The following is a 922,746-nucleotide window of genomic DNA, read 5'->3' on the forward strand; positions in this document are numbered from 1 at the left end:
AAGGACACCGCCATCGGTACGCAGTTTCACCCCGAGAAGAGCCAACGCTTCGGCCTGGCCCTGATCTCGAATTTCCTGAAGTGGAAACCGTGATTCTCTTTCCCGCTGTCGACCTGAAAAACGGCCAGTGCGTGCGCCTCGAACAGGGCGACATGGCGCGCGCGACCGTGTTCAACCTCGATCCCGCGGCGCAGGCGCGGTCCTTCGCCGAGCAGGGGTTCGAATATCTGCATGTCGTCGATCTCGACGGCGCCTTTGCCGGCAAGCCGATGAATGCGCTTGCCGTCGAGGCGATGCTGAAGGCGGTCACCATGCCGGTGCAGCTCGGCGGCGGCATTCGCGATCTCAAGACCGTCGAAGCCTGGCTCGACAAGGGCATCGCGCGCGTCATCATCGGCACCGCCGCGGTGCGCGATCCCGAACTGGTGAAGAGCGCCGCGAGGAAATTTCCCGGCCGCGTCGCTGTCGGCCTCGACGCCCGCGACGGCAAGGTTGCCGTCGAAGGCTGGGCCGAGACCTCGCAGGTGACCGCGCTCGAAATCGCTGAGCGATTCGAGGATGCCGGCGTCGCCGCGATCATCTTCACCGACATCGCACGCGATGGTCTGCTGAAAGGTCTCAATCTCGACGCCACGATCGCGCTGGCGGACCGCATCTCGATCCCTGTGATCGCCTCGGGCGGTTTCGCTTCGATCGACGACGTCAAGGCGCTGCTGCAGCCGCGCGCCAAAAAGCTCGCCGGCGCCATTGCCGGCCGCGCGCTCTATGATGGCCGGCTCGATCCGGCGGCGGCGCTGACGCTGATCCGCAACGCCCGCGCCGCGGCCTAGGAGTATTGCGATGTTCAAGGTTCGCGTCATCCCCTGTCTAGACGTCAAGGACGGAAGGGTGGTCAAAGGCGTCAATTTCGTCGACCTGCGCGATGCCGGCGATCCCGTGGAGGCGGCGATTGCGTATGACGCCGCCGGTGCCGACGAATTGTGCTTCCTCGACATTACCGCCACCCATGAAAACCGCGGCACCATGCTGGATGTCGTGCGGCGCACGGCGGAAGCCTGCTTCATGCCGCTGACGGTCGGCGGCGGGGTCCGCACCATCGACGACATCAAGACGCTTTTGCGCTCCGGCGCCGACAAGGTTTCGATCAATTCGGCTGCGGTCGCCAACCGCGAATTCGTCAAGCAGGCGGCCGAAAAATTCGGCGAGCAGTGCATCGTGGTCGCGATCGACGCCAAGCGGGTCAAGCGCGCCGCCGGGTCCGACCGCTGGGAGATTTTTACCCATGGCGGCCGCAACTCCACCGGGATCGACGCCATCGAATACGCGCAGGAAGTGGTATCGCTCGGCGCCGGCGAAATCCTGCTGACCTCGATGGACCGCGACGGCACACGGCAGGGCTTCGACCTGCCGCTGACGCAGGCCATCGCCGACAGTGTCCCCGTACCGGTCATCGCCTCCGGCGGCGTCGGCAATCTCGACCACCTGGTCGACGGCATCCGCCAGGGCCACGCCACCGCGGTGCTGGCGGCCTCGATATTCCACTTCGGCGAATTTACCATACGCCAAGCCAAGGAGCACATGGTGCGCGCCGGACTGCCGATGCGGCTCGATCCCTGACGACTCGCCGTCACAAAAGTGCTAAGTCCCTCTCTGGGACGGCGTCGCGGCCTTTGGCCGGGCGCGAGCGTTGAGTTCGGTTGATGTCGCGTTTCACGATCCACGATCTGGCCGCCACCATCGATGCAAGGGCCGCATCGGGAGGCGAGGCGTCCTACACCCGCAAATTGCTCGACAAGGGCGCGGAGCATTGCGCCAAGAAGCTGGGCGAGGAAGCGGTCGAGACCGTGATCGCCGCGGTCGAGAACGATCGCGGCCACCTGATCGCCGAAAGCGCCGATTTGCTGTTTCACCTGCTGGTGCTTTTGAAGGCACGCGGCGTCAAGCTCGACGAGGTCGAGGCCGCGCTGGCGCAGCGGACGTCGATGTCGGGGCTTGAGGAAAAGGCGTCGCGCAAGCGCGACTAGCCGAAGGGGCAGTTCATGGATATCCGGGCCACCGAACAGCAATACAACCCCTACCGCATCTTCACGCGCGAGCAGTGGGCGCGGTTGCGCGACGACACGCCGATGACGCTGGAGCCGGGCGAATTCGAGCGGCTGCGTTCGATGCACGACCGCCTCGACATGCAGGAGGTCGAGGACATCTATCTGCCGCTGTCGCGCCTGCTGTCGATCTATGTCGACGCCATGCACCGGCTCTACCAGGCGCAGCGCCAATTCCTCGCCATCCGCGACCGCAAGGTGCCCTACATCATCGGCGTCGCCGGCTCGGTGGCGGTCGGCAAATCGACCACCGCCCGCGTGCTGCAGGCGCTGTTGGCGCGCTGGTCGCCGCGGCCCAAGGTCGACCTGGTGACGACAGACGGTTTTCTGTTTCCCAATGCCGTGCTTGAGCGACAGGGACTGATGCAGAAAAAGGGCTTTCCCGAGAGCTACGATCTGCCGATGCTGCTGTCGTTTCTCTCCGACATCAAGGCCGGCCGCCGGCCGGTGCGCGCGCCGGTTTACTCCCATCTGGTCTACGACATCGTGCCGAACGAGTGGATCGAGATCGATCGTCCCGACATCCTGATCGTCGAGGGCGTCAATGTGCTGCAGACCGGCCGCCTGCCGCGCGACGGCAAGGCGGTGCCCGTGGTGTCGGACTTCTTCGACTTCTCGGTCTATATCGATGCCGAGGAGCCGGTGCTGCGCGAATGGTATGTGCGGCGCTTCCTCGCACTCCGGGATACCGCGTTCCACGATCCCAAATCGTACTTCCATCGCTACGCAGTGCTCTCGGACGAGGAGGCCACGGCGACCGCGATCGCGATCTGGGAACGCACCAACCTCGCCAATCTCGAGGACAATATTCTGCCGACCCGGCCGCGCGCGACGCTGATCCTGAAAAAGCGCGCCGATCACCTGGTCGAGACGGTGGCGCTGCGGCGGCTGTAATCTCTCTGTCGTCCCTGCGAACGCACTAGTAGATGCACAGATCTTGACTGCGACGGAATGACTCGGCCTTTTGATTTAGCCTTCCCCGGCGCCGGGGCGGCGTGATTCTGTGTGTGGCACTTCGATTCTGTTGAGGTGCCAGATGTTGAACGAACAATTCAGGCTTGGTCGGTTCGGGGACGGTCGTCTCGATAAAGGGGGGCGGCCCTGCTCGAAGGAATGGTCACGCGCGCCAGTTCGTGCTTGCGGCGAGCGGCGGCGGGTGATCGGGCCAAGATCGTCCAATTCGGCCGATTTCTCGCCAATGAGAATGTGACCCTGGAAGCGCTGCTCGCAGGCTGGGGTGAACAAACGGCCGTTGCAGTGGCTGGCCGGCACGTGCTGGCGATCCAGGATACAAGCGAGATCAATTTTAGAACCAAGCCCGAGCGCCGGCGCGGGCTGGGTGAGATCGGCAAAGGGACCGGCCACGGTTTGCTGTTGCATGCAATGGCCACCGTAGATGCCGACAGCGACGCATGTCTGGGTCTGGTTGCCGGGAAGATTTGGACGCGCCAAGGCCGGGTGACGGTTCCGCATGACAAGCGGCCGCTGGAGCAGAAGGAATCGGAGCGTTGGATCAGCACGGCCAATCGAGCCAAGCAGGTATTGTCTGCGGCCGCGATGGTCACGGTGATCGATGATCGCGAGGGCGACATCTATGCCAAATGGGCGAGCGTATCGGACTCAAACTTTCATCTGCTGACGCGGAGCATGCATGATCGCGTGCTGGCGGACGGGGCAAGCATGTATGCCACCGCCGCCAGCTGGCCCATCGTCGACACCGCGACCATTGATGTTGTGGCGCGTGCCGATCGACCCGCCCGGCAAGCCAAACTCATGCTGCGTTTCGGTCGGGTCACCCTCAAACGGCCGCAGAAGGCATCGTCCGATTTACCCAAGACGGTCGAGCTTACTCTGGTCGAGGTCGCTGAAGTCGATCCGCCAGCAGGCGTCGAGCCGCTGCATTGGTACCTGCTGACGACCCATGACGTGAGCGATGTCGCGTCCGCCTGGCAGATCGTTAATTGGTACAAAAAGCGCTGGATTATCGAGCAACTGTTTCGCCTGATCAAAACTCAGGGTCTCCAGCTCGAAGACAGCCGGATCGAAACGGCCGATCGGCTGCTCAAGCTCACCGCGATTGCCGCCAAAGCTGCCGTTATGATCCTGCAACTCGTTCAGGCTCGCGACGGACGCAGCGCCGAGCCCGCCAGCAACGCGTTCAATGAAGAGCAGATCAAACTCCTCGCCGCGCTTGCCACCAAATACGAGGGCAGGACCGCACTCCAAAGCAATCCACATCCGCCGCAAAGCCTGGCTTGGGCCTCATGATCATCGCTCGCCTCGGCGGATGGGACGGATACCCACGCACCAAACCGGGACCCATCACCATGCGGCATGGCCTCCAATACTTCTTAGGCGTGGCGGCGGCGTGGGCAACCCTCAAAGATGTGCGAATCAACTAGTGCGAACGCAGGGACCCATACGCCGCAGCTTTTCGTTGGGCAGGCGGCCAAACGACCTTCTTTGCTTATCACTAAACCCTGTGATTATGGGCCCCTGCTTTCGCAGGGGCGACGGTGGGACTGTTTTGCCACCTCACGCCGCGATGTGTCGTGACGCGATGAGGCCGGCAAGCGCGTCGGCGAGTTTCTCGCGATCGAGCGGCTTGATCAAAAATCCGTCCATGCCGGCTTCGAAGCAGGCGTAGCGGTCTTCCACCAGCGTGTTGGCGGTGAGCGCGAGGATCGGCGTCCGGCTTCCCGGTTCGCCGGCCTCGAGGGTGCGAATCCGCTTGGTGGTTTCGATGCCGTTGAGTTGCGGCATCTGGATGTCCATCAGGACGAGGTCGTAGGGGGTGTCAGCGGATTTCGCTGACAGCCAGGACTCCAGCGCCTCGGCCCCGTTGGTGGTGATCACGGCGTGGTGGCCGAGCCGGCCGAGCAGCGAGCGGATCAATAGCGCATTGATCTGATTGTCTTCGGCTACCAGGATCGACAGGCCCTTGGCCGACGGCGCGGCAGCCGTCTCGATCGGGTCGATGGCCGGCTCCAGGCTCGGCGCGGCCACTTCGGGCGCGGTCGTCAGGCGGGCTGCGAGTGACGCCGCGCGCAGCGGCTTGACCAGATAGCCGGTGAAGGCGGAGATGGCGTCCGGCTTCAATTCGTGCCGCGTCGCCGGCGTAAACATCACGATACGCTGCATGGCGTGCAGGCGCGCGGCCTCACCGAGCCGTTCGATATCGGCCAGCCCCAGTGCGTGATCGATCAGCACGGCGTGCCAGGGCCGCTCGGGCAGCAGGGCCTCGGCGACGTCGGCGTCGGAAAGCATGCAGGTCTGCCCGCCCCAGCGCTGCAGCCGCCGCACGGTCAGCGAGGCTTCGATGCTCTGCGGCGAGACCAGCATGATCGACTGGCCGGAGAGATCCGGCGCCGCGAAAGGCGCTTGTTCGCCGTCGGCGGCGATAAGCGGGATCGACACTTCGAATGTCGAGCCGGCGCCCGGCTGACTTTCCAGCGTGATGCGGCCGCCCATGCGCTTGACGATGCGATCGGAGATGCTCAGGCCAAGTCCGGTGCCGCCATAGCTGCGGGCGATCTTGTCGTCGGCCTGTTCGAACTCACGGAAGATCCGCTCGCGCGCCTCGGGCGCGATGCCGATTCCGGTGTCGCGCACCAGGAAACTGATCTCATTGGGCCAGATGCCGGGTTCGACGATCAGGGCGACGCCGCCGGCCGAGGTGAACTTGATGGCGTTGCCGGCGAGATTGAGCAGCACCTGCCGCAACCGCGCCGCGTCGCCGATCACGTGCGTCGGCAGCCGCTCGTCGACATAGGCGGCAATCTCGATTTTCTTGGCCTCCGCGCGCGGCGCCAGCAATTCGGTGATGTCCTCGATCATGCCTGACAACGCGAACGGGCGATGCTCGAGATCGATCTTGCCGGCCTCGATCTTGGAGTAATCCAACAGCTCCTCGATCAGCGAGAGCAGCGCGTCGCCGGAAGTCTTTACCGCCTTGACATAGGTCGCCTGTTCCGGCGTCAGCGGCGTATCCATCAACAGGCCGCTCATGCCGATGATGCCGTTGAGCGGCGTCCGGATTTCATGGCTCGCCATCGCGAGGAAGCGCGACTTGGCGCGGCTTGCCGCGTCGGCTTGGTCGCGGGCCTCCGTCAGCGCGCGCTCGCTTTCGGTGCGATCGGTGACGTCGCGGCCGACGCTTTGCATTTCCGCCGGTCCTCCGGCGTCGTTGCGGACGAGACCCTCGCGCCACGCGATCCAGCGCGGACCAAGCGGACCCGCGATCTGCTGGTCGTGAACGCGGGTGCCGTTCGGTTCGAGCGCGGTGTCGCCCTGTTCGAGGACTTCAAGCGCGAAGCGGGTGCCGATCAGCGCGTCGCGCGGCATCTGTGCGAGCTCGCAATAGGCATCGTTGGCGTAGGTGATCCGGGCCTCGGCGTCGCGCAGCACGATCAGATCGCCTTGCGCTTCGAACAGGCGGCGCGCGCGCTGCTCGGCCTCCTGCAATTCCCAGTTTCGGTCGGCCAGCGCTTCATTATGCAGCGCGACCTTGCGCATCTTCTTGCGCAACAGGCGAAGCCGGACACTCAGGGCCGCGAGCGCGACGCAGGCGATCGCAAACAGAAAGGTGACGCCGATCGCAAAGGTGTGCGGGTCATAGCCGGAATTTTCGGTCTTGCTTCCGGCGATGAATCCATAGGCCGCGCCGAACACGATCGAGAAGATCATGAAGGAGCGCAGCGTGAAGACCAGCCAGGGATGCCGGCGGCCGAAACGGCGAAAGCGAAGTTTGATCCGGAAGGTCCGTCCCATCGCCATTGACCCTGAGATTGCTGTTTGAACCAAGCCGGCAGTCGCCGTCTGTCTTGGAGAGACGATGCGTCGCCGACATTGCAAAGTGCTTGAGGTTAACCGCGGCTGTCGGCCACGATGAGAACATGGTGAATAAAGTGTTAAAGCGACGCCGCTTCGACGCGATGGCGGTCGGCGCGGGCGCCGACGATCAGGGCGGCGGCATCGAGCAGCGAAAAGCTCTTCGAGGACACGAAGATCCGGTAGTCGGCCGGTCCATCCCGCGAAAGATAGATGACGGGATCGGAGGGCGAGGGATTGCGGGAGATCGCGACCAGCCGCGGCGGGGCGTTGCTCTCGCAGGCGCCGGCTTCCGCCGTATCGATATCGTCGATCACGGCGAAGTCGGCCGCTTCTGCGTTGTCGGAAATCTGGACCCGCACCGTCGCGTGGGAAGGATCGTTGGTGAAACCGACGTGGCGGTGTGCCTGCCAGGACAGAGCGGCGATCTGGACGGACGTGCCTGCGATCTCGATACAGGGCCGCGGTCCCGTCAAAAACTCGCCGCGCGCGAACAGGGCGGCAATCGCCAGCGGAACAACCGAGGCCAGGATCTTCAAACGCAACATGACACGCTACTCGCTCACCATAAGCCCGCGACAGGGGGCTTATGGTTGGCAGAGAGTAAAGGAAACTAGTTACCGCCGTATTGACGCGGGTTGTTTTTGTGAGGCGCAGCATCCTGATAGCGAGTGGGGGTGACGCCGTAGGTACATAACGGAAAGTCGTCATACCCCGCGAAGGCGGGGGGTATCCAGTACGCCGAGGCTTCTCGATTCAATCACTGCTGTCTCTGGAATACTGGATCGTCCGCCCCAGTGTGCAATTGCGCACAAGGCGGACGATGACAACTGAATATGGGGCGGCGATCTCGCGGCGCATTGCGCCCGAGGTTTGCTTGAGAAACTTCCCGCCCTCCTGTTCAGAGGGCGCAGGGAAGACCGGGTGCGCGCCGCACCCGCGGTCTCGCGTGCCAATGCACATGGCAAAAGGCGGCACACGAGCATACAGGTTCGGCGGGAGCATCCCGGCCTTCCCTGCGCAATGACTTTACGGCTTATTTCGTGCTCTTCCCGGAGAACGGCTCTTTTGCCTCCGTCGCCCGCGCTTCGTATCGCAAGCTTAACGCCAGCACCGCGGCGCCCGAACCACACGACCTCACCGTACGCTCAAGCCGCACACGTCAGTCGCAGCCCTCGCGTCCATCGCATCTCACCGCACGTTCGTGACGATGGCCAACGCCCCTCATCTGCCGTGAGACGCGCGGAGTTATGCCGCTGATTTGGCCCGCGGGTTAAGCGAAATATTTTTGATTCCCGGCCTTGACACGATTTCGGAAAATCAGAAGTGATTTTGCCGGAGAGGCACCCGAACGACCCGTGGAGAGGCTGACCTACGCCGCCTTGCGCAAATCCTCCGCCAGTGCGCGATACGACAACGCCTCCGCCAGATGCAGCCGGCCGATTTTTTCCGCGCCGTCGAGGTCGGCGAGCGTGCGCGCGACGCGCAGCACGCGGTGATAGCCACGCGCGGTCAGCTTCATGGTCTCGGCGGCGTCGCGCAAAAGCTTTTGCCCCTGCGCATCCGGTTGCGCGATCGTTTCCAATAGCGAAGCCGGCGCTTCGGCGTTGGTGCGGACATGCGGCATGCCGGCATCCGCATAGCGCGCAAGCTGGAGGCCGCGGGCGGCCGCAACGCGGGCGGCGACTTCCGCGGAGCCTTCGGAAGGCGGCGGCAGGATCAGATCGGCGGCGGTGACCGCCGGAACCTCGATGCGCAGGTCGATGCGATCCATCAGCGGGCCGGAGATTCGCATCTGGTAATCTGATGTGCAGCGGTCGACCGGTGCGCGCTTGCAGGAATAGCCGGGCTCATAGGCATGGCCGCAGCGGCACGGGTTCATCGCCGCGACCAGCATGAAGCGGGCCGGATAGGTGACGCGGTGATTGGCGCGGGACACCGAGACCTCGCCGTTTTCCAATGGCTGGCGCAGCGAATCGAGCACGCGCGCATCGAACTCCGGCAGTTCGTCGAGGAACAGCACGCCCTGATGCGAAAGCGAAATCTCACCGGGTTTGGCGCGCATGCCGCCGCCGGTGAGCGCCGCCATGCTGGCCGAATGATGCGGCGCGCGAAACGGCCGCCGCGCCGTCAATGCTCCGTCTCGGATTTCGCCGGCGACGGAGGCGATCATCGAGACTTCCAGCAGTTCGGAGGGCGACAGCGGCGGCAGGATCGAAGGCAACCGCGCTGCCAGCATCGACTTGCCCGCGCCGGGCGAGCCGATCATCAGCAGATGATGCCCGCCGGCCGCCGCGATCTCGAGCGCGCGTTTGGCGCTTTCCTGGCCCTTGATGTCGCGCAGGTCGAGATGCGTCGCCTCCGGCTCGTGCACCTTCGGCTGCGGCCGCGACAGCACTTGCGTGCCTTTGAAATGGTTGGCGATCTGGATCAGCGATTTTGCCGCGATGATCTGGATATCGGGGCTTGCCCAGGCGGCTTCCGTTCCGCACGCCGCCGGACAGATCAGGCCTTCCTCGCGCGCATTCGCCCCGATCGCGGCCGGCAGCACGCCCGCCACGGCGGCGATCGAGCCATCGAGTCCGAGTTCGCCGAGCACGGTAAAGCCGTTGAGCGCGTCCGGCGGGATCGCGCCGATCGCGGCCATCAGGCCGAGCGCGATCGGCAGATCGTAATGGCTGCCTTCCTTCGGCAGGTCGGCCGGAGCCAAATTGACGATGATCCGCCGCGCCGGCAGCGCCAGCCCCGAGGCGATCAGCGCCGAGCGCACCCGCTCGCGCGCCTCGGACACCGCCTTGTCGGGAAGACCCACGATCGCAAACGCCGGCAAGCCGGGCGCGACCTGCACCTGCACGTCGACCGCGCGGGCCTCGATCCCCTCAAAGGCTACCGTAGAAACCCGCGCAACCATGCCTGCCCCTCGTGACGCAATCAAAGGTAGCGGGGAACCTTGGGGAAAGTCAAGAACGTTACGGGAACGGAGGCGCAAAAGGTCCAAGCCGGATCACCGAGGCATTGGCGCTTCACTCCAGCCTAGCGTTCCGTTCGCATGTACGGGTTCTGCTCTGACACAAGCTTCAGCGCCGGATCATCGGCGAGAATGCGCGCCTCCCGGGTCTCCGCGGGCGTCGCGTTCTGCGGGTGACCCCACAAGCTCCACACTCCCAGCCCCACGACGAGCATGCCAGCGCCAATAGCCACAAAGTCTTTGGTCATTTGCTGGGCCTCCATACCGGCTGCCAAGCTGTCGCGACGCGAGCTTCATCCTCGCTCAGGAAAGACCAATTTCGGCGGTCCGCGATTGTTCCTAAGACATGCCCGTTCGATAAATGCCTCTGAAGAGGCGTCTACGCCACGCACGCGAGCGCTTATTGCCGATCGGGGGCCGGCCTTGTCGACCGGTCCCCCGGGGCCGTCTACTCCCCTCAGAGCTCCATCTTCATCGGCTCGGGATAATAATGGAATCCATCGCCGGTCTTGGCGATGTGGCCATAGCCTGGCCAGGCAAAGTGATAGGACATGACCGGGGTCTTGTTGGCCGCGATTGTGTCGAGCAACTTTACCCGGGTCCCCGCCGCCTGTTTCGGGTCGGTGTCGTAGGAAAACTCCATCCGCGGCTTTTCGAGCAACAGCACGGCGTGGTGCGTGAGATCGCCGAGGAAGGCGAAGGATTTGCCTGATGACGTCACCATGAAGATGGTGTGGCCCACGGTGTGGCCGGGCGCCGCGATCGCCTGCACGCCGGGCAAGAATTCCTGGCCGTCCTTGATGAACACGATGCGATCGCGCACCGGCATCAGGTTCTTGCGGGCGTGAACCACGAAATCCTTCAAGGGACTGCCGAGCTTGCCTTCATCGGTCCAGAACTCGAAGTCGCTCTGGGTGATGTAATATTGCGCGTTGGGGAATAACGGCTTGTCGTCGGCGCCGACGATGCCGCCGATATGATCGATATGGGCGTGCGACAGTACCACGGCGTCGATATCGCCCGGCTTGATCCCGGCTTCCGCCATGCTCTTCTGCTGGCGGCCCGTGGTCGGCCCGAATGCTTTCGACGTGCCCATGCCGGTGTCGAACAGGATCAGTCTGTCTCCGTTGTTTACGATCGGCGAGTTCTGCTCGAGCACGACATTGTCGGGATTGAGGAAGTTGTCGGAGAGCATCTTCCTCACTTCTTCATCGGGCACGCCAACGAAGGTGCCCTTGGGAGGGCCGAGCGGCAGCGTGCCGTCGGATACGACGGTCACTTCGGCGTCGCCGAGGATGAAGCGGTGCCAGTAGGGCGTCTGCGTGCCGAGCTTTGGTGCCTTGGCCAGCGCGCTGCCGCCGAGCATCGTTGAGGCGCTGAGACCCACACCGAGTCCTGCGCCGAGCGCAAGCAAAGACCGTCGCGAAAGATTCGTCGTCATGCGTCTTCCTCCCACTGATTTTTATAGATTGCAGTAGATGCCCGGACGGATTCATCCGTGGCTACAGGCTGCGCCCGCATCGCAAAATTGGCAAGCGGGATGAGAGAGCACGACAGGAATGTGAAAATGCGATGGCGCAGCGCAGCGTTATTTCGCGCCATGCTTCCTTGTGCGCGAAGCAACGAATCGCATCCTGAAATCATGCCGGCCGGTGGGCCATTTCCTTCCGTTGCCCGGCGGGATTATATGTATCGGCAACCCACGAGGTCAGGCCGATGCCAGACACCATCCTGTCGCCACAGCGGATCGCCACCGAAGCCTTCACCGACGCGGCCGCGGCGGTCGACCGTCTCGCCGAAATCTACGAACGTAACGTCAGCTTCCTGCGCGCCGCTTTTGAAGCGTATATCCGCGGCGACCCGCTCGCCAGACGCGTGCGTGCCGTCTATCCATTTGTCAGGATCACCACAGGAACTCACGCCCGCCTCGACTCGCGCCTCTCTTATGGCTTTGTCTCGGGCCCAGGCATCTACGAGACGTCGGTGACGCGGCCGGATCTTTTTCGCGGGTATTTCATCGAGCAGATCGGGCTTCTCGTGCAGAACCACGGTGTGCCAGTCGAGATCGGCGAATCGGACGAACCGATCGCGATTCACTTTGCCTATCGACGCGACATCAACATCGCAGCGAGTGTAGCCACTCGCGACCGGCCGCTGCGGGATCTGTTCGACACGCCCGATCTCGCTACCATCGACGACGCGATCGTCAACGGCACGCTGCCTGCCGGCCCGCGACAGCCGCTCGCGATGTTCCGTGCTGCGCGTGTGGATTATTCGCTGCACCGGCTCTACCACTATACGGGAACGGATCCGGAGCACTTCCAGAACTTCGTGATCTTCACCAATTATCAATTCTATGTCGACGCCTTCGCACGCATCTGCCGCGAGCGCATGGCGGCCGGCGATCCGGTGGCGGATGCCTTCGTCGAGCCGGGTAACGTCATCACGGCCAGAGCGGGCTTCGACGCCCAAGATCCCACGCACGCGCCGCCGGAGCGCCTGCCGCAGATGCCGGCTTTTCATCTGGTTCAGCAGGCGACCCGCGGCATCACCATGATCAACATTGGCACCGGCCCGTCGAATGCGCGCAACATCACCGACCACGTCGCAGTGCTTCGGCCCCATGCCTGGTTGATGCTCGGCCATTGTGCGGGGCTGCGCAACACGCAGAAGCTCGGCGATTACGTCCTCGCTCACGGATATGTCCGCGAGGATCACGTGCTGGATGAGGAGTTGCCGCTGTGGGTGCCGGTTCCGGCGCTGGCCGAGATGCAAGTCGCGCTCGAGCAGGCCGTCGGCGAAGTGACGGGGCTGAGCGGGTTTGAGCTCAAACGGGTGATGAGGACCGGAACGGTTGCCAGCGTCGACAACCGGAATTGGGAGCTCGGTGACCACGTGGCGACCATCCGGCGCCTGTCGCAGTCGCGTGCCATCGCCCTCGACATGGAATCGGCAGCCGTGGCCGCCAACGGGTTCCGCTTCCGCGTACCGTACGGCACCTTGCTTTGCGTATCGGACAAGCCGCTGCATGGCGAGATCAAATTGGCCGGCATGGCCGGAGACTTCTACCGCCACCGCGTCGGCCAGCACCTTGAGATCGGCCTTCGAGCGCTGGAAAAGCTCAAGTCCCAGGAACGGGAACGGCTGCATTCGCGCAAGCTGAGGAGCTTTGCCGAGGTTGCGTTCCAGTAAGCGATGGGACCCGGATTTCTGCCGGCGTCATCGATGAACGGTGGCTCGCCTGAGCGACGCCTACCAATCGTCGTACATCCACTCCCTCGGGTATCGAGGTCGCGCTCTCGCCTGCGGTGTCCGCTCGGGCTTGCGCAGGGTCGGGGCCGGCTGCGCCGGAGGCGGTGACGCTCTGGGCGGGCCCTGCTCGGAAACCTTCGCGAGCACGCGTTTCATCTCTTCCTGGCTCGCCTTGAGCTCCGCAATGGCTTTTGAATTGTCGCTGGCGATCTGCTGCTGGTTCGCCTTCAGCTGTTCGATGTTTCGCTCCAGATTCGCGAGATCGCGCGCCATGGTTTGCAGCAACTGTGTTTGATCGGGAAGCGCTGCGGGTGCTGTCGGCGCGGCCTCTTGCGGTGCGGCCTGGGCCAGGGTTGTTGTTTGCGGTGGTGTTGCTTGCGCTGGGGCTGACTCCGCCGCGGCCACTTGAAAGGTGGATGGAGCGGATGGCGCGGAAGACGGCAGATTTTCCGGCGGCAATGATGGCGTTGAAACGGGCTGCGGCGCCCAACGGGCGACAATCAGCGTGGGCCCGTCGCCATAAGATAATAGCAAAACCAGAAGGGCAACGACAGTGATGCACGCCGCCAGGGACAAGCCGACGAGGGTCAGGAGCGCCGGCCTTCCTTCTGGTGGTGGCCGGCCAGGTTGGTGCGGGCGAGATCCTGCCGAAGGTGGACGCGCGTCATCGCGCTCCATTTTTGCAAGCTGTTCAGTCAGACGCGTGAGCTGTTCGTCTGCGCGCTTGATCTGTTCGTGAGCGTGCGCGAGCCGTTCATCGGCGCCCGCGACCGGGGCATCGTGGGGTTTAATTTCTTTCGGATCAGGCGTGGAGTTCATTGGCGTTTCCCTTTCCGTCCAATGTCATCCGAAGGTATCCGGTCGACCAGCCGCCAGCACCCCAGTTTTGTCCAAAGAATGGCCGTATGATGGAGAGAATCGCCGCATGACGGAAGATGCGGAATCACATGGCGTGGCGTCTGCTCCGGTTCCATTTAGCTTTAGCCGGCCCGGAGGCGCACCCAATTCATGCGGCCGAGGTCAGGCCGCACCGCGTTGGCCGAAGGCGTCAGTTCATGTTGCGCGAGGAGAAGTTATTTCCCGCCGCGCTTCTTCTCGATGGCATCCCAGATCTTTCCAGCGACGTCCGGCCCGCCGAGCCGGGCGATGGCGCGGATGCCGGTGGGGCAGGTGACGTTGATCTCGGTAAGATTGCCGTCGATCACGTCGATGCCGACGAACAACAATCCTCGCTCGCGCAGAGCGGGGCCCAGCGTGTCGCAGATTTCGCGTTCGCGCTCCGAGAGTTCGGTCGCCTGCGCGGCGCCGCCGCGGACCATGTTGGAGCGCAGATCGTCCGGGGCGGGCACGCGGTTGACGGCGCCGGCGAATTCGCCGTCGACCAGGATGATGCGCTTGTCGCCGTTCTTCACTTCGGGAAGGAAGCGCTGGATCACCCAGGGCTCGCGGAAGGTGACCGAGAACATGTCGAACAGCGAACCGAAATTCATGTCCTGCGGCATGACGCGAAACACCGCGGCGCCGCCATGGCCGTGCAGCGGCTTCATGACAACGGCGCCATGCTCGTCGCGGAACGAATTGATTTCGTCGAGGTCGCGCGAGATCAGCGTCGGCGGCATCAGCTGCGGAAAGTTGAGCACGAACATCTTTTCCGGCGCGTTGCGTACGCTGGCCGGATCGTTGACGACCAGCGTCTTGGGATGGATTCGTTCCAGCAAATGCGTCGAGGTGATGTAGGCGATATCGAACGGCGGCTCCTGCCGGAGCAGGACGACGTCGAAATTGGTCAGCGGCTCGCGTTTGGGTTCGCCAAGGGTAAAATGGTCGCCGATTTCGTCGCGCACGGTGAGCTTTTGCATCGGCGCCACCAGCTCCTCGCCGCGCAGCGAAAGCTTGTCGGGAGTGTAATAAGAGATGCTGTAGCCGCGCTTTTGCGCTTCGAGCAACAGCGCAAAGGTCGAATCGCCGCGGATGTTGATACGCGCGATGGGGTCCATCTGGACGGCGATATTCAATTTCATAGGTGGGGGTCCGGGTCTCTGGAGGGGTTCTTACTAAGTGCTGGCATCGAATGCCGCTAACAGATGGCGTGGCAGACGCCGCGGCGCAATCAGGATGGCGTCAAATCGCAGCTCAAATTCGGCATGCTCGGGATGCGCCATCAGCCACCCTTGCGCGGCATCGATGATGCGGGCCTGCTGGCGCGGGGTCACGGCGTAGGCGGCGTCATCAAGGCTGGCTCGTGCCTTGACCTCGACGAAGGCGACCAGATTGCGCTTCTTCGCTACCAGGTCGATTTCGCCATAGGGGGTGCGGAAGCGCTTTGCCAAGATGCGGTAGCCCTTGGCCATCAGAAAGGCGGCGGCGCGGCTTTCGGCCGAAAGCCCGGTGCGGAAGGCTGCGACCCGCTCCGGCGCGGCGAGTTTTGCCGCAGCGTCGGGTGGCTGTGTGCCTTCAATCTTCGCCATGCTCGCCTCTGGTTTCTTTCGCGAGCTCCAGCGCGCGAGCGTAGACCTCGCGGCGTGGCCGCCCCGAGAGCTCGACCGCATGCGCCACGCTATCCTTGACGCTGTCGCGCGCAAGCGAGGCACGCAACAGGTCATCTAGATCATGCTGCGTCATGACCCCTTCATCGGCGCGCGGCGGGCCGATCACGAGGACGAACTCGCCGCGGGTTTCCAGTTGATCGGCGGCCTTCGCCAGCTCCGCGATCGGCGCACGTGTGATGTCCTCGTGCAGTTTTGTGAGTTCGCGGCAGATCGCGGCGTCGCGCCCGCCCATGATGTCAGAAAGATCGGCGAGCGTGTCCTGCACGCGGTTGCCGGATTCGAACATGACGAGCGTAGCGTCGATCCGGGCAAGCTCCGCGAGCCGCGTCCGCCGCGAGACTTCCTTGGCGGGCAAGAATCCCTCGAAGAAGAACCGGTCTGTCGGCAGTGCGGCGACCGAAAGCGCGGTCAGCACCGAGGACGCGCCCGGCACCGCGATCACGGCATGGCCGGCGGCGCAGACCTCGCGCACCAGCTTGAAGCCGGGGTCCGATATCAAGGGCGTGCCGGCATCCGACACCAGCGCGATCGAGGCGCCGTGCGCCAGCTTTTCCAGAATTTTCGGCCGCGCCATCGCCGCGTTGTGCTCGTGATACGGCTTGAGCTCCGCCGAGATCGCATAGCGCTCGGTCAGGCGGCGGGTGATGCGGGTGTCCTCGCAGGCGATGATGTCGACGCCGGCCAATGTCTCCAGCGCGCGCAAGGTAATGTCGCCGAGATTGCCGATCGGCGTTGCCACCAGATAGAGGCCGGGAACCGGCTTTGGGGCATTCAGGATGTGGCCGCGGATCGAAAATGTCCTGTTGGCCGAACCCGGTTCGGTGTCGGAGCCGTAGTTGGAACTGGGTTTTGCGCGCATAATGGCAATCTAAAGGGGCTTTGGTGCCAGCGCCATATCCGGCGGGAGGGAGACAAGGCTGAAAGTTCCCCGCGACATACAACGTGCGACGGGTCCGTAATCCTTTTGTTTTGGTTAACTAATCCTCGACAATATTGCAGAATCCCGCATGTGGGTTCAGTAGCGGTTCAGGTGCCTCGGCCCAGAAAGCCGGAATCCTGGCCGACGGCGGTCGGTCAAGAGAAGAGACAAGATGGTAGGCCCGCTCAATCCCAAGCCCGGATCTCCGGATCTCCGGCTATCGGGACCGACCCGCCGGACGGCGGTTGGTCTTATTCTCGGTGCGCCCCTGCTCGGCGCCTGCGCCGGCGGCCCGGTTTCGAACCCGTTCGCTACTCCCCAGCCTGAGGGACCCGCAGGCCCGCAGCAACAGCCGCTTGCGGTCGGCAACGGGCAGGTCAAGGTCGGCCTGATCCTGCCGCTCTCGGCCGCCGGCAATGCCGGCGTCGCCGCGCAATCGATGAAGAACGCGGCCGAGATGGCGCTGGCGGAATTCCAGAATCCGAATATCCAGCTTCTGATCAAGGATGACGGCGGCAGCCCGCAAGGCGCCCAGCAAGTCACTCAGCAGGCGCTCGGCGAGGGCGCGGAAATCATTCTGGGCCCGCTGTTCGCGGCCTCGGTGCCGGCGACCGCGCAACTGACGCGCGCGCGCGGCGTTTCGGTGATTGCGTTCTCGACCGACTCGAGCGTCGCCGGACGCGGCGTCTATCTCCTGAGCTTCCTGCCCGAATCCGACGTCAACCGGATCGTCGATTATTCCGCCAGCATCGGAAAGAAATCTTTCGCGGCGCTATTGCCCGACAACGCTTACGGCAATGTGGTGGAAGCAGCTTTCAAGCAGGCGGTCGGCCGCAAGGGACGCATCGTCGCCTTCGAGAAATATAGCGTCGATCGCTCGGCCGCGGCGCGGACGGTGGCGCAGTCGCTCGGCTCGGCGGATGCGCTGTTCATCGCCGACGACGGCGAATCGGTTGTGGCGACAGCGGATGCCTTGACCGCGGCGGGCGCGAACTTGCGCAACATCCAGTTGCTCGGCACCGGGCTGTGGGACAATCCGCGCGTCTATGCGAGTCCCGTGCTGCAGGGCGGGCTCTATGCCGCGCCGGATCCGTCGGGCTTCCGCGCCTTCTCCGGCCGCTACCGCGCCAAATACGGCGCCGATCCCGTGCGCACCGCAACGCTCGCCTATGACGCGGTCGCACTCGTCGCCGCACTATCGAAGCAGGGCAGCCAACGTTTTGCGCCGGAAACGCTGACCAACCCGTCGGGCTTTGCCGGCATCGACGGCCTGTTCCGCTTTCGCTCCGACGGCAGCAATGAGCGCGGCCTTGCAGTGATGAAGGTCGCCAGCGGCGGCAGCACGCCGGTCGCGGGCTCGCCGAAGAGCTTTGGCGCGTAGGCTCTCGAAAAGTCGTGAGGCGTGAACTCTCCACGAGTCGTCCCTGCGAACGCAGGAACGACGGCGGTTACGCCGCCAAATCCGCGACCACCGCGTCCAGCACGGGGAAACCGTCTTTCGTCACGCGCAGCCTGCCGTCGGCGTCGACGCTGATCGCGCCTTCCTCGCGCAAGATCGCGATCCGGCTCGGGTCGAGGGCGCGGCCGGACAACGCCGTATAGCGTTTGGGGTCGATGCCTTCCGCAAGCCGCAATCCCATCAGCAGAAACTCATCGGCGCGCTCTTCGCTGTTGAGCGAATCGTCGGTCACGACGCCATGGCCGTTGGCCTCGACGCGCATCAGCCAGGCCTCGGGGCGCTTTTCGGTTGCGGTCGCATGTCTCGCGCCGTCGATGTCCAGCCGCCCATGCGCGCCAGGGCCGATGCCGGCATATTCGTCACCGCGCCAATAGACGAGGTTATGCTGGCATTCCGCACCTGCACGGGCGTGGTTGGAAATCTCGTAGGCCGGCAGGCCGCGATGCGCGCAGACTTCCTGCGTCACATCGTAGAGCGCGCGCGCAACCGCCTCGTCCGGGGTCTTCAATTTTCCTGCCGCATGCAGGCCGAAGAACGGCGTGCCTTCCTCGATGGTGAGCTGGTACAGCGAGAGATGCTCGGCGGCTTCGGAAATCGCGAGCTTCAATTCGTCGGCCCACATCTGCGGCGTCTGATCGGGGCGGGCGTAGATCAGGTCGAACGAGTAGCGGTCGAACGCGCTGCGGGCGATCGCGACCGCGTCCAGCGCCTCGCGCGCGCTGTGCAATCGTCCGAGTGCTTTCAGCGAGGCGTCATCGAGCGCCTGCACGCCGAGCGAGACACGGTTGACGCCCGCTGCGCGATAGCCGCGAAACCGCGTAGCTTCCACGCTGGTCGGATTGGCCTCCAGCGTCACCTCGACATTGTCGGCGACGCGCCAATGCTTGCCGATCGAATCCAGGATGGAGCCTACGGTCTGCGGCTGCATCAGCGACGGCGTGCCGCCGCCGAGAAAGATCGACGTGACGGTGCGTCCCGGCGCGCGCGCCGCTGAGGTTTCGATCTCGCGCGCAAACGCACGGGCAAATCTTTCCTCGTCGATCGGCGCGTGGCGGACGTGGCTGTTGAAATCGCAATACGGGCACTTTGACAGGCAGAACGGCCAGTGCACGTAGACGCCGAAGGCGGCTCGCTTCGCGTAATGGCGTTCGGCGCTAGCCAAGGCAGATCTCCGCCAATTTGACGAAGGCGCGCGCCCGGTGCGACAGGCCGAGTCCGAGCGGCGGCAGGCCATGTTTCTCGATCGAGGTCATCTCGCCAAAGGTCCTGACGTGCCCGTCGGGCAGGAAAGCCGGATCATAGCCGAAACCGGCGGTGCCGCGCGGCGGCCATACCAGAGTTCCATCGGCCCGGGCCTCGACCTCTTCGAGATGGGCGTCGGGCCAGGCAACGCACAGCGCCGACACGAAATGCGCCTTTCGCTTGTCCGGCGTGGTGGCGCCGCGTTCCTGCAGCAGGCGCTCGATCCGGCTCATCGCCGCCATGAAATCCTTGCCCTCGCCGGCCCAGCGCGCCGAGTAGATCCCAGGCGCGCCGTCCAGCGCATCGACCACAAGGCCGGAATCATCGGCAAAGGCCGGCAGTTGTGCCGCTTTCGCCGCTGCGATCGCCTTCATCGCCGCATTGGCCCGAAACGTCTGACCGGTTTCCTCGGGCTCAGCCAGGCCCAGCTCGCCTGCGGAAACGGCCTCGACGCCATGCGGCGCCAGCAATTCCCGCATCTCGGCGAGCTTGCCGGGATTGTGGGTCGCGATCACGAGGGCGCCGGTGATTCGACGGTGCATGTGGGATCAGACTACGCGACGGCCAGCTTCTGCAAGTCCACCAGACGCGCGACACCCCTGCGCGCCAGTTCCATCAGCGCCAGGAACTCGTCCTGCGAGAACGGCGTCTTTTCGGCAGTGCCCTGTACCTCGATGATGCGGCCGTCGCCGGTCATGACGAAATTGGCGTCGGTCTCGGCCTCGGAATCCTCGGCATAATCGAGGTCCAATACCGGTGTACCCTGATAGATGCCGCAGGAGATCGCGGCGACATTGTCGCGCAGCACGCTGGCCTTGATCATGTTGCGGCTTTTCATCCACGAGATGCAGTCGGCCAGCGCCACCCAGGCGCCGGTGATCGAGGCGGTGCGGGTGCCGCCATCGGCCTGAATCACGTCGCAATCGACCGTGATCTGGCGTTCGCCGAGCGCTTCGAGGTCGACGGCTGCGCGCAAGGAGCGGCCGATCAGCCGCTGGATCTCGACGGTGCGCCCGCCCTGCTTGCCGGCGGCGGCCTCGCGGCGGGTGCGCTCCAGCGTGGCGCGGGGCAGCATGCCGTATTCGGCGGTGACCCAGCCGCGGCCCTGGCCCTTCAGCCACGGCGGCATCCGCTCTTCCAGCGTGGCGGTGACCAGCACATGGGTATCGCCGAATTTCACCATGCAGGAACCTTCGGCATATTTGACCACGCCGCGTTCCAGCGACACGGGGCGCAGCTGATCGGGCGCACGGCGGCTTGGCCGCATAGGAAGTCCTTTCGAAATCGAGCGAAAAACCGTTTGCGGTGCTTGTAGGTGGGGGCGTGCGCAGCGGCAAGGGCTTTTGGCCCTGTTTGGAGGGAAAGGGACGCTTGTCATTGGCCCGCCGGAGCGACAAATTAGGGGCTGTCCAAGGAGTTAAGCTGTGGCCCACCACGATCCGATTGGCCTGATCGCGCCGCATGCCGGGCTCGCCCAGCTCAATGAGCGTTCGCGCGACATTTTTCGTCAAATCGTCGAGAGTTATCTCGCGACCGGCGAACCGGTCGGCTCGCGCAACATCTCGCGCCTGATCGCGGTGCCGCTGTCTCCGGCCTCGGTCCGCAACGTGATGTCGGACCTCGAGCACCTCGGGCTGATCTATGCGCCACATACCTCTGCCGGGCGGCTGCCTACCGAACTCGGCCTGAGGTTCTTCGTCGACGCCCTGATGCAGATCGGCGACCTTACCGAACCGGAACGGGAATCGATCCAGAGCCAACTCGCCTCCGTCGGGCGCGCGCAATCGGTCGAGGCGGCGCTTGGCGAAGCGTTGACGCGGCTCTCCGGCCTCACGAGGGCTGCCGCCGTGGTGCTGACCGCCAAATCCAATTCGCGGCTCAAGCACATCGAGTTCGTCCGGCTCGAGCCGGAACGCGCGCTGGTGGTGCTGGTCGGCGAAGACGGCCAGGTCGAAAACCGCGTGCTGACGCTGCCGCCCGGCGTGCCGTCCTCGGCGCTGACGGAAGCGACAAACTTCCTCAATGCGCGGATTCGCGGCCGGACGCTTGCCGAAGCGCGGCTGGAGCTCGAAACCGCGCTGACGCAGAGCCGCGTCGAACTCGATCAATTGACGCAGAAGGTGATCGCAGCGGGCATCGCGAGTTGGTCCGGTGGCGACAGCGACGACCGGCAATTGATCGTGCGCGGCCATGCCAATTTGCTCGAAGACCTGCACGCGTTGGAGGATCTGGAACGCGTCAAGTCGCTGTTTGACGATCTCGAGACCAAGCGCGGCGTGATCGATCTGTTGGGCCGGGCCGAGCGCGCCGAGGGTGTGCGGATTTTCATCGGATCCGAGAACAAGCTGTTCTCGCTGTCCGGTTCCTCCACCATCATCGCCCCCTATAGCGACGCCGCGGGCCGTATCGTCGGCGTTCTCGGCGTGATCGGGCCGACGCGGCTGAACTATGCGAGGGTGATTCCGACGGTGGACTACGCCGCCCGGATCGTCAGCCGGATGCTGGGCGGCTAATCCGCCCCAAATTGACCCCAATCCGGTGTGGTTGCGCTTGATTTTCGGCCACTAAAGCACGATATCCCGCTCAGCAAATCCCCATCGAACCTGATACGTTTTTTGAGAAGGCAGTCTTATGACCGATCCGAACCGGCCGAGTGATGACGCGGTGAAACCGGCCCAGACCGGCGAGCCCGTGGTCTCAAAACCCTACATCATGCCCGACGATCCCGAGGAAGGATCGAATGAGGCCCTGACCAAGGAGCTGGCCGAGGCGCGCGACAAGATGCTGCGCACGCTGGCGGAAATGGAAAACCTGCGCCAGCGCACCAGGCGCGAGGTGGCTGATTCCAAGATGTACGGCATCACCGGGTTTGCGCGCGACATTCTCGATATCGCCGACAATCTACAGCGCGCGCTCGACGCCATTCCACCCGAGGCGAGGGAGACCGCCGATCCCGGCATCAAGGCCTTCATCGAGGGCGTGGAACTGACCGAGCGCTCACTGCTCAACACGCTGGAGAAGAACGGCGTCAAGAAGTTCGATCCGTCCGGCGAGAAGTTCGATCCCAACTTCCAGCAGGCGATGTACGAAGTGCCCGACCCGTCCGTTCCGTCCGGGACGGTGGTTCAGGTCGTGCAGGCCGGCTTCATGATCGGCGAGCGCGTGCTGCGCCCGGCGCTGGTCGCCGTCTCCAAGGGCGGCGCCAAGGCCGCGCCGACGGCCGACGTCACAAGCTGAGCAGGCTTACCCCTTCAGCGGGTTCTCACTCGTCTTCGGCCAGTAGGTGCCAAAACTCCAGAGATTGCCTTCCGGATCCCGGCGGGCGAAGTCGCGGCTGAGCCGTCATGCCCGAGATAACGACGGGCTACGAACGACGATGATGAGCAGTATGTCTACGCCATGGACTTATGAGGATCTGTCCGCGAGACCGATCACGATGCCAGAGCGATGTTGAGGCATGATATAGTCTACGAAAGCCACTCCACCGGCACACTCAAAGTCTGCGCGAGCTTCGCGATGGTCTCGGGGGTTCCCGTACGGCGCCCACTTTCGAGATCGGACAGATAGCCCTGACCGATGCCTGTTTTGAAATTCAAATGCAGCTGTGTCTCGCCGCGCCAATTGCGAATGGCTTTCAACCGACTATCACCTCGAAGAATCGCAGCACTAACCTCCGGGGGAAGCACGACACCACCAGCAGCCAATTCGGCCTTCCGAACATCGTAGATGGGGACGTCGTCGGCATCCTCGGCCTCGTGATCGGCGCGCTCAAGGAGCGCCTCATATTCGGCCCGGGGCAGCACCACCAACTCTTCGCCGCTGGGCGTCCGAATGATCTGTGGTGCACTCATAGACTCAAGCTCCTCTTGTAAGTCGTCGTGGCCCGGCGGCCGATGGACGAGGTCCTGATCTCCGAATGGGGATATTGCCTAAGCCGCGATATCGTCGGACTTGATGCGCTTGACGCCGGCCTTGGTCATGTCGGCCCAGGCCTTGGCGAGCGAGCCCTGGGTGTCGATACCGCGGCAGGCGTCTTCGATCACATAGGCTTCAAAGCCCGCCTTGCGCGCATCGAGCGCGCTCCATGCCACGCAGAAGTCGGTGGCAAGCCCCGCCAGGAACACCCGCTTCACCTTGCGTGCCTTCAGGTAGGCGGCGAGCCCTGTCGTGGTCTTGCCGTCAGCCTCGGTGAAGGCCGAATAGCTGTCGACGTTCTTGTTGAAGCCCTTGCGGATGACGAGCCCGGCATGCGGGATCGCGAGGTCCTTCGACAGCGACGCGCCTTCGGTGCCCTGCACGCAATGATCCGGCCACAGCACCTGCTTGCCGTAGGGCAGGCTGATCGTTTCGAACGGCTTCTTGCCGGAATGCGTCGACGCGAACGAGACATGGCCCGCGGTGTGCCAGTCCTGCGTCATCACGACATTGGCAAAGCCCTTGGCGATGCGGTTGATGACGGGCACGACTTGCTCGCCGTCCTTGACCGCGAGACTGCCGCCCGGCAGGAAACAGTTCTGCACGTCGATGACGAGCAGCGCAGAGGCGTCGTCAGGCTTGATCGGTGCGGCACGCAGCGCAGTTGGGACCATGGCCGCTATCGACGTCGCGCCCAGACCTTTCAGAGCCCGCCTGCGAGTAACCATGGTGCATCTCCCCGGTTATGAACCCGACAGGGAAAAGCTAGTTCCATTGGTGTACGAACGAAAGCCCGAAGTTTCGGCGCGGATTGCGAATTTGCCGATCAGCCCCGCGGATGAATTCCGTCGCGCACCGCGCGGAAGCGTGGAAAGGCCTGGGTCCAGTCGTTGCGGGGCGAAGAGCCGATGATGCGCATCGAGGTCTGCGAGCCGAACCGCAGCCATTGCACGATGGTGACGGGCGTATTGTCTTTGCCGCTGGTGGCGTCGATCCGTGTTTCGTAGCCGGGCTGGCCGTCGATGCGGACCGGCTCCGACATCGTGATCCTGCCGTCGCGAACGCCGGGAATGGTGGTCGCAATCTGCTGGGCAAAGCGGCCACGATCATCGGGGGACGCCGCCGTCGAGCCGATCAGACCGATGATCATGAAGGGCGCGACTTCGAAGCCGGTCTTTTCGTCGCCATCGGAGAGGATGAGGGCTGCGCCCGGCGCCAGCGTGCGGATGTTCTTGAAGCTCGAGAGCTCGCTGACCTTGAATGGCATCAGCCCGAGCTGCTCCTCGACCGGAATCTCGGTGCGGATCACGGCGGAAGCGAACATCTGGCGCACGGCGTCGTCGGTATAGATCTTGGCGGCGTTTTCCGGCACCTGCACGGCGACATAGCCGGAGAAGGTGGGGCCGGGCAGGATCATCGAATAGCGCCGCACGTTGGCGGCGCCGTCCTTGGCGTTTTCCTTGGCGTTTTCGACGGTGTAGTAGGCGAGCCCGGCCGCAGTCTCGATGCTCTCCGGCTTGATGCCGCCGGTGCCGCCCGGGGCGGCCTTGAAGGCATTGGCGACCTCGCCATAGGCCTCGGCGGGGAGGTCGGCGATCAGAACCTTGACCCCCTGGTCCTCGGTCTCGAAGCCGATGAATGTCCTGGCCTTGTTGAGGCCGACCAGTGGCGTCATGCCCACCCTGGCGCCCGGCGGGAAGACCGGGTCGGCGGCGAACGCGGAAGAGAATACGGTAGAGTTGACGGCAACGATCAGGGCAAACGTAGCGGAGTATCGAAGTAGCTTCATGGAGCATCTACCGGGTTTGCATGGGGCCGTTCAGTGGGGCCGACGATGCAGCTGGGAATCTCTAGTGGAATTTCGGAGCCTTGCGGGCACGACGGGGGTCGTTCCAGTCGGTCCGCTTTTAGCGGTTTTGATGTCCCTGCAACAGGGCGGGGTAGGGGTCCGTTCCACGGTTACGTTCCGATATGTCGGCTTTTTGCAGGATTTTGCCCGGCATCCGAGCTCTTTTTGAGGCGCTTCCAGCGGCCAAATACCGCGTCCCTTCAGAGCCCCGCGCAGGTGGGATGCTGCCGCTTCGCTGTGCAACGCTCCGGCATGCGAGCAAGCGGCGGCCTTGGACGAGCGGCCTTGCCGATTTCTTAACACCGCTTGAGGCGTCGGGGCCGGCCCGCCCCGGGCTGACACAATCTTTCAAACATCAGCCTTTTCAGGCCTTAAGGTTGCGTTCGGTCCTTGCAGGCCCGACCCCCCCTCCTATATGAGGCTCACCGTCGCAATATCGCGAGTAATTGATCGTTGGGGGTTCGGTTAGGTGCGCCGTCCAGGGCCCAGCCAACCTGCCGCAACAAGAAGGATATGAGGACCATGGGAAAGGTCATTGGGATCGATCTCGGCACCACGAATTCGTGCGTCGCCGTAATGGATGGCAAGACTGCAAGAGTCATCGAGAACGCGGAAGGCATGCGCACGACGCCTTCGATCGTTGCCGTCACCGATGACGGCGAGCGCCTCGTCGGCCAGCCCGCCAAGCGCCAGGCGGTGACCAATCCCGAGCGGACGTTCTTTGCGGTGAAGCGCCTGATTGGCCGCCGCTATGACGACCCGATGGTCGAGAAGGACAAGAAGCTCGTTCCCTACAAGATCGTCAAGGCATCGAACGGCGACGCTTGGGTCGAAGCCGACGGCAAGAGCTACTCGCCCTCGCAGGTTTCCGCTTTCATCCTGCAGAAGATGAAAGAGACCGCGGAAGCCCATCTCGGCCAGAAGGTCGAGCAGGCCGTCATCACCGTGCCCGCCTATTTCAACGACGCACAGCGTCAGGCCACCAAGGACGCCGGCAAGATCGCCGGTCTCGAAGTGCTGCGCATCATCAACGAGCCGACGGCGGCAGCGCTCGCCTACGGTCTCGACAAGACGAAGGCAGGCACCATCGCCGTGTACGACCTCGGCGGCGGCACCTTCGATATCTCGATCCTGGAGATCGGCGATGGCGTGTTCGAGGTGAAGTCCACCAACGGCGACACCTTCCTCGGCGGTGAAGATTTCGACATGCGCCTCGTCAGCTACCTCGCGGACGAGTTCCAGAAGGAGCAGGGCATCAACCTGCGTAGCGACAAGCTGGCCTTGCAGCGCCTGAAGGAGGCCGCCGAAAAGGCCAAGATCGAGTTGTCCTCGACCACGCAGACCGAAATCAACCTGCCGTTCATCACGGCGGACCAGACCGGGCCGAAGCATCTGACGATGAAGCTGACGCGCGCCAAGTTCGAGGCCCTCGTCGACGATCTCGTCCAGAAGACCATCGAGCCCTGCCGCAAGGCGCTGAAGGATGCGGGCCTCACCGCCGCCGAAATCGGCGAAGTGGTGCTGGTCGGCGGCATGACCCGCATGCCGAAGGTCCAGGAGGTCGTGAAGCAGTTGTTCGGCAAGGAGCCGCACAAGGGCGTCAACCCGGACGAAGTCGTCGCCATCGGCGCGGCCATTCAGGCCGGCGTGCTGCAGGGTGACGTCAAGGACGTGCTGCTGCTCGACGTGACGCCGCTGTCGCTCGGCATCGAGACGCTGGGTGGCGTGTTCACCCGCATCATCGACCGCAACACCACGATCCCGACCAAGAAGAGCCAGGTGTTCTCGACCGCCGAGGACAACCAGAACGCGGTCACCATCCGCGTCTTCCAGGGCGAGCGCGAGATGGCGGCCGACAACAAGGTGCTCGGCCAGTTCGACCTGATGGGCATTCCGCCGGCGCCGCGCGGCATGCCGCAGATCGAGGTGACGTTCGACATCGACGCCAACGGCATCGTCAACGTCTCGGCCAAGGACAAGGCGACCGGCAAGGAGCAGCAGATCCGGATTCAGGCATCCGGCGGCCTGTCGGAAGCCGACATCCAGAAGATGGTCAAGGACGCCGAGGCCAATGCGGCCGAGGACAAGAAGCGCCGCGAGGCGGTCGACGCCAAGAACCATGCCGACGCGCTGGTGCATTCCACCGAGAAGGCGCTGGCCGAGCACGGTGCGAAGGTCGCGGAAAGCGAGCGCCGCGCCATCGAGGACGCCGTCAGCGATTTGAAGGAAGCGCTGAAGGGCGACGATGCCGAGGCCATCAAGGCCAAGACCAACACGCTGGCGCAGGCTTCCATGAAGCTCGGCGAAGCCATGTACAAGCAGCAGGCCGAGGCGGACGCCAAGAAGGATGCCGCCAAGGATGACGTGGTCGACGCGGAGTTCACCGAGGTCGACGACGACAAGAGCAACAAGAAGTCGGCGTAAGCGGGCTTTGGATCATGACCCTCATCCAAAAGAGCGCGCCGCTTGCGTTCGAGGTGGGGGTCATTTTTCGTTAAGCTGAAGGCTGCATCTTTGAGCGCGCCTTCGGCGTGAAGTTCGGGCGGGTCTGACTGATGTCCACCAAGCGCTGTTACTACGAAACCCTGGAAGTCGATCGGAACGCGGACGAGTCCAAGCTCAAGTCGGCCTTCCGCAAGCTGGCGATGAAATGGCATCCGGACAAGAATCCGGGCGATGCCACCAGCGAAGTGAAGTTCAAGGAAATCAACGAAGCCTACGAGGTCCTCAAGGACGGCGAGAAGCGCGCCGCCTATGACCGCTACGGCCATGCCGCGTTCGAGCAGGGCATGGGCGGCGGCGGTCCCGGCTTCGGCGCCGGCTTTGCCTCGTCCTTCTCCGACATTTTCGAAGACCTATTCGGCATGGCCGGGCAGCGCGGCCGCGGTGGCGGACGCGAGCGCGGCGCCGATTTGCGCTACAATATGGAAATCACGCTGGAGGAAGCCTTTCTGGGCAAGACCGCGCAGATCGAGATTCCGGTCTCGGTCACCTGCGAGTCCTGCTCGGGCACCGGCGCCAAGGCCGGCACCAAGCCGAAGACCTGCGCGACTTGCGGCGGCGCGGGCCGGGTGCGGCAGGCGCAGGGCTTCTTCACGCTGGAGCGGACCTGCCCCGGCTGTCAGGGCCGCGGCCAGATGATCGAGGACGCCTGTCCGAACTGCGCAGGGTCGGGACGGGTGACGCGCGACCGGACCTTGTCGGTCAACATCCCGCAGGGCGTCGAGGACGGCACCCGCATCCGCCTGGCCGGCGAAGGCGAGGCCGGCGTCCGCGGTGGGCCGCCCGGCGACCTCTACATTTTTCTGTCGCTGGCTACCCACGAGTTCTTCCAGCGCGACGGCGCCGATCTGCATTGCCGGGTTCCGATCTCGATGGTTGCGGCAGCGCTTGGCGGCGAATTCGAGGTCCCGACTATCGACAAGGGCAAGACCAAGGTGAAAGTGCCGCCTGGGACGCAGTCCGGCCGCCGTTTCCGCATTGCATCAAAAGGCATGCCGGTGCTTCGATCCCGCCAGACCGGCGACATGTACGTGCAGGTCATGGTCGAAACGCCGCAGAATCTGACCAAGAAGCAGCAGGAACTGCTCGCCGAGTTCGAAAAATTGTCGTCCGGCGCCACCCAGCCGGAAGCGGCCGGCTTCTTCACCAAGGTCAAGGACTTCTTCGGCAACCGCGCGGGCTCCTGACCTGCGCGCACGCGAGCTGTGCGAAGCGCAGTTCTCGTCCCGCAGTCATGATTCATTCAGCTTGCACAGGGTCTTATCGCCCAGATCGCGGGCACTTTGGCGGGCCCAGCGCGTTACCGTTTGGCTTGACCATATCGCCGTCGACCTATACGTGTTTATGACCGTTTTCTGACATTCCCGCTCGTTAGCGGGTCCCGCCTGGTAGCGACATGCCTTTGCAATCGTCCGTGCGTGCGTTGAAGAAGCCTCTCCGTCTGGACGATGAGGTTCGCTTTCTTCGTTCATGGATTGAAAAGCCGCTGCACATGGGCGCGGTGATGCCGTCGAGCAAGTTGCTCGCCCGGACCATGGCGCAATATGTCGACGTCGACTCCGAAGGACCGGTGATCGAACTCGGACCTGGGACCGGCGCAATCACCAATGCGCTGATCGAGCACGGCGTCGACCAGAAGCGGCTGGTGCTGGTCGAGTACAATCCCGGCTTCTGCGCGCTGCTGCGCGACCGCTATCCGCAGGCCAAGGTGGTGCAGGGCGACGCCTATGCGCTGCGTGAATCGCTTGGCGAGGTACTGGATGCGCCGGCTTCGGCTGTGATCTCCGGCCTGCCGCTCGTGACCAAACCGATGCTGACGCGCCTGAAACTGATCCGCGACGCCTTCATGGCGCTCGCGCCGGGCGCGCCCTTCGTGCAGTTCACCTATTCGGTCGCGCCGCCGATCCCGAAATCGCTGCCGGGCGTGTCCACAGAAGCCTCCGAGCGGATCTGGATGAACCTTCCGCCCGCGCGGGTCTGGGTGTATCGCAAGGGCTGATACGCCCGCGCGCTATCGCGCGGGTCCGCCCTGAACGCGATTTCTAAGATATGTCCGCACTGAAAATCCTCGTGATCCCGGGATCGCTGCGATCAGGCTCGCTCAATGCGAGGCTGGCGGCGGTTGCCGCGCATGCGCTGGCGCAGCAAGGCGCCGAAATCACCCGGATCTCGCTGTCAGACTTTCCGCTGCCGATCTATGACGGCGACCTGCAGGCGAAGTCCGGCGTGCCGAAGCACGCGGTCAATCTGAAGCGGATGATGGCGGCCCATCATGGCGTGCTGATCGTGACGCCGGAGTACAATTCCTCGGTGCCCGCGCTGGTGAAAAACACCATCGACTGGGTGAGCCGGGTGCAGGACGCGCACGAGACCCGCGGGCAGGTGTTTCGCGAGCGGGTGTTTGCGATCGCGTCTGCTTCCGGCGGGCGGCTCGGCGGCTCCCGCGCGCTGGCGGCGCTGCGGCTGATCCTGTCGGCCTGCCATGCGACCGTGATACCGAACCAGCTCGCGCTTTCGTTCGCCGCCGACGCCTATGACGAGATGGACCGGCTGAAGAATTCCACGGATGCCGAGGCGCTGAAAGCGCTGGTGCGGCAGTTGATCGACGTTTCCCAACGCATGATGTGAGGTGACATGCAGCCAGCCGATATCGCGCCGAAGGACCGCCTGATCGTCGCGCTTGACCTGCCCGGGGTGGCCGAGGCGGAAGCGATGATTGCGCGGCTCGGCGACAGCGTGAGTTTTTACAAGATCGGCTATCAACTCGGCTATGCCGGCGGCTTGCCGCTGGCGCAGCAATTGGCGAAATCCGGCAAGAAGGTTTTCGTCGATCTCAAGCTGCACGACATCGGCAATACGGTGGCGCGCGGCGTCGAGAGCGTGGCAAAACTCGGCGCGACCTTCCTCACCGTGCATGCCTATCCGCAGACCATGAAGGCCGCGGTCGAAGCGCGCCAAGGTTCTGGCCTGAAGATTCTCGCCGTCACCGTGCTGACGTCGTATGACGATGGCGACCTGCACGCCGCGGGCTATCGGCTCAACGTTTCCGATCTGGTGGAGGCGCGCGCGCAGCAGGCGCAGGTGCTCGGCGTTGACGGCCTCGTCAGCTCGCCGGAAGAGGCGGCGGCGCTGCGCAAGATCGTCGGCCATCAGATGACCCTGGTGACACCAGGCATCCGCCCGGCGGGGGCCGCGACCGGCGACCAGAAGCGCATCATGACGCCGGCGCGTGCGATCGCCGCCGGCGCAGACTATCTTGTGGTCGGGCGACCCATTACGGAAGCCGCCGATCCGAAGGCGGCGGCGGATGCCATTCAGTTGGAAATCAAGCAGGCGTTGGCATAGTCAAACCGGTGCAACAAGAAACGGGAGAATGAGATGGCCAAGGGATACTGGATCGGTCGCGTCGATGTCAGCAATGAGGAGGGCTACAAGCCCTACATGGCGGCCAACCCGGCGATCTTCCAGAAATTCGGCGGGCGCTTCATCGTGCGCGGCGGCAAGTTCACCGCCGTCGAGGGCCAAAGCCGCTCGCGAAACGTGGTGATCGAGTTCGACAGCTACGACGCCGCGCTGGCCTGCTACAATTCGCCGGAATACCAGGCCAACATCAAGGTGCGACAGCCGCACTCGATCGCGGATCTCATTGTCATCGAGGGCTACGACGCCCCGCAGCCCTGAGGGGCTGGCCGAAGACGGCTGACCCCTGACGGGAAGTTGCCGTTATCGCCTGGCCCGGCTATACCCGCTCAGAGGTAAAGCCATGGCCGATATGCGATTGATCGTTGCGGGGGCCGGCGGCCGGATGGGCCGCGCGCTGGTGCGGGTCATTTCAGAGACCCCCGGCGCGGTGCTGACCGGTGCGCTGGAAGCGCCCGGCTCGGAACTCTTGGGCAAGGATGCCGGCGTGCTCGCCGGCCTACCGGAGAATGGGATCAAACTCTCGGCCGATCTGTGGTCCTTGTCGGCCAATGCCGACGGCATTCTCGATTTCACCGTGCCTGCGGCGACCATTGCCAATGTTGCGATCGCTGCTCAGCGCGGCCTGGTCCACATTGTCGGAACCACCGGGCTGTCGGTGTCCGACATGGCTGTGATCAAGAGCGTTACGTCCCGCGCCGTGGTGGTGCAATCAGGTAATATGAGCCTCGGCGTCAATTTGCTCGCCGCGCTGGTCAAGCGCGTCGCGCAGTCGCTGGACGAAAGCTTCGATATCGAAATCGTCGAAATGCATCACAGGGCGAAGATCGACGCGCCGTCGGGCACGGCCTTGCTGCTCGGTGAGGCCGCCGCCGCCGGCCGCGGCGTCGACCTGCATGCGCGTTCGGCGCGCGGCCGCGACGGGCTTACCGGCGCGCGACCGCCGGGCGACATCGGTTTTGCCGCGTTGCGCGGCGGCACCGTTGTTGGCGATCATAGCGTGATCTTCGCGGGCCCCATGGAGCGCATCGAACTGAGCCATCGTGCGGAAGACCGCACGATGTTCGCGCAGGGCGCCGTCAAGGCTGCGCTATGGGCGCACGGCAGGAAGCCCGGCTTCTATACGATGACCGACGTGCTGGGGCTCGCCGACTTCTAGAATCGAACAACGGAAAATCCTTTCAATGAGCGAACGTCTTCTTGTGCTCGTGCGTCACGGGCAGAGCGAATGGAATTTGAAGAACCTGTTCACGGGCTGGAAAGATCCAGACCTCTCCGAACAGGGCGTTACGGAGGCCAAGGAAGCCGGCCGCAAATTAAAGGCGCAAGGGCTGACGTTCGACGTTGCCTTCACCTCGGACCTGACGCGCGCCCAGCATACGCTGAAGCTGATGCTCGCCGAGATCGGGCAGACCGGATTGCCGACGACGAAGAACCTCGCGCTCAACGAACGCGATTACGGCGATCTCTCCGGGCTCAACAAGGATGACGCCCGCAAGAAATGGGGCGAGGACCAGGTGCTGGTCTGGCGCCGCTCCTACGACGTGCCGCCGCCCGGCGGCGAGAGCCTGAAGGACACGCTGGCGCGTGCGCTGCCCTATTACGTGCAGGAGATTTTGCCCGGCGTGCTGCGAGGACAGCGCACGCTGGTCGCCGCCCACGGCAATTCGTTGCGCGCGCTGATCATGGTGCTGGAGAAGCTGACGCCCGAGCAGATTCTGAAACGCGAGCTCGCAACCGGCGTGCCGGTGATCTACCGGCTCAATGCGGATTCGACGGTAGCAACGAAAGTTGATCTGGCGGCGTGAATTCAGTTCGTGGCGAGTAGGGTGGGCAAAGGCGCGTCAGCGCCGTGCCCACCATCTTTTCGCATCATCGGCCTGAAATGGTGGGCACGCTTTCCGCTTTGCCCACCCTACGCAGTCAGTGCAATCCCACCTGTCCGGCTTCCCAGCCCAGCATCGCCTGCTTGCGCGTGATGCCCCAGTGATAGCCGGTCAGCGCGCCGCCCTTGCCGAGCGCGCGATGGCAGGGCACCACGAACGATACCGGATTGCGGCCGACCGCGGCGCCGACGGCGCGCGACGCCTTCGGGCTTTTGATCTTGTTGGCGATGTCGGAATAGCAGACCGCGCGGCCCATCGGGATCTTCAACAGTGTCTCCCACACCCGCACCTCGAAATCGGTGCCGATCAAGACCACGCGGAGCGGCTGGTCCGGCCGCCATAGCCGCGTATCGAAGATGCGCTGCGCAAGGTCGACCGTGCCGTCGTGGTCTTCGACATAGGTCGCGTTTGGCCAGCGCCGCTTCATGTCGGCGAACGACACTTGTTCCTCGCCGGGATCGGCGAAGGCAAGCCCCGCCAGCCCGCGGTCGCTGGCGATCACGATCGCCGTGCCAAACGGGGAGGCGTGGAATCCGTAGCGCAGCGTCATACCCGCGCCGCCGTTCTTCCATTCGCCCGGCGACATCGCTTCATGGGTGACGAACAGATCGTGCAGCCGGCCCGGGCCAGAGAGGCCGGAGTCGAGCGCGGCATCGAGCACGCTGGCGGAATCGCGCAGCAAGCCCTTCGCATGATCCAGGGTGAGCGCCTGCATAAAAGCCTTTGGCGTCAGTCCGGCCCAGCGGCGGAACAGATGGTGCAGCTCATCCGGCGTCACGGCGGCGGCGTCCGCCATCGCCTCGATGGTCGGCTGCGTGCGCCAGTGCTCGGAGATGAAAGCGATGGCGCGCCGCACTGAGTCGTAGTCGCGCATCGCGGCGCCCTGGTGGCCCGGCTTGGCCAGGCGCTGGTCGTGTATCGCTGATATCATCATGGGGTCTGATTTAGGGCTCATGCGCGGTCCAAACCACCCGATTTCCGACAACCTTCAAACGATTGGGTTGTAGGTGATGCCGCGCTTGGCGGTTTGCAACGCAGCCAGTAAGGCTTTGGCAAAGCTTGCCTTTTCGTCTGGTCCGAGAAAATGACCGATCGAGACCCGGCGGCCGCGGGAAACCAGATAGAGGTGCTCGATGCCGAATTCGGGGTCGCCGGTCTGCTCAAGCTGCACCCAGAGCGGATTGAACGACCATTCGATCAGACGGCCGCGATGGCTGACCCGCCGCACGCGCAATTCCGATGGCGTCACCACGATATCCTCGGTGGCGTCGGCGCTGCGAAAATTGATCCGGAACGCCCAGTAGATCACCAGCACGTCGAGGCCGAAAAACCCCAAAACCGGCCAGGCGCCCATCAAACAGAACGCGACGCCGGCGATAAAGCTCACCGCGCCGATGAACGTCATCAGCACCAAAAAGCCGGTGCGGTTGAGCGAGCGATGCGGCGTCACCCGCGCCGAAAACAGCGTCGGCTGGTCAAGCGGGGGATCAAAGTCGTTGCCTGCGGTCATCGCGTATCAGTATATCCCGATCATGGCCAAAATCACCCGCTCTATCAGCGCCAAGAAATCCAGTGTTCCGTCCGTGCCGAAGAAAGTGGCAATGAAGGCCGCCAAAGCGGGGCCGAAGCGCGTGGCCAAGAAATCGGCCAAGCCAAAATCTCCAAAGCAAAAACCCTGGACGCCGGCCGAGATCCACGAGGCGTTCAGCCGGTTTCGCAAAGCCAATCCGGAGCCGAAGGGCGAGCTCGAGCATCTCAATCCCTATACGCTGCTGGTGGCGGTCGTGCTGTCGGCGCAGGCCACGGACGCCGGTGTCAACAAGGCGACGCGCGCGCTGTTTGCGGTTGCCGATACGCCGGTGAAGATGCTCGCGCTCGGTGAAGAGAAAGTGCGCGAGTACATCAAGACCATCGGGCTCTATCGCAACAAGGCCAGGAACGTCATCGCGCTGTCGGAAAAACTGATCAATGAATTCGGCGGCGAGGTGCCGCGCACCCGCGCCGAAATCGAGACGCTGCCCGGCGCCGGGCGCAAGACCGCCAATGTCGTGCTCAACATGGCCTATGGCGAACACACCATGGCCGTCGATACCCATGTGTTCCGCGTCGGCAACCGCACCGGGCTGGCGCCCGGCAACACGCCGCTCGAGGTCGAGCTGGGGCTGGAGAAGGTGATCCCGCTGGAGTTCATGCTGCACGCCCATCACTGGCTGATCCTGCACGGGCGCTACACCTGTCTGGCGCGCAAGCCGCGATGCGAGGTGTGTTTGATCAACGATCTCTGCCGTTGGCCGGAAAAGACGGTGTGAGGTTTCTTCAACCTCGCCCCGCTTGCGGGGAGAGGGAGATCAAGCCACCGGCATCTTCCTTGCCGGCTCGATCAGCTCGGGCCGCGGACCCGACAGCCGCTTGTGCATGTGGACCATGAAGGCCATGCCGAACAACGGCGTCGCCAGATTGACGATCGGGATCGAGACGAAGGCGGCGATGAACAGGCCCGCGGTGAATACGGTGGCCGCATTGTCCTTGCGCATCGCCTTGGCTTCGGCGGGTGATCGGAAACGCATCGCCGCGAGTTCGAAATATTCGCGGCCGAGCAGCCAGGCGGTGGCAATGAAGAAGATCAAAAAGCCCGCGCCGGCGAACAGCACGAAGGGCAGCGCGATCAGATAGACCAAAATGGTCAGCAGCGCGGTCTTGATGCCCTCGGGGATCGCGATGCCGAGCGGCAGCGCGTCGCCGGGACGCTCCGCCGGATAATGCTTGCGCTCGACATGCCCGGCGACGTCGTCGACGAATACGCTCGCGATCAGCGAGGTGACCGCCGGCATCAGGAAAATGCCGCCGAGGACGACGCCAAGCCCGGCCGCGATCGAGATGATCCAGGACAGGACGTGGAGCGAGGTGTGGAAGCCCGGCCCGAGCAGCGCCTCCGCCCAGCCCTCGCCGTAATCGGCAAACCAGCTCAACAGCCGCTGCAATCCGATTGCCAGCACCGTGATCAGCACCAGCGCCAGCCCGATCGAGCGCCACAGCATGGAGCGCATCGGCGGCGACAGGATCTGCGAAATCGCCTTGACGGCGGCGTCCAACATGGCGGTCTTGCCTCTTGTGAAAAAACCCTTGCGAGAGGTAGATACAGCCAAGGGCTTCGGCAAGAGCCTGCCGGCCTCCGGGAGACAAGGCTGTCGTCAAAACAACGCCGCAAAGAGGTTGCCATGACCCGCGTCCAGGAACTCTATCCCGACAACAAGATCATCCTGCGCGAGGTGGGCCTGCGCGACGGCCTGCAGCTCGTGAAGACATTTCCTTCGACCGCGGCGAAGCAGCGCTGGCTGCGCGATGAGTATGCCGCGGGTGTGCGGCACTTCGAGGTCGGCTCGTTCTTGCCGGCAAAGACCTTTCCGCAATTCGCCGACGTGCGCGACATCATCCAGACGGTGGCGTCGCTGCCTGGCGCCTACGGCATCGCGCTGACGCTGAACGAGCGCGGCGTCAATGAGGCGCTGGCCTCCGGCGTTGCCGAGGTGGCGACGGTGGTCTCGGCCACGGAAGAGCACAGCCAGGCCAATGCCAACCGCTCGCGCGAGTCGGCTATCGCTAACGTCAAGCGGCTCTGCGAGCTGCGCGACGCCAGCGCGCACAAGCCGGTGGTGAACTCCGCGATCTCGATGGCGCTGGGCTGCTCGATCGTCGGGGCCGTGGATCCCAAAGAGGTGCTGCGGCTGACGGAAAAACTGTTCGAGGCCGGCGTCGACATGGTCGCAATCGCCGACACGGTTGGCTATGCCGGGCCGAAGCAGGTGAGCGAACTAACGGCGGCGGCGGTGAAGATCGCAGGCGCAAAACCGATCTGCATCCACCTGCACGACACAAGAGGGATGGGCATCGCCAACGCCTCGGCCGCGCTTGATGCCGGCGCGCGCGTGCTGGATGGATCGCTCGGCGGCCTCGGCGGCTGCCCGTTCGCGCCGGGCGCGACCGGCAATGTCGTGTTCGAGGACCTGGTGTTCCTGTGCGAGAGCAAGGGATTCAGGACCGGTATCGATATCGAGAAGCTGATCGCGGTGCGCGCGATATTGAAATCGGAAATGCCAGGCGAGGCGCTGTATGGCGGATTGGCGCGCGCCGGATTGCCGCGCGGGACGGCGGCCAAGGCGGCATGACGACTCGCGATTAGCCCGAATTGCTTCGAGCATTAAAGCCGCGTCATCCTTAGCCGCAGTGCATTCCCGACGACACTCACGGACGACAGCGCCATCGCCGCGGCGGCGATGATGGGCGACAGCAGCAAGCCAAAAGCGGGATAAAGAATGCCCGCGGCGATCGGGATGCCGGCGGCGTTGTAGATGAAGGCGAAGAACAGGTTCTGGCGGATGTTGCGCATGGTCGCCTGCGACAGGCGGCGGGCGCGGACGATGCCGCCGAGATCGCCCTTCAAGAGCGTGATGCCGGCGCTCTCCATCGCAACGTCAGTGCCGGTCCCCATGGCAATGCCGACTTCGGCGGCGGCGAGCGCCGGGGCGTCGTTGACGCCGTCGCCGGCCATCGCGACGATCCGTCCGGCCTTTTGCAGTTTTGCGACCACCGCGCTTTTCTGGTCGGGCAGCACTTCCGCCTCTACATCGGCGATGCCAAGGCTCCGCGCGACGGCATTCGCCGTGGTCCTATTGTCGCCCGTAAGCATGATGACCTTGATGCCATCAGCCGCCAGCGCCTTCAGCGCGTCCGGCGTCGACGCTTTCACGGGGTCGGCTATGGCAAACAATCCCGCAAGCTTGCCGTCGACCGCGATATTGATCACGGTCGCGCCGTCGCCGCGCAGGCGCTCGCCCTGATCGTTCAATGCCTGGGCGCCTATACCGAGCGATTGCAGGAAGTTCGCATTGCCAAGTACGATCGCCTTGCCGTCGACCTTGCCGGTGGCGCCCTTGCCGGTCGGCGAGTCGAATTCGTCGACCCTGCCGAGATCGAGATTACGCTCCTTGGCTGTTCGCACGATGGCATCGGCCAGCGGATGCTCGCTGGCGCGCTCGACGGTCGCAGCCAGCCGCAGAATATCGGTCTCGTTAAATCCGACCGCCGGCACGATGGCGACCACCTTCGGCTTGCCCTCGGTCAGCGTTCCCGTCTTGTCGACCACCAGGGTGTCAACCTTCTCCATCCGCTCCAGCGCTTCGGCGTTCTTGATCAGCACGCCAGCCTGCGCGCCATGGCCGACGCCCACCATGATCGACATCGGCGTGGCGAGGCCGAGCGCGCACGGGCACGCAATGATGAGCACGCTGACCGCGGCCACCAGCCCGAACGCCATCCGCGGCTCCGGACCGAACCAGGACCAGGCGCCGAACGCGATCAGCGCGACGAGGATGACAATAGGCACAAACCAGCCGGAAACCTGATCGGCCAGCCGCTGGATCGGCGCGCGGGAACGCTGCGCGTCGGCCACCATCTTGACGATTTGCGATAGCAGCGTGTCGCGCCCGACTTTTTCGGCGCGCATGATGAAGCCGCCGGACTGATTGAGCGTGCCCGCGATCACCTTGCTGCCGGGCTCCTTGGTGACGGGCATCGATTCGCCGGTCACGAGCGATTCATCGAGCGAGGAACGGCCTTCGAGGATGACGCCGTCCACCGGCACCTTTTCGCCCGGCCGTACCCGCAGATGATCGCCAACTGCCAGCGTATCGATTTCCACCTCGTGATCGGCGCCGTCATCGTCGATCCGGCGCGCGGTTTTCGGCGCGAGCTGCAGCAGCGCCTTGATCGCGCCTGATGTCGCCTCGCGGGCGCGGAGTTCGAGCACCTGGCCGAGCAGCACGAGTACGGTGATGACAGCGGCGGCTTCGAAGTAGACCGCAACCGCACCACCATGGCCGCGGACGGTGGCCGGGAATATCCCGGGCGCGACCGTGCCGATGACGCTGTAGACATACGCCACGCCGGTGCCCATCGCGATCAGCGTGAACATATTGAGATTGCGCGTCACCAGCGATTGCCAGCCGCGCACGAAAAACGGCCAGCCGGCCCAGAGCACGACGGGCGTCGCAAACGCGAACTGAATCCAGTTCGACAGCGTCTGATCGACCCAGCCATGGCCGCCGACGAGATGGCCGCCCATTTCGAGGACGACCGCCGGCAGCGCGAGCACGAGGCCGACCCAGAAGCGGCGCGTCATGTCGGCGAGTTCCGGATTGGGCGGCGCATCGAGGCTCGCGACCTCCGGCTCCAGCGCCATGCCGCAGATCGGGCAGCTTCCGGGACCGACCTGGCGGATCTCGGGGTGCATCGGGCAGGTGTAGATCGTGCCCTTGGGCACGGCGGCTTTCGGCCTGCTGTCCTTCTCAAGATAGGCGGCGGGGTCGGCGGCGAATTTTGTCCGGCAGCCGGCCGAGCAGAAATGAAAGGTCTCGCCGCGGTAGTCGAAGCGGTGCTTGCTGGTCGCGGGATTCACGGTCATCCCGCAGACGGGGTCGCGCACGGTTGCGGCGGTGTGGGCGTGATGATCGTGATGGTTGTGACTGGTGTGGTCGTGGCCGCCGCAGCAGGCGCCCTTCGGCGCGCCGTTTCGGTCGGCGTTTTCGTTGTTGTTCATCATTCGCTCCGGCGCTTGTAACCTATACCCTAGAGGGGTATATAGGGCGCATGCGAAAAGACATCAAGGCATCCTGTCAAAAGCGTCTCAGCCGGATCGAGGGCCAGGTCCGCGGCCTGTCCAAGATGGTGGAAGACGACCGCTACTGCATCGACATCGTGACCCAGATCTCGGCCGTGCGCGCCGCGCTTCGGCGTGTCGAGGAAGAGGTGCTGCGGGATCACGTGTCGCATTGCGTCGAACACGCGATCACCAGCGGCAACAAGGCCGATCAGCGGGAAAAGATCGCGGAGTTGATGGCCGTGATCGGCCGCTCCGACAGGTGATTTAGCCGGGGACTCGGCGATTGTATCGTCATACTGTGCTGCTAGCGTGAAGTGCCGGGTGAAGTCGAACTGGTCGTACACCGACTGTAGCAATTATCGTGCGGGGGCATGGCGTTGCGTAAGGCCATTTGGCGGATATTTTCCGCCACCGCATCACTGATTGTGATGGCGCAACCTGCGGACGCCCAGAGCGTCGCGGCCGTCATGCCCAGCCAGCTTCCCGCGGTGACGGTGAATCCGCCCGACGCGCGGCCGCGCAACCGGACTAAGCCGCCGCGCCGGGAGCGGAGTGCGCGAACTCCATCCACGGTTCAGCCGAGTGTACCTGTGCCACCGCAGGTCAGCGGCGGCGTGACGTCGGGGTCCGCGACCGCAGGGCCCGCATACATGCAGCCGAGCGCCGCCAGTGCGATGACCATCAGCGGCGCGGAAGTCAACGCCAGGCCGTTCTCGCGCGTCGGCGAGGCGCTGGAGGTGGTGCCGGGTCTGATCGTTACCCAGCATTCCGGCGAGGGCAAAGCCAACCAGTATTTTCTGCGCGGCTTCAACCTCGACCACGGCACTGATCTGGCCATCAGCGTCGACGGCATGCCGGTCAACATGCCGACCCACGGCCATGGCCAAGGCTATGCCGACATCAATTTCCTGATCCCGGAACTGGTGCAATCGGTCAATGTCCGCAAGGGGCCGTACTTCGCCGACCGGGGCGACTTCGCATCCGCGGGCACTGTTGCCATCGACTATGTCAACCGGCTGCAGAAGAACATCGCCGAACTGACATTCGGCAGTTTTGGCTATCGCCGCGCGCTGATGGCGGCATCGACAGCGGTCGGTGCGGGCACGCTGCTCGCCGCCTTCGAGGGCGTCGGATATGATGGTCCGTGGGACGTGCCTGACAATGTGCGCAAGCTGAACGGCGTGCTGCGTTATAGCCAGGGCACCGCCACCGACGGCTTCACGCTGTCGGCGATGGCCTACTCCAACGGCTGGAATTCGACCGATCAGGTGGCGCAGCGTGCGATCGACCAGGGCCTGATCGGCCGGCTGGGCTCGCTCGATCTGACCGATGGCGGCACGTCGAGCCGGTTCTCGCTGTCGAGCAATCGGGCGCAATCCAGCGAATACGGGCAGAGCAAGATCAACGCCTATGTGATCAACTCGTCGCTGCGGCTCTACAACAATTTCACGTATTTTCTCGACGATCCCGTCAATGGCGATCAGTTCAGCCAGATGGACCGGCGAACGGTCTACGGCTTGAATGCGAGCCACGCCTTCGACACGCGCGTGGGCGGCATCGAAACGCAGACCCGCGTCGGACTGCAGACGCGCGGTGACGATATCCGCGTCGGGTTGTTCAAGACGTTGCAGCGCGAAACGCTCTCGACCGTTCGCGAAGACAGCGTGCGAGAAGCCAATGTCGGCCTGTGGGCCGACACGACGGCACGCTGGACCGACTGGCTGCGTACCACGGTCGGGATTCGCGCGGATTATTTCGCCGGCCGCGTCGTCAGCGATACGCCGGAGAATTCGGGCAATGCGCAGGCGTCGATGACGAGCCCCAAGGCCGGATTTGTGCTGGGGCCCTGGTACAGGACCGAGTTCTACGGCAATGCCGGCTACGGCTTGCATTCCAACGACATCAGAGGCGCGACGATCACGGTCGATCCGGTCGACAAGGTGACGCCGCAGGATCGCGTGCCGTTGCTGGTTCGTTCGAAGGGCGCCGAGCTCGGCATCCGCACCAAGGCGCTCGAGGGCCTCACCAGTTCGCTTGCGGTGTTCGCGCTGGATTTCGATTCCGAATTGCTGTTCGTCGGCGATGCCGGGACGACCGAAGCCAGCCGGCCAAGCCGGCGCGTCGGCGTCGAGTGGACCAACCAGTATCAGGTGTTGCCGTGGATGCGGCTCGATCTGGATGTCGTATATACGCGCGCCCGCTTCACCGATTTCGATCCCGCAGGCCATTTCATCCCGGGCGCACCGGCGTGGATCGCGGGCGGGGGCGTGACGTTCGGCAGCGAGAGCGGCTGGTTCGGCGCATTGCGTGGGCGCTATTTCGGGCGGCGTCCCCTGATCGAGGACGACAGCGTCCGTTCGCAGCCGTCGCTGATCTTCAATGCGCGGGCGGGTTACAAATTCGACAACGGCCTGCGGCTGCAGCTCGACGTGCTCAATCTGTTCAATGCGAAGACCAATCAGATCGAGTACTATTATCTGTCGCGATTGCCGGGCGAGCCGATCGGCGGCGTCGCTGATCGCCATGTGCATCCGGCAGAGCCGTTGGCGGTGCGGCTGACATTGGCGGCGAGGTTTTGATGGCGCTGTAGGGTGGGCAAAGGCGCGCTTGCGCCGTGCCCACCATTGATCCGAGCTTTTGGTTCGGGATGGTGGGCACGCTTTCGCTTTGCCCACCGTACGATCCGTGGCTTACGCCACCATCACGCGCGGCTTCATGCGGCGCTCCGGCGGGCGGACCGGGACGTATTCGACGGCGAGATAATGTTCCGACACGGTGACGCGTTCGATGACCGTCGTTTCGCAGGTCACTTCTTCAATTGCCACTTCCTCAATTGTCACTTCTTCAGCCGGAAGCGGCGCTTCTTGGTCAATCTCTTCAGGAGCAAGCGGCGGCGATTTGATCTCTGGAAACACACCGAATTCGCCCGCTACCTCCTGGAGCGGCTTCTGCTTGTCGGCCCAGTGCAGGGCCGTGTAGTCGAAGCCGTGCACGATGGTGGGTTTGACGATTTCGAAATAGGGCGAGATGTCGAAATCGCGCGGCATGTACAGCGAAGAATCGCGGATATGCAGGATCTCGCGCCGGGCCTTTCGCGAGGCCGCGCGGGTGATCTTGGGCAGGATCGGGTAGCGCACGGCGTCGAACGCCTGCGCGATCAGCGCCGAGCAGATGATTTTGGTGGGATCGCCTGAGCCGAACGCGATCATGCGCCGCCGCCAGCGCTGCGGCACCGGCAGCGGGATCAGGTAGCGCATCAGGTCGACAATGTTCTTGGTGTCGTATCCGAAGCCGATGCGGTTGATGGCGTAGCGGCACACCGTGGTGCGGTCCTCGTAGGACAGGCCGATCGGGCGGCAGAGCCGGGTGTGATAGGGATAATATTTCGACAGCGGCGCCGAGGTCACGCCTTCGCCGATATTGGCTTCGATCAGGACGTGCGGCTCGCCGTCGGGTTCAAACGCGCCGTCGACCGGGCCGACGTAAAGCGCGCCATGCGACCAGGTGGATTGCGTCAGGTATTTGATGATGCCGGAAATCCGGTTGTTGCCTTCGACCAGCAGCACATCGCCGGGCTCGATGACGCCGCGCAGATGCTCGGGGTCGCTGGGGGTGAACGGCTCATAGCCCGGGACTTCCTTCTGCAGGTAGCCCGCAATCACCTGGCCGATCGTATCGAGCATTACGCCCATGAAACTCCCCCAGAGCGGCTTTTCTCCCGCTTTTTTTGTTTCCTTATCATGGTCGCAAGCCGTTTCAATTTAGTTCATGCGCCAAACGGATCAATCATGATTGATTTACCATGAGTGTTGCTGCGTTACGTGAGATGCGGCACAGTTCGCTAGCTGTTCTCGCTTCCTTCAGGTTCCGGAAACCATGACATGACAATGACGCGCCGCACCTTCCTGTCGGCGTCCGCAGGTCTGGCGGCCATTCCGGTTTTTTCCGGGGTGCGTGCGGGAGCAGCGCCGTTGCCGCGGGAAGCTGACATTGTGGTGATCGGCGCGGGTGCGGCCGGCATTGCTGCGGCGCGGCGGATCATGGCGGCGAACCGCAAGGTGATCGTGGTGGAGGCTTTGAGCCAGATCGGCGGCCGCTGCCAGACCGACGCTTCCACCTTCGACGTGCCGTTCGACCGCGGCGCGCGCTGGATGCACAATCCCGAAACCAATCCGATGATCAAGCTGGCGCGCGCCGCCGGCCTCGAGATCACAACCGCGCCCGCGGGCCAGAAGATCCGCATCGGCCGCCGCAATGCCCGCGCCGGCGAGACCGAGCAATTTCTCGCCGCGCTCGTGCGCGCCAACCGCGCCATCGACGAAGCCGCGCGGCGGTCCGACGTCTCCTGTGCCTCCGTGCTGCCGAAGGATCTCGGCGACTGGGCCGACACGGTGGAGTTTGTGCTGGGCGCCAGTTTCGCGGGCAAGGATCTGAAAGACGTCTCCGTCGGCGACAAGTCCCGCGCGCAGGATCGCAATACCGCGATCGGCTGCCGTCAGGGATTGGGCACGCTGATCGCAAAGCTTGGCGAGCAGGTGCCGCTGTCGCTGTCGACACCGGCCAATCGCATTGCCTGGAGCAACCGCGATGTCAGCGTGGAAACGCCGGCGGGCAAGATCGCCGCGCGTGCCGCCGTCGTCACCGTGTCGAGCAACGTGCTGGCCGCCGGCAATATCAAGTTCGCACCTGATATTCCGAAGCGCACGCTCGATGCCGCCTCGAGGCTCAGCCTCGGCAGCTATGACCGGATCGCGCTGCAGATGGCGGGCAATCCGCTGGGCCTCGCCCGCGACGACGTCATCATCGAGCAGAGCAACTCGACCAGGACGGGGATGATATTCGCCAATATGGGCGGCTCGTCGCTCTGCACGATCGACGTTGGCGGCTCGTTCGGCCGCGATCTTTCCGCGCAGGGCGAGAAGGCCATGGTGGCGTTTGCGGTGGAATGGCTGACCAAACTGTACGGCAGCGAGGTGGCGGCCGCGGTGAAGAAATCGAGCGCGACGCGCTGGAACGCCGCGCCGTTCGCACTCGGCGCAATGTCGGCCGCCGGTCCCGGCGCGCAATCCTCGCGAAAGGTTTTGGCTGAACCGTTCGGCTGCATCTACCTCGCCGGCGAGGCCACCCATGAAACGATGTGGGGAACGATCGACGGCGCGTGGGAAAGCGGCGAGCGCGCTGCGGTATCGGCGTTGCGGCGGATCGGTGCGTTGAAGGATCCCGAGCCGGAGGCGCGGCCGGCGAAGCCGCGGCGGCGCGGGTCCACGATCAACTGATGGCGCGCCCGAAAGCACTGATCTCCTGGTCGAGCGGCAAGGATTCGGCCTTCGCGCTGCATGAGGTTGCGCGCGGGGGAGATCTCGATGTGGTCGGCGCGCTGACCACGGTGACTGAGACGTTTGGCCGGGTATCGATCCACGGCGTGCGGCAGGAGATATTGCAGGCGCAATGCGAGGCGGCGAGCCTGCCGCAGCGGATCGTGCCGATTCCCTATCCCTGTCCGAACGAGGTTTATGAGGCGCGGATGGGGGAAGCGGTCGCGAAGGCCGTCGCCGACGGGATCACGCACATGATCTTCGGCGATCTTTTTCTCAGAGATATTCGCGCCTATCGCGAACAGAAGCTGGCAGGCACCGGCATCACGCCGGTGTTTCCGCTGTGGGAGCGGCCGACGACGGAACTGGCGCGTGTGATGATCGCAAGCGGACTCGAAGCGCATATCGCAACCGTCGATCTGAAGAAGCTGTCAGCGGAATTTGCAGGCCGAAAGTTCGATGCGTCGCTGTTGGCCGATCTGCCCGAAGGCGTCGACGCTTGCGGCGAGAACGGCGAGTTTCACACCTGCGTGGTGGCGGGGCCGATGTTTTCGCGGCGGCTCACGGTGACGACCGGCGAGCGCGTGGAGCGTGATGGTTATGCGTATTGCGATCTGGTGATGGGCTAAAACTCTCCCGTCGTCCCGGCCAAGCGAAGCGCGAGTCGGGATCCATAACCACCGTTGGTATTGTTGTGGCGGGCTGGAGCCACATCCAATGCGAACATTAGGCGTCAGTGGTTATGGGTCCCTGCGTTCGCAGGGACGACGAGTCAGCGCAACACACCATCCAGTGCCGGCAGGCCGAAGATGACTGCGGCGGCGATCAGTGCGTAGCAGATCGCGCGGAATACGGTTTCGCTGGCCTTGCCGAACAACGAGGCGCCGAACCAGACGCCGATGCCGTAGACGGGGCCGACCACGAACGCGAATTTCATCGCATCCAGCGTGATCAGGCCGGCCGTGGCGTAGCTGACGGCGGAAAAGAAATCCGATGCGCCGAAGAACAGCAGAATATTGGCGCGGGCAATCACGGACGGAAGCGGGCGGCCGAGCCAGTAGCCGACGATCGGCGGGCCGCCGGTCTGGGCCAGCCCGCTGCAGAAGCCTGATAGTCCGCCGATGCCGACCGAGATCGCCGCGTGGTCCTTGCCGCGGTAGCGCCAGCCCGACAGCAACAGCAGCAGCAGCGCGAAGACGAAGGCGGAGATGATCCAGCGCGTCGTCACCGGTTCGAGCCGGCTCAGGAAATAGGTGCCGATGGGGACGCCGATCAGCGCGCCTGTTACCATGACCGCAGTCGCCTTGCGGTCGGCCTTTTCCCATGCGCCCGGCAGCAGCGGCGCGGCGGCGACGAAATCGATGATCAGGAGCAGCGCGGCCACGAGCCGCGGGTCAGCGATGGAGCTCGCGAGCGGCATGAAGATCAGCGCCGCGCCGAATCCGGAAAATCCCCGCGCCGTCCCCGAGATGAAGGCGACCGCGCAGATCGCAATCGCCGCGTTGATGCCGACGTCAGCCGGAATGAGCGCCGCAGGGTTCATGCGGCATCATGCCCGTAACGTGCCGCCGGTCTTCTTCGTCACTTCGGCCACGATCTTCGCCGCTACCGCATCGATTTCCTGGTCGGTCAAGGTCTTCTCGCGCGGCTGGATCGTGACGGCGATGGCGATCGACTTCTTGTCCGGATCGATGCCCTTGCCTTCGTAGACGTCGAATACGCTCACGTCCGTGATCAGCTTTTTGTCCACGCCCTGCGCGGATCGCACGATGTCACCGGCCTTCACGCTGCGATCGACGATGAAGGCAAAGTCGCGCGACACCGGCTGGAACGCGGAGAGTTCGAGCAGCGGCTTGGCGCGGGTCGGCTTCTTCTTGGCGTCGGGGATGCGGTCGAGGATGACTTCGAACGCCATCAAGGGGCCGTCGGCGCCGAGCGCTTCCAGCGTGCGCGGATGCAGCTCGCCGAAATAGCCGAGCACATTCTGCGGGCCGATCTGGATGGTGCCGGAGCGCCCGGGATGCAGCCAGTTGGCGCCGCCCGGCACGATCTGCAGCGCCTGCATTGGCGCGCCGGCAGCCGCGAGCACGGCGAACGCATCGGCCTTGGCATCGAGCGCATCGGTCATGGCAGAGCCCGACCAGTGCCGGCCGATGCCTTTCGAGGACGCAAAGCCGTGGCGCACGCCCGAGGCCGCGACGAACTGGTTCTCAGGCCTGTCGCCCTTGAAGATCTGCCCGACCTCGAACAGCGCGACGTCCTGAAAGCCGCGGTTGGCGTTGGCCTGTGCGGCGGCGACGAGGCCCGGCAACAGGCTCGGCCGCATGTCCGAGAGGTCGGAGGCGATCGGGTTGGCGAGCGCAAGCTCAGCCTGTCCGCCGCCGAACAATTCGGCATGCGGCTTGGAGATGAACGACCAGGTCACGGCTTCCACCATGCCGCGCGCCGCCAGCGCGCGCTTGGCGCGGCGGGTACGGTTCTGGATCGTGGTCAGCACCGGCTTGCGGGCTTCCTCGCCGCGCTCGAACGGCGTCATCGGCACCTTGTCGACGCCGACGATGCGCACAACTTCTTCGACGATGTCGGCTTTGCCCTGCACGTCGGTGCGCCAGGAGGGGACCGCGACCTTCACCGCCGGGCCGCTGCCGGCGACCATGAAGCCGAGATGGCCAAGGATGCGCCGCATCTCGACCAGTGACACTTCGATCCCGGCAAGACGTTTGACCTCGCCCAGCGGGAAATCGATGATGCGGTCGTCGCCGAAGGCGTTGCCGACGACGATATTTTCTGACGGCGTGCCGCCGCAGAGCTCCATCACGAGCTTGGTCGCGAGCTCGAGCCCCGGCACCATGAAGGCCGGATCGACGCCGCGTTCGAAGCGATAGCGGGCGTCCGAATTGATGCCGAGCTTGCGGCCAGTCTGCGCGATGTTGATCTCGTTCCACAGCGCCGATTCGATCAGCACGTCGGTCGTGTTCTCGTCGCAGCCGGACGTCTCGCCGCCCATGATGCCGGCGAGCGATTCGACGCCGTGCTCGTCCGCGATCACGCAGATCGCGGGATCGAGCGTATAGGTGCGGCCGTCGAGCGCCGGCAGGCTCTCGCCGTCTTTGGCGCGGCGCACCGTGAGATTGCCGTTCACCTTCCTGGCGTCGAACACGTGGAGTGGCCGGGCGCGGTCGTAGGTCATGAAGTTGGTGATGTCGACCAGCGCGTTGATGGGGCGCAGCCCGATCGAGGTCAGGCGCTTCTGCAGCCACTCGGGGGAGGGGCCGTTCTTGACGCCGCGCACCAGCCGCAGCGCAAAGCCCGGGCACAGCGTGGCGTCTTCCACCGTCACCTTCACCGGGCAGGGGAATTCGCCCTTGACCGGCTTGATGCCGGGATCGATCAGCTTGCCCATGTCGGCGGCGGAGAGATCGCGCGCGATGCCGTGGACGCCGGTGCAGTCCTGGCGGTTCGGCGTCAGATTGATTTCGAGCACGGGATCGCCGAGGCCTGCCCATTCGGCGTAGCCCTTGCCGATCGGTGCATCGGCCGGCAGCTCCATGATGCCGTCATGGTCCTCGGAAATCTCAAGCTCGGCCGCCGAGCACAGCATGCCGCGGCTCTCGACACCCCGGATGGTGCCGACGCCGAGCGTGATATTCTTGCCGGGGATGAAGGTGCCGGGTGGCGAAAACACGCTGACGAGACCCGCGCGCGCATTCGGCGCGCCGCAGACGACCTGCACCGGCGCAGCCCCATTGCCGGTGTCAACCATGCACACGCGCAGGCGATCCGCATTCGGATGCTGCTCGGCCGAAATCACCCGCGCGATGGAGAACGGCGCCAGCGCCTTCGCCTTGTCCTCGATGCTCTCGACCTCGAGCCCGATCATGGTGAGCTTGTCGGCGAGCTTTTCCAGCGGCTCGTCGGTGTCGAGATGTTCCTTCAGCCAGGAGAGCGTGAATTTCATGATGTTTGCTTCTCTTGTCCGCTCTCCCGCTCGCGGGTCGCGCCGAGCTTCGCTCGCGCTGTGAGGGTCAGGGTGGGGGCGCGCTCCGCAGTGGTGGTCTCGGCGACGTTCACGTGCTCAATCCCCCCGCGAGCGTCGGGATGTCGAGCGGCTTGAAGCCGTAATGCGAAAGCCAGCGGACGTCGCTGTCGAACAATTGCCTGAGATCGGCGATGCCGTATTTCAGCATTGCGATACGGTCGAGGCCCATGCCCCAGGCAAAGCCCTGATAGACGTCGGGATCGATGTTGCAGGCGCGCAGCACGTTCGGATGCACCATGCCGCAGCCGAGGATTTCGAGCCAATCCTCGCCTTCGCCGAAGCGGATCTCGCCCTTGTCGCGCCGGCACTGGATGTCGACCTCGAGCGAGGGCTCGGTGAACGGGAAGAACGACGGGCGGAACCGCATGTTGATGTGGTCGACCTCGAAGAACGCCTTGCAGAACTCGTGCAGGATCCATTTGAGGTGGCCGAGATGCGAGCCCTTGTCGATGACGAGGCCCTCGACCTGGTGGAACTGCGGCGTATGCGTCGCATCCGAATCGATTCGGTAGGTGCGGCCCGGGCAGACCACGCGGATCGGAGGCTTCTGCGACAACATCGTGCGCACCTGCACCGGCGACGTATGCGTGCGCAACAGCATGCGCGAACCGTCCTGCTTCGGGTTGAAGAAGAAAGTGTCGTGCATTTCCCGCGCCGGATGGCCCTCGGGGAAATTCAGTTTGGTGAAGTTGTAATCATCGGTCTCGATATCGGGACCTTCGGCGATCGCAAATCCCATGTCGGCGAAGATCGTGTTGACCTCCTCGAACACCTGGCTCAGCGGATGGATGCGGCCGGCTTCTGCCGGCGCCTCGCGCAGCGGCAGCGTGACGTCGATGGTCTCGGAGGCAAGCCGGGCGTCGAGCGCCGCCGATTTCAGGATGTCGCGACGCGCGCCGAGCGCCTGGGTGACCTTGTCCTTGGCGAGGTTGATCGCCGCGCCCTGCGTCTTGCGCTCGTCCGGCGACATCTTGCCGAGGGTGGCGAGCAGCGCCGAGATCGAGCCCTTCTTGCCGAGCGCTGCAACGCGCACGGCTTCAAGGGCGGCTTCGTCCCCGGCGGCGGCGATATCGTCAAGAATGGACTTTTCGAGTGTGGCGAGGTCGGACACGGTCAATCTCTTTCGCAAAAGGCCGCCGGTTGTCGCCGCTCCCGGGCCAAAACGTCAAGCAAAAAGCCCGCTAAGGGCAGGCTGGCGACCCTGCGCGTTTGAACCCTTATCCCGGCCGCCCTACCAAGATGCATTCGATCAAGGAGAGCACGATGCGTTTTGGTCCCTCGGCGGCCGTTCTGGCCGTCATTCTGTCGCTCGGCGGCGGTCCCGCGCTTGCCGCGGTCTGTATAGACAAGTCGATGACATCAAATGAGATCGTCGACGTGATCAACGCCTCGTCCGGCTGCGAGCGCGCGATGAAGGTGTTCAAGGACTGCGAATTCGGCACCAGCGGTGACGTCCAGCTTGGCTCCGCCGTCGAAAAGAAATGCGAGGGCGATTTCCTTGGACGCCTCAAGGCGCCGCAGAAGCAGGCCTACAAGCGCGAGATGGGCGTTTGCGATCAAAAGTACCGGAACGAATCCGGCACCATGTATCTCTCGTTCACGGCCTTTTGCCGGGCGGAGGTCGCCCGGCGCTACTCGCAACGCGCGCTGAAGGCCGCGAGCCCTTCGAAGGCTCGCTAGCACTTCTGCTCGAAGCCTCAGGCCGCCAGCGCGGCCTTGGCCTTCTCGGCGATCGCCTGGAACGCCGCCGGCTCGGTGATGGCGAGATCCGACAGCACCTTGCGGTCCACCGTGATGCCCGACTTCGACAGGCCGTTGATAAAGACGCTGTAGGTCATGCCGAACGGGCGCACCGCGGCATTGATGCGCTGGATCCAGAGCGCGCGGAAGGTGCGCTTCTTGCGCTTGCGGTCGCGGAAGGCATATTGGCCGGCCTTCTCGACCGCGGCCTTGGCGGCGCGGATGGTGTTCTTGCGGCGGCCGCGGAAACCCTTGGCGGCCTTGTAGACTTTCTTGTGCCTGGCGTGAGAGGTCACACCGCGTTTGACGCGAGACATGACTGCTATCCTTGAATTTTAAATCGGTGATGGATCGCCGCGCGGACGCGGCCGGCTTGAGCGGAATGCGAGCGCGATCAGGCGTTCGGCAAGAAGTACTTCTTGACGTTGTCGCCGTCGGTCTTGAACAGCACGCGGGTGCCGCGGAGCTGACGAATCTGCTTCTTGGTCCGCTTGATCATGCCGTGGCGCTTGCCGCGCTGGGCGTGCATCACTTTGCCGGTGGCAGTCACCTTGAAGCGCTTTTTAGCGCCTGACTTGGTCTTCAGCTTGGGCATTTGGCTCTCCTGTCGGCCACAGAAAAACGCGCCCGAGGGGCGCTTTTGCGGCTTAAAATGCTCGTTAGAGCGTTGAAAGTGCTCAGATTTTCTCAGAATTCGAGATAACCCGCACGGACATCGACACGGCAGCCCTTGATCAGCCGGGCGATGAAGGTCGGGCTTATGGCAGAGGAAGCGCCAATTGGCAATAATGAACCGCGGAAGGCCGTGCTGCTACCTACCCCGTGATATCATTAACACCTCGGTGCGGAGCAGGAACAAATGACCCGTTTTCAGCGATCGGTTGCCTGCTTTAACGCTTTTCCACGTCCGCGAAGCCTGCGCTGGCTCCCGATGTTGGCCGCGCTCGCTGCGATAGCGGCGGCGCCTGCCGCCGACGCCGCGACCCGACACAGACACAGGGCGGCAGGAGCCTATGATGGCATCTGGAACGTTGTCTTCGCGACCACGCGCGGCAATTGCAGTTCCGGCTACAGCGTCCCCTTTACCGTCATCGGCGGCCGCGTTTTATCGGGCGGCGGTGGCAGGGTTTCAGGCTCGGTCAATCGCGCCGGGGCGGTCGCGGTCAAGGTATCCGTCGGCGCCTCCAGGGCGAGCGGCGGTGGCCTCCTCGTCGGCCGCAGCGGCGCGGGCACGTGGCGCGGCATCATCACCGGCGACCGCTGCAGCGGCACCTGGCAGGCCACGCGGAGCTAAGGCGAACGCAAACGGCCCGCCAGATCGTCTGACGGGCCGCATCGCATCGTCCAATACGCTATTTCAAATCAGCGAGGCGCCAGCACCATCACGACCTGGCGGCCTTCGAAACGCGCGTCCTGCTCGACCTTGGCGAATTCGGCGACATCAGCCTTCACCTTGTCTAGAAGCTTGGTGCCGATCTCCTGGTGCGCCATTTCGCGGCCGCGGTAGCGCAAGGTGATCTTGACCTTGTCGCCTTCCTCGAAGAACCGCTGCATCGCGCGCATCTTCACGTCGTAGTCGTGATCGTCGATCATCGGCCGCAGCTTGATCTCCTTGATCTCGACGATCTTCTGCTTCTTGCGGGCCTCGGCGGCTTTCTTCTGTGCCGAATACTTGAACTTCCCGTAGTCCATAATTTTGCAAACGGGAGGATTGTTGTTCGGCGAAATCTCGACGAGATCCATGCCCGCCTCGAGGGCCATCTTGATGGCGACCACGGTTTCGACGGTTCCGTGGTTGAGGCCGGTCTGATCGATCAGCTGGATCTGCGCGTTGCGGATATCATCATTGGTGCGCGGCCCGTCTTTGGTTGCAGCGGGCGGGGCTCTGTTGGGACGGCGAATGGGTAACTCTCCAAAGTTGTGAAAGGAAGGGCCGTAGTTTGAAGCAATACGCTGATAACAGCAAGCGAACTCACGCTCTGCGCCCGAAAACCGTCAAATGCGAGGCATTTCGGTCACTTCAGGCAAATATAGCTCGGCGGCCCGATGCGCAAGCGAAGTCCGGCCGCGCTTGACCGATGACGCGGGCTCGCGGACAAAGCAGCGGGCGAGAGTGACCGATCCATGACCAATTCAGCGCCGATCGACCAGGAACCGACCTTTATCGAGGTGGGAGAGGGCAATGGCCGCCGCCGGATCGCGGTGCGCACCCGCGCCGGCAGCGGGCCCGGGCTGTTCTGGCTCGGCGGCTTCAATTCCGACATGCGCGGCACAAAAGCGCTCGCGCTGGATACTTGGGCCGCGGAACATGGCCGCGCCTGTATTAGATTCGATTATTCCGGCCATGGCGAATCGGGCGGCGCCTTCATCGACGGTACCATCGGGCGCTGGCTCGAAGAGAGCATCGCCGTGTTCGAGCAGTTTTGTCGCGGGCCGCAGGTCGTAATCGGCTCGTCGATGGGCGGCTGGATGGCACTCTTGCTGGCGGGCGCCATCGCCAGACGTGAGGCGGCGGGTGCGACACTCGCGGGCCTCGTGCTGATCGCGCCGGCGCCCGACTTCACCGAGCAATTGATGTGGAACGACTTCTCCGATGAGATCCGGCAGGAAATCATCAGCAACGGCGTATGGATGCGGCCATCGGAGTATGGTGGCGGCACGCCCTATCCGATCACGCGCGCGCTGATCGAGGAAGGCCGCAACCATCTCCTGCTCGGCAGCGCCATCGAGGTCGGATGCCCGGTGCGCATCCTGCAGGGCGCGCAGGACCCTGATGTGCCCTGGCAGCATGCCTTCGCGCTGGCGCACCGGTTGCCGGCCGAGGACGTGGTGCTGACCATGATCCAGGACGGCGACCACCGCCTGTCGCGCCCGCAGGACATCGCGCGTATCATGGCCGCCGTGGCGGAGATGGGGTGATCTTCTTCCCTTCTCCCCTTGTGGGAGAAGGTGGCGCGAAGCGCCGGATGAGGGGTCTCTATCCGCGGAGACAGACCCCTCACCCGTCTCAATCGTGCTTCGCACGATTGATCCACCCTCTCCCACAAGGGGAGAGGGAAGAGAAAAGTAACGACGCGGGAGTAAGCTCATGAACACTTCCACCATGCTCCGCGTGTTCTGCGACGCCGTCGAGCAGCGCAACGGCAAGGCTTTCGCCGAACTGTTCACCGAAGACGGCGTCTATCACGACGTGTTTTACGGCGCGTTCGCAGGGCGCGCGAAGATCGCGGAACTGATCGACGACTGGTTCTATCGCACGGCCACCGATTTCCGCTGGGACATGCACGACCCCGTCAGCGACGGCGAGACGCTCTATGCGCGCTACACCTTCAGCTACCGCTCGACGCTGCCGGAGGCGGAAGAGGCGCGCGCGATGTTCGAGGGCGTCGCGATCATGCGGCTGCGCGACGGCAAGATCACGGAGTACCACGAGGTTGCCAACACCGCGCCGGCCTTCGTCGACATCAAGTTTGCGCCGGACCGCATCGCGAAGATCGTCGCCAAGCAGGGCGCGGCGCTGAAGGCGCGGCCGGAGATGAAGCGGCATCTGGCGGAGTGAATTATATCGCGCTCTTTCTGTCATCGTCCGCCTTGTGCGCAATTGCGCACTGGGGCGGACGATCCAGTACGCCGCGGCTTCTCGGTCCTACTTCGCGCTCTCTGGGATACCGGATGCCCCGCCTTCGCGGGGCATGACGGCCGAAGGCGAACGGCTTACGGCGGCGGCACGTTGGTCATCGGCTTGCGCTGCGCCAGCGCCGCCACCGTCGACGTCCCGATCGGTCCCTTTTCGTCATAGAGCCAGCATTCGCCGATCGCGATGCCGTCGGTGGCGTGATGGTTGACCACGTCGAAGCCGACCCATGGCGTGACTGGAAGCCGGTGCAGATAGAGCGTGACGTCGCTGTTGATGTAGCCGAGCCCTTGATCGCCGGCATTGGCGAAGGGGCTTGCGAAATCCGCGCCGGTTGCGACATGGACGAAGGGCGACATCGGTACGCCCTCGACCAGTTCGCGCACCTCGCTCATCCACAAGCGCCGCGGCCCAAGCGCACCCATATGGCCCACGATCGGCCGCGTGGTCCATTTGCCGTTCATGCCGAGCCTGACATCGGTCGGCTTCGGAATATCCGACGGCTTCGGCGCATCCCAGTTCGGCGGGGACCAGACATTGCCCGGCGCGTTTTCCGTCTTGCGCAATAACTGGCAGGACGCGCGCGCCATGCGGGTGCCGCCGCTGACAAACTCGGCTTCCACCACCCTGATGCGCAAGCCGTCGCGGACCAGTTTGGTCTTGACCTCGATCGGCGTCGCGATGTTCGGCAGGCGGAACATGTCGACGGTGAGCCGCGCCGGCACGAAATCGTCGGCGCCGTGGCGCTGCTCGATCCCGTGGGCGAGCAGGCCGACAACGACACGGCCGTGCAGGGAATTGGGGTCCCACGGGCCGTTTGCGACCGGTGTGGGCATGAAGGTATCGCTGTCGCGATTATGCGTGAAGAAAGGCTGGTTTTTTGTCATGGCGCGCGACCATGGCGGATTTTGCTCTGCCTGTCATCGTCCGCCTTGTGCGCAATTGCGCACTGGAGCGGACGATCCAGTACGCCAAGGCACGGCGGACTCAGGAAGCGCGCCGCCACTCTTCGCGGACACCATCATCCGTCTCGACGCCCACCGACTTCGCCGCCAGCGCGTCAAACTTCTCCCGCGCCATCAACTGCGCCAGCGCCCACACCGCCGCGCCGCGGACCAGCGGGCTTGCATCGTCCAGCAGGCGTTCGGCCTCCGGCGCCAGCGACGCATCGTCAGCGTTGCCGATCGCGATCAGCACGTTGCGGACAAAACGGTCGCGGCCGATGCGCTTGACCGGCGATTTCGAAAACAGCGCACGAAACGCGGCGTCGTCGAGCCGCGCCAGCTCGGCCAACGAAGGCGCCCGCAATTCCGCCCGCGCGGCCAGTTTTGCTTCGCGGCCTTCCTGCGCGAACTTGTTCCACGGGCACACGGCGAGGCAATCGTCGCAGCCATAGATCCGGTTGCTGATGCTCTTGCGGAATTCGTGCGGGATCGGTCCCTTGTTCTCGATCGTGAGATAGGAAATGCAGCGGCGGGCATCGAGCTTGTAGGGCGCTGGAAATGCCGCGGTCGGGCAGATCTCCTGGCAGGCATTGCAGGAGCCGCAATGATCGCTGTCGGCCGCGTCGCGCGGCAGTTCGGTTGCGGTGAAGATCGCGCCGAGAAACAGCCATGAGCCGAATTCGCGCGAGACGAGGTTGGTGTGCTTGCCTTGCCAGCCGAGGCCTGCCGCCTGCGCCAGCGGCTTTTCCATCACGGCGGCGGTATCGATGAAAACCTTCACCTCTTCGCCTGAGGCGGCGGCCAGCCATCGCGCCAGCATCTTCAGGCGCTTCTTGATGACGTCGTGATAGTCGTCGCCCTGCGCGTAGGCGGAGATCGCGCCGCGTGTGCGAGCCTTGAGAATATCGAGCGGATTCTCGTCCGGCCCGTAATTGAAGCCGAGCATGATGATCGAGCGCACGCCGGGCCACAGCACGCGCGGATCCATCCGCCGTTCGGGTTGCGCCGCGAGCCAGTCCATGTCGCCATGCGCGCCGGCCTCGAGGAATTCGCGGAAATATTTGCCGGCATCGCCGATCGCGTCGGGATCGGTCACGCCGATGCAGTCGAAGCCGAGCGTCTCCGCCTCGCGCACCAGCGCGGCCTTCAGATCGGCGGCGGAGAGTTTGACGGCCTTGTTCAGAAGTCGAGGTCCACGTAGGTCCGCGACGCCGGCACGCCCGCCAGCCATTCGCTCAGCAGCGGGCGGAACGACGGGCGGGATTTCACCCGCGCGTACCACGCCTTTGCCGCCTCGTCCTCGTGCCATGGCACATCGCCCAGATAATCGATCGCCGAAAGATGCGCCGCGGCGGCGAGATCCGCGTAGGTCAGCCGGTCGCCGGCGAGGAAATTCCGCGTCTGCGCCAGCCAGCCGATATAGGCCAGATGATAGCGCACATTGACCTTGGCCGCGCGGATTACGTCGGCCGCCGGCGCGCCGCCGCCATTCTCCTCGCTCATGAAGCGCTTGTAGATGCGCTCGGTCACCAGCGGGTTCGACGCCTCCTCGTAGAATTTTTCGTTGAACCACGCCATCAGCCGGCGCACCTCGACACGTTCGGCCATCGAGGCCGGCAACAGCCGCCGATCGCCCGCCTCCAGGCCGTGCGTCTCGTCGAGATATTCGGCGATGATCCCGGCGCCGGGAATCGGCGGAAAGCCGTCAGCGATCAAGACCGGCGTTGCGGCCGCGGGATTGAGCACGAGAAACCCTTCGCGCCGCTCCCAGGCCCGTTCCTCCACCAGGCGCAGGTCGAGGCCGTGTTCGCCCAGCACGAGGCGAATGAAGCGCGAATGCGGGCAGAACGGGTGGTGGTAGAGCGTGTACATGCAATCCTGCGTCAACTCGCGGCGCCTGGGAACCCCCAAAGCCGCGTCAAGCGAATCGGGACACTAGCCAAGCAGGCGCACGAGGCAACCTATGTTTGGCGTTTTTTTGCGATTGCGGCATGGGAAGGAATAGGCGAGAAGAGCGCGATTTTCCTGTCAAAATGGACCACACCATGATGTCGGATGCAGTGAAGGCGGTGATTCTCGGCATCATCGAGGGTATCACGGAATTTCTCCCGGTTTCCTCCACAGGCCATATGCTGCTGGCGCAACGCTTCTTCGGCCTTGGCGAGGGCGCCTTCTGGCAGAGTTTCGTGATCCTGATTCAGCTCGGCGCGATTCTTGCGATCGTGATGCTGTATTTCGTCAAGCTGTCACGCGTCGCGCTCGGCATGTTCACCAACGCGGACGATCGCCGGTTCGTGATCGGCGTGCTGGTGGCGTTCCTGCCGGCGGTGGTCGTCGGCCTGGCTGTCGGCAAATACATCAAGGAGCTGTTGTTCAATCCGTGGGTGGTGTGTTTCACGCTGATCGTCGGCGGCGCGATCCTGTTGTGGGTCGATCAGCTCTATCTCAAGCCGCACGAGGACGACGCCACGCGCTATCCGCTGATGATGTATCTGTGGATCGGCATCGCGCAATGCGTCGCGATGATTCCGGGCGTATCGCGCTCCGGCGCCAGCATCGTGGCGGCGATGCTGCTCGGCGGCGACAAGCGCTCGGCGGCGGAGTTCTCGTTCTTTCTCGCCATCCCGACCATGGTGGGCGCGTTCGCCTATGATTTCTACAAGAACCGCGGCGAGATGACGGTCGACCACATCGGCGTCATTGCGATCGGCTTTGTGGTGTCGTTCATCACGGCGGCGATCGTGGTGAAGACGTTCCTGACCTACGTTACCCGCCACGGGTTCACGTTCTTCGCGTGGTGGCGCGTCATCATCGGCACGCTCGGCCTGATCGCGCTGGCGCTGGGGCGATAAAGTTTCGCTGCGTCGTCCCTGTCTGTTGCGCGCCGCTTAGCCGGGACGACGAAGCTAAGCGCTCTTCCTTTGAAACTGCCCGGCGGCGCGGAAGCGCCACAGATATTGCGGGGCGATGACCCCCATCGATTCCGGCGTGATGCCGAGCCCTTCCAGCGTGAGGCCGGCAGCCCTCGCCGCGTCCGACACCACATTGTCCGACTGCAGCAGCGTCACCTGATCCGGCGTCAGCTTCAACGCGCCCGGCGCAAATTGCAGGAACAGCGCCTGCAACTTCGCCAAGCCCCACGGCAGCGAAACCAGCATGCGCTTGCGCCCGGTGATCGCGAGAATGGCTTCCATGATCTCGCGCATGGTCAGCACTTCCGGTCCACCGAGCTCGTAGGTCGCACCTGCCTTGGCCTTGCCGTCGACGGCATCGGCCACCGCGGCCGCGACATCGCCGACATAGACCGGCTGCAGCCGGGTCTCCCCGCCGCCGATCAGCGGCAGGAACGGCGACATCCGCGCCAGCGCCGCAAACCGATTGGTGAACTGATCATCGGGGCCGAACACCAGCGACGGCCGCAGGATCGTGGCGGAGGGGACGGCGGCCAGCACGGCCTTTTCGCCGGCCGCTTTGGTGCGGCCGTAAGCCGAGGGCGAGTTCTCGTCGGCGCCGATCGCGGAAATCTGCACCATGCGGGCGCCCGTGGCGCCGGCGGTCTTCGCGATCGTTTCGGCGCCGCTGGCCTGCACTGCCTCGAAGGTCTGCGCGCCGCTCTCGGTCAGGATACCGACGAGGTTGATGGCGACATGTGAATCGCGCATCGCGGCCTCCACCGAGGCCGGGTAGCGCAGATTGGCCTGCACGGCATGGATCTGGCCGACCCTGCCGAGCGGCTGCAGGTGCCCGGCCAGTTCCGGCCGCCGCACCGCCACCCGCATGCGGTAGCCGCGCTTGGCCAGCGCCCGCACCACGTTTCGTCCCAGAAAGCCCGATCCGCCAAAGACCGTGACCAGCGTTTCCTGATTCGATGCCATCGGGGTCAACTCCTGCCGGTCAAATTCGAGAGATATCGGTGGTATTTAGTGGATTCGCGATACGCCAACCCGCGGTCCCTGTACAGCGCATTTGGATGGCATCGAAGCAATTTGACAAGCGTGCGACCGTTCCTTACTAACCCGCCCGGGCCCAGGTGGCGGAATTGGTAGACGCGCTGGCTTCAGGTGCCAGTGGCTTCACGGCCGTGAAGGTTCGAGTCCTTTCCTGGGCACCATTGCCCTTGCCCATGATCTCGCTTCGAGGTTCGCGACGCTAATTGATGCGCCGCATCGAGTTGCTTGGCCCCAATGGGGGTCCGGGCACCTACTCCCACAAACCTGATCTTTGGCTGGTGGGTCAGCTTGAAATGTAGCGGAGCCGAACCGCGAAATTGGCCCTGCAGGCGCTCCCGTTGCTTGCGGAGCAGGCCAGAGCTAGCCCGCGTGCCACATACGCCGCGCTACTCCCGTCCTCCCCCAATTGCCCCTGTGGAACTCTTAGGGGCCGCGCCCGTTGCACCGCTAAATCAAGTCAAGGAGGCTCCCAGATGATGAAGATCGCTCTTGCCGTGGCGGCCGCCGCAGCGGTGCTGACGACTGCCCCCCTCCTCACTCCGGCCAAGGCCCAAGGCCTCAAGATGGCCCAAGGCGTCGATGTTCAGATCGGACGGGATCGCGACGACCGCTATTATAGGGACCGTCGCCGGTATGATTCCGACACGACAGTCGGCGTCGGCCCAGGTGGTGTCACCGTCGGCCCACGACAGCGCTGCCGCATGGAGACTACCACGATTGAACGGGACGACGGCCGCAGGATCACGCGCAGGGAGCGCCGCTGCGACTAAACGGCGAGCAACAAAGAAATAATTGTTCGTCAATGATTCGGAACCGCCGCCGATCCGGTGCCGTGCGGGGAGCCGACCGATGACACAGCGCGAATGCCAGGAGAGCTTGAATAGATCGAGCCTCAGGCGGAGCGCTGATTTGTCGCCGCCATCAGAGACTGCAGAGCTGTGAGGCCACCTCGGTCGGCCGCGTCTCTCCCACGGCCTTTGCCACCGCACTCCCTACATCGCGCCGGATAGATTTTTCGACGAAAGGACTGACACCGGTTCGCCGCGATTTTCCCACGAGAGGGGTAATTTCCACGGTCAGATTTCCCACGGAACTTCGAAACTGATCAATGTCGCTGAAGCGAAATATTTTTGGCGCGAGGGTTGGCAGAGCGTCGCTGTTCATCAGCTCATAGATGTTCGCCGTTCGGCATGATGGGCATCATCTCATAGGAAGTGACGTAGATCAAACTTCGGACACCCGTAGTATTACTGGCACTCAACAGTCCTGCTCGGCCGTCTGCCAATTTTCGATAACGATTGCACTGGCTGCGGGTACTTCGTCACCAATTGCCGCCGAAAATTGCACCCCGCGTTAAGGACCATGGCCTGAGAATTACATCACCTGCACGATTAGCGGATATGCGCGGCCCCGGTTGTCATAGCCCTGTGCAAAGCCAGTCAGGGCTGCGCTGTCGACGTGATGCGCTGGCGTTTGGTCTGTTGAGTATTTGTGTCGTTCATTTTCTCTTTGCATCGCTTCCGACGAAACGAGGGCGCAAATGTCTACCGTCTCAAAATTCGATGGACCTCGCCTACGAGGGCCGTCTGGCATTTTGACGAACCTCGCTTCGCTGCTGTCGAGGGTCGAATATCTGCAAATTGAAACAGCGGAGACACAGGAGTTTTTTCTGATTCTATCCTCCACCGGTTCTGCATTTCAACGGAGACGAAATCATGTTTGTGCATGTTCTGGCTGATGATGCCGCGAAGTTGTCCGCCCTTTGCGGCGTCCTTGGCCACAGATTCGGCGTAGCACCGGAACGGCTCGATGCCGACGCAAAGCTCACGCAGGTGCCGGACGCGGTGGTTGTCCGGGTTAATCTGAGTGTCGTCAACAACATCGCGGCTCTCAAGAAGAGGAGTGCCCGCATGGCCAAGGCCCGCAAGCGGATATTCCTTGTCGAAGAACCATCTCACATCTGTATCTCGCAGGCCTATGCCCTGGGAGCCACGCTTGTCCTGCCCGCTACGATAGACCAGTGCAAATTGCTCGCTGCCTTGGCCGATCCGCTAGACCCGGAAAGCGCCTCGCCAACCGGCACTCTGCAGCAAGACGACGATGTTGAGATTGCGGTTACCGCCATTGGCTCGATGTTCACCGCGGTGTCGTTTGGCCAGTCGATCGATATGATTGGGACCAATGAAGCTGGCAGGAAAATCGCCGATCGCATCGCAGAGCGCGGGCTCACTGAATGGCTCACGACCGTGCGGCACCATCACGAGGGGACCTACCAGCACTGCCTCCTCGTTACCGGTGTGGCCGTCGACTTTGGACTTAGCTTAGGACTGAGGAGGACCGACCTTGAGCGGCTGTATTCTGCTGCAATGCTTCATGATATAGGCAAAGCAACCATACCATTGGCGATCCTGAACAAGCCCGGACGGCTGGACGCCGAGGAACGCGCACTTATCGAGATGCATCCGGTGTCAGGATACGAGTTCCTGAAACATCAAAAAGGTGTTTCCGCCGAAATCCTGGATGCAGTCCGGCATCATCACGAATATCTCGATGGCAGCGGATATCCCGACGCGCTCTGTGCCGAGAGCATCACCGACATCGTTCGCATGCTGACCATCTCCGATATCTTCGCCGCGCTGATTGAGCATCGGCACTATAAGCCCACCATGCCTCGGGAGGAGGCTTACAACGTTCTCGCCAACATGCCGGGAAAACTCGAAAGGGCTCTGGTGGCGTCATTCAAGGAGGTGGCCCTGACCAGGTAGCCCGCTTGGCAGGACAGGCTGGATCAAAGATGGCTTCCGGATGTCGGGGCGAACGGCACTGCCGCCATCGGCGGCAAGGCCGGCCAATCCCATTTACTCAATGTCCGTCCTGGTGCCGGTTCCATCTAGCGGGATTCCGGCGTCAAATTAGCTAAATACTGCAGTAAAAACAATGTGTTAATAGTTGATTTATGATTTGCGCGAGCGCATAATCCGGCCGTGGAGCAAGCCCATGACCGAGAACATCAAGCTACCGCGCAAGCTGTCCGAAGAGCAGAAGCCGCCGCCTCCGCGACGGCCGAGCCATGCGGACGTGATCGAGAATCTCGACCGCTGGGCCAATAGCCCGGGGCTTCAGCCGCCGGAATCATCCGAAAAGAAGACGGCCTGAACGTCTCGATGCCGGCCGCAAACGGCGGCATCACGGCAACGATCCGCGGCGCGCAAAGCAGTCGAAGGCTGGATAAGCGATAAAATCGCCACGAAGCCGCCATTTCCCGTCCTATAAGCCATGCCCAGCCGCTCGCCTCCCGCGGCTCCGGGCGCTAGTGTTTCCGTCGAATCGACCTGAGACACGAGGCTTTCCGTCATGACCATCCGCCTGCATCGCGGCGACCTGCCTGATCTGTCCCGCTACAAGGATTCGGTGGCGATCGATACCGAGACCATGGGGCTCAACCCGCATCGCGACCGGCTCTGCGTGGTGCAGATGTCGAACGGCGACGGCAGCGCCGATGTCATCCAGATTCCCAAGGGCCACACCGACGCGCCGAACCTGAAGGCGCTGCTGGCCAATCCTGCCATCACGAAGATCTTTCACTTCGCACGGTTCGATCTGGCCGCGCTTTACAACACCTTTGGCGTGATGCCGCAGCCGGTCTATTGCACCAAGATCGCCTCGCGGTTGACCCGCACCTATACCGACCGGCATGGCCTGAAAGACCTCGTGCGCGAAGTGCTCAACATCGACCTGTCGAAGCAGCAGCAGTCGAGCGATTGGGGGTCGGCCAGCCTCAGCGAGGCGCAGCTCGCCTATGCCGCGTCCGACGTGCTGCATCTGCATGGCCTGCGCGAGCGGCTCGATGCGATGCTCGCGCGCGAAGGCCGCAACGAGCTGGCGCAGGCCTGTTTCGACTTCCTGCCGACCCGGGCCAAGCTCGATCTCGGTGGCTGGGAGGCCGAGGACATCTTCGCGCATTCGTGACCGGGACCATTTGAAGCGCCGGGGCACCTGCCTCCGCCCCGTTTCGGTCACACTCATAGCGCGTGTCCAGGCTGCGTAATCCTGCGATTGCGGGTAGAATGACGCTGTCCTGGCGGCCCTTTGGAGCAACGGTGAACTCGGTACAGAACCCAGCCTATGCCACCGGAATGGAGGTCCGCTTTGCCGCGGCCGCCCGCCACAGCCGGATGGTGCGGATGCTGCGGGTCGCGGTCCCGGCGGCGGTGCTGCTGGCCATGGCCGGTATCGTGGCGATCTCGATCTTCAACCCGTTCCGCGCGGGCCTGTCGAAGCTGCCCGTCGACATGAGCAATCTCGTGGTGTCGGGCACCAAGATCACGATGGAAACGCCGCACCTCGCCGGCTTCTCGACCGACCAGCGTCCCTACGAATTGTGGGCCAAGGCCGCGATCCAGGATCTGGCCGACCCCGATCACGTCGAGCTCAGGACGCTGCGGGCCAAGGTGATGATGGAGGACAAGAGCACGGTGACGATGGATGCCCGTACCGGATATTTCGACAGCAAGCAGCAACTGCTCGACCTGCGCAAGGACATCTTCCTGCAATCCTCCACCGGCTACGAGGCCAAGCTCTCGCAGGCCTATGTCGACATCAACAAGGGAACGGTGACGTCGGACGAGCATGTCGACGTCAAGCTGCTGAATGGCACGCTGACCGCCGACCGGCTCAGGATCATCAACAGCGGCGAGATCGTGCGCTTCGAAGGCAACGTCGTGATGAACCTGATCATGGAAAGCCCTGCGGCGCCCGAGCCCGAGCCTGAACCGCCGCCACCGCCGAGGACGCGGTCCGTCACCGGCAAGTCATCAAACACGAAATGATCTTCATGATGCAGTTCTTTTCGCGCAGTCATGCGGCAGCAGCGCTTGCGCTCGCGTTGATCGCTTCCGGTGACGCCTTGGCGCAGGGCGCCATGTCGGGCGTGCCGAATGCGATGCAGGGCTTTTCGCAAAACCGCGACCAGCCGATTCAGATCGAGGCGGCGTCGCTCGAAATGCGCGACAAGAAAAAGGAGGCGACCTTCTCCGGAAACGTGAAGGTCGTGCAGGGCGACACCACCATGACCTCGAAGTCGCTGGTGGTGTTTTACGATTCCGGCCCGGCGGCGGCGACGCCTGCGCCCGCTGCGCCGAAGGGATCGAAATCCGGCTCGATGCAGTCCGCGACGCCCGGGCCCGGCGGCAGTTCGTCGATCCGCCGGCTGGAAGCCAAGGGCTCCGTCGTGGTCACGCAGAAGGACCAGGTGGTGACGGGCGAGACTGCGATCTTCGACACGCGGGCCAACCTCATCACCATGGTGGGCGGGGTCGTGCTGACCCAGTGCAAGAACGTGCTCCGCGGCGACCGCCTGAAGGTCGACATGACGACCGGCGTGTCGCGGGTCGAATCCGACAGCGGCAAGGTACAGGGCATGTTCATCCAGGGACAGGATTGCGGATCGGGATCCGGCGGGTCGAAGCCGGCTCCGGCTCCGGTACAGATACCGTCGCTGATCCCCGGCAAAAAATAAGACAGATCAAAGCCTTAAAGAATATTTATGGCTCGTACGGTTGAAGCTGATAGCGCGAGCCTGTATCTACTGGGCAGGGCGCACGGCGGGGTGTTTCGCTGGGCAGGGACATCCATTCATTCATGGTTCGCTAGCGAAGCGATTCGCCGGCGGACGCGTCGCGGAATCACCGTGAAAGGCGTAAGCGAAGCGGGATGGTGGATTTACTCGGCATGTTCCGTCGACGCCCCGCGAAACGCGGTGCCCCCGGGTTTGCGCGTTCGCGCGACGACATCACCGCGCTCGGCGATTCCTTCGGCGACATGCTGAAGAGCCCGGTGCGCGATGGGCCGCCGATGGCGCGCTCCGCCGCCCTGCCCGGGCTGGACTTGCCGCAGCCGCAGCCCGACGCAGAACCGCCGCGCGAGCCGCGTCACCGTGCGCAGGCGCCACGTCCCAAGGCCAACGGCGGCGAAGCGCCGCGGCTGATCAAGCGGCCCGGCTTCCTCGCTGTGCACAGCGTGGAAAAGAGTTTCGGCACGCGCCAGGTCGTGCGCGGCGTCAGCATCTATGTCCGCCGCGGCGAGGCGGTCGGTCTGTTGGGTCCGAACGGCGCCGGCAAGACCACGGTGTTCTATATGATCACCGGGCTGATCAAGGCGGATCGCGGCGCCATCGAACTCGACGGCCACGACGTCACCAAGCTGCCGATGTATCAGCGCGCGCGGCTCGGCATCGGCTATCTGCCGCAGGAAGCCTCGATCTTCCGCGGCCTCACCGTCGAGCAGAACATTCGCGCCGTGCTCGAGGTCGTCGAGCCCAACCGCAGGAAGCGCGAGGCCGAACTCAACTCGCTGCTTGATGAATTCAACATCACGCGGCTGCGCAAGTCGCCATCGATCGCGCTGTCCGGCGGCGAGCGCCGCCGCGTCGAAATCGCGCGCGCACTGGCGACGCGTCCGAACTACATGCTGCTCGACGAACCCTTTGCCGGCATCGATCCGATCGCGGTCGGCGACATTCAGGACCTCGTCCGCCACCTCACCAACCGCGGCATCGGCGTCCTGATCACCGACCACAATGTGCGCGAAACGCTGGGGCTGACCGACCGCGCCTATATCGTCTATGCCGGGCAGATCTTGACCGAGGGCAGTCCGGAAGAGATCGTCAACGATCCGGATGTACGCCGCCTTTACCTTGGCGAGGAATTCCGGCTTTAGCGCACGCAGCGCCAAAGGGTGTTGCGGCTTGGCGATAAGGTATTGCGCTCACTCGGGAATCTATGGCGCGCCCGGACCCAAAACCGGTTCCCATTTTTGCGGAGCGCGCTATAGCCCAATTTTTGCGTCCGTCAAGCCGTGTACAAGGGCTTGGGACTAATATAAGCAAGAATCGGACCAACTTTTACCGGATCGGTTCTTGGCCTCATGGCGCTAACGCAGAGATTAGAGTTCCGCCAGTCGCAGTCGCTGGTGATGACGCCGCAATTGATGCAGGCGATCAAGCTGCTGCAATTGTCGAATCTCGACCTCTCGGCCTTCGTCGAGGAGGAGCTGGAACGCAATCCGCTGCTGGAGCGCGCCAATGACGGTCCCGAAGCTCCGGTGGCGGGGGAGCCGGCCACTGAGCGTGCCGAGTTCTCCGAATCCGGCGATGCCGGTAGCTATGGCGACGAGGGCGGCGATGCCTCCGATATGGCGTCAGGCCCCGCCTTCGAGCCCGGCCAGGAGGAATGGCTGAACCGCGACCTCGGCAGCCGCACCGAGATCGAGCAGACGCTGGATACCCCCCTCGACAACGTATTTTCCGAGGAACCCGCCGAAGCCGCCGCGCGCGTGGCGCAGGATGCGGCACCGACCGCCTACACCGAATGGGGCGGCGGCGCCTCCAACGACGACGACTACAATCTGGAAGCCTTCGTCGCCGCCGAGGTGACGCTCGGCAGCCACCTCGCCGAACAGCTCGCGGTGGCGTTCAGCGGACCGGCGCAGCGCATGATCGGGCAGTATCTGATCGATCTCGTCGACGATGCCGGCTACCTGCCGCCGGATCTGGGACAGGCCGCAGAGCGGCTGGGCGCCTCGCAAGGGGATGTCGACGCGGTGCTGAGCGTGCTGCAGAAATTCGATCCGCCCGGCGTCTGTGCACGGAATTTGAGCGAGTGCCTCGCAATCCAGCTCCGTGAGCTAAACCGCTACGACCCCGCGATGCAGGCGCTGGTGGAAAATCTCGATCTGCTGGCCAAGCGCGACATCGCCTCTCTGCGCAAATTGTGCGGCGTCGACGACGAAGATATCACCGACATGATCGGTGAAATCCGCCGTCTCGATCCCAAGCCCGGCCTGAGGTTCGGCTCGGCGCGCACGCAGACCATGGTGCCCGACGTCTATGTGCGGCCCGGCCCGGACGGCGGCTGGCATGTCGAACTCAACAGCGACACGTTGCCGCGCGTGCTGGTCAATCAGGTCTATTACACCGAGCTGTCGAAGACGATCCGCAAGGACGGCGACAAATCCTATTTCACCGACTGCCTGCAGAACGCGACCTGGCTGGTCCGCGCGCTGGATCAGCGCGCCCGCACCATCCTGAAGGTCGCGACCGAAATCGTGCGCCAGCAGGACGGCTTCTTCACCCATGGTGTCGCGCATCTGCGGCCGCTGAATCTGAAGGCGGTGGCGGATGCCATTCAGATGCACGAATCGACGGTGTCGCGGGTCACCGCCAACAAATATATGGCGACCAATCGCGGCAGCTTCGAGCTGAAATATTTCTTCACCGCCTCGATCGCGTCGGCCGACGGCGGCGAAGCCCACTCGGCGGAGGCGGTCCGTCACCACATCAAGCAATTAATCGACGCGGAAGCTCCAAATGCGATCCTCTCCGACGATACCATCGTGGAACGATTGCGCGAATCCGGCATTGATATTGCCCGCCGCACGGTCGCGAAATACCGCGAAGCGATGCGTATTCCTTCCTCGGTGCAGCGCCGCCGCGATAAACAGAGCATGCTCGGTAACGCACTTTCCGCTCCCGCCGCTTCCCCCGACCGGTCTCGCGATACGGCCCCGGCCTGATTGCGTTCGTCCCAAATCGCGATAATCTCGGTTCCCCGCCAGTGCAGCGTCAGGAAAGCCGGGAAAGGGGCACCGGTTCATCGAAAGGACTCACCCTCCAACGTCAAAAACCAGAGTAGTCGAGGCATCAAGTGAGGCATCAAATGACCCTTCGAATCTCCGGGAAAAGCATCAGTGTCGGCGACGCGCTTCGTTCGCGCGTCAGCGATCGCACCGATGAGGTCCTGAGAAAATATTTCGACGGCAACTATTCCGGTCACATCACGCTGAGCAAGGATGGCTTCGGCTTCCGCACCGACTGCGCACTGCATTTGGATTCCGGGATTACGCTGGAGGCCGATTCCAACGCCACCGACGCCTATGCCAGCGCCGATCAGGCGCTCCTGATGATCGAGAAGCGCCTGCGCCGCTACAAGAGCCGGCTGAAGGACCGCTCGGCCCGCAAGGCCTATGCCGCCTCTGCGGCTCTGGCCGAGATCGAGGCGCCGGTGCTCGACGCGCCGAGCTATGTGATCGAGGCGCCGGCCGGAGGCGACGAGGAAGTCATCACCTACAGCCCCGTCATCATTGCCGAGGCGACCACGTCGCTGAAACGGCTTTCGGTCAGCGAGGCGGTCATGGAGCTGGATCTGACCGGAGCGGCCTGCATCGTGTTCCAGCATGGCTCAAGCGGCCGGGTGAACATCATTTACCGCCGTACGGACGGCAATGTCGGCTGGGTCGACCCCCCGGCGGTTACCCCCTGACATATCATATGGCTGACCGCATATGGCTAACCGCATTGACGCCTCCGGCTGCTCTCCCTATGGTCCGCCGCCCTTAACGATGGCAGTGCAGGAACCCGCTCTCGGGAGTTGGCACCGGCCAAGCGTTGGAGTAGAAGCCCAGCAAATCGGGACCCGGGCTAAACCCGCCTCCCGTCTCATGTTCTTGACGCCCCGGTTCTACAACCTATCTCGCCACCTGACGGTTTAATTCACCTCGGAACGCCCCATGACGATTACCGATCTGGTCGCACCCGAGGCGATTCTCCCCGCTTTGAAGGTCATCAGCAAGAAACAGGCGCTGCAGGAACTGGCGGCGCGCGCCTCTGCCCTGACCGGGCAGAACGAACGGTCGGTGTTCGAGGTGCTGTTGCAGCGCGAGAAGCTGGGCACCACCGCCGTCGGCTACGGCGTCGCCATTCCGCACGGCAAGCTGCCGAAACTCGAAAAGCTGTTCGGCCTGTTCGCCCGGCTCGAACGCCCGATCGATTTCGAGGCGATGGACGGCCAACCGGTCGACCTGATCTTCCTGCTGCTGGCGCCGGAAGGCGCCGGCGCCGATCATCTGAAGGCGCTGGCGCGGATCGCACGGCTGTTGCGCGACCAGGACGTCGCCAAGAAGCTGCGCGCCTCGCGCGATGCCCAGGCGATCTATTCGGTGCTCGCCCTGCCGCCGGCGAGCGCGGCATAGTCTCTCGCGAGGTCCGTGGGTTCAACTCGCCTATTGCGATAGCGCGGCGGGTAAACGCAATTTTAAGCTAAATAGCGGTTATTTCGGTTGTGCGGATTTTTCCCGCGCCCCCGGAGAACATTGCCATGACGCTGCGGCTGACGATTTCGCGCGCAATATTGATTTTTGGACTAGTTACCGCATTGGGCCTCGGTGCCGTGATTGCCACCAGCGTTTACGGGCTGTCGCAGCTCAAGGTCGGCGGTCCGCTCTACAATCAGATCAAGCTCGGCAACGACCTCATCGCCGACATTCTGCCGCCGCCGGAATACGTCATCGAAGCCTATCTCGAGTCCACCCTCGTGTTGCACGATCCGGCGCAGCTTGCGGCGCATCGCGACAGGCTGGCGCAGCTCAAGAAGGAATATGACGAGCGGTGGGATTTCTGGGTCAAATCCGATCTCGATCCGGTGCTCAAGGGCAAGCTGGTGGAGAAATCCGATAGCGAGGTGCGCCGCTTCTGGACCGCGATTCAGGACGGCCTGCTGCCCGCGCTCGCCAAGGGCGACATCGCCGCGGCGGCGAAATCCTATGCTGAAATCACCGCGCGTTACACCGCGCACCGCGCCATCATCGACGATATCGTCAAGCAGACCAACGACCAGAACGCGGCGACGGAAGTCGCGGCGACCGGACGTGTCAGCACATTCACGTTTGTGTTGTGGGGCGTTTCGGCCGCGGTGTTTCTCGTCATCGGCGCAGGTATTTTCGGCGTGGCATTCGGCGTCATTCGTCCCATCGCGGCAATGACTGACGTGATGAAGGGGCTCGCGGGTGGCGACCTCAATGTCTCGGTTCCGGCGCTCAGCCGCGGCGATGAAGTGGGCGCCATGGCGCGCGCGGTCCAGGTCTTCAAGGACAACGCCCAGCGCGTTCAGTCGATGGAACAGGAGCAGGCCGGCCTGAAGCTGAAGGCGGAAGGCGACCGCAAGGCCGCGATGCAGCAGATGGCCGACGGCTTCGATTCCGCGATCGGAAAAATCATCCAGACCGTATCGACCGCTTCCTCCGAACTCGAATCATCGGCCGGACAACTGACCAAGACGGCCGAAGTGACCCAGGTGCTGTCGGCAACGGTCGCCTCCGCATCGGAGCAATCCTCGGCCAACGCGCAGTCCGCCGCGGCGGCCGCGGAAGAGATGGCCTCATCGGTGTCGGAGATCAGCCGCCAGGTGCAGGATTCGCACAAGATCTCCCGCGAGGCGGTGAGCCAGGTCGAGCAGACCAATGCGCGGATCGCCGATCTCGCCCAGTCCGCCAGCCGGATCGGCGAAGTGGTCAAAATGATCAGCGCGGTCGCCGAGCAGACCAATTTGCTGGCGCTGAACGCCACGATCGAGGCGGCGCGCGCCGGCGAGGCGGGACGGGGATTTGCCGTCGTTGCATCCGAGGTCAAGGCGCTTGCCGCGCAGACCGCGAAAGCGACCGAGGAAATCAGCGAGCAGATCGGCCAGATGCAGTCGGCGACCAACCAGTCGGTATCGGCGATTCAGGAAATCGGCGGCACGATCGGCCGCATCGCGGAAATTTCGCAGGCGATCGCGGCAGCGGTGGAAGAGCAGGGTGCCACGACGCAGGAAATCTCGCGCAACGTGCAGCAGGCGGCGCAGGGAGCCACGCAGGTCGCGGGCAGCATCACGGACGTCAACCGCGGGGCGACCGATACCGGCGCGGCATCGACGCATGTGCACGGGCTGGCCCGGTCGCTGCTCGGGCAGAGCAATCATCTCAAGGGTGAGGTGGAGAAATTCCTCTCGACCGTGCGCGCGGCGTAAGCCTCAGCGCTGTCGCGGCGTATGCGACAGGTAGCGAACCGTTCGGCTGCCGCCATGGACGCTGGCGGTGCCGACCTCGACAAAACCAAGCGCCGCATGGAAGGCATCGGATGCCGGGTTTGGAGGTGTCTTGTTGACCTCGCAGACAACGCGGTCATGCCCGGCGCGGGCGGCGTGCTCAAACAGGTCGTCATACAGCCGCCGTCCGCAGCCGCGTCCGCGCGCCGATGGTGCGACCACGATCCGGTCGACATACACAAAGCGCGGATAGCGGGCGTGGAACCAGATGAAATTGGGACTGTCGTATCGGGCGTCCTGATCGAAGGCGAGCAGGAAGGCATCCAGACGGCCAATCCGTCTTGCGAGGAACGCTTCGCTGATCAGGTATTCGAGCCGTTCTGCCTCCAGCCAGGACAACTCCTGCGCATGCGCGTTGTTGAGCGCAAGAAGGGCCTTTCCCAGCGCCGCGTCCCGCAACATCTCGGCCGCATCAACTGATCTTGGTTCTGCATCATTCATCGATCTTGGCGCCCGATTGGAGACTATGCGTCTCCATATCCAAATCAGGGCGCGTCTCGAAACGCAAAAAACGCGGGCCGATCCCAAGGATCACGCCCGCGTATGGTGAACTCTCATTGCGGCCTCAACCGGCCGTCAAGTCAGCGACTGCCGAGCTGATGCGGCAGCACGCGTCGTGTCAGTGCACGCTGACGGCCTGAAGCTCGTTGCTCCATGCGTTGGCGATCGCCGCTTCACGGCTGTCGGTCAGCATGATCGGGGTGCCGTCGGCGGCATGCAGCGCGAACAGTTTCAGCCCCGGCGCGATTTTCGGCGCCTGCGGAAACAGTCCCGGCACGTCCTCGGAACGGACTTGTTTCACGTAGGCGATGTGGCCTTCACCAAGATGGGCCAGCGCCTCAACGGAAACTTTTTCGGGTTCGAAGGTAACACTCACGTCACTCATGGTCTCGACTCCTTCTGGGTCTAAGCGGTCGAGTCCGCTACTTGTTCCATTATTCGTGCTCATTGATAGCAATTGTCTTAACGACCCTTTCAGGCTCCGGCCTGGCGAGGTCGATCGACAACAGCCCGTTTTTCAGATCCGCGCCCAGCACATGCATCCCCTCCGCCAGCACGAAGGTGCGCTGGAAGTGGCGCGCGGCGATGCCGCGATGGATGTACTGCCGGGCCTTGTCGTCCTGCTGGCGGCCCCGGATCACGAGCTGGTTTTCCTCAATGGTCACATCGAGTTGGTCACGGGTAAAACCCGCCACCGCGAGCGTGATGCGCAGCCGTTCGGGCTGGCCGTTGGCACGGTCACACCGCTCGATGTTGTAGGGAGGATAACCGTCGGCGCCTTTGACGACGCGGTCGAGCGCACGCTCGATTTCGTCGAACCCAAGCAGGAACGGACTGGATAACGAAGGAACACGAGACATTACAAAGTCCTCTCGAAGCGACTTTGAGGGGCCCTTGCGGCGCCCCATTCAACCGGCCGGCCGACTTGCCGTCCGGTCAAGGAACAATATGGGGGTGATTTGGGAACGGTTCAAGCGCCTCTGAAAGCTGCGTAAATCGGCCGCGGCGGGTTAATTCGCGTTAATCTGGCCTCGTTTTGCGTGACAGGAATGGTGTTCAGGAACCCACCCGCTTGCGGCCGTCGGCGGTAAATAGATGCAGCTTGTCGGGCGCCGCAACGGCCTTGATTCGCTCGCCGATGCCGGGGGCTATGGCGCCGGGAATTCGCACGATCACCTCGCCCGGCGGCAGTTCGCCCGGAGTGGCGGCGACGCCCTGAACCTCGTGCTGCCGGGTGCCGTAAACAAAAGTTTCGGCGCCGACGCGCTCGATCGCCTCCACGGTGAGGCCGAGCGCCACGCCGCCGGAAACCGTTTCGTTCGTGATGACGAAATCCTCGGGGCGAATGCCGAGGATGGCAGCTTCGCCGACGCGGGCATCGCCGGCCAATTGTGACTTCAGTTCGTCGGAGCGCAGCGGCATCAGATTCATCGGCGGGGCGCCGATGAAGGAAGCCACAAAGGTGGTCGCGGGCTTCTGGTAGATATCGAGCGGGTTGCCGATCTGCTCGACCTGGCCGCCGTTCATGACCACGAGAATATCGGCCAGCGTCATCGCCTCGAGCTGGTCGTGGGTGACGTAGATCGAGGTCGTCGAGAGGCGGCGCTGCAATTTGCGGATTTCGACCCGCATGGCGATGCGCAGCTTGGCGTCGAGATTCGACAGCGGTTCGTCGAACAGAAACACCTTTGGCTGCCGCACGATCGCGCGACCCATCGCCACGCGCTGGCGCTGGCCGCCGGACAATTGCCGCGGCTTGCGCTCGAGCATCGCGCCAAGTTCGAGAATGCGCGCGGCTTCTTCCACGCGCGTCTTGATCTCGCCTTCGGCCATGCGGCGGTTGCGCAGGCCGTAGGCCATGTTGTTGTAGACGCTCATGTGCGGGTAGAGCGCGTAGTTCTGGAACACCATCGCGATGTCGCGGTCGGCCGGCTCGATCTGGTTGACGACGCGCCCGCCGATATCGATCTCACCGCCGGTAATGGTCTCCAGCCCCGCGACCATGCGCAACAGCGTGGACTTGCCGCAACCGGACGGACCGACCAGTACGCAGAACTGGCCGTCGCCGACGTCGAAATCGATGCCCTTGATGGCTTCGAAGCCGCCGGCGTAGGTCTTGCGGACGTTGCGGAGGGTGACGTTGGCCATTTCACTTTTCCGTCTGGACCAGGCCGCGCACGAACAGCCGCTGCATGAAGATGACGACCGCGACAGGCGGCAGCATGGCAAGGACCGCGGTTGCCATCGCGAGCTGCCATTCAGCGAGCTCGTCCGTGGCCACCAGCATCTTCTTGATGCCGATCACGATGGTCTGCATCGAATCCTGCGTGGTGATCAAAAGCGGCCAGAGATACTGATTCCAGCCATAGAGGAACTGGATCACGAACAACGCGGCCATGGTCGTGACCGACAGCGGCAGCAGCGTATCCCAGAAGAAGCGGAAGGGGCCGGCGCCATCGATGCGCGAAGCTTCCAGGAGTTCATCCGGCACGGTCATGAAGAACTGGCGGAACAAGAGCGTGCCGGTGGCGGATGCAATCAGCGGCAGGATCAGGCCGGCATAGGTGTCAAGCATCTTGAGATCGGCAACCACCTTGTAAGTCGGATAAATGCGCACCTCGACCGGCAACATCAGCGTGATGAAGATGATCCAGAACGCGGTCTTGCGGAAGGGAAAGCGGAAATAGACGACGGCGTATGCCGAGAGAATCGAGATGAAAATCTTACCGACCGCAATGCCGATCGCCGAGACGAATGAATTGATCAGCATGTTGGCGACCGGCTCGCGGCTGGTGCGCGAGCCGCCGACGAAGATCGCGCGGTAGTAATTCTCCAGCGCGTGCGTACCGGGCGTTGCCGGCATGTGGCCGCCGACCACGGTCGCGGCGTCATGGGTCGAGGCAACCAGCGCCAGCCAGACCGGGAAGGCGACGATGAATACGCCGAGGGTGAGGATCACATAGGCAATGATATCGTTGAGCGGGCGGTGCTCGACCATCAGTACTGCACCTTGCGTTCGACATAGCGGAACTGGATCGCGGTCAACGCGATCACGATCACCATCAGTACCACCGATTGCGCCGCCGAGCCGCCGAGGTCGCCGCCGAGCCGGCCGTCCGCATAGACCTTGTAGACCATGGTGGTGGTGGCCCCGGCGGGGCCGCCGCCGGTCACGGCGTCGATGATGCCAAAGGTATCGAAGAAGACGTAGACGACATTGACCACCAGCAGGAAGAAGGTGGTCGGCGACAGCAGTGGGAAGACGATCGTCCAGAACCGCCGCATCGGGCGCGCGCCGTCGATGGCGCCGGCCTCGATCACGCTCTTGGGGATCGATTGCAGACCGGCGAGGAAGAACAGGAAATTGTAGGAGATCTGCTTCCACACCGAGGCCATCACCACGAGGAGCAAGGCATGGTCGGCATTGAGCAGCGGATTCCAGTCGATGCCCATGCCACGCAGCGGCCGCGCCAGCATGCCGAGCGAGGGCTGAAACATGAAGAACCAGAGCACGCCGGCGACTGCGGGCGCTACCGCATAGGGCCAGATCATCAGCGTCTTGTAGGCGGGCGCGGCCTTGAGGTTCTTGTCGGCCTGCGTTGCGAACAACAGCGCGATCGAGAGCGAAAGCGCCCCGACCAGTGTCGAGAAGATCGCGGTCGTCAGCATCGACCGGTAATATTCAGGCTGGGCGAACAGCGCCTGGTAATTTTCCAGACCGACGAACTCGGAGACGAGACCGAACGCATCCTCACGCAGAAAGGACTGCCACACCGCCTGGCTCGCCGGCCAATAGAAGAAAACGACGGTGATGACGAGCTGCGGCAGAAGCAGCAGGTACGGCAGCAGGCGGTTATTGAAGACGGTGGATTTTTCCATTCATGCGCCGCGTTCTTCCGGGTGATGCAAGCACTCCCTCCCGGATCACGGGAGGGAGCGCCGGTAGTAGCTCAGTCTATTTTGCCGTCTTCTCGAACGTGCGCAACATGGCATTGCCACGCGCCACCGCCGCGTCGAGGGCCTCCTTGGGGGTCTTCTTGCCGTCCAGCGCCGCCTCGATCTCCTCGGCCCAGAGGTCGCGCATCTGCACCATGTTGCCGAAGCGCAGGCCGCGCGAGTTCTCGGTCGGCTCCTTGTTGGTGAGTTCCTTCAGCGGAGTCTGCAGGGTGGGGTTCTTCTCATAGAAGCCGTCCTTGATCGACTTCTCGTAGGCCGCCTTGGTGATCGGCAGATAGCCGGATTCCTGGTGCAGCTTGGCCTGCCGGTTGGTGTCGGACAGGAAGGCGAAGAACTTTGCGACGCCCTTGTACTCTTCCGGCTTCTTGCCGCCCATCACCCACAGCGAAGCGCCGCCGATGATCGAGTTCTGCGGCGCACCCGCAACATCCGGGTAATAGGGCATCGGCGCCGAGGTGAAGTCGAACTTTGCGGTGCCCTTCGCGGTGCCGTAGTAGCCCGACGAGGTCAGGAAAATCGCGCATTCACCGGAGCCGAAGCGGGCCTCGTTTTTGGCGTCGCGTCCGCCATAGCTGTAGATCTTCTCTTTTTGCAGGTCGACGAGGTTCTGCAGGTGTTTGACGTGCAGCGGGGAGTTGAATTTCAGCACGGTATCGAAACCGTCGAGGCCGTTGGCCTTGGTGCCGATTGGCGCGTTGTGCCAGGCCGAGAATTGCTCGATATGCGCCCAGGAGACCCAGGCGTTGGAGAAGCCGCAGGTGTCGTGGCCGGCCGCCTTCAGCTTCCTGGCGGCGGCGAACACGTCCGGCCAGGTCTTCGGAATCTCGGTGACGCCGGCCTTCTTCAACTCATCCTTGTTGATCCACATCACCATGGAGGACGAATTGAAGGGGAAGGACAGCATCTCGCCCTTCGAGGTCGAATAATAGCCGGTGATGGTCGGCAGGTAGGCCTTCGGGTCGAAGGGCTCGCCGGCATCCTTCATCAGTTGGTAGACCGGCTTGATGGCGCCGGTGGCGCTCATCATGGTGGCGGTGCCGACCTCGAACACCTGCATGATATGCGGCGCGTTGCCGGCGCGGAACGCGGCAATGCCGGCGTTCATAGTGTCGGCATAGGTGCCCTTGTAGGATGGGACGATCTTGTAGTCGGACTGGCTGGCGTTGAATTCCTCGGCAAGCCTGTTGACGACGTCGTTGTTGCCGCCGGTCATGGCGTGCCACCACTGGATCTCGGTCGCAGCGTGGGCGGGCGCGGCGAGCGCCAGCGCAACAGTCACTGCCGCCGCAGCGCCGAATTGTCGAAGTGCCATGGAATTCCTCCGGGTTGGGGTCGTCACCTTCGTTTCGCGCGATAACAGCGCCGGATGACGTGCAAATGACCGTATAAGCGAAAGGATCGTATGGGGAAAGCGTTCGAAAAGGGAAGCCGGAAAATAGGCGAAGGCCAGAGCTCTCAGTCGCCCCTGCGAAAGCAGGGGCCCATAACCACAGGAGGGTGTGATCGAAAAAGGGCGACTGCCACGGCGCCCAACAGTAAGGCCGCGGCGTATGGGCCCCTGCTTCCGCAGGGGCGACAACGAATCGTGGCTAGCGCTTGCGATCGGCGCCGCAGACCGCGCCCTTGGCGACCAGCGCCTCGATCTCGCCCCTGGAATAGCCGAACTCGCCCAGCACCTCCGACGTGTGCTGGCTGAATTTCGGCGGCGTCCGGCGCAGGCTCGGCTTGGTCCGCTCGAGCCGGATCGGGGAGGCGACGCCCTTGTACCAGTCCTTCTCAATGATATCGCCGCGATGCAGCGTATGCGGATTGGTCAGCGCCTGGTCGATCTTCTGCACCGGCCCTGCGGGCAGTCCGGCCGCCAGCAGGCGATTGCAGAGCGGTTCGGCCTCATGCTGGCTGAACACGGCGGCCAGTTCGGCGCGTAGCGCGTCGCGGTTGGCGATGCGGTCCTTGTTGCGGGCAAAGCGCGGATCGGTGCCGAGTTCAGGCTTGCCGATTTCCTTGGCCAGCTTTCGGAAGGTGCCATCATTGCCGACGCCGATGAAGATGTTGTCGGTCTTGGTCGGGAAGATCGCGTAGGGCACGAGGTTGGGATGCTCATTGCCGGTCAGCCCCGGCGGCTTGCCATGCATGAAATAATTCGCGGTATGCGGATGCATGATCGCCAGGCCGGTTTCGTACAATGTGGTTTCGAGAAACTGACCAAGCCCCGAACGCTGCCGCTCCGACAGCGCCATCAGGATGCCGATCGCCGCGTAGAGACCGGTGGTGATGTCGACCAGGGGGACGCCGATCCGCATCGGGCCGCTCTCGGGCGAGCCGGTGGCCGCGATCATGCCGGTCATGGCCTGGATGATCGCGTCATAGCCGGGATTGCCGCCGCGCGGGCCGTCGGCGCCGAAGCCGGAAATCCGGCAATGCACGAGTTTTGGAAATTTCGCGCGCAGCACGTCGTTGCCGATGCCCCATTTGTCGAGCGTGCCCGGCTTGAAATTCTCAATCAGGACGTCGGCGGTCTCCAGCATCTTCAGCAGCACCGCGCGGCCGCCTTCGGAGGCGAGGTCGAGGCCGATCGAGCGCTTGTTGCGGTTGATGCCGACGAAATAGGCCGCATCCTCCTGGTGGAACGGAGGGCCCCAGTCGCGCACCTCGTCGCCGGCCGGCGGTTCGACCTTGATGACGTCGGCGCCGTGGTCGGCGAGGATCTGCGTGCAATAGGGGCCGCCGAGCACGCGCGTCAGATCGATCACGCGCAGGCCGGTCATCGCGCCGGGAGCGGCTACAGAACTCATGGACAAGAACCTTCGCTCAAGAAGAAAATCGAAGTCTTGAGCTAGCGGTCTTCAGGCGCTGCGGCAATGGCGTCTCGCGCACAGGCGCATGACGCCACCGCCGTAGCAAAGCTGCAAAAAATTCCGCGGGGTGAACGGCCCGCCAGCGATCGCGAGCGGGCCGCCCGAATCCCGTCGTCAGACGACGGTCAGGCGGACATCGATGTTGCCGCGGGTGGCGTTGGAATACGGGCACACCTGATGCGCCTTCGCCACCAGCGCTTCCGCATCCGCCTTGGCAACGCCGGGCAGCGAGACGGCGAGTTCGACATCGAGGCCAAAGCCGCCGGCCGCACGCGGGCCGATGCCGACGGTGGAAGTCACCGAGGCGTCCGCAGGCACCTTCGGGCCGCCCTGGGAAGCTACGAATTTCATCGCGCCGATGAAGCAGGCGGCATAGCCGGCCGCAAACAGCTGCTCGGGATTGTTGCCGGCGCCACCGCCCCCGCCGAGTTCTTTCGGGGTGGCAAGCTTGACGTCGAGCGCGCCGTCGAGGGTTTGCGCGGTGCCATCGCGGCCGCCGGTGGCCTTGGCGCTGGTCTTGTAGAGCACGTTCACGGACATGTCGGTCTCCCCTGGGTTGCCGTTTCGGTGAGAAGTATATTGCACACAATTAGATTGTGCGCAATATAAATTCTTGCAAGCGGCGCGATTTAATTGTATGCAATTGAAATCAAGCGCTTAGCTCCCCAAATCAGTGCCCGGGCACTGCCCGTTAGCGAGGTCGTGATGGCCAGGAAATCTGCAGCGGACTTTCCGCTCCGGCTCGATAATCAAATTTGCTTCGCGGTGTATTCCACCGCGCACGCGTTCAACCGTGTCTACAAGCCGTTGCTCGACAAACTCGGCCTGACCTACCCGCAATATCTCGTCATGCTGGTGCTGTGGGAGCGCGACGGCGTGCCGGTCAAGCACATCGGCGAACGGCTGCTGCTGGATTCCGGCACGCTGACGCCGCTGCTCAAACGGCTGGAGGCAGCCGAACTGGTCAGGCGCACGCGCAGCACCGAGGACGAGCGGCAGGTGCTGATCGCGCTGACGCCAAAGGGCGAGGCGCTGCGGGAAAAGGCCCGTGCCGTGCCGCAATCGATCCTGGCGGCGTCGGCCTGCTCGGTCGGCGAACTCGTGGCGACGAAGAACGAGATCGTCGCGTTGCGCGATCGGTTAAACGCGGTGTTGGGGGTGTAGGGGGCTTCGCCCTGTGGGCTACGCCGCGGCAGCCTTCGCTCGCTTCGCTATGACAGGGGCACGGTCTGGCCTGCCCAGCCGAAGCTCGCGAAGCGAGCGAAGGCTGGTGGAGCCAGGCGGGATCGAACCGCCGACCTCTTGCATGCCATGCAAGCGCTCTCCCAGCTGAGCTATGGCCCCTTCACAGTCAAGGCACGGTCTCTTGGACCATGCTTCCCGCAAGCCTTGGGCGACTTGCGGGGGAGACCCAGAACACAGTTCTGGGCCGATCTCAAGTCTCTTCGTCACCTCCGACATCACCGATGATGTCGGTGACGTCCTCATCGCCTTCTTCCTCGTCGGGAATGAAGGTGGAATCGTCGTCGTCATCGCCCTCGATGGTCTCGTCGATCTCGATGTCGTCTTCCGATTCGGGAACCACGGCCTTGACCTTGCCGGTATTCTCTTCGGCGTCAGCCTCCTCGAGCGAGACCAACTCTTCGGCCTCGGCGGCCTCCGGCATGTCGGCAGCGGCGGTGGCCGAAGCGGCGGCTGCGGCGCGTGCGGCATCGCCACGGGCGGCCCGCGGCGGGGCAATCGGCGCAATCGGCACGACCTCGCCAGTGTAGGGCGAGATCACCGGGCTCTTGTTAAGGTCATAGAATTTCTTACCCGTCGTCGGGCAAATGCGCTTGGTTCCGAGATCGGATTTGGCCACGTGTGGATCCTGGGAAATTCTGAAAAACGGTGCTTCACTTGGCTAGTTAAAGGGCTGGTGTCAATAGCGCTTTGAAGCATTCGAAGGCCGCGTGACGCCGGTTGACCCATGTGATACTGCCGCCCCCGCAGAGGACCGCAATCTTGACCGATTCAACCACCCAAACCCCGCTGGAATCACGCGCAAGCGGCCCTTTGAGCGGCAAAGTCCGCGTTCCCGGCGACAAGTCGATTTCGCACCGCGCCCTCATCCTGGGGGCGCTTTCGGTCGGAGAAACCCGGATTTCCGGCCTGCTGGAGGGCGAAGATGTCCTCAATACCGCCAAATCGATGCAGGCGCTGGGCGCCAGGGTCAAGCGGACGGGGCCATTTGCCTGGCAGGTCGCCGGCGTAGGCGTGGCGGGCTTCGCCCAGCCGGCCGCCCCGCTCGATTTCGGCAATTCCGGTACCGGGTGCCGGTTGGTGATGGGGGCGGTCGCCGGCTGCCCGATCACGGCCGTGTTCGACGGCGACGCCTCGCTGCGGTCCCGCCCGATGCGCCGGATCCTCGATCCCCTGGAATTGATGGGGGCCAAAGCCGGTGAGAGCAAGGAAGGCGGCCGCCTGCCGCTGACGCTGCACGGCGCCCGCGATCCCGTCCCGATTCGGTACCGGACCCCCGTGGCTTCGGCCCAGATCAAGTCGGCAGTGCTGCTGGCAGGGCTCGCCGCGCCGGGCGTCACGACCGTCATCGAACAGGAAGCCAGCCGCGATCACACCGAACTGATGCTGAAACATTTCGGCGCGGAAATCGTCTCCGTCAATGAAGGCAGCCATGGCCGCAAGATCGCGCTGACGGGCCAGCCCGAGCTGCATGGCGCCGAGGTCGTGGTGCCTGCCGATCCGTCCTCGGCCGCATTCCCGATCGTGGCGGCGCTGATCGTCGATGGTTCCGACGTGACCTTCTCCGACGTCATGACCAATCCGCTGCGCACCGGGCTGTTCACGACGCTGCGCGAGATGGGCGCTTCGATCGAGGAAAGCGAAGTCCGCGGCGATGCCGGCGAGCCGATGGCCCGCTTGCGCGTGCGCGCGTCGAAACTGCGCGGCGTCGAGGTGCCGCCGGAGCGCGCGCCCTCGATGATCGACGAATATCTGGTGCTGGCGGTCGCAGCCTCCTTCGCCGAAGGCACCACCATCATGCGCGGCCTGCAGGAATTGCGCGTCAAGGAATCCGACCGGCTGGAAGCCACCGCCGCCATGCTGCGCGTCAACGGCGTCAAGGTCGAGGTCGCGGGCGACGATCTGATCGTCGAGGGCCGCGGCCACGTGCCCGGCGGCGGCCTCGTCGCCACCCACATGGATCACCGCATCGCGATGTCCGCGCTGGTGATGGGCTTGGCCGCCGACAAGCCGGTCAAGGTCGACGACACGGCTTTCATTGCCACCAGCTTTCCTGATTTTATCCCGATGATGCGCGGGCTCGGGGCGGAGTTTTCGTGAGGAAGGCGCGATGAGTGCAGGCTTTGACCGCGACGCGCTCCTCGATGCCTTCGACAGGATTGGCCGTTCGGCGGCGCAGGCGAATCGCACGGGAGCGGCCGATGCGCCCAAGTACCCTCGCTGAGGCGGTTGAAACGATTCAGGCCGGTTCGCCGCGGGACGCCGTCTTGGCCGAATTCGTCGATACTTTTGATTTGGCGAAAACCGACCAGGATCGCTACGCGTCTATCGAGCGCGAACCGAGATTGACGGGCGACAGCCGGCTTGACGCTCTCGTGGGCGCAATCGCCGACTATCTGGCAAAGCAGCGCCGGTTGGGGCACGTTCCACACTGGGTCTGTGATCCCGCACGCCGTCTGGATCGCCCCTGGTTTACGGCGGCAAACCCTTCGGACGCCATGCGCGAGTTCTTGACCTTCAGTAGTCCCGGCGAATTTGCATCGCGCAACATTTTCACCGAAGAACGGCCGCTGCGCCGCGCGCGCAGCCCGTATCCATCTGAGCAATAGGACATCATGATCATCGCCATCGACGGGCCAGCGGCTTCCGGCAAGGGTACGCTCGGCAAACGCCTCGCCCATCATTACGGCTATCGCCACCTCGACACCGGCGTGATCTATCGCGCGGTCGCGAAAGCGCTGCTGGATGAGGGGTTTGACCTCACCGACGAGGCGCGGGCGGTGGCGGCGGCGATGGAGCTCGATCCCGAAAGCTTCGGCCATCCCGAGTTGAAGACGCAGCGCATCGGCGATGCCGCCTCTGTCGTGTCGGCAATACCCAGCGTGCGCGAGGCGCTGGTCAATTTTCAGCGCCAGTTTGCGGCCGATCCGCCGGGCGCCGTGCTCGATGGGCGCGACATCGGAACCGTGATCTGCCCGAATGCCGATGTGAAGATCTTCGTCGTGGCCGACCCGCAGGTGCGAGCCCGCCGCCGGACGCTGGAAGCGCTGGCGCGTGGCGAAGCTGCCGACGAGGCGATGGTGCTGGCCGACATTCTCAAGCGTGATGAACGGGACAAGAACCGCGCTGCAGCCCCTCTGAAGGCGGCTGCGGACGCCCATATCCTCGACAATTCAAATCTCGACATCGAAGGTTGTGTGCGCGCCGCCATTGCGATCGTCGAGGCGGTCCGCGCCGGGCGGGGAAGTTCTCGGTAGCCTGCGTCGATCCGCGCTAGAGCATGATCCGGAAAAGTGGGTACCGGTTTTCCGAAAAGATCATGCTCAAATCAAAGAGGTAGAGCGGGATGACGATTCGAAGAAAAGTCATCACGCTCTAGCTGGCTCCTGAGCAAAATCTCCGATCAGTTCTTCGAGCGCTCGCGGTTGAACGGCAATTGCTGTTCGGCCATCATGACGGGCTTCGACTTGGCGGCGGCAATCGCCTTGTCGGTCGCAAAGGCGCCCGGCTTGCCGGCAACGGCCGTGGCGACGGTAAAGACGGCGATGGCGGTCAGAGCGATCAGGCTCTTCATGGTGGCACCCCTGTTTTGGACGGTGCCATCGTGTGGGGCGGCCCTTAAGGTCGGGTTCCATCTCGTCTGGGGTTGCGGAGCTTTCGCGTCGTGCGGTCAACAAGGCGTTGAAAGCGCAGCCCCTTGGTTAGCGCCCGTCAGCCTTAATGGCCCGTAAATTAGGCATTTCCGGCTTGCTGAAAATGGCCCTTGGGGCTATATCCACGCGGATCCGGGCCGCCATCGATAAGATCAGGGCTGTCCGAGCGGGCCGGCGGGAGGTTTGAACCCCCGCTGTCATTGGAGGAAAGCCCGCTCCAGGTTCTTGAAGTCGATACGCTCGTTTCAGGCTCCGGATAAATCAAACGTACCGAACGTGCAGGCATGCTGCCGGCCCGCTTTTGCGCCTCGCGCAAATAGCGGTCGTTGGGATTTGCGGACCCCGACACTTCACGCGCGATACGCCCTTTAACCCGAGTGGCCGGCAATACCGCATCTGGAGAACATATGGCTTCGACTGCTGCTTCTTATAATCCTACCCGAGACGATTTCGCTGCAATGCTGGACGAGTCCTTCGCCGGCGGCAATCTGCAGGAAAGCTCTGTCATCAAGGGCAAGGTAGTTGCAATTGAAAAGGACATGGCCGTCATCGACGTCGGCCTGAAGACCGAAGGCCGCGTGGCGCTGCGCGAATTCGCCGGCCCCGGCCGCGAAAGCGATCTCAAGGTTGGCGACGAGGTCGAGGTGTTCCTCGACAGAATCGAGAATGCGCTCGGCGAAGCCGTGCTGTCGCGCGACAAGGCGCGCCGCGAGGAAAGCTGGGGCAAGCTCGAGAAGGCCTTCAACAACAACGAGAAGGTTCACGGCGTCATCTTCAACCAGGTCAAGGGCGGCTTCACGGTCGACCTCGACGGTGCTGTGGCCTTCCTGCCGCGCTCGCAGGTCGATATCCGCCCGATCCGCGACGTCGCGCCGCTGATGAACAACTCGCAGCCGTTCCAGATTCTGAAGATGGATCGCCGCCGCGGCAACATCGTGGTGTCGCGCCGCACGGTTCTCGAAGAGACCCGCGCCGAGCAGCGCCAGGAACTGGTGCAGAACCTCGAAGAGGGTCAGGTGATCGACGGCGTGGTCAAGAACATCACCGATTACGGTGCGTTCGTTGATCTCGGCGGCATCGACGGCCTGCTCCACGTCACCGATATCGCCTGGAGGCGGGTCAATCACCCGACCGAAGTGCTCACCATCGGCCAGACCGTGAAGGTCAAGATCATCAAGATCAACCACGAGACCCACCGCATTTCGCTCGGCATGAAGCAGTTGCTGGATGATCCGTGGCAGGGCATCGAGGCCAAGTATCCGCTCAACGCGCGCTTCACCGGCCGCGTCACCAACATCACCGACTACGGCGCGTTCGTCGAACTGGAGCCGGGCATCGAAGGCCTGATCCACGTCTCGGAAATGTCGTGGACCAAGAAGAACATGCACCCCGGCAAGATCGTTTCGACCTCGCAGGAAGTCGAAGTGCAGGTCTTGGAAGTCGATTCGGTCAAGCGCCGCATCTCGCTCGGTCTCAAGCAGACCATGCGTAACCCCTGGGAAGTCTTCGTCGAGAAGTTCCCGGTCGGCTCGACCGTCGAAGGCGAGGTCAAGAACAAGACCGAATTCGGTCTGTTCCTCGGTCTCGACGGCGACGTCGACGGCATGGTGCATCTGTCCGACCTCGACTGGAAGCTTCCGGGCGAGCAGGTCATCGACAACTTCAAGAAGGGCGACATGGTCAAGGCCGTGGTGCTCGACGTCGATGTCGAAAAGGAGCGCATCTCGCTCGGCGTCAAGCAGCTCGAAGGCGATCCCTTCGCAGAACCTGGCGACGTCAAGAAGGGCGCGGTCGTGACCTGCGAAGTGCTCGAAGTGAAGGAAGCCGGCATCGAGGTGAAGATCTCGGGCACCGACTTCACCACCTTCATCAAGCGCTCCGAGCTTGCCCGTGACCGCAACGATCAGCGCGCCGAACGGTTCGCCGTCGGCGAGAAGGTCGATGCCCGCGTGATCCAGTTCGACAAGAAGGCCCGCAAGGTGCAGGTCTCGATCAAGGCGCTGGAAGTCGCCGAAGAGAAGGAAGCCATCGCGCAGTACGGCTCCTCCGATTCGGGAGCGACGCTGGGCGATATTCTCGGCACCGCGCTGAAGAACCGCGACAAGTAAGCGCTTAGCTTATCTGTCTGCGACATCAGGCCCCGGTTTCGACCGGGGCCTTTTTCGTTCTTCCTTCTCCCCTTGTGGGAGAAGGTGCCTTGCCGAAGGCAAGGCGGATGAGGGGTTCTCTCCGCGGAGACAGACCCCTCATCCGTCGCGGACTTCGCATAGCCGATGCAAAGCATCGGCGTTCCTACTAAAGGACGGCGGCCGGAGGCCGCCTATGGCCACCTTCTCCCACAAGGGGAGAAGGGAAACAGGGGGTCTTGTTTTCTTCATATTGCATCGCAATTGATGTAATCAGATAACGCTTGGCTCACGCTGCGGATGCAAAACGCGCTGATTATTTCAGGAGAAATTCGATGTCGCTCGATTCGGACGTGATCGTCGATCGCCGCAAGATCCGCCGCAAGCTGACCTTCTGGCGCGTCGCGGCCGGCCTGGTTGCGATCGCGGCGATCGTCACCGTCGGCGCGATCGCGACAAGGAGCGGGCCGGCCGCGCTGACGGCATCGGGATCGATCGCGCGGGTCAACATCGAAGGGCTGATCCGCAGCGACCAGCAGCGGGTCGAGGCGCTGGAGCGGCTGGAGAAAACGAGTCATGCCGCCGTCATCGTGCACATCAATTCGCCTGGCGGCACCACGGCCGGCTCCGAGCAGCTCTATGACTCCCTGGTGCGGCTGAAGGCCAAGAAGCCGCTCGTGGTGGTGGTCGAGGGACTGGCCGCGTCGGGCGGTTACATCACGGCGATGGCCGCCGATCATATCGTCGCCCGCCAGAGCTCGCTGGTCGGCTCGATCGGCGTGCTGTTCCAGTTTCCGAATTTCACCGAGCTGATGAAGACCGTCGGCGTCAAGGTCGAGGAGGTGAAATCCTCGCCGCTGAAGGCCGCGCCCAACGGTTTCGAGCCGACCAGCCCTGAGGCGCGCGCCGCGCTCGACGCGCTGGTGAAGGATTCCTATGCCTGGTTCCGCGGCCTGGTGAAGGAGCGGCGCGGCATGGACGAAGCGCTGCTTGAAAAGGTCGCGGACGGGCGGGTCTTCACCGGCCGTCAGGCGGTCGAACTGAAGCTGGTCGATCAGCTCGGCGATGAAAAAGCAGCTGTTGCCTGGCTGGTTTCCGAAAAGAAGGTCAAGAGCGACCTGCCGGTGCGCGATTACAAGCTTAATCCGCAATTCGGGGACCTGACGTTCCTCCGCGCGGCGGCTTCCATCGCGTTCGATGCGCTCGGCTTGAGTTCCATCGCGCGCCAGATCGAGCAGGCCGGCGTCGCCCAGGCGGTAGATCAGCTCGCACTCGACGGCATGTTGGCGCTGTGGCGCCCCGCGGCCGCCAATTGAACCGCACCGGCTGCGCTTCGTCATATTCTCCCGCACTGCGGGCGCCGTCACAAACCTCCTCCGGGGTGCCTGTCGCGCCATTTCGCGTTGCCCAAAAGTGATTTAGCGTCTTGACAGTGCAAGGCATTTTCACGGAAATGGATGTCCGTACGATCCCGGACCCCAACCTCGATGATCAAATCCGAACTTGTTCAGCGCATCGCCGAGCACAACCCGCACCTCTATCAGCGGGATGTGGAGAACATTGTGAACGCGATCCTCGATGAGATCGTTGCAGCGCTGGCGCGCGGCGACCGTGTCGAGCTGCGCGGTTTCGGTGCTTTCTCGGTCAAACATCGCCCGGCGCGCGCAGGCCGCAATCCACGCACCGGCGCGCATGTGCCGGTCGACCAGAAGAGCGTCCCGTTCTTCAAGACCGGCAAGGAAATGCGCGAGCGGCTCAACCGCGACGACGGCTCGCCCGAGGCCGGCGCGTAATCATAGCGTTTTCAAGCGAAGTGGACCCGGTTCGCGTAAAGAAAACGCGTCAAATAATAGACTCTACGGGTTCGACTGGATGTAGCCGTGTTGCGGGGCTTGAGCCCCGCCTTTCTCCATCACTACGCGAGAGATGGTCATGCGAAAGTTCTTCACGGCGCTGGTCGTCATTCCCTTAGGGCTGATCTTCATTGTCTTTGCGGTCGCCAACCGCCATTTCGTGACCGTGTCGTTCGATCCCTTCAATTCGGCCGATCCGGCGATCAAGGTGTCGATGCCGCTGTTCGCCGTGATCATTGTGGTGGCCATTCTGGGGGTGGCGGCGGGCGGCATGGCGACCTGGTTCCGCCAGCGCCACTGGCGCCGCGCGGCGCGCCAGCATGAGGCGGACGCCCGCCGGGCAAGGGCGGAGACGGCCGATCTGCGGGCTGCGGCGGCGGTTTCCCGGGCCGATCAGCAGCGGCTTCCGGCGCCGTCCCAGTACGGGATCTATGGGGCCACAGGGCGAGACAAGCAGGGCGCGACGTTGTAGAACCCGCCCCGTCAGCCCTGTTCCAGTCGGTTACGGGGCTCGAAAATCCGCGCCCGAGATACCATGTCCCTGCTCGTCAAAATTTGCGGCCTGTCCACGCGTGAGACGCTCGACGCAGCGATTGAGGCGGGCGCCGACATGGTGGGATTCGTGTTCTTCTCCCCGTCGCCGCGCCATCTGAGTCTCGAGACCGGGCGGGAACTTGGCCGGCAGGCGAAGGGCCGCGCGGCCAAGGTGGCGCTGACTGTCGATGCCGACGACGCGACGCTTGAAAACATCGTCGAGACGCTGCAGCCGGATCTGCTGCAACTGCATGGCAGGGAAACCATCGCGCGGGTGCGCGACATCAAGGCGAAGTTCGCACTTCCGGTCATGAAGGTAATTGCGGTCGAGACGTCGGCCGATCTCGCCGTGCTGCCGGGCCATGCCAGCGTGGCCGACCGCATCCTGTTTGATGCCCGCGCGCCCAAGGGCGCCACCCGCCCCGGCGGATTGGGGGCCGTGTTCGACTGGCACGTTTTGGAAAAGCTCGACCTCCAATTGCCCTTCATGGTCTCGGGCGGGCTTGACGCCAGCAATGTCACGGAGGCGATCCGCGTCACCCGGGCCGGCGGCGTCGATGTGTCCTCCGGCGTCGAGAGTGCGCCCGGTGTCAAGGATCCCGAGATGATCCGCCATTTCATTCGCGCCGCGCGCGCCACCGAAGAATTGATGGTCCGATGAATCCAAACCTGCCCAATTCATTCCGCACCGGCCCCGACGAGCGCGGGCATTTCGGTATTTTCGGCGGACGCTTCGTCGCCGAGACGCTGATGCCGCTGATCCTCGATCTGGAAAAGGCCTATGCCGACGCCAAGGCTGATCCGGCGTTCCAGGCGGAGATGAACGGCTACCTCAAGAACTATGTCGGCCGGCCGTCGCCGCTTTATTTCGCCGAGCGACTGACCGAGCATCTCGGCGGTGCAAAAATCTATTTCAAGCGCGAGGAGCTCAACCACACCGGCTCGCACAAGGTCAACAACGTGCTCGGCCAGATCATGGTCGCGCGCCGCATGGGCAAGAAGCGCATCATCGCCGAGACCGGCGCCGGCCAGCACGGCGTCGCCACCGCGACGCTGTGCGCGCGGTTCGGGCTCGAATGCGTGGTCTATATGGGCGCGGTCGACGTCGAGCGGCAGCAGCCCAATGTGATCCGCATGGAAATGCTGGGCGCCAAGGTGGTTCCCGTTCAGTCCGGCGCGCGTACCCTGAAGGACGCGATGAACGACGCGCTGCGCGACTGGGTCACCAACGTGCACAACACGTTCTACTGCATCGGCACGGTGGCGGGGCCGCATCCCTATCCGATGATGGTGCGCGACTTTCAATCCGTGATCGGGGACGAGACGCGCAAGCAGATGCAGGAGGCCGAGGGCCGCCTGCCGGATTCGCTGGTTGCCTGCATCGGCGGCGGCTCCAATGCGATGGGCCTGTTTCATCCGTTCCTCGACGATCCCTCCGTCGAGATTTTCGGTGTCGAGGCTGCCGGCCACGGGCTGACACAGCTCCACGCCGCATCGATCGCCGGCGGCCGTCCCGGCGTGCTGCACGGCAACCGCACCTATCTATTGATGGACGAGGACGGCCAGATCCAGGACGCGCATTCGATCTCGGCGGGGCTGGATTATCCCGGCATCGGCCCGGAGCATTCCTGGCTGCACGAAACCGGCCGGGTCAATTATCTCTCCGCGACCGACGAGGAAGCGCTCGCGGCGTTTCAGTTGCTGACGCGGCTTGAAGGCATTCCGCCGGCACTGGAGCCGGCGCACGCGATCGCCAAGGTGATGGAGCTCGCGCCAAAACGTCCGCGAGATCACCTGATGGTTGTCAATCTTTCCGGCCGCGGCGACAAGGACATTCCGCAGATCACGGAAATTCTGAAGGGCAGGAAGAAGTGACCACCCGCATCGATGCAAGATTTGCCGAACTCGCCAAACAGGGCCGCTCGGCGTTCGTCACCTTCCTGATGGCCGGCGATCCGGACCCTGCGACGTCGCTCGACATCATCAAGGCGCTGCCGACGGCCGGCGCCGACGTCATCGAGATCGGCATGCCCTTCACCGATCCGATGGCCGACGGGCCGTCGATCCAGGCCGCGGGCCTGCGCGCGCTGAAGGCCGGCATGACCCTGAAGAAGACGCTGGAGATGGTCCGCGGCTTCCGCAAGGACGACGACACCACGCCGCTGGTCCTGATGGGCTACTACAATCCGATCTACATCTACGGCGTCGATAAGTTCCTCAGCGATGCGAAAGCAGCCGGCGTCGACGGCTTGATCATCGTCGACCTGCCGCCGGAGGAAGACACCGAATTGTGCCTGCCGGCGATGAAGGCGGGGCTCAACTTCATCCGCCTGGCGACGCCGACCACCGACGACAAGCGCCTGCCCGCGGTGCTCGCGAACACGTCGGGCTTTGTCTATTACGTCTCCATCACCGGGATCACCGGCAGCGCCAGCGCGGACTCCAATGTGGTCGCTCAAGCCGTCGCCCGCATCAAGCGGCATACCAAATTGCCGGTTTGCGTCGGCTTCGGCATCCGGACCCCGGATGCGGCACGGGCAATCGCGGAGAATGCCAATGGCGCCGTGGTCGGCACCGCGCTGGTCGATGCGCTCCGCGGCAGCCTGGATGCCGAGGGCCGGGCGACGCCCAGGACGGTCGGTGCCGTTGCCGATCTGGTGTCCGCCCTGGCGCAGGGCGTGCGGGGAGCAAAACAGGCTGCGGAATAAGCCACAATTGCGTGGAATAGGCGGGGGCATGATCCGGAAAAGTGGAGACCGGTTTTCCGAGAGATCATGCCCAAAACTAAGAAGTCGCGGCTTGTTGGGTTCAGCCCGGGCCGCCATATATTCCAGTTAATGCGTCCAACCGCATTTCGGAGCGAACCATGAATTGGCTCACCAATGTCGTCCGGCCGAAAATCCGCAACATCCTGCGCCGCGAGACGCCGGAGAATCTGTGGATCAAGTGCCCGGATTCCGGGCAACTCGTATTCTACAAGGACGTCGAGGCCAACCAGTTCGTCATTCCCGGCTCGAACTACCACATGCGCATGGGCGCGGCGGCGCGGCTGAAGTCGATCTTCGACAACGAGACCTGGTACGACATTGCGCTGCCCGAAGTGACGCCCGATCCGCTGAAGTTTCGCGATGAGCGCAAATATGTCGACCGCATCAAGGATGCCCGCGCCAAGACCGGGCTGAACGATGCGATCAAGGTCGGCTACGGCAAGTTAGAGGGCGCCGGCGTCGTCATCGCGGTGCAGGATTTCGATTTCATGGGCGGCTCGCTCGGCATGGCTGCGGGTGAGGCGATCGTGCGCGGGCTCGAACTTGCGGTCGAGAAGAAGTCGCCGTTCATCATGTTTGCGGCCTCGGGCGGCGCGCGGATGCAGGAAGGCATTCTGTCGCTGATGCAGATGCCGCGCACCACCGTCGGCGTGCAGATGCTGCGGGAAGCGAAGCTGCCCTACATCGTGGTGCTGACCAATCCGACCACCGGCGGCGTCACCGCGTCCTACGCCATGCTGGGCGACGTGCAGATCGCCGAGCCCGGCGCTCTGATCGGTTTTGCCGGCGCGCGTGTGATCGAGCAGACCATCCGCGAGAAACTGCCGGAAGGATTCCAGCGCGCCGAATATCTGCTCGACCACGGCATGGTCGACATGGTGGTGCATCGCCACGAGATGCGTCCGACGCTGGCGCGGCTGTGTCGGCTCTTGACCAAATCCCCGGCGCTCGACGTCGCTTCGAAGCCTTCGCCGCAGGTCACGGACCCAGCGCAGATCGTCTCGGCGCCGGAAGCCGTACCGGCTGCGCCGCACGCGTGAGCCTGCCTGCCGCCAAACCCCGGCCGCTCGGTGAGTTGATCGCGCGGCTGTCCGCCTTGCATCCGAAGCGCGTCGATCTCAGCCTCGATCGCGTACACCGCCTGCTGGCGCGGCTCGACCACCCGGAAGCCACGTTGCCGCCGGTGATCCATATCGCGGGCACCAACGGCAAGGGCTCCACCATCGCCTATCTGCGCGCGATCCTCGAGGCCGCAGGCCTGCGCGTGCACGTCTACACCTCTCCCTATTTGGTCAGGATCAACGAATGCTTCCGCATCGGCGAGAAGGGCGGCGGCCGGTTGGCCAGCGATGCCGAGTTGCGCCGGGTGCTGGAGCACTGCGAAAAGGTCAATGCGGGCGAGCCGATCACGATTTTCGAGATGGAGACCGCGGCGGCATTTTGCCTGTTCGCGGAGCATGAGGCCGATGTCGTGCTGCTGGAAACCGGCCTTGGCGGGCGGCTCGACGCCACCAACGTCATCGAGCGGCCGATCGCAACGGTCATCACGCCCGTCAGCATGGATCACACGGAATTTCTCGGCAGCACGCTGACCGCGATCGCCGGCGAAAAGGCCGCCATCATCAAGCGCGGCGCGCCGGTGATTTGCGCCGAGCAGGCGCCGGAGGCGATGTCGGTGATCGAGGCGCAGGGAAAGCGCATGCGCGCACCGATGCACGCGGCCGGACAGCAATGGCATGTTGGCGTCGAGCGCGGGCGGCTGGTCTATCAGGACGAGCGCGGCCTGATGGATCTTGCGGCGCCAAAGCTGTTCGGGCGGCATCAGTTCGACAATGCAGGCCTTGCCATCGCAACGTTGCGGGCGATCGAAACATTCAAAATCGGGATGGGCGCATTCGAGGCCGGCATCGTCAATGCCGAATGGCCGGCGCGGATGCAGCGGCTGGTCGCAGGTGCACTGGTCGATCAGGGGCCGAAGGGGTGCGAGATCTGGCTCGACGGCGCGCACAATGCGGAAGGCGGCCGCGTCACGGCTGCGGCGCTCGGCGATCTCGAAGAGCGGGTGTCGCGGCCGCTGGTGGTGATCGCGGGCATGATGGCGAACAAGGATGCGGGCGCGTTCCTCGCCAATTTCGCCGGCCTGACGCGCCACATCGTGGCGGTGCCGATTCCCGGCCGCGACAACGCGATGCCGCCGGACTGGCTGGCGGATGCGGCGCGCGCGCTCGGCATGCGCGTGGAAAATGCTGCAAGCGTCGAAGCCGCGCTACATGCGCTGTCGCGCCTCGCCTACGAAGTGCCGCCCCGCATCCTGATTACCGGTTCGCTCTATCTCGCTGGCCATGTGCTTGCGATCAATGGCACGCCGCCGGGATAGCGAAGAAAATTGGTCCGAAGAAAATTAAATGGCCGCTGAAATTGCTTCCAGCGGCCGCCCGGGAGAAATAATTGATTGCTTATGAATTCTCCAGCCCCGGTCTTGTAAAGACTAGCCAAGACGCCTGCGAACTGCGAGTCGGAACCCGGGTTCCATCGTAGGACCAAAGGAGGATGTTGCGGGGCGGCCTCACCCAAATGAGGTAGATCGCCATAGCATCGTTCTTGCAGGGTGTATGACGTCGCTTCTCGAAAGCTGGAATTGAGAAATTAACATGCGCTTTGCCGCGATTGCCGATGTGCACGGAAACTATCTCGCGCTGGAAGCCGTGCTGGCCGACATCCGCGCGCAGGGCGTTGGCGAGATCGTCAATCTCGGCGACATGGCGAGCGGCCCGCTCGACGCGCGGCGAACCATGGACGCACTGATGGCGCTCGATGCCGTTCACGTCCTTGGCAATCATGATCGCTGGCTGATCGACCGGCCGGTCGAGAAGATGGGATCATGGGATCGGCCGGCCCACGCGCAACTCGCCACCGAGCATCTCGATTGGCTGCGCACGGTGCCATCAACGCGGATATTTCGCGACCAGGTGTTTCTCTGTCACGCTACGCCTGCCGACGATAACGTCTACTGGCTCGAGACAGTGATGCCTGATGGCTCGGTCAGGATGTCGCCGCTGGAGGCGATCGAGAAAGAGGCGGAGGGAATTTCGCAGTCGCTGATTCTGTGTGCCCATACCCATATCGCGCGCGCGGTCAGACTCGGCGACGGACGCCTGGTGGTCAATCCCGGTAGCGTCGGCGTTCCTGGCTTTTCTTACAACGTTCCGTTCCCGCATCTGATTGAAGCCGGCACGCCTGATGCGCGCTACGCGATTCTGGAATTCGCCGATGCATCCTGGCGCGTAACCTTCCGCCATGTGCCCTACGATCACGATGCGATGGCAGCATTGGCGCGACGGAACGGCGACGCTGAGTTTGCATCCGCGCTTTCGACGGGGTGGATCCGTTGAAAAATTCGTAGATCCGGATGGAGCCAACGGGGCTGCGAGATCATCCGCCACAAAAACAAACGGCCGGCGATTCGCCGGCCGCTTCATCACAATGATCGATTGAAGCCCGATCAGACCGCAGCCGTGATCCACTGCTGCAGCTTTGCCTTCGGCGCGGCGCCGACCTGACGGGAGGCCATTTCGCCGCCCTTGAAGATCATCAGGGTCGGGATCGACATCACGCCGTATTTCGAGGCCGTCTTCGGGCTCTCGTCGACATTCAGCTTCACGATCTTGACCTTGTCGCCCATGGCGCCGGAAATCTCGTCGAGTGCGGGAGCAATCATGCGGCAGGGGCCGCACCATTCGGCCCAGAAATCGACGACCACCGGCCCGGTCGCCTTGAGCACTTCGGCTTCGAAATCGGCGTCAGAAACCTTGCCAACGGCCATGGGAATTACCTCGTTCAGTTAGGAATTAAGGGGCGCGGGATGAGAATCGCGCCCGGGATGATAGGGTCAAACCTATGAACGCGATCCTGCCGGGTCAAGCACAGGTCACGCCGAGATGATGGATGCCAGCTCGGCCTCCAGCGCGGGGGCCGAAATCTCCATTAATTCAGCGCTTTCGGTCCAAAGCAGCGCCGCGCGAACCACCCGCTGGGGATAAAGCTTGCCGAGCACCGCCCGGTACAGCGCGAGCTGGCGGACATAGCCCCTCGGGGCCTCTTCGGGCCGGCTGGGCGGGGCATGGTTGGTCTTGAAATCGACGATCAGGACCTCGCTGTCGGTGACGACGAGGCGGTCGATCTGTCCGGATACCAGCGCTGGCCGGCCGCCCGGCCGCTCCAGCCGCCCGACGATCGAGACCTCGGCGCGGCTGCCGGGGGCGAACACCGGCGCGAAACGTCCATCTGCGATCAAGGCCAGCGTGCTTTCGGCAAGCCGCTGCCGTTCCTCCTCGATCCAGCCGTCGGCATTGCGGGCCAGATAGGCCAGCGCGGCCTCGCGGCGGCGCTCCGCGGCAATATCGGGCATCGATTGCAGGAGCCGGTGCACCAGCGTGCCGCGTTGCAGGGCGCGGGCGCGCTGGGTGAGCGATTCGGCCGTCCGTACCGGATGGCGCTCGTTGTCTGCGGGGTCCGAGGGCCGCAACAGGCTTTCCGGGGAGACCTCAGGCTGGGCCGGGGTCAGCAGCCAGTTGGGCAGCGCCATCGGCGCCGGCTGTGGCGGCGCCGCAGCGGGAGCGGCCGACGCCGCGACCTCCTCAGGGCGCGCATAGCGCTTCACCCGGCCTATGGCGGTCTCGATCTCCTGAAGCTGCAAGGTAGAACCGGCGAGTCCTTTGGTGATCAGATCGTACCAGGACAGCGGGCGGACGGTTTTCATGTTGCCGGGCATGCAGCCGCCGACGATCAGGCGGTCCGCGGCGCGCGTCATCGCGACATAGAGCAGGCGGCGGTATTCATCCTCGGTATCTTCGATCATCGCCGCGCGCGCCGCGACGACGGCGGGGGGATCCTCGGCCTTGCGGCCGGCCCAGACCACGACACCGGGCGCATGCGGATCGGCATTGCCCTGCGGCAAATTGATGAGTTTCAGCCGCTGCGTATCCGAGGGCGAGGTCGTGGTGTCCACCAGGAACACGACGGAAGCTTCCAGGCCCTTGGCGCCATGTACCGTCATGACGCGGACCTCATCGCGCGAGATTTCCATGTCGCGCTTCACTTCGAGATCGGCCGTGCGCAGCCACGCCAAAAAACCCTGCAACGAGGCCGGCGCCTTGCGTTCATAGTTCAGCGCCAGCTCCAGAAACTCATCCAGCGCGTCGTTCGCCTCGTGCCCGAGCCGGCGCAGGATTCGCGCGCGGCCGCCGTCGCCGCCGAGCAGCCAGGCATAGAACCCAAACGGCGTTTCGCTGGCGAAACGGCGCTCGCACTGCTCGAGCCGCCACAGCGCATCCCGCAGCCGGCCATCGGCCGAAGCGCGCTCCGCCAGCGCCGCGCGCAACGATCCCTTGCGCTGCCAGGCGATCTTGAACAGGTCGTCATCGCCAAGCCCAAACAGCGGGCTCTTCAGCGCCACCGCCAGCGCCAGGTCGTCCTGCGGCAGCAACAGCGCGTCAGCCAGGTTCATCAGGTCGATGATCGCGATGTGCTCGGTCAGCTTGAGGCGATCGGCGCCAGCGACCGGAATGCCGGCATGCTTGAGCGCCTGGATCACGGCATCGAACGCGTTGCCGCGCCGCCGTACCAGCACCAGCATGTCGCCATAGCGCAGCGGCCGACGGTCGCCTTTGCTGCCGGTTGTTACACCGCTGCCGACCAGTGCCTTGATCTCGGCCTGAATGCGCCGGGCAAGCTTCACTTCCGGGCTGGTCGCGGCGACGCCGTCGAACGGCGCACGCCAGCCTTCGATGTCCTGCCGATCGTCCGCTTCCGCAAGTTCCCAGAGATCGATCTGGCTGGGACCTGCGTCGGCCAGCGCATGATGAATCGGATTTCCGATATCGACCGCATGAATGCTGCGAAAAATATCCTGCTCGCGAAACACCTGGTCGACCGCATGCAGGATCGCCGGTCCCGACCGGAACGAATAGGTAAACGACACCGGATCGAACTTCAGTCCGGCGCCCTCGAACTTCCTCTGTAAGGCCCGGCGGCGGAGGTCGAATTCGCGGGGCGCTGCGCCCTGAAACGAAAAGATCGACTGCTTCTCGTCGCCGACCGCGAACACCGTTCGCACCACACCTTCGCGCGCGCCTGCGCCCGAGGTGAATTCGGAGATGATGTGCGCAACGATGTCCCATTGCCGGGGGCTGGTATCCTGCGCCTCGTCGATCAATACATGATCGACACCGCGGTCGAGCTTGTAATGCACCCAGCCCGAGGAGACGCGGTCGAGCATCTCCAACGTCTTGTCGATCAGATCGTCATAGTCGAGCAGGCCGCGTTCCTGCTTCTCGCGGCGATAATTGGCCGCCGCAGCGGTTGCGATATGAAGCAGCGCCTCGGTGCGGTCGCGCGCCACCACGGCGCGGCGGCGTTCGATCAGGGGTGCGAGGCGGTCAATTTCCGAATCAAACAGTCGACCAATAGCAGGATTCTTCTTTACGAAGCTGCTGGTAACGACCGTCGCTCGCGGCGTTCGCTCATCCGTAAGAAACACCCCGAGATACTCGTCGACCTGCGCAGCTCCAGCAAACGCTAGCGCCCCACGAAGGCGGTCGGCCTGTTTTTGATCGGCTTTGCTACTTGTATCCAGAACCAGGGCGATGTCCTGCCATCGTGATCGCGGCAGGTTGGGTCCGTCGACGATGTCACGCTCGACATCCTCGATCCGGTCGCTGGGGCCGACGCCGAGCGCTGCGGAGATCTGCGCGGCAGCGGTATGCGCGCTGCCGGCCGCATCTGTCCAGGCCATGAAATGATCGCGGCTGAGACAGGCCTCGCGTACCACGTCCTTGAAGGTAACGTCGGCGGCGCTCGCCATCGCCGTCATCAGCGCGCGGCCCGTCGCGCTGTCGGGGTTGCGCGACGCCTCGAGGAAAACGCCGAGATTGGCGCGCTCCATCATCTCGTTCTGGTCGCGGTCGTCGAGCACGGCAAACCGCGCCGGGACATTGGCCTCGAACGGGAATTGCTGCAGCAGCCGCGTGCACAGCGCGTGGATGGTCTGCACCTTCAGCCCGCCCGGCGTTTCCAGCGCGCAGGCGAACAGCTTTCGCGCCGACTTCCGCAGGCGTGCGCCGGGATTGGGAATGCCGGCCTCGCGGATCGCCGCGTCCAGCGCGTCGTCGTCGAGCGTCACCCAATGGCCGAGGGTGGTGAACACCCGCTCCGCCATGTTGGCGGCGGCAGCTTTTGTAAACGTGATGCAGAGGATCTTTTCCGGGGCCACGTCGTCGAGCAGCAGCCGGATCACCCGCTGCACCAGCACATGGGTTTTGCCTGATCCTGCATTCGCCGAAACGAACGCGGACGCCACCGGATCGGACGCGCGCGCCTGCGTGGCGCGGACGGCGTCGGGAATGATGCGGACAGCCCTCACCATTCCTCGATCCCCAGTCCGCCGGCCGCCGACCATTCCTTGATGCGGGCGAGATCGTCATAGGCGCCGTAGCGGTTCGACCACATCGACAGGTTCAGCGAGGTGTAGGCGGTCTCCTCGTTCTCGAATTTCCGGATCAGCGCTTCAAGCTGTTCAAGAGCGTAGTCGGCCGCTTCGTCCGGCCGCTGCGGCGTATCGTTGTTCCTGATTTTCAGCTCCAGCGACCGCTGCTCGCCGGGCGGATTGTTGCCGCTGAGCCTGACATAGACGAGCTCGCCGACGGATGACCCTGCGTGGATATTCTCAAAGCCGCCTTCGCGCAGGATCGCGGCCTCCAGCGTCAATTGCGGCGAGAGGCCCATGCGCACCTGCTTTCCGGTCGGCGGCTGCCCCGTCTTGTAGTCGAGGATCGCAAAGCTGCCGTCACCGTGCTGCTCGATCCGGTCGGCGCGCGCCGACAGCGTGAAGATGCGTTCATTGTCGAGCGGAATCTTGATCTCGCCCCTGATCTCGGCGGCAATTTTTTCAATCGCGCCGCGCCGCGCCAGCTCCCAATCCGCAAACCATGCGGCGATGCGCTGAAACCGCGGCCACCACAGCGCCCGCGCCTCGGGACGCTCCATCAGCGGCGCAAAGTATTTTTCACCGATACCGCGCAGCACCAGCGCGGGCTGTGGGGGAAGAGCATCGGCGAATTCTTGCGTGAATTCGCCGAGCGCGTCATGGATCGCGGAGCCGCGATCGGCCGCCGACAGCGGCATGTCGACGGGATCGAGCGGATCGAGCCGCAAAATATACTTCGCGTAGATCGTATAGGGATCGCGCAGCCAGTCCTCGATCGCCGTGACCGATAGTTTTAGCGGCCGCGTCGCGACCGGCGGCTTCGGCGCGGGCTGTTCGATCGGTTCGACCGTGTCGGGCTGGTCCAGTTCGGCGGCGAAGCGGACGTAATTTTCACCAGTACTTTTGGCCGCATCCCAGCGTGCTTCGCCGGCAACGGCCTCCAGGCGGTGCAGAAAGCGCGAGGCGACAGCCGGCGCGCCGCCGACCTTGGCCGAATGAGTCAGGATCACGTCGTCCGTTCCCAGCAATTGCGCAAAATCGTGCGCGGAGAGACCGATGCGCCGCTCCGGCAGATCGAGGCCGAGTTCATGGCGCATCGGCCGGCTCAGCCAGGGATCAACCCGCGGCGCCGGCGGCCATACGCCTTCGACCAGCCCGCCAAGAATGACGCGGTCGGTTTCGGTGAGCCGCGCTTCGAGCTGGCCGTAGATGTGCAGTTGTGCGTTGGCCTGCTCCGGCCGCCGCACCATGCGATCGGCATAGGCGGTCTGGAACACATCGGGATAGTCGCCAAGCTGGACCATCAGGCCGCTCGGCTTTTGCTCGGCGAGCAAGTCGTCGAACGCGGCTGACAGCGCCGAGCCTTGCGCTTCCTCGAAGGCAACGGCAACGCCGTTTTGATCCAAGGATAGCGCGATCAGCGCTTCGCGATGGCGTAGCGCCAGCTCGGCGAAATCGAACGGTTTTGACGAGCCCATGATTTCCAGCGGCGCCAGCGCCTTCTGCAACGCCGCGATCAGCGCCTGCGCCTGGTCGAGTTCGCCGTCCTTCAATTTAGCGCGCGGTTCGGAGACGTGAAGCGATGAGGTCTCATGGCTCCTGAGTTTCCTGAGCTCGACGCGGAAACGATCGAAGTCGCGCGCCAAGCCGGCCGTTCCCGCCTGCGGCCGGGTGCCGCGCAGCAGCGCCAGTTCGAGGGTCTCGATCGCGTGCCTGAACGCGCCGGATGCCTGGCCGAGCCGAAACAACGGATGTTTCAGCAGCGCGAGCAAGGTCGGCGGCTCCAGCCCCTTGCTGGCGGCTTCCGCGGCGAGGCGGGCAAAAATGCCGCTTGGCGTATCCATCAGCGCGTCGCCGCCGGAATCGTCGAATTCGAGATTCCAGCGCCTCAGCGCCGCCATCACCCGCCGCGCCAGCGCGCGATCCGGCGTCACCAGCGCCGCCGATTTGTTCAGATGCCGCGCCTCCCGCATCGCCACCGCGATCGCCAGCGCCTCCATCTCCGAATTCGGCGCCTCGACGACGGCAAGCTTCATCATGCCGCCTGCAATCCTTGCCGAAACATCCGGCTGAGCCAGACGGTCATGCCACTGTTCGGTCGCACTCGACGGCCGCATCGTCTCGGACACCAGTACGTCGCGTCCCTGCTGTGCCGGCGTACCCAGGATTTCGACGTCGCTTCGCTTGATGCCGAAGCGATCCAGCAAGCCGTGCATCGCGAATTGCGGATGGTTCGAGGAAGGTTGCGTGGTGAATTTACCCTGCGCGTCCCTGACGCCGCCGATCGTCTGCCAGGCCTCCTCGTCGAGATCGGTGTCGAGCCCCGGCAGCACCACGGCGCCCAGCTTCAGGCCGGCCACGGCGTTGAGGAATTTCGCGGTTGCCGGCATCGAACCGGTCGAGCCGGCTGCAATCACCGGCCCCTCGTGATGCGCGGTGAGGCGCGCGGCTTCCGCCTCGATCAGGCGGTCGCGCCGTTCGGCGGGTTCGATCCTGCCGATTTCCCTCAGATGTTCCGGCCACGCCTTGCGCGCGATGCGCAGGAATTCGAGCGAGTGCTGCCAGTATTTGTCGAACTGGTCGGGCACCAGTTTGTCGAGGGCTTCCCAGGCGACGCCGCGTGTCACCATGTCGTCCATCAGCCGCGCCAGGTCGCCGGCCAGCGCCAGTGTCGAGGCTGGGCCGCCGACCACGAGCGGCGCCGACACCGGGCTTTTCGCCCATGCCGCAACCAGATGGGCCAACGTCAGCCGGCGCTCCAATTCACCGAGCCTCGGCGGAATGTCGAGCGGCGCCACGCCGCTGAATTGTTCCGAGCCTTCCGCAAACGCCAGCTCGTCCTCGTCGATGTCGCCGAGCGCCACGATGCGCGGCAGGATCGCCGCGTCCGTCTTCAATTCATCGAGAAAGATCTCCCGCGCCAGCCTTCCTGCGCGCCGGGTCGGCAAATAGAGCGTCGCCGTTGCCAGATTGAGCGGGTTGCTGCGCGCCTCGAATCCCTCGACAAGACGGCCGTCGACCAGCGCCGCGATGACGGTGCGCAGGAACGGCACGGAGAGGGGAACGCTGAAAACGCGCATGGGCTTCCTGATTCGATCTCAGTCGCAATATAGGGAGGTAATCATGGAAGGTCATGTGGGTGAGGGCGGCGTCCCCGCTACCCACTGCCAAAGCAGGAGATCACGTTGGGCCGCGACAGATGGGCCAGCGTGGGCGCTAGTCGTAAGCTTCAGCTAACCTGAAGGGTTCGAAATGTCTGTTGGGCGTCTGGGGCTTCGAGGAGCCGTAGCGCTCTGGAAACTTCCGCTTTCGGGGCACCGCACACATGGCTTGAGCTGCTGTCGGATCGACCCGGTCGCGATTGACCCAACTGAGACATTGGCGCGGGGCTTCTGTCCCGCGTTTTGCGTTTAGGACCACGGCGGCTCTTCGCTCGCCCCGGCTGCCTCGTGGTGGATCGTGACACCCGCCGAACGCAACCCGGTCAGCAATACAGTTCTTACAGAGGCGGGATCAAATCCAATATCCTTGGCGTTTGGTGGATGTGCCTCGCTGTCCTTCAATCGGAGCGCCAAGTGCAATTGCTCGCAAAGGTGCTGAACGACGAGATTGACTTGATCGTCAGTCATGATCGGCTTCTCCTGACCATCTTGCTACCGAACTAGGTAGCACACATGAAAATTGGGCGGTACGCGATTGGACCGCCCCCAGGGATCAACCTCACGCGATTGCCCATGGGCGGGCCCCCAATCGTCCGGCAATCGGAGCAGACCGGAAGTGACCAGCGGCGACTAGAACGCGCTTTTGACCAAAGCGACATGCCCCGTTTGAGCACAAAAAGCACGGCGCGCTGAGGCCGGGATGCGCTCCAAAGCAGACATAGACTAGTCGCTCTGCGACAGCGCCAGCTTTTGCATCTGGTAGCTCTTCCTCGCCGGAACAATGAGCGGGCAGCTTCGGACGTGCCAGACATTATGACTCGTTTTTCTTCGCTATATTCATCAGCCATGAAACTTGTTTTTCTCTATGGCGCGTGCCTTCATTGCCGGATCGCGGTATGTTTTTTGGATTATGCTTCATGACGAGCACGTCGGCGAACGCAGGACCTCTACCCGATCGCGTCGAAAAGGCCGCGCAGGAACGGATTGCGGCGGGCACCTACCAGACGCTGGTGTTCGGCGTCGTGGATGGTGACAAGAGCGAGGTTGTGGACTTCGGCAAGCTCCATGATTGCAAGGCACCCGATGGCGAGACGGTTTATGAAATTGGTTCGATAACAAAGACCTTCACAGCCACACTCTTGGCACAGGCAGTGCTCTCAGGGCGCTTGATGCTCGACACGCCGGTGGCACAACTTCTGGCGGACTTCAAAATCCCGTCCGGCGGTGACAAAGAAATTACGCTCGGCGATCTTGCCACGCATCACTCCGGCTTGCCGCGGATGCCGTCTAACTTCACGCCGAAGGACCCAGCCAATCCCTATGCCGACTACGATGCGGCGAAGCTAAAGGTGTTTCTTGCGGGATACCAACTGCCGCGCGATCCAGGGGCCTCCTACGAATACTCCAATCTGGGGTTCGGGCTCCTGGGCCATGCGCTTGCGCAATTTGTGCCCACGACCTATGGCACCCTAACCAACGACGAAATTCTGAAGCCGCTCGGCATGACGATGAGCGGTACGGCGTTCACCGACGCAATGCGCGCCCATCTCGCTCCCGGTCACGACGACACAGGCAAAGCGGCGAAGAACTGGGACCTCGACGCATTAGCAGGCGCGGGCGCCCTCCGATCCACGGCTAATGACATGCTGCGCTATCTGAGGGCCAACATGGGCATCGGTCAGTCGCCATTGGCCGCCGCGATGAACTTTGCGCAACGGCCGCGCAGCGATATGGCAAAAACTATACGCGTCGGCCTGGCCTGGGTGACGACCGATAAAGGGATCGTCTGGCACAACGGCGGGACTGGCGGGTACAGAAGTTTTCTCGGTTTCACAGCTAATCGGGAACGAGGCGTTATCATCCTCACTAACACGTCCGCGGACCCTGATGATCTGGGTTTCGCCACGCTCGACGCGGATGCGCCGCTTGCGCCTGCATATAAGGCGACTGTTCTGCCCAGTGCGTCGCTTGATGAATATGTGGGAATTTACAAGCTTGCCGACAATTTCCCGCTGAAGGTGTTCCGGATGAACGACAGGCTTTATACCCAGGCGATCGGACAAGATGCGATCCCCATTTTCCCGTCCGCGCCCAACGAGTTTTTCGCCAGGGTCGCCGGAATCAGCATGACCTTTAAGCGTAATCCCGAGGGCGCGGTGGATGGACTTGTACTACACCAGAATGGCGACCACGCCGCACCGAAACGGATGGAGACGAAAGAAACCGAACGTCACAGCATCTCGGACCTAGCCTCGGGACTATTGAGCGAAGTACGGCTCCTGAATGACGACTACACTCCGATGGAGTTCGTGGCTTACGTATTGGAGTGGGTATTCGGTAAGGACCGCGAGACCGCCACTCGGATCATGCTTGAGATCCATAATGAGGGTGTCGGTGCGTGCGGTATCTATCCCCACCACGTCGCCGACGCGAAGGTGACAGAGGTACTTGACCTGGCACGCCAGCATAAGCATCCACTGCAATGCATGCGCGAGCGAATCACGTCCGCCTGTTAGTTTTCGCAATCTCCGATAAAGGCTGCTACATTGCCAGCGGCTTGGTTCTACGACGGTAAGCATCACTTCTGCTGTTGTGCCATCGCGAAATTTTCCGTCATGCAAAACTTGGTTGCTATCGGGGTATGGCGGACATCGAGCAAGCCTCACCCCGTTCAATTTGGCCGAAGCTGCCTACTAGCAGCAGGTGCCCATTCTACTTTGCATGGGGTTGTTTTCGAGATTTTTTGTCTGGGTCCTGCGGACGGACCGCCGAACAGTATCAGGCCACGCTTTCCAGAAACGCCTCTTCCGCGGCCTGCACCGCGTCGGGGGTTCCGACGTGCATCCAGACGCCGTCGAGCCGCAGGCCGAACAGCCGCTCCTGCTCGTTGGCGCGGTCGAACATTTTGGTCAGCGAAAACTCGCCGGCGGGCGCGTCGGCAAACAGCGAGGGCGACATGATCGCCGCACCCGCATAGACGAACGGCACCACCTGGTGTTCACGCCGTTTGCGCAACGCGCCGTCCGGCAGCATCGCGTAGTCGCCGCGGCCGGCATAGCCGATGCTGCTCGTGGTCGGCGCCATCAGGAGCAGGATGTCCATCCGGTCAGGATCGAAGGTTTCGGCGAGCCGCGCCAGATTGGGCCGCACACCGTCGATCCACATCGTGTCGGCGTTGAGGTGGAAGAACGGCTCCTTGCCGAGCAGCGGCAGTGCCTTCACGACCGCGCCGCCGGTGCCGAGCACCTCGTCGCGTTCGTCGGAAATGATGATGCGGGGCCGGGCCCGGCTCGCGGTGTGCTGGATGATCTGGTCGGGCAAATAATGCACGTTGACCACGGCTTCGCTGACGCCGGCACCGGCGAGCTTGTCCAGCACGTGATCGAGCAAAGGCTGGCCGGCCACGCGCACCAGCGGCTTCGGCATATGGTCGGTGAGCGGGCGCATGCGCAAACCGAGACCGGCGGCAAGAACCATGGCTTTGGCGGGCGTAACGGACATTCCTGGAATTTCTCTTGGATTTCTCGAACCATCAAATCGGGCTGCAGATCATACCACGGCGAGTGGCTTGAACCAGCAACCATGAGGCCTTAGTGGCCGCACATGACGGCCGTACGACAGCCGCCGGCGCTGCCAAACCTCAGGCTTCGGCGTCCTCGGCCCCGCGCTTGGCCGCCTTCTTCTTCTTGTCGCCCTGTTTCAGGAAGTTGACGCCGATCTGATCGCCATTGACCCAGGCCAGCTCGCAGCGCCGATAGGCTAGCCCCGTGGACGACAGCAGCAGGAAGAATTCCTTCAGATGCAGGCCCTCGACCGAACCTTCGACCGTCAGCTTGGCGCCGGTCTCGGAGACGTCTTCCATGACGCAGTCGCGCCGCCAGGTGCCGTCGATGCCCATCATGTGCGCCGCAAAGCCGCGCTCGAATACGACCCGATCTCCCTTGCGCCGTTCCGCGCCCGCCATGGCCGTCGTCCCATTTCAAAAACTGGCTGGGCCACGCCGGCTCGGCATGGCCGGTTCCAGATTAAGTGCGGGGTGGCTAACAGGAGGTAAATCAGGGGAGTGGCGGCGGCACGTTGGCGGCATACCATTCGCGAAATGCCGCCAGCGCCGGGTGCGCCAGCGAGCGGTTCAGGTAGGTCCAGATCCGGGGTTGGTGGCGCAGATATTGCGGCTTGCCGTCCCGCCGGTTGAGCCGGGCGAAGGTGCCGAGCAGCCGGGTATTCCGCTGCGCCGACATGATGGCGTAAAGCTCGGCAAAGCTGGCCGGATCGAACTGATCATCCACCGCGCGGCGCGCCTTGATGTAGCGGGTCAGGAGCGTCAATTCGAGTTGCTCGGGAACGTCGAGCCGGGCGTCCTGCAGCAGTGACACCAGATCGTAGGCGGCGGGGCCAAGCACGGCATCCTGGAAGTCGATAATCCCGACGCGCAAGATTCCCGTGCGCTCGCCGAGCCAGATGATGTTGGGCGAATGAAAATCCCGCATCACCCAGGTGCGCGGCGCGGCTGCCGGCTTTTCCAGCAACGTTCGCCACATCGCGACGAACTCGTCGCGCCGTTGCTGGCTGATTTCGGCGCCGCGATCCGGCAGATACCATTCGAGCATCAGGCTGATTTCGACCAGCCATGCATGGATATCGTAGGGGGGAATTTGGTATGAGCCCTGCGGCTCCAGCGGCACCGTTTCGGGCAGGGGTTTGCGATGCAGCTCCGCCAGCATGTCGGTCGCCGCCTCGTAGCACTCGACGATCGGCCGCGGCGGATCACCTTCGACGACGCCGGCGGTGCCAAAATCCTCGGTGATCAGGAAACCGGAATTCAGATCGGCGTGGCGGATGGCGGGCGCCGAAAAGCCGTGCGCACGCAGGCCGTTGTCGATGGCGACGAACGGCTTGACGTCCTCGGCGAGATGAACGGCCGCGCTGTAGGATTTTCCGTCATAGATCGCGGGCCCATCCGGACGGCGCGGCGAATTCATCAGGATCGACGTGCCGTCGTCGCGAATCAGCCGCGCATAGGAGCGCGTCGAGGCGTCGCCGGGCATGCGCTCGCGCGCCGCATCCAGGAAGCCGGCATCGCTGAGAAACTTTCGCAAGCTGCTCAATCGCGCCACCTGCGCCGCCGCCTTGCCGTAGCCGGTGATTTCGGCGGCGCGCGCCGTGGACCCGAGCGCCGGGCGATGGCTGAAGGCGATGTCGACGCGATCTTCGGGCAGCACATCAGGTGCGCGCTCCGGCCATTCGATCAGCGCCAGCGTGCCTTCCGGTAGCGGCGACAATCCGATTTCCTCCAGCTCGCTCGAATCATTGATCCGATAGAGATCGGCGTGGAGAAGCGGAAACGGCACATCGTAGTTCTGTGCCAGCGTAAACGTCGGGCTTGGTACTTCCAGCGTTGGATCGTTGGCGAGATAGCGGATCATCGCGCGCGCCGCGGCCGTCTTCCCCGCGCCGAGATCGCCCGAGAGCGTGATGACGTCGCCAGGGCCGACCAGCAGCGCGAGATCGGCCATCAGATGCGCCGTCGCGGTCTCGTTCGCAAGCGCTGCCGTAAATGTCGCGGGCGCGGTCATTCGGCGGCGTTGCGATGCGCGTTCTGGTCGATCGGAAAGTCGCAGGTGACCGTCGTGCCCTTGCCGACCACCGAATCGACGCGCACCTTGCCGCCGTGCAGTTCGACAAAGGAGCGCACCAGCGACAGGCCGAGGCCGGCGCCGCGGTGACGCGAGCCGTGGGAGTGGCTCTCGAACCAGTCGAACACCTTGTCTTTCACATCAGCCGGAATGCCGGGGCCGGAATCGCTGACGGTGAAGATCACGCGATGCTCGGTCCGCCGCGCGCTGATCGTGACCGCGGCATCGTGCGGCGAAAATCCGACGGCGTTGGCAAGCAAATTATAGAGCACCTGCACCACGCGCCGCTCGTCGCCGGTGAAGTTGCCGATATTGGGATCGATGTCGACCTTGAGTTCGATGCGGTCGGTCGCCAGCCGGTCCTGGATGCCTTCGGCGGCTGCCTGGATGGCCTTTTCGATATTCACCGGGCCGAGCTCGAGCTTCATGGCGCCGGCATCGATGGTGGCGAGATCGAGGATGTTGTTGGTGAGCGCCAGCAGCGCGTTGGTCGACTTGGTGACGTAATCGAGATACTCGGCCTGCTTCGGCGTCAGCGGGCCGGTCGAGGGATCGCTGAGGAAGTGCGCAAAGCCGATGATGGTGGTGAGGGGGGCGCGCAGTTCGTAGGAGACGTGGTGGACGAAATCGACCTTCATCTGGTCGGCGGCCTCCAGCGCCTCGTTGCGTTCGCGCAATGCGCGCTCGACATTTTCGGTGTCGGTGATGTCCTGGAAGGTCAACATGGTCGCGCCGTCGGGCAACGGCATGGTCATGCAGTCCAGCACGCTGCCGTCCTTGCGCTCGAGCTTCAGCGCCACCTGCGCGCGGTTATCGATCGCAGTGATCGCCTCGCGCAGCGCCCGCCAGGTCAGCACATCGTCGAACAGCGGCGTGCACCAGGCTTCCACGGTCTCGATGTGCGGCTGTTCTTTGAGCGATTCCGCCGACAGCTTCCACATTTTCTCGAAAGCAGGATTGAACAGTTCCACGCGGCCATTGCTGCCGAAAACCGCGACCGCTTCGGCGAGATTATCCAGCGTCTCATGCTGGACCCGGGTCAGCCGGTCGTAGCGGCGTGCGAGATCGAGGCTTTCGGTGACATTGTCGAACAGATAGGTGACGCCGCCTTCGAGATTCGGTGTGGTGACGACGCTGACGGCGCGGCCGTCGGGCAGGAACCAGGTATAGTTCTCGGGCTCCATGGCGCGATAGGCTTCGTGCAGCTTGGCCTTCCAGGCCCGGAAGTCGGGCTGTTCGGGCAGTTTGCGCGCTGCGCGTAAGCGATCGAGCACGCTCGAATCGTCGGGATTGGAATCGAGGAAGGCCTGGTCGAGGCCCCACAGCCGCCGGTAGGATTCATTGTAGAAGGCAAGCCGCCGCTGGCCGTCGAACACGGCTACCCCCGACGACAACTGGTCGAGGGTGCGGCGATGGGCTTCCGCCATCCGCTCCATGGCGTCGCGCAGAGCGGTCGCCTCGCTGGCGTCGATGGCGATGCCGGCGCTGCCGGCGCTGAGCCTGAGCGCCTGCACGTCATAGATGCGCCGCTCGCCGCCGACCACGATCGGCAGCCGCGCGCTGAAGGTGGAATTGTCGTTCAGCACCCGGCCCATCTCGGCGCGCTGGTCGTTCTCCAGGAGTTCGAGGTTGCGGTGGATGGTTTCCGCGACGCTTGCGCCCTCGGTAGCCCGCACATAGGCCGCATTGGCGTAACGCAGATTGCCCTCTGCGCTCTTGGCCCAGATCGGCCACGGTACGGCGGCGGCGAAATCGCGCAACAGCTCAGTCTCCTCCAGAAGCGTTCTGTAGCGGAGATTGGATTCGGCGAGCTCCCGGCGCAACCCGCCGAGTTCGCGAATCCGCACAATGGCTTGCCCGCCAATGGCACGGCCCATCGCTTCGATGGCGCGGCCGTTCGAGGTGGAGAGATTGAGCAGAAAGCCTTCGCCGGCCTCGCGCAACGCGTCGACCGCATGGTCCATCTGCAGCGCCGGTTCCGGGGGCAGCCAGGTTCCAAAGGCGAGGATACGCTGCGGCGAATTGGACAGCGCGTCCGGCGAGATCAGAAGCGAGGTGTCGCCGCTGATCTGGGGCCGGTTGTCGCCCGCGGCCCAGGCGATCAGGATCTGGGGCTCGGCGAACAAGAGCGCGCGCAGGCGATCGGCCTGCACCTGCAGGTCGGCGATGTCGGAGCGCAGGTCGAGTTCCATCCGGGTGGCCCGAATGCGCGTGCGCATCAGCAGGATCGCCGCCACCACGGTAAAGCCGAGCAACGACAGCGCCGTCGTCAGTACTGCAAATTCCTGGTGATTGAGGTCGAGCAGGGCGGAAATCGTCTGCGTGATGCCCAGGTCAGCGGCCGACGCGGGTTCCGGAGCGGCGGCCAAAGCGGTGGCGAGCGCAATCACGCCGTGGCGCGCCAGTGAGGTGCACGACAGCAGGGTTCGACGCATCGCCGCGACTACGCCTGACATTATTTGCCCCAAAAACGCTCGACTGCAGGCCCGGAACTACCCCAGCGCATAAATCCGCCAAAGTGTGAGCGGTTTGGCGTTGAGATTATGCGCCAACTAATAGGATTGAGCGCGCCCGGACGCAAAACCGGACCCCACTTTTGCTGGTCGCGCTCCGCACGAATCGGGTCGAGAGTATCTCCTTCGGGAGTCGACCGGTAAGAGTCCAGACCGTGAACGCAAATCTGGCTGTGAAGAATTCGACGGATTACCGCCGAGAGGCGGATTTACGCAACGATTCAGTGTCCAGTCGAGCCGAAACCGCCACTGCCGCGATCGGTTGTTGAAAGCGACACTACTGGAACCAGGTGCGCCTGCACGACCGGCGCGATCACGATCTGCGCGATGCGCTCGCCGCGCCGGATCGGGAATGGCGTGTCGCCATGGTTGATCAGGAGGACGTTGATCTCGCCGCGGTAATCCGCGTCCACCGTGCCGGGCGAATTCAAGACGGTGACGCCATGCTTGGCGGCAAGCCCGGAACGCGGCCGCACCTGCGCTTCATAGCCTGATGGCAGCGCGATCGTCAGCCCGGTCGGCACCATCGCATGTTTCCCGGGCGGCAGAATCAGCGGCGTGTCCGCGGGAACCGCGGCCAGCAGGTCGAGCCCGGCGGCATCAGCGCTTTGATAGGCCGGCAGCGCGAGATCTTCGCCATGCGGCAGTTGGTGGATTTCGACTTTCACGGTCGCGTTCACGAATTCTGCTCCACCTTCTTTGCGATCTTCGCCACCAGCTCGGCTGCGACCTGTTCCTTGGTCATCACGGGCCAGGAATCAACCTTGATCTCGTCGGCACCGTCGCGCGTCAGCAAGTGAACGGTGTTGCGGTCGCCGCCCATCACCCCCAGTGCGGGCGAAACGTCGTTGGCGACGATCCAGTCGCAGCCCTTGCGCGCGATCTTGGCCTTGGCGTTGTCGATCAGATGCTCGGTCTCGGCCGCAAACCCGATCACCAGTGGTGGACGCTTGTCCGTCAGCTTCGAGATCGTCGCGAGAATGTCAGGGTTTTCGACCAGTTGCAGTGGCGGCATGCCGGCAGAAGTCTTTTTCAGCTTCTGCTCGCCCTCATTGGCGACGCGCCAGTCGGCAACGGCGGCGGCGAAGATCGCGATATCGGCCGGTAGAGCGGCTTCCACCCGATGCAGCATGTCGCGCGCCGACTCCACGCGGATGACCGTGACGCCCGCCGGATCGCGCAAGTCCACAGGCCCGGAGACCAGTGTGACATCGGCGCCTGCGGCCTGCGCCGCGGCGGCGATGGCAAAACCCTGCTTGCCGGAGGATCGGTTGGCGATATAGCGCACGGGGTCGATCGGCTCATGCGTCGGTCCGGCCGTGATCAGCACGCGCTTGCCGGCGAGCGGCCGCGGTTGCGGCGGACGCAGGATGTCGACGGCCGCCGCGGCGATTTCGATCGCCTCCGACATTCGCCCGACGCCGGCTTCGCCCGCTTCGGCCATTTCGCCGACATTGGGGCCGATCATGTGGATGCCGTCGCGCCGCAACTGCAGCACGTTGCGGCGGGTAGCGGCGTTATTCCACATCAAGGGGTTCATCGCGGGCGCCAGCAGGATCGGACGGTTCGCCGCCAGCAGGATCGCGGTGGCGAGATCGTCGGCATGGCCGTGCGCCATCTTGGCCATCAGATCGGCGGTTGCCGGCGCTACCACGATCAGATCGCATTCGCGCGCGAGACGGATGTGACCGGCGTCGAATTCGCTCTCGGCGTCAAACAGGTCGGTATAGACGCGCTCGTTCGACAGCGCGCTGGCGGAAAGCGGGGTGACGAATTGCTGTGCGGCCTTGGTCAGCACGCAGCGGACGCCGATATGCCGGTCCTTCAGGCGCCGGATCAGGTCCAGCGCCTTGTAGGCGGCGATGCCGCCGCCGATGATCAGGGTGACATTCCGTTCACCGGTGGTGCTGCCGGGCCGCAGGGTCTGTGCGGGCCCCTCAGCGGATGGCGGCGAGGAAGTTGCGCCCGGCAGTTCGGGGCGCCCCTGGATCAACTCCCCGAGGATGACCCGGACTTCCTCCTCGACGGAGCGGCCGTTCCCGGCCGACCGGAGGCGCAGATAGGCTTTGACGGTCTCGTCCAGTTTTCGGATGGTCAGGCTGGCCATGGCGGCCTCCAGCGAGGTATGCCATCAATGATAGCAAATTCATGCTTGCACTGCAATCATAGCTGCCGGATGGCGATCAGAATTCCGATAAAGGTCGCCGCGATGATCCAGAGCGCCACCGTCCGCCAGCGGCTCTTGCGGCCCTCGGCCCGTCCCATCGCCGCGATCGTCTCCGGCGACAAAGTCAGGCCCTCCCGGGTCATCTTCTCCATGTTCTCAAGCACGGCAACCGCCCGCGAGGCGATCGCAGGCAGGCCCGTCATCACGCGGCCGAGTTCGCCCGCGCCGGTCATCGCGCCCTGAACTCGCCCGAGCGGACCGAGATTGCGCTCGATCCATTCGCGCACCACGGGATCGGCGACCTTCCAGATGTCGAGCCTGGGATCGAAGCCGCGGGCGACCCCTTCGACCACCACCATGGTCTTCTGCAGCAGGATCAGTTCGGGCCGGGTCTGCATGTCGAACAGGCCGGTGACTTCGAGGAGAAGCGTCAGCAGCTTCGCCATCGAGATTTCTTCGGCGGTGCGGTTGTGGATCGGCTCGCCGATGGCGCGGATGGCTTGCGCGAAATTCTCCACCGAGTGATGGCCCGGCACGTAGCCGGCCTCGAAATGCACTTCGGCGACGCGGCGGTAGTCGCGCGTGATGAAGCCCAAGAGAATTTCGGCGAGGAAGCGCCGCTCCTTCAGCCCGAGCCGGCCCATGATGCCGAAATCGACCGCCACCAGCCGGCCGGCCTCGTCGAGAAACAGATTGCCGGGATGCATGTCGGCATGGAAGAAACCGTCGCGCAGCGCGTGGCGCAGAAAGCTCTGGATCACCTTGCGGCCGAGATCGGGCAGATCGATGTGCGACTGCGCCAGTCGCGCATGGTCGTTCAGCGCGATGCCGTCGATCCACTCCATCGTCAGCACGTTGTGGGTGGTGCGATCCCAGTCGACGGTCGGCACGCGGAAATCCGGATCGTCGCGCGTGTTCTCCGCCATCTCGGACAAGGCGGCCGCTTCGAGCCGCAGGTCCATCTCCATTGCGACCGAGCGCGACATCGTGTTGATGACCTCGATCAGCCGCAGCCGCCGCGCTTCGGCCGAATGCGCTTCCGCATTGTGCGCGACGAAGAAGAAATCGGAGAGGTCGCGGCGAAAGCGCGCGGCGACATTGGGCCGGAGCACCTTTACGGCGACCGGCTGGCGCACGCCGTCGCGCTCGATCTCGGCGCGATGCACCTGCGCGATGGAAGCGGCGGCGACCGGCGGCCCGAGGCTGACAAAGGCTTTTGCCAGCGGGCGTTCCAGCGACTGGGCGATGACGACCTCCGCCTCGGCTTGCGAAAACGGCGGCAGCCGGTCCTGCAGGGCTTCCAGATCGCGCGCCATCGCGACGCCGACCACGTCGGGCCGGGTCGCCAGAAACTGGCCGAGCTTGAGATAGGCCGGGCCGAGGCGCGTCAGCGCCCGCGACAGCCGCGGGCCGGATTTGGCGCCGGGGCGTTCGATCAGCCGCGCCAGCCGCAGCGCTAGCTGCCCGGGCGGCGGCACCAGGCTCGGATCGACGACGCCGAACACGCCTTCGCGCGCGAACACGTAAGCGGCGCGGACGAGCCGCGCGATGTGGGTCGCCGCAGAAATCACAAACGCCAGCCCGAATGCAACGCCACGATGCCGCCGGAGAGGCTTTCCCACTTCACCCGCGCAAAGCCGGCGTCGCGGATCATCTCGGCGAATTGATTGGGCCGGGGAAACTTGCGGATCGACTCGACGAGATATTGATAGGAGTCCGCATCGCCCGTCACGGCGCGGCCGAGCGGCGGTATCACCTTGAACGAGAAGAAGTCGTACAACCGGTCAAGCCCGGGGACGTCGACGGTGGAGAATTCCAGACACAGGAACCGGCTGCCGGGCCGCAGCACGCGATAGGCCTCGCGCAGCGCGGCATCGATCCGCGGCACGTTGCGAATGCCGAACGCGATGGTGTAGGCGTCGAAAGAACGGTCCGGAAACGCCAACGTCTCGGCATTACCCTCGACAAACGACACCTGGTGGTCGAGATGACGCGCCAGCGCGCGGTTGCGGCCGACCCCGAGCATATCGGTATTGATGTCGCAGACGGTGGCGTGGAAGCCCAGGCCTGCCGCCTCGGCTGCACGGAAGGCGATGTCGCCGGTACCGCCGGCGACGTCGAGCAGGGCAAACGGCGCATCGTTTTTCGGCGGATTGAGCGCCGTGATCATGATGTCCTTCCAGACCCGGTGCAGGCCCGCCGACATCAGATCGTTCATCAGGTCGTAACGGGACGCCACGCTGTGAAATACGTCGTTCACCAGCGTCTGCTTGTCCCCCAGGGGCACGTCCCTGAAGCCAAAATGGGTGGTTTGATCCGGCCGATCCATCAACTTTACTCCGTCTGGCCACCATAGCGCGGCGGCCGCAATGGCGCTATCACGTCACCTCCATAAGGTGAATGCCTGCATGCCTGAATTGCCCGAAGTTGAGACTGTCCGCCGCGGCCTTCAGCCCGCCATGGAAGGGTCGAAAATCGTCAAAGCGGAAGCCCGGCGCAAGGATTTGCGGTTTCCCTTTCAAAAAGATTTTATCGCGCGGCTGGAGGGCCAGACCGTGACCGGTCTCGGCCGTCGCGCCAAATACCTGATGGCGGATCTTGGCTCCGGCGATGTGCTCTTGATGCATCTGGGCATGTCCGGCTCGTTCCGGGTGCTCGAAGGCAACGGCGACACTACGCCGGGCCAATTCCACCATCCGCGCAGCGAGGACCGCGCGCATGATCACGTGGTGTTTCACATGTCGTCGGGCGCGGCCGTCGTGTTCAACGACCCGCGCCGCTTCGGTTACATGAAAATCATCGCCCGCAACGCGCTGGAGGATGAGCCGCTGTTGAAGGACCTCGGCCCGGAGCCGCTCGGCAATGAATTCGACGCCGCGATGCTGGCGCGCTCGTGCTTCAACAAAAAGACCAGCCTGAAGGCCGCGCTGCTCGACCAGCGGGTGGTCGCGGGGCTCGGCAATATCTATGTCTGCGAGGCGCTGTACCGGTCGCATCTGTCGCCGCGCCGGTTGGCGGCGACGCTGGCGACGAAGGCCGGACAACACAATGGCGTTGCCGGGGGAGAGCCGACCGATCACGCCGTGCGGCTGGTGCATGCGATTCATTCGGTGCTGAATCAGGCGATCAAGGCCGGCGGTTCCTCGATCAGCGATCATCGCCTGACGTCGGGCGAACTCGGCTATTTCCAGCACTCGTTCCAGGTCTATGACCGCGAGGACGAAAAATGCCAGACCAAAGGCTGCGGCGGCATCGTCCGGCGCTTCGTTCAAAACGGCCGCTCGACTTTCTGGTGCCCCAAATGTCAGAAATAACCAAAACGCCGACGCTTCAAACGGCACGACTGATCTTGCGGCCGCTCGCGCTGTCAGATGCGCCGGCGATCCAGCGCCATTTCAACAACTGGAACATCATCCAGCATCTCGCATCGGTTGTCCCCTGGCCCTATCCGGAGAACGGCGCGGAGACTTTCATCGCGAGGGAGCTGGAGAGGGTCGCCGCGGGGGAAGAGATCTATAATTGGATGCTGGTGCTGCGCGGCGGTGATGGCGAGGCGATCGGGAATATCCGCTTTCGCCCCGGGTCGGACGATGCGCAGGGCAACCGCGGCTTCTGGCTCGCGGAGCGCTATTGGAATCAGGGCCTGATGAGCGAAGCCGTCTCGGCGGTAAACGATTTTGCCTTCCGCACGCTCGGGATCGAGAGCTTCTACGCCTGCAATGCGGCGACCAACGTGGCGTCACGCCGGGTCAAGCAAAAGACCGGCGCCGAACTTGTCGGCTACATCGAGCTTGCCCATCATAGCGGTCAGACGCTCGCGGAAAAATGGCGCATGACGCGGGAAAACTGGCTGCGCCGAAATCCATAGCGAAGCAACCCAGCCGGGGCTGGTGGTCTGGATTGCCTCCGCTTTCGCCTCGCGCATTTACCTTGCGCGAAGCGTGATATCAGACGCGAGCGGGGGTTCTCAGGAAGAGTGCGCTGTCGGTGTCGAAAGACGGGAGCGCAGCCCATTTAGGAATAACTGCGGGTATTTCCACGAACTCCTCGATGATCGGTTCGTCAGTAGCCGCAACCGCGTTGCCCAGCCGCGATTCGGTCCACTGCCAGAGGGCGCGCATTTCCTCCGCGGACTTGCCGCCCGGTGCATGTTCGCAGACAGCGAGGCCGGCGCTCAGCGCGTCCTGGTGATCGTTGCGCATCACGATAAGGGGTCTGGCAACGATATCGGCGATGTCGAGCGCGGCCTCGTTGCTCAACGCATTTTCCGCACCGGCGAGGCGTGCCGCGGCCCGGATCGGGGTCTGGTTCAGGACGTAGGCAAACGGCTTGTGCCAGGCCCTGATGACGCGGAGCGTCGCGGCGGTCGCCTCGATGTCGGCGATGCTCGGTCGCGTCGGAATCAGGCAGAGGTCGGAATAACGAATGGCCGAATTGGTCGCGGCGCTTTCGCCGCCGGCGGTATCCACGATCGTCACCGTAACGCCGTCGTACGCGAGCGATTGCAGGCGCTGTTCGACCTCCCGGGCGGCGTAGATCGGCTCGATGATCGGCGCGGCATAGGGACGGCGGCGCTTCCAGTTCGAAACGGTGCCCTGGGGGTCCGTCTCGATCAGGCGGACATTATGCCCGGCCCGGATGGCGGCAAGCGCAAGGCCGATGGCGAGCGTGCTTTTCCCGGAGCCACCCTTCTGGGTGGCCAATACGATCGTCTGCATTTCAGGTCCTTTGGATAGCTTTCGGGTATTTGGGTGACGGCACACGAGCTGCGCCGCATTCTGCGACGCCGAGTTACGCGCTCGCTCAGACGTGCCCAGCCCGATCCAAAGGTCAGGGGATCGCGGTTGTCCGAATCAGTCAGTTTGCAATGATGCCCGATTCTGGAATTGTGGTCATCCGGGCAAATACTGCCGGGCGGTGCATTTGCGCCTGATGAAAACCACAACAAGAAACGAGAACAAGCATGACCGGTCATTGGCGGGATCGTGCAGCCACCAGTTTTCAATGCCAAAAGCGGCCGGCGGCCGGGAGCCGCGGCATGGTGGTCAGCAATCATCCGCTGGCATCGAGCGCGGGCGCGGAAATGCTGGCGGCCGGAGGCAACGCCATCGATGCCGCGATCGCGACGCTGTTTGCGCCGACGGTGGTCGAGCCGATGATGGTCGGCATCATCGGCGGCGGCATGGCCCATATCCGGCTGGCCGACGGCAGCCATCGTTTCGTCGACGGCCAGAGCACCGTACCGCTGGCGGTCAGGCCCGATACCTACACTTCCAAGCCTGGCTCGGCGCATGACGTGTTTGATACTGTCGGCGATGAAAACCTCAGCGGCCGGAAAGCGGTGGCGGTGCCGGGCTCGCCGGTCGAAGCGCCGCGGGTGTGGACCGAAGGCAACGCGCTCGAGGTCGAACAGGCGGTGCCCGACGCTGTTCGCGCCAAACTTGTCGCGATGGGTCACAAGGTGCTGGCGGTGCCGACGGTTGCCGGCGGCATGAATGCCATCCAGTTTCACGAGGACGGTACGATATCGGGCGCGGCCTGCTGGCGCGCGGACGGCACGCCGATCGGCATCGCTGGCGGGTTAGCGCGCGCCGGCGTGAGGTTTGGGTTGGCTTGATTTCGGGCCCCGGACGCAGTGCAGCACGCAGTGATGCGCTGCAGAGCCGGGGCCCATCTTTCCGCGGCATAGGTCCCGGCTCTGCGGAGCAACGCTGACGCGCTGCACCGCGTCCGGGACACGAATTCTCACTTCCTTACGCAAATCACGCGGACGACCGACGTCCTCGCATCGGTCGCTCCGCCGGCCGCGCTGACGCCATTGGCCTTCAGGAAATCGCGCAACGTTTCGGCGGTTACCAGCACCGCCTGTGCTGCGGGTGCACCGTTCGCCGGCCCGGCTATTTGAACCGGCTTCAACAGCGCGATGCCGGCAAACCTGCCGTCGCCATCAAGCGCGGGCGCGCCGGAAAAACCGAGCGCCGGCGCGGGCGTCAGCGCGATATCGCTGCCGCCGCCAAGCTGGGCCACCGAAGCCTTGACGCTGGTCACCGCGGCGCCGCCGCCCTGGTTCTGCGGATCGGCAATACCTGTGAGGTCGAGCGCGGTCTTGGTGGCGGCGTTGGCGAGGTTGAGGGCTTTCAGCCCGCGCGCGCCATAGATGCGCAATAGCGCGAGATCGTGCTCCTTGTCCTCAGCGACGCGATCGGCATTGCCAAAGCCCGCGATCACGATCGTGAGGCAGCCGTCGGTGATCTGGCGGTCGGCAATGATCGCGCCGTCGTCACCGACGACGAGGCCGGTGCCGTATTCCACGGTCTTGCGCGGAGGAGGCCCGGCTAGTTGAGCAGCCGCCGGAAACGCATTGAACGCGCTCGACATCGCGATCACGACTGGCTCCACGGTATTCTCGGTCGCCTGGTCGTAGAGGATGGTAAGGATGCGGACCTCGTCGCCCTTGAAGGTGCCGCGCATGTAGAATTTCTTCAGCCCCTGCAGGCCGGACAGCACGAAGAAATCGGGCTTGACGACGGTATAATCGATCGTGCGCCCCGGCTCCTTCTTCTCCCGCTCTGCGAGCTTTGCCGTGGTGGGATTGGCTTCCTTGCGCCGCGCCAGTTGAACCTGGACCGTTCCGGTGGAGGAGGTCCATTTGGTGCCGTTGGCGTCGCTGGCCTGTTGCGGCACCAGTTTTGTGGGGATGCCGAGCCGCACGCCTGTGCCGGGATCGACGGCGATCTTCCACCCGACGCTTTCCTGCTTTCGCTTGGCGGTATCGGCGAGCACGCCGCGCTCCTGCGGATTGAGCACGCCGGTCTGCTTGGCCCCGCGGGATTTCTGGAATTCCTTGATTGCGTTGACCATGCGCTCGCTGATATCGCCCGTGATCGCGCCGTTATACTGCCCGACCCAGGCGAGGTCCGACTGCAGCGCCAGCCGCTCGGCCTGTCCCATCGCGTTGGCCGTGTCCTCCGGCTTCTGCAGCGCGGGACGGATCGGTACCGTCGTCACCGGTTTCGGCTTGGCGCCCACTGTGGAGGGGGGCGTCATTTGCGCCCGCGCGGCCGAGGCCGCCAAACCTAAGGCCGCGATCATCAATGTTGCCGAAAGCACCGATCTCATGACAAATCCAGGAGAATGCCGGAGTGGAATAAGGGAGCGTGCATTGAAGTCCCGCCAATTAAGCACATCTGCTTAGTCGGCAACAACCGCGCCCTGGTTCAGGGGATTGATTGAGGTAGTGCGACCATGCTGACGGCCGACGAACTCGAACGTTACGCCCGCCATATCGTGCTGCGCGAAGTCGGTGGCCCGGGGCAAACCGCGCTGAAAGATGCGTCGGTGCTGGTGATCGGCGCCGGCGGCCTCGGTGCGCCGGTCCTGATGTATCTGGCGGCCGCCGGTGTCGGCACGCTCGGTGCGGTCGATGACGACATCGTCTCGCTGTCCAACCTGCAGCGCCAGATTATCCACACCACGCCCGACATCGGACGACGCAAGGTCGACAGCGCCGCCGAAGTGATTCACGCGCTCAATCCGCATGTTCACTTCGAGGCGCACGCGGTGCGTCTCGATGCGAAGAACGTGATGTCGCTGATCGGCGGCTACGATCTCGTGCTCGACGGCTCCGACAATTTCGAAACGCGTTATCTGGTGTCCGATGCCTGCTTCTTTGCCGGCAAGCCGCTGATCACGGCGGCGATCGGTCAATTCGACGGATCGCTGACCACGATCCGCGCCCATGAGCGCAACGAGCAGGGCGAGTTCAATCCGACCTATCGCTGCCTGTTTCCCGAGTCGCCGCCGCCCGGCACCGTGCCGGCCTGTGCGGAGGCCGGCGTCATGGGCGCGCTGGCGGGCATGCTGGGCTCGATGATGGCGCTGGAGGCGATCCGCGAGATCGTCGGCTTTGGCGAGAGCCTGGTCGGCCGGCTGGTGATGGTGGACGCCCGCGCGATGCGGTTCGAGACGTTGCGCTACGGGCGCGATCCACAAAACCCGCTTAACGGCGATACGCCTGTCATCACCGATCTGAGCGGCCACGCGGCGTAGCGTTCACCGGCCTTCATCTCACCGTTTCTCGCTATCCATATGCGCGAGTTGCGCCTCGGGATAGCGCGCGCCTGCGGCGGCGCCTGGCGGAAAAGCCTTGGCGAGCGCGGCGAGCTGCGTATCCGTCAATTTCACATCGAGCGCGCCGAGCGCTTCGGAAAGGCGGTCGCGGCGACGTGCGCCGACCAGCGGTACGATGTCGCTGCCCTGCGCTGCGACCCAGGCAATCGCGACCTGCGCCGGGGACGCGCCGACCTCGGCCGCAATGGCGCGCAGGGAATCCACCAGTGCCAGATTGGCGTCGAGATTGGAGCCCTGGAAGCGCGGGCTCATCTGACGAAAATCCTGCACAGCGGAGCGTTGCTTCGACCAGTGTCCGCTGATCAGCCCGCGCGCCAGTACGCCGTAGGCGGTGATGCTGATTCCGCGCTCGCGGCAGGTCTTGAGAATGTCGCTCTCGATGCCGCGTGCGAGCAATGAATATTCGATCTGCAGGTCGACGATCGGATGCACCGCGTGCGCCCTGCGAATGGTTTCGGAGCCCACTTCGGAGAGGCCGATATGCTTGATCCAGCCGGCCTTCACCATGTCGGCCATAGCGCCGACGGTTTCCTCGATCGGCACATCGGGATCAAGCCGCGCCGGCCGATAGATGTCGATGGTGTCGACGCCGAGCCGCTGCAGCGAATAGGCGACAAAGTTCCTGATCGCCGCCGGCCGGCTGTCATAGCCGAGAAAGCCCTTGTTGGGATCGCGCAGGGCGCCGAACTTGACGCTGATCTGCAGATTGTTGCGATCGCGCCGCGTGAGCGCTTCGCGGATCAGCATCTCATTGTGGCCCATGCCGTAGAAATCGCCGGTGTCGAGCAGGGTGATGCCGGCATCGAGCGCGGCGTGGAGGGTGGCGATGCTCTCGCTGCGGTCGGCCGGGCCGTAGAAGTCCGACATGCCCATGCAGCCGAGGCCGATGGCCGAGACGGATGGACCTGTCGTGCCGAGTTTGCGCTTTTCCATGGTGGTTCTCCTCGAAATCGGTGGCGGGCATTCGCGCTGTGGTGACGAGGCTGATATGAGGCATCTGGATCGCGCCGATAAGCTGGACAATCATGAATGGCTTGTTCACTATATCGAACAATGAAGGATTTCGACCTCCGCGACCTCGATGCTTTCGTCGCCGTGGCGCGCACCCGGAATTTCCGCCGCGCCGCGGTCGAGCAGCGCGTCTCCGTCTCAAGCCTCAGCCAGCGGCTGCGCGACATGGAGGAGCGGCTCGGCGTGCGCTTGATGAACCGCACCACACGCAGCGTCGCGCTCACTGAGGCCGGCGAGTTGTTGCTCGCCCGTGTCGGCCCGGCGATATCAGATGTCGGGGAGGCGCTGGATCAGGTGCGCGGCCTGCGGGCCGTGCCGTCGGGGCGTCTGCGCATCAATGCGCCGCCGCCGGCGATCGATCTGGTGCTGGCGCCGATGGCCGCGCCGTTTCTTGCAGCGCATCCCAAGATCGATCTGGAGATCGTCGGCGAGAGTTCGTTCGTCGATATCGTTGCCGGAGGCTTTGACGCCGGCGTGCGCTATGGCGAGCATCTGGCGCAGGACATGATCGCGGTCTCGCTCGGGGCGCCGCAGCGCTACGCGGTGGTGGCCTCGCGCGAATACGTCGCGCAGCATGGAATCCCAAAACATCCGAAGGATCTGCTGGAGCATTCCTGCATCCGCACCCGCTTCGGCAGCGGCGCGATGCTGGATTGGGAGTTCGAGAAAGCTGGCCGCGTCGTGAAAGTCTCACCGCCGCCAAAGCTGATCGCGACGTATCTCGGCCTGGCGCTGCGCGCCGTGCATGACGGCATCGGCTTCTGGCTGACGTTCGAGGGATACGTTCGCTATGGCATCAAGTCGGGCGCGCTGGTCAGCGTGCTCGACGACTGGTGTTCGCCGTTTCCGGGACCGTTCTTATATTACCCGAGCCGCCGCCAGCCACCGCCGGCGCTCGCCGCGTTCGTCGCCTTTGTCGCGGAATGGCGAAAGCGGGAGCGGCGAAAGGGTAAGTCGCCATAGCCCGCATCTCGCAGCCCGGATGGAGCCAACGGGTTGCGCGAACGCGCGCCCGATGACAGGCTCCGCGCAATCCGGGACGGTGGACTCATGGACTCAGTTATCCCGGATTTCGCTGCGCTCCATCCAGGCTACAAGCGACATCCGCTCACAGCATGCTGGGCAGCACGCGATCCGGCGGCTTGTGGTTGTCGAGGAAGGTCCTGATATTGATGATCACCTTCTCGCCCATTTCAACGCGGCCTTCGATGGTGGCCGAGCCCATATGCGGCAGCAGCGTCACCTTGCCGGCCTTGGCCAGCCGCACCAGTTTCGGATTGATGGCGGGCTCGTGCTCGTAGACGTCGAGGCCGGCGCCGCCGATGTCGCCGGCTTCGATCAGCTTGATCAAGGTGTCTTCGTCGATCACCCCGCCGCGCGCGGTGTTGACGATATAGGCGTCTTTCCGGATCAGCTTCAGCCGCCGTGCCGATAGCAAATGATAGGTCGCCGGCGTATGCGGACAGTTCACCGAGATGATGTCCATCCGCGCCAGCATCTGGTCGAGGCTTTCCCAATAGGTCGCGCCGAGCTCCTCGGCGATAACGGGCGCTACGGGGCGGCGGTTGTGATAATGGATCTGCAGGCCGAAGGCGCGCGCCCGGCGGGCCACGGCCTGTCCGATGCGGCCCATGCCGACGATGCCGAGGCGCTTGCCGCCGATGCGGTGGCCGAGCATCCAGGTCGGCGACCATCCCTCCCAGTTCTTGCCCTCGGTCAGAATGGTGGCGCCTTCGATCAACCGCCGCGGCACCGCAAGAATCAGCGCCATGGTCATGTCGGCAGTGTCTTCGGTCAGCACTTTCGGCGTGTTGGTCACCGTGATGCCGCGCGCATGCGCCGACGTGACGTCGATATTGTCGACGCCGTTGCCGAAATTGGCGATCATGCGCAGCTTGCATTCGGGGTCCTTGAGGAGCGCCTCACCGATCATGTCGGTGACGGTCGGCACCAGCACGTCGGCGGTGCGGACCGCGTCCGCGATCTGTTCCGGCGTCATCGGCGTGTCGTCGAGATTCAACCGCGCATCGAACAGCTCGCGCATCCGGGTCTCGATCGAGTCCGGCAGCTTGCGGGTGACGACGACGAGAGGTTTTTTCTTGACCGACATGTTCTGCTCTCATGAGGGACGGCGAGAAGCGCGCCGTTCAGACCTCATTAACCCGGTTGTTCGACACTGCGATGGCCACGCGGTCCCGGTATCCGGCTGTTTCCTGGGCAAGTCCCTTGGGTTCCCCAATACTTGCCTCGGATTTTCGGCAGAGAATCCGGGCGTTCTGGGTCTTGGCGTTCTGTCCTCTCTAGCAGAAGGCCGGGCCAAGACAAGAACCCCTCGGACGTTCGCAAGCCGGGGTGCGACCAAAGCGCGGCACAGGGGTCTGGGGTTTTTCGGGCGTAGCGGGCGGTTTCAACTCGAAGAATTCGGGTTGCGGCTCGGCAGGAGACGGGTTGATGGCGTTGGGGCGTTTCTGTTCGGTGGCGGTGCTGGCGGGGTGCTGGCTTTTGGCATCGGTCAGCACAGGGTTTTCGGCCAAGGATTCGGCCACCACGAGCGGCCTGCCGGTGCCGCGATATGTCAGCCTCAAATCCGACCACGTGAATGTCCGGGCCGGTCCGACCAAGGATAACGATGTCGCCTGGATCTATACCCGTTCGGGCCTGCCGGTCGAAATCACCGCCGAGTTCGAGAACTGGCGCCGCGTGCGCGATTCCGAAGGCTCCGAGGGCTGGGTCTATCATTCCCTGCTGTCCGGCCGCCGCACTGCGGTCGTCACCATGAAGACCAAGGACGAGCTTGCCTCGCTCTATGATCGTCCCGATCCGAGCAGCGCGATTGCGGCGCGCCTGCAGGTCGGCGTCGTCGCCCAGGTCAGGAAATGCGCCAATGGCTGGTGCCGCGTGGTCGGCAATGGCTTTGACGGCTGGATCGAGCAGCAGCGCCTGTGGGGCGTCTACGCCGACGAGAAGGTGGAGTGAGGTTCACCGTCGTCCCTGCGAACGCAGGGACCCATACGCCGCGGCTTCTCAATGAGGCGCATAGGCAAACGCCTTCCCTCACAACGTAGATTTGGGGTTATGGGTCCCGTTCGGAGGGACGACGAAAGCGGTTAGCGTTTCTTGCGCAGCCGCACGACCATGTCGACGCGCGCGATTTCGTAGCCTTCCGGCACGTCCGGCATCTTCGATAGCACCAGATGCGGGTCGGGAATGTCGACCAGCTCGTGGTTGTTCTCGAGATAGAAGTGGTGGTGCGCGGTGACGTTGGTGTCGAAATAGGTCTTGGTGCCGTCGACCGATACCTGGCGCAAGAGACCCGCATCGGTGAGCTGATTGAGCGTGTTGTAGACGGTCGCCAGCGACACCGGAACCTTGGCCAGCGTCGCTTCCTCGTACAGCATTTCCGCGGTCAGATGGCGGGCGCCCTTGCCGAACAGCAGCCAGCCCAGCGCCATGCGCTGGCGGGTCGGCCGGAGACCGGCGGCCTGCAGCATTTCGTTGACGTCGTGCCAGGGACAGCCGGTCAACGCCGGCTGATGTCCGGCGGCCCGGGCGGCCGGATCGATCCCGTCGTCGTTCAGGGGTGAGGCTTGGTCGTTCATGTCCACTTCGGGCACCACGCGCGCTAACTTGGGCAATATTCTTGCCCAATATAAAAGGAAATCAGGTAGATGCAAGTTTTTCGCAACTAGAACCGGCCCAAGGTCAAGAGGAACCAGCGTGCAAACCCAGCGTTTTAGCCCGTTCCGGTGCTTTGCCGGTCCCAAGTGCCTATGTTACAGAGCGCGCGGACCACATATGCGATTTCGGCAGAGGCTAATGCCGATTGCACCCAAAGTAGCGCCAATTTGCGGGAAACAAGTGTTCTCCCGTAGGGAAACGGGTCCGGTTCGCTCAGAAAGCGCTCCATCGGGACATCCAAGGTAGAGGCGGGACACGATGCTGGATCGGCGCAGCGGTTATGAATACGAGGACTTGCTGGCCTGTGGCCGCGGCGAGATGTTCGGCCCGGGCAATGCGCAGCTGCCGCTGCCGCCGATGCTGATGTTCGACCGTATCACCGAGATCACCGAAAAAGGCGGGGAATTCGGCAAGGGTCTGATTCGGGCCGAACTCGATGTGAAGCCGGACCTGTGGTTCTTCGGCTGCCATTTCAAGAACGATCCGGTCATGCCGGGCTGCCTCGGCCTGGACGCGATGTGGCAGATGGTCGGGTTCTACCTTGGCTGGATCGGCGGCGAGGGGCGCGGCCGGGCACTGGGTCTGGGGGAATTGAAGTTCTCCGGCCAGGTGCTGCCGAACGCCCGCAAGGTTGTGTACAACATCGACATGAAACGCGTGATGCGCTCAAAGCTGGTGCTTGGCGTCGGCGACGGCTGGCTTTCCATGGATGGCGAGATTATCTATCGCGCCAAGGACCTCAAGGTCGGGTTGTTCAAGCAGGGCTCTGCGCCGGGCTGAGCAGCGCGGTCAAGCAACGAATTTCTCACGGACGAACGGAAACTGCAGGGCGAGGCGATCATGAAGCGGGTTGTCATCACGGGGATGGGGATTGTCTCGTCCATCGGAAATAACACCCAGGAAGTGCTTGCGAGCCTTCACGACGCAAAATCCGGAATCAAGCGCGCGGAAAAATACGCCGAGCTGGGCTTCCGTTCGCAGGTGCAGGGCGCGCCGACGCTCAATCCGGCCGACGTCATCGACCGGCGCGCGATGCGCTTCCTCGGCGAAGGCGCGGCGTGGAATCACGTCGCCATGGAGCAGGCGATCCAGGACTCCGGGCTTTCTCCGGAAGAAGTTTCCGATGTCCGCACCGGAATCATCATGGGCTCCGGCGGGCCGTCCGCGCGAACCATCGTGGAAGCGGCCGACATCACCCGAAGCAAGGGCCCCAAGCGCGTCGGACCGTTCGCGGTGCCGAAGGCGATGTCGTCGACGGCGTCCGCCACGCTCGCGACCTGGTTCAAGATCAAGGGCGTCAACTATTCGATCTCCTCGGCCTGCGCGACCTCGAACCACTGCATCGGCAACGCCTATGAGACGATCCAGATCGGCAAGCAGGACATGATCTTTGCCGGCGGCTGCGAGGAGCTCGACTGGTCGCTGTCGGTCTTGTTCGACGCCATGGGCGCGATGTCGTCAAAATACAACGACACCCCCGCCATCGCCTCGCGCCCCTACGACATCAGCCGCGACGGTTTTGTCATTGCCGGCGGCGCCGGCGTGGTGGTGCTGGAAGAGCTCGAACGCGCCAAGGCGCGCGGCGCGCGCATCTACGCCGAAGTGGTCGGCTATGGCGCGACATCAGACGGTTACGACATGGTCGCGCCGTCGGGCGAGGGCGCCGAGCGCTGCATGCGCATGGCGCTTGAAACCGTGAAAACCCCGATCGACTACATCAACCCGCACGCCACCTCGACGCCGGCCGGCGATCCCCCGGAAATCGAGGCGATCCGAAAGGTGTTCGGCACCGGCGATAAATGCCCGCCGATCTCGGCGACCAAGGCGCTGACCGGCCATTCGCTCGGCGCCACCGGCGTGCAGGAAGCGATCTATTCGCTCCTCATGATGAACAACGGCTTCGTCTGCGAGAGCGCCAACATCACCGAGCTCGATCCGGTGTTTGCCGACATGCCGATCGTGCGCAAGCGCATCGACAACGCCAAGCTCGGCACCGTGTTGTCGAACTCCTTCGGCTTCGGCGGCACCAACGCCACGCTGGTGTTCAAGCGGATGGATGCGTGATTTCGTTGTTGCCTCTTCTCGCTTGTGGTGAGAGATCGGCAGGCAGCGGATGGTGACTTTGCAACAATCCAAAACGGGGTGCGCATGATTATCGAACCGCGCGTGCGAGGCTTCATCTGCACGACGGCACATCCTGTCGGCTGCGCCAGAAATGTCCGCGAGCAGATCGCTTATGTTCTCCGCCAGGGGTCGATTCGGGAGTGCCCCAAGCGTGTCGCCGTGCTGGGATGTTCAACGGGGTACGGCCTCGCGAGCCGCATTGTTGCGACCTTCGCCGGGGGCGCGGAGACCATCGGCGTGTCGTTGGAGCGCGAGCCCTCAGCGAGCAGAACGGGCAGTGCTGGCTGGTACAACAACCGAGCATTCGAGATCGAAGCCCGGAAGATCGGACGATCTCCCCTCACGCTGGAGGGCGACGCCTTCTCCGACGGCATGAAGAAAGACTTCATCGACCGCGTGCGCGAACAATTCGGACAGCTCGACATGCTCGTCTACAGCATGGCCGCTCCCGTCCGGACCGACCCGGACACGGGACAGACCTATCGCTCGGCGATCAAGCCGCTGGGTGCTCCTGTCGAAATCAAGACCCTCAACACTGAAACCGGCGAGGTCTTCGAGACGACGATTACGCCGGCGAGTGAGGATGAAGCGGCCGCCACGGTCGCGGTGATGGGGGGCGATGACTGGAAGCGCTGGATCGATCAGCTCGCGGACGCCGGCGTCCTGGCGCCGGGTTTCCGGACGCTGAACTACACCTATATCGGCAGCGAACTGACTTGGCCGATCTACTGGAATGGTACTCTGGGGCGCGCCAAGGTCGATCTCGACCGCAAGGCGGAAGCGATCCGGGGCCGGCTCAGCCAGGACGCGGCCCGCGTGGTGGCGCTGAAGGCCGTGGTCACCCAGGCGAGTTCGGCCATTCCGGTGGTGCCGCTCTATGGGACGGTGCTGTTCAAGGTCATGAAGCAACTCGGGCTCCACGAAGGATGCATCGAACAAATCGATCGCCTGTTCCGGACGCGCCTTGGCCCGGGTGTCGCAGTTGACGAGGCCCAGCGCATCAGACTCGACGACTGGGAGCTTTCGCCCGAAGTTCAGGCGGAGGTGTTGCGACGATGGCCCCTCCTCTCCACGGAAACGCTCGTCGAGTTGGCAGACCTTGCGGAATACAGGAGCCAATTCCTTCGCCTGTTCGGGTTTGGCATCGAGGGCGTCGATTATTCGCAGGACGTAGACCCCCGCGTCGTCCCGGGTTAAGCAAGCTCCGCGCTTACCCGGCTGCGATCTTTTCAGCACGCTGGAACGCCGGGCGCGCCACGCAGCGGTCGATATAGGCGTCGAACGAGGGCCGCGGCGGCACCATCTTGAATAGCCGCACCGCAAAATTCAGCCCGGAGCCGAGCATGATGTCGGCGGCGGAGAATTTTTCGCCGAGAATCCATGGACCCTTCTGCAAGGCGGCATCGAGCACGTCGAACGTCTGGGTCGCGCTGCCCCATGCCGCCGTGCTCGCCGGCACCTCAAGCTTCGTGAAGAGCTGGATCAGCGCCGGTTCGATGCAAGCAGGCGAGAAGAACAGCCATTGCAGGTATCTTGCGCGCAGCGGATCAGTTGCCGACGGGGACAGCGCTGTTTCGGGATAACGGTCGGCGATGTAGGCGCAGATCGCCGCCGCTTCGCCCAGCGCAGCGTCGCCGTCCTTCAGCCCCGGCACCTTACCCATCGGATTGATCGCGAGATACTCCGCCGTCTTCTGTGCGCCGGTCGTGATGTCGGTGAGCACCCGCTCGTAAGGGAGCCCGGCTTCTTCGAGCAACCAGATGGCGGAGATTGAGCGCGAGCGCGGCGACCAATATAGTTCGATCATCACAGGTTTCCTTTTCGGATCATCTGCGAATGTGGCGCAGGATTGCGTCAGGGTGACGACCGACGCGGGTGGAATGCAAACGGAACGCCGGTCAGCGTTGCTCTGCAAGCATCGCAGGCATGGTATGGTCGAGACTAGTGGCAAGTAATGCGCGAACGCCATCGCGCAAGGCCGGATTGCTGGCGGCTTCCCCTGGCGTCGCCGGAAAAGACACATCCTCCAACTTGCGACTAGGTCCATGAATGGGATTCAAACCCAGCCCGCGTGAAATCAGAGATTCGTCGCCGGTTGACGCCGCGGCGCGCTTGATGATCGAGAAATTCTCTCCGTCAAGCACGAGGATATAGGTCAGAGCGAACAAGTGGTTTCGGCCGGCCCAGCCGATGATTCCGATACCGCGTCCGTCCTGGTTAGTATTGCTGAACTGAGTGCTGGACCGCTGCACCAGGATGTACCGGTTGCAATGGGTGCCGGCCGCGCTCTGCCGGACGGCGGCAACCAGCTCTGCATTGGTGCGAGGATGCTTGGTGCCTCGGATCAGTCGCTCTTTTTCCATCGATAATACTTCATCATAAAGCCGATCTTCGGTTCGAGCTCTTCCTTCTCGAACACAAAACCTTCGCGTTCGTACCAGCGCCACGCTTTTTCATTCTCGCGCACGCAGCGCAGCCAGATTTCGTCAGGCATATGATGCCGCGTGAAGGCAAGCAATTGGCGCCCGAGACCATTGCCCTGATACTCCGGAGCGACAAATAGCTGGTCGAGATAGCTGTCGGGCAAATGTATCGTGAGCATCGCAGCCAGTTTTCCGTTGTCGTCGGCAACGTAGAGGCTCGAGCCCTTCTCCACTCCCATCGCGACACGCGCGCGCAACCTTGCGAGCAGGGAATCGCTGGCGTCTTCCAGTCCGGTCGATACCCAACTGTTCATCCAGACCCGCGCTACTTCGTCATATTCGTCGGAGCGGGCAGGGCGGATCACGGGCTCAGGCATGGCAAACTTCCAGGCTTCTCTTGCGACGGTCGGATTCGAGGCCGGCCCGTCCCCCATGAACATGGGAGGACAATGCCGCTGCGCACGGTGCACTTTCGGCCGTAACGGCCATGTCCGCAATGCCTCCATGCAAGGTATCCGCGCGGCCGCTTCTACGGCTTTCACGGAGGAAGTGGCGTTGCTGACGCGCTGGATTCGCTCGCATCTGCCGACAAGCGCGGCCGGTTACAATCTTCTCAACAACCGGCTGCAGATATCAGCGGCGTTTGCGGCCGGCAGCGACAGCTTCGTCACCACGGCGTTCAGCCAGTCGCCCTGGCTCTATTCGGCGAGCATCGGACTGGCCTCGCAGCGAACGGAGAAGCTGGATCTCAGCGTGCGATACGGCGTGCAAGCCAGCCCTTCCGGGTCTCTGAATCAGACGGGATCGTTCACGCTCAGGATAAAGCTTTAGTGCGCGTTCGGCGCGGGCCGCGCCGCAGTGCCGTCAGGCCTTTCATTTCCGCGATGGCGATTTCGCCTTGCGCTGTTCGCGCAGCGCGTCGGCGGCGAGGCAAACCACTTCGGAGATTTGCTGAAGCTGTCCGGCCAGCGGACTCGTCTTGCGCCACACCATGCCGATGGTCCGCGACGGCTGCGGATTCCTGAAGCGCGCGACCGATACCGTCGCCGAGCGCGTTTCCACCGCGACCGCCATTTCCGGAATCAGGGTGACGCCGATGCCGGCGCCGACCATTTGAACGAGCGTCGACAGCGAGCTCGCGTCCAGCACTTCCCGCGGCGGTGACTGCATGTTGCAGAACGACAGCGCCTGGTCGCGAAAACAGTGTCCCTCTTCGAGCAGCAAGAGGCGCATCTCGCGCAGCGTCTCGTGGCTCGGCACCGGCGTTCCCTCGTCTTCGCCCGGCCGCACCAGCAGGAAGTTTTCTGAAAAACACACGACCTCGGTCAGCGATGGTTCGGATACCGGCAGGGCCACGATCGCCGTATCCAGCCGGCCTTCGACGACCTCCTTGATCAGCTTCGGCGTCAGCGTCTCGCGAACGTGAATGTCGAGTTCCGGGTGCATGCGCGCGAGGTTCTCGATCACCTTCGGCAGCAGATAGGGTGCAATCGTCGGGATCATGCCGATGCGCAACCGTCCCGCCAGCCGGTCCCGCGAGGCGCGCGCAAAATCGCCGAGTTCATCGACCGAGCGCAGGATCTCGCGGACACGCTGGACGATCTCTTCGCCGAATTTCGTCAGCGTCACCTGCCGTGCGCTTCGCTCCAGCAGCACGCCGCCGAGGGTTTCCTCCATTTCCTTGATCTGCATCGACAGCGCCGGCTGCGAGATGGAACACGCCTCCGCCGCGCGTCCGAAATGGCCGTGACGTGCCAGCGCATCGAAGTAGCGGAGCTGTCTGAGCGTCATCTGGATCATCAGATCATCTTATCGGTTCGATCATTAAAATCAACTTTACCTGATAGGATGCGGTGCTTAGATTGCCTCCAATCTGAACAGGGACCACCCCAGGAGACGACCATGGATGACAAAACCAAATGCCCGTTCACGGGCTCACGCGGACACGCGAACCGCGACTGGTGGCCGGACGCGCTGGACGTTTCGATCCTCCACCGCAATTCCACTCTGTCCGATCCGATGGGCGAGGCGTTCGACTACGCCAAGGAATTCAAGACCCTCGATCTCAACGCCGTGGTCAAGGACCTGCATGCCTTGATGACGGAATCGCAGGAATGGTGGCCGGCCGATTTCGGTCACTATGGCGGCCTGATGATCCGCATGGCGTGGCACAGCGCCGGCACCTACCGCATCACGGATGGCCGCGGCGGCGCCGGCGCGGGTCAGCAGCGCTTTGCGCCGCTCAATAGCTGGCCTGACAATGCCAACCTCGACAAGGCGCGCCGGCTATTGTGGCCGATCAAGCAGAAATACGGCCGGAAACTCTCGTGGGCCGACCTGATGATTCTCGCCGGCAACGTTGCCCTCGAATCGATGGGCTTCAAGACGTTCGGCTTCGCCGGCGGCCGCGCCGATGTCTGGGAGCCCGAAGAGCTGTTCTGGGGGCCTGAGGGCACCTGGCTCGGCGACGAACGCTACAGTGGCGAACGCCAGCTCGCCGAACCGCTCGGCGCCGTGCAGATGGGCCTCATCTACGTCAATCCGGAAGGGCCGAACGGCAATCCTGACCCGCTCGCGGCGGCCAAGGACATCCGCGAAACGTTCTTCCGCATGGCGATGAACGACGAAGAGACCGTCGCCCTGATTGCCGGCGGCCACTCCTTCGGCAAGACCCACGGCGCGGGCGATCCGTCGCTGGTGGGACCGGCCCCGGAAAGCGGCGCGCTGGAGGATCAGGGCCTCGGCTGGAAGAGCAAGCATGGCACCGGCGTCGGCGCCGACGCCATCACCGGCGGCCCGGAAGTCACCTGGACGCAGACGCCGACCAAGTGGAGCAATCAGTTCTTCAAGAACCTGTTCGAAAACGAATGGGAGCTGACCAAGAGCCCGGCCGGCGCGAAGCAGTGGAAAGCGAAAGGCTCGGAAGCCACGATCCCGGACGCCTATGACAAGTCGAAGAAGCATGTGCCGACCATGCTGACCACCGACCTGTCGCTGCGCCTTGATCCGGCCTACGAGAAGATCTCGCGGCGCTTCTACGAGCATCCGGACCAGTTCGCCGACGCTTTCGCGCGTGCCTGGTTCAAGCTCACGCACCGCGACATGGGCCCGATCGCCCGCTACCTCGGCCCGCTGGTGCCGAAGGAAACGCTGATCTGGCAGGACCCGATCCCGGCGGTGGATCATCCGCTGATCGGCGAGGCTGATATCGCCGCGCTGAAGGCGAAGATTCTCGGCTCCGGCCTGTCGGTGTCCCAGCTCGTCTCGACCGCATGGGCGTCGGCGTCGACGTTCCGCGGCTCCGACAAGCGCGGTGGCGCGAATGGTGCGCGTATTCGTCTCAGCCCGCAGAAGGACTGGGAGGTCAACCAGCCGGCCGAGCTCAAGAAGGTCCTCTCGACGCTCGAAGCGATCCAGAAGGATTTTGGCAAGAAGGTTTCGCTTGCCGACCTGATCGTTCTCGGCGGCTGCGCGGCGGTTGAAAAAGCCGCCAAGGATGCCGGGCTCGACGTGAAGGTGCCCTTCACGCCGGGGCGCATGGATGCGTCGCAGGATCAAACCGACGTCGAGTCCTTTGCTCCGCTCGAGCCGCGCGCCGACGGCTTCCGCAACTATGTCAGCAGCAAGAAGCATCAGTTCATGGCGCCTGAAGAGGCGCTGGTGGACCGGGCGCAATTGCTGCGGCTGACGGGCCCCGAGATGACGGTTCTCGTCGGCGGCCTGCGCGTCCTCGGCGCAAATTTCGGCGGGGCCAAGCACGGCGTGTTCACCAACAAGCCCGGCACGTTGACCAACGACTTCTTCGTCAACCTGCTTGACATGAGCACGCAATGGCAGCCCGCCGGCTCTGACGGCGCGTATGAGGGCCGCGACCGCAAGACCAATGCGGTCAAGTGGACCGGCACCCGCGTCGACCTGATCTTCGGTTCGCAGGCGCAGCTCCGGGCCTTCGCGGAGGTCTATGGGTGTGCGGACTCGAAGGAGAAGTTCGCCAGGGATTTCGTGGCGGCGTGGACCAAGGTGATGAACCTCGATCGTTTCGACGTCGCCTGAGGCTCTGCGACAAGGCACTTGCGCTGTTTGCGCGGAGCCATCCAGAAAAACGAAAAGGGCGGCCGAGAGGCCGCCCTTTTCACATGGTATGCGATCAGGCGCCGAGCGTGCCGGCCTTCGCCGCCGCATAGCGCTCGGCGATCTTGGCCCAGTTCACGGTATTCCACCACGCCTTGAGATAATCGGCGCGGCGGTTCTGGTAGTTCAGGTAATAGGCGTGCTCCCAGACGTCGTTGCCCATCAAAGCGCGCTTGCCGTCCATCATCGGGTTGTCCTGGTTCGGGCGGGTCTCGATCGCGAGCTTGCCGTCCTTGCTGACAGTGACGAACACCCACCCCGAACCAAACTGGCGTCCGCCGGCGGCGTTGAACTCGTTCTGGAATTTTTCCATGCCGCCGAGGTCGCGGTCGATCGCGGCCAGCACCTCGCCCTCCGGCTTGCCGCCGTTCGGGCCCATGATTTCCCAGAACATGGTGTGGTTGGCGTGGCCGCCGAGATTGTTACGGACGGTGAATTTGATGCTGTCGTCCAGCGCGTTCAGGTTGCCGAGCACATCCTCGATCTTCGCCGTTCCCAACTGCGGATTGGTCTTGGCGACATTGTTGAGGTTGGCGACATAGGCGGCGTGGTGCTTGTCGTGATGGATTTCCATCGTCTTGGCGTCGATATGCGGTTCGAACGCATTGGTCGGATAGGTGAGCGGCGGCAGCGTGAAGGGGCCGGTTGCGGCGGCGGGCGCCGGGGCAGGAGCGGCCGCCTGCGCAAAGACAAGGCGGGGGGCTGCAGCAACGGCCGCAATACCGGTTGCCGCAAACATCAGATGGCGCCGGGACATGGATGACATCGACTTCTCCTTACCTGTAGATGAACTGGGTGAATATGCGTGGACGAACGCCGTAAACCGCTGCGCGCGACAAGCTACCGGCGGCGGGTGGGATCGGGTTTCGTTTTCTGCCCTCGTGAGCCTGCGACGTAATCGCACAGGTGCTGCGACCCCGGCAATGTAACTCAGGCCGGCAACAAAAAAGGGCGGCCGTTCGGCCGCCCCCTTGTTCACATTTTTGCGATCGTTACTCGCCGGCGGCTTCGCGCTGCGGCGCTTCCGCCTTCTGCTTGGCCTCGAGGTCCTCGCCGGTGGCCTGATCGACCACCTTCATCGACAGCCGGGTCTTGCCGCGGTCGTCGAAGCCGAGCAGCTTGACCTTGACCTTGTCGCCTTCCTTGACGACGTCGGAGGTCTTCTGCACGCGCGCCGAAGCGAGCTGGCTGATGTGGACGAGGCCGTCCTTGGCGCCGAAGAAGTTCACGAACGCGCCGAACTCCATCACCTTGACCACGGTGCCCTCGTAGATCTGGCCGATCTCCGGATCGGAGGCGATCGACTTGATCCACTTGATCGCGGCCTTCATTGCCTCGCCGTCGTTGGAGGCGACCTTGACGGTGCCGTCGTCCTCGATGTTGACCTTGGCGCCGGTCTTCTCGACGATCTCGCGGATCACCTTGCCGCCGGTGCCGATCACTTCACGGATCTTGTCGGTGGCGATCTTGAAGGTCTCGATGCGCGGCGCGTATTCGCCGAGCTCGGCGCGGGCATTGGTCAGCGCCTTCGCCATTTCGCCGAGGATGTGGATGCGCCCGTCCTTGGCCTGGCCGAGCGCGACCTTCATGATCTCTTCGGTGATGCCCTCGATCTTGATATCCATCTGCAGCGAGGTGATGCCTTGGTCGGTGCCGGCCACCTTGAAGTCCATGTCGCCGAGATGATCCTCGTCGCCGAGAATGTCGGACAGCACCGCAAAGCGCGAGCCTTCCAGGATCAGGCCCATCGCGATACCCGCGGTCGGCCGCTTCAACGGAACGCCCGCATCCATCAGCGCCAGCGACGCGCCGCACACCGAGGCCATCGACGACGAGCCGTTGGATTCGGTGATCTCGGAGACCACGCGCACCGTATAGGGGAATTCGTGGTGCGGCGGCAGGACCGGGTGGATCGCGCGCCAGGCGAGCTTGCCGTGGCCGATTTCGCGGCGCTTGGTGCCGCCGAGGCGTCCGGTTTCACCGACCGAGTAGGGAGGGAAGTTGTAGTGCAGCAGGAACGTCTCTTTGTACGTTCCTGACAGCGCGTCGATGTACTGCTCGTCCTCACCGGTGCCGAGCGTGGTCACGACCATCGCTTGCGTCTCACCGCGGGTGAACAGCGCCGAACCGTGGGCGCGCGGCAGCACGCCGACTTCGGCGATGATGTTGCGCACGGTCTTGGAATCGCGGCCGTCGATACGCTTGCCGGTGTCGAGGATGTTCCAGCGAACGATCTTGGCTTCGAGCTCCTTGAACACGGCGGCGACGCGCAGCTTGTCGTATTTCGGCTCCTGCCCTTCCGGGAAGTAGTGCGCCATCACCTTTTCCTTGGCCTTGCCGACCGCGGCGTAGCGATCCTGCTTGACCGGAATGGCGTAGGCTGCGCGCAGGTCCTGCTCGATCAGGCCGAGCATTTCCTTCTCCAGCGCGCTTTCGTCGACGACCTTGACTTCGCGCGGCTCCTTGGCGGCCTTCTCGGCCAGCTCGATGATCGCCTTGATCACCGGCTGGAAGTGGCGGTGGCCGAACATCACGGCGCCGAGCATGATGTCTTCGTTGAGCTCTTTCGCTTCCGATTCCACCATCAGCACGGCATCCGCAGTGCCGGCGACGACCAGGTCGAGGTTGGTCTCGACCATTTCGTCGAGCGTCGGGTTGAGCACGTATTCGTCGTTGATGAAGCCGACGCGGGCAGCCCCGATCGGGCCCTTGAAGGGAGCGCCTGATATCGTCAGCGCCGCCGAGGAGGCGACCAGCGCCAGGATGTCGGGATCGTTTTCCATGTCGTGCGACAGTGTCGTCACGATCACCTGGGTTTCATTGCGCCAGCCGTCGACGAACAAGGGCCGGATCGGGCGGTCGATCAGCCGGGAGACCAGCGTCTCCTTTTCGGTCGGACGTCCCTCGCGCTTGAAGTAGCCGCCGGGAATGCGGCCCGCGGCGTAGGTCTTTTCCTGATAGTCGACGGTCAGCGGCAGGAAATCGACGCCTTCGCGCGGCGCCTTCGCGGCGACGACGGTGGCGAGCACGACAGTCTCGCCATAGGTGGCGATCACGGCGCCGTCGGCCTGACGGGCGATCTTGCCGGTTTCCAGCTTGAGGGGACGTCCACCCCAGTCGATCTCGACGGAATGCTTATTGAACATAGTGGTTTCTTTCATGGTTCACGAGAGAGCGGCGCCCAAAAACACAAAGACCATGCGCAAGATTGCGGGACGCTGATCGCAATACGAGATCAGCGTCCGGCGATCCTGCCATGGTCTTTATCTTTCGGATGGCATCCATCCTCTCGGCAGTCACGGGCATCTTGCCCTGTCCAGCGGCCGGATTGCTGCTGGACGTTGTCGAGCATGATCCTTATCGGACGATGCTCTTGCGCATGATCGTCTCCGAAAAATTCGGAGTCCGCTTGTTCGGAAGATCATGCGAAAACGCGCGCAAACAGCGCGCGTACTCTCTCAAATCAACGACGAATGTTATGCTTTTCGAGCAACGCCTTGTAACGCGCCTCGTCCTTCTTCTTGATATAGTCGAGAAGCGAGCGGCGCGTCTGCACGAGCTTCAGGAGGCCGCGGCGTGAATGATGGTCCTTCACATGGGTCTTGAAGTGGCCCGTGAGATTGTTGATGCGTTCCGACAGGATCGCAACCTGAACCTCAGGCGAACCGGTATCGCCGGCTTTGTTGGCATTCGTCTTGATGACTTCCGCTTTGCGTTCGGCGGTAATCGACATCGTCAAACTTTCTCATTGCTGCGACCGGGACTGGCAGTCAGTCCGGTCAGGTTGAACACGCGCTTGGGGATGAGTTCGCCGTTGCCAATTTCAGCAAGCGCCAAAAGACGGCCTGCCACCGTGACATAGACTGTGCCGCTACTATTGGGCGCATCCCGTCCGCGCAACAAAACGGCCTGCCCCCTGTGGAGCCTTGCCGCATCAGCCCGTGTGACGGCCAGTGCCGGGATGTCGTCCAGCGCGGTCTCAACGGGCAAAAGCGCGTCGGCGAGGCTTCCCTCGCCAGACGCGGCTCTATTGCATAAAGCCTCCAACTCTTCCAGCGGAATCATGTCTGTCTCGCGGAATGGGCCGACCAGGGTCCGCCGCAACGCGCAGATATGGCCGAAACAGCCCAGAATCCGGCCGATATCGCGGGCCAAGGCCCGGACATAGGTGCCCTTGCCGCACTCGGCCTCGAACACGGACTGGCCGGTATCTCCATGTTCTACTAGGGTTAATTCGTGAATCTCGACCGGTCGAGGCTTCAATTCCACGGTTTCGCCGTCCCGCGCCAGGTCATAGGCGCGTTCGCCCTGGACCTTGATCGCGGAATATTGCGGCGGGATCTGCTCGATCAGGCCGGTGAACCGCGGCAGCAGGGCCCGGACCGCGTCGGCCGACGGCCGCAGCTCGCTGGTCTTGACCACCCGACCCTCGGTATCGTCGGTGTCGCGCTCCTCGCCCCAGGCGACCGTGAAGCGGTAGCGCTTGCGGCCATCCATCACGAAGGGAACCGTCTTGGTGGCCTCGCCGAGTGCGATCGGCAGGCCGCCGGATGCCAAAGGATCGAGCGTTCCGGCGTGGCCGGCGCGCTTGGCCTGGAACAGGCGCTTGAGCACCGCAACCGCGTGCGTCGAGGTCATGCCGATCGGCTTGTCGAGGATTACCCAGCCATGGACGTCGCGCTTGTCGCGACGCGGCTGGTTGTTCTGGCGCGGCTGCTTGTTGTGGCGTGGATCGTTGTTGCCGCGGCGTTGGTCTTCGTTGCCGGCGCGGCGTTCGCCGTCGCCGTGCGACTCACCAGAAAAAATACTTATTTCGGCGTCCTGCGAATCGGCAGTTTGCTGCGCAATCCCGCCGTTGGCGGTGGGCATAGTCATCACTTGTCGTCCGAATCGGGTGCGAGGTCTCTTTGCACCGCAGGTGTTCTCAGTAATTTCTCGATCCGTTCCGCTTCGTCGAATCGTTCGTCGACGCGAAAGCGCAGGTCAGGGGCAAATTTCAGGTTAACGCGGTGGGCGATCTCGCCGCGCAGGAACTTTTTATTGCGCGCGAGCGCCGCGAGCACGACATCGGTATCGCGGCCGCCGAGCGGCATCACGTAAATCGTCGCAAGCTTCAGGTCAGGCGACATCCTCACCTCGGGAACGGTGATGATTTGGCCTTCCAGGTCGGGATCGTGCACATTACCCTGCGACAGAATATCGGCGACGGCATGGCGCACGGTCTCGCCGACGCGCAATTGCCGTTGCGAGCCGCCGGGGGCGGAACCCTTGGTATGATGGCGAGGCATTTTCGTCTTTCCAAGCCGTCATGCCCGCGCTGGTTGCGGGCTTTGACGTTTTTGCTTGTTGAATCAGGTTAAGACGCGGATGGCCGGAACAAGTCCGGCCATGACGCCGTATTCTCAGTCAGTAAAATCCGAGGCTCTTCGCAAGATTTGGACTTACAGAGAGCGCTGGATGGTCTCCACGCGATAACACTCGATCACGTCGCCGACACGCATGTCGCCGTAATTTTCGAACGCCATGCCGCATTCCTGGCCGGATTGCACTTCCTTCACTTCATCCTTGAAGCGCTTCAGCGTCGAAAGCTTGCCTTCGTGCACGACGACGTTGTCGCGGATCAGGCGCACATTGGCGCCGCGTTCCACGGTGCCGTCGGTGACGCGGCAGCCGGCGACCTTGCCGACCTTGGAAATGTTGAACACTTCCAGGATCTGGGCGTTGCCCAGCATGGTTTCGCGCAGCGTCGGCGCGAGCAGGCCGGACATCGCCTTTTTGATGTCGTCGACGAGATCGTAGATGATGTTGTAGTAGCGGATTTCGATGCCGTTGCGCTTGGCGGTGGCCGCGGCCTCCTTGTTGGCGCGCACCGAGAAGCCGATGATCGCGGCGTTGAAACCTTCCGCCAGCGTGACGTCGGATTCGGAGATGCCGCCGACGCCCGCATGCAGGATGCGGGCTGCGACTTCGTCGGTGCCGAGTTTCTCCAGCGATCCCAAAATCGCTTCGAGCGAGCCCTGCACGTCGGCTTTCACGATCAGCGGGAATTCCTTGCGGCCCGCGGTCTTGAGCTGCGACATCATCTGCTCGAGCGAGCCGCGCATGCCGGAAATCGAGGCGGCGGCGTTTTCGCGCTTCTGGTGGGCGCGATAGCTCGTGACCTGGCGGGCGCGGGCTTCGTTCTCGACCACGGCGAGGCGGTCGCCGGCTTCCGGCGGGCCGTTGAAGCCCAGCACTTCGACCGGCACCGAGGGTCCGGCCTCGTCGAGGTTCTCGCCCTGGTCCGAAATCAGCGCGCGGACACGGCCCATTTCGGCGCCGGCCACGATGATGTCGCCGACCTTGAGCGTGCCGCGCTGCACCAGCACGGTGGCGACCGGACCGCGGCCGCGATCGAGCTTGGCTTCGATCACGGTGCCTTCGGCCGGCCGTTCCGAGTTGGTCTTGAGGTCGAGCAGTTCGGCCTGCAGTGCGATCATCTCGAGCAGCTTGTCGAGATTGGTCTTGTTCTTGGCGGAAACCTCGACGTCGACGACTTCACCGCCGAACGATTCGACCTGAACCTCGTGCTGCAGCAGTTCGGTGCGCACGCGTTCCGGCTTCGCGTCGGGCTTGTCGATCTTGTTGATCGCGACGATCATCGGAACCTTCGCCGCCTTGGCGTGGTTGATCGCTTCCACCGTCTGCGGCATGACGCCGTCATCGGCCGCCACCACCAGGATCACGATATCGGTGACCTTGGCGCCGCGCGCGCGCATCGCGGTGAACGCGGCGTGGCCGGGCGTATCGATGAAGGTGATCTTCTTGCCGCTTTCCGGCGAGGTCACCTGATAGGCGCCGATGTGCTGGGTGATGCCGCCGGCTTCGCCCGACACCACGTTGGCGTGGCGAAGCGCGTCGAGCAGTGAGGTCTTGCCGTGGTCGACATGGCCCATCACGGTGACGACCGGCGAGCGCGGCTCGGTATCGGTGGAATCGTCGACGACGTCGAACAGGCCCTCTTCAACGTCGGACGCGGCGACGCGCTTGACGGAATGGCCCATTTCCTCGGTGATCAACTGCGCAGTGTCGGCGTCGATCACGTCGGTGATCTTGTGCATCGCGCCCTGTTTCATCAGCAGGCGGATGACGTCGACCGCGCGCTCCGACATGCGGTTGGCGAGTTCCTGGATCGTGATCGCTTCCGGGATCGTCACCTCGCGGATGAGCTTTTCCTTCGGTTCGTTGGAGGCGTGTCCCTTCAGGCGCTGGGTGCGGCGGCGGAACGAGGCGATCGAACGCTCGCGCACATCGTCGGCGTTGAGCGCGGTGACGAGTGTCAGGCGGCCGCGTTCCTTTTGCGGGCCAGGCTTGTGGGTGGTCTTGGGGGGCACCGCGGGGCGCATGGCGCCGCCGGGGCCGCGGCGAACCTGGCGCGGCGGACCTTCGTCTTCATCGGAACCGTCGGCAGCAACACCGGGCGCGCGTGCAGGGGGAACCGCTGCAGCCGGACGGGCGGCGCCGGGACGGGCAGCCGCGGGACGGGCCGTAGCAGCCGGCGTTGCCGTCGCGGTCTTGGCTTCGGCCTCGCCAAATCGCTTCTTGGCCTCGACTTCGGCCTTGCGCTTGGCTTCCTCTTCCAGTCGATGCCGTTCTTCCTCGGCCTTGCGGCGGGCTTCGGCGGCCTCGCGTTCGGCCTGTTCGATGCCTTCACGGCTGGCGCGGCGCTTGGCTTCTTCCTCGGCCAGCCGCCGTTCCTCGACTTCGCGCACCTTTGCGTCGGCCAGCGCGCTGGCGCGGGCGGAACGCTCGTCTTCCGTCAGCGTGCGCAGCACCACGCCCGAACCGCTGCGCGGCGCGGCCGGGGCGGCTGCGGGGCGGGAAAGGGGGGCCTTGGCAGGCGCCGGCTTGGCAGCGACCGGCTCGGGCGCATGCGTTTCGGTGGCGGGCGCGTCGCCGCCGACGCGGCGCTTGCCACGCTTTTCGACCACGACCTGCTTGGTCCGGCCATGGCTGAAGCTCTGGCGCACGGTGCCCGTCTCGACCCGCGGCTTCAGCGTCAAGGTCTTGGTCGGGACACTCAGAGTCTTGTCGCCAGGCGTTTTGGTATCAACCATTCAGCAGTCCTAATCTCGTTACGTTGTGCGTATCCGCACAGTCATTGAAGCAAGGCTTCGGAACCAATCGTCGTCAGTCAGAATTTCTGGCCGCTATCCCCGGTCTTGTCGTCGTCGTCCATCCGGTATCGAACCAGGATCTGGCAGCGCGACAGGAACGTTTTGCTCGCCGGGCCCGCGAGCAGCGCAGCATGTATCACATTTGACCGGCCCAGTGCCAAATCCAATTGTGCCGAGGTTAAAGCGGTAACGATCGGTAAACCCCGCGATTCACCGATATTTCCGGTCCTTTGCCCGGCGATAGCGTCCAATTTGCGGATTCCGTCGGCCGCGCCGTCCGAAGCGTGAACCAGGGCTTCGGCCCTGCCCTGTTCGAGCAGGCCCTCGACCTTGGCAAAGCCGGAAACGACCTGACCGGCCTTGGCCGCCATGGCCAGCACCTCGGTGCAGCTTCGTTCCAGCAGGGCCTCGGTGTCGGCGGCAAGGGTCGCCGCGGCGCGAACGTTGCGCTTGAACCCTCTGCTAAATTGGTGACTCCGTACCGCTTCCGCAACGGTCCGGCGCGAGGCCCGGACCCACATGCCGCGGCCGGGCAGCTTGCGCTTCAAATCGGGGATGACTTCGCCCGACGGGGCGACCACAAACCGGATCAGCTCGTCGATCGGGCGCACCTCGCGACTGACCGCGCACATCCGCATGGTCGCGGACTTGTCGGTCCGCGGCCCATGGTCGAGATCGGGGTCAGCCAAAGCGAGCATGCCTGTTTAGTGGCTCCGGTCATCTGCGCACGGACTGTGCGCAGAAAAGATTTTCGGTTTTGCGGAACACCCGCATTACGCCGTCTGGTCTTCGGTGGCTTCGGCCGCCTCGGATTGCTTGGCGAGTTCGGCCTCGGTGATCCAGCCGGCAATGACGCGGGCCTGCATGATCATGCGTTCGGCATCGTCGCGCGAGATCTCGTTGGCGTCGAGAATGCCGGGGAACTTGGTCGGCTCGCCGCCTTCCTTGCGCTCGGTCCAGCCGACCAGATCGTCGGTCGCACAGCCCGCCAGATCCTCGACGGACTTAATGTCGTTCTCGCCGAACTTGACCAGCATCTTCGAGGTCACGCCGGGCACCGTCTTCAAAGCATCATCCACGCCGAGCTCCTTACGCTTGTTTTCCAGCTCCGTTTCGAGCTGTTCCAGGTATTCTCTCGCCCGGCTCTGCAGCTCGTTGGCGGTTTCCTCGTCAAAGCCTTCGATGCCGGCCAGTTCCTTGGCGTCGACCAGCGCGAGTTCCTCGACCGAAGTAAAGCCTTCCGACGCCAGCAATTGGCCGACGACCTCGTCGACGTTCAGCGCTTCCATGAAGACGCGGGTCGAGTTCTCGAAATCGGCCTGGCGGCGCTCGGATTCTTCCTGCTCGGTGAGGATGTCGATGTCCCAGCCGGTCAGCTGCGAGGCAAGCCGCACGTTCTGGCCCCGGCGGCCGATCGCCAGCGAGAGCTGGTTGTTGGTGTCGGGAACCACGACCTCGATCCGCTCGCGGTCCTCGTCGATCACGACCTTGGCGACTTCGGCGGGCGCCAGCGCGTTGACGACGAAGGTCGCGATGTCGGGCGACCACGGAATGATGTCGATCTTCTCGCCCTGCAGTTCGTTCACCACGGCCTGCACGCGCGAGCCGCGCATGCCGACGCAGGCGCCGACCGGATCCACCGAGGAATCCCGGGAAATCACGCCGATTTTTGCGCGCGAGCCGGGATCGCGGGCCACCGCCTTGATCTCGACGATGCCGTCGTAGATTTCCGGGACTTCCTGCGCGAACAGTTTTGCCATGAATTGCGGGTGGGTGCGCGAGAGGAAAATCTGCGGTCCGCGGGTTTCGCGGCGGACATCGAAGATGTAGGCGCGGACGCGGTCGCCGTTGCGGAACACCTCGCGCGGCAGCATTTCGTCGCGGCGGATGATGGCTTCACCGCGGCCGAGATCGACGATCACGCTGCCATATTCGACGCGCTTGACGACGCCGTTGACGATATCGCCGATGCGGTCCTTGAATTCCTGGTATTGCCGGTCGCGCTCGGCCTCGCGGACCTTCTGCACGATCACCTGCTTGGCGGATTGCGCGGCGATGCGGCCATATTCCAGCGGCGGCAGGGTGTCGGCGATGGTGTCGCCGACCTGGGCGCCCGGATTGGCGCGCTGCGCGTCCGCCAGCGAAATCTGGTTCGAGGAGTTCTCGACCTGCTCGACGACCAGCATGTGGCGCGACAGCCGCAGCTCGCCCTTCTTGGCGTCGATCTCGGCGTGAACGTCGGTCTCGCTGCCGTAACGGGCGCGGGCGGCCTTGGCGATGGCGTCTTCCATCGCAGCGATCACGATCCCGCGGTCGATCGACTTTTCGCGGGCGACCGCGTCTGCGATCTGCAGCAGTTCGAGTTTGTTGGCACTGACGGCCATGGCCTAGTCTCCTTCGGTAGGATCGAGGTCGCCTCTGCGCAGTCTTTCTGCGGCGAGGCGGTGCTTCTTGGTATTGGTCGGCTCGGGCTTTTTGGGCTCCAGCTTCTTGCCGGGCTTCGGCTTCGGTTTGTTGCTCCTGGCCGGATCGCTCTTCCTTGCGTGCGGCGGAGGCGGCGGCGCCAGCCCGAGATTCTGCTTCAATTCGCGCTCGGCCTGCTTGCCGCGCCGCATCGATTCCGCAATCAACTCGTCGGTCAGAACCAGCCGTGCGTCGGAGATGTCTTCCATCACCAGCAGCACGTCGGCATCTTCGTCCGCGCGTGTGTCATCCCGATGTAGCCGCACGGCATCGCCTTCGACGCCGGCCAGGAGCCCGCGAAAACGCTTGCGGCCCTGGTGGGCGACCGCCATCTCGACCTTCACGAGATGACCGGCGTAGCGCTCGAAATCGGAGCGGCGCACCAGCGGGCGATCGATGCCCGGCGAGGATATCTCAAGCCGGTAGGCGCGGTCGATCGGGTCGGCGACATCGAGCACCGGCGACAGCGCCCGCGAGATCGCCTCGCAGTCCTCGATCTGCATCGTACCATCAGGCCGTTCGGCCATGATCTGGACAGTGCAGCCGGCCTCGCCTGAAATCTTGATACGGACCAGCCGGTAGCCCATTCCCTGCAAAACCGGTCCGGCCACCGCCGACACCCGCGCGGCAGCGCCCGGCTCGACGACGAGACGGGGCTCGGCCAGCAACTCGGCATCCACGGAACCAGCAGTTGGATCGGTCATGTCCAGGGTCAAAAGCGTCTTACTTGCATGGGTTTAGGCCGGGCCTTAACCGGCGGTCCGGCCGGTTCCCCGAACCGCGCCTTTAAGGCCCTTCTGGGCCGGGCTCGTTCAGGTAATAAAAAAGAGCGGGTCCCGGGGGGCCCACTCTCAATACGCGATCGTATGAGAACCATAAGTTGCCGCGGATATAGCGGTTTTTGCGCAATCCGACAAGGCCCGCGATCCCGTTAAGTCTGATTTTGCCAAGCTTTGAGAGCGGGGACGAAATCTAACCCTTCATTCACGAACGCTGCCTAGATTTCCCGAAAACCAGCCAATTCAGGCCGGTTTGGGCGGGTTTATGATAATTTCACCATCGCTGATCCCGGAACTCGACGACATCATCAGTCGTGGCGACCCCAAGCGCCGCGCCGATGCCGCACGCCGCATCAGCAAGCTTTTCCTGCAGGGTGCGGCGAGCTTCCGCTCCGATCACGTCGATCTGTTCGACGGTGTCCTGACCAGTCTCGTCCCGCATGCCGAGCTTGCCGAGCGCGCCGAATTGGCCGAGCGCCTGTCGGTGCTGGCGAACGCGCCGCGTGGTCTGGTCGGCCAACTCGCCCACGACGATGAAATCGCCATCGCAGGCCCGCTGCTGCGCCGTTCGCCGCTCATCGACGAAAAGATGCTGATCGAAATCGCGTCCGAGAAGGGCCAAGGGCATCTGCTGGCGATGGCGGAGCGGCCCACGCTTTCAACCGATCTCACCGACGTCATCGTCGCCCGCGGCGAACGCGACGTTATCAGGCGCACCGCCGGCAATGCGGGCGCCGCCTTCTCCGAGAACAGCTATTCGACGCTGATCAAGCGCGCCGGCCAGGACGGCGTGCTGACCATCAAGCTCGGCCAGCGCGACGATCTGTCGCCTACGCGTCTGAAGGAGCTGCTCTCCGGCTCCATCGACGTCATCCGCCGCCGCCTGTTCCAGGTCGTCAAGCCCGAGCGGCAGGCCGACATCAAGCAGGCGATGACCGCCATCACCGGCCCGTCCGAACGCGAGGAGCGGCGCGACTTCATGCCGGCGCAGCGCACGGTGCTGAAGCTCCATCGCGAAGGCATGCTCGGCGAAGGCGCATTGCTCAACTTTGCCAGGGCCTTCAAATACGAGGAGTCGATCGCCGCGCTGTCGGCGATGACCGGCGTCAAGATCGAAACCCTCGACCGCCTGATCAGTGGCGATCGCTACGATCCGATCCTGATCGCCGGAAAAGCCATCGATATCGAATGGGCGACCGTGCGCGCGCTGATCCTGCTCCGGCTCGGTTCGAACCGGACGGCATCTCCCGCCGACATCGAAAGCGCGCGGGTGAACTACGTGCGCCTGATGCCCGCGACCGCCCAGCGCGTCGTCGCATTCTGGAAGACGCGGTAATCTGGTCCAAGCTGTCTCCCCGTCATTCCGGGGCGCGCGAAGCGCGAACCTCAGATGTGCAATTGCACATCGGGGAATCTCGATGTTCTCAGGTGCGCAATTGCGCACCATAGTTCGATGCTTCGCATCGCCCCGGAACGACGTGCCTAGCCCACCCGCCGAAACCGCAGATACGCCGCCACGCGCCCCTCGCGCTCGGCTTTGCGGCCGTAGCGCGTCATGGTGTAGCCGTCCCACGGCTTTTGCCAGTCGGCGGCGCGCTCGGCGGTCCAGAGAAAATCGGGGCTGCGCATCAGATGCGCCAGCGTCCAGGCGCAGTAATCATCGATGTCGCTGACGAAACGAAACTCGCCGCCAGCTTTCAGGATGCGCGCCATCGCGTTGACGGTAGCGTCCTGCACGAAGCGCCGTTTCCAGTGCCGCCGCTTCGGCCAGGGATCGGGATGGATCAGGTCGATCCGCGTCAGCGAACGCGGCGGCGCCCAGGCCAGCAATTCCGCGGCATCGCCGGCATAGAGGCGGATGTTGCCGATGTTGTGCGCCTCGATCTGCGTCAGGATCTTGGCCATGCCGTTGACATAGGGCTCGCAGCCGATGAACCCGATATTCGGAAAGGCTTGCGCCTCCGCGATCAGATGCTCGCCGCCGCCGAATCCGATTTCGAGCCTGACATCCCCGATCTCGCCTTCGAAGAGATCGGCGAGACGCTCCGGCGCTCCCGTTCCGATATCGAGCTCCAGATGCGGCAGCAGATTGTCGATCAGGTCGGCCTGGTGGATGCGGAGCTTGTGGCCCTTGCGGCGGCCGAAGAACGAACCGCGTGCATGCGCCGACGCGCCGTCATCCGGCGGCGCGTCGCGGTCGCCAATGTCGCGCGGTGAAGCCATCATCGCAGCGTCTGGTACAGCCGGTACAGCAGCCGCGCCCTTGGCTCGATCGAGGAGATGTACATCTGCTCGTAATGGGTATGCGCACCCTGGCCGTCGACACCGAGCCCGTCCAGCGTTGCGGTATGCGGCGCGGTGAAATTACCGTCGGAACCGCCGCCGGTCGCCGTGTCGACCAGATCGAAACCGATCTCCGCCGCAATCGTCCTGGCATGCTCGTAGAGCGCGGCGCCGGCATTGCTCTTTTCGTAAGGCGGGCGGTTCAGTTCGCCGATCACCTTGACGGTGACGCCCTCGGTGCGCGATTTCAGATTGAGGATTTTCGCCGTGAGCTCGTCGGAATCTGAAATGGTCGGCACGCGCAAATCGACTTCGGCATAGGCCTCCTCCGCGACCACGTTCGGCTTTGTGCCGCCGCGGACCACGCCGACATTGACGGTGATGCCGCGCGCCAGATCGTTCATCGCCTCCAGCGTTTGAATGACATTGCCGAGTTCGCGGATGGCGCTGCGGCCGTCCTCGGGCCTGGTGCCGGCATGCGAGGGTACGCCCTTGATGAAAACCTCGAAGCGTCCGACGCCCTTGCGCCCCGTCACGATCTTGCCGCCGTCGCGCGCCGGTTCGGTGACCAGCACGTATTTTGCCTTGCGTCCCTCGGCTTCGATCAGCCCGCGCGAGGTTGGGCTGCCGATCTCCTCATCGGATACATAGAGCTGAGTGATGCCGAGCGGCAGCCGCGCGCCGTTGGCGCAAGCCTGCCGAAACGCATGATAGGCGAGATAGGCGCCGCCCTTCATGTCGTAGATGCCGGGGCCGAAAGCGCTGTCACCATCGATCCGGAACGGCAGGCGCTCGATGAAGCCAAGCGGATGCACCGTATCGAGATGGCTCAGCACCAGGATTCCCGGCGCGTCCTGCCCCCATGCGGAGCGCGCCACCAGATGGTCGCCGCAGCCGGAGTGCCCGGCGATCCGCTCCACGGTGGCGGGCAGGCCGCGATAGCCTTCAGCGACAAGGTCGGCGAGCTTGTTGACCTGCCCGGGCGCCTCTGTCGGGGTCTCGATCTCGACCCAGCGGCGGATGCCCTCGAGGATCGGTGTGGAGTCGAAAGGATTAGTTGTCGTCATGTCGTATCCGATACGGCGTCATTCCCCGATGCGCAATTGCACATCGCGGACTCGCGCCAACGCGCGTCCGAAATGATGGCATATTCCAGAATACGAAATTATCAAACCGGCGCGGATGAAAATCAGCGCGGGTCGGGACCGTCGCGCGACGCGATCTGCTCGACCAGCTCGACGATTGAGCGCCGCATTTTGGAATCGCCGATGCGCGTGAACGCGCGCGTCAGCGCCAGACCCTCTGATGTAGCGAGAAAATCGGACACGTAGGCCGGGGAGGCGCCTTCGGCGAAGCCGTTGCCATTTATCGCGCCGCTCGGCCCGCCATCGAACAGGAACGACACCGGGACCTGCAATATCTCGGAGATCTGCTGCAGGCGACTGGCGCCGACCCGGTTGGTGCCTTTTTCGTACTTCTGGACCTGCTGGAAAGTAAGGCCGAGCGCTTCGCCCAGTTTTTCCTGGCTCATGCCCAGCATGATGCGGCGCATCCGGACGCGGCTGCCGACATACTTGTCAACCGGATTGGGCGCTTTGGTGGACATCTGCATCGCTCCTGGATGGGCGCCGGGAATGAGGCAGTGGAAGTCCTGTGCCTCAGGCGCCAGTACCGTCAAACCTGCTCGGAGGATCGGGTTGAATTGCGGACGATCTGAGCAATGAAGTGACTGGTTGTTGTTTTTCTCTTGCAACCGCAGAAAGCGAATCGCAGGCTGTCTGTCAACTGGTGGAACCGCGAGTTGGCGTATTTTAGTAAACCAGTGACAACCTGTGGCGCGTAAATCTCAGGCGGCGTGCTTTGTGGCACGGCGTCTGACGACGAACAGCAGCGCGGCGGCCACGATGATGGCAGCCGGGATATCTCCAAGGCGAGCATAAATCGTCGGCGGCAGCGCCGATGGCAGGCTGGCGTCCAGCACGCCTTCGATGCCGAGGCCGAGCCGTGCCACAATTCGCCCCGAGGGATCGATCACCGCCGAGATGCCGGTATTGGCGGCGCGCACCATCGGCAGCCCTTCTTCGATGGCGCGCAGCCGCGCCTGCTGCAGGTGCTGGTAGGGGCCCGTCGAATTTCCGAACCAGCCGTCATTGGTCAGGTTGACGATCCAGCCGGGGCGGTCATCACGCGCTGCAACATTTCCGGGAAAAATCGCTTCGTAACAAATCAACGGCAGCGCGCGCGGCGCATTCGGGATCTCCATCGTGCGGCGCCGCGTGCCCGGAATGAAGCCGCCATGCACCTTTGTCAGCTGCACGAAGCCGAGCTTTTCCATCCACTCCTGAAACGGCAGGTATTCGCCGAACGGCACCAGATGCAGCTTGTCGTAGACCGACAGCACGCCACCGTCATGGTCGATCACATATATCGAATTGTAGGCGCGACTGACGCGGGCGCCGGGCGGTCCGTCCGGGGCGCGCACCGAGCCGGTCATCAGCACTGTGCCCTTGGGCAGCAGCTCGGCGATCTGCGCCATCGCGTCCGCCTCGCGCGTCAGGAAGAACGGGAAAGCCGATTCCGGCCAGATCAGGATCTGCGCGTCGCGCACGCCGGTGGATTGCGGTCCTGAAGCGCGGTCGGAAAGCGTCAGGTATTTCTGCATCACTTCCGCCTTGGCGGCGTAGTTGAATTTGACGTCCTGCTGCAGGTTCGGCTGCATGATACGCAGCTTGACCTTGGTCAACTCGGTCGGTTGCAGCGACAGCCGCACGGCGCCGTAGACACCCATCGCGACCAGTAGCGACAGCGCCGCCACCGGTGCGATCCAGGGCTTTCGGCCGCGCGAAGATCCGTCGATCAGCGCCGCCGGGCTGGCAAAGATCGCAACGCTGAGGAAGGTCATGCCCCACAGCCCGATCAGCGATGCGGCTTGCGCCAGCGCCAGCGGCTCCGACAGCGCGTAGCCGAAGGCGTTCCAGGGAAAGCCCGACAGCACATAGCCGCGCAGCCATTCGCTGACCGTGAGCCCGATCGCGAGCGCCAGCACCCGCGAGGCATCCCGCGTCCAGATCAGGCGCGCCAGCGCGAAGCCGAGCGCCGGGAATAAGGCAAGATAGGCCGGCAGGCCGAGCACCGCGAACGGCATCAGCCATGCAAAGGTCGGCGCATCGACCAGGAAGGCGTTGCCGGTCCAGTAGAGCCCGGGCACGAAATAGCCGAGCCCGAACCAGAAGCCCGACATCGCAGCCGCCGGCACGCCGCGCCGTTTCCCGGCCGCCGCGCCGTCGATCAGCCAGACCACGACCGGAAAGGTCACGAACAGCACCGGCCAGGCATTGAACGGCGCCATCGCAAGCGCCGACAGCATGCCGGCGCTAAGCGCGATCACCGCGCGCTTCCAGCCCCAGGCCAGGATGATCGAAAGTCCCGCCATGCGGAATTTACTGGTGGGGATCACTGCGAGCCGGCTCCATCGCCGGAGGTCGGCGGCGTATTGTCATTGGTCGGCGGCGTGGTGGTGTCGGGCGGGGCCTCGCGGCGGCTTCGCTCGCGCGTCGCGCGCGGCGCCGGGCGCTCCTTTCGAATCCCGATCCGCAGCCGCTTGACCCGCCGCGGATCGGCATCGAGCACCTCGATCTCGAAATTGCCCGGGCCCGCAATCACTTCGCCGCGCAATGGCAGGCGGCCGACCTGCGCCACCAGGTAGCCGCCCAGCGTCTCGACTTCCTCGCCGGCCTCGCCGGTGACGAATTCCTCGCCGATCATCTTGCGGGCATCCTCGAGGCTGGCGCGGGCGTCGGCGATGAATGCATTGTCTCCCTGCCGGATGATCGACGGCGGCTCGTCGCTGTCGTGCTCGTCGTCGATCTCGCCGACGATCTGCTCGACGATGTCCTCGATCGACACCAGCCCGTCGGTGCCGCCATATTCGTCGACCACCAGCGCCAAATGGATGCGCGAGGCCTGCATCTGCGCCAGCAAGTCGATCGCCCGCATCGACGGCGGCACAAACAGCAGCTTGCGGATGATGTTGGCCTCCGCCAGCGGCAATGCGAGGTCGACCGCGCGCAGGTCGAGGCCCGCCGGGAACGGCTTCTTGCGCTTCGGCTTGGTCGTATCGCCGATCCGCGCCTTCGCGGTCATGAACGCCAGGAGGTCGCGGATGTGAACGATGCCTTCGGGGTCGTCGAGCGTTTCGTTGTAGACCACGAGCCGCGAATGCGCCGCGCTCTCGAACAAGCTCATTAGTTCGCCGAGCGGAATATCCCGTTTGACCGCGACGATATCGGCGCGGTGCACCATCACGTCGGCGATGCGCCGCTCGTTGAGGCCAAGGATGTTGCGCAACATGGTGCGCTCGATGGCGGAGAAGCCGACATCGTCAGGAGTGGAGGCGTCGAGCACGACCTGGAGATCGGCGCGAACAGATCCCGCCCTCCAGCCGAACAGCGTGCGGATCGCGCGCATCAGCCAGCTGTCGGCGGCCGGGCGCAGCACCTCGCCTTCCTGCACCACCGCCGGCAGATTGGGCGTGTCGCGCGGGTTGTCCTGTATCGGGTCGGAGTCCGGCATTTCAGTCCACCCGCTCCCGGTCCGCATACGGATCTCGATCCGCATACGGATCCGGAATGCCGAGCTGGGAGAGAATCTCCCGTTCGAGACCTTCCATGGCTTCGGCGTCGTCGTCCTTCTCGTGATCGTATCCGATCAAATGCAGGAATCCGTGGACCGCAAGATGGCTGAGGTGATGATCGAACGGCTTTTCTTCGTCATCGGCCTCTTTCCGCGTGGTCTCAAAGGCGATGGCGATATCTCCGAGCATCCGCGGCGCGTCGGCAGGCGCGCCCGCGGTCGGCTGCAACGCCGGAAACGACAGCACGTTGGTCGGCTTGTCGATGCCGCGCCAGTTGTTGTTGAGCGTGCGGACGCCGGCATCGTCGGTCAGCATGACCGCGAGCTCGGCCTCGCCGACATCGGCATCGGCAATTTCCGCCGCCGCGTTGATGGCGCGATGGATCACCGCCTCGGCATCCGGCTCGGTCTGCCAGCAATCGGCGACGACCAGAACTTCGGTGAAGGGAAGGACGGACGACACGAGCGTTCCAGCGCTTTGCATTGCAATGTTCGGGTTACGGCCCGGGCCCGCCTGCAGCAGGCCCGGCGCCGACGATTTCTGGGTCAAGATTTGTTGGTTGCCGGTTTTTGCGGCAATCCCTCATAGGCGGCGACGATCCGCGCCACCAGTTCATGGCGGATGACATCCTCTGCGGTGAATTTCACCTGCGCAATGCCCTCGACGCCGTCGAGCAGCTTGACCGCTTCGGCAAGCCCGGAGGCCTGTCCGTTCGGCAGGTCGACCTGCGACGGATCGCCGGTGATGATCATGCGGCTGTTCTCGCCGAGCCGGGTCAGGAACATCTTCATCTGCATCGACGTGGTGTTCTGCGCCTCGTCCAGGATGATGACGGCGTTGGTCAGCGTGCGGCCGCGCATGAACGCCAGCGGCGCGATCTCGATTTCGCCGGCCTGCAGCGCGCGCTCGACAATCCGCGAATCCATCAAATCGTACAGCGCGTCGTAGATCGGCCTCAAGTAAGGATCGACCTTTTCCCGCAAGTCGCCGGGCAGGAAGCCGAGCCGCTCGCCGGCCTCGACCGCGGGCCGCGACAGGATGATGCGATCGACTTCCTTGCGCTCGAACAATTGCGCGGCATGCGCTACCGCAAGCCAGGTCTTGCCGGTGCCGGCGGGGCCGACGCCGAACACCATCTCGTGGCGCTTCAGCGCGCGGATGTAGGAATCCTGCGCGGCGGTGCGTGCCCGCACCGGACGCTTGCGCAGATTGATGGTCTCGAACGACGATTTGGCGGTCTTGGCGTCGTATTCGAACAGCGAGCCCTGCGCGAGTACGGCGCGGATCGCGCCTTCGACTTCGCCCTGCGAGAGGTCATGTCCCTGCAAGGCCTGCGCATAGAGCGTCTCCAGCACACGCCGCGCGGCGTCGCAGCCGTCGCGGGAGCCGGCGATGGTGATGTGGTTGCCGCGGGAATCGACGACGATGCCGAGCCGCCGTTCGACCAGCGCCAGGTTCTGCCCATAGGGGCCGACCAGCGCGGAAGCGGCGCGGTTGTCGTCGAAGTCGATGACGACCTGGGTCTCGGGCGGAATTTGCATGTCGCGGTCAAATTTGCGGCTGGGAGCGAGCGAAGGCGAATCCGATGCGCTTTTTGGCAAGGGTTCAGGCTCCCCGATTTTCTAGAGAAGAATTGGTCATTTGAGATAGATCTGATGGCATCGGCCGGGCGGCAGCGCCGGCGAGTTCGCCGAGCAGGCTGTAACGCTCGAGGCTCTCGATTTTGACCGGCAGCACCTGTCCGATGATGCCAGGTGAGGCAAAGACATGCGCTGGCTGGAGATACGCGGTGCGGCCGACGATCTGGCCGGGATTGCGGGCCGCGCGTTCGAACAGCACATCGACGGTGTTGCCAATCATGGCCTTGTTGAAGGCCGATTGCTGGCTGTCGATCAATTCCTGGAGCCGCACCAATCGCTCGTCCATTTCAGCCGCTGACACCGTCTCCTGCATGTCCGCCGCCGGCGTGCCGGGCCGCGGCGAATATTTGAACGAATAAGCTCCAGCGTATCCGATTTGTGCGACAAGCGCGAGGGTCGCGGCGAATTCTCCCTCGGTTTCGCCAGGGAAGCCGACGATAAAATCCGATGAAAAAGCAATATCTTGGCGCGCGGTACGGAAACGGTCGATGACGCGGCGATAATCATCGGCGGTATGCTTGCGGTTCATGGCGGCCAGGATCCGGTCGGAGCCGGACTGCACGGGCAGGTGGACGAAGGGCATCAGCGCAGCGAGATCGCGATGCGCCGCAATCAGCGAATCGTCGACGTCGCGGGGATGGCTGGTGGAGTAGCGCAGCCGCACGATACCTTCGATTTCGGCAAGCCGATGCAGCAGCCTGCCGAGCGGCCAGGTCCGTCCGTCGGGGCCTTCGCCGTGATAGGCGTTGACGTTCTGGCCGATCAGCGTGATCTCGCGCACGCCGTTGTCGGCGAGCCGCTTCACGTCGTCGATGATCTTCGCGACCGGGCGCGATACTTCTGAGCCGCGCGTATAAGGCACGACGCAGAAGGTGCAGAACTTGTCGCAGCCCTCCTGCACCGTGACGAACGCGGAGATTCCGCGGGCCCGGATCGCGTCCGGCTTTGGCTGCGGCAGGAAACCGAACTTGTCCTCGACCGGGAATTCGGTCTCCAGCGCGCGGCCTTCGCTCTGCGCGCGCGCCAATAGCTGCGGCAGATGATGATAGCTCTGCGGCCCGACCACGACGTCGACAACAGGCGCGCGGCGGATGATCTCTGCGCCCTCGGCCTGCGCGACGCAGCCTGCGACCGCGATGCGCATATCGCGCCCCTGGCGCGCAGCTTCATCCTTGGCAACCCTCAGCCGTCCGAGCTCGGAGTAGACCTTTTCGGAGGCCTTCTCGCGGATGTGGCAGGTGTTGAGGATCACCAGATCGGCATCCTCGGCACTGGCTGTCTCCACAAAGCCCTCGCCCGCCAGCGTGTCCACCATGCGTTGCGCATCGTAGACGTTCATCTGGCAGCCATAGGACTTGATGTGCAGCTTGCGCGGCGGCTTCATGGAACCTGGAGTGCTGGTGGAAATGGCGCCCTGACGGCGGCTGGGCTCAGATATAGCCTAAATGGCCAAAAAGCCAGCGTTTGAGCCGGTCATTCCGGGGGCCCAAAGCGCACCTCGGATGCGCAAGTGCGCATCCGGACCGCCGGCGCGCCACCGGCCGTCATGGCCGGGCTTGACCCGGCCATCCACGTCTACGCTTGAGCGGTAAGAAAGACGTGGATGCCCGGGACAAGCTCGGGCATGACGACTGGAGGATGCTGGCGCATCGCCCCCGGAATGACGGGTAGACTCAGTTCGCCTTGTCCCAGAGGTCGAACAGTTCGGGCGGCGGAACTTCCACCCATTCATTGCCGAGGTTGATGCGGTAGGGCGCGCGGCCCGAAGCCCCCGACAGCCGCCACAATCTGGGATCGACAGGGTGGCCGTTGGCGCGCACCCATCGCGCGATCGGATCGAGCGCCGCCGCCTGCTTGGCCGGCGCCAGGGTAAATCCGCCAAGCATCACGAAACGCAGTTGCCTGTCGGCGGTCAGTTTTTCGATGTCCGAAGGCGTCAGAATCGGATCGTCGCCGAGATAGCCGCCGATCGCCATGACGGGCAGGCCGGTCGAGATAATGAGCGGAGCGGCGACGTTGGCGTTGGGGACCGCGACGAGAAACTTTGCGGCCTCGCGATTGGCGATCAGGTAACTGGTGAGCTTCTGGCGGGCGGCTTCCAGCCGCGATGTCCGCAAGGCCACCCGCTCGGTATCCGACGGCGCGAGCAGGGCGGTCATGTTGGCGACCGGCGCGGCGATGTTCGGGCGCCTCAGGACGACGCTTGCAGCGGTCAGGATCGGTGGAACGAGCAGCGCGCCGATGGAAGCGACCGCGAACAGTTTCGCCAATCCGCTGCCCAGCAGCGGCAATACGTAAAGGACGGCCGCGCAAATTGTGGCGATCCCGATCGACGTCAGCCATGTCAGGCTGAGCCAGTCGGATCCGATTCCCCTGGACGGCGCCATGCAGAGATAGAATTGCCAACCGGCCGTGGCCGCGATGATCAGCGGCAGAAATATCCGTTCCGGCTTGCCGGCTTTCCACCTCGACCAGAGCCCCGCGACAGCGATGCCGGAAAGCACGGCGAGCGGCGGACCCAGCACGGCGACGTAATAAGTGTGGATCAATCCGCCCGCAAAGCTGAGCACGACCCAGTACATCGCGAGCCAGCCGGTCCAGACCGCGGCGCCGATGCGGCGTGACGCCGGCGCGCCCGGACTTCCTGCATCCGCCCAGGCGAGAACAAGGCCGAGAAGCGCGAGCGGCAGCAGCCAGGCAAACTGTGCCGCGGCCCGCGGCCGGAACAGGCGGAGCGGGCCGGTCGGCGAGTCGTCGGTCATAACGGGCTGCCGGACTTCCGTGGTTGCCGGGACCTTCTCGCCAGAGGGCGAGGAGATTGCCGGATTGGCTGCGGGCGCAGCCATCGCCACGAAGCGGGCCGCGCCATTATGCACCAGTGCAAGCTCCAGCATGGAATTGTGCCTGGTGCTGCCCGCATAGGGCCGGTCTCGAACCGGCGTGAGATCGAAGAAGATCGCCCATGACAGCGCGACGGCGACGAGGACGATGCCCGCGATGGTCTGTCGCCCGAGGTGCCAGGTGACGGGAGCACCCGGCCGGGCAAGGCTGAACGTCAAGGCGAGCACCGGAGCCAACACCAGCGCCGCTCCCATCTTGACGTTGAAGCCTATGCCGATCGCGGCCATCGCGGCGCAGAGCATCGCGAGCCGGCCGGTTTCGGCTGCCCGCATTCCCAACCACGCACCGGCCAGCAGCACCAGGATGAGGCAGCTCTCGGTATTGTTGGAGCGGTCGACGGCGACATTGACCGGGCTGAGCGCGAGCGAGAGCGCGGCCACAGCGGCCGCCGTCCTGCCCCAATATTTCTGCACCAGAACGTAAACGATGGTGATTGCGGCCAATCCCGCGATCACCTGGGCGAGCAGGATCGAAAGCGCGGAAAAGCCCAACAGTTTGGCGCTGCCAACCTGCAGCCAGATCGCCACCGGCGGCTTGTCGATGGACACAAAGCCTGCGGGGTCGAACGCGTTGAAGAGGAAATTGTGCCAGCTATCGAGCATGCTGCGCACGCCTGCGGCGTAGTACTGCCTTCCAAAATCGTTCTGCGAAAGCTGCCAGGTTCGCGCCAGCACAGCCACCGCCGCAACGAGCGTGAGCGGTAAACCCGCCTTCAACATCGAGCTTGCCTTCAATATCCGGCTGTCGGGTGATTTCAGGATGCGCCGCTCCCTCGCGCAGGTTGATCTGAAATTATCACCTGCGGGTTCCGCGGCCAGTTAACTCGCGGCAAGGTTGCCCGACGTTGCAAGGCATGCCGGACTTTGGCTGTATTGAAACTAGCCGGTGTTTCGACCGGTATGCGCGATCAGGTCGGGCAGTCTGCGCATGTCGTCGAATGTCGCGGCGGCGCCGGCGGCGCGCAGCAATTCGGCATGGCCCGGCTGACAATGGCTGCCGCCGTGAAAGCCAAGCACGGTCATCCCGGCGGCGCGGCCGCCGATGACACCGGGAACGCTGTCCTCGATCACAAGGCACTGCGACGGCTGCACCTTCATCTGTTCGGCCGCGAAGAGAAACAGATCGGGCGCGGGCTTGCCGCGGTCGACCTGCGTAGCGGAGAAAATATGCGGCGCGAGCAGGTCGTAGAGGCCGGCGCATGTGAGGCCGTGGCGAATCTTTTCGGGCGTTCCGCTGGAAGCTACGCATTTGGGCAGGCGTATCGCGCCCAATCGCCTCGCCGACATGGGCGATCGCCTGCAAATCGCCCTCGTAAAATTTCAGCGTGGCCGCCTTCACCTGTTGTTCGAAGTCATCCGGCAGTTTCCGATCGATCTCCCGCTCGATCGTCTGGCGTGCCTCGCGGTCAGATATGCCGAGAAAGCGAACGAGCACCTGTTGCGGCGTGATCGGATAGCCGTGACGCGTCAGGGTCTCGGCATGGGCGCGGCATGAAATGACTTCGCTGTCGACCAGCACGCCGTCGCAATCGAAGATGACGAGATCGACGTTCGAACTCAGGCCGTTCGAATTCAAGCCGTTCGAATTCAAGCCTTGCACGCGATCAGGTTTTCTCTTCGTCGAGCGGGACGCAATACAGTTCCAGCCGGTGATCGACCAGCTTGTAGCCGAGCTTGCGGGCGATCTCGGCCTGCAGCTTCTCGATCTCCTCGGAGGTGAACTCGATCACCTTGCCGTCGCGCAGATTGATCAGATGGTCGTGGTGGCTGTCGGGCATCTGCTCGTAGCGCGCCCGGCCCTCGCGGAAATCGTGACGCTCAATGATACCGGCGTCCTCGAACAGTTTGACGGTGCGGTACACGGTCGAGATCGAAATCTTGTCGTCGACCGCGACACAGCGCCGGTAAAGTTCCTCGACGTCTGGATGGTCGACCGAATCGGCGAGCACGCGCGCGATCACGCGGCGCTGTTCGGTCATGCGCATGCCGGTGGCGGCGCAGCGCGCCTCGATGCCGGTATTCTTGTGCGCAGACGGGGATTTCAGTACGGGCATGGGTCTCAAGGCCTTCGGACGCAGGTCGGGGGTCTTTTGCCACCGAGCGCACATTACGACAAGTCACGCCGCATCAGAAGTGCATTCAATTGTTCGCCGCCGGGCTGCTGATAATAGCGTTCCCGGCGGCCAACGACCTCAAATCCGGCCCATTCATACAGGCGCCGCGCCGGCGGATTATTTTCTTCGACCTCGAGGAACACCTTGCGGACGCCGCGGCCCGCGAGATGACCGAGATGCGTCAGCAACAGATTGCGCGACAGGCCGCGGCCACGTTGGGTCGCATCGATCGCGATCGACAATAACTCCGCCTCGTCGGCAGCCCAGCGCGACACCGCAAAGCCGATGATCTTGCGCCCGGCTCTGAGCCGGTGAATGAGCGTGTTGCGCTCGGTCAGCATGACCTCGAATTCGCCTTCGCCCCAGCCGCGGTGAAACGATGCGCCATGCAGTTGCGCCAGACGCGCCGCGTCGCGCGGACCGGCCGGTTCGATCACGGCCGTGCCGCCGCTCCACCATTCGGAGAACCATGTCATCCTGATGCCGGCGGCTGGGCTGCGGCGGACAGCGGATCCTTTGGCGGCTTGGCATCGGGCGCGCGCAGATAATAGGGGCGCGCCGGTGCGGTCTCGGGATCGATGGCGGCGCCCAGCCACGCCACCCAGGCGATGTCGGGCGCTGCCTGCTGGTCGATCTTGAAGGGTGGCGCTGCATCGGCCGGCCAGCGGTCGGCCAGAATCTGCGCCGCATTGCCGACCAGATACGGTGCACCGAAGCGCGCCGCGTCGAGCGCTTCCGCAATCGGCGCGACCTTCGGCTTGATCAATGAACTGCCATCGCCGCCGAGCACCTGGAAATAGACATGATCATGCCGCGCATCGATCGCGGCGAGGACAGGATGAGGTTCGCGATTCTCGCTGACGATGGGGGCGGCAAACGCGGTCAGCGTCGTTACGCCGACGACCGGCTTGCCGGCGGCGAGCGCGATGCCGCGGGCGGCGGAAAGGCCGACGCGCAATCCGGTAAAGCTGCCGGGACCGGTGGTCGCGGCGATGCGGTCGAGCGCGGCAAAGGCAGCGCCTGACGCCTTCATCACGCGCGCGATCAGCGGCATCAGGGCTTCGGCATGACCGCGCTTCATCGCCTGCGATTCCTGCGCGACGACGCCGCCTGCGCTGGTGTCGAGCACGGCCGCGGCGCAGGCATCAAGCGCGGTATCGATGGCGAGGATCAGCATGATCTATCATTCTCGTCATGCCCGGGCTTGTCCCGGGCATCCACGTCTTTTGCTTTATCACAAGACAAGACGTGGATGGCCGGGACAAGCCCGGCCATGACGAAATCCTTGATTTGATACGTCGGATGCGGCCGATCGGTCTCTTACACCGGCCGGACTTCGACCACGTCGGGCACGAAATGCTTCAGCAGGTTCTGGATGCCGTGCTGCAGCGTCGCCGTCGATGACGGGCAGCCCGAGCAGGCGCCCTTCATGTTGAGGTAGACGACGCCGTCCTTGAAGCCGCGGAAGGTGATGTCGCCGCCGTCATTGGCGACGGCGGGGCGCACCCGCGTCTCGATCAAATCCTTGATGGTCGCGACCGTATCGGCGTCGGCCTCGTTGAAGAACTCGCCTTCCTCGTCCGCCGCCTCGTCGTTGCCGGCAGTGCCGTCCGTCAGCAGCGGCGCGCCAGACATGTAGTGCTCCATGATGGCGCCGAGGATCGCGGGCTTGAGGTGCTGCCAGTCGCCATCCGCCTTGGTCACGGTAACGAAATCGTAGCCGTAGAACACGCCGGATACGCCGGGAACGCCGAACAGCCGTTCGGCGAGTGGCGAGCGGGCGGCGGCTTCAGGAGTGGAAAATTCCATCGTGCCGGTATCGAGCACGGTGCGGCCCGGAATGAATTTCAGGGTGGCAGGATTGGGCGTGGCTTCGGTCTGAATGAACATCTGGTTTTCTCCGGCGTCGCCGGTTCAAGGCCGGCGCGTGGGGCTTCCCATAGCAGATGGCGACGGGGCATGCACGATCAAGGGGCGCAAACCAGCAATTCTGTAAGCGTATCAAGCCCTAAGACAGGCCGTCGATGTCCGAATCGCTCAAGTCGCCGGGGACGATGACGACGGGAATCGGGAAGGAACCAGTGACCTGCGCGATCATGCTGATCAGCGGGCCGGGGCCCTCGGGGCCTGGATTGGCCGCCAGCACCAGCATCGAAATATCGACGTCCTTGTCGATCACGTCGAGGATCTGGGTGGTCGGGTCGCCCTCGCGAATCACCCGTTCCGGCGTAATCGCGGCAATGCCGTTGGCGCGGCCCGAGGCGCGGTCGAGCGCCTCGTTGGCGGCGTCCTCGGCCTCGGCGCGCATCAGGTCGGCAACGCCCAGCCATTGCTGGTTCTGGTCCTCGATTTCGATAATGCGCAGCATCACCACGCCGCCGCCGACGCGAATGGCCCAGCGGCTGGCATAATAGACCGCGCGGTCCCATTCCGCGGTGTCGTCAACGATGACAAGGCATTTTGGCTTGTGACCCGTCTCGTAGCTTCGTCGCTGGGTGGTCATGCATGTCCCGGTGCTGCGCCAAACCGACGCATGCTGCCACGGCGCGGCCATGCCAGACAAGCGGCGTCGCTGCTGCAACGCCGCAGTGAAAGCTAGCCCTTTCGGATGAAACCGACGATATCCTTGGCCGCGCGCATGGTTTCATCGGCGATGACGCGCGCCCGGTCGGCGCCGTCGATCAGGATCTTGTCGACATGGCCGGGGTCGGCGACCAGCCGCTTCATCTCGGAGGCGATCGGCGCGAGTTTTGCGACGCAAAGTTCCACCAGCGCGTTCTTGAAGCTGGAGAACTGCCCGCCGCCGAATTCCTTCAAAACGTCGGCCTTGCTGCGCTCGGAAAGCGCCGCATAGATGCCGACGAGGTTGTCGGCCTCGGGGCGGTTCTCAAGGCCCTTTTCTTCCGACGGCAACGGTTCCGGATCGGTCTTTGCTTTCCGAATCTTCTGCGCGATGGTATCCGCATCGTCGGTCAGGTTGATGCGCGAATTGTCCGATGCGTCCGACTTCGACATTTTCTTGGTGCCGTCGCGCAAGCTCATCACCCGCGTCGCGGGGCCGACGATAAAGGGCTCCGGCAGCGGAAAGAACAGGCCGTCATTGGTGCCGTGGCGGCGGATCGAATCGGCAAAGTCGTTGTTGAATTTCTGCGCGATGTCGCGCGACAACTCCAGATGCTGCTTCTGGTCCTCTCCGACCGGCACGTGCGTGGCGCGATAGAGCAGGATGTCGGCCGCCATCAGCACCGGATAATCGTAGAGACCCACGGAGGCGTTCTCGCGGTCCTTGCCCGCCTTCTCCTTGAACTGGGTCATGCGGCTGAGCCAGCCGACGCGCGCAACGCAATTGAAGATCCATGTCAGTTCGGCGTGGCCGGTGACCTGGCTCTGGTTGAATACGATGTGCTTCTTCGGATCGATGCCGGCGGCAATGAACGCCGCGGTGACCTCGCGGGTGTTGCGGGCGAGCTCCGCCGGACCGCCCCAGACGTCGACGCCTTGCGTGATCGCATGCATGTCGACGACACAATAGATGCAGTCATGGGTTTCCTGCATCTTCACGAAGTTGACGATCGCGCCGAGGTAATTGCCGAGATGCAGATTGCCCGTCGGCTGGACGCCCGAAAATACTTTTTCAACAAAAGCCATAGCCAGCTTCCCGAGGATGCCTGTTTCGCGCCGTCGTTTGCCACGCAGGGGCTGTCAGCGCAAGCGGCTAGCCTTTTGTTTGCCTGATCGCGTTAACCGCGTCGCGCCAGCCGGTGACGCCGAAAAGCCTTAAGAGCAGGCCGTAAACCGCAATTCCGCCCGATATCACGACCAGCAGCAGGACGGCCTGCACGAGACCGTGCACGCCCGAGGCAAGCGCCGGCAGCGAGCGCGTCGCCAGCCACAGCACCGCGCCCATCGCGAGCGCCGCGAGCGCGATGCGCGGCAGCCGCCGTTTTGCGCTGGCATCGATCGAGAATCCAAACGTCTCCGCGCCGCGGCGGATCAGGCTGAACGCCATGCTCCACGCACCAAACGCAACCGCGGCTGCGATGCCCTCAGTGCCGTACCAATGGCTGAGCAGGAAGGCCGCCGCAATCGCCAGCACGACGCCCTTCAGTGCTGAGACCAGCGGCGTCATCGTATCCTCGCGCGCAAAGAACGCCGGCGACAGGGCTTTGACCAGCACATGGGCAGGCAGCGCCAGCGTCAGCCACATCAGCGCACGCGCCGTCGCTTTGGTGTCATCGGCGGTGAAGGCGCCGTGCTCGAACAGCAGCCGCACGATCGGTTCGCTGAGCACCATCAGCCCGAGCGTGGCCGGCAATGCGAGGCCCACGGCGAGTTCGAGCCCGCGCGATTCCGCATTCGCCACGGCTGTGCGATCCTCGGCCCGTAATGCGCGCGTCAGTTCCGGAATCAGCACCGTGCCCATGGCGACGCCGACGATGCCGAGCGGCAATTCGACCAGCCGGTTGGCGAAGTAGAGCCAGGATACGGCGGACGGCGAGGACGAGGCGATGATCGCGCCGGCCACCATCAAAAGCTGCGGTGCGCTCGATGCCATCATGCCGGGTGCGGCCTTGCCGAGAAAGCCGCGGATTCCGCTATCGAATGAAATCCGCAAAGGTCCGGCGATGCTGCCGCCACGGCGCAACACCAGCACCGATAGCTGTAACAGTCCGGCAATGCCTGTGGTCGCGGCGACGATTTGCGCGGCTTGCACGGCATCGGGACGCGCGGCGAGCAGCACGACCATCACCGCGATCAGCGCGATGTTGAACAATAGCGGCGAAAACGCCGTCAGCGCGAAGCGGCCTTGCGCGTTCAGCAGCGCCATCATCACCGTCACCGGACCGGCAAAGGCGAGGTAGGGCAGCATCAGGCGGGCGTTGTCTGTCGCGAGCTGCAGCGTCTCGCGGCCGGAGAACCCCGGCGCCAGCGCCGCAATGACGAGCGGCATCACCAGCGCGAGCACCGCTGTGGCTGCGATCAACGCTGTTGTCACGGTGCCGAGCACGCGCCCGGCAAACGCTGCCGCGGCCACAGCCCCATCGGTCTCGCGCACCCGCAGCCACGCCGGCACCAGCGCGGCGTTCAGCCCGCCCTCGGTCAGCAGCCGCCGCACCACATTGACCAGTTGAAACGCCGCCAGGAACGCGTCCGCAACCGGACCCGCGCCGAGCAGCGCCGCGAGCGCGGAATCGCGCACGAATCCAAGCAGCCGCGAGGCCAGCGTTCCCGTCGAAACCGTGAGAAAAGAGCGGATCATTGGCGCTCTATAGCAGCCGCTTGCCTTGCTGGCAGCAATGTCCGCCCCGCGTCCTTGATCTTCGTCATGGCCGGGCTTGTCCCGGCCATCCACGTCTTTCCTGTTTCAGTGAAGCAAGGACGTGGATGCCCGGCACAGGGCCGGGCATGACGAGTTCGCGGTATTGCTCCCCGCTTCCCTTGCTGGCGCGGGGCCGATCTGGTAGGCCGCAACCTTCTTGGCCGCGCTCGGCTTCTTCACACACCGCCGCAAAACAGGACGGATGAATGACTGACGCAAAATACGACGTTCTCGGGATCGGCAATGCGATTTTCGACGTGCTGGTGCAGACCGACGAGGGTTTTCTCGCCCGCCACGGCATGACCAAGGGCGGCATGGCGCTGATCGACGAGGCCAGAGCCGCCGCGATCTACAAGGAGATGGGCCCGGCGACCGAGATGAGCGGCGGCTCGGGGGCCAACACCATCGTCGGTCTTGCCAACTTTGGAGCCCGCACAGCCTTTATCGGCAAGGTCAAGAACGACCAGATCGGCTCTCTCTACACCCACGACATCCGCGCCGCCGGCGCCGCCTTCGAGACGCGGGCGGCGGAAGGCGGCCCCGCCACCGGCTGCTGCTACATCTTGGTGACGCCGGACGGCGAGCGCACCATGAACACCTATCTCGGCGCCGCGCAGGACCTCAACCCCGCAGACATCGACGACGCGCAGATCGCGGCGTCACGCATCGTCTATCTCGAAGGCTATCTCTGGGATCCGAAGAACGCCAAGGAAGCCTTCGTCAAGGCCGCTCACATCGCGCACTCTGCCGGCCGCCAGGTGGCGCTGACGCTGTCGGATTCCTTCTGCGTCGATCGTTATCGCGACGAGTTCCTCGACCTGATGCGTAAACGCACCGTCGACCTCGTGTTCGCCAACGAGACTGAGCTGCATTCGCTGTACCAGACCTCGGATTTCGAGGGCGCGCTGAAGCAGTTCCGCACCGATGCAAAACTCGGAGTAGTCACCCGCAGCGAGAAGGGCTGCGTGGTCGCAGGGAACGACGGCATCACCGCGGTGCCCGCCTTCCCGATTGAAAGGCTCGTCGACACCACCGGCGCCGGCGACCTGTTTGCCGCCGGCTTCCTGTTCGGGCTGGTGCGCAACGCGGGCTATGAGGCCGCGGGCCGGCTGGGCGCGCTGGCTGCGGCCGAGGTGATCCAGCACATCGGCGCAAGGCCGCAGGTGTCGCTGAAGGAGCTGGCGGGGCAGAACGGGCTGCCGGTGTGAGGTAAGGTCTCGCCACCCGTCATGGCCGGGCTTGACCCGGCCATCCACGTCTTTGCCCAATGCGTCGCTCGGAGCAGCCAGAGCGCTTCGTTTTCCTCGCGACATTTGCTATGCAACTAGCGGGACGTTTCTGTCGGAGCGGGCAGCCATACGCATCATTTCAGCTCGCTGGCGCGCTGCGAAGTCAGTACGAGTGAGGGTGATCCGATGAAGGACGAATATGATTTCTCGATCGCCCAGCGCGGCAAGTTCTTTCGAGAAGGTGTCCGTCCGGCGCCGCCGGTCCACCTGGACCCCGAGCCGATAGAACGACCGCCCGTCGACATCGACGAGTTCTGGGCCAAACCCGACGCGCTTGGAGGAAGGGACTTCCTGCCGGACGGTATCCCCGACGATTCGCCGGCTGAACCGGATCCGCGCGTCTTCTTCGACTTCGACGAATGATCTGCCTATACGCTAATGACGCGAACCATGTGATTTCCTTGGGAGGCCCAAAGCTGTCTTAGGACGATTGGCAAGAAGCTGGCCTTTCTTTATGAGGGGTTGTTAGCTTTTCCCTTGCTGGAAGTTTCTTCGTCCATGCCAACATTACAATGGCTCACGCGCGATCACGATCTTCTAGCGGCCGATAAAGTTCCCTATCGTCTCCTGGAGGAAGTGCCTGAATTCGGTGCTGGTGATCGTGACGCCGGCAACATGCTAATTCAAGGCGACAACCTTGATGCGTTGAAAGCCCTGCTGCCATTTTACGCAGGCCAGGTGAAATGCATTTACATCGATCCCCCGTACAACACGAAAACTGCTTTCGAGCAGTACGATGATAATCTCGAACATTCCAAATGGCTTGGGCTAATTTGGCCGCGCCTCATGTTGTTGAGAGAATTGCTGGCGGAAGATGGATCCATCTGGATATCGATAGACGACAATGAAGCCCAGTACCTGAAGGTTGTTCTTGATGAAGTAATGGGTCGTCATTGTTTCATCGCGTCGAACGTTTGGCAAAAGCGCTATTCGCGAGAAAACCGCGAGAGCATCGGTGACGTTCATGAGTACATATTTGTGTACTCGAAATCTCCGGAGAAATTCAAGCTGTCGCGCAATCTTGTTCCGCTGGATGAAGCTCAAGCGAAAATCTATCGAAATCCTGACAATCCTAATGAAACGGACCCTACCAAGCGGTGGCGCGGCCTCCCAATGACCGCGCAAGGCTACCGACCAAATCAGATGTACACCATCATTGGTCCAAATGGCCGGGAACACGTCCCTCCCCCGGGACGTTGTTGGTCGATGATTGAGTCGGAATTTCTGAAACTCAAGAATGCCGACCGCATCTATTGGGGTAGAAATGGCGATGCGCAACCGAGTGTCATTCGATACCTCTCGGAGGTGAAGGGCCTCGTTCCATGGACGTGGTGGCCTCATGACGAGGTAGGGCACACGGACGAATCCAAGAAAGAATGCAATGTTCTTTTCGGCGGTGACATCAGCTTTGCGACTCCGAAACCAGAAAGATTGATTCAACGGATTTTTCAGGTCGCTACAAATCCGGGCGATTTGGTTCTCGATTCATTCTTGGGCTCGGGCACTACCGCTGCCGTCGCGCACAAGATGCGACGCAGATATATTGGCGTCGAGATGGGCGAACATGCCGTCACACATTGCGTTCCGCGTCTGAAAAAGGTCATCGGTGGCGAGCAGGGCGGTATATCGGAAAGCGTGAATTGGAAGGGAGGCGGTGGCTTTCGCTTCTATCGGCTTGGAGAGCCCGCGTTCAACGCTGAGGGTCGCATTCGCGATGGCATTCGCTTCCCAGTGCTCGCCGCGCATGTCTGGTTTTCAGAAACGGGAAAGCCATGGAGCGGTAAGGGCAAAAGCCCACTGTTGGGGTTCCACGGCGGAAACGCGTTTGCCCTCCTTTATAATGGTATTCTCGGAGACGATACGCCCAAGGGCGGCAACGTGCTGACACGCGAAACTCTCGCCATCATCAACGCAAAGATCGCAAAGAAGAAAAGCGACTTCACGGGGGGGGTGACGGTCTATGGCGAGGCCTCGCGACTGTCGGCTGACACATTGGCGCGGAAGGGAATCGTTTTCAAGCAAACGCCTTATGAAGTGAAAGCTCGGAAATGAGGAAGGCGCGATGGAGCTGAAGGATTATCAAAAACAAACGCTTTCAACGCTCGCGCGATTTTTTCGGGACGCCCGTGTCAGCGGTCCAAGGTTGGCCTACGAAAACATCGTTAACGAGCCGCCACAGAAAGCGCGGTTGGGCCGTTATGCCGGCGCGTACCGGGCGCTCGAAGCTGTGCCGTTGGCGCCGTATGTTTGCCTGCGACTGCCGACCGGTGGCGGCAAGACCTTGCTCGCAGCCCGTGCAGTCGCCGTTGCTCGTGATAGCTGGATTGAGAGAGACCATCCGCTTGTATTGTGGTTGGTGCCGACCAACACTATTCGCCTGCAGTCCGTGGAGGCGCTGAAGAACACTCGACACGCATATAGGCAGGCGCTGGACGAAGCTTTCGAGGGTCGGGTCCGAATCTTTGACATTGCCGATTTCCCGATGATTCGACCGCAAGACTTACGTGACCAGACTTGCATCGTGGTTGGCACCATCCAAACTCTTCGGGTCTCTAATACTGAGGGCCGCAAGGTATATGCCCACCATGAGGATTTGGAGGCGCATTTCAGCGCCGTGGCTCCCAACGCTCCAGGCCTGGAGCGAATCGACGAAGGTCCCAATAATGGTCGGATAAAGTTCTCATTCGCCAACCTGATGCACCTGCACCGTCCACTGATGATCGTCGACGAGGCGCACAATGCGATGACCGGCCTTTCGCGTGAGATGCAAGCGCGAGTTAACCCCTGCGCTATCGTCGAGTTTACAGCGACTCCTCACTTTAACTCGAACATCTTGCACAACGTTACGGCGCAGGAGCTCAAGCAGGAGGAAATGATCAAGTTGCCCATCGTGCTCACCGAGCACGCCGACTGGCAAAGCGCCGTTGGTGGTGCGGTAGCTACACGGGCAGCATTGGCGGAAAAGGCGCTGCTGGATACCGCTGGCTATATCCGCCCTATCGTTCTGTTTCAGGCTCAACAACGGGACGAAGACGTTACCGTCGAGGTATTGAAGAAGCATCTGATCGAGACCGAAAATATCCCCGAAGAGAAGATCGCAGTCGCCACCGGTGATCAACGGGAGCTTGATGCCATCAACTTGTTCGATCCAGGTACGAAAGTCGAATACATCATAACCGTCGACGCGTTGAAGGAAGGTTGGGACTGTTCTTTTGCCTATGTTTTCTGCTCAGTCTCGAAGATCAGGAGCTCAACCGCCGTGGAGCAATTGCTGGGCCGCGTGTTGCGGATGCCTTATGCAAAGCGCCGCATCTCTCCTGAACTAAACAAAGCCTACGCGCATATAGCCGAGCCAGTCTTTACTGAAGCTGCCAAAGCTTTGGTCGACAGGTTGGTGGATATGGGCTTTGACAGTTCCGAGGCCCGTGAAAATATCGAGAATCCCCAGTTCGAACTGCATGGCGATGGCCTGTTCTCGTTACGCGAGCGACCGGCCCCAGAATTCCGGCACTCGTTTGCTGCGACGCCAGAGGCAATCGAAGCCCTCCATCAACAAGTTGGCGATGCCGTCACGGTGCGCCCGACCAATGATGGCAATGTAGAGGTCGCCGTATCAGGTTATCTTGCGCCCGAGGTTGAGGCTGCGATTATCAGGGCTGCCCCTGAAGTTTTGCGCCGGAAACTTTCCGAGGCGGCGACAAGATACCGAGCCGAGACGCATTCTCTTCTGTCGGCGGCCGAGCGAGGCGAAAGTTTTGTAGTCCCGGCCCTGACGGCTTGGGTACAGGACGAATTCGTGTTTGCCGAGACCGACCGCTTTATGGAGGATTTTGAGTGGTCGCTTCTCAATACTCCAGCGGTCCTCACCGAAAGCGAGTTCTCCATTCGCCAAAGCCAGATGGAATTCGAAATCGACCTTGACGGCAAGAAGCTCGCTTACTCGTTTGTGAACGAACAGGATCGGCTGTCCCTTGATACACCGGTGGAAGGTTGGGACGAGATCAATCTAAGCGTCTGGCTCGATCGTCAGGTGCGCCAGATATACGTGCCACCTTCGGAACTCTTGCGATGGCTCCGTGAGGCGATTACCCACCTTACCAAAACACGCGGCATTCCTATGTCCGCACTCTGGCGAGCCAAGTATCCGCTGGCGCAGAAGCTGGAAGCAAAGATCAAGGCCATCCGGCAAGAGGGGTGCGATACCGCGTATCAACTTTGCTTGTTCTCTCCCGAGGCCAAGACGAGCGTTTCGTTCGAGCAGGGATTCAACTTCTCGAAACAGATGTACTTTGACGTCCGGAGGCATCGCGGTGGTGCTTTCCGATTTCGCAACCATTTCTTGGGTCCCGATAATGTTCCTGCTTTCAGCGGGATCGAGGGCGACGGAGGTGAGGAATTCAAATGTGCCCAGATGCTCGACAGTCTAAACGACAAGGTCGAGTTCTGGATCATGAACGTCGCTAAGCACGTTAACTCATTCCGGTTGCCGCTGGCGTCAGGATTCTTCTATCCCGATTTCGTTGCGAAGCTGAAGGACGGTCGCATCTTCGTTGTCGAATACAAGGGCGAGCATTTGGCGGGCTCTGGTAACGACGACACTAACGAGAAGCGGCTTGTTGGAGCGTTGTGGGAGAAGGCGAGCGGGGGCAAGGGCCTGTTTGCGATGATCGAGAGAGAAATTGACGGTCGCGATATGCGCGGCCAACTGTTGGATGCGATCAATCGGAATCGGTAGTTCGCCGCTACTCTTCACGTCGGGCCCAGCACTGATTTGCCCGACATCGCAAATCAAAAAACGATCTTCGGCAAAAATAATCCGCTTCGCGTTTCCCCCAAATCACCCTTACAACCTCCGGTATCCCGTCCCCCAAGAGGGGCGTTTCGCGATCGTCACTAAGCGCGGGGCCGGGTGCGGTGGACGCGGCAGCGTCGGGCGCGCAAACGTCGTCGCAGGGCGGGCTCCTTTGGGGCTTCGTGAGCGAAGGGACGGCACGCCGACGACCGATGCTAAGCCGCTCTTCGTCAAACTTCGGTGGGTGGGTACCAAGCCCGTCGAGGTTTTGGCGTTGGGCGTGCCGCGTACGGCCAAGTCGTGTGGTTCTGGCACCCGTGGCTGGTGTCAAGTCCGCGGAGGATGTGCCGGCCCGACCGGGCTGGCCCCATCCATCAATCCGCGGATGACGGTGGCTAAAGGAATTCGCACACCGGGAAGAGCACGAAGTACGCCGTAAAACCATTGCGCAGGGAAGGCCGGATGCTCTCCGCTGGACCTGTATGCTCGTGTGCGCGTCTTTGTGCGCAATTGCACACGAGACCGCGGGTGCAGCGCGCACCCGGTCTTCCCTGCGCCCTCTGTATTCAAGGAGGGGCGAACGAAGATGGAAAACCTCGGGCGGAACGCGCCGCGAGATCGCGAAGGTGTGTTTGATGAACAATGACCGCGCCACACACTCCGTTGTCGTCACCCGCCTTGTGCGCAATTGCGCACTGGGGCGGGTGACCCAGTATTCCAGAGACAGCAGACAGAATCGGTAGGCCGCGGCGTACTGGGTCCCCCGCCTTCGCGGGGGACGACGAGTGTGGGTGGAGCGAGGGCGTGCCACGCGAGGAAGCGTGGTCGTCCTCATTCTTCTTTTTCACGCCGCCTTCTGCCCGGCATCCAGCCCGGCATAAACCCCGCTCTCAAACCCCGCAAAGGCTTCCAGCGCCTTGCCATCGGCGAACGGCAACAGCTGCATCAGGATCACGCCGGCGACGTCGCGCGCCGGATCGATCCAGAAATAGGTGTTGGCGAGGCCGGCCCAGGCGAGGCTGCCGGCGCTGCGGCCTTCCGCCGTCTTGGCGGTGTTGATCAGGAAGCTCAGGCCCCACTTCTTGACGATGTCGGGGAACAGATCGACATCGTTGGTGTAGATCGGCATCACCGTCACCATCTTGCCCATGGTGAGATCGCCGATGTGGTTCTGGCCCATCAGCGCGACGGTCTCGGGCTTCAGCACCTGGTTGCCGTTGCCGCGGCCCTGGTTGAGGATCATCTGGGTGAACTTGACGTAGTCGCCCGCCGTGCCGTAGAGGCCGCCGCCGCCCATATGAAATTCCGGATTCTGCTCCAGCTCGAACGGGATCGGCGCCAGCGATCCGTCCTCGGTCCGCGCGTGCATGCCGACCAGGCGCTGGCGCATCGCGTCGGTGATCTTGAACGCGGTATCGTTCATGCCGAGCGGCGCCAGGATATTGTCGCGCAGATACGCATCGAGCCGCGTGCCGGTCACCGCTTCGATAGCCTTACCAACGAAGTCGATATTGATGCCGTATTCCCAGCGCGTGCCGGGATCACTCATCATAGGTATCGTCAGCGCGGCGTTCTGGCAGGTGGTGATGGCCGGGGTACCGGTCTTCTCCAGATATTGCGCGCAGTCGCCGTTCCACATGTGGTAGGCGAAGCCCGCGGTGTGGGTCATGAGATGCCGCAGCGTGATCGGCTTCGTGGCGGGGCGCAGTTTTGGTTCGCCGCTTTCGTCAAAGCCCTCCAGCACCTGCGGGGAGGCGAGATCGGGAAGGATCTTGCCGATCGGTTCGTCCAGCGAGAGCTTGCCCTGTTCCACGAGCTGCATGCCGGCGGCGCTCGTGATCGCCTTGGTCATCGAGGCGATCCAGAACACGCTGTCCGCGGTCATCGGATCGTCCTTGCCGAGGTCGCGCTTGCCGAACGCGCCTTGATAAATCACCTCATTGCCGGTCGCCGCCATCGCGACCACGCCGGGAACCTCCTTGGCTTCGCATTTCTGACGCAGTATCTGATCGATCTGGGCTTTGCTTTGCATTGGGTCACCTCCAGCTTTGATTTTTATGGAGTGGTGCGATCTTCCTCCCGGCCGTGTGATCCGGCAAGCGGCCGCGGACCGCCGCCGCCGATGTCGCGATCTCGTGATGGGCAAGGGAGGCATGGAGCGGGGTGGCAGCGGTGGCGCGGTATGGGCGACGCCAAACTGCAACACCTCGCCACAATCCGCGCTGGACGATCTGCTGCGTCGGTGACCGGCTTAACCATCCACGATATCGTGATTTCGCCACGATTCCCGCCGCCGATTTTTTGCAGTAAAGCGTTCAGATTCCAGCACAAACGTCGCTTGTCGGCTGGACCAATTGACCAAAATGGTTGTCATTTTTTTAGAAGTTGCGAGGCTGCGCAATGATTTCGACCTGGAGTGAATGGAAGCGCTATCCCCGTCCTGGGCGTGGCGAGAATATCGAGGCGCCGATCACGCCCGGACTTTACGAAGTCCGCTATGCCGGCACCGGCGCGCTGCACTCGTTCGAGGCGGTCGATAACGTCGCCCAGGCGCTGGCGCAGCTTTCGGTCGGGTCCAAATCCTGGTTCGGTCGCCGTGACAGTGCCAAGCTGCCCGATCTTGAATACCGCACCTGCGCGACCTCCTCGAAGGCCGACGCCAAGGCCGCCGCGCAACGCATGATCGGCCGCCGCGAAACCTATATGAGCGGCGCGGCCTGATTGACGCCGTCATTCCGGGGCGATGCGAAAGCATCGAACCCGGAATCTCGAGATTCCCCGGTGCGCAATTGCGCACCTGAGGTCTGGTGCTAGCGCACCATCCCGGAATGACGGTGGTCCCCCACCGGCATCGCCCCTCAAAATTCCTTGAAGCAGGCCTGCCGTAGAGGGCGGTGCATTGCCGCCGATACAGGCCTATACTCGGACCAATATTCCAAGAAAATCCGAGGAGTACGCCATGAACCCGCCCGTCGCCGCTCGCGCTTCGAAAGCCTCCCAACCCTCGCTGCACGACCGCCTGAAAGACCCCTCGCTGCTGCGCGACCGCTGCTACATCGACGGCGCCTGGGTCGGCACGCCATCGCGCCCGGTCACTAACCCGGTCAACGGTGTCGAACTGGCGAAGGTGCCGGCCATGAGCACCGCGGAAGCCACCCAGGCGGTCGAGGCCGCCGAGCGCGCATTCCCGGCCTGGGCCAAGCTCACCGCCAAACAGCGCTCCAACATTCTGCGAAAATGGTTCGAGCTGATCATCGCCAACCGCGAGGACCTGGCCCTGATCCTCACCTCCGAGCAGGGCAAGCCACTGGCCGAAGCGCTCGGCGAGGTCGATATCGGCGGCGCCTATGTCGAATTTTTCGCCGAGGAAGCCCGCCGCGTCTATGGCGAAACCATCCCGACCCAGCGGCCGGATGCGCGGCTGCTCGCAATCAAGCAGCCGATCGGCGTCTGCGGCGCCATCACGCCGTGGAATTTTCCGTGCTCGATGATCACCCGAAAGGTGTCGCCCGCGCTCGCTGCGGGCTGCACCGTCGTGCTCAAGCCCGCCAATGAAACGCCGTTGACCGCGCTGGCGCTGGTGGCGCTCGCCGAAAAGGCCGGCGTGCCCAAGGGCGTGTTCAATATCCTGACCGGCAATTCGTCGGCGATCGGCAAGGTGCTGTGCGAGCACCCGGCCGTGCGCTTCATCGGCTTCACCGGCTCGACCGAGGTCGGCAAGATCCTCTATCAGCAGGCTTCAGTGGGCGTGAAGAAGCTCGGCCTCGAACTCGGCGGCAATGCGCCCTTCATCGTGTTCGACGACGCCGATATCGATGCGGCGGTGGAGGGCGCCATGATCTCCAAGTATCGCAACATGGGCCAGACCTGCGTCTGCGCCAACCGCATCTACGCCCAGGACGGGATCTACGACCAGTTTGTCGAAAAGCTGTCGAAGAAGGCCGCGGCGATGAAGATCGGCGACGGCACCGAAGCCGGCGTGACGCAGGGCCCGCTGATCAACATGGCAGCGATCGACAAGGTCGAGAAGCACATTGCCGACGCGGTCAAGGGCGGCGCAAAAATCGTCACCGGCGGAAAACGCCATGCGCTCGGCGGCAGCTTCTTCGAGCCGACGGTGCTTTCAAATGTGAAGCCTGACGCCCTCGTCGCGCACGAGGAGACCTTTGGCCCACTGGCGCCGGTGTTCCGCTTCAAGGACGAGGCCGACGTCATCGCAATGTGCAACAACTCGCCGTTCGGCCTCGCGTCGTACTTCTATTCCCGCGATCTCGGCCGCGTCTGGCGCGTCGCCGAAGCGCTGGAGTCAGGCATGGTCGGCGTCAATACCGGGCTGATCACCACGGAAGTCGCGCCGTTCGGCGGCGTCAAGGAGAGCGGCCTGGGGCGTGAAGGCTCGCATCACGGCATGGAAGAATATGTCGAGATCAAATACGTGATGATGGCGGGCGTGTAGCCTCTATCTATCGTCGTCCCCCGCGAATGCGGGGGACGACAGTTCATCAATCGCTCGCGTCACTCGCAAACGCGCCATGGCGGCCCACGCCGGAGGCAAACCGCGTCGCGCCCGACAGCGTTTCGCCCGAGGCGATCACTTCCAGCCCGCCGCGCATCTCGTTGGCGATCGCATCTTCCTCGGAAATATCCCATTGCCGCAGCGCCGATAGCCGGTCGGCGCGCAGGCATTTTTGCGGGAAGCGCGCGATCTCCCGCGCCAGCGCAATCGCGTGCGCGCAAGCCTCGCCGCGGCCGACGACGCGATTGGCGAGGCCCATGCGCAGCGCCTCCTGCGCGCCGACCGGGCGGCCGGTGAGGATCAAATCGATTGCCTGCGAATGCCCGATCAGGCGCGGCAGCCGGATGGTACCGAGATCGATCAAGGGCACGCCAAAACGGCGGCAGAAGATGCCGAAGGTGGCGTCGTCTGCGACCACGCGCATGTCCGCCCACAGCGCCAGCTCCATCCCGCCGGCCACCGCAAAACCCTCGACCGCCGCGATGACAGGTTTTGACAGCCGCAGCCGGCTCGGCCCCATCGGTGCAATCGAATCGTGGCCGCCGAGCTCCCGCTTCTTGTTGGGATCGCCCGCCGCCACCGCCTTGAGGTCGGCACCTGCGCAAAAATAGCCGCCAGTGCCGGTGAACACGGCGACCGATGCGCTCTCATCGGCATCGAAGGCAAGAAACGCATCATACAGCTTCCGCGCGGTCGCGCCATCGACGGCGTTACGGCAATGCGGGCGGTTGATGGAAACGACGGTGATGGGGCCGTCGCGTTCGACGAGCACGGTATCGGCTTCTGACATGGGGCGCTCCCTCGCATTCTTATTGAGGGAGCCTCGCACCGGATGGGCGTGCAGGGCAAGCTCTGTCCGCTCGTCATTGCGACGAGCGATCCATTGTTGCCGCGGTTGGCGGCGATGGACTACTTCGCTTCGCTCGCAATGACGGCGTTAGATATCGAGCTCATTCCCCGTCACCCGGCGATACGCTTCGAGATACCGCTTGCTCGTCGCGTCCACCACGCTGTCCGGCAGCGGCGGAGGCGGGGCGTCGCCGTTCCAGCGGCCGGCGCGGCGCTCGGCGTCGAGATAGTCGCGCAGCGGCTGCTTGTCGAAGGAGGGCTGCGGCCGGCCGGGCTTGTAGACGTCGGCGGCCCAGAACCGCGAACTGTCCGGTGTCATCACCTCGTCGATCAGGATAATGCGGCCGTCGGCAGCCCTTCCGAACTCGAACTTGGTGTCGGCGATGATGATGCCCTGATGGCGGGCAATCCGCTCGCCGAAATTATAGACCGTGCGCGCCATGCCCTCGAGCTTCTCGGCGACGTCGTTGCCCAAAATCTCGCGTACCCGCGCGACTGTGATGTTTTCGTCATGGCCGGTCTCGGCCTTGGTGGCCGGGCTGAAGATCGGCGCGTCGAGCTTCTCGCTTTCGACGAGACCATCCTTCAGCTCCTCGCCGGCGAGCGTGCCGGATGCGGCGTACTCCTTCCAGGCCGAGCCCGAGATGTAGCCGCGGATCACGCATTCGACCGGGAATACGGTGGTGCGTCGGCACAGCATAGAGCGCCCGAGAATATCGGCGCGGTGATCCTTCAGCGCGGGCATCTCGCGGATGATCTCGTCGGCATCGGCGCTGATCATGTGATGCGGCACCACGCCCTCGAGCTGGCGGAACCACCAGGCGCTGATCTGGGTCAGCACCGCGCCCTTCATCGGGATGGTCTCGGCCATCACGACGTCGAACGCGCTGATGCGGTCGGTGGTGAGCAGCAGCACGCGGTCGTCGCCGACGGCATAGATATCGCGCACCTTGCCGCGGCCGATCCGTGGCAGGGGCAGGTCGCTGGCGAGCATCGCGTTCATCGGGTCTTGCTTTCGAGCAGGCGTGCCGGCGCAGGCGCCGGCGCGCAAATGGGAAAGCGGAGCAATAGCCTACTCCGGCAGCGGAATGAACTCATGTTCCTGCGGCACAGCCGCAAACCGGCCGGTTTTCCAGTCCTGTTTGGCCTGCTCAATCCGCTCCTTGCTGGAGGAGACGAAATTCCACCAGATATGCCGCGGCCCCTCCAGCGCGTCGCCGCCCAGAAACATCATCCGCACAGGCCTCACGGCCTTCACGGTGATGCGGTCGCCCGGCCGGAAGATCAGCAGCCGCGGCCCCTCATAGCGCTCGTTGGCGATCTCGACCTCGCCGTCGACCAGATAGATCGCGCGCTCCTCATGGTCGGGATCGAGCGGAACGCTGGTCCCGGCCTGCGCGGTCACTTCGGTATAGAACCATGGCGACACCACGCTCACAGGCGATTTCACGCCAAAGCCGTCGCCTGCGATGATGCGCGCGGTAAAGCCGCTCTCCTTCACGGTCGGCAGCGCTTCGGCGGCGTAGTGCTGAAACGACGGCGCGATCTCTTCCGATCCCGCCGGCAGCGCGATCCAGCTTTGCAGGCCCAGCATCTTCTGTCCGTCGCGCCGCTGCACATCCGGCGTGCGTTCGGAATGCGCGATGCCGCGCCCGGCCGTCATCAGGTTCATGGCGCCGGGCTGGATCTCCTGGATGTTGCCCTCGCTGTCGCGGTGCATGATCGAGCCGTCGAACAGATAGGTGACGGTCGCAAGGCCGATATGCGGATGCGGGCGCACGTCCATGCCCTTGCCGGCCATGAACTGAACCGGGCCGAAATGATCGAAGAAGATGAACGGCCCGACCATCTGCCGCTTGCCATGCGGCAGCGCGCGGCGCACCGCAAATCCGTCGCCGAGATCGCGGGTGCGCGGCACGATGATCAGATCGAGCGCGTCGCAAGTCTTGGGATCGCCGAGCACGGGATCGTTGGAGGGTTGCCAGCTCATGGGGACTCCTTGATGTTTTGTGCGATTATAGCAGATTGCCCAGGGCTAGGTCGTCATGCCCGGCCTTGGGCCTGGCATCCACGTCCTTCATGCCGCAATCAGGCAAGACGTGGATGGCCGGGTCAAGCCCGGCCATGACGCCAATAACAAACCGTGATCGAGGAAACCGATGATCCCTCCGCTCAAGCCCGGCGCGAAACTTCTGAAGGTCGATGGTCCCATCATCGAGACCGAACGCCTGATCCTGCGGCCATGGCGCAGCGAAGACATTGCCGCGAACACGGCGATGCTGTCCGACCCCGGCACCGCGCGCTACATCACGCCTGACGGTGTCGCCATCACCACCGAGATCGGCGGCTGGCGTAACGCCGCCGTGATATCGGGGCATTGGGCGCTGCATGGCTTTGGCATGTTCGCCGTCGAGGAAAAATCGAGCCGCCGCTATATCGGCCGCGTCGGGCCATGGTGCCCGCCGGGGTGGCCGGGCTTCGAGGTCGGCTGGGGCATTGATCGCGAATGGCGCGGCAAGGGTTACGCGGTGGAAGCGGCGCGGGCGTCGATCGACTGGGTGTTTGCGAGTTTCGAGATCGATGAAATCATCCATTGCATCGAAGCGAGCAACGAACCGTCCAGGAGCGTCGCGCGGCGGCTGGGTGCACGGAGGGATGGCGAAGTCGATCTATCCGGCAAGGCCAATGAGCGCTGGGTGACCGCGCGGGCGACATGGAAGAGTTGAGGAAAATTGAACCACGCGACAATTCGCACTAGATTGACGACGCGCGGATGACCGTGCGAACGGACCCGATCGGATGATGCTTTCCACCATCGACATCGCCTTGCGCGGCGCCACCGTGGCGCTGCTGCTGGTGCTGGCGACGTCGCTGTTTCGCGGTTTTGGCACGGTGCTCGCCGGGCGATTGGCTGCGGCTTTTGCGCTTGGGTCGGCGGCGCATGCCGTGACTGCGTCGATCGGGGCGTCGCAGGTCGCGGCCGCGCATGCACCCGTGATCGCGCTGTCGACCGGCAATGTGGTGGTGTTCTGGCTGTTCACGCGGGCGCTGTTCGACGAGGCTTTCAAGCTGCGCTGGTGGCACGCGCTGGTCTGGGCGGCGGTCGCCGCTTTTAGTTTCGTCAATTGCATGTGGCTGGCGCCAGCGTCCGGTGTGCGGATGTCCATCATCGCGGTCAATCTGCTGGCGCTCGGTTTTATCGTCCTGGCCGTCGCGCAGACCATCGCATCCTGGTCGTCGGATCTGGTCGAGGGTCGCCGCCGCGTTCGCGTCTTCATCGTCAGCGCAGCCGCGCTGTATGGCGGGCTCAATGCGGTGCTGCAGATGTCGCTGTCCGGCAGCGGCGCCGCCGAGATCGCCAGCACCGTCAATTCCGCGGCGTTGGCCGCCGTGGTGGCGGCAATCTCGATAGCGATGATGCGCGTCGATGGCGCCGACCTGTTTCCGGCGGCGCCTGAGGTTCAGGTCGATGCAAGCGACGCGGCCGTGGTCGAATCCAGAACGGCCGATCAAAAGCTGGTCGATGCGCTGATGCGGCTGATGGGCGACGAGCGCATCTACCGCCACGACAACGTCACCATCGGCGCCTTGGCGACCAAGCTCGGCATTCCCGAATACCGGCTGCGGCGGCTGATCAATCGGCGGCTCGGCTACCGCAATTTCAATGTCTTTCTCAACGAGCACCGGATCGCCGAGGCCAAGGCCGCGCTGGCCGATCCGAGCCAGGCCGAGGTGCCCGTGATTACGATCGCGATGGATGCCGGCTTCCAGTCGCTAGGGCCTTTCAATCGCGCCTTCAAGGCCACCACGGGTGTCACGCCGACCGAATATCGCCGGCTGAAGGCCAGTATCGCCTGATTCATATCATATTGTTATTATTGATATATTTCGGAATCAGCGAAGTGCGTTGAGCTTTCAGCCAGCGCGAATTCCAAATCCGGCGAGCCGCCACCGGCAACCCCGCCATCATGCCCCGCACGCGCTGATGCGTCATGCCGGAGGCCCCCGTGAAACGACGAAATCTTATCCTCATCCTAGCCAGCACCACTGCGCTGAGCGCGCTCGCGCTCTCGGCCGCCCGCGCCCGCGACGTGCCAAAAGTCGCGACCGGCTTCGTCGCCAACGTGGTCTGCACCGAGACCTTCGTCTCCGGCCTCGACCCCGCGCGTGTGTTCGCCGAGACCATGTTGGCCATGCCCGGCGCCGGACTGATCTCCTGGGCGCTCGACTATCGCGTCGACCGCGCGCGCAAGGATGTCACGGTGACGCTGTTCGGGATAGGCAAGAGCCACGCCGTCTATCGCGGCGAGGGCCTCGGCTGCTATCTCGATCACGGCGGGGCGGTCGCCGACATTTCGGTGCCGGCGCCCGATGCAAAGGCGGCGCTGCTGCCTGACATCGCCGGCCCATCCATCGTCACGCCGCAAACGCCGCAACTGGCTGCCGCGCTCGACCGCGCCTTCGCCGAGCCGGAAAAGTCGACGCCGCGCAACACACGGGCGATCGTGGTCATGAAGGATGGCCGCGTCGTCGCCGAGCGCTATGCCGACGGCATCGGCATCGATACGCCGCTGCTCGGGTTCTCCGCCACCAAATCGGTGATCTCGGCGCTCGCCGGCATCCTGGTGCGCAAGGGCGCGCTGAAGCTGCACGAGCCGGTGCCGATCGCAGCATGGCAAGGCGCCGATGATCCAAGGCGGGCCATCACGCTCGATCATCTGATCCGTCACACCGCGGGCCTTGCGCTCGGCAGTTCGTTGCAGGCGTCGCTGGCGTCCGCGCTGGAGCCGGTCAACCGCATGAAGTTCATGGAATCGGACATGGCGGCCTATGCGGAGAGCATGCCGCTGGAGTCGGCGCCGGGCGCCGCATGGAATTATCACGACGGCAACACCGTCATCCTCAGTCACGTGATCCGTCAGGCTTCAGGCGGTAGCGCGTCCAAAATGATGCGCTTTGCGCGGCACGAATTGTTCGACCCGCTCGGTATGCGCAACGTAGCGCTCGAATTCGACGCGTCGGGGAATGCGGAAGCGTCGAGCCAGTTGCTGGCGAGCGCGCGCGACTGGGCGCGTTTCGGCCAGCTCTATCTCAACGATGGCACTGCCGGCGGCAAACGCATTCTCCCCGAAGGCTGGGTAAAATATTCGGCGACGCCGACGCCGAACGCCTGGGTCGGGCAGGGCGCCGGATTCTGGACCAATGTCGGCGACAGTTTTGGCGCGTCCTACCGCACCGAACGCGGCTGGCCGCGCGACGCCTATTTCGCCAAAGGCACGATCGGGCAATATGTGATCATCGTGCCGTCCGAGCGGCTGGTCATCGTCCGGCTCGGCCGCTCGCCAAACCGGCCGCCGGAAGCCGACGGCGTGTTCGACCTCGTGCGCGACGTCGTTGCGACGGGCAGCAAGGCCAAGCTGGCGGGCGCGAACTGAACGTTATGCGGCGATCTTCCTTCTCCCCTTGTGGGAGAAGGTGGCGGACGTAGTCCGCCGGATGAGGGGTTCTATCCGCGAATACCAATGCAAGAGGTTCGCCCGTGGAGAGAACCCCTCACCCGTCTCAATCGTGCTTCGCACGATTGATCCACCCCAAGAGCGAGCTTCGCTCGTCTCGCTCCCACAAGGGGAGAGGGTACACCGCCGCTGTAGTGCTAGCCCAGTCTACTGCCGCCCCAACTGCGTAGCCTTCTCGACGCGATCGAATCGCTCCAGCGACAGGATCGCGTCGGCGAGCTGGTCGGCGCGGCCGTTCAGCACGGGGCGGGCAAGCGTGAGGAATTTTTGCTGCATCGCCTGTGCGTCCGGGAACGAATTCGGCTCGCCGGAGGGATCGGCATAGAGCCGCTCATGTACGCCATCGTCGGTCGTGATGGAAACGCGCGCGCCGAAGGGGTGGGTGCGGCCGATCTCGAGGCGGTCGTCCTGCACCACGTCGAACTTGTCGGCGAGCGCATTCACCGCGGCGTCGCCGAGCCGGTCGTAATCGTCCCAGCCGAAACTGCCCTGGTCGAGCGCCAGCGCGCCGGTGAAGAACATCGAGAACTGTCCGCCGACGATCGAGGTCGGATGGCGCTTGGTGACGGCGTCGCCGGTCAGCGTAATGCCGTTACGATGCAGGCCGATCTCGACGCGCTTGATCTGGTCCGGCGTCAGATTGTGCTCCCGGCGCATCGCGATCAGCGCATCCAGCGCCGCATGGGTGTAGCGGCAGCTCGGATACGGCTTCACGCCGATCTTCAGCGTCTCATAGGTCTTGCCGAGGCCAGCGACAGCCTTGTCGGGATGGGCGTTGTCGCTGTAGCCGACCAACAGGCCGTGCTTGCCCTCGACCGATTCACTCGAACCGACAAAGTCGTTGCGCGCCAGCGTGGCGGCGATCACGCCGTTCATCGCGGCCGCCCCGACCTGGTAGCGCTTGTTCCAGGCGCCGTTGACCAGAAACTGCAGCGAGCCCGCGGCCTGGCTGCCGGAAACGCCGAAGGCGGATATGATCTGGTCCTTCGACAGGCCGAACAATTTGCCCGCCGCCGCCGCCGCGCCATAGGTTCCCGCCGTCGCGGTCGGGTGGAAGCCGCGCGCATAATGCGAGGTCGGATCGAGCGCGTTGCCTAGCCGGCAGCACACTTCATAGCCGGCCACGATCGCGGTCAGGACGTCGCGTCCCGATGCGCCGACCATTTCGCCGACCGCAAACGCCGCCGGCACCACGGGCGCGCTTGGGTGCAGCGAGGAGTCCGCATGCGTGTCGTCGAAATCAAGGGAATGGCCGAGCGCGCCGTTGAGCAGCGCTGCGACCGCGGGCGTCCAGGTCTTGCTGTCGCCGAATACGGTGGATTCGCCCTTGCCGTCCAGCGCCAGAGCTTCCAGCATCTTCAGCAGCGAGGGGGTGGATTCCGCATCGCGCCGGGCCCGGATCGTGCTGCCGAGGAAATCCAGCGTCAGCACCTTGGCGCGCTCCAGCACCTCCGGCGGGATGTCCGCAAATTTCAGGTCGGCGACATAGGCTGCGAGCGTTGCGGTTTCGTTGGCCATCGTGTTTCCTCGTATTTGCCGCACAGGGTAGGCGGGCGGACTTGACCTTTCAAGCCGCCTCCCCGTCGCGGGCATCAGCCATGCCTGACGTCGTCTAGCACAGGCACGGCGGGCAGATTCCGGAATGCGGCGCATGATGGCCTTCACAAAACGCATGCTTGGATCGCTCCGCGGGCCGCTGTCCGATGTCAGCAAGGCGATCGTCGACTATATGCGCGCGGCGGCCGCAGCCTTGCGAAACGGCAGCGGCGCCGTGGACATTCAGCCCGTCGATGCGGCGCTACAGGCTTATGCCGCCGAAGTCGCGGCGTTGCGGAGTGAAGGCCTGATCCGCGGCGTGCCCGTCGATGTCGCGGAGCGGTTTTTCGCGCTGGGATTTTCGCTGGAGCAGATGCGGCAGAATCTGAACGATCTGAATCGCTGCCACCAGGATTGGCGTGAGGCGCCGCGACCATCTTGATTCACGCTGGTCAGTCAGCCTCAGGCCGCAACCTGTCGCAGCAGCGCTGGCACGATCAGCCGGTGAAACGGCATGATGATTGCCAGATACGTCCGGCCGAGCCAGTTGTGCGTCTTGACCAGCGTCGTCGCGGTCACCTGCCTGACGCCGCCGGGCGGCGTCACATCAATCACGACACGAAAATTCAGGTGGTGGTCGTTGAACCCAGCGATGAGGCGACCTGGCGTTTCACTTACAACCGGAAATATTCCGATCATGTCTCTGGGCGGGACCAGGCCCGCACCCGACGTTCTCAGTCCCAGCGGCGCCACCAGGAAATTGCGCAACGACAGCAGCGCCTCGGCCCATCGCGGCTGACGCGCCATCATGCGTTCAGCGGCTCGCCTCGCGTCGAGATCACGATCCTCGATTTCAATCTGGAAGGCGTCGGCGAAGTGGGCGCCGGCCAGCAGCGTATCGGTATCGGCGGCGGGGGTGATCTCGCGAACTTTCATCGGAAGCTAAGCTTGCTCGCCAGCACGCGGAAGCGCAAGAGCAGAAGCACGGCATAGACAGCGGTTCCGATCGACAGCCCGATCCAGACGCCGACCGCGCCTGATGGCGTCCGGAAGCCGAGCCAGCAGGCGCAGGCGAAGCCGATCAGCCAGTAGCTGAGGATCGCGAACAACAGCGGCACGCGCGTGTCGTTCATGCCACGCAGCGATCCGGCGGCGACGGTCTGGATGGCGTCGGCGATAAAGAAGGTCGATCCGACCAAGAGCAGCGTCGCGGAGAGTTCGGCGGTCGCATCGGTGCTTTCGCCCAGAAAAACTTCCGCGATGCCGAAGCGGCTGACGATCACGGCGAGCGTCAGGATGGCGGCGAGCACGATGCCGAGCCAGGTTGCGACGTAGCCCGCGCGCCGGACCGCACCAGCGTCGCCGCGGCCAATGGCGTGTCCCACCCGCACGGTGGCGGCCATGCCGATGCCGAATGGCACCATGAACAGGATGGCTGCGACCTGCAGCGCGATCTGGTGCGCCGCGAGCGCAGTGGTGCTGATCAGGCCCATCAAAAGACCGGCAGCGCCGAACAGGCCGTATTCAAGCAGGAAGGAGAGCGAGATCGGCGCGCCGATGATGATGAGTTGCCACATCAGCTTCCAGTCGATGCGCCAGAAATAGCCGAACACGTGATACTTCCGGAACGGCCGGCGGTAAGCGGCAAACCACACGGCCGCCAGGAACGTGCCGAGATTGACGATGGAGGTCGCCAGCCCCGCGCCGAACAGGCCGAGCTGCGGCAGGCCGAATGCGCCATACAGCAACAGATAAACCAGCAGCGCATTGGCCGGGATCGCGGCCAGCGTGATCCACAGGACTGGTTCGGGGCGGTTGATCGCGCTCATGAAGCCGCGGATCGCCAGGAACCACAGCGCAGGCAGGATGGTCCAGACCAGACCGGCCAGATATTCCTGCGCCAGATGCGCGGTAATGGGCGCCTGGCCCAGCATCAGCAGGACCTGCTCGGCCCAGAATCGAAGCGCCATCAGCGGCAGCGAGATCAACAGCGCGGCCCACAGGCCGACGCGAAGCGAACGCCGGATCAAATGCGGCTTGCGCGCGCCGAATGCCTGCGCCGCCAGCGGTGCGACGGCGGATACCAGGCCCATGCCGAAGGTGAAGCTGACGAAAAGAACAGTATGGGCCAGCGCCGCCGCCGCCACGGCCTCGTTGCCGAGACGCCCGATCATGGCGATATCGGTCGTCATCATCGCGATCTGCCCGAGCTGCGTCAGTGCGATCGGCACGGCAAGCTTCAGCGTCTCGGCGAGTTCAATTGCGAGATGACGGCCAGACACGGCCGTAGAAGGATGCTGCGCAACGGATGCGCGGTCAATTTTGTCGAGCGAGGTCATTGCAACAGACTAACACGGCCGGAGGCCGAAAAAGTGACGAGCGTCGCCGCAGCTTATGGGGCGTCTCGCGCCGGCACGCGCGTAATCCGGGCGCCCAGCGCATTGAGCCGCTCCTCGATGCGCTCATAGCCGCGCTCGATCTGGTCGGCGTTGTTGATGGTCGAGGTGCCCTCGGCGGCGACCGCCGCCAGCAGCATGGCCATGCCGGCGCGGATGTCGGGCGAGGTCATCGGCGCGCCGCGCAGCCGGCTCGGGCCGGCCACGATCGCGCGATGCGGATCGCACAGCACGATGCGGGCGCCCATCGAGATCAGCTTGTCGACGAAGAACATCCGCGACTCGAACATCTTCTCGAACATCAGGATGACGCCGTCGCATTGCGTGGCGGTAACGATCGCGATCGACATCAAGTCGGCCGGGAAGGCCGGCCACGGCTGGTCCTCCAGTTTCGGCACGTGGCCGCCGAAATCGTCGTGGATCTTCATGGTCTGGCCGGAGGGCACCACGAGGTCGTCGCCCTCGACGCCGCAGACGATGCCGAGCCGTTCAAACCCCATCCGGATCGAGCGCAGGTGCTCGACGCCGGCTTTCGCGATGCGCAGCGGCGAGCGCGTCACCGCGGCGAGCCCGATCAGGGAGCCGACCTCGATATGGTCGGGCTGGATTGAATAGCTGGTGCCGCCAAGCGTCGCCGGCCCGTGCACGATGATGGTGTTGGTGCCGATGCCCTCGATCTTGGCGCCGAGCGCGACCAGGAAATGCGCGAGGTCCTGCACATGGGGCTCGGAGGCGGCGTTGCGCAGATAGGTGGTGCCATGGGCGGCGACGGCTGCGACCAGCGCGTTTTCGGTGGCGGTGACGCTGGGTTCATCGAGGAACACGTCCGCGCCCTTCAACCTGGTCGCGCGGAACTCCAGCCGGTGCGTGGCGGTGACGGTAGCGCCCAACTGCTCGAAGGCGAGGAAATGGGTGTCGAGGCGGCGGCGGCCGATGACGTCGCCGCCGGGAGGCGGCAGCGCCACCTCGCCGCAGCGCGCGAGTAGCGGCCCGGCCAGCAGGATCGAAGCGCGGATCCGCGCGCAAAGTTCGGGATCGAGATCGGCGGCGCGGACTTCCTTGGCATGGATATCAAGCGTATTGCGCGCTTTCCATTCGGCCGAGGCCCCGACCGAGCGGATCAGTTCGACCAGCGTCTCGGTGTCGCGGATGCGCGGCACGTTTTCCAGCGTGACGGGATGCTCGGTGAGCAAGGCGGCGGCGATGATCGGCAGCGCCGAATTCTTGTTGCCGGACGGCTCGATCGTTCCCGCGAGCCGGTGGCCACCTTCAACGATGTATTGAATGGGCGGCACGGGCGCGTCCTGCCTCACACGTCGACATTGGCGCTGAGCGAATTATCCTGGATGAATTCGCGGCGCGGCTCCACCACGTCACCCATCAGCTTGGTGAAGATGTCGTCGGCCTCGTCGACCTCCTTGATCTTGACCTGCAGCAGCGAACGCTCGTTGGTATCGAGCGTGGTTTCCCAGAGCTGACCGGGGTTCATCTCGCCGAGGCCTTTGTAGCGCTGCAACGCCACACCCTTGCGGCCGGCGTCGGTCACCGCCTCGAACAGGCTGACCGGCCCGTGGATCGCGGTCTCCGTATCCTTGCGGCGCAACAGGCCGGGATTCGGGTAAGCCTCCTGAAGTTTGGCGGCGTAGTCGTCGAGCTTGCGCGCGTCGGCGGAGCCTAGCAGGGCGTCGTCGATGACGGCGACGTCCTTGACGCCGCGGATGGTTCGCTCGAAGAAAAAGCCCTCGCCTTCGGTGAAGCGCCCGGTCCAGCCGCGCTCGACTTCATCGGCCAGCTTGTCGAGGCGCTTGGCGATGTAGTCGGCGGCAGCATTGGCAATAGCAATGTCGCCGGTTATCCTCGGGCTCAGGACGCCGGCGATCGCCGCCTGCTCGACCACCTTGCGGTTGTAGCGGCTGTGCAGATTGTTCAGGACGCCACGGATGACGCGTGCGTCCTCCACCAGCGACAGCAGGTCGCGGCCGGCGCGCTCCGATCCCGTGGCCGGCTTGAAGACGCAGTCGTCAAGGCCGGTCGCGATCAAATAGTCTTCGAGCGCGCGCTCGTCCTTCAAATACTGCTCTGACTTGCCGCGCGTCACCTTGTAGAGCGGCGGCTGCGCGATATAGAGGTGGCCGCGGTCGATCAATTCGCGCATCTGCCGGTAGAAGAAGGTCAATAGCAGGGTGCGGATATGAGCGCCGTCGACGTCGGCGTCCGTCATCACGATGATCTTGTGGTAGCGCAGCTTGTCGGCCGAGAAATCGTCGCTGATGCCGGTGCCGAGCGCAGTGATCAGCGTGCCGATCTGCTCGCTTGACAGCATCTTGTCGGTGCGGACGCGCTCGACATTGAGGATCTTGCCGCGTAGCGGCAGCACCGCCTGGAATTCACGGTTGCGGCCCTGCTTGGCGCTGCCGCCTGCCGAGTCGCCCTCGACGATGAACAGTTCCGACTTCGCTGGGTCTTTCTCCTGGCAGTCGGCGAGCTTGCCGGGCAGCGAGGAAATGCTGAGTGGGCTCTTGCGGGTCAGTTCGCGCGCCTTGCGGGCGGCTTCGCGCGCGGCGGCGGCCTGGATCACCTTGCCGACGATGACCTTTGCCTCGCTCGGATGCTCCTCGAACCACGCCGCCAGCGCCTCGTTGAGGACGTTCTCGACCACGGGGCGCACTTCCGAGGACACCAGCTTGTCCTTGGTCTGCGACGAGAATTTCGGGTCGGGCACTTTCACCGACAGCACGGCGGTAAGGCCTTCGCGGCAATCGTCGCCGGTCAGCGCGATCTTTTCCCTTTTTGCGTTGGCCTCGGCATAGCCGTTGACCTGGCGCGTCAACGCGCCGCGGAAGCCGGCCAGATGGGTGCCGCCGTCACGCTGCGGGATGTTGTTGGTGAAGCACAGCACGTTCTCATGATAGCTGTCGTTCCACCACAGCGCGGCCTCGACGCCGATGTCGTTCATCTCCGCCCGCACCATGATCGGGGCGGGCACCATCGCCTTCTTGTTGCGGTCGAGATATTTGACGAACTCCTCGACGCCGCCGTCGTAATGCATCGCCTCGCGCTTCTCGACCGCGTGGCGCATGTCTGACAGCACGATATTGACGCCGGAATTCAGGAACGCGAGCTCGCGCAGGCGATGCTCCAGCGTCGGGAAGTCATATTCGACGTTGGTGAAAGTCGCGGTCGACGCAAGGAACGTCACTTCGGTGCCGCGCTTGCCATTGGCATCGCCAACGACCTTGAGCGGGGCGACCGCATCCCCATGGGCGAATTCGATGTAATGTTCCTTGCCGTCGCGCCAGACCCGAAGCTCGAGTTTGCTCGACAGCGCGTTGACGACGGAAACGCCGACGCCGTGCAGGCCGCCGGAAACCTTGTAGGAGTTCTGGTCGAATTTTCCGCCAGCGTGGAGCTGGGTCATGATGACCTCGGCCGCGGAAATGCCTTCGCCCTTGTGAATGTCGACCGGGATGCCGCGGCCGTCGTCGCGCACCGTCACCGAGCCGTCAGCGTTGAGGATGACTTCGACCGCGGTGGCGTGGCCTGCGAGCGCCTCGTCGATCGCGTTGTCGACGACCTCGTAGACCATGTGGTGCAGGCCGGAACCGTCATCGGTATCGCCGATATACATGCCCGGCCGCTTGCGCACGGCGTCGAGCCCCTTCAGCACCCGGATCGATTCCGCGCCGTATTCGACCGGAATGGGATGCTCAGTATCGGCAGGAGTCTGCCGGGCAGGTTCTGTCATGTGAGGCCTTCGAGAGTGTCCCGAATCAGCTGCGCAATATGAGGCGCTGATTGATCTATTTGTGCCATGAAAGAGGCATCGCGCCTAGCGCAATCTCTCTGTCTGCAAGTCGTTGAATAAATGGTGATTTTTTACTCTTTTTCAAGATCTGCAATGGCCGATTCTGGCGCCCCCGAAAAGCGCGATTCGGGGGCGGATTCTGCGTCCTCGGCGTGCGGATTTTGGCTGCCGTCGCGGCTGGGAATGGCAGGCCGCCGCGGACCTGCTAGAGAAAGGCGGCGCGGCAGCTTGTAGTCGTTGTCCGCCGTCCACAGCGATCCCGGGTTAACGCGCCATTGTCCCAGCCTTCACTAAAATATCGGCCCGATGTCGACGGCCTCCGGGCCGTCGCCGTGATGCTGGTCCTGAATTTCCATGCGTTCCCGGACGCCATGCCGGGCGGCTTCATCGGCGTCGATGTGTTCTTCGTGATTTCGGGCTTCCTGATCACGGGCATCATCACGCGCGAACTGGAACTCGGCCGTTTCAGCCTGGTCGAGTTCTACAACCGGCGGATCCGGCGCATCTTCCCGGCGCTGATCGTGGTGCTCTGCGCGACATTGGCGCTGGGCTGGTTCTGGATGCTGCCACAGGCCTTTGCGCAGCTCGGCAGCGACAGTTTTGCCAGCGCGGCGTTTTTGGCCAATATCGCGCTGTTGCTGCAGTCCGGCTAATTCGACGTCGAATCCGCCAAAAAGCCGCTGCTGCATCTGTGGTCGCTCGGCATCGAGGAGCAGTTCTATCTGTTCTGGCCGCTGCTGCTGATGTTCGCAGCGCGCTTTCGAATGAGCATCATGGCGATGGCTGCGATGCTCGGCATCGCCTCTTTCCTGCTCAACGTGGCATGGATCGGCGCAAATCCGATCGCGACCTTCTATCTGCCGTTCACGCGCGCGTTTGAATTGCTGATCGGTGCGGTGCTGGCCTGCGGCTGGATCAATGTCAATCATTCCAGCATGGCGAGCAACCGGCGCGCCTGGACCGGCGTGGCGCTGATCAGTGTGTCGGCCTTCATTCTCGACAGCCACCGCGCCTTTCCGGGCTGGTGGGCGGTGCTGCCGGTCGCCGGTAGCGCGCTTCTGTTGTCCGCGCCCGCGGCGTGGGTGAACCGGGTGGTGCTGGCAAGCCCGCCCGCTGTGTGGATCGGGCTGATCAGTTACCCGCTCTATCTCTGGCACTGGCCGCTATTGGTATTCGCAGGGATTATCAAATTCGGGCCGCTGACGCTGCCGGAGCGCGAATTGATATTGCTCGCGAGTGCGCTGCTTTCCTGGGCGACCTACCGGTTTGTCGAGATCCCGTTCCGTTTCGGCCTCCCGAGCCGGCGCAAGATGTTCAGCCTCGGGGCCGGCATGGCGATGGTGGCGGTCGCAGGCTTTGCCGTCATTTCGGGGCGCGGCTTCGACTTCCGGCTGCCGCCGGAAATCCGTGCCATGGCCAGCGTGCCGACGGAGAGCTTCAAGTGGCGATTTCATGAATGCCTGCTCGATCTCAGCAAGGAAACAACGTTTGCCGAAACGTGCGTCGAGCGCGATCGGCGCCCACTGGTTCTGATCTGGGGCGATTCGACCGCCGGCGCCCTGCTGCCCGGCCTGCGCAAGGCTCAGGAGACGCGAAACTTCGGCATTGCGCAGCTGACCTCCAGCTCCTGCATTCCGGCATTGAACGCCGACATCGTGAGCACGCCCAATTGCCGCGCGATGAATGACAAGGTTTTTTCGCTGGTCCGGCAGATCAGGCCCGACATCGTTCTGCTGCACGGAACCTGGGAAAAACATCTCGACAATGTAGCTGAGACGGTGCTCGCGCTGAGGAAAGAGACCAATGCCCGTGTCGTTGTTCTCGGTGGGGTGCCGGTATGGCAGCGCGGGCTTCCATCCGAGGTGCTCAGGTATTTCATCCTTCATCGCGCGCTGATCCCGGAGCGTTCGCCCAATGGCCGGCCACCTGCCGCCTACGATGCGGTGATGCGCGCCAGGCTCGAGCCGCTCGGCGCGGAATTCATCTCTGCTTCGGACGTCTTTTGCGATGCGCAGGGTTGCCTGACCCGCACAGGCGAGGCGGCGGCCGATATCACCGTCAGTGATCAGGTGCATATCACCGAAAAGGGGTCGGTCTTTCTGATCGCATCAATCATCGACCGCCTGCTCGCCGGCGCGGCGTCTGCGAGCAAGCCGAAATAGAGCGTTTTCGAGCGAAGTGGCGACCGGTTCGCGTCAAGAAAACGCGTCAAATCAAAAATCTAGAGCCCCGTTCCGATTCCATCGGAACGGAAAAGGCTCTAGGCCACGCGCTCAATACATCTGCAATGGCAGCACATCGCCGCCGGGCCCGATCATCACGCCCCAGGTATCGCCGGCGCCGATCTCGATCTGGTTGTTGCGCGCCGGCCCGCCCGCGATTTTCAGCGCGTACTGGTACTTGCCTGGCGGCAGATCGATCATCGGAGGCCTTGGCGATTGCGGCCCGCCGGCGCCGGCCGCGATCTTGATCGTCTGCTTATTAATCGAGACCGTGGCGTCGCTCTTGCCGATATTGCCGAACATCAGTTTGGACTGGCCGGGCTTCGGCACCACGTCCGCTTTCGCGGCCGCGGCCGGATATTTCTGGGCGAGATTGATTGAGGTCTCGCCCTTGCTGCGGCTGAGTTTCAGTGTTGCCGGTCCGTCGGGCGAGGTAAACGCCAGCTGCACCTGGTCAGGTTTCACGATGGCGCCTTCCGCCGTCTCCTGCCAGCCGCGTTTGCCGAGTTCGCTGCGGTAGAAGACCAGCACTGAATTGAGCGTGGCGGGAACGCTGGCCTCGAGCTCCCGGCGGAACGGTGTGTCGCTGCCGGGCATCTTTCCGGTTCCGATCGAGCGCATGGTGCGTTTGCTCGGCACCGGCAACGGCGAATCGGCCTCGGCTTCGAGAACCTCGTCGGCGGCCTTGGCGCCTGGTTCATCGGCGGCTTGAGCGCCCGATCCGTCAGCCTTGGCGGCCATTTTTTGGTTGGCCATGACCAGGCCGGTACCGTCGGCGCTGACCTTGACCTTGGGTCCCATCTGCATGGCGGTGAGTGAGAACGCCTTGCCGGCTTTGGAAAAGTCCATCACGACCATGTTGGCCTGATTGATGACCGAAGGCCGCTCCTTCCAGCCCAGCGACTTCAGCGAGGCACGATAGAATGCGGCGATCGCCTTCACGCTGGAGGTCGAATCGAATCCAAGCCTGCCGTCGGCGCCGTCGAATTTTACGTTTTCCGCATTCTCCGGCAATGGCACCGGGGTTGCGCTATCGGCCAACGCGCGCAGCGGCGCATCCGAGAGATTGGCGGCCTGCGCGACCCGCCGCGCCTCGTCGTCGGCGATCACCTGCTTCGCCATCGCTGCCGCATCGCTCATGAACTTCTGGTCTGCCTCCTTCTTCGCCCTGGCGCGTGCGGCGAGCGCCGCCTCTGTCATCTGCGTGACGAGATTGACGACGGTCAGATCGTAATTGCGGCCGAGCGTCAGCGTCGCGGATTGCTCGGCGGAGGAGAATTTCAGCGTGACGTTATCAGGCGCGGCGACCGCGCCGTTCGTCTGCTCGGTCCAGTTGCGGCTTGCGAGTTCGTGGCGATAGAAAGCAAGCGTCGCGGGAAGCTCGGCGATGACGGCGACCTCGAGCTGGCGGCGGACAGAGTCGGAGCCGCCGGAACTCTTCGCGGTCTTGGTCGGCTTGGGCCGCGGCAGGCCGGCCATTTCGGAATCGGCCTCCAAGGTTTGCGGCAGCGCGAACGGCGCCACCCGGATTTCCACGCCGGTCCGGCCGTCGTCGCGGCGTTGCAGGGTCAGCATGATCGGGCGCTGCCGATAGAAGCCGTCGCCGTCGTCATGGCTGTAATAGGCGCGGACGCCGTTCTGGACCGTCTCGCTGAACTCCGCATTGGGCCACCGGGACATCGCATCGGCGGCGGAAAGCTGCTTCCAGCCGATCGCGGCCATTTCCTTGCGAAAGAAATCGATCGACGCGTCGAAGGCGAGAGGTGCGATGCAGCCGAGATAGGGCCGGTGCTGGTCGAACACGATATCGGTCGCATCGGGCGGGAACGGGACGTTGGAGGTGATCCGTTCGGCGGTGTAGTACACCACCGATTGATCCGGCCGACCGAGGCCCTGCGTGAAATGAACGTTCAGCCCCTGCTGGGCCTTCTTGAAGGTGAGCAGGCTGCTCTTCTCATCGAGCGGTCGCAGGAATTGCACCCAACCGTCGGCGGCGAGCAGTTTTTTGGTGGCGGCTGACGTCACCGCGACCACGGTCGGAACGCCGTAGCTCATGCTGTGGGATTGCGTGCGGGAAGTATCTTCGACCGCGCCTTCCGGCCGCGGCAGCGTGCGGACGTCGACGATGCCGCTGTCGGCCCTTGCCGCAAGGGGCGCACCAGCGATGATCAGAAAGATCAGCGGCAGCAGGCGTTTTCCGGCCGGGAGGGTCCCGCGCGCGATCTCAGGCATATTCATCTCCGGTATTTGTTGCGTATGAACGATGGCCGCGTGACCGCAAGGCCGCGACGTCGCTGACGCCGTTTCCGTAAGCTAGTCGCGCCGGCGCGGGATTAGGTTCAAAACCGGCCCTATCCGCCGGGCTCAGGCGCGACGGGTCACCTGGCCCGATTCGACGTCGAAAATCTCGCCGCTGGCACCGATATCGACGAATGCGGCCGGATCGGCGCCGGTCATCCAGACCTGCGCGCCGAGATTGGTCAACTCATCGAACAATGCCTTGCGCCTGACGGGATCGAGATGCGCGACGACTTCATCGAGCAGCAACAGCGGCACGATGCCGGTCATTTCGGCGACCAGCGTGGCATGGGCGAGCACCAGCCCGATCAGAAGCGCCTTTTGCTCGCCGGTGGAGGCGTCGCGCGCCGGTATGCTCTTCGGCGCGTAGACCACCTGCAGATCGGTGAGGTGGGGGCCATCGAGTGTCCGGCCGGCCGCGGCGTCGCGGGCGCGGCTTGCGCGCAGGATCTCGCGGTAGCGATCCTCCACTGATGTCGCGGACTCGTTGACCAGCGCATTTTCCATCCAGCCGTCGAGCATGATCTGTGCCGACGGAAACGCCGAAGCTTGCCCACGTTCGCGCAGCATCGCCGCCAGTCGCGTCACCGTCTGGCCGCGGGTGGCCGCGACCGCTACCGCAAGCTCGGCGGTTTCGCGTTCGATCGCGTCGCACCAATGGTCGTCATAGTTGCGGACTTCGAGCAAGCGGTTGCGCGAGCGCAACGAGCGGTCAAGCGCCGAAACGCGGCTGGAATGCTCGCTGTCGATCGCCAGCACCAGCCGGTCGAAGAAGCGCCGGCGCTCGGAAGCGGCGCCGAGAAACAGCCCGTCCATGGCGGGTGTCAGCCACACCATGCGCAGATGATCGCCAAAGGCGGTTGCCGAACTCGCGGGCTCGCGGTCGATCCGGCAGCGCCGGCTGGTGGACGCCGCCTCCGCGGCGGGCGCATCGATACCGGTGCCGAGCGTGGCAAGCCCGAGCGCGCCCTCGACCTCGGCCGAGACCGCCCAGGAGCCGTCGCCCTGGTTGTCCGCAACATCCTCCAGCGTCGCGCGCCGCAGGCCGCGTCCCGGCGACAGAAACGAGATCGCCTCCAGGCAATTGGTCTTGCCGGCGCCGTTCGGCCCCACCAGCACCACGACATCGCCGCGCGTCTGCACGGTTCCCGCGCGGTAGTTGCGGAAGTGCGTGAGGTTGAGGCGTCGGATGCGGGAGGGGGTCATTAGGGCAGCGTCGGTCTTTTCTTCCCCTCTCCCCTTGTGGGAGAGGGTGGCGCCGAACGAAGTTCGGCGACGGGTGAGGGGTTGTCACAGCTCGGCGAGCTTTACGAAAATGTCCTCCAAAACGGCAGAGGGCTGTTGCAGTACGTCATTGTTCCAGTAGCGCGCGATTCGAAATCCTTCGGCGATCAGTACCGCCTCCCTCGCATCGTCACGCGTCGATGATGCGTGCTGACTTCCGTCGATTTCAATGATCAACCGCTTCTCGAAACACACAAAGTCGAGAATGAAGTTTTGGAACGGAACCTGGCGACGAAATTTGAACCGCCCCAGTCGTCGATCTCGAAGCAATCGCCACATCGCCAGTTCCGCATCGGTGGGCTCGTGGCGCATCTTCTTTGCGAAGTTGCGGATACGCTTGGCGGTCGGGCGATGGCTTGGTGCTTGCGGCCCGAACCCCTCACCCGTCGCCGAACTTCGTTCGGCGCCACCCTCTCCCACAAGGGGAGAGGGGGAATCAGAGTCCTTGTCGCCGGAAGTGCTCACACCCGCATCGGCATCAGCACATACAGCGCGCCCTTGTTGTCCTTGTCCTGCACCAGCGTCGGGGAGCCGGGATCGGCGAGGCGCAGCACGGCGACTTCGCCTTCGATCTGGGCGGCGATGTCGAGCAGATAGCGCGAGTTGAAGCCGATATCGAGGGCGTCGGAGGCGTATTCGACCTCCAGTTCTTCGGTGGCGCTGCCGGAATCCGGATTGGTCACCGACAGCACCAGCTTGCCCGGAGACAATGCGAGTTTCACGGCACGGCCGCGCTCGCTGGAAATGGTCGAGACGCGGTCTACCGCTGCCTCAAAGTCCTTCTTGTCGACGATCAGTTCCTTGTCATTGTTCTGCGGAATGACGCGGCCGTAGTCCGGGAAGGTTCCGTCGATCAGCTTCGAGGTGAGCACGACGTTGTCGAGCGTGAAGCGGATCTTGCCCTGCGAGAGCTCGATTTTGACTTCGGCCTCATTGTCCTCGATCAGCCGCTGCACCTCGCCGACCGTCTTGCGCGGCACGATCACGCCGGGCATGCCGGTGGCGCCGGAGGGCAGCGCCAGATCGATCTGCGCCAGCCGGTGGCCATCGGTCGCGACCCCGCGCAGCGTCGCGGCCTTGGCGCTGCCGGCCGTGTGCAGATAGATGCCGTTGAGATAATACCGCGTCTCCTCAGTCGAGATCGCAAACTGCGTGCGATCGATCAGGCGCTTGACGTCGGCAGCCGCGAGCGAAAACGAATGCGTCATGTCGCCGGCGGCGAGGTCCGGGAAGTCGCTTTCGGGCAGGGTCTGCAGCGTGAAGCGCGAGCGGCCGGCGCGGATCGCCAGCACCGAACGGTCGCCGTCGGCTTCCAGCACGATCTGCGCGCCGTCGGGCAGTTTGCGGACGATGTCGTAGAACATATGCGCCGGCACGGTGGTGGAGCCGCCGGTCGCGGTTTCCGCCGCCAGCGTTTCGGTCACCTCCAGGTCGAGGTCGGTCGCCTTCAGCGACAGCCTGGCGTTTTCGGCGCGGACCAGCACGTTGCCGAGGATCGGGATGGTGTTGCGGCGCTCGACCACGCGATGGACGTGACCCAGCGACTTCAGCAGTTGCGCGCGTTCGACGGTGACCTTCATTGCATTACCCGCCAGAGATGGAAAAGCCGGGCGGCCCGTAAAGGCAGCGCCGCGGCATTGGAAACCCGAAAAGCCGGATCAGGATCGGAGTTGATCAAACCCCCGGGGGGACCGCAAGGTGGCGCGGATAGGGCGCCGGTGCAAGGGAGACGGCACCCCGTTCCCCACCTTTGCGGCAGAAAATGGCGGCAGAAAAAAATTCTCCCGCCCCAATTCTCCCACGTCTGGGGATCAGGGAGGGAGAGGCTGGGGAGGAGCCGGACCCTTAAGGGGCAGGTCCTGTTCCTGCTGCCACTATTCCTGCAATTGCCGCTTCAGCGACTCGACCTCTTCGGACAGCGCGATATCCCGCGCCACCAGTGCCTCGATCTTGCGCACGGCATGCAGCACCGTGGTGTGGTCGCGCCCGCCGAACCGGCGGCCGATCTCGGGCAGCGAACGCAGCGTCAGCGTCTTCGCTAGATACATCGCGACCTGGCGCGGACGAACGACGTTGGCGGTCCGCCGCGACGACAGCAGGTCCGAACGGCTGACATTGTACTGCCGGGCGACCACCCGCTGGATGTCCTCGATCTTGATCCGCTTCGGTTCCTGCGGACGGATCAGGTCGCGCACCTCGCGCTCGGCCATTTCCAGCGTCACCGGCTGGTTGTTGAGCTTGGAATGGGCGAGCAGGCGGTTGATGGCGCCTTCGAGGTCGCGGCCGTTATGGGTGATGGTGCGCGCCAGATAATCCAGCACCGCTTCCGGCACGTCGAAGCTTGCATGATGCGCACGCGCAGCCGCCACGCGCGACTTCAGGATTCCGAGCCGCAGCTCTTCGCCGAGCGAACCCATCTCCACGACGAGACCGCCGGCCAGCCGCGAGCGCACGCGATCGTCGAGGCTTTCGAGATCGGACGGCGGCCGGTCGGCGGCGATCACCACCTGGCGGCCGGCATCGATCAGCGCGTTCAGCGTGTGGCAAAACTCGGCCTGGGTCGATTTGCCCTGCAGGAACTGCAGATCGTCGATCACGAGCACGTCGATGCCGCGTAGCGCCTCCTTGAACGCCAGCGCCGTCTGCGTCTTCAGCGCGGCGACGAAGCCGTACATGAATTTCTCGGCGGTGAGATAGAGCACCTTGCGTTCGCTGCCGGAATTGCCGGCCCACGTCACCGCCTGCAGCAGATGGGTTTTGCCGAGGCCGACGCCGGCGTGAATGTAGAGCGGGTTGAACATCACGGGATCGCCGCGGCGTCCTTCGGCGACCTGGCGCGCGGCGGCATGGGCCAGCGTATTAGAGCGGCCGATCACGAAGCTTGCAAAGGTCAGGCGCGGGTCGAGCGGCGAGCCGCCGAGCGCATCATGGCTGGCGGATACCGGCGCCGTCGCAGTCGCGCGCAGTTCCGGCGCGGGGCGGGCATTGGCCTGCTCGATGCGGCGTTGATCGGCTGGAGCTGCGGCTTCCTTGGCGGGCGCGGCGCAGCGCATCGCCGTGCGCACGGTGAGGTCGATCCGGTGCACTTCGGGCATCTCGGCCTGCCAGCAGGTCAGGACGCGGTCGGCGTAATGCGCCTGGATCCAGCTCTTGAGGAACCGGGTCGGAACCGACAGATGCACGCTCTCGTCCTGCACGCCTTCCAAATCCATGCGCGCAAACCAGCTCGTATAGACGTCCTCGCCCACGGTCGTCCGCAACCGTCCCTTCACGCGCGACCAGCGATCCTGTTCCGTATTTGTCATTGCCTGAGAACTTTTCTGAATGAGTAATGGTGTTTGCGAAATCGGCTGGCGCGTTGCCTTGCAGGTTTCCCGCCAGACGTGACCTCCGACGCGGAGCTTCAGCCACCAGGACAAAGATCAGGCGTTCGGCGGAATCGCCGTTGCTCAGATCGAAGGCTGGATGGAGTGAGAGGCTACCGCGAGGTCAGCGCGTACCCGACGGTCTGGCCGGAGTTCGCGTGGGTGGACGACTGGAAACGTCGTTCAGGGATTCAGAAGCGGTCTCGATGGAAATAAGCGTGCCGAATGTCGCGTTGATTCCGTAAAGCATAGTACCTCCCCCTCTCGCCGCGAGAACGCGCGGCGAGCAATCACATCACCAGTGTTTTCAAAGCCAGTCTGCTGCTACCGAACATCCGCTTGTCCGACCGCTGCGCCGCCGCGTATCTCAGTCTGTCGTCTTCAACACGTTCACGAACTCCGCGTTCCCAATCGCTGCATCGTCGGCAAGCATCTTATTCCCCTTATCCGGAACGCGCTGAACGCGAGCACCACGCCAGGAAATTTAGACACAGAACAGCCGCTCTCATATTGCTATGAGTTACCAACTCAGCTTCGCTTGGAAAGCGTCGCTAACGCGCACACCGCCGCCGATTTGCACGTCCGCTCTTGGGTCTCATACCGCGCTGGTCAGGAGAGCCTTGGGCGTCGCGAACGAGTTACAAATACACCAAGCGCGATTTCTGACAATCCGTGATTCGACGAAGTGGCCCGACTCATCGACGGTGTTGCAACACTGCAATTGCGAAACTCCACACCAAGTTTTTGAATCCGCGCGCAGAATCGCGCGGCGCCGACAAGCGTGACAATTTTCGCTGCACTCGCAAAATTTTTTAAGAAACCGTTACAATCGTGGTTACCGCGACCGTTTTTCAAAACGCTTGTGCTCGCTATGTGGATAAGTGATTAGCGAAGCGATGCTTTTCGGAATTGTTTTTCAGGGTAACCCTGCCCGGCAGCGATGGGGCGGAAGAAGCCGGCTTCGGATTGGTCGGCCGTTGCGATCGCGCTTCTCGCAAGTGCGCACAGCAAACGCCGGTGCAATAAATTGCACCACGTAAAATTACGGGCGCTGGAAATGTGACACGGAAGGCGGTGTTCAGCAACGGGACAATTGAATTGTCACGGTACGTGCTTTCAGCGTGAGCCCGAAATGCAACAGGATGCACGTGCGTGGTGAAATGGATTTTCCGGTTCGCGCGCTCGCTCCGGCATCGCAGAAAAACAAAAGCCCGGCGAAGCCGGGCTTTTGACGAATATCTATTTCTCTCAGTTCACTTCGCGAGCTTGGCGATCGCGTGCGTCAGGCGCGACACTTTCCGGCTCGCATTGTTCCTGTGAATGATGTTGCGCTGGGCGGCTTGCATCAGCTCCGGTTCCGCGTGCTTCATCGCCTTGAGCGCCGCCTCGCGATCGCCGCTCTTGATCGCTTCCTCGACGGTGCGGACCGCGCCACGCATCTGGGTGCGGCGCGACTTGTTGACGATGGTTCGGCGGGCAATCTTGCGGGTCGCCTTTTTGGCGGAAGTGGTATTGGCCATGTTCTCAACTATCCTTCGGCTGTCATCGCTCGGGTGGTCGGCCCTTGAGCGCGCCGGCCGTTCAAATTGCGTGATCGACGCTGGTTGTGTTTTCCAGGGTGTTCTGACGTAAGCCGTTCTTGAGGGTGCCATGGACGGAAGCCAAAATGCTCCCGCCAAAATGCACCCAAAGGCGGCGCTGCTCAAAGAACAGCGGCGGCGGGATTGCGCCCGCCGCCATTGGGGGTCTTATAGAGGGCTGGTGCTGCACCGTCAACGCTTTCCGCCCTCCCCGAAAGACCGGGAAGGGGGCCGGAAATGGCGGGTAAGGTGCTGATGAGGTTGAATTTCCGGGGTGCCCCCGGTATTGGCTGACGGCCTTTGGCGGCGACAGATATCAAGGTGACGCATGATCCGCGGTTTTTTCCGGCTAATCGGCCTGCTGCTCCTGGCCGGCGGATTCATCTTCATGGTCTATGACGGCGCCCGTTTTGTCGCCGACCAGACCCTGCGGTTCACCCGGTTTGGCCAGTTCTGGAACGACGTCCATCAGTCCAGCCAGCTGGCGTTCCGGACCTGGGTCGAGGGTGCCGCGCCCTGGCTCTGGAACGACGTCATCAAGGTCCTGCTGGATCAGCCGGTTTTTGCCGTGCTGGGCGTCGTCGGCATTCTGCTCATGATCCTGTTCCGGCCCCGCAAGCCATTGATCGGCTATTCGCGGGACTGACCTGGCCCTGCCCGCCCTCGGGTCGCGGTGTAACAGGGCTGCGGTATCCGGCGTAAAAGACATATATTACAGGGCCAACCGGCCGACGCCGTTGCCGCGTCCGCCGATGTCCCGCCTGGAGGTACTCCATGCTGTTCATGCGCAAGACCACCGTGTTGCCGAGTGCAGCCGAAGCGCTGCCGGGCCGTGCCAACCCGATACCGACCGCCACCACGCATTTCGTCAACGGCCGCAAGCTGCAGCCGCCCTATCCAGCCGGCCTTGAGCAGGCGGTGTTCGGCCTCGGCTGTTTCTGGGGCGCAGAGCGAAAGTTCTGGGAACTCGGTGACGGCATCCATGCGACCGCCGTCGGCTATGCCGGCGGGCATACGCCCAATCCGAGCTATGAAGAGGTTTGTTCAGGACGCACCGGTCATACCGAAGTGGTGCTGGTCGTGTTCGATCCGAAGAAGATCTCCTACGAGCAACTGCTGAAGACGTTCTGGGAAAATCACAACCCGACGCAGGGCATGCGCCAGGGCAACGATGTCGGCACCCAGTATCGCTCGGCGATCTACACGTTCGGCGATGCGCAGCGCCACGCCGCCGACGCGTCGAAGGCAACGTATCAGAAGGCGCTGGCAGCGAAGGGTCTCGGCGCCATCACCACCGAGATCGCGCCATCGGGCGAATTCTATTACGCCGAGGACTATCATCAGCAATATCTCGCCAAGAACCCGGCGGGCTATTGCGGATTGGGCGGCACCGGCGTGTCATGCCCGATCGGCGTCGGCGTGAGTGCCTGACTCGTGCTTCTTCTTAACCTCGCCCCGCTTGCGGGGAGAGGTCGGATTGCCTCGGCGATGCGAAGCATCGTCCGGAGCAATCCGGGTGAGGGGGTACAGGTTTCTCGGCGATCTCACGTGCGGATAGAAGCCCCTCACCCCAACCCCTCTAAGAGCGAGCTTCGCTCGTCTCGACCCCGTGAAGAACGGGGAGAGGGAGCTTCGCGTCCCGCCGTTCCACTCTCCCCGCAAAAAAACCCTTTGTTAACCATACCCGGTGCAAGACTAAAGCTGTCTCGCTTTGAGGGCTGGCTCCGGTGCGGGTTGTGCGCGCGTTTCGAATACCGATCACTGCGATCATCACCGCGCTCGCTCTGTCGGGCTGCATGCGCACGACCGGGCCGGTCGCCGTCGCGCCGCTGGGCGATCTCGATTCAGTGGCCTATGGCCAGGCTGACAGCCCGCCGCCGCAGGCGGTCGTGGCCGATTCCGGCGGCGGCGCCATCGGCGCGCTTCGCGCGGCCTTCGCCGCCGCGCCGCGCGCGGCACCAGCCCCCGTCGTCGTTGCCGCACCCGTCGCCTATGTCGAACCCGCACCCGTGCGGTACGACGCGGCCTATCATCTCGATGCCGGCGACAGGCTACGCGTCGTTGTCTATGGCCAGGAAGGCCTGACCAACACCTATGCGGTTAGTGCCGGCGGCTCGATCACGATGCCGCTGATCGGTTCGGTGCCGGCGCGCGGCCGCACCACGGCGGGACTGGCGGCTGAGATATCAGCGAAGTTGCGTCGCGGTTTCATCAGAGAGCCGTCGGTGGCGGTGGAGATCGAAGCGTATCGGCCGTTCTTCATTCTTGGCGAGGTCGCAGCACCCGGGCAATATCCGTATGTGCCGAACATGACGGTCGAGAGTGCGGTGGCGATCGCCGGTGGTTTCTCGCCGCGCGCCCGCCGCGATAGCGTCACGGTCACCCACACCGATGCGTCGGGAACGGCGCGCTTCGTCGTTCCGCCCGGCAGCCCGATCGGTCCCGGCGATACCGTGCTCGTCAGCGAGCGCTGGTTCTAGAGCATTATCGGTTCTGATTGAATCAGAACCGAAGCTCTGGATTCTTGTTTTGACGCGTTTTCTTCACGCGAACCGGTACCCACTTCGCTCGAAAACGCTATAGGGCGCGCCGCCTCTTCATCGAACCGTCATTGAGCCGGCCCTTTCTTGAGCAGTTGTGTCAGGCAAATGCCTCGCATTTGGCCAAGAAAATTCATCATCCGTTTTCGCGCCGGCGGAGTCGGGCGTTCTGCATCTAACTTGCAGTGGCGGAGATGCGGCTTCGCACGTGTCTGGAAGCCTTGTGGGCGCCCGTACATCGGCTCGAACCGTCTTGGTTGCGATAAATTAGCGCTATGCGCTGACTATGTTCGAAACCTTGTTCCAAGTTGCACTGCAGCGATGTAGAAGAACGCCGTCAGATCTAGGCGCGCCGGTTTGTCGGTTAAGTGCCTGCAATCCGGAGTATGACCATGAACTATCATTTGCCGGTCCGCATGGTGCGCGCGGCGACCGCGGTAGCGTTGCTCGCTTCCATCGCCGTGACGGCCTTGTGTGCCTCCGCGCATCAGGCATCGGCGGATTCCTATCCGAGCCGACGGATCACCTTTGTCGTGCCCTATCCCGCGGGCGGCGCCACCGACGTCCTTGCCCGTTTGCTCGCCAACAAATTGCAGGAGTCGTGGAAGCAGACCGTCCTCGTGGAGAACAAGTCGGGCGGCGGCGGCGTGGTCGGCAACGACTACGTGGCCAAGGCGCAGCCCGATGGTCATACCGTGCTGGTCGGCATTACGCAGATCATTCAGGCGCCGAGCCTCGTTGCGAAGCTGCCCTACGATGTCTTCAAGGATCTCGCGCCGGTCACCCAGATCTCGCTGTCGACGATCGTTCTGGTGGTCCCCGAGCAGCAGCCGATCAAGTCCGTCAAGGAACTGGTCGATTATGCCAAGGCGAATCCCGGCAAGCCTTACGGTACCTTCGGCAATGCGACGACTTCGCATCTCTACGGCGAACTCCTCAAGAAGGTCGCCGATATCGACATGACCCACGTCCCCTATCGCGGCTCGGCTCCGCTGACGAACGACCTGCTCGCTAACACGGTTACCTCGGCGTTCCAGGACCTGACCACGGCGAGCGGGCAAATCAAGGCGGGCAAGCTCAGGGCGCTGGCGGTTGGCGGTGAAAAGCGCAGGACCGCGTTGCCCGACGTGCCGACGATGGCCGAACTCGGTTACCCCGGTTTTGAAATCGAAGGCTGGCTCGGCGTGTTCGTGCCCGCCGCGACGCCCAAGGAGATCGTGAAGAAGCTTTCGGACGAACTCGCCCGCATCATCGCCTCGCCCGAGGGCGTCGCCGGGATCGAGACCCTCAGCCTCGTGCCGGTGGGCGGATCGGCGGAAACGTTCGAGAAAGTCCTGCGCCGCGATTACGAACGCTGGGCCGATGTCGTGAAGGCAACCGGCGTCAAGGGCGAGTGAGACGGGGGCAAGCGCTGGTTTCGCGGTGTCGTCATTCCGGGGCGATGCGAGAGCATCGAACTACGATGTGCAATTGCACATCAGAGAATCTCAAGATTCCCCGATGTGCAATTGCACATCTGAGGTCTGGTCCTTCGGACCATCCCGGAATGACGGCGGAGAAGTTCGCCTTATCTCCCTAGATGCTTCGCGAAAAACGCCAGGCTGCGCGGCCAGGCGATATCTGCGCTGGCCTTGTCGTAGCTTGCACGTTCATCGCAGTGAAAACCGTGCTGTGCGCCGGGATAGATGTGGACCTCGACATCAGGCCGCTTGGCCTTGATGGTTTCGACATCGGCCAGCGGGATGCCCGCATCCTTTTCGCCGAAATGCAGTTGCGTCGGCACCTGCGGCTTGTCGTCGGCAAAGCGGACGACGGCGCCGCCGTAATAGCCGACTGCGGCCGATAGGCCCGACAGCTTGGTCGCCGCCGCATAGGCAATGCTGCCGCCGAGGCAGAAGCCGATGATGCCGACCGGGCCGACATCCTTCACGGCATCGATCGTGGCCTCTGTATCGCGCAGCATCGCGGTCCAATCCGGATTGGCGATGAACTTTCGCGCGTTCGCAATCTCGTCAGGCGAATAGCCGCACTGGAAGTCCGGCTGGGTGCGATCGAAGATCGACGGCGCGATCGCGACGTAGCCTTCGCCGGCCAACCGGTCGCACACCGCGCGGATGTGGTGATTGACGCCAAAGATCTCCTGGATCACGACGATGGCCGCCTTCGGCTTGCCCGCGGGATCGGCGCGATAGCCGCCCGGTTTGAAGCCGTCCGAAGCCGTCAGTTTGATATCCTGTCCCACGGGTCATCCCTTCTTGCTTTGGCTTTATGGAGCCGGTTGCGCGAATGTGAGGAGCCGCGGCTACTGCCACATCCAGTTGTGGCCCCAATCGCCCTTCCAGCCGGCCAGCCGACCTTTACGGAATTGCAGAAAGAGCCGGTCCTTCTTGTAAAACAATCCGCTGCCGCCGATGTTGCGGAAGGTGAGGAAAATCTCCTCGCCCGGCCGGCCACGGACGTAATTAAGCGGGGTGCCGAGTGCGCGCGCGGCTTCCTCGGCGTTCATGCCGAACGCCAGCGGAATGTTGTTCGACAGCGTCTCGGTGAAAGGCGGCGGATAAGGGCCGCCGATCGGCGGCAGTTTTTGCGCGGCAGCGTTCGTGAAGCTGCCTGCGATCAAAGCGAGGGCCACAGCGGTTGTCTTCATGACGCGGCCTTCTGCGTTGTCTTGGCATCGAGGCCGTCGAGGAACGGCAGCACGGCGTCGATGAAGGCCTGCGGCTGGTCGATGTTGACGGCGTGGCCGGCGGCCGGGATCACCGCCTTCTGTGCGCCGGGAATCTTGGCGGCCATGTAGTCGGAGGCGGCGAGGAACGGCGTGTCGTCGGCGCCGACCACGATCAGCGACGGCACCTTGATATCGGGCAAGGACTCGATCACGCGGGCATCGCGCTGGGTCAGCATGCCGCGCGCGGCGCGCGCCAGCCCCGACGCGTCGCGATGGGTGACGCTGGAGCGCTCCCGGCTGGCCGATTTCAGAACCTCCAGTCCCTCGCGCTCGAAGCGGTCGCCGGTGTCATGCGCGCGCTTGTTCCAGGCCTCGCGGGCCTCGTCCTTCTTGAAGCCCGGGCCGGTGTCGATGATCAGTAGCGCGCGGACGCGGTTCGGATGGGCGCGGTAGAACGCCAGCGACATGTAGCCGCCCAGCGACAGCCCGCCGACGATCGCTTTCTCGGCGCCGACCGCGTCGAGCAGCGCGGTCATGTCCGCCACCGTCAGCGCTTCGCTATAGGCCGCGGTATCCTCGGGGTAACCGGACTCGCCATGGCCGCGCATGTCCCACAACACGAGCTTGTGATGTTTCGACAAGGCCGCGATCTGGCCCCGCCACATCCCACTCGTTGACGAGTAGCCGTGAGTCAGCAACAGCGGTGGGCCGGAGCCGTGAACCTCGTAATAGATCTTGACGCCGTCACGATCGATTGTCGGCATTGTCGCCTTCCCAAAGCAAGTCATGCGAAATTTCCGGCCCACGGCCGTCATCGCGTGCCGCATCCTAGCGCGATCCGTTCGTGAATAGGAAATGCGGAAACGGAAGATGCGCCCGCCACGGCGCGCGTGTTCGACAAGCCCGTGACAACGCCTTGCCGCAGCGCACAAGCGGAATGTCGGGAATTCTGTTCCCTTCGAACGATTCCAAATTGCATTGCCTCCGGGAAAGTTCGGTATCATTCTCGCGCCCGACTGGCATCGACCCGGTGGGTGCCGGCCAATACCCAAAAGTGAGAATGCCGCCGTAAGCGGCTTCCAACACCGGAAGGGGAGCGACAATGCCTAATCTCAACATCAACGGACGGAATATGTCCGTCGAGGCGTCCAACGATACGCCGCTGCTGTGGGTCATCCGCGAGCAATTGCAGATGACCGGGACGAAATTCGGTTGCGGCGCAGGTCTCTGCGGCGCCTGCACGGTTCACGTCAATGGCGAAGCCGTTCGCTCTTGCCAGACCATGGTCAGCGACGCCGTCGGCAAGAAGATCACCACCATCGAAGGTCTTTCCGCTAAGGGCGATCATCCGCTCCAGAAGGCCTGGATCCTCGAGCAGGTGCCGCAATGCGGCTACTGCCAGTCCGGCCAGATCATGCAGGCGGCATCGCTTCTCTCCAGGAACCCTAATCCGACCAAGGACGAAGTGGTCGCGCATATGGACGGCAATCTGTGCCGTTGCATGACCTATTCGCGCATTCAGAAGGCGATCATGCGCGCCGCATCCGAAATGCGTACCGCCTCCAGCGCCGGCACCGAGCGGAGGGCAACATGAATACGCATGTGAAAATCACCGACAGCGCGCCCACCGATCTCAGCCGCCGCTCGTTCCTGGTCGGCTCGGCCGCCACGGGCCTCGTGCTCGGCTATGCTGCCGTTCCAGGTATCGATCAGGCTTTGGCCGCGCCTTCCGCTTTCGAACCCAGCGTGTGGTACTCGATCGGTCCCGACGGTCTCGTCACGGTCACCTGCGGCAAGGCCGACATGGGCCAGCACATCGCCTCGACCATGGCGCAGATCGTTTCCGAGGAGCTCGGTTCGAGCTGGAAGGACATGCGGGTCCAGCTCGCCTCCAACGATCCCAAGTTCAACGATCCCGTGCTCGGCGCGCAGATTACCGGCGGCAGCTGGAGCACGATGATGAACTTCGACGCGATGAGCCGCGCGGGCGCCGCCGGACGTATCGCATTGACGGAAGCAGCTAGCGCCTCGATGGGCGTGCCGGCCGGCGAGCTGGTGGTGCGCGGCTCCGTCGTGTCGCATCCGAAGTCGAAGAAGTCGATGACGTTTGCGGAAATCGTCAAGAGCGGCAAGATCACCAAGACCTTCACGCCGGATGAACTCAAGGCGATCAAGCTGAAGACGCCCGATCAGTACACGATGGTCGGCGTCTCGGTTCCGCAGCTCGATATCCCCCCGAAGATCAACGGGTCAGCCAAATACGGCATCGACGTCATGCTGCCGGGCATGGTCTACGGCAAGGTCGTCACGCCGCCGGTGCGCTATGGCGCCACGGTAAAGGCGGTCGACGATGCTGCTGCCAAGAAAGTGCCGGGCTTCATCAAGGCCATCACGCTCGACGACAAGACGGGAAGCACGACCGGCTGGGTGGTGGCTGTCGCCAACACTTATGCCAACGCCCGCAAGGCGGCCGACGCGCTGAAGATCACCTATGACAACGGCCCGAACGCCAAGCTGTCGAGCCAGTCGTTGATTGACGAGGCGAAGCGGCTGCAGGCGCTCGACGATTCCGGGCAGTTCTTCGTCAAGGACGGCGACACGGCGGCGGCCTTCGGGACGGCGGCGAAGGTGATGGAGGCGGAATACACCACCAGCATCAACATCCATGCGCCGCTCGAGCCGATGAACGCCACGGCCGAGTTCAAGGGCGACATCCTGCACATCTATTCCGGCAACCAGTTCGCGACGCGCTCCGGCGCGATCGCGGCAGGCGCGGCCGGGATCGATCCCAAGTTCGTCGTCATGCACCAGATGTGGCTGGGCGGTGGCTTCGGCCGGCGTCTCGACGCCGACATGATGGTGCCTGCGGTGCAGGCGGCGAAGGCTGTCGGCAAGCCGGTCAAGGTCATCTACTCGCGCGAAAACGACATGACCATGGACTATTCGCGGCCGCTGACGTTCCAGAAGGTCAAGGCCGGTCTGGACGCCGACGGCAAGCTGATCGCGCTCAATCACGACGTGGTCAGCGCATGGCCGACCGCGCGTTGGGGTATCCCGGACATGCTGCCGCCCTCGGTCGACAAGAAAGGACCACTGGACTCGTTCACCGTGAACGGCGCGGACTTCTTCTATTCCGTGCCCAATCACAATGTCCGCGCGATCAAGAACGAGATGGCGCACAACGCCACCCCGTCCGGGCAGTTGCGCTCGGTGGCGCCGGGCTGGACCTTCTGGGCGGTCGAAAGCATGATCGACGAACTTGCGCATGCGGCCGGCCAGGATCCGGCGCAGTACCGCATCGCGTTGCTGGACGGCAAAGGCAAGAACGACGGCGGTGCGCAACGGCTGCGCAACACGCTGCTGGCGGCGATGGGCATGGCCGGCTACGGCACCACCAAGTTGCCGAAAGGCGAGGGCATGGGCGTCGCCTGCGTCTCATCGCAGGAACGGGCGACCGCAAGCTGGACCGCATGCGTGGCCCACGTCGCGGTGTCGGACTCCGGCGAGGTCAAGGTCAAGAAATTGACCGTGGCCACCGACGTCGGCATGCAGGTGCATCCCGACAACATCCGCGCCCAGGTCGAGGGCGCGGCATTGTGGGGTCTTTCGCTCGCCATGTATGAGAAGGCGACGCTAAAGGATGGCGGTATCGAACAGACCAACTTCGATACCTACACGCCGCTGCGGATGAGCCAGACGCCGGAAGTCGCCGTCAACGTCATCGCCAACGGCGACAAGCCGACCGGCGTCGGCGAGCCGGCGGTGACGGTGATCGCGCCTGCGCTCGGCAACGCCATCTTCAACGCCTGCGGTGCGCGCATCCGCTCGTTGCCGATCACGGCCGAAGCGGTGAAGGCGAATATGAAGACGTAAATCGCCGAAGCATCGATTAAGCATGACCCACCGGAGGCAATGCCTCCGGCGGATTTTTTAAGGCCAGATCTCGTCATGCCCCGCGAAGGCGGGGCATCCAGTACGCCGCGGCCTTCGAGGGTGATAATAACTGTCACGGCGTACTGGATCATCCGCTTTCGCGGACGGTACTCTCCCACTACCGGCCATCAAAGGAACGCATCAAGAACGATTCCGCTCTGGGCCACTTAGAGACTCCCGCCGACAAGCGACGGGTCCTTGATGACCGTCGGCTTCGTGGTAGTGGTCGCAGACGCGCTGGGCGGTCGAAAATTGGGGCTTACGGAAATGATACTGCTGATCGTCGTAGTAGGAGACGTGCGCATGGACCCGTAACGGCATCCATATCGTTACCCCGTGCGCCCCCGCCAAGTTCGGGGGCTTTTTTATTGGGCGACACGTCAATGACGGGCGAGGCGCTGCCTCGTTGAAAGGTTCTCATGTTCTCCGCCGCCTCCGCACCGCCAAAGTTGTTCACGCTCGTGCTGCTCAGCGGCCTGTCCGTCGTCTCGCTGAACATGTTCCTCCCGTCGTTGTCGAATATCGCCGCCGAGTTCCAAACCAGCTATCGGCTGCTCGCGAGCGTATCGATTGCCGGCTATGCCGCAATGACGACAGTGCTGCAACTGCTGATCGGGCCCTTGTCGGACAGGGTTGGCCGGCGGCCGGTCGTCCTGGTGAGTCTTGTGATCTTTGTGGTTGCGTCGCTCGGCTGCTTGCTAGCGTTGGATGTCTGGGCGTTTTTGCTCTTTCGCACGATGCAGGCCGCGATCGTCTCTGGGTTCGCGCTTTCGCGCGTGATCATTCGGGATACTGAGCCTGCGCAGAAAGCGGCAAGCCTCATGGGCTATCTGTCCATCGCGTGGGCAATCGCACCAATGCTGGGCCCGATGCTAGGCGGAGCATTCGATCAACTATTTGGCTGGCGCGCGAACTTCTGGGCTTTCCTCGGCTTTGGCGCGGCAGTGTTGGTCTTGTGCTGGCTCGATCTTGGCGAGACAAACAAGAATCCGTCCGAGACTTTCACGAAACAGTTTAAGGCTTTTCCCAGCTTGTTCCGATCCCGGCGATTCTGGGGCTACTCGCTTTGCATGGCGTTTTCAATGGGTGCTCTTTACGCCTTTCTCGCGGCCGCGCCTCTCGTGGCGACAACGGTGTTTCAGATGTCGCCAGCGACACTGGGATTCTATATGGGGAGCACAGCCGCGGGCTTCATTCTCGGCAGCTTTGTCTCGGGGCGCTTTGCTGCGCTCTATCCACTCACAACGATGATGGTTGCTGGTAGGGTTGTCGCTTGCGCCGGATTGGCGGCGGGCCTGAGTTTGCTTCTCGCCGGAGTCGTGCACGAAGTCTCTTTGTTTGGCTCGTGTGTGTTTCTCGGCTTCGGCAACGGGGTATCGATGCCAAGCAGTAATGCCGGCGCGATGTCAGTCCGGCCCGAACTGATCGGAAGCGCCGCAGGCCTATCAGGCGCACTCACTGGCGCAGGCGGGGCTCTGATGTCCGGGATTACGGGGACTATTCTGAACGAGGCAAACGCAGCATTCGTCTTGCTCGGGATGATGCTTCTCTCGTCGACGATGGCGTTGCTGGCCGCACTGTTCGTGCTTTGGCTCGACCGTCGTGAGGCCGCGGCGAACCCTGCCTAGTTTGAGGTCCGGGCTTCCGAAGAATGGCCCGTTGCCTCCCCGCGCCTCGACGGTCGTTCTCATCATAAGCGGAGCCACGTCAGAGGGAGATGCTCTGTCAGCACTTTATGGCGCTATGGGTCACGACCGACGAGTCAGACACCCCGTCGAGCCCGGTCGGTCCTCCCCACATAGCCGCCAGTCTCTTGACCGATGGCAGCTTACCCCTCAGCATCGAGCACGATCAAGCTGGGCGGTGTCGGAAGGGTCGGGCCAATAGCGCACAAGCCAACTCTGATGATCCGAGGTAGTGTGTTTTTCTGAGCACGGTACAGCCCAGGTGCTCGGCGTCATTGGTTCAATTTTCCGCAGAGCATCGCGTCGAACTTGACGAGCGACCGTCGAACTGCAAGTTTCTGAGCTTCCGGGGTGCCCGCTGTGCGGGCTGAGATCATACCCGCTGAACCTGTCTGGGTAATGCCAGCGAAGGGAGCAAGCCATGGCCGTTATCGGCGACGAGAAGTTGCAATCGTTTCTTGACGGCCTCCACGCCAAGAGCCGCGAGCAAACTGCGCTGATCCAGGCATTCGAAGCTCGACGCAACGATGCCGAACTTCCTCCGGGAGCGGACGAGATCAAAGCATTCCGGAGCGACAAGCTGGTGGCCCTCGATCGCAACAAGGCAGAATTTTGTTACCAGTTGTGCCGCGCCAAGAAGGCTTCCAAGGTTATCGAGGTCGGAACGTCTTACGGAGTGTCGACGATCTATATGGCTGCCGCAGTGCGCGAAAACGCGCGCTCGTACGGTGTTGACGGCATCGTTATCGGGACCGAGTACGAGCCGAAAAAGGCGGAAGCGGCGCGGGCGAATTTTGCAACGGCGGGCGTAAGCCAATTCATCGAGCTTCGTGAGGGCGATCTTCGTGAGACGCTGAAGCGGATTGATGGGCCAGTTGACTTCGTCCTTATGGACGTTTGGATCGCTATGGCGCGATCGGCGATTGAGTTGATTGCGCCGCATCTTTCCGGGGGCGCGATTGTGGTGTGCGATAACACCCTCGATCATCGAGCGTTCTATGCCGACTACTTTGCGTTTCTCAACGATCCGGCGAACCGCTTCACCACAATGACTTTGCCTTTCCAAGGGGGCTTGGAGCTATCGGTTCGGCGCTGAAAGCGACGCCCGAGAGGACCGTCAATCTTTACGGTGTGAGCGCGACCCGCAAATCAAAGTCACACAAGTGTTGCGCTCCCGCACGACGGCCGCTTGGGGTCAAAAGCGACGGCTCCAGACCATGACAATGCCTCGACGGGATGTGCATGGTTGCGGCCTTTCACCAATGAGATCGCTAAAATTTTAGCGTTCACGGTAGTCTACATTCACGATCCCTCTTAAGCCCCGGAGAACCCCTTCTCCGCTAGCTTCAGTTGCAAGTCGTCATTGCTAGGGGTCTGGGGTTTCATGACATCGGTAGCCAACAAGACTTCGACCAAGCGCCGGCTGTTGCTGGCTTCGGATCGGAGCGATCAAAGCAGCGAACTCGCCAGCATTCTGCGGTCCGTCGGTCAGGTCGACACCATCGCGACATCTGACATTCCCGACGCGCCGGAGCGCGACCTGGCGGGCATCGTGGTCGACATCAACCTGCGCTCCGCCGAGAGCGTGCAGCTGGTGCGCAACAAGCTGCGCGCCGAGGCCTATCGCGAAATGCCGCGGCTGTTCGTGCTGGCGGATGCGCTGCATCACGGATCGATGCAGGCCTGGGCGCTCGGCGCCACCGACACCATCGCGCGGCCGTTCGACGCGCAAGGCATCCTGCAGCGGATTCGCGCCGCGTTTCCGGACAGCGACGGATATGACGAGACCGATCGCGGCAAGGTCCTGAACAGGGGCGTCGAGGCGGCGCATGCCGTGATGGTCAAGATCTTCGAAAAGCTTCCGGCCGGCGTTCCCCTGAAATTCAGCGACATCGTCGAGGCCGAGAACAAGATTCTCAAGGCGATCAAGCATTCGTCCCTGCGCGAATGGCTGACGACAGTCGGCTGCCATCACGCCGGCAGCTACCGCCATTGCCTTTTTGTCACCGGCTTTGCGGTCGCCTACGCGCAGCATCTCGGCATGCGCGACGACGACCAGCGCCGTCTCGCCCGTGCAGCCCTGCTGCACGACGTCGGCAAGGCGTTCATTCCGGTGGCGATCCTGGACAAGCCGGGCCCGCTGACGCTGGACGAGATGGAAGAGATGCGCCAGCATCCGCGCCGCGGTTATGACGCGCTGGCTGCCCAAGGCGGTTTCCCGCCCGAAATGCTCGACGTGGTGCTGCACCACCACGAATTCCTCGACGGCACCGGCTACCCGAACGGCCTGAACGGCAAGCAGATCAGCGACATCGTGCGGCTGACCACGATCGTGGATATCTATGCGGCCCTGGTCGAGAAGCGCGCCTACCGGCTGCAGTTCACCCACGCCAAGGCGTTCGGCATGATGGAAGAAATGGGCGACAAGATCGACCAGCATCTGCTGCACGCCTTCCGCCCGGTGGCGTTCGGATACTATTGAGTCTCGGCGAAGCGAAGATGACGCAGGCTTATCTTGTCAATGGCCCGAAGAAGCTGCCGATCCCATTCGAGGTGAACTGAACAAGATTGCGTAGGGTAGGCAAAGGAGCGTTAGCGACGTGCCCACCCTCTCTTGCGCTGCCGTTGATAAAGGGTGAGCACGCTTTCGCTTTGCCCACCCTATGTATTGCCAATCCAGTCCGCGGTGAATTAGCGCGCCTCGGCAAACGGCGGCGCCGCATACACCACCTTGCCGCCGACCATCGTCAGCACCGATTTGATCTTGCCGATCTCCTTCACGGGCGCGGTCATGTAGTCTGACGAGAGCACCGCGAGGTCGGCGAACTTGCCGGCTTCCAGCGTGCCGCGCTTGTCGTCGTCATTTGCCATGAAGGCGGTGTTGCGGGTGTACATCTCCAGCGCCTGGCGGCGGCTGGGCGCTTCCTCGTCGCCGCGGGTCCTGGTGCCGCCGATGGTGGTGCCGTCGAGATACCATTGCAGCGACACGAAGGGATTGTACGACGACACGCGATGGGCGTCGGTGCCGCCGCCGACCACGAGCCCGAGCTTCATCGCGGTGGCGATCCGCGGCACCGCCTTGGCCTGTTCGACGCCGACCTCCTTCTGCAGCCGCTCGCCGCCGAAATAGAGCCCATCCTGCACGCCCCAGACCAGGCCGAGCGCCTTCATCCGCTTCAAGCTGGCCTCGGAGGCCGTGTAGAGATGCAGCACAGTCCAGCGCAGGTCGCGCACCGGAAAATCCTTGTTGATGTCCTCGACCACGTCGAGCAGGTCGTGGACGGTGCGGTCCGGGTTCCAGTGCAGCTGGATGGTGTAGCGCTTTGACGCCGCCCAGCGCAGCAGTTCGGCAAGCTTCGCCTTGCCGTCGGGCGTGATGTCGCCGTCGGTCCAGTCGGCCCAGATCAGGATTTCGCCGGGGCCGTTGAAGTGCAGCATCGCGTCGCCAAATCCGGGCGGCGAGAGTTGCGTCAGGTTTTGCAGGTCGGCGAGCTCGCTGCCGGGCTTTGGCGCGCAGAGATGATAGGCGACGCGGACGGTCAGCTGCTTGTCCTGCCACAGCCGGAACACCGCCTGGTAGTTCGCCGGATACATGCTGACGCCGCCGCCGTCGACGATGCCGGTGATGCCGAGGCTGTTCATCTCGCGGAAGAATCTTTTGGATCCGTCGATCTGCTGCTCCATGGTCGGCTTGGGCAGCTTGTCAAAAATCTTGCCGAGCGCAGCGCCGCCGGCTTCGATGACGCCGGTCGGCTTGTTGTCGCTATCGCGCGCGAGCTTGCCGCCGGGCGTCACATCGTTGTCGTCGCGGATGTTCAGCGCTTCCATCGCCTTCGGCGACAGCAGCAGCCAGTCATAGAGATGCTGGATGTAGACGGGATTGTCGGGCGCCGCTGCGGCGACCTCCGCCGGTGTCGGCCGGCGCTTCTCGGCGAACTGCTCCTCGGTCCAGCCGCCGGCGACGACGATCCAGGATCCGGGCTTCTGCGCCTTTGCTGCCTGGCCGATCTTCTCCAGCGCGTCTTTCAGCGTGGGCACGCCGATCCAGTTCACCTCGGTGCCGAAGGTCAGCGCGGCGCGGATGCCGTGGATGTGTCCGTCGGTGAGCCCGGGAATCACGGTGCGGCCGCCGAGATCGATCAGTTTCGCGGTCTTGCCGGCGAGCTTCCTCATCGCTGTGGAGGTGCCGGTGGCGAGGATCTTGCCGTCGGTAATCGCCACCGCCTGCTGCGTGGAGAAATCCTTGTCGACGGTGAGGATCTTGCCGTTGAACAGGATCATGTCGGCGCTTTGGGCCGACGCGATGCCGACCGGTGACGTCACGATGAAAGCCGCCGCAAGATAGCAAGAAAGCCTCGCAGAATTCGACCTCAGCTCCGGCATGACGCGCTCCCCCTGTGGTTCTCTATGTTGTTCTTCTACTCTTCCGTCGTTGCGCTCCCTTGCGCAAACGCTTCGCGTTTGTCGCAGGCAATGACGAAGCCGAAATCGTAGGGTGGGCAAAGGCGCTCTTGCGCCGTGCCCACCATGTTCTTGCTGTGGTCGTGAATGGTGGGCACGCTTCGCTTTGCCCACCCTACATTCGCCGCTTCACCCCAGCATCTTCCGCAATTCCGCCTTCGCCACCTTCTCCAGCGTCGAGCGTGGCATGTCGTCGACGAAGTGAATTTCGCGCGGTACCTTGAAATCGGCGAGCCCGTTGCGGCAGGCGGCCATCACGGTGTCATGCAGATCGGCCGGTGCGCCCTTGACGCCGGCCTGCGGAATGATGAACACGACCGGCACTTCATCCAGCATCGCATGCTTCTTCGCCACCACGGCAGCCTCGCGCACCCCAGGCACTACCGCAATCACCTGCTCGATCTCGGACGCCGCGACATTCTCGCCGCCGACCTTGAGCATGTCCTTGGTGCGGTCGCCGAATTTTATGAAGCCGTTCTCCAGCAGCGTGACGCGGTCGCCGGTGATGAAATAGCCGTGCTCGTCAAAGCTTTCGCGCGTGGCTTTTTCGTTGTGCAGATATTCTGCAAACAACGACAGGCCGGGGATGCCCTTGATCAGGAGATTGCCGGTGCCGCCGACATCAGTCGGCGTGCCGTCGTCTTCGACGATGCGGATCTGATATTCCGGCGCAGCGCGGCCGATCGACATCGGCGTGTTGGGCTGGTCGACCTCGCCGACGATGCCGTGGGTGATGGTTTCGGTCATGCCCCACCAGCCGATCGTCTTGACGCCGAAGGCGGCAAACGGCGGCGGCTCGGAAACCGCAGTACCCCAGAGCCGGAACCTGTGGGTTTTGGGAATCTCGTGTTCCAGCAATGCCTTCATGCAGAACGGGATCGTCGAGGTCCAGGTGCAGTTGTGCTCCAGCGCCACGCGCCAGAAGCGGCTCGCCGAAAACCGCGGCTGGATCACGCAAGAAGCACCCACCCACAGCGTCGCCAGCATCGAGTAGGCCAGCGCGTTGGTGTGAAACAGCGGCAGATAGGTCTGGTGCACGTCACCGGCGTGCAGGTCCTCATGCGCAGCGTTGATCTTGGCGCCCCACAGTGCATTGGCATGCGTCCACAGCACCGCCTTCGGCCGCGACGTGGTGCCGGAGGTGTATTGAACGCTGCACGGCGCGAACGGGTCGGCGGCGCGGCGCGGTCGGTCGGCGCTGTCGGCGAACAGCTGCTCGAAACTGTCGCCGCGCGGTGCGCCTCGCACAGGCTTAGCTCCGGCATCATGCGAGATGACGGCGATCCAGCGCAGGCCGCGGCAATTGGCCGAGATCAGCTCGGCATATGCCGGCTGGGTGATGGCGGCGACCGCGCCGCAATGGCCGGCGAAATATTCCATCTCGGCTGCCGCCGAGCGGGTATTGGTGGTGACGGCAATCGCGCCGAGTTCGACGCAGGCAAACCAGGCCAGCATGGCCTCGATGCAATTGTCGAGATGGATCAGCACATATTCGCCCGGCTTGATGCCGCGTTTCGCAAGGCCCGCGGAAAGCGCACCGACGCGGTCGTGGAATTCGCTGTAGGACCAGCTCCGCGCCGCTGCCTCGAACGGCGCCCAGATCAGGAACGGATGGTTGCGGCGGCTCTCGGCGCGCATCCGCAGCAGCCACGGCACGTCGAGACCTGCGAATGGCCCGACAATGCCCGGTGCGGCCTGTGAAAGTGGCATAGAATTCCTCCCGTGCCGCCGTGCGGCGGCTTTTGATCTTGCTTGGGAGTAGTTCTGCCATCGGACGGCGCGATGGGCAAATCGGTCATTCTCTGCGTCATGCCCGGGCTTGTCCCGGGCATCCACGTCTTTTCGGTATTGCAGCAAGAAAGGCGTGGATGGCCGGGACAAGCCCGGCCATGACGAGCGCGGGAGTATTACTTCGTCCCGTCCTCATACGACGAAATCTCGATCAGGCTGCCATCCGGATCCCGGCAATAGACCGATCGCAGCGTGCCGCGCGCGCCCTGCTTTGCCACCGGGCCTTCCTCGATTCTGACCCCGTTGGCCTTCAGATGCGCGACGACTTCGTCCGGCGTGCTTGACGTCAGGAAGCACAGGTCGTCGCTGCCGGCGGTCTCGTGGTCGGCCGTGAACCACTCCACCTTGTCGGCATCGCGCGGCCGCACGTTGATCTTCTGGTTACCAAACACCAGCGAGGTCCGCGGCGTTTTGCCCGCACCCGGATCGAACACCTTGACCTCCATGCCGAGAATCTTCCGGTACCACTCGGTGGAACGCGCCACGTCCGACACATTGATGACGAGATGGTCGAGCGCGTTAACCCTGACGGACATGCCTTATCCTTTCGTCGCGGTCGGCGCGCTTGCGTCGCACTGGCCGCACCTGACTTTGTTTGTTACAACGCGGCCCGCGTTCGGTTCAATAGTGCCGCGCCTCAATAGAAACGGACCGGGTTCTGAATCCCGGCCTCCAAGGAGAAGTTTTATGATTTCACGTCGCACCGCGATTTGTCTGGCCATGATCGGCCTTTCCACGGCCGCTTCGATCGGCAGCGTTTCGGCGGCGGATTATCCGACCCGGCCGGTGAAATGGGTCGTCGGATATCCGCCGGGCGGCGCCACCGACATCATCGCGCGGCTGATCGGCCAGCGGCTTTCCGAGCGGCTCGGCCAGCAATTCGTGATCGAGAACAAGCCCGGCGCCGGCAACAACATCGCGACCGAATCCGTCATCAACGCCGAACCGGACGGCTACACGCTGCTGCTGGTCAATCCGGCGAACTACATCAACGCCACGCTCTACGCCAATTTGAAGTTCAACCTCGTGCGCGATATCGCGCCGGTCGCGGCGTTCAATCGCGTGCCGAACGTGATGACGGTCAACAAGGACGTGCCGGCGAAGACGGTTGCCGAGTTCATCGCCTATGTGAAGGCCAATCCCGGCAAGGTGAACCTGGCGTCGTCGGGCAACGGCACGTCGGTGCATCTGTCGGGCGAAATGTTCATGGCGATGTCGGGCGCCAAGATGCAGCACATCCCCTATCGCGGCGCTGCGCCCGCAATCACCGATCTGCTCGGCGGCCAGGTCCAGGTAATCTTCGACAACATGCCGTCCGTCCTCCCGCACATCCGCGCCGGCTCGCTGCGGGCGCTGGCCGTCACCAGCGCGACGAAGTCGTCGCTGTTGCCTGATGTGCCGGTGCTCGCCGACACCATCCCGGGCTACGAGGCGAGCGCACTGTTCGGCATGGGCGCCCCGAAGAACACCCCGAAGGAAATCATCGCCAAGCTGAACAAGGAGATCAACGAGGTGCTCGCCGAGCCCGCGATCAAGGCCAGGCTGGTCGATCTCGGCGGCGAACCGCTGATCGGCCCGCCGGAAGCGTTCGGTGCGATGATCGCGGCCGAAACCGACAAGTGGAAGAAGGTGATCGAGGAGGCCCAGGTCGAGAAGGTGCAGTGATCTACCTCACGGAACATTGGCGCGGCCGCGGTGTTTTATCGCAAAGGCGACGCGGCTTTGCGTCACGTGACGGAGATCGATGATGCGTAATGCAATGTTAGCGGTATTGGCGCTGTCGGCAGCGGCAGTCGCCACGGTGGCGGGCAGCTCGCCGGCGGCGGCTTACGATTACCCCTATTGCGTCCAGGGCCGGGGCATCGGCATCCCCGGCGACTGCTCGTACAGCACCTACGCGCAGTGCATGGCATCGGCCTCTGGGCGCGGCCTCTACTGCAATGTCAATCCGCGCGCCGCGTTCGGGCAACAGCGGCGGATGCGTGTTTACCGGGACTATTGATCGGGGCTCGCGAACTCTTCCCGGGATGGCCGGACTGATGCGCGAAAGCTATTTGCGCTGATCCGGCCATCCGAACTTCCCTTGTCACAACTCTCAAATCCGTGATGCAGGCGCAGGCTTGACTCCTCTTGGCTTGCGTATATACTAAACCATATGGTTAAGCTTCAAGAAGAAGTCCTGGACCGCACCTTCGCCGCGCTGTCCGATCCGACCCGGCGCGCGCTGCTGGCGCGGCTCGGCGACCGCGAAAGCCTTTCGGTCAGCGAACTGGCGCAGCCGTTTTCGATGTCGCTGCCCGCGATCATGAAGCACCTCGATGTGCTGTCGGACGCCGGTCTGATCGCGCGCGAAAAGACCGGCCGCACGGTCGCTTGCCGGTTGACCGCCCAGCCGATGGAGCAGGCGATGGACTGGCTCAATCGCTATCAGCGCTTCTGGTCCGACGCTCTCGACCGCCTTGCCGCTTTTGTGGAGGAAGACCCATGGCCGCCCAGTCAAGCCCTATCAAGTCAAGCGTCCGCGATGCCGAGCCTGCCGAGCGCCCCAGCCTCACGCTCAAGCGCCGGTTCAACGCGACGCCCGAAAAAGTCTACGCCGCGTGGGCCGACCCGCAAAGGCTAGTGCAATGGTTCGGGCCCGGATCGGTCGAGGAAGGCTCGGTCAAGGCCGATATCGATCTGCGCGTCGGCGGCCGCTACCGCATCAGCTTCAACGCCAAGGGCACCTACAACGAGGTCGGCGGAGTCTATCGCGAGGTCGTGCCGAACCGGCGGCTGGTGTTCAGCTGGGCGTGGCATTCCACGCCGGAGCGGGAATCGCTGGTGACGATTTCGATGAAGCCGGAAGGCAGCGGCACGCTGCTCACTTTCCTTCACGAACAGTTCGTCGATGCCACCGCGCGCGATAATCACGAGCGCGGATGGACGGAGTTGCTGGCCAAGCTCGAAAGCTATTTGGCCTGAACACAGGAGCCGCCCATGCACACCGTCGTCTCCCGCGAGGAATGGATCGCCGCCCGCAAGGCTCACCTTGCGCACGAGAAGGAATACACCAAAGCACGCGAGCGCCTGGCCGAGGAACGCCGCGCGCTGCCATGGTTCAAGGTCGACAAGGATTACGTGTTCGACGGGCCTGATGGAAAGGTGTCGCTCGGTGATCTGTTTAGGGGACGCAGCCAACTCGTGGTGCAGCATGTGATGTTTGCACCGGACTGGAACGAGGCCTGCAAGAGCTGCTCGTTCTGGGCCGATGGCTTCGAGCGCATGATCCCGCATCTGGCCGCCCGCGACACCACGATGGTCGCGATCTCGCGCGCGCCGCTGCCAAAGCTCGCCGCGTTCAAGCAGCGAATGGGCTGGACGTTTGACTGGTTGTCGTCCGGCGGCAACGAGTTCAATTACGATTGCGGCGTTTCGTTCACGCCAGAGCAGATCGAGAGAGGCGGCAACTACAATTTCGGAACCACCCGCTTTGGCAGCGAGGAAGCACCCGGAATCAGCGTGTTCTATCGCGATGAGGCAGGGACCATTTTTCACACCTATTCCTGCTTCGCGCGCGGCCTCGACATGATGAACGCCGCCTACCATTATCTCGACCTCACTCCGCTCGGGCGTCACGAGGAAGGCCTGCCCTATCCGATGGACTGGGTGCGGCTACGTGACCAATACCAGCCGTCACAGGTTCAGGCATCCTGTTGTCATGGTTAGTCGTCACTAACCCTCAGTCGTCATTCCGGGATGGTGCGTTAGCACCAGACCCGGAATCTCGAGATTCCGGGTTCGATGCTTCGCATCGCCCCGGAATGACGAAGCCCGCTCGCAATGACGCCGGAGAACAAGAGGAAACTCCCCCATGCCTTACGTCGATGGCTTCATCGTCGCCGTGCCGAAGAAGAAACTCGAGGCCTATGTCCGTCTTTCGAAGAAGTGCGGCAAGGTCTGGCGCGAGTACGGCGCGCTGGATTACCGCGAATGGGTCGCCGACGACGTCAAGGTCGGCAAGCTCACCTCGTTCCCGCGCAGCGTCAAGCTCAAGCCGGGCGAAACCGTCGTGTTCGCCTGGATCACCTACAAGTCGCGCGCCCAGCGCGACAAGATCAACGCCAAGGTGATGGCAGACCCACGGCTCAAAGAGATGACCGACGGCCCGCCGCCGTTCGACGGCAAGCGGCTGATCTATGGCGGGTTCGAGAGCCTGGTGAAAGTGTAGCTCGTAATCGTCGCGGCGCGCGGCGCTGATCGTCGTCGGTCATCAGGCGCCGTCAGCGCCGGCGCCAGGCTTCGCCGTCAGTTCGGGCGTGCCTGCGTCTCGAGTTGTCGGCTATAGCGGGACATGGCAAAGCAGAAGACGAAATAGATCAGCCCCACGAACACGTAGACTTCGATGCTGAACGGCTGCCATGCGGGGTCGATGATCGATGTCTTGGCCGTCGTCAGCAGGTCGAAGATGCCGATGATCAGCACCAGGCTGGTATCCTTGAAGAAGGCGATGAACGTGTTCACCAGCGGCGGAATCACGTGGCGGATCGCCTGCGGCAGGATGATCAGGCCGTTCTTCTTCCAGTAGGAAAGCCCGAGCGCGTCGGCGGCGTCGTGCTGCCCTCTGGGTACGGCCTGCAGCCCGCCGCGGACGACTTCGGCGAGATACGCGCCCGCGTACAGCACGAACGCGATCTGCGCCCGCAGCAATTTGTCGATGTTGACGCCATCGGGCATGAACAGCGGAAACATCACGCTGGCCATGAACAGCAGGCTGATCAGGGGAACGCCGCGGATCAGCTCGACATAGAGCACGCAGAGCGATCGGATCGCGGGAAGTTTTGAGCGGCGGCCCAGCGCCACGACAATGCCGAGCGGAAAGCCGAAGGCGAGCCCGAATGTCGCAAGGATCAGCGTCACCGGCAGCCCGCCCCAGCGGTCCTGCGACACGTAGGTCAATCCCAAGATGCCGCCCCACATCAGCACGCCGATCAGCACCAGTGCGGCCGCCCACACCGCCACCAGTTCCTTGCGCCACCAGCTCCGCCGGCTCGACACAACGAACAGCGCAATGAACGCCAGGCACACCAGCGCCGGCCGCCATTGTTCGCTGAACGGATAGGTGCCGAACAGGATGAAGCGGTATTTTTCGGGGATCACGGCCCAGCAGGCGCCGAGCCCGCGGATCGACCGGCACGCGCCGGTCTGGTCGCCGGGCACCGACCAGATCGCATTCCAGTAGCCCCATTGCACGAGGCTCACCAGCGCCTTGCCGAGCAGCATGATCAGCAGCAGCGAGATGACCGAGGACGTGACCGAGGCGAACAGGTTGGCGCGCAGCCAGCGGACGGCGCGTCCGCCGGGGACCTTGCGCGATCGCGCGCTGTTGAACGGCAGCGGATTTTGCGGCGCATCAGTAATCGACGTCATCGGATCAGCGCTCCACCAGCGCGATGCGCGCATTGTACCAGTTCATGAACAGGCTGATGCCAAGGCTGATCGTCAGGAACACCATCATGATGAGCGCGATGGCTTCGATCGCCTGACCGGTCTGGTTTAGCGTCGTGTTGGCGATCGACACCACGTCCTGGTAGCCGACCGCGACCGCCAGCGAGGAATTCTTGGTGAGGTTGAGGTACTGGCTGGTCATCGGCGGAATGATGACGCGCAGCGCCTGCGGCAGCACGATGCGCTGCAGCACAAAACTCCGGCGCAGGCCGAGCGCGTTGGCCGCATCCCATTGGCCAATGGGAACGGACTGGATGCCGCTGCGGACGATTTCGGCGATAAAGGCTGAAGTGTAGGTGACGAGCGCGATCAGCAGCGCGAAATATTCCGGCGACAGCGTCAGCCCGCCGACGAAATTGAAGCCGCGCAGCTCCGGCAGCGTGATGGTCCAGGACGCGCCCAAGCCAAGCGACACCAGCGCCGGCACTCCCACGAGCAAGGCCAAAGCGTACGGCCACAGATGCCGCACCTTGCCGTCGGCCATTTGCCGCGCCATCAATTGCCGCCGCAGCACGTATAGCGCCATCAGCCCGGCGACGACGGCCGCGATCACCCAGAGATTTGCCTCCGCAATCGGGACCGATGGAAGCACCAGGCCCCGGTTGGACAGAAAAACTCCCTCGATCGGCTTCCATGCGGCCCGCGCCGCCGGCAGGCCCTGCATCAGCACGTACCAGAACAGCAGTTGCAGCAGCAGGGGAATGTCGCGGAGCAGTTCGACATAGACGGCGGCGAGCCGCGACAGCAGCCAGTTCGAGGACAGCCGCGCGATGCCGATCAGCGTGCCGATCACGGTCGCCAGCACGATGCCGATCACGGCGACGCGGAACGTATTGACGATGCCGACGATGAAGGCCCGGACGTAAGGGTCCTTCGGGCTGTAGGCGAGCCAGCTGTCCGCGATCGGCATCCCGGCCTCGCGGCTGAGAAACGCGAAGCCGGTCGAAATCCGGCGTGCCGACAGATTGTGAAGGGCGTTCGACCACAGCCAGCCGACGATCGCGACGGCGATCCCGACCACCAGGATTTGCCAGGCAAGGCCGACAAGCTGCTGGCGATTCAGCGAGAAGCGCAGCCGCCTGCGGCGTCGGAGGTCGGGCGTGGATGTCGTCACAGCACAAGGATCCTTCTGGCGACAGCGATCTTCGGCCATGCGCCCCGAAGGACGCATTTCAAATGTTGCACTAAAATGAGTTATGTGCAACATTTGTTTCATGGCGCAGCTCCAGCCGAAATCCTCGCCGCTCAGCGAATTATGCAGTGCCTTGCCGTCGCTTCCGGCGCGGCTGCAGCAGGTTGGGCGCTTCGTCGCCGCCAATGATTACGACGCCACCACGCGTTCGATGCGCGATCTGGCCGCCGAGGCCGGCGCCGATCCCGCCGCCTTCACACGCCTGGCAAAGGCGCTGGGCTATTCCGGGTGGGACAAGTTGCGCGCCGCGCTGACCGAGGCGCGCCGGCCGGCGCAAGCCCAGCCGTTCTCGGCCCGTACCCGGGCCGGCGGCAAGGGACCGCGCGCCGAAATCTCGTTGGTCGCCGACAAGCTGGAAGCCGAGTCGGCAGGCCTTGCGCGCATTTCCACGAGTTCCGTGGCCGAAGCCGCCAAGGCCTTGCATGCCGCGCGGCGAATCTGGATCGCCGGCTTTCGAAGCTGCCGCAGCGTGGCTGAGTTGCTCAATTATCAGCTCCGCTTGTTCCGCCCCGACGAGGTGCAACTGGTCGGCGGCTGCGGACCGGAGGATCTCGACCTCGGCGCCTTCCAGCGCGGCGATGCGGTCGTGGTCATTGGCTTTGCGCCCTATTCAAGGGCCAGCGTGCTGTCGGCGCGCGCGACGCATGATTCCGGCGCCACGCTGGTCGCCATTGCCGACGCGATCCACGCGCCGATGGCGGAGGGCGCCGATCATCTGCTGCTCTATGAAGCCGCCGCATCGCCCGGATTCTTCCCGAGCCTGACCGGCGCCATTGCGATTGCGCAGTCGCTGGCCGCGGTCACCTTCGTGCTGGGCGGCGCCAAGGCAAAGCGCCGCCTTGAGGAGACCGAAGGCCGGCTGGCCGCAATGTCGCAATATGTCGCCGAGGAGGGTTGACCGTCATGGGCGTCAGCAAGAGTCGGGTGCTGCATCGAAGCCTGCGTGAAACCCCGCCCAAGGCGATCGGCGGCGAGGGCGTCTGGCTGATTGGCGAGAACGGCCAGCGGATTCTCGATGCGTCCGGCGGCGCCGCCGTCTCCTGTCTCGGCCACCAGCATCCACGCGTGCTCGAGGCGATGTCGCGGCAGGCGTCGAAGCTCGCTTATGCCCACACCAGCTTTTTCTCGTCGGAGCCGGCCGAGGCGCTGGCCGACAAGCTCGTGGGCCACGAGCCCGGCGGGCTTGGCTACGCCTATCTCGTCAGCGGCGGTTCGGAAGCGATCGAGGCCGGCATCAAGCTGGCGCGGCAGTATTTTATCGAGGTCGGCCAGCCGCAACGCCGGCACTTCATCGCGCGGCGCCAGAGCTATCACGGCAATACGCTGGGTGCGCTGGCTGCCGGCGGCAACGCCTGGCGCCGCGAGCCCTATGCCCCGCTGTTGTCGTCGGCCTTCAGCCATGTGACGCCGGCCTTCGCCTATCACGAAAAAAGCGACAGCGAATCCGAGACGGATTTTGTGACACGGCTGGCGGCCGAACTGGAAGCGGAGTTCCAGCGTCTTGGCCCCAACACGGTGGCGGCGTTCATCGCCGAGCCTGTTGTGGGCGCGACCGCCGGCTGCGTACCGGCGCCGGAGGGATATTTCCGCGCCGTCCGCGAGATCTGCGATCGGCACGGCGCGCTCGTCCTCCTCGACGAGGTGATGTGCGGCATGGGCCGCACCGGCACGCGCCACGCCTGGGAGCAGGAAGGCATCGCGCCCGACATCCAGGCGATCGCCAAGGGACTGGGCGGTGGCTACCAGCCGATCGGCGCCATGCTTGCGAGCACGCGCATCGTCGATGTCATCCGCGACGGTTCGGGCGCATTTCAGCACGGCCATACCTATCTGGCGCACCCGCTGGCCTGCGCCGCGGCGCTCGAGGTGCAGCGGGTGATCGATGACGAGCAATTGCTCGACAGGGTCAAGACCCTCGGCAGTCAACTCGAGCGGCGGCTGACCGAGCGTTTTGGTAATCACCGGCATGTCGGCGACATCAGGGGTCGCGGCCTGTTCCAGGCCATCGAACTCGTCGCCGATCGCGCCACCCGCACCCCGTTCGATCCGGGGCTGAAATTGAACCAGCGGATCAAGGCGATCGCGTTCGAAGGCGGCCTTGGCTGTTATCCCGCGGGCGGGACCGTCGATGGCCGCAGCGGCGATCATGTCCTGCTCGCGCCGCCCTATATCGCGACAGTGGACGATATCGACATGATCGTCGACCGCCTGGGTCAGGCCGTCGACCTGGCCTTGAAGAGTGTGGGTCATTAGCAGGAGAAGCAGTATGAACAGGATCGTCATCGCTACAGGCTTGCTTGCCGCGTCGTGCCTGACGGCGCAGGCCGCCACGCTTGATACGGTCAAGCAGCGCGGCACGCTGGTGTGCGGCGTCAGCGCCGGTTTTGCCGGCTTCTCGACGCCGGACTCGCAAGGCAACTACAAGGGGCTCGACGTCGACTATTGCCGCGCTCTGGCGGCCGGCGTGCTCGGCGACGCCACCAAAGTGCGATACGTCGCGCTGACGGCGCAGAATCGCTTCACCGCCCTGCAATCGGGCGAAATCGACGTGCTCTATCGTAACTCGACCCAGACCTATCTGCGCGGCGTGACGCTCGGGTTGCGGCAGGGTCCGATCAATTTCTACGACGGCCAGGGTTTTGTCGTGAGGGCCGATGCCGGCGTGAAGGATCTCAAGGGCCTGAACGGCGCCACCGTCTGCGTCGCGCAGGGCACGACCCACGAAGTCACGCTCGGCGATTACGGCCGCGCCAACGGGATCGAATGGAAGCCGCTGGTGTTCGACCGCACCGACACCATGTACCAGACCTTCTTCGGCGGACGCTGCGATGCCATGACCCAGGACGCTTCAGCGCTGGCGGGCGCCGTCACCACGGCGGCTTCCAATCCGGCCGACTACACGGTGCTGCCGCAGACCATCAGCAAGGAGCCGCTCGGGCCATTCACCCGCAACGGCGACGATGTCTGGACCGACATCATCGCCTGGCTGCATTACGGCCTGATCGAGGCGGAAGAACTCGGCGTCACGGCGGCGAATGCGGACGAGATGGCGAAGTCCAGCAGCGTCCCGGCCATCCAGCGGCTGCTCGGTACGTCAGGCGAACTCGGATCGCGGCTCGGCCTCGACAACAAGTGGATGCTGATGGCGATCAAGGCGGGTGGCAATTACGGCGAGATTTTTGAGCGCAATGTCGGCAAGGCAAGTCCGCTGAAGCTCGACCGCGGCCTGAACGCGACCTGGGCCAAGGGCGGCCTGATGTACGCGGTCCCGTTCAAGTGAAATTACATAGCGTTTTCGAGCGAAGTATGCCCCCGGACTTGATCCGGGGGTGGACACCGGTTCGCGTAAAGAAAACGCGTCAAACGAAAAGCGATTGCGGCGCAGCGGGTTGACACAGACTGCGCCGCGGCCACACTGACCAACATGCGCATCACACTAGTCCACGCCCTGAAGCATTCGATTGTGCCGATCGAGGCTTCGTTTGCCCGGCTTTGGCCGGACGCCCGCCTGATGAACCTGCTCGACGACAGCCTGTCGGCCGATCTGGCGCGGGACGGCGGGCTCACCGACGCCATGACCGAGCGCTTTCTCCGGCTTGGGCGCTATGCGGCCGGCACCGGATCGGACGCGATTCTGTTCACCTGTTCGGCGTTCGGCCCGTGCATCGAAGCGGTCGCCCGCGCGCACGCGCCGATGCCGGTGCTCAAGCCCAACGAAGCGATGATCGAGCAAGCCGTCGCAAAGGGCCGCAAGATCGGTTTATTGTCGACGTTTCCCCCGACATTGGCGTCGATGCCGCCGGAATTTCCGTCGTCCATCGAGCTCGTGCCGAAACTGGCGGAGGGCGCCATGACTGCGCTCGATCGCGGCGACCGTGCGACGCATGATCGTTTGGTCGTCGAAGCTTCAAAAGATCTACGCGATTGCGATCTGATCGCGCTGGCGCAATACAGCATGGCGCCTGCGGCAGAACGGGTCGCCGAGGCAACCGGGCGCCCGGTGCTGACGACACCCGACAGCGCGGTACTGAAATTGAAGGGAATGCTTGCCGCCGGCCGTCCTTAGATTCGAGGGCGTTGAGGGGAGCGCGATGACAGTGCGGTTCAGTCGGCGCGATACGTTGTTGCGAACGGCAGCCGTCGCGGCGGCAGGCCTGATCCCCGGCGCAGCCATCCCCGGCCTTGCAGCTCCGCTGCGCACGCCGTCTCGTAGCCAGGAAATCGACGCTATTTTGCGGGCCCGGGTCGATGCGGCAGACGTGCCAGGCGTTGTCGCCATGGCCGCAACCGAGCAGTCGGTGATCTACCAGGGCGCATTTGGCGCGAGAAGCATGGGCACGGCTGCCAGGATGTCGGCCGATACGGTCTTCAGTATCGCGTCGATGACCAAATTGCTGACATCCGTCGCAGCGCTGCAGCTCGTCGAGCGGGACAAACTCAAGCTGGACGAACCGGCGGCCAGAATTGATCTGACGCTTGGGTCGCCTCAAGTTCTCGATGGTTTCGATGCGCACGGGACGCCGCAACTGCGCGCCGCGCGAAAGCCCATCACACTACGCAATCTGTTGACGCACACATCCGGGCTTAGCTATCAGCTTTGGGACACGAATGTCGTTCGCTACGGCAAGGCGTCTCGCAGCGATCCAGCGCTGCCCCGCACGCCGCTGATATCAGATCCGGACACCAGGTGGGCCTATGGCGGCAGTCTCGACCGGGTCGGTCGGCTCGTTGAAATCGTCAGCGGGCAAAGTCTCGATCGCTATTTCCGTGATCATATCCTGGGTCCGCTCGGGATGAACGACACCGCTTTCTCGCTCACGGAGAAGCAGCGCGCACGCCAGGCAAGTCTGCATCTGCGCAAGGCCAATGGGACGCTTGTGCCGCAGCCTCTGGTGAGACGAGCGGAACCGAAAGTGATTTCCGGTGGCGGCGGCATCTATTCCACAGCGCCGGATTATCTGACTTTGCTCAAGGCGCTGTTGAATGGCGGAGCACTTGCCGGGAAGAGCATCCTGCGACCGCAGACGGTCGCGCTGATGTCCACCAACCAGATCGGCAACCTCGATGCGGGAATTCTCAAGACAACAAATCCGGCATTGTCCGAGAACGTCGATTTTTTCCCGGGAGTCCGGCTGCGGTGGGGGCTTGGCGATATGATCAACATCGATCCCGTGCCTGATGGCCGCAAGGCAGGCAGCCTGACATGGGCCGGGCTTTACAATACCTACTACTGGATCGACCCGGCCTCGCGTATCGCAGGCGTGATCATGATGCAGATATTGCCGTTCGCCGACCAGCGCGCGCTTAACGTCTATCGTCTATTCGAGCGCGGTATTTACCGGGCCCATAGGGCGGCCTGAGCTCGGGCGCCGCTTCAATCGTCCTTCTTCCTGGCGGGCTTTTTCGCCGCCTTCGCCGCCGCTGCTTCCTCGGCTGCGTTCCTGATCGCCCGGGCGTAGCTATCGGCGGTGTTTTCCGCTGAATTCTGCAGCCGCTTGGCCGCGGCCGTGCCGAGCAGCATCGTGCTCTTGGCGATCAGCCGGAACTGATCCCGGGTCTCCTTGTCCCTGGCCTTGGCCGCGCGGGCCATGATCTGGTCGCGCCGTTTCTTGACGGCGGCCATCAGACTCTTGTTCTGCGCTTTTGCGATTTGCCGGATGAAAATGTCGAGATCGGCTTCAGCCATTATGGGTCACTCTTGGCGCACCATGCGATTCCGCACGGTGCGGGGATCATTGGCGCGTCTTGTTGGAAGGATGGGCGCCATTGTGTCGCCGCGGCGCGGTCATTTCAAGCGCCGATTCGCGATCGGACGGTGCGGACCATCCGCGCAACCCGATAACAAACGATTAACGTAGTATTGGTACAAATCCTCAACCATCAGGAAGGCGAGCAGCATGCGTAACCTCACCGTCTATCAGCGTTTTGCGATGATCATTGCGGCGCTGACAATGGTGCTGTTTGCCGTCTCCACCTTGCAGATCCTGGTGTTGCGCGATGCGACGCTCGACGAGCGGCGCACCACGGTCCGCGATCTCGTCGAGGCCGCGACAAAGGTTCTCGCCCACTATGAGGGCGAGGCCAGGGCCGGCAGGATCGAGCCGGACAAGGCGCGCCAGATGGCCTTTGCCTCGATCAGCGCCATGCGCTGGGGCGAATACTCGGACTATATCGGCGTCTACGGTACCGGCAGCTCGGATGCGGGTGTCACCTATGTGCATGCCAACCCCAAATACATCAACGTCAACCGCTGGGATTTCAAGGATAAGAGCGGCAAGCTGTTGATCCAGGACATCGTGCGGACGGCGCGCGCCGGCGGTGGTTTTGTCGAGTATCTGGCGCCCCGGTCGGCCGGTGGCGCCGAACTCCGCAAGGTCTCCTATGTCGGGGCCTTTGGCGCGGGCGACAAGCTTTTGGCGCTTCAGGCGGGCGCCTATGTCGACGATATCGACGCCGTCGTCTTTCGACGGATGATCTGGGCCGGGACCGCCGGCTTAGCCGGGCTGGCTATCGCGGCCTTCGCGGCCTTCTGGCTCGGCCGTGGCCTGGTCGGCCCCCTCAACAGAACCTGCGCGGCCATGGACGAACTGGCCAAGGGCAATCTCGCAGTCGACATTCCGTTCGTCGACGCGGACCAACGAGATCGGCCGGATTGCGCGAAGCCTGCAGGTCTTCAGGGATCATCTGGTCGAAACCACGCGGCTCCGCACCGAGCAGGAGGCGATGAAGGTCCGTTCCGTCGAGGAGCGACGGACGGATCTCGCCCGTATCGCCGACGATTTCGAGCGCAGCATCGGCGGGGTGATCCGGGGCACCGCCACCGCGGCCGACGAGCTGCAGGATTCGGCCTCGTCAATGTCCACGATCGCGGTGGGGACGACGGATCAGAGCGCCAGGGTCGCGGCCGCAGCCGAGCAGACCGCATCGAACGTTCAGACGGTTGCGGCTTCGGCGGAGGAACTGTCGTCCTCGATCCAGGAGATCTCGCGGCAGGTCACCCAGTCTTCGTCAATTGCCCAGAACGCGGTCGGGCAGGCCGGCCGGACCGAGGCCATGGTCGGGCGCCTGGTCGAGGCCTCGCAAAAAATCGGCGAGGTCATGGCGCTGATCCAAACCATCGCTGGTCAGACCAACCTTTTGGCCCTGAACGCGACCATCGAGGCTGCCCGGGCCGGCGAAGCCGGCAGGGGGTTTGCCGTGGTCGCCAACGAGGTCAAGGCGCTGTCGTCGCAAACCGCCAAGGCTACCGACGAAATCACCAGCCAGATCCAGGAAATTCGCGATGCGACCGGCTCGACGGTCAACGCCATCCGCGAAATCGGCACCACGATCGGGCAGATGAACGAAATCACCGGCTCCATTGCGGCCGCTGTCGAAGAGCAGGGCGCTGCGACCAACGAGATTGCCCGCAGCGTGCAGCAGGCGGCACAAGGCGCCCAGGAGGTGATGCAAAACATCACGGGCGTGCGCGAAGCGTCGAGCAAGGTCAACGCTGCCGCGACCCTCGTCTTGAATGCAGCAGCCCAGCTCACCTCGCAATCCGAGCAGCTCGAGACCGAAACCGGAAAATTCCTCGGCAACATCCGCGCGGCGTGACGTCCGCGTAAGCTTCCGGTCGGAGGCAACCGTCGAGGTGCGCCGGCCGTTGACAAGCGAGCTAACCGTCTTGTTTTGACGTCTATTCAGGACGCCAAATTTTGCTCGCCCATCACAGCCGATGAAGATGGGAGCCCCGCTTCGATGAGACGTGGCAGGCGCGCTATTCCTGCTCAATGTCTTCGAGCCTGACCCCACGTCCAGCGCTCAAGCTGCTGCGCGCCTGTTCGATGCGGCGCAGGAAGCGTGGGTCATGTTCGAGACGGTATTCGAACCAGTCGTCTTCCGATTCAAAGCCGATCAGCACGCCCGCGGGTTTGCCATGGCGGGTTATGACGATTTCCTGGGTCTCTGCCTCACGAAGGAATCGAGAGAGATCGTCCTTAACTTCGGACAAGGGGACTTCCTTCATCCCGGATTTCCGAATTGTGCGAGCCATGACTCAGCCTCCGATTTGGCTACGATCGCCAAAACTTCGACGGTCGTGCCGGAAACATCGTAGAACACGCGGACTTCTCCCACCCGCAGCCGATACTGCGGACGGCGCAATCCTCGTAACCGTTTGATGCGACTGCGGCTTACCTTTTCGGGCGCGTGTCGCAGATGCGTATCGAGTGCAGTCCGCACCGTTGTCCGAACATTCGCCGTCAGCCTCCTGAGGTCTTCGACGGCTTCCGGAGCAAGAATAATGGCGAAAAGGCATTCTGGCTAGATTATAGCCAGATTGGCCCAGGCGTCAAACGGCAGCCAACCGATCTCCGGCTCAATTCAGCCGCGCGCCGATCCCGGTAAGCACGCGAAAATCCGGCTTGGACTGAACGCCGTTGTGCTGGTTGATGACCGGCACGCCGACGGAGACGAAGCCCGAGAAACGATCGAAGCCCATGCGCAGGCCGGGTGAGATGTAGACCGTGGTGCCGCCCGAATTGGGATCCGGAATGCCGGCGATGCGCTGCTTGTCGTGCCATTCGCCATTGAGTTCGAGAACGAGGTCGAGCGTATAGGGCGTCTTCTTCATGTCGCTGTGGTCGTGGTTGGCGTGATAGAGGCAGTGCTCCTGCAACTGGTTGCGGGGCTGCATGCAGTACTCGTGCAGCTCCACCTCTTTCGACGAGCCGGTGGCGCCGACCAGGCGATATGACACGGCGGTGCCGAACAGGAAGCGGTCGCCGAGGTTGGTGTTCTGCGTGCCGGTGCTGATCAGATAATAGAGGCCGCTGACGTCGAACGACCAGCGGCCTGTGCGCTTGGTGAAGGCGGCGCCGAACAGGCCGTCCCACGAGCCCGAACCCGGCTGAAATTCAGCCTCGAACAGCTGGCCGAAATTGTCGCGCTGGCTGGTGCTGCCGGTCGGCGCCTTGAAGCCAAACAACACGGCGGCCGACGTGCCGGTCTGCGCGTTGTTGTGGAAACGGTATTGCCCCAGCATGGTCACATCGCCAAAGCCGGCCGAGTTGCCGCGCCGGTTGATGCCGTCGGGGCTCATCAAGCTGTTCATGTCGCTCGAATTCATCATGCCCATATGGCCGCCGCTCAACATGTCCTCGCCGGGTTCGCGGATATCCGAGCGGCGGATGCCGGCGGCGCGAACGGCAACGGTGAAGTCGTTGGTGATGCCGTAGGCCGACGAAATCGAGATAGCGTCGATCGATCGGATCGAATGCGCGTGCGTGCCCTTAGCTGCGGCGGCGAGCAGGTCGGCGTCGCTGAGCTGGCCCAATCGGATGAATTCGTAGCGGACGGACGCGGCAATCAGTCCTTCGGAAAGCGTGTCGGCCGAGATGGTGTTGATGGGGCCGCCGCTACCGGTATTGCCGCCGCCGCCGGGATGATGCGCTTCTGCCGAAGCTGAGAGAAAAAGCATGATGGATGAAAAGACGCCGGCCGCGGGCCGATTAAGATACGCACACACATACGCCCCCTACACTCGATGTCCGACGATTAGCCACCGCAATCGGGCGCGAGATTGACTGGATCATGCGAGAAGCGCGGCCTGCTCGCGACGGAAGCGAAGCGAAAAAGCGAGGGCGTCATCGCGGGCGCGGCGTCTGTGGGGCTGTCGTGTGGTGAGCGAATGGCGAAAGGGGCGCGGCCCGGTTGCCGGTTGTATTTCCGATTTTTTCCCGTTGCGAGGTGGTGGCCGCAATCACGTCCGGCAGTAGCCGCAATCACGGCGAGCACCAGCCGTAATCGCGTCTGATTGTTTCTCTACAGCCTTACCCGTCCAGCGCGCGTATCGGAGTAGGACAATTATGACAACCATCGTCAGAGATATCTTTGTGTTTGTCACCGCGGCCATTTTTGTCGCAGCAAGTTTGCTCATTGCGACCGCGGCCGGCGCGCACGAGTTCAAGGTCGGCGCCCTCGACATCGGCCACCCCTGGTCGCGCCCGACCCCGAAAGACGCCAACGTTGCGGGCGGCTATCTCACCATCACCAACAAGGGAAAGACCGCGGATCGCCTGATCGGAGGCGCCTCGCCCGCGGCAGGCCAGATCGAGGTGCACGAGGTGGTCGACGTGGACGGCATGACGAAAACACGTCCGCTCGCCAACGGCATCGAGATCAAGCCCGGCAAGACCATCGAGCTCAAGCCCGGCGCGCTTCGTATCGTGCTGCTCGGCCTCAAGGAGCCCTTCCAGCTCGGCCAGAAAATCAAGGGCACGCTGGTGTTCGAGAAGGCCGGGCCCGTCGAGATCGTCTACAACGTCGAGGAAAATCCCGGAGCCGCGGTCAGTGGCGTCGCTGGTGCCGCGCACAAGCACCACTAGAGCGTTTGCGCGTTGCCCGGAAGGGGCCCCGCCCTTGAGCATCGAATAAACTCTTGACAGGCCGCACGGCATCCGCGCGCTGCAGCTTCGCGGTCCGTTCGGCGTCACGCGCCGGACGGACGGCGCCGGACCATCGCGATCGACGGTGGCTGGTTTCGAACTATTCATTCTCCAGCCAGGATCGTGACCAGTGTCCAGCCCAAACCAAATGTCAGCCATCACTGCGGCCAGCCTGCAGCCATCACCGCCAGGAAGGCGAGTGACCTGGCCGTTCGCGGCCACCATGTTGTGCGCATCGCTCCTCGGGATCGGGCTGGCATATTGCACCCGCACGTTGCTGCCCGCGTGGGGGCTTGATGGAAGCGGTGTGTCTCTCCTGCCGACGGATGTCGTCTGTTCGAACGGGAATTCTTCGGCCTCGCCGCAGACAGCTCGCGCAGACGAGTGAACCGGCCGAGCTTTCCGGACTCCGAGTGGCCGCACCTTGCCGCGTCCGTCCGATGAGGTCCGCCGTCAACCGTTCGGAAACCACACGATCTCTCTTCCACTCCCGCTAACTAATCGAAAATCGTTCTGCCGCAAGTTCGTGTCCGGGAAAGAAAGGGGAGATCCGAGCATGAACGGCATGGCCATCATGGAAAACGTTCGCCGATACCGCACCATCGCGTCATTGTACCGCCAAACCGCGGCCTTCCGGCCGCTTCATAGCTGTTCCCTCCTGGCGCAAGCCAGGGAATGGGAGCATCGCGCGGTTGCGGAGCTTGAAGCCTATTATGAGGCTTTCTGTTCCGCGGCGTCCGGCAATACCCGGATCCACTCCGCAAGCTGCGCAGCGTGAGCTGACGGCAGGCGCTCCGAAAACGGACGCGCCCCGAGTTAAGAATTGTGGCGGCGTGGGATGAGATCGGCCGGTCGTTTGCGCGCCTTCGCCGTCCTGGGCGGGGTGACTTGATCGGTCAAGCCGTTTGACCGGAAGGCTTCGGCGCACAAAGGCTGTCTTGGTGCGCGTGCCTATGCATAACCCTGGATTTGTTGATCGGACACGCCAAGCGTAGCCCTGGTTCAGTTTCGCGCCGCCGCGCGAACGTCCGAGGGCGTGGCGCCGAAGAGCCGGCGAAACTCGCGGTTGAATGTCGACATATCGCCGAAGCCGACGTCGTAGGCGATGGTGCTGATCGCACGATGGGCCTGGTGCGGGTCTACGAGCATGCCATGCACCTGGGTAAGACGTTGACCGAGCACGTATCTCGACAACGTCGTGCCCTCGCTCTCGAACAGCCTTTGAATATAGCGCCCGGTCACGCGATGGCGGATCGCAAGCGCCGTGATCGAGACATCTCCATCTCGCAGGTTTCGAACGATATCGGCCTTGATCGCGCGCAGCCGGGCCGCGCGCAGGCCGCGTCCCATGGCGATCTCGGCCGCATCGCGCGTCGCGCCGATCGCGAGCGCGCAGAGATCATGGATGTGCGTCGCGACCACGCGCGGCAACTCTGCCGTCTCCAATGCTTCCTCGCCGCTGAGAACGCCGACGTAGCCCGACAGTAGCCGCAAGACGCCCATGTTCTGCAGGATCGGCCGCATGAAGGCGTCCTCGAGGCCGGGCGCCAACGTCATCATGAGCTTGCGTGGCAACCCTACGCCGATGAGGCGCGTAGCTTGCGGAAGAATGATCGTGCTCGCATCTGCGTTCGACGTGAGCACGCCGCCACCAGGCTCCACCGTTACCTCCCGGCCGAGCTGTGAGACGATGCGGCGACCACACTCCTGGATATACAGGATGATGTCATCGTTGCCGTCGGACAGGAGTTCCGGCGTTCGTAAAGCGGTGCCGCCCTCTGAAACGCTCATCCGCAACAGGCAAACACCTCCGCCCGCGCTGGAATGATCCCGGACGCGACCAAGCATTTGAACCGTCATGCCCACACGCAGGAAAGAGTTATCAGGCAACGGAGCAAGGACCCGTCGCGTCAGTGACCGGCCGTACACCTCGTGCCACATCGGTAGCCACCGGTCTCGCGGAACATTCTCCGTCGAGAAGTGAAAGCGCGTAAAGTCGCTTGCCGTAGAGGCCATCGCACTCGCCCCTCTGTTTGCTGATCAGCGCACGCGACACGGCCGCGCGCAAACCGGGGAACGTCGGCGCTGTTCGTTTGTTCCCAAGTCCTTGTCGTTCCTGCCCAAGCCCGCCGCCGCAGCCCCGCATATGGTGTTCGATGCCGCGACGCCAAGATCGGCATTCATCTCCGCAACCCCTTCGGCACCAAGCCGCTCTGCTCAGGCGCCGCCGTCCAGGAGGACAAGATGAATCACAACGAGCTCGCTGCAAACCAACGGCTGATCGATGCGTCTGGAAGATCCTCGCTCAACGATGCCCGGCGCGTTGTGATCGCAGCGGCCATCGGCAATACGCTGGAGTGGTACGATTTCCTGGTCTACGGATTGCTGGCGCTGACGATTGCCAAGCTGTTTTTTCCTGTCGGCAGCGAACTGACCTCGTTGCTGTTGTCGCTCGCCACGTTCGGAGTTGGGCTGGTGATGCGCCCCATCGGCGCCCTGGTTCTTGGAATCTATGCCGATCGCGTGGGCCGCAAGGCCGCGCTCACCCTGACAATCTTCATCATGGCGCTGGGCACAGGCTTGATTGCAGTTGCGCCGACATATGAGGCGATCGGCATCGGGGCGCCACTGCTCATTGTCCTGGCGCGCCTGCTGCAAGGCTTCTCATGCGGCGGCGAAGTGGGCGGCGCGACAGCGATCCTTGTCGAGAGCGCGCCGGAAGGACGCAGAGGCTTCTATGCAGGCTGGCAGGTCGCTGGCCAGCCGGCGGGCTTCCTGCTCGCCGCAGTTGTCGCGATGGTGGTCACCCTATCGATGACCCCGGCGCAGATCGAATCCGGCGGCTGGCGTTGGCCATTCGCGCTTGGATTGCTGATCGCGCCGGTCGGTCTTTACATCCGATCGAAACTGGACGATCCGGCCGTGTTCCTGAAGGCGCGCGGCGAGGTCGGGGCCGCCGCTATCGCAGACGGGCTGCGGCGCGAGGGTCGGGCTATGCTGATAGCCTCGGGCGTTTCGTTGCTGTACGTCGTCAGCGCCTACGTCCTGTTTGTCTACATGCCGACGTTTGCCGTACGGCAACTTCAGCTTCCCTTCACCGGCGCGTTGTTTGCAAATGCCGTGGCCAACTGCTTTGTGTTTGTCTTCACGCCTGTCACTGCTGCAATTTCGGATCGCGTCGGTCGCAAGCCGATGCTCCAGATCGCGACGCTGGGATATCTGTTGCTGACCTATCCCGCCTTCGCGGTGATCGCATTGTGGCCCAGCCTTGCACTCCTTACAGCCGTGCAATCAGGCTTCGCGGTGTTGATGGCCATCTACGGCGGCGCCGTCATCTCGGTGCTGGCGGAGCTGTTCCCGACAAGTGTGCGCTCCACCGCTGTCGGATTGGTCTACAACCTCGTTGCAGTAATTGGCGGATTTGCGCCTGCGGTCGTCACCTGGCTGATGGCAGCGACCGGCGATGCGCGTGCGCCGGCCTTCTACGTGATCGCCGCGGCCATCGTCAGCGGCAGCGCCCTCTTCTGGCTGCGGGATCGATACGCGGAGCCGCTGCGATAATCCACCCTTCCGCAACAAGACCCGGTATGCCCCGGAGAGGCCAACCATGAAGGTGTTGATCAATGGCGCGGGTATCGGCGGGCTCACGATGGCGCTGAGCCTGGATGCGGTCGGCATCGAGTGCGGGCTATTCGAGCGGTCTCGCAGCATTCGTGAGCTGGGTGTCGGCATCAATATTCTGCCGCATGCGGTCAGGGAGCTCGCGGAGCTCGGCCTCCTTGACGCACTCGATCGCGTCGGAAATCGTACCCTTGAACTGATCTATGCCAACAGATTCGGTCAGGAGATTTGGCGCGAACCGCGCGGTATTGAGGCCGGCTACAACTACCCGCAGTTCTCCATTCACCGTGGCAGGCTGCAGAGGATTCTCTACGACGCCGCACGGGTGCGGATCGGCGACGACAGAATCCATGCGGCGCATCAGCTGCAGGATTTCGCACAGGACAACCGTGGCGTCACAGCGACATTTCTCCGACGTGACGACAGTTCGGCTGAAACAGTAACGGCCCGAGGCGACGCTCTGATTGCTGCTGACGGCATCAACTCGGCCGTGCGTCGCGCGTGCTATCCGGACGAAGGGCCACCTGTCTGGAACGGGGTGATGATGTGGCGCGGAGCCGTCGAGTACACGCCTTTTCTAACGGGCCGTTCGATGATCGTTGCCGGCGGATTGGGGTCCAGGCTCGTGCTCTATCCAATCTCGAGCGAGACGACCATCCGCGGCGCCAACCTCCTCAACTGGATTGTCGATGCCAGGGTTGGCGATGGCACCGAGCCGCCGCCCCGACGGGAGGATTGGAACCGGCCTGGCCGGCGCGACGAGGTTTTGCCGCACGTCGAGCGGATATTCCGCTTCTCGGCAATCGATCCTGCCGAGGTGATACGCTCTACGGAGGAATTCTACGAGTATCCCATGTGCGATCGAGATCCCATCCCGCACTGGTCGTTCGGCAGGGTGACCCTGTTGGGTGATGCCGCACATCCCATGCATCCGAACGGCTCCAACGGCGCGAGTCAGGCTATCCTCGACGCGCGCGCGCTCGCGTCGCTGCTCGCCGAAGCAGACGACGTTGTGACCGCGCTCAAGGCATACGAGACGGCCCGCCTGCCGGCGACTGCCAAGGTCGTGCAAGCCAACCGGTCCGGTGGGCCAGAGCGAGTGATTGATGTGATTGAAGGGCGTGCTCCGAACGGATTCGTGAACATCGAGGATGTCGCGCCACGCGCGGAACTGGAGGCAATCGTCAAGGGTTATGCAAGGACGGCAGGCTTCGACCAAACGCATGTCAACCGTTAGCTGTCCAAACTTCCCGGCGGGCCGACATGAAATCGCGCGGTCCACCTCGGAAAGAGGAATTCGCTTCATTCCGGATTTCCGAACTGCGCGAGCCATGCCTCGGCCTCCGCTCGGCGAGGAAATGGCGCACCGCGACCGATGAAGATGGGCACTGTTCGTTCGCCGTGGCGCTATGAAGCGGCATCCCAATTTGCGGTAAACCGTTCCAACGTGCCCGTTTCCTCTCGGAAGCACTGCATCGAAAGTGCCTGACGGAGGCTTTCATGCCACTTCCAACGTGGGAATAGCATTGATCTTCTCTCCAAGCTCCTGCTCGGCCTGCCGCAGATCGTAGCGCTTCTGCAGATTGAGCCACAGGTCCGGACCGTTTCCGCACAGCTTCCCGAGCCGCAACGCCATTGTTGGTGTTACTGGCTGCTTTTCCTCAAGGATGTCATAGAGCGTCTGACGCGACACGCCGAGCAGCTTGGCGATCTCCGTCTTGGGCCGATCCAGCGCCGGCAGAATCTCTTCGCGCAGAAGTTCGCCGGGGTGCATGGGCGGCAAGCCGCGCTTCGGGAGTTTCTTGGTCATCGAACCTTCCTCAATGATAATCTTCCAGATCGACGTCGATTGCATCACCTTCCAACCAGCCGAATGTGATTCGCCAGTTTCCGCTCGCGTTGACCGCATAACGGCCTCTGTCGCGGCCGACGAGTGCGTGAAAACGGAAGCCAGGCAGGTTCATGTCCTCAGGCCGCGATGCATCGTCGAGCGCGCGCAGAATGTTGGCGATACGCCTCGTATTCTGTACGCTGAGCCGGCGCTCGTCTCCGGTCGCGAAGAAGCGTTCCAGGGCCTTGTCTCTGAACGACCGGATCACGCCAATAATGTAAGGCAACACCTTACAAATGTCAAGCGCTGCCTTACGACAATCAGCCCCGACATCAGCTTCGTGAACCTCAATTTGCACATGGAGCGCTATTCTCTCGGGCTCCGCAAGGGTGCAAAATCGGCGGTGTTCGACGGCGATATCGTATTCCAGAGTGGCGCGCCACGGCCGATGAAGATGGGCACTCTTCGTTCGCCATAGCGCTATGATGTGGCATTCCGCTCTACGCGGGCACCGCACGCCGTTCGCCCGAGTGGCCGCGAGCGCTGCCACGCTCGCAGAGACCTCGAAGAACACAGGTTCGCTCCTCTGGCCCGGGCGGTCGGCGGCGCGCCAGGGCAACCTGAACAACGCAAAGTGGCAACGGAAACGCCGGAGATCGCGGCATCGCGCACTGGCGGACGGGGTCGGTTCCGCCTAGTGTGGACCTCGGTGCACCCGAGGTCCACGGCGCCGTCGCGTGGCGGGATCTTACTGGGCTTCGAATAGAACATGCGCAGACTCTTGATTGTATTTTCGACGCTATTCTCGATTTTCATGCAAAACGCTCAGGCCCAGCCGCTAACTGTCGATCCGGAGTCCATAGTCCCGCTGCCGGACAAGTTCGATATGGAGATGCCGGCGCCTGAGGTGCCGCCCGAGATTGCTCGCTTTCAGGGCGCTTGGATCGGAACCTGGCATGACGACAGACATATTCTCGTAGTCGAGCGCGTCACGCCCAACGGGCATGCGAACGTGGTTTTCGCACAATCAGACTCGGCGTTTTACGGCATGAATCGAGAATGGTGGCGGGACAAAGCAACGATCGCAGACGGCGCGCTTACCATGACGGGATTTCGCACCTTCCGATACGCCTTCGATGGTCCGGACCGGTTGTACATGACCGCGACCCTCAAAAACGGCGGCGTCACCTCCGGAACGTTGGTCCGCACCGATACGATACGCCTTGCGGCGGGTGATCGACCGATCGAGTGGCCGTGGCCCGGCGAGCGCGTATCGATTCCGCACCTTGCGGTTCGGACTCCCGATGGCGCACGGCCGATCAAGCTCGAAGCGACATTCTATCCGCCTGTCGGCCCTGGGCCGGCGCCGCTCGCGATCTATACCCACGGATCCGACGTCGGCCGGAATCAACTGAGAACCTGGTCGTTCTCGACCGAGGCGCATTGGCTTCGCGACAACGGTTTTGCTGTAATGGCGCTGATGCGTCGTGGACGCGGCAGGTCCGAGGGAATCAATGGCGAGGAAGACTTTGGGCGTGGTCACGACGGCAGCCTCATTGATGTTTCGGCAGGCGTCGCACAAGCGGTCGAAGACCTCGAATCGGCGATTGCCTATGGCCGCAAACTGCCTGGTGTGTGGCCGGGGCCCGTTCTACTCGCTGGCCAGTCACGCGGCGGGTTTCTCGCCATGCACTATGCCGGCCTCAAGCCCGGCGAAGTGATGGGCGTGGTGAATTTCTCCGGCGGCTGGTACCCCTACGGACCGGTTACCACGCCGTACTATGCGAATGCTGGCCGCGGCGCGGCTGACAAGGTCGCGCAACTCTGGTTGTATGCAGACAACGATCGTCTCTACGACGAAGCCCTGACCCGCGAATACTATCAAGCATTCGTCGCTGCCGGCGGCAGCGCGCGCTTCGAGCTTATCCACGGCGTTCCGGGCGACGGCCACTTGCTGAGGCTTTTTGCTGATCGGTGGCGACCGATCGCCGACAAATTCCTGGCCTCACTCAATCGACAACCCCACTGACCCACTTCGAAGCGTGATGCACTTACAAAGCGTCCTGCGCAATGACGCTTATTGTCGAAGGTTGTCGGAGCCTTGGGAGGGTCGGCGCGCACGAATGAGAGGTCGGTGGGCTGCCGATCTCGACGGCAAGATAAAAGCGACGGTGTCGCTCCGTGCCGTCGAGGGTCGTAAGTGTTTGTCTGCACATTGTTTTGGATGGCATGGTAACGGCACCGTGCAAAACGCCCCAGTGCCGCTTCAACGAAAAAGGTGTTCCGAATCAATATCCCGAGCGCCACCCATCGCAGCGTAGCGGTTTGCCGCGCGTGCTCGGCATGATGTCCGGGCATGATCGCATGCGAGGCCGCTGCCGGACCAACGATGCACCGTCAAGGCTCGCGCTGTGCGCGACCGGCTCCGCCGGCTGGCGGCCTTGACTGCGCCCCGCCGGCCCGGCTCTTTGCCGCCATGCGATCATGGCTTGCTGTAGCACGGCAGCGTGACGTGGCGTGGACTTCGGCCGTTCAGTGGATCGGCCAGGCTTGCCACAGTGCCAAGATCGCAGCGACGCGGTGGCTCGGCAACGCGCAGACGATCACTCGTTGCGGCGGGCTAAGGCAAGTTCGATGCGGGTAGGGCTCTTCGTCCAAAATCACACCGGACAGCGCGCTATTGCGGGCCCTCGGGGCTTTAACGGATTGTGCGATGATGAAGGAGTGCCGCTGAATTGCCCGACGTGTCAAGTATTCGCGCAAAGCGTCCATGTCGACGATCGCCCGCTACCTTGCATGGGGTTGTTTTCGATATTTTTGGTTGGGAGCACGCGCGACGCGGTGTGAGGGATATCCTGCCTGACGCCGCACACAGGCCTTCGCTGTACCGAAATGGCGCACCCGACACGATTCGAACGTGTGACCTTTGCCTTCGGAGGGCAACGCTCTATCCAGCTGAGCTACGGGTGCGTCTGCCGCTCCCTTTAGCCGATTGGCCGGGCAGGGGCAACGGCCCTTGCAGGGGCTGGGGAGACGAAGGTGGCATGGAGCGGGGCCGTGTTTCCCATGCAAAATTCCGATCCGTTCCCTTCAATTGGTGCTAGTCTTGCTGCGTTGAACCATGGATGGGGACGTCCGATGTATAAGAAGGTTCTTCTCGCCTATGACGGTTCGGTCGAGGGGCGGCGCGCGTTGCGGGAGGGCGCAAAGCTCGCACAACTCTGCCGTTCCGAGGTCTTTCTGCTCGCCGTTGTCGAGGTTTCCTCGATCATGACGCCCGAGGCCGGGCTTACGATCCCGATCGAACTGCAGACCGAGGATTACAAGGCCATCCTGAACGAAGGCACCGAGCGGCTGAAGGCGCTGGGATTTTCGCCGATCGCGCGGCTCGAGGTCGGCGATGCCGGGCAGAAAATTGCCGAGGTTGCCGAAGAAATCGGCGCGCATCTCGTCGTCGTCGGCCACCACCCGCAGGGGCCGCTGGCGCGGTGGTTCGGCTCGATCGGCAGCTATCTGGTCAAGCGGCTGCGCTGCAGCGTGCTGGTGGCCCAGACCGAGATCAGCGATGCCGAGTTCGAGCGGCTGAAGCCGGCGGAAACGGCGGCCTCGGGATAAGAAGGCTTACCTTGGCTGGCCTGAACTTAAGCCGTGGGAACGATGACCTTGCCGATCGGCCATAGCGCGATTCCGGCAAGCTTCAGGTGTGCCCAGGCAAAGGGAATCCCGATGATGGTCACCGCCAGCACCACGGCGGTGACGACATGCCCGAGCGCCAGCCACCATCCCGCCAGCACCAGCCAGATGATGTTGCCGATCACCCCGAGCGGCCCGGTGCCGATATCCTCCTGGCCCGTATAGGCGTCGCGGGAGATCGCCGTGAAGCCGAACGGGAACAGGGTGTAGGCCGCGATGTTGAACGCCGCCCGCGCCCAGGGAATCCCGATGATCGTGATCGCCATGACGACGGCGGCGACCAGCCAGCCGAGCGCCATCCATGCGCCGCCGAGAACGATCCAGATGATATTGAGCAGCAGCGAGACCGGTGACATGACTGAAATTCTATCTTGCCGTGTGCGCGATTGAAATCGAAAACCGCCCAGCCGCGGGAACCCGATTGCTCCGGGCTCATCTGGCGCTAAACTCCGGGCCGAACGACCCGGCAACAAGTGTCGACAGGGAGAAACGTCCATGCGTCCGCTCGAATTCGGCTGGTACCTGCCTACGCATGGCGACACCACCGCCTACGGCCTGATGGACGCGCAGATTCCGGGCTCGCCCGAACTGTGCGACCGCGTGGTGCAGGCGGCGGAAGCGGCCGGTTTTGAATATCTCCTGATTCCGGTCGGCTCGGTGTGCTGGGAAGCATGGATCACGGGGGCGTTCATGGCGGCGCGTTCGTCGTCCATCAAGCCGCTGATTGCGGCGCGGCCCGGCTATATCAACCCGGTGCTGCTGGCGAAGATGATCTCGACCTTCGACCAGATGTCGGGCGGGCGCATCTGCATCAACCTGATCGCCGGCCAGAACGAGAGCGAGGTCGAAGGCGAGGGCGTGCGCTACCCCAAGGAAGAGCGTTACGCGCTGATGGAGGAGGAAGTCTCGATCCTGAAGGCGCTGTGGACGACGCGCGGACCGCTAAACTTCGAAGGAAAGTTTCACAAACTTTCGGGCGCGCATATCCGGCCGCGCCCGCACCAGCAGCCGTTTCCAAAATTCTATCTCGGCGGCGGCTCGCGCCAGGCCTGGGAATTGTCGGCCAAGCATTCCGACGTGCATCTGTTCTGGGGCGACCTGCCGGAAAAGATCGCCTCGAACATCGCCGAGATCAGGGAGATGGCGCGTGCGCATGGCCGCGAAAACGACATCGGCTTCGGCATGCGGCTGCAGGTAATCTGCCGCGAGAACGAGGCGGACGCCTGGGAGGCCGCCGATCAACTGGTGCGCCACGCCACCGAGCGGCAGAAGCAGGAAATCCAGACACTTTACAACAAGTCGGAAGCAAACCTGCGCGTGCAGCAGCTTGCCCGCGAGCATGGCGACCTTTTGCTGCCGCATCTATGGACCGGCATCACCAAGGTCCGTCCGGGCGCCGGCATCGCCGTGGTAGGCAATCCCGTCCAGTGCGCCGACACGCTGCAGCAATTCATCGACGCCGGCTGCCATTCCTTCTGCCTGTCCGGCTATCTGCATGACGAGGAGGCCGAGCGCTTCGGCCGGCTGATCCGGCCGATTCTCGCCGGGAACAATCGCGGCCGGTGGGCGGCGTAACGCAGGGACGGACCCGGCGGAGCATGCTGCAGTGCATCCGCCGTAGTTGTTTAACGCCCGGCGGATTGCTGCGGTGCGCTGGCGCACGGCGTTGATATCGCTCGCGGTGGTGTGGGCCCGGCGCTAAGGTTGGGCCTCGCGAATTCAACCAGAGCATGATCCGGAAAAGTGGATGCCGGTTTTCCTCGCGACAAACGCGGAACGCGTTTGCACGGAGATCATGCTCAAACCAAAGAGGTAGAGTGGCGTGACGATTCGAAGAAACGTCATGGCGCTCTAGGTACCGCTAAATGAGTGGATCGAGCTCGGTACTGGCGTGGAGCTCCGCCTTGGAGGACTTCGCGCTGTTTCGAACGCTCAGTTCCGAACAGCGGCTGAAGACACTCAACGCCATGGTCCGCCAGGATCTGGTGCGCGGGCAGATGCTGGTCGCGCAAGGCGGGCCATCGGACTCGCTTTTCCTGGTGCTGCATGGTGCGCTCGCGGTGCGCAAGACCGGCTATAGCGAGCCGATCGCCGAGCTTCGGGCGGGCGAACTGGTGGGCGAGATCGGCTTCTTCGCCAATGTTCCGCGCACGGCCGATGTGATCGCCATCCGCGACACCAGCGTGCTGGCATTGACGCGCCCGGCCTACCAGAAGCTGGTCGAGGAAGCTCCCGCCATCGTCGAGGCGCTGCTGGCTGCGCTGGCGCGGCGGTTCGCCAAGGAGACCGCGCGCATCGCGCCGTTCCCTACCTCGCCGAAGGCGCGAACGGTGGCGCTGATCGACGGCGGCGTGGAGCCGTTGCCGGGCGCTTTCGATCGCCGGATGCGCGAGGGGCTCGCCGCGACCCATGCCGAGATTATCGACGCCGCCCGCCTCCAGGCGATGTTTCCCGGGCGCGCGCTCGATGCGCACGAAGTCACCGAATGGCTCAACAGGCTCGAACACACCGCGCCGCTGGTGGTCTATCTCGGCGGCCGCGATGCCTCGCCATGGGCCCGCAAGGCCATCCGTCAGGCCGACATGGTGGTGTTCGCGTGCCGCGGGGAGGCGCCCGCAGCCGCATTGACTGACATCGAGGCCTTCGCCTGCGAGGTTCATGCCGTATCGGCCAGACGCCTCGTCCGCGTTCATGACCGGCGAAGCGGCGAGGTCAGTGGCACCGCGGCCTGGCTGGCCCGGCTGCCGGCCTTCATGAACCACCATGTCGCCCTCGAAGACCAGATCGATATCGACAGCCTTGTCCGCTTTCTGTGCGGCCGGGCGATCGGTTTCGTCGCCGCTGGCGGCGGCAGTTTTGGGACCGCGCATGTCGGAATCTACAAGGCGTTTCGCGAACGCGGCGTGATGTTCGATATTTTTGTCGGCACCAGCGTCGGCTCCGCCATGGTGGCCGGCTTTGCCAAAAATCTCGAAGCCGAGCATCTCGAGCGCGGCACGCACGAAATCTTCGTCAGGAGCAGAAGCTTTCGGCGGCCGACCTGGCCGCGCTATGCGCTGCTGGATCACAAGGCGTTCGATCGCGCGCTTGCCCATCAGTACGGCCCCGACTGCCGGATCGAGGATTGCTGGCGGCCGTTTGCCGCCGTCGCCACTAACCTTTCGACCCACAATCTCGAACTGATCCGCACGGGGCCGCTCTGGCAGGCGGTACGCGCGTCGAGCGCGATCCCCGGCCTGTTGCCGCCGTTCTACACGCGGGAGGGCGCGATGCTGGTCGACGGGTGTCTGATCGACAATGTCCCGCTGGCGTCGATGCACCAGCTCAAGAGCGGCCCCAATCTCGTCGTGCACTTCGGCGAGCCGGCGGCGGAAATGTTCGACGTCGACTATGCGGCGCTCCCCGGACGGCTCGAACTGATCGCCGCCATGCTGACGCCGTTCCGCAAAAAACTGCTTCCGGCGGCGCCGAGCGCGGTGAACGTGCTGTGGCGAAGTCTCGTGGCGCATCAGCGCTACGATACATTGCCGGTCGGGCCGTTCGATACGGTGATGCGGCCGCCGTTTCCGATCGGGATCGACGTGACGGATTTCGATCGCCACACGGAGATATTTGAAGCTTCCTACCGCTGGGCCAAAGAAGCCATCGCGGCGCTGGAGGCGGGAGACAGTTCGGCGATTGCCGCCATACTCGACACCGGTGCGCTGGAACGGCGTCAGGCGACGGCCGTCGCAGCTTCCAATCGCGCGCCCAGCAATCGCCTCGCCTCGGCCGCCGGCTTCGGCGCGCTGAACAGATAGCCCTGCATCTGGGTGCAGCCAAGCTGGCGCAGCATCTCGCGCTGCTGCTCGGTCTCGACGCCTTCGGCTGTCGTGGTCATGTTGCGGGCTGCGGCGATGTTCACCACCGCCTGCACGATCGCGGCCGAGCCGTCGACCTCGATGTCGCTGACGAAGCAGCGGTCGATCTTGATCTTGTCGAACGGGAACCGCTTCAGGTAGCTCAACGAGGAGAAACCGGTGCCGAAATCGTCGAGCGCGATGCGCACGCCGATGCCACGAAGCTGATGCAGGATTTCAAGCGCGCTTTCGTCGTCATGGATCAGCACCGCCTCGGTGATTTCGATCTCGAGCCGGTCGGGCGGCAGGCCGGAGGCGGCAAGCGCGCCCGTGATCCGCAGCGCCAGCGTCGGCGACTTCAACTGGACCGGAGAAACGTTGACGGCGAGCCTGACCCGCGGCGGCCAGCCGGCCGCCTCGGTGCAGGCGGTCTGCATGACCCAGTCGCCGAGTTCGTTGATCAGGCCGGTGTCCTCGGCGACCGGAATGAATTCCGCCGGCGAGATCATGCCGCGTTCGGGATGACGCCAGCGCAACAGCGCCTCGCAGCCCGTCACCTCGCCGCTCGCGAGATCGAGCAACGGCTGATAGTGGATTTCGAAGGCGCCGTCGGCCAGCGCCTGCCGCAGATCCTGCTCCATGGTGAGCCGCGCCTTGGCGCGGGCATCCATGGCAGGCTCGAAGAAGCGATGGACGCGGCGTCCCTCGGCCTTGGCGGCGTACATCGCGAGGTCGGCGTGCTTGATCAACTGGTCGAGTTCGGTGCCGTCCTCCGGCGCGAGCGCGATGCCGATGCTGGCGTCGGTCGAAAGATGATGTCCGAGGCATTGATAAGGCTGGCGTATCGCCTCGTAAATGCGGGTCACGAATTCCTCGACGTCGGCGCGGCCGCTGATTGAAGTCTGAATCACCGCAAATTCGTCGCCGCCGAGGCGGGCGATGAGATCGCCCGGCTTGATGCAATCCTTGAGGCTGGTTGCGACCGCTTTCAAAAGTTCATCGCCGACATGGTGTCCGAGCGAGTCGTTGATGCCCTTGAATTCGTCGATGTCGATATAGAGCAGCGCGAATTGCTGGCCGCGTACGGCCTTGCGAAGCTCGCGCTCGATCTGCTCGCGGAACAGCACCCGGTTCGGAAGGTCGGTCAGCGCGTCGTAATGCGCCAGATGCGCGATCTTCTCGTTGGCAAGCCGGCGCTCGGTAACGTCGTCGACGACGTTGATGATGTAGCGCGCCTGACCCGCCGCATTGCGGATGCCGAGCCGCCTGGAGGTGAGGTAGCGCGGGCCCATCCCCTGGGTTTCCCAGATGTGCTCGTCCTTGAACAGGCCGTCGGGAGATTGCAGCGTTTTCTCCTCGTCGGCCGCGATGATGTCGGCGGCCGCTTCTGGAAAGATGTCGGAGGTTGTCTTGCCGATGATCAGGTCGCGCGAAATGCCGAACTGGGCTTCCGCCACGCGGTTGACCAGCAGATAGCGCCCGTCGTGCACGTCCTTCACGGTGATCTGAGAGGGGATGTGATCGATGATCTGGCTCAGGAAGGCGTAGTTGCGGTCGCGCTCCTGTTCGAGATTGCGCCGCTCGGTGATGTCTTCCATGGTGGCGACCCAGCCGCCATCCGCCAGCGGCTTTCTCACGGTCAAGAGCGTGCGCCCGTCGGCACATTGGATGATGCTGTGGCTCGCCTTCTCGCGACCGATGTTCCGCACCACCGAGTTACAGAACTCGTCGACGTCGCCATCGAACGAGCCGCAGTCCTTGCGATGCTGCATCAGGTCGCGCAAATGACAGCCCGGCTTCACCACGTCGGCCGACAGATTGTGCATGTCGATGTAGCGCTGGTTGAAGGTGACGAGGCGTGCCGAGGCGTCGAACGTCGCCAGGCCCTGGATCATGTTGTTCAGGGCCGTATCGAGTCGACCCCGCTCAGCTTCCAGCCGCCGCTGCGCGTCGCGGCTCTGCCGGGTGATCTGCCGGATGATCAGGAACAGGATCAGGGCAATCACCGCCGCCGCCAGCGTTGCCGCGATAACCAGGAACCTGGTTTGTTCGTGCCAATCGGCCAGCGCGGCGGTAACTGTGTTGGTCGCGACCACGATACCGGAGTAGTGACCGAGCGGGGCTGCAGATCCCAGCCTTTCCGTCTGGTCGATCGGGCTTTGTACGCGCAGCGTCTGCCGGGTGCCCCGCTCCCGGACCCGCTGCAGCAGCGGCGCTTTCGCGAAATTCTGGCCGATCAGTTCGTCGACCCGCGGATAGCGGGCCAGCAGGGTGCCATCGGCATGAAACATCGAGATGGCGGCGCCGGTTCCGAGGGCGACGGAGGCGAAGAATTTTTCGTAGTTGACCGGGTTGATGCGCCGCGTCATCACGCCGAGAAAGACGCCGTCTTCGCCTCGCAATCGATGGGCGATGACGGAATTCAGATCGCCGGTAAGATAGCTGCGAACCGACTCGGTCTGAACGGATGGTGATCGCGAATCGAATTTGAAGCTCTTGAAGTAGGCCCGCTCGGCAATGTTGAGCCTCGGCGCCGGCAGCGGCCGCGACCAGTTGATCATGTCGCCATTGGAATCGAAGATGGAGATGTCGCCGAGATAGGACAGGACGCCCGCCTTGGATCTCAGGATCTCGCGTGCTTCGGAGCTCGCGGCATGTTTCCGAAATTCCTTCTCCGAGGCGATGCCGGAGATTTGCAGCCGGGAGATCACGTCGTCGGCGAGCGTGTCGGAATCCTCGAACTGCTGGTCGAAGTGACGGGCGAGCAGGAGCACGGTGTTCTCCAGCTCGCGTTCGCTGTTGAAGAGCGCGCGCTCGCGGAATTCACTGGTCATCGTGATGGTGCCGACGAAAATCGCCGCGACCAGCAGACTGCCGCAAAGGGTCAGCCACAACACCGGACCCCGGATGGTCGCGGCAAGGTGCCACCCGGTGGCTGCGGTTCGGGCCTTCATGCCGTGCAGGTGGTGAAACAGACCGGGCATTCTCCCTTCTCCCGGGAACATGCATACGATGGGCGGATGCCATAAGCCGTTAGGAAATCCGGTTACCTAAGGCTTAATCGGATGTCCTTTCGGGGGCGCGATCGCGGGCAGAAGCGGTATTCCACCGCATCTGCCGGTCGGTGGAGATGAAGCGCCTGTTCGCGGCAAGCTTCCGATCCTTCAGCGGCGATAGCCGCCGGCGCGCGAATAGGTGGGGCGGTTTTCCTGTGCCGGCCGGCTCGCGAGGCCGGCGCGCGCCTCGCTGGCGCGCGGGGTTGCCAGCTTGAGGTCTTCCAGGAAAGTCGGCCTCGAGAAGTAAAAGCCCTGGGCGTAGCGGATCTTGGTCGCGGCCTGCAGATAGGCCAGTTCCTCGAAGCTTTCGAGCCCTTCGGCGATCACGGTCATGCCGAGCGCTTCGCTTAAGGATTCGATCGCCCGCAAGATGCCCTGGCTGCGCGGACGCTTATGGATGTCGGTGATGAAGGAGCGGTCGATCTTGATTTCGTCGGCGGTAATGTCGGCCAGCGCCGACAGCGACGAATAGCCGATGCCGAAATCGTCGATCGAGATCTTGACGCCGAGGTTGCGGAAGATCGGCAGGATCTCGTCCTGAAAATGCGTCTTGGTGACGAAGGCGTCTTCCGTCACCTCGATCATGAAGCGCGTTGGAAATCCGGTGGCCTCGAGCGCCTCTGCGAACGGCCGCATGAATTCGGGATTGCCGGCCTGCTTGGCTGCGACGTTCATGCTGATCGTGGTGTTGGGACCGAAGGTCTCGTTGATCAGGTCGATCGACTTGACGATCTCCGCCAGCACCAGGTGGGTCAGTTCGTCGATCAGGCCCAGTTCGGTGGCAAGGTTGATGAAGGTGCTGGGGGCCTGAATCACGCCCTCGTCGTCGCGCAGGCGCACCAGCGCCTCGACGCCCATGACCTCCTGGGTGCGGATATCGACCTTGGGCTGGAAGGCGCAGCAAAAGCGCTTTTCCAGGATCGAGAGCCGCAGCGATTGCTCGATCTTCATCCGCGCCAGCGCTTCGCGCTCCATGCTGGCATCGAAGAACGCCGCGGCGCCCTTGCTGCCGTTCTTGACGCGGTACATCGCGATGTCGGCGTTCTGGCGCAGCACCTCATAGCTCCGCCCGTGCTCGGGATAGAGGCTGACGCCGATCGAGGTCGAGGCGAAGATCTCGGACTGGTCGATGAAGAACGGCGCCTTCAGCCGCTGCAGGATGAAGTGGATGTACTCTTCGACCTCGGCGTCGCTCTGGATCGGGTTGAGCAGCAGCACGAACTCGTCGCCGCTGATCCGCGACAGGATGTCGGAATCGCGCAGGTCCAGACCCAGCCGCTTGGCCATCTCGACCAGCAGCGCGTCGCCGACCGCGTGTCCGTAGTAGTCGTTGATGTGCTTGAAATTGTCGACGTCGAGAAACGCCAGCGCGAAACGGCCCTGTCCGTTGTCGTACTTGAGGAGACTGTTGACGCGATGCTCGATGACGCGCCGCGTCGGCAGGCCTGTCAGTTCGTCGTAATAGGCGGAGCGGAACAGGTGATCCTCGAACGCCTTCTGTTCGCTGATGTCGGTGGAGCTCGAGATCAGCAAATTGCGCCCGGCGACCCGGACCGGCCGATGCGAGGTGAGAACCACCTGCTTGGCCGAACCGCCGGCGATGGCTTCTTCCAGCACGGCCGGGCGGCCGGCGCGCAGCAATTCGAGACAGGTTTCGCGGCGATCGCTCACTTGCGAGGCTGACGGCGCCGCGGCGGCCGCCTCCAGCAGGGCAGCCGCGGCATCGTTGATCAGCACGAACTCGCCGTGCTCGTCCTGAACCGTCACGCCGGCCGGAAGCAACCTGAAGACATCCCGCAGGATGTTCAATTCGGATTCAAATATGCTTTCATCGCTGGCCTGCGTCGCGGCCGTCTGAAAGTCGTGCTTATTGGAACTATGCATGCCACGGAGCTTGGCAAAGTCCCTTGTAGTATTGGTTAAGCGGAACTGCGAAAAACCGGGACAACCGTAGAAGTCGGTGATTTCCAGCGGCGCCGGGCGTGATCGTCATTAACAGAATGTCAACGCCGAAGCAGAGGGCCGCTTGCGGGGTGAATGTCGCCTCACGCGCTTTTGCCGGTGCGACGGAGATTTTGCGTCGGGACTTCGCGGGGAAGTGCTCTAATTCGCGGGAAGCCGGCATTGCATCGTGCAATGCACGCCGGTCTTGAGGTAGCGGATCTCCGTCTTGCCGTCGAACGCGCGAAGCGCCGATTGCAACAGCTTGGTGCCGAAGCCCGCCGGGCCGACGTTGTCGACCACGGGACCTTCCGTTTCATCCCAGGTGATGTTGAGGCGATTCTCCGACACCGACCACGACACCTGCAACAGTCCGCGGGCCGAAGAAAACGCGCCGTACTTGCCCGCATTGGTGGCCAGCTCATGAAAGATCAGCGCCAGGCTGACCGCCAGCTTGGCCGGCAGGAACAGTGGATCGCCGTTCAGATTGAACCGGACATGGCCGTACGGTCCGAGTTCGGAGTGCAGCATATCCTTGATGTCGCAGCCGCGGCCGTCCAGCCGCGCGATCAAATCGTCGGTCGCCGACAGCGCGCGGAGGCGGCTATCGATGCTGCCCCAGATCTGCGGCTGGTTCTGCAGCACCTGATGCAGCACGGCGTGGATGGTCGACGTCTTGTTCTTGAGCCGGTGCTGCAATTCCTCGACCAGGAGCTTGCGGTATTCCTCTTCCTTGATCAGGCGTTTCGCATCTTCGCGCTGTTGCGCCATGATCGTCCGGTAATGCTCGACGCCCCAGATGGCGAAGCCGCAAACCGCCCAGAACATCAGCAGCAGCGCAAACCGCGCGGAATCGGCAATGGCACCACTGAAATTGACGGTAGCGCCGAGCGCGCCTCCCGCGATTGCCGTCGCGATCCCGATCCGGGCGCCGCCGACGGCAGCGGCCAGAAACACGGCCGGGAAATACGGCGTGAAGAATACGTCAGTGCGGATCTGGGCAATCCCCCACCGGGCAATTGTCGACAGGACGAGACAGCCGCCTGCGAAGGCCGTGCTGAAAAGCAGCGAAGGCTGGGAAATTCCCTGCCAGCCGCGCCGGAACTCGTCGATCAATTTCTTCATCGGAATTGTCACTTCACGTGATCAGCGAATCCAAAATATGGCCGAACCTGAAGGAATCCCGGGATTTCACCGTGAACGTTGGCAGGTCAGCCGGGATCGGCGGGCAGAGTACGATGGAACAAGCCCGCTTGCGTTGTTCCCGGCGGCCGGGAATATTGGATCCAACTGAGATCAACAGGAGGTAACGCGATGGGACGGCTGGACGGCAAGGTCGCGGTTATTACCGGCGCGACAAGCGGTATCGGACTGCATACCGCGGAGATCTTCGTCGCCGAAGGCGCGAAGATCGTGATTGCCGGGCGGCGCGCGCCGGAAGGCGAGGCGCTGGCCAAAAAGCTCGGCGCCAACTGCATTTTCCGCCAGACCGACGTCACGGTGGAAGAGCAGATGAAGGCGCTGATCGCCCTTTCGGTGGAGAAGTTCGGCCGCATCGATTGCCTGTTCAACAATGCCGGCGGTCCGGCGCAGACCGGCGGCATCGAAGGCCTCGAGGTCGAGCGCTTCGACGCGGCGCTGGCGACGCTGGTTCGCAGTGTCATGCTCGGCATGAAACATGCTGCGCCCTATATGCGCAAACAGGGCTCCGGCAGCATCATCAACAATGGCAGCATCGCCGGCCGCCTGGCCGGCTTTTCGTCGTCGATGGTCTATAGTGCGGCGAAGGCCGCCGTCATCCATCTCACCAAATGCGTCGCGATGGAGCTCGGCGAAGCCAACATCCGCGTGAACTCGATCTCCCCCGGCGCGATCGCGACGGGCATTATCGGCAAGGCGCTGGGCCTGCCGGTGGAGGCTGCCGAAAAGACCTCCTCAGTCATGCGCGAGATCTACAAATCGGTCCAGCCCATACCGCGCGCCGGCCTGTCTGAGGATATCGCGCATGCCGCGGTGTTTCTGGCGAGCGACGAATCCTCCTTCATCAACGGCCACGACCTGGTGGTCGATGGCGCCATGACCGGCGGCCGCAACTGGAGCCAGCAGCAGCAGAGCTATGTCGCGCTGAAGAAGGCGTTCGATCAGGGCGCGTAGTAGGCGGTTCGTCATTCCGGGGCGATGCGGAGCATCGAACTACGGTGCGCAATTGCGCACCTGAGAATCTCGAGATTCCCCGATGCGCAATTGCGCATCTGAGGTCTGGTGCTAGCGCACCATCCCGGAATGACGGATGTAAGAAGCAGCCCTTGGGAGAGACGCAAATGTCTGCAACATTCCGCCTGTCACCGATATCAGAAGGCCGTCCGTTCTACCTCGCCGTCATCGCCGGCCTCGCCTGCGCCTTCGTCATCGGCAAGGCGCTGCCATCGACCGTGGATGCGATCTCGGCAGTCATCGAGCCGCTATGCATGAGCAGCGATCCGGCCGGCTCGACACAGGACGTCGTCGAGCCGATCTCATCGCACGCGTTGCCGAACGTGCCGGGCAAGCGCGTGACGATCGTGCGCGTGTTCTATGGCCCCGGCGGGTTCACGCCTGCGCACCGGCACGCCGGTTCGGTCACCGCCTATGTCACCAAGGGCGAGATCCGCTCGCAATTGGCGGGCGGTCCGGTCGAGACATTTGGGGTCGGTCAGTCGTTCTTCGAGCCTCCGGGCGCCGTGCATCTGGTCTCGGCCAATGCCAGCATGACCGAGCCCGCCGAATTGATCGCGGTGTTCGTCGCCGACGAGGGCGCGCAACTCACGACGCTGGTGAAGTGAATGTTGCGCTAAATCGTAGGGTGGGCAAAGCGAAGCGTGCCCACCATCTCTCGATACCACGTATGTGAATGGTGGGCACGCTGCGCTTTGCCCACCCTACACACCAGGTCTCACACCGCCTTCAACACCACGCGCAAGCCATCCCGCGGTTTCGGGATCGGCCACATCTGCCAGTCCGCTTTGTAGCCGGGCTCCAGCGACACTTCGAGGTTCTGCAGGAAATGCCGCGCAAAACACTTCGCCTGCATGTAGGCGAAGTGCAGGCCAAGGCACATATGCGCGCCGCCGCCATACGGCACCCAGGCGAAGCGGTGGCGGTTGCGCAGCGCGTCGTCCGAGAAGCGCATCGGGTCGAACTTATCCGGCTCAGACCAGATCTCCGGCATATGGTGCGTGAACAGCGGGTTGACGCCGACCAGCGTGCCGGCGGGAAGGTCATACCCCCTGAACGAAAAGTCGCGCACCGCGCGGCGCGGCATCGACGGCACCGGCGGCTTCAGTCGCAGCGCTTCCTTGAACGCCATTTCCGATAGCGGCATCTTTTCGAGATTGTCGATGCTGGAGGGATCGTTGGCCTCGATGCCGAGGCCTTTGACTTCCTCGCGCAACTGCTGCTGCCATTCGGGGTGGGCGGCAAGCTCGCCGACAAAGGAGGTCAGCGACGATGTCAGCGTGTCATGCGCCGCCATCATCAGAAAACTCATGTGGTCGATGATGTCCTGGGTTGACAGCAGCGCGCCGTCCTCGTGCGTCGCCTGGCACAGTTGCGAGAACAGGTCATTGCCGCCGCCCCGCGCGCGGCGGATCGGAATCTGCTCGGCGAAGTAGGCAACAATCCGCTTGCGGCCCGCAACGCCGCGGCCCATCTGCGTGAACGGCAGCGGCCGCCGGATCGGCGCCACGGCTGCGGCCACCATGTCGATGAATGCGCGGGTGATCTCGTCGACCTCAGGCCCGATCTCGGCGCCGAGGAACGACGTCGCCGCCAGATCGAGCGTGAGCTGCTTCATCGCCGGATACACCAGCATCTCGCCCGGCCGCGCCTTCCACTGCTTGACCCGCGCGGCAATGCCGCGGTCGAGATCGACGAGGTAGGACTTCATCGGCCCCGACTTGAACGCGACCGACAGCGCGCGGCGGTGCAGGCGGTGCTCTTCAAAATCCAGCAGCATCAGCCCGCGCGGAAACAACAGGCCCAGGATCGGTCCCCAGCCATGGGTGGAGGAGAACAGGCGCGCCTGGTCGAACAGCACGAGCTCGTTGGCCTCGGGCCCGAGCATCGTCACGCTGGTCTCGCCGAACAGATGGGTGCGGTAGATCAGACCGTATTTGGCGGCTGACTTCTCAATCTGTCCTTTGGGGTCTGCCAGCACCGCCAGCGTGTTGCCGATGAACGGCCAGCCCTCGTTACCGGGAATGTGCCGTAACGCCTTGGGGTTCGGCGGCACCGGGATATTCGACATGGCAATTGCTCCGGTTGAGCTTCTAAAATCGCAAATATGATCCAACGTGTTGGTGGCTTTGTCGCGGCCTTAAATATTGGCGCGCGCCGGTGACGCACCTAGTTAAATACCCGTTTGTTTCGTCGCCACAAGTGCGATGGCTCACAATGCCGCAATCCATTCGCAGCGCAGGAAATCATGCAGGAGTATTACAGGAAGTAGGGCGCTTTGGCGCAATAATCGGGCAAGCCCGCAAGCCCCGTCATTGCGAGGGGCGTAAGCGACGAAGCAATCCATGCCTCCGCGTGCCGCGCGATGGATTGCTTCGCTGACGCTCGCAATGACGGTGACAGGCCTCGTCGCCCTAACGCTTACCCATCACGCCTTGCGCTTGGCCGCCTCCTTCTGCAGGTCCGGCGCGTTGATGGTCGGGATCGCGACGCGGCCGGGCCCGGTGTGCTGCAAGGCGGCGGCGGCCTTTTCGTTCTCCATGATTTTCGCCATCACGGCCTGGCCCGCGCGCTCGAACACCGCGCGGTTCTCGACCAGGAATTTCTGCGAATCGCGCAATCCCTTGACGTAGCCGTTGATTTCGGGGATCACGTAGCGTGCGACCATGTCCCAGCTGCGGCGGGTATTTTCCGGGTTGGCCCAGTCGTGCACGAAGCCGATGATGGTGCCGACGCCGCCCGAGACGTGCATCAGGTTCTTGATGGTTTTGACGAGATCATCCGGCGTGCCGATGGTGGACGCGGCGTTTTCGCCGCCCGCGGTTTTCTCGATCGCATCCTCGGGCGAGGTGAACGGCTCCAGCCCCGGCCGCTGCAGCGTGCGGACGTTATATTCGTTGTGCCAGCGCATCAGGCCCGGGCCGGCCTCGCGCTGCGCCTGTTCGCGGTTCTCGGCGATGTGCCAGGAAAGCAGCACGCGCCAGTCGGAGCGGCTCACCGTGGTGCCGGCCTTCTTCGCGGCGTCTTCGGCGAAGCCCCATTGCGTCGGCAGCGCCATCAGGCCCTGCGTCGACATCGAGCCGAGCGAGATGATGCCGATGCCGTATTTGCCGGCAAGCGTCATGCCCGATGGCGAGATCTGCGAGGCCACCACAAACGGCATGTCTTCCTGCAGCGGCAATAGCTGCAGCGCGGCGTCGTTCATGGTGAACCAGTCGCTCTTGGCGGTGACGCGCTCACCCTTGAACAGACGGCGGATGATCGCGATCGCTTCATCCTGACGGTCGCGCTGCGTCATCGGGTCGATGCCGAGCGTGTGCGCGTCGGAGGCAAGCGCCCCCGGTCCGGAGCCGAAGATGGCGCGTCCGCCGGTCATCCAGTCGAGCTGCACCATGCGCTGGGCTACGTTGTAGGGGTGGTGATAGGGCAGCGAGATCACGCCGGTGCCGAGCTTGATGCGCTTGGTGCGCTCGCCCGCGGCCGCCAAAAACATTTCCGGCGAGGCGATCATTTCCCAGCCCGAGGAATGGTGCTCGCCGCACCAGAATTCGTCGAAACCGAGCGCGTCGATCTGCTCGACGAAATCGAGGTCGCGGCGGAATTGCAGCAGCGGATTCTCGCCGATCGGATGATGCGGGGCGAGAAAGGCTCCGAACTTCAGGCGTGCCATGGGGTTTTCTCTCCGGATTCTTGTTCTTTTGCTCAGGTCCCAAGCTACGGGGTGAGCCGGAGCAAGGCAATCCTTGCACCCCGCGGCCAGCGCATGGTTGTCGCGCAGAGTCCACCGACTTGCCGTCGCCCGGAATTCCGCACTGGGGCGGAATGGATGCCGCAGGCCGACTTCCGGCCAAGGCCGGGCAGGAAAGATCGCTTACCTCCGGAGTAATCGCCGACATGACCAAATCCTGAAACCATCCGATGCAGGAGATCCCGAACGAGGTCCGTTCCCATGCATCAGATCGTCTCAGCCCCCGTCGAGACCTCGCGCCGCTGGTGGGTGCTCGCGACCGTCGTCGCGGCGCAATTCATGTTCGGGGTCGATGCCTTCATCGTCAACGTCGCGATCCCGACGATCGCGGCAGAACTGCACGCGAGCGCGGCGCAGATCGAGGCTGTGATCGCGATCTACCTGATCGCCTATGCCACGCTGGTGGTCACCGGCGGGCGGCTCGGCGATATCTACGGCGCGCGAAACGTGTTCATATCAGGCGTCGCGGGCTTCACCGTCACATCGCTGTGGTGCGCCCTGGCGCAATCCGGCCCTGAACTGATCGCCGCGCGGCTGGCGCAGGGCGCGACCGCGGCGCTGATGGTGCCGCAGGTGCTTGCCACCATTCACCTGTTGTTCGCAGATAGCTCGCGCGCCCGCGCCTTCGGCATTTACGGCATCGTGCTCGGGCTTGCCGGCGCGGCCGGCTTCGTGCTCGGCGGCATCCTGGTCACGCTTGATCTGGCGGGGCTCGGCTGGCGCGCGGTGTTTTTCGTCAACGTGCCGTTCGGCGCGCTCATCATGGTGGCGGCCTTCAGGATCATGCCGGCGTTTCAGCGCCGCCCCGGGACACGGCTGGATATTCCCGGCGCCATCGTGCTGTTTCTCGGCCTGCTATGTCTGATCGGCCCGCTGCTGTTTGGCCACGACGTGCACTGGTCGCCCATGGTCTGGCTGGTGATGGCGGCGGGCGCGGTCATCATCGCCGCCTTCCTGCGGCTGGAGCGCGCGGTCGCCCGCCGCGGCGGCATGCCGCTGATCGATCTCGCGCTGCTGACGGACAAGGCGTTCATGCGCGGGCTTGCCGCCGTGTTCTTTTTCTTCTTCGCCAATCTGTCGTTCTACCTGGTCATGACGATCTACATGCAGAAGGGGCTGCATATTCCGCCGCTGCAGGCTGGCCTCGTCTTCCTGCCCCTGGCGCTGAGCTTCGTAATCGCTTCGCGCCGTAGTGGAGCGCGTACGAAATATCGCGGCACGCTGGTGCTGATCGAGGGCTGCGCGGTGCAGATTGTCGGCCTTGCTGCATTGGTGATGGCGATCGAATGGATCGATACGCCGTCCGCAATGGCCCTTGCCCTGGTGCTGACGATCTTCGGCTACGGCCAGGGGCTCGTCATGGCGCCATTGTCGAGCGCGGTGCTCTCGACCGTGAAGCCTGTGAGCGCCGGTGCAGCTTCCGGCATCTACGGCACGACGGCGCAGATTGCGAATGCCGCAGGCGTCGCGGCGATCGGCGCGGTATTCTTCGCGATCGAATCGAATCAGTCGAGCCGGCTGGCGCTACTCGTCGCCTGCGCGCTGTTTGCGCCGTCGATTATCGCCTGCGCCGCATTCCTGACATGGATGCGTCAGGTCACAGGATGACAAATTAACGTCATCTGCCAAAATTTGATTGTGGGGAATGACAGTGCACGGCCTTTTTATTTCGCAGTGCGGCAACTATCTGTTTCAAGTAACGTCATTAAGAACAATCACCCAGACACAATCGCCCCAGGAGCCATCTTGTCGCTCGCGAAGAACGTCGAATTCTTGCGCCATTTCCCGAAGCTGAACGGGTTCAATGGCTTGGGAATCTATGGCCGAACCGCTTCACCAGCGGGCAGTCCGCTCGTTGAAATCTCAGGATTTGGCACCAATCCCGGCGCGCTAAAAATGTTTGCCTATGTGCCGGAGCAATCGCCGCGCGCGGCCGCGCTGGTCGTCGTCCTGCACGGCTGCGGCCAGACTGCGGCTGCTTACGACTTCGGCACCGGCTGGTCGACGCTCGCCAAGCGCTATGGCTTTGCATTACTGATGCCCGAACAGCAGGCCGCGAACAACGCCAACACCTGTTTCAACTGGTTCAATCCGGGCGACATCGCGCGCGGCCGCGGCGAGGCCGCGTCGATCCGGCAGATGGTCGCGCGGATGGTTGCCGATCACAAAATCGATCCGCGCCGCATCTACGTGACCGGGCTTTCCGCCGGCGGCGCGATGACGTCGGTGATGCTGGCGGTCTATCCGGAAGTATTCGCAGGCGGCGCCATCATCGCCGGTCTGCCCTATGGCATTGCCAGCAATGTCCGGGAAGCGCTGGGCGGCATGATGCAGTCGACATCGCGCCCCGCCGGCAAGTTGGGCGATCTCGTCCGCAAGGCCTCCAAGCACAAGGGCCCCTGGCCGAAAGTGTCGGTGTGGCACGGCAGCGCCGACCGCACGGTGAACCCGGGCAACGCCAACGAGATCGTCAAGCAATGGCTCGACGTTCACGGTCTGCCGGGCGAGCCGATGTCGATGGGGGATGTCGATGGTCATCCGCGCGAGGTCTGGTGGAACGCCGACGGCGAGACCGTCGTCGAGTCCTACACCATCACCGACATGGCCCATGGCACGCCGCTGGGCTTGGCCGGCAATGACGAGCGCTATGGCGCGGAAGGCGCGTTCCTGATCGAAGCGGGGATCTCGTCGTCCTATCACATCGCTGATTTCTTCGGCCTGACCGGGCGCGTCTGTCCGGCCAGCGAGACGGCCAAACCGGCGCCGGCGCCGAAGGTCGTTCCATCCGCTGCCACGGAATCCCTGCAGTCGTCCGATCTCGCCGCCACGCTCTGGTCAAGGTCCCACAAGCCGGTTCGCCAACCCAAGCCAGCGCCGCGCGAACCAAAGCGCCGTGGCATCGACGTCGGCGCCGTCATTACCCGCGCGCTGACGGCGGCGGGACTGATGAAATAGCCGCGCGGGCCTCGAGCATGATCCCGAAAGGTGGAAACCGGTTTTCGCTCGGGACAAACGCGAAGCGTTTGCCCGGAGATCATGCTCAAACAAAGAGATGAGATGATGCGATTCTCTCAGATCGCATCATGATCCAGCGGAATTAAATTCCGATCTCGCCGGTGATGAACGGATTGGTCAGGCGTTCCTGGCCGATGCTGGAGCCGGCGCCATGGCCGCAGATGAATCCCACGTCGTCGCCGAGCGGCAGCAGTTTTTCCTTGATCGAACTGATCAGCGTGGCGTGGCTGCCGCCGGGCAGATCGGTGCGCCCGACCGAGCCGTTGAACAGCACGTCGCCGACATGGGCGAAGCGCAATTCCTTGTTGAAGAACACCACGCTTCCCGGTGAATGGCCGGGGCAGTGCAGGATGTCGAAGGTGAGATCACCGATCGAGACAGAATCGCCTTCGTCGAGCCAGCGGTCGGGGCCGAAATTGCGCACGCCGGTCATGCCGAAGCGCTCGCCGCTGCTCACGACATTGTCGAGCAGGTATTTGTCGGCGATGTGCGGGCCCTCGATCTTGACCTGCAGCATGTCGCGCAGTTCGGCGGCGCCGCCGACATGGTCGATATGGCCGTGGGTGAGCCAGATCTTCTCGACCGTGACGCCGCTCTGCTTGATCGCCTCCAGAATCTTGGGAACGTCCCCGCCGGGGTCGATCACGACGGCCTTCTTGGAAGGCTCGTGCCAGATGATGGTGCAGTTCTGCTCGAACAGCGTCACCGGCACGATCATCGCGCCGGCCTTGGCCTGGGTCTCGGTTTTGTCATCCATGGCAGGCACCATATTCCACCTTGAAAAGGGGTCAACACGGGCGGGAACCGATATGTGGCCCGTTTCAGTCCGTGATAGAGTTTCACAGACGGATATTTGGTGGCGGAAGCCGGAATTCGCATCGGTCAGATCGCGATTTTCGGCCGGGATCGCAGTTCATGAACCAGGCTTCCAAATCGACGCTGGAAGGGCCCCGTACAACTGTCCGCGCCTTCTTTGTCGGCGAGCGCCTCAATGCGTCGGGCCTCGAGCGCGGCGACGTTCTCTCCACAACTCCACTCGCTTTTCGCGTCAATCAAAATGGCGGCGTCGCGATCCTGTTTCGCTACGGCGTTGTGGTTTTGATCGGCCTCAATGCCCTGGAGGAGGAAGAATTCCTTCGCGGCCTGCAGTCGCGCATGACAGGAGCATTCGTAAGGCGCGACGAGGAAACGGCCGTCGTTGAACTCGGCTCGGACAAGGAGGACCAAATTCCACCCGGCGGCCCGATTTGCCTGCAAAGCTTTTCGCCGGAGCGGCTGATTTTGGTGGGCGAGGCGCTTGCGAAGAGCGTCGTCCTGGCGCGGCACGAGCGCGAGGTTGCCAGCGTGTTTGACGCCACGGAGCCGTTCGCGCGAGAACTGGCGCGCAGCGGCCGGATGGGTGGCGGCCGCCGCTCGATCCTGAAGCATATTGGCAATGCGCTCCTGGTGCGGCACCGGGTGTCAGGGCCGGTCGAGGTAGCGGAGAAACCCGACGTGCTGTGGGACAAGCCGCATCTTGAGCGGCTCTATGCGCGCCTGGAAGACGAGTACGAACTCAAGGAGCGCGCGGAATCGCTGAACAGCAAGCTCGCCGTGATCGCCGAGAGCGCGCAGGTGTTGACCGATATCATCGATACGCGGCGTTCGCTGCGGCTCGAAGTGATTATCGTGCTGCTGATCCTGTTCGAGGTGATCATGACGATCTATCAGCTCGTCATGGGCCGGCACGGCTGAGCTCTGTCGTCCCGGCCAAGCGAGCAAAGCGAGCGCGCGCCGGGACCCATAACCACAGGCGTCTGTTGTGCGACGGCTGTAGCTCCAGCCCGGCGCAACAACATGCGCCGGTGGTTATGGGTCCCTGCTTTCGCAGGGACGACTCGCGGAGATAGCGCCGCAGACCTACCGCTTGATCTGCGCCTTCAGCGTATCCTCGACCACGCGGTCGAACGACGACGCTTTCGGCGGCGCCTTGGCGCGCTGGTCGGCGACGTATTTGTCGCGCTTCGCCACCAGGGCTGCGAGCTTCTCGTTGAGCGCCTTGCGCTGGCTCATCTGCTTGTTGACTTCCTCGCTACGCTGCTCCGGCTTCAGCGCGCGGAGATTGTCGGGCAGGTCTTCTTCCTTGACGGCGGAAAGCCTGCTGCGGCCGGCAAAGACGTCTGCGACAAGGTCGCCATCGCCGGTCACGGCTTCGGACGTCGCCTTGGAACGCTTGTTGAGATAGCTCGCCATCTCCGAGGCCTGCGCGGGCGCGACCTCGGACAACTGCTTGGTCTTGCCCTCGGTGCGCTTTTGCATCGCGCGGGGCCCGTAAGGGATCACGGTGCCGTTGATCTCCCGCTGCAGGATGATGATGTCCTCGTCGTAAGGCGTTTCGATGATGACGACCTGGCCGCCGTCCTGCGGAATCGGGATGAAGCGGCCGTTGCCGTTCTGGGCGATGTCGCGCCACACCCGCTCGGTATCGCGGGCATCGCCGGCCAGCACCGCGTTGACGATGATGTCCCTCTGCTTGGCGACCGACAGCGTGACCGGATATTTGGTGTCCTGCGCGTAATCCATGTGCGGCGGCGCGTCGCCGACCAGGAACACGATCCGTCTGGTGTCGCCACCGCTGGTCCATTGCAGCTTGTTGACGGCAACATCGAGCGCCTCATTGACGCTCTCCGGCCAGTCGCCGCCGCCGCGGGCTTTCAGCTCCAGCAGGTTGGCGTAGAGATCCTGGATGTCGGTGGTGAGTTCGACCTTTTTCGCGACGTAGTCGTCGCCGATGTCGCGATAGGCGACCAGGCCCATGCGGATGTCGGCATCGGGATTGGAATCGACGATCGCGGTCGCGATCGACCAGATCTTGCGCTTGGCGCCTTCGAGCAGGCCACCCATCGAGCCGGTGGTGTCGAGCACGAACGCCACTTCGACGGCGGGCTTTGCAAGGGCTGGCGACGGGCCGCCGGACAGGGACAGGGCGGTGAGGGCAAGGGCAAAAGCTGACGTAGCGATGCGGGGCATCGTCAGATCTCCTCCAGTGTTTTTGTCCCTCGAGGCCAAGGTTCCCTTGGCTTCACGGTGCGCTGAGGTCCAAAAAAGGGCGGGTTGCGGACAAATTTGTGGCCGGCTTTATGCCGGACTTGGCATCCCAGAATTGGCATCGCTCTGGGTGGTCGCCGTGAAATCGGATAGGGTTCACGACCATGGAATCATCAGCCCGCCACGTCAGTCTCGTTCCCGCGCCGGACCGCCGTCAGTCGGAAACGGCGCTGGCGATCGCACGCGGCACTGCGCGGCTGTTACGATCGCTGGGGTTCTCCTGCATCAGCGAGCTGCCGCTGCCCTCGGGGCGGCGCGCCGATCTGGTGGCGCTGAACGAGAAGGGCGAAATCTGGATCGTCGAGATCAAGTCATCGGTGGAAGACCTGCGCGCCGACCAGAAATGGCAGGATTACCGGATGCATTGCGACCGGCTGTTCTTCGCCTTCACGCAGGACCTGCCTTGCGAGATATTTCCGCAAGACACGGGCCTGATCATCGCCGACGCCTACGGCGCGCACCTGCATTGCGAAGCCCCCGAGCACCGCCTGCCGGCGGCCACGCGCAAATCGATGACGGTGCGCTTTGCGATGGCGGCGGCGCAACGGATCAACCGCCTGGTCGATCCGCAGGGCCATGGGGAGTTTTAGTTCGTCGTCATGCCCGGGCTTGTCCCGGGCATCCACGTTTTACAATGGTGTGGCAGCAAAGACGTGGATGGCCGGGACAAGCCCAGCCATGACGAGAAGAGCGATCGTCACAAATTAAGAGCTTACCGCGGCGCGCGTTTCGCCAGAATCCGCTGCAGGGTGCGACGGTGCATGTTCAGCCGCCGCGCCGTCTCCGAGACGTTGCGGTTGCACATCTCGTAGATGCGCTGGATGTGTTCCCAGCGCACGCGATCCGCCGACATCGGGTTCGACGGCAGCTCGGATTTTTCGGTGCCGCTGGCGAGCAGCGCCGCCACGACGTCGTCGGCATCCGCTGGCTTCGAGAGATAATCCACCGCGCCCATCTTCACTGCCGTGACGGCGGTGGCGATGTTGCCGTAGCCGGTCAGCACGATGGTGCGCGCGTCGGGGCGCTTGCGCTTCAGCGCCGACACCACGTCGAGCCCGTTGCCATCGCCAAGCCGCAGGTCCACCACGGCGAAGGCCGGCGCGGCCTTGTTGATCTGCGCCAGCCCGTCGGACACGGTGTCGCAGGATGTCACCGCGAAGCCGCGGGTTTCCATCGCGCGCGACAGGCGCTCGAGAAACGGCTTGTCGTCCTCGACGATCAGCAGCGAGCGGTCGGCGAGATCGTTCAGTTCGGCGATGGCGTTCAAGTCGGGTTCCCCCGGTTGTGGTACTTATGAACCATATGGCGTGACAATATAGCACTGCCAAGGCCCTCAAAAGCCAATCGGTTTGCTTTCCCCCATGCCTGGGATGGTTCTAATCCGCTGGGCCTGCAGCACTTTCCTCGGTCTCGAAACGGGCGCGGGGCCAGGCGATCTGCACCACGGCGCCGTGATCGGGAAAGGTCCGGTTGGAGAAGGAAACCTTGGCGCCGGTCCGTTCCAGCAGCGTGCGGGCGATGAACACGCCAAGACCGAGTCCTGTGCGTTCGCGGTTGGCCTCATCGGCGCTGCGGCGCCTTGATAAATAGGGTTCCCCGATCCGTTTCAGCATATCGGGCGCGATGCCTGGGCCGTCGTCCGAAATGACGATCTCGACCGTATCGGCGTTCCACCAGGCGTTCACCTCCACGGTCGTCCGTGCGAAATCGACGGCATTCTCCAGGATGTTGCCGACGCCATAGAGGATCGCCGGGTTCCGCGCGCCGACCGGCTCGCGCGTGGCTGCGACAGCTAGCCGCACCTTGATGGCGACGCCGAAATCGCGGTGCGGCGCCACCGCTTCCTCGATCAGCGTCGACAGCGGCATGAGGTCGAACGGTGCGCCGGAGGAGGAAAGCTGGGTGATCTTGGCCAGGATGTCGCGGCAGCGCTGCGCCTGCTCGCGCAGGGTTTTCAGGTCGGAAGCCAATGGGTCGTTGCCGTCGACCGTCTTTTCCAGCTCCCGCGAAATCAGGAAGATCGTCGACAGCGGCGTGCCGAGTTCATGGGCGGCGGCGGCCGCGAGGCCATCGAGCTGGGTCAAATGCTGCTCGCGCGTCAGCACCAGCTCGGTCGCAGCCAGCGCGTCGGAAAGTTTTCGCGCCTCCTCGGTCGCCTGGAACGCATAGAGGCTGGTGACGCCGATCGCGAGCACGATCGAGAGCCAGACCCCGAACAGATAGATCGGCGGCAGTACCAGCGGGTCTTCGCTGTCCCACGGGAGCGGCAGATGGAAGAACACCAGCGCCGAGGCGCAGGCGACCGCGAGCAGGCCGAGCCCGACCGTCATCCGGATCGGCAGCACCGTCGCCGAGATCAGGACCGGGGCGAGGAACAGGAACGAAAACGGATTTTGCAAGCCCCCGGTCAGGAACAGCAGCGCGGCGAGTTCGACGATGTTGAGCGCGAGCAGCGCCGCTGCATAGACAGGTTCCAGTCGCTGCATCGGGTTGAAGGCAATTTGCAGCGCGAGATTGAGCAGCGCCGAAATGCCGACGATGGCGACGCAGGCGATGACGGGAAAGGCGAATTCCAGCCCATGCGCCACGATGAAGATCGCGGTGAGCTGGCCGAGCGCAGCCAGCCAGCGCAGCCGGAGGATCGTATCGAGACGGACATAGCGGTGCGGAAGGCGGAAATCGGAGGCGGCGACGTCGGTCATATCCGGAGTTTAGCCGCGCGGGCGTGCGATCACAAATTCGCGCGGTCATCCGGTCCGGCACGGGGGCCTGCATGGCGGCAAGCAGCCCAAAGCCTTGCGCTGCCAGCCATGATGGCCCAATGAACGGGGCGTCATGGACAATAGTGAGACAGCGCCAGCACAGTCTCCCGCGGCCGGGCCGGAAAGCTCCGCCGCGATCGACGTCGCGCATCTGATAAAACTCTACAAGACCACCCGCGCGGTGGATGACGTGTCGTTCCGGATCGCGCGCGGCAGCATCACCGGGCTGCTCGGCGGCAATGGCGCCGGCAAGACCACGACGATCGCCATGATCATGGGACTGGTGCTGCCGACCTCGGGGCGCGTCCAGGTGCTCGGTCATCCGATGCCGGAGCAAAGCGCCGAGGTGCTCGGCCGGATGAATTTCGAGAGCCCCTATGTCGACATGCCGATGCGGCTCACGGTGCGGCAGAACCTCACCATCTTCGGCCGGCTCTATGCGGTGAAGAATCTCGCCGAGCGCATCGAACAGCTCGCATCCGACCTCGATCTCAAGGATTTCCTCGATCGCGCCAACGGCAAACTCTCGGCCGGGCAGAAGACCCGCGTCGCGCTGGCGAAGGCGCTGATCAACCAGCCTGAACTGTTGCTGCTCGACGAGCCGACGGCGTCTCTCGACCCTGATACCGCCGACTGGGTGCGGCAGCATTTGCAAGACTTCCGCAAGACCCATGACGCCACCATCCTGCTGGCGTCGCACAACATGCTGGAAGTGGAGCGGCTGTGCGACCGCGTCATCATCATGAAGCGCGGCCGCATCGAGGATGACGACAGTCCCGACCAGATCATGGCGCGCTACAACCGGAACACGCTGGAAGAAGTGTTCCTCGACGTCGCGCGCGGCCGGGTGGCGGAGGGGGCATCGTCGTGAGCGAGATCACAGTCCATCGCGCCATTTCCTGGCACCGTATCCAGGCGATGGTGCTGCGCTATTGGTATCTCCTGATGTCGTCCTGGCCGCGGCTGCTGGAGCTGATCTACTGGCCGGCGCTGCAGATTATCACATGGGGCTTTCTGCAGAACTACATTTCGCAGAACGACAATTTCTTTGCGCGTGCCGGCGGCACGCTGATCGGGGCGGTGATCCTGTGGGACATCCTGTTCCGCGGCCAGCTCGGCTTCTCGATTTCGTTCCTCGAGGAGATGTGGGCGCGCAACCTCGGCAACCTGATGATGAGCCCGTTGAAGCCGATCGAGTTTCTGATCTCGCTGATGATCATGAGCCTGATCCGGCTGGCGATCGGCGTGATCCCGATGACGCTGCTGGCGCTGTTCTTCTTCGATTTCAATTTCTTCGCGATCGGGCTGCCGCTGATCGCGTTCTTCTGCAATCTGATCTTCACGAGTTGGTCGGTCGGAATTTTCGTATCCGGCCTGGTGCTGCGCAACGGGCTGGGCGCCGAGAGCATCGTCTGGACCTTGATGTTCGGCCTGATGCCGCTCGCCTGCATCTATTATCCAGTCGCGGTGCTACCTGCCTGGCTGCAATATATCGCCTGGACGCTGCCGCCGACCTATGTGTTCGAGGGCATGCGCGCGCTTCTGATCGATCACGTCTTCAGGGCCGACCTGATGGTCTGGTCGCTGGGCATCAACGCGGTGCTGTTCGTTGCCTCCTTTGCGATCTTCCTCGCCCTTTTGCGCAGCGCCAAACACCACGGATCTTTGCTCGGAGGTGGCGAATAAGTCACAGTTCCCCGTGGATTTGCGGGGTTTTTCGTCCCTTATACATCTGGATAGGAGCGTTCGGTGCATTGACGCATTATTACCCATTCTGCACTATGCTGCGGCGCAAACAGAGGTCAGAAATAAAATGCCGATTGGTGAGTTTGGCGGCGCACCGCCCCTAGTGGCCGAAGGCAGTCCGGCGCTCACGACGCCGATGTACTGGATGTACGAAATGGGCCACGCGTCGCTCAACCCGGCGCGCGCCGTGACCGACGCCACCAAGATCCTGTTTCAAAATCCGCTTAATCCCTGGTCACACACCGAAGTCGGCAAATCGATCGCCGCGGCCTGCGAGTTGTTCGAACGCACCACCCGCCGTTACGGCAAGCCCGAATGGGATCTCGACACCACCGAGGTCAACGGCGTACGTACGCCGGTCGAAGTCCGCTCGATCTGGGAAAAGCCGTTCTGCCGTTTGCTGCATTTCGATCGCAAGCTGACCCGGCCGCTGCGCGCACCCCATCCGCGCGTGCTGATCGTGGCGCCGATGTCCGGCCACTACGCGACGCTGCTGCGCGGCACGGTCGAGGCGTTCCTGCCGACGCATGAAGTCTACATCACCGACTGGTCCGACGCGCGCATGGTTCCTCTCGCCGAGGGCCGCTTCGATCTCGATGACTATGTCGATTACGTCATCGAGATGCTGCACGTGCTTGGCGGCAACATGCATGTGATCGCGGTGTGCCAGCCTTCGGTGCCCGTGGTGGCGGCTGTTTCCGTGATGGAAGCCGCGCGCGATCCCTTCGTGCCGCTGTCGATGACGCTGATGGGCGGCCCGATCGATACCCGCCGCAATCCCACGTCAGTGAACAACCTCGCGGCCCAGCGCGGCATCGAATGGTTCCGCAACCATGTCATCACCAAGGTGCCGTTTCCGCATCCCGGCGTGATGCGCGACGTCTATCCGGGCTTTTTGCAGCTCTCGGGCTTCATCACCATGAATCTCGATCGCCACACCGACGCGCACAAGGCGCTGTTCAATAATCTGGTGAAGGGCGACGGCGACATGGTCGACAAGCACCGCGAATTCTATGACGAGTATCTCGCGGTGATGGATCTGACGGCGGAGTACTATCTGCAGACCGTCGATGTCGTCTTCGTCAAGCACGCGCTGCCCAAGGGCGAGATGACTCATCGCGGCCAGCCGGTCGATCCGTCGCAGATCCGCCGCGTGGCGCTGATGACGGTGGAAGGCGAGAAAGACGACATCTCCGGCCTCGGTCAGACCGAAGCGACGCACGCATTGTGCCCGCATATTCCGGATCATCGACGTGTGCATTACGTGCAAAAGGGCGTTGGGCACTACGGAGTGTTCAACGGTTCGCGATTCCGTTCCGAAATCGTGCCGCGCATCTCCGATTTCATGATGTCGGCGGCCAATACCAAGCTGTCAGCGGCTAATATCAAGCCGACATTGGTCCGTGCCGCCGAATAGTGCCCGGGCGGCATCGATTCCGAGCTGCCGATAAGTTGCTGAGAAGATTCAAACATTCCGGATTCCGGTCGAATCAAGCGGTGAGTTCAGACTCACTTCTTGAGGGGCCTTTTTGACTCCTGGTTCCAGCCAAAATTTTGGGTTCCAACCCCATCCCCTAGAGGCCATTTGCCGCCAAGGCCCTGTATATTGGGCAACTGATTTGTTTTTGCGCCGAGCAATTTAGATGCGATTTCCCTGGCGGCGGATATGGCAGAATCCGGGCGAACTCCTGCTCCCCGGACTCCAAGATATGGCTACTCGCGCCCTCCTTTATCGGCGGCCCGCCGAACCCGCGACTCTTTTGGTCAAGCACGGCTCGCAAGTCTTTGCGATCAGGTTGCGCCGGCATCGCCGCGCGCGGCGATACACCTTGCGCATTCATCCAACGGATCGCGAAGCCATCCTGACGATGCCGCCGCGCGGCACGATCATGGAAGCCAAGGATTTTGCGCAGCTTCACGGCGGCTGGATCGCCGCCCGTCTCGGCCGTCTGCCGAAGGCCGCGCCGTTTCAGGCCGGCACTGTCATACCGTTGCGCGGTGTGCCGCACCGGATCGTGCATCGCGCAGGTGAGCGCGGCACGGTGTGGACCGAAACCCGCGACAGCGGCGAGAAGATTTTGTGCGTGGCCGGCGGTTACGAGCACATGGACCGGCGCGTCCACGACTTTCTCAAGCGCGAAGCGCGGAAGGACCTGCACAAGGCATCGCTGGCCTACGCGGCGGATCTCGGCGTGCGGGTCAGGCGGGTTTCGATCCGCGACCAGTCGAGCCGCTGGGGATCGTGCACCTCGGCCGGCTCATTGTCGTATTCCTGGCGATTGATTCTCGCGCCGCCCTATGTGCTGGACTATCTCGCCGCCCATGAGGTCGCCCATCTCGTCGAGATGAACCACTCGCCCAGGTTCTGGCGCGTCGTCGGCCGCATCTGCGACCATGTCGAACGCGCCAAGCGCTGGCTCGACACCTACGGCAACGACCTGCATCGCTACGGGGTCGAGGATTGACGCTCGTGTCCCGGACGCGGTGCAGCGCTCTTCGCGCTGCTCCGCAGAGCCGGGACCCACATCTTGCTAGGCCCCGGATCAGCAGCGCATCACTGCGTGCTGCGCAGCATCCGGGGCACGGAAGACCGCCTATCTTCCAAACAACCGGTCCACCAGCCAGCCATCGAGTCCCGCCGCGGCCTCCGGCCGCGCATTTGGATTGGGTGGTGGCGCGGAGGTTCGCGCCGGCGCTGGCCGATACGAACCGCCCTGCGGGGCTGACGGAGCCGGCGTTGCGCTGGCCTGCGACGCGGTCTGGAACAGGTTCGACATGAATCCGCCGCGCTGCGAGTTCGGCAGGCTGGCCACCGGCACGCCCTGATGCGCCGACCGCATGAAGCGGGTCCAGACTTCCACCGGCAGGCCGCCGCCGGTTGCCTTCTTGGTCGGCGAGTTGTCGTCATTGCCGAGCCAGACGCCGGTGACGAGGTTGGCCGTGTAGCCGATGAACCAGGCGTCGCGGAAATCCTGGCTGGTGCCGGTCTTGCCGGCGGCCATCCAGCCCGGAATCTCCGCCTTGCGCGCGGTGCCCGAGAGCAGGGTCTCCTGCATCATCGTGTTCATGGCAGCGACATGGCGCGGCTCGATCACTTGGCTGAGCTGGTCGGGCTGCCGCACATACAGCAGCTTGCCTTCATTGGTGCGGATCCTGGTCACGACATGCGGGGAGACGCCGAGCCCGCCATTGGCAAACGGCGCATAGGCGCCGACCAGTTCGATGACGGACACTTCCGAGGTGCCGAGCGCGATCGAGGGATTGGCCTCGAGTTTTGATGAAATGCCGAGCCGGTGCGCGGTCCGCACCACGTTCTTCGGTCCGACTTCGAGGCCGACCCGCACCGCGACCGTGTTGAGCGACATCGCCAGCGCCTGTGTCAGCGTCACCGCGCCGAAATATTCATGGGTGTAGTTCTCAGGGCGCCAGCCCTTGAGATCGAGCGGCGCGTCCTGGCGGATCGTTTCCGGCGTCAGGCCGCCTTCGATCGCGGTCAGGTAGATGAACGGCTTGAATGCCGAGCCGGGCTGGCGTTTGGCCGTCACCGCGCGGTTATACTGGCTGTCGGCATAGTTCCGCCCGCCCACCATGGCGCGCACCGCGCCCTCGGGCGTCATCGCCACCAGCGCCCCTTGCGTGACGTTGAATTTCACGCTCTTCGCCGCGAGCTCGTCGATGATGGCGGCTTCCGCGACACTCTGCAGCTTCGGATCGATCGTGGTCTCGACCACGATGCTCTGGTCGATCTGGCCGACGAGATCGTCGAGCACCTCGCCGATCCAGTCGGCGACGTAATTGATCGTGCCGGCGCCGGCCGGCTTCACATTATACGAGGGATGGCCGATCGAGGCCTTGGCCTGGGCGGCGCTTATGAATTTGGCGTCCGCCATCGCCGCGAGCACGATCTGAGCGCGCGCTTCCGCGCCTTCGGGATTGCGGTTCGGCGCCAGCCGCGACGGCGACTTGACGAGGCCGGCCAGCATCGCGGCTTCCGCGACCGTGACGTTCTTGGCGGATTTGCCGAAATAGCGCTGCGAAGCCGCCTCGACGCCATAGGCGCCGGAACCGAAATAGACGCGGTTAAGATAGAGCTCGAGAATTTCGTTCTTGGAGTGCTTGCGTTCCAGCCACAGCGCCAGCTCCACTTCCTGCAGCTTGCGCGCCATCGTGCGTTCCTGGGTCAGGAACAGGTTTTTGGCGAGCTGCTGCGTCAGCGTCGAGCCGCCCTGCGACACGCCGCGATGCAGAACGTTGGCCACGGCCGCGCGCGCGATGCCGACGGGGTCGACGCCGTAATGCGAATAGAAGCGGCGGTCCTCGATGGCGATGAACGCCTTCGGCAAATAAGGCGGCAGATCCTTCAGTGCGACATTGGTCCCGGCCATTTCGCCGCGCGAAGCCAGCAGGCTGCCGTCGACGCCTGTAATCTGGATGGTTGGCGGGCGCTTTGGAATTTCCAGCGACTGGATCGCCGGCAGATGCGCCCCGACCCAGACCACGACGCCGATGATCGCGATCGTCGCCCACAGGCCGAGCACCGCGCCCCAATAGATCAGGCGGCCGAACCTGAACCGGCCGCGCGATTTCGCACGCCGCTTGGCGCCGCCTCTCCCCGCGCGCGGCTTGCGCTCGCGCGGCGGCGGCTCATCGTCGTCCTCTTCGTGCTTGCGCCTGGGCACTGATTTCTTCGGTTTGTCGTCGTCGTCGACGGCGGCTGGAATGCGATCCTCAGGTGAAAGCCGCAAGTCCGCGAGCGCTGCCGGAAGCCCGAACAGCGGCTCCTTGCGTCCGCCGCTCTTTTTCCGTCCCCACGCCATGACAAACGCCGTTCACACCCGTCCCGCCATACGCTAGCGGGGGCTGTTTAAAGGTCGGTTACGGAAAGGTTAATGCGGGATTAGGAGGTGCGGCGGGGCCATATTAAGATGGCTGCAAACCAAGGCGTTCTCGGGAGAAATCGGCATGGGCCACATCGATCCTACCAGGGAAGTGTTTGCGCAATTTCGGGCCAATGACCGGCCGGGTCCGATCCACATGCTCAATCTGGTTCGCTTGCGCGCGCAGGCCGCCTATCCCGACGGCCGCAAGGCGACGGGCGCGGAAGCCTACGCGGCCTATGGGCGCGAAAGCGGCCCGGTGTTCGAACGGCTCGGCGGCCGCATCGTCTGGCAGGGCAGGTTCGAACTGATGCTGATCGGGCCGCAAGACGAGCGCTGGGATCACTGCTTCATCGCCGAATACCCAAGCGTCGCGGCATTCGCCGAGATGATCCGCGATCCCGTCTACCGCGAAGCGGTGAAACACCGCCAGGCTGCGGTGGAGGATTCCCGCCTGATCCGCCACGCGGTGCTGCCGGTCGGCAAGACGTTTGGCGAGATACCTGCCTAGATCGTCATGGCCGGGCTTGTCCCGGCCATCCACTCTTTCTGGCTGCTATACCGTTAAGACGTGGATGCCCGGGCCAGGCCCGGGCATGACGAATGCAAAAAAAATCGGCGGTCCCGAGGGACCGCCGATCGCTTCTTTCCGCCGATCGTTTCGATTGGGTCGTCGCGACTAGCCTGCCGCGCCCTTGTCCTCGAGGATCGGGCCGAACAATTCCCAGCGCTCGCCGTTGAACTTCATCATCTGCAACTGCTTGTTGACGCGGTAATCGTCAGGCCGGGTGTTGACGGTGATGCCCGGCAGCAGCAGGTCGAGCTGAACGTTCTTCAGGCTGGTGGCCTGTTTCAACACGTTCTCCCGGGTCAGGTTGTCGCCGCAGGCCTTGAGCACATGGATCAGCAATTCCGTGGTCATGTAGCCGTAGGAGTTGAAGCTCGAATCCTTGTCGCCGTCGGGATAGTACTTCGCCATGAACTCGAAATACTTCTTCATGCCCGCGTCATCTTTCCAGGTCGGATCGAGCGGATCCTTGCCGTAGTTGACGCTGATCACGCCCTTGGAGGCTTCGAGTCCCGCCGGCTTCATCACGGCGCCGACCGACGTGGCGTTGATGTCGAGGATGTGCACCGGCTTCCAGTTGAGCTCGTGGATCTTCTTGATCGCCTGCGCCGCCTGCTTGGGCGTCGTCGCCGAGAAGAACAGGTCCGCGCCGGCATCCTTGATCTTGAGGATCTGCGAGTCGATGGTCGGGTCGGAGACTTCGTAGGAGGCTTCCGCCACGATCATCTTCGCCGCCTTGTCGCCGAGGCCGGCCTTGATGCCGTTCAAATAATCCTTGCCGAGGTCGTCGTTCTGATAGAGCACGCCGACCTTGGCGTTCGGATATTCCTTGATGATGTACTGGCCGTAGATGCGCCCCTCGACGAAGTAGTTCGGGTTGAAGCCCATCGTCCATGGAAAATTCTTCGGGTCGGTGAACTTCGATGCGCCGGTTGCGGCGAAGAGCTGCGGCACCTTCTTGGAGTTGAGATATTTCTGCACCGCTGCGTTCGAGGGCGTGCCGAGGAGCTGGAAAGTGAGCAGCACTTCGTCGCTCTCGACCAGCTTGCGGACCTGCTCGACGGCCTTCGGCGGCGAGTAGGCGTCGTCATACTGGACCAGATTGATCTTGCGGCCGTTCACGCCGCCCTGATCGTTGATCATCTTGATATAGGCGGCTTGCGTCTTGCCGATGGTGGCATAGGCGGAGGCCGGTCCGCTGAATGGATTGGTCTGGCCGATCTTGATCTCGGTGTCGGTCGCGCCGGTGTCGTATTTTTTCTGCGCGGAAGCCGTCGAGACCGACAGCGCAAGTGCGAGCGCCGTGCCGGTCACCAGATGGAAAATACCCTTCTTCATTATGCTGCGTTCCTCGTGTGTTTTATGATTGGCGCTGATCGTGCCGCAGGCCGGTCCGGCCGCACGGATATCGTCGCTGCCACAATAGTGGCGGAAGGCATGTTGCAATGCAAGGCGCCCAAAGGGCGTGGGTTCGGGTATCAGGTTCCGCCTGCTCAAAAAGAACCCATTACCTGTGCCAGCCACAAAATGATGCACGGTCGCGCGGGCGTTGCGGCGCTCAAAACAAAAGCCGCCGGCATCATAGGTGATGCTGGCGGCTTGTGTCTTGAATCAGCGCGGGGCGCTAACCGGCCGGTCCGGTATCCTCGATGATCGGTCCGAACAGTTCCCAGCGTTCCCCGTTGAACTTCATCATCTGCATCTGCTTGTTGATGCGGTAGTCGGTCGGCGAGGTGTTGGTGACCATGCCGGGCAGCGACAGGCTGCCGGTGACGTTCTTCAGATTGGCGGCCTGCTTCATGATGTTTTCGCGCGTGAGATCGTCGCCGCATTGCTGCAGGATCTTCACCAGCAATTCCGCCGTTGAATAACCATAGGTGTTGACGGTGTTGAGCTTGTCACCCTCGGGGTAATATTTGTCCATGAAGGCGAAATAGGCCTTGATGCCGGCATCGTCCTTCCACTGCGGATCGCCCGGGTCCTTGCCGTAATTGGTAGAGATGATGTCCTTGGAGATATCGAGGCCCGCGGGCTTGAGCGTGGCCGACACCGGGCTCGCATTGATGTCGAGGATGTGCACCGGCTTCCAGCCGAGGTCGGCGACCTTCTTGATGGCCTGCGCTGCGAATTTTGGCGTCGAGGCGTCGTAGAGCAGGTCAGCGCCCGCTGCCTTCAGCTTGACGATCTGCGAGTCGATCGTCGGATCGGTTAGTTCATAGGAGGCTTCGGCGACGATCATCAACGTGGCCTTGGTGCCCAGGCCCTCCTTCAGTCCGGTGATGTAATCGCGGCCGAGGTCGTCGTTCTGGTAGAGAATGCCGATCTTGGCGTTGGGGTGATTTTGCAGAATGTATTTTGCGTAGATACGTCCCTCGGACTGGTAGTTGGGATTGTAGCCCATCGTCCAAGGGAAGTTCTTGGGATCGGTGAATTTGGAGGCCCCGGTCGCGGCGAGGAGCTGCGGCACCTTCTTGGCGTTGAGATATTTCTGGACGGCCGCATTCGACGGCGTGCCGATGATCTGGAAGGTGAACAGAACCTCGTCGCTCTCGACCAGCTTGCGCACCTGCTCCACGGCTTTCGGCGGCGAGTAAGCGTCGTCATACTGGATCAGATTGAGCTTGCGGCCGTTGATGCCGCCCCGTTCGTTGATCATCTTGAAATAGGCTGCCTGCGTCTTGCCGATGCCGGCATAGGCCGACGCCGGGCCTGAGAATGGAACGGTCTGGCCGATCTTGATTTCGGTATCGCTCGCGCCGGTATCGTACTTCTTCTGCGCGCTTGCGGATGTCGCCGATAGCGCGATCGCAACCGCCGCGCCTGCAAGCAGATGAAGAATGCCACTTCTCATATCGCTGCCTCCGTAGTGTTGACCGATGATCGTGTCCGGTCACCGGTTCGGATGGCCAGCCGTCATCGTTGCCAGCGAGTGTGGCGGAACGGATTTGGCAACGCAAGGCAGTGAAAGGTGAGCCCGTCAAGCCAGCCAGAGCAGGACCAAAGCGAGCGTCGCGGGCGCCGCCTGCACGTAGAGGATCCGGCGGCTGACGGTCGCCGCGCCATAGGCGCCCGCCACGATCACGCAGAGCAGAAAGAATACCTTGATCTGGAAGGCGAAGCCCGGAGTGGGATGGAACAGGCCCCAGACGAGGCCCGCGGCGAGGAAGCCGTTATACAGGCCCTGGTTGGCGGCCAGCACCTTCGAATCCCTTGCCTTCTCGATTTCGTTGCGGAAGATCTTCAGGCCCAGCGGCTTGTCCCAGAGAAACATCTCCAGCACCAGAAAGAACACATGCAGCGCGGCAACCACCGCGACCAGAGAATTGGCGATGAAGATCATGTTGCGGTCCCCCAAACCGGCAGCGGAATTCGGGTGGACGCTAGCATGGCGTGCGTGAAAAGTGCGGATCGCCCCGCCGATATTTTTCAGGGAATGACGATGCCCGAAAACTTCAACCTCGATCGCCTTCCAACGCCCATCGGGACGGCGCTATTGGTCACCGATGCGGACGGCCTGCTCCGCGCGCTGGACTGGGACGATTATGAGCCGCGCATGCAGCAATTGCTGCGCCTGCATTATGGCACGGTGAATTTGAAAGATGCGCCGGCGCCGGGCGAGTTGCGCGCCGCATTGACCGGCTATTTCAAGGGCGACCTCGACCGCCTTGCTGCGATCGAGTGGCGCGTCGCCGGCACGCCGTTCCAGCAAAAGGTCTGGAACGCGCTGCCCCGGATTCCCTTAGGCACGACGCTGAGCTATGGCGCGCTCGCCGCGAAGCTCAAAATGCCCAAAGCCGTCCGCGCCGTCGGCCACGCCAACGGCTCGAATCCGATCAGCGTAGTCCTGCCCTGTCACCGCCTGATCGGTGCCAGCGGCTCGCTGGTGAAGTATGGCGGTGGGCTGCAGCGCAAGCGCTGGCTGTTGCAGCACGAGGGCGCCCGGATTCAAGAAGGGGGGCGGGTCAATCGAGCGACTGGAAGCTGCGCTTGAGAACCCGTCATACGCTAATCGAGGCCTCGTGTGTTTCGCATGTCCCGCACGATATAGATGAACACAAGAACCGTGGGGGCCCAGGCCAGTATCGCTCCCACCAGCATCGCATACACTGTCGTCATGGCCGCTCCTTGGGTGTTCGTTCCACCCCGTAGCTGGATCAGCTTCTTCCCGCGACCGACGGTTCGGGACATTTGTAGAGCCATTTCCAGTAGGCGCGGTTGCGTTCCAGCTGACGTTTGTAAATCTCGCGGCACTTCACCGAGCAAAACTGTTCGAAATACCAGCTGCGCCGGACCAGCCCGAAGGGGCGCTTGCACTCAGGATTTCCGCAGCAGTTTGTCATGACGCGACCTCCGCATTTGTACGCCGTATCCAGCGAATGAAACTCTCGTGACCCTTGTCGAGACAGAAGCGTCCGCAGTAGCGTTCAATCGCAGGATTTCGCAGGCAGATGATTTTCGGGTCTTCATTGTCGCAATGAGAGCAGCGCGGTTCTAAACGCATGGCGACCTCCTTCTGAGGAATTGCCACTGCCTGATCAAAATGTGATGCTTTGCTGTCGCCCTTGTTCTCTCGGGGAGCGACGATGCGAAGTCTCGCGCCGTCACCACTTTTCTTCAACTTGTCTAGATGTTTGGCGGGGTCATCCTTGCGTATAGCCGGCCCGCAACCCATTACCGCGGCGCCAACCCGGCCGGGTCATTTGCCCGTTGCGGCGCCTTTTCGTTCCAGGGCGGCATCGAGGCACCCGATCAAGGTTTCTCCGTCGAAGGGCTTGGTCAGATAGCAGATCGCTCCGGCTTTCAGAGCGCGCGCGCGATCGCTCTCGACGGCGAAAGCGGTGATGAAAATGAACGGCAGGCTGTGTCCCCGGGCAAGCAGGTAGGCCTGCAATTCGAGCCCGCTCATGGACGGCATTCTGACATCCGCTATCACGCACGATGTGTCACCCAGCTGCGACGATCGCAAGAACTCTTCGGGCGACGCGAATGTATGGACGGCGTAGCCAAGCGATCTCACGAGGTTGTGGGTCGCGGCGCGAACGGATCCATCATCGTCGATGATTGAAATTACCGGTGGGTTGGACACCGTGGTCCTTCCTGGAACGGCGGTCCTTCCTGGAGACGACCGGAAGGTGTCTCTTGCTGTATAGCCGCGTGGTGGGAGAGTGCGTCCGAAATCAGAGTCGGAGAATCATACTTAGGTTTGCGGCCTGCCGGATGCGGGCCCGATCCCGAGCATCTCGGCCATTCTCACCAGATCGGGCAGCGACTTCGCGGTCATTTTTCGCATGATGTGCCCGCGGTGTATCTTCACGGTGATCTCGGCAATGCCGATTTCGGCGGCAATCTGCTTGTTCATGAGGCCGGCCGTGACCAGAGCCATCACTTCCCGTTCCCGCGGGGTCAGGGTCGCGAAACGAGCATGCAGGCCGGAGAGCATCCTGGCTTCATCGCGGCTGACCCGGTCGCGTTCGATTGCCGCGGTTACGGCATCCAGCATGTCCTGGTCGCGGAACGGCTTGGTCAGGAAGTCGACGGCTCCGGCCTTCATCGCCCTGACCGTCATCGGGATATCGCCGTGGCCCGTCATGAAGATGATCGGAATCTGAATATCGGCCTTCGCCAGCTCGGCCTGAAAGTCGAGGCCGCTCAGCCGGGGCAGCCTGATGTCGAGGATCAGGCAGCCGGCAACGTTCGGAAGCTTGCTCTGCAGAAACTCGTGAGCCGAACCGAACACTTCGACCCGCAACCCTACCGACCGGAAAAGGTTGCTCAGGGCTTCACGCACCGACGCGTCGTCGTCGACAACAAAGACGACCGGTTCCTCGGCGCTTGCGAGGGTGTGAGGCGATGCTGGACGGCCGTTCACGTACTGTCCTCCTGATGCAATGGCAGGGTGAACTGAAACGTCGCGCCGGTACCGGCATTGCCGGACGCCGACAGCCGTCCTCCGTGTGCGTCGACGATCGAGCGGCAAATCGACAGGCCCATGCCCATGCCGCTGGATTTGGTGGTGAAGAAGGCATCGAACAGCCGATCGGCATTCTCGGCGGCCACGCCGACACCGCAGTCGCTCACCGTGACCAGAACCTGGCGGGCCTCGTCCTGGAGCGTTCGGATCACCAGTTCGCGCGGCCGGTCCTTGACCGGTTGCATCGCTTCAATCCCGTTGACGACGAGGTTGAGGATGACTTGTTGCAGCTGGATCCGGTCGGCGAGGACCGGCGGGAGGGCAGGGGCGAGTTCCAGCCGCAGCGCCACGCGGTGGCTGAGCAACTCATGCTGCACGAGGCTCAGGACCTCGTTGACGACTTCGTTGATGTGGAGCGCCTTCCGATCGGTGGTCTTGTTCACGAGCGCGCGGACGCGCTGGATGACCTCTCCCGCCCGATTGCCGTCATTGATAATCGACTGCAGGGTGCCGCGCGCTTCCTTCAGGTTGGCAGGTTCGCGGTCGAGCCAGCGCAGGCATGCCGCGGCATTGGTGACGACGGCGGCGAGCGGCTGGTTCACTTCATGGGCGATCGACGCAGCCATTTCCCCGAGCGCCGTCACCCGCGCGACATGCGCCAGGTTCGTCTGCGCTTCATGCAATTCGATCTCGGCTTGCTTGCGGGCGGTAACATCCGTCACGGCCCCGACAAATTCGACGCCACCTGATGCATCCGTCACCGCACGGGCCGTGGCGTGGACATGCTTGACCGCGCCGTCAGGCATCAGCAATCGATATCCGTGCTCGAAGTCCCTTCCGTCGCGGGACGCGCGGTCGATGGTCTGTTGCACGCGCGCACGATCGTCCGGATGAACGCGTTGAAAGACCGCGGCGTGGTTGATGGAGGGAGCCTTGTCGTAGCCAAACATTCTGAATGTTTCTTCCGACCAAATGATTTCTCCGCTGGCGACGCGCCAGCCGAAGCTGCCTGTGCCGCTCAATCGCTGAGCTTCGGCCAGATACATTTCACTCTGCCGCAAGGCATTTTCGGCCTCCTTGCGCTCGGTGATGTCCTCGCACGCGATCAGCACGATCAGCTGATTGTCCAGCCGCCGCACGGCCTTGGCGTTTTCACGAACCCAAAGCGCTGAACCGTCCTTGCGGACCTTCCGGATTTCCCAACTGTGGGGTTGGCCGATGTTCTCCAGGCATATGGCAACGTTGCTCCGGGCTGCCTGCTGCTCTTCGGCAGGAAAGACTTTCAGCACGGATTGCCCGAGCAATTCGCTGACGGAGTAGCCGAGTTGTGCCGCGCCGAATGTGTTGACCGACAGCACTGTGCCGGCCGCGTCGACCATGAAATACATCACCGGGTTGTGCTCGAATACTTCCTTCCATTGCGCCTCACGCTGACGCAACGCCTCTATCGCGTGTTGTTCGGCTCTCGACCGGCCGTGGAGCACGGCTTCCATCTGCCTGCGGGCAGTGCCCACCCGGCGCATCATGATCAGTGAGGCGAGAAGCGAGGCAATGAGCAGCACGACGGCGGTCAAATAGGCGGGGGCCGCCGGCGCGGGGCCGAGCACAAGCCAGATGAAGGCCGCCGCAGCCAACGCCAACACCATGCTGCCCAGCAGCCATTGCTCGGCGGAGCGCCAGGATTTCATGGTCTGGTCCCGCATCATAGGCAGCACAAAAGGCTTGGCCATCCCGGGCCCGCGCTGCGTCGCTAGGTGATCTCTATCATCAGCGGCGACAACGTCGCCCTCCTAACAGGCGCATACTAGCAGCTTTTGGACGTCCGGAAGGATATTCCGGAGGCATAAAGATCCGGGGCGTTCCCTGCGTGCAGTCGATGCGCCACCCGGGGAATGCGACATTCCGATTCCCCGCCCGCGGCCCGGATAGCGATCCCAAACCTAGGTATGATCCTGCCAACCGAATGTAATGTGTGGATCAACCTCCGTTCAATGGTTCGTCCGGTTTCAATGATGAAGCTTATTGGGTAACCCGGTGGCACCAGAGTTTCTGGAAATTGCCCTGCGGGAAGGCGAGACCTTCAACCGGACGTCTCGCCGAACGCAAACATCCCGTCGCAGTTGTCAAACCCGTAACCCGGCGATCGCCGATCGCAAACTTTGGGGATTGATATGCCGAAAGCACGCCTGCGGTTGATCCTTTGCTCTGATGACGTCGGACCCGAGGCAAGGCGCCGGAGATCGGACCGCAGCTTCCGACCTTCCGTGATCGATGGTGGCAAGCGGGCAATCGCCGTGTCGGCAGGGGACCCATGGCAAGCGTTGCTCGAACTGTTCGATCTGGGTCTTCTGGTTTCCCAGACAAATTATCTTGCCTTCGTGGCGGCGAGCCTGACTGCTCTCGAGCTCCATGGCTGGGCTGATTTCCAAACAGAACAATCAGACTCGCGATAGCGCGGTCGCTGTCATCGCCCGATCCGCGCCGATGGTTCGCTGGTCAAATATGGCGGCGGGCTCGCGCGGAAACGCTCGCTGCTGCGGCACGAAGGCGTGAACCTCTAATTGGCGCCAGAATTGCCGCCCGCCCGCCCGCGAGGCGCGGCCAAGTCAGCTGAATAGAAGTCAGCTGAATAGAAGTTGCGGATTCCGGCCACGTATGCGACGCTCTGTAGCATTGAGGCCCGAGATCGCAAGGTAGCACCATGGATGACAGCCTGCCCGAACTGGGCGACCTCGAACGCGAGGTCATGCAACTGGTTTGGGCCAATGGTCCTGTCACGGCCGAGGCCGTCCGCGAACGGCTTTCCCGCCCGTTGAAAGAATCGACCGTCCGCACCGTGCTGCGACGATTGGAAGACAAGGGCTACACCACGCACACCGTGGATGGACGAACCTATGTCTATCAGGCCGCCGAGCCACGCGCGCGGGTTGCGGCGAAAGCCGTCCAGCGCATCGTCGACTGGTTCTGCAACGGCTCCGTCGAAGAGGTCCTGGTCGGCATGGTGGACACGGCGATGCTCGACCAGCGCCAGTTACGCACGCTGGCCGACCAGGTTGCGAAGGCCAAGACTAAAATCAAGACCAGGACTGAGACCAAAGCCGAGACCAAGACAGAGGCGAAGGGAAGGAGGAGATAATGCTGGCGATTCTGGCGGAGTCGGCGCTACGCGCCTTGCTTCTCGGAGGCGTCGTGTGGATTGGCTTGAATCTTTTGCGGGTACGGAATCCGCACGTGCACATGACCTGCTGGGCCATGGTGCTGGTGGCGTCATTGTCGATGCCGCTGTTGATGCATTGGACCACGGTAACCGTTACCGTGGACGCGCTGCCGGTGCCGGCGGCCGAACATTTCTGGCCTGCCGGTCCAACGGGCAGTCCGCTGGCGGAGCCGCTGCGTGAGATGCTCCCGGCTGAGCAGGGCATGGCGGCCGCTCGCTCAGCGCCTGTGCAGGCGCTGAATTGGCTGGCACTGGCCACCATCGTTTATGCGCTCGTCGCCGGCCTGCTGTTGTCGAGGCTGGCGGTCGGCCTTTACCTGACCTGGCGGCTGGCCCGTGCCGCCAAGCCGATGCGCGCACCCTGGACCGCCGACTGGAGCGTGCGCGTGAGCAGCGTGATCGCCGGGCCTGTCACCTTCGGCTCGACCATTCTGCTTCCGCCGCAATGCTTCGACTGGGACATGCGCAAGCGCCAGGCCGTGCTGGCCCATGAGGGCGCGCACGTCGCCAACCGCGATTTCTATCTGCTGCTGCTCGCGTCGCTCAATCGTTCGGTGTTCTGGTTCAGTCCGTTCGCGTGGTGGCACCACACCAGGCTGGCGGAATTAGCCGAAATCATCAGCGACGCAAGGGCGCTCGAAGTGGTCGAGGACAGGCTGTCCTACGCCGAGATCCTGCTCGACCTCGTGCAGCACGTTCGGCGGGCGCCGGCGGGCATCGAAATGGCAAGGGCGTGCACGGTGCGTAGCCGGGTGGAGCGCATTCTCGCGGCTACCGCGGCCCCGGCGAAGCTGGGCTGGGGCAAACGAATCGGCACCGTGGCAGTCATCCTGCCGGTTGTGCTCGTCTCTGCCGGCTCCATCGCCTATCGCACCCAGCCGGCGGCTTCGGCCGCGCTCGACCATGCGGCAGATGCCGTGACCGCGGCGCGTAAGCCGCAGTCGGTTTCCTTTTATGCATTGGATCGCGCGTCGATCTTCACCGTTTCGCGGGAGGGCGACGACTTCTTCGGGCAAGTCAGCGGACAGCGAAAGCTCCGGTTGGTGGTGCTGGGTGATGGGACCTATTTCTACCCCGCGGCGGCCGGCCCGATCACATTGGCCGTCAGCCATGAACGGAAGCCATTCGCTCCGGTGCTGAACCAGAATGGCCGCGGCATCAGCGCGATCAGGACGGCCGAATTGTCGTGGCAAGGGATCGCGGTGGATGCGGGCCGGCTGGATTCATATGTCGGCACGTACCAGTTGGGACCCGGCCGCGTCCTCACCGTCATCCGCGATGGCGAGCGGCTCCATGTGCAGGAGACGGGGCGGCCGAAATTCGAGATCGTGGCGCGCGGCGTCGATGCCTTTGCCAGCAGCCATAATGATCTGGTTGTTTTCCTGCGCGACGGTCAGGCCAAGGTGACCCAGGTTCTACTACACGAGCCGGTGTATGGCGCCCGGTTGGCGCCGCGGGTCTCTGCGGCCAGGGCGAAGGCGATCGAGGAAGACTTTTCGCGTCGGATCGCGGCGGCGCCGGATCGATTCAGGGATCAAATCCCGCTGCCGGGCAGCAAGGAGATGATCCTGCAAGGGATCGATGATCTGCAGCGGGGAGCGCCCAGTTACGAGCGGATGAGCGCGGCGCTGGCGGCCAGGATCCGGCGCCAGGCTTCCGAGTTGCAGGCCATGTTCAAGGCGTTCGGCGCGGTGGAATCGATCTTCTTCCGCGGCGTCGGCCCGGGTGGCTATGACATCTATGGCGTGAAGTTCGCCAATGGCGTCGCGGAATTCCGCATCCTGCTGGGGGCGGACGACAAGGCCGACGATGTCATCTTCCGGCCGGATGGCAACAACAAGCCCGGTGGCATCGTCGCCTGTTCGGAGGAAGGGGGCCTCAGAGCCACGGCCGAGACCGCGCCGATCAAGGTGCTGATCTACAATGGCAGCGGGAGCGATCTTCAGCTCTTCAAGCTGGACGCGGAGGGCAAACGCGCGGCCTTCGGGACCATCGGCGAGGACATGACGTTTCCGGTCACGACCAATGTCGACAGTCCATGGGTGATCGCCGATGGAGCGGGGAAGTGTCTGGAGATCGTGCTGCCGGGACAGCGCACGCGCTTCCACACGGTCGAGGCGAGCGGCCGGCCCGGCGGCGCAATGCTGCCACGCACCGTTCCACTGGCCGGCAGCGAAGCGACGCTGCGCGGATATATCGAGGCCGTTGGCCGCGGCGAGCCGGACTACGATCGCATGACGTCCGAAGTCGCGGCGCAGACCCGCCAGCAGCTTCCCTTCAACCAGGCCATTGTCTCCAGGCTCGGCGCCCTGCGCGCGATGTCGTTCCGGGGCGTCTCGGCTCTCGGCAGCGACATCTATATCGTCCAGTTCGCCAATGGTTCGGCGGAGTGGCGGATCGGCCTGGTCAAGGACGGCACGATCGGACGGATTGCGCTGGGTCCGCAGTATTAGCGCCGATGAACTCACGACATCAGGGGATGCCAAAAGCCTCGGATTCCCGGCACCGCGGCGAGCGACCGCAAAAGGCGTGAACGGGAGGATCGAATGAGACGGCGCCAGTTTGTTTCACTTCTCGGTGGAGCTGCGCTGGCGCCGCTCACCGGGTTGCCGGTGTACGCGGACCTGCCCGACGGCTGCGATGTTCCGGTCGCGCGAGACGACGGCTGGCCCGTCGCTTCCCTCAATGAGGATAAGCTCATCGACCGCGCGGCGCTGTGCAGGATGGCTGATCGGCTGGCCGCCTCGAGCGATGCCAATATACATGCCGTGCTGGTCGCTCGGAGTGGCAAGCTGGTGTTCGAGCGGTACTTCAGGGGTTCCGACGAGATCTACGGCCGCCCGGTCGGGAAAGTCACCTTCGACGCCGATACATTGAACAATGTGAAATCGGTTTCAAAGAGCGTCGCGTCACTCGCCGTCGGGATAGCGATCGATCGCGGGCTGATACGCAGCATCAACGAACCGATCTTCAGCTTTTTCCCCGAGTTGTCAGACTTGCGTTCCCCTGAGAAGGACCGCATCCAGTTGTTGCACGTGCTCACCATGTCGATGGGGCTGGGGTGGGTGGAGGCGACGCCTAGCAACGAGGGCAACAACGACGAGGGGCGCATGCATATGGCGCCAGATCCGTGTCGTTATGTCCTCGGTCTTCCGGTGACTGCCCCGGCAGGACAAGAATTCTTTTACAACACCGGCGCGCTCACGCTCATGTCGGCCATTATCCGTAAGGCGACCAGACGCCCCCTCGATGAATTTGCGCGCGAGACGTTGTTCGAGCCCCTGGGCATTACTCGCGTAGAGTGGAATCGGTACAAGGGAGATACCGATGCCGGTGGGGGATTGCGCTTGCGGCCGCGCGATATGGCAAAACTCGGCCAGCTCGTCCTCGCGGGCGGTCGTTGGAACGACCGCCAGATCGTTTCCAAGGAATGGATCGAGACCTCGACGGCACCGAAGCTCAAGGCCACGGACCGTCAATCTTATGGATACCTATGGTGGCTCGGTCGCTCCCTGCTCAATGGGCGTGAGGTCCACTGGGTTGGCGCACTTGGTCGAGGCGGGCAGTCGATTCGCATCGTCCCGGAGCTCGATCTCGTTGTCGTGGTGACCGCGGGATACTACCAGGACTACAGCCCCAAAGCGTTTCAATTGCAGTACGGCGTTTTCAGGGACGTCCTGCGCGGGATTTCGCCGCCGGGCTGAACTGGAAGCGCCGCCGTGCGGCGCTGCATTGGTCCGCTTGTAGCCCATCGCGTCACTTCGCTGCTGCGCAGCAACGCCGAGGTCAAAATAGCGTATCCGCCACCGATGTCAGATCATGGTGAGGAGACGGCAGCGCCGCGCCCCCTCGGAGGATGCTCTGCATCCGATCAAACCACGAGGCCTGGCTCGACCCGAGCGAGCCGCACTCAATCGGGACTTGCATGGCCTGTTCGTAAGTGTTACTACTCGTAGCACTACAGGGTGTCGCAGCCTCGGGTGTTGCCATGAGCCGTTCTGCAAAGGCTGAAGCCGCGCTGGCCCTCCATCGGTTCGGGATGGGGCCGCGTCCGGGATCGATCGCGGCGATCGAGGCCGACCCGCGCGGCGCGTTGATCGCCGAACTCGATCGTCCCGCGATCAGCGAACTCGCTGCCGCCAATCTGCCGTCGAGCGCCAAGGCCTATCGCGCGGTGACCGACGCGTTTGCGAAGCGGCAAGCCAAGGCGATCGTCGCCAAGAAAGAGCAGGACGCGAAGCGCCAGCAGATGGCGGAAGCGTCCGCGATGATGGAAGGCGCCGCGTCAAATACGGGCGAGATGGCGCAAAAGATCGCCGCCGAAGCCGTGCCCGATCCGGGGCGGCAGATCTATCTCGACGAGGCGCGGATTCGTATCGCGGCCGCGCTCGGCGCCGAGATCGGGTTTGTCGAGCGGCTGGTCTGGTTCTGGTCCAATCATTTCTGCGTCTCGGCCGACAAGATCCGCAGCATGTCCGGCGCTTATGAGCGCGAGGCCATCCGCCCTCATGTGCTTGGCCGCTTCACCGACCTGTTGCTGGCGGCCGAGGGCCATCCGGCGATGTTGTTCTATCTCGACCAGACGGTTTCGATGGGCGCGAACTCGACCGCTGGCCTCAATCGCAGCCGCGGCCTTAACGAGAATCTCGCGCGCGAGATTCTGGAGTTGCATACGCTCGGCGTGCGTAGCGGCTACACCCAGGATGACGTGATCGGCTTCGCCAACATTCTCACCGGATGGACCCTGGTGCCGCCCGGCGACAATCCCGAGCACGGCGGCGAATTCACCTTCAATCCCCGCCTACACGAGCCCGGCGCGCAGAAGGTGCTGGGAAAATCCTACGAGGACGAAACGGTGGAGCAGGGACGTGCCGTGCTGCGCGATCTCGCCGCCAATCCTGCGACAGCTTCGCATGTGGCGACCAAGCTGGCCCGCTATTTCGTGGCCGATACGCCGCCGCCTGCGCTGGTGGAACGGATAGCGAAGGCGTTCCTCGATACCGGCGGCGATCTCAAGCAGGTCGCCAGGGTGATGGTCTCGTCCGACGAGGCGTGGAGCGAGCCGCCGGCCAAACTTAAGCGGCCCGGCGAGTGGGTGGTCGGCATGGTGCGCGCGACCGGGCTCACGCAGACCGACCCTGTGCGGTACACGGATGGACAGGTCCTGCTCGGCGAACCGTTGTGGCGGCCGCCGTCGCCCAAGGGTTTCCCGGACGACGAAGCATCCTGGATCGACGGCATGGGACGGCGGCTCGACGTCGCCAATTATTTCGCCGAGCGCATCGCAGGCAGGACCGATCCCCAGGATGTCATCGAGACCGTGCTCGGGTCACAGGTGTCGCCGGAGGTGAAGCAGGCGGTCGGCCGCGCCGAGAGCCGTCAGCAGGCACTCGTGCTGTTGTTCATGTCGGCCGAATTCCAGAGGAGGTGAGCATGACCTTTCGCCACCATCTGCCAACTCGCCGCGAGGCGCTGATCGGCGCCGGCAGCTTGTTCGCATGGAGCCAAATGCCGCGGCTCGCACGCGCCGAGGGCCGTGATCCGCGCATGCTCGTCATTGTGCTGCGAGGCGCGCTCGATGGTCTCGGCGCGGTCGCCCCCGTCGGCGATCCCGACTGGATCGGCCTGCGCGGCGAGCGCGCGCTCGTGCTCGACGGCAAGCCGCCGGCGCTGCCGCTCGACGGCTTCTTCGCGCTCAATCCCGCGATGCCGAACCTGCACCGGCTCTACAAGGCGCAGCAGGCGACCATCGTGCACGCGACCGCAACGCCCTATCGCGAGCGCTCGCATTTCGACGGCCAGGATGTTCTCGAAAGCGGCATCGCGCGGCCGGGCGCCGTCGACACCGGCTGGCTCAACCGTGCGCTGGCCGAGCTGGCGTCGGACGGCCGGGTCGATCCGCGCGGCAGTCGCGTCCTTGGTGTCGGCTCCGTGACCCCGCTGGTGGTCCGCGGCCGCGCGCCGGTGCTGTCATGGGTGCCGCAAAAATTGCTGCCGGCCAACGAAGACACCCAGGCCCGGCTGCTCGATCTCTATAAACACACCGATCCGAAACTGGCGGCCGCGCTCGAGGCAAGGATGCGTCTGGCCGCGCTCGGCGCCACAGGACCATCCGATGCTGCCATGGTCGACGCCGCTGCGCTTGCGGCTCCCGGCATTGCCGGGGTGCGGGCCTATTTTGCGGAAGCCGCCGGCACCGCGGCCCGCTTTCTCGCCAAGCCCGACGGCCCCCGTGTCGGGGCGGTCGGCTTCGTCGGCTGGGACACCCACATCAACGAGGGCGCGGCCTCCGGTCAGCTCGCCAACCTCCTTGGCGCGCTCGACGGGGCGTTGGCGGCCATCGAGACCAATATGGGCGACGCCTGGCGCGAGACGGTGGTCGCCGTCATCACCGAGTTCGGACGCACCGCGCGCATCAACGGCACCAACGGAACCGACCATGGCACCGGCACCGTGGCGTTTCTCGCCGGCGGCGGCTTGCGGGGCGGGCGCGTGGTCGCCGACTGGCCGGGGCTGAAGCAAGCCCAGCTCTATGAGGAACGCGACCTCAAACCCACGACCGATCTGCGCGCCGTGCTCAAGGGCCTGCTCCGCGATCATTTGAGAATCGACGAGCGTGCGCTCGCAACCACCGTGTTTCCCGACAGCATCGGCGTCGCGCCGACTGCCGGTCTGGTTGGTTAGTCATCTGGTTGGTTAGTTAATCGAGGAGGTAATGCCGTGAAGAGGAGATCTGCCATGAAGTCACCAGCCATTGTCCTGTCGCTCGCCATTTCCACCATCGTGCTGCCGTCGGGATTTACGACGGCGTCAGCCAGCAAGATGAACGGCAAATGTTGCCAGTCGTCCGACGGCGGGCGCTCCTATCGATACCGGATGGCCATGCAGCGGGCCGCGATCCCCCACACCTGCAGCGCCTATGCCGCCTCGTGCATGCGAAATTCCAGCGCACGGCCGGACCACGCGCAGATGTGCGGCGCCGCGAAATCGCAATGCCTGCAGAGCGGGGTTTATGTCGGCCCCTACAGCGGTATGAACTTCGCCGGAATGCAGAAGATGTAACGGCCTCGCGCAATCGGTCCGATGTCTCCTGCTTCCGCATCCCGGCGTTTCCTATGTCGATACTCACAGGCCGCGAGCTCGAATTCCTCACCAGCTTGAATGGTAGCTGGGCGAGGCTCTATCGCAATGAGCTCGCGCGTCTCCTGCACAAGGTTGACGACCGATGCGACGCCCACCACGAAACCCGTTCCATCATTCGGATCTCGGCGGCCCCTTCCTCGCATTCGCACCGAAATTTTGCGACGACGAGCAAGAGGTAACGCACGGGCCGTTGTCGGACGACCACCTGCCTTACCCGACGCGCCATCAGCGGTCGTCCGTTCTCTCGCTGCTGATCGATGCGCTGCGCTATCGCAGAAGGCGAAAGCCAGCCGCGGGACCCGTAGAGCCGTAGGACTGGCGTATCACGCCGCCGGCTGCGCAACGTTGTCTTCGCTGGCGAGCAGATGAATCAGCGCGCTCTTGATCGCGGCCTGCCGGGTCGGGGCGTTGATCTGGGCGCCGAGCAGGTCGGTGACGTAGAACACGTCGCGGGCGCGCTCGCCGAAGGTCGCGACATGGGCCGAGGCGATGTTGAGGTTGAGCTTCGAGATCGCCGTCGTCAGCTGGTACAACAGGCCGGGGCGGTCGAGGCCGGAAACCTCGATCACGGTGTAGCGGTCCGACCACTGATTGTTGATGGTGACCTCCGGCTCGACCACGAAGGCGCGTACCTTGCCGCGGTTGGCCGCCTTGCGCGCCACCACTTCGGGCAGCCGCAATTTGCCTTCGAGCACGTGCTCGATCATCTCGCCGATCCGGGTTGCACGCCGTCCCTCGTCCTCGTCGCGGTCGTATTCCCTCGATATCGCGATGGTATCGAGCGCGCGTCCGTCGGTGGTCGTGTAGATCTGCGCGTCGACGATGTTGGCGCCGGCGGACGCGCAGGCGCCCGCAATGATCGACAGCAGCCATGGATGGTCGGTCGCGAGGATCGTCAGCTCTGTAACGCCGCGGGCCTCGTCGAAACCGACATTGATCGCAAGCTGGTGGCCTGCCTGTTCGCTGGCGCGGATGAAGCGCGCCTGGCGGATTTTTCGTTGCAGGTCGACCTTGAGCCAATAGGCGGGATAGTGCCGCCCGATATAGGCGTTGAGCTCCGCTTCCGGCCACTCGTTGAACGCGGCGCGGAATTCGGATTGCGCCACCGCAATGCGCTGCGCGCGGTTCACTTCCGAGAAACCGCCGGTCAGCACCGGCTCGGTTTCGTAATACAGCGTGCGCAGCAGCTGCGCCTTCCAGCCGTTCCACACGCCGGGCCCGACGCCCCTGATGTCGGCGGTGGTCAGGATCGTCAACAGCTTCATCTGCTCGACGGATTGCACGACGGCGGCAAAATTCTCGATCGTCTTGCGGTCGGAGAGATCGCGCGACTGCGCCACCGTCGACATCGTCAGATGCTCTTCGATCAGCCATGCCACCAGCTCAGTATCGGCGGTGTTGAAGCCGAGCCGCGGGCACAATCGCCGCGCCACCCGGGCGCCCGCAATCGAATGATCCTCGGGCCGGCCCTTCGCGACGTCGTGCAGCAAGGTCGCGATGTAGATCACCGCACGATGCTCGGGCTGGATCTTGCGGAACAGGTCGCTCGCGACCGTGAATTCGTCATTGCCGCCGCGCTCGATCTCCTGCAGGAAGCCGATGCATCGGATCAGATGCTCGTCCACCGTATAATGGTGGTACATATTGAACTGCATCATCGACACGATCTTGCCGAAGGCGCGGATGAAGTGACCGAGCACGCCGGTCTCGTTCATGCGCCGCAGCACGATCTCGGCGTTGTCGGACGTCAGGATCTCCATGAACAGCCGGTTGGCTTCCGGATTCTCCCGAAGCTGGGTGTTCACCAGTTTCAGCGAGCGCGTCACCGTGCGCATCGCGTCGGGATGGAAGGCGAGGTTGTTCCTCTGCGCCAGCTGGAAGATCCGGATCAGATTGACCGGGTCGTGCTTGAAGATGTCGGGTGCGGCGAGGTTGATGCGGTTGTTGTCGATGATGAAGTCGTCGCTGTCGGGCACCCGCCGCCGCTTGATGCCCGGCCGCAGCCGCGCCACCATGCGGCTCAAGACCGGCGCGGGCTTGGCCTGTTCCTCTTCCAGCTTGGCGCACAGGATCGCGGTAAGATCGCCGACATCCTTGGCGACCAGGAAGTAGTGCTTCATGAAGCGTTCAACATCCTGCATGCCGGGATGCGAGGTGTAACCGAGCCTCACCGCGATCTCGCGCTGCATGTCGAACGACAGCCGCTCCTCGGCGCGCCCCGAGACGAAATGCAGATTGCAGCGCACCGACCACAGGAAATCGGCGCAGCGGCGGAAGGTGCGGTACTCCTGCGCGTCGAACACGCCGCGCTCGACCAGTTCGTCGGTCTCGCGCACGCGGTAGACGTATTTGGCGATCCAGAACAGGGTGTGCAGGTCGCGCAAGCCGCCCTTGCCGTCCTTGACGTTGGGCTCGACCAGATAGCGCGACTGCCCGGCGCGGCGGTGGCGTTCTTCGCGCTCGGCGAGCTTGGCGGTGACGAATTCGGAAGCGGTGCCCTGCACGACGTCCTTGTCGAAGCGGGCGACCAGTTCGTCATAGAGCGGCTGGTCGCCGGTCAAGAATCGCGTTTCCAGGATCGCGGTGCGGATCGTCATGTCGCCGCGCGCCTGGCGGATGCATTCGTCGACCGAGCGCGTGGCGTGGCCGACCTTCAATCCCATGTCCCACAGGCAATAGAGGATGGCTTCCGCGACCTGCTCGCCCCAGGCGGTCTGCTTGTAGGGCAGGATGAACAGCAGATCGATATCGGATTCCGGCGCCATCAGCCCGCGGCCGTAACCGCCGGTGGCGACCACCGCCATGCGCTCGGCGCCGGAGGGCACATGCGAGCGATAGAGATGCCGTGTCGCGGCCGAGTAGAGGATGCGAATGATTTCGTCCTGCATGAAGCAGAGCCGCTCCGCGCAGCGGCGGCCGTGGCGATCCTTCAGCAGCACGGCCTGCGCGGTCGCGCGCGCCGCGATCATCTCGGCCTTGAGAAGTTGCGCCAGCGCCGAGCGAAACACGTCCTCGCGGCCGGCATGCTTTTCGGCCAGCGCATCGACCGCCGCGGTGATCCGCGCGGTATCGAAACGTTCATCCGCTCCGGAGCGGCTCTCTAGCACGATGCTATCCATGATCTATCCCGATATCGGACGGCGCAGGGGCTGTCACGGGCGATTGTACGGCCAAATCAAAGCTATGCCGCCGGGTGCGCGAATGCCAGCCATAAGCTGTTGGAAAAGCGTGGATTTCCCATGCCGCATGGGTTGGCCGCGGAGGACCGTGATGACAGCGCGTCGATAGCCCTTTATATCCGATGCATAAACAAAAAGTCGGGAGACGAAGATGGACGCCGCCGAACTCCGCGCGATGCAGGCCCCGATCAAGGAACGCTACAAGTCCGATCCCTCGGCCGCGGTCATTACCCTCAAAGCCAAAGGCTCGATCGACAATGAAGGCATCGCCTGCAAGGTCGAGACCGGCCGCGCGCTGGCGGTAGCTGGCCTCCACCCCGCCACCGGCGGCTCCGGCCTGGAGCTGTGCTCCGGCGACATGCTGCTGGAAGCCCTGGTCGCCTGCGCCGGTGTGACGCTGAAGTCGGTCGCCACCGCCGTCGATGTTCCCCTGAAGACCGGCAACGTCATAGCCGAAGGCGATCTGGATTTTCGCGGCACGCTCGGCGTCGACAAGGAAGCCCCGGTCGGTTTCGAGGAGATCCGCCTGCGCTTCGAGGTCGGCACCGACGCGCCGCAGGACAAGCTCGACCTGCTGCTGAAGCTCACCGAGCGCTATTGCGTGGTCTACCAGACCATCAAGAACGGCCCGAAGGTTTCGGTGTCGATGAAGCGGGTGTGAGGCCAGTTCTCCGTCATGCCCGGGCTCGTCCCGGGCATCCACGTCCTTAACCTGACGAAAAGCAAGAAGACGTGGATGGCCGGGACAAGCCCGGCCATGACAGCGATGCAAATGTCCCCCGAACTCGCCTTCATCCTCACGCTCGGCCTGCGCATGGCGATCACCGCGGCGTTCGTGGTGACGGCTTCGATTGTCACCGAACGCTCGGGCCCGGTGATCGGGGCATTGATTGCGACGCTGCCGATCTCGGCGGGGCCATCCTATGTGTTCCTCGCGCTCGATCATGACGCTGCCTTCATCGCCGAGGGCGCGCTGGCGAGCCTGCCGATCAACGCCGCAACGATCTTCCTCGGGTTGACCTATGTCGTGCTGGCGCAACGCCACGGCGCACTGCTGAGTTGCTTCACGGCGGTGGCCGTATGGCTCGCGCTCGCCACGGTCATCCGCTCGGTGCAGTGGTCGTTGGCCGGTGGGTTGATCGCCAATGTCATCGCTTACGCGATCTGCGTCCCGCTGCTCGCCCGCTACCGCCACGCCAAGATGCCGCCAATCAGACGCCGCTGGTACGACATCCCGCTGCGGGCGTCACTGGTCGCGACATTGGTGGCGACGGTGGTCACCACCTCGAGCTGGGTCGGTCCCAAGGTCAGCGGCATGATCGCGCTGTTCCCGGTCGTGTTCACGTCGATGATGCTGATCCTGCACCCGCGCATCGGCGGCCCGCCGACCGCCGCCGTGCTCGCCAACAGCGCCTGGGGGCTGATCGGCCTCGGCATCGCGATTGCGGTGCTGCATGTCGCGGCACCGCAATTCGGCTCGGGGATCGGGTTGAGCCTGGCGCTGGCGACGTGTGTCGGCTGGAATCTCGGCCTGTGGCGGCTCGGGCGAGGGAAGGCGTTGCGAACTTAATCGAGCTCTGCCTGTGAATTCGATGTCCGCGGATGTCTCAACAGGAAGTCCGCCCTCGACCGCACCAGCGAACTTTGGTCCGTTGCCAGATCGGCAATTAGCGATTCCTCGTCAGGTATCTCCGACCGCACGGCGATCATCGCGTCTGCGGCAACCTTCCTCACGAAGGGTGACTTGTCGCGGATGGCTGTTTTGACGAAGTCGGCAGGAGGACGATTGCGCTGAATGGTTCGCGTGTGCAGCACCGGCGTACGTCGTCGCAAGCCGTATACCTTGTCGATCCACATCCATTCGAAGCCAACGGGCCAGATCGCTTTCCCGGAAATCAAGCACGTATAGGCGGCGGCTCTGACTGATGGTTGCACGGCCGCCTTTGCCAGTCGCGGGAGGTGCTGATCCATGCCGGGATATCGCAAGGCGTGGCGAAGACAGGCTGCGAGAGGACCGGTTGACTGCTCCTGCAGGCGTGTCGCCAGGGCGGCAAGGACATCTTCGCGCTCAAACACCAGATCGAGGATATTTCCCTCGTCACGCCACCGGCCCCAGACAAAGCGCCGCTCGAGCAGGTATACGGCCGCATCTCCCGCAACGGCTGCTGCGACATCAGGCGCGATACGCTTGACGCATCGCTTCGCGGCCTGACGAACCGGTTCAGCCCAGTCATTCAGTCGCCACGCCAAAGCCGCAAGGAAGAATGGCGAGGTCGGTGGTGTGGTTATGTGGTGGAGCGCCGCCTCCCTGAGGTAGCCGCTTGGGTGGAACAGGAACAGCCACGCGAGATCCGCATTTGCGGCGAGCAATTCTCGGTCAGATGGAAAAGGGACAGGAGTGGATTTCGGCCGAAGCCGGTCTCTGATCCGCTGGAAAAAGAGGCTTGCTCGGTGGGTTGGGATGACTTGCCGAGGGCGCTTTTCCGGCTGCCACCAGCCGAGACCTGCGCCGGTCGCGATTTCCCGGCTGGCCCGTACGACAAGATGCGCCGGCAGCGTAGCGAGTTCGGTAAGGATGTCGTCCAATTCGCGATTGGTCGCCGGCCGTGTGGCAAGAGCGGCAAGCTTGGCCGAAAGCGATGGCGAGAGGATAGGCAAGGCAGGCGATGACATACCCCAGCTTGGCAGCATTCTCTGGTTGTTGGAAGCCGCGCCAGCCTACTTCGGCAATTTCGCCTTCAGCGCATAGAGCGCCTCCAGTGCCTCGCGCGGCGACATCTCGTCGGGATGTAGCGCCTTCACCGCATCGACCAGTTGCTCCGCCTCGCTCGGCGGCGCGGGTTCGGCGGCGGCGCGGGAGGGGACGGCGAACAGCGGCAGATCGTCGGCGAGCGCGCGGGCGGTCTGGCCGCGGTCCTGCGCTTCGAGCTTCGCCAGCACCGACTTGGCGCGCGTGATCACCGCCGGCGGAAGCCCGGCGAGTTTCGCGACCTGGATGCCGTAGGAGCGGTCGGCCGAACCCGGCAGCACTTCGTGCAGGAACACGACATCGCCCTGCCACTCCTTGACGCGCACGGTGGCGTTGAACATCCGCGGCAGTTTTGCGGAAAGCGCGGTCAATTCGTGATAATGCGTGGCGAACAGCGCGCGGCAGCGGTTAGCCTCGTGCAGATGCTCGATCGCGGCCCACGCGATCGACAGGCCGTCGAAGGTGGCGGTGCCGCGGCCGATTTCATCGAGGATCACCAGCGAGCGCTCGCTGGCCTGGTTGAGGATGACGGCGGTCTCGACCATCTCGACCATGAAGGTCGAACGTCCTCGCGCGAGATCATCCGCCGCGCCGACGCGGCTGAACAGCCGGTCGACGACGCCGATCCGCGCGCGCGAAGCCGGCACGTAGGAACCGATCTGCGCCATCAGCGCGATCAGCGCATTCTGGCGCAGGAAGGTCGATTTGCCCGCCATGTTCGGGCCGGTGATCAGCCATATCTGGCCGGATTTCTGAGCGGGGCTGGGCGACAGGTCGCAGGCATTGGCGATGAACGGCTGACCGTCGCGCTTCAACGCCTGTTCGACGACGGGGTGCCGGCCGCCCTCGACGGCGAAGCCGAGCGAGCCATCGACCTCGGGCCGCACGTAATTGTCATCGGCCGCCAGCTTCGCCAGCGCGGTCGCGACATCGAGCAAGGCAAACGCATGCGCGGCGGCGCGCAGGTCGTCGCTTGCTGCGAGCGCCATCGCGCAGAGCCGCTCGAAGATTTCGAGTTCGAGATTGAGCGCGCGATCGCCGGCATTGGCTATCTTGGCCTCGATCTCGCCGAGTTCGGCCGTAGTGAAGCGAACTTGCCCCGCCAGCGTCTGGCGATGGATAAAGGTCGCATTCAACGGCGGCGCCATCAATTTGTCGCCGTGCTGCGCCGTGACCTCGACGAAATAGCCGAGCACGTTGTTGTGCCGGATCTTGAGCGCCTTGATGGAGGTGTCATCGGCGTAGCGGGCCTGCATCGCGGCGACGACAAGGCGGGAGGCGTCGCGCAAGTTCCGGCTCTCGTCGAGGGCTGGTTCATAATTCTCGCGGATGAAACCGCCATCACGCTTGATCAGCGGCAGTTGCTCGGCGAGTGCGCGCTCGAACTCGCGGGCGAGGTCGCGCGAGGGCCGGCGCAGCGCCTCCATCACAGCGATGATTTCCAGCGGGGGCGTTTCGAGCTGCGCGAGCCGCGCCAGTGCCTGATCGGCGGCAAGAATGCCATCGCGCAGGCCTGCAAGATCACGCGGGCCGCCGCGTCCGACTGACAGCCGCGCCAAAGCGCGCGACATGTCGGGTGCCGCGCGCAGCGTGGTCCTGATATCGTCGCGCGTAGCGCTATCGGTGACAAAAGTTGCAATCGCATCCAGCCGTCGCGCGATTCCCGCGCTGTCGGTGAGCGGTGCGGCGAGGCGTTGCGCCAGTAGGCGCGAGCCGGCGGCGGTAACCGTGCAATCGATCGCATCGAGCAGCGATCCGCGGCGCTCGCCGGCCAGCGTGCGGGTCAGTTCGAGATTGGCGCGGGTAGCGGGGTCGATCGCCATGGTCGTTCCGGCCGCCTCGCGCGACGGCGGCGACAGCGGCGGACGCTTCCCGACCTGCGTGCGGTCGATATAGGTGACGGCGGCAGCCGCCGCGGTCGCTTCCAGCCGCGACATCGCGGAGAGGCCATCCATCGTCGCGACCGCAAAATAGTCGCATAGCCGCCGTTCCGCCGTGGCGCCATCGAAAACGTCGCGGGTCAGGGGCGTGACAGACGGCAATTCGCGCAGCAGCGGGCCGAGATCGGCATCGCCATAGAGCGCGTCGGTGACGATGGCCTCGTTCGGATTGATCCGCGCCAGCGTCGCCGCCAGTTCCGCAGTCGAGCATTCCGTGACTGTGAATTCCGAGGTCGAGATATCGATCCAGGCAAGGCCAATGCGATCGCCGCCGGACGAGGCGCGGGCGCGCGCGATTGCCAGCAGGTAGTTGTTGGTGCGTGCATCCAGGAGTGTATCTTCGGTCAAGGTGCCGGGCGTCACCAGCCGCACCACGCCGCGGGCCACCACGCTCTTGTTGCCGCGGGCGCGTGCCGCGGCGGGATTCTCGGTCTGCTCGCACACCGCGACCCTGTGGCCGGCGTTGATCAGACGGTGCAGATAGTCCTCGGAGCGTTCCACCGGCACGCCGCACATCGGGATGTCCGTGCCCTGATGCTTGCCGCGCTTGGTCAGCACGATGCCGAGCGTTTTGGAGGCGATCTCGGCGTCCTCGAAGAACAGCTCGTAGAAATCGCCCATCCGGTAGAACAGCAGGAGCCCGGGATGGGCGGCCTTGATCTCGAGGTACTGTTCCATCATCGGCGTGACGCGCGAATTTGCGTCAGCGGCCGGCGTGGCTTCGGGGGCGGGAATGGATTGCTGGATCGTCATTGCGGGCGGCAAACTACAAAATTTCGCCGCCCGGTCCTATTCCCTTACCCCCATTGTCAGAGTTTTCCACGCCCCACGCCGCATAATTGATCACGCCCGCATGACGGGCATCCCGCCGGAGCACGACAGGAGTGGCAAGCCTCAATTGACCTGCCGCGGGCACGCTCCTAAAACTCGCCAACAGTTCCGTAGGGCTCAACGCCTAAAGCACGGCATTCAGGGAGAGATTCTATGCGTGATGTATTCATTTGCGATGCCGTCCGGACCCCGATCGGCCGTTTCGGCGGCTCGCTCGCCAAGGTGCGCGCCGACGATCTGGCCGCGACCCCGATCAAGGCGCTGATGGCGAAGCATCCCAATCTCGACTGGGCGCAAGTGGATGAGGTGTTTTTCGGCTGCGCCAACCAGGCCGGCGAGGATAACCGCAATGTGGCGCGGATGGCGCTGTTGCTCGCGGGCATGCCGGAATCGGTTCCCGGCCAGACCCTGAATCGTCTCTGTGCGTCGGGCCTCGATGCGGTAGGCGCCGCGGGTCGCGCGATTCGATCAGGCGAAATCGAGTTCGCGATTGCCGGTGGCGTCGAATCGATGACCCGCGCGCCGTTCGTGATGGGCAAGGCGCCGGAAGCATTCGCGCGCTCGGCCGAGATTTACGACACGACGATCGGCTGGCGCTTCATCAATCCCTTGATGAAGGCACAGTACGGCGTCGACGCGATGCCGGAGACCGGCGAGAACGTCGCCGAGGAATTCCAGGTGTCACGCGCGGATCAGGACGCGATGGCGATCCGCTCGCAGCAGCGCGCGGGCGCTGCGATCGCTTCCGGTTATTTCGCCGAGGAAATCACGCCGGTATCGGTGCCGGGCGGCAAGGCTGGGCCCATCATCGTCGACAAGGATGAGCATCCGCGCCCCGAAACCACGCTGGAGGGCCTCACGAAACTGAAGCCGATCGTGCGCAATCCCGGCACGGTGACCGCGGGGAATGCGTCCGGCGTCAATGACGGCGCGGCGGCGATGATCCTCGCCTCCGAAGCCGCTGTGAAAAAGCACGGGCTGACGCCGCGGGCGCGCATCCTGGGGCTAGCCTCGGCTGCGGTGCCGCCGCGCATCATGGGCATCGGCCCGGTGCCGGCGACCAGGAAGCTGATGGAGCGGCTTGGCATCAAGATCTCTGACTTCGATTTGATCGAGCTCAATGAAGCCTTCGCTTCGCAGGGCATAGCCTGTTTGCGGCAACTGGGCGTCCAGGATGACGCCGACTTCGTCAATCCGCATGGCGGCGCGATCGCGCTCGGCCATCCGCTCGGCATGAGCGGCGCGCGGCTGGTGCTGACGGCGGTGCACGGCATGGAGAAGCGGGGCGGCAAGCTTGCCTTGGCAACCATGTGTGTCGGCGTCGGCCAGGGCGTTGCGGTCGCGATCGAAAAGGTCAATTAAGACAAATATTTGGGAGGACGAAAAAACGTCCTTTCCCAAATTAGTTATGTCATATAATGATCTGGCGGCGCGGCTCAGCGACAAAATCGCGAAGCAATTTTGCGCTGATAGCGCGATGCGAGGGAGGGATACGTCATGACATTGGTCTATCCGGTGCAAAGTCTCGCGGCGCATCCGCCGCGGCTGTCCCCCGCCTACAAGAGCACGGTCAAGCGCTCGCCCTCCAAGCCGCTGATTCCGATGCGGCACACGCTGTCGGAATTGACCGGGCCGGTCTACGGCCACGAGACGGTTCGCGCGAACGATCATGACCTCACCGTTCAGGGCAAGGGCGAGCCGCTCGGCGAGCGCATCATCGTGCACGGCCATGTGCTCGATGAAGACGGCCGCGGCGTGCCGAACGCGCTGGTCGAACTGTGGCAGGCCAATTCCTGCGGCCGTTACGTGCATGTCGTCGATCAGCATCCCGCGCCGCTCGATCCGAATTTCACCGGCGCTGGTCGCACGCAGTCGGACGCGCAGGGCTATTACCGCTTCGTCACCATCAAGCCCGGCGCTTACCCCTGGGGCAATCACCACAACGCCTGGCGTCCGGCCCACATCCACTTCTCGGTGTTCGGCCACTCCTTTGTCTCGCGTCTCGTCACGCAGATGTATTTCCCCGGCGATCCGCTGTTCCCGTTCGATCCGATCTTCAATTCGGTCACCGACGAGAAGGCACGCAACCGGATGATCTCGTCGTTCGATCTGGAGAACACCAAGCCGGATTGGGCGCTGTGCTACCGCTTCAACATTGTGCTGCGCGGGCGCAACGCCACGCCGATGGAGAAAAAGTAAGTGCAACAGACCAAGCCAGACGGCCTCACCCCGTCGCAGACCGTGGGCCCCTATTTCGCCTATGGTCTGACCTCGAACGGCAAATACGACTGGAACGACGCGTTCAGCAACAACCTCGTTACGGCGGATACGTCGGGCGAACGCATTCGCATCGAGGGGCAGGTGTTCGATGGCGACGGCGCGGTCGTGCCGGATTGCATGCTGGAGATCTGGCAAGCGGATGCGCAGGGACGGTTCTCCGATCCGCAGGACAAGCGGGCGCTGCCGAATTCCACGTTCAAGGGATTCGGCCGGATCGGTACCGATGCGAAGGGCGGTTATGCCTTCGACACCATCAAACCGGGGCAGGTCGCCGATCCCGACGGCAAGCCGCAGGCGCCGCATATCGTGCTCGCCGTGTTCGCGCGTGGCATGCTCTTGCACAATTATTCGCGGATCTATTTCGACGGCGAGGCCGCCAATGCGTCCGATCCCGTACTGGCGCTGGTGCCGGCCGACCGCCGCGCCACGCTGATCGCGACGCGCCAGCCGGGCGGCAATGCGGTCTATCGTTTCGACATCCATCTGCAGGGCGACAAAGAGACGGTGTTCTTCGACGTGTAGCCGCGACGACATCGCAGAGGCAACGCGACAGGCAAGACTTCACACATGATGACGCTTCGCCAGGTCGAGGTGATCCGCGCCGTGATGGTGACCGGCACGATCGGCGGCGCTGCGAGGCTTCTGAACGTATCAGCGCCGGGCATCAGCCGGCTGGTGAAGTACACCGAGAAGTCCCTGGGCGTCCGCTTCTTCCAGCGCCAGAACGGGCGCTATTTTCCGACGGCGGAAGCCCGCAACATCTTCGAGCAGATCAACGGCGTCTACGAGAAGATGGATGATCTTACCGAGATCATCTCCAAGATCGGGCGCGGTGACCTGTCCGAACTGCGTATCGGCTCCGTACCCAGCATCTCGCAGGTGATGGTGCCGCGCGCAATCGAGCGGGTTCGACGCCGCTATCCGGAGCTGCGGATCGACATCAACATCCTCAAGATCGAGGAGGCCGTCGATTATCTGCTGCTGGGCCGTGGCGATTGCGTCGCCATGAGCTACCGGCTCGAGCATCCCGGCCTCGACTTCCTGCCGCTGGCGTCCGGCGAATTGTTCTGCATCGTGCCGGCGGGGCATGAGCTGGCCGGATGCAAGCAGGTCTCGGCCGCGGAGATCATCCGCTATCCCCTGATCGGCATCGATCCCAACGATCCCTACGGGCGGATCATGGCGGAGATCTTTGCGCGCAACAAACTCGACTACGACATCACCATCCGCGCGCGCTTCGGCACCACCGTGTGCGCGCTGGTGAAGGCCGGTCTCGGCATTGCCGTGATCGACCAGTTCACTGTCGCCCATGGCGGTTATCCCGGCATCGAGTTGCTCAGAATTGTCGAGCCGACCAGGTTCGACACTTACATTGCGGTGAAACGGGGCGCGCCGCTGTCGCTTCACATCGAGCATTTCATCGAATGCTTGCGCTCCGAAATGCGGGCGGTGGGACCGGGGAAAGCTGCGCCGCGAAAGCCTGATGTCAGGCCTCGCAAGAAATAACATGATGTTATCTATCCGGCATAAATGGGTAATTGTGTTAGGTCGGCAAAACGCTATCGTCTGGCCGGATCGGGGCGTATCCCGAACCAACCGCTGCCGCCAACGCGCATTGCGCCCGATGACGAGATCATGAGCCCTGCCGCCCGCCCCATCGCTCCAGCCGATCGCCGCTTTCTCAGCGGCCTGATCGGCGCGCCGATCGCGCATTCGGCTTCGCCCGCGATGCATGAGCGGGCCGCCGAGGCGCTCGGCGCGCATTGCCACTACCAACTGATCGAAGTTGCGGGCGCTGACCGCGAGGAATTGCGGCTACTGCTCGATGGCGTACGCCGTCTGGGCTTTGCAGGCGTCAACGTTACCTTTCCGTACAAGGAAGCGGTAGTCTCCCTGCTCGATGAGATGTCACCGGGGGCGCGTGCGATCGGCGCGGTCAACACGGTCGTGGTCAGGGACGGCCGGCTGATCGGATACAACACCGACACAACAGGGTTTGCCCGGGCGATCACCGAGCTTGTCCGTGACCCCGCGCAGAGCACAGTTGCCGTGATCGGCGCAGGCGGCGTCGGGAAGGCGATCGCTTTTGCGCTGGCCGGGATTGGTGTCGCCGAGATCAGGATCTTCGACACCGACCGCGCCAAGGCTACGCAACTCGCCGACCAGATCGGGAAGCGCGGCAAAACAAGTGTCGCCGACAGCGTCGAGGACGCGATGCGCGGCGCCACCGGTGTCGTCAACGGCTCGCCGGTCGGCATGTTGCCGAACCGCGGCACGCCGGTCCCGGACGCCCTGCTGCATAAGAGCGTGTGGGTCGCCGACGCGGTCTACACGCCGCTCTGGACGCCGCTGTTGAACGCCGCCAAGGCAAAGGGCGCGGAGGCCATGACCGGGCGCGAGCTCGCGATCTACCAGGCCGCGGATGCATTCGAACTGTTCACGGGATTGAAGCCATCGGCCGTCGAGATGGGAAATGCATTCGACGCCGTGATGGCCAAGCGCTACGCTAAAGTGAACGCAGCTTAAAACACGGCCGGTCACAAGGCCGTTTATTATAACGAGAAGAGGGGATGGAAATGAGATCTGGAATTTTTGCAGGACTCCTGCTTGCCACCGTGTCGGCCGCGGCCGCATTCACGCAAGGGGCGCCGATCAAGCTCGCCAATGTCGCCGAATTGTCCGGCGGCGGGGCGACCGTCGGCAACAACTGGAAGAACGGCATCGACCTCGCGATCGAGGAGATCAACGCCAAGGGCGGGTTGCTCGGCCGCAAGCTGGAAGTGACGCATGCGGATTCGCAATCGAACCCGGGCGTTGCGCGCGCGCAGGTGCAGAAGGCGCTCGACAACGAGCCCTACGTTCTGCTCGGACCCGGCTATTCCGGCTCCGTCAAGGTCACTTCGCCGCTCGCCGCCGAAGCCGGTATCACCCAGATCATGGGTGGCGAGGCCGCCGAACTGACGCAGGGCGGCAACAAGTTCCTGTTCCGCACCTCGTTCGGCCAGCAATCCTCGATGCCGAAGGTCGCCAAATACATCAACGACGAGCTGAAGGCGAAATCGGTCGCGATCGTCTGGGTCAACAATGATTTCGGCAAGGGCGGCCGCGACGTCATCACCAAGGAATTCGCCAAGTATAACATCAAGGTCGCCGCCGACATTTCCACCGAAGCGGGGCAAGCCGACTTTGCCGCCGACGTCAGCAAGATCAAGGCGGCGGCGCCCGACGCGGTGTTCATCTACGTCAATGAAGAAGAAAGCGCGCGGATGCTCAAGGAGCTGAAGCGCCAGGCGATATCAGTGCCGCTGATGGGCGAGACGACGCTGGTCGGCCAGAAGGTCGTCGAACTCGCCGGCGATGCCGCGAACGGCGCGCGCGGCCATGTCGGCCTCACCACCGATGCACCGGTCGATCTGGTCAAGGCGTTCCGCGAAAAGTTCGTCAAGAAGTACAATTACGTCCCTGATCATAACGGGCTGAAAGGCTATCTCGCGATCTACATGATCAAGGCCACCACCGAGAAGATGGGCAAGGTCGACGCCAAGGCGTTCGCCGATAATCTGCACGGCCTCACCATCAAGGCCGCGAGCGAGCCCGGCATCCTGATGGATGTGACTTTCGACGAGAAGGGCGACATCGATCGCCAGGGATTCCTGGTCGAGATCGTCGACGGCAAGCAGGTTGTCAAGCAGGTGCTGCCGAAACTGAACTGAGCCGCGACGGGGCGTGCGCTTAAACGTAGGCCCCCGAGATCAGCATGGTGAAATGATTGACGCCGTCCGCATGTGACGGGTGAGGGGAGGAGCATGTCCAATCTGCTCGATCTGCTCGTGGCGGGCCTTGCGACCGGGGCGATCTATGCCCTCGTCGCGGTCGGGTTCACGCTGCTGTGGCAGACGTCGCAAACCATCAATTTCGCGCAGGGCGAATTCGTGATGCTGCCGGCGTTCCTGATGCTGGCGGTGATGCACGCAGGCGCGCCATTCTGGCTCGCCATTATCCTCGGCATCCTGCTGTCGCTGCTGCTGCTCGGGCTCGGCTTCAAGCTGCTGCTGGTCGATCCGATGCTGCGGCACGGCGTGCTGCCGCTGGCCATTGCCACCATGGCGCTGGCGATCGGCATGAAGGAAGCCGTGAAGCAGTTCTTCAGCGCCGAAGCCTCGCCGTTCCCCTCCATCGTGCCGGCCGGTGACGTCTCGATCCTTGGCCGGGTGGTCTCGTTGCAGAGCCTTGGTGTGCTGGCGCTCGCGATTGCGGTGGTGATCGGCCTGACTGCGCTGTTGAACCGCACCTCGATCGGCCACCAGATGCAGGCCACCGCCCAGAACCCGACGGTCGCCCGCATCATCGGCGTGCCGGTCGAGCGCATGATCCTGCTGACCTTCCTGATCAACGCGTTTCTGGTGGCGCTGGCCTCGCTGCTAATCACGCCGATCTATCTGGCGAAATTCTCCTCCGGCGAGGTGCTCGGGCAGGCCGCCTTCATCGCGGCGATCGTCGGCGGCTTCAACCAGGTGCGTGGCGCCATCGCCGGCGGGCTGTTGATCGGCGTGGTAGACAATCTGTCAGCCGCCTATGTATCGACGCAGTATCGCGCCGCGGTGCCGCTGATCCTCCTGATCGTCATCATCCTGTTCCGTCCGCAAGGCCTGCTCGGCCGGCCCGAGGAGCGCACGGTATGACCGCTACCGGGAAATATCTGCGCATTGCGCTCGGCGTCGTGGTGATCGCGGCCCTGATCATCGTGCCCATGAACTTCAACCGCTACGGCCTGTTCATCCTGAGCCAGTGGGCGGTGATGACCATCGCCGCGATGGGGCTCAATCTGACGCTGGGCTATGCCGGCCAGGTGTCGCTGGCGCAGGGCGCGTTCGTCGGCATCGGCGCCTATGCGGCGGCGATCATGACCACGCAGGGCATGCCGCTGATCGCAGCGCTGGGTGTTGCCATCGTGCTGTGCTTCGCCATCGGCTGGATCCTGGGCTATCCGGCGCTGCGCGTGCAGCATCACTACCTCGCGTTCGTGACGCTGGCGTTCTCGACGCTGGCGTTCCTGGTGTTCCGCAACGAGGACTGGCTCACCAAGGGCATCTATGGCATCTCCAACATTCCGCGGCCCAACGTCATGGGCTTTGTGACCAACCGGCCGTTGCCGTTCTATTATTTCTGCCTCGGCTCGCTTGCGATCGTATCATTGGCGATGTGGTGGCTGATCCGCTCGCCCTGGGGCCGCGCCTTCGTCGCGCTGCGTGAAAACCCGGTGCGGGCGCTGTCGCTCGGCATCGATACGCGGCGCTATACGCTGATGGCGTTCGCGATCGGGTCGGCGCTCGGCGGCGTCGCCGGCACGCTCTATGCGCCGCTGACGCAATATATCGACCCGGTTCCCTTCAACCTCTCGCTCTCGCTCGATCTGTTGATGATGGTGATCGTCGGTGGCTCCGGATTCTTCTTCGGGCCGTTCCTCGGCGCCATGATCGCGGTGCTGCTGCCGGAATGGCTGCGCTTCACGCAAGGCTATTACCTGATGCTCTATGCGGTCGCGGTGATGCTGCTGCTGATTTATTCGCCGACCGGCATTCTCGGCATCCTCGATCGCTATCTGGCCGAGCGGCGCACCAAGGCGGCGTCCGCACTGCGCGCGGTTGCAAAATCCAGGCTGGAGACGGCGCCATGACCGCGGTCCTCGAAGTCAGCGACATCAAGAAGAGTTTTGGTGGCATCAAAGCGGTCGATGGCGTCAGTTTCGACGTGCAGGAGGGCGAAATCCTCGGGCTGATCGGCCCGAACGGTTGCGGCAAGTCCACGCTCTTCAATTGCATCCTCGGCCAGCTCACGCCGACCGATGGTGAGGTGAAGGTCGACGGCAAACTCGTAACGGGATTGCGGCCGTCCGAGTTGAACCGCCTCGGCGTCAGCCGCACCTTCCAGCTTCTGCAGGTGTTTCCAAAGCTGTCGGTGCGGGAAAATCTGATCCTCGCCGGCCAGGAGCACCAGGGCAACATGATGTCGCGGCTGCTCGGTCCCTCCGACGCCGGGCTATCGGCGGCGGCCGACCAGATGATCGGCTTCTTCAAGCTCGATCATCTCGCGACCGAAGCCGCCGGCGGCCTGTCCTACGGCCAGCAAAAGCTGCTCGATGCTGCGATGGCGTTCATGGGCGGTCCGCGGCTGGTGCTGCTCGATGAGCCGGCCGGCGGCGTCAACCTCACCATGCTCGGCGATCTCAAGGAGCGGCTGGCGGCGATCAACCGCGAGAAGCGCGCCACCTTCGTGGTGATCGAGCACAACATGGAATTTGTGATGTCGCTGTGCACGCGCGTCATGGTGATGGCGGAAGGCAAGCTGTTGGCGATGGGCACCCCAAGCGAAGTCCGCGCCAACCCCGCCGTCATCGAAGCCTATCTCGGCCATTGAGGGATCGATCCATGAGCGATGCCATTCTGGATGTTCAAGGCCTCGTCGGCGGCTACGGCAAGATGACGATCCTCAACGGCACCACCTTCTCGGTGCCCGCCGGCTCGATCACCACCGTGATCGGCCCGAACGGCGCCGGCAAGTCCACTGTGTTCAAGGCGATCTTCGGCCTGTTGAAGCTGCGCGAAGGCAGGGTTGTATTCAAAGGGCGCGACGTCACCGGGTTGAGTCAACGCGAATTGCTCAATGCAGGCATCTGCTACGTCCCGCAGGGACGCAATATCTTTCCGGAACTATCGGTACGCGACAACATCCAGCTTGGCGCCGTCGTCGCCGGGCGGGACATCACTGATCTGCCTGCCCGAATCGAGGCAGCGCTCGACAAGTTCCCGGCGCTGCGCAAGAGGGCCGCGCAACAAGCCTCCACGCTGTCGGGCGGCGAACAGAAGCAGCTTGAAATCGTTCGCGGCCTGCTGCTCAATCCGCAGCTGGTGTTGATCGACGAGCCGTCGATCGGGCTTTCGCCGCTGATGGTGCAGCAGACCTTCAACATTCTGAAGGATCTGCGCGACCGTGGCGTATCGATCCTGATGATCGAACAGAACGCGCGCTCGGCGCTGGAGATTTCCGACTACGGCATCGTGCTCGAACTCGGCCAGACCCGGCTCTTCGACACCGCGCAGCGCGTTCTGAACGATCCCCGCATCGGGCAATTGTTCCTGGGCGGCGCGATGACGGAGACTGCGGCATGAGCGGTACGTTGCGGATCGGCGTGGCGGGCGCGGGGCTGATTGGCCGCAAGCATATCGAGCTGGTCGCGACGTCGTCCGATTGCGTCCTGACCGGGATCGCCGATCCCTCGTCCGAGGCAAAAGCGTTCGCCGAATCGCAGGGGATTGCCTGGCACGCCGATCATCGCGCGCTGCTGGAGCGGGAGACGCCCGACGGGATGATCGTCGCGTCGCCCAACGCGCTGCATCTACCGATGGCGCTCGATTGCGTCGCGCGCGGGGTCCCCGCGCTGGTCGAGAAGCCGGTGACGGATACGGTCGCTTCCGCACGGCGGCTTTGCGAGGCGGTGCGGCGCAGCGGTGTGCCGGTTCTGGTCGGCCACCACCGCCGCCACAATCCCCGCATCAAGGCGATACGCGACAAGGTCGCCGGCGGCGGGATAGGCCAGCTCACCGCGGTTGTCGGCTTGTGGCTGCTGAAGAAGCCGGACGACTATTTCGATGTCGCATGGCGGCGCGAGGCGGGTGGCGGACCGCTGCTGATCAATCTGGTGCATGACATCGACAATCTGCGCTTCATCTGCGGCGAGATATCAGAGGTTCAGGCCATAACCTCGAACAAGGCGCGCGGCTTTGCCGTCGAGGATACCGCGGCCCTGCTGTTGAAGTTCGCGGGTGGCGCGATTGGCACGATCACGCTGTCGGATGCGACGCCGGCGCCGTGGAGCTGGGAACTGTCATCGGGCGAGAACGCGGCCTATCCGAAGCAGGATCAGCCTTGCTATCTGTTCGCCGGCACCAAGGGGTCGCTGTCGGTGCCCACCATGGAGCTGTGGTCGTATCCGGGCCAAGGCGCCTGGTATGCGCCACTTTCCCGAAGCCTCGTCGATGTGCCCTTGGCAGATCCGTTGGTGGAGCAGCTCCGGCATTTCCGTGCGGTGATCGCGAGAAGCGAGGAGCCGCTGATTTCCGTCGAGGATGCCATGGGGACGCTTGCCGTGGTCGAGGCCGTGCGTGAAGCGGCATTTACCGGCGCACGCGTATTCCCGGGCCGGATCATGGAGCAGGCGGCATGAACAAGCGCTCGATCGCTACCGTCTCGCTTAGCGGCGCACTCGATGAAAAGCTGCGTGCAATCGCCGCGGCCGGCTTCGACGCCGTCGAGATCTTCGAGAACGATCTGCTTTCGTTCAACGGCAGCCCGCGAGACGTCGGCCAGATGTGCCGGGATCTCGGGCTGTCGATCTGCGCCTTCCAGCCGTTCCGTGACTTCGAAGGCATGCCGGAGCCGCAGCGCACCCGCAATTTTGCGCGCGCCGAGCGCAAGTTCGACCTGATGCAGGAGTTGCAGACCGATTTGATGCTGATCTGCAGCAACATCTCTCCGGCCTCGCTCGGCGGCATTGACCGCGCGGCCGCCGATTTCCGCGAACTGGGTGAGCGCGCCGGGCCGCGGGGCTTACGCGTCGGCTATGAGGCGCTCGCCTGGGGACGGCATGTCAACGACTATCGCGACGCCTGGGAGATCGTGTGGCGCGCCGATCACAAATCGATCGGCATCATTCTCGACAGTTTTCATGCGCTGGCGCCGTCGTTCCCAACGATGGCGATTCAATCGATCCCGGCCGACAAGATCTTTCTGGTGCAATTGGCCGACGCGCCAAAGCTCGGCCTCGACGTGCTGTCCTGGAGCCGGCATTTTCGCTGCTTCCCGGGTCAGGGCGACCTGCCGGTCGCTTCGTTCGTGGAAGCCGTGCTCGCCACCGGCTATGCCGGCCCGCTGTCACTGGAAATATTCAACGACCAGTTTCGCGCCGGTTCCGCGGTCCGCACCGCAACCGACGGGCTGCGCTCGCTCATCCTGCTCGAGGATAACGTCCGCGCCGCGGCGTCCGCCGCTCCGGCGGTGCCGCTGCAACCGAAGGCAAAGAGCCGTGGCGTCGGCTTCATCGAGTTCGCCGTCAGCGAAGAGAAAGGCCGCGACCTCGCCGCCCTGTTCGGCCAGCTCGGTTTTCGCAAGACCGGCGCGCATCGCAGCAAGGATGTCGAGCGCTGGTCGCAGGGCCATATCGACCTCGTGATCAACTGCGAGCCGGATGGCTTTGCGCATTCGCACTTCGTCGCGCACGGCCCCGGCGTCTGCGCCATCGCCGTTGATGTGGATGACGCCGGCAGCACCATGGCGCGGGCGGAGGCGCTGCAGGCGCGGACCTTCTACCAGCCCGTCGGTCCGGGCGAACTCGAGATTCCGGCGATCCGCGGCGTCGGCGGCAGCCTGCTGTATTTCCTGGAGGAGGCCGGCAAGAACTGGGACCTCGATTTCGAGCCGCTGCGCAGCGATGCGGCTACCGATCGTCTCGATGCCGTCGACCATATCTCGCAGTCGATGCCCTATGACGAGATGTTGTCGTGGCTGTTGTTCTATACCGGCATTCTCGATCTGGAACGGCTGCCGCAGATGGAGATCGCGGACCCGGTTGGGCTGGTGCAGAGCCAGGCGCTGATCAACGGCAATCAAAGCCTGCGCGTGGTGCTCAACGGCTCATCGGCCACCCGCACGCTGTCGGCCCGCTTCATCCACGAGTTTTTCGGCTCCGGCGTGCAGCACGTCGCGTTCTCCTGCCGCGATATCTTCGCTGCGATCGCCGACATGCGTGCGCGCGGCGCGGACTTCCTCAGGATTCCCGACAATTACTACGACGACATCGAGGCCAAATACGGCCTCGACGCCGCGACCATGACAGCCCTTCGCGACAACCAGATTCTCTACGACCGCGAAGGCGACGGCGAATTCTTCCAGGTCTATACCCACGCCTTCGACGAGCGGTTCTTCTTCGAGATCGTCGAGCGGCGCAACTATCACGGCTTCGGCGCCGCCAACGCCGCGATCAGGCTCGCGGCCCAGACGCGGGAATCGCGGCCGATCACTATGCCCAAGGCGTGACCGCAGGAATAGAAAGCAAGAAAACTGAAAGGGAAGCGAGACGATGTCGATCAAAGGGACGGGTATTCGTGCGGCAATACTGTTTGCGGTCTGCGGGTATCTAACGCCGGCGTTGGCCGATTCGCTTTCCTGCGATGACGGTATCAAGGCCGCCTTTCGCCCCGACGCCGAAACGTCTGTCGTCGCGGTCCGGCTGGTGAAAAAGGGCGAGGAGCTGAAGGCGCCTGATGCGCCGCAGCCGGTGACGGCGGCGGCCGATCTATGCCTCGTGAAGTTGTTGGTCGGCCCCGGCGCCACGGCGGAAAAGGACACGAACGCGCGCTCCTATTCCGAAGGTATCGGCATCGAGGTCTGGCTGCCGACGCATGCCAACTGGAACGAACGCATCCGCAACTATGGCGGCGGCGGATGGGTCGGCGGCGGCCATCGCTATGCGGACAAGATCGGCAGCAAGGTTCCGGCCATCGTCAATGCAAATATCGGATATGCCTCGGGCACGACGGATGCCGGCCAGCCCTGGTATCAGGATGGCTCGTTCGCGTTTCTGTCCGACGGCAAGGTCAACGTGGAATCGCTTCGTGATTTCTCGGTGCGCGCCATGGTGGAGCAGGCTGTCAAGACCAAGGCGCTGGTCAGCCTCTATTACGGCAAGGCGCCGAAATACACCTACTATGACGGCCATTCGCAGGGCGGCCGGCAGGGCATGAAGATCGCCCAGGAATATCCGCAACTCTACGACGGCTACATGATCGCGCAGCCGGCGCTAAATATCGCGAAGTTCGGCACGGCGGGACTCTATCCGCAGATCGTGATGAAGACCGAACTCGGCTTCACCGCGGCCAACAAGCCGGAGGCCGCGGCCTTTGCCGCCAGGGTCGCGGCCGCGAACAAGCGCGCGGTCGCCGTCTGCGACAAGGCGGGCCTCGGCTTCCTGCTCGATCCCTTCGCCTGCGACTACAATCCGGCGCGCGATGCCGACATCCTGTGTGCGGAAGTGGCCGGCGAGGGTGTAACCGGCAGGAATGCCGACTCGGCAACCTGCATGAATCTGAAAGAGGCGAATGCGCTGAACCGGATCTGGTTCGGCGCCACCAGCGACGGAAGCTTTGACGCCTCACAGAGCGCCAACGCGCGATCCGGCAAGTCGCTCGGCAGGAACCAACTCTGGTGGACGTTCACCAAGAGCACCGCCATCGGCAGTCAGATCACGAATGCCTCTTCGCTCGGCGTCGCGTTGGCGTTGCAGGACGTCAGCTATGCCCCCGACGCCAGCACGGCATCGGGCGATCCAATCACGAACGTCTCGTCGAATGTTCGTAACAAATGGCGTGAACTGGACTATGCCGGGCTCGCCGACGCCGTGAACAAGGGCGTCGCATTGCAGCCGACGCTGTTCAGTGACCTCATCACGGACAAGGCGGACCTTGGGAAGCTGCGCGACCTTGGCCGCAAGGTCATCGTCTATAGCGGTCTCGTCGACGACGCGATCCCGCCGGCCGGCAACATCAATTATCACGAGCGCGTGGTGGCGGCGATGGGCGGACACGCCGAGGTGCAGAAGTTCATGCGGATGTATCTCCTGCCGGGCTCGGCTCACTCGTCGCAGGGCCGGGCCTACACGGTTAGTGGCAAGAACGACACCGTGCCGCTGCCGAAACTTCCGGGCAATGCCAACCAGACGCCGACACGCGAGCAGGATCAGTTCTTCACCGCACTGGTGGACTGGGTCGAGAAAGGCACCGCGCCGGGCGAAATCCTGCTGACGTCGCGCGACAACAGCGTCAGCTATCCGGCTTGCGTCTATCCGCTGCGGACGACATGGAACGGCAACGGGGATACAAAGCAGGCTTCGAGCTATAGCTGCCGGTAACCCGCCGGGGTAGGATCGTATCGTCGGGGGCGTAACCGCCGGATCGAGCATGACCGAACCCAAGGAAGCAGCGAGCAGAACGCGCGAAGTGCTCGGTCTGCTCGGTTTTCTGCTCGTTGCCACCGCTCAGGTCTCCAACATGATCCTGGCGCGCGGTGTTGCCGGGAGCGTTCCACCGTTCTCGATCGCGTTCTTTCGCTGGAGCATCGTGGCGCTCGGCCTGATGCCGGCTGTCGTGATGGCGCTGCGGGAAAGCCCCGGCCTGTTGCGCAAGGACGGTCTCGGCATCGCGCTGGCCGGCTTTCTCGGCATGTTCATCTGCGGCGGTCCGGTCTATGTCGCCGGCATTACCACTTCGGCCATCAACATCGCGTTGATCATGGCGTTATCGCCGCTTGTCGTGCTGCTGTTTTCCTTCGTGTCGGGGCGGGAGGCCGTCGACCGGCGACAAATCATCGGCATGCTGGTCGCGCTGGCGGGCGCCCTGCTGATCATCACAAGGGGACAAGCCGCCGTTGGCGCGGGCCTCTCACCCGGTGACCTGCTCGCATTGCTCGCGATGCTGGGCTGGGCGGGATACACGCTGATGCAAAATCGCGTCGGCCAGGGTGTGAGCTTTCTGGCAAGGATCGGGCTGTTTGCGGCGGCAGGCGCGCTCTTCTCGCTGCCCTTTGCGGTCCATGAAATCTGGCCGATGCCGTCGGCTGCGTTCAGCGGGCGCGCGGCGCTGGTGTATCTGTTCGCCGGGCTCGTGCCCGGGCTGTTTGCCTATTCGGCCTATGCCTATCTCGGCTCGATGTTCGGCGCGGTATCGACCTCCTTGAGCCTTTATCTGGGTCCGATCGTCAGCGCGGTGCTGTCGATCATCTTTCTTGGCGAGGCGCCGACCATGATCCATTTGATCGGCGGCGCGCTGTCGCTCGGCGGCATGTGGTTGTGCCTGCGGGCCAAGCAGAGTGGGTCGCGATAAATCCTAGCCGCCCGGGTGTGACCACCGCCTGTCCATTCACCGCATGAGCCGCCACCGATCGACCGTCGGCGAATCTGGCTTGACGATGCACATCTCGTTATATAACAAATAGGATATATAAAGGATTGAGCATATGCCAAATCTCGATGCCGCTTTCTCGGCGCTGGCGGACCCAACACGGCGGGCGATCCTTGCCCGCCTCGCATTGGGCGAGGCCACCGTCATGGAACTGGCCGAGCCCTTCGAGATGACGCAACCCGCCATCTCCCGGCACCTCAAGGTGCTCGAGGGCGCAGGTCTGATCCTCCGCCGCGTCGAAGGCACGAAGCGGCCATGCCGGCTGGCGCCTGCAGCCGTCAACGAAATCGACCAATGGCTTGCGATGCTTCGGCACGCCCTGTCCGCGAATTACAACCGGCTCGACGACGTTCTGGCCGCCATGAAAACCGAAGAGTGAAAGGCAAACCCTATGAGCAAGATAACGCTGAAGACCGAAGGTGAGCGCCATGTCGTCGTTACCAGGCGCTTCGCCGCCGCGCCGGAAGCGGTGTATCGCGCACACACCGAGCCGGCGCTGATCCAGAAGTGGCTGCTCGGTCCGGACGGCTGGACGATGCCGGTTTGCATCAACGAGGCGCGACCGGGCGGCAAGATCCGCTACGAGTGGACGAACGGCGAAGGCGGCGGATTTTATCTGACCGGCGAATACCTGGAACTGGTGCCCTTCAGCCGGCTCGTTCATGTCGAACGGATGCACATGCCCGATGCAACGCCGGACAACCACGTCGAAACGACCTTCGCGCCAGACGGGACCGGTACATTGATGACCATGCGGATGACCTTGCCCGATGCCGCGACGCGGGCTGCCATGCTGTCCACCGGCATGGAGCATGGAATGGAAGCGAGCTACGTGCGGCTCGAGACCACACTCAAATCATAACCGGCGCTCAACCACTGAACATGTGCCGCGCGCCACACCAGGCGGCTGAAATGAGCGTAGAAGCTCATGTCAGCCAAGCCTCAAAATTTGGAGAGTAACCGTGATCGAACCGCTTCGTATCGTTCAAACCAAGCCGCAGCTCACCGCGTTGATTCCGATCACGGTTCCGCGCGAAGACATTCGCAAGGTCATGGGGCCCGGCCTCACCGAATTGAAGGCCGCCGCCGCCGCGCAGAACGTTGCGGTTACGGGCCCATGGTTCACTCACCATGTTCGCAATCCCGGTGAGGTCTTCGATTTTGAGATATGCCTGCCGGTCGCCACTTCAGTCGCGCCGGTAAATCGCGTGAAACCAGGGCAGTGGCCCGCGATGAATATCGTCCAGACCACCTATCATGGCGGCTATGAAGGTCTCGGCAACGCGTGGGGCGAATTCATCGCCATGATCAAGGCCGCGGGACACAGAACCGTGGACGGCCTCTATGAATCCTATGCGGTCGGCCCGGAGGATAGCGCTGACCCGAAAGCCTGGCGGACGGTGCTCAGCAAGGAATTGGTGGAGTTTTAGAAATCTCGAAGCGCAGAAAATGCGCGGCGGGAAATTCTACTCCATCACGGCATGCTCCGGCGCGGCCGACTGTTCGCGCAGGGTCGCCTTGGTCGAGCCGATCATGATCGCGAGCGGGATCGCGCAGGCGGTGAAGATCATCACCATCTGGTAGTCGTGCGAGAACGCGATGATCTGCGCCTGCGCCTTGACCAACATGTCCGCCATGGCGCGGCCCGTGTCGTTGGAGAGGTCGATCAGGCCGCGCACGTCCGGCATCTGCAGGGCGTGGTTGAACGGATTGATGTACTCCGACAGGACCGCGTAGGTGTAGCGCGTGCCTTGCGTCAGTTGCGCGATCACGAGCGAGATGCCGATCGAGCTTGCGACGTTGCGCATCAAGGTCAGCATCGATGTGCCGTCGGTGCGCAGATGATTGGGCAGCGTCAGGAACGCCACCGTGGAAAGCGGCACGAACACCAGGCCGAAGCCAAAGCCCTGGACCACGCTGATGATCACGATCTCGGTCACGCCGGTCTGATCGGTCCAGCCGGTCATATAGAACAGCGAGGCCGCGGTCAGGCTGAGGCCTGCGACGATCAGCGTTCGCGCCTCGATATGGCGCATCAGGCGGCCGACCAGCATCATCGCCACGAAGGTGCCGCAGCCGCGGCTTGCCAGCAGCAGACCTGCCGTGATGATCGGATAGCCGATCACGTTCTGCAGGAAGGGTGACGACAGCGCCATGGTCGAGAACAGCACCAGGCCCATGACGGCCATGAACACGCAGCCGCCGACGAAATTCTTGTCCTTGAACAGCGCGAACTGGATGAACGGATGCTGCGTGGTCAGCGAATGCGCCAGGAAGTAGTAGAAGCCGATCGCCGATATGACGAACTCGGCGATGATCTCGTTGGATTCCAGCCAGCCGAGTTGCTCGCCGCGGTCGAGCGCGAGCTGCAGCGCGCCGATAGCGATCGCGAGCGCGGTGAAGCCGAACCAGTCGAAGCGCAGCTCGATGGCCTTCTTTGTCTCGTCCATGAAGATCATGAGGCCGAGCACGGTAAAAATGCCGAACGGCAGATTGACGAAGAACACCCAGTGCCAGGAATAGGTCTCGGTCAGCCAGGCGCCGAGTGACGGGCCCATGATCGGCCCCATCATCACGCCCATGCCCCAGATCGCCATCGCTTTCGCCCGTTCATGCAGCGCGTAAGAGTCGAGCATGACGGCTTGCGACAGCGGCACCAGCGCCGCGCCGAACACGCCCTGCAGCAGGCGAAACAGCACCATCTGGCCGATGTCCTGCGCCAGCCCGCACATCACGGAAGCAATGGTGAAGCCGGCCGAGCAGATAATGAAGATGCGCTTGCGGCCGAAGCGGTTGGCGATCCACCCCACCGGCGCGGTCATGATCGCGGCTGCGACGATGTAGGAGGTCAACACCCAGTTGATCTGGTCTTGAGAGGCCGACAGCGTGCCCTGCATGTAGGGCAGCGCGACGTTGGCGATGGTGGTGTCCAGCGCCTGCATGATCGTCGCCGTCATGGCGCAGATCGTCACCATGTTCCGGCGCAGGCCGGGAACGGCAGCCGATGGTGCGCCCGTCGTCATGGCGTTATTCGTGGTCCTGGTTCGCCACCGCCGGCGACAGGCCGAGCAGGGCTGGAAGCGAGCGGCGATGGTTGGTGTCGATGGTGGCGTAGACGCTCATGCCCGCCTTCAGCTTGCGGACGAACCTGTCGTTCTTGTCGAAATAGATCCGCACCGGGACGCGCTGCACCACCTTGACGAAATTGCCCGACGCGTTCTGTGGCGGCAGGATCGCGAACTGCGCGCCGGTGCCGGGCGAGAGCGAGCCGACCGTGCCCTTGAACACATGATTGGGGAAGGCGTCGACCTCGAGCGTGACGGACTGGCCAACCGCGACATGGGTGAAATCGGATTCCTTCGGGTTGGCGTCGACCCAGGGGTTCGAGGTGTCGATGATGCTGAACACCGGTGCGCCCGCCATCACGAAGCGGCCGAGCTGAATCTGCTCGACCTGCGTGGCGATGCCCGCCATCGGCGCGCGCATCACCGTGTGGTCGAGATTGCGCTGGGCCTGGTCGAGCGCCGCCTTGGCCTGGGCATAGGGCGGGAATTCGGCGAGCGGCAGATCGGGATTGCCGAGCAACTGTGCTTTGGCGGTGGCGATCTTCTGCTGCAGCAACTGGTACTGGGCGCTCGCGGTGACGAGGGCGGTCGATGCATTGTCGAGGTCGAGCTGCGAGCCGAAATTGTTCTTCACCAGCGCCGACTTGCGCTCGACGTCGCGCCGCTTCAGGTCCATGCCCTGCTGCGAAAGCTCGCTCATCTGGCCGTAGATCCTGAGGTCGGCGATCAGATTGTCATAGGTGACATTGGCCTGTGCAAGGGTGGCCTTGGCCTGCGCGACGGCGAGACGAAACGGGACGGGATCGATCTCGAACAGCACATCGCCCGGATTAACCTGCTGGCCCTCTTTCACCACGACCTTCTCGATCTTGCCTGATATGTCGGGCGTGATCAGAACCTTCTGCGCGCCGACATAGGCGTCGTCGGTGGTCACGTAGCGGCCGCCATTGAGATAAAACGTCACGCCGGCCACCAGCGCCACCAGCGGCAACACCACCAGCAGCAGGAAGCGGCGGTAACGTCGCATGCCGGCCATCAGGCGGCGGCGTGGCTCGGCCGCGAGCTTCGGCCGCGACGATGGCGAAGCGGGATTGCCCTTTTGTTCGGGCGGAAATTTGAGTACGGGATCAGCCATAACGCTGTTCCTTTCGCGGAGGTTCGTTCGCCGGATGCTGGATCGCGTTGCGAACGTTTTCCTTGATCAGGTCGAGTTGGTCGAGCAGGCGGTGGGCATCGGCGGGGTTGATGCCGTCGAGCGCGGTCGCCGTCAGTTCGGAGCGAAGCCCGGCGAGCTTGCCGAGCAGCGGACGCGCAGCCTTGCGCAGATAGAGACGGTTGACGCGGCGATCGTTCTCGTCGCCGCGGCGTTCGATCCAGCCGTTGTCGCAGAGCTTGTCGATCAGCCGCGTCAGCGTGATCGGCTGCATCTCCATCTGCTCGGCCAGTTCCGACTGCTTGAGGCCTTCGGTGCGTTCGACCTTGGCCAGAACCGCCCATTGCGCGCGGGTGATGCCGTAGCGCGCCGCCTGCCGGTCGGCATAGGCGCGCACCATCCGCTGCACCTCGCCGAGCGTAAACAGGAAGTTCATATCCACGGAACCGCGCATCGTCCTCGCCTCCATAAGCCACCGATATAATAAGCTTGCTTATGAATTCTGCATGGCGCGTTAACAATGGCCTGATCCGCTTCCAGCACATGGCTGGGAACCAGGGGCGGCCGGGCTTTGGGATTGGCGTTCAAACTGCTACAAAGGCCGGATATGACCCTGACGAAGCCCACATTTCCCGCGCCGGACCACGATCACGGCCGCTGCACCGCGGAAGCGATGACGCATGCGGAGGAGGTCTGCGCGCGGCGGGCGCAGAAATTCACCCCGATCCGGCGTCAGGTGCTGCAGGCGCTGCTCTCGAGCCACCGCCCGCTCGGCGCCTATGAGGTGATCGACGAACTCGCCCGATCGATGCCGCGGCCGGCGCCGATCACGGTCTACCGCGCGCTCGATTTTTTGATGGAAAACGGCCTCGTCCACCGCATCGAAAGCCGCAACGCCTTCCTCGCCTGCGCGCATGACCATGATGAGACCTCGATGGTGGCGTTCCTGATCTGCGATCATTGCGGTTCCGTCGGCGAAATTCCCGCCGCCCCCGTGGCGCAAAGCCTCAATGCGGCGGCCCGCGCGTCGGGTTTTGCGCCAAAGCTCTCCGTCGTCGAAATCGCCGGCACCTGCGCCCATTGCCAGAAATAACAAGAACACGGCGGCGAGGCCGGCCACGAGGATAGATGTCGTCCAAGCCAGTAAAACTGTCCGCCGGGCGTGCGCTCACCCCGGGCGCCATCGCCTTGATGCTGATGCTGTGCCTGAGCTGGGGGTTCAACCAGATCGCGGTGAAGCTGGTGTTGGCGGACGTGCCGCCGATGCTGCAGGCGCTGATTCGCTCTGTCGGCGCGTTGCCGGTGTTGCTCGCGATCGGCTGGTTTCGCGGCGTGAAATTCTTCGAGCGCGACGGCACGCTATGGGCCGGCGTGACCGCAGGCGCGATCTTCGGCATCGAATTCGTGCTGATCTATCGCGGCCTGCTGCTGACATCGGCATCGCGCGCGGTGGTGTTTCTGTATACGGCGCCATTCTTCGTCGCGCTCGGCTCGTATGTCTTTCTCGGCGAACGGTTGCGGGCGCCGCAATGGGGTGGCCTGGCGCTCAGTTTCGCCGGCGTCGCGCTGGCGATCGGGGTCCCCCAGACCAATGTCGATGCGACTGTTTTGCTGGGCGACCTCCTGATCGTCGCCGGCGGCGCGCTCTGGGCGACCACGACGCTGATCGTCAAGACCACCGCGCTGATCAAGGCCCCTGCGGAAAAGGGGCTCGGCTATCAGGTGGCGCTGTCGATCCCGATTCTCGCGCTTGCTGCGTGGATATCGGACGAAACCATCACCCACGTTCCCGGGCCGCTGTCGCTCTCGCTGCTGGCCTATCAGGCGTTCTGGGTGGTGGGTCTGACGTTCCTGTTGTGGTTCGCATTGGTCAAAACCTACTCCGCCAGCAAATTGTCAGCGTTCACCTTCGTGACGCCGCTGTTCGGCGTCGCCGCCAGCTATTTCATCCTGCATGACACGCTGACCATCGCCTTCGGTGTCGCGGCGCTGCTGGTCATTGCCGGGCTCTATCTCGTGAACAAGCCGGATCCGAAGGTCGTGCCGGATCCGAACCTGCCGGCGTGATGGTGACGGAGTCCGTCGCCAAGCTCGTCATTGCCTGCGACAAACGCGAAGTGTTTGCGCAAGGGAGCGCAAGCGACGAAGCAATCCATGCTTCCGCGCGTGTGGAAGGATGGATTGCTTCGCTTCGCTCGCAATGACGTGGAGAAAGCGCGGAATCGTCAGCGTCTACCCCGTCTCGATCGGCAGCGACGCGTCCTTGGCCCATTCGCCCATCGAGCCGTCGTAGAGCGTGAGATTGTCGTAGCCGAGCCGGTAGAGCAGGAACAGATCGATCGTCGCCGAGATGCCGCCGCCGCAATAGGCGACCACGCGCTTGCCCTTCGTAATGCCCTGCGCCTTGAATTTGGCCTCCGCCTCGCCAAGCGGGACGAAGGCCTTGGTCTGTGGGTCGAGCAATGTGGCTGCCGACACGTTGCAACTGCCGGGCACGCGGCCGGGCCGACCATAGCGGCTCGGCTCTAGGCCCTTGTGGAATTGCGGACCGAGCGCGTTGACGACGACGGTGCCCCGCTCGGTGGTGGCGGCGAGCGTTTCGTGCTTGTCGACGAAAAATCCGCTCCTCGGTTTGGCCGTGAACGTTGCTGGCGGATATCCCTTCGCCGGTCCGGTTTCGAGCGGGCGGCCTTCGAGCTTCCATTTGTCGAGCCCACCGTCGAGCACCGCGACATTCTCGAAGCCGAACGATTTAAGCATCCACCAGAACCGCGTCGCCCACATCGGCGTGCCGATGCTGTAGAGCACGATCTGGCTTTCGTTGGACACGCCGTGACGGCCAAACGCCCGTTCGAGCTGCGCAACATCCGGCATCATGAAGCGAAGCGGGGTATTGGAATCGGAGAACTCGCCCTGCAAATCCAGAAAGTCCGCGCCCGGAATATGCCCGGCCTCGAACGTGTGCCGTCCGGGTACCGCGAGATAGGGCTGGCTGCTGCCCTCGGGCGCGGGTTCGAGATAGGTGGTGCAGTCGAACAGGCGCAGATCGGCCTGGCCCAGAATATCAGCGAGTTCCGCGGTAGAGATGAGCCCGTTACGCCCCGACATTTGTCGGCCTCCGGTTATTTCAGGCCGATGTTAGGGCCCGTATCGGGCCATGAAAAGGCGGCCGGCACGTGCGCGCGCCCTTTCAATTCGGCGATTCCTGTCCAATATAGCTGACAACGGAAGTTGCGGTGTTCCTGCCTGCTTCCGGCCGCCGTCATCGGCATAAGCTATTGAATATACAACGTAAAAATCCGTGTGTGACGAGGCGCACTGCGCATTCGCCGCCCCCTTGGTGAATGTCATCAAAACCTGATATTCGAGGCCCCATGAACAAGCCCGAAATAATTCCGCAAGACGACGTCGCAGGCCCCCGCGCCCGGCATAAAACCACCCAGGTCATGGTCGGCAATGTTGCCGTCGGCGGCGGGGCGCCGATCGTCGTGCAGTCGATGACCAACACCGACACCGCCGATGTCGACGGCACGATCGCGCAGGTCGCGGCGCTGTCGCGCGCCGGATCGGAAATGGTGCGCATCACCGTCGATCGCGAGGAGGCGGCTGCCGCCGTTCCGCATATCCGCGACGGCCTGCGCAAGCGCGGCATCACCACGCCCCTGATCGGCGATTTCCATTATATCGGCCACAAGCTGCTCGCCGAATATCCGGCCTGCGCCGAGGCGCTCGACAAGTACCGCATCAACCCCGGCAATGTCGGCTTCAAGAACAAGCGCGACACCCAGTTCGCCGACATCATCGAGATCGCCAACAAGAACAACAAGCCGGTCCGCATCGGCGCCAATTGGGGCTCGCTCGACCAGGAATTGCTCACCAAGCTGATGGACGAGAACACGGCTTCGCCGAATCCGCGCGATGCGCGTGCGGTGACCCGTGAGGCCATGGTGCAGTCGGCCTTGCTGTCGGCCGCCCGCGCCCAAGAGCTCGGCATGCCCAAAAACCGCATGATCCTGTCGGCCAAGGTTTCCGCCGTGCAAGACCTGATCGCGGTCTATCAGACGCTCGCCTCGCGCTCGGACTACGCGATCCATCTCGGCCTCACCGAAGCCGGCATGGGCTCGAAGGGCATCGTGGCCTCTTCCGCGGCCCTCGGCATCCTGCTGCAGGACGGCATCGGCGACACCATCCGCATTTCGCTCACCCCCGAGCCCGGCGGCGACCGCACGCTGGAAGTTCAGGTCGCGCAGGAACTGCTGCAGACCATGGGCTTCCGCACCTTCGTGCCGCTGGTTGCGGCCTGCCCCGGCTGCGGCCGCACCACTTCAACCACGTTCCAGGAGCTGGCGCGCTCGATCCAGGATTTCATCCGCGAGGAAATGCCGGGCTGGAAAACGCAATATCCGGGCGTCGAGCAGCTCAACGTCGCCGTCATGGGCTGCATCGTCAACGGCCCCGGCGAATCCAAGCACGCCAATATCGGCATTTCGCTGCCCGGCACCGGCGAAGCGCCGGCAGCCCCCGTGTTCGTCGACGGCAAGAAGTTCCGCACCCTGCGCGGCCCGACGATTGCGGCCGACTTCAAGGCGCTGGTGATCGATTATATCGACCAGCGTTATGGTGCCGGCGCCAAGGCGCCCGAGACGACGGCCGCGGAGTAATCTCTCTCCGTCGTCCCCGCGAACGCGGGGACCCATCACCACAGGGCTTCGTGGTTATCGGGGCTGTGGCTCCAGCGTCCGCAACAACAACCTCTTGTGGTTATGGGTCCCCGCGTTCGCAGGGACGACCACGCGGAGAGATTGCGCTTCGTTTCATCTGAGTTACGATGCGTCCCAATCAAGAACGATTGGGAGAATCGCCGATGTCTTCGCTGTCGGGTAAGCAAGGTCCTCGTTACAGGCACACCGCCGGCGATACCGAACCCTACGAGACCATCAGCGTCGAGAAACTCACGCCGATCATCGGTGCGGAGATTTCCGGCGTCGATATCGGCAAGCTCGTCTCGGACGACACGCGCTCCAATCGCGAGATGGACGAAATCCACCGCGCGCTTGCCGAAAATCTCGTGATCTTCTTCCGCGACCAGCACATCAGCCCCGACCAGCATCTCGCCTTCGGCCGCAAGTTCGGCGAATTGCATGTGCATCCGGCGGCGCCCAACGAGGGCGACCCGGCGCTGATGAAGATCTACGCCGACAAGGATTCCCCGCGCGCCAATGGCGAGGGCTGGCACACCGACGTCTCCTGCGACGTCGAGCCGCCGATGGGGTCGATCCTCTACATCAAGCAGTGCCCGCCGCGCGGCGGCGACACGCTGTTCGCCAACATGTATGCCGCCTACGAGGCGCTGTCGGATCGGATGAAGGCCTATCTCGACGGGCTGACCGCGCTGCACGACGGCGAGCAGACCTATCGCGGCCTCTACGCCAATTACGGCGTCGCCGACCGGGTGGAATATCCGCGCGCCGAGCACCCGGTGGTGCGCACGCACCCGGTGACGGGCAAGAAGGCGCTCTACGTCAACCGCGGCTTCACCCGCTACATCGTCGGCATCCCCCGCGACGAGAGCGACGCGATATTGGCCTATCTCTACCAGCATGCGGAAAACCCGCTGTTCCAGTGCCGCTTCCGCTGGACCGAAAACGCCATCGCGTTCTGGGACAACCGCTGCGCCCAGCACCGCGCGATGTGGGATTACTGGCCGCACACACGATCAGGCACGCGCGTGACGGTGAAGGGGGAGAGGCCGGTGTGAAGATAACGCGCCGCGTGAAATGCTGTGTTGCTATCTCGGGATCCCGCCCCTTTTCCGCCCGATAAAAATCCCCCCGTGTGAACTGCGTCACATTTGCCGGTCCCGGGCGCCGGTTAGGCTCGTCACGTTACGCAACCATCCGTTGCAAGAGGTGTCTAGCGATCCAACCCAAAGCGATATTTTCGGGGGTGCGAAATGGCAGACGAACGGCTCCACGTTTTCATCAGTTATTCTTCCGAGGATCGGGATCTCGCCACTGCAATCGCTGAAGAGCTGCGGCGTGCTTTCAATCCCACCATTCTCAAGCTGACCATTGACGTCGAATTCTCGCTTGGCTCGAACTGGCGTGACCGGCTGAAGGCCGATCTTGACGATACCGACATTCTGCTGGTTGTTGCCACCGGCAAACAAAAAGTCAGCCATTCATTCACTGGCTTCGAAGTCGGCTATTTCGATGCCTCGATTTCGCATTCGCCGAAGATGGAGCATTTTCCGACCCAGGACCGGATCATGATTCCAATCGCCGTTTTCACCAAGACGCCGGAGACCATGTCCGATATTCAGGCGCTGCAGATCAATGCACCGTTCGATCCGATGGTGGTGGACCCCACCGCGTTGAAAAACCCGGCGAGCCCAACCGGCGCCGCCAACGTCGCCATGAAGAAAACTCCGATTTTCAGGCTGTTCAAGCGCATCCAGGGGATCATCAACCAGTCGATCCCGCTCTCCGACGAAGATCTGGAGGCCTTCAATGAGCAATTGCTCGAATCCTCAGCGCGTCTCGTCAACGTCATTCATCTCGAGCTGCAGAAGCGCGTCTACCAGGAGAATTTTCCTGAACGCAAGATCGTCGTTCGCACGAGTCGTGCGGCGGCCAGTCCTGGCCGCGGTGACGCCTTGTCGGACGCGACCGTCGAATTCTTCGGGCGGTTTGATTCGTTCGGATTCCAGACGCCGCAAGGCGGGCCAGTTTCCTGGTCGCAGTTTGCCGAAAATATCGGGGAGGAAGACGTCGCCCGCTGCTGGACTTCCACCATTCAAATGCTGGTGTCGGCGGCCATGCGCGGCGATTTCCGGGACAACCGGCAGGTCGTCACCTCGCAGGAGAAGGACCGCGCATTCAGAATGTTCGTTGCGCGAAGCGTCATCTACTACAGCGGCGTGCGCGAATTTCACATCTATATCGTCGAGATCAGGTACAAGGACTACGGTGATCCGACTACCACGATGCTGCTGAAGGCGATTTCCATCGGGCTGCAGTATCGCTTCATGTTCCTTGAAGGCAAGACCAGCGAATTTTCGCCAAATAGCTTCAATGCGACGTTGCATGATCTGCGCGGAAGAATTGCCGAGATGATCCAGCAACTGGATTATCTGTTGTGGTACAGTCAGGACGCGGGCTTGAACGAGCCCGAAAGCATTCTTCAAATCCTGGGTGATTTGCCGACTGGTGAGATCGAGAGGAAGTCGCAAATCTGGGAGACGGAAAAGAGCAAGCTTTATGCGGCTGCGCGCAAGATGCTTGCGACCGACGACGCCGAGCTTTTGCAGAACAAGGCAGAGTTCGTGACGGTGTTGCAGGCCTTCTGTGACAGCACGCGCGTTCTAAATGAAGATTTCACCTCCAAGGTCCTGCTGGCGCTTGGCCGGATCGTGTCGGGGGACCAATCGAAGGTTGGACTGAACGTAGCGGCGTGACGGCGTTGCCCGTTGAGACCCAAGACAGGTGGGGGCCGCGCGTCGCGGCCCCCGCAAGGCGCGTTGACGTCTCGTCGCCTCTGCGCCACTCTCCGGCAAAAGCAAAACAAAACCGGAGGACGCCCCATGCTCCGCGCCGAAGACAACAAGTTCCTCACCGAGAGTGGTGCAGGCACTGGCATGGGCGAATTGCTGCGCCGGTTCTGGATCCCGGTGCTGCTTTCCGCAGAATTGCCGGAGCCCGATGGCACGCCGAAAAAGATCGTCGTCATGGGCGAGGAGCTGCTCGCTTTCCGCGACACCCGCGGCGTCGTCGGCGTCATCGATCAGTATTGCCCGCACCGCGGCGCCAATCTCTGGCTCGGCCGCAACGAGGAATGCGGCATTCGCTGCGTCTATCACGGCTGGAAGTTCGACACCGACGGCCGATGCGTCGACATGCCGACCTCCTATCCCGACCTCAACGCCAAAGACCTGATCCGCATCAAGTCCTATCCGGTGCGCGAATGGGGCGACATGATCTGGGCCTATATGGGCCCGGCCGATCAGGTCCCCGAATTGCCTGATCTGGAAATGGCGCTGGTGCCGGCCTCGCACCGCTACGTCTCGAAGAAGTGGCAGGACTGCAACTGGGTGCAGGCGCTGGAAGGCTCGATCGACACCGCGCATTTCACCTTCGCGCATCTCTCCTTCGAGAAGGAAGAGAACGAGATCCTCGACATCAAGAAACACTTTGTGAATCCGCTTGTACGGGTCGCGACCGACCACATGCGATGGATCGCCGAAGACCCGCGCCCGGTGATCAAGATCAATCCGCACGAGGCCGGCCTCACGGTCGCCGGCGGACGGCTCACCGGAACCGACAACATTTACTGGCGCATCGCCCAGTTCCTGATGCCGGTTCACGCCTATGCGCCGAGCTCGATGCCGGGCGAGAATATTTTCGGCCAGAGTTTCATCCCGGTGACCGATACCAGCTGCTGGATCTTCACCTATGCCTGGAATCCGGAACGTCCGCTGACGCAGGCCGAGCGCGACGGCTACGGCCGCGGCAACGGCGTGATGTCGGAGGTCGACGAGAATTACATGCCGCTGCGCAACAAATCGAACGACTACCTGATCGATCGCAAGCTGCAGAAGACCAACAGCTACACCGGCATCAAGGGCGTGTCCGAACAGGACGCCGCCGTGCAGGACAGCCAGGGCCCGATCGCCGACCGCACCCGCGAACATCTCGGCCCGACCGATCTTGGCATCATGCATTTCCGCAAGCTCGTCATGGATGCCGCCCGCGCGCTGCAGAAGGGCGAGGCGCCGCCGCATCTCAGGCATCAGGATCGATATGCGGTGCGCTCCGGCGCCTGCGTGACCAGCAAGGCCAAGGACCTCACGGCGGTCATGATCGAGCGGTTCGGCGACGCGGCGGGCTATGTCGGTCATCCCGGCAGGAACGCGGCGGCGGAGTAGGAGCTGTCGATCGCCGCTCCCTTGCGCAAACGCTTTGCGTTTGTCGCAGGCAATGACGGCTTCTACAGCGCGATCTTCCGATATTCCCGATTGCTCAAGCTCGCTTCCTCCAGGTCGAGGTCGCGTTCGATCCGCCGCCTGGTTTCGTCGGTGATTTTGCCGTCGCGGAGCAGGACGTGGATGAACTTCCGTTCCGCTGCGATCAATTCGCGCGTCAGCGCGGTGCCGGCCGCCGTCATGTCGTGCGCGCCGGGGTCGAGTGAATTGGGTAGCTGGTTGGCGCGGATTTCATGCCGTGCCCTGAGCAGCTTCACGACTTCATCGGAGAGTTCGCGGTCGTCGGTGATGGCGTCGAGCGACTTGAGCGCGGCATCAAGCGCCTCGCGCCGGGCCGCGATCTCGGCCTCATGTTCCGCGACATACTCGCTGCGGCCGTCTTTGGCGACGCCCAGCCATCGCACCACCGCCGGCAGTCCAAGCCCCAATCCCACCAGGGTGATGAAGATGACGCCGAAGGCGACGAACAGGATCATGTCGCGATGGGGAAAGCCTTCACCGCCGGGCAGTGCCAACGGTAACGCCAGCGCTGCGGCCAACGACACCGCGCCCCGCACGCCGGTGAAGGCCACCACGAACACGGTCTGCCAGGATGGCGGCGGATCACGTTCACGGATTCGTCTGCTGATCAGACGCGGAAGATAGGTTGCGGGATAGACCCAGGCAAAGCGCGCGACGATGACGATGATGGCGACCAGCGCGGTGGCGAACAGGATTTCCTGCAGCGGAAACGCCTTCGATTTCTCGAACAGCAACCGCATCTGGAATCCCGTCAGCAGGAACAGGAGGCCTTCGACCAGATAGATCACGAGGTCCCAGAAGAAGATGCCCTGCAGTCGCGTCGCCGATGAAATCAGGAGCGGCCCGTTCCAGCTGATATAGAGCCCGCAGGCCACGGTCGCGATCACGCCGGAGCCGCCGAGATGTTCGGGAATCCAGAAGGCGAGGTAGGGCGTGATCAGCGACAGCGTGATCTCGACCTGCGGGTCCCGCGCGCGATGGCGTGCGCGCAGCGAGAGCCAGCCGATTGCCACCCCGAACAGGATTTCGCCGACCACGATGACGGCAAAGGTGCCGGTGGCCTTCGGCAGCGAGAACAGCCCGGTCGAAATCGCCGCTACGGCGAAGCGATAGAGGATCAGCGCGGTGGCGTCGTTGGCGAGCCCCTCGCCCTCGAGCACGACGAGGATGCGGCGCGGCATGCCGAGCTTGCGCGCAATGGCCAAGGGCGCCACCACGTCCGGCGGGGCGACGATTGCGCCCAGCAGGAAGCCAACGCCCCAGGGCAGCCCGATCAGATAATGTGTCGCGGTCGCGACCGCGAAGGCGGTGAAGATCACGCAGCCGACCGACAGCAGGATAATCGGACGGAGATTGGATTTGAATTCGCGCCAGCTCATGGCGACGCTCGCCGAATAGATCAGCGGCGGCAGGAATACCAGCAGCACCAGCTCGGGCGGCAATTCCACCGCCGGCATGCCCGGCACGAAGGCGAGCGCGATGCCCGCGAGCAGCAGCAGGATGGCCGGTGCGACGTTGATTCGCCGCGCCAGCAGCGCGGTCCCTGCCAGCACGGCGAGCAGGATCAAAAAGATCTGAAACTTGGCTTCCATCATCGCCCCATTCGCACGTCGCCAGCGGCGATATCGCAGGCGACGTGAACTGGATTGGCCATGACGTCACCATCAAATCGGCGCCGAGCGAGGGAGGCTGCACCGGCGGGGGCGCAGGCCTGAGTGGCTATTACTCGCGCAGATCGTAGCGGTAGGATTTCGAAACGATCTTCCAGCCGTCGCGCAGTTTCATTGCCACCAGATAATCGGTGAAATAGCGCGGCGGCAACTGGCAGCGCACCTTGATGAAGGCGGTCTGATCGTCGGAGCGGTCGATCGTGACGATGAAATCCTCCCGCGGCTTGCCTTCAGCCCTGGCGGACGGCCGCTTGCGCACGCGATCGAGCCAGTCCGGCACGGTCAGCACCTGCAACTCGCCTTTCTCCAGCCAGCGCAGATCGGCGGTGGAATCGAAGATTGCGCCGAGCTTGTCGGCATCGCCTTCATACAGGCCATCGAAATAGTTCTTCACCACGGCTTCCACGGTCGATCGGTCGTGACTCACGGCGGTTCCTCCCGGCGAAAAGAAAATTTGTTCGAACTGAATTAAGCCACGAACCGCTTCATTGCGCTAGGCTGACCTCATCACGGTTGCGAGGAGTTGCAGGTGGCGGGTTCAACAAAATCGAATGCTCGCATTCTTGCCGGAGAATGCTTTTGCCGCGCGGTCAGGTACGCCGTGGCTGACGAATTCGGCTACGCCTTGAACTGCCATTGCTCGAATTGCCGGCGCACCACCGGTGCGGCGTTCAAGCCGTTCGCCGGCATCGCGCGCGACAAATTCAGCGTCACCAAGGGCGAGGACGATCTCATGATCCATGGCGACGAGGCCGGCCACGATGCGCATTGCCGGAAATGCGGCTCGCTGCTCTATTCGGTGGTGCGCGAAGGCGCTTTCGTCCATGTCGCCATGGGCACGCTGGTCGACGATCCCTCGATCCGCCCGACCGCTCACATCTTCGTCGGCTCCAAGGCATCGTGGTTCGCGATCACGGACGACCTGCCGCAATACCGGGAGCATGTCGTGCCGCGTTGAGCGGCTCACGCGCTCCGGGAATAGATGCTCGTCGCCGGAGGTTTGTATCTGGACGGGAACCCGGCGAAAAAGGTGACCGGCCATGGCCGAACCGACGGGGCGCTGGCCCGACTAAGGATAAGGCGATGGCGCGATTCACATCAGCGTGGATCGTGACTTAACTCACAAAGCCGGGCTGCGGCTTCTGGTAGGCAGGCCGGTGTGGTAAAAAAGTACAAGGGCTCCGGAGGAGTCATGATGATGTCTGGATCGCACAAGTTGTGCCGATGGGCACTTGCAGCCGCCGCCTTCCTGCTGGTGAGCGAGCCGGCGTTTGCCGAAAAGCGCGTGGCGCTGGTGCTCGGCAATTCCAACTACCAGAATGTCGCGCCGCTGGCCAATCCGGTTAACGACAGCGCCAAGATCGCGTCGACGCTAAAGGACGCCGGCTTCGACGTCGTCGATTCCCGCCGCGACCTGCCGGCGGCCGAAACCCGTCGCGCGCTGCGCGATTTCGCCGATCGTGCCCGCGATGCCGATATCGCGGTGGTCTATTACGCCGGCCACGGCATCGAGGTGGACGGCGGGAACTACCTGATCCCGGTCGATGCGCGGCTGGAACGCGACACCGACATCTATGACGAGGGCCTCTCGCTCGACCGCATCCTGATTGCGATCGAGCCGGCCAAAAAACTCCGCCTGGTGATTCTCGACGCCTGCCGCGACAATCCGTTCGCCCGGACCATGAAGCGCACGGTCGCTTCGCGCGCGATCGGGCAGGGTCTGGCCAAGGTCGAACCGACCAGCCCGAACGTCCTGATCGCCTATTCGGCCAAGGCCGGGTCCACCGCGGCCGACGGTGACGGCAAGAACAGCCCGTTTACGGCGGCGCTGTCGCACCATCTGACGAAGCCGGGGCTCGACGTGCGCCGCGCGTTCGGCTTCGTGCGCGACGAGGTGCTCAAGACCACCAACAACCGGCAGGAACCCTTTGTGTATGGCTCGCTCGGCGGTGAAGACGTGCCGCTGGTGCCGGCGCCCCGTCCGGCGGCGGCTGCTGCGACGCCAGCCCCCAGCGCGCAGGCCGAAGCCCGCCGCGATTACGAACTCGCGCTGCAGATCGGCAACAAGAGCGCGCTCAACGCCTTCCTGGCGCAATATCCTGATGGTTTCTACGCGAGCCTTGCCAAGCTTCAGCTCGACAAGATCGCCGCCGAGGAAACGCGTGTCGCGGCGACCGAAAAAGCGCGGCAGGCCGAGCAGGAGCGGGCGCGGCTCGCCGCCGAGGGCGCCCGGAAGTCGCAGCAGGCAAAGGCCGAAGCCGAAGCCAAGGCCGCCGAGCAGGCGCGCATCGCGGCTGAAAAGGCCAAGCAGGTGGCGCAGGACCAGGCGGCCGCAGCCGAACAGAAGCGCGTCGCCGCCGAAAGCGCTGCCGCCGACAAGGCGTCGGCTCCGGCAGCCGCTGACAAGGACAAGGCGGTGAACGTTGCCGCGCTCGCCGCGGGGCCGCCGCAGGATGATGTCACCAAGTCGGTGCAGGCCGAACTGCGCCGCGTCGGCTGCCTGACCGGCAACGCCGATGGCAATTGGAACAACGCCTCGCAGCGGTCGCTGACGCAGTTCAACCGCTACGCCGGAACCAGGCTCGATACCAAGGTCGCCAGCGTCGATACGCTCGATACGCTCAAGCTGAAGTCGTCACGGGTGTGCCCGCTGGTGTGCGAACACGGCTTCCGGGCCGATGGCGACCGCTGCACCAAGATCACCTGCGCCGAGGGCTCGTTCCTCAACGACGACAATGAATGCGAGAAACGTCGCGCCAAAAAGCCGGTGGCAACGCGCGACAGGCCGGAAGCAAGGCGGGTTCCCGAAGCAAGGCAAGCTCCGGAGCCCAGGCAAGTTATCGTCAGGCGTTCCCAAACACCGACTGGTCCAGGGCTGGGGTCCAAAGGCCAGCCGCTTACCGGCCTTGAACGGGCTCAGGGTTGCAACGGATACCAGGCCATCATGTCGGGCGTGTGCCCCTAGCAAATAGCGGCGCGTTATCGAACACGCTGCGGCCCCGGCTCATCTCTGTCTTGACGGCAGGGGCCGGGTCCGATTCCAGTCCGGGACGACAGGGGCTCAGATCGCGCTCGCCGCGATATTCACCATCAGGGCCAGCAGCGCCGTGTTGAACACGAACGAGATGATGCCGTGGACCGTCGCGGTGCGGCGGATGATCCTGTCGGTGATGCCAACGTCGGAAACCTGCGCGGTCATGCCAATCACAAACGAGAAGTAGACGAAGTCCCAATAGTCGGCCTCGACATGCGCGTCGCCGCTCGGGAACTGCAGGCCGCCAGGGCTTTTGCCGCGATGGAAATCATGCGCGTAGTGCAGCGCAAAGGCGGTGTGTACGATCGTCCATGACAGCACGATCGTCACAACAGCCAGGATCAGCCCGGCCGGATCGCCTTTCGAGGCGCCGAGCTCGAACACGATCGCGCCAAGACTCGCGAGGGCGCCGAACGCGGTCAACAACAGGATCAGGAACCGCCCGTCATCCTGCAATACCGCGCTGCGTCGGATATGGGCGATGTCGCAACGCAGCATCATGATGTAGGCGAGTACGAGATATAGTGCGGCGAAGACATCCCAGCCGACGATGAGACGTGTCGCCAGCCGCCGCGTGTCAGGCAGCAGGAAGAATATGACGACACCGAGCGCGAGCGCGATGAAGGTCCGCGGCCGCCCATAGACCACGCGGACCGGCAGCGGCAGCTTGCGGAACCGGACAAGGTGCTTTTCGAATTCCTCGCTCATCCGCTGCCTTTATCTCGCTAGCTCTTGCTAGCTCTTGCGCTCGGCGACGAAGCGGGCGGCTGCCCGCAACGTGTCGCCCTTCGCGCCGAAGATCGAGAGTGCTGAATCGGCACGTGCCAGCAGATCGCGCACGCGCTGCTTGGCGCCGTCGATGCCGAGCTGGGTGACGAAGGTGGTCTTGCCCAAGGCCGCATCCTGCCCGGTCTGCTTGCCGAGCGCGGCGGCGTCGCCCTCGACGTCGAGCAGGTCGTCGGCGATCTGAAACGCCTCGCCGAGCGCGCGGCCGTAATCGTCGAGCGCCTGATACTCCTTCGGCGTGGACTGGCCGAGGATGGCACCGGCGATGCAGCCATAGCGCAGCAGCGCGCCGGTCTTCATCTGCTGCAGCCGCGCCACGTCGACCGGTTCGCGGTCGCCGAACCGGCCTTCGCCCGCGAGGTCCAGGATCTGGCCGCCGACCATGCCGCCGATGCCGGAGGCGCGCGCCAGCGCGCGCGTCAGCAACAGGCGCACCGTGGCGTCGTTGTGGATCTCGTCGCGGGTGACGATGTCGAACGCCAGCGTCAACAGCCCGTCGCCGGCGAGGATCGCGGTGGCGTCGTCGGTATTCTTGTGCAGCGTGGGCCGGCCGCGGCGCAGGTCGCTGTTGTCCATCGCCGGCAGATCGTCATGGATCAGCGAATAGCAATGGATGCATTCCAGGGCCGCGCCGACCAACAGGGCCGCTTCGCGCGGAACTCCGAACACCGCCGAGCTTTCGGCCACCAGGAAGGGCCGCAGCCGCTTTCCGCCGCCCAGGCTGGAATAGCGCATCGCCTCCATCAGCCGCTTCGGCCGGGCGATCTCGTCGGGCAACAGCGTATCGGACAACAGCTTCGCCAGCAGGGCTTCGGTATCGTCCGCGGTCTGGTCGAGGCGTTTGGCAAAATCGGCAGTGGCGGTGGTCATTAAGAATAGCTCCAGATCAATTTGGCCGGACAATCGTTGATGGCAACGGCTTCGTCAATTCCATGATCCCGGTCACAAAAGCGCTGGAAAACGCACGAAATATCATGGAGATGTCACGGAGGTGGGGCCAATTCATCGGCCTCGGGCCGGCTTGGGTTGAACCGGAAGCGTCCAATTTGCGCATTGTCCGAATTTTGCTGCTGATCCTGCTTGCGGTGCTGTTGCTGCCCTATCTGGTGACGCCGCTCTACCGAACCGGCCATCCGGTATCGGCGCTGATGGCCTGGCGCTGGCTCAAGGGCGCGCCGGTGTCCCGGCAATGGGTCGATTTCAACGCGATTTCGCCTTATCTGCCGCGCTCGGTGGTGGGCTCCGAGGACGCCAAATTCTGCAGCCATCGCGGGGTCGATTGGGGCGCGCTGCAGGATGCGATCGACGATGCCGAGGACGGGGAGCCCGCCCGCGGCGGCTCGACCATCACCCAGCAGGTGGCGAAAAACCTGTTCCTGTGGCCGGGCCGCAGCGTGGTCCGCAAGGCGCTGGAACTGCCACTTGCGATGTGGATCGATCTGGTGCTGCCCAAGCAGCGGATCCTGGAAATCTACCTCAACATCGCCGAGCTTGGACCGTCCGGGCAGTTCGGGGCCGAGGCCGGGTCGATCTACGCGTTCGGCCGTTCGGCGGCGACGCTTTCGGCGCGCGAGGCCGCCTTGCTGGCGGCGATCCTGCCCAATCCGGTCAGGCGCAGCGCCCGCAATCCTGGCCCCGGGGTACGCCGTCTGGCCGGAACCTACATGGCGCGGGCCAATGCCGCGGCGCTTCAGCGCTGCTGGAGCGAGAATCGCGGTTATTGATCCAGCCCCAAGCAGCCCAAGCGAGCGAAGACAGGCTCGCTGGGATTGGCAAGTGTCACTTCTTCTCTGGCGCAGCCGCGCCCTTTCCGCCAAAGACCGCCGCATCGAACTTGGCGGGATCGACGGTCTGATATCTCGACCAATCCATGGCGGGATCAGCGCCGTAAAGCTTCGTCCATCCTGGACTCTGATCCATCGTGGCGCTGTCTACGGGACGAATTTCAAAATGAAACCGTCCTTTGCTGCCGACTTCGCCGATCGTGTCCTTGGCTTTGAGCTGCTGTCCGACCGCAATCGGCCTGCCATCATGGCCAACCAGCTTGCCGAGCTGGGCGTAGCGGCTGTAGGCCGCGCGCCCGTTCGCAAAGCTGTGTTTGACCACGACATATCGCCCGCATTGACCGGCGGTCGGCGTATCCACCGTTGCCGTTTCGTTGTCTTCCAGCTTGACGACGATGCCGTCTTCCATGACCGGCACAGGCGTTCCTGCCGGGGCGCTGTAGTCCGATCCGGAATGGAATTGCTGGCCGCAGCCGCAGTCTGCGGCCTCCTTTTCGCTGCCTTGCTGGCTTGGCGGACCGCTGAATTCATTGACGACGATGCCCGGGCCCTTTTGGTCGAAATAAATCAGGGCCGCATAAAGCGTCAGTTTCCCGCCCAGCGGCACCTCTTTCTCCAGATGCTCGGTAAGCACGTCTTGAACGTACATCGTGAAGAGCTTCCCCTTCGCGGACTTGACCTGGATGCAGCGCGAGATCGGAGCCCGCTCGAGGAAATCTTTGGGGATTCCCGACGTCACCATTGCCCATTTCAGGAAATTGATTGCGCAAGGCGTGGCCTGTGCCGCCAGCGTGACCTCGAACCGATAGCTTTGTACCGGAAACACATCGACGCCCATCCCGGACGGAGGTTTCCTCGCGGAAATGACATCGATATCCGCCGGCTTGTATCGGTCGTAATCGAATGCCGCGGCGTCAGCCGCCAGCAGCATCGATAGAATGCCTGCCAGGCTCCAGAGCCGGTGAGATGCCCAGGCCGGCCGAATCCAGGCGGCGGATTGGCACACCATTCTTGAAAACTGGAACACGGCACCCCCTGCCAACCATCTCCCACGCCGCCGGACAACTTCCGAAGTGACAGAGCGCAGCGAAACTACCTCAAATAGAGACGAGACCGTTAGCAAATGATCATGGTTTGTTCTAGTAAAATCTCGCTCTGGCCGTCCGCGGGGACGGGAGCGCCGGCACGGTGCATTTTCCGGCGATTTTCCCGCGCGATCGCCCTAGCATTACGGGGTCCCTTCCTCTATAAGCGCGGCCTTATCGGCATCGCAGCTCGCGCCTGACGCAGCGTCCCCATTTCGGACGATGCCTCCGACAACACCCCTAGAGGACCGTTATGGCCGTTCCCAGAAGAAAAACATCGCCCTCGCGGCGTGGCATGCGCCGCTCGGCGGACGCCCTGAAGAAGCCGACCTATGCCGAGGACAAGGATTCGGGCGAGCTGCGCCGTCCGCACCACCTCGACCTGAAGACCGGCATGTACAAGGGCCGGCAGGTGCTGAAGAAGAAGGAATCCTGACCGGATTAGGGGAAAAGGCGCCGCGGCCAGCGGCGTCTGCCCGAATTTGGCCAACGAGTGGGCCAACGGTTCCATAAGGCGAAGTGATATGCTTCGCCCGGGACATTCCGGTTTTCCTAGCAAGGCGCGATACCCATGGTCGGTTTTCCGCTGCTTCTGATTCCGCTCGCGATCTACAACATCATCGTCTTCCTGATGCCCGACGTGTCGTTCACCGATCCGTTGGTGAAGCTGACGTTGATGTCGGGGGCGGAGTGGACGGTGACGCTGAGCGACGTGCTGCTTACGCTCGCCATCCTGCTGCTGCTGGCCGAAGTCATCAAAGGCGCACGCCCCGGCGCGAAATATCTCACCGACCATCTGCTGTCGCTGATCGTGTTCGGCGCGGCGGCGGCTGAATTCGTGCTGTGGCCGAAGTTCGGCACCTCGACCTATTTCCTGATGACGGCACTGTCGCTGGTGGATTTCCTCTCCGGTCTCGCGCTGCGAACGCGGCGACGGGCGGTTTCGGTGGCGCCGGCGCCTGCGCCTGTAACGAAAAGCGTCGAAAAAGCCGAGCTGCCGGCGGCCGAGCCCAAAGTCGAGCCCGCCGAGCCTAAGATCGACCCTGCACCGGCAACAACGGCTGCGCCCGCGGCGCCGGCCGTGCCGCCGGCAGCCTCGGTCGCCGAATCCGTGCTGGATCACCCCGAACCGAAACCGGTACAGCCCGCTGTCGCGCCCGAAGCTTCACCGGCAGCGCCGTCACCGCAAGTTCCTGCCCCGGAAGTTTCTTCACCGGAAATCCCGTCGCCGGGAATACAGCCGGGCTCCGGCTCTCCGCCATCGCCGGATAAGCCGGACACGCCTTATCAGCGCTGATCTAGATGGTTTGTCGCGTCCGGAAGCCGGTGCCGGACCGCCGCATCTGGCTCGCACCATAGGCTGTCTGGGCATCCGCAAGCGAAGCCCGCCGCAGGCTGCGGGTCTGCGGCGCCTGGTCGGCGGTCGCGATCAACTGCGCGACGAAGGTCGGATCGGGCCGCGGCAGCACCCGCTTCGGCGACCAGTGTACGGACTGGGTCACCGGCACCAGCGCGACGCAGGCCGGCTCGTCGGCGTCGACGAACTCGCCGTCCAAAATCTCTTCCGATCGATCGATACCCAGCATCGCACACCGTAACCGGCTAAAATTGTCACGTTTTGGGACATAACGCCCCACTGTGACCTGATGCTCGCAAGGCCTATGCCGATCCGTGCCCGTTCGTTCCGGGCAGGTCCGGAAAGTCTGCGAAACGTGGTTTCCAGATTATTTATGAACTTCGCCTAGCCTGTCATTCGAAAGAGCCAGTATCCTCAGGATTGTGGGAATCACCCGGCGGTGTCCCGAATCGAGGCGATCTGATGCCCTCTGTCCCGGAAGCCTCCAGCATCCTCGCCGCGCTAGGCCAGGCGGCTTTCGTCTGGGACCTCGCGGCCGACTCCATTGCCTGGAGCGACAATGCCGGTTCCGTCTTCACCGATATCCCCACGGAAGCGCTGGCGAGCGCCACCGAGTTCGCCAAGCTGATCGAGCCCTTGCGTTCGATCCGGTCGGACGCGATCAGTCAATCGACGCCGGCGCGGAGCGGCGAAGGCGTCGCCTACCGGATCGAATATGGCGTACGGGCCGCGGCCTCCGCGCCCGTGCTCTGGATCGAGGAGACCGGCTGCTGGTTTGCAGGGCCTGACGGCAAGCCGGTTCGCGCGCAAGGCATCGTCCGGGTCAACAATGAGCGCCGCGCCCGCGACGAACAGCTCATGCGGCTGTCGAGGCACGATCCGCTGACCAGTGAACTCAATCGCACATATCTCGTCGCCTCGCTGGCGGAAACGATCGAGGAAACCATGCGTTCCCGATCGTCCTCCGCCTTCATGCTGATCGGCATCGATCATCTGGCGCGGGTCAACGACGCCTTTGGCTTCGACGTCGCCGACGCCGTGATCGCCGAGGTCGGAAAACGCATCCGCGCCAGGCTGCGCGGCGGCGACGTGCTCGGCCGGTTCTCCGGCAACAAGTTCGGTCTGGTCTTGAGGAACTGCACGGTCGACGACACCAATACCGCGGCCGAGCGCTTCCTGGCCGGGATCCGCGACGAGGTGATCCCGACCAAATCCGGCCCGGTCTCGGTGACCGCCTCGATCGGCGCGATCAGCATCCCGCGCTATGCCCGCACTGCCGATGAGGCCGTCACCCGCGCCCAGGAAACACTCGATGGCGCCAAGCGCCGCCGCGCCGGATCGTTCGCGCTGTGGCGTCCGAATGTCGAGCGTGACGCCCAGCGCCGCGTCAACATCCGCGTCACCGACGAGATCGTCACCGCGCTCAACGAGCGCCGCATCGTCACGGCGTTCGAGCCGGTGGTCGAAGCGCGCTCGCGGCAGCCGGCGTTCTACGAGTGCCTGGTGCGGATGGAGCAGGCGGACGGGCAGGCGCTGCTGGCGCCGGATATCGTGCCCGTCGCGGAGCGGCTGGGCCTGATCCGGCTGGTCGATCACCGCGTGCTCGAACTTGCGATCGCCGAACTTGCGGCTTCGCCGAACGTGCGGCTCAGCCTCAACATCTCGCCCGACACCACGATGGATCCGGACTGGTGGACTTCAATCGAATCTTTGATGCAGGCGCATCCCGGTGCCGGCGAGAGGCTGATCGTCGAGATCACCGAAACGGTTGCAATCCAGGATATCGACGATATCAGCGGCTTCGTGACCCGCCTGAAGAATTTCGGCAGCCAGATCGCGATCGACGATTTCGGCGCCGGCTACACCTCGTTTCGGAATTTGCGCAAGCTCGGGGTCGACATTGTAAAGATCGACGGCGCCTTCGTGCAGAACATCGCGCGCTCCGCGGACGATCGCGCCTTCGTGCATACGCTGATCGATCTGGCCAACCGCCTGCAGATCAAGACGGTGGCGGAATGGGTGCAGGACGAGGAAGCGGCCGTGATGCTGCGCGAATGGGGCTGCGATTACATCCAGGGCCGCCTGATCGGACTGGCCTCGCCGGAACGGCCGTGGGCCGTGGCGGGAGATGCGTCGCTGCCTGCGGCAGGATAGCTCTCTCCGCCCGTCGTCCCTGCGAAAGCATGCGAAAGCAGGGACCCATACGCTGCGGCCCATCGATCGGGCAATCGGGCAGACGCCTTCTGTAAGCAATCTACGCTGGTGGTGGGTCCCTGCTTTCGCAGGGGCGACAGTGGAGAGAGATGCGACGAAGAGGTCTACTCTTCCTTCTTCGGCTCTTTCGACATGCGCTCGAGGCGTTCCTGCATGTCCTTCATCTGGCGGCGAAGGTCGTCGATATTGTCTTCGTCGGGCGCCGGCTCCGGCACCTTCTCGGATTCGGTCGTGCTCGAGCCGGGGCGCGGCGGCACGAACGGCTTGAACATCGAGAACGTCTGCTGAAACAATTCCATGTTGCGGCGGACATGTTCCTCGAGCGGCGCAAACGGCGTGCCGCTGAACGTGTTGGTGAGCTGCTTGCGGAATTTTTCCTGTTCGCGCGTCAGCGTATCGATCGACTGCTCGAGATATTTCGGCACCACCATCTGCATGCTGTCGCCGTAGAAGCGGATCAACTGCCGCAGGAAGGTGGTCGGCAACAGATTCTGCCCAGCCTTGTTTTCCTGCTCGAAGATGATCTGCGCCAGCACCGAGCGGGTGATGTCGTCGCCGGTCTTGGCGTCGTAGACGAGAAAATCTTCACCGTCCTTCACCATCGCCGCGAGATCCTCGAGCGTCACATAGGTGCTGGTGCCGGTATTATAGAGCCGCCGGTTGGCGTACTTCTTGATGGTCGTAGGTTGGTCTGACTTTGCCATAAGCTCACACATCGACACCGAGAGCGGGGAGCCCGACGGCATCGCCGACGGGCAGACGAGCAACGCAACGCAGCAAAGTAAGCATTTTCAATGCGGTTCGGCTACCGTTTTGTGCGGCACGGTTAATTCCAAGGCATGGACGCTGCTATGGAAACCCTCACGCGGATCAATTTGAATGCGCCGCAGAAGGAATTTGGGCCTTGGCCGATTGACATGGGTCAACGGGGTTAACAGGATAAGGTGAGAGACAGGCACGCCATCCGGCCCGCCCGCCGTCCAAGAAACCTCAACCTCAGGAGATGTCCATGTCAGACGATGTCGTCATCGTCAGCGCCGCCCGCACCCCGGTCGGCAGTTTCAACGGCGCGTTCGCCACCATGCCTGCCCATGACCTCGGCGCCGTCGCCATCAAGGCCGCGCTGGAGCGGGCCGGCATTGAGCCTGGCCGCGTCTCCGAAGTCATTATGGGCCAGATCCTGACCGCGGCCCAGGGCCAGAACCCGGCCCGCCAGGCTTCGATCGCTGCCGGTATCCCGGTGGAAAGCCCGGCCTGGGGCGTCAACCAGCTCTGTGGTTCCGGCCTGCGCACGGTGGCGCTGGGCTACCAGGCGCTGCTCAACGGCGATTCCGAAATCGTGGTCGCCGGCGGCCAGGAATCCATGAGCATGGCCCCGCACGCGCAATATCTGCGCGGCGGCGTCAAGATGGGCGGCCTCGAGCTGGTCGACACCATGATCAAGGACGGCCTCTGGGATGCTTTCAACGGCTATCACATGGGCAACACCGCCGAGAACGTCGCCCGCCAATACCAGATCACCCGCGCCCAGCAGGACGAGTTCGCCGTTGCCTCGCAGAACAAGGCCGAGGCCGCGCAGAAGGCCGGCAAGTTCACGGACGAGATCGTGCCCGTCACCATCAAGACCCGCAAGGGCGACATCATCGTCAGCGCCGACGAGTATCCACGTCACGGCGCGACGCTCGATTCGATGGCCAAGCTGAAGCCCGCCTTCGAGAAGGACGGCACCGTCACCGCCGGCAGCGCGTCGGGCATCAATGACGGCGCCGCGGCGGTGGTGCTGATGACCGCCAAGCAGGCCGCCAAGGAAGGCAAGAAGGTGCTCGGCCGCATCGTCTCGTGGGGCCAGGCCGGCGTTGACCCGAAGATCATGGGCACCGGGCCGATCCCGGCGTCCCGCGCCGCACTGAAGAAGGCCGGCTGGAACATCGGCGACCTCGATCTGGTCGAGGCCAACGAGGCGTTCGCGGCGCAGGCCTGCGCGGTCAACAAGGACCTTGGCTGGGATACCGGCAAGGTCAACGTCAATGGCGGCGCGATCGCGATCGGTCACCCGGTCGGCGCGTCGGGCGCGCGCGTGCTGGTCACGCTCTTGCACGAGATGCAGAAGCGCGACGCCAAGAAGGGCCTCGCCACGCTGTGCATCGGCGGCGGCATGGGCATCGCGATGTGCATTGCACGCGACTGAACTAAAGGCAGAGTGACTGGTTGAATGATGAAAAGATCATCTCGCAACCGCGGCTCGAATTGGTAAAGATGAAATGCCCGGTCTCGTGCCGGGCATTTTCATCTTACGCAAGCGTTTTCAAGAACGCTTCAAACCTAAAAGATTGAGTTTCGTCAAAAGACCGGGACAATTCCGGCGTATCAAGAAGGCCACCAAGGAGGACTACGACATGGCGCGTGTTGCATTGGTAACTGGGGGTACGAGGGGCATTGGCGCTGCAATCAGCAAGGCGCTGAAAGCGGCCGGCTACAAGGTTGCGGCGAGCTATGCCGGCAATGACGCCGCGGCCGAGAAATTCAAATCCGAGACCGGCATCCCCGTCTACAAATGGGACGTCAGCTCGTTCGACGCCTGCGCCGAAGGCATCAAGAAGGTCGAGGCCGATGTCGGTCCGGTCGACGTGCTCGTCAACAATGCCGGCATCACCAAGGACGGCGCCTTCCACAAGATGACACTCGACCAGTGGAACGCGGTCATCAACACCAATCTCGGCTCGCTGTTCAACATGACACGCCCGGTGATCGAAGGCATGCGCGCCCGCAAGTTCGGCCGCATCATCAATATCTCCTCGATCAACGGCCAGAAGGGCCAGTTCGGCCAGGTCAACTATTCCGCCGCCAAGGCCGGCGACATCGGTTTCACCAAGGCGCTCGCGCTGGAGAACGCCAAGGGCGGCGTTACCGTGAACGCGATCTGCCCCGGCTACATCAACACCGAGATGGTGCAGGCGGTGCCAAAGGAAGTGCTGGAGAAGAGCATCCTGCCGCTGATCCCGGTCAACCGTCTCGGCGAGCCCGAGGAAATCGCCCGCGCCGTGGTGTTCCTCGCCGCCGACGAGGCCGGAGGAATCACCGGCTCGACGATGACGATCAACGGCGGGCAGTACATGGTGTGATGACCGCCGCGTCATTGCGTGAAGCCGTTGCGTGCAGCAGCGGCCAGTAAAAAAAGTCGTCATGCCCGGGCAGAAGCGCGTCTTCGCGCTAGATGTCCCGGGCATCCACGTCTCTAAAACCCATCCAGCGAAAAGGACGTGGATGGCCGGGACGAGCCCGGCCATGACGGAAAGTTTGACTCATGACTCCCCGTACCGCCACGCTGATTGGACTGACCGCGATTCTGATGTGGTCGCTGCTGTCGGTGTTGACGGTCGCGACCGGAAAAATTCCGGCGTTCCAGCTCGCCGCGATGACATTTGCGATCGGCGCTCTGGTCGCCTTTGCGAGCTTTCTGTTCCGGCCCTCCGCCTTCAATGCGCTGAAGCAGCCCCTTGTGGCTTGGGTCGTCGGCGTCGGTGGCTTGTTCGGCTATCACGCGCTGTATTTCCTCGCGCTGCGTTTTGCGCCGCCGGCCGAAGCGGGCCTGTTGAACTATCTCTGGCCGCTCCTGATCGTGCTGTTCTCCTCGCTGCTGCCGGGCGAGCGGCTGGCGCCCCATCACATTGTCGGTGCGTTACTCGGGCTTGCCGGCACCGTGTTGCTGTTCGCCGGCAATGGCGCGAGCTTTGCGCCCGGCCAGATACCGGGACTTGCCGCAGCCTTCGTCGCCGCCTTTGTGTGGGCGGCCTATTCGGTGATGTCGCGCAAGCTGAAAGCGGTGCCAACGGATGCGGTGGCGGGCTTTTGCCTCGCGACTGCGGTGCTGGCCGCGCTGGTCCATGGCATGGTCGAGACCACGGTGTGGCCGGAGACGATGGGGCAGTGGCTTGCCATCATCGCGCTCGGCGTCGGTCCGGTGGGCGCCGCGTTCTTTGTCTGGGACATCGGCATGAAGCGCGGCGACATCCGCGTGCTGGGCGCCGCGTCCTACGCGACGCCGTTACTCTCGACTGCGTTTCTGATCCTCGCCGGCTTTGCGCAGCCGACCGCGACGATTGCCATCGCCGCGGTGCTGATCGCCGGCGGGGGATTGATTGCGGCGAAAGATATGGTGTGGAGGAAGAATCCGTAGGATGGGCAAAGCGAAGCGTGCCCATCATTCAAAGTTGCCCGCATAGATAGATGGTGGGCACGCGGCGCTTTGCCCACCCTTCTGTAACGGGCCTCGATTAGTCAATCCCTTTGCGTTGTCCGCCCGCCGGGGTCTCGCTTCTGTACGGGGTCGGCGCAGGGCCGCCACCTGATGGGGTTGGAAGAGGATAGGTCGACCAATCTACGTTGAGCGTGCTCACGAGGCGACCTGGTGGGCAACGGCCTGACCTGATCCATCGTCCCGGCGAAGGGACTTCGCTTCGAGAAGGCCTGGTGTCGTGACCCGCCCGAAAACTGCTGTTTCTCCCTGTTAGGCTGCCGCCGCAGCGGCGTTGAAGGGTGTTCCGTCGGCGAGCATGCGGTGCATGATCACCGCGAGCCGGCGCGCCAGCGCCACCTTGGCTTTGCTCATGCCGGCGCGCTTTTTGATCCGCATGGCCCAGCTCTTCAATTGCGAACAGCCCTTGAGCGGCTTGGTCAGCATGACGTTGGCAGCCTCATAGAGCGCCGTGCGCACCGAGGCGTCACCGATCTTGCTGATCCGGCCGGTGTAGTCGGTCTCACCGGATTGATGCTTCTTCGGGGTCAACCCGAAATGGGCTCCTGCCTGCTTCGACGATTTGAACCGGGTCGGATCGTCGATTGCGCTGGCATAGGTCAGCGCCACGATCGGGCCGACCGCCGGGACTGACGTCAGCAGCCGTGCCTGCGTATCGGACCGCACCATCCTGCGGGTTTGCTTCTCGAAAGCTGCGAACTCGGTCCGCAGCACCGCTCGCACCGCCAGCAGCGCCTTGGCGATCATTTGCAGGTGCGGATGGCCGTCCACGAGTTCCTCGATCCGTCCCGCGAAAGTCTGCCCGGTCGTCTTGCCAACCTTGAGGCCAAAACCGCGCAGGATCCCGCGCAGGCTGTTCTCGACGTCGAGAAGCTTCGATTGCACCAGCTTGCGGGCGGTCAACAGCGATCGGGTCTCTTGCGCACTGATCGATTTGCAGTGCACCGGTCGGAACCAGCCCAGCCGCATCAGTTGCGCAATCCCGCGTGCATCGTTGCGATCCGACTTGACCGGCATCGCCTCGAACGCCTTCCGCACGTGCCGCGTCTCCAGCCGCTCAACGGCGAGGCCGGCCGCCTTCATCCCCGCAAACAGCCATTGCGACAAGGGCCCGGCTTCCAGCCCGATCCGCTCAAACTCAAAGCCAGACTGCCGGAACCAGGCGATCAGCGCCTCCGGCTCGCTGGCCACCCTGGCCTCGCGCAAAATCTTGCCGCTTGCGTCAACAACACACACGCTCGAGCATTCCAATGACACGTCGATTCCGGCATAGTGGTTCATGGTCGTCTCTCCTCGATGCTTGGAGCGAGGCTCATCCCTCTGACTCCGTAACACCATCAATGTGAGGGCCGGGGCCCGTTACCCCATCTACGAAATCACGTCGGCTCCCAACCCTTTGGCGCCAGTTCGAATTTCGCAAACTCGAATCCCGGAGCAACCGTGCACCCAACCAGCGTCCAGTCGCCGTTGCTCTCGGCGGCCTGCCAGGCATGCGGCGGGACGATCACCTGCGGCGCTTCGCCGGCTGCGAGATCCGCGCCGAGCTTCACACTGCGTTGGCCTTTGTCGTCGGCAATGCGCAGGGTCAGCGCGCTGCCCGCATAGTAATGCCAGATTTCCACGGCATCGACGCGATGCCAGTGCGAGCGTTCGCCGCGGGCCAGCAGGAAATAGATCGCGGTCGATCGTGAACGTCCATCGGCATCCACGTTGTTGTCGCGAAACGTTTCGCGATAATGGCCGCCTTCCGGATGTGGCTTCAGGTCCAGCCGCGCGATGATGGCGGCGGCTTCTTTCGGCAGCGCCATCAGGACTTGTTCTTGCGTTCGCGCAATTCGCCGAATACCTCGGCCGCGCCGGCGCCCTTCATGTGCAGTTTCGCCGCCACTGACGGTTCGTCAGCGCGCAGGAACACGTTGGCTTTCTTTTCCTCACCCAAGAGCACCGGGATCGTCGGCTTGTTCTCGGCGCGCAGCCGCGTCACTTCTTCCGCGCGTGCCTTCAACGCCGGATTATCGCCATCGACGGTGAGCGCGAACTTGACGTTCGACGCCGTATACTCATGGCCGCAATAGAGTTTGAAATCGTCAGGCAGGGCGCGGAGTTTCAGCAGCGAATCCCACATCATGGGATAGGTGCCCTCGAACACCCGGCCGCAGCCGATCGAGAACAGCGTGTCGGCGGCAAACACCGCCTTTTCGGTATCGAACACGTAGGAGATATGATCGAGCGTATGGCCGGGCGTTTCCAGCACCCGCGCCAGCAGGCTGCCCACCTTGATCACGTCGCCATGGGCCGCGCGCAGGTCGACATTGGCGATCTTGGTGGACTTGTCGTTGGGGGCAACGACCCGGCAATCATATTTCTGCTTCAGCTCGGCGACGCCGCCGATATGATCGTGATGGTGGTGGGTGACGAGAATATCCGTCAGCGTCCAGCCCTCGCGCTCCAGCGCCTTGATGATCGGGGCGGCTTCCGGCGCGTCGATCGATGCGGTGGCCTTGGTTGCGGGATCGTGGATCAAATAGCCGAAATTGTCGTTGAGGCAGGTGAAGGTGCGAATTTCCGCGGCCATGATAGCTCCGTGGTTAAGGCTTTCGGCCCCACTAATTCTCCAGAAATATGGCGTTAACGCTTGCGCGGCAATGCCATTTTCGGCACGCCGCAATGAAACACGGTGTGGTAGATTGCGCCCATGACCATCGACGTCATCGACCTCCGCGATTTCTATTCGCAGCGCCTCGGCATCGTGGCGCGGCAACTGATCAACCGTGGCATCCGGGCGCGCTGGCCGGACGCGAAGGGTCAGCGCGTGCTCGGGCTCGGCTACCCGACGCCCTATCTCGGCCTGTTTCGGGAGGATTCCGAACGCTGCCTCGCCTTCATGCCGGCGGCGCAAGGCGTCTTGAAATGGCCGACGGCGCGGCCCGCGCTGGCGACCCTGATCGATGAATTTTCGATGCCGCTGCCGGACGCCGCGGTGGACCGCATCCTGCTGGTCCACGCGCTGGAAATGTCCGACGATCCGGAGCGCCTGCTGCGCGAGGTGTGGCGGGTGCTGGCGCCGTCCGGCCGGCTGATCGCCGTGATCCCGAACCGGCGCGGCGTATGGACGCGCACCGACAACACGCCGTTCGGTCACGGCCGGCCCTATTCGCGCGCGCAGATCACGCAATTGCTGCGGCAGACCTGGTTCACGCCGGCGGCGTGGGGCGAGGCGCTGTTCCTGCCGCCGGTCGGCAACAGCTGGTTTCTGCGCTCGGCGATGGCGTGGGAGCGCGTTGGAGCAGCACTGTCGCTGCCGTTCGCCGGCGTGCATATTGTGGAAGCGACCAAGCAGGTCTATCGCGCGATCCCCGCGGGCCGCGAACGCACGCGGTTGATTCCATCGCTGGAGCCGGTGCTGGTGCCGTCGTCGACGGCGACAAGGGACAAGGCGTAAGTCTCAGTGGTCGTCCCTGCGAAAGCACATAGGCGCTAAGGTAGTTGGATCATTGTTTGATACGTGCGTTTTCTTGGGGGTTCGCGAAGATGGCGCTGGAGCGCCGACTTTGACCGGCGCAGGCAGGCGATTGTGGGCTGTGGGATAATCGCCTGAAGCAGCGAGGCGACGAGATTCTGAAGCAGACGCCAAGCGCCAGGCGGCGTCAGGCGGCTTCGGCCAAGCGGGGAGAGACCTCGAGTTCGTCGATGAACGGCTCGAGCAGCAGAATGGCCAATAGATGAGCCAGAACGTGGGGTCTGGCGGAGCCTTCATCGGTTCCTGGCGGTCCCTTCAGGCCGATCAGACTCTTCAATCGTTTGAAGCCGAGTTCGATCCGCCATCGAAGGCGATATAGGGCCAGGACATCGGCGGTTGCGAAGTCCTTGGGCTTGAGTGAGGTGATCAGGATCACCCATTCGGCGGCCTCGAGCGTTTGCTTCGAGAGTTGGTGACCGCCTCGCTGTGCGTCGCGGCGCGCCTTGCGTCGCGCGTCGGCAGCCGCCTGCACCGGCTTCTTGATGGCGACCAGACGCAAGGCGAGAGGTGCGCCGCGCTTGCGTTTTACCCAGATCGGCCGATCGATCAGCCCGCGGACTGCCGCCTTGCGCAACGCGGCGAGGAGATCGAACACCTCACCTTCGGCATCGAGCCAGCGCGCGCTCTTCCAGCCGGCCCGGATCACGAGGTCCGCTCCGGCTTCGAGCAGGGTCGCCATGCGGTCCGGTTGCAAATAGGCGCGATCGGCAAGGCGGATCTCTCCAGCCACCGCCGGTATCCGGTCGAGCGTCTCGCCCGCCCGCTGATCGGTCAGTTCGAAGTGGCCAAAGCGTTCCTGCGGCAGATCGAACGCGCTGTGGATGCGCCACACCTTGTTCTTCTTCCTGGCCTCCGATCCTTTCTTCGGCACCGAAGTGGCATCGATGATGCGGATCATTCGTCCCCGGCTCGCTGACGGGGCAGTGGCCGCAAGTACCTGACCCACCAGCATTGCGAACCAGTCCCCGCACTGACGCAGTCGATATAGCAGAGCCACGTTGGAAATATCGACAAGACCTACCGATGTCGCCCATGCAACGGTCGAGCGCAATCCGCGCTCGCCCAGACAGTAAGCCAAGATCAATCTCAGCAAATCCACCGCATTGGTGATCTCACGCGGACGCAAAAACGCTCTCGTCTTACGCGCCGTAACTTCAAGCGTTTCCACCCCGCCAAGCCGGGCGACAACGTTCGCCCAGTCCTCATTCACCAGTGATTCGTGCCTCATGACACGCTGGAATCACAAACGATTCCGACCCGCAACACTATTTTAGCGCCGATGTGCGAAAGCAGGGACCCATAGCCACAGGCGGTATTTATTTGGAAGATCGTCGACCTACGTGCCTCAAATGAAGGCCGCGGCGTATGGGTCCCCGCGCCCCGTGCGCAATTGCGCACTAGGCGGGGACGACGATATAGCGAGTGTTGCCGCTACCTACTCATTCCCCGGATTGAAATCTTCGCCCGGGGGGGCAGGCGCGGCCATGTTGTCGGGGCGCGGGCCATGCGGCCGGCGGCGCCGGCGCGGGAAACGCTCGCCGCCACGACCCTCTTCATATCCGCCGGGTGCGCCATTCACCTGCGGCTGCGGGCCGGTGATGAATGAGGGCAGCCGATCGACCCCGCCGCCGGTATCGGCAATTACCGGCTGCGGCTGGGGTTGCGGCTGATATTGCGGCTGCGGCCGGTGCTCGCGTTCGCGATCGCGATGGTGCTCGCGCGGCTGCTGGTCGCGCTGGTAGGGCTGGCCTTCGCCGCGCTGCTCACGCGGATTGTTGTCGCGGATGTAGGGTTGCGGCTGCTGCGGGACGAAGCCCGGCTCCTGGCCGAAATGCGAGAAGCTCTCGCCCTCGTCGTCGCCGTCTTCCGTCGCCGGCATTTCGGCGTCGACGCGCGGCTGCGGCTGGTTCTGCCGGAACTGCTCCTGGGCGGCGGCGATCAGGCGGAAGTAATGTTCGGCGTGCTGGTAGTAATTCTCGGCCGCGACCGGGTCGCCGGAAGAACGCGCGTCACGCGCCAGCTGAACGTATTTTTCGGCGACGTGCGAGGCGGTGCCGCGGATCTTGATATCGGGTCCGTTCGATTCGAACACCCGGGTCATCGGGTTTTGACCACGCCGGTTATTGTTGTTGTTATTGTTATTATTATTCCGGTTACGCATCCGCTTGTTGTTCTGACCGTTTCTCATGTCTCGCCTTTTATTCCAGCCCTGAAGTTATGCAGTTGGAAGTTATGCAGTTGCCGTCGTAGCCTGGATCCGATCCGGCGCGCTCAGGCGCACCGAATCACGATGCCGTTCAGATTCATGCCGTCGATTTCGCCAACCATCGCGTTCCGCAAAGACGCGTTCCCCAACCGGCGGGTACATTCGCCTGCCGGACCAAATCATTCAGCCTGCCAAAACCAGCCCACTCGTCTTGCGTGACGGCTTCGCGTGACCAGCTGTTGCGTAAGTCTTCAAGCGCAATATCAGGCTTTCGTTCGCTTTGCGGTCGAGAGCAGCACAGCTCCAGCTATTGCGCTCGATTCGACCTGCGTTTTGGAACCTTTCACCCGGCGGGCTCTCGTTTCGAGAACTCTGGCCTCACCCGTACGATCTTACGGGGCCAGCAACCCTGGACCGATGTTGTGGGCGGAACGTAGTCGCTCCCGGGGAATATTCCAAGGGGTTTTTTTGCGTTTCAAAAGGACTTTATCGGGCCATTTTGTGGCCCGCGACGGCCCTCGAAATGCCCGCCAGGTCGGCTTTGGGAGCGGCCACAGGCATTAACCCTGCGGCCGTCATCAAAGCCTGGATCCGGGCGCTTTGACCCTCCCCGGCCTCCACAACAAGGGCTGCGCCCGGGGCGAGGAGGCCAGCCGCCTGGGGGATCAGCGCGCGGTAGGCGTCCAGCCCGTCGGCGCCGCCATCGAGCGCGGCCGGCGGATCGTGATCCCGCACCTCTGCCGCCAGACCACCGATATCAGCCGTACGGATGTAGGGCGGGTTCGAGACTATCAGACCGAACGGACCGGTTAGTCCGCTGGCATAATCGCAGGCGACGAACGTCGCGCGCTCCGAGAGGCCAGCGCGTGCCGCGTTGACCGAGGCGGTATGCAGGGCGGCTTCGGAAATGTCGGTCCCGAATCCTTGCGCGGCCGGCAATTCGGATAACAGCGCGAGCAGGATTGCGCCGGAGCCGGTGCCGAGATCGGCGATGCGCAGCGGGCGATCGAGGCTTCCGCTGGCGCGCAACAGTTCCAGCGCCAGTTCGACCACCGTCTCGGTATCGGGCCGCGGCACCAGCGTCGCGGACGAGAGTTGTAACGGCAGACCCCAAAACTCCTTCTCGCCGATGATGCGGGCCACCGGTTCTCCCGCGAGACGACGGCGGGCGAATTCTTCGAGGCGAGCCGATTGATCCGGTGTGAGCAGGCGCTGCGCGGCCGATATCAGGCCGGTCAGGTCGAGGCCAAGCGCATGGCCTGTCAGAATCCGGGCGTCGAGTTCGGCGGATTCGACGGCGGCGGTTTTGAGTTGTGCGGTCAGCAAACGCCGTGCCGCGTCGACGGTTTGTCCGGCGAAGGAGTTCATGCAGCGTCCTCGCCCAAATCCCTCCACGCGTCGTCCCTGCGAACGCAGGGACCCATACCGCGTGATCCATCAATAGGGCAGAACAGCAAACGCCTTTCGCAAAAAATCGGCCGGTGGCTATGTTGGGTCCCTGCGTTCGCAGGGACGACAGCGGGTTTGCCGCTCACGCTGCCGCGCCTTGGGCTGCGAGCTGGGCGGCCTGGTGCTCGGTCGTCAGCGCGTCGGTCAATTCACCCAGTGCTTCGCCAGAAATCACCTGCGGCAATTTGTAGAGCGTCAGGTTGATGCGGTGGTCGGTGACGCGGCCCTGCGGGAAATTATAGGTGCGGATGCGCTCGCTTCGGTCGCCGGAGCCGACCTTCTCCTTGCGATCCGCGGAGCGCGCCGCATCGACGCGCTGACGTTCGGCGTCATAGACGCGCGAGCGCAGGATGTTCATCGCGGAGGCGCGGTTCTTGTGCTGCGAGCGGCTGTCCTGCATCATGACCACGATGCCGGTCGGGATGTGGGTGATGCGGATCGCGGATTCGGTCTTGTTGACGTGCTGGCCGCCGGCGCCCTGCGCGCGCATGGTTTCGATCCGCAAATCCTCGTTCTTGATGTCGACGTCGACATCTTCCACTTCGGGCAGCACCGCGACGGTGGCGGCAGAGGTGTGAATGCGCCCCTGCGTTTCGGTGTCGGGCACGCGCTGGACGCGGTGCACGCCGGATTCGAATTTCAGCTTGGCGAACGCGCCGCGGCCCTGCACTTCGGCGATGATTTCCTTGTAGCCGCCCATGGTGCCTTCGGAGGCCGAGATCACCTCGACCTTCCAGCCCTGTAAGGCAGCAAACCGCTCATACATCCGGAACAGGTCGCCGGCGAATAGCGAGGCTTCGTCACCGCCGGTGCCGGCGCGGATTTCCAGCATCACGTTGCGGTCGTCCATGGCGTCCTTGGGCAATAGCGCCACGCGAATCTTCTGCTCCAGTTCGGCCACGCGCGCCCGCAGCGTTTCGAGCTCGGCTTCGGCCATGCTGCGCATTTCGGGATCGGTGGCGGAATCCGCCAACAGCGATTCGGCGCCCGCAATCTCGGCCCGTGCCGTGCGATAGGCCTTTACCGCGTCGATCAGCGGATTGAGTTCGGCAAGCTCGCGCGTGATCTGGACGTATTTTTCGGAATTCACCTGCCCCAGCAGCTCGGCTTCCAGCGAAGCGTGGTGGGCGAGCAGGATATCGAGTTTGGCTTCGGGTAGCATGGCGTTGTTCTCAAGGACGGAAAGGGAAGGTGGCGTTGTCGGGGCCGAGCCTCGCTACAACGACAGCCCCTCGGCTTCCGCGAATTCCGTCAGCTTCTGCCGGATCGAGACGCTGCCGGCCGGCGCGTCGAGCAGCGGCATCATGACAGCCTCGGCCTTCCTGGCGTCGAGGTCGAGGATCATCGCCTTCACCGGGCCGTGGCCGGTGGCCGAGAGCGACAGCGAGCGGTAGCCGAGCGCAATCAGCGCGAGCGCGCCGAGCGGCTTGGAGGCCATCTCGCCGCACAGGGAGGCCGTCTTCTTCGCCGCCTGCGCCTTGCGCACGATGTCGCGCAACGCACGCATGATCGGCGCCGACATGGTGTCGAAGCGATCGGAAACCTTGGCGTTGCCGCGGTCGACCGCGAACATGAACTGGAACAGGTCGTTCGACCCGACCGAAACGAAATCGACCTTCTTCAGGAGTTCGTCGAGCTGATAGAGCAGCGCAGGCACTTCCACCATGGTGCCGACGTCGATCCGTTCCGGCAGCGGATGGCCGTGCTGGCGCAGGTAGGTCAGTTCGCGCTCGACGATCGCCTTGGCCTGGTCGAATTCGGCGACCTCGGAAATCATCGGGAACATGATCTTCAGCGCGCGGCCGCCGCCGGCCCGCAGCAGCGCGCGGATCTGGCCGCGCAATAGTCCCGGCCGGTCCAGCCCGAGCCGGATCGCCCGCCAGCCGAGCGCGGGATTTTCCTCAATCACGGTCTCCATATAAGGCAGCGCCTTGTCGCCGCCGATATCGAGAGTGCGGAAGGTCACGGGCTTGGAGCCGGCGGCGTCCAGCACCGTGCGATAGAGCGCCAACTGGTCCGAGCTGCGCGGCAGGCTCTGGCCAACCATGAACTGCAACTCGGTGCGGAACAGCCCGATGCCGGCGCTGCCAGTGTCGTCGATATGCGGCAGGTCGATCACGAGGCCCGCATTGATCAGCAGCTCGACCTTTTGGCCGTCCTTGGTCACGCAGGGCAGGTCGCGCAGCGCGGCATATTGCGCCTGGCGGCGGGCGCGGAACCGCACCCGCTCCGCATAGGCCGATTCGATCTCGGCCGAGGGGCGGATATAGATCGAGCCCGAGGTGCCGTCGACGATGATGGCGTCGCCGGGATCGGCGATGCCGGGCGCGTTCGGCACTTCGCCGACCGCGGGAATGCCGAGCGCGCGCGCCACGATCGAGACGTGGGAATTTGCGGTGCCTTCCTCCAGCACCAGGCCGCGCAGCCGCTTGCGGTCGTAGTCGAGCAGCGCCGCCGGCCCCATCGCACGCGCGATCAGGATGGCGTTCTCGGGAAGTAGCTCGCGCGACGGCGCATGATCCTGCCCCACCAATTGCCGCATCAGACGATGGCCGAGGTCTTCCAGATCGTGCAGGCGGTCGCGCAAATAGGGATCGGTCGAGCGCAGCATGCGCGCGCGGGTGTCGGACTGCACGCGCTCGACGGCGGCCTCCGCAGTGAGGCCGGTGGCGACCGCCTCGTGCAATTTGTGCGACCAGCCGTGGTCGTTGGCGAACATCCGGTAGGCTTCCAGCACCTCGCGATGCTCGCCGCCATCGGCGACGTCGCCGCGCTCCAGCATGCGGTCAAGATCGGCGCGCAGCTTGGTCAGCGCCGCGTCGAGCTTCTTGAGTTCCTTCGGCAGGTCTTCGGCGATGTAGTTGGTGATGACGACGCGCGGCTCGTGCAGCACGACATGGCCGAGCGCGATGCCGTCGGAGAGGATCGCTCCCGTTTTGTGCAGGGAATGCCGTGCCGCCGGTTCCGCGCCGGGCTGCGCCAGCGCGGCCAACTCGCCCGAGGCGATCATTTCCGCCAGCACCATGGCGGTGGTCTGCAGCGCCTCGACCTCTTCCTCGACATAGGTGCGCTTGGCGCGGTTCTGGACCACCAGCACGCCGAGCGTATTGCCGGCCCGCAGAATCGGCACGCCGAGGAACGAATGGTAGATTTCTTCGCCGGTTTCAGGGCGGAACGAGAACGCCGGGTGGCTTTGCGCGTCCGAGAGGTTGAGCGGGCTCGCCTCGCTGGCGACCAGGCCGACCAGGCCCTCATGCGCGTTCAGCACCGTTCGGTGCACCGCGTCGCGGTTCAGGCCTTCGGTGGCGTAAAGTTCGAGCGTGTTATCGATGCGCAGCACGTAACAGGAGCAGACCTCGGCCACCATGTTGGCCGCGATCAGCACCACGATCTTGTCCAGGCGTTCCTGGGCCGAGACCTTCTCCGCCATGGTTTCGCGGAGCCGTCTCAGCAAGACGCGGGGGCCTCCCGACGTGCTCCGCATGTGCTGGTATCCTCCCCCGCGAATCCAGCCCACCGGGTGGCCGGCGGCTGGCGTGAAACGCACGAAAAACTACAATCTTATTCATTCGGCACGGCCGCAGGCACCTGATCCCGGCCGAATCGGGATCGCCAAAACCGTGGCGCAGTTTGCGGCAACCCACCTCACAGGCCGTATAGCCAATCGAGGCTTGCTTTGCCAAGCAAAACGCCTGCCAGAAGCAATAACGTGTGTGTCAGCGCCGATGCTGCGCCAGCGAAGCGCATGATCTGCCAAAACGCAGCCGTTTGGCGATCAGACCATGCGCTAAATTTGAGAGAAAATCGTTCTAAGCCTGATCGAGCCCGTAAAGCGTGTGCAGCGTGCGCACCGCAAGTTCGGTGTAGGCGGCGTCGATCAGCACCGAAAACTTGATCTCGGAGGTGGTAATGGCGCGGATGTTGATATTGCGCTCGGACAACGCCTTGAACGCCTTTGCCGCGACGCCGGCATGGCTGCGCATGCCGCTGCCGATCACCGAGACCTTCGACACGTCGGTGGCGCTGTCGAGCCGGGCGTAGCCGATCTTGGCCTTCGAGGAGGTGATGGTGTCGCGGGCGCGGTTATAGTCGGAGGCCGGAACGGTGAAGGTAAGGTCGGTGGTCTTGCCGTCCTCGGAGACGTTCTGGACGATCATGTCGACGTTGATATTGGCGTCCGCCAGCGGCCCGAAGATCGCGGCGGCAACGCCGGGCTTGTCTTCGATCTGGCGCAGCGAAATCTGGGCTTCGTCCTTGGAGAAGGCGATGCCGGTGACGACGTGGCTTTCCATGATTTCCTCCTCGCTGCAGATCAGCGTGCCCGGCGGCGTGCCGTGCGGGTCGATATCCTCGGGCTTGTCGAAGCTGGAACGGACGAACACGGGCATGTTGTGCACCATGCCGAGTTCCACCGAGCGCACCTGCAGGACCTTGGCGCCCAGCGAGGCCAGTTCCAGCATGTCCTCGAAGGCGATCTTGTCGAGCCGCCGCGCCTTGGGAACCACCCGCGGATCGGTGGTGTAGACGCCGTCCACGTCGGTATAGATGTCGCAGCGGTCGGCGCGGATCGCGGCCGCAATGGCCACCGCCGAGGTGTCCGAGCCGCCGCGCCCGAGCGTGGTGATTCGGCTGGTCTGCGGATTGATGCCCTGAAAGCCGGAAATGACGGCGACTTCCTTGCGATCCTTGAAGCGGGCACTGATTTCGGTGCCGTCGATCCCGAGAATTCGCGCCGAGGCGTGGGCGTCGGAGGTCAGAATCGGGATCTGCCAGCCCTGCCAGGAGCGGGCCTGGATGCCCATGCCTTGCAGCACGATCGCGAGCAGGCCCGAGGTCACCTGTTCGCCGGATGCCACCACGGCGTCATATTCCCGCGCATCATGCAGCGGCGAGGCGTCGCGGCACCATTCCACCAGTTCGTTGGTCTTGCCGGCCATGGCCGACACCACGACGGCGACATCGTGTCCGGCGTCGACTTCGCGCTTGACGTGACGCGCGACGTTGCGGATTCGATCGATATTGGCGACGGACGTACCGCCGAATTTCATCACGAGGCGGCCCATGACGACGCGTGCATTCCCTGTGAGGATAAGTAAGGTGACCCGCACGGAAAGTGGAGCGCCCGGGCCGAAAGCGGCGTATACATAGCGGCGCGGTCCGGGGCAAGCACCCTGGGTTCCGTTTTCGGCTCAAAATGGCGCAAATTCTTGTAGTAGCGGGTTAATTCAGGGCGAGCGTATGGGGCGTTACATCGATGAAATCCTGCAGCCCGGCGAGAGGGTGCTGTATTCGACCAACGCACACTGGATGTTCTACCTGCCGGCCATCGCGGCCTGGATCGTGGCGATCGTTTTCCTGGTGCTGTCGCGCATGGTTGGCGCCGACGTCCTGATGCTGGTCTGCCTGGCGTTCGCCGTTGTCGTCGCGCTTGCCGCCCTGTACTGGTCAGCGACCGCCTGGTTCCACCGCTGGACCACCGAGACCGACGTCACCAACATGCGGATCGTCCACAAGACCGGTTTCATCAAGCGGCGGACCTTCGAGATGAGTCTCGACAAGGTCGAGAGCGTGGATGTCAACCAGAGCATCCTCGGCCGCATCATGAACTACGGCGACGTCACGATCATGGGCGTCGGCGAGGGCAAGGAAACCATTTCCACCATTGCGTCGCCGCTGGCGTTTCGCAATGCCATCACGACACGACCGGCCGGCACCTAAACCATGGTCATGCAGCAAAATTCCTCCGCCAGCTTTTCCTCCAGCACGGTGGACCCGGCCGAGGTCGCGAAGTTTTCAAGATTGTCGGACGAGTGGTGGGACCCCAAGGGCAAGATGGCCCCGCTGCACAAGATCAATCCGCTGCGGCTCGCCTATATCCGCGACGCCGCCTGCCGCAAGTTCGATCGCAACGCCAGGAGCCTGAGTTGCCTGTCGGGCCTGCGCATCCTCGATATCGGTTGCGGCGCCGGTCTGTTGTGCGAGCCGTTCACGCGACTGGGCGCCCAGGTGATCGGGGTCGATCCGTCGGCGACCAACATCGCCGCCGCGCGGCTGCATGCCGACAAGGGACATCTCTCGATCGACTATCGCTGCACCACCGTCGAGGCGATGGACGTGCGCGAGCGTTTCGACATGGTGCTGGCGATGGAGGTGATCGAGCACGTCACCGATGTCGGCGCGTTCCTCTCCCGCTGTGCGGCAATGGTCAAGCCGGGCGGGCTGATGGTGGTCTCGACGCTGAACCGCAACTGGAAGAGTTTTGCGCTCGCGATCGTCGGCGCGGAATATGTGCTGCGCTGGCTGCCGCGCGGTACCCATCAGTGGGACAAGTTCGTCACGCCCGACGAACTCGCCCGGCATCTCGCCAACAACAAGCTTACCATCACCGAACAGGCCGGCGTGGTCTATAACCCGCTCGCCGACCGCTGGAGCATATCGTCCGACATGGACGTGAACTACATGGTGGTGGCCGAGGGGGCGTGAGTTGATGGCGCGCTAGCCCCATCGCCGGTGTCGTCCCTGCGAACGCAGGGACCCATACTCCGCGGCGCCAATTGGGTTACGAGACGTCTGGCATTCGTTCTCACATGAGAGAGCACGGCGTATGGGTCCCTGCGAACGCACTAGGGCATCTACACATCTTCCTGAGTCTTCTCAACGAGTTGGCCGTAAACTGCGGAGAATCTGCTCATCTACGCTGAGATGCGCCCACGGATTCCGGCTCCCGCATAGCAGCTAAGTCCTTGATGATGAGTCCGTTTCCAGCCTTGAAGAGATGTGTAGATGCCCTAGTGCGTTCGCAGGGACGACGGCGAGTTTGTGGCGCACACGCAATCCTGTCATGACGCCGCGTCCGGTTGACCGAACCTCTCCCACCCGGCACGCTGCGGCAGCTTTCCCGCCGGTATCCCCCATGCTCTCCGTCGCCACGCTCTGGATTCCCTTCACCATCATTGCTGCGCTGGGTCAGGTCGCCCGCAATGCGATGCAGCGGTCGTTGACGGGGCCGCTCGGGACCTGGGGCGCGACCAATATCCGCTTTCTGTTCGGCTTTCCGTTCTCGATCATCTTTTTTGCGGTTGTCATCGCTGTAACCGGCGACGGCGTGCCGTGGCCGACAGCCGCCTTCTGGCCGTGGCTGCTGCTCGGCGCGCTCAGCCAGATCGTCGGCACCGGCATGATGCTGCTGGCGATGAACGACCGGTCGTTCGTGGTGACGACGGCCTATCTGAAGACCGAGGCGATCCAGACCGCGATCTTCGGATTCATCTTTCTCAGCGACCATTTGACCGTGCTGAAGGTGATCGCGATCCTGATCGCCACTGCCGGCGTCGTCATCGCCGCGCTGCGCCCTGGCTCCGAGAAAGGCTTTGCGGATTTGAAGCCGACATTGCTGGGCCTCGCGGCTGCGGCGGCATTCGCGCTGTCGGCGGTCGGCTTTCGCGGCGCGGTCATCGTCGTGCCCGGCGTCTCCTTCGTCACCGCGGCGTCGTATACGCTGGTGTTCGGCCTGTTCGTGCAGACACTGGTGTTGACGATTTATCTGCTCGTGCGCGCGCCCGACGTGCTGATGAAGATTTTCGGACTATGGCGGCCCTCGATGCTCGCGGGCTTCATGGGCGCATTCGCCTCGCAATTCTGGTTCCTGGCGCTCGCGCTGACGGTGGCCGCGAATGTGCGAACGCTGGCGCTGGTAGAGGTGCTGTTTGCGCAGGCCGTGGCGTACTATTCGTTCAAGCAGCCATTGTCGGCGCGTGAACTGATCGGCATCGTGCTGATTGTGGCGGGCGTCGCGCTGCTGGTGGCGGCTTGATAGGGGAATCGTAGATGGGGTAACGGGCCCCGGCCCGCCTTCCAAGCAAGCCGCGCTTGCTACGGCGCTGTTGGGTAGCGCGCTTCGCGCGGCTTGCTTGGAAGGCGGGCGGTCGTCCCTCACATTGATGGTGTTACGGAGTCAGAGGGATGAGCCTCGCTCCAAGCATCGAGGAGAGACGACCATGAACCACTATGCCGGAATCGACGTGTCATTGGAATGCTCGAGCGTGTGTGTTGTTGACGCAAGCGGCAAGATTTTGCGCGAGGCCAGGGTGGCCAGCGAGCCGGAGGCGCTGATCGCCTGGTTCCGGCAGTCTGGCTTTGAGTTTGAGCGGATCGGGCTGGAAGCCGGGCCCTTGTCGCAATGGCTGTTTGCGGGGATGAAGGCGGCCGGCCTCGCCGTTGAGCTGCTCGAGACGCGGCACGTGCGGAAGGCGTTCGAGGCGATGCCGGTCAAGTCGGATCGCAACGATGCACGCGGGATTGCGCAACTGATGCGGCTGGGCTGGTTCCGGCCGGTGCACTGCAAATCGATCAGTGCGCAAGAGACCCGATCGCTGTTGACCGCCCGCAAGCTGGTGCAATCGAAGCTTCTCGACGTCGAGAACAGCCTGCGCGGGATCCTGCGCGGTTTTGGCCTCAAGGTTGGCAAGACGACCGGGCAGACTTTCGCGGGACGGATCGAGGAACTCGTGGACGGCCATCCGCACCTGCAAATGATCGCCAAGGCGCTGCTGGCGGTGCGAGCGGTGCTGCGGACCGAGTTCGCAGCTTTCGAGAAGCAAACCCGCAGGATGGTGCGGTCCGATACGCAGGCACGGCTGCTGACGTCAGTCCCGGCGGTCGGCCCGATCGTGGCGCTGACCTATGCCAGCGCAATCGACGATCCGACCCGGTTCAAATCGTCGAAGCAGGCAGGAGCCCATTTCGGGTTGACCCCGAAGAAGCATCAATCCGGTGAGACCGACTACACCGGCCGGATCAGCAAGATCGGTGACGCCTCGGTGCGCACGGCGCTCTATGAGGCTGCCAACGTCATGCTGACCAAGCCGCTCAAGGGCTGTTCGCAATTGAAGAGCTGGGCCATGCGGATCAAAAAGCGCGCCGGCATGAGCAAAGCCAAGGTGGCGTTGGCGCGCCGGCTCGCGGTGATCATGCACCGCATGCTCGCCGACGGAACACCCTTCAACGCCGCTGCGGCGGCAGCCTAACAGGGAGAAACAGCAGTTTTCGGGCGGGTCACGACACCAGGCCTTCTCGAAGCGAAGTCCCTTCGCCGGGACGATGGATCAGGTCAGGCCGTTGCCCACCAGGTCGCCTCGTGAGCACGCTCAACGTAGATTGGTCGACCTATCCTCTTCCAACCCCATCAGGTGGCGGCCCTGCGCCGACCCCGTACAGAAGCGAGACCCCGGCGGGCGGACAACGCAAAGGGATTGACTAATCGAGGCCCGTTACAGAAGGGTGGGCAAAGGCGCGTTTGCGCCGTGCCCACCATCTTAGTCACCGGCAATCATTGTGAAATGGTGGGCACGCTTTCCGCTTTGCCCACCCTACGGAATCGGCGCGTCAATTCCGATCGTCGGGCAACACCGGGAGCGGGGAGACCTCGACGCCTTCGTCGATCAGCGCGCGCGCCTCGTCCGGCGAGGCCTCGCCGTAGATCGGGCGATGTTCGATATCGCCGTAATGCATCTTGCGCGCTTCGCTGGGGAAGCGTTCGCCGACATTGTCGGCATTCTTCACGATGTGATCGCGCAGTTCCTTGAGCTTGGCGCGCAGTTCGCGCTCCTGCGCCATCAACAGCGGCGTCGATTCGGACGGCGCCGTCACTTCCGCAGGCGCGGCCGGCGCTGGCGCAGCGGCCTCGCGGCCCTTCTTGGTCACGATCTGCGGAGCCATGATGGCGCGCTCGACCTTCACCGAGCCGCAGTTGGGGCAGCTCACCAGCTTGCGCTTTTCCTGGCTCTCATAGGCCGCAGAGCTTTGAAACCAGCTTTCGAAAGCATGGCCCTTCTCGCAGCGAAGGTTGTAGCGGATCATGCCGAGCCCCGGACGAGATGCAGATGCTCGGGGCCTGCCTTGGGATCGGCAATGCCGAAGCGCCTGCCGTGCTGCAGCGACGGCACGCTCCTGCGGGCCGCCTCGACCTTCGAAGTGTCGATCTCGGCAAGGAAAACGCCGGGCTCGACGCCGCCCTCGGCGAGAATTTCGCCCCAGGGTGCGATGATCAGCGAATGGCCGTAGGTCTCGCGCTTGTTCTCATGCATGCCGGCCTGCGCCGCGGCGAACACGAAGCAGCCATTCTCGATCGCGCGGGCGCGCAGCAGCGTGTGCCAATGCGCCTCGCCGGTCTTTCTGGTGAATGCCGACGGCACCGTGAGGAACGACGCGCCGGCCTCGGCAAGCGCACGATACAGCGCTGGGAAGCGCACGTCGTAGCAGATCGTCAGCCCGATGCGGCCCCACGGCAGGTCCGAGATCACGGCCGTCTCGCCCGGCTGGTAATTGGCGGACTCGCGATAGCTCTCGCCGCCGGGCAGATCGATATCGAACATATGGATCTTGTCGTAGCTGGCGAGCAAATTGCCGTCGGGCCCGATCAGGAACGAGCGGTTGGCGGCGCGCTCCGGCGAATAGCGCAGCGCCAGCGATCCGATATGGAGATGGATCTTCAATTCCGCCGCCAGTGCACGATAGCCCTTCAGCGACAGATCGTCTTCTTCCGATGCCAGATGCTCGAACAGCGCCTTGCGGTTCAGTTGCATCATGTTGCTCACCTCGGGCGTGAGCACGTAGTCCGCGCCTTGCGCCGCGGCCTCGCGGATCAGCCTGGTGCCCTGCTCGAGGCTCGGCTCGGGCAACAGCCCGGTGCGCATCTGCACCATGGCGGCGGTAAAGGTCGAGCCAGCGCTCATGAGGAGGCCTTTTCTCCCGCCAGCAGGCCATCGAGCCTGCCCGCGCGGTCCAGCGCGTAAAGCTCGTCACAGCCGCCGACATGGGTGATGCCGATGAATATCTGGGGAAAGGTCGAGCCGTGGCCGGCGCGATCGTACATCTGCTCGCGATAGGCCGGATCGGTCGCCACGTTCAATTCGGTGAACGCGGCATTCTTGCGCGTCAGCAGCGATTTGGCAGCGGTGCAATAGCCGCAGCCCGGGCGGGTGTAGATTTCAATGGCAGTCATGGCGCGCTCTGAGTTGGCAAGTGTTTGAATTATATGGGAGCCCGGTGGCTGTCCACAACCCGCGCGAATACCAGCACGTCGACCTGCGCGGCTTTGGCACGCAGCAGCGCCCGGGCGCAGGCATCGGTCGTGGCGCCTGACGTCAAGACATCGTCGATCAGGACGACGCGACGGCCCTGGATATCAGCCATGCGATCGGCGGCGACCTTGAAGGCGCCCTGCACATTGCTGGCGCGTTGCGGCCGGGACAGGCCGATCTGCTGCTCGGTCGCGCGGATGCGGCGAAGCGCCTCGGAGGCCAGTTTGACGCCGCTTTGGCGCGAAATCACTCGCGCCAGCGCGCCGGACTGATTATAGCGGCGGCTCCAGCCGCGCCGCCAGTGCAGCGGAACCGGCACCAGCACGTCGGCCTCATCGAGCAATTCCTGACCGGCGCGAGCCATCCAGCGCCCCATCGCGGGCGCCAGATCCGTGCGGTCCTGGTATTTCAGCGAATGAACCAGCGTACGGGCGACATCGTCATAGCGCACCGCGGCGCGGGCGCGCTGGTATGCCGGTGGGCTGGCGATCGCCTCCATCGACAGCAATTCCGGACCCGGATCATAGACGAAGGGAATGCCGAGCCGCGGACAGAACGGCGGTGCGATGAACGACAATTTCGCCCAGCATGCCGCGCAGACACCCTCGCCATCGACCGGCTCGCGGCAGGAAACGCACAGCGTCGGCAGCGCGATGTCGAGCGCGAGCCGCGGCAGATGCGCGAACGCGTCGCGGCAGGCGCCGAGCGCGCCGCGCAGATGGCTGGAGATGGAGCGTGGTGGTGATGCCTTGGCGTCCATCGGGCGAGGCTAGCGCTGGCGGGCAGCATGCTCAAGCGGCAAAGCAATGACTCGTGCCCCGGATGCAGCGCATCACGCCGCACTCGCGGCGTGATGCGCTGCTAAGCCGGGGCCCAAGCTGGACCGCAAAGAAATGGGTCCCGGCTCTGCGGAGCAGCGTTGCACGCTGCACCGCGTCCGGGACACGAGTTTGGATTGCCACCCATTGGCAGCCAGCGTACCAACCAGCATGGTTTCGAACCCGGCTGCCGCACCCATCCTGTTCGACCGCGCGCTGTTGCGTGCGCGGATGGAACGCGCGCGGCGTGGCGGGCCGGCGACGTTTCTGCTCGATCGCATCCGGGAGGATATGGAGGAGCGGCTGCAGGCGGTGACGCGGAATTTTGCCGATGTCGCCGATATCTGGACGCCGGGCGAATTGCTGCGAATGCCCATCGCCGATCGCTTTCAGTCGATCAGGCGCATCGATCCCGATCAATCGGAAACGCTGCGCTTGCCGTCGCAATCGCTCGACCTCGCCGTCTCTGCGCTCGCATTCCAGTTCGTCAACGATCTCCCCGGCGTGCTGGCGCAAATCCGCCGCGCGCTCAGACCCGACGGGCTGTTGCTGGCGGCGATGATCGGCGGCGACACCTTGACGGAGCTCAGGCAATCCTTTGCGGCAGCAGAAGCCGAATGCGAGGGCGGGGTATCGCCGCGGGTCGCGCCGTTTGCGGATTTGCGCGATATCGGCAGCCTCTTGCAGCGCGCGGGGCTGGCGCTGCCGGTCACCGACGTCGATCGCGTCGTGGTGCGCTATGACAGTGCGTTTGCGCTGATGGCCGATCTGAGGCGGATGGGCGCGACCAATATCCTGGTCGAGCGGCGGCGGACGCCGACCCGCCGCGCCACCATGCTGCGGATGGCGCAAATCTACGGCGAGCGTTTTGCCGACGCGGACGGCCGCATCCGCGCGACTTTCGATCTTGTCTGGCTGTCCGGCTGGGCGCCGCATGAGAGCCAGCCGAAGCCGCTGCGTCCGGGCTCGGCGAAAGCGAGTTTGGAAGCGGCGGTGAAGAAAACTGCTCCCAAATAGACCACCTAAAGCGGGATGAGATCAGGTTGGGCCGTGACGACGGAGCATTTTTCTTCTCGTGCCCCGGACGCAAGCAGCACGAGTGCTGCGAGCCGGCCCCATTCTACTTTGCATGGGGTTGTTTTCGCGATTTTGTGTCTGGGCTCTGCGCGCCGCCGAAGAGGCGCTGCGCATGACACCTCACATCAACAAATCGATCAAATGCGGGATCAGCGGAATGTCCGCGGGCGGCATCGGGTAGTCGCGCAGCTTGTTGGCGCGGACCCAGGCCAGTTGCTGGCCCTCGCGCGCCGTCACCATGCCCTCCCAGCGCCGGCAGATGTAAAGCGGCATCAGCAAATGAAAGCTGTCACAGGCGTAGCTGGCAAAAGTCAGCGGCGCGAGGCACGGCTCGCTGACGTCGATCCCGATCTCCTCATGAAGTTCGCGTATCAGCGTCTGCTCCGGCCGTTCGCCGGGCTCGACCTTGCCGCCGGGAAATTCCCACAGCCCCGCCAGCGCCTTGCCTCCGGGGCGCTGCGCGATCAGCACCCGCTTGTCGACGTCGACCAGCGCGCAGGCGACCACGAGAGTGAGCTTGATGTCAGCCATGCGCCGCTGTCTCGCTTACGAGCGATAGTCGCCGTTGATCGCGACATATTCCTTGGTGAGGTCGCAGGTCAGCACGCGGTCACGGCCCTTGCCGAGACCCAACGCGACCTTGATCTGGATCTTCGGATTTTTCATCACCGCGGAAACCTCGGCCTCGTTGTAGGACGGATCGCGCGCGCCGCTTTTCGCGACGCGAATGCCGTTGAACGAGATCGAAAGCTTGTCGCGGTTGGCGGGCTCGCCGGCCTTGCCGACCGCCATCACCACGCGGCCCCAATTGGCGTCCTCGCCGGCGATCGCCGTCTTCACCAGCGGCGAATTCGCGATCGACATGGCGATCTTGCGCGCCGAGGTCTTGGTGGTCGCGCCTTCGACGACCACCTCGACCAGCTTGCGCGCGCCTTCGCCGTCGCGGGCCACCTGTTCGGCAAGGTTGGCCAGTACCTCGTAGAAGGCTTTGGCGAACGCCGTCAGCCTGGGATCGCTGGCGCGGCTGATCTTCGGCGCGCCGTCGGCAGCGGCAGCGCCGGTCGCGAAGGCCAACAGCGTATCCGATGTCGAGGTGTCGCTGTCGATGGTGATGGCGTTGAAGGTGTCCTCGACGCCGCTCTTGAGCAGCGACTGCAGCACGGCCGACGACAGCGGCGCGTCGGTGAACACAAAGGACAGCATGGTCGCCATGTCGGGCATGATCATGCCGGCGCCCTTGGCCATGCCGTTGATGGTCACCTTGGTCTTGCCGAGCTTCACCGTGGCGGTTGCGACCTTCGGGAACGTATCGGTGGTCATGATCGCCTTGGCAGCAGCCATCCAGTGGTCGGGCGTGGCGGCCTCGGCCAGCGTCGCCAGCACGCCGTCGAACTTGGTGGCGTCGAGCGGCTCGCCGATCACGCCGGTGGAGGCGAGGAACACGTCGGAGGTCGCGCAGCCGACCGCCTTCGCTGCGGTTTGCGCGGTCAGCGCCGTCGACTGCTTGCCGGTCTTGCCGGTGAATGCGTTGGCGTTGCCGGAATTCACCACCAGCGCGCGGGCTTGTCCGCGGCCGAGCTTCGCGCGGCACCATTCGACGGGAGCGGACGGGCATTTCGATTTGGTGAAGACGCCGGCTACCGTGGTGCCCTTGTCCATGACGGCGAGCAGCACGTCGGTACGCCCCTTGTAGCGGATGCCGGCGGCGGCGGTCGCGAGCTTCACGCCCGCAATCGCCGGCATCTCGGGGACATCGGTCGGGGCGAGGGGGGAGATGGTGGTGGACATGCGGGCAAATCCAAGAGCGACAAGACAAAATGGATCGTCATGGCCGGGCTTGTCCCGGCCATCCACGTCTTCACCAGCTATCGATGAAGCTCTTAAGACGTGGATGCCCGGCACAAGGCCGGGCATGACGTCTTATTACTGAACTATGAGTGCGAAGTCGATTTACTTCTTCGCCGGGGGCGCCATCTTGGAATCCCCGGGCTTGGCGGCTTCCGGCTTGGCGGCTTCCGCCGGCTTGTCCATGCGCTCGACCTTGGCGGCTTCGCGAAGCTTGGCGACGTATTCGGCCTGGGCCTTGCGCGTCACATAGGTCTCGATCTGGGCCTTGACCTGCTCGAAGTCGGGGGCCTTGCGAGCGCGCTTTTCCTCGACCTTGATGATGTGCCAGCCGAATTGCGACTTCACGGGGTCGGAGATCTTGCCGGGCTCGAGCGTGAAGGCGACGGCGGAGAATTCCGGCACCATCTGTTCCTTGGTGAAGAAGCCGAGATCGCCGCCATCGGAGGCGCCGGGGTCCTTGGACCTCTTCTTCGCCAGCTCGGCGAAGTCGCCGCCCTTCTTCAGCTCTTCGGCGATCGCCTTGGCCTCGTCCTCGGTCTCGACCAGGATGTGGCGGGCGTGAACTTCCATTTCACCAGTGATCTGCTTGGAGGCCTCCTCATAGACCTTCTTCATGGCGTCATCGGTGGTCGCGGCCTTGCCCTCGGTGGCGAGCAGGCTGTCCATCAGCAGGCGGCTGCGCGTGAACGCCAGACGCTTCTTGAAGTCTTCGGAATTCTCGACCTTCTTGTCCTCGGCGGCCTTGGCGACGATTTTCAGGTCGATCAGGAAGGCCAGCACATTGTCCTTCTTGGTCGCCGGATCCATTTGCGCGAGGCTGGGGCCGAGTTCCTCCTCCGCGAGTGCGACGTCGCTCTGGCGGATCTCAACACCGTTAACCTTGGCGAGAACGGGGTTGTCCTGGGCACGAACCGGCAGGCTGGCGGCCAGAATCGCAGCCAGACAGGCCGTCGCGGCCAGGGAGGCGAGGCCGAAGCGCAGGCCGGTTTTCGTTTCCGGGAACGAGGTGGTCATGGAAAATCCTTGTCTTGTAGAAGGGGGCGGCAAAGGCGGCGGGACACTCGCCCAATCATGCGGCCTTGGCAACGCGAAAAGTCTGTCAAAATGATGAATTCCTTGACAGATGGACCCACGTTGACAAGCCCCCGACCCAGCCATATCTGTGCCGGAACCTCCAGCGGCGATAGCGCTTATTTTGCTGCGTTTTTTGCCGTTGAACCTTGGATTGCTTAATTCCCACTCATTAGGCGGATGATGCCCCGGAACGGGTATTTGCCGCGATGCGTCACGGTGAGTTGATAGGCAAACTGGTGGACCACGTCACGGCGCAACGCAAGTAACGGCAAAGGCAGGAATTGGCATGATCGGCGCGCTCGCCCGCAAGTTTTTCGGCTCCGCCAACGACCGGCGGGTGAAGGGATATCAGTCCCGCGTCAACGCCATCAACGCGCTTGAGCCCGAGCTCGCCGCGCTTTCCGACGAGGCGCTGAAGACCCGCACCGCCGAATTCCGCCAGCAGCTTGCCGACGGCAAGACGCTCGACGACATCCTGGTTCCGGCCTTCGCCACCGTGCGCGAGGCCGCCAAGCGCACCCTCGGCCAACGGCATTTCGACGTCCAGCTGATCGGCGGCATGGTGCTGCATGAGGGCGACATCGCCGAGATGAAGACCGGCGAAGGCAAGACGCTGGTGGCAACCCTCGCGGTCTATCTCAATGCGCTGGCAGGCCGAGGCGTCCATGTCGTCACCGTCAACGACTATCTCGCTCGTCGTGACTCGGAATGGATGGGCCAGATCTACCAGTTCCTCGGGCTGACCGTCGGCGTGATCGTCCACGGCCTCGACGATGCCGAGCGCAAGGAAGCCTATTCGCGCGACATCACCTACGGCACCAACAACGAATACGGCTTCGACTATCTGCGCGACAACATGAAGTACCGCCTGGAGGACATGGTCCAGCGCGGCCATTTCTACGCCATCGTCGACGAAGTCGACTCGATCCTGATCGACGAGGCGCGCACGCCGCTGATCATCTCCGGTCCGCTCGACGACCGCTCGGAATTCTACAACACCATCGACACCTTCTTCCCCCAGCTCGACAAGACCGATTACGAGGTCGACGAAAAGCAGCGCACCGTGACGCTGACCGAGGCCGGCATGGAGAAGATCGAGACGCTGTTGCGCGACGCCGGCCAGCTCAAGGGCGATTCGCTCTACGACGTCGAGAACGTTTCGGTCGTTCACCACATCAACCAGGCGCTGCGGGCGCACTCGCTGTTCACGCGCGACAAGGACTACATCGTCCGCGACGGCGAAGTCGTCATCATCGACGAATTCACCGGCCGCATGATGCAGGGCCGCCGCTATTCCGAAGGCCTGCACCAGGCGCTGGAAGCCAAGGAGCACGTCCAGGTCCAGCCGGAAAACCAGACGCTGGCCTCGATCACGTTCCAGAACTATTTCCGGATGTACGAAAAGCTCGCCGGCATGACCGGTACGGCGCTGACCGAAGCCGACGAACTGTTCGACATCTACAAGCTCGAGGTCGTGGAAATCCCGACCAACGTGGCGGTCGCGCGTCTCGACGAGGACGATGAAGTCTACCGCACCCAGAACGAGAAATACGCCGCGATCCTGGCCGAGATCGAACGCGCCAACAAGCGGCTGCAGCCCGTGCTGGTCGGCACCGCCTCGATCGAGAAGTCGGAGGTGCTGGCCGATTATTTGAAAAAGCACGGCTACAAGCAGATCGATTTCGGCTCGGAATCCGGGATGGAGAAGCTCTACGCCGCGGCGCGTGCGGGCAAGCCTGCGAAGCTGTTTGCGGTGTTGAACGCGCGCTTCCACGAACAGGAAGCCTATATCGTCGCCGAAGCCGGCGTCCCCGGCGCGATCACGATCGCCACCAACATGGCCGGCCGCGGCACCGACATCAAGCTCGGCGGCTCGCTCGATATGCGGATCCAGCAGGAGACCGCTGGCATTGCCGACGAGGCCGAGAAGGCCAAAAAGATCGAACAGATCAAGGCCGACATCGAACGCTTCCGCGAGATCGTGCTGAAGGCCGAGGACGTGGTCGAGGTCGAGCCTGCCAAGGGCAACAAGCCGGCCAGGACCATCAACAAGCCCGGTGGGCTCTACATCATGGGCTCGGAGCGGCATGAGTCCCGCCGCATCGACAACCAGTTGCGCGGCCGTTCCGGCCGTCAGGGCGACCCCGGACGCTCAAAATTCTTCCTGTCGCTGGAAGACGATCTGATGCGGATCTTCGGCTCCGACCGGCTCGACAGCATGCTGCAGCGGCTCGGCCTGCAAGAGGGCGAGGCCATCATCCATCCCTGGATCAACAAGGCGCTGGAAAAGGCGCAGCAGAAGGTCGAGGCCCGCAACTTCGACATCCGCAAGAACCTGCTCAAGTTCGACAACGTGCAGAACGACCAGCGCAAGGTGATCTTCGACCAGCGCGTCGAGCTGATGAAGAGCGACAGCGTGGCCGAAATGGTCGCGGACATGCGTCATGACTTCATCGACGACATCGTCGTCAAGCATGTGCCGGAACACGCCTATGCCGAGCAGTGGGATGTCGCGGGCCTCAAGGAAGAACTGAAGCGCGTGCTCGACGTCGACCTGCCGGTCGAGGAATGGGCCAAGGAAGAGGGCATTGCCGACGAGGAATTGCTGACGCGGATCGAACAGCGCGTCGACGAGCACATGGCGGCCAAGGTGGCGCAGTGGGGCCCCGAGGTGATGCGCTACGTCGAGAAGACCATCCTCTTGCAGACGCTGGATCACCTCTGGCGCGAGCACCTGATCATGCTCGATCATCTGCGTCAGGTGATCGGCCTGCGCGGCTACGGCCAGCGCGATCCGTTGCAGGAATACAAGTCGGAAGCCTTCGGCCTGTATGAGGCGATGACCGCGCATCTGCGCGAGGCGGTGACGGCGCAATTGATGCGCGTCGAGATCGTGCCGCCGGAAGAGCAGCAGCCGCTGCCGGCGATGGAGGCGCACAAGTTCGATCCCAATACCGGCGAAGACGAGATGGCCTTTGCCAATGTCTCGCTGGTGCCCGAGGCCATTGCCGCCGATCGCGATCCCAAGAACCCCGCAAGCTGGGGCAAGGTCGGCCGCAACGAGGATTGCCCCTGCGGCAGCGGCAAGAAGTACAAGCACTGCCACGGGAAGTACGGCTGAGGCTGCGCTGACGCGATGGGTCAGGCGGCTTTACGCCGCGCCTGCCGGCTCTCTCCCTTTTGTCTGACGGCTGAACCCACCCCATCGAGGGTGGCTTTGTCGCGCTGGCCCTGCAACCTGCGATGGGGTATGGAGGAGGCAGCCACGCAAGGAAAAAATCCCTGCGGGTGTTTCAACGAGTTATTAGGAAGTTGTGTCCAATTTGGAGATCGCGCGTTGCGCGAATGGTCAAGGCGCGCACGCACCCATAACCCCCTTCAGGGGTCCACAAGAGGGTAGCGTCTTGCAATCCATATCCAAGATTCACGGTCGCTATTATCTGGCGATCTTTGTGCTGGCGTCCGCGACGCTTTCCTACCAGATACTGATAACGCGCTTCTTCAGCGTTATGCTCTATTATCATTTCGCGTTCGCCGCTATTTCGCTCGCCATGCTCGGGCTCACCCGCGGAGCGATGGAGGTCTACGGCAAGCCCGCACGTTATGCGTCCGAACGGGTTGGCGTCGAATTTGCCCGCCATGCGTCGTGGTTCGCACTTAGCAGCGTTGGCGCAATGGTCGGGCTGTTGTGCTTGCCGCTCCTGGTGTCCGGTGAAGCCGTGACTATTGTGCTTGCGCTGGCGATCATCGCCTTCGTGTGGCCTTTCACGGAAGGCGGCGTTTGCATAACGCTCTTGCTGACCCGTTTGCCATATAGCGGCGGATGGCTCTATGCAGCCGATCTAATGGGGGCCGCAGTTGGATGCCTCGGCGTGATCTTCCTGCTGCTGGTGATCGATCCCGTGAGTGCCACGTTATGGATCGCAGCCCTCTCTGCCGGCGTGGGTTGGATTGTCATCCGGAACAGCAACGAGGTCCGTAGCCTTCGCCTAAGCGGCGCTGTCGCGCTGACGATGGCCGTTGCGGCCACCGTGCATACCGGCCTTGACCTGACCGGAAAGAGCCACCTCGGGGTGTTCTGGGCCAAGGGTGAGGAGCAGGCCGGCACGCTGTTCGAGCGCTGGAACACCTATTCGCGGGTACGGGTGCGGGAGTGGGCCAGGCAAGCCCCGTTCGGCTGGGGACTGGTCCGCCCGTCCGAGGTCAGGGTTGACCAGCATTACATCGATATCGATGCCGATGCAGGCACGGTCATCACCAGGCACGATGGCGACATCGGCAAACTCAGCTACCTGAAAGATGACGTCATCAATGCCGCCTACCTCGTACAGCCGGCCGCCGATGTCGCCGTCGTGGGCGTTGGCGGCGGCCGCGACATCCTTTCCGGTCTGGTTTTCGGCGCCAAGCAGATACGCGGCATTGAGATCAATCCGGCGATCTTTGAGGTGCTCACCGAAAAATTCGCCGATTTCGCCGGCCATCTCGAGCGCCAGCCCGGCGTTTCCCTGGTCAATGCCGAAGCGCGAAGCTATATCAACCACTCGTCCGAGCGGTACGACCTGGTCCAGATTTCGCTGATCGACACCTGGGCGGCGACGGCGGCAGGTGGTCTGACGCTCACGGAAAACCGTCTCTATACCGTCGAAGCGTGGGATGATTTCTACCGCGCACTGAAGCCTGGCGGGCTGCTGTCGGTCTCGCGCTGGTACGACGGGGACAAGCACCGCGGCGAATTCTATCGGCTGGTCGCGATTGCAGCCAGCGCCTTGCAGCGCAAGGGCGTGTCGGCCGCCGAGCTCCGGCATCATGTGGTCGCGCTGAACGTGGGCAACATCGTAACGGTCATTACGCGGCCCGACGCGTTCACCGATGCGCAATGGCAGGAGGCACGCGGAAGGCTCCAGGCGCAGGGATTCAAGATATTCCTGGGGCCGGATGTCGCCTTTGATGCCGTCACCTCGACGTTGCTGTCCGACAAGGCGGACGCGGCATTCTTCGATTCTTTGCCGGAGAACATCGCTCCATCGACGGATGACAAACCGTTCTTCTTCTTCACTTCGCGCCTCGGCGATCTGACGAACATGTATCCATGGAGAGGAATGAACAACAATGTTGCGGTCAGCATGACCGGCTTGCTGATCATCGTCGCGCTCCTTGCCTGCGGATACTACATCGTCCTGCCCTTCCTCGGCCTTGCGAGGCGCATGCCGTTGTCGACGCTGACGCCGCCGATGGCCTATTTCAGCGCGATCGGGTTGGGTTTCATGCTGATCGAGATATCGCAAATGCAGCGCCTGATGGTCTTCCTCGGCCATCCCGTCTACGGGCTGAGCGTGGTGCTCTTTGCGATTCTTCTTTTCAGCGGTATCGGCAGTGCCACAGTCGGCGCGGATACCCCTCGGCCACGCGCCATTGTCTGGAGGTTTGCAGTCCTCCTGATCACGATCGTGGCAGCCGGGCTGCTAACGCCGCTGGTTACCACTTGGACGCGGTCGCAACCAACCGACATGCGCATTCTGGTTTCAGTCCTGCTGCTGGCACCTCCGGCGTTCTGCATGGGGATGATGTTTCCGCTCGGCCTCAGTATCTGGCGCCGTCATGAAGCGCTGTTGCCGTTCTTCTGGAGCACCAACGGGGTTACGTCGATGCTGGCGTCGGTACTGGGTATGGCCCTATCGATCCAGTTCGGTATCGCCAAGACCTATGCGCTCGGCGCGTGCTTCTATGTGGTCTGCGCCATCGCGATCGCCGCAAGCCGCCGGGCCGACCCCATCGTCACGCTCGCAACGAAGCCCGTCACCGGCGTCGGCCTCGTGCCGCAGGACGAAGCGGCTTCATGACTCGACCGTGCTCTGCGCTACGGGCGTCGGTGCGATAAAGACTGTCGGGGAATTCGGAAAGTTGCCGCTTGCGTTCGCGGGGCATGGCGGCGGCTTGGCCGCGGCAGCAAGTGAAGCCGTTACTTCACCGCGCCGAAGCGGCTGTCGAACGAGTTCGGCGGCACGATCGGTGCGGAACCGGCGACCTGATTGTCCTTGGCGGAGGCCGGGGTGTCGGACACCGACGATCTTAGCGGCGGCCGGGCGGCGGCCTGTTTGCTGTCATGCTTTGGCGCCGTGGTCTTCGGCGCTGCCGCCTCGGGACGGGGCGCGGTTTGCTTGGCCTCGACCTTCGGCTTCGAAGGCGGCGTGCTTGCGGTAGCGTCAGCCGCGCCGCCGATACCGACCTTGCGGGCGAGGTTGGAGAAGAACCCGTCATTCTGGGCCGTCGGCGCCGCATTGGCGACGCGCGTCGGTGCCGCGGCAGGGGTGGGCGCTGGGGCTGCGGCAAGCTTCGGCTGTTCCGGCGCGCCCGCCAGCAGATTCTCCGAGGGTGTAGGTGCCTTGGGCGGGTTGACGTGGGAAGGAATCGTGCCTGGGGCGCGAGCCATCAATGACAGGGAGCCGTCGCCGGCTTCCGAAAGGCCGGTGCTGCCGTCGGGTACGCGCGCGGCAAACACCCGGTGCATGCCGCCGTCGATACCGGTGTTGGTGCGGGCGACCGGCGTTCCCTTGGCGATCAGCCGCGCGGTCTCGGCGAGGTCGGTGGCCTGCTTTTCGCGCACCGCGTCGGCGACTTCTTCCGGAATCACATAGGCCGGGCACTTGGCGGAAGCATCGAATACCGGGTCACGCGTCGCATTCGGCGCCTTAACGGCATCGAACACGTATTTTTTTTCGCAGAACTCGACCTTCGGCTCCTGCTTCGTCACCTCGAAATGATCATTGCCTTCCTTGATCATTTTCCAGAACGGCATGTTCGGGTTGTTGCGATGCTTGGCCATGTTGGCCGGCGTCATCTTGAACGGATAGGCCTGCAACTGGAACGACTTCTGGCCGCCGAAGAAGGATTCGCGGCCCAGCGAGTAGATTTCCGCGATCTGCTCGTCGGTCATCGCGTAGCAGCCGCGCGAGGAGCAGTCGCCATGCACCATCAACTGCGAGCCGGTGCGCCCCAGCGCCTTGTCGAAGGCGTTGGGATAGCCGGTGTTGAAGGAGAGGTAATAGGCCGACTGCGGGTTCATCTGCGCCGGCGAGATCGCATAGAAGCCTTCCGGCGCCTGGCGGTCGCCTTCGCGCACCTTGGGGCCGAGATCGCCCGACCAGCGGCAGATCGGATAGGTCTTGAGCAGCGCGAAGCGGCCGGAGCGGTCCTGCTTCCAGATCTCCAGTTCGGCTTCCTGCTTGAACAGCCGGACCAGGATCGGCGACTGCAGGTCCATGTCTTTCGCCGTCATGTCGGCGATCAGTTTTGGCGGGACCGGCTGGTTGGCCTTGGCGTTATTGGCCAACGACATGTCTTCGCCGTTGCAACCGGCCAACAGCGCGCCTGCGCCCGCGAGGACAGCCGACGTGACGAGCGCGCGAACCAGCGAGCGGTTAATCAAAGGCTAAGCTCCACACCCACCGGGCATTTTCGCACCCCAAATCACAGCGAACATGCCCTGAAGCCATTGCATAAAATAGTACCCTTTGACCCTCCGCGCCGCAACCCGAACGCGATGCGCCAGCCGCTTCCACGGCAGGCATGGTCAACAGAATTTAAAGACTGGGGTCGGGGCCTAATTAGGGCCGAATCAAGTGATTCAGCGAAATAAAGCACCTTTAAGGCGGCGTTAACGGTTGGGATGCCGGGCGGCCGAACCCTCTCCGGAGGGAGGCCAAGGGCCAATCAGCCAAGCTTGCGGCCGATATCGAGAAATTTCTGCCGACGCTGCCGGCGGATGCCGTCCGCGTCCAGATTGCGGAGATCGTTGAAGGCCTCCGCGATCGCATCGCCGGTAGCCGAGATCATTGCGGCGGAGTCGCGGTGAGCGCCACCGGAGGGCTCCCTCAGGATCTGGTCGATCACGCCGAATCGCAGCATGTCCTGGGCCGTGATCTTCATGCCGTTGGCGACTTCCTGGGCCTTGGTGCCGTCGCGCCACAGGATCGAGGAGGCCGCCTCCGGCGAGATCACGCTGTAGATCGCGTGCTCGAACATCAGCACCTTGTTCGCGGTGGTGATGGCGATGGCGCCGCCCGACATGCCCTCGCCGGTGATGATCGCGACATTGGGGACGCCGAGCGAGAGGCACGTGTCGGTCGAGCGGGCGATCGCTTCCGCCACGCCGCGCTCCTCGGCGCCGATGCCGGGATAGGCGCCGGCGGAATCGACGAGCGACAGCACCGGAATGCTGAACCGGTCGGCCATCTCCATCAGCCGCACGGCCTTGCGATAGCCTTCGGGGCGCGCCATGCCGAAATTATGCTTGATGCGGCTGTCGGTGGTGGCGCCCTTTTCCTGGCCGACCACGCAGATCGCCTCGCCGCGGAAGCGGCCGAAACCGCCCATCAGCGCCTCGTCCTCGGCGAATTTGCGGTCGCCGGCCATCGGCGTGAATTCCGTGATCAGCGCATTGACGAAATCGGTGAAGTGCGGGCGCTGCGGATGGCGCGCCACCAGCGTCTTCTGCCACGGCGTCAAATTGGCATAGAGGTCGGCCAGCGCCTGCTGCGATTTGTCCTCGATGCGCGCGATCTCGTCGCCGATGTCGCTGCCGGACGCCGCCAGCGCACGCAATTCGTCGACCTTGGCCTCGAGTTCGGCGACGGGTTTTTCAAAGTCGAGATAACTGCGCATCTGATCCGGCATCGAGACAATATAGGTAACAACGTGCTTTGAGGCGAAGCGGTTTCGATTCGCTTAAGGAAAGCGCACATCTTCAATGATTTAGCGCGCGTCTCGGTCCGGGCGACCCGGTTTGCCGAAAGCGCGCCAAACAAGGCCGCGGGCGGGAGACGGCTGTTTCGGGGGAGACGCCGCGGAAGTCAAGGCGGGTGTTGCGACGAAGTTTACTTCTCCGCCAGCGGATGCAGGTCGCGCACCAGGCTTTTCAGCCGTTCCTCGACCACATGGGTATAGATCTGCGTGGTCGAGATGTCGGTATGGCCGAGCAGCGTCTGCACGATGCGCAGGTCCGCGCCGTTGTGCAGCAGGTGGCTGGCGAAGGCGTGGCGCAGCACGTGCGGCGAGACCAGCCGCGGTGCGAGGCCCGATGCCGCCGCCAGTTCCTTCAGGTCGCGGGCAAAATGCTGCCGCGTCAGATGGCCGCTCTCGCCGAAGGAGGGAAACAGCCATTTCGAGGGGCTGGCGTTTTTCTTCTTCTCGGGTCTGAGCGCTTCCATCGCGGCGAGATAATCGGCCATCGCCTGCCGCGACGCTTCGTTGAGCGGCACCAGACGTTCCTTGTTGCCCTTGCCGCGCACCACGATCATGCGGGCGTCACGCCGCGAGGCCGACAGCGGCAGCGCCACCAGCTCCGAGACGCGTAAGCCCGTGGCATAAAGCACTTCCAGCAGGCAATAGAGCCGCATCGCGCGCAGCCGCTGCTGCGGCGAAGCGTTCTGGCCTAGCGTCAATTCCTTGGCCCGCGTCAGCATGCGGTCGACATCCGCGATCGACAGCACCTTCGGCAAGCCGCGGCCGCGCTTCGGGCCGGACAGGATCGCCGCAGGATCGTCGCTGCGGATGCGCTCGTTCAGGAGAAAGCGGAACAGATGCCGCATCGCCGACAGCCGGCGTGCCACGCTGGAGGATTTGAAGCCGCGGGTGTCGAGGTCGGCGAGGTAGTCCCGCAGCGCGTCGGTCCCGGCGCCGGTGAAGTTTTGTCCCTTGCGGCCGAGAAACTCGGAAAAATCCGTAAGGTCGCGGCGATAGGCGTCGAGCGTGTTGTTGCCCGCACCCTGTTCCGCCGCGAGCATGTCGAGGAACAGGTTGATCAGTGTCTCGTCTTTGGTCGTCTTGCTGGAACGCATTGCCCCCGACTTCCCCGCAACGGGATGCCTCTCCCCCGAGTTCGTCTCTCACTCAAAGCAGACGATAGCGGCTATTTCTTGAGGAATTTGTCCGCGGGGATGGTGACCGTCATTTCCCGGGGCTTCGGCGTGACGAAGTTCGCCAGCGAAAAAATCACGCCATAGATCACCCCGGCGATGATGCCGACGACCGTCAGAAAGCGGAACAAACTGGGCATAGGGGGCTCAGGGCGGCGAATTAACCAATGAAATCATCCAACATGTTCCCATCCCCGTGGCAAGAGTCTCTGGCAACGGCAGCAATGGGGGTAGTATAGGTGTCGCAGCCGCGGGCAAATCCCGCAAAACGACCGAGTTTTTGATGTCCGAGACCGCCGCACCGGCACACCCGAGCCCGACCCAGGAGGCCGACATCACGTCGGCGCTGGGAAGGCGTTCGGTCGTGCTGGTCGGCATGATGGGCGCCGGCAAGTCCACCATCGGCCGGCGGCTGGCGGCCCGGCTGCGGCTGCCGTTTCTCGATGCCGATGTCGAGATCGAGACGGCCCATGCCGGCGTGACCATTCCGGAAATCTTCGCGACCCATGGGGAGCCTTATTTTCGCGACGGCGAGGCGCGGGTGATCGCGCGGCTGCTCGATGGCGGCCCGGCCGTGATCGCCACCGGCGGCGGCGCCTTCATGCGCGAGGAGACCCGCAACCGCATTCGCGACAAGGCTATCTCGATCTGGCTCAAGGCGGATGTCGAAATCATCATGAAGCGGGTCAAGCGCCGCGCCGACCGGCCGCTGCTGCAGACCGAGGATCCGACTGCGACCGTCAGCCGCCTGCTCGAAGGGCGCGAGCCGATCTATCGGACCGCCGACCTGACGATCTTGTCGCGCGACGTGCCGCACGACCGCATCGTCGACGAATGTATCGATGCCCTGCGCGCCCGGCTGTGCGCCGGCGCCTCTTCTGCCCAGCCGACAACTGACGGGACCAGCGTTACGCCATGACTGCGCCACTGAAACATTCCGCCGATATCACGGTCGACGTCGCCCTCGGCGACCGTGCCTATGACATCGTGATCGGCCGCGGCGTGCTGGCCTCGCTCGGCGCGCGCGTCGCCGCGTTGCGCCCCGGCGTACGCACCGCCATCGTCACCGACCGCACCGTGGCAAAGCACTGGCTGGAGCAGACCGAGCGTTCGCTCACCGAAGCCGGCATTGCGACCTCGCGCGTCATCGTCGAGGAAGGCGAAGTGTCGAAGACCTATGCCGGTCTCGAAAAGGTCTCCGAAGCCCTGATCGCGGCCAGGATCGAGCGCAACGATCTGGTGATCGCGCTCGGCGGCGGCGTGGTCGGCGATCTCGCCGGCTTTGCGGCGGCGATCCTGCGGCGCGGCGTCGATTTCGTGCAGGTGCCGACCTCGCTGCTGGCGCAGGTGGATTCTTCCGTCGGCGGCAAGACCGGCATCAACTCGCCGCAGGGCAAGAACCTGCTCGGCGCGTTCCATCAGCCAGTGCTCGTGATCGCCGATACGTCGGTGCTCGACACGCTGTCGCCGCGCCAGTTCCGCGCCGGCTACGCCGAGGTCGCCAAATATGGCGTGCTCGGCGATGAGGCCTTTTTCACCTGGTTAGAGGCCAACCACGCCGACATCTTCTCCGGCGGCGCGGCGCGCGAGCACGCGATTGCGACCTCCTGCCGCGCCAAGGCCGCGATCGTCTCCCGCGACGAGCGCGAAAACGGCGAGCGCGCGCTGCTCAATCTCGGCCACACGTTCGGCCATGCGCTGGAGGCTGCGACCGGCTTTTGCGATCGCCTGTTTCACGGCGAAGGCGTTTCCGTCGGCATGGTGCTGGCTGCGGAATTTTCCGCCAGGCTCGGCATGATTTCCGAAGCCGATGCCGCCCGCGTCGAGCGCCATCTTGCTTCCGTCGGCCTGCCGACCCATTTGCAGGACATCGCGGGCTTCGCCCAGGAGGGGCTCGCGGACGCCGACGCCCTGATGGCGCTGATGGCGCAGGACAAGAAGGTCAAGCGCGGCAAGCTGACCTTCATCCTGCTGCAGGCGATCGGCGGTGCGGTGGTAGCAAACGAAGTCGAGCCGGCGCTGGTGCGCGATTTCCTGCAACAGAAGTTGTCGGGATGAGAACGGGATTGCCGGGGCGCAGTGTGGGCCAAGCGTCGCGCGGGGCCGGTGCCGTCACGAGGCATATATGAGTTCGACCGCGTTCAATCTGCTGCTCGCGATCCTGCTGCTCGCCGCCAACGCGTTCTACGTGGCCGCCGAGTTCGCGCTGGTCAAGAGCCGCGGGTTTCGCATCAGGGCGATGGTCGAGCAGGACCGTTTCGGCGCGCGCCTGCTGCACAGCATGATGGGCAACATCGAGGCCTATCTCGCCTGCTGCCAGCTCGGCATCACCATGGCCTCGCTCGGCCTCGGCTGGGTCGGCGAACCCACCGTTTCGGCGCTGCTCGAACCGTTGCTCATGCCACTCGGCATGTCGGATCGCACGTTGCACTTCGTGTCGTTTCTCGCCGGGTTCCTGGTGTTCTCCTCGCTGCACATCGTGATCGGCGAGCAGGTGCCGAAGACGCTCGCGATCCGGGAACCGATGCCGGTCTCGCAATGGATCGCGTATCCGCTTCATCTGTCTTATCTGATCTTCTGGCCGCTGAACTGGCTGCTCAACACCGCCTCACGCGGGATTTTGCGCCTGCTCGGCGTGAAGGAGTCCTCGCAGCATGAAATCCTCACCGATTCCGAGATCGAAGGGCTGGTGGAAGAATCGGCCGTGCACGGCGGGATCGAAAGCGGCGAGGCGGAGTACATTCACAACGTCTTCCGCTTCGGCGACCTTGCCGTCTCAGACGTCATGGTCCATCGCACCGCGATGGTGTTGATCAATGCCGACCTGCCGCCGGACGAACTGGTGCGCGAGGTGCTGGCGACTGAATACACCCGCATCCCGCTGTGGCGCGACAAGCCGGAAAACATCATCGGCGTGCTGCACGCCAAGGATCTGCTGCGCGCGATCCGCGCTTCCGACGGCGATATGTCGCGCATCAACGTTTCCGCGATCATGCTGCCGCCATGGTTCGTGCCGGAGATGCGGCCGCTGTCCGAGCAGCTCAAGGCGTTCCGCCGCCGCAAGACCCATTTCGCGCTCGTCGTCGACGAGTACGGCGAAGTCGAAGGCATGGTGACGCTGGAAGACATTCTGGAGGAAATCGTCGGCGACATTTCCGATGAGCACGACGTCGTGGTGGCCGGCGTCCGCGCCCAGAGCGACGGCTCCGTAGTGGTGGACGGCTCGGTGCCGATCCGCGATCTCAACCGCGCCATGAACTGGCATCTGCCGGACGAGGAGGCAACTACCGTCGCCGGCCTCGTGATTCATGAGGCGCGCTCGATCCCCGAGCGCGGCCAGAGTTTTACTTTCTACGGTTTCCGTTTCCGCGTGCTGCGCCGCGAGCGCAACCGCATCACGGCGCTCAAGATCACGCCGTTGCCGCGTGAAGCCGAGGCGGAGGATCCGAAGCCGAAGCGGGCGGGAACGGCGTTCTGACGTTCGCTATTCGATATCGATGGTGATGCCGCTCAGCTTCCACTGGCCGTCGGAGGGGATGAACCCGAGTTGGTATCTCACCTTCTTGGGGCTGGTGTCGAAACGGCCCTTGAGGCGTAGCATGCCCTTCTCGTCGATTTTGGCTTCCTCCTCGGCAATCACCGGGCTTGCGACGATCGCGTCGAACACCGCGTGCTTCTCGACCAGGTCCTTGAAGACGGCCCGCAGCTTGTCGGGCGGAAACTGGTCGCGGAACGGCTTTGAAATCTTGGCGTGGAGTATCGTGAAATTATCCGATGCTACTGCGTCGTTGAGCGTCACCAGAATGCTCTTGATCAGCACTTCCTGGACAAAGGGGCTCGGCATATCCAGCGCGTGCGCCCTGATCGAGGAGGCCGCAACCAGCAGTGCCACGGCGGCGGCCCATCGGAAGCGTGCCCAATATCGCATCGGACGACCCCATCGACCCGCGATGGCCTCGGGGTCAGCCCGACCCCGCGTCCGAACGGAACCTGATCCACCGCTTCGGTGATTGTCTCACAGTTGCGAAACCGGTTCTACCGTCTCTGCCGATCTTCACAGGAAGCTGGCGGACAGCCTCAATTACCGGCCGGCGGTTTCTCCCGGCGCCTGCGCCTTGATGGCGAGCGCATGGACGGAGCCCTTGAGTTCCGTATCCAGCGTCGCATTTACCATACGATGGCGCTCGATCCGGCTCTTCCCTTCGAAGGCCGGAGATACGATATATACCCTGAAATGCGTCTCGCCGCCCGGCCGGTGGCCCGCATGGCCCTCATGCAGATGAGATTCGTCGGCAACGTCGAGGCTTTCCGGCAAGAAAGCTTCACGCAACTTGTTTATGATAGCGTCTTTGGTGCTCATGATAACGGCAGATAATTCTGCATCAGCTTTCCGTCAATGGCGCCATCGAAGAGAGGGATTCGCAATGTCAAGACTTGAAGCCGCGGGCATTGCGTAGTCAAAGTCAGCCATGGCAATTGATTCATCAAAATTCTTCGATTCCATTCGCATCAAGCCCAACCAGCTGAGCGCGAAGCAGCAGGCGCAGGCGCGCGAGGAGGCCGCCATGTGCGAATGGGCGGGCTGCCAGAACAAGGGGCCGCACCGCGCGCCCAAGGGCCGGGAGAATTCGCGGGAGTACTTTCACTTCTGCCTCAACCACGTCCGCGAATACAATCAGAACTACAATTTCTTCCAGGGCATGAATGCCGACGCCGTCGCGCGCTACCAGAAGGATGCGCTTACCGGCCATCGCCCGACCTGGAAGATGGGCGCCAACACGGCCGGCAAGAAGGGCAAGCAGGCCGCCGAGGATTTTGACGGCGCCTCAGATCCCTTCAGCATGTTCTCCGAGCTCAACGGCCGCGGCCGCTGGCGGCCCGGACCGGGTGCCGAGGCGAAGGCCGAGACCCGAAAGGTGATGAACGCCGAGCGCAAGGCGCTGCAGGTGATGGGCCTCACCGCCGAAGCCACCCTCGAGGATGTCAAGGCGAAGTACAAGGCGCTGGTCAAGCAGCACCATCCCGACGCCAATGGCGGCGACCGCTCCACCGAGGATCGCCTGATCGAGATCATCAAGGCGTATAATTATCTGAAAACCGTGGTGCGCGGCGCGTAGCCGCTAGCGCCAATCCAGCCGTCGTCCCTGCGAACGCAGGGACCCATACACCGCGGCCTCTCGATTTGTAACGGCTGGTCGACGCCTTTCGCGCAATAACGAACGCCTGTGGTTATGGGTCCCTGCGTTCGCAGGGACGACAGCGGTGATTGTGACGCTCACCCTGGCATCGCGCCGATATACGCCGAACTCGGCCGGATCAGCCGCCCGCCGCGCTGCTGCTCGCGGGCATGCGCGGTCCAGCCGGCGGCGCGCGCGACCGCGAAGATCGGCGTAAACGCCTGCCGCGGGATTTTCAGCGCGTCGAGCAGGATCGCGGTGAAGAACTCGACATTGGTGTCCAGCGGGCGGTCCGGATTCTTTTTTCGCAACGCGCTGCGGATATAGGCCTCGACCTCGCCGGCGAACGGCAGATCGGCGCCGTCACCGGCGAGCCGCTCGATCGCGCCTTTCAGCACATCGGCGCGCGGATCGCGGACGCGATAGACGCGGTGACCGAATCCCATCAGCCGCTCGCCGCGGGCCAGCGCACTGTCGACCCACGGCTGGATGCGTTCGGTTGAGCCGATCGCATCGAGCATTTCCAGCACCGGTTCAGGCGCGCCGCCATGCAGCGGTCCGGTCAGCGCGCAATAGCCGGCGGTGACGGCTGCGAACAAATCCGCCTGGGTTGAGGCCACGACGCGGGTCGTGAAGGTCGACGCGTTCATGCCGTGGTCGCACACCGTGACGAAATAGGCGTCAAGCGCCGCCGCTTCGCGCGCGTCAGGCTTGCGGCCGAGCATCATCGACAGCGTATCGGCGGCATGGCTCGCGGTTGGATCGGGTGCGACGGGGTCGTTGCCCTTCACGCGCTGAACCAGGGCGCCGGCAATCACCGGAAACGCGCCGACGATGGTGGCCTCGTGCGCGAGGCCGGCTTCCGCGCGTAGCCCCGCGATCGCCGCGCGGAATCCGTCGACAATCGATAGGCCGCGCGTGACGCCAAGGAGATCCGGCAACCGGGCGAAGGCGCGTTCGCGGCCCGCGCCGAGGGCGGCCCGCACAGCGGCTTCGCCGACCGGCTGGCCGGTTCCGCCGCTCCAGAGCCGGGCGGTCACGCCCTCAAACCCGGTCTTGCGGGCGAGGTCGCCGACCCGCTCGCCGGCAATGATCAGTTCGCCGCGCTCGCCATCGACATGGCTGAGCACGGTTTCGGCGGCGGGAATGCCGTCTAGGCCGATCGGGGTCTTTGAAAGCTGCATGTTCATGGAAGTTCTCCTTTTGTTGCTTTCAAAGGTCGGGCCTCTCGACAGCTTGATCAATCTTGATTATGTAAATCAATATGAAAAAATCCGCCGGCCTTTACCTCTCGGCCCGCGAGGCCTCCGCCGAACTCGCGATCTCGCAGGCGACGCTCTACGCTTATGTCAGCCGCGGCCTGATCCGCTCGGAGCCGTCGCAGGATTCCCGCAGCCACCGCTACCGCGCCGAGGACGTCCGGACGCTGAAGGAGCGGCGAACGCCGTCGCCGGAGCCGCGGGGGCTGCGCAGCTTCGACGCCGATCTGCCTGTGATGGATTCGGCGGTCGCGACCATTACCGAGGACGGGCCGATCTACCGCGGCGTCAATTGCGTCGACCTCGCCGAGCGCGACACGCTCGAACATGCCGCGACCTTGTTGTGGGATGTCACCGGCGTCGATCCGTTCGAGCAGGACAATTGTCCCGTCGTGTCGGACGAAATGCGCGCCGTGGCCGAGGCTGCGCGCGGGGCCAATGCGATCGATCGCTCCATCGCCGTGCTGGCGCTGGCGGCCAGCGCCGATCCGCGGGCGTATACGCGGGCGCCCGAAGGGCGCGCGATGCTCGGCGGCCGCATCATGCGGCTGGTGGTCGCGACCATGCTGAACGCGAAATCATCGGCAAGTCCGCTTCATCTGCAGATCGCGCGCGTCTGGGCGCCGGAGCACAAGCACGCCGCTGACTTGATCCGCCGCGCACTGGTGCTGCTGGCCGATCATGAATTGAATGCCTCGACCTTCACGGTGCGCTGCGCGGCCTCGACCGGGCTAAATCTCTACGACGCCATCATCGCCGGGCTCGTCGCGCTCAAGGGCCCCAAGCACGGCGGCGCGGGCGTACTCGCGGCGCAGCTTTTGAAGACGCTCGCCAATGGTGAGGTCGCCCCCGTCATCCGCGAGCGCGTCGCGCTCGGCGAACGCTTCGCGGGCTTTGGCCATGGAGTTTACAAGCACGGCGATCCTCGCGCGCGGGCGCTATTGGAAGCGCTGGCGCGCTCCGGCGCGGATCGCAAACTCACCCACGAAATTCCCGAGCGCATCGCGGAGGCGACCGGCGAGTTCGTCAACATCGACTATGCGCTTGCGGTGCTGGTGCACACGCTCGGCCTGCCGCCCGGCCACGAGTTGGTGCTGTTTTCCATGGCGCGCACGGTGGGGTGGATCGCGCATGCCTCCGAGCAGTTGCGGCATGGCCGGTTGATCCGGCCCCGCGCGCGTTATGTCGGTCCTGCACCGGGGCGGAGCCCGGCCCGGGCCTGACGGCGGCGCAGCGTCCAGACGCCGAGCGCTATGATCGCCGTCGCGAACACGGCCAGTATCCATAGATGTTTGCCGATGTGCTGGTGATGCGGCAGGCCGCCATATTCATGCAATGCCGAGACCGCGAGTACGCCTGGAAGCACATGCGCCAGTGCCCAGGCGAGCACCGCCGGAATATTGACGCCGAAGAAAAGCATCGGCGGCATCCCGAGCGCGCCCGCTGTGACTGGTACGAAAGCGCGGATCGGCGGCACAAAGCGCGCGAAAAATACGGCCAGCGTTCCCCAGCGGTGGAAGAACGCCTCGCTCTGCGCCATGACGCCCGGATATCTCGACATCGGCCAGGCGCCCAGAATTTCGCGTTGCGAGCGATGGCCGGCCCAGAACGCCGAGCCGTCGCCGAGCATGGCGCCGGCGATCGCTGCCGCCAGCACGCCCCACAGCTTCAGTTCGCCACCGGGCACCAGCGCGCTCAGGGCAAGGATGATGGTCGAGCCCGGCACAAGCGCTCCCACGACCGGGATCGCCTCCAGCAGGGCCGCGAGAAATAGCGTCAGATAGGCCAGCCACGGATGGGCCGAAACGAATGCAATTACGGGATCGAGGAATGAAGTCACAATCTTGCTGTCCGGGCAGGAGGGCCTGAACCAGAGCTATCAAGCCTGGGCAGGGGCTGAAAGTGCCGGCAGATCCTTCGATTTTGAGCCCTGCGGGGTGCCCAAGGCGGCAAAAGTGCGGCGTGATTCGCAGGGCAGCCCTCCAAAAACCAGATACACGACCTATCTCAATGATAAGGCAACGGAACTTTGATTGTGCCGCGGGCTTCTGCCGGCCCTTGCTCTCTGCTAGGTTCGTCGTAGCCCCCATCCGCAGCCATTCAACAGATCTGGTTTCGGGAACGCCCGGGACCTCGGAGGATTGATGACGACCGCCGCCATGAGCAAAGTTTCGGAGCCCGTTGGACTGCCCGATATGAAGGTGTCGGTCCGGCAGGTTTTCGGTATCGACAGCGATCTCGAAGTGCCGGCCTATTCCGAAGTCGACCCGCATGTGCCGGAAGTCGATTCGGATTACCGCTTCGACCGCGCCACCACGCTCGCGATCCTCGCCGGTTTCGCCAAGAACCGCCGCGTCATGGTCACCGGCTATCACGGCACCGGCAAATCGACCCACATCGAGCAGGTTGCGGCGCGGCTGAACTGGCCCTGCGTGCGCGTCAACCTCGACAGCCACATCAGCCGTATCGATCTGGTCGGCAAGGACTCGATCGTGGTCAGGGAAGGCAAGCAGGTCACCGAATTCCGCGACGGCATCCTGCCCTGGGCGCTGCAGCACAACATCGCGCTGGTGTTCGACGAGTATGACGCCGGCCGCCCGGACGTGATGTTCGTGATCCAGCGCGTGCTGGAAGTCTCCGGCCGCCTGACGCTGCTCGACCAGAACAAGGTGATCAAGCCGCACCCGTCGTTCCGCCTGTTCTCGACCGCCAACACGGTCGGTCTCGGCGACACTTCGGGCCTCTATCATGGCACCCAGCAGATCAACCAGGGCCAGATGGACCGCTGGTCGATCGTCACCACGCTGAACTATCTGGCGCATGACGAGGAAGTCGAGATCGTGCTGGCCAAGGCGCATCACTATCGCACGCAGGAAGGCCGCGACATCGTCAACAAGATGGTGCGGCTTGCCGATCTCACCCGTAACGCGTTCGCCAATGGCGATTTGTCGACGGTGATGAGCCCGCGCACCGTGATCACCTGGGCCGAGAACGCCGACATCTTCGGCGATATCGGCTTTGCGTTCCGCGTCACCTTCCTCAACAAGTGCGACGAACTGGAACGGCCGCTGGTGGCCGAGTTCTATCAGCGCTGCTTCAACCAGGAACTGCCCGAGAGTTCGGTGAACGTGGCGCTTAGCTAATCGTCGTCCCTGCCTAGTGCGCAATTGCGCACGGGGCGCAGGGACCCATACGCCGCGGCCCTTCGGTAAAGTGATGGTGTTAGAGATCGGGAAATAACGACCGCTGGTGATTATGGGTCCCTGCGTTCGCAGGGACGACGGCGGTGAAGGTGGTCATGACGACGTCCAATCAAAAATTCCGTACCGGATCCAAGGAAGCGCCGACCGAGCCGTTCAAGCGCGCGGTGACGTCATGCCTGCGTGCGATCGCAAGGGCGCCGGAGCTGGAAGTGACGTTCGCGGCCGAGCGTCCGGGTCTCGCGCCGGGCAAGGCGCGGTTGCCGGAGCCCGCCCGCAAGATGACCAAGCGCGATGCGGCGATCGTGCGCGGCCACTCCGACTCGATCGCGCTCAAGCTCGCCTGTCACGATCCCAAGGTGCACCGCAAGCTGATGCCGGGAAATCCGCAGGCGCGCGGCGTGTTCGAAGCCGTCGAGCAGGCCCGCGTCGAAGCGATCGGCTCGCGCCGGATGGCGGGCGTGGCGAAAAACCTCACCGCGATGCTCGACGATCATTTCCACCGCGGCAAATACGACGAGATCACCGACCGCGCCGATGCGCCGCTGTCGGACGCGCTGGCGATGCTGGTGCGCGAACGGCTGACGGGGCTCGCGCCACCTGCGGCGGCTAAGAAGATGGTCGATCTCTGGCGCCCGGTGCTGGAAGACAAGATCGGCACCCGGCTCGACAAGCTCAGTCGCGTCACCGAGGACCAGGCGAAGTTCGGCGACCTCGTGCACGATTTGCTGTCGGCGCTCGACCTCGGCGACGAGCGTGATGCGGACGCCGACGACGACGAGAACGACGAGAATCAGGACGGTGAGAACGACCAGTCCGGCGCCGAGGGCTCGCCCGATTCCGACGCCGCGCAGGAAATGAGCGCCGACCAGGCGCAGGCGTCCACCGACGAAATGTCGGAGAGCGCGATGGAGAGCGCGCAGGCCTCTACATCAGATACCTTCGATGACGGCGAACTCGGCGACGACGAGACGCCGGGCGAGGCGACGCGGCCGAATACGCGCGGGGCCAACGAGCCGCGCGGGCCGGAATACCATGCGTTTGCGCCAAAATTCGACGAGGTGATCGCGGCCGAAGATCTCTGCGACCATGACGAGCTGGAACGGCTGCGCTCCTATCTCGACAAGCAGCTCGCGCATCTGCAGGGCATCGTCGCGCGGCTCGCCAACCGGCTGCAGCGCCGCCTGATGGCGCAGCAGAACCGTGCCTGGGAGTTCGACCTCGAGGAAGGCATTCTCGATCCGGCGCGGCTGTCGCGCGTCGTTACCGATCCCTACCATCCGCTGTCCTTCATGCATGAGAAGGAAGCGACCTTCCGCGACACCGTGGTGACGCTGCTTCTGGATAATTCCGGTTCGATGCGCGGCCGGCCCATTACGGTGGCGGCGACCTGTGCCGACATTCTCGCACGCACGCTGGAGCGCTGCGGCGTCAAGGTCGAGATTCTGGGCTTCACCACGCGCGCCTGGAAGGGCGGGCAGTCGCGCGAGGCGTGGCTTGCCGCCGGCAAGCCGGCTAATCCGGGCCGGCTGAATGATCTCCGGCACATCATCTACAAGTCCGCCGATGCGCCCTGGCGGCGCTCGCGCAAGAATCTCGGACTGATGATGCGCGAGGGGCTCCTGAAGGAGAACATCGACGGCGAGGCGCTGGACTGGGCGCACAAGCGGCTGCTCGGCCGGGCCGAACAGCGCAAGATCCTGATGATGATTTCGGACGGCGCGCCGGTCGACGATTCCACGTTGTCGGTCAATCCCGGCAATTACCTTGAGCGGCATCTGCGCCACATCATCGAGGAAATCGAGACCCGCTCGCCGGTTGAACTGATCGCGATCGGCATCGGTCACGACGTCACGCGCTACTACCGCCGTGCGGTCACCATCGTCGACGCCGAGGAACTCGGCGGCGCCATCACCGAAAAACTCGCCGAATTGTTCAGCGAGACCCACGGCGCCGCGCCCGTCACGAGCCACCACCGGCCGCGCCGGTTGCATTCGTGAGAGCATGCGCCCGCCCATAGGCCGCCGCCGCCTCTTGAAATATGCTGCGGCGGCGCTTTCGGTGGCGGCCGCGCCCGGAGCGACGCTGGCGCAAACGGCGGTCCAGCGGCCGCCGAAGCCGGCCGTTCCCGACGAATTCTCGGTCACGACGCCGGTCTCGATCGAGGTCAATGCCAGGCCGTTGCCCTCGTTCGATACCCGCGACAGGACTCGTGTGCGCTTTGGCGAACTCGAATATCGCAGCGGGCTGATCCTGACCTCGCGGTTTCGCGGCTTCGGCGGATTGTCGGGTCTTCGCCTTGATGCAAAGGGCGAGCGCTTCATCGCGATCAGCGACAAGGGGGGCTGGTTCACCGGCCGCATCGTCTACAAGGGCCGCGAGATGACCGGGCTCGACGACGTCGAGGCCTCGCCGATGCTCGGTCCCGACGGCAAGCCGATCACCTCGCGCGGCTGGTTCGATAGCGAAGCGCTCGCACTCGACGGCTCGCTGGTCTATGTCGGTCTCGAACGCGTCAATCAGATACTGCGCTTCGACTTCGCCAAGGGATTTACGCGCGCGCATGGCGAATTGATTCAGTTGCCGCTGGGCGTGCGCAAGCTGCCCTACAACAAGGGAATCGAGGCGCTTGTCGTGGTGCCGAAGGGCTTGCCGCTGGCGGGAACGCTGATCGCGATCTCCGAACGCGGGCTCGACGCGAAGGGCAACATCACAGCCTTCCTGATCGGCAAGACACTGGGGCTGTTCAGCATTCGCCGCACCGACAATTTCGATATCAGCGATGCGGTGCTGCTGCCGTCCGGCAGCCTGTTGCTCTTGGAGCGCAAATTCTCCTGGCTCGGCGGGGTCGGCATCCGCATCCGCCGCGTTGCGCTGGCCGCCATCGTCCCCGGCGCTGTCATCGACGGGCCTTCGATCTTCGAGGCCGATCTCGGCCACGAGATCGACAACATGGAAGGCATCGACGCCCACGTCACGCCGGAGGGCGACACCGTGCTTACGCTGGTCTCCGACGACAATTTCTCGCTGATCCAGCGCAATCTGCTGCTGCAGTTCACGCTGGTGGAGTGACGTTGCCGGTGGCGCGGCCAGCGATGAATCGCCCGGCAGGGTTGCAGCCGGAGCGGCTTGAGGCGCGGGGAGCGGCTCGCTAGACATTGCGGGTCGCTTTCCCTCCGGTCCGGATATCCCGCCATGAGCGCTTTGTTTACCCCGATCAAGCTGCGCGGCCTTAACCTTGCCAACCGCATCATGGTGGCGCCGATGTGCCAATATTCGTCTGTCGATGGCGAGGCCAATGACTGGCACTTCACGCACATCAATTCGCTGGCGCTGTCGGGCGCCGCGATCTTCTGCATCGAGGCCACGGCGGTGGAGGCAACGGGCCGCATCACGCCGGGCTGCCTCGGCCTCTACAACGACGCCACCGAAGCCGCGCTGAAGCCCATTCTCGCCTCGGTGCGCAAGCGCTCGAAGGCCAAGGTGATGATCCAGCTCGCGCATGCCGGCCGCAAGGCCTCGAGCCACACGCCATGGGACGGCGGGCAACTGATCCCGGTGGCTGAAGGCGGCTGGCGGGCGGAGGGGCCCTCGGCGATCCCGCACAAGGCGAGCGAGACGCCGCCTGTGGCGTTCGACGCCGCGGGACTTAAGCGCGTGCGCGAGGCGTTCGTGGCGGCGGCCAAGCGCGCCGAGCGGCTCGGCATCGATGCCATCGAGCTGCACTCCGCGCACGGCTATCTCCTGCATCAATTCCTGTCGCCGATATCAAACCAGCGCACCGATCAATATGGCGGGTCTTTGCCAAATCGCATGCGCTTTCCGCTCGAAGTGTTCGACGCGGTGCGCGAGGCGTTTCCGCAACCCAAGCCGGTGGGACTGCGCGTGTCCTGCACCGACTGGGTCGAGGGTGGCTGGGATCTGGCGCAGACGATTCAATTCGCTCACGAGCTCAAGGCGCGCGGCGTCGACTGGATCGACGCGTCCTCGGGCGGCGTGTCGCCGCTGCAAAAAATTCCGCTCGGCCCCGGTTATCAAGTGCCGTTCGCGAAAGGCATCCGCGAGGCGACCGGCCTTCCCACCATCGCCGTCGGCCTGATCACGGAAGCCAGGCAGGCCGAGGAGATCGTGGCCTCCGGCAAGGCCGACATGGTCGCGCTCGCCCGCGCCATGCTCTACGACCCGCGCTGGGGCTGGCATGCGGCGGCCGAACTCGGCGGCGAGGTTTTCGCCCCGCCGCAATACTGGCGCTCGCAGCCCTCGACGCAGAAGGCGCTGTTCGGCGCGACCACGTTCGGGACGCGGTAGCTTCTTCCTTCTCCCCTTGTGGGAGAAGGTGGCGCCGAAGCGCCGGATGAGGGGTTCTCTCCGCGGAGACAGACCCCTCATCCGTCTCGCTGTCGCTTCGCGCCAGCGATCCACCTTCTCCCACAAGGGGAGAAGGGAAGGCAGCGCTCCGCTCCTTCAGCGTCATTGCGAGCGCAGCGAAGCAATCCACGTCTCCGCTTGCCGCGCTATGGATTGCTTCGTCGCTGCTCTCCTCGCAATGACGGCGGAGGCAGTCACGGTAGGCCCACTCGCTCAATGCGGCTTCGGTGGCGCGTCGGCGGCGCGGACTTGCCAGAATTTCAGCAGTCGGCGGGCGCTTTCGACCGTCAGCTTGCCGTATTGCTCTTTGGCCTTGGCGAGTTCATGGCGGCCCATGCTTCCCGAGGCGAAGCGGCTGTCGAGCACGGCTGAGACCGTTTCCCAATTCAATCCGGCGACGCGGCAGGGGATCAGCACGCCGTCGTCGCGCAGGCTCTGCATCACAGGGCGGATCACGTCGATGGTCGAGCCTGACAACTCGGCAAGGGCTGCGACCGTCTCGGCGTATTTCCGTTCTTTCGCAAACGCCAATAGCGCCGGTTCGCTGAGCTTGCCGTGCTTGGCAAGCGCTGCGACGAAGCGGCGGGCCGCGGTGAAATCGCGCGTCCGCGACATTTCGCGGTTGGCGCCGGCGGCGGCGACGGCGATCGCGTTCCTGATTTCCTCGAACAGATGCGGCGGCGCGCGCGACAACAGCCGCGTGCGCACGACCTCGGTGGCGCCGCGCAACAATTGCAGGCGCTGCTCGGGCGGCAGGTCGACGCGAATGCCGGTCTCGACCGCCAGATCAGGATCGTTCTCCGCCTGCTTCAGCACGATCGCATAACCACTCGCCGACATCCGCGCGCCGGGATTGGTGACGAGCCGCCGGCTGACGGAAGGGTAATGCCGCTTCAACAGCGCGTCGGTGACGATCTCGGTCAGCCACCAGCGCCCGGAGATCGCCAGCAGATGCTGCTCGCCCTTGGTCTGGGCGAGCTCGACCAGATCGTCGGCGGTCAGCCGCGCCGATTCGGTCAGCACGGGCCGCGCAATCGAAATCTCGTCATTGTGCGCCAGGCGGCGGACCACGGCCGGCGGCGCCTGCTTGATGGAGGCGAGCTGCGTGCTCATTTCGGCGAGCGCAATGCGCGCGGCGACATCGGCCAGCGCGCGCAGCTCGACGGTGCGGATCAGGCGTTCAAGCACGTCGCCGAACAGCTCGATCTGTTCGGCGGAATAGCCGTCGGCGGACACTAGAAACAGGTCGGTGACCTGCCTCAGCGTATCCAGATGTTTTTCCGTCGAGCCGGCCTTGATGGCCGCCTCGACCTCCTCAGTGATCGATCGTTCCAACATCGCTCGTCCTGAGCGTTTCAAGCCGGTTCTGGCAGCAGGTCCCTGAGAATAGGGGGCAGAGTTGAACGTTCCGTAAACCATTTGGGTTGGGGGCGGCGGTATCGGGGCCGCAAGATTGCGGGGGTGGTCGGCCAATGGCCGAGTGGCGCGGCGACCCATCCTACGAAACTGCGATGAAGGCACGCGATCGTCATGCCCCGCGCAGGCGGGGGATGGAGTCACGTTTGAAGTGCAACGATTGATTTGAGTGCGGAGAATGCCTCGGCGGGCGTCTTGAAGTCCAGGCATTTGCGTGGGGTATCGTTGAGGCGCTGAACGTGCCGCTTGAGGTCGGCTGCCGTGATGAGTTTGAGGTCAGTTTTGCGGGGCAGCAGGCGTCGTAAGCGCCCGATGGAGTTTTCCACGCCGCCTTTTTGCCAGGGACTATGGGGATCGCAGAAGAAGGTCTGGACGCCGAGGGTTTGGTGAAGCCTGTGATGCTCGGCGAATTCGTTCCCGTTGTCGAAGCTGACGGTTTTGCGCATTGCTTGGGGAAGTTTGCCGAGTTGACGGCCGATGGTCCGAGCGGTGCGGACAGCTTTTCGATCGAGTGGTCGGTGAACCATGTTGAAGCGGGTTTGCCGTTCGTGGAGAACAAGCAACCCTTGGCCACATCGGGCGAACAGCATGAAGTCGGCTTCCCAATGGCCCGGTGTCCCGCGGCCTTCGACCTCGGCGGGGCGTTCGGTGATCGAGCGCCGTTGTTTGATGAGGCTGGCGGGGCTGCGTCCTGGACGGTGCCCTCGTCTTCGTTTGCGGCGCGGCAGCAGGCGGTGCCAGCAATCCTTCTGAGCGGCACGATGATAGATGAAACGATAGATTGACTCATGGCTGATGATGACGCGACCATGTTCCAGCGCCAGCCGGCCAGCGATCTGCTCTGGGGAATGTCCCATCGCAAGGCGTTTGCCCACGCGGTTTCGCAGGTCCGGCTGGCGCGCCAGCTTGAAGCGGCCATCCCACCGTCGCCGACGCTCGGCCAATTGCTGAGCCCGGACAGGCTCGTAGCCCCCGGCCCAGACCTTGGTAGGCCGGGAATTGCGCCGCAGCTCCCGGCTGATCGTCGATGGCGCCCGGTCGAGCGCAGACGCAATTTCGTTTTGAGATTTACCGCCTGCATGCAGGCGGTAAATCTCAACGCGCTCTTCAAGGCTGAGCTGGCCATAACATTGTCCCATCGCCACAACACCCTAGCAGGTGTTGCACTTGTGTCGTGAGCCCAAGGGGTATCCAGTACGTTGCGGCTTCTCGGCTGAATCATCGCTGTCTCTGGAATACTGGATCACCGCCTGCGCGGGTGATGACGACGGACGCCTCACGAATCTTCCTCCGCCTCCGCCGACGCATGCGCCGGCGGCACCGGCATCGGAAACTTCTCGAACTGTTTTGGCAAATTCACCGGCCGATAGCTCGGCATCGCGTCCATGCGCAGGACGGCGGATTCGTGAATCATGGCGCCGTCGGGAATGAAGCGCGGTTCGGCGTCGGGGATGTAATAGCCGAAATGGGCTTTGCGCGCCGGCCATTCCTTGTAGCTCGCGCTCTTCGGAATGTATTCGAGGATCCACCACGCGCCGCGCAGCGAGTCGTGCAGCTCGCCGCGCACATCAGGCGCGACATAAGAGAACGGGCTGCCCTTGCGCTGAATGCCCCAGGCGAGCTGATTGACGGTGGCCTGGTTAACCCCGAGTCCGAACTTTGTCGCCTCGTCGATCATCCAGAGCAGCGGATATTTGGAAAGCCCGCTTTGCTTTTCCGGATAGCCGCCGCCGATATCGGCATGGACGCCTGAGAACCACACCTGCAAGATATCCTGCGGCTCGGCATGCGCGTCGTTGAAGCGGTTGTGCTTGTAGGTCTGCGGGTCGTCCCACTTCTTCAGGCGGAACATGCAGCGCCGCTCGTCGATCGAGATCGCCTGCCGGAACGTCTGCACGCTCGGGTTCGCAATGGTGAACGCCAGCTCCTCCAGGCTCGGCCAATAGAAGCGATCGGCCCGCGGCACGATCACGCTGGCGACCGTATCCCAGACGCCGACGAAGCGGATGGTGGGCCAGCGCGACGAGGTGATGCGCGCGAACTGCGCCGCGTTGTCGAACGCCGTCTGCGGCAGCGTGTCTTCCGCGGCGACGGCATCGATGGCCGACTTGAACTGCGCCCGCAGCTTCGGCGCTTCGTCGGAGGAGAACTGCTTGTAGGCGATCAGCCCTGAGCCGGCGAGATTGACCTGCTCCGGCGTGATCAGCCCGATCTTGTGGATCAGCCCCGCCAGCACCCGCACGGTATAGGCGCCGCGGGAAAAGCCGAACAGATAGATCTGGTCGCCGGCCTGCCAGGTGTGGACCAGGAAGGCATAGGCCGCGAGCACGTTGTCATCGAGCCCATAGCCGGTGGCGAGCCCCAGGATGGCGTTGAAATCCTGCTTCAATTTGTGCCACGGGTCCGGCCGCTCCAGCGTGCCGACCCCCGGATCGTAAAACACCAGCTGCCGCGGGGACGTCTTCTCCGTCTTGCGCAGGCAGCGATAGAGCTTCAGCACATTGGAGATGTTCTCGGAAATCTCGTTGCCGGTGCCGTCACAGCAGATGATGATGTTGCGCATGGGGGGTGACTCGCTGGGGAATCGGTGATGCTACCTTGGCGAGTATAGCAGGATTCTTGGACTTCGGCTCCTTGTCAGGCAGCGACACGGCACATCCAGAGGAAGGGCTGTTCATTCCTTCGGCTTAGCTAGTTCAAGGAGCATCTTGTGAGCGATTCCGTCCACAACGTTAAAATCAGATAGCATTTGTGCATGGAATACTATCGGTTTGGCTTTTTCTTCAAATGAGTGCTGTATCCACGGTCGAAATCGTCCCAGCTTCAGTTGCTCAGAGGAGAGTCTGTCGTACTCCGCAAAATCTTCTTTGCTCGCTGCTTGGCTCATCTTCACTTCGAAGTCTCGATAGGTGGCTTCGTCTTTGGCTTCGATCACATATGGAGGGATATAGAGGGGTACGCGATGAGCAAGTGCGTGGCGCAACGTTGCTATGTGTCGGAACCAGTCGTCGAGGTCGGATAGATAAGCTTGAAATTCTTGTGAAAGTGTTCCTCGCACGCTGCTATTGCCAGGACCGAGGCCTACGTGCGTGTCACGGATCGGCGTGCCATCATCACGCTTTTGGCCATGTTCCATCATCCATATCCACGCAAGATTGTCGATCGCGCCAAAGAGGTTAAAAACAAAGCTCTGAATGTTTATGGTGGCGTTTGACAATTCGTCGCGAGCCGGCACGTCGGAACGCTCAGGTGGAATGGCACTAAACACATTGGTAATACATAGGATCATTATTTTGACGCGCCGCGCAAAGCCTTGGCTGGCGAATTCTCGGGTGCGCGGATTGTTCGTTTCCAAGAGAATGAATTTCTTCATCAAGATATTTAGCTTGCCCGGCATTGCCGAATACTCTGTTGCTAACTTCTTGATTGCATCCTCGGAAAAATACATGGGCGTTTCTCAACTATCAATTTTCAGGGTCGGTTCGTCACGCGTAGAAAATCGTCCAATTAAAAACTCCTCATCGTCCAAATCTGGGGAGATCATCGCGGTGGCGAAAATAATTTGATGCTCTACCTTTGCTTCTCTCGACTTTCTAAGAATCTGGTTCTGAAAGTTGTGACTTCTTTCGGGTTCCATTCCTTTGTCTTCGATTGTGTCGATCATCACAAATCGAGGGTGTCGGAACGTTGAGTCCTTTGTTGCTGCCGCAAAGAATCCCAAGAAGAAGCTGCTCTTCAGGATTACCCGTGAGCTAGCTGAAAAATAGGTATGGCCGTCTACCGTCAACGTGTTTGACGCAAAGTCGAACTGAATACTTTGAGGGTTCTCAAAACTATCCTGTCTTCGAAGGTCGTGCACAAGAAGATCGCGGACTTCGTCGGCGATCAGTGTCTTGGCGCGTGTTAGCTGGCGTTCCTGAACAGCCTTTAGTCGTTCGTTTTCGGTTCGGAGAGCGGAAATTTTGTTGTTCAATAAATCCTTCCGTCCAGCGATGTCATCGACAAGTTGGATGAGCGCCTCTTTCCCAACCAAGTCCTCCATCTGCCGCTGCAAGTATCCCGCTGTCCTGTTCAACTCGCGCAAGCGCTCGCGAGCCTCTGTCGAAGGTAGGCGCTGGGCCGCCGCCAAACGGGCGGATGCCGATTGCCATTTAAGATTAAGAGCTGCGATCTTCTCTTCGTAGCCTTTCGCGCGGTCATGGCGTGCTGATTGAAGTAGCTGGGACTGCTTAAGCTGGATCGCGGCCTCATTTATGATTGCGACGAGTCTATCGCTCGCGCGACCTCCTCCAAAATCGGTCTTGCACAGGTGACAGTGGTCGTGACCCGCCGTTGACGCAATGGGCGCTAAGCATGCAGGACATGCGTTAAATCTAACATCTCCCAAATGTTCTGCTATCGCAGAGGCATCATCTAGCGAAGCTATCTTTTGCTCAAGCGACCTAACAAAGATCGAGGAGTCTGCAATCGCAAGATTATTGGCATCGCGCTCCTGTTGTGCCGATGCCAGCTCTGTTTGTAGACGCTGCACTTCCGCATACGCTTCGTTTTGCGCTCTTAAGCTCAACTTATCCGCTGTTGAGTTTGATGCAATATTACGCTCGATTCTTTCAATCTCTTCCTGGACATTCTGCTGGTTTGAAATCAGGTTGCGTCGTTCACCTTCCAACCATTCCAAGGTTAGGCTGTGATCCGTCTTCCCCATGACAGCAAATAGGCTTTTGAGCTCGGCTTCGAGAGCGTCGAATTGACGAGTGAGCGTTCTAATTTCTATTTCGGTCTCATAGAGGCGAGCTTCGTATGATCCACAAAGCAGGCGGCCGACGGCATCGCGTAGCGCAGGTGGGTCAAAACGCGTGTCGTATCTGAAGAGCGTCTCGACGGGGCTCAACTGATCCGAATACAGTACGCGCAATATCTGATGGATCGTGAGGTTGCCCGAAACATCGCTGGCCACCTCGGGAATGGCCAACAATCTAAAGATTGCTTGGGAAAAGCTCTCCTTGTTCGGAGATCTACGGTATGGGTACTTGATCCATTCACTGCGCGGTGCCTTCAGTGACGCCTCGTAAGGGCCACCAAAGATTTCCATTGGTTGGCCGGATTCTTGAGAGATATCCCGACTCAAAGTCGCCGCCAGTCCATTAAGACGCACTTCGACAACGACGCGCGTGCAGAGAAGGGCTGTTTCGCTCCAGTCGGCGAGATCGCCGCCTAGGCCATAGTAGATGCAATTTAGGATGGTTGACTTGCCTGAGGAATTTTCACCTCGAATGACGTTTACGCCTTCGTGAAATGCTTCATCATATGCGGCATTCTGGCCTCGTTGTATGACTAGACGAGTGACAATTAGAGTGGGTTCAAACCGCATCATAGCGGTACTCCAAAAGTCCAGTTCTGTCCTTCAAACCGTCCTTTCCCAACAGCGGATACTCAGAGCTCAGAGCTAGAATAACTTGCATCAAGTCCTGCTGTTTCGAATTAGCATTGCTAACCCGTTCAGCCAGCGCCGGCGGCAACGCTCGTCCGCTTCTGAAAACTGTGCCGTCCTTTAGCGCGTCAGCTTTGATGAAGTCCTTTCCTGCTAATGTTTCAAGCGCTGCGATTTGCATCGGCTTCATCCGACTAAAAATCTGGATGTCCGGAGGTTGATCTCCGTAAGGACGAGCTTCGTTGTACGTCTCAGCGAGTCCGCGAAATCTGCGATGTTGGGCCTTTAGGCGGATGCCAGACACTCTAAACGGGAAGAGCAAGTAGAAATCGAGTATTCGCGCGTGATCCACGGGCAGAGATTTCGATGCGTCGATCACAGAGAGGATGCGTAAGTGGCGATACGTCGCGTGAAAAGGATCGAGCGCTGGCTGGTATGAAAGTTGTGTCATGAATGCCATCGCACAAAGCATTGCTCGGCGAGCCAGTAGATCATTCCCATTGCGGTGCTGTGATTGATAGAGAATAGAGTGGTGCCGCACTCTTCAATCAGCGGAACGATGATGTGGTCGCGCACAAGCTCATTGGCCTCCACCTTTGACATGCCATCGAGCTGCGGACGTACGACGTAGGTAAACTCGTATTCGGCCTTTGCAAGAAGGTAAGCAAATATCTCTTGCGCAGACGCATACAATGACCAGCGCTCGAGCAACTTCGCAAAGAGCTCTTTCTTTTCGATGGCGTCGAGATACTCGTCGGATCGATCCGCTTTTTCTAGTTTTGCTTGAAGTCCGTCCACTCCATCATGAGATCGCCGACTATAGAAATGTGCCAACGCTTCGATGGTGTCTCTTACGTGTTCGTTGCTTGCGACTTCGTTTTGTAGCTTTTGAAGGAGTTGTTCGACCACGCCTGGTTGGCGTGCTGCCGGATAGTGGTGTTGTTCGTATTTGTCGCGACCAACAATGTCCCCGCGGGCGGTCGCGCCAGCTTGATCTACTTTCAGCGTCATGAATCACTCTAAGAGTGAAAATTAATGTTGATCTCGGCCAGCAATCTTATCCCGTCCAACCAGATCGCCTCCGGCAGAAGCTCCTGATTGATTAACGTTCGAGCCCTTAGAGCCAATTCGAGTTTTTCTTGTAAATCGCAGCGTCAACAATGACCCTCCGGCAAAGCCAGCGACAAAGCTCCAGATTTCAGATGCATATTTCGCGAGTACGTCCACTTGATTCCTCCTGTTGGTAACACTGCAACTGGTGAGGCGACAAAGCAAGCGGAAGTTGTGCTAGAGTGACGCCCGCTCCCCACCCAAAATTCGATGCGTCGGCGAAGTACCAGCGTCAGAGCGCCTGTAGTTGCGTGATTTGCCGATCCAACAAAAGCGGCCGGGTCTTTCGACCCGGCCGCTTCAAACTCCGATCCGCCGATGTAGCTAAAGCTCAGCTCGCCTTCTTGGCGAATACCGGCTTGCCGACCTTCTTCTCGATCGCTCGCTTCAGATCGAGCGCGCGGGGGGAGAGCACGTCGGCCTTGGCCTTCAACAAATACTTATCGAGGCCGCCATTGTGGTCGACGCTCTTGAGCGCGTTGGTCGAGACGCGCAGGCGCACGTTGCGGGCGAGGGCGTCCGAGATGAAGGTGACGTTGACCAGGTTCGGCAGGAAGCGCCGCTTGGTCTTGATGTTCGAGTGGCTCACCTTGTGGCCCACCTGGGGGCCCTTGGCCGTCAGTTCGCAGCGCCGGGACATCTGAAAATCCTCTTCCATCCCCGCCATAGGCAAGCGCTTCACGCGGTGCGCGCGGGGGTCCAAAATCGCGTCCATTTCCAGGAACTGCGGTCGTATAGGGGGAGACGGCCATCCGGTCAAGGTTTTTGGGCGGCGTGGGGCCCCGTTCCGACCAGCCCAAGCCCCTTGTTTTGACGCGTTTTCTTCACGCGAGGCGGAAATCCGCACAAGGGGCCCAAGGCCGGGGCAGGCACCGCCTGCAAAACGCTGATGTCCCAACCGCGGAATTGGGCCGGTTTCCAGCTACTTAAGGGATCATATAAAGGGCGCAATCCCCGCCGACACCATGGCTTTCGTTAAGGGGTTAAGGCCCCGGCCTTGGCGAAGCGGGGTCTGATTGACGCGTGGTTTTCGCCAAAGCTTGCGCGTTGTTTGCCGGATATTTCTGACTACATGAACATCAGCTCGCGCCGATCCCGGGACAATCCATTCGTGACTGCCAAACGCGCTGTTTCGCTACCCCCAAGGCTCGTTTTCGGCCTGTGCGCCGCCGCGTTCATTGGGCTGACGCCGCAGGCCGCCGCCGCGCAGGGGCGGCTGGATGCGCAGTATGAGGCCACGCTGGCGGGCATTCCGGTCGGCAAGGGGGCCTGGACCATCGAAATCGGCGACGACACGTTTTCGGCCTCCGCCCAAGGCGGCACCGCCGGGCTGTTGAAGGCGTTTTCTGGCGGCACGGGTTCCGGCGCCAGCCAGGGCCGCGTCGTGGGCGGCGCGCTGGTAGCGAATGCCTATACCGCGACCACCACGACGCAGAAGAAGTCCGAGACCATTCGGCTGGTGCTGGCCAACGGCAATGTGAAGGATTTCTCGATCGACCCGGCGCCGCCGGTCGATCCCGACCGCGTCGTCGTCACCGACGCGCACCGCAAAAACGTGCTCGATCCCATGACCGGCTCGATGCTGCGCGTGCCCGGCAATGGCGAGGTGCTGAGCCCGGATTCCTGCCGCACCGGCGCCGGGATCTTCGACGGGCGCTTACGCTACGACCTCAAGCTCGATTACAAGCGCATGGAGACGGTGAAGGCCGAGCGGGGCTATCACGGGCCGGCGCTGGTCTGCGCCATCTACTTCACGCCTGTTGCGGGCTATATCCCCGATCGCCCCGTGATCAAATATCTCGCCACCGAACGCCGGATCGAGATCGCCTTCGTGCCGATCGCGGGAACCCGCGTCCTGGTTCCATTCCGGATGACGATTCCGACGCCGTTTGGCCTGGCGATGCTGGAGGCGACATCGTTCGTGACGACGGCAGCGCCGCCGAGGGTGGCGAAGACGAATTGAGCCTCTTCCCTTCTCCCCTTGTGGGAGAAGGTGGCGCGAAGCGCCGGATGAGGGGCTCTCTCCTCGGGCGGGACTCGCGGAGAGAACCCCTCACCCGTCGCCGAACTTCGTTCGGCGCCACCCTCTCCCACAAGGGGAGAGGGGAAGAGGGATCTCCAACTCATCGCTTGACTCTTGACCACTTCTGATTCGACTCCGGTCTTTAAGGATTTCACCCAAACACCGCCGCTTGTGGAGCCCGCGCAAACTTGATCTAGTGCCACCCGAAGCGCTTCAGCGCGAGATGTTGCGGTGAACGTATCGGGTTTCGGGAGGAGTCAGCGATTCGGGCGCGTTTCGTTCCAGACTCGTTCCAGAGCTTAAGCCGCGACCGCATCGCCGTCGCAGAATGAAACAGAATCGGCCGAATTGACGCCGTGCGACCAGAAAGGCTTCCGTCATTGCGAGCGAAGCGAAGCAATCCATGGCGCGGCATAGGAACAATGGATTGCTTCGTCGCTTCGCTCCTCGCAATGACGAACGCATAAAAGAAACACCTGCAAGACATGGCTTTCTCACCTTCCACGTTCGCGACCGATCGCGCGCCCGGCGCAGGCGTTACCGCCGTGCTCGGGCCGACCAACACCGGCAAGACGCATCTGGCGATCGAGCGGATGCTGGGGCATTCCTCCGGCGTGATCGGCCTGCCGCTGCGGCTGCTCGCGCGCGAGGTCTACAACAAGATCGCGGATCGCGCGGGCGTCGACAGCGTCGCGCTCGTCACCGGCGAGGAGAAGATCAAGCCGAAGAACCCGCGCTACTGGGTGTCGACCGTCGAGGCGATGCCGCGCGACCTTGATGTCTCGTTTCTCGCCGTCGATGAAATCCAGATCGCCGCCGATCTCGAGCGCGGGCATGTCTTCACCGACCGCATCCTGCATCGCCGCGGCCGCGACGAGACGCTGCTCTTGGGTGCTGCCACCATGCGCCCCATCATCGAGCGGCTGCTGCCGGGCGCGTCCATCATCACGCGGCCGCGGCTGTCGCAGCTCGAATTCGCCGGCGACCGCAAGATCACGCGTCAGCCGCGACGCACCGCGATCGTCGCGTTCTCGGCCGATGAAGTCTATGCGATCGCCGAACTGATTCCGGCGGCAGCATGGCGGCGCTGCCGTTGTGCTGGGCTCGCTCTCGCCGCGCACGCGCAATGCGCAGGTGGCGATGTTCCAGAACGGCGACGTCGATTATCTCGTCGCCACCGACGCCGTGGGCATGGGGCTGAACCTCGATGTCGATCACGTCGCCTTTGCCTCCGACCGCAAATATGACGGCTATCAGTTCCGCCGCTTGAATCCGTCCGAGTTCGCGCAGATCGCGGGCCGCGCCGGTCGCGCCACGCGTAATGGTACTTTCGGCACCACCGGGCGCTGCGGGCCGTTCGAGCCCGAGCTGGTGAACGCGCTGCAGAACCACACGTTTGACAGCGTCAAAATGCTGCAGTGGCGCAACTCGAAACTGGATTTTTCCTCGCTCGGCGCGCTCCAGGTGTCGCTGGCGCTCTCGCCCGGCCATGAGGTTTTAACCCGCGCGCCGATTGCCGAGGATTTGCGCGTGCTCGATCACGCGGCACGCGACGGCGAGGTGAGGGAGATGGCCCACGGCCCAGCCGCCGTGGAACGGCTGTGGGACGCCTGCCAGATCCCGGATTATCGCAAGATCGCGCCCGCCGCCCACGCCGAACTGGTGACCACGCTGTACGGGTTCCTGATGAAAAGGGGCCGGATTCCCGATGCCTGGTTCTCAGCCCAGGTCGACCAGGCTGACCGCGTCACCGGCGATATCGACACGCTGTCGGGCCGGATCGCGCAAATCCGCACCTGGACCTTCGTCGCCAACCGCCCGGACTGGCTGTCCGACCCCGACCACTGGCAGGGGATCACGCGGGAGGTCGAAAATAAATTATCCGATGCGCTGCATGAACGGCTAACGGAGCGTTTCGTTGACCGCCGGACCAGTGTATTGATGCGCCGCCTGCGGGAGAACTCAGTTTTGAATACGGAAATTGGCAAGACCGGCGAAGTGATTGTGGAAGGCCACGCGATCGGCCGGCTCGATGGATTTACCTTTGCCCCCGATGCGGCGGAAGCCGGCTCGGATGCGAAAGCGTTGCAGGCTGCGGCCCAGCAGGTGCTCGCCAGCGAGATCGACGCGCGCGCCACCAAACTTAGCGCGGCGCCCGACGACCAGTTCGTGCTGACCTCTGACGGCACCATCCGCTGGACCGGCGATGCGGTCGCAAAGCTCGTCGCCGCCGACGACGCGCTGCATCCGCGCATTCGCATCATTGCCGACGATCGCCTCTCCGGCGCGCCGCGCGAGGCGGTGCAGGCGCGGCTCGATCTGTGGCTGAAGACGCATATCGAAAAGCTGCTCGGCCCGCTGTTCGGGCTCTCCAAGGCCGAGGACATCACCGGCATCGGGCGCGGCATCGCGTTCCAGCTGGTGGAGGCGCTCGGCGTGCTGGAGCGCGCAAAAATTTCCGCCGAGATGAAGGATCTCGACCAGGCCTCGCGCGCGACTTTACGCAAATATGGCGTGCGCTTCGGCGCCTATCACATCTATTTCCCCGGGCTCTTGAAGCCTGCGGCGCGCGCGCTGGCCTCGCTGCTGTGGGCCGAGAAGCAGGACAATGTCGACATGTCCGCGCTATCAGGCGCGCAGCATCTGGCGTCGAGTGGCCGCACCTCGTTCCCGGTCGACAAGGCGTTGCCGCGCGACGCCTATCGCATGCTCGGCTATCGCCAGTGCGGCGAGCGTGCGGTGCGCGTCGATATTCTGGAGCGGCTCGCCGATCTCATTCGTCCCGCGCTGGCGTGGCGCGAGACGTCGCCCGGCGACAAGCCGACCGGCGCGTTCGACGGCCGCGGCTTTGTGGTGACGCAGGCGATGACCTCGCTGACGGGATCTGCCGGCGAAGATTTCGCCTCGATCCTGCGCGCGCTCGGCTACCGCATGGACCGCCGCCCGCCATTGCCGCCGAAGCCCGCGCCCGAGGTCGTTGTCGAGACCGTCTCCACCGAGACACCGCCAGTCGAGGCCAGCGCCGAGACGACTGCAGAGGCACCGGCAGAGACACCGGCGGAAGAAGTCGCCGCCGACCTGCCCATGTCAGGCGATCCCGCGCCGTCAGCATCGCTGCTGCCCAGCGTCACGCCGGTACCGGTCGCGAGCGAAGAGCCTCTGGCTGTGGTCGAGGCCGCACCCGAGCCCGCCGAGACCACGCCGGCGGAAGCCGCGATCGCGGACGCACCTCCGGAACAGGAGGCGGAGCCGACGATCAGCGCCGCCGAAGCTGCGGCCGAGCCCGCCACCGCGAGCGAGGCGCCCAGTGAAGGCGCTGCCGCCGAAGCCGTTCCCGCTGAAGCCGCAGAAGCCAGGCCTGAAACGAAATCCGAGACGCCGGCCGAGCCTGCGCTGGTCGAAGTCTGGCGGCCCGGTGGCCGTTCCGACGAGCGCCGCCCGCATCACGACCGCAACCGCCAGCGTCATCACGGCCGCCCGGCGCAGGGTGCGCAAGCCGCCAGCGGCGAAGGCGGCGAGGGCGCGCCGCGCGAGCAGCGCCATCGCCGCGGGCGCCGCAATGACTTCCGCAAGCCCCGCGAAGGCGCGCCGGCGGATACCGCCGCTGCGCCCATAGCCGAAGGCGCACCGGCGACTGAAGCGCGCGAGCAGACGCGTCAGGACCGTCCGCCCCGCGAGCGTTTTGAAGGCAAGGGCCGCGACGGCGATCGCCGCGACAAATTCGATCGCAACAAGGGCGACCGCAACAAGGGTGGTCGCGACAAGGGCGAGCGCGGCGGCCGTGATTTCGGTGGGCGCGACAAGGGCGGCCGCGACAAGCGCGACTCAGGGCCATCGCACCGTCAATGGGCGACCAGCGCGGCACCGCGCGAGCGTGACCGTCCGGTCGATCCCAATTCGCCATTTGCAAAACTGGCGGCGTTGAAGGAACAGCTTGCGGGCAACCGCAAGGAATAGTGCGCAGGGAATAACGGGAAGGTCGTTGGAGCGGCAGCGTCTCGACAAATGGCTGTGGCACGCGCGGGTGGTGAAGGCCCGCACCTCCGCTGCCGCGCTCGTCGAAGCCGGCCACGTCCGCATCAACGGCGCGCGCGAAACGGCGCCCGGTCATTCGGTGAAAGTCGGCGACGTGCTGACGATCGGGCTCGATCGCAGCGTGCGCGTCCTCAAAGTGGTGGGATTTTCCGAGCGGCGGGGCGACGCTGCGGCCGCGCGCGTGCTCTATGATGAATTGCACAGTGGCAAGCAGTAACTATCTGCAAAAGGCTCGCAGGGACGCCTGAAATTGGGCCGGCAGAGGCCCACTGCTTCCCTTGCGGCAGCGCACCGCATGCGCTACGCAAACCCCGGAAATCTGATCCGTTCGCTGCCTTGTTCGGAGTCTTATTCGGAGCCTTGGATGACTTACGTCGTCACTGAAGCCTGCATCAAATGCAAATATACCGACTGCGTTGAGGTCTGCCCCGTCGACTGCTTCTACGAGGGCGAGAACATGCTGGTCATCCATCCCGACGAATGCATCGACTGCGGCGTCTGCGAACCCGAATGTCCCGCCGACGCCATCAAGCCGGACACCGAGCCCGGCCTGGAGAAGTGGCTCGAGGTCAACACCGAGTACGCCAAGAGCTGGCCCAACATCACCCAGAAGAAGGACTCGCCGCCGGACGCGAAAGAATTCGAGGGCGTGGAGGGCAAGTTCGAGAAATATTTTTCCAAGGAGCCCGGCAGCGGCGACTGATTCGCTGGGGATAACTCCGGGGATAAATCGGGCCAGCTAAGCCCGTTTCGGACCTAATCGGAACCTAACTAAGCCTGCTGATTTACCCTGTTGACGGTCTTGTGGCCGAAAGGACCCCGTAAAGGACCGGAACCGGGCGTAAATCATTGATTTTTGCGGAAAATGTGCTATATTGGGCACATTACAAGCCGATCCCGGCCACGGCGTATCTGTGGCCCCGGTGGGTTCCCGTAAAACATCGAACAGGGGCGTGGCAGTTCCGCGCGCAGGCTGTGTCACAGAAAACGCGTAAAAAGAGTGCTTCCAAGACCACCAAAAAAGCCGCTCCGGGCCAGCCGCAGCGCAACCAAAGGCCGTGCCAAGGCGACCGTAAAGGTGGCCAGGAAGGTTGCGGCCACAAAGTCCTCAAAGAACAAAAGAAGCGCAATGCCAGAAAAGACTGCCAAGACTGCCGCGAAAGCGACGGGTTCAAAGACCACTGCGTCGAAAGTTGCTGCCAAGGCTCCCGTGAAGGCCCCTGTGAAGGCTGCGCCCCCGAAAGCCGCCGTTGCGCCGAAGGCTCCCGTCAAGCCGGCCGCCGCCGCGCCGCGCGTCGAGGAGCCGAAGAAGGTCGTCACCCAGCGTCAGGGCTTCAAGGCCAACGAATTCGTGGTCTATCCCGCTCATGGCGTCGGCCAGATCCTGGCCATCGAGGAGCAGGAGATCGCGGGCGCCAAGCTCGAGCTGTTCGTGATCAATTTCATGAAGGACAAGATGACGCTCCGCGTGCCGACCGCCAAGGTCGCCAATGTCGGCATGCGCAAGCTGTCCGAGCCGGCGCTGGTCAAGAAGGCGCTGGAGACGCTGAAGGGCCGTGCGCGCGTCAAGCGGACCATGTGGTCGCGCCGGGCGCAGGAATACGAAGCCAAGATCAATTCGGGCGACATCGTCGCGATCGCCGAAGTGGTCCGCGACCTCTACCGTTCGGAATCGCAGCCCGAGCAGTCCTACAGCGAACGCCAGCTCTATGAAGCAGCCCTCGATCGCCTGTCGCGCGAAATCGCCGTCGTGCAGCATTCGACGGAGACCGAAGCGGTCAAGGAAATCGAGAGCCAGCTCGCCAAGAGCCCGCGCCGCGGCGCCAAGACTGAGGCGACCGGGGCTGACGGCGAAGCTGACGAGGCCGATGTCGAAGCCGATGGCGACGACGCTGCCGTGGCGGACGAAGCCGCCTGAAAGGGTTCGACGGATTGAAATCAAAAGCCCGGTCGCGAGACCGGGCTTTTTGCTGCTCTATCCGTCGTCATATTGCCGGACATCGCGCGCGTTGGTGACGGCAACAACAGACCTGAACGAAACGAGAATTGTGCCACCCATGTCGCCGGTTTGAAGTGTTACCTATGTCGCCGGTTGCTCAGAGACACGGGCCTCCGACGGAAGGAGCGTTCCGCTCGCAATGGTGGTCCGCATCTGGAAGCCAATCATCTACCGAGCGGGATGCACATATGATCTCACGACGATAAGTTCGCCTTCGCGACGCTCGATTGGGCCGCTCAAAATTGTAGCGGAGATCTCGATTTCCGATCTGTATTTCCATTTCATCGCCGGCTCGGAGTTTCGAGCAGGGTACGGTGTCTTGCTCAAGGTCCACCTCGAAAAACCAGCCACGCGACGGCGGGCCCCGAGTTTCTCTATCCTGGCCGAATAGAAAACCGTCTCACCCATACCGCGCGCTTTTCAGGAGCGTGGTTTTGTACAATCGATCGCCCGGACCACAAGGGCGAAACCTCGCCCGTTGTGTAGCTCGAGTCGAGCCTTTGATCTTCATTGGAACCAGACGGGAGTCCTTCAGGCGGTGCTGTTTCTCGCGGAATGAACGCCTCGCTGTCCGGGGCACGAGCTCAAGCCGGCAGCCGGGCGAGTTCGGTTGTCAGCATGACCACGCGCATGGCTTTCGACGAAGCAAGGGACTTGTGATTCCAAAGAGCAACTAATCTGCTATTCTTGCCGAGCGCTTTATCGATCCTCAAGAGATCGTTAAGATGCTGCTACCTCATGGTTCGCCGTGTGCGATCAGACAAAGCCTCGCAAATGAAGCTTGCTCGCATCCTTATCGGCATCGTTCTGTTGGCTGGCGGGCTCTATATCCTGATCGGCGAGCACTTTGCAGGAACGTCGGCCGACGCCAATGTCAATGCTCGCATCTATGTGATCCGCGCGCCAATCGAAGGCAACGTCACGCTCGCGGTCAAAAGCATCGGCGCACGGCTGAACGCTGGCGAACTCGTCGCCGATGTTTCGGATGACAGGTTCGATAACGCGCGCCTCTTGGAACTTGAGCGAAATCGCGACAATCAGCAGATCGAGCTTACGCGTATTGCAGCTCAGCGCATGGCGGTTTCGGAGTCGAGAATTGGGTTTTCAGCCCAGGCCACTGACTATCAGCATGGCCGGACTCGGCAAATCGAAGCCCGTCTCGCGGAAAACAAGGCCGCACAGGATGCAGCTTCGGCTCGGCTGCGCGCAGCGGATGCCGCCTTCAGACGGGCCAATGAGCTCAGCAACCGCGGCGTTGAGACGGCGGCCAGTTTCGACCGGGCGCGCGCGGCGTTCGATGTCGCCCAACAGGATCTGGAAAGCGCGCGGCAGCGCAACGTCTATCTTGAGACGGAACTTGCGTCCGCTCGCAGCGGCGTCTTCATCGGTGAATCCTATAACGACGCCCCATCCTCTTCACAGCGGATCCGCGAGCTCGACCTGCGTCTTGCCGAATTGTCAGTCGATGAGCAGCAGGTCAAGGCGCGGATCGCCCAGTATGAGCGTCAGGTCGACGCCGAGCGCGTTCGCGTCAATCGTCTGACATCCGCCACGCTGAAGGCGGGGGTGCCCGGCGTGGCATGGGATTTTCTGGTCGATGACGGGGAATTTGCCCGCCGCGGCCAGGATCTGATGAAGCTTGTCGATTGCAGCAACGTGATCGTGACCGCAAGCGTCACGGAGTCGCTTTACGACAGCCTGACGATCGGCGCGCCGGTGCAGTTCCGGCTGTTCGGCGACCGCCGGATCTTTGACGGGACAATAATCCGTCTGGGCGGATCGGGCGCATCGCTGCTCTATACGAATCTTGCGGTGGGTCCGAGCGCCCAGCACCTGCAGCGCTTCGACGTCACCGCAACGGTGCCTGAACTTGCCCGGGAACCGGACCTCGCATGTGCGATCGGCCGGACAGGCCGTGTCATCTTCTCCGGTGGCCCAATCGCCAGGCTGCGTCGTCTCCTCACACGGTATGGCTACTGATGTTGCTGTTGTCGCCATGGTTAGCCGCTTTCGCCGGAACCGCGGTCGTCGTGGGGCTCCGCCTTACGGTTCTGCCGCTGCTCAGCCCGAAAAACTGGTACTGGCGCGCACTTCTGCTCGGCGGAACGAGTTTTTTGTCCTGGCGCTACATGGTCTGGCGCTTCAGCGCTACCGTCGCGCCACTCGCTTGGACGGCCGACGCCCTTTTTAGTTGGAGCTTCGCCATCCTGGAGGCACTGACCGTTCTCTCGTCATCGATTGCGTTCTTCATCCTGTCGCGCGTCAAGGAGCGGAGCACCGAAGCCGACGCACATGCCGCGTGGTGGTCGCCCGGAGCGCCGCCGCGCGTCGACATTTTCATTACGACCTATAACGAACAGCTCGAGGTGCTCGATCGGACGATCATCGGCGCGAAGGCGGGCATTTTTCCGAACCTGAACGTGTTCGTTCTCGACGACGGCCGCAGGGAATGGCTGAAGGACGCCTGCGAGCGGCATGGCGTCGGCTATATCGTGCGGGCCGACAACGCGCACGCCAAGGCCGGCAACATCAACAATGCGCTGGCAAGGCGCGCAAAGGATCCGGACCGTCCGGATTTCGTCGTTGTTCTCGATGCTGACTTCGTCCCGCATGTCGATTTTGTCGACCGGACGCTGGCACTGTTTCACGACCCGGCGGTCGGCCTGGTGCAAACGCCTCAGCATTTCTTCAATCCGGATCCGATCCAGCACAATCTCGGCATCAGCTCCGCTTATCCGGACGAACAGCGCCACTTCTTCGATAATGTCGAGCCCGCGCGGGATGCGTGGGGGATCGCCATCTGCTGCGGCACGTCATCCATGGTTAGGGTGAGTGCGGTCGAGGCGATCGGCGGACTTCCAACCGAAAGCGTGACCGAGGACTTCCTGCTCACCCTGCGGCTCGCGGAACACGGGTGGCAAACGGTCTATCTCAATGAGCCGCTGACGGAGGGCCTTGCTCCTGAAGGTCTCCGGGAATACATCGTGCAGCGCGGCCGTTGGTGCCTCGGCATGATGCAGATCGTTGGCAACGTGTACAGCCCGATCGGCAGCCACGGCCTGGGTCTGATCCATCGGATCGGCGTTTTCGACGCTCTGCTCTACTGGACGACGACATTTCCGTTCCGGCTTATCAGCCTGATCTGCCCACTGCTCTACTGGTGGGCCGGCATTACCGTGGTGAACGCCTCGATCTTCGACATCACCAAGTATTACGTTCCATATTATGTGGCGGTGATGGCAACGCTGAACTGGCTTTCCAAGGGCCTGTTCATTCCCATCCTGAATGACGTCGCACAACTCGTTGCTGCATGGCCGGTGTGCCGTGCCGCAGCGCTTGGTCTTTTCAGGAGGGGACCTCACAGATTCTCGGTGACCGCAAAGGGCGGCGACCGGACGAAGGTTATCGTCCAGTGGCTGATCATGCGACCGTTTCTGATCCTGTTCGGCCTGACGATCGGCGGGCTCATCGTGTCGCTGGAGTCCGATTTCATTTTCAACACGGCATCGACCGCGGGCGACGGCATCGCGATCGTCATGTTCTGGACGGTCTACAACGTACTGGTTCTGCTGGTGGCGATTGCGGCCTGCATCGAACGGCCGCGCTACAATTGGCCGCTACGCCAGATCGTCGAACCGATCACGCTTGTGATCGGAACCGAAGATCACCGCGGCTGGCTCATCCATCTCGGTCCCGAGCACGCTCGCATCAGCGGTCCATCCGGCCTTGCGCGCGGAGATGCGGGCACGATTCACATTCCGGCGATCGGCGATATCGAAGCGCGCGTGGTCGCGCCAACACGCGATGGTTACAGTCTCAGGTTCGCGCCCACGCCGCAGCAGCGCGACCAGATCATCGCGAAACTTCACACCGCCCCCGCAGTCCCCGGTACCGATAGAGGCAGTATCAGCCTCATGATCCGCGAGCTCGCACGGGCTATAACACGTTGAGGAGATCGGTATGGCAAGCAGACGGTTTGGCCTGCGTACGCTGGTCTTCCTCGGGGGCGCGATATTGATGCTGATACCCGCAGTGGTGACTGCAAACCTCTATATCGGGGTCCTGCACCAACGCGCCGAGCAGCTTCTGGTCGAAAAACTGACGATCCGCGGCGAACTCAGCGCCGGCCTGCTGGCGCGCCGCCTCTACGCACTTTGGATGGACGTGGCCAAGCTCGCAACCACCATCGATACAGCCGATCTGCCTGCGGCGCGTGACCAGATCCAGTTCCTGAGCCGGCTGGACAGCCGCTATTCCTGGCTCGGCCTGGCAGACGTCAATGGCAAGGTGCTGACGGCCAAGGGCGGAATGCTGGAAGGCGAAAGCGTCGCGCAGCGTCCTTGGTTCCGGCGCGGCCTCGTGGCGCCGACTGCGATCGACGTTCACGAAGCCCAGCTCCTCGCGCGCCTGATGCCGGCAGCCCCCGAGCCTTATCGCTTCATCGATATGGCCGCGCCATTGCGGCACAACGGATCCACGGTGGCCGGCGTCATCGGCGCGCACATAAACTGGAGCTGGGTCGCGGAGGGCCTGGCGGGTCTGCAGGCATCCGGCATCGACCTGCTACTGCTGTCGCGCGAGCGGGTTGTGCTGTTCGGGCCGCCCGATCTTATCAATAAACCTCTGAACATCGGTTCCGCACAGGCGGCAAATCGCGTGACGTCGGCGGTTCTCGACGAGCGTTGGCCTAACGGCAAGGACTACATCACAGTCACCGTCCCCGCCGTCGGCTATGCCGACCTTCCGAGCTTCGGCTGGTCGCTGCTGATCAGGCAGAACCTGGACGAGGCGTTGGCTCCGACGCGGGAATTGATCCGGTCATTCTGGATCACGCTGGGCTCGGGAGCGTTTGTGGCGCTTGTGCTTTTGTATATCGCCGCCAAATGGGTGACCACGCCGCTGCTCCGGCTTTGCGGCTTCGCGGAAAGCATCGTGCAGGCCCCCAACTCCAAGGCGCCTTACCAGGAAACGCGTTTCGACGAAGCCGCAAGGCTGAGCGACGCTCTGGTCAGGCTACAATCGAAGTTAATGCGAATGTAGCAGTCGAACTTCTGGAAAACATTGTTCATCGTTCATCCGGGCCGGAACATCGACTCGGATCCGGAATCGCCGTCGTCCAGCATTCGACGGAGACCGAGGCGGTCAAGGAAATCGAGAGCCAGCTCGCCAAGAGCCCGCGCCGCGGCGCCAAGGCGGAAGCCACCGAGGCTGACGGCGAAGCCGATGAAGCGGACGTCGAAGCCGATGGCGACGACGCTGCCGTGGCGGACGAAGCCGCCTGAAAGGGTTCGACGGATTGAAATTAAAAGCCCGGTCGGGAGACCGGGCTTTTTGCTTGGTGCGGTTTTTTTGTTTGCGGCGGCAGCAAGAGAAGCCGCGGAGCGCAGGACTTCAACGGCTAGCTAAGGCACTTCAAAGAAGGGCACTCGATATCCGTTGTCCTTTCTGGCGACGAAACTGGTTCCCCGAAGCATCAGGGCAGACCCAACAGCGGCCGCAGCAGCAGCGTGACGCCCGCTACCAGCGTACAGAAGCTGCTCAACAGGATGAAAAGAAGAAAGTTTTCCATACCGCGATCCTTTTTCTGCAGAGGCGACGTTTGAGCCGGCAATCCGTTCCAGCCATCTCACACCTGCGGAGCAGATCTGCCGTAAAGCCGGCTTCCGGTTTCTCCCGAGGAACCTGGCGCGGCTTCACCGTTTCAATCCTTGCAGGCCGTCGTTCTACTTGAGGCAGGCAACTGGAAGTGGCCGGCAAGGAAAGGGGCCGCTGCCATTGTTAGCGCCGGCTGGCGGCCCCAATGTTTGCGACACCCCTCGCCGAGCCCGCGCCGCGGTGCCAGCACTGGGTGGCCGAAGCCGTCGGTGAGGCCGACGAGCCGATGTCGAAGCCGACGGTGACGACGCCGCCGTGGCGGTGAAGCTGGGTTAACCTCTTGTTAACCATACCCGATCAGCATCCTGCATCATAATGAGTCGCTAAAAGGCGGAATTCATCGTTCATCCGGGGGACGAGCCAAAGGCTCGCGGGGCTCCAGGGAGTAACGCCATGCCGTTACCTGATGCACGACCCCAAGCAAATCTGCTTTCCGAGTTCGTCCTGGCCACTTTCGGCGCACTTGGCTTGGGCATCCCGATTGCGGCCGCGATCATCTGGATCTGCTCCTGATAGCTGTTGTCGCTTTTCGCCTTCGGTCGCGCGCGAAATACGCGACCGATAACAGGCTCCGCGACGACTTTGTCGCCGTAGCTCGAAGAGCGAAGGCGGAAGCAATCCAATTGACCAGGTTCCTTCCGCCTGCGGGCGGATATGCAGACACGCCGCCATGCTCGCAATGGTAGAGAATCAGCGCCTTGGTTCAACCCGTGGCATCGCCGTTCGCCCGGAATGTGGCCAAATTTTCGACCATTTGTGACCAAATTTCAAAGTGAGGCTTTCGTCCACATCTAATTGAACCGCAGGGGTGTTCAATGAAGACGCAAATCCTGGCAGTCCTTCTCGTCGGTTGCATGGCTGCGCTCGCGCCGGTTGGCGTGGCAAATGCGAAGGCCATGGAATGCAGCGTCGCGCGGCCGTCGAATGCGACTGGGTATTGGTCCTGGCGCCTGATCGATGGACGAAAATGCTGGTACGCCGGCAAGACCATGATCTCGAAATCACTGTTGCAGTGGCCCGCGAAGCCGTCGGTGCAAGCGAAAGCCGATACAGCGCCAGTGCCAGTAACCGTCGTCCCGGTAGCCGTCGCCACGGAGAAGCGCAGCGATCCACTCGACGCGCAAGCGCGGCTGCTCGACTACGCCAACAGTTTCGAGGCGCGGTGGCGCGCGCGGGCGATCACCGACTAGGCTTGGTCACGAAGTCGGCGAATGCGTGCGTCCGGCGGGCAGTGTCCGCGCTGGGGCCACCGGAGATCATCCCGGATGGCGTTTTGAGGGCTTTGACGTCGAATCCAGCCAGATTTTCGACCTCATATGACCCGAATGGAAGGCGAAGTTGCTCCCGCGCTCAACTAACCGCAGGGGGAGTGACCGATGAAGGTGCAGATTCGGCCTATCTTTTTCGCCGTTTGCATTTCTGCGCTGATACCGATTGGCATGCTGACCGCGCAGGCCAAAGCGCAGGTCAGGGAATGCCGTGCTTCGCCGTCAAAGGTGCAAGGGCATTGGTCCTGGCGCCTGATCGACGGGCGAAAATGCTGGTACGCCGGCAAGACCGTGATCTCGAAATCATTGTTGCGGTGGGCTGCAGCGGCGCCCGCGCAGGCCAAGGCCGAAGCGGTGCTCATTGGCGTCGTCGCGGAGAAACGTAGCGGCCCCATGGATGCACAGGCACGGATGCTCGACGACGATAGCTTCGAGTCGCGGTGGCGTGCGCGTGTGAGTGCCGAGTAGGCGAGGCCGGAGCGGTGTTCGCTTTCCTTCTCCCCTTGTGGGAGAAGGTGCCTTCGCGATAGTGAAGGCGGATGAGGGGTATGCATCTGCGGAGACAGACCCCTCATCCGTCTCGCTGCCGCTTCGCGTCCATAGCCGATGCAAAGCATCGGCGTCCTATTTTTAGTACGGCGGCCAACGGCCGCCTATGCCACCTTCTCCCACAAGGGGAGAAGGGAAGCCTGCGTCGCTTAGTGATTTTTATCTAACTCAATCCACCACGATCTTCACGCGGTCCCTCGGCTTGACCTGCGCGTGCTGGTCAAGGCCGTTGAGGATGCGGAAGCGCTCCGCGGGGCGGTCGACGCCGGACATGCGGTGGGCGAGCGATTCCACGGTATCGCCGGGCTGCACGGTGATGACCTTGATGCGCAGGGGACGCGCGGCCTGGATTTCTTCCAGCGTCAGGCGGCGGAACGAATTCACCGTCTCGCGCGCGTTGCGCTCGCTTTCGGTGTTGCGCTGCTTGGCGGCGAAGATGAAACGGTAGACGTCGCTGCCGTAGCGCAGCGCGAAGACCTTGAACTGCCACTGATCGCCGTTCGCGGATGCTGAAGCGACCGGGAAACCGTTGATCATGAGGTCTTCGGTCGAGCCCTTGTCGACGCCTTCCATCCAGCCGGAATTGAGATAATCGGCAAGCGACTGTTCGGCCGGCACGCGTACCACGTCGAAGCGCATCGCCTGCGTACCGCCCTCGCGCACGCCGATCACGGCCTGCGCGGTGTTATCCAGCGTAAACGTATCGGGGGCCTGGAAGGTGAAGCCGAGCTTGGGATGCAGGAAGCGCCGGCCGCGCACGAAACCTTCGCTGGGATCCTCGCCATAGACGAGGTTGTCGATCGCGGCGAGATAGGTCTCGCGGTCGCGCTCGGCGTTCTGCGGCGAGGTGTATTGCCGGGCGCTGGCCTGCGCGTTCTGCACGCGCTCGGGGGTCGCCGGATGCGAGGACAGGAAATCCTGCGCGCGGGGATCGAGCGAGGTCTTGCCGGCCTTCATCGCCGCATTGCGCTCCATCGCGGCGAGGAAGCGCGCCGCGCCATAGGGATCGAAATGGGCGCGGGCCGCAATGCCGACGCCGATGCCGTCGGCTTCGAATTCCTGTGCGCGCGAGAAGCTCGCCATCGTCAGTTTCGTTTTCGCCAGCGCCAGCGCCGTCAGATCCGGGTCGTTGCTCATGTCGGTGACGACACGGGTCACGACCGCGGCTTGCCGCGCCTGGTCTTCCCGGATCGAGGCGTGTTTTGCGATGACATGCGCCATCTCGTGGCTCAGCACCGAGGACAATTCGGAGGTATCGCTGGCGAGCGCCACCAGGCCGCGCGTCACATAGAGCTGGCCGGTCGGCAGCGCGAAGGCGTTGACGGCCCCGGAATTGAGGATGGTCACCCGGTAGGCCTGCTCGGGACGGTCGGAGGCCGCGACCAGCCGGTCGACCGTCTTGCCGATCAGGGTCGCGAGTTTCGGATCGTCATAGGCACCGCCATAGGAGGCGAGAATGCGCTCATGTTCGCGCTCGCTCGCAGGCGTCTGCGCGACGGTGCGGCTCGGCTTCGGCGCCGCTACCGTCGGCGGCGCGGTCTCGAGCTTTCCGAGATTTCCACAGGAGGAAAGCGTGAGCGCGGCGCACAGCAGCGCCGGCGCAGCCAGAAGGCGGCAGCCCGTGTTTCCTTCGCGCCATTCTGCACGATGTGTCAAATCAGCCACTGGACCACGACCCGATTGGAATCGCGATCTCATCCCTTTTTTGCGCCCGATCCAAACGAAAACCGGTGCCCAGTCTTCGGATCAAGCGCTATTTCCCGCCCAGCACCTCAACCTGCCCCACCCGGAACAATTCGATCCGTGGTCCTCCCCGCGACGAGACAACGCCGCGGACACGAATCCTTCGATTTTCGAGCCACTTAGGTCCAAGGCCGGCGCCCTCGAACGCCGGAATGATGCGCCTTGAAATAGTCGCAGCAAAGTCCCGTGTCCAGTTCCGCCCGAAATTCAGGTAGGTCATTGCCCCAGCCTGCCGAACGGACAGTACCCTGCCCTCGACCACCGTAAAGTGCCCAATCGCGGCCAGAATATCGCCCGGACTTTCAGAGTTTTTTATGGCCGTGGTTTCAGCCCAAATGCCCAATTTGGCATCCCGCGCCGCGTTCTCGGCGGCGGCCAGTGCTGCAGCGCAATTTTTTTCGGATATGTCGCCCGAAACCAACGCCTCGCCGCGGCGCAGCAGCTCGCTTTGCACCGAGTGTTCCGAGCCGGCCACGAACACAAAGGCGCCTTGGCGGCCATAGCGATCCGGCGAATCATCTTCGCCATGCAGCGTCACCTCGCGGCCGGCGGCGATGGCGGACAAAGCGGCCCTGCCGCTGGCCCTGTCGGTTCCACCACGCTCGATGCCGGCGAGACGGACTTCGCGGCCGTCTTCGAGGCGAAGGCTGCGGCCATCGACCACGGCGGCCACGCGGCCTTCGCCCTGCGGCTCAGGCGCGCAGTCGGCAGCGAGCGTCTGCCCGCTTGAAGCCAGCACCAGGAACGCCGCCGCAGATGCCCGGTAGCACCATGCCGGATCGGTCATGACGCGGCTCTCGATCCCGGCCTGTTGCGGTATGCTCGACATTTCAGGCGGTACTACCAGAGATTGCCAGGAAGGGGGAGGCCATGGAAGTCAACGGCATTGCACATATTTTTCTCACCGCCTCGAATTTCCAGCGCTCGCGCCAATTCTATTCGAAGCTGCTGCCGTTTCTCGGGTTGAAGCCGGTGCTCGATACAGAGACAACCTTCTACTGCGTCGGCGGCCGCACCGCAGTCGGCATCAGCGCGCCGTCAGCCGGGCATGAAGGCGCGGCGTTCGAGCAGAAGCGTGTCGGCCTGCATCACCTCTGCTTCCGCGCCCGCGAGCGCGCCGACGTCGATGAGTTGCACGGCTTCCTCCAGACGCTCGGCGCCAAGATCATCCGCGCGCCGCGCGAGGACCAATGGGCACCAGGATATTACTCGATCCTGTTCGAGGACCCTGATGGCATCCGGCTGGAGCTCAATCATGTGCCGGGGAAGGGGCTGTTGGGGTAGCGCGCCTCGATGGGTGGACCATCATGTCGCTGCATAGGGATTGATGGGTTTCGCTGCGCTCCATCCATTCTACGCACTGGTTGTGCAACGTTGCTTGCTGCAAATCACGGCGCACCAAGATCCAGTTGTTGGCAACATGTCATGCGCTGCTTGGTAGTGAGCACTGTAGCCGAGCACCGCTTCGCATAAAAATTGAGAGCTAATTGCTGCATCAAAGGCGTGTCATCCCAAGGATATTGGGATAGCGTTTCTTCGCCTTGGTCCAACATGCCACCTGCTGTCAACCACACATTCCGGTGGAGCCGATGCAGCAGATTTCAGACTGGCTCGAGAAGCTTGGGCTTGAACAATACGCGCTGCGGTTTGCAGAGAACGGGATCGATCTCGATGTCCTGCCCGAGCTGACGGACCAGGACTTCGACAGGCTCGGTGTCCTGCTCGGCCATCGACGTAAAATGCTGCGCGCGATCGCCGAACTCCATCAAGGCGAACTGGTCGCCGGACCGGCGCTTCATGATGCCGAGCGACGCCACCTCACTGTCATGTTCTGCGATCTGGTAGGCTCGACTGCGCTCTCGGCTCGCCTCGATCCCGAGGACATGTGGGAGGTGATCCGCGCCTACCGTGCCGCCTGCGCGAGGGTGATAGCCACTTACGACGGCAGTCTCGCCAGGTTTGTGGGCGACGGGATACTCGTCTATTTCGGCTATCCCCGCGCCCACGAGGATGATGCGGAGCGCGCCGTGCGAGCGGGGCTCGACATCATTGCCGCGGTAGGGCCGCTCGAAACGCGCTCGGAACGGGTCAAGGTGCGGATCGCGATCGCGACCGGGCTGGTGGTGGTAGGCGACCTCATCAGCGGAGGCGCGTCAGAGCAACAGGCAATGGTCGGCGATACGCCGAACGTCGCTGCCCGGCTCCAGGGCCTGGCCGAGCCGGGCGCAGTCGTCGTTGCTGCCTCGACGCGCGAGCTGCTTGGCGATCTATTCATTTTTCGCAACCTCGGCCTCCGCGAGGTCAAGGGCATCTCCGAACCCATCGCGGTCTGGGCGGTCGAAGGTGGCGCTGCATCGGAGAGCCGCTTCGAGGCGGTGCGTACCGCGCGCTCGCTGGGCTTTGTCGGCCGCAAGGCAGAGATCGAATTCGTGCTCGCGCGCCAGCAACTGGCGTGGCAGGGCCAGGGCCAAATGGTGCTGATTTCCGGCGAGGCCGGTATCGGCAAGTCGCGCCTTGTGGCAACGCTATCCGAGAATCCTGCGTTGGAGTCGCATTGCCGGCTGCGGTATCAGTGCTCGCCTTACCACTCGAACAGTGCGCTTCATCCCTTTATCGCTCAGCTCGAGCGCGCCGCCGGCATCGAGATACAGGATAGCCCTGAGCAAAAACTCGACAAGCTCGAGGCAATGCTTGCGCTTGGAACGCAGCAGGTGGCCAACGCGACGCCGCTCATTGCCGCGCTGCTTTCGATCCCGACCGGCGAGCGGTATCCACCGCTAGGCCTCAGTCCCGTGCAACAGCGGCGACAGACCTTTGCCGCCCTGCTCGAGCAGTTTGAAGGGCTGGCGCGGCATCAGCCGCTGCTGTTCGTTTGCGAGGACATGCACTGGGCTGATGCTACGACGCTCGAGCTGTTCGATCTCGCGGTCGATCGGATGAGGCGACTGCCGGTACTCGCGCTCGCGACATTCCGGCCCGAGTTCGAGCCGCCCTGGGTGGGTCTCGCCAACGTCAGCCTGCTGCGGCTCGATCGGCTTGACCGCCAGGACACGCGCGCACTGGTCGAGCAGGTCACCGTCGGCCGGAAGCTGCCCGGCGAGATGATGACCCAGATCATCGACAAGACGGACGGCGTCCCGCTGTTCGTGGAAGAACTGACCAAGATGGTCCTGGAGTCGGGATTGCTCGTCGAAGATGCCGGGCGCTACCGCTTCGATAGTCCGCTGCCGCCGCTCGCCATTCCCGCGACGCTACAGGATTCGCTGATGGCACGGCTTGACCGGCTGGCGCCGGTCAAGGAGGTGGCGCAGATAGGGGCTGCCATTGGCCGCGACTTCTCATACACGTTGCTGCGATCCGTGGCGGGGCGCGATGACCAGACGCTGAGCGCGGCGCTGGCGCAACTCGAGGGGGCTGAACTGCTATTGCGCTACGGGACGCCGCCGGAAGCGACCTATAGCTTCAAGCATGCGCTCGTTCAGGAAACGGCTTACGAGAGCCTGCTCAAGAGCCGGCGGCAATTGCTCCACCAGCACATCGGCGATGTTCTGTGCGACAAGTTTCCAATCATCGCCGAGAACGAGCCGGAAGTTCTGGCATTCCATTTCACTGAAGCGGGGCTGAACGCAACAGCGCTGGAATGGTGGCGCAAGGCCGGCCAGCAGGCATTGAAGCGCTCGGCCTATACTGAAGCCATCGCACATCTCGGCAAGGCGGTTGCCATCGCCGACGCGTTGCCTGTCGGGTCGGGCCGAACCATGAACCGGCTCCAGCTTCAAATCGCCTACGGCCGCGCGCTGCGAGGCGGCCTTGGTCACAGCGCCCCCGAAACGGTGGCCGCGTGGAAGCGGGCCCGACAATTCGCAGCCGACATCAACGACCCGGTCGAACTGGCGCCGATCCATTCGGGCCTGTTCAATGCCTGCCTGACCCACGGCGAGATCGCGCCGATGCGGGACTTGACGGAGGCAATCATGAGCGTCGCCAGGCAGCGACCGGAATCGCCGGTGGCAGCCGTCGTCGCACACTGGACGGCGGGGGTAACCTGCTGGTTCGGCGGCGATTACCTGAACGCGCAACTGCATCTCGAGCGAGCACTCGCGACCTATGAGGTCGAACGGAACCCGGCGACCTTCAGGGCGTCGGCGCTGGACCTGCCGTTCGTCATTATGAGGTTTCTTGCCCTGGTGCTTTGGCCGCTCGGCAGGATTGATCGATCGCGCCGGCTCGCCGCCGAAGCGGTGTGTGCGACCGGAGAAAAGCGAGCGCTTTCCCAAGCCAATGCACTCGTTCACAAGGCGGTCTTCGATGGACTGTGCGGGGGCATGTTGCAGGAAACAGAGACTATCCTTGCTCTCGGCCTCGCCCGCGAACATACGATGCCGTTGTATGTAGCCGCCGGCAGCTACCTGAACGGCCTGGCACAGTGGCGCGCCGGCGACCGGAAGGGTGGATTAACGGAAATGAGCCGGGGCTGGACACTGCTTCACGAGAATGACTGCTACCTTTGTGAACCGTTCTGGGGAATGCAGGTTGCCGTGGCAAATGCGGAGGCAGGGCAATTTGATACCGGATTGGAAATCTTGCGGGAGTTGATCGCCTCGACAGTGCAATCCGGCCAGCATTGGCTGGATGCCGAACTCCATCGCAGCCGGGGTGAGCTCTTCTTGCGTCTTGACCCACCGAGCATTTCCATGGCCGAAGACGCTTTCCGCACCGCCCTGGAAATCGCCCGCACCCAGCAGACGAAGACTTTCGAACTACGCAGTGCCGTTGGACTTGCGCGCCTCTATTGTGCAAATGGGCGAGCCGAGGCAATACCCGAGATGCTCGCACCAGTTCTTGTTGATTTCGACACGGAGCGAGATCTGCCCGAAATCGAACAAGCGGAAACCTTGCTCAAGCGTAGACAAGCGGCCCGGCCCGGCAACTGGTGACCGTTGCTGTCGAGCCAGTGCATAGGATGGGGCGCTCGGCTAGTCATTCCGTTTAACGGAAAACGTCAGCGCCTTGCCGCTGTGGATGCCATGCGGCATGATCGCGCCGAGCAAAATTCAAAGCCGCAGGCAATGCGGCAGCCGACAAGGGAGGCCTTCCATGAAGAGAGCAATCACAGGCATGTTCGCCGCGGTACTGGCGATGTCGGCGACGGCGGCACTGGCGCAAGGCAAGCCGCCGCTCAAGCTCGGTGGCATCCTCGACATGTCCGGGCTTTATGCTGACATTACCGGGCCGGGCTCGGAGACCGCTGCGAAAATGGCAGTGGAAGATTTTGGCGGCGAGGTGCTGGGACGCAAGGTCGAGATCGTCGCGGCCGATCATCTCAACAAGGCCGACCTTGCCGCCAGCATCGCGCGCGACATGTTCGACAACCAGGGCGTCGAAATGCTGTACGACGTGGCGGCTTCCGCGACCGCGCTTGCCGCCGGCGAGATTGCGAAGGCGCGCAACAAGATCGTGATGTATAGCGGCCCGGCCTCGATCCGCCTGAGCAACGAGGCCTGCGGTCCCTACACCGTGCATTACGCCTATGACACTTTTGGGCAGGCGAACGTCACCGGGCTCGCCACCGTCAAGTCAGGTTTCGAGACCTGGTTCTTTCTCACGGCCGACTACGCGTTCGGCCAGGACCTGGAAAAGGACACCACCACCGTTGTGGTGAAGGCCGGCGGCAAGGTGCTGGGCGGCGTCAAGCATCCGCTCAACACGTCCGACTTCTCCTCCTTCCTGCTGCAGGCGCAGAGTTCGAAGGCCAAGGTCGTGGGGTTGGCGAATGCCGGCGGCGACACCATCAACGCGATCAAGCAGGCCGCGGAATTCGGGCTGACCAAGAGCGGAGGCCAAAAACTCTCGCCGCTGCTCGCCTTCGTGACCGACATCGACAGCGTTGGCCTGGAGACGGCGCAGGGCCTGTTGCTGGCGGAGGCGTTCTACTGGGACCTCAACGATGACACCCGGGCGTTCTCAAAGCGCTTCCAGGAGCGCGTCAAGCGGCCGCCGACCGCAGCTCAAGCCAGCGTCTACTCTTCCGTCGGCCATTACCTGAAAGCCGTGAAGGCCGCCGGCACCACGGACGCGGCTGCGGTCATGAAGGTCATGAAGGAGACGCCGGTCAACGACATGTTCGCCAGGAACGGCAAGATCCGCGAGGATGGCCGCATGGTGCACGACATGTATCTGTTCGAGGTCAAGAAGCCGTCTGAATCGAAGGCGCGCTGGGACTATTACAAGCTCTTGGCCACGGTCCCCGGCAGCGAGGCGTTCCAGCCGCTGGAAGCCTCGCGCTGTCCGCTGGTGAAGAAATAGCGCGCTGTCCCCGTCATTGCGAGCGAAGCGAAGCAATCCATCTTGCGGCACGGACAGTATGGATTGCTTCGTCGCTTCGCTCCTCGCAATGACGGTGAGAGGCCGGAATTCCATCTAATAACACCAACCGAAAGCACGACACATGAGCGCAAACGAAATGGTCCTCCAGAAACTCGACTCTGGCTTGCTCACGATCACCATGAACCGGCCGGACCGGCGCAACGCGCTCAATCCGGACATGACGCGCGGGCTGGTGGAGGCGGCGCGGCGGGCGGTGGAGGATCACGAGGTGCGCGCGGTGCTGATCAAGGGCGCCGGCGGCACGTTCTGCGTCGGCGGCGACGTCAAGTCGATGGCGGAGGGAAGGGCGCCACTCGGCTTCGAGGCCAAGATGGCCAATCTGCGCCGCGGCATGGAAGTGTCGCGCATCCTGCACCAGATACCAAAACCCGTGGTGGCGCAGCTCGATGGCGCCGCCGCCGGCGCGGGCCTTTCGATCGCGCTGTCCTGCGACCTGCGCGTCGCCAGCGCCTCCTGCAAGATCACCACCGCCTTTGCCAAGGTGGGATTGTCAGGCGATTACGGCGGCACTTATTTTCTGACGCAGATGCTGGGAGCTGCGAAAGCGCGCGAGCTCTATCTGACCTCGCCGGTGCTGAGCGCGACCGAGGCCTACAATCTCGGCATGGTGACAAAGGTGGTGCCGGACGCGGACATCGACGCCGAGGCGCATGATCTCGCAATGTCGCTGGCGCAGGGACCGTCGGTGACGCTAGGCTACATCAAGCGCAACATCAACAATGCCGAGACGATGTCGCTCGAAGCCTGCTTCGACGCCGAAGCGATTCACCATTCGCGCTCGGGCGACACTGCCGATCACAAGGAAGCGGCAAAAGCCTTTGTCGAGAAGCGCAAGCCCGTGTTTCAGGGGCATTGAAAATGGCCGAGGGCAGTGAGATGGCCGAATATCTCAGGCTGCGGCAGATCTGCCTGGTGGCGCCGCATCTGGCGCCGGTGATCCCGGATATTTCCGACATCATGGGGCTCAATGTCTGTTACCGCGACGGTAATGTCGCCAAGTATGGGCTGGAGAATGCGCTGCTGCCGGTCGACACCATTTTGCTGGAAGTGGTGGCGCCGACCCAGCCGGGCACCGCGGCGGGGCGCTTCCTCGACAAGACCGGCGGCCGCGGCGGCTACATGGCGATCTTCTGCTGCGACGATCCCGACGTGCGCGGCAAACACGCCAACGGGATGGGCGTGCGGACGGCCAACGTGATCACGCACGCGCCCTATCACGGCGTGCAACTGCACCCGCGTGATTGCCGGGCTGCGTTCATCGAGTTCAACCACACTACAGGCAGTGACGATGTGCTGGGGCCGTACCCGCCGGCAGGACCGGATTGGCAGAAGTCGATCCGGAAGGATGTGACGCAGGCGCTGCTAGGGGTCGAGATGCAGAGCCCGGATCCGCAAGGGTTGGCGGAGCATTGGGGAAAGATTTTGGGTGTTGCCGTCAGCAACGGCGCAAGCGGCGAAGCGGAGCTGAAGTTACCGAATGCCAGCTTCCGTTTCGTCAAGGGCGCGAGCGATCTGATGAGCGGCCTGACGTTCAAGGTCGCCGATATCGCCAAGGTGCGCGATGCGGCCAAGGCGAAGGGATGCAAGGTATCGGGCGACAGTTTTGATCTCTGCGGGGTGACATTCAAGCTAGTGGCGTAGGTCTTCCCTCTCCCCTTGTGGGAGAGGGTGGATCAATCGCGCGAAGCGCGATTGAGACGGGTGAGGGGTTCTCTCCACAAACACAGATCTCTCACGCGGAGAGAACCCCTCATCCGGCGCGGATTGCATCCGCGCCACCTTCTCCCACAAGGGGAGAAGGGAGGAGCGCAAGCGGCGCGGTCTTACCTTCCCTTGAAATTGGCGACGCGGCGCTCGGCAGTCGCTTTGACGCCTTCCTTGAAGTCTTCCGTCGCGCGCAGCTTGGTCTGCTCGATGAGTTCGTGGTTGGTGGCGGCCATCACGCGGTCGGCAAGGCCGGCGCGCATGGTGGCGCGGGTCGAGATCAGGCCGAGCGGGGAGCATTCGGCGATTTCAGCGGCAAGCTTCATTGCCTCTGATCGCACCTGGTCCTGCGGCACGCAGATATTGGCAAGGCCCATTCGGGTCGCTTCCTCGCCGGTGACGCGGCGGCTGGTGTAGAAGATCAATTCCGCATTGTTCCTGCCGACCAGTTCAGGAAGTGTCGCCGTTAGGCCGAAGCCCGGATGAAAACCGAGTTTTGTAAAATTGGCGGCGAAGCGCGCTTCGGGGCAGGTGACGCGGAAGTCGGCGGATACCGCAAGGCCAAGCCCACCGCCGATGGCGGCGCCGTGGACGGCGGCGACGACCGGCTTCTTGTTGCGGAAGATGCGCACGGCCTGGACGTAGAGATGGTTGATCGGCAGGTTGGCGGCCGGATCCTTTTGTGCGCTGGCTTCCTGTTCCTGCCGCTTCGGATCGGAGAAATCGGCGCCGGCGCAGAACGCCTTGCCGTGCGCCGCCAGCACCGAGGCGCGGATTTCGATGTCCTTGTCGAATTCTTCCAGCGCATCCGCGATCTGATTGATCAGGGAGACGTCGAAGAAGTTGAGGGGCGGCTTTCTGATTTCGATCAGGCCGACGTGGCCGTGCTTCTCGACGCCGATATCCGTGTATTTGGTCATTGGGTTTCCTCTTTGAATTGGCGCAATCCAGCCCGCGCGCTCAGCGCAAGCCAAGCCCGCGGGCGATGATGCCGCGCAGCACCTCGGTGGTGCCGCCCTGGATCGTCAGCTTGGGCGCGGTCTTGATGGCGAAGTCGAGCTGCTTTTCCAGCGTCTCGCGGTTGGTGGCGGTTTCCTCGACGAAGGCGGCGAGGTCGCGCACGCGGTGCGGCAGTTGCTGCTCCCACACCGTGCCGATGTCCTTGACGATGGAAGCTTCGACCACCGGCTCCTTGCCGGCCTGCAGCATGCCGGCGACTGAGACCGACATGCGCCGCATGGTGTGCACCTGCGCCACCAGCCGGCCGATGCCTTCGGCGCTGCGGGTATCCGGGTTGTTGCCGACGGCACGGACCAGCTCGGTCAGCACGTAATAGGTTTCGAGAAAACGTTCCGGGCCCGACCGTTCATAGGCGAGCTCGCTGGTCGCCTGCTTCCAGGCGCCGTCGATTTCGCCGAGCACGTGGTCGTCGGGAACGAAAAAGTCGGTGAAGACCACCTCGTTGAATTCATACTGCCCGGTGATCTGGCCGATCGGGTTCACCTGGATGCCCGGCTGCTTCATCTTGACCAGGAATTGCGTCAGGCCGTGGCGGCGGTTCTCTTTGGTGGGTGGTGACGTCCGGAAGATCGCGATCATGTAGTCGGCAATATGGGCCGAGGAGGTCCAGATCTTGGTGCCGTTGATCAGATAGCCGCCGTCGGTCTTGGTCGCGCGGGTTTTCGCCGCGAACAGGTCGGAGCCGGAATTCGGCTCGCTCATGCCGATCGCGAAACATACTTCGCCGCGGCAGATGCGCGGCAGGATGTCCATCTTGATGTTCTCGGGCGCGTATTTGAGCAGTACCGGGCCGCTCTGGCGGTCGGCGACGAAGAAGCGCCGCGTCGGCGCATTCGCGACGCGCATTTCCTCGGTCACAACGTAACGCTCGAGGAACGAGCGCTCGTGGCCGCCATATTTCTTCGGCCAGGTCATGCCGAGCCAGCCGCGCGCGCCGACTTTGCGGGAAAATTCCGGCACGTCGGTGTCTTCGCGGTTCGGCTTGTGCGGATCGAAAGTGCCGGCGGCGATTTCTTCCGCAAGGAAGGCGCGCACTTCCTTGCGCAATTCTTCGCACTTCGGCGGAAGACGGATCGGATCGAAACGGAGGGCTGCAGTCATTGTTGGTCTCGACTTCTATCTGGACAATCGGTGCGGTCAGCGCGAGGCCACCAGCGGCCACAATTCATCGGCGCCGCGGTTGCATACGAGCTTGCCGAGCTCGACCGCCCAATAACTTTCGGAACCGAAATCGTCGCGCCAGGCCAGCGCACGCAGCGAATAGCGATGCAGGATGTGCTCGATGGTGAAGCCGATCGCGCCATGCACCTGATGGGCAATGGCGCCGCCTTTCTCCGCGGCTTCCGCGCAGCGGATCTTTGCCGCCACCGCTTCGAGAAACACTTCGTCGTTGAAGGAGGTGGCATTGGCGATGGCGTCCGCGGCCGAAGTCGCCGCCGCAAGCGCTGCCGCCGACTCGCCGGCGAGCCGCGCCAGATTGTGCTGCACCGCCTGGAATTTCGAGATCTTCTTCTCGAAGGCGACGCGCTCGTTGGAATAGCGCACCGAAATTTCCAGCATCGATTCCAGCGCGCCCGCGATCTGCAGGGATCGCGCAACGCCGCCCATCAGCATCAGCCGTGTCTGGTCGAAACCATCAGGCGCGGGTTCGATCGCGAGCGGCTGCACCTTGTCCAGCGTTACGGTGTCCGAATTGTCGCCGCCGAGACCGAGCCCGGTCTCGATCCGGCACTTGCCAGCATCGACCAGCGCGATGGAGAAGCTACCCTTCGCATCACTTGCGAGCACCGCAAAATGCTTTGCCGCCTTGGCAAACGGCACGCTGCGGGCCCTGCCCGACAGGCTGCCGTCGGCATTGCCGGTAATCCGGTCTTTCGGGCTCGCGGGCACCACCGTCATCTCGCCGTCGGGCGAGGTAATCCTGGCCTGCGCCAGCAGCCAGCCTGCCAGCATGGTCTCTGCCAGCGGCACCGCGATCGCAAAGCGTCCAGCCGCGCTCAGCACGCTGAAACCTTCGGCGAGCGAGGCGCCCGAGCCGCCGCAATCTTCCGGTACCCACGCCAGCGGCAGGCCGGCCTCGGTCAGCGCCTGCCAGAGCGGCGCTTTCCATTCGCCCTTGTTGTCGCGATTGATGGTTTGGGCGTCGGCGAGATCGGCGAAGATTTTCTCCGCGGTCTCGGCAACGATGTTCTCACTCTCCGCCACAGCGTTCCCCGATTTGAAATTGGCATGCCAATCCCAACGGTGATGCCGGGCTCGGCTGCGGTCTTTTTCTTGCGCTTTATGATGGGCAAAAGCCATAGCCGTGACAAGCGCTGTCCGCAGGGCGGCCTGCGGCGGTGGCATGAAGGCCATCAGGCAAAAGAATAAATTCCGTGCAGCGGATTTCCTGAGTTTGCACGCCGTTGATCGCGGGATATGGTAGCGGTGAAGCCTGTCCACGGGCGGTTCGAAACCCAGCCAAAAGCAACAAGAGGAAATGCGGATGTCGAAGGATGGTTTGTGCGCGATTGTCACCGGTTCTGCCTCGGGCCTCGGGGCCGCCACCGCCGCCATTCTGGCCAAGGGCGGCGCGCGCATCGTCGTCAACTATTCCAACAGCAAGGCGGAAGCTGAAGCGACCGCCGACCTCTGCCGCAGCGCCGGCGCCGAAGTCGTGGTGGTGCAGGGCGACGTGTCGCGCGATGAAGATTGCAGGAAGATTGCTGCCGCCGCCGCACCCTGGGGCCGTCTCGATGTGCTGGTTAACAATGCCGGCACCACCAAGCATGTGCCGCATCACGATCTCGACGGGCTTTCGGCGGAGGACTTTCAGCGCATCTACGCGGTGAACACGATCGGGCCGTTCCAGATGATCCGTGCGGCACGCGGGCTGCTCGAGGCCGGCGCGAAAGCATCAGCCCTGCCGTCGGCCGTGGTCAATGTGTCGTCGGTTGCCGGCATCTCCGGGGGCGGCTCCTCGGTTGCCTATGCCGCGAGCAAGGGCGCGCTCAACACCATGACGCAGTCGCTGGCGCGCGCGCTGGCGCCGTTGATCCGCGTCAATACCGTGTGTCCCGGCTATATCGATACGCCCTGGTTCACCAAGGGCCGCGGCGAGGCCGGCGCCAAGGCGGTGCGCGACGCCGTGGTGGCGAAGGTGCCGCTGAAGGTCGCCTCGACCGCCGAGGACATCGCGCAACTGGTGTGCTTCCTGGCGTCGCCCGCGTCGAGCAACATGACCGGCGAGTTCGTCCGCATGGATGCGGGCATGCATCTGGTGCTGTGATTGTTGGAGGCCGTCATTCCGGGATGGTGCGTTAGCACCAGACCTCAGATGCGCAATTGCGCATCGGGGAATCTCGAGATCCCACAATGTGCAATTGCACATTGGGGTTCGATGCTTCGCATCGCCCCGGGATGACGGCTACACCGTCACCTGTTCCCCGGATCGGAAATCATGCCCCTCGCCACCAGCCTGTTCCAGATGAACAGCACGACCAGCGCGCCGATGGTGGCGGTGATGAAGCCGGCGCCTTGGTCGGGGCCGTAATGGCCGATGGCCTGGCCGATCCAGGTTGCCAGAAACGCGCCGGCGATGCCGAGCACCGTGGTCAGGATAAAGCCGCTCGGGTTGTTCTGGCCCGGCGAAAGGATGCGCGCGATGATGCCGGCGACGAAGCCGACGACGATGATCCAGATGATGCCGCCCATTTTTGTCCCTTTCCAATGCATCGATGGTGAAGCGGCGCGGCGCGCGAGCGCAGCGTTAGATTCTTGTTTGACGCGTTTTCTTCACGCGAACCGGAATCCACTTCGCTCGAAAACGCTATGACGCGGCATCAAATCCGGCCCGACAGTTCGTTCTCGTCCGGCAGCCGTCCGTCCGGCGTCAGATGATTGACGACGTCGGGCAGATACTGACTGAGACCTTGCAGCAATTCCTCGCGCGACAATCCACTTTGCGACGCTAGCTGGTTGATCTGGTCGGCGCCGAGCGCGTTGGCGAGGTCGCCGGGCGCGATCTGCTTGTTGGGACCGTTGCTGACCCAGGAGTCCGCCTTATCGCCAAGGCCCTGCTGCTGGAATTGCTTCATGAGATCGCCGAGTCCGCCGCTCAAGATGCTGCCGGCCGCGCCGCCCGCGAGCAGTCCGCCCAAGCCGCCTTTGAGCATGTCGCTCAGCCCGCCGCCGCCCATGCCGGCGTTCACATTGCCGGGCGCGGGCGCTGGTTGCGGTGCCGAGCCGGTCTGGTTGCCGCTGAAATGCTTGATGCCTTTCCAGGCCAGCAGCGCCAGGATCGCCATGGTGAGGGGCGACATTCCGCCGCCGCTGGATTGTTCGCTGGGGGTGCTCGGGCCGCGCGGGCCGTTCTGCATGCCGTTGAGTACGTCGAGTAAACCCATGGTTGTCTCCTCTGCGCAGCCCCGCGTGAAACATAACGGTGGCGTATGACGGTTACAAGGAGCGGACGGGAGCGCCTGCGATAGGCACGGTCCGCGCGCTCTGCTATTTGAAGCCCGGTGCAACGCGGTGGGTGGCGAATGGTTTCGGGCCAAACGATTGGTATTGCCGGGGCGGGCAGCATTGGCTGCTTCGTCGGCGGCATGCTGGCGGCTGGCGGCCGCCGCGTTGCGTTGCTGGCGCGTCCGCGCGTGATCGCTGAAATCGAAGCAGACGGCCTGCGGCCGACGAGTTTTGAAGGTCTTGACCAGACCATCCGGCGCGATCAGCTCGCATTGTCGGAAAATCCTTCCGTTTTTGACGATGCCGACATCGTGCTGGTCACGGTCAAGAGCGCGGATACCGCTGCCATGGCCGACATCATCGCCAAGCACGCACCATCAGATGCCGTCATCGTCAGCCTGCAAAACGGCGTCGGCAATGCCGCCGTCCTCCGCCAGGGCCTGCCCGGGCGGCGCGTGCTCGGCGGCATGGTGCCGTTCAACGTAATCGCGCTCGGCAACGGGCGGTTTCATCGCGCCACTTCCGGCGACATCGTCATCGAGCAGGACGAGGCGCTACCTGCGGAGAAGCTGTCGGTCCCGGGCCTGACGATACGGCCGACCGACAACATTGACGGCGTGCAATGGGGCAAGCTCCTGCTCAATCTCAACAACGCGCTCAACGCGCTGGCCGACCTGCCGCTGCGCCGGCAACTCAGCTCACGGCCATGGCGGCGATTATTCGCCGATCAACTGGCGGAAGCTTTGGTTGCGATCCGCGCCGAGGGCATCAAGCCGGTCTCGCCGACGCCGATCCCGCCTGCATTGATGCCGCCGCTGCTGCGCCTGCCCGATTTCATCTTCGAGCCGATGCTGGGGCGGACGATGAAGATCGATCCCGAGGCGCGCTCGTCGATGTGGGAAGATCTGAAACATGGCCGTCGCACCGAGATCGATTATCTGCAGGGCGTCATCACCGAGATCGCCGAGCGGCGCGGGCTCGCGGCGCCGCTGTCGCGCCGGGTCGTGGAACTGATCCGGCAAGCCGAGCGGGAGGCCAACGGCTCGCCCGGCCTGACGCCGGAGCAGATTCGCGCGGCGAATTGATTTGGCAGAGCGCGCCCGGCCTGGCCTAGAGTGGCGCCGGTCCAGCACAGATCGAACGTGCGTTCGAGGGAGAAGCGAATGAAACGGACAGGTCTGGCATTGATGGCGGCTGTCCTTGCCGGCTCGGCGTCGTTGACACCCGCCCAGGCGGTGCCGCCGACGGCTACGCCATCGCCGGGCTATGATGCGCGGCTGCAGGAGCAGAGGGCAGCATCGCGGGCGGTCGTGGCACCGGTCGTCAAACCGCGCCGGGGCAAGAAGCCACGCGCGCATTGATGCCGCCCGCCACCACTCCCTCAAGTCGTCCCTGCGAACGCAGGGACCCATACCGCGTGATCTATCGATAAGGCAGAGTGGCCGACACCTTCTGTCGCAACGACGGCCGGTGGCTATGGATCCCTGCGTTCGCAGGGACGACGGAAGAATATCAGCCCTTCTTCTGCCTGGCGGCCGCCGCCTGCTGCGGCTGCTGTGGGTTGAACAGCTTTTTCAGTTCGTTGACTTTCTCTGAAAGCCGCGGCCATTCACACGAGAATTGGTTCTTGGCGCATTGGGCAGCCTTGATGCGTGCGGCCTGCTTGACCGGACTTGCCACCGGCACCGGCACCTTTTCGGTTTCACCCAGCGGAGGAGAGGCCTGTTCGCTGCGCAGCGAGACCTGCTGTAATCCCTGTGCTGGCTGCGGCTCTGGCTGTTGCTGCTTGGCCGCCAGCGCCGCGGCGATGTGGCTGCGCCGCTCGCGCTCGAGGTAGGCGGTATATTGCTCGTCGATTTTCTTCTGCTCTTCCGGCGTCGGGTTGGGGCCTGCGATGTCGAAGGTGCGGTCCTGCATGAAATCGTAATAGGTGTAGCCGCCGCCGGGCTTGCGGCGGCCGGCGAATTTCGCGTTGCATTCGGCGAGCTTCGCCGTCTTTTCTTCCTTGGTCTTCGCCCTCTCGGCCAGATCGGCGCAGGATTCGAAATCGACAGGCGCGCTGCGCCACCACTGCGCGTCGCAGCGCACGGGAGCCAGCACGACAAGGCTCCCGATGGTCGCAATAGCAAACGAAGATGCACGTGAGGCGATCACGGAACGGTATTCTCCAGTCGAATTCTCTAGGGAACTTTGATTGAGTCGATTGTCATCATTTTGGCAGCGCTGTCACGCCGAAATCGCACGATTTTCCCGCTGTCGTTGTGACTCTATCCAGTGGATGTGACCAATGGAACACAGCGCTATGTCGTTGAAAATCATTAAATAAACTCAACGACAAGGCGTGCTGCGCACACGATGCTGCAACGACTGATTCCGCACCATCCGTGGGCGAGCGGATAAGCAGGCCACATTGTGGCAAGAATCAGTCAATCCCTCGCGCGCGGGCCAATGTCCGCGATGCCGTTTCATGGAACCTTGTGCGATAGAGTCTTGCAAACTCGCCCATGTGATGGAAGCCGTTGGCGCGGGCGCACGACGTCACGGTGATGGCGTCGGACCCTTTCACGAGTTGTGCGCGGGCCGACCAAAGCTGCTTGAGGCGCAAATAGCGATGCAGGCTCATGCCGCGAACGCTCGTCACCGCCGTGCCCAGGGTTCTGACCGACACGCCGCATTGTTCGGCGAGGTCGGCGCTGTAGATCGCCGAGGCGGCATGAAACGCGACATAGTCGTCGATCATGCGAACGAGGCGGCAGTAGCTGCTGCTTGCAAGCCGGCCGGCCACTTCCGGTGGCCTGCTGCGGCGGAACATTTCGTCGATGGCGAGCAGCAGACTTTCCTGAATGGCAAGCGCCGATCGCGACTCCTGCAACCGCTCGGGTCTGGCGGAAGCCGTCTGCAAAATGCCTGTCGTGACGGATCTGACCGTCGCCAGGGCGTCGGGGTCTGGCGTGAACGGGCACAGCTTGTCCGGCGTATCGAACCATTCGCGATCTTGCAGGCTGGCGCCAAGGGTGACGATCGCGTGCAGCGATCCACGGGGTTCGGCGAACTGCAAATCCAGATTGCCGCGCATGCCGATAAAGGCCGGACGGTTCACGGACATGCCGTTGACGGACACCTCGTAGCGGTCCTCCAACTGGAACATGATGACGCCATGCGCCGCCCGGTAGCTGACATCGACAATGCGGGGAAACGAGGTGAGCACGGCGATCTGGCAGGAGGGCAACTGCACCATCGCACGCGCGGTATGGAAATTCGCAAGGTTCAGCGGGACGCTGCGCGCATCGGCGACAAACTCGACCGGCCGGAAGGCGTCGATGTCGGAAAATTGCGTGATCGAAAGCGCCAGTGAAGGCGTAAGGTTCTGGAACTGCATCGTGAGGTGACCGGCGCGAATCTACGGTGGCACCCTCGACCGGCGTGGTTAAGACCATGTTAAGAAGTGTGGCCGGCGTGAAGATTTCAAGCGGCCTTCACGGTCGCCAGGAACTTTGAGACCTCGTTACGCGGGGGCCGGGGGACTGATCGCCCCGACCCATCCAAATCCCTTATACCTGCTCAAGCGGAATGCTAATTGTTGTGCGGCAAGCGAAGCCATCATGTGGCGGCGAATCCGGACCGGTGGGACGGGCCACGCCACTGCCGCCAGGGGGAAACTGTCCTTATGAGCATCACCACAGCCATGACGAGCGTGCCGAAGCCCGCGCCTGAACTGATTGAGGCGTTCAGGGGCGCGCCGACCTCTGTGATCAGCGACAACCTTGCCCGCCTGCCGGGCGCCGTCGGTCTGCGGCCGTTCCATCGCGGCAGCAAGCTGGTGGGCACAGCCTTCACCGTGCGCACGCGGCCCGGCGACAATCTTGCGATCCACCGGGCGCTGGAACTGGTCGGGCCCGGTGACGTGATCGTGGTCGATGGCGGCGGCGACGAGACGCGGGCGCTGGTCGGCGAGATCATGAAGAACATTGCTGAATATCGCGGCGCCGCTGGCTATGTGATCGACGGGGCGATCCGTGACGTCGCGGCTTTCGCTGCGTCCGACTTTCCCTGCTTTGCGCGCACCGCGATCCATCGCGGGCCCTACAAGAGCGGCCCGGGTGAAATCAACGTGCCGGTTTCGATCGGCGGCGCGGTGATAGCGCCTGGCGATATCGTGGTCGGCGACGAGGACGGCGTGGTGTCGTTTCCCGCGGCGATCGCGGCCACGGTGCTGGAGGCGGTCCGCGCCCAGATCGCGCGCGAGGAGGATACACTCCTCGCGATCCGCGAAGGCCGCTACCAGGGCAGCTACGGCAAATCCTGACGGACAGGTCATGATCGGTGCGCCATGGGCGCTTGACGGAGGAACGATGAGCCAGAAGAGCGAATTTCACAATCTGGACAACCCGGCTGACGGCCTGTTTCGCGAACTCGCATCCGGCGTCACGACGCGTATTTTCTCCGGCGAGCATGCGATGCTCTCGGTGGTGACGCTGGCGCCGCACGCGCAAGGCACCCTGCATCATCACCCCGAGGAGCAATGGGGCGTGCTGCTCGATGGTTCGGCCATCCGCGTTCAGGGAGATGAGGAGATTCCGGTCAGGAAAGGCGATTTCTGGCGCACGCCGGGGAATGTGCCGCACACGATGCGGGCTGGACCGGACGGCGCCCGCGTGCTTGACATCTTCAGCCCGCCGCGGCCCGAGTACAAAAAGGCCGGGTCCGGCTTCGGCACTTAAGAGAAGTCTGCGAACAAAAACAAAAAAGCGCAGCCACAATCGGGAGGAGACACTTGGTGAAGATTACCAGACGCAATCTGCTTGCGGCGTCGGCCGCGTTCGCGGTCACGCCGGCGCTGGCGCAACCTGCAAAGAACATGACGCTGGTGGTGCCGTTCCCGCCGGGAGGCTCCACCGACGCGCTGGCGCGGCTGTTGCAGTCTCATTTGCAGACCAGGCTCGGCCGGACCGTGCTGGTGGAGAACAAATCGGGTGCTGCCGGCTCGCTCGGCGCCGTGCAGGTGGCCAAGAGCGCGCCTGATGGCGCGACGTTCCTGGTGACCTTCGACTCGCACGCGGTCATCCCCTCGATCCTCGAAAAGCCGGGGCTGGATGTCGAGAAGGATCTGGTGCCGGTGTTTCTCGTGGGCACCGCGCCTTACGTCCTCGCCGCAAACGCCGAGCGGCCATACAAGACCTTTGCCGACGTCGTCGCCGCCTGCAAGGCAAGCCCGGGCGCGGTGAAATATGCTTCCGTCGGCATCGGCACGCTCGGCCATCTCGCGATGACGGTGCTCGGCAAGAAAGCCGGCGTGGAGATCACGCATGTGCCTTACCGTGGCGGCGGCCCGGCCATGAACGATGTGCTCGGCGGGCATGTCGACATGATCATCGGGTCGGCGGCGCTGATCACGGCGCAACTGGGCACCAACATGCTGCGTCCCATCCTGCAAATGGGTCGCGAGCGGATGGCTGTGCTCAAGGATACGCAGACCGCCATTGAAGCCGGCTTCCCCGATTTCGAAACGCTGGCCTGGTGGGGCGTTTTTGCGCCCAAGGACACGCCGCCCGATGTCATCGCCGGCATGGCGAAATCGGTGAAGGAGATCCTGAGCGAGCCGGCGGTAGCGACGCAATTGCAGGAGACCCAGCAGATGACGCTGCTGCTCGCCGACGGCAAGGATTTCTCGACGTTCTTCGCCAAGCAGGTCAGCATCTGGGGCCAGGTGGTGCGGGAGAATAATATCAAGGCGTAGGGCAGTTGCCGCGGTTGCAACCGGAGCCGTAGGTGGACGGCTCTTTGCCTTCTCTGATCCTGTCCCGGCGTCTTTTCGACCCGGAACCCGTGTGGCCTGCGGGCCGCTCCGGAGGGCTGGCGATGCTACGCTCGCTTTGGTAAGAAGCATCCGACACCTGCCTGCCTGGTGGGTTCGCGGTCCCGTAGCTCAGCCGGATAGAGCGACGGTTTCCTAAACCGTAGGTCGGAAGTTCGAGTCTTCCCGGGATCGCCATCGCGCGCTTCGCGATTTAGCCAATAAAATCAGCTGTTTCTTAGCCGTCCGCAATTTGTTCACCCCCGAAAATTCGCGTTGCATGATCGATTCCGTGGGCTCCGCCGACTCCGTGTAATTACAAGGAGTTACACAGCGGACAATCTGCTCCATGCAACGCGGATGCAACGCGGACCGCCAACATGTTCGAGGTTTGTCCCGATATCGTTCTGAAGGTTGCAGTCACATCGAGGCCCCAGAAACAGGTACAGACAGGTCGCCAAAATGAGCGCGTTCCGTACACGCCAACGCTGCCGCGCGGCTACGGTAAATGCGCGCGCCACGGCGCGCGGCACCGAACTATGTTCGAGGCATAAACTGGGGCGGGACCGGCGGGTGAGTGTTTCGAGTTGATCCGGGTATCGCGTAGATGTTTTCGGCGAAAATCATTTCGCCATCTACAGCGTCGCTTCCAATAGTTATGTCTGTCCGGACGGCGAAGAAGAGGCAATAGCAGCGCCTGATATCGGCTTGTCTCTTTTCTATTTCTGTGCGGCTTGTTTTCCCCCCGCTACAGGGTTAGCAGGCCTCTTTTCCTGATGAGTTTCCTGCGGGCCTATCACTCCGTTCATGACCCGCACTTCGACGCGCTTCAACGCCTCCTTGTCGTTGTCTCTGAGATCGAACAAGTATCCGTATGTGTCGTAAGTCTGCACGATTGACGCGTGACCCATATAGGATTGAACGCGCTTTGCGCTGTAATTTGCCTCGATCCAGAGCGAAGCGCAGAAGTGGCGGAGAGCATGTAAACCGTATTTGGCTCTCTTCCGGACGATCTTCCTCCCGTCTTTGTCCAGCTTGACGACTTCAATGTAGATGCCCGCTTCGACCTGCATAAGCCTGAAAAACCTGTTCATGATGTTACTTTGGTTCTGAACAGTCCCCCGGCTTGACGGAAAAACGAGGTTTAGTTCGCTGGAAGGGCATCGCGGCTTCCAGGCGATCAGAGCATCGCGTACGGCTTGTGGAATCGGAATCGTGCGTGTGCCAGCCGCGGATTTCGGTTGTCCGATACGACCCCAGCGGTCAGCACGGCGCAGGACGGTGATCGTATCGCTCGCGAAATCGACGTCTGTCCACGAAAGTGCCCGCACCTCCGAGGCGCGGAGCCCGCAAAACACGAGTACTAAAACGAACGCAAGCCAATCCTGCCACGCCTGCACCGTGAGGACGATCATTCGCTGCCCCTCTTCCATCGTGGGCATTTCGGGGCGCTTCGAACCTCTTTTCGAGAACTCGAAGGGCGTCTCATAGATGACGTTCTTGCCAACCCAGCCCTTGCTTTTTGCGTAGTTGAGCACCGCGCCAGCGTCGATACGCACGCGACGAACCATGTCCAGAGTCCGGTCGCCCTCTAGCAGATCCTCATAGAGTGTTTGCGTGACCACGTTGGTAAGTTCGTTCAGCTTCTTGTCCTGCCACAACGGGTAGAGATGATCGTCGAGGTGCTGCTGATAGGAAATGATCGTCGTTTCTTCTAAACGTCGGCGGCGGCAATTTGCGATCCAGGATTCACCCGCCTGCTTGAACGTAATTGTGTCGCGCGCGGCCACATGGGTACCTTCGGCGATTTCGGCGCGAGCACGGACGAGCCATTCATCGGCCTTATGCCGCTTGTTGAACTGCTTGTGACGCCGTTTGCCTTTCAGGTCCTTGTAGTCGACCTGCCAGGCAACCGTTCCATCCTTGAGGAACCGCTTTCGAATGCTCGCCATATCACTTGACCGATCTAAAAGTATTTTATACCTTTAGAGTATCGCCGAGGTTTGGCGAAGCGAATAAAGGGGTTTGGTTAATGCCGACGTCCGTCGAGCTGGTGGACATCGTTGCCACCGCTCTGCACTGGGAACGAACCGAAGTTTTCCATCATGCTCGCAACCTTCGGGAGGCTGGCGTCCTTACAAAAGGAGGGCGTGGAATAACGGCCCCGCAGATGAATCTCTTGGATGGCGCCAACCTGATTTGCGCCGTTCTTGCCGCCAAGCGAGTAAAGGAGAGCAGTGAGGCCGTAAAAGGCTTGGCGGACCTGAATGGAGTCCGGCAGGCATTTCGCTCGCCTGAAAAAAACGGTTGGCGCTTCTATCCATGGCTTGATCGCAATGGCCTGCTTCACCTTAAGCCGGGGCATAACGTGCAGGAAGGCATCGCCGCCCTCCTCGACATGTTCGCTCGTGAGGAAGAGCTCAAAAGGAGGTGGGCAGAGCACCTTCCCCACAGGGACTTCGAGTTGACGGCCGAATTTATCGTTTACTACCCGAAGTACTACGCAAGCATTTCCGTGCGTGTCGAGGGCGTCGTTTCGGAGAGTTGGACCTACTCGCTCCCACGAATGGCGAGACAAAAAGGCACCTCGCACAGGGAGGGGCCTTCGTGGAAAAGCGGCGGCTGCAATGAACGGGCCTTCCGCAAGATCGCTAACGCATTCGGGGTTTCCGGTGCCAAAGAATAAATCTTCATCCCAAGCAGTCGTGACAGGGGGGGCGCCTAGTCAGTCTGACAAGTTGGACTTGCTCGTCGGCGCTGAAGCCATTGCGATGTTCATGTTCGGCGATCCCGATGCTACCCGTCGCATCTATCACGCATGGGAAGCCCACGGCCTTCCCGCCTTCAAGGTCGGCCAGGCTCTTTGGGCTCGAAAAGGTGCGTTGGTGGCGTGGGTCGACGCCAAGGAGTCGGAAGCCGACCGACCTTCGGATCCACCCGCAATGTAAACGCATGATGGGTGAGAGTCCCTCCCTCTCCGCCACGAAGCCTCCCAAGCCGCTGAAACTCCAACTTAACCTATAAAATAAGGCTTTCCGAAAAAGTCCGGTGGTACACGCAGGTGGTCACCGTGAGCCGTTTTCGCATGATCGAGCCGTGGGTAAATCCGCGTTCGGAATTCTACTGGTTCCGCCGCCGCGTGCCGGCGGCGTACCGCAGATTCGGCATGCCGACCAAGATCAAGTTCAGCCTGAAGACCAAGGATTTGGATGAGGCGATCCTGCGTTGCGCGGAAGCCAACCTGAGACTTGAGAGGGAATGGCGCGCGAACCTCGTCGGCACGCCACCGGACCAGCTGTCGCATCGGCAGATCGTCGCTCTCGCCGGGGAGTTCTACGCCGAGATGATCGCGACGCACGGCGACGAACCGGGCCGGGCGATCGACTGGCAGCAATCGCTGCAAGAGACCGAGCGCAGGAAGCGTCCGCCTATCGGCTCGCCGGCGATGCATCTCCGCGTGACGTTCGGCGGCGAAGCGCAGGCATTCCTGCGGAAGCGCGGCATCCTCCTCGTCGGCGAGCGGCTGGAGGCCTTCGTACGCGCGTACGTGGCGGCCAAGGAGAATGCGACGCGCGAACTGATCCGCAACGCCGAGGGCGACTACAAGCCCAACGACGAAGCCGCGCGCTATCCGAAATTCGAACTTCCGAATCCGGCACAGAAGTTCGAGACGCTCTGGTCGGAGTTCTGCGAAGCCCGCAAGATTTCGCCGGCCACCCGCAAGCAATGGAAACCGTACTTTCGAGAAGCTGATGCGGAATCCGAGGCAAGGCGGCCACCGATTCCGACGGAAAGCGGTCACCGATTCCGATCGAAAGCGGCCAGCCAATCCGAACGAAGGCGGCCACCCTGTTGATAGGGTGAGACGGGGCGCGTTGTCGGCAATCTGAACGGGGCAAGGTCCTCCTTTTGCGGTCCACGCAATGGGAGGTCTGATGCCCGCCGAGAGATTGCCGATGCGGAAGATTCGAGAAGTTCTGCGCCTGAAGTATGCCTGTGGGGCGAGCGATCGGGTGATCTCCCGATCGGTCGGGATCGGCCGCACGGCGATCGCGGAGTATGTCCGCCGCGCCGCGGTGATCGGCATCACCTGGCCGATACCGGAGGAGCTCGACGACACCGCGCTGGAGCGCAAGCTGTTTGCGCCGGCTGGCTATAACCCACCGCGATCGAAGCCGCTTCCGGAGTGGGGACAGATCCATGCCGAGCTGCGCCGCCGCGGCGTGACGCTGGCGCTGCTGTGGGAGGAATACCGCGGTCATCATCCCGACGGCTACGGATACAGCCGGTTCTGCGACCTCTACGTCGAATGGCGCCACGGGGTCACGGCGACCATGCGACAGACCCACGCGGCCGGCGAAAAGCTGTTCGTGGACTTCGCCGGCGATACCATGCCGGTGTTCGACGGGCTCACCGGGGAGGTGCGCGCCGCCAAGATCTTCGTCGCGGTCATGGGAGCGTCGAATTACACCTTTGCCCAAGCCCGGTTCAGCGAGACGCTGCCCGACTGGATCGGCGCCCATGTGGATGCGCTTAGCTTCCTGGGCGGGGTGCCGAAGGCGCTCGTCTGCGACAATCTGAAGGCCGGGGTGACGGTGGTGAGCCGCTACGAGCCGGGCGTCAACCGGACCTACCAGGATCTCGCCGCCCATTACGGCACCACCATTATGCCGGCCCGGCCGCGCAAGCCGCGCGATAAGGCCAAGGTCGAGGCGGCGGTTCTTATCGTCCAGCGATGGATTTTGGCCCGGCTGCGCAACCGGCGCTTCTTCTCGCTCGCCGAGTTGAACGTCGCGATCCGCATCCTGGTCGACGAACTCAACGCCCGCCTGATGCGCAAGCTCGGTGCCAGCCGCCGCGAGTTCTTCAACACCATCGATCGTCCGGCGCTGATGCCGCTGCCGGCCGAGCCCTATCAGTACGCCGAATGGCGTCGTGCCCGCGTGGCACCGGATTACCACGTCGAAGTTCAGGGACACTTCTACTCGGTGCCATCCCGCCTGATCCGCCAGGTCGTCGAGGTGCGGGCCACCGAGGCTACCATCGAGGTGTTCCATCGCGGCACCCGCATCGCCAGCCACGCCCGCTCGGGCGTGAAGCGCCGCCACACCACGATCCCCGAGCACATGCCGAGCGCGCATCGCCGATACGCCTTCTGGACGCCGGCGCGTCTGCTGGCCGCCGCCGAGCAGATCGGTCCGTCCACGATCGCGCTGTGCGAGGCGATCATGCGGACAAAGCCGCATCCCGAGCAGGGCTTCCGATCCTGTCTCGGCATCCTGCGGTTGGAAAAGACCTATGGGACGCAACGTCTCGAAGCCGCATGCCGCCGTGGGATCAGCATCGGCTCAGCGAGCTATCGGTCGATCGCCTCGATCCTCAAGACCGGCCTGGACAAGGCCTTCCTTCCCGACACCACCCCCGACGCCGATCCCATCCAGCACGGCAACATCCGTGGCCGCGGCTACTACCACTGACCAGCAACAAGGAGACCTTATGCTCAGCAACCACACCCACGAACGTCTCGCCGCTCTCGGGCTCGCCGGCATGGCCAAGGCCTTCGATGATCAGCAACGCCAACCGGACGTCACCGCGCTGACCTTCGAGCAGCGCCTCGGCCTGATGATCGATCGCGAAGCAACCGAGCGAGAGAACAAAAGGCTCATCGTGCGCCTGAAGTTCGCCTCGCTACGGCAGACCGCAATCGTCGAAGATGTCGATCTGCGCGCTCCGCGCGGCATCGACCGCGCCTTCTTTGCCAAGCTCGTCGATGGCGATTGGATCGGCCGCAAGCAAAATTTGCTCATCACCGGGCCGACCGGCGTCGGCAAGAGCTGGATCGCCTGCGCGCTCGGCCACAAGGCATGCCGCGATAATCGATCGGTCTTATACCATCGCCTGCCAAGGCTGTTCGAAGCTCTGGCCCTTGCCCGCGGCGACGGACGCTACGCGCGGCTCCTTAAGACGCTATCGAGGGTCGATTTACTCATCCTGGATGATTGGGGCCTTGCCCCGCTTACTGGCGAGCAGCGCCGCGATCTCCTCGAAGTCGTCGACGATCGCCACCAGCGTGGATCGACCATCATCACCAGCCAGGTGCCGATCGAGCATTGGCACGAGGTCATCGCCGACCCGACCATCGCCGATGCCGTCCTCGATCGCCTCGTCCACAACGCTCACCGCCTCATCCTCAAAGGAGACAGCATGCGAAAAATAGCTGCCCAACGTGCCAATCTTGACGCCGCCAAGAAAAGCTGACCCAACTCCTCACGCCGGCAACGACACCCCGGCCGCCTTCGTCGGAACAGGTGGCCGCATTCGATCGGACCGCATGGTCGCGTTCAATCGGAATCCCTGGCCGCAATCCCCGGAATCCGCAAAGCTGATCCGCAGGGTCGGCAGCGACGACATGAGCCGCGTCACCGAGCAGCATCTGCTTGAGTGGCGCGACGCATTGCTCAAGTCGGTCCCTTCGGGCAAGACCCACGCGGTGGATACGTTGGTCGCGGCGCTGCGGCGGCCTACGTTCCGGCTAGATCTAGGGGAGGTCGGAAGTCCCTTCATCCATCAGACGGCGGTCGCGATGCGGCAGGCTTTCGAACAGGCCAAGCGCAGCGCTCCCTCGCTGCTCGTCCTGGAGGAGATCGATGCCGTCGCTTCGGCGCGGGGGCCTATGTCCCAGGACCACAAGGTGGAGGAATTGACCGAGATCCTCCGAATGATCGAAGCTGCCGCCAAGAACGGCGTCCTCGTGCTGGCGACGACGAATAGGAAGGAAGCCCTCGATCCCGCCGTGCTGCGGACCGGGCGATTCGATCACTCGGTACTCGTGGACTATCCCACTGCCGAGGAAGTCGAACTCGCCATGGAAGGCATGTTGAAGGAGCGGCCCCACGATTTGCTGGATCTGTCGGAGACTAGCCGCGCGTTGGCCGGACGCCCGATGAGCGACGCCGCTTGGGTCGTGAACGAAGCTGCACGGCTTACCGCACGTGCCAAGCAGGACCGAATTTCCGTGGATGCTTTGCGTCAGGCGTTGAAGCGCCTTCGAGCGGGTCCCTCGACAGGCGTGAACGCCTCGTAAAACGGAAATCCGATCGCCGGGCTCTTGACGAGGCAAATTGTCTCGGACGGCTTCGATGTGGAGCGATCCCCGCAGTCGGCGGCCGCGCCGTGCGACACGACGGCCTCGCTGGTGATGGAGTGCGCGGCCGCGGAGTGGCTCGAGCGGCATCAGGACGGGAAGAAATAGAGCGTGGGCCGCGTACCGAGCTATGAGATCGCGTCCCATCTCACGAACGCGATCACGCAGGACCGATGACGAGATCTTCCCGACCGACCGCGCAGACCTTCGCGCAGTTCATGGCAAGTCTTTCACGCGAAGAGATCGAGCGTGTGAACGCACTGAACCGTAAGGAAGCCTTGGAGCAGCACAAGGCGTTTCGCGAAGCGTTCAAGAACGGCTCCTGCAGCTTCTGCGGCGACGCGTTGGCGAGTTTCGACGTCGACAAGCCGTGCCGTCACTGGCTGCTCAAGCCGGAAGGCGCCCGGAAGGAACATATCGAGCGGCTGGCCACGGAACTCAGTTGGGGCGTGCTGGAGAACTACGTGCGATGGGTCGCCAACGAGGAGGCCTTCGCCCAGAACATCAACGATCTCGCCGACGAGGGGACGGGCAAGCTGCTGGAGCTCACCGTCAAGTACAGGAACCTGGAGTGGTCGTTCTCCTGCGGCGCGACCGACCTTGCCGGACATGAGGGCGGCGGCGAGCACTCGAAGGTGCCCCATTGGCATTTCCAGATGTACGTCGATGGCAAGCCGTTCGTCCGCTACAACGACTATCATCTGCCGCTTTCGGAGGAGGACGCGGGCATGCTCGAGTTCATGCGCGCCCACCCCGGCAAGGTTCACCGCAGACTCGCCGGCGGTGCGGGCATGAGCGAGGTCTTCCACGAATCCATGCTCGAAGACCTGGTCGCGAACGGCCGGTCCGGCGCCACCGAGGACGACGCGGAAAGTGCCCCCATCAAGCTCGACACCATCGTTATGGCCGATCCGGCACCACGATGCGCGGCGAGGAAATCTATAATCTCATCCAAGCCGCCCGCGCGGAAGGCGTCACCGTGACGAGGAAGATGCGCGAGCTGAAGAACGTGAAGGTGCAGACCATGGTCTCGCCCGGGCCCGGGGTCGTCCGCCAAGCGCCGCGTTCCGGACGCAAACGCGGCCGCGATAAGGAGGCCGTCTTGCGCGACCGCGTCTGGCGCGAGCAGCGGAAGCGCGAAACCTGACGCACCTACACAGGACCTACAAAGCGCGATCCGCCGGCAAACGCCGAACGCGAGGCGCACACCAAGCAAGATATCGCCGCCGACCGGGAAGGATTCAAAAGACTGCCGGCCAAGCGCGTCTCGTTGCTCCGCTATAGAATGCTCCGAAGCGCCGCCAACTTCCTGCCTCCGGGATCATCGGCGCCGTCCACCTCCAACCTACGCTGAACCTGCTTCAGATACTTCCAGCCCCCCCAGCCGTGCGAGGTATCGGAGGCGACTTGCCACCATAGCTCCGGATCATCCACCAAATTCACAAAGTCCGAAATGTTGAGATTTCTGTCCACGAACTTGGCGCCGACCGCGCTCCGCACGCGCCAACAACGGTCCCACTCCTGCCATGGCATCACGAAAGGCAACTGGTTGCGCAGCATGCGCCATCCGTCCGGAGGCATTCGACTGCCGGCCAAGGCGCGATGGACCTTTTCGAGCGAAAGCCGCATCAGAGCCGCCGGATCCCTCGATTGCCGTCCAAGCGCGCGTGCGAGCAAGAAGGCGCAAAGGTGGCCGTCTTCCTCCGTCGTCAATTCTCCGACCATCCCGGAAACCGCATCGAACCAAGGATCACCGCGTTCGTCGCAGAAAAGGTCGTCCGGATCGATCGTATGCGCCAACCGGGATATCGAAGGCGCGAACTTGAGCTCGCGATTCCGCAAAGCGTCGATCAAGTCACGCGTATGACCTAACAACGCCTGAAGCCACGGCTCGACGTGGTCGCGGCCCAATACGCTTCCGACTCTCTCCAAGGCACCGATGATCGCTCCGCCCTGGAATTGTTCGGCCGCGGACCGTGACACCGACGCGACCGAGGACATGAGGCTCGAAACGACTCTCTCCGACCTATCCTCGCTAGAGGCGATGGTCCTTTCGATGTCGATCCCCGGTACGGTCCAGAATCCTTCCGCGACCAGCAGATCCCCCCGACGTTTCGCGATCTCAGGCGCCGTGCCTGGATCGCGAGAGATTCCCCGCATCAGGTCGTCCATGTCGATCTGCGACAACGCCGCGTTCGTGGCCGGAGACAACAAATCCGTCCCGACCAACGCGCCGACGAACGAAGCCGGCTCCCGCCGCCAAAGCTCCGCTCCGACCCGCGCGGCGAGCGCCTCGTCGAATTCGGGATCCGAGCGGACTTCGTCGAGGACCATCTGGAAGCCCAAGTCCCCGGCCGAGTCGATGTCCTGCGCCAGCCGCCTGACGACCTGCCGTCGCGTGGTAGAAGCCCGAGAGCGATCCAACCCATCAAGGGCTGCGAGCGCCAGGCCGGGGTCCGACGTTCTGCCGCGAACGAACGCGAACACCGCGCAGAGCGGGCGCATCGCGCCACGTCCTTCGGACACTTCCACCCCGCTCTCCCGGAGAAACCGACGTAGTCCGTCGACATCGGGATCGAGGAGATCTTCGACCAGCGGCTCGAGCTCCGGCGCGCGCGTAGCCTCGCCCGGACTCACGAGATTCGGAAGCCGCAATCGAGGTATCGACGAGACGTTCGGTATGAGCTGGAGGTCAAAAGAGTCGGACTGCGTCGAGCGATCGGAAGCCGTGAACGTGCAGAAGCGAAAGCTGCGCCGAAGCCTGGGCCATTGCTGCATCCAAACTCGCAGCACGATGTCTTCGTCAAGCCCGGCGTCCAGGCCGCCTACGATCTTGCTGTCCGGGCTTCCGTACAGCGCACCAAGGAGCCCGGCTGCGATATCCGAGTCGAATTTGCCCGGCTCAGGCGACGCCGGATCGCCGACTGTCAGCGGCCCTTCGTACATCTCGCGCGTTACGGCCTCCGGACGCCTGAACAGGCGAAGGATGGCCGACGCGGACGAGAGTGACGCGAGGTCGGCGAAATCGATGATGACCGAGTGCGTCCAGACGCAGCCAGGCCGCTTCATCTCCGGAGCCGGCCAGGTGCGGGCCAACACGTACTTCGCGGACTCGGCGAGCGGATAGCCCGTGAGGTACCCCTCTTCGGGAAGCTTGGCCCCGCCTACAGCAGAGTCGCTGAGGATAAGCATCGTCCGTGCGTCGCGCGGAGGCAACGACGCCAATCCCGAGAGCAACCGATGCCCTTCTCCGTATCCGTGAAGGGTCTGCTGAACTTCGAAGCCGGTCACTGATCGCCCATCAACCATTCGAGGGGCTCCGTGAGATCGTGAGACTCCGGACCATCCGAGACCAGACGTATCCGCGTCGATAGAACGTCGAGCTCGCGGAGCCGGTTCGCATCCGTCCTCACCTTGGCGGATGCGTTGTTCTCGTCATTTTCGTCGAACTCGCCGCCCTGGGCGCTCAGCCCGTAGGTGCGGAACGTCCATTCGTCGCGGCCGCTCTTCAGATACTGGTCGAGAAAGGGAAGCTTGGCCGCCTGGAAATCGACCGGCGACAAACCCTCTCCCTCCACCTGGTCCCACGCCCCGATCATGACCGCCAGTAGGCGCGCCCCACGATGCAAAGGCGCCCGCATGAGATGCTGAAGCAGATCGACCAACTGGACCTGGGTCGGAGCATGTCTGGGCTCCCAGCGGGCCGGCTCCTCCGCAGGTCCTTTCTCCACCTTTCCCGCAAGATGCAAACGCTCGGTTATCCAGGCGGGCGCTTTGATGCGGTCGCCGTTGACCAGCAGCATGATGTTTCCGGTGCCGAGGTTCTCGGCCAATCCTTCATCGACCTTCCGGTCCTCCCACATCGCGCGGTAGTTCTCGCCGGGAACGTCCGGGAAGCTCACCCGGATCGCGCGGCCTTCGGCATCGACGAGGTGCATGGCGATCGATTTCATTCCGGCGATCTGCGTGCGCCCCTGCTCGGTCGCCCTGCGCCAGAGCTTCACGATCTGGTTCAGGTACGCGTAGTCCTCGTTGCTCATCGAACCGTACCGCAACCGCGTCGGTATTTCGCCGCTCTGGACCAGATGCCAGAGCGCGGCAAGAAACGTGGTCTTTCCCGAGCCGGGCAAGCCCACGATCGAGACGTTCGGTTCGATCATCGCCATCAGGCTTCCCTCGCGCGCAAGTTCGCGAACACGCGGTCGTTAGAAATCGGGACTGGCGCGGGGGCTGCTTCGGGCGGGCTTTCGTTCAGCCAGTAAAGTAGCAGGTCCTGTAACCCGTCGCCCCTCTTCACAGCCATTCCCGTCGGAGATGCGGTCGTGACAAACTTGCGGATCACGCTGAACCGCTCGGAAAACCTTCGCTCCATCGTCTCCACCAGCCGATCGAAATCGGCGGTTGCAACGTCCGCCTTGTCCGAGGCGACGAGGGCATCGTTCTTTGTCAACACCACGGCAAGCTGAGGCCGACGAGCGAATGCTCCGCTCTCCTGCAGGCCCTGGACGATGGGAGCCACGGAATTGATCACGTCGTGGCGACTTTTCGGATCGCACAACCGACGTCCATCCACCAGCACGGTGACGGTGTCAGCCCGACGCAACTCGGACATGGAATGACCGTTGGCCATGTCGTCCGCGACCTCTTCGTATTCCTCGCCCGACCTGTCAGCGAGCAGAAGCGAAACAATGTCGGCCTCGCCGTCCCGCTGGACGTCTAGATGGTAGAAGGTGACTTCGCCCCGGCTCGTGCGGGCCGAATGCGCGGTGCCCCTCTTCGAGGCGACGCGGGAGTCGTGACATATCTTCTCGAAGCCATGCAGTGTGGACGACCCGGCGAACGTTACCCCGCCGATCGGGCCTTCCTGGAACAGATCGTAGAGACCCGCCATCAGGCTCGTCTTGCCGCAATCGTAGGCGCCGATGATCCCGATTACCCGCGAACGGGAGGCACGAAGCACGCCGGAGGCCTGGAGTGCATGCAGCGGCGCACCGGGGTCCAGGTCGATGCCGGCCGCGGCGTCCGTGTTACCGCCGTCTGAGGGTTGCAGATCAGCAGGTGGCTTGCCGAAGAATTGACATTTGTCGAAGGTCAGTCCTTCGACGCACTTCTTGTCGACCGAGACGCGGCAGTCCGGGTTCGAACAGATCATCTCGGCCGAAACGGTCGCGGACATCGTTCTATTCAAACCTCAACAAGAGGTGTTCGCGGTAGAAGAGCTCCGCGAGCCGGAGCGGCGAAAGACTGGCATCGGCCGCCAGACCAGAGAGGGCAGACCAGTGCGCCTCCCAGGCGCCGGGGCCGCCCGCCTCGACACGCTTGTCCAGCGCGAAATGGATCGGGGTCGTCACCGGAGACGCGGTCAGACGACCCACGGTCGTTGCGGCCCAATCAGCCGGCACGGCGTTCACTGCGGATACGACCGTGAGCTTGCCCCGCGATTTCAGTCCGGAGCGGGCCAAAAGCGCCGAGATCGCCACCGGTCCCGGACTGGATACCGTCCGCTCGGCGAGCTCCAAGGCGAAGACCAGTGGCTGCACCGCGCTCTCGACCTTGTCGAACGGCAGATCCAGGTCGAGGCTCCGCTCGCCCAACAACCACCAAAGCATCTGCAATTCCTCGTCGACCACCCGCATATAGGCGCCCATCTTCTCGACCGATGCATTCACGCCGGCGGCCGCCGCGCTGAGCGAGCCGTTCACCGCGGCATTCATGCCGGCGAAGAGAGGCTTCCAGGTCTGCGGATCACCAGGCTGGACGCCGGCGAAATCCGGCTCGTACGCGACATCCCGCAGCGAGACCTCCAGATTGGAGACGTCCGGCCGAACGCGACGGGACGTGCTGAGGCTCCCGATCGCCTGTTCTGCTAAGTTGACCAAGTCCATCGGCAGCGCCGGTGTCCGCGCGCCGTCGAAGGAGGCGGCGGTTACCGCGAGCTGCGCCAGCGAATAATACCGAAAGAGCCGGATCAGCGCGCAAGCCGCGAGCACCTGGCTTTCACGCTTCTCCGGCTCGTAATCGTCGTCGGCCGCCTTAAATGCGGCGTGAAATGCGTCCAACTTCTCCGCGAGCGCGGGTTCCTTGTATCCGCCGGCCGACGCCTTGGTATCGAACGCCAGTCGCGTAAGAACCTCGACTGTCGCCCCAGTCGGCGACTTGATCGCTAGGTCAAGGCCTACCCATCTCGCCTGCGCCTTGCTGTCCTCCATCGACACTTCGCGGTACCACCGAGCGAAGTCTGGATCCATGTCAGGGACTTCCTGCGCAGGCATCACTTCCCCTCCCTTTCGGAGATCATTTCGTCGAGCCGATCGAGCAGCTCACGTTCCTTGGCCCTGATGAGCGCCTTGCCGTAGCGTTCCGGTTCGGGCAGGGCGATTTCCTCCCTGCTAATCAGTCCTAACTCGAGCGCGATCTTGCGGCGGTCGCTCGAATCCAGGTCCCAGAAGCGGCCAACAATATTGCGATTGACCTCGGCGCCCATGGCAGCCTCCGCATCAGCACTCGCGTCGACCGGCGGTTTGGGCCGAATGTGCGACGTCTTGGCGCCGGTCGATGCGACGACGTCTTCCGGAAAGGAGATGGTGTGCCTGAACACGTCTTCGCCCGACGACGTGATAATCGGCCTGAATCCTTCCGGATTGGACTGGTAGGTGAACTGATGCGTCTCAATCGAGAGATGTCGCTCGCGCCCTGTCCCGACCAAGTCGATGCGGACCAAATTGTAGCCCGGCTCGTACTGTTTCTCGGCCCTGGACGGGTTCACCGCCCCAGCGCCCCAACGCACGAAATCCGCCTCGCGGTGGACCCGCTGCTTGTGCTTATGGCCGAACAGCTGGAACGTCGCCCGCCTGTCGAGAGCGTTTTCCACATCGTCACCGTCGATCAACCAATCGAAAGGATGATGGCACATCACCATGTTGACCACGTTTGCCACGGGATCCAGCGCGGTCTGCAAAGGGCTCACGTAGAGCGACGGCTTAGGATCGTCCTTGCCGTCGCGCCCTGAAAGGAGTGTCGACGTCAATCCGTGGATGCGCAACTTCACGTCCGGCGTCAAGTCGAGGTCCTGCTTCCAGTAAATCTTGCCGGGATAGATCTGACATTGCATCGGCGCCGCAAAATCGTTGTACGCGGCATGGCCGTGGAACAACGCGGCGCCAGTCTGCAAGTCAGCCAACTGGGCGCGGAAGGTACCTTCTCGCCACTCGTCCTTTTCCTCGGCGATGGCCTTGTGCACGTTCCTCGTGCTCATGGCCTTCCCGACCGCTCCCCTGTCGACGTCGTGGTTCCCGGGCACGACCAGCATCGGCCCCTTATCGCATCCGCTGACGGCCCTGAGCCGAGCGAACCATTTCTTCGCTTCGCCGTATTCGCGGGAATCCCCTGCGAAAGCCACGTCTCCCCCGATCAGGATGGCGTCGACTTTCCCTAACTTCTGGACCTGGGCGGCCAGGTGCCGCTCGATGCGGGTCCTGACGCCCCGGTCCGGATCGGTGTCCGGGTTGAGGCATTCTGGTGCTTTGAAATGGATGTCCGAGACATGCAAAAACAACATCTTTCAGCTACTTCCAACCTTCGTCCGGCGTCTCTTGATACGCGTTCGCGAATCCTATGCTCTACAAGGTTCCGCAAGATATGGGTCTTTGGCCGGAACAGGCAATGAGATGATCCAACCGCCGGTTGTTTTAAAGCCATTATGTATCCATGGCTAAGCTGCGACCCACGACTTCTCCGCTGAAATCCTGAGGCGATAAGTTGCGGAGTTTCGGCCGACTCGACAACAATGTTCTTGTTGTGTTCATATATGCTATGCCCGATTGCCCGGCCAGCTGGCGCATGCCGACCCGAAAGCAGATGGAACAGATGGTCACGGCGGTCGGCAGGAAAGGCGCGTCCTGTCGCCGGGCTGGCTCCGGACCAAGATGTGCCGCCGGAATACTGGCAGGCGCTGCTGGACGACCCTCGCGCCGGTGCGCAGCCGGGCCCAGGCGCGTCCGCACGCCCGCAGCGGCTGAGCCAAATTCCTCAACATTTACTGAGGGTGGGCTGCCGGCGCTGCCGGCGAATCGTCGAGATCCAGAAGGCCGACGCCATCCGTCTCTACGGTCAGGATGCGGCCTGGAAGGACGTCGGCCAGCGCCTGCTCGACGACACTGGCACGCAGCGGACCGGACGCCACGAGGAAGACGGCTGCTGGCCGTCTTACGACATGCCGTAGCGGTGAACGGCCCATGGCCCCCAAGCACCATCCGACCCCGCTCTCCGGAGGCGACCGCAAGGCGCTCGCCAAGGAGCTTGGCCGCGCCCGCGCCATGACGACGATCTTGGCCACGCAGTCGGCCGAGGCTCGCGCTAAGGCCGAGGCCATGATCCGGACGGCGGACAAGCTGCTGTGCGAAAGCTGGAACGAGCGGATGTGGGCGGACGGCGGTCCGGTCGACCCGTCTCCGACGATCGACCAAGCCATCAACGGCGGCTATAGCTCGCTGCAGATCGAGTGCTCGCGCTGCAGGGCCGCTCGCGACGTCGATCTGGCGGCGCTCGCCCACCCGTCGACCACTTTCGTGCACGATCTGGCCAGCCGTTTGCGATGCCGGAAGTGCGCCAAAGCCGGCAGGCGTCCGGCCGCCACCCTGCTGCAGCTTGCCCCGCGGGCTCGGCATCCGGATCCGGAGACCTAACCTTGTGCAATCTCTACTATGCCGACTTCTGGATTATGCCGACCATTGGCTCAAAACGGGCTCTGGCGGCGGCGATCGCTGCGTTGGAGTCGGCATAATCACAGTGCCTCCAAAAATGCGAGAAGCTTGTCGTTCGGTCGAAAACGACCGGGAGTGGCGACCGTTGGAGCTGTCGCGGCCAGTGCGCGTTCCTTGATTCCCATATCAGCGTGTAGGTAGATGTGGGTGGTTTCGACCTGCTCATGGCCGAGCCAAAGTGCTATCACCGAGGTTTCAATTCCTGCCCGCAGCAGTCGCATCGCGGCGCTATGACGCAACACATGCATGCTGATGGTTTTCTGTCCCAACGACGGACAGGCGCGGGTGGCGATCTGAACGTATTTGGCGAGCCGATGTTCGACGGCGTCACGGCTGAGTGACGTCCCCGACTGGGTGACGAAAAGTGGCTCCGTCAGCTGACCAGCGCGCTCGGCGAGCCAAACACGCAGGAGGGCGACCATACCCGAGGTAATCGGTGTGATCCGCAACTTCCGTCCTTTCCCCATGCAACTGACATGGGCGCCAGTGCCGAGATGAACATCGCTGATGCGAAGGCCGATCAATTCTGACGCACGCAGGCCCGTTTGGGCCGCGAGCGTAAGCAAGGTATGGTCGCGCCGCCCGGTCCTGGTCGATCGGTCGGGTGCGCGGAACAGCGCATCGAGTTCCGGTTCGATCAGGAAAGTGACGATCCTCCGGTCGAAACGCTTGCGTGGAATGGCAAGCACGCGTTCGATTATGGCGGCATGCTCGGGATGTCGAAGCGCTGCGTACCGGAACAGCGAACGGACGGCGGCAAGTCGAGCGTTGCGAGTGCGCGCGCTATTCTCCCGCTGCTTCTCAAGATGGTCGAGGAAGGCGCCGATGAGCGGCGCATCAAGATCGTCGATGTCTAGCTTCGATGGTTCGACGTCTTTCCTCGCGGACGCGAAGACCAGCAGCAGCCGCAGCGTGTCCCGGTAGGCCGCAAGTGTATGGGGACTAGCTTGGCGCTGGCGGATGAGGCGTTCCGTGAAGAACGCTTGCAGGGTTGGGGCAAGTGCGGTCATGCGGCACCTCCGAGGTGCCACTCCAAACGATCACCAACCAGCGTCAGCAACTCCGGCGCAGCTGAGAGATACCAGTATGTGCTGACAGGATCGACGTGGCCGAGGTAGGTCGACAACAACGCGATCCGGTTCCCCGGCTCCCGGCCATCTCGATATCCGTCAAGGATGGTATTGACGGCAAATCCATGCCGCAGGTCATGCAGCCTCGGACGGCATGAGGCAGAGCGCGGCTTGAGGCCGGCGACATCCACCATTTGACGAAAGACGGGCTGGACGCCCATGTAGCGGAACCTGGTGCCAACCGTAGTGACCAGCAGTGCCGGCGTATTCGACGAGTTTTTCGGACGGTCGTCTCGACGCAGATAATCAACCAGTGCAGCCACGGTGCTCGGATGCAGCGGCAATTGGCGAGACTTGCCGAACTTTGCGTTCCGAATGGTGAGTAGTCCAATGACGGAGTCAAAATCGTCGCGGTCGAGGCCGATCGCTTCCCCAACCCGCATTCCGGTCACTGCAAGCAAAGCGATCAATGTCCGAAATGTCGCCACTCGGTGCGGTGTCCGCAGCGTCCCGGCTGCGGCGATGAGGGCCGCGATATCCGACTCCGAATATAGGTAGGGGGTGGCTCGGCTTTTTTGCTGCACCAGCAAGTGTGTCGGGGGCACCTCGGTCGCGGGGTCGATCCCGCGCAGGTGTTTAGCGAAGCGGCGAACAACGGAAAGCCGGGCAAACGCCCAGGTTCGACCGCGCTTAGGGAATGTCGCCCAAGCGAGCGCCGCCTCGGTTGTCAGATGATCTTCGCCGCGATCCTCGACGAAGGTGAGAAACTGACCGAGGAGCTTCTCGGCTCGATAGAGCTTAAAGCCGAGGGCGCGGCGAACCACAAAGTAGTCTGCGAGAGCCTTGCGGAGAGCGTTCATGCGACGACACCCGGCCAGGGGCGAGCGATCGACCGCAGAGCATCGCGATCGACCTTGGCATAGATCGATGTCGTAATGGCGTTGCGGTGGCGCAGGAGTTGTCCGATCTCGGGCAGCGATGCACCGCCGCGTAGCATCAGAGTCGCTGCGGTGTGACGCAGCCGGTGAGCATGGATCCGTTCAAAGCCGCACCGTTCGCCAGCGTGGCGAACAATCTGCGTTACCGCGCCAGTGGTGAGAGCGTGATGCGGAGCCGTGATCCGTGCAAACACAGTGCGGCCTTGCGCGCTTGCGGGACGGCCGTGATGCAAGTAAGCCGCGATTGCTTCGCCGACATCTGCAGGTAATGGCAGTCGTTCGGAGCGATCGCCTTTGCTGTGGGCAATCACGATCTCGCCGCCTCGCCAATCGATATGCTCAAGTTGCAGTTTGGCGACTTCGCCTGCCCGCAAGCCCAGGCGAACAAGCATGGTCAGGACCGCGAAGTCACGACAGCCACTTCGGGTGCTGGTGTCGCAGGACGCAAGAAGGCGCTGCACTTGGTCAGCGGCCAATCCCTTCGGCAATCCGGTTAATCGCCGACCGGGAACGGTCGGTACCGCAGACACCAGTGACCGATCGATAGCGCCGTCGACGTAAAGAAAACCGAGTAGTGATCGAAGGGCCGACACCGTCAGCCCGGCCGTCCCAGGGCTCAGGCGAGGGCAGTTTGTCACCACAAAAGAAATGACGTCAGCCGCCGTCAGGCTTCGAAGGTCTAGAGTAAGGCCGTCCGGCAAGACCTTGGTTTGAAGGAAGGGGCGCATCAGTTCAATATACCGGCACGCTGACGCATTCCTGATGCCACGTTCAAGTATCAAGTAACCTCGGTATCGCGCCAGGGCCGCTTCAAGCACTCCGCTGACCGGAGGCGACAAAGCCGCCGGTGCGATCCCAAGACCGCGCAGGTATCCGAGGATCGGCTGCATCGCTCTGATAGAGCGAAGAATTTTGTCACCCGCTTCATGACGGCTGAGCTGAAACTGCTCTACTTCCTTTGCTCGTAGTTCCCCTACATCGAGCCCCTTGCTCACAAGCCAATTGCTCAGGCGGTTTAGCAGCAATAACTGAATGCGGGCCTGCTGTTGGCTATAGCCTTGTCTTGTCATGTGGTCGGCAAACCCGGTCGCGAATGCCGAAAGCGGACCCGAAACCCTAACTCGTGACAGATCAATCAACATGAAAGCCTCCCTTCAATTGGCAAGAGGGAGACTACACACCTGTGGGACCAATCGGATTATGCCGACTCCGACGCAGCGATCACCGCAGCCAGAGACAGTTCTGGGCCAATGGTCGGCATAATCCAGAGGTCGGCATAGTAGAGGTTGCACACGGTCGTCCCTCGGTATCTCTCGTCTATCGCCACATTCCGCGCATGCGTGCGCCGATATCCAGCTTTGGTCCCTGGCTGGTGGTGCGTGTCGCAGGGCCGGCAGTCACAACCGGCCAGGCCGTCCGTTCGAACAGACCCAGCAGCTTTTCCGGAATGAAGCGCGTCCGCGAGGCATAGAGATGACTGTCTCCCTGCGCGTGCTGGCCGTGGACGAAGAAGCGATGCGGCACGACCAGATGGAGATCGTCCTTAGCGCGGGTCATGGCGACATAAAGTAGGCGACGTTCCTCCTCGATCTCGGCCGAGGTGCCGGCACCGAGGTCGGACGGCATACAGCCATCGACGACGTTGAGCAGATAGACCGATTTCCACTCCTGGCCCTTGGCGGAGTGGATCGTTGACAGGATCAGGTAGTCCTCGTCGAGCAGCGGCACGCCGGCCTGGTCGCTTGTCGCGTCGGGCGGATCCAGCGTGAGCTCGGTCAGGAAGCGTTCGCGCGAAGGATATCTGTCGGCGCGCGGCCATTGGCGCCGCAAGTTCCTGCAAGCAAGCAGCTTCATGGGTGCGCTCGCCGCGGTCGAGCCATGGTTCGCGAGGCTGGCGCGGGCGCAAGAGTCCGGCCCGGCGCCGAAGCGCGAATCCCATCGTGGAGGCCGCGTGCACGTAGTTCCCTCGACTAAGGAGACGGTGCAGCTCGGCGTGTACGACGCCAACTTGGCGCCCATTCTCACTATCGATTCGGGCGATGTCATCAGCTTTCCCGATACCTGGTCGCATTTTCTCAACGAAATGCAACCGGGCGTAACAATCGACACGCTGGCGAAGCTGCGTGTCAGCAATCCGGGCAGAGGCCCGCATTCGATCATCGGGCCGATCGCCGTGAACAAGGCCGAGCCGGGCGACGTGTTGGAGGTCCGCTACCAGCGGATCCGTCCCTACGAATGGGGCGCCGTCTTCAACAACCCGGGCTCGCTGGGGACCGGCCTGCTGCCGCAGGACTATGCTCAGGGGCAGGTCAAGTATGTCGATCTCGACCTGCGCACCATGAAGGGCAAGTTCATGCCCAACATCACCATTCCGTTGAAGCCCTTCCAGGGCACCTTGGGCGTTGCGCCACCCGATGGCTATTTCCCGCCCTTGAGTCCCGGCGTCACGAGCTCGGTGCCGCCGGGCCCGCACGCGGGCAATCTTGATCTCAGCGAGCTATCCGAGGGCTCGACGCTCTACATCCCGGTATGGAAGCCCGGCGCGCTGATCTATACGGGCGACAGCCATGCGGTGCAGGGGGACGGCGAGATTTCGCTCACCGCGCTGGAGACTCGGATGAAAGAGCTGCGCATCCAGATCATCCTCCACAAGCAGAAGAACCTGGCCTGGCCGGTGGCGGAGACGGACACACATTGGATCGTCATCGGGCTCGACAAGGACCTGAACGCGGCGATGACGCTTGCTGCGCGCAATGCGATCAAGTTTCTGGCAACGCGGGCGAGGATCAGCGAGCTCGACGCCTACGCGCTGTGCAGCGTCGCGGTGAGCTTCCGCGTGACCCAGGTGGTGGACATCGTGCGCGGCGTCCACGCGCTGATACCTAAGACTGTCTTCGCCCCCAGCTCAGGCGCGAGATGACGATGGTGTAAGCGGCTCGCCTGCGGCCGCGACTTCCGCTGTGGGTCGTGTGTCACGAGTGTCGCCGGTCCAAACGGCGACGCGCAACTGTACGAGAGATGAAGGAGGGCCCTTCGGGTTCGGCAATCAGGTGCTGATCCCAAGCCACTGCAAGCTGCTACGGCCAAAAGCCGTGGTGGTGAGCGTTGCAGTCAAGTCTGGGCAGGAAGTCCAGACGGCAAGGTCGAGAGAGGCGAGCGTAAGCAAACCGTCGATGAAGTGTCGAAAGCGGATTAGGCGATGTCAAAACCGGGGGATGACCCTTCCCCCGGGATTAGCCCGGGGGATGCCTGATACGGCCCGGGCGGCATCCGGCATGTAGGCGGCGCGAAGCTCGACCAGGCTCTTGTACGGAACGTGAGAACCTGATCGGCGATGCCAAGGGAAAAGGCGCAAGCGGCTCCAATCGCGAGGCCGAAAGTACCGATGCGCCGGGCAGGGGCGGACTGCTTCGTAGTAGCGATGAAGCGGGTGTAATGCCCGCGGAGCGAAGGGAGCGGGCCATCGCCATTTGGCTCGGGTCAACCGGCAACGGGAGGAACCCGATGTTCAATGGAAGGCGGCAGCCTTCGCGCGGTGGCACGAGCCGGATGACGCGAGAGTGTCAAGTCCGGTTCTGTGAGGGGCTCGGGGTGAAATTCCCCGGGCCTACTCGGCATTCGCGCCGTTTCGACGCGAGGCCGATTCACTTCCGCTCTTCCCCTTACTAGCAGACATTTTGGCTATCCGGATTATCGTGTGGAATGACGCCATGGCCGTGCAAACGTTTGAGGCTGGTCCGTCAGCAAACCGCCTCTCTAGTCGCGGTCGCTCATTGTCTCCTCGGCTGCCACCTCATCAGCGTTCGCTCTCCGGATACCACGGCTCCAAGGGCGCCTTCTCGGCGCTGACGCTTCTGCAGTGCCGGTTCGCAGCGGTGCCTCCAGCTTCCAGATCGTCGCGTCCGGTCGCCCATTGACCGCCGAGAGGCCGATCGGCGAGCGGGTGGACCACGCCACATTGCACCTTGAGGTCGCGACATAGACAGGCCTTGCGATTCGGCCCAAGCCAGACTATCTTACTTTTGTCTTACCGAATGAAGCCGCCATGTCCGCCAAGCAGAAACTGACCACCACCGTCTCGACCAAGGGCCAGGTGATATTGCCCAAGGCGATCCGGGAACGGCGGCACTGGCCCGCCGGAACGGAACTGGTGGTAGAAGATACCCCCGAGGGCGTGTTGCTGAAGGCGAAGCCCGCCTTTGCGCCCACCCGGCCGAAAGACGTGTTTGGCTCCCTACCCTATAAGGGGCCGGCAAAGTCAATCGCGGATTTGGAAGCGGGGATCGCCGCCGAGGCGAAACGGCGGCATGCTCGCAATCGATACTAATCTCATTGTCCGCTATCTGGTGGGCGACGATCCCGGACAGGCTGCCCGGGCACGCAGGCTGATCGACAACAATGACGTTTTCGTCTGCACCACAGTCCTGCTAGAGACCGAGTGGGTGCTGCGGAGTGTCTATGGGTTTTCCGCTGCCCAGTGTGCAAAGGCCCTCTCCGATTTCGCGGGGCTGCCGCGCGTGAGCTTGGAAGATTCTGCCGCCGCGGCTAAGGCGTTGGGCTGGATGCGCCAGGGCGTGGACTTTGCGGACGGTCTGCATCTGGCGAAGGCGGAAGGCTGCGTGGCCTTCATCAGCTTTGACCAGGATTTCGTCAAAGCGGCCAACGCCCTCGGCGGCATCAAGGTGCGCGCGCCCTGACCGGGCGCGCAGAGTGTACATAAGATTATCAGGTCGTATCTGCCCGAGGCCAGAAAGCCAATTAACTTAGGACACCCGCCTCGGACGCTACAGCATCAACCGGCGGCTTGCCTCATCGGACCTGACGCGATGCTTCAACACGAAACCCCGAATGGCCAGAAAATCAACCCCCTCGAATTTTTTGCACCGCAAGTTCGGCTAACTAAATCTGAGACAAATTTCCTCGCAGGTTCAACACCAAGGGGAAATCGAGTCGTTCTTAAAGGTGCGGATCGAGTCGTTCTTTCGTAGTCCGCACAGAGGCGGCCTTAGTTGTCGACGCAGCTCACGCCAGTATTGACGATCCGCATGTTTCCAATTCTGCACCTCCTTTGCGGGGGTCGGCTTGAAGATCAGCTGATTGCCGTGCGAGCTTCTAATCCCTCGCTACCCGGAGTTTTGGCGGCACCGCGGGAATTTTCTGAGCGGCTGGGGCATTGGCTCACGCCTGCCGATACAGAATGATCGGAACGCGGCGGCTGGGGCCGCTCCACCGAGCTCCGTGATCGTCGGCGCCTCGTTGACGTTGGTCACACTGACGGCGATGACTTGCGTATCGAGGCCCATCGTCTCCGAGCCGGCAACTTTCGATCTAATCCTGTCCTCGTTCTATACGGTCTGGCTGAAGGCTAAGCCGGAAGAGCACATGGCGTGCTTTAACGCGCTCTTTCATGAACTATCGCCCCACGACGCCAGATACCAACCCTTGCACGAGCCATTTCCTCAATCGCAAGCAGCTTAGGTGAGGCATCGGGGGAAGCTTGAGCGACACCAGCCGCCAGGATGGCTTCAGCAATGTCCTCTCCGGCTGCCATGGTCTCCGCTGCGCGATTACGCAGCTTTGGCGACTCGTCTGCTTCGGATGGCCGAGTATATTCAGGCAACTAGCCGGGTCGGACGCGGTGCCGTTGCGGGTCTGGTAGTGCCTGTCCTCAATAATGCCAAGCCTCGCGACAGATCGCACTTCGAAACGTTCAAGACATGGCATTCCACCCTTTACAGGGACGTCGAGGCTACAAGCGTCACACCCTTTGCCTCACGAGCACGTGATCGCGCGCTCCATGCTGTGCTTGTAGCCGCCGTAAGGCACCTCATTCCAAGTATGCTGGAAAAACCCGATCAACTGCCTACGGATCGCAGACCCATCGAAGATCTCATCGAGAAAATTTCTGAACGAGCAAGTCGTATCGACAAGCTGGAGATCGACGTCAAAAGTGAGCTGATTGCGAGGCTAGATAGCTGGATCCGCCGTTCACCGCAGCACTATTGGTGGAAGGCAAATCTTTCACTGATGCAGTCCGCCGAGGAGGCCTCTGCCAAGCGAGCTTCCGGTCGAATCGTGGGCCAAGCGTGGCCAACTCCGAATTCGCTAAGAGCCGTCGAGCCAGCAACTCCTTTTCGTCTCGTCGAACGGCTGAGGGGAGCACAATAGATGGCCAACGACCTAGGTGATCTACGTCGAAGCGGAGCAATGGCGACCTTTGGTCCAGGAGCGGTGATTGATTTCAGGGCGCAGGATGCATCCGTGTCCGCCGTAGCGGCCGGGTTGGAGGAATGGGATCGTAACTTTCCGCCAGCGGGCATGCTTCATCCGCAGGCGATACGAGAAGAGCGGCTCCAGAAAAAACTTGGCATCAAGGGATTCCGGTTGCCTCCAGTCCGGGATCCAACATCTGACCAGGACAAACTACGCGCCCTCGTCGCCGTTCGGTTTCCTGAATGGCTACAGTGTCCGCGATGTGATCGAATCGGGCCGGAGAAACTCTGGAGTGACGCACCAGGAAAGGCAGGAGGATGGTGTCCGCAGTGCACGCAGAAGGCACCAGGACAGGTCAGATCTTATGTGGCGATGCGCGATCGGATTCCGGTAGGTATTCATCGCACCGATAAAAAAAGTTTGTCGTCCAAGCCGCTCCTTCTTGGGCTTGGTGGTGTCCCGGTCGCCCATCGGGCCTGTATCTGGCTCGAACGCTTTGGTCATGAGAGGCTCGCCGAAATCCTTGGGTAAATAGCCGCCAGCCGCGCGGACGGCTTCTTCGACCTTGATGAACGCGTCGCGGACGGCATCGACCAGCGGTGTCTGCGCGGTCGCGTTGGTGCTACGAATGAGCGCCGACCATGCCGCATCGCGGATGGTCGGGTGAAGCAGTGCCTTCGGAAATTCGGCCAGCATACGCAGCTGCGAGAAATCTTGTCCGTTCGCAACATTAAGGCCGCGCTGGGTGAAGCTCTTCCAGCCATTGTCGCCATTGATGCCGGCGGTCGCATCGATAAAGCCTTCCCGCTCCAGCCAGCGCCAGGCGCTGTTGACGAGCTTATCGACCATTTGGGCTTTAGGAATGGGATAGGCTTTGCCGTTATGCAATTCGATCACGGACGGCTCCGTGACGGCGTGAGGGATAAAGCCGGCGCTCTGCTGTCGGGGCAGGGCGAGTTTCAAAAGGACAGGGGCCAGCTCCTCGGGAACTAACTTCAAAAGTTGGTCCGGGTCGGGAAACAGTTCGAAAAGTGAACTCATGTAGTTTCCGGTACGGCCCAGATTCGAAGTAAGGGTTGCTAGACTGGGCTTCAGAAAAGAGTAAATGCCGCGAGCAAGTATTTCACGTTCTTGTCACAAGCACCACGACACCGCAGAAAGCGGCGCATATGGCAAAGCATACCGACATATAGCTGCATGGTTTGTCGGCTTCGCTTGCGCGGCGCGCCCAGGCTGCTGCTGTCATTCCGAGAAAAAACGTGGCTACATAAACGAGCATTATGACGAGGACCACCGCCATTGGAAACATTGTCGTATGCATTAGCCAGAAATACGGTCCGTACCCCGACCGTCCGTAAAAAGTGATCGCCGCCAACCGCTTAAATGCGTTGAATTGCTCCCGAAAGTCCGGTGAAAATCGTTCTCCGTCCCTTTTTTCTATCCGGTCAAATAGCGTTTGAGATCCAGTCTCTGAAGTAAAAAAAAAGGCTGCAAATACACTTTCAAGGACTTTGTCTTCGCTGCCCTTTTCGTTTTTTCAATCATGTCTTCCGCGAAAGGTCGGCCTGAATCTGTTTTCAAAGAGTAAAGTGCGTCAGGTGGGGTCGGTCGAGCGATGAACGTGTTCAACGCAACAGCAAGAGGCACCTCGTTAGGTGTCTTCAGCAAACTCAGGTAAAGCGACAAAATCGCGAAGACGCCAGTTGCAATGCCGACGACGCCCAGCCGCAATATTGCAAAGAAGAGGCGCGCCGATGGCCGCTGCCTGAAACCAGGTGGCGGCGGTGCCTCGCGTAGCAGGTGCCACGCAACGAGAACGGACAGCGCATCAAAAAAGGTATTAACGGCAAAAGTACGCGGCGATAAGGGGACGGGAGCCAGCGGGCTCGTAAGTTTTCCAAGCACGAGCGCCAGAGCGGTAAGTCCAAAACTTAGAACGATAAGGCGCGGGATTGCAGAGAAGGATCTGTAATACTGGCCCAAGTTGCCAGGCAATCCGCTGATCAGCTGATGCCATAGAGCGATAGCAGCAAATCCCCAACCAATACTGAAGGTAACCGGAACGATCGTGAAGACCGGTATGGCAAGAAGGGTGACGAGCATACCTCCCCATGCCTTGTCCTCATCATGCCACCGGATCAGCGGGAGGGCGCCGGAGGATAGATCGGCCAGTGACTTCGGAATGATCAACTCCGGGGTCGTCAATAGCGTCTGAAGCAGGATGTAATAGACCCAGGTGAAGAGCACGGCCATGGGCAGCAGAAACAGGTAAGGCATCCATCCCTTAAGGTGCGGTTCGTTTTCGAAAACAGGGTCAGGCCTTAGAAAGCTGCTCATCAGAAATGATCTGGAATCTTCGATTGCTTTATAAAACAGCTCATGGAATTTGTTGTAATGCAGACGGCGAAACCAGTAATGGAATTGCGCCCGGACGCGCCAAAGAGCTCGTTGACGATCTGATGTGGGCGTGGTCCATTTTTGCAGATTCTCGTCGCAGAGCTTTGCGACGGCTCCGAGCACTGCAAAAGACACGGCTCCGAGAGACCCTATCACAAACATCACACTCTTGATGTTGGCGAGCCATTCGCCACTCGGAATCGAGCTCATTTCAAGCAACCGCCTGTCTGATTGGACGTTGGAGCATTTCCCACGCATTTTGATCGGTCAAGCAGGCCGCGGAGCGTTCTCAACTAAAGATTGCCCAAGCAAGCTGAAGAGGCCTCGTGAGAGGACCGGTCCGTCGAATGCAGGCCGTGCGATATGTTATCAAGAGTGAAAAAACCTAATCGATTCGTTCGCATCGATATTCCATAACACCTGTTCGGTGCGACTGCTTATCCTCAAAATTAATGCCAACGTCGCATAGCCGATCGGCTGTTCAACCGAAAAGCGATGTGCCAAGAATTAAGTGCCACCTCCTTTGTAAGCCCCGATCAGCTTTCCTCCCAGTAACGCGCCGTGGCTAATTCCCAGCAACCATAGAAAAGTGGCACCTGCGGGCGGCATGCTCGCAAAAATCTGCGTTCCAGCATTGACTGCTTCTGCTGACGTCAATCCACCGATCCGCTCGGCTGCTTCGAGGGCGAGATTGATGTAAATTGCGGCAAGCACGCCCGTGACCACAACAGCCTGCACTCTCGTCGAATCGACGACGCCCTCGTCCTCGGCCGTTTCGCCATAGACGAGGTCGGCGAGCTCTGCATCCTTCGGATCCGGATTGGAGAGGATGCGCGTCCTTCGCGGAGGAATCATCGTCCCGGCGGTGGTAGGAGCGCTGGGCGTACCCGGTTGCGTTATGAAGCTCGACACGATGGTTGTTCCGCCGGAAATCCCAATCAGTCCCCATAAGGCAAGGTCCATCCTGGGCATGTATTCCAGTAGATTGGACAACTTGTCGGACCAGCCTGTCAGTTTCTGGTCTGTCTTTCCCGCATTCGCCATATAGGCGAGACCTTCGTGGATGCGGTTCAGGTCCTCGGCCCAGAATCCGATATTGAACATCGCATAGGTAGTGAGAGCTCCCATGAGAATTACAAGCCAGATGGCGAACTGAATCCGGGTGAGGCTCATCCGATTGCGTTTGTCGATGAACAGCCCGAGAGGTCGCCCCACGACGCCGAGCCCGGCCGCGACAGCGAGCAGTGTGATCGTTGCCATCATGAGGAGCATCGGCATCCGCAACGAGAATGCTCGACCGGAATCCGACACGGTCCAACTGGTCAGCCATCCCTTGACCCGGGACCACCAATCCCGGTTGGTCGCATCCAGCGCCGTCACGGTAGCGGCTTGCCAGGCCTTCAGACAGGCACCGTTGTCGGTTGCCGTGGGGAGCCAGGCGCGGGGCGCGCCATAAAGCGTACCTGGGTTGGCAGGGTCAATTGTGGTCGGGCACAGCGGTCCGGCTGCAGAGACGGCAAAGAGGTTCTGCGCCGAGCGTGTCAGATTGCCGATGCTCAGGGACCAAATACAGGCCACGGCGAAAAACCCCACGGTGGCCATGGTGCACCAGAATGCAATCCGACTTAGCTTCGGGTCCACCTTCCTGCGCGGCTTCTCGCGTGGAACGTAAACCCCGGTATCCGGCGGCAATCCTGTTCCAGTAACGATCGAGACGAAGCGCGGCGCATCTTCGTTTTCACCGACCATTCTTGAAAAGGCCGATACGTCGTGGCCGTCAACCGTAAAGCGTCCGATCAGCTCCAGTGTTTCAGGCGGAGCGGAATTCCATGGTGCGGGTGGCGCGAGGTCGTCCTTGCTGAGCGTCTTGCCGTCCGCGCTGGGCCATAAAATTAGGCGCAGATTCTTTAATCCGCCGGATGGCGACGCCTCGGCCGCGGCAGCGCAATCGACGACATCGGGCCCGAAGAGATCATCGTCCCGAGCGGGAATGGGCTCGAACCGCGAAAAGGTCTTCTCCGACTCATTGGCGATCGCAGCGACGTTTCGCCGAAGCGTAGAAAGCGTAGCCGGGTCTCCACCTGCCGGCACTCGTAAATCCCTGGTCTCCGTCCAGACAATCTGAACTCGCGTCAATGCGTCCATTCGGTCCCCCTTGCTGCTTCGCTATCTCGGTTTGGTGTTGCAGTCATTTCAAGTGTCAGTTTTCGGCAAGCGTCTTCGAGAAAGAAATTCCGGCGATTTTCGCTGAAATCACGACATGAAGTCTCGGATCGTCAGGAGAGGCCAAGCGAAGCAAAGCGATCGCAAGGCGTGATCTCCCGCTCCGGCCGCGCAAAAAAGTACTTCAAGGGAACCAGCAGGACGTCGGGCCGCGGAACCGCCCCGTCGCCGGGTGCGCTGATTTGCAGTTCGACAAAGGAGCTCTCGGCGCCGTTCTGAACCAGCGGTGAGGAGAGAGACAGCTTGCCGTGGTAAACCGGCCCGTAAGCATGGTCGATCAGCATGATTTCCGAAAGCTGGCCGTTCGCCCGGACCTGCAGGATCGGCGGCAGCGTCCGCTCCGCCACTGGTTTCAGAAATATTTCCAGACCGTCGACGACGAGGTTCTCGCTGTTGCGGCTCCAGGGGAACATGTCGCGCACGATTTGTACGGAGATCTTGTCGGTATCGTCCTCATGGAGATTGATCCATTGCGCCGGGAAGTCGTGCCGGACATCCAGGTATCTGGTAGCCGGATTTCCCGCCGTCGGGAGATTCCGCCGCGCCGCGGCCTGGGCGTGATCGCGCAACTCGGATCCGCCGTCCACGGCGGTGTAGCGGAAATGCAGCACGACATCGGTCAGCGAATCCGGATCAAACTGATTTGCGGCCGGATCGATCTCGATACGCCAGCGGCTGATCATTCCGGCGCCCTCGAACGGCAGATATCGCTCGTCGCGCAGATTGGTCTCGAACAAGCCTGTGTCGTTCTGGGCTGAAGTGGTGACGATCGATTGGTGTGCGGCGTAGCGCCGGATAAAGCGCGGGTCGCCCGCCAGCGCGACCTGCTCCGGGTATTCTGGGTGGACATGGGGAGACAGCCGGACGGCGTCGGATAAAAGCGTCAGTTTCGAATTAACGGTCTGGTACGGTCCGGTGGCGCAGAGGACGCTCATCGCGACGTTCTTGATTCGACGCCGGTAATGCCCGGGCAGTTCCAGGTCGAACATCCACTCCGGAAGATCGACCTCGCAACTGCCGGTCAGCCGCAGGCTGACGAGCGCCTCCGGTGCGCACAGGCGCAGCGAGATGCTCTTGCTCAATTCGTGCTCGCGAACGTTCTGCTGCAGGTAAGCCTGCTCCATGCGGCGCAGCGCCATCAGCATTTGCTCCCCGGACATCATCCCTTCCCGGTAATTGCTCCAGGCGACGTCGGCCAGGAAATTCGAGGATGCGTAATGACGCTCGTAGCGGAAGGCGCTCTCGGCGTCCTGCGCGGCCGCTACGGCCACCTCGAACATTCCGCGATAGAGCCCCGCGAGCCTGTTCTGGACCCAGACATGATGCTCGGCGTTGGTGAACTTGCCTCGCTGGAAGCGCTGTAGTTCCTCCGAATTCTGGACGTTATCCTGATGGATATTCAGCTCACGCAAGGCAATGTCCTGCCTTCGGTCGGCGGCCAAAATCTGCCGTCGCACCTGTTCAAGTTCGATCTTCAGGACCTCCACCTGATGCCGCCATTCTTCCTCGCGGCGCGCGAACGATCCCCTGGTGGAGTCCATCGAGGCTTCCATGCTGCTCGCGGTTGCGAACATGTGCAGGAGACTGGCTCCGATTTTGGCGCCTGCCGCGAGCTTCTGACCGCTCACGACCTTTACCATCGAGCAGACCCCGACATAGACCTCGGGCACCAGTAGAAGTATCTGTGCCATCGCTTCGAACAGCTCCGTTCCAAGCGTAAGAAATTCGGCCTGCTGCATGTTCGCGAAGTAGGACCTCTCGTCGGAATTATATCCGACGCGGATGAGATGCTCGAGATGCTGCTTCTTGAGCTCCAGTATTTCACGGGCCTTCTGCAGCGCCTGCAGCTGCCAGTCCGCCTCGCGCCACTGCGAGCGGCGTACATCGAGTAGCAGGCGGTTGATTTGCACCTCGTGCTTGGAACGCAACAAGGCCAGCTCTTCGGCATCACCTTTTTCGAATGCGGACATCAGCAGTCCGCCAAATCCTCTCGCCTCGGCGCAGAGTTCCAGCGCTTTCTGCAGCAGGAAATTGAACCGGTAGTGCGGCGGAGGTATCAGCCACTCGTCGTGATCGAGCTGCGGTTCGTCGTAAGCGGCACGCCACCTCCAGCCGTCGCCGAGCCGGCCATAGCCGTAGGCCGGCGGCGTGCCCGGAGATCGGACCAGCGACGACTGCGTGCGAGCGTCGCGGATCTGCCGGCTGTTTTCACAACGCTGTATCTCCGTCGCGAGCCGATCGGCCCGATCCCAAAGCAGAACGAGGCGACGGTTCAGCGCTGGCGCTTCGGGCAGGAACCCGGCGAGCGGGACGGGGTCGGTGAGTTCCGCGTGCTTTATTCTCCGCGGCCGCTCGCCGAGCACCTTGCGCGCCAGAGCCAGCGTCTCACGCGACAGTTCGGTGGTTGCGAGGCTCTGGCCGGCAAGTTGCGATTCGCCGATGTCGAGGACGTTCTCCAGCCAGTTCAGCAACAGGATTCGGGCGTTGGGACGAAGTGCAACACCCTCGGGGTCGAGCCACCCGTTAGAGCGCGCAAGCGGCTTGTGCAGGAATTCCAGCCACTCTCTCGCCGCATCGCCGCGATCCTGCAGGCGCAGATGCTTCTGCACGAGAAGTATCGGGGCGTGGAACGTCGCGGGCCCGGCGGGCGCGCCCGGCGCGGTGGCGATGAAATGCGGGAACGACGACAGGCCGCCGGCATTCGGCGCTGCCGTGACCGTCCAGGCGGTCAAGATGTGAACGAAATTGTCAGCCGGATCGTAGACGAACCGCTGACTGGAATTCGCCGCGCCGACGACTTCGAACACGAGCAGGTCGCTCTCCCGCTTCTCGAACTTGAGTTCGCCGCCTTGATCCAGCGGCATGCCGTAGTCCGAGATCCGGACATCCTCCTCGACGCCGTCGCGCACCCTGCACCATGCCAGCCGTGCCGTCTTTTTCTTTCCCCACGCCAACAGATTCGACGGAATTCCCGCAAGATAATCGTAATATTCGGCAGGTTGCCGAGGTCGCTCCCAGTCCCAGGCCGCATCTTGCGAGGTTTGATCGTACGCAGCACCATCGACCAGCCAGAAGTAGAAATCGTCTTGCCAGATCGATGTGCTGCATTGCAGGCGAATAAATCTGCCATCCATTTCCAGCGGTGTCTGGGTCAGTAACCGCATCGAATTGGTTTCGCGGATGGTCGTCGAGTTTTTCGCCGGGTCGATGCTGACGGCGGTACGGCTCGCGGTGCGCTCGCGCGTGCCGAGCTTTCGATAGCCCTGCGGTTGAGCGGGCAGCGCCTGAACCATTGATGGCAGTCTGTCGCCCCATCGGATCAAGCCGGGGATGGCCGGCAGGAGCGGCGGAGCGGGATCCGCCCAGTTCTCGTCTGCCGTCACGCTCAGTTCGGGAAGCTGCCGCTCCAGAAACTGGAATGTCTCAGTCGCGGCCGCTTGGCCGATCAAATAGGTCTCACGATAATTCTCGGGATAGGCGGCCTGGTATTGCCATGCCTCCCAGCGGCGGTACTCCGCCAGCCGTAGATCCCAGGCTTCGAGGAAGTCACGGCCGATGTCGTCGGGCGCGACTGCTTCCAGTCCGAGGCGCAGCCGTTGGACGAAGGCGCGCAACGCCGCGCAGGCCTCCTCGATCCGCGGCGTCGCGGCGCATGTGCCTGCTTCGATATCGATGAGTAGCCGCTCGGCGAGGTCGCGGGCCGAACGGGCAAACGGAGCCGCGCCCGCGGCTTGTGGAAAGGAGCAGCGATCGAGCGAGGTGAGATATCCCACCAATGCGGCCCGGCCACTCTCGCGTAAAGGTGCGTTCAACTGCTCCAGATTGGCATAGCGGTGGACTGCGCCATTCTCCAGATAGGCCGCATTGATGTAATCGCGCAACGAGGCGACGTCCGGCGCAAACCTGGCCCAATCGCGATATCCAACCGGCGGCACGTCGGGGGCGGCGGCGAACCGCCGCAGCTTGGCGTTTTGCCATTGCGCCGACTGCCAGATCCGGATCGGCCATTCCTCGGTCTTGAGCGCCACCTTGTCGGTAACCGGAAAATCGGGGTTGGTGTCGGTGGTATAGAGCAGGGTATCGGCGGACACATCCCTGGTCAGGCCGAGGCGAAGCCGGACCAGTTCTTCCGCGGTCGGCGGCACGGCCGGGTCGGTCGCGTCGCGGAACAGATTCCACAGCGGCGCTTCCGCGCCGGCGACCTCGGCCCGGATCTGCACATAGTCGTGAAAGCGTTCCCATTGGTCGAACAGCGGCCAGACGCGCGCCGCCAAATGCGTTTCCGGATACTGACGCACGTCTTCGCCTTCGGCGCGCGGGTGGAACGCGTCGCCCACGCTCCACTGGTTGAAATCGAAATTCAGCTTCCGCGAATCCCAGGCTCCGGACTCCCGGGTAAACGCAATGCCGCGGAAGTCGATGCCCCGGCTCAGCAGGAACGCGACTTCGTCGCGGGACAGGTGGAATCGGTGGCAGAACAGCAGCGCCTTGAAGGCGCGCTGATAGCTGCGGCGGATATCGCGGATCGAGCTGAAATAATAGGGTTCGGGATAGAAGAATGGTTCGTGGTTCTTGTCGAAATCATGCGGTTCCTTGAAGGGAATGAACAGCGATTGCGCCAGCTGCTCCACGAAGGTCGTGCTGCCTGATTCTCCTTGCGGCGGATTTTTCGGCAGTTTACGCGATGAGGCAATCTTGCTGGATTGCGGCGAGACTAGCGGCGAAACTTCCGGCGACTCGACGAAGACACCGATCCAAGCGACATGCCTGTCCTTGCTCTCGCCCGGCCCCTTACTGACCTCGAACACGGAGGGATCAACCGAGTAATCAACAAATTTGAGCTCGATGTCATAGTGCCCTGGCTCCAAGGGGGCGGTGACGGGACCTGTGTGAAAGGTCCCATCCTTATCGCCACCGAATTTCTTCAGCACGTCGGAGACCGTCGTGCTGCCATGCTCGGGGATTACCTCCCTTGTCAGCACTATCGTTGCACCTTTTTTGATCTCGATGCGCATAGCGTTGTCGGTAAGGTTGGTAATGGACGTGGCCCCGAGCGGCCCCTTTTCTCCTTCTGAGGGAAGCTTGAAACAGACGACAAAGCGGTGCTCGCCGGCAGTCGCAACCTGCAGTCTTCCTCTCCAGTGCACCAGGTAGGGGACCGCCCCGCCATAGCTCCTGGATTTGATTTCAGGATCGGCTATTCGTATCTGGTAGCCCCTTCTCAACTCGACGGATTTTTCACCGTTGGGGAGCGGATTAGGCAGACCGAAGATGTGGTCGATCGGTTCCGGTACCCGCAGCGGCTTCGGCGCATTGTAAAGCCAGTCGTTGGTATTCTGCCCGACCGGATCTCCAAACTCATCGTTTGGGTGATCCAGGTAATTCAGGGAGCCGGAAATTTCACGAACCAACGGATAGGTCGGAGATAGAGCATCGATATTCGGGAACACCGGAAAATTGCCTCCAGGCGGAGGTTGCGGCAGCTTCCGGTAATCTTTCGTGGCGACATACTTGTCAAAGCGCTGATCATACGCATCGGTATACTTTCCGGGCGGCTTGAGCGACGAGAATTCCGACCAGATGCCGGTGCCGCGCAGGCCGAGAATCCCCGCTATCGCCTTGGCATTCGGGTTGGTCTCATAGTAGTTGGCGCCGGTGTTGTCCTTCCAGTTCTCATCCGCCTCAATGTGATGCAGCAACAGGTAGCGCGCGGTGGCGGAGAGATCGTCCAGTTCGACATCGGCCCCCTTGTCGGGTTCGCGTTGCAGAACGTGAGCGGCCAGATGATCGGTCGTTACAAAATACTGGCGAAGGAAGATGAAATAATAGCGCACGAACACCTTCATGCGTTCGGCCGCTTTTGTCGGCGTCAGCAGCCGGCGCGCCGCCTCGCGCTGGTCCGGCAGGATCAGGGCGAAGCGCGCCAACGTACGGCGTGGTTGCTCGTAGAGATCGCGAATCGCCGCCACCTCTTCATCGGAGCAAGCGTCGAGGTCTTTTCCGTCCGACGTCTTGAATCGCGTCACCTCCGCAAGGATCTGCTCCGGCGTCAGCAACCCCTCGATCCCGAGTTTGTTGCCCGCGGGATCGTAGGTGAAGGGCAATTTGAAATCGTATTTCTTGGGGACCGTCGGCGGTTTAAGGAACCGGGTAACTTTCGGCTCCGGCAGGTAGCTGGTGAATTTCGGATTGTCGGCCGTGAGCAGGTTCTTGAGTGCATCGAGGTCGGCGAGCGCACGGGGCCCGGTGTAGCCAAGCTTGGTCAAATACCCCGCCAGCTTGGTCCAGATCTGATCGAGCCCGTGGTCTCCATTCGGCACGGGCCAGAGCCCATCAGGCTGGCGCGCGGCTGTGAACGCGCGATCGAGCCGCTTCAGGTCGGCTTCCGCAAATTTGAACGTGCTCTCCAGCGTTTTTCGTTCGCCGCCGGCCTTGTCCCAGGAAGGCTTGCCGTCGGAGGCCATTCCATCCGGCCGGGCCGGCAGGATCGAGCCGTAGGAAGCGCCGCGAAGCAGCCCCTGCAGACGCAGCATCGATGCGTCGGTACAGGCGGAGAATTTGTCGGCGAACGGTTGCCGGTCGAGGGCATCTTGATCGTCCTCGACATGGAACGGATCGTCCTCGAAGGCCACATGGTGCCGGTTGAGATAGAGAAACGCGAGTTCGGCGACGCTGAATTCCGAGTGCGCGACCTTGAAGCAGGCTTCGACAAAACGCAGCGTATGGGTCGGCTGCAGAAAGGCCGGATAGTTGTCGTTGCCCGCGTCGGTGCGCAGGCTGGTCAGGTCGGCGATTTCGCTGAAATGATCGGCCAATAACGGTCGGGATTTCGGCGCCCTGCGCAGGCAGTTCGCCCGCTCCTGGATGACGGCGGCGAGGTCCTTCTTGGCTTGGGTGGTAAGAGGATCATCGGCGCCTCCGGGCGCAAGCAACCAAAGCGGCAGCACGTCGATGAGACACAGCGCATAGTCGTCGCGCAGCATCTGCATCGCGGCAAGCTGCCGGATGAAATCGCTGTTGATGGTGCCGGGCGGCGCCGGCGCGGGCTGATCCCGGTAGAGGCCGAGCACATCGCAGACCTGCTTCAGGGAAAGAAATGAATAATCCCTGGCGGCCTGCCGGGCCCACCACGCCATCGAGCTGCCGGCTTGTGCAAGCGGCCCGGCAAAGGCGCCGTCCTGGGGCTCGGCGTCGATCAGGTCGACCAGGGTTTCGAGGGCCGTGCGGGCGGTGGCAGCGCCGATGAACGCCGCCGGCAGTGAGTCGATCTTTGTTCTGATCGGAGCAAGCGTATCGCAGATTTCGTCCTGTAACTTTTCGGCATTGAATTCGGTCAGGAATTTCTCGCTGGCCGCGACGATTGCCGGATTGAAGTCTGCCTGTCGCGGCTCGCACAGATCGTGCCGGAAAGCGCGCATCAGCTTTGAGGCAGCGGGAAACAGGCGAAGCCGCCCGAGTTCGTTCTGCAAGGCGTCGGTCAGGGTCTTCAGCTTTTCCTTGATATGGTCGTCCGGCGTGCCTGCGGTTGGCGCCCAGCTCACGATGGCAGCTTCTAGCCGCTGGCTGGCGGTCGTTGTGGCGGCCTTCAGATCCGGAGCGGCATGCAGGTAGGGCAGAACGTCGGCGGCCTGCGCCTTGGCGTTCTTGATGACGGTTGTTCCAGTCACCGGCAGCAAATCATGAAGCTTGACGATGGAGTCGGCGAGGTGCGGGAGAAAATCGAGGTTGTCGGAGAAATCGGCGATGCTGACCCGCAGCTCGCGCACCAGCTGCATCAGGGCTTGCCGCGTCGTTCCATCGGTGATGCCGTCGGCGAGCCACTTGGTCTGGTTGGTGATGTTGTGGAAGCCGCTTCGAGCGGCTTGCCCGGCGGCGAGACTGGCCAGGATGCGCCGCGCCAGGTCCCTGATCTCATCGGTCACTAGGGCGTTGCTGGAGACGACCAGTCTGTCCAATCGCGTCTGGAGGTCATTCAGCGAAGTGCCTGCCGGGTCGAACTTGGCGTATGCGGCGGGCAGATCCCGAAATGATGCCACGACGGCGTCGTGATCTGCGGCTCGTTTTTCCGGAGCGATAGGTTTGGTCCCGGCGGCCTCGAACACGGCGATGAATCCCTCGACGGCGTTCTCGACGGTTGTGACGGAAGCCCGGGTCGCTCCCCAGCCGAGCATCTGCTGGCGCGCTCTGCTCAGGCGGTTTGTGATGCTCTCGAACGAATAGCCGGTGTGCGGCAGCTTCCGGAGCAGCCGCCGCAGCCGCAGGAAAACCGCCAGGCGTTCGAGTGCGATGCCGGTGTCGAGCGGGGCAAAGTCAATAGTGTAGGCGCCGATATCGCACGGCTCTTCCTCAGGCAGCCCCGGCTGCACGGCGATCGGAACGAAGTTGCAGGCAACCAGGTCGCGAAACTCGGCATAGCTGAGGCCGCTTCGCTTGAGGAACGCCGCCAGCCGGCGCACTCCCGCCGGTCGAGGTTTCGGAAGCCGTGTCGCTTCCTGGAATACTTCCGGAAGCGCATCCAGCCAGTCGGCCAGCTCCGGCGTGTCGTTGTGACCAGTACTGTTCTTCGAAGGATAGCCCCAGAACTGCCAAAGCTTCTGCCGCGATTTGCCAAGGGCCTCGGTGAAGACTTCGCGGTGCTCTTCCTCGCTGATCTTCAGGTATTCGCGCGCGGTGTCGATGCGGACCGGGTAGCGCCGCAAATGGGTCTGGCTGTCGAACTCCGGCGGCAGGAAGGGGGTGAACGCCTTCGGGTTAGCCATGTCCTGCGGTTGCTTGACGAACTCGTGAATATCCCTGCGAAAGGTCCGCATCGTCTCGTAGCGCTTGGTGCCCATGTGCTCGAGATAGCTGCGGGTGACATCCAGCGGCTGGTGATAGGGACGTTCGAACGAGGAAAAATCCTCCCTGAGCCGGTCGTACGCGGCCTTCTGCCGTGCAAGGGCCGCCGCTTCGTCGGGAGAGGAAGGCGTTGAGTGTTCCGGCACGGCCGCGAGTTGCTTTGCGGACAAATTGCCGGAGGTCTGGAAGATGGCGGGTGTTGCGCCCGGCGGCAGCCCGCCGTTGGGATGGGCATCGATATCCGGATCGACGTTGCTGACGAGGCCCTCCAGCGCCTCGTTCACGAGATCGATTACCGGGACAGGCGCAAACGTGTTCGCCGCCGTCACCTCGAGCTCGGCAAGTCTGCCACGCCTGTCGGCAATGGCATCCCCGAGCGAATTGAGGCCAACCGGGTGAGGCATCCTCAGCAGGGAACTTGCGTAGGCGGCGGGTCCGAACGGCGAGAGATGATCGGGCGGAATGCAATCGGTCAGCAGACCGTCGTGGTTGACGGGCCGGAAGACCCGCGCGGTCGCCCCGTCCTTGTCGCGATCGTCATCCAACGGTTCAGGATACTCGCGCGGAGGGGGTACTGCTACCGTCGTCAGCGCAACGGCCTCATGGTAGATGGCGTCGGCGTCGTCATAGGCTAGGGTACCGATCAGCGCCGCGCGGAATTGCGCCTGGGTCAGGCGCGCGATCGGCCATGGGTCGACGAAGCCGCGGAAATACAGCGCCTCCATTTTCGGGACGAGATTGGAAGCCCCGGACCCGACGACACGATAGAGGAAGTGCAGGATGGTCAGGTGCTGGATGACGTCGGGCGTTGTCTGTAGCTGGTTGATGTCGTGAACCGTCGTCGTCGGCTTAAACTTAAAAGGGTCTGTATCGAAGAACTGCTTCAACGCCTCGACGCCGGGTGTCGCAGCCGCAAAGCTGTGGGCGACGAACGTCGGAGCCGTTGCGGCCGCGCTCAGCGGTGTGCTGAAATAACGCCGCGCGCTGCGGATAAGCTTCTGCCACTGTTCGCGACCGGCCTGATCGTCGACTCCGGCGCCCCAATATTGCACAAAGAAGTCGCGCCACTCTTTTTCGGTCTTCGCCTTTAGATCGTTCGTACTCATGATGGCGCCCCAGACTGGATCGGCTTCCAGATAGGCGGCGAAATCGGTCGCAGCGCCGGGCTTTGCAATGCCGGCGCACGCGGCCCGAAGCACGATGCCGAGGTGCTGAAATCTGTTCTTGTCGGCGGCAGGGCCGAGCTTTGCTAATTCCTTTCGCCAGTATTGTTCATCCGGCATGTCGGCCGAAAGCCAATCGTCAAACAGGTCCTTGCAGTCGACATAGTGGCGCTCGATAGCTTCGTTGTCGCTTCCCGGCTCGGGCTTGCCGTCGAGATCGAGCCGAGGTAGGCCATGCAGTCTGCGCGCGGCCAGGCGATGATTGAGCAGTGAGCCAGTGCTCACCGCGCGGTCCGTTATCGAGTTGTGCTCGGTGCCGATCAATTTCCTGATCTGCGCCCGTCGGAATTTTGCACGAAGGTTATCTTCAATGGCGCCTGCCGCGAGGTTATAGCGTTCCAGGGAAGGCGTGTGGGACTCCAGGTCGCGCGATACCGCATAGAAGTAGGCCGCGGGCACGGCCAGCGTCTTGTCGGGAATGGACACGACCTCGACGCGGATGACGCTGTCCGGGTCGCCTGGTTTCCAGGCCGCCGGGTCGATCGGGACCCACCAGTGAAAGCGGTCGGCCTTGGCGTCGCTGGGCCCCGTCTTCAGGTCGTCGCTCGTCCATTGCTGGCATTCCAGCCCGGTCTTGAGCGCTGCAACCAGCGCCGTCCGATCCCGCGTTCCCTGCTCGATTCCGGCCTTGCGCTGCTGGGCTTCAGCCTCCCTGGCAAGCCGCAGGCCATGCTGCTTGAGGTCATGCATGGTGTTCGAGGCGGGGTCGTAGAGTTTTTTCGCCGGAGAGTCCGGCGGCAGACCGATGGAGTCGAGTCCACCCACCGATTGCGCCGCCAGTTCTTCGACGGCCTCCTCCGAGAGACGGCTCAGCGTGGTTCCTTCGTCGGCCAGGATTGTCTCGGCTTGGCTGCGAACCCGCTCGTACTCGATTTGGCCGGCGGCACCGGCGGTGAGCGGCCGACGCTCTTGGCCTATGCTGGGGACGCTGATCCAGACCGCGCTCTCCTGTCCAGGCGGACTCAGGTCCGAAAGATCGTCCTTGCAATTTCGAAACAGTTCCGAGCGCCCGATCTCCCAGGCGACGCCTTTGATCGTTCTCCTAACGACCAGATAAAGGTCGAAATTTCCCTGCTGGGCGGAGCGCTGCACCTCGATACGCTTGCGGTCGCGGCTATGCTGTTGCGGAAGTAGTGGTCCAGGCAGAGGTGGAATCGGTGTGTATTCGGTCCAGACCTCAGCCCACGGCTTCCATTTGGCCTCAAGAATGCCGCTGCCTCCCGCTGCCCCGGCGATGTTGGCAAGCGGGTCCTCGTTTTTGAATGACTGGGTCGCACCGGAGACCGCAAGGCTGGCCGCGTAGGCTCCGGCACCTGCGACACGCACCTGGAGTAGTTCGTCGGCACCGTCGATCTTCCGCTCGAAGAATTCGACGCTGACGGGACCCAACTGGTCCGTCGCGGTCTTGTTGGTCTGGTCTTCGAGATAAATGAAGAACTGCAGAAAGGCAGGAGGCACAGGCATGAGACAGCCCCATTAAACGCCGGGGGCTAAAATGCGACCGAGCCCCCACTCGGTTGAGATTTCCGCGCAATGCGGCCTAAAGTCGAATTAGGCCCGAGACGCGAGCGTCCCGTCAAGCCTGAATTACAAGAGCCGCCTACCTAATCTTTAGGATTCCAGAGACGCTCCGTTAGTGCTTTGGCGCCGTAGATCTCTCCGTGAATCAGCGATTTCACAAACGGATCCCACGCAGGGTCGAATATCATCCCGCCTGCTCCTATGTTTCGGAGTCTAAGATCATTCAGCAAAGTACCCATGCGCCACGAACCCTGCGCGTATCGTTGCCAGAATAAACCATTCGCCTTGCTCATCGTCTCCCCGGCGCTTCGAGTCCACAACGCTCCTTCACGCATGGTGAAGTCAACTCCGATGTCGCCGAGTTTTGAGAGTCCTTGGGCTTGGCTCTCTATTGAAAGACGGCCCCACTGTCTTCGAAAGAATCCTGCCGCTGGATCTACTGTCTTGACGTACCAGTCGCCCTCTCGAAAAACATTCACGCCGGGAGTGAACCATCGGGATTCTGTAATTGCGGCACTACCTTCGGCCAGTTTGGGAACAACCGTCTTCGCAAGCTCAGGTGAGCTGTGCAACGAGAGTTGCGCCGCCTCGCGGCCCAATAACTTGGCACCGCCACGCAGCAGTATTTTTCCTGCTCCGCGTGACTAAGGACTTAACTAGAAATACGTCGGTGATGGCTAACACGCCCCAAAACGCACTTTTTGCATAATGGCCCTCTTGAAGGTGATTGATTGATTCGCGTCCTGATCCCCACACTGGAATCAAGGATTCCTTGAAGCCTGGCGCCCCCACGGATCCTTTGGTGGTGGAGCCTTCCGCTTGAGCCAGCGCACGACGTGCGTCGGGCTTGGACTCATATGAATCGGGCTTACTCTCGAATTGGCCTGTGGGATCAACGTTGCAAGTGGGATTATTGCCGACGTAAGAGTACTGGTTGGGGCCATCGTTTGTGGCGATCGGATCCGTCGATATCCATCTCCCCAGCCACGGCGCATAATACCTCGCGCCGTGATAATTCAGTCCCGTCGATTCATCGCGCTCCTTGGCTGTGAAGCGATAGCGCCGGGCGGCAGCGCCGGAAGTCGGCGCTTGGAAACTCGTCCCGCCATAGGGATAAAACTCCTCGCGCGCGATCAGGTCGCCCGAGGCGCGGTCGATCTCGACGCCGCATGAACCAAGGTGATTGGGAAGCTGCAGCCGCACCTGCGCGTTGCCGCCGCCGGCATGGTCGACGATCGCAAGGATACCGGCGCCGTCGCGGATCACCGAGGAGTGCGTCGCCAAACCAGTCGAGAAGAATTCGAACTCGCCGAAATAGCAGCGCGTCCCGCGCGGCTCCGACTTCGCCGCGCGCTGGCCCGCCGCGTCATAGGCAAAGCGGCTGCGGTCGCCGCCGCGCACGGCTGAAACCAGGCGGTCGCGGCAATCCCACGCCAGGCTGGAGAGATGGGCCATGCGAACGACATTGCCGTGGTCGTCATACTGAAGGGTTTCGACGTTGAGGGCGCCGACGCTGACGTTGCGCAGCCGGTTGTTCAGGATTTCGACGTCGAAGCTGCGGGTCCAGCTGCCCGAGCCCGCGACATGGCGCTGACGCAGCAGATTGCCGACGGAGTCATAGTGATAGGTCTCCGAATAATTGCGGAAAGCGTGCTGGTCGTTCGGATGGGCGCCGAGGTCGAACGGCGAGCCGTCGGCGAACCGCTCATTCCAGGTGCCCGAGGTGCGGCTGCAATGCTCCCGGCCGCTGGCGGTGGCGAGTCGATAAAGCGAGTCATAGGTGAATTGCTGAAGCGGCTCGATGCGCTGGCCCGCGTAAAACTCCACATCGAGGCTGTCATCCGCAATATGCGTGATGCTGCCGACGGGATCGAAGACATGATGGAGGTACTGAAACTCCCTGGCCTGCTGGAAATGCAGCCGCCCGGTCAGGGAATCGAACACGTAGCGGATGCCGGGGCCTTCGCCGCTGTGCCGGAGCAGGGCGCGCTGGCCGGAGGGGCGATATTCGATGCCGGCCACCACCGTGCCGCCGGGCGATGACGCCACCTCAATCAGCTGTCCCGACGTCGAATATTTGCGCGATACCGTGGCAGAATCGCAAGCCGATCGGACCAGGCGCGACTGGGCATCGAAACTGTCTTCTCGCGAGCGGACGGTATTGCCGTCCAATGCGAACGCGCGCGCGGTGCTGACCGGCTGACCATGCCAGTCGTAACGGGAGATCGTCAACGTTCCGGCGTCGTCTTGTTGCTGGTGCAGCCGGCCTCTCAGATAGCGGGCGGCCCCATCTCCGAGGCTTTCGCCGTAAGCATAGGACTCGCGGATGTGTTCGCTGCCGGCTTCTCGAACCCGCACCTTGATCGGGCGGCGCAGGCTGTCGAATTCGTGGACGATGCGACGATTCATCGCGTCCCATTCGAGAACCGGCTTGCCGTCGACCGCGGCGAGCATCAGCCGTTTTCCGCCGTCCATGCTGTGCGAGCGCCAGGGTAGGCCGACCATAAAGTAATCCCAGCGCATTACCGGCCGCTGCATGGCGTCGACGACGGCGCGCTGGTTGCCCTCGATATCGTAATCGGTGCGGGTGTGCATGAACTCGTCGGGGCCTTCGAGTTCGCGGCGATGGTGCACCACGGACAGGAAGACACGGCCGCGGGGATCGAGGAAGTTACGCGCGGGTGTCGCCGCATGCGCAGCAGTGCATAGCGCGGCCTCGCGTTCCCAGCGCTGCCGTCGCTCGTCCGCCGGCCAAGAAGCGCGATTCAGCGCGGGGTCTATCCGCTGCTGGTGCCAGCTCGGCTGGAAGTCCGACGGCGGCAGTTTGCGAAAGAAGGCGCGGACGTCCGGATCGGCAAGCGGATCCAGCAAAACGGTGTCGTTTCCGTCCCATGTCGTATCCCCCCAGGCGCGGTGAATGTGCTTCTCGTAACTGTGGCCAACCGGCGCGGTCTGTGCCACCGCTCCGGAGGGCAGTAATACCCGATGCGGGACCAGCGTGGCCCTGACCCGCTGCAGCGGATCGTAAAGGGTCGTGACGGTCGCGCCTTCGATCCGGCCGCGTTCAAAATCGTGCGTGGCGGTGAAGAAGGGTTCGTATTGCCGCACCACCGAATTCTTGTTGTCGTGAATTTGCCAGCCGGAGCCGATCCAGCGCGTGCCAGCCGGACCCGCCGGATCGAGCGGGCCGGGAGCGGTCAGTTGCTTGGTTTGTGCGACTTCGCCGAATCCGTTTGAATAGGCGAACGCGATCTCGATCGGCGCGTCCGCATCCTGCACGACGTGAAACTGGCGCGCCAGGGTCGCGGCCCAGACCGGCCGGATTTTTCGCCCGGCCGGGGCCGGATCCAGCGCGAATACCCCGACCGGCTGCTCCACATTGCAGGCGGCGAACACGTCGTAGACGAATCGCGAGGTGGCATTGCGGATCGAGACGATCGATCCGGAGCCGGGCTGAGCCAGCAGCGTCGGGTTCTCAAAGAATTTCTCGACGTCCGCAGCAGCCAGATTGGCGCTGATGCCGGCAAGACTGTCTTTGGTCGGACGGGGTTCATTGCCGCGTAAGGCCATTGCCGCCACCATCCCGCGCAAGTCAAACCGCAGCTCGGTGACTGAGCCGTTGGCATCCGTGATCTGCTGCGGTTGCAGTAAACGATAGTCGTTCTTGATCCGGGTTTCGTTTTCTAAGGGATCGACGACCCGCTCCGGCATCAGCGCGCCGACGCCGAAGCGTTGCGTGGTCGTGGCATAGAATGAATCGAAATGCCGGATCGGCACGAAAAATGCCGCGGCGTCGTGCTGCTGAAACGGCGAAGGCGCCCACCAGCTCTCGGCATCGGCATCGTCCGGCCATGTACTTGTCGCCGCGAATTGGGAGAAAGGTAGATCCCGCCGCCGCCGGTAACCGGCCAGGATCAGCTGATCGGGATCGATCGGCTCGCCGGCTTCCGCAACCAATCCGCTCAGCATGTCCGGCGTCAGCGCCAGCTTGAAGGTCTGGTGCGGCAGCGCCGGAATCGCGATGCGGCCGAGTGGCAAGGCCTTGGCTTGCGTCGTGTCCCAATAGTGCAGGCGGTTGTGCTCGATCCGGCGGCGCGCCGCCGGGGCACTTGCGGCGGCCTGATACGGCAGTTCGGCTAGGCCCGTGGCGCTGTGCAGCGCCCGCAGGTCGGATGGTTGATAGAAGCCTTTCGGACCGGTGGGAGGGACGCCGGTTATTTCGCAGTCGATGGCTTCGCAGAGAAGGGCCGCCTGATGATCGAGTGGATCAGAAATCGGGTCGGCGATCGCTTCCGTGTAACGCTTGAGCGAATAATCGAGCGAGGTGGCGCCTTGTATTTCCCGTTCCTGTTCGCTCAGGAAGGCGATATCGCGCATCAGGCCGGCAGCGCGCCGCCCGTACGCCGCATGGGCGGACTGCAGCACATTGCCCCACTGATCGACCTCCAGAGTGAATTGGTGCTCGATGCGGGGATCGTCCGGCTGCTGCTCGTAATGATAATCGATCTGTTGCGCCGGATGTACCTGAAACACCGCATGCCGGTTGGCTCCTGTCGCTTGCAGGCGGCGAACGACGTAGTTTCGTTCCGACACGGTATAAGGCCATGCTCCGGGCAAGACCGACCCGTCGTCCTCGCCGGAGTAAACCTCCTGCCGCAGCATCGAGCCTTTGAGGGCACGAACGGCTTCGCGGGTCTCGGCCTCGCGGAGCTCGGGCAGCGCGGTGTCGGGAAGCAGCGCGGCGTCGGCGTCGGTGCAAAAATACTCGGACGCCAGCCGTCGGCTGAGGGTCTCGCCCTTCAGCACCGCGCCGGTGTGAAACCAGGTGCGGACGACAGCCGGGGGAAGGTGAAATTTGGCGTCCGCGTTCGCTGCCGCTGAAGCAAAGGCTGCGGTTCCGCTCCCGGAAAAATCTTCGTATCGCACCGAATCTTGTTGCTCGACAAAGGCGAAACCGCAAAATTCGCGCTCCTGGCCGTCATAATGACCGTGCCGGTAGCGGTAGCTGTTGCTCAGGATTTTGCCGGTGACGAGGTCCCGGTATTCCACACGTTCTATGACCTGCACCGGGAAACCGAGCTTGGTGACCCAGGGCTGGCCATTGTCTCGGTCCTGCACGCAGAATTGTGCCGAGGTCGTGTAGTGGAAGAAGGTTTCGCCACCGAGATTGTTGGTGTGGCGGACCAGCAGATGCGGCTTTTGCGCGCGGCTTGTGTCGGGCGGGACGCGCGGATCCGCCGATTGCGCGCCGACCAGATGCAGATATTGAATCGAAACCGAGGGGTCTGGCGTGGCCGGCGCGAAGACGAGGCAGGATGTGCCGTTCGCCAGCAGGTCTACGACCGACACCGCGCCGGGATCGTCGACGGGCGGAAATGGAATCGTAACCGGGCGGCTGAAGCCGTTACCCGATTGGTTGCGCCAGCAGCGCAGCCCGTTCGCACCGAGGTAAGCCAGGTCGGTCGAGCCGGTGCCGTCGATATCGAGCAGTCGAATGCGGCTTGCGCTGAACAATTCGGACCGGTCGAACGCGACCTGCTCGCCGGTGTCGGTACCATCCTCCTCATGCAGGGTGAGGGCGGTCCGCGGACCGAACCGCCCGCGGCCGAGATTGGGCCAGTAGCAGACCTCGCCGTTACGGATGCGGACCAGATCGGTGAGGCCGTCTCCGGAAACGTCGGCAAGATAGACCGTATTGTTGCGGTCTGCGAACAACAGACGCGGCCCGTTTTTTTCTTCGCTCGCCCAGGTCAGACGCTCCGGCGCGGCAAAGCCAGCCTCTCCGAGTGAGCGCTGCCAGAAATAAGCGCCCTGTTCGGACCACACGAGGTCGGAAAGCCCGTCCCCATCGAGATCGAAGAAACGCACGTTTGGATCGTCGGGATTGAGTGCCGGGCTGCTGGTGAAGGGGATGAAACGGTCCCAGGTGTAGTCGCTCGCACGTTCGCGAAAGCCGGTGCTTGGCCGGCCGAACTCGACGAGGTCGAGCAGGCCGTTGCCGTTGAGGTCAAGCAGCGTGACCGCGGGCGTCGTGGCGTTCGCTCCCGCTACGCCGGCGAGCGCGGGCTGGTAGTCCACCGGCTGGGGTGCGGTAAAGCGGCCCCCGCCGCTGTTGCGCGCGAATAGCCACGCGCCGCCCGAGGACTGGAACAGGGCACCGGGCGCGCCTTCGGCGTCGAGGTCGATGAAGGCGTAGCGTGGCCGGTCGAGCGTGGCGCGCAATGTCGGCAGCGCGTCGGGTGCCAGGCGTTCAACGCGCGCCTTGGCGAGGTCTGGCACCTCCGCGTAGCAAAGCTGCAGCGGGGGAAAAGCTTTTCCGGCAGGGCCGTCCCACGCCACCTGGGTGATGGCGATCAGCTTCGAGAGATATGGATTCTCGTCATAAGTGAGCTCCAGTGAGCGGCAGAGTCCGTCGTAACCGCCGGGAATGCGATGGTACGAAAGAATGCGGCGGCAGAGCCTGCGGGTGCGGATCGCAAAACCGCTTCGGTAGGAAGCAAAACTGTCCGGCCGGACCGGGCCTTCCGATGGGGCGACACGTCTGTCCTTGTCGGCCGGTTGTTCGACGCCAGCCAGCAGGTCGGAAATGTTTTTCGATGGCGTCCCGATCGGGAGTCCGTAGTCGAGCGCCAATTCGAATAGCCAGGGCGAGGTGCCGGCCTGCGGCTCTGCCGGAAAAGGCTTTTTCAACCAGTTTCGGCGGTCGTAGGCAGTCCGGTTGCCGTATTTCGCCGAAACCAGATAGCGCGGCGACGCGAAGGGCTGGTTAGCCAGCTCGCCGTCATCGGAGGAATACTCGTATTGAACCGCGTTTCCACGATCGTCAAAGGAACGCTCGATCTGCCATTGAAATATGCGCGGCGCATCGTCCGGATCGTTTGCAGCGCGTAGCTGCGAGCCAGAGGAGAAGCCGTACAGGCTGGTGACATTTGTACGGCTGATGATCCGCCAGAAGCTGTTGGAGCAGGCGCGGCTGCCGTCCGGCCGGGGTGCGATCATGCGCCACCATTCGATACGGCTGAACGCGTTGTCCACGCGGGGACGATAGGGACGCACTTCGTAATGTTCGGCAGCGGGAGCGGATGGCAGAAGGCTTCCATTGGGCGAGTGATACCGCACGATCGCGTTGCCACGGTCATCGGCGACGCGCACCAGTTCGTCGGTTCCCGGCGCCAGGAAACCGTCGGAGTCGATATCGTCTGCGTAACGAGGGATACCCTTGTCCGTGCGCCGGACGATGGCTGGCGCGTTCACGCTCCAGGCGATGCCAAACGGGCCGTTGCCTGCGCCGGATTCGTAGTCCATTGATAGTTCAGGGCCGATGCCGCCACGGACGGGATTGATTGGAAGAGGCACCGTTAGGCGTGCCGTGCCGCGATAGCCATCGACACTGATTTTTTCATCAATACCCCGGATTGCGCCGCCGCCTTTCGGCAGGTTGGCCGCAAATCCCCCGCCTTCAAACACAGCCTTATTATTGGAAGAAGTTGGAGACCCCATCGAACCGGCATGGTTGCCAATCGAATTTGTCGAATGCCGAGGGAGCGAGGGGCTGGACATCGATGCTAAACAAACCCAATCAGAGCGTGGCCGAAGATTGAGCGTCTGGGCTGCAAAGCCCGTTTAACTGGATACCATGTCGACATTCTCCGCTCGCTTCGATCCGGCTGGGCCTGCTCTCGTAACGTCACGTCCGCGATGCTCTGCCGGCTCGTGCGAAGGCTGATTGGCCGGCGGTACAGGCGAAAGCTTCCGGGCTCGTCAAACATCAGAACGCCCATGAAATCAGTCCTTGCAAACCGATGTGTCCCAAAATGATTGTATGGTCTCAGCCGATCATATTGTTCGATGGACCTGCACTGCGGCTGTATTGCAAACTTGTTTTCGAAATTAAGACGGATGTGTTCCGAATAGTCCGCTTATCAATCCGCTCAGCATAGTCATTGCAGGATATCCCGAGCAATATCTATTTCGAGGCCTGGGCGGAAAACAGACAGTGATCCCCTGAAGCGTTTCGCTCTAAGCGTCGCGGCCTGGCGATCGACCTGTCTCCCGTCATCCTGTTACAAGCGCTTGACCGGCCCACCTCAGTGGCTTCCTCGGAAAGCGTTCAGGACAAGGTCGTCGGCTATCGATTGTTTCGCTTGCCCGACGTAAAGCGGTTGCCCGCGCAGGACTAGTTGAAGCCTTCAGGCTTGGTGTATTTTTCCGGGAGCGTTAATTCAATGGGCCAGCCACAATGAGAGTTAGCCTGAACCGGTCCCACTGGTTGACAGCCCCCAGCAACTCCATACAATGAAGAGTTGTGATACTAATAAGATCCCGTTTGGCTATTTGGTCGAGAAAAGTTGCTGGGAAAAGTAGCGGCGAGGCGTGTTGCAGGCGCAAAAAGGCATTGCTGAGCGTGTTTTGATTTTCAGTACAGCGCACGCTAGGGCTCGCACATCTTTCGTCTGCGCGAAATCATGGCCTGACGATTTAGATTTGGAGCCTCAACTAGCGGGCCGAATTGGCTGATGAAGTCTAGTTGTCACGGTAGGGTGTTGAAGAACCGTCGGTATTACAGATTTGCTGGTGGCCTTCTTCAGAAAACGAGTGTGGAGCGTCTTATTAAAGGAGCGTCTTATTAAAGATCGTTGATCAGCTTGACATTGGCTCGGCGGAAATGCCGAACCTTCAATCCGGCTTCGCTCCATCAGTGGGACTGCTCGTGCCGGATGGCAGTCTGAAAAAATCGTATCGCTTCACAACCTCCGGAGATCGATGAGTTGTCATGGACGACTTGAAGCGTCGACTGGCTGAGAGCCTTGCCGCATCAAGGGAAGCGGCACAGAAGGCGTCCGCCCTTGTCGCGGATGCTATTGGTGGGCCCGACACCACCGTCCTGGCCGACGCTGGTGACGTGTTCCATGACGAATTCAACGCGATCGAACTCCGGCGGAATGTGCTCGCCGGCAACGGATACACCGAGCCCGCCTCGCTGACTGCAGGCGTACCGGGTGCCGACGCGACAATGGAGGACTATTGTCGGAAAGCCCACGGCCTCCAGAACCTGTCCGCGCTGTGTCTCTCCGGGGGCGGCATCCGCAGTGCAGCTTTTGCGCTCGGCGTGGTGCAGGGCCTTGCCAAGCGGCAAGTCCTGTATCAGTTCGACTATCTCTCAACGGTTTCCGGCGGCGGTTATCTGGGCAGCTTTCTCACGGCATGGGTTCAGCGCAAAGGGTACGGTCCAGTTTGCGAAGACCTGGTTGGCGATTTTAAGCCGGGCGAGACGTCACCCTTGCAATACCTTCGTCGCTACACGAGCTATTTGACCCCAGATCGCGGCCTGGTCACCGCCGATGCGCTCACGGTGCTTGCGCTGTACGTTCGCAACCTGTTTCTGAACTGGCTGATCATCGTCCCGCTCGTCCTCTGCGTGATCATCGCTCCGAAATTCTATGTCGCGGCAGTTGGAGCGCTTCCCGGGTCGCAGCTCATTATCTCGTCAACGCTGATGCTCGCTATCACGGTGATGGGATTGGCGTCGCTGGAATCGCTTCGGCAGCGGCCAGGCTGGGAAAGCCGGCAAGACAGAAAGCCCGAGGCATTCCAGATCTGGCAGAAGTGGCCGATGCTCGTCGCCGGCCTGGCTGCGAGCATTGCCTCGTTGAAATTCCTGGAGAGCGGCAAAGGGATCTCGAACTGCTTGGCAACACATCCAGTCGACGGTGCTTTCTTCCCAAATGTTGAGGTGCAAGATGCGCCGCAAGGTGTGATGCTGGGCGATGCAATCCTGTTCGCGGCGGGAATCGTGGCGGCAGTCAGCTTCATTGCCTGGATGATTGCATTCTTCGTATCGAGGCCGCCGAACCCTTCCGAGATATCAACCCGCTCGACCGTGCGGGTGAGAGCGGGCGACGCAATCTGGTCAGTTATTCTCTTCACGCTGTCCGGTGCTGTAATCGGCATGGGTCTTGGCCTGGCTTTCTACTGGATTGCCGGCATGTGTAATTTTGCGCTGCGGGCATTTGTTGTTCTCTGCTTTGGTCCGCTGATCGTTATCGCCGCCAGCTTCCTTGGGGAGATGATCTATATCGGTCTCACCAGCGACTCCAAATGGAGCGACGGTGAGCGCGAATGGCTGGCGACAGCGGAGGGATATCACGGTCGCACAGCGGTGACCTGGATGCTGCTGATGCTGCTGGTTTTCGGCGGATCTTACGGCATCTTTTATCTTGCCGACGATCCGGATTGGTACAAGCTGTTACCGACTCTTGGCGGCACTGGCGGCGTCACGGCTGTGATCGTCGCCTGGCTTGGCAAGGCATCGGCGACTGCTGCAAACATCCGCGAACGCTACAACACCTGGAAAAATTGGTCGTCGGCCGCCATTCTCGCTGTGGCCATGCCGGTGTTTCTGATTATCACGACTAGTTTCTTGTCGGCTGGGGTCGATTGGCTGGTTGCCAAGAATGCCCTGTCGTATGGAATGGAGGTGTCCCAGTGGGGAATTGGCGGTTTGACTGCCTATGCATCGGGCCTGAGCTTGCTCTGGCGGCTGGTGATTGTATTGGCGATCTGCCTTACCGTCTTGCTGGGAGCATCCTACAGGATAAATACCAACCGCTTCTCACTGCACGGGCTGTATCGAAACCGGCTGATACGCGCGTTTCTCGGCGCTTCCCGGGCGGAGGCCGAAAGGAAGGCCAACCCGCTCACCGGTTTTGATGAAAAGGACAATGTAGATCTTTGCGACCTGTGGCCTAACAAATATGAGGCCGGCATCCCTCCGCAATACCTTGTCGTCAACTGCTCGTTGAACGTTCTGAAATCATCGGAACTGGCATGGCAAGAACGAAAGGCGATGTCGATGACCTTCACTCCCCGCGCAGCGGGGGCGCGCGCGCTCGACGACTGGAAGGGATACTATCGTCGCGCCAGCGAATACAGCGACCGTATCAGTCTCGGAACAGCGATGACGATTTCGGGGGCTGCGGTCAGTCCGAACATGGGATACCACTCGTCGTCGGCTCTGAGCGTGCTGATGACGTTTTTCAACGTCCGTCTGGGCGCATGGCTTGGCAATCCGGGGCCGGCTGGCGCGCAAATCTACAAGGCATCGGGACCGCGCTTCTCGGCTTGGCCCATCCTGATCGAGGCCCTCGGCCTGACGACGGAAAAGAGGAGCTACGTCTATCTCTCCGATGGCGGTCATTTCGAGAATCTCGGCCTCTACGAGATGATCCAGCGGCGATGCCGCTTCATCGTGGTCAGCGACGCAGGATGCGACCCCGGTATCACCTTCGAGGACCTCGGCAACGCCGTCCGCAAGATTTCGATTGATCTCAATGTGAAACTCGAATTCGACTCGTTGCGAATTCCCGCACGGAAGGATCCTCCGGTTACGGGTACCTATTTCGCGATGGCCCGAATCATTTACCCGGAAGCTGGCGCTCCCGTCGGCCGACTGCTCTATATCAAGCCGAGCTACCAGGGGACGGAGCCCCCTTCGGTGCGGAGCTATGCCGAAGCGAACCCGGCTTTTCCCCATGAGCCGACCGGTGATCAGTTTTTCGGTGAATCTCAGTTTGAAGCCTATCGGGCGTTGGGCGAGTATATCATCCAGAACGTCGATGGAGGCGCGAGGCGAAGTTACACCGACGTGGAGAGATTCATGGATGCCGTCGCTGCGCACAGCAAGAAAAGCTCCACAACGGCCGGGCAGACGCAGGCCCGCGGCTATTCGAACATTTTCCAACGCAGGTCACCGGCAACGCCGTCCAGGCGCTAGGAGGCGCGCCCGTCCACCTTGTCCCTTTTGCAACCCTGATTTTGATACCGCCCACACCATCTCGAGTTTCGACATCTAGTTCTTCCGAAAATAATGAAACGGAGTGCAGCAATGCGAAGCATGGTTCGATTTGGGTGCCTGTTGGTCTTGTTCGGCTTCGCCGGTCCAGCGTGGGGCCAGTACCTGGAAGATGCGACGGTATGCGGCAGCCTGACGCGCGACGCGCGCAGGGGCCTTTACGTAGCTTACCCAGCGTTTTCGGCCGGCGCGACAAAAGTGAGGGCGGAAGGCGGTTGCGGGACCGATCCAGGCCTCTGCGTCAGCCGGGTCAATGGCGCGAACGTCTTCGATCCCAGCGTCAAGTTCTACTACGTTCCTGTCCCGGTGCCTGCAAACGAAGAAGGGGTCTGGCATGTCCGAACCCAAACCCAGGCGCTCAACGTCGGCGGGGCTGACCTCGCCATGATAAAGCGGCCGGCCATCAAGACCCAATGTTCGCCGGACGCCCCGCTTGAAATCTCGCCGGATGTCCCGCGAGTCAGCGTCGACGACTATATCGACTATCACAATGGCAGGCGGGGCGGTTGGGATTTTGGGCGCTATTTCCACTTCCGGATTCAAGATCCTCCTGGCGGTTGCATCAGCACCGGCAGCAGGGCGATGGGCAATCTCAACGAGATTTACGGCTTCGAGGGCGTAGCCAGAAGAGCGCGCGAGGTTGCGAGCTATTCCTTGTTGTCCAGAGCAAATGCGGCGACAACACGCTACGCCGGGCTTTCGTCGGAATTCGCCTATCGTAACCCGCAAGAGGCGGCATGCTTCGCTTTCAGTGGGCCAACGCTTACCCGGTCCGACATGGCGCAATCGGATATAGACTGGCGGCCGCAAACGACGACGGTCTGGATCAAGCGGCTGCGAGGCAGGCAGGTGATGCAAGCGATCGACGTCACGCGGCGGGTCGTGACCTGGAGACAGTAGATGCGTAGATGGCCGTTGAACTTTCCGGCCTATTGGGTCGTCGAAAACTCAGCGATAGAGGATTTCTTTGCAAAATTCATCTGGCTGATCGTCCCGCTCCAGTATGGATTACTGACGCAGATCGCGCGCGGCCTGGATCCGGGTGACTACACCGTCGCGGCGTTGCTGTCGCTCAGCTCGATGGTTTTGCTGTTGATCGCAGGCTCGGCAACTGCCGGCGTCGTGCTTGTGATCTTCAAGCGCGCCAGAGGCAACTATCAGCAGGTAGCCCGAATGTGGGTGGTCTCGCTTTTGATCAGCTGGGCGGGCGCCAACTTCTTGTATGCAGGTTCGCTGATATGTGGATACGTATGGGAGTGGAACGGCGACCTGCTCGGTGATTCCCTTCGCATTTTGATGGTCGACCGTCTCAAAATCCTGAAGGAAGTCGACGTCGTACCTGGCCGGAATTGGCCGACGTTCTTGTCCTATCTGATATTTGCGTACCTTTCCGTTGCTGTTTGTTTCCTGGTACGCGTCTTACATATTCGGTTCTCGCGCCAGCGCGGACCGTCGCCGCCCCTGCCCGAGCCTGACCTGATCTGGCCCGGTGTCGTGGTCGCAACGGTCATGATGTTTATCAACGTCGTTGCCACGGCGCCCGCGAAGTAGCACGATTCCGTGACTTTTCATCCCTATCAGCATCCCGAGGCGCAAGAGTTGGACGACTTGCGAAGTCTTGACTGCGCCACAGACGGCGGCAAAGCCAACCGAGCAGCTTGTCGGCCGCATGGCTGTGTTTCGGCACCGAAGTGGGGACCCCATGCTGGCTGCCTGCAATTGATTGATTCAACATAGAATTCAGCTCTTCGAGAGAGGTCCCATCGGCGCCGACGGGACCTCTCTGAAGAGCAGCGTCTCAAATGTTATCAGCGTATTGCGGCCGGCGCGGTGGGGGCCATTTCGATCAGCAATGACACCTGATTTTCGGAAGCGGCTGTGCCTCGCGCTCGTAGCCAAACTCCGTCGCCGCCGAACGGATGACCTTCCGTACCACCTTCCCGAAACGCCGACGTCACGCATATCGCCTTGATCGGCTGTCCGTGAACGAAATACGCTCGACGGATCTTCGCAATCATCTCCACGACGAGCATTCCAATCTCGGCTCCCATGAAAAAAAGAAGCCAGTGTGGACCCCTCAGTACAGGGGTCCCGATTGGACGCCGATCACCGCGAAAACGGGATCCTTATTCCGCGCCGAAACTGAGTGAGACCGTCGGGTCGCCCAGTATCACCGTAGTTTGCCGATCCATTGCGACCAACTGGCAGTATAGCGCTCGATCTCGCGCGCCAGTGATCTGGCCGCGGGCGTCGGCGGCGGCGTTCGACCAATAGGCGAAGTAGTTTCCCGCCTCTTGATAGACTTTCTCGAGCGCCCACCCGATTGGATTGGGTTCGGACTTTTGGTAGAGCCTGTCGTAGAGCGCGGACACGAGCACGTGGGTCACCACCTGCTTGTTCTCCGTCTCTCGCAGGGTCCAATCGAAGGTCGGTTCGACGTGGCCGATGAAGGCACGAAGCGGTCTTTGGGCGCCAAGAAGTGCTCTGGCCATAGGCGCGGTGATTGCGCCAGCGCCGTTGGAAATTCCAGAAAGCATATCGCCGATTTCGCTTCCGGCCGGAAATAGACTCCGGTAGCGGGACACACCGTCCGAACCGGCCGAGCAACAGGCATGAGCGTACCAGATCGCCCCGGACGGATTCCAGGCGCGCAGTTTGTCCACTTGTAGAACGGAATAATCGCAGTCCACCGGGCAACCCTGTCAATCGGCGTTCAATTTTGACCCCGCATCGGCGTCCAATTTTGCCCCCCTTGAGCCACGGGTTCTGGTGGTAGCGCTCGCGCCGTCGGAGCTGGCCGGGGTTGCGGAGACGGGGCGAGCGCGGGTTGTTTGATCATCATCGCGGCTTTTGAATCGCCAGCTCTCATTGCCCGTTTCGACGATGTCGCAGTGGTGGGTCAGGCGATCGAGCAACGCAGTGGTCATCTTGGCGTCGCCGAACACGCTGGGCCACTCGCCGAAGGCGAGGTTGGTGGTGACGATGATGGACGTGCGCTCGTATAGCCGGCTGACGAGGTGGAACAGGAGCTGTCCGCCGGCTTGGGCGAAGGGCAGATAGCCGAGTTCGTCGAGGACGATGAGGTCCATCCGCGTCAGATGCTCGGCAAGTCGGCCTTGGTGCCCGTTGCGGGTCTCGGTCTCGAGCCGGTTGACGAGGTCGACGACGTTATAGAACCGCCCACGAGCGCCTGATCGGATGCAGCTGCGGGCAATGGCGATGGCAAGATGGGTCTTGCCGGTGCCGGTCCCGCCGACCAGCACAGCGTTGCGCTGCTGGGCGATGAAGCCACCGCCGGCGAGGTCATTGATGAGCGTCTGGTTAATCGGCGTACCATCGAAGTGGAAGTCACTGAGGTCCTTGGCGAGCGGCAGCTTGGCGATGGTGAGCTGGTATTTGATCGAGCGCGCCTGCTTCTCGCTGACTTCGGCGTTGAGCAAATCGCCGACGATGCGCTGGGGCTCATGCTGGCGTTTAACGGCGGTAGCCATGATCTCATCGTAAGCCGCCTTCATGCCGTAGAGCTTGAGCTCGCCCATGAGGTCGAAGAGTTGAGTGCGTTCCATCAGATGGTTCTCCTGAGGTTGTCGTAACGGGCACAATCGGCAACGGGCGCGTGTCGCAGCGTCAGTGCGGCCGGTGTGAGGATCGTGGCCGGTGGGCCGGGATCACGCTGGCGGGCCAGAATGTTGAGGACGACGTCGGCGGAATGAACGCCGTGGGCGATCGCCTCGGTGCAGGCGACTTCGACCGCCGGCAGTCCGTCGGTAAGCACCGCGGTGAGGATGTCGACCATCTGCCGATTGCCGTCGGTCACGCCGGCAAGCTTGCGCCGCACGCGTTCCATCGCGGCGGGCAGCACCCAGTCCTTGAAGGGTGCGCCGTTGCGCAAGGCGCCTGGCTTGCGTGCCAGCACGGGCACGTAATGCCAGGGGTCGTAGACCGTCTCGCCCCGCCCGAACGAGCGAGGATGCTCGGCGACGATCCGGCCGTCCTGGCGGATCACGATGCGGTCGGCATAGGCATGAACTTCGACGGGCCGTCCGACCGCGCTCGCCGCCACCGAGTATTTATTGTTGTCGAAGCGCACCAGGCAGGTCTTCGAGACCGACGCTGGCACCGCGTGGAATCCGTCGAACCGGCCGGCATAGGGAACGAGTTTTGGTCGTTCCGCCTCGAACACCTCCCAGACTGTCTGCTCGGTCAGCTCTGGATGGCGATGCGCCTTGGCGTAAGCGATGCATTTATCAAGCAGCCAGGCGTTCAACTCATCATAGTTTTTGAACCGCAATCGCGGCGTGAAGAAGCGCTCACGGACGAGCCCGACCTGGTTCTCGACCTGCCCCTTCTCCCAGCCGGATGCCGGCGTGCAGGCAACCGGATCGACGAGGTAATGGCTGCACATCTGCTGGAATCGACGATTGTAGAGGCGGTCCTTGCCGACGAAGATCGTCTCCACCGCGGTCTTCATGTTGTCGTAGATGCCGCGTCCGCAGGTGCCCTTTTGTAGAGTCGAGGTGTGACGCGGTAGCTTTAGGTTCGAGCATATCTGTTGCCGCCCCACTTCTCGGTCTCATCGGCGATGAGCTTCCCGAAGTCGGCAGGCGAACCCACAAGCACCGTGCCGCCCATATCGGCGACCCGCGCCTTAATCTTAGGATCTGCGAGGCCCGCATTGATCTCCTTGTTGAGCCTGTCGATGATTTCGGTGGGCATGTTTTTAGGCGCGCCGACACCCTGCCACGCGCTCGTCTCGTACCCAGGCACAAAATCGCCGACCCTTGGGAGGTCCGGCAGCGCCTCCGAACGCCTTGCACTTGTCACCGCCAATGCCCAAAGTTTGCCAGCCCTTATATACGCGATGGATGCGGGCATGGTGCCGAACATCGCCTGCACGTGACCTCCGAGCATGTCAGTCAGTGCAGGTGCCTCGTCCCGATACGGAACGTGGACCATGTTGAGACCGGTCATCATCTTGAACAGTTCGCCCGATAGATGGCCTGCCGTTCCGCTGCCGCCCGATGCCATGTTGACCTTGCCCGGGTTAGCCTTGGCATAGGCGACGAACTCGGAAACCGTCTTCGCCGGGAACGATGGGTGTACCGCCATAATGAAGGGGACCGAGTTGATGCCTGCGACGGGTGCAATGTCGCGGAGGAAGTTGAAATTGAGTTTTTCGTAAAGCGTCGCATTGATCGCGGACGAGGCGCCGACCAGGAGGAGGGTGTATCCGTCCGGCGGCGCATTCACGACCAGCTCCGTACCAATATTGCTGCCGGCTCCTGGCCTGTTCTCGATGACAAATTGCTGGCCGAGACGCTCCGAGAGCCATTGGCCGATCAGACGAGCGCTGATGTCGGTCGATCCGCCGGCGGAAAATGGGACGACGATGCGCGCCGGCCGTGTGGGATAGGTCTGCGCCCGTGCGATGCGCGAAACTACCGGCATCGCCGCAGCGCCTGCTGCGAGATGCAAGAATTGGCGGCGCGGAAGTTTCATTGGCATCCTGCTCCATGATCGAGCACGCGCCGAAAAGAGCGCGGGCGCGTGATGCGAGCGTGGATAGACCGCACAAATGATGGTCTGAGTGGGATGCCCGCCGACGGCATCAGCCTGCCGCCAAAAAGGGGGGACCTCGGCACGTCCCGCTAGGCCCGGCTCGAGGTTAGGCTACATCAACCATGCGATCAACAAAAAGGGGCCATGACTGCTTGTGGCGCTGAGCAGCCGTTCGCGAGACGGCCGGCTATGGGGGCTTAGCTGAGAGGCCTGGCCGCGAAAAATGAGTTTGCGTCAGCTTGATTGGTTCAACTGCCACGAAAATTCGGCCGTCGCTTAGCTACGAAGGCGGAAATTCCTTCCTGCGCGTCGTCGGTGTTGCTGGCGATGACGATCGAATCCTTTTCGGCGTCGAGCTGATCGGACAGTCCCGTCTCGAACGACTGGCGCAGCATCCGGCGGACGGCGCCGAAGGCGCGCGTCGGGCCGGCGGCGAGTTTCGCGGCGAGGGAGGCGGCTTCGCTATCCACCTGATGGTCCGGCGCTAGGCGCGACACCAAACCGAAGGCGACGGCTTCTTGCGCGGTGAGCCGGCGATTGAACAGGAACAGCTCCTGCGCGCGCCGCATCCCGACCATGCGCGGAAGGAACCAGGTGTTGCCGCCGTCGGCGGTGAGGCCGAGCGCGCCATAACCCAGCGCGAACCGCGCGTCCTCCGCCGCAACGACGATGTCGGCGACATACATCAGGCCCAACCCGCCGCCGCCTGCGCCACCGCGCACCGCGGCGACAACAGGTGCGTCGATGCTGGTCAGCCGCTCGATCGCGAGATGATAGCTGTCGATCATGCGGCGTAGCCGGTTCGGCAATTGCTCGCGTGCGGTGCCGGCAAAAAGCCCAAGATCGCCGCCGACCGTAAAGTTTGGCCCGTTGCCCGCGATCAGGACCGCGCGGACATCAGGGCGTTCGGCAATTTGCGTCGCGGCCTCCGCGAGGTCAGCGGCCATGCGCTCGTCGATCGCATTGCCCTTGTCCGGACGGTTCAGGCGCAATGTGGCGACGCCACCTTCGAAATCGAGCAGCACCGTTCGTAACGGTCCAGCGGCATCGTGCCAGTGGGCGGTGTCGGTGAATTGCTCGAGCGACTTGATGCGCCCTTGATCGAACGCGATCAGATGGGCAAAGGCCGCATCCAGCGCAGCGCCGCCCTGTTTGCCGCGGCCGCGATAGCGGCCGGTCACAAGCAGGCGGCCATCGGCGAGATCGAGAAACCGTTCCGGCTCGGCGCGCGCCTCGAAATGCCGGGCGATCGCGCCCCAGCCATTGCGCCGCATCGCCGCGGGACCGGAATGGTCGCCGCCGATGCCGAACGGCATGCCCTCGGCGATGCGGCCGGTGAATTCCGGATGCAGCAAGGCGTCGAGCTGCGCGCGGTCGCCGGCGGCAAGTGCTGCGTAGAGCGCGCGGGCGACACCGGCAGGGGTGACTTCGTCCATCCCGATGATCCTCCTTGCAAATCCGCTGTTTTGGCGGCTGAACGGGAAAATTCCCTTGAAGCTGCCAAACGCTGGTGCTATTATTAGAACGGTCAGTCGGATTATTTTTAGCCCAAGCCGCAGGGCTCCGCAAGAGAGCCCGGGCCAGCCACGAAAGATACAATGGGAGATGCAGCGATGAACGTCGTGCCGCGCGCGTCGCAATGGGACGAATTGATCCGCCCCGACAGGGTGCACGGCTCGCTCTACAGCGATCCCGCGATCTTTGAGGCTGAGCTGCAGCACATCTGGTACCGCACCTGGGTCTATGTCGGACACGAGAGCGAGGTGCCGAATGCCAACGACTACGTCGTCAAGTCGATCGGGCCGCAATCGGTGATCATGACCCGCGACGAGCAGGGCAAGATCAATCTGCTGCTCAATCGCTGTTCGCATCGCGGCAACCAGGTCTGCTCGTATGACAAGGGCAATGCGCGCTCCTTCACATGCCCGTTCCATTCCTGGACCTTTGCCAATGACGGCCGTCTGGTTGGTTACGCCTTCCCGGACGGCTATGAAGGCCAAGACAAGTCAAAGCTGTCGCTCGGCCGCGTGACGCGGGTGCAATCCTATCGCGGCTTTGTGTTCGGCTCATTTGCCGCCGAAGGCCCGACATTGGAAGAACATCTCGGCGGTGCGACTGAGACCATCGACCGCCTGGTTCGCTTCTCGCCGGAAGGTGAGGTCGAGGTCACCGCCGGTTTCCTCAAGCACCGCGTCAAGGCCAACTGGAAGTTCATCCTGGAGAACGAATGCGACGGCTATCACCCGGCCTTCGTGCATTCCTCGATCTTCGGCGTCGCCGACAGCGCGATCGGCAAGCTCTATGGCGGCGCCTCGACCGCGGTGACGCGTGACTATGGCAACGGCCATACCGAGATCGATTTGCGGCCCGAATTCCGCAAGCGTGACGCGCCGATGAGCTGGTTTGGCACCACGGAAGAGCGGCTGCCGGATTACACCGCGCGGATGAAGGCCGCTTATGGCGACCAGAAGGCGCGCGAGATCATGATCGACGGCACGCCGCATGTGATGATCTTCCCGAACCTGTTCATCGCCGAAATCCAGATGTTCGTGATCCAGCCGCTCGCGGTCGACGACAGCGTGCAGCATGTCACGGCCTTGCAGTTCAAGGGTGCGCCCGACATGAACCGGCGTCTGCGCCAGCAAACAATGGGATCGGTCGGCCCGGCCGGGCTGTTGCTCGCGGACGATTCGGAAATGTACGAGCGCTGCCACCGCGGCGTGCTGGCGCGCAATCCCGAATGGATTTTCCTCGGCCGCGGCGAGAAGCGTGAACGCCTGGACGAACTCGGCTTCAAGGTCGGCCACGTCACCGACGAAATCCCGTCGCGCGGCATCTGGCGACACTACCGCAACCTGATGGAGGCGGTGTAATGCTGTCGCGCGAAAGCGGCGCCACGCTCATGAGCGCGGTAACAGCCTTCATCTACAAGGAGGCGCGGCTGCAGGACGAGCACCAGTATGAAGCCTGGGAAGCGCTGTGGACCGATGACGGCGTCTATTGGGTGCCCGCCAATGGCGACGACATCGATCCCGAAAAGGAAATGTCGATCATCTACGACAACCGTTCGCGCATTTCGCTTCGCATCAAGCAATTGCTGACCGGAAAACGCCACACCCAGACGCCGCAATCGCGGCTGCGGCGGCTGGTGTCCAACATCGAACTGCTCGACCAGCAACCCGGCGGCGATATCTCGGTCGCCAGCAACAGCATGGTGTTCGAATCCAGCCTGCGCGATGACACCATCTGGGCCGCCTGCAACGAATACCGGCTGCGCTATGTCGATGGCGAGCTGCGGATGGCGTACAAGAAGGTCATCCTGGTCAACAATGAAAAAGCGCTGTTCACGCTCTCGTTCCTTATCTAGCCGGCCAAAGGCGGAAACTTGCCATGATCGAAAAAGGTCCTGTTCTGCTCGACATCGCCGACGGCATCGCGCAGCTGCGGCTCAACCGCCCGGACGCCGCCAACGGCATGAGCGCCGAGCTTCTGAGCGCGCTGTGCGACGCCATTATGGCTTGCCACGGCCAGCCGAACCTGCGCGTACTGCTCCTGAGCGGCGAGGGGACGAATTTTTGCGCGGGCGGCGACGTCCGCGCGTTTGCGTCCAAGGGCGAGAAGCTGCCTGACTATATCAGGCAGGCGACGGCCTATCTGCAGAATGCGGTGACGGGGCTGCTGCGGCTGGAGGCGCCGGTGATTACCTCGGTGCAGGGATTTGCGGCAGGCGGCGGTGGCTTCGGCCTCGTCTGCGCCTCCGATATCGTCATTGCCGGCGAATCCGCAAAATTCCTTGCGGGTGGAACGCGTGTCGCGATGGCGCCGGACGCCGGGGTATCCGTTACGCTGTCGCGACTAGTAGGCCTGCGCCGCGCGATGTCGATCCTTCTGACAAATCCGGTGATATCGGCCCCTGAGGCGCTCTCGATGGGTATCGTTACCAAGGTGGTTCCGGATGCAGAGCTGGCCGAGGCATCGATGGCGATGGCGCGGGAATTGGCTGAAGGTGCGCCGAAGGCGCTGGCGGCCACCAAGCGTCTGGTCTGGGCCGGGACCGGTACCAGCATCGAGCAGTGCCTGTCGGAAGAAGCGCGCACCGTGTCCGAATTGTCCGGGATGGCCGACGCGCGGGAAGGACTTGCCGCCGTCATCGAGCGACGCAAACCCATCTTTACGGGACGCTAGGCGTGCCGGCGCCCGGCACCCGGCCTTTCGGGCGGCTCGACGGCCGCCGCGCCTTCGTCTCGGGTGGGGCGCAGGGCATTGGCGCGGCGATCGTGCGAAGCTTTGCCGATGCCGGCGCGCACGTCGTGATCGCTGATCTCGATCTCGCCAAAGCATCAGATCTCGCCGGGCAGGTCGGGGCGACCGCGGCCCGGCTCGATGTCGGCGACACCTCGGTGGTGCAAGCGATCATATCGCAGCACGGACCGTACGATATCGTCGTCAACAACGCCGGCGTCGATCAGCATGCGTTCTTCACCGACACCACGCCGGAAGATTGGACAAAACTGCTCGCGGTCAATCTGGTCTCGGCTTTTGCATGCACCCACGCCGCGCTCCCGGCGATGCAGGCGGCCGGTTTCGGGCGCATCATCAACATCACCTCGGAAGCCGCGCGTTTGGGCTCGAAGGGCGGCGCGATCTATTCCGCCGCCAAGGGTGGGGTGATCGCCTTTACCAAGAGCATTGCCCGCGAGAACGCCCGCTTTGGAATTACCGCCAATTCCATCGCGCCGGGGCCTATCCGAACACCGATGCTGGAAGCGGCCGTCGCCAAGGGCGGCGACAAGATTTTGCGCGCGATGACCGATGCCACGCTGCTGCGGCGGCTCGGCGAGCCCGAAGAAATCGCTGCCGCCGTATTGTTTCTGGCTTCCGATCAGGCGGCCTATATCACCGGAGAAACCATTGGCGTATCCGGCGGCATGGGATTGGGCGGCTGATATGGCGCGCGCAGGCGACGACATCGCAACGGCACCGGTCGATCTTGCGATCGCGCGCATCCGGGCGGTCTATCGCAGCTGGAATCGCGATACGTCAGTGGCCCAGATGCGTAGCGATTGGGATGCGGCCTTCGGGGGCAGCACCGCCGCAGTGATATGCGAACCCGTCTCCGCTGGTGGCGTCGATGGCGAATGGATATCGCCGGCCAGTACGCCCCTGGATAAGGCCGTTCTCTATTTCCACGGCGGCGGCTTTCGCCTCGGTTCGGTCGCCTCTCACCGCGACCTGATTGCGCAGATCGCATTCGCCAGCGGCTGCCGCGTGCTCGCCATCAACTATCGCCTCGCGCCGGAACATCGTTTCCCTGCTGCGTTGGATGACGCGTTGGCGGCCTGCGGCTGGATGCTCGATCGCGGCCTGAAACCGGATAACATTGCTTTCGCTGGAGATTCCGCCGGTGGCAATCTCGTGCTGTCAGCCATGCTGGCCTTGCGCGAACGCGGGCTTCCACTGCCGGCAGCGGCGGTGCTGATGTCGCCATGGACGGATCTCGCGGCGACCGGCGCGAGTTATGTCAGCCGGTCGGAAGCCGACCCGATCCATCAGCGGCCGATGATCCTGGCATTGGCGAAGAATTATCTGGGCGGGCAGGGCGATCCCTACGATCCGCTGGTATCACCCCTCTATGCCGACCTCGCAGGCTTGCCGCCGCTATTGATCCAGGTCGGCGATCGCGAAACTGTGCTGGACGATTCCGTCATGCTGACGGACCTGGCGCGCGCCGCCGGCGTCGATGTTAGTCTGGAGGTCTGGGACGGCATGATCCATGTTTTCCAGATGTTCGGTGCGGAGCTTCCCGAGGCGCGTCAGGCCATCGCATCGATCGCCGGTTTTCTCAACCGGCACCTTCACATCAAGGCCGAGAGGGCATCATCATGAACGTCAGGCCCGCCGATCCGCGTGCTCACTCCGACAGCGAATTCCATTTCTCGGAGCAGCCGCAATTGTCCGAGGAGCTGCGGATGCTGCGCGAGCAGGTCCGCCGTTTTGTCGAGAAGGAGGTCGTGCCGCATGGCGAGGCGTGGGAGCGCGACGGCAAGATCCCGCGCGAGATCTACCGCCGCATGGGCGCGCTCGGTCTCCTCGGCATGCGCCACGCGGCCGAGTATGGCGGCACCGACATGGGGCCGCTGGCGTCGATGGTGTGGGCGGAGGAGCTTGGGCGCTCGACCTTCGGTGGGTTCACCTCGTCGGTGCTTGTTCATACCGACATGTCGGCGGTCCACATCACGCTGCGCGGCACGCCCGAGCAGAAGCAGAAATATCTGCCCGCGATCATTCGTGGCGAGACGATCTGCTCGATCGCGGTGACCGAGCCCGATGCGGGCTCCGACGTTGCCGGGTTGAAGACGCGGGCACGCCGCGACGGCGACAGCTGGGTGATCAACGGCTCGAAAATGTTCATCACCAATGCGGTCTATGGCGATATCCTGATCGTCGCCGCGCGCACCGATCCCGCCGCCAAGGGCAGCCGTGGCATTTCGCTGTTCATCGTCGAGCGGACGACGCCGGGTATATCGGTCACAAAGCTCGACAAGCATGGCTGGCTTTGCTCCGACACCGCCGAGATCGCCTTCCAGGACGTCCGCATCCCCGCCGGAAATCTCCTGGGCGAGGAAAACCGCGGCTTCTACGGCATCATGGAAACCTTCGAGAACGAGCGGATCTGCATCGGTGGCATCTGCGCCGGCGAATCCGCCAAGGCGATCGAGCTCACCACCAATTATGTGAAAAGCCGTCAGGCGTTCGGCGGCCCCTTATGGAACCAGCAGGCAGTCCGGCTCAAGCTTGCCTCGCTCGCCACCAAGGCCGCCGCCGCCCGGGCGCTGGCCTACCATGCGGCCGAGCTTGTCGAAGCGGGCAAGCCGTGTCCGCGCGAAGTGTCGATGGTGAAGGCGCTGTCGCCGGAGGTGCTGCACGAAGTCGTGCATGGCTGCCTGCAACTGCATGGCGGCAGCGGCTTTATGCGGGGAACGCCGATCGAGCGGATGGTGCGCGATGCCCGCGTGCTGACCATCGGCGGCGGGGCGACGGAAGTCATGCTGGAAGAAGTCGCGAAAAGGATGTGAGTGGTATCGGAAGGGCGAGCTGCGTTCCTTTCTTCCTTCTCCCCTTGTGGGAGAAGGTGGCGCAAAGCGCCGGATGAGGGGTACCTATCCGCCGAGAGGACTTTATGTGAGGAGACAAACCCCTCACCCGTCACGAACGCGCTGTTCGCGCGTCCGTGCCACCCTCTCCCACAAGGGGAGAGGGGGCCACTGCTGTTGCCGTTATCCTCTCAATTCACCGGCTTGAAACTCAGCGTCGAGAACTCGGACTGCATGATCTGCAGCTTCTGGTTCGAGAAGCGAACGCCAGGCCCAAAACTGATCGGCGCCATGATGCCGGTCTCGACGTTTTTGGTCTTTTCCAGTTCCGTGATGGTGCAGGCCCAGGTCGGCTGCTTGCCGCAGCGGTCGATGGCGGCAATCAGGACCTTGGCGGCGGCGTAGCCGGTCATGGAGTAGCGGTTGATGCCCTTCATCTCGGCTTCCGGCAGCAATCCCCTAGCCTTTTCGAGGAAAGCTTTGCCGGCAGCGCCTGCGAACGGCTCGACATAGTCGACCGCGTAGATGCCGTCGCCGGCCGGTCCCATCAGCTTCAGAACCGGCTCGACCCGTCCGGGCCAGAAGATGCCGACCACCGGCTTGATGCTGAGCTTCTCCAGCTCCTTCATCATCGCGATGTTCTCGCCGATGATGCCGCCGGCTAGAAACACTTCGGCGCCGGAATCCTTCAGCTGCAGCATATCCGATGAGAAGTCCTGCTGTCCCTTTTTGTAATTGCCGCTGTAGACCACGTTGAGCTTCTTGGCCTTGACCACGCTATCGAAGCCGTCACGCACCGTGATGCCGTAGTCGTCGTCCTGCGTGATCAGGCCCCACTTCTTGCCGGGGTTCTTGTCGGCGAGATAGTTGACGAGGTGGATGATGCCTTCCTCATAGGATTGCCCGACCACGAACACGTTCTTGCGCGGCGGCTCCCAGAGGAATTTGACCGGAGCCACGTCGATCACGGTGGGGATACCAGCTTTCTCCAGTAGGGGCATCACGGCGATGGACTGTCCCGAGCCGGAGATGCCGAGCAGGGCAAACGCCTTGTCGACGTCGGTCACCTTCTTGACGCCCTGGATGGTACGGGCGGTGACGTAACCGTCGTCTTCCAGCACATATTTGATCTTGCGGCCATTGATGCCGCCGGCGGCATTGGCTTCCGCAATCGCGATCTTGTGGCCGATCGATGCGGCGACGCCAAGCAGCGCCGGCGGGCCGGTCAGGGGTTCGACGTCGCCGATCACGATCTCGGTGTCGGTGATACCGGGGTCGGCGGCCAGCGCTGTGCCGGTCGAGAGATACGCGCCCGCGAGCAACAGCGATGCGGTCGCCAGATACTTGATCATCGTTTCCTCCTCCTGTTCGATTGCTTTTCTGGTTAGTAACGAAGCGGCCAGTTCACCCACATCCGCCCGATGTCGTGCCAGGCGCCGACCAGGCCGCGCGGCTGGAAGCGCAGGAACAGGATGATGACGAGGCCGTAGAGCATGCTCTTGAGCTCCTGCGCGCCGGTCGTGAACGTCGCGTCGATCTGCGCGCTGAACAGGCTGAAGACGAACCGCGTCGCTTCCGGCAGCAGCACGATCAGGATGGTGCCGAGCACGGCGCCGAGTGCCGAGCCCAGCCCGCCGACGATCAGGATCGCCAACGCCTCGATCGAGAGCAGGAACGGGAAACCTTCGACGCTGACGAAGGACAGGTAGATGCCGTACAGCGCGCCGGAGAGACCGGTGATGAAGGCCGAGGTAACGAAGGCGAACAGCTTGTAGGCGTGCAGATTGATACCCATGACGCGGGCGGCGGTGTCGTTGTCGCGGATCGCGACAAAGGCGCGGCCGACGCGGCTGCGGCGGATGTTGAGCGTGGCAAACAGCGTGAGAACGGCAAAGCCGAGGCAAAGATAGGTAAAGGTGGCGTCGCTGTCGAAGCTGAGGCCGAAAATCTCCGGCCGTTGCACCGAAATGCCGCGGGCGCCGTTGGTCAGCCACCGCGCTTCGACGATCACGGTGTTGATGATGAAGGAGAACGCCAGCGTCGTGATCGCGAGGTAAAGTCCCTTCAGCCGCAGTGACGGCGCGCCGACGATGAGGCTGGCGAGCGCCGGCACCACGCCTGCGCCCAGGAAGCCAATCAGCGGATGCATGTGATATTTGGAAACCAGCACCGCATAGGCGTAGGCACCGGTGACGAGGAAGCCGACATGGCCGAGCGAGATCAGGCCGGTGTAACCGGTCAGGATGTTCAGCCCCAATGTGCCGACGACCGTGATCAGGATGATCATCAGGAACGACAGAGCATAGGAGTTCAGTACAAAAGGTGCTGCGATCAGGCAGGCGACCAGCAGCGCCGACCACAGCCATACCGGCGGGGAATCGACGAGTGTAACGAGCTCGCCGTAGGTCTGTTTGAAATCGCCGGTGCGCATCCTAAACCCTCTCGATGTCGCGTTCGCCGAAGATGCCGAACGGGCGGATCATCAGCACCACGATGATCATCGCAAAGCCCGCGACCTCCTTCATGCCGGAGCCGAGATAGCCGCCGGCGAGATTCTCGGTGATGCCGATCAGGAGGCCGCCGAGGCCGGATCCAAGCACAGCGTCGAGGCCGCCGAGGATGGTGGCCGGAAACGCCTTCAGCCCGAGCTGGAACATCGCCGGCGACAGGTCGTAGGACAGGGCAAAGAACACGCCGCCGATCCCGGCGATCACGGAGGAGGCCGCCCAGGCCAGCGCATGGACCTTGGTGGCGCTGATGCCCATCAGGAGTGCGGTACGATCGTCGGCGGCCACCGCGCGCATTGCGACGCCGATCTTGCTGTAGCGGAAGAACGCCCAGATCGCCGCCAGCAGCGCGAGAAGTGTGACGATGACCGCAATCTGCCCGGTCCGCACGCCGATCGTGCCGATCCGCACGATGGTGCGGCCGAAGCCGACATCGAGGCCGTGCGGATAGGCATCCCAGATGAAATTGATCGACGAGCGCAGGATGACTGCCAGGCCGATGGTCACCATCACGGTCGCGAAGACCGGCTCGCCCAGCATCGGCCGCATCACCACGCGCTCGATGACGAGGCCGAGCACGACGGCAGCGAGGATGGCGCCGAGCGCCACCACGAACACATTGCCGCTGACCGTGGTCGAGATGGTCCAGGCGATATAGGCCGTGATCATGGTCATTTCGCCCTGTGCGAAATTGACCAGGCCGGTGGATTTGTAGATCACCGCAAAGCCCATCGCGATCAGGCCATAGATGGCGCCGATCGCTAGGCCGGATATCAGTAGCTGGATCAGATACTGCATCAGCTTTCTACCTGGTAGATAATGGCGAGTTCCCGTGCGAATTTCTTCTCGATCATGGCGCGGCGCACCTTTTGCGTGGCGGTCAGTTCGCCGTCGTCATGGTCGAGCTCCTTTTCGAGGATGGCGAAACGCCGGATGTTCTCGACGCGGGCAAAGCGCTTGTTGGTATCGTTGACGATGCGCTCGACCAGGTTATGCACTTCAGGCAATTGCGACAGCGACTTGTAATTGGTGTAGGCGAGGGCCTTGTCGCGCGCCCAGCGGCCGACATTGTCGAAATCGACCTGGATGATCGCGCCGAGGTATCTCTTGGCCTCGCCGACCACGATCGCTTCCTTGATGAACTCGGAGTCCTTCAGCGCGTTCTCGATCTCGGAAGGCGCGATGTTCTTGCCGCCGGCGGTGATGATGATCGCCTTCTTGCGATCGACCACGGTGATCTCGCCATTGTCCAGCACCTCGACAATGTCGCCGGTGCGCAGCCAGCCCGCGGAATCGAGCGTGGCGGTCGACGCCTTCTCGTCGAGGAAATAGCCTTTGAAGACGCCGGGATTGCGCAGCAGGATCTCGCCGTCGCTGTCGAGCTTCCATTCGGTGTGGAGCAGGGGGAGGCCGCAGCCGCCGAGCCGGTGATGACTTTCGGTCTGGATGAAGGCGACGCCGCCGCTTTCGGTCAGCCCATAGCCCTGCGACACCGGGCGGCCGACGATGTCGAAGAAGCGCAGCGTCTCCGGCGAGATCGAGGCGCCGGCGCAGAGGCGGTGGCGGCTGCGCGCGAGCCCGAGATGGCGCTGGATGTTGCGGAACAGTAGCACGTACAGCAGCGCATAGCCGAGGCGATCGAGCCTGCTCGTGGTCCCGTTCTGCCGGCGGTCCGATAGTTTGCGGCCCCAGGCCATGCAGGCTTTGACAAAACGCTGGCGTAGTCGGCCGCTCTCGCCGAGCCGGAACAGAAAGCCCTGCTGCAGCTTTTCGTAGATGCGGGGAACGCCGACGAAGAACGTCGGTGCGATTTCTCGGATATTGAGCGCGACGGTGTCGATCGACTCCGCAAAACTGACGGCGCCGCCGAGCACCAGATGCGTTACCTCGCCATAGCAGCGCTCGGCGACGTGGCACAGCGGCAAATAGCTCACCGCTTCGAACGGCTTGTCGGCGATCCCGACGGCTTCGGCGTAGATGTAGGCGGCATAGACCAGATTGCGGTGGGTCAGCATCGCGCCCTTGGGCGGGCCGGTCGTGCCTGAAGTATAGACCAGGATGGAGAGGTCGTCGGGCGAGGCCTGCGAAATCAGGCGATCGAGCGTCGCATTGGCGTCGGGATTTTCGAGCACATAGGCCTTGCCGCGCTGGCATAACGCGTCGAACGACATCAGTTGCGATTGCCGGTACTGCCGCAGGCCTTTCATGTCGATGCAAACGACGGCCTCCAGCGCTGGCAGGCCGTCATTGTTGGCCAGCGCGTCCAACACCTTGTCAGTCTGTTCCTGGTCGCCTGATATGACCACCCGCGCGCCGGAATGGCGGACGATGTATTGCAGTTCGACCCAGGGATTGGTCGGATAGATGCCGACCGCGACCGCGCCGATCATCTGGACGCCGAGATCGGCATAAAACCATTCCGGCGTATTCTCTCCGGCGATGGCGACGCGGTCACCCGCCTTGATGCCGAGCGCGAGCAGGCCGAGGGCCACCGAACGGGCGGTCTCGTAATAATGGCTCCACGAATACGGATTCCAGATGCCGTATTCCTTCTCACGCAGCGCGAGCTTGTCGCCATGCATGGCGGCGCGCTGGCGCAGCAGTTGCGGAATGGTAATCGCGGCGGTCTTGAGCGCGGTGCGCAGCGATCCGGCATCGTGTACGGATGACTTTGGCGCCAGACTTGATGACGTCGCCGGATGCTCGGTTCGCAGGCTTTCGATCACCGACATCACGCGCCCACCTCGGCTGCGGCTTCCGCGCGATGACCGCCGAGATAGGCTTCCGTGACGGCCGGATCGCGCCGCACTTCCGCGGGCGTACCTTCGGCGATCTTGCGGCCGAAATTCAGGACATGAACGCGGTCGGAAATGTCCATCACGATCCGCATCTCGTGCTCGATCATCAATACGGTGATCCCAAGCTGGTCGCGGATATCGAGCACGAAGCGGGCGATGTCCTCGGTCTCTTCCTGGTTCATGCCCGATACCATTTCGTCGAGTAGCAGCAATTTGGGCTCGCAAGCGAGCGCCCGCGCCAGTTCGACGCGCTTCTGCTGGCCGTAGGACAGTGTGCCGACGATGGCGTCGCGGATGTGCTCGATCTCGAGGAATTCAACGATGTGCTCGACCCGCTGGCGGGCCTCGATCTCTTCGCGGCGGGTTCGGCCGAAGAAGATCACAGCATCGAGCACGTTGGAGCGAAGATGGGTGTGCCGGCCGGTCAGGATGTTCTCGACCACGGTGCCGTGCTTGAACAGCGCCAGGTTCTGAAACGTCCGTCCGATCCCGAGCGCGGCGAACCGCGACGGCGAGACGGTCGCAAGATTGATGCCGTCGAACAGGATGCGGCCGCCGGTTGGCCGCAGTACGCCGGAGATCATGTTGAACAGCGTGGTCTTGCCGGCGCCGTTGGGGCCGATCACGCTGCAGATTTCGCCTGAGGTCACGTCGAGGCTGACATCGGCAACTGCCTGCAGGCCGCCGAAACGCTTGCTGAGGGTTTTGACACTGAGCAGGGCGGTCACGACAGCCACCGCTTGCGCCGCTTGTAATGCTTGACGTCGCGCAGGCTTTTGCGCCCAGATCCGGAAACGCCGAGATAAAACTCCTGCACGTCCTCGTTCGACGCCAGCTTTTGCGCCGTGCCGTCGAGCACGACCCGCCCGGTTTCCAGAATGTAGGCGTAGTCGGCGATATCGAGGGCGCGCTGGGCGTTCTGTTCGACCAGCAGCACCGTCATCTTCATCTCGTCGCGCAGCTTTGCGATCACCTCATAGATCCGGTCGATGATGAGGGGCGCGAGCCCAAGCGAGGGCTCATCGAGGGCCAGCAGCACAGGATCGGTCATTAAGGCGCGCCCGATCGCGAGCATCTGCTGCTCGCCGCCGGACATATAGCCTGCGATCTGATCGCGGCGTTCGAACAGGCGCGGGAAAAGCGCGAACACTTTTTCGCGCCGCTCGCGGGCTTCCGCTGCGGTCTTGGTGTAGCCGCCCATCTGCAGGTTTTCGTCGATGGTCAGCGCCGGAAATACGCGGCGGCCTTCGGGCACCTGCACGATGCCGCGCCGAACCAGTTCATCGGGTGCGAGATGATGGACTTCTTCGTTGCGGAGGCGGATGGCGCCGTTCTCGATCACGCCTTCCTCGGTGTAGAGAATGCCTGACATCGCCTTCAGCAACGTCGATTTGCCGGCGCCGTTGGAGCCGAGCAGGGCGACGATGCCACCTTCGGGAACCGCAATGCTGACATCGCGGATCGCCTCGATGGCCTTGTCGTAGACGACGCGGATGTTGCGGAATTCGAGCAGGCATGCCGGATCGGGCGCTGTCTGCGCGCCGCTGAGATTCACTTGCGTCGGGATTTTTGTCGGCATCGCGTTCAGGCCCGGCCCGGCTGCGGCATGCGCGGCCGCTGCGCCAGGATCGCGTCGGTGACGATTTTTGCGGTTTCGGCGCAGGCTTGGGTGCCGCCATTGCCATATTGCTTGACGGCGTCGCCGACGCACCACAGGCCATCGATACCGGTCTCTCGCGGCAGGTCATAACCGGCGCAGCTGCGCTGGGCCGGCCAGTCGTCGCGCATGACGCGGATCGAAAGGATCTTGGCCTGGGCAAAGTTCGGGAACTGCTCGCGCAAATCCGTCAGCGCCAGTTCGACTTCGGCCTCGGAGTCGAAATCGCCGAGCGCCGGAATCGGCACGGCGTAGGCGACATAGAGATGCCAGCCTGACGGAGCGAGTTCTGGGCAGGTCGCGGTGAGGTTGGCCATGTTGCACAGCCGCCGTGTCTTGCCGAAGGTGATGATGCCGGGATGGGAGATCAGTGGCTCCCGGCTGGCGATATTGATGACGATATTGGCGGCGGGCTTGAGCCCGCTATGCAGCTGCTCGACATAGGCGGGCGGGAAGGCGGCTTCGCCGCCGAGCGCGACGGTGGTCTTGGGGCCGGCATTGCTGATGACGAGATCGGTCTCGATCCGCACCCGTTGGCCATCGAGCACGACGGTGACACCGTCGACGCGGCCGTCGGTCGTATGAATCTGCACCGCAGGGGTCGACAGCCAGATATCGCCATTGCGCTTGATGGCGGTTGCGAGCGCATTCCAGACGCCGATCGTGCCTTGCGGGCAGAATCCAAAACGCTTGAAGGCGCCCTTGCTGGTGAAATAGGTCAGGAAGGCGCGCGCGGGCAACTCATTGGCGTTGCAGGCGAAGATCGCCGCGCAGAGGTTACGGAAGATCGCATGCACCGAGGCATTGCCAGTGTAGGTCTTGAGCCAGTCCTCGGTCGATTGCCGGCCGTCGGGAAGGTTGCCGGAACGAGCGTCGGCGAATTTCTCCAGGATGCGTGAGGCCTGCTTGGTCAGTTGGCCGAGCAGCAGCGACCAGCCGCCGCGGCCGACATCGATCAGCTTGCCGTCGATGAAGAAGGAACTGGCGGGTTCTGGGGTGCGGATATCGAGCGGCGCGCCGACAGTATTGAAGGTCTCCTCGAATACCCCGCCAAGTTCGATGGCGATGGCGCCGATATTGACCGTAAAGCCGTCGATCTGCTCGGTCGAGGCGCGTCCACCGACCCGGTCCTTGTCGTCGACGACGAGGGTATGAAACCCGGCATGGGCGAGCCGCGCGGCGGCGCAAAGCCCGCCGGCGCCGGCCCCGATCACGACAGCATCAGCACGAACAACCGTCATTCCACCTCCCAAAAAGCGCTGCACGGTTGATCCGGGCTGTTCTTGATCTAGATTAGTGTATTATAATCCGACTGGCCGTTCAAATAATTTTTTGCGATAAGGGCGATATGGTCGATCGGCCGCAGGCCCGGGCTGAACCGGCGGGTGGACGAAGCGTCGATACCTGAAAAAAGGGCTGCTGAATCAGCTAAGCACGCCCTTGGGAATACGAGCTAAAGCTGAATGGAAGCGGGCAATATTCGATGGCGCGAACACGCTCTGAAAATTACGACGGCATCCACCTCGGCATTCTGACCAATGCCGCCCGGTTGTTTTCCGCCCAGGGTTATATGCGCGCCTCGATCGCCGACCTTGCGGACGCCTGCAAGCTGTCGCGCGGCGCGCTCTATCATTATTTCGACTCCAAGGAAGCGATCCTGTTCGCGATCCTTGACGCTCATATCCGGGAAATGATCGAGCATGTCGAAACCGCCGTCGCGGCCGGCGGCCCGACGCTGACACAGTTTCAAAACGTCATTCGTGCGATCGTCGAGGTCAACGCCAAATCGCCGCATGAGCAGCGCGTGTTGATTCACGATCTCTCATTCCTGAATGAGGATGAGCAGCGGGCCATCAAGGATCTTGAGCGGCAGCTGGTCGATATCGTCGCCGATCTTCTGCTCAGGCTCGACGCCGAAGGCAGGATCGTCAAACGTACCAAGAAGATCTATACGATGATCCTGTTCGGTATCATCAACTTCACCTACACTTGGTACGACCCCAAGGGCGCGATCGGTCCGCAGGAATTCGCCGATATGGCGGTCGAATTGTTCTTGCACGGCTTCGCGCCGTGTGAGGCTACGAAATCTGCGATCACCAACAGCCGTACGAACGTCTAGGCTAGGCCGCAGACCGTCAGCAGTTGCCCCGTTATGGCCAGAGATCGCAATTATGATTTCGTTATCGAAGCAACTCGCGGGCAATGACCACGCGCTGGATCTGGTTGGTTCCTTCGAAGATCTGGGTCAGCTTGGCGTCGCGCATCATGCGCTCGACCGGATAGTCCATGGTGTAGCCGTAGCCCCCGAAGATCTGGACGGCGTCCGTTGTCACCTTCATGGCCATATCGCTGCCGACGCATTTGGCCATGCTGGCGAGCACGTTGAGGCGTTTCCAGTCGCCGGCATCGCCGGCTCGGGCGCATTCATAGACGAGGGCACGCGCAGCCTCGATCTGCATGGCCATGTCGGCCAGCATGAATTGCACGCCCTGGAACTCCGAGATCGACTTCTTGAACTGTTTGCGCTCCTTGGCGTAGGCAACGCACGCCTCAAGTGCCCCCTGGGCCAACCCGACGGATTGGGCGCCGATGGTCGGGCGGTTGAGGTCGAGCGCGCGCATCGATGCCCTAAAACCCTTGCCTTCCTCCCCGACCAAATTCTCGGCGGGGACACGGACATTGTCGAAGAAGATCGGCGTGTTTGGCGCGCCGCGGAAGCCCATCTTGCGCTCGTGACGTCCGAACGAGATCCCTGACATCCTCTTCGGTTCGACGATGAAGGCGCTGATCCCGTCGGCGCCCGGGGCGTCGCTGGTCCGAGCCATCACCACGATGTAGTCGGCGACGACCCCATAGCTGCACCATTGCTTGCGGCCGTTGAGGACGTAGCTGTCGCCGTCCTTCCGCGCGCGCGTGTTGATTGCGGTGACGTCGGAGCCGGCTTGAGGCTCGGATATCGCGATCGCCGTGACGACCCCGCCCTTGGCGATGATCGGCAGATATTTGGTCCGTTGTTGCTCGGAGCCGAAGTGAAGCAGCGGCATGATGAACATGGTGTTGAGTGCTGCGATCGAGGCGCAGGCCGGCGAGACCCTGGAGATCTCCTCGCGGGCGAGGCAGGCCATGGTCAGGTTGCCGTTCGGACCGCCGTAGCGTTCCGGCACCCAGAGCTGCATCAGCCCCATCTCGCCGAACAACTTGACGAGTTCGAGCGGAAAGCGGTCGGTCTCGTCAATCTCGGCCGCGATCGGCGCGACGTGCTTCGCGACCATCTTCCGCACACTGTCCCGGAACGCGATCTGCTCCTCGGTGAAGCTCATGTTTATCCCTGGGTCATCTTTTTTGCCAGAAGCCTAATTCGACACTTCCATTGAATGGGTGATCCATTTAATAATCCATCGCATGAGCACCAAGTCAAGCCCTCGCACGCCCGTCCGTCCCAGATCCTCGTCGCCCAATCGGCGCGACCGGGTCCCTGATCACCGCGCGGCTGGAGCACCGGCAGCGCCGAAATTCCGGCCGATCCACACACGGCGTGCGTTCGAGGAAATCTGCGAGCGCATCCGCGAGCAGCTCGCGCTCGGCGTCCTCAAGCCGGGCGACAAGCTGCCGCCCGAACGCGACCTGGCCCAGCAACTCGGCGTCAGCCGCAACGTCCTGCGCGAGGCCTTGCGCAGTCTCGAGATGGCCGGCGTGCTTCGGCTGCAGAAGGGCGTCAAGGGCGGAGCCTTCATTCAAGAGGGTGATACCAGCCGCATGAACGGTGTCATGCGGGACATGCTGAGTCTCGGCACGATCTCTGTCCGGGAATTGTCGGAAGCACGCGTTCACGTTCTCGATCTCGTTGTACGGCTGGCTTGTGCCAACGCGCGAAAAGCCGATCTCGACGCGCTCGAGGCCAATATTCGGCGTACCGAGGATGCGACGCGGGAAGGGCGGTTGCTGGACCGCGTCGAATGCTCGCGCGAATTCTACAAACTACTCGCGGCGTCGACCGCAAACAAGGTGATCGCCATGATCATGGATTCGGTCACGGAAATTCACATGCGCTTCGTTTATGCCAAGGTCTCCTCGAGCGGCGTCGCGATGGCGCGGCTGGCGGAAAAGCGACGGCAATTCCTGGCGGCGTTGGGTGAGCGAAACGTTGCGTCGGCGACGCGCTTGATGCGTACCCATCTGGAATCCGTGCAGCGGATGCTGGAGCAGGACCCCGGCGCGATGTCGCTTCACGTCGCGTTGGCGGAGGTGCAGCCCGGAACGCGTAGATAGCTGAGGGTGGCTCGATCCACACTTGAACATATAACAACGGAGGAAAATGTGTCCCATTATGACAGATACGAATGCATGACGGTCGAGGTCGCGGACAAGGTCGCGACCGTGACTTTGAACCGGCCGCAAGCGCGCAACGCCATCAATCAGAAGCTGATCCGTGAATTGCGGACCATCTGGGACGATTTGGCCGACGATCACGCCGTTAACGTCGTGGTGCTGACCGGCGCGGGCGACTTCTTCAGCGTCGGTGGCGACGTCAAGGCGATGTCGGAGCGGCCGGGCGGCGATGTCCTCGAGGAGGGAGAGATCCACGATCCCATGATCAGCCGCCGCGCGGTGACGCGCCAGCTCGAGCTCGATAAGCCGGTCATCGCCGCGATCAACGGCGACGCCATCGGCCTCGCCGCGACCCACGCGCTTCTTTGCGACATCACGGTGATGGCGGAGGACGCGCGCATCGGCGACACGCATGTCTCTCGCGTCGGCCTGGTCGCCGGCGACGGCGGCACCGTGATCTGGCCGCTGCTGATCGGCATCAACAAAGCCAAGGAGTACCTGATCCGCGGCACCCTGCTGAAAGGCAAGGAGGCCGAGCGAATCGGGCTGGTCAATCATGTCGTGCCCCGCGCGGAGGTGTTGAGTAAGGCGCGCGAAATCGCGATGGAGCTCGCCAACGGTCCGACCTGGGCCATTCGCTGGACGAAACTGTCGATCAACCAGATCGTCAAGGATCGTGTGAATATGTTGCTCGAAGCATCGATGGCGCTCGAGCAGGTAACGTTCGCGACCGCCGACCACAAGGAGGCGGCTATGTCGTTCAAGGAGAAGCGCAAGCCGCAATTCGGTCAGGCATAGTCTCTCATGAATGCGACCGGGCTTCCGAACGACGATACGGCCGAGATGCTTCGGGATTCCCTGCGCGGGTTTTTCAAAGCGCATTGGGCCGCAGGCGGCGGCAAGGAACGGCCGTCCCCGGACGATATCTGCCCGATTTGGCGCAAGCTCATCGGGCAGGGGGTCGCTGCGCTCGGCTCCGGCCGCGATGAAGGCGGCCTTCGCGAAATCCTGGTGGTGATGGCGGAACTTGGCCGCGCGGCATGTCCGGTGCCGATGTGGCCCACCGCGCTGGCCAATTTTGCGCTCTCGGGCGCGCGGGCCGACGCGGCGGTGGATCTGCTGGAACAGCTGCACGCCGGCACAGCGGTGGCCGCATTCTGCTTCGGCGCCCGCGATCCAGATGCAGGCGCCGGCTCGATCTGCATCGATGGCCGGCATGCAACGGGCGTGCTTCGCTTCGTCGAAGCGGCCGGCGCCACGCATCTTCTGGTGGCCGTTGATGCATTTCGCCTTGCCCTCTTCCAACTGGATGCTCCGGGCATTTTCCTCGCGCCGACGCGCGCCATGGGCGCCTGGGGTCTGTGCGAAGTGAGGCTGGACTCGGCGCCGCTGACGCTGCTTCCCCTTGAAAGCGGAGACCTCGACGATCTTCGCCTTAAGGCCCAAATCGCATTGCTGGCGCGGGCACACGGTGCCGCCCGGCGCGCGTTCGAACTGGCCGTGGATTACGCCAGGGAGCGTCACCAGTTCGGGCAACCGATCGGAAAATTCCAGGCGATCCAGCACAAACTCGCGGACTGCCTCATTGCGCTCGAAGGCACCAGCCTCATCCTGGATCATGCGGCCAGGCTGCATGACATTGGTGACCGCAACTGGCGCTATTTCGCCGATTGCGCGGCTGGCTTCGGGGGCGACGCGCTGCGGCACGTGTCGCTCGAGACTCAGCATACGCTCGGCGCCATCGGCTATGCCGAAGAGCACGAAGCCGCGCAACATTTCAAGCGTGTGCACCTGGACACGGTCGCGCTGGGTGGGACGCCCAGTGCGCGGCGGAGGCTGGCTTCCTACGTGCTGGATCGCGGCGGCGCGCCGCTGCCGCAATACGATCTCGGTCCGGCCGGCAACGCGCTGCGTGAACAGGTGCAGCGATGGCTCGATCAGAACTGGTCGGGAGCCAGGAAGGCCGCGTTCGACGAACAGCCATTCGAGAAACGAGAGTTCGACGCCGACTTCGCCCGTGACATAGGCAAGACCGGATGGATAGGCCTTGGTTGGCCAAAGGAATTCGGCGGGCAGGGCCGTTCTCCGTTGGAGCAGATCGCCTTCATGGAGACGATGGAGCAGGGCGAGGCGCCACGGATCGGCGCGTCAATCCAGGCCAACGCCCTGATGATGTTCGGCACGCCGGAGCAGCAGCAAAAATACCTGCCGGAGATATTGTGTGGCGAAGCCATGCACGGCATGGGCTACAGCGAACCCCAGGCCGGCTCCGACCTCGCCGCGCTGCGCACTAGCGCGGTGCAGGATGGCGAGCACTGGGTCATCAACGGCCAGAAGATCTGGACCACGACCTGGTGGGGAAAATACATGTTTCTCGCGGCGCGAACCGACAAGAATGCAAAGCCGGCACACGCCGGCATCAGCATGTTCATCGTGCCAATGAGTGCGCCGGGCATTACGATCCAGCCGGCGAGCACCATGTATGACGGCACGTTTGCCAACATCTTCTACGACGACGTTCGCATCCCCCTGGAAAACCTCGTCGGCGAGGTCAATGGCGGCTGGAAGGTTCTGACGGGCGCGCTCGCCTTCGAGCGCGGTCTGGTCGGCGGTGGTATCGTGTTGAAGGTGGCCCACGCCTTCGAACAACTGCGCCGGCATGTCATGGCGGCCGCGGGCGATAGACCACCGCCGGGACAGGATCCGATCGTGCGCGACAAGATGGCGACGCTTGCCTGCGAAATCGAGGTTGGCCGGCAACTGATGATGCATTGCGCCGAACTCGCGGCCAATGGTGTGACACCGCCGGAATATGGCGCGATCAGCAAGGTCTATTCCGGCGAGCTGATGGAACGCTTCGGCGAGGCGGCGCTCGACATTCTCGGGATGCGCGCCGCCGTTTCCGAGCAGATGCCGGGCGCAATCGACAATGGAAGGTTCGAGCAAAACCTGCGTCACTCGCTGATGTGGGTCATCAGCATCGGGACCAACGAGATTCAGCGCAGCCTGATTGCCCAACGCGGGCTCGGATTGCCGAGATAGGAGCCGACAGCATGCAGGATCGAACGTCGACATCGCCGCTCGAGGGTGTGCGGGTGCTGGATTTCTCCATCATGCTCGCCGGGCCCTATTGCGCGCGGCTGTTGGCGGATGTGGGCGCCGAAGTGATCAAAATCGAGCCGCCGGAAGGCGACGAGATGCGCCTGCGCGCGCCGGTGCGTGACGGGCACAGCGCCTATTTCGGCCAGCTCAATGCCGGCAAGCGGAGTATCGCACTCGACCTGAAATCGTCAGATGCGATTAAGCTCGTGCATCGCATGGTCGAAAACACCGACATCTTGGTCGAGAATTTTCGACCCGGTGTGATGGAACGCCTGGGTCTCGGATATGATACGCTGCGAAAGATCAATCCGAGACTGATTTACTGCTCGATCTCTGGCTACGGCCAGACCGGTCCGCAGGCCGAGCGCGCTGCCTATGCAATGATCGTTCATGCTGAGAGCGGCTTCGATCGCGCGCTGATGCGATACGCCGGCGACCGCGACCGGCCGGCGGCGGGTGCGGTGTTCGTTGCCGATATTCTCGGCGGCATTTTTGGCTTCTCGGCAATTCAGACGGCGATGGTGCAACGGGCGCGCACCGGTGAAGGGCAACGCATCGATGTCGCCCTGATGGACTGCATGCTGAACCTTCTGGTGTATGAGCTGCAGGAAGCGCAGTTCTCCAAGCCGAGGACGCGACCGACTTACGGCCCGGTGCGCGCCACGGACGGAGACATCCTGATCGCGCCGGTGTCGGCGCGGAACTTCGCCGCGCTTCGCGATCTGACCGGCCTGCCAGAGCTTTCATCCGACCCGAGGTTCAAATCGGTGCCGGCGCGTGGCGCAAACTGGACCGCCATGATGCAGGTCATCGAAAAATGGACCATGCAACACACGATGGACGAATGCCTCGCAATGCTTGATCAAGCCGGCATTCCGAGCGCGCGCTTTCGTGACCCGGCCGAGGCGCTGGACGATCTCGATCTTGCCGGTCGCGGTACATTCGCGCCGATCGCTGACGCCGCTGGCGAATTCAAGGGCGTCAACGCCCCTTGGCGGATGTCGGGCGCGCTTAGCGCGATCGGGCGGGAAATTCCGTCTATTGGATCGCACCGCGATGATGTTCTCACGCGCGTGCTCGGGCTCTCCCCCGATGAGATCGCAAATGCAGCCGCCTCCGGCGTATTCGGGGAGCTTGCGGTGACGGAAACGGAATGACGCCCGATCCCGGAGAAACTGGTTCGGGAGATCAAGAAACAACGGCTGGCAGGGAGTATCGACGTGAAGCGATCTGATTTTCTGGCTTTTGCATTCGGGGTCATGATGCTTGCCGGACCTGCGGCAGCAGACAATTATCCATCGCGGCCGATCCGGCTCATCGTGCCGTATCCCGCCGGCGGCTCGACGGACATCATGGCTCGCGCGCTACAGGAGCCGATGGCGAAGATTCTTGGCCAACCGCTCATCATCGACAATCGCGGCGGCGCGGCGGGCACGACTGGCGCCAATGAAGCCGCACGCGCGGATGCGGATGGTTACACGCTGCTGTTTGCGAACAACGGGCCGATCTCAATTGCTCCGTTGCTGCAAAAAGGGGTCGATTTCGATCCGCTGAAGAGCTTTGCGCCGGTCTCGCTCGTCTCCAAGGCGCCTTTGGTTCTTGTTGCGAACGAAAAGGTGCCGGCCAGCGATGTCGCCGGCCTGATCGCTTACGCTAAGGCACAGAGCAAGCCCATGCTGTATGCGACCGCGGGGCCCGGTTCGCTCGGACATCTGAGTACGGAGCGCTTCCTCAATCAGGCCGGATTGCAGATGGTTCACGTTCCCTATCGTGGCCAGGCGCCGACGACGCTCGCGATCTTCACAAGCGAGGTCGATATCTTGCTCACGACCACCTCCGACACGCTGAACGAACATATTCGCTCCGGTAAGGTCAAGCTGATCGGGGTTTCGTCGGCTGGAACCTCTCCGGTTGCTCCGGGTGCCGCACCTATCGGCAACCTTCTGAAAGGGTTTTCGGTTGAAACGTGGTTCGGCATTCTCGCGCCCGCTGGCACGCCCCCTCAGGTCATCGGCAAGCTCAACGCCGCGATCAGCGCGACGTTGGCCGCGCCGCAATTGCGCGATCGCTTCCGGGGCTATGGCGTGGAAGCCACGGCCAGTACCCCCGCCGAACTATCCGCCATCATTGCGGCGGAGATTCCCTCCTGGCGCAAGGTAATCGAAGAGCGCAATGTCAAAACCGAGTAATTGTCAGCGAATCCTGATGAGCCGCTTGCCGGTATTCTCGCCGCGATAAAGACCGGCGATGGCTCCCGGCGCGTGTTCGATTCCGTTCATTATGTCTTCGGAATACTGCAATCGTCCATCGCGAATCCAATGCGCCAGACGGCCAACGGCCTCTCCGAACGAGGCGCATAGTCGAAGATGACAATCCCTGCATGCGGGCGCGCTTGACCAGCAAATGACGCTCGGCACGCGGACCGTTGGGCTAGTCTAGGGATTCTAGCTTGGGACTGAGGCGGTTCCGCAAATCACCACGCGAGCGCCGACGACGCCAAAATTCACTGCGCAAGGGCTGCGCAAGGTGAAGGAGATCGGCTGGACGCCGCTGCAATTCCTCGCCCCGGCCAATTCGGTCAAGACGGTATTGGAGCCGGCATGCTTCGAAAACGCACAAGGTATCATCACGACACAATTCACCAAGCAAGCCGGCTATCCGGCTTGGGCCAGCGATCCCGAAGTGGTGGAGTATGTGGAGTTCATGAAGAAGTGGGTGTCGAACGGCAACCCGGCGATTTCGTAGCGCTTTCCGGTTACATTAACGTGCAAGGCATCGTGCAGGCGATTGCGAAGTGCGGCGACGATCTGACACAGGAACCTGAAGCAGGCAACCAACCTGAAGGGGCAGCGCTATAAAATGATGCTGCCCGGTGTTCTGCTCAAACTACGCCACAGAACTATGCCCCCTATGAATCTCTGCGCATGGCGAAGTTCGAAGGCTCCTCCTGGAAGCTGATGGATGAGTCTGGGAAGTCGGCTTCAGCAACTGATGGCGACTTATAGTTTTTGATTGGATCGATCAATGATCGCGTCATTTGTCAGGCACCTACATGGACGATCTCTTCGCCGCCGAAATCGTGGTTATCGGCGCGCCGATGTACAACTTCTCGATCCCTTCGCAGCTCAAGGGATGGATCGATCGGGTCGTCGTCGCTGGCCGTACGTTCAGATACGACGCCAACGGAGTCGAGGGTCTCGTGAAGGGCAAGAAGCTCTTCATCGCCTCCTCGCGCGGCGGGTTCTCGGTGACAGCCCGATGGCGCTCCTCGATTATCACGAGACCTACCTCAGGGGCATGCTCGGCTTCATTGGCCTTACCGACGTCACTGTCGTTCGCGCCGAAGGAATCAACCTAGGTGAAGAGGCGAAGGCCGCCGCAATCGCCAAGGCAAAGAGCGAGATTGCTGTGATTGCCGTCTAAAACGCCAAGTCGCGCAATCTAGCTGGGACGTCATGGAAATCGGCATCCACAGTTTAGCGCCGTTTCGCCGTCACTGTACTGGGAGCGACCGACCCCGTGCGCGTCTTCCAGGAATTCGCGACTCTCGACCTTTGGTGAACTAAATGGGCGATTGGAGCGGCATTCGTCTGGCAACGCCAGTTCTTGCCCTCCAACCGTCTAGGCGCCCGTGAATCGAGCGGCCCGCTTATCGCGGAATGCGCGTATTCCCTCCAGGCCGTCTCCGGATTTCACGCTTTCAGCCACGCCTTTGGCCTCGAGTTCCAATTGTCGCTCCAGACTCAACTGGTCCGCGTCCGCCAACAGCGCTTTGATGCGCCCGTACGCCACAGTGGGCCCGCTAATAAAGCGATTGCAGATCTCGTCGACGGGCCAATGGAAGTCCCACGCCGTCGACGACCTTGTTGATCATGCCCAGTGCAAGGCCTCATCGGCCGTGATCTTTCGGTTTAGCATCAACATCTCGCGCGCCCTGGTTTCGCCAACTCGACGAAACAGCGCACGAGCAAGACCACCATCAGGCGGCAACCCGAGCGCTATGAACGCGGATGCGAAGGTGGCCGAAGCGGACGCCAAGATGATGTCGCCGGCGAGGCACAGACTCAACCCTGCGCCCGCGGCCGGACCGTTTATAGAAACCACCACGGGGGCGCGCATCCGAGCCATCGACAAGATTGCGGCATTCAGATGATGCGTGGTCTCGCGGACTACAGCGCCGTAGTCATCCGCGCCGTCAAAATTGCGAGGCTCTCCCCCGACGCAGAAGAAACGCCCTTTTCCGGTGAGCACTACACATCTAATCTTTTCGTCCTCCTCGCAGATGCGCATCGCTTTTGCGAGTTGCCTCAGGAGAGCGACGTTCATTGAATTACCGCTTTCAGGACGGTTTAGTTGGATCTGAACAAGATCGTCTCGACGCTGAAAATCAATGCAATCGAATTCCATCTGGCCATTATCCCCAATGTCGAAGTCCGACCTAAAGCCGGCCCTCATATGCCTTTGAACCTGGCTTTCGGCACTCGGTAATGCATGAAGTCCTTCGTTGCGAGGAAAGATCGTGCGACTCGCTGCAGATTGGAATATTGTCAGGATCCCGCTGAAACATCGATGACCGCGTTTCCGATAAGCTCGCCCGATTCTACGGCGCGGTGGGCCTGGGCCGTGGCTTCCAAGGGAAAACGAGCCGCGATGGTGTGGGTAAGCGCGTTTTCCTCCATAGCTTTGGTGAGAAGTTCACAGGCGCGCCGGCGCTCACCTCCGCTCAGGCGGTAAACTAGGATGAGCCGCATGGTGATATGCTTGAACATAAGTGGATACACTGGGAACTCAGGTTTCGGTATCGCCATTGACCCGTAGGCGGCGATTGCTCCGCCCGGTTTCAAAATTTTGACAGATGTTTCGAGGTTGCCGCCCAATTCCACCTCGACGATCCGGTCAACGCCGGCGCCCGAGGTAAAGGCTTTGACGGCAGATGCTACGTCCTCATCGCGGTAATTGATGACATGGTCGGCTCCGGCAGCTCTCGAATGCTGCGCTTTGACGAACCCGCTGACGGTCGTGATGACGCGCGCGCCGCCCCACTTGGCGAGTTGTGTGGCGTAATTTCCAACGGAGCCGGCGCCGCCGGTCACCAGTAGGGTCTTTCCGTCGACCGCGCCGTCCGCGAAGACAGCGTGGCTTGCCGTCATGCCGGGAATGCCAAGGCAAGCTCCTGCATCGAAACCGACGCTATCGGGCAAACGAACGGCCTGGCTCTCCGGAACACAGACGAATTCGGCGCACGTTCCGTAGGGACGGTCCCAAGCTGCGTTCCATGTCCAGACACGCTCACCGATGCGATCCTTGGTCACCCCGGTCCCTACCGCCTCGATAATCCCGGCCCCGTCCGAATGCGGGATCACGCACGGAAAGGCCATCGGAGCGCGAACGCCCGCCCGCGATTTGACATCGGAAGGATTCACGCCCGAGACGAGCACGCGGACCCTGACTTCTCCAGCTTGCGGCTCCGGTACCGGGCGCTCGCCAAGTTCGAGGACGGTCGCCGCGGGTCCTGTCTTCTCGTACCAAACTGCCTTCATTCGACTGACTCCTTTCGATCCGAACTCACCAGGAGAGCCGGAGGATTTCCATGACATCGTCTGCTCCGTGGATGGTCCGTGGATTGTTCTCGAGGAAGCCGGACGCTACGGAGCGTTCGGCAAGATTCCTCAACTTGCTTTCCTCAATGCCGGCCTGGCGCAGACTGATGGGCTCTCCGAGGCTCTTCACTAAATCCTCTACGACTTCCGCCAAGCCGTGATCGGGTCGGCCGATCATTCCGCAGAGCTCTGTCTGCCGTTCGGCGTTGACTTTCGAATTCCACCGAAGCACGGAGGCCAGTAGCATGCACGAGGTGCGGCCGTGAGGTACGCCAAAGGCTCCGCCGAGTACGCGGCCGATGCCATGGCTGGCCCCGACAGGGACGCCGGCAGCCGGTCCTAGGATGGAAAGCCACATGCCCAACTGGGCGTCGAGCCGAAAATCCAGGTTGAGTGGATCAGCTTGAAGTTTTGGAAGCGTTCCGAGAAGGATCCGAAAGGCCTGAACGGCCATTGCGTCGGCGTAGGGCGTGGACTTGGGAGAGCAGAAAGTCTCCACGCAATGATCGACGGCGCGGATTCCCGTGGACATGAGTACCCAATGGGGAACGCCGAGCGTCGCTTCCGGATCGAGGATGACGCTGCGCGGGATCTGCAGCGGATGGTCGAACACTTCCTTGACGCCGGATGCGCTCTCGGTCACGCCGGCGAAGCTTGTGAACTCCGCGCCCGAAAAGGTCGTCGGTACGGCGATGGAGCGCGTGATCGGTACGGAAGCGTTCAAGATATCGGCCGAACCGTCCGGGGACATGCCCTTTCGAAGACGGTCCAGATCCTCCTCGCGATCAAGTGCGAGCCATAAGACTTGCTGCGTCAACTTGCATGCGTCGATGACGGACCCTCCGCCGATCGCTACGAGAAGGTCGGCAGATGCGGCGCGAGCGGCTTTCGCGGCGCCGATCACGCTATCGCGCGGCGAGTGCGGCCGCATGTCGAAATGGGCTCCGGCGAGGCGGCTTCCCAAGGCATCCATGACCTTGTCGAGAAAAGTCGAGTCCCGCATGGAAGGCGAGCAGAGAAGGAATAGCCGTGAGCAGCCGAGACGTTCGGCCTCGTCCATGAGCGCATGTTGCGCGGCTTTGCCAAAAATGACGCGTTCCTGGAGCGGAAACCGATGTATGCCTGACAGCATGGTTGTTCCTTGATCGCTTGCGGAAATGCCGTCCGACCATCGGGGACCTTTCGCTAAGCTCACGGTCGCGGGGGCACCGTGTCGCCTCCCACCCGAGCGACCATCCGCCCCCCCTCCAGGCGTCCGGGCGCGTCGTGAGACGGAAGCAGCCATTTGCAGCCTCTAACGGCCCGCTTCATTGCGCGCCGTTCCTGCCTCTCGCTTAACGCCGTGTTGCCGGAGATATGAGGCTCGTTGAAGAGAAGCTCCTCAAAGGGATTTCCGAGTTGGTGTTCGAGGCTGTAGAAGACGTCGCCGCAGATGCGGGCAAGTCCATCGCGCGTCTCGACGAGCACGCTGAGCGAACCCTCCGTGTGACCACCCGAGCGTTCCACCGCTATGCCCGGCAAGACCTCGACGACGTCACCATCTTCGGCGTCGAGTAGCTGGATGGCGTCCTGCCGCCAGACCCTGCCCAAGAGATGTTTCATGTCCGAAATCGGGTATGCCCCTCCTCCGGAGCCGCCACATCCGATTTCGAACTCGCGACGTGACACGAGAACGCGCGTGGAATCCGGGAAGAGATCGTCCTTGCCGGCATGATCGATGTGAAGATGGGTATGGACGATCATGGCCACATCGGCGGGCTTGATGCCGCGAGCCTCAAGCTGGGCCTCGAGCGCTCCCTTGGTCGCGTTCGTCGCCACCATGCCCACGGTCGCCATGATTTCGGGTGAACGAAACCCGGTATCGACGAGGACTGGCCCAACGCTTAGCCCGCGTATCAGGAAGACGTTGGCGCATACGATCGCCGGATTGCCCGGCGTGCGATTTTTCGTAAGGAAAGACGTATCGACGGTGACGTCGCCTGCGTTGATTATTTCGATATCCAGGGCCATTGCTCATTTCCTCGATGCGGTTACTGCAGCGCCTCGACAGGTCCCGGCGCTTTTGGGCTCGAAAGACGGCCCACCGCGCGCCCGTATTCCACCGTGAAGCCGTCGTCGTGCGCAGGCAGCAGCCAGCGCGTCTGGCCAAGCACCGCCTTCATGACGGCTCGATCTGCGGCCTGGCTCAAGCCGCTGTTGCCTGCCATGCGCGGCTCGCAATGGTTGGTCTGGAACGGGGGCGCGATGACTTGCATCCGCACATCCTGAATGACATCTCCGCAAAGACAGGCGATGCCGTCCGCGGTGTCGACAAAAACGTTCGTCGATCCTTCGGTATGACCGCCGGCGTGAGCCACGGAGATCCCCGGCAGGATGTGATGGCGCTCGAAACCCTGAAAGTCGAAGAACCACATGGCGCCCGGCGTATGAGTCCGTTCGAGAAGAAGCTCGATGTCGGCCAATCTGTAATCCCGCCGCATCATGCCGCTGGCGGCGAATTCCAGCTCGCGCCGGCTCACTGCGAACGTGGTAGTAGTTGGAAAGAGCGCAGCGCCGCCGACGTGATCGAAGTGAAGATGGGTGAAGATCACTGCGCGAATGTCGGACGGGGCAAGGCCGAAGCGCTTGAGCTCCGCGCCGATCAACTCGGTGTCGCCAGCGCCCGTGTCCACGAGAACCGGCTCCGCAGCGCCTCCCTCGATCAAATAGGCGTAGACCGGCACCTGGATTCTGGTTCCCAGCATCCGGTATTGCAAGAATTCCCCCGCGTCGACTTCGAGAACTCCCCCATTCAGGCGGTGTATAGTTCTGTGCATGCTTCCCTCCTTCGTCCGCGGAGTCGATTGTCGTCCACGAATGATGCCGCGATACGTCCTCGTGGTTGCTTCATCTCCTCGACCCGATGCCGATGTCGCGAAAGACCTCGGTTGAATGCTCGCCGAGATCCGGTGCAGGGCGGCGGATGTCCGTCGACCAGGCGCCAAAGCGCACCGGTTGAATGACATGGCTCTCGATCGTGCCGTCCGCCCGCGCTATTTTGCGGAAAAGGTTGCGGGAACGCAGGTGGGGGTCGTCGATCACGTCGCCAAGGCTGTTCAGCGGCGACCACGGTATGGAATGTCGATCCAACAGCGGTTGCCAGTGATCGAGGGAGTGGGCAGAAAGAGCTTTCGAAATGCGGGTTCGAAGCAGATCCCTGTCGCGAAGCCGGTCCGCTTGGACTAATCCCGCGGCATCGGGCATATTGAGCAGTGCGCACAGGGCGCGCCAGAAATGATCCTCATGAGCGATACTGAGGGTAATGCGGCGCCCGCCCTTTACATCGAAGATGCCGTAGGCAGGTTCGCCGAGGATTTCGAACGGTACCTTTCCGTCCATGGCAGGTGCCAGATAGGTGGACATCCAGGACGCCAGGCCGTCGGTCATTGAAATGTCTATCTCGGTGCCGCGCCCGGTGCGTTCGCGGCCAAAAAGCGCCGAAGCGATCGAAAAGGCAGCGAACATCGCGCTGCTCAAATCGCCGTAGGAGACATCCGGAAAATCCGTTCGGGTGCCAGTAGCCCGATCGAACAAATGTCCGGCAAACGCCAGATAGGACAGATCATGTGCGGTCCGGTCGCGGTAGGGGCCGGCTTGTCCAAAACCGGATATCGAGACGTAGATCAGCCGTTCGTTGACGGCTTTCATCGCCTCGTATCCTACGCCGAGGCGATCCATGGTCCCAGGCCGGAAGCCCTCGAGAACCGCGTCGGCCGTGGCGGCGAGCGCCAACAGCTGGTCGCGACCCTCGTTGCTCTTCAGATCCACGCAGACGCTTCGTTTATTGCGGGCGAGAGCGCAAAAAAATGGGGGATAGGCCCGAGCAGGGTCACCGCCCTTCGGCCGCTCGACGAGAATGACATCGGCGCCCAGGTCGGCAAGAAGCATCGTCGCGTAAGGGCCGGGATACTGCTCCGCGAGTGAAAGTATCCTGACGTTCTCGAAGATGGCTTTCATGTCATTCCATGCTCATCGGTCACGCGTCGACTTGTTGGCTGGCTTGCTATCTTTTTGAACCGGCCTGTACATCCACATGCAGTCTTGACAGAATTGAATCTAAAGTCAATATACTGACCATACGATCATGCCAGAATATTCGGCGGGCTGATCGCAGGTCGTGCTCATGGGAGAGGCACCGGTGCTTGGTGACGACGATCTGATGATCAGGGACGTAGCTCGGCGCTTCGCTCGAGAGCGTTTGTTGCCTTTCGGCCACGAGTGGGACCGAACCGGCGAGTTCCCTCCGGTCCTTCTAAGCGAAATGGGTAGTCTTGGATTGTTCGGCATTCTTGCCCCGCAGGAACACGGCGGCTTGGGCGGCGGCTATCTTACGTGGGCGGTTGCACTCGAAGAGATCGCGGCGGGGAATGGCGGCATTTCGACGTTGATGCATGTTCATGCGCTTGGCACGGCGGGTGTTCTCGCTCGTTTGGGCAACACAGAGCAGAAGGCGCGATGGTTGCCGCGCATGGTCGCCGGCGAAGCAATCGGATGCATCGCGCTGACCGAGCCCCACGCGGGATCGGACGTTGCCAAAGTCAAGACGCGGGCGCGCAAGGCGGACGGCGGCTGGCGGCTCGACGGTGTCAAGCAGTTCATCTCCAATGGCCGCCGTGCGAGCGTCGCCATCATTCTCGCCGTAACCGATCCGGAACGTGGCAATCGCGGCATGTCCTTTTTCCTCGTCCCGACCGACGCACAGGGGTTCATCGTCGGCAAGACAGAAGAGAAGTTGGGGCAGAGAACTTCTGATACCGTGCAGATCGTTCTCGACGATTGCTTTGTGCCGGAAACGGCTCTGATGGGTGAATACGGCCAGGCATTGCCGGCCACGATGGGATTACTGTCGGACGGGCGAATCTCGATCGCGGCTCAAGCGGTAGGTATGGCTCGCGCCGCCTTTGATTGCGCGCTCGAGTATGCGCGTGAGCGCAAGGCCTTTGGTAAGGCGATCATCGACCATCAGGCGCTGGCTTTCAGATTGGCGGACATGGCGACCCAGATCGATGTCGCGCGGGCATATGCCCATCATGCGGCGCGTCTGCTCGACGAAGGAGTGGAATGTGTCAAGGAAGCGTCGATGGCGAAACTGTTTGCGGGTAAGATGGCGGAGCGCGTTTGCTCCGATGCCATCCAGATCCATGGCGGATATGGATATCTCGCGGACTATCCGGTCGAGCGCATCTATCGCGATGTCCGCGTGTGCCAAATCTACGAGGGCACCAACGACATTCAGCGGCTCATCATAGCCCGAAAGCTGAGCGGTCCTACGGTCGACAAAGAGCTTGGCGGCCGATGGGGCGCATCGCCGGGGCAGGACCGGACGATGGCCATTGCGGGGCGCTGAGCCGGAAGGGATGGACCAGTGTGCGCGTGCACCGATGTCAAACAAGAAAAGGACGATGTCATGAATTTCTCCGACATTAAATATGAGCGGCGCGGCGCCGCGGCGTGGATCACGCTCAATCGTCCGGCAGAGCTGAATGCACTGAGCCTCGCGATTTTACAGGAGGTTCCGGTCGCGCTGGATATTGCTCTGCGTGATCGCGAAGTAAAGGCGATCGTCTTTACGGGCGCTGGCCGCGCCTTTTGCGCGGGAGCCGACCTCAAGTTCGTAAATGATCTGCCGCCCGAAAGGCAGATTTCGGAGACGCGCGACTTCATCGCCAGGGCAGCGGCGATGGTGGACATGGTTGAAGCGTTCCCCAAGCCCATCATCGCTGCGGTCAACGGCGTCGCAACGGCCGGGGGTATGGAGTTGCTCCTAGGGTGCGACATCGTATTCGCTGCCCGCTCGGCGAGGATGGGGGACGGTCATTCCAATTTCGGTCTCGTTCCTGGCGCGGGAGCGTCCGTGCGTCTCCCCCGGAAGATCGGGCTCAATCGGGCGCTGTATCTTTTCTTCAGCGGCGAGCTGCTGCCGGCCGACGAGATGGCCGCTGCGGGCCTTGTCAACCGCGTCGTCGACGACGGCGCCCTATCTGCTGCGGTCGACGAGTTCGTCGCCAAGATCGCGACGAAAAGCCCGCTTGGCCTTGCACGCATGAAGACCATGGCGCTCGAAAGCTTCGACAAGTCGACGGCGAATGGCATCGCCTACGAGCAGATAATGAGCGAGCTTCATGCGCACAGCTTCGATCGGAACGAAGGCATCGCGGCCTTCTCTGAAAAACGCAAACCAGATTTTCAGGGCCGTTGAGAGGCCCGCACGAGCCTGTCGGAGGAGCGTACAAATGGACGAAATCTACATCGTCGGCGTAGGCATGACGCACTTCGGAAAACTCGTCGACCAATCCATCAAGGCAATGGTCGCAACCGCGGTCGCGCAGGCGCTGGAGGATGCCGGAGCACGGGTATCCGATATCGGCGCGGGCTTCTTCGCCAACAGCACTCAAGCGATCATGGACGGACAGCATGCCGTGCGCGGTCAGATGGCTTTGCGGCCCCTCGGGTTCGCCGGCATTCCCGTCGTGAACGTCGAAAATGCCTGCGCGGGTGGGTCGACGGCCCTCAACCAGGCGGCGGCCTATCTCAAGGCCGGCATTACCGATGTGGCGCTGGCGGTCGGCGTCGAGAAGATGGTCGATCTGCAGGACAAGCGCAAATCCTCAGCCATCTTCGACGGTGCCTGGGATGTGCACGAGGTCGACGAGGTCATCGGATCCCTTGCCCAGATTGGCGATGGGATGCCGCCCCCGCCGGGCAAGGAATTGGGCGTCAAGAGTCCGTTCATGGAACTCTATGCCTCGATGACGCGGGGCCATATGGCGCGCTTCGGCACCACGGAGCGTCAGATCGCGGCCGTTGCCGCGAAGAATCATCACCATTCCACGATGAATCCGCTGTCGCAATATCAGACGGACATGACAATCGATGAGGTGCTCGCCGGAACGCTGATCTCTTGGCCGCTGACCTTGCCCATGTGCTCGCCCATCAGCGATGGCGCCGCCGCTGCGTTGATATGCACCAAGGATGCGCTCGCTCGCTTTCCGAATTCGAGGCCGGTAAAGGTGATGGCCTCCGTCCTTGCGAGCGGAAGCGACCGTGAATGGTCGCAATTTGACATGCATCTCTGTCGTCGGGCGGCTGCCAAGGCCTATGAGATCGCCGGAGTGGGTCCGGAGGATGTTTCTGTTGCCGAGGTGCATGATGCGTCATCGTTTGCCGAAATCATCCAGACTGAAAACCTGGGGTTCTGCGAACTTGGGCAGGGCGGCTGGCTCGCAGAGCGCGGAGAGACGTCGATTGGGGGGCGTATCCCGATCAATCCGTCGGGGGGCCTGATCTCGAAGGGGCACCCGATTTCGGCGACGGGCTTGGGTCAAATTCACGAATTGACACTGCAACTGCGTGGCGAAGCCGGTGCAAGGCAGGTGGACGGCGCCCGCATAGCCGTCGCTGAAAACGGTGGTGGCTTCCATGGCGTAGAGGAAGCTGCGGCTGTCGTGACGGTGCTGGGTCGATGAACGCAAGGTTCGGAGACGCGGCACTCGCCAGTGCTCTCGATCGTCGGATTTCCCTTCCCGTGATCGTCGCTCCAATGTTTCTCGTGTCGTCCGTGGATCTCGTGGTCGAGGCCTGTCGCTCCGGCATAGTCGGCTCAATGCCTACGTTCAACGCGCGCACGCCGGCAATCCTCGACGAATGGCTGGGCCAGATCGGCGATAGCCTGAGAGAAGAAGTCAGCGCGCCCCACGCGATGAACATCATTGCTCACAGCAGCAACACCCGGTTCGACGAAGATCTTGACGTCATCGTGAAGCACCGCGTTCCGCTGGTGATTTCGAGTGTCGGCAATCCGGCGCGCGTGATCGACAAGGTGAATGCCTACGGCGGTCATGTCCTTGCCGATGTCGCCAGCATAAAGCATGCGCGTCGAGCGGCGGAGGCCGGTGTGAATGGACTTGTCTTGCTTTGCGCCGGTGCAGGGGGCCACACTGGCTGGCTCAATCCCTTTGCATTCGTCGAAGAGGTGCGCAGCTTCTTCGATGGTCCGATCGCACTGGCCGGTGGGTTGTCCAACGGCCGTCAGGTCGGCGCGCTCAAAGCGCTTCGAGTTGACTACGCATTCATGGGAACGCGATTCCTCGCTGCGGAAGAGAACCACGCCAATCGAACGTACCGTCAGATGGTGATCGACAGCGGCGCGGATGATATCGTGCTCACGAGCGAAGTCTCGGGTATGCCGGCCAATATGCTGCGCCTGAGCCTCGAACGTTCTGATTTGGACGGCAAACGACCGCCGTCGGGCAAGTTCGAAATGACGCCGAACAATGACTCCCAGCGCGCCTGGCGAGACGTCTGGGGAGCAGGACATGGCGTGGGCGGCGTGAGAGAAGTCGAGCCAATTCGCGAGATTGTTACCAGGTTGAAAACGGAGTTCGCAGGCGCGCTCGGTGTCTCGAATGGCGAATGACCGCAGCTTGAGGTTCGACGCCGTTCTGCAAACGGGGGTCTCAAGGCTGCCGGTTCACGGAGCGAGCTTGAGGCTTATTTTCCGGTTCTGGCTGCTTGTTCTCCAGAATCGCTCAATTGCGGAAATCCAGCAAGATCGGTTTTGATTCGACGACCGAAGGCACGATACCATGCGGTAGCGTCATGGGTCTTCGCATCTTGTGCCTCGAACAGGTCTCCGAGCCGGCCAAATGGCCGCCTTGAGTTTCAGAACGATGCGGGCTCTACTGCAAAGCCATTGAAAATTGTTGCATTTTGAATATATCCTAATGACTTCATTGTTAAAATACCTGCCTGTCAGCTTTACCACCGGTTAGCGAAGCAGGTAGTTGGTTTAGAGGATGTTTCATGGCGCGCTGGAAAAACTCACTCCGCACCAGCGAGGAAATCAGTGGGCTCAAGCGAGAAGCTGTTGTGCGCGAGTCCGGACGCATCTTCAGCCGTCGAGGCTATCACAACGCGTCGCTCGACGATGTCGCCAAGGCGCTGAATGTTTCCAAGGGTACCTTGTACAACTACACCAAGGACAAGGAAGAAATCTTGTTCCAGTGTTGCACCATGGCGCTCGACATCGGCGAAAAGGCGTTCGAGGCGGCGAAGTCGGGCATGAACGGAGCCGAAAAACTGCGAATCACGCTTCGCAATTATATCGCGATGCTACACGATGAATTGGGGGCTTGCGGCGTTATTACCGAGATCGACGCCATGACGCCGGCGCATCGCAAGGTGATAGTCGCCCGCCGCGACGATCATCAACAGCGCTTCATAGCAATGATGGAGGAAGGGACCGCCGACGGCAGCCTGCGGATGGTGGATGTCAAGCTTGCCGTCTACACGTTTATGGGCGCGATTAATGCAATTCCTCGCTGGTATTCACCTCAGGGCCGCCTTACCAACGAGCAGATCGCCGATGGGATGGTCGACCTGCTGATGAATGGACTATGTTCGCCGCAGAGCCCGCCTGACCAGACCACCAAGCGGCGGCGCAAGGTGCGTTGATCGTGAGGTGGGGTCTCGATCTCGACGGAGTGCTGCGGGATTAAGCGCCGCTACACTGAAACGGAATAGCCCCCATTGACTGGATAGGTTTGGCCGGTGATCCAGCTTGCCGCATCGGAAGCGAGGAAGAGAATCATGTTCGCCGCATCGCTTGGCTCTCCCATCCGGCGGATGACGTAGGCGCGCAGTATTCTCTTCATCGTGTCGTCATCTGGCACCAATCCCGCCACCCCAGGCGTGTTGACGCCCGCCAGCGCGATGCAGTTGGCTGTAACGTTGTGGCGCCCGACCGCCTTGGCCAGTCCGCGCATGAAGCCCGCGGCGCCCGCTTTGGCACCCGAGTAGACGGCCAGGTGCGGCTCGCCGACACGGCCGGCATCGGAAATGACCGTAATGACGCGCCCTGCGTTGCGGCTCAGCATGCCAGGGATCGCCGCGCGCGTGCAGTTGAGCACGCCGTACAGATTCGTGCCCAACCAGCTTGCCCAGTCGTCCGGGCCGGTTTCCCAGAATGGCTTAATGTCCGACAGTCCCTGCGTCGGGCCTGCATTGCCCGCATTGTTAACGAGGATGTCGATCCGGCCGAATTCGCCTTCGGCTGTTTCAACCAGAGTGGTCACGGCACCAAAGTCAGTGACGTCGCAGGCGATCGGCAGCGCCTTGCCGCCCATGACTCGGATCTCCTCCGCTACGGCCTTTGCACGGTCCAGGTGGAAGTCGTTGACTACGATGCCGCCGGCGTTATGGGCTGCCATGTGTAGCGCGACCTGACGCCCCACACCTTGGCCTGCACCGGTAACCAGCGCAATCCGCCCCTTCAGATCCAGAATCGAGTCCATCATTTTCTCCTTTGATCGCTGGCTGGGGCGGGCCCGTCCGGCGCGGCGCGTTTTAAGGACTCGCGCCCTGTTTTTCAGATCTACGACGATGCTACACCTGCGGGAGAACGCGCCCCGTGGTTTGAGCTGTCGCGAACGGCTACGGATTGCTTCAGCCAACGCTCCGCAGTTCCTTGGTCGGCTAAAAATATAGAATGCAATAAAATGACCATAAAGTCAATTATCAAGTAGAGAGCGCCCAATGGTGGACGAAAAGAGCGACAAGCTGAGAACCAGGAGAGAGCCGGAGAGGGCGCGGGTAAAACCAAGCGGGCGGATCCGCGTGACCCATCTCTAGACGCTGGGAAATGGCAATGTCGAAAAGTGGGGGGCGTAAGCAATCTCGCGGCCCGCTTCAGTCCCTCCGGCTCATTTCTTTCGAGGCATAGCACCTGCGGTCATGCCGCCGTCCAGCACCAGTTCGGCCCCTGTCATGAAGCTTGAGGCATCGGAAGCCAAGAATACCACGGCTTCCGCGACCTCGTCCGCCGTTCCGGCACGGCCCATCGGAACATCGTTGTGTCCCATGCGGTTGGCATCGATGCGACGCGGCTGCTGCCCAGCATTGCCGAGCGGAATGGTGTCCCACAGAGGGGTATCGATCACGCCCGGATGGATCGAGTTGACTCGGACCTTGTCGCCTATGCCTGCGCATTCAAGCGCCAGCGCCTTCGCAAAGATGTGTGCACCCGCCTTCGACGCGCAATAGCCGGAGAAGGCTGCCGACCCGCGGAACGCGGCGACAGATGACATAATGATGATGCTGCCGCTTCCAGCGCGTCTCATCGCTGGGATCGCATATTTCGCACTAAGGAACACGCCGTCCAGGTTAATCGCGGTTTGTCGCCGCCAAGCCGCGAGCGTCATTTCAGTGACCAGACCCATCACCGCGACACCCGCATTCGCGACCATGATGTCGAGCCGGCCAAATCGCTGCTCGACTGCCTCGACGGCTTTTGCCCAGCCCGTTTCGTCAGTCACATCCTGGGTGAGTGCCATGGCAAGGGCGCCTGCGCCAGCCAGTGTTTCGGCCAGCACCTCCGCACGCACACCGTCTAAATCGGATACCACGACAGCTGCGCCTTCGCGCGCCAGCGCGGCGGCAGATGCGGCACCAATTCCTGATGCGCCGCCGGTCACGAACGCTACCTTTCCTTCCAACTTTGCCATGTGCCTAGTTCCTTTTGCGCCGTTCACACGTTGTGTTTTTGGCGCGAACAAGTGTTCCACAGGCGCCATTGCCCGCGGCTTCGTGAAATGACTTCGAGATATATATACTTGACTTTGAAGTCACGCGCTGCATTTATCTTCCTGCTTTTGATTGGATGTCGTGCCGCGCCGTGTCCGGCGGCAAAAGGAGGCAGGAATGAACGCTAACACTCAGGCGGGAATAGCAGGCAGCGTGAAAATGCGCAGTCGCCCCGAACAGACAGGGCTTCCCGAAAAAGAATATGAGGCATTCAAACGCGATATTTTCGAAGCTATCTGGCGAGATCTCGATCCCCTCGAGGAGCAGATCGAGAACGACGAGCACGTTCCTCACGAAATCGTCGACCCGCTGCTGCTGAAAATGGGAGCTTTCGGCCTCATGATCCCGCGCCGGTTCGGCGGCATCGGGCTCTCGACGTCGCAATACATGCCCATCCTGGCGGAATTTTCAAAAATTCAGGGCGGCATCCGCGTGCTCGTCCACGTGCACAACTCCGTGAGCCATGGCCTGCTGGAAATCGCATCTGAAGAGCAGCTCCAGGCAATCATGCCGGCCGTGGCAAAGGGCACGAAGTCCGTTGCGTTCGGTCTCACCGAACCCGATTTCGGTTCGGGCGCGGACATCGGAACCGGCGCGGTCCGCGACGGTGATGATTATGTCATCAACGGCCGCAAATGGCTGATCACCAATTCGGACTTCGCTACCCACTTTATGATTATCGCGAAGACCGACCCGTCGAAAGGGGCGGACGGTATCAGCAGCATCTTGGTCGAGCGGAATACGCCCGGCCTGACCGTTACCCCGCTGCCCGAGACGATGGGATGCAAGGGAGGCGAGCACGGCCAGATCGATCTGGTGAATGTCCGTGTGCCGGTGAGCAATATCCTCGGCAAGGAGGGCGAGGGGCTGACCCAAATGGAGGAAGTGCTCGAAATCAGCCGAGTATTCATCGCGGCCACGTCGCTCGGCACGGCCGAGCGCGCCATGGAACTGTCGCTTGATTTCGCGAAGAAGCGTGTGACGTTCGGCAAGGCCATTGCGTCGCGTCAGGCGATCCAGCGTTATATCGCCGAAATGGGCACCGACATCTATGCGCTGCGCGGCATGATTGCCGATGCGACGGCCAAGTGGGATTCGGGACGCCGTATTCCCGCCGAAGCGTCGATGAGCAAACTTTTCGGACTTGAGGCCGTGGGCCGCGTGACGGATCGTTCACTGCTGATCCATGGCGGCATCGGCTATACGCGCAAATATCCGATCGAACGCCTCTATCGCGATGCGCGCCTCAATTGGTTGGAGGAGGGTCCTCCGACCATCCAGATGGCGGTTGCAGCGCACGCATTCCTAAACGGCTACGATTGGGATGCTTGAACATGGTCAGTTGTGCGGGCAAGGTCGCGCTGATCGTCGGCGGTACGCGTGGCATCGGCAGGGCAAGCGTGCTTGCGCTGGCCAAAGAGGGGGCGACCGTAATTGTCGCGGGTCGCTCTTTCGACACGGCGCGGGAAGTTGCTGCTGAGGCGGCAGCTCTCGGCGCGACGGCTGAGGCGTTGGCGCTCGATATTGCCGACCCGGCTCGGTCAAAGGCTGCCATCGACGAGGCTGCAGGACGCCATGGCGCGCTCGACATACTAGTCGCCAACGCCGGTATTAGCCCCTATTGGACGCGCGCCGAAAAGGTGACGCCGGAGATGTGGGACACGCTGATGGACGTCAATCTGCGCGGGCTGTTTTTCGCCGTGCAGGCGGGAGCTATGCACATGCTGAAAAACGGAGGTGGCAGCATAGTCTCGGTCTCTTCGGTGACGGCCGTGGTCGGCGTGACCCGGGGTATGCCATATGTCGCCTCAAAGGGCGGCATGGACGCCATGACCCGTTCGCTCGCAGTCGAATGGGCTGACCGGCAAGTCCGTGTAAACGGCGTCGCACCTGGATATATCGCCACTGACATGACGCACGGCATGCGGGAAAATTATACGCTCAAGCAGTCGTTACTCGATACAGTTCCGATGGCTCGTTTTGCCGACCCGGAGGAAGTCGCGGCGGTGATTGCCTTTCTCGCATCCGACGGTGCTTCGTATATCACCGGACAGACGATCATCGTCGATGGCGGTTTCGCGGCAGGCCGAGATTCCTCTCCGAGCCGCGCCTCTAACAGGCAAGATGGCGTCGGCAACTGATCGCCCCGGCCGGAAATTTGGCTATCGCATCGGCCGACGGCGCTCCCTGAAAATTCGAGCCTTGTCTAGAGCGAAGATGTCCTCCATCGAATGGCGGACCAATCGCGCCTTGCTCCGCCGGAGTCGGACTTCGGACGACTCGTAAAGGCTTGAAAATCGCGGGCCTGTGCACGGAAATGCTCCGGTCGAGCTCTCGACCGGATGCGAGGCGATAAGCCGTCGTTGCTTTGCTTTTGTCGCGGGTAGTCTCCGCCTTTGCTGGGAGAACCCGAACGGATCCTCTCCTACTTGGCAGATGACCGTTCATCAGTGGACGACGAACGATGCACATGCACGGGCTACGAGGAATGGCCCCGACGGTTGTCAAATCTGGCGGGTGCTCTCTACCCAGAACTTGCTGCGCACTTCGCGGCGCAGGACTTTCCCGACCGTGCTTCGGGGGAGTCTGTCCCAGACCTCGATCTGCTTTGGCGCCTTCACGCTGCCTATTCTTGACTTGCAAAAGGCGATGAGCTCCTCCACGTCCAGGATGCACCCCGTCCTGACTTCCACCGCGGCGACGATGCGTTCGCCCCATTTCTCATCGGGGGCGCCGACCACCGCGCAATCCTGGACCATGTGATGGCACATCAAGGCCTGTTCGACTTCGGAGGGATAAACGTTGAAGCCGCCTGTGATGATCAGTTCGCGCTTGCGGTCCGTAAGATAGAAGTAGCCATCCCTATCCTTGTAGCCGACGTCGCCCGAGCGGTGCCAACCATTCAACCGTGTCGCCGCGGTCTCCTCGGGCTGCTTGTAGTACCCGACCATGAGCAGCCCGCTTCGGCAGACGATCTCGCCCGGAGCGCCGTCCGTGACGATTTGGCCTTCGTCGTCCATGATTTCGACATGGCTGAACGGCCCGGCGCGACCTACGGAGGTGATACGATGATTGAGCGCCGGATCAGAGAGGATCTCTGCATGATCTTCCCGGGTCAGCACGGTCATTGCCATCATGCATTCGGTTTGCCCGTAGCATTGCATCATGACATGTCCGAATGCGTCAGCCGCCAGCCGCAGCTTCTCGACCGACATCGGTGCGGCGCCGTACATAAAATATCTCAGCGTCGAGTAGTCGTATTTCCTCAAATTCGGGTCCGACAGCAGCATGTAGATAAGTGTCGGCGGCATGAACAAGACCGATATCTTGTATTTCTCAATATTGGCGAGGATGTCTGCCGGAGCGGTCGACTTTTGAATGACGGTAGTCGTTCCCAGCGGCAATAGCGCCCAGTTTAGGACGCCGGCAGCATGGGTGAGCGGCGCAACGACCAAGTGTACTGGCGGCTCATCAAAGTGCATCGTGGCATAGAAACTCGCAGTCATGGCACCGAAAGAATGGCTGTTATGGACGACGCCCTTGGACGCGCCCGTCGTTCCACCGGATGAGAGGATGCACACGGCGTCGTCCATCCTGGCGTCCGGCAAGACCACCCGCTTTCCGGGCTGTGAAAGCCAATCGAGGATATAGGGCCGGTCGCCATCCGCCTTGTCGATGCAGACAGCGCCCTTCATCATCGGCGACTTCTTCATGAGTTCGATCGCCTGCTCCGCCAGGCTGGAGTGATAGAACAACCAAACGCAGTCCAGCTTGATGGCATGCCGGACGTTCTCGTCCGTCGAATTTCTGTAGTTCAGCGGCACCCAGACGGTTCCGGCACGCTGGATAAGGTACTGGCTCGTGAGGACATGCGGATGATTGGGTGACACTATGCCGATCGACTCTCCGGGAAGGACGCCGGCCCGCAGCAACGCTTGAGCGCCGGCTTCGCAATGCGAATCGATCTCCGCGAATGTGTAGGTCAGTTCTCCATCGGTCACGCAGACGCGGTCGGGATACTTGACGACGCCCTGTTTGAAGAAATCAATGAGCAGCATTATTCAGGTCCTCCCAGTTGTCTTTTCTCTTGGGGGTCACGACGGATCGCAGGTATCGGCGAACACTTCTCGACTGTCGCCCGCCGGATTGCCGCGTCCAGACCAGACATAGATTTCGTGGCCTTGCGCGTCGCCGAAGATGCCGTACTGCGGTCAAGTCTCGATCGATTTGGCCTCCATGTTAGTGGACACTGTTGTGGCCCGATCCAGGGTGTCGTCCGAGGCCAGCAAAAAGGCCATCGCAAATCCGAAACTGCGACCGATTCCTCCGACGAGGCGTCCTGCATCCTGCAACCGGGAAGCACGACGGTGTCTTCGATTTTGACGCTGAAGTCAACAAATAATAATTCACAATCAGATCGTATGTAGCGCATGGCCAATCCCTGCTACTTCGCAGATTGAACTTGTCGGGGCTTCTTGCGCAGGCAACGACGGTATCGTTTCATGGAATGACGTCCAAGTCATATAACTTGACACAATAGTCATTTCTAGATCATATGATCGGATGGCGCCGTTCGGACCCAAGCCCGTTCGACCTACGAGGGCAGATGGCCATCGAAGGGCGCCTTAACGCCGTGGCCTGCCGAAGGCGGCGAGACGGCGTCCTGACAAATAACGTCGCGAACGCGAAGTCGAAAACTGGAGGAAATGTCAAATGGCCTACCTGAAACTCGGAGCTGCGCTCGCTTTCGCGATATTTGCGGCACCCGTGTATGCCAACGAGGATGGTGTCAAGATCGGGGTTCTCAGCGACATGTCCGGACCCTACGCATCGATAACTGGTCCAGGCTCCGTGGTGGCGGCTCAGATGGCGATCGAGGATTTCGGCGGCAAGGTTCTTGGAAAGCCGATTTCGCTGTTATCGGCCGATCATCAGAACAAGTCGGACCTTGGTTCCGGCATCGCCAAGCGTTGGTATGACGTCCAGGGGGTCGATGCCATATTTGACGTGCCGAATTCTGCGGTCGCCCTCGCCGTGGCCGGAATCTCCGGTGAGCGAAAGAAAATCGTTGGATTCTCTGGTGCTTCCACCTCTACCCTGACGGGCGCAGCGTGCCAGGAGACGACGTCGGCGTGGGCGTACGACACTTACTCCCTTGTCAACGGCTCGATCAAATTCCTCGCTCGACAGGGAACGGACACCTGGTTTTTCGTTGCGCTCGACAGCGAGTCCGGAAAGGCCTTCGAGACGCTCGGGACGCGCGCCATCGAAGATCTCCACGGGAAAGTGGTCGGAGCCGTCCGGCATCCCATCAACACGGCGGATTTTTCCTCTTTCCTTTTGCAGGCGCAGGCGTCAAAGGCCAAAGCGGTGGCACTGGCAAACGCCGGAAACGACACGGTCGTATCGCTGCGGCAGGCGAACGAGTTTCAACTACCTCAAAGCGGGCAAACGGTCGTTGCGCTCATTTTGGTGCTGAATGACGTGAAAGCTCTCGGGCTGGAGACTGCACAGGGCGCGATACTTTCCGAGAGCTTCTATTGGGACAATGATGATGAAACCCGTGCCTGGAACAAGAGATTCATGGACCGGCATGGCGCTCCCGCGAACATGATGCAGGCAGGAGTCTACAGCGCCGTGCTGCATTATTTGAAGGGCGTCGCGAAGGCGGGAACGGTCGAAGGCCGGGCAGTGGCCGCTATGATGAAGTCGATGCCGGTCGAGGACTTCTACACCAAAGGTGCGGCCGTGCGCGCCGACGGGCGGGTTATGCGCGACATGTACATCTTCCGAGCTAAATCTCCCTCGGAATCGAAGGGCCCTTGGGATCTCTATCAGAAGCTCGGCAAGGTGGACGCCGCGGACGCTTACTTGCCTCTTGAACAGAGTACGTGTCCCCTCGTAAAGCGCTAGTCCCGCCCATCGTATCGCGGCTGGCCTGATGCCGACCGATGTTCCGGCCGGCGCATTTCAGGTATCCGACTGCACGAAATCCGCGAGGCAAATAGAGCCGAGCTCCCCCTTTAGACTGCGTCTTAGCGCGACCTTGTCGATCTTGCCGAGCGCCGTCGTTGGCAGCGCTTCCATGATCGTGATGCGTTTCGGCGCATGGACCGAACCCTTCCGTTGTTTGACGTGGTCGATCAACGAGTGCGGTTCGACGGCGCCGCCGGGCCTCAGGACGACCGCAGCAACGACGGCCTCGCCCCAGCGATCGTCGGGGATCCCGACGACGGCAGCCATGGCGACTGATGCGTGATCGGTCAGCGCATCCTCCACTTCCCGGGGATAGACGTTGAAGCCTCCGGAAATGATAAGGTCCTTCTTCCGATCGACAATGTAGAGGTATCCCCGATCGTCCATTCGTGCGACGTCACCGGTGTGTACCCAGCCTCCGGCCAGGGTTTCCGCGGTAAGATCCGGCAGTTTCCAATAGCCATCCATCGCCGCCGGTGTGCGCGCACAGATCTCGCCAGCATCGCCATGCGCAACCTCGTTGCCGTCACTGTCAAGAAGTTTGACCTCGCAGGTGGCAACCGGAATGCCGCAGGACGAAAGCAGCGCGGGATTTCGGGGATCATGGTCCTGTCGCCTGAGGACCGATATCGGAAAGCACTCCGTTTGCCCGTAGCCTTGTGCGAGCACGGGCCCAATTCGCTCGATGGCCTCGACGAGACGGGCCGGAGAGGCGGGAGCTGCCCCGTAGAACAGGTATTCCAGAGACGAAACGTCGACTTTGCTCAGGCATGGCTCGTCGAGGAGTGCATACAGCATGGTGGGGACGATGAAAGTAAAGTTGATCCCTTCGCGCGCGATCCGTTCCAATATCCGCGGTGGATCGAATTTGCCGGCGAGATGGACGGTGCCCCCACGGCGCCAGGTCGGCAGCAGCATCGTTCCGCCGGCGTGGCTGTTGGGTGCGATGGCGAGGTAACGTGGTGTCACCGGAAGATCGAGATCGGCCAGCATGCCGAACGATGCAAAAGCAACGGCAGCATCGTTGGAGCGAACGGCTCCCTTGCTGCGCCCAGTCGTGCCGCCGGTGTAGTGCACCAGGGCTGTGTCGCCGGGCAAGGCGATGTCCACCGGCGTAGAACTGCCGATCTCGCGGGCCGCAACCACCAGATCGCCGGCGAAGTCGGACGAGCCGAGCGCGAAGCGTTTCACTTCCGGCGGCAATTTCGCGCAAAGCTCGTTTGCCCTGCCGGCATGGCCTCTCGGATCGGCGATGAATATCGCGGCATCGCTGTTCGTGATTTGAAAGAGCTGATCGTCGAGAGAGCCTTTTGGATGCAGCCAGGTGATGCTCAAACCAAGTCCTTGTGCGGCGACGCCCGCGCACCAGCTTTCCGCGCTGTTCTCCGAAAGAAGGGCGACCCGCTCGCCCCGGCGGAAATCGTTACGAGCGAATACCGCCTGCATCCGTCCGATCAAGTCAAAGGCCCCGGCATAGCTCAGCTTCCCGCCCTCCCACACAAAGGCGTCGCGATCCGGATACCGGCGCAGGGCTCGCAAGGTCTGGGACGCTATCGTCAAGCCGTTATGGGTGCCCATTTGCTCCTCCATTCCATTTCAAAATTATTTAGACCTATAGGATGAAATTTCTACTCAAAAGTCAATAAGCATGCTAATAGAGGCCATCTTTGAAGAGGGAAGTCATGGCCGGTCAATTTGGTGATCCGTTGTTGGCGAGTCGGATCCGGGCGAATCTTGCGCTGCCTGTTATCGCCGCCCCGATGTTCCTGGTGTCGGGTCCAGATCTCGTCATTGCCGCAGCACGTGCCGGCATCATCGGGGGCATCCCGGCGCTCAACCAGCGCACGACGGAAGGCTTCGAGAGCTGGCTCGAGCAAATCGAGCAGGCGACGGCAGGCGCCGCTTATGCCGTCAATCTGATCGTTCATGACAGCAACAGCCGTCTCGAAGCGGACCTGAACGTGACTGTCCGCCATCGGGCACCCTTGATCATTGCGAGCATCGGAAGTCCCGCACCAGTGGTGGAAAGGGTGAGAGCCTATGGCGGGCTGGTGTTTTCGGACGTCGCCTCCGTCCGGCATGCTCGCCGGGCGGCCGAAGCGGGCGTCGACGGTCTGATATTGCTATGCGCGGGCGCGGGCGGGAATACGGGCTGGCTCAATCCATTCGCATTCGTCGCAGAAGTGCGAAGATTTTGGAACGGCCCGATCGCGCTGGCCGGGGCAATTTCCCGCGGCAGCTACGTGCACCTTGCGGAGGAAATGGGGGGCGACTTCGCCTTTGTCGGTACGCCGTTCATAGCTGCGCGGGAGAGCCTTGCCCCGGAGGCCTATCGTTCCATGCTTGTCGAGAGCGGAGCGGACGATATCGTTCTGACGGCGGAAGTGACCGGCATTCCCGCAAACATGCTGCGGCAGAGCCTGCAAAAATCGGGCTACATAGCCAAGAAAGGAGCGTCTGCTCGCTTCGACCTGAACGCCGAATTGGAGACACTGCGTGCGTGGCGCGATATCTGGAGCGCAGGTCACGGCGTGGGTGATGTCAATGCCGTTGAAAACCTTGCTGATATCGTTAGTCGTTTCTCCACCGACTACCATCAGGCGCGCCGGAGATGATCAGGCTGATGTCACCGCGCGCGGATCGCCTCGGCGAGGAAATCCGTGAACTGTTCGGCGATCTGCTGGCTGTTGAAGGTGCCCTGCGGATTGAACCACCTCGTCATCCAGTTCACCGCACCCATGAAGTAGAAGACCGTGAGCTTGGGGTCGACCGAACGTATCGAACCGTCCGCGATGCCGGCCGCAACGTAAGTCCTGAATTGATGGTCGAACCTGTCGCGCCGGGCCGTGATGATCTTTCGGTTGGCTGGCGTAAGCGCATCGATCTCGGTCAGTACCGCAAAAGCGCCGAATTCGCTGGTGAGCAATTCGAGATAACGTCGCGCGAGGGCAATGACCCTCTCGAAGCCGGTGCCTTCGATGCTTTCCGCGAAGGCGATCGCCTGGTCTGCAAGGTCGCTCGAGATCAGGTGACATTCAAAAAGGATCTCTTCCTTGCCCTTAACATAGTAGTACAGCGCTGCTTTGGTCACGCCGAGCTGCTTCGCAACGTCATCCAGCGACGTGTTGTAATATCCACGGGCACTGAAGGCGCGGGCGGCTTCTCGAACAAGTGCACCGCGCTTCCGCGCCGATTGCTCATCCCGGTTCAGAACGGCATTTTTCCAGGCGGAAACTTGACGTGGCTTGGTTGGCAAAACGGTTCTCCCCTTGCGACACCATTACGCCGAGTCGCATTCAACTAAGCAGTAAATTAGTCTACGCCACGTAAAAAAACCAGTTGTGAGGCTCGTATGGCGGTCAGAACGGAAGATCTGGACTTTGGCGTCCGGCGCATCGTGATTGCAAGACCGCAAGCCCGCAACGCGATCGATGATGAAGTGCGCCGGCGCCTTGAAAACGAGCTCGATTGCGCGGTTGCGGATAGCGGTGTTCGGGCGGTGGTTCTCGCGGGCGAGGGAGCGCATTTCTCGGTCGGTGGCGACATCACATTTCTACAGACCTTGGATCGCGCTGGTTTCATGGCCTTTCACCGGGATGCGCTCGCATTGGTAAGAAAACTTGCCAGCTTTCCTAAGCCCATGATCGCGTCGGTCAGGGGAGCCTGTGCGGGCGGAAGCGTCGGATTCGCTCTCTGCGCCGATTATCTGGTTGCCTCGCGAACCGCCTATTTCGGCGTCCAGTTCATGCGAATCGGGCTCACGCCGGACATGGGGGTCCTGTATCTCCTGCATCAGCGCCTCGGGAAAGCGGCGCGCCGGTTGATTCTCGATGATCGCTTGGTCCGCGCAGAAGAAGCCGCTTCGCTCGGGCTATGCGACAAGCTGGTCGAGGATGATGCTCTCGAGAGCGAGTGCGTGGAACTCGCATCGCGCCTTGGGGCGTTGGCACCGAAAGCGTTTCGGCAGACAAAATGGCTCTTCCGCAGAACGGAGGGGGAATTTGAGCGCTTCCTGAACGACGAGATGACGGCAGCCGCGGATTGCCTCGGAAGCTCCGAGTTCATCGAGGGCACCCGGGCGTTCTTCGACAAGCGAGCGCCCCGTTTCCCTGCGCTTTGAACGCATCGAAAAGTGCACTGCTCACCTAATTGCTGCACCGGGTCGAAGATATCGGCTCAGGCCGATGTCGCGTAGCCCGGCCCGTTCAACGAGATCCGCTACATCCTCCAGCCGGGTGACGTCCGCCCGAAGGGCGATCGCCTTTCCGCCGGTGCCCTCGATTTGGCTGACGACGGAGTTTGCCCGCTCAAGAAAGTAATCATTGACGACTACGCCACCCGCGTTGCTGGCGGCAAGATGCAGCGCAACCTGTCGGCCTACGCCTTGGCCTGCCCCCGTCACCAGCGCGATGCGGCCCTGAGATCGAGAATATTTGACATGAGGGAGTTCCGGCTTTTACGCTATTGACTATTGGTAAAATAATTCTACTATATAGTTAATAAACAGTCTGATTGGACGAATATGAGTGAGCCTCTTTCCTATCGCAAGCATCTCGGCGCGGGCTGGTTGACTTTGAATAGGCCCGACGAATTGAACAGTCTCACGGCTGATTTGCTGCGGGCGATCTCCGACCGCCTGGAGGAAGCCGCCTCGGACTCCACGCTGAAGGCATTGGTTTTCACGGGCGCCGGCCGCGCGTTTTGCGCAGGAGCCGACCTCAAGGTTATCGATGCGCTGCCGCAAGCGGAGCGTGACCAGCGAACCGCGGCCTTCCTGGCACAGGCTTCGACCACGTTTACCGCCGTCGCGAATTTCCCGAAACCGGTGATCGCGGCTGTGAACGGGATTGCGACGGCGGGCGGGCTGGAACTCATCCTCGCGTGCGACATCGTAGTTGCCGCAAAGGGTGCGAGGATTGGTGACGGCCATGCCAATTATGGTCTGCTTCCCGGTGCCGGCGCGTCGGTACGATTGCCGCGACGGGTCGGCGCCGCCCGAGCGAAATATCTCTTCTTTACCGGCGAGCTCGTTCCCGCGGAAACACTCGTTGCTGCAGGGCTCGTCAACGAGGTTGTGGAAGACGACAAACTGATTGCGCGAGCGGAAGAGATTGTTTCGACTCTGGCGACGAAGAGCCCGCTTGGGCTTTCGCGCATGAAGCAATTGGCGAACTTCGGCCTCGATAACGCGTCGGAAGCGCAAGGTTTGGCGTTCGAGCACGCGCTGGCCGTGCTCCACACCTGCAGCTACGACAGGAACGAGGGGATAGCCGCTTTCAAAGGCCGCAGAACGCCGGACTTCAAGGGGCGCTGAAACGCAAGGAATCCGGATGATGGACGACATATTCATTCTGGGCGTCGGCATGACGGAGCTCGGCAAATTGCCTGATCGCAGCGTCAAATCGCTCACGGCCGAAGCCGTCAGCGGGGCGCTGGACGACGCGGGGTGCAGTCAAGCTAAAATAGACGCCGCGTACTTCTCGAACACCACGCAGTCGATCATTGAGGGACAGCATCTCATCCGCGGGCAAATTGCCCTGCGGGCGATGGGATTTTCGGGAATTCCGATCGTCAACGTGGAGAATGCTTGCGCCAGCGGCAGCACGGCCCTGTACCAGGCCGTCAATCATCTTCGCGCTGGCGCTGGCGAAGTGGTGCTCGCCGTCGGCGTGGAAAAGATGTACAGCGCCGACCGCAAAAAATCCGCGGCCATTTTCGACGGCGGTTGGGATGTCCATCAGTCTGCCGTCATTTCCGAGCGGCTATCCGCAATCGGCGACGGCGTGACCGTGCCGCCTGGTAGTGGACCCGGGGTGCCCGGTCCGTTCATGGAACTCTACGCTTCGCTCGCCAGGGGGCACATGAAGCGCTTCGGAACGACCGAACGGCAGCTCGCGGCCGTGGCGGCGAAGAACCATCGCCATTCCACCATGAATCCGCTTTCACAGTATCAGCACGACATGAGCATCGATGAGGTGCTCGCGGGAAAGCTGATCTGCTGGCCTCTCACCCTGCCGATGTGTTCGCCGATTAGTGACGGTGCGGCGGCCGTTATCCTATGTACCCGCGGTGCGCTGAAGCGCTTCGAGGCGTCCCGCGCGATTCCAGTCCTCGCTTGCGTATTGGCGAGCGGGACCGAGCGTGACTGGCAGGCCGCGGAACGTCACCTTTGCCGGACCGCCGCGCTCAAAGCCTATGACCAGGCCGGCGTCGATCTGTCCGACATATCAGTCGCCGAGGTCCACGATGCTTCCGCCTTTGCCGAAATCGTGCAGACCGAAAATCTCGGGTTCTGCGAGTTGGGGCAGGGCGGATGGCTGGCTGAGCGCGGCGAGACGTCGATCGGCGGGCGTATTCCAGTCAATCCGTCCGGGGGTCTGGAGTCCAAGGGGCATCCGCTCGGAGTGACGGGCTTGGCGCAGATCTTCGAACTCGTACAGCAATTGCGAGGGACGGCGGGAGCGCGGCAGGTCGATGGCGCCCGTCTTGCGGTGGCTGAAAATGGCGGCGGATTCATCGGGGTAGAGGAGGCGGCGGCGGTCGTGACGGTCCTGGCACAAGCAAACACTCGCATGCGGGAGGGCCGCGCGTCATGATTCCTGAAAAGCTCCGAAATCGTCTCAGCATGCCGGCGATGGTAGCGCCGCTGTTCCTGGTGTCCGGCCCGGACCTTGTCGTGGAATCATGCAAGGCTGGCTTCGTTGGCAGCTTTCCCACATTGAACCAACGTACGCCCGAGGGACTGGAGCAATGGCTCGTCGAAATCCGCAACAGGCTTAGCAATGCGCATGCACCCTTTGGAGCGCAGTTCGGCATTCATCGGACGAATCCACGCCAAGCTCCCGACCTCGCTCTCGCCATCAAATACGAAGTGCCGATCGTCATCACGACATTGGGGATCACCCGTGAAATCACCGACGCGATCCACGCCTATGGCGGGCTGGTATTTCACGACGCCACGACCGTGAAACATGCGGTGAAGGCGATTGACGCGAATGTGGATGGCGTCATCGCGGTGTCGCAAGGGGCGGGCGGTCACGCGGGCACCATCAATCCGTTCGCGTTCCTGACCGAATTGCGGCCCGTCGTGGGCGATCGAATTCTCATCTTGGCGGGCGCCATCAGCAACGGACGATCCGCCGCGGGCGCGATCGCGGCCGGTGCCGACATGGTTTCGCTCGGCACCTGCTTTGTCCCCACGATCGAGAGCATGGCGCCCGTCGAACAGAAGCAGATGGTTGTCGATTCCACCGCGGACGACATCATTTACACCGATGAGATATCGGGGATCGGAGCCAGCTTCCTTGCCCAGACCTTGAAGAAGTTCAGAAAGACGAATGAGCCGAAGAAGGGCTTCGACGTCGCCGAGGAAATCAACCCCAAACTGTGGCGTGACTACTGGTCTGCTGGGCAGGGGGTCGGCGGGAGTAGCGAAATCATTCCGGCGCGCGCGCTCTGCGAACGAATTATCGAGGACTACGCCGTTGGCTTGACGCGTGCGGAATTCGGCGCAGGCTGGCGAGCAAGCGCCCCAAACGATCGGTCCTGACAGGTCGGTGTTGAACCGACAGGGACGGTCGGGTCGAAGCTAAGATAGCAGGGGAGGTAAGCATGATTAAATCAAGGACGTTTGCTTGGATTGGTGCGGCGGCGCTTGCGCTTGCCGGAAATTGCAGTGCATCTGCGGCCGATGACCGCTTCAAAATTGGCGTGCTCACCGATTTGACAGGACCCTATTCCGCCATTACGGGAAAGGGCTCCGTCGCTGCGGCGCGCCTCGCTGTCGAAGATTTCGGCGGCAGCCTGCTCGGCAAGCCGATCGAGCTGGTCGTGGCCGACCACACCAGCAAACCGGACATCGGCGCTAACTTGGCCCGGCAATGGTACGATGTCGACGGGGTTGACGCCATTTTCGACGGCGCCGGATCGTCCGTTGCCCTGGCCATTCTGGAAATCGCGCGATCGCGCAGCAAGATTGTCGCCTTCGGAGGCGTGATCTCACCGGATGTGACCGGGAAGCTTTGCGGTGAAACCATATCGAGTTGGGCATGGGACACTCATGCGATGGTTGCCACGAGCCTGGAAACCCTGATGAAGCTGGGGGGCAAGCGGGTGTTTTTCGTCAGCCTTGACAGCGCTGCCGGGCGCGCGCTGGAAAATGACGCAACCGAGATCATCAAGGCTGCCGGAGGCACGATCCTGGGCTCGGTCAAGCACCCGCTCAACACTGTGGATTTTTCCTCGTTCCTTCTGCAGGCCCAGGCAGCGAAGCCGGATATTGTCGTCTTCGCCAATGCCGGAAGCGATACCGTCACCTCGATCAAGCAAGCGGGTGAGTTCGGGCTTACGTCGGGTATGAATGCCATCACCGTCGCAGGACTCCTCGCGCTCATCAACGATGTGGATGCGCTGGGACTGAAGCTCGCGCAGGGAGTAGTCGTCGCCGAATCGTTTTACTGGGATCAAAATGATGCCACCCGAGCATGGAACAAGCGATTCCAGGAGCGGGTCGGCGCGCCCGCAAATATGCTGCAGGCGGCGGTCTATAGTTCGGTTCTCCATTATTTGAAAGCCGTCAAGATCGCGGGTACGCAGGATGGACCAAAAGTGGCGGCGGCGATGAAGGCGACGCCGATCGAGGACTTCTATTCGGACAAGGTATTGCTACGGGCAGACGGTCGCGCCGTCCGCGACTTCTACCTGTTCAAAGTCAAGAGCCCGGAACAATCCAAGCAGCGCTGGGACGATTATCTCGTCCTGAACAGATTGCCGGGCGCACAGGCGTTCCCCGCCGCCCGAAGTGAGTGCCCTCTGATGAAGTAGGTACTACCTCGTAGCATCGGCAGCCCGGAGGACATGAGCGGAGTTCGGGACGGTCCTTGGTTCGGTGAGCAATCGACCGAAAAACTGTAGATCCAACTTGCGATGCCGGGAAATCTGGCGATCGTCGTCGCGCCATTTCGACGGTCAAGCAGATCGAAGGGGTGGTTGTTGAGCCAATGAGGCTGCGCTTCAAGCCGTCGAGTACTTCTCGTCCTGGAAAGCGAGCCCTTTGCCATACGGGCCATAGCTCATGATGGTCGGGTAACGTCCTACGCCCAGGGGGAGGAACACGTCGACTCGGAGAACGGTCCGATCATCCATGATGATTGGCGCGTCCCAAAGAATCTTCATGCCGTCGCGAATTTCGCTGCGCCCGGGGTCGATTTCGGTTTCCGTATGCATTCGGTCTAGTTTCACGTTTACCTCCTCGATGATTGAGATGTTCATAGGCTTGCCAGCGCCACAGCCCGAGCACTCAATCGCACCGGGAAGATTTCGGCGGCATATGGAGCGATATTCGAACGATGACATGCCTGTGTGTACCGAAAACTTAAGCTCGGGCGTAGTGGTGGTGAAGTCCGCCAAGGATGGCGTGTGATTTGATGCTACCGATTCGCTGAATTTGACGAGAGACTGGTGCATCTTTGTCCAATGACCGGTGCGTCCTGATGTCATTGTAATAGCGTGCGTACGATTGCAGAATCTGGCGCAGATGCACCTCACCCAGGACAATGATGTGGTCTACACACTCACGCCGGATCGATCCGATCAGCCGTTCGGCAAAGCCGTTCTGCCAAGGTGAGGCTGGTGCGGTAGGCTTGTCCCGGATGCCCATGGCGCGCAATCGGCGCGTGACGATGCTGCCATAGATCCGGTCGCGATCGCGGATGATGTAGTCCGGAGCCTCATCCCAAGGAAATGCCTCCGTTATTTGACGTGCAACCCATTCGGCCGTCGGATTTGCTGTGACGTTGATCCAGACGAGGTCTCTGCGGTCGAGTCGGACGATGACTAAGGCATAGAGCAGGTCGAAACCGATAGTTGGAACAACGAACAAGTCCATGGCGGCAATGTCTGGCGCGTGGTTATGCAAGAAGGTCCGCCATCCCTGGCTGGGTGGCCCCCGTCGTTTGACCATGTACTTGGCGACGCTCGACTGCGCGATCTCGAACCCGAGCTTGAGTAGCTCGCCGTGGATGCGTGGCGCGCCCCAAAGCGGATTTTCGACGCTCATCCGCCGGATCAATACGCGCAGCTCCGTCTCGATCTGCGGTCGCCCTCCCAGTGGGCGTGACTTCCAACGCCAGTAGCAGCGAAAACCGGCCCGATGCCAACGCACGAGCGTCTCGGGCCGGATGATCGTGAGAACCTGCAGGATTGATGGAAACCAGCGATACAGCTGGATAAGGAACCAGCGATCATGGTTCGTGAGCCGGACGCGACCATGCAGCCTACGCCTCAAGACAATCAACTGATGTCGAAGCACCGCGTTCTCGGCCTCAAGCCGCAACTTCGACTTGAATGGCGAGGCCAAGACGGCCAGAACGAAACAGAGCAGCCCGATCATTCCGCCAGCTTAGGCGATTCCATCACGTCATCAACTCGGATAAGGTTCTCGGTACACACAGGAGCGAGGAGATTGAGCTTGCCGCAGCTTGATTGCTGTACAATAGGGATAGGATTGGTGGCACCTCGTCGCTTTCAATAATGTTCGAGACAACAGTAGTTCGATCCCGTGTAGTCGTGCAAATCGGCGAAATCATAGTCTGGTGACATGGCTGGGACCGTTCAACTCGCCACAATCCGTTAGAAAAACGACTTGACCGTCAGCCCTGCTGCGCGGGCATCCTGTATGAATGTATGCGCTTCCTCATTGGACATGGTGAGATCAATGCCACCGAGGAATTCCTCTCCTCTAGGTGTCTTCGCACGGAACGTCGTCTCGCCGTGGCCGACATGAACCGTATAATCAATGTCGCTTTGTGCTTCGGGCATGGCATCCTCCGAAGGCGGGTATATTGCGCCCATTTCAACCGGTCGCACAAGGTTGCAATTGCAAAGCGGACGCTGCTCTATGGCTGACGAGTCACGGAAGTCGCCTATTTCGGCGTGCCAGTGACAGTTCACTCCGCGAAGTGCACCAAAGGTGAGTTATCCTTTCAAGACGACAACGCGCGCCGTCAGCCTCGTGCGCTTTGTGCCCTTTACGCGTTCACAAAATCAAAAGCCAATTTACGTTCAGTTCTTGAACAGCACTTGGGGTTCGCCTAGGTGGCCGGAGCCTTGCGAATGCACGTTTTGGAACGGCCGCTTCCGGCGCGAAGCGGACATTGGCATAATCTGGCAATGGTTGCTCTTGTTCTCGGGAAGCCACCAATCGGCAGACAGAGGTACACCCGGAAACGCGGTGGTCAAGCATCGCACTACTCCGCTTGGGCCCATTTCTTGGAATGATTTAGCTCCGAGAATGCCTGCAGCGATTTTCCTAGGCGACGATGGCGATTCTCGGTGAGGACAACATCCTTGCATTTGCAACAACGCGGGCGATCATGGGCTGGGTACGTCCGCGGATCGCTAGTTCTTGCTCTGGCCGCAAGTTAACCGGTAGACCCGCTGTCTTGTAAACCTCCTCTGACAGAATGACCTCGCATTCGAGGCCCTTCGTCATGTCCTGCAGGCGCGCAGCCACGTTGACGGCATCTCCAAGTGCGGTGAACACCTGGTGATCGCGGTAACCGATGTCGCCGATGATCACTTCGCCACCATGGATGCCGATCCCGAAACGGACCGGCTCGAGCAAGTCGTGGCTTAGAAATTGATTCAACTCATCGATATTCGTAGCAATCAGTGCTGCTGCCTGAAGGGCTTGGCGGCAGGCGGTTTGCGGGTTGGCGTTGAGCCCGAATAGGGCCAATTCCCCATCCCCGACAAATTGGTTCGGTTGACCGCCGCATTCGATCACGGCCCGGGAGACTGCGCTCAGGAACCGGTTGACAATGAATACGGTATCGAACGGCAATCGCTGCTCCGCAAGTGTGGTCGATCCGCGCATGTCCACGAACATACTGACAAGATAACGTTCCTGACCAATACGGACAGAACCTGCTTTGCGGACAGAAGCCGCTGTGACATGGGGCATAAAAATCTGGAAGAAGGACAGATCAGTGTTCGGCCGCAATTGGCAGGCGAGGCGAATTGCCGGATCGGCACCGGCGCCCACACGGTTGAGCACGAAGGCTTCTCGCTTTGACGGCTCCGGCAGCGCACTGCAATCGCCTATCACACGAATACGACAGGTAGAGCACCGAGCGCGACCGCCACAAACGCTGGCGTGCGGCACGTTATTGCGAAGGCTCGCTTCGAGCACGCTCAGGCCCTTCGGCACGCGAACCGTCCTGCCGTTGCCGTAGGACAGATTGATCATGCCGCCGCGGCGCTCATTCAACGTGCGCACGCCGCGCGCGATCAAAACAAATCCGATCAGGCCGACATATCCAATCAGAAAATAGTCGACGATGCTGTCGATGATGGCTTGCTCCGCAGCGGTCCCGACCTGACGTCGGGAGAGATTATCCGCTTTCCATTGCATGGTGCCGCTGTCATGCACTACCCTTCGTCCGCCTTGATAGAGGCCGAGCATGGCAAGCGTCGGAATGAGTACCGCTGCGGCCAGCAGAAACGGCGCCGCCGTCTCGAAGAACGCCTTCATGCGGAGCCAGAAATACAGTCCAATGCAGCCGTGAACCCAAGATACGATCAAAACAATGAACATCAGCCACATCTTGTATGGCCATATGATCCAGTACGAGTAAAACACCTGCGGATAGAGTTTTTGATGTTGGAATAGTACGTCGTCAAACCGCAAACCGGCAAGATGGGTGATGATAAGGGCAGGGATACTTAAACCTAAAACAAGTTGTATCGGCTCGATCGCTTTCCAGTGAAATTGACGGCGCTGGTAAAGCGCCCAGATCCCGAGGCCGGCATGGGCGGTTGCCGCGGCATAAAACACCGTCGAGACAGGTAAACTTTTCCAGAAAGCGGTGTGATATTTGACACCTGTGGCAAGGGCATCCAGCGAAATATTGCCGAGCGCATGGTTGATGAAATGGCTTAGCAAGTAGGCGAACAGAACCAGCCCACAAGCCAGACGGATCTGCCGGACGCCGACGCTGCGGATATATTTGTCTAGTGATGCGCGATTGAGCTCAGTCATGTGCATAATTCCGGCCGACGACTTTTTTCCGCAACATGCTCGTCCCTGTTGGAGGCCAACAGCTAACAGACCGTTTCAACAGCGAGATTATTTCAACGAATGACGACGGCCGACAAAAATATGGCGTGATGAGTCTGCGTTGCTTTCAGTTCGTTCAGCCGTCTGGCGTCACTGAACGTCCTTTTGGGAATCCCTGCTCCGCCTCTCAAAGAGAGAGTTCACCTTCCTACGTTGGAGAGAAGTTGACCCAATTTCCCGGCGTCCATGTTTGATCTGGATGCCCGATAACTCCGCGGGAGCTAGAATGGATTGTCACTGCTGCATAGCGAATTAGCTAACTCAAGTTGAATCGACTCGGAAAAATGCGCTAATTCTGGTCTTCAGGAAATTCGTGCATCTTTCAGAGAAGGCTGAATTGCTTCGGTCCAGTGACGATATGGGTAACAACTTGCCAATGCAGAGGGGCGGACGGTTATTGGCGTCTCAGCGCACCTCTGGTTCGCGAGTTAGTGGATGTGGAACGTTGTAGGCCGGCCAGGTTTCGTGACGTCAATCGAGCTTCGGGAGCCGGGACCTATAGAGCATTCATTTCAGCATTTTTGAATTCAATCGCCGCCTGACTAGTAAGACAGGAATCTAAGTAAATCGTCCATCCCGCTACCTTCGCCATCGGGAATCACATCGAGCTGCTCAAGCAGTTGCTTCTGGCGATTGACCCAAAATGTTGGATAGCCAAAGAGCTTGGCGCCGGCCGCGTCCCATCCTGCGAAAGCTGCGAAAAGGATTTCCTCGCGCTTTAGACTGAAAGCTTCGATACCCATTTGGTAGGCTTTCGGGTGAGGTTTGTAGACGCCGACAGCGTCCGTGCTAAGCTTGTGCTCGAAGAATTCTGTTAGACCCGCGCTATTGATATTCGCGTCCATCATCGCCGGAGAAAAATTGCTTAGGAACGCCAAGCGGATTCCGCTCTCGCGCAGCTTGGACAGCGCGGGCCTCACATCGGGCCACGCTTTCATATGCATATAGCCACCGACCAAAGCCTTTCGCTTCTCATTTGTCATCTCAAGATCGAGCGATTTGCCTGCGAAGACAAGCGCATCGTCGATGACGCCGAGAAAGTCGCGGTACCTTTGTGCGGCGGTGCGCAGCCATGCGTATTCGAATTGTCGGGTTCGCCAAACGTTGGACAATTGCGCTCCGCGGCCGGGAAAGAGCTCTTCGGCCATTGCAAAGATGGGACGCGGGTCAAAAATCGGAAAGCCATCGAAGGCGATCGCTTTGATGGCCGGCTTCGCATCGGTGGCGGCAGCTGTCGCGGTCAATATTCCGGAAGCCGTGACGGTGCTGCAGGCAATTTCCAGGAATTTACGACGGTTGATCAACATGGAATTACTTCGCGCGAGATGGGTGTCGGACATTCGCAAGCATCCCGGATATGCTAAGCGTGGAGTGAAGGCGGTGCGGCGCTACGGAAGGTTTTCTCCCAGGTCAAGCGACAGGCGAGCCGTCATTTGGAAGTCCTGCTAGAAAATGCCACCCGAAGCCGGGCGAGATCGTCGGTGGTGACATCCGAGACAGCGCAGAATGTCAAGCCGCCTGCGACCCAAGATTCCATGTTGTAGCCGTCCCGTGACGCAGTAGCTCGCCAAGTTGCAGTCTCTCCGCCGACGGCGGCCGGCCAGACAAAGACGTTGATAACATGCGAGTGTCGCTTGTAGACCAGCGCGGCCACGACACGCCCACCGATATAATCGATGCGACCGCCTTCCAGCGGAAAGCCCTCCCGTGCCAGATCGACCACTGGAGGCGAGAAATCGATCTTTCCGTTAAACCAGGGTTTGACGGTATGCTGATCCGATGTCGCGACGTCGGTGAGGTGATCGACCAGCAGCGATCGAATGTGGCCGGAAATGACTTCATCTCCGATTGTCGAACGATCCGACATCGGCGTCATCACCAGCAGCAGGCTTGCCGCAAGAGCAGCCAGCGATGGCACGAACATCCACTGCCTGATGAATCCGAGAATACTAAAGCGTTTTTCGTCTCGCTCGTGGACCAACGCCGCCGATCGCGTCTGCATCGCGGCCTCGCGCGAGATCGATTCAAGTACCTGGGCCCGCACATGATCCGGCGTCCGCCACTGCACTCCTTTTTGCCCGACCCGTTGTTTCAAGGTCTGAAGGCCTTCCATTCTTCTTAAACAATGCGAGCAGTTTGCTATGTGCTGCTCGATCTGCAACGAATGGGCCGCGTCGAGTTCTCCATCGACGAAGCCGTGAAGCATCAACTCCATCTTGGTGCATTGGGTTGGAGCGGCGGGATTCACTTTTGTCCCTCCCAAAGCTCAGCTTCCTGACGCCACAGGCTCTCGAATTGCGTCCGCGCGCGCGCCAGACGCGACATCACAGTGCCGATCGGCAACGACGATGTATCCGCAATCTGGCGATAGGAGAGGCCTTCCAGTTCGCGCAAGACCAGTACCTCGCGCAGCGATCGCGGTAGTTTGTTGAGCACGCTGCGAACCTTGCCTGCTTCGGATATCCTAAGCAGCGCCGTCTCCGGCGTGTCGTCCTCGGACGCGACTTCGTCGACGGAGAAGTCTGCGGGATCGTTCCGGCGATGAACATCGACTTCCAAGCGTGCCTTACGGCGGCCTTCCAACAGCCAGTTGTGATAGCAATTGCGAACGATGGAAAAGATCCAGGCGCGTGCATCGCCGCCTTGATATCCGTTAAAACTTCGGTAGGCGCGAAGGAAGGTCTCCTGGACGATGTCCTGGGCGGCATCGGGATCTCGACTGAGAAATCGCGCGAAATTATAAGCGGCGTCGAGGTGCGGCACGATCTCGCGCTGGAACCTGCCGTACTGGTCCTTGGCGCTCAAGGCCGTCGGGCTGGCGTCCCGGATTCGCTCTTTGGGTGCACGGGCGACGGCATGGCCGCCGCTGGCGGCAACTGACCGGAGCCCGCTATCTTTCCCGATCGCAAGAATTTTGGCCGCGGCAGCAGCCAAAGCGTCCAGCAAGGATTCTGGCGCTCTGTAACCTGTCGCCAACGACGAGTTCATGACTGGATTCTGCCTTATTATTGGGTCGATCGGCCTGACGAAGGCCGGGCGCGCGGTTGTAATGAGCAAGTAGACCGCGGTGGCGGCCGGTTTATTCCGACCGCGCGGCGAAAATCGCACATTTATATTGCCGCCGGCGGATGCGGCTTCAAGCCCCCGATGCGCCGTATCGATGGCCGACCGGATCGACCCCAGCAAAAATTTTGCGGATCGAGAATAAATTTCGGGCGGCCCAGGTCTCCCTGTACGGAGGCATTGCTCGTTCCGCGCCATGCGCTCCGCGTCCGATCGGAATTGGGAGTACGTCAATGCTTATTATGTCACGCCGTGGTCTCCTGGCTTCCGCAGCCGTCGCTGCGGCCTTTGGCCTGCACGACAAGAGGCTTGCTTTCGTCGATACGGCCTATGCCCAAGCTCCGCTTGAGCCGACTAAGGGCGTCTACAAGTACAAGGTCGGTTCGATCGAGGTGAGTGCCATATACGATGGGATCTGGCGTAAGCCACATGATCCCACCTTCATCAAGAACGCCTCGGTCGAGGAAACCAAGGAAGCGCTCGCCAAGGCGGGCCTGACCACCGAATTCATGCCGATCCCGTTAACGGTGATCGTGCTCAAGATCGGCGACAAGCATATTATGGTTGATGCCGGATCGGGTGTCGGCCAGTGGCAGGCGAACGCCACCAACCTGCCGGCCAACATGAAGATCGCCGGTATCGATCGTAGCCAGATCAGCACTATCCTGGTGTCGCATTTCCATCCCGATCACGTCTGGGGGTTGATGGAGAAGGGCACCAACGCTGCCGTCTTCCCCCAAGCTGAACTCATCGTCAGCAGCACCGAATACAATTGGTGGACCGAACCCGGCCGGGTCGAGAAATTGGCCGAGGGCCGCAGGGCCGCCGGCAAACGCATCGGTGATGTATTCCCGACCTGGAAGAACTGGAAGCTGGTCGAGGACAATGCGGAAGTCGCGCCCGGCGTTCGCATCCTCACGGCGCCCGGTCACACGCCCGGTCATTCCGCCTTCCTGGTGACCTCGGGCAAGGATCAATTGATGGTGTCGAACGACGCGATGTATGTGCCGGCGCTGCTGGCGCCGCATCCGAACTGGCAGGGGGCCTACGATCAGGACGGCGCAACGGCCGTCGCGACCCGCCGCAAGCTGATCGACCGCGTCATCGCCGACAAGATGATGGTGTGCGGCGCGCATTTCCCGTTCCCCGGCAGCGGTACGTTCACGAAGGACGGCAACTCCTATGCCTTCGCGCCGGTCGCGCAATCCTGATCACATATGGAGTACATCTCATGAAAATCAAACCTTGCACCGCCCTGGCCGGTCTGATGTTGATCGTCGGTCTCGGCCTTGCACCAACCCTGGTGTCGGCGCCGGCCTACGCGGTCGACAACATGTCGTCGACCGATGCGCCCGACCTGACCTCGGTCCGCGCCAAGCTGAAGGCGAAAGACTATGCCGCCGCACTCGCTGAACTCAGAGACCTCGCCGAGGATGTCCAGCAGGCGGACGTCTATAATCTGTTGGGTTTTGCGCTTCGCAAGACCGGCGATTTCAAGACGTCGCTGACCTACTATACCAAGGCGCTGGAGCTGCAGCCGGATCACAAGGCCGCCCGCGAGTATCTCGGCGAGCTCTATGTCGAAACCGGCAATATGGAAAAGGCCAAGGAACAGCTCGCCGCTCTGGCAAAACTCTGTCCCGGCGGCTGCGAGGAGCGTGAAGACCTGCAGAAGGCGATCAACGCAAAATCGGCCAGTAATTGAAGCTTGAAGGGCGTATTGAAGCGGTCGTTGACACGCCCGCTTCAATTCCGCGGCGCGCAGCGGAGTGGAGTGGATCGATGGCTGAGGCAGTGAGCGCAAAGCTTGCTTTCCGAAATCTTGTTTTACTAGCAGGGCGGCTTCTGCTGGCCTGCATCTTCGTTCACGAGGGCGTCTTCCTGACCATGAATTTCGGTGCGGCGTCCGCGGCCATGGTGAAATCCGGCATCCCCGTGTTCGCCCTCATTTTGACTATCGCCTTGCAGCTCGCTGCAGGCATCGCGATCGCGGTGGGCTGGCAAACGCGTCTGGGCGCGGCGGCATTGGGCCTGTTCTGCGTGGCGACTGCCGTGCTGCTTCACACCAACTTGGCCAGCCGCAACGAACTTCTGCATTTCGAGAAGGACCTTGCGATATCAGGCGGGATGTGGGTCTTGATGCTGTGCGGTCCGGGAAGCTGGTCCGTTGACAATAGACGGAGGGCGCAACGAACCGCATGACCCTTCAGCGACCGGTCCTGGCGGCGCATCACAAGAAGACCGTCGGTGCGGCAGGAAACAACGCTCGATAGTCCGGTCTAACACAATCCTGATCGTGGAGCTTTGAATGAAACGATTCCTCGTGGCGGGCGTCTTCGCCTTGCTTTGTGTCGGTCTCGCCAGTGCGCAGCAGGACAAGGTCTCGGCGCGCATTCGCGCGATGAAGGCGAATGCGAAAAGCGTGTATGGAGACCTGAACAAGATCGTCAAGGGGACCCGCCCGTACGATCAGGCGGTGGTCGATGCCGCGCTCGCGCAGCTCCAGGACGCCTCTGGCAAGATCGAATCGTTGTACCCAGCCAGCACCAAAGGCTTGAAGGCTCCCAATGACGAATACAGTGCGTCCGCAAAAATCTGGGACAACAAGCCGGATTTCGAATCGCGCGCGGCCAGCCTTGCCAAAGTGATCGCAGACAACAAGGCCAAGATCAACGGCCTCGATAGTTTGAAGGCGGCCTATCCGTCGCTGGTCGGCGCATGCACCGGCTGCCATGAAGTCTGTCGTTTGAAGAGCGAGTAACCTGAAGCTGCGCGGCATCCGGATATGAATGCCGGACTGATCGCTGGCGCACCAGTTCGCGAAACGGTGAGAACGAAATGTGGTTGAGAGTCGGTTTCCTGGCGCTGGCGGCGGCCGTTACCGGGTTGGCTGTATTCTTGATCGTTACTGTTCCCGCGATTATCCCGGGCAGTGCGCTGCCGGCCTATTCGCCTGACGTCGGCAATGGCCAGATGGTCTTCAACGCAGGCGGGTGTTCGGCCTGCCACGCCGCCGCGGGGCAGGACCGCACCATGCTTGGAGGCGGGCTCGCGATTCCGTCGCCATTCGGGACCTTCTATGCGCCCAACATTTCACCAGATGCAAACGACGGCATCGGTGGCTGGAGCGAAGCCGACTTCGTCACCGCGCTCAAGCGGGGAACGTCGCCGGCAGGTACCCACTACTTTCCCGCGTTTCCCTACGGCTCCTATCAGCGCGTTGGGATCGAGGACATCCGCGACCTCTTCGCCTACATCAAGACCCTGCCGCCGGTGCCGGGCCGGATACGCGACCACGACCTCTCCTTTCCGTTCAATGTCCGCCGACTGGTCGGCGGCTGGAAATTCCTGTTCCTCGATCGCCAGCCATTGTCTCCGGACGCTGCGCGGTCCGCGGAATGGAATCGGGGCGCCTATCTCGTCAACGGCCTCGGCCATTGCGCCGAATGTCACAGCCCCCGCAATTTTCTCGGCGGCATTGTGGCCTCGCAACGATTTGCCGGTGGACCGAACCCGGAAGGCGAGGGATGGGTACCGAACATCACGCAAAAGGGCTTGCGCTCCTGGTCGGAAAAGGACATCGCCTCTTTCCTTGCGACAGGTGAATTACCAGATGGCGATTCTGCCGGAGGTTCGATGGTTCGCGTCATCAAGAATATTTCGCAATTGGGCGACAACGATCGCGCAGCAATGGCGGTCTATATCAAGTCGCTGCCTCCCGTCGTTGGCCCGCCATCTCCGAAAAAGTGATCGCTGCACCGTGATCCCGGATTGCCGGAGAGCTGGAATACGGCGCCTTGCATGCCGGTCTAGTCATGCAGGACCTGAGCAGTCGCGCAACAGGTCATCACGTGGAGAGGATCAATGACTCAATTCAAATTTCTCGCTGCGACCATTATCCTGTCGGCCTTCATCGCAACTCCGTCGCTCGCTCAGCGAATGATCGAGGAGCCCGGCATGTTCGCCTTTACCTATCCCAATGGTGACCTCGGTATCGGGTCGACACGGCCTCCCGCTGATGCCAAGGCTTTCGCGACGTTCAATGGCAACGGCAACGTGCCTCATGTTGTCCGTAAGCCGCGCCCGGCCGTCGCGAGGCGCTATTAATCTTTCAAACCGGTCTACCTCCAATTGACTGGGCTCAGCCATGCCCGGCTGAGCCCAGTCATCTGTGTGAGAAGTACGCTTGGCTGCGATCGAACGAAGCGCCGAGCGATGTCAATAAATTCCAGCACATCGCCGTGAGCAAAACGTGAAGCGAAATAGTCGTGCGATCGAGAATACCCGCACTTGATTTCAAGTCTCCCTCTCGAAGGAAGCATGCACACACTGCGAGGTGCGGTGTGCGAGGCGTCACCGCTTCCGAATGGGAGGTTTAAGTGAAGATACTGAAGGGGATTCTTCTTGGGGGCGTTCTCATGTCGACGAGCCAGGCGTTTGCGCAGGACGATACCGCATCGGAAATTCGCTTGCTCAAGGCCAAGCTCAAGCAGCTTGAACAACGTGTCGAAAATCAGGACCGCAAGGAACGGCAATCTGACGCGCAGGCAAAAGCCTTCGCTTCCAAGGCGCCATCGGCGTTCGACCCGTGCCCGGCCGGAAAGGTCTGCTACAAAGGCCTGACGCTGACATTCGGCGGCTGGATCGATCTGACCGACATCTACCGCACCCGCAACCTCGCATCCGACGTCGGATCGATTTACAACTCGATTCCGTATCGCGGGAACAGGAACTACAACATCGGTGAAAATCGCTTCTCGGCGCGCACCAGCCGATTGTCACTGCTGGCGGAAGGCAACGTCAATCCCGCGATCACCATCAAGGGTTACGGTGAGATCGATTTCGAGAGCGCCGGCAGCACCTCGAACCCTGTTGCGACCAACTCGTTCACGCCGCGCATGCGCCAGGCGAGTATCGAGATCGACCGCAACGATCTCGGCTTGCACCTGCTCGCTGGCCAAACCTGGTCGCTGACGTCACCGAGCAAGGTCGGCATCGACCCGCGCGGCATCGATGGGCCGCCCGTGGTCGACTTCGAATCCGTTCCCGGCATCTTTGCGGCGCGGCAACCGGGCGTTCGCGTCTGGAAGGATTTTGGATCGCAGTTTTCGCTTGCGCTGTCGGCCGAGAACGCCCAAACCATCTTCGTCGGCGGCAACGGTGACTTTCGTGGTGGCACTGCGCCGAATACCTTCGTCGGAACTCCGGCGTCTGGACCGCAGGGAGTCGTGGACCCCAGCACATTGTTCGGTGTGACAGGCCCGGGCGGAAGCTTCTTTAACCCTCTGACCAACCTCTCCCTCAATCGCGTGCCCGATGTCACCGTCAAGGCCGCGTGGGATCCGACGATCGGCGGCAACAAGCTGCACGTGGAAGCCTGGGGGCTCTACCGCGAACTGCTGGATCGCTCCAACTTCACAAACCACAGCGTAAGCAGTTTTGCCGTCGGCGGCCACGTGGCATACGAACTCCTCCCCAAGGTTCTCGACCTCCAGTTCACGGCTGCGCAGGGCGCCCTGGGCCGCTTCAGCGCAACCCCGTTCAACGACGCGACGTTACGGCAGGACGGTACGTTCCAGGTCCTGCCGATTCTCGGCATCCAGGGCGGACTCACCTGGCATGCGACGCCGGCGCTGGACCTCTACAGCTTCGCGGGACTCGAAAAGACGAAAGCCACGTTCTCGTTCGGGAGCAATGGCGCACCGTTCGGCTTCGGAAATCCGCTCTACGACAATCGTGGCTGCAACGTGGAAAACGCGCCGGCGTCACAGTGCAACGGCAACACGAGGGAGGTGCGACAGGTCACGGGTGGCTTCTACCATACGCTGCATCAGGGGGCGTTCGGAGCGGTAAAGGTCGGCGCTCAGTACTCTTACACCCAGCGGTTCGCGTTTGAGGGTGTCGGCGGAGCGCCGAAGACCGACGAGCACATCATCATGACCCAGTTCCGTTACTATCCGTTTTGAAGCGAGATCCTCTTCATGTTTAACGAGAGCAATATCCCGATCGACGATCGCCTGCTGATAAGTCGGGCCGCGCGTGTCCTCGAACGAACCGGCCTTGCGATGGCTGGCGCCATGATTGGGATATTCGTCGCTGCGCAGCTGGCAAGAACAAACGTCGCATTGTTCAACACGTTCGGTTTCATAGTGCTGACGGTACTAAGCGGGTTGATTGGTTTCTATCTGGGGGTCAACATTCCGCGGTTGCCGAATACCCTTAACGGCCGGCGATCCAACGTGGATCCCGTCGAATGGCTAAGCGCGGCCGGTACACTTCTCGCTGCGCTGGCCGCACTGGTGTCGGTCTACGCTCTCGTGTTCGACGAAGTCTTGCAGCGCGTCTGGGAATTCGTAATAGGCTCCTGGTGGGCAGTCGGTGTCATCATGCAAACCAGTGCCGGCCTTGCCGCCGAGCAACTGCCCAAGCGCCCATCGGCTCTAACAATCAATTAGCGAATGAGCGGACCGACCGCAACACGTCAAAGCCCTATTAGCCTCAAAACCCGGCGCTGGATACTCGTTCGGTTACGACGGGATCGTCAGCGGTTCTGGCGCTGACAGCGGAAGGCGGTCGTGCAGCCGACAAGTTCGAGATGGTCATCAATCTTAAGACCGCCAAATGTTGGCTTACGATGAGAGTTGCTAAGCTATTGCAAAGCGCCATGACAGCAACACTAGCGAGCCAATGTGTTGCACCTTGCGTCGCTATGTCGGTTTCTTGCCCTGGTCAGAAGTTGGAAGTACCAACTTGGAAGCGACTTGTTCCAGCTAAGCCCTTCCGGGCCTTGGGTCGCGATCGAACCCTCCTCAGCACGTTTTTCTACGATCCGTATGCTGACGTGATCTTGGCTAAGAAGCTCACTGTGGTCGTCGATGAGGCGAAGCTACCGCAGAATCGATCTCCGATAAGCTAGAATTAGCAGGAACGGCTGCTTATGGCGCAAAGGGGACATACCCACGCGGAGGCGTCGCGCTTGGAGTCACGCACGCCGGCATAGTCAACGATCGTCGAAGCGCCCACGAGTCGATGCTGGCGGCTTGCAGCCGGGCATCCAAGGCCGCAGATTACCTACGCAGGTTGGCCTCTGCAGAAATCGCGGCGTGAGTACCCGAACGCGAAGCCTGGCCGGTGAGCCAAATGACGAACGTGACAGGCGATGGTCGGCGACTTCTACTTGCAGCCGCGGCAGATCGTAAGCTTGCGCTTTAGTTTCTCATCTTCCGCTTGATCGACCGATAGCTGCCCTGCGATACTATCGGACTCTTGACTGAGCTTGGGCTGTTTTGCTGGGCGCGGCCTAACGGGTCGCGTCGTCTGGCCTGACGTGTCACCGTCGTCGACGATACCGATGCTAAAGCCATCGTAGTCGGCGGCCGGTTTAGGCGACGGCGGGAGCCTACCGATGGTCGGTGTAGACGAAACGTCGTCGGACGCCGTCGGCGGCGTGTCCTTAACAGTGGCAGTTGGTAGAGCCTCAGTGGCGATCGCCGGTCGTGGCGCGTCCTTAACGGTTACTGGTGGTGCCGAACGCTTGGCGGTCGCTGTCGGCGACGGAACGCCATCAGTCGCCGATGGCGGCCCAACATTGGTCGTCGCCGATGGTGCAGAACTTTTGGCCGTCGCCCGTGGCGGCGACACGTTGGGCGTCGCCATTGGCGGCCAAACGCTGTTGGTGGTGGCCGGAGGTGCTGAACCCTTGTCAGTCAACGGTGGCGGCGGGGCAAGCGAAAGCGGCGGGGTAAGCGAGGTTTGACATCTAGCGCTGTCGTACAACCAAAAACTGACAGACAAGAAGCCAAGGGCAAATAGCGCAGCGTTTTTCATCGAATTCTGCAAACCGCTTCGATTTGAAATCATTGATTGCGTGACTCTTCCGGCCACGCTTCGGGAAAAATATCCACTATTCACATGGCGATAAAAGTTGACGGAAATGGGGAGCAACAAGCGCGTTTCGGTCCGCTTATGTGAAGGTTTTCGGATGCCGGCCCATGAAGGTGGTGCCGCGCACACCGGGGCCGGCGTACGAAAACCTCCAAGGGAGGAAACCGCGGGAAGGGGTACGTGGGCTTGGCCGCGGGCTCTATGGGGATTTGTCTGCGGCGTGCGATCTGAAGGTTGAGTGAATTTCAACGGCGGCCGGCTCGCCCCGCGAGCACAACTTTAACGTTCTGGCATGAATGTTGTAAAAACGCCTTTCGCACCTCTTGTAATTTCAAAGAGTTACGCGTTGCAAAAAGAGCGCACATTTCAACTTCTGCGTTATGCGCCTGGTAGCGATCTTTGAAGCGCATGGGCCGAACCGATGCTTGAGGGCTCGAAAAGACCTTGAGCTTGTCTAACGAAAACTATTTCGAGACGTCATCTTATACATCACTAATGAGGATCACCGCATCTCCGATTGCACCGGTTTCGTCATTCGAAATCGTTGACGCCGCGGATGCAGCCTTGCTGGATGTTCGGCGCGAGATCGAGCATCTTCATGCTTCGATCGTGCGCCGCCGCAACAGACCTGTAGCCTGATCGCTCCACGGCACACTCTGTCTTGAGTGAGGTTGCGAACCCCTCAATCTCAAGACAGGACGCCCCGTCGCGCTATCGTGTTGGCTGCGTCGCCCGCCGCAGCGCCCCTACCGCGCGAGCGGTTTAGTCGTGTGCTGGGCATGCTCAGTAGCTTGGAGGTGAAAGTCCTCTACTCAACCTGATGGAGGTGAAGGGTTAGCGACAACGCAAGGGCTGTCGCCGCGAGGCGAGGTCTGAAGGAAGCGTACAGCAAACGTGCGAGTCGATGGACAAACATCGGGTACAAGGCGCGAGCGTCGGACGAGCGGGCCACTTACCGTGAAGTCCATATCCATCAAGGATGCGAAGCGTAGACCCGGCGACGGTGCACGGAAGGCGACTGAGATTACCCCAGGAGATCTGCTCTGTGTCGCTTCGGCGACTGAGGGCGCCGTGAGGCGGTCTGACCGCAGGGCAGAAGTCAGCAGAGGGCATAGTGGGTCATGTCGTCGGCGAGGCTAGTGAGGCACTCCGGGCCGAAAGGCGGAGTCAACAGATAGGTCGAGCCGGGAACGGTGGCTGAAGGCCCGAACGAGAGGAGAGGCAAGTAGGACATGAATCTCGAGAGCGACAAGCGGCTGAACATCCAGTTGAGACTGGACTTCTCATCGACGCCGACGGGTGAAGCCCGGCAGGCGGGACGGGAAGACATCGAATCGCTCTCGGTGGTGAGTGAGCCCGAACGCCCAGCCAACACGAGTCGAATCATGGAGGAAATATGTGAACGAGCAAACTTGAAGGAAGCATTGCGGCAGGTGAAGGGCAACAAAGGTAGCGCCGGCGTCGACCGGATGACGGTCGATCAACTCGGCGATTATCTGAAGCAGCACTGGCCGGCTATTCGGGAGCAATTGCTGAACGGGACCTACGAACCGAAACCGGTGAGACGGGTGGAAATCCCGAAGCCGGATGGCGGGGTGCGAAAGCTTGGCATCCCAACCGTGCTGGACCGCTTTATCCAGCAAGCGGTGATGCAGGTTCTGCAGAGGCGATGGAATCCGACGTTCTCCCAATACAGCTATGGGTTCCGACCGCGTCGGTCGGCGCATCACGCCGTGGCTCAAGCGCAGCAGTACGTTGCGCAAGGCAACGGATGGGTGATCGATCTCGATCTGGAAAAATTCTTCGATCGAGTCAATCATGACAAACTGATGGGCCAAATTGCCAAACGGATCGAGGACAAGCGGCTGTTGAAGCTCATCCGGGCATTTCTGAATGCAGGGGTGATGGAGAACGGACTGGTCAGTCCGAGCGTGGAAGGCACTCCGCAAGGAGGACCGCTTTCGCCACTGCTAAGTAACCTCGTGCTCGACGAACTCGACCGCGAACTGGAGCACCGGGGACACCGCTTTGTTCGTTATGCGGACGACTGTAACATCTATGTTCGCAGCGAACGCGCGGGTCAGCGGGTGATGGAGAGCATCTCGCGCTTCATCACACAAAAGCTCAAGCTCAAGGTAAATGAGGCGAAGAGTGCGGTGGCACGACCGCAGGAACGGAAGTTCCTCGGGTTCAGCTTCACGGCTGGTCCAGGCATCAAGCGCACGATCGCGCCGAAATCGCTGGAGCGGTTCAAGCAGCGAATCCGAGAGACCACGCGAAGGGCCAAGGGCGTCAGCATCAAGACGACAATGGAGGAGCTGGCTAAATATATGTGTGGCTGGCGCGGCTATTTCGGCTTCTGCGAAACGCCCGAGGTGTTGATCGCTCTCACTCGCTGGGTCCGGTTACGATTGCGGGCCGCTCTTTGGCGCCAATGGAAAACACCAAGGCGTCGCCGAGCAGCACTCATCGCACTGGGAGTCTCGGGGCAATTGCGCAACACGGCCGGGAGCGGCCGTGGACCCTGGCATATTGCCCGGAGCAAAGCCCTTTCCGTGGGACTCTCCAATGCCCACTTCAAATCGCTCGGTCTCCCGTCACTGATCGAAGCGCGTTAGCGTAACTTCTCGAACCGCCGTATACGGACCCGTACGTACGGTGGTGTGGGAGGGGCGGAGCCGCGAGGCTCCCCCCTATCCCGATCCCTGGCGCGAAGCGGACATTCGCCAAAATGCGGAAGTCTGCCAAGTGCCGGATCCGGAGGCAGCGATTGTTACGGTCCTAACGGGCATTTGACGCTGGCCCTCGGCCGAGGCGATTGCGTGGACCTCGCTATGGCTGCACTTCGTAATGCCGGTGCGCTGCAACTGCTCCAGTGGCCACGACATCAACTCAACGGCAATGCCCCGTTTAGCATCTGCTGACCCGGTCGATCACGTTCTTTGCATCCTGTAAGTCCGGTTCGGCAAACCCTTCCGTAAACCAGCCAAAGACGGGTCCGATCAGGTTGGAGGCTTCAGTCGTCCGATCCTGATGGATCCAGAGCCGCGCAACCGATGTTGCGGCACGCAACTCGAGCATCCTTGACGCCTGGCTCCGTGCGACCTGAAGCGCCGTATCAAGGTGGCTCTCGGCCATGGCTTGGGCATTGCTCTCGCCGATTGCCAGCACCGCTTCCGCCTTCACCCGCCACAGCTCCGCGTCGAACCCTCGTTCGCTGGTTTGTTCCGCCACTTGCAACGCCTCATCCGCGACGCGCAGTGCTTCGTCGGCGCGTCCGGCCGCCAGATTGGCCACCGCGAGCCCGCCCAGCATTGCCGGACGGAAAGAATAATTGCCAACCTGGCCGCACAAGCCCATGGCGGCCTGTATCCGCACAATGGCTTCGGCTGCGCTTCCGTGAGCGAGGATTGCAAGCGCCTCGAACCACGCGCTCCTCGCAGACCAGTGCGGCAGGCCGTGATGCTTAGCATGGGCACCCAGCCTACGGGCACAGTCGGCGAGTGCTTCCGGATCGCGGCGCCGGACCGCCGAGATGCCGCCGGCAAAGTACAACGCATAACCGATCGTGTTGGGGTGATTGAGGTTCGCCGCAAATTCCAGCGCCTCGCGCTCGATCGCCCGCGATCGCTCCGGATACCCGGCATGCCACAGGGAGATGCCGAGATGACATCTCGCGCTGACGCCAAGGTCATGATTGAAGCGCCAAGCAAGCGGTCCGTGGCGATCCACATCATAGTTCGCCAACGCTTGTTCCGCGTGGTCCAACGCCAATGCGAAGTCCCCAATCGAGTTTTGGGCGCAGGCAATCATGCGATGGCCGATGCAGAGAGAGGACGCATCAGCCTGGTCCCCCGCCCGACTCAGAAATTCCTTGCCGGTCTCCAAGGCCTTATCGAAATTCGCGCGGCTGTAATACGCGGAAAAAAGGCCGTGATAGATCGGCCCTGACCGCGACGGATCATTGACTGAGCGAAGAAGGTCGCGCGCGTGCTCATAGGCGGCGATGGTTTCGGGGGCGCCATACCCCCGTGTCACATTGAGCGCGGGTCCCAGCGCCGCCCAGAGCTCGAACTCCGTCCGGTCACGGACAGCATCCGCCGGAATCCGGTCAAGGAGTTCCAGGCCCTTCTCAAGGTTGACGGCCGCCTCGATATTGGCGAACCGGCCTGCCGCGAGATGGCCCGCCTTCAGCCAATATCCAATTGCCTCCTCAAACAGGCCTGCTTCGCTGCAGTGATGTGCCAGCACGTCCGGGTGCCTTGCTGACATCTCCGGAAAATCGCGCTTGATGGCCTCGGCTATCTGCGCGTGAATTCGAGCACGCTGGCTCTTCAGCAGAGTCTCGTAGGCGGCATCCTGGACCAGCGCGTGCTTGAAGGTATACAGCGCGTCCGGCGGGCTGCCCCGTTGTTGGACGAGTTCGGATGCCACGAACTGGTCGAGAAGCGGCGAAAGCTCGTGGTCGGCCAGCTTCGACACCGCCTGCATCAGCTCATACGAGAACTCGCGCCCGATGGCGGCTCCGATCTGGGCGATGCCGCGCACCGGCGCGAGCCGATCGAGCCTCGCCACGAGGGAGGCTTGCAGGGTCGTCGGCACGGCGAGCGCCGGCAGTGGGCCTGAGAGCACATAGCGTGTTCTTGCTCGCGCAAGGCGCCGCTCTCGAGCACCGATTTTGTCAACTCCTCGACGAAGAGCGGAACGCCGTCGGTGCGCGCCACGATCTGCTCCTTGAGGGCGGCGGGCAATTCCTTGCCGCCTGCCACGCGCGCGATCATCTCGGCGTTGTCGCGCGGCCCCAGACGGCTCAAGCCGAGTGCGGTGACATGCGGCTGGCCAAGCCAGGGCGGCACGAACTCGGGACGGAACGTTACGATGAAAAGGACAGGCAGGGCGCGGATGTGCTCGATAGTACGATCGAGAAGGTCGCGCGAGGTCGGGTCGGCCCAGTGCACGTCCTCCTGGATCATCAACACGGGTGATCGCTCAGCGAGCCCGCTGATTTGGCCGACAAGGCGTTGGAGGAGGAGTTCCTTCCGGCGCTGCGGGCTCAACGCAGGGTCGGAATACCGCTCACCGGTCGGGATCGACAGTAGTTCCGCAAAGAGTGCCGCGTCTTGCGCGACCTGCCCCGAGGATAAGGTGAGCATCGCCTCCAGCTTGTCCAGTTTGGTCTCGTTGCTATCCGAGCGATCGAACCCTGCGGCATGTTCGAGCTGGCTGATAATCGGATGTAGCGCCGTCTGCGTGCGATGCGGGGAGCAGAAATAGCGCAGATGCACGTGCGGCTCTCCGGCGACCGCTTCCTGGAGCGCAACGGTGAGCCGTGACTTGCCGATGCCGGGCTCGCCGGAGATCAGCACCACGCGGCCTTCGCCACCCTTCACCTGACTCCAGCGGCGCACCAGGACGTCGAGTTCCTCGTCGCGCGCGACAAGCGGCGTCCGGCCAGGGTGTAGCGCCTCGAATCGACTCTCGATAGCGCTCTCGCGCAACACCTGGGTGGCGTGGACCGGCTCGGCGATGCCCTTGAGCGCGACGGTGTCGAGATCACGATAGTCGAAGAGGCTCCCGATCAGGCGCCGCGTGCTGGCACAGATCAGCACCGCGCCTGGTTCGGCCAGTGCCTGCAGACGCGCAGCGAGATTCGGCGTTTCGCCGACGACCGCCTGCTCCTGTGCAGCGCCTGCGCCGATGAGGTCACCAACCACGACGAGACCTGTGGCAATCCCGACACGCACCTTGAGGGGCTCGACATTGTGCTCTGTCTGGAGTTGTCCGACGGCTCTGGAGACTGCAAGACCTGCCCGAGCCGCGCGCTCCGCGTCGTCCTCGTGCGCATTCGGATACCCGAAATAGATCAGAAGACCATCGCCCATATATTTGGCGACGAAGCCGCCATAGTGGTCGACCACCTCGGCGACGCAACCGTGGTAAGTGGCGATTACCTCTCGGAGATCCTCGGGATCGATACGCGCCGAGAGCGCAGTCGAGCCGACGAGATCGCAGAACATAACGGTCAGCTGTCGACGCTCGGCAGTGTTCGCCGCTGTCGCGGCCGGGGCGAAGACCCGCGTTCGCCGCGCCGCCGTGCCGGACCCCGCTGCCGCGAGCGGGGCGCCACAGTCCGCGCAGAACTTCTTACCCGGCGCGCTCTCGTTGCCGCAAACCTTGCATCGCCGCGGCAATCGCTCGCCGCAGTCACCGCAAAACGACTTGCCATCGGGGTTGGCGCTACCGCATCGCGGGCAATCCATCTGGACCCCCCTCTTGGCATCGCGTAGCCATAGCCGCGCCGGCAGTTTGACGTTATACCCGTGCTTCGCAGTTGTCAGCGGAAACAGCCTGCGCGCAGTGCAGTTGCTGGGAGGGGGTTCCTGGCGCCGTCGGCTATCTCGGCATCGAGATTGACGACGCCCGTAGGGTAGCGGAACAAACTGACGTCTGAACCGGAAAGGCAGAGCGGATCCCCCAAGGTCGCCCATGACCGAGACCATTGCTATGGTCGTCGCCGCCAACTTGGCCGCGAGTGCTGAACGCTGCTGTTCGAGGGGCGATCACTGCCCCGGCCAACCAACGTGGCGGCCAGCACTGGCGATCAGTCGTAACAATCTTCGCCTCAGACCGGGTATTCACCTACCACGCTGCGACGCTTGACGTAGAGCCAGATTTGGAACGCGGCCATGATACTCACCATATTCACCACTTCACCCGGTGACCTGCCGCCGAGCAAACCAATCACCGGCATCGCCCGCCGCTGCGCATGAACGTGGGGGTTGGAACGGGGGGTAAAGAGGAGAGCGCAATGAGCCATTCCATGCTCCGCATGTCTGCTCTAGGTCTTGGCTGCGTAAAAACGCAGCGGCGCTGCGCTGGCGTAGAATGAGCATTCCACCAAGTGTCGTATCCGGTCGTCGAAACTTCGCGTGCTTGTTCGGTTGCAATTGATTTCGGAAAATTATTCTCGTCGTCGTTCGATTTTTTGAGTTTTTACACAGCCGGGTCAAAAGCTGACTTGCGGGAAATGACCGCTGTTGTGAAGGGTTTCGGATGCCGGCCCCATGACGGTGGGGCCGCGCGCACGGGGGCCGGCGTCCGAAAGCCTCCAAGGGAGGAAACCGCGCTTGAGGGAATGAAGGCCGTGCCGCAGGTGCTATGGCGATTTGAGAGCCGCGGGAGAGATTTGTGATCGGGATCGAGCCGCCCCGGCAAGTTGGCCGACGGTGAAGCGGCTGGTGAATCGGCGGCGGATTGCGTCGGACATGAAGAACTGTCGGACGATTTGAGACGAGGGCTGGATATCTGAGCGTGCTCTGCCGTGGCCGGTCGAAGGCCGGCGAGCGCGATGACGAGATTTGCGGGATTGTGACGGCTCATGAGGTGTCGATCCTGATGACGTTCGTTGGAGCTGTCGGCCGATGCCGTGGCGTTGCACCGCGCTCGAAGACCTCGATGATGATCATGCGACCGCCGCAGCATGGACAACTCGGTTTGTTGAGATCGACGGCGGTTGCGGCAGGCTGGCCTTCAGGTTTTGCAACGGCGAGCAGCTCACGGGCGCGTGCGATGTTGTCGGCGCAAGCGCTTTTGGCAAACAGGCCGTAGTGGCGGATGCGGTGGAAGCGGGATGGCAGCACGTGGATGAGGAAGCGGCGGATGAACTCGTCCGTGGCGAGCGTCATGCGCTTGTATCGATCGCGGCCCTCGATGCGGTAATCCTTCCACTTGAAGGTGATGCCGTGCTCGTCGAAGGGCAACGCGGTGGGTGTAACGCGCCAGATAGGCCAGCACAGCTTCAGGTCCGCCGAATGGTCGCTTTAGACGCGCTTGCTGATCTCCGCCATCTGGGCGGCGGCGTGGCAGGCGCGATTGAGCTGGCGCGTGGTCATCGGCTGCGCCGGATCGCGGCCCGGAAACAGCCATCCCTGCGGCCGCGCCGCCTTCCACCAGGCCCGCAGCAGGTTGAGCAGGTGCGGCGACAACATGACGTTACGGTCCTTGCCGCCTTTGCCTTGCTCGACGCGGATGATCATTTGCTTGCTGTCGATGTCGGAGACCTTGAGCGAGATGACCTCGGTGGCGCGCAGGCCGGCGCCGTAGGCCACGCTTAGCGCCGCCTTGTACTTGAGCCCGGGTGCCGCATCGAGCAGCCGCGCCACTTCCTCCGGGCTGAGCACCACCGGCAGCTTGCGCGGCTCGTGAATGACATGGGTGTGCTCGACGATCTCGTGGCGCTTGAGTGTGACCTTAAAGAAGAACCGCAGCGTCGATACGGTCTGATTGATGGTCGGCACACCAACACCGCTCGCCGCCAGATGTAGCTGGTAGCGGCGCACGTCCTCGAACGTCGCCGTATCCGGTGATCGCCCGAGAAACGCCGCGAAGTTCTTGACCCTCTGCACGTAGTCATGTTGGGTCTTCGGCGCTAACTTGCGGATCGTCATGTCTTCGATCATGCGCCGGCACGCTAGACGGTTGTCGCCGCTATGACGCGCTTTTAACACGCATTTGGGGCTCAAGATCGCCTTCGCCTCTCAGCACAAAGGCGTGTGATCAGACGCGCTCAACGGCAACCGCGAAAACATATCCGACACCGCGCTCGGTCTGGATGACGCGCGGCGCGCTGGAATCTCGTTCGAGCTTGCGCCGGAGGCGAAGGATCTGCACGTCGATGCTGCGATCGAAGATATCCTCGTGAACGCGAGTTGCTTGCAGAAGGTGTTCTCGGCTCAGCGGACGCTGTGGGGCTTCGAGGAACGCGAGCAGCATCGCGTACTCGCCTTTGGTCAGCGCTACCGGGACGCCAGCCGGGTCGGTCAACTGGCGAGCACGGCGATCAAGCTGCCAGCCGGAAAATCGAAATCGTCCGCGCTCTGACTCGCGGGCGGGCGCTGTTCGGCCGACATCGAACCGCCGCAAAACCGCTCGCACACGCGCGAGAAGTTCACGCAAGTTGAATGGTTTCGTCACGTAATCGTCGGCTCCGAGTTCCAATCCGACAACGCGATCGATGTCGTCGCGGCGATGACCGGTAATGATGATGACCGGCACGTCGGAGCCGAGCCGGACCTCTCGCAATAGATCGAGGCCATCCTCCAGCCCCAGCCGAAGATCGAGGATCACCAAGTTTACCTCGGTGTCGCCGAGTTGATCGACCATTTCCTGGCGACGGGACGCCAGAAGGGTACGGATGTTGTTCTCCCCGAAATAGTTTAAGATCATACGCTGCAAGGCAGGGTCGTCCTCCACGACGAGAACGCATAGCTGGTGATCAGTGCTACCGAGAGGGCTCGGGTCTTTCAGTGATGAAGCGGTCATTCCATCCAACCCCTTCGATGATGTCGCGGGAGAAAACCATGTCGGCCAGCGTGTGCAGGATAGCTTATCTCCTGCTCGCCCTCGCTTGCCTCAACGCAGGCTCTCCGGCGGCTGCTCAACCGTCAACACTCCATGCCCCCGCCGAGCGTGAGCCGATCACGCCAATTCCTGGCGCACCCGACCAGAACCAGCAGCGTGTGCTTCTCGGAGAGAGACTGTTCGGCGACCGGCGCTTGTCTCACGGCAATACTCATAGCTGCTCGTCGTGCCACGATATAAGGACCAACGGCGCCACTGCCAATACCCGCGACACACCCGAGGGGCAGTCGATGGCACTCAATACGCCGACGGTCTTCAACGCCAGCTTGAATTTTCGCCTGAACTGGGAAGGAAACTTCCGCTCGCTCGAGGAAGGGGGCGAGAACAGTCTTCGCAATCCTGCGATCATGGCGTCGAGCGCTGACGAAGTCGTGAACAAGCTCCGTGCCGACCCTGAAATTGTCAGACAATTCCGCGATGCGTACGGAAAGGAGCCCGATGCCGTTGCCCTCCTCGATGCGATCGCGACCTACGAACGGTCCCTGGTCACGCCGGGCAGCCGCTTCGACCGGTGGCTGGCGGGAGAAGCCGACGCGATCACTGCCGAGGAGCTGTCCGGCTATCAGGATTTCAAGTCGCTCGGCTGCGTCACCTGTCACCAAGGCGTCAATGTGGGCGGCAACCTTTTCCAGCGGCACGGCGTTTTTCATCCGCTGGGCTCTCCAGAACCCGTATTGCTTCGCGTCCCGAGCCTGCGAAATGTCGCGACCACTGCGCCCTATTTCCATGACGGCAGCGCCCCCACGCTGCCGGAAGCCGTCAAGGCCATGGGCATCGCCCAACTCGACCGCGTGCTAACCGATCAGCAAATCGCCGGCATCGTCGCGTTCCTCAACACGCTGACTGGCACCTACGGAGGCCAAATAGTGAGGCCAGCGGCCGTCACAGCACGCAACGGCAACGCAGTCCGATGAAATTCCTGCCAGTCACCCTCGGGTTCTCACTGTTGCTCGCGCTCTTGACCTGGTTGTTGCTACGCGGAATCGATACGAACGCCCCCAGCTACGCCATGGCTCTTCGCGCCTTTGACGACTACGCACTTGCCGAAGCTTCCCTTCATCGCGACGTTCTACAAGCGCGCGCCGGCCTGCTTCGCGACTACGACAGTTTTGCCGGCGCTGTGCAGGCGATGCGGGACGCGGTGGCCCGGCTTCGTCTCTACGCGCGAGCCGAGCGCCTTGATACGCGGCCGTTTGACAGGCTCGAAACATCGGTCGCCCAGCAGGAAGATTTGATGGAGCAATTCAAGACCAACAACGCTCTCCTGCAAAACTCGCTGTCGTTTGTTGCGCTTCTGAGCACGGATCCGGCGTTCCGCACCCACGACGCGAAACTCGCGCCGGCGATGAGTGCGCTGGCGGCAGCAGTCCTCTATCTCGCGCGCGACAGATCGCCGAACGCTGTCAAAGCGCTCCAGGAGCGGATCGACCAGTTTGCAGCGCAGGCACCCGCGGCCGGGCCGGACGCGGACACCGCACGGGTAATGCTCGCGCACACCCGTTTGTTGCGTGATTTGATGCCCGCGGTCGACGAAACGCTCAGGGCCTTCACCGCCATACCCGGCACACAGCCCCTCGAGGAGACCCGCGCGATGTTTTCCCGCCACCGCTCCATGGTTGAAGCGGGCGAGCAGCGCTTCCGGCTGTTGCTCTATCTGGTGTCGCTGCTGTTGCTCGTCATGCTCGCGTTTGTCGGCCTACAGCTGCGTGCCCGCGCCATTGCACTGCGGCGACGAGCGACCCTCGAGCATGTCATAGCCGAGAACTCGACTCGCCTCATCAATTGCTCTCCGGCCGAGACCGGAGAGCGGCTGGAGCAAGTGCTGGGCGAGTTCAGCCGGACCATTAACGCCGATCGCGCCTATGTGGTGCTCGGTGAGAATCCGGTTCGGGTGCACACCTGGTCCAGGTCCGGGGAAGCGTTTCCGCCGGGCTGGCCTCACCAGGCGCTAACATTGTCCGAACAGCTCGGCGTGGCCGAACCGGACAGCATCGCCGTTACGGATGTCGCCGCCCTGCCACCCAGTCCCGTCAAGGACGTGCTGACGGCGGCTGGCGTGCGCTCCTGGGCATGCGTGCCGCTTATCCGGCCCGGCCGGCGGTTCCGAAGCATCATGGGCTTTGACCGCTTTCAAACGATCCGAAACAGGGACTTTCCGGTGCCGATCGTGCGGCTCGTCGGCGACGCCGTAGCCAACGCCGTCGAACGCGAATTCCTTGAGCGCGACAAGGCGAGACTCACGATGCGGCTGGAGCGGGCGCGCCGCATGCAAATGGTCGGGTCGCTTGCAAGCGGAATTGCACATAACTTCAACAACATCATCGGTGCGATTCTCGGCTATTCGGAGATGATTGAGCCGCATCTCGCGCGCGGCACCAAACCGACCCAACATATTGACGAAATACGCCGGGCGGCCGAGCGCGGCCGCGACCTTGTTGACAATATCCTCACCTTCGGGCGGCGGACCGACACACGCGCTCGTCCGGTGCAGGTACGCACGCTGCTTGACGAGGCGGCGTCCTTTCTGCGCGCCTCCCTCTCGTCCGGCGTCGAGCTCGTCTTCGAGGAAGTGTCACGTGACCTCGGCGTGTCCGGTCACCCGGCCCAGTTGCAACAGGTCATCCTCAATCTGTGCACCAATGCCGCTCAGGCGATGGACGACGGCGGTTGCATCCGCGTTGCTGCTGCGCAGCAGGAGGTGACCACCTTCCTTCGAAAGAGCGACGGCGAACTGTCGCCGGGCCGCTATGCATGCATTGCCGTCAGCGACAACGGGCGTGGCTTCGATGAGCGTGTGGCGCGCCGAATATTCGAGCCGTTTTTCACGACTCGATTGGCCGGCACTGGCCTCGGTCTCGCAACCGTTCGCGAAATCGTTCGCGATCACGATGGCGTCATCGATGTCCAAAGCGAACCCGGACGAGGAAGCCGCTTTGAGGTGTGGCTGCCGGCGTTGTCGGCCGATAGTGCTGCAATGGCCGGACAGCCATCACTCCCGCTCGGGCGCGGTGAGACAGTGATGATTGTCGAAAGCGAACGAGTACACCTGTTGCAAGATGAAGAAAAACTTGCAGCTCTCGGATACGAACCGGTCGGGTTCGAGCGGGCGGACGATGCACTTGCCGCATGCCGCTCCGAGCCCCATAGATTCGATGTCTTTCTGGTCAGTCACGGGTCACAGACCAAAAGCAGCCTGGATCTGGCACGGGCTCTGCACGAGATCGCGGCGCTTCAGCCGGTGCTGCTTGCGGCCGCTTCCACGATCGACGTCAGCGTCAATGCACTGACTGAAGCCGGAATTTCCGAGGTGCTGCGCTGGCCATTGACAAACACCGAACTCGCCGCGGCACTGGCACGCTGCCTGCGCCGGTCCGGCACGTTACAATTGTAACACGATAGCCATCACCTGAAATACTTCCGTAGCGCCGGGCCGCCCATTCTGACGGCCCAACTGTGTACACGCGCGCACAGGATCGCCAAGGACGCGAACCATAGCAAACAAAAGCGCGCAAATGCGCTGATCATCGATTTTTCGAAAGGATCACCATCATGGCTATCAAAGCTAACTTTTTCCGTAACGCCCGCCTGCTGTCGGTGTTCGGCGACAACGCCGACAACACGATCGTCGCCAGTCGCGACGCGGCCGGCAACATCCTCCTCAATAACGGCAGCATATCCGTCGCGGGCGGCAGCCCGACGGTTGCCAACACGGCGTTGATCCAGGTGTTCGGCCAGGGCGGCAACGACACGATCACGCTCAACGAAGTCAATGGCGCCCTGCCCGCCGCCCAGTTGTTCGGCGGCGCGGGCGACGACACGTTGACCGGCGGTTCCGGTAACGATCAGCTTTTCGGCGGCTCGGGCAACGACAGCCTCCTCGGCAAAGGCGGTGCCGACCTGCTGTTCGGCGGCGCCGGCAACGACACGTTGACCGGTGGCGATGCTAACGACCAGATGTTCGGTGAGGCCGGCAACGATCGCATGATCTGGAACCCGGGTGACGACAGCGATCTCATGGAAGGCGGCGATGGCAACGATACCGCAGAGGTTAATGGCGGTAATGGCGCTGAAGTATTCACCATCACCGCCAATGGCGCCCGCGTACGCTTGGACCGCACCGACCCGGCTCCGTTCATCCTCGACATCGGCACTACAGAGAACCTTGTCATCAATGCCAGTGGCGGCGACGACACCATCATCGCCGGGAACGGCCTTTCCTCCCTTATCCAGCTCACCGTCGATGGCGGTGAGGGCAATGACACGATCGTGGGCGGCGACGGCGCCGACAAGCTGCTCGGCGGCGACGGAAATGATTCGATCACGGGCGGGCGAGGCAGTGACACGGCGCTGCTCGGCAACGGCGATGACACGTTCATCTGGAATCCCGGTGACGGTAGCGACACGGTCGAGGGGCAGGCCGGTGCCGATACGTTGGTGTTCAACGGTTCCAACATTGCCGAGCAGATCACTGTATCCGCCAATGGCTCGCGCGCCAGACTGTCGCGCGACATCGGCGGTGTCGTCATGGATATGAACGGGACCGAGACCTTCAACGTCAACGCCCTGGGCGGATCCGATCTCATCACGGTCAACGACCTCTCCGGAACCGACGTTAGTCAAGTCAACATCGACCTTAGCCAAAGCGGCAACCCCGACGGCGCAGCCGACACGATCGTCATCAACGCGACCAATGGCGATGACGTGATCTCGATCAGCAACGAAGACGGCGTAGTCACGATATCGGGCCTCGCCAGCGAGGTGAGGATCACCAATTTCGACGCCAACGATACGATCGTCATCAATGGCCTCGGCGGCGATGACGTCATCGAGGCGTCCGGGCTGAGCGGCATGAAGCTTATCGCCAATGGCGGTGATGGCGACGACATTCTGATCGGCAGCCCCGGCAATGACACGCTCTCTGGCGGCGCAGGAGACGACGTTCTGCTCGGCGGCGGGGGACTGGACGTCCTCGACGGCGGCACCGGTTCGAACACCGTCATTAACTCGCTCATGGCCGCGAGAGCAACCGACGGTACGAGTGCTGCCCTGCTGAGCCAGTTCATGGCCTCGAGCTTCGTCTCCGCGGGTGACGGTCAAGGCGCAGCGCCGATTGCCGATCCGTCCACCCAGCAACCGTTGCTGGCGCAACCTCACGCCTGACGCGACGTCGCCCTGGAGAACACCACAATGAGCACCGAAGCCAGCGACGCCAGACCGACCGATCCTGGTCTCGAAGCGCTCGTGACGCTGCTGCATCTCCAGGGTGTCGCGGCCGATGCCGGACAAATCGCGCATCGGCTGGGAACGGACAAGATTGGCGCACCGGAGATGCTCCGGTGCGCCAGGGATCTCGGACTCAAGGCGCGTGCCTGCCGGATCGACTGGTCGCGGCTTGCGAGCACACCTTTGCCTGCCATCGCGTCCCTGCGCGATGGCGGGTTCCTGCTGGTCGCGAAGGCCGACGGGCAAAAGGTTCTGGTTCAGTCGCCGCTGGCACCCCGGCCGGCGTTGATGACCCGGGATGAGCTTCTGGCAGTCTGGGACGGCGGGCTGATGCTGATGACCCGCCGCGCCGGATTGTCGGACTTCACCAGACGGTTCAACATCACTTGGTTCTTGGGCGCGATCCACAAATATCGCTATCTCCTGAGCGAAGTCCTGCTCGCGTCGTTCTTCCTGCAGCTGCTCGGCCTGGTCTCGCCTTTGTTCTTTCAGGTCGTCATCGACAAGGTGCTGGTGCACCGCTCCTTGAGCACTCTCGACGTTCTCGTTCTCGGACTGGTCGCCATTTCGGTTTTCGAGACCGTGCTGGGAATTCTGCGGACCTATCTGTTCGCGCACACCACCAATCGCATCGACGTCGAACTCGGGGCGCGCCTTTTTCACCACCTGCTGGCTTTGCCAATGGCCTATTTCCAGGCGCGGCGTGTCGGCGATTCCATCGCGCGGGTGCGCGAACTGGAAAACATGCGCAATTTCCTCACCAGCTCGGCGCTTACGCTGGTCATCGACCTGTTGTTCACCTTCGTCTTTCTGGCGGTGATGTACTTCTACTCACCGCTTTTGACCTGGATCGTGCTGGCTTCCTTCCCGTTCTATATCGCGATCTCGGCGGGGGCGACGCCGCTGTTTCGCCGTCGCCTGGATGAGAAATTCCAGCGCGGCGCCGAGAACCAGGCCTTCCTGGTCGAGAGCGTGACCGGGATCGAGACGCTAAAGGCCATGGCGGTCGAGCCGCAGATGCAGCGCCGCTGGGAGGAACAGCTCGCCGGCTACGTCTCAGCGAGCTTCCGGGTCCTGAGCCTGGGCAACAGCGCGAGCCAGACGGTCCAGTTGGTCAACAAGATCGTCACGGCTGGCATTCTTTATTGCGGCGCTAGGCTCGTGATCGACGGCAGCCTCTCCGTCGGCGAGCTCGTCGCCTTCAATATCCTGGCCGGAAGGGTGAGCGCGCCGGTGCTGCGTCTCGCCCAGATCTGGCAAGACTTTCACCAGGCCCGCCTGTCGATCGCGCGGCTGGGCGACATCCTCAACACGACCGCGGAGCCGGCCTATGCGGCGGGGCGCGCGCGGCTGCCGGCGATCCGCGGCGACATCAAATTCGACCACGTCTCGTTCCGCTATCGCATCGACGGCCAGGAAGTCCTGCACGATGTCAGCGTCGACGTGCCAGCCGGCCAGACGATCGGCATTGTCGGCCCCTCCGGGTCCGGCAAGAGTACCATCACAAAGCTGGTCCAACGCCTCTACGTCCCGGAGCGCGGACGGGTGCTGGTGGATGGAATGGATATCGCAATGGCCGATCCCGCCTGGCTGCGCCGCCAGATCGGCGTGGTCTTGCAGGAGAACGTGCTGTTCAATCGCTCGGTGCGCGACAATATCGCGCTCGCAGACCCGGCAATGCCGATGGACCGCGTCATCGCGGCAGCGCAACTTGCTGGTGCGCACGAGTTCATCCTCGAGCTCGCCGAGGGCTACGACACCGTGGTCGGCGAGCGCGGATCTACCCTCTCGGGCGGCCAGCGCCAGCGCATCGCAATCGCGCGCGCGCTCGTCACCGATCCGCGCATCCTGATCTTTGACGAAGCGACCAGCGCCCTTGACTATGAAAGCGAGCGCATCATTCAGCAGAACATGACGGACATCGCCAAAGGGCGCACGGTACTGGTGATCGCGCACCGGCTCTCGACCGTACGGACGGCGGACCGCATCGTCACGCTCGATCGCGGCCGGCTGGTCGAGGACGGAAGCCACGACATGCTGATCAAGACCGGCGGCCGTTATGCGTCACTGCATCGGTTGCAAGGGGGATTCCATGAGGTCGGCTAAATCATCGGTGCGCGCCGAGCCTTCGCCACGAATCATCCCGTTTCGGCGTACGCGGCGGCGCGGCGAAGAGCTGGCATTTCTGCCAGCCGCGCTTGAAATCGTGGAAACGCCGCCGTCGCCGACCGGCCGCGCGATCGGGAGCGCCATCATTCTCCTGTTCTGCCTGACGCTGATCTGGGCCTGGTGGAGCCCGATCGATATCGTTGCGTCGGCGACCGGAAAAATCCTCCCCAGCGGCCGCGTCAAGGTCATTCAGCCGTTCGAGACCGGAGTAGTGCGTTCCATTCGGGTGCAGGATGGGCAGGCGGTCAAAGCAGGCCAAGTCCTGATCGAACTTGACCCGACCGCGAACGAAGCGGAGCGCGACCATTTGCGCAATGACTTGCTTGCCGAGCAGCTCAGCACCGCGCGGTTGCGAGCGGCACTATTGGGCGGCGACGATCCCTTAGACGATTTCATGCCCCCTGCCGGAGCCGATCCTGAACTGATCGCTACCCAGCGACAGCTCTTGCTGAATCAGGTGACCGAGCATCGGGCCAAGGTCGCCGCGCTCACCCGTCAACAGGCGCAGAAGGAAGCCGAGCATGCCACGACCGCGGCGACGATCCACAAGCTCGAGACGATCATTCCAGTGATCAAGTGGCGCGTGGACATCCGCAAGACGCTGGTGGAAAGAGAGTTGGGCTCGAAGCTCAGCTATTTCGAGGTGTTGCAGCTCTTGGTCGAGCAACAGGAGGAGTTCAACGTTCAAAACAGCCGCCTGCATGAGACGGAGGCAGCCATTGCCGCGATACGCGAGACCCGTGGTCAGGCGGCGGCGGAATATCGGCACACGATCTCCGACGACCTCGCCAAGGCCGAGCTGAAAGCCAAAGGCCTGGCCCAGGACCTGATCAAGGCCGAGCAAAAGACCAGGCTTCAGTTATTGACGGCACCGGTGGACGGCGTGGTGCAGCAGCTCGCGGTTCATACCGTCGGCGGCGTGGTCACGCCGGCGCAGCCCCTCTTGGTCTTGGTGCCGAGCGACAGCCGGCTGGAGATTGAGGCCATGGTGTCAAACAGCGACATCGGTTTCGTCCATGCTGGGCAACCGGCCGAGATCAAGGTCGATACCTTCAACTTCACCCGCTACGGACTGCTGCACGGCGCGGTGCTCTCGGTCTCGCAGGACGCCGTGATCCGCGATCGTCAACAGGACCGCTCCGGCGAGCGAGCGCTCCGAGCTGCCAACGAGACCAGCGAGCCGAAAGGCCAGGAGCTGAACTACAGCGCCCGTATTTCGCTCGAGCGCACTCAGATGCAGATCGACGACAGGTTGGTCAATCTATCGCCCGGCATGGCGGTGACGGTGGAGATCAAGACCGGTGCGCGGAGCATCCTGAGTTATCTCCTGTCGCCTTTGCTGCGCTACCGGCAGGAAACGTTGCGCGAGCGCTAGGTGTGGAGCGACCTTCGCCTCCATTCCGAAAAAAGCCGCTCAAGGATTGAACGACCCCAAAGCAGAGAGGAACGATGAATATTCTTTCCAAAGTGTTGCTCAGCGCCGTTTGGCTTGCCTCTGTTTTGCCTACCGTCGAGGCATCCTCACAAGCACCCCCAGCGTTTGACGTGCGTAATGCCACGGTAATCGCAACCCTTCACGCGGAAGGTGCTCAAATCTACGAGTGCAAACCCGATTCCTCCAAGTCTGCATCGCGGCCTCACGCGCTGACGTGGCAGTTCCGCGAGCCCATCGCCACGCTGATTATTGGCGGGCAATCAGTTGGGAGGCACTTCGCGGGCCCAAGCTGGGACTACATCGATGGCAGCGGCGTGAAGGGCCGGGTGGTCGCGAGTGCGCCCGCGGCTACCTCCAATGATATTCCGTGGTTGGAAATCGAGGTTGTGGACCATCGCAACGATGGCATCCTGTCCGATGCGACAACCGTCCAGCGCACCAACACCAGGGGCGGGGTCGCGCAAGGATCGTGCGAAACAGCCGGCCAATATCTCATCATCCCGTACGCCGCGGATTACGTGTTTCTGCGCAAGAGTTGACGATGTGGCTCCCGAATTCATCCCGAGTGGCACGCTAGACTTCTTGGTCGTCCAGAAGCGGAAGTCGCTCCCTTTTCGTCCCGTCATTTCTGCGTGGGCGCGTCGCAGGGCTTCTTTTGACCTGGAGACGGAGGTTCGGCAAAGGCCGCGGTGCCCATAACTGCCGACAGCGCACTGATGCACCCCAGGCTATTTCACCTTGGATGGGATGCGTTCGCACGGGCGCCGAGCCGCCAGGCCGAAGGCGGCACGCCCATCATCTTCTTGAAGGCGCGGCTGAACGCGGCTTCGGACTCGTAGCCGATCTCGGCGGCGATCGTCGCCATGTTGGCATTGCCCCGGTTCAGCATCTCGGAGGCGACCTGCATCCGCCACTTGGCGAGATAATGCATCGGGGGAATCCCGACGAATAGCATGAACCGTTCGGCCAGCACAGTGCGCGAGGCGCCGCATTGCCGCGCCAGTCCCTCGATGGTCCAGTTGAATGACAGCCGGGCGTGGATCAGTCCCAGTGCCTTGCCGACCGCGGGATCGCGCAAGCCCGCAAGCCATCCGGCGTCCTGCTGCGGCAACGTCTCGATATAACGCCGCACCACGTCGATGAACATCAACTCGCTAAGCTTGGTTAGCACGCTTTCGCTGCCGGCGCGTTTGTCGGCAACTTCAGCAACTGCAAAGTGGATGAACTGGCCAAGCCAGCCTGCGTCATTCTTGCGCGGGTCGCCGGCTTTCAGCATCGGCGGCAGCGCCTCGAGCAGCGGGTTGAATGGCCTGGAATCGCAAGCGAGGTAACCGCATACGAGCTTGGCCGATACCGTCCCGCCATTCATGAGATTGATGTGGAAGGGAAGCTGGCCGGCCTCGGCTATATCGATCATGTCAGCCGTGGGCGGATCCGCGCGCATGCCGGCGTCGCTCGACATCACGTGCGGATCGGCATTGGTGAACATGACGACTTCGCCGGCCTCGAGGGAAACCGGCTCCCCGCCGTCGAGGCTGGCGAAGCAGCGTCCCGCCGTCACGACATGATAGGCGATGAGATGATCGGCTCCGGGCAGGATTTTCGGCAGGATCAGGTCGCGCGCAGGAGAATGAACCGACCACGGCTCCTGCGCGGCGATATCGAAATACGCAGCGCCAGTGAGCCGCACGGTCTTGAGGACATCAGACAGGGTATCCGTCGCCATCTTCTGCCGCTCGACCCAGGGTTCGGTTGTGTATCGTACCGATTAGGTAGTCAGAGTACGCGATCCGTTCAACGGCTTCGCAATTTCCGGACGCCTGATCAAGCAAGCCGGACGCTAGGTCAAGCAGCGACACTTCAATTGACTTCCGGTGAAATCGATTGATCAAGTGCAGATTAAGCCCGGGACGCCCTGTCAAGCAATGCGAACGCGAAATCATTCAGTTCGGCGCCGGACCGCAGTAAGACGGCGGCGCGGACACGAGGCAATCGTCCTCGGCGTGAACAAGGAGACGAACATCATGACGACGCATAAGGGCAAATGCTTTTGCGGCGCGGTCGAAGTTGAAGTGCAAGGCGCGCCCGAAGCCATGGGCTACTGCCACTGCTCATCCTGCCGGTCGTGGTCGGCAGCGCCGGTGAATGCATTCACGCTCTGGAAGCCGCAGAACGTGGCAATTACGAAGGGCGCGGAGTTTCTCGGCAGGTTCATGAAAACCGAGATGAGCAACCGGCAGTTCTGCAAGCGCTGCGGCGGCCACCTGATGACCGACCATCCGCCGCTCGGGCTGGTCGACGTATACGCCGCCACGATTCCGACGCTGAAATTCAGCCCGGGCGTCCACGTCAACTACGCCGAAACGGTGCTGCCGATGAAGGACGGGCTGCCGAAGCTGAAGGATTTTCCGGCAGAATTGGGAGGCACCGGTGTGGCCGTTCCTGAATAATCCGGTGGCCTGGACTTTGGTCGCGCTGATCATATCCAGCGTCGGTCTGTATCATGATCTGCACTGAGCAAGTCTGTTTGCGGCGTATCACTGCGACTTCGCTGCTGTCTGCCCGTCAGATATCAATCAAATCATCTGATGACCTCGCTTGCCCGTGTCGAACGATCGGCCCGGATCATGGAAACTATTGACCTGCAAAGGAGACAACTCATGGATCTCATCACGTTCAAAAACACCCAAGGGCCAATCAAGGCACGTTACGCCGGCGAGGCAGAGGAAGCCCTTCTCACATTGAAGGCCGCCGGCGCGGCAGACGACTCTGCCGTTCTCTGCAAGGTGGAAACAGGCCGCGGGTTGGCTGTCGCCGGCATTCATCCAAAATGCGGTGGTACGGGTCTCGAACTCTGCTCGGGCGACATGCTGCTGGAGGCATTGGTCGCCTGCGCCGGCGTGTCGATGCGCGCTGCCGCCGCCGTCCTCGACATCCCCGTGAGATCGATCAAGGTCAGCGCCGAGGGTGACGTTGACCTGCGAGGCACCCTCGGGATTAGCGACGACGTTCCCGTTGGCTTCAAGGAAATCAGGCTGGCGTTCGAGGTCGATGCCGACGCATCTCGGGCACAACTTGATCAGCTCGCGGAACTCACTGACAAATATTGCGTCGTGTTTCAAACCATCCAGGGCCGCCCCACGACCAGCGTCAGCATCAGCCGCAGTCAGCCTTAGACGAGCGGATCTCGATCGGGTCGCGCCCCTTTACGGGCAGGCGCACCACCGCGCCGTCGCGGTTGATCGCCTCGGCCTCAGTCGGCAAGCAGACCAGCGTCGCGTTGTGCCCCGCCATCGCAAGCTTCGTGGCGAGGAGCGAACCGTAGGAAGCTCCAAGAAGGAGAACACTAAAGCTCGATGTCATCGCTTGCTCCAGGGTTGGAGGGGATGCGGACTAGCTCGCAGGCCTGTTACGCGCCGCGCGCTCGCCATTCTCTGGGTCGCGGCCGATGGTTTGTGACGCCGCCTCATACTTCTTCAGAAGGTGATCGAAGAGAATCGATCCCAGCTCCTGGCCGTCGCGGTTGCGCAAGGCGTCGAGCATCAGCTCGTGCTCTCTCATGGCTTCGCCCCAGCGGTCGCGGACGATGGTGTTGGCCGAATAGCGAAACTGGCGCATTCGCGCGGTGAAACCTACGTAGGTCTCCTTCAACGCGGGGTTTCGCGCAGCTTCGACGATGCTCAGGTGGATCGCCTGGTTGAGGCGGAAATAGGCGGGCAGCTCGCGCCGCATATAGCAGCCGTACATGTCGTAATGCAGGCGCTCGATCGCAGCGATCTCCGCGTCCGTGATGCGCGCACAGGCGAGCCGCCCGGCCGCGGACTCGAGGGCGGCGAGGACTTCGAACAGATTCCGGACGTCCTCTTCGGTGAAACAGCGAACTCGGGCGCCCCGATTGCGCCGCAGCTCGACCAGGCCTTCGGCCGCCAGAACCTTCAAGGCTTCCCGGAGAGGCGTCCGCGAGACACCGATCTCGGCGCAAAGCTCTTTTTCGGGAACCCGTGCGGCCGGCGGCAGCCGCCCCTCGACGATCAGGTCGCGCAGGCGCGACAGCACCTCGTCGTGAAGGGTATCGCCCTCGCGCTCCTTCGAATTAACGGCGGAGCAGTTCGGAGCTTGACCGTAATGCAAAATTGTTTCCGTCACGTTCGCGGCGCTCCGCGGGAAAGGTTCTCAGACTCCATTATCTCACGAAGGATGGCGGGCGACATTAGACAAGATGTCGAAAATCCGGACCATTGTCGCAGACTTGTACTCCATTCTTTCGTTCCGCGACGAAGGAATGCATGCAAGATTTGGCTGAGCAAAAGGCTGCGCGACTGCGAAGGAATTCCAATGAGCTATCAGCCCGGCCGTCATTTCCTGCAGATCCCCGGCCCGACCAACACGCCTTTGCCAGTACTTGCCGCGATCGGCAGGCCGACGATCGACCATCGCGGGCCGGAATTCGGGACGCTCGGGCGTGACGTTCTGTCGGGCATCAGAACCATCTTCAAAACGACGAACCCGGTCGTGATCTATCCGGCCTCGGGCACGGGGGCGTGGGAGGCCGCGCTCGTCAACACGCTCTCGCCTGGCGACCGCGTGCTGATGTTCGAAACGGGTTGGTTCGCCACTTTGTGGAACCGCATGGCGACGAAGCTCGGGCTGGCTCCGGAGTTGATCAAGGGCGACTGGCGCTCCGGCGTGAATGCAGACGCGGTCGAAACGCGCCTGCGGGAGGACAGAGCGCGGGAGATCAAGGCGGTCGCCGTCGTGCACAACGAAACTTCGACGGGCGTGACCTCGAACATTGCCGCCGTGCGGCGCGCGATCGACAGATCGGGCCATCCGGCGTTGCTTCTTGTCGATACGATTTCGTCGCTCGGTTCGATCGACTATCGCCATGATGAATGGGATGTGGACGTGACCGTCGGCGGCTCGCAGAAGGGCTTGATGCTGCCGCCTGGCCTTTCCTTCAACGCCGTGTCCGACAGGGCGCTCGCCGCATCGAAGCGTGCAAGGCTGCCGCGTTCGTTCTGGGACTGGGACGACATGCTGGCGAGCAACACGAACGGCTATTTCCCCTATACGCCGGCGACCAACCTCCTGCAGGGTCTGAAGGTCGCGATCGAGATGCTGCACCAGGAGGGACTCGACAACGTCTTTCGCAGGCATCAGCGCGCGGCCGAGGCGACCCGGCAGGCGGTGCGCCATTGGGGCTTCGAGATCCAGTGCGACAACGACGAAGAGTATTCCTCCTCGCTGACGGCCGTGCGCCTGCCGGAGGGCCACTCGGCCGACGCGCTGCGTGCGGACATTCTCGGGCGCTGCAACATGTCGCTCGGCAACGGGCTCGGCCCGCTCGCCGACAAGGTGTTCCGCATCGGCCATCTCGGCGACTTCCATGATCTCATGGTGACGGGAGCGCTGTCGGGCGTAGAGATCGGCCTGAAAGCCCGTGGCATTCCATACCACCCAGGGGGCGTCGATGCGGCAATGAGTTACCTCGCCGGTAACGCGGGGGCGCCCGCGGAGGCTGCCTGAGCAATCAAAGCGCCGCTTTCTCAGAAGCGCGGCGACGGATCCACCCACTCGCAAAGGGAGTAGAGGGAGTGCATATGCGCAACGTTCTGGCGGCCAGCGCCATCCTGGCCTTTTCCGCAGCGGCTTACGCCCAAGAGCCGATCAAGCTCCGCGTCGCCGGCAATCTGCTCGCGACCGGGCTCATTCAGCAGAACAAGGAGCAGCCCTTCTTCGAAAATCTGGCGAAAAAGTCGGGTCTGCCTCTCGACGTCGATTACAAGCCGATGGACGTGGTCGGCATCAAGGACGCGGAGGGGCTGCGTGTTCTGAAATCTGGCCTCTTTGACATCGTGACCTTACGCGTGGCGCAGGTTTCGCGCGACGAACCCTTCCTGCTCGGCGCCGATCTCGTCGGGCTGAATCCGAATTACCACGTCGCGCGCAAGGTCGTGGACGCCTATCGCGAGGCTTTCGACAAGCGGCTTCAGGAGCGTTTCAACGGCAAGCTTCTGGCTATCTGGCCGTTCGGCCCGCAGGTGGTTTTCTGCAATGCCACGATCGGCGGCCTGGCCGATCTCAAAGGCAAGAAGGTCCGCGTCTATGATCAGTCGCTGGCGAAGTTCATCGAGCAGATCGGCGGCATCCCGGTCTCGATCTCCTTCGGCGAAACGCAGCAGTCGCTCCAGCGCGGCGTGGTCGATTGCGCCATCACCGGCCCGAGCTCGGCGAATTCAGCCGGCTGGCCCGAGGTGACTACCCACTTCATGCCGATCGGGTTCCAGATCGCGCTCAACGCCTATGCGATGAACCTTAACAGCTGGAAGAAGCTGACGCCCGAGCAGCAAAGCAAGCTGACCGCCGCCTTCAATGATCTCGAGAGCGAAACTTGGGCTTACTCGAAGGAGCTGTTTGACGACGCCGCTCGCTGCAACGTCGGCAAGGAGCCTTGCACGACGGTGAAGAAGTTCAAGATGACGGAGGTGCCGGTTAAGGAGGCGGATCTAAAGATGGTGCAGAACGCCATCGCGGCCGTCTCGCTCCCGGCCTGGTCGGAGGTGTGCAACAAATCCTTCTTGGGCTGCAGCGACACTTGGAAGAAACTCGTTGGGCCGATCGCTGGTGTGAAGTGAGACGCATGGGGCGGCTTTAAACCGAGGCCGCCCCTTCTGTTTTCAAACCGTCAGGAATTGCTCGCAACAGGAGGCTCACCGTGCCGAACTCACGCTCGTCAACGCTCGAGGACGCCGTGCCGATCTCAACGAAGAATTGGAACCTTCCGGGCCTGCTGCAGAGGCTCAGTGCGGTGTTTGCGAACATCGGGGGCTATATCCTGCTTGCGCTCGCCGTGCTCGTCACCGTCGAGACGCTCGGGCGCAAGTTCTTCAACATCTCCCTTCAGGGCGTCGACGAGCTCGGCGGCTATGCGCTTGCGGTCGGATCGGCGCTCGCCTTCACGACGGCGCTCGTCGATCGCGCGCATATTCGCATCGAGCTCTTCCACGTCATGTTGCCGACGCGGTTGCAGATGGCGCTCAACTGGTTTGCGATCACGTCGATTGCTGCGTTCGGCGGGCTGCTGGCCTACGTCTGCTTCATCATCTTGTCGGACTCCTTCGCCTATAACAGCACGGCCCCAACGCCCTGGGCGACGCCGCTGATCTACCCGCAGAGCTTCTGGTACGCGGGCATTCTCATCTTCGCGTTCGTCTCCGCGGCCATGGCGCTGCACGCGACCTGTCTTCTCCTCACCGGGAACGCGAAGGCGCTCAACCGGACGTACGGTCCGAAAGAGGCCGCCGAGGAAGTCAAGGAAGAACTTGAGAATCTGGCGAGCCGCTGAGGCTCTGATCGATTAGGGGAAGAAGACCATGGCCATCACAACAATTTCCGTCTCGTTCCTGATCGCCATAGCGGTCCTGATGATCAGCGTTCCGGTCGCCGTCGTCATGGCCAGCATGGGCGTAGCCGGAGGCCTCGCCACCGTCGGCCGCCCGATGATCGACTCCATGGGCAGCGTAATCTGGAGTGTTCAGAACGAGAACATCCTGACCGCGATCCCGCTTTTCATTCTGCTTGGCGAAATCCTTCTGCGCAGCGGATTGGCAGACAAGATGTACGTGTCGCTCTCGGCGTGGCTCGGGCGCCTGCCGGGAGGCCTGCTCCACGCGAACATGTCATCCTGCGCGTTGTTCGCCGCGACGTGCGGATCGTCTGTTGCGACGGCGGCCACCATCGGCACGGTCGCGATCCCGGCGCTGAAGGATCGCGGATACGACATGCGGCAGGCGCTGGGTTCGCTCGCCGCCGGCGGCACGCTCGGCATCCTGATCCCGCCAAGCGTCGCCATGCTGGTCTATGGCTCGATCACGAACAACTCGATCGGGCAGCTGTTCATTGCAGGAGTTATCCCAGGTATTCTGCTCACGCTGTCCTTCATGGCCTACATCGTGTACGCTAACTGGAGCCGCACTGGCATGGTGGAGCGGTCCATGTCCTTCCGCGAGCGCCTCGAGCTCTCGCGCTTTCTCATCCCGCCTTTCATCATTTTCGCGGTCGTGATGGGAAGTCTGTACATGGGATGGGCAACCCCGACCGAATCCGCGTCGCTCGGCGTGATCATCGCGCTCGGATTTGCGATGACGGTCGGTCGATTCGACATGGCGATCCTGCACCATTGCTTCCGGCAGACCGCCGCGATCACCGGGATGATCATTCTGATCATCTGCGGATCATTCATTCTCAACGTGACGCTGAATTTCCTGAGCATCCCGCAAGCTCTGACCAAGTTCGTGACCTCGCTCGGCGTCGGCCCGACCGCGATCATCATGATCCTGATCGTGTTCTATCTGATCCTCGGCTGCTTCCTCGAGGTGCTGTCGATGCAGGTCACGACGATTCCCATCGCGTATCCGATCGTCACCGCGCTTGGCGTGGACCCGATCTGGTTCGGCGTGTTCATCGTGCTCATGAGCGAGATCGCGCTGATCACGCCGCCTGTCGGCATGAATCTCTACGTCGTGCAGAGCATCCGCAGCGACAACGGGCCAATCAGCGACGTGATCCATGGCGTGTGGCCCTATGTCGTGATCATGCTCGGCTTCACCGTGTTCCTTTGGTACGTGCCGGAGGTGGTGTTATGGCTGCCGCGGAACATGTTCTGAGCGAGGCGCCGGGCACGCTCTGGTCGCTGAGCGCGGTCGGGCTCGCACAGGCTTATCGTGCCCGCGAACTCTCACCCGTCGAGGTGCTCGATGCGATCCTCGCCCGCTGCGAAACCGTCAATCCGCGGCTCAACGCCATCATCGGCTTTGATGCGGAACGCGCCCGGCAGGCGGCGCGCCACAGCGAAGGCCGCTGGCGCAACGGCGAGGAACTCGGCGCTCTCGATGGCGTGCCGCTGACCGTCAAAGACAATATTCCCGTCCGTGGTCTGCGCACGAGCTGGGGCAGCCTTCTGCTGGCGGATCACGCGCCGTCAGACGACGAGCTTCCGGTCGCACGGCTGCGCGCGCAAGGTGCGGTGATTTTCGGCAAGACAAACGTTCCTGAGTTCACACTGCAGGGCTATACCCACAACGCGCTGTTCGGGACGACCCGCAATCCGTGGAATCTGCGCCTGACGCCGGGCGGATCGAGTGGCGGCGCGGTCGCGGCGGTAGCGGCGGGGCTCGGTCCGCTCGCGATCGGCACTGACGGCGGCGGCTCCATCCGTCGCCCGGCTGGTCACACTGGGCTTGTCGGCCTAAAGCCGTCAACCGGGCGCGTGGCGCGCGTGAATGGCCTCCCGGCGATCCTTCACGATTTCGAGGTGATCGGTCCTATCGCGCGGACGACGGCCGACGCCGCGCTGCTGTTCGCTGCGATCGCTGGACCCGACCCCCGGGATCGCGCTTCGCTTGCATTTCCTGGCCGACCCGGCCTGATCGCATCTGAGCCGCGACAGCAGCGGATCCTGTACGTGCCATGCTTCGGCGGCTCGCCGGTCGGTCCTGAAATCGCGGCGCATGTCGCCGAAGCGGCGCGCAAATTCGAATCGCTCGGCCATTCGGTCGAGCAGGGCGAGGCCCCGTTCGATGTCCCGGCGCTGGATCAGATCTGGTCCGTCGTCGGTCCCGCTGGTCTCGCCTGGTTCCTGCGCGATTATCCGGGCTGGGAGAACATCGTGCAGCCTGCGCTGCGCCGGATCGCCGAGCAGGGCGCCACCTTGGGGGCCGCCGATTACATCGACGCGCTCGCGAAGGTGACGCGCATCCGCGCCGGCCTCGCCGAAACCTTCACGCAGTTCGATGTCATCCTCACGCCATGCTTTGCAGCACTGCCGTGGGACGCGGATGTCACGCATCCAGAAACCATTGACGGGAAGCAGGCGGGGCCGCGCGGGCATGCCGTTTTCACGGCCTTCGCCAATGTGGGCGGTCTGCCGGCAATCAGCATCCCGTGCCGGCCTTCCCGCAGTGGGCTTCCGATCGCGATTCAGCTGGTCGGCGCGTTCGGCGCGGACGAGCTGCTGCTTGGCCTCACGGCGCAGTACGAACAGGCGCATCCCTGGGCTGAACGATGGCCAGCGCTCGACGGATCAACATAGGCCCATCATGACATTCGACATTCAAAGCGCGGCATCGCTCCTGATCGAGGCGCGTTCGGCATCTCGGCAGGTCCAGCCGTTCTCGCCCGGCCCGGCCACGTCGGACGATGCCTATGCCGTGCAGGATGCGGTTGCATCGCGCATCGGCGCGGTCGGCGGTTGGAAGGTTGGGGCGAAGGCGCCGAGCGACACGCCGAACGCCGCGCCGCTCTTCGCTAACCTCATTCGCCCAAGCCTCGCGGAATGGCCCTCCTCGTCGCTTCACATGATCGGCATCGAAGCCGAGCTCGCCTTTCGCCTCGGCCGTGATATCGCGCCGCGTAGCGCACCCGTTTCGCGCGAGGAGGTATGGGCGTCGATCGGGTCGGTTCATGCGGCGATCGAGGTGGTGGACACGCGTCTCGCCGATTGGAAGAACGCGGATCGCTTTTGGGTGCTCGCCGATAACCAGAGCAACGGAGGTTTCGTCTTCGACCCGCAGGGAGCGCAGCAGCGCGACGCATCGTTCGCCGACGCGGCCGTGCGGCTCATTATCGACGGACGCACGATCGCCGACCGGCGCGGCGGAAATCCCGCGGGGGATCCGCGTTGGCTGGTCGAGTGGCTCGTCGATCATTGCGCGCGATGCCGCGGCGGGATGCGCGCCGGCATGTTCGTGACGACAGGCTCTTACACGGGCATGGTGTTTGTCGAGCCGGGCGCTTCGGTGCGGGCGGTCTTTGATGGAATCGGCGCAGCCGAAGTCTGCTTCCCCTGACGATGAGGCCGTTCGTTCGCGGAGGTGCGATGCGCGACGCGGCTCGCGTCGTTCGCCGTTTTCGGTCGGCTCTTACGTAGGATATGCTGTCTACATCGACCGTCAGGCCAGGCGGCGAGTGAGCTGTACGCAAATATAGGGCGCCAAGATGTACACTTTCTAAGCATAAAAATTTGTTATTACAATAAGTTATGCAATATTGCATGCAAAATGCAAAAAATTGTTGCGCTTGGCGACAGGCGCTCTCATGATGTCGAGAGTGCCGGGATCGAACTGGCGATGCGCAGCCGCAAGAGCGGCCCCAACGATAAATCGGAAGCGAAGGTTCGCGTGCAGCCCGATCTCGCCGTCGACAATCGGCAGCCGCCCACGGCGCCGCAAACTCTTGCGTCCGCCGGATAGGGCGATCGCCATGAGTCTCATGTCCGTCAAGGACCGCCGGCGGGCGGGTGCCAACAAGACGACAAATCTGGGAGACATCGAAACCTTCGCGCGCGTCGTCGCCGCCTCCAGCATGACCGCGGCCGCCAGCGAACTCGGCGTTGCGGTCGGCGTGGTCTCGAAGCGGATTCAGCGGCTTGAAGCGAAGCTCGGCGCGCGCCTGATCGAACGCACGACCCGCCGGCTCCTTCTGACGGAGGCCGGCGAGGGCTTTTACCAGCGCGTGAACCGAATTCTCGAAGCCTTCGAGGAGGCGATCGAGTTCACGTCGGAAATATCCACCTCCCTTCGCGGCGTCTTGCGCGTGACGGCGCCGACGTCATTCGGCCGCATGCATGTGGCGCCGTATCTCCCGCGCTTTCTGGAGAGCCATCCCTCTCTCGAGATCGATCTCGATCTTTCGGACGACTATGTCGACATTGTTGGACGCGGATTCCATGTCGCGATTCGTATTGGCGAATTGGCCGATTCCTCGCTGATCTCGCGAAAGCTCGCGCCGATTCATCGCGTCCTGTGCGCCGCGCCGTCGTACATCGCCCGCTTCGGAGAGCCCGAAACCATTGCGGATCTTTCCGCGCATAACCTGCTCGCTCCTGACAACCAGGATTGCTGGTCCCTTGAAGGGCCGGAAGGGGGCGTTATGCTGCCAGTGCGCGGCCGCCTTCGGACGAATTCAAGCGAGGTGGTCAGGGAAGCGGTCGTGGCCGGGTTTGGAGTTGCGCTGAGGTCGACCTGGGACGTCGGGGCGGAACTCGCCTCGGGCGAGCTTCGAGCTGTTCTCCCTGCCTACCGATCGCCAGGCCGCATCGGCCTGTTTGCGCTTTACCCGAGCAGGGACCTGATGCCGGTCAAAGTGCGCACGTTTGTCGACTTTGTGGCCGGCCTTTACGGACTGCGACCTTACTGGGATCGAGGCTTGCGGAGCGATGAAGCCGGGCGCGCATCGGAGGCGATATCTCCAGCCAACGCGGTGCTTTAGCAATGGTCCGCGCCCCGGACGATTGGATTGGTGAATCAATGATGTTCTCGACAGCGAAGATGCGGAGCAAGACAAGATGAAGCCTGCTCAAGTTACGCACAAGAAGTCCCGCAAAGGACGGAACGCGTTCGGCGATCGACGTATTCGCGTCAATCGGGCGGGTCTGCACGACCAGGCAGCGAGCCGCCTGCGGACGTTGATCGTTCGTGGCGATCTCCAGCCTGGCGAACAGCTCAATGAAGCGGAACTCTCGCAGGCGCTTGGTGTTTCGCGGACGCCTTTGCGCGAGGCGCTGAAGCTCCTCGCAGCGGAGGGCTTGGTGGAGCTGCGGTTGAATCGCAGCGGCGTTGTGACTCCTCTTCGTCGCGATGAAATCAACGATCTGTTCGAGGCCGTAAGTGGCATTGAGCGCATCGCAGCGGAGCTTGCGGCGATCCGCATGAACAGGCGCGAGATTCAAAAACTCAAGTCGCTTCAGGATCGGATGGAGCGCCATCACGGCGCAGGCGAAATACGCGATTATTTTGTGATCAACCAGCAGATTCACAGTTTCATAGTTGCTTCTTGCCGCAACAACGCATTGAAAGCCACTCATCAATGGCTTTTGGCACGTGTGGAAAGAGCGCGCTTCTTCGCGCTGTCGATTCAGAACCGCTGGGATGAATCCGTCCAGGAGCACAAAGACATTCTCGACGCGCTCGAGCAGCGAGACGCCGACAGGGCTGGAAAGCTGTTGGCTGATCACGTCCGGCGCACGGGTCAGGTTGTGAACGCCTTCCTGTGCGTAGACCATGACGATGATCGCGTGGAGCTGCGCGCCGCGCTGAGCGCGTGATCCACGAATATAAAAGAGGTGGATGACCTTGAAGATTCTTCTACTCAATCCGAACACGACCCAAAACGTCACCGATCGTCTTTACGCGGCGGGCCGCCGGATTCACGTTTGAACTTCAATCACATAAGTGTTCGCAGTTTTATCCTGCCCGGCGCGCCAAAACTTCTTAGAATAAAACTGCGAACCCGCGTCCTTGCCGAGGTCATCAGCGTCGACGAGTTTCTGAAATCAGCTGCAAATCGCACATGGTGGGCAGGGTGCTGCTCTTCGCAGTTTGCCTTTTAGCTAATCGGCCGCCGTTCAAATCAGCATTTGAGGATAGTGAGCGCCAGTCACATGGCTTGAGCCGGCGAGCGCGCGCCAAGAATATGCAAAGTCATGTTCTGGTGTGACGTCGCCCGCCACGGGCAATCGGCGGACGAGGGCTTTCGGAAACTGCACGCCGCCTTGCCTACCTAGCCGAATACCGGCGGGCCCGGCATCTGGGCTCGTCGGGTTAAGAGAATGGTAGATAAATCCAGCTATACAGCGAGGATCCGGCGTTGCAACTTCATGCGCCGACAAGGGGACGCGCCATGAAGGGCATCATATTCAATGTCTTGGAAGAAGTCGTCGTCCAACAGTTCAGCCAGGATGTCTGGGAGGATCTGATCGACAAAGCTGAGGTCGGTGGCGCCTACACGTCGCTCGGCAACTATTCGGATGAAGAGCTCGCGTCCTTGGTCACAACCTCCGCCGGGGTGCTCGGCAAGACACCCGGCGAAATCCTGCGCTGGTTCGGACAGTCGGCAATGCCGCTGCTGGCCACGCGTTTCCCGTCATTGTTCGAGCCGTATAAATCGTCACGAGATTTTGTTCTCAGCGTCAACAAAATCATCCATCCCGAAGTCCGCAAGCTTTACGCCGGTGCGTCGTGCCCATTCTTCCACTTCAAGCCGAGCGAGAACGGTTCGATGACGATGGCCTACCACTCGCAACGGAAGCTGTGCCTGCTGGCACAGGGGTTCATTGAGGGCGCGGCCAGCCACTATCACGATCGCGCCGACGTTCATCATCGCGAATGCATGCACGGCGGCGACGAGAAGTGCCTCCTTGAGATCAAGTGGTCAGCCTGAGATCGACACATGCTGCCTCAGGTTGCGGACGACCCAGCCCTTCAGATCCTCCGAATCGAGCGTCGGCTGCAGCGCGAACGTGCCGCGCGGCTGGAGGCCGAGGCGGTGGCCGAGAGAGGCCTTCGCGAACTCTATGAAAAACAGCAGCAGCTGGCGCTGCTGGAGACGATCGCGGCGGCTTCAAATCAAAGCACGTCGGTCGAGGACACGTTTCACCTCGCCATCGAGGAAATCTGCAAGTTTACGGAATGGCCGCTGGGTCAGGTCTACATCGTCCATCGCAGCGGCGAAGACCTTCGCCTTGATCCCTTGCACGTTCGTCACGCGGCGGATGCGGACGCGCTTCGACCGATGATGGAGGCAACGAAGGCGACCTCATTTGCCTCCGGCGAAGGCCTTCCCGGCCGGGTCTTCGCCTCGGCAACGCCGGTCTGGCTGCAGCACCTGGCCGCCGACCGGAATCTTCCGCGCGCTGACGCGGTTGCCGCGTGCGGCATCAAAAGCGGCATGGCTTTTCCGATCCTCGTCGGGCGCGACGTGGCTGCAGTGGTGGAGTTCTTCTCTTACAAGGAGCAGGAGCCTGACGCGGCGCTGCTAACGCTGCTAGGCCAGATCGGCATCCAGCTCGGCCGCGTGATCGAACGTAAGCAAGCCCAAGATCGATTGATCCATGACGCCTCACACGACGGTCTGACGGGCCTGCCGAACCGTGTGCTGTTTCGTGATCGCGTGGACCGCGCGGTCGCCCGTGCAAGACGTATTTTCGACGAACATTTCGCCGTTCTCTTCATCGATCTCGACCGTTTCAAGCTGGTCAACGACAGTCTGGGTCACGCCGCGGGCGACGATCTGCTGGTCGAGATCGCGCAGCGTCTGAATGATGTTCTGCAGCGGCATTCCGCAGCCCACACGCTCGCCCGGCTCGGAGGCGACGAATTCACCGTGTTGCTCGAGGAGCTCGACAGTCCGGACAAGGCGATGCAAATCGGGGAACTGCTGATCGACGCGCTCCGGACGCCGATCCTGATCGATGGCCAGGAAATCTATGCCAGCGCCAGCATCGGCGTGGCCAATATCGCCGGCACGGAGCAATCGCCGGAAACCCTGCTGCGCAATGCCGATCTCGCCATGTACCGCGCAAAATCGCTCGGCCGCGGGCGTGTCGAGCTCTACGATACTGGCCTCCACGACATTGCGGTCGAGCGATTGAGGCTCGAAGGCAACCTCAGACGCGCGCTCGCCAACAATGAATTCATCCTGCATTACCAGCCGATTGTCTCACTCGATACCCACGACATCGTCGGCTTTGAGTCGCTGATACGCTGGCAGCGCGGACCGGGGGATATCGTTCCCCCGGGCGACTTCGTCGGGGTCGCCGAGGACACCGGGCTGATCGTTTTGATCGGCGGCTGGGTGTTGAGCGAGGCGTGTCGGATGCTGGCGCAACTGCAGGTCCAATTCTCCCGGCCCGAGCCGCTCACCATGAGCATCAACATTTCGCCGCGCCAGTTCATTCAGCCCGATTTCATCAATCAAGTCCGGCGCGCTGTATCCGGCGCGGGGCTGGAACCGCGCAGCGTGCGGCTGGAGATCACGGAAACCGTGGCAATCGGCGATCCCGAGCGAACGATCCTTGTTCTCAAGGCGCTGCACGACTTCGGCGTGCGTATCAGCATCGATGATTTCGGAACGGGATATTCATCGCTTAACTATCTGCATCGTCTTCCGGTCGATACTCTCAAGATCGACCGGTCTTTCGTAACCGGCCTCGGCCTCACGGTCGAAGGGACACAGATCATCCGCGCGATTCTCGATCTTGCGGAAAATCTAAAAATCGATGTTGTCGCCGAAGGTACGGAGCAGGAAGGACAGATCCGGCAACTCGCGGATATGGGGTGCCATTACGCGCAGGGCTACTACTTCTCGAAACCGCTTCCGCCAAACGACCTCAAAGCGCTCCTGGACAAATCTGCACCCCTCTCCAAGGTTGCGGCACGGACCGCCGACTGATCGGCTCACCTTAAGCAGGCCGTCGTTGCAACGGGACGTCCGGAAGTATCGAAGAAATTACACAGTAATTTCAATGATATATGAGTTCGCAGTTTTGTACTGAGTGGAGCGCCAATCTATGCGGGAGCCGCGGCCATTCGCGGGATAGGGAGAGCCGTCCGCTGGCAGTCGCAAGACGCCCTTGCGTTTCAGGCGGCCTGGATGGCTCCCAGAAACTCTTCAACCCGCGCCTGCATCGCTTCCGACTGCGCCGACAGTGCCTCCATGGCGGAGAGCACCTCTCTCGACGCAGTGCCGGTCCGCTGTGTAGCTTCCGTCACACCGGAAATGCCTGAAGAAATGTCCCGCGTCCCAACCGCCGCGCTCTGGACGTTCCGCGCTATTTCCTCAGTTACCGCCGACTGCTCCTCGATCGCGCTCGCGACCGTACAGGCAATCTCGTCGATCTCCGCGATGGTGGCGTTAATGCCCTGGATGGCCTTCACCGCATCAAACGACGTTTCCTGAATCGCGCCGATCTGGGTCGTGATTTCAGCAGTCGCCCTGCTAGTCTGATTGGCGAGATTCTTGACCTCGGCGGCAACCACGGCAAAACCCTTGCCGACCTCACCCGCCCTGGCAGCTTCAATGGTTGCGTTCAGCGCCAGCAGATTGGTCTGCGCCGCGATATCGCTGATCAACTTAACGACATTGCCAATCTTCTCGGCCGACTCCGAAAGGCCGAGCACCGTCTGGTTGGTTCGCGTGGCTTCCTCGACCGCCTTCCGCGCGATCCTCGCCGACTGAACGACCTGACGGCCGATCTCGTTGATCGAACTCGACATCTCTTCGGCAGCAGCGGAAATGCTCTGGACGTTCTGCGTCGCGTTCGCGGCCGCGGACGCGACCCCGGTAGCCTCCCGATCGGTCGCTTCCGCTGTTGCCGACATCATCGTCGCGGTCGCCTTGAGTTGCGACAGTGCCGCGGATGCGGACCCGAGCGATCCGGCAATCCCTGCATCGAATTGCTCGGCCAGTTCGCCGACCCGGGCCGCGCGTGCAATTCGTTGGTTCGTCGCTTCCATTTCCCTGGCGGCCAGCTCTCTCGTTTCGATCATATTGCTCCGGAAGAACGCGACCGCCTGCGCCATCTCTCCGACTTCATCGCGACGATCAACGCCTTCGACGGTGGTCGCGACATCGCCATGTGCAAGCTGCTTCATGATGCGCGCCAATACGCCGAGCGGCCGCGTGATACTGCGCGTCATCACCCCTGCCACCACGAAACTGGATAGCAGCGCCAGCACCACGAGAGCCGCCAGAGTGCTCAGTTGCGCGGTTGCCTTCGACTGTTTTACCGCCGCCAAATCAAGAAGGTCATTCGCAAGATGATCCTCGATCGTCTTCAGGAGTTCGATCCGAACAGTCGCTGCCGCAAACCAGGTCTTGCCGTCGAGACCCTTCAGGTCACCGGACAAGCCGCCTTCAGCCACGATCTGTCGCATCTTGAGGACCGTGTCGATGGCGGGGCCTGACATGGCTCTCTGGTAGAATTCACGCTGGCCGGGGGTGCTGGCAGACTGGAACGTCGCGAAGTAGACCCCCTGCGCCGCGGCCAGACCCAGTGCCTTGTTGTACGCCGGCAGATCGAAGCGGCCGACCGACAATCCGGCGCCGACCTGGGCCCGCTCCTGGCCGGAACGCTCCTTGCCCTGGATGAAATTGAGATAGGTTGCAACGGCAGCGGAAACGTCTGTGTCGCGGGTCGTTCGGCCGATCTCGCCGGCAACATCGAGTATCGTCGCAATCAGGTGGGTGTAGAATGCCGAGGAATTGGCCACCGGGATACCCAGCGCATCAATCTCGCTGCGTCTGGCGTTCAGCTCGTTGAGGGCGGATCTGGCCTTGCCGGCAATCTCAGCCAGATCGTGGCTTGATGTCTGGCCGAGATGATCCAGCGATATCGCTGCCTTCGCACGTTCGGCATCGGTTCGCTTGCGTTGGTCGCCAAGCTCGGCAAGCATCTGGCTGCCCTTGCTTCCGAGCACGATCGCCGATGTTCCGCGCTCGCGCTGCAGTTCGTGCACAAGGCGGCTGAGGTTTGCGACGTCGTCCACACGCGATGCGAGCTCCCGCATTTCCTGGCGGATCTCCCATTTGCCGTAAACGTCGTAACCGGAAAGACCAATGAGCAGAAAAATTGGCAGCGCCAATGCCAGCAGCAGGCGCTGCAGAATCTTCAGGTTCGCAAGCATACACTCTCCTCGGGAGGAAACGTTTCCCGGCACGTGTTTGTTGTTGCAGTGCACAGGTAAATTTCGGGTAAAATTCGAACGAAATCGCCGCGCTGCATGGCAGGTCTGAAATTAAGGAGCGAGCGCGCAAGGTGCCACGCGACGAGCCTCTCCAGCACGGCGTGAACGGCGGCGGATAGGCGCGCTCGGTCCGTTTCTGGACGTCGGACCCTGTGAAAGTCTCGTGCTGACTCAGACGTAAAAGACGGGGCCGATTGCCCTCTGAAGGCAAAGGTCACACGTTCGAATCGTGTCGGGTGCGCGCCATTCAGAACAGCTTCACGAACCCGAAACTCACCCCTCGTGGCTTTTGCAGCCACTCTTCGGGGCGTTCCGAAGCGCTGCTCTCATTTCGCCGAAAGACTCAGTAGGTTTGAGCACGGTGAGTTCGCCGCGCGCTCGACCGGGCTGGCCGAAAGCCGCCGAGTTTGCGCCACGCCGGTCAGGATTCTCGTCGGTATCGGATCGTTGGCCGTTCAATCGACGAAATGGGCCGGCAGGTCACGGAAAAATAACCAAGGTGTCCGTTCTTTTCGGCCTTGTTCAGGATTGCGCAACAGCGGCGGCTGTATCGTCCGGTGAAATTGCACTTGCGATATTTCACCGGGGCGCGCCATCCGCATGTTTACCATATACAGCTGCATCGCCTACGAGCATGACCTGCGACTGGTGGTGCTGGCGGCCCTCGTATGTGCGCTCGCGTCTTTCGCGGCGATCAACTTTCTCAATCACGTCCGCAAGACAACGGGCTACATGCGCGATGTCTGGTTGTGCGTCGCCGCCACCGCATGCGGCTTCGGCATCTGGGCGACACACTTCATCGCCATGCTTGCGTACTCGCCTGGCATCCCGAGCGGATACAACATCATCCTCACCCTGCTATCGCTCGTCGCGGCTATCCTGCTCACCGGCGTGGGTCTTTTAATCGCGTCCGGAAACAGGGTGCCTGCCGGGCGCTGGATCGGTGGAGCGACCGTCGGCGGCGGCATCGCGGCGATGCACTACACCGGAATGGCAGCTTTTGAGATCGCCGGCCGGATTCAGTGGGATTCCATTCTCGTTGTCGTTTCCATCGTGTTGGGGGCGGCGATCGGAGCGACCGCGCTGCCAGCCGGTTTGCGCGACGGGTCGATGAAATGGAAGGCTATCGGGGCGGTGCTGCTCACGCTGGCAATCTGCAGTCACCACTTCACCGCCATGGGCGCGGTTTCGATCATCCCCGACCCGACGGTCGTGGTTTCGGAACTGGCGCTGCCGGCCGGCTGGCTTGCGCTCGGCGTCGCGCTTGCGTCGCTGACGATCCTGTTTCTCGCTTGCGCGGGTCTTGCGCTCGATATCCGCGAACGCCATCGCGCCGAACTGGAAGTCGATCGCATGCGCGGTCTCGCCGATGCGTCGGCCGAGGGGCTGCTGGTCTGCTACGGCGACAAGATTGTTTCAATCAATACAAGCCTGACAGAACTGACAGGCTATGTCCCCGACGATGTGATCGGGGAATCGCTGGCGATCTGCCTGCCCGAGGAGTCCGTCAGGCGCAAGCTGGTCGCGAGGCCGCGCGAGCGGATCGAGGCTGAATTGCGCGACGTCAACGGCCAATTCATTCCGGCTGAGTTCATTCTTCGCTCGATCGATTTCGCCGGTCAACCGCATCATGCCATCGCCGTCCGCGATCTGCGTGACCGGAAGAAAGCTGAGCAGCATATTCATTTTCTGGCGCACCACGACGCCTTGACGGGCTTGCCGAACCGAAACAGCTTCAACGCCCGGCTCGATCAGGAAATCGAGGCGCATCAGGCCTCGGGCCGGTCATTTGCCGTGCTCTGCCTCGACCTTGATCGCTTCAAGGAAGTGAATGACCTGTTCGGGCATGCCGCGGGTGATGCGCTGCTGAAGAAGGTTGCGAAATGCGTCTCGGCAGTTCTCGATCGAAACCAGATGATGGCGCGGCTCGGTGGCGATGAATTTGCGATTATCACGACAAACCTCTCCAGTCCGTCGACGGCAGGCCGCATCGCCGAGAACGTCATCGAAGCGTTGCGGATCGAAAACGACTCATCGACCACGGCCTCGTTCGTTTCCACCAGCATCGGGGTAGCGATTTTCCCGAACGACGCCCGGGACGGACGGGGCCTTCTTACCCACGCAGATACTGCGCTCTATCGCGCCAAAACCGACGGCCGCGGTGTTTATCGCTTCTTTGAAGCCGCGATGGGCGTCGAGGTGCGCGATCGGCGCATGCTGGAGCACGATCTTCGCAGCGCGATCGCACGGCATGAATTTGAACTGGCCTATCAGCCGCAAGCCCGGCTTGACACGCGCGAGATCACCGGCTTTGAGGCCTTGTTGCGATGGCATCATCCACAGCGCGGTCAGGTTCCACCGGCCTTATTCATTCCCGTCGCGGAGGAAAGTGGAACGATCCAGCAGATCGGCGAATGGGTGCTTAGACAGGCATGCGCGGAAGCCAGCGGCTGGACGAATCCGCTCGGAATCGCCGTGAACGTCTCGGCGATGCAACTGCATAATCCGCAGTTTACGCAACTGGTTCACGAAATCCTCGTTCAAACAGGATTGAACCCCGGGCGGCTCGAACTGGAGATCACCGAAACCGCGCTGGTCCGCGACTTCAACCGTGCGCTGGCGACGTTGCGTCAGCTCAAGGCACTTGGCGTCCGCATCGCCATGGACGATTTCGGGACCGGTTACTCGTCGCTGTCGAACTTGCGGGCATTCCCGTTCGACAAGATCAAGATCGATGGCTCCTTCATCAAGGCGGTCAACGCTAACGAACAGGCGGCGACCATCGTTCGCGCGGTGCTTGGCATCGGGCGTGGGCTCAAGCTGCCGGTGCTGGCGGAAGGTGTCGAGACCAGCGAGGAGCTGGGTTTCCTGGGCACCGAACTCTGCGATCAAATTCAGGGGTATTTGGTCGGAAAGCCGGCCGATATCGCTGGCTTCCGCTACCTCACAGATGCCGCGGAAAGCGTGCGCGGTCTCGAATTTCCCCTATCCCATGCCGGCGATGACGTTGCGCTGAAAGTCGTCAGTCGATGAAGACAATGGGCGCGATCGGTGCTTGTGGGCATCGGTTCAGCCGGAGAGCGGGCTGCCCGTCCGGCTGATCATCGCCGATACCATTGCCATGAGCCTGCGCGAGCGGTGATCAACGTCGTCGCGGAGCGGTGCCGACTGCAGATATTCGAACCCGAGCGTTGCAGCAGGTAACAATTAAATAACTGATTTCAATAGCATAGCACTTTTATTCTGAATGGCGCACCAAAATACCACCATTCAGAATAAAAGAGCGAACAATCCGTTCTCTTTTCGCAATTTGCACAAACAGTTACCTGGGAGGGGCCAACGTCATCGTGGTGAGAGCATTGATGATCGAACAATACACCAAATCGTCAATCGTCCACGCGCGCAGTCTACGAACCGATTAGTCTGTTGTTTCGTCAGCCCGAAAACGTCGCGTAGCGCAGCGGCAGGCTGCGCAGCCGCTTGCCGGTGGCCGCTGCGACGGCATTCGCAATCGCCGGCGCGACCGGCGGCAATCCCGGCTCGCCTATGCCGGTCGGCGGTTCCATGGACGGCACGATGTGAACCTCGACCTTTGGCATTTCGCGCATGCGCGTCGGCTCATAGTCGTCGAAATTGCTTTGCTGCACCACGCCATTCTTCAGCGTGATCTCGTTGCGCAGGACCATCGACAGCGCGAAACCGATCGCACCCTCAACCTGCGCCACGACGACGTCGGGATTGACGGCCACGCCGAGGTCGACAGCGGCGACCATGCGGTCGACCTTGATTACCCCGCCGCGGACCGTAACTTCAGAAACCATCGCGACCCGCGTTCCGAACGAGTGATGAAAGGCGATGCCACGTCCGCGGCCTTTTTCGGAGAGCGGCGTTCCCCATCCCGCCTTTTCTGCCGCGAGCCGCACGACTGCGACGTCGCGAGGATCATTCGCAAGCAGGCCGAGGCGGAAGGGGACAGGGTCTTGCGCCGCAAGGCCGGCGAGCTCGTCGATCATTGTCTCCATCGCAAATGCCGTGTGCGAATTGCCGACCGACCTCCACCACAACACCGGTAGCGGCGTTGAGACATTGTGCTGACGCACGTCGAAATCGGGGATGGCGTAGTCGGTATCGGCGACGCCCTCCACGCTAGATACGTCGAGTCCGTCCTTTACCGACACCGCTTCGAACGGCGTGCCGGTGAAGATCGACTTGGAGACTAGTTGGTGCTGCCAGCCGGAGATGCGACCGTCCTGCGTGAGGCCGACGCGCACCCTGTGCAAGGCCATTGGTCGGTAGAATCCACCCTTGATGTCATCCTCGCGCGTCCAGACGAGATGCACGGGCGCGCGCCCGCCGATTGCCTTTACGGCAAAGCAGAGCTCGGCAACCCAATCTGCCACGGGATTGCCGCGCCGCCCGAAACTGCCGCCGCCCAGCATGGTGTTGATTTTGATCTGCTCGGGCTTGAATCCAAGCACCTGTGAGGCCACGAACTGATCGATGGTCTGTAACTGGCATCCCGACCAGATTTCCGCACCATCCGCACCGAGCTCAATCGTGCAGTTCAACGGCTCCATCGGGGCATGCGCCAGATACGGGAACGTGAACTCGGCCGCTACCGTCCTCGCTGCCTTAGCCAAGGCCGCCCCGGTGTCGCCTCGCTTGGTGGCCTGCAGTCCAGGCTGCTCAAGCAGGTTTCGGTATTCGGCAAAGATCTGCTCGGTCGAGCGGGTCTCGGCCTTGCTCATGTCCCAGGTCACTTTGAGCGCCTTACGGCCCTCAATCGCGGCCCAGGTATTGGTCGCGTAGACGGCGATTCCGGTGGGTAGTTGCTGCACATCGACGACCCCGTCGATTTTTCTTGCTTCTGTGGCGTCGAAAGAAGCGACCGTCGCGCCGAAGCGGTCCGGACGAAGCACCACGGTCGTCAACGTGCCGGGCCGGCGAAAGTCGAGCGCGAATATCGCTTGACCGGTGGTCTTCATGACCGAATCGAGGCGCGGCAACCGCCTTCCGATCATCGTCCAGTTCTTGGGTTCTTTCAGGGTGACAGAGGTCGGCACCGGGACGTTCATCGCCTCCTCCGCGAGCGACCCCAGGGTCGCTCGGTTCGCACCGTGCACCACAACTCCATTTTCGATCGAAACTTCGGAAGCCGGCACCTGCCACTTGTTGGCGGCTGCGGTCGCGAACATGACATGCGCCGCGGCGCCGACCTGCCGCATCTGGGTCCAAGCTTCAACTGTCGAGGTCGTGCCGCCGGTTGCCTGGACCGGGCCGAATAGGAGATTGTGGTAAAGCGCAGGATTAGCCGGCGCGAATATAAACCGCATCTGGCTCCAGTCGGCGCCAAGCTCCTCGGCAACAAGGGTAGCAAGGCCGGTCGTAACGCCTTGCCCCATCTCGAAATGCTTGCTGATCAACGTGACCGTGTTGTCGGATGCAATTTGCAGGAAGATGTTGGGATCGAATGGGCCAGGCGCTGGAGCTTGCGCCAGCGCGCGGCCGAAGGGTTGCAGGAAGGTCCCCAGCGTGAATACCGCCAAGCTGGCGGCTGTGCCCTGCAGGAAGGCGCGGCGTGAGGGCGTCAATGCGTTCATGGCATCACCTAAAGATTTTGTGCGGCTTCGTGAATGGCGGCACGAATGCGCTGATAGGCGCCGCAGCGGCAGACATTTCCTTCCATGCCGAGATCGATGTCCTCGTCACTCGGCTTCTTGTTGCCCGTCAATAGCGTAATCGCCGACATGATCTGGCCCGACTGGCAATAGCCGCACTGCACGACGTCGAGCCGCTGCCAGGCCGCCTTCACCGCGTCCGCGACCGTGCCGGACACGCCCTCGATGGTGGTGATCTTCCTTCCCACGGCATCGCTCACCATGATGGAGCAGGAACGCGCGGCGTCGCCGTCAAGATGCACCGTGCAGGCGCCACATAGCGCGCGTCCGCACCCATATTTGGTGCCAGTCAGCCCGACAAAGTCGCGGATCGCCCAAAGCAGTGGCATCTTTGGATCGGCATTGAGTTCCACGGCGCGGCCATTGATGTTCAGTGCAACCATAGAGCCCTCCTGCAAACCGCGTTGGCAGGCACCCTTGCGACCGTGCGCGTCAACCCGGGCACGGCATTCCGCCCGCCACCCACAATTTCATTTGCTTGACGAATTCGTCGTGCGGCAACGACACCGGAGCCCGGTCGCCGCCCGGATTCCAGCCCCAAAGAACAAGAGGCTCATGCTCCATGTGGTGGACCAGCGCGGCACCGTCGCGCGCGCCATTGCGCGCCTTGTCCTTGAGCATTCTGCAAAGATCGCTGCTCGACAGACCTTCCCAAAGCATCGATAGGGGCGCGAGCTGCCAGAGTCCTGCGCCGCCTGCGCCCGGCGTTCCGGACGTCTCGCTATTGCCGCTTCCGTTGTGACAGTTGCCGCAACGCATCGCGCCGACGCCGTGACTGTCTGAACCGCGCACGACAAGCGGAATATGGATGCGCCTCATGTCGCCCTGCAGGGGCACGTTCTGCTGATGGCAATTCAGGCAGCGCGGATGCTGCAACACCGTCACAATCTGGTTCCAGGCCGCGATCGATTCGGCCTGGCTGCCTTGCTGGCCGTAAGCGGAGAACGCCGCGAGGGACAGAGCGAGCGCGCCTGCAGCGCCGAGCAGGGAAATAGAAATCGCCTCGCCGTGCCTGTCGATCATGGGCTCATCCCCTCTCTCCGATGACCGTCATTCCATGACCGACATCAGAGGGGCTCGACGCCGCCGCGGCGCCTTCGCCTGCAGGCGAAGCTACGTTATACCTCGATGGGGCCGCCGTCCATTCCTTCGCAAGAACGCGCCCGAAGCTCGGCTGGATGGAACATCAGGCTCCGAGTCCGAGCGATGCGCATTTCAAGTTTGCCTACACGCCCCAAGGCGTCCATCTGACCCGACTGTAGAAATTTCAATAACATAAGAGTTCGCAGTTTTATTCTGAATGGCCGCACCAAAACGCTACCATTCAGAACAAAACAGCGAACCCGGCTTGCCGTACGGTTGCGATCAATGTCGGTGGTTTCCGGTTTCCCGGGTGTCCCGGCCAGTCCGATCAATCGCGGGTGGAACGAGCAACTTAGTCGGTCTGTTGCGCGGGAGTGTCGTGCGCCGTATCGAGGCTTATGAAGATCGGCTGAACTTTATCGCCATCCGCGCCGAGCCCGCTCGACGGCTTGCGAGATCGCCACCCGGTCGGTCGGGCACACGTCGGTGTCTAGCCGAATAGACAGCATCAGCTTTCTGCAGAATTCGCTGCCGCTTCGGCATCCCGAAACCGCTCACCAATCTTCGAACCGCCCAAAAACTTAAGGTGATTCGGCTCGCGAAACACGAAGCAGGATCAGCGCGCCAGCCGCAACGATCACAGCGGACGTTCCAAGCCGCATTCAACTTGTCTGATAATGCTCGAGGTGCGCGCGCCGCAGTTCGAATTTTTGGATCTTGCCGGTCGAGGTCATCGGCAGCGCTGCAAGGAAGATGACATCTTTGGGAACTTCAAAGCTGCCCAGGTTGCTCTTGCAATGGGTGATCAGCTCATCCGCGGCGGCCTGTGCCCCGGGCCTGACTGTCACGAACGCAGTGATTGCCTCGCCCCAACGATCGTGCGGCAGACCGACCACTGCGACGTTCAGAACGGCCGGATGACGCAGCAGCACCTCCTCGACCTTGATTGATGGCACATTCTCGCCACCGGACTTGATCATGTCCTTCAGCCGGTCGAGGAACAGCAACTGACCATCATTGTCCCAAGTGCCGAGGTCGCCAGTGTGATGCCAGCCGAAGCGCTGGACGTTGGCGGTGGCCTCGGGATCCTTGTAGTAGCCCAGCATCACGTTGGGGCCGCGAAACACGATTTCACCTACTTCGCCGGGTCCGAGCAGCCGGCCGTCATCGCTCATCACGGCAACCTCGTCGGCGACCGTGGCAACGCCCCAATAGCCGCCAAAGCGCTGCCGCTGCTGGTGGGTCTCGAAGATCGTCGCCGCGGTAAAAATCTCGGTCTGTCCCGACGCGAGCGTGAAGTTCGGACAGAACTCGTCGAGCAGCTTCAACAGCAGCGTCTTCGACATCGGAGCCATCGCGTAAACACAGAGGCGCAGGCTCGACAGATCACGCGTCGGCCGCGACGGATGTGCGAGCATCGCGCCGTACATCATCGGCAGCCCAACCATCACCGTGATCTTGTGACGCTCAACGGCCTCCAGCACCGCACCGGGGTCGAAGCCGCGCAGCAACACGACTGTTCCACCAACGGTCATCGCGGTCATGGTGACCGAGTACTGCCCGACGTGGAACAGCGGCAGCATGCCACTCCAGACGTCGCCGCGGGGTCCAGAACCCCACTCCACCGCGTTGCTCAGCAGCGCCGCGTTCACCGATGCATGCGAGTGCATCGCGCCTTTCTGCTTGCCGGTCGTTCCGCTGGTATACATGATGAACGCCAGCTGATCGCTCGATATCTCCACGTCGGGCTCTGTTGTCGGCCCCGACACAATTGCTTGCGCGACGGTCGGCACACCCGTCGGCTGCGTGTCGCCGGGGACCGCGGTCAACAACGGCTCAACACCCTTGGCCTGCAACAGGTCGCGCAACTCGGACCTGGCGAAGAAACCGACATCCAAAACGATCCGCTTGATCTCGGCATGGTTGAGGATGTAGCCGATTGAATCAACCGCCAGCGTGTTGTTGATCGGCACCCAAGTCAGCCCGGCTTTGTGAATGCCAAAAATTGCCACAACCATCTCGATCGAGTTGACGCACAACATGCCGACGCGCTCTCCGGAGCGCAGGCCAAGGTCGAGCAGATGGTGCGCGAAGCGATTCGAGGCCTCGTTCAACTCCCGGTACGACAGGCGACGGTCGCCGTCGATCAGCGCCGCACGCTCGCCGTAGCGACGCGCGGAGCGATGAAGGATGTCGCCCAGCGCAATGCGGCGGATGCGTTGCGGCGAAAGTTCAGAAGCTGCGGTTGCCATAGGTTCCTCCCGAGAGCTCTTGGATCGGTAGCCTGCGTCCGTGACGCGACCACTTTTTGTTTCAAATTGCGTCAACCCGTCGCCCAAACGTCGACGAGATAGCGGTTCTCCGCCACAAGTTGGTCGAAGCGCTTACCGGCAGCCGCGGCATCGACGCCGAGCTTTTCTTCGATCACGCCGACCAGCACCTTTCTGACGTCGGGCTCCATGCGGCTCGCATCGCCACACACATAAATGATCGCGCCATTGTCGATCAGGGCCCAGACCCTGTCCTTGGCTCTGCGGATGTGGTCCTGCACATAGACTTTTTCAGGCTGCATGCGCGAGAAGGCGATGTGTAATTCGGTCACGCCCTGGCTGGCAAATTCCCTCAGTTCGTCGGCATAGAGGAAGTCCTGCTTTTCGTGCCGGCATCCGAAAAACAAAAGCGATGCGCCGACCGCGATTCCCCTTTCCTTCATCGCGGCCCGCTGCTGCAGAAATCCCCTGAACGGTGCGAGGCCCGTTCCCGGCCCGATCATGATGAGGGGCGTTCTGGGATCCTCGGGCAGGTAGAAGGCGGACTTGGTATCCTTCACGAAGGCATAGACAACATTGCCTTCGGCCTGCCGGCTCACATAGTTGGAGCACACGCCGGTGAAAGAGCCGACGCCTGCGCGGGCAGGGCCACGAACGACCCCGACGGTGATGCTGCAACGCCCGTTCGACGCAAGTGGTGACGACGAAATCGAATAGTAGCGCGGCGCAAGCGGCGACAGCATCTCCAGATAGATTTCAAGCGGCAACTTGCAGGCTGGATACTGCTCGAGCAGATCGATAACCGATTTTCGCTTCAGCAGCACCTCGTCGCGATAGGTGCTGCCATTCTCAGCCGCAAGCCCTTCCAGCGCGGTCTTGGTGAAGGGGCATTCGGTATAGTTAGCGAGCGTTCTGATGTGCGAGCGCGACGCGAGGTCCTGAAGCTCGACGTAATCGGCCAGTAGCGAATGAACCGAGATGCGCTCGCCGATCGGCAGGAACGTCCGGCGCTCGCTGCGGGCATGGAGACGAATGAACGCGTCCTTCTCGAATCCAAAACGGGCTGCAACTCGACGGACCAGGCCATCGCTGTTGTGCGGGATAACCCCGAGATGATCGCCAGGCCGATAGGCGACGCCATCGGGTAGTTCGAGTTCGACATGCCGGGTCGACGCGGCCGACGGATCAGGCCCTGCCATCGACTGCAACTCGCGATGAACGGCGATGCGCATCGGTCTGGCGCCGAGCGAGGCCACGAACGGGCTCATCCGCTCGCCCGGCACGACCTCGATTGCGAACATCGGGCCGGACACCAAAGCTTCCAGCCCGATCGAAAACTCTGCCGCAAGCGCAGGCCAAAGCGGCTTATACCACGCCTCGAATTGGCCATCGAAGTCATCCGCCGCATCACCCTCGCCGCGCGAATAAAGGCGCCGCGCGCCGCGCTTCTCCAACAGCGTATCGATCGTTCGCGGAACTTCCTGGAACGTGGCGGCCCAGTCATGATTACCGCAGCCGAACACAGCATACCTGACGCCGGTCAACGGCTCGCCATCGTCGGTGCGCAGCCATTCCATGAAATGCGTCGCGTTGTCCGGCGGCGTGCCGTTGTAAGTCGCAGCCACGATGATGACGGCGCCCTCGCTCGCGAGATCGCCGACATGGTCGTCGAGTGGCGCGACCGTCGTGGCAAAACCGTGCGCGTCGGCGTCGCTCGCGATGCGCCGTGCGGTGTCTTCGGCAGTTCCGAAATTCGATCCGAACAGGACGAGAAGGGGGGTCCCGTGTTTTCCCAAGGCGGCCGGCTTCGCCGCGGCCGGTGTCGCGACACTCTCGCTCGGCGCGAGTGCCTTCGCGCGGATATCGGCCGGCGCACGCCGCGCCGCCGGCGTGAACTGCGCCGACATATGCTTGAAGTTGGTGACGAAATTGGACCGCAGCCGTTCGGGTGTGCCGGTGATTTCCAGATCGGGAAGGCGGGTTAGCAGTTCAGTGAAGATCACGCGGGCCTCGAGCCGCGCCAGATTGGCGCCAAGGCAAAAGTGCGTGCCGTCGCCGAATGAGACGTGCGGATTCGGATTACGCCGGATGTCGAATTTGTCTGGTTGCTCGAAGGCGGTTTCGTCGCGATTGGCCGATGCATAAAAGATGACGACCTTGTCGCCCTTGGCGATGCCGCGGCCGCCGAGCATCGTATCCACCGCTGCTGTGCGGCGGAATTGAATAACGGGCGGCGCAAAGCGCAGCATTTCTTCGATGGCTGCGGGTAGCAGGCTCATGTCCTTCAGGAGCATGTCGCGCTGATCGGGGTGTTGCGAGAGCAGTTGCATCCCGCTGCTAATGAGGCTGCGGGTGGTCTCGTTGCCCGCAATTACTAGAAGCTGGAAAAACCGGTCGAGCTGGCCCTGGCTTAGTTGCTCGCCGTCGACCTCGGCGTTCGCAATCAGGCTCCAGACGTCGTTCGTTGGCTTGACCCGTTTCTCCGCGGTCTTGCCCGACGCGTAGCCGAACATCTCCTTGACGGTCGCGATAATGGCTGCGGCTTCCGCTGGACCTGCGTCGGGATCGTCGTAGGCAATCATCGTGTCGGTCCAGCGATGAAGCAAATGGCGGTCTTCGGACGGGAAGCCGAAAATGTCAGCCAGGACCAGCAGTGGCATTTCGGCCGCGACTTCCTCGAGAAAATCGACCGAACCCTTCTCCGCAATGGAATCAACGACCTCGCGCGCATGGTCCTCGATCGAGCCCTTGAGCTGGCCGATGACCTGCGGTGTGAACACGCGATTGACAATCTTGCGGAGTTTGGAGTGCCGCGGTGGATCCATGTTCAGCATCATGTGCCGAACGATTTCCAGATCCTTGTGTCTCAGATCGCGCAGCGTCGTTCCGCCGATCGCAGACGAAAAGATTTCCGGGTGTCGTGAAACCGTCTGCACGTCGGTATGACGGAATACGGCCCAATAGCCGGTCCCGCCGGGGAATTTTCCCCGGGCCGGCTCTGCGACCCAAAGGACTGGCGCTTCACGCCGCAGCTTTGCGAACAGATCGTAGGGAACACCGTTGGCGTAAAGTTCGTAATCTCCGAAGTCGACAGCACTTGTCATTGCACCGCCTCACCCTGCTGCAGGTCTACGTTTTGTCCTCGAAGAAAAGCGTCTTGGCGCTTCGGCACCCAGTTGCCAGGCCGATACCGGACGCCGCTGCTTCCTCCCTCGATGCACTCGCGCAAGTTTTTCGTTCGCCACTCTCGACAGGTGGCTTTGCTTCGTCAATGCGACCGACTGCTCGCCGCGCCAGATATTCGATGGGTCACGATTGTTGACAGAAATTGCGCAGCTACGAGCAGCGGCGCGCGTACCGCAAGCTCCGCGACCATTGTTGCAGCCCGCTGGATCGGATTGACCCAGATGACTGGTAAAGTATTCGGCATCGGCGCAGTGGTGGACATCGATCGTCGAGGCATATCGGTAATCGCCCGAGCGACGAGACGATGGGCGCGACGTGCTTCACCAAACACCAAGTCCATCGAGAAAAAGCCGTGAACCTGTCCCTCGAAGCGATGATGCGTGACTTTTCCCCCCGCAGTGCGCAGACATCCCGCATAGGTTTCGCCGTCATGGCAGAGTATGTCGGCCCCTGCCGTCAACACCAGGGCTGGCCGCAGCCGGGAATGATCTTTCGCGCGGTAGGGAGAGATGCGCGGATCGGCGGGATCGAGTCTGGAGCCATGTTCGCCAAAACACTGCTCTCCGAACCAGTCGATCGTGGACCAGTCAAGCAATGGTCCGTCGACACTGCGGTCACAGAGAGCCATTGTGCAATCGCTGCACGGATAGACCAGTACCTGCAGCGCGGGAGATGGTTCGTTGTTGTCACGACTGCGCAAGCAGACCAATGCCGAGAGCGTTGCTCCCGCGGAATCGCCGCCAACCGCGACCCGGCCGGGATCGCAGCCCAGCGCCGCGGCATTGCGGATCGCCCACTGCGTCGCCGCATAAGCGTCGTCGACCGCATCGAGGCAGCCATGTTCCGGCGCGAGCCTGTAATCCACCGAGACGACGACCGCACCTGAGCGGTTGGCCAGCGAACGACAGGTCGGGTCGGCGGTCTCGAGATCGCCCACGGTAAAACCGCCGCCATGGAACCACACCAGAAGCGGACGTGGCGACGCGCCCGACAACGGCACGTAAATTCGTATCGGAATATCGCCGCGCGGCGATGCGACGATGGCCGCTCCCACCGAGCGTACCGGCTGCCAAGTCGATGTCGCCCTGATCAGAAAGCGGAAATCGTTGCGCGCCTCATCGACGGTGCGGTCCGCAAACGAGGGCCAGCCGAACAAATCCATTCCGTCGATCCAGAATTGCGCGCGCCAGTCCACTCTGGCGAGGGGGCGCTTTTGTGCACCCGGACTTTGCCGAAAGATCGCATTCATTGGCCTGTCCCTCGCGCCAGCGTTCACAATATTATTTTCCGACGGGCTGGTCCTTATCATGCTAAAGTGCTAATCTTAGCATTAATGGATGTCAATGGCAGAAATCTGTCCTCGATCTCCGGGGCTCCTGCTGAACGCGGGCGAAGGTTGCGGACGGCCGACCATCGCGGCGGCTATGGTATTGACGGGTTTGGCGAGTTCATTTCGCCGATGAAACAGCGTTCGGAGCAATGATGACGGTTGCGCAGACGATCAGCTGGCCCGCCCACAACGGCGCAAAAGTCGACGACAACGATCGGATTGCGCTCTATGTCCGCCTCTCACGCATCTTTCGCCAGCACATCGCCTCCGGCGCGTGGGAGCGCGGCGCCCGCCTTCCGACGATTCCCGAGCTGTGCCGGGAATATCAGGTTGCGGCCATCACGGTTCGTCAGGCGCTCGGACTGCTGTCGAACGATGGACTGATTATCAGCCGAAGGGGAAGTGGCACCTACGTCACTGGTGTGCCCTCGGTTGACAACTCCGAACATCGGACCGCGAACAGCAGTCTGCACGCCCCGATTCCAACTCCGAAAATCAAGATTCTCAAACGTGCGCGACACGTCGCGCTGCCGCCGGAATTGTCATCGGACCAGGACGACGAATCCTACGCGCAGGTCATGAAGATTCATTACAGCGAGGCCGCACCTTTTGCAGTAATGAATGTTTTTGTCGCAAGCCGCGCCTACGAACGTCTCCCCAGGGGACGTGAGGAGACGACAAGAATTTCGGCGCTGTTTCGCGAATTCAGCGGGATACCGATCGCCCGCGATCGGCAGTTGTTCACGATTTCCTATGCCGATCGAGCCATCGCGCAGCATCTGAAATGCTCGCTTGGCAGCGTGCTCATTCAGATGCGGTCATGGTGGTTCGACGATGACGACAAGGTCGTGTTCGCCGGCAGCTTTCTCTACCGCGGCGACATGTTCGTCCTTGAGCGCGGCAGCCTGCACCCGGTGCAGGGGCTGTTGCCATCTGCGCATGTATCGTTGCCAAAGAGCGGGACCAGAAACGGAAGCGGCCGTTCGAAAGGCGGCTCAAAATCGAAAACCGACTAATCCCTATGCCGATCGCGCGGATGGACATGGGAATAGGGCGCGAGCGCCGATGACTGGGTGAACGATCGCGGGAGGATGGAGGCATGGCCAGCAAGAACTTCGATCTAATGCTCGCCGAGCGCGGAGGCCATCGATGACCACCGCTGCACCCCAAAGTGATCCATCGGTTGCCGCGCGAATCCAGAGCGAGGTTCAGCGTGCGATCCAGCGCAACATCAAGGGTGTGGAGTATTTTACATCGCCTGCTCCGGCCGTCGGCTCCACGCCCAAGGACGTGCTCCATGTTCGCGGCACGATGAACCTCTACCACTATCACCCACTTGCCGGAGAGGTTTACCGGGTGGCGGTCCTGCTCGTGATGGCGCCGACCAATCGCGCCTATGTATTCGACATGGCGCCAGGTCAGAGCCTCGTCGAATTTCTGCTCAAGCGGGGTTACGATGTCTTTGCGCTTGACTGGGCCCCGCCGCGGCCGGATGAAAAAAAGCTGCAGTTTGACGACTACGCCCTCGATTTCATCCCCGACGCGATTCGACGCATCCAGATCGAAACCGGTGAACCGGATGTCACGATCCTCGGGTATTGTGCAGGCGGGATCCTGTCGTTGATCTACACATCTCTGAACGCCGGCGGGCCGGTCAGAAATCTCGTCTGTTTTACGACGCCGATCGATTTTCACCAGATGACGCTGTTCCGGAACTGGTCCGATGAACGGCACTTCGACGTCGATAAACTGGTGGACAGTCTTGGCAACGTGCCGCCGGAGGTTGTTACTGCCGGGTTCGACATGTTGCGTCCAGCGTCGCGCGTTTTTGCGCAGATAAATTTGTGGGACAACATCTGGAACGATGAGTATGTAAAATCGTACCGGATGTTCGATCGATGGGGCGCAGATACGCTGCCGCTACCGGGCGAGTATTTCCGGCAGATGATCAAGGACCTGCTTTGGCGGAACAAGCTCCACAACAACGAGCTCGTCGTCGGCGGCCGCAAAGTCAATCTGTCAAACATCAAGATACCGATGCTGCACGCCGTGGCGGAGCACGACCACATCGCTCCCTATGAGGCGACCAAGCACCTGATCCCCAAGATCGGATCGGCCGACAAGGAGGAAATCGTGTTCAAGGGAGGCCACGTCAGCGTTATTGCCGGTGCCAACGCTATCCGACGTCTCTGGCCGAAACTCGACAACTGGCTGGGAGTTCGTTCGACATGACCCCTGGTGTCATCGACGGTTGATAAAGGCCATCTTCGATCGCCTCGATAATGCTGCTGATCGCTTTCTCGACCTTGGTTAGTCCTGCACGCCATGCAGCGCCGTTAGAGCGCCGATTGCGATTGAGCCGGTTCGTCTCCTCCGCGTAGGCGCGCATCCTCGCAGACGCGCATCGAATCCCGTCAGGCCAATCTGGACCTCGTCGTCGCTGCTGCATCTCGGTCGTTACATTCGCTCCTAGTAGCCACTGCAAACTCAAGCCCAATAAAACGCGCCGAATCACAAGGATCCGCATCCCGGAGCGAGGTGTTGGCGAGGCCCTAGCTTCATTCGGAGAGTGAGAACAGAAGATGCCATCGATCTCGGCTCCAGGTGGCAGACGATTTTCGGAGTTCTACCGCGAAGCGTCAGTTGATCGTCGATCGTTGACCCAACGCCAAGTAGACTCAATTTGCCACGCGATCGATTTCCGTGACCGCTCTCCCGTGACGATTTGATGCGGTGCAAGTTCATGATGGACGACGGCGGGAAGACAAGCCCAAGCCCACCCAGCGGTCTCGCTCGGAGATACAAATCCAGATGATAGAAACTGCAGGAAAACCAAGCCCTTAAGAATAATTGCATGCAATATGCTATTTTTTTCTTGCGCTGGGGCGTGTGCTGCCCTACACCGCGAGGACCCGCATCAACTCCCGCCGAAGAGCAGTCATCGAAAACATAAGGAGGGTGGGTCGAAGCAACGGAGGGTGACTATGGACGGGCGTGCCACGACGGCGGATGGCGCTTTGGCGCTGAAGCGGACCAATGTTCGCTGGAAGATCTTTTTCCTGATGTTGTTCTTGATCGCGATCAACTACATCGATCGCGCATCATTGTCCGTCGCGATGCCGATCATCGCGAAAGAATTCAATCTCGATCCGGCGACTCAGGGCCTGATCCTCAGCGCGTTCTTCTGGACCTACGCCTTCATGCAGGTTCCCGGCGGCATGCTGGCTGACAAGTTCAAGCCGCGCATCGTCATCGCCGTTGCGACGATCGGCTGGGGGTTCTTCCAGGCTGTCGCCGCGCTCTCGACGAGCTGGTTCATGCTGGTGCTGACGCGTCTTGGGCTCGGCGCGACGGAAGCGCCGATCTATCCGGCCGGCGGCAAGCTGAACGCGATCTGGATGACGCAAAACGAGCGTGCCCGCGGCGCGACCCTGCTCGACGGCGGTGCTCCGCTCGGAGCGGCACTGGGCGCAATCGTGATCGCGTGGTTGATCGCGGCGTTCGATTCATGGCGGCTGGCATTCATCGTCGCCGGCGTGGGCACTATGCTGTGCGGCTTCCTCGCCTGGTGGTACATCCGCAACACCCCGCGCGAGCATCCCTCCATCAATGACGGCGAGGCGCGTTTCATCGAGACGGCGCACGCGCTCGAAGACGCCCAGGCACCGGCCTCGAGGGGCGGCAGTGTGGGCGCATACTTCCGCTACCGTTCGGTCTGGCTGATGTGCTGCGGCTGGATGTTCTTCAACACGGTGTTCTATGGGCTTCTGACCTGGCTGCCGAGCTACCTATTCAAGGTGCATGGTTTCGACATCAAGACGCTGGGCGGCGCCTCCTTCATCATCTTCTTCGCCGGCTTCATCGGTGAACTCGTGGGCGGGCTGATCGGCGACGCCTGGCGGGCGCGTGGCGGCACCCCCAACGCCGTCTTCCGTACGCTGTTCGGGATCGCGGCCTTGATCGCCACGGCTTCGATCTTTGCGGTTGCCTATGTGCGCGATCCAATCATCGTCGTCGCGCTGTTGTCGACCACGCTGTTCTTCCTGCGCTGGTGCGGGATGTACTGGGCCATCCCCTCGATGTTGGCGACGCGGGATCGTGCCGGTTTCCTCGGCGGCTGCATGAATCTCGGCGGCAACATCGCGGGCATTACAGTGCCGATCATCGTTGGCTTCATTGTCCAGATGACGGGATCGTATTTCCTGGCGCTGATGTTCTTCGCCGCGGCGGGCATGGCCCTGTTCGGCTGCTCGACCGCGATCGACTACAGCCGCAAGCTGCCGGTGTAGGGCAATTGAGCCATGCCTCCCCGGGGCAATGCCCCAGGGGGCGCAACGGCTGATCAAGCGAAGCGGGAGCAAGACAGATGACACGACGCGTTCGCCTCGGGATGCTCACGCCATCGTCCAACACCGTGCTCGAGCCGGTCACGATGGCGATGCTCGCCGGCCTGCCCGAGGTGTCCGCGCATTTTTCCCGCTTCAAGGTCACGGAAATCGCGCTCTCCGCACAGGCGCTCGGCCAGTTCGACGACACCGAGATCCTGCGCGCCGCCGAACTCCTGGCGCATGCCAAGGTCGATGCCATCGCCTGGAACGGCACATCAGCGAGCTGGCTCGGCTTCGATCGGGACGAGCATCTCTGCGAGCGCATCCGCGAGGCGACCGGCATCGCGGCGTGCACTTCCGTGCTGGCCTTCCGCGAGCTCTTTGAGCGATCCGGCGTTCGACGGGTCGGGCTCGTCACGCCGTATCTGGATGATGTCCAATCCAAAATCATGGCCAACTGGCAGGCCTCCGGATTCCACTGTACCGCCGAGCGCCATTTGCGGCTGCAGGACAATTTCTCGTTCGCGGAGGTGGAGGAAGAGGAGATCGCAGGTCTGGCGCGCGCGGTGGCGCGTGAAGGGTGCGATGCGATCGCAATCGTCTGCACCAATATGCGCGGCGCGGGGCTTGTCGAGCGGCTGGAGGGAGAACTCGGCATCCCCATCTATGATTCGATTGCAACGACGTTGTGGAAGAGTCTCAATGTGGCCGGCGTCGCTCCCTCGCGCGTCAGGCAATGGGGTAGTCTGTTCCGCGACGAGCGGCTGACGACCCCGCAATGACAGCTTTTGATGTGATTTCGATACGGTCTCCGGGGGCGAACGCGATGGATTGCCGCCGCGGGAGAGGATGATGGCGCAGGGAAGGCAGGCAAAGGCTGACGTTCGGCGTGGCCGGTCCGCCATCGCGGGCAGGCGCCTCCGATTCCATCGGACGGGTCTGCATGAGCAGACCATAGAACGGCTGCGAACCTTGATCATCCGCGGCGACCTCGCGCCGGGGGAGACCCTGGTCGAAGCGGATCTTTCGGAGGCGCTTGGCATTTCGCGCACGCCACTCCGCGAGGCCTTGAAACTATTGGCCTCGGAAGGATTGGTCGAACTGCGCCTGAACCGGAGCGCGATGATTACGCCGATCCGCGAAAGCGAGATCGAGGAATTGTTCGAAGCCGTCAGCGGGATCGAGCGCATCGCCGCCGAACTTGCCGCCATCCGCATGACCGCACGCGATCTGGAAAAACTGAAGAGTTTGCAGGAACGTATGGAGCGCTTTCACGATTCCGGGAAGCTGCGGGACTATTTCGAGCTGAATCAGCAGATCCACAGCTTCATCGTGGCCTGTGCGCGCAACGGGGCGTTGAAGGCGACGCACCACTGGCTGCTCAGCCGTGTCGAGCGAGCCCGCTTCTTTGCCCTGTCGTCCCAGGAGCGATGGGACGAATCGGTGCAGGAGCACCGGGATCTGCTCGACGCGCTGGAAGCGCGCGATGCCGATCGCGCCGGCCGGGTGCTGGCCCGGCACGTGGTCCGAACCGGAGTTGTGGTGAAGGAGATCTTCAATAAGTCGCGCGAGGCGGCGCAAGATCCCGTCCGCGACGATGCCGTGGGATACGACGCGCGCAAGGCGCAGCAAGAGGGTCACCGATGAGAATTCTGCTCCTCAACCCGAACACGAGCCAAGGCGTCACCGAGCTATTGCTGTCCACCGGGCGCACGGTCGCTGCGCCGGGCACCCAGCTCATTCCGTGCACCGCGCCGCGCGGCGTTCCCTACATCGCGACGCGGGCGGAGGCGCAGATCGGGGGCGTGATCGCGCTGGAACTGCTCGCCGAGCATCAGCACGAGGTCGACGCGGCGATCATTGCCGCATTTGGCGATCCCGGCCTGTTTGGCGCGCGCGAGCTGTTCGATTTCCCGATCGTCGGCATGGCCGAGAGCGCGATGCTGACGGCCTGCATGCTGGGCCGGCGATTTTCGATCGTCACGTTCGCGCGGGCGCTCGGTCCCTGGTATCAGGAGTGCGTCGACATGCACGGATTGCGGGATCGCTGCGCCAGTATCCGTATGCTCGACGGCGCGTTTCAATCGATCTCCGACGTCCAGGAGGAAAAGCAGGCGTTGCTGGTCGGGCTTGCCAATCGGGCCGTGCAGGAGGACGAAGCTGATGTCATCATCCTGGCCGGCGCGCCGCTCGCAGGTCTCGCCGGCAAGATCAAATCGCAAATTCCAGTTCCGGTGGTCGATCAGATCGCGGCGGCGGTAAAGCAGGCCGAGGCGCTCGCGGCATTGGCGCCCCGGAAGGCGACGGTGGGAACGTTCCGCCGGCCGGATCCGAAGTCCACCATCGGGCTACCGGAGGCGCTCGGCCGTCACATCGAGCATCGCGGCGGGAACGGAAATGGCGCCTCGCAGAAGGAAACCAGACCATGAGCGGTCTCGACGTCGTCATCCGCGGCGGCACCATCGCCACCGCGTCAGACACATTTGAGTGCGATGTCGGCATTCGTGACGGTCGGATCGCGGTGTTGGGACGCGACCTTGGGATCGCGCGCGAGACGATCGATGCGACTGGCAAGCTGGTTTTGCCCGGCGGTATCGACAGCCATGTCCATTTTGCGCAGCCGTCGGGTCCCGACATCGTCATGGCTGATGATTTCGAGAGCGGCACGCGTTCCGCGGCGTTCGGGGGCAACACCACGGTGCTGCCGTTCTGTCTGCAGAAAAGGGGCCATTCGCTGCGGGAGGCAGTGAAGAACTATCATCGGCTTGCCGATGGAAACTGTTACGTCGACGTGTCCTTTCACCTGATCATTTCCGATCCGACAGAGCAGGTTCTGGGGCAGGAGCTGCCGGCCCTGATCGAGGACGGCTACACGTCGTTCAAGGTGTTCATGACATATGAAGACCTGGCGCTGTCCGACCGCGAGATCCTCGAGGTAATGTCGGTGGCGCGCGAGACCGGCGCGCTGGTGATGGTGCATGCCGAGAACTACGACGCCATCCGGTTTTTGACCGATCGCCTGGAGCGCGCCGCGAAGACGGCGCCGTATTATCATGCGATCTCGCGCCCGATCGCGGTCGAGCGCGAGGCGACCCATCGCGCGATCACGCTCGCCGAGCTTGTCGATGTGCCTGTCATGATCGTCCACGTTTCCAACCGCGAGGCGATGGAGGAGATCAGACGAGCGCAGCAAAAGGGACTGAAGGTCTACGGGGAAACCTGTCCGCAATATTTGGTGCTCACGGAGAATGACCTTCAGGGGCTCAATATGGAGGGGGCCAAATACGTCTGCTCGCCGCCGCCGCGCGACGAAGCCAGTCAGGCCGCCTGCTGGGAGGGAATCCGCACCGGCGTCTTCTCGGTGTTTTCGTCGGATCATTGCCCGTTCCGCTATGACGATCCGCGAGGAAAGCTGGCGCCAAAGGGACGTACGAGCTTCCGCTGGGTGCCGAATGGCATTCCCGGCGTGGCGACGCGCCTGCCGATCCTGTTTTCAGAAGGCGTCGTCAAGGGGCGCATCGACCTTAACCGCTTCGTCGCGCTGACCTCAACCAATCATGCCAAGACCTACGGTCTCTACCCGCGTAAGGGCACGATCGCGGTTGGAGCGGATGCCGATATCGTGGTTTGGGATCCGCACAAGCGCGTCACCATCACACACGATCTGCTTCGCGACGGCCCGGACTACACGCCCTACGAGGGGCGGGAGATCACTGGCTGGCCGATCGTCACCATGGTGCGGGGGCGGGTGGTGGTGAGGGATGGCGAGCTTGTCGGCCTCCGTGGCCACGGCGCGTACTTGCCGCGCGGGAAGTCCTCGATGGCTGCATTGGCCTGAAGCTCATAAGGCGTGCGCGATTGTGTCTGATTTTGTTCGGGACGCGGACGAATATCCGAGCTGCCAATTCATGCCGATCTCTTCAGATTCGCAGTATGGCGGATCAACGTCGTTCGTGTGGATACGTTAGAGACGAATTGGCTGACGGATCTCGGCGTTATCACGCGCAATCCTTCTCGCGCACCTATCTTTACCAGCTCTTAACAGGATTAGCCGTGCAGATACGGGACTAGTTGATCGCTTGACAATGTAAGTAAAAAAATTATTACAAAAGGAGACTCTGGAGGGAAGTGCCCCGATGTTGCAGACGAAACGAAGCTACGGCGGAATGGTGACTGCGCCGCACCATCTTGCGGCGCAGGCTGGGCTCGCTGTCCTGTCGGAAGGCGGCAACGCCATCGAAGCAATGATCGCATCCGCCGCAACGATCGCCGTGGTCTATCCTCATATGAACGGCCTTGGCGGCGACGGCTTCTGGCTGATCGGCCAGGCCGGCTCGACGCCGGTCGGAATTCAGGCCTGTGGACGGTCTGCGATGGCAGCGGACCGTGCCTGGTATCGCGAGCGCGGCTTTAGCAGCATTCCAAGCCGCGGCCCCCTAGCAGCACTGACCGTCGCCGGCACCGTCGATGGCTGGCAAAAGGCCTATGAGCTCAGCCGCGATCGCCATGGCGGGCGATTGCCGCTGTCGCGCCTTCTCGAGCCTGCGATTGTCCATGCCGCCGACGGCGTGGCCGTGTCGCAGACGCTGCGCGACAATGCCACGAAGAAGCGCCCCGAACTGCACGATGTGCCGGGCTTTGCCGAGCTCTATCTGCCGCAGGGCGCCCCGCCTGCGATCGGCGCGCGGCTGCGGCAGCCGCGCGTGGCAGAGACACTGAGGCGATTGTCGCAGGCCGGTCTGTCCGATTTCTATCGCGGCGACCTGGCGCGTTCGATGGCGGCCGATCTCGAACGGGTCGGCAGCCCGCTCCGGCTTTCCGATCTGGAGCAGCATCAGGCATCGCTGGTGACGCCGCTGTCGGTCGAGGTGGCCGGGCACAAGGTGTTCAACATGCCGCCGCCGACGCAGGGCCTGGCCTCGCTCCTGATTCTTGCGCTCTATGCCCGGCGCATGGCGAACGAGGTCGACGGCGTCGATCACCTGCACCGGTTGGTTGAGAGCACGAAGGCCGCGTTCCGCATCCGCAACCGTTACGTGACCGATCCTGATTACATGGAGCGGCCGGCGGTAGAGTTTCTCACAGACGAATCCATCGCGGCCCTTGAGAAGACAGTCTTCGTCGATCGCGCGGCGCCCTGGCCTGACCCGCCGAGGCAAGGCGACACGGTTTGGCTCGCTGCGACCGATCGCAACGGTCTCAGCGTCAGCTTCATTCAAAGCATCTACTGGGAGTTCGGCTCGGGCTTCATACTGCCGCAGAGCGGCGTGACCTGGCAGAACCGCGGGACGAGCTTCAGCCTCGCCGAGACCGATACCAACCGGCTGGAGCCGGGGCGGCTGCCATTTCACACCATCCAGCCCGCGATGGCTGAACTCGGTGACGGCCGGCTGATGTCGTATGGCACGATGGGCGGGGAGGGGCAGCCGCAAACTCAAGCGGCGATCTTTACGCGCTATGCACTGCATGGCCAGAATCTGCAGTCCGCGGTCACAGCGCCGCGCTGGCTGCTTGGTCGAACTTGGGGCGAGGAGAACAACAACCTCAAGATCGAATCCCGGTTCGATCCCGCCGTCATCGGTTCGCTACGGAGGCTCGGCCACGACATTCAAATGGTCGGCCCGTTCGAAGAGTTCATGGGCCACGCCGGCGCAATCGTCTGGCACCCGGATGGCCTCCTTGAAGGCGCCAGCGATCCGCGCAGCGACGGCGCCGTTGCAACATGCTGAGGGGCAGCCCCGATCAGGCCCTGGCGCGTGAGCGCGGAAATGTCGCCGTTGTAAAATTGCCGCCGCGATCAGGGCTGGCGCGCGCTGCCGGCTGTCGTCTTTCCTGCGGCAGGCTTCCGCTTCCGTTCACCTGTGGTTGCGGTCAGCCAGGTCAGGATCACGTCCTGCGCGTGCTGACGGCGCAGCTCCAGCCAGTCCGGCTCGCCCAGATCCCTATCGAACATCGCCGACAGCGTGTACCGGTTCGAGACGTGGAAATAGCTCATTGCCGTGATCGAGACGTAGAGCTGGATTGGATCGACGTCGCTGCGAAATAGTCCAGCCGCCAGGCCGCGGCGAAGGACGCTTTCGATGCTCGCGACCAGGGGCAGCGTAAGTTCGGCGATCTTGCGCGATTTGCGCAAATTCCGTCCACGCTGGAGGTTCTCGTTGTTGATCAGGGCGATGTAGTTCTGGTGTTGCTGAAAGAAGGTGAATGTGAAGTTGATCAGCTCGCGCATCGCCGCGATGGGTTCGAGGTCGTCCAGATTGAGTTGCTGTTCGGCCGCGCGGATTTCGGTGTAGACGTGCTCGAGTACCGCGAGGTAGAGGCCGTTCTTGTCGCCGAAGTAGGCATACAAGAGGCGCATATTGGCTTTGGCGCGCTGCGTGATGGCTTCAACCCGGGCCCCGCCAAGGCCGTTGCGGCAGAACTCGAACGTCGCCGCGCGCAGGATCGATTCCTTCGTCAGCGCGGAATCGCGCGTCCGTCTGCCGCGCGTGGTGCTGCGGGCCGGGTTGGTCGGTGCTGTCGTCTCAGTCACGGCACAATCTTTTCTCAAGTTTCAGGACGCCCGCGCAGGCGATGCGCACCCGCTCGTCATTTCCGATGGAATGCGGAGGCTTGCCGCGCAGGCCGGCGGGATTGAGACCGCTATTGCGGCGGCTCGTCAAGGGGGCATCCCCTTCCGGTGCATTTCTCCACATCAGCGGGGGGCCATTATGATCGCCCCGTTCCGAGCGACGAGTCGCCCCCTCTTGTAGACGTCGCGCGGCTTCGGCCGGGCCACCACCGCTTCCTGGACGTGGCGCGCATCGAGCACGACGAAGTCTGCCGGGGCGCCCTCGATCACACCATATCCCGAGAGGCCGAGCGCCCGCGCCGCGTCTGTCGTCACCATGTCGAAGGCAGTCGCTAGGTCCGCGTCCGTGCTGAAGCCCGAGCGGTAGCCGACGATCATGGCGCGTTCGAACAGATCGCCATCGCCGTAAGGCCACCAGGAATCGCGGATATTGTCGTTGCCGGCGAACACATTGACGCCGGCGTCGCGAAGCAGCAGCACCGGCGGAAACGCGTGGGCCCCGGGAGCGTTGGTCAGGATCGCAACTCCGGCCTCGGCGAGCAGCTGTGCGATCCGCTGGGCGACGTCACGTGCCACCTCGCCCAGCGCATAAGCATGGCTGATCGTGACCTTGCCGCCCAGCCCCAGGGCTTTCGTCCGATGCGCGATCTTCTCGATCTCGGAGATGCCGAGCAGGCCGCCATCATGCAGGTGAATGTCGATACCGACCCCACGCCGATTGGCGATGCCGAAGATGACGTCGAGATGTCCGTCAACGTCGCCATCGTAGCCTGCGGGATCTAGCCCGCCGACCAGGTCCGCACCGGCGCGGACCGCCTCGTCGAGCAACTCCGCTGTACCCGGCGACGTCACGATGCCGCTTTGCGGAAAGGCGACGATCTGAACCGACACCTTGTCTCGGTGCGCGTCCCGTGCCGCCAAGACCTGTTCGAGATTGCGCAGCCTGACCTGCGTGTCGATGTCGACATGGCTGCGCATCTGGGTCGTGCCATGCGAGACGCAGAGGTCGATCAAAGCGGCGGCCCGCACCGAGATCGGTTTGGCTTCGGCAAGCGCCTGCTTTTCGAACAGGACCCGCTCGCGAACGTTGAAGCCGGCGGTGCAGGGACGATGGGGTTTCCAGTCGTCGCCGACGAAGCCCTTGTCGAGATGGATGTGACCATCGACCAGGCCAGGCAGCACAAGGCGTCGGCCGAGATCGATTGTTTCGCCGACCGACCCATACGTTTTCGGTGCGGACGCGATCGCGACGATACAGCCGTCCTTGACTGCGATATCGACCGTTCGCCCGTCAGCCAGTCGGGCGTTTCGAAAAAGCCTGTCGATGGTGGTCAATGGAAGTCTCCGGGATCGTGGGAAGGGCGAGGGTTGAAGCGCGACGTGTCGGCTGTGGGTTCGCTAGGCCGGGACGATGCCGTCGGGTAACGCGCGCGAGAACGCAGCGATCCCGCCGGCGGTTGTAAGCCAGATCTCGTGACGCCGCGCGACGATCGCCTGCAGCGCGCGTCGCAGCGGGCGCAGGCGATGCGGCTGGCCGACCAGGTACGGGTGCAGCGCGATGCCCATCACGAGCGATTGCCTGGTGGATTGTGCCAGCAACTCCTCGAAAGTATCGGTGATCATGGTGGCGAATTGTTCGCCTGAATCCTTTCGCCCGGCGATCGAAGGGATGTCGTTCAATTCCTGCGGGTAAGGCACCGAAAGGATGCGCCCGCCGTTTCGCGTCGAAAACCACACCGGCTGATCGTCCATGCACCAGTCGAGTAGATACTGGTAGCCCGCTTCGGCGAGCAGATCGGGCGTAACTGGCGACTGCGAGATCCACGGTCCGAGCCAGCCGCGAGGCGGCCGCCCCTCAGCGCGGGCGATGATGTCGGTGGCCTCCTCGATCAGCCGCCGCTCCTCGGCCTCCGGCATAATCCCCTGGCGCTCGGAGTTCGTTCGGCCATGACCGACAACTTCATCTCCACGTGCACGGAAGGCATCCATCAGTTCGGGACAGTAGTGATAGATGCTGCTGTTCGCGAGCACGGAGACCGGTAGCGCCAGCTTGTCGAAGAGATCGATCAATCGCCATGCGCCGACTCGGTTGCCGTAATCACGCCACGCGTAGTTGAGGACATCCGGCTGCGGGCCACCGGGGCAGAGCTCGGCTCCAAGCCCTTCGCCGAACGCGAAATGCTCGAGGTTGAGTCCGATGTACACCGCAAGGCGCCGTCCTTCCGGCCAGCTGAAATCCGGGCGACGCCCAATGGCGCTGTAACGATAGCGACCGTGAGCGGCGAGGGGCGGTCTGACGTGATCCGCGCGCAATGCCTGTTCCCCGCGCGACAAACGATCGCCGTCCTCCTCGAGGGAGATCAACACATCCCGCGCTTCGACGATTTTCGCGCCCATTCGAAATTTCCTCCGCGCGGTCGATCGCCGCTTGACATTGATGCAATTCTGAAGAAAGTTCTTACTTCCGTCAAGTCCGCGCATAGGCGGCAGCGGAGGAGTTGGCCGCCGTTATCTCGGGGCTGCCATCAGCGGGAGGACACCCAAAATGAGCTACACCAGTATTGCCATTGCCTCGATCGGACTTGTGCGTCGCCGTGCGATCTTGCAGGCCGCGGCGGCCATCTTCCTCGGCGCGTTGCCGCTTGCGCAGGGCGCGCGCGCTGCCGAGCCGATCAAGATAGGACTTGTTACAGCGCTCTCGGGCCAGTCGGCGCGCGCCGGCGAAGCGCTGACGCGCGGGGCCACGATCGCGATCGAGGAAATCAATGCGAAGGGCGGCGTACTCGGCCGTCCGCTCGAACTCGTTCGCCGCGATGACGAGAGTAATCCGGCCAAGGGGCTGATCGCGGCGCGCGAACTCATTCAGCGTGAGAAAGTCGCGGTTCTGGTCGGCGGTCTAGATACGCCGGTCGAGCTTGCCATCGTACCCTTTGTCAACAACGTCAAAATGCCGTTCGTGGTGCCGTGGGCTGCCGGGACGAACATCACGCAGAATGGTGCCCCGTCCAACTACGTGTTTCGCGTCTCCGCCATGGACGATGAGGTCGATAAGGCGATCGTTCAGTTCTCGCGCAAGACCTACAGCTCGAAGAAGCCGGGGCTCATTCTCGTCAACAATCCCTGGGGCGAGTCGAACGAGCATGGCCTGAAGGCCGCCTTGAAGGCCGCCGGAATCGAACCCGCCGGTATCGAGAAGTTCGAGCCCAACGACGTCGACGTCGTCTCGCAGCTGTCGCGCCTGAAGCAGACCGGCGCCGACACCCTGTTCCTGGTCGGGAATGTCGGTCCGTCCTCCCAGGTCGTGAAGTCGCTTGATCGCATGGCCTGGGCTCCGCCGATCGTGTCGCATTGGGGACCGGCTGGCGGCCGCTTCACCGAGCTCGCCGGACCAAACGCGAAGAACGTGATCTTCGTGCAGACCTACAGCTTCTTCGGCAATCTCTCGCCGGTCGGCAAGCGAGTGATGTCGGCGCTGCAGGCGAAGTACTCGGACATCAAAGGGCCCGCGGACGTGACGCCCGCGGTCGGCGTGGCCAATGCCTATGACACCATCCTGGTGATTGCCCGCGCGATCGAAAAGGCCGGCAGCACCGACCCGACCGCTATTCGCGACGGCTTCTACGCCATCGATCGGGTGGAAGGGCTGATCAAGACCTATGAGAAGCCGTTCGCGCGGGACAAGCACGATGCGCTGACGGCGAGCGACTACATCTGGGCCCGATTTGAAGACAACCGCATCATGCCGTTCGTCCAGAACTGATCGCGCACAATCGTCCAGCAAGCAAGCAGGGTAGTCATCGATGTCATTTCTTCCCGCGGTGATAACAGGACTGGCGCTCGGGAGCATGTACGGGCTGCTCGCGCTCGGCTTCCACGTCACTTATGCCGTATCCGGCACTGTCAATTTCTCCCAGGGCAGCTCGATGACCCTGGGAGCCGTCGCCGGATACTTCTTCCTCGTGGTGTGGGGATGGCCGGCCGCGGCCGGCATCCCTGCCGTTCTGCTCGTTTGTGCGATCTACGGCCTGCTGATCGAACGCTTTGCCGTGCGTCCGTTCGTGCAGCGTGGATCGGACAACTGGCTGATGGCAACAGTTGCGGTCGGCATCATTGTCGACAATGTGATGCTGTTCGTTTTCGGCAAGGAGCCGCGCAGCTTTCCATCCATGCTGGCGGCCAAGCCGATCCAGATCGTGGAGGGCGCGGGCGTCTACCCGCTGCAGCTCCTGATTCCCGTGGTCGGCCTGCTGCTGGCGCTGGCGCTTCACCTGCTCAGCCGCCGGACGCGCCACGGCGTCGCCATGCTCGCGGTGGTCCAGAACCCGAACGCTGCGCGGTTGATGGGTATCAATGTCAGCGGCGCCATCGCCGCGAGCTACGCGGTGTCTGCGGTGCTGGCGGGAGTGGCGGCTCTGCTGATCGCGCCCCTGTTTAATGTTTCCTCCGAGATGGGCACGCTGTTCGGCATCAAGGCCTTCGCGGCGGCGATCATCGGTGGCCTCGGCAGCGCTTGGGGTGTGATGCTGGCAGGACTATGCCTCGGCTTGATCGAGGTGTTCGCCACCAACTATCTCGGTTCGGTCTACACCCAGATCATCACCTTCGCCTCCGTGATCCTCATTCTCGTCGTTCTTCCCCACGGGCTGCTCGGCCGAGCCGGAGTTAAAAAGGTATGACCTCGCGCGTCTCCGTTCTTGCCGCTGTCGCGGCACTCGCGGCCGCGGTCTTCTATGCCGCCGTTGCCGACAGCTACGCGGTGTTCCTGATCGCGACCATCTCGCTGACGGCGATCGCCTGCATCGGCCTCAACGTGCTGCTCGGCCTTGCGGGGCAGATCTCGCTCGGGCACATCGGCTTCATGGCGATCGGGGCCTACACGACCGTGCTTCTGATGGAGAAGGCAGGCTGGCCCTACCTTGCGGCGACGGCCGCCGCGATCACCCTCGTTAGCGTCGTCGGCGGGCTCCTCGCCATGCCTGCGTTGCGCGTGCGAGGTCCGTATCTCGCAATGGTGACGATCGCCTTCGGCTTCATCGTCGAGCACGGCACGATCGAATGGCGTGACCTGACGGGCGGTGGTAACGGCCTGATCTTGAGCGTGCCGCCGACCGTTTTCGGCCTTCAGCTGTCGGAACGGCATCTGGCGATCGCGGGCATCGTCTTGGTCTTTGCCGGGCTTATCCTGTTCGAGCGGCTGAAGCGAAGCGGCTGGGGCTACGCTATGCGCGCAGCCCGCGATACGGAGGTTGCGACCCGTTCGATCGGCATTGACCTTGTGCGCGTACGCACCGTGGCTTTCGTCATCTCGGCCGCCGCGATGGCGCTGGCCGGGGCCCTGTTTGCTCCACTCCAGGGCTATATTAGCCCGAGCTCGTTCCCCTTCTTGCAATCGATTCTGCTGCTGTTCGGAGTGATGGTCGGCGGCGCCGGCTCGACTCTTGGGCCGGTGATCGGTGCTGCGCTCGTGGTGCTGCTGCCGGAATTGCTGTCCGACCTCGCGGAATATCGCCTGCTTGCATTCGGCGTACTGCTCTTCGCTGTGCTGCGGGTCGCTCCATCCGGCGTTGTGGGACTCATCGAGCAGCTCGCTGCAAAATTCCTGCCGGCGCGATCGAAGGCCGAGGCGACCGCGGTTAGCGTCGAGCCGGTCGCCGACCTCGGCATCGAAAACAGCAGCCCGTCGCGCCTTGACGTCACAAACCTCTCGATCTCGTTCGGCGGTGTTCGCGCCGTCCAGGATGTGTCGTTCACTGCTGAACCCGGTGCGGTGACCAGCGTCATCGGGCCTAACGGCGCGGGGAAAACCAGCGCGCTCAATCTGCTCTGCGGCTTCTATCGCCCCAAATCCGGCACGGTGAAACTTGGAGACCGCGACGTCACGGGCATGCCGTCGCACCAGCTTGCGCGTGTCGGCGTGGCGCGGACATTCCAGACGACGCAGTTGTTCGGCTCTCTCTCTATCATCGAAAACGTCCTACTGGCCGAGACCGCGGGCAGGCTCGGCGGCATCGTGTCCGCGCTTCACAACGATGGGAAGGACCGCTTCGCGCGATCCCTGTTGCGCTTTGCAGGCGTTGACGGCGATCCCGATCGGCGGGCCGACTCGCTGCCCCATGGCGAGAAGCGGCTGGTCGAGATTGCCAGGGCGCTCGCATTGCGGCCGAAGATCCTGCTGCTTGACGAGCCGGCCGCGGGTCTCTCGAAGGGCGACAAGCAGCGATTGACGATCCTGCTCCGCCGCATCTCGGATCTCGGGATCGCGGTCATCATCGTCGAGCACGACATGCCGATGATCATGTCGCTCAGCGACCTCATCGTCGTGCTTGACGGCGGCAAGCGCATCGCGATCGGCGATGCAGCCGCCATCCGCAACGACCCGCTGGTCCGCAAAGCGTATCTCGGCGACGCGCCGTCGGGTGAACGCGGCCGCGCACCACGCCCGGCGAAGGAGGGCACGGCGCTGGAAGTCCGCGCGCTCGATTCCTTCTATGGCTTGTCGCGGGCGCTCACAGGGATCGACCTCACGGTCGCGCCGGGCGAGGCGGTTGCCGTGCTCGGCGCGAACGGCGCGGGGAAAACCACCCTGATGCGCTCGATTGCCGGTCTCGAACCGCCGCGGTCGACGGGAGAAATCCGGTTGTCCGACGCCCGCATCGACAAGATGCCGGCCCATATCCGGGCCCGGGTTGGCGTCGTGCTGGTACCCGAGGGACGGCAGGTGTTTCCCGAACTGACGGTGCGGCAGAACCTGCAGCTTGGCGCCTACGCGCGCAAGGGTCTCGATCTCGACGCGGAAATCGAGGCGATATTTACCCGCTTCCCGCGCCTGAAAGAGCGCATCAATCAGCGCGCAGGCCTTCTGTCCGGCGGCGAGCAGCAAATGCTCGCGGTGGCACGCGGGCTTCTCACCGCGCCGAAGGTCCTGATGCTCGACGAGCCGTCGCTCGGGCTGGCGCCGCTTGTCGTCGATGAGCTGTTCGCGTCGTTCGAGCGGCTGCGCGTCGAAGGTATGACTCTGATCGTGGTCGACCAGATGGCCGGGCAAGCTCTTGCCCTGGCCGACAGGGCCTACCTGCTGGAGACAGGTGCCATCCTCAAAAGTGGCGCCGCTGGGATCATCGCCGAGGATCCTCTGCTCGAAGCCGCCTATCTCGGTGGGGAAGCCCAGGCCGGCGCCGCGCAGCGGTTCGCGGCCCAGGCCTCCTGAGGGGCGAGGAGCGAGCGGATGTTTCACGGCGACGACGATTCCAACGGCAAGCTGCAGGACCGGTGCAGCATGCCGGTCGAGGGGCGCCCCGAGACTAGGGCGACCGCCGCCTGTGCCGCTGTGGAAATGGGGCTTCTCGCCAAAAAAGTGCTCCGCAATGGAGCCGCGGGTCAGGTTGTGACGGTGTTCGAGCGTTCATTCTACGCGACGCTCGGCGGGAACTGGATTTGCGTTGGACGACCCGACATCGGCTCAGGCCCGTTGCATCTGCTCGGCAACTTCGATTTGTCACGGCCGGCGATCGGCGATGCCGTGCGGGTTGCGGAATCCATCCTTTGGGTTGCCGGCGCGCCGCTCGCAGAGCTGGCCTCGGCGTCCGTGTGGGCGCCGAGCGCCGTGCCCCGCTGGTCGGAGGGCAGTCTGCGGCGCGGTCTGCATGCCGTCGATGAGATTTGGAGAGGGGATCTGACCGCGGGTGGCTTGGCCTCCGCGGGATCTGGACGAACTCCAGTCGAAGCTGCATCCGCGCTGGTTCAGGCTGCCAGGCCTGGCCTTGTCGCTTTGGAGCGCATCGTCGCGCGTTCGGCTGGCGAGTCGGACAATATGTCCGGGCTTGGCGGCTTGATCGGTCTCGGGCCGGGCCTTACGCCGTCCGGCGACGACCTGATCGGCGGTGCGCTGATTGCGTTGGCCGCACTTGATCACACCGAGCGTCGCGACGTGCTGTGGGGCCGTTGCCTTACGCTGATCGCGCACACCAACGATATCAGCAGGATCCATCTGCAGGCCGCGGCGCTCGGCTACGGTGCGGCCGCGCTGCATGCCGCTATCCACGTAGTGATGAGTGGTCAGACCGCACGACTTCACCACGCCCTCAAGGCGTTGACTGCGGTCGGTCACACATCCGGACTGGACGCATTTGCGGGCAGTCTCATCGTCCTGCGCCACGCCATTCGAAAGCAGTGACGCGAGCGTCGCGGTTTCCATCAAATTTCGAGTTCTCCCAGACTGCTCCGAACAATGTTCGGAGCTTTTTTTGTGATCGATATTCATTCTGACCGAGCCCGCGACGCGATCGAGCACCGAAATTCCCTTTCAAGAAAATTCAGCCTTGACTAAGTAAGTGTTTTCTTATTAGCTCGACGAAACGGGAATGAACTTGTTGGGGCAGGAGACGATGACGGATCAGGAAAGGCCACAGTATCAGCTATTGCTGGCGCGCAAGGTCGAAGTCGCAAATGTCGGGCTGGAGGGGTTCGTGAAGGACCTGCGCGACTGCGGCATCGACGTCGTTCATGTCGACTGGAAGCCGTCGGCGGGCGGAGATCCGCAGATGGCGGCCCTGCTTGCAAAGCTTGGTATATGAGGGCGCCGATGAAGCTGATTAAAGACGCAAACCAACAGGCGCTGGCTCGCATCCTCGAGGGTGAGCCGAGACTGATCGACATCGTCCCCGCAGGCCAGTTGATGAAGGGCCTGCGCGATCGAGTGATCCTTCACGCCGGCCCGCCGATCACCTGGGAGAAGATGTGCGGCCCCATGCGGGGTGCGGTGGCAGGCGCGATCGTCTTCGAGGAATGGGCGCCGGATCTCCGATCCGCGACGGAGCTCGCCGCCAGCGGCGGAATCCAATTTCACCCAAACCATCACTTCGGGGCGGTCGGTCCGATGACCGGCATGACGACGATGTCGATGCCGTTGTTCGTGGTCGAGAATGCGCGCTTCGCCAATCGCGCCTATTGCGCGATCAACGAGGGGCTCGGCAAGGTCATGCGCTTCGGCGGCAACGACGCAAGCGTGCTGAAGCGGCTTGCCTGGTTGCGCGACGTCTTCGGGCCGGCTCTGGGCAAGGCGATCCGTGCCTCCGGCGGCGTCGACCTGAAATCGATCGTCGCGCGCGGGCTATCGATGGGCGACGAGCTGCATCAGCGCAATCTCGCCTGCTCGAGCATTTTCCTCCGTGAGATCGCGCCCTGGATGGCGCGGACGTCGACCGACAATACGACTCTCGCCGAATGTTTGGCGTTCATCGGGCAGAACGATCAGTTCTTTCTGAACATCGCCATGGCGATGGGCAAGGCGATGACCGATCCCGCGAACGGCATTCGTGGTTCGACCATTGTCACGACGATGTGCCGCAATGGAACCGACTTCGGCATCCGCGTCAGCGGGCTGGGCGAACAGTGGTTTACGGCTCCAGTCGAAATGCCGGAAGGCCTCTACTTTGCCGGCTATTCCGAGAAGGATGCCAATCCGGATATGGGCGACTCCGCAATCGTCGAAACGATCGGGTTGGGTGGATTTGCGATGGCGGCGGCGCCGGCGGTTGCAGGCTTCGTGGGCGCCGGCGCACCGTCCGAAGCTGGCAACTTCACCCGCTCGATGGGTGAAATCACCGTTGCGCAGAATCCGGAATGGACCATTGCCGCGCTAGACTTCGCAGGTGTGCCTACCGGCATCGACATCCGCTTGGTCGTCGATTCCGGCGTGGTGCCCGTCATCAACACGGGCATCGCGCATCGCGAACCCGGCATCGGTCAGGTCGGGGCAGGTGTGGTCAAGGCGCCGTTGACTTGTTTCCAGCAAGCGGTGCGTGCCATCGCCAGCGATTTGGGGGTGTCATGAAAGTCGTTGTCGTCAACGAGATCCGCAAGGGATTCTATCTCGATTCGGTCGCGCTGATGCGGCTGTCCCGTGAAGTGGCCGCGTCTCCCGGCGTCATCGAGGCGGCGTTGATGATGGGGACGCCATCCAACGCAGCGATCATGCGCAACGCGGGCTTGCTGGATGAGCGCGTCGCCATAAAGGGCAATGATCTCGTGATCGCGGTCAAGGCGGAAACCGAGCCTGCCGCACGCGATGCCCTCGACGGCGCCATCAAGTCGCTCGACAAGCCGAAGAGCCAGGGCGAAGCGCAGGCCGCATGGCGACCGCATTCCATCGCCGCGGCGGTGAAGCTCAGGCCCGAGACCAACCTTGCGCTGATCTCCGTCCCTGGCGATTTCGCGGCCGCCGAAGCCAGGAAAGCGCTCAATCGCGGCCTGCATGTCCTGATGTTCAGCGACAACGTGTCCCTCGAGGACGAATTGTCGCTCAAGCAGCAGGCGCGCGCAGCCGGCCTGCTGATGATGGGCCCCGATTGCGGAACGGCCGTTATTGGCGGAGCGCCGCTGGCCTTCGCCAACAAACTCCGGCGCGGCAGGATCGGAATTATCGGCGCGTCGGGTACCGGAACGCAGGAGGTCTCATGCCTGATTTCGGAGGCCGGCGAAGGGATCTCACACGCCATTGGGGTCGGTGGCCGTGATTTGAAGAAGGATATCGGCGGGATCACGACGTTGATGGCGATCGATGCGTTCGATTCCGATCCGGACACGAGCCATGTGGTGCTGATCTCGAAGCCGCCGCATCCCGATGTCGCCAAGTCTGTCCTCGCGCGGATCGGGAAAAGCAGGAAGTCGTTCACCGTCTGCTTTATCGGAGCTTCGGAGGTCGAGCTTCCGCCGAATGCCCGCTTTTCGCCAACGCTCAAAGGCGCCGCCGAATTGGCGCTGGGCGGTAAGCGGATCGGGGCAGACTTCGACGCGAACGCCGTCGCCTCGCGGCTTCCGCGAAGGGGCGGTCAAGGCAGGATCGAGGGATTATTCGCCGGTGGAACGCTTTGCGCCGAAGCGCAGGTGATCCTCGCGGCCACCGGTCGCAAGGTGGCGTCGAACGCCGCAATTCCCGGCGTACCCAAGCTCGACAGCGAGCCGAACGGAGGCCGGGACCGGCTGATTGACCTCGGCGACGACGAGTATACGCGTGGGCGACCGCATCCGATGATCGACCCTTCCGTGCGTGATGAAGCATTGCGTGTCGCGCTCAAAAATGCCGATCTCTCGGTAATCCTGCTCGACCTGGTGCTTGGTTATGGCGCCCATGCGGATCCCGCCGAGCATCTGACAAGGATTGTCGCCGAACGCGGGCAGTATGCGCCGGCGCTGATCGCGTCCGTCGTGGGCACAGAGGCGGATCCGCAGGTGCGCTCGGTGCAGGTCAGGAAGCTGGAGCAAGCCGGAATCGTCGTCGCGCCATCGAATGCTCAGGCGTGCGAACTGGCGGTTGCCATCGTCAACAATACCGGGAGGTGAGGAAATGCGTACGCTCAATGATGTGCCGCGTCGCCTTGTGGTCGCGATTGGTGGCAATGCGGTTCATCCCGAAGACATCCGGGGCACTTCCCAGGAGCAGAAGTCCGTCGCGCAGAAAACCGCGGAAGCGCTGTTGCCGCTTGCGCAACTCGATAACGAGCTGGTCATCACGCACGGCAACGGTCCGGTTGTCGGCAAGATCATGATGCGCCAGATGTTGACGATGAGTCGCATCCCGCCGATGGACATGGACATCTGCGTGGCGCACAGTCAGGGCGGCATCGGCTATCTGCTGATGCAGGCGATCGAGAATGCCTTGCGCGAACAAGGCAACCAGAGGCATGTGGCAAGTCTGCTGACCCAGGTTGAGGTCGACAAGGACGACCCAGCCTTCAAGAATCCCACGAAGTTCGTCGGGCCCTTCTTCGCCGAAGAAGAGGCCAAGAAGATCAGTGCCGAACTCAACTGGCCGATGCGAGAGGATTCGGGGCGAGGCTGGCGTCACGTTGTGCCCTCGCCAAAGCCCAAGCACGTCTGCGATATCTCGCTGGTCGATGCATTGGTCAAGCGGGGAACAATCGTCATTGCCGGAGGCGGAGGTGGCGTTCCCGTTGTTCGCGACGCCAAGGGCGTACGCACCGGCGTGCCGGCGGTGATCGACAAGGACTTGACGTCGGCCCATATCGCGAATGTCCTTGGCATTGAGGAACTGCTGATCCTGACGGCCGTGCCGCGCGTCGCGGTGAATTTCGGCAAGCCGAACAAGAAGGAGCTAGATCAGGTCAGCCTCGACGAGATCAAGGCCTATCACCGTGAAGGACACTTTCCTCCAGGAAGCATGGGACCCAAGGTCGATGCTGCCATCCGGTTTCTCGAGGGGGGCGGAAAGCGCGCGATCATCAGTCACCTCGATTGCGCAATGGCGGCGCTGCGAGGCGAGACAGGGACGCACGTGGTTCAATAGTCGGTCCAATTGACGCAGCTGCGGGCATCGGCTTGCGCCAATCTTTGTTCAGTCGGATTCGAGCGTTGGGCAAGATGGCGGGCCGAACCTGAAGCGCCGCCGTGGCGCCTGAACTCACTGAGTTGGAGCAGTCGAGGCGCATGACCGGCGTCTCATCTTTGATCAGATCATCGCTGCTGTTGGCCGGAGCTCAAACATAAAAACGAGCAGGCCTGAGGGAATTCAAGGGAACGACAAGGCAATGGCTATCCAGTCGAGCGTAAAAGCGAACCTGTACAAGGATTCTGTATCGTTGATGCGGATCTCGCAAGTCACGGTCGCGCGGAGCGGCGTGCAGAGAGTTACGTTGTTGATGGGAACACGTAGCAACAAGGAGTTCCTGCAGCAGGCTGGACTGATGACTCCAGCGCTCGAAAGCGCCCAGCCCGGCGACATCATGATCGTGGTGGCAGACGATTCGCCCGACAAGCTCGAAGCTGCGGAGCGAGAAATTCACTCCCTGATTGTCGGCGAAGAATCGAAGGAGGGCCCGACAGAAGCGGCTGCAGAAGCACCGCCGCGATCGATCTCCGACGGCGTCGCGGTTGCCGATCATGCCAACCTCGCGTTGATCTCGGTGCCGGGGCCCTATGCGGCAGCCGAAGCCTTGAAAGCCCTGCGTCAGGGCCTGAACGTGCTGTTGTTCAGCGACAACGTGCCGATCGAACAGGAGCAGGCCATCAAGCGGGTTGCCGCGCAGAAGGGACTGCTGGTCATGGGCCCGGATTGCGGCACAGCGATCATCAACGGCGTCCCGCTTGGATTTGCGAACGTCGTTCGGCATGGCGTCATCGGGCTTGTCGGAGCGTCGGGAACGGGGCTGCAGGAGGTGATGTGCCAGATCCACCGCCATGGCCAGGGCATATCGCAGGCGATCGGTACCGGCAGCCATGACGTCCATAGTCAGGTCGGCGGCATCACCATGTTGCAGGGCCTGGAATTGCTTGCCGCGGATGAGGGTACGAAGGTCATCGCCATCGTTTCCAAACCTCCCGCGCCGGAGGTGCAGCAGCTCGTGATCGATCGGGCGGGGGCGATCGACAAGCCGGTCGTGATCTGCTTCCTGGGCGGCGAATCCGTAGCCTCCACTGGCAATGTTCATCGCACTTGGTCGCTGGAGGAGACGGCGAGGCGTGCTGTCTCTTTCGTGGGAGCGAACAAGCCCGGAAGTGACGAGAAGGCCGCTGAGGAGCTGGCGACGAGGATTTGCGCGTCGCTGGCGCCTTCGCAGCGCTATCTCCGCGGTCTCTATTCCGGTGGAACGTTCTGCTCGGAGGCTCAGACCATTTGGCAGGCGGCCGGCATTCGTGCCCGGTCGAATGGGCCCCTCATCGATGCCGACAGGCTGGCCGACCCGGAAGACAGTTACGGGCATACGGCGGTCGACCTGGGTAGCGATGAATTCACGGTGGGGCGTCCGCATCCGATGATCGACTACGGCGTGCGGATCGACCGGCTCCTGAAGGAGGCGGAGGATCCAACCGTCGCCAGCATCGTGTTGGACGTCGTGCTGGGTTACGGCAGCCATCCGAATCCGGCGGAAATCCTGGCTCCGGCCATCCGCCGGGCGAAGGCCGTTGCGAAAGCAAAGGGGCGAGAGCTTCCCGTCATCTGCTTCGTGTGCGGCACGGATGAGGACCCGCAGCCCTTCGAGGCGCAGAAAGCCATATTGACGGATGCCGGCGCTGAACTCGTCGGCAGCAGCACGGGCGCGGCCCTTGCCGCCCGGGCCATCGCGAGCCGCATGGCGGCGGGTGAAAGCGCTGCTGACCGTCGCGTGATGCAAGGTGGAGAACGACGATGAACGCAGTCCCCGCCGCTCTGCGGAATAGAAAGACCTCCGTCGTCAGCCTCGGCGCCTCCGATCTCGATCGAGGTGTCAAGAGCAGCGGTGCCCCGCTGGTACGCCTGCAGTGGCGGCCGGTCGGCGACGGAAGCCCGGAGGTCGCCTGGAATCTCGCGCAACTGGTCGGCGATGCGAACGATGCGGACTGCCTCGGGTCGCGGATCGATCGCGCCAATGCGGAAGTGCTTGAGCGCGTCCTGACCGCGCAGCCGGTATGGGTCGACGTCGCGGCGCACGCATCCGACGTCTGGCCGGACATGGGCCGGACCCTGCTGCATGCCGGCCCGCCGATCGCCTGGAAGGATATGTGCGGCCCCATGAAGGGGGCAGTCGTCGGCGCAATTCTCTACGAGAAATGGGCGACGAGCCCGGTGGAGGCGGAGCAACTTGCCGTGGGCGGCGGCATTCGCTTTGCGCCTTGCCATGAATTCGGCGCGGTCGGGCCGATGACCGGGATCATCTCACCCTCGATGCCCCTCTTTGTGGTGATGAACAAAACCGCGGGGAATCGCGCTTATGCGCCGATGATGGAGTCCGGCGGCGCCAGGACGTTGCGGTTCGGCGCGTTCGCGCCCGAAGTGCTCGAAGGTCTTAGGCTGATCGAGAATGTCTTGGCTCCGTGCCTGAAAGCGGCTGTCGCCGGCATCGACGGCGGGCTGCCCCTGAAGCCGCTGATGTCGCAGTCGCTGCATATGGGCGACGACGTCCACAACCGCAACACGGCCGCGACCCTGCTGCTGTATCGCGCGGTCACGGAATCGCTCCTCAAATCGTCGATCTCGCGCGACATCGTTCACGAGACGCTGAGGACGATCGGGGCGGACGATATGTTCTTCCTGAGCCTGTCCATGGCGGCGTGCAAGGCGACGATGGATGCCGCGCATGGCGTACCGTTCAGCAGCATCGTCACCGCGATGGCGCGAAACGGCGTGAATGTGGGCATCAGGGTAAGCGGACTGAACGGGCAATGGTTTGTCGGTCCCGCCGACGTCCCTGTCGGCCTGTTCCTGCCCGGATTCAGCGAGGCGGACGCTAATCCCGACATCGGCGACAGCGCGATTACGGAGACGGCCGGACTCGGCGCGTTTGCGATGGCTGCCGCTCCCGCGATGGTCCAGTTTGTCGGCGGTACGCCGCAGGACGCCCTGCGCTATTCGCGCGAGATGGCGCACATCGCGATCGGCCGCAATCCCGGCTTCACGCTGCCGATGCTCGATTTCATCGGTGCTCCGGTCGGCATCGACATCCGCAAGGTCGTGGACGAAGGCATGCGGCCGGTCATCAATACCGCAACGGCCCACAAGGAGCCGGGAATGGGAATCATCGGCGCGGGCGTCGTGCAGGCTCCGATGAAGTGTTTTGTCGATGCCGTGGGAGCGCTCGCGACGATGGCATCTGGATGATGCTGACGCTTCGCTCCGTCGCGGCGGCGCGAAGGGGCGACGTGGGCGGGATCGCGGAGATGCGACGTCCCGACCATCAAGCTGCAGGCACAAGAAAAGAGCCGCAACACAAGAAGCAAACAGGAGGAAACAACATGGATGATACCCGTCGTGCATTTCTGAAAACCGGTCTGCTCTCGGTTGCCTGGATCGGCTCATCGAGCGGATTGTCCTTTGCCGACGACGCGGCAAAGCCGGTCCGTATCGGCATTCTTATTCCGGGATCGAGAGCCGACCATGGCTGGATGGAGTCGGCCTACAACGGCATGAAGGCGGCCGAGCAACGCCACGGCAAGAAGGTTGCGATCACGTCCATCGAGAACGTGAAGTTCGCCGACATGGAGCAGGCGCTCGTGACGCTCGCCACCAAGAACGACATGGTCATTGGCGCCGCGGGGCAGACCCAGGCGTCGGTTCTGAAGGTTGCCAAGCGATTTCCGAAGGTGAAGTTCGCCATCGTCGGGCCCACGGGGCAGCCGACGGACAACGTCGCGCAGTACGACGTGCTGCAGGCCCAGATCGGCTTCATCGCCGGCGCGGTCGCCGCCATGATGTCGAAGAGCGGCGCGGTGAGTTACGTCGGCGGTCTCGAAATTCCGGCGATTGTCAATACCGGAACGGAATTCGCGAACGGCGCCAAATACGTCAAGCCCGATACCAAATGCTTCGTGACCTATACCGGCGATTTTGACGACGTCGCCAAGGCGAAGGAAGCAACCCTTGCCTCGATCGCGCAAGGGGCCGACGTCCACTACAACATTCTCAACCTCGGCGTGCGCGGAATGGAGCAGGCGGCGCGCGAGAAGGGCACCACGATGATCGGAAGCTATACCAACTACTGCTCCGACAACAATCCGCTCTACATCGCCTACACGGTCAGCGGCATCGGGTTCATGGTCGAGTATGCCATCGATCAGGCCGTCGCCGGGACGTGGCACCCGGAATACAAGCAGTTCGGCCTCGCCATGGGTCCGCGTTCGGCCGACATTGAGATCTGTACCGGCGCGACGCCGGAGATCCAGGCGAAGATCAAGGAGCTCAAGGACGACTTGCTGTCGAACAAGATCAAGGTAAAGGTGGGTTGACCGTGGCTCTTCTCGAACTGTCTGGTTTGACCAAGCGGTTCGGCGCTTTCACCGCGCTCGACGACATCTCGCTGGAAGTCGAGCGCGGCGAGGTGCACTGCCTCCTTGGCGAGAACGGCGCCGGCAAATCGACATTGTGCAACCTGGTTTTCGGGGTGCACCGGCCGGATGCCGGTGCGATGATGCTGGGCGGGCATTCGTTTCAGCCCCGCGGGCCGGCGGAAGCGCTCCAGCGCGGCATCGTGATGGTACACCAGCATTTCAGCCTGGTGCCCAACATGAGCGTGGCCGAAAACCTGATGCTTGGGCGTGCCGATGCGGTGCTGAAGCCGCAAGACATCGTCGTTCGCATGGAGCAACTCGCCGCGGAATACGGGCTCGAGATCGATCCGCAGGCGCTGATCGAGGATCTTTCGGTCGGCGAGCGGCAGCGCGTCGAGATCATCAAATGCCTGCTCGGCGATCCGCAACTGCTCGTGCTCGACGAGCCGACCGCGGTCTTGCAGCCGGACGAGATCGATGCGTTGCTGGCGATCTGTCGCCAGGTGGCGCTTCGCGGAAAGTCCGTGATCCTGGTGACCCACAAGCTGGGCGAGATCAATCGCGTCGCCGACCGCACCACGGTGCTTCGGCAAGGCCGGATTATCGAAACGGTGACGATGGCCGGTGCCGACATTCGATCGCTCGTGCGCTCCATGGTTGGCCGCGATGTTCAGTCGGCCGGTTCGGTACTCGCCGCGGCGGTCGATATCGAAGGCAGGGTGCCGGCAAAGCCCGGATCAGGGCCGACGGGAGTGTTGCCTGGTCCGCCCTCGCCGAACGAAGCGCTGCTTCAGATATCGAACCTCGTCTATCGCGACGCGCAGGGCGTGGCGAGGCTTGACGGCTTGAGCGTCACGGTCGGTGCCGGAGAGATTGTCGGGATCGCCGGTGTCGAGGGCAACGGCCAGACTGAACTTGGCCTTATCCTCGCCGGCCTTGCCACACCGAGTGCGGGCTCCATCGATGTCGGCGGCACATCGCTGAGTGGTTGCACACCGCAGCAGATCACGGATGCGGGGGTCGGCATCGTTCCCGAAGACCGCCATGCAGTGGCCTGCATCAAGGAACTGTCGGTGTCCGAGAACCTGTTTCTCGGTTCGATCGGAAAATTCAGCCGTTTCGGGCTTCTCGACAAGCCGGCGCGTCGCAGGGCGGCCGAGACCATGATGCGCGAGTTCGATGTCCGCGCGAGCAGCGCGGACGTGTCGATGGCGAGTCTATCCGGAGGAAATCAGCAGAAAGCGGTGCTCGCGCGCGAGCTCTCGCTTGATCCGCTGGTGTTTCTGCTGGCAGCCCAGCCGACGCGGGGGTTGGACGTCGGCGCGATCGAGGCTGTCTACAATCGCATTCGTGCCGCTCGCGACGACGGTCTCGGGGTGCTTTTGATCTCCAGCGAGCTTGAGGAGTTGATGGCTGTGTCGGACCGGATCGCGGTGATCTACCGCGGAAAACTGGTTGGCGAACTGGCGGCCGGGTCGTTCAGTCGCGAGGCGATCGGCGCGATGATGTCGGGTCACGCACATGTCTAGATTGGCCATGGTTATGAAACATCCGAAGCTTGCCCAGGTCGCGCAGGGCGCCAAACTCGATCTCATGCCGCTGCAGGTGCTCGTTCCGGTGGTGTCGACCGCTATCGCGCTCGGAATCGGCCTGCTCATCATCGCTTCCACGGGAGCGTCGGTCGTCGAAGCCGTTGAAGCGTTCTGGGACGGCATGGCGGGAAGCGATTTCAATATCGGCGCCTCACTCAATCGCGCGATCAGCCTCGGGCTGGTCGGCCTCGGTTTCATCTTCGCCAGCCGCGCCAATCTGACCAATGTGGGAGGCGAGGGGCAGATCGCGATGGGCGGCATGTTCGCGACTGCAGCGGCCCTGCATGGCGCCGGCGGCCTGCCGTTTGGGCTGGCGTTTATCGTGCCGCTCGCGGTGGGAACCGCCGCCGGGGCCCTTTGGGGCGCCTTGGCGGGCTTTCTCAAGGCGGCGCGCGGCACCAACGAGGTCATCAGCACATTGCTGTTGAGCTTCATTGCGCTGCCGTTGGTGTACTGGTCCGTCGAATCCTTTCCTTTGTTGCGCAAGCCGATCAGCGATGTGTCGTCGCTGCCGGAATCGCCGGAGATTCCGGATTCAACCAAACTGCCGCAGCTTTTCCCGGACAGCGGTTCTCCCCTTCATATCGGATTGCTGATTGCGGCGATCGCGGTCGTGGTCGTGTGGCTGGTGCTCAAGCACAGCACGCTCGGCCTGCGGTTGCGTGCCGTTGGCTTGAATGCGACGGCCTCTCGCCGGGCTGGCATGCGGACCAGCTTCTACGTGATCCTGGCCATGACAGTGTCTGGCGGCCTTGGCGGTCTCGGCGGGGCGATCATGATTCTTGGCCAGCAGTTCTATCTGACGAGCGATTTTTCGTCCGGTTACGGATTTGACGGCCTGGTGGTCGGTCTGCTGTCGCGAGGTTCAGCGGTCGGCGTCGTGATCGGTGCGCTGCTGTTCGGATTCCTGCGATCGGGATCGATCAACATGGAGATATCGGCGCATGTCCCGTCCGCTGTCGTCCTGATCTGTCAGGGCCTGATCGTCATCATCATTGCAGGCTCCGCGATCCTCACCAACCGGAAGGTGACCCGATGATCGACGAACAAATGGCTGTGTTTATCGGCTCCGGACTGCGCCTTGCGGTTCCGATCATCTTCGCCGCGACCGGCGAAATGCTGAGCGAACGGGCCGGCGTGCTCAATCTCAGCCTCGACGGCATGATGCTGATGTCAGCCTTCGCGGCGGCGCTGGCATCGTGGGCGACCGGCTCGCCGCTCGCCGGTGTTGCGGCCGGCGTAGTGGTCGCGACATCCCTTGCCGCGGTTCAGGCTGTGTTAAGCGTAACGTTGCGCGCAAATCAACTGGTGGTGGGAATCGGGTTCAATATCCTGGCGCTGGGGACCACCACGTTCCTCTATCGCGAGATCTTTGGGCCGTTGTCGCGCGATCCGATTCCCGGCTTTGCGCAGCTCAATCCCCCGTGGCTTGCCGCCATCCCGGTAATCGGGCCGGCGTTGTCGAACCAGACGGGGCTTGCCTATGTCAGCATCCTGATGGTCATCGTGACATGGCTGCTCCTGACGTACACGTCCTTTGGATTGGCGGTGCGGGCGGTCGGCGAGGATCCGCGCGCCGCGGATAAGGCAGGAATCAGCGTGGCCAGGACGCGCTATCTCGGCGTGCTTTACGCCGGGATCCTGGCGGGCCTGGGTGGAGCGTTCATGTCTGTCGCGGACAGCAATACGTTCACCGAGAACATGACCAAGGGAGCAGGCTATCTCGCGATTACGGCCGTGATCTTTGGCGGCTGGAACCCCTGGTACACATTGGCGGCGTGCCTCCTGTTCGGCTTCGCGACCGCCCTGCAATTCCTGGTGCCAGCACTGCAACTTGATGTGCCGGTGGCGCTCCTGTTGTTGCTGCCTTACTTGCTGGCGCTGATCGCCATCGCAGGCTTCGTCGGAAAGAGCAGACAGCCCGCGGCTTTGACCATTCCGTTCGAGCGCGGCGGTTGATCCGCATATGGACGATAAGAAAGCATGTGCAAGGGAGGAAAGTCCGATGACCAGTTCCACTGCTGCAATGGCCGTAGCGTCAACCGCGCCAATCTCATCCAACCCTCTTGGATCTGCTCCAGGCTACAGATGGCTGGTTGACGACAACAACGTCAACATGGCGTTGGCGTCGCCGCCGCCGATCGCTGTCACGATCAACGCTCAGCCTCAGACCGTGACACTGGATTTGCATCGCACCGTTCTCATCGTTGTGGACATGCAGAACGATTTCTGTGCGAAGGGCGGATGGGTCGACCATCTGGGCGTCGATCACACGCCGGATCGAGCTCCGATCGAGCCGCTGCAGAAGCTTCTGCCCGTATTGAGGACTAATGGCGTCCACGTCATCTGGCTGAATTGGGGTAATCGGCCGGATCTCAAGAACATGCCGCCCAATCAGCTTCATTTGTACAAGCCAAAGGGCGTCGGGATCGGTCTAGGCGAACCCCTGCCTGGCAGTGGCGCACGCGTGCTGCAGAAAGACAGTTGGGCCGCCGCTGTGGTCGATGAACTGAAACAGGAGCCGGAAGACATTCACGTCGACAAATGCCGGATCAGCGGTTTCTGGGATACGCCGCTGGACAGTATTCTGCGCAACTTGGGAACGAAAGCGATCCTGTTTGCCGGCGTCAACACCGATCAATGCGTGCTGCATTCGCTGACGGACGCCAATTTCCTTGGCTACGGCTGTCTTCTGGTCGAAGACTGCTGTGCAACGACGTCGCCGGATTACTGCGTTGAGGCGACGCTCTTCAACGTCAAGAAGTGTTTCGGCTTCGTCACGCACTCGTTGCACGTGATCGATGCGATTCGACAGCAGGTGCAACAGTCCGGAACATAGCGGCGCGCACGCGTCACATCGACGTTTTCCAATGAGGGCCCCCGGAGTTTTGAACTCCGGAGGGGCGGGCACGTCGGCGGGTATGTGCATCCGGCGTTGCGAGCGGCGGAGAGAGAGACGTCAAATCAACAAACGAGCCGAGGGATGGGCCATTAGGCTTGGTATAGCTGATCGCGAGCCCGGGCCTCGCTATTCCTTTGTTGTAAGGAATGTCGCGACGGATGTCGTCGAGGCGAGATCTTGGAACGGTTGGGACGGAGCTGCAGATGAAGCGGGGGCGACCCCAATCAGCGATCGAGATCCAGTTGTCGCATCTGGGTGGAGCCGATCCGCCCACATACCGCCTGTCGATACAGTTGCCGCAAAAGCGGGAAAGGATCGCTCAACTCCTTAAACTGTTCTCGTCCGCGCGAAGACGTCCGGGTCTGACGCCGGATGAAGTCCTGGTCTTCTTTGCGATGGGGTATCTCAGCTTGTCGGTGTCGAACGACGTGATCTTGATGCGCTCGGTTCGCCTCGTCGACGTCGCCGCATCGCTTGGCATGGCGCAGGAAACGGTGCGTCGCAAGGCCATGCGATTGGCTGATGTCGAATATGTCAGCATTACGCGCGACGGAATCCTTATCAAGCGATTTGATATGTGGTGCCAGATGTTCGAGCGCGCCTTGATCTAGCATTGCGACGTGGACGAAATCGGTTCGATGGCTATCGCCACGCAAGGTTCGTCAGCCGATTTAAGACCGCTGGTCGATTCGTCTTGTCATCCGCTCTGTGGCTCGGAAGAGTTAGTGCACAAGTTCGATCACTTCGAGGCTCACAACCGACCATCCGCCATCGCCCGTCTTGCCGAGCTACTTTGCAGGGCGAGCGGGCGTCGCGCTGCGGTGGCGCCTGGAAGCACATCATGACTACCCCGGCACCCCAGTGTCGCGCTGTAAGACGCAGCCAGAGTGCCGCCTGTTCCCGTAGGTTCCCCAATTCCACTCAGAGCCGAGGCCAACTGTTCTTATCGTAACCGGCAACTTGCTTCTTAGCCCCCGAAAGATGACCGCCATTGGCGACCTTTACCGGCCCGGCGGGTTGCGGTAGTGAGTGAATATTGCGTTCAAGAAGGCAGTTTCAAAGCCAGCACAATGAGGGTCGAGTTGGTATCGGTGCAGCGCAGAAGACGCAGCCGCCAAAGACATTGCAGGAGAGCTGCGCGTTCCGCTGAGGGAAGAAGTCTCACGTGATGGGGCGTCCTGCCAACGGCGGTAATCGTCTCCTAGCTGCGTTGCCGCCGGCGGACCTCGCGTTGCTCAGCCCTCATCTCCAGAAGGTCTCGCTTGAACAGGATGCCGTGGTCGTGCGATCGGGAGATCGACGCGAGCATGTTTACTTTCCCCACGGCGGGGCCATTTCCTTCATGCTCGACATGCCGAACGGAGCAACGATTGCAACCGCGGTGATCGGGCGCGAGGGAGCCCTTGGCGCTCTATCGGTCCTGGGAGCCTCCCGATCCTCCGTGACCGCGGTCGTGCGGGTAGGCGGCACCGCATTACAGATTTCCGTATCGCGGTTTCATGCTGCCTACATGGGGAGCAGCGCCATCAGAGACGTGGTTCAGGCGCACACGGGGTCGATTCTTATGCAGCTCCAGCACGTCGCAGCCTGTAATGGGCTGCACCCGGTCGAGGCTCGCTTGGCCCGCTGGCTGCTTGAGCTGCACGATCGAACCGAGGGCAACATCATGTCAGTCACGCAGGAGACGCTTTCGCAGTTGCTTGGAGTGCGACGAACGACCGTGACACTGGTGGTTGCCAAACTCCGTGCCGTTGGTGCTATCAGATCCGATCGGCGGGGCTTGATCGAAATTGACAGGGCGCGGCTCGAGGAAGCTACCTGCGAATGCTACCGCATCATGCGCCGTAAAACCGATCGGATCGTCCCGGATGAGCTGTGACGCCGCGCCTGCATTTTCCGTCGGCCGGCAAAATCTCATGGTGGATGACGGGGCGCAACAGAATTGCAACACGTGGCTTGTAAGTTATTGTTTTTACTGGGGCTGGAACGGTTTCCTAAACCGTAGGTCGGAAGTTCGAGTCTTCCCGGGATCGCCAGCACGTTCGGGTCCACAACGCGGGATCGCCCGCGGTTCGAATCAGCACTTGACCGATATCGTCACGATCACTCCGAGCCCGGCGATCGATCTCTCGACGGCGGTTGACAGGATCTCGCCGGTGGCGAGGCTGCGTGGCCAATCGCAGCGGCGCGATCCCGGCGGGGGCGGAATCAATGTCGCGCGGGTCATCAGGCGGCTCGGCGGTGATGCCCGTGCGATCTACCCGGTCGGCGGAGCGATCGGAAAGCTGCTGCGGCAATTGCTCGATCAGGAGGGCGTTGCCAGCCACACCTGGACGATTGCGGGCGAAACGCGAGAAAATTTCTTCGTCGACGAGATCAGTGCGGGCAAACAGCGCGGAGCCAAGTTCGTTCTGGACACGTCGAGACCGGCGCTCGCCGCAGAGACGGCCGAAGGCGTCGATCTTATCAAGCCAAACCTGCGGGAGATGCGCGTGCAGACTCCTTCCGCCTCGCGGTCGCTGCCGGCGCCGCGGCTCTGCGCCGTCCCGGGACGGAATTGTGCCGGCCGGCCGACGTTACCCGTCTTGCCGATCAGGTGACGATCGAGAAGGCATAAGCGGCCTGTCATTTCGGCCGCATGGCGCAGCGGCATCTAAGCGCCGGCTTCGAGCAGCGCCTTGAAATCCACCCGTGCGCGTTGCGCTTCGCGCTTGGCGGTCTCGGAAGCCTCGCCGAGGCCGAAATAGCCGTGGATGAGGCCGAGGCCGTCGTAATAGCTGGTCGGAACGCCGGCGGCGGCAAGCGCGTCGGCGTAGGCCTTGCCTTCGTCGCGGAGCGGATCGAACCAGGCGGTCGCAACGATCGCCGGTGCGAGCCCCGCAAGGTTTTCCGCGCGCAGCGGCGACACGCGCCAGTCGGTGCCGTGGGTCTTGTCGGCGAGGTAATGGCCGCAAAACCATTCCATGGTGGCGCGGGTCAGGAAATAACCGTCCGCGTTCTCGCTGCGCGAGGGAAAGCGCGCGTTCTCCTTTGCATCCGCGAAATTGCCGAAGACGTCGGTGACGGGATAGACCAGCAATTGCGCCGCCAGTTTGATGCCGGCGTCGCGGCAGGCGATCGCGGTGGTGGCCGCCAGATTGCCGCCGGCACTGTCACCGGCCACGCCGACGCGCCTCCCGTCGCCGCCGAATTCGGCGATGCGGGCGATGATGTCTTTCGTGGCCGTGAAGGCGTCCTCAAAGGCGCCGGGAAACCGCACCTCGGGCGGGCGGCGATAATCGACCGAGACGACCACCGCGCCGGTCTCGATCGCAAGCCAGCGCGCCTGCCGGTCATGGGTATCGAGATCGCCGGCGACCCAGCCGCCGCCGTGGAAGAACACCACCGTTGGTGATTTCTCGCTCGAGTTTCGGTAGGCCCGCGCGTTGAGGAACCCGGCGGCGCCTTTCACCTTGATGTCCTCCGCGCTCATCACCGGCGGCGGCGGAACCGCCGCGCGCGAGGCCGCCAGCGCGCGCAGCGCATCGCGTGCGCTCTGCGGCGTCATCGTCGCGGGATCGCGCAGCGGCAGCAGCGGAATGATCTGGGCGACGACGGGATCGAGCGGCGGAATCATGCGGGGTGCCTCATTCCGGAACACGGCGGCAGCATAGGTAACGGGCGCCGCCGCCGCAATCGCGGTGTTTGGCCCGAGCAGACCGGCCGATCTCCTTCAAGGGCTAATGAGTCCTGCAAGCCGATGCGCAGGCGCGTTGATAGAATCGTGCGCCGTTTACTTCTCGTTATCCTTAAACGGGCGCGCGGGGGGAACGGGCGCGCGCCCCGCTCATTATTCCTTGTCAGAGGGAGTGGTGCGATGAAGCAGGCTGCTGCATTGGATCGGGCGCTTGACGAAATGCTGGTGCAACTCGGCGGGATGGTGCTGAGGCTGTCGAGCCCGGAAGTGACGCGGACGCCCGAAGAGCGTCACGCGCTGGCATGCTCGGTCAACCAATATTCGGTGTGCGCGGCGCGCTCGGGCGATCCGCGCGTGCACCAGCTCAAGGTCGAACTGGAAGAGACGATCAAGCCGCACCTGCGGCTGGTTGCCAGCCGGTAACGCGCCCCGCCTGACCCATCTGTGACGCAAGCCGCGTCGGGAAAAGCCGGCGGCTAAAAAGCCGGCGGCCGGGCCAAGCCCGGCCGTTGCTACATGCAGATGACCTCAGAGCGTCTTGAGGTATTCGATCAGCGCCTTTCGATCGTCTGCCGACAGCGCCGGTCCGATCACGCCCTTGATTTCCTTGACCTTGCTATAGTCCTTGCGGAATTCATGCCCTCTGTTCGAGTTGCCGCGAATGGAGGTGTCGAATTCAAACCCGTTGTCGATCTTGTCGAACTTGTAACCGAGGTTCACGGGATCGTATTCGCGGTTGCCGAGATAGAACTTCTTCGGCCGGTCTTCGGGCGGGCCCAGCAATGCCTCGATGGTCGGAACCGAGCCGTTGTGAAGATAAGGCGGCGTCGCCCAGACACCGTTGAGCGGGCGAACCTTATAGGCGAGTTCGCCGCGAAGCTCGTTCGGCATATAGCCGTCGATCTTCTTCCGGTCTGCGGGGCTCACCGGCGGCTTTTTCTGGTCGAAGACGTAATTGACCGTCTTGGCGACCACGGCGCCGAGAGCGTCGGCGAAGCCACTCTTGTCGATGCCGAGATTTGCAGGGAGCGCAACCGTCCGGCTGATCATGTCGGCGGCCTGCGCGAGGTCAGTCCCGATATGCGAGATCGGAACGTTCTCGACCTTGAGGATCGGTTCACCGGCCTCGTTCTTCGTCCACCAGTCCTTGTTGTTGAAGTCGTAGAACGCAGCGCTCGATACCGGCGGGCGGTGGCATTCCTGGCAATGGGTCTTGTAGAGCTCGGCACCCTTGTCGGCGAGCTTCTGGTCGATCGGCGGCAGAATATCGTTCGGCCATTTCGGCGATTTCAGACCGGAGAACCCGTCCTTTGCGTTCGGCGGCGTGTTGCCCTTGATCATCTGCTCCATCTCGAACAGCTGCTCCACGTTCACGCTCGATTTGTAGAGTCCCTTGGACGGATCGGTCAGATTGAGCTCCGCCGACACGCCGAGCGATTCGCCGGCGTTACGCACCATCGGCTGCATGATGGAGCCGTTATACTGCACCCAGTCGAACCACGGCGTGTTCCAGATCCGGGGGTAGTGCACCGGCGCGGTCGAGCCTGCGTAATTTTCCGGCTTCTTGAGGTCGACTGAAAACACCTGGTTGCCGATCCGGTTCAGCGCGTCCAGCCGTCCGTAACCTTCCACGATGCTCTGCGAAGCGACGCGCTTTTCCAGCGCCTGGATTTCACCGTACTGCTTCAGGACCTGGCTGAGCTGGTCCTTCAGTACCTCGCGGTCGGCGACCGTGGAATCCGGTCCCAGGATATTCTCGGCGAACCGGTTGAAGCGGGTCGGGATAAAGCGCGTCAGCAGCAGCGAAACGCCCATGCCCTGCTTCATCGCCAGGAGATTGGTGAGCGCCGGCCCGCCGTCGATGACGACCGCCGTGTCCTTGTAGGTGAAGCGTCCGGTATGACAGCCCGAGCAGGTCAGGCCTATTCCGTTCATGGTCTCCTTGGTGCGCGGGTTCTTCCACGGCGCGCCCGAGGGGTCCTGCATCGGACCGCCCTTGGCGAAGCCGATCGGAAGCGCCTTCTTGCCCGGGATGACCGTGTCCGGAATGAAGCCATAGCGGTCGAGATAGGCGGTCTCGCTGAAATGGTCGACCTTGTTGAAAATCAGCCATGGAACCGTCGGCTGCTCCAGCGCCATGAACCATTCGTAAGGGAAGCCGAACGTCCGCGTGCCCTGATCGGCGTGATAGAACCAGCTCAGTTTTTCCTTTGCGATGCCCTGGTCGAGCCAGACGGTTTTCTTCGGCTCCGGATACTCCGCGATCTTGACGTGAAGGTTGTTCCAGAGGTTGGCGATATCGTCCTTCACGGCGACGTAAATGCCGCCGACGACCAGTGCTCCGATAACAATTGCTGCAATCTTCTTGCCACGCATGGCCTGCCCCTCCCCAAAACCGCGCTGCTGGCGCGCAATACCCGTCTGCTATCAAAAAACGCCGGAAGGCGAATCACCCTCGGCGTGCGGTTCAATATGATGCCATCTTATAGTGGCGCTGAAGATCTGTCCATGAATCCGATTTCCCGGACTAGGAGGTTTCCCGGCCGGTTCGGCTTTCGCCGGGCTGTTTCCAGTATAGAGTCTCGATCATGCAGTTGAATATCGGGTAGATCACATGAATGCCGTCGAGGCGCAATCAATCCGAATCGAGACCGGCTCCAATGAAGCGGTCTCCGCGCGGCTGATGCGGCCGCCGCAATCGCGCGGGTGTTACGTGTTCGCACACGGGGCCGGCGCCGGCATGACCCATGCGTCGATGGAAACGGTTGCGGCCGGCCTCAGCCAACGCGGCATCGCGACGCTGCGCTATCAATTTCCCTACATGGAAAAAGCCAGCAAGCGGCCCGATGCGCCCGCGGTCGCGCATGGCGCGGTGCGAGCGGCGGTGGCGGAAGCCGGGCGGCGCTGTCCCGCACTGCCGCTGATCGCGGGCGGCCGATCGTTCGGCGGGCGGATGACATCGCAGGCGCAGGCGCTTTCACCCTTGCCCGGCGTTCGCGGACTGGCGTTTCTCGGTTTTCCTCTGCATCCGGCCGGAAAGCCTTCCAGCGACCGCGCCAGGCATCTCGCTGACGTCAAAATCCCGATGCTGTTCCTGCAGGGCACGCGCGACGCGCTCGCGGAATTGAGTCTGCTCGAGCCTGTCGTCAAAAGCCTGGGATCGCGAGCGACGCTGCATTTGCTTGATGGCGCCGATCATTCCTTCCATGTGCTAAAGAGTTCGGGGCGGAATGATCGCGAGGTGATGGAAGAGGCGCTGGATGCGTTCGCGGCGTGGATGGACGGACTTATCGGCTAGCTCAGACGTCGTCCCTGCGAAAGCAGGGACCCATAACCACAGTCGTGCATTGTTGAAGAAAAGCCGTCTTTCCTTGTGCCCTTTCCGCGGGGCCGCGGCGTATGGGTCCCTGCGTTCGCAGGGACGACGGATGATGGAGTTGCGCGGCGCGTCATACCCACTACGATGCAGCCATGACAAAAATCCTGATCGTCAATCCGAACACGACCACCTCGATGACCGAAACGATTGGCGCCGCCGCGCGCGCCGTCGCCGCGCCCGGCACCGAAATTTCCGCCGTTACGTCGTCGATGGGGCCTGTCTCGATTGAAGGGTATTACGACGAGGCCTTCGCCGTTCCCGGGCTGATCCAGGCGCTCATGAATGCGCCTGATGCCGATGCCGGCATCGTCGCCTGTTTCGACGACACCGGCCTCGACGCCGCACGCACCGCCGCGCGCTTCCCGGTGGTCGGCCTCTGCGAGGCGGCGCTGGTGACGGCTGGCCAGATCGCAAAGCGCATCGCCATCGTCACCACGCTGCCGCGCTCGATCGTGCCGCTCGAAGAACTGGTACGCCGCTATGGTTTTGCGGAGAGGGCGCGGGTCACCGCCTGCGACGTCGCGGTGCTCGATCTCGAAAAGCCCGGCTCGGGCGCGGAAGCGAAGCTGGAAGCCGAGATCGCCCGCGCGCTCGAGAAGGGCGCGGAGGCGATCGTGCTGGGTTGCGCGGGGATGGCCGATCTCGCCCAAAAACTGTCGCGAAAATTCGGCGCGCCCGTCGTCGACGGCGTGGCGGCGGCGGTAAAACAGGCCGAGGCGCTGGCCGGCCTGAAGCTCACGACATCGCGGCGAGGTTCGTACGCGTCACCTGGCGTGAAGGCTTACACCGGGTTGCTGCAGCCGTTTGCGCCGAAAAATTCAGGCTGATTGCGGCGCGCCGTAGATCCTGTCGCGCAGCCGGCGCATGCCGGTGAGCCAGCGGTCGCGGCTGGAAGCCTTGCGCTGCATGTATTCGGCGACCTGCGGGTGCGACAGGATGAGAAAGCGTTCTTCCCCCATCGCCTCGATCACCATGCGCGCCACTTCCGGCGGCTGCAGTACACCGTCGACCCGCGCGGCGCTCGGGCCGGGCGTCGTCATCCCTGTTTGCACCGATTGCGGGCAGAGCACGGACACGCGGATGCCGCGGTCGCCATATTGAATGGCGAGATGTTCGGCGAGCGCCACCGCCGCATTTTTTGTCACGCCGTAAGGCATAGAGTTCAGCGATGCCAGCAGGCCGGCCGCGGAAGCGGTGTTGAGGAGATAGCCGGACCCGCGCGCGAGCATGCCTGGAACGAGAGCGCGCGCTGCAAACACATGGCTCATGACATGGACGCGCCAGCTCACGTCCCAATCGGCATCGGAAGCGGTCTCCTGTCCCTTGCGCGAAAGGCCGGCGTTGGAAAAGAATACGTCGACCGGGCCATATTTGTCTTCGGCAGCAGCGATCAGCGCCTTGATGTCTTCCTCGAGTCCGACATCGGCCGTGATCGGCAATCCGTCGATGTCGCCCGCCACCTTCGCCAGTCTGTCGCGCGATGTCTTGAGGTCGGCGATCACAACACCGCGCGCACCGGCCTCCGCATAGGCGCGCGCCACCGCTTCGCCGATGCCGCTCGCAGCTCCCGTGACGACACAGACCTTGCCTTTGACATGCATGTTCGGTTCCCGCCTGTTTCTTTTTCTTGAGCAGGGTCGAGAGTGATATGACCTCCGCCGCACGGTCAATGCCGGTTTGCGCCGGTGATCAATTTTTTGCAGGCATGGCGCGCACCGCTGGTGTCGGCTTCGCCAGCGTGCGATGACGGCCGCGCGGGGCAATCGGGATCGGGAGAATTGAAGGATGCTCGAAGTGCGGGATGAGTTGGCTGTGACGGCGCCGCTTGCGGACGCTCCGGAATGGACGAGCGAGGCGGCCTGGTCGCTCTATCAGTTGCCGTTCAACGATCTGCTGTTCCAGGCGCAATCCATTCACCGCCGGCATTTCGATCCCAACCGCGTGCAGCTCAGCAAGCTGCTCAATATCAAGACCGGCGGCTGCCCGGAAGATTGCGGCTATTGCAGCCAGTCCTCGCATCATTCGACGGGTCTTGTCGCCTCGAAGCTGATGGACGTCGAAAAGGTCATCGCTGAAGCGCGGAAGGCGCGAGACGGCGGCGCAACGCGCTACTGCATGGGCGCGGCATGGCGCAATCCGAAACCGAGAGACATGGATGCCATCGTCGAAATGATCGGCGCGGTGAAGGCGCTCGGGCTCGAGACCTGCATGACGCTGGGCATGCTGGACCGCGATCAGTCGGACCGCCTCAGCGCCGCGGGGCTCGACTACTACAACCACAATATCGATACGTCGGCGCGCTATTACCCGCGGGTGACCTCGACGCGCGCGTTTGCCGATCGTCTCGACACGCTGGAGAATGTCCGGCAATCCGGCATGAAAGTGTGTTGCGGCGGCATCCTTGGCATGGGCGAGGAAGAAACCGACCGCGTCGAAATGCTGGTCACGCTTGCGAACCTCGCCGAGCCGCCGGAAAGCGTTCCGATCAACATGCTGATTCCCATTGCCGGCACGCCGCTCGCCGAAGCGGCGCCGATCGCGCCAATCGAGTTTGTCCGGATCGTCGCGCTGGCGCGCATCATGATGCCGAAATCATATGTCCGCCTGTCAGCGGGCCGCTCGGCGATGACCGATGAGATGCAGGCGCTCTGCTTCTTTGCGGGGGCGAACTCGATCTTCGTCGGCGACACCTTATTGACGGCCGGCAATCCGGAGGACGAGGCCGACCGCAAGCTGTTCAAGCGGCTCGGACTGCAGGCGATCTGACCGGGTTTGGAAAAGCCCGGCCTTCAGCCCTGATAGAGCCCCTTGTCGCGCGCCTGACGGATGGCGAGCGCTGCCATCATGTCGAGCATCGGCGTCGATAGTCCGGCCGCGCGCGCGAATGCGGCAGGCGCGCGGACCAGCACGTCGATCTCCATGGCGCGGCCGAGTTCGTAATCCTGCAGGATTGACGGCTTGTGGTCCGGTGCGGGGCCGGAGCGCGTGACGCGCTTGACCTCGGGGAAGCAGCTTTGGGCGACGCTATTGGCCTCGTCGAGCAGGCGCGGCACGATTTCGGCAAGCGCCGGATCGTCGCGCACGGCACGCGCGGTCTGCCCGGTCAACAGGCACAGCACTGACATCGACATGTTGGTCAGGAGCTTTGACCAGATCGTTTCCCGGATCTGCGTGACCCCGGCCGAATCGATCGAAGCTTCGTTCAGCGCCGCACGCAGTTTCGCGACCCGCTCGCTTTGGCGGTCGTCGCATTCGCCGATCAGGAGCCGGTTGCGCTCGGGCGAAAGGTTTGCCACCGCGCCCGGCGCGACGACTTCGTTGGACGAAAACACCGCGCCGCCGACAATAAGCTGCTTCGGGATCGCGGCACGCAGGCGTCCACCGGGATCGAGGAAGGCCAGATCCGGCACCGGCGGATGCCGTGGCGAGAGCCCGATATCGTACCACCAGGGAATGCCGTTCTGCGCGAACACCACCGCGGTTTCCTCGCCGAGCAGCGGCTGCAGTCCGTCTGCGAGGCTGGAGAGGCTAGTTGCCTTCAGCGTGCAGATGACGGCGTCCTGCCGGCCCAGCGCGGCCGGATCGCTCGATGCTCTCACCTTCGCCTTGAACTCGCCATTTCCAACACGCAGCGTCGGCCCGTTGGCTTTCACGGCATCCAGATGCGCACCCCGCATCACGCAGGAAACGTCATGTCCTGCCAGTGCGAGCCGCACCGCAAAATGGCTGCCGACGGCGCCCGCACCGAAAACGCAAATCCGCATGGGTGGAAATCCTGCCGGGAGGGATGGTCGTTGCTAGTTTTCACAAGCCATGGCCGGGCGCAACCGGCCCGGTTCGACAGGGTGGGTTGCGGAATGGCACGGGTCCGGCTGCACGGAACTTTCCTGTTCCGCCGGCGTTCATCAACGCGCGTAAAGGTCGCGGCACAACGATGATAGGGCGCACCATGTCGAAGCTCGGACTGGGAATTGCCGCCCTTGTTTTCGCGACGGCGCTGTCAGTGGCCGACTTTGCCATCGCGAGAGGCGGCGGTGGGCATGGAGGCGGTCATGGTGGTGGTCATGGGGGCGGCCACGGTGGCGGCCGGGGCGGCGGTCATCACGGCGGTGGTGGGCACCATTTCGGCGGCCGGCATCATGGTGGCGGCCATTTTCATGCCAGATCGGCCCGTTCATTCTCCGCACACCGTTCATTCTCTGCGCCTCGCATGAACTTTGCCGGGAGCGGCCGTGCGCTGAACTCGCGCGCACTCGCCCGCAGCTATCGCCACACCGCCGCGCTGCATAGTCCGGCCATGCGGGCCAGCGTTACCGCGGGCGCGGCGCTTGCCGGGTGGCAATACGGACGATCCAGAGGCGGCGGCTGGTGGCAGCACGGCAACGGCGGCTACGGCTGGGTCGGGCCGCTGTTCTGGCCGTTCGCCTATTACGACATCTACGACTATGCGCTGTGGGGACCGCGTGTCGGCGCGCCGTTCTGGTACTACGGCTATGATGACATTTATGCCGGCCTGTTCGGCCCCTATGACTATCAGGGTCTTGCGGGCTACCTGCCGCCGCGCGGTCCCGGCGCCGGGCCGGACCGGCTCGCGCTGTTATGCGGCAAGGACAGCCGCGAAATCGCCGGCCTGCCGATCGACCTGATCGCGCAGGCCATCGAACCTACCGAGGCGCAGCGCGCGGCTCTCGACGATCTCGCCAATGCATCGGTGATTTCAGCGCAGAAGATCAAGGCGGCGTGCCCGGCCACCGTTGCGCTGACGGCGTCTGGCCGGCTTGCGTCGATGCAGCAACGCATCGAGGCGATGATATCAGGTGTCGCGACCGTGCAGCCGGCGCTGGACAAGCTCTACGGTCTGCTGACCGACGAGCAGAAAGCGCGGATGAATGCAGTCGCCGAAGATCAGGAAAGGAAGACCGAGCGGCGCCGTAACCGGCCGTTGGCGCAACCCTGTGACATTACGCAATCGTCGGCCTTGCAATGGCCGGCCGAGGAGATCGAGGCAAGGCTGCACCCAGCCGATGCACAGCGGACCGCTCTAACTGCCCTGCAGAACGCCAGCGCAAAGGCGGCGGACATGCTGGCCACATCGTGCCGGATCGACGAAGTGGCTACGCCGCCGGCGCGGCTCGCCGCCGTCGGCAAGCGGCTCGACGTCATGTTGCAGTCGGTCAAACTCGTGCGCACGGCGCTCGATGATTTCTATGCGATGCTGAGCGACGAGCAGAAGGCCCAGTTCGAGGCGATCGGGCCAAGGCGGACGTCATTGGCCGACAGGGCAGATATGATGCAGCGGCGTGGCCGCCGATAGGTCGGCGGCGGTGACAATGGCTGCGATCCCGGCCTATTGTCCGGCATAACAAAAATGCCGAACAAAGGGGCCACTGAATGACTGCCAATCCGGTTTTGTGGGATCTCGACGCGCGCGGCGTCGCAACCGTCACGTTGAACCGTCCCGAGGTGAACAATGCCTATGACGCCGGGCTCATCAACGGCGTGCTCGCGGCGATGGATGAGCTCGGCAGCAAGCCCAATCTCCGCGTCGTGGTGCTGAAGGGCAACGGCAAGCATTTCCAGGCCGGCGCCGACCTGAAATGGATCAACGGCGTGCGGCCGAAATCGGCGGAAGAAAACGAAAAGGTGTCGCGCGCGACGTTCGAAGCCGTGCAGCGGCTGAACACGCTGCCGATTCCGACGGTCGCGCTGGTGCAGGGCGGCTGTTTCGGCGGCGGCACCGGCGTGATCTCGGCGTGTGACGTGGTGATCGCCGCCGACAATGCGCTGTTCTCGATCACCGAAGTGCGCTGGGGGCTGACGGCCGCGATCATCATCCCGCAACTCTGCGACGCCATCGGCGTTCGCCAGGTCCGCCGTTACGCGCTGACCGGCGAACGTTTTGGCGCGGAGGAGGCGCGGCGCATCGGGCTGGTGCATGAGGTGGTGCCGCTGGCGGAGCTGGAGACGGCGGGCGCAAAAGTCGTGGAGCAGTTGCTGGCCAACGGTCCCGAGGCGCTCGCGGAAACAAAGGCGCTGGCGATGGAGAACTCGTTCGGTGGCATGAGCGTGGATGACGAGGCCTATGCGCGGCTAGTGCGGATGCATTCGGAAAGGCGTCAGACCAGGGAAGCGTCGGAAGGGCTGGCATCGTTTGCGGAGAAGCGGGCGGCGAACTGGGGCGTGGGGAAATAAGTGTCTTCCGTGGCATAGGCGCATTTGAGACCGCAATGGCGGACTTGGAAGAGTTTGCTATAGTTGGAGCCATGACAGCGAAAGATAACGAAGAACTCATCGCGCGCGTCCCTCAATGGCCCAAGGAGCGCCTGGACGCGAGTCGCGATCGCCTGACCGACGCTCAAGCGCAGGAGGTCGCTCGCATCCAGCGCGATATTCGCGAGGGGAGGGCTGCGCTCGCAACCGACGAGCAGATGGCGGCGCTTTGGAAGTCATGCGGTCTGTGAGACTGCACATCGCCGAAGAACGAGAATGAAGTCGCCATCACAGGAGCACCGTAGTTTGGAATCAAAACGTATCGCCGTTGCCGGGCTGGGGGAGATCGGCAAAACCGTGGCGCGCAAGCTGGCGCAAGGTATGCCGGGGCTTGCTCTCGCGGCGATCGTGGCGCGGGATCAGGCGAAGGCGCAGACGTGGCTCGATAGCGAAGGCATCACCTGTCCGCTGATCTCGCTCGACGAACTGCCCGCTCACGCCGATCTCGTCGTCGAATGCGCTCCGGCAGCGATCCTCGACCAGATCTGCCGGCCGATGCTGAGCGCCGGCAGGCAGGTGATGGTGCTCAGCGCCAGCGCGCTGCTGCCGCGTCCTGATCTCGTCGATCTCGCCCGGGCGCATGGCGGGCAGATCATCGTGCCGACCGGCGCCTTGATCGGCTTCGATGCGGTATCGGCTGCCGCCGAAGGCACTATCCATTCGGTGCAGATGGTCACGCGCAAGCCGCCGAACGGGCTTGCCGGTGCACCCTATCTCGTCGAGAACGGGATTTCCATGGACGGCTTGACATCGGCGCTCTGCGTCTTCAAGGGCTCGGCGCGCGATGCGGCTGCGGCCTTTCCCGCCAACGTCAACGTGGTGGCGGCGTTATCGCTCGCAGGCATCGGCCCCGACCGCACCACGATCGAAATCTGGGCCGATCCGGCGGTGACGCGGAACTGCCACCAGATCAGGGTCGATTCCGACTCGGCTTCGTTCACGATGGGAATCGAAAACATCCCATCGGAAAACCCGAAGACAGGCCGCATCACCGCACTCTCGGTGATCGCGGCGCTACGCAAGCTGACCTCACCGCTGCAGGTCGGGACCTGATCGCCAGTGCGCTCTACAGCGTTGGCGAGAGCGCGCGTTTCAATTGCTGAAGCAGTGCCTGCACGGCTGCCGCATTGACGCGCCGCTCGGGGATCGTTGCCTTGACCCATACATCGGGGATTGGGAATTCCGGAAGCACCACCTGCAGCGACCCGTCGCGCAGCGCGTCGGCCGCGAGATAATGCGAAATGAAAGCAATGCCGTTTCCGGCGATCGCGCTTTTCACCAGCACGTGGCCCTCGTTCGAATTCAGCAGCGGGCGTACCTGAATGGTGATGCGGCCGCGCGGGCCGTCGAATATCCACTCCGGCCCGGTCGGAAGAAAGCTCAGGCAGCGGTGTTCGACCAGATCGCGCGGGTGCCGCGGCATGCCGTGCGATTTGAGATAGGCGGGCGCTGCGCACAGCAGGCGCTTGAGCGCGCACAAGGGTTCATCGACGACACCGCCGAACGAATGCGGGAATGCACCGATGGCAACGTCAAAACCTTCCGTGACCGGATCTACCGGCCGATCGATCAGCACGACTTCCAGTTTCAGCCGCGGATTTTCCGTCTGGAAGGCGCTGAACACGTCGGCCAGCCGGGCGATGGTCAGCGAGGTCGGCGCCTTGATGCGCAGATGATCGATCAGATCATGGTCCTTTTCGCCCATGCGCGACAGAAGGTCGCCAACGTCAGCCACCACGCCGCGGGCGCGGTGCACATATTGCTGTCCGGCTTCGGTCAACCGCAATTGACGGGTCGATCGATGAAACAGCGCGATGCCGATCTGATCTTCGAGCTGGGTGACGCGCTTGGCCACGACCGAAGTCGAGACTTTCAGCTTGCGGGCGGCAGCCGAAAAGCCGGCGGCGTCGGCGGTCGCCAGAAAGGCCTGGAGGTTGACGAGCGTATCCATCCACTTTTCTCGATTCGAGAAAGCTGATCGCGCAATTTGCTGGATTGTAGTCCGCTTCGCGTTAATTCATAGTCCCGCGAAACAAAAATCATCAGGGATGGGATCGCTGCCGTGTCGGCCAAAACCATTGAAGAACCCGCTCGCCAGATTCCGCTGTACGGCGAATATGAAGTCGCCGTTCTCGGTGGCGGACCCGCGGGGATTGCGGCGGCGGTGGCGGCCGCGCGGGCCGGGCGGCGGACGCTCTTGATCGAGCGCTACGGCTTTCTCGGCGGCATGGGCACGGCCGCAGGCGTGACGAATTTCTGCGGGCTGCATGCCAATGTCCATGGCGAGATGCGTCGGGTGGTGCAAGGGATTGCTTCCGATCTGCTCACGCGGATCGACCGGCTCGACGGGCTCAACGCGCCGCACCTGATCCTCGGCAAGATCTTTGCGCAGGCCTATGACACCGCGGCTTACAAGATCGCGGCGGACGATCTGCTGGCGGCGCACAAGGTCGATATTCTCTTTCATGCGCTGGGCGCGGGCGTGGTGATGGACGATGAGAAGCGCATCCGTGCGCTGATGGTCGAGACCAAGGCCGGCCGTCAGGCGGTGCGCGCCGGCATCTTCATCGACTGTTCCGGCGATGGCGATCTCGCGGCCTGGGCGGGGGCGCCCTTTGAAGTCGGCGACAATGCCGGCGGCATGCTCTATCCCTCGATGATGTTCCGCCTCAACGGCATTGATCCCGAAAAGGCTGGCGACGCCTGGCGCACCATTCCAGCGCTGATGGAAAAGGCGGAAGCCGCGGGCACGCATCATTTTCCGCGCAAGACCGCCATCGTGCGGCCGCAGCGCTCGGCGATCGAATGGCGGGTGAATTTTACCCAGCTCGCGCGCGAGGACGGCACGGCAGTCAGCGGGATCGACCCCGACCAGATGACGCGCGGCGAAATCGAGGGCCGGCGGCAGGCCCTCCAGGCGTTCGAATTCCTGCGCACGGTGCCCGGCTTCGAAAAATCCTACATCGTCGATTTGCCGCCGCAACTCGGCATCCGCGAGACGCGGCGGGTGATCGGCGGCTACATGCTGTCGGGCGAGGACGTGCTTGGCTGCGCCTCGTTCGACGACACCATCGGCGTCAATGGCTGGCCGATGGAACAGCATGTGGCGGGAGATGTGACCTTTACGTTTCCGCCGATCCCGGAATCTCGCGGCTTCAACGAATTGCCGTATCGCATGCTGGTGCCCGAAGGCATAGACAATCTCCTGATGGCCGGGCGCTGTGCCTCGATGACCCATGAGGGCCAGTCGGCGGCGCGGGTTTCCGGCGCCTGCTTTGCGATGGGGGAGGCAGCCGGCTCCGCGGCGGCGCTGGCGCTGTCGGGCAATACGATTCCGCGCGACATTGCGGTAGAAAAGTTGCAACAAGCGTTGAAGCAGCACGGCGCTTTCATCGGGCGGGACCAGAACGTGCCCGAGGGGTTATAAGAAAAGGCGGAGGGAACGGGATGACGAAGTTTGCACGGCTTGCGCTGGCTGGCCTGTTGGCGTTATCAGCGGGCGGGATCGCACGGGCCGATGACGCGCAAAAGGCAAAAATCGGCGTGCTCCGGCTGTCGTCGTCGGCGCCGGTGTTCATCGCGCAGGACAAGGGCTATTTCCGCGAAGCAGGCCTTGATATCGAATTGAAATTCTTCGACGCGGCGCAGCCGATCGCGGTGGCGACCACTTCAGGCGATGTCGATTTCGGCATCACCGCGTTCACCGCCGGGCTCTACAATCTCGCTGGAAAGGGCACGCTGAAGGTAATCGGCGGCATGAGCCGCGAGAAGGCGGGCTATCCGCTGATCGGCTACTTCGCCAGCAACAACGCCTTTGCCGCCGGGCTGAAGACACCGAAGGACCTTGCGGGCAAGCGCATCGCGGTGACACAGGTCGGGTCCAGCTTTCACTATTCGCTCGGCCTGCTCGCCGACAAATACGGCTTCAAGCTCGCCGACGTGAAAGTGCTGCCGTTGCAGTCGCTGTCGAATGCCGCAGCCGCGCTGAAGGGCGAAACCGTCGACGCCGCGCTGCTGCCGATCTCGACTGCCCGCGCGTTGGTGGATTCCGGTGGAGCAAAGTTCCTCGGCTGGGTCGGCGATGAGACGCCGTGGCAGTTGGGGGCAGTGTTCGCCTCGCCGAAAACGCTGACCAACAAGGCGACGGTCACGAAATTGCTCGCCGCTTTGGTGCGCGCCGACCGAGAATATCACGACGTGATCCTGGCTTCCGGGAAGGACGGTAAGGCAGACATCAACGACAAGACAAGGCCGTTGCTGGAAATCATCGCCAAATACACCAATCTGCCGGTCGAGCAGGTGGTCGGCAATTGCGCCTATATCGATCCCGACGGCAAACTCGACGTCAAGAACGTCGACAACCAGATCGCGTGGCTGCAGGAGCAGGGCTTTGTCGACAAGGGGGTTGCGGCGGACGCGATCATCGCGAAGGAATATGTGAAGGCGGATTGATGGGGATATTCTCCGTCATGGCCGGGCTTGACCCGGCCATCCACGTCTCTGTCGCCGTTGGATCGCAAAGACGTGGATGCCCGGGACATCTAGCGCGAAGACGCGCTTCGCGCTTTAGCCCAGGCATGACGAGCAGAAAACCCGGTCTTTGAAGAGATGCAGTAATCACATGGATCTGATCGCCGATCAAATCACTCACCGCTTCGGCGGCCTCGACGTGCTCGACAAGGTGTCCTTCACGGTTGCCTCCGGCGAGGTCGTCGCAATCGTCGGTCCCTCCGGTTGCGGCAAGAGCACGCTCTTGTCGATCCTTGGCGGGCTATTGCAGCCGAGCGAGGGAAGGGCAGAGCTGCGAGGCGCGCCGCCGGCCGACAGCCTCAATCCGCTGACCTTCGTGTTCCAGGATTTTTCGCTGCTGCCATGGTGCACGGTGGATGCGAACGTCGAATTTCCGCTGGTCCATAGCGCGCTTGGGGCCGCAGCGCGTCGAGCCGTCGTCGATGACGCGTTGAAGCGCACGGGCCTGTCTGATTTCCGCGGCGCCTATCCAAAACAATTGTCGGGTGGGATGCGCCAGCGCGTCGGCATCGCACGGGCGCTCGCGGTGCGGCCGGCAATTCTCCTGATGGACGAGCCATTGTCGGCATTGGATTCGCAGACCCGCGAATTGCTGATGGAGGATTTCATCCGCCTGCTCGCCGACGGCGCGATGGGCGCGGTCTATGTCACGCATAATCTCGAGGAAGCCGTGCGGCTTGCCGACCGCATCGTGGTGCTGTCGCGCCGGCCGGGCCGCGTCAGGGAGATCGTCGAAATCCCGATGACGCGCGCCGAGCGCGGTGCGATCGATGCACGCGGCAAGTTGCTGGCGCTGCAGAACGATCTGTGGTCGCTGATCCGCGAGGAGGCGATCGATGCCGAGCGCGAGGTGCAGCATGCTTGAGCGCGCGCCGCAGGACGATCGCGCAACCGAAGCCCGGCCGGTCGCCTTCCGCGGCGCCGGTTTTGTGCCAAGGGCGGGGCGCACCTCGGGCTGGATGGCGCTCGCGCTGGTGATTGCGCTGTGGCAATTGGCCGGCAGTGCCGGTCTCGTCAATCCGCTGTTCCTGCCGGCGCCGTCGGCCATTGCGGTCGCAATCTACAAGCTCGCGCTCAGTGGCGCGCTCTGGCAGCACATATCGGCTTCGGTCGTTCGCATCGGCTTGGGCTGGCTGCTCGGCACCGTGGCCGGCGTCATCACAGGTTTTGCGATCGGGCTGTCGACGCTGGCGCGCGGCGTCGGCATCACCTTCATCTCCGCGCTGTTTCCGATTCCGAAGATCGCGCTGCTGCCATTGTTGATCCTCTGGCTCGGAATCGGCGAGGAGCCGAAGATCGCGACCATTGCGCTCGGCGTGTTCTTCTCCACCGCGATCTCGGTCTATAGCGGCGTCGACGCGGTGCCGCGCAATTTGATCCGGATGGCGCAGAGTTTTAACGTGCCGTTCCATGCCATCGTCCGCCGCGTGATCTGGCCGGGCGCGCTGCCCTCGATCCTCGCGGGCTTTCGCATCACGGCGTCGGTGGCGCTATTGCTCGTCGTCAGCGCCGAAATGATCGGCGCGCAATTCGGCATCGGCGCGTTCGTGCTGCAGGCCGGCAATCTGATGCAGACCGATCAGTTGCTGGCCGGTGTCGTGATCCTGTCGCTGTTCGGGTTGGCCGTGGGGAAGGCGATCAATGTGCTGGAGGCGAAGCTGCTGCACTGGCGGTAGACCTGTCGTCCCTGCGAACGCAGGGACCCATACCGCGTGATCCATCGATGAGGCGATGTGGCAAACGCCTTTCGCAACAACCAACGCCGGTGGTTATGGGTCCCTGCGTTCGCAGGGACGACGATAGATCACGCATTCCCACGATCCTCGCGAAACAAATCAAGCTTCTGCTGCACCGGACGGTCGGAGAACGAGAACAGCACTGCGTCGGTGTCGGCCTCGTGCGTGACCCAGTGCCAGCTCGGTACCACGAACAGATCGCGCGCGCCCCACTCAAACGTCTGGTCGCCAATCCTGGTGCGGCCCTTGCCTTCAATCGCGGCGAACACGGTGGCGTCCGTTGAACGATAGCGCGCGGTCTTGAAACCCTTCGGCAGCAACTGAATGAACGTCCCGATCGTCGGCATCGCGAAATCGCCGGTCTCGGGATTGGAGAATTTCAGCTTCAGCCCGTGGCAGGCATCCCATTCGTCGCGCGTCTTGGCCAGCTCCAGCGCCTCGCGGGTGTAGCTGTAGGGATAGTTGAAGATCGGCGAGGTCTTGGATTTGCGCTTCTCGTCGACCGGCAGCAGATTGTGGCCGTAGCGAGCAAAGCTGTCGCCGGCGGGCTTTGAGATCTTCTGCTGGTCCTCGTTCGACCCCTCGGCAAAGGAGGCATCGAAGAACTGCACCATCGGGATGTCGAGCCCGTCGAGCCAGAACATCGGCTCGGATGTTTCGTTGGAATGGTCGTGCCAGGTCATCGACGGCGTGATGACGAAATCGCCGGGCTCCATCGCGGTGCGTTCGCCGTCGACGGTGGTATGGGCGCCCTTGCCTTCGAGCACGAAACGCAGCGCCGACTGGCTGTGCCGATGCGCGGGGGCGACGTCGCCCGGGACCACCATCTGCACGCCGGCGAACAGCGACGTCGTGACCTTCGACTGGCCGCGCAGGCCGGGATTCTCCAGCACCAGCACCCGCCGCTCGGCTTCCTTGGCGGTGATCAGCTTGCCGGCCTCGGTCATGTAATCGCGGATCGAATCGAACTTCCACAGATGCGGCCGGCAGGCGCTTCGCGGCTCCGGCGTGACGAGGTCGCCCAGCACGTTCCACAGCGCGGAGAGATTCTCGCCGTCGATCTTCTTGTAGAACGCCTCGCGTTCCGGGGTCTTCTGCACGGCTTCCATGGTCAAGCCTCCCGTCATTTTTGTATCGTCTATGGATTGACAGTATACTTACAATATGGGTAACGTCAATGACAGGCCGCGAGGCAAACGATAAAATCCGAGGGAGGTTCCGATGAAGCTGCATGGCTATTTCCGCAGCAGCGCGGCATACCGGGTCAGGATCGCACTGAACCTCAAGGGGTTGTCGACCGATCACCTGTCGCATCACCTTCGCAAGGGCGAACAGTGCGCCCCCGCCTATCTCGCGATCAATCCGCAGGGGCTGGTGCCGACACTGGAGGGTGACGACGGGACGGTGCTGACCCAGTCGCTCGCCATCATTGAATGGCTGGACGAAACCCATCCCAATCCGCCGTTGCTGCCAAAGGATCCGCTGCGCCGCGCCAAGGTGCGCGCGTTCGCCATGGCGCTGGCCTGCGATACGCACCCCGTGCAAAATCTCAAGGTTCTGGCGCGCTTGCGCCAGCTCGGTCTGCCCGAAGAGAAAGTGACGGAATGGGCGGCCTGGGCCAATCGTGAGGGATTATCAGCCTGCGAAACGCTGGTCGCTGGCGAGGCCGGCCCGTTCTGCTTCGGCGACAAGCCCACCCTTGCCGACCTCTGCCTGATCCCGCAGCTTGGCAATGCGCGGCGCTTCGGCGTCGATGTTTCGGCCTATCCGCGCCTGCTGAAAGCCGAGGCCGCGGCGAAGGAAATGAAAGCGTTCACTGATGCCGCGCCGGACAAGCAAGCCGATGCCGAGTAAGCCATCCCCCATCACCATGGACGCGGTCTACACCGCGCCCGGCTACCTGTTCCGGCGGATGCAGCAGATCGCGGTCTCGATCTTCGTCGAAGAGTGTAACGCGTTCGACCTGACGCCGGTGCAATATGCCGCACTGGTGGCGATCCACACCCATCCCGGCATCGACGCCACTCGGCTGTCGGCGGTGATCGCGTTCGACCGCTCCACGCTCGGCAATGTGATCGAGCGGCTGGAGAGCAAGGCGCTGATCGAGCGCAAACCGTCGCGGGAGGACAAGCGCGTCAAGCTGCTCCATCTGACCAAATCGGGGGCGGCGGTGCTGCGCGACATCATGCCCTCGGTGGAGCACGCGCAGTTAAGGATGCTGCAGCCCTTGAAGCCGGCCGACCGCAAGACGCTGCTGGCGCTGATGACGCAGCTGGTCGATCTCAACAACGAAGCCTCGCGCGTGCCGCTGCGCGCCGAAGACGCCCTCGAGCATCTGGGAAAGTCGAGCTGATGGACGCACGGCCGGTTTTGATCGCAGGTGGCGGAATCGGCGGGCTCGCCGTAGCGCTTGGGCTGGCGCAAAAAGGCATCCGCTCGGTCCTCTTGGAAAAAGCCTCGCAGCTCGGCGAAATCGGCGCCGGCATCCAGCTCGGGCCCAACGCATTCCACGCCTTCGATTATCTCGGCGTCGGCGAGGCCGCACGAAGCATGGCGGTCTATATCGACCAGCTTCGGCTGATGGATGCGTTGACGGCCGAAGAGATCACCCATGTCGATCTCGGCGATGCGTTCCGCTCGCGCTTCCGCAATCCCTATGCGGTGGTGCATCGCGGCGATCTGCACGGCGTTTTCCTGCGCGCCTGCGAGAGCCATGAGCTGATCGAATTGCGCGTCAGCAGCGAGGTGGTCGGCTACGACCAGGACGGCTCGTCGGTGACAGCGCGGCTGGCCAATGGCGAACGCGTCACGGGGCGGCTATTGATCGGCGCCGACGGGCTGTGGTCGAATGTGCGCAAGCAGGTCGTTGCGGATGGGCCGCCGCGTGTGTCCGGGCACACGACGTATCGCTCGGTGATCCCGACCGAACAGATGCCGGAAGATTTGCGCTGGAACGCGGCGACGCTGTGGGCCGGACCGAAATGCCACATCGTGCATTATCCGCTGTCGGGCTGGAAGGTGTTCAACCTCGTCGTCACCTATCACAACGACGCGCCGGAGCCGGTCGCCGGCAAGCCTGTCAGCGACGAGGAGGTCATGCAGGGCTTTGGCCACGTGCATGCGCGTGCCCAGGAGATCATACGCCATGGCAAGAACTGGCGGCTGTGGGTTTTGTGCGACCGCGATCCGGTCGAGCGCTGGGTCGACGGCCGCGTCGTGCTGCTCGGCGACGCCGCGCATCCGATGCTGCAATATTTCGCGCAAGGTGCGTGTCAGGCGATGGAAGACGCGGTGTGCCTGTCGCACATGCTGGGAGCGCATGACGATTACGCAAAAGCGCTGGAAGCCTATCGCGCGCAGCGGTTCCTGCGCACCGCAAAGGTGCAGTTGATGTCGCGCGCCATCGGCGAACACATCTATCACCCCTCGGGCGGACATGCCCGGCTGCGCAACGAGATCATGGGCGCGAAGACGTCGGAGGAGTGGTACGGCGATCTGGCGTGGCTGTATGGCGGGACGGGATTGGCGGGGTAGGAGCCGGAAATTCCGCTGTCGTCCCTGCGAACGCAGGGACCCATAACCACAGGAAGTCGTGTTTGGGACGCTGGGGCGACAGCGATCGGAACAACAGACATCGGTGGCTATGGGTCCCTTCGTTCGCAGAGACGACACCGAATTTGTTGAAACAGCCAGCTACATCTTCATCAACGCCTGGCGGTCGATCTTGCCCGTGCCGGTCTTCGGCAGCTCCCCGATGAACCTGATCTCGCGCGGATATTTGTAGGGCAGCAGTTTCGCCTTGACGTAGTCCTGCAGCTTCTTCGTGGCGTTGTTCGGATCGAATTCGCCCTTGTTCATCACCACCACCGCCTTCAGCGTCATGCGCCTATCGGGCAGCTCGGCCGCGAACACCGCGCATTCCCTGATGTCGGGGTGTTCGGCGAGGCAGAGCTCGACCTCGAGCGGGTAGACCCATTGGCCTGAAATCTTGATCAGGTCGTCGGCGCGGCCGCGGAAGAAATGGAAACCGTCGGCATCGCGCAGAAAACGGTCGCCGGTGTAGATCCACCCCTCCTCACGAATGGTCTCCGCCGATTTGTCCGGCCGGTTCCAGTACAGCGGTGTGTTCGAATCGCCGCGCACCCACAAAATGCCTTCCTCGTTGTCGCCGACCTCGCGGCCGTCCTTGTCCTTCAACAGAATTTCGTAGCCGGGCACGCGCAGGCCGGCGGCGCCGAGCTTCTTCTTCTCGGGGCGGTTGGAGAGATAGATGTGCAGCGCCTCGGTCGAGCCGAGCCCTTCGATGATTTCCAACCCCGTCAGCGCCTTCCAGCCGTTGAACACTTCCGCCGACAGCACCTCGGCGGCCGAGAGCGCCATCCGCAGCGAGGAGAAGTCGGTGGCGGCAGCACCTTCGGCCTTGGTCAGCGAGGTATAGAGTGTGGGCAATCCGTAGAATATCGATGGCCGGTATTTTCCGATCGCCTCGAAGATTGTTGCCGGCTTCGGCTGGCCGGGCAGCAGCAGCGTCGCCGCACCGACCGAGAACGGGAAGGTGATGGCGTTGCCAAAGCCGTAGGCGAAGAAAATCTTCGGCACCGAGAAGCAGATATCGTCGGGCGTAAGCTTGAGCACGTTGCGCGCAAACGCCTGCTCGCTGTAGGCCATGTCGTGCTGCAGGTGCACGATGCCCTTGGGGCGCCCGGTCGAGCCGGATGAATACATCCAGAACGCCATCTCGTCGCGCTTGGTATCGGCTTCCGGCAAATCGGGGGAGATTCCTTGCAGCCATTGCGGCGCCATGAGGGTTTTCGGCGCGGCATGCTCGCCTGCGGCGCCATTGACCACGACCAGGGTTTGCAGCGGCGTGTCCTTGCAGGCTTCTTCATTGAACCGCGAGGTGAACTCGGCCTCCGCGACCGCGACCGCGGCGCCGGCGTCCGAAAGATAGAACTGCAGCAGGTCCGGCGGCGTCAGCGTGTTGATCAACAGCGGCACAAAGCCTGATCGCACCGCGCCGAAAAACGCCGCCGGGTAGGCCGGCGTGTCGTCGAGGAACATCAGGATGCGGTCGCCGCGCTTCAGGCCCAGCGACTGAAAGCCATGCCCCCATTGCGAGGCCTCGGCGCAGAGCTCTGCGTAAGTGCGCGTGCCGCCGGGGCCGGTAAGCGCCAGCCTGTCGCCGCGGCCTTTGGCAAGATTGTCGAACAGGATGCGGCTGGCGTTATAATTTTCCGGAATCGCAAAGCCGATCTCGCGCGCGCCCGGATTGTCGCGGGGGACCATGTCGGAAATTTGTGACGTCATGCCTGGCTCCCGATTTTCTTGTCCGCCTCGTAACGCGCCATGAATTCCGGCGACATCGCGCGCAGCCGCGCATCGGCGATCCGCCCGGAGCGGGTGATGTAGCTGTAGGCAAAATCCATCAGGTCGAGCTTCATGTGTTCGGGAAAGTGTTCATACCAGTCGGCGCTGGTGCGCGCGGCCGTCACCAGCTTCTGCACGATCGGCTTGCGTTCGGTCTGGTAGCGGGCGAGGCCCGCGGCAATCTCCGTTTCCGCCTCCAGCGCCTTGGTCAGCGCGATTGCGTCCTCGATGGCGAGCCGGGTGCCCGAGCCGATCGAGAAATGCGCGGTATGCAGGGCGTCGCCGATCAGCACCATGTTGCCGTGCGACCAGTTCTCGTTCCAGATCCAGGGAAAATTCCGCCACACCGATTTGTTCGACACCAGCGCATGGCCGTCCAGCGTCGCGGCGAATATCTCCTCGCAGATCGCCTGCGACTGCTCGATCGTCTTGTGCTCAAAACCGTAGGCCTGCCAGGTCGCCGCGTCGCACTCGACCAGGAACGTGCTCATGGCGGGCGAATAGCGATAGTGGTGGGCGTTGAACGATCCGAGAGCGGTCTTCACAAACGTCTGCGACAGCGTGGCAAAACGTTTGCTGGTGCCGTACCAGGCGAATTTGTTGGTCGAGTGCGAAACCGAGGCGCCGAACTCCTGCTCAAAACCGCGGCGCACCAGCGAGTTCAGTCCGTCGGCGGCGACGATCAGGTCGTACTCGCCGAGCTCATCCAGCGACTGGATCGTGGTGTTGTATCGCGCCGCGATTCCCGCCGCGCGCACGCGCTGCTGCAGGATGGTCAGCAGTTCGAGCCGGCCGATCGAGGAGAAGCCGATGCCGTCGATTTCGACACTCTCGCCGCGTAAATTGAGCGTGATGTTCTTCCAGCTCTCCATCCGGGGCGTGATGGCGTCGACCGTCTCGGGATCGTCAGCGCGCAGGAATTCCAGCGCCTGTTCGGAGAACACCACGCCAAACCCCCAGGTCGCGCCCTCGGGGTTTTGTTCGAACAGATCGATATGCGCGTCCGGATGACGCCGTTTCCAGAGATAGGCGAAGTAGAGACCGCCGGGGCCTCCACCGATGACGGCGATGCGCACGTCTTCCTCCCAATCGACAGTATACTTACTAATTGGGTTGGAGACTAATCCGCGCCGGAAATTTGCGCTACAGAAAAATGATCGGGGAACGAGGCTTTAGGCCCGGTCCCGACCGCGTCAGGACCGGGCGCCCATGGCCTGTTTCAGCCGCGCGGGTTCTGTCCGCGAACGGTTGTCCGCTCTGCGGCAGCTTCAGCTTGACCGGACCTTCGCTGAGGTCAGACGCAGCGGCGGACTTTCACGCCGCCGACCCACACCCACCGGCAGGCGGCGACAACCGGCTTGCGCACGACGACCGCGCCGCGTGCCCCGGCGCAGCCGGCGCGATAGACGCCCCTGGCGCATACCGCGGCGTTGGCTTCGGTCGACTCAAAGGTCATGGTCGCGCCGAAGGCGAAAAAGGCGGATGCAACGATCAGCAAGTAACGCATGTTGGTCTCCCGGACTTTGTACTGTTGATGTTCAGCCCTGAAAGTTTCTTTTTGAGAGTTTCTTCGGAAGGTTCTGCGGATGCGTGTCGCGGCGTGCGTGCACGCCGATCTCGTTTCGGTTGCGGGTCCCCTTCGTTGAGATGACCGATCGTGGAGGTCAGTATCCGCGGATCAGGATCGCCGGCCTTCTTGCTTCTTGATCGCGGACCCGCTGTATTGAGGCTCCCATTAGCAGCCGCAATGAAAATCAAGGAAAACCCATGGCGGAGGTCAGAGCCAAATGGCTGGCGTTCTATTCCGAACATGTCGAGCCGGTCTCCAAGGAAATATTTTCTCACGTCGAGAAGTTGATCATCGGGACGTTGATCGTATCGGCCGGCGCCCATGTCTCGAGCAGTGAGCCGGCGATCGTGCTGTTCGGGTATCTGCGCCATGGTCTCGTCGGTCGCGGCGTCATATTGTTCGGCGTTATTCTCCTGCTGCTGAACTTCGTCGACGGCCTCTACAAGCTCGCCAAGCTCAATTGGCATATTGCGTACCAAACCCTGATGGCGATCCTTTATATCGCCCTGTCGGTACGGCTCATTCAGCTCATCCTCGCCTTTCGCGGCGGCGAGTGACCGGCGGCGGTCCCCGGATCAATGCAGGACCGCCGCAGGGCGCGCGTGATTATCGCGCCGCGAACTGGGACAGCACGTCCTTGCAGGCCGGCGAAAGCTGGGCGGCATTGGTCGCCAGACACTGCACGATCCGGCCGCCGCCAGGCTGCACGCCGCCGCAAATCGAGCGGACATCGGCGCCGCAGGCCGATCGCAGCACCAGCAGTTCTTCACGCGGCCGCATCGGTCGCAGCACGATCACGGTCGGCGCCGCCGGTGCAGCGGCGGCAGCCGCTCCCGCTGCGGCCGGAGCTGCGCCTGCGGGTGTAGCCGCTGGCGTTGCACCGCCGCTGGCGGCGGAGACGGCTTTCTCGCAACCGGCCGAGAGTTTCGCCTTGTTCTTTTCCAGGCATTGCAGGGCGGGCGCGCCGCCGGTCGGCACGCCCGCGCAGACCTTCGGATAATCGGAGCGGCACGCGCTGCGGATGGCGGAAATCTGGGCGCTGGTCGGCTGTCCGGCTGCGGGGGCCGCTGCTGCCTTTGGTTCGGCAGCTTTGGGCGCTGCAGTCGTCGCAGCCGCGGGAGCAGTGGCTTTCGGCGCCGCGGTCTCGGCAGGCTTGGCGGTCTCGGCTGGCTTGGAAGTCGCGGCCGCCGGTGCTTCCACGGCGCGCACCGCGCTCTGGCAGCTCGATGAAAGGCTCGACATATTCTTCTGCAGGCATTGCAGCGCCGCCTCGCCGCCCGGCGGCACGCTGGAGCAATGCGCTATGTAATCGGAGCGGCACTGCGATTTGATGGCGTCGCGTTGCGCCTGGCTCGGGGCTTGCGCAAAAGCCGGTGCAGCGGTTGCCACCATCGCGACGACAGAAAGCCACGGCGCAAGCTTCGTCGCACGTTTCAACGTGTTGATCATTTGAATAAATCCTTTTGTCGTCGCAGGAAGCCGCCGCTTCAACCGCAGAAAAATTTCGTCGTAGAAATGCTAACGGCCCGCATCATTTTCGCTTTCCGGTTTCACTGCAAGCGGATTGTTGCTATTTTCATGGGGTGGCGCCGAACGTCGATTTCTGAATAGACATTTTTCTGAACAAACCAATTGAGGCACGAAAAATGAAGCCTATGCGTTCGCCTGCACGCCTGAGTCCGCACCGCACCATCGGGCAAGGAGGGGCTTCGATCCGGCGCGCGGCGTTCGCAATTGCCGCGATGGGCATCTTAAGTGCCTGCGAACAAAATACTTTTGTCCCGCCGCCGCCACCGAAAGTCGATGTGGCGGTGCCGGTGCAACGGTCCTTCACGCGCTATCTGGAAGCGACCGGCAATACGGTCGCGATCAAGAATGTCGATCTGGTCGCGCGCGTGCAGGGCTTTCTGCAATCGATCAGTTATCAGGACGGCGCCTTTGTGAAAGAAGGCACGCCCCTGTTCACGATCGAGCCTGACACCTACAAGCTGAAGCTCGAACAGGCGCAGGCCGCGGAAACCGGCGCGCAGGCAACGGTGAGGCAGGCCGAGGCGGACTTCAAGCGCCAGCAGGAATTGGTCCAGCGGCAAGCCGTTTCCCAAGCCACGCTGGATACTTCCACCTCGACGCGCGATAACGCGCAAGCGAACCTGCTTCAGGCCCAGGTCAATACCAAGATCGCGGCGGTCAATTACGGTTATACCAATGTGACCGCGCCGTTTGATGGCGTCGTCAGCACGCATCTCGTCGCCGTCGGCGAACTCGTCGGCGTCTCGTCGCCGACGCAGCTTGCCACCATCGTGGCGCTCGACCCGATCTGGGTGAATTTCAACGTCAACGAACAGGACGTGCTGCGGATCCGCACGGAGGCTCGCCGGCGCGGGATGACGCCGGACGATCTCAGGCAATTGCCGATTGAAGTCGGATTGCAAACCGAGACCGGTTTTCCGCACAAGGGCAAGCTCGACTACGCCGCCGTGACGCTCAACCAGTCGACGGGCACGCTCCCGGTGCGCGGCGTGCTGCCCAATTCCGATCGCGCGTTGCTGCCGGGGTTCTTTGTCCGAGTTCGCGTCCCGATCGATCAGGTGCAGAGCGCGTTGTTCGTGCCTGACGTGGCCCTCGGCAGCGATCAGTCCGGACGCTACCTGCTGGTCGTGAACGGCGAGAATGTCGTCGAGCAGCGCAAGGTGCGGGTCGGGCCGCTGGAGGGCGGGCTGCGTGTCATCGAGGAGGGGCTGAAGCCCGACGACCGCGTCGTCACCGCGGGGCTGTTGCGCGCGATTCCCGGCCAGAAGGTCGATCCGCAACTGAAACAGATCGAAGCACAGCCAACGGCGGCCAAGTAGGAGCCGGGCCATGATTTCGAAATTTTTCATCGAGCGGCCGGTTCTTTCCAACGTCATCGCGATCCTGATGATCCTGATCGGCGGCGTCAGCCTGTTGCGGCTCGCGGTGGCGCAATATCCCGACGTCGTGCCGCCAACGGTCCAGGTGACGACCCGCTATCCCGGCGCCAGCGCCAAGACCGTGATCGATACGGTGGCGCTGCCGATCGAGCAGCAGGTCAACGGCGTCGAGGACATGCTCTACATGCAGTCCTACAGCGGCGCCGACGGCTCCTATTCGCTGACGGTCACCTTCAAGATCGGCACCGACCTCAACTTCGCGCAGGTGCTGGTGCAGAACCGGGTGTCGAGCGCGCTGGCGCAATTGCCGCAATCGGTGCAGAACCAGGGCGTCACCGTGCAGAAGAAGTCGACGGCGATCCTGCTGTTCGTGACGCTGACGTCGCCGAAATCGACCTATGACAGCCTGTTTCTGAGCAACTACGCCACGATCAATATTCGCGACGAGCTGTCGCGTCTGCCCGGCGTCGGCAACGTCACCGTGTTCGGCGCCGGCCAGTATTCGATGCGGGTCTGGCTCGATCCGAACAAGCTGCAGGCGCGCAACCTGATGCCGCAGGACGTCATTTCCGCGATCCAGCAGCAGAGCCAGCAGGTCACCGCGGGCCAGGTCGGCGCGCCGCCGACGCCTCCGGGACAGGCGTTCCAGTATACGCTGAACGTCAGCGGCAGGCTCGATGACACCAGCGAGTTCGAGAACGTGGTCGTCAAGACCGGCACCAGCGGCGATGTCACCCGCGTGCGCGACGTCGGCTGGGTCGAACTTGGCGCACAGACCTATAGCCAGGTGTTCTCGCTCAACAACAAGCCGGCCACCGGCATCGGCGTGTTCCAGTCGCCCGGCGCCAACGCTCTGGAGGTCGAGCAGGCGGTCAAGAAGAAGATGGACGTGCTGGCGAAGGCGTTTCCGCAGGACATTACTTATGATGCGCCGTTCGACACCACCAAATTTGTCTCGGAATCGATCAATGAGGTCTACAAGACGCTGATCGAGGCCGGTCTTCTCGTCCTCGTCGTGATCCTGATCTTCCTGCAGGACTGGCGCGCGATGCTGGTGCCCGCGACCACGGTGCCGGTGACGATCATCGGCGCCTTTGCCGCGATGGCGGCGCTCGGCTTCACCGTCAATATCTCGACCCTGTTTGCGATCGTGCTCGCGATCGGCATCGTGGTTGACGACGCCATCGTTGTGGTCGAAGGCGCCGCGCACAATATCGAGAAGGAGATGTCGGGCCATGACGCCGCGATCAGCGCGATGAACGCGCTGTTCGCGCCGATCATCGGCATCACGCTGGTGCTGATCTCGGTGTTCCTGCCGTCGGCGTTCCTGCCGGGATTGACCGGGCGGATGTATGCACAGTTCGCGCTGGTGATCGCCGCAACCGCGCTGCTCAGCGCCATCAATGCGGCGACGCTGAAGCCGACGCAGTGCGCGCTATGGCTGCGCCGGCCGGTGCCGCCGGAACAGCGCAACTTTTTCTATCGCGGCTTCAACGCGGTCTATAACCGGCTCGAGGCCGGCTATAGCCGGCTGATCGGCCGTCTGGTTGCCCACAGCAATGTGTCGGTCATCTGCGCGCTGATCCTGATTGCGATCGGCGGTTATGGACTGTCGCGCGTGCCGACCGGCTTCATTCCGATCGAGGACCAGGGCTATCTCCTGGTCGCCGTGCAATTGCCTGATGGTGCGGCGCTTGAGCGTACCCAGCGTGTGCTTACCCAGGTCAGCGAGATAACCGGCAAAGCCCCGGGCGTCGATCAGGTGATCACCATTGCCGGCATCTCCGCGCTCGACAATTCCTCCAGCCTCGCCAATGCGGGCGTCGCCTATTTGATCCTGAAAGAGTGGAGCGCGCGAGGGCCAGGTGAGGATTTGCGGTCGCTGTTCGTCGGATTGAACGAAAAACTCTCCGTCATCGAGGAGGCGCGGATCCTCGTGGTCCCGCCGCCGCCGATCCAGGGTATCGGTAACGCCGCCGGCTTCGCAATGCAGGTCCAGCTCCGCGACGGCAATTCCGACTTCAGCAAGTTGCAGGCGATCACCGGCGCGATCGTCGCCAATGCGTCGTCACAGAGCGCGCTGCAGCGGGTGAGTTCGCCGTTCCGCTCGATGGTGCCGCAGTTCGACATCGAGGTGGATCGAATCAAGACCCAGACGCTGCATGTCACGACCGACCAGATCTTCTCGACGCTGTCGTCCTACATGGGTTCGACCTTCGTCAACCAGTTCAACAAATTCGGCCGTACCTTCCAGGTCTATGCGCAGGCGGACGCGCAATTCCGCCTGACGCCGCGTGACATCCAGAACATGATGGTGCGTAACAGCAATGGCGACATGATCCCGCTCGGCACCGTGGCAAAGATCACGCCGGCGGTCGGTCCGTCGCTGATCAGCCTGTACAACCTGTATCCTTCCGCAACCATCATCGGCCTGCCGGCGACGGGTTACAGTTCAGGCCAGTCGATGAATCTGATGGAGCAGGTTGCCGCGAAGACCCTGCCGCCCGGCACGGGCTTCGAGTGGACGGCGATGTCGTACCAGGAGAAGGTCGTCGGCGGCCAGATCTATTGGGCGTTCGGCCTGGCCCTGCTGCTGGTTTACCTCGTGCTGGCCGGACAATATGAAAGCTGGTACGCGCCGATATCGGTGATTCTGGCGGTGCCGCTGTCCTTGCTGGGCCCAATGATCGTGCTGACCGGATTGAGGATCGAGAACAACCTCTATACCCAAATCGGCATCATCCTGTTGATCGCGCTGTCGGCCAAGAACGCCATCCTGATCGTCGAGGTGGCGCTGGAACTGCACGTGCGCGATCGCAAGCCGTTGCTGGAATCCGCCGTCGAGGCGGCGCGAGCCCGGTTCCGGCCGATCCTAATGACGTCGTTTGCTTTCATCTTCGGCATGCTCCCGCTGGTGCTAGCGACCGGCGCCGGCGCCAACGCCCGGAAATCGATTGGCATCACGGCATTCTCCGGCATGCTGGCGTCGACCTGCCTTGCCGTGCTGTTTGTGCCGACGTTCTTTGTCGTGATCCAGCGGTTCGAGAACTGGCTCAAGGAGCGCAAGGTGAAGAAGGCGGAGGCGCAGACGGCGGCGGAAGCGTCAAGCGCAGCGCATTAGTCTATCCACGTCGTCCTGGACAAGTGAGCGTAGCGAGCGCGATCCGGGACCCATACCCACCGATGCATATGATGCGAGGGCTGGGGCCACAGCCCGCTCACCGCTAACATCGGTGGTTATGGATCCCCGCGTTCGCGGGGACGACGGGTGATAGAGTTCGGCCCACACCCTCATGCGTTTGCCGCGATTCTCGCCAGCCGGTCTGACGGAACCATAGTTCCGTTCCGATGTTGTCAGCGGCCACGTGCGACGGGATGCGACGCCGCAGACGTGGCATTGCCTCGCGTACTCCCCAAAAACGTCTGCCTGTCCGCCGAATCATTCGGAAGTCAGGATACCCTTGAAAGAAAACAAGAAAAAAGTGGAGGAAACGTCTCATGACCACCCGCCGTGATTTTCTGAAGACCGGTAGCGCGGCTGTCGCCACCGGCGTCGTCTTCTGCAGCTGCGGTCTGCTGCACAGCGTGCAAGCCCGACAGACCCTGCCGATCAAGGTCGCCGGACAACGAGTAAGAACGATCGACGTCCACTCCCACTGCCACTTCCGCGAAGCCGGCGCGCTGCTCGGCGCCGATGCCGCCGCAGCCCAGCTTCCGCCGGTCAATGGCGCGGAAGAGGCTTTCATCGAAATCGACCGGCGGCTCGCCGCCATGGATGCCCAGGCCGTCGACATGGAAGTGCTGTCGATCAATCCGTTCTGGTACAACCGCGAGCGCGATCTGGCCGGCCAGATCGTGAAGATTCAAAACGAAAGGCTGGCTGAACTCTGTGCCTCAAGGCCCGACCGCTTTGCGGCTTTCGCTTCGCTGACCCTGCAGGCGCCCGATCTTGCCGTGCAGGAGCTCGAGACCGCGGTGAAGAAGCAGGACCTGAAGGGCGCCGCGATCGGCGACGTCGTCAACGGCGTCGAATTCTCCGATCCGAAATTCCACCCGGTATGGGCCAAGGCGGAAGAACTCGGCGTGCCCTTGTTCATCCATCCGCAAGGCATTGCTGAACTCAGCAAGCGACTCTCGGGCAACGGCTGGCTCGCCAACACGATTGGCAATCCGCTGGGGACAACGCTGGCGCTCTCGCATCTTATCTTCGAGGGTACCTTCGATCGCTTTCCCGGGCTGAAGGTGATTGCGGCCCATGGCGGCGGCTACCTGCCGTCCTACGCCGATCGTTCGGATCATGCGTGCCTAGTGGGTCCCAAAGGCTGCAATCCGGCCGTAGCGCTCAAGAAAAAGCCGACCGAATACCTCAAGCAGATCTATTTCGATTCCCTGGTCTTCTCGCCGGAGGCGATCCGCCATCTGGCGGCCCAGGTCGGCGCCGGCCAGATCGTGCTGGGCAGCGACTACCCCTATCCTTGGCAGCTCAACCCGGTGGACCACATTTTCGATTCCACATCGCTCAGCGACGACGAAAAAGCCGACATCCTCGGCCGCACCGCGGAAAGGCTGTTCAATCTGGAGGCGCAGACCGTCGGGACAAGCACGGTGAAGCAGTGATCTTCGAGTCCCGGACGCAGTCGTCGCCGAGCGTGACGCCGTAGCCTGCTTTCACCTCGCCCCGCTCTTGCGCGCGAGCGGGGAGAGGTGAAGCGACGTCACACCTTCACCATGCGCTTGCCGCGGTTCTCGCCGGCGAGCAGGCCGATCAGCGCCTTTGGCGTGTTCTCGATTCCGTCGATCACGTCCTCTTGCACCTTCAATTTGCCGGAGGCGACCCAGGACCGCAGGTCGGCCAGCGCGGCGGCGCTCTCATTCATGTAGTCCATCACGATGAAGCCCTGCATGATGAGGCGTTTCACCACGATCAGGCCGGGCACGCCGCGCGGGCCGTGGGCCGACGGCACGCCGTCATATTGCGAGATCGCGCCGCAGCAGGCGATGCGGCCGCGGTTGTTCATCAGCGAAAGACAGGCTTCGAGAATGTCGCCGCCGACATTGTCGAAATAGACGTCGATGCCCTTGGGGGCGGCCGCCCGCAACGCCTTGAAGGTGGCGCCGTCCTTGTAATCGACCGCGGCGTCGAAGCCGAGTTCGGACGTCAGCCAGTGGCACTTGTCCTTGCCGCCGGCGATGCCGACGACATGGCAGCCCTTGATCTTCGCGATCTGCCCGACGATCGATCCAACCGAACCGGCAGCAGCCGAGACCACCACCGTCTCGCCTTCCCTGGGCTTGCCGACCTGCAGCAGACCGAAATAAGCGGTGAGGCCGGCGATGCCGTAGACGCTGAGCAGATGCGTCATCGGCTCCATGTCAGGCATCTTCGTGAGATGCTTTGCCGGCACCGCCGCGTAATCCTGCCAGCCGGTGTCGCCGAACACGATATCTCCAGGGGCAAGTCCGGGCGCCTTCGAGGAAACGACTTCGGCGATGCTGCCGCCGGCCATCACGGTGTTGGCCTCGACGGCGGCGCGATAGGTGGCGCCGTGCATCCACGCCCGGTTGGCGGCATCGAGCGAGATATAGCGTGCCTTCACGAGCACCTCGCCGTCCTTCGGCTCGGGCAGTTTCCCGCTGACCATTTTGAAATGCTCGGGTCCGAGCTTGCCGGTCGGCTTCTCGACCAGCAGAATCTGACGATTGACAGTGTCGTTCATGATGTTCTCTCCCCTTGGCGTTGTTGTTCTGGCGTTTCCGGATGCAATTGACTGCGCATCAGGCGATCACCTGCACAGATTGTGCGCTGCATGAACGCTAGTCGGCGCGCGCGCATTTCACAACGGGAACATTCTGGCAAGCGTGCAAAACGCCGCAAGCTTGTTGCGTCCCCATGCAAATCTGCCAAACTTGTGGTTGCCGAAACTTACGGGGGTAAGAAATGTCCAGCAGGTTTACGCAGTACATCCTGATCGCGATGGCGCTCGGCATTGTGATGGGGACCATCGTTTTCAACTATATGCCTGAGAACCGCGTGGAGATCGCGGCATCCGTAAACCTGATTGCGATGCTGTTCCTGCGCCTGATCAAGATGATCATCGCGCCTTTGGTGTTCGCTACCCTGGTCGGGGGCATCGCGCATATGGGCTCCGGCTCGAAGCTCGGTCGCGTGTTCGCCAAGACGATGGGCTGGTTCGTCAGCGCCTCCTTTGTCTCGCTGCTGCTCGGCCTGGTGATGGTCAACCTGCTGCAGCCTGGCGCCAACTTTCCCGGTACGCTGCCGGACAAGGCGCAATCAACCGGCTTGCCGGTCTCGGCGTTCTCGATCGAAAAATTCCTGACCCACCTGATCCCGACCTCGATCGCGGACGCGATGGCGCAGAACGAAATCCTGCAGATCGTGGTGTTCGCGGTGTTCTTTGCGGTAGCGCTCGGCGCGATGCCGGAGCGCGCCAAGCCGATCATGGGGCTGATCGACGACCTCGCCCACATCATGCTGAAAGTGACCGGTTATGTGATGCTGTTCGCGCCGATCGCGGTGTGGGCGGCGATCATGGCGACCGTGTCGAAGAACGGCCTCGGCGTGCTGTGGAAGCTGATCGTCTTCATGGGCGGTTTCTATCTCTCGCTTCTGATCCTGTGGGGCATCCTGGTCGTGGTCGGCTTCATGGTGATCGGACCGCGATACAGTCACCTGCTGCGCTTGATCCGCGAGCCGCTGATGATCGCGTTCTCGACCGCATCCTCGGAGGCCGCCTATCCGAAGACGCTGGAAGGCCTCAATCGCTTCGGCGCCTCCTCGCGGATTTCGTCCTTCGTGCTGCCGCTCGGCTATTCCTTCAACCTCGACGGCACGATGATGTATTGCACCTTCGCCAGCGTTTTCATCGCGCAGACCTATCACATCGACATGTCGCTCGGCACCCAGCTTGCGATGCTGGCAACGCTGATGATCACCTCGAAGGGCGTTGCCGGCGTGCCGCGTGCTTCCCTCGTCGTGATCGCCTCGACGCTCAGCCAGTTCGGCATTCCCGAGGCCGGCCTGCTGATGATCATGGGCATCGATACCTTCCTCGACATGGGGCGCAGCGCCACCAACGTGATCGGCAATTCGCTGGCGACCGCCGTGGTGGCGAAGTGGGAGGGCGAGCTGAAGGCCGAGCACGAGCTCGGGCCGGATGACGCGGTTCCATCCGATGCCGTTCCGGGCGACGCCGTGCCGGCTCAGTGAGGGGAGAGATGCATGCATCAGTTCCCAAGGAGGTTGGCAGGGGTCGGCGGAATGCTGCTGGCCGCGTGCCTGCTGGCCACGCCGGCGCCCGCCCAGACCGCCAGCGAAGGGCTTAGCCCGACGCTCGCCAACATCAAGCGAACGCATGTCGTGCGTCTCGGCTACCGCGAGAGCTCGCCGCCGTTCTCGTTCCTGGATCACTCCAACCGGCCGATCGGCTACAGCCTCGAACTCTGCGAGGCGATCGTCGAGGAGATCGGGATCGAGGTCGACGATGCCAATCTCAAGATTGAATACGTCAAGGTCACTTCGGATGACCGCATTCAGGCGGTGGTGCAGAACAAGATCGACCTCGAATGCGGTTCGACCACGGCCAATGCCGAGCGCGCGAAACAGGTGGCGTTCTCGCCGCTGATATTCGTGGCCGGCACCAAGCTGATGGTGCCGAAGGCGTCCACCATCTCGGCGCCCACGGATCTGAAGGGCAAGACCGTGGTGGTGACGAAAGGCACCACCAACGAGCAGGCGATGCACACGATCGACAAGAAATTCTCGCTCGGCCTCAACATCGTGACGGCGCCCGATCACGAGCAATCCTATCAGACGCTGGTGGACGGCAAGGCCGATGCGTTCGCGACAGATGACATCCTGCTTTACGGCCTGATCGCGCGGCACAAGGCGCAGGATAAATTCAAGGTCACGGGCGAATATCTGTCCTACGATCCCTACGGCATCATGTTCCGCAAGGGCGAGCCGCAGTTGAAGGCCGTGGTCGACCGCACCTTCCGCAAGCTCGGCTCCGGCCGGGACCTGGTCCCGCTCTACAACAAATGGTTCGTCGCGCGGCTGCCGACCGGCGAAAGGCTGGGCGTGTCGATCTCGCCGCAGCTCGAAGAGGCCTTCAAGGTGCTCGACGATACGCAAGGGACGAGCAATTAGGGCGCCTTGGGAACATTGCAATCACGCCGTCATGCCCGGGCTTGTCCCGGGCATCCACGTTTTGGCGGTGATAAAGAAAGAAGGCGTGGATGGCCGGGACGAGCCCGCCATGACTGAAACCGCTAGAAAAACTTCAAGTCTTCCGCTCGGCCGCCTTTGGCGGCGGTCGCGTACTCGATCGCGAGGAATAATCCGCCGGCTACATAGATTTTTTGCCGCTTCGCCTTGGCCAGTTCCTGCGAGACACGAACCGCGTCCTCGATCGTCCTGGCAAGGCGAATAACCGCCTTCGGATTGGCAAGCCTCGCGGCGGCGGCGATCCCCTCGGCACTCGCTCCCTTGTGATGGGCTGCCGTGCAGATGATCGTATCGAACGATGGCGCCAGTGCGCCGATGATTTCGTCCGCCTTCTTGTCGCGCGAGGCGCCGGTGACAAGGATCCAATTGTCGGCGCCGTGGATCGCCGTGAGGCTTGCGAGCGATTGCCGGATGCCATCGGGGGTGTGGCCGACGTCGATCACGGTGAGCGGGTCGTGCTGGATGATTTCAAGCCGGCCGGGCCAGCGCGTATCGCGCAGGCCGGCGCGAACAGCGGTTTCGATCCGATCGGACGCCCTGCGCGGATGCTCACGTTGCAGCCAGAGCAGGAACAGGGCGGCAGCAATGGCGGCGTTGTTGAACTGGAATGCGCCCGGCAGGCTCACTTCGAGGCGGCGATAATCATGATATCCGAACTGGAAATCGAAGTGCTGGTCTGACGCGGCGGTCACCGCGTTATCGATACGGATATCATCGCGGATGAACAGCGGCGTGCAGCCGCACCCGCGATTATATTCGACGAGATGCGGCCGCAAGTCCCGGCAGTTCTCGCCATAGACGATCGTGCCGCCGGCGGCGCAGGCGTCGCTCTTGTCCGATACGATCAGTTCAAGCGAGTTTCCGAGCAGTTCGACATGCTCGTAATCAACCGAGGTGACGCAGGTCTCGCGCGCGCCGATCAGGCGGACCGGATCGTAGCGGCCGCCGATGCCGGCCTCGAACACGGCGAAGTCGCATCCGCTCGCCTGGAAGTGCAGGCAGGCGAGCGCAAACAGCGCTTCGAAAGCGCCGAACTGCTCGCCCATCTGCTTTGAGACGTCGGCGATGGCAGCTTCGACCCGCAGTTTCAGGCGACCGAGCGCGTCGTCGCCGATCTCGACGCCACCGACCTGAACTCGTTCATTGAAGCGCAGCAGATGCGGCGAGGTGAAGAGGCCGGTCCGCAGACCATAGGCACGGGCGATAGCGGCGCACATCGCCGCGGTGCTGCCCTTGCCGTTCGAGCCGGTTACCACCACCGAGATGCGCTGCAGCCGCGCGCGATCGATTCCGAGCGCTTCCAGTAACCCGGCCATGCGCGCGAGGCAGATGCCATCGCCGTATTTCGGCAGGTCGAACACTTACAGTAGCCCCATGGCGGAGAAGGTGTGATGCCAGATCTTCAGGATCAGGTCGCCGCGATTGGAATCCTCCAGTAGCCGGATCGACGGGTTGGAGTTCACCTCGATGATCTCGATCGCATCCGGATCGCCGCCGATATCGACGAACATGTCGATGGCGGCGACGCGAAGTCCGATCGCACGGGCGGCTTGCCGCGAGAGCGTGATGGCCTTTTCGGATGGTGCATCCGCCAGCACCATCGTGCCCCCCGCGCTCAGATTCATCCGCCCGGGAATCTCCCGCCGTTCGCCCTTTGCCGGGACAGCATCGAGCGATGGATCATTGTTCGACAGCGAAGCCGGCGAGAGGCCGCGGGCGCGCAAGGTGTCGTTATGGGCGGCGAGCAACTCGCGAGCGGTGTGCACGCCGTCGCCTGTGACGGATGGCGGATATTTTCGAGCGCAATACAGCACGTCATCGTCGAGCAGGAACACGCGATACTCGATCCCTTCGATGATCGGCTGGATCAGTACCGCATCGTAATACTTCATGACGTCATCCAGATAGCGAACGAGCGCCGTTTCGCCATGAACGGCTTGCGCGAAATCGCCCCGCGATCCCGTGAGCGGCTTGACGAAGGCCGCTCCACCCAATCTCCTGAAACAGTCGGTGGTATCGCTTCGGTCATGTCCAACGGGGCGATGGGCGCGGTGGCGGTCGTGCAGGAAGAAATACTCACCGCCGAGCGCCGGCACGCCGGCTTCGCGCAGGATCCGGCTCGTAAAATGCTTGTCGGACGCCAGCGTCGAGGCGGTCGCGTTGTTTTGCGGATACCAGGAGCATCGGCCGGCGCCGAAATGAAGCATCCCGTTATGCGATGAGACGCTGAAAAGGAGTCCCGATCCGCCGTCGAGGTCGCGAAATTCCAGCCCGAATTCGGCGCAGGCGAATTCGGCATAGACCGACTGGTCCGGATAGAAGCCCGGTTTTCCCTCTCGAAACTCAGTTGGGCTTTGCATGCGATCTCTTTTGAAACGTTCTTAATTTGGTGTGGTCATTTATTGCCAGATCGATGCCGAATTCAGCAAGTTAATTGCGTGAGAAAGCGTTAACGAAGCGAATCGAACCTTTTTGCAAATTAGACCGACAGCCATTCCGAGTTCTCAATTGTGCTGCAGGTCATATTGACTATGTGTGTCCCGTGCGCAAATGAAGCGCCAAATCGCCAATGATTTCGCTGATTTTTGGCTCTTCGCGGCCCGAAAACCGAAACGTTCTACATCGAGACGTCAGGAAAAACGAAAACCCATGAGCGCATTCTATAGAGAGAAGGTTCTTTCTGTTCGCCACTGGACCGATACGCTTTTCAGCTTTCGGGCCACCCGCGATTCCGGTTTCCGCTTCCAGAACGGCCAGTTTGCGATGATCGGCCTCGAGGTCGAGGGCCGGCCGCTGCTGCGCGCCTACAGCATGGCGAGCGCCAATCACGAGGAAGAACTCGAATTCTTCTCCATCAAGGTCGCGGACGGGCCGCTGACCTCGAAGCTGCAGAAGATCCGCGAAGGCGATGAAATCCTGGTCGGCCGCAAGGCGACCGGCACGCTGATCACCGACAATCTGATTCCGGGCAAGCGCTTGCTGCTGCTGTCGACCGGAACCGGCCTCGCACCGTTCGCGAGCCTGATCAAGGACCCTGACGTCTATGAGCGGTTCGAGACCATCGTGCTCGTTCACGGCTGCCGTCAGGTTTCCGAACTCGCCTATGGCGAGGAACTCGTCGCCAAGCTGCGCGAGGACGAACTGTTCGGACCGCTGCTGTCGGAGAAGCTTTTGTATTACCCGACGGTGACCCGCGAGCCGTTCCGCAACCGCGGCCGCATCACGGACCTGATCTCGTCCGAGCAGTTGTTCAACGATATCCATCAGGCGCCGCTCAACATCGAGACCGACCGCATCATGATGTGCGGCAGCCCGGGGATGCTGGATGAGTTGAAGCAGATGTTCGAGTCCGGCGGCTTCCTCGAAGGCAGCCACAACACGCCCGGCCATTTCGTGATCGAGAAGGCGTTCGTCGAGCGGTGAGACGATCGAACCTTTATCCTTTGTCGTCCCTGCGAAAGCAGGGACCCATACGCCGCGGCCCATCTGTTAGGCGCTGGGGTGGTACCTTCTGCAACAATTAGAGCCGGTGGTTATGGGTCCCTGCGTTCGCAGGGACGACATGGCGCGAGATCCTCGCTCGCGTCCAGTAGCCCACCCCGTTCCCCCGCTGCCATAACACTCCCGAACGCCGCGCGGCCTGTGCCGGCGCGGCGATGAGGGAGTTCGTGCGTGTCGGTGCGCGAGGAGATCGGTCCGGCAAAGACCGCCTTTGTGTTTGCGGGCGGCGGCAGTTTCGGGGCCATTCAGGTGGGCATGCTGCATTCGCTCGCCGCCCACGGCGTCGCCGCGGATATGGTGGTTGGCTCCACCATTGGCGCCCTGAACGACGAGCGCCGGGCCGTTACGCTGCACTGCAAAAGCGACAGGTTTATTAAAGCCGCCAACTATTTTTTCGAGCCGACGTCACTTCCGTGAGCATCGCCCCGTATATCGTGTAGCGCTCGTTCCGGCGGTTGGACTAAGCTGGCGCCGGCGACACGACAATTCGGCTGAGGGATTCCATGGAAACGCTGCTGCTTCCGTTCTCGCCACGCTACATCGTGCTGACGATCTGCGCCGTCGTGACGGCCTTGCTGACCGGCATCGGGATTTTCGACCATAATCCGAAGGCGTGGGAAATCCTGCTGATCCCGATCGCGATTTTCGGCGCGCTCACATTTCTCGGCATTCGCGATCTGCTGCAGAAGAATCATGCCGTTCTGCGCAATTATCCGATTTCGGCGCATATTCGTTTCCTGCTCGAGGAAATTCGCCCGGAGATACGGCAATACTTCTTCGAGAGCGAGAAGGACGGCATGCCGTTCTCCCGCGACACCCGCGCTCTGGTCTATCAGCGCGCCAAGATGCAGCTCGACAAGCGGCCGTTCGGCACCCAGGAAGACGTCTATCGCGAGGGTTACGAATGGATGCATCATTCGGTGGCGCCGAAGGCTCGTAGCGGCGCGGAATTCCGCGTCACCGTCGGCGGTCCCGATTGCACCAATCCGTATTCGGCATCGGTCTTCAATATCTCGGCGATGAGTTTTGGCGCGCTCAGCCCCAACTCCGTGCGCGCGCTGAACGCCGGTGCCAGGAAGGGCGGCTTCGCGCACGACACCGGTGAGGGCGGTGTCAGCCCCTACCATCGCGAGAACGGCGGCGACATCATCTGGGAAATCGGCTCCGGCTATTTCGGTTGCCGCAACCGTGACGGCAGCTTCAATCCGGAGGAATTCGCGCGCATCTCGTCCGACGACCAGATCAAGATGGTCGAGCTCAAGATCAGCCAGGGCGCCAAGCCCGGTCATGGCGGCGTGCTGCCGGCAGCCAAGGTGTCGGAGGAGATCGCCAAGATCCGGGGCGTCCCTATGGGTGAGGATTGCATTTCGCCGGCCACCCACCGCGCGTTTTCGACACCGCTGCAGATGATGGCGTTTATCGGCGAGATGCGCAGGCTGTCGGGGGGCAAGCCGACCGGGTTCAAGATGTGTGTCGGCCACCCCTGGGAATTCTTGGGCATCTGCAAGGCGATGCTGGAGACCGGCATTTATCCTGACTTCATCGTCGTCGACGGCAATGAGGGCGGCACCGGCGCGGCCCCGCTGGAGTTCATGGATCATCTGGGGATGCCGATGCGCGAGGGCGTCAGCTTCGTCCACAACGCGCTGATCGGCATTAATGCGCGCGACCGCATCAGGATCGGCTGCGCCGGCAAGATCGCGACTGCCTTCGACATGGCCCGCGCCATGGCGATCGGCGCCGACTGGTGCAATTCCGCGCGCGGATTCATGTTCGCGCTCGGTTGCATCCAGTCCCTGAGCTGCCACACCGATCGCTGTCCGACCGGTGTGACCACGCAGGATCCTACCCGCGCCCGGGCGCTGGTGGTGCCACTCAAGACCGAGCGGGTCTACAGCTACCATCACGCCACCCTGCACGCGTTGTCCGAGCTTCTCGCCGCCGCCGGTCTCGACCACCCGCAGCAGCTGCGGCCGATCCACTTTTCGAAGCGGACGTCGAGCACCGAGGTCATGTCATTTGCAAAACTCTATCCGTCGCTGCGGCCGGGCGAGCTGATCGAAGGCACCCAGGATCCGCGCTTCCGCGACGCCTGGGCGATGGCGCGCGCGGATTCGTTCCAGCCCGTAGGGTAAAAATCCTGGCGGTTTCCCACGCTCTGTTGAATGTTGCCTGAATGGCTTCCGGTAAGGTTCCGGATTGCGGCAATTGTGGCAGCGTTAATTCGGGTTCACGCATCCGCGATGGTTCGGCGGTTGTGGGATTCCGCTCAATTATCTATACATGCAAGCATGTACGCCCTTCGCAGGAAGCCGGGGCTGGCCGGGTTTCGGTCACGCTGGTTGGCTCTGTTCTGTATCGCGCTGACCCTGTCGTTCGGCGCGACCGCGGCCGTGTCCGCGAGCGAGAGTGCGCATCATGAGGTCGAAGTCGCGCAAGCCGCGTCGCCTGCTACGACGATTATCTGCCTCGGTAACGACCGTTCCTGCGGACTGCCCGATCACGACGAGGATGATGTCGTGCCGCATCTTCACACGGTCGATGTCGGATCGGTTGGATTGCCCGCAGTCGAGGCGCCGGCCACGATCCACCAAGTGAAGGCAGAAAGCGTTCCACTGCCGGCAAACCTGTCTGTCGAGGGGTTGAAGCAGCCGACCCCCGAACGTCCCCCAAGAACCACCTGCATCTAGAGCGGCAGGCGCTTTTCGCGCCCTGCGAATGGATTCGAAACGGCGTCCATGCGCCGCGTCGGTCGTCGGCATATCCGCCGCCGCTCGCGCCGCGCGAGCTTTCTGCAGGAACGATCTAAATGTCTGTACCAACGAAGTTGTCAGCCCTTGGCTTTGGGCTTTGCCTGGCATTTGCGCAGCCAGCCTGGGCTGCGCCTGAAAGCCAGCCCGCGGTTGGCCGCGAAGGCGTCATCAAATTGTCTGCCGAGCAAGTCTCCGCCTTGCGCATCGAGGTGGCCCCGGTCGGACCCGGCAATCTGCTGCGCGCGGTTCGCGTGCCCGGCAACGTGATGATGGACCCCGATCGGATCGGACATGTGCCGGCTAAAGTCATCGGGACCGTGGTCGAGTTGCGCAAACGCCTCGGCGATGTGGTGCAGAAGGGCGAGGTCGTTGCCTACCTGGAAAGCCGCGAGGTTGCCGACGCCAAGAGCGAATTCCTGACGGCGGGGGCCAATCTCGAGTTGCAAACGACCCTGTTCGAGCGCGAGCGGTCGCTGTTTGAGAAGAAGATATCCGCCGAGCAGCAATTCCTCCGTGCCGAGAACGCATTTTCCCTGTCGAAGCTGCGGCACGATCTGGCGCGCCAGAAACTTTCGGCGCTGGATGTCGACGAGGCCGAGATCGCAGAGCTTCCGAAACAACCGGTCGCGAACCTGCGGCGCTATGCGCTGCGCTCGCCGATCGCCGGCCGGGTGATCGATCGGCGGGTCGATCTCGGCGCGCCGGTTGGCGGCGACCAGCAGGAGAAGGAGATCTATGTCATCGCCGATCTGTCGTCGGTCTGGGTCGAACTCGTCGCCTCGGCGCCGGATCTTGCACTCCTGAAGGAGGGCGATGGCATCACGATCGAGGATTCTGCGCGCGCAAAGGCCACCGGCAAGACCATCTTCATCAGCCCGATGGTGAGCAAGGAGACGAGGACGACGCGGGTCATCGTGTCGCTCGACAACACGGACGGACGTTGGCGTCCGGGATCCTTTGTCGGTGCAAGCATTCCCATCGACCGGCGCGCTGTCTCGTTGCTGCTGCCGAGAAGTTCGGTTCAGACCGTTGACGGAAAGCTGACGGCCTTCGTGCAGGTGCCGGAGGGATTTGAAGCGCGCGCGGTGCAGGCGGGAGCCATGACTGAGGATGCTGTCGAGGTGACGGGCGGCCTCAAGCCCGGCGAGATCGTCGCCGTGCTCAACACGTTTGTCCTGAAGTCCGATCTCGGAAAAGCAAAGGCGGACGAGTGATGATCGAGAAAATCCTCGACCTTTCGGTCCGTCACCGCTGGTTCATCGTGCTGCTGACCGGCGTCGCCTGCGCTCTTGGCGTCTGGTCGCTCAACAAGCTGCCGATCGATGCCGTGCCTGACGTCACCAACAACCAGGTGCAGATCAATGCCATCGCACCGGCGTTGACGCCGGTCGAGATGGAAAAGCAGATCACGTTCCAGATCGAAAATATCCTGGCCGGCACGCCGACCCTCGAATACACGCGCTCATTTTCCCGCAACGGCTTTGCCCAGGTGACGGCGGTCTTCCGTGACAAGACCAGCATTTACTTCGCCCGGCAGCAGGTAAATGAGCGCCTGCAGGAGATCCGGCAATCGCTTCCGCCCGAAGCCGAGGTCAGGCTCGGTCCGATCTCGACGGGCCTCGGCGAAGTGTATTGGTGGGCGGTCGAATACCGGAAGCCGGGAAAAGACACGCCGATTTCCGATGGCAAGCCGGGTTGGCAGAGCGACGGCAGCTATCTCACGCCGGAAGGCCGGTATCTGCGCAACGATTTCGAACGCGCGGTCTATCTGCGCACGGTCCAGGACTGGATCATCCGCCCGCAGATGCGGATGGTGCCGGGTATCGCCGGCGCCGATGCGATCGGCGGCTATGTCAAGCAATACCAGATCGCGCCGGATCCGGCCAAGTCGATCGCCTATGGCATCTCGTTCACCGACATCGTCAAGGCCGTTCAGGCTAACAATGCCAGCCGCGGCGCGAACTATGTCGAGCGCAACGGCGAGAATTACGTCGTGCGGGCCGCCGGACGCATCGAGGATATCTCCGAGATCGGCGAGATCGTCGTCGCCACCCGTGGCGACACGCCGCTGCGGGTGAAGGACCTGGCCGAGGTGTCGATCGGGCATGAACTTCGGACCGGCAGCGCCAGCCTCGACGGGCACGAGACCGTGCTCGGTACCGCGCTGATGCTGATCGGCGGCAACAGCCGGACGGTGTCCGCCGCCGCGGCTGCAAAGATCGAAGCGATCAGCAAGGCGCTGCCGCCCGGCATCGTCGCAAAGACCGTGCTGAACCGGACGCAACTGGTCGACGCCACCATCCACACGGTCGCCACGAACCTGTCGGAGGGCGCGCTCCTCGTCGTCGTCATCCTGTTCGCCCTGCTCGGCAATTTTCGCGCGGCATTGATCACGGCGCTGGTGATTCCGGCCGCGATGCTGTTGACGGTCACCGGCATGCTGCAGGCCAGGGTCAGTGCGAACCTGATGAGTCTCGGCGCGATCGACTTCGGCCTGATTGTCGACGGCGCGGTCATCATCACTGAAAACTGTCTCCGGCACCTCGCCAACCGGCAGCACCAGCTCGGACGCCAGCTCGATCTTCCGGAGCGGCTGGAGACGGTGCGGCTCGCCGCCAAGGAGATGGTTGCGCCGTCGGTCTACGGGCAGGCGGTGATCATGCTGGTCTACATCCCGCTGCTGACGTTTTCCGGCGTCGAAGGCAAGATGTTCGAGCCGATGGCGCTGACCGTCATCATCGCCTTGCTCTCGGCGTTCGTGCTGTCACTGACATTCGTTCCGGCAATGATCGCGATCGCCGTCACCGGGCGGGTGCAGGAAAAGCCGAACCGGCTGGTTCGCGGCCTGGCGGATCTCTACCGGTCGGCGCTCACGCGGTCATTGAAGGTGCCGGGCCTTGTGCTGGGCGTCGGCGCGGCGGCCTTTGCGCTGAGCGTCATGGTCTTTCTGTCGCTCGGACAGGAGTTCAATCCGACGCTCGATGAAAAGAACCTCGTGATCGAGGCGCGGCGGATTCCCAGCACGTCGCTGGCGCAATCGCAGGCCATGCAACTCGATCTCGAACAGGCAGTTTCGAAGTTTCGCGAAGTGGCATTCACGTTCTCTCGCGTCGGCACGCCCGACATCGCTGCCGATCCGATGCCTCCGAACGCGGCGGATACCTACGTCATCCTGAAGCCGCAGGAGGACTGGCCCGATCCGTCGACGACAAAGGCCGAGCTGATCGAACGTATGGAATCCGAACTGCAGAAACTGGTGGGCACCAGTTTCAGCTTCTCCCAGCCGATCCAGATGCGATTCAACGAGCTGATCGCCGGTGTTCGCGAGGATATCGCGGTCAAGATATTCGGCGACGAATTCGGGCCGATGCTGAAATCCGCCAACGAAGTGGCCGGCGTGTTGCGTGGCATTCACGGCGCCCAGGACATCAGGGTCGAGCAGGTGACCGGGTTGCCGTTCGTCGAAATCGGCATCGACAAGAAGGAGATATCGCGGCGGGGCTTGAGCATTGCCGCCGTTCAGGACGTGATCGGTACCGCGATCGGCGGGCGGGAGGCCGGGCTGGTGTTCGAAGGCGACCGCCGTTTCCAGATCGTGGTCCGTCTGCCGGATGCGCTGCGCGCCAATGCCGACGTGATTTCAGGCCTTCCAGTGCCGCTGCCGGGCGAGGGCGGAGCGCCGTCGCGCATGACGATTCCCTTGCGCGACGTGGCGTCGCTGACGTTCACGGAGGGGCCCAACCAGGTCAGCCGCGACAACGGAAAGCGCCGCGTCGTGGTGACGGCGAACGTGCGCGGCCGGGACATCGGCTCGGTGGTGCGCGAAGCCCAGGAGAAGATTTCGAAGGAAGTGAAGCTTCCACCCGGATACTGGATCACCTGGGGAGGACAGTTCGAGAACCTCACCTCGGCGCGGGAGCGCCTGATCATCGTGGTGCCTGCCTGCTTTGCGATGATATTTCTGATCCTGTTCGCGGCACTGGGCTCCGCGCGCGACGCGCTGCTGGTTTTCAGCGCGGTGCCGCTGGCGCTATCGGGAGGCATCGTGGCGCTCTGGCTGCGCGGCATGCCGTTCTCGGTCTCGGCCGCGGTCGGCTTCATCGCGCTGTCCGGCGTCGCCGTGCTCAACGGACTGGTGATGCTGACCTTCATCAAGCAGCTCATCGAGCGCGGCCAGCCTCGGCGGGAGGCGATTATCGACGGCGCGGTCACGAGGTTGCGACCGGTTGCCATGACGGCGCTGGTGGCGTCCGTCGGCTTCATCCCGATGGCGCTGGCCACCGGCACGGGAGCGGAAGTTCAGAAGCCGCTGGCGACCGTCGTGATCGGCGGGCTGATTACGGCGACCTTCCTGACGCTATTCGTGCTGCCGGCGCTCTATCGGCTGGTCGGCGCGGAAGGGAAAAGTGCGGGACCGGGAAAACCCGCCGATTCAGAGATGGATGCCGAACCTGGCGAGCACCCAGGCGGTGATGAAGTAGAGGATCACCGTTACCGCGCAGCTCGCCGCTAGGCTGGGCCAGAAGCCGGCGCCTGCCCTGAGCATCGCCGGCAGCATCAGGAACAGCGGCAGCGACGGCAGCACGTACCAGAACGTCGATTCCGAGACGCCGGCAATGCGCTCCGCATCGCCGGTGTCACGCCAAAGCCAGAGGAAGCTCAACAGCGAAAGCAGCGGCAGCGATACGACGAGCGCGCCGAACGCCGGACTGCGCTTGGCGATTTCCGACACCGCCGCGATGATGATGCCGGACAACGCGCATTTGATCACAAAGTACAGCATGAGGCGCCTCGATCAGGCACCGGAGCCCCGTTCCGATTGGATCGGAACAGGGCTCTGGATTCTTGAGCGACGAGTCCCCGTGCCTGGCAGGGACGACGTAAACTAGAACTCTCCGTGCAGCCTTCCGGAGAAGACATGGACTGGGCCACGGTCGGCGTTATAGGCGGGGTTGGTGATCAACTGGTAGTCCGCCGTGAGCGTCAACTGCCTGCTGAGCGCGTAGGCGTAATAGGCCTCCAGGATGCGCTCCTTGCGATAGTTGAGCTGGCCGTCGCCGATCAGGACGCCGAGCCCGCCGGCCGCGATGAAGTCGCGATGGTCGCGTGACAGCGCGTTGATCGCGCCGCCGATGCCGATCACGTCGTCGGGCCGGCCCCATCTGACGCCCTTGATCGAGGTCCCCAAGGAGAGCGAAGCGTCGATGTCGGTGAAGGCCATGATCTCGGTCTTGCCGTTGTTCCAGCTCCAGCGGCCGAACAATCCAATGTCGTCGGTCAGGGTCTGCTCGACGCTGACGACGTAGCCGTATTTGATGCGGCCGGTGCGGGTCTGCGCGATATCCAGATTGAGCGCTGGATTGTTCAGCGTCTCGCGGTAGCTTCCGGCATAGGCACTGTTGACCCAGCCGATGGTGCGCAGTTTTCCGGGCAGCGAGAACAGCGAATAGCGCAGTTCCAGTTCGCCTACGTAGCTGCCGCGCTGGCCTATGTTGGTGTCGAAGGCGTTGGAATTCGACACCGCCTGCATCAGGAAATAACCGCCGCGCAGCGCCCATTGCTTCTGGTTGAGCTCGGCGGTGACGCCGTAGGACAATCCGACCTTGTCGGCCGAATAGTCGAACGCGCCGGGCGCCCACATCGACCAGTTCATGAAATCCTTGCGGGTGTCCTTGGCGTAGGAGTTGCCGTCGAACACGTCGGGCACGGCGAACTTGCCGGCCTGAAGCGTCAGCCGGTTGACGTCGACCTTGCCGCCGAGCTGGCTTGGGCCGCTGGCCAGCTCTTCCTGCTCGCCGCCAAAGCCGAAGGTCTGGCGCAGAAACAAGCGCGACGTGTTGTAATGCGGGTAGGGGAAGTTGGATTTCTGCGCTTCGCCGTTGGGAAAGCCCGCTGCGCCGACCGTGTCGTTCAGGCCGAAGCCCTGCAGCAGTTCGGGATTGTAATAGACCTCGCCGCCTTCCCAGAGCCGGGCGTTCAGATAGAGGCTGTTGCTCCAGGTCGCCTGCGCCTGCCGTGCCGGCGTGAGGCTGTTGGTGCCGGTATAGGGGGCACGGAATCCCGGATAGCCCTGCGGCAGATACGTGGTCTGGCCATGGATTTCCCAGCGGTCGGATTCCGGATCGGTCAAATCGCTCTTCGGCGTCCGGCTGTTCGATCCCGGCCAGTCCACCTTGCGGTTGAGGCCGATGCGAACCTGCTGGAAGTCGAGTGTCGAACTATGTTCCGCGCCCAAGGGAAAGCGAACGTTGGCGCGATCGAACTGGCTGTAGAGATATTCGAGCTTGACGCTCCAGTGCGGCGCGAAGGCGTATTCCACGCCGGCGCCCGCCGCCCAGCCGGGACGGACGTTGATGTGCTTTTGGTCGGGACCGGCGTCGGGCGTGTTGATGAAGCGCTCGCCTGCCCAGGCGAAACCGCCGGTGGCGTAAAACAGCCAGTGCCCGCTGGCATAGCCGACGCGGCCGCGCGCGGTGCCGACATAATCCAGTTGGTGGACGACCTCCGAGCGCATGCCGGTCAGCGTGGAGATGATCGAATTGGAGATGATGTAATTCGGAAACGTCAGGTCGGCTTCGACGCCGAGCAGCAGGCCGGAAGGCAATTGCACATTGTAGCCGCCCTGTACGCCGCCGATCACGCCGCTGAAGACGCTGCCGGCAGTCGAAACCGGCAGCGGATCCGAGAGCACCGCGCTTGAGGATCCGCGGCCGTAGCCGGTATGTCCGCCGATGTAGAAGCCGCTCCAGTCGAACGCCGGACGAAGATGGGGTGCCTTGAGCGGCATGTCGGCCGCAATCGCCGGGCTGCCGAGCGCCAGCGCGCCGAACGCGGCGCCGGCCAGCGCATGTTCCAGTGATCGGCGCTTGCGGTTCACAGTGCGGATATTCCCGGTGCGACCCGTGCTGTCGCTATTTGCCATCACTGCAGATTCGAATGCCTGCCGCCACCCAACAATTGAAGTCATCAACCCCGTCGCCCCCGATCGGATTCCCTGCCGTTTCCCCCGGTCAGCGCCAGACCGGGCCATTCCACCATTTACCCCCCGATCATTATTGCAAATAATTCGCAATAGCAAGAAGGGGCCCGGCAATCGCGGTTTAGATGACACCGTTGCGTGACGTGACTGCAACATCGGTCCGGTACGTCAGCGCCGCTTGCGGCCTACGTTCGGACAGATCGTTGACGGATGTTCGGAGACATCGCTGACACATCGCAACGGGCCGGGCGCTGGCGGCCGGCCTGCAACCCCAAAAAAAGTTGACCCGCCCGGGGGGACAACCGGGCGGGTCGGTTCAGCACGGGGGTGGATGAGGCGCCCGTGCTGGACGCAAATCCACGACAGAAGCGTTTTCGAGCGAAGTGGTATTCCGGTTCGCGTGAAGAAAACGCGTCAAACAAGAAGAAGCGTTGTCAGGTCTTGAAATGGCTTGCTTGACGAAAGCGCTTCTCAAATAGCAACCAAGTCAGCCGCAGAAATCAGTAGCCGCAGGTACGGACGCGGCCGATGTAGTTGCCGAAGGCGTCGAACTGGCGAACCCAGCCGCAGCGGCGATAGCCGTCGTAGTAGTAACCGTCGTTGCTGGCGGCGATGGCGGTGCCGACAATAGCGGCGCCGACGAGGCCGGCTCCAATGCCCCAGCCGAGCGGCTTGGCCTGCGCCTGGGTGGTGGAAGCGATCGTGCCGGTAACGGCAAGGGTAGCGAGAGCGAGAGCGGCGAACTTGGTCTTGATCGACATGGAAGTCTCCATCCTGTGTATTGGGCGGCCATTGTGGTCCGCATGCCCAGTTGGACGGAGCGTGTTAGAAAGCGGTTCGAAAACGCGCCTGGAAATATGGTTTCGTCATTTATTTCTTAGGTATTACAAATAGTTAAGTCAATTTCTTGGCCTGCGAAGAAACAATTCCGGATCGAATTTGTCGACGTCGTCGAGCAGTTCGCAGAATGCGCGCGCGCCATGATCGAGCAGTTGTTCGCCCTTCTCCGCGGAGGCCTTGGTGGCGTCGCCGACCGCGCCGCTTTCATGCAGGTCCTGCGCCTGCCACGCGAAGGGGACCGGTCGATGCGCCGAGAGCCAACGAAATTCTTTCTCCATCGCAATGCTGGAGGACTGAAAATCGGCGATCGCTTCTATCCGCACGGTGTGCGGATAGCGCGCCAGCATGATCGACGTCTCGACCGCGCCGCCGTGAATGCCGTGACGGATTTCCTCCGCGGAAAACAATCCATCCGGCGCACCGAAGCGCGACCAGCTCGTGGTGACCACGAGCAGCCTATGATGCGCGCGCAGATCCTGCGCCACCAGCGACATCGCCGCGCTGTTGCCGCCATGGCTCGTTACGATTACGAGCTTGCGGATACCGGATTGCGCGACACGCTCGCCGATCGCCATCCACTCCTTCAGCGCGACATCGGTCGGCAGCGTCAGCGTGCCCGGATAGTCGATATGTTCAGTGGAAATGCCGACCGGCCGCAGCGGCAGAAAGGTGACGGGAAGTGCGACAGGCAACAGCTCGCGCACCCGCGCCAGATAGGCCTCGCCGATCAGGACATCGGTTTCCAGCGGCAGATGCGGGCCGTGCTGCTCGGTCGCCGCCAGCGGCAGCACCGCGATCCAGCGCGCGGCGTCCGCCCTGGCGATTTCGGGCCAGCGGATCTCGGTCCAGTCGCGGGGCGGAACGGTTGAAGCCATCGAGCGAAGCGTTTCTTTGGATGAATTTGCAGGGTAGTTTGTTAGATATTCCGGGGATTGATCCAACCCCTAAAATCAAACCCTCGGGGGACGCTCTCTTGCGTCCATAGCCTCCCATCATGGGCCAGAACAATCGACGGAGTCCAACCATGAACCCGGTCTTTTTGACGCGACCGTTAACCGCAGGTCTTCTGGCACTGGCTGCGGCGCTGATGCCCGTGCGCGCGCAAACCCTCGACAAGGTGTCGTTTGGAACCAACTGGGTGGCGGAGGCCGAACATGGCGGTTTCTTCCAGGCGGTTGCCGACGGCACCTACAAGAAATACGGCCTCGACGTCACCATCGTGCCTGGTGGCCCCAACACCAACAACCGCATCCTGCTGACCGCCGGCAAAATCGACTTCTTCATGACCGCGAACACGCTGCAATCGTTCGACGCGGTCACCAACAACGTACCGGTGCTAGCGGTCGCTGCCATCTTCCAGAAGGATCCGCAGGTTTTCCTGACCCATCCGGAAACCAAATTCGCCAAGCTCGAAGATCTCAAGCCGCTCACGCTATTCGTGTCCAAGGAAGGCGTCGCGAGCTACTTCCAGTGGCTGAAGTCCGAATACGGCTTCAGCGAGAGCAAGGTAAAGCCCTACACCTTCAATTCGCAGCCCTTTATCGTGAACAAGCAGAGCGCGATGCAGGGCTATGTCACTTCCGAGCCTTACGCCGTCGAGAAGGCGGCCGGCTTCAAGCCGGGTGTGATCCTGCTCGCCGATCAAGGCTTCAACGCCTATTCGACCCTGATCGAAACCCGCCGCGAGATCGTCGACAAGAAGCCCGACCTCGTGCAGCGCTTCGTCGATGCTTCCGCGATCGGCTGGTACAATTATCTCTACGGCGACAATTCGGCCGGGAATGAGATGATCAAGAAGATGAATCCGGAAATGACCGACGAATTGCTCGGCTATTCCGTCACCAAGATGAAGGAATACGGCATCGTCGATTCCGGCGATACCCTGCGCGACGGCATCGGCGCCATGAGTGACGCGCGGGTGGCGAGCTTCTTTGACAAGATGGTGCGGGCCGGCGTGGTCCGCCGCGATATCGATTACCGCCAGGCCTACACGCTGCGCTTCGTCAACAAGGGCGTCGGCCTCGATCTGCGGCCGAAGAACTGACGCGAGATGGCCGAGCCCGCTTTGTCCGAGACGGATATCGATGCGGCCGGCCTTGCCGTGCGTCTGCGCGCCGTTACCAAGACCTATGACAACGGCGTGACCGCGCTCGGGCCGCTCGATCTCGATGTCGCAGAAGGCGAATTCGTCTCGCTGCTTGGGCCTTCCGGCTGTGGAAAATCGACCGCGCTGCGGCTGATTGCGGGGCTCAGCGTACCGAGTGAAGGCACGGTGATCGTTTCCCATCGCGCAACGAGGGCGGATGGGCGGCATCCCATTGGTTTTGTATTTCAGGAGCCCACTCTCATGCCGTGGGCAAGCGTGCGCGAAAACGTTCGCCTGCCGCTGAAACTTTCGCACGCGCCGGCGACTGATGCCGACAGCCGCATTGAGGAGGCGCTGGCGCAGGTCGGTCTTGCCGAATTTGCCGATGCCTATCCCCGTGAACTGTCCGGCGGCATGAAGATGCGGGTCTCGCTGGCGCGCGCGCTTGTCACCGATCCGGATATTCTGCTGCTGGACGAGCCGTTCGCGGCGCTCGACGAGATCACGCGCTTTCGGCTCAACAACGATCTGCTTGATCTGTGGCGCACGCTGCACAAGACCGTCATCTTCGTCACCCATTCGGTATTCGAGTCGGTCTATCTGTCGCAGCGGGTGACCGTGATGACGGCGCGGCCGGGCCGCCTTGCCAGCGAATTTCGCATCGATACCGTGGAGCCGCGCGGGGAAGAATTTCGCACCTCGGCCGAGTATGCCGGCTATTGCCGCGAGGTCTCCAGCGCGCTTGCGCCTTCCTATTCCGGGCAGCGCAGCGCATGAGCTCGTTCCAGAATATCGGCCGCATGCTGCTGCCCGCAGCCGTGCTCGCCGCGGGGCTGGGCTTGTGGGAACTCGTGGTGCGCGTCAACGACATCCAGCCCTATGTGCTGCCGAGCCCTTATCTCGTGTTTCAGACGCTGGTAGGCGACTGGCCGGTGCTGTCGGAATCGCTTGGCGTCACCCTGCTCACCACGCTGGAAGGTTTCATCGCCGCGGCCGTCGGCGGGGTGGCGCTGGCGCTGTTGTTCAATCAGTCGAGATGGCTGGAATATTCGCTGTTTCCCTATGCGGTGATCCTGCAGGTTACGCCGGTGATCGCAATTGCGCCGCTATTGCTGATCTATCTGCCGCAGCAGACGGCAGTGATCGTCTGCGCCTGGATCGTCGGTTTCTTTCCGGTGCTGTCCAACACCACGCTCGGGCTGAATTCGGTGGACCGCAATCTGGCCGGGCTGTTTCAGCTCTACGGCGCGTCGCGGCTGCAGACGCTGCGGTACCTGAAATTGCCGGCGGCGCTGCCATATATTCTCGGCGGCCTGCGGATCGCGGGCGGCCTGTCGCTGATCGGCGCCGTGGTCGCCGAAATTGCGGCGGGCACCGCGGGCGCCGGCTCCGGGCTGGCGTTCCGGATCGCCGAGTCCGGCTATCGCCTCAACATTCCCCGAATGTTCGCGGCGTTGCTGTTGCTGTCCGTCGCCGGGATTGTCATCTATGGGCTGCTGGCGCTAGTTTCGCATCTGGTACTACGGCGCTGGCATGAGAGCGCGCTTGGAAAGGAAAATTGATGGCTGCCGCGAATATTTCGTCCGAAAAGGTCGATCTCCTGATCTACGGACCTGTCCGGCCGATCCTGGAAAACGGCTTTTCGGATCAGTACGTCCTGCATATGGCGGAGAGCCGCGCTGACCTCGAGCGCCTGACGCCCGAAACGATCGCGAAGATCCGCGGCATGGCGGTGACCTATCATATGGTGCCGGCCGATGCGAAGGCGCTGTCGCAATTTCCGAAGCTCGAGATCATCGCGAGCTTCGGCGTCGGCTACGACCATGTCGATTCCGCTTATGCCCGTGAGCACGATATCGTCGTCACCAACACGCCCGACGTGCTGACGGAAGAAGTTGCCGACGTCGCAATGGGGCTTCTGATCTCGACCGTGCGCGAGTTCGTCAAGGCCGACCGCTACCTGCGCTCCGGCCTGTGGCAGACGCAGAACTATCCCTTGAGCGTCGGTTCGCTGCGCGACCGCAAGGTCGGGATCGTCGGCATGGGCCGCATCGGTCAGGCGATCGGACGCCGGCTCGAAGCTTCGCGCGTGCCGGTGTCCTATCATTCGCGCAACCCGTCCTCGGCCGTCGCCTACACGCACTATCCCGACTTGATGGAAATGGCGAAAGCGGTGGACACGCTGATCGTGATCGTGCCGGGCGGCGCCTCCACCGCCAAGATGATCAATGCCGACGTGCTGAAGGCGCTCGGTCCGCGCGGCGTCTTGATCAACGTCGCGCGCGGCTCCGTCGTCGACGAGCCGGCGCTGGTCGCGGCGCTGAAATCCGGCACCATTCTCGCGGCAGGGCTCGACGTCTTCGCCAACGAGCCGAACGTGCCGGAGGAACTGAAGGCCATGCAAAATGTCGTGCTGTTGCCACATATCGGCTCAGCTTCGGTGGTAACGCGCAACGCCATGGATCAGCTCGTGGTCGATAATCTGAAAAACTGGTTTGCCGGCAAGGCGCCGTTGTCGCCCGTGCCGGAAACCCCGGTGAAGGGACGCTGATGTCGTCTGGGCGTTTTGGCATCACGGCGGCAGCGCTGACCGCGCTGCTTGGGCTTGCGTCGCAGGCCGCGGCGCAGGATGCCTCGACCCTGAAGAAAGACATGATCGGACAGTGGGAGCTGGCCACCACCGAGCGCAGCAAGACCTGCGTCGTCACGCTGAAGGGCGATACGACGCCGCAGGGACTCAAGCTCGAGCTTGAGCCCGGCTGCGCCGCGGCGCTGCCGTTCACCAAGGAAATCACGGCCTGGAATATCAAGGGGCTGGATATCGTGCGGCTGCAGGATGCGGCCGGCCAGCCGGTAATCGACTTCACCGAGGTCGAGAGCGGCATCTTCGAAGGCCTGCGGACCGGCGAGGGCGTCTACATCCTGCAAAACCTCGCCGCCGCCCGCTCGCTCGCCAAGTCGATGGACCAGATGATCGGCGACTGGTCGATGGTCCGCGGCAACGGCCAGACGATCTGCGGGTTGACGCTGACCAACACCGAGGCGACGGGCGATAATTTCCAGGTGTTTTTGAAGCCGAAATGCGATCCCGCGGTCGCTGCATTCGCACCGAACCAATGGCGGCTGGAGCGCGGACAGATGATCCTGATGTCGGCGACGGGCCAGAGCTGGCAATTCGAGGCCGATGACAATGCGCAGTGGCGGCGGGTGCCTGACACGGCCGATCCCCTGATCATGATCCGGGGACAATAGGTCCCGGGACGGATCGCCGGGTGAGCCTTAAAATATTTCCAGAGCGGCTGTCGATCCGGCGCCATTCCATTCGTCGTCTCCCATAGCGAGCCAGTTTTGCGGGCGATCACCGCCGCAACTCGCCTTAACGGGAGTTCCGCAATGCGCTTCATGTATATCGTCACCTCGCCTCAGTCCGACAAAGGTCCGTCACCGGCCTTGATGGAGGCGATGGGCAAGCTCGCCGACCGGGAGATCAAGGCCGGCCGTATGCTCGATACCGGCGGGCTGATGCCGATTGCCATGGCTGGCGCACAGGTCAGAATAACGGACGGCAAGCTCGGAGTGATCGACGGACCGTTCGTCGAGACCAAGGAACTGATCGGTGGCTATGCCATCTTTGAACTCCGGGACATGGAAGAGGCCGTGGCCGCCGCGAAAGAGTTCATGCAGCTGCACCTTGAGCACATGCCGGGTTGGGAAGGCACCTGCGAGGTTCGTGTGCTTGCCACGCCGGGCGTCGACGGCGCCTGCGAGGCCGGCATCCGCGCCCACGCCTGATGCGGACATTCATCAGATGCAGTCGGCGGCGATGACGGCCGCCGACGTCAATCGCACCATCCTGGCGGTCTGGCGCATCGAGCAGCCGCGCCTGATCACCGGCCTGTCCCGGATGCTGCGCGACGTGACGCTGGCGGAAGACCTGACGCAGGAAGCCCTGGTGGCGGCGCTCGAACATTGGCCCGCCACCGGCGTCCCCGAAAAGCCGGGCGCATGGCTGATGGCAACCGCGAAACGCCGCGCGCTTGATGATTTGCGCCGCCGCAGCATGCTCGCGCGCAAGCACGAGATGCTGATACGCGACCTGGAGCAGGAGCAGCAGGCGATGCCCGATCCGGATGCGGCGCTCGACGACGACATCGGCGACGAGCTGCTGCGGCTGATATTCACCGCCTGCCATCCAAAACTGTCGCGTGAGGCGCGCGCGGCGCTCGCACTCAGGATGATTTGCGGCCTGACCACGGAAGAGATCGCGCGCGCCTTCCTGCAGCCGGAGGCGACCATTGGCCAGCGCATCGTGCGCGCCAAGCGGACGCTGTCGGAATCCGGGCTCGCTTACGAAACCCCGCGCGGCGAGGCGCTTTCGGAGCGGCTCGCCTCGGTGCTGGAGGTCGTCTACCTCATCTTCAACGAGGGCTATACGGCCGCCCGCGGTGACGCATGGCTGCGGCCGCAGCTTTGCAACGACGCGCTGCGCATGGGGCGCGTGCTGACCCTGGTCGCGCCGCAGGAAGCCGAAGCCCACGGCCTGCTCGCGCTGATGGAGCTGAACGCTTCGCGCATCGCGGCGCGCACGGATGTGGCCGGCGATCCGATTCTGCTGATGGATCAGAACCGAAAGCTGTGGGACCGGCTTCAGATCCGTCGCGGCTTATCGGCGCTGGCGCGGGCATGCGAACTCGGTGACGGGCGAGGATTCTACGCGCTGCAGGCGGCGATCGTCGCCTGCCACGCCAGAGCCGCCACGCCTGATGAAACGGGGTGGCCGCGGATCGCAAGGCTCTACGGCGAACTCTCAGGCCTGGTGCGCTCGCCAATCATCGAGCTCAACCGCGCGGTGGCGATCGGCATGGCCAAGGGGCCGGCGGCTGCGCTCGCGATCGTGGACGGATTGGCAGGCGAGCCTGTGCTGAAGAACTATCATCTCTTGCCGAGCGTCCGCGGCGATCTGCTTTGCAAGCTCGGCCGCTTTGCGGAAGCGCGCGTGGCGTTCGAGCTGGCGTCAGCGCTTGCGGCAAACAAGCGCGAACGCGAATTGTTAAAGCGGCGGGCCACCGAAGCCGGCGGTGGCGCACCGGAGCCTTCTTGAATTCAGATGAAGCGGAACTGCTGTCGCTCGCGCCTGGCGAGTTTTGGAATTGCCTGGCCGAGGATGATGTTCTTGAAGTGGTCGGTCTGCTGATGATCGGCAAACGCCGCTTCCCCTGCGAATACCTCGTAGAAGAAGAATTCCCTCGGCCTGGCGACGTTCTGGTGAATCTGGAACGCCTTCACGCCGGGCTCGCGCTGCGCCTGCGGGAGAAAATCTTTCAGAAGCTCGGCGACGGTGCCTTCCTCGCCCGAATTGACTTCCCAGAATGCGGTGACGACCAGGTTCTGGTTCGCGTTGTCTGTAGCAGCCATGGTTTTCTCCTGTGAAACATCCGGCGCCAGTTCGATTCCGGGCCGGCGACGCAGATCACAATGCCCGATTTCGTGACAGGAATGCTTCGACATCAGTCGAATAATGATGTCAACGGCCGGGCCGGAACCTGTTTGAGGACGGGCGCGTTTCCTTAAGTGCAAATCACTTTGCCTGGAGCAAGCGCATGGCGAAAAAGACCGTGCTCGCGATCGGTATCGAGCCCTCGCTGGTTGACTTCAGCGCCTTCCCCGGGCTCACGGCCGAACTGGTAACGAGCTACATCAAGGCGCAAATCGAGCAGCTTCGCGCGATGGGCTATGAGGCCGATAGCTGCCTGATCGACCTCGGCGACACGGCCGAAGCGGTGGCCGCGGCGGCGCTGGGCGCAAAGCATTACGACTGCGTGGTGATCGGCGCCGGGCTGCGCGAGCCGCGGGAGCGGCTGCTTCTGTTCGAACGGATCATCAATCTGGTTCACCTCGGCGCGCCGCAAACCCGGCTTTGCTTCAACACCACGCCGGCCGACACCGCCGAGGCGGTGCGGCGATGGGTCGAGCCGTAAGCACGCCTGCGCTCAGATGGTACGGAAGCCGCCGAGCAGGCTGCCGATGATCTTGTGTCCGCGGGCGCGGAGCTTCTTCGGATTCTCCGCTCCCGGTAACAGCGGCATCCCCTTCAAACTCGCGTTCCCGTCCTTGCCGACGACGTGCCTGTCACTGCGCAGTTCCTGTATCACGCACCGTGAGCCCATTTTGTCCTACAGGATCTTTTCCAAGTAATATCGGCGAATGCCGCCTCCCAGCGTCTTGTTGCTCGTCTGCTCGGCGACGGCCTCGTTCAGCAACCGATATCCCGCGCGCCTGTACAGTTCGAGCGCAGCCGGCTGCAATTCAGACGTGCTCAATTCAAGCCTCCGCATGTCAAGCCGACGGCATTCAGCTTCCGCAAATTGCAGCATCGACCGCGCGATCCCGCTACGTCGGGCGGATGGGTCGACATACATGCGACGCAGCTCCATGGCGTCAGGCGCTGCGGGTTCAAGGCCGAACATGCCGATGACCTTCTCCTCCCTGAGGGCGACCCAAAAGCCGCCGCCTCGCTCACCATAGTAGGCGGCGACGCGATCCATTTCCTCGGTCAATGAACGAGCGATGTAAGCTTCAAAGGCATCGCGCATAGGCGGCGGCGATAGCAGGCGGTTGACGACAATGAACAGCTCGCGCACGTGAGATGCGTGTTCCTCCCGGAACGGCTGGATCGCTACTCCGGCGCTCAAGCTCGGTTCTCCTTCATGATATCGGCCCTCCGCCGGATGATCGTCCAGATCCAGGCGGCAGTGGCGAGCGCCAGGGTGGCATGAAGAGCCCAGGCTTGCGGCTCTCCCATCGTGCCGAGGGTTATACCGCTCAAGAGGCACCAGAGAACGGGAATTGGCAGTAGCAATGGCAAAAGCTTGCCGCGGGCGAGGAGCAGAGCGCCGAGCGTCGCCATCGCGGTCGGATCCGGCGCGATGCCAAAGACCTCAGACGAGACCCAGCCGCGTGCCTGCAGCGGCGCAAGCAGCGGCTGTCCGGCGAGTGCGAAGCCAAGGATGAGATACCCTGCCCAATCGGCAGGCCCGCGCCGGTCGAAGGCGAGCCCATCGCGCAACGACCCGATGACGAGCAGCAATACGCCTTCAACGGCGAAAGCCGGCGCGACATAGGCGGCAGCCCAGTTGATGGTCGCGTAGCAATTCCACAGGAAGGACCACCCGACGAAGATCCAAGGCATCGCGAGGATGAATGCGATCCAGCGTGTCCAGGTTCCCGGCCGCCACGCGATGAGGATGATGATGATGAGGCCGGCGGCGAGCGTCAGCACGTGCAGAGGCCAGAGCGCCGCATTGTGCAATTCGAACATGCGCCAGTAGACGCGCGGCGAAAACAGCAGGAAATCCTCAGGCCCGTAGGTCCACCACTCCGACATCACAGCGCCTTCACGTGGGCCGCGATGCGCTCCCGCATGGCCGGATCAGGCATCGGGCCGGCGGCGGCCGAGAGGTTTTCACGCACGTGGTCGACGCGGCTGGTCGCCGGAATTGCGACGGTGACGGCCGGGTGAGAGAGGATGAACTTCAGCATGAGCTGCGCCCAGCTCGCCACCCCGAATTCGCGCGCCCATGCGGGCAGCGGTTCACGCTTGAGGCGGTCGGTCAGCGCGCCTTGCCGGAACGGCCGGTTGACGATCACGGCAATGCCGCGCTCTGACGCCAGCGGCAGCAGGCGCGCCTCCGCCTCGCGATCGACGACGTTATAGGAGAATTGTACGAAATCGATCGGCTCATTCCGCATGATCTGTTCGAGAAGATCGTGACGGCGCCCTTCGGAGGTGGTGATTCCAACGTAACGCACCGCGCCCGCCGCCTTCATCTGGAAAAGCATCGGCAGATGTGTCTTCCAGGCGAGGAGATTGTGAACCTGAACGAGGTCGAACTTCGGCACCCCCCAGAAGCGACGCGATTGCTCGATCTGGGAGGGACCTGCCGCGCCTGAGGACGTCCAGACCTTTTCGGCCGAGAATAGCGCAGAAGGTCGCCCGAGTTTTTGAAGGCCATAGCCGACCACCGGCTGCGACGAGCCATACATGGGGGAGGAATCGATCATGCGGCCGCCCGCCTCGAAGAAGGCGGCCATGACGCCGGCGCATTCGTCCCGGAGCAGGCGATCGTCGCCGACGTTGAAGGTGATCCAGGTCCCTAATCCGACGATCGGTATCTCCTCGTGGGTCGAGGGGATGGGACGGCGGGCGGGCGGGTTCGCCTGGGCGCGCAGAGAGATTGGCAGGAGTGTCGCGGTGGCCGTCGCCGCCAGGGAGGCCTGCACGAACGTTCGGCGTGTCGTCCGCATCCGATGCTCCATCATCGCGGCGGGCAAACTACCGCGCAAAAGGCGCAGAGTACCGAAACCCGCCGCCAGGTTTGCAATACAAAATGACAGATTAGCGCACTGGACCAAATAATCAGTCGCGCGCCGTCCTCAATCTACGATGGACCGCGGACATCGCTAGATGATCTCAAACTTGCGTGACCGTTCCTGCCGACGATAATATTGATCGGGCACTGGCGATGAACCGGCGTCGATGCGGTCGATCGAATGGCATCCGACCCCTCAACGCAACCAGTCATCGAGCTGGCGAGTTGTTGCACGAGCCTTCGCGCTTATTCGTCTTCGTCGGGTTCTCTGACGATCGGCGGCTGGCGCTCGTCGTCCGGTTCGGCGTCGTTGTCTTCGTCCTCGTCATCATCTTCGTCATCATCATCATCGTCGTCATTGTTGGGGACGCGCGGCGGCATCGTGCCCATGATGGTGACGAGTCTCCACTCGGCCGCGGAATAGTTCTCAGGGATGCGCTGGGTCATGGTCGGCTCCTTTCTGGATTTCGCAACATTCATGCGCGGATGTTTTGGCGCAAGCGGCCACTGAACCGGATTTGAGTGAGGCTCGCGCTCGGCCAGCCGCGCTTTCGTTGGTTACGATCCACGCAATCCAGCACGCCGCTGCAGTTCCGAGCGTAACCTCAACGCGCACTGAAGGTGAGGCCGGCGCGCTCCTTCAGACGCTTGCGCAACGCCGGACCCATCAGCGCGCCCGGCGTCCAGATGCCGCCCTCGCCCTGCACGTCGCGCACGAGGCAGAGAGCGCTCTCGGCGATCATCTTGCTGGTCGAGCCGTAGCCCGGATCGCGGTCGCCCGTGACTTCCGCCTCGACCCGTCCGCCATCCGGCAGTTCGCCCAGGAAGAGGATGTCGTAGAAGCCCTTCTCGCGCTCTTCCCGGGTCGGGCCTGCGCCGGGCTTGAGACCGGTCCCGAGCAAGGAAACCATCGCGGCGACCGTTTTCGTCGCCACACCAGCGATTTCCCCAAATCCCGGCGCGACCATCATCTCATCGTAAACGAAGTCCCTGCCGTAGGGATGACCCAACAGGAAATTCGTGCGGTGCACGTTCTTGGTGTTGATCGGCGCCATTGGGAACGGCACGAGCCACACGTTCATGCTCGAGTCGTATTCGGGGATGAGTCCCGACGGCTGAGACGGCCCGGTGAACCCCGGCGTCAACGCGAAGGGATCGGTCAGCAGCCGGATCAGGGCCGGGTCGCGCGCGGCGGCGGCCAATGTCGCCTGAGCGCTCGCCGCGGTGCCGCCAGACATGCCGCCTTCCACCTTGCGCAGGCGGGCTTTGACCCGCCGAGCCGGGCGTCCGAATTTCTCGCGCGCCTTCTCCTGCAACGTAAGCACGCCGAGATCGAACGGGATGGAATCGAAGCCGCAGGAGAAGACGATGCGCGCGCCGGTCCGTTTCGCCTCTTCGTGATGGGCATCGATCATGCGCCGCATCCAAACCGGTTCGCCGCACAGATCAACATAGGCCGTGCCCGTGGCCGCGCAGGCCGCCACAAGCTCGGGACCGTGGAGCTGATAAGGCCCGACCGTCGTGATAATCACGGTCGCACGGTCGCACATCGAACGCAGGCTGGCCGGCTCGGCGGTATCCGCCTTCACCAACGGCAAATCGCCCGGTGCGCCGATGTCGGCGCGCACCTTTTGGAGCTTGTCGATCGAGCGTCCTGCGATCGCCCAGGACGGAGCATCGTCGCCGCGATAGGATGTCGCCAGATATTCGGCGATGAGACGGCCGGTGTAACCCGTCGCACCATAGACGATGAGGTCGAAGTCCCGCTTCACGACGTTGGTCCTCCTCGATATCCGGGAGAGCTATTTTCAGATCCGTGTGCAATAGGGCCGCGCGAGGCAAGTCCAGTCTACCGTGACTGCGGAGAGGGACCTTCGAACTCCTTCGGCTCGGGGCCACAAACCGGAAATCCAAACATCGCGGTTTCAGTCGCGGGTCAACTCCGCTAAACTTCGGGGGACAAGCGAGGTCTAAACACACAACACGACCCCCGGTTCCAGCCCGGAGGCTCGGAATCGACACTCATCTGCTTGCGAATTATGTCGTCAATTACGAGCGGCTCGCAGCCGTGAAGGCGACTTGTGACCCGGACAACTCCCACATCAACCAGAACATCGCTCCGGCGAACGGCGGTTGAGCTTCAGTTTCGGGAGGCGCAGTGAGATGGCTGATCAATGGCTATTCAAGAGCGAGACTTATGATAACTGCAACTGCGCTATGAATTGTGGTTGCCAGTTCAACCTGCCGAGTACCCACGGCTATTGTCAGTCGGCCTTCGTCGGCACCATCGTTGAAGGCCACTTCAACGATACGCCGCTCTCAGGCTTGAACTGGGCGGCGCTGTACAAGTGGCCCGGCGAAATCAAGGACGGAAACGGCCGGCGCCAGATCGTTATCGACGAGCGTGCGGATGAAGCTCAACGGATCGCGCTTGAAACGATCATCTCAGGCGAGGCATGCGAACCATTGAGCAATCTTTTCGCCGTATTCGCGTCCACATGCTCGGAATTCTGCGAGACGTTGTTCCTGCCGATTGATCTCGATGCAGACCTGGAGCTCAGAACCGCAAGGGTAGAGATACAAGGCGTCATGCGGAGCACCGGCAGGCCGAAGATCAACGAGTTTACCGGTCAACCATTCCACATTGCGCTGGCGCGTCCCAGTGGCAGTTTCGAGTTTACCTACGCAGAAATCGGGCTAGGCACCACGTCGGTCACAGGTGAGATGGAAATGGCGTTCGAAGATTCGTGGGCACATTTTTGTGTTCACCACTTCGATCAGGATGGCTTGGTCAGGCAAAGATCAAGGCTCACGGCATGGCTTGGCGCATGACCCCGCGTTCCCGTGAATGAGGCCAGGCGGTTACCGTTCTTGGAAGCATGTCTCCGGAGATGTCCTGACGTAGGTGGGCTCACTCGGTCGAGAGCCTGTAACAGGTCGTCGGGACTTCAATGCCCGCGATAACGATGCCTCCGGCGCGACCCTCGATATCGTCGAGCCCCTCGCTGCTCACGCCCACGGTCAACTGAATGATCCTCACGAGCAAAGAGCCGCCTCATTTGAGGCGGCCCTTTGTGCCTGGATCGGCCGGTGCTGACCTGTTTCAACGGCTTGTGCCATCGAACCCGGCCAATAATCAGCCAAAGCTCGACGGCGATTCGACCGCGCCATCACGCTTTGGTCGTCGAATCAGTCGAACAGCACCCTGGTTCGCACCTCGTTGCGGGCCAATCTGTCGATTTCAACAAGCGCCATCGCGCCCCTCAATTCCTCGAGCCTGTCCAGAAATTTGTCGACCAGGTGCCCCGGGCTCATCGAAAGAGCCGCAATCCACATCCGCTCCGCTAGCTGATTCATCATCGATCCCCTCTCAATCGAGAATGAGCTACCCCTCTCATCCCGATGAACCACTCTCTCACGCGTTCGCCAAAGCGCGAAGCGGATAGTTAATAGATGGTAAATGCAGGCGATCGCTAGATCAGCTTCATCCCCTTCAAGCTCGCGTGCCCGTTCTTGCCGACGATGATATGGTCGTGCACGGAAATGCCGAGCGGGGTGGCGATCTGGACGATCGCCTTGGTCATATGGATATCGGCCTGAGAGGGCGTCGGATCGCCGGAGGGATGGTTGTGCATCAACATATTTGAAGGAAGAATCTCATTTAGAAGCAAGCTTCTAGTGCTTTCCTAAGTTCGGGAGGGGGATGTAACTGGGGCTGGTTCTTCTGAGGTCATAGAGCGCGCGTCGGCATCGAGCCCGAAGCAAGCTCATGCACGAAGCGCGGAATGAACGGTTCTGGAATGGCAGCTTGTCGCGCAAAACGGACATCCACCCGCGCACCACGCTGTTTGAGGATTCTGGGTCGTGTCGGTTTAGAGTAAATTTGTTCGTGAAGTTTCGCCCGAGGAAACGTCTTCAGTCGCTTCGCATGGTGTGGGACCGGCATGAAGATTCGGCCGCCCATGTTTCAGCGACCGGAACCTGTAACGTGCGGAGCCTGCCCGAAACACTCGATCAGCAACTCGGTAAGTACACGCACCTTGCGTGCAGGATGCTGACTTGGCGGGCGGACGACATACAAACCTGCCGGAGGTGACGGATGGCGTGTCATGACCGGAACGAGCGCGCCGGAGGCCACATATTGATCCGTGAGGCCGTCAGGGAGCCAAGCGATACCGACTCCCGCTAACGCGGCGGCGATGAGAGCGGTGCCGTTGTCAGCTTTGAAGCGCCCCTGCGGACGAACCGTGACAATCTGTTCGCCATCCATAAATTGCCAGGCTTCGGTGCCCTGCATGAGAGCCTGATGGACTGAAAGTTCCTCCGGCTTCTCGGGAAGCCCATGCCTCTTGATGTAGTCCGGGCTCGCGACCAACTTTCCATAGATGGGCCCGACGTGTCGTGCGATCAGGCTAGAATCCTGAAGATAGCCGATCCGGATCGCACAATCGAATCCCTCTGTGATGAGATCAACGAAGCGATCGCTGTAAGAGGTATGGATGTGGAGCTGCGGATGGCGTTGCGCCATGTCGGCGAGCACAGGAGCTAGGTGAGTTGGGCCGAAAGTGAGCGGCGCAGCCACTCTCAAGCGACCGCGAAGCTCACCGTCGGGCAGGAACAATTCTCGGGCCGCGTCGATTTCGGCGCAGGCCCTTTCAGCATGATCTCTAAACGTGACCCCGGCTTCTGTGAGAGCGGCGCCGCGAGTGGTCCGTGCAAGAAGCTGCACGCCAAGTTCCGCTTCAAGCCGGGCGAGCTGTCGACTGACGAGTGACTTGGAGACGCCGAGCCGTCGCGCGGCGGGCGAAACTCCCCCAGCGTCAGCAACCTCAACAAATGTCCGCAGCTCTTCGATGTCCAATTCAGCGTTCCCGATTGCGCGACACAGCTTCTCAGAACAGTGGCCTACCGCATCGCAACTCAGAATGACAGTGTCCGCGTTGTCGCTGCCGGCGCACGTCTTCCATAAAATCAATCGCACACAAAACGGCAGCAGAGGATGTATTCATGACCTTTCGTAATGGCCTTGCCTCGCTTCTTCGTCCCGAAGACTCGATACTCGTTCTAATCGACCACCAACCTTATCAGCTCGCGAACGTGAACAGCCACGAACCGCAAATGGTGATCAACAACACGACGGGCTTGGCGAAGGCCGCCAAGGCCTTCGGCGTTCCCACCATTCTAACCACCGTGATTGCTGAGCGGGGCGGCCTCCTTTTCCCCCAGATCACCGATGTGTTTCCCGGTCAGGAGGTGATCGACCGGACGTTCATCAATACCTGGGAGGATCAAAAGGTAGTGGACGCAGTCAAGGCAACAGGCCGCAAGCAACTGATCATTGCGGGACTGTGGACCGAGGTCTGCGTCGCGATGCCAACGATCCAGGCCCTCGGTGAGGGGTGGGACGTGACGGTGGTCACCGATGCGTCGGGCGCCGTTTCGGTCGAGGCTCACGAAGTCGCCATTCAACGCATGATCGCGGCCGGCGCAAACATGATGACCTGGCTGGCGCTGGCGGCCGAATGGCAGCGCGACTGGGCTAGGGCCGAGCAAGCCGCCAAGCTGACAGAGGTTATCACGCAGCATGCCGGCGGTAGCGGCATCGCGTTCCTGTGGGAGCAACAGTTGCTCAGTACGCCAGTGCCAAGCACGGCGGGGTGATCCCTCGATCGAAACCCTGGGCACCGAGGTCGCGCCGATCACTCGGGCGGCTCAAGCAGCGTAAAGAGTGTTCCATTCCGAAAGGACATAGTGCGAAAGGACGGCACATTGATCGAGATGATAATTGAGCAGCGGCGCCGAAACTTGGGCGGCGGCATGGAAGTCGGGCGCGTGCTGCCATTCGCGAAAAGGCGAATGGTGGGACCGTTCATTTTCTTCGACCATATCGGACCTCTGAACCTTCGTGCGGGTGTCGATCACAGCGTCGATGTGCGGCCGCATCCGCACATCGGACTGTCGACCGTCACCTACCTCTTCTCGGGGGAGATCATGCACCGCGACAGTCTGGGCTATGAATTGCCCATTCGCCCGCAAGAGGTGAATTGGATGACCGCGGGCAGCGGCATCACACACAGCGAGCGCCTCGAGAAGGCACGGGCGGTCGGCGATCATCTGCACGGTATTCAAGCGTGGGTAGCGCTACCAACCGCCGATGAGGAGACCGCGCCGTCCTTCTCTCATCACGAAGGTAGCGATCTGCCGGGGTGGAGCGATGCGGGCGTGCATGGCCAGTTGATTGCCGGGAGCGCATATGGCCTCACCGCTGGCGCGCGGACCCATTCGCCGCTCTTCTATGTCCATCTTGAACTGGAGGCGCGCTCAACTGCTGAAATCCCCGGCGGTTATGGCGAACGAGCGATCTATGTAGCAAATGGCGCGATCGAGGTGGGCGGCGAGCGCTTAGTCACCGGACAGATGGCCATTATGAGCCAAAAGGCCTCGTCGGTCCGGGCCATACAGCCGTCGACAGTAATGGCGCTAGGTGGAGAACCGATTGGCGAACGATTCCTCTTCTGGAATTTTGTTTCCTCGTCGGAGGACCGGCTTCGCCAAGCGCGCGAAGACTGGAGAGCCGGTCGCATGAAACTCCCGGACGCAGACGACCGAGAGTTCATTCCATTGCCGGACAGTCCTCTGAAAACGCCGCCGGCCATGCCCTGATCTTGGCGATGAAAAACGATCGTGGCCAGCGGCGCTGCGCACGGACAGTTCAGCCGGGCTAACCATCGCTCCATAGAAAGGACCATTAAGATGTCGATCGATCGTTTTCCCATTGGGCTGGAAATGGATGTTAGCTATCCGACCTTCCACGTTAGTCTGACGCTACTGTCGGTCACGCAATTGAGGTTCAAGATCAAAGAAGGGCCATTTTCTCGGATCGAAATCGTCGATATTCACGTGGTTCCACTCGGCAACAGCATCTTCGCTGTAAGCTGGCAAGAGAAGGACGGTGCGACAGTCACGAATGTTCAAGACTACGATCGCGGTCTGATCCATTCTTGCGCTACTCTAACTGGTGGTCAATTTCTGCGGATGACCGGTACATTTGCGGTGACTCGGCCTGCTGATCGATTCTTCGATGATCGTCTCCAGCGCAACAAGGCGCTGGTGCTTGAGGCGATGACTTCACTTTTCCAGCGTCATGATGCCTCGACCGTGCAACGTCTGTACGCTCCAAATTACATCCAGCACAATCCAAGCATTCCGCAAGGTCGCGATGCGTTACAAACGCTCGTCGCGGGCCTATCGCAAGACGCCTACTACGAACCCGGCCTAATCGTCGCCGAGGGCGTTTTCGTGGCCATCCACGGCCGCATCCGCGGGTGGGCGGAAGCACCGCAGGTGGTTGTCGACCTCTTCCGGATTGAGGATGGAAAATTAGTGGAGCATTGGGACGTTTTACAGAACGAGGTGCCGGTAACAGCGGCCCTCGGCGGCATCTCCATGTTCGACCCCGAGGAAGGAGCACATCGCGCTTACCCAGGAACGGCATAGGTGGCAGAGATCGGCACCGATCGTGAGCGGCGATAAGCAGTACCGAGGCGGCCACCCCCGTCGCGAACGGGCCCATCGCGATCCCCGATGCCAGCCGATTGTCGCAGTGAACGATGGCATTGGCGCGCAAACGAGGAGGTCGCGTCAATCCCCTGACGCAGCACAGCGCGACCGCTGCCGAGCCGGGGCCATTCTACTTTGCATGGGGTTGTTTTCGAGATTTTGTGTCCCGGCCATGCAGTGCGCTGGCGAAGAGGCGCCGCACCGCGCCCCAGCCGCTGCTATTCAAGCTAGATCAGCTTCATCCCCTTCAAGCTCGCATGCCCGTTCTTGCCGACGATGATGTGGTCGTGCACGGAAATGCCGAGCGGGGTGGCGATCTGGACGATCGCTTTGGTCATATGGATATCGGCCTGTGATGGCGTCGGATCGCCGGAAGGGTGGTTGTGCACCAGGATCAGCGCGGTCGCCGATAGTTCGAGCGCCCGCTTGATCACCTCGCGCGGATAGACCGGGGTGTGGTCGACGGTGCCGGTCTGCTGGATTTCATCCGCGATCAACTGGTTGCGCTTGTCGAGAAACAGCAGGCGAAACTGCTCCTTGTCGGCAAAGGCCATGCCGCTCCGGCAATACTCGATCACGTCGTTCCAGGACGACAGCGCAATCTTGCGCCTGATCTCGCCCTTTGCCACCCGGCTTGCGGCGGCGGCGAGCAATTTGATCTGGTTGATCGAGGCCTCGCCGATGCCGTCGACCTCGCGCAGGCGCGCGACCGGCGCGTGAATGACCTCGGCGAACGAGCCGAACTTTTTCAACAGCGCTTTCGCCAGCGGTTTTGTGTCGCGCCGGGGCAGGGCCGGGAAAAGTGCCATCTCCAGCAGCTCATGGTCGCTCAGCGCCTCCGGTCCGGCGCTGTAAAACCGCTCGCGCAGCCGTTCACGGTGGCCGTGATAATGCGGCGTTTCGGGGGGTTGATCGAGGCTGTCGTTGGATTTGGCGGGCATCGCCGCTAACCATGCCGTGGCGGCCAGCTTTTGCAATCACGAATTGTAAAAAATCCAATGCCTGCCCGACCGCCTTTGACCTGCGCGGGAGGGGTCGGCTCCGGCCCAATTATGCCGGAGCCCAACTACGGCGCAACCACCGGCTTCTCGCCGTTGCGCTCTGACAGCGTAAAGATCTCGACGCCGGTGGCGGTCACGCCGACCGAATGCTCGAACTGCGCCGACAGCGAGCGGTCGCGCGTCACTGCGGTCCAGCCGTCCGACAGGATTTTCACATGCGGCTTGCCGAGATTGATCATCGGCTCGATGGTGAAGAACATGCCGGGCTTCAGCATCACACCTTCGCCGGGCCGGCCGATATGGATGATGTTCGGCTCGTCATGGAACATGCGGCCAAGCCCGTGGCCGCAGAAATCGCGCACCACGCTCATGCCCTGCGGCTCGACAAAACTCTGGATGGCGTGGCCGATATCGCCGGTGGTGGCGCCGGGCTTCACGGCGGCGATGCCGCGCATCATGGCTTCATAGGTGACCTCGATCAGCCGCTCGGCCTTGCGGGCGATCGGGCCGACCACATACATGCGGCTGGAATCGCCGTACCAGCCATCGACGATGAAGGTGACGTCGATATTGACGATGTCGCCCTCTTTCAGCGCGCGATCGCCGGGCATGCCGTGGCAGACCACGTGATTGATCGAGGTGCAGGTCGAGTAGCGGTAACCGCGATACATCAGCGTCGCCGGATAGGCGCCATGGCTGAAGGCGAAGTCGCGGACGAATTCGTCGATCCGGGAGGTCGGGACGCCCGCCTTGACGATGTCGGTGAGTTCGTCGAGGCACTTGGCGACCAGCGCGCCCGCCTTGCGCATGCCGGCGAAGCCGCTCGCGCCATGCAACTTGATCTGGCCGGTCTTTCGCAAGGAGGTGTCAGACGCTTCAATATAGCTCATGGGTGGTCATGCTTCGGAGGAACGGGAGTGGTTGATTTAATGGTCTAATTTAGTGATCGGAGCGGTCCGCGGCAAGCCGAGGTTGAGGTATTGGAGACTCTAAAAAGACTTGCATCCAGAGCGTTTTCCAGCGAAGCGAACCCGGTTCGCGTAAAGAAAACGCGTCAAAATAGGGAATCCAGAGCCCCGTTTCGATTCAATCGAAACGGAAAAGGCTCTAGCCGGAAACTTCCACCACGGGCTCGACCGGCAGCGCACCGCCGCGGACGCGGATTTCGCGGACCGGATAGGGAACACGGATTCCCTCGCGCTTGAACGCGTCCCACAGCGCCAGCATCACCTCGCTCTTCACACCGTCCATGCCGTCGGGATCGGCGATCCAGAAGGTCAGCGAAAATTTCATGCCGGCCTCGGCGAATTCGGTCAGGATGCAGTTCGGCGGCTTGTTCTTGATGGCGCGCGGGGCGGCCGCCGCGACCTCGATCGCCAGCTTGCAGACGAGGCGGGGATCGGCGTCGTAATTGGTGCTGAACAGCACCTTCACCAGCGTGTTCTTGTCGGTATAGGTCCAGTTCACGACCTTCTGCGTCACCAGATCCTCGTTCGGGATCAGGAACTCGCGGCCGTCGCCGGCGGCGACCGAGATGTAGCGCGTCTTCATCGTGCTGATGCGCCCGGTGTTGTCGCCGATGGTGACGAGGTCGCCCGGTTTCACCGATTTGTCGACCAGCAGGATGATGCCGCTGATGAAGTTGGCGACGATCTTCTGCAGGCCGAGGCCGATACCGACGCCGGCCGCGCCGGTGAACACGGCGAGCGCCGCCAGGTTGATGCCGACCGCGCTCAAGGCGACCGCAATGGCAAATACCATCAAGGTCAGCCGGACGATCTTGACCAGCAGCACCTGGATCGACGGGGTCAGATCGCCGGATCGGGTGATCCGGCCTTCCACGAAATTGCTGGCGATGTTGGTCAGCCACAGCGCCACGATCAGGAGAGCGCCAAGCTTGATCAGCAGCAGCGGCGTCAGCCGCAGGTCGCCGAGGACGATCGAGACCGAGTCGAGCGCTTCGATCACCGGATCGAGCCGGCCCAGAATGCTCAAGGCCACCACCAGCCACGCCGATATCGACACCAGCCGGACCACAAAGGTGTTGCGGATGACCGAGGTCACGAGGTTGATGACCAACCACGCAAAGGCGAGCTTGGCGGCAACCGCGAGCAGATAGCTGCGGCTCGGCCAGGTCGACGCCATCATGATCCCGCGCGTCAGCGTCATCAGCAGCGCGAACACCGCCGTCGACGTGCTGCCGACCAGGACGCGGATGAACAGCCGCAACGGCGCCGGCCACCCCATCGCAACCGACGACACGTCGACCCTGGAACGGACCGCCGCGCCGCCGGCCCAGGCGAGCCCGGCCGCGGTCAGGATCAGTCCGAGCTGCAGATAGAACCAGGGCGAGGTGACCTCCGCGCCGACCGATCGCGCGGCGTTGTGCAGGATCTCGATGATCTCTTTCAAATCCATCGGCAAAATCTCGTTCGAGGTTACCCGGCCCCATCAGGCAAAGGTTGATTCGCGCGTGGCAGGCAGATTCCCACAAGCGGAGTACGGATGCTATCGATACGCAGCTACGGCGATAGGTTAGGCCCAAAATTCGGGCACATTGCCGCTATCGCAGAAATGGGTTGGCGTTCAACTGTGGCAACGATAAGGATGCAATTGCAAGTATTTGCCAGGATTGTAGAGGTTATTGCGGAGGTTCATGGCTTCTCTCGACTCGGTCAGCATCGCCATCTTTCTGGGCGCCGTTCTGGTGATGGCGGGCATCCTGTCGAGCCTGCTCGCGCTGCGCTTCGGGGCGCCGCTGCTCTTGGTGTTCCTCCTGATCGGCATGCTGGCGGGCGATGCCGGGCCGGGCCAGCTCTCTTTTGATGACGTGCGCACCACCTATCTGGTGGGGTCGGTGGCGCTGGCGCTGATCCTGTTCGACGGCGGCCTGCGAACCAGGTTTCAAAGCATCCGTACCGTGCTGGCGCCATCGATGGTGCTGGCGACCATCGGCGTGCTGCTCACCGCGCTGATTGCCGCGCCGGCCGCCAAATATGCGCTCGATCTGAACTGGACCGAGTCGCTGCTGGTCGGCGCCGTGGTGGCGTCGACCGATGCCGCGGCGGTGTTCCTGCTCGTTCACACCCAGGGCCTGCGCCTGCGCCCCCGTGTCGGAGCAACTCTGGAAGCCGAATCCGGCACCAACGACCCGTTCGCGATCTTTCTCACCCTGATGCTGGTCGAATTCATTTCACTCGGTGAAAGCTCGCCCGCGCATGTTGCGCTGGAGCTCGCGCGCGAAGGCGTGCTCGGCGCCGTCCTCGGCCTGATCGGTGGCCATCTGGTGGTGGTGGCGCTCAATCGCATGGCGCTGCCGCAGGGCCTGCACGCGCCCTTTGTCACGACGGCTGCGCTCGTGATCTTCGGCGTGGCGCAGATCTCGCACGCCTCCGGATTTCTCGCGGTCTATCTCGCCGGCATCATCATCGGCAACCGGCCGACGCGCGCGCATAATTCGGTGGTGACGTTTCTGGACGCCGCGACCTGGCTGGCGCAGATCGTGATGTTCGTTTTGCTGGGCCTGCTGGCGTCGCCGCAGCGCCTGCTGGACAGCGTGGGTCCCTCCGTGATCGTGGCGCTGGTGCTGATGCTGGTGGCGCGGCCGCTCGCTGTGATGCTGTGCCTCATGCCATTCCGGTTCAACTGGCGGGAAAAGGTCTTCATCGCCTGGACCGGCCTGCGCGGAGCGGTCGCGATCTTTCTCGCCTCGATCCCGATGCTGGTCGGGCTGTCGAAAGCCTATCTCTATTTCGACGTCGCCTTTGTCGTGGTCGTGATCTCGCTGCTGCTGCAGGGCTGGACGCTGGCGCCGGCGGCGCGGTGGCTGCACGTGGCGCTGCCGCGCGTCGACCGCGGTCCGCGGCGCGTCGAGCTCGACCTGCCGGGCCAGCTCGAACAGCAACTGGTCGGCTATCCGGTGCGGCCGAAGAGCCTCTACTTCCGGCGCGGCCTGCTTCCGTCCTGGTCGAAGCCGACGCTGGTGATCCGCGACGAGCGGATCCTCTCGCCTGTCGAGGCCGATCCGGTCGCGGCCGGCGACTATCTCTATCTGCTGGCGCCGCCGGAAAAGGCCGAAGCGCTGGATCGCTTCTTCGTCGACATGGCGCCGAGCTCGGCGCCCGACCCGCATCTGCTCGGTGATTTCATGGTGTCGGGCGAACACACGCTCGGCGAACTGGCGCAGATCTACGGCGTATCGGCCGGAGAAGAACAGGCGAAGCTGACGCTGGCGGATTATTTCGACATTCATCTCGACCATGCGCCCAAGGAAGGCGCCGAGCTTGTGCTGGACCCCATCGTGCTGGTCGCGCGCAGCATCAGCGGCGGGCGGGTCAACGTGGTCGGCCTGCGGCTGCCCGAGGATGAGGAAGAGGCCGTGCCGCTCACGCGCCGGCAGGCGTTCAGGCGCAAGCTGGCCGATATCTGGTCGTCGGTGGCGGGGGTATAGGGCTGCAGCCCGCGCAGGCCTGATGCGATATCCGCTGTTGAGGAATGAGCGAACTGTCACTAGCCTGAGGCAAAGGTCGGTGACGACCTCCCGGTGGAAACGCAGGAGACACAACAATGTCCGGCCCCCTCGACGACCAGCTCGGCTTCGCGCCCGACTACGATGCCCCGATCCCCTATATGCAGCGGACCCGCGATTATTATGCCGCGATCGGCTACACCACGGCCTATCGCTGGGCGCATTACGTCGATGCGCCGTTCCAGCCGCTGAAAAAGCCGCTGGCAAAGTCGCGCGTCACCATCGTCACAACAGCCGCGAAGTATGATCCCACCAAGGGCGATCAGGGTCCCGGAGCGGCCTACAACGGCAGCGCCAAGTTCTATCAGGTCTATGACGGCGACACGGCCAAGCAGCACGATTTGCGGATCTCGCACATCGGCTACGACCGCAAGCACACCACGGCCACCGACAGCGGCACCTGGTTTCCGCTGCCGCAACTCCTGAAGGCGGCCGCCGCCGGGCGGATCGGCGAGGTCGCGCCGCGCTTCTTCGGTGCGCCGACCAACCGCAGCCACCGCGTCACCATCGATGTCGATGCGCCGGAAATCCTCGCGCGTTGCATTGCCGACAAGGTCGACGTCGCCGTCATCGTCCCGAACTGCCCGGTCTGTCACCAGACGTCAGCGCTGGTAGCGCGTCATCTCGAAGCCAATGGCATCCCCACCGTCGTGATGGGCTGCGCCAAGGACATCGTCGAACATGCCGCGGCGCCGCGCTTCCTGTTCTCGGATTTCCCGCTCGGCAATTCCGCCGGCAAGCCGCATGACGTGGAGTCGCAGGCGCTGACGCTCGAACTGGCGCTGCGTCTTCTGGAGTCCGCGGCAGGCGCGCGCACCACGATGCAGTCGCCGCTGCGCTGGAGCGAGGATGCCTCCTGGAAGCTCGACTACAACAACATCGCGCAGATGAGCCCGGAAGAACTGGCGCGGCGCCGCGCCGAGTTCGACAAGCAGAAAGAGATCGCGCGCGGCAACCGGGCGGCCTGACGGGTTACTTCCCTTCTCCCCTTGTGGGAGAAGGTGGCAGCCGAAGGCTGCCGGATGAGGGGTATCTCTCTGCGTATTCGGTGCTTGCGGAGACAGACCCCTCACCCGTCCGCGATGCTTCGCATCGCGTCCACCCCAAGAGCGAGCTTCGCTCGTCTCGCTCCCACAAGGGGAGAGGGAAGCATGAAGCAGGAGGACGTCCATTTGACCCGACCGTTCGAAGGCGTGAAGATTCTCGACTTCACGCAGGTGCTGGCTGGCCCCTATGCGAGCTACCAGCTCGCGCTGCTCGGCGCCGACGTCGTCAAGGTGGAGCGGCGCGAAGGCGAGGACATGCGCCGCACGCCGCTGAGCCGCGAATGGGCCGAGCGCGGCCTCGCGCCGGGCTGGCAGGCCATCAACGGCAACAAGCGCAGCCTCACCCTCGACCTCTCGAAGCCGGAGGCGATCGCCATCGTCAAGCAGCTCGCCGCCCAAGCCGACGTTGCGATGGAGAATTTCCGGCCCGGCGTGATGGACAAGCTCGGCATCGGCTATGCGGCGCTGTCGGCGGTCAATCCCCGGCTGATCTATTGCGCCATTTCAGGTTTTGGGCAGACCGGCCCGGAACGATCGGGCGCCGGCTATGACGGCAAGATCCAGGCGCTGTCGGGCATCATGTCCATCACCGGCCACGCCGAGACCGGGCCGACGCGCGCAGGCTTTGCGGTCTGCGACGTGCTGTCGGGCGCGACCGCCGCCTTCGCCGTGTCGAGCGCGCTGTTCCAGCGCACCCATACCGGCAAGGGGCAAATGGTCGACGTCTCCATGCTGGAGGCGACGCTGGCGTTCCTGTCCGGGCAGGTCGCGGATTATTCCGTCGCCGGCCATCGCCAGCAGCTCTCCGGCAACCAGGCCGTAAGCCGCCGGCCGACCGCCAATCTGTTCAAGGCAGGCGATGGCTATCTGCTGCTGGCCGTGAACAGCGAGAAGCAATACCGCGCGCTGATGACCGCGCTCGGCCGTGCCGATGCTTTGGAAGACCCGCGCTTCGCCGATTGGTTCGCCCGCCAGGAAAATGAGCCGGCGCTACGGGCCCTCATCGAGGAGGCGCTCTCGAAAAAGGACCCGCGCGAGTGGGAAAAGATCCTGGAGGCCGCGGGCGCGCCCTGCGCCAGCATCTGGAAGGTCGAGGAAGTGATCGATCACCCGCAGATCGCCGCGCGCGGCGCCATTCAGGAGATCGATACACCCTATGGCCGCCTGCGCTTTGCCGGCAGCGGGTTCCAGCTCGCCCATGGCGGCGGCAGGCTTGAGCGCATGGCGCCTGCGCTCAGCGCCCACACCGAGGAGGTACTGGCCTCGCTCGGCTATGACGCGAAGGCGATCGCGGAACTGCGCGCGCGCGAGGTGGTCTAGCGGTAGCCGGGGCAGGGGCATCCGGGCCCTGTCCCGTTTTGGGTGGGCCCGCGCATGGCGACCCTGCGCCAAGGCGCTTTAATCGACAGAGCTCACCGTCTAAAAGACGCCATTTCCGCTTCCCGAGAAGGACAGATCATGCCCGCCTACCGCTCCCGAACCACGACCCACGGCCGCAACATGGCGGGCGCCCGCGGCCTCTGGCGCGCCACCGGCATGAAGAACGAGGACTTTGGCAAGCCGATCATTGCCGTGGTCAATTCGTTCACCCAGTTCGTGCCGGGCCACGTGCACCTGAAGGATCTCGGCCAGCTCGTCGCGCGCGAGATCGAGAAGGCGGGTGGCGTCGCCAAGGAGTTCAACACCATCGCGGTCGACGACGGCATCGCGATGGGCCATGACGGCATGCTCTACAGCCTGCCGTCGCGCGAGATCATTGCCGACAGTGTCGAGTACATGGTCAACGCGCATTGCGCCGATGCCATGGTCTGCATCTCCAACTGCGACAAGATCACGCCCGGCATGCTGATGGCGGCGCTGCGGATCAACATCCCGACCGTGTTCGTCTCGGGCGGGCCGATGGAGTCCGGCAAGGTCAACCTCAAGGGCAAGATCCGCGCGGTCGACCTGATCGACGCCATGGTCGCCGCGGCCGACAGCAATGTCAGCGATGCCGACGTGGAAGTGATCGAGCGCTCGGCCTGTCCGACCTGCGGCTCGTGCTCGGGCATGTTCACGGCCAATTCCATGAACTGCCTCACCGAGGCGCTGGGCCTTGCGCTGCCGGGCAACGGTTCAGTGCTGGCGACCCATGCCGACCGCAAGGGCCTGTTCGTCGAGGCCGGGCATCTGATTGTCGATCTGGCGCGGCGCTACTACGAACAGGACGACGAAACTGCGCTGCCGCGCACCATCGCCAACTTCAAGGCATTCGAGAACGCCATGACCCTCGACATCGCCATGGGCGGCTCGACCAACACCGTGCTGCATTTGCTGGCTGCGGCCTATGAAGGGCAGGTGCCGTTCACGATGCAGGATATCGACCGCCTGTCGCGGCGGGTGCCTGTTCTCTGCAAGGTGGCGCCGTCGGTGGCGGACGTGCATCTGGAAGACGTCCATCGCGCCGGCGGCGTGATGGCGATCCTCGGCGAACTCGACCGCGCCGGCCTGCTCAATCGTGGCCTGCCGATGGTTCACTCCAAGTCGCTGGAGGACGCGCTTGGCCGCTGGGACATCAAGCAGACCAGGAGCGAGAGCGTCCGCAAATTCTTCATGGCCGCTCCGGGCAACGTGCCGACCCAGGTGGCGTTCAGCCAGGAACGCAGGTTTGAAGAGCTCGATACCGATCGCGCGGCAGGCTGCGTCCGCGATGCCGAGCATGCCTATTCGAAGGATGGCGGCCTTGCCGTGCTGTCGGGCAACATCGCGCTCGATGGCTGCATCGTGAAGACGGCCGGCGTCGATGAGAGCATTTTGAAGTTCGAGGGGCCGGCACGGGTCTTCGAAAGCCAGGACGCCGCGGTCGAAGCTATTCTCGGCAACAAGATCAAGGCCGGCGACGTCGTCGTGGTTCGATACGAAGGCCCGCGCGGCGGCCCCGGCATGCAGGAGATGCTGTACCCGACCAGCTATCTGAAATCGAAGGGCCTCGGCAAGGTCTGCGCGCTGATCACCGACGGCCGCTTCTCCGGCGGCTCCTCGGGCCTGTCGATCGGACACATCTCGCCGGAAGCCGCCGAGGGCGGCCTGATTGGCCTCGTGGAGGACGGCGATCGCATCAGCATCGACATCCCCGCGCGTTCGATCAGCCTGGTGGCCGATGACGCCACGCTCGCAAAACGCCGCGAAGCCATGCTGGCCCGCGGGTCGGAGGCATGGAAGCCCGCCAAGAAGCGCAGCCGCAATGTGACGATGGCGCTGAAGGCCTATGCGGCGCTGACCACGAGCGCCGCCCGCGGCGCGGTACGCATCGTTCCGGAGTAAAGGGCTACGTCAGCACCTTGACGCCGCCGAGCGCGGTCACCCGGCCGCGCTTGAGCATCACGATCTGCGTCGCCAGTTGACGCAGTTCGGCGGCGTCGTGGCTGACATAGACCATCGGAATGCCTTCGTCGCGGAGCCGAATCAGGTAGGGCAGAATCTCGACCTTGCGGCCCTCGTCGAGCGATCCCAGCGGCTCGTCCAGCAGCAGCAAACGCGGCTTTGACAGCAGCGCCCGCCCGAGGGCGACGCGCTGGCGTTCGCCGCCGGAGAGTTTTCCGGGCCGGCGGTCAAGCAGATGGCCGATATCGAGCAGTTCGGTGACGCGCTTGTGATGGGAATCGTCCACAGCAAGCCTGTTCATGCGCCGGCCGTAGTCGAGATTTTGCCGCACGTCGAGATGCGGAAACAGCCGCGCGTCCTGAAACACATAGCCGATCCGGCGCCGGTGCGGCGGCACGTGGACGCCTGCGGCCGTGTCATCCAGCATTTCGCCGTCGAGCGCGATGACGCCACGGTCGGGGCGCAGCAGGCCTGCGATCATGTTGATCAGCGAGGTCTTGCCGGCGCCGGATGCGCCGAACAGGCCGGTGACGCGGCCCTGGCTTTCGAACGCGGCTTCCAGCGAGAATTCGCCGAGCTGTTTGGTGACGTCGACGCGCAGCATGGTCAATTCCCGTGCAGGCGTTTGGTGGCGCGTCGCGCGAACCATTCGGAGGCGATCAAGGCGCCCATCGCGATCACGGTAGAAACGACCACCAGCCGCCCGGCCGCGCTGTCGCCGTCGGGGGTCTGGATCAGCGAATAGATCGCGGTAGAAATGGTCTGGGTTTCGCCGGGGATGTTGGAGACGAAGGTGATGGTGGCGCCGAACTCGCCGATCGCCTTGGCGAAGCCGAGCACCATGCCGGCCAGTACGCCCGGCAGCGCCAGCGGCAGCGTCACGGTGGCAAACACCTGCCAGGGAGCGGCGCCGAGCGTGCTGGACGCCTGTTCCAGCCGGCGGTCGATCGCCTCGATAGAGAGACGGATCGGCCGCACCAACAGCGGAAACGACATGATACCGCAGGCCAGCGCGGCGCCGGTCCAGCGAAACGCGAACACGATGCCAAGGTTATCGGCGAGCCACGCGCCGACCAGGCCGCGGCGGCCAAACGTCAGCAGCAGCAGATAGCCGGTGACGACGGGGGGCAGCACCAGCGGCAGATGAACCAGCGCATCGAGGATGGATTTGCCCCAGAATTCACGCCGCGCCAGCAGCCACGCCAGCGCGATGCCGAACGGCGTCGCCACCAGCGTTGCAACAATGGCCACCCGCAACGAGAGCAGGATGGCCGTCCATTCGGCCGGCGATATCTCGAACATCAGGTCGAAGGGCTGACGAGAAACTTGAAGCCGTATTTTTCGAGGATGGTCTTGGCCGCGGTCGAGCGCAGGAAGGCGAGATAGTCCGACGCTTGCGGCTTCGCGGTCGTTGTCGCCGCGACGGGATAGACGACCGCCGGGTGGGAGTCGGCCGGGAACGTACCGACGACCTTGACGCCGGGCTCGACCTTGGCGTCCGTGGAATAGACGATGCCGAGCGCGGCTTCACCGCGCGCCACCAGCGTCAGCGCGGCGCGCACGCTTTCGGCCATCGCGAATTTCGGCTCCGCGGTCTGCCATGCGCCGAGCTTCTCCAGCGCCGCCTTGGCGTATTTGCCAACCGGCACGGACTTGACGTCGCCGGTCGCGATTCTGCCGTCGCCGGCGAGTTTGGCGAGGTCGAAGCCGGCCCCGATGTTCACATTGCCGATCTTGGAATCCTTCGGCGCGATCAGCACAATGCTGTTGCCGAGCAGATTGATCCGGCTGGACTCGCTGATGTTCTTCTTGCCTGCCGCGTAATCCATCCAGTCGGTATCGGCCGAGATGAAGACATCGGCCGGCGCGCCCTGCTCGATCTGCCTGGCCAGGCCCGAACTCGGTCCATAGCTGACGGTAATCTTGACGCCCGATTTCGCCGTGTAGGCAGCGTTGATGTCGTCGAGCGCGTTCTTCATCGAAGCCGCGGCAAACACAGTCAGGGCCTTGTCCTGCGCAGCGGCGGGCGAGCACATCGCCCCGATCAGAAGGACAAGGGCAGTGAAGATACCGGTGCTGCGATACATGAGGCGCTCCATGCATGCTTGCGAACCGCAGATAGCGGACACAAGACAGGCGTTGGTTGGGGTCGATCGGGCGATGGTCGGAAGCGCCGTTCCGGGAATCCCTTGATGACTTGCGGTCGATCGGGATATCGCCAGCCCCAACATAATCAGGATGGCTGCCGAGGTAAAGGCGGCTCGAGGCCCGGCCTCACCGGGTGAGACCGGACCGGCCTGCCTGCCGGCCCGTCAATGGTGATGCTGACGCTTGTGGCCGCTGCCGTAACCCCGCAATTCCGCATACTTTGTCATCTGCGCTTGCGTCAAAATACTTCCGGTCGACAGGTGATACTTCAAATGGGTTTCGCGCAGCGTCCCCTGCGTCGCGGCAACGGCCGCCGTGGACGCCTTCAGGCTTTCCGGCGTGACGGTCCGGCTTGCAAACAGCCTGTCCAGCTCGGCCTCCTGCTCGATCAGCTTCGAGCCCAGCGGCATCGCTTCAGCCTTCATGGAATCGAACAGGCGTTGCATGCTGGCACGTTGCTCGGCGGAGAGCTCGAGCTTGTCGGCGAGTTCGAGAACGTGCGACGGGCCCGGATAGCCGTTCAATTCGGCGGCGAGCGCCAGACCCATGCCGCGGCCGGTGCCGAGCTCGGCAATCTGCTGATCGGACAGCGCCTTGATCGAACGCCCCTGCATCCCGGCATACGGGGTTTGGGCGTGCACGCTGGTCACGAAGGCAATCGATACAATCAGGGGCCAAATCTTCATCGTCATTCTCCTGCGGATTTTATCTTTCGGTCAGGGCTTCGCATCGGGCGCGTTCAATACCGCCTTGCAAGCAGGCGGCAGCGCGGCCATCGTCATCGGCGGTTTCGGCTTGGGCGGCACTTTCGGCGGCTTCGGGTGCAGCACCGCATCGCTGAACCAGTAGGCGAGATCGCTGGTGCTGCAGCCTTCGCCTTCGTTCGGATCGGGCTGACTTTCGCATTCGCTGGCGCCGGGCGGGCATTTGATGCGGATGTGGAAGTGATAGTCGTGGCCGTACATCGGCCGCACCTTGTGGAGCCAGTAGCGGTCGCCTTTGGCCTCACGGCAGAGCGCCTTCTTGATCGCGGCATTGACGAAGATGCGTTGCACGCTGGGCTCCAGCGCGGCGGCGCGGATCACCGCAAGATGCGTCGGCGTCCAGGCGCTCGGCTCGATGTCGAGCCGGTCGGTGCGCACCATCATCACGGCCGACGTCTCCTCGCGCTCGTTGCGCGATAGTTGCCGGTTCGGCATCGGCGTCAGCCAGATGTCGGCGTCGAGTCCCACCTGATGGCTAGCGTGCCCGGTAAACATCGGTCCGCCGCGCGGCTGCGACATGTCGCCGACCAATATCCCCGGCCAGCCGGCATCCTTGCGTGCCTTCGCAGCCAGCCGCTTGACCAGCGCGACCAGGTCGGGGTGGCCCCAATAACGATTGCGCGACAGCCGCATCACCTGCCAGGTGTCGCCGTTGATCGGCAGCCCTTCCGCGCCCGCGATGCAGCCATGGGCATAGAACCCGAGCACGCGCGTCGGCATCGCCGCCGGCAGCAACTTGCGGCCGAACAGCTCCTTGGCGGCGACCGTGGGATCGTTTGGGTTCGCGAGCGGCGGCAGCGGTTTTGGATGGACCGTGCCCTTGTCCTGCGCCCATGCGCCCGCGACACCGGCGGCGATCATCAAGGTCAGGAGGGGGATCAGAATCAGGCGGGGGGTCATCGGATTACTCTATTCCAACGAGTGTAGCATGAAACCGGGAAATACGGCGACAGGCGAAGCCCTCGCAATTGCTTGATCTCGCCGCAGCCGCTGCTCTCGCCTGCACCGGTGCACGCAACATGCCGATCAAGATCAATTGAGGTTTACTGCATTGAGGCCTATTGCAGCTCGATATTGGCCGACTTGATCACGGCAGCCCACCGGTCGACTTCCTCGCGCATGTATTTGGACGTCTTGTCGACCGAGCCGCCAAAAATGACGGCGGATAGCTTCTTGAGCTGGTCCTGCACCACAGGCTGACGCAACGCCTCGTTCACGTCGGCATTGATTTTGTCGACGGTGTTTTTCGGAGTCTTGGGCGGCGCCACGATGCCGTACCAGGCGACCGCTTCAAAACCCGGCAGTGTTTCAGCTATCGTCGGCACATCCGGCAGCGCCGGCAGACGATCGGACGAGGCCACCGCGAGCAGCCTCAGCTTGCCGGCCTGAACCAGCGCCAGCGAGACGCCGAGATTGTCGAACATGACGTCGACGTCGCCGGCGACGAGACCCTGCAGCGCAGGCGCCGAGCCGCGGTACGGAATGTGCCGCAGCTTCACCTTTGCCAACAGCTGAAACAGCTCCGAGGTCAGATGCGAGGTCGTGCCGTTGCCCTGCGTGGCGCAGATGGTCTTGTCGGAATTGCCCCTCAGGTATTCGATCAACTCGGGCACGCTCGTTGCCTTGATGTTGTTCGGATTGACGATCAGCGCGTTCGGCACCTGAGCCATGACGATGACAGGCTCGAACTTCGTCGGATCGAAGCCGAGCCTGGGATAAAGATTGTGATTGATCGCAAGCGGCGGCGGCGGTGACGAGAGCAGGGTGTAGCCGTCGGGCGCCGAATGGTAGACTTGTTCGGCGCCGATGTTTCCGGCGGCGCCGGTGCGGTTCTCGATGACCACCGGCTGGCCCCATTTGCGCGACAGCCAGTCGGCGACAATTCGCGGAATCGCGTCGGCGGTTCCGCCGGCCGGAAACGGAACGACGATTTTCACGGGACGGTCCGGGAAATCACCGGCCAGTGCCGGCGTGCGACCATGCGCGGTGAGGGCCAGAAACAGCGTCAGTATCGCCAATATACGACGGACGGGAAGCAGAGCTGGCGTAGAGCCGTGCATTCAAACTCCTCCCGCTGCCGTTTTAGTCCGTCCAGCCTGAGCTGTCGGCGCTTGGTGTTTGCAGCAAGGGAGGATAGCTTGAACGCGCAAGCTTCCGAAGCATTTTTTCCGTGGGACGATGATGCAGCCGCAGCTCACTGTCGTGATCATTGGAGGCGGAATTGGTGGACTGTTCGCCGCGAACGCGCTGATCGCCCACGGCCTCCATGTTTCCGTCTACGAGCAGGCGTCCGCGCTCGGTGAAGTCGGAGCAGGGGTCTTTCTGACTCCGAACAGCGTGCGACAATTGCAGCGCGTGGGTCTCGGACCTCAGGTGGAACGACGGGGCGCCCGGGTTGGCCACGGTTCTCGCTATTTTCGCCACGACGGTGCGCCGATCGCTCCGGTCCAGGTGACGGACTCCGCGGGCTGGAACGCTACCTTCGGCATGCATCGCGCCGACCTCGTCGAGATGCTGGCCGCCGCATTGCCATCAGGCGTGGTGCGCATGGGACATCGCGGCGTTGGCTTTGAGCAGGCCGGAGAGGTTGCGCGGGTGTCGTTCGCAAACGGTACGGTCGCCGAAGGCGACGTCATCATCGCGGCGGATGGCATCCACTCCGAACTCCGGCCCTATGCCGCGCCGCCATCGCGGCCGGTGTTTCACGGGTCCGTCGCCTATCGCGGCGTGCTGCCGCATGCGCGCATTCCGCACTGGCCGACGGATTGCTGGCAAATGTGGCTCGGCAAGGGAAAACATTTCCTCAGCTTTCCGGTGCGATCGGGCGAGCTCATCAACTATGTCGGCTTCGTGCCGGCCGATGCGGAAATGCAGGAATCATGGTCGGCGCCCGGCGACCCCGACGTGCTGCGCCGCGAGTTTTGGGGATGGGACCCGCGCATCGGGACCCTGCTGAGCCAGGTTGAAAAGACGTTCCGATGGGCGCTGTACGACCGCGAGCCGCTGCCGACCTGGACGCGTGGCCGCTTGACGCTGCTCGGCGATGCTGCGCACCCGATGCTTCCGCATCTCGGCCAGGGCGCCAATCAATCGATCGAGGATGGCATGGCGCTGGCGACAATTCTGGCACAGGCGACGCGCGCCAGCACACCGGCGGCGCTGCTGGCGTATGAGCGGCTGCGACGTGAGCGGGTGGCGGCGGTTCAGCGCGGCGCGCGCGAGAACGGCATGCGCTACGACTCCTCCTACGCCGATCTAGGCGTTCGCGATGCCGAGATATCCGCGCATGCGGCGTTTCGCCGAGGGCTTTACGATCACGACGTGGTGCCGGAAGCGCAAGCCGCGGCGGCCGCCTTGAGTTGAATGGCGTTATGTCGCCATCGTTCTTAACCGCGCGATAACCCTGTCCATCGTTGACGTGTGTTCATGCGCACGCGCGGCATTTCGCGCATTCCTTGTGCATCCGGGATACGCGTCGCAGGCCTGCTGCGCGAGCGCGACGATTTTGCCCTGTGAATTTGCGATTTATGTCAAAATCGATACACGCGGAGCGTGCGCCCGTTTTTTCGACGGGCAGTGAATGTGGCTGCGCGTGCGCCTTTCTGCGGCAAGAGATACCTTTTTTTCAGACACTTTTCTGCAAACATCGCCCGCAGCAATGCGCGGGGTAGGCCTAGCGATGTCGACGAAGAAGCGAAGAACTTCAGGAAAGCCCAAGCAGGCGGCGATTGTCCGCTTTCGCGGTCGGCCGGTAAAATCCGGGCCCAAGCCTCCCGCCAAACGCGGGCGTGGCCCGTCCGCTGCGGCCGGCGAGAGCGTGCGCAAGCGCGCCGAAGTCGACGCCGCGATTGCGCAGGCGCGCAAATCGCACGAGCGCTTGCGCGAGGCGATCGATATCCTGCCGCAGGGCGTCGTGCTTCTCGATGCCGAAGGCCGCTATATTCTCTGGAACAAGAAATATGCAGAAATGTACCGCCGCAGCTCGGACCTGTTCAAGCCGGGCGCGCGGCTGGAGGATACGATCCGCATCGGCGTCGCGCGCGGCGATTATCCGGAGGCAATCGGGCGCGAGGAAGAATGGATCGCCGCACGGCTCAAGAAGCTGTACCAGCCTGGCGAGCGGCATGAGCAGACGCTGGCCGACGGCCGCGTCATCCTGGTCGATGAACGCCTGACCGAGGATGGCGGCATCATCGGCCTGCGCGTCGACATCACCGAGTTGAAGCAGCGGGAGGCCTCGTTCCGGCTGCTGTTCGACTGCAATCCGGTTCCGATGATCGTCTGCGCGCTGGGTGACGAACGTATTCTCGCCGTCAACGACGCTGCGATCCAGCATTATGGTTACAGCCGCGGCGAATTCGAGAAGCTGACGATCCGCAGCCTGCAGGCCTTCGACGCCGAATTGCCGTGGACCGGCGACGAACGCGCCGCGCGCACCTGGAAGCATGTCCGGGCCGACGGTACGCTGATCGATCTGGCGATCTATTCACGCCAGCTCGTTTACGGCGACCGGCCTGCGATCCTGCTGGCGCTGATGGACACCACCGAACGCAAGCGCGCCGAGGCGCGGCTGACTTTCATGGCCCAGCATGACGGCCTGACCGGGCTGCCGAACCGCAATTTGCTGCGTCAGCAGATGGACGACATCCTGCTGCGCACACGCCGCAACGCCGAGCAGGTGGCGGTGCTCGTGCTCGGCCTCGACCATTTCAAGGCGGTCAACGATACGCTCGGCCATGGCATCGGCGACAAGCTGCTGCGCGGCGTCGGCAAGCGATTGCGGTCGATGCTGCGCGACGACGATGCGCTGGCCCGGCTCAACTCCGACGAATTCGCCATCGTCCAGAGCGGGGTGACGCGGCCTGAGGATGCGGCGTTCCTGGCCAGGCGCCTCCTGGACGCCATCGGCGATCCCTACCTTCTGGACGGGCATTCCGTCGTGATCGGCGCCAGCATCGGCATTGCGATGTCGCCCGGCGACGGCGACGAATCCGAAAAACTTTTGAAGAACGCCGACCTCGCTTTGTCGCGCGCCAAGAACGATTCGCGCGGCACATTCTCGTTCTTCGAGGCCGGAATGGACGCGCGCGCCCAGACCCGCCGCAAGATCGAAACCGAGTTGCGCGAGGCCGTCCAGGGCGATGCGCTGCGGCCCTATTACCAGCCGCTGGTCGATCTTTCGAGCGGGCGCATCACCGGCTTCGAAGCGCTGGTGCGCTGGCCGCATCCCGAACGCGGCATGATCTCGCCGGCCGAATTCATCCCCGTTGCGGAGGAGACCGGATTGATCAACGCCGTCGGCGGCTTGATGCTGCGCCGCGCCTGCACGGATGCGGCGCAATGGCCCGACGACGTCCACGTCGCGGTCAATCTGTCGCCGCTGCAGTTCCGGCTCGGCAATCTGCTGTCGCTGGTAACGGACACGCTGAAGCAGTCCGGCCTGCCGGCGAAGCGCCTGGAACTCGAGATCACCGAGACGCTGCTTCTGGAAAAGAGCAGCGAGGTGCTGGCGACCCTGCATGCGCTGCGCGCGCTCGGCGTTCGCATCTCGATGGACGATTTCGGCACCGGCTATTCCAGCCTGAGCTATCTGCGCAGCTTTCCGTTCGACAAGATCAAGATCGACCAGTCCTTCGTGCGCGACCTCGGCGCCAACCCCGACGCGCAGGCGATCGTGCGTTCGATCATCAGCCTCGGCAAGGGCCTGGGCGTCACCATCACGGCGGAAGGCGTCGAGACCGAAGCCGAAGTCAACTGCCTGCGCAACGAGGGGTGCCACGAGGGGCAGGGCTTTCTGTTCAGCCGTGCGCGGCCCAATGCGGAGATCGTGGGCCTATTGAAGACGCAAGGCAACTGGAGCTCGCCGACGGGTGCGGCGCTGGTGGCTTGAGGCGTGCACCGCGCTAACCGCCGTCATTGCGAGCGGAGCGAAGCAATCCACTCTTGCTTTGCGGCGCGATGGATTGCTTCGTCGCGTTGCTCCTCGCAATGACGAGGATAGTTATTTCGCCGCCTTCCACTTCCTCAAATGATACGTCAGCGCCAGCGCGATGCAGTGGCGCAACGCTTTCTCGGGCAGCTTCTCGCCGGCGTCGAGCAGAATGCTGCGGTTGCCGCCATAGCTCAGTTCCGGATAGAGCTCACGAAAAGTCTCGACCAGATCGGTCTGGCAGTGGAAGTAGACCGCGTACCGGCCGGCTTCCGCCTTCACCTGGTCGATCCGGATGGTGCTGCCGCTCTTGCTCTCGGTCGTGAGATAGCTCGGTTGCCCCCATTTCAGGGCTTCCTCCAGTGCGCCGACGCCCTTGGTGGTGTCAGCCGTGTCGAAGATCAGCCGGCGCAGCGCCAGCAATCTAGATTTCACCGGTTGGGGATAGGCCTCGAAGACGGCGTCGATCGCGGGACTCGGGCCACCCACGGGCTTCTTTGTGACGCTCTTCTTCATCGCATCGTCGGCGGCGTATCGAGATTGCCTGATAGAATCGCCTTGCCGGCATCCTCATAATGCGCGTCGCGGCCCTGGATCTGCTGTGCGATGGCATGCATGTCGCGAAAACGGCGCTCGAACTTGTTGGCGTTGAATACGGCCGTGGCGCCGGCCATGTGATAGGCGGTGTCGACGACGGCAGCCGATTGATGGATGGTCCAGGTAGTGGCGATGCGAAGGGCGATACGGTGCGCCTCGGTGGTAGCCTCGCCGCGCGCCAGATCGCGCCAGACTTCGGCGGCGGTCGTGTAGAGATAGGCCCGCGCCGCGCGCAAGCTCGCCTCGGTGCGGCCGATCAAACCCTGCACGGCATTGTTGTCGCGCATCGCCTTCTGCGCCTGGGGCGTCTTGGCGCGGGCAAGGTCGATCGCTGCATCAAGCGTGGCGCGGGCGACGCCGAGCGAGGTTGCCGCAAAGCCCATGCCGAACACCATGTTGGTGGAGAGCTTGTAGAGCGGCCCGTTTTCGCGCCGTGCCTGGGGCTCGTCACGAAGCGCGGCGAATTTCTCTGATATGAACAGATTGTCGACCGAATAGGAATCGGTACCCGTCCCGCGCAGCCCGATCACGTCCCAGACGTCGTACATCGTGGCGCTGGTCACCGGAAACAGGATGGTACGAATCTCCGGCGAGCCATCCGGCTTGCGCCGCGGCGTGCCGTCGGCCCCGACGACGCGGACATGGGCGCCCAGCCAGCTTGCCTGCCGTGAGCCGGAGGCAAAATCCCAGCGCGCGCTGGCTTTGTAGCCGCCTGGAACCGCCTGCACTTCATGATTGATCGCGCCCCAGGCCAGAATGCCGGGCGCGACGTTGAAGATTTCGTTGGCGGCGTCGGGATCGAGATAGGCCGCGGTCATCGCGCAGACGCTGCACTGGCCAAGGCACCACGCGGTGGAGGCATCGGCTTTTGCCACCTCCTCCTGCATCTGCATGAACGCTTCCAGCGGAGCCTCGATGCCGCCAAAGCTCTTCGGCAGCAGCGCGCGGTAAAGCCCGTTCTCGATCAGCGCCTGCGTCACCGCCGATGTCAGCCGCCGCGTCCGCTCGATCTCGTCGGCCTCGCGCATGATCAGGGGCGCCAGCGCGCGTGCACGCTCCACCAGGTCGATGCCGGGATGCCTGTTCATGCGCTTCCTCGCATTCTTGAATTTTCTGCAGCGCAATCGTGATGGTGACCCATCCGCCGCCGCCGATCAAGGCGCAGCGCCGTCAATCGCGCAGGAAATAGTTGTTGCAACCATAGGTGCGCTGGGCTGCGCAATGAGTTATCCTCAGGGCACGGCAGGGGAGATGCAAATGATGGATATCAGCCTTTTTGAGCCTGATGACCTCAAGAATATCCCGACCTTTCGGGCGGCCTATTCGGATCGCACGGCGCTGCTGATGGCCAAGCTGGCCTTTCTCGCTTACAACGATTTTGATGGCAGTGAGGCGGCGTTCAATACGTTCAGAACCGATTTGTGCGCACTGGGATTTATCGAGTGTATCAGCCTGGTCGACAACGATGTCGGCACGGCGGGCTACATCGTCGAGGGCAGCGATATCATCGTCGTCGTGTTTCGCGGAACCCAGGACGAGTTGGACTGGAAGACGAATGTGAACGCGCGGCTCGTGGCCCTGCAGGGCGGCACGCGCGTTCACACCGGCTTTTTCCAGGCGTATTGGCCGATCCGCGACGCCATGTTTGAGTTCATCAAGCGGACCATCGCAGCAAAACCGCGTCCGATTTATGTCACGGGCCATTCGCTCGGAGGCGCCCTTGCGCTGATGGCTACGGCAGAATTGGCCAATGACGACGATGCGAAGGTGCGCGATTGTGTTGCGGCCTGCTACACTTTTGGCTGTCCACGCGCTGGCGACGCCTCCTTCGACATGTACGTCAAGGCTCCGCTGTACCGGATCACCAATGGCGTCGACCTCGTGCCGGCGATCCCTCCAGCCATCCTTGGCTATCGTCATGTCGGCGATATCAGATATTTCGGGAAGTCTGGTGTCGCCCCGGTGCGCCGGTCGCCGAACTGGCTGCAGAAGATCTGGCGCACGATCTGGGGCCTGGCTGCGTTGGTCAGAACCGGAAAATTCCAGAACATCGCCGACCACAGCATGACGGTCTATGTCGGAAAGCTGGACGCCTGGGCAAAGGACAATCTCAAGCAGACGCAAGACAGACGCCAGGTGACGGCCGATCCGGCGATCGCATCAAAGACATAGGCTGCCGCTGTCGGCCTCGCGTGCGATTACGCCGTCGCCCGCCCCAGATCGAGCGACGGCTGCGACGGCCGCCTGGCCGACGGGAAGCTGAGCGCCACGGCGACGGCGGCGATCCCGATCGCGAAGGAGCCGACATAGAGCCAGCTATAGGCGTGGAAGGTGTCGAACACCCATCCGCCGGCGAGCGGCCCCAGCGCCATGCCGAGGCTGGCGAAGGCGGAGACGGCGCCGAACATGCTGCCCATGATGCGCACGCCGAAATATTCGCGCACCAGCACGGCGTAGAGCGGCATCACGCCGCCATAGGCGAGGCCGAACACCACCGACAGCGCGTAGAACTCGCCGAGCTGGCCGACCGCGAGAAAAGTCGCGATCGACAGCGCCTGCACGAACAGGCCGCCGACCAGAACGTGCTTGGCGCCGAAGCGATCGGCCAATACGCCGAGCAGCAGCCGGCCGCCGAGGCCGGAGAAGCCGGCAAGGCTGTAGACGGTGACCGCGGTCAAGGGCGCGATGCCGCAGATCATGGCGTAGCTCACCAGGTGGAAGATCGGCCCGGAATGCGCGGCGCAGCAGGCGAAATGCGCGCCTGCAAGGATGATGAATTGTGGCGTTCGCAGCGCCTGCGCGACGGTCCACTGCCCGTCAGGCGCGTCGGTTCCATTTGCGGCAGCAGGCGTCGAGGGCGCTGGCGGCTGTCGCACCAGCAGAGAGGCCGGAATCAACAGCGCCATCGCGACGATGCCGATCACCAGCATCGCCGTGCGCCAGTCATAGGCCGTGATCAGCCAGCTTGCGAATGGGGCCACCGTCAGCGGCGATACACCCATGCCGGCCGACACCAGCGCAACCGCGAGGCTGCGGCGGTGCTCGATCCAGGCGCTCGCCGCTGCCACCATCGGCGCGTAGAAACTGCCGGCCGAAATCCCAATCAAGACGCCGAACGCCAACTGGAACTGCCACAGGCTGGTGGCCTGGCTTGCCCCGATCAGGCCTGCGCCAAGCAGCAGCGTGCCCGACAGCACCACGATCCGGGTGCCGAAACGGTCCGACAGCGCGCCCCAGAAAAATGCAGCCACTCCCATGGCGAGAAAGTCGATGGTGGCCGCCGCCGACACGCCGCTCCGCGACCAGCCCATCGCCTCCGAGATCGGCTGCAGGAACACGGCCAGCGACAGCATCGATCCGAACGCGACGCAGGTCATCAGCGCGCCCACAGCCACCACGACCCAGCCGTAGGAAAACCCGGAGGACTTGCTCATGCGTTTCCTTTGCTCTTCTTGTAGTTGTGATCCGAGCAGGAGGATGGTGGCTTATCGAGCCACGCGGAGCAAGGCGGGGACGGGAATACCCCTCATTCTCCGACGCGCGGACCGCAACTTTCTGCTAAACTGCCCGTATTTCGCGTCGTAATCCTCCGGGAGTACACGCCATGGCGCAACAGGGCTTTCTGCTCATTGCCGATATTACCGGCTACACCATCTTCCTCACGCGCTCCGAGCTCGAGCATGCGCAAGGAATTCTCGATGCGCTGTTCAAGAGCATCTTTGCCGAGATCAAGCCGCCGATCATGCTGTCCAACCTGCAGGGCGACGCGGCACTGACCTATCTGCCCGACGCGAATCTGCCGCAGCGCCAGTTTCCGCTCGATGCGATCGAGCGCATCTATTGCAGTTTTGCCAATACGCTCGGCGCCATGCGCCTGAATACGACGTGCACCTGCAACGCATGCCGCAACATGAATCAGCTCGACCTGAAGTTCTTCCTGCATCACGGCACTTATGCCACGCAGGAGATGGCAGGACGCACCGAATTGCAGGGAGCTGAGGTGATCCGCCTGCACCGGCTGATGAAGAATTCAGTGACGGCGGCGACCGGCATCAAGGCCTACGCGCTGGTGACGGAGCAGGCGGCAGACGCGATCGGTCTGCCGGATTTCTTCGCTAGCGCGATCCGTCACGTCGAGAACCTTGGCGAGTTCGGCGAGACGGTTTGTTACGTTTACGATCTGGCGCCGATCTTTGCGCGATGGCGCGCAGCGCGCCGCGTCGTGGTGCAGCCCGATGAACCCTTGGCTTTCGAATCGATGGAATGTGACCTTCCGGTGCCGCCGGCGATTGCCTGGGCCTATGTCACCGACATCGAGAAGAAGATCCGCTGGCAACACGGCATCGACGGCATGACGATGACCGGACTTGCCCGCGGGCGCGTCGGGCTGGGAGCGACGCAGCATTGCGCACATGGCAAGGAGTCGACGGTGCATGACATCGTCGACTGGCGGCCGTTCGACTACGTCACCTGGCATATCCGGCTCCCGATGGGCGCCATTGTGAGACAGATGGCGGAACTCACGCCGCTCGAAAACGGTGGCACGCATCTGTCGCTGCGCTGCGCGAAGCCCGAAGGCCCCAATCCGGTAGCGACGGCGCTGGTGCGGACCATCACCCGGCTCGCCATGGCCAAGAAGCTGGTCAGCGATCAACGCGCCTCGAAGGTCGCGCTGGAGCGGATGGTAGCTGAGGAGACCGCGGCGTTCACTTAGCGCGGTCATTCCGGGTCTGGGTCCTGCGGACCATCAGGCAATGAGGAGGGCCGTTCTGGAACATGTGCGGCGGGATCAGTTCCTTCATCTTCTCGACCACCGCGCGACCGGGGCGCAGCGCGAGCGCTGCGAGCCGGGGCCCATTCTACTTTGCATGGGGTTGTTTTCGCGATTCTGTGTCCAGGCCCCGTCGGCAGAGGCGCCGCGCCCGGCACACGCGATCGTTAGTGCTTCGCGAGGCTCCTCAGCTATCCACCTTCAACGCCGCGATAAACGCTTCCTGCGGGATGTCGACCTTGCCGAACTGCCGCATCTTCTTCTTGCCTTCCTTCTGCTTCTCCAGAAGTTTGCGTTTGCGCGTGATGTCGCCGCCGTAGCATTTGGCGGTGACGTCCTTGCGCAGCGCGCGGACGGTCTCGCGGGCGATCACCTTGCCACCGATCGCAGCCTGGATCGGGATCTGGAACATGTGCGGCGGGATCAGTTCCTTCATCTTCTCAACCATGGCGCGGCCGCGGCCCTCCGCGCGGGTCCGGTGCACCAGCATCGACAGCGCGTCGACCGGCTCGGCGTTGACGAGGATCTGCATCTTGACGAGATCGGCCACCTTGTAGTCGGTCAGATGATAGTCGAACGAGGCATAGCCCTTGGAAACCGATTTCAGCCGGTCGTAGAAATCGAACACGACTTCGTTGAGCGGCAAATCGTATTTCACCATCGCGCGGGAGCCGACATAGGTCAGTTCCTTCTGCGAACCGCGGCGGTCCTGGCACAGCTTTAGCACGCTGCCGAGATATTCGTCGGGCGTGAGGATTGTAGCTTCGATCCACGGCTCCTCGATGTCTGCGATCTTGACCACATCGGGCATGTCGACGGGATTGTGGATCTCGATCTCCTGGCCGTCCGTCAGGTGCATTTTGTAGATCACGCTCGGCGCGGTCGCGATCAGGTTGAGGTCGAACTCGCGCGACAGCCGTTCCTGGATGATTTCCAGATGCAACAGCCCGAGGAAGCCGCAGCGGAAGCCGAAGCCCAGCGCTGCGGAAGTTTCCATCTCGTAGGAGAAGCTGGCGTCGTTGAGCCGCAACTTGCCCATCGCCGCGCGCAGCGTCTCGAAATCATTGGCATCGACCGGGAACAGGCCACAGAACACGACCGGGATCGCCGGCTTGAAGCCCGGCAGCATTTCGGTGACCGGCTTCTTGTCGTCGGTGATGGTGTCGCCGACGCGGGTGTCGGCGACTTCCTTGATCGCCGCGGTGATGAAGCCGATCTCGCCGGGACCGAGTTCGTCGACCTGCTCCATCTTCGGCGTGAAGAAGCCGACGCGCTCGACATCATAGGCCGCGCTGGTGCCCATCATGCGGATGCGACTACCCTTCTTCATGGTGCCATCCACCACGCGAATGAGCACGACGACGCCGAGGTAGACGTCGTACCAGCTATCGACCAGCAGCGCCTTCAGCGTCGCATCCCGGTCGCCCTTCGGCGGCGGCAGGCGGGTGACGATGGCTTCCAGCACGTCGGGAACGCCGAGGCCCGTCTTGGCCGAGATCATCACGGCGTCCGAGGCATCGATGCCGATCACGTCCTCGATCTGCTGCCGTATCTTCTCCGGTTCAGCCGCGGGCAGGTCGACCTTGTTGAGAACCGGCACGATCTCGTGATTGTTGTCGAGCGCCTGATAGACGTTGGCGAGCGTCTGCGCTTCGACGCCCTGGCTGGCGTCGACCACCAGCAGCGAGCCTTCGCAGGCCGCGAGCGACCGTGAGACTTCGTAGGCGAAGTCGACATGGCCGGGCGTGTCCATCAGGTTGAAGATGTAATTCTTGCCGTCCTTGGCGCGGTAGTTCAGCCGTACCGTCTGCGCCTTGATGGTGATGCCGCGCTCGCGCTCGATATCCATGGAATCGAGCACCTGCTCCTTGCCCGCCATCTCGCGATCCGTCAGCCCGCCCGTCATCTGGATCAGGCGGTCGGCCAGCGTCGATTTGCCATGGTCGATATGGGCGACGATGGAGAAGTTGCGGATGTTGGAAATGGGGGCAGTTGTCATGGGGCGCGGGATAGCATTCACATCCCCGTGCGGCAACCATATTGCTGTTTTTCAAGGGGGTTTCTTCACGCCAAGCTGATTCCACTCGAGCCCAAAACGCGCTACGCACGGGGCCATGTCGAGTACCTCCGTTTCATCCGCAGCTGCGCGCCCAAAACGCATTCCCTCCCTCCGGCGGCTGGCGGCGTGGCTGGCCTCGCTCGCCAGCGATCCCAAAACCGGCCTGTGGCTGGTCACCGGCTTTGCGGCGGTTCACGCCGTCCTGTGGACGCTGATTCTGGTCAATCTGAAGACCGGGCAGGACGTCCATATGGACGTCGCGGAAGCCTACGCCTGGGGACAAAAGTTCCTGCTCGGCTATGGCAAGCACCCGCCGCTGTCCGGATGGGTCGCCGGCGTCTGGTTCATGCTGTTTCCGGTCACGGACTGGGCGACCTATGCGCTGGCGATGGCGACGGTCGGTTGCGGCCTCGTAATCTGCTGGCTATTGGCGCTGCGCGTGGTCGATCGCCGCCGCGCGTTCTTTGTCGTGGTGATGCTGGCGCTCTATCCGATCTTCAATTTCAAGGGCTTCAAGTACAATCCGGACCTGTTGCAGCTCGTCACGCTGCCGCTTGTCGTGCTGGCCTATCTCGACGCATTCGAAAAGCGCAGCATCAAGTCCGGCGTGTGGCTCGGGCTCGCCGGTGCGCTGGCGCTGATGACCAAATACTGGGTGCTGACCATGATCGGCGCCATCGGCCTTGCCGCGCTGATCCATCCCGACCGTTTGCAATTTTTGCGTTCGCCGGCGCCGTGGGTCGCGATTGCCACGCTCGTGGTGGCGATGCTCCCGCACTTGATGTGGCTGAAGCAGGTGGACTTCGTCCCGCTCACCTATGCCGGCGATACCTACTCCCTCACCGACCGCGCGATGATCGACGATCTCGCGCTGGGCTACGTCAAGCATAATCTCGCGCTGCTGGCCGCGCCGGTGCTGCTCGGCGCGATCGCGCTTGTCTGGCGGCCGTTCCGCTTGACGCCGTTTCCGGCGTTGGCGCGCGGCGCCAATTCCGGCGTGAACATGTCGCAGGCGCGCAATGTCTGGATCGTCCAGGCGGTGGTGGCGATCGGGCCGCCGCTCGGCGCCGTGCTGTTCCATGTCTACATCAAGACCGACTGGGGCATCCCGCTGTTCTTCCTGATACCGCTCGCGCTGATCGCGATATCAGCGGTGCGGGTCCGAAAAATCGCGCTGTTGAACCTGACGGCCACCTGGCTGGTGATTTCACTCGTCGTGCTGGCGGTCTCGCCCAGGATCGTCGCCTATGAAATGGGCGAAAAGCGCACCGCAGGCGCGACCTATCGGGCGCGTTCCGAACTCGCCCGCGAACTGACGGAAGCCTGGCATACGCGGTTTTATTCGCGCTGGCCGGTGGTAGCGGCCTATACCGATACCGGCCAGCCCGTCACCTTCTACAGCCCCGATCATCCGGCGCCGCTGACCCCGGACGAGCCATGGTCGTCGGGCCTGACCTCGCTCGACGAAGCGAAGCGATCGGGCTTTATCGGCATCTGCGAGACCGACGACTGGAAGCTGGAAAAATGCGAGGCATGGATGAAGGCCCATGCCGCCAATGCCGAGCGCATGGTGATGACCACGCGACGGTTCTTTCTAGGCTTGCCCGGCCCTGCGACGGCCTGGAACATCTTCATCGTGCCGCCGGCCAAATAGAAGCGGCTAACCAAGAAAATCGAAGGGTAACGCATGGATATCGACCTGACGGACAAGACGGCGCTCGTCACCGGTTCGACGCGCGGCATCGGGCTCGCGACCGCCATCGGGCTCGCGCAAATGGGTGCTGAAGTGATCGTCAACGGGCGCGACAAGACGGCGGTCGGCGAGGCCGTGGCGAAAGTTCAAGCGGCCGCACCATTAGCCAAAGTGCATGCCGCGGTGCTCGATCTCGGCAATGCGGCGGGCTGTGCCGCGCTGGTGAAGCAATTCCCTGATGTCGACATCCTCGTCAACAATCTCGGCATCTACGAGCCGAAGGGCTTCTTCGACATCGAGGATGCCGACTGGACCAAAATGTTCGAAGTCAACGTCATGAGCGGGGTCCGTCTGACCCGGCATTATCTAAAGCGGATGCTCGACGACAAGGACTGGGGCCGCGTCGTGTTCGTCTCCAGCGAGTCCGGCGTCTATATCCCGAAGGAGATGGTGCATTACGGCTTCTCCAAGTCGGCGCAGCTCGTCATCGCGCGCGGCGCGGCCGAGACGACGAAAGGCACCAACGTGACCGTCAATTCGGTGATGCCCGGTCCCACATGGGTCGAGATGGCGCCGGTCCGTCTGGCCGCGCGCGCCGAGGCTGCCGGAACCACCGTCGACGATCTGGTCGAGCGCACCTTCACCGAACGCCGCCCGGCGTCGCTGCTGCAGCGCTACGCCAGGCCGGAAGAGATCGCCAATCTGATCTGCTACGTCTGCTCAAAAGCCTCCAGCGCCACCAACGGCGCCGCGCTCCGCGTCGACGGTGGGATTGTCACCAATCCGTTTTGAATGATTTCGGATGGCTCTATCAACCTCGCCCCGCTCGCGGGGAGATGTCGGATCAAGTCTCACACGCCTTCTTCGTTGAACTTGTCTGCGACCAGGGCTGCGATGGCGTCGATTGCAGCCTGGGCCTCGGGGCCGATCGCGGAGACCACGACCGAGGTTCCCGGTCCTGCGGCCAGCATCATCAGGCCCATGATCGAGGTGCCGCCGACGGTCTCACTGCCGCGCGTCACCCAGACCTCGGCATTGAAGCGTTCGACCATCTGGACGAACTTGGCCGATGCCCGCGCGTGCAGGCCGCGCTTGTTGATGATTTGAAGTTCCCGCGAAATCGCGCCCGCAGGCACGCTCGGCCCGAGTTCCTTATCGGGCGCGGCCTCGTCGCTCATTTGCCGGCAAGCACGCGGCTGGCGATGGTGACGTATTTGCGGCCGGCTTCCTGGGCCATGGCAATGGCGTCGGGAAGCGAGCGCTCTTCGCGCACCTTGGCAAGCTTGACCAGCATGGGAAGATTGATGCCTGCGAGCACTTCCACCTTGGGGCGGCTCATGCAGGAAATTGCGAGGTTGGAGGGCGTGCCGCCGAACATGTCGGTGAGGATCGCGACACCATCGCCACTGTCGACGCGATTCACCGCTTCGATGATATCGCTTCGACACAGATCGGAGTCGTCCTCGGCTCCAATCGTAATGGCTTCAATTTGTTTTTGCGGACCCATGACATGCTCGAGCGCCGCCTTGAACTCGTCGGCAAGGCGCCCATGGGTCACAAGCACTAGACCAATCATCGGAAACTCCTCGCGGGTGCTTTTTGGTGCACCGCACGAACGCGCCACTTTGACCATCCAGAGGCCCCGCGCAAGAGGGCATCTTGGCTATTGTTCCAGTACTTGGCGGTAAACAGTGAGGCCTGTGCCGGTTTAATCGGTGGCGATATTGGGGCTTATATGGTTACCAATCCCCTTCGAACAATCATCCAAAGGTTGGACGGAACCAGAACCTGCGGTTGTTGTCAGGGAAGCTGCAATCAGCGGGAGGGGGTCATAGCCCATTCCAACAGGGATTCGCGGTAGCAAAACACCGTTTAGGCGAATAGTCAGCGCTTCCGGCGGCGGCAGCCGCTCCGCATCGCTGGCGGCGAGATCGACCACAATGCCGACAATAGCCTCAATGGCGAAGTCGCAGCGGCGGATTCCGAGACCCCGAATCTCGATCAGGCCGGCCAGTTCCCGCGCCGGGCGAACCCACAATTGTCCGGCCACTGTGTCGAGATGGACACGGTCATCGCCGACCAGAACGGCCGGCGGAAGCTGTCCGGCGCGTCCGGCGAGAATCAGATCGAAGGCCAGCCGCGACTTGCCGGCGCCTGACGGCCCGCGGATCAGCACGGCGCGGTCGCCCACCAGCACGGCGGAGGCGTGCACGCTCGCGCCCTGCGTCATCATGGCGCTGGCAGCCGAACCACGAAGCGCGCGCCGACCACCGTCGGCCTGCCGTCGGCATCGGCCGCGCCGTGGCGATTTTCCGCCCAGACCCGCCCGTTATGCGCTTCGATGATCTGCTTGGAGATCGATAGGCCCAGGCCCGAGTTCTGGCCAAAGCCCTGATGCGGCCGGTCGGTATAGAAGCGCTCGAAGATGCGCTCCAGCGCATCCTCGCCGATGCCCGGCCCGTCGTCATCGACGACGACTTCGATTTCCGAGCGCACGCGGCGGCAGGTGACGCGCACCTTGCCGCCGGGGGTGGAGAAGGATTGCGCGTTGGACAGCAGGTTGGAGATCACCTGCCCAAGCCGGGAATCATGGCCCGGCACCGAGAACGTGTCGGTTGCGCCGCGGCCTTCGAAGCGCGCCTCGACTACGACGTCATGACCCAGCCGGGTTTCGTTGGCGACCGAGGCTAGCGTCGTCAGCAGCCGCCGCACATTGACCGGCGCCATGTCCTGGCGCTGCAATTCGGCATCGAGGCGGCTGGCGTCGGAAATATCCGAGATCAGCCGGTCGAGCCGCTTGACGTCGTGCTCGATCACCTCGAGCAGGCGCGCGCGGCTGGTGTCGTTGCGCGCCAGCGGCAGCGTTTCCACCGCCGACCGCAGCGAGGTCAGCGGGTTCTTCAATTCATGGGCGACGTCGGCGGCGAACATCTCGATCGCCTCGATGCGGCTATAGAGCGCATTCGTCATGTCCCGCAGCGCGCCGGACAGATGGCCGATCTCGTCGCGGCGCCGGGTGAAATCGGGAATCTCGACGCGGGTCTGGATGCGCCGGCGAACACGCTCGGCGCCGTCGGCCAGCCGCCGCACCGGGCCCGCGATCGTGCTGGCCAGCAAGAGTGACAGCACGATCATCACAGCGGACGCGACGCCGCCGACCTTGAGGATCGCCAGCCGTTCGGCGGTCACCATCTGGTCGATGTCGTCGCCCTGCGTCGAGAGCATCAGCGCGCCATGCACGGCGCGGAAACGCTGCACGGGGACTGCGACCGAGACGATCACCTCGCCGCGGTCGTTGACGCGCACCATGCTGCTCTTGACGCCATCGAGCGCCTGCACGATTTCCTGTGTAGCCCTTGCCGTTCTCGGGGCCGAGTTCGCGATAGAGCGGCAGGTCGCCGCGATTGAGCCAGGTGCGGATCGAGATCGTGGCGCGCTCGACGAAGCCCGGCTTCTCCGTCGAGGGCGGCGGCAGTTCGAAACGCAGCACGTCGCCGCGGCCGTAGAGACTGCGGCTGTCGAGGATCATGCCGCCGTCGCCGCCATAGATGCGCGCGCGGGTCTTGGTCGGCGAGATCAGCCGCCGCAGCACCGGTGCGACGCGCTCCGGATTGATCGGAAAATCCAGCCCGGAAGATTCGTCCGGCGCGCCGTAGCTTTCGCCAGGCTTGAGGTCGAGCAGGCGGTCCGGATCGATGGTGATGGTGTTGGTTTCGACGGTGGCGGAGGCGGCAATCGCGCCTGCGATGATTTCGGCCTGCACCAGAAGGCTCTGCGCGCGCGCGTCGATCAGGCCGGCGCGGAACTGCGAGAGATAGAGAATGCTCGCCACCAGGGCGACGAGGCCCGCCAGATTGAGCGAGACGATGCGGCGCGTGAGGCTGGAGAAGGAGAGCGCGAAGAAGAACTGCCCGGCCCGGCGCAACCAGCCGATCGGCCGCCGCCAGCCCTTCTCGCCCGGGCTATCGTCGGCAACGCTACGCTGCTCGAGGAGCTCCGAAGCATCCTCGTGGTTCAGGCTGGGATCGGGCTGCGTTCGATCTAGCAATGGCCGAGCTGCCGGTTGTGATGCGCCGCTTTGAAATCATACGCTTCTACGCCGAACGGGCGGATGTGTCAGTCGGCACTTCCGCCCGCAGAACGCAGATCAGGCTTCCTTGAAGCGATAGCCGACGCCATACAGCGTCTCGATCATCTCGAAATCGTCGTCGACCACCTTGAACTTCTTGCGCAGCCGCTTGATGTGGCTGTCGATGGTGCGGTCGTCGACATAGACCTGGTCGTCATAGGCCGCGTCCATCAGCGCGTTGCGGCTTTTCACCACACCGGGCCGCGTCGCCAGCGCCTGCAGAGGATCAGGAATTCCGTCACCGTCAGCGTCACCGGTTCGTTCTTCCAGGTGCAGGTGTGGCGTTCCGGATCCATCCGTAAGAGGCCGCGGTCCAGTGCGCGCGCATCCGGCTCCTTCGGCACGGCGGTCGGATCCTTGGGCTGGCCGCGGCGGAGCACGGCCTTGACGCGCTCGACCAGCAGGCGCTGCGAGAACGGCTTGCGGATGAAATCGTCGGCGCCCATCTTGAGGCCGAACAATTCGTCGATCTCTTCATCCTTGGAGGTTAAGAAGATCACCGGCAGATCGGACTTCTGCCGCAGCCGGCGTAGCGTTTCCATGCCGTCCATGCGCGGCATCTTGATGTCGAGGATCGCGAGATCCGGCGGCGAAGTGCGGAAGCCGTCCAGCGCCGAGGCACCATCCGTGTAGGTCATGATGCGATAGCCTTCGGCTTCGAGCGCGATCGACACGGAAGTGAGAATGTTGCGGTCATCATCGACCAGGGCGATTGTGGGCATGAGCCTGCTTTCGAATAAGAGAGTGGCTTAAACGGCGGGCACTTCAGCCAGACGCCGCATAAATGGGCTTCGTACACGGTCAACGAGCAATGCAAGCTGGGCTGAAGTGTGACCGAGTTCCGCAAAACGTTGCTGCGGAGATGCGTTGCCCCCCATATAGCACCCTGTCTGATGGAGAAAACCCCCTTTTTGCAACAAGATGGCCGGAAAAGGACCATGCAGCCCACCTCAGATTTTGATGCTTCCAAACTTGCCCGTTCGTTGCTGCGGCGCAGCCGGCAGGGCGCGCTTGCCACCCTTATGCCTGAAAGCGGCGATCCCTACTGCTCGTTGGTTAACGTCGCCAGCCATGCCGACGCTTCCCCGATCCTGCTGATTTCGCGGCTCGCGCTGCATACGAAAAATATCCTTGGCGACGGCAGGGTATCGCTGATGCTGGACGAGCGCGCCGCTGGCGATCCCCTGGAGGGCGCGCGAATCATGCTGGCAGGCCGGGCCGAGGAGGCCTCGGGGGCAGCGGCGAAAATCCTGCGCCGGCGCTACCTCAACGCCCATCCATCCGCGGAAGCGTTCGTGGATTTCAAGGATTTCTCGTTCTTCCGGATCGCCCCGTCAGGCCTGCATCTGGTCGCCGGCTTTGGCCGCATCATCGACCTCAAGCCGCAGCAATTTCTGACCGAGATCGGCGATGCCGGAGAGCTGCTGGAAACCGAGCAGGGCGCGGTGGAGCATATGAACGAGGATCACCGCGAGGCGATGAATCTCTACGCGACCAGATTGCTGGGTGCGGAATCCGCCGATTGGCGTTGCACCGGCTGCGACCCTGATGGCATGGACATGCAGGCCGGCAGCGCGACTTTGCGGCTCGATTTCCCGGAACGGGTCACCAGCGCCATGGCTTTGCGCAAGATGCTGGTGCGGCTGGCGAGCGAGGCGCGGGCCCAAGGCTAACCACCGATCGCGGATTTGAACAGGCGCGGACGTTTGCGCGACCTATTGCAAGCCCGCGAAAGTCACTCGCGAAAGCCCGCATGAAATCCGCAATTGATTGATATTTTCAGTGTCTATTTCGCCACCCATGGTCTCGTCGCCGGTGACGTTAAAGGGCTCGCCGAACCGGCGCTGGTGCTGAGCATTCCGAAACAGCCGAACGAGTTCGATGACGGCCTGCTCACCGCGAGCGAAGTCGCGCAGTTGAAGCTCAATGCCGATTGGGTGGTGCTGTCACGCATTGGGCGGTCATTCGGAGGCCGCCACGCGGCTCTCGATATCGACCTTCGACCGGCTGAAGGCCGATCCCAAACTCGGCCGCGCCGAGGCGCTGCGGCAGGCGATGCTGGCCTATCTCAACGATGCGTCCTCGCCGCGCAATGCCTATTCGGCGTACTGGAGGCCGGTTGCGCTGATCGGAGAGGGCGCCGCACGGTGAAGGTTTTTGGAAATTTTTTGATTGTGCGTCGCAGCAATTTTCAGTCAGGTCGGGCAGCGACGGATGGTCGCGCAACCACGACGGCAAAACAACGAAAAGCACTGCAGCAAGCGATTGATGCAGATCAACCGCCCTCGCTCGAATAAACCAAATCGCGTGGATCGGCTTGGCAAGCCCAGCGTTCATCAGTATTAGGTCGCCGGACCGAGGCCGGAAGGCTATATTCAGAGGTCACCGCGACAGAGCGCGTCAAGCGACAGGCGCGCGATCGAGTAACGCGGGTTCGAGGAGGATTTCTTCGTGCAAGAGACGGGTCTACGCAACGGTGCCTTCGGCGCCGACAAATTCGGCTTAAAAAATCTCAAGACGGTGCACTGGAATCTCGGCGCACCACAGCTCTATCAATATTCACTTGCGGCGGGCGAGGCCGTGCTGTCGGCCGACGGCGCGCTGTGCGCGGACACCGGTGAGTTCACCGGCCGCAGCCCCAAGGACAAGTTCACGGTTCGCGATGCCACCACCGACAAGAACATGTGGTGGGCCGGCAACCAGTCGATCACCGCGGACCAGTTCTCCGCGCTCCATGCCGACTTCCTCAAGCACGCCGAAGGCATGACGCTATATGCGCAGGACCTCTATGGCGGCGCGGATCCGAGCTTCCAGATCAAGACCCGCGTGTTCACCGAACTTGCCTGGCACTCGCTGTTCATCCGCACACTGCTGATCCGTCCCGAGGCGTCGGCGCTGAAGGATTTCGTTCCCGAACTCACTATCATCGATCTGCCGAGCTTCCGCGCCGATCCCAAACGTCACGGCGTTCGCTCGGAGAACGTCGTCGCGATCGATTTCGCCCGCAAGATCGTCCTGATCGGCGGGTCTTATTATGCCGGCGAGATGAAGAAGTCGGTGTTCACCACGCTGAACTATTATCTGCCTGCCAAGGGCGTGATGCCGATGCACTGCTCGGCCAATGTGGGGCCCAACGGCGATAGCGCGATCTTCTTCGGCCTTTCCGGAACCGGCAAGACCACGCTGTCGGCCGATCCGAAGCGCACGTTGATCGGCGACGACGAGCACGGCTGGGGCAACGACGGCGTCTTCAACTTCGAAGGCGGCTGCTACGCCAAGTGCATCAAGCTGTCGAAGGAAGCCGAGCCGCAGATCTACGCTGCAAGCAAGCGCTTCGGCGCGGTGCTTGAGAATTGCGTGCTCGACAAAGACACCCGCGAGGTCGATTTCGACGACGGCTCCAAAACCGAGAACACCCGCTCGGCCTATCCGCTCGACTTCATCCCGAACGCTTCGCGCACCGGCCGCGCCGGCCAGCCGAAGAATGTCGTGATGCTGGCCGCCGACGCTTTCGGCGTTTTGCCGCCGATTGCAAAGCTGACGCCGGCGCAGGCGATGTATCACTTCCTGTCCGGCTACACCGCCAAAGTCGCGGGCACCGAGCGTGGTCTCGGTAAGGAGCCGCAGCCGGAATTCTCCACCTGCTTCGGCTCGCCGTTCCTGCCGCTCGATCCTTCCGTCTACGGCAACATGCTGCGCGAGCTGATTGCCAAGCACAATGTCGATTGCTGGCTGGTCAACACCGGCTGGACCGGCGGCAAATTCGGCACCGGCAGCCGGATGCCGATCAAGGTGACGCGCGCACTGCTCACCGCGGCGCTCGACGGCAGCCTGCGCAATGTCGATTTCCGCACCGACAAGTATTTCGGTTTTGCGGTGCCGACCGCGCTGCCGGGCGTGCCGAGCGAAATCCTCGATCCCGTCAACACCTGGAAGGACAAGGCCGAGTTCGACAAGACTGCCCGCAGCCTGGTCGGCATGTTCCAGAAGAATTTTGCCAAGTTCGAAGCCCAGGTCGACGCCGATGTCCGCGCCGCTGCGCCGGACCTGAAGCTCGCGGCCGAGTAATCGCCTCGGTCAGGCGACAGACCATTCGAGAACGACGAGGGCGGCCGAGAGGGCCGCCCTTTTCGTTTACGCTGCTTCGTTTTATGCCGCGCTGTGCGTCCTGGCCTCGATGGACGCAAGCATCGTTGCGCGCAGCTCCAGCAGCGCCCGCTGCGCCTACTTGTTGTTCGGAAGTACCGCGTTGCTCGGCGTCCGCCGATCGGTGATCTGCAGTCCGAACAGGCTGCCGATCAGTTCGACGGCAACACGCGCCGTGCGGCCGCGTTCGTCGAGAAACGGGTTGAGCTCGACGATGTCGACCGAGCGCACCAGATCCGAATCGTGCAGCAGCTCCATGATGAGATGCGCCTCGCGATAGGTTGCGCCGCCCGGCACCGTGGTGCCGACGCCGGGCGCGACCGCAGGATCGAGAAAATCGATGTCGAAGCTTAAATGCAGCACGCCATTTTTGGCGCGCACGCGATCGATGACCTTGCGGATCAGCACGCCGACGCCGAACTCGTCGATCGCACGCATGTCGGCGATCGCGACGCGGCGCTCGAACACCAGCTTCTTCTCCAGCGGATCGATCGAGCGGATGCCGAACAGGTCGAGCTGGTCGGGGCCGATCGAGGCGCGGGGACGGTTGCCGAGCAGCCCGTCGAGGCCGCTTTCGCCGCACAGAAAGGCGGCCGACATGCCGTGCATATTGCCGGTCTCCGTCGTCTGCGGCGTGTTGTAATCGGCATGGGCGTCGAGCCACAGCACGAACAGCGGCCGGCCCTGCTCCTGCCAATAGCGCGCAACGCCGTTCACCGATCCCATCGATAGCGAGTGATCGCCGCCCATGAAGATCGGAACCGCGCCGGAGCGCGCCAGTGAATAGGAACGCTCGCTGAGCTCGCGGATCCAGTTCTTGATCGTGTCGTAATATTTGGCGTTCGCCGGCGGCGGGCCCTCATCGGGAGCAACGTCAGGCTTGGCCATGTTGCCGTGGTCCTCGACGGCAAAGCCGAGCTGATCGAGGATGCGGCCGATGCCCGCGGTGCGCAGCGCGTCCGGCCCCATCAAGGTTCCGAGTTGCGCAGCCCCGATCTCGATGGGGACGCCGAGCAGGGCGATGCGGGCAGCGTTGCCGTCGGACATGGAGGGCCTTTGATGAATCGTAGCGTGGGCAAAGCGTAAGCGTGCCCACCATTCAAGGCAACGATTGGATAGGTGGTGGGCACGGCGCAAGCGCGCCTATCCCACAAGAAACTCAGCGCCCTGGTGTTCCGCTACGCCTTGAAATAGGCGATCTGCGTCGTCGTCGCGAGCAACCGTCCCGACGGCGACCACAATTCGCCGTTCTGGTCGCCATAGCTCCTGTGGAAGATCTTGGCATCCGCCACGGCCATCACTCGCGTGATGTCCTCGGCCGCCAGTTCGTCCGACGCCGTATGGAAATACGTCGTGATCGATACTGTGCCGAACGGCATCAATTCCCGGCGCGCCAGAAAGACCCGGCCGAAGAAGGCATCCGACATCGACATCAGCGACAGCATGTCGATCTTTCGTGGCGCGTGATCGCCGATCCACTGCTTCGAGTACGCCTTGAGCGGCGGTGAGGCCGGCGAGCCGTAGAAGCTCGGCTGGCCCTCGACGAAGCGAAAATCATACTGGTGGGTCCACGTCATCGGCGTGTTCGGAAACGCGCGCGCCTGTTCGAACGGCGTAGCACCAGGAAATTTTGCCTGCTGGTGCGACCAGGATGGGCGGCGCTCGGCGAACACGGCGGTCGCCAGCGTCGCGACGTCACCGCCGCCCTGCGTCATCTCCACGCACCAATGCTGGCTCGAGCGGTTGGCCTTGACCAGGCGCACGTCGAGATCGAAGGCGCCTTCGGCCACCGGCGCGCAGAAATTCACGGTCAGCGACAGCGGATCGCCCGCCCGCTGCGGATGATCGATCAGCGCGCGCAGGATGGTGGCGGCCGTGCAGCCGCCGAACGGCCCGACAAACGCCCAGTAGTCCGGGCTGGTCTTGCCCTGCCAGCAGCTATCGCCGGCGGTGACCCGCGTGGCGTCGTCGAACAGATGCGGGGTCTTGGTGAGCATTCCCGTACTTCCTGTCATTGCGAGGAGCCAACGGGTCGCGCGAATGCGCGCCCGATGACAGGCTCCGCGACGAAGCAATCCATCTTTCCTTTGCGCGGCGAGATGGATTGCTTCGCTTCGCTCGCAATGACGCCGTGACCGTCGCATGCAGTATCGCTGCAATTCTGCCGAATTCAATGACGTCAGAGGTAATGGATTCCCGCCGGCCGGGATTACCGCGTCGCCTCGCGCTGGACGCTTGGCACCGGTGCGCCCGCCCGCACCGGCACGTTCCAGATCTCCTCGGCATATTCCCGGATGGTGCGGTCGGAGGAGAACCACGGCATCCGCGCCACGTTGAGGATCGAGGCGCGGGTCCAGGCCGGAACCACCTGCCAGCGGGCGTCAATGCCGCGCTGGGCCGCGTAGTAGGAATCGAAATCGGCCGTGACCATGTAATGGTCGAGATAGCGCAGCGCGTGGCCTATCGAGGCAAAGCGGGCGGGATCGTCGGGCGAGAATGCGCCGCTCTCGATGGCGGTAATCGCCCGCGCCAGCCGCGGCGAGCGGCTGATCACATCCGTCGCGTCCAGCCCCTGCTTGCGGCGGACCATGACGTCGCCGGCCTCCATGCCGAAGATCGCGATGTTCTCGGCACCGACATGGTCGCGGATTTCGATGTTGGCGCCATCAAGCGTGCCGATCGTCAGCGCGCCGTTGAGCGCCAGCTTCATGTTGCCGGTGCCGGAGGCTTCCATGCCGGCGGTGGAGATCTGCTCGGAAAGATCGGCGGCCGGAATGATGACCTCGGCAAGGCTGACATTGTAGTCGGCGAGGAAGACGACCTTCAGCCTTCCGGCGACGTCGGGGTCGTTGTTGATGGCTTCGGCGACGTCGTTGATCAGCTTGATGATCAGCTTGGCGTAGCGATAGCTTGCCGCCGCTTTGCCGGCGAAGATCTTGACCCGCGGCACCCAGTCGCGCTGCGGCTCGTCCTTGATCGCCTGATACAGCGCGACGGTCTCGACGACGTTGAGCAATTGCCGTTTGTATTCGTGGATGCGCTTGATCTGGATATCGAACAGCGCCGACGGATCGATCTTGATGCTGAGCCGCTCGTTGATCAGGCGCGCCAGCGCCAGCTTGTTGTGATGCTTGACCTCGCGAAAACGCTGCTGGAACGCGTTGTCGCTGGCACGCGCCTCGAGGCGCTCGAACAGGGAGAAATCGTCGAGCACTGCTTCGCCGCAGACCTCGCGCATCAGGCCGGTCAGCTTTGGGTTGGCGAGCATCAGCCAGCGGCGGAAGGTGATGCCGTTGGTCTTGTTGGTGATGCGGCCGGGATAGAGATGGTTGAGATCGTGGAACACGGTCTCCTTCATCAGGTCGGAATGCATCGCCGAGACGCCGTTGATGCGGTGCGAGCCGACGAAAGCGAGTTGCCCCATCCGCACCCGCCGGCCGGACTTCTCGTCGATCAGCGACACCGAGGCGCGGTAATCGATGTCGCCGGGACAACGCTGATCGGCCAGCGCCAGATGCGCGACATTGATGCGGTAGATGATTTCGAGATGCCGCGGCAGCAGCTGCTCGAACAGTTCGACCGGCCAGGTCTCCAGCGCTTCCGGCAGCAGCGTGTGATTGGTGTAGGACAGCGTCGCCACCGTGAGCTTCCACGCTTCGTCCCAGCGGAAATTGTGCAGGTCGACCAGGATGCGCATCAGCTCGGTGACGGCGAGGCTCGGATGGGTATCGTTGAGCTGCACCGCGACCTTGGAGGGGAGGTTGCGCAACTGTCCGTCGGAGGCGAGGTGCCGCTTGACCAGATCCTGCAGCGAGGCCGAAACGAAGAAATATTCCTGCCGCAGCCGGAGCTCGCGGCCCGCCGGGCTCTCGTCATTCGGGTAGAGAAATTTGCAGATCGATTCCGCGCGCGCCTCCTCGGCGACGGCACCGAGGTAATCGCCGGTGTTGAAGACGTCGAGCCGCAGCGGGTCGGGCGAGCGCGCCGACCACAGCCGCAGCGCGTTGACGTGCTGGCCGCGCCAGCCCACGATCGGCGTGTCGTAGGCGACAGCCTGCACGGTTTCCGCCGGCCGCCACGTCGCGCGGTCACGGCCGCGGTCGTCGACATGATCGACATGGCCGCCGAAATGAATGTGATAAACCACCTCGGCCCGCTGGAATTCCCAGGGGTTGCCGAAGCTCAGCCATTCGTCCGGATATTCCTGCTGCCAGCCCTGCGAAATGATCTGGCGGAACAGGCCGAAATCGTAGCGGATGCCGTAGCCGATGGCGGGAATGGCCAGCGTCGCCATGCTCTCCATGAAGCACGCCGCCAGCCGCCCGAGGCCGCCATTGCCGAGCGCCGCATCCGGCTCGCATTTGCGCAGGTCGTCGAGCCCGACGCCGAGATCGCCGAGCGCCGCCTCGAACACCGGCAGCAGGCCCATATTGTTCAGCGCGTCGGTGAACAGGCGGCCGATCAGGAATTCGAGCGAGAGGTAATAGACCCGCTTGCTGCCGGCGTCGTAGCTCTCCTTTTCGGCAGTCAGCCAGCGGTGCACGATGCGGTCGCGCAGCGCCAGCGCGGCTGCCTTGTACCAGTCCCGCCTCGTCGCCATGCCGGCGTCCTTGCCGATCGCAAGCCGGAGCTTGGCGAGGATCGCACCCTTGATCTCGGTCAGCGCGAGTTCGTCGATCGGCTGATCCAGCGCCGGATAGTTTGCCGGATAGTTTCCTGGGAATTGTTCCTGCAATACGTCGGTTCCTGCGGTTGAGACTCACAACGAAGATACGCGCCTTGTCCGGCAATCGAAACGCCGAAGAACGCGGGGGGTATGTTGTGCACTGCGCTGGCGTTATTTTATGCAAGGACCGGGCCGATTTCGCGGCACTGGCGGCCGCCTTTTGGTGATATCTTTTGGTGATATAATGAGGCGAAAGCCGAGGAATCGCCGGGATAACCGGGGTGCCAGTGTGCGCGACGGAAACGCGTGCCGCCAGAACGGAGGCCTGCCATGAGATTGACGATCGAGATCGTCGCCGCTGCGTTGTTGGTTGTCTGCATCAGTGCGACCAGCGCAGCCTTTGCCGCCGGCAAGGCCGGCAAGAGCGCCGACGGCCTGAGCTGTTCCTTCAGTGCCGCGCAAGGCGCTTCGCCAGCGGCGCGCTGCGCGGCGATCAAGCGCCAGTGTGGCGGAAAGTTCTATGCCAATTACTGCGGCGACAAGCTGTTGTCGGCGATGTGAGGGATTGAGCCCCAGACGGTTCATGCCGCGGCGCCGCCCCAGCCCTCGCTTTCCTCGGCGAGCCCGGGGTAGCGGAGATAGAGCTTTTGCAGCAGCTTGAAATGCAGGGCGGACGATATCTCGTCGAGAGGCGCGGCAAGCAGCGCCCGATCGTCGCTGTCGAGCGTGGAAACAATCGCATTCGCTCGGTCGATCGCATCGGCCGCTTGCAGTAACAGGGTCCGGATCTCGGTGGTCTGTGTCGCGTCCATCGCCTTCGATCCTTGGCCGCAAACTGCCAAAATTGCAACCTCTGATAGGAGATATTTTGCCGCGCCACCAGTACAAATTAAGAACAATTTAGCAAGTATTTGATATATCGTTGTGATTCGGCGCGTCGCCGACACAACATTTATGGTCTATCCGAGTTTGCGAGGACTAGATGTCCACCATCGCCTTCGATCAGTTTGCTCTCACCCGTATCGCCGACTTTGCGCGCTCGCTGTCGCGCCTGCACCAGGCCTCGCGCCGCCGGCTCGTCGACGACGACGCGATCGACCGCGAGTTCAACGCGGTCTGCATGTCGGTGTGGGGCTACACCACGGACGATTTCAGCGACGAATTGTTTTCGGTCGAGGACCACGCGTTTCTCGACGCGCTGGATGAAGCGCAGGCGCGCATCTTCGCCGCCGAGCAGGGCTACGATCTCGTCGACGATCAGGGCATGCTGAGCGACTGGTGGGGCTACTGCTGGATGATCCTGGCCGAAAAGCGCGGCTTGCTGACGCCGGAAAATCGCGCCGCGGCGCGTGCGGAGATCGAGGAAAAATATCTGTCGGCGCCGAACGTGATCGGCGTCATCGTCGGACGGTAAACGATCGAGGAAACGTCGGCATCATGCGAAGTCCGCTACGCGCCTCGATCCTGCCCGACCAGAAATTCACCCGCCGGCAACACGGTGATCTCCGGCCATAGCGCCTTCCATCGCGCCGCCTTCGCTTCGCAATTCACGGCGGAAAAATTTGGCCCCGGATTGGGCCGCACGATCAGGGCGGCGACATCGTCATAGCCATTCGGCGCGTACACCTCGTAGCCCTCGCGCGTGCGGCGGATTCCGATCTGCGTATTCTTTGTCAGGAAGCGGTCGATGCCCTGTGTCGAACAACGCAGCTCCGGATAGGGCAGGCCATGTTTCTCGGGATACCACAAATGAACGCGCGCCTGGTTGCGCGCCTCGACCTGGATGCCGCGGTTTGCAAACCGCTCCGCCAGCGTGCGGATGACCCTGTCTTCCGCCTCCCACGACGTATCGGGATCGAAATAGAACACGTCGTAATCGTTGATGCCGTAATCGACCGCGCGGCTCGTCAGCACGTTCCACACCGTCTGCACCAGGCATCCCGAGACCAACCAAGCATCCGGCAGCGCCAGCCGAAACAATTCCTCGGCGATGATTTCATTGGCGGGATTTTGCAAGGCGGCGGCGAGGAATTGGTTTCTATCCATATGCACCTCGCCGCAGGGCGGGCAAAGGCGCGCTTGCGCCGTGCCCACCATCTTGTTTCGCGATTGGAAATTGGCGGGCACGCTTCGCCTTGCCCACCCTACGCTTCGAGATCGAATTCCTTCACCGCCTTCTTCGACGCCAGCGTGCGCCAGTGCCGCCGTAGCAGCGGCTCGACAGTCGCGCGCTTGGCCTTCGACAGGCGGATCAGCACCATCGGATAATCGCGGTAGTGATCGGTGAAGTAAAACAGCTTCGGCTGGCTTTCCACCAGCATCTCGCGTTCGTCTTGCGGCACGCCCGGCATCACCAGGCTGTCGCCGTCTTCCCTCAGCCGCGCCAGCATCTTCTTGCGTACCTTCAGCGCCGGCGTGCCGTAGGAGGTGCCGTCTTCCACCTCTGGCCAGGTGAGCGCGATTTTTCTGACGTCGTCGAAGGTCATGCGGTCGCCCTCAGTTCGTCATGCCCGGGCAAAAGCGCGAAGCGCGTCTTCGCGCCAGATGTTGGGCATCCACGTCTTGGGGGCCACGGGAAGCAAGACGTGGATGGCCGGGACAAGCCCGGCCATGACGGAGAGAGGTTGCGCTTCACTGCACCGATGTAAAAAAACGCGCCAGCCGGAAGCCCGACAGCCAGGTCCATACCGGCTGGCTGCGCATGCCGAGATCCCACGAGCCGACCACGGCATCCGCGCGGCCGATCAGATTGTCGACCGGCAGCAGACCCACGCCGCCGTCGCGCACCGCGACGCGGCTGTCGGCGGAATTGTCCCTGTTGTCGCCGAGCACGAACAGCTTGCCCGGCGGCACCGTCACCTCGGGCGTGTTGTCGAGCCTGCCATTGTCACGCATCTTGAAAATGGCATGGCTGACGCCGTTCGGCAGCGTCTCGACGAAACGATAGGCCCGTTCGGTGTTGCCGCGATCGTCTTCGGCTTGCCCCACGCCATCCGGTTTCAACGTCGCGGCGTGGTCGTTGATGAAGAGCTGGCCCTGCCGCACCTGGATGCGGTCGCCCGGCAATCCCACCACGCGCTTGACCCAGGCCTGCGAGCGGTCGCCCGGCCAGCGGAATACGACGACGTCGCCGCGCTTGGGCGTGTCGCCGAACAGGCGGCCGGTTTCCGGCAGCGTGATCTGGATCGGCAGCGACGCCGCGCCGTAACCGTAGGGGAATTTCGAGGCCAGCAGCGCGTCACCGATCAGAAGCGTCGGCTCCATCGAGCCGGACGGCACGTAAAACGGCTCGGCCAGCGCGCCCTTGGCAATGAACACCACGGCCACGATTGCCGCCAACTGCACGGCCTGCGCGCGCCAGCTCGCGGCCTTGCCGATCGCGCCTTCCTTCTGGTCGCTCACCACCTTCTCATCGCTCATGCGCCGGTGCCTCCGACCGTGATCTTTTCCATCCGCAGCGTCGGCTGGCCGACGCCGACAGGCACGCCCTGGCCGTTCTTGCCGCAGGTGCCGATGCCGGTATCGAGCGCCAGATCGTTGCCGACCATGGTGATGCGATGCAGGTCGGTCGGCCCGTTGCCGATCAGCATCGCGCCCTTCAAGGGTGCGCCGAGCTTGCCGTTCTCGATTCTGTAGGCCTCGGTGCACTGGAACACATATTTGCCGGAGGTGATGTCGACCTGGCCGCCGCCGAAATTCGCGGCGTAGATGCCGTTCTTCACCGAGGCCAGAATCTCCGCCGGGTCCCGCTGCCCCGCCAGCATATAAGTGTTGGTCATGCGCGGCATCGGCACATGGGCGTAGCTCTGGCGGCGGCCATTGCCGGTCGGCTTCATGTTCATCAGCCGCGCGTTCTGCCGGTCCTGCATGTAGCCGACCAGAATGCCGTCCTCGATCAGCACGGTGCGGTTGGTCGGCGTGCCCTCGTCGTCGATGGAGAGAGAGCCGCGCCGCGAGGCCATGGTGCCGTCATCGACGACGGTGACGCCCTTGGCCGCGACCTGCTTGCCCATCAACCCAGCGAAGGCCGAGGTCTGCTTGCGGTTGAAGTCGCCTTCGAGGCCGTGGCCGACCGCCTCATGCAGCATCACGCCGGGCCAGCCAGCGCCCAGCACCACGTCCATTTCACCGGCAGGTGCAGGGACCGATTCCAGGTTGACCAGCGCCTCGCGGATCGCACCGTCGGCGGCCTCGCGCCACGCCTTGGTCTCGATGAAGCGCGCATAGCCCTCACGGCCGCCATAGCCCTTGCTGCCGCTCTCCTGCCGGTCGCCCTGGCCCGCGACGACAGAAATATTGACCCGCACCAGCGGGCGGATGTCGCGATAGCTCTCGCCGTCGGGCCGGAGGATTTCGACCACCTGCCAGGTGGCGCCCAGACTGATGGAAGCCTGCCGCACCCGCGGGTCCTTGTCGCGCAGATAGGCGTCGATCTCGGCCAGCAGCTTTACCTTGGCCTCGAAGCCCGGCGCATCCAGCGGATTCTCGTCGCCATAGAGCCGGACATTGGTATGCGCTGGCGCCGCGGCAAAATTTCCGCTGTAGCCGCCGCGCACGGCCGCCACCGCATCCGCCGCGCGGATCAGCGCCGGCAGCGAGACGTCGGAGGAATGCGCATAGCCGACCGCATCGTCCTTCACCGCGCGCAGGCCGAATCCCTGGCTGGTGTCGTAGGTCGCCTGCTTCAGCCGCCCATTGTCGAAACCCAGCGCTTCGGTCTGACCATACTCCAGAAACAACTCGCCATCGTCAGCGCCGGCTAGCCCTCGCGTGATTTCGCGTCTGATGGCATCGCGGTCGAGATTGGCGCGGTCGAGCAGGGAGGTCGTGGCGGGATTGGTCATGCAGACTCCAAATTCAGCACAAAAAGGTCTCGTCGTCCCTGCTTGGCACGCAATTGCTCACGGCCGCAGTGATCTAAGCAGGGCCTGTGGCGAACTCATCTTACAACACGGTAACCTGTAGTTATGGTCCCGCTCGCGCTTCGCGCGGCCGGGACGACGATGGCTCGAACATAGTCATGACAGCATCGAAAGGGGAGGCCTTTCACGGCAGCTTGTTACCCCCTTTGTCGGCAGCGTTCGCAGCCTCCGCACCGGGCTCCGGCCTGGCGTGTGCATTGGCCCAGCGGAACAGTTCGTCGAACACCGGCCGCAACGCCCGGGCCGCCGGGGTCATCTCATATTCCACGCGGGGCGGCACTTCGGGAAATACCGTGCGCTTCACCAGGCCCTCGCTTTCGAGGTCGCGGAGCTGGGTCGTCAGCATGTGCTGGGTCACGTCGGGGATGGCGCGCCGCAATTGGCCAAAGCGCTGCTTGCCGTCGACAAGCTGCCAGAGGATTTCGCCCTTCCACTTGCCCGACAGCAGGCGAAGCGCCCGATGCAACTGCTGTCTGGCCCGTTCAGAGGGGCATTCCTGCGTTATATCCTCATTAGTCTGTTTTTTCATACTACCTCAGAAAAACCATCCTACTTGTCAATTTCATCTTAGTCCCGAATTTTGGGTTTGACAGCCCCTCAGGGGGTCTCCGCTGGCGGACGGCACCTCAGTCAACCGCCGCCTTCACCATTTCGGGAGTTTCTCGATGTCGACGATTGTTGCGCCTACCAGACCGTACTGGAGCTCCGTCGCCCTGTGGGTTGTCAGGGGATTGCTTGCGCTCGCCTTTGTAGCGGCTGGCGGGGCGAAGCTCTATGGCGTGCCCATGCTGGTCGAGGAGTTCCAGCACATCGGGCTCGGGCAATGGTTTCGCTATGTCACCGGCGGTCTCGAAATCATGGGGGCAATCCTGCTTCTCTTGCCGCAGAAGGCTGTCCTCGGTGCGCTGCTGCTGATCTGCATCATGGTCGGCGCGGTGATCACCCATTTATTCGTCATCGGCGGCTCGCCGGTGCCGGCCATTGTTCTGCTGGTGTTGAACGCCATCGTCGCCTATGCGAAGCGCGACCAGATCGCATTGCTTGCCGAGACGCTGTGAGGGTGTTGCGATGCGCCTTTCTCGCCGCGAGTTGACGATTGCCGCAGGGCTCATCCTGGCCTTCGCGGTGCCGCTGACCGTGCCCCTGTTGCTGACAAGATCGGAGGCGGCGGACTCAAAGCCGCAGACGAAGCCCGCTTCGGTTCGGGTGCATCGGCTGGTGCTGCCGATCAACAGCGATGACCCCACCACGATGAGGGCGCTGATCTCGACCTCGCTCAACCTTCCGAAATATTATCAGGAGCGGAACGAAGCCTTCACGATCGAGGTCGTCGCCTACAACGCCGGCGTTCACATGCTTCGCGCCGATACTTCACCGGTGAAGGACATGCTGCGCGTGCTAAGGACGGTCAATCCGAACATCCGTTTCGTGGTCTGCGAGGCGACCAAGCTCGGCATGGAGCGCCATGAGGGGCATCCGATCACGCTGATCGACGACGTCGATCTCGTGCCGAGCGGACCCGGGCGCATCATCGAATTACAGGAAGCCGGCTGGTCCTACATCCGGTCGTGACAAATGGGCCAGACCTGCACAGCGGAACATCCGATATGACGTCGTATCGCAGGCCGAACCGCCGCACCGTCATCGCGGGGATGATGGGTGCGACCGGCTCGTTCGCGATGCCGGCGTTCCCGGCGCGCGCAGGAGCCGGTGGGCCACCGCCATTCGCAACCGTCAGGCATCAGTTCACGGAGGTTCGCGGCGCGCGCCCGGTCCCGGCGGTGCCAATTCCGCGCCTCGGCGCAGCTGCGCTCGATCTGGCGTCCTTCCGCGGCAAGGTGGTGCTCGTCAATTTCTGGGCGACCTGGTGCCCGGCCTGCCGCACTGAACTGCCGATACTGGACCGGCTCGCGGGAAACGGCCGCGCCGACCTCGCGGTCATTGCCATCGCGACCGATCGCGATCGGTCTCTGGTCGCCCCCTTCGTCAGGAAATTGAAGCTTCGCCACCTCACGATCGGTTTCGATCCCGGCGGACTGGTAGCGCGTGCCGGCGCAAGCGACGGCGTGGACACGCCGTTCGCGCTTTACGGCATGCCGGTTTCCTTCCTGCTCGGCGTCACCGGGCAAGTCGAAGGCTACATCACCGGTGAAGCGGATTGGCTCTCCGTCGAGGCAAGCCGATTGTTCGATTACTACACCAGCGCCGGCGCGGGTGGCTAAGGCGAAACCTCGCTTTGAGGCCAGCGCCGCCCCTCACGGCAGCTTGTCATACCCCTCACCCAGCCCGTTCAGGCTGAGCGGAAAGCCGATGCCTTCCTCCGGCGTCTCAAAAATAATAAAAGTCGCCGTCTTGGCGGTCCGAAGCTGCCCGAGCAGCTTCTCGTCCATCACCACCTCGGCCACGCAGCCATTCGGCAGGCAACGCACGAACCCAGCCCGCCCGACGTCCTGGTTGTCGAGTTTCAGCCCGAGCCCGGAGGGGAGCAGCACGCCCAGGGGCGCCACCACCCGCATCAGCTTGCTCTTCTGGTCGGCGGTCTTGAGCACGATCACGGTGAGGCCGGCGTTGGAGCGGTCCTCGGCTACCACGCTCTGGATCAGGGCGCATTGCTCGCCCTGGGCGCCCGGCGGAGTATCGCAGCGGATCTGCCAGTCGCCATGGACCGACCGCACAGCGCCCTGGGCGCTGGCCGCCTGGGTCAGGCCGAGCAGGATCGCCACGGCGAGCAGGCCGCCCGGCCAGCGGGCCGGTTCCAACGCACGTCCTGCCTGATGTTTCGAACGCCCCATCCGGGTCGATCCTCTTAATCTTTCCGGCCGCACCGGCGACATTTCCGGCCCGGCAGCACGCATTGTAACTGGGCTTACCGGACTGATACGCAATGACGGCGCCTTGAAGGCGGCCCAACAGCCGATCCGCGCCATCCAGCGACCGCCGGGAGCCCAAAGCGAATCAGGTCGCTCGGGCGCGCCGTGACTGTGCCTACATCCGGCAACCGGGCTGTCAAGCGGCGAGGCCTTGCAAAATGGCGGGTTTTTGCTGATTTGCCGGGAAAATCCGACATCCGGCGAATAGCAGGTGGCGCATGGCGTTGCGCCCCACTACTGCATTGCGAGAGCCTTAGAATTATGGTTTGAGAGGCGGGATTTCGACGCGTTCTAACGATCAGGCCCAGGGTACTGTAGCAATGCTGTTGCAGGTACTTTTGAAGGTGTACTTCCAAAAGTACCTCCGGTAGGCCGTTTGTGAGGGCGGATCGTGCGGCATTCCCGGCCATTCGGCTGAAATGCTTTGGGGACTTATTCAAGGGAGCGCGAGCGGCATGAAGATGTCGAGTGGCCAGATGGGCCGGCGGTTGCTGGGGTTGACGGTGGCGGGCATAGCGCTCGCAGCCGGCGGGGCGGCTTTTGGGGATCAGCCCAAGCCGTGGGAAATCACGCTGCAGGAAGCCGCGACCCCCGTGATGGAAAACATCATCAGCTTCCATAACTTGCTGCTGGTGATCATCACCATCATCACCCTGTTCGTGCTGGCGCTGTTGGTCATCGTGGTGGTGAAGTTCAACGCCAGGACCAATCCGGTCCCCTCCAGGACCACGCACAACACGCTGATCGAAGTGGCCTGGACGCTGATTCCGGTGCTGATCCTGGTCGCCATCGCGGTGCCGTCGTTCCGCCTGCTGTTCAAGCAGCTCGACATTCCCAAGGCCGACCTGACGGTGAAGGTCACCGGCAAGCAGTGGTACTGGAGCTACGCCTATCCCGATAACGGCAAGTTCGAGTTCGATTCACTGATGGCGGCCGACAGGCAGCCGCGCCTGCTCGGCGTCGACAACGAGATGGTGGTGCCGGTCGACAAGGTGATCCGGGTCCAGACCACCGGCGCCGACGTCATTCACGCGTTCGCGGTGCCGTCGTTCGGAATCAAGATCGACTCGATCCCCGGCCGCCTGAACGAGACCTGGTTCAAGGCCACCAAGGTCGGCATGTATTACGGCCAGTGCTCGGAACTGTGCGGCAAGGACCACGCCTTCATGCCGATCGCGGTGCGGGTGGTGAGCGATCAGGAATTCGCTGCCTGGGTTGAGGCGGCGAAGAAGAAATATGCGACCAACCCGGCGAACACGTTCGCCTCGGCTGGTGGTCAGGCCGCGCAGTAAGGCGCCGGCCAAGGGACACGCTAAAGGACAAGGGCGACGGGACCTGAAAAGGTCCGAAAAGGGACTGCAAGGCAGGATTTCAAAATGGCAACGACGACACACGACGATCACGCCCATGATGACCACGCCCATGCCAATCCGACCGGATGGCGGCGCTGGGTCTATTCGACGAACCATAAGGACATCGGCACGATGTACCTTATCTTCGCGATCTTCGCGGGTGTCATCGGTGCCGCGATGTCGATCGCGATCCGCATCGAGCTGATGTATCCCGGCGTCCAGTTCTTCCACGAATCCCACACCTATAATGTGTTCGTGACCTCGCACGGCCTGATCATGATCTTCTTCATGGTGATGCCGGCGATGATCGGCGGCTTCGGCAACTGGTTCGTGCCGCTGATGATCGGCGCGCCCGACATGGCGTTCCCGCGCATGAACAACATCTCGTTCTGGCTGCTGCCGGCCTCCTTCGCGCTGCTGTTGATGTCCACCTTCGTCGAAGGCGAGCCGGGCGCCAACGGTGTCGGCGCGGGCTGGACCATCTACGCGCCGCTTTCGACCTCGGGCCATCCGGGACCGGCGGTCGACTTCGCGATCCTGTCGCTGCATCTGGCCGGCGCGTCGTCGATCCTCGGCGCCATCAACTTCATCACCACGATCTTCAACATGCGCGCGCCGGGCATGACCCTGCACAAGATGCCGCTGTTCGTATGGTCGATCCTGGTGACGGTGTTCCTGCTGCTGCTGTCGCTGCCGGTGCTCGCCGGCGCCATCACCATGCTGCTCACCGACCGCAATTTCGGCACCACCTTCTTCTCCGCCGACGGCGGCGGCGACCCGGTGCTGTTCCAGCATCTGTTCTGGTTCTTCGGCCACCCCGAAGTGTACATCCTGATCCTGCCCGGCTTCGGCATGATCAGCCAGATCGTCTCGACCTTCTCACGCAAGCCCGTGTTCGGCTATCTCGGCATGGCCTACGCCATGGTCGCGATCGGCGGCATCGGCTTCGTGGTGTGGGCGCACCACATGTATACGGTCGGCATGAACTCTGCGACGCAGGCCTATTTCGTCGCCGCCACCATGGTGATCGCGGTGCCGACTGGCGTGAAGATCTTCTCCTGGATCGCCACGATGTGGGGCGGCTCGATCGAGATCAAGACGCCGATGCTGTGGGCGATTGGCTTCATCTTCCTGTTCACGCTCGGCGGCGTCACCGGCGTCGTGCTGGCCAATGCCGGCGTCGATCGCGTGCTGCAGGATACCTATTACGTGGTTGCGCACTTCCACTACGTGCTGTCGCTCGGCGCCGTGTTCGCGATCTTCGCCGGGCTGGTACTACTGGTTCCCGAAGATGTCGGGCTACATGTACTCGGAGACCATCGGCAAGCTGCACTTCTGGTTCACCTTCATCGGCGTGAATCTGGTGTTCTTCCCGCAGCACTTCCTCGGTCTGTCGGGCATGCCGCGCCGCTACGTCGACTATCCGGATGCGTTCGCCGGCTGGAACCTGGTGTCGTCGTTCGGTTCCTACATTTCGGGCTTCGGCGTGCTGATCTTCATCTACGGCGTGGTCGATGCCTTTGCGAAGAAGCGCGTGGCCGAGGCCAATCCGTGGGGCGCCGGCGCCACCACGCTGGAGTGGACGCTGCCGTCGCCGCCGCCCTTCCACCAGTTCGAAGTGCTGCCGCGCGTTCAGTAACCGGTTGTTCGCGGCGCGCCGCCGTTGCGCGCCGCGGCTTTAGCGAAGCGAGATAAATCTTGTCGGTAGTCGATCACAACGCCATCGATGCTCTGCCCCGGATTTCCGAGGCTGATGTCGGTGACTACATCGCGCTGTTGAAGCCGCGGGTGATGTCGCTCGTGATCTTTACCGCGCTGGTCGGCCTCGTGATCGCGCCTGGCCATGTCCATCCCGTGCTGGCGTTCACCGCGATCCTCTGCATCGCGGTCGGGGCCGGCGCCTCGGGCGCGATGAACATGGCCTATGAGGGCGACATCGACGCGCTGATGTCGCGCACCGCCAACCGGCCGATCCCGCGCGGACGTATCACGCAGGGCGAGGCGATGGCGTTCGGCCTGATCCTGGCGTTCTTCTCGGTGTTGACGCTCGGCATCCTGGTCAACTTGCTGGCCGGCGCGCTGCTGGCCTTCACGATCTTCTTCTATGTGGTGATCTACACCATGTGGCTGAAGCGCTGGACGGCGCAGAACATCGTGATCGGCGGCGCCGCAGGCGCGCTGCCGCCCGTCGTGGCATGGGCCGCAGCCACCGGCTCGCTGTCGATCGAGCCGTGGCTTCTGTTCCTCATCATCTTCTTCTGGACCCCGCCGCATTTCTGGGCGCTGGCGCTGTTCCGCAGCGACGACTATGCCCGCGCCGGCATTCCGATGCTGCCCGTCGTCGCCGGACCCGATGCGACGCGGCTGCAGATCCTGCTGTACACGATCGTGCTGGTCGCGATTGCGGCTGCCCCCTGGCCGCTCGGCTATTTCGACGCGGTCTACGGCGTCACCTCGCTGGTGCTCGGCGCCGGCATGATGTGGCTGGCCATCGCGGTCTATCGCCATCGCGAGGGCAGGGAAGCGCTGCGCGCCACGCGCCGGCTGTTTGCGTTCTCGATCCTTTATCTTTTTGCGCTGTTTGCGACCCTGCTGCTCGAAGTGATCGTCCGCGCCGTCGCTCCAGTGTTCGGGTAGGGGGCGCATGGCGAACGCATGGACGACAATCGGAAGCCAGATGGAATCGTCCTCACCGAGGCGCAGAAAAGGAGCCGCCGCCAGCGCTCGATCGCGATTGCGCTCGCGCTCGGCGTCCTCGTCGTGCTGTTTCTTCGCGGTCACCATGGTCAAGGGGCCGGCCGTTCTCGTCCGGCCCATGTGATTTTTGAATGTTAATCTTTGAATGTAGCTGAGATGGAAAACGAACCGCAGATGCGCGAGGAGATGACGGGGAGTGGCAAGACCGCTTCGCGCCGTACCCTGACGCGCGATGCGGTGGTCGCCTCGATCTGCGGCTTCATCGTGGTGTTCATGGTCGGCGCTTCCTATGCCGCCGTGCCGTTCTACAACTGGTTCTGCCGCGCCACCGGTTTCAACGGCACCACGCAAGTTGCGACGTCGGCGCCATCGGACGCGCCGCTTGCCCGCAAGATTTCCGTGCGGTTCGACGCCAATGTCGGTCCCGGCCTGCCCTGGAAATTCGAGCCCGAGCAGAACGAGATCGAAGTCCGGATCGGCGAAGTCGTCACCGTGTTCTATACCGTGACCAACCAGGCCGCGCGCGCCACGACCGGCGTTGCGGCCTACAACGTCGCGCCGCTGACGGTCGGCGCCTATTTCCAGAAGATCAACTGCTTCTGCTTCACCGAACAGACCATGGGTCCGGGCGAGAAGCGCGAGATGCCAGTCGTGTTCTACGTCGATCCGGCGCTGGCGAAAGACAGCGAGAACGACGGGCTGAACACCATCACGCTATCCTACACCTTCTATCCCGTGCGCGATCCGGCGCCGAAGCCGCTCGCAGCCGGCGAAGGCGACAGGCGCAAGGGAAACCTGTGACGGGAAACCTTTGACCGCCGGATTCCCTTTCTAACGGGATTTCGGCGTTGAAATTTGAGACGAATATGTGCCGAAGGGAACGGCACATCCAACGGAGAGACCGCAATGGCTACGGCGCACGCGAAGCACCACGACTACCACCTCGTCGATCCGAGCCCGTGGCCGGTGGTCGGCTCGATTTCGGCCTTCATCATGGCGGTGGGCGCCATTTCGTGGATGCATCACATGTTCGCCGCCGCCCCGATCATCTTCGGCGCCGGCACCATCGGCGTGCTCTATACCATGGCGAGCTGGTGGGGCGACGTGATCCGCGAAGCCCAGTACAAGGGCGACCACACCCGCGTGGTGCAGATCAGCCACCGCTACGGCATGATCCTGTTCATCGCCTCCGAAGTGATGTTCTTCGTCGCCTGGTTCTGGGCCTTCTTCAATTCCGCGCTGTTCCCCGCCGACGCGGTCCACGCCACCCGCGACGCCGTGTTCGGCTGCGGTCCGGGAACGGCGATGGGCGCCTGCAGCGTGCCGGGCACCTGGCCGCCGAAGGGCATCGAGACCTTCGACCCCTGGCATCTGCCGCTGCTCAACACGCTCTTGCTCTTGACCTCGGGCACGACCGTCACCTGGGCGCATCACGCGCTGCTCGAGGACGACCGTCAGGGCCTGAAATACGGCCTGATCCTGACCGTGCTGCTGGGGGCCGCCTTCACCTGCGTGCAGGCCTATGAATACGCCCACGCCACCTTCCACTTCTCTGGCAACGTCTATGGCGCGACCTTCTTCATGGCGACCGGCTTCCACGGCTTCCACGTGCTGGTCGGCACCGTGTTCCTGCTGGTCTGCCTGCTCCGCACCTATGCCGGCCACTTCACGTCGAAGCAGCATCTCGGCTTCGAATTCGCCGCCTGGTACTGGCACTTCGTCGACGTGGTGTGGCTGTTCCTGTTCGTCTGCATCTATGTCTGGTTCCGCGGCGCGGGGGCCGTGGCCGGCGGGCACTGATACAGGCTTGACGTGCTACAAGGGGCGGTCGGAAGGACCGCCCCTTTTGCTTTCTTCCCTTCTCCCCTTGTGGGAGAAGGTGCCTTGCCGAAGGCAAGGCGGATGAGGGGTTCTTTCCGCGGACACAGACCTCTCACCCGTCTCGAATGAGCTTCCGCTCATTCGATCCACCCTCTCCCACAAGGGGAGAGGGGAAGGAACGAATATGACGCCTGACCAATCGCCCACCGTCACCCAGAGCGCACTGCGCGGCATTGCCTGCCGCTGCCCGCGTTGCGGCAGGGGCAAGCTCTATGCGGGCTTCCTCAACCTGCGTCCGAATTGCGAAGCGTGCGGACTCGACTACGCCTTCATCGATGCCGGCGACGGGCCTGCGATCTTCATCATCATGCTGGCGGGCGCCATCGTCGTCACCGCGGCCCTGATCGTTGAAATCAAGTATCAGCCGCCGTTCTGGCTGCATGCGGCGCTGTGGCTGCCGCTGATTATCGCGACCACGCTGCTGCCGCTGCGCTCGATGAAGTCGCTCCTGATCGCGCTGCAATTCCATCACAAGGCGGCGCCCGGCCGGCTGATCGACCGCGACCCGAAATGACCGGCCTCTCGTCACGGCGGCCGGCGGTGGCCGGTTTCGCCGTCTTCACGCTGCTGATGGTGGCGGCCTTCACGGGCCTCGGAATCTGGCAATTGCAGCGCCGGGTCGAAAAACACGCGCTGATCGCCTTGCTGAACGAGCGGCTTGCGGCTGCGCCCGAGGCGCTGCCGGCGCCGTCGCAATGGAGTTCGCTGACGTCGGGCAAGGACGAATTCCGCCGCATCAGCTTTAGCGCCACCTACGCGCCGTTGCCGGACGCGATGGTCTACAGCGCGGGCTCCGCGGTCCGTGACGACGTCTCCGGCCCCGGCACCTGGGCCTTCCTGCCGGCCCGTCTCGCCGATGGCAACACCATCGCGGTTAATGCCGGCTTCGTGCAGAACACGATGCAGGACCGCGCCCAGCAGGATCGCGCCGTGAGACGGCTCATCACCGGTGACCCGGTGCAGTTCACCGGCTACATCCGCTTTCCCGAAAGCGCCGGCACGCTGACGCCGCCGGAGAGCACGGCCAAACGGCTCTGGTTCACCCGCGACCATCTCGCGATGGCGCGCGCGCTGGGCTGGGGCGAGAGCGGCAAGGCCGTCGCGCCGTTCTATGTCGATCTGGAAACGCCCGTGCCCGAGAGCGGCATTCCAAAACCCGGCCCGCTCTCCGTGCGTCTCAAGGACGATCACCTGCAATACGCCGTCACCTGGTTCACGCTGGCGTTTGCGGTTGTCATCGCGTTCGGGGTGTGGTGGCGCGGGCAGCGCCGCGCCTAGCGGCCCTGTCCCCGTATTCAACCGGACTAGCTTGTCGGAACCTTTGTTCCGCACAATCGTTTGAGTTCCACGGTGCGTACCGGACAAGAGGCCGTTCAATGTCCATTCACGACGATAATCATACTCCGTCACCCGCGTCAGCGCTCGGGACGAGGTATCGCGACGTGGATGGAGTTGCGGACGTGGCGGACAATTTCGATCAGATCGCAGTGGTGGTCGACTGGCTGGACGCGTGCCGGAATCGCGACCTGTCGGCATTGCTCGACCTCTACGCCGACGACGCCAAGTTCAAATGCCAGTGCGGCGAGGTCAAGGTCAGCGAAGGCCGCGCCGAGCTCGAATCCTACTGGCGGCCGCGCCTCGATGCGCTCGCCTCGGATGCATTCGGGTTGGAGGAAATCACACCGACCGCTGAAGGCGTCGTGCTCGATTATCTCAGCCACGAAGGCAAGCCGGTGCGGATCGCATTTCGCTTCACCGCCGACGGGAAAATCCTGCGAAGCGATTGCCAGCCGGCGCCGGCCTCGTTCCCGGCTGCGGCCGCCGTTCAGGATGAAGCCGGCTGACCATCCGGCGTTCGAGCGCGCTGCAATCGTCGCAGACTTGCGCGTTCTGCAGGATCGCTCTCCCGTCAGGCTTGCTCCGAGCCTCGCGCCTGTGAGGCGGAATCTCCCGCGGGAAGCCGGCAACGAACGCAGGCGCGGCCTTCTTCGCGCAGCAACTCTAGCGTCCCGCTCAGCGCGCGAACGCGCTCCAGCATTCCCGTCAATCCCCGGCCGAACATCCGATCCGCCGGAAAGCCTACGCCGTCATCGGATACTTCTACAATCACCTCGCGGTCGTTGATCCCTGCCGTGACGTGCATCGTGTTCGCCTTGGCATGACGAAGCACGTTGGTCACCGCCTCCTGGATCACGCGATAGATTGTCTGAGACAGCAAGCCGTCGACTTCGTTCAGCGCCGTGTCGATCTTCGACGTCACCTTGAGATCGCCCGCCTGCTTCTTCGCGTTCTGCAGCAGCGTCTGGATGCTCCTCTCCAGGCCGAGCTCCTGAATGTAGAGCGGCCGCAGCCGGTCGAGGATGCGGCGGTTCGCCTGCTGCAATGTTTCGACCGACTGTAGAATGCCCGCGGCGGCGCTACTCAACTCCGCCTCGCCGGCGGGAATCGATTCCAGCAGCGCGACCGTGTTGGCGCGGATCCCGAACAGCAGCGGCCCGAGTTCGTCATGAAGCTCGCGCGCCATATCCTGCCGCTCGTCGTCCTGCAGCGACACGATCCGCCGCAGCAGGCTGCGATTATCCTGGCTGAGGCGTTTGAGGGTACGGGCGAGTTCGTTGGCTTCCTGCGCGCTCTTGCGGATCTCGGGCGGGCCGGTGGGAACAATCGGCTGCTCGTAATCGCCCGTTCGCATTCGGGTCAGGCCGTCACCCAGACTTTGCAGCGGTCGCAATGCGGAACGCGCCGCGAAGTGGGCAATGGCCCCCGTCAGCAGCATCAGGATAATTCCGGAGCAGGCGATTGCCAGAAATCCGATCCACTTCTCGTAGATGTCGGCGGACATGTCGGGCGCAACGACAATGTCGCCGACCTGGTTTCCCTCGATCATCACGGGAAAGGCGGCTGTGGATTCGGACATGACGAGGAGGTGAACGAACCAGTCGGGCACGGTTCCCAGCGGGGTTTGCACCTCGGGCGGTTGCACGTCGAGGTCGGTCCCGAGGCGCCGAAACCGGATTGCCTCGGAGGTGCCGAGCGATTGCACGAACGCTTCCAGCGTCGCTTGCGGATTGGTGGAGGTTCGAAGCGCGCCGTTGAGCGCAGCCGCAACCGCTCTGGCCGAGCGAGCGGCCGGCTCGGTTTCCTCCATAAGTTGCGCCGTGGCAAAGATCTGGAGCGAAACGCCTCCGGCCAGCAGAGCGGCCACGAACATCAGGCCGAGCGGCAGCAACAACCGCGTTCGAAGAGAAAGCCTTTCCCACATTTTAGACAATATAGTTCCCGCAACCCAAGATTTCTCTTTTCAAATATCGCCAACCGCTTATTTAATCCAAAAGGGGATAGATAATGCAAAATTCTAGCAGATCGGCAACGAAGGTCCTGATCGTCGACGACCACCCGGTGGTGCTGTCGGGTTGCCGGTCGCTGTTTGCTTCGGACAATTCCGTGAAGATCGACGAGGCCACCGACGCCAAATCCGGCCACCGCGCCTACATGGCCAAGAAGCCTGACGTTACGGTGATCGATATCAAGCTTCCGGACGTCTCCGGTTTCGAACTGATGCGGCGCATCCGCAAGGACGATCCGGACGCCAGGATCATCATGTTCAGCATGAATGACGATCCGGCGTTCGTGGTTCGCGCCATCGAGATGGGCGCGCAGGGCTATGTCTCGAAGGGCGACGATCCAAGGATGCTGGTGAAGGCCGTCCGCAAGGTGGCCGCGGGAGACAATTTCATTTCGCCGCAACTGGCGGAGGCGGTGACCTTTTCGGGCGCTTCGATCAAGGCCAATCCGGCGTCGCAAATGACGGCGCGCGAGCTGGAAATTCTCAGGCTGCTTGGGCGCGGCGACAAGATCGTCGAGGTCGCCGATGCGCTCGAGATTTCCTACAAGACGGTGGCCAACACCACCTCGCTGCTCAAGCAGAAGCTCGGCGCCAAGAATCATTCGGACCTGATCCGGATCGCGGTGGAGATGGGGCTCGGCTGAGCGCGTTCTGTCGTTCGAGACCGCTGAACCGGTCGCGCCGCTTGGGCGCGACCCGTTCGTGCCGCTGCAATGACGAAGGCGAATCCAGCGAAGGCTTACCAGCGATGCTTGTGGTGACCGCGACCTCGATACCATCCGTAATGATGGCCGCGACCTCTGCCCCATCCGTAGTGGTGACCGCGCCCGCCGCGGCCCATATGTCCGTGGCCATGCCCATGACCGCCCCTGACCTGGATCAGGGCGCCGTCCTGCGCAGTCATCGGCGCCATGCCCAGCCTGGCGGAAGCGGATATGGTCATTGCCAGCAGCGCAAGACCAATCAGGGCGATACGTCTCATACGGTGTCCTCCCGTTCGCGTGATTGCGACGTCAGGCACAAGTTCCCTGTGGAACGTTTTGTTCCGCCGCGCAGGAAGTAAATAGCAAAGGGGTGTTTGAGCCGCCTTCCCGTTCATTACCGGACTGGATTCGCAACGCGACCGCGGGCCGCGGCGCATTCCGCCGGCTCGCGGGTGCGATGCCGCCCGGCTCGCGTGCGATGCCGCCCGGCTCGCGTGCGATGCCGTTCGCGGGCGTCGTCATGGTCATTGGCGGGAAAACTTGGCAACATGCGCCTCGCTGGTCGATCGGAGGAGTGTGAATGGCTGACCCGGACATCGTGGAGACTGCCGTCGCCCGGGCGTGGGGCGTCTACCTCCTGATCAACCGCGGCATCGATGAGAATGACGCACGGCGCGACAAGCTGAGGCTTTTCATTCGCAAGCGCTGGCAGGCGGGCGACAACGAGACGGAGTTCCTGGCCGTCGAGGGTCTCAAATATCTCAAGAAGCTGGACGGGTCCCCGACCGGCTAGGTGGATGCCGCCGGTGGCTGGAGCATCGAGAGTATTTGCGGGAAAGAGTGGAAAATGACATCAGCCCCGGTAACGCAGCGCCGCGATCAGCACGGCAAAGGCCGGAGTGAGCTGGCGGCGGCTCGGGTAATAGAGGTGATAGCCTGAAAACGGCGCGCACCAGTCGGCCAGCACCTGGATCAGGCGGCCGTCGGCAAGGTGCGGCTGCACCTGGTCTTCAGGCAGATAGGCGAGACCGAGCCCGGCCAGCACCGCGTTCATCCGTAGCGCCATGTTGTTGAATACCAACTGGCCGTCGACCCGGACCCGCAGAGCGCGCCCGCGCTTCTCGAACTCCCAGGCGTAGATCCCGCCATAGGTCGGCAACCGGATATTGATGCAGCTATGGGCCACGAGGTCCTGCGGCCTGGCGGGCTTGGGGTGAACCGCGAAATAGCCGGGCGCGCCGACCACTGCCATCCGGAAATCCGGCCCGATCCGCACCGCGATCATGTCCTTTGCCACCTGCTCGCCGAGGCGAACGCCGGCGTCGTAACGCTCCGCGACGATGTCGGTGAAACCGTAGTCGATGTTCACCTCCACCTTGATGTCGGGATATCGGGGCAGCAGCTTTGCCAAAGCAGGCCAGAGGATCGTTGCGGACGAATGCTCGGCTGCGGTGATGCGGAGTGTGCCGGCCGGCTTGTCTCGAAGCTCGGTCAGCGCGGAAAGTTCGGCGTCGATCTCCTCCAGCTTCGGCGCCACCGTCCGCAGCAGGCGCTCGCCCGCTTCCGTCGGGGCGACGCTGCGGGTGGTGCGGGTCAACAGCCGCAGGCCGAGCCGCTCTTCCAGTCCGCGGATCGTATGAGAGAGCGCGGACTGCGAAACATCGAGCTGCGCCGCCGCCCGGGTGAAGCTTCGCTCCCGCGCGACCACCAGGAAGGCCAGGAGATCGTTGATGTTCTGCCGCGCCATTCATGAATCCATTTCATAAGTGCAAGCTGATTGTACCATCTAATCGAAGCCCTGTGCAGCCGTTAGCTTGTTTAGACCGGCAAGCGCAGGTCCCCGGCACGGCTCTTTCAAACGTGAACGCCGGCGAGGAACAGCCGAAACGCGGCGCCGTTACGGATGCTTGAGGCGGACGCCGGTCGCGCCGCACATCGTCCGAACGAGCAGAAAACGACAGCAGAATGGGAACAAGACATGCAAGGTCCGAGCGACTTCGATCTATCGCGGCGGAAACTGTTGCTGGGAACCGCCGCATCGGTGGCCTTTAGCGCGGCGCCCCCGATGGCCAATGCGCAAACGCCTGCGGCTCCTGCGCAGGCCGCCGCCCAGGCTGTTTCGATGTCGAAAGTGTCCTTCAGCGTGAATGGCAGGCCGCGCGAAGTCGCGCTCGACACGCGGACGACGCTGCTCGATGCGCTGCGCGAGCACCTGCATCTCACCGGCACCAAGAAAGGTTGCGACCACGGCCAATGCGGCGCCTGCACGGTCATCGTTGGCGGGCGGCGGATCAATTCGTGCCTGACCTTGGCGGTCATGCATGAGGGCGACGAGATCAAGACGATCGAGGGGCTGGGTACACCTGAAAACCTGCACCCGATGCAGGCCGCGTTCGTCAAGCACGACGGCTATCAATGCGGCTATTGCACGCCCGGGCAGATCTGCTCGGCGGTTGCCGTGCTCGACGAGATCAAGGCCGGGATTCCGAGCCATGTCAGCGCCGATCTGAACGCAGCCCCGCAACCGACCAATGCCGAACTCCGCGAGCGCATGAGCGGCAACATCTGCCGCTGTGGCGCCTATTCCAACATCGCCGAGGCGATATCAGAAGTGGCCGGGAGGCCCGCATGAGATCATTCACTTACGAGCGCGCCCGCAACCCAGCCGAGGCTGCAGCCTCCGCCATGCGCAGGCCGGACGCCAAATTCATTGCCGGCGGCACCAATCTGCTCGATCTGATGAAGCTCGAGATCGAGACGCCGGGCCATCTGATCGACGTCAACGGCCTCGCGCTCGACAAGATCGAGCCGACGGCGGAGGGCGGATTGCGGATCGGCGCGCTGGTACGCAATACCGATCTTGCCGCGGATAGAAGCGTGCGGCGCGATTATGCCGTGCTGTCGCGCGCGCTGCTGGCAGGCGCCTCCGGCCAGTTGCGCAACAAGGCGACGACGGCGGGCAATCTGCTGCAGCGGACGCGCTGCCCGTATTTTTATGACACCAACCAGCCCTGCAACAAACGCCGGCCCGGCAGCGGCTGCGCGGCGATCGGCGGGTTCAGCCGTCAGCATGCCGTGGTGGGCGCCAGCCAAGCCTGCATAGCGACCCATCCGAGCGACATGGCGGTGGCCATGCGCGTGCTCGATGCTGCGGTTGAAACCGTGCGGCCGGACGGTGCGACGCGAACGATCCCGATCGCCGAATTCCACCGCCTGCCCGGCGACACGCCGCATATCGAAAGCACATTGCAGCCGGGCGAACTGATTACTACCGTGACGTTGCCAAAGCCCGTCGGCGGCAGGCAGGTCTACCGCAAGGTGCGCGACCGCGCCTCCTACGCCTTCGCGCTGGTCTCGGTTGCCGCGATCGTGCAGCGCGACGGCACCGGGCGCGTGGCGCTCGGCGGCGTTGCCCACAAGCCGTGGCGCGTCGAGGCTGCCGAAGCCCGGATGCCGCGCGGCGCCAAGGCGGTCGCCGCGCAATTGCTCGCCGATGCGAAGCCGACGCGCGAGAACGCATTCAAGCTGCCGCTGGTCGAGCGCACGCTCGGCGCGGTGCTGACCGAAGCCAAGGGTTGAACCATGAAATTCGATACCCCCGCCACGACCAATCCGATCGACCGGATGAAGGTCGTCGGCAAAGCCTTCAGCCGCATCGACGGTCCGCTCAAGACCACCGGCACCGCGCCCTATGCCTATGAGCGCCACGATGTCGTGGCGAACCAGGCCTATGGTTATGTCGTCGGCTCCGCGATCGCCAAGGGACGGATCAAAAGCATCGACCTCGGTGCTGCCAGGGCCGCGCCCGGCGTGCTCGCCATCGTCACGGCCGACAACGCCGGCAAGCTCGACAAGGGTAAGCTCAACACGGCGACGCTGCTCGGCGGCCCCGAGATCCAGCATTATCACCAGGCCATCGCCGTCGTGGTCGCGGAAACCTTTGAACAGGCGCGCGCCGCCGCGCAACTGATCGACGTCGATTACGTCAGGGAGCAGGGCGCATTCGATCTCGCTTCGCTGCTGGATAAGGCAAAGCCAAGTCCGATCACCTTTGGCTCCGGCGACACGACGGTCGGCGACTTCGCCGCCGCCTTTGCGGCCGCGCCGGTCCGGCTCGATGCGCGCTTCACGACACCCGATGAAGCGCACGCCATGATGGAGCCTCACGCGACGATCGCCGCATGGGAGGGCGACAAGCTCACGCTATGGACCTCGAACCAGATGATCGCCTGGAACAAGGCGGAGATGGCCAAAATTCTCGGCATGCGGGCGGAGAACGTCCGTCTCGATTCGCCGTTCATCGGCGGCGGATTCGGCGGCAAGCTGTTTCCGCGCGCCGATGCGCTGCTGGCGGCGCTGGGCGCCCGCGCCGCGAAACGGCCGGTGAAGGTGGCGCTGCAGCGTCCGCTGATGTTCAACAACACCACGCACCGCCCGGCCACAATCCAGCGCATCCGCATCGGGGCGACGCGGGACGGCAAGATCACGGCGATCGGCCATGAAAGCTGGTCGGGCGATCTGCCGGGCGGCAAGGCCGATGGCGCCGTCGCCCAGACGCGGCTGCTCTATGCCGGCGCACACCGCATGACCGCCACGCGGCTCGCGACGCTCGATCTGGCCGAAGGCAATGCCATGCGCGCGCCGGGCGAGGCGACGGGCATGATGGCGCTGGAGATCGCCGTCGATGAAATGGCCGAGAAGCTCGGCATGGATCCGATCGAGTTTCGGATCGTCAACGATACCCAGGTCGATCCGGAAAAGCCGGAGCGGCGGTTCTCGCAGCGTCAGCTCACCGAGTGCCTGCGTACGGGCGCCGAGCGCTTCGGCTGGAGCCAGCGCAATCCGCAGCCGGGCAGGGTCCGCGACGGGCGCTGGCTGGTCGGCATCGGCGCCGCCGCGGCGTTCCGCAACAATCTGCTGACGAAGTCTGCCGCGCGTGTGCGGCTCGACAAGAGCGGCGTCGTGACCGTCGAAACCGACATGACCGACATCGGCACTGGCAGCTACACCATCATCGCGCAGACCGCGGCCGAGATGATGGGCGTGCCGCTCGAAAAGGTGAGGGTGCGCCTGGGCGACTCGGCCTTCCCGGTGTCATCAGGTTCCGGCGGGCAATGGGGCGGCAACAATTCGACTGCGGGCGTCTATGCCGCCTGCGTCAAGCTGCGCGAGGAGGTCGCGCAGACGCTCGGCTTCAACTCCGCTGAAGCGGAGTTCGCCGACGGCGTGGTCCGCTCGGGCAATCGCAGCGTGCCGCTGGCGCTGGCTGCGGCCGATGGCGGCCTCAGCGCCGAAGACGAAATCGAGTACGGCGATCTCGCCAGGAAGTACCAGCAATCGACCTTCGGCGCGCACTTCGTCGAAGTCGGCGTCGATACCGCGACCGCCGAAATCCGCGTGCGCCGAATGCTAGCGGTATGCGCCGCCGGTCGCATCCTCAATCCCAAGACCGCCCGCAGCCAGGTGATCGGCGCGATGACCATGGGCGTGGGTGCTGCGCTGATGGAAGAACTCGTGGTCGACAAGCGCGCCGGCTTCTTCGTCAACCATGACCTCGCCGGCTACGAGGTGCCGGTCCATGCCGACATTCCACATCAGGACATGTTCTTCCTCGACGAGACCGATCCGATGTCGTCGCCGATGAAAGCCAAGGGCGTCGCCGAGCTCGGCATCTGCGGCGTGGCGGCAGCCGTTGCCAACGCGGTCTACAACGCGACCGGCGTGCGCATCCGCGACTATCCGATCACGCTCGACAAGCTGCTGGAGCAAATGCCGGACGTGGGTTAAGCGCGGCCCGTATCGCGAAGCGCGACGCACGCGTCTACAGGGGAAATACCATGTTCACGCGAAGACGCCTGCTCGCCACCACCGGCCTCGTGGTGCTGGCAGCAGGAACCACGCCGGCTGTCCCGGCCAAGCCAAGGAACGGAACGATGGACATCAAGCGAAGCGGCTTGCAGCCCTCCGGCAAGGGGCCTGCGGAATATTTTACGGGCAGCGTGCGTGTCGATCCGCTGATGCAGGCTCCCGATCCCGCGCGCGTCGCCGGCGCCAGCGTCACCTTCGAACCCGGCGCGCGGACCGCATGGCACACCCATCCTTTGGGCCAGACCCTGATCGTCACCTCCGGCCGCGGCTGGGTGCAAGTCTGGGGCGGGCGCGTCGAGGAAATTCACCCGGGCGACGTCGTCTGGTTTCCGCCGGGCGAAAAGCACTGGCATGGCGCGACGCCGACCACGGCGATGACGCACATCGCCATCCAGGAACGGCTCGACGGCCAAGCCGTCGACTGGATGGAAAAGGTCAGCGACGAACAATACCGGGCTTGACGAAGCGCGGTTGTCTTGAGGGTTTGATCGGTGCGGTTGATGGGATGTCCGCTATGGCCCGATCGCGATCAAATTCCGCATCGCAACGAAATGACGCAATGTGCCAATAGGGGCGACACGTTCCGTGTTGGCGTATAAGAGGAAGAAGCTGCCAACCTACGTCCCTCTATTGGGTATGCGCACATGACCGATCAGGAAAAGAAGCTGAGAACTGTACATATTGAGCTCGCCCGGGACCGGTCTCCACCATGGTCGCCCATGCTCGACGGACACGCATACCGTTCAAACTTTCAGTCCGAACTTCATCAAGAAGCGATACTTCTTCTTCGCGCTAACGGAATTGAATCTGAAAGCTCATCACGGTCGGACGACGTGAAGATAGCATTCGGGCGCTATACGCTTTCGATTTACGGGGATGGAGCAAATGTCCATGGCATCCCGAACCTCGACACGTACTTCAAAGTAGAAAATTTTGCCCACCTCGATCATCTGAAAAAATCTGTGCTGCGCCTTCTGACCACGCTGCTGAATATGGATCAAATCGGTCGTGCCCCGTTCGAGGACGCTATTAAGGCCGCAGTGCAGAAACGGATTGGCTCGCCGATCAAAATCTACAACTCGAAGGCAACCCCCAATGGGGTATTTTTATTCGAGCGTCTTCAGGAAAACGACGCACAATCGACAAACTGGCAGGAGGTTGCTGTCGAACTCGCTCGTGTCACCGACGTGGCGGTGCTTTCCATCTTTCACTCTTGGGCGGTCGAAAACTCCAGTATCGACCTCACCGTTGTCGCGTTTTATTTCCCCGGTCTTACGGAGGGCTATTGGAACGACAGCCGAAACCTGATCGAACCCGTCGACCCGAGTGGAAATATCTTCGAGGAGAAATAATACTCACGGTGGCGAAAAACGAATTTGCAAGCCAATGTCCGCAATGGGTTGCCAGAAGGCGACATCGCGTCCGATCCCGCATGGCGGGAATATGGCGGTGGATGAAGATTGTTCATCGAAGCGAACGCTCGAATCGGATCAAAAACGCGCTAAAGTGGTGCCATGGAGAATCCCCCGCGTCCCCTGCCGTTCTCGGCATTCGAATGGCTGCTGTCCGGGCGTTACTTGCGGGCGCGTCGCAAGGAAGGCTTCATCTCCGTCATTGCCGGCTTCTCGTTCCTCGGCATCATGCTCGGCGTTGCGACGCTGATTATCGTGATGGCCGTCATGAACGGCTTTCGCAAGGAATTGATCGACAAGATCGTCGGCATGAACGGCCATCTTCTGGTGCAGCCGATCGAGTCGCCGCTGACGGATTGGCAGGACGTCACTGATCGGATCAGTCAGGTTCCGGGCATACGGCTTGCCGTTCCCGTGGTGGACGGTCCGGCGCTGGCATCGTCGGCGCACAACGCCTCCGGCGTGCTCGTTCGCGGCATTCGCGCCGATGATCTCAACAAGCTTGCCTCGATCGCCGACAACATCCAGCAGGGTTCGCTGGACACATTTGAGCAGGGGCAAGGGGTCGCCATTGGACGCAGGCTCGCCGATCAATTGTCGCTGCGTGCCGGCGACAACATCACGCTGGTCGCGCCTGGCGGCGCCGTGACGTCGAAGGGCATTGCGCCTCGCATCAAGCCTTACAAGGTTGCGGCGGTGTTCAGCATCGACATGTCGGAATATGATTCCGTGATGGTTTTTCTGCCGCTCGCCGAGGCGCAGGCCTATTTCAAGCGCGCCGATGACGTGAGCGCCATCGAAATATTCATCGAAGCCAGTCCCGACAGGGTCGACGCCTTCCGAAGGCCGGTGGCGGATGCCGCCGGCCGGCCGGTGTTCCTGGTCGACTGGCGACGGCGGACCTCGGCCTTTTTCGCCGCGCTTCAGGTCGAGCGCAACGTCATGTTTCTGATCCTGACCCTGATCGTGCTGGTCGCCGCGCTGAATATCGTCTCGGGGCTGATCATGCTCGTGAAGGACAAGGGCAGCGATATCGCCATTCTGCGCACGATAGGCGCCTCGCGAGGCGCAATCATGCGGGTGTTTCTGATCGCGGGTGCGGCCATCGGCGTGATCGGCACGCTGACCGGATTGCTTGTCGGCATGCTGGTTTGCCTGAACATCGAATCGATCCGGCAATTCGTGTCCTGGCTCACCAACACCGAATTGTTTCCGCCAAAACTCTATTTTCTGTCGAAGCTGCCGGCGGAGATTGATTTTGGCGAGACCGCCGCCGTCGTGGCCATGGCGCTGACGCTGTCATTCCTCGCGACGCTCTATCCATCGTGGCGCGCCGCGCGGCTCGATCCGGTCGACGCGCTTCGATATGGGTAGTCGGACGGTCCATCGTCGTCCCTGCGAACGCATGCTTTCGCAGGGACGACAGCGGCGAGACCCGGTCCCTCATCTTTTCGTCGTCGAGCCATTTCCCCTTCGCCCCAAAACGCTTTATGGTGCCGCTCGCTTCGCGTTTGGCGAAATCTAATACATGATCAATATCAAAGGCTTGGCATGGGGCTTGCGCCTTTGGAGGGTGGTTTGACGCGCTATATTTCGACGCGGGGGGAGGCCCCCGTCCTGGGTTTCTGCGATGTGATGCTGACCGGGCTTGCCCGCGACGGCGGCCTCTACGTGCCCGAGGTCTGGCCGCAGCTCTCGGCCGAGACCATCGCGGGATTTTTCGGCCGGCCCTATTGGGAAGTCGCGGTCGACGTCATCAAGCCGTTCACGGCGGGTGAAATCTCCGACGCCGATCTCGGGCGCATGGCGAACGAGGCCTACGCCACGTTCCGTCATCCAGCGGTGGTGCCGCTGAATCAGGTCGGTCCCAATCAATTCGTGCTGGAGCTGTTCCACGGCCCGACGCTGGCGTTCAAGGACGTCGCGATGCAGTTGATCTCGCGGCTGCTGGATCACGTGCTGGCCAAGCGCAACCAGCGCACCACCATCGTGGTCGCCACTTCAGGCGATACCGGCGGCGCCGCCGTCGATGCGTTCGCGGGTCTCGACAATGTCGATCTGGTCGTCCTGTTCCCGAACGGGCGCATCTCCGACGTGCAGCGGCGGATGATGACGACGACGGGCGCATCCAACGTGCATGCGCTCGCGATCGAAGGCACTTTTGACGATTGCCAGGCGATCGTGAAGGCGATGTTCAACCATCACGGCTTTCGCGACGCGGTCTCGCTGTCGGGCGTCAACTCGATCAACTGGGCGCGGATCGTAGCCCAAGTCGTGTACTACTTCACGTCAGCGGTCGCGCTCGGCGCGCCTGCGCGCATGGTGGATTTCACCGTGCCGACAGGCAATTTCGGCGACATTTTTGCGGGCTACGTCGCCAAGAAAATGGGCCTGCCTGTCCGCTGGCTGCGGATCGCCTCCAACGTCAACGACATCCTGCCGCGCACGCTCAAGACCGGCATCTACGAGGTGCGCGAGGTTCATGCCTCGGCTTCGCCCTCGATGGACATTCAGATCTCCTCGAATTTCGAACGGCTCTTGTTCGAGGCGAGCCGCCGCGACGCCGACAGCGTTCGCCGGCTGATGGGCTCGCTGAAGCAGTCCGGACGCTTCGTGCTGCCGGATGCCATCCTGGCCGCGATCCGCGAGGAGTTCGATGCCGGCCGCGCCGACGAGACCGAGACGTCGGCGGCGATCCGCGCCGCCTGGCGCGAGGCCGGTTACCTCGTCGATCCCCATACCGCCGTCGCGCTGGCGGTGGCCGATCGAGACACCTCGGATTCAGGGATACCCAACATCGTGCTGTCGACCGCGCATCCGGCCAAGTTCCCCGACGCGGTGGAGGCCGCCTGCGGCGTGCGGCCGCAACTGCCGGCGTGGCTCGACGGTCTCATGACCAAATCCGAACACATCACGGTGATGAAAAACGATTCAGCCGAAGTGGAGCGATTCGTGCGCTCGGTGAGCCGTGCCGCGAAGCAGGGAGTTGCCGGATGAGCGTCGACGTGACCAAGCTGCCGTCCGGACTGACTGTTGTCACCGACACCATGCCGCATCTGGAAACGGCCGCGCTCGGCGTCTGGGCCGGCGTTGGCGGCCGTGACGAGAAGCCGAACGAGCACGGCATCTCGCATCTTCTGGAACACATGGCCTTCAAGGGCACGACGCGGCGCTCCTCGCGCGAAATCGTCGAGGAAATCGAGGCGGTCGGCGGCGATCTCAACGCCGGCACCTCGACTGAAACCACCGCCTACTATGCGCGGGTGATGAAGGCCGACGTGCCGCTGGCGCTCGACGTGCTCTCCGACATCCTGGCCAATCCGTCCTTCGTGCCGGATGAACTCGAGCGCGAGAAGAGCGTCATCGTGCAGGAAATCGGCGCGGCGCAGGATACCCCCGACGACGTCGTGTTCGAGCACCTCAACGAACTTTGCTTTCCGGACCAGCCGATGGGGCGCTCGCTGCTCGGCACCGCCAAGACGCTGAAGAAATTCGATCGCGACATGCTGCGCGGCTATCTCTCGACGCACTATCGCGGGCCCGACATGGTGGTGGCGGCCGCCGGCGCGGTCGACCACAAGCGCGTGGTGGAGGAAGTGGCGCAAAGATTTGCCAGCTTCGACGCCACGCCCGCGCCGAAGCCGGTGCCGGCGATGTTCGGCAAGGGCGGCTCGCGCGTGGTGCACCGTGACCTCGAACAGGCGCATCTGACGCTGGCGCTTGAAGGCGTGCCGCAGACGGATCTATCGCTGTTCTCGCTGCAGGTCTTCACCAATACGCTCGGCGGCGGGATGTCGTCGCGGCTGTTCCAGGAAGTGCGCGAAAAGCGCGGCCTTTGCTACTCGATCTACACCTTCCACGCGCCCTATTCCGACACCGGCTTTTTCGGCCTCTACACCGGCACCGATCCCGGCGACGCGCCGGAGATGATGGAAGTGATCGTCGACGTCATCAATGATGCGGTGGAAACCCTTACCGAAGCCGAGATCGCCCGCGCCAAGGCGCAGATGAAGGCGGGGCTTCTGATGGCGCTGGAAAGCTGCTCGTCCCGGGCCGAACAGTTGGCGCGGCACGTGCTGGCCTATGGCCGGCCGCAGACGGTGGAAGAACTGGTGGCGCGGATCGACGCGGTCAGCGTCGAATCGACCCGCAACGCCGCGCATGCGCTTTTGTCCCGCAGCCGGCCGGCGGTTGTCGCGCTTGGCAGCGGCAGGGGGCTGGACACGGCGGTGTCTTTTGCGGAAGGATTGACGAGGTCGAAGGCGAAGACGCTCCTGCATTGAGGCAGGGCGGGGAGTAAAGGGCATGGCCCTGTTTCGTTTGCCTACCAGCGGACCGGCCGCGCTCGTGCCGCGCGGCCACGGCCTCCTGCTGCGCGCCCCGCAAATGGCGGATTTCCTGCAATGGGCGCAATTGCGCGAACAAAGCCGGGCCTACCTGACGCCGTGGGAACCGATCTGGCCGTCGGACGATCTGACCCGCGCCGGCTTTCGCCGGAGGCTGCGCCGCTACGCCGAAGATATCGCCGCCGACCGCTCCTATCCGTTCATCATCTTCCGCGAGTCGGACGGCGCCATGATCGGCGGCATCACGCTGGCCAATGTCCGCCGCGGCATCGTGCAGGCCGGCACCATCGGCTATTGGGTCGGCGAGCCCTATGCCCATCGCGGCTACATGACGGCGGCGCTCCGGGTGCTGCTGCCGACGCTGTTCGGCGAACTCAATTTGCACCGCATCGAGGCCGCCTGCATTCCCTCCAATTCGCCCTCGATCCGGGTGCTGGAGAAATGCGGCTTCACCCGCGAGGGGCTGGCGCGGCGCTATCTGTGCATCAACGGGGTCTGGCAGGACCATCTGCTGTTCGGCCTGCTGCATGAGGATTTCCGCGGCTGAACCGTTGATTTCCAAGCCTTTTGGGTGCCTTGGGTTCGCCGCCATTGGGCTGCTATAACGCCGCCGGGAACAATGCGGGACGATGGGATTTCAGGGGCGTCGCATGGGTAATAATCGTTTGGCCAAGGTGATGGCGGCAGCCGCGGTCGCGGGCGGGCTGGCCTGCCTGACGGCGGCGCCGGCGTCGGCGCAATCGCTCACCGATCGTTTCAAGAGCCTGTTCGGCGGCAAGTCGGACGAGGAGCCGGCCGCGAACGCACCGGCGGTGCCCCAGGACACCGGCGATCTGACCTGTCCGCCGGTAACCGTCAGGGCCGGCGCGTCCACTTACGCCGTGGCGGCGCCCGGCAAGCAGCCGGTCGGCAACGACCTGCGATTTCAGGCGACGATCTCCAAAATGGCCCGCGAATGCAGCGTCAATGGCGGCGTGATCACGGCGCGGATCGGCATCCAGGGCCGCGTCATTGCCGGCCCCGCCGGCGCCCCGTCGTCGGTCCAGGTCCCGATTCGCGTCGCGGTGGTGCAGGGCGGCGTGTCGGAGAAGACCATCGCCACCAAGGCCTACCAGACCACGGTCACCATGACGGAAGGCGGCAGCGAGCCGTTCACGCTGGTGGCCGAGGATCTCACCTATCCCGCGCCTCCCGGCGCCGTCGGCGACAGCTACATCTTCTATATCGGCTTCGACCCGCAGGCCCTGAAGCCCGAACGCCCGGCGCCGAAAAAGAAGAAGCAATAAAAAAGCCGGCGCGATCGTCTCGCGCCGGCTTTATTGTGTTTTGAAAGCGCTCAGTTCAGCTTGGCGCGAACTTCGGCAATGCCCTTGGCGAGCAGGTCGTCGGCGACCGGGCCCTTGACCGACCGTGACAGGATGGTCGAGGCGGCTTCGACCGCGGCGTTGGCGGCGGCGGCACGGACATCGGCCAGCGCCTGGGCTTCGGCAAGCGCGATCTTGCCCTCGGCGGTCTTGGTGCGGCGGGCGACGAAGTCTTCCATCTTGGCCTTGGACTCGATCGCGATGCGCTCGGCTTCGGCCCTGGCGTTGGCGATGATTTCCTCGGCCTCGCGCTCCGCGCTGGCGCGGCGGGTCTTGTATTCGCCGAGCAGCTTGGCGGCCTCCTCCTTGAGACGGCGGGCGTCGTCAAGTTCGGCCTTGATGCGCTCGGCGCGATGATCGAGCGCCGTCAGCACCGTGCGGTGGATGCCGAGATAGGCAAACAGCACCATCAGAATGACGAAGGCGATCGCTACCCAGGTTTCCGGTTCGGCGAACATCAGTCTATCCCTTCAACGAAGCGTCGACGGCGCTTTTCACCGTCTTGCTGTCGGGCAGTACGCCGGTGAGGCGCTGCACGATGGCGCCGGCTGCATCCGCGGCGATGCCGCGGACGTTGCTCATCGCGGTCTCGCGGGTCGCCGCGATCTGCTTCTCGGCGCCGGCAAGCCTGGTGGTCAGCTGGTCTTCCAGCTTTTTACGCTCGGCTTCCGCGGCCGCGTTCAGCTTCTCGCGGGTCTCGTTGCTGATGGCCTGCGCGCGGGAACGCGCCGAAGCGAGTTCCGTCTCGTACGCCTTCAGCGCGGCGTCGGACTCGTCCTTCAGCTTCTGCGCCTGCGCCAGATCGCCCTCGATCGCGTTCTGACGTGCATCGATCACGCTTTCGACGCGCGGCAGCGCGATGCGCGACACGATCACATAGAGCGCGACGAACGCGATGACGAGCGATACCAGCTGCGAAGCAAACGTGCTCGACTCGAACGGAGGAAATCCTCCGCCATGGCCGCCATCTGCTTCGGTGTGGGCGCCGGTACCATGACTTTTCTCAGCCACGGGGTTCTCCTCTTGCTGTCAGGCGCGCCGCCCGGACCGGGCGGCGCGATAGGGTGCAGCTCAGAGCGGAACGAACAGCAGCAGCAGCGCGATCAGCAGCGAGAAGATGCCCAGCGCTTCGGTCACGGCGAAGCCGAAGATCAGGTTGCCGAACTGGCCCTGAGCTGCGGAAGGATTGCGCACCGCTGCGGCGAGGTAGTTGCCGAAGATGATGCCCACGCCGACGCCCGCGCCGCCCATGCCGATTGCTGCGATGCCCGCGCCGATAAGTTTAGCTGCTGCCGGTTCCATTTCTAGAGCTCCTTGGAGGGTAAGACAAAGTGTGGGTGGAAATTCCCCGGACCGCTTAGTGTCCCGGATGAATGGCGTCGTTGAGGTAGATGCAGGTGAGGATCGCGAACACGTAGGCCTGCAGGAATGCGACCAGGAGTTCGAGCGCGGTCAGCGCGACGGTGAGCGCCAGCGGCAGCATGCCGCCGGCCCAGCCGAGCGCGCCGAGCGAGACGCCGAGCATGGCGACGAAGCCCGCGAACACCTTCAGCGCGATGTGACCGGCCAGCATGTTGGCGAACAGACGCACGCTGTGCGAGACCGGCCGCAGGAAGAACGACAGGATTTCAATGAACATGACCAGCGGCAGGATGTAGATCGGCACGCCGGAGGGCACGAAAATCTTGAAGAATTTGAAGCCGTTCTTGTAGAGCCCGTAGATCAGGACGGTGAAGAAGACCAGGAAGGCCAGCGCCGCGGTGACGATGATGTGGCTCGAAACCGTGAACGTGTAGGGGATGATGCCGATCAGGTTCGAGATGCAGATGAACATGAACAGCGAGAAGATCAGCGGGAAGAACTTCATGCCTTCCGCGCCGGCGGTGGAGCGGATCGTTGAGGCGACGAACTCGTAGGAGATTTCCGCGATCGACTGCAGCCGCCCGGGAACCAGCTGCCGTCCCGCCATGCCGCCGATCATCAATAGCGAGATCACCGCTACCGAGAGGAACATGTAGAGCGACGAGTTGGTGAAGGCGATCGTGTGCTTGCCGATATGGCCGATCGTGAAGAGGGGTTCGATATTGAACTGGTGGATCGGGTCGATTTTCATCCGCGCGGCTCTTTATCCACCGGCCTGGCCGGCAATCGAATTTCAAATGTCGTGACTTCCCGACGACGCTCAGCGCCTGCCTGGACCTGCGCCTGCAGTTCTCACCACGTTGACCACGCCGGCGACGAAGCCGAGCAGAAGAAACACGATGAAACCGAACGGCGACGTCGACAATAAACGGTCGAACCCCCAGCCAATCGCCGCTCCGACGACAACGCCCGCGACCAATTCCGAGGAAAGCCGGAAACCAAGCGCCATGGCAGAAGCTCTGGCAGCTCTGTCTCCGCTTTCAGTTCCGGGTTGATCAGTCCTGATTTTGCGGCTGTCACGAATTTCGGACAACCGGTGATCCAGACTTCCGAGCCTTGCGGAAAGCGCAGCTTCGTCGGAAGACGGCTGATCGCGATTTCCACTTACGTTGTCGTTTTTGTCTTCGGCCATGCCCAAGACATTAAACGATGCCAACGGTAGATGGAAATTACGCCCGTCACCCTTGAAAGCCGCGCGGACCATACTTACCGCGTCTATTCAAGTCAAGATTAGGCCGTAACCAGCTATTTCATTGATTTTATTTGGTTTATTCAGTTGCTGCCTGCGACACTGTGGACCCGTGATCGCAGTGCAGCAGTATTGCCACACGGATCGATCTTGCGCACGTTTGAGCGCTCTGTTGGGATGTCCCGAGCGAAGCGAAAATCCCTCGTAGCGGAGCCCGCATGCCGCGTCAGGTCGATTACTATTTCTCGCTCCAATCGCCCTGGGCCTATATCGGGCATCAGACGTTCCTGAATCTGGTAAGTACTTATGATCTCAAGGTAAATCACAGGCCGGTGGTGCTGGTCGATCTGTTTTCAGAGACCGGCGGCTTGCCCCTGATGAAGCGCCATCCGGTACGTCAGCGCTACCGGATGGTCGAACTGCAGCGCTGGCGCGACAAGCGCGGGCTGAAATTTCATCTGCAGCCGGCGAACTGGCCGTTCAATGCACGCCTGGCCGATGGCGTCGTGCTCGCGGCGCTCGAGGCCAGCCACGATCCCGACCGCTATTTGCGCCGGGCCTTTGCCGCCGTCTGGGAAGATCAGCTCAATCTCGCCGATCCCGCAACGATCGCGAAACTCGCCGACGAATCGGGGCTGCCCGGCAAGCAATTGGTGGAGCGCTCCGGCGCGGAGGAAATCAGTGCGGCGTATGAACAGAACCGGCAGGACGCGCTGGCAGCCGACGTGTTCGGCTCGCCGGTCTACGTGCTGGAGGGCGAAGTGTTCTGGGGCCAGGACCGCCTCGAATTGCTGGAAGATGCGTTGAAATCCGGCCGCGCGCCCTATAGCTCAAAGGTCTAGAGGCATGCCTTGAAAGCGCCCCGGCGGTCGAGGAAACCGGAACTGTCCTGAGGCGGGAGCAAGCCCATGAGCACAGCGAAATCGTCCTCGAAATTCTTAAAGCGCATCGTGCTGGCCGTTTGTCTCGCAGGCACCGGTCAGGCGCTCGCGGGCGCGCTGCCTGAAACCGACAACGGCCGCTATGCGCTGTCACCGACAGGAGATGGCGTGCTCCGGCTCGATACGAGAACCGGTGCGATTTCGACCTGCAACAATTCGGGCGCGGGCTGGGCCTGCTACGCCGTCCCCGACGAACGCGCGGCGATGGACGCGGAAATCGGCCGGCTGCAAGCGGACATTGGCCGGCTGCAGGCCGACAATGAAAGGCTCAAGGCGGACCTCGCCTCGCGCGAGCCCACGGTGCCCGGCAAGATCGAAGAGGTCCTGCCGAAATCGGACTCGCTGAAGAAAAGCGAGCCGAAAGTGGCCGACGGTGAGCGCAAGATCGAAATCCCGCTGCCGAGTGACCGCGACATGGACCGCATGATGTCGTTCCTCGAGCGGGCCTGGCGGCGCCTGATCGAGATGGCCAACCGGGTGCAGAGGGACCTCAACGGCAAGATTTGACGGGTGTGGCTTTTTCATTGTCGTCCCTGCGAACGCAGGGACCCATAACCACCGCTGTTGGTTGTTTGCAAAGAGTGTCAACTCCGATCGCCTGAAATCGAGAGGCCGCGGAGTATGGGTCCTTGCGTTCGCAGGGACGACGTGTGGAGAGATTGATCGTGACATCGCCCAAATCTCATTCCCGCACCGCGCCCTCCGCCGTCGCCGCCAGCACCATCGTATCCTCGCTGCTGACCGTGCAGACCTCAGGCGCGGGCTTTACCGATCTCACCGCCGAGGTTGCCAAATTCGTGCGCGACGCCCGGGCGCGCGAAGGCGCGGTGACGCTGTTCATCCGTCACACCTCGGCGTCGCTGACGATCCAGGAAAATGCCGATCCGGCCGTGCTCGTCGATTTGACAACGGCGCTGAACCGGCTCGCGCCCGAGAATGCCGGATGGCGCCACGATACCGAGGGGCCGGACGACATGCCGGCGCATATCAAGACCATGCTGACCGCGACCTCGCTGCACATCCCGGTGCTGCAGGGCGCGCTCGCGCTGGGCACGTGGCAGGCGATCTATCTGGTCGAGCATCGCGCGCGGCCGCACCGGCGCGAGATCGTGCTGCAGTTCATCGGCGCCACAGATTGAGGCGCCTGCAAAAGCAAACCGGCCGCGGATCGCTCCGCAGCCGGTTCGTCGTTTCTTCGTCCGGCCGCCGCCGAACGAAACCGGTTACTTCGTGATGTCGACGTCCTTGGTTTCCGGCAGCAAGAAGAAGCCGACAACCGCGGTGATCGAAGCGAAGATGATCGGATACCACAGGCCCGCGTAGATATCGCCGGTCGAGGCCACGATCGCGAACGAGGTCGCCGGCAGCAATCCACCGAACCAGCCATTGCCGATGTGATAGGGCAGCGACATCGAGGTGTAGCGGATCCTGGTCGGGAACAGTTCGACCAGCATCGCGGCGATCGGCCCATACACCATGGTGACGTAGACCACCAGGATGAACAGCAGTCCGATGATCGCCGCGATCTGCGGTTTGAAGATATCGAACGGATGCGACATCTTCACAATGCCGGCGTCACCGGCCTTCGGATAGCCGGCAGCCTGAACTGCTGCCAGCACCGCCGGGTTGGAGGTCTTGGCGTCGGCGTAGGCGATGTCCTTGCCGTTGACGACGACCTTCACGCCGGAGCCTGCTGCGCCGTAGCTGGTCGAATACTTGACCGACGACTGCGACAGGAAGGCGCGTGCGGTATCGCAAGGTGCGGAGAAGACGCGGGTTCCCACCGGATTGAACAGATCGCCGCAACCCTTGGGATCCGCCACCACCTCGACCTTGGTGGCTTCGATCGCCTTTTCCAGCGCCGGGTTGGCGTTGGTGGTGATCATCCGGAAGATCGGGAAGAAGGTCAGCGCCGCGATCAGGCAGCCCGCCAGGATGATCGGCTTGCGGCCGATCTTGTCGGAGAGTGCGCCGAACACGATGAAGAAGCCGGTGCCGAACAATAGCGACCAGGCGATCAGAAGGTTGGCGGTGTAACCGTCGACCTTGAGGATCGATTGCAGGAAAAACAGCGCGTAGAACTGGCCGGTGTACCACACCACGCCCTGGCCCATCACGCCGCCGATCAGCGCCAGGATAACGAGCTTGGCGTTGCTCCAGTTGGCGAAGGCTTCGGTCAGCGGCGCCTTGGAGCCCTTGCCCTCGTCCTTCATCTTCTGGAACACCGGCGATTCGTTCAGCCGCAGCCGGATCCAGACGGAAACGCCGAGCAGCAGGACCGAAACCAGGAACGGAATGCGCCAGCCCCAGGCCGCAAAGTCAGGCTCGCCGAGTGCCGTACGGGTGAACAAAATCACCAGCAGCGACAGGAACAGGCCGAGCGTTGCAGTGGTCTGGATGAACGAGGTGTAGTAGCCGCGCTTGCCCATCGGGGCATGCTCCGCCACGTAGGTTGCAGCTCCGCCATATTCGCCGCCGAGCGCGAGGCCCTGCAGCAGGCGCAACGCGATCAGGATGATCGGCGCCGCGATACCGATGGTGGCGGCGTTGGGCAACAGGCCGACGATGAAGGTCGACAGGCCCATGATCAGGATGGTGACGAGGAAGGTGTATTTGCGGCCGACGATGTCGCCGACGCGTCCGAACACGATGGCGCCGAACGGACGGACCAGGAAGCCGGCGGCGAACGCCAGCAGCGCGAAGATGTCGCGGGTCGCCGGCGGATAGGCCGAGAAGAACTGTGCACCGATGATGCTGGCGAGCGACCCGTAAAGGTAGAAGTCGTACCATTCGAAGACGGTACCAAGCGAAGATGCAAGGATGACGAAGCGTTCGTCCTTCGTCATTCCTCCGGACTTGCCGGAGGTGGCAACCATTGTAGACATTTTTCGAATCGCTCCCTTTTTTTATGCTCGCGAAGATGTGCGTGGCGTCAGATCGACGCTCGATTATTTCAGGGTTTCCTACATGTTCGCGAAGCTTGGCCCAATAGTACTTTCGGCTGGCGCTGAGCATCTGCGCCCGATCGGGACGTGTCCCTGCCGCCCTTGTATGATTCCATGCGTAATCGGTAGGCAGCGTTGTTTTCCGGACCATGGATGGCCTTGATTCAGGACCTTTCTCAGTGCTTTGGCCTGGTTTGCATTTGGCCGGTCCAACAAGCAGCAAGCAGAGACTTGACCGCCCCCGGAGCCCCGCCGGTTGCCGCTGTCTCGAACTAAAGTCCAATAACGGAGAAAAAAAGCGCGACGCTCCACATCACAATGGTGACGATCGCGGTCCAGCGCGCGAACAGGAGATAGGTCTCGCGCATGATCGTCGAGATGGTCTTTTGCGCGAAGGACTGAGGCGGACGGCTTTCCTTGGGAAGATAGAGCCACATCTCGGTGCGGCGGTGATCCTTGGTCCGGGCTTCGTGGGCCTTCAGCACAAGAACGAGGGTCATCAGCATGCTCAGGAAGCCTCCCGCCTGAAAAGCGGAACGCGGAAGGAAGGAGAGGCCGATCATGACGCAGAAAATGGCGAGCGACGCGAAGCCGCATGCGCGAAGCACCGTTTCATAGGCAATACGGCGCATCTCTTCCATGATCCGCGACTCCGTCGATGAAAGGGGCCTGTATACCGGATTTGAGAGCGGCCATAGCGTAGCGGCAGCGCGCCGTGTCCTCAACACCGCGTATCGACGCTTACAGCCCGGTCTTGAGAAAGTTACCGGCGGCTGGGAGCGCCAGAAGGGCGGTTCCAGCAAGCCATATCCAGAGCGAGGCGTCGCTTGATTCCGAGGCGCCGGTGATTCGTTCGTAGATTGCCGCCGGAATTCCGCCAAGGATGACGGTCGCTGTCGAAACCATCAGCGATGCGAACATCAGCGTCAGCGACAGGCTGCCAAACAGCAGCGGACCGGCGAGCAGTTGGACATACAGCAGCGTGAAAATCAGCGCGAGCTGATTGAAGATGCCATTGATCATTCCGAAAAACGCGATTCCGATGAAATAGAAATTGCGGCTCATGATGCCGCTCCGCCGACCCGGGGAGCGAGATTTAACAACAACAATGTGTAGTGAAGCGCGACACGCAGCCAGAACAGCCAGACGAAGCCGAACAGCCAAACCACCACCGGAGGGGTCACCTTCGGCGTCACGGTCGCGACAGCTGCGACGACGGGATCGGTGATCCGGCAGAAAAATCGCCAGATGTAATTCGGCGAGTCCGCATCTACCATCAAGCCGAGCAGGGCGCGGCCAAGCAGCGTGTACATCAGCACTGCGAGAATGAAGTTCGGTAGATGGAAATACCAGTACGCGGAGAGCGAGCTTGCAATATCCAAGGACGTTTCTCCTCGCAGCCTGACGGTGAGACAACCGGCCGATCATCGCAACCAGCCGCTCTCGGCTAACAATGGCAAGAGTGCGATATCCGGGCAAGGCGGATATGGTGCGACAAACAAAGACGGGGCCCCTGAAGGGCCCCGTCCATCGATCTCCAGTCTTCAAAAACCTACTAGGTGGTCCTCTCCTCGAGCACTGTCCTGCCGCGCGGCTTCCGGATGTCGTCGACATAGGCCTGCATTTCCGCCGACGGCTCCTTGCCGAGCTTGCTGACGATGTAGATAACCGCGAAGCCCAGTGGCGTTCCCAACAACCCGCAGGCGATGTTGTTGAGGTCAAACCAACCGACCTTGTTGGCCATCGGGTGGGCGAGTGTCGGGAAACTCTCCATGGCATTGGGCAACGCCATGGCTTTCGCGATGTCGACCAGCGGCGCTCCTGTCAACGGGTTGGTCAACGACGTCATGCCGAAATACTTCACGCCGGCGCCCGGGAAGTACCGGGTCGTCACGAGATAGAACAGGCACAGTCCGAAGCCGGCAATGATGCCGCAGACCGCGCCCGTCGCCGTCGTGCGTTTCCACCAGACGCCCATCACCAGCGCCGGGAAGTTCCCGGCCATCGCAAGCGAGAACGCCCAACCGACCATGGCCAGGATGTCGCCGGGCTTGGTTGCGGCCGTCGCTGCGGCGATCACGGCGACGATCACGAGAAGACCGCGCGCCACGGTAAGGCGGCGCAGGGTCGGCGCGTTGGGGTCGATCATCTTGTAGTAGACGTCGTGCGACAACGCGTTGGCGATGGCGAGCAGCAGCCCGTCAGCGGTGGACAGCGCGGCGGCGAGACCGCCGGCAGCGACCAGACCCGAGATCACATAAGGAAGTCCCGCGATCTCCGGGGTTGAGAGCACGATCACGTCCGTGTTGATGACGAAGTCCTGCAGTCGGACGACGCCCGGGTGACCGGCAATGGCCTTGCACGCCGCGACAATCGCGTCGATGCTGCCTGCGTTCTTGCCGCAGATCTGGATCAACCCGAGTTCACCCCAGTTGAACAACCAGGGGCGGATGGCCGTCAGGTCGCGTCCGATGATGTTGGTGTAGACTTCCAGCTTGGAGAACGCCGCATAGGCCGGCGCCGAGAAATACAGCAGGAAGATGAACAGCAGGGACCAGGCGACCGACTGACGCGCCTCGCGCACCGACGGGGTGGTGAAGTAACGCATCAGGATATGCGGCAGCGAAGCGGTGCCGACCATCATGCACATGATGATCGCGAAGAAATTCAGCGGGCTGTAGTTGATAAAGGGCTGAATGTGCGGCTTCAGCGCTGCTGCCGTCGTCAGCCCGGTCGCCAGCATTTGCTGCTCGCGCGCTGTGATATCCGCGATGGCCTGTCCGTACGTGAGTTCCGGAATCGGAATACCGTAATTCTTGGTGGACAGGATCACGATGGGGGTCAGGTAGGCGATGATCAGCACGATGTATTGTGCAATCTGCGTCCACGTCACCGCCCGCATGCCGCCCAGCATCGCGCAGAGCAGAATGCCGACAAGGCCCGCAAACACCGCAAGCTCGAACTGCATTCCGAGGAATCGCGAGGCAATAATGCCGGTGCCGTAAATCTGCGCCGTCACATAGGTAAAGGAGCAGGCGACCAGCACGACGACGCCCAGCGCGCGGGCGAAGTTGCCGCCGTACCGGAACGACAGGAAATCAGGCACGGTGTAGGCGCCGAACTTGCGCAGGTATGGTCCAATCAGGATCGACACCAGCACGAATCCGCCGGTCCATCCCAGCACCCATGCGAGGCCGTCGTAACCCAGCAGGAACAGGGTGCCGGCCATGCCGACGAAGGAAGCCGCCGACATCCAGTCGGCGCCCGTCGCCATGCCGTTGTAGAAGGCGGGCACACGCCGTCCCGCAACATAATACTCGGAGACTTCAGCGGTGCGCGTCATCACCCCGATGATGGCGTAAACCGCGAGCGTGAAGAACACGAACAGGTAGCCGAGGATCTTGTTCGGAACGCCGATCTGCTCGAGAACTGCAAGCAGGATGATGAACGCCAGGAACCCGCCGGTATAGGTTCCGTACATCTTGCCGAGATTCTTGATGAAATCCGTGGTGCCGGAAGCGCTTTGCGTAGCCATGGTCTCTTCCCCTCAATCTTCCTCGGCAAAGCCGTATTCGCGATCAATCTTGTCCTGCTGTTTTGCGAACACGAACAGCATGACCACGAACACGATCAGCGACCCCTGCGCGGCCATGTAGAAGCCGAGCGGAAAACCGAGAATCGGAATGATGATATTGTTGAGCGGCTTCACGAACATGTGGATGATGAAGCCGAAGAAGAACCAGATGCCGAGATGCGTGAACATCAGACGCGAGGTCTTTGCCCAGTGCGCTTCTTCTTTCTCTTTCATACTTGTAGAGTCAGCCATGGATTGCATTCCTCCCTCAAAGCACCGGCAAGGCAAATGCGCCGGGATGAAATGATCGAGGGGAAACAAATCCCTTCAGTGCGGCGCCCCCCTTGCCGCTGCTCTGCCGGTCTTGTGCCGGGTTTGGAGACAACGAAGGCTAACACTACGAACGGTCAGGGCTTCATTATACTTTCGGGGGTATAAATTGTTGCAATTGCGAACGGGAGTGAAGTGTTGAGATGCGGAAATGCCGCAACTGCTAACGACGCGCCGTTTAGAACGTTCAACTTGGCGGGACCGGATAGGGTAAGCTGACGAAGTCACCCTGGTCGATCGGCAGGACAAGACTGGATGAAGTTGTTCGAAAAACTGTTTCGCCGACGTCCGCCGATTGGCGACCGCGAGGCGCTCGCGGACTTCATCGATGCGCAGTCGGCGTTCATCGTGCAGAAGGGCATCTACGAATACTCCCGCGCCCGCGCAGGCCATTACGCCAAGGTGCTGTTTGCTGAGGAGGGGTTTGCCAAATCGGTCGAACATTCGCGCTGGCAGGCATTTCCGCTCGGTCTTTCGATGGTGGGCGAGATGGTCGACGTTGTTCTGCGCCCGCATGCCGGCGAGGATCGCCGTGCGGTGCTCGACCAGATCATCGCGGTCGTCCTTTCAGTTTTCGACCGTTATCCGGTGCCGCCGTCGATCGGCGAGGCCGGATGGCGGGAGGCCCGGGGCGAACTGGAGCACCGGCTCGACCTGGTGGGGGGGCACGCGCCCAAGCGGGTGATGGACATTCCGGAACCGCTGGCGGAGAGCTACTTTGCCATGATGCCGATCCACGAAAAGCTGCGCGGGCGGGATTTCCAGACCACGCGCAACTACCTCCGTGTCAGCCTGTGCAACATCCATGATGAACTGGTCGACCGGATCGATGCGCCCGCGTTGACCACCGCGCTGCTGAAATAGGGCGCGCTCGTGCCGGACTGGTTGCGCGGCATCGCACGGCTGCCGCGCGAGAGGGAGGGGCGATGGACAGGACGATTGGCGGCGCCCCGCTTTTGTCGCTCGACGCCGTTGTCATCGATACCGAAACCACCGGGCTCGATCCGCGCAAGGCGCGGGCGATCGAGCTTGCCGGGGTGCGACTCTCCGCCGGAAAGCTGGTTGCCGGCGAATCCTTCCGTCAATTGCTGCGGCCGGCCGGGCAATCGATCGCCGCCGAGACGACGCGCATTCATGGCATCGACGACGCCATGGTCGCCGGCTCGCCGTTGTTTGCCGAAGTCTGGCCGCGCTTCCATTCGTTTCTCGGCCAGGCGCCGGTGATCGGGCACGCGGTCGGGTTCGACCTTGCGGTGCTCAAGCGCGAATGCGATCTCGCCGGCCTGCCGTGGATACGGCCACGCACGCTCGATACGCGGCAGTTGGCGCAGATCGCCGCGCCCGAACTGGCTGGCTATTCGCTGGATGAACTCGCCGACTGGCTGGGTGTCGACATCGTCGACCGGCATTCCGCGCTCGGCGACGCCATGACGGCGGCGCGGGTGTTTGTGGCGCTGGTGCCGAAGTTGCGCGACCACGGCATCCGAACCATTGCCGAGGCCGAACGGGCGTGCCTCGCCCTTACCTCCGTCCTCGACGATGAGGCGCGGGCCGGCTGGATCCAGGCCGTCGAAGCTCCGGAACGCGCCGACGCGGAACGAACGCTGAAACGCTTCGACAGCTACGCCTATCGACACCGCAATCGCGACATCATGCGGATGCCTCCGGTCTTTGTGGCCTCCGACATTTCGGTCCACGACGCCCTCGCGCGGCTGGCGAGCGAGAAAACGTCGGCGCTGTATGTGGCGCCAGATGCCGCTTCCGGCGATGTGAAGGCCGCGGAGGCAGGCATCGTCACGGAACGCGACGTGCTGCGCGCGATCGCTCGCTTCGGCGCGGCCGCGCTCGATTTGCCGGTCGGGCAGATCATGAGCCAGCCGCTCGCAGCGGTTTCCGCGGACGCTTTTGTCTATCGCGCCATCGGCCGCATGAACCGTCTCAAGACCCGCCATCTCGGTGTCGTCGACGAAGCCGGCCGCGTGATCGGGGCATTGTCCGCGCGAGACCTGCTGCGGTTGCGCGCCGGGGAGGCGATTTCGCTCGGCGAAGAGATCGACGATGCCGCGGACGCGCACGCCCTGGCGCTTGCCTGGGCCAAGCTGCCGCGGGTCGCGGAATCTCTGATGGCGGAGGGGCTTTCCGGCCGCGATGTCGCGGAAGTGATTTCCCGCGAGCTCGGCGCGCTCACCGGCCAGGCCGCCGTGATCGCCGAGCGGATCATGCGGGAGCGCGGCCAGGGGGAGCCCCCGTGCGGCTTTTCCATGGTCGTGCTGGGCTCGGCCGGTCGCGGCGAAAGCCTGTTGGCGATGGACCAGGACAATGCCGTGATTTTCGAGCGCGGCGAACCTGATGGCGAGGAGGATCGCTGGTTTGCGGCGCTCGGCACGCATGTCGCGGATATCCTGCACGAGGCCGGCGTGCCGTATTGCAAGGGCGGGGTGATGGCGAAGAACGCGCCTTGGCGCGGTTCGGTCGCAACGTGGCGGAATCGGATCGACCACTGGATCATGCGCTCCGATCCAAGCGATCTGCTGTCCGTCGACATCTTCTTCGACCTGCGGGCGGTTCACGGCGAAGGCGGACTGGCCGTGGCCGTGAGGCAGGCGGCCTTCGCCGCGGCCGAAGGCCAGGTCGCGTTCGCCAAGCTCCTGGTCGAAAGTGTCAGCGTTCCCGCGAGCCTGAAATTCTTCGGCGGCATCCGTACCGAAGGCGGCCGCATCGATCTCAAGGCAGCCGGGCTGTTCGGCATAGTCGCCGCGGCGCGGGCCATGGCGATCCGTTACCATGTGACCGACCGATCGACGCCGGCGCGGCTGGCGGGTGTGAAGGCGCTCATTCACGGTAGTGACGGCGATCTCGATGCGCTGGTCGAGGCCCAGGGCGTATTTCTCGATCTCATCCTGTCGCAGCAGATTGAGGATATCGCTCACGGGACACCGCCCACCAACACGGTCTCGGTCAAGCAATTGCCGGCCCGCGATCGCGACCGTTTGCGCGTGGCGCTCCAGGCGGTCAGCGCCGTCGACAGGCTGACCCGCGATCTCCTGTTCGGGGATTGATGAGGGCGCACGAAATCCTGCCGTCTTGTTGCGGTGCACAAAGGAGGCGGTTAACCGCTTTGCCGCGTGAGAGGATTGGGCGCTTGCATGCGACAGCCGGGCAGGGGACAATTGCCAGACCGCTTGGCAGGCCTGCGGAAAAATGGTCGCCGGTTTGCCGCAACGCTTTTCACAAGAAGTAGATGACTGCTGCTGCCAATACCCGCCTCGTCATCGCCGATGACCATCCGCTATTCCGCGATGCTTTGCGTCAGGCGGTCGCGAGCGTCGTGGCGTCGGCCGTCGTCAGCGAGGCCGGATCGTTCGACGATCTCACCGCGCTGCTGGAACGGGATTCCGACGTCGACCTGATCCTGCTCGATCTCACCATGCCGGGTATCTCCGGATTCTCCGGCCTGATCTACCTGCGCGCGCAATACCCGGCGATCCCGGTGGTGATCGTGTCCGCCAGCGACGATGCCGGCACGATCCGAAGGTCGCTGGATTTCGGCGCCTCCGGCTTCATCCCCAAGCGCTTCGGCGTCGAAACGCTGCGCGATGCCATCATGAAGGTGATGGAGGGCGACGTCTGGGTTCCGCCGGACACTGATCTCTCCTCGGCCGACGATCCCGACATGGCGCGGCTGCGCGATCGCCTGGTCACGCTGACCCCGCAGCAGGTGCGGGTGCTGATGATGCTGTCGGAGGGCCTGCTCAACAAGCAGATCGCCTATGAGCTCGGCGTGTCGGAAGCGACCATCAAGGCGCATGTCTCGGCGATCCTGCAGAAGCTCGGCGTCGAAAGCCGGACCCAGGCCGTGATCGCGGCGGCGAAGATCTCCGGTGGCCAGTGGCGCCAGGGCACGCCGACGGGTTGATCCCGGTCGTCATCCGGGGCGCGACGAAGTCGCGAGCCCGGAATCCATCAAGCAACGGGTCCAGTGGTGAAATGGATCCGGGCTCGCGCCAAGCCGCTGCGGTGTATGTCTATCTGCTGCAGGCCAGAACCAGACAAAGAGAGTTGGGGGCGGCGCCGCAAACCTTCACAGGGAGCATGTACCACATGTCTCAATTCGTATTCCGTAGGAAGACGGCAAAGCGTTGCGCGCAGTCATTGTGTTTGATTGCTTTGTGTCTTGCATCGGGCAGTGCAAAGGCTTGTCTCCTACCGAGTTCACAGGTCGGTATCCTATTTGATCATATCCCGGACGTCGAAGTGCCGGTGATAGCCGAAGTGACGGTCATCAACAGAGAACCTAACGCCATGCTTCTAGATGGCTCTGGATTGGTTGTGCTGAACGTTCGGGTCGAGAAAGTTATAAAGGGAGCGCTCGATACCCGCACATTGAGGGTCGTAAGTCCCCTTAACAGTTGTACCACGGTTGGGCGTGGCCACGGTTTCATTGCCGGTACGATCCAGCATGATCCACGGCATGGCTTGGAGCTGTTGGTGATACAGGAATCTGACCCTCGGATAAGGCGATGAGTCTGCACGCGACGCACATGAAATAAGACTTTCCCGAAAGGAGTGCCGAATGAGCTGGGACACTGTTAGTGCGGCAATTAGGATTTGGAGAGGACCGCAGGACACGTGGGACGGTCCTTCACAAAACTCGGGAGTTCCTTTTACTGGAGCGGATCAAGTCAAGATTAGGGGCTGGTGCAGCTACTTTAAGACGGATCTTCATACGCACGAGCGTTACTAGAAGGCGGGGCGAGCGGAGGAAAATACATCAGTTTCGTCCAAACTTCTCCAGGAATTCCGGGACTGACCGTCCTCGGGGGCCGCCCCGGAATGATAGCGCCTACTCCGCCGCCACCATCTGTTGCGCCCGCCACTGGCCGAGCAGGGCGCGGAGAGAGGCTGGCTTCACTGGCTTGTTGAGGATCGCGATGTTTTCCTCGCGTGCGGCCGCCCGCACATTCGGGCTGCGATCCGCCGTGATCAGGATGGCCGGAATGTTTTCGCCGAAGCGGCGGCGGATCTCGCGGATCGCGGCGACGCCGTTGCCGCGGTCGAGATGGTAGTCGACCAGAAGGCCCGTCACGCTGCCGCCGGAGGATTCGATCGCGGCGATCGCGGCGTCGGGGTCGGTCACCGCGATCACCTCGGCGTCCCACGCCGTCAGCAGCGTCTTCATGCCGTCGAGGATCGCCGCGTCGTTCTCGATGCAGACGATCAGCGCCCCGCTCATCGGTGTTTTGGAGAGCGGCGTCGCACTGGTGACGGCGGCGGTGTGGTTGATCGCCTTGGCGACAGGCACCGTCACTGAAAACACCGAGCCGCCACTGGCGTTGGCGTCGATCGCGATGCCGTGCTTCAGCACCCGCGCCAGCCGCTCGACGATGGAGAGGCCAAGGCCGAGGCCGCGCGCGATCCGCGCGCCCTGTTCCAGGCGGTGGAACTCCTTGAAGATCTCGCCGCGCTTGGTCACGGGAATGCCGACGCCGGTGTCGTAGACGCTGATCTTGAGCGATTGCCCCTGGCGGCGGCAGCCGACCAGCACGCGCCCGCGCGGGGTGTATTTGATGGCGTTGGAAATGAAATTCTGCAGCAGCCGTCGCAGCAGCAAGCGGTCGGATTCCGCCGGCAGCGAGCAGGGCACGAAGGTCAATTCCAGCCCCTTGGCGCGTGCGAGCGGCGCAAACTCGATCTCGAGCGAGCGCATCAGGTCAGCCATCTTGAAGCTGGTGATCGCGGTCGTCATGGCGCCGGCATCGAGCCGCGAGATGTCGAGCAGCGCGCCGAGGATTTCCTCGATCGCCTCCAGGGAGTCGTCGATGTTCTCGACCAGGCGCGAATCCTCGCCGCCATTCTGCCGCTCGACGAGGCTTGTCACATAGAGCCGCGCCGCGTTGAGCGGCTGCAGGATGTCGTGGCTGGCGGCCGCCAGGAACCGGGTCTTCGAGATGTTGGCGTCCTCGGCGGTGCTCTTGGCCTGCGCCAGTTCGGAATTCAGGCGGGTCAGTTCCTCGGTGCGGTCGCGCACGCGCTTTTCCAGCGTCGCATTGGCGCGCTCCAGCGCTTCGGCGGCCTCGAAGCTCGGGGTGACGTCGGAGAAGGTGATGACGAGGCCGCCGCCCGGCATCCGGTTGGAGCGGACCTCGATCACCATGTGGCGGTCGGGCAGGCGCTCCAGATAGGGCTCGCCTTCGGTGGTGTAGGCATCCAGCCGCCGCTGCAGCAATCCATCGGGGTGGTCGCCGAAGTCGGCCGGGCTGACGGCGCCCATGAATTCGAGGATTTCCTGCAGCGGGATCCCGAGTTGCACGAGGTGTGGCGGCAGCGCGAGAATTTCGCCGAACTGGGCGTTCGAGCAGATCAACTGCAAATCCGCATCGAACACCGCAATGCCCTGGCGCACATGGTTCAGCGCGGTTTGCAAAATCTCGCGGTTGAAATGCAGCGCGGCGTGGGAATCGTCGAGCAGCTTCAGCGCGGCCTTGGCGGAGACGGTTCGCTTGCGCAGCAACAGCGACATCACGAGGCGCGAGGAGGCGGCCCCGATCGAGGAGGCGATCAGCCGTTCGGCGTGTTGCAGCAATTCGAAATCGGCGGGCGCGGCCGGATCGAGATTACCGCGATGGCCGGCCGCAAAGGATTCGAAGGCTTGGGCCGCGCGCTCGGGGCCGAGATATTGCGCCACCGTGCTCTGGATGTCCTGCACGGTAACCGTCGTCCGCCAGCGCCGGAACGTCGGCGCGATCGGCGCCAGCGTGTTGGGCACGAACAGATCCGCCTGCAGCCGTTCGATCGACGACGGCCGCTGCGCGATCGACATCACGATGTAGGTCAGGATATTGAGCGAGAGCGACCAGAGCACGCCATGCATCAGCGGCGGCAGATCGGCGCCGAACAACGCCCGCGGACGCAGCGCCTCGATGCCGAACGGTCCGTGTTGCAGCAGCAGCAGGCCTGTCGGATTGCCCTCCAGGAAGCTCGGCAGGAACAGCGTATAGGCCCACACCGCAAAGCCGACCAGCATGCCGGTCATGGCGCCGCGGGCGGTTCCCTCGCGCCAGAACAGGCCGCCGAAGAAGGCCGGCGCCAGCTGGGCAAGCGCTGCGAACGACAACAGGCCGATCGCCGCCAGCTGCGCATTGCCGAGCGCGCGATAGTAGAAATACGCCATCACCATGATGGCGAAGATCGCAAAGCGCCGGATCCTGAGCAGGAAGTCGCCGAAATCCTTGCTGCCGGCGCGCGCTGCGGGGCTGCGCTGCAGCACCAGCGGCAGGACGATGTCGTTGGAGACCATGATGGAGAGCGCGACGCATTCCACGATCACCATCGCGGTTGCGGCCGACATGCCGCCGACGAACACGGCAATGCTGAGCAGCGGGGAATCCGCCTCGATCGGCAGCGCCAATACGTACATGTCGCTGTCCACGGCGCCGAAGGGAAAGGTGACGAGGCCGGCGAGCGCGATCGGAATCACGAACAGGTTGATGGCGACCAGATAGAGCGGGAACAGCCAGCGGGCGCGGCTGACCTCCTCGGGGCTGGAGTTCTCGACCACGCTGACGTGAAACTGCCGCGGCAGCAGCATGATCGCGCAGAACGACAGCAGCGTCATGGTGAGGAAATTGCCGATCGACGGCACGTAGTCGATCGCGCGCACCGCCTCCGGGGTCTTCATCGCGCGTTCGATCAGCTCGACGGGCGTGAACATCCAGAAGGTGACGAAGGCGCCGGCGGCGAGAAAGGCCACCAGCTTGACGATGGATTCGGTGGCGATCGCCAGCATCAGGCCGTGCTGGTGCTCGGTGGCGTCGGTCTGGCGGGTGCCGAACAGCACGGCGAATGCCGCCATCGCCAGTGTCACGACCAGCGCGATGTCGCCAATCAACGGAATCGAGGAGAACAGCTTGTCCTCGGTCAGGATCGTCTCCAGCGAGGACGCCACCGCCTTGAGCTGCAGTGCGATGTAGGGCACGGAGCCTACGATCGCGATCACGGCCACCGTGGCGGCGACCGCCTGGCTCTTGCCGTAGCGCGCCGCGATGAAGTCGGCGATCGAGGTGATGTTCTGCGACTTGGCGAGCTGGATCACACGCCGGAGCAGCGGCGTGCACAGCCCGATCATCAGGACGGGGCCGACATAGATCGCAAGGAAGTCGATGCTGGTGCGGGTGGCGAAACCGACCGAGCCGAAGAAGGTCCAGGAGGTGCAGTAGATCGCCAGCGACAGCGGATAGATCAGCATGCTGGCGCGGCCGCGCTGGCTCGGCGACAACCGGTCGCCATAGCTGGCGACGCCGAACAACAGGCCGATATAGGCGAACGCGGCGGCGATTACGCCCCAGTCGTGCAGCATCGCTGCTTGTCTCCCTTCCCGTCCCAGCAGCGCCTCTCGCTGGCGCTGGCCGGACGCTCGAAAACGCCGGGGCCGGAAGAGGGTAGTATAAACGCTTTGGGCTGGCAGCGCACCGCGCTACCAGCCCAATTTCCTAAGGGGAGGGTTACTCGGCCGCGAGCGATTTCTGCTTCAGCGGCAGACCGAGACGGTCCCAGACCTGCAGCAGCACTTCCGCCAGCTGATCGATCAGGCCGTCGTCGTGGTAGGGCGAGGGCGTGATCCGCAGCCGCTCGGTTCCCTTGGCGACCGTCGGATAGTTGATCGGCTGGATGTAGATGCCGTGCTCTTCCAGCAGCATATCGGACGCCTGCTTGCACTTCTCGGGATCGCCGACGAACAGCGGCACGATGTGGGTGTCGCTCGACATTACGGGGAGGCCTGCGGCGGTGAGGATCGCCTTGACCCGGGCGGCGCGGTCCTGGTGGCGCTCGCGCTCCCAGTTCGAGGTCTTGAGGTGGCGGATCGCCGCGGTGGCGGCCGAGCAGATCGCCGGCGGCAGCGCCGTCGTAAAGATGAAGCCCGGCGCGTAGGAGCGGACCGCGTCGATGATCTCGGCATTAGCAGCGATGTAGCCGCCGAGGCAGCCGAAGGCCTTGGCGAGCGTGCCTTCCAGCACGTCGATGCGATGCATGACGCCGTCGCGCTCGGCAATGCCGCCGCCGCGCGGGCCGTACATGCCAACCGCATGGACCTCATCGACATAGGTCATGGCGCCGTATTTCTCGGCGAGATCGCAGATTTTCGAAAGCGGGGCTATGTCGCCGTCCATCGAATAGAGGCTCTCGCAGGCGATCAGCTTCGGCCGGTCGGGGCCTGCCGCGATCAAAAGCTCTTCCAGATGCGCCATGTCGTTGTGGCGGAAAATCTGCCGCTCGCAGCCGGCCTGGCGCACGCCTTCGATCATCGAATTGTGGTTCAGCGCGTCAGATAGAATGAGGCAGTTCGGAATAAGCTTGGCGATTGTCGAGATGCCGGTCTGGTTCGAGACGTAGCCGGAGGTGAACAGCAGCGAGGCCTGCTTGCCGTGCAGGTCGGCCAGTTCCTGTTCGAGCTGCACCAGCGGATGATGGGTACCCGCGATGTTGCGGGTGCCGCCGGCGCCTGTGCCGACCCTTGTGGCGGTCTCGACCATGGCGCCGACCACCTTCGGGTGCTGGCCCATGCCGAGATAGTCGTTGGAGCACCAGATCACGACGTCGCGCTTGCCCTTCGGCGAGTGCCAGACCGCATGCGGGAAGCGGCCCGCGATGCGCTCGAGATCGGCGAAAACCCGGTAGCGCCGCTCGTTATGCAGGCGATTGAGGGCGGCACTGAAAAATTTGCTGTAATCCATCACAAGACCTGGAACGGAACCGGCCGGATCGGCGTGAGGCCTTTTTAGAGCGTTTCCAGCTTTGATGTCTACGCGAAATCCAACATTTCGGCGCGTCTCCGGGATGCACCTGAGGCAGGATAAATCTTGATTTCGATCAACACACTACGCTGGATTTGCGGTCCCGGTATTTTCGTTCCTGTCGAAATTCCGGTAACGGCGCAATAGCGCGGCCGCCCACCCCGAAAAGTAACCCGCGCTGGCGCCGGAGACGGCGTGGCCGATGATTGCGACGGCGGCGTGCGGCTCCAGTTTCATGGCGGTTGCGACCGCAACGCCATATTGCAGGGAGAAGACCGTGACGTTGCGGATCAGCGGACCTGCGCTGCCTGGCCGGGTGACCATGCCCCGCGCCTTGTCGACCGCCAGCAACTTCGGGTCATGCCAGAGTGCCAGCGCGCCAAACAGGGTGGCCGCCACCAACCAGGCCATGAGCGGTTCCAGCCCATGGTCGTGGGCCAATACCGGCCGCGACAGACCCATCAGGAAGAAAGCCAACGGGACGATCAGCATCCGCCAGATCGCTTGCGTCCTTGGCCGCCGCGCCTGCCGGCCCTGCCAGATCAAATAGGCGAGCAGCGCGAAAACCCAGATCGGCGTGTTGGCGAGGATCCGAAACGCGATATGCATCGGCCCCCCGGTTCCGCCGCTATCAGGTGGTCCGGAACCGCAGCACGCCGTCGCTGACCTCTGACGTCAGGCGGCCCTCTACCAGCATGTAGTTGACATGCGCGACCAGTTCGCCGGCGGCAAAGCCCATCTGGTGCTCGTCCAGCACGTGCTTGTGGAACACGACCGGCACCAGTTCCTTGGAAGTCTGCGGAACTTCCCGGCAGGCTTCGGCGATCAGCCGGCAACGATCCTCATGATGGTCGGCGAGCTGCTTGATGCGGGTCTTCAGCCCGTAAAACGGCACGCCGTGGCCGGGCAGCACCATCACGTCGTAGGGCAGCGTGGTGGTGAGGCTGGCCAGCGAGGCCAGATATTCGCCGAGCGAGTTCTGGTCGGGCTCGACAGCCCAGACGCTGACATTCGGCGAAATCTTGCTCAGCACCTGGTCGGCGGAGAGAAACAGCTTGTCGGCGGCGCAATACAGCATCACCTGGTCGAGCGCGTGTCCGCCGCCGGTGATCACCTTGAAACGCCGCGTGCCGATCACAACCTCGTCGCCACGCGAGATGCGGCGATAGGACGGCGGCAGCACCGAAACCCGCTTCAAATAGTCCTGGCCGCGGCCGAGCAATCGGTCGGTCAGGCTTTCATCCATGCCGTGCCGGCGGAAGAACAGCCGCTGGGCGTTGCGCCGCTCCTCGGTGCCGCGGTTCTGATGATAGACCGATTGCAGGTATTCGACCTGTGACATCTGCAGCGGGCAGTCGAAGCGCTCGGTGATCCAACCCGCCAGGCCGACGTGGTCGGGGTGCGAATGGGTCACGATCAGCCGCGTGACCTTCACATGCCGCAGCGGCCCCTCGAACAGCACGGTCCAGGCCGCGATGGATTCCTCGTTGCCGAACCCGGAATCGACCATCGCCCAGCCGTCGCCGTCGGCGAGCAGGTAGATGTTCACGTGATTGAGCCGGAACGGCAGCTTGAGGCGGACCCAAAGCACGCCGGGCACCACCTCGACGACCTGATCGTGGCCGGGGTGATGTTCCCAGGGGTATCGCAGTGCCTCGGCGGAGGAGTAGGTGCTGTCTGTCTTCGAATGCATAATATCGGCTTACCGGTACACGCGGCACCGCGCCAGCCGAAAAAAGCGCTGGCGGTGCCCGCGCGCCCGAGGAACGCAAGTTGTCCGGCTTCAAACGCATGAGTTTACGGCGCAATCCCGCGCCGCCGCGCCTGACCATGGTGGCGATGCCCCGATGCTGCGCAGCGTACCCGGCTACTTTGCATGGGGTTGTTTTCGCATTTTTGTCGGCCAGGCGCGGCGCCGCCGCCCTGGCACACCTGACTACGCCGCCCGGATGTTCGTCAGGAAGGCGTCGATTTCCTCGCGCAGCACGTCGGCCTCGCGGCGCAGCGCGCCGGAGGCGGTCAGCACCTGGCCGGCCGCCGTTCCGGCCTGCGACGAGGCGCTGGAGACGCCGACGATGTTGGTGGAGACCTCGCTGGTGCCGCCGGCGGCGTGCTGGATGTTGCGCGCGATCTCGCGCGTCGCCGCCCCCTGTTCCTCGACCGCGGCCGCAATCGCGGTGGTCACCTCGTTGATCTCGCTGATCGTGTTGCTGATGTTCCTGATCGCGGAGACCGCCGTCGTCGTCACCGTCTGCATGCTGACGATCTGCTGGCGGATCTCGTCGGTGGCCTTCGCGGTCTGGTTGGCGAGGCTCTTCACCTCGGAGGCGACCACGGCGAAGCCGCGGCCGGCGTCGCCGGCGCGGGCCGCTTCGATGGTGGCGTTCAGCGCCAGCAGGTTGGTCTGTGAAGCGATGGTCTGGATCAGATCGACCACCACGCTGATGCGGGCGGCGTTATCCGCAAGCCCCTGCATGGTGGCATCGGTCTCACCGGCGTCGTCGACCGCCTTGCGGGCGATTTCCGCCGAGGTGATGACCTGACGGCCGATTTCCTCGATCGAGGAGGACAATTCCTCGGTTCCCGACGACACCGTCTGCACGTTGGCTGAAGTCTGCTCGGCGGCGGTCGCCACCGCGGTCACCAGTGCGTTCGATTGATCGGCGGTCGCCGACATGCTTTGCGCGGTCGACTGCATCGATCCTGCCGCGGATTGCAGGCTGTCGAGCGCGGTGCGAACCGTGGTTTCGAACTCGACGATGCGCGCTTCCATGCGGTTGGCGCGCTCGGCCTTGGCGATGCGGTCCTTGTCCTGCTCGGCGGAGAGCGCGCGGCTCTGGAGCATGCTCTCGCGGAACACCTGCAGCGAATCCGCCATGACGCCGATCTCGTCCTGGTGGTGGGTCTGATAGACCTCCGATTCGAGGTCGCCGCTGGACAACAACTGCATCGAGCGCTGCAGGTTGCTGATCCGCAGCAGGACGTTGCGGCCGACATAGAGCCAGACGAACAGGATCGAGCCGACCAGCGTCGATACGCCGAGGGCGAGCATGACCATGGTGCCGAACGAGATCTCCTGGCGCGCCTGCCAGGCGGCGGCGTCGGTTTCCTTCTGCACGGCGTCGACCAGCTGCTGCACGCTGATGCCGAGGCCGACATTGAGCTTGCGGGTTTCCTCCAGAATGGTCTGGCCGTATTCGTCCGCATCCAGCTCCTGCTGGCGGACCTTGAAGACGCCGGTCTTGCCGTCGGCAAGCGCCAGCAGGCTCAGGGTTGTGTTTTGAACGGACCGCATCGCCGTGGTCTTGGGCAGCGCTTCGAGATTCGACTTCACGCGCGCCTGCGCGGTGCGGAAGTCCCTGCCGGTCGCTTCGAGCACTTCGCCGTTGTTGGTCGACAGCGCCGCGATCATGTCGAACGCCATGAGATTGCCGCTGGCGGCGATGTCGGCCAGCTGGTCGGCGGTCTTGTGTGCCCGGATGGCTTCGGCCTGCGAGAAGTTGGGGGCGGCGTAGATGCTGTAGAGCTCGGTCTGCGCGTCGATGGCCGCGGGTCCCGCGGCGGCCACGAAGCGCCGCTGCGCCTTGCGCACGGCGTCGTAGAGCTTGTCGTGCTGGGCGCCCAATTCGAGCCGCTCGCGCGCGGCCGAGCCGAGGCTCTTGATCACCTCATCGATGTTCTTCATGTTCTCGGTGAGGGCCGCAACGACCGCCTTGTCGGCGCCGAGTTCGACGATCTCGGCGAGCTTCTGCAGCGCGACCGCCTGGGTTTCCTTCATTTTTTTGGTGCGATCGTTCAGCGCCTCTTCGCTGCGCGCGGCCAGCAGCGCCGGCCCCTGGCTGGCGAGGCTCGCGCTCTGTGCGGATAGCTGCAGGCTGGCGGCGAGACGGGGGATGTCCCGGCCGCTCAGATCGACCATGGTCCCGCCGAGCCGCCCGAGCATCAGGCCGGCGCCGGCCGAGATGACGATCGCCATGCCGGCGATGACGGCGAAGGCGGCAAACAGGCTGCCCCTGACGCCGAAACGAAAACCCTTGAGCCGTGAATTGGATCGTCCCGTCATTTGCCCGCTGTCCCGTCTACGCTACCTTGAGATGTTTCCTCGCGCGGCAGTATCACGGTGCCCGGTTAACAAGTTTGGAACCGGGAAGGCCTTTCGCCGCATTTTTGGCAGCGGATTGCTTGCCTTTGACGGATTTTTTCCGTGAACCGGAAAACGGCGCCCAAAAAAGCAAAAGGCCGGCGTGAAAGCCGGCCTTCCGCAATCCGCAGTTGAAAGCGCTCAGTAGCGTGCGACCACGGGGCTCGCGAAGTTGAAGCGATAATTGACGCCGAGCTTCAGCGTGTGGTCGTCAGTGTGGAAGCTTCCGAACGGCGCCAGCGCCGCGGGGGTCACGAAGCGGCTGCTGCCGAAATTGTAATACATATACTCGCCCTTGGCGGACCAGTTCGGGGCGAACATGTATTCGACGCCGGTGCCGACGGTGTAGCCGTTGCTGTGGTTGCCATCGAGCAGGAAGGCGGTCGGAACGCCACCGAGCGTCACCCTCTCGGCGTTGTCGGAATAGGCGTAACCGCCTTTGACATAGACCAGGCCCGGACCCCAGGTGTAGCCGATGCGGGCCGTGATCGAGCCAAGGCCGCGCTGATCGTTGGTGTAGACGTAGCCTCCGGGGAAGGTGGCGGTGAGGTTGTTCTTGCCGAGCCAGGAATACTGGCCCTCGGTGCCGAGCACCCAGTTCGGCGCGAATTGCCAATCCAGGCCGGCTTGGACGCCGCCGAGCAGCCGGGCGCTGGAATCGCTCAGCACCGCGCCGTTGAAATCGTTGCTGCCGCTGAAGGCGCCGCCGAGATGGCCGCCGAGATAGAAGCCGGTCCAGTTGTAGAGCGGCGCCGCATAGACGGGGGCCTTGTTGTAGTAGGGGCGCGCGCCGAGATCGGCGCCAAGGGCGGGGGCTGTGGCGGTGAGGGCTGCGAAGGCCACGAGGGCTGCGAGGATCTTCTTCATTGTGTTGGTCTCCGAAAACCGTTCGGCGACACCCTCGTGCGGGGCGCCTTCCATGCCCACGCACATAGACGGCATTTGTCTAAAATGCTGTCACCTGGAGGTGACAGCGGATACGAACCCAACCCATTGGCCGGCAAACGTTTTTTGTGCTTAATGAAGGCCTAATCAAAGGTTAGCAATGGCTTAATTTTCGAAGCCCGCCCGGCCTCCCGGCAAGCTTTGCTTAACCAATGCGGCGCCGCACGTCGCCGCGCATCTGTTCGCGGAAGGCCTGCCGGCGGGCGGGGCGGTCTTTCACCGGGACGTCGTGACGGTCGAACACGTTGAACATTTCGAGGATCGGATAGTGGTCGCTGGCCATCGCCAGGATGCGCAGCAGCTCCGCCACCGGCCCGGTCGGGCCGGTGACCTCCCATCGGCGGATGGTGTCGGCGCCATCGGCAGCCGGCAGCCCGCACAGCTTGGCCATGTCGGCCACCGACAGCGGCTGGCCGATGGCCTCACCGAGATGCTGGCGAAGTTTCTTCAGTTCTGCTCCGGTCACGGGTTCTCCGTCTCAAATCGGCATCTGTGAAGTACGTCACATACGGGGTGTGACGAGAGGCGTATACGCAGCGCATAAGGTTTCCTGATGAGGAGGCAACCATGCGCCAATTGCTCGAGAGCCTTACCCCCGACGCCCGCCGGATCTACTGGAAATGGGTCGGCGGCATGTTCGTTCTTTATGTCGTGCTGATGCTGACCGCGGCAGGCGTATTTGTCGGTCACGAATCATCGCGCAAGCTGGCGCAGCAACCGGTCACGACTGTGGCAACCGACGGCAAGCAGCGTTCGATCTCCGAGGTCCCGGCGCCGCTGCGGCAGGCCGCGCGGTATTGAAATTTCAGACGCCGATCGCATTGCGCGCCACCACGTCGCGATAGAAGGCGACGCTCAGTTTCGGCGTCCGGCGCTGCGTCTCGAAGTCGACGTGGTAGAGTCCGAAGCGCTGCCCGTAGCCGAAGATCCATTCGAAATTGTCCATCAGGCTCCAGAGGAAATAGCCGCGGACCGGCACGCCCTCCGACGTCGCGCGCTGCAACTGCCTGAGATAATTGCGCAGGTACATGATGCGATCGAGGTCGTAGACCTGGCCGTCGGCATGGAGCTTGTCTTCCGACGAGGTGCCGTTCTCGCTGATGTAGATCGTCTCGATGTTCCAGACCTTTGCCGCCAGCCGCGACGCCCAGTAGATCGTCTCCGGCCCCACGCGCAGCCATTCCGAATTCATGTGCGGGAACGAGGCGGGGAACGGCAGCACCCGCCAGCCCGGCGCCTTGTCGGAGGCGGCGATGTAGAATTGCGGCGCGTAGATGTTGAGGCCGACGAAATCGTTCGGCTGCGAAATGATCTTCAATTCGTCGGCGGTGAATTTCGGCGCGGCCTTGCCGGCGTACTGCAGAAACCCGTCGGTGTATTTGCCTTCCAGGATGACGCCGAGGAAGCCGGAGTTGAGTTCGCGCGTCGCTATCTCGGCCGCGCGCACATTGTCGGGGGTGTCGAATGCCGGCACGCAGGCCGCGATGTTTTCGGCCGGACCCACCCTGGTGCCCGCGCGCCCCTGCGCACGGATCGCCTGCACCGCAAGGCCGTGCGCCAGCGCCACATGGTGGCGAACCTGGTTGACGTCCGCATCCGGGAGTTTGAGGCCGGGGGCATCGATGCCCCAGCCATAGCCGAAATTCACGAACCTTCCGGCTTCGTTGATCGTGAAGATCGACCTGACGCGATCAGTGATGCGCGCCGCCACGTGGCCGGCATATTCGGCGAATGCTTTCGACGTTTCGCTGGATCGCCAGCCGCCGACCTTGTCCTCGAGCGCCTGCGGCAGGTCCCAGTGATAGAGCGTCGCGTATGGCTCGATGCCGTTCTTGAGCAGTTCGTCGATGAGGCGGTCGTAGAAGTCGAGGCCCTTGGGGTTAGGCTTGCCGGTTCCTTCCGGAAACACCCGCGGCCACGCGATCGAAAACCGGTAGGCCCTGGCGCCCAATTCGCGGATCAGGCCGATGTCTTCCTTGTACCTGATGTAGTGCTCGTTGGCGCGATCGCCCGTGGTGTGATCTTCGATCTTGCCCGGCGTGTGTGCGAACGTATCCCAGATCGAGCGGCCGCGGCCGTCTTCGTTCACGGCGCCCTCGATCTGGTAGGCCGACGTGGCGGTGCCCCACACGAAGTCTTTCGGAAAGCTCGCCGGCGCTGGCTGCGCGGCTGCCGTTTGCGCGGCGGCGTCGGCCGGCGCCGCGGCGATGCCGAGCGCGGACAAGCCGGCAAGCTTTGCAAAATGCCGGCGCGAGAATTTTCCGAACATCGTCATCTCCGGTCAGCGTTCGTCGATTTGGTAGGCGGATATCCTGTCGATCTCGAATGCGACAATATTGGGAGATTTGCCATCGACGAATCCCACGCCCTCGAAAGTCTTCGAGCCCATCGCAAGGTTGACGATCATATACATCGGCACGCCGAAGCCGACCGGGACCTTGATCTCGGAGACCGGCTGTCGGTCGATGAAATAGGTGATGCGATCGGGCTGCCACAGCACGCCGTAGTCGTGGAACGCGGTCGCGGCGTCCGGCACAATGAAGTCAAACCCGCAGCGTTCCACGCGCTGCGTCTCCGGTATCCGCCAATGCGTCGTCATCACGATGTCGCCCGGCTGTTGCCCGCGGCCCTCCATGATGTCGACTTCCGGCGGCCAGCCGCCATCATCGGCGAGCATCCAGAACGCCGGCCACACGCCGACGCCGACCGGTATCTTGGCGCGCATTTCGAAGTAGCCGTATTTCTGGGAAAACCTGCTCTGCGTCGTCAGGATGCCCGAGATATATTCATTATTGAAGAGAACGGTCTTCAGCGACGGCGGGATGCGGCTGGCTGTAATCGAGAGAATGCCGTCTTTGACCTTGAACGGATCGAGGCCGAGCGGCGTTGTTTCCCGCCCGCCATAGCGCGGATCGACATAGATCTGTTGCTCGCCATTATAGCTGGTCTTGCGCCTGAAGTCGGAGCCCTCGCCACCCCAGTAACGCGCTTCCGGCCAGGAAGCCCCGCCGGCGTAGTATGGCGCCCATCTTTCATCCAACAGCGGATGGCTGTCGAAATCATCGTGAAAGGTTCGGTGCAGTGATACCGAAGCAAGCGACGCTGGATCCGGCGCTTCGATGCGGCGGCATTTTTCGCCGAGCATGGCGGTCGCGACCTGCAGCGTGAGCTTGGCTGTCGCGCCGGCCAGATCGGGCTGCGCGAACGCCGGGGCGGCAAACATGCAGCCGATCGGGATCAAAGCGCGCAGCATCAATCTCTCGGTCCCCGTTTCGCTTCGGGACGACAAGAGATGATTCACGGACGTTGCCCTCGATCTGACGATCCTTCGGAACTCGACCGACGCTCACCTGTTTGAGGTACGTAGTTATACGAGGTGGATGCTTAACGGCAAGGTAGCCAAGTTTGATGTTGATTAAAATGCTTGAGATGCGGATGACGCCGAGTGCGGAGCTCGGTCATCCGAACCATTAGCGACAGAGTTCATTTTCTTTTCAGTGCTTCAATTTTAAAGGGCAGCTACCTCACTATTGCGGTGTACGGAAGTCCCTGAATGCTCGTCTATTTTGTCACAGACGAACCGACCAAGTTACCGGCGATTCGCGCGATGCTCGAACCGCAACACGCCGTGGTGCCCTGGGTACTGGGCGGCGACGGCACCGGGATCAGGTCGCATGGCGTGCTGATGGTCGACATTGACCTGCGGCAGATGACTCGCGTCGATCAGCTCAGGTTCATTTTGCAAGACCTTGCCGGCATTCCCGAGAAGCTGTTCGTCGTTCACAATCTCTCCCGTTCGATGGTTGCGCAGGCCCATGCACTCGGCGCGACCGCGATCATTTCACGCCCCAAGGAAGCAATTCTCAAGGTCGCGCAGATCGAGGCGGCGGAAGCGGCCGAGGAGGATAAAGCTGCGGATCCGGCATTGCGGATGGACGAAGGTGTGGCAGCCTTCGCCTCGATGTTTTCGAATGTGCGCCATGGCAGGCCACTGAAGCTTGTCGATGCGAAGCGTGCGACGTCGAAGATCATCACCCGCGTCGGGCAGGACGGGCTTTCAACTTGGCTCGACGAGGTGCGTCGCTATCACGAGGGCACGTTTCAGCACTGCCTGCTTGTGACCGGGGTTGCGGTCGCCTTCGGGCTGGATGTCGGATTCTCCGGCGGGGACGTCTCGCGGCTCGGAATCGCGGCGACCCTCCACGATATCGGCAAGGCGCGCATTCCGCTATCGATCCTGGACAAGCCGGGACGCCTCGACCCCGAGGAGGAGGAGATCATCCGGCGCCATCCCGCGATCGGATATGATCTGTTGAAGGGCGTATCGGGCATCAGTCCGGAAATTCTGGATGGCGTGAGGCATCATCACGAATATCTTGATGGCTCCGGCTATCCGGATGGACTGGCGGCCTCGCAGATTTCCGATCTGGTCAGATTGCTGACGATCTCGGACATCTTCGCAGCACTTGTCGAGTCCAGGCCGTACCGGCCGCCAATGGCCCGGCAGGACGCCTACCAGATCCTCTGCGGCATGGAGGGCAAGCTGGAAGGCGCGCTGGTCAAGGCGTTCCGGAAAGTGGCGCTGGCGGCGTGAGCGGCGCCTGCCGATGATTCACGCGGGATGATCGCGATCCCGGGCTGATTTCCCTCAGCCGAGGCGGGCCATTTCACTGGAAGGGGATGGTGCTGCCAGACAGGATTGAACTGTCGAGAGAGCACGGACTTGCGCTGAAATCATTGAGCTTTCTCGCGCGGCGGACAGATCCCGTATCGGCGGGTCGCCAGCGAACCGGTGGCAGGCCCCTTGGCGGAACTTGACCAGCGGTCCTGAGGCGCTGGCGTCGAAGCGGTCCCGCCCGATCACCTGCGACGCCGCGTCAAAGGGTTCGCCTTACCTTTACTGGCGCGGCGCGTTAAGCTACTCAGCAAGTATCGTATCCCACAAGGCGGTTCAAAGCCGGCACGATGAAAGTGGAGTTAGTGTCGGCGCAGCGCAGAAGACATTCCTGCCAAAGACATTCCAGGAGAGCTGCGTGTTCTTCTGAAGGAAGAAGTCTCTCGTGATGGGACGTCCGGCGAGCGCCGGTAATCGTCTTCTCGCCGCGTTACCGTCGGCAGATCTCGCGTTGCTCGCCCCTCATCTCCAGAAGGTGGCGCTTGAACAGGACGCCGTGGTGATACGAGCGGGAGATCGACGCGACCATGTTTACTTTCCCCATAGCGGTGCCATCTCCTTCATGCTCGGCCTTCCGAACGGAGAAGCGATCGCAACTGCGGTAATCGGGCGCGAGGGAGCGATCGGCGCATTATCGGTGCTGGGACCCTCTTTCATGTCGTCTGTGACCGCGGTCGTGCGGGTGGGCGGCACCGCATCGCAAATCTCCGTGTCGCGGTTTCATGCAGCCTACATGGAGAGCGACGCCATCAGACATGTGGTCGAGGCGCACACGAGGTCGATCCTCATGCAGTTCCAGCACGTCTCAGCCTGCAACGGACTGCACTCGGTCGAGGCCCGCATGGCCCGGTGGCTGCTTCACCTGCACGATCGAAGCGAGCACAACAACATCCTATCATTAACGCAGGAGACGCTTTCGCAGTTGCTCGGGGTGCGACGAACGACCGTGACGCAGGTGATTGCCAAACTCCGCGCCTTAGGTGCCATCAAATCCGCTCGGCGGAGCTTGGTCGAAATCGACAGGGCGCGGCTCGAGGAAGCAACCTGTGAGTGCTACGACATCATACGCCGTGCAACCGATCGGATCGTCCCGCGTGAAGCCGTGGGGTCGCACCCGCATTTTGCGTCGGCCGACAAACTCCACGATGCATGATCGTTTTCAACCTTACATAACCGCGATCGCTCTATAGAGTTCACCTGAGAGCGCGTTGATTTGCTTGAGGGTGAGCGGCTTGGGGCCAGCGCGGAGTGCGGCCATTGTGCGCTCTACCTGTGCAGCCACCTCGGGACACTTCGCCTTAGCGGCAGCGCGATCCGCTGTCCGGAGGGGATTGCTGATGTGGTCCTTGTACCAGTTCGGTGGTCGCTTATCGTTTGGCAGCTTCGCCAAGATCGCTTGAACATCAGCCGGTATACGCTTTCGAAAGTACCAGTTGTCGGAGCCGAGACGTTTAGTAGGGCAGGCCATTCGGAGACCATCGCGCAACACCCGGTGTGTATCAGGCGCGGTGCGAAATGCTCAAATTGTTCAGCAAGTGCTGAAGTTCATTGGAAAAAATGGTGCTGCCAGACAGGATTGAACTGTCGACCTCTCCATTACCAATGGAGTGCTCTACCACTGAGCTACGGCAGCATGCCCGGTATTTGGGGGAATCGGCCCAAACGGCCGCCCACTAGGCGGCCGGTTCTTGCCACAAGGACCCCTCTGGCGCAAGCACGCGCGCGGGCCCTGAAGGGCCTAAAATCGTCAAAAATCGGCGCTGAGGATCGCGACATCAGGCAATTCGGCAAGTTTGGGCCTTACTCTGGTTCCCGATCCCGGCCCAAGCCGCCGAATCGCCGATGTGCCGGGCGCGCGGTTGCAGTATGGATGATCGAACCCGCCATCTTCCGGCGCCGGCGTCCCGGACGTCGTTTCGATCAAGGCGTGCTCGACGGTACTAGCGATGAAAGACAATCAAGATAGGGCTGCGGGAAAGACCGGCGCGGATGTGAAGGATTCACGACGGGACCGGCTAAAGCTGGCGTTGCGCGAAAATCTCAAGCGGCGAAAGTCGCAGGCGCGGGGCCGCGACGAGGCGAGCGCATCTTCCGAAAACGCCGATGCCTCCCTAGATGACGCCGGCGGAGAAAAGCCTTAAGCCGATAGCGCAGCGGGAAATCCCGATCGCTCGCCGGGTTGCATGGCTCGCTCTCTGCTCGGTTCTGTTTCTTTTTTAGGCGGCGACAAATGAGTGCAGACATCACGGCCGATCCGGCGATCGGCGCGGCTTCCCTCGCGTTTCCCCGTCACGAACAGACATTTCCGACGCTCGCGCATCACGAAATCGAAAGGATGCGCCGGTTCGGGCAACTACGAACATATAAGGACGGCGAAGCCCTGTTTGAGACCGGCAAGGTCGGCCCCGGCATGTTCGTGGTGCTGTCCGGCACGGTCGCGATCACCCAGCGCGATGGCCTTGGCCATGTCACCCCGGTCATCGACCAGAGCGTGGGGCAGTTTCTGGCCGAGATCGGCCAGCTCTCCGGCCGCGTCGCGCTGGTCGACGGCCATGCCGAGGGCGACGTCGAAACGCTGCTGATCCCGCCGGATCAATTGCGCGCGCTACTGGTCGCGGAAGCCGAACTCGGCGAGCGCATCATGCGCGCGCTGATCCTGCGCCGGGTCAGCCTGATCCAGGGCGGCGTCGGCGGCCCGGTGCTGATCGGCCCGGCTTCGCTTGGCGACACGGCGCGGCTGCAGAATTTCCTGGTGCGCAACGGCCAGCCGCACCACGTGCTCGATCCCGTAACCGACAAGGACGCCGCCGATCTGGTGGCGCGCTACTCGCCCTCGCGCGCCGATCTGCCACTGGTAGTGTGCCCCGATGGCACCGTGTTGCGCAATCCGTCTGAGACTTCGCTGGCGCTGGCGGTGGGGATGATCACCAACCAGGCGCATGAGAAGCTCTACGACGTCGCCGTCGTCGGGAGCGGTCCCGCCGGCCTGGCCACCGCGGTCTATGCCGCGTCCGAAGGATTGTCGGTCGCGGTGTTCGATGCGCGGGCCTTCGGCGGCCAGGCCGGCGCCAGCGCGCGCATTGAAAACTATCTGGGATTTCCGACCGGCATTTCCGGGCAGGCGCTCACCGGCCGCGCCTACACCCAGGCGCAAAAATTCGGCGCGGACATGCTGATTCCGGTTTCGATCAGGTCGCTGGATTGCTCGCAGCGCGACGGCGCGTTCGCGCTGGCGACCGAATGCGGGCAGTCGTTGCGCGCCAAATCCATCGTGGTGGCGAGCGGGGCGCGTTACCGGCGGCCGGGAATCGAAAATCTCGACGCCTTCGAAGGCCGCGGCGTCTGGTACTGGGCTTCACCGATCGAGGCCAAGCTGTGCGTGGGCCAGGACGTCGTATTGGTCGGCGGAGGCAATTCCGCAGGGCAGGCCGCGGTGTTTCTGTCCGGCCATGCGCGCAAGGTCTACATGATCATCCGCGGCGGCGGGCTCGGGGCCAGCATGTCGCGCTATCTGATCGAGCGCATCGAAGCGGCGCCCAATATCGAACTGATATTCAACGCCGAGGTGATTGGGGTCGAAGGCGGCGGGGATGGATCGCTCGAACGCGTGCGCTGGAAGAGCCGGCTGGCCCCCGAGCAGCACAGTTTCGATGTCCGTAACCTGTTTCTGTTCGTCGGCGCCGATCCGGCCACCCGTTGGCTGGACGGCTGCGGCGTGACGCTCGACCGGGCGGGTTTTGTGGTGACGGGGGCGCAGTCCGAACAGAATCAAGGCCGCCCGGTACCGACGCTGGAAACCTCGGTGCCCGGCGTGTTCGCGGTCGGCGACGTGCGCGCCGGCTCGGTCAAGCGCGTCGGCGGTGCGATCGGCGAGGGCGCACAGGTGGTGGCGGCGCTGCACGGCTATCTGGCCGATGCCATGAAGCCGTCGCTATGATGCGGCGTATTGACGGGTGCCAATACGCAAAGACGCGCGAGGTATGAAGCGGTGACAAAAAAGGGCTGCAGCCACATCGCCGGCATTCAAACGGTGACGCCGAGCGCGCTCGGCTGCGAGGAATGCCTGAAAAGCGGAAGCCAGTGGCTGCATTTGCGGATCTGCCGCACCTGCGGCCATGTCGGCTGCTGCGACGATTCGCCGAACAAGCATGCGACCGCGCATTTCCATGCCACCGGCTATCCCGTGATCGAAGGCTACGATCCGCCGGAAGGCTGGGGCTGGTGCTATGTCGACGAAGTGCTGTTTGACTTATCGCACCGCAAGACGCCGCATAACGGTCCGATCCCGCGCTATTACTAAATTTGATTTGGTCGCGTCGCCTCCGCCGTCGTTTGTGACATCAGTGCAAATATTTCGTGCATCATACAACTTTCGTTGATGTGTCTTCATTCACGCACATGCCTGCATTGCCGACGCCGCACGCGATGCGTGTGGAAATTTTCCATGACGCGTCGTAACCTTTAGAAGGTTTCCAACGGAGGGGGCGCATCATGATTTTGGGTATGAGTTTGGTCACATTTGTTCTCGTGCATGTCGTCATCAGCCTGATCGGGATCGTTGCGGGAATCATCGTGATGTTCGGGATGCTCGGCTCGAAGCGGATGCCGGGCCTGACCGCGATCTTCCTTTTGTTCACGATCCTGACCAGCGCTACAGGTTTCCTGATTCCACCGCTGCTGTTGGAGAAGACGTTGCCGTCCCACATGGTCGGCCTTCTCTCGCTGGTTCTGCTGGCGATCGCCTGTTTTGCGCTTTACGGCATGACGCTCACCGGTGCCTGGCGCTGGATCTACGCGCTGACTGCGCTGGTCTCGCTCTACCTCAACGTGTTCGTGCTGGTGATCCAGTCCTTCCTGAAGGTGCCGGCGCTGCATGCGCTGGCGCCGAGCGTGCCGCCGGCCGAGCCGCCGTTCGCCGTCGCCCAGGGCATCGTGCTGGTATTCTTCGTCGTCGTGATAACAGGCGTGATCCGGCGATACCGACCGGCCCCGACATACACTTGACCGGTTTCGCCTTTAGGCGGCGACCCCTGAATCTCAGTCAGCGACGTCCAGATTCCGGGTCCGCGCGAAGTCGCGTGTCCCGAAATGACGACTTAACAAGAGGAGAAATTCCCATGCCCACCATCACGACCAAAGACGGCGTCGAGATATTCTACAAGGACTGGGGCAAGGGTCAGCCCATCGTGTTCAGCCACGGCTGGCCGCTGTCGGCCGACGACTGGGACACGCAGATGATTTTCTTCGTCAACAACGGCTTCCGCGTCATCGCCCACGACCGCCGCGGCCATGGCCGGTCCAGCCAGGTGGCCGACGGCCATGACATGGATCATTATGCGGATGATCTCGCGGCGCTGACGGCGCATCTCGACCTGAAGAACGCGGTTCACGTCGGTCATTCCACCGGCGGCGGCGAGGTGGTGCATTATATCGCTCGCCACGGCGAGAGCCGGGTGGCGAAGGCCGCCATCCTCAGCGCAGTCCCGCCGCTGATGGTGCAGACGGCGGCCAATCCGGGCGGGCTGCCGAAATCGGTGTTCGACGACTTGCAGGCGCAGCTCGCCGCCAACCGCTCGGAATTCTATCGCGCGCTGCCGTCGGGTCCGTTCTATGGCTACAACCGGCCGGGCGCGAAGCCCTCGGAGGCCGTCATCGAGAACTGGTGGCGTCAGGGCATGATGGGCGGCGCCAAGGCGCACTACGACGGCATCGTCGCCTTCTCGCAGACCGATTTCACCGAAGACCTCAAGAAGATCACCGTGCCCGTGCTGGTGATGCATGGCGACGACGATCAGATCGTGCCGTACGAGGACTCCGCGCCGTTGTCGGCGAAGTTGTTGAAGAACGGGACGCTGAAGACATACAAGGGCTTTCCGCACGGCATGCCCACCACGGAAGCGGCGACGATCAACGCCGACTTGCTCGCGTTCATCAAGGGATGAGCGGAGCGCACCCTGGCATGAAGGTGATCCTGTTCGGCGCCACCGGCATGGTCGGGCAGGGTGTCCTGCGCGAATGCCTTGTCGATGCCGGTGTCGAGCGTGTGCTCGCGGTCGGGCGCAGCCCGACCGGGATGCAGCAGGCCAAGCTGCATGAAATCCTGCACGACAATTTCACGGATTTCTCCGCGATCGAATCCCAGCTTGCGGGATACGATGCCTGCTTCTTCTGCCTCGGCGTCTCCTCGGTCGGCATGGACGCGGAGCGTTACCGGCATCTGACCTACGACGTCACCATGGCCGCGGCGACGACGCTCGCGCGGCTCAACCCCGGCATGGTCTTCACCTACGTCACCGGCAAAAGCACCGACTCAAGCGAGCAGGGCCCGGTGCGCTGGGCGCGGGTCAAGGGCAAGACCGAGAACGACCTGCTCAAGCTGCCGTTCAAGGCGGCCTACATGTTCCGGCCCGCCGGCATCCAGCCGTTGCATGGCGTCCGGTCGAAGACTGGCTGGGTAAATGCGGTCTATGTCGTCGCGGCGCCGCTGCTGTCGTATCTCGCCCGCACCGCGCCGAAATACATGACCACCAGCGAGCAACTCGGCCGCGCCATGATCAAGGTGGCGCGCGACGGGTATCCGAAGCCGATACTTGAGAGCGAAGATATCAACGCGATTTAGGCGTCCGTCATTTCTCTCCCGTCATTCCGGGGCGCGACGCAGTCGCGAGCTTTGACGTGCAATTGCACGTCAGGGAACCCATCCGGCCACAGCGGCGGTGGTCAAATGGATTCTTCGATGTGCACTCCGATGTGCAATTGCACATCACAGCTCGCCGCTTCGCGTCGCCCCGGAATGACGGCTGTGGCTCGACCCCATCAAATCGCCGCAAATGTCGCCGCTTCTGCCGTCGAGGCGCAGGCATGAATTGCGCATCGCAAGGGGGGTCGCATGGACCGCATTCGTATTGTCGGCGGCAGCAAGCTCAACGGCACCATTGCCATCTCGGGCGCGAAAAATGCCGCGCTTCCCCTGATGATCGCAGCCCTGCTCACGGAGGAAACGCTGATCCTCGACAACGTGCCGCGGCTAGCCGACGTCGCGCAGTTGCAGCGCATCCTTGGCAACCACGGCGTCGACATCATGTCCGCGGGCAAGCGGCCCGGCGACCGCCAATATCAGGGCCAGACCCTGCATATCTCGGCGGCCGACATCATCGACACCACGGCGCCTTATGATCTGGTGTCGCGGATGCGCGCCAGCTTCTGGGTGATCGCGCCCTTGCTGGCGCGGATGCACGAGGCAAAAGTCTCGCTGCCGGGCGGCTGCGCCATCGGCACGCGGCCGGTCGATCTCCTGATCATGGCGCTCGAAAAACTCGGCGCCGAGCTCACCATCGACGGCGGCTATGTGGTCGCGACGGCGCCGGGCGGCCTGCGCGGTGCGGGAATCGATTTCCCCAAGGTGACGGTGAGCGGCACCCACGTCGCGTTGATGGCGGCAACGCTTGCGAAGGGCACGACCATCATCACCAACGCCGCCCGCGAGCCCGAAATCGTCGACGTCGCCGATTGCCTCAACAAGATGGGGGCGCGGATCACGGGCGCCGGCTCGACCAGGATCGTGGTCGAGGGCGTCGAGAAGCTGCACGGCGCGAGGCATAACGTGTTGCCTGACCGGATCGAGGCTGGAACCTATGCGATGGCGGTCGCCATGACCGGCGGCGACGTGCAGCTTTCCGGGGCGCGTCCCGAATTGCTGCAGTCGGCGCTCGACGTGCTGACGCAGGCCGGCGCCGATATCACCGTCAACAATGACGGCATCAGGGTCGCCCGCAATGGCGCCGTGATCCGGCCGGTCACGGTCTCGACCGCGCCGTTCCCGGGCTTTCCGACCGATCTGCAGGCGCAATTGATGGCGCTGATGGCCTGCGCCGGCGGTTCCTCGCAGATCACCGAGACGATCTTCGAGAACCGTTTCATGCATGTCCAGGAACTGGCGCGGTTCGGCGCGCGTATATCACTGGATGGCGAAACCGCGACCATCGACGGCACCGCAAAACTGCGCGGCGCGCCTGTCATGGCGACGGATCTGCGCGCCTCGGTGTCGCTGGTGATCGCAGGGCTTGCCGCCGAGGGTGAAACCATGGTCAACCGTATCTATCACCTGGATCGCGGTTTCGAACGGCTTGAGGAAAAACTCTCGGCCTGCGGCGCGTCGATCCAGCGCATCAGCGATTAACGCGCTATCCCGCAAAAGTGGGTACCGGTTTTGCGATTGGGATACGCGCGAATCAAAGGTAAGGATTTCTGTGAATGCCGGCGCCCGATCCGCTCAAACTGATTGCGCTCGACGCCGACGATCTCGCGGTCATCTCGGCCCATGTGCAGGACGCCCGCGTCCTGGCGTCCGACATCGTCTGGCGGCAGGACGAAAAGCGGCTGGTGGTCGGCATCGACCGGCTGGACTGGGAGCAGACGTTATCGGGCGGAACCGAGCCGCGGCGTTCGATCGCGGCGCTGCGCTTCGACCGCGTCCTGGCCTGCAAGTCGCGCAACATCGATCTGGCGCAGCCGAAGGCGGTGCTGGAACTGGTCGGGATCGAATTCCATCCGGGCGAGGCCCCCGGCGGCAGCGCGCTTTTGCTGTTCAGCCATGGCGAGGCGCTGCGGCTGGACGTCGAATGCCTGGAATGCGAGCTGACCGACCTCGGTGCCGACGACCTCGGCACCAGCGACCTCGCCATCGCCCCTCTGGGGCCGGAGGGGTGATTCCGCAGCCGTAGGGTGGGCAAAGGCGCACTTCGCGCCGTGCCCACCATCTCGACCGCCGGAAGAGAGGCATTTGGTGGGCTCGCTTTCCGCTCAGCCCACCCTACGGGCACTGTTTCCGGGCGGGCAAGGGTTGACGGCCCTTGGCCGCCGCGCCATTGAGCAGGGGCCTTTCGCTGTCTCTCAGAAAGCCACCATGCCCGTTCGCCTGGATACCAGCAGCGCCGATTTTGGCTCGCTATTCAAGCAATTCCTCGCCGCCAAACGCGAGGTTTCGACCGATGTCGAGCGTGCCACCCGCGCCATTGTCGATGACGTGGCCGCGCGCGGCGACGCGGCCCTGCTCGAGGCGACCAGGAAATTCGACCGGCTCGACATCGACGCCTCCGGCCTGCGCGTCGCCGCGGCCGAGATCGATGCCGCGGTCGGGGCCTGCGACACCGCAACCGTCGATGCCCTGAAATTCGCCCGTGACCGGATCGAGGCATTTCACGAAAGGCAATTGCCGAAGGACGAGCGTTTCACGGATGCGCTGGGCGTCGAGCTCGGCTGGCGCTGGAGCGCGGTCGATGCGGTCGGCCTCTATGTGCCCGGCGGCACCGCGGCCTATCCGTCCTCGGTGTTGATGAACGCCGTTCCGGCCAGGGTCGCCGGCGTGCCGCGGGTCGTCATGGTGGTGCCCTCGCCGGACGGCAAGCTCAATCCGCTGGTGCTGGCCGCGGCACACCTCGGCGGCGTGTCCGAGATCTATCGCGTCGGCGGCGCGCAGGCGGTGGCCGCATTGGCCTATGGCACCGCGACGATTGCGCCGGTGGCAAAAATCGTCGGTCCGGGGAATGCCTATGTCGCCGCCGCCAAGCGGCTTGTGTTCGGCAAGGTCGGCATCGACATGATCGCCGGTCCCTCGGAAGTGCTCGTCATTGCCGATGCGACCTCAAATGCCGGCTGGATCGCCGCTGACCTTTTGGCGCAGGCCGAGCATGATGCGAGCGCGCAGTCGATTTTGATCACCGACAGCGCGGCCCTGGCCGCCGACGTCGCGCGTGCAGTCGAGTCGCAACTGGCGACGCTGCCCCGCGCCGACATCGCGCGGGCCTCGTGGAACGATTTCGGCGCCATCATCATGGTCAGCAAGCTCGACGAGGCGGTGGAGCTTGCGAATGCGATCGCCGCCGAGCATCTGGAAATCATGACCGCGGATGCGGAAGCGCTGTCGGCAAAGGTCCGCAACGCCGGCGCGATCTTCCTCGGCCCCCACACACCGGAGGCGATCGGCGATTACGTCGGCGGCTCCAACCACGTGCTGCCCACCGCGCGCTCGGCGCGGTTTTCGTCGGGGCTCGGCGTGCTAGACTTCATGAAGCGCACTTCGATTCTCAAATGCGGGCCGGACCAGTTGCGCGCGCTGGGGCCTGCCGCGATGACCTTGGGCAAGGCCGAGGGTTTGGATGCCCATTCACGCTCCGTCGGATTGCGCCTCAACTTGCCATGAACAAGCCGCCACCAGACGATGACCAGCACAACCGCATCGTCGCGGTGACGCTCGACGAGGAATCGATCGGGCGTTCCGGCCCCGATATCGAGCATGAGCGGGCGATTGCGATCTACGATCTGATCGAACAGAACCTGTTCGCGCCGGAAGGCACAGAGCAGGGCCCGTTCACGCTGCACCTCGCGATTACCGGCAACCGCCTGATGTTCGACATCCGCCGCGAGGACGGCGCGCCGGTCGTGGCGCATCTGCTGTCGCTGACGCCGTTCCGGCGGATCGTGAAGGATTACTTCATGATCTGCGACAGCTACTACCAGGCGATCCGCACCGCCACCACCGACAAGATCGAGGCGATCGACATGGGCCGCCGCGGTATCCATGACGAAGGCTCGCGCACGCTGCAGGAGCGGCTGAAGGGCAAGGTCCGCGTCGATTTCGAAACCGCGCGGCGGCTGTTCACGCTGATCTGCGTCCTGCACTGGAAGGGGCAGGACGCATGATGTTCTCTGCCGCAAGGATTTCGTGACGCATGGATGCGCCCCGCGCGCGCAATCCGCAGGCCGTGCTGTTCGCATGCGGGCTGAACAGCGTGCGTTCGCCGATGGCGGCGAGCCTGCTGCAGCATATGTTCCCGCGGGCGCTCTACGTAAAATCCGCCGGCGTCAGGAAGGGCGAGCTTGATCCGTTCGCGGTCGCCGTGATGGCCGAGCTCGGCCAGGATATTTCCGACCACAAGCCCACGACGTTCGAGGAGCTCGAGGACTGGGAAGGGCTCAATTTCGATCTCATCATTACGCTGTCGCCGGAAGCCCATCACAAGGCGCTGGAGCTGACGCGCACGATGGCCGCCGATGTCGAATACTGGCCGACGCCTGATCCGACCGGCATGGAAGGCAACCGCGAGCAGAAGCTTGCCGCCTATCGCGAGGTCTGCGATGGGCTGTCGATGCGCATCCGCCGCAGGTTTGCCAAGGCGGGTGCGGCGAACGAGTGACCAACTGGTCCAACCCGTCGACATCCGACAGGTGCGGTACTACGCTGATCGGCGGGCGGGAACGTTGCGCGCGATTTCGTGGCGCATGTCATGTTGGAGCAAGCGATGAGCGAGATCTGGCAACTCCCGGCCACTGAACTGGCGCAGCGCATTGCACGCCGGCAACTGAGTTCGGTTGAAGTGGTGAATGCCCATCTGGCGCGCATCGATGCGGTGAACCCGGCGCTCAATGCCGTGGTGCGCGTGCTGGCCGACGAGGCCCGCGCTTCTGCCGTGAAGGCCGACCAGCGGCAGGCCGCCGGCGAAACCATTGGCCCGCTGCATGGCGTGCCGTTCACGGTGAAGGAAAACATCGACATGGCCGGCCTGCCCACGACCTGGGGCGTGCCCGCGCTGGCCAATGCGGTGGCTCCAGTGGATGCGCCGGTCGTCGAACGCATGCGCGCCGCCGGCGCCATACCGATCGCCCGCACCAATCTGCCTGACATGGCGCTGCGCGTGCACACCGACAGTTCGCTGCACGGCCTGACGCGAAATCCCTGGCATCCGGGGCGCACCGCAGGCGGCTCGAGCGGCGGCGAGGCCGCGGCGTTGGCCAGCGGCATGAGTCCGATCGGCCTCGGCAACGACATCGGCGGCTCGCTGCGAAATCCCGCGAACGCCTGCGGCATCACTTCCATCCGTCCATCCGCCGGCCGCGTCCCCGATGCGGGCTTTGTGCCGGCCGAAGACCGGTTGCTGGCGGTGCAACTGATGAACGTGCAGGGGCCGATGGCGCGCCGCGTGGCGGATGTGCGCCTCGGCCTGCGTGTCCTGATGGGCGCGCATCCGCGCGATCCCTGGTCGATCGACGCCCCGTTCGAGGGACCGGCGCTGGCGCGACCGGTTCGCGTGGCTGTGCTGCCCGAGCCGCCCGGCGGCGGCACCGATCCAAAGCTGGCGGCTGTGGTGCGACGGGCCGCACAGGCGCTGGCCGATGCCGGCTATGTCGTGGAGGAAGCCTGCCCGCCGCGTTACGAAGACGCGATCGGCTGCTGGGCGCGCCTGATCATGGGTGATTTCGGCTCGGTGCTGAATTTGTTGTCCCCGATGATGGGCGCGGACGCGATGGCTTTCCTGAACAACTTCAATGAGGGCATACCGCCTTTGGCCGACGCGACGTCATGGTCGCAATTGATGACTGAGCGCGACGGCATCGCGCGGGCATGGTCGACCTTCATGGCCGACCGGCCATTGCTGCTGTCGCCGACCTGGACGCAATTGCCGTTCGAGCATGGTTTTGATGCGGCGACCCCGGCCGGATCGGCTGCGACCAAGGAGCTGATGCGCCCGGTGGTCCCGGCCAACCTGCTCGGGCTGCCTTCGGCCTGCGTGCCGGCCGGGCGCGACGAGGCGACCGGGTTGCCGGTCGGCGTGCTGATTACCGGGCCGCGGTTGCGCGATGATCTGTGCCTTGAAGCGGCCGAGGCCATCGAGGCCCGTTTGGGTGTCGCTACGCCGATCGACCCGGTGCGCTGAGTGTCGCCGTGGCGAACGCGGTGACAAACACCCGCGGTCGTCCCTGCGAAAGCAGGAACCTATACGCCGCGGCCGAGCGACTTTAGGAAGTGCTAATCGCCGACTGTCGTTTCAATCACGCCGGCCTGTGGTTATGGGCCCCTGCGTTCGCAGGGGCGACGAAAGATTGGTAGTTGCTTCAATCACTTGTTCCCCGGTTGTGGAATGGAGTGCCTTCCGATAGGTTCCGCGCGCGCATCCCCATCCGAATCCTTTTCCCGCGACAAACCCAGCATGCTTGGCCGCCCCAAAATCGTTCTCGCTTCCGGTTCGCCGCGACGGCTCAGCCTGCTCAACCAGGCCGGCATCGAGCCCGACGCGCTGCGGCCGGCCGATGTCGACGAAACCCCGAAGCGGGGCGAGCTGCCGCGCGCCTGCGCCAATCGCCTCGCCCGCGCCAAGGCGGATGCGGCGCTGAAATCCGTCCAGCTCGACGACGAGCTGCGCGGAGCCTTCATCCTCGCCGCCGATACGGTGGTCGCGGTCGGCCGCCGCATTCTCCCCAAGGCCAATCTGGTGGATGAAGCCGCGCAGTGCCTGCGGCTGCTGTCGGGGCGCAATCACCGCGTCTACACGGCCATTTGCCTGGTGACTCCGAAGGAGGCGTTCCGCCAGCGCCTGATCGAAACCCGCGTGCGCTTCAAGCGCTTGAGCGAGGACGACATCCAGGCCTATATCGGCTCCGGCGAATGGCGCGGCAAAGCCGGCGGCTACGCCGTGCAGGGCATCGCGGGATCGTTCGTGGTCAAGATGGTCGGCTCCTACACCAACGTCGTCGGCCTGCCGCTCTACGAATCGGTCACGCTATTGGGCGGCGAGGGCTTTCCGATCCGCTTCGGCTGGCTCAATGCCAGCTAAGCCCCCCCAAGCCGCCGGGGAATCGAAGGGTGGATCAAAACCCTGCCCGGAATGCGGCAAGCCGGCGAGCCCGGCCACAGCGCCGTTCTGCTCCCCGCGCTGCCGGGACGTCGACCTGAACCGCTGGTTATCCGGCAAGTACGTCATACCCGGCCGCGACACCGACCCCGAAGACGCCGAATAGGCGTGTTCTGCCAATAATTTGGGGATGGGTACGAAATCGGGCCGCGCCCAGCGAACCCGAAGGCGAAGCTGGGTGGACAGGTGCGTCCGACCTCTCTATAAACCGCCCGCTCGCTAAGGCCTTTGGGCTCGCGGGTATGCCCAGGTAGCTCAGTTGGTAGAGCATGCGACTGAAAATCGCAGTGTCGGTGGTTCGATCCCGCCCCTGGGCACCATTAACTCAGCACCACTACATCCCAAAAAACCCGCCGCGCGAAGTCTTGCCGCAGCGTAGCCCGCAGGGCGAAGCCGGGTGGTTCGATCCCGCCCCTGGGCACCACGCCATTTGCCTAAGCCATTGCGCCGCGGGCTCTTTGTGACGCAACTCCCACAGCTTTGAACAGCGGGGCGCCACCTGCGTTTAATCGTCGTGACAAATCGTTTATCGACCAGGATCGGACAGGCGATGCGCACCGCATGTATCAGGCGCACTGCATCACGATCCGTCCGGCTGCGCTGCGAGATCAGCGCTCCAGCTTTTTCCTGGTCGAGCGAAGGATATCGTCCGACAGCTTGGGATCGTTCACGGCGCGGGCGAGTACGAGCGCCCCGACCAGAGAGGCGAGGGTCGCGAGCGCCTCCTCATCGCGCTGGCGTTGCCTGATCCCGGAGCCCATTCGGTCACTCAGCCAGCCGGCCATTCCCCTCACCCCGGCTGTGAATCGCTCTCGCAGGCCTCGGCTCTGGCGTGGGATCTCACAACACAAAGCGGCAAAAGGGCAGCCGCTTCCGGGCTGGTCGCGATGCGCCGCCGAGAGGTATTCTGAAACGTAGTCGCCGAGAGTAGACCCCTCACGCAGTTCCTGTCCTTTGGCGACTATCGCGTCGGCGATCGCTTCTTCGACAAGCCGCTCCTTGGAACCGAACTGACTGTAGAGGCTGCCGTGCGTCATCCCGGCCGCTTCGGTCAGTGCGTCAACGCCTACACCGGAGATGCCGCGCTCGCGCATGAGGCGGGAGGCGGTCTTGAGAATTCGGTCGCGGTTTTCAGCCGCCTTTTCCTTGGAAACGCGCATGCCGCCGATCTTAAGCCAGAGAGGGCTCTTGACAAGTATAATTACGATCGTCATCTTAATTAATAATTACGATCGTAACTAAAAGATCCGCTGAAGCAGAGCCGCCGTCCGGCGTCATCAGGAGAAGTAGATGGCCAAGCCCAAAGGGAAAGTTGCGCTCGTGACAGGCGCCTCGTCAGGCATCGGCGAAGCCACGGCGGAGCGGCTCGCGAAAGCTGGCTACAAGGTCTACGGCACCAGCAGACGAGGAGCCCAAGCAGGCAAGCGATCGTTCGAGATGCTGCCGCTCGACGTGACCAGTGATGAATCCGTGGAAGCCGCTGTCAGCGAAGTGATGCGGCGAGACGGCCGCATCGATCTGCTCGTGAACAATGCCGGCTTCGGTGTTGCCCCTGCCGGAGCGGAAGAGAGCTCGATCGATCAGGCCCGATCGATCTTCGAGACGAACTTTTTTGGACTGATCCGGATGACGCGCGCCGTCGTGCCTCACATGCGACGCCAAGGGAGTGGGCGCATCATCAACATCGGCTCCGTCCTTGGCTTTCTGCCGATGCCGTATGGCGCGCTCTATGCCGCAACCAAGCACGCGGTGGAAGGTTATTCGGAATCGCTCGACCATGAACTGCGCACGAGGGGGATCCGGGTCTCGGTCATCGAGCCTGCGTACACGAAGACGCCATTCGACGCGAACTTCATGGAGCCGGATGCCAGGCTCGACGAGTACCGCGAGGCCCGTGCGGGCGTGAACACGAGGGTGCAAGAGGTGATGGCAACTGCCGAACCGCCAGGTGTCGTCGCCGACACCGTGCTAACAGCGGCCAACGCGGCGCGCCCGAAGGTCCGATACGCGGCCGGCAGGCTCGCGAAGCGGCTGCGCTTTCTTCGCAGATTTGCGCCTGCTGGCCTGGTGGACGCGGGGATTCGAAAGGACCTGCGGCTTGATGCCAACCGCGTCGCAGCCTCCCGCCCCGTGCGAGCTTTCTGATGGGCGGCGGCCAGTGCAAGCGCCGACTGCCGTCATCACAGCCAAGACCCGCAAATCTCCGACACAGGGACACATGAGAGCACTCGTCTTAAAGCGTTATGGCAGACCAGATCAGGTCGCGTTCGTTGATACGCCGCGGCCAGTGCCCAGACCGGACGAGATTCTCGTTCAGGTCCACGCGGCTGGTTTGAATCCTATCGACAACATGATTCCGAAAGGAATGTTCAAGCCCATCCTCCGGCTTCAGCTACCGGCCACGCTGGGCAGCGATCTGGCCGGTGTCGTGGTGGAGGTGGGAAGTCGCGTGACCCGCTTCAAGCCGGGCGATGCCGTCTTCGCCAGCATCTTCGACCTGAGCGGCACGGGCGCTCTCGCTGAGTTCGCACTTGTGCCTGAGAGCGCCGCCGCGCTCAAGCCGGCAAATCTGGACTTCGTGCAAGCAGCCTCGATCCCGATGGTCGGACTGACGTCGTGGCAGGCGCTCAAGGAGCGTGCACGCCTTAAGCCCGGCCAAAAAGTGTTCATCCCCGCAGGTGCCGGCGGCATCGGCACATTCGCGATCCAGTTCGCAAAGTACCTCGGAGCAAAGGTGGGGACGACAACAAGTACGGGAAACGTGGATCTGGTGCGGAGCCTCGGAGCCGATGAGGTGATCGATTACAAGAAGCAGCAATTTGAGGAAGTGCTGCAGGACTATGATGCCGTGCTGGGCACAGTCAGGGGCGATGCGATCGAGAAATCCCTTCAGATATTGAAGCCCGGGAGCACCGTCGTCTCGCTCATCGGACCACCGGACGCTGCATTCGCTCGCGCCCGAGGCATGAACTTTTTCATGGTGTTCGTGTTCGGGTTGCTGAGCCGCAAGATAATTCGCCACGCCAGGAAACGCGGCACCGCGTATTCGTTCCTGTTCGTGCATCCAGACGGTAGCCAGCTCGCGGAGATCGGTGAGCTTCTCAAGGCGGGGCGCATCCGGCCGATGATCGACAAGGCATTTCCATTCGAGCAGGTGAAGGAGGCGCTCGCTTATCTCGAGAAGGGGCGGGCCAAGGGGAAAGTCGTTGTCCAGATGAGGTAACGGTGTCGACCGAGCAGGCCGCAACGCCGTTGTAAGCGGGAGGATATCCGATGCCGCAAGATCACATTAAAGCACGCAACATGACTCAATACGAAAAACGCGAAACCCAACCTTCCGTCCAGGGCGTTGCGCTCATTGTCGGGGGCGGCCCGGGCATCAGCTCAAGTTGCGCCAGGTTGTTCGCGAAAAACGGCATGCGTGTCGCCGTCGCCGCCAGGAATCCGGAAAAGGCGGTCCTTGAGGCTCTCGAGAAGATGCATGGCGTACGCCGATACGCCTGCGATGCAAGCGAACCGGCGGCTGTGGAGCAGCTGTTCGGGAATGTCGTTCGAGACATCGGGACGCCGAGGCTTGTCGTGCATAACATCGATGGCCGTGTTCCCGGTATTTTGCGCAAGAACGTTATCGAAGCTGACCCGGGCATGGTGTTCGAGACACTTCGAAGCGCGGCGTTCAGCGCGTTTCTGATAGGTCAGCAGGCCGCCCGGCTCATGCTCGGAAACGAACCCGACGCCAACGGCGCGAAAGGAACGATCATCTTCACGAACGCCAGCGCAGCACTCAAAGGCTTCCCATCGAGCGGTGCCTTTGCAATGGCATGTCATGCCAAGTCCGGTCTGGCGCAGAGCATGGCAAGGGAACTGATGCCGCAGGGTATCCACGTCGCGAATGTGCCGATCGACGCCGCGATCGGCTGGACCCAGGAGGACGGGACCCGCGCGCACCGGTTGGCCGGAACGACTGTCGACGACAACATGGCCGACCCCGACCATATCGCCGAAACCTATCTGCAACTGCATCGCCAGCATCGATCGACATGGGCGTTCGAAGTCGTGCTCCGGCCGTGGGTCGAGAAATGGTGACTGGTTTGGGTGGTGCCCATCCCGCATATCGCTTCGCGCATGCAGGCTACTTGCTGGCTATCTGGAATCCAGAATGGCGCATTTGGCGCGTAGCCGACACAGCTGCTGTTTCAGCTGACTTCGGCTTTTGACCTTTTGGGGCTGATGTCAGCTTGACCCATAACGGATGCGGACCGTTGGCCGCAGGCATCCCCGACAAAGGAACGCCGCTGGTCCAGGCGCGTTGGAAAAGCGAAGCAAATCCATTCCGCCGGTCGTGCTTCTGACCTGGCGGGTATGTGTCGGCTCAAGCTTTTCGCTGATGGTGAGCGAACGTCACGCCCAGAAGGCTGGTCTATCGAACAGGTGTGACAATGAGGGCCTGCGGAGCGGTGCGGGTCGGTTTGTTGACCGCATTCATTGCAGTGGGTTGGCTCGGCCAGCAGGTCCAAGGGGCCCTCGCCGAGACCCGACCATCCGTTTCTTCGAGTGAACCCGCCAAAGTGCCCGCGCCGAAGGAAAGCCCTCCCAGGAAGGAAGCGGGAGTAGCTGCGAGCCCGTACACCGCGGGATTGGTAACCGGTCCGCCGCAAAGCACCGAGTTCGCCATAGCTCAAGACATTGCGACCACGTTGGCAAGCGGCCAGGAGACCGGTCCTCGCGGCGAGGTCGCATTGCGGGTGCTGCCAATGGTGGGAAACGGTGGCATCCGCAACATCCTGGATGTGCTTACGCTAGCAGGTGCCGACATAGCGATCGCGCCTGTCGTCCTGGTAGACCGGCTCCGGGAGACAAGGACGATCGCAGACATCCAGAACAAGCTCGTCTACATCACCCCGCTCTTTGTCGAAGAGTTCCATCTCCTCGCGCGGCCTGAGATCAGGAGCCTGGCAGATCTTGAGGGAAAGAGTGTGAATCTCGGCGAAGAAGGCAGTGCTGCCGCTGTGCTTGGCCGTGAGGTTCTCAACCGTCTGGAGGTGAAGATCAGCGAGTTGAACCTGGGGCTGGACGCCGCGCTGGATGGGATGAAGAAGGGGGAAATCTCCGCCAGCCTGCTGGTTTCGGGAAAACCGGTCGACGTCCTGGCCCGCTACGCGCAAGCTGATGGCATTCACTTGCTGCCGATTCCCTATTCCAAAGCACTGCAGCAAGATTATCTGCCATCGACCTTCCGCCGCGAGGATTACCCAAACATCATTGGGACCGGTGATAGCGTCGACACGATCGCGATTAAATGCGCTCTCTTCGCTTACAACTGGCCGACCCGTAGCGAGCGGTTTCAGCTCCTGGAATTGTTTGTCGACACGCTGTTCTCGCGGTTTCCTGAATTTCTCGGCGACGCTCACCATCCCAAATGGCGAGAGGTGAATTTGCAGGAGGTGCTCCCTGGTTGGCGGCGATTTCGACCGGCAGAGCGCTGGCTGCAGCGGCAATCGGGCGGAGAGGCCGCGCTTCGCAAGGCGTTCGGCCGGTTCCTCGAGCAGAAGCGACCCAGCAATCCGCCGGACCGCGAAGAGTTGTTCCAGGACTTCATGCGGTGGCGAGAACGCAAGCAGGGCAGGTGAGCAAAGATTGGGAGAGCACGATGCGCAATGCGCTGGTGACCGTAGCTCTAGTCGCCTTGCTCGGATTGTTCGCCGACGTGAGGCAGCCCGCCGCCCAATTTGGCGCCCCCCAGTTTGGTCAGCCGCAGCTTGGCCAACCCCAGTTTGGTCAGCCCCAATTTGGTCCAGCCCAACCCGCGGCGCCGCAGGTGCTCGCGCCGACCAGGGTGCAAACGGCCGACAAGGTTGGAAAAGCCAAAACAGCCGCTCGCAGAGGCAAAGCGCCTAGGAAGCACCACGTCGTTCGTCCGCCTCCAAATCAGCGGAAGATTGCCGAAAAGAACGGATACAAGCGCGTTAGCGACCTCGTGAACTTCCCAAAGTTCTTTCCCAGCCTGGGCATCCTCTTTGTCAAGCCCGAAACTTTGCCGCTCGGACCATTCCTGTGCTTCGACCGAAAGGATCACTTGATGGCGACCGTGTATATGGTTCCGACAAGAGACATCGACGATCGCAAGCTATTGGAGGCGCCGGGGTTCGCTGGCGCAGCGGTTGACCACGTCAGCCTCTACTTCAACCCGGGTCACCCCGGAGTGGACGTGCCGCATTACCACGTCGTGATCTGGCATGTGACCAGGAAGGAGGAAGCGCGTGTTGCGAAATGACGCGCGCAACGTACGCCTAGTGGCGGTTAGACATCAGCAAGCGTAGCCCGGATGAGCGAAGCGACATCCGGGTTTTAGCTAGTCCACTCCCCGCATATCGCTTCGCTCATGCAGGCTACTCGCTCGTCGGCTGCGCCGACCATAGGTCCCGCACCCAAACATGCTGGTCAGCAATATGCAGATCGGCCAAGGCTCAGGATCGCAGCTATCTCCGTGATCTTACGGGGCTTTAAACATAAACCTTGAGCCTGTGCGAAACCAAAACTTAAGGCTGCCGACCCTACGTTCCCAGGATTGCAAGCTCTCGGCAGTGCCCGGCCGCGCGCCCCGCGGACCTCGGGCGGTTCAGGCGGGATAGTTGATGTCATATTTGACGGCGTTGCGATGCTCCGAGAGCGTCACTCTGCGGTTCCGGCCTGCGCGGAGTAGGGCGCCGTGATTCACGTCCGCAGATTGGTCCGCAAGGCCGCAAAGACAATCTTGCGAAATGCTCCGCTGCAGATCGCGCTGTTCTTCTTGCCGCTGGTGTGGGCCGGCTACTTTGCGATCACGTCTTCGGAACGGGCGGAAGCGCTGCAACAGGCGCGGGCGCACGGAAACAGTGTCGCCGAATTGTTTGAGGAAAATACCGAGCGGATATTCGAAAGGGTAGATCAGTCACTGGTGGTCGCGCGCGCGCTTTACGCACAGGATCCGGCCGCCTTCAGCCTGAAATTCTGGGCCGAGAAGGCGCAGATGGCCAGCGGCGACGTGGTTCAGTTCGCGCTGATCGGACCGGACGGCTATTTGATCGATACGACCGCCGGCTACTCCGGCCCACCAATGTATCTCGGGGACCGCGAGCACTTCATCAAGGCGATGGAGCTGACCGAAGATCGGCTCTATGTTGCAAAGCCGGTGCTCGGGCGGGCGTCGAACAAATGGACCATCCAGCTCGCAAGAAAGCTGTTCGACCGCGGGAAAAATCCGGCGGGCGTCGTTATCGGCTCGATCAGTGTGGACGTGATCGGCAGGTTCTACGACACCGCAAAGCTCGGTATCGGTGGAACCCTCGTTCTCAGAAATGCCGATTACATCGTGCTCGCCGCGCGGGGAATAGACCAAGGCGCGGTGCTGGGACAGCGCAGTCCGGGCCACGTTGAAGGCGAGTTACGGGACGGCTTCTATAGCCAATACTGGAATTGGAGCGGGAGCGAAGGTCGCCCGAACCGGAGCGACAGGTTGGTCACCGCGCGCAGATCGAGCGCTTTTCCGCTGATCTTTACAGCCGGCATTTCTGAGCAGGAGATCTATTCGCGCGCTCAAGCCAGGCAGAAAATCTATCTTAGCGGAGCGCTGCTGCTCACCTTCATCATCCTGATGGCGACCGCGCTCCACTGGCGAAGACAGAAGGCTCTCGACGTCGCACAGCGCGAACTGCGCGACTCCGTGAGCAAGTTCGAGGACGCGCTGCGAAACCTGCCGCAAGGGCTGAGCATGTTCGATGGTCAGGATCGCCTGATCGCGTTCAATCGACAATGGCTCGATGCCTATGAGCTTTCGCCGGAGGACGTCCGGATCGGCATGAATTTCCGGGAGGTGTTTGCAAAGCAGGAGGCCGTGCGCGATCTCGACGCCTATCTGGCTGACCTGAACGACCGGCTCGCCAAATCGGAGCAGACCTCGAACACGGTGCAGTTTCCGGACGGGCGCGTCATCTATATTTCCTATGGACGGCGCGAGAGCGGTGGCTGGGTTGCGACGCATGAAGACATCACCGAACGCAAGGCCTCCGAGGACCGGATCGAGAGGCTGGCTCACTATGACAGCCTGACCGGCCTTGCGAATCGTAATCTGTTCAAGGGGTCCCTTGACGAAGCGCTGGACAAGTATCTTCTGCACCATGCGCCGTTCGCCGTGCTCCTGCTGGATCTCGACAAGTTCAAGTCCGTCAACGACGCGCTCGGCCACCAATGCGGCGATGCGCTTCTCAAGCAGGTCGCTGGTCGAATCAAGGCGCAGACGCGGGACGTCGATACGGCGGCCCGGATCGGCGGTGACGAGTTTGCGCTGATTGCGGTGCCGGGGCCGTCCGCGCCGCAGGACGACGCCGCAACACTCGCCGCGCGGCTGGTCCAGGCAATTGCCGAACCCTATGAAATAGACGGCCACCCGGTCGTGATCGGATGCAGCATCGGTGTCGCCGTGGTGCCCGAGCATGGCACGCGCGTCGATGAAATTCTTCGCAATGCCGATCTTGCGCTCTACAAGTCGAAGAATGCCGGTCGAAATTGTTTCCATCTCTACTCGCCAGAGCTCAAGGCCGAAGCCGACCAGCGCGACATCCTTGAAATCGAGCTTCGCGAGGCGATCTGGCGCGAAGAGATCGAGGTCTTCTATCAGCCCGTGTTCGAGCTCTCCAGGGGCCGCGCGACGTCGGTTGAGGCCCTGGCGCGCTGGCGCCACAAGACCAGAGGCTTGATCTCTCCCGCTGAATTCATTCCGCTTGCGGAAGAGGGGGGACTGATCGTCGAGCTCGGCAATCTGGTGCTCGCCAAGGCGTGTCGCCATGCCGTGATGCTGCCGGATGATATCAAGGTTGCGGTCAACCTGTCTGCGCTGCAATTTGCGGGCGGCAATCTCGTCGATTCCGTGATGGCCGCGTTGGCAGACAGCGGACTTGCCGAGACACGGCTGGAGCTCGAGATCACCGAGAGCGTCTTTCTGGCTGACAGCCAGGAAAATCTCAAGACGCTCGAACACCTGAAGCGGCTTGGCGTTTCCATAGCGCTCGACGATTTCGGCGTCGGCTATTCGTCACTGTCCTATCTGACCGCTTTTCCGTTCAACAAGGTCAAGATCGACAAGTCCTTCATCGACAGGATCGGTCGATCCGAGACCGTTGCCGTCCTTGGATCGATCGTCCAGCTTGCGAAGACGTTGAACCTTTCGATCGTCGCTGAAGGCGTCGAGACATACGAACAGGTCGAAAAGATCCGCTCGCTCGGAATTGCCCTGGGCCAGGGTTATTACTTCAGCAAGCCCGTGCCGTTCGGCGAGTTGCTGCTGCAAGTCCTTTCCGAGAGCGACCGGCAAGCCGTAGCCTAGCCCTGCTGCCGGCTGATTTGCCTGAAGCGCAAGCGTAGATTGCCGCTCGCGGGTGCGACCCATTGGCACGACGGGCAAATCAGCAAAAGCTGTCCAGCCCTATCCGAAAAAATATTCCGTTTATGCCGCGAGAACGCCACGCACATCCTCACGCTGTACGACAGTTGAATCCGAACAATGACGCCTAGCGGCTCTCCTTGCCGAGGACGAGATCGACCGCATGTGCGGCAATTTTCCGAAGCTGGGCCTCATCGCCGAAGGCGCGTTCCAGCACGGCCAATCCGCGCGTCACGGTGACGATGTGTAATGCAGCGGTCTCGGGGTCTCCGTCGAACTCGCCCCGCTCGACGCCCTCGGACAAGGCGTCCTGAACCAGACCGGTGATGCGTGCCACCAGATCCGCAAAGGTTTTGCGAGCGTTCTCGTCCAGCCCTTCGCCTTCGACCGACGTTAGCTCCATCAGTCCCCGCGTGGTCGGGCAGCCGCGGGGCGGCGAGCCGGAACGGAAATTCTTTATGGTCAGGTCGAAAAACGCCGTGAGACGCTCTCGCAACGTCCCCGAGCTGAGCACCTTTTGAAGCGAGGTCAGATATTCGCTCGCATAGCGCTCATAGGCGCAGAGAAACAGCGCTTCCTTGCTGCCAAAGGCATTGTAAAGACTGCCGCGCTGGACGCCCGCGTCACGTGCGATGTCCGACAGCGACGTTCCCCGCACCCCTTTGCGCCAGAATTGATCGAACGCGATCCGCAGGACGTCGTCATGGTCAAACTCTCGCGGTCTCACGTTTCCCTCCGCTGCACACCATCGGTCCAACCCAGCCTGACGCCGGCCAAAAAGTATTTGACACAACGTCAAGAACCGAGATATCGTTTTTCGACAGCGTGTCAAAAACGATTGATAGCTCATTTCGTCAATGGGGTGAACCACCGGTGCGGAGGCCGCCATGACGCGCTTCCACCGGCTTCTGAAGGGATCCGCGATGCCGCTCATTCACATCTCACTGCGCGCCGGAAAGCCGGAAGGCTACCGGCAGGCGATCTTCGACAGCCTTTACCGCGCGATGCGTGAGACGCTTGATGTGCCCGAGGACGACCAGTTCATGACCATCAGCGAGCATGACGCGGCGAACTTCCGTTACGGCGCGTCCTGTTTTGGCATCGCCCGGAGCGACGATGTCGTGTTCATCCAGATCACCGTGTTCAACACCCGCACGGCGGAACAGAAGAAGGCGCTGTTCCGGCGGACCGCGGAGTTGCTCGGCGAAAGCCCAGGCATCCGGCCGGAGAACGTGTTCGTGAACGTTCTGGAGGCCGCGAAAGAGAATTGGTCGGTCGGCCACGGCCTCGCGCAATTCGCTTGAGGCGACGTATGCTCGTGCGCACTTGCCGGGCAATCACGCCGCCAGCGCGTCCGGATTGACTTCGCCCTTGGCGATATCGGTGAGAATGGCGTCGGCCTCTTTCTCTTCCAGAAGGCTGTCGTGCAACAGCATTTGGTCGTCACGCAGGTCGAGCTGGCCGGCAAGTGCTGCGGCTGAGCCGTAAGCGGCGATCTCGTAGTGCTCGAGTTTCTGGGCCGATGCGATCAGGCCCGCATCTCGAAGATCATCTCCCTGCAGGATGCCGAGCATCTTGCGCGTTTCGCCGATGAGCCCCTGCATGGCCTGATCGACATGTGCCGTCGGGTCGGCGCCATGTTTGCGAAGGATGCCGACAAGGCGCTCCTTCTGCCTCATTGTCTCCGCATGATGGTCCACCAGGGCGTCCTTCAACGCCGGGTGCGACGCGGCCGCCGCCATGCGCAGCAGCGCTTCTGCAAGCTGGTCCTCGACACTCACCAGTTCCTGCAATTCGGCGAGGTACATGTCCTTGAAATTGCTGATTTCCATGACGAAATCCTTACCATTGGATGTGTACGAGACTCCCGGGCGCATCGCTGAATTCCGGAAGGAGCCGGCACGAGCAGAGCGGCCTTATCGTGCGAGGCCGACAACGTCTTTCCTCAACGAGGCCGCGACGCATCTGGTTCCTGACCAGGCGCCAAGAGGTGCTGCCATGACGGAATGGTATTTTGTCTGGGTCGAGGGCCTGCGCGGGCCCATGCCGCAGAAATGGTCGTCGGATGGGCTCTGGGGGCAGGTCGGCCGTCAGGATGTCATTGTTCGTTTCGCGCTTGATGATGCGGAGGCGCACCTGTCGCTCGACGAATTGGCAAGGCTGCATCCCATTCCCGACGGGAGATAGCAGGCCGCGTCGTTGCCCGGCGTGTTCCACAGGGTTCCGCGCGTCCGCCGCAGGATTTCGAAAATGCCTTTCTGCGGAACATTACGAATTTAATTTCGTTGCCGGGTTGAACGGGCGCAAAGAGGCACCACTGTCCCGTTTCAATTCGCGATGCGCGCGGATTGAACAGAACTTGCGAACCAGCGCGCTGTGCTGGTGGGGACGAGCGATCAGGATCCGACACCCTTGACGCCTTTCGTATCCTTCGCAGGAAGCAGCCGCGTGCGGCCGTAGCCGCCCACGCGGTCCTCGACCAACCAAGAAGCTAGTTAAGGAGTCGTGCATGAAATTGAACTCGGCACAGGTGGAACGCGCTCTCAAGCAATTCGAAGCCCAGGCGCTCCCCGAGGATCATCCGGTGGTCCCGCAACTGGCCAGCATGTTCGGGGAACATACGTTCTTTCTCGACAGCGGCGGGCTCAACGTCCTCGAGCCTACCGAGGCTTCCTCGCAGGAAGCGCCCGTCGGCATGATCGTCAACCTCGCCTATTGGAGCGACGAGACGCTGACGAAACTGTCGCCGCACGAGCCCGAGCCCACAGGCGTTATCGTCAGCCTCGAATCCAGACACTGACGCGTTGGGCTTGCTGGAGCGATCATTTCGCTGCGGGTCCGGTCACGACATATCAGATCGGACCCGCTGTGATCCGCAGATCCGCCTGTGCTGCGGCGCGTCCGTCAGGTTTCGAAATGAACCCCGATCCGCTTCTCTTTTCGCCAGACGACGCGGCATGGCAGATGGAGGCGGTTGGCTTCGATCACCAGCGTGAAGCGTTCGGGAATGCCGACCGGGGAGCCCACCTCGAGTGCGGCGCCGGTTTCGGAAAGATTGCGGATCGTGCAATCGAAGGCGGCGCCGCCGCCAAACGAAATTTTGCCCGCTTTCAAAAACCGCCGCCGTGGTGCTATTCTGTGCTCGTCCACCACATGGATCTCCGCCTGAACCGGGAAGTTTTCGGCCCGCGAGGTTACTATCCTGTTACCGAATGCACCAGCCCTGACACAACGCCAAGTGGTAAATTGCCGCAGGGTCGCTCTTTCGGCTCATCGGGCCTGGCCGTCCGTCCGCGCCCGCCGTCCCTCGATCGGATAGGCCGGGTCATTGAACCCCGGCGTCGAGGGATGGCCGATCGCCACCAGGTGGTCGATCAGCGCCTCGTCCTCGGCCGTGAAGCGATAGTCGAGCGCCTTCAGGTAATCGTCCCATTGCTCCTCGGTGCGCGGGCCAGCGATGACCCCGCTCACGAACGACGAATTCAGCACCCATGAAACCGCGAACTGCCCGGCGGTGATGCCGCGGGCCTCGGCGTGCCGCTTGATCTCCTGGGCGAGCTGCAGGGATTCCGGCCGCCATTCGGTCTGCATCATGCGCTTGTCGGCGCGGCCGGCGCGCGTGTCCTGGTCGGGTGCGGCGTCCGGCCTGTACTTGCCGGTCAGCACGCCGCGCGCCAACGGGCTATAGGGCACGATGCCGAGGCCGTAATAGCCGCAGGCCGGGAAGTGCTCGACCTCGGGCATGCGGTTCATGGCGTTGTAATAGGGCTGGCTGACGATCGGGCGGTCGATGCCGTTGCGGTCGCAGATGTTGCAGATTTCGGCGACGCGCCAGGCGCGGTAGTTCGAAACGCCGAAATAGCGGATCTTGCCCTGGCGCATCAGGTCGCCGATGGCGCGCACCGTCTCCTCCAGCGGCGTCGCGTGGTCCTCTTTGTGCAAATAGTAGATGTCGATGAAATCGGTGCCGAGCCGTTTCAGGCTTTCTTCCGCCGCCTGCAACACCCAGCGCCGCGACAGCCCACCGCGATTGGGATCGTCGCCGATCTGGTTGGCGAGCTTCGTCGCCAGAATCCAGGTGTGCCTGTTGTTGGAGATGGCGCGGCCGACTACCTGCTCGGACTGGCCGCCATTATAGGCGTCCGCAGAGTCGATGAAGTTGATGCCGGCCTCGCGCGCTTTCGCGACGATGCGCGATGACGTCGCCTCGTCGGTCGGGCCGCCGAACATCATGGTGCCCAGGCAGATCGGTGAAATCTTCAGGCCGCTGCGGCCGAGGTGGCGGTATTGCATGGGGTGGTCCTCCACATTCGTTGCTTTGCTCCCTCTCCCCGCCCTTGCGGGGAGAGGGTCGGGGTGAGGGGCTCTCTCCACAGCCTGGACTCGCGGAGAGAGCCCCTCACCCGGCGCTTTGCGCCGACCTCCCGCAAGCGCGGGGCGAGGTAAGAAAGCGCGCACTCAACTCTCACTCTTCAATATCTTGAACACGCCGCTCGCCATCGCGATACAGCGTTTGTCGACGGTCACTTCCGTCGTGATGAAAATGAGACTGCGGGTGGAGCGTACCACGTGCGGCTTCGACACCAGAACCTCGCCGATCTTGCCGGCTTCGACGAAGTGCGTATCGAGCTGCACGGTTGCCAGCGTCGGCTTGCCCGAGACGAAGCGGGCGGTCATGCCGCAGGTCCGATCCGCAAAAGTCATGATCACGCCGCCCTGCACCAGGCCGCGGCGGTTGTGGTGCTTGTCCTCGGTAGCAAGGGCGTATTCGTGGGTGCCGTCGACCACGCGCTGCCATAGCGGGCCGATCAGGTGCAGGAAACCTGACGTTTCGACGATCTTCCAGCCGTCGGATTTGAGTTTGTCCGCGGCTTTGGCGGTCATGTCGTGCTTTCCGTTTCCTGCGGGTTGTCATGCGGTCCGGGTCATTTCATCTGATGGGCTTGTGTTGTAGTCAAGCGGGATGGATCGGTCATTTGACGATACCACAAGGCGGAATATTGCAAGTCGCTGCGCGGCATTCACACGGGTGCCGTCCGTGGCGGGGGCCGGGCTGAAGCGCGCCGCCGTGGCGATTGCGCTGACGGAAGCCGAGGCCGGCGGGGGAACGACGTTTCTCTTGACCCGCCGCGCCGCGACGTTGCGTTCGCACGCCGCCCAATGGGCGCTGCCCGGCGGGCGCTGCGACCACGGCGAAACGCAGGCGCAGGCCGCGCTGCGTGAACTTCACGAGGAACTCGGTGTCGGCCTCGGTGAGGGCGATGTGCTCGGCCTGCTCGACGATTATCCGACGCGGTCAGGCTATCTCATTACGCCTGTGGTGGTCTGGGTGAGCACCAGCGCCGATGTCGTGCCCAACCCCGCGGAGGTCGCCTCGGTGCATCGCGTCGCGCTCGCCGATATCGAACGAAGCGAGGCCTTCAGCTTCACCACGATCCCCGAAAGCACGCGGCGCGTGATCCGCTTCCGCCATGCCGGCCAGCATATCCACGCGCCGACGGCGGCGCTGATCTATCAATTCGCCGAAGTGCTGGCGGGAAGAAATACGCGCGTCGCGGAACTGGAACAGCCGGTGTTTGCGTGGAGGTAGGAGCGCGCATCCATCTCACGATGTGAGATGCGATGGATCGCAATGGCGACGTAAGCGCCTCATTCGGAAGTCAACTTGCGGATACGGGTCGTTTCAGCGACCATGGCCGCGTCAATAAAAAGAAACAGTTTTGGGAGCGCGCTCATCATGTCCACGTGGATCAAGAGCCTTTGTGTCGTCGCCGCACTGCTCGGTGTGAACGTCGCCATCGATTCAGCCCAAGCGCAAAACTATCCCGCCCGCGCGATCACGCTGGTGATTCCATTCGCGCCCGGCGGCAGCACCTCGATCGTCGGCCGCGCCATTGCCGACAAGATGAGCGAGCTGCTCCGCGAGAAGGTCGTGGTCGACAATCGCCCCGGCGCCGGCGGCACGGTCGGCACCAAGGCGGTCGCCAAGAGCGATCCCGACGGTTACACGCTGCTGTTGGGTTACACCGGCACGCTCGCAATCGGTCCCTCGCTCTACAAGAACCCCGGCTACGATCCGCGCAAGGATTTTGCGCCGATCGGCCTGATCGGCAATGCGCCTAATTCGCTGGTGGTGCATCCCTCGTTCCCCGCGAAAACCGTCGCCGAACTGATCGCCTATGCGAAGGCCAATCCCGACAAGGTCAATTTCGGTTCGGCCGGCGCCGGCACCGCCAGCCATATCACCGGCGAATATTTTGCTCGCGCCGCCGGCATCAAGCTCGTGCACATCCCCTACAAGGGCACCGGCCCGGCGCTCACCGATCTCCTCGGCGGCCACATCCCGATGGCATTCGCGCCGATCCCGGCCTCGCATCCCAATGTCTCCGCCGGCAAGCTGCGCGCGCTCGCGGTCACCAGCATCGCCCGTTCGGGCCTGTTGCCCGACGTGCCGACGATGATAGAAGCCGGCCTGTCCGGTTTCGACGCCTCGCTCTATTACGGCCTCGTCGCGCCCGCCGGCACGCCGCGGCCGATCGTCGACAAGCTCAACAAGGCGCTGCGCGACGCACTCGCATCCGACGAAGTGAAAAAGCAGTTGGGCAATGACGGCACCGAAATCACGCCCGGCACGCCGGAAGACTATGCCGACTTCATCGACAAGGATGAGAAGAAGTGGTCGCAGTTGGTCAAGTCCAGCGGCGTCGAGCAGGAGTAGGCCGCACCTTCCTTCCCTTCTCCCCTTGTGGGAGAAGGTGCCTTCGCGTAGCGAAGGCGGATGAGGGGTTCTTTCCGCGGAGACAGACCCCTCATCCGGCGCTTCGCGCCACCTTCTCCCACAAGGGGAGAAGGAAAAAAGTCGAGCCGTTTCAGGGCTGACTTCGTGGGTGCGCTTGCTACAACGGAGCTATGGGCCTGCAACTGATTCGCACTGGATTTGTCGCGCTCGCGCTACTTTGCGCGCAGCAAGCCGCTGCAGTTCAGCCCATACCTCCCTCAACCGCCGATGCGATGGCGCAAGCGGCCTCGCCGCAGGCGATCGCCGAATATCGCCGCAAGCTGAAGGAGTATCAGGAAGCGCGCGCCGCGTTCGAGGACGAGGCGGGCGCCTATTGGGCCGCGATCTCCGAGAAACGAAAGGGCCGCAACGCCAAGCGCCGGGAACGCCAGGCCATTGCGCTCGACGATTATGTGCTGACGCAGCCGCCGGTCTACAGCGGTCCGAAGCGCCCGGTTAGTCCGGAGCCGGAGGAAGAGAAGCCGCCGCGCGAGCGCAAGCCGCTGCCGCTGGTCGCCGATTTCCTGAAAGCCGCTGCCGACCATTTCCAGTTCGTGCCGCAGCGGCCGGCCGCCGAAGTCGACTTCAAGCGCGCCTATGCCCGCTACGCGCTGGCCGCCGGCCTGACGCGCGAGCAGGCGGTGCGGGTCTATTCGTTCGAGACCGGCGGCAGCGGCAATTATGACATGCAGTCGGGCTTGAGCGCTTCGCGCCCCGGCTCCCGCGCGATCTCGACCGCGATCGGCTATAACCAGTTGCTCACCACCAACAGCGTCGAACTGCTGGCCGAACAGGGCGCCGAATTCATCAAGGAATTGACGGCAAGGGCTGCGACGCTGTCGGGCGCACCGCGCAAGACGATGGACCACAAGCTTGCCGTGCTGAAGAAGATGGTGGCGTTCACGCGCACCGTGCCGGACACGTGGTCCGAGCATGAGAAGCTTGCCAATACGCCACAAGGCTGGGCCGTGCACGCCATGGTGCTCGATATCGACGTCGGGCCGATGCTGCAGACCCACAAGCTCCTGACATCCGTGATCTTCGCGCGCGCCAAGGGCTACAATCGCCCGCTTTCGGCCGCCGAACTCGAAATGATGAACCTGACCGGCGACGGCACCGGCCTCGACATGGTGACCATGCCGCAGGCGACGCGCGCACAGGTGCCGACCTCGAACTTCTTCCAGCGCGGCGGCTATGAGCGCAACCCGGTCGCGATCCGCCACAATACTGTGGCGAAGCTGCTCGCGGTGACCGACGAGCGCATGGATTTCAACTGTGCCAAGCCCGGCGCGAAAGAGCTGGCGGCGGTGTTTTAGGTTGCCCCCTCTTCCCTTCTCCCCTTGCGGGAGAAGGTGGCATAGGCGGCCTTGGCCGCCGTCTCTTAGAACGCCGATGCTTCGCATCGGCTACGGCGCCGGATGAGGGGTCTATCTCCGCGGAGAGAACCCCTCATCCGCCTCCGCTTCGCTCTGAGCACCTTCTCCCACAGGGGGAGAAGGAAGAAAGCTCAATTCGACCCGAACATGAACTTGCCGTCGCCCTCCAGATAGGGGCCAGAGCGCATATAGAGCTGCCCGTTCTGGCCGATGAAGAACAAGGTGCCCTTCGGCACCTTCTTGGCGCCTTTCAGCAGCAGGCCTGCGTTGTTGGTGCCCATCTTGTAGGAAAGCGTCTTGCCGTCCTTGCCGTAGGCATAGCCCATGTCCAGCTTCAGCTCCCAGGGTGTCGGCGCCGCACCTTGCGCGAATGCGCAAGTCGAAAACCCCGCCAGGGCGGCCACCGTCAAAACCGTCTTCGTTGAAACACCCGTCATCGTCCATCCTCCCCATAGCCATTCGGCCTATTGCCCCATGCTTTGAACAAATCACGAACGGTATTGTGCCGTCAATTGGCACCTTCGACGCATCACACCGCCCTTGAGACTTTGTGATTTCCGACGTTCGACTTCGCGACTATGTTCGCCTTTCCGGCTACAAGCATGCATTGCGAAAAACCTCATAGGGATGGTCAGGATGAACCACGTCATGAAGATCGGTCTTGGTGTTGCGCTGTCGTTCATGACGCTGGCTCAAGCGGCTGAGGCCGATAATTTCAAGCTCTCCAACAACCAGCGGATCGCCTGCAGCCGGGGATTGAGCGCGGGCAAGCTCAATACCTCGACCTGCAAATCCTACGCCTACGTGTTCAACACCAAGACTTCGGAATATTTCCGCTGCCAGGTCTCGCTGGCGCTGACGCGGGACAACAAGGAGGTCATCAACGTGCAGGCCGACGGCGGCTGCACCAGGAAGCCGCGTATCTTCGATACCGATGCGAGCTATTCGTTCGATGCCACCGAGACCGAGCCGCCGAACACCAATTCGTTCTTCGGTCCCGGCGGCTATGCGGTGTGGGCCAGCGACAACAATAATCTGAAAGTGCGCGGCTGCATCATCATCTCGTCCGGCCTCGGCTCCGATATCTCGAAATGCATCGATATGAAGTTCGAGTGAGCCTGGCTCACGACGGCTTGTTGGCGCCGGATGCGAGCTGAGGGCGCGAGCGAGCAAATTTCCGCACCGCCACCGGCTTGCCGAACAGGTAGCCCTGGACCAGATCGAACCCCATCTCGTGCGCGGCGAGAAAGTCGGCGCGGGTCTCCACGCCCTGGGCGACGGCGCGGGCGCCGTTGTCGCGGGCCAGTTCGACGATGCGCCGGCATACCGTCTGCTTCAGCCGGTCGTCCGCGCAGCCGTTGATATATTGCTGGTCGACCTTGAGTTCGGCGAACGGGAAGCTCCGAAGTTCCAGCAGAGACGGCCATTCCGCGCCGACATGGTCGATGGCGATCGCGATATTGTGCAGGCGCAGGCGTCGGGCGGCATCCACCGCCATGTCCGGATGCGCGATCACCTCGCTGCTGTTGATTTCGATCAAGAGTCCTGAGAATGCGGCGTGGGCAGGCATCGCGCGGCACAGATCGCGCACCGCCGCCGCATTGCCGAAGAACGATACCGGCAGGTTGATTGAAAGGTCGACCGGACCCTGGCTCTCCAGCAGATAGCGCCAGTCCTCGATGGCGCGGCCGACCACGAATTCGGAGAGCTTGCGAAAATGCGGATCCTTGTCGTCTGGAATGAAATAGGCCGGCGGCACCACGCCCCAGGCGGGATGCCGCATCCGGACCAGCGCCTCCGCGCCGCTGGGCACCAGCGTGCGGGTGTTGATCTTCTGCTGGTACCACAGTTCGAGCCAGCCGGCCTTCAAGGCCTCGGCGACATCGACGGCGGGGCTTGGCGCCGGCTCGGCCGGCAGCAGCTCGGCGACGCTGGCGCGCAGGCTCGCCGCGCCGAACGGCGTCTGCAGCGAGGGCAGCATGGCAATATTGTACTCCTCGCCAATTTGCCTGACAGCCTTAACCATAATCGAGTCCGGTTGACCGATGACGAGTACCTTGCCGCCGAAATTTTTCCGGACGATTGCCTCGAGAATTTCGCCGACATTGATCCCGTCGACACACACGCTGAGCAGGATCAGGTCCGGCTGCTCCGCCTGCAGCACGCCTGCCAAATCGCCGGCCTGACCGCATTCGCAGGTCACGAAGCCGAGATCCTCGAGAGCGTCGGAAAGGAACAATCGAAGGTGCTTTTTGCTGTCGACGACGCAGGCTCTGGGCGCCAGCTTGCGGTGCCCGAAGTGCGTTGCGCGCGAATGCTCGCTAAAATTGATTTGCTCCATGCCGCCCTCCAACAGATACCCCGGCGCCAGTGGTACATCCCCGTTGAGGTCGCAATGATGGAATTTTGCGGGAGGTCACATGATTACTTCAGTAGGGTTAAAGCCGCCGACAAGAATAAAATTTTAGGGAAATCGCCACCTTCAGGGGCGCACCGTCGTGGCAGATAAGCCCATCCGCTGATTTTCGCAGGCGTGACTGGTGCTGCAATGCGATGACGCGACGGCTGTTCAATATTTGAACAGCGCGGCCTGTTAACGCCTGTGGTCGCTTGTCGGCGCCGCGATGTCCGCGGCCTTGAGCGTGTCGGGCTGCGGCGTCTCCGCGTTGCTTCGCGGGAGCAGCAATGACGCGACGCACACAACTCTTCTTCCAGCAAAAAATAACCGCGGCCTTTGGCAGGCCGCGGTCACTGTAACCTGCGCACGGACAGCGCTTCCGCGTCGTCCGGACGGCGAATATCGAAACCTAGCCGCCGATGCCCTTTTCCTTGAAGTATTTCAGCGCGCCGGGATGGAACGGGATTGGCGAACGTTCCTGCACCTGGTTGTCGAGCGAAAAACTCTCGGCTTCCTTGTGCACGGCGACGATGTCGGCCTTCTTCTCCACCAGCGTCTTGACGACGGCGTAGGCGTCCTCGTTGCTCATCTTGTCGCCGGTGACGATCAGGTTCCAGACCTCGGTGATGGAATTGTCCTTGTCGTAGCCGGGGTACGAGCCCGCCTTGATCTTGCTCGGCGAATAGAGCTTGCCGTATTTGGCGTTCATCTTCTCGGCGAGGTCGCCGTGGTCGATCAGCTTCATCTTGATGCCGGGCGTCGCCGCGAGATCGGTCACTGCGGCGGTCGGAATGCCGCCGACCCAGAAGAACGCGTCGATCTTGCGGTCCTTGACCGCGTTGACGGATTCGGCAACGCCGAGCCGCTCGCGCTTCATGTCCTTGTCCTTGTCGAGGCCGGCGGCCTCGATGACGCGGAATGCCATCACTTCGGTGGCGCTGCCGGGCGATCCGGTCGAGACGCGCTTGCCCTTCAGGTCTGCCATGGTCTGGATGCCGGTGCCTTCCACCGTCACCACATGCATGCGGTTGGGATAGACCACGAGCAGCGCCTGCAACGGCAGCTTGCCGCTCTTGAACTTGTCCTCGCCCTTGAGCGCATCGAGCGCGGCGTCGGCCATGGTGAAGCCCATCTCGCTTTTTCCGGCGCCGATCAGCTTGAGATTATCGACCGAGCCGCCGGTGACCTCGGCGGTGGCCTGCACGTTGGGAAGATTCTTCGAGAGCACGTTGGCAACCGCGCCGCCGAGCGGATAGTAGACGCCGCCGGTGCCGCCGGTTCCGATCGACATGGTCTTCTGCTGAGCTTGGGCTATGCCCGCGAAGGCGAGACCAGCGGAAATCGTCATGGCCAGTATGGCTACGGTCTTCTTCATTTTTTTCATCCTCGATCGCTTCCTGCCTAAGTTGTGAGCGCCGGTCGCGTCGGCGCCCGCGTTCTGACCTGCCACAACACCACGCCGAGGCCGATGATCAGGCCCGGCACATAGGTGTAGCTGATATCGCGGCCGATGATCGATTCGACGATCGCCTCGATCAGGCTTGGGAACACCAGCAGCAACCCCGATAGCAGAAGCAGGCCGCGCTCGACCGCTGTATTTTGTCGCAGCGCCCAGTTCTGGGCAAATGCCGCCAGCGCCAACAGGCCGAAGGTCGTCTTGATCGTGATCTCGACGATATCGATCCACGACCCGCCCTTCGGGATCGCCAGCAAGAGGCCCGGGCCCTGCGGGTCGAGCACGAACACGAACGGCACCAGGAACGCCGGGAGCGTGTATTTCCAGGATTGCAGCGTGGTCTTGTAGGGATCCCCGCCGGTGATGGCGGCCGCCGCGAACGGCGAAAGCGCCGTCGGCGGTGACACCTCAGATAGCACGGCATAATAGAAGATGAACATGTGCGCGGCGTAGTCGGGCACGCCGAGCTTGATCAGCGCGGGCGCTGCGATGACCGCGCAGATGATGTAGGAGGCCGTCACCGGCACCGCGAGGCCGATGATCCAGACGATCAGCGAGGTATAGATCGCGGTCAACAACAGGCTGCCGCCGGCGTAGCTGATGACGATCGACGAGAATTTCAGGCCGAGCCCCGTCAGCGTCACGACGCCGACGACGATGCCGGCGCAGGCGCAGGTGGTCGCGGCATTGAGCGCGCCGATCGAGCCGTCGGCCAGCGCCTTTACCAGCTTGGTCGGCACCAGCGCGGTTTCCCGGCGCAGGAAGCTCAATGCAAAAGTGACGACCGTTGCATAGAACACCGACAGCGTCGGCGAGTAGCCGATCACCATGAAGACGACGACGGCGAGCAGCGAGACGAAGTGGAAGCCGTAGCGCATCGTCATCTGGCCGAGCGTCATTTCCGGCTTGAAGGTGACATCCTTCGCGCCGAACTTCTTGGCGTCCAGTTCGACCATGAACAGCAGCGACATGTAATAGAGACAGGTCGGGATGGTCGCCATCCAGATCACGTCGAGATAGCTGATCTTGAGAAACTCGGCGATCAGGAACGCAGCCGCGCCCAGCACCGGCGGCGACAGGATCGCGCCCAGCCCGCCGGCGGCGAGCAAGCCACCCGCGGCGTTCTTCTCGAAGCCCGCCTTGGCCATCATCGGATAGGCCACGGTGCCGATCATGACCGTGGTGGCGACGCCCGATCCGGAGGGGCCGCCGAGCAGGAACGACGACAGCACGACCGTGCGGCCGGCGCTGTTCGGCTTTCCGCCCATCAGCGCCAGCGAGAAATCGATGAAGAACTTGCCGGCGCCGGATTGCTGCAGGAATGCGCCATAGATGGTGAACAGGATGATCAGCGTCGCCGACACGTCGACGGCGACGCCGAAAATGCCCTCCAGGGTAATGAAGAGGTGGCCGACCAGGCGGGCCACGTCGTAGCCGCGATGGGTCCACGGCGCCGGCAGATACGGGCCGAGCATGGCGTAAGCGATGAACAGCAGCGACACTACGGGCATGATCGCGCCGGTGGTGCGCCGGGTCGCCTCCAGCAGCAGCACGATGAAGACGATGCCGACGATCACGTCCCAGCGGTCGGGCATGGTGGCGCGGTCGGTGAAATCCTCGCCGCCCCACAGCGCGTAGACGATGGTCGCGACCGCGACGATCCCGGGGACGATATCCCACCACCGCACCCGGTTGCGGAATCGCGTGGCCAGCGGAAACAGCAGGAAGCTGAGAACCAGCGTGAAGGCGACGTGCGTGTAGCGCAGTTCCTGCGTCGGAACGATGGCGTAGGCCGCGTAGAGGTGAAACAGGCTCATGACCACGGCAATCGTGGTCGAGATTCTGCCCGCCCATCCCATCAGGCGGTTGGCCGCGCCCTCTTCCGCCTCGACGAAGGATTCCGCCTTCTGCAGGGCTTCGTCGGATACCGCAACGACCTCGTCATTGGGCGGCGTTGTCTTGTCTGCTGCCATGCTTTCCCCGGGGACCCGTTAACTCCCAGACCCGGTGTCCCCCGGGTCTTTCGCGGGCGCATTCAGTCCAATTTGGGTAACCGTGGCAAGGGCCTTGTGGACGTATGCCGGGGGCATCTTTTTAACTTATCGGACGGCTTGACCCGGAGCCGCCGCCCGTCCAATTTCCCGGCCAAAATAATCGGAGAATGGTTTCCATGAACTCACGATTGATTGCAGCCGCCGTTGCCATGGCGGCCATATTTTTTGCCCCCGGCGCGCACGCGCAGTCATTCATCAACATCCTGACCGGCGGAACTTCCGGCGTGTACTACCCGCTCGGCGTCGCCATCGGAAAGATCTACAGCGACAAGATACCGAACGTGAAGACCCAGGTGCAGGCCACCAAGGCATCGGTCGAGAACCTGATCCTGCTGCAGCAGGGCCGCGGCGAGCTCGCCTTCACGCTCGGCGACTCGCTCAAGGCGGCATGGGAAGGCGACGAGGAGGCCGGCTTCAAGTCCAGGCTCGACAAACTGCGCACCCTGGGGGCGATCTATCCGAATTACATCCAGATCGTCGCGACATCGGACAGCGGCATCAGGACGCTCGCCGACCTCAAGGGCAAGAGCCTCTCGGTCGGGGCGCCGAAGTCCGGCACCGAACTGAACTCGCGCGCGATCCTTTCGGCCGCCGGCATGACCTACAAGAGCATCGGGAAGGTCGAATATCTCCCGTTCGCCGAATCCGTCGAGCTGATGAAGAACCGCCAGCTCAATGCGACGCTGCAGTCGGCCGGCCTCGGCGTGGCCTCGCTGAAGGATCTCTCGGCTTCCACCGAAATCACCGTGGTGTCGGTTCCGAAGGCCATCGTCGACAAGATCGGTCCGCCTTTCGTGCCGGCCATGATCCCCGCCAACACCTATACCGGCCAGGACAAGGACGTCCCGACGGCGGCGGTGGTGAACTATCTCGTCACCAGTGCGGCGGTCTCCGACGATCTGGCCTATCAGATGACCAGGCTGATCTTCGAATCGCTCCCCGAACTCGTCGACGCGCACGCCGCCGGCAAGGCGATCAGGCTCGAGACGGCCACGACCGGCAGCCCGGTGCCGCTGCACCCCGGCGCGATCCGCTACTACAGGGAAAAGGGCGTGATGAAGTAGGGGGCCCACACTCTTTCCGCGGTCATGCCCGGCCAGAAGTGCGTCTTCGCGCTAGATGTGCCGGGCATCCACGTCGTTGGCGAGACCGCAGTAAGACGTGGATGGCCGGGATAAGCCCGGCCATGACGTATGCGGAAATGGCACAAATGATATAAGCGTCACGGGTGGGGACGACGGACATGCGGCAAGCCGAGGGGACGGAACAGCCCGTCAAGGTCGGGTTCGACAATTTCGAGCACGGTTTCCCGGCAGGCTTCGGCCCCGGCGGATGGGGCTATCTCGCCTACGCCATCGGCATCGTCTTTGCGGCCTTCCAGCTTTACGTCGCCGCGTTCAATTATCTGCCGAGCCAGGTGGTGCGCGGCGTTCACGTCGGTTTCCTGCTGCTGATGACCTTCGGCCTGATCGGCAACTTCACCGCCAAGAGCGATTTCGGCCGGGCGCTCGGCTGGCTGATCGGCGGCGCGGGCTTTCTGTGCGGGCTGTATCAATGGGTATTCTACGCCGACCTGATCGCCCGCGACGGCGATCCGACCCGCGCCGATCTCGTCGTCGGCACCTTGCTCGCGGTTCTGATCTTCGAAGGCACGCGGCGTCTGATGGGGCTGGCGCTGCCGCTGATGTGCGGCGTCTGCCTGCTCTACTGGTTCTTCGGCCAGTATTTGCCGCAGCCGTTCAATCATCGCGGTTATGATTTCGATCAGGTCATCACCCATTTGTCGTTCGGCACCGAAGGATTTTACGGCGTGCCGATCTATGTCTCGGCGACCTACATCTTTCTCTTCATTCTGTTCGGCTCGTTCCTCGAACGCGCCGGCATGATCCAGCTCTTCACCGACGTCTCGCTCGGCCTGTTCGGCCGCGCCCGCGGCGGACCGGCCAAGGTCGCGGTGTTCGCATCCAGCATGATGGGAACGATCTCCGGATCCGGCGTCGCCAATGTCGTCACCGTCGGCCAGTTCACGATTCCGCTGATGATCAGGTTCGGCTACCGCCGCGCGTTCGCCGCCGGCGTCGAGGCGACCGCCTCGATGGGCGGACAGATCATGCCGCCGGTGATGGGCGCGGTCGCCTTCATCATGGCCGAAACGCTAGGGGTGCAGTATTCGGAGATCGTCAAGGCGGCGGTGATCCCGGCCATGCTCTATTTCGCGTCCGCGTTCTGGATGGTGCATCTGGAAGCCGGTAAGCACGGCCTCGTCGGCATGAAGCGTTCGGAAATCCCGAGCGCGTGGAAGGCGCTGGTGGCGCGCTGGTACCTGGTGTTGCCGCTGGTGGCCCTGGTCTACATGCTGTTCGAGGGCTTTACGCCGCTCTATGCCGGCAGCATGGGGCTTGCGCTGACGGTCGCCCTGATCCTCGGCGCCGGCATCACGCTCGATCTTTCCAACACGGTCGTGCGCTACATCTTCTGGATCGGACTGGCGCTGGTGGTCGCCGCGGTGTCGCGCAGCGGCCTCGAGATCATACCGATCGCGTGTGTCGTCGGCGGGCTGGTCCTGATCGCCGCGATCACGCGCGGCGGCCGGGCGACACTCGCCGCCTGCCGCTTTTCGCTCGCCGACAGCGCCAAATCGGCGCTCACGGTGGGCATGGCCTGCGCCATCGTCGGCACCATCATCGGCATGATGACGCAGACCGGCGTCGGCACCATCTTCGGCGGCTGGATCATCGGGCTCGGCGCCAAGAGCCTGTTGCTGGCGCTGGTCATGACCATGCTGCTGTCGATCCTGCTCGGCACCGGCATCCCGACGATTCCGACCTACATCGTCACCGCCGCGCTTGCCGCACCTGCGCTCGCCAAGCTCGGCGTGCCGCTGATCGCCAGCCACATGTTCGCGTTCTACTATGGCATCATGGCGGACCTCTCGCCGCCGGTGGCGCTGGCGGCATTGGCGGCGGCGCCGATCGCGAAGGAAAACCCCGACAGGATCGGCTGGGAGGCGATGCGGATCGCACTCGCGGGCTACGTCATTCCGTTCATCTTCGTCCACTCGCCGGCCCTGATGCTGCAGGCCGGCGACCCCATGGCTATCCAGCTCGGTTTCTACGGCGCAGTGGCGTTGGCGACCTTCAAGGCGCTGGTCGCGATCGGCCTGTTCGGCATCGTCGCGATCGGTTTTCTGTTCACGCGGCTGACTCGGCCTGAGATCGTGCTGGCCGTTCTCGCAGCGTTCTGCCTGCTCGGCGAGTTCGCGTTCAGCGATACGATCGGCTTCGCGCTGGCAGCGGCTGTCGCGCTCTGGCAATGGCGGCAGCGTTCGCGCAGCGCGGTGGCGGCGGCGTGAGCCTCTGCCTCGCCTCAGCCAGCGCGGTGAAGGCGTTGTCGGTCGCGGCGTTCACGCTTGTCTGGATCCATTCGATCGAGAAGGTCGAATGGCAGGAGGACTGGCGCATCACGCCGCAGGGGCTGGAACTGGTGCAGGCGCGCGTGAAGGGTAGTGGGGCCGGTATGGAGCCGGCGCCGGAGGCGCGGCTTGTCAACGGCTGGCTTCAATGGCAACCGAAGCGCGCGGCGATGCCGGAGGTCGTGCTCGGCAATTCCGGGGCTGCCGGCGAATGGCGGCTATGCGTAAGTGGAAAGTGCCGGACATTGTCGGATATGTTCGGCTATCCCATCGGCGTCACGACGATGCGCGTTTGCAAAGATCCGTAGATCCGGATGAGCGAAGCGATATCCGGGAACACTGCCAAACAAGAATCCCGGGGTCGCTTCGCTCTCCCGGGCTACAAGGGAACGAAGACTCACAACAGGAGAGAAGGTCGATGGAACGGCTCAAGGGCAAGACGGCGATGGTGGTGGGCGCGGGATCGATCGGTCCCGGCTGGGGCAATGGCAAGGCGACCGCTGTCACCTTCGCGCGTGAGGGTGCACAGGTGTTCTGCGTCGACCGCAACGCGGCGGCGGCAAAGGAGACGGTAGAGATCATCACGGGCGAGGGCGGCAAGGCGACGGCCTTCACCGCCGACGTCTCGCGCGAAGCCGAGGTCGAGGCGATGGTTTCGGCGTGCCGCAAGGCCTATGGCCGCATCGACGTGCTCGACAACAATGTCGGCATCGCCGAGATGGGAAATGTCGTCGAGGTCAACGAAGCGAGCTGGGATCACGTCTTCGCCGTCAATCTCAAGAGCGCCTATTTCGCCATGAAGCACGTCATTCCCGTGATGCAGAAGCAGGGTGGCGGCTCGATCATCAACATCTCGTCGATCGCCTCGATCCGCCATCTCGGCATTTCCTATGTCACCTATGGCGCCTCGAAGGCGGCGATGAACCAGATGACACGCACGTCAGCGGTGCAGTTCGCGCGCGATCATGTACGGGTCAATTGCATCCTGCCGGGCCTGATGAAGACCCCGATGGTTGAGCACTCCGCGGGGCTGGCTGCCAGCTATTCGGCCGGCGACGTCGAGGCGATGTGGCGGGCGCGCGACGCCCAGGTGCCGATGGGGCACATGGGCGATGCCTGGGACGTCGCCAATGCCGCGCTGTTTCTGGCGTCCGACGAATCCCGCTACGTCACCGGGATCGAACTGGTGGTCGATGGCGGGATCACGGTGAAGTCTTGAGGGGTGCCGCTACTGCGCCATCGCCAATATGCCGCCCGCGAAGGCATGCCAGAGCGGCGTGGCACTGATCGGCCAGTTCAGAAGCTTGACGGCGATCAGCGCAATGCCGCCGTAGACATAGACCGGATGCGGCCGGCCGCGCGTTCGCCAGTCGAAAACGATGGCGGCCACGAGCAGGAGATAGGCGACGAAGGCGGGCGGGATGGTCACCGGCACCGGGGGCGGACCAAGCGGCCCGGGAGGCGCCAGGAAGGTCAGAAACCAGCGGGCGACCGCGGCGTCCAACAGCGAGATGCTGGCCAGCAGCATCAGCCGCTTGTGCGTTTCAGGCTTGCGGATGGCCGCAATGGCGAGCGCAAAAACCACGGCAAAGAACAGAATTCCGCTTAGCGGAACAATCGCAAACTCAATTCCTTCGTTCGTCAGTCCCGCCGCCGCGGAGCGCTTCATCGCGTTGACCGCGACCAGGAAGCCGAAGATCGTCATCGCGGTGGCCAGCGAGACGCCGATCATGCCGATGGTGCGGTGCCGGGCGACCTTGCCTGACGCGGCCAGCCAGCTCTGGAATGCGAAATAGAGCGACCAGGCGAAAAACAGCAGCCCGTGAAAATGCACGACGGGCGAAGCCGAAAACGACCGCTTCGCCAGCGGCAGCCAGTAGGTCGGCGCGAAGCCGAGAAAAGCGACGGCCATGCAGGCCAGCGCCATGTAGAAGTAAAAGTAGCCGGTTTGGGATTGCGCGATGGCGCGCGGCGGATTGAAGTCGGTCAATGTGGTCATGGTTGTTGAGTCCGCGAGAACTGCAAAAGGTTCACGGCAGATTTTCTCACGGATTGTATTCTTCCGTCTGTGAAGAGAATCACGTTTCCCGCAGGTCACGTTTCGGCCAAAATCTGTTCTCGTGCGAACAGGAAATTTGCAGGCAGCTTGTCGAAAACGCAGGTCGCTTGCTAGGATCGCGTAGCAATCGATAGTGCTTTTTCCGGATCAATTGATGCGAGGCAATCCCGATATCCGCAACCTGGTCGCGGCCTCTCTGCTGTGGATGGCGTTTGCGCATGGTGCATCGGCGACCGGGGCCGAGCCGGTCAAGGATTTGCGGATCGATCCGGCGCCGTGTCTTGCCGCTGGCCTTGCGCAGGACCACGACAGGACGGTGAGTAGCTGCGGCGCGCTGATCGACAACGCAAAGACCGAAAAGGCCGATCGCATCAAGGCGCTGATCGCGCGCGCCGCCGCCTATGAACGCAAGGACATGATCGACCGTGCCATCGCCGATTATGACGGCGTGTTGCGCCTCGATCCGGCGCACGCCGATGTTCATAACGCGCGCGGCGAACTCTGGCGCAAGAAGGGCGATCTGCCCAAGGCGGTGGCCGATTTTGCCGCGGCGATCAAGCTGAACCCGGACCACGTCGTGGCAAAAGCCAACCACCGGGCGCTGGCGCAGGAGGCGGAGCGGCAGGGCGCGCTGAAGGCGGTCGCCGGCAAGCCGAGCTTTGATTGCGCGACCGCTCGCCGTAAGGTGGAAAAGGCGATCTGCGCCAATCCCGAACTCGCCGATCTCGATCGCGAAGTCCAGGGGTCGTATGTCAGGGCAGCGGCTGAAAAGATGACGCCGCGACAGGCGCGCACGCTGCGGCGCGAGCAAGAGGAATATATCTCCCGTCGCAATGCGGAATACGGCCGGCCCGGCTACGACCTGAAAAAAGCGATGCGCGACCGTCTGCAACAGATCAACGGGATCGACGGGTATTAGGCCGTAGACTCATAAGCGCGCAGCCACAGCCGCAACGAGGCGAGCTGGACAATGGCGAGAAAATTGGCGGCTTGATCACGTGCTATTCGAAGTCGGTCAGGTCATATCGGCTCATTTTGGGCTTGAATCAGAGTTCGGCACGATATGAACGCCACCAGTCTGCAAACGCCCCCTTTTCGCCGTTCATCCATAAATTGGGCGTGCCCGTAAACGGTCCTTGGCGATGTTCTGCGACCCGTGACAGAACCGCAAGATCGGTCGAGCGCGTCATGTCTGCGTGCGCTTAGCTGGTGCTGCCACGGAGGACAGAACGATGAAGGCGGCGCTTCAAAACTACCATGCCCGGATGCAGCGGGTGCTGGATCACATAGACCGGCATCTGGACGACGATCTGGACCTGGACGCGCTGAGCAGCGTCGCAGCCTACTCGAAATATCATTTCCACCGGCAGTTCACGGCGACCTTCGGGCTGTCCGTGCATCGCTATATCCAGCTTGCCCGTTTGAAGCGTGCTTCGCACCGGCTGGCCTACAGGGATGCCCAAAGCGTCACGGACATAGCGATGGATGCCGGTTACGATGCACCGGACGCCTTCGCCCGCGCCTTTCGGCAACGGTTCGGGCAATCGCCTTCGTCGTTCCGGAAGTCTCCCGACTGGGAGCCGTGGCTTGCGGCCTTCGGGCCTCTCGACAACGCGAGGAGCAAGCTCATGCAGAAGACTTTTACCACTGACGACGTGACGATTCGCGATGTGCCCCCCACACCGGTGGCGATCATGGAGCATCGGGGCGACCCGGCGACGCTCGGCGCCACCATCCAGCGGTTCATCGCGTGGCGCACGGCCGCTGGCCTGCACCCCAAGACAAGTCCGACCTTCAATGTCTGGCGTTCCGAGCGGCGTCCTGCGTCGCCTGCCGATTATAGCGTAGACCTTTGTGTCGGGACCGACCAACCGATCGAGGCGAACGGCGAGCAGATCAAAGCCGGCGAGATCGCTGGCGGACGCTGCGCGGTGCTGCGCGTCGTCGGCAACACCGACAATCTGGAGCCCGCCGCGCTCTACCTTTATCGCGACTGGCTTCCGGCCAGCGGCGAGGAAGCGCGCGACTTCCCGATCTATTGCCAGCGGCTGAGCTTCTTCCCGGAGGTGCCGGAGCATGAGGCGGTCGCGGATCTGTTTTTGCCGCTGAAATAGCGCCCTCTGACGGCGGCCTGTCCCTTCCGATCGCAAGAAACGGACAGGCCGCTATCCACCCAATCCCGGTCTTTATGGGTTCACGGCCTGGGTTACAACATGAACAGCCCGAGGCCTTCGACAACTTCCCGCCTCGTTGCCTCGGTCCGGCACCGGGCCTTTTCCGTACCGCGGCGAATCACGTCGAGCACATAAGCCGGATCTTTGGCCAGTTGCGTCCTTCGTTCTCGCGTCGGTCCAATCAGCGCCTGCAAGATGTCTTCGAGGCGGCGCTTGATCTTGCTGTCGCCTATTCCTCCCCGCCGATACTGCGCCTTCAGCTCTTCCAGCGTAGTGCGGTCCTCGTCGAAAGCATCCAGATAGGTGAATACGACATTGCCTTCCACTTGCCCGGGATCTTCGACCCGCAGATGATTCGGGTCGGTGAACATCGCCTTCACTGCCGCCGCGATCTCGTCCGGCGAGGCCGAAAGGGCGATGGCATTGCCGCCGGACTTCGACATTTTCGCTTTCCCGTCCACGCCCGGCAGCCGCCCCGCTTGCGGAATGACGGCCTGCGCTTCCGGCAGGATGGCCCGTCCGGCGGTGGTGTTGATACGGCGGACGATCTCGTTGGTTTGTTCGATCAGCGGCGCCTGATCCTCGCCCACCGGCACTACAGTTGCCTTGAACGCGGTTATGTCCGCCGCCTGCGCCGCAGGATAGCACAGGAAGCCTGCCGGGATGTCGCGCCCGAAGCGGCGGCCGCGGATCTCGTCCTTGATCGTGGGGTTGCGCTCCAATCTGGCGACGGTCACGAAGTTCAAATAGAGCATCGACAACTCGGCCAGCGCGGGCAGGTGGGATTGCAGGCAGATCGTGGTCTTGGCTGGGTCGATCCCGACGGCAAGATAGTCGAGCGCCACCTCCATCACACCGAGCCGCACCTTGTCGGGGGCGTGAGCGTTGTCAGTCAGGGCTTGTGTATCAGCCAGGAGCAGAAACTGCTCGTGGCTCTCCTGAAATCGCAGACGGTTGAGCAACGATCCGGCATAGTGGCCAATGTGCAGCGGGCCGGTGGTGCGGTCGCCTGTCAGAATAACGGGTCTGGTCATAAGGTGTCCTCGTGAGAAGAGGGGAACACCGCATGGGGGATCATCAAAACAAAAGGCCGCCCTTGCAGCGGCCCCAGATGCAATGAAACGTCCGGCCGCCCTGTCAGCAGGCCAGCCACCAAAGTTTGACAATGATCATCGTGCGTTTCATGGAAGTTTCCCTAGGCCATGCACGAATACAGGTCAACGGCAAGGCGTTAACCGAAATCGAGTCCGTCGTCGCCAAGAACCCCAATCGTGCCCGCGCCTTCCGCGCCCGCGGCGAAATCCTGCGCCAGACCGGCAAGATGGAGGGTGCGTTCGAGGCGTTGAACCAGGCCGTCAGGCTCGAGCCTGATACGCCAATGGCTATTCAAATCGCGGCAATGCTTTCAACAATGCCAAAAAATATGACCGCGCCATCAAGGATTATGACGAGGCGCTCCGTCTCGAGCCGCAGCGCGCGCGCACCTACAGCAACCGTTCTGCGGCTTATCGCAAGCTGGGCCGGACGGAAAAAGCGATCGAGGACGTTACCACGGCGATCCGGATCGATCCGACGCAGCCGCAGCAGCGCAACTTCGTCGAAAAGCATAGGGTTTTAGCCTGGATGGCCAGGCTGTTCCGGCTTGATCTGGCGCAACTTCCCGTGACAATGCCCTGAATAAATGCTTGCCCAGCCGTCATGGCCGGGCTTGTCCCGGCCATCCACGTCTTGCTTTCTAAAGTGAAACAAGTGCGTGGATGCCCGGGACAAGCCCGGGCATGACGGAGTAGGGGCGATTGGGAGAGACGCCATGAACATCCACGAGAAAAGTCGCTATCACGAGGTCCATGCCCGCTCGCTCAGCGACCCCGAGGGCTTTTGGGCCGAGGCGGCGCGCGAGATCGACTGGATCGAGCCGGCGAAAAAGATATTCGATCCCTCGATGGGCGTGTATGGCCGCTGGTTCGCCGGCGCCATGGTGAACACCTGCTACAACGCGCTTGATCGTCACGTCGCGGGCGGACGCGCCGACCAGGTGGCGCTGATCCACGATTCGCCGCTCACCAACACCATCTCGAAATTCACCTATGCTGAGATGCTCAAGGAGGTGCAGACGCTCGCCGCTGTCATGGCCGATTTCGGCGTCGCCAAGGGCGACCGCGTCATCCTCTATATGCCGCTGGTGCCGGAAGCGGTGTTTGCGATGCTGGCCTGCGCGCGGATCGGCGCGGTGCATTCGGTGGTGTTCGGCGGTTTTGCTGCGAAAGAGCTCGCAACGCGCATCGAGGACGCCAAGCCGAAACTGATCTTTTCGGCGAGCTGCGGCATCGAGCCCGGCCGCATCGTGCAGTACAAGCCGTTGCTCGACGAGGCGATCAAACTTTCAAGCGTCAAGCCCGAGAACTGCATCATCCTGCAGCGGCCGCAGCACCTTTGCGAGCTCACGGGCGGCCGCGATCACGATTGGGCAACGCTCCGCGGCGCCGCGCTCGAAGCCGGCAAGGCCGCGCCGTGCACGCCGGTACTCGCGACCGATCCGCTCTACATTCTCTACACGTCAGGCACCACGGGAATTCCCAAAGGCGTCGTGCGCGACAATGGCGGGCATCTGGTCGCGCTGAAATGGTCGATGTTCAATCTCTACGGCGTCAAGCCGGGCGAAGTCTGGTGGTGCGGCTCCGACATCGGCTGGGTCGTCGGCCACAGCTACATCGTCTACGGTCCGCTGATTCATGGCGCCACGTCTATCATGTATGAAGGCAAGCCGATCGGCACGCCGGACGCCGGCGCGTTCTGGCGCGTGATTTCAGAGCACAAGGCCGTGGCCCTGTTCACCGCGCCGACCGCCTTCCGCGCCATCCGCAAGGAGGATCCCGACGGCGCGTTCATCCGCAAATACGATCTGTCGAAATTCCGCACGCTGTTTCTGGCCGGCGAGCGCGCCGATCCGCCGACGGTGGAGTGGGCGGAAACGCAGTTGAAGGTGCCGGTGATCGATCACTGGTGGCAGACCGAAACCGGCTGGTGCATCGCCGGCAATCCGGTGGGCCTTGGGATGCTGCCGGTCAAGCACGGCTCGCCGACGGTGCCGATGCCGGGCTATCAGGTCGACGTGGTCGACGAGGCATCCAGGCCCGTGCCCGCGGGCACCATGGGCTCGATCGTGATCAAGCTGCCGATGCCGCCGGCCTGCCTGCCGACATTGTGGGAGCAGGATGCGCGCTTCAAGGAGGCCTACCTCACGGAGTTTCCCGGCTACTACAAGACCTCGGATGCCGGCTACAAGGATGACGACGGCTATGTCTGGGTGATGGGCCGCACCGACGACATCATCAATGTCGCCGGCCATAGGCTCTCGACCGGCGGCATGGAAGAAATTCTGGCTTCCCATCCCGACGTCGCCGAATGCGCCGTGCTCGGCATCAAGGACGCGATCAAGGGCGAAGTGCCCTGCGGCTTCATGGTACTGAAGGCCGGCGTGACGCGCGCGCCTGCCGAGATCGAAAAAGAGATCGTCGCACTGGTGCGCGACAAGCTCGGGCCCGTCGCAGCCTTCAAGCTCGCGATCACCGTTGGGCGATTGCCGAAGACGCGCTCGGGAAAAATCCTGCGTGGCACCATCAAGAAGATCGCCGACGGCGAAAGCTGGAGCATGCCGGCCACCATCGAGGACCCGAAGGTGCTCGACGAGATCGGCGACGCGCTGAAGGGCAGGTTGTAGGGTTTTGGGCCATGCCCGGGTCAAACCCCGGCATGGCCAGCCTGGGGCACGTGCAACTAGCCCAGCAGTTCTTCGGTGACTTCGTCGGAGAACTGCTTTCTGATTCCTGCGATGAGGACGCATTCGGGATCATCCGGAACTGCCGTTGCGCGCGGCATGCCGTAATCGAGCAGGGCGCGCGCGCAACCAACCCAGTCGCCGCCTTCGACCGGCTCGTTAAGGGACGCCCATGACAGCGTGCCGCAGGCGTTGTCGCCATGGCCATGCTGTTCCTTCCAGTTGGCGCCGTGTTCGAGCAGGAAGCGCGTCAAGGCGGCGTTGCCGCTGAACACTGCGAGATTGAGGGCGGACGCGTCCCAGTCGCCGCCGCGCACGGCGATCGGCCAGCCGAGCCTGACCATCAGCCGCACGACATCATCCGCGCCTGCTGCCGTCATGTCTGGCAACAAGCGTAACTGCGCCGTCGACAGCGCGGCCGGCAGATCGGGCCGCCGCGACGCCACCGCGCGCGCCTCGGCTTCGTCACCGCGCGCGCATGCGGCGACAAAGCGTTCGTCGTCGGAAATCTCAGGCGCATCAGTCTGCGCCCGCAGCAGGGCGGCAGCCTCGGTAAGCCCGAACTGCAGCGCCAGCCGGTACGGGCTGAGGCCTTCCCGCGTGGCGCGCGATGGGTCGGCGCCCGCATCGAGCAGGGCCTTCACATGAAGGGGCCGGCGGCGGTAGATGGCCCATGTGAGCGGCGAACCCCAATCGGTCAGCGGCGCATTTCGCGCGGGCTCGTTCGGGTCGCCGCCATGCGCCAGAAGCAATTTCAGCGCGGTGTCGTCCTCAAGGTCGATCGAGCGATAGATCGCATTGCTTTCTGCGATGCGCGCGCCGTACTCCAGCAGCAGGCGGGTACAGGCCGGGTTCTCGAGGGAGTGATAGAGCGACTCGCCGTCATTGGGATCTGCGCCGGCGTCGAGCAGCAGCCTCGTCAATAGAAGGTCGTGGTTGGCTCCCGCGGCGCCATAGAGTGTCGAGAGTGGATAGCGCATGCCGGGCTTCTCAAGCGACGCCGGCGGCCAGCGGCTGTAGATGCGTTGATTGACGTCGGCTCCGGCCGCGATCAGCAGCCGCGCGCTTCCGTGCAGACGCTCGCGAAATTCCTCCACGCGCAGCAGGCCTGAATGTGCGACGGCAAAAAGCGGCGGCAATCGTAGCGGGCCGCCTGATAGGTTGACCCATGACGGATCGGCCTGCGTGGCCTGCCGCAATGCGTCTTCGTCGCCGATGGCGCAGGCAAGGTAGGGATCGCCGGCGGCCAGTCCGGGATCTTCCGCCAGCATCCGCAAGCCGACGCGCAGGTTGGCGCGACCGGCGGTGCTGCTGACGTCGCCGCGATAGATCAGTTGCAGCCAGTGCAGGACGCGAACGGCGCGCTCCTCTCGCGCGACCGCCTGCACCTCAACGTAACGCTTCAAGTCAGGCCAGGATGCAAAACCGTGTTCGCGCGCCAGGCACGATTGCGCATCGTGCAGGCGCAGTCCCCGGGACGAAAGGTCCTCATCGCTGAGGCCTGCCGTTGCCGGCAGCGTGCTGCGAAACCGCGCCATCGTCGCCGGATCGCGGCTTCGATAGAGGCGGATCAATTGCTTGGCTTGCTTCTTCAGATGATCGAGATTCAATCGATCGGGGAGCGGGTTCATCAAACACCTCCGTGCATGACATCGCCGACGGCCCGCAATACCGGCTGCACAAAGGCTCTAGATGTCGCTCGAAAGCTGCAAGTGGGTTCAACCCTTCCCGCGGGCCCGGGAGCGGCTTGCACCGCATGCACTACAATATGGCCAGCACAGGCGATGGTCAACATGGCCAGACAAGGCACGATTCCAGGGCAGAAAAATCCCGGCCGCGCAGCAGCGGCCGGGATGATTATTGCAAAACTGTTCGATCAGTAGGCGCAGACGTTCACGGTGCGCAGGCGCAAGCCGCGGCGGGTTTCGACCCAGCGCTGTTGCAGGCAGCCGTTCAAACCGGTGTCGACATAGACGCCGCCGAAGCCGACGCCGATGGCGGGACCCCAGCCATATCCATGTCCCCAGTGATGATGGCCGTGGTAGAAGCCGCCGGCGGAAGCGGGCGATGCGGCGGCAATGGTGAGCGAGGCGGCGGCGATCAGTCCGAGGGTCATCTTGCGAAGCATTTTAAATACTCTCCAATTGATTGGCGCGAGGCCGTTGTTGCGTCCCTGCCCATCAGTCGGGCCGACGATGTCCTGCGTTCACGTGCGAAGTGGAGAATCGTGTTTCAGGAATGTTTCGTGGCGCGAGATCTGCGGAAATCCTTGTCATCCTGGTAACCATCCTGCGCCGTCTGGTAGCGTGCGGCCATGGCCTCGGTGAGTTCGACCATCTTTTCGCGCAGCTCGGCCGGCGCCAGCACCTCCGCCTCCGCGCCGAGTCGCAGCAGCTCGGCCGCCGCATGCCACACCGTTTTTCCGATCGGCACCATGGCGATCCGCCAGCCTGCGGCATCCGCCGTCTCCTCGATACGGGTGCGCGTCCTCACGTAAGGCTGGCTCAAGGCGTTGAGCAGTTTTATGCCGAACGGCGACAGCCGCACGGTGGCGTGGTTCGGATGCATCTCGGCTTCGAGCCGGATCGTTGCGGCTTGCCAATAGGCGGCGAGATCGAAAGCGGCGGGCCGGATGCAGCGCTCGTCCAGAATGTTGCAGTCGAGAACCCGTGCCACGCGATAGGTGCGCACGCTGCCATCGACGCTTCCGGCGAGATACCAGCTGCCGCCCTTCAGCACGAGGCCGAGCGGCGCGACGCGGCGGCGCTTCTCGGCCCTCCAGCTTTGGTAGCGGATTTCGATCAGGCTCTCGCGCAGCAGCGCACCGGCAATGGCGCGCAGATGCTTCGGCTGCTCGGCTTCGCCGAACCAGCTTGGGGCATCGAGATGAAAGCGCTCCTGCATCCGGCCGGCGTCCGGGCGCAGGTTGGCCGGCAGTGCCGCCATCAGCTTGGTCTGCGCCGCCAGCATCGCAGCGTCGAGGCCAAGCGCGGCTGCGGGCCCCGGCAGTCCCGTCATGAACAGCGCCTCGGCCTCCGGCTGCGACAGTCCGTTCAGCCGCACGCGATAGCCATCGAGCAGGCGATAGCCGCCTTCCGCGCCGCGCTCGGCATAGACGGGAATGCCGGCCGCGGCGAGCGCATCGATGTCGCGATAGATGGTGCGCACCGAAACCTCGCAGGCCTCCGCGAGTTCGGGCGCGGTGACCTGTCCCCGCGCTTGCAGGGTAGTGAGGATCGAAAGCAGCCGGCTCGCGCGCATGGTCCCTTAGACCATACCTGACACAAGATGTCAGGTATGTCCAGGCATACAAGGTCCAGTGCCCCGTCGGGTTCAAAAGGAGACTGCCAATGACCAGCAAGGACCGCATCACGCTTTATTACTCGCCGCAGACCCGGGCGACCGGCGCGCGGGTGCTGCTGGAGGAACTGGGAGCTCCCTATGATCTCCATATCCTGAACATGAAGGCCGGGGAGCAGCGCCAGCCGGCCTATCTCGCCGTCAACCCGCTGGGCAAGGTGCCGGTGGTCCGTCACGGCGAGGCGCTGGTGACCGAGCAGGTGGCGATCTACATCTATCTCGCCGACCTGTTTCCGGGAGCCGGGCTGACGCCCGCGCTCGACGATCCCTGCCGAGGTCCGTATCTGCGCTGGATCGCCTATTATGGTTCGTCCTTCGAGCCTGCCCTGATCGACAAGTTCATGAAGCGCGAGCCGGCGCCTGTGACGCAGTCGCCATATTCCGATTACGACTCGATGCTCGGTGCATTGGAGGCGCAGCTTTCCAGGGGGCCTTATTTGCTCGGAGAGCGTATGACGGCAGCCGACATTCTCTGGGGCGTGGCGTTCAGCTGGACGATGATGTTTGGCCTCGTGCCGCGAAAGGACGTATTTGCGGCCTATGCCGAGCGCATCACGTCGCGCTCCGCCTTCCAGCGGATCACCGCCGCCGATGCCGAGATGGCGGCGCAGCACGCCGCAGCCTGCGGCGGGTGAGCGGAACCACGGGGTCCCTGATGACAAAGACAGTTCACACGACCAACTGTTTCGACACCTTCATCCAGGTCGCGGAGGATTGCCCCGCGCGTACCGGCGAGGAGCCGCCGGCCCGCGCCGGGAATCCGACGGTCGCAGGCCTGCAATACCGGATGATTGCGGAAGCGCCCTACAAGTACACCTCCGACGACGTCATATTCGCGACCTCGGCCCACGGCCGGCAGCTCGATGCGAAGGCGACGAAGAAGGCGCGAAGTCTTGCCCGCGACGAATTCTTCTCCAAGGGGCAGGCGTGTCTGCGCGCATCAGGGCTCGGCAAGCGCTTCGGCTGGGGCGTACACGCCGATGCCGAGGGGCGCGTCGCGATCTATGCGGTCGACAGCATGCGGTACCAGGCGCTCGCGCGTGATCCCGCCATCAAGCAGGTCCGCGCGATGCGGACGAAGCGAGCCTAGAGCCCCGTTCCCCTTCAATCGGAACGGAAAAGGCTCTGGCGCCTCTCAGAATTTCGGCGGGCGCTTTTCCGCAAAGGCCTTGATGCCTTCCTTGATCTCGTCGCTGCGCATGCTCTCGCGATGACGGAGGTCGGCGGCTTCTTCATCGAATTTGCCGCGGGCGAATTCATTGATGGCGCGCTTCATGCCGCGCATCGCCAGCGGCGCGTTGCCGGCCAGGATGTTGGCGAGCTTGTCCACTTCTTCGTCCAGCATTTCCAGAGGCACCATGGCAGTGAGGTAGCCGATCCGCAGCATTTCCGGCGCAGTGATCTTTTGCGCGGTCAGGAACAGCTTCTTGGCGTTGTCCACGCCGAGCCGCGACACATAGCGGGCGATGCCGCTCTTGTAGTAGTGCAGGCCGAGCCGGGCCGCCGGCATGAACATTTCAGCCGTATCGACGCCGATGCGAAAATCGCAGGCCAGCGCCAGGTCGGTCGAGCCGCCATAGACGCCGCCATTGAGCCGGCAGATCGTCGGCACGCCAAGGTCCTCCAGGCGGTCGACCACCGCCTCGAACGCCGATCCCGCGCTCGGTTGCGCGCACGCGCTGGTGGCGCGGTCGGCCACCGAATTGAGATCGTAGCCGGCGCTGAAGGCGCGGCCGGTGCCGGTCAGTACCAGCACGCGGATCGCGGGATCGGCTTCGATCCGGTCGAACAACTTCACGAGATCGCCGAGATCCTCGCTCTGCAGCCGGTTCAGATGTTTCGGTCGGTTGAGGCGGATGGTGGCCCGCGCGCCGTCGATTTCAAGTACCGGCGCGCTTGCCGCCTCGGCTGCTTCACGCATGCTGTTCTCCATTGTTCTTGCTTGTTTGATCTATTTGTTTTCTTGCGCGCGCCGTTGGGCCTCGGCATCGATGGTTTCGGCCAGATCAGGATGCCGCGCCATCAGCAGGCGAAAATCCACGAGATCGAGCACCAAGAGCCGCGTCACCTTGGTGGTCGTGACATTGGCGCCGCGCACATTGTTGCCGAGCAGCGCCATCTCGCCGAAAAACGCGCCTTCGCCGAGTGCCACTTTCTTGCCGGGCAATTCGACCTCGGCCTCGCCATTGGCGATGAAATACATGCAGTCGCCCTGCTGGCCCTTGCGGATGATCATGGTGCGTGCCGGCAGGTCCATCGTTCGCAGCATGTGCGTGACGTCGGCGATCGCGGCCGGGCCGAGGGTAGCGAAGAACGGCACCTTGCTGACGGTTTCCCAGGTTTTCAGGAAACTGTCGCGGCGGGTCTCGGCGGCAAAACCGGTCGCCAGAATACCGGTCCAGAGCCCGAACACGCCGAGGCCGGAGATCATGACCAGCGCCGCGACCATGCGGCCGAGCGGCGTGATCGGCACCACGTCGCCATAGCCGGTCGTGGTCAGCGTCACCACCGCCCACCACAGCGCCGCCGGCACGCTGCCGAAGGTCGCCGGCTGCACGTCGCGCTCCAGGAAATATTCCGCGACGGATGCCAAAAACACCACCATCAGGAAGATCACGAGCACGCTGAGCAGCGGCCCTGATTCCAGCACCAGCACGCGCCGCAACTGCCGCAGCCCCGGGATGCCCGGAACCACCTTGAGCACCCAGAGGATGCTGAGCAGCCACGCCGTCCTGGGCTCGATGCCCACGAGGAGCGCGACCGGCACGGCGAGGGCGCCGATCGCGTCGACGACCCCGCTGCTGGAAAGCGCGTAGAGCGACAGCCGCCCTTGCCCCGCCATGTGGCGCAGCCGCACCAGCCATTCGAACACGAAATAGACGAGGCACGTCCACAGCACCGCGTCGACCCAATGGTGCGCCGCCTCGTAGGCGGGGGCCACGGTGAGCACCACCATCGCCGCGACGCCGGCCGCCACCGCGGCATAGGCCGCCTTGGTCATGTTGCGGCCGGCCGTCTTGGCGGCGAATTGAGCGAGTGCCGAGAGAACGAGCCGCTGGGTCATCGGATGAGGAGGGCCCTGATGGGTGCAATAAAAGCTGGATAACGGCCAGGCCGCGGCGTGACCAATGCCCGCAAGGTGCCTGCCTGCGGGGAGGCCGTCAACGACAGCCTTCATACGGAGCCACGCGTCCCTGGGCACCTGGTCCGGCCGCGCCGGGAGCCGGGTTGAGGGGCGAATTTAACCCGGGAATCGTGAGAATCCCGACAAATCGTCGTTCTTTCCTCGTATATCAAAATGGCCCCGCGGACATTACGATAGCGGGCGCTGCAACAGAATCGTGAAAACGCACACGTTTAGATATTGGTTGGCTTCCAATGGATACGTCTCATCTGGCAGAGCACGCCGGAACGGCCGGCGCACTGTTTGCATCGATCTTCGTGGTCGCCACCACGACGATGCGGACCATGATCCCGCTGCGGGTCTTCGGCATCCTCGCCAATGTCGTCTTGATCGTGACCGCGATCCCGACCCATAATTTCCTGGTGATGGGGGTGCAGGTGGTCATGCTGCTGGTCAATTCCTATCGCCTGCACCAGATGCTGCAGCTGGTGCGCGACGTGAAGAAATCCGTCAACAGCGACCTCTCGATGGAATGGCTGAAGCCGTTCATGACCGAGCGCCAATGCGCGGCCGGCGAGATCCTGTTCTACAAGGACGAGAAGGCCGAGGACATGCTCTATATCGTCAGCGGCAAGTTCAAGCTGGTCGAGTCCGGCATCGTGCTGCCGGTGGGCGCCATCGTCGGCGAACTCGGCATGCTGTCGCCTTCGAACACGCGAACCCAGACGCTGGAATGTCTCGAGGCCGGCCTCATCCTGAGCGTCAGCTACAGCAAGGTCGAGGAGCTCTACGTGCAGAACCCCGCTTTCGGCTTCTACTTCCTTCGTCTTTCCAGCGCCCGGCTGTTCCAGAACCTGGACGCGGCGGAAAAGCGGCTGGCCCAGTACATGGCGTCCGCAGCCGAGCCGAAGCCTGCGTAGAGGCCGGAGCACGGAGAGTGGCAGACCGCGGTATCCTGTCGTCGCTGCGTTATCTGCTCGCCGATGTCATCGGCGACGATGACGACACGCCGCCGTTTTTGCCCGAGGGCCTGCCGGAGCCGGTGATGGCGGTGGCGAGCGAGGCGATCCATCTTCTGATCGACTATCAGGGTCCGAGCTACGCCCACCTCTATGTCGACCGGCTGCGGCGGTTTATCGGCAAGCAAGGCGTCGACGAGGCGATGCTGACCGACATTGCGCGGCTGATGGCGGTGCGCATGAGCTACGAGGATCCGATCCGGATCGCGCAGTTGAAGCTTGCCGAACTCGCCGGCCGGCCCGCCGGGTCGGCCGGGTCCGTCGATATCAGGAAGTTCAGCCTCGAAGAACTGATCGGCGTGCTCCCCGCTGTCATCGCCGAGTATGTGCTCGATGCACTCGAATGGGCGGGCTGGATGCACAAGCGGGTCTCCATCCGCTTCAGCACGGCCAGCAGGTTCGGCATTCGCCGCCTCAAGATCGAGGCGGGGCTGCGGCGATGGCGGCTGCTTTCGGTGCGTTACGCCAAGGAGCGGGTCTGGGTTGAACGCTGGCTGCACATGATCGACCGCAGCCTGACCAAGCAGCCCCAGGCCGCGCCCGTCATCGTGCAGACCGCAACCATGATCGAGGGATATGGCGACGTTTATCGGCAGGGCATGACGGACTGGAATGCGATCATCGACGGCCTGGTCAAGCCGACCTTCGATGGCGTGCTGGCGCTGCCGGATCTCGCCGGCGCGGTGACTGAGGCGCGCGCCGCCGCATTGCCCGACCCGCGGCAGGCGGCGCTCAAGCGCAGGATCGCTGAAATCCGGGCGCGGGCGCCCGCCGGCTCGAACGCGGCCGTTCATTGAATGTAGGGTGGGCAAAGGAGCGCAAGCGACGTGCCCACCATCTGTCCGTGCGGAAGGTCCTGATGGTGGGCACGCTTTCGCTTTGCCCACCCTACATCTCACCATGAGGGCGTTACGCGCTCTGCGCGGTCTTCACGGCCACTACTTTATCATCCGGGGGCGGCGGGTGCCGCTTGAGATGTTCGCGGCGCAAGCCGATCTCGTCGCGCACGAATTCATAGCCGAGCTTGAAAGTGTCCAGCCCGTCGCTACTGATGGTGCCGTCGCGCAACCCTATCACCACGCCGCGCAGGATCGTTTCCAGCTCGTCCTGGAGTTCATCGAGAGCGTCGAGGCTCGTGGCGTATTCCATGCGCTCGCCGACATCGAGAATGGCGGTTGCGAGCTGGCTGGCCTTCTCCGGCGCGATCCGGGTGACCTTGGTGTAGATGGCGGCAAAGATCGAGCCGATGATGCTGAGCGCGAGCAGCGCAACATACATCAGGTCGCTGTAGCGCTCGACAAAGGACTTGATTTCGTCGTTGATGTATTCGGCGGCGCCCGGATGCGCCACGATGAAGGCATCCTTGTCGGTCGCCGCCGGCTCGATCTTGGAGGCGAAGCCGTCGGTGAGCGCGAGCTCCGCCTTGTTCTCGTAGATGATCCGCGCCAGGTCGCTCACGGTCGTGGTCGAGAGCCTGGATTGGGCGACCAATAGCCATTCCAGCCCGATCGTATCGACGTCTTCCTCAGGCACGGCGGGCGAAGCGGACAGCATGCCGGTCGCCACCGTTTCCTCGGAAATGGCCGGATTCTTCCTGGCGATCGCCTTCGCCGAATCGATCGCATTCAGGGTGAAGCCGCCGCGCTTGGCGATTTGCTCGTAGCTCTTGTCCTTCACGATGTGCGAGGCATGCGCGACCTTGATCACGGCGCCGAAGCCCGAAGCGAACAGCTTGTCGAAGGTCGAGCCGGGCGGGGCCATCTGGATCCGGGCCGCCGCATCCGCGGTGTCCGGGAGTTCGAGAATATTGCGCACCAGCGCGACGCTGCTTTCGCTGTCGGCTATGACCGCGATCTTCTTTTTCTTCAGGTCCGCAATGGTCTTGATCTTCTTGCCGCCGGGGCTGATCAGCAGGAACAGGTCATGATCGAGAATTGCGAGCGCGCGGGCGCGAGGCGGAATCCTGGCGTCGGTGCGCAATATCGCAAGGTTGGCATCCTTGCGGTCGAACTGCGACAGCGCCTTTGCATTGTCGCCGTTGGGCACGATCTTGAGCCGCAGCCGCGAGGAATTGTTTTTCAGCACCGTCGCCAGCCGGGCGGCGAAGCGCGCCTCGGGGCCATTGGCCTCGCCGACGGCAAACACCAGCGTCTCGGAATTGCGCAGCCAGGTCCGGCCACCCCAAACCACGGCGGCGGTCAGGATCAGGGTCAGGATGGAAAACAGCAGGATCTGGGTCCGGTTGCTCTTGACGACCCGCGAACGGCGACGCGGCATTTCCGGGTCCGGCGTTGGGGCTTCAGCACTCATGGCTCGTACCCGGGATCAGGGACGGGTCGCTGCCGAGATGGCGCCGCAGGCCGTCCGAATGAATTCGTAAATACCTAGAAAAGAACGATAATTTTGCCCGCCGGCCAATGATAGCCCGCTCCTATGGGATTGCAAATCGCGGCGCGACGGTAACCTTACCAGCGGACCACGCTGCGCGCCGTTGCCGCAGTATCGCAGTTCCGCCACACCGTGCGATTTTCAGACTACCCACAGGTGCATTCCGGCCCGGGAGATGCCATAAATAAAGGCAACGTTCGAACAGTCCGGGTTTGACAACAACATTGCGCTGACAGCCTAGGTCCCGGTTTTTTCGTCACCTCTCCAGTCCCAGCAAAGGGCGTCAGCCTTGTTGTTTCCTTCGATGTCGTCCTCGGTTCCGGTAGGTGCGCTGATAGGATGGATGCTGCTTCTGACCGTGAAGCACATCATTGCGGATTTCATGCTGCAAAATTCCTGGATGGCGATCGGCAAGGATCAAAAGACCGGCTGGGCCCTCCCGCTGTTGGCGCATTGCCTCGTCCACCTCGCGGTAGCGATGGCGCTGATCCTGTTCGTCGCGCCGCGATTCTGGTTCGTCGCCTTCATCGACTTCGCGATTCACATCACCGTCGACCGTATCAAGGGGATCTTCGCTTCCCGCTACGGCGTGACGATGGAGAACGAGCATCCGTGGTTCTGGACGCTGATCGGCGTCGACCAGGCGCTGCACCATCTCACCGGTTTCGGCCTGTCGATCTTCATGGCGGCGAACTGATCCCGCGCGCGCCGCTGCATCGGCCCGCTTGTTTCAATCCTGCTCCGAGATCGGAAGGCGCGCATCCGCTCTGGTGCGAATCATGTTCCGATTTCCGATTCGGGTGTGGCTGACAAGCCACCCGGAACACTACTGGTGCGCGTGGTTAACCTTTCATTAGAGTATTGCACTGCATCTTCCGCAAAGGGAGAACCCGCAATGTTTTCAAGCCGCGACGCCTTCGAGAACGATTTCTGTCCGGTCCGGGACGAGCTGCTCGGCGAGATGTATCGCGCCAATGCCAACGGCCTGCCGCTCTTGGTGGACAGCGTTTCGTCCGACGTCCGCGCCATGCTGGCGCTGTTCTGCTACCGCCGCAGCCACCTCCACGCGCTGGCCGTTGCGATTGCAGCAAGCTGTACCGAACGCGAGCTGATCCATTTCGGCGGTCGGGTCGGTTCCACGCTCTACGCGCTGTCGCGCGGACCCGCCGCGCGTTCCGTCTCGTCGTCATCCCACGGCGGCCGCAAGCCGATCACGCTTTCGACCAAGCCGCTCTCGACCTTCAAGCCGATCGAGGACGAGATCGATGATGAAGATTTGGTGCAAGCGGTGACGGTCTGACGGCGTCCAATGCTGTCGTCCCTGCGAAAGCAGGGACCCATAGCCACCGGCCTTGGTTGTTACAGAAGGCGTCGGCCAAACTGCCTTATCGATAGATCACGCGGTATGGGTTCCTGCGTTCGCAGGAACGACGTCAACTCAGCACCGGCAATCCGTGCCGCTTCCTCGCCATCGCGCATTCGACATCGCCGGGCATGCAGGTGCGGCACACTTCGGGGCGCACCGCATAGACCAGGCACGCCGTCGTCTCGCCAACCTTGCCTGACAGCGCCGAGCAGCGGTCGCCGTCGCAGCGCATTCCCGACAGTCTTTCGTTGACGAATCTTTCCGGGATCAGGTCGAGCGCCGCATCGTCCTCGGTGGTGAAACGCGGCCAGTTCTGCGAGTAGCTGCAGCAGGCGCCGCAGGCCTGGCAGGGGCTTTCATTATCGGCGGCGATTCCTTGCATGCCTGCGTTTAGCCCGGAACGACGGCCGCGGCCAGCCACCCACGTCAGGTATCCTTTCAGGTATCCTTGGGGGCCTCCCAGACCAGGCTCCGCCGCCATTTCGCGCGCAGGATATCGCGCCGTTCCGGATATTTCTCGTCGTGGTAGACCGCCTCGACGACGCGGTCGGTGCGGAAACTGCGGAAATCCTTCCGCAGTTCGCACCACGCTGCCAGTATCCGCACCGCCTCGTGATAGCCGACCGCGATCGGCCAGATCGTGCGCTCGCTGTCGCGGCCGTGCTCGTCCCGATAGTTCAGGGTAATCTTTTTGCCGTCGTGGATTTGCGCCCGCGTCCGCACCATGTCGATGCGGTCGGGCTCCCTGTTCCATGCCGATCGGGCGCGGCTGGCCGGCTCCAGCACGAACGGCCGCAGACGCTCGGGCACGGTTTCGGCGACTTTCGCCATCAGGTCCTGCGCGGCGCGCGCCAGCGCGGGATCGGCGTGGCCCACCACCCATTGCGCACCCAGCACACAGGCTTCGATTTCATCAGGCGTGAGCATCAACGGCGGCAGGTCGAATCCCTTTTCCAGGATGTAGCCCACACCGGCTTCGCCGCGGATCGGCACCCGCTGTTCGATCAGGGTCGTTATATCGCGGTAGATGGTTCGCTTCGAAGTCTCCAGTTCGGCCGCGATCGCGTCCGCCGTCAAAGGCTTCCTTGTGCGCCGAAGCACCTGAATGATCTGGAACAGCCGGTCGGCCCGTCGCATGGCTCGTTCTCATTTCTAAATGGCGCTCTTTTCCAAAAGGCGCCCGTCGATGCTGACAGCATGTTGGCAGCAGGGGGTGGGTATATCGGGACAACACCTCAAGTGAAGGGAATTTGTCCATGACGATTTTCAGCGAATTCGGCTTCCGGGGAAGCCGCGGACCTCTCGTAAATGCCCAGGGTTTTGCATTGGAACAGCTGGTTTCCATCCAGTGTGTCACCGCCGACCTGCGCTGGGCGATGGTTGAACTGGCGTGGCGCTCATTCACAGCAATGTGCGCCTTTGCGCAAGGGCGGCTTGTCTCGTGGGCGCGCAAGAACCGCACGCCGCGGCCCGAAGAGGGCCGCGGCCGGCATTGCTGCTGCTGACACCATGGTGGCAGCAGGGGGGCGCTAGCCTCGGGCGCGTCTTAGGAGATCGGGAGACCAGCATGATTACGCTTTATGGCTTCGGCGCCGGTTTCGGCCTGCCGGAGATCAGCCCCTTTGTGACCAAGACCGAGGTCCAGCTGAAGATGGCCGGCCTTGCCTATCGCAAGGAGAAGGCCAAGCCGCCGGCCTCGCCGAAGGGGCAATTGCCCTACATTGTCGATGAGGCCGAGACGATCGCCGATTCCACATTCATTCGGGCGCATCTGGAAGCCAAATATGGCTTCGATTTCGACGCCCCGCTCAGCCTGCAGGCGCGTGCGCAGGCCTGGGCGTTTGAGCGGATGATCGAGCACCACGTCTATTGGGCGCTGGTCGGCGCACGCTGGGTCGATGGCGACAATTTTGCCAAGGGACCCTCGCATTTCTTCGACAGCGCGCCCCCGCACCTGCGCGAAAAACTCCGCGAGGATGCGCAGTTCCGCGTCGCCGAGAACTACCTGCTCAGCGGCCTCGGCCGCCACGCTCCCGAAGAGGACGTCGATCTTGCCGTGCGCTCGCTGTTTGCATTGTCGGTGCAGCTTGGCGACAAGCCCTTTCTGATGGGCGAAACGCCATGCGGCATGGACGCCACCGCCTTCGGCGCGCTCGCCGGAATTTTGACGCCGTTCTTCGAGTCGGCGCTGCGGCAGCGGACGGAGCAGTTCGCCAACCTCACCGCCTACGTCGACCGGATGATGCTGCTGTATTATCCGGAATTCGCCTGGGTGCCGGTACAGCAACAAGCTGCGTGACTAAGGCGTCGCCGGTGCGGACTGGCCCTGCAACGCGGCCAGGTCCGCTTCTAGCTCGGCGATACGGGCATCGCGCACTGCGAGGGCTTGGGCAACATCCGCGGCGTCGAACTTCTGCGGAATATGTTGCGGGCAGTTGGTGTCCCACGCCGCGATCCGAAACAGGATGACCTGTTCGGGGCGCGCCTTGTAGCCCTGCGGCATCAGCGCCTTGATCATCGCCGGATCGTCTTCCACCACGCGCGCCTCGCCCCAGATCTTCACGCGCCGGCGATGGGTGTAGTCCATCACGAAAATATGCGCCTTCGGATTTTCAGACAGGTTGCCTTGGGTGATGTATTGCCGGTTGCCGCTGTAGTCGGCGAACGCGATGGTGTTCTTGTCGAGAATTTTGATGAAGCCCTTCGGCCCGCCGCGGTGCTGGATATAGGGCTGGCCGTCCGCGGCCGCCGTCGCGAGATAGAAGCTGCTGGTCTCGGCGAGGAAGCCGGCGAGATTTTCGTCAATCTCGGTGCGCCAGCCGCCGCGCGCCTCGACGTTGGCATAGGCCTCGCGCGAGCCCTTGCGGGTCTGGATCGCCTTCACCGCCGGGGTGAAGGCGACATCGCTGGAATAGGTGTGAACGTCAGACATCCGAGCCTCCGGTCATGGGGCGCCAAAACGGTTGTTCTCACACTCCAAAATGGGCGTTCCAGAACTTTAAGCAATCTATGGAATTGACACTTCACCATTGCTGGATATGCAATAGTTGGATGGACCGTATCGATGCCATGCAGGCCTTTGTCGCCGTCGCCGACCTGCAGGGTTTTGCCCCCGCGGCCCGCAAGCTCCGCCTGTCGCCGTCCGCTGTCACGCGGCTGATCGCGGCGCTGGAGGAGCGGCTGGGCGCGCGGCTCTTGCAGCGGACCACGCGGCAGGTGACGCTGACCGATGCCGGCTCACGGTACCTGGAGCGCGCGCGGCGGATTTTGGCCGATATCGGGGAGGCGGAAGGGGCCATCGAGGGCGAGCGCACGCGGCCGGAGGGGCAGCTCGTCATCTCGGCGCCGGTCGGGTTCGGCCGGCTGCATGTCAGCGGAATCGTGACCGCCTACCTGAAGCGCTATGGCGACGTCAGCGTCGACCTCCGCTTGTCCGACCGCATGATCAACCTCGTCGAGGACGGTGTCGATCTCGCGGTCCGGATCGGCCATCTGCCCGATTCGACCCTGGTGGCGCGCCATGTCGGCGAAATGCGGCGGATCGTGGTGGCTTCGCACGGATATCTCAAGGCGCGCGGCGAGCCGAAGCGGCCGCAGGAGATTTCCGCGCACGACACGATTCAGTTCGGCGCCATGACAGCGGCGCTCGACTGGCGATTCGTCGAGGACGGCCGCGAGATCCGCGTTGCCGGCACGCCGCGCTTCGCCACCAACAGCTCGGATGCCGCCATCCAGTATGCGGAAGCGGACGGCGGGCTGACGCGGGTGATGGCCTATCAGGCCGCCGAATCGCTCAAAGCAGGGCGGCTCAGGATCGTATTGGCATCGTTCGAACAGCCGGCGATGCCGATCCAGATCGTCTATCCGACGTCGCGGCTATTGTCGGCCAAGGTGCGCACCTTCATCGATCTCGTGACCGAGATGGCCGACTGGCATTTCGGCTGAGGCAATCGTGCCCCGGACGCAGCGCAGCGCGTTAGCGGTGTGCTGCAGAGCCGGGGCCCATCTCGATCCGCGCCGCATGGGTCCCGGCTCTGCGGAGCGGCGCTGTGCGCCGCACCGCGTCCGGGACACGAGGCTGCCGCTACACCGGCTCCTTCTTCGGCACCACGCGAAACGTCGCGTTCGCCCGTGCGATCACGACACCGTCGGCCTTGATCAGGCTCTGCGCGAAGCAGATCGTCCTGCCGGTCTTGACGACCTCGCTCTCGACCGCGAGCCATTGCCCGACCTCGGCGGTGCCGACGAAATCGACCGCAAGAGAGATCGTCACCAGCGAGGACACGCCGCCCATCACATGGGCGCAGCTATGGCCCATGGCGTTGTCGGCCAGCGCCGCAATCAGCCCCGCCGTGAATCAGGCCGCGGCCGTTGGTATGCGGTTTTGCGAGGCGTAGCCCGAGGATGACAGCCTTGCCTGTCCGCTTCGAATAAAGCGGCTCCCAGGGCTCGGTCAGCGGGCTCTTGCGGGTGTGGCGCTCGAAGCCGTCGGGGATGTCGGTGCCTGTCATTTGCAACTCGTGTGTTGACGATGTCTTTCGTCATTGAACGCCATCCGCGCGTGCAGTGCACCGCCTACAAAGTTTTAAACGGTAATACGACCGGTGTTTGAAATACGCGAAGTTGTCGTCACCCGCCTTGTGCGCAATTGCGCACTGGGGCGGGTGACCCAGTATTCCAGAGACGTCAGCGATGAACCGAGAAGCCGCGGCGCACTGGATACCGCCTGCGCGGGGTATGACGACGGTAGCGCTTTGGCGTCGCGGAATACCTAAAACGGCAGCCCCACATAATTCTCCGACAGCGACGCCGAAGCCGCCTTCGAGTTGACGACATAGTCCAGCTCGGCGAGCTGGATGCGTGCGCCGAATTCGCCCTCATCGGGGAATTTGTGCAGCATTGAGGTCATCCACCAGGAGAAGCGCACCGCCTTCCAGACCCGCGCCAGCGCTTTTGCCGAATAGCCGTCGATGCCGGCCGAGGATTTCTCGTCGTAATATTCGCGGAATGCCTGCGAGAGATAATGCACATCGCTGGCGGCGAGGTTCAGCCCCTTGGCGCCGGTCGGCGGCACGATGTGGGAGGCGTCGCCGGCTAAAAACATCCGGCCGAAGCGCATCGGCTCGGCGACGAAGCTGCGCAGCGGCGCGATGCTCTTTTCGATCGAGGGGCCGGTGACGAGTTGGTCGGCCGCCTTCTGGTCGATCCGGCGCTTCAGTTCGTCCCAGAAGCGCTCGTCCGGCCACTGCGCGATGTCGTCGTCGAGCGGGCACTGCACATAATAGCGGCTGCGGTGCGTCGAACGCATGGTGCACAGCGCAAACCCCCGCGCATGGTTGTTGTAGATCAGTTCGGGGCTGACCGGCGGGGTTTCCGACAGGATGCCGAGCCAGCCGAACGGATAGATCCGCTCGTAGGTCTGGATCGCCGACGGTTTTACGCTGGCGCGGCTGACGCCATGAAAACCGTCGCAGCCGGCGATGAAGTCGCATTCGATCTCGTGCGTGAGGCCGTCCTTGACGTAGGTGACGCGCGGGCGGTCGGTATCGAAATCGAGCGGCTTGACGTCGGCGGTCTGGTAGACGGTGCTGAGGCCGGCCGCCTTGCGGGCGTTCATCAGGTCCAGCGTTACCTCGGTCTGGCCGTAGATCATGACCGTCTTGCCGGTAGCGGCGTGCATGTCGATGCGGTGACGCGCGCCGCCGAACGCGAGTTCGACGCCATGGTGGACCAGTCCCTCGCGATGGGCGCGTTCGCCGGCCCCGACCTCGTCGAGCAGCGCCACCGTGCCTTCCTCGAGCAGGCCGGCGCGGATGCGGCCGAGCACATATTCCGGCGTCTGGCGCTCGAGAATGACGTTTTCGATCCCGTAAAGGTGTAATAGTTGCCCAAGCAACAATCCTGCCGGACCTGCGCCTATGATTGCTACTTTTGTCCTCAATACCCGCTCCCCGATTGCTGTAGTCTGCCGGTCGCCGACCGCGGACTTGCCCTGATGATTATATCATATAACGTTTTTGGCAAAGGGGCGTTGGCGCAAAAACCGCGATGGTAGTTCGCCGCACCGCAAAAATGGTGCGGCCGCATGTTCGCCTTGAAAAACCGGGTGCTCTAGATAACATGTTAACTAACAAGATCGGAGCTCGAACGAGCCCGCGTCATGACAAAGGGGAGAGATTGCCGATGAAGAAGATGCTCCTGGCGTTGCTGCTGGCCGCCAGCGTCACGCCTGCGCTGGCGCAGGAAAAAACCTTCGAGCTGAAACTGTCGCACTGGGTGCCGGCCTCGCACCCGCTGCAGAAGGCCCTCGAGGACTGGGGCAGCGCAGTCGAAAAGGAATCCGGCGGCACCATCAAATACAAGGTCTTTCCCGCCCAGCAGCTCGGCAAGGCATTCGACCATTACGACATGGCGCGCGACGGCATCGCCGACGTCACCTACGTCAACCCCGGCTACCAGCCCGGCCGGTTCCCGATCATCGGCGCGGGTGAATTGCCGTTCCTGATGTCGGACGCCAAGGGCGGCTCGATGGCGCTCGACGCCTGGTATCGCAAATATGCCGAGAAGGAGATGAAGGACGTCAAGTTCTGCCTCGCCTTCATCCATTCGCCGTCGACGTTCCATTCCCGCACCAAGAAAATCGTCACGCCTGACGACATCAAGGGCATGAAGATCCGCCCTGCCCACGCCACCATGGCCAATTTCGTCACCCAGCTCGGCGGCACCAACGTGCAGTCCTCGGCGCCGGAGGTCCGTGACATCATCGAGCGCGGCGTCGCCGACGCCGTCACCTTCCCGTGGGGATCGGTGGTGCTGTTCGGCATCGACAAGGTGACGAAGTATCACATCGAAGCGCCGATCTACGTCACGACGTTTGCCTTCGTGATGAACAAGGACAAATACAACCAGATGTCCGACAAGCAGAAGAAGGCGATCGACAACAACTGCAACACGGAAGCCGCCGGCCGGGTCGGCGAGCCTTGGGGCAAGTACGAGGACGCCGGCATCGAGAAGATCAAGGCGATGACCGGTCACGAGGTCTACAAGCTGACGCCGGAGCAGACCGCGGCGTGGAAGAAGGCGGCCGAACCGCTGGTCAAGACCTGGGGCGAAGGCGTCAAGAAGAACGGCGACGGCGATCCGGACGCGGCGCTGGCCGAGCTCAAGGCTTCGCTCACCAAGTACAACGCGCTCGCGCAATAGAAACGTAAGTGCCTTCGTCGGCGGCAGGGATCGTCCTGCCGCCGTCTTTACCTGCCATCGCAGCCGTTCGGAGCGGACATGAATCGCGCGTGGATGGATCGTTTCATCGACACCATCGAATGGATCGCCGCCGGCTTTGTCGGCATCGTGGCGCTTAACATCTTTATCGGCGTGCTGCTGCGCAACACGCTGAACTATGCGATCCCCGATTCCTTCGATATCGGGCGCATGCTGCTCGGCATCCTGATCTTCTGGGGCATCGCCGCCACCAGCTATCGCGGCGGCCATATCACCGTCGACCTGATCTGGGCCAATGTCGGTCCAAAGTACCAGCGCATGATCGATGTGTTCGCGACGCTGGTGCTGCTGTTCGTCGTGACGGCGCAGACCTATACCTTGTTCGACAAGGTGCGCGGCACCTACAACGACAATGTCCTCACCTTCGACATGCACATGCCGACCTGGCCGTTCTTCGCCGTCGCCTGGGCGGGCGACGGCGCTGCTGTGCTCTTGATCGCGATCCGTACCTATCGGCTGATCTTCCATCCCGAAGATATCCATGATGCCAAAGTGAAGACGGTGGAGTAGGCGAGTATGAGCACCGACGCCGTCGCCGTCCTCGGATTTGTCGCGCTGTTTGCGCTGATGCTGCTGCGTGTGCCCGTCGGCATGGCGATGGGCCTCGTCGGCGTCTGCGGCTTCGGTTATCTGGTCGGCTTCGCGCCGGCGCTGAAACTGGTCGGTCAGACCTCGATGCGCACGGTGACCGACTATACGTTCGGCGTGATTCCGATGTTCCTGCTGATGGGAACATTTGTCAGCAATTCCGGCATGAGCCGCGAACTTTTTCGCGCCGCCAACGGTTTTGTCGGCCATCTCCGCGGCGGGCTCGGCATTGCCACGGTGGCAGCCTGCGGCGGCTTTGCCGCGATCTGCGGCTCGTCGGTGGCGACCGCTGCGACCTTCTCGGCGGTCGCCTATCCGGAAATGCGCCGCTTCGGCTATCCGCAATCCTTCGCCACCGGCGTCATTGCGGCCGGCGGCACGCTCGGCGCCATGCTGCCGCCGTCGACGGTGCTCGCGGTCTACGGCATCATCACCGAGCAGGACATCGGAAAACTGTTCATTGCCGGCATCATTCCCGGCCTGCTGGCGATGACCATGTACATGATCACCATCGCGCTGATCGGCTGGTTCCGCCCGAACTTCCTGCCGACAGGCAAGCAAACCACCTGGCGCGAGCGCTTTGCCGGGTTGAAGGACATCTGGGCGCCGGTGCTGCTGTTCATCTTCGTGATCGGCGGGCTCTACGGCCTGCCGTTCCTGCCGCGCTTTACGCCCACTGAGGCGGGCGGCGTCGGTGCCACCGGCGCGTTCCTGATCGGCGTGCTCACCGGCCGGCTCGACAAGGAAAAAATCCTGAATTCGCTGTTGCAAGCGACCCGCACCGCAGCCGCAGTGTTCACGGTGCTGATCGGCGCGCTGATCTTCGGCTATTTCCTGACGGTGACGCAGACCCCGCAGAAAGTGACCGAGCTTCTCACCGGTCTCGGTCTCGGCTCCTATGGCATCCTCGCCTTGATCATGGTGATGTATCTGGTGCTGGGCTGCCTGATGGATGCCATGGCGATGATCATCCTGACGGTACCGATCATCTTCCCCGTCATCATGCATCTCGGCTTCGATCCGATCTGGTTCGGCGTCATCATCGTGATGACGGTGGAGCTCGGCCTGATCCATCCGCCGGTCGGCATGAATGTGTTCGTGATCAAGAGCGTGGTGAAGGACGTGTCGTTCTCGACCATCTTCCGCGGTGTGATCCCGTTCGTGGCGACTGACCTGATCCGGCTGGTAATCCTGATCGCATTTCCGATCCTGGCGCTGTGGTTGCCGCAACGCATGGCCGGATAGCGCACGAGGCGCCGATGACCCCGCAACTCCTGACCAGATATGTCTTCACCATCACGGTGCGGATCGGCGAGGTGACATCGGCCGGCGAGATCGGCACCGGCGTGCGCCGGATCATTCCGATTATCGGCGGCGGGGTGAAGGGCGAGGGCATCAACGGCAAGGTCTGCCCCTTCGGCGCCGACTTCCAGATCATTCGGCCCAACGAGCTGATCGAACTCGAGGCAAAATACGCCTTCGAGACCGACGACGGCGCCGTCGTCTATGTCGAGAACAAGGGCCTGCGCTTCGGCCCGGTCGAACTGCTGCAAAAGCTCAAGCGCGGCGAGCCGGTCGATCCCAAACTGATCTATTTCCGCACCGTGCCGCGGTTCGAGACCGGGGCCGAAAAATACCGCTGGCTGATGGAAAACCTGTTCATCGGCTCCGCCGCCCGCCACGCCGACCGTGTGGTGATCGACGTGCACCAGGTGCTGTGACGCTCTCTTACCCTGCCTTGGAGGGGGAGGGTCGGCTCACATTGAGCGCAGCGAAAATGTGAGACGGGGTGGGGTGATCTCTCAACTCGGGCACTGTTAGATGTGGAAAGACCGTCACCCCACCCCGCTACGCATTCCGCTTCGCTGCATGCGTAGCGACCCTCCCCCTCCAGGGACCCTCCAGGGGAGGGTGGGCATTGACTCCTCCCAAATTCGTTATAAAATATAACTATTCTGCAAAGGAAGTAAAATACGCCCATGGGAAACGCCTCCACCGCCGCCGCGGGTTCATCCGACCTGCTCAAGATCGAGCAGAAGGGCGCGGTGCTGACCGTGGGCCTCAACCGCCCGGCCAAGCGCAACGCGCTGAATGACGGCATCATCCTCGCGATCCAGGATTGCTTCGCCAATCTCCCCGAGGGGACAGGCGCCGTGGTCATCCATGGCGTCGGTGACCATTTCTCATCCGGCCTCGATCTGTCCGAACTGACCGAGCACGACGCCACCGAGGGCTTGCGGCACTCCCAGATGTGGCACCGGGTGTTCGACCGTATCCAGTATAGCCGCATCCCCGTGATCGCGGCGCTGAAGGGCGCGGTGATCGGTGGCGGCCTGGAACTGGCCTGCGCGGCGCATATCCGCGTCGCCGAACCTAGCGCCTATTTCGCGCTGCCCGAGGGCCAGCGCGGCATTTTCGTCGGTGGCGGCGGATCGGTGCGGCTGCCGCGGCTGATCGGCGTGGCGCGGATGATCGACATGATGCTGACGGGGCGGGTCTACTCGGCCACCGAAGGCTCGGCCTATGGCTTCTCGCAATATCTCACCGAAGCCGGCGGGGCGCTGCCGAAGGCGCTGGAACTCGCCGAAAGAGTGGCTGCGAACGCGCCGCTGACAAATTTTGCGGTGCTGCAGGCGTTGCCGATGATCGCGGAGGCCAATCCGCAAACGGGCCTTTTGATGGAATCCCTGATGGCGACGGTGGCGCAGAGCGACAAGGAAGCCAAGCGCCGCATTCGCGCGTTTCTCGATCACAAGACCGCAAAGGTGAAGCCGACCTGAATGAGCGCAACGCCCAGCATGTCCGCCTCGACCGAATCCGCCGCGCGCGCTGGCGGTCATCCGCTGCGCCCGATTTCGTTCGGCACGCCCGCGGTGCATGTCGAGCGCCGCGACGACGGCACCATTTATCTGCGCCCGAAGGCGCAGTTGCTCGACTATCCTGTGCGCATCACCGACCGCCTGCATCATTGGGCCGCAGCCGCGCCCGATCGGGTCTTCATGGCGGAGCGGAACGCAGCACGGGGCTGGCGGCAGATCACCTATGCGGAGTTGCTCTCCTCCTCGCGGCACATCGCATCTGCGCTGCTGGCCCGCGGCCTGTCGGCCGAGAAGCCGGTCGTCATTCTCTCCGGTAACTCGGTCGATCACGCATTGATCGCGTTCGGCGCGCTCTATGCGGGCATTCCCTTCTGTCCGGTATCGCCGGCCTATTCGCTGGTGTCGCGGGACTACGGCAAGCTCGGCTATCTGATGAAGCTTCTGACGCCGGGCCTCGTGTTCGCCGACGACGCCACGAAATTTGCCGATGCGCTGGCCGCCAACGTATCGTTCGGCACCGAAATCGCGGCCTCGCGCGGCGCCGTGGCCGGCCGCGACGTCACCACACTGGCGGATCTGATGGCAACGCCGCTGCATCCGCGCCTCGATGCCGTGCACGAGGCGATCGGCCCGGACACGATCGCAAAATTCCTGCTGACGTCGGGTTCGACGGGCAACCCGAAGGCGGTCATCAACACCCAGCGGATGATCTGCGCCAACCAGGTGATGCTGCGCGAGACGCTGGCGTTTTTGAAGGACGAGCCGCCGGTTATCGTCGACTGGCTGCCGTGGAACCACACGTTTGGCGGCAATCACAATATCGGGCTGACGCTGTACAATGGCGGCTCGATGTATCTCGACGAGGGCAAGCCGATGCCCGGCGGCATCGAGGAGACCGTGCGCAATCTCCAGGAGATTTCGCCGACGGTCTATTTCAACGTGCCCAAGGGCTATGAATCGCTGCTGCCCTATCTGCGCGACGATGCAGGCTTGCGGAAGAAATTCTTTGCTCGCCTCCATGCGATGTTCTTCTCGGGCGCGGCGCTGTCGGCCTTTGTCTGGAACAGCCTCGACGAGCTTTCCGTTCAGGAAACCGGCTATCGCGTGCCGATGCTGACTGGACTCGGCGCCACCGAAACCGCGCCGTTCTTCATGTCGGTCAATCCGCACACCAGCCGCTCCGGCCATGTCGGGCTGCCGGTGCTGGGCAATGACGCGAAACTCGTACCCAACAACGGCAAGCTGGAGGTTCGCGCCAAAGGGCCGAACGTGATGCCGGGCTACTGGCGTCAGCCTGACATGACGGCGAAGGCCTTCGACGAGGAAGGCTTCTACAAAATGGGCGATGCGCTGAAGCCGGTCGACCCCGATAATTTCGACGCCGGGTTCGATTTCGACGGCCGCACCGGCGAAGACTTCAAGCTCGCCAGCGGGACCTGGGTCAGCGTTGGGCCGTTGCGGGCGCGTTTCGTCGGCGCTTGCGCGCCGCTGGTGCGCGACGTCGTCATTGCCGGCATCAACCGTGACGAAATATCGGCGCTGGTGGTACTCGACCTCGACGGCTGCCGCCTGATCAATCCAACGCTCCCGCCAGACGATCTTGCCACTGCTGCGTCCGATCCGCTGATCGTTGCGGCCTTCCGCGAACGTTTCCAAGCGCTGGTGGCTGGCGCCACGGGCTCGTCGACCCGGATTACGCGCGCGGTGCTGCTCGATAGGCCGCTGTCGATCGATCGCGGCGAGGTCACCGACAAGGGCTCGATCAACCAGCGCGCGGTGCTGGAAAACCGCAGCGCGCTGATCGAGGAGATTTATTCGCCCGCGCCGCCGGCGCAGGTGATTACACTGTAGCCGAATTCGTAACTGAGTTTGTCAGGGAGAGCACACCATGCAGTTGAAGGACCAGGCCGCCATCGTCACCGGCGGCGCATCGGGATTGGGCGCCGCCACCGCACGCCGCCTCGCGGCGCAGGGCGCCAAGGTCGCGGTCTGCGATCTCAACGCACAACTTGCTGAGGACGTTGCCGCCGAGATCGGCGGCGTCGCCGCGATCTGCGACGTTTCCGATGCGGCCTCGGCCGAAGCCGCGATCGCCAAGGCTGCTGCCGCTCACGGCCCGGCGCGCGTGCTGGTGAACTGCGCCGGCATCGGCGTCGCCAAGCGCGTCATCGGCAAGGAAGGCCCGATGGCGCTGGCTGATTTCGACAGGGTGATCAAGGTCAACCTGATCGGGTCCTTCAACATGCTGCGGCTGGCGACGGCTGGCATGTCGAAACTGGAGCCGCTGTCGACCGGCGAGCGTGGCGTGGTGATTTCCACGGCTTCCGTCGCGGCCTATGACGGCCAGATCGGCCAATCAGCCTATTCGGCCTCGAAGGGCGGCATCGTCGCCATGACGCTGCCGATCGCGCGCGAGCTGGCGCAGTTCGGCATCCGCGTGCTGACGATCGCCCCGGGCCTTTTCCTCACGCCGCTGCTCGCCAACCTGCCGCAGGAAGCGCAAGACTCGCTCGCCGCCTCGATCCCGTTCCCGCGCCGGCTCGGCCAGGCCGACGAGTTCGCCTCGCTGGCGCTGCACATGATCGACAACCCTTATTTGAACGGCGAAGTGGTGCGGCTCGATGCCGCGCTTCGCATGGCGCCGCGCTAGGACATTTCAGCCCATGTTCGTCAACCGGCGCGACGTGCAGATCCAGTGGGGCGATTGCGACCCCGCCAACATCGTTTACTACCCGCGTTATTTCGCGATGTTCGACGATTCGACGTCGATCATGTTCGAAGCCGCCGGTTATTCGAAGCAGGACCTCATCCACAAATATGGCCTGGTCGGCATCCCCATGGTGGACACGCGGGCGAAATTTCACATCCCCTCGACCCATGGCGACTGGATCAGGATCGAAAGCCGGATCGACAGTTTCAAGCGATCCTCTTTCGAGGTGGTTCACAATGTGTTCAAGGGCGAGGCCCTGGCGATCGAGGCGTTCGAGACCCGCGTGCTGGTCGGCAAGCATCCGGACGACCCCTCGAAGCTGAAATCGGCCCCGATGCCGCCGGAGATCATCGAGCGGTTCATGCGGGGCTGACTCACATTCCCGCATGACCTAAAGAAGGGGCTGAATAGCTCAATGGACTTTGCTTAAACGATAAATAGATAATCCAGGGAGGAATGAATGAAGAAGGTTTTTCTGTCCGCGGCTTCCGTCGTGGCGGCGCTTGCTCTGACGGGCTTGCCCGCGATGGCGCAAACCAGCGAGATCACGGTCGGCATCTCCATCACCACCACCGGACCCGCGGCGGCGCTCGGCATTCCCGAGCGCAACTCGCTTGACTTCGTGCCGAAGGAAATCGGCGGCGTGCCGATCAAGATCATCACGCTCGACGACGGCGGTGATCCCACCACAGCGACAACAAATACGCGGCGCTTCGTCACCGAATCCAAGGCCGACATTATCATGGGCTCGTCGACGACGCCCTCGACGGTCGCGGTTGCGACGGTCGCGAACGAGGCGGGCATTCCGCATATCGGCCTTGCGCCATTCCCGATCAACGAGGCGCGCATCAAATGGTCGGTCGCCATGCCGCAGCCTATCCCGATCATGGGCAAGGTGCTGTACGAGCACATGAAGGCGCACGGCATCAAGAGCGTCGGCTATATCGGCTACTCCGATTCCTACGGCGATCTCTGGTTCAACGACTTCAAGGCCCAAGCCATACCGATGGGAATGACGCTCGCCACCGAGGAGCGTTTTGCACGCCCGGATACGTCGGTCGCAGGACAGGTTCTGAAGCTGCTCGCCGCCAATCCCGACGCGATCCTGGTCGGCGCCTCCGGCACCGCCGCGGCGCTGCCGCAGACCACGTTGCGCGATCGCGGCTACAAGGGCCTGATCTACCAGACCCACGGCGCCGCCAGCATGGACTTCATCCGCATCGCGGGCGCCGCGGCTGAAGGCGTGATCATGGCGTCGGGTCCGGTGATGTCGCCGGAAACCCAGCCCGACAGTGCACTGACCAAGAAGCCGGGGCTGGCGCTCAACACCGCCTATGAAGCCAAGTATGGCGCCAACAGCCGCAGCCAGTTCGCCGGCCATTCCTACGACGCCTTCGAAGTGTTGAAGCGCGTGGTGCCGGTGGCGCTGAAGAAAGCGAAGCCGGGTACGCCGGAATTCCGCGAAGCGATCCGCCTGGCGCTGATGTCGGAAAAGGAAATCGCCGCCAGCCAGGGCGTCTACAACTTCACCGAAAAGGATCGCTACGGCCTCGACGACCGCTCGCGCATCATTTTGACGGTGAAGGACGGAAAGTACATTCCGGCGAAGTGAGGGCGCACGGTCTGTAGGGTGGGCAAAGCGTTGGCGTGCCCACCATAGATCGACGGACAAGAGAGATGGTGGGCACGGCGCAAGTGCGCCTTTGCCCACCTTACGGAAGCCGGCGACTACTCACCTAACCACCAGTGGACGCAATCAGCAGCGAAGGCGTCGGTTGCGAGCGGGCTTCCTCGACGCTCCTGCGCATCACCCGCGCCTGTTCGGCGACGTGGTCGAGCAGCCAGCGCTCGAACGCTTCGGGCGACATCGCGGGCGCGCAGAGATAGCCCTGCATGACGTCGCAGCCGAGGTCGGCCAGCAGCCTGCGTTGTCCCTCGGTTTCGACGCCCTCGGCGACGACGGCCATTTTCAGGCTCTGGCCGATGCGGACGACGGCGGTGGCGATCGCGAGTGCACTGGCGTCGCGCTCGATGTTGTACATGAAGCTGCGGTCGATCTTCAATTCGCGGATCGGCAGGTGCGCCAGCCGGCTCAGGCTCGAATAGCCGGTCCCGAAATCGTCCAGCGACAGGCCGACGCCGAGCTTGCGTATCGCATTCATGGTCTCGATCGCGGCGGAACGTTCGTTCACGAGCACGCCTTCGGTGATCTCGAGCATCAATGTTTCAGGCGGCAGGCCATTGGCCGCGATGGTTTCCGCCACCACTGCGGCGAGCTTCGCATTCTGGAAATTGAGCGGCGACAGGTTGACCGCCACGCAGGGGACGTCCAGTCCGGCATGGCGCCACGCGGCCATTTGCCGGCACGCCTCGCGGATCGACCATAGGCCGATCTGCTCGATCAGGCCGACTTCCTCGGCCAGCGGAATGAATTTCGAAGGCGGGACTTCGCCAAGATCAGGATCGTGCCAGCGCGACAGCGCTTCGACGCCGTAGAGGGCGCCGTCGACGGTTCGAGTCTGCGGTTGATAGACGAGCCTCAACTTGTCATTTGCGATAGCCTGGCGGAGTGCCGCGCTGAGCACGAGCCGCTTCTCGGCAAGCCGATTCATGTCGGCGCTGAAGAAGCGGTGGGTGGAGCGGCCTGCCTGCTTGGCCTTGTACATCGCTGCATCGGCCTGCTGTATCAGCGTGTCGATATCCGTGGCGTTGTCGGGATAGATGCTGATGCCCATGCTGGCCGAAATCGGCACCTGCCTGTTGTCGATCCAGAGCGGCGACGTCAGTGTTTCGGTGATGTGGGAGGCGACCAGCGAGGCGCGCGCCGGATCGCAATTCGGCAACACGATGACGAACTCGTCGCCGCTCAGGCGCCCCAGCAGGTCGGACGGCTGGATACGGGTGCGCAGCCGTTTTGCGAACTCGATCAGCAAGGCATCGCCCGCCGAATGTCCGAGGGTGTCGTTGACGTCCTTGAAATGATCGAGATCCAGGAACACCAGCGCGAGCTGCTTTCCCGGCGCGCAGTCGTCGATGGCCTGGTTGATCAACTCACGCAACTGCGCGCGGTTCGGCAGCCCGGTCAGCATGTCATGGTAGGCGAGCCGCGCGATCTGGGCGCGCGCTTCCTTGCGCTCGATCGCCAGCGCACCGAGGTGAACGCAGGCGTCGACAATCCGCTGATGCCACCGGCTCGGCGCCCGGCGCTCCCTGAAATAGAACGCAAAGGTCCCGATCACGCGGCCGTCCTTGGCCTTGATCGGCGTCGACCAGCAGGCTTTCAGTCCGGCCGCGAGCGGCATCGCCTTGAACGGCTGCCAGCGCGGATCGTTATCGATGTCGGACGCCAGCACCGGCTTCCCGTAATACGCGGCCGATCCACACGAGCCGATGTCCGGACCAACGGCAACACCCTCGAGTGCGCGGGAATAGTCGTCGGGCAGGCTCGGTCCACCCAGCGGGTGCACCAGCCCGTCGGAATCGACATGCAGCACGGAAGCAACGACATCAGGCGCGATCGCTTCGACACGCCGGCAAAGCTGGTCGGCAATCTCGGTGAGCGGGAGTTCGTCGGCCAGCGCGCCCATGATCAGTTGCTGCAGCGACCTCAGCTGCTTGCTCTCGCTGATATCGCTCAACAGGGCGAATACGTATTTGATGCGCCCGCGATCGTTGCGGAACGCCTTGACCATGGCCGAGACCCAGATCTCGTTGCCGTTCTTGTCGTAGGCGAGGACTTCCTCCTCGTCGCCGCAGCCGTCGCAGATGCGGCGACGCAACCGGAGCAGGGTCCTGCGGTCGGTAAATCGTCCGGCGAGCAACTGGTTGGCCTGCCGTCCTTCCGCTTGCGCGGCCGTGTATCCGAGCATTCCCGAGAACGCCGCGTTGGTGTAGACGACGCGCAGGTTGCGATCGGTGACGACGACGGCGCGGGTGGTCTTGTCGGCCACCAGGTTCAGAAGCGCGATCCGCTCGCGCCGCTCGACCTCGGCGGTGATGTCGCGAACAAAGACCATGTAGTTGCTTCCGCCGTCCATCTCGACGCGCGATACCGATAGCTGAGCCCGGATCCGGCTGCCGTCGCTGCGGCGGATCGTGAACTCCGCACTGGTGCTGTTTCGCAGGTCGTTGAACCCAAGACAGCGGGCATCGCAGCCGAGAACCTCCGCGCGCCGCACGCCCCAGATCGATTCGGCGGCGGTGTTGAAGTGGCTGATGCGCAGATCGCTGTCGACAATGACGACGGCCTCGCTCGCCTGTTCGAGCGCCGCCAGCAAAAATTCGGTGGTCTCGACGTCAGGGCAATCGGAAGCGCGCATCGTCCAACCTTGCTATCCCGTCAGCCGCCATTGGCCCCCGGCGCCGGGTGGCAAGTGACTATGACTTTGGTAAGGATAAGAGGTCGCGAGTGTTCGGGTAGTTGTACAACTCACTACGGCGTGGCTGGAACTCATATCATGCTTAAGGCTTCGTTAGCCTCGTCTGCCCGCCAAGGTGCATGACCCGGCACCCTCATCCCGAGGCAGTACGCCGCGAGCCATCATGATGCGCTAAATTGCGCTCGTGCCCTCGTGCTGGAAGCCGAGATAGCTCGCCGCGACGCGCTGATTGCTGGCGATATCCTTGGCCGATCCGGCAAGAATGAATTCGCCGAGTTCCATAACATAAGCGCGGTCGGCGATTTTGAGAGCCGCTTGTGCGTTCTGCTCGACCAAGAGCACCGACACGCCGGCGGCGCGCAGTTCGCCGATGGTGCGGAAGATGTCGGCAACGATGATCGGCGCCAGCCCGAGGCTCGGTTCGTCCAGCATCAACAGTTTTGGCGTGCCCATCAAAGCGCGGCCCATCGCCAGCATCTGCTGCTCGCCGCCCGACAGCGTGCCGGCCAGTTGCTTGCGCCGCTCCTTCAGCCGCGGAAACAGCGTGTAGACGCGCTCGAACGATTTTGCCGCCGTGGCCTTTGGAATCCGGAAGGCGCCGAGCTCCAGATTGTCTTCGACATTCATGGTGCCGAACAATTCGCGGTGCTCGGGCACCAGACACAAGCCCGCCGCGACGCGATCCTCGATGTCGAACGGGGCCATGTCCAGGCCTGCGAAGGCGGTGGCGCCCCTGAGCGGCAGCACGCCCATGATCGCGTTCAGCAGCGTGGTCTTGCCGGCGCCGTTGGCGCCGATGATGGTGACGATCTCGTTGTCAGCGACGTCGAGCGAAACCGAACGCACGGCTTCGACCTTGCCGTAGGAAACATGGGCGTCGGAGACCGATAACAGCGCGCTCATGCGGTGGCTCCGAGATAGGCCTTGATTACGTCGGGGTTGGTCTTGATTGCCGCCGGCGTGCCCTCGGCGATCTTGGTGCCGAAATCCAGCACCACGATGCGGTCGGCGAGGTCCATCACAAAGCCCATGTCGTGCTCGACCAGCAGCACCGACATGCCGCCGTCGCGCAATTGACGGAGCAGCGCAGCGAGCCGCTGCTTCTCCATATGGCGCAATCCCGCGGCAGGCTCGTCGAGCAACAGCAGCAGCGGATCGACGCACAGCGCGCGCGCAATTTCGACGATGCGCTGCTGGCCGAGCGAGAGGCTTCCCGCCAACTGGTCGATCTGGTCGCCGAGGCCGACGCGCTCGATCTGGCGCGCGGCTTCCGCCAGCAGTTTTGCCTCGTCGGCCCGGTCGAGCCGGAACATGCTTGATATCGCGCCCGAAGATCCGCGCAGGTGCGCGCCGATCGCGACGTTCTCCAGCACGGTCATGTCGGGCACCAGCTTGACGTGCTGGAAGGTGCGGGCGACGCCGAGTTTTACCACCTCCTGCGGCGGGGCGTTGTCGACCTTGTGGCCGAGCACCGAGATGGTGCCGCCGGTCGTGGTCAGCACGCCCGTGATCAGGTTGAAGGTCGTGCTCTTGCCGGCGCCGTTGGGACCAATCAGCGCGACGATCTCGCGCGCCCCGACGTCGAAGGAGACGTCGTTGACCGCGATCACGCCGCCGAACTGCTTTCGCGCTTTCTCGATCTGCAGCAGCGCGGCGGCAGAAGCCGGCGCGCGCTCGCGCTTGGCAAGGGGAAGCGACGTGTCGGGCATCTTGCGGCCCGGCTTGATCGGCAGCCTTGCCATCAGCCAGGGCCAGACGCCGGTCGGCGCCAGTTGCAGCAACACGACCAGCAGGATGCCGAATACGATGGTCTCGAGCTGACTCTGGCCGCCAAAAATATAGGGCAGGTAGCTCTGCAGCACCTCTTTCAGGATGACGACGATCCCGGCGCCGAGCACCGCGCCCCAGACATAGCCGGCGCCGCCGACCACGGCGATGAACAGGTATTCGATACCGGCCTGCGCGCCGAACGGCGTCGGGTTGGCGGCGCGCTGGAAATGCGCATAGAGCCAGCCGGACAGGCCGGCGAGAACCGCCGCATAGATGAACACCAGAAGCTTGGCCCGCGGCGTCTGCACGCCAAACGCTTCGCCGGCGATGTGCCCGCGCCGCAGCGCGCGGATCGCGCGGCCGGTGCGGGAGTCCAGCAGGTTCATGGTCAGCAATGCCGAGATCAGTACTCCGATCCAGATTGCGAAATAGATCGTGCCGGGATCGAGCATCCGGAAGCTGCCGATCGAGAGCGGCGGGATGCCCGATATACCGTCATTGCGGCCGAGGAATTCCAGCTTGCTGAACAGATAAAACAGCCCGATGCCCCAGGCGATGGTGCCGAGCGGCAGATAGTGGCCGGAGAGCCTTACGGTAACGATGCCGAGCAAGACGGCGGCGATGCCGCTGACCAGCAGCGAGAGCGGCAATGTCAGCCATGGTGAGAAGCCGTAGGCGGTGGTCAGTACCGCCGTGGTATAGGCGCCGAAGCCGCAGAACGCGGCCTGGCCGAATGAAGTGAGGCCGCCGACGCCGGTCAGCAGCACCAGCCCCATCGCCACCAGCGCGGCGAGGCCGATATTGTTGAGCAGCACGATCCAGAACGGCGGTACGCCCGGAATGAACGGGATCGCCGCCATGACGAGCGCGAAGATGATGAGAGGAAGCCGTTGGTTCATCGCCGTCAGTCCTTCTCTTCCTCGACCGCGGGCGCTGCGAGCGAACGCAGCACCAGCACGGGAAGGATCAGCGTAAAGACGATGACCTCCTTGAAATTGCTGGCGTAGAACGAGGAAAAGGCCTCGACGCTGCCGACGATCAACGCCGCCACCGCGGTCAGCGGATAGCTCACCAGCCCGCCGATGATCGCGGCAATGAAGCCTTTCAGGCCGATCAGGAAGCCGGTGTCGTAATAGAGCGTGGTGATCGGCACGATCAGGATGCCGGAAATCGCGCCGATCAGGGACGCCAGCAGGAAGGCGATCTGTCCCGACAGCGTGGTGCGGATGCCGACGAGGCGGGCGCCGAGCCGGTTGACGGCGGTGGCGCGCAGCGCCTTGCCCATCCGCGTGAAGCCGAAGAACAGCCAGAGCGCTATGATGAAGGCAATCGTCAGCCCATAGACCGCCAGGCTCTGGCCGGTGAAGCGCAGCGGGCCGATCGTCAATGCGGTATTGGACAGTGCCGGCCCGCGCAGGCCTTCGGCGCCGAAGAAAACCAGCCCCAGGCCCTGCAAAGCGAGATGGCAGCCGACGGACGCGATCAGCAGCACCAGCACCGAGGTATGGGCGATTGGCTGGAATGCGATGCGGTAGAGGAACAGCCCGATCGCCGCGACGATCAAAAGCGACAGCGCGATGTTGACCGCAATCGGGGCCGTGGGACTGGCGAACCCGTAGCTCAGCGCCAGGATGGCAGCCGGCAGGACGATGTTGAGGGCAAGGGAGCGCAAGACCTTCCTGAGCCGCAGCGATCGCCGCGCGTCGAACAGATCGAGCCCGAAGGCGACCACGCCCATCGCCATGGCGAGCCACGCGGTGCCTGGCACCTTGCCGGTCGCCAGCACGGCATAGCTGAGCGCGCCGAACGTGACGAATTCGCCCTGCGGGATCAGGATGACGCGCGTGACGGCAAATACCAGCACCAGCGCCAGCCCGAGCAGCGCATAGATCGCGCCATTGGTGATGCCGTCCTGCAGCAGGAACAGCATGATCGTCATGTTCAAGACTGGCGCTCCCCCTAAAAGCGTCGCCGGTCCTGACCTCGTCGGTCCGCCGGCCATCCCATATCTCGGCAGTTGAACGCCGCCGATATTTGATATATTCAATAACAATTATCAAATATAACATCAAGGCCCCGGCCGCCGGCCGGGCCCTTTTCGGGTGCGAGCCTCACGCCATGACAGTTTCCAAGGCAGCGACCGATGCCGTCAAGCCGTCGCGCAGCAATGGCAAGGAAATTGCGGGCGGCGCTGCGGATGGCGCTGCTGGCAATACCGGGCTGCAACTGGGCGAACTGGCCGAACTGCTCGGCTATTCGCTCAAGCGCGCGCAGCTCAAGGTGTTCGAGGATTTTCTGCGCTGCGTCGCGCCGCTGCAACTGACGCCGGCGCAATTCTCGGTGCTGCTGCTGCTCGACCGCAACCCCGGACGCAACCAGACCGAAATCGCCAACACGCTCGGCATCCTCAGGCCGAATTTCGTATCGATGCTGGATGCGCTGGAGAGCCGCGGCCTGTGCGCCCGGATGCGCTCGACCAACGACCGCCGCTCGCACATCCTGGTTCTGACCGACAAGGGAAGGGCGGTGCTGGCGCGCGCCAAGAAGCTCGTTGCCAGCAAGCACGAGGCGCGGCTCAACGAATTGCTGGGCCCTGCCAATCGCGTCGCCCTGCTCGAAATGCTGTCGAAGATCGCCGCGGAGTTTTGAGTGTCCGTCATTCCGGAATGGTCCGAAGGACCAGACCTCAGATGCGCAATTGCGCATCGGGGAATCTCGAGATTCTCCGATGTGCAATTGCACATCGTAGTTCGCTTCGCGCCCCGGAATGACGGTGTAACCCGATCAGGCCGCGACGATACGGCCTTGGATATCGCGCGGCCCGCGTCCCGACAGGAATTGCCGCTCGATCTCGGCGGCGGGAAGCGGCTTGCTGAACAGGAAGCCCTGCATCTCCGTGCATCCTTCGGAGGCGATGCTGTGGAGCTGCTCCGCGGTTTCCACGCCCTCGGCGGTGGCCGTCATGCCCATGCCATTGGCGAGCGCGGCAACCGCCCGCACGATGGTGAGCGAGCTCGAATCCTCAGTGATGTTCTTGACGAACGAGCGGTCGATCTTGATCTTGTCGAACGGAAAGCTCTGCAGGTACGTCAGCGACGAATATCCGGTGCCGAAATCGTCCATCGCGATCCGGATCCCGAGCGCGCGCAACTGATGCAGCACGGCGAGCGTCGCTTCCTTGTTGTGGAGCAGCACGCTCTCAGTGATTTCGATCTCCAGCCGCGTAGGCGCGAGGCCGGAGGCGGCGAGCGCACCGACGATCACCTGCATCAGGCCGAGGCTGCGAAACTGGATCGCCGAAATATTGACGGCGACGTGAAGGTTGTCGGGCCATTGCGCCGCGGTGGCGCAGGCCTGCCGGATGACCCACTCGCCCATCGGGACGATGAAGCCGATCTCTTCGGCCAATGGAATAAAGGTGGCCGGCGAGATCAACCCTTTGGCCGGATGATTCCAGCGTATCAAGGCTTCAAAGCCGCTTATTTCCTTGCTCGCCAGGTTGACCACCGGCTGGTAGTGCAGCTCGAACTCGCCTGCCGGAAGCGCCTTGCGCAAGTCCTGCTCCATGACGCGGCGGGTCTGCATCTGCAAATCCATCGCGGGCTCGAAGAAACGGAACGTGCCGCGGCCGTCGCTCTTGGCGCGGTAAAGCGCGAGGTCGGCGTTGCGCAGCAATTTGTCGGGGTTCGACCCGTCGCCGGGGCCGACCGAAATACCGATGCTGACGCCGATCACGGCCTGCTGGCCGTCGATGTCATAGGGCTCGCTCAGCGCATCGATGACACGCTGCGCCAGCGATGTGGCTTCGGCGGGATCTGCGATCGCGGCCTGCACGATCACGAATTCATCGCCGCCCATCCGCGCGATTGTGTCGGCCTCACCAACGAGGCCGCGTAGCCGTTCGGCGACGATCCTCAGCAGCTTGTCGCCGCAGGGATGGCCGAACATATCGTTGACGGCCTTGAACTGATCGAGGTCGAGATGATGGACGGCGACCATTTCCGCGTGCTGAACCCGGCCCAGTGCGTGTTCGAGCCGATCGTTCAAAAGCACCCGGTTGGCGAGATCGGTCAGCGCATCATGGTGCGCCATGTATTCGATCTTGACCTCGGACTGGTGCTGCTCGGTGATGTCCTCGTGCGTCGCGACCCAGCCGCCGCCGGGCATCGGGCGGTGACGGATCTTGAAGGTGCGCCCGTTCATCAATCCGACAATGCTGTCTTTCGCTTCGTTGGAAACCGCGACGTTGGTGCGCCAGCGCAGATATTCGTCCCGCGTCATGGCGGGAAAGCTGCCGGCTTCGAACCTCAGGTCGACGATCTCGATCAGCGACATGCCGGGGCTGACGCGCTCGGGCGGGATATCATACATCTCGACAAAGCGATCGTTGCAGACGATCAGCCGGTGATCGGAATCGAAGAAGCACAGCCCCTGCGACATGTTGTTGATGGCGGTGTCGAACTGGAAGTTCCTGACGCGCAGCGTCTCTTCCTGCTCCCTGCCGAGTTCATACTGCTTCTTCAGCCGGCCGTTGAGCTCTTCACGCTCGGTGATGTCCTCGTGGGTCGCCATCCCGCCGCCGCCGGGCATCGGATAGACGGTGTAGGCGATGGTCCGGCCGTCGGTGAATTCCTGCACCGTGGTATCAAGGGCGATGTCGCGGCCGACGCGCTCGCGGATGTAATCATCTACCGCGACCTGCACCTTCAGGCCGAGCTTCAGCCGGTGCCGGATCAGTTCGCGGGTCGGGGTTCCCGGCTGCACCTGTTCAGGCGACAGGGCGTACATTTCCCTGTAACGCTCGTTGCAGAAAATGACTTCGCGCTTTTCGTCGAAGACGACGATCCCGAGCGATAAATGGTTGATCGCCTCTTCGAGCCGCGCACTCAAGGATGCCGACCGCGAGGCGGTTATCTGGCCGTGATTCGTCATATAGCGTTTCCCCAGCCGCTATCGGCAACTCTCCTCCCTCCAGGAGAGCGACCATTAGAAGCCAAGCTGGTGAATCGCAGCTTTGAGTTGGGCAGCTGCGCGCCGGTTCCCCGCAACATGCTCAACAAAGCGTTAACGCCGTTTTAACTCGTACAGGGTGCCGGAAGCCGCGCGGAAAACCTAGTCGGGGTCCACCAGGATCACCCTGACGTCGTTGACGTTGGTGAGCGTCGGGCCGGTCAGCAACAGATCGCCGGTAGCGGAAAAGAACGCGGTGGCATCGTTGTTGGCGAGATACGCCGCAGGGTCGAGGCCAAGCGATTTCATCTTCGCAAATGTGGCCTGATCGATCACGGCGCCGGCCGGATCGGTTGCGCTGCCGGCGCCGCCGTCGGCGCCGTCGGTGTCGGCGGCCAGCGCCACAATGCCTGACGTGTCCTTCAGCAGGTCCGCCAGCGCCAGCGCATATTCCTGGTTCGGGCCGCCACGGCCGTTGCCGCGCACGGTCACCGTGAGTTCGCCGCCCGAAAGGATCGCGATGCGTTTGCCTTCGCTGTGCGCTTTCAGCGCCAGGCGCGCATGCTCGGCCGCAACGTCGCGCGCCTCGCCTTCGAGGTCTGCGCCAAGGCCGATGACTTCATAGCCCGCGTCCTTGGCGACCTTGATGGCGGCGTCGAGCGAAGCCTTCGGTTTCGCGATCATCTCGAATTGCGCGCGGGCAAATGCGGCATCGCCGGGCTTGCAGCTCTCATTCCCGGGATCTTCGAGGGCGCGCCTGACGGCATCGTCGACCGTGAGATTATACCGAGCCACCAGCGCGCGGGCATCCGCCAGCGTACTCGGATCCGGCACCGTCGGTCCAGATGCAATCGCGGAAGGATCGTCGTGCGGCACGTCGGAGATCGCCAGCGTCACGATCTCGGCAGCGCGCTGTCCGGCGCGGGCCAGCCGTCCGCCCTTGATCCGCGACAGATGCTTGCGGACGATATTCATCTCGCCGATCGGCGCGCCCGAACGCAGTAGCGCGCGGTTAACCTGCTGCTTCTGCGCGAACGAAACGCCGTCGGCCGGCGCGATCCAGTTCGCAGAGCCGCCGCCGGACAGCAGCACCAGCAGCAGATCGTCGGCGGTCGCCTCGGCCGCGAGACGCAGCGTATCGTCGGCGGCTTTCAGCCCGGCTTCGTCGGGCACGGGATGGCCTGCCTCGATAACCCTGATCCGCCGCGTCGGCACGCCGTGGCCGTGGCGCGTGGTGGCAAGACCGGTCAGTCGCGCGGGATCGAGCCCAAGCGTATCGAGATAGTGCCGTTCGGCCGCAGCGGCCATCGCAGCCGCGCCCTTGCCGGCGGCAAGGCAGATCACGCGGCCTTTCGGTGCGGGCCGCAGATGCGCCGAGAGCACGACGTCGGGATGTGCGGCCGCAACGGCCGCGTCAAATATCGCACGCAGGAGGGGACGCCGGTCGGTCATGTCTGCTCGGGGACGAAGAGGGACGGGAAGTCAGGTTATCCATCCAATCGCCGCAAAAGAAAACCCCCGCAGGAGCCCGCGGGGGCGCTTCTGGCCCGCAAATGGGCCGATCAGATTCTCAAATAACTAGCCGCCGGCGTCGCCGGAGAGGATTTCGCCGAAGCGTTCCCAGGTCTCGCCCTTGAACCGGATCAACTGCACGGAAGAGATCGGGGCAAAGTCGGTCGCCGAAGTGTTGACCTTGATGCCCGGCAAGAGGCCGCCGAGTTCGAGGTCCTTGATGCTGGCCGCCTGCTTCATGACGTTCTCGCGCGTGAGATTATCGCCACTGGCCTTCAACACATGCACGAGACCCTGGGCGACGGTATAGCCGAACATCACAGACGCATCGGCTCGGTTGGCTTCCGGATAATATTTGTCCAGAAACTCGTTCCAGGCCTTCATGCCCGCATCATCCTTCCACTGCGCATCCGTCGGATCCTTCAGGTATTGCGAGGAGATGATGTCCTGGGCGTTCTCCATGCCGGCCGGCTTGATGACGCTGCCAATCGAGGCCGACACGTTGTTGAGGAAGTGCAGCGGCTTCCAGCCGATCTCGGAATTCTTCTTGATCGCCTGCGCCGCGAATTTCGGCGTGGTGATGTTGATGAACACGTCGGCGCCGGTCGCCTTCAGCTTGACGATGTGGGAGTCGATAGTCGGCTCGGAGACTTCGTAGCTTTCCTCGATCACGATCATCGAGGCGGCCTTGGCGCCGAGGCCGTCCTTGAAGCCTTTCAGATAGTCCTTGCCGTAATCGTCGTTCTGGTAGAGCACCGCGACCTTGGCGTTCGGCTTCTCCTTGAGAATGTACTTCGCATAGATCTGCGTTTCGCTCTGGTAGTTGGGCTGCCAGCCCATCGTCCAGGGAAAATTCTTCGGATCGTTCCACTTGGTGGCGCCGGTCGCGACGAACAGTTGCGGCACCTTCTTGGTGTTCAGGTACTTCTGGATCGCTGAGTTCGGCGGCGTGCCGAGCGGATTGAAGATGAGGAGGACTTCATCGCTCTCGACCAGCTTGCGCGCCTGCTCCACCGTCTTCGGCGGAGAGTAGGCGTCGTCATAGCTGATGAAGTTGATCTTGCGGCCGTTGATGCCGCCCTCGGCGTTGACCTTCTTGAAGTAGGCCTCTTCGGTCTTGCCGATCACGCCGTAGGCGGAAGCCGGTCCGCTGTAGGGCATGATGTTGCCGATCTTGATTTCGGTATCGCTCGCACCGGGATCGTACTTCTTCTGTGCGAGCACGCCGCTCGAAGTTGCCGCGAGTAATCCAAACGCGGTTGAAACAACCGCAAGTTTTTTCATTGTGGACATTTCTGTCTCTCCCTTTTCATTTATCAAATCCAACCGTCAGGCCTCTTTAACGAAGCTCTTTTGGCGCCGTCGTGATTAGCATCTTGCCGGAGGCCTCACAACAAAAAGCCCCTGCGGCAAGGCCGCAGGGGCTGCTTCTTCTGTAGGCTGCTATGAAGCGTTAGCCGCCGGTGTCGCTGCTCAGAATCTCGCCGAAGCGTTCCCAGGTCTCGCCCTTGAAACGGATCAATTGCAGTTGTGAGAGCGGAGCAAAGTCGGTCGCCGAGGTGTTGACCTTGACGCCCGGCAACAGGCCGCCAAGCTCGAGATCCTTGATGCTCGCCGCCTGCTTCATGACGTTGGCCCGGGTCAGGTCGTCGCCGCAGGCCTTCAGGACATGCACCAGGCCTTGAGAAACGATGTAGGCGTACATCACCGACGCATCGGCGCGGTTGGCTTCCGGATAATACTTGTCCAGAAACTCGTTCCAGGCCTTCATCGCGGCATCGTTCTTCCATTGCGCGTCGGTCGGATCCTTGAAGTATTGCGACGAGATGATGTCCTGTCCATTCTCGAAGCCGGCCGGCTTCATCACGCTGCCGATCGAGCCCGAAACGTTGTTGAGGAAGTGCAGCGGCTTCCAGCCGATCTCGGAATTCTTCTTGATCGCCTGCGCCGCGAATTTCGGCGTGGTGATGTTGAAGAAGACGTCGGCGCCGGTCGCTTTCATCTTGACGATGTGAGAGTCGATGGTCGGTTCGGAAACCTCGTAGCTCTCCTCGATCACGATCATCGAGGCCGCCTTGGCGCCGAGCCCGTCCTTGAAGCCTTTCAGATAGTCCTTGCCGTAATCGTCGTTCTGATAGAGCACGGCGATCTTGGCGTTCGGGTTGTTCTTCAAAATGTACTTGGCGTAAATCTGCGATTCGCTCTGGTAGTTGGGCTGCCAGCCCATGGTCCACGGAAACTCCTTGGGGTCGTTCCACTTGGTGGCGCCGGTAGCGACGAACAGTTGCGGCACCTTTTTGGTGTTCAGGTACTTCTGGATCGCGGTGTTCGGCGGCGTGCCGAGCGAATTGAAGATCAGCAGCACTTCGTCGCTCTCGACCAGCTTGCGCGCCTGCTCCACCGTCTTTGGCGGAGAGTAGGCGTCGTCATAGCTGATGAAGTTGATCTTGCGGCCGTTGATGCCGCCCTCGGCATTGATCTTCCTGAAATAGGCCTCTTCGGTTTTTCCGATCACGCCGTAGGCCGAGGCCGGCCCGCTGTAGGGCATGATGTTGCCGATCTTGATTTCGGTGTCGGTGGCGCCGGTGTCGTATTTCTTTTGTGCCAATGCGCCGCTGCTGGTCGCGGCGAGCAATGCGAGGGCAGCCGCAAAGGCTCCCAGTCGCAAGTTGATAACGGACATTTTGATCTCCCTGGGATCACGATGGATGTGTCGTCTTCTTTTTGATTGGAGCGCTTGGCGGCTCTTGAGGGCATTGAATACCTTTCGGCCCTGTCCAGCAACAAAAAGCCCCCCCGCGACGGCGTCGCGGGAGGCGATATTTAGTCTGATCCCCGGGAAACTACCGTCCGGCGGAATATTAATGAGTTGCCGTCTCGCCGCTGATGACCTCGCCGAACAGGTCCCACTTCTCGCCCTTGAAGCGCATCATCTGAAGCTGCTCGATCGGCGCGAAGTCGGTGGCGGACGTGTTGATCTTTACGCCGGGCAACAGCGTGTCGGGCGTGAAGTCCTTCAGGTTCGCGGCCTGCTTCATGATGTTGGCGCGGGTCAGGTCGTCGCCGCACATTTCGAGGATCTTGGTCAGGGTCTGGGCTGCACCATAGCCATAGATCACCTGGCTGTTGGTGCGGTCGGCGTCCGGATAGTGCTTGTCCAGGAAGGCGAGAAACTTCTTCATCCCGGGGTCGTCTTTCCATTGCGCATCGCCGGCGTCCTTGGCGTAGTGCGCCGAGAGGACGCCTTGTCCGTTCTCGAAGCCCGCCGGTCTCATGACAGCGCCGACCGAGGTCGAGACGTTGGCCACGATCTGGAGCGCCTTCCAGTCGACCTCGGCCATCTTCTTGATGGTCTGCGCCGCGAATTTCGGCGTCGTGATGCTGATCAGGACGTCCGCGCCACTGGCCTTGAGCTTGACGATATGGTTGTCGATCGTCGGCTCCGAGACCTCGTAGCTTTCCTCGGCGACGATCGCCGATGCCTTGGCGGCGAAGCCATCCTTCAGGCCCTTGAGGTAGTCCTTGCCGAAATCGTCGTTCTGGTAGAGCACGGCGACCTTGGCGTCCGGCTTTTCCTTCATCAGGAACTTGGCGTAGATGCGCGCTTCGCTCTGGTAGCTCGGCTGCCATCCGATGGTCCACGGAAAGTGCGACGGATCGTTCCACTTGGTGGCGCCGGTGGCGACGAACAGTTGCGGCACCTTCTTGGCGTTCAGATATTTCTGGATCGCGGTGTTGGACGGCGTGCCGAGGGCATTGAAGACCACCAGCACCTCGTCGCTCTCGACGAGCTTGCGCACCTGCTCGACGGCCTTCGGCGGGCTGTAGGCGTCGTCATACGAGATGAACCTGATCTTGCGGCCGTTGATACCGCCGTTCTCATTGATCATCTTGAAATAGGCTTCTTCGGTCTTGCCGATGATGCCATAGGCGGAGGCGGGGCCGCTATAGGGCACGATGTGACCGATCCTGACTTCGGTATCGGTCGCGCCGGTGTCATACTTCTTCTGGGCGAGTGCACTGCCGCTTGCGACAGCGAACGTGATGAGCGCCGTCCAGAAGGCGGCGCTTCTTATTGTTGCGGGACGCATCATTTCTCCTGAGTGAGTGGGTTACTTCTTCAGTTTGCCGATGATCTGCTGGGCGACCAGCGCGACCTGCCTGGCCCCGTGCGGCACGAGGAAGATGACGAGGAACAGAAGCACGCCGAATACGGCGCCGGAGAGGCCTTTGGAGATGTGCTCGGCGACATTCGGCACGAAGATGATGAAGGCGGCGCCGACGATTGATCCGGGCAGCCAGCCGACGCCGCCAACGACCATGCCGAGGAACAGCTGGATCGCGAGCGTGATCGTGAAGCTGTCAGGCGCCACGAACTGCACGGCGATGGCCCCGAGGCCGCCGGCAATGCCGGTAATGCCGGCCGAGACGCCGAACGCCAGCGTCTTGTACAGCGCGACGTTAATGCCCATCGCAGATGCCGCGATTTCGTTGTCGCGGATAGCCATGAAGGCGCGGCCCGAGCGCGAACGGAGCAGGTTGACCGAGGCGACGTAGATTCCGATCGTGATCACGAGCGTGAAGTAATACAGCCACATGTCCTGCCCTATCGGCAGGCCGAACGGCGCGTCGGGCTTGGTCACGACCAGTCCCTGTACGCCGCCGGTCCAATGCTCAAAAAATCCGAGCTTGAGCAGTTGCGGCATCGCGGTGGCGAGCGCGAATGTTGCCAGCGCAAGGTAGACGCCGGAAAGCCGCAGCGCCGGCTGGCCGAACAGGAAGCCGAAGGCGAAGCAGATCAGTCCCGCGATCGGCAGCGTCAAGGCATAGTTCATGCCCGAATATTCCATCAGGATCGCCGAGGTGTAGGCGCCAACCGCGTAGAACGCGCTCTGGCCGAGTGAGAACTGGCCGCTGCCGCCGGTCAGGATGTTCAGGGCGAGCACCGCGAGCCCAAGGTACAGAATCTGCGTCATCTGGAAGATGATGAAGTTCTTGACGAACAGCGGCGCGATGACCAGCGCGGCCAGCACCACGATCGAGGTGCCCAGACCTAGCGTCATGGCCCGCTTCGGAACAGCCTCGACGGCCGGTGCTTCTGTGACGACGTCTTCGACAGCGCTCATGATCAAACTCGCTTCACGATGGGCCGGCCAAACAGCCCAGCCGGTTTGACGACCAATACGGTGATGATCAGCGCGAGCGCGATCGGAAGTTTCAACTCGTTACCGACGCCGGGAATGTAGGTCCCGGCGAGATTTTCGAAGACGCCGACCAGGAAGCCGCCGATCACGGCGCCGAGCGGCGAGGTCAGGCCGCCGAGCACGGCCGCGGCGAAACCATAGATCAGTACGCCGCCCATCATGTTCGGCTCCAGGAACACCACCGGTGCGATCAGCATGCCGGCGATGGAGCCGATGGCGGCCGCCATGCCCCAGCCGAGAGCGATCATCCAGGAGGTATTGATACCGACCAGGCGGGCCGATTCAGGTAGCGAGGCCGCCGCGCGCATCGCAAGTCCCATCCGCGTGTACTGGAAGAACAGGAACAGCAGGATCAGCAGCAGCACGGTGACGCCGATCATGCCGGCCTGGTGGGTCGAGATCAGCTGGCTGCCGAGGAAGGGGGAAGATCCGAACGGGGTCGGATACTGCTTGATGGTGAAGTCCCAGATCAGGCCGGCCACCGAGTTGACGATGGCGAACAGCGCGATGAAGCCGGCGACGTTGGTCAAGACCGGCGCCTTCGCGAGCGGCTTGAACAGCAAGCGCTCGATCGCGATGCCGCCGACAAAGGAGAGTGCCAGCGTGAGGATGAAGGCCCACCAGTAGGGCACGCCCCACTGCATCATCTGCCAGGACATGAAGGTCGAGAACATCGCCATTTCGCCCTGGGCGAAATTCAGATGGTCGATCGCCTGATAGATCATCACGACCGCGAGCGCCATACAGGCATAGATCGCGCCCGTGGCGATGCCGGCCAGGACTTGGTTTGTAAACAGTTCCATGGCCAGCTCCTCAGTAGCCGAGATAGGATTTGCGGACGTCTTCGTTGGTCGCGATGTCCTTGGCGTTGCCCGACATCACGATCTTCCCGGTTTCGATCACATAGGCCTGGTCGGCGAGTTCCAGCGCCAGTTGCGCGTTCTGCTCGACCACCAGGATGGTGACCTTGTCCTCGCGGTTGATCTTGCCGAGAATCTTGAACAGCTCGCGCACGATCAGGGGCGCCAGGCCGAATGACGGCTCGTCCAGCAGCATCAGCCGCGGCCGCAGCATCAGCGCACGCGCAACCGCGAGCATCTGCTGCTCGCCGCCCGACAGCGTGCCCGCCTGCTGGGTATGGCGTTCCTTCAGCACCGGGAAGTGCTCGTACATACGCTCGATATCGGCGACGATGTTCTTCTTGTCGGTGCGGGTGATGGCCCCCAACTGCAGGTTTTCCTCCACCGTCATGGTGGTGAAGGTGCCGCGGCCCTGCGGCACATGCGCGATGCCGAGACGGACCACGTTTTCGGTCGACTTGCCGGACAGCGGCTTGCCCTCGAACTCGATCGCGCCGGTCGAACGCACCATGTTGCAGATCGCGCGCAAGGTGGTGGTCTTGCCGGCGCCGTTGGCGCCCAGCAGGGTGGTCAGGGAGCCTTCGTTGAGCGCGAAGGAGAGGCCGTGCAGCGCCTGGACCTGGCCGTAATAGGCGCGGAGATCCTTGATGTTGAGCATCGCGGTCATTGGTCCTTGCTCCCGAGATAGGCTTTGATGACATCCGGGTCGGCCTGGACCTGGGCCGGCGTTCCCTCGGCGAGCTTGCGGCCGAAGTTGAGGGCGACGACATGGTCGGCGATCGACATCACCAGACCCATGTGATGCTCGACCAGCAGCACGGTGAGGTGGCGCTCGTCGCGAAGCTTTCGGATCAGGTCGCCGAGGACGTAGACTTCCTCGTGGTTGAGGCCGCCGGCGGGCTCGTCGAGCAGCAGGATTTTCGGATCGGCGGCCAGCGCCCGTGCCAGCTCGACGCGCTTCTGGGTGCCGAACGGCAGGCCGGAAACCATGGTGTGGGCGACGTCATTGAGATTCAGGTAATCCAGAATCTCATGGACCTTCTTGTTGACCTCGGCTTCGAGGCGGCGAACTTTGCCGAGCTTCAGCGAGTCACTGACGATGTCGCTGGACGTGCGGGAATGCGTGCCGACGCGAACATTGTCGAGCACTGAAAGATTGGGAAACAGCGCGACGTTCTGGAAAGTGCGGCCGATGCCGATTTCGGCGATCCGGTGCGGCGGACGCGTCAGGATGCTCGCGCCCTCCATCAGGATATCGCCGGAAGACGGCTGATAGAGTCTGGAGAGGCAGTTGAACAGCGTGGTCTTGCCGGCGCCGTTCGGTCCGATCAGGCCGAGGATTGCGCCTTCGTGCATGTCGAAGGATACGCCATTCAGCGCGATGATGCCGCCGAACACGACGCTGACGTCGCGAACCGCGAGCAGGGGAGCATTTCCCTGCGCGAGCTGTGCCTGCGTCATCGCGTCCCGCCCGCCCTGATCACGGAGCGGAAATGACCTTGCGAATATTTTCGCCGGTCATGGTGAAGACTATCTGATCCCCTCGGCCAAACGTGCAACTTTCCCTCCTGGTTTTAGTTTTTTGTTGTCTGCTTTTTTGGATTGCGGTGCTGCGCCGCCCAGCGCTGCCTCGATTTTCCTTACCATCGTGACCAGGCGAGGTCCAATGTCGGTCAGCAAGCGATCTTCCGTAAAGCGGAATGCCGGCGCGCCGCAATTGAAGGCATACGGCCCGGTTCCGTCATTGAGCTTCAGCGCTACACCTACGGCGTGCACGTCGTTCTGCCATTCGCCTGCAGAAATCGCGAAGCCGTATTTCGCCACCGTTTCGCCCGAGCGTTCGATGCCTTCGCGCATCCGCGCCCATCGGCTGCCGTAATGGTCGCGCAGCTCGCGCAATAAAGAGGCACGTTCGTCGTCGGGCAGTGCCCAGATATAGGCGCGTCCCATTGCCGACGTCGCAATCGGTACGCGTGAACCGACGTCCAGCTGTACGCCGAGCGTCAACCCGTTACGGCTCTGCCCGAAATAGATCATGCTGTGACGGTCGCGTCCGCCGACGGCGACGGCGCCGCCGGTCTCGCGCATCAGTTCTTCACGATAGGGTTCGGACAAATGCCGAACGCCGAGATTGGCAAGGGCGGCATACCCCAGCGCCATGGCTGATGGCGCGAGCTGATACTTTTCGAAGCGCGGAACGGGTGTAAGATAACCCAGCTTGGTCAGGGTGTAGGTCAGCCGGGAAATGGTCGGCTTTGGCAAATTGGTGCGGGCGGCGAGTTCTTGATTGCCGAGCAGTCCGTCGTTGGGATGAAATGCGCGCAACACATCGAGTCCGCGGGAGAGTGCGACGACGAAGCTGCGATCGGTCGCCACCTTTTTCCCTGGACGCTTCATTACCCGTTACTGCTGATGAGCTCGTTGACAACGGACGTGCTTCAAAATAACCCTCCGTGTCAAGATGTGGAATTAAATTTCGCAGTGCGAAATTAGTAAAATCGACCGTAGCCACTCAACGCAAGTTGCGCGGCATCCAAGAACAAACGATCCAGAGAACAAACGATCCAGGGAGAGTCCCGTGAGCGAAGTGGTAAAACTCGAGCGTAATGACGTCATCGCCATCGTCACGGTCAACAGCCCTCCCGTCAACGCGCTGAGCGCGGCGGTGCGCGGCGGTATCTTGGAGTGCATGAAGAGCGCGATTGCGGATGCGGAAGTTAAGGCAATCGTGCTGACCTGTGCCGGCCGTACCTTCATCGCGGGCGCCGACATCACCGAATTCGGCAAGCCGCCGAAGCCCCCGGGCCTCGCCGAGGTGCTGGTTCTGATGGAGAACTCGCCGAAGCCGATCATTGCCGCCATTCACGGCACCGCGCTCGGCGGCGGCCTCGAAGTCGCACTGGCATGCCACTATCGCGTGGCCACCAAGGAAGCCAGGCTCGGCCTGCCCGAAGTGAAGCTCGGCCTGCTGCCGGGCGCCGGCGGTACCCAGCGGCTCCCGCGCGCGGTCGGCCCCGAACTCGCGGTCAAGATGATCGTCAGCGGCGATCCGATCGGCGCGGCGGAAGCGCTCAAGAACGGCCTGATCGAGGAGATCGTCGAAGGACCGGCTTCGGGCGGCAAGGCCTTTGCGCTCAAGGTGCTGGCCGAGAAGCGCCCGCTGCGCAAGCTGCGCGACGACGACTCCAAGCTTGCGGCGGCCAAGGCCGACATTTCGATCTTCACCAACGCAGTCGCAGCCCTGACCAAGAAGGCGCGCGGGCTGGAAGCGCCGTTCGCCGCCGCCGATGCGGTGCGCGCCGCCATTGAACTGCCGTTCGACGAAGGGTTGAAGAAGGAGCGCGAAGGTTTCCTCAAGCTGGTATCCAGCGACCAGTCCAAGGCGCAGCGCTATGCGTTCTTCTCCGAGCGCGAAGCCGCCAAGATCGCCGGCGTGCCCGAAGGCACCAAGCCGCGTCCGGTCGAGCGCGTCGCCATCATCGGCGCCGGTACCATGGGCGGCGGTATCGCGATGTCGTTCGCCAACGCCGGTATTCCGGTGACGCTGGTCGAGACCGGCGAGGAGCAGCTCAAGCGCGGCCTCGGCGTGATGCAGAAGAACTACGAGGCCACCGCGGCGCGTGGCGGTATCCCCGCGGATGCCCCGGCCAAGCGCATGGGCCTGATCACGGGCGTGGTCGGCCTGGAGAACGTCAAGGACGCTGACCTGGTGATCGAAGCCGTGTTCGAAACCATGGCGGTCAAGAAGGAAGTGTTCGAGGCGCTCGACAAGCACGCCAAGCCGGGCGCGGTGCTCGCTTCCAACACCTCGTACCTCAACATCGACGAGATCGCGAAAGTGACAAAGCGTCCGCAGGACGTGCTCGGCATGCACTTCTTCTCGCCTGCCAACGTCATGAAGCTGTGCGAGATCGTCCGCGCCGAAAAAACCGCGCCCGATGCGTTGACGACCGCGGTGTCGATCGCGCGCAAGATTGCAAAGGTGCCGGCCGTGGTCGGCGTCTGCGACGGCTTTGTCGGCAACCGCATGCTGGCCCAGCGCGGCAAGCAGTCGGAAAAGCTGCTGTTCGAAGGCGCGTTGCCGCAGCAGGTCGATGCCGTGGTGACGAGGTTCGGCATGCCGATGGGCCCGTTCGCGATGAGCGATCTCGCCGGCCTCGATATCGGCTGGCGTTCGCGGAAAGACCGCGGCATCAAGTCGGAAATCGCCGACGCGCTGTGCGAGGCCGGGCGCTTCGGCCAGAAGACCGGCAAGGGTTACTACAAGTATGAAGCAGGCTCCCGCGCGGCGCTGCCCGATCCGGAAGTCGAGAAGCTGATCGACGAGACGCTGCAGCGCCTCGGCCGCAAGAAGCGGGTCGTCAGCGACGACGAGATCTTGGAGCGCATGATGTACCCGATGATCAACGAGGGTGCGCGCATCCTCGAAGAGGGCATCGCGGCGCGTCCGAGCGACATCGACGTGATCTGGCTCTACGGCTATGGCTGGCCGATCTATCGCGGCGGCCCGATGTTCTACGCCGACCAGGTCGGTCTCAAGCACATCGCCGATCGGCTCTCCTACTACGCCAAGGAGACCAATGATCCCTCGCTCGAACCGGCTCCGCTGCTCAAGCGTCTCGCCGCCGAAGGCAAGACCTTTGCGTCGCTGGCCGCGCAGTCGAAGGCGGCTTGATGGGGCACTGCTCTCACCGCACGTCATTCCGGGATGGTGCGTTAGCACCAGACCTCAGATGTGCACTGCACATCGGGGAATCTCGAGATTCCGGGTTCGCTCGCTGGCCGCGAGCGCCCCGGAATGACGACTTGGGGCGCTGAAAGCTTCCATGACCCATCCCGGCGAACAGTTCTATCCGGAAGGCGTCCGCTGGGACGATCCGATCGCGCGCGGAACGTTGCCGGACTTGTTGTCGGAGGCCGCCGCCGAATTCGCCTCGCGGCCGGCGATCGAATTCCGCGACCGGCCGATCAGCTACGCCGAACTGGAAGACAAGGTCGAGATTGCCGCCGGCGCGTTTCTTCGCGCCGGCTACGGCAAGAACCATTCGGTCGCGCTGTTCCTCGGCAATTCGCCGGATCATCCCGTCAATTTCTTCGGCGCGCTGAAGGCGGGTGCCCGCGTCGTGCACCTGTCACCGCTCGATGGCGAGATCGCGCTGTCGCACAAGCTTACGGACTCCGGCGCGCGGGTGCTGGTCACCAGCAATCTGTCGGCGCTGTTGCCGACCGCGCTGAAGTTTCTCGCTCACGGCCTGCTCGACCGCCTGATCGTCTGCGAGGACGATCACTGGGGCAAGGTCGGCACGCCGCAGACGGCGCTGCCGAATAATCCGAAGATCATCACCTACCGGCAATTCACCGATGGCGCGGCGAAGCCGGCGCAATGGCCCGCGATCTCGGCCGATGACGTCGCGCTGCTGCAATATACCGGCGGCACGACAGGGCTTCCAAAAGGCGCCATGCTGAGCCACGGCAACCTGACCTCGGCGGTGTCGGTCTACGACGTCTGGGGCAGGCCAGCGCGCGCCGAGCGCAACGCCATCGAGCGCGTGATCTGCGTGTTGCCGCTGTTCCACATCTACGCGCTGACGGTGGTGCTGCTCTCCGCGATCCGGCGCGGCCATCTGATCTCGCTGCATCAACGTTTCGACGTCGAGGCTGTCATGCGCGACATCGAGGTCAAGCGCGCCACTTCATTCCCGGGCGTGCCGACGATGTGGATCGCGATCGCAGCACTTCCCGATCTCGACAAGCGCGACCTGTCCTCGCTGGTGTCCTGCGGCTCCGGCGGCGCGCCGCTGCCGGTCGAGGTCGCCAAAATCTTCGAGCGCCGGGTCGGCATGAAGCTGAAGAGCGGCTGGGGCATGACCGAGACCTGCTCGCCCGGCACGGCTCACCCCAAGGAAGGTCCGGACAAATCAGGCTCGATCGGGTTGATGCTGCCCGGCATCGAGATGGACGTGGTGTCGCTGGAAGACCCGACCAAATTGATGCCGGTAGGCGAGGCCGGCGAAATCCGCATCCGCGGACCGAACGTCACCAAGGGCTACTGGAACCGGCCGAAGGAAACCGCCGAAGCCTTCGTCGGCGACCGCTTCCTCACCGGCGACATCGGCTACATGGACGCCGACGGCTACTTCTATCTGGTCGACCGCAAGAAGGACATGATCATCTCCGGCGGCTTCAACGTCTATCCGCAGATGATCGAACAGGCGATATACACGCATCCGTCGGTGCAGGAAGTGATCGTGATCGGCATCCCCGATGACTATCGTGGCGAGGCCGCCAAGGCCTTCATCAAGCTGCGCAACGACGCCAAGCCGTTCACGCTGGACGAACTGCGCGCCTTCCTCACCGGCAAGCTCGGCAAGCACGAGATTCCGGCCGCGGTCGATTTCGTCAACGAGCTGCCGCGCACGCCGGTCGGGAAATTATCGCGCCACGAATTGCGGATGCAGCAACAGCCTTCGCAGGCCAAACAGCAACTCGTTTCAGGAGGTCGTTCCTAACTTCACTGTCGTCCCGGCCTTGAGCCGGGACCCATACGCCGCGGCCTGGCGTAAGGGCAATCTGGCAGACGATCTTTGCAACTGAGGCCGGTGGTTATGGGTCCCTGCGTTCGCAGGGACGACGATAGAGAACAGTTCGCGTTACAGAGTCAAATTCGCTCACAGGAGGATCCGATGGATCTCGCTTTCAGCAAGGAAGAAATCGCGTTTCGTGAGGAGGTGAGGGCCTTCTTCCGGGACAACGTGCCGCCGGAAACGCGGCGCAAGATGGTGGAGGGGCGTCACCTCTCCAAGGACGAGATGGTCGCCTGGTGGCGCATCCTGAACAAGAAGGGCTGGGGCTGCTCGCACTGGCCGAAGGAATATGGCGGCACCGGGTGGACCTCGGTGCAGCACTATATTTTCAACGAAGAGCTGCAGATGCACCCGGCGCCGGCGCCGCTTGCGTTTGGCGTCAGCATGGTCGGCCCCGTCATCTACACCTTCGGCAACGAGAAGCAGAAGAAGCAGTATCTGCCGCGCATCGCCAATGTCGACGACTGGTGGTGCCAGGGCTTTTCGGAGCCCGGCTCGGGATCGGACCTCGCTTCGCTCAAGACCAAGGCCGAGCGCAAGGGCGACAAATATATCATCAACGGCCAGAAGACCTGGACCACGCTGGCGCAGCACGCCGACATGATCTTCTGCCTGTGCCGCACCGACACCACTGCGAAGAAGCAGATGGGCATCTCCTTCATTGTTTTCGACATGAAGTCGAAGGGCGTCACCGTGCGCCCGATCGAGACCATCGACGGCGGCCATGAGGTCAACGAAGTGTTCTTTGATGACGTCGAGGTGCCGGTCGAGAATCTGATCGGCGAGGAGAACAAGGGCTGGGATTACGCAAAGTTCCTGCTCGGCAACGAGCGCACCGGCATCGCCCGCGTCGGCGTCTCCAAGGAGCGGCTGCGCCGCATCAAGGATCTCGCCTCCAAGGTCGAACAGAACGGCAAGCCCGTGATCGAGGACCAGGGCTTCCGCGAAAAACTCGCCGCCTGCGAGATCGAGCTGAAGGCGCTCGAGCTCACGCAGCTCCGCGTCGTCGCGGATGAAGGCAAGCACGGCAAGGGCAAGCCCAACCCGGCGTCCTCGGTGTTGAAGATCAAGGGTTCGGAAATCCAGCAGACCACGACCGAACTTTTGATGGAAGTGATCGGCCCGTTCGCCGCACCCTACGACGTGCATGGCGATGACGGCTCCAACGAGACCATGGACTGGACCGCCCAGATCGCGCCGAGCTACTTCAACAACCGCAAGGTCTCGATCTACGGCGGCTCCAACGAGATCCAGCGCAACATCATCACCAAGGCGGTGCTGGGGCTTTAAGGTCGCAATACGCGACCGCACGCACCGTCGTCATGGCCGGGCTTGACCCGGCCATCCACGTCTTGACGCAAGGAAAGCAAGACGTGGATGCCCGGGACACGCCCGGGCATGACGGAGAAAATTTGGTTATCTGGAGAAAGTAACGAACATGGATTTTGATTTGTCCGAGGAGCAGCGCCTTCTCAAGGAAAGCATCGACGGTCTCCTGACCGATTCCTACGATTTCGATGCGCGCAAGAAGTACCAGAAGGAGAAGGGCGGCTGGAGCAAGGCCGTCTGGGGCAAGCTCGCCGAGCAGGGTCTGCTCGGCCTGCCGTTCGCCGAAGCCGATGGCGGCTTTGGCGCCGGCGCGGTCGAGACCATGATCGTGATGGAAGCGCTCGGCAAGGCGCTGGTGCTGGAGCCGTATCTCGCCACCGTCGTGATCGGCGGCGGCTTCCTGCGCCATGGCGGCTCGGCCGGGCAGAAAGCCGCCCACATCCCCGGCATCATCGACGGCAGCAAGACCTTTGGGTTTGCGCAGCTCGAGAAGAATTCGCGCTACGATCTCGGCGATGTCGCGACATCAGCCAAGAAGAAGGGGTCGGGATGGGTGATCGACGGCGAAAAGTTCGTCGTGCTCAACGGCGAGAACGCCGACACCCTGATCGTGACCGCGCGGACCAAGGGCGGCCAGCGTGACAAGACCGGCATCGGCGTGTTCATCGTGCCGGCGAATGCCAAGGGCGTCACCCGCAAGGGCTATCCGACCCAGGACGGCCTGCATGCCGCCGACATCACGCTGACCGGCGTCGAGGTCGGCGCCGATGCCGCGATCGGCGATCCCGAGAACGCTCTGCCGCTGATCGAGCGCGTGGTGGATGAAGCCCGCACCGCGATGTGCGCGGAAGCCGTCGGCGCGATGGATGAATCGCTGAAGAGCACGGTCGAATATCTCAAGACCCGAAAACAGTTCGGCGTGCCGATCGGCAGCTTCCAGACCCTGCAGCACCGCGCCGCCGACATGTTCGTGGCGCTCGAGCAGGCCCGCAGCATGTCGATGTTTGCGACCATGGCGGCCGATTTCGACAGCGCCAAGGAGCGCGCGACCGCGGTCGCCGCCGCCAAGGTGCAGATCGGCAAATCAGGCAAGTTCATCGGCCAGCAGTCGATCCAGCTTCACGGCGGCATCGGCATGACGCAGGAGGCCAAGATCGGCCACTACTTCAAGCGGCTCACCATGATCGAGAATACGTTTGGCGACACCGACTACCACCTCCGCCGCGTCACCGACGCGGGTGGGCTGGTGTAGTTGCATCTGTCATTGCCGGGCTTGACCCGGCAATCCATCGCTTTTCGAAAGATGGATGCCCGGGTCAAGCCCGGGCATGACGAGCCGTTGTGACGCAAAACGGATAACAGGGAGAAAACAACAATGAAAAACACCCCGTTCGATCTCACCGGAAAAGTCGCCATCATCACCGGCTCGAGCCGCGGCATCGGCCGCTCTTCCGCCGAACTGCTCGCCAAGCTCGGCGCAAAGGTCGTGATCTCCAGCCGCAAGGCCGATGCCTGCCACGAAGTCGCCGACGGCATCAAGGAAGCGGGCGGCGACGCCCATGTCATTCCCTGCAACATCTCCCGCCGCGACGAAGTCGAGGCGCTGATCGCAGGCACGACCAAGCATTACGGCAAGGTCGACATCCTCGTCTGCAACGCCGCGGTGAACCCCTATTACGGCCCGCTGCTCGACATCAAGGACGAGGCCTTCGACAAGATCATGGGCTCCAACGTCAAGAGCAACATCTGGCTCTGCGCGCTGGCGATCCCGCAAATGGCGGCACGAGGCAACGGCTCGGTGGTGATCATCTCGTCGATCGGCGGCTTGCGCGGTTCCACCGTGATCGGCGCCTATGGCATCTCCAAGGCCGCCGATTTCGCGCTGTGCCGCAGCCTCGCCGGCGAATGGGGCCCGAAGGGCGTCCGCGTTAACTGCGTCGCGCCGGGCCTGGTGAAGACCGATTTCGCCAAGGCGCTGTGGGAAGACCCTGACAATCTCAAGCGCCGCACCGCCACCACCCCGCTCCGCCGCATCGGCGAACCCGACGAAATCGCCGGCGCCGTGGCCTATCTGGCCTCCGATGCTTCGACGTTCATGACCGGCCAGACCATCGTGGTCGATGGCGGCGTGACGACGGCGGCGACGTAGGTCGTACCCCACACTGTCGTCCCTGCGAACGCAGGGACCCATACCGCGTTGTGCCCTCGGCTCAAGCCGGGTTGGCAGACGCTTTCCGCAACAATGAATGCCGGTGGTGGATCCCTGCTTTCGCAGGGACGACAGCGGAGTGATATTGACGAACGGAGCCCAATCCGCTCCCTTGGGCAGCAACCAAAACCTCCCGGGGAAGCAACGTCATGTCCTTTGTGCTGGCCATCGATCAGGGCACCACGTCCTCACGCGCCATCGTGTTTCGCAGCGACATCTCCATCGCCGCCACGGCGCAGCAGGAATTCCCGCAGCATTTCCCGGCCTCCGGTTGGGTCGAGCACGAGCCGGAGGACATCTGGACCTCGACCATCACAGTCTGCCGCGCCGCGCTGGAAAAGGCCGGCCTCAAAGCGAAAGACATCGCCGCGATCGGCATCACCAACCAGCGCGAGACCACCGTCGTGTGGGACCGCGCGACGGGGCAGGCCGTGCACCGCGCCATCGTCTGGCAGGACCGCCGCACATCAGACATCTGCGCCAAACTCAAAGCCGAAGGCCACGAGCCTGGCATTTCGGCCAAGACCGGCCTGATCATCGATCCCTATTTCTCCGGCACGAAAGTCGCATGGATCCTCGATCACGTCCCGGGCGCGCGCGAACGCGCCGGGCGCGGCGAGCTGATGTTCGGCACCGTGGATTGCTATCTGCTGTGGCGGCTGACCGGCGGCAAGGTGCACGCCACCGACGCCACCAACGCCTCGCGCACGCTGCTGTTCAACATCCACACCGGCGAGTGGGACGATGAGCTCTTAAAACTCCTGCGCGTGCCGCGCTCGATGCTGCCCGAGGTAAAAGACTCCTCCGCCAAATTCGGCGACAGCGACGCCGATCTGTTCGGCGGCTCGATCGCCATTTCAGGCATCGCCGGCGACCAGCAGGCCGCCACCATCGGCCAGGCCTGCTTCACCCCCGGCATGATCAAGTCGACCTACGGCACCGGCTGCTTTGCGCTGCTCAACACCGGCACCACGCCGGTCGCCTCGAAGAACAAGCTGCTCACCACCATCGCCTATCAACTCAACGGCAAACGCACCTACGCCCTCGAAGGCTCGATCTTCGTCGCCGGAAGCGCCGTGCAATGGCTGCGCGATGGGCTGGGCATCATCAAGCAGGCCTCCGAGACCGGCCCCCTCGCCGACAAGTCCGATTCCATGCAGAGCGTCTATCTGGTGCCGGCCTTCGTCGGCCTCGGCGCCCCCTACTGGAATCCCCGCGTCCGCGGCGCGCTGTTCGGCCTCACCCGCAACACCGGCCCCGCTGAACTCGCCCATGCCGCGCTGGAAAGCGTCTGCTACCAGACCTACGATCTCCGCGAAGCGATGCGCGCCGACTGGCCCGGCGAGAAGGCCGCCAACGTGCTCCGCGTCGACGGCGGCATGACCGCCTCCGACTGGACCATGCAGCGCCTCGCGGACCTGCTCGACGCGCCAGTCGACCGTCCGATGATCCAGGAAACCACGGCGTTAGGGGCCGCCTATCTCGCGGGACTACAGGCCGGCGTCTATCCCGAACCCGCAAAGTTCGCCGACAACTGGCGGCTCGAACATCGCTTCAAGCCGGCGATGAGTGCGGCGACGCGCGAGCGGAAGTTGGCAGGCTGGGCGCGGGCGGTGAGGGGCGTGCTGGCGAGCGATGAGGGGGAGGATTAGCCCTATCTCACCGTCATGCCCGCGCCTGTCGCGGGCATCCACGTCTTGCTTCCCTTCTTCGAAGCGAAGACGTGGATGGCCGGGTCAAGCCCGGCCATGACGAGGAGAGGGCTGTGCGTTCTCAAAAAATGTCCTGCTTCGACCGCGCCAGCGAGAATCCGCGCCGGTCCGCGTTGAAGCAGGTCACGCCCGTCTGCTCCGACCTGCACGTAAACCCGCCGCGCTGCCACACCTCGCCATAGCCAAGCACCGGCAGCGACTTGTCCATCACGGTGTCGCCGTGGCAGAGGCGCACGGCGGGGCCCTTGGCGTTCATCTCGAAGGCGCCGCCGTAGTCGAGGTCGCAATCGGCCGGGCGGCGCGGCTTGGTTTCCATGGCGCTGATGTCGCAGCGGAGCGTGTTCTGCTTGTCGTAGTCGAAATACTGGCAGGCGATGTTTTTGGATGGCGATTGGAAACCGGCGGGACCGGATTGGGCGTGGGCGGTGGCGGCAAATGTCAGCAAGGACAGTATGAGCAGGACGCGTGGCAGAGGTGGCAATGTCGTTCTCCCGGTCTCAGAACGTCATGCCCGGACTTGATCCGGGCATCCTCCGCCTTCAATATGATCACTTCAAAGTAGATGGATGGCCGGGTCAAGCCCGGCCATGACGAGGTGAAAGAAATCATGATCCTGATCGGCCAATTCGACTCCCCCTTTGTCCGCCGCGTCGCCATCGCCATGCGGCTCTATGGCATCGCCTTCGAGCACAAGCCGTGGTCGACCTTCGGCGATGCCGACAAGATCGCGGCTTATAACCCGCTGCGGCGGGTGCCGACGCTGGTGCTGGACAGCGGCGAGGCGCTGATCGAGAGCGCGATGATCCTGGATCATCTCGACGATGTCGTCGGCCCCGAAAAAGCGATGATTGCGCGGAGCGGCGAGGCGCGGCGGCGGCATTTGCGGATTTGCGCGCTGGCGATGGGGCTTGGCGACAAGGGCGTCAGCCTGCTGTACGAGCGCGTGCTGCGGAAGGAGAAGCAGCTCGATCTCTGGGTCGAGCGCTGCAAGTCGCAGATATCGGGCGTGCTGGAGGTGCTGGAGAAGGAGCGGGAGGCGGTCAAGACGCCGTACTGGTTCGGCGAGAAGATCGGCCACGCCGATGTCGCGGTCGCCTGCGTGCTGCGCTTTGTCGGCGAGGCGCATCCCGAACTGTTCGACGCCAGCTATCGGGCGCTGAGGGCGCATGCCGCCGCTTGCGAGGCGCTGCCGCCGTTCCAGGACATCGTGCAGCCGCTGGCGCCGCCCAGCGGCGATTGAGCTCGGCGGGGCCGGGCCACGGCCGCGGAGCCTTTTTGACGCGAACCGGTCTCCACTTCGCTGGAAAACGCTCTTGCCGCGGCCGCTGCGCTTGCACGCGCGTGAGCCGCAGGCCCAATCCTACTTTGCATGGGGTTGTTTTCGCGATTTTGTCAGGCCGGGTGCGGCGTGTCCGGGGAGTCGCGCCGCCGGGTGGCCAGCTCGCTTTCAGGCCTTGGGCTGCATAGCTTCTGGCGTGTCCGGCTGCGCCAGCGGGTGGGCCTTCGCAAACTCCGGCAGCGCCATCGCGGTTTCGAAGATGCGCTTCACGGTCGGCCATGCCGCGAGATCGATCTGTTGTGAGATCGCGATGGTGACATGCCCGACCATGCAGATGTCGGCGAGCGTCGGCAGATCGCCATGACAGAACTGGCCCGTATGCCCGTTGCCTGCCAGATGCCCCTCCAGCGCGGCCAGCGTCTCGACGATCCAGTGCCGCCGCCATGCCGCCTGCTGGCTGTCGCGCAGGTTGAGTTCGTGGTCGAGATAGCGCCGCACCCGCGGCGTCAGCAGCGGATGGCCCTCGCAGGCCACCATCAGCGCCAGCGCGCGGACGCGGGCGCGGCCGCTGATGTCAGCGGGCAAGAGCGGCGGCGTCGGATATTTCTCGTCGAGATATTCGAGGATCGCGAGCGACTGGAACAGCGTGGTGCCGTCATCCTCGACCAGCGCCGGCAGCGCCATCTGCGGATTGATCTTGCGATATTCGGCGTCACGATGCGCGTTGGCGTCGAGATCGACGAAGATCACCTCAGCCGGAACGTTTTTCAGATTGAGCGCGATCCGCACGCGAAAACTCGCCAGCGATCGCCAGAAGGAGAAGAATTTCATGGGCACCCCGCATCTCTCTTCCCCTCTCCCCTTGTGGGAGAGGGGTGGATCAATCGCGCGAAGCACGATTGAGACGGGTGAGGGGTTCTTTCCGCGGAGACAGACCCCTCATCCGGCACGGACTTCGTCCGCGCCACCTTCTCCCACAAGGGGAGAAGGGAAGAAAGTGGCTCTACGCTCCGACAGCCTTCTTCCGATATGCCAGATGCACCGCGCAATTGCAGCCCGGCGGATGGGAGGCGACGTCGTTGGCGGGGACGATCTCGGCCACCGTCGGGGCCTTCGCAGCCGCCTGTTCCTGCGACGGAATGTAGTTCAGCACCGGCGCCAGCCAGCGCTCGGTCTCGGCGACGCTCATGCCCTTGCGCGCGGCGTAATCCTCGACCTGGTCGCGCTCGATCTTGCCGACGCCGAAATAGAAGCTTTCGGGATGGGAAAAATAAAGCCCCGACACCGACGAGCCCGGCCACATCGCAAAGCTCTCGGTCAGCTTGACGCCGGCGGTGTTCTGCGCATCGAGCAGGCGGAACAGCGTCGCCTTCTCGGTGTGATCGGGCTGCGCGGGATAGCCGGGCGCGGGGCGGATGCCGGCGTATTGCTCCAGGATCAACTGGTCGGAAGCGAGCGCCTCGTCCGGGGCGTAGCCCCAGAATTCCTTGCGCACGCGCTGATGCAGCCGTTCGGCAAAGGCTTCCGCCAGGCGATCGGCCAGCGCCTTGCACAGGATCGAGGAGTAATCGTCATTGGCGTTCTTGAAGCGATCGGCGACGGCGTCCTCGCCGATCCCGGCGGTGACGACGAAGGCGCCGATATAGTCAGGCACGCCGGACGAGGGCGGGCGCGATGAAATCCGACAGCGCGGCGTTGAAGCGGCCTTCGCGCTTCTCCAGTTGCTGGCGCAGCGTGTGGAAGGTCGCGATCTTCTTGTTTCGCGCATCGTCCGCATAGACGGCGATATCGTCGCCATCGGCATTGGCCGGCCAGAAACCGATGGTGGCGCGGGCCTTGAACCATTTTTCCTTGATGATGCGGTCGAGCATCTTGCGGGCGTCGTCATAGAGCGAACGCGCAACTTCGCCGATCTTGGGATCGTCGAGGATCGCGGGGAAACGTCCGGTCAATTCCCAGGTCTGGAAGAACGGCGTCCAGTCGATGTACTCGGCGAGCTCGGCGAGATCATAGGCGTCAAAACTCCTGATGCCGAGGAACGAGGGCTTCTTCGGCGGCGACTGGGCGAAGTCGGCCTTCACCGCATTGGCGCGGGCGTCCGCGAGTTTCAGCCGCTTCTTGTCGGCCTGCGCGCGGAAATGCGCTGCGGAAATTTTGGCGTATTCGGCGCGGATGTCGGCGGCATAGGCATCGCGCCGCTCGGGCGAGAGCAGCGACGACGCCACGCCGACGGCGCGGCTGGCGTCGTTGACGTGCACCACCGGGCCGCCCTTGTAGTTCGGGTCGATCTTGACGGCGGTATGGACGCGGCTCGTGGTGGCGCCGCCGATCAACAGCGGCATCTTCATGCCCTGCCGCTCCATTTCGCCGGCCAGAAAGCTCATCTCGTCGAGCGAGGGCGTGATCAGGCCGGACAGCCCGATGATATCGGCGCCTTCCGCCTTCGCGGTCTCGATGATCTTGCTGGCGGGCACCATGACGCCGAGGTCGATCACCTCGAAATTGTTACATTGCAGCACGATGCCGACGATGTTCTTGCCGATGTCGTGGACGTCGCCCTTGACGGTGGCGAGCACGATCTTGCCGGCGGCGTTGCGGCCGTCGCCGGTCACGCCGTTCGCAAGGTTGCGCGCCTTCTCTTCTTCCATGAACGGCATCAGGTAGGCGACCGCCTGCTTCATCACGCGCGCCGATTTCACCACCTGCGGCAGGAACATTTTGCCGTCGCCAAAGAGGTCGCCGACGATGTTCATGCCGGCCATCAAGGGACCTTCGATGACGTTGAGCGGCCGCTCCACCTTTTTTCGCGCGGCTTCGGTGTCTTCCTCGATGAATTCGGTAATGCCGTGCACCAGCGCATGCGAGAGCCGCTTCTCGACCGGCCATTCGCGCCAGGCCAGATCCTGCTCCTTGGTCTGCTTCTCCTTGCCACGGAATTTCTCCGCCAGCGCCAGCAGCCGCTCGGATGCGTTCGCGTCGCGGTTCAGGATGACGTCCTCGCAGACCTGCCGCAGCTCGGGATCGATGTCGTCATAGACGATCATCTGCCCGGCATTGACGATGCCCATGTCCATGCCGGCGTGGATGGCATGATACAGGAACACCGAATGCATCGCCTCGCGCACCGGCTCGTTGCCGCGGAACGAGAACGAGAGATTCGAGACGCCGCCGGAGATATGCGCATGCGGCAGGTTCTGGCGGATCCAGCGCGTCGCCTCGATGAAGTCGACGCCGTAATTATTG

The 922,746-nt window shown here is 62.9% G+C and carries 810 protein-coding genes, 6 tRNA genes, 20 pseudogenes and 1 riboswitch (2 of these 837 cut by a window edge); of the genes and pseudogenes, 454 read left to right on the top strand and 382 right to left on the bottom strand.

The genetic code is table 11. The annotated features are described in order from the left end of the window. The 6 genes from hisH to V1293_RS23655 all read left to right on the top strand — a co-directional run. A protein-coding gene (hisH, locus tag V1293_RS23630; RefSeq protein WP_334512655.1) for an imidazole glycerol phosphate synthase subunit HisH crosses the window boundary here: on the top strand, positions 1 to 93 show its end. The gene continues 558 nt to the left of window position 1, outside the view; 93 of the gene's 651 nt are visible here — the last part of the coding sequence; its start codon lies beyond the left edge, outside the window; its stop codon occupies positions 91 to 93. Beyond that, a complete protein-coding gene (gene hisA / locus V1293_RS23635; RefSeq protein WP_334512657.1) occupies positions 81 to 830 on the top strand; it encodes a 1-(5-phosphoribosyl)-5-[(5-phosphoribosylamino)methylideneamino]imidazole-4-carboxamide isomerase in 750 nt (249 codons plus the stop codon). Before hisH ends, hisA begins: the two co-directional genes overlap by 13 nt. Positions 831 to 840: 10 nt before the next feature. Further along, on the top strand, positions 841 to 1,617 hold the full coding sequence (gene hisF, locus V1293_RS23640; protein WP_334512658.1) for an imidazole glycerol phosphate synthase subunit HisF: 777 nt from the start codon (positions 841 to 843) through the stop codon (positions 1,615 to 1,617). Positions 1,618 to 1,700: 83 nt separating this feature from the next. Then, positions 1,701 to 2,024: a phosphoribosyl-ATP diphosphatase gene (locus V1293_RS23645; protein WP_334512660.1), complete on the top strand. Its 324-nt coding sequence runs from the start codon at positions 1,701 to 1,703 to the stop codon at positions 2,022 to 2,024. Between the two features lie 15 nt (positions 2,025 to 2,039). Then, entirely contained in the window at positions 2,040 to 2,996 is a 957-nt protein-coding gene (coaA, locus tag V1293_RS23650; protein WP_334512662.1) for a type I pantothenate kinase, read from the top strand. A gap of 219 nt (positions 2,997 to 3,215) precedes the next feature. After that, positions 3,216 to 4,370, top strand: a complete 1,155-nt coding sequence (locus tag V1293_RS23655) for an IS4 family transposase (protein WP_334512664.1) — start codon at positions 3,216 to 3,218, stop codon at positions 4,368 to 4,370. A 267-nt stretch (positions 4,371 to 4,637) separates the two neighbouring features. On the opposite strand, the gene V1293_RS23660 is transcribed toward V1293_RS23655, so the two are convergent. From V1293_RS23660 to V1293_RS23680, 5 genes are all read right to left on the bottom strand, one after another. After that, positions 4,638 to 6,872, bottom strand: a complete 2,235-nt coding sequence (locus V1293_RS23660) for a PAS domain-containing hybrid sensor histidine kinase/response regulator (RefSeq protein WP_334512665.1) — start codon at positions 6,870 to 6,872, stop codon at positions 4,638 to 4,640. Between the two features lie 140 nt (positions 6,873 to 7,012). Continuing rightward, positions 7,013 to 7,480 (bottom strand): hypothetical protein, encoded by a 468-nt coding sequence (locus V1293_RS23665; protein WP_334512667.1) that lies wholly within the window; start codon positions 7,478 to 7,480, stop codon positions 7,013 to 7,015. 824 nt (positions 7,481 to 8,304) lie between these two features. Further along, positions 8,305 to 9,843, bottom strand: a complete 1,539-nt coding sequence (locus V1293_RS23670) for a YifB family Mg chelatase-like AAA ATPase (protein WP_334512668.1) — start codon at positions 9,841 to 9,843, stop codon at positions 8,305 to 8,307. Between the two features lie 122 nt (positions 9,844 to 9,965). Further along, the gene (locus V1293_RS23675) at positions 9,966 to 10,148 is read right to left on the bottom strand and encodes a hypothetical protein (RefSeq protein WP_334512670.1); all 183 of its coding nucleotides are present in this window, start codon (positions 10,146 to 10,148) and stop codon (positions 9,966 to 9,968) included. A gap of 209 nt (positions 10,149 to 10,357) precedes the next feature. Then, on the bottom strand, positions 10,358 to 11,341 hold the full coding sequence (locus tag V1293_RS23680; protein WP_334512672.1) for an MBL fold metallo-hydrolase: 984 nt from the start codon (positions 11,339 to 11,341) through the stop codon (positions 10,358 to 10,360). A gap of 275 nt (positions 11,342 to 11,616) precedes the next feature. Here V1293_RS23680 and V1293_RS23685 point away from each other — a divergent pair, with 275 nt between their 5' ends. Beyond that, on the top strand, positions 11,617 to 13,092 hold the full coding sequence (locus tag V1293_RS23685) for an AMP nucleosidase (protein WP_334512674.1): 1,476 nt from the start codon (positions 11,617 to 11,619) through the stop codon (positions 13,090 to 13,092). A 60-nt stretch (positions 13,093 to 13,152) separates the two neighbouring features. Here V1293_RS23685 and V1293_RS23690 read toward each other — a convergent pair whose 3' ends face one another. From V1293_RS23690 to rsmI, 4 genes are all read right to left on the bottom strand, one after another. Beyond that, the gene (locus tag V1293_RS23690) at positions 13,153 to 13,971 is read right to left on the bottom strand and encodes a hypothetical protein (protein ID WP_334512676.1); all 819 of its coding nucleotides are present in this window, start codon (positions 13,969 to 13,971) and stop codon (positions 13,153 to 13,155) included. A gap of 254 nt (positions 13,972 to 14,225) precedes the next feature. After that, on the bottom strand, positions 14,226 to 15,173 hold the full coding sequence (gene gshB / locus V1293_RS23695) for a glutathione synthase (protein ID WP_334512678.1): 948 nt from the start codon (positions 15,171 to 15,173) through the stop codon (positions 14,226 to 14,228). A 33-nt stretch (positions 15,174 to 15,206) separates the two neighbouring features. After that, complete coding sequence (locus tag V1293_RS23700; RefSeq protein WP_334512680.1) at positions 15,207 to 15,620, bottom strand: YraN family protein; 414 nt, start codon at positions 15,618 to 15,620, stop codon at positions 15,207 to 15,209. Then, the gene (rsmI, locus tag V1293_RS23705) at positions 15,607 to 16,560 is read right to left on the bottom strand and encodes a 16S rRNA (cytidine(1402)-2'-O)-methyltransferase (protein WP_334512682.1); all 954 of its coding nucleotides are present in this window, start codon (positions 16,558 to 16,560) and stop codon (positions 15,607 to 15,609) included. The genes V1293_RS23700 and rsmI overlap by 14 nt, the downstream gene beginning before the upstream one ends. A 232-nt stretch (positions 16,561 to 16,792) precedes the next feature. Between rsmI and V1293_RS23710 the strand changes: the two genes are divergently transcribed. Continuing rightward, positions 16,793 to 18,001, top strand: coding sequence for a penicillin-binding protein activator (locus tag V1293_RS23710; RefSeq protein ID WP_334512684.1), 1,209 nt, complete (start codon positions 16,793 to 16,795; stop codon positions 17,999 to 18,001). 67 nt (positions 18,002 to 18,068) lie between these two features. Here the strand turns inward: V1293_RS23710 and hemW are convergent, their stop codons facing one another. From hemW to rph, 3 genes are read right to left on the bottom strand one after another with little or no spacing between them, the layout of a single operon-like run. Continuing rightward, positions 18,069 to 19,241 carry a radical SAM family heme chaperone HemW gene (hemW, locus tag V1293_RS23715; protein WP_334512686.1) on the bottom strand — a complete coding sequence of 391 codons (1,173 nt, stop codon included), beginning with the start codon at positions 19,239 to 19,241 and terminating at the stop codon, positions 18,069 to 18,071. Next, entirely contained in the window at positions 19,234 to 19,863 is a 630-nt protein-coding gene (rdgB, locus tag V1293_RS23720; protein ID WP_334512688.1) for an RdgB/HAM1 family non-canonical purine NTP pyrophosphatase, read from the bottom strand. The genes hemW and rdgB overlap by 8 nt, the downstream gene beginning before the upstream one ends. 11 nt (positions 19,864 to 19,874) lie before the next feature. Further along, positions 19,875 to 20,588, bottom strand: a complete 714-nt coding sequence (rph, locus tag V1293_RS23725) for a ribonuclease PH (protein WP_334512690.1) — start codon at positions 20,586 to 20,588, stop codon at positions 19,875 to 19,877. Positions 20,589 to 20,745: 157 nt separating this feature from the next. Between rph and hrcA the strand changes: the two genes are divergently transcribed. Continuing rightward, positions 20,746 to 21,834 carry a heat-inducible transcriptional repressor HrcA gene (gene hrcA, locus V1293_RS23730; RefSeq protein WP_334512692.1) on the top strand — a complete coding sequence of 363 codons (1,089 nt, stop codon included), beginning with the start codon at positions 20,746 to 20,748 and terminating at the stop codon, positions 21,832 to 21,834. Between the two features lie 118 nt (positions 21,835 to 21,952). Beyond that, positions 21,953 to 22,558 carry a nucleotide exchange factor GrpE gene (gene grpE / locus V1293_RS23735; protein WP_334512694.1) on the top strand — a complete coding sequence of 202 codons (606 nt, stop codon included), beginning with the start codon at positions 21,953 to 21,955 and terminating at the stop codon, positions 22,556 to 22,558. A gap of 230 nt (positions 22,559 to 22,788) precedes the next feature. Here grpE and V1293_RS23740 read toward each other — a convergent pair whose 3' ends face one another. The 3 genes from V1293_RS23740 to V1293_RS23750 form a co-directional block, all read right to left on the bottom strand. Beyond that, positions 22,789 to 23,172, bottom strand: a complete 384-nt coding sequence (locus tag V1293_RS23740; RefSeq protein ID WP_334512696.1) for a helix-turn-helix domain-containing protein — start codon at positions 23,170 to 23,172, stop codon at positions 22,789 to 22,791. A gap of 78 nt (positions 23,173 to 23,250) precedes the next feature. Beyond that, positions 23,251 to 23,964, bottom strand: a complete 714-nt coding sequence (gene pncA / locus V1293_RS23745) for a bifunctional nicotinamidase/pyrazinamidase (RefSeq protein WP_334512698.1) — start codon at positions 23,962 to 23,964, stop codon at positions 23,251 to 23,253. Positions 23,965 to 24,062: 98 nt separating this feature from the next. After that, positions 24,063 to 25,025 (bottom strand): hypothetical protein, encoded by a 963-nt coding sequence (locus tag V1293_RS23750; RefSeq protein ID WP_334512700.1) that lies wholly within the window; start codon positions 25,023 to 25,025, stop codon positions 24,063 to 24,065. A gap of 582 nt (positions 25,026 to 25,607) precedes the next feature. On the opposite strand from V1293_RS23750, the gene dnaK reads away from it, so the two are divergent. The 8 genes from dnaK (at position 25,608) to V1293_RS23790 (ending at position 32,815) form a co-directional block, all read left to right on the top strand. Continuing rightward, positions 25,608 to 27,509 (top strand): molecular chaperone DnaK, encoded by a 1,902-nt coding sequence (gene dnaK / locus V1293_RS23755; RefSeq protein WP_334512702.1) that lies wholly within the window; start codon positions 25,608 to 25,610, stop codon positions 27,507 to 27,509. Between the two features lie 131 nt (positions 27,510 to 27,640). Further along, on the top strand, positions 27,641 to 28,774 hold the full coding sequence (gene dnaJ, locus V1293_RS23760) for a molecular chaperone DnaJ (protein WP_334512703.1): 1,134 nt from the start codon (positions 27,641 to 27,643) through the stop codon (positions 28,772 to 28,774). A gap of 209 nt (positions 28,775 to 28,983) precedes the next feature. Beyond that, the gene (locus V1293_RS23765; RefSeq protein WP_334512704.1) at positions 28,984 to 29,586 is read left to right on the top strand and encodes a class I SAM-dependent methyltransferase; all 603 of its coding nucleotides are present in this window, start codon (positions 28,984 to 28,986) and stop codon (positions 29,584 to 29,586) included. A gap of 50 nt (positions 29,587 to 29,636) precedes the next feature. Next, positions 29,637 to 30,215: an NADPH-dependent FMN reductase gene (locus tag V1293_RS23770; RefSeq protein ID WP_334512706.1), complete on the top strand. Its 579-nt coding sequence runs from the start codon at positions 29,637 to 29,639 to the stop codon at positions 30,213 to 30,215. A gap of 6 nt (positions 30,216 to 30,221) precedes the next feature. Continuing rightward, positions 30,222 to 30,932: an orotidine-5'-phosphate decarboxylase gene (pyrF, locus tag V1293_RS23775; protein WP_334512708.1), complete on the top strand. Its 711-nt coding sequence runs from the start codon at positions 30,222 to 30,224 to the stop codon at positions 30,930 to 30,932. Between the two features lie 33 nt (positions 30,933 to 30,965). After that, entirely contained in the window at positions 30,966 to 31,268 is a 303-nt protein-coding gene (locus V1293_RS23780) for a DUF1330 domain-containing protein (protein WP_334512710.1), read from the top strand. Positions 31,269 to 31,350: 82 nt separating this feature from the next. After that, positions 31,351 to 32,166, top strand: a complete 816-nt coding sequence (dapB, locus tag V1293_RS23785) for a 4-hydroxy-tetrahydrodipicolinate reductase (protein ID WP_334512712.1) — start codon at positions 31,351 to 31,353, stop codon at positions 32,164 to 32,166. A 25-nt stretch (positions 32,167 to 32,191) separates the two neighbouring features. Next, complete coding sequence (locus V1293_RS23790) at positions 32,192 to 32,815, top strand: 2,3-bisphosphoglycerate-dependent phosphoglycerate mutase (protein WP_334512714.1); 624 nt, start codon at positions 32,192 to 32,194, stop codon at positions 32,813 to 32,815. A gap of 115 nt (positions 32,816 to 32,930) precedes the next feature. Here V1293_RS23790 and V1293_RS23795 read toward each other — a convergent pair whose 3' ends face one another. Next, on the bottom strand, positions 32,931 to 33,827 hold the full coding sequence (locus V1293_RS23795) for a bifunctional helix-turn-helix domain-containing protein/methylated-DNA--[protein]-cysteine S-methyltransferase (protein WP_334516873.1): 897 nt from the start codon (positions 33,825 to 33,827) through the stop codon (positions 32,931 to 32,933). Between the two features lie 54 nt (positions 33,828 to 33,881). Further along, a complete protein-coding gene (locus V1293_RS23800) occupies positions 33,882 to 34,403 on the bottom strand; it encodes a DUF2244 domain-containing protein (RefSeq protein ID WP_334512716.1) in 522 nt (173 codons plus the stop codon). A gap of 22 nt (positions 34,404 to 34,425) precedes the next feature. On the opposite strand from V1293_RS23800, the gene nth reads away from it, so the two are divergent. After that, positions 34,426 to 35,202 (top strand): endonuclease III, encoded by a 777-nt coding sequence (gene nth / locus V1293_RS23805; RefSeq protein ID WP_334516875.1) that lies wholly within the window; start codon positions 34,426 to 34,428, stop codon positions 35,200 to 35,202. A gap of 39 nt (positions 35,203 to 35,241) precedes the next feature. On the opposite strand, the gene V1293_RS23810 is transcribed toward nth, so the two are convergent. Then, positions 35,242 to 35,988 (bottom strand): sulfate transporter family protein, encoded by a 747-nt coding sequence (locus V1293_RS23810; RefSeq protein ID WP_334512718.1) that lies wholly within the window; start codon positions 35,986 to 35,988, stop codon positions 35,242 to 35,244. A 123-nt stretch (positions 35,989 to 36,111) separates the two neighbouring features. On the opposite strand from V1293_RS23810, the gene V1293_RS23815 reads away from it, so the two are divergent. Then, positions 36,112 to 37,059, top strand: coding sequence for a hydroxymethylglutaryl-CoA lyase (locus V1293_RS23815; protein ID WP_334512720.1), 948 nt, complete (start codon positions 36,112 to 36,114; stop codon positions 37,057 to 37,059). Between the two features lie 32 nt (positions 37,060 to 37,091). Here the strand turns inward: V1293_RS23815 and V1293_RS23820 are convergent, their stop codons facing one another. Then, entirely contained in the window at positions 37,092 to 39,488 is a 2,397-nt protein-coding gene (locus tag V1293_RS23820; RefSeq protein WP_334512722.1) for a heavy metal translocating P-type ATPase, read from the bottom strand. A 50-nt stretch (positions 39,489 to 39,538) separates the two neighbouring features. On the opposite strand from V1293_RS23820, the gene V1293_RS23825 reads away from it, so the two are divergent. Next, the gene (locus V1293_RS23825) at positions 39,539 to 39,814 is read left to right on the top strand and encodes a metal-sensitive transcriptional regulator (RefSeq protein WP_334512724.1); all 276 of its coding nucleotides are present in this window, start codon (positions 39,539 to 39,541) and stop codon (positions 39,812 to 39,814) included. A 165-nt stretch (positions 39,815 to 39,979) separates the two neighbouring features. Then, positions 39,980 to 42,130, top strand: coding sequence for a TonB-dependent receptor (locus tag V1293_RS23830; protein ID WP_442894366.1), 2,151 nt, complete (start codon positions 39,980 to 39,982; stop codon positions 42,128 to 42,130). A 111-nt stretch (positions 42,131 to 42,241) separates the two neighbouring features. Here V1293_RS23830 and V1293_RS23835 read toward each other — a convergent pair whose 3' ends face one another. Next, positions 42,242 to 43,243: a lipo-like protein gene (locus V1293_RS23835; RefSeq protein WP_334512728.1), complete on the bottom strand. Its 1,002-nt coding sequence runs from the start codon at positions 43,241 to 43,243 to the stop codon at positions 42,242 to 42,244. 189 nt (positions 43,244 to 43,432) lie between these two features. Here V1293_RS23835 and V1293_RS23840 point away from each other — a divergent pair, with 189 nt between their 5' ends. Both V1293_RS23840 and V1293_RS23845 read left to right on the top strand, forming a co-directional pair. Continuing rightward, on the top strand, positions 43,433 to 44,827 hold the full coding sequence (locus V1293_RS23840) for a flavin monoamine oxidase family protein (RefSeq protein WP_334512730.1): 1,395 nt from the start codon (positions 43,433 to 43,435) through the stop codon (positions 44,825 to 44,827). Beyond that, entirely contained in the window at positions 44,827 to 45,495 is a 669-nt protein-coding gene (locus V1293_RS23845; protein ID WP_334512732.1) for an ATP-binding protein, read from the top strand. Before V1293_RS23840 ends, V1293_RS23845 begins: the two co-directional genes overlap by 1 nt. Positions 45,496 to 45,638: 143 nt before the next feature. On the opposite strand, the gene V1293_RS23850 is transcribed toward V1293_RS23845, so the two are convergent. The 3 genes from V1293_RS23850 to pheS all read right to left on the bottom strand — a co-directional run bounded on the left by V1293_RS23850 (position 45,639) and on the right by pheS (position 50,016). Continuing rightward, positions 45,639 to 46,409 (bottom strand): sulfite exporter TauE/SafE family protein, encoded by a 771-nt coding sequence (locus tag V1293_RS23850; protein ID WP_334512733.1) that lies wholly within the window; start codon positions 46,407 to 46,409, stop codon positions 45,639 to 45,641. 6 nt (positions 46,410 to 46,415) lie between these two features. After that, complete coding sequence (gene pheT, locus V1293_RS23855) at positions 46,416 to 48,824, bottom strand: phenylalanine--tRNA ligase subunit beta (RefSeq protein WP_334512735.1); 2,409 nt, start codon at positions 48,822 to 48,824, stop codon at positions 46,416 to 46,418. A gap of 109 nt (positions 48,825 to 48,933) precedes the next feature. Beyond that, positions 48,934 to 50,016 (bottom strand): phenylalanine--tRNA ligase subunit alpha, encoded by a 1,083-nt coding sequence (gene pheS / locus V1293_RS23860; RefSeq protein WP_334512737.1) that lies wholly within the window; start codon positions 50,014 to 50,016, stop codon positions 48,934 to 48,936. 152 nt (positions 50,017 to 50,168) lie between these two features. Between pheS and V1293_RS23865 the strand changes: the two genes are divergently transcribed. After that, on the top strand, positions 50,169 to 50,585 hold the full coding sequence (locus V1293_RS23865; RefSeq protein ID WP_334512740.1) for a hypothetical protein: 417 nt from the start codon (positions 50,169 to 50,171) through the stop codon (positions 50,583 to 50,585). A gap of 17 nt (positions 50,586 to 50,602) precedes the next feature. Here the strand turns inward: V1293_RS23865 and rplT are convergent, their stop codons facing one another. Further along, a complete protein-coding gene (gene rplT, locus V1293_RS23870; RefSeq protein WP_108512729.1) occupies positions 50,603 to 50,962 on the bottom strand; it encodes a 50S ribosomal protein L20 in 360 nt (119 codons plus the stop codon). Positions 50,963 to 51,039: 77 nt separating this feature from the next. After that, positions 51,040 to 51,240 carry a 50S ribosomal protein L35 gene (rpmI, locus tag V1293_RS23875; protein ID WP_008539890.1) on the bottom strand — a complete coding sequence of 67 codons (201 nt, stop codon included), beginning with the start codon at positions 51,238 to 51,240 and terminating at the stop codon, positions 51,040 to 51,042. 264 nt (positions 51,241 to 51,504) lie between these two features. Here rpmI and V1293_RS23880 point away from each other — a divergent pair, with 264 nt between their 5' ends. Then, positions 51,505 to 51,939 carry a hypothetical protein gene (locus tag V1293_RS23880; RefSeq protein ID WP_442894271.1) on the top strand — a complete coding sequence of 145 codons (435 nt, stop codon included), beginning with the start codon at positions 51,505 to 51,507 and terminating at the stop codon, positions 51,937 to 51,939. Between the two features lie 68 nt (positions 51,940 to 52,007). Here V1293_RS23880 and infC read toward each other — a convergent pair whose 3' ends face one another. Next, a complete protein-coding gene (gene infC, locus V1293_RS23885; protein ID WP_057849055.1) occupies positions 52,008 to 52,547 on the bottom strand; it encodes a translation initiation factor IF-3 in 540 nt (179 codons plus the stop codon). Positions 52,548 to 52,769: 222 nt separating this feature from the next. Here infC and V1293_RS23890 point away from each other — a divergent pair, with 222 nt between their 5' ends. Together V1293_RS23890 and V1293_RS23895 are read left to right on the top strand one after the other, a co-directional pair. Then, positions 52,770 to 53,564 (top strand): alpha/beta hydrolase, encoded by a 795-nt coding sequence (locus V1293_RS23890; protein ID WP_334512743.1) that lies wholly within the window; start codon positions 52,770 to 52,772, stop codon positions 53,562 to 53,564. Between the two features lie 169 nt (positions 53,565 to 53,733). Next, positions 53,734 to 54,204 carry a nuclear transport factor 2 family protein gene (locus V1293_RS23895; RefSeq protein WP_334512744.1) on the top strand — a complete coding sequence of 157 codons (471 nt, stop codon included), beginning with the start codon at positions 53,734 to 53,736 and terminating at the stop codon, positions 54,202 to 54,204. 155 nt (positions 54,205 to 54,359) lie between these two features. Here the strand turns inward: V1293_RS23895 and V1293_RS23900 are convergent, their stop codons facing one another. The 3 genes from V1293_RS23900 to V1293_RS23910 form a co-directional block, all read right to left on the bottom strand. Beyond that, complete coding sequence (locus tag V1293_RS23900; protein WP_334512746.1) at positions 54,360 to 55,166, bottom strand: acyl-CoA thioesterase domain-containing protein; 807 nt, start codon at positions 55,164 to 55,166, stop codon at positions 54,360 to 54,362. Positions 55,167 to 55,266: 100 nt separating this feature from the next. Then, complete coding sequence (gene queG / locus V1293_RS23905) at positions 55,267 to 56,454, bottom strand: tRNA epoxyqueuosine(34) reductase QueG (RefSeq protein ID WP_334512747.1); 1,188 nt, start codon at positions 56,452 to 56,454, stop codon at positions 55,267 to 55,269. Continuing rightward, on the bottom strand, positions 56,403 to 57,095 hold the full coding sequence (locus V1293_RS23910; protein ID WP_334512748.1) for a glutathione S-transferase family protein: 693 nt from the start codon (positions 57,093 to 57,095) through the stop codon (positions 56,403 to 56,405). Before V1293_RS23910 ends, queG begins: the two co-directional genes overlap by 52 nt. A 173-nt stretch (positions 57,096 to 57,268) precedes the next feature. On the opposite strand from V1293_RS23910, the gene V1293_RS23915 reads away from it, so the two are divergent. Next, positions 57,269 to 58,075: an undecaprenyl-diphosphate phosphatase gene (locus tag V1293_RS23915; RefSeq protein ID WP_334512750.1), complete on the top strand. Its 807-nt coding sequence runs from the start codon at positions 57,269 to 57,271 to the stop codon at positions 58,073 to 58,075. A 54-nt stretch (positions 58,076 to 58,129) separates the two neighbouring features. Here the strand turns inward: V1293_RS23915 and V1293_RS23920 are convergent, their stop codons facing one another. Next, positions 58,130 to 59,098: a complex I NDUFA9 subunit family protein gene (locus V1293_RS23920; RefSeq protein WP_334512752.1), complete on the bottom strand. Its 969-nt coding sequence runs from the start codon at positions 59,096 to 59,098 to the stop codon at positions 58,130 to 58,132. 149 nt (positions 59,099 to 59,247) lie between these two features. On the opposite strand from V1293_RS23920, the gene V1293_RS23925 reads away from it, so the two are divergent. The 12 genes from V1293_RS23925 (at position 59,248) to V1293_RS23980 (ending at position 71,013) form a co-directional block, all read left to right on the top strand. After that, a tRNA-Leu gene (locus V1293_RS23925) sits at positions 59,248 to 59,334 on the top strand. A 312-nt stretch (positions 59,335 to 59,646) separates the two neighbouring features. After that, positions 59,647 to 59,943, top strand: a complete 297-nt coding sequence (locus V1293_RS23930; protein WP_334512754.1) for a hypothetical protein — start codon at positions 59,647 to 59,649, stop codon at positions 59,941 to 59,943. 945 nt (positions 59,944 to 60,888) lie between these two features. Next, on the top strand, positions 60,889 to 61,938 hold the full coding sequence (locus tag V1293_RS23935; protein WP_334512756.1) for an HD-GYP domain-containing protein: 1,050 nt from the start codon (positions 60,889 to 60,891) through the stop codon (positions 61,936 to 61,938). Between the two features lie 232 nt (positions 61,939 to 62,170). Further along, the gene (locus V1293_RS23940) at positions 62,171 to 62,329 is read left to right on the top strand and encodes a hypothetical protein (RefSeq protein ID WP_334512758.1); all 159 of its coding nucleotides are present in this window, start codon (positions 62,171 to 62,173) and stop codon (positions 62,327 to 62,329) included. Positions 62,330 to 62,527: 198 nt separating this feature from the next. After that, positions 62,528 to 63,142: a ribonuclease D gene (locus V1293_RS23945; protein ID WP_334512760.1), complete on the top strand. Its 615-nt coding sequence runs from the start codon at positions 62,528 to 62,530 to the stop codon at positions 63,140 to 63,142. A gap of 131 nt (positions 63,143 to 63,273) precedes the next feature. Then, positions 63,274 to 64,002, top strand: coding sequence for an LPS export ABC transporter periplasmic protein LptC (lptC, locus tag V1293_RS23950; protein ID WP_334512762.1), 729 nt, complete (start codon positions 63,274 to 63,276; stop codon positions 64,000 to 64,002). Between the two features lie 5 nt (positions 64,003 to 64,007). Further along, on the top strand, positions 64,008 to 64,691 hold the full coding sequence (locus V1293_RS23955; RefSeq protein WP_334512764.1) for an LptA/OstA family protein: 684 nt from the start codon (positions 64,008 to 64,010) through the stop codon (positions 64,689 to 64,691). Positions 64,692 to 64,885: 194 nt separating this feature from the next. Further along, complete coding sequence (lptB, locus tag V1293_RS23960; RefSeq protein WP_334512766.1) at positions 64,886 to 65,890, top strand: LPS export ABC transporter ATP-binding protein; 1,005 nt, start codon at positions 64,886 to 64,888, stop codon at positions 65,888 to 65,890. A gap of 207 nt (positions 65,891 to 66,097) precedes the next feature. Then, positions 66,098 to 67,744: an RNA polymerase factor sigma-54 gene (gene rpoN, locus V1293_RS23965; RefSeq protein ID WP_334512768.1), complete on the top strand. Its 1,647-nt coding sequence runs from the start codon at positions 66,098 to 66,100 to the stop codon at positions 67,742 to 67,744. A 143-nt stretch (positions 67,745 to 67,887) separates the two neighbouring features. Next, a complete protein-coding gene (hpf, locus tag V1293_RS23970) occupies positions 67,888 to 68,490 on the top strand; it encodes a ribosome hibernation-promoting factor, HPF/YfiA family (RefSeq protein ID WP_334512770.1) in 603 nt (200 codons plus the stop codon). Positions 68,491 to 68,737: 247 nt separating this feature from the next. Next, the gene (ptsN, locus tag V1293_RS23975; RefSeq protein WP_028347914.1) at positions 68,738 to 69,199 is read left to right on the top strand and encodes a PTS IIA-like nitrogen regulatory protein PtsN; all 462 of its coding nucleotides are present in this window, start codon (positions 68,738 to 68,740) and stop codon (positions 69,197 to 69,199) included. Between the two features lie 125 nt (positions 69,200 to 69,324). Beyond that, positions 69,325 to 71,013 (top strand): methyl-accepting chemotaxis protein, encoded by a 1,689-nt coding sequence (locus tag V1293_RS23980; protein ID WP_334512772.1) that lies wholly within the window; start codon positions 69,325 to 69,327, stop codon positions 71,011 to 71,013. A 3-nt stretch (positions 71,014 to 71,016) separates the two neighbouring features. Here V1293_RS23980 and V1293_RS23985 read toward each other — a convergent pair whose 3' ends face one another. The 9 genes from V1293_RS23985 to V1293_RS24025 all read right to left on the bottom strand — a co-directional run bounded on the left by V1293_RS23985 (position 71,017) and on the right by V1293_RS24025 (position 78,947). Further along, positions 71,017 to 71,493 (bottom strand): GNAT family N-acetyltransferase, encoded by a 477-nt coding sequence (locus V1293_RS23985; RefSeq protein WP_334516876.1) that lies wholly within the window; start codon positions 71,491 to 71,493, stop codon positions 71,017 to 71,019. Between the two features lie 217 nt (positions 71,494 to 71,710). Then, the gene (locus tag V1293_RS23990) at positions 71,711 to 71,977 is read right to left on the bottom strand and encodes a DUF1150 family protein (protein WP_057850486.1); all 267 of its coding nucleotides are present in this window, start codon (positions 71,975 to 71,977) and stop codon (positions 71,711 to 71,713) included. A 49-nt stretch (positions 71,978 to 72,026) separates the two neighbouring features. Then, on the bottom strand, positions 72,027 to 72,452 hold the full coding sequence (locus tag V1293_RS23995; protein ID WP_027538067.1) for an Hsp20 family protein: 426 nt from the start codon (positions 72,450 to 72,452) through the stop codon (positions 72,027 to 72,029). A gap of 196 nt (positions 72,453 to 72,648) precedes the next feature. After that, positions 72,649 to 73,740 (bottom strand): sn-glycerol-3-phosphate import ATP-binding protein UgpC, encoded by a 1,092-nt coding sequence (locus tag V1293_RS24000; RefSeq protein ID WP_334512773.1) that lies wholly within the window; start codon positions 73,738 to 73,740, stop codon positions 72,649 to 72,651. Between the two features lies 1 nt (position 73,741). Then, positions 73,742 to 74,590, bottom strand: coding sequence for a sn-glycerol-3-phosphate ABC transporter permease UgpE (ugpE, locus tag V1293_RS24005; RefSeq protein ID WP_334512775.1), 849 nt, complete (start codon positions 74,588 to 74,590; stop codon positions 73,742 to 73,744). Further along, positions 74,590 to 75,471, bottom strand: a complete 882-nt coding sequence (ugpA, locus tag V1293_RS24010; protein ID WP_334512776.1) for a sn-glycerol-3-phosphate ABC transporter permease UgpA — start codon at positions 75,469 to 75,471, stop codon at positions 74,590 to 74,592. Before ugpA ends, ugpE begins: the two co-directional genes overlap by 1 nt. Positions 75,472 to 75,547: 76 nt before the next feature. After that, positions 75,548 to 76,861 carry a sn-glycerol-3-phosphate ABC transporter substrate-binding protein UgpB gene (gene ugpB / locus V1293_RS24015; RefSeq protein WP_334512777.1) on the bottom strand — a complete coding sequence of 438 codons (1,314 nt, stop codon included), beginning with the start codon at positions 76,859 to 76,861 and terminating at the stop codon, positions 75,548 to 75,550. Positions 76,862 to 77,138: 277 nt separating this feature from the next. Continuing rightward, positions 77,139 to 78,344, bottom strand: coding sequence for a CaiB/BaiF CoA transferase family protein (locus tag V1293_RS24020; protein ID WP_334512779.1), 1,206 nt, complete (start codon positions 78,342 to 78,344; stop codon positions 77,139 to 77,141). 177 nt (positions 78,345 to 78,521) lie between these two features. Continuing rightward, positions 78,522 to 78,947: an organic hydroperoxide resistance protein gene (locus tag V1293_RS24025; RefSeq protein ID WP_334512780.1), complete on the bottom strand. Its 426-nt coding sequence runs from the start codon at positions 78,945 to 78,947 to the stop codon at positions 78,522 to 78,524. Between the two features lie 165 nt (positions 78,948 to 79,112). On the opposite strand from V1293_RS24025, the gene V1293_RS24030 reads away from it, so the two are divergent. Next, positions 79,113 to 79,571 (top strand): MarR family winged helix-turn-helix transcriptional regulator, encoded by a 459-nt coding sequence (locus V1293_RS24030; protein ID WP_334512782.1) that lies wholly within the window; start codon positions 79,113 to 79,115, stop codon positions 79,569 to 79,571. A 104-nt stretch (positions 79,572 to 79,675) separates the two neighbouring features. On the opposite strand, the gene V1293_RS24035 is transcribed toward V1293_RS24030, so the two are convergent. Continuing rightward, positions 79,676 to 79,751 (bottom strand) — tRNA-Ala (locus V1293_RS24035). Positions 79,752 to 79,842: 91 nt separating this feature from the next. Continuing rightward, positions 79,843 to 80,268 carry a TIGR02300 family protein gene (locus V1293_RS24040; RefSeq protein ID WP_334512784.1) on the bottom strand — a complete coding sequence of 142 codons (426 nt, stop codon included), beginning with the start codon at positions 80,266 to 80,268 and terminating at the stop codon, positions 79,843 to 79,845. Positions 80,269 to 80,411: 143 nt separating this feature from the next. On the opposite strand from V1293_RS24040, the gene aroA reads away from it, so the two are divergent. The 3 genes from aroA to cmk all read left to right on the top strand — a co-directional run bounded on the left by aroA (position 80,412) and on the right by cmk (position 82,906). Next, on the top strand, positions 80,412 to 81,749 hold the full coding sequence (gene aroA, locus V1293_RS24045; RefSeq protein ID WP_334512786.1) for a 3-phosphoshikimate 1-carboxyvinyltransferase: 1,338 nt from the start codon (positions 80,412 to 80,414) through the stop codon (positions 81,747 to 81,749). Positions 81,750 to 81,916: 167 nt separating this feature from the next. After that, positions 81,917 to 82,258 carry a hypothetical protein gene (locus V1293_RS24050; RefSeq protein ID WP_334512788.1) on the top strand — a complete coding sequence of 114 codons (342 nt, stop codon included), beginning with the start codon at positions 81,917 to 81,919 and terminating at the stop codon, positions 82,256 to 82,258. A 6-nt stretch (positions 82,259 to 82,264) separates the two neighbouring features. Then, a complete protein-coding gene (gene cmk / locus V1293_RS24055; RefSeq protein ID WP_334512789.1) occupies positions 82,265 to 82,906 on the top strand; it encodes a (d)CMP kinase in 642 nt (213 codons plus the stop codon). 146 nt (positions 82,907 to 83,052) lie between these two features. Here the strand turns inward: cmk and V1293_RS24060 are convergent, their stop codons facing one another. Then, positions 83,053 to 83,223, bottom strand: a complete 171-nt coding sequence (locus tag V1293_RS24060; RefSeq protein ID WP_334512790.1) for a hypothetical protein — start codon at positions 83,221 to 83,223, stop codon at positions 83,053 to 83,055. A 456-nt stretch (positions 83,224 to 83,679) separates the two neighbouring features. Between V1293_RS24060 and rpsA the strand changes: the two genes are divergently transcribed. From rpsA to V1293_RS24110, 10 genes are all read left to right on the top strand, one after another. Continuing rightward, positions 83,680 to 85,410, top strand: coding sequence for a 30S ribosomal protein S1 (gene rpsA / locus V1293_RS24065; RefSeq protein WP_108512700.1), 1,731 nt, complete (start codon positions 83,680 to 83,682; stop codon positions 85,408 to 85,410). A gap of 353 nt (positions 85,411 to 85,763) precedes the next feature. Continuing rightward, positions 85,764 to 86,744 carry a signal peptide peptidase SppA gene (sppA, locus tag V1293_RS24070; protein ID WP_334512792.1) on the top strand — a complete coding sequence of 327 codons (981 nt, stop codon included), beginning with the start codon at positions 85,764 to 85,766 and terminating at the stop codon, positions 86,742 to 86,744. A gap of 171 nt (positions 86,745 to 86,915) precedes the next feature. Next, a complete protein-coding gene (locus V1293_RS24075) occupies positions 86,916 to 87,221 on the top strand; it encodes an integration host factor subunit beta (RefSeq protein WP_247782179.1) in 306 nt (101 codons plus the stop codon). Between the two features lie 139 nt (positions 87,222 to 87,360). Further along, on the top strand, positions 87,361 to 87,753 hold the full coding sequence (locus tag V1293_RS24080) for a LapA family protein (protein WP_334512795.1): 393 nt from the start codon (positions 87,361 to 87,363) through the stop codon (positions 87,751 to 87,753). A 63-nt stretch (positions 87,754 to 87,816) separates the two neighbouring features. Then, positions 87,817 to 88,476: a phosphoribosylanthranilate isomerase gene (locus tag V1293_RS24085; RefSeq protein ID WP_334512796.1), complete on the top strand. Its 660-nt coding sequence runs from the start codon at positions 87,817 to 87,819 to the stop codon at positions 88,474 to 88,476. Further along, positions 88,473 to 89,690: a tryptophan synthase subunit beta gene (trpB, locus tag V1293_RS24090; RefSeq protein ID WP_334512797.1), complete on the top strand. Its 1,218-nt coding sequence runs from the start codon at positions 88,473 to 88,475 to the stop codon at positions 89,688 to 89,690. The genes V1293_RS24085 and trpB overlap by 4 nt, the downstream gene beginning before the upstream one ends. After that, on the top strand, positions 89,687 to 90,523 hold the full coding sequence (gene trpA, locus V1293_RS24095) for a tryptophan synthase subunit alpha (protein ID WP_334512798.1): 837 nt from the start codon (positions 89,687 to 89,689) through the stop codon (positions 90,521 to 90,523). Before trpB ends, trpA begins: the two co-directional genes overlap by 4 nt. Positions 90,524 to 90,681: 158 nt before the next feature. After that, positions 90,682 to 91,623: an acetyl-CoA carboxylase, carboxyltransferase subunit beta gene (gene accD / locus V1293_RS24100; protein ID WP_334512800.1), complete on the top strand. Its 942-nt coding sequence runs from the start codon at positions 90,682 to 90,684 to the stop codon at positions 91,621 to 91,623. Next, a complete protein-coding gene (locus V1293_RS24105) occupies positions 91,620 to 92,960 on the top strand; it encodes a bifunctional folylpolyglutamate synthase/dihydrofolate synthase (protein ID WP_334512803.1) in 1,341 nt (446 codons plus the stop codon). The genes accD and V1293_RS24105 overlap by 4 nt, the downstream gene beginning before the upstream one ends. Before the next feature lie 274 nt (positions 92,961 to 93,234). Then, entirely contained in the window at positions 93,235 to 93,975 is a 741-nt protein-coding gene (locus V1293_RS24110) for a metallophosphoesterase family protein (protein ID WP_334512805.1), read from the top strand. A gap of 110 nt (positions 93,976 to 94,085) precedes the next feature. Here V1293_RS24110 and trxA read toward each other — a convergent pair whose 3' ends face one another. From trxA to V1293_RS24130, 4 genes are all read right to left on the bottom strand, one after another. Then, on the bottom strand, positions 94,086 to 94,406 hold the full coding sequence (gene trxA / locus V1293_RS24115; protein ID WP_016847387.1) for a thioredoxin: 321 nt from the start codon (positions 94,404 to 94,406) through the stop codon (positions 94,086 to 94,088). A 105-nt stretch (positions 94,407 to 94,511) separates the two neighbouring features. Beyond that, on the bottom strand, positions 94,512 to 98,006 hold the full coding sequence (addA, locus tag V1293_RS24120; protein WP_334512806.1) for a double-strand break repair helicase AddA: 3,495 nt from the start codon (positions 98,004 to 98,006) through the stop codon (positions 94,512 to 94,514). Then, positions 98,000 to 101,146: a double-strand break repair protein AddB gene (gene addB / locus V1293_RS24125; RefSeq protein ID WP_334512807.1), complete on the bottom strand. Its 3,147-nt coding sequence runs from the start codon at positions 101,144 to 101,146 to the stop codon at positions 98,000 to 98,002. The genes addA and addB overlap by 7 nt, the downstream gene beginning before the upstream one ends. A gap of 330 nt (positions 101,147 to 101,476) precedes the next feature. Then, positions 101,477 to 101,695, bottom strand: coding sequence for a hypothetical protein (locus V1293_RS24130; protein ID WP_138836405.1), 219 nt, complete (start codon positions 101,693 to 101,695; stop codon positions 101,477 to 101,479). A gap of 449 nt (positions 101,696 to 102,144) precedes the next feature. Here V1293_RS24130 and V1293_RS24135 point away from each other — a divergent pair. Both V1293_RS24135 and V1293_RS24140 read left to right on the top strand, forming a co-directional pair. After that, a pseudogene (locus tag V1293_RS24135) lies at positions 102,145 to 103,392 on the top strand (serine hydrolase); the annotation flags it as partial. A gap of 42 nt (positions 103,393 to 103,434) precedes the next feature. Further along, entirely contained in the window at positions 103,435 to 103,743 is a 309-nt protein-coding gene (locus tag V1293_RS24140; RefSeq protein ID WP_442894367.1) for an ATP-dependent Clp protease adaptor ClpS, read from the top strand. A gap of 262 nt (positions 103,744 to 104,005) precedes the next feature. Here V1293_RS24140 and V1293_RS24145 read toward each other — a convergent pair whose 3' ends face one another. From V1293_RS24145 to ubiE, 8 genes are all read right to left on the bottom strand, one after another. Next, positions 104,006 to 104,728, bottom strand: a complete 723-nt coding sequence (locus V1293_RS24145) for a nucleotidyltransferase family protein (protein WP_334512808.1) — start codon at positions 104,726 to 104,728, stop codon at positions 104,006 to 104,008. A 139-nt stretch (positions 104,729 to 104,867) separates the two neighbouring features. Further along, complete coding sequence (locus V1293_RS24150; RefSeq protein ID WP_334512810.1) at positions 104,868 to 105,191, bottom strand: PilZ domain-containing protein; 324 nt, start codon at positions 105,189 to 105,191, stop codon at positions 104,868 to 104,870. A 91-nt stretch (positions 105,192 to 105,282) separates the two neighbouring features. Continuing rightward, positions 105,283 to 106,803 carry a tRNA (adenosine(37)-N6)-threonylcarbamoyltransferase complex ATPase subunit type 1 TsaE gene (gene tsaE, locus V1293_RS24155; RefSeq protein ID WP_334512812.1) on the bottom strand — a complete coding sequence of 507 codons (1,521 nt, stop codon included), beginning with the start codon at positions 106,801 to 106,803 and terminating at the stop codon, positions 105,283 to 105,285. After that, on the bottom strand, positions 106,800 to 109,319 hold the full coding sequence (locus V1293_RS24160; protein WP_334512814.1) for a PAS domain-containing sensor histidine kinase: 2,520 nt from the start codon (positions 109,317 to 109,319) through the stop codon (positions 106,800 to 106,802). Before V1293_RS24160 ends, tsaE begins: the two co-directional genes overlap by 4 nt. A 278-nt stretch (positions 109,320 to 109,597) precedes the next feature. Beyond that, entirely contained in the window at positions 109,598 to 110,056 is a 459-nt protein-coding gene (gene dut / locus V1293_RS24165; protein ID WP_334512816.1) for a dUTP diphosphatase, read from the bottom strand. After that, positions 110,053 to 111,483 carry a bifunctional phosphopantothenoylcysteine decarboxylase/phosphopantothenate--cysteine ligase CoaBC gene (gene coaBC, locus V1293_RS24170; protein ID WP_334512818.1) on the bottom strand — a complete coding sequence of 477 codons (1,431 nt, stop codon included), beginning with the start codon at positions 111,481 to 111,483 and terminating at the stop codon, positions 110,053 to 110,055. Before coaBC ends, dut begins: the two co-directional genes overlap by 4 nt. Before the next feature lie 56 nt (positions 111,484 to 111,539). Further along, positions 111,540 to 113,114, bottom strand: coding sequence for a 2-polyprenylphenol 6-hydroxylase (gene ubiB / locus V1293_RS24175; RefSeq protein ID WP_334516877.1), 1,575 nt, complete (start codon positions 113,112 to 113,114; stop codon positions 111,540 to 111,542). Next, positions 113,111 to 113,872: a bifunctional demethylmenaquinone methyltransferase/2-methoxy-6-polyprenyl-1,4-benzoquinol methylase UbiE gene (ubiE, locus tag V1293_RS24180; RefSeq protein WP_334512820.1), complete on the bottom strand. Its 762-nt coding sequence runs from the start codon at positions 113,870 to 113,872 to the stop codon at positions 113,111 to 113,113. The genes ubiB and ubiE overlap by 4 nt, the downstream gene beginning before the upstream one ends. A 79-nt stretch (positions 113,873 to 113,951) precedes the next feature. On the opposite strand from ubiE, the gene mutM reads away from it, so the two are divergent. Further along, a complete protein-coding gene (gene mutM / locus V1293_RS24185; RefSeq protein WP_334512822.1) occupies positions 113,952 to 114,857 on the top strand; it encodes a bifunctional DNA-formamidopyrimidine glycosylase/DNA-(apurinic or apyrimidinic site) lyase in 906 nt (301 codons plus the stop codon). Beyond that, positions 114,845 to 115,411 (top strand): GNAT family N-acetyltransferase, encoded by a 567-nt coding sequence (locus V1293_RS24190; RefSeq protein ID WP_334512824.1) that lies wholly within the window; start codon positions 114,845 to 114,847, stop codon positions 115,409 to 115,411. Before mutM ends, V1293_RS24190 begins: the two co-directional genes overlap by 13 nt. Before the next feature lie 79 nt (positions 115,412 to 115,490). Here V1293_RS24190 and V1293_RS24195 read toward each other — a convergent pair whose 3' ends face one another. Next, positions 115,491 to 116,261 carry a ParA family protein gene (locus V1293_RS24195; RefSeq protein WP_334512826.1) on the bottom strand — a complete coding sequence of 257 codons (771 nt, stop codon included), beginning with the start codon at positions 116,259 to 116,261 and terminating at the stop codon, positions 115,491 to 115,493. 320 nt (positions 116,262 to 116,581) lie between these two features. Here V1293_RS24195 and V1293_RS24200 point away from each other — a divergent pair, with 320 nt between their 5' ends. Further along, the gene (locus V1293_RS24200; RefSeq protein ID WP_442894272.1) at positions 116,582 to 117,160 is read left to right on the top strand and encodes a gamma-glutamyltransferase; all 579 of its coding nucleotides are present in this window, start codon (positions 116,582 to 116,584) and stop codon (positions 117,158 to 117,160) included. A gap of 128 nt (positions 117,161 to 117,288) precedes the next feature. Here the strand turns inward: V1293_RS24200 and V1293_RS24205 are convergent, their stop codons facing one another. Beyond that, positions 117,289 to 118,662 (bottom strand): serine protease, encoded by a 1,374-nt coding sequence (locus V1293_RS24205; protein WP_334512830.1) that lies wholly within the window; start codon positions 118,660 to 118,662, stop codon positions 117,289 to 117,291. Positions 118,663 to 118,788: 126 nt separating this feature from the next. On the opposite strand from V1293_RS24205, the gene V1293_RS24210 reads away from it, so the two are divergent. Next, positions 118,789 to 119,592 (top strand): HesA/MoeB/ThiF family protein, encoded by an 804-nt coding sequence (locus V1293_RS24210; protein WP_334512832.1) that lies wholly within the window; start codon positions 118,789 to 118,791, stop codon positions 119,590 to 119,592. Between the two features lie 18 nt (positions 119,593 to 119,610). Here V1293_RS24210 and V1293_RS24215 read toward each other — a convergent pair whose 3' ends face one another. Further along, positions 119,611 to 120,606, bottom strand: coding sequence for an aldo/keto reductase (locus tag V1293_RS24215; protein ID WP_334512833.1), 996 nt, complete (start codon positions 120,604 to 120,606; stop codon positions 119,611 to 119,613). Between the two features lie 120 nt (positions 120,607 to 120,726). Between V1293_RS24215 and V1293_RS24220 the strand changes: the two genes are divergently transcribed. Next, positions 120,727 to 121,647, top strand: coding sequence for a LysR family transcriptional regulator (locus V1293_RS24220; protein WP_334516879.1), 921 nt, complete (start codon positions 120,727 to 120,729; stop codon positions 121,645 to 121,647). Positions 121,648 to 121,792: 145 nt separating this feature from the next. Here V1293_RS24220 and V1293_RS24225 read toward each other — a convergent pair whose 3' ends face one another. Beyond that, positions 121,793 to 122,794: a 2-hydroxyacid dehydrogenase gene (locus tag V1293_RS24225; protein ID WP_334512835.1), complete on the bottom strand. Its 1,002-nt coding sequence runs from the start codon at positions 122,792 to 122,794 to the stop codon at positions 121,793 to 121,795. Between the two features lie 341 nt (positions 122,795 to 123,135). On the opposite strand from V1293_RS24225, the gene V1293_RS24230 reads away from it, so the two are divergent. Next, complete coding sequence (locus V1293_RS24230) at positions 123,136 to 123,660, top strand: SH3 domain-containing protein (RefSeq protein ID WP_334512837.1); 525 nt, start codon at positions 123,136 to 123,138, stop codon at positions 123,658 to 123,660. A gap of 131 nt (positions 123,661 to 123,791) precedes the next feature. Here V1293_RS24230 and irrA read toward each other — a convergent pair whose 3' ends face one another. Further along, entirely contained in the window at positions 123,792 to 124,283 is a 492-nt protein-coding gene (gene irrA / locus V1293_RS24235; protein WP_057844747.1) for an iron response transcriptional regulator IrrA, read from the bottom strand. 337 nt (positions 124,284 to 124,620) lie between these two features. Between irrA and fabA the strand changes: the two genes are divergently transcribed. From fabA to fabV, 3 genes are all read left to right on the top strand, one after another. Then, a complete protein-coding gene (fabA, locus tag V1293_RS24240) occupies positions 124,621 to 125,142 on the top strand; it encodes a 3-hydroxyacyl-[acyl-carrier-protein] dehydratase FabA (RefSeq protein ID WP_334512839.1) in 522 nt (173 codons plus the stop codon). A gap of 60 nt (positions 125,143 to 125,202) precedes the next feature. After that, the gene (gene fabB, locus V1293_RS24245) at positions 125,203 to 126,426 is read left to right on the top strand and encodes a beta-ketoacyl-ACP synthase I (protein ID WP_334512840.1); all 1,224 of its coding nucleotides are present in this window, start codon (positions 125,203 to 125,205) and stop codon (positions 126,424 to 126,426) included. Between the two features lie 84 nt (positions 126,427 to 126,510). Next, positions 126,511 to 127,683, top strand: coding sequence for an enoyl-ACP reductase FabV (gene fabV, locus V1293_RS24250; protein WP_334512843.1), 1,173 nt, complete (start codon positions 126,511 to 126,513; stop codon positions 127,681 to 127,683). A 13-nt stretch (positions 127,684 to 127,696) separates the two neighbouring features. On the opposite strand, the gene V1293_RS24255 is transcribed toward fabV, so the two are convergent. The 3 genes from V1293_RS24255 to V1293_RS24265 form a co-directional block, all read right to left on the bottom strand. Next, positions 127,697 to 128,293, bottom strand: a complete 597-nt coding sequence (locus V1293_RS24255) for a glutathione S-transferase family protein (RefSeq protein WP_334512845.1) — start codon at positions 128,291 to 128,293, stop codon at positions 127,697 to 127,699. Between the two features lie 91 nt (positions 128,294 to 128,384). Continuing rightward, on the bottom strand, positions 128,385 to 128,849 hold the full coding sequence (locus V1293_RS24260) for a hypothetical protein (RefSeq protein ID WP_334512846.1): 465 nt from the start codon (positions 128,847 to 128,849) through the stop codon (positions 128,385 to 128,387). Then, on the bottom strand, positions 128,831 to 129,286 hold the full coding sequence (locus V1293_RS24265) for a GNAT family N-acetyltransferase (RefSeq protein WP_334512848.1): 456 nt from the start codon (positions 129,284 to 129,286) through the stop codon (positions 128,831 to 128,833). Before V1293_RS24265 ends, V1293_RS24260 begins: the two co-directional genes overlap by 19 nt. Before the next feature lie 127 nt (positions 129,287 to 129,413). Between V1293_RS24265 and V1293_RS24270 the strand changes: the two genes are divergently transcribed. Continuing rightward, on the top strand, positions 129,414 to 129,740 hold the full coding sequence (locus V1293_RS24270; RefSeq protein ID WP_334512850.1) for a hypothetical protein: 327 nt from the start codon (positions 129,414 to 129,416) through the stop codon (positions 129,738 to 129,740). Between the two features lie 42 nt (positions 129,741 to 129,782). Here V1293_RS24270 and V1293_RS24275 read toward each other — a convergent pair whose 3' ends face one another. Continuing rightward, a complete protein-coding gene (locus tag V1293_RS24275; protein WP_334512851.1) occupies positions 129,783 to 130,709 on the bottom strand; it encodes a LysR substrate-binding domain-containing protein in 927 nt (308 codons plus the stop codon). Positions 130,710 to 130,811: 102 nt separating this feature from the next. Between V1293_RS24275 and katG the strand changes: the two genes are divergently transcribed. Beyond that, positions 130,812 to 132,962, top strand: coding sequence for a catalase/peroxidase HPI (katG, locus tag V1293_RS24280; RefSeq protein ID WP_334512852.1), 2,151 nt, complete (start codon positions 130,812 to 130,814; stop codon positions 132,960 to 132,962). 94 nt (positions 132,963 to 133,056) lie between these two features. Here katG and V1293_RS24285 read toward each other — a convergent pair whose 3' ends face one another. From V1293_RS24285 to rimP, 9 genes are all read right to left on the bottom strand, one after another. Continuing rightward, positions 133,057 to 133,806, bottom strand: a complete 750-nt coding sequence (locus tag V1293_RS24285; protein ID WP_334512854.1) for a superoxide dismutase — start codon at positions 133,804 to 133,806, stop codon at positions 133,057 to 133,059. Between the two features lie 226 nt (positions 133,807 to 134,032). Further along, positions 134,033 to 136,186: a polyribonucleotide nucleotidyltransferase gene (pnp, locus tag V1293_RS24290; RefSeq protein WP_334512857.1), complete on the bottom strand. Its 2,154-nt coding sequence runs from the start codon at positions 136,184 to 136,186 to the stop codon at positions 134,033 to 134,035. A 317-nt stretch (positions 136,187 to 136,503) separates the two neighbouring features. Then, positions 136,504 to 136,773, bottom strand: coding sequence for a 30S ribosomal protein S15 (gene rpsO / locus V1293_RS24295; protein ID WP_334512859.1), 270 nt, complete (start codon positions 136,771 to 136,773; stop codon positions 136,504 to 136,506). Between the two features lie 2 nt (positions 136,774 to 136,775). Next, positions 136,776 to 137,915, bottom strand: a complete 1,140-nt coding sequence (truB, locus tag V1293_RS24300) for a tRNA pseudouridine(55) synthase TruB (RefSeq protein ID WP_334512861.1) — start codon at positions 137,913 to 137,915, stop codon at positions 136,776 to 136,778. After that, positions 137,915 to 138,328, bottom strand: coding sequence for a 30S ribosome-binding factor RbfA (rbfA, locus tag V1293_RS24305; RefSeq protein WP_108512660.1), 414 nt, complete (start codon positions 138,326 to 138,328; stop codon positions 137,915 to 137,917). The genes truB and rbfA overlap by 1 nt, the downstream gene beginning before the upstream one ends. A 153-nt stretch (positions 138,329 to 138,481) precedes the next feature. Then, positions 138,482 to 141,136 (bottom strand): translation initiation factor IF-2, encoded by a 2,655-nt coding sequence (gene infB, locus V1293_RS24310; protein ID WP_334512863.1) that lies wholly within the window; start codon positions 141,134 to 141,136, stop codon positions 138,482 to 138,484. Between the two features lie 77 nt (positions 141,137 to 141,213). Continuing rightward, entirely contained in the window at positions 141,214 to 141,894 is a 681-nt protein-coding gene (locus V1293_RS24315) for an RNA-binding protein (RefSeq protein ID WP_334512864.1), read from the bottom strand. A gap of 75 nt (positions 141,895 to 141,969) precedes the next feature. Then, the gene (gene nusA, locus V1293_RS24320; RefSeq protein WP_334512865.1) at positions 141,970 to 143,580 is read right to left on the bottom strand and encodes a transcription termination factor NusA; all 1,611 of its coding nucleotides are present in this window, start codon (positions 143,578 to 143,580) and stop codon (positions 141,970 to 141,972) included. Positions 143,581 to 143,583: 3 nt separating this feature from the next. Further along, positions 143,584 to 144,363 carry a ribosome maturation factor RimP gene (rimP, locus tag V1293_RS24325; RefSeq protein WP_334512867.1) on the bottom strand — a complete coding sequence of 260 codons (780 nt, stop codon included), beginning with the start codon at positions 144,361 to 144,363 and terminating at the stop codon, positions 143,584 to 143,586. A gap of 340 nt (positions 144,364 to 144,703) precedes the next feature. Here rimP and V1293_RS24330 point away from each other — a divergent pair, with 340 nt between their 5' ends. Continuing rightward, positions 144,704 to 145,774 carry a DUF2336 domain-containing protein gene (locus V1293_RS24330; protein ID WP_334512869.1) on the top strand — a complete coding sequence of 357 codons (1,071 nt, stop codon included), beginning with the start codon at positions 144,704 to 144,706 and terminating at the stop codon, positions 145,772 to 145,774. Positions 145,775 to 145,920: 146 nt separating this feature from the next. On the opposite strand, the gene trmB is transcribed toward V1293_RS24330, so the two are convergent. The 17 genes and pseudogenes from trmB to murJ all read right to left on the bottom strand — a co-directional run bounded on the left by trmB (position 145,921) and on the right by murJ (position 163,268). Next, entirely contained in the window at positions 145,921 to 146,661 is a 741-nt protein-coding gene (gene trmB, locus V1293_RS24335) for a tRNA (guanosine(46)-N7)-methyltransferase TrmB (protein ID WP_442894368.1), read from the bottom strand. Then, a complete protein-coding gene (locus tag V1293_RS24340) occupies positions 146,661 to 147,788 on the bottom strand; it encodes a M20 family metallopeptidase (protein ID WP_334512874.1) in 1,128 nt (375 codons plus the stop codon). Before V1293_RS24340 ends, trmB begins: the two co-directional genes overlap by 1 nt. Before the next feature lie 122 nt (positions 147,789 to 147,910). Then, positions 147,911 to 148,327: a helix-turn-helix domain-containing protein gene (locus tag V1293_RS24345; protein ID WP_334512876.1), complete on the bottom strand. Its 417-nt coding sequence runs from the start codon at positions 148,325 to 148,327 to the stop codon at positions 147,911 to 147,913. A 240-nt stretch (positions 148,328 to 148,567) separates the two neighbouring features. Next, positions 148,568 to 150,154, bottom strand: a complete 1,587-nt coding sequence (lnt, locus tag V1293_RS24350; RefSeq protein WP_334516881.1) for an apolipoprotein N-acyltransferase — start codon at positions 150,152 to 150,154, stop codon at positions 148,568 to 148,570. Between the two features lie 20 nt (positions 150,155 to 150,174). Beyond that, positions 150,175 to 151,293 (bottom strand): hemolysin family protein, encoded by a 1,119-nt coding sequence (locus tag V1293_RS24355; RefSeq protein WP_442894273.1) that lies wholly within the window; start codon positions 151,291 to 151,293, stop codon positions 150,175 to 150,177. Position 151,294: 1 nt separating this feature from the next. Beyond that, positions 151,295 to 151,837, bottom strand: coding sequence for an rRNA maturation RNase YbeY (ybeY, locus tag V1293_RS24360; protein ID WP_334516882.1), 543 nt, complete (start codon positions 151,835 to 151,837; stop codon positions 151,295 to 151,297). A 62-nt stretch (positions 151,838 to 151,899) separates the two neighbouring features. Beyond that, on the bottom strand, positions 151,900 to 152,955 hold the full coding sequence (locus tag V1293_RS24365) for a PhoH family protein (RefSeq protein WP_334512880.1): 1,056 nt from the start codon (positions 152,953 to 152,955) through the stop codon (positions 151,900 to 151,902). Positions 152,956 to 152,959: 4 nt separating this feature from the next. Beyond that, on the bottom strand, positions 152,960 to 154,378 hold the full coding sequence (gene miaB / locus V1293_RS24370; RefSeq protein ID WP_334512882.1) for a tRNA (N6-isopentenyl adenosine(37)-C2)-methylthiotransferase MiaB: 1,419 nt from the start codon (positions 154,376 to 154,378) through the stop codon (positions 152,960 to 152,962). Between the two features lie 289 nt (positions 154,379 to 154,667). Continuing rightward, positions 154,668 to 156,614, bottom strand: a complete 1,947-nt coding sequence (locus V1293_RS24375; RefSeq protein ID WP_334512884.1) for an ArnT family glycosyltransferase — start codon at positions 156,612 to 156,614, stop codon at positions 154,668 to 154,670. Between the two features lie 159 nt (positions 156,615 to 156,773). Then, positions 156,774 to 157,455, bottom strand: a pseudogene (locus V1293_RS24380) (HAD family hydrolase). A 43-nt stretch (positions 157,456 to 157,498) separates the two neighbouring features. Next, positions 157,499 to 157,948, bottom strand: coding sequence for a Fur family transcriptional regulator (locus V1293_RS24385; protein WP_108512645.1), 450 nt, complete (start codon positions 157,946 to 157,948; stop codon positions 157,499 to 157,501). 53 nt (positions 157,949 to 158,001) lie between these two features. Further along, the gene (gene rimI, locus V1293_RS24390; protein ID WP_334512886.1) at positions 158,002 to 158,484 is read right to left on the bottom strand and encodes a ribosomal protein S18-alanine N-acetyltransferase; all 483 of its coding nucleotides are present in this window, start codon (positions 158,482 to 158,484) and stop codon (positions 158,002 to 158,004) included. Then, a complete protein-coding gene (gene tsaB / locus V1293_RS24395; RefSeq protein ID WP_334512887.1) occupies positions 158,481 to 159,185 on the bottom strand; it encodes a tRNA (adenosine(37)-N6)-threonylcarbamoyltransferase complex dimerization subunit type 1 TsaB in 705 nt (234 codons plus the stop codon). The genes rimI and tsaB overlap by 4 nt, the downstream gene beginning before the upstream one ends. A gap of 143 nt (positions 159,186 to 159,328) precedes the next feature. Next, positions 159,329 to 159,898, bottom strand: coding sequence for a NifU family protein (locus V1293_RS24400; protein WP_334512889.1), 570 nt, complete (start codon positions 159,896 to 159,898; stop codon positions 159,329 to 159,331). A 118-nt stretch (positions 159,899 to 160,016) separates the two neighbouring features. Continuing rightward, on the bottom strand, positions 160,017 to 160,511 hold the full coding sequence (locus tag V1293_RS24405) for a universal stress protein (protein WP_334512891.1): 495 nt from the start codon (positions 160,509 to 160,511) through the stop codon (positions 160,017 to 160,019). Positions 160,512 to 160,603: 92 nt separating this feature from the next. Then, complete coding sequence (trpS, locus tag V1293_RS24410; RefSeq protein WP_334512892.1) at positions 160,604 to 161,656, bottom strand: tryptophan--tRNA ligase; 1,053 nt, start codon at positions 161,654 to 161,656, stop codon at positions 160,604 to 160,606. Positions 161,657 to 161,723: 67 nt separating this feature from the next. Next, on the bottom strand, positions 161,724 to 163,268 hold the full coding sequence (murJ, locus tag V1293_RS24415) for a murein biosynthesis integral membrane protein MurJ (protein ID WP_334512894.1): 1,545 nt from the start codon (positions 163,266 to 163,268) through the stop codon (positions 161,724 to 161,726). A 266-nt stretch (positions 163,269 to 163,534) separates the two neighbouring features. Here murJ and V1293_RS24420 point away from each other — a divergent pair, with 266 nt between their 5' ends. The 4 genes from V1293_RS24420 to V1293_RS24435 all read left to right on the top strand — a co-directional run bounded on the left by V1293_RS24420 (position 163,535) and on the right by V1293_RS24435 (position 169,352). After that, positions 163,535 to 164,536 (top strand): adenosine kinase, encoded by a 1,002-nt coding sequence (locus V1293_RS24420; protein ID WP_334512895.1) that lies wholly within the window; start codon positions 163,535 to 163,537, stop codon positions 164,534 to 164,536. Positions 164,537 to 164,743: 207 nt separating this feature from the next. Then, positions 164,744 to 164,980 carry a hypothetical protein gene (locus tag V1293_RS24425; RefSeq protein ID WP_334512897.1) on the top strand — a complete coding sequence of 79 codons (237 nt, stop codon included), beginning with the start codon at positions 164,744 to 164,746 and terminating at the stop codon, positions 164,978 to 164,980. A gap of 135 nt (positions 164,981 to 165,115) precedes the next feature. Beyond that, positions 165,116 to 166,669, top strand: coding sequence for a site-specific DNA-methyltransferase (locus V1293_RS24430; RefSeq protein WP_334512900.1), 1,554 nt, complete (start codon positions 165,116 to 165,118; stop codon positions 166,667 to 166,669). Between the two features lie 10 nt (positions 166,670 to 166,679). Beyond that, the gene (locus tag V1293_RS24435) at positions 166,680 to 169,352 is read left to right on the top strand and encodes a DEAD/DEAH box helicase (RefSeq protein WP_334512902.1); all 2,673 of its coding nucleotides are present in this window, start codon (positions 166,680 to 166,682) and stop codon (positions 169,350 to 169,352) included. Between the two features lie 901 nt (positions 169,353 to 170,253). On the opposite strand, the gene V1293_RS24440 is transcribed toward V1293_RS24435, so the two are convergent. Then, positions 170,254 to 171,441: a serine hydrolase domain-containing protein gene (locus V1293_RS24440; RefSeq protein WP_334512903.1), complete on the bottom strand. Its 1,188-nt coding sequence runs from the start codon at positions 171,439 to 171,441 to the stop codon at positions 170,254 to 170,256. Between the two features lie 368 nt (positions 171,442 to 171,809). Here V1293_RS24440 and V1293_RS24445 point away from each other — a divergent pair, with 368 nt between their 5' ends. After that, complete coding sequence (locus tag V1293_RS24445; RefSeq protein ID WP_334512904.1) at positions 171,810 to 172,130, top strand: hypothetical protein; 321 nt, start codon at positions 171,810 to 171,812, stop codon at positions 172,128 to 172,130. Between the two features lie 238 nt (positions 172,131 to 172,368). Beyond that, on the top strand, positions 172,369 to 173,865 hold the full coding sequence (locus tag V1293_RS24450) for an NAD-dependent succinate-semialdehyde dehydrogenase (protein WP_334512905.1): 1,497 nt from the start codon (positions 172,369 to 172,371) through the stop codon (positions 173,863 to 173,865). 46 nt (positions 173,866 to 173,911) lie between these two features. Here V1293_RS24450 and V1293_RS24455 read toward each other — a convergent pair whose 3' ends face one another. The 3 genes from V1293_RS24455 to V1293_RS24465 form a co-directional block, all read right to left on the bottom strand. Then, positions 173,912 to 174,715 carry a crotonase/enoyl-CoA hydratase family protein gene (locus V1293_RS24455; protein WP_334512906.1) on the bottom strand — a complete coding sequence of 268 codons (804 nt, stop codon included), beginning with the start codon at positions 174,713 to 174,715 and terminating at the stop codon, positions 173,912 to 173,914. A 147-nt stretch (positions 174,716 to 174,862) separates the two neighbouring features. Next, positions 174,863 to 175,777, bottom strand: coding sequence for a phosphoribosylaminoimidazolesuccinocarboxamide synthase (locus tag V1293_RS24460; protein WP_334512907.1), 915 nt, complete (start codon positions 175,775 to 175,777; stop codon positions 174,863 to 174,865). Positions 175,778 to 175,846: 69 nt separating this feature from the next. Further along, the gene (locus tag V1293_RS24465; RefSeq protein WP_334512909.1) at positions 175,847 to 176,764 is read right to left on the bottom strand and encodes a pirin family protein; all 918 of its coding nucleotides are present in this window, start codon (positions 176,762 to 176,764) and stop codon (positions 175,847 to 175,849) included. Positions 176,765 to 176,933: 169 nt separating this feature from the next. Here V1293_RS24465 and V1293_RS24470 point away from each other — a divergent pair, with 169 nt between their 5' ends. Both V1293_RS24470 and V1293_RS24475 read left to right on the top strand, forming a co-directional pair. Continuing rightward, positions 176,934 to 177,500 (top strand): GNAT family N-acetyltransferase, encoded by a 567-nt coding sequence (locus V1293_RS24470; protein WP_334512911.1) that lies wholly within the window; start codon positions 176,934 to 176,936, stop codon positions 177,498 to 177,500. Between the two features lie 73 nt (positions 177,501 to 177,573). Beyond that, complete coding sequence (locus V1293_RS24475; protein WP_334512913.1) at positions 177,574 to 178,632, top strand: helix-turn-helix domain-containing protein; 1,059 nt, start codon at positions 177,574 to 177,576, stop codon at positions 178,630 to 178,632. Between the two features lies 1 nt (position 178,633). On the opposite strand, the gene V1293_RS24480 is transcribed toward V1293_RS24475, so the two are convergent. Continuing rightward, positions 178,634 to 178,768 carry a hypothetical protein gene (locus tag V1293_RS24480; RefSeq protein ID WP_334512915.1) on the bottom strand — a complete coding sequence of 45 codons (135 nt, stop codon included), beginning with the start codon at positions 178,766 to 178,768 and terminating at the stop codon, positions 178,634 to 178,636. A gap of 13 nt (positions 178,769 to 178,781) precedes the next feature. Here V1293_RS24480 and V1293_RS24485 point away from each other — a divergent pair, with 13 nt between their 5' ends. After that, positions 178,782 to 180,209 carry a serine hydrolase domain-containing protein gene (locus V1293_RS24485; protein WP_334512918.1) on the top strand — a complete coding sequence of 476 codons (1,428 nt, stop codon included), beginning with the start codon at positions 178,782 to 178,784 and terminating at the stop codon, positions 180,207 to 180,209. A gap of 228 nt (positions 180,210 to 180,437) precedes the next feature. Here V1293_RS24485 and V1293_RS24490 read toward each other — a convergent pair whose 3' ends face one another. Then, positions 180,438 to 181,808, bottom strand: a complete 1,371-nt coding sequence (locus tag V1293_RS24490; RefSeq protein WP_334512919.1) for an MmgE/PrpD family protein — start codon at positions 181,806 to 181,808, stop codon at positions 180,438 to 180,440. A 133-nt stretch (positions 181,809 to 181,941) separates the two neighbouring features. On the opposite strand from V1293_RS24490, the gene V1293_RS24495 reads away from it, so the two are divergent. Then, complete coding sequence (locus tag V1293_RS24495; protein WP_442894274.1) at positions 181,942 to 182,268, top strand: hypothetical protein; 327 nt, start codon at positions 181,942 to 181,944, stop codon at positions 182,266 to 182,268. Positions 182,269 to 182,288: 20 nt separating this feature from the next. On the opposite strand, the gene V1293_RS24500 is transcribed toward V1293_RS24495, so the two are convergent. Genes V1293_RS24500 through gyrB form a run of 4 tightly spaced genes read right to left on the bottom strand, consistent with a single transcriptional unit; the run spans position 182,289 to position 187,967 of the window. After that, positions 182,289 to 182,762, bottom strand: a complete 474-nt coding sequence (locus V1293_RS24500) for a DUF2867 domain-containing protein (RefSeq protein WP_334512921.1) — start codon at positions 182,760 to 182,762, stop codon at positions 182,289 to 182,291. Further along, positions 182,759 to 184,165: an MATE family efflux transporter gene (locus tag V1293_RS24505; RefSeq protein ID WP_442894275.1), complete on the bottom strand. Its 1,407-nt coding sequence runs from the start codon at positions 184,163 to 184,165 to the stop codon at positions 182,759 to 182,761. The genes V1293_RS24500 and V1293_RS24505 overlap by 4 nt, the downstream gene beginning before the upstream one ends. 53 nt (positions 184,166 to 184,218) lie before the next feature. After that, positions 184,219 to 185,517: a UDP-N-acetylglucosamine 1-carboxyvinyltransferase gene (gene murA / locus V1293_RS24510; RefSeq protein WP_334512923.1), complete on the bottom strand. Its 1,299-nt coding sequence runs from the start codon at positions 185,515 to 185,517 to the stop codon at positions 184,219 to 184,221. A 14-nt stretch (positions 185,518 to 185,531) separates the two neighbouring features. After that, positions 185,532 to 187,967, bottom strand: coding sequence for a DNA topoisomerase (ATP-hydrolyzing) subunit B (gene gyrB, locus V1293_RS24515; RefSeq protein WP_334512924.1), 2,436 nt, complete (start codon positions 187,965 to 187,967; stop codon positions 185,532 to 185,534). 335 nt (positions 187,968 to 188,302) lie between these two features. Here gyrB and V1293_RS24520 point away from each other — a divergent pair. Together V1293_RS24520 and V1293_RS24525 are read left to right on the top strand one after the other, a co-directional pair. Next, positions 188,303 to 189,277 (top strand): annotated as a pseudogene (locus V1293_RS24520) (acyltransferase family protein); the annotation flags it as partial. Positions 189,278 to 189,439: 162 nt separating this feature from the next. After that, positions 189,440 to 190,189, top strand: a complete 750-nt coding sequence (locus tag V1293_RS24525; protein WP_334516884.1) for an SGNH hydrolase domain-containing protein — start codon at positions 189,440 to 189,442, stop codon at positions 190,187 to 190,189. 111 nt (positions 190,190 to 190,300) lie between these two features. Here V1293_RS24525 and V1293_RS24530 read toward each other — a convergent pair whose 3' ends face one another. The 7 genes from V1293_RS24530 to V1293_RS24560 all read right to left on the bottom strand — a co-directional run bounded on the left by V1293_RS24530 (position 190,301) and on the right by V1293_RS24560 (position 198,936). Continuing rightward, positions 190,301 to 192,481 (bottom strand): hypothetical protein, encoded by a 2,181-nt coding sequence (locus V1293_RS24530; protein WP_334512926.1) that lies wholly within the window; start codon positions 192,479 to 192,481, stop codon positions 190,301 to 190,303. Positions 192,482 to 192,613: 132 nt separating this feature from the next. Next, complete coding sequence (recF, locus tag V1293_RS24535; protein WP_334512928.1) at positions 192,614 to 193,753, bottom strand: DNA replication/repair protein RecF; 1,140 nt, start codon at positions 193,751 to 193,753, stop codon at positions 192,614 to 192,616. A gap of 84 nt (positions 193,754 to 193,837) precedes the next feature. Then, on the bottom strand, positions 193,838 to 194,143 hold the full coding sequence (locus V1293_RS24540; protein ID WP_442894369.1) for an endonuclease domain-containing protein: 306 nt from the start codon (positions 194,141 to 194,143) through the stop codon (positions 193,838 to 193,840). 149 nt (positions 194,144 to 194,292) lie between these two features. Then, positions 194,293 to 195,411: a DNA polymerase III subunit beta gene (gene dnaN, locus V1293_RS24545; RefSeq protein WP_334512930.1), complete on the bottom strand. Its 1,119-nt coding sequence runs from the start codon at positions 195,409 to 195,411 to the stop codon at positions 194,293 to 194,295. A gap of 294 nt (positions 195,412 to 195,705) precedes the next feature. Next, positions 195,706 to 197,136: a chromosomal replication initiator protein DnaA gene (gene dnaA / locus V1293_RS24550; protein WP_334512932.1), complete on the bottom strand. Its 1,431-nt coding sequence runs from the start codon at positions 197,134 to 197,136 to the stop codon at positions 195,706 to 195,708. 1,313 nt (positions 197,137 to 198,449) lie between these two features. Further along, entirely contained in the window at positions 198,450 to 198,716 is a 267-nt protein-coding gene (gene rpsT / locus V1293_RS24555; protein ID WP_247522020.1) for a 30S ribosomal protein S20, read from the bottom strand. Positions 198,717 to 198,777: 61 nt separating this feature from the next. Further along, complete coding sequence (locus tag V1293_RS24560) at positions 198,778 to 198,936, bottom strand: hypothetical protein (RefSeq protein WP_334512935.1); 159 nt, start codon at positions 198,934 to 198,936, stop codon at positions 198,778 to 198,780. A 168-nt stretch (positions 198,937 to 199,104) separates the two neighbouring features. Between V1293_RS24560 and V1293_RS24565 the strand changes: the two genes are divergently transcribed. The 4 genes from V1293_RS24565 (at position 199,105) to V1293_RS24580 (ending at position 202,713) form a co-directional block, all read left to right on the top strand. After that, the gene (locus V1293_RS24565) at positions 199,105 to 199,422 is read left to right on the top strand and encodes a hypothetical protein (RefSeq protein WP_334512937.1); all 318 of its coding nucleotides are present in this window, start codon (positions 199,105 to 199,107) and stop codon (positions 199,420 to 199,422) included. Between the two features lie 128 nt (positions 199,423 to 199,550). Continuing rightward, positions 199,551 to 200,207 (top strand): peptide-methionine (S)-S-oxide reductase MsrA, encoded by a 657-nt coding sequence (gene msrA, locus V1293_RS24570; RefSeq protein WP_334512938.1) that lies wholly within the window; start codon positions 199,551 to 199,553, stop codon positions 200,205 to 200,207. 305 nt (positions 200,208 to 200,512) lie between these two features. Beyond that, entirely contained in the window at positions 200,513 to 201,256 is a 744-nt protein-coding gene (locus V1293_RS24575; RefSeq protein ID WP_334512941.1) for a polysaccharide biosynthesis/export family protein, read from the top strand. A 452-nt stretch (positions 201,257 to 201,708) separates the two neighbouring features. Beyond that, a complete protein-coding gene (locus V1293_RS24580) occupies positions 201,709 to 202,713 on the top strand; it encodes a Bug family tripartite tricarboxylate transporter substrate binding protein (protein ID WP_334512943.1) in 1,005 nt (334 codons plus the stop codon). A gap of 170 nt (positions 202,714 to 202,883) precedes the next feature. On the opposite strand, the gene V1293_RS24585 is transcribed toward V1293_RS24580, so the two are convergent. From V1293_RS24585 to V1293_RS24595, 3 genes are read right to left on the bottom strand one after another with little or no spacing between them, the layout of a single operon-like run. Then, on the bottom strand, positions 202,884 to 203,558 hold the full coding sequence (locus tag V1293_RS24585) for a dienelactone hydrolase family protein (protein WP_334512944.1): 675 nt from the start codon (positions 203,556 to 203,558) through the stop codon (positions 202,884 to 202,886). Positions 203,559 to 203,618: 60 nt separating this feature from the next. Then, complete coding sequence (locus tag V1293_RS24590; protein ID WP_334512945.1) at positions 203,619 to 203,963, bottom strand: hypothetical protein; 345 nt, start codon at positions 203,961 to 203,963, stop codon at positions 203,619 to 203,621. Next, a complete protein-coding gene (locus V1293_RS24595) occupies positions 203,960 to 204,748 on the bottom strand; it encodes an alpha/beta fold hydrolase (RefSeq protein ID WP_334512947.1) in 789 nt (262 codons plus the stop codon). The genes V1293_RS24590 and V1293_RS24595 overlap by 4 nt, the downstream gene beginning before the upstream one ends. Positions 204,749 to 205,086: 338 nt before the next feature. Here V1293_RS24595 and V1293_RS24600 point away from each other — a divergent pair, with 338 nt between their 5' ends. From V1293_RS24600 to V1293_RS24620, 5 genes are all read left to right on the top strand, one after another. Further along, positions 205,087 to 205,578 carry a (2Fe-2S)-binding protein gene (locus V1293_RS24600; RefSeq protein ID WP_334512949.1) on the top strand — a complete coding sequence of 164 codons (492 nt, stop codon included), beginning with the start codon at positions 205,087 to 205,089 and terminating at the stop codon, positions 205,576 to 205,578. Continuing rightward, entirely contained in the window at positions 205,575 to 207,857 is a 2,283-nt protein-coding gene (locus V1293_RS24605) for a xanthine dehydrogenase family protein molybdopterin-binding subunit (RefSeq protein WP_334512950.1), read from the top strand. Before V1293_RS24600 ends, V1293_RS24605 begins: the two co-directional genes overlap by 4 nt. Before the next feature lie 479 nt (positions 207,858 to 208,336). Then, entirely contained in the window at positions 208,337 to 209,545 is a 1,209-nt protein-coding gene (locus tag V1293_RS24610; protein WP_334512951.1) for a Bcr/CflA family efflux MFS transporter, read from the top strand. A gap of 394 nt (positions 209,546 to 209,939) precedes the next feature. After that, positions 209,940 to 210,034: riboswitch (TPP riboswitch) on the top strand. Further along, positions 210,024 to 210,698 carry an O-methyltransferase gene (locus V1293_RS24615; protein ID WP_334512953.1) on the top strand — a complete coding sequence of 225 codons (675 nt, stop codon included), beginning with the start codon at positions 210,024 to 210,026 and terminating at the stop codon, positions 210,696 to 210,698. Its footprint overlaps the riboswitch before it by 11 nt. A gap of 288 nt (positions 210,699 to 210,986) precedes the next feature. Further along, the gene (locus V1293_RS24620; protein ID WP_334512955.1) at positions 210,987 to 212,084 is read left to right on the top strand and encodes an HD-GYP domain-containing protein; all 1,098 of its coding nucleotides are present in this window, start codon (positions 210,987 to 210,989) and stop codon (positions 212,082 to 212,084) included. A gap of 209 nt (positions 212,085 to 212,293) precedes the next feature. On the opposite strand, the gene V1293_RS24625 is transcribed toward V1293_RS24620, so the two are convergent. From V1293_RS24625 to V1293_RS24635, 3 genes are all read right to left on the bottom strand, one after another. Further along, positions 212,294 to 213,985 carry an amidohydrolase gene (locus V1293_RS24625; protein ID WP_334512958.1) on the bottom strand — a complete coding sequence of 564 codons (1,692 nt, stop codon included), beginning with the start codon at positions 213,983 to 213,985 and terminating at the stop codon, positions 212,294 to 212,296. A gap of 207 nt (positions 213,986 to 214,192) precedes the next feature. Next, positions 214,193 to 215,773 (bottom strand): AMP-binding protein, encoded by a 1,581-nt coding sequence (locus V1293_RS24630; RefSeq protein ID WP_334512959.1) that lies wholly within the window; start codon positions 215,771 to 215,773, stop codon positions 214,193 to 214,195. A 197-nt stretch (positions 215,774 to 215,970) separates the two neighbouring features. Beyond that, complete coding sequence (locus V1293_RS24635; protein WP_334512961.1) at positions 215,971 to 216,390, bottom strand: VOC family protein; 420 nt, start codon at positions 216,388 to 216,390, stop codon at positions 215,971 to 215,973. 151 nt (positions 216,391 to 216,541) lie between these two features. Here V1293_RS24635 and V1293_RS24640 point away from each other — a divergent pair, with 151 nt between their 5' ends. The 6 genes from V1293_RS24640 to V1293_RS24665 all read left to right on the top strand — a co-directional run bounded on the left by V1293_RS24640 (position 216,542) and on the right by V1293_RS24665 (position 220,064). After that, complete coding sequence (locus V1293_RS24640) at positions 216,542 to 217,519, top strand: Bug family tripartite tricarboxylate transporter substrate binding protein (protein ID WP_334512963.1); 978 nt, start codon at positions 216,542 to 216,544, stop codon at positions 217,517 to 217,519. Between the two features lie 82 nt (positions 217,520 to 217,601). After that, positions 217,602 to 217,856: a DUF3551 domain-containing protein gene (locus V1293_RS24645; protein ID WP_442894276.1), complete on the top strand. Its 255-nt coding sequence runs from the start codon at positions 217,602 to 217,604 to the stop codon at positions 217,854 to 217,856. Positions 217,857 to 218,009: 153 nt separating this feature from the next. Continuing rightward, a complete protein-coding gene (locus V1293_RS24650) occupies positions 218,010 to 218,477 on the top strand; it encodes an ArsR/SmtB family transcription factor (RefSeq protein WP_334512965.1) in 468 nt (155 codons plus the stop codon). After that, positions 218,477 to 218,818: an SRPBCC family protein gene (locus V1293_RS24655; protein ID WP_334512966.1), complete on the top strand. Its 342-nt coding sequence runs from the start codon at positions 218,477 to 218,479 to the stop codon at positions 218,816 to 218,818. The genes V1293_RS24650 and V1293_RS24655 overlap by 1 nt, the downstream gene beginning before the upstream one ends. A 15-nt stretch (positions 218,819 to 218,833) precedes the next feature. Further along, the gene (locus V1293_RS24660) at positions 218,834 to 219,562 is read left to right on the top strand and encodes a DUF899 domain-containing protein (RefSeq protein ID WP_334512968.1); all 729 of its coding nucleotides are present in this window, start codon (positions 218,834 to 218,836) and stop codon (positions 219,560 to 219,562) included. 145 nt (positions 219,563 to 219,707) lie between these two features. Further along, positions 219,708 to 220,064, top strand: a complete 357-nt coding sequence (locus V1293_RS24665; protein ID WP_334512970.1) for a DUF1428 domain-containing protein — start codon at positions 219,708 to 219,710, stop codon at positions 220,062 to 220,064. Between the two features lie 77 nt (positions 220,065 to 220,141). Here V1293_RS24665 and V1293_RS24670 read toward each other — a convergent pair whose 3' ends face one another. Both V1293_RS24670 and V1293_RS24675 read right to left on the bottom strand, forming a co-directional pair. Then, positions 220,142 to 221,263, bottom strand: a complete 1,122-nt coding sequence (locus V1293_RS24670; RefSeq protein WP_334512971.1) for an amino acid ABC transporter permease — start codon at positions 221,261 to 221,263, stop codon at positions 220,142 to 220,144. A 4-nt stretch (positions 221,264 to 221,267) separates the two neighbouring features. Beyond that, on the bottom strand, positions 221,268 to 222,455 hold the full coding sequence (locus tag V1293_RS24675; protein ID WP_334512972.1) for an amino acid ABC transporter permease: 1,188 nt from the start codon (positions 222,453 to 222,455) through the stop codon (positions 221,268 to 221,270). Positions 222,456 to 222,555: 100 nt separating this feature from the next. Here V1293_RS24675 and V1293_RS24680 point away from each other — a divergent pair, with 100 nt between their 5' ends. The 5 genes from V1293_RS24680 (at position 222,556) to V1293_RS24700 (ending at position 227,893) form a co-directional block, all read left to right on the top strand. Then, positions 222,556 to 223,431, top strand: a complete 876-nt coding sequence (locus V1293_RS24680; RefSeq protein WP_334512974.1) for a MurR/RpiR family transcriptional regulator — start codon at positions 222,556 to 222,558, stop codon at positions 223,429 to 223,431. Positions 223,432 to 223,436: 5 nt separating this feature from the next. Next, positions 223,437 to 224,786: an aspartate aminotransferase family protein gene (locus V1293_RS24685; protein WP_334512976.1), complete on the top strand. Its 1,350-nt coding sequence runs from the start codon at positions 223,437 to 223,439 to the stop codon at positions 224,784 to 224,786. Between the two features lie 13 nt (positions 224,787 to 224,799). Further along, complete coding sequence (locus tag V1293_RS24690; protein WP_334512978.1) at positions 224,800 to 225,813, top strand: amino acid ABC transporter substrate-binding protein; 1,014 nt, start codon at positions 224,800 to 224,802, stop codon at positions 225,811 to 225,813. A 144-nt stretch (positions 225,814 to 225,957) separates the two neighbouring features. Continuing rightward, positions 225,958 to 226,599 carry an aspartate/glutamate racemase family protein gene (locus tag V1293_RS24695; protein ID WP_334512980.1) on the top strand — a complete coding sequence of 214 codons (642 nt, stop codon included), beginning with the start codon at positions 225,958 to 225,960 and terminating at the stop codon, positions 226,597 to 226,599. Between the two features lie 25 nt (positions 226,600 to 226,624). After that, positions 226,625 to 227,893, top strand: coding sequence for a serine hydrolase domain-containing protein (locus V1293_RS24700; RefSeq protein WP_334512981.1), 1,269 nt, complete (start codon positions 226,625 to 226,627; stop codon positions 227,891 to 227,893). Between the two features lie 14 nt (positions 227,894 to 227,907). On the opposite strand, the gene V1293_RS24705 is transcribed toward V1293_RS24700, so the two are convergent. Beyond that, the gene (locus V1293_RS24705) at positions 227,908 to 228,219 is read right to left on the bottom strand and encodes a hypothetical protein (RefSeq protein WP_334512982.1); all 312 of its coding nucleotides are present in this window, start codon (positions 228,217 to 228,219) and stop codon (positions 227,908 to 227,910) included. Between the two features lie 265 nt (positions 228,220 to 228,484). On the opposite strand from V1293_RS24705, the pseudogene V1293_RS24710 reads away from it, so the two are divergent. Together V1293_RS24710 and V1293_RS24715 are read left to right on the top strand one after the other, a co-directional pair. Beyond that, positions 228,485 to 228,934: pseudogene (locus V1293_RS24710) on the top strand (cache domain-containing protein); the annotation flags it as partial. A 139-nt stretch (positions 228,935 to 229,073) separates the two neighbouring features. Further along, entirely contained in the window at positions 229,074 to 230,129 is a 1,056-nt protein-coding gene (locus tag V1293_RS24715) for a methyl-accepting chemotaxis protein (RefSeq protein ID WP_334512984.1), read from the top strand. A 163-nt stretch (positions 230,130 to 230,292) separates the two neighbouring features. Here the strand turns inward: V1293_RS24715 and V1293_RS24720 are convergent, their stop codons facing one another. The 3 genes from V1293_RS24720 to V1293_RS24725 all read right to left on the bottom strand — a co-directional run bounded on the left by V1293_RS24720 (position 230,293) and on the right by V1293_RS24725 (position 231,993). Next, positions 230,293 to 230,541, bottom strand: a complete 249-nt coding sequence (locus tag V1293_RS24720; RefSeq protein WP_334512986.1) for a type II toxin-antitoxin system Phd/YefM family antitoxin — start codon at positions 230,539 to 230,541, stop codon at positions 230,293 to 230,295. Continuing rightward, positions 230,538 to 230,819 carry a type II toxin-antitoxin system RelE family toxin gene (locus V1293_RS36220; RefSeq protein ID WP_442894370.1) on the bottom strand — a complete coding sequence of 94 codons (282 nt, stop codon included), beginning with the start codon at positions 230,817 to 230,819 and terminating at the stop codon, positions 230,538 to 230,540. The genes V1293_RS24720 and V1293_RS36220 overlap by 4 nt, the downstream gene beginning before the upstream one ends. Positions 230,820 to 230,892: 73 nt before the next feature. Beyond that, on the bottom strand, positions 230,893 to 231,993 hold the full coding sequence (locus tag V1293_RS24725) for a transporter (RefSeq protein WP_334512988.1): 1,101 nt from the start codon (positions 231,991 to 231,993) through the stop codon (positions 230,893 to 230,895). Positions 231,994 to 232,381: 388 nt separating this feature from the next. Between V1293_RS24725 and V1293_RS24730 the strand changes: the two genes are divergently transcribed. Then, positions 232,382 to 232,900: a copper chaperone PCu(A)C gene (locus tag V1293_RS24730; protein WP_334512990.1), complete on the top strand. Its 519-nt coding sequence runs from the start codon at positions 232,382 to 232,384 to the stop codon at positions 232,898 to 232,900. 616 nt (positions 232,901 to 233,516) lie between these two features. Then, entirely contained in the window at positions 233,517 to 233,738 is a 222-nt protein-coding gene (locus V1293_RS24735) for a hypothetical protein (protein WP_334512991.1), read from the top strand. Positions 233,739 to 233,962: 224 nt separating this feature from the next. On the opposite strand, the gene V1293_RS24740 is transcribed toward V1293_RS24735, so the two are convergent. Beyond that, entirely contained in the window at positions 233,963 to 234,751 is a 789-nt protein-coding gene (locus V1293_RS24740) for an AraC family transcriptional regulator (RefSeq protein ID WP_442894277.1), read from the bottom strand. A gap of 453 nt (positions 234,752 to 235,204) precedes the next feature. Here V1293_RS24740 and V1293_RS24745 point away from each other — a divergent pair, with 453 nt between their 5' ends. Then, the gene (locus V1293_RS24745) at positions 235,205 to 236,521 is read left to right on the top strand and encodes an MFS transporter (RefSeq protein ID WP_334512995.1); all 1,317 of its coding nucleotides are present in this window, start codon (positions 235,205 to 235,207) and stop codon (positions 236,519 to 236,521) included. 46 nt (positions 236,522 to 236,567) lie between these two features. Further along, entirely contained in the window at positions 236,568 to 237,818 is a 1,251-nt protein-coding gene (locus V1293_RS24750) for a flavin-dependent oxidoreductase (RefSeq protein WP_334512997.1), read from the top strand. A 261-nt stretch (positions 237,819 to 238,079) separates the two neighbouring features. Here V1293_RS24750 and V1293_RS24755 read toward each other — a convergent pair whose 3' ends face one another. Both V1293_RS24755 and V1293_RS24760 read right to left on the bottom strand, forming a co-directional pair. After that, the gene (locus V1293_RS24755) at positions 238,080 to 238,391 is read right to left on the bottom strand and encodes a HigA family addiction module antitoxin (protein ID WP_334512999.1); all 312 of its coding nucleotides are present in this window, start codon (positions 238,389 to 238,391) and stop codon (positions 238,080 to 238,082) included. A gap of 10 nt (positions 238,392 to 238,401) precedes the next feature. Next, positions 238,402 to 238,986 carry a type II toxin-antitoxin system RelE/ParE family toxin gene (locus V1293_RS24760; protein WP_334513001.1) on the bottom strand — a complete coding sequence of 195 codons (585 nt, stop codon included), beginning with the start codon at positions 238,984 to 238,986 and terminating at the stop codon, positions 238,402 to 238,404. Between the two features lie 195 nt (positions 238,987 to 239,181). On the opposite strand from V1293_RS24760, the gene V1293_RS24765 reads away from it, so the two are divergent. Continuing rightward, a complete protein-coding gene (locus tag V1293_RS24765) occupies positions 239,182 to 240,441 on the top strand; it encodes an alpha/beta hydrolase family protein (protein WP_334513003.1) in 1,260 nt (419 codons plus the stop codon). An 864-nt stretch (positions 240,442 to 241,305) separates the two neighbouring features. Here V1293_RS24765 and V1293_RS24770 read toward each other — a convergent pair. Then, positions 241,306 to 241,382 (bottom strand) — tRNA-Arg (locus V1293_RS24770). 168 nt (positions 241,383 to 241,550) lie between these two features. Here V1293_RS24770 and V1293_RS24775 point away from each other — a divergent pair. Then, the gene (locus tag V1293_RS24775; RefSeq protein ID WP_334513004.1) at positions 241,551 to 242,027 is read left to right on the top strand and encodes a universal stress protein; all 477 of its coding nucleotides are present in this window, start codon (positions 241,551 to 241,553) and stop codon (positions 242,025 to 242,027) included. Positions 242,028 to 242,053: 26 nt separating this feature from the next. Here the strand turns inward: V1293_RS24775 and V1293_RS24780 are convergent, their stop codons facing one another. Next, positions 242,054 to 242,461, bottom strand: coding sequence for a YccF domain-containing protein (locus V1293_RS24780; RefSeq protein WP_334513006.1), 408 nt, complete (start codon positions 242,459 to 242,461; stop codon positions 242,054 to 242,056). A gap of 139 nt (positions 242,462 to 242,600) precedes the next feature. Between V1293_RS24780 and V1293_RS24785 the strand changes: the two genes are divergently transcribed. Further along, on the top strand, positions 242,601 to 243,680 hold the full coding sequence (locus V1293_RS24785; protein WP_334513008.1) for an LLM class flavin-dependent oxidoreductase: 1,080 nt from the start codon (positions 242,601 to 242,603) through the stop codon (positions 243,678 to 243,680). A gap of 290 nt (positions 243,681 to 243,970) precedes the next feature. Next, positions 243,971 to 245,905: a patatin-like phospholipase family protein gene (locus V1293_RS24790; protein ID WP_334513010.1), complete on the top strand. Its 1,935-nt coding sequence runs from the start codon at positions 243,971 to 243,973 to the stop codon at positions 245,903 to 245,905. Here the strand turns inward: V1293_RS24790 and V1293_RS24795 are convergent. From V1293_RS24795 to V1293_RS24805, 3 genes are all read right to left on the bottom strand, one after another. Further along, the gene (locus tag V1293_RS24795; protein ID WP_442894278.1) at positions 245,821 to 248,928 is read right to left on the bottom strand and encodes a bifunctional diguanylate cyclase/phosphodiesterase; all 3,108 of its coding nucleotides are present in this window, start codon (positions 248,926 to 248,928) and stop codon (positions 245,821 to 245,823) included. The genes V1293_RS24790 and V1293_RS24795 overlap by 85 nt on opposite strands. 180 nt (positions 248,929 to 249,108) lie before the next feature. Beyond that, a complete protein-coding gene (locus tag V1293_RS24800; protein WP_334513012.1) occupies positions 249,109 to 250,884 on the bottom strand; it encodes a putative bifunctional diguanylate cyclase/phosphodiesterase in 1,776 nt (591 codons plus the stop codon). Positions 250,885 to 251,103: 219 nt separating this feature from the next. Further along, entirely contained in the window at positions 251,104 to 252,066 is a 963-nt protein-coding gene (locus V1293_RS24805) for a sensor histidine kinase (RefSeq protein ID WP_334513014.1), read from the bottom strand. Between the two features lie 189 nt (positions 252,067 to 252,255). Between V1293_RS24805 and V1293_RS24810 the strand changes: the two genes are divergently transcribed. Both V1293_RS24810 and V1293_RS24815 read left to right on the top strand, forming a co-directional pair. After that, positions 252,256 to 253,095 (top strand): SDR family NAD(P)-dependent oxidoreductase, encoded by an 840-nt coding sequence (locus V1293_RS24810; RefSeq protein WP_334513017.1) that lies wholly within the window; start codon positions 252,256 to 252,258, stop codon positions 253,093 to 253,095. A 167-nt stretch (positions 253,096 to 253,262) separates the two neighbouring features. Next, a complete protein-coding gene (locus V1293_RS24815) occupies positions 253,263 to 253,763 on the top strand; it encodes a cupin domain-containing protein (protein WP_334513019.1) in 501 nt (166 codons plus the stop codon). Between the two features lie 110 nt (positions 253,764 to 253,873). Here the strand turns inward: V1293_RS24815 and V1293_RS24820 are convergent, their stop codons facing one another. Both V1293_RS24820 and V1293_RS24825 read right to left on the bottom strand, forming a co-directional pair. Continuing rightward, positions 253,874 to 255,226 carry a cytochrome P450 gene (locus V1293_RS24820; RefSeq protein ID WP_334513020.1) on the bottom strand — a complete coding sequence of 451 codons (1,353 nt, stop codon included), beginning with the start codon at positions 255,224 to 255,226 and terminating at the stop codon, positions 253,874 to 253,876. A 357-nt stretch (positions 255,227 to 255,583) separates the two neighbouring features. Further along, entirely contained in the window at positions 255,584 to 256,825 is a 1,242-nt protein-coding gene (locus V1293_RS24825) for an LLM class flavin-dependent oxidoreductase (protein WP_334513023.1), read from the bottom strand. Positions 256,826 to 257,104: 279 nt separating this feature from the next. Between V1293_RS24825 and V1293_RS24830 the strand changes: the two genes are divergently transcribed. Next, positions 257,105 to 258,511, top strand: a complete 1,407-nt coding sequence (locus V1293_RS24830) for an MFS transporter (RefSeq protein WP_334513025.1) — start codon at positions 257,105 to 257,107, stop codon at positions 258,509 to 258,511. 138 nt (positions 258,512 to 258,649) lie between these two features. Further along, positions 258,650 to 259,858 (top strand): extracellular catalytic domain type 1 short-chain-length polyhydroxyalkanoate depolymerase, encoded by a 1,209-nt coding sequence (locus V1293_RS24835; RefSeq protein WP_334513027.1) that lies wholly within the window; start codon positions 258,650 to 258,652, stop codon positions 259,856 to 259,858. 142 nt (positions 259,859 to 260,000) lie between these two features. Here the strand turns inward: V1293_RS24835 and V1293_RS24840 are convergent, their stop codons facing one another. Then, on the bottom strand, positions 260,001 to 260,675 hold the full coding sequence (locus tag V1293_RS24840) for an MBL fold metallo-hydrolase (protein ID WP_334513030.1): 675 nt from the start codon (positions 260,673 to 260,675) through the stop codon (positions 260,001 to 260,003). Between the two features lie 158 nt (positions 260,676 to 260,833). Here V1293_RS24840 and V1293_RS24845 point away from each other — a divergent pair, with 158 nt between their 5' ends. Then, on the top strand, positions 260,834 to 261,652 hold the full coding sequence (locus V1293_RS24845) for an RMD1 family protein (protein WP_334513032.1): 819 nt from the start codon (positions 260,834 to 260,836) through the stop codon (positions 261,650 to 261,652). 165 nt (positions 261,653 to 261,817) lie between these two features. Here the strand turns inward: V1293_RS24845 and V1293_RS24850 are convergent, their stop codons facing one another. Beyond that, positions 261,818 to 262,927: a vWA domain-containing protein gene (locus V1293_RS24850; RefSeq protein ID WP_334513034.1), complete on the bottom strand. Its 1,110-nt coding sequence runs from the start codon at positions 262,925 to 262,927 to the stop codon at positions 261,818 to 261,820. A gap of 182 nt (positions 262,928 to 263,109) precedes the next feature. Between V1293_RS24850 and V1293_RS24855 the strand changes: the two genes are divergently transcribed. Continuing rightward, a complete protein-coding gene (locus tag V1293_RS24855) occupies positions 263,110 to 263,595 on the top strand; it encodes an MmcB family DNA repair protein (protein ID WP_334513036.1) in 486 nt (161 codons plus the stop codon). Positions 263,596 to 263,717: 122 nt separating this feature from the next. Here V1293_RS24855 and V1293_RS24860 read toward each other — a convergent pair whose 3' ends face one another. Then, on the bottom strand, positions 263,718 to 264,272 hold the full coding sequence (locus tag V1293_RS24860) for an ActR/PrrA/RegA family redox response regulator transcription factor (RefSeq protein ID WP_057852373.1): 555 nt from the start codon (positions 264,270 to 264,272) through the stop codon (positions 263,718 to 263,720). A 109-nt stretch (positions 264,273 to 264,381) separates the two neighbouring features. Further along, complete coding sequence (locus V1293_RS24865) at positions 264,382 to 265,707, bottom strand: ActS/PrrB/RegB family redox-sensitive histidine kinase (RefSeq protein WP_334513038.1); 1,326 nt, start codon at positions 265,705 to 265,707, stop codon at positions 264,382 to 264,384. A 133-nt stretch (positions 265,708 to 265,840) separates the two neighbouring features. Between V1293_RS24865 and V1293_RS24870 the strand changes: the two genes are divergently transcribed. The 4 genes and pseudogenes from V1293_RS24870 (at position 265,841) to V1293_RS24885 (ending at position 269,978) form a co-directional block, all read left to right on the top strand. Further along, on the top strand, positions 265,841 to 266,638 hold the full coding sequence (locus tag V1293_RS24870) for an ABC transporter ATP-binding protein (RefSeq protein WP_334513039.1): 798 nt from the start codon (positions 265,841 to 265,843) through the stop codon (positions 266,636 to 266,638). 47 nt (positions 266,639 to 266,685) lie between these two features. Beyond that, positions 266,686 to 267,453 (top strand): ABC transporter permease, encoded by a 768-nt coding sequence (locus tag V1293_RS24875; protein WP_442894371.1) that lies wholly within the window; start codon positions 266,686 to 266,688, stop codon positions 267,451 to 267,453. Between the two features lie 127 nt (positions 267,454 to 267,580). After that, on the top strand, positions 267,581 to 268,930 hold the full coding sequence (locus tag V1293_RS24880; protein WP_334513041.1) for a polyhydroxyalkanoate depolymerase: 1,350 nt from the start codon (positions 267,581 to 267,583) through the stop codon (positions 268,928 to 268,930). A 197-nt stretch (positions 268,931 to 269,127) separates the two neighbouring features. Next, positions 269,128 to 269,978, top strand: a pseudogene (locus V1293_RS24885) (M48 family metallopeptidase). A gap of 129 nt (positions 269,979 to 270,107) precedes the next feature. On the opposite strand, the gene V1293_RS24890 reads toward V1293_RS24885, so the two are convergent. After that, entirely contained in the window at positions 270,108 to 272,330 is a 2,223-nt protein-coding gene (locus V1293_RS24890; protein ID WP_334513043.1) for a transglycosylase domain-containing protein, read from the bottom strand. A gap of 145 nt (positions 272,331 to 272,475) precedes the next feature. Here V1293_RS24890 and V1293_RS24895 point away from each other — a divergent pair, with 145 nt between their 5' ends. After that, positions 272,476 to 272,901 carry a DUF1330 domain-containing protein gene (locus V1293_RS24895; protein WP_334513045.1) on the top strand — a complete coding sequence of 142 codons (426 nt, stop codon included), beginning with the start codon at positions 272,476 to 272,478 and terminating at the stop codon, positions 272,899 to 272,901. 168 nt (positions 272,902 to 273,069) lie between these two features. Here the strand turns inward: V1293_RS24895 and V1293_RS24900 are convergent, their stop codons facing one another. From V1293_RS24900 to V1293_RS24910, 3 genes are all read right to left on the bottom strand, one after another. Further along, on the bottom strand, positions 273,070 to 274,296 hold the full coding sequence (locus V1293_RS24900) for an ABC transporter substrate-binding protein (protein ID WP_334513047.1): 1,227 nt from the start codon (positions 274,294 to 274,296) through the stop codon (positions 273,070 to 273,072). A gap of 286 nt (positions 274,297 to 274,582) precedes the next feature. After that, positions 274,583 to 275,809, bottom strand: a complete 1,227-nt coding sequence (locus V1293_RS24905) for an ABC transporter substrate-binding protein (protein WP_334513049.1) — start codon at positions 275,807 to 275,809, stop codon at positions 274,583 to 274,585. 126 nt (positions 275,810 to 275,935) lie between these two features. Beyond that, entirely contained in the window at positions 275,936 to 276,298 is a 363-nt protein-coding gene (locus V1293_RS24910; RefSeq protein ID WP_334513051.1) for a DUF1304 domain-containing protein, read from the bottom strand. Between the two features lie 93 nt (positions 276,299 to 276,391). Between V1293_RS24910 and V1293_RS24915 the strand changes: the two genes are divergently transcribed. Next, complete coding sequence (locus V1293_RS24915) at positions 276,392 to 276,949, top strand: methylated-DNA--[protein]-cysteine S-methyltransferase (protein WP_334516890.1); 558 nt, start codon at positions 276,392 to 276,394, stop codon at positions 276,947 to 276,949. Positions 276,950 to 277,654: 705 nt separating this feature from the next. Here the strand turns inward: V1293_RS24915 and V1293_RS24920 are convergent. The 3 genes from V1293_RS24920 to V1293_RS24930 form a co-directional block, all read right to left on the bottom strand. After that, a complete protein-coding gene (locus V1293_RS24920; RefSeq protein WP_334513053.1) occupies positions 277,655 to 278,044 on the bottom strand; it encodes a response regulator transcription factor in 390 nt (129 codons plus the stop codon). A gap of 111 nt (positions 278,045 to 278,155) precedes the next feature. Beyond that, positions 278,156 to 278,827 carry a response regulator transcription factor gene (locus V1293_RS24925; RefSeq protein ID WP_334513055.1) on the bottom strand — a complete coding sequence of 224 codons (672 nt, stop codon included), beginning with the start codon at positions 278,825 to 278,827 and terminating at the stop codon, positions 278,156 to 278,158. Then, positions 278,824 to 280,557, bottom strand: a complete 1,734-nt coding sequence (locus tag V1293_RS24930) for a PAS domain-containing sensor histidine kinase (RefSeq protein ID WP_334513057.1) — start codon at positions 280,555 to 280,557, stop codon at positions 278,824 to 278,826. The genes V1293_RS24925 and V1293_RS24930 overlap by 4 nt, the downstream gene beginning before the upstream one ends. Before the next feature lie 774 nt (positions 280,558 to 281,331). On the opposite strand from V1293_RS24930, the pseudogene V1293_RS24935 reads away from it, so the two are divergent. The 7 genes and pseudogenes from V1293_RS24935 to V1293_RS24965 form a co-directional block, all read left to right on the top strand. Next, positions 281,332 to 281,430 (top strand): annotated as a pseudogene (locus V1293_RS24935) (MGMT family protein); the annotation flags it as partial. A 140-nt stretch (positions 281,431 to 281,570) separates the two neighbouring features. Next, positions 281,571 to 282,005 carry a BlaI/MecI/CopY family transcriptional regulator gene (locus tag V1293_RS24940; protein WP_334513059.1) on the top strand — a complete coding sequence of 145 codons (435 nt, stop codon included), beginning with the start codon at positions 281,571 to 281,573 and terminating at the stop codon, positions 282,003 to 282,005. Continuing rightward, positions 282,005 to 284,539 (top strand): M56 family metallopeptidase, encoded by a 2,535-nt coding sequence (locus tag V1293_RS24945; RefSeq protein WP_334513061.1) that lies wholly within the window; start codon positions 282,005 to 282,007, stop codon positions 284,537 to 284,539. Before V1293_RS24940 ends, V1293_RS24945 begins: the two co-directional genes overlap by 1 nt. A 93-nt stretch (positions 284,540 to 284,632) precedes the next feature. Further along, positions 284,633 to 285,790, top strand: a complete 1,158-nt coding sequence (locus V1293_RS24950; protein WP_334513063.1) for a serine hydrolase domain-containing protein — start codon at positions 284,633 to 284,635, stop codon at positions 285,788 to 285,790. 284 nt (positions 285,791 to 286,074) lie between these two features. Continuing rightward, positions 286,075 to 287,517 (top strand): DUF1800 domain-containing protein, encoded by a 1,443-nt coding sequence (locus tag V1293_RS24955; protein ID WP_334513066.1) that lies wholly within the window; start codon positions 286,075 to 286,077, stop codon positions 287,515 to 287,517. A 2-nt stretch (positions 287,518 to 287,519) separates the two neighbouring features. Further along, the gene (locus V1293_RS24960; RefSeq protein WP_334513068.1) at positions 287,520 to 288,770 is read left to right on the top strand and encodes a DUF1501 domain-containing protein; all 1,251 of its coding nucleotides are present in this window, start codon (positions 287,520 to 287,522) and stop codon (positions 288,768 to 288,770) included. 54 nt (positions 288,771 to 288,824) lie between these two features. Further along, the gene (locus V1293_RS24965) at positions 288,825 to 289,148 is read left to right on the top strand and encodes a hypothetical protein (RefSeq protein ID WP_334513070.1); all 324 of its coding nucleotides are present in this window, start codon (positions 288,825 to 288,827) and stop codon (positions 289,146 to 289,148) included. A 404-nt stretch (positions 289,149 to 289,552) separates the two neighbouring features. Here the strand turns inward: V1293_RS24965 and V1293_RS24970 are convergent, their stop codons facing one another. Continuing rightward, on the bottom strand, positions 289,553 to 292,348 hold the full coding sequence (locus V1293_RS24970) for a [protein-PII] uridylyltransferase (RefSeq protein WP_334513073.1): 2,796 nt from the start codon (positions 292,346 to 292,348) through the stop codon (positions 289,553 to 289,555). A 211-nt stretch (positions 292,349 to 292,559) separates the two neighbouring features. Between V1293_RS24970 and V1293_RS24975 the strand changes: the two genes are divergently transcribed. After that, positions 292,560 to 293,069, top strand: coding sequence for an OsmC family protein (locus V1293_RS24975; protein WP_214488846.1), 510 nt, complete (start codon positions 292,560 to 292,562; stop codon positions 293,067 to 293,069). A gap of 111 nt (positions 293,070 to 293,180) precedes the next feature. After that, complete coding sequence (locus V1293_RS24980; protein WP_334516892.1) at positions 293,181 to 293,978, top strand: hypothetical protein; 798 nt, start codon at positions 293,181 to 293,183, stop codon at positions 293,976 to 293,978. On the opposite strand, the gene V1293_RS24985 is transcribed toward V1293_RS24980, so the two are convergent. Together V1293_RS24985 and mutS are read right to left on the bottom strand one after the other, a co-directional pair. Next, complete coding sequence (locus V1293_RS24985; protein WP_334513075.1) at positions 293,975 to 295,081, bottom strand: hypothetical protein; 1,107 nt, start codon at positions 295,079 to 295,081, stop codon at positions 293,975 to 293,977. The genes V1293_RS24980 and V1293_RS24985 overlap by 4 nt on opposite strands. A gap of 45 nt (positions 295,082 to 295,126) precedes the next feature. Continuing rightward, the gene (mutS, locus tag V1293_RS24990) at positions 295,127 to 297,850 is read right to left on the bottom strand and encodes a DNA mismatch repair protein MutS (protein ID WP_334513076.1); all 2,724 of its coding nucleotides are present in this window, start codon (positions 297,848 to 297,850) and stop codon (positions 295,127 to 295,129) included. Between the two features lie 231 nt (positions 297,851 to 298,081). Between mutS and pcaF the strand changes: the two genes are divergently transcribed. The 17 genes from pcaF to V1293_RS25075 all read left to right on the top strand — a co-directional run bounded on the left by pcaF (position 298,082) and on the right by V1293_RS25075 (position 314,648). Further along, the gene (pcaF, locus tag V1293_RS24995) at positions 298,082 to 299,290 is read left to right on the top strand and encodes a 3-oxoadipyl-CoA thiolase (RefSeq protein WP_334513077.1); all 1,209 of its coding nucleotides are present in this window, start codon (positions 298,082 to 298,084) and stop codon (positions 299,288 to 299,290) included. Between the two features lie 135 nt (positions 299,291 to 299,425). After that, positions 299,426 to 300,127 carry a protocatechuate 3,4-dioxygenase subunit beta gene (pcaH, locus tag V1293_RS25000; RefSeq protein ID WP_334513079.1) on the top strand — a complete coding sequence of 234 codons (702 nt, stop codon included), beginning with the start codon at positions 299,426 to 299,428 and terminating at the stop codon, positions 300,125 to 300,127. Next, positions 300,128 to 300,730, top strand: a complete 603-nt coding sequence (gene pcaG / locus V1293_RS25005) for a protocatechuate 3,4-dioxygenase subunit alpha (RefSeq protein WP_334513081.1) — start codon at positions 300,128 to 300,130, stop codon at positions 300,728 to 300,730. A 45-nt stretch (positions 300,731 to 300,775) separates the two neighbouring features. After that, complete coding sequence (locus V1293_RS25010) at positions 300,776 to 301,714, top strand: LysR family transcriptional regulator (RefSeq protein ID WP_334513084.1); 939 nt, start codon at positions 300,776 to 300,778, stop codon at positions 301,712 to 301,714. A gap of 129 nt (positions 301,715 to 301,843) precedes the next feature. After that, complete coding sequence (locus tag V1293_RS25015) at positions 301,844 to 302,734, top strand: shikimate dehydrogenase (protein WP_334513086.1); 891 nt, start codon at positions 301,844 to 301,846, stop codon at positions 302,732 to 302,734. Positions 302,735 to 302,784: 50 nt separating this feature from the next. Continuing rightward, a complete protein-coding gene (locus tag V1293_RS25020; protein ID WP_334513088.1) occupies positions 302,785 to 303,921 on the top strand; it encodes an ABC transporter substrate-binding protein in 1,137 nt (378 codons plus the stop codon). Positions 303,922 to 304,014: 93 nt separating this feature from the next. Beyond that, the gene (locus V1293_RS25025; protein ID WP_334391945.1) at positions 304,015 to 304,890 is read left to right on the top strand and encodes a branched-chain amino acid ABC transporter permease; all 876 of its coding nucleotides are present in this window, start codon (positions 304,015 to 304,017) and stop codon (positions 304,888 to 304,890) included. Continuing rightward, a complete protein-coding gene (locus V1293_RS25030) occupies positions 304,887 to 305,885 on the top strand; it encodes a branched-chain amino acid ABC transporter permease (protein ID WP_334513089.1) in 999 nt (332 codons plus the stop codon). Before V1293_RS25025 ends, V1293_RS25030 begins: the two co-directional genes overlap by 4 nt. Next, positions 305,882 to 306,625, top strand: coding sequence for an ABC transporter ATP-binding protein (locus V1293_RS25035; RefSeq protein WP_334513091.1), 744 nt, complete (start codon positions 305,882 to 305,884; stop codon positions 306,623 to 306,625). Before V1293_RS25030 ends, V1293_RS25035 begins: the two co-directional genes overlap by 4 nt. 11 nt (positions 306,626 to 306,636) lie before the next feature. Then, positions 306,637 to 307,377 carry an ABC transporter ATP-binding protein gene (locus tag V1293_RS25040; protein WP_334513093.1) on the top strand — a complete coding sequence of 247 codons (741 nt, stop codon included), beginning with the start codon at positions 306,637 to 306,639 and terminating at the stop codon, positions 307,375 to 307,377. Further along, entirely contained in the window at positions 307,374 to 308,432 is a 1,059-nt protein-coding gene (locus V1293_RS25045) for a Gfo/Idh/MocA family protein (protein ID WP_334513095.1), read from the top strand. Before V1293_RS25040 ends, V1293_RS25045 begins: the two co-directional genes overlap by 4 nt. Next, on the top strand, positions 308,429 to 310,300 hold the full coding sequence (locus V1293_RS25050) for a bifunctional sugar phosphate isomerase/epimerase/4-hydroxyphenylpyruvate dioxygenase family protein (RefSeq protein WP_334513097.1): 1,872 nt from the start codon (positions 308,429 to 308,431) through the stop codon (positions 310,298 to 310,300). Before V1293_RS25045 ends, V1293_RS25050 begins: the two co-directional genes overlap by 4 nt. Positions 310,301 to 310,343: 43 nt before the next feature. Beyond that, positions 310,344 to 312,170: a tannase/feruloyl esterase family alpha/beta hydrolase gene (locus tag V1293_RS25055; protein WP_334513099.1), complete on the top strand. Its 1,827-nt coding sequence runs from the start codon at positions 310,344 to 310,346 to the stop codon at positions 312,168 to 312,170. 49 nt (positions 312,171 to 312,219) lie between these two features. Next, entirely contained in the window at positions 312,220 to 313,140 is a 921-nt protein-coding gene (locus V1293_RS25060; RefSeq protein WP_334513101.1) for a DMT family transporter, read from the top strand. A 133-nt stretch (positions 313,141 to 313,273) separates the two neighbouring features. Continuing rightward, entirely contained in the window at positions 313,274 to 313,597 is a 324-nt protein-coding gene (locus tag V1293_RS25065; RefSeq protein ID WP_334513103.1) for an ArsR/SmtB family transcription factor, read from the top strand. Between the two features lie 12 nt (positions 313,598 to 313,609). Continuing rightward, positions 313,610 to 314,080 carry an SRPBCC domain-containing protein gene (locus V1293_RS25070; RefSeq protein ID WP_334513105.1) on the top strand — a complete coding sequence of 157 codons (471 nt, stop codon included), beginning with the start codon at positions 313,610 to 313,612 and terminating at the stop codon, positions 314,078 to 314,080. A 100-nt stretch (positions 314,081 to 314,180) separates the two neighbouring features. Further along, the gene (locus V1293_RS25075; RefSeq protein WP_334513108.1) at positions 314,181 to 314,648 is read left to right on the top strand and encodes a GyrI-like domain-containing protein; all 468 of its coding nucleotides are present in this window, start codon (positions 314,181 to 314,183) and stop codon (positions 314,646 to 314,648) included. A gap of 36 nt (positions 314,649 to 314,684) precedes the next feature. Here V1293_RS25075 and V1293_RS25080 read toward each other — a convergent pair whose 3' ends face one another. From V1293_RS25080 to V1293_RS25090, 3 genes are read right to left on the bottom strand one after another with little or no spacing between them, the layout of a single operon-like run. Further along, positions 314,685 to 316,241 carry an MDR family MFS transporter gene (locus V1293_RS25080; RefSeq protein WP_334513109.1) on the bottom strand — a complete coding sequence of 519 codons (1,557 nt, stop codon included), beginning with the start codon at positions 316,239 to 316,241 and terminating at the stop codon, positions 314,685 to 314,687. Positions 316,242 to 316,245: 4 nt separating this feature from the next. Continuing rightward, the gene (locus V1293_RS25085; protein WP_334513111.1) at positions 316,246 to 317,418 is read right to left on the bottom strand and encodes an HlyD family secretion protein; all 1,173 of its coding nucleotides are present in this window, start codon (positions 317,416 to 317,418) and stop codon (positions 316,246 to 316,248) included. Next, positions 317,411 to 317,905, bottom strand: coding sequence for a MarR family winged helix-turn-helix transcriptional regulator (locus tag V1293_RS25090; RefSeq protein ID WP_442894279.1), 495 nt, complete (start codon positions 317,903 to 317,905; stop codon positions 317,411 to 317,413). Before V1293_RS25090 ends, V1293_RS25085 begins: the two co-directional genes overlap by 8 nt. 138 nt (positions 317,906 to 318,043) lie before the next feature. Here V1293_RS25090 and V1293_RS25095 point away from each other — a divergent pair, with 138 nt between their 5' ends. Both V1293_RS25095 and V1293_RS25100 read left to right on the top strand, forming a co-directional pair. Beyond that, positions 318,044 to 318,529, top strand: coding sequence for a Fur family transcriptional regulator (locus tag V1293_RS25095; RefSeq protein WP_334513115.1), 486 nt, complete (start codon positions 318,044 to 318,046; stop codon positions 318,527 to 318,529). Between the two features lie 35 nt (positions 318,530 to 318,564). Further along, complete coding sequence (locus V1293_RS25100; RefSeq protein ID WP_334513116.1) at positions 318,565 to 319,503, top strand: DMT family transporter; 939 nt, start codon at positions 318,565 to 318,567, stop codon at positions 319,501 to 319,503. A 165-nt stretch (positions 319,504 to 319,668) separates the two neighbouring features. On the opposite strand, the gene V1293_RS25105 is transcribed toward V1293_RS25100, so the two are convergent. Further along, positions 319,669 to 320,544, bottom strand: coding sequence for a sulfurtransferase (locus V1293_RS25105; RefSeq protein ID WP_334513118.1), 876 nt, complete (start codon positions 320,542 to 320,544; stop codon positions 319,669 to 319,671). Between the two features lie 266 nt (positions 320,545 to 320,810). Between V1293_RS25105 and ispG the strand changes: the two genes are divergently transcribed. From ispG to V1293_RS25125, 4 genes are all read left to right on the top strand, one after another. Continuing rightward, positions 320,811 to 322,097, top strand: coding sequence for a flavodoxin-dependent (E)-4-hydroxy-3-methylbut-2-enyl-diphosphate synthase (gene ispG, locus V1293_RS25110; RefSeq protein ID WP_334513119.1), 1,287 nt, complete (start codon positions 320,811 to 320,813; stop codon positions 322,095 to 322,097). A gap of 203 nt (positions 322,098 to 322,300) precedes the next feature. Continuing rightward, positions 322,301 to 323,194, top strand: a complete 894-nt coding sequence (locus V1293_RS25115; protein WP_334513120.1) for a TauD/TfdA dioxygenase family protein — start codon at positions 322,301 to 322,303, stop codon at positions 323,192 to 323,194. A gap of 195 nt (positions 323,195 to 323,389) precedes the next feature. Continuing rightward, positions 323,390 to 324,892, top strand: coding sequence for a toll/interleukin-1 receptor domain-containing protein (locus tag V1293_RS25120; protein WP_334513122.1), 1,503 nt, complete (start codon positions 323,390 to 323,392; stop codon positions 324,890 to 324,892). Between the two features lie 126 nt (positions 324,893 to 325,018). Next, a complete protein-coding gene (locus V1293_RS25125) occupies positions 325,019 to 326,359 on the top strand; it encodes a Rieske 2Fe-2S domain-containing protein (RefSeq protein ID WP_334513124.1) in 1,341 nt (446 codons plus the stop codon). Between the two features lie 62 nt (positions 326,360 to 326,421). Here V1293_RS25125 and V1293_RS25130 read toward each other — a convergent pair whose 3' ends face one another. Both V1293_RS25130 and V1293_RS25135 read right to left on the bottom strand, forming a co-directional pair. After that, on the bottom strand, positions 326,422 to 328,029 hold the full coding sequence (locus V1293_RS25130) for a Na+/H+ antiporter (RefSeq protein WP_334516894.1): 1,608 nt from the start codon (positions 328,027 to 328,029) through the stop codon (positions 326,422 to 326,424). Positions 328,030 to 328,159: 130 nt separating this feature from the next. Beyond that, on the bottom strand, positions 328,160 to 328,534 hold the full coding sequence (locus V1293_RS25135; protein WP_334513125.1) for a nuclear transport factor 2 family protein: 375 nt from the start codon (positions 328,532 to 328,534) through the stop codon (positions 328,160 to 328,162). A gap of 102 nt (positions 328,535 to 328,636) precedes the next feature. Between V1293_RS25135 and V1293_RS25140 the strand changes: the two genes are divergently transcribed. Further along, a complete protein-coding gene (locus tag V1293_RS25140; RefSeq protein ID WP_334513126.1) occupies positions 328,637 to 329,065 on the top strand; it encodes a GFA family protein in 429 nt (142 codons plus the stop codon). Between the two features lie 240 nt (positions 329,066 to 329,305). Beyond that, the gene (locus V1293_RS25145; RefSeq protein WP_334516895.1) at positions 329,306 to 331,072 is read left to right on the top strand and encodes a caspase family protein; all 1,767 of its coding nucleotides are present in this window, start codon (positions 329,306 to 329,308) and stop codon (positions 331,070 to 331,072) included. Positions 331,073 to 331,168: 96 nt separating this feature from the next. Here the strand turns inward: V1293_RS25145 and V1293_RS25150 are convergent, their stop codons facing one another. After that, positions 331,169 to 331,849 (bottom strand): DUF1345 domain-containing protein, encoded by a 681-nt coding sequence (locus V1293_RS25150; protein ID WP_334513128.1) that lies wholly within the window; start codon positions 331,847 to 331,849, stop codon positions 331,169 to 331,171. Between the two features lie 27 nt (positions 331,850 to 331,876). Beyond that, positions 331,877 to 332,797 carry a polyprenyl synthetase family protein gene (locus tag V1293_RS25155; protein ID WP_334513130.1) on the bottom strand — a complete coding sequence of 307 codons (921 nt, stop codon included), beginning with the start codon at positions 332,795 to 332,797 and terminating at the stop codon, positions 331,877 to 331,879. Positions 332,798 to 332,973: 176 nt separating this feature from the next. Here V1293_RS25155 and mtgA point away from each other — a divergent pair, with 176 nt between their 5' ends. Beyond that, positions 332,974 to 333,651 (top strand): monofunctional biosynthetic peptidoglycan transglycosylase, encoded by a 678-nt coding sequence (mtgA, locus tag V1293_RS25160; protein WP_334513132.1) that lies wholly within the window; start codon positions 332,974 to 332,976, stop codon positions 333,649 to 333,651. A gap of 55 nt (positions 333,652 to 333,706) precedes the next feature. Here the strand turns inward: mtgA and V1293_RS25165 are convergent, their stop codons facing one another. Beyond that, positions 333,707 to 334,549: a M23 family metallopeptidase gene (locus tag V1293_RS25165; protein WP_334513134.1), complete on the bottom strand. Its 843-nt coding sequence runs from the start codon at positions 334,547 to 334,549 to the stop codon at positions 333,707 to 333,709. A gap of 500 nt (positions 334,550 to 335,049) precedes the next feature. Here V1293_RS25165 and rpmF point away from each other — a divergent pair, with 500 nt between their 5' ends. Both rpmF and V1293_RS25175 read left to right on the top strand, forming a co-directional pair. Continuing rightward, positions 335,050 to 335,232, top strand: a complete 183-nt coding sequence (rpmF, locus tag V1293_RS25170; protein ID WP_028347701.1) for a 50S ribosomal protein L32 — start codon at positions 335,050 to 335,052, stop codon at positions 335,230 to 335,232. A gap of 135 nt (positions 335,233 to 335,367) precedes the next feature. Continuing rightward, a complete protein-coding gene (locus V1293_RS25175; RefSeq protein ID WP_334513136.1) occupies positions 335,368 to 336,093 on the top strand; it encodes a hypothetical protein in 726 nt (241 codons plus the stop codon). 1 nt (position 336,094) lies between these two features. On the opposite strand, the gene V1293_RS25180 is transcribed toward V1293_RS25175, so the two are convergent. Further along, the gene (locus tag V1293_RS25180) at positions 336,095 to 336,382 is read right to left on the bottom strand and encodes a hypothetical protein (RefSeq protein WP_334513137.1); all 288 of its coding nucleotides are present in this window, start codon (positions 336,380 to 336,382) and stop codon (positions 336,095 to 336,097) included. Between the two features lie 233 nt (positions 336,383 to 336,615). On the opposite strand from V1293_RS25180, the gene V1293_RS25185 reads away from it, so the two are divergent. Next, positions 336,616 to 338,307: a bifunctional diguanylate cyclase/phosphodiesterase gene (locus tag V1293_RS25185; RefSeq protein WP_334513139.1), complete on the top strand. Its 1,692-nt coding sequence runs from the start codon at positions 336,616 to 336,618 to the stop codon at positions 338,305 to 338,307. A gap of 164 nt (positions 338,308 to 338,471) precedes the next feature. Here the strand turns inward: V1293_RS25185 and phaR are convergent, their stop codons facing one another. Next, positions 338,472 to 339,071: a polyhydroxyalkanoate synthesis repressor PhaR gene (gene phaR, locus V1293_RS25190; RefSeq protein ID WP_334513141.1), complete on the bottom strand. Its 600-nt coding sequence runs from the start codon at positions 339,069 to 339,071 to the stop codon at positions 338,472 to 338,474. Between the two features lie 305 nt (positions 339,072 to 339,376). On the opposite strand from phaR, the gene V1293_RS25195 reads away from it, so the two are divergent. The 3 genes from V1293_RS25195 (at position 339,377) to yddG (ending at position 342,544) form a co-directional block, all read left to right on the top strand. Continuing rightward, positions 339,377 to 340,555, top strand: coding sequence for an acetyl-CoA C-acetyltransferase (locus V1293_RS25195; RefSeq protein WP_334513143.1), 1,179 nt, complete (start codon positions 339,377 to 339,379; stop codon positions 340,553 to 340,555). Positions 340,556 to 340,763: 208 nt separating this feature from the next. Beyond that, positions 340,764 to 341,489, top strand: a complete 726-nt coding sequence (phbB, locus tag V1293_RS25200) for an acetoacetyl-CoA reductase (RefSeq protein WP_334513144.1) — start codon at positions 340,764 to 340,766, stop codon at positions 341,487 to 341,489. Positions 341,490 to 341,671: 182 nt separating this feature from the next. Then, positions 341,672 to 342,544, top strand: a complete 873-nt coding sequence (gene yddG, locus V1293_RS25205) for an aromatic amino acid exporter YddG (RefSeq protein WP_334513145.1) — start codon at positions 341,672 to 341,674, stop codon at positions 342,542 to 342,544. Positions 342,545 to 342,874: 330 nt separating this feature from the next. Here the strand turns inward: yddG and V1293_RS25210 are convergent, their stop codons facing one another. From V1293_RS25210 to gloB, 3 genes are all read right to left on the bottom strand, one after another. Continuing rightward, on the bottom strand, positions 342,875 to 343,903 hold the full coding sequence (locus V1293_RS25210) for an IS110 family transposase (RefSeq protein WP_334513146.1): 1,029 nt from the start codon (positions 343,901 to 343,903) through the stop codon (positions 342,875 to 342,877). Positions 343,904 to 343,998: 95 nt separating this feature from the next. Further along, the gene (locus tag V1293_RS25215; protein WP_442894280.1) at positions 343,999 to 344,430 is read right to left on the bottom strand and encodes a cupin domain-containing protein; all 432 of its coding nucleotides are present in this window, start codon (positions 344,428 to 344,430) and stop codon (positions 343,999 to 344,001) included. Then, a complete protein-coding gene (gene gloB / locus V1293_RS25220) occupies positions 344,430 to 345,197 on the bottom strand; it encodes a hydroxyacylglutathione hydrolase (protein WP_334513147.1) in 768 nt (255 codons plus the stop codon). The genes V1293_RS25215 and gloB overlap by 1 nt, the downstream gene beginning before the upstream one ends. 120 nt (positions 345,198 to 345,317) lie before the next feature. On the opposite strand from gloB, the gene V1293_RS25225 reads away from it, so the two are divergent. After that, positions 345,318 to 346,064 (top strand): methyltransferase domain-containing protein, encoded by a 747-nt coding sequence (locus V1293_RS25225; RefSeq protein WP_334513149.1) that lies wholly within the window; start codon positions 345,318 to 345,320, stop codon positions 346,062 to 346,064. Positions 346,065 to 346,269: 205 nt separating this feature from the next. On the opposite strand, the gene V1293_RS25230 is transcribed toward V1293_RS25225, so the two are convergent. The 6 genes from V1293_RS25230 to V1293_RS25255 form a co-directional block, all read right to left on the bottom strand. After that, a complete protein-coding gene (locus V1293_RS25230; protein ID WP_334507587.1) occupies positions 346,270 to 347,220 on the bottom strand; it encodes a transposase in 951 nt (316 codons plus the stop codon). Positions 347,221 to 347,577: 357 nt separating this feature from the next. Next, positions 347,578 to 348,330 carry a DUF4167 domain-containing protein gene (locus tag V1293_RS25235; RefSeq protein ID WP_334513152.1) on the bottom strand — a complete coding sequence of 251 codons (753 nt, stop codon included), beginning with the start codon at positions 348,328 to 348,330 and terminating at the stop codon, positions 347,578 to 347,580. A 504-nt stretch (positions 348,331 to 348,834) separates the two neighbouring features. Further along, a complete protein-coding gene (gene prmC / locus V1293_RS25240) occupies positions 348,835 to 349,716 on the bottom strand; it encodes a peptide chain release factor N(5)-glutamine methyltransferase (RefSeq protein WP_334513153.1) in 882 nt (293 codons plus the stop codon). 163 nt (positions 349,717 to 349,879) lie between these two features. After that, a complete protein-coding gene (prfA, locus tag V1293_RS25245; RefSeq protein WP_334513155.1) occupies positions 349,880 to 350,959 on the bottom strand; it encodes a peptide chain release factor 1 in 1,080 nt (359 codons plus the stop codon). Between the two features lie 54 nt (positions 350,960 to 351,013). Beyond that, positions 351,014 to 353,281: a phosphoenolpyruvate--protein phosphotransferase gene (ptsP, locus tag V1293_RS25250; protein WP_334513157.1), complete on the bottom strand. Its 2,268-nt coding sequence runs from the start codon at positions 353,279 to 353,281 to the stop codon at positions 351,014 to 351,016. A gap of 325 nt (positions 353,282 to 353,606) precedes the next feature. Beyond that, on the bottom strand, positions 353,607 to 354,860 hold the full coding sequence (locus tag V1293_RS25255) for an aspartate kinase (protein ID WP_334513158.1): 1,254 nt from the start codon (positions 354,858 to 354,860) through the stop codon (positions 353,607 to 353,609). 175 nt (positions 354,861 to 355,035) lie between these two features. On the opposite strand from V1293_RS25255, the gene V1293_RS25260 reads away from it, so the two are divergent. The 4 genes from V1293_RS25260 to V1293_RS25275 all read left to right on the top strand — a co-directional run bounded on the left by V1293_RS25260 (position 355,036) and on the right by V1293_RS25275 (position 358,823). Next, positions 355,036 to 355,515: a PH domain-containing protein gene (locus V1293_RS25260; RefSeq protein ID WP_334513159.1), complete on the top strand. Its 480-nt coding sequence runs from the start codon at positions 355,036 to 355,038 to the stop codon at positions 355,513 to 355,515. 3 nt (positions 355,516 to 355,518) lie between these two features. After that, positions 355,519 to 356,280, top strand: coding sequence for a bifunctional 2-polyprenyl-6-hydroxyphenol methylase/3-demethylubiquinol 3-O-methyltransferase UbiG (gene ubiG, locus V1293_RS25265; RefSeq protein WP_334513160.1), 762 nt, complete (start codon positions 355,519 to 355,521; stop codon positions 356,278 to 356,280). Positions 356,281 to 356,710: 430 nt separating this feature from the next. Further along, on the top strand, positions 356,711 to 357,610 hold the full coding sequence (locus V1293_RS25270; RefSeq protein WP_334513161.1) for a DMT family transporter: 900 nt from the start codon (positions 356,711 to 356,713) through the stop codon (positions 357,608 to 357,610). Between the two features lie 184 nt (positions 357,611 to 357,794). Continuing rightward, complete coding sequence (locus tag V1293_RS25275) at positions 357,795 to 358,823, top strand: IS110 family transposase (RefSeq protein ID WP_334506067.1); 1,029 nt, start codon at positions 357,795 to 357,797, stop codon at positions 358,821 to 358,823. Positions 358,824 to 359,181: 358 nt separating this feature from the next. On the opposite strand, the gene V1293_RS25280 is transcribed toward V1293_RS25275, so the two are convergent. From V1293_RS25280 to V1293_RS25295, 4 genes are read right to left on the bottom strand one after another with little or no spacing between them, the layout of a single operon-like run. Further along, positions 359,182 to 359,655: a DUF1178 family protein gene (locus V1293_RS25280; protein WP_334513163.1), complete on the bottom strand. Its 474-nt coding sequence runs from the start codon at positions 359,653 to 359,655 to the stop codon at positions 359,182 to 359,184. Then, a complete protein-coding gene (locus V1293_RS25285) occupies positions 359,652 to 360,530 on the bottom strand; it encodes a carbon-nitrogen hydrolase family protein (RefSeq protein ID WP_334513165.1) in 879 nt (292 codons plus the stop codon). Before V1293_RS25285 ends, V1293_RS25280 begins: the two co-directional genes overlap by 4 nt. After that, positions 360,527 to 360,799, bottom strand: coding sequence for a glutaredoxin 3 (gene grxC / locus V1293_RS25290; RefSeq protein ID WP_334513167.1), 273 nt, complete (start codon positions 360,797 to 360,799; stop codon positions 360,527 to 360,529). The genes V1293_RS25285 and grxC overlap by 4 nt, the downstream gene beginning before the upstream one ends. A gap of 29 nt (positions 360,800 to 360,828) precedes the next feature. Next, positions 360,829 to 361,638, bottom strand: a complete 810-nt coding sequence (locus V1293_RS25295; RefSeq protein WP_334513168.1) for a ComF family protein — start codon at positions 361,636 to 361,638, stop codon at positions 360,829 to 360,831. Between the two features lie 229 nt (positions 361,639 to 361,867). On the opposite strand from V1293_RS25295, the gene V1293_RS25300 reads away from it, so the two are divergent. Next, positions 361,868 to 362,713: a methyltransferase domain-containing protein gene (locus V1293_RS25300; protein ID WP_334516899.1), complete on the top strand. Its 846-nt coding sequence runs from the start codon at positions 361,868 to 361,870 to the stop codon at positions 362,711 to 362,713. A 180-nt stretch (positions 362,714 to 362,893) separates the two neighbouring features. Here the strand turns inward: V1293_RS25300 and V1293_RS25305 are convergent, their stop codons facing one another. From V1293_RS25305 to V1293_RS25315, 3 genes are all read right to left on the bottom strand, one after another. Beyond that, entirely contained in the window at positions 362,894 to 363,304 is a 411-nt protein-coding gene (locus V1293_RS25305) for a (deoxy)nucleoside triphosphate pyrophosphohydrolase (protein WP_334513170.1), read from the bottom strand. Positions 363,305 to 363,319: 15 nt separating this feature from the next. Further along, complete coding sequence (gene argJ, locus V1293_RS25310) at positions 363,320 to 364,561, bottom strand: bifunctional glutamate N-acetyltransferase/amino-acid acetyltransferase ArgJ (RefSeq protein WP_334513173.1); 1,242 nt, start codon at positions 364,559 to 364,561, stop codon at positions 363,320 to 363,322. 162 nt (positions 364,562 to 364,723) lie between these two features. After that, complete coding sequence (locus V1293_RS25315; protein ID WP_334513174.1) at positions 364,724 to 365,635, bottom strand: peptidylprolyl isomerase; 912 nt, start codon at positions 365,633 to 365,635, stop codon at positions 364,724 to 364,726. Between the two features lie 346 nt (positions 365,636 to 365,981). On the opposite strand from V1293_RS25315, the gene secA reads away from it, so the two are divergent. Both secA and V1293_RS25325 read left to right on the top strand, forming a co-directional pair. Next, on the top strand, positions 365,982 to 368,816 hold the full coding sequence (secA, locus tag V1293_RS25320; protein ID WP_334513175.1) for a preprotein translocase subunit SecA: 2,835 nt from the start codon (positions 365,982 to 365,984) through the stop codon (positions 368,814 to 368,816). A gap of 202 nt (positions 368,817 to 369,018) precedes the next feature. Beyond that, the gene (locus tag V1293_RS25325) at positions 369,019 to 371,535 is read left to right on the top strand and encodes a hypothetical protein (RefSeq protein WP_334513177.1); all 2,517 of its coding nucleotides are present in this window, start codon (positions 369,019 to 369,021) and stop codon (positions 371,533 to 371,535) included. A gap of 119 nt (positions 371,536 to 371,654) precedes the next feature. Here the strand turns inward: V1293_RS25325 and V1293_RS25330 are convergent, their stop codons facing one another. The 4 genes from V1293_RS25330 to V1293_RS25345 form a co-directional block, all read right to left on the bottom strand. Further along, a complete protein-coding gene (locus V1293_RS25330) occupies positions 371,655 to 373,121 on the bottom strand; it encodes a L,D-transpeptidase family protein (protein ID WP_334513178.1) in 1,467 nt (488 codons plus the stop codon). Between the two features lie 284 nt (positions 373,122 to 373,405). Beyond that, complete coding sequence (locus V1293_RS25335; protein ID WP_334513179.1) at positions 373,406 to 374,368, bottom strand: acetyl-CoA carboxylase carboxyltransferase subunit alpha; 963 nt, start codon at positions 374,366 to 374,368, stop codon at positions 373,406 to 373,408. Between the two features lie 200 nt (positions 374,369 to 374,568). Next, complete coding sequence (xerD, locus tag V1293_RS25340) at positions 374,569 to 375,531, bottom strand: site-specific tyrosine recombinase XerD (protein WP_334513180.1); 963 nt, start codon at positions 375,529 to 375,531, stop codon at positions 374,569 to 374,571. Between the two features lie 71 nt (positions 375,532 to 375,602). After that, positions 375,603 to 375,749 (bottom strand): histidine kinase, encoded by a 147-nt coding sequence (locus V1293_RS25345; protein WP_247521898.1) that lies wholly within the window; start codon positions 375,747 to 375,749, stop codon positions 375,603 to 375,605. A 143-nt stretch (positions 375,750 to 375,892) separates the two neighbouring features. On the opposite strand from V1293_RS25345, the gene V1293_RS25350 reads away from it, so the two are divergent. The 3 genes from V1293_RS25350 (at position 375,893) to V1293_RS25360 (ending at position 379,087) form a co-directional block, all read left to right on the top strand. After that, on the top strand, positions 375,893 to 376,528 hold the full coding sequence (locus V1293_RS25350) for a shikimate kinase (protein WP_334513181.1): 636 nt from the start codon (positions 375,893 to 375,895) through the stop codon (positions 376,526 to 376,528). Continuing rightward, positions 376,525 to 377,667, top strand: a complete 1,143-nt coding sequence (gene aroB / locus V1293_RS25355) for a 3-dehydroquinate synthase (protein WP_334513182.1) — start codon at positions 376,525 to 376,527, stop codon at positions 377,665 to 377,667. Before V1293_RS25350 ends, aroB begins: the two co-directional genes overlap by 4 nt. A gap of 67 nt (positions 377,668 to 377,734) precedes the next feature. Further along, a complete protein-coding gene (locus V1293_RS25360; protein WP_334513183.1) occupies positions 377,735 to 379,087 on the top strand; it encodes a hemolysin family protein in 1,353 nt (450 codons plus the stop codon). Between the two features lie 6 nt (positions 379,088 to 379,093). On the opposite strand, the gene V1293_RS25365 is transcribed toward V1293_RS25360, so the two are convergent. Together V1293_RS25365 and V1293_RS25370 are read right to left on the bottom strand one after the other, a co-directional pair. Continuing rightward, entirely contained in the window at positions 379,094 to 379,537 is a 444-nt protein-coding gene (locus V1293_RS25365) for a hypothetical protein (RefSeq protein WP_334513184.1), read from the bottom strand. A gap of 153 nt (positions 379,538 to 379,690) precedes the next feature. After that, on the bottom strand, positions 379,691 to 379,969 hold the full coding sequence (locus tag V1293_RS25370) for a BolA family protein (RefSeq protein ID WP_334513186.1): 279 nt from the start codon (positions 379,967 to 379,969) through the stop codon (positions 379,691 to 379,693). 109 nt (positions 379,970 to 380,078) lie between these two features. On the opposite strand from V1293_RS25370, the gene V1293_RS25375 reads away from it, so the two are divergent. Further along, positions 380,079 to 380,726 carry a J domain-containing protein gene (locus V1293_RS25375; protein ID WP_334513189.1) on the top strand — a complete coding sequence of 216 codons (648 nt, stop codon included), beginning with the start codon at positions 380,079 to 380,081 and terminating at the stop codon, positions 380,724 to 380,726. A 158-nt stretch (positions 380,727 to 380,884) separates the two neighbouring features. On the opposite strand, the gene V1293_RS25380 is transcribed toward V1293_RS25375, so the two are convergent. Then, positions 380,885 to 381,976: a citrate synthase/methylcitrate synthase gene (locus tag V1293_RS25380; protein ID WP_334513190.1), complete on the bottom strand. Its 1,092-nt coding sequence runs from the start codon at positions 381,974 to 381,976 to the stop codon at positions 380,885 to 380,887. 74 nt (positions 381,977 to 382,050) lie between these two features. Between V1293_RS25380 and V1293_RS25385 the strand changes: the two genes are divergently transcribed. Beyond that, on the top strand, positions 382,051 to 383,268 hold the full coding sequence (locus tag V1293_RS25385; RefSeq protein ID WP_334513192.1) for a citrate synthase family protein: 1,218 nt from the start codon (positions 382,051 to 382,053) through the stop codon (positions 383,266 to 383,268). Here V1293_RS25385 and V1293_RS25390 read toward each other — a convergent pair. Next, positions 383,226 to 383,885 carry a DedA family protein gene (locus tag V1293_RS25390; RefSeq protein ID WP_334513194.1) on the bottom strand — a complete coding sequence of 220 codons (660 nt, stop codon included), beginning with the start codon at positions 383,883 to 383,885 and terminating at the stop codon, positions 383,226 to 383,228. The genes V1293_RS25385 and V1293_RS25390 overlap by 43 nt on opposite strands. A 304-nt stretch (positions 383,886 to 384,189) precedes the next feature. On the opposite strand from V1293_RS25390, the gene cobS reads away from it, so the two are divergent. The 4 genes from cobS to V1293_RS25410 all read left to right on the top strand — a co-directional run bounded on the left by cobS (position 384,190) and on the right by V1293_RS25410 (position 389,553). Further along, a complete protein-coding gene (cobS, locus tag V1293_RS25395; protein ID WP_442894281.1) occupies positions 384,190 to 385,188 on the top strand; it encodes a cobaltochelatase subunit CobS in 999 nt (332 codons plus the stop codon). A 155-nt stretch (positions 385,189 to 385,343) separates the two neighbouring features. Further along, positions 385,344 to 387,245, top strand: coding sequence for a cobaltochelatase subunit CobT (cobT, locus tag V1293_RS25400; protein WP_334513197.1), 1,902 nt, complete (start codon positions 385,344 to 385,346; stop codon positions 387,243 to 387,245). 4 nt (positions 387,246 to 387,249) lie between these two features. Further along, positions 387,250 to 388,317, top strand: coding sequence for an esterase-like activity of phytase family protein (locus tag V1293_RS25405; protein ID WP_334513198.1), 1,068 nt, complete (start codon positions 387,250 to 387,252; stop codon positions 388,315 to 388,317). Positions 388,318 to 388,440: 123 nt separating this feature from the next. Beyond that, entirely contained in the window at positions 388,441 to 389,553 is a 1,113-nt protein-coding gene (locus V1293_RS25410) for an NADH:flavin oxidoreductase/NADH oxidase (RefSeq protein ID WP_334513200.1), read from the top strand. A 273-nt stretch (positions 389,554 to 389,826) separates the two neighbouring features. Here V1293_RS25410 and V1293_RS25415 read toward each other — a convergent pair whose 3' ends face one another. From V1293_RS25415 to rpmB, 8 genes are all read right to left on the bottom strand, one after another. Continuing rightward, positions 389,827 to 390,951 carry a DUF2336 domain-containing protein gene (locus V1293_RS25415; protein ID WP_334513202.1) on the bottom strand — a complete coding sequence of 375 codons (1,125 nt, stop codon included), beginning with the start codon at positions 390,949 to 390,951 and terminating at the stop codon, positions 389,827 to 389,829. Between the two features lie 218 nt (positions 390,952 to 391,169). Continuing rightward, a complete protein-coding gene (locus tag V1293_RS25420) occupies positions 391,170 to 392,168 on the bottom strand; it encodes an IS30 family transposase (protein ID WP_334513204.1) in 999 nt (332 codons plus the stop codon). A gap of 137 nt (positions 392,169 to 392,305) precedes the next feature. Further along, positions 392,306 to 393,592: a DUF2235 domain-containing protein gene (locus V1293_RS25425; protein WP_334513205.1), complete on the bottom strand. Its 1,287-nt coding sequence runs from the start codon at positions 393,590 to 393,592 to the stop codon at positions 392,306 to 392,308. A 111-nt stretch (positions 393,593 to 393,703) separates the two neighbouring features. Continuing rightward, positions 393,704 to 394,477 carry a hypothetical protein gene (locus V1293_RS25430; protein WP_334513206.1) on the bottom strand — a complete coding sequence of 258 codons (774 nt, stop codon included), beginning with the start codon at positions 394,475 to 394,477 and terminating at the stop codon, positions 393,704 to 393,706. Positions 394,478 to 394,486: 9 nt separating this feature from the next. Next, a complete protein-coding gene (locus V1293_RS25435; RefSeq protein WP_334513207.1) occupies positions 394,487 to 396,403 on the bottom strand; it encodes an AAA family ATPase in 1,917 nt (638 codons plus the stop codon). Next, positions 396,390 to 396,911 carry an ABC-three component system middle component 5 gene (locus V1293_RS25440; protein WP_334513209.1) on the bottom strand — a complete coding sequence of 174 codons (522 nt, stop codon included), beginning with the start codon at positions 396,909 to 396,911 and terminating at the stop codon, positions 396,390 to 396,392. The genes V1293_RS25435 and V1293_RS25440 overlap by 14 nt, the downstream gene beginning before the upstream one ends. Next, on the bottom strand, positions 396,908 to 397,471 hold the full coding sequence (locus V1293_RS25445; RefSeq protein WP_334513211.1) for an ABC-three component system protein: 564 nt from the start codon (positions 397,469 to 397,471) through the stop codon (positions 396,908 to 396,910). Before V1293_RS25445 ends, V1293_RS25440 begins: the two co-directional genes overlap by 4 nt. 430 nt (positions 397,472 to 397,901) lie before the next feature. Further along, positions 397,902 to 398,210, bottom strand: a complete 309-nt coding sequence (gene rpmB, locus V1293_RS25450; protein ID WP_334513213.1) for a 50S ribosomal protein L28 — start codon at positions 398,208 to 398,210, stop codon at positions 397,902 to 397,904. 432 nt (positions 398,211 to 398,642) lie between these two features. On the opposite strand from rpmB, the gene V1293_RS25455 reads away from it, so the two are divergent. From V1293_RS25455 to fdxA, 4 genes and pseudogenes are all read left to right on the top strand, one after another. After that, complete coding sequence (locus V1293_RS25455) at positions 398,643 to 399,533, top strand: DUF3108 domain-containing protein (protein ID WP_442894282.1); 891 nt, start codon at positions 398,643 to 398,645, stop codon at positions 399,531 to 399,533. Between the two features lie 545 nt (positions 399,534 to 400,078). Beyond that, positions 400,079 to 403,550: pseudogene (locus tag V1293_RS25460) on the top strand (helicase-related protein). A 25-nt stretch (positions 403,551 to 403,575) separates the two neighbouring features. Further along, a complete protein-coding gene (locus tag V1293_RS25465; protein ID WP_334513215.1) occupies positions 403,576 to 403,845 on the top strand; it encodes an RNA-binding S4 domain-containing protein in 270 nt (89 codons plus the stop codon). A gap of 147 nt (positions 403,846 to 403,992) precedes the next feature. Then, positions 403,993 to 404,331 carry a ferredoxin FdxA gene (gene fdxA / locus V1293_RS25470; protein WP_334392033.1) on the top strand — a complete coding sequence of 113 codons (339 nt, stop codon included), beginning with the start codon at positions 403,993 to 403,995 and terminating at the stop codon, positions 404,329 to 404,331. A gap of 275 nt (positions 404,332 to 404,606) precedes the next feature. On the opposite strand, the gene V1293_RS36225 is transcribed toward fdxA, so the two are convergent. Next, positions 404,607 to 404,831 (bottom strand): hypothetical protein, encoded by a 225-nt coding sequence (locus V1293_RS36225; RefSeq protein ID WP_442894283.1) that lies wholly within the window; start codon positions 404,829 to 404,831, stop codon positions 404,607 to 404,609. A 19-nt stretch (positions 404,832 to 404,850) separates the two neighbouring features. Between V1293_RS36225 and V1293_RS25475 the strand changes: the two genes are divergently transcribed. The 6 genes from V1293_RS25475 to V1293_RS25505 all read left to right on the top strand — a co-directional run bounded on the left by V1293_RS25475 (position 404,851) and on the right by V1293_RS25505 (position 413,018). Further along, a complete protein-coding gene (locus tag V1293_RS25475; protein ID WP_442894284.1) occupies positions 404,851 to 405,546 on the top strand; it encodes a CarD family transcriptional regulator in 696 nt (231 codons plus the stop codon). An 855-nt stretch (positions 405,547 to 406,401) separates the two neighbouring features. After that, positions 406,402 to 407,607 carry an HlyD family secretion protein gene (locus tag V1293_RS25480; RefSeq protein ID WP_334513216.1) on the top strand — a complete coding sequence of 402 codons (1,206 nt, stop codon included), beginning with the start codon at positions 406,402 to 406,404 and terminating at the stop codon, positions 407,605 to 407,607. A gap of 50 nt (positions 407,608 to 407,657) precedes the next feature. Next, the gene (locus V1293_RS25485) at positions 407,658 to 409,577 is read left to right on the top strand and encodes a glycosyltransferase family 2 protein (RefSeq protein WP_334513217.1); all 1,920 of its coding nucleotides are present in this window, start codon (positions 407,658 to 407,660) and stop codon (positions 409,575 to 409,577) included. 10 nt (positions 409,578 to 409,587) lie between these two features. After that, on the top strand, positions 409,588 to 410,667 hold the full coding sequence (locus tag V1293_RS25490) for a cache domain-containing protein (RefSeq protein WP_334513219.1): 1,080 nt from the start codon (positions 409,588 to 409,590) through the stop codon (positions 410,665 to 410,667). Between the two features lie 1,430 nt (positions 410,668 to 412,097). Beyond that, on the top strand, positions 412,098 to 412,472 hold the full coding sequence (locus V1293_RS25500) for a hypothetical protein (protein WP_334513221.1): 375 nt from the start codon (positions 412,098 to 412,100) through the stop codon (positions 412,470 to 412,472). 186 nt (positions 412,473 to 412,658) lie between these two features. Further along, positions 412,659 to 413,018 (top strand): hypothetical protein, encoded by a 360-nt coding sequence (locus V1293_RS25505; RefSeq protein WP_334513223.1) that lies wholly within the window; start codon positions 412,659 to 412,661, stop codon positions 413,016 to 413,018. Between the two features lie 249 nt (positions 413,019 to 413,267). On the opposite strand, the gene V1293_RS25510 is transcribed toward V1293_RS25505, so the two are convergent. Further along, a complete protein-coding gene (locus V1293_RS25510) occupies positions 413,268 to 414,692 on the bottom strand; it encodes a M48 family metalloprotease (RefSeq protein WP_442894372.1) in 1,425 nt (474 codons plus the stop codon). Between the two features lie 160 nt (positions 414,693 to 414,852). Beyond that, positions 414,853 to 415,629: a thermonuclease family protein gene (locus tag V1293_RS25515; RefSeq protein WP_334513226.1), complete on the bottom strand. Its 777-nt coding sequence runs from the start codon at positions 415,627 to 415,629 to the stop codon at positions 414,853 to 414,855. Between the two features lie 83 nt (positions 415,630 to 415,712). Between V1293_RS25515 and V1293_RS25520 the strand changes: the two genes are divergently transcribed. From V1293_RS25520 to V1293_RS25540, 5 genes are all read left to right on the top strand, one after another. Beyond that, a complete protein-coding gene (locus V1293_RS25520; protein ID WP_334513228.1) occupies positions 415,713 to 416,126 on the top strand; it encodes a VOC family protein in 414 nt (137 codons plus the stop codon). Between the two features lie 305 nt (positions 416,127 to 416,431). Beyond that, positions 416,432 to 419,779 (top strand): adenylate/guanylate cyclase domain-containing protein, encoded by a 3,348-nt coding sequence (locus V1293_RS25525; protein WP_334513230.1) that lies wholly within the window; start codon positions 416,432 to 416,434, stop codon positions 419,777 to 419,779. 160 nt (positions 419,780 to 419,939) lie between these two features. Beyond that, positions 419,940 to 421,148: an ABC transporter substrate-binding protein gene (locus V1293_RS25530; RefSeq protein ID WP_334513232.1), complete on the top strand. Its 1,209-nt coding sequence runs from the start codon at positions 419,940 to 419,942 to the stop codon at positions 421,146 to 421,148. A gap of 142 nt (positions 421,149 to 421,290) precedes the next feature. Then, positions 421,291 to 422,085, top strand: coding sequence for an enoyl-CoA hydratase (locus tag V1293_RS25535; RefSeq protein ID WP_334513234.1), 795 nt, complete (start codon positions 421,291 to 421,293; stop codon positions 422,083 to 422,085). A 20-nt stretch (positions 422,086 to 422,105) separates the two neighbouring features. Beyond that, positions 422,106 to 422,870 (top strand): hypothetical protein, encoded by a 765-nt coding sequence (locus tag V1293_RS25540; RefSeq protein WP_334516902.1) that lies wholly within the window; start codon positions 422,106 to 422,108, stop codon positions 422,868 to 422,870. A gap of 182 nt (positions 422,871 to 423,052) precedes the next feature. Here V1293_RS25540 and V1293_RS25545 read toward each other — a convergent pair whose 3' ends face one another. From V1293_RS25545 to V1293_RS25555, 3 genes are read right to left on the bottom strand one after another with little or no spacing between them, the layout of a single operon-like run. Further along, positions 423,053 to 423,853: an enoyl-CoA hydratase/isomerase family protein gene (locus V1293_RS25545; protein ID WP_334513235.1), complete on the bottom strand. Its 801-nt coding sequence runs from the start codon at positions 423,851 to 423,853 to the stop codon at positions 423,053 to 423,055. 40 nt (positions 423,854 to 423,893) lie between these two features. Continuing rightward, complete coding sequence (locus V1293_RS25550; RefSeq protein ID WP_334513237.1) at positions 423,894 to 425,054, bottom strand: acyl-CoA dehydrogenase family protein; 1,161 nt, start codon at positions 425,052 to 425,054, stop codon at positions 423,894 to 423,896. A 36-nt stretch (positions 425,055 to 425,090) separates the two neighbouring features. Next, positions 425,091 to 426,158, bottom strand: coding sequence for an acyl-CoA dehydrogenase family protein (locus V1293_RS25555; RefSeq protein WP_334513238.1), 1,068 nt, complete (start codon positions 426,156 to 426,158; stop codon positions 425,091 to 425,093). Between the two features lie 280 nt (positions 426,159 to 426,438). Here V1293_RS25555 and V1293_RS25560 point away from each other — a divergent pair, with 280 nt between their 5' ends. Then, a complete protein-coding gene (locus V1293_RS25560; RefSeq protein WP_334513240.1) occupies positions 426,439 to 427,221 on the top strand; it encodes an SDR family NAD(P)-dependent oxidoreductase in 783 nt (260 codons plus the stop codon). A gap of 146 nt (positions 427,222 to 427,367) precedes the next feature. On the opposite strand, the gene V1293_RS25565 is transcribed toward V1293_RS25560, so the two are convergent. Continuing rightward, the gene (locus V1293_RS25565) at positions 427,368 to 427,646 is read right to left on the bottom strand and encodes a GlsB/YeaQ/YmgE family stress response membrane protein (RefSeq protein WP_334513241.1); all 279 of its coding nucleotides are present in this window, start codon (positions 427,644 to 427,646) and stop codon (positions 427,368 to 427,370) included. Between the two features lie 128 nt (positions 427,647 to 427,774). Further along, a complete protein-coding gene (locus V1293_RS25570; RefSeq protein WP_334513243.1) occupies positions 427,775 to 428,338 on the bottom strand; it encodes a YidB family protein in 564 nt (187 codons plus the stop codon). 138 nt (positions 428,339 to 428,476) lie between these two features. Here V1293_RS25570 and V1293_RS25575 point away from each other — a divergent pair, with 138 nt between their 5' ends. Continuing rightward, positions 428,477 to 429,484, top strand: coding sequence for a 2-dehydropantoate 2-reductase (locus tag V1293_RS25575; protein ID WP_334513244.1), 1,008 nt, complete (start codon positions 428,477 to 428,479; stop codon positions 429,482 to 429,484). Positions 429,485 to 429,562: 78 nt separating this feature from the next. Further along, on the top strand, positions 429,563 to 429,760 hold the full coding sequence (locus V1293_RS25580; RefSeq protein WP_334513245.1) for a hypothetical protein: 198 nt from the start codon (positions 429,563 to 429,565) through the stop codon (positions 429,758 to 429,760). Positions 429,761 to 429,911: 151 nt separating this feature from the next. Here V1293_RS25580 and V1293_RS25585 read toward each other — a convergent pair whose 3' ends face one another. Then, positions 429,912 to 430,499 (bottom strand): hypothetical protein, encoded by a 588-nt coding sequence (locus V1293_RS25585; RefSeq protein ID WP_334513247.1) that lies wholly within the window; start codon positions 430,497 to 430,499, stop codon positions 429,912 to 429,914. Positions 430,500 to 430,821: 322 nt separating this feature from the next. Further along, positions 430,822 to 431,778 (bottom strand): helix-turn-helix domain-containing protein, encoded by a 957-nt coding sequence (locus V1293_RS25590; RefSeq protein ID WP_334513249.1) that lies wholly within the window; start codon positions 431,776 to 431,778, stop codon positions 430,822 to 430,824. 288 nt (positions 431,779 to 432,066) lie between these two features. On the opposite strand from V1293_RS25590, the gene V1293_RS25595 reads away from it, so the two are divergent. The 4 genes from V1293_RS25595 to V1293_RS25610 all read left to right on the top strand — a co-directional run bounded on the left by V1293_RS25595 (position 432,067) and on the right by V1293_RS25610 (position 434,391). Further along, the gene (locus V1293_RS25595; RefSeq protein ID WP_334513250.1) at positions 432,067 to 432,705 is read left to right on the top strand and encodes an RraA family protein; all 639 of its coding nucleotides are present in this window, start codon (positions 432,067 to 432,069) and stop codon (positions 432,703 to 432,705) included. A gap of 46 nt (positions 432,706 to 432,751) precedes the next feature. Continuing rightward, positions 432,752 to 433,120, top strand: a complete 369-nt coding sequence (locus tag V1293_RS25600; RefSeq protein WP_334513251.1) for a cupin domain-containing protein — start codon at positions 432,752 to 432,754, stop codon at positions 433,118 to 433,120. A 56-nt stretch (positions 433,121 to 433,176) separates the two neighbouring features. Then, on the top strand, positions 433,177 to 434,136 hold the full coding sequence (locus tag V1293_RS25605; protein WP_334513253.1) for a Bug family tripartite tricarboxylate transporter substrate binding protein: 960 nt from the start codon (positions 433,177 to 433,179) through the stop codon (positions 434,134 to 434,136). 178 nt (positions 434,137 to 434,314) lie between these two features. Further along, positions 434,315 to 434,391: transfer RNA gene (locus tag V1293_RS25610), tRNA-Arg, on the top strand. 521 nt (positions 434,392 to 434,912) lie between these two features. Here the strand turns inward: V1293_RS25610 and V1293_RS25615 are convergent. Continuing rightward, positions 434,913 to 436,145, bottom strand: a complete 1,233-nt coding sequence (locus tag V1293_RS25615; protein ID WP_334513254.1) for a tyrosine-type recombinase/integrase — start codon at positions 436,143 to 436,145, stop codon at positions 434,913 to 434,915. A gap of 80 nt (positions 436,146 to 436,225) precedes the next feature. Here V1293_RS25615 and V1293_RS25620 point away from each other — a divergent pair, with 80 nt between their 5' ends. The 8 genes from V1293_RS25620 (at position 436,226) to V1293_RS25655 (ending at position 442,484) form a co-directional block, all read left to right on the top strand. Beyond that, on the top strand, positions 436,226 to 436,879 hold the full coding sequence (locus tag V1293_RS25620) for a hypothetical protein (RefSeq protein ID WP_334513256.1): 654 nt from the start codon (positions 436,226 to 436,228) through the stop codon (positions 436,877 to 436,879). Positions 436,880 to 436,937: 58 nt separating this feature from the next. After that, positions 436,938 to 437,141 carry a DNA-binding protein gene (locus tag V1293_RS25625; RefSeq protein WP_334513257.1) on the top strand — a complete coding sequence of 68 codons (204 nt, stop codon included), beginning with the start codon at positions 436,938 to 436,940 and terminating at the stop codon, positions 437,139 to 437,141. A gap of 122 nt (positions 437,142 to 437,263) precedes the next feature. Continuing rightward, a complete protein-coding gene (locus tag V1293_RS25630) occupies positions 437,264 to 438,049 on the top strand; it encodes a DUF6538 domain-containing protein (protein ID WP_334513259.1) in 786 nt (261 codons plus the stop codon). A 79-nt stretch (positions 438,050 to 438,128) separates the two neighbouring features. Then, positions 438,129 to 439,670, top strand: coding sequence for an IS21 family transposase (gene istA / locus V1293_RS25635; protein ID WP_334507423.1), 1,542 nt, complete (start codon positions 438,129 to 438,131; stop codon positions 439,668 to 439,670). Between the two features lie 19 nt (positions 439,671 to 439,689). Further along, a complete protein-coding gene (gene istB, locus V1293_RS25640) occupies positions 439,690 to 440,451 on the top strand; it encodes an IS21-like element helper ATPase IstB (protein WP_334507425.1) in 762 nt (253 codons plus the stop codon). A 151-nt stretch (positions 440,452 to 440,602) separates the two neighbouring features. Continuing rightward, the gene (locus tag V1293_RS25645) at positions 440,603 to 441,277 is read left to right on the top strand and encodes an ATP-binding protein (protein ID WP_334513260.1); all 675 of its coding nucleotides are present in this window, start codon (positions 440,603 to 440,605) and stop codon (positions 441,275 to 441,277) included. 233 nt (positions 441,278 to 441,510) lie between these two features. Then, positions 441,511 to 442,320 (top strand): hypothetical protein, encoded by an 810-nt coding sequence (locus V1293_RS25650; RefSeq protein ID WP_334513261.1) that lies wholly within the window; start codon positions 441,511 to 441,513, stop codon positions 442,318 to 442,320. Beyond that, the gene (locus tag V1293_RS25655; protein ID WP_334513262.1) at positions 442,317 to 442,484 is read left to right on the top strand and encodes a hypothetical protein; all 168 of its coding nucleotides are present in this window, start codon (positions 442,317 to 442,319) and stop codon (positions 442,482 to 442,484) included. The genes V1293_RS25650 and V1293_RS25655 overlap by 4 nt, the downstream gene beginning before the upstream one ends. Before the next feature lie 131 nt (positions 442,485 to 442,615). Here V1293_RS25655 and V1293_RS25660 read toward each other — a convergent pair whose 3' ends face one another. From V1293_RS25660 to V1293_RS25680, 5 genes are read right to left on the bottom strand one after another with little or no spacing between them, the layout of a single operon-like run. Next, positions 442,616 to 444,646 carry a GAP1-N1 domain-containing protein gene (locus tag V1293_RS25660; protein WP_334513263.1) on the bottom strand — a complete coding sequence of 677 codons (2,031 nt, stop codon included), beginning with the start codon at positions 444,644 to 444,646 and terminating at the stop codon, positions 442,616 to 442,618. Further along, positions 444,625 to 445,503: a TRAFAC clade GTPase domain-containing protein gene (locus tag V1293_RS25665; protein ID WP_334513265.1), complete on the bottom strand. Its 879-nt coding sequence runs from the start codon at positions 445,501 to 445,503 to the stop codon at positions 444,625 to 444,627. The genes V1293_RS25660 and V1293_RS25665 overlap by 22 nt, the downstream gene beginning before the upstream one ends. After that, a complete protein-coding gene (locus V1293_RS25670; RefSeq protein WP_334513267.1) occupies positions 445,503 to 446,513 on the bottom strand; it encodes a TRAFAC clade GTPase domain-containing protein in 1,011 nt (336 codons plus the stop codon). Before V1293_RS25670 ends, V1293_RS25665 begins: the two co-directional genes overlap by 1 nt. A 4-nt stretch (positions 446,514 to 446,517) precedes the next feature. Further along, the gene (locus tag V1293_RS25675; protein ID WP_334513269.1) at positions 446,518 to 447,585 is read right to left on the bottom strand and encodes a GTPase-associated system all-helical protein GASH; all 1,068 of its coding nucleotides are present in this window, start codon (positions 447,583 to 447,585) and stop codon (positions 446,518 to 446,520) included. 23 nt (positions 447,586 to 447,608) lie between these two features. Continuing rightward, positions 447,609 to 448,895: a metallophosphoesterase gene (locus V1293_RS25680; protein WP_334513271.1), complete on the bottom strand. Its 1,287-nt coding sequence runs from the start codon at positions 448,893 to 448,895 to the stop codon at positions 447,609 to 447,611. A 369-nt stretch (positions 448,896 to 449,264) separates the two neighbouring features. Here V1293_RS25680 and V1293_RS25685 point away from each other — a divergent pair, with 369 nt between their 5' ends. Further along, on the top strand, positions 449,265 to 449,558 hold the full coding sequence (locus tag V1293_RS25685) for a hypothetical protein (RefSeq protein WP_334513273.1): 294 nt from the start codon (positions 449,265 to 449,267) through the stop codon (positions 449,556 to 449,558). Positions 449,559 to 449,571: 13 nt separating this feature from the next. After that, entirely contained in the window at positions 449,572 to 450,021 is a 450-nt protein-coding gene (locus V1293_RS25690) for a hypothetical protein (RefSeq protein WP_334513275.1), read from the top strand. 98 nt (positions 450,022 to 450,119) lie between these two features. Here V1293_RS25690 and V1293_RS25695 read toward each other — a convergent pair whose 3' ends face one another. The 4 genes and pseudogenes from V1293_RS25695 to V1293_RS25710 all read right to left on the bottom strand — a co-directional run. Further along, positions 450,120 to 451,109, bottom strand: coding sequence for a tyrosine-type recombinase/integrase (locus V1293_RS25695; RefSeq protein ID WP_334511582.1), 990 nt, complete (start codon positions 451,107 to 451,109; stop codon positions 450,120 to 450,122). Next, a complete protein-coding gene (locus V1293_RS25700) occupies positions 451,106 to 452,029 on the bottom strand; it encodes a tyrosine-type recombinase/integrase (RefSeq protein WP_334511579.1) in 924 nt (307 codons plus the stop codon). Before V1293_RS25700 ends, V1293_RS25695 begins: the two co-directional genes overlap by 4 nt. Continuing rightward, positions 452,026 to 453,249, bottom strand: coding sequence for a site-specific integrase (locus V1293_RS25705; RefSeq protein ID WP_334511577.1), 1,224 nt, complete (start codon positions 453,247 to 453,249; stop codon positions 452,026 to 452,028). Before V1293_RS25705 ends, V1293_RS25700 begins: the two co-directional genes overlap by 4 nt. A 175-nt stretch (positions 453,250 to 453,424) precedes the next feature. Next, a pseudogene (locus V1293_RS25710) lies at positions 453,425 to 453,916 on the bottom strand (3'-5' exonuclease); the annotation flags it as partial. Positions 453,917 to 453,959: 43 nt separating this feature from the next. Between V1293_RS25710 and V1293_RS25715 the strand changes: the two are divergent. The 4 genes from V1293_RS25715 (at position 453,960) to V1293_RS25730 (ending at position 458,275) form a co-directional block, all read left to right on the top strand. Continuing rightward, positions 453,960 to 455,027, top strand: a complete 1,068-nt coding sequence (locus V1293_RS25715; RefSeq protein WP_334513277.1) for an acetamidase/formamidase family protein — start codon at positions 453,960 to 453,962, stop codon at positions 455,025 to 455,027. A 1,125-nt stretch (positions 455,028 to 456,152) separates the two neighbouring features. After that, the gene (locus V1293_RS25720) at positions 456,153 to 456,434 is read left to right on the top strand and encodes an AbrB/MazE/SpoVT family DNA-binding domain-containing protein (protein WP_334513279.1); all 282 of its coding nucleotides are present in this window, start codon (positions 456,153 to 456,155) and stop codon (positions 456,432 to 456,434) included. After that, on the top strand, positions 456,415 to 456,804 hold the full coding sequence (locus V1293_RS25725; protein WP_334513281.1) for a type II toxin-antitoxin system VapC family toxin: 390 nt from the start codon (positions 456,415 to 456,417) through the stop codon (positions 456,802 to 456,804). The genes V1293_RS25720 and V1293_RS25725 overlap by 20 nt, the downstream gene beginning before the upstream one ends. A 1,141-nt stretch (positions 456,805 to 457,945) precedes the next feature. Continuing rightward, positions 457,946 to 458,275 (top strand): hypothetical protein, encoded by a 330-nt coding sequence (locus V1293_RS25730; protein ID WP_334513283.1) that lies wholly within the window; start codon positions 457,946 to 457,948, stop codon positions 458,273 to 458,275. Between the two features lie 291 nt (positions 458,276 to 458,566). On the opposite strand, the gene V1293_RS25735 is transcribed toward V1293_RS25730, so the two are convergent. The 6 genes from V1293_RS25735 to V1293_RS25760 form a co-directional block, all read right to left on the bottom strand. Further along, positions 458,567 to 459,361, bottom strand: a complete 795-nt coding sequence (locus V1293_RS25735) for a TIGR02391 family protein (RefSeq protein ID WP_334513286.1) — start codon at positions 459,359 to 459,361, stop codon at positions 458,567 to 458,569. Between the two features lie 396 nt (positions 459,362 to 459,757). Beyond that, positions 459,758 to 460,927 carry a hypothetical protein gene (locus tag V1293_RS25740; protein WP_334513287.1) on the bottom strand — a complete coding sequence of 390 codons (1,170 nt, stop codon included), beginning with the start codon at positions 460,925 to 460,927 and terminating at the stop codon, positions 459,758 to 459,760. A 297-nt stretch (positions 460,928 to 461,224) separates the two neighbouring features. Further along, on the bottom strand, positions 461,225 to 462,862 hold the full coding sequence (locus V1293_RS25745) for a hypothetical protein (protein WP_334513289.1): 1,638 nt from the start codon (positions 462,860 to 462,862) through the stop codon (positions 461,225 to 461,227). Positions 462,863 to 462,993: 131 nt separating this feature from the next. Then, the gene (locus V1293_RS25750) at positions 462,994 to 474,465 is read right to left on the bottom strand and encodes a neuraminidase-like domain-containing protein (RefSeq protein ID WP_334513291.1); all 11,472 of its coding nucleotides are present in this window, start codon (positions 474,463 to 474,465) and stop codon (positions 462,994 to 462,996) included. Between the two features lie 140 nt (positions 474,466 to 474,605). After that, a complete protein-coding gene (locus V1293_RS25755) occupies positions 474,606 to 475,121 on the bottom strand; it encodes a hypothetical protein (protein ID WP_334513292.1) in 516 nt (171 codons plus the stop codon). Then, positions 475,078 to 482,082, bottom strand: a complete 7,005-nt coding sequence (locus V1293_RS25760; protein WP_334513294.1) for a SpvB/TcaC N-terminal domain-containing protein — start codon at positions 482,080 to 482,082, stop codon at positions 475,078 to 475,080. The genes V1293_RS25755 and V1293_RS25760 overlap by 44 nt, the downstream gene beginning before the upstream one ends. A 1,213-nt stretch (positions 482,083 to 483,295) precedes the next feature. Between V1293_RS25760 and V1293_RS25765 the strand changes: the two genes are divergently transcribed. The 3 genes from V1293_RS25765 to V1293_RS25775 all read left to right on the top strand — a co-directional run bounded on the left by V1293_RS25765 (position 483,296) and on the right by V1293_RS25775 (position 487,924). After that, positions 483,296 to 486,295, top strand: coding sequence for a patatin-like phospholipase family protein (locus V1293_RS25765; RefSeq protein ID WP_334513297.1), 3,000 nt, complete (start codon positions 483,296 to 483,298; stop codon positions 486,293 to 486,295). A gap of 147 nt (positions 486,296 to 486,442) precedes the next feature. After that, the gene (locus V1293_RS25770) at positions 486,443 to 487,273 is read left to right on the top strand and encodes a hypothetical protein (protein ID WP_334513299.1); all 831 of its coding nucleotides are present in this window, start codon (positions 486,443 to 486,445) and stop codon (positions 487,271 to 487,273) included. Next, a complete protein-coding gene (locus tag V1293_RS25775) occupies positions 487,274 to 487,924 on the top strand; it encodes a hypothetical protein (RefSeq protein WP_334513300.1) in 651 nt (216 codons plus the stop codon). 310 nt (positions 487,925 to 488,234) lie between these two features. Here V1293_RS25775 and V1293_RS25780 read toward each other — a convergent pair. The 6 genes and pseudogenes from V1293_RS25780 to V1293_RS25805 form a co-directional block, all read right to left on the bottom strand. Then, positions 488,235 to 488,406: pseudogene (locus V1293_RS25780) on the bottom strand (IS21 family transposase); the annotation flags it as partial. A 93-nt stretch (positions 488,407 to 488,499) separates the two neighbouring features. Further along, complete coding sequence (locus V1293_RS25785; protein WP_334513304.1) at positions 488,500 to 489,063, bottom strand: hypothetical protein; 564 nt, start codon at positions 489,061 to 489,063, stop codon at positions 488,500 to 488,502. 12 nt (positions 489,064 to 489,075) lie between these two features. Further along, positions 489,076 to 489,939, bottom strand: coding sequence for an IS21-like element helper ATPase IstB (istB, locus tag V1293_RS25790; protein ID WP_334513306.1), 864 nt, complete (start codon positions 489,937 to 489,939; stop codon positions 489,076 to 489,078). Beyond that, a pseudogene (locus V1293_RS25795) lies at positions 489,869 to 490,877 on the bottom strand (Mu transposase domain-containing protein); the annotation flags it as partial. The gene istB (V1293_RS25790) and the pseudogene V1293_RS25795, both read right to left, overlap by 71 nt. A 29-nt stretch (positions 490,878 to 490,906) precedes the next feature. Next, on the bottom strand, positions 490,907 to 491,872 hold the full coding sequence (locus tag V1293_RS25800) for a Bug family tripartite tricarboxylate transporter substrate binding protein (RefSeq protein WP_442894285.1): 966 nt from the start codon (positions 491,870 to 491,872) through the stop codon (positions 490,907 to 490,909). A 308-nt stretch (positions 491,873 to 492,180) separates the two neighbouring features. Further along, the gene (locus V1293_RS25805; protein WP_334513307.1) at positions 492,181 to 493,368 is read right to left on the bottom strand and encodes an enoyl-CoA hydratase-related protein; all 1,188 of its coding nucleotides are present in this window, start codon (positions 493,366 to 493,368) and stop codon (positions 492,181 to 492,183) included. A 177-nt stretch (positions 493,369 to 493,545) separates the two neighbouring features. Here V1293_RS25805 and V1293_RS25810 point away from each other — a divergent pair, with 177 nt between their 5' ends. From V1293_RS25810 to V1293_RS25835, 6 genes are read left to right on the top strand one after another with little or no spacing between them, the layout of a single operon-like run. After that, entirely contained in the window at positions 493,546 to 494,805 is a 1,260-nt protein-coding gene (locus V1293_RS25810; protein WP_334513308.1) for an aromatic ring-hydroxylating oxygenase subunit alpha, read from the top strand. Continuing rightward, the gene (locus tag V1293_RS25815) at positions 494,805 to 495,299 is read left to right on the top strand and encodes an aromatic-ring-hydroxylating dioxygenase subunit beta (protein ID WP_334513309.1); all 495 of its coding nucleotides are present in this window, start codon (positions 494,805 to 494,807) and stop codon (positions 495,297 to 495,299) included. Before V1293_RS25810 ends, V1293_RS25815 begins: the two co-directional genes overlap by 1 nt. A 23-nt stretch (positions 495,300 to 495,322) precedes the next feature. After that, positions 495,323 to 496,117 carry an enoyl-CoA hydratase/isomerase family protein gene (locus V1293_RS25820; protein ID WP_334513310.1) on the top strand — a complete coding sequence of 265 codons (795 nt, stop codon included), beginning with the start codon at positions 495,323 to 495,325 and terminating at the stop codon, positions 496,115 to 496,117. 2 nt (positions 496,118 to 496,119) lie between these two features. After that, positions 496,120 to 496,878: an SDR family NAD(P)-dependent oxidoreductase gene (locus V1293_RS25825; RefSeq protein ID WP_334513311.1), complete on the top strand. Its 759-nt coding sequence runs from the start codon at positions 496,120 to 496,122 to the stop codon at positions 496,876 to 496,878. Between the two features lies 1 nt (position 496,879). Next, positions 496,880 to 497,818, top strand: a complete 939-nt coding sequence (locus V1293_RS25830) for an alpha/beta hydrolase (protein WP_334513313.1) — start codon at positions 496,880 to 496,882, stop codon at positions 497,816 to 497,818. Further along, positions 497,815 to 499,008, top strand: a complete 1,194-nt coding sequence (locus V1293_RS25835) for an acyl-CoA dehydrogenase family protein (RefSeq protein ID WP_334513314.1) — start codon at positions 497,815 to 497,817, stop codon at positions 499,006 to 499,008. The genes V1293_RS25830 and V1293_RS25835 overlap by 4 nt, the downstream gene beginning before the upstream one ends. A gap of 209 nt (positions 499,009 to 499,217) precedes the next feature. Here the strand turns inward: V1293_RS25835 and V1293_RS25840 are convergent, their stop codons facing one another. From V1293_RS25840 to V1293_RS25870, 7 genes are read right to left on the bottom strand one after another with little or no spacing between them, the layout of a single operon-like run. Then, on the bottom strand, positions 499,218 to 500,378 hold the full coding sequence (locus V1293_RS25840) for an ABC transporter substrate-binding protein (RefSeq protein WP_334513316.1): 1,161 nt from the start codon (positions 500,376 to 500,378) through the stop codon (positions 499,218 to 499,220). A gap of 32 nt (positions 500,379 to 500,410) precedes the next feature. Next, positions 500,411 to 501,457, bottom strand: coding sequence for a branched-chain amino acid ABC transporter permease (locus V1293_RS25845; protein ID WP_334513317.1), 1,047 nt, complete (start codon positions 501,455 to 501,457; stop codon positions 500,411 to 500,413). 1 nt (position 501,458) lies between these two features. After that, complete coding sequence (locus tag V1293_RS25850) at positions 501,459 to 502,331, bottom strand: branched-chain amino acid ABC transporter permease (RefSeq protein WP_334513318.1); 873 nt, start codon at positions 502,329 to 502,331, stop codon at positions 501,459 to 501,461. Beyond that, positions 502,331 to 504,265 carry an AMP-dependent synthetase/ligase gene (locus V1293_RS25855; protein WP_334513320.1) on the bottom strand — a complete coding sequence of 645 codons (1,935 nt, stop codon included), beginning with the start codon at positions 504,263 to 504,265 and terminating at the stop codon, positions 502,331 to 502,333. The genes V1293_RS25850 and V1293_RS25855 overlap by 1 nt, the downstream gene beginning before the upstream one ends. Next, positions 504,265 to 505,059 carry an ABC transporter ATP-binding protein gene (locus tag V1293_RS25860; protein ID WP_334513322.1) on the bottom strand — a complete coding sequence of 265 codons (795 nt, stop codon included), beginning with the start codon at positions 505,057 to 505,059 and terminating at the stop codon, positions 504,265 to 504,267. Before V1293_RS25860 ends, V1293_RS25855 begins: the two co-directional genes overlap by 1 nt. After that, positions 505,056 to 505,910, bottom strand: a complete 855-nt coding sequence (locus tag V1293_RS25865) for an ABC transporter ATP-binding protein (protein WP_334513323.1) — start codon at positions 505,908 to 505,910, stop codon at positions 505,056 to 505,058. The genes V1293_RS25860 and V1293_RS25865 overlap by 4 nt, the downstream gene beginning before the upstream one ends. 5 nt (positions 505,911 to 505,915) lie before the next feature. Beyond that, positions 505,916 to 507,229, bottom strand: coding sequence for a phytoene desaturase family protein (locus V1293_RS25870; RefSeq protein WP_334513324.1), 1,314 nt, complete (start codon positions 507,227 to 507,229; stop codon positions 505,916 to 505,918). 242 nt (positions 507,230 to 507,471) lie between these two features. Between V1293_RS25870 and V1293_RS25875 the strand changes: the two genes are divergently transcribed. Beyond that, positions 507,472 to 508,107: a TetR/AcrR family transcriptional regulator gene (locus V1293_RS25875; RefSeq protein WP_334513325.1), complete on the top strand. Its 636-nt coding sequence runs from the start codon at positions 507,472 to 507,474 to the stop codon at positions 508,105 to 508,107. A gap of 61 nt (positions 508,108 to 508,168) precedes the next feature. Here V1293_RS25875 and V1293_RS25880 read toward each other — a convergent pair whose 3' ends face one another. Continuing rightward, positions 508,169 to 509,308 (bottom strand): acyl-CoA dehydrogenase family protein, encoded by a 1,140-nt coding sequence (locus tag V1293_RS25880; RefSeq protein ID WP_334513326.1) that lies wholly within the window; start codon positions 509,306 to 509,308, stop codon positions 508,169 to 508,171. An 82-nt stretch (positions 509,309 to 509,390) separates the two neighbouring features. On the opposite strand from V1293_RS25880, the gene V1293_RS25885 reads away from it, so the two are divergent. The 8 genes and pseudogenes from V1293_RS25885 (at position 509,391) to V1293_RS25920 (ending at position 516,842) form a co-directional block, all read left to right on the top strand. Beyond that, on the top strand, positions 509,391 to 510,257 hold the full coding sequence (locus V1293_RS25885) for a FadR/GntR family transcriptional regulator (protein WP_334513327.1): 867 nt from the start codon (positions 509,391 to 509,393) through the stop codon (positions 510,255 to 510,257). 48 nt (positions 510,258 to 510,305) lie between these two features. Then, positions 510,306 to 511,115 carry an enoyl-CoA hydratase/isomerase family protein gene (locus V1293_RS25890; RefSeq protein WP_334513328.1) on the top strand — a complete coding sequence of 270 codons (810 nt, stop codon included), beginning with the start codon at positions 510,306 to 510,308 and terminating at the stop codon, positions 511,113 to 511,115. 6 nt (positions 511,116 to 511,121) lie between these two features. Beyond that, positions 511,122 to 513,359 (top strand): acyl-CoA dehydrogenase, encoded by a 2,238-nt coding sequence (locus V1293_RS25895; RefSeq protein WP_334513329.1) that lies wholly within the window; start codon positions 511,122 to 511,124, stop codon positions 513,357 to 513,359. Between the two features lie 11 nt (positions 513,360 to 513,370). After that, positions 513,371 to 514,576 carry a CaiB/BaiF CoA transferase family protein gene (locus V1293_RS25900; protein WP_334513330.1) on the top strand — a complete coding sequence of 402 codons (1,206 nt, stop codon included), beginning with the start codon at positions 513,371 to 513,373 and terminating at the stop codon, positions 514,574 to 514,576. Positions 514,577 to 514,639: 63 nt separating this feature from the next. Beyond that, positions 514,640 to 515,608 (top strand): Bug family tripartite tricarboxylate transporter substrate binding protein, encoded by a 969-nt coding sequence (locus V1293_RS25905; protein ID WP_334513331.1) that lies wholly within the window; start codon positions 514,640 to 514,642, stop codon positions 515,606 to 515,608. Positions 515,609 to 515,945: 337 nt separating this feature from the next. Further along, positions 515,946 to 516,164, top strand: coding sequence for a hypothetical protein (locus V1293_RS25910; RefSeq protein ID WP_334513332.1), 219 nt, complete (start codon positions 515,946 to 515,948; stop codon positions 516,162 to 516,164). Between the two features lie 352 nt (positions 516,165 to 516,516). Continuing rightward, positions 516,517 to 516,624, top strand: a pseudogene (locus tag V1293_RS25915) (NAD(P)H-dependent oxidoreductase); the annotation flags it as partial. Positions 516,625 to 516,677: 53 nt separating this feature from the next. Then, complete coding sequence (locus V1293_RS25920; protein ID WP_334513333.1) at positions 516,678 to 516,842, top strand: NAD(P)H-dependent oxidoreductase; 165 nt, start codon at positions 516,678 to 516,680, stop codon at positions 516,840 to 516,842. A 447-nt stretch (positions 516,843 to 517,289) separates the two neighbouring features. Here V1293_RS25920 and V1293_RS25925 read toward each other — a convergent pair whose 3' ends face one another. From V1293_RS25925 to V1293_RS25950, 6 genes are all read right to left on the bottom strand, one after another. Continuing rightward, positions 517,290 to 517,826, bottom strand: a complete 537-nt coding sequence (locus tag V1293_RS25925) for an enoyl-CoA hydratase/isomerase family protein (RefSeq protein ID WP_334513334.1) — start codon at positions 517,824 to 517,826, stop codon at positions 517,290 to 517,292. 140 nt (positions 517,827 to 517,966) lie between these two features. Next, complete coding sequence (locus V1293_RS25930; RefSeq protein ID WP_334513335.1) at positions 517,967 to 518,959, bottom strand: NADPH:quinone reductase; 993 nt, start codon at positions 518,957 to 518,959, stop codon at positions 517,967 to 517,969. 25 nt (positions 518,960 to 518,984) lie between these two features. Further along, positions 518,985 to 520,151, bottom strand: a complete 1,167-nt coding sequence (locus tag V1293_RS25935) for an iron-containing alcohol dehydrogenase (RefSeq protein WP_334513336.1) — start codon at positions 520,149 to 520,151, stop codon at positions 518,985 to 518,987. A gap of 59 nt (positions 520,152 to 520,210) precedes the next feature. Next, the gene (locus V1293_RS25940) at positions 520,211 to 521,029 is read right to left on the bottom strand and encodes an MBL fold metallo-hydrolase (protein WP_334513337.1); all 819 of its coding nucleotides are present in this window, start codon (positions 521,027 to 521,029) and stop codon (positions 520,211 to 520,213) included. Between the two features lie 20 nt (positions 521,030 to 521,049). Next, a complete protein-coding gene (locus V1293_RS25945) occupies positions 521,050 to 521,742 on the bottom strand; it encodes an MBL fold metallo-hydrolase (protein WP_334513338.1) in 693 nt (230 codons plus the stop codon). Positions 521,743 to 521,905: 163 nt separating this feature from the next. Next, positions 521,906 to 523,015, bottom strand: coding sequence for a CaiB/BaiF CoA transferase family protein (locus V1293_RS25950; protein ID WP_334513340.1), 1,110 nt, complete (start codon positions 523,013 to 523,015; stop codon positions 521,906 to 521,908). A gap of 202 nt (positions 523,016 to 523,217) precedes the next feature. Between V1293_RS25950 and V1293_RS25955 the strand changes: the two genes are divergently transcribed. From V1293_RS25955 to V1293_RS25975, 5 genes are all read left to right on the top strand, one after another. Next, complete coding sequence (locus V1293_RS25955; protein WP_442894373.1) at positions 523,218 to 524,405, top strand: acyl-CoA dehydrogenase family protein; 1,188 nt, start codon at positions 523,218 to 523,220, stop codon at positions 524,403 to 524,405. A 60-nt stretch (positions 524,406 to 524,465) separates the two neighbouring features. Then, entirely contained in the window at positions 524,466 to 525,257 is a 792-nt protein-coding gene (locus V1293_RS25960) for an enoyl-CoA hydratase/isomerase family protein (RefSeq protein WP_334513342.1), read from the top strand. A 34-nt stretch (positions 525,258 to 525,291) separates the two neighbouring features. Beyond that, positions 525,292 to 526,524 (top strand): thiolase family protein, encoded by a 1,233-nt coding sequence (locus V1293_RS25965; protein ID WP_334513343.1) that lies wholly within the window; start codon positions 525,292 to 525,294, stop codon positions 526,522 to 526,524. Further along, positions 526,521 to 527,474 carry an NAD(P)H-dependent flavin oxidoreductase gene (locus tag V1293_RS25970; RefSeq protein ID WP_334513345.1) on the top strand — a complete coding sequence of 318 codons (954 nt, stop codon included), beginning with the start codon at positions 526,521 to 526,523 and terminating at the stop codon, positions 527,472 to 527,474. The genes V1293_RS25965 and V1293_RS25970 overlap by 4 nt, the downstream gene beginning before the upstream one ends. A 386-nt stretch (positions 527,475 to 527,860) precedes the next feature. After that, on the top strand, positions 527,861 to 528,511 hold the full coding sequence (locus V1293_RS25975; protein WP_334513346.1) for a TetR/AcrR family transcriptional regulator: 651 nt from the start codon (positions 527,861 to 527,863) through the stop codon (positions 528,509 to 528,511). Positions 528,512 to 528,561: 50 nt separating this feature from the next. Here the strand turns inward: V1293_RS25975 and V1293_RS25980 are convergent, their stop codons facing one another. Next, positions 528,562 to 529,350 carry an SDR family NAD(P)-dependent oxidoreductase gene (locus V1293_RS25980; RefSeq protein ID WP_334513348.1) on the bottom strand — a complete coding sequence of 263 codons (789 nt, stop codon included), beginning with the start codon at positions 529,348 to 529,350 and terminating at the stop codon, positions 528,562 to 528,564. A 408-nt stretch (positions 529,351 to 529,758) separates the two neighbouring features. Beyond that, the gene (locus V1293_RS25985; RefSeq protein ID WP_334513350.1) at positions 529,759 to 530,559 is read right to left on the bottom strand and encodes an SDR family oxidoreductase; all 801 of its coding nucleotides are present in this window, start codon (positions 530,557 to 530,559) and stop codon (positions 529,759 to 529,761) included. Between the two features lie 196 nt (positions 530,560 to 530,755). Here V1293_RS25985 and V1293_RS25990 point away from each other — a divergent pair, with 196 nt between their 5' ends. Next, the gene (locus V1293_RS25990; protein WP_334513352.1) at positions 530,756 to 531,970 is read left to right on the top strand and encodes an acyl-CoA dehydrogenase family protein; all 1,215 of its coding nucleotides are present in this window, start codon (positions 530,756 to 530,758) and stop codon (positions 531,968 to 531,970) included. Between the two features lie 2 nt (positions 531,971 to 531,972). Next, entirely contained in the window at positions 531,973 to 532,779 is an 807-nt protein-coding gene (locus V1293_RS25995) for an SDR family NAD(P)-dependent oxidoreductase (RefSeq protein WP_334516905.1), read from the top strand. Positions 532,780 to 533,142: 363 nt separating this feature from the next. On the opposite strand, the gene V1293_RS26000 is transcribed toward V1293_RS25995, so the two are convergent. Then, positions 533,143 to 534,696, bottom strand: coding sequence for a class I adenylate-forming enzyme family protein (locus tag V1293_RS26000; protein WP_334513354.1), 1,554 nt, complete (start codon positions 534,694 to 534,696; stop codon positions 533,143 to 533,145). Between the two features lie 655 nt (positions 534,697 to 535,351). On the opposite strand from V1293_RS26000, the gene V1293_RS26005 reads away from it, so the two are divergent. Then, positions 535,352 to 536,551 (top strand): ABC transporter substrate-binding protein, encoded by a 1,200-nt coding sequence (locus tag V1293_RS26005; RefSeq protein ID WP_334513356.1) that lies wholly within the window; start codon positions 535,352 to 535,354, stop codon positions 536,549 to 536,551. 57 nt (positions 536,552 to 536,608) lie between these two features. On the opposite strand, the gene V1293_RS26010 is transcribed toward V1293_RS26005, so the two are convergent. Next, positions 536,609 to 538,192: an AMP-binding protein gene (locus tag V1293_RS26010; RefSeq protein WP_334513357.1), complete on the bottom strand. Its 1,584-nt coding sequence runs from the start codon at positions 538,190 to 538,192 to the stop codon at positions 536,609 to 536,611. A gap of 104 nt (positions 538,193 to 538,296) precedes the next feature. Between V1293_RS26010 and V1293_RS26015 the strand changes: the two genes are divergently transcribed. Beyond that, positions 538,297 to 539,229 carry an NAD(P)H-dependent flavin oxidoreductase gene (locus V1293_RS26015; protein WP_334513358.1) on the top strand — a complete coding sequence of 311 codons (933 nt, stop codon included), beginning with the start codon at positions 538,297 to 538,299 and terminating at the stop codon, positions 539,227 to 539,229. 11 nt (positions 539,230 to 539,240) lie between these two features. On the opposite strand, the gene V1293_RS26020 is transcribed toward V1293_RS26015, so the two are convergent. Continuing rightward, positions 539,241 to 539,870, bottom strand: coding sequence for a TetR/AcrR family transcriptional regulator (locus V1293_RS26020; protein WP_334513360.1), 630 nt, complete (start codon positions 539,868 to 539,870; stop codon positions 539,241 to 539,243). Positions 539,871 to 539,966: 96 nt separating this feature from the next. Here V1293_RS26020 and V1293_RS26025 point away from each other — a divergent pair, with 96 nt between their 5' ends. Then, a complete protein-coding gene (locus V1293_RS26025; RefSeq protein WP_334513361.1) occupies positions 539,967 to 540,734 on the top strand; it encodes an enoyl-CoA hydratase/isomerase family protein in 768 nt (255 codons plus the stop codon). Positions 540,735 to 540,755: 21 nt separating this feature from the next. Here the strand turns inward: V1293_RS26025 and V1293_RS36230 are convergent, their stop codons facing one another. Next, the gene (locus V1293_RS36230; protein WP_442894286.1) at positions 540,756 to 541,016 is read right to left on the bottom strand and encodes an SDR family NAD(P)-dependent oxidoreductase; all 261 of its coding nucleotides are present in this window, start codon (positions 541,014 to 541,016) and stop codon (positions 540,756 to 540,758) included. A 120-nt stretch (positions 541,017 to 541,136) separates the two neighbouring features. Between V1293_RS36230 and V1293_RS26030 the strand changes: the two genes are divergently transcribed. The 4 genes from V1293_RS26030 to V1293_RS26045 all read left to right on the top strand — a co-directional run bounded on the left by V1293_RS26030 (position 541,137) and on the right by V1293_RS26045 (position 545,437). After that, the gene (locus V1293_RS26030; RefSeq protein WP_334513362.1) at positions 541,137 to 541,928 is read left to right on the top strand and encodes an enoyl-CoA hydratase/isomerase family protein; all 792 of its coding nucleotides are present in this window, start codon (positions 541,137 to 541,139) and stop codon (positions 541,926 to 541,928) included. A gap of 19 nt (positions 541,929 to 541,947) precedes the next feature. After that, a complete protein-coding gene (locus tag V1293_RS26035; RefSeq protein ID WP_334513363.1) occupies positions 541,948 to 543,210 on the top strand; it encodes a thiolase family protein in 1,263 nt (420 codons plus the stop codon). Next, complete coding sequence (locus tag V1293_RS26040; protein WP_334513365.1) at positions 543,207 to 544,163, top strand: NAD(P)H-dependent flavin oxidoreductase; 957 nt, start codon at positions 543,207 to 543,209, stop codon at positions 544,161 to 544,163. The genes V1293_RS26035 and V1293_RS26040 overlap by 4 nt, the downstream gene beginning before the upstream one ends. A 62-nt stretch (positions 544,164 to 544,225) precedes the next feature. Further along, the gene (locus tag V1293_RS26045; protein ID WP_334513367.1) at positions 544,226 to 545,437 is read left to right on the top strand and encodes an ABC transporter substrate-binding protein; all 1,212 of its coding nucleotides are present in this window, start codon (positions 544,226 to 544,228) and stop codon (positions 545,435 to 545,437) included. Positions 545,438 to 545,626: 189 nt separating this feature from the next. Here the strand turns inward: V1293_RS26045 and V1293_RS26050 are convergent, their stop codons facing one another. From V1293_RS26050 to V1293_RS26080, 7 genes are all read right to left on the bottom strand, one after another. After that, positions 545,627 to 545,884, bottom strand: coding sequence for a hypothetical protein (locus V1293_RS26050; protein ID WP_334513368.1), 258 nt, complete (start codon positions 545,882 to 545,884; stop codon positions 545,627 to 545,629). Positions 545,885 to 545,987: 103 nt separating this feature from the next. Beyond that, the gene (locus tag V1293_RS26055) at positions 545,988 to 547,004 is read right to left on the bottom strand and encodes an integrase core domain-containing protein (protein ID WP_334513370.1); all 1,017 of its coding nucleotides are present in this window, start codon (positions 547,002 to 547,004) and stop codon (positions 545,988 to 545,990) included. Between the two features lie 239 nt (positions 547,005 to 547,243). Next, positions 547,244 to 547,432: a hypothetical protein gene (locus V1293_RS26060; protein ID WP_334513372.1), complete on the bottom strand. Its 189-nt coding sequence runs from the start codon at positions 547,430 to 547,432 to the stop codon at positions 547,244 to 547,246. Between the two features lie 490 nt (positions 547,433 to 547,922). After that, entirely contained in the window at positions 547,923 to 549,653 is a 1,731-nt protein-coding gene (locus tag V1293_RS26065) for an adenylate/guanylate cyclase domain-containing protein (protein WP_334513374.1), read from the bottom strand. A gap of 620 nt (positions 549,654 to 550,273) precedes the next feature. After that, entirely contained in the window at positions 550,274 to 551,071 is a 798-nt protein-coding gene (locus V1293_RS26070) for a haloacid dehalogenase type II (protein ID WP_334513376.1), read from the bottom strand. 89 nt (positions 551,072 to 551,160) lie between these two features. Then, entirely contained in the window at positions 551,161 to 551,979 is an 819-nt protein-coding gene (locus tag V1293_RS26075) for an anti-sigma factor family protein (protein WP_442894287.1), read from the bottom strand. Next, the gene (locus V1293_RS26080; RefSeq protein ID WP_442894288.1) at positions 551,976 to 552,992 is read right to left on the bottom strand and encodes a sigma-70 family RNA polymerase sigma factor; all 1,017 of its coding nucleotides are present in this window, start codon (positions 552,990 to 552,992) and stop codon (positions 551,976 to 551,978) included. Before V1293_RS26080 ends, V1293_RS26075 begins: the two co-directional genes overlap by 4 nt. Before the next feature lie 35 nt (positions 552,993 to 553,027). Between V1293_RS26080 and V1293_RS26085 the strand changes: the two genes are divergently transcribed. The 10 genes from V1293_RS26085 to ltrA all read left to right on the top strand — a co-directional run bounded on the left by V1293_RS26085 (position 553,028) and on the right by ltrA (position 563,296). Then, positions 553,028 to 554,005, top strand: a complete 978-nt coding sequence (locus V1293_RS26085; protein ID WP_334513377.1) for an MBL fold metallo-hydrolase — start codon at positions 553,028 to 553,030, stop codon at positions 554,003 to 554,005. Positions 554,006 to 554,061: 56 nt separating this feature from the next. Further along, a complete protein-coding gene (locus V1293_RS26090; RefSeq protein WP_334516909.1) occupies positions 554,062 to 554,499 on the top strand; it encodes a tetratricopeptide repeat protein in 438 nt (145 codons plus the stop codon). Beyond that, a complete protein-coding gene (locus V1293_RS26095) occupies positions 554,496 to 554,996 on the top strand; it encodes a DoxX family protein (RefSeq protein WP_334513380.1) in 501 nt (166 codons plus the stop codon). Before V1293_RS26090 ends, V1293_RS26095 begins: the two co-directional genes overlap by 4 nt. A gap of 106 nt (positions 554,997 to 555,102) precedes the next feature. After that, positions 555,103 to 555,555 (top strand): c-type cytochrome, encoded by a 453-nt coding sequence (locus V1293_RS26100; RefSeq protein WP_334513382.1) that lies wholly within the window; start codon positions 555,103 to 555,105, stop codon positions 555,553 to 555,555. Positions 555,556 to 555,632: 77 nt separating this feature from the next. Further along, on the top strand, positions 555,633 to 556,544 hold the full coding sequence (locus V1293_RS26105) for a cytochrome c (protein WP_334513384.1): 912 nt from the start codon (positions 555,633 to 555,635) through the stop codon (positions 556,542 to 556,544). Between the two features lie 114 nt (positions 556,545 to 556,658). Next, positions 556,659 to 556,901: a hypothetical protein gene (locus V1293_RS26110; RefSeq protein ID WP_334513386.1), complete on the top strand. Its 243-nt coding sequence runs from the start codon at positions 556,659 to 556,661 to the stop codon at positions 556,899 to 556,901. 311 nt (positions 556,902 to 557,212) lie between these two features. Further along, a complete protein-coding gene (locus V1293_RS26115; protein WP_334513388.1) occupies positions 557,213 to 558,760 on the top strand; it encodes a hypothetical protein in 1,548 nt (515 codons plus the stop codon). Positions 558,761 to 558,775: 15 nt separating this feature from the next. Continuing rightward, positions 558,776 to 559,249, top strand: coding sequence for a hypothetical protein (locus V1293_RS26120; RefSeq protein WP_334513391.1), 474 nt, complete (start codon positions 558,776 to 558,778; stop codon positions 559,247 to 559,249). Between the two features lie 950 nt (positions 559,250 to 560,199). Beyond that, a complete protein-coding gene (locus V1293_RS26125) occupies positions 560,200 to 560,550 on the top strand; it encodes a hypothetical protein (protein ID WP_334513394.1) in 351 nt (116 codons plus the stop codon). Positions 560,551 to 561,910: 1,360 nt separating this feature from the next. After that, positions 561,911 to 563,296, top strand: a complete 1,386-nt coding sequence (gene ltrA / locus V1293_RS26130) for a group II intron reverse transcriptase/maturase (protein WP_334513395.1) — start codon at positions 561,911 to 561,913, stop codon at positions 563,294 to 563,296. A gap of 292 nt (positions 563,297 to 563,588) precedes the next feature. Here the strand turns inward: ltrA and V1293_RS26135 are convergent, their stop codons facing one another. From V1293_RS26135 to V1293_RS26160, 6 genes and pseudogenes are all read right to left on the bottom strand, one after another. Next, positions 563,589 to 565,253: an ATP-binding protein gene (locus V1293_RS26135; protein WP_334513397.1), complete on the bottom strand. Its 1,665-nt coding sequence runs from the start codon at positions 565,251 to 565,253 to the stop codon at positions 563,589 to 563,591. After that, on the bottom strand, positions 565,169 to 567,178 hold the full coding sequence (locus V1293_RS26140) for an adenylate/guanylate cyclase domain-containing protein (RefSeq protein WP_334513399.1): 2,010 nt from the start codon (positions 567,176 to 567,178) through the stop codon (positions 565,169 to 565,171). The genes V1293_RS26135 and V1293_RS26140 overlap by 85 nt, the downstream gene beginning before the upstream one ends. Before the next feature lie 122 nt (positions 567,179 to 567,300). Next, complete coding sequence (locus V1293_RS26145; protein ID WP_334513401.1) at positions 567,301 to 567,495, bottom strand: hypothetical protein; 195 nt, start codon at positions 567,493 to 567,495, stop codon at positions 567,301 to 567,303. Positions 567,496 to 568,054: 559 nt separating this feature from the next. Beyond that, a pseudogene (locus V1293_RS26150) lies at positions 568,055 to 568,499 on the bottom strand (transposase); the annotation flags it as partial. After that, positions 568,499 to 569,137 carry a tyrosine-type recombinase/integrase gene (locus V1293_RS26155; RefSeq protein WP_334513403.1) on the bottom strand — a complete coding sequence of 213 codons (639 nt, stop codon included), beginning with the start codon at positions 569,135 to 569,137 and terminating at the stop codon, positions 568,499 to 568,501. The gene V1293_RS26155 and the pseudogene V1293_RS26150, both read right to left, overlap by 1 nt. 97 nt (positions 569,138 to 569,234) lie before the next feature. Further along, positions 569,235 to 569,999 (bottom strand): response regulator, encoded by a 765-nt coding sequence (locus tag V1293_RS26160; protein ID WP_334513405.1) that lies wholly within the window; start codon positions 569,997 to 569,999, stop codon positions 569,235 to 569,237. A 38-nt stretch (positions 570,000 to 570,037) separates the two neighbouring features. Between V1293_RS26160 and V1293_RS26165 the strand changes: the two genes are divergently transcribed. From V1293_RS26165 to V1293_RS26190, 6 genes are all read left to right on the top strand, one after another. Then, positions 570,038 to 571,012 (top strand): cytochrome-c peroxidase, encoded by a 975-nt coding sequence (locus tag V1293_RS26165; protein WP_334513407.1) that lies wholly within the window; start codon positions 570,038 to 570,040, stop codon positions 571,010 to 571,012. Further along, positions 571,009 to 573,489 (top strand): two-component system VirA-like sensor kinase, encoded by a 2,481-nt coding sequence (locus V1293_RS26170; protein WP_334513410.1) that lies wholly within the window; start codon positions 571,009 to 571,011, stop codon positions 573,487 to 573,489. The genes V1293_RS26165 and V1293_RS26170 overlap by 4 nt, the downstream gene beginning before the upstream one ends. 158 nt (positions 573,490 to 573,647) lie before the next feature. Beyond that, entirely contained in the window at positions 573,648 to 575,258 is a 1,611-nt protein-coding gene (locus V1293_RS26175) for a calcium-binding protein (protein ID WP_334513411.1), read from the top strand. Between the two features lie 27 nt (positions 575,259 to 575,285). Continuing rightward, positions 575,286 to 577,427, top strand: coding sequence for a type I secretion system permease/ATPase (locus V1293_RS26180; RefSeq protein ID WP_334513412.1), 2,142 nt, complete (start codon positions 575,286 to 575,288; stop codon positions 577,425 to 577,427). Further along, a complete protein-coding gene (locus tag V1293_RS26185) occupies positions 577,414 to 578,865 on the top strand; it encodes an HlyD family type I secretion periplasmic adaptor subunit (RefSeq protein ID WP_334513413.1) in 1,452 nt (483 codons plus the stop codon). The genes V1293_RS26180 and V1293_RS26185 overlap by 14 nt, the downstream gene beginning before the upstream one ends. A 74-nt stretch (positions 578,866 to 578,939) precedes the next feature. After that, entirely contained in the window at positions 578,940 to 579,464 is a 525-nt protein-coding gene (locus tag V1293_RS26190) for a DUF3455 domain-containing protein (protein WP_334513415.1), read from the top strand. A gap of 194 nt (positions 579,465 to 579,658) precedes the next feature. Here the strand turns inward: V1293_RS26190 and V1293_RS26195 are convergent, their stop codons facing one another. Beyond that, complete coding sequence (locus tag V1293_RS26195; RefSeq protein WP_334513417.1) at positions 579,659 to 580,651, bottom strand: AraC family transcriptional regulator; 993 nt, start codon at positions 580,649 to 580,651, stop codon at positions 579,659 to 579,661. Positions 580,652 to 580,949: 298 nt separating this feature from the next. Between V1293_RS26195 and V1293_RS26200 the strand changes: the two genes are divergently transcribed. Next, complete coding sequence (locus V1293_RS26200) at positions 580,950 to 581,375, top strand: GFA family protein (RefSeq protein ID WP_334513420.1); 426 nt, start codon at positions 580,950 to 580,952, stop codon at positions 581,373 to 581,375. 210 nt (positions 581,376 to 581,585) lie between these two features. Next, positions 581,586 to 582,101, top strand: coding sequence for an OsmC family protein (locus V1293_RS26205; RefSeq protein WP_334513422.1), 516 nt, complete (start codon positions 581,586 to 581,588; stop codon positions 582,099 to 582,101). Here the strand turns inward: V1293_RS26205 and V1293_RS26210 are convergent. Further along, on the bottom strand, positions 582,082 to 582,288 hold the full coding sequence (locus tag V1293_RS26210; protein ID WP_334513424.1) for a hypothetical protein: 207 nt from the start codon (positions 582,286 to 582,288) through the stop codon (positions 582,082 to 582,084). The two genes, V1293_RS26205 and V1293_RS26210, sit on opposite strands and share 20 nt — an antisense overlap. Positions 582,289 to 582,318: 30 nt before the next feature. Further along, positions 582,319 to 583,071 carry a GntR family transcriptional regulator gene (locus V1293_RS26215; RefSeq protein WP_334513427.1) on the bottom strand — a complete coding sequence of 251 codons (753 nt, stop codon included), beginning with the start codon at positions 583,069 to 583,071 and terminating at the stop codon, positions 582,319 to 582,321. A 189-nt stretch (positions 583,072 to 583,260) separates the two neighbouring features. On the opposite strand from V1293_RS26215, the gene V1293_RS26220 reads away from it, so the two are divergent. The 11 genes from V1293_RS26220 (at position 583,261) to V1293_RS26270 (ending at position 595,152) form a co-directional block, all read left to right on the top strand. Next, entirely contained in the window at positions 583,261 to 584,451 is a 1,191-nt protein-coding gene (locus tag V1293_RS26220; protein ID WP_334513429.1) for a pyridoxal-phosphate-dependent aminotransferase family protein, read from the top strand. Between the two features lie 74 nt (positions 584,452 to 584,525). Then, entirely contained in the window at positions 584,526 to 585,560 is a 1,035-nt protein-coding gene (locus V1293_RS26225) for a TRAP transporter substrate-binding protein (protein ID WP_334513431.1), read from the top strand. Between the two features lie 80 nt (positions 585,561 to 585,640). Beyond that, positions 585,641 to 586,270: a TRAP transporter small permease subunit gene (locus V1293_RS26230; RefSeq protein WP_334513433.1), complete on the top strand. Its 630-nt coding sequence runs from the start codon at positions 585,641 to 585,643 to the stop codon at positions 586,268 to 586,270. Positions 586,271 to 586,298: 28 nt separating this feature from the next. Further along, positions 586,299 to 587,591 (top strand): TRAP transporter large permease, encoded by a 1,293-nt coding sequence (locus V1293_RS26235; protein ID WP_334513434.1) that lies wholly within the window; start codon positions 586,299 to 586,301, stop codon positions 587,589 to 587,591. After that, complete coding sequence (locus V1293_RS26240) at positions 587,567 to 589,015, top strand: amidase (RefSeq protein WP_334513435.1); 1,449 nt, start codon at positions 587,567 to 587,569, stop codon at positions 589,013 to 589,015. Before V1293_RS26235 ends, V1293_RS26240 begins: the two co-directional genes overlap by 25 nt. Positions 589,016 to 589,022: 7 nt before the next feature. Further along, positions 589,023 to 589,772, top strand: coding sequence for a 2-keto-4-pentenoate hydratase (locus V1293_RS26245; protein ID WP_334513436.1), 750 nt, complete (start codon positions 589,023 to 589,025; stop codon positions 589,770 to 589,772). A 210-nt stretch (positions 589,773 to 589,982) separates the two neighbouring features. Continuing rightward, the gene (locus V1293_RS26250; protein WP_334513438.1) at positions 589,983 to 590,174 is read left to right on the top strand and encodes a hypothetical protein; all 192 of its coding nucleotides are present in this window, start codon (positions 589,983 to 589,985) and stop codon (positions 590,172 to 590,174) included. Positions 590,175 to 590,184: 10 nt separating this feature from the next. After that, positions 590,185 to 591,192: a LysR family transcriptional regulator gene (locus V1293_RS26255; protein WP_334513440.1), complete on the top strand. Its 1,008-nt coding sequence runs from the start codon at positions 590,185 to 590,187 to the stop codon at positions 591,190 to 591,192. Positions 591,193 to 591,268: 76 nt separating this feature from the next. Next, entirely contained in the window at positions 591,269 to 592,027 is a 759-nt protein-coding gene (locus tag V1293_RS26260) for a GntR family transcriptional regulator (protein ID WP_334513441.1), read from the top strand. A gap of 575 nt (positions 592,028 to 592,602) precedes the next feature. Beyond that, positions 592,603 to 593,142, top strand: coding sequence for a heme NO-binding domain-containing protein (locus tag V1293_RS26265; protein WP_334513443.1), 540 nt, complete (start codon positions 592,603 to 592,605; stop codon positions 593,140 to 593,142). Positions 593,143 to 593,151: 9 nt separating this feature from the next. Continuing rightward, on the top strand, positions 593,152 to 595,152 hold the full coding sequence (locus V1293_RS26270; protein WP_334513445.1) for a putative bifunctional diguanylate cyclase/phosphodiesterase: 2,001 nt from the start codon (positions 593,152 to 593,154) through the stop codon (positions 595,150 to 595,152). Between the two features lie 188 nt (positions 595,153 to 595,340). On the opposite strand, the gene V1293_RS26275 is transcribed toward V1293_RS26270, so the two are convergent. Then, positions 595,341 to 597,386, bottom strand: a complete 2,046-nt coding sequence (locus V1293_RS26275; protein ID WP_334513447.1) for a methyl-accepting chemotaxis protein — start codon at positions 597,384 to 597,386, stop codon at positions 595,341 to 595,343. A gap of 660 nt (positions 597,387 to 598,046) precedes the next feature. Between V1293_RS26275 and V1293_RS26280 the strand changes: the two genes are divergently transcribed. Continuing rightward, complete coding sequence (locus V1293_RS26280) at positions 598,047 to 600,479, top strand: bifunctional diguanylate cyclase/phosphodiesterase (protein ID WP_334513448.1); 2,433 nt, start codon at positions 598,047 to 598,049, stop codon at positions 600,477 to 600,479. 401 nt (positions 600,480 to 600,880) lie between these two features. Here V1293_RS26280 and V1293_RS26285 read toward each other — a convergent pair whose 3' ends face one another. The 6 genes from V1293_RS26285 to V1293_RS26310 all read right to left on the bottom strand — a co-directional run bounded on the left by V1293_RS26285 (position 600,881) and on the right by V1293_RS26310 (position 610,912). Further along, entirely contained in the window at positions 600,881 to 603,046 is a 2,166-nt protein-coding gene (locus tag V1293_RS26285; protein WP_334513450.1) for a xanthine dehydrogenase family protein molybdopterin-binding subunit, read from the bottom strand. An 8-nt stretch (positions 603,047 to 603,054) separates the two neighbouring features. Continuing rightward, entirely contained in the window at positions 603,055 to 603,507 is a 453-nt protein-coding gene (locus V1293_RS26290; protein WP_334513452.1) for a (2Fe-2S)-binding protein, read from the bottom strand. 49 nt (positions 603,508 to 603,556) lie between these two features. Next, positions 603,557 to 604,147 carry a hypothetical protein gene (locus tag V1293_RS26295; RefSeq protein ID WP_334513454.1) on the bottom strand — a complete coding sequence of 197 codons (591 nt, stop codon included), beginning with the start codon at positions 604,145 to 604,147 and terminating at the stop codon, positions 603,557 to 603,559. 722 nt (positions 604,148 to 604,869) lie between these two features. Beyond that, positions 604,870 to 606,534, bottom strand: a complete 1,665-nt coding sequence (locus V1293_RS26300; RefSeq protein ID WP_334513456.1) for a class I adenylate-forming enzyme family protein — start codon at positions 606,532 to 606,534, stop codon at positions 604,870 to 604,872. Then, the gene (locus V1293_RS26305) at positions 606,531 to 609,581 is read right to left on the bottom strand and encodes a cytochrome P450 (RefSeq protein WP_334513458.1); all 3,051 of its coding nucleotides are present in this window, start codon (positions 609,579 to 609,581) and stop codon (positions 606,531 to 606,533) included. The genes V1293_RS26300 and V1293_RS26305 overlap by 4 nt, the downstream gene beginning before the upstream one ends. Before the next feature lie 164 nt (positions 609,582 to 609,745). After that, on the bottom strand, positions 609,746 to 610,912 hold the full coding sequence (locus tag V1293_RS26310; protein ID WP_334513459.1) for an alpha/beta hydrolase: 1,167 nt from the start codon (positions 610,910 to 610,912) through the stop codon (positions 609,746 to 609,748). A gap of 233 nt (positions 610,913 to 611,145) precedes the next feature. On the opposite strand from V1293_RS26310, the gene V1293_RS26315 reads away from it, so the two are divergent. From V1293_RS26315 to V1293_RS26350, 8 genes are all read left to right on the top strand, one after another. Then, on the top strand, positions 611,146 to 612,009 hold the full coding sequence (locus V1293_RS26315) for a GntR family transcriptional regulator (RefSeq protein ID WP_334513461.1): 864 nt from the start codon (positions 611,146 to 611,148) through the stop codon (positions 612,007 to 612,009). A 133-nt stretch (positions 612,010 to 612,142) separates the two neighbouring features. Further along, positions 612,143 to 613,225, top strand: a complete 1,083-nt coding sequence (locus V1293_RS26320; RefSeq protein WP_334513463.1) for an alpha/beta fold hydrolase — start codon at positions 612,143 to 612,145, stop codon at positions 613,223 to 613,225. A 752-nt stretch (positions 613,226 to 613,977) separates the two neighbouring features. After that, positions 613,978 to 615,282: an MFS transporter gene (locus V1293_RS26325; protein WP_334513464.1), complete on the top strand. Its 1,305-nt coding sequence runs from the start codon at positions 613,978 to 613,980 to the stop codon at positions 615,280 to 615,282. 77 nt (positions 615,283 to 615,359) lie between these two features. Further along, positions 615,360 to 616,103 (top strand): maleate cis-trans isomerase family protein, encoded by a 744-nt coding sequence (locus V1293_RS26330; protein ID WP_334513466.1) that lies wholly within the window; start codon positions 615,360 to 615,362, stop codon positions 616,101 to 616,103. A 70-nt stretch (positions 616,104 to 616,173) separates the two neighbouring features. Then, entirely contained in the window at positions 616,174 to 616,968 is a 795-nt protein-coding gene (locus tag V1293_RS26335) for a GntR family transcriptional regulator (RefSeq protein ID WP_334516910.1), read from the top strand. Continuing rightward, positions 616,965 to 617,750 carry an aspartate/glutamate racemase family protein gene (locus tag V1293_RS26340; RefSeq protein ID WP_334513467.1) on the top strand — a complete coding sequence of 262 codons (786 nt, stop codon included), beginning with the start codon at positions 616,965 to 616,967 and terminating at the stop codon, positions 617,748 to 617,750. Before V1293_RS26335 ends, V1293_RS26340 begins: the two co-directional genes overlap by 4 nt. Further along, on the top strand, positions 617,747 to 619,159 hold the full coding sequence (gene hydA / locus V1293_RS26345) for a dihydropyrimidinase (protein ID WP_334513469.1): 1,413 nt from the start codon (positions 617,747 to 617,749) through the stop codon (positions 619,157 to 619,159). Before V1293_RS26340 ends, hydA begins: the two co-directional genes overlap by 4 nt. 298 nt (positions 619,160 to 619,457) lie before the next feature. Beyond that, complete coding sequence (locus V1293_RS26350) at positions 619,458 to 621,050, top strand: gamma-glutamyltransferase family protein (protein ID WP_334513472.1); 1,593 nt, start codon at positions 619,458 to 619,460, stop codon at positions 621,048 to 621,050. A gap of 68 nt (positions 621,051 to 621,118) precedes the next feature. On the opposite strand, the gene V1293_RS26355 is transcribed toward V1293_RS26350, so the two are convergent. The 3 genes from V1293_RS26355 to V1293_RS26365 all read right to left on the bottom strand — a co-directional run bounded on the left by V1293_RS26355 (position 621,119) and on the right by V1293_RS26365 (position 624,289). Further along, positions 621,119 to 621,853: a TetR family transcriptional regulator gene (locus V1293_RS26355; RefSeq protein ID WP_334513474.1), complete on the bottom strand. Its 735-nt coding sequence runs from the start codon at positions 621,851 to 621,853 to the stop codon at positions 621,119 to 621,121. 162 nt (positions 621,854 to 622,015) lie between these two features. Further along, positions 622,016 to 623,227 (bottom strand): amidohydrolase family protein, encoded by a 1,212-nt coding sequence (locus tag V1293_RS26360; protein WP_334513476.1) that lies wholly within the window; start codon positions 623,225 to 623,227, stop codon positions 622,016 to 622,018. A gap of 63 nt (positions 623,228 to 623,290) precedes the next feature. Next, entirely contained in the window at positions 623,291 to 624,289 is a 999-nt protein-coding gene (locus V1293_RS26365; RefSeq protein ID WP_334513478.1) for a polysaccharide deacetylase family protein, read from the bottom strand. A 148-nt stretch (positions 624,290 to 624,437) separates the two neighbouring features. On the opposite strand from V1293_RS26365, the gene V1293_RS26370 reads away from it, so the two are divergent. From V1293_RS26370 to V1293_RS26455, 18 genes are all read left to right on the top strand, one after another. Further along, a complete protein-coding gene (locus tag V1293_RS26370; protein WP_442894289.1) occupies positions 624,438 to 625,652 on the top strand; it encodes an ABC transporter substrate-binding protein in 1,215 nt (404 codons plus the stop codon). A 40-nt stretch (positions 625,653 to 625,692) separates the two neighbouring features. Next, the gene (locus V1293_RS26375; protein ID WP_334513480.1) at positions 625,693 to 626,568 is read left to right on the top strand and encodes a branched-chain amino acid ABC transporter permease; all 876 of its coding nucleotides are present in this window, start codon (positions 625,693 to 625,695) and stop codon (positions 626,566 to 626,568) included. Next, the gene (locus V1293_RS26380) at positions 626,565 to 629,099 is read left to right on the top strand and encodes a branched-chain amino acid ABC transporter ATP-binding protein/permease (protein WP_334513481.1); all 2,535 of its coding nucleotides are present in this window, start codon (positions 626,565 to 626,567) and stop codon (positions 629,097 to 629,099) included. The genes V1293_RS26375 and V1293_RS26380 overlap by 4 nt, the downstream gene beginning before the upstream one ends. Positions 629,100 to 629,225: 126 nt before the next feature. Beyond that, a complete protein-coding gene (locus V1293_RS26385; RefSeq protein WP_334513482.1) occupies positions 629,226 to 630,065 on the top strand; it encodes an oxamate carbamoyltransferase subunit AllH family protein in 840 nt (279 codons plus the stop codon). 187 nt (positions 630,066 to 630,252) lie between these two features. Beyond that, complete coding sequence (locus V1293_RS26390) at positions 630,253 to 630,465, top strand: hypothetical protein (RefSeq protein ID WP_334513483.1); 213 nt, start codon at positions 630,253 to 630,255, stop codon at positions 630,463 to 630,465. Positions 630,466 to 630,473: 8 nt separating this feature from the next. Beyond that, positions 630,474 to 631,724 (top strand): DUF1116 domain-containing protein, encoded by a 1,251-nt coding sequence (locus V1293_RS26395; protein ID WP_334513484.1) that lies wholly within the window; start codon positions 630,474 to 630,476, stop codon positions 631,722 to 631,724. Next, entirely contained in the window at positions 631,721 to 633,232 is a 1,512-nt protein-coding gene (fdrA, locus tag V1293_RS26400) for an acyl-CoA synthetase FdrA (protein ID WP_334513485.1), read from the top strand. Before V1293_RS26395 ends, fdrA (V1293_RS26400) begins: the two co-directional genes overlap by 4 nt. 4 nt (positions 633,233 to 633,236) lie before the next feature. Further along, complete coding sequence (gene arcC, locus V1293_RS26405; RefSeq protein WP_334513487.1) at positions 633,237 to 634,196, top strand: carbamate kinase; 960 nt, start codon at positions 633,237 to 633,239, stop codon at positions 634,194 to 634,196. Between the two features lie 241 nt (positions 634,197 to 634,437). After that, positions 634,438 to 636,039, top strand: coding sequence for an acyl-CoA synthetase FdrA (gene fdrA, locus V1293_RS26410; RefSeq protein WP_334513489.1), 1,602 nt, complete (start codon positions 634,438 to 634,440; stop codon positions 636,037 to 636,039). After that, complete coding sequence (locus V1293_RS26415; protein WP_334513492.1) at positions 636,036 to 637,484, top strand: DUF1116 domain-containing protein; 1,449 nt, start codon at positions 636,036 to 636,038, stop codon at positions 637,482 to 637,484. Before fdrA (V1293_RS26410) ends, V1293_RS26415 begins: the two co-directional genes overlap by 4 nt. A gap of 134 nt (positions 637,485 to 637,618) precedes the next feature. Further along, on the top strand, positions 637,619 to 638,608 hold the full coding sequence (locus tag V1293_RS26420) for a BMP family protein (protein WP_334513494.1): 990 nt from the start codon (positions 637,619 to 637,621) through the stop codon (positions 638,606 to 638,608). Between the two features lie 2 nt (positions 638,609 to 638,610). After that, positions 638,611 to 640,179, top strand: coding sequence for an ABC transporter ATP-binding protein (locus V1293_RS26425; protein WP_334513496.1), 1,569 nt, complete (start codon positions 638,611 to 638,613; stop codon positions 640,177 to 640,179). Between the two features lie 7 nt (positions 640,180 to 640,186). Beyond that, complete coding sequence (locus V1293_RS26430) at positions 640,187 to 641,281, top strand: ABC transporter permease (protein WP_334513498.1); 1,095 nt, start codon at positions 640,187 to 640,189, stop codon at positions 641,279 to 641,281. After that, positions 641,278 to 642,201: an ABC transporter permease gene (locus V1293_RS26435; protein WP_334513500.1), complete on the top strand. Its 924-nt coding sequence runs from the start codon at positions 641,278 to 641,280 to the stop codon at positions 642,199 to 642,201. Before V1293_RS26430 ends, V1293_RS26435 begins: the two co-directional genes overlap by 4 nt. 46 nt (positions 642,202 to 642,247) lie before the next feature. Next, a complete protein-coding gene (locus V1293_RS26440; RefSeq protein WP_334513502.1) occupies positions 642,248 to 643,081 on the top strand; it encodes a cysteine hydrolase family protein in 834 nt (277 codons plus the stop codon). A 266-nt stretch (positions 643,082 to 643,347) separates the two neighbouring features. After that, on the top strand, positions 643,348 to 643,755 hold the full coding sequence (locus V1293_RS26445) for a hypothetical protein (RefSeq protein WP_334513504.1): 408 nt from the start codon (positions 643,348 to 643,350) through the stop codon (positions 643,753 to 643,755). Between the two features lie 557 nt (positions 643,756 to 644,312). Further along, positions 644,313 to 645,023, top strand: coding sequence for a Crp/Fnr family transcriptional regulator (locus V1293_RS26450; protein WP_334513506.1), 711 nt, complete (start codon positions 644,313 to 644,315; stop codon positions 645,021 to 645,023). Between the two features lie 205 nt (positions 645,024 to 645,228). Beyond that, positions 645,229 to 645,744 (top strand): PfkB family carbohydrate kinase, encoded by a 516-nt coding sequence (locus V1293_RS26455; RefSeq protein ID WP_442894290.1) that lies wholly within the window; start codon positions 645,229 to 645,231, stop codon positions 645,742 to 645,744. Positions 645,745 to 645,797: 53 nt separating this feature from the next. Here the strand turns inward: V1293_RS26455 and V1293_RS26460 are convergent, their stop codons facing one another. Next, on the bottom strand, positions 645,798 to 646,760 hold the full coding sequence (locus V1293_RS26460; RefSeq protein ID WP_334513508.1) for an alpha/beta hydrolase: 963 nt from the start codon (positions 646,758 to 646,760) through the stop codon (positions 645,798 to 645,800). Between the two features lie 240 nt (positions 646,761 to 647,000). On the opposite strand from V1293_RS26460, the gene V1293_RS26465 reads away from it, so the two are divergent. Further along, entirely contained in the window at positions 647,001 to 647,243 is a 243-nt protein-coding gene (locus V1293_RS26465) for a hypothetical protein (protein WP_334513510.1), read from the top strand. 105 nt (positions 647,244 to 647,348) lie between these two features. Here the strand turns inward: V1293_RS26465 and V1293_RS26470 are convergent, their stop codons facing one another. Then, the gene (locus V1293_RS26470) at positions 647,349 to 649,196 is read right to left on the bottom strand and encodes a di-heme-cytochrome C peroxidase (RefSeq protein ID WP_334513511.1); all 1,848 of its coding nucleotides are present in this window, start codon (positions 649,194 to 649,196) and stop codon (positions 647,349 to 647,351) included. Positions 649,197 to 649,434: 238 nt separating this feature from the next. Here V1293_RS26470 and V1293_RS26475 point away from each other — a divergent pair, with 238 nt between their 5' ends. Both V1293_RS26475 and V1293_RS26480 read left to right on the top strand, forming a co-directional pair. After that, a complete protein-coding gene (locus V1293_RS26475; RefSeq protein WP_334513513.1) occupies positions 649,435 to 650,118 on the top strand; it encodes an alpha/beta hydrolase family protein in 684 nt (227 codons plus the stop codon). A 173-nt stretch (positions 650,119 to 650,291) separates the two neighbouring features. Further along, entirely contained in the window at positions 650,292 to 651,026 is a 735-nt protein-coding gene (locus tag V1293_RS26480; protein ID WP_334513514.1) for an aspartate/glutamate racemase family protein, read from the top strand. On the opposite strand, the gene V1293_RS26485 is transcribed toward V1293_RS26480, so the two are convergent. Next, a complete protein-coding gene (locus V1293_RS26485) occupies positions 651,018 to 651,800 on the bottom strand; it encodes an SDR family oxidoreductase (RefSeq protein ID WP_334513516.1) in 783 nt (260 codons plus the stop codon). The genes V1293_RS26480 and V1293_RS26485 overlap by 9 nt on opposite strands. Positions 651,801 to 651,984: 184 nt before the next feature. Here V1293_RS26485 and bioB point away from each other — a divergent pair, with 184 nt between their 5' ends. After that, positions 651,985 to 652,965, top strand: a complete 981-nt coding sequence (gene bioB, locus V1293_RS26490) for a biotin synthase BioB (RefSeq protein WP_334513517.1) — start codon at positions 651,985 to 651,987, stop codon at positions 652,963 to 652,965. Between the two features lie 23 nt (positions 652,966 to 652,988). Here the strand turns inward: bioB and V1293_RS26495 are convergent, their stop codons facing one another. Further along, a complete protein-coding gene (locus V1293_RS26495; RefSeq protein ID WP_334513520.1) occupies positions 652,989 to 653,963 on the bottom strand; it encodes a ketopantoate reductase family protein in 975 nt (324 codons plus the stop codon). A gap of 288 nt (positions 653,964 to 654,251) precedes the next feature. Here V1293_RS26495 and V1293_RS26500 point away from each other — a divergent pair, with 288 nt between their 5' ends. The 5 genes from V1293_RS26500 (at position 654,252) to V1293_RS26520 (ending at position 657,522) form a co-directional block, all read left to right on the top strand. Next, on the top strand, positions 654,252 to 654,413 hold the full coding sequence (locus V1293_RS26500; protein WP_334513522.1) for a hypothetical protein: 162 nt from the start codon (positions 654,252 to 654,254) through the stop codon (positions 654,411 to 654,413). After that, positions 654,410 to 655,513: a Spy/CpxP family protein refolding chaperone gene (locus V1293_RS26505; protein ID WP_334513524.1), complete on the top strand. Its 1,104-nt coding sequence runs from the start codon at positions 654,410 to 654,412 to the stop codon at positions 655,511 to 655,513. Before V1293_RS26500 ends, V1293_RS26505 begins: the two co-directional genes overlap by 4 nt. A gap of 77 nt (positions 655,514 to 655,590) precedes the next feature. Continuing rightward, the gene (locus tag V1293_RS26510) at positions 655,591 to 656,391 is read left to right on the top strand and encodes an enoyl-CoA hydratase-related protein (protein ID WP_334513526.1); all 801 of its coding nucleotides are present in this window, start codon (positions 655,591 to 655,593) and stop codon (positions 656,389 to 656,391) included. A gap of 35 nt (positions 656,392 to 656,426) precedes the next feature. Next, positions 656,427 to 656,660, top strand: a complete 234-nt coding sequence (locus tag V1293_RS26515; protein WP_334513527.1) for a hypothetical protein — start codon at positions 656,427 to 656,429, stop codon at positions 656,658 to 656,660. 25 nt (positions 656,661 to 656,685) lie between these two features. Continuing rightward, on the top strand, positions 656,686 to 657,522 hold the full coding sequence (locus tag V1293_RS26520; RefSeq protein WP_334513528.1) for an aspartate dehydrogenase: 837 nt from the start codon (positions 656,686 to 656,688) through the stop codon (positions 657,520 to 657,522). Between the two features lie 13 nt (positions 657,523 to 657,535). On the opposite strand, the gene V1293_RS26525 is transcribed toward V1293_RS26520, so the two are convergent. Next, a complete protein-coding gene (locus tag V1293_RS26525; protein WP_334513530.1) occupies positions 657,536 to 658,420 on the bottom strand; it encodes a LysR family transcriptional regulator in 885 nt (294 codons plus the stop codon). A 111-nt stretch (positions 658,421 to 658,531) separates the two neighbouring features. On the opposite strand from V1293_RS26525, the gene V1293_RS26530 reads away from it, so the two are divergent. The 4 genes from V1293_RS26530 (at position 658,532) to V1293_RS26545 (ending at position 662,675) form a co-directional block, all read left to right on the top strand. Then, positions 658,532 to 659,896: an FAD-dependent oxidoreductase gene (locus tag V1293_RS26530; RefSeq protein WP_334513532.1), complete on the top strand. Its 1,365-nt coding sequence runs from the start codon at positions 658,532 to 658,534 to the stop codon at positions 659,894 to 659,896. Between the two features lie 20 nt (positions 659,897 to 659,916). Further along, positions 659,917 to 660,921 carry an ABC transporter substrate-binding protein gene (locus V1293_RS26535; RefSeq protein ID WP_334513534.1) on the top strand — a complete coding sequence of 335 codons (1,005 nt, stop codon included), beginning with the start codon at positions 659,917 to 659,919 and terminating at the stop codon, positions 660,919 to 660,921. Positions 660,922 to 661,090: 169 nt separating this feature from the next. Continuing rightward, a complete protein-coding gene (locus V1293_RS26540; RefSeq protein WP_334513536.1) occupies positions 661,091 to 661,864 on the top strand; it encodes an ABC transporter ATP-binding protein in 774 nt (257 codons plus the stop codon). Next, positions 661,857 to 662,675, top strand: a complete 819-nt coding sequence (locus tag V1293_RS26545) for an ABC transporter permease (RefSeq protein ID WP_334513538.1) — start codon at positions 661,857 to 661,859, stop codon at positions 662,673 to 662,675. The genes V1293_RS26540 and V1293_RS26545 overlap by 8 nt, the downstream gene beginning before the upstream one ends. Before the next feature lie 128 nt (positions 662,676 to 662,803). Here the strand turns inward: V1293_RS26545 and gtdA are convergent, their stop codons facing one another. Further along, on the bottom strand, positions 662,804 to 663,844 hold the full coding sequence (gene gtdA / locus V1293_RS26550; RefSeq protein ID WP_334516914.1) for a gentisate 1,2-dioxygenase: 1,041 nt from the start codon (positions 663,842 to 663,844) through the stop codon (positions 662,804 to 662,806). A 112-nt stretch (positions 663,845 to 663,956) separates the two neighbouring features. Here gtdA and maiA (V1293_RS26555) point away from each other — a divergent pair, with 112 nt between their 5' ends. The 3 genes from maiA (V1293_RS26555) to V1293_RS26565 are packed head-to-tail and all read left to right on the top strand — an operon-like array spanning position 663,957 to position 666,269. Continuing rightward, positions 663,957 to 664,589: a maleylacetoacetate isomerase gene (gene maiA, locus V1293_RS26555; protein WP_334513540.1), complete on the top strand. Its 633-nt coding sequence runs from the start codon at positions 663,957 to 663,959 to the stop codon at positions 664,587 to 664,589. Continuing rightward, positions 664,579 to 665,088 carry a MarR family winged helix-turn-helix transcriptional regulator gene (locus tag V1293_RS26560; protein ID WP_334513541.1) on the top strand — a complete coding sequence of 170 codons (510 nt, stop codon included), beginning with the start codon at positions 664,579 to 664,581 and terminating at the stop codon, positions 665,086 to 665,088. The genes maiA (V1293_RS26555) and V1293_RS26560 overlap by 11 nt, the downstream gene beginning before the upstream one ends. Beyond that, positions 665,088 to 666,269, top strand: a complete 1,182-nt coding sequence (locus V1293_RS26565; protein ID WP_334513542.1) for a 3-hydroxybenzoate 6-monooxygenase — start codon at positions 665,088 to 665,090, stop codon at positions 666,267 to 666,269. Before V1293_RS26560 ends, V1293_RS26565 begins: the two co-directional genes overlap by 1 nt. A gap of 159 nt (positions 666,270 to 666,428) precedes the next feature. On the opposite strand, the gene V1293_RS26570 is transcribed toward V1293_RS26565, so the two are convergent. From V1293_RS26570 to V1293_RS26580, 3 genes are all read right to left on the bottom strand, one after another. After that, positions 666,429 to 668,042: a benzoate-CoA ligase family protein gene (locus V1293_RS26570; protein ID WP_334513544.1), complete on the bottom strand. Its 1,614-nt coding sequence runs from the start codon at positions 668,040 to 668,042 to the stop codon at positions 666,429 to 666,431. After that, positions 668,039 to 669,178 (bottom strand): FAD-dependent monooxygenase, encoded by a 1,140-nt coding sequence (locus tag V1293_RS26575; protein ID WP_334513546.1) that lies wholly within the window; start codon positions 669,176 to 669,178, stop codon positions 668,039 to 668,041. Before V1293_RS26575 ends, V1293_RS26570 begins: the two co-directional genes overlap by 4 nt. A 218-nt stretch (positions 669,179 to 669,396) precedes the next feature. After that, complete coding sequence (locus V1293_RS26580) at positions 669,397 to 669,609, bottom strand: hypothetical protein (protein ID WP_334513547.1); 213 nt, start codon at positions 669,607 to 669,609, stop codon at positions 669,397 to 669,399. A 260-nt stretch (positions 669,610 to 669,869) separates the two neighbouring features. On the opposite strand from V1293_RS26580, the gene V1293_RS26585 reads away from it, so the two are divergent. Further along, complete coding sequence (locus tag V1293_RS26585; RefSeq protein WP_334513548.1) at positions 669,870 to 670,229, top strand: hypothetical protein; 360 nt, start codon at positions 669,870 to 669,872, stop codon at positions 670,227 to 670,229. Between the two features lie 49 nt (positions 670,230 to 670,278). Here V1293_RS26585 and V1293_RS26590 read toward each other — a convergent pair whose 3' ends face one another. Beyond that, positions 670,279 to 671,121, bottom strand: coding sequence for a cysteine rich repeat-containing protein (locus V1293_RS26590; RefSeq protein ID WP_334513550.1), 843 nt, complete (start codon positions 671,119 to 671,121; stop codon positions 670,279 to 670,281). 206 nt (positions 671,122 to 671,327) lie between these two features. Here V1293_RS26590 and V1293_RS26595 point away from each other — a divergent pair, with 206 nt between their 5' ends. The 3 genes from V1293_RS26595 (at position 671,328) to V1293_RS26605 (ending at position 677,198) form a co-directional block, all read left to right on the top strand. Next, positions 671,328 to 672,521 (top strand): efflux RND transporter periplasmic adaptor subunit, encoded by a 1,194-nt coding sequence (locus V1293_RS26595; protein WP_442894291.1) that lies wholly within the window; start codon positions 671,328 to 671,330, stop codon positions 672,519 to 672,521. A 10-nt stretch (positions 672,522 to 672,531) separates the two neighbouring features. Further along, the gene (locus tag V1293_RS26600; RefSeq protein WP_334513552.1) at positions 672,532 to 675,702 is read left to right on the top strand and encodes an efflux RND transporter permease subunit; all 3,171 of its coding nucleotides are present in this window, start codon (positions 672,532 to 672,534) and stop codon (positions 675,700 to 675,702) included. 377 nt (positions 675,703 to 676,079) lie between these two features. Then, entirely contained in the window at positions 676,080 to 677,198 is a 1,119-nt protein-coding gene (locus V1293_RS26605) for an amidohydrolase family protein (RefSeq protein WP_334513553.1), read from the top strand. Between the two features lie 98 nt (positions 677,199 to 677,296). Here V1293_RS26605 and V1293_RS26610 read toward each other — a convergent pair whose 3' ends face one another. Beyond that, complete coding sequence (locus V1293_RS26610) at positions 677,297 to 678,298, bottom strand: NADP-dependent oxidoreductase (protein WP_334513555.1); 1,002 nt, start codon at positions 678,296 to 678,298, stop codon at positions 677,297 to 677,299. Positions 678,299 to 678,519: 221 nt separating this feature from the next. Between V1293_RS26610 and V1293_RS26615 the strand changes: the two genes are divergently transcribed. After that, a complete protein-coding gene (locus V1293_RS26615; RefSeq protein WP_334513556.1) occupies positions 678,520 to 679,809 on the top strand; it encodes a dicarboxylate/amino acid:cation symporter in 1,290 nt (429 codons plus the stop codon). A 12-nt stretch (positions 679,810 to 679,821) separates the two neighbouring features. Then, positions 679,822 to 680,748 carry an amino acid ABC transporter substrate-binding protein gene (locus V1293_RS26620; RefSeq protein ID WP_334513557.1) on the top strand — a complete coding sequence of 309 codons (927 nt, stop codon included), beginning with the start codon at positions 679,822 to 679,824 and terminating at the stop codon, positions 680,746 to 680,748. A 122-nt stretch (positions 680,749 to 680,870) separates the two neighbouring features. Here the strand turns inward: V1293_RS26620 and V1293_RS26625 are convergent, their stop codons facing one another. Further along, positions 680,871 to 682,187, bottom strand: a complete 1,317-nt coding sequence (locus V1293_RS26625) for a bifunctional folylpolyglutamate synthase/dihydrofolate synthase (RefSeq protein ID WP_334513558.1) — start codon at positions 682,185 to 682,187, stop codon at positions 680,871 to 680,873. Beyond that, positions 682,188 to 683,186, bottom strand: a complete 999-nt coding sequence (locus V1293_RS26630) for a hypothetical protein (RefSeq protein ID WP_334513560.1) — start codon at positions 683,184 to 683,186, stop codon at positions 682,188 to 682,190. It abuts the gene before it with no gap. Positions 683,187 to 683,475: 289 nt separating this feature from the next. Here V1293_RS26630 and V1293_RS26635 point away from each other — a divergent pair, with 289 nt between their 5' ends. From V1293_RS26635 to V1293_RS26660, 6 genes are all read left to right on the top strand, one after another. Next, positions 683,476 to 684,249, top strand: coding sequence for a ferredoxin--NADP reductase (locus tag V1293_RS26635; RefSeq protein ID WP_334444722.1), 774 nt, complete (start codon positions 683,476 to 683,478; stop codon positions 684,247 to 684,249). Between the two features lie 249 nt (positions 684,250 to 684,498). Beyond that, positions 684,499 to 684,744, top strand: a complete 246-nt coding sequence (locus V1293_RS26640; protein ID WP_334513562.1) for a hypothetical protein — start codon at positions 684,499 to 684,501, stop codon at positions 684,742 to 684,744. Positions 684,745 to 684,830: 86 nt separating this feature from the next. Next, a complete protein-coding gene (locus V1293_RS26645) occupies positions 684,831 to 686,462 on the top strand; it encodes an FMN-binding glutamate synthase family protein (RefSeq protein ID WP_334513563.1) in 1,632 nt (543 codons plus the stop codon). Positions 686,463 to 686,618: 156 nt separating this feature from the next. Next, positions 686,619 to 687,017, top strand: a complete 399-nt coding sequence (locus tag V1293_RS26650; protein WP_334513565.1) for a hypothetical protein — start codon at positions 686,619 to 686,621, stop codon at positions 687,015 to 687,017. 119 nt (positions 687,018 to 687,136) lie between these two features. Then, complete coding sequence (locus V1293_RS26655; RefSeq protein WP_334513568.1) at positions 687,137 to 688,294, top strand: efflux RND transporter periplasmic adaptor subunit; 1,158 nt, start codon at positions 687,137 to 687,139, stop codon at positions 688,292 to 688,294. Continuing rightward, positions 688,294 to 691,593: an efflux RND transporter permease subunit gene (locus V1293_RS26660; protein WP_334513570.1), complete on the top strand. Its 3,300-nt coding sequence runs from the start codon at positions 688,294 to 688,296 to the stop codon at positions 691,591 to 691,593. The genes V1293_RS26655 and V1293_RS26660 overlap by 1 nt, the downstream gene beginning before the upstream one ends. Here the strand turns inward: V1293_RS26660 and V1293_RS26665 are convergent. The 4 genes from V1293_RS26665 to V1293_RS26680 all read right to left on the bottom strand — a co-directional run bounded on the left by V1293_RS26665 (position 691,513) and on the right by V1293_RS26680 (position 695,774). Further along, positions 691,513 to 691,863, bottom strand: a complete 351-nt coding sequence (locus V1293_RS26665) for a DUF3147 family protein (RefSeq protein ID WP_334513572.1) — start codon at positions 691,861 to 691,863, stop codon at positions 691,513 to 691,515. The genes V1293_RS26660 and V1293_RS26665 overlap by 81 nt on opposite strands. 102 nt (positions 691,864 to 691,965) lie before the next feature. Then, positions 691,966 to 693,867, bottom strand: a complete 1,902-nt coding sequence (locus V1293_RS26670; protein WP_334516918.1) for a carbohydrate porin — start codon at positions 693,865 to 693,867, stop codon at positions 691,966 to 691,968. Positions 693,868 to 694,559: 692 nt separating this feature from the next. Further along, positions 694,560 to 694,820, bottom strand: a complete 261-nt coding sequence (locus tag V1293_RS26675; RefSeq protein ID WP_334513574.1) for a hypothetical protein — start codon at positions 694,818 to 694,820, stop codon at positions 694,560 to 694,562. A gap of 138 nt (positions 694,821 to 694,958) precedes the next feature. Next, entirely contained in the window at positions 694,959 to 695,774 is an 816-nt protein-coding gene (locus tag V1293_RS26680; RefSeq protein ID WP_334513575.1) for a creatininase family protein, read from the bottom strand. 149 nt (positions 695,775 to 695,923) lie between these two features. Between V1293_RS26680 and V1293_RS26685 the strand changes: the two genes are divergently transcribed. The 7 genes from V1293_RS26685 to V1293_RS26715 all read left to right on the top strand — a co-directional run bounded on the left by V1293_RS26685 (position 695,924) and on the right by V1293_RS26715 (position 702,086). After that, a complete protein-coding gene (locus V1293_RS26685) occupies positions 695,924 to 696,943 on the top strand; it encodes an ABC transporter substrate-binding protein (RefSeq protein ID WP_334513576.1) in 1,020 nt (339 codons plus the stop codon). Between the two features lie 6 nt (positions 696,944 to 696,949). Continuing rightward, a complete protein-coding gene (locus tag V1293_RS26690) occupies positions 696,950 to 697,762 on the top strand; it encodes an ABC transporter ATP-binding protein (RefSeq protein WP_334513578.1) in 813 nt (270 codons plus the stop codon). Next, complete coding sequence (locus V1293_RS26695) at positions 697,759 to 698,547, top strand: ABC transporter permease (RefSeq protein ID WP_334513580.1); 789 nt, start codon at positions 697,759 to 697,761, stop codon at positions 698,545 to 698,547. The genes V1293_RS26690 and V1293_RS26695 overlap by 4 nt, the downstream gene beginning before the upstream one ends. Continuing rightward, on the top strand, positions 698,547 to 699,536 hold the full coding sequence (locus tag V1293_RS26700) for a 2-hydroxyacid dehydrogenase (protein WP_334513582.1): 990 nt from the start codon (positions 698,547 to 698,549) through the stop codon (positions 699,534 to 699,536). Before V1293_RS26695 ends, V1293_RS26700 begins: the two co-directional genes overlap by 1 nt. Further along, complete coding sequence (locus tag V1293_RS26705; RefSeq protein WP_334513584.1) at positions 699,536 to 700,237, top strand: AprI/Inh family metalloprotease inhibitor; 702 nt, start codon at positions 699,536 to 699,538, stop codon at positions 700,235 to 700,237. Before V1293_RS26700 ends, V1293_RS26705 begins: the two co-directional genes overlap by 1 nt. 150 nt (positions 700,238 to 700,387) lie before the next feature. Further along, a complete protein-coding gene (locus tag V1293_RS26710) occupies positions 700,388 to 700,777 on the top strand; it encodes a YciI family protein (RefSeq protein ID WP_334513586.1) in 390 nt (129 codons plus the stop codon). Between the two features lie 31 nt (positions 700,778 to 700,808). Beyond that, a complete protein-coding gene (locus tag V1293_RS26715; protein WP_334516920.1) occupies positions 700,809 to 702,086 on the top strand; it encodes an RNA polymerase sigma factor in 1,278 nt (425 codons plus the stop codon). 2 nt (positions 702,087 to 702,088) lie between these two features. Here the strand turns inward: V1293_RS26715 and V1293_RS26720 are convergent, their stop codons facing one another. Further along, positions 702,089 to 702,400: a putative quinol monooxygenase gene (locus V1293_RS26720; protein ID WP_334513588.1), complete on the bottom strand. Its 312-nt coding sequence runs from the start codon at positions 702,398 to 702,400 to the stop codon at positions 702,089 to 702,091. Between the two features lie 185 nt (positions 702,401 to 702,585). Between V1293_RS26720 and V1293_RS26725 the strand changes: the two genes are divergently transcribed. Continuing rightward, entirely contained in the window at positions 702,586 to 702,963 is a 378-nt protein-coding gene (locus V1293_RS26725; RefSeq protein WP_334513591.1) for a hypothetical protein, read from the top strand. A 195-nt stretch (positions 702,964 to 703,158) separates the two neighbouring features. On the opposite strand, the gene V1293_RS26730 is transcribed toward V1293_RS26725, so the two are convergent. The 5 genes from V1293_RS26730 to V1293_RS26750 form a co-directional block, all read right to left on the bottom strand. Continuing rightward, a complete protein-coding gene (locus tag V1293_RS26730) occupies positions 703,159 to 703,677 on the bottom strand; it encodes a GNAT family N-acetyltransferase (RefSeq protein WP_334513592.1) in 519 nt (172 codons plus the stop codon). Then, the gene (locus V1293_RS26735; protein ID WP_334513594.1) at positions 703,674 to 704,303 is read right to left on the bottom strand and encodes a DUF6064 family protein; all 630 of its coding nucleotides are present in this window, start codon (positions 704,301 to 704,303) and stop codon (positions 703,674 to 703,676) included. The genes V1293_RS26730 and V1293_RS26735 overlap by 4 nt, the downstream gene beginning before the upstream one ends. Positions 704,304 to 704,368: 65 nt before the next feature. Further along, the gene (locus tag V1293_RS26740) at positions 704,369 to 705,289 is read right to left on the bottom strand and encodes an aldo/keto reductase (RefSeq protein WP_334513596.1); all 921 of its coding nucleotides are present in this window, start codon (positions 705,287 to 705,289) and stop codon (positions 704,369 to 704,371) included. A gap of 311 nt (positions 705,290 to 705,600) precedes the next feature. Beyond that, on the bottom strand, positions 705,601 to 705,801 hold the full coding sequence (locus V1293_RS26745; RefSeq protein WP_334513598.1) for a hypothetical protein: 201 nt from the start codon (positions 705,799 to 705,801) through the stop codon (positions 705,601 to 705,603). Positions 705,802 to 705,959: 158 nt separating this feature from the next. After that, positions 705,960 to 707,126 carry a saccharopine dehydrogenase family protein gene (locus V1293_RS26750; RefSeq protein WP_334513600.1) on the bottom strand — a complete coding sequence of 389 codons (1,167 nt, stop codon included), beginning with the start codon at positions 707,124 to 707,126 and terminating at the stop codon, positions 705,960 to 705,962. 391 nt (positions 707,127 to 707,517) lie between these two features. On the opposite strand from V1293_RS26750, the gene V1293_RS26755 reads away from it, so the two are divergent. Further along, the gene (locus V1293_RS26755) at positions 707,518 to 708,186 is read left to right on the top strand and encodes a DUF1326 domain-containing protein (protein WP_334513602.1); all 669 of its coding nucleotides are present in this window, start codon (positions 707,518 to 707,520) and stop codon (positions 708,184 to 708,186) included. Positions 708,187 to 708,543: 357 nt separating this feature from the next. Here V1293_RS26755 and V1293_RS26760 read toward each other — a convergent pair whose 3' ends face one another. From V1293_RS26760 to V1293_RS26770, 3 genes and pseudogenes are all read right to left on the bottom strand, one after another. Then, entirely contained in the window at positions 708,544 to 708,711 is a 168-nt protein-coding gene (locus V1293_RS26760) for a hypothetical protein (RefSeq protein ID WP_334513603.1), read from the bottom strand. A 116-nt stretch (positions 708,712 to 708,827) separates the two neighbouring features. Beyond that, a pseudogene (locus tag V1293_RS26765) lies at positions 708,828 to 708,995 on the bottom strand (JAB domain-containing protein); the annotation flags it as partial. 326 nt (positions 708,996 to 709,321) lie between these two features. Beyond that, on the bottom strand, positions 709,322 to 710,215 hold the full coding sequence (locus V1293_RS26770; protein WP_334513605.1) for a LysR family transcriptional regulator: 894 nt from the start codon (positions 710,213 to 710,215) through the stop codon (positions 709,322 to 709,324). A gap of 146 nt (positions 710,216 to 710,361) precedes the next feature. Between V1293_RS26770 and V1293_RS26775 the strand changes: the two genes are divergently transcribed. From V1293_RS26775 to V1293_RS26785, 3 genes are all read left to right on the top strand, one after another. After that, a complete protein-coding gene (locus V1293_RS26775) occupies positions 710,362 to 711,015 on the top strand; it encodes a hydrolase (protein WP_334513607.1) in 654 nt (217 codons plus the stop codon). Positions 711,016 to 711,132: 117 nt separating this feature from the next. Further along, entirely contained in the window at positions 711,133 to 712,017 is an 885-nt protein-coding gene (locus tag V1293_RS26780) for a pirin family protein (RefSeq protein ID WP_334516921.1), read from the top strand. Between the two features lie 90 nt (positions 712,018 to 712,107). Then, positions 712,108 to 712,851, top strand: a complete 744-nt coding sequence (locus tag V1293_RS26785; protein WP_334513609.1) for a nuclear transport factor 2 family protein — start codon at positions 712,108 to 712,110, stop codon at positions 712,849 to 712,851. A gap of 290 nt (positions 712,852 to 713,141) precedes the next feature. Here the strand turns inward: V1293_RS26785 and radC are convergent, their stop codons facing one another. From radC to V1293_RS26800, 3 genes are all read right to left on the bottom strand, one after another. Beyond that, on the bottom strand, positions 713,142 to 713,855 hold the full coding sequence (gene radC / locus V1293_RS26790; RefSeq protein ID WP_334513611.1) for a RadC family protein: 714 nt from the start codon (positions 713,853 to 713,855) through the stop codon (positions 713,142 to 713,144). A 125-nt stretch (positions 713,856 to 713,980) separates the two neighbouring features. Beyond that, a complete protein-coding gene (gene map, locus V1293_RS26795; RefSeq protein WP_334513612.1) occupies positions 713,981 to 714,805 on the bottom strand; it encodes a type I methionyl aminopeptidase in 825 nt (274 codons plus the stop codon). 217 nt (positions 714,806 to 715,022) lie between these two features. Beyond that, positions 715,023 to 716,339 (bottom strand): mechanosensitive ion channel family protein, encoded by a 1,317-nt coding sequence (locus tag V1293_RS26800; protein WP_334513614.1) that lies wholly within the window; start codon positions 716,337 to 716,339, stop codon positions 715,023 to 715,025. Between the two features lie 232 nt (positions 716,340 to 716,571). Between V1293_RS26800 and V1293_RS26805 the strand changes: the two genes are divergently transcribed. From V1293_RS26805 to ilvD, 4 genes are all read left to right on the top strand, one after another. After that, on the top strand, positions 716,572 to 718,365 hold the full coding sequence (locus tag V1293_RS26805; RefSeq protein ID WP_334513616.1) for a potassium/proton antiporter: 1,794 nt from the start codon (positions 716,572 to 716,574) through the stop codon (positions 718,363 to 718,365). A 116-nt stretch (positions 718,366 to 718,481) separates the two neighbouring features. Further along, complete coding sequence (locus V1293_RS26810) at positions 718,482 to 719,411, top strand: glycine reductase (RefSeq protein ID WP_334513619.1); 930 nt, start codon at positions 718,482 to 718,484, stop codon at positions 719,409 to 719,411. Positions 719,412 to 719,615: 204 nt separating this feature from the next. Beyond that, positions 719,616 to 720,809, top strand: a complete 1,194-nt coding sequence (locus V1293_RS26815) for a CaiB/BaiF CoA transferase family protein (protein WP_334516923.1) — start codon at positions 719,616 to 719,618, stop codon at positions 720,807 to 720,809. Positions 720,810 to 720,947: 138 nt separating this feature from the next. Next, positions 720,948 to 722,792 (top strand): dihydroxy-acid dehydratase, encoded by a 1,845-nt coding sequence (gene ilvD / locus V1293_RS26820; protein WP_334513621.1) that lies wholly within the window; start codon positions 720,948 to 720,950, stop codon positions 722,790 to 722,792. Positions 722,793 to 722,796: 4 nt separating this feature from the next. On the opposite strand, the gene modC is transcribed toward ilvD, so the two are convergent. From modC to V1293_RS26850, 6 genes are all read right to left on the bottom strand, one after another. Next, positions 722,797 to 723,456 (bottom strand): molybdenum ABC transporter ATP-binding protein, encoded by a 660-nt coding sequence (gene modC, locus V1293_RS26825; RefSeq protein WP_334513622.1) that lies wholly within the window; start codon positions 723,454 to 723,456, stop codon positions 722,797 to 722,799. 2 nt (positions 723,457 to 723,458) lie between these two features. Next, a complete protein-coding gene (gene modB / locus V1293_RS26830; protein WP_334513624.1) occupies positions 723,459 to 724,154 on the bottom strand; it encodes a molybdate ABC transporter permease subunit in 696 nt (231 codons plus the stop codon). Next, entirely contained in the window at positions 724,154 to 724,939 is a 786-nt protein-coding gene (gene modA, locus V1293_RS26835) for a molybdate ABC transporter substrate-binding protein (protein ID WP_334513626.1), read from the bottom strand. Before modA ends, modB begins: the two co-directional genes overlap by 1 nt. A gap of 225 nt (positions 724,940 to 725,164) precedes the next feature. Beyond that, positions 725,165 to 725,686: a Spy/CpxP family protein refolding chaperone gene (locus V1293_RS26840; RefSeq protein WP_334513628.1), complete on the bottom strand. Its 522-nt coding sequence runs from the start codon at positions 725,684 to 725,686 to the stop codon at positions 725,165 to 725,167. Positions 725,687 to 725,716: 30 nt separating this feature from the next. Then, a complete protein-coding gene (gene mepA, locus V1293_RS26845; protein WP_334513630.1) occupies positions 725,717 to 726,664 on the bottom strand; it encodes a penicillin-insensitive murein endopeptidase in 948 nt (315 codons plus the stop codon). 158 nt (positions 726,665 to 726,822) lie between these two features. Beyond that, positions 726,823 to 727,824, bottom strand: coding sequence for a Bug family tripartite tricarboxylate transporter substrate binding protein (locus V1293_RS26850; protein WP_334513631.1), 1,002 nt, complete (start codon positions 727,822 to 727,824; stop codon positions 726,823 to 726,825). Between the two features lie 118 nt (positions 727,825 to 727,942). Between V1293_RS26850 and V1293_RS26855 the strand changes: the two genes are divergently transcribed. Both V1293_RS26855 and V1293_RS26860 read left to right on the top strand, forming a co-directional pair. Further along, a complete protein-coding gene (locus V1293_RS26855; RefSeq protein WP_334513633.1) occupies positions 727,943 to 729,127 on the top strand; it encodes an FAD-dependent monooxygenase in 1,185 nt (394 codons plus the stop codon). Between the two features lie 316 nt (positions 729,128 to 729,443). Further along, positions 729,444 to 731,654: a putative bifunctional diguanylate cyclase/phosphodiesterase gene (locus V1293_RS26860; protein WP_334513635.1), complete on the top strand. Its 2,211-nt coding sequence runs from the start codon at positions 729,444 to 729,446 to the stop codon at positions 731,652 to 731,654. 111 nt (positions 731,655 to 731,765) lie between these two features. Here V1293_RS26860 and V1293_RS26865 read toward each other — a convergent pair whose 3' ends face one another. Both V1293_RS26865 and V1293_RS26870 read right to left on the bottom strand, forming a co-directional pair. Further along, a complete protein-coding gene (locus V1293_RS26865) occupies positions 731,766 to 732,209 on the bottom strand; it encodes a DUF1801 domain-containing protein (protein WP_334513637.1) in 444 nt (147 codons plus the stop codon). Next, on the bottom strand, positions 732,206 to 733,378 hold the full coding sequence (locus V1293_RS26870; protein WP_334513639.1) for an acyl-CoA dehydrogenase family protein: 1,173 nt from the start codon (positions 733,376 to 733,378) through the stop codon (positions 732,206 to 732,208). The genes V1293_RS26865 and V1293_RS26870 overlap by 4 nt, the downstream gene beginning before the upstream one ends. Between V1293_RS26870 and V1293_RS26875 the strand changes: the two genes are divergently transcribed. Further along, the gene (locus V1293_RS26875) at positions 733,377 to 734,462 is read left to right on the top strand and encodes a lipase family protein (protein ID WP_334513640.1); all 1,086 of its coding nucleotides are present in this window, start codon (positions 733,377 to 733,379) and stop codon (positions 734,460 to 734,462) included. The two genes, V1293_RS26870 and V1293_RS26875, sit on opposite strands and share 2 nt — an antisense overlap. 26 nt (positions 734,463 to 734,488) lie before the next feature. Here the strand turns inward: V1293_RS26875 and V1293_RS26880 are convergent, their stop codons facing one another. Beyond that, a complete protein-coding gene (locus tag V1293_RS26880; RefSeq protein WP_334513643.1) occupies positions 734,489 to 735,724 on the bottom strand; it encodes an MFS transporter in 1,236 nt (411 codons plus the stop codon). A 170-nt stretch (positions 735,725 to 735,894) separates the two neighbouring features. Between V1293_RS26880 and V1293_RS26885 the strand changes: the two genes are divergently transcribed. Continuing rightward, positions 735,895 to 737,004 carry a DUF2652 domain-containing protein gene (locus tag V1293_RS26885; RefSeq protein ID WP_334513645.1) on the top strand — a complete coding sequence of 370 codons (1,110 nt, stop codon included), beginning with the start codon at positions 735,895 to 735,897 and terminating at the stop codon, positions 737,002 to 737,004. 244 nt (positions 737,005 to 737,248) lie between these two features. Here V1293_RS26885 and lepA read toward each other — a convergent pair whose 3' ends face one another. Continuing rightward, positions 737,249 to 739,060, bottom strand: a complete 1,812-nt coding sequence (gene lepA, locus V1293_RS26890; protein WP_334513648.1) for a translation elongation factor 4 — start codon at positions 739,058 to 739,060, stop codon at positions 737,249 to 737,251. A gap of 115 nt (positions 739,061 to 739,175) precedes the next feature. Here lepA and V1293_RS26895 point away from each other — a divergent pair, with 115 nt between their 5' ends. Together V1293_RS26895 and V1293_RS26900 are read left to right on the top strand one after the other, a co-directional pair. Further along, positions 739,176 to 740,774, top strand: a complete 1,599-nt coding sequence (locus V1293_RS26895; RefSeq protein ID WP_334513650.1) for a glycosyltransferase family 39 protein — start codon at positions 739,176 to 739,178, stop codon at positions 740,772 to 740,774. A 33-nt stretch (positions 740,775 to 740,807) separates the two neighbouring features. Then, complete coding sequence (locus V1293_RS26900; RefSeq protein WP_334513652.1) at positions 740,808 to 741,605, top strand: SDR family NAD(P)-dependent oxidoreductase; 798 nt, start codon at positions 740,808 to 740,810, stop codon at positions 741,603 to 741,605. A gap of 59 nt (positions 741,606 to 741,664) precedes the next feature. On the opposite strand, the gene V1293_RS26905 is transcribed toward V1293_RS26900, so the two are convergent. The 5 genes and pseudogenes from V1293_RS26905 to V1293_RS26925 form a co-directional block, all read right to left on the bottom strand. Continuing rightward, a complete protein-coding gene (locus tag V1293_RS26905) occupies positions 741,665 to 741,991 on the bottom strand; it encodes an HPr family phosphocarrier protein (RefSeq protein WP_334513654.1) in 327 nt (108 codons plus the stop codon). Next, on the bottom strand, positions 741,988 to 742,389 hold the full coding sequence (locus V1293_RS26910) for a PTS sugar transporter subunit IIA (RefSeq protein WP_024339151.1): 402 nt from the start codon (positions 742,387 to 742,389) through the stop codon (positions 741,988 to 741,990). The genes V1293_RS26905 and V1293_RS26910 overlap by 4 nt, the downstream gene beginning before the upstream one ends. A 132-nt stretch (positions 742,390 to 742,521) precedes the next feature. Further along, positions 742,522 to 743,046 carry an HPr kinase/phosphorylase gene (locus tag V1293_RS26915; protein WP_334513655.1) on the bottom strand — a complete coding sequence of 175 codons (525 nt, stop codon included), beginning with the start codon at positions 743,044 to 743,046 and terminating at the stop codon, positions 742,522 to 742,524. Continuing rightward, a pseudogene (locus V1293_RS26920) lies at positions 743,043 to 744,861 on the bottom strand (stimulus-sensing domain-containing protein). The gene V1293_RS26915 and the pseudogene V1293_RS26920 overlap by 4 nt, the downstream one beginning before the upstream one ends. Before the next feature lie 99 nt (positions 744,862 to 744,960). Further along, positions 744,961 to 745,664 (bottom strand): annotated as a pseudogene (locus V1293_RS26925) (response regulator transcription factor). Between the two features lie 216 nt (positions 745,665 to 745,880). Between V1293_RS26925 and V1293_RS26930 the strand changes: the two are divergent. From V1293_RS26930 to V1293_RS26940, 3 genes and pseudogenes are all read left to right on the top strand, one after another. Next, on the top strand, positions 745,881 to 746,615 hold the full coding sequence (locus V1293_RS26930; protein WP_334513657.1) for a HugZ family pyridoxamine 5'-phosphate oxidase: 735 nt from the start codon (positions 745,881 to 745,883) through the stop codon (positions 746,613 to 746,615). Positions 746,616 to 746,726: 111 nt separating this feature from the next. Beyond that, a pseudogene (locus V1293_RS26935) lies at positions 746,727 to 747,093 on the top strand (CHAT domain-containing protein); the annotation flags it as partial. A 300-nt stretch (positions 747,094 to 747,393) separates the two neighbouring features. Next, positions 747,394 to 749,010: a phosphoenolpyruvate carboxykinase gene (locus V1293_RS26940; protein WP_334513659.1), complete on the top strand. Its 1,617-nt coding sequence runs from the start codon at positions 747,394 to 747,396 to the stop codon at positions 749,008 to 749,010. 156 nt (positions 749,011 to 749,166) lie between these two features. Here V1293_RS26940 and rocF read toward each other — a convergent pair whose 3' ends face one another. The 3 genes from rocF to V1293_RS26955 form a co-directional block, all read right to left on the bottom strand. Continuing rightward, on the bottom strand, positions 749,167 to 750,135 hold the full coding sequence (rocF, locus tag V1293_RS26945) for an arginase (protein ID WP_334513660.1): 969 nt from the start codon (positions 750,133 to 750,135) through the stop codon (positions 749,167 to 749,169). A gap of 131 nt (positions 750,136 to 750,266) precedes the next feature. Next, a complete protein-coding gene (locus tag V1293_RS26950; RefSeq protein ID WP_334513661.1) occupies positions 750,267 to 751,085 on the bottom strand; it encodes an acyl-CoA thioesterase in 819 nt (272 codons plus the stop codon). Between the two features lie 212 nt (positions 751,086 to 751,297). Beyond that, positions 751,298 to 753,823 (bottom strand): glycogen/starch/alpha-glucan phosphorylase, encoded by a 2,526-nt coding sequence (locus V1293_RS26955; protein ID WP_334513663.1) that lies wholly within the window; start codon positions 753,821 to 753,823, stop codon positions 751,298 to 751,300. Between the two features lie 261 nt (positions 753,824 to 754,084). Between V1293_RS26955 and V1293_RS26960 the strand changes: the two genes are divergently transcribed. Continuing rightward, positions 754,085 to 754,315 carry a hypothetical protein gene (locus tag V1293_RS26960; protein ID WP_334513665.1) on the top strand — a complete coding sequence of 77 codons (231 nt, stop codon included), beginning with the start codon at positions 754,085 to 754,087 and terminating at the stop codon, positions 754,313 to 754,315. 20 nt (positions 754,316 to 754,335) lie between these two features. On the opposite strand, the gene V1293_RS26965 is transcribed toward V1293_RS26960, so the two are convergent. After that, positions 754,336 to 754,566, bottom strand: coding sequence for a hypothetical protein (locus V1293_RS26965; protein ID WP_334513667.1), 231 nt, complete (start codon positions 754,564 to 754,566; stop codon positions 754,336 to 754,338). 170 nt (positions 754,567 to 754,736) lie between these two features. On the opposite strand from V1293_RS26965, the gene V1293_RS26970 reads away from it, so the two are divergent. After that, positions 754,737 to 755,168, top strand: coding sequence for a hypothetical protein (locus V1293_RS26970; protein ID WP_334513669.1), 432 nt, complete (start codon positions 754,737 to 754,739; stop codon positions 755,166 to 755,168). Between the two features lie 35 nt (positions 755,169 to 755,203). On the opposite strand, the gene V1293_RS26975 is transcribed toward V1293_RS26970, so the two are convergent. The 5 genes from V1293_RS26975 to V1293_RS26995 all read right to left on the bottom strand — a co-directional run bounded on the left by V1293_RS26975 (position 755,204) and on the right by V1293_RS26995 (position 759,205). Further along, positions 755,204 to 755,800, bottom strand: a complete 597-nt coding sequence (locus tag V1293_RS26975; protein ID WP_334513671.1) for a nucleotidyltransferase family protein — start codon at positions 755,798 to 755,800, stop codon at positions 755,204 to 755,206. A 98-nt stretch (positions 755,801 to 755,898) separates the two neighbouring features. Continuing rightward, on the bottom strand, positions 755,899 to 756,240 hold the full coding sequence (locus tag V1293_RS26980) for an MmcQ/YjbR family DNA-binding protein (RefSeq protein ID WP_334513673.1): 342 nt from the start codon (positions 756,238 to 756,240) through the stop codon (positions 755,899 to 755,901). Between the two features lie 145 nt (positions 756,241 to 756,385). Next, positions 756,386 to 757,174 (bottom strand): signal peptidase I, encoded by a 789-nt coding sequence (lepB, locus tag V1293_RS26985; RefSeq protein WP_334513675.1) that lies wholly within the window; start codon positions 757,172 to 757,174, stop codon positions 756,386 to 756,388. Further along, positions 757,171 to 758,598, bottom strand: a complete 1,428-nt coding sequence (gene tldD / locus V1293_RS26990) for a metalloprotease TldD (RefSeq protein WP_334513677.1) — start codon at positions 758,596 to 758,598, stop codon at positions 757,171 to 757,173. The genes lepB and tldD overlap by 4 nt, the downstream gene beginning before the upstream one ends. A gap of 202 nt (positions 758,599 to 758,800) precedes the next feature. After that, positions 758,801 to 759,205 (bottom strand): winged helix-turn-helix transcriptional regulator, encoded by a 405-nt coding sequence (locus V1293_RS26995; RefSeq protein ID WP_334513679.1) that lies wholly within the window; start codon positions 759,203 to 759,205, stop codon positions 758,801 to 758,803. Positions 759,206 to 759,341: 136 nt separating this feature from the next. Here V1293_RS26995 and V1293_RS27000 point away from each other — a divergent pair, with 136 nt between their 5' ends. Genes V1293_RS27000 through V1293_RS27010 form a run of 3 tightly spaced genes read left to right on the top strand, consistent with a single transcriptional unit; the run spans position 759,342 to position 760,898 of the window. Further along, positions 759,342 to 759,734 carry a DoxX family protein gene (locus V1293_RS27000; RefSeq protein WP_334513680.1) on the top strand — a complete coding sequence of 131 codons (393 nt, stop codon included), beginning with the start codon at positions 759,342 to 759,344 and terminating at the stop codon, positions 759,732 to 759,734. Positions 759,735 to 759,744: 10 nt separating this feature from the next. After that, positions 759,745 to 760,248: a DsrE family protein gene (locus V1293_RS27005; RefSeq protein ID WP_334513683.1), complete on the top strand. Its 504-nt coding sequence runs from the start codon at positions 759,745 to 759,747 to the stop codon at positions 760,246 to 760,248. A gap of 35 nt (positions 760,249 to 760,283) precedes the next feature. Continuing rightward, entirely contained in the window at positions 760,284 to 760,898 is a 615-nt protein-coding gene (locus tag V1293_RS27010) for a TlpA family protein disulfide reductase (RefSeq protein WP_334513684.1), read from the top strand. Between the two features lie 33 nt (positions 760,899 to 760,931). On the opposite strand, the gene V1293_RS27015 is transcribed toward V1293_RS27010, so the two are convergent. Then, positions 760,932 to 761,468, bottom strand: a complete 537-nt coding sequence (locus V1293_RS27015) for an invasion associated locus B family protein (RefSeq protein WP_334513685.1) — start codon at positions 761,466 to 761,468, stop codon at positions 760,932 to 760,934. A gap of 533 nt (positions 761,469 to 762,001) precedes the next feature. Here V1293_RS27015 and coxB point away from each other — a divergent pair. The 9 genes and pseudogenes from coxB (at position 762,002) to V1293_RS27060 (ending at position 769,320) form a co-directional block, all read left to right on the top strand. Further along, complete coding sequence (gene coxB, locus V1293_RS27020) at positions 762,002 to 762,838, top strand: cytochrome c oxidase subunit II (RefSeq protein WP_334513687.1); 837 nt, start codon at positions 762,002 to 762,004, stop codon at positions 762,836 to 762,838. A gap of 84 nt (positions 762,839 to 762,922) precedes the next feature. Next, a pseudogene (gene ctaD / locus V1293_RS27025) lies at positions 762,923 to 764,537 on the top strand (cytochrome c oxidase subunit I). Between the two features lie 59 nt (positions 764,538 to 764,596). Beyond that, positions 764,597 to 765,535, top strand: a complete 939-nt coding sequence (locus V1293_RS27030; RefSeq protein WP_334513689.1) for a heme o synthase — start codon at positions 764,597 to 764,599, stop codon at positions 765,533 to 765,535. 18 nt (positions 765,536 to 765,553) lie between these two features. Further along, positions 765,554 to 765,719 (top strand): annotated as a pseudogene (locus tag V1293_RS27035) (CoxF protein). 50 nt (positions 765,720 to 765,769) lie between these two features. Further along, positions 765,770 to 766,396, top strand: a complete 627-nt coding sequence (locus V1293_RS27040) for a cytochrome c oxidase assembly protein (RefSeq protein WP_334516924.1) — start codon at positions 765,770 to 765,772, stop codon at positions 766,394 to 766,396. A 105-nt stretch (positions 766,397 to 766,501) separates the two neighbouring features. Next, complete coding sequence (locus V1293_RS27045; protein ID WP_334513691.1) at positions 766,502 to 767,395, top strand: cytochrome c oxidase subunit 3; 894 nt, start codon at positions 766,502 to 766,504, stop codon at positions 767,393 to 767,395. Between the two features lie 205 nt (positions 767,396 to 767,600). Next, a complete protein-coding gene (locus V1293_RS27050) occupies positions 767,601 to 767,990 on the top strand; it encodes a DUF983 domain-containing protein (protein ID WP_334513693.1) in 390 nt (129 codons plus the stop codon). After that, a complete protein-coding gene (locus V1293_RS27055) occupies positions 767,987 to 768,754 on the top strand; it encodes an SURF1 family protein (RefSeq protein ID WP_334513694.1) in 768 nt (255 codons plus the stop codon). The genes V1293_RS27050 and V1293_RS27055 overlap by 4 nt, the downstream gene beginning before the upstream one ends. 182 nt (positions 768,755 to 768,936) lie before the next feature. Further along, complete coding sequence (locus tag V1293_RS27060; protein ID WP_334513697.1) at positions 768,937 to 769,320, top strand: nuclear transport factor 2 family protein; 384 nt, start codon at positions 768,937 to 768,939, stop codon at positions 769,318 to 769,320. 65 nt (positions 769,321 to 769,385) lie between these two features. Here V1293_RS27060 and V1293_RS27065 read toward each other — a convergent pair whose 3' ends face one another. Continuing rightward, the gene (locus tag V1293_RS27065; RefSeq protein ID WP_334513698.1) at positions 769,386 to 770,705 is read right to left on the bottom strand and encodes a histidine kinase; all 1,320 of its coding nucleotides are present in this window, start codon (positions 770,703 to 770,705) and stop codon (positions 769,386 to 769,388) included. A 116-nt stretch (positions 770,706 to 770,821) separates the two neighbouring features. Between V1293_RS27065 and V1293_RS27070 the strand changes: the two genes are divergently transcribed. After that, positions 770,822 to 771,466: a response regulator transcription factor gene (locus V1293_RS27070; protein ID WP_334513700.1), complete on the top strand. Its 645-nt coding sequence runs from the start codon at positions 770,822 to 770,824 to the stop codon at positions 771,464 to 771,466. 95 nt (positions 771,467 to 771,561) lie between these two features. On the opposite strand, the gene V1293_RS27075 is transcribed toward V1293_RS27070, so the two are convergent. Continuing rightward, entirely contained in the window at positions 771,562 to 771,804 is a 243-nt protein-coding gene (locus V1293_RS27075; RefSeq protein ID WP_334513702.1) for a hypothetical protein, read from the bottom strand. A 302-nt stretch (positions 771,805 to 772,106) separates the two neighbouring features. On the opposite strand from V1293_RS27075, the gene V1293_RS27080 reads away from it, so the two are divergent. Continuing rightward, positions 772,107 to 772,319 (top strand): hypothetical protein, encoded by a 213-nt coding sequence (locus V1293_RS27080; protein WP_334513703.1) that lies wholly within the window; start codon positions 772,107 to 772,109, stop codon positions 772,317 to 772,319. 60 nt (positions 772,320 to 772,379) lie between these two features. Here V1293_RS27080 and V1293_RS27085 read toward each other — a convergent pair whose 3' ends face one another. Beyond that, positions 772,380 to 773,273, bottom strand: a complete 894-nt coding sequence (locus V1293_RS27085) for a LysR family transcriptional regulator (RefSeq protein WP_334513705.1) — start codon at positions 773,271 to 773,273, stop codon at positions 772,380 to 772,382. A gap of 231 nt (positions 773,274 to 773,504) precedes the next feature. Between V1293_RS27085 and paoA the strand changes: the two genes are divergently transcribed. From paoA to V1293_RS27135, 10 genes are all read left to right on the top strand, one after another. Next, positions 773,505 to 774,158, top strand: a complete 654-nt coding sequence (gene paoA / locus V1293_RS27090) for an aldehyde dehydrogenase iron-sulfur subunit PaoA (protein ID WP_334513707.1) — start codon at positions 773,505 to 773,507, stop codon at positions 774,156 to 774,158. Next, positions 774,155 to 775,105 (top strand): FAD binding domain-containing protein, encoded by a 951-nt coding sequence (locus tag V1293_RS27095; RefSeq protein WP_334513709.1) that lies wholly within the window; start codon positions 774,155 to 774,157, stop codon positions 775,103 to 775,105. Before paoA ends, V1293_RS27095 begins: the two co-directional genes overlap by 4 nt. A gap of 3 nt (positions 775,106 to 775,108) precedes the next feature. Further along, positions 775,109 to 777,313 (top strand): aldehyde oxidoreductase molybdenum-binding subunit PaoC, encoded by a 2,205-nt coding sequence (paoC, locus tag V1293_RS27100; RefSeq protein ID WP_334513711.1) that lies wholly within the window; start codon positions 775,109 to 775,111, stop codon positions 777,311 to 777,313. 146 nt (positions 777,314 to 777,459) lie between these two features. Further along, complete coding sequence (locus V1293_RS27105; RefSeq protein ID WP_334516925.1) at positions 777,460 to 777,855, top strand: (R)-mandelonitrile lyase; 396 nt, start codon at positions 777,460 to 777,462, stop codon at positions 777,853 to 777,855. 183 nt (positions 777,856 to 778,038) lie between these two features. Beyond that, on the top strand, positions 778,039 to 778,746 hold the full coding sequence (locus tag V1293_RS27110) for a hypothetical protein (protein ID WP_334513713.1): 708 nt from the start codon (positions 778,039 to 778,041) through the stop codon (positions 778,744 to 778,746). Between the two features lie 162 nt (positions 778,747 to 778,908). Further along, positions 778,909 to 780,180 (top strand): lipoprotein-releasing ABC transporter permease subunit, encoded by a 1,272-nt coding sequence (locus V1293_RS27115; RefSeq protein ID WP_334513715.1) that lies wholly within the window; start codon positions 778,909 to 778,911, stop codon positions 780,178 to 780,180. 204 nt (positions 780,181 to 780,384) lie between these two features. Next, complete coding sequence (thrC, locus tag V1293_RS27120; protein ID WP_334513717.1) at positions 780,385 to 781,803, top strand: threonine synthase; 1,419 nt, start codon at positions 780,385 to 780,387, stop codon at positions 781,801 to 781,803. Further along, the gene (locus V1293_RS27125) at positions 781,800 to 783,089 is read left to right on the top strand and encodes a M16 family metallopeptidase (RefSeq protein WP_334513719.1); all 1,290 of its coding nucleotides are present in this window, start codon (positions 781,800 to 781,802) and stop codon (positions 783,087 to 783,089) included. Before thrC ends, V1293_RS27125 begins: the two co-directional genes overlap by 4 nt. Positions 783,090 to 783,111: 22 nt before the next feature. Then, a complete protein-coding gene (locus tag V1293_RS27130; protein WP_334356488.1) occupies positions 783,112 to 783,699 on the top strand; it encodes a GNAT family N-acetyltransferase in 588 nt (195 codons plus the stop codon). A gap of 130 nt (positions 783,700 to 783,829) precedes the next feature. Beyond that, positions 783,830 to 784,438 (top strand): hypothetical protein, encoded by a 609-nt coding sequence (locus V1293_RS27135; RefSeq protein ID WP_334516926.1) that lies wholly within the window; start codon positions 783,830 to 783,832, stop codon positions 784,436 to 784,438. 50 nt (positions 784,439 to 784,488) lie between these two features. Here V1293_RS27135 and V1293_RS27140 read toward each other — a convergent pair whose 3' ends face one another. From V1293_RS27140 to V1293_RS27160, 5 genes are all read right to left on the bottom strand, one after another. Further along, positions 784,489 to 784,974, bottom strand: a complete 486-nt coding sequence (locus V1293_RS27140; protein ID WP_334513721.1) for a F0F1 ATP synthase subunit B family protein — start codon at positions 784,972 to 784,974, stop codon at positions 784,489 to 784,491. A 4-nt stretch (positions 784,975 to 784,978) separates the two neighbouring features. Continuing rightward, complete coding sequence (locus V1293_RS27145; protein ID WP_334513723.1) at positions 784,979 to 785,527, bottom strand: F0F1 ATP synthase subunit B family protein; 549 nt, start codon at positions 785,525 to 785,527, stop codon at positions 784,979 to 784,981. Between the two features lie 60 nt (positions 785,528 to 785,587). Next, positions 785,588 to 785,818, bottom strand: coding sequence for a F0F1 ATP synthase subunit C (locus V1293_RS27150; protein WP_028348038.1), 231 nt, complete (start codon positions 785,816 to 785,818; stop codon positions 785,588 to 785,590). Between the two features lie 55 nt (positions 785,819 to 785,873). After that, a complete protein-coding gene (locus tag V1293_RS27155; protein WP_334513730.1) occupies positions 785,874 to 786,629 on the bottom strand; it encodes a F0F1 ATP synthase subunit A in 756 nt (251 codons plus the stop codon). Positions 786,630 to 786,698: 69 nt separating this feature from the next. Next, positions 786,699 to 787,070 carry an AtpZ/AtpI family protein gene (locus V1293_RS27160; protein ID WP_247838490.1) on the bottom strand — a complete coding sequence of 124 codons (372 nt, stop codon included), beginning with the start codon at positions 787,068 to 787,070 and terminating at the stop codon, positions 786,699 to 786,701. A 275-nt stretch (positions 787,071 to 787,345) separates the two neighbouring features. On the opposite strand from V1293_RS27160, the gene V1293_RS27165 reads away from it, so the two are divergent. From V1293_RS27165 to V1293_RS27175, 3 genes are all read left to right on the top strand, one after another. Next, positions 787,346 to 787,969: a 2-hydroxychromene-2-carboxylate isomerase gene (locus V1293_RS27165; protein WP_334513732.1), complete on the top strand. Its 624-nt coding sequence runs from the start codon at positions 787,346 to 787,348 to the stop codon at positions 787,967 to 787,969. Between the two features lie 66 nt (positions 787,970 to 788,035). Further along, entirely contained in the window at positions 788,036 to 788,575 is a 540-nt protein-coding gene (locus V1293_RS27170; RefSeq protein ID WP_334513734.1) for a hypothetical protein, read from the top strand. A gap of 158 nt (positions 788,576 to 788,733) precedes the next feature. Then, entirely contained in the window at positions 788,734 to 789,207 is a 474-nt protein-coding gene (locus V1293_RS27175; protein ID WP_334513736.1) for a secondary thiamine-phosphate synthase enzyme YjbQ, read from the top strand. A gap of 84 nt (positions 789,208 to 789,291) precedes the next feature. Here V1293_RS27175 and V1293_RS27180 read toward each other — a convergent pair whose 3' ends face one another. The 6 genes from V1293_RS27180 to V1293_RS27205 all read right to left on the bottom strand — a co-directional run bounded on the left by V1293_RS27180 (position 789,292) and on the right by V1293_RS27205 (position 794,839). Next, positions 789,292 to 790,914 carry an MFS transporter gene (locus V1293_RS27180; protein ID WP_442894374.1) on the bottom strand — a complete coding sequence of 541 codons (1,623 nt, stop codon included), beginning with the start codon at positions 790,912 to 790,914 and terminating at the stop codon, positions 789,292 to 789,294. 371 nt (positions 790,915 to 791,285) lie between these two features. After that, positions 791,286 to 791,654, bottom strand: coding sequence for an integrator complex subunit 1 (locus V1293_RS27185; protein ID WP_334513740.1), 369 nt, complete (start codon positions 791,652 to 791,654; stop codon positions 791,286 to 791,288). A gap of 100 nt (positions 791,655 to 791,754) precedes the next feature. Continuing rightward, entirely contained in the window at positions 791,755 to 792,078 is a 324-nt protein-coding gene (locus V1293_RS27190) for a hypothetical protein (RefSeq protein WP_334513742.1), read from the bottom strand. Continuing rightward, positions 792,075 to 792,395: a hypothetical protein gene (locus V1293_RS27195; protein WP_334513743.1), complete on the bottom strand. Its 321-nt coding sequence runs from the start codon at positions 792,393 to 792,395 to the stop codon at positions 792,075 to 792,077. Before V1293_RS27195 ends, V1293_RS27190 begins: the two co-directional genes overlap by 4 nt. A 173-nt stretch (positions 792,396 to 792,568) precedes the next feature. Next, positions 792,569 to 794,548, bottom strand: a complete 1,980-nt coding sequence (locus V1293_RS27200; RefSeq protein WP_334513745.1) for a sodium:solute symporter family protein — start codon at positions 794,546 to 794,548, stop codon at positions 792,569 to 792,571. A 12-nt stretch (positions 794,549 to 794,560) separates the two neighbouring features. Beyond that, positions 794,561 to 794,839 carry a DUF4212 domain-containing protein gene (locus V1293_RS27205; RefSeq protein WP_334513747.1) on the bottom strand — a complete coding sequence of 93 codons (279 nt, stop codon included), beginning with the start codon at positions 794,837 to 794,839 and terminating at the stop codon, positions 794,561 to 794,563. A gap of 333 nt (positions 794,840 to 795,172) precedes the next feature. On the opposite strand from V1293_RS27205, the gene V1293_RS27210 reads away from it, so the two are divergent. The 3 genes from V1293_RS27210 to V1293_RS27220 all read left to right on the top strand — a co-directional run bounded on the left by V1293_RS27210 (position 795,173) and on the right by V1293_RS27220 (position 798,833). Next, positions 795,173 to 795,781, top strand: a complete 609-nt coding sequence (locus V1293_RS27210; protein ID WP_334513749.1) for a hypothetical protein — start codon at positions 795,173 to 795,175, stop codon at positions 795,779 to 795,781. Between the two features lie 62 nt (positions 795,782 to 795,843). After that, positions 795,844 to 797,976 (top strand): DUF294 nucleotidyltransferase-like domain-containing protein, encoded by a 2,133-nt coding sequence (locus V1293_RS27215; RefSeq protein ID WP_334513751.1) that lies wholly within the window; start codon positions 795,844 to 795,846, stop codon positions 797,974 to 797,976. A gap of 182 nt (positions 797,977 to 798,158) precedes the next feature. Continuing rightward, positions 798,159 to 798,833 carry a response regulator transcription factor gene (locus V1293_RS27220; protein ID WP_334513752.1) on the top strand — a complete coding sequence of 225 codons (675 nt, stop codon included), beginning with the start codon at positions 798,159 to 798,161 and terminating at the stop codon, positions 798,831 to 798,833. Between the two features lie 927 nt (positions 798,834 to 799,760). On the opposite strand, the gene V1293_RS27225 is transcribed toward V1293_RS27220, so the two are convergent. The 7 genes from V1293_RS27225 to V1293_RS27255 all read right to left on the bottom strand — a co-directional run bounded on the left by V1293_RS27225 (position 799,761) and on the right by V1293_RS27255 (position 810,260). Further along, complete coding sequence (locus tag V1293_RS27225) at positions 799,761 to 803,273, bottom strand: PAS domain-containing hybrid sensor histidine kinase/response regulator (protein WP_334513755.1); 3,513 nt, start codon at positions 803,271 to 803,273, stop codon at positions 799,761 to 799,763. 145 nt (positions 803,274 to 803,418) lie between these two features. Further along, positions 803,419 to 804,648, bottom strand: coding sequence for a 5-aminolevulinate synthase (gene hemA, locus V1293_RS27230; RefSeq protein WP_334513756.1), 1,230 nt, complete (start codon positions 804,646 to 804,648; stop codon positions 803,419 to 803,421). 144 nt (positions 804,649 to 804,792) lie between these two features. Next, on the bottom strand, positions 804,793 to 805,317 hold the full coding sequence (locus V1293_RS27235) for a DUF6622 family protein (RefSeq protein ID WP_334513758.1): 525 nt from the start codon (positions 805,315 to 805,317) through the stop codon (positions 804,793 to 804,795). A 22-nt stretch (positions 805,318 to 805,339) separates the two neighbouring features. Then, positions 805,340 to 806,401 carry an MBL fold metallo-hydrolase gene (locus V1293_RS27240; protein ID WP_334513759.1) on the bottom strand — a complete coding sequence of 354 codons (1,062 nt, stop codon included), beginning with the start codon at positions 806,399 to 806,401 and terminating at the stop codon, positions 805,340 to 805,342. A gap of 243 nt (positions 806,402 to 806,644) precedes the next feature. After that, a complete protein-coding gene (locus V1293_RS27245; protein WP_334513761.1) occupies positions 806,645 to 808,771 on the bottom strand; it encodes a methyl-accepting chemotaxis protein in 2,127 nt (708 codons plus the stop codon). A gap of 219 nt (positions 808,772 to 808,990) precedes the next feature. Then, positions 808,991 to 809,716, bottom strand: coding sequence for an outer membrane protein (locus V1293_RS27250; protein WP_334513763.1), 726 nt, complete (start codon positions 809,714 to 809,716; stop codon positions 808,991 to 808,993). A 223-nt stretch (positions 809,717 to 809,939) separates the two neighbouring features. Continuing rightward, positions 809,940 to 810,260 (bottom strand): helix-turn-helix domain-containing protein, encoded by a 321-nt coding sequence (locus V1293_RS27255; protein WP_108514432.1) that lies wholly within the window; start codon positions 810,258 to 810,260, stop codon positions 809,940 to 809,942. Between the two features lie 101 nt (positions 810,261 to 810,361). Between V1293_RS27255 and V1293_RS27260 the strand changes: the two genes are divergently transcribed. Next, positions 810,362 to 810,595: a hypothetical protein gene (locus V1293_RS27260; RefSeq protein WP_334513766.1), complete on the top strand. Its 234-nt coding sequence runs from the start codon at positions 810,362 to 810,364 to the stop codon at positions 810,593 to 810,595. 4 nt (positions 810,596 to 810,599) lie between these two features. Here V1293_RS27260 and V1293_RS27265 read toward each other — a convergent pair whose 3' ends face one another. Both V1293_RS27265 and V1293_RS27270 read right to left on the bottom strand, forming a co-directional pair. Then, positions 810,600 to 812,063 carry a GH1 family beta-glucosidase gene (locus V1293_RS27265; RefSeq protein WP_334513768.1) on the bottom strand — a complete coding sequence of 488 codons (1,464 nt, stop codon included), beginning with the start codon at positions 812,061 to 812,063 and terminating at the stop codon, positions 810,600 to 810,602. Positions 812,064 to 812,075: 12 nt separating this feature from the next. Next, positions 812,076 to 813,047 (bottom strand): glycoside hydrolase family 16 protein, encoded by a 972-nt coding sequence (locus tag V1293_RS27270; RefSeq protein WP_334513769.1) that lies wholly within the window; start codon positions 813,045 to 813,047, stop codon positions 812,076 to 812,078. Between the two features lie 300 nt (positions 813,048 to 813,347). Between V1293_RS27270 and V1293_RS27275 the strand changes: the two genes are divergently transcribed. Together V1293_RS27275 and V1293_RS27280 are read left to right on the top strand one after the other, a co-directional pair. Continuing rightward, complete coding sequence (locus V1293_RS27275; protein ID WP_334513770.1) at positions 813,348 to 814,388, top strand: HD-GYP domain-containing protein; 1,041 nt, start codon at positions 813,348 to 813,350, stop codon at positions 814,386 to 814,388. 469 nt (positions 814,389 to 814,857) lie between these two features. After that, the gene (locus V1293_RS27280; RefSeq protein WP_334513772.1) at positions 814,858 to 815,622 is read left to right on the top strand and encodes a Crp/Fnr family transcriptional regulator; all 765 of its coding nucleotides are present in this window, start codon (positions 814,858 to 814,860) and stop codon (positions 815,620 to 815,622) included. Positions 815,623 to 815,634: 12 nt separating this feature from the next. Here V1293_RS27280 and V1293_RS36235 read toward each other — a convergent pair whose 3' ends face one another. Then, positions 815,635 to 815,937 carry a DUF6538 domain-containing protein gene (locus V1293_RS36235; RefSeq protein ID WP_442894292.1) on the bottom strand — a complete coding sequence of 101 codons (303 nt, stop codon included), beginning with the start codon at positions 815,935 to 815,937 and terminating at the stop codon, positions 815,635 to 815,637. Positions 815,938 to 816,027: 90 nt separating this feature from the next. Further along, a tRNA-Thr gene (locus V1293_RS27285) sits at positions 816,028 to 816,102 on the bottom strand. Between the two features lie 597 nt (positions 816,103 to 816,699). On the opposite strand from V1293_RS27285, the gene V1293_RS27290 reads away from it, so the two are divergent. From V1293_RS27290 to V1293_RS27355, 14 genes are all read left to right on the top strand, one after another. Further along, positions 816,700 to 818,406, top strand: a complete 1,707-nt coding sequence (locus tag V1293_RS27290) for an FAD-dependent oxidoreductase (protein ID WP_334513773.1) — start codon at positions 816,700 to 816,702, stop codon at positions 818,404 to 818,406. Positions 818,407 to 818,457: 51 nt separating this feature from the next. After that, entirely contained in the window at positions 818,458 to 818,769 is a 312-nt protein-coding gene (locus V1293_RS27295) for a UBP-type zinc finger domain-containing protein (RefSeq protein ID WP_334513775.1), read from the top strand. A 191-nt stretch (positions 818,770 to 818,960) separates the two neighbouring features. After that, complete coding sequence (locus V1293_RS27300; protein WP_334513776.1) at positions 818,961 to 819,473, top strand: hypothetical protein; 513 nt, start codon at positions 818,961 to 818,963, stop codon at positions 819,471 to 819,473. 113 nt (positions 819,474 to 819,586) lie between these two features. Further along, positions 819,587 to 820,411 carry an alpha/beta fold hydrolase gene (locus V1293_RS27305; protein ID WP_334513778.1) on the top strand — a complete coding sequence of 275 codons (825 nt, stop codon included), beginning with the start codon at positions 819,587 to 819,589 and terminating at the stop codon, positions 820,409 to 820,411. Positions 820,412 to 820,428: 17 nt separating this feature from the next. Then, on the top strand, positions 820,429 to 821,088 hold the full coding sequence (locus tag V1293_RS27310; protein WP_334513779.1) for an epimerase: 660 nt from the start codon (positions 820,429 to 820,431) through the stop codon (positions 821,086 to 821,088). Between the two features lie 270 nt (positions 821,089 to 821,358). Further along, a complete protein-coding gene (gene murA, locus V1293_RS27315; protein ID WP_334513781.1) occupies positions 821,359 to 822,648 on the top strand; it encodes a UDP-N-acetylglucosamine 1-carboxyvinyltransferase in 1,290 nt (429 codons plus the stop codon). Between the two features lie 74 nt (positions 822,649 to 822,722). Next, entirely contained in the window at positions 822,723 to 823,178 is a 456-nt protein-coding gene (locus V1293_RS27320; protein ID WP_334513784.1) for a DUF2948 family protein, read from the top strand. Between the two features lie 196 nt (positions 823,179 to 823,374). Beyond that, positions 823,375 to 824,670: a histidinol dehydrogenase gene (gene hisD / locus V1293_RS27325; protein WP_334513785.1), complete on the top strand. Its 1,296-nt coding sequence runs from the start codon at positions 823,375 to 823,377 to the stop codon at positions 824,668 to 824,670. Next, positions 824,667 to 825,170: a UPF0262 family protein gene (locus V1293_RS27330; protein ID WP_334513787.1), complete on the top strand. Its 504-nt coding sequence runs from the start codon at positions 824,667 to 824,669 to the stop codon at positions 825,168 to 825,170. Before hisD ends, V1293_RS27330 begins: the two co-directional genes overlap by 4 nt. Positions 825,171 to 825,199: 29 nt before the next feature. Next, complete coding sequence (locus V1293_RS27335; RefSeq protein ID WP_334513788.1) at positions 825,200 to 825,664, top strand: arsenate-mycothiol transferase ArsC; 465 nt, start codon at positions 825,200 to 825,202, stop codon at positions 825,662 to 825,664. Between the two features lie 105 nt (positions 825,665 to 825,769). Continuing rightward, positions 825,770 to 827,182, top strand: coding sequence for an amidase (locus V1293_RS27340; RefSeq protein ID WP_334513789.1), 1,413 nt, complete (start codon positions 825,770 to 825,772; stop codon positions 827,180 to 827,182). 273 nt (positions 827,183 to 827,455) lie between these two features. Then, positions 827,456 to 828,079, top strand: a complete 624-nt coding sequence (locus V1293_RS27345; protein ID WP_334513790.1) for a Maf-like protein — start codon at positions 827,456 to 827,458, stop codon at positions 828,077 to 828,079. Next, entirely contained in the window at positions 828,069 to 828,263 is a 195-nt protein-coding gene (yacG, locus tag V1293_RS27350) for a DNA gyrase inhibitor YacG (RefSeq protein WP_334513791.1), read from the top strand. The genes V1293_RS27345 and yacG overlap by 11 nt, the downstream gene beginning before the upstream one ends. 138 nt (positions 828,264 to 828,401) lie before the next feature. After that, positions 828,402 to 828,477, top strand: a tRNA-Phe gene (locus tag V1293_RS27355). A 288-nt stretch (positions 828,478 to 828,765) separates the two neighbouring features. Here the strand turns inward: V1293_RS27355 and V1293_RS27360 are convergent. Further along, positions 828,766 to 829,317: a TetR/AcrR family transcriptional regulator gene (locus V1293_RS27360; protein ID WP_334513793.1), complete on the bottom strand. Its 552-nt coding sequence runs from the start codon at positions 829,315 to 829,317 to the stop codon at positions 828,766 to 828,768. A 130-nt stretch (positions 829,318 to 829,447) separates the two neighbouring features. On the opposite strand from V1293_RS27360, the gene V1293_RS27365 reads away from it, so the two are divergent. The 6 genes from V1293_RS27365 (at position 829,448) to V1293_RS27390 (ending at position 837,518) form a co-directional block, all read left to right on the top strand. Beyond that, entirely contained in the window at positions 829,448 to 830,302 is an 855-nt protein-coding gene (locus V1293_RS27365) for an oxidoreductase (RefSeq protein WP_334513795.1), read from the top strand. A gap of 73 nt (positions 830,303 to 830,375) precedes the next feature. Further along, positions 830,376 to 831,380 carry an NADP-dependent oxidoreductase gene (locus V1293_RS27370; RefSeq protein WP_334513797.1) on the top strand — a complete coding sequence of 335 codons (1,005 nt, stop codon included), beginning with the start codon at positions 830,376 to 830,378 and terminating at the stop codon, positions 831,378 to 831,380. Between the two features lie 80 nt (positions 831,381 to 831,460). Beyond that, a complete protein-coding gene (locus V1293_RS27375; RefSeq protein ID WP_334516929.1) occupies positions 831,461 to 832,243 on the top strand; it encodes an SDR family oxidoreductase in 783 nt (260 codons plus the stop codon). 386 nt (positions 832,244 to 832,629) lie between these two features. Then, positions 832,630 to 833,787 (top strand): TAXI family TRAP transporter solute-binding subunit, encoded by a 1,158-nt coding sequence (locus tag V1293_RS27380; protein ID WP_334513799.1) that lies wholly within the window; start codon positions 832,630 to 832,632, stop codon positions 833,785 to 833,787. 20 nt (positions 833,788 to 833,807) lie between these two features. Next, a complete protein-coding gene (locus V1293_RS27385) occupies positions 833,808 to 834,431 on the top strand; it encodes a hypothetical protein (protein ID WP_334513800.1) in 624 nt (207 codons plus the stop codon). A gap of 480 nt (positions 834,432 to 834,911) precedes the next feature. After that, positions 834,912 to 837,518, top strand: coding sequence for a bifunctional diguanylate cyclase/phosphodiesterase (locus V1293_RS27390; RefSeq protein WP_334513801.1), 2,607 nt, complete (start codon positions 834,912 to 834,914; stop codon positions 837,516 to 837,518). 184 nt (positions 837,519 to 837,702) lie between these two features. Here the strand turns inward: V1293_RS27390 and V1293_RS27395 are convergent, their stop codons facing one another. Further along, positions 837,703 to 838,464 carry a TetR/AcrR family transcriptional regulator gene (locus tag V1293_RS27395; protein ID WP_334513802.1) on the bottom strand — a complete coding sequence of 254 codons (762 nt, stop codon included), beginning with the start codon at positions 838,462 to 838,464 and terminating at the stop codon, positions 837,703 to 837,705. A gap of 34 nt (positions 838,465 to 838,498) precedes the next feature. Between V1293_RS27395 and V1293_RS27400 the strand changes: the two genes are divergently transcribed. Then, the gene (locus V1293_RS27400; protein ID WP_334516930.1) at positions 838,499 to 838,879 is read left to right on the top strand and encodes a tautomerase family protein; all 381 of its coding nucleotides are present in this window, start codon (positions 838,499 to 838,501) and stop codon (positions 838,877 to 838,879) included. Between the two features lie 33 nt (positions 838,880 to 838,912). On the opposite strand, the gene V1293_RS27405 is transcribed toward V1293_RS27400, so the two are convergent. After that, positions 838,913 to 839,383 carry a YciE/YciF ferroxidase family protein gene (locus V1293_RS27405; RefSeq protein ID WP_334513803.1) on the bottom strand — a complete coding sequence of 157 codons (471 nt, stop codon included), beginning with the start codon at positions 839,381 to 839,383 and terminating at the stop codon, positions 838,913 to 838,915. On the opposite strand from V1293_RS27405, the gene V1293_RS27410 reads away from it, so the two are divergent. Both V1293_RS27410 and V1293_RS27415 read left to right on the top strand, forming a co-directional pair. Next, on the top strand, positions 839,382 to 839,762 hold the full coding sequence (locus V1293_RS27410; protein ID WP_334513805.1) for a hypothetical protein: 381 nt from the start codon (positions 839,382 to 839,384) through the stop codon (positions 839,760 to 839,762). The two genes, V1293_RS27405 and V1293_RS27410, sit on opposite strands and share 2 nt — an antisense overlap. A gap of 322 nt (positions 839,763 to 840,084) precedes the next feature. Continuing rightward, entirely contained in the window at positions 840,085 to 840,375 is a 291-nt protein-coding gene (locus tag V1293_RS27415; protein ID WP_334513808.1) for a hypothetical protein, read from the top strand. 104 nt (positions 840,376 to 840,479) lie between these two features. Here the strand turns inward: V1293_RS27415 and V1293_RS27420 are convergent, their stop codons facing one another. The 3 genes from V1293_RS27420 to V1293_RS27430 all read right to left on the bottom strand — a co-directional run bounded on the left by V1293_RS27420 (position 840,480) and on the right by V1293_RS27430 (position 842,459). Then, a complete protein-coding gene (locus V1293_RS27420; RefSeq protein ID WP_334513810.1) occupies positions 840,480 to 840,725 on the bottom strand; it encodes a PilZ domain-containing protein in 246 nt (81 codons plus the stop codon). Between the two features lie 120 nt (positions 840,726 to 840,845). Continuing rightward, a complete protein-coding gene (locus V1293_RS27425) occupies positions 840,846 to 841,868 on the bottom strand; it encodes an aldo/keto reductase (protein ID WP_334513811.1) in 1,023 nt (340 codons plus the stop codon). 165 nt (positions 841,869 to 842,033) lie between these two features. Further along, positions 842,034 to 842,459 (bottom strand): PaaI family thioesterase, encoded by a 426-nt coding sequence (locus tag V1293_RS27430; RefSeq protein ID WP_334513813.1) that lies wholly within the window; start codon positions 842,457 to 842,459, stop codon positions 842,034 to 842,036. Between the two features lie 79 nt (positions 842,460 to 842,538). On the opposite strand from V1293_RS27430, the gene V1293_RS27435 reads away from it, so the two are divergent. The 3 genes from V1293_RS27435 to V1293_RS27445 all read left to right on the top strand — a co-directional run bounded on the left by V1293_RS27435 (position 842,539) and on the right by V1293_RS27445 (position 845,669). Further along, the gene (locus V1293_RS27435) at positions 842,539 to 843,165 is read left to right on the top strand and encodes an NUDIX hydrolase (protein WP_334513815.1); all 627 of its coding nucleotides are present in this window, start codon (positions 842,539 to 842,541) and stop codon (positions 843,163 to 843,165) included. A 147-nt stretch (positions 843,166 to 843,312) separates the two neighbouring features. Then, positions 843,313 to 844,293: a Bug family tripartite tricarboxylate transporter substrate binding protein gene (locus V1293_RS27440; protein ID WP_334513817.1), complete on the top strand. Its 981-nt coding sequence runs from the start codon at positions 843,313 to 843,315 to the stop codon at positions 844,291 to 844,293. A 191-nt stretch (positions 844,294 to 844,484) separates the two neighbouring features. Further along, positions 844,485 to 845,669 (top strand): hypothetical protein, encoded by a 1,185-nt coding sequence (locus V1293_RS27445; RefSeq protein WP_334513819.1) that lies wholly within the window; start codon positions 844,485 to 844,487, stop codon positions 845,667 to 845,669. Between the two features lie 191 nt (positions 845,670 to 845,860). Here the strand turns inward: V1293_RS27445 and V1293_RS27450 are convergent, their stop codons facing one another. Beyond that, the gene (locus V1293_RS27450; RefSeq protein ID WP_334513820.1) at positions 845,861 to 846,166 is read right to left on the bottom strand and encodes a hypothetical protein; all 306 of its coding nucleotides are present in this window, start codon (positions 846,164 to 846,166) and stop codon (positions 845,861 to 845,863) included. A gap of 199 nt (positions 846,167 to 846,365) precedes the next feature. Between V1293_RS27450 and V1293_RS27455 the strand changes: the two genes are divergently transcribed. Continuing rightward, the gene (locus V1293_RS27455; RefSeq protein WP_334513821.1) at positions 846,366 to 846,845 is read left to right on the top strand and encodes a hypothetical protein; all 480 of its coding nucleotides are present in this window, start codon (positions 846,366 to 846,368) and stop codon (positions 846,843 to 846,845) included. A 7-nt stretch (positions 846,846 to 846,852) separates the two neighbouring features. Here V1293_RS27455 and V1293_RS27460 read toward each other — a convergent pair whose 3' ends face one another. The 3 genes from V1293_RS27460 to V1293_RS27470 all read right to left on the bottom strand — a co-directional run bounded on the left by V1293_RS27460 (position 846,853) and on the right by V1293_RS27470 (position 851,556). Further along, positions 846,853 to 848,070 (bottom strand): EAL domain-containing response regulator, encoded by a 1,218-nt coding sequence (locus V1293_RS27460; protein WP_334513822.1) that lies wholly within the window; start codon positions 848,068 to 848,070, stop codon positions 846,853 to 846,855. A 466-nt stretch (positions 848,071 to 848,536) separates the two neighbouring features. Continuing rightward, positions 848,537 to 849,502 carry a TAXI family TRAP transporter solute-binding subunit gene (locus tag V1293_RS27465; RefSeq protein WP_334513823.1) on the bottom strand — a complete coding sequence of 322 codons (966 nt, stop codon included), beginning with the start codon at positions 849,500 to 849,502 and terminating at the stop codon, positions 848,537 to 848,539. A 26-nt stretch (positions 849,503 to 849,528) separates the two neighbouring features. Next, positions 849,529 to 851,556 (bottom strand): TRAP transporter permease, encoded by a 2,028-nt coding sequence (locus V1293_RS27470; protein ID WP_334513824.1) that lies wholly within the window; start codon positions 851,554 to 851,556, stop codon positions 849,529 to 849,531. A 197-nt stretch (positions 851,557 to 851,753) separates the two neighbouring features. On the opposite strand from V1293_RS27470, the gene V1293_RS27475 reads away from it, so the two are divergent. The 4 genes from V1293_RS27475 to V1293_RS27490 all read left to right on the top strand — a co-directional run bounded on the left by V1293_RS27475 (position 851,754) and on the right by V1293_RS27490 (position 856,268). Beyond that, positions 851,754 to 852,701, top strand: a complete 948-nt coding sequence (locus V1293_RS27475; protein ID WP_442894293.1) for a TAXI family TRAP transporter solute-binding subunit — start codon at positions 851,754 to 851,756, stop codon at positions 852,699 to 852,701. A gap of 179 nt (positions 852,702 to 852,880) precedes the next feature. Then, on the top strand, positions 852,881 to 854,989 hold the full coding sequence (locus tag V1293_RS27480; RefSeq protein WP_334513826.1) for a TRAP transporter permease: 2,109 nt from the start codon (positions 852,881 to 852,883) through the stop codon (positions 854,987 to 854,989). Then, positions 854,950 to 855,357, top strand: coding sequence for a DUF1850 domain-containing protein (locus V1293_RS27485; RefSeq protein WP_334513827.1), 408 nt, complete (start codon positions 854,950 to 854,952; stop codon positions 855,355 to 855,357). The genes V1293_RS27480 and V1293_RS27485 overlap by 40 nt, the downstream gene beginning before the upstream one ends. A 110-nt stretch (positions 855,358 to 855,467) precedes the next feature. Then, a complete protein-coding gene (locus V1293_RS27490; protein WP_334513828.1) occupies positions 855,468 to 856,268 on the top strand; it encodes an SDR family NAD(P)-dependent oxidoreductase in 801 nt (266 codons plus the stop codon). 9 nt (positions 856,269 to 856,277) lie between these two features. On the opposite strand, the gene V1293_RS27495 is transcribed toward V1293_RS27490, so the two are convergent. Then, positions 856,278 to 857,048: a hypothetical protein gene (locus V1293_RS27495; RefSeq protein ID WP_334513830.1), complete on the bottom strand. Its 771-nt coding sequence runs from the start codon at positions 857,046 to 857,048 to the stop codon at positions 856,278 to 856,280. A gap of 214 nt (positions 857,049 to 857,262) precedes the next feature. Between V1293_RS27495 and V1293_RS27500 the strand changes: the two genes are divergently transcribed. Beyond that, positions 857,263 to 858,027: a tetratricopeptide repeat protein gene (locus V1293_RS27500; RefSeq protein WP_442894294.1), complete on the top strand. Its 765-nt coding sequence runs from the start codon at positions 857,263 to 857,265 to the stop codon at positions 858,025 to 858,027. A 313-nt stretch (positions 858,028 to 858,340) separates the two neighbouring features. Then, positions 858,341 to 859,222: an AraC family transcriptional regulator gene (locus V1293_RS27505; RefSeq protein WP_334513831.1), complete on the top strand. Its 882-nt coding sequence runs from the start codon at positions 858,341 to 858,343 to the stop codon at positions 859,220 to 859,222. 92 nt (positions 859,223 to 859,314) lie between these two features. On the opposite strand, the gene trpS (V1293_RS27510) is transcribed toward V1293_RS27505, so the two are convergent. Beyond that, a complete protein-coding gene (gene trpS / locus V1293_RS27510; protein WP_334513833.1) occupies positions 859,315 to 860,316 on the bottom strand; it encodes a tryptophan--tRNA ligase in 1,002 nt (333 codons plus the stop codon). Between the two features lie 400 nt (positions 860,317 to 860,716). Between trpS (V1293_RS27510) and V1293_RS36240 the strand changes: the two genes are divergently transcribed. Both V1293_RS36240 and V1293_RS27520 read left to right on the top strand, forming a co-directional pair. After that, positions 860,717 to 860,959, top strand: coding sequence for a tetratricopeptide repeat protein (locus tag V1293_RS36240; protein ID WP_442894375.1), 243 nt, complete (start codon positions 860,717 to 860,719; stop codon positions 860,957 to 860,959). A 133-nt stretch (positions 860,960 to 861,092) separates the two neighbouring features. After that, positions 861,093 to 863,003, top strand: coding sequence for a propionyl-CoA synthetase (locus tag V1293_RS27520; RefSeq protein WP_334513837.1), 1,911 nt, complete (start codon positions 861,093 to 861,095; stop codon positions 863,001 to 863,003). A gap of 56 nt (positions 863,004 to 863,059) precedes the next feature. On the opposite strand, the gene V1293_RS27525 is transcribed toward V1293_RS27520, so the two are convergent. The 3 genes from V1293_RS27525 to V1293_RS27535 all read right to left on the bottom strand — a co-directional run bounded on the left by V1293_RS27525 (position 863,060) and on the right by V1293_RS27535 (position 866,321). Beyond that, positions 863,060 to 864,691 carry an ankyrin repeat domain-containing protein gene (locus V1293_RS27525; protein WP_334513838.1) on the bottom strand — a complete coding sequence of 544 codons (1,632 nt, stop codon included), beginning with the start codon at positions 864,689 to 864,691 and terminating at the stop codon, positions 863,060 to 863,062. Between the two features lie 245 nt (positions 864,692 to 864,936). Continuing rightward, positions 864,937 to 865,188: a hypothetical protein gene (locus V1293_RS27530; protein WP_334513840.1), complete on the bottom strand. Its 252-nt coding sequence runs from the start codon at positions 865,186 to 865,188 to the stop codon at positions 864,937 to 864,939. A gap of 104 nt (positions 865,189 to 865,292) precedes the next feature. Further along, positions 865,293 to 866,321 (bottom strand): helix-turn-helix transcriptional regulator, encoded by a 1,029-nt coding sequence (locus V1293_RS27535; protein WP_334513841.1) that lies wholly within the window; start codon positions 866,319 to 866,321, stop codon positions 865,293 to 865,295. 89 nt (positions 866,322 to 866,410) lie between these two features. Here V1293_RS27535 and V1293_RS27540 point away from each other — a divergent pair, with 89 nt between their 5' ends. Beyond that, on the top strand, positions 866,411 to 867,055 hold the full coding sequence (locus tag V1293_RS27540) for a glutathione S-transferase family protein (RefSeq protein ID WP_334513842.1): 645 nt from the start codon (positions 866,411 to 866,413) through the stop codon (positions 867,053 to 867,055). 20 nt (positions 867,056 to 867,075) lie between these two features. After that, positions 867,076 to 867,510 (top strand): DUF6157 family protein, encoded by a 435-nt coding sequence (locus tag V1293_RS27545; RefSeq protein ID WP_334513844.1) that lies wholly within the window; start codon positions 867,076 to 867,078, stop codon positions 867,508 to 867,510. Between the two features lie 45 nt (positions 867,511 to 867,555). Here the strand turns inward: V1293_RS27545 and V1293_RS27550 are convergent, their stop codons facing one another. Further along, positions 867,556 to 868,341 carry an enoyl-CoA hydratase/isomerase family protein gene (locus V1293_RS27550; protein ID WP_334513845.1) on the bottom strand — a complete coding sequence of 262 codons (786 nt, stop codon included), beginning with the start codon at positions 868,339 to 868,341 and terminating at the stop codon, positions 867,556 to 867,558. Positions 868,342 to 868,371: 30 nt separating this feature from the next. Then, positions 868,372 to 869,484: a cyclic nucleotide-gated ion channel gene (locus V1293_RS27555; RefSeq protein ID WP_334513847.1), complete on the bottom strand. Its 1,113-nt coding sequence runs from the start codon at positions 869,482 to 869,484 to the stop codon at positions 868,372 to 868,374. Between the two features lie 314 nt (positions 869,485 to 869,798). Here V1293_RS27555 and V1293_RS27560 point away from each other — a divergent pair, with 314 nt between their 5' ends. After that, complete coding sequence (locus V1293_RS27560) at positions 869,799 to 870,464, top strand: Crp/Fnr family transcriptional regulator (RefSeq protein ID WP_334513848.1); 666 nt, start codon at positions 869,799 to 869,801, stop codon at positions 870,462 to 870,464. 17 nt (positions 870,465 to 870,481) lie between these two features. Beyond that, positions 870,482 to 871,360 carry a DUF6537 domain-containing protein gene (locus V1293_RS27565; protein WP_334513849.1) on the top strand — a complete coding sequence of 293 codons (879 nt, stop codon included), beginning with the start codon at positions 870,482 to 870,484 and terminating at the stop codon, positions 871,358 to 871,360. Positions 871,361 to 871,472: 112 nt separating this feature from the next. Here V1293_RS27565 and V1293_RS27570 read toward each other — a convergent pair whose 3' ends face one another. Next, the gene (locus V1293_RS27570) at positions 871,473 to 872,873 is read right to left on the bottom strand and encodes a TAXI family TRAP transporter solute-binding subunit (protein WP_334513850.1); all 1,401 of its coding nucleotides are present in this window, start codon (positions 872,871 to 872,873) and stop codon (positions 871,473 to 871,475) included. Between the two features lie 421 nt (positions 872,874 to 873,294). Between V1293_RS27570 and V1293_RS27575 the strand changes: the two genes are divergently transcribed. Both V1293_RS27575 and V1293_RS27580 read left to right on the top strand, forming a co-directional pair. Next, positions 873,295 to 873,648 (top strand): DUF3307 domain-containing protein, encoded by a 354-nt coding sequence (locus tag V1293_RS27575; protein ID WP_334513851.1) that lies wholly within the window; start codon positions 873,295 to 873,297, stop codon positions 873,646 to 873,648. A 198-nt stretch (positions 873,649 to 873,846) separates the two neighbouring features. Next, on the top strand, positions 873,847 to 874,251 hold the full coding sequence (locus tag V1293_RS27580) for a hypothetical protein (protein ID WP_334513853.1): 405 nt from the start codon (positions 873,847 to 873,849) through the stop codon (positions 874,249 to 874,251). A gap of 133 nt (positions 874,252 to 874,384) precedes the next feature. Here V1293_RS27580 and V1293_RS27585 read toward each other — a convergent pair whose 3' ends face one another. Together V1293_RS27585 and V1293_RS27590 are read right to left on the bottom strand one after the other, a co-directional pair. Beyond that, positions 874,385 to 874,699, bottom strand: coding sequence for a YkgJ family cysteine cluster protein (locus tag V1293_RS27585; protein WP_334513854.1), 315 nt, complete (start codon positions 874,697 to 874,699; stop codon positions 874,385 to 874,387). A 56-nt stretch (positions 874,700 to 874,755) separates the two neighbouring features. Further along, on the bottom strand, positions 874,756 to 875,454 hold the full coding sequence (locus V1293_RS27590; protein WP_334513856.1) for a helix-turn-helix transcriptional regulator: 699 nt from the start codon (positions 875,452 to 875,454) through the stop codon (positions 874,756 to 874,758). A gap of 119 nt (positions 875,455 to 875,573) precedes the next feature. Here V1293_RS27590 and V1293_RS27595 point away from each other — a divergent pair, with 119 nt between their 5' ends. Together V1293_RS27595 and V1293_RS27600 are read left to right on the top strand one after the other, a co-directional pair. Further along, entirely contained in the window at positions 875,574 to 875,822 is a 249-nt protein-coding gene (locus V1293_RS27595; RefSeq protein ID WP_334513858.1) for a hypothetical protein, read from the top strand. 62 nt (positions 875,823 to 875,884) lie between these two features. Further along, complete coding sequence (locus tag V1293_RS27600; protein WP_334513860.1) at positions 875,885 to 876,616, top strand: glutathione S-transferase family protein; 732 nt, start codon at positions 875,885 to 875,887, stop codon at positions 876,614 to 876,616. Here the strand turns inward: V1293_RS27600 and V1293_RS27605 are convergent, their stop codons facing one another. Continuing rightward, positions 876,617 to 877,249, bottom strand: coding sequence for a pyridoxamine 5'-phosphate oxidase family protein (locus V1293_RS27605; protein WP_334513861.1), 633 nt, complete (start codon positions 877,247 to 877,249; stop codon positions 876,617 to 876,619). 119 nt (positions 877,250 to 877,368) lie between these two features. On the opposite strand from V1293_RS27605, the gene V1293_RS27610 reads away from it, so the two are divergent. Further along, the gene (locus V1293_RS27610; RefSeq protein ID WP_334513863.1) at positions 877,369 to 878,262 is read left to right on the top strand and encodes a LysR family transcriptional regulator; all 894 of its coding nucleotides are present in this window, start codon (positions 877,369 to 877,371) and stop codon (positions 878,260 to 878,262) included. A 139-nt stretch (positions 878,263 to 878,401) separates the two neighbouring features. On the opposite strand, the pseudogene V1293_RS27615 reads toward V1293_RS27610, so the two are convergent. Beyond that, positions 878,402 to 878,828, bottom strand: a pseudogene (locus V1293_RS27615) (PaaI family thioesterase). Positions 878,829 to 879,088: 260 nt separating this feature from the next. Beyond that, positions 879,089 to 880,258, bottom strand: a complete 1,170-nt coding sequence (pobA, locus tag V1293_RS27620) for a 4-hydroxybenzoate 3-monooxygenase (RefSeq protein WP_334513864.1) — start codon at positions 880,256 to 880,258, stop codon at positions 879,089 to 879,091. A gap of 242 nt (positions 880,259 to 880,500) precedes the next feature. Between pobA and V1293_RS27625 the strand changes: the two genes are divergently transcribed. The 9 genes from V1293_RS27625 (at position 880,501) to V1293_RS27665 (ending at position 889,327) form a co-directional block, all read left to right on the top strand. Next, complete coding sequence (locus V1293_RS27625; RefSeq protein ID WP_334513865.1) at positions 880,501 to 881,520, top strand: TRAP transporter substrate-binding protein; 1,020 nt, start codon at positions 880,501 to 880,503, stop codon at positions 881,518 to 881,520. Between the two features lie 78 nt (positions 881,521 to 881,598). Continuing rightward, entirely contained in the window at positions 881,599 to 882,108 is a 510-nt protein-coding gene (locus V1293_RS27630) for a TRAP transporter small permease (RefSeq protein ID WP_334513867.1), read from the top strand. A gap of 6 nt (positions 882,109 to 882,114) precedes the next feature. After that, positions 882,115 to 883,431 carry a TRAP transporter large permease gene (locus tag V1293_RS27635; protein WP_334513868.1) on the top strand — a complete coding sequence of 439 codons (1,317 nt, stop codon included), beginning with the start codon at positions 882,115 to 882,117 and terminating at the stop codon, positions 883,429 to 883,431. Positions 883,432 to 883,445: 14 nt separating this feature from the next. Next, positions 883,446 to 883,907, top strand: coding sequence for a DUF3237 domain-containing protein (locus tag V1293_RS27640; RefSeq protein ID WP_334513870.1), 462 nt, complete (start codon positions 883,446 to 883,448; stop codon positions 883,905 to 883,907). A 258-nt stretch (positions 883,908 to 884,165) separates the two neighbouring features. After that, positions 884,166 to 884,966, top strand: a complete 801-nt coding sequence (locus V1293_RS27645; RefSeq protein WP_334513871.1) for a crotonase/enoyl-CoA hydratase family protein — start codon at positions 884,166 to 884,168, stop codon at positions 884,964 to 884,966. Next, the gene (locus tag V1293_RS27650; RefSeq protein ID WP_334513873.1) at positions 884,967 to 886,856 is read left to right on the top strand and encodes a feruloyl-CoA synthase; all 1,890 of its coding nucleotides are present in this window, start codon (positions 884,967 to 884,969) and stop codon (positions 886,854 to 886,856) included. A 37-nt stretch (positions 886,857 to 886,893) separates the two neighbouring features. Next, complete coding sequence (locus tag V1293_RS27655) at positions 886,894 to 887,655, top strand: SDR family NAD(P)-dependent oxidoreductase (protein WP_334513875.1); 762 nt, start codon at positions 886,894 to 886,896, stop codon at positions 887,653 to 887,655. A 13-nt stretch (positions 887,656 to 887,668) separates the two neighbouring features. Next, entirely contained in the window at positions 887,669 to 888,088 is a 420-nt protein-coding gene (locus tag V1293_RS27660) for an acyl-CoA thioesterase (protein ID WP_334513877.1), read from the top strand. Positions 888,089 to 888,175: 87 nt separating this feature from the next. Continuing rightward, a complete protein-coding gene (locus tag V1293_RS27665; protein ID WP_334513879.1) occupies positions 888,176 to 889,327 on the top strand; it encodes an ABC transporter substrate-binding protein in 1,152 nt (383 codons plus the stop codon). A gap of 124 nt (positions 889,328 to 889,451) precedes the next feature. Here the strand turns inward: V1293_RS27665 and V1293_RS27670 are convergent, their stop codons facing one another. From V1293_RS27670 to V1293_RS27685, 4 genes are all read right to left on the bottom strand, one after another. Continuing rightward, positions 889,452 to 892,034: an EAL domain-containing protein gene (locus V1293_RS27670; RefSeq protein ID WP_334513881.1), complete on the bottom strand. Its 2,583-nt coding sequence runs from the start codon at positions 892,032 to 892,034 to the stop codon at positions 889,452 to 889,454. A gap of 231 nt (positions 892,035 to 892,265) precedes the next feature. After that, positions 892,266 to 892,997: an ABC transporter ATP-binding protein gene (locus tag V1293_RS27675; protein WP_334513883.1), complete on the bottom strand. Its 732-nt coding sequence runs from the start codon at positions 892,995 to 892,997 to the stop codon at positions 892,266 to 892,268. Beyond that, entirely contained in the window at positions 892,994 to 894,763 is a 1,770-nt protein-coding gene (locus V1293_RS27680) for a branched-chain amino acid ABC transporter ATP-binding protein/permease (protein ID WP_334513885.1), read from the bottom strand. The genes V1293_RS27675 and V1293_RS27680 overlap by 4 nt, the downstream gene beginning before the upstream one ends. A 5-nt stretch (positions 894,764 to 894,768) precedes the next feature. Next, the gene (locus V1293_RS27685) at positions 894,769 to 895,809 is read right to left on the bottom strand and encodes a branched-chain amino acid ABC transporter permease (protein ID WP_334513887.1); all 1,041 of its coding nucleotides are present in this window, start codon (positions 895,807 to 895,809) and stop codon (positions 894,769 to 894,771) included. Positions 895,810 to 895,982: 173 nt separating this feature from the next. On the opposite strand from V1293_RS27685, the gene V1293_RS27690 reads away from it, so the two are divergent. Beyond that, positions 895,983 to 896,513 (top strand): MarR family winged helix-turn-helix transcriptional regulator, encoded by a 531-nt coding sequence (locus V1293_RS27690; protein WP_334513889.1) that lies wholly within the window; start codon positions 895,983 to 895,985, stop codon positions 896,511 to 896,513. A gap of 135 nt (positions 896,514 to 896,648) precedes the next feature. Here the strand turns inward: V1293_RS27690 and V1293_RS27695 are convergent, their stop codons facing one another. The 10 genes from V1293_RS27695 to V1293_RS27740 all read right to left on the bottom strand — a co-directional run bounded on the left by V1293_RS27695 (position 896,649) and on the right by V1293_RS27740 (position 908,787). Beyond that, complete coding sequence (locus V1293_RS27695; protein ID WP_334513891.1) at positions 896,649 to 898,796, bottom strand: sensor domain-containing protein; 2,148 nt, start codon at positions 898,794 to 898,796, stop codon at positions 896,649 to 896,651. Positions 898,797 to 898,976: 180 nt separating this feature from the next. Continuing rightward, a complete protein-coding gene (locus V1293_RS27700; protein WP_334513893.1) occupies positions 898,977 to 900,266 on the bottom strand; it encodes a glycerate kinase type-2 family protein in 1,290 nt (429 codons plus the stop codon). A 126-nt stretch (positions 900,267 to 900,392) separates the two neighbouring features. Beyond that, positions 900,393 to 901,619, bottom strand: a complete 1,227-nt coding sequence (locus V1293_RS27705; protein ID WP_334513894.1) for an ABC transporter substrate-binding protein — start codon at positions 901,617 to 901,619, stop codon at positions 900,393 to 900,395. A 160-nt stretch (positions 901,620 to 901,779) separates the two neighbouring features. Continuing rightward, positions 901,780 to 903,009, bottom strand: a complete 1,230-nt coding sequence (locus V1293_RS27710; RefSeq protein ID WP_334513896.1) for an ABC transporter substrate-binding protein — start codon at positions 903,007 to 903,009, stop codon at positions 901,780 to 901,782. 178 nt (positions 903,010 to 903,187) lie between these two features. Further along, complete coding sequence (locus V1293_RS27715; protein WP_334513898.1) at positions 903,188 to 904,417, bottom strand: ABC transporter substrate-binding protein; 1,230 nt, start codon at positions 904,415 to 904,417, stop codon at positions 903,188 to 903,190. Between the two features lie 21 nt (positions 904,418 to 904,438). Then, entirely contained in the window at positions 904,439 to 905,452 is a 1,014-nt protein-coding gene (locus V1293_RS27720; protein ID WP_334513900.1) for a branched-chain amino acid ABC transporter permease, read from the bottom strand. A 2-nt stretch (positions 905,453 to 905,454) separates the two neighbouring features. Beyond that, positions 905,455 to 906,333, bottom strand: coding sequence for a branched-chain amino acid ABC transporter permease (locus V1293_RS27725; protein ID WP_334513902.1), 879 nt, complete (start codon positions 906,331 to 906,333; stop codon positions 905,455 to 905,457). A 10-nt stretch (positions 906,334 to 906,343) separates the two neighbouring features. After that, complete coding sequence (locus V1293_RS27730; protein WP_334513904.1) at positions 906,344 to 907,057, bottom strand: ABC transporter ATP-binding protein; 714 nt, start codon at positions 907,055 to 907,057, stop codon at positions 906,344 to 906,346. Next, on the bottom strand, positions 907,054 to 907,851 hold the full coding sequence (locus tag V1293_RS27735) for an ABC transporter ATP-binding protein (protein WP_334513906.1): 798 nt from the start codon (positions 907,849 to 907,851) through the stop codon (positions 907,054 to 907,056). Before V1293_RS27735 ends, V1293_RS27730 begins: the two co-directional genes overlap by 4 nt. A 69-nt stretch (positions 907,852 to 907,920) precedes the next feature. Continuing rightward, positions 907,921 to 908,787: an IclR family transcriptional regulator gene (locus V1293_RS27740; protein WP_334513907.1), complete on the bottom strand. Its 867-nt coding sequence runs from the start codon at positions 908,785 to 908,787 to the stop codon at positions 907,921 to 907,923. Positions 908,788 to 908,968: 181 nt separating this feature from the next. Between V1293_RS27740 and V1293_RS27745 the strand changes: the two genes are divergently transcribed. The 6 genes from V1293_RS27745 (at position 908,969) to glpK (ending at position 918,164) form a co-directional block, all read left to right on the top strand. Next, positions 908,969 to 911,065, top strand: coding sequence for a 3-hydroxyacyl-CoA dehydrogenase NAD-binding domain-containing protein (locus V1293_RS27745; RefSeq protein WP_334513908.1), 2,097 nt, complete (start codon positions 908,969 to 908,971; stop codon positions 911,063 to 911,065). Between the two features lie 151 nt (positions 911,066 to 911,216). Next, a complete protein-coding gene (gene pimA, locus V1293_RS27750; RefSeq protein WP_334513910.1) occupies positions 911,217 to 912,899 on the top strand; it encodes a dicarboxylate--CoA ligase PimA in 1,683 nt (560 codons plus the stop codon). A gap of 174 nt (positions 912,900 to 913,073) precedes the next feature. Beyond that, the gene (pimC, locus tag V1293_RS27755; protein ID WP_334513912.1) at positions 913,074 to 914,264 is read left to right on the top strand and encodes a pimeloyl-CoA dehydrogenase large subunit; all 1,191 of its coding nucleotides are present in this window, start codon (positions 913,074 to 913,076) and stop codon (positions 914,262 to 914,264) included. 148 nt (positions 914,265 to 914,412) lie between these two features. Further along, the gene (gene pimD, locus V1293_RS27760; RefSeq protein WP_334513914.1) at positions 914,413 to 915,555 is read left to right on the top strand and encodes a pimeloyl-CoA dehydrogenase small subunit; all 1,143 of its coding nucleotides are present in this window, start codon (positions 914,413 to 914,415) and stop codon (positions 915,553 to 915,555) included. Positions 915,556 to 915,678: 123 nt separating this feature from the next. After that, positions 915,679 to 916,452, top strand: a complete 774-nt coding sequence (locus V1293_RS27765) for an SDR family NAD(P)-dependent oxidoreductase (RefSeq protein WP_334513916.1) — start codon at positions 915,679 to 915,681, stop codon at positions 916,450 to 916,452. Between the two features lie 209 nt (positions 916,453 to 916,661). Then, positions 916,662 to 918,164, top strand: coding sequence for a glycerol kinase GlpK (gene glpK / locus V1293_RS27770; protein ID WP_334513918.1), 1,503 nt, complete (start codon positions 916,662 to 916,664; stop codon positions 918,162 to 918,164). Between the two features lie 121 nt (positions 918,165 to 918,285). Here the strand turns inward: glpK and V1293_RS27775 are convergent, their stop codons facing one another. Then, positions 918,286 to 918,705, bottom strand: a complete 420-nt coding sequence (locus tag V1293_RS27775; RefSeq protein WP_334513919.1) for a DUF6636 domain-containing protein — start codon at positions 918,703 to 918,705, stop codon at positions 918,286 to 918,288. Between the two features lie 126 nt (positions 918,706 to 918,831). On the opposite strand from V1293_RS27775, the gene V1293_RS27780 reads away from it, so the two are divergent. Continuing rightward, positions 918,832 to 919,464 (top strand): glutathione S-transferase family protein, encoded by a 633-nt coding sequence (locus tag V1293_RS27780; protein ID WP_334516934.1) that lies wholly within the window; start codon positions 918,832 to 918,834, stop codon positions 919,462 to 919,464. A gap of 207 nt (positions 919,465 to 919,671) precedes the next feature. Here V1293_RS27780 and maiA (V1293_RS27785) read toward each other — a convergent pair whose 3' ends face one another. Continuing rightward, a complete protein-coding gene (gene maiA / locus V1293_RS27785) occupies positions 919,672 to 920,334 on the bottom strand; it encodes a maleylacetoacetate isomerase (protein ID WP_334513921.1) in 663 nt (220 codons plus the stop codon). A gap of 172 nt (positions 920,335 to 920,506) precedes the next feature. Beyond that, positions 920,507 to 922,746: pseudogene (metH, locus tag V1293_RS27790) on the bottom strand (methionine synthase) (it continues 1,625 nt past the right edge of the window).

This window comes from Bradyrhizobium sp. AZCC 1693, assembly GCF_036924745.1.
In the GTDB taxonomy this organism is placed as follows: domain Bacteria; phylum Pseudomonadota; class Alphaproteobacteria; order Rhizobiales; family Xanthobacteraceae; genus Bradyrhizobium.

Coding starts and splice junctions, on each gene's coding strand:
- hisF (WP_334512658.1), top strand. CDS start 841: ATGTTCAAGGTTCGCGTCATCCCCTGTCTAGACGTCAAGGACGGAAGG.
- V1293_RS23645 (WP_334512660.1), top strand. CDS start 1,701: ATGTCGCGTTTCACGATCCACGATCTGGCCGCCACCATCGATGCAAGG.
- coaA (WP_334512662.1), top strand. CDS start 2,040: ATGGATATCCGGGCCACCGAACAGCAATACAACCCCTACCGCATCTTC.
- V1293_RS23655 (WP_334512664.1), top strand. CDS start 3,216: ATGGTCACGCGCGCCAGTTCGTGCTTGCGGCGAGCGGCGGCGGGTGAT.
- V1293_RS23660 (WP_334512665.1), bottom strand. CDS start 6,872: ATGGGACGGACCTTCCGGATCAAACTTCGCTTTCGCCGTTTCGGCCGC.
- V1293_RS23665 (WP_334512667.1), bottom strand. CDS start 7,480: ATGTTGCGTTTGAAGATCCTGGCCTCGGTTGTTCCGCTGGCGATTGCC.
- V1293_RS23670 (WP_334512668.1), bottom strand. CDS start 9,843: ATGGTTGCGCGGGTTTCTACGGTAGCCTTTGAGGGGATCGAGGCCCGC.
- V1293_RS23675 (WP_334512670.1), bottom strand. CDS start 10,148: ATGACCAAAGACTTTGTGGCTATTGGCGCTGGCATGCTCGTCGTGGGG.
- V1293_RS23680 (WP_334512672.1), bottom strand. CDS start 11,341: ATGACGACGAATCTTTCGCGACGGTCTTTGCTTGCGCTCGGCGCAGGA.
- V1293_RS23685 (WP_334512674.1), top strand. CDS start 11,617: ATGCCAGACACCATCCTGTCGCCACAGCGGATCGCCACCGAAGCCTTC.
- V1293_RS23690 (WP_334512676.1), bottom strand. CDS start 13,971: ATGAACTCCACGCCTGATCCGAAAGAAATTAAACCCCACGATGCCCCG.
- gshB (WP_334512678.1), bottom strand. CDS start 15,173: ATGAAATTGAATATCGCCGTCCAGATGGACCCCATCGCGCGTATCAAC.
- V1293_RS23700 (WP_334512680.1), bottom strand. CDS start 15,620: ATGGCGAAGATTGAAGGCACACAGCCACCCGACGCTGCGGCAAAACTC.
- rsmI (WP_334512682.1), bottom strand. CDS start 16,560: ATGCGCGCAAAACCCAGTTCCAACTACGGCTCCGACACCGAACCGGGT.
- V1293_RS23710 (WP_334512684.1), top strand. CDS start 16,793: ATGGTAGGCCCGCTCAATCCCAAGCCCGGATCTCCGGATCTCCGGCTA.
- rdgB (WP_334512688.1), bottom strand. CDS start 19,863: ATGCACCGTCGAATCACCGGCGCCCTCGTGATCGCGACCCACAATCCC.
- rph (WP_334512690.1), bottom strand. CDS start 20,588: ATGCGGCCAAGCCGCCGTGCGCCCGATCAGCTGCGCCCCGTGTCGCTG.
- grpE (WP_334512694.1), top strand. CDS start 21,953: ATGACCGATCCGAACCGGCCGAGTGATGACGCGGTGAAACCGGCCCAG.
- V1293_RS23740 (WP_334512696.1), bottom strand. CDS start 23,172: ATGAGTGCACCACAGATCATTCGGACGCCCAGCGGCGAAGAGTTGGTG.
- pncA (WP_334512698.1), bottom strand. CDS start 23,964: ATGGTTACTCGCAGGCGGGCTCTGAAAGGTCTGGGCGCGACGTCGATA.
- V1293_RS23750 (WP_334512700.1), bottom strand. CDS start 25,025: ATGAAGCTACTTCGATACTCCGCTACGTTTGCCCTGATCGTTGCCGTC.
- dnaK (WP_334512702.1), top strand. CDS start 25,608: ATGGGAAAGGTCATTGGGATCGATCTCGGCACCACGAATTCGTGCGTC.
- dnaJ (WP_334512703.1), top strand. CDS start 27,641: ATGTCCACCAAGCGCTGTTACTACGAAACCCTGGAAGTCGATCGGAAC.
- V1293_RS23765 (WP_334512704.1), top strand. CDS start 28,984: ATGCCTTTGCAATCGTCCGTGCGTGCGTTGAAGAAGCCTCTCCGTCTG.
- V1293_RS23770 (WP_334512706.1), top strand. CDS start 29,637: ATGTCCGCACTGAAAATCCTCGTGATCCCGGGATCGCTGCGATCAGGC.
- pyrF (WP_334512708.1), top strand. CDS start 30,222: ATGCAGCCAGCCGATATCGCGCCGAAGGACCGCCTGATCGTCGCGCTT.
- V1293_RS23780 (WP_334512710.1), top strand. CDS start 30,966: ATGGCCAAGGGATACTGGATCGGTCGCGTCGATGTCAGCAATGAGGAG.
- dapB (WP_334512712.1), top strand. CDS start 31,351: ATGGCCGATATGCGATTGATCGTTGCGGGGGCCGGCGGCCGGATGGGC.
- V1293_RS23790 (WP_334512714.1), top strand. CDS start 32,192: ATGAGCGAACGTCTTCTTGTGCTCGTGCGTCACGGGCAGAGCGAATGG.
- V1293_RS23795 (WP_334516873.1), bottom strand. CDS start 33,827: ATGATGATATCAGCGATACACGACCAGCGCCTGGCCAAGCCGGGCCAC.
- V1293_RS23800 (WP_334512716.1), bottom strand. CDS start 34,403: ATGACCGCAGGCAACGACTTTGATCCCCCGCTTGACCAGCCGACGCTG.
- nth (WP_334516875.1), top strand. CDS start 34,426: ATGGCCAAAATCACCCGCTCTATCAGCGCCAAGAAATCCAGTGTTCCG.
- V1293_RS23810 (WP_334512718.1), bottom strand. CDS start 35,988: ATGTTGGACGCCGCCGTCAAGGCGATTTCGCAGATCCTGTCGCCGCCG.
- V1293_RS23815 (WP_334512720.1), top strand. CDS start 36,112: ATGACCCGCGTCCAGGAACTCTATCCCGACAACAAGATCATCCTGCGC.
- V1293_RS23820 (WP_334512722.1), bottom strand. CDS start 39,488: ATGAACAACAACGAAAACGCCGACCGAAACGGCGCGCCGAAGGGCGCC.
- V1293_RS23825 (WP_334512724.1), top strand. CDS start 39,539: ATGCGAAAAGACATCAAGGCATCCTGTCAAAAGCGTCTCAGCCGGATC.
- V1293_RS23830 (WP_442894366.1), top strand. CDS start 39,980: ATGGCGCAACCTGCGGACGCCCAGAGCGTCGCGGCCGTCATGCCCAGC.
- V1293_RS23835 (WP_334512728.1), bottom strand. CDS start 43,243: ATGGGCGTAATGCTCGATACGATCGGCCAGGTGATTGCGGGCTACCTG.
- V1293_RS23840 (WP_334512730.1), top strand. CDS start 43,433: ATGACAATGACGCGCCGCACCTTCCTGTCGGCGTCCGCAGGTCTGGCG.
- V1293_RS23845 (WP_334512732.1), top strand. CDS start 44,827: ATGGCGCGCCCGAAAGCACTGATCTCCTGGTCGAGCGGCAAGGATTCG.
- V1293_RS23850 (WP_334512733.1), bottom strand. CDS start 46,409: ATGAACCCTGCGGCGCTCATTCCGGCTGACGTCGGCATCAACGCGGCG.
- pheT (WP_334512735.1), bottom strand. CDS start 48,824: ATGAAATTCACGCTCTCCTGGCTGAAGGAACATCTCGACACCGACGAG.
- V1293_RS23865 (WP_334512740.1), top strand. CDS start 50,169: ATGCGTTTTGGTCCCTCGGCGGCCGTTCTGGCCGTCATTCTGTCGCTC.
- rplT (WP_108512729.1), bottom strand. CDS start 50,962: ATGTCTCGCGTCAAACGCGGTGTGACCTCTCACGCCAGGCACAAGAAA.
- rpmI (WP_008539890.1), bottom strand. CDS start 51,240: ATGCCCAAGCTGAAGACCAAGTCAGGCGCTAAAAAGCGCTTCAAGGTG.
- V1293_RS23880 (WP_442894271.1), top strand. CDS start 51,505: ATGACCCGTTTTCAGCGATCGGTTGCCTGCTTTAACGCTTTTCCACGT.
- V1293_RS23890 (WP_334512743.1), top strand. CDS start 52,770: ATGACCAATTCAGCGCCGATCGACCAGGAACCGACCTTTATCGAGGTG.
- V1293_RS23895 (WP_334512744.1), top strand. CDS start 53,734: ATGAACACTTCCACCATGCTCCGCGTGTTCTGCGACGCCGTCGAGCAG.
- V1293_RS23900 (WP_334512746.1), bottom strand. CDS start 55,166: ATGACAAAAAACCAGCCTTTCTTCACGCATAATCGCGACAGCGATACC.
- queG (WP_334512747.1), bottom strand. CDS start 56,454: ATGGCTGGCGGGCGTGCCGGCGTCGCGGACCTACGTGGACCTCGACTT.
- V1293_RS23910 (WP_334512748.1), bottom strand. CDS start 57,095: ATGTACACGCTCTACCACCACCCGTTCTGCCCGCATTCGCGCTTCATT.
- V1293_RS23915 (WP_334512750.1), top strand. CDS start 57,269: ATGATGTCGGATGCAGTGAAGGCGGTGATTCTCGGCATCATCGAGGGT.
- V1293_RS23920 (WP_334512752.1), bottom strand. CDS start 59,098: ATGGCATCGAATCAGGAAACGCTGGTCACGGTCTTTGGCGGATCGGGC.
- V1293_RS23930 (WP_334512754.1), top strand. CDS start 59,647: ATGATGAAGATCGCTCTTGCCGTGGCGGCCGCCGCAGCGGTGCTGACG.
- V1293_RS23935 (WP_334512756.1), top strand. CDS start 60,889: ATGTTTGTGCATGTTCTGGCTGATGATGCCGCGAAGTTGTCCGCCCTT.
- V1293_RS23940 (WP_334512758.1), top strand. CDS start 62,171: ATGACCGAGAACATCAAGCTACCGCGCAAGCTGTCCGAAGAGCAGAAG.
- V1293_RS23945 (WP_334512760.1), top strand. CDS start 62,528: ATGACCATCCGCCTGCATCGCGGCGACCTGCCTGATCTGTCCCGCTAC.
- V1293_RS23955 (WP_334512764.1), top strand. CDS start 64,008: ATGATGCAGTTCTTTTCGCGCAGTCATGCGGCAGCAGCGCTTGCGCTC.
- lptB (WP_334512766.1), top strand. CDS start 64,886: ATGGTGGATTTACTCGGCATGTTCCGTCGACGCCCCGCGAAACGCGGT.
- rpoN (WP_334512768.1), top strand. CDS start 66,098: ATGGCGCTAACGCAGAGATTAGAGTTCCGCCAGTCGCAGTCGCTGGTG.
- hpf (WP_334512770.1), top strand. CDS start 67,888: ATGACCCTTCGAATCTCCGGGAAAAGCATCAGTGTCGGCGACGCGCTT.
- ptsN (WP_028347914.1), top strand. CDS start 68,738: ATGACGATTACCGATCTGGTCGCACCCGAGGCGATTCTCCCCGCTTTG.
- V1293_RS23980 (WP_334512772.1), top strand. CDS start 69,325: ATGACGCTGCGGCTGACGATTTCGCGCGCAATATTGATTTTTGGACTA.
- V1293_RS23985 (WP_334516876.1), bottom strand. CDS start 71,493: ATGTTGCGGGACGCGGCGCTGGGAAAGGCCCTTCTTGCGCTCAACAAC.
- V1293_RS23990 (WP_057850486.1), bottom strand. CDS start 71,977: ATGAGTGACGTGAGTGTTACCTTCGAACCCGAAAAAGTTTCCGTTGAG.
- V1293_RS23995 (WP_027538067.1), bottom strand. CDS start 72,452: ATGTCTCGTGTTCCTTCGTTATCCAGTCCGTTCCTGCTTGGGTTCGAC.
- V1293_RS24000 (WP_334512773.1), bottom strand. CDS start 73,740: ATGGCCAACGTCACCCTCCGCAACGTCCGCAAGACCTACGCCGGCGGC.
- ugpE (WP_334512775.1), bottom strand. CDS start 74,590: ATGGTCGAGCACCGCCCGCTCAACGATATCATTGCCTATGTGATCCTC.
- ugpA (WP_334512776.1), bottom strand. CDS start 75,471: ATGGAAAAATCCACCGTCTTCAATAACCGCCTGCTGCCGTACCTGCTG.
- ugpB (WP_334512777.1), bottom strand. CDS start 76,861: ATGGCACTTCGACAATTCGGCGCTGCGGCGGCAGTGACTGTTGCGCTG.
- V1293_RS24020 (WP_334512779.1), bottom strand. CDS start 78,344: ATGAGTTCTGTAGCCGCTCCCGGCGCGATGACCGGCCTGCGCGTGATC.
- V1293_RS24025 (WP_334512780.1), bottom strand. CDS start 78,947: ATGTCCGTGAACGTGCTCTACAAGACCAGCGCCAAGGCCACCGGCGGC.
- V1293_RS24030 (WP_334512782.1), top strand. CDS start 79,113: ATGGCCAGGAAATCTGCAGCGGACTTTCCGCTCCGGCTCGATAATCAA.
- cmk (WP_334512789.1), top strand. CDS start 82,265: ATGATCATCGCCATCGACGGGCCAGCGGCTTCCGGCAAGGGTACGCTC.
- V1293_RS24060 (WP_334512790.1), bottom strand. CDS start 83,223: ATGAAGAGCCTGATCGCTCTGACCGCCATCGCCGTCTTTACCGTCGCC.
- sppA (WP_334512792.1), top strand. CDS start 85,764: ATGTCGCTCGATTCGGACGTGATCGTCGATCGCCGCAAGATCCGCCGC.
- V1293_RS24075 (WP_247782179.1), top strand. CDS start 86,916: ATGATCAAATCCGAACTTGTTCAGCGCATCGCCGAGCACAACCCGCAC.
- V1293_RS24080 (WP_334512795.1), top strand. CDS start 87,361: ATGCGAAAGTTCTTCACGGCGCTGGTCGTCATTCCCTTAGGGCTGATC.
- V1293_RS24085 (WP_334512796.1), top strand. CDS start 87,817: ATGTCCCTGCTCGTCAAAATTTGCGGCCTGTCCACGCGTGAGACGCTC.
- trpB (WP_334512797.1), top strand. CDS start 88,473: ATGAATCCAAACCTGCCCAATTCATTCCGCACCGGCCCCGACGAGCGC.
- accD (WP_334512800.1), top strand. CDS start 90,682: ATGAATTGGCTCACCAATGTCGTCCGGCCGAAAATCCGCAACATCCTG.
- V1293_RS24110 (WP_334512805.1), top strand. CDS start 93,235: ATGCGCTTTGCCGCGATTGCCGATGTGCACGGAAACTATCTCGCGCTG.
- trxA (WP_016847387.1), bottom strand. CDS start 94,406: ATGGCCGTTGGCAAGGTTTCTGACGCCGATTTCGAAGCCGAAGTGCTC.
- addA (WP_334512806.1), bottom strand. CDS start 98,006: ATGGTGAGGGCTGTCCGCATCATTCCCGACGCCGTCCGCGCCACGCAG.
- addB (WP_334512807.1), bottom strand. CDS start 101,146: ATGCGCGTTTTCAGCGTTCCCCTCTCCGTGCCGTTCCTGCGCACCGTC.
- V1293_RS24130 (WP_138836405.1), bottom strand. CDS start 101,695: ATGACTGACGATCAAGTCAATCTCGTCGTTCAGCACCTTTGCGAGCAA.
- V1293_RS24140 (WP_442894367.1), top strand. CDS start 103,435: ATGGAGACGAAAGAAACCGAACGTCACAGCATCTCGGACCTAGCCTCG.
- V1293_RS24145 (WP_334512808.1), bottom strand. CDS start 104,728: ATGTCCGTTACGCCCGCCAAAGCCATGGTTCTTGCCGCCGGTCTCGGT.
- V1293_RS24150 (WP_334512810.1), bottom strand. CDS start 105,191: ATGGCGGGCGCGGAACGGCGCAAGGGAGATCGGGTCGTATTCGAGCGC.
- tsaE (WP_334512812.1), bottom strand. CDS start 106,803: ATGACCGCGCCCGCGACATTTACGGCAGCGCTTGCGAACGAGACCGCG.
- V1293_RS24160 (WP_334512814.1), bottom strand. CDS start 109,319: ATGTCAGGCGTAGTCGCGGCGATGCGTCGAACCCTGCTGTCGTGCACC.
- coaBC (WP_334512818.1), bottom strand. CDS start 111,483: ATGGCCAGCCTGACCATCCGAAAACTGGACGAGACCGTCAAAGCCTAT.
- ubiE (WP_334512820.1), bottom strand. CDS start 113,872: ATGGATCGGCCGGATCAAACCACCCATTTTGGCTTCAGGGACGTGCCC.
- mutM (WP_334512822.1), top strand. CDS start 113,952: ATGCCTGAATTGCCCGAAGTTGAGACTGTCCGCCGCGGCCTTCAGCCC.
- V1293_RS24190 (WP_334512824.1), top strand. CDS start 114,845: ATGTCAGAAATAACCAAAACGCCGACGCTTCAAACGGCACGACTGATC.
- V1293_RS24195 (WP_334512826.1), bottom strand. CDS start 116,261: ATGCAGACGATCGTATTGGCCACCCAGAAGGGTGGCTCCGGGAAAAGC.
- V1293_RS24200 (WP_442894272.1), top strand. CDS start 116,582: ATGGTGGTCAGCAATCATCCGCTGGCATCGAGCGCGGGCGCGGAAATG.
- V1293_RS24205 (WP_334512830.1), bottom strand. CDS start 118,662: ATGAGATCGGTGCTTTCGGCAACATTGATGATCGCGGCCTTAGGTTTG.
- V1293_RS24210 (WP_334512832.1), top strand. CDS start 118,789: ATGCTGACGGCCGACGAACTCGAACGTTACGCCCGCCATATCGTGCTG.
- V1293_RS24215 (WP_334512833.1), bottom strand. CDS start 120,606: ATGGAAAAGCGCAAACTCGGCACGACAGGTCCATCCGTCTCGGCCATC.
- V1293_RS24220 (WP_334516879.1), top strand. CDS start 120,727: ATGAAGGATTTCGACCTCCGCGACCTCGATGCTTTCGTCGCCGTGGCG.
- V1293_RS24225 (WP_334512835.1), bottom strand. CDS start 122,794: ATGTCGGTCAAGAAAAAACCTCTCGTCGTCGTCACCCGCAAGCTGCCG.
- V1293_RS24230 (WP_334512837.1), top strand. CDS start 123,136: ATGGCGTTGGGGCGTTTCTGTTCGGTGGCGGTGCTGGCGGGGTGCTGG.
- irrA (WP_057844747.1), bottom strand. CDS start 124,283: ATGAACGACCAAGCCTCACCCCTGAACGACGACGGGATCGATCCGGCC.
- fabA (WP_334512839.1), top strand. CDS start 124,621: ATGCTGGATCGGCGCAGCGGTTATGAATACGAGGACTTGCTGGCCTGT.
- fabB (WP_334512840.1), top strand. CDS start 125,203: ATGAAGCGGGTTGTCATCACGGGGATGGGGATTGTCTCGTCCATCGGA.
- fabV (WP_334512843.1), top strand. CDS start 126,511: ATGATTATCGAACCGCGCGTGCGAGGCTTCATCTGCACGACGGCACAT.
- V1293_RS24255 (WP_334512845.1), bottom strand. CDS start 128,293: ATGATCGAACTATATTGGTCGCCGCGCTCGCGCTCAATCTCCGCCATC.
- V1293_RS24260 (WP_334512846.1), bottom strand. CDS start 128,849: ATGGAAAAAGAGCGACTGATCCGAGGCACCAAGCATCCTCGCACCAAT.
- V1293_RS24265 (WP_334512848.1), bottom strand. CDS start 129,286: ATGCCTGAGCCCGTGATCCGCCCTGCCCGCTCCGACGAATATGACGAA.
- V1293_RS24270 (WP_334512850.1), top strand. CDS start 129,414: ATGCAAGGTATCCGCGCGGCCGCTTCTACGGCTTTCACGGAGGAAGTG.
- V1293_RS24275 (WP_334512851.1), bottom strand. CDS start 130,709: ATGATCCAGATGACGCTCAGACAGCTCCGCTACTTCGATGCGCTGGCA.
- katG (WP_334512852.1), top strand. CDS start 130,812: ATGGATGACAAAACCAAATGCCCGTTCACGGGCTCACGCGGACACGCG.
- V1293_RS24285 (WP_334512854.1), bottom strand. CDS start 133,806: ATGTCATCCATGTCCCGGCGCCATCTGATGTTTGCGGCAACCGGTATT.
- pnp (WP_334512857.1), bottom strand. CDS start 136,186: ATGTTCAATAAGCATTCCGTCGAGATCGACTGGGGTGGACGTCCCCTC.
- rpsO (WP_334512859.1), bottom strand. CDS start 136,773: ATGTCGATTACCGCCGAACGCAAAGCGGAAGTCATCAAGACGAATGCC.
- truB (WP_334512861.1), bottom strand. CDS start 137,915: ATGACTATGCCCACCGCCAACGGCGGGATTGCGCAGCAAACTGCCGAT.
- rbfA (WP_108512660.1), bottom strand. CDS start 138,328: ATGCCTCGCCATCATACCAAGGGTTCCGCCCCCGGCGGCTCGCAACGG.
- infB (WP_334512863.1), bottom strand. CDS start 141,136: ATGGTTGATACCAAAACGCCTGGCGACAAGACTCTGAGTGTCCCGACC.
- V1293_RS24315 (WP_334512864.1), bottom strand. CDS start 141,894: ATGCTCGCTTTGGCTGACCCCGATCTCGACCATGGGCCGCGGACCGAC.
- nusA (WP_334512865.1), bottom strand. CDS start 143,580: ATGGCCGTCAGTGCCAACAAACTCGAACTGCTGCAGATCGCAGACGCG.
- rimP (WP_334512867.1), bottom strand. CDS start 144,363: ATGACCGATCCAACTGCTGGTTCCGTGGATGCCGAGTTGCTGGCCGAG.
- V1293_RS24330 (WP_334512869.1), top strand. CDS start 144,704: ATGATAATTTCACCATCGCTGATCCCGGAACTCGACGACATCATCAGT.
- trmB (WP_442894368.1), bottom strand. CDS start 146,661: ATGGCTTCACCGCGCGACATTGGCGACCGCGACGCGCCGCCGGATGAC.
- V1293_RS24340 (WP_334512874.1), bottom strand. CDS start 147,788: ATGACGACAACTAATCCTTTCGACTCCACACCGATCCTCGAGGGCATC.
- V1293_RS24345 (WP_334512876.1), bottom strand. CDS start 148,327: ATGTCCACCAAAGCGCCCAATCCGGTTGACAAGTATGTCGGCAGCCGC.
- lnt (WP_334516881.1), bottom strand. CDS start 150,154: ATGGCGGGACTTTCGATCATCCTGGCCTGGGGCTGGAAGCGCGCGGTG.
- V1293_RS24355 (WP_442894273.1), bottom strand. CDS start 151,293: ATGCCGGACTCCGACCCGATACAGGACAACCCGCGCGACACGCCCAAT.
- ybeY (WP_334516882.1), bottom strand. CDS start 151,837: ATGCAAAGCGCTGGAACGCTCGTGTCGTCCGTCCTTCCCTTCACCGAA.
- miaB (WP_334512882.1), bottom strand. CDS start 154,378: ATGAAGCCGCCGCGCAAGCTGCACATCAAGTCCTATGGCTGCCAGATG.
- V1293_RS24375 (WP_334512884.1), bottom strand. CDS start 156,614: ATGTTGAAGGCGGGTTTACCGCTCACGCTCGTTGCGGCGGTGGCTGTG.
- V1293_RS24385 (WP_108512645.1), bottom strand. CDS start 157,948: ATGCCCGTACTGAAATCCCCGTCTGCGCACAAGAATACCGGCATCGAG.
- rimI (WP_334512886.1), bottom strand. CDS start 158,484: ATGACATGGTTCTCCGAATGGTGGAGCGGCGGCACGGCCGTGATCGAA.
- tsaB (WP_334512887.1), bottom strand. CDS start 159,185: ATGCTGATCCTCGCCATCGATACCGCGCTTGATGCCTGCGCCGCGGCC.
- V1293_RS24400 (WP_334512889.1), bottom strand. CDS start 159,898: ATGTTCATTCAGACCGAAGCCACGCCCAATCCTGCCACCCTGAAATTC.
- V1293_RS24405 (WP_334512891.1), bottom strand. CDS start 160,511: ATGACCACCCAGCGACGAAGCTACGAGACGGGTCACAAGCCAAAATGC.
- trpS (WP_334512892.1), bottom strand. CDS start 161,656: ATGGCTTTTGTTGAAAAAGTATTTTCGGGCGTCCAGCCGACGGGCAAT.
- murJ (WP_334512894.1), bottom strand. CDS start 163,268: ATGATCCGCTCTTTTCTCACGGTTTCGACGGGAACGCTGGCCTCGCGG.
- V1293_RS24420 (WP_334512895.1), top strand. CDS start 163,535: ATGACTGACGCAAAATACGACGTTCTCGGGATCGGCAATGCGATTTTC.
- V1293_RS24425 (WP_334512897.1), top strand. CDS start 164,744: ATGAAGGACGAATATGATTTCTCGATCGCCCAGCGCGGCAAGTTCTTT.
- V1293_RS24430 (WP_334512900.1), top strand. CDS start 165,116: ATGCCAACATTACAATGGCTCACGCGCGATCACGATCTTCTAGCGGCC.
- V1293_RS24435 (WP_334512902.1), top strand. CDS start 166,680: ATGGAGCTGAAGGATTATCAAAAACAAACGCTTTCAACGCTCGCGCGA.
- V1293_RS24440 (WP_334512903.1), bottom strand. CDS start 171,441: ATGCAAAGCAAAGCCCAGATCGATCAGATACTGCGTCAGAAATGCGAA.
- V1293_RS24445 (WP_334512904.1), top strand. CDS start 171,810: ATGATTTCGACCTGGAGTGAATGGAAGCGCTATCCCCGTCCTGGGCGT.
- V1293_RS24450 (WP_334512905.1), top strand. CDS start 172,369: ATGAACCCGCCCGTCGCCGCTCGCGCTTCGAAAGCCTCCCAACCCTCG.
- V1293_RS24455 (WP_334512906.1), bottom strand. CDS start 174,715: ATGTCAGAAGCCGATACCGTGCTCGTCGAACGCGACGGCCCCATCACC.
- V1293_RS24460 (WP_334512907.1), bottom strand. CDS start 175,777: ATGAACGCGATGCTCGCCAGCGACCTGCCCCTGCCACGGATCGGCCGC.
- V1293_RS24465 (WP_334512909.1), bottom strand. CDS start 176,764: ATGAGCTGGCAACCCTCCAACGATCCCGTGCTCGGCGATCCCAAGACT.
- V1293_RS24470 (WP_334512911.1), top strand. CDS start 176,934: ATGATCCCTCCGCTCAAGCCCGGCGCGAAACTTCTGAAGGTCGATGGT.
- V1293_RS24475 (WP_334512913.1), top strand. CDS start 177,574: ATGATGCTTTCCACCATCGACATCGCCTTGCGCGGCGCCACCGTGGCG.
- V1293_RS24480 (WP_334512915.1), bottom strand. CDS start 178,768: ATGACGCATCAGCGCGTGCGGGGCATGATGGCGGGGTTGCCGGTGGCG.
- V1293_RS24490 (WP_334512919.1), bottom strand. CDS start 181,808: ATGGCCAACGAAACCGCAACGCTCGCAGCCTATGTCGCCGACCTGAAA.
- V1293_RS24495 (WP_442894274.1), top strand. CDS start 181,942: ATGATGGCCTTCACAAAACGCATGCTTGGATCGCTCCGCGGGCCGCTG.
- V1293_RS24500 (WP_334512921.1), bottom strand. CDS start 182,762: ATGAAAGTTCGCGAGATCACCCCCGCCGCCGATACCGATACGCTGCTG.
- V1293_RS24505 (WP_442894275.1), bottom strand. CDS start 184,165: ATGACCTCGCTCGACAAAATTGACCGCGCATCCGTTGCGCAGCATCCT.
- gyrB (WP_334512924.1), bottom strand. CDS start 187,967: ATGACAGAACCTGCCCGGCAGACTCCTGCCGATACTGAGCATCCCATT.
- V1293_RS24525 (WP_334516884.1), top strand. CDS start 189,440: ATGGCCAGCGTGCCGACGGAGAGCTTCAAGTGGCGATTTCATGAATGC.
- V1293_RS24530 (WP_334512926.1), bottom strand. CDS start 192,481: ATGCCTGAGATCGCGCGCGGGACCCTCCCGGCCGGAAAACGCCTGCTG.
- recF (WP_334512928.1), bottom strand. CDS start 193,753: ATGACCCCCTCCCGCATCCGACGCCTCAACCTCACGCACTTCCGCAAC.
- V1293_RS24540 (WP_442894369.1), bottom strand. CDS start 194,143: ATGCGCCACGAGCCCACCGATGCGGAACTGGCGATGTGGCGATTGCTT.
- dnaN (WP_334512930.1), bottom strand. CDS start 195,411: ATGAAGGTCACCGTCGAACGCGCGCAACTGCTGAAGTCGCTGGGTCAC.
- dnaA (WP_334512932.1), bottom strand. CDS start 197,136: ATGACAAATACGGAACAGGATCGCTGGTCGCGCGTGAAGGGACGGTTG.
- rpsT (WP_247522020.1), bottom strand. CDS start 198,716: ATGGCCAATACCACTTCCGCCAAAAAGGCGACCCGCAAGATTGCCCGC.
- V1293_RS24560 (WP_334512935.1), bottom strand. CDS start 198,936: ATGGCGGCGGGCGCAATCCCGCCGCCGCTGTTCTTTGAGCAGCGCCGC.
- V1293_RS24565 (WP_334512937.1), top strand. CDS start 199,105: ATGATCCGCGGTTTTTTCCGGCTAATCGGCCTGCTGCTCCTGGCCGGC.
- msrA (WP_334512938.1), top strand. CDS start 199,551: ATGCTGTTCATGCGCAAGACCACCGTGTTGCCGAGTGCAGCCGAAGCG.
- V1293_RS24580 (WP_334512943.1), top strand. CDS start 201,709: ATGAACTATCATTTGCCGGTCCGCATGGTGCGCGCGGCGACCGCGGTA.
- V1293_RS24590 (WP_334512945.1), bottom strand. CDS start 203,963: ATGAAGACAACCGCTGTGGCCCTCGCTTTGATCGCAGGCAGCTTCACG.
- V1293_RS24595 (WP_334512947.1), bottom strand. CDS start 204,748: ATGCCGACAATCGATCGTGACGGCGTCAAGATCTATTACGAGGTTCAC.
- V1293_RS24600 (WP_334512949.1), top strand. CDS start 205,087: ATGCCTAATCTCAACATCAACGGACGGAATATGTCCGTCGAGGCGTCC.
- V1293_RS24605 (WP_334512950.1), top strand. CDS start 205,575: ATGAATACGCATGTGAAAATCACCGACAGCGCGCCCACCGATCTCAGC.
- V1293_RS24610 (WP_334512951.1), top strand. CDS start 208,337: ATGTTCTCCGCCGCCTCCGCACCGCCAAAGTTGTTCACGCTCGTGCTG.
- V1293_RS24615 (WP_334512953.1), top strand. CDS start 210,024: ATGGCCGTTATCGGCGACGAGAAGTTGCAATCGTTTCTTGACGGCCTC.
- V1293_RS24620 (WP_334512955.1), top strand. CDS start 210,987: ATGACATCGGTAGCCAACAAGACTTCGACCAAGCGCCGGCTGTTGCTG.
- V1293_RS24625 (WP_334512958.1), bottom strand. CDS start 213,985: ATGCCGGAGCTGAGGTCGAATTCTGCGAGGCTTTCTTGCTATCTTGCG.
- V1293_RS24630 (WP_334512959.1), bottom strand. CDS start 215,773: ATGCCACTTTCACAGGCCGCACCGGGCATTGTCGGGCCATTCGCAGGT.
- V1293_RS24635 (WP_334512961.1), bottom strand. CDS start 216,390: ATGTCCGTCAGGGTTAACGCGCTCGACCATCTCGTCATCAATGTGTCG.
- V1293_RS24640 (WP_334512963.1), top strand. CDS start 216,542: ATGATTTCACGTCGCACCGCGATTTGTCTGGCCATGATCGGCCTTTCC.
- V1293_RS24645 (WP_442894276.1), top strand. CDS start 217,602: ATGCGTAATGCAATGTTAGCGGTATTGGCGCTGTCGGCAGCGGCAGTC.
- V1293_RS24650 (WP_334512965.1), top strand. CDS start 218,010: ATGGTTAAGCTTCAAGAAGAAGTCCTGGACCGCACCTTCGCCGCGCTG.
- V1293_RS24660 (WP_334512968.1), top strand. CDS start 218,834: ATGCACACCGTCGTCTCCCGCGAGGAATGGATCGCCGCCCGCAAGGCT.
- V1293_RS24665 (WP_334512970.1), top strand. CDS start 219,708: ATGCCTTACGTCGATGGCTTCATCGTCGCCGTGCCGAAGAAGAAACTC.
- V1293_RS24670 (WP_334512971.1), bottom strand. CDS start 221,263: ATGACGTCGATTACTGATGCGCCGCAAAATCCGCTGCCGTTCAACAGC.
- V1293_RS24680 (WP_334512974.1), top strand. CDS start 222,556: ATGGCGCAGCTCCAGCCGAAATCCTCGCCGCTCAGCGAATTATGCAGT.
- V1293_RS24685 (WP_334512976.1), top strand. CDS start 223,437: ATGGGCGTCAGCAAGAGTCGGGTGCTGCATCGAAGCCTGCGTGAAACC.
- V1293_RS24690 (WP_334512978.1), top strand. CDS start 224,800: ATGAACAGGATCGTCATCGCTACAGGCTTGCTTGCCGCGTCGTGCCTG.
- V1293_RS24695 (WP_334512980.1), top strand. CDS start 225,958: ATGCGCATCACACTAGTCCACGCCCTGAAGCATTCGATTGTGCCGATC.
- V1293_RS24700 (WP_334512981.1), top strand. CDS start 226,625: ATGACAGTGCGGTTCAGTCGGCGCGATACGTTGTTGCGAACGGCAGCC.
- V1293_RS24705 (WP_334512982.1), bottom strand. CDS start 228,219: ATGGCTGAAGCCGATCTCGACATTTTCATCCGGCAAATCGCAAAAGCG.
- V1293_RS24720 (WP_334512986.1), bottom strand. CDS start 230,541: ATGAAGGAAGTCCCCTTGTCCGAAGTTAAGGACGATCTCTCTCGATTC.
- V1293_RS24725 (WP_334512988.1), bottom strand. CDS start 231,993: ATGCTTTTTCTCTCAGCTTCGGCAGAAGCGCATCATCCCGGCGGCGGC.
- V1293_RS24730 (WP_334512990.1), top strand. CDS start 232,382: ATGACAACCATCGTCAGAGATATCTTTGTGTTTGTCACCGCGGCCATT.
- V1293_RS24735 (WP_334512991.1), top strand. CDS start 233,517: ATGAACGGCATGGCCATCATGGAAAACGTTCGCCGATACCGCACCATC.
- V1293_RS24740 (WP_442894277.1), bottom strand. CDS start 234,751: ATGAGCGTTTCAGAGGGCGGCACCGCTTTACGAACGCCGGAACTCCTG.
- V1293_RS24745 (WP_334512995.1), top strand. CDS start 235,205: ATGAATCACAACGAGCTCGCTGCAAACCAACGGCTGATCGATGCGTCT.
- V1293_RS24750 (WP_334512997.1), top strand. CDS start 236,568: ATGAAGGTGTTGATCAATGGCGCGGGTATCGGCGGGCTCACGATGGCG.
- V1293_RS24755 (WP_334512999.1), bottom strand. CDS start 238,391: ATGACCAAGAAACTCCCGAAGCGCGGCTTGCCGCCCATGCACCCCGGC.
- V1293_RS24765 (WP_334513003.1), top strand. CDS start 239,182: ATGCGCAGACTCTTGATTGTATTTTCGACGCTATTCTCGATTTTCATG.
- V1293_RS24775 (WP_334513004.1), top strand. CDS start 241,551: ATGTATAAGAAGGTTCTTCTCGCCTATGACGGTTCGGTCGAGGGGCGG.
- V1293_RS24780 (WP_334513006.1), bottom strand. CDS start 242,461: ATGTCACCGGTCTCGCTGCTGCTCAATATCATCTGGATCGTTCTCGGC.
- V1293_RS24785 (WP_334513008.1), top strand. CDS start 242,601: ATGCGTCCGCTCGAATTCGGCTGGTACCTGCCTACGCATGGCGACACC.
- V1293_RS24790 (WP_334513010.1), top strand. CDS start 243,971: ATGAGTGGATCGAGCTCGGTACTGGCGTGGAGCTCCGCCTTGGAGGAC.
- V1293_RS24795 (WP_442894278.1), bottom strand. CDS start 248,928: ATGCCCGGTCTGTTTCACCACCTGCACGGCATGAAGGCCCGAACCGCA.
- V1293_RS24800 (WP_334513012.1), bottom strand. CDS start 250,884: ATGCATAGTTCCAATAAGCACGACTTTCAGACGGCCGCGACGCAGGCC.
- V1293_RS24805 (WP_334513014.1), bottom strand. CDS start 252,066: ATGAAGAAATTGATCGACGAGTTCCGGCGCGGCTGGCAGGGAATTTCC.
- V1293_RS24810 (WP_334513017.1), top strand. CDS start 252,256: ATGGGACGGCTGGACGGCAAGGTCGCGGTTATTACCGGCGCGACAAGC.
- V1293_RS24815 (WP_334513019.1), top strand. CDS start 253,263: ATGTCTGCAACATTCCGCCTGTCACCGATATCAGAAGGCCGTCCGTTC.
- V1293_RS24820 (WP_334513020.1), bottom strand. CDS start 255,226: ATGTCGAATATCCCGGTGCCGCCGAACCCCAAGGCGTTACGGCACATT.
- V1293_RS24825 (WP_334513023.1), bottom strand. CDS start 256,825: ATGGCACGCCTGAAGTTCGGAGCCTTTCTCGCCCCGCATCATCCGATC.
- V1293_RS24830 (WP_334513025.1), top strand. CDS start 257,105: ATGCATCAGATCGTCTCAGCCCCCGTCGAGACCTCGCGCCGCTGGTGG.
- V1293_RS24840 (WP_334513030.1), bottom strand. CDS start 260,675: ATGGATGACAAAACCGAGACCCAGGCCAAGGCCGGCGCGATGATCGTG.
- V1293_RS24845 (WP_334513032.1), top strand. CDS start 260,834: ATGAACCAGGCTTCCAAATCGACGCTGGAAGGGCCCCGTACAACTGTC.
- V1293_RS24850 (WP_334513034.1), bottom strand. CDS start 262,927: ATGCCCCGCATCGCTACGTCAGCTTTTGCCCTTGCCCTCACCGCCCTG.
- V1293_RS24855 (WP_334513036.1), top strand. CDS start 263,110: ATGGAATCATCAGCCCGCCACGTCAGTCTCGTTCCCGCGCCGGACCGC.
- V1293_RS24865 (WP_334513038.1), bottom strand. CDS start 265,707: ATGACCGACGTCGCCGCCTCCGATTTCCGCCTTCCGCACCGCTATGTC.
- V1293_RS24870 (WP_334513039.1), top strand. CDS start 265,841: ATGGACAATAGTGAGACAGCGCCAGCACAGTCTCCCGCGGCCGGGCCG.
- V1293_RS24875 (WP_442894371.1), top strand. CDS start 266,686: ATGGTGCTGCGCTATTGGTATCTCCTGATGTCGTCCTGGCCGCGGCTG.
- V1293_RS24880 (WP_334513041.1), top strand. CDS start 267,581: ATGCCGATTGGTGAGTTTGGCGGCGCACCGCCCCTAGTGGCCGAAGGC.
- V1293_RS24890 (WP_334513043.1), bottom strand. CDS start 272,330: ATGGCGTGGGGACGGAAAAAGAGCGGCGGACGCAAGGAGCCGCTGTTC.
- V1293_RS24895 (WP_334513045.1), top strand. CDS start 272,476: ATGGGCCACATCGATCCTACCAGGGAAGTGTTTGCGCAATTTCGGGCC.
- V1293_RS24900 (WP_334513047.1), bottom strand. CDS start 274,296: ATGAAGAAGGGTATTTTCCATCTGGTGACCGGCACGGCGCTCGCACTT.
- V1293_RS24905 (WP_334513049.1), bottom strand. CDS start 275,809: ATGAGAAGTGGCATTCTTCATCTGCTTGCAGGCGCGGCGGTTGCGATC.
- V1293_RS24910 (WP_334513051.1), bottom strand. CDS start 276,298: ATGATCTTCATCGCCAATTCTCTGGTCGCGGTGGTTGCCGCGCTGCAT.
- V1293_RS24915 (WP_334516890.1), top strand. CDS start 276,392: ATGACGATGCCCGAAAACTTCAACCTCGATCGCCTTCCAACGCCCATC.
- V1293_RS24930 (WP_334513057.1), bottom strand. CDS start 280,557: ATGAAATCCTGGCGCTCCGCCGAGCAATGGCTGCTGGGCAGCATGGTG.
- V1293_RS24940 (WP_334513059.1), top strand. CDS start 281,571: ATGGATGACAGCCTGCCCGAACTGGGCGACCTCGAACGCGAGGTCATG.
- V1293_RS24945 (WP_334513061.1), top strand. CDS start 282,005: ATGCTGGCGATTCTGGCGGAGTCGGCGCTACGCGCCTTGCTTCTCGGA.
- V1293_RS24950 (WP_334513063.1), top strand. CDS start 284,633: ATGAGACGGCGCCAGTTTGTTTCACTTCTCGGTGGAGCTGCGCTGGCG.
- V1293_RS24955 (WP_334513066.1), top strand. CDS start 286,075: ATGAGCCGTTCTGCAAAGGCTGAAGCCGCGCTGGCCCTCCATCGGTTC.
- V1293_RS24960 (WP_334513068.1), top strand. CDS start 287,520: ATGACCTTTCGCCACCATCTGCCAACTCGCCGCGAGGCGCTGATCGGC.
- V1293_RS24965 (WP_334513070.1), top strand. CDS start 288,825: ATGAAGTCACCAGCCATTGTCCTGTCGCTCGCCATTTCCACCATCGTG.
- V1293_RS24970 (WP_334513073.1), bottom strand. CDS start 292,348: ATGGATAGCATCGTGCTAGAGAGCCGCTCCGGAGCGGATGAACGTTTC.
- V1293_RS24975 (WP_214488846.1), top strand. CDS start 292,560: ATGGACGCCGCCGAACTCCGCGCGATGCAGGCCCCGATCAAGGAACGC.
- V1293_RS24980 (WP_334516892.1), top strand. CDS start 293,181: ATGTCCCCCGAACTCGCCTTCATCCTCACGCTCGGCCTGCGCATGGCG.
- V1293_RS24985 (WP_334513075.1), bottom strand. CDS start 295,081: ATGTCATCGCCTGCCTTGCCTATCCTCTCGCCATCGCTTTCGGCCAAG.
- mutS (WP_334513076.1), bottom strand. CDS start 297,850: ATGACGATCCAGCAATCCATTCCCGCCCCCGAAGCCACGCCGGCCGCT.
- pcaF (WP_334513077.1), top strand. CDS start 298,082: ATGCGTGATGTATTCATTTGCGATGCCGTCCGGACCCCGATCGGCCGT.
- pcaH (WP_334513079.1), top strand. CDS start 299,426: ATGACATTGGTCTATCCGGTGCAAAGTCTCGCGGCGCATCCGCCGCGG.
- V1293_RS25010 (WP_334513084.1), top strand. CDS start 300,776: ATGATGACGCTTCGCCAGGTCGAGGTGATCCGCGCCGTGATGGTGACC.
- V1293_RS25015 (WP_334513086.1), top strand. CDS start 301,844: ATGAGCCCTGCCGCCCGCCCCATCGCTCCAGCCGATCGCCGCTTTCTC.
- V1293_RS25020 (WP_334513088.1), top strand. CDS start 302,785: ATGAGATCTGGAATTTTTGCAGGACTCCTGCTTGCCACCGTGTCGGCC.
- V1293_RS25025 (WP_334391945.1), top strand. CDS start 304,015: ATGTCCAATCTGCTCGATCTGCTCGTGGCGGGCCTTGCGACCGGGGCG.
- V1293_RS25030 (WP_334513089.1), top strand. CDS start 304,887: ATGACCGCTACCGGGAAATATCTGCGCATTGCGCTCGGCGTCGTGGTG.
- V1293_RS25035 (WP_334513091.1), top strand. CDS start 305,882: ATGACCGCGGTCCTCGAAGTCAGCGACATCAAGAAGAGTTTTGGTGGC.
- V1293_RS25040 (WP_334513093.1), top strand. CDS start 306,637: ATGAGCGATGCCATTCTGGATGTTCAAGGCCTCGTCGGCGGCTACGGC.
- V1293_RS25045 (WP_334513095.1), top strand. CDS start 307,374: ATGAGCGGTACGTTGCGGATCGGCGTGGCGGGCGCGGGGCTGATTGGC.
- V1293_RS25050 (WP_334513097.1), top strand. CDS start 308,429: ATGAACAAGCGCTCGATCGCTACCGTCTCGCTTAGCGGCGCACTCGAT.
- V1293_RS25055 (WP_334513099.1), top strand. CDS start 310,344: ATGTCGATCAAAGGGACGGGTATTCGTGCGGCAATACTGTTTGCGGTC.
- V1293_RS25060 (WP_334513101.1), top strand. CDS start 312,220: ATGACCGAACCCAAGGAAGCAGCGAGCAGAACGCGCGAAGTGCTCGGT.
- V1293_RS25065 (WP_334513103.1), top strand. CDS start 313,274: ATGCCAAATCTCGATGCCGCTTTCTCGGCGCTGGCGGACCCAACACGG.
- V1293_RS25070 (WP_334513105.1), top strand. CDS start 313,610: ATGAGCAAGATAACGCTGAAGACCGAAGGTGAGCGCCATGTCGTCGTT.
- V1293_RS25080 (WP_334513109.1), bottom strand. CDS start 316,241: ATGACGACGGGCGCACCATCGGCTGCCGTTCCCGGCCTGCGCCGGAAC.
- V1293_RS25085 (WP_334513111.1), bottom strand. CDS start 317,418: ATGGCTGATCCCGTACTCAAATTTCCGCCCGAACAAAAGGGCAATCCC.
- V1293_RS25090 (WP_442894279.1), bottom strand. CDS start 317,905: ATGGAGGCGAGGACGATGCGCGGTTCCGTGGATATGAACTTCCTGTTT.
- V1293_RS25095 (WP_334513115.1), top strand. CDS start 318,044: ATGACCCTGACGAAGCCCACATTTCCCGCGCCGGACCACGATCACGGC.
- V1293_RS25100 (WP_334513116.1), top strand. CDS start 318,565: ATGTCGTCCAAGCCAGTAAAACTGTCCGCCGGGCGTGCGCTCACCCCG.
- V1293_RS25105 (WP_334513118.1), bottom strand. CDS start 320,544: ATGTCGGGGCGTAACGGGCTCATCTCTACCGCGGAACTCGCTGATATT.
- ispG (WP_334513119.1), top strand. CDS start 320,811: ATGAACAAGCCCGAAATAATTCCGCAAGACGACGTCGCAGGCCCCCGC.
- V1293_RS25115 (WP_334513120.1), top strand. CDS start 322,301: ATGTCTTCGCTGTCGGGTAAGCAAGGTCCTCGTTACAGGCACACCGCC.
- V1293_RS25120 (WP_334513122.1), top strand. CDS start 323,390: ATGGCAGACGAACGGCTCCACGTTTTCATCAGTTATTCTTCCGAGGAT.
- V1293_RS25125 (WP_334513124.1), top strand. CDS start 325,019: ATGCTCCGCGCCGAAGACAACAAGTTCCTCACCGAGAGTGGTGCAGGC.
- V1293_RS25130 (WP_334516894.1), bottom strand. CDS start 328,029: ATGGAAGCCAAGTTTCAGATCTTTTTGATCCTGCTCGCCGTGCTGGCA.
- V1293_RS25145 (WP_334516895.1), top strand. CDS start 329,306: ATGTCTGGATCGCACAAGTTGTGCCGATGGGCACTTGCAGCCGCCGCC.
- V1293_RS25150 (WP_334513128.1), bottom strand. CDS start 331,849: ATGAGCGAGGAATTCGAAAAGCACCTTGTCCGGTTCCGCAAGCTGCCG.
- V1293_RS25155 (WP_334513130.1), bottom strand. CDS start 332,797: ATGACCACCGCCACTGCCGATTTTGCCAAACGCCTCGACCAGACCGCG.
- V1293_RS25165 (WP_334513134.1), bottom strand. CDS start 334,549: ATGGGCGTCGATGTGTTTCCGGTACAAAGCTATCGGTTCGAGGTCACG.
- rpmF (WP_028347701.1), top strand. CDS start 335,050: ATGGCCGTTCCCAGAAGAAAAACATCGCCCTCGCGGCGTGGCATGCGC.
- V1293_RS25175 (WP_334513136.1), top strand. CDS start 335,368: ATGGTCGGTTTTCCGCTGCTTCTGATTCCGCTCGCGATCTACAACATC.
- V1293_RS25180 (WP_334513137.1), bottom strand. CDS start 336,382: ATGCTGGGTATCGATCGATCGGAAGAGATTTTGGACGGCGAGTTCGTC.
- V1293_RS25185 (WP_334513139.1), top strand. CDS start 336,616: ATGCCCTCTGTCCCGGAAGCCTCCAGCATCCTCGCCGCGCTAGGCCAG.
- phaR (WP_334513141.1), bottom strand. CDS start 339,071: ATGGCAAAGTCAGACCAACCTACGACCATCAAGAAGTACGCCAACCGG.
- V1293_RS25195 (WP_334513143.1), top strand. CDS start 339,377: ATGTCAGACGATGTCGTCATCGTCAGCGCCGCCCGCACCCCGGTCGGC.
- phbB (WP_334513144.1), top strand. CDS start 340,764: ATGGCGCGTGTTGCATTGGTAACTGGGGGTACGAGGGGCATTGGCGCT.
- yddG (WP_334513145.1), top strand. CDS start 341,672: ATGACTCCCCGTACCGCCACGCTGATTGGACTGACCGCGATTCTGATG.
- V1293_RS25210 (WP_334513146.1), bottom strand. CDS start 343,903: ATGAACCACTATGCCGGAATCGACGTGTCATTGGAATGCTCGAGCGTG.
- V1293_RS25215 (WP_442894280.1), bottom strand. CDS start 344,430: ATGGCGCTGCCGAAAGAAGCCGCCGCCATCATCGCGCGGCTGGACCTG.
- gloB (WP_334513147.1), bottom strand. CDS start 345,197: ATGGCCGCGGAAATTCGCACCTTCACCTGCCTCAACGACAATTTCGGC.
- V1293_RS25225 (WP_334513149.1), top strand. CDS start 345,318: ATGACCATCGACGTCATCGACCTCCGCGATTTCTATTCGCAGCGCCTC.
- V1293_RS25235 (WP_334513152.1), bottom strand. CDS start 348,330: ATGAGAAACGGTCAGAACAACAAGCGGATGCGTAACCGGAATAATAAT.
- prmC (WP_334513153.1), bottom strand. CDS start 349,716: ATGAACTCCTTCGCCGGACAAACCGTCGACGCGGCACGGCGTTTGCTG.
- prfA (WP_334513155.1), bottom strand. CDS start 350,959: ATGCTACCCGAAGCCAAACTCGATATCCTGCTCGCCCACCACGCTTCG.
- ptsP (WP_334513157.1), bottom strand. CDS start 353,281: ATGCGGAGCACGTCGGGAGGCCCCCGCGTCTTGCTGAGACGGCTCCGC.
- V1293_RS25255 (WP_334513158.1), bottom strand. CDS start 354,860: ATGGGCCGCCTCGTGATGAAATTCGGCGGTACGTCCGTCGCCAATATC.
- V1293_RS25260 (WP_334513159.1), top strand. CDS start 355,036: ATGGGGCGTTACATCGATGAAATCCTGCAGCCCGGCGAGAGGGTGCTG.
- ubiG (WP_334513160.1), top strand. CDS start 355,519: ATGGTCATGCAGCAAAATTCCTCCGCCAGCTTTTCCTCCAGCACGGTG.
- V1293_RS25270 (WP_334513161.1), top strand. CDS start 356,711: ATGCTCTCCGTCGCCACGCTCTGGATTCCCTTCACCATCATTGCTGCG.
- V1293_RS25275 (WP_334506067.1), top strand. CDS start 357,795: ATGAACCACTATGCCGGAATCGACGTGTCATTGGAATGCTCGAGCGTG.
- V1293_RS25280 (WP_334513163.1), bottom strand. CDS start 359,655: ATGATCCGCTACAACCTTCGCTGCGAGAAGGGCCATGCTTTCGAAAGC.
- V1293_RS25285 (WP_334513165.1), bottom strand. CDS start 360,530: ATGAGCGCTGGCTCGACCTTTACCGCCGCCATGGTGCAGATGCGCACC.
- grxC (WP_334513167.1), bottom strand. CDS start 360,799: ATGACTGCCATTGAAATCTACACCCGCCCGGGCTGCGGCTATTGCACC.
- V1293_RS25295 (WP_334513168.1), bottom strand. CDS start 361,638: ATGGACGCCAAGGCATCACCACCACGCTCCATCTCCAGCCATCTGCGC.
- V1293_RS25300 (WP_334516899.1), top strand. CDS start 361,868: ATGGTTTCGAACCCGGCTGCCGCACCCATCCTGTTCGACCGCGCGCTG.
- V1293_RS25305 (WP_334513170.1), bottom strand. CDS start 363,304: ATGGCTGACATCAAGCTCACTCTCGTGGTCGCCTGCGCGCTGGTCGAC.
- argJ (WP_334513173.1), bottom strand. CDS start 364,561: ATGTCCACCACCATCTCCCCCCTCGCCCCGACCGATGTCCCCGAGATG.
- V1293_RS25315 (WP_334513174.1), bottom strand. CDS start 365,635: ATGACCACCTCGTTCCCGGAAACGAAAACCGGCCTGCGCTTCGGCCTC.
- secA (WP_334513175.1), top strand. CDS start 365,982: ATGATCGGCGCGCTCGCCCGCAAGTTTTTCGGCTCCGCCAACGACCGG.
- V1293_RS25335 (WP_334513179.1), bottom strand. CDS start 374,368: ATGCCGGATCAGATGCGCAGTTATCTCGACTTTGAAAAACCCGTCGCC.
- xerD (WP_334513180.1), bottom strand. CDS start 375,531: ATGCGTTCCAGCAAGACGACCAAAGACGAGACACTGATCAACCTGTTC.
- V1293_RS25345 (WP_247521898.1), bottom strand. CDS start 375,749: ATGCCCAGTTTGTTCCGCTTTCTGACGGTCGTCGGCATCATCGCCGGG.
- V1293_RS25350 (WP_334513181.1), top strand. CDS start 375,893: ATGTCCGAGACCGCCGCACCGGCACACCCGAGCCCGACCCAGGAGGCC.
- aroB (WP_334513182.1), top strand. CDS start 376,525: ATGACTGCGCCACTGAAACATTCCGCCGATATCACGGTCGACGTCGCC.
- V1293_RS25360 (WP_334513183.1), top strand. CDS start 377,735: ATGAGTTCGACCGCGTTCAATCTGCTGCTCGCGATCCTGCTGCTCGCC.
- V1293_RS25365 (WP_334513184.1), bottom strand. CDS start 379,537: ATGCGATATTGGGCACGCTTCCGATGGGCCGCCGCCGTGGCACTGCTG.
- V1293_RS25370 (WP_334513186.1), bottom strand. CDS start 379,969: ATGAGCACCAAAGACGCTATCATAAACAAGTTGCGTGAAGCTTTCTTG.
- V1293_RS25375 (WP_334513189.1), top strand. CDS start 380,079: ATGGCAATTGATTCATCAAAATTCTTCGATTCCATTCGCATCAAGCCC.
- V1293_RS25380 (WP_334513190.1), bottom strand. CDS start 381,976: ATGAACATGCAGCTTTCAAAGACCCCGATCGGCCTAGACGGCATTCCC.
- V1293_RS25385 (WP_334513192.1), top strand. CDS start 382,051: ATGAAAAAATCCGCCGGCCTTTACCTCTCGGCCCGCGAGGCCTCCGCC.
- cobS (WP_442894281.1), top strand. CDS start 384,190: ATGACGACCGCCGCCATGAGCAAAGTTTCGGAGCCCGTTGGACTGCCC.
- cobT (WP_334513197.1), top strand. CDS start 385,344: ATGACGACGTCCAATCAAAAATTCCGTACCGGATCCAAGGAAGCGCCG.
- V1293_RS25405 (WP_334513198.1), top strand. CDS start 387,250: ATGCGCCCGCCCATAGGCCGCCGCCGCCTCTTGAAATATGCTGCGGCG.
- V1293_RS25410 (WP_334513200.1), top strand. CDS start 388,441: ATGAGCGCTTTGTTTACCCCGATCAAGCTGCGCGGCCTTAACCTTGCC.
- V1293_RS25415 (WP_334513202.1), bottom strand. CDS start 390,951: ATGTTGGAACGATCGATCACTGAGGAGGTCGAGGCGGCCATCAAGGCC.
- V1293_RS25420 (WP_334513204.1), bottom strand. CDS start 392,168: ATGGGACAATGTTATGGCCAGCTCAGCCTTGAAGAGCGCGTTGAGATT.
- V1293_RS25425 (WP_334513205.1), bottom strand. CDS start 393,592: ATGCGCAACATCATCATCTGCTGTGACGGCACCGGCAACGAGATTTCC.
- V1293_RS25430 (WP_334513206.1), bottom strand. CDS start 394,477: ATGTATTTTTCCGAGGATGCAATCAAGAAGTTAGCAACAGAGTATTCG.
- V1293_RS25435 (WP_334513207.1), bottom strand. CDS start 396,403: ATGATGCGGTTTGAACCCACTCTAATTGTCACTCGTCTAGTCATACAA.
- V1293_RS25440 (WP_334513209.1), bottom strand. CDS start 396,911: ATGACACAACTTTCATACCAGCCAGCGCTCGATCCTTTTCACGCGACG.
- V1293_RS25445 (WP_334513211.1), bottom strand. CDS start 397,471: ATGACGCTGAAAGTAGATCAAGCTGGCGCGACCGCCCGCGGGGACATT.
- rpmB (WP_334513213.1), bottom strand. CDS start 398,210: ATGTCCCGGCGCTGCGAACTGACGGCCAAGGGCCCCCAGGTGGGCCAC.
- V1293_RS25455 (WP_442894282.1), top strand. CDS start 398,643: ATGAACATCAGCTCGCGCCGATCCCGGGACAATCCATTCGTGACTGCC.
- fdxA (WP_334392033.1), top strand. CDS start 403,993: ATGACTTACGTCGTCACTGAAGCCTGCATCAAATGCAAATATACCGAC.
- V1293_RS25480 (WP_334513216.1), top strand. CDS start 406,402: ATGAAGCTTGCTCGCATCCTTATCGGCATCGTTCTGTTGGCTGGCGGG.
- V1293_RS25490 (WP_334513219.1), top strand. CDS start 409,588: ATGGCAAGCAGACGGTTTGGCCTGCGTACGCTGGTCTTCCTCGGGGGC.
- V1293_RS25500 (WP_334513221.1), top strand. CDS start 412,098: ATGAAGACGCAAATCCTGGCAGTCCTTCTCGTCGGTTGCATGGCTGCG.
- V1293_RS25505 (WP_334513223.1), top strand. CDS start 412,659: ATGAAGGTGCAGATTCGGCCTATCTTTTTCGCCGTTTGCATTTCTGCG.
- V1293_RS25515 (WP_334513226.1), bottom strand. CDS start 415,629: ATGACCGATCCGGCATGGTGCTACCGGGCATCTGCGGCGGCGTTCCTG.
- V1293_RS25520 (WP_334513228.1), top strand. CDS start 415,713: ATGGAAGTCAACGGCATTGCACATATTTTTCTCACCGCCTCGAATTTC.
- V1293_RS25525 (WP_334513230.1), top strand. CDS start 416,432: ATGCAGCAGATTTCAGACTGGCTCGAGAAGCTTGGGCTTGAACAATAC.
- V1293_RS25530 (WP_334513232.1), top strand. CDS start 419,940: ATGAAGAGAGCAATCACAGGCATGTTCGCCGCGGTACTGGCGATGTCG.
- V1293_RS25535 (WP_334513234.1), top strand. CDS start 421,291: ATGAGCGCAAACGAAATGGTCCTCCAGAAACTCGACTCTGGCTTGCTC.
- V1293_RS25540 (WP_334516902.1), top strand. CDS start 422,106: ATGGCCGAATATCTCAGGCTGCGGCAGATCTGCCTGGTGGCGCCGCAT.
- V1293_RS25545 (WP_334513235.1), bottom strand. CDS start 423,853: ATGACCAAATACACGGATATCGGCGTCGAGAAGCACGGCCACGTCGGC.
- V1293_RS25550 (WP_334513237.1), bottom strand. CDS start 425,054: ATGACTGCAGCCCTCCGTTTCGATCCGATCCGTCTTCCGCCGAAGTGC.
- V1293_RS25560 (WP_334513240.1), top strand. CDS start 426,439: ATGTCGAAGGATGGTTTGTGCGCGATTGTCACCGGTTCTGCCTCGGGC.
- V1293_RS25565 (WP_334513241.1), bottom strand. CDS start 427,646: ATGGGCGGCATCATCTGGATCATCGTCGTCGGCTTCGTCGCCGGCATC.
- V1293_RS25570 (WP_334513243.1), bottom strand. CDS start 428,338: ATGGGTTTACTCGACGTACTCAACGGCATGCAGAACGGCCCGCGCGGC.
- V1293_RS25575 (WP_334513244.1), top strand. CDS start 428,477: ATGGTTTCGGGCCAAACGATTGGTATTGCCGGGGCGGGCAGCATTGGC.
- V1293_RS25580 (WP_334513245.1), top strand. CDS start 429,563: ATGAAACGGACAGGTCTGGCATTGATGGCGGCTGTCCTTGCCGGCTCG.
- V1293_RS25590 (WP_334513249.1), bottom strand. CDS start 431,778: ATGCAGTTCCAGAACCTTACGCCTTCACTGGCGCTTTCGATCACGCAA.
- V1293_RS25595 (WP_334513250.1), top strand. CDS start 432,067: ATGAGCATCACCACAGCCATGACGAGCGTGCCGAAGCCCGCGCCTGAA.
- V1293_RS25600 (WP_334513251.1), top strand. CDS start 432,752: ATGAGCCAGAAGAGCGAATTTCACAATCTGGACAACCCGGCTGACGGC.
- V1293_RS25615 (WP_334513254.1), bottom strand. CDS start 436,145: ATGGCGAGCATTCGAAAGCGGTTCCTCAAGGATGGAACGGTTGCCTGG.
- V1293_RS25620 (WP_334513256.1), top strand. CDS start 436,226: ATGCCGACGTCCGTCGAGCTGGTGGACATCGTTGCCACCGCTCTGCAC.
- istA (WP_334507423.1), top strand. CDS start 438,129: ATGCCCGCCGAGAGATTGCCGATGCGGAAGATTCGAGAAGTTCTGCGC.
- istB (WP_334507425.1), top strand. CDS start 439,690: ATGCTCAGCAACCACACCCACGAACGTCTCGCCGCTCTCGGGCTCGCC.
- V1293_RS25645 (WP_334513260.1), top strand. CDS start 440,603: ATGAGCCGCGTCACCGAGCAGCATCTGCTTGAGTGGCGCGACGCATTG.
- V1293_RS25650 (WP_334513261.1), top strand. CDS start 441,511: ATGACGAGATCTTCCCGACCGACCGCGCAGACCTTCGCGCAGTTCATG.
- V1293_RS25660 (WP_334513263.1), bottom strand. CDS start 444,646: ATGGTTGATGGGCGATCAGTGACCGGCTTCGAAGTTCAGCAGACCCTT.
- V1293_RS25665 (WP_334513265.1), bottom strand. CDS start 445,503: ATGGCGATGATCGAACCGAACGTCTCGATCGTGGGCTTGCCCGGCTCG.
- V1293_RS25670 (WP_334513267.1), bottom strand. CDS start 446,513: ATGTCCGCGACCGTTTCGGCCGAGATGATCTGTTCGAACCCGGACTGC.
- V1293_RS25675 (WP_334513269.1), bottom strand. CDS start 447,585: ATGGATCCAGACTTCGCTCGGTGGTACCGCGAAGTGTCGATGGAGGAC.
- V1293_RS25680 (WP_334513271.1), bottom strand. CDS start 448,895: ATGTTGTTTTTGCATGTCTCGGACATCCATTTCAAAGCACCAGAATGC.
- V1293_RS25690 (WP_334513275.1), top strand. CDS start 449,572: ATGGCCCCCAAGCACCATCCGACCCCGCTCTCCGGAGGCGACCGCAAG.
- V1293_RS25695 (WP_334511582.1), bottom strand. CDS start 451,109: ATGACCGCACTTGCCCCAACCCTGCAAGCGTTCTTCACGGAACGCCTC.
- V1293_RS25700 (WP_334511579.1), bottom strand. CDS start 452,029: ATGAACGCTCTCCGCAAGGCTCTCGCAGACTACTTTGTGGTTCGCCGC.
- V1293_RS25705 (WP_334511577.1), bottom strand. CDS start 453,249: ATGTTGATTGATCTGTCACGAGTTAGGGTTTCGGGTCCGCTTTCGGCA.
- V1293_RS25715 (WP_334513277.1), top strand. CDS start 453,960: ATGGGTGCGCTCGCCGCGGTCGAGCCATGGTTCGCGAGGCTGGCGCGG.
- V1293_RS25720 (WP_334513279.1), top strand. CDS start 456,153: ATGTCCGCCAAGCAGAAACTGACCACCACCGTCTCGACCAAGGGCCAG.
- V1293_RS25725 (WP_334513281.1), top strand. CDS start 456,415: ATGCTCGCAATCGATACTAATCTCATTGTCCGCTATCTGGTGGGCGAC.
- V1293_RS25730 (WP_334513283.1), top strand. CDS start 457,946: ATGCTGGAAAAACCCGATCAACTGCCTACGGATCGCAGACCCATCGAA.
- V1293_RS25735 (WP_334513286.1), bottom strand. CDS start 459,361: ATGAGTTCACTTTTCGAACTGTTTCCCGACCCGGACCAACTTTTGAAG.
- V1293_RS25740 (WP_334513287.1), bottom strand. CDS start 460,927: ATGAGCTCGATTCCGAGTGGCGAATGGCTCGCCAACATCAAGAGTGTG.
- V1293_RS25745 (WP_334513289.1), bottom strand. CDS start 462,862: ATGGACGCATTGACGCGAGTTCAGATTGTCTGGACGGAGACCAGGGAT.
- V1293_RS25750 (WP_334513291.1), bottom strand. CDS start 474,465: ATGCCTGTGCCTCCTGCCTTTCTGCAGTTCTTCATTTATCTCGAAGAC.
- V1293_RS25760 (WP_334513294.1), bottom strand. CDS start 482,082: ATGTCCAGCCCCTCGCTCCCTCGGCATTCGACAAATTCGATTGGCAAC.
- V1293_RS25765 (WP_334513297.1), top strand. CDS start 483,296: ATGGACGACTTGAAGCGTCGACTGGCTGAGAGCCTTGCCGCATCAAGG.
- V1293_RS25775 (WP_334513300.1), top strand. CDS start 487,274: ATGCGTAGATGGCCGTTGAACTTTCCGGCCTATTGGGTCGTCGAAAAC.
- istB (WP_334513306.1), bottom strand. CDS start 489,939: ATGGAACGCACTCAACTCTTCGACCTCATGGGCGAGCTCAAGCTCTAC.
- V1293_RS25800 (WP_442894285.1), bottom strand. CDS start 491,872: ATGAAACTTCCGCGCCGCCAATTCTTGCATCTCGCAGCAGGCGCTGCG.
- V1293_RS25805 (WP_334513307.1), bottom strand. CDS start 493,368: ATGGACGAAGTCACCCCTGCCGGTGTCGCCCGCGCGCTCTACGCAGCA.
- V1293_RS25810 (WP_334513308.1), top strand. CDS start 493,546: ATGAACGTCGTGCCGCGCGCGTCGCAATGGGACGAATTGATCCGCCCC.
- V1293_RS25815 (WP_334513309.1), top strand. CDS start 494,805: ATGCTGTCGCGCGAAAGCGGCGCCACGCTCATGAGCGCGGTAACAGCC.
- V1293_RS25820 (WP_334513310.1), top strand. CDS start 495,323: ATGATCGAAAAAGGTCCTGTTCTGCTCGACATCGCCGACGGCATCGCG.
- V1293_RS25830 (WP_334513313.1), top strand. CDS start 496,880: ATGGCGCGCGCAGGCGACGACATCGCAACGGCACCGGTCGATCTTGCG.
- V1293_RS25835 (WP_334513314.1), top strand. CDS start 497,815: ATGAACGTCAGGCCCGCCGATCCGCGTGCTCACTCCGACAGCGAATTC.
- V1293_RS25840 (WP_334513316.1), bottom strand. CDS start 500,378: ATGATCAAGTATCTGGCGACCGCATCGCTGTTGCTCGCGGGCGCGTAT.
- V1293_RS25845 (WP_334513317.1), bottom strand. CDS start 501,457: ATGCGCACCGGCGATTTCAAACAGACCTACGGCGAGCTCGTTACACTC.
- V1293_RS25850 (WP_334513318.1), bottom strand. CDS start 502,331: ATGCAGTATCTGATCCAGCTACTGATATCCGGCCTAGCGATCGGCGCC.
- V1293_RS25855 (WP_334513320.1), bottom strand. CDS start 504,265: ATGTCGGTGATCGAAAGCCTGCGAACCGAGCATCCGGCGACGTCATCA.
- V1293_RS25865 (WP_334513323.1), bottom strand. CDS start 505,910: ATGCCGACAAAAATCCCGACGCAAGTGAATCTCAGCGGCGCGCAGACA.
- V1293_RS25870 (WP_334513324.1), bottom strand. CDS start 507,229: ATGACGGTTGTTCGTGCTGATGCTGTCGTGATCGGGGCCGGCGCCGGC.
- V1293_RS25875 (WP_334513325.1), top strand. CDS start 507,472: ATGGCGCGAACACGCTCTGAAAATTACGACGGCATCCACCTCGGCATT.
- V1293_RS25880 (WP_334513326.1), bottom strand. CDS start 509,308: ATGAGCTTCACCGAGGAGCAGATCGCGTTCCGGGACAGTGTGCGGAAG.
- V1293_RS25885 (WP_334513327.1), top strand. CDS start 509,391: ATGAGCACCAAGTCAAGCCCTCGCACGCCCGTCCGTCCCAGATCCTCG.
- V1293_RS25895 (WP_334513329.1), top strand. CDS start 511,122: ATGAATGCGACCGGGCTTCCGAACGACGATACGGCCGAGATGCTTCGG.
- V1293_RS25900 (WP_334513330.1), top strand. CDS start 513,371: ATGCAGGATCGAACGTCGACATCGCCGCTCGAGGGTGTGCGGGTGCTG.
- V1293_RS25920 (WP_334513333.1), top strand. CDS start 516,678: ATGGCGCTCCTCGATTATCACGAGACCTACCTCAGGGGCATGCTCGGC.
- V1293_RS25925 (WP_334513334.1), bottom strand. CDS start 517,826: ATGGAATTCGATTGCATTGATTTTCAGCGTCGAGACGATCTTGTTCAG.
- V1293_RS25930 (WP_334513335.1), bottom strand. CDS start 518,959: ATGAAGGCAGTTTGGTACGAGAAGACAGGACCCGCGGCGACCGTCCTC.
- V1293_RS25935 (WP_334513336.1), bottom strand. CDS start 520,151: ATGCTGTCAGGCATACATCGGTTTCCGCTCCAGGAACGCGTCATTTTT.
- V1293_RS25940 (WP_334513337.1), bottom strand. CDS start 521,029: ATGGCCCTGGATATCGAAATAATCAACGCAGGCGACGTCACCGTCGAT.
- V1293_RS25950 (WP_334513340.1), bottom strand. CDS start 523,015: ATGAAAGCCATCTTCGAGAACGTCAGGATACTTTCACTCGCGGAGCAG.
- V1293_RS25955 (WP_442894373.1), top strand. CDS start 523,218: ATGATCAGGGACGTAGCTCGGCGCTTCGCTCGAGAGCGTTTGTTGCCT.
- V1293_RS25960 (WP_334513342.1), top strand. CDS start 524,466: ATGAATTTCTCCGACATTAAATATGAGCGGCGCGGCGCCGCGGCGTGG.
- V1293_RS25965 (WP_334513343.1), top strand. CDS start 525,292: ATGGACGAAATCTACATCGTCGGCGTAGGCATGACGCACTTCGGAAAA.
- V1293_RS25970 (WP_334513345.1), top strand. CDS start 526,521: ATGAACGCAAGGTTCGGAGACGCGGCACTCGCCAGTGCTCTCGATCGT.
- V1293_RS25975 (WP_334513346.1), top strand. CDS start 527,861: ATGGCGCGCTGGAAAAACTCACTCCGCACCAGCGAGGAAATCAGTGGG.
- V1293_RS25980 (WP_334513348.1), bottom strand. CDS start 529,350: ATGGACTCGATTCTGGATCTGAAGGGGCGGATTGCGCTGGTTACCGGT.
- V1293_RS25985 (WP_334513350.1), bottom strand. CDS start 530,559: ATGGCAAAGTTGGAAGGAAAGGTAGCGTTCGTGACCGGCGGCGCATCA.
- V1293_RS25990 (WP_334513352.1), top strand. CDS start 530,756: ATGAACGCTAACACTCAGGCGGGAATAGCAGGCAGCGTGAAAATGCGC.
- V1293_RS25995 (WP_334516905.1), top strand. CDS start 531,973: ATGGTCAGTTGTGCGGGCAAGGTCGCGCTGATCGTCGGCGGTACGCGT.
- V1293_RS26000 (WP_334513354.1), bottom strand. CDS start 534,696: ATGCTGCTCATTGATTTCTTCAAACAGGGCGTCGTCAAGTATCCCGAC.
- V1293_RS26005 (WP_334513356.1), top strand. CDS start 535,352: ATGGCCTACCTGAAACTCGGAGCTGCGCTCGCTTTCGCGATATTTGCG.
- V1293_RS26010 (WP_334513357.1), bottom strand. CDS start 538,192: ATGGGCACCCATAACGGCTTGACGATAGCGTCCCAGACCTTGCGAGCC.
- V1293_RS26015 (WP_334513358.1), top strand. CDS start 538,297: ATGGCCGGTCAATTTGGTGATCCGTTGTTGGCGAGTCGGATCCGGGCG.
- V1293_RS26025 (WP_334513361.1), top strand. CDS start 539,967: ATGGCGGTCAGAACGGAAGATCTGGACTTTGGCGTCCGGCGCATCGTG.
- V1293_RS26030 (WP_334513362.1), top strand. CDS start 541,137: ATGAGTGAGCCTCTTTCCTATCGCAAGCATCTCGGCGCGGGCTGGTTG.
- V1293_RS26035 (WP_334513363.1), top strand. CDS start 541,948: ATGGACGACATATTCATTCTGGGCGTCGGCATGACGGAGCTCGGCAAA.
- V1293_RS26040 (WP_334513365.1), top strand. CDS start 543,207: ATGATTCCTGAAAAGCTCCGAAATCGTCTCAGCATGCCGGCGATGGTA.
- V1293_RS26045 (WP_334513367.1), top strand. CDS start 544,226: ATGATTAAATCAAGGACGTTTGCTTGGATTGGTGCGGCGGCGCTTGCG.
- V1293_RS26050 (WP_334513368.1), bottom strand. CDS start 545,884: ATGAACATCTCAATCATCGAGGAGGTAAACGTGAAACTAGACCGAATG.
- V1293_RS26055 (WP_334513370.1), bottom strand. CDS start 547,004: ATGATCGGGCTGCTCTGTTTCGTTCTGGCCGTCTTGGCCTCGCCATTC.
- V1293_RS26060 (WP_334513372.1), bottom strand. CDS start 547,432: ATGCCCGAAGCACAAAGCGACATTGATTATACGGTTCATGTCGGCCAC.
- V1293_RS26065 (WP_334513374.1), bottom strand. CDS start 549,653: ATGACTGAGCTCAATCGCGCATCACTAGACAAATATATCCGCAGCGTC.
- V1293_RS26070 (WP_334513376.1), bottom strand. CDS start 551,071: ATGTCCGACACCCATCTCGCGCGAAGTAATTCCATGTTGATCAACCGT.
- V1293_RS26080 (WP_442894288.1), bottom strand. CDS start 552,992: ATGGCGCGGAACGAGCAATGCCTCCGTACAGGGAGACCTGGGCCGCCC.
- V1293_RS26085 (WP_334513377.1), top strand. CDS start 553,028: ATGCTTATTATGTCACGCCGTGGTCTCCTGGCTTCCGCAGCCGTCGCT.
- V1293_RS26090 (WP_334516909.1), top strand. CDS start 554,062: ATGTTGATCGTCGGTCTCGGCCTTGCACCAACCCTGGTGTCGGCGCCG.
- V1293_RS26100 (WP_334513382.1), top strand. CDS start 555,103: ATGAAACGATTCCTCGTGGCGGGCGTCTTCGCCTTGCTTTGTGTCGGT.
- V1293_RS26105 (WP_334513384.1), top strand. CDS start 555,633: ATGTGGTTGAGAGTCGGTTTCCTGGCGCTGGCGGCGGCCGTTACCGGG.
- V1293_RS26110 (WP_334513386.1), top strand. CDS start 556,659: ATGACTCAATTCAAATTTCTCGCTGCGACCATTATCCTGTCGGCCTTC.
- V1293_RS26115 (WP_334513388.1), top strand. CDS start 557,213: ATGTCGACGAGCCAGGCGTTTGCGCAGGACGATACCGCATCGGAAATT.
- V1293_RS26120 (WP_334513391.1), top strand. CDS start 558,776: ATGTTTAACGAGAGCAATATCCCGATCGACGATCGCCTGCTGATAAGT.
- V1293_RS26125 (WP_334513394.1), top strand. CDS start 560,200: ATGGTCGGTGTAGACGAAACGTCGTCGGACGCCGTCGGCGGCGTGTCC.
- ltrA (WP_334513395.1), top strand. CDS start 561,911: ATGAATCTCGAGAGCGACAAGCGGCTGAACATCCAGTTGAGACTGGAC.
- V1293_RS26140 (WP_334513399.1), bottom strand. CDS start 567,178: ATGGTCTCGGTCATGGGCGACCTTGGGGGATCCGCTCTGCCTTTCCGG.
- V1293_RS26145 (WP_334513401.1), bottom strand. CDS start 567,495: ATGGCTCATTGCGCTCTCCTCTTTACCCCCCGTTCCAACCCCCACGTT.
- V1293_RS26155 (WP_334513403.1), bottom strand. CDS start 569,137: ATGATCGAAGACATGACGATCCGCAAGTTAGCGCCGAAGACCCAACAT.
- V1293_RS26160 (WP_334513405.1), bottom strand. CDS start 569,999: ATGACCGCTTCATCACTGAAAGACCCGAGCCCTCTCGGTAGCACTGAT.
- V1293_RS26165 (WP_334513407.1), top strand. CDS start 570,038: ATGTCGGCCAGCGTGTGCAGGATAGCTTATCTCCTGCTCGCCCTCGCT.
- V1293_RS26170 (WP_334513410.1), top strand. CDS start 571,009: ATGAAATTCCTGCCAGTCACCCTCGGGTTCTCACTGTTGCTCGCGCTC.
- V1293_RS26175 (WP_334513411.1), top strand. CDS start 573,648: ATGGCTATCAAAGCTAACTTTTTCCGTAACGCCCGCCTGCTGTCGGTG.
- V1293_RS26180 (WP_334513412.1), top strand. CDS start 575,286: ATGAGCACCGAAGCCAGCGACGCCAGACCGACCGATCCTGGTCTCGAA.
- V1293_RS26185 (WP_334513413.1), top strand. CDS start 577,414: ATGAGGTCGGCTAAATCATCGGTGCGCGCCGAGCCTTCGCCACGAATC.
- V1293_RS26190 (WP_334513415.1), top strand. CDS start 578,940: ATGAATATTCTTTCCAAAGTGTTGCTCAGCGCCGTTTGGCTTGCCTCT.
- V1293_RS26195 (WP_334513417.1), bottom strand. CDS start 580,651: ATGGCGACGGATACCCTGTCTGATGTCCTCAAGACCGTGCGGCTCACT.
- V1293_RS26200 (WP_334513420.1), top strand. CDS start 580,950: ATGACGACGCATAAGGGCAAATGCTTTTGCGGCGCGGTCGAAGTTGAA.
- V1293_RS26205 (WP_334513422.1), top strand. CDS start 581,586: ATGGATCTCATCACGTTCAAAAACACCCAAGGGCCAATCAAGGCACGT.
- V1293_RS26210 (WP_334513424.1), bottom strand. CDS start 582,288: ATGACATCGAGCTTTAGTGTTCTCCTTCTTGGAGCTTCCTACGGTTCG.
- V1293_RS26220 (WP_334513429.1), top strand. CDS start 583,261: ATGAGCTATCAGCCCGGCCGTCATTTCCTGCAGATCCCCGGCCCGACC.
- V1293_RS26225 (WP_334513431.1), top strand. CDS start 584,526: ATGCGCAACGTTCTGGCGGCCAGCGCCATCCTGGCCTTTTCCGCAGCG.
- V1293_RS26235 (WP_334513434.1), top strand. CDS start 586,299: ATGGCCATCACAACAATTTCCGTCTCGTTCCTGATCGCCATAGCGGTC.
- V1293_RS26240 (WP_334513435.1), top strand. CDS start 587,567: ATGGCTGCCGCGGAACATGTTCTGAGCGAGGCGCCGGGCACGCTCTGG.
- V1293_RS26245 (WP_334513436.1), top strand. CDS start 589,023: ATGACATTCGACATTCAAAGCGCGGCATCGCTCCTGATCGAGGCGCGT.
- V1293_RS26250 (WP_334513438.1), top strand. CDS start 589,983: ATGCAAAAAATTGTTGCGCTTGGCGACAGGCGCTCTCATGATGTCGAG.
- V1293_RS26255 (WP_334513440.1), top strand. CDS start 590,185: ATGAGTCTCATGTCCGTCAAGGACCGCCGGCGGGCGGGTGCCAACAAG.
- V1293_RS26260 (WP_334513441.1), top strand. CDS start 591,269: ATGAAGCCTGCTCAAGTTACGCACAAGAAGTCCCGCAAAGGACGGAAC.
- V1293_RS26265 (WP_334513443.1), top strand. CDS start 592,603: ATGAAGGGCATCATATTCAATGTCTTGGAAGAAGTCGTCGTCCAACAG.
- V1293_RS26270 (WP_334513445.1), top strand. CDS start 593,152: ATGCTGCCTCAGGTTGCGGACGACCCAGCCCTTCAGATCCTCCGAATC.
- V1293_RS26275 (WP_334513447.1), bottom strand. CDS start 597,386: ATGCTTGCGAACCTGAAGATTCTGCAGCGCCTGCTGCTGGCATTGGCG.
- V1293_RS26280 (WP_334513448.1), top strand. CDS start 598,047: ATGTTTACCATATACAGCTGCATCGCCTACGAGCATGACCTGCGACTG.
- V1293_RS26285 (WP_334513450.1), bottom strand. CDS start 603,046: ATGAACGCATTGACGCCCTCACGCCGCGCCTTCCTGCAGGGCACAGCC.
- V1293_RS26290 (WP_334513452.1), bottom strand. CDS start 603,507: ATGGTTGCACTGAACATCAATGGCCGCGCCGTGGAACTCAATGCCGAT.
- V1293_RS26295 (WP_334513454.1), bottom strand. CDS start 604,147: ATGATCGACAGGCACGGCGAGGCGATTTCTATTTCCCTGCTCGGCGCT.
- V1293_RS26305 (WP_334513458.1), bottom strand. CDS start 609,581: ATGACAAGTGCTGTCGACTTCGGAGATTACGAACTTTACGCCAACGGT.
- V1293_RS26310 (WP_334513459.1), bottom strand. CDS start 610,912: ATGAATGCGATCTTTCGGCAAAGTCCGGGTGCACAAAAGCGCCCCCTC.
- V1293_RS26315 (WP_334513461.1), top strand. CDS start 611,146: ATGACGGTTGCGCAGACGATCAGCTGGCCCGCCCACAACGGCGCAAAA.
- V1293_RS26320 (WP_334513463.1), top strand. CDS start 612,143: ATGACCACCGCTGCACCCCAAAGTGATCCATCGGTTGCCGCGCGAATC.
- V1293_RS26325 (WP_334513464.1), top strand. CDS start 613,978: ATGGACGGGCGTGCCACGACGGCGGATGGCGCTTTGGCGCTGAAGCGG.
- V1293_RS26330 (WP_334513466.1), top strand. CDS start 615,360: ATGACACGACGCGTTCGCCTCGGGATGCTCACGCCATCGTCCAACACC.
- V1293_RS26335 (WP_334516910.1), top strand. CDS start 616,174: ATGGCGCAGGGAAGGCAGGCAAAGGCTGACGTTCGGCGTGGCCGGTCC.
- V1293_RS26340 (WP_334513467.1), top strand. CDS start 616,965: ATGAGAATTCTGCTCCTCAACCCGAACACGAGCCAAGGCGTCACCGAG.
- hydA (WP_334513469.1), top strand. CDS start 617,747: ATGAGCGGTCTCGACGTCGTCATCCGCGGCGGCACCATCGCCACCGCG.
- V1293_RS26350 (WP_334513472.1), top strand. CDS start 619,458: ATGTTGCAGACGAAACGAAGCTACGGCGGAATGGTGACTGCGCCGCAC.
- V1293_RS26365 (WP_334513478.1), bottom strand. CDS start 624,289: ATGGGCGCGAAAATCGTCGAAGCGCGGGATGTGTTGATCTCCCTCGAG.
- V1293_RS26370 (WP_442894289.1), top strand. CDS start 624,438: ATGAGCTACACCAGTATTGCCATTGCCTCGATCGGACTTGTGCGTCGC.
- V1293_RS26375 (WP_334513480.1), top strand. CDS start 625,693: ATGTCATTTCTTCCCGCGGTGATAACAGGACTGGCGCTCGGGAGCATG.
- V1293_RS26380 (WP_334513481.1), top strand. CDS start 626,565: ATGACCTCGCGCGTCTCCGTTCTTGCCGCTGTCGCGGCACTCGCGGCC.
- V1293_RS26385 (WP_334513482.1), top strand. CDS start 629,226: ATGGGGCTTCTCGCCAAAAAAGTGCTCCGCAATGGAGCCGCGGGTCAG.
- V1293_RS26390 (WP_334513483.1), top strand. CDS start 630,253: ATGAACTTGTTGGGGCAGGAGACGATGACGGATCAGGAAAGGCCACAG.
- V1293_RS26395 (WP_334513484.1), top strand. CDS start 630,474: ATGAAGCTGATTAAAGACGCAAACCAACAGGCGCTGGCTCGCATCCTC.
- fdrA (WP_334513485.1), top strand. CDS start 631,721: ATGAAAGTCGTTGTCGTCAACGAGATCCGCAAGGGATTCTATCTCGAT.
- arcC (WP_334513487.1), top strand. CDS start 633,237: ATGCGTACGCTCAATGATGTGCCGCGTCGCCTTGTGGTCGCGATTGGT.
- fdrA (WP_334513489.1), top strand. CDS start 634,438: ATGGCTATCCAGTCGAGCGTAAAAGCGAACCTGTACAAGGATTCTGTA.
- V1293_RS26415 (WP_334513492.1), top strand. CDS start 636,036: ATGAACGCAGTCCCCGCCGCTCTGCGGAATAGAAAGACCTCCGTCGTC.
- V1293_RS26420 (WP_334513494.1), top strand. CDS start 637,619: ATGGATGATACCCGTCGTGCATTTCTGAAAACCGGTCTGCTCTCGGTT.
- V1293_RS26430 (WP_334513498.1), top strand. CDS start 640,187: ATGGTTATGAAACATCCGAAGCTTGCCCAGGTCGCGCAGGGCGCCAAA.
- V1293_RS26435 (WP_334513500.1), top strand. CDS start 641,278: ATGATCGACGAACAAATGGCTGTGTTTATCGGCTCCGGACTGCGCCTT.
- V1293_RS26440 (WP_334513502.1), top strand. CDS start 642,248: ATGACCAGTTCCACTGCTGCAATGGCCGTAGCGTCAACCGCGCCAATC.
- V1293_RS26445 (WP_334513504.1), top strand. CDS start 643,348: ATGAAGCGGGGGCGACCCCAATCAGCGATCGAGATCCAGTTGTCGCAT.
- V1293_RS26450 (WP_334513506.1), top strand. CDS start 644,313: ATGGGGCGTCCTGCCAACGGCGGTAATCGTCTCCTAGCTGCGTTGCCG.
- V1293_RS26460 (WP_334513508.1), bottom strand. CDS start 646,760: ATGATTCCGCCGCTCGATCCCGTCGTCGCCCAGATCATTCCGCTGCTG.
- V1293_RS26465 (WP_334513510.1), top strand. CDS start 647,001: ATGAAGCAGGCTGCTGCATTGGATCGGGCGCTTGACGAAATGCTGGTG.
- V1293_RS26470 (WP_334513511.1), bottom strand. CDS start 649,196: ATGCGTGGCAAGAAGATTGCAGCAATTGTTATCGGAGCACTGGTCGTC.
- V1293_RS26475 (WP_334513513.1), top strand. CDS start 649,435: ATGAATGCCGTCGAGGCGCAATCAATCCGAATCGAGACCGGCTCCAAT.
- V1293_RS26480 (WP_334513514.1), top strand. CDS start 650,292: ATGACAAAAATCCTGATCGTCAATCCGAACACGACCACCTCGATGACC.
- V1293_RS26485 (WP_334513516.1), bottom strand. CDS start 651,800: ATGCATGTCAAAGGCAAGGTCTGTGTCGTCACGGGAGCTGCGAGCGGC.
- bioB (WP_334513517.1), top strand. CDS start 651,985: ATGCTCGAAGTGCGGGATGAGTTGGCTGTGACGGCGCCGCTTGCGGAC.
- V1293_RS26495 (WP_334513520.1), bottom strand. CDS start 653,963: ATGCGGATTTGCGTTTTCGGTGCGGGCGCCGTCGGCAGCCATTTTGCG.
- V1293_RS26500 (WP_334513522.1), top strand. CDS start 654,252: ATGGTGGTGGTCATGGGGGCGGCCACGGTGGCGGCCGGGGCGGCGGTC.
- V1293_RS26505 (WP_334513524.1), top strand. CDS start 654,410: ATGAACTTTGCCGGGAGCGGCCGTGCGCTGAACTCGCGCGCACTCGCC.
- V1293_RS26510 (WP_334513526.1), top strand. CDS start 655,591: ATGACTGCCAATCCGGTTTTGTGGGATCTCGACGCGCGCGGCGTCGCA.
- V1293_RS26515 (WP_334513527.1), top strand. CDS start 656,427: ATGGCGGACTTGGAAGAGTTTGCTATAGTTGGAGCCATGACAGCGAAA.
- V1293_RS26520 (WP_334513528.1), top strand. CDS start 656,686: ATGAAGTCGCCATCACAGGAGCACCGTAGTTTGGAATCAAAACGTATC.
- V1293_RS26525 (WP_334513530.1), bottom strand. CDS start 658,420: ATGGATACGCTCGTCAACCTCCAGGCCTTTCTGGCGACCGCCGACGCC.
- V1293_RS26535 (WP_334513534.1), top strand. CDS start 659,917: ATGACGAAGTTTGCACGGCTTGCGCTGGCTGGCCTGTTGGCGTTATCA.
- V1293_RS26540 (WP_334513536.1), top strand. CDS start 661,091: ATGGATCTGATCGCCGATCAAATCACTCACCGCTTCGGCGGCCTCGAC.
- V1293_RS26545 (WP_334513538.1), top strand. CDS start 661,857: ATGCTTGAGCGCGCGCCGCAGGACGATCGCGCAACCGAAGCCCGGCCG.
- gtdA (WP_334516914.1), bottom strand. CDS start 663,844: ATGGAAGCCGTGCAGAAGACCCCGGAACGCGAGGCGTTCTACAAGAAG.
- maiA (WP_334513540.1), top strand. CDS start 663,957: ATGAAGCTGCATGGCTATTTCCGCAGCAGCGCGGCATACCGGGTCAGG.
- V1293_RS26560 (WP_334513541.1), top strand. CDS start 664,579: ATGCCGAGTAAGCCATCCCCCATCACCATGGACGCGGTCTACACCGCG.
- V1293_RS26565 (WP_334513542.1), top strand. CDS start 665,088: ATGGACGCACGGCCGGTTTTGATCGCAGGTGGCGGAATCGGCGGGCTC.
- V1293_RS26570 (WP_334513544.1), bottom strand. CDS start 668,042: ATGACGTCACAAATTTCCGACATGGTCCCCCGCGACAATCCGGGCGCG.
- V1293_RS26580 (WP_334513547.1), bottom strand. CDS start 669,609: ATGCGTTACTTGCTGATCGTTGCATCCGCCTTTTTCGCCTTCGGCGCG.
- V1293_RS26585 (WP_334513548.1), top strand. CDS start 669,870: ATGGCGGAGGTCAGAGCCAAATGGCTGGCGTTCTATTCCGAACATGTC.
- V1293_RS26590 (WP_334513550.1), bottom strand. CDS start 671,121: ATGATCAACACGTTGAAACGTGCGACGAAGCTTGCGCCGTGGCTTTCT.
- V1293_RS26595 (WP_442894291.1), top strand. CDS start 671,328: ATGCGTTCGCCTGCACGCCTGAGTCCGCACCGCACCATCGGGCAAGGA.
- V1293_RS26600 (WP_334513552.1), top strand. CDS start 672,532: ATGATTTCGAAATTTTTCATCGAGCGGCCGGTTCTTTCCAACGTCATC.
- V1293_RS26605 (WP_334513553.1), top strand. CDS start 676,080: ATGACCACCCGCCGTGATTTTCTGAAGACCGGTAGCGCGGCTGTCGCC.
- V1293_RS26610 (WP_334513555.1), bottom strand. CDS start 678,298: ATGAACGACACTGTCAATCGTCAGATTCTGCTGGTCGAGAAGCCGACC.
- V1293_RS26615 (WP_334513556.1), top strand. CDS start 678,520: ATGTCCAGCAGGTTTACGCAGTACATCCTGATCGCGATGGCGCTCGGC.
- V1293_RS26620 (WP_334513557.1), top strand. CDS start 679,822: ATGCATCAGTTCCCAAGGAGGTTGGCAGGGGTCGGCGGAATGCTGCTG.
- V1293_RS26630 (WP_334513560.1), bottom strand. CDS start 683,186: ATGCAAAGCCCAACTGAGTTTCGAGAGGGAAAACCGGGCTTCTATCCG.
- V1293_RS26635 (WP_334444722.1), top strand. CDS start 683,476: ATGAGCGCATTCTATAGAGAGAAGGTTCTTTCTGTTCGCCACTGGACC.
- V1293_RS26645 (WP_334513563.1), top strand. CDS start 684,831: ATGGAAACGCTGCTGCTTCCGTTCTCGCCACGCTACATCGTGCTGACG.
- V1293_RS26650 (WP_334513565.1), top strand. CDS start 686,619: ATGTACGCCCTTCGCAGGAAGCCGGGGCTGGCCGGGTTTCGGTCACGC.
- V1293_RS26655 (WP_334513568.1), top strand. CDS start 687,137: ATGTCTGTACCAACGAAGTTGTCAGCCCTTGGCTTTGGGCTTTGCCTG.
- V1293_RS26660 (WP_334513570.1), top strand. CDS start 688,294: ATGATCGAGAAAATCCTCGACCTTTCGGTCCGTCACCGCTGGTTCATC.
- V1293_RS26665 (WP_334513572.1), bottom strand. CDS start 691,863: ATGCTGTACTTTGTGATCAAATGCGCGTTGTCCGGCATCATCATCGCG.
- V1293_RS26670 (WP_334516918.1), bottom strand. CDS start 693,867: ATGCCGCTCAAGGCACCCCATCTTCGTCCGGCGTTCGACTGGAGCGGC.
- V1293_RS26675 (WP_334513574.1), bottom strand. CDS start 694,820: ATGTCGATCAAGACCAAGTTCGCCGCTCTCGCTCTCGCTACCCTTGCC.
- V1293_RS26680 (WP_334513575.1), bottom strand. CDS start 695,774: ATGGCTTCAACCGTTCCGCCCCGCGACTGGACCGAGATCCGCTGGCCC.
- V1293_RS26685 (WP_334513576.1), top strand. CDS start 695,924: ATGAACCCGGTCTTTTTGACGCGACCGTTAACCGCAGGTCTTCTGGCA.
- V1293_RS26690 (WP_334513578.1), top strand. CDS start 696,950: ATGGCCGAGCCCGCTTTGTCCGAGACGGATATCGATGCGGCCGGCCTT.
- V1293_RS26695 (WP_334513580.1), top strand. CDS start 697,759: ATGAGCTCGTTCCAGAATATCGGCCGCATGCTGCTGCCCGCAGCCGTG.
- V1293_RS26700 (WP_334513582.1), top strand. CDS start 698,547: ATGGCTGCCGCGAATATTTCGTCCGAAAAGGTCGATCTCCTGATCTAC.
- V1293_RS26705 (WP_334513584.1), top strand. CDS start 699,536: ATGTCGTCTGGGCGTTTTGGCATCACGGCGGCAGCGCTGACCGCGCTG.
- V1293_RS26710 (WP_334513586.1), top strand. CDS start 700,388: ATGTATATCGTCACCTCGCCTCAGTCCGACAAAGGTCCGTCACCGGCC.
- V1293_RS26715 (WP_334516920.1), top strand. CDS start 700,809: ATGACGGCCGCCGACGTCAATCGCACCATCCTGGCGGTCTGGCGCATC.
- V1293_RS26720 (WP_334513588.1), bottom strand. CDS start 702,400: ATGGCTGCTACAGACAACGCGAACCAGAACCTGGTCGTCACCGCATTC.
- V1293_RS26725 (WP_334513591.1), top strand. CDS start 702,586: ATGGCGAAAAAGACCGTGCTCGCGATCGGTATCGAGCCCTCGCTGGTT.
- V1293_RS26735 (WP_334513594.1), bottom strand. CDS start 704,303: ATGTTCGAATTGCACAATGCGGCGCTCTGGCCTCTGCACGTGCTGACG.
- V1293_RS26740 (WP_334513596.1), bottom strand. CDS start 705,289: ATGCGGACGACACGCCGAACGTTCGTGCAGGCCTCCCTGGCGGCGACG.
- V1293_RS26745 (WP_334513598.1), bottom strand. CDS start 705,801: ATGACCCAGCGCATCCCTGAGAACTATTCCGCGGCCGAGTGGAGACTC.
- V1293_RS26755 (WP_334513602.1), top strand. CDS start 707,518: ATGGCTGATCAATGGCTATTCAAGAGCGAGACTTATGATAACTGCAAC.
- V1293_RS26760 (WP_334513603.1), bottom strand. CDS start 708,711: ATGAATCAGCTAGCGGAGCGGATGTGGATTGCGGCTCTTTCGATGAGC.
- V1293_RS26775 (WP_334513607.1), top strand. CDS start 710,362: ATGACCTTTCGTAATGGCCTTGCCTCGCTTCTTCGTCCCGAAGACTCG.
- V1293_RS26780 (WP_334516921.1), top strand. CDS start 711,133: ATGATAATTGAGCAGCGGCGCCGAAACTTGGGCGGCGGCATGGAAGTC.
- V1293_RS26785 (WP_334513609.1), top strand. CDS start 712,108: ATGTCGATCGATCGTTTTCCCATTGGGCTGGAAATGGATGTTAGCTAT.
- radC (WP_334513611.1), bottom strand. CDS start 713,855: ATGCCCGCCAAATCCAACGACAGCCTCGATCAACCCCCCGAAACGCCG.
- map (WP_334513612.1), bottom strand. CDS start 714,805: ATGAGCTATATTGAAGCGTCTGACACCTCCTTGCGAAAGACCGGCCAG.
- V1293_RS26805 (WP_334513616.1), top strand. CDS start 716,572: ATGGCTTCTCTCGACTCGGTCAGCATCGCCATCTTTCTGGGCGCCGTT.
- V1293_RS26810 (WP_334513619.1), top strand. CDS start 718,482: ATGTCCGGCCCCCTCGACGACCAGCTCGGCTTCGCGCCCGACTACGAT.
- ilvD (WP_334513621.1), top strand. CDS start 720,948: ATGCCCGCCTACCGCTCCCGAACCACGACCCACGGCCGCAACATGGCG.
- modC (WP_334513622.1), bottom strand. CDS start 723,456: ATGCTGCGCGTCGACGTCACCAAACAGCTCGGCGAATTCTCGCTGGAA.
- modB (WP_334513624.1), bottom strand. CDS start 724,154: ATGTTCGAGATATCGCCGGCCGAATGGACGGCCATCCTGCTCTCGTTG.
- modA (WP_334513626.1), bottom strand. CDS start 724,939: ATGTATCGCAGCACCGGTATCTTCACTGCCCTTGTCCTTCTGATCGGG.
- V1293_RS26840 (WP_334513628.1), bottom strand. CDS start 725,686: ATGAAGATTTGGCCCCTGATTGTATCGATTGCCTTCGTGACCAGCGTG.
- mepA (WP_334513630.1), bottom strand. CDS start 726,664: ATGACCCCCCGCCTGATTCTGATCCCCCTCCTGACCTTGATGATCGCC.
- V1293_RS26850 (WP_334513631.1), bottom strand. CDS start 727,824: ATGCACGGCTCTACGCCAGCTCTGCTTCCCGTCCGTCGTATATTGGCG.
- V1293_RS26855 (WP_334513633.1), top strand. CDS start 727,943: ATGATGCAGCCGCAGCTCACTGTCGTGATCATTGGAGGCGGAATTGGT.
- V1293_RS26860 (WP_334513635.1), top strand. CDS start 729,444: ATGTCGACGAAGAAGCGAAGAACTTCAGGAAAGCCCAAGCAGGCGGCG.
- V1293_RS26865 (WP_334513637.1), bottom strand. CDS start 732,209: ATGAAGAAGAGCGTCACAAAGAAGCCCGTGGGTGGCCCGAGTCCCGCG.
- V1293_RS26875 (WP_334513640.1), top strand. CDS start 733,377: ATGCGCTTCCTCGCATTCTTGAATTTTCTGCAGCGCAATCGTGATGGT.
- V1293_RS26870 (WP_334513639.1), bottom strand. CDS start 733,378: ATGAACAGGCATCCCGGCATCGACCTGGTGGAGCGTGCACGCGCGCTG.
- V1293_RS26880 (WP_334513643.1), bottom strand. CDS start 735,724: ATGAGCAAGTCCTCCGGGTTTTCCTACGGCTGGGTCGTGGTGGCTGTG.
- V1293_RS26885 (WP_334513645.1), top strand. CDS start 735,895: ATGGCGCAACAGGGCTTTCTGCTCATTGCCGATATTACCGGCTACACC.
- lepA (WP_334513648.1), bottom strand. CDS start 739,060: ATGACAACTGCCCCCATTTCCAACATCCGCAACTTCTCCATCGTCGCC.
- V1293_RS26895 (WP_334513650.1), top strand. CDS start 739,176: ATGTCGAGTACCTCCGTTTCATCCGCAGCTGCGCGCCCAAAACGCATT.
- V1293_RS26900 (WP_334513652.1), top strand. CDS start 740,808: ATGGATATCGACCTGACGGACAAGACGGCGCTCGTCACCGGTTCGACG.
- V1293_RS26905 (WP_334513654.1), bottom strand. CDS start 741,991: ATGAGCGACGAGGCCGCGCCCGATAAGGAACTCGGGCCGAGCGTGCCT.
- V1293_RS26910 (WP_024339151.1), bottom strand. CDS start 742,389: ATGATTGGTCTAGTGCTTGTGACCCATGGGCGCCTTGCCGACGAGTTC.
- V1293_RS26915 (WP_334513655.1), bottom strand. CDS start 743,046: ATGATGACGCAGGGCGCGAGCGTGCACGCCTCCGCCGTGCTGGTGGGC.
- V1293_RS26930 (WP_334513657.1), top strand. CDS start 745,881: ATGCAGCCCACCTCAGATTTTGATGCTTCCAAACTTGCCCGTTCGTTG.
- rocF (WP_334513660.1), bottom strand. CDS start 750,135: ATGTCCGACGGCAACGCTGCCCGCATCGCCCTGCTCGGCGTCCCCATC.
- V1293_RS26950 (WP_334513661.1), bottom strand. CDS start 751,085: ATGCTCACCAAGACCCCGCATCTGTTCGACGACGCCACGCGGGTCACC.
- V1293_RS26960 (WP_334513665.1), top strand. CDS start 754,085: ATGAGATTGACGATCGAGATCGTCGCCGCTGCGTTGTTGGTTGTCTGC.
- V1293_RS26965 (WP_334513667.1), bottom strand. CDS start 754,566: ATGGACGCGACACAGACCACCGAGATCCGGACCCTGTTACTGCAAGCG.
- V1293_RS26970 (WP_334513669.1), top strand. CDS start 754,737: ATGTCCACCATCGCCTTCGATCAGTTTGCTCTCACCCGTATCGCCGAC.
- V1293_RS26975 (WP_334513671.1), bottom strand. CDS start 755,800: ATGGATAGAAACCAATTCCTCGCCGCCGCCTTGCAAAATCCCGCCAAT.
- V1293_RS26980 (WP_334513673.1), bottom strand. CDS start 756,240: ATGACCTTCGACGACGTCAGAAAAATCGCGCTCACCTGGCCAGAGGTG.
- lepB (WP_334513675.1), bottom strand. CDS start 757,174: ATGAGCGATGAGAAGGTGGTGAGCGACCAGAAGGAAGGCGCGATCGGC.
- tldD (WP_334513677.1), bottom strand. CDS start 758,598: ATGACCAATCCCGCCACGACCTCCCTGCTCGACCGCGCCAATCTCGAC.
- V1293_RS26995 (WP_334513679.1), bottom strand. CDS start 759,205: ATGAAAAAACAGACTAATGAGGATATAACGCAGGAATGCCCCTCTGAA.
- V1293_RS27000 (WP_334513680.1), top strand. CDS start 759,342: ATGTCGACGATTGTTGCGCCTACCAGACCGTACTGGAGCTCCGTCGCC.
- V1293_RS27005 (WP_334513683.1), top strand. CDS start 759,745: ATGCGCCTTTCTCGCCGCGAGTTGACGATTGCCGCAGGGCTCATCCTG.
- V1293_RS27010 (WP_334513684.1), top strand. CDS start 760,284: ATGACGTCGTATCGCAGGCCGAACCGCCGCACCGTCATCGCGGGGATG.
- V1293_RS27015 (WP_334513685.1), bottom strand. CDS start 761,468: ATGGGGCGTTCGAAACATCAGGCAGGACGTGCGTTGGAACCGGCCCGC.
- coxB (WP_334513687.1), top strand. CDS start 762,002: ATGAAGATGTCGAGTGGCCAGATGGGCCGGCGGTTGCTGGGGTTGACG.
- V1293_RS27040 (WP_334516924.1), top strand. CDS start 765,770: ATGCGCGAGGAGATGACGGGGAGTGGCAAGACCGCTTCGCGCCGTACC.
- V1293_RS27045 (WP_334513691.1), top strand. CDS start 766,502: ATGGCTACGGCGCACGCGAAGCACCACGACTACCACCTCGTCGATCCG.
- V1293_RS27050 (WP_334513693.1), top strand. CDS start 767,601: ATGACGCCTGACCAATCGCCCACCGTCACCCAGAGCGCACTGCGCGGC.
- V1293_RS27055 (WP_334513694.1), top strand. CDS start 767,987: ATGACCGGCCTCTCGTCACGGCGGCCGGCGGTGGCCGGTTTCGCCGTC.
- V1293_RS27070 (WP_334513700.1), top strand. CDS start 770,822: ATGCAAAATTCTAGCAGATCGGCAACGAAGGTCCTGATCGTCGACGAC.
- V1293_RS27075 (WP_334513702.1), bottom strand. CDS start 771,804: ATGAGACGTATCGCCCTGATTGGTCTTGCGCTGCTGGCAATGACCATA.
- V1293_RS27080 (WP_334513703.1), top strand. CDS start 772,107: ATGGCTGACCCGGACATCGTGGAGACTGCCGTCGCCCGGGCGTGGGGC.
- V1293_RS27085 (WP_334513705.1), bottom strand. CDS start 773,273: ATGGCGCGGCAGAACATCAACGATCTCCTGGCCTTCCTGGTGGTCGCG.
- paoA (WP_334513707.1), top strand. CDS start 773,505: ATGCAAGGTCCGAGCGACTTCGATCTATCGCGGCGGAAACTGTTGCTG.
- V1293_RS27095 (WP_334513709.1), top strand. CDS start 774,155: ATGAGATCATTCACTTACGAGCGCGCCCGCAACCCAGCCGAGGCTGCA.
- paoC (WP_334513711.1), top strand. CDS start 775,109: ATGAAATTCGATACCCCCGCCACGACCAATCCGATCGACCGGATGAAG.
- V1293_RS27105 (WP_334516925.1), top strand. CDS start 777,460: ATGGACATCAAGCGAAGCGGCTTGCAGCCCTCCGGCAAGGGGCCTGCG.
- V1293_RS27110 (WP_334513713.1), top strand. CDS start 778,039: ATGACCGATCAGGAAAAGAAGCTGAGAACTGTACATATTGAGCTCGCC.
- V1293_RS27115 (WP_334513715.1), top strand. CDS start 778,909: ATGGAGAATCCCCCGCGTCCCCTGCCGTTCTCGGCATTCGAATGGCTG.
- V1293_RS27125 (WP_334513719.1), top strand. CDS start 781,800: ATGAGCGTCGACGTGACCAAGCTGCCGTCCGGACTGACTGTTGTCACC.
- V1293_RS27130 (WP_334356488.1), top strand. CDS start 783,112: ATGGCCCTGTTTCGTTTGCCTACCAGCGGACCGGCCGCGCTCGTGCCG.
- V1293_RS27135 (WP_334516926.1), top strand. CDS start 783,830: ATGGCGGCAGCCGCGGTCGCGGGCGGGCTGGCCTGCCTGACGGCGGCG.
- V1293_RS27140 (WP_334513721.1), bottom strand. CDS start 784,974: ATGTTCGCCGAACCGGAAACCTGGGTAGCGATCGCCTTCGTCATTCTG.
- V1293_RS27150 (WP_028348038.1), bottom strand. CDS start 785,818: ATGGAACCGGCAGCAGCTAAACTTATCGGCGCGGGCATCGCAGCAATC.
- V1293_RS27155 (WP_334513730.1), bottom strand. CDS start 786,629: ATGAAAATCGACCCGATCCACCAGTTCAATATCGAACCCCTCTTCACG.
- V1293_RS27160 (WP_247838490.1), bottom strand. CDS start 787,070: ATGGCCGAAGACAAAAACGACAACGTAAGTGGAAATCGCGATCAGCCG.
- V1293_RS27165 (WP_334513732.1), top strand. CDS start 787,346: ATGCCGCGTCAGGTCGATTACTATTTCTCGCTCCAATCGCCCTGGGCC.
- V1293_RS27170 (WP_334513734.1), top strand. CDS start 788,036: ATGAGCACAGCGAAATCGTCCTCGAAATTCTTAAAGCGCATCGTGCTG.
- V1293_RS27180 (WP_442894374.1), bottom strand. CDS start 790,914: ATGACGAAGGACGAACGCTTCGTCATCCTTGCATCTTCGCTTGGTACC.
- V1293_RS27185 (WP_334513740.1), bottom strand. CDS start 791,654: ATGGAAGAGATGCGCCGTATTGCCTATGAAACGGTGCTTCGCGCATGC.
- V1293_RS27190 (WP_334513742.1), bottom strand. CDS start 792,078: ATGAGCCGCAATTTCTATTTCATCGGAATCGCGTTTTTCGGAATGATC.
- V1293_RS27200 (WP_334513745.1), bottom strand. CDS start 794,548: ATGGCTACGCAAAGCGCTTCCGGCACCACGGATTTCATCAAGAATCTC.
- V1293_RS27205 (WP_334513747.1), bottom strand. CDS start 794,839: ATGGCTGACTCTACAAGTATGAAAGAGAAAGAAGAAGCGCACTGGGCA.
- V1293_RS27210 (WP_334513749.1), top strand. CDS start 795,173: ATGAAGTTGTTCGAAAAACTGTTTCGCCGACGTCCGCCGATTGGCGAC.
- V1293_RS27215 (WP_334513751.1), top strand. CDS start 795,844: ATGGACAGGACGATTGGCGGCGCCCCGCTTTTGTCGCTCGACGCCGTT.
- V1293_RS27220 (WP_334513752.1), top strand. CDS start 798,159: ATGACTGCTGCTGCCAATACCCGCCTCGTCATCGCCGATGACCATCCG.
- V1293_RS27225 (WP_334513755.1), bottom strand. CDS start 803,273: ATGCTGCACGACTGGGGCGTAATCGCCGCCGCGTTCGCCTATATCGGC.
- hemA (WP_334513756.1), bottom strand. CDS start 804,648: ATGGATTACAGCAAATTTTTCAGTGCCGCCCTCAATCGCCTGCATAAC.
- V1293_RS27235 (WP_334513758.1), bottom strand. CDS start 805,317: ATGCATATCGCGTTTCGGATCCTCGCCAACACGCCGATCTGGGTTTTC.
- V1293_RS27240 (WP_334513759.1), bottom strand. CDS start 806,401: ATGCATTCGAAGACAGACAGCACCTACTCCTCCGCCGAGGCACTGCGA.
- V1293_RS27245 (WP_334513761.1), bottom strand. CDS start 808,771: ATGACGGGACGATCCAATTCACGGCTCAAGGGTTTTCGTTTCGGCGTC.
- V1293_RS27250 (WP_334513763.1), bottom strand. CDS start 809,716: ATGAAGAAGATCCTCGCAGCCCTCGTGGCCTTCGCAGCCCTCACCGCC.
- V1293_RS27260 (WP_334513766.1), top strand. CDS start 810,362: ATGCGCCAATTGCTCGAGAGCCTTACCCCCGACGCCCGCCGGATCTAC.
- V1293_RS27265 (WP_334513768.1), bottom strand. CDS start 812,063: ATGTTCGGAAAATTCTCGCGCCGGCATTTTGCAAAGCTTGCCGGCTTG.
- V1293_RS27270 (WP_334513769.1), bottom strand. CDS start 813,047: ATGCTGCGCGCTTTGATCCCGATCGGCTGCATGTTTGCCGCCCCGGCG.
- V1293_RS27275 (WP_334513770.1), top strand. CDS start 813,348: ATGCTCGTCTATTTTGTCACAGACGAACCGACCAAGTTACCGGCGATT.
- V1293_RS27280 (WP_334513772.1), top strand. CDS start 814,858: ATGGGACGTCCGGCGAGCGCCGGTAATCGTCTTCTCGCCGCGTTACCG.
- V1293_RS36235 (WP_442894292.1), bottom strand. CDS start 815,937: ATGGCCTGCCCTACTAAACGTCTCGGCTCCGACAACTGGTACTTTCGA.
- V1293_RS27290 (WP_334513773.1), top strand. CDS start 816,700: ATGAGTGCAGACATCACGGCCGATCCGGCGATCGGCGCGGCTTCCCTC.
- V1293_RS27300 (WP_334513776.1), top strand. CDS start 818,961: ATGATTTTGGGTATGAGTTTGGTCACATTTGTTCTCGTGCATGTCGTC.
- V1293_RS27305 (WP_334513778.1), top strand. CDS start 819,587: ATGCCCACCATCACGACCAAAGACGGCGTCGAGATATTCTACAAGGAC.
- V1293_RS27310 (WP_334513779.1), top strand. CDS start 820,429: ATGAAGGTGATCCTGTTCGGCGCCACCGGCATGGTCGGGCAGGGTGTC.
- murA (WP_334513781.1), top strand. CDS start 821,359: ATGGACCGCATTCGTATTGTCGGCGGCAGCAAGCTCAACGGCACCATT.
- V1293_RS27320 (WP_334513784.1), top strand. CDS start 822,723: ATGCCGGCGCCCGATCCGCTCAAACTGATTGCGCTCGACGCCGACGAT.
- hisD (WP_334513785.1), top strand. CDS start 823,375: ATGCCCGTTCGCCTGGATACCAGCAGCGCCGATTTTGGCTCGCTATTC.
- V1293_RS27330 (WP_334513787.1), top strand. CDS start 824,667: ATGAACAAGCCGCCACCAGACGATGACCAGCACAACCGCATCGTCGCG.
- V1293_RS27335 (WP_334513788.1), top strand. CDS start 825,200: ATGGATGCGCCCCGCGCGCGCAATCCGCAGGCCGTGCTGTTCGCATGC.
- V1293_RS27340 (WP_334513789.1), top strand. CDS start 825,770: ATGAGCGAGATCTGGCAACTCCCGGCCACTGAACTGGCGCAGCGCATT.
- V1293_RS27345 (WP_334513790.1), top strand. CDS start 827,456: ATGCTTGGCCGCCCCAAAATCGTTCTCGCTTCCGGTTCGCCGCGACGG.
- yacG (WP_334513791.1), top strand. CDS start 828,069: ATGCCAGCTAAGCCCCCCCAAGCCGCCGGGGAATCGAAGGGTGGATCA.
- V1293_RS27360 (WP_334513793.1), bottom strand. CDS start 829,317: ATGCGCGTTTCCAAGGAAAAGGCGGCTGAAAACCGCGACCGAATTCTC.
- V1293_RS27365 (WP_334513795.1), top strand. CDS start 829,448: ATGGCCAAGCCCAAAGGGAAAGTTGCGCTCGTGACAGGCGCCTCGTCA.
- V1293_RS27370 (WP_334513797.1), top strand. CDS start 830,376: ATGAGAGCACTCGTCTTAAAGCGTTATGGCAGACCAGATCAGGTCGCG.
- V1293_RS27375 (WP_334516929.1), top strand. CDS start 831,461: ATGACTCAATACGAAAAACGCGAAACCCAACCTTCCGTCCAGGGCGTT.
- V1293_RS27385 (WP_334513800.1), top strand. CDS start 833,808: ATGCGCAATGCGCTGGTGACCGTAGCTCTAGTCGCCTTGCTCGGATTG.
- V1293_RS27395 (WP_334513802.1), bottom strand. CDS start 838,464: ATGGCGGCCTCCGCACCGGTGGTTCACCCCATTGACGAAATGAGCTAT.
- V1293_RS27400 (WP_334516930.1), top strand. CDS start 838,499: ATGCCGCTCATTCACATCTCACTGCGCGCCGGAAAGCCGGAAGGCTAC.
- V1293_RS27410 (WP_334513805.1), top strand. CDS start 839,382: ATGTCCTTGAAATTGCTGATTTCCATGACGAAATCCTTACCATTGGAT.
- V1293_RS27405 (WP_334513803.1), bottom strand. CDS start 839,383: ATGTACCTCGCCGAATTGCAGGAACTGGTGAGTGTCGAGGACCAGCTT.
- V1293_RS27415 (WP_334513808.1), top strand. CDS start 840,085: ATGAAATTGAACTCGGCACAGGTGGAACGCGCTCTCAAGCAATTCGAA.
- V1293_RS27425 (WP_334513811.1), bottom strand. CDS start 841,868: ATGCAATACCGCCACCTCGGCCGCAGCGGCCTGAAGATTTCACCGATC.
- V1293_RS27430 (WP_334513813.1), bottom strand. CDS start 842,459: ATGACCGCCAAAGCCGCGGACAAACTCAAATCCGACGGCTGGAAGATC.
- V1293_RS27435 (WP_334513815.1), top strand. CDS start 842,539: ATGGATCGGTCATTTGACGATACCACAAGGCGGAATATTGCAAGTCGC.
- V1293_RS27440 (WP_334513817.1), top strand. CDS start 843,313: ATGTCCACGTGGATCAAGAGCCTTTGTGTCGTCGCCGCACTGCTCGGT.
- V1293_RS27445 (WP_334513819.1), top strand. CDS start 844,485: ATGGGCCTGCAACTGATTCGCACTGGATTTGTCGCGCTCGCGCTACTT.
- V1293_RS27450 (WP_334513820.1), bottom strand. CDS start 846,166: ATGACGGGTGTTTCAACGAAGACGGTTTTGACGGTGGCCGCCCTGGCG.
- V1293_RS27455 (WP_334513821.1), top strand. CDS start 846,366: ATGAACCACGTCATGAAGATCGGTCTTGGTGTTGCGCTGTCGTTCATG.
- V1293_RS27460 (WP_334513822.1), bottom strand. CDS start 848,070: ATGGAGCAAATCAATTTTAGCGAGCATTCGCGCGCAACGCACTTCGGG.
- V1293_RS27465 (WP_334513823.1), bottom strand. CDS start 849,502: ATGAAGAAGACCGTAGCCATACTGGCCATGACGATTTCCGCTGGTCTC.
- V1293_RS27470 (WP_334513824.1), bottom strand. CDS start 851,556: ATGGCAGCAGACAAGACAACGCCGCCCAATGACGAGGTCGTTGCGGTA.
- V1293_RS27475 (WP_442894293.1), top strand. CDS start 851,754: ATGAACTCACGATTGATTGCAGCCGCCGTTGCCATGGCGGCCATATTT.
- V1293_RS27480 (WP_334513826.1), top strand. CDS start 852,881: ATGCGGCAAGCCGAGGGGACGGAACAGCCCGTCAAGGTCGGGTTCGAC.
- V1293_RS27485 (WP_334513827.1), top strand. CDS start 854,950: ATGGCGGCAGCGTTCGCGCAGCGCGGTGGCGGCGGCGTGAGCCTCTGC.
- V1293_RS27490 (WP_334513828.1), top strand. CDS start 855,468: ATGGAACGGCTCAAGGGCAAGACGGCGATGGTGGTGGGCGCGGGATCG.
- V1293_RS27495 (WP_334513830.1), bottom strand. CDS start 857,048: ATGACCACATTGACCGACTTCAATCCGCCGCGCGCCATCGCGCAATCC.
- V1293_RS27500 (WP_442894294.1), top strand. CDS start 857,263: ATGCGAGGCAATCCCGATATCCGCAACCTGGTCGCGGCCTCTCTGCTG.
- V1293_RS27505 (WP_334513831.1), top strand. CDS start 858,341: ATGAAGGCGGCGCTTCAAAACTACCATGCCCGGATGCAGCGGGTGCTG.
- trpS (WP_334513833.1), bottom strand. CDS start 860,316: ATGACCAGACCCGTTATTCTGACAGGCGACCGCACCACCGGCCCGCTG.
- V1293_RS27520 (WP_334513837.1), top strand. CDS start 861,093: ATGAACATCCACGAGAAAAGTCGCTATCACGAGGTCCATGCCCGCTCG.
- V1293_RS27525 (WP_334513838.1), bottom strand. CDS start 864,691: ATGAACCCGCTCCCCGATCGATTGAATCTCGATCATCTGAAGAAGCAA.
- V1293_RS27530 (WP_334513840.1), bottom strand. CDS start 865,188: ATGCTTCGCAAGATGACCCTCGGACTGATCGCCGCCGCCTCGCTCACC.
- V1293_RS27535 (WP_334513841.1), bottom strand. CDS start 866,321: ATGCGCGCGAGCCGGCTGCTTTCGATCCTCACTACCCTGCAAGCGCGG.
- V1293_RS27540 (WP_334513842.1), top strand. CDS start 866,411: ATGACCAGCAAGGACCGCATCACGCTTTATTACTCGCCGCAGACCCGG.
- V1293_RS27545 (WP_334513844.1), top strand. CDS start 867,076: ATGACAAAGACAGTTCACACGACCAACTGTTTCGACACCTTCATCCAG.
- V1293_RS27550 (WP_334513845.1), bottom strand. CDS start 868,341: ATGCGTGAAGCAGCCGAGGCGGCAAGCGCGCCGGTACTTGAAATCGAC.
- V1293_RS27555 (WP_334513847.1), bottom strand. CDS start 869,484: ATGACCCAGCGGCTCGTTCTCTCGGCACTCGCTCAATTCGCCGCCAAG.
- V1293_RS27560 (WP_334513848.1), top strand. CDS start 869,799: ATGGATACGTCTCATCTGGCAGAGCACGCCGGAACGGCCGGCGCACTG.
- V1293_RS27570 (WP_334513850.1), bottom strand. CDS start 872,873: ATGAGTGCTGAAGCCCCAACGCCGGACCCGGAAATGCCGCGTCGCCGT.
- V1293_RS27575 (WP_334513851.1), top strand. CDS start 873,295: ATGCTGCTTCTGACCGTGAAGCACATCATTGCGGATTTCATGCTGCAA.
- V1293_RS27580 (WP_334513853.1), top strand. CDS start 873,847: ATGTTTTCAAGCCGCGACGCCTTCGAGAACGATTTCTGTCCGGTCCGG.
- V1293_RS27585 (WP_334513854.1), bottom strand. CDS start 874,699: ATGCAAGGAATCGCCGCCGATAATGAAAGCCCCTGCCAGGCCTGCGGC.
- V1293_RS27590 (WP_334513856.1), bottom strand. CDS start 875,454: ATGCGACGGGCCGACCGGCTGTTCCAGATCATTCAGGTGCTTCGGCGC.
- V1293_RS27595 (WP_334513858.1), top strand. CDS start 875,574: ATGACGATTTTCAGCGAATTCGGCTTCCGGGGAAGCCGCGGACCTCTC.
- V1293_RS27600 (WP_334513860.1), top strand. CDS start 875,885: ATGATTACGCTTTATGGCTTCGGCGCCGGTTTCGGCCTGCCGGAGATC.
- V1293_RS27605 (WP_334513861.1), bottom strand. CDS start 877,249: ATGTCTGACGTTCACACCTATTCCAGCGATGTCGCCTTCACCCCGGCG.
- V1293_RS27610 (WP_334513863.1), top strand. CDS start 877,369: ATGGACCGTATCGATGCCATGCAGGCCTTTGTCGCCGTCGCCGACCTG.
- V1293_RS27625 (WP_334513865.1), top strand. CDS start 880,501: ATGAAGAAGATGCTCCTGGCGTTGCTGCTGGCCGCCAGCGTCACGCCT.
- V1293_RS27630 (WP_334513867.1), top strand. CDS start 881,599: ATGAATCGCGCGTGGATGGATCGTTTCATCGACACCATCGAATGGATC.
- V1293_RS27635 (WP_334513868.1), top strand. CDS start 882,115: ATGAGCACCGACGCCGTCGCCGTCCTCGGATTTGTCGCGCTGTTTGCG.
- V1293_RS27640 (WP_334513870.1), top strand. CDS start 883,446: ATGACCCCGCAACTCCTGACCAGATATGTCTTCACCATCACGGTGCGG.
- V1293_RS27645 (WP_334513871.1), top strand. CDS start 884,166: ATGGGAAACGCCTCCACCGCCGCCGCGGGTTCATCCGACCTGCTCAAG.
- V1293_RS27650 (WP_334513873.1), top strand. CDS start 884,967: ATGAGCGCAACGCCCAGCATGTCCGCCTCGACCGAATCCGCCGCGCGC.
- V1293_RS27655 (WP_334513875.1), top strand. CDS start 886,894: ATGCAGTTGAAGGACCAGGCCGCCATCGTCACCGGCGGCGCATCGGGA.
- V1293_RS27660 (WP_334513877.1), top strand. CDS start 887,669: ATGTTCGTCAACCGGCGCGACGTGCAGATCCAGTGGGGCGATTGCGAC.
- V1293_RS27665 (WP_334513879.1), top strand. CDS start 888,176: ATGAAGAAGGTTTTTCTGTCCGCGGCTTCCGTCGTGGCGGCGCTTGCT.
- V1293_RS27670 (WP_334513881.1), bottom strand. CDS start 892,034: ATGCGCGCTTCCGATTGCCCTGACGTCGAGACCACCGAATTTTTGCTG.
- V1293_RS27675 (WP_334513883.1), bottom strand. CDS start 892,997: ATGAGCGCGCTGTTATCGGTCTCCGACGCCCATGTTTCCTACGGCAAG.
- V1293_RS27680 (WP_334513885.1), bottom strand. CDS start 894,763: ATGAACCAACGGCTTCCTCTCATCATCTTCGCGCTCGTCATGGCGGCG.
- V1293_RS27690 (WP_334513889.1), top strand. CDS start 895,983: ATGACAGTTTCCAAGGCAGCGACCGATGCCGTCAAGCCGTCGCGCAGC.
- V1293_RS27695 (WP_334513891.1), bottom strand. CDS start 898,796: ATGACGAATCACGGCCAGATAACCGCCTCGCGGTCGGCATCCTTGAGT.
- V1293_RS27700 (WP_334513893.1), bottom strand. CDS start 900,266: ATGACCGACCGGCGTCCCCTCCTGCGTGCGATATTTGACGCGGCCGTT.
- V1293_RS27705 (WP_334513894.1), bottom strand. CDS start 901,619: ATGTCCACAATGAAAAAACTTGCGGTTGTTTCAACCGCGTTTGGATTA.
- V1293_RS27710 (WP_334513896.1), bottom strand. CDS start 903,009: ATGTCCGTTATCAACTTGCGACTGGGAGCCTTTGCGGCTGCCCTCGCA.
- V1293_RS27715 (WP_334513898.1), bottom strand. CDS start 904,417: ATGCGTCCCGCAACAATAAGAAGCGCCGCCTTCTGGACGGCGCTCATC.
- V1293_RS27720 (WP_334513900.1), bottom strand. CDS start 905,452: ATGAGCGCTGTCGAAGACGTCGTCACAGAAGCACCGGCCGTCGAGGCT.
- V1293_RS27725 (WP_334513902.1), bottom strand. CDS start 906,333: ATGGAACTGTTTACAAACCAAGTCCTGGCCGGCATCGCCACGGGCGCG.
- V1293_RS27730 (WP_334513904.1), bottom strand. CDS start 907,057: ATGACCGCGATGCTCAACATCAAGGATCTCCGCGCCTATTACGGCCAG.
- V1293_RS27735 (WP_334513906.1), bottom strand. CDS start 907,851: ATGACGCAGGCACAGCTCGCGCAGGGAAATGCTCCCCTGCTCGCGGTT.
- V1293_RS27740 (WP_334513907.1), bottom strand. CDS start 908,787: ATGAAGCGTCCAGGGAAAAAGGTGGCGACCGATCGCAGCTTCGTCGTC.
- pimA (WP_334513910.1), top strand. CDS start 911,217: ATGACCCATCCCGGCGAACAGTTCTATCCGGAAGGCGTCCGCTGGGAC.
- pimC (WP_334513912.1), top strand. CDS start 913,074: ATGGATCTCGCTTTCAGCAAGGAAGAAATCGCGTTTCGTGAGGAGGTG.
- pimD (WP_334513914.1), top strand. CDS start 914,413: ATGGATTTTGATTTGTCCGAGGAGCAGCGCCTTCTCAAGGAAAGCATC.
- V1293_RS27765 (WP_334513916.1), top strand. CDS start 915,679: ATGAAAAACACCCCGTTCGATCTCACCGGAAAAGTCGCCATCATCACC.
- glpK (WP_334513918.1), top strand. CDS start 916,662: ATGTCCTTTGTGCTGGCCATCGATCAGGGCACCACGTCCTCACGCGCC.
- V1293_RS27780 (WP_334516934.1), top strand. CDS start 918,832: ATGATCCTGATCGGCCAATTCGACTCCCCCTTTGTCCGCCGCGTCGCC.
- maiA (WP_334513921.1), bottom strand. CDS start 920,334: ATGAAATTCTTCTCCTTCTGGCGATCGCTGGCGAGTTTTCGCGTGCGG.